Raw genomic sequence first — 922746 nt, 5'->3', positions numbered from 1 at the left:
TCGCCGGTGACGGATCCCTCGGCTCCAACCAGGCCCGCGACGTCGCCGGAGTAGACGACCTCACCGCCCAGCTCGCCGGCTCCGGGGCCGATGTCAACGATCCAGTCGGCCGAGCGGATGGTGTCCTCGTCGTGCTCGACGACGATGAGTGTGTTGCCCAGGTCCCGCAGTCGCTGGAGGGTCTCGATGAGGCGGGTGTTGTCGCGCTGGTGCAGGCCGATACTGGGCTCGTCCAGGACGTAGAGGACGCCTACCAGGCCTGAGCCGATCTGGGTGGCCAGGCGGATGCGCTGGGCCTCGCCTCCGGAGAGCGTGGCAGCACCGCGGGCCAGGCTGAGGTAGTCCAGGCCCACATCCACCAGGAAGCCGAGGCGCGCGTTGATCTCGGTCAAGACGCTGCCGGCGATCTGGGCGGCCTGGCCGGTCAGGTTGAGGTCCGCGAGGAAGTCTCGGGCCTCACTGATGGGCAGCTCGCACAGCTGGGCGATGGAGAGCCCGCCCACACGCACGGCCAGTACCTCAGGTTTGAGCCGGGCTCCGTCGCAGACGGGGCAGGGGATCTCGCGCATATAGGCCTGGTAGCGCTCGCGGGACCAGTCGGACTCGGTCTCATCGTGCTTGCGCATGACGTAGTCGAGCACGCCCTCGAATCCGGTGGAGTAGATGCGTTCGCGTCCCCAGCGGTTGCGGTAGGTGACCTTGACCTCGTAGTCCTTGCCTCGCAGGATCGCCTCCCGGGCGCGCGCCGGCAGTGCGCGCCAGGGGGTGTCGACGTCGAAGGAGAGCTCCTTGCCCAGGGCCTCGAGCTGACGGGTGAAGTACTTCTGGTGGCTCGACCAGGGGGCGACGGCGCCCTCGGCCAGGGTGCGCTCCTCATCGGGGACGACGAGCTCGGGGTCCACTTCGAGCCGAGTCCCGATACCCGTGCAGGCGGGGCAGGCGCCGTAGGGGGCGTTGAAGGAGAAGGTGCGTGGCTCCATCTCGTCGAGGGCCAGGGGGTGCTCGTTGGGACAGGCGCGCTTCTCGGAGTAGCGGCGTTCCCTGTCGGGATCATCGTCAGGCAGGTCGACCTGCTCGATGATGACCAGCCCCTCGGCCAGACCGAGCGCCGTCTCGACCGAGTCGGTGAGGCGCTGACGAATGCCGTCACGTACGACGAGGCGGTCGACGATGACCTCGATGTCGTGCTTGAGACGCTTGTTGAGCGTCGGTGGGGTGTCGAGGCGCTCGGAGGCGCCGTCGACGCGCACCCGGTTGAAACCGCGTCCGCGCAGCTCGGTGAAGAGCTCGGAGTACTCGCCCTTGCGGCCCCGCACCACGGGGGCGAGTACCTGGAAGCGGGTGCCCTCGGGCAGGGAGCGGACCTGGTCGACGATCTGCTGCGGGGTCTGGGAGGAGATGACCGCGTCGCAGACGGGGCAGTGCTGGACGCCCGCGCGAGAGTAGAGCAGGCGCAGGTAGTCGTAGACCTCCGTCACCGTACCCACCGTGGATCGGGGGTTGCGCGAGGTGGACTTCTGGTCGATGGACACAGCCGGGCTCAGGCCCTCGATGAGCTCGACGTCGGGTTTGTCCATCTGGCCCAGGAACTGACGGGCGTAGGAGGACAGGGACTCCACGTAGCGGCGCTGCCCCTCGGCGAAGATCGTGTCGAAGGCGAGCGAGGACTTGCCCGAGCCGGACAGGCCGGTGAAGACGATCATCGTGTCTCGTGGCAGGTCCAGGTCCACGCCCTTGAGATTGTGCTCGCGGGCCCCACGGATGATGAGAGAGTCGTTCACGGGATTCGAGTCTAGGGGCTTGTCGCCGGCACCGCGTGATCGCACACGTGTTCGACACGTCTCATCGCAACGATGCCGGAAAGGACGTCGGAAGAATACCCACGCGTTTGTGTTTCGGGCCACGGCTGGCACTGCCAGCCCTATGCTGAGGCCATGAGCAAGATCTACGCCGTCGAGTACCGCTACGTCACTGACAAGGATGAGGAGATGGCCGCCGTGCGTCCCTCGCACCGCGCATTCAACGGTCGTCTGGCCGATGAGGGCAGGCTGCTGGCCGCCGGCCCCTACGTGGGCACCCACGACGCCCTCATCGTCGTGCGGGCCGACGACGAGGCCGGCGCGCTGGCCCTGCTTGAGGACGACCCCTTCCACCAGGCCGGCTACATCACCGAGCGCCTCCCGCGCGAGTGGAACCCGGTCATCGGGGTCCTGGCCTGAGCCGCTCCTCCGCCAGTCCGTACTGTTGATGACCGTCCGCACGGTCCACACTGTGCTGACGGACCTTGCTCCCGTCCGTTTCGGCTGTGAGCATGGTGCCGTGTCTTCCTCCGAGCACCCCACATCCTCCACCACACCGACCGAGTCCCAGTTCTCCCGTCCCTCGTCCCTGACAGTACGTCTCCTTCTGCGCGGCATGAACATCGGACACGCTCGCCTGCACCGGTGGGGGCTTCGGGCTGCGGGAATCCAGCCCAGTGACAAGGTGCTGGACGTCGGCTGCGGGGGTGGTAGGGCCATTGCCCGGATTCTTGCGGAGACTCGCCGCGAGGTCGCCGGCATCGACCACTCCCCCGAGGCGGTTGAGACGACCCGCCGCGTCAACCGCGCCTCTGTCCTCTCCGGACGCCTACGGGTCGTAGAGGGCTCTGCTGATCACCTGCCCTTCCGTGATGGCCTCTTCGACGTGGCGACGGCCTTTGAGACCACCTACTTCTGGCCGGACCTGCAGGCCGGCCTCATTGAGGTCCACCGTGTCCTGGGTCATGGCGGACGGCTGGTGATCGCCAACGAGTACGCCGACCGGTCGGCGGCAGGGCAGTGGGCGGAGCGACTGGGGATGAACGTCCCTGACGGCGATACCCTCACCAGCCTCGCCTACGAGGCCGGGTTCGTCACCGTGGACGTCAGCGTCCACCCCCGCAGCGGCTGGCTCCGCCTCGTCGCGGCAAGGTAGCCGTCTCCTAGCTCCGATCTCGCACGATCCGGCGCCGTACGAAGTGAACCAGTTCGATTCCGACGATGGCCAGACAGGCCATGAGCAGGATGACCCACCACACCCCAGGGGTGGGCCAGGCTAGGAGGAAGAAGGCGCGCACCGGTGGTGCGACGACGCCCAGGAGCACGATCGACCCCATGAGCACGACGAGTCCCAGCCGCCAGCTCGTCAGTGGCCGAGCGGTGAGCGTGAGTAACCACAGCCCGCACGTGATGAGGACCAGGGTTGTCGCCGTCGTCACCTGGGCGCGGGGAGCGTGAGTGAGGGTCAGCCAGAGGTAGGTGGCCAGGGTGACGGTTCCCGCCATGATGCCTGCGGGCACGCACAGGCTGAGGACCCTCCCCAGGAATCCTTTCCGGTAGCGCTGCGAGCTCGGAGCCATGGCCAGGACGAAGGCGGGGATCCCGATCGTCAGCGAGGAGACGACGGTGAGCTGGCGCGGCAGGAAGGGGTAGGCGACCGCCGTGGCCGCCACGACCACGGCGATGAGCGAGGCGTAGATGGTCTTGGCCAGGAACAGGGAGGCGATGCGCTCGGTATTGGCCATGACGCGGCGCCCCTCGGCCACGACCCCGGGCAGGGCGGAGAACTGCCCCTTGAGCAGCACAAGACGGGCCACTGCCTTCGTGGCCGGTGCCCCGTTGCCCATGGCGATCCCCAGGTCGGCGTCCTTGAGGGCCAGGGCGTCGTTGACACCGTCCCCGGTCATCGCGACGACGTGACCGTGCGACTTCAGCGCTCGCACCAGTGCCCGCTTCTGCTCGGGCGTCACCCGGCCCAGGACACTGGCCCCCTCCACCGCGTCGGCCAGGCGCTCCAGATCCTCGTCCGTCTCCTGTCCGCTGCCCGACCCCGCCGGGAGGGTGCGCGCGTCCAGGACCACGAGCTCGCCGCCGTCGGGTGCGGTGACTCCGGCTTGGCGGGCGACGGCGGCCACCGTCTCGGGACTGTCGCCGGAGATGACCTTGGCCTCCACGCCCTGCAGACGGAAATAGGCGAGGGTCTCCTCGGCGTCGGGGCGGATCTCCTCGATGAGGACGATGATCCCGGCGGCCTCCAGACTCTCAGGCAGTTGCGGCTCGTCCTCCCCCGGGGCCAGCGTCCAGGTCGAGTTCGAGCGGGCCAGGGCGACGACGCGCACTCCCCGAGCGGCGATCTGGCGAGCACGTTCCAGGACCGGCTCGCTGTGATTCGCCAGGACGATCTCGGGGGCCCCGAGCACCCAGGTGGTCTCAGAGGCGTTGTCACTGAACGCGGACCACTTACGGCGCGACGAGAAGGGAACCGACTCGATGCGGCCAGGATCCCCCTCTCCGGCCGCCGTCAGCGCCTTCTTCATGCCCTGCTCACCGAGATGCTCGGGCTCCCTGAGCCCCTCCCTGATGGCGTCGGCGGTAGTATTGGCGTCCCCCACGGTGCTGAGCACGGCGAGTGCTGAGAGCATATCGGGCGGCGCCTGGCCGCCGTCGGCCCCCAGGATCTCACCCAGGCGGATGCGGCCGGTGGTGATGGTACCGGTCTTGTCCAGGCACAGGGTGTCGACCCGGGCCAGGACCTCGACGGCGGGCAGCTCCTGGACCAGGACGTTGCGCCTGGCCAGGGCCAGGGAGGCGGTGGCGAAGTTGACGGAGGTCAGAAGCACCAGCCCCTGGGGCACCATGCTGACCACGCCCGCGATCCCGGCGACGACCGCGTGCCGCCACGCGCCACTGCTCCAGGCCTCACTGATGCTCCCGCTCAGACGCAGCTGGGACCACATCAGCACCAGGGCCACGGGCACGATCGCCCAGCTGATCCAGTGGAGCACCCGGTTGGTCCCGGCCTGCAGCTCGCTGACGACGAGTGAGTACCTGCGAGCCTCTCTGGCGAGCCGGTGGGCGTAGGCGTCCCCGCCGACGGCAGTGGTTCGGAACAGCCCGGTCCCGGCTGTCACGGTGGTCCCGGACATGACCTGGGCGCCGCTCTCAGGGCGTACGGGCCGGGACTCCCCGGTGAGGATCGACTCGTCGATCTCCAGGCCATCACTGGTGATGACCTCCCCGTCGGCAGGCACCTGCTGGCCGGCACTGAGACGCACGACGTCGTCGATGACGACCTCACCGACGGTGACCTCCTTCTCGGCCCCATCCCGCAGGACAACGGCCCGGGGGGTCTCCAGGACGGCCAGGCGGTCCAGGGCTCGCTTGGCTCGGATCTCCGCCAGGGTGCCGGTGGCGGTGTTGAGCAGCAGGACGAATCCGAACAGGGCGTCCGCCCAGTGCCCCAGTGCCAGGACGAGAACCAGCGCAACGCCAAGGATCCCGTTGAAGATCGTGAAGACATTGGCCCGCAGGATCTGGGCGGCGCTGCGTGAGGTCCGCTCGCGGTACTCGTTGGTGCGTCCGGCGCTGACGCGCTCGGCGACCTGGACGGCACTGAGGCCGGTGACCGGGGCCTCAGGGAGATTCGTGGTGCTCACGGCTCAGAGGGTAGTGAGTGGTGGAAGGCCGCTCCTCCTCCCAAGGGCTGAGAGATCAGGACGTGACCTCGGCCCGCCGGACATCGGCTCGCGACTTGAGGACTGAGGCGATGATGGTGATGGTGATCGTGGTGACGATGACGGCCAAGGAGACCCCGATCGAGGCCTCGGGGATGCCGTGCCACTCCTGCCCCCCGTTGATGAAGGGGACCTCGTTGGTGTGCAGGGCGTGAACGATGAGCTTGAAGCCGATGAAGCCGAGGATGACCGCCAGACCGTAGTGGAGGTAGACGAGCCGGTCGAGCAGTCCGTCGATGAGGAAGTAGAGCTGACGCAGTCCCAGCAGGGAGAAGGCATTGGCGGAGAAGACCAGGAAGGGCTCACTGGTCAGGGAGTAGATCGCGGGAATGGAGTCGACGGCGAACATGACGTCGGCGGTGCCGATGGCGATGATGCACAGCATCATGGGGGTGATCATGGTGCGCCCCGCGTGGCGGTGGATGACCTTGCCGCCCACGAAGCCGTCGGTCATGGGGACGACGCGGGCGATGAGCTTGACGAAGCCGCTGGGCCGGTACTCATCGTCCTCGTCGTCGGGCTCCTCAACGCCCTCACGCGCTTGGGAGAAGGCGGTCCACAGGAGCCAGGCGCCGAAGAAGTAGAACACCCAGGAGAAGTTCTCGATGAGTGCGGCACCGGCCAGGATGAAGATGAGCCGCAGAATGAGGGCGATGACGATGCCCGCGAGCAGCACCTCCTGCTGGTACTTCCGGGGCACCTTGAAGGAGGACATCATGATGACGAAGACGAAGAGGTTGTCGATGCTCAGCGCCTTCTCGGTGATGTAGCCGGCCAGGTACTCCTGGGCAAACCCGCCGCCCCACACGAGCCAGACGATGCCGCCGAAGACCAGGGCCATGGCGATGTAGGCCACCGACCACACGGCGGCCTCCCTCATGGTGGGCTCGTGCGGCGTACGTACGTGACCGACGATGTCGATCACGATGAGGGTCAGGATGATGGCCGCAAGGCCGATCCAGCCCAGGATGTGGACGTCCACGTGTTCTCCTCCGGTACGGAACTGGTACCGGAGGTCTCCTCCCGCCACGAGCGCCGGCGCTCAAGGCTCGTGCCGCTCTGGCCGCGACGCCGGGAACGCAGGATCGTGTGTGCCTGTGCCACCGTGATGACGACGTCGCCGTTGGTTGGGAGTACTCCCCTCCGTACGTAACGGGTGAGAGTCTAACGTGGCGAAGGTTGCTGACACATGGCGTGGAACGCCGCACAGGTGTGGAGTGCATGACGTCAGACCGGGCCGCGATCGATCGGACACGTCATACGCCGACTGCCGCCGCGCCTACGACTGAGAAGGAACAGTGATGACGAAGAGGAGATCACAGACTCAGTGCACCGGTGGCCAGCCCGTAGACGGCGTAGACAGCCATTGCGGCGAAGAGCACGACGAGTCCCCACTCAGCGGCATTGAAGACCCTGGCCTTCTGCTCACGACGCGCCCAGATATAGAAGGGCAGGCCCACCAGGTAGAAGATGGCCGTGTACAGGAGGTACACCAGGCCGGCGGCATAGAGCAGCCACAGCCCGTAGACCGAGCCTAGAACGCCGACAACGAGATCGAAGAGCCCGGTTCGGGACCTGTCTTTGATGGCAAAAAGGACCTGGAAGAGAGCGGACAGGAGATAGGGCAGCAGGATAAGAGAAGAGGCCAGGTGGATGAGACGGGTGTAGGTCGAGGCGTTGAAGTAGGTCCAGATGAGGAATATCTGAACCAGTCCCATCGTCAGCCATAACGCGTTGGCGGGCACGGCCCTGGCATTCTCACGCCCCAGGAACGAGGGCATGAGACCCTCCTGGGCGGGCACGCGCATGATCTCGGCCAGCATGAGGAACCAGGACAGCAGGGCACCCACCAGGGAGATGATGAGTCCCAGGGCGATGAATTTCGCACCCCAGGGGCCGACGGCGGTCTGAAGCACTCCGGCGAGCGAGGGATCGCCCAGCTTGGCGAGCTCGGAGCGTGGCATGACGCCGTAGGACAGGATGTTGACGGCTAGGAGCAGAGCGAGAACGGAGACGAAGCCCAGAATCGTCGCTCTGCCGACGTCAGCTCGAGTCTTGGCGCGCTCGGAGAACACCGAGGCCCCCTCGACACCGATGAACACCCACACGGTCACCAACATCATGCTCTTGACCTGCGTCAGAACCGCACCGAGCCCCGTACCGACAGAGGCACCCCAGAAGTCGTGAGTGAAGATGTCGAACCTGAAAGCGAACAGGCCGATGAGGACGAAGACGACCAGCGGCAGAACCTTGCCGATCGTCACCACGGCGTTGATGATGGCGGCCTCGCGGATGCCGCGCAGGATCAGGACATGGAACATCCACATGATGACCGAGGCCACCCCGATGGCGAGCGCGGTGTTGCCGTTGCCGAATCCTGGAAGGAAGACACCCAGCGAGGCCATGAGCAGCACGAGGTAGCCGACATTACCGATCCAGGCCGACAGCCAGTACCCCCAGGCGGAGGAGAATCCAACGAGATTGCCGAAGCCGGCACGAGCGTAACCGTAGACACCGGCGTTGATCTCGGGCAGATTGATGGCCAGCCGTTGGTAGACAAAGGCAAGCATGAGCATGCCGGCACCTGTCACGAACCATCCGACGATGAGCGGCCCAGGCGCTGCGGCGCTGGCCATCTGCTGCGGCAGGCCGAATATCCCGCCTCCGATCATCGATCCGATACCGAGAGCAACAAGTGCGGCCAATGACACCTTGCCGGCTGTAGGCCGCCCACTCTCCGAGTCGGTGACCTCGGTTTTAAGATCAGCCATATCCACTCACGATCCCTTGCAATGACGGCGATCTAACACATATCCACCATACGGTCACGTTCATGCGACAACAAGGTTCGACCACTTATCGATAACTACGCTTCACCACGCATAACGCGTCGTATACTCACACGAGTCTCGCATTAGCGCACAACAAGACGGGTGGATACTGCATGTCTCCCCAAAGAACCGCAGGCCCTCCCGCCCCCCTTCTTAGGACTAAAGACCTGAAACAGGAGAATCGGTCGATTCCGCAACGTTTTCTCATTGAGCGGCGCGCATGGCGCGCAGCTCCTTCTTGAGGTCCTGGACCTCGTCGCGCAGACGGGCGGCCAGCTCGAAGTGAAGGTCCTCGGCGGCGGCGTGCATCTGCTGGGTGAGCTCGTTGATGAGTTCGACGAGGTCGCCCTGCGCCGCTCCGGAGAGCTTCTCACGCACCGTTGCCTCGGCCGCGTGCTTACGCCGCGCCCGTACCGCGGAGTCCTCGTGCCCCCGGTAGCCACCGGCCAGGAGGTCGGCGGTGTCGACGTCCTCACGGGCGAGCATGTCAGTGACGTCGGCGATCTTCTTGCGCAGCGGCTGGGGATCGATACCGTGCTCCGTGTTGTAGGCGAGCTGCTTGGTGCGGCGCCGTTCGGTCTCCTCGATGGCCTCGGCCATGGCCGGGGTGATGGTGTCGGCGTACATGTGAACCTCGCCGGAGACATTGCGGGCGGCCCGTCCAATGGTCTGGATGAGCGAGCGGGTCGAGCGCAGGAATCCCTCCTTGTCCGCGTCCAGAATCGACACCAGCGAGACCTCCGGCAGATCCAGCCCCTCGCGCAGCAGATTGATTCCGACGAGCACGTCGAAGCGTCCCAGCCGCAGTTCGCGCAGGAGCTCGACGCGCCGCAGGGTGTCGACGTCGGAGTGGAGGTACTCCACGCGCACGCCCCGCTCGGCCAGGTAGGTGGTCAGGTCCTCGGCCATGCGCTTGGTCAGGGTGGTTACGAGGATCCGCTCCTGGCGCTCGACGCGGGTGCGCACCTCCTCGAGCAGGTCGTCGATCTGCCCCTCGGTGGGCTTGACGACCACCTTGGGGTCCACCAGGCCGGTGGGCCGAATGATCTGCTCGACGACCCCGTCGGAGCGCTGGGTCTCATAATCGCCGGGGGTGGCCGACAGGTACACGGTCTGGCCGATGCGGTCCTCGAACTCGGCGAAGGTCAGGGGCCGGTTGTCCAGGGCGGAGGGCAGACGGAACCCGTGGTCGACGAGGGTGCGTTTGCGAGAGGCGTCCCCCTCGTGCATGGCCCCGATCTGAGGGACTGTCACGTGGGACTCGTCGATGACCAGGAGGAAGTCCTCAGGGAAGTAGTCCAGGAGGGTGTTGGGCGGGGTGCCGACCTCACGTCCGTCGATGTGCAGCGAGTAGTTCTCGATCCCCGAGCACATGCCGATCTGCTGGAGCATCTCCAGGTCGTAGGTGGTGCGCATGCGCAGGCGCTGGGCCTCCAGGAGCCTGCCGTCGTGCTCGAGCTGGCCCAGGCGCTCGGCGAGCTCGGCCTCAATACCCTCAATGGCTTTCTGCATGCGCTCGGGGCCTGCCACGTAGTGGGAGGCGGGGAAGACGAAGACCTGCTCGGCGGTGTCGATAACGTCTCCGGTCACGGGGTGGAGGGTGGCCAGGGCCTCGATCTCGTCTCCGAAGAACTCGATGCGGATGGCGAGCTCCTCGTACATCGGGATGATCTCCACCGTGTCACCGCGCACGCGGAAGGTGCCACGGGTGAAGTCGATGTCGTTGCGGGTGTACTGCATGGAGACGAAGCGCCGCAGAAGATCGTCCCGGTCGATCTGCTGACCCACCTCAAGGCTCGTCATCCGGTCCACGTACTCCTGGGGGGTACCCAGTCCGTAGATGCAGGACACGGAGGAGACGACGACCACGTCGCGGCGCGTGAGCAGGGAATTGGTGGCGCTGTGGCGCAGGCGCTCGACCTCGTCGTTGATGGATGAGTCCTTCTCGATGAAGGTGTCCGTCTGAGGGACGTAGGCCTCGGGCTGGTAGTAGTCGTAGTAGGAGACGAAGTACTCCACCGCGTTGTTCGGGAGCAGTTCGCGGAACTCCGCCGCCATCTGCGCGGCCAGCGTCTTGTTCGGCTCCAGGATGAGGGTGGGGCGCTGGACCTGCTCGACGAGCCAGGCGGCCGTCGCCGACTTTCCGGTGCCGGTGGCACCCAGCAGGACGATGTCCTTCTCCCCCGCCCGGAGGCGCTCGGCCAGCTCGGCGATCGCCGTGGGCTGGTCACCGCTGGGCGAGTAGGGACTGATGACCTCGAAAGGCTTGACTGCGCGCTGGAGCTCGGTAACGGGACGCATGCCCCCAGGCTACGCGGTCGTTCCAGCACCATTGCCATCTCCGATCGCACAGCCGTCTCGTTCATCGTCCTGCGATCCGACCGTCACCACACAGATACGTTTTTGTATCCAGGGAGGAACCTTCTGATCGAACTCACCTATTACGGTGGTCCCCGCGGGACGCCAAGTCGTCCCGCTCCACCCTCATCGGGGTCCAGCCCCTGCACCCTGTCTTCATCCTCTGAGCCCAAGGAGCTTTCATGGCTTTCATCGTCGCCGTCTCCGCCACCATCGTCGGCGCCCTCGGTCCGGCCCGCACAACCTCCCGACGCAGCAGCTGACCCGGCTGAGCGCACCCATGGGCTCCACCTTTCGGTTCCGCCCCCACTCACTCGGCCGCCTCACGCTCGCTCAGCCCCAGGACGGACGGCTTTTCCTCCAGAAAGCCGGCGGCTGCGGCGCTGCCGCTCCTCGTCCCACTATAGGCATCTGCGCGACACACGCAGATGGGGACGTCTCCCTCTTTGTCAGACGTTGGTTCCCGACCCCATGATCCGGGTGCTCCAGAGCCTGTCGACATCAGCACTCAGCTGATCGATCGAGCCGGAGTTGGACAGAACGATGTCGGCCACGGCCCGGCGCTCATCGTCGGTCGCCTGTGATGCGATACGTGCCAGTGCCTTCTCACGCTCCATGCCGCGCTCAGCGAGTCGTTCCAGGCGCAGCTCGAGGTCCGCCTCAACGACGACGACGAGGTCGAACAGGTCCTGCATCTGGCCCTCGACGAGCAGAGGGACGTCGTAGACCGCCACCCGTCCGGCCGGAACCGCCTCCATCCGGGCCCAGGCCTCGGCCGCGATGAGGGGCAGAAGGATCTCCTCCAGGCGCGCACGGCTCAGGTCGTCGGCGAAGACCAGATTCCCCAGGGCCCGACGGTCGAGCGTGCCGGCGGGGGTGAGAACTTCGTCCCCGAACTCCGCCACCACAGCGGCGAGACCGTCGCTGCCGGGACTGACGACGTCGCGAGAGATCTCATCAGCGCTGGTCACCACCGCACCGTGCGCCTCGAGCAACGCGGCCACGGTCGACTTGCCGGCACCGATGCCCCCCGTCAGCCCCACGCGCAGGGCGCGATCCACGGGACGGGGAGGGGCCTGGACAACACGTACGTGGCTCATGGCCCCATCATGCCGTGACCTACCTGACCCAGGCCAGCGCCAACTCGCCATCTACGCCGGCAGAGGCCACCCGAGGGCTCAGGCCCGCTCCGAGGCGTCCTGGTCACTGGTCCTGATCGTCGTCGTCGAGCCTGGACGTCTTCTTCCTCCTCGACCCCGCCCATAGGGCGCAATGCGCTCCTCGACTCGGGCCAAGGCCTCGGCCGCCTTGCGCGGGGGCCGCACGCAGCGGGAGACCTGGGCCGAGGCCCGAGAGATGATCTCTCGGATGATCGGCGCTCGAGAGTTGTCCTCCTCGACCCCCTCAACCAGGACCTCCGCAAGCGCGGAGAGGACCTGCACGGCGATGAGGGGATCACCGACGGCGTCGACGAGTATCCCGCAGCGTTCTCCCGGCCGGTTCATCGGCCAGGTCACCATCGCGTCGCGGCACTGCTGCCAGGCCCTCTGGCTGGCGGCGGTGTCTCCGCGCGCCTGGGCGGCATGCGACGCCAGAGCCAGTGCGGCGCAAGCGGTCTCCGTCCACCCCTGGCTCAGACTCAGCTCCGCCGTATCGAGGTGCTCCTTCTCCGCACGCTCGTTGGCCCCCAGCGCGGCCAGGAGTCGACCAAAGGCCAGGCGGAGATCAACGACCACCTCCAGGGCCGAGTCGTCAACGACCTCGGACAGCGAGGCACTCACGGTCTCCGCCGTCGACATGGCCCGATCACGCACCGACTCCATGCCGTAGCCGCGAGACAGGGTGAGCAGCTCACGCACGTCCTTGAGCAGGGCGCCCTGATGACGCAAGCGGGAGCGGTCAGCCGGAACTGCGCTCGTCACCGTGCCGTAGGAGCGGCTGGCCAGACCCGCGGCCTCGGCTGCCATCCTCATCTCAATCCGGTACGAGACCCCGTTGTTGCCGTTACGGGTGTCGAAACGGACGGCGATGCCGCGTGCGAAGCTGGTCATGAGGTCGTAGGCGTGGGCGACCGTGTCCCACGCGGTCAGCTCCAGGTTCCCCCAGGGGGTCTTCCAGCTCACCGAGGTGCCCAGGGCGTGCTTGCCGTAGTCGGCCCTGTTGGCCTCCCGCATGACGAGCGCCAGCCCGACGGCGGTGTTCATCAGCCTCCAGGCGGAGGCCTCCGGTACGCCCCTGACGCGGGTGTGTCGCATGAGTGCGATGGCCCGCTGCCACTGGGAGGACAGACCGAGGTACTCGAGCCTGTCTCCGAAGGACTGGAGCGCAACAACGTCCGGCAGATGGAGCTGGCTCAGGGAGGCGAACACGTCCTCGGCCTCGACGAGTCGTTTGTGGGCCAGGTAAGGGATCAGCACCGCTCCCAGTCCCTGCGCCGTCTCCACCGGATCGGCCTCTGTACGGTTCGGCGCTGCTGTCGTCGTGCTGATGACACCGGAGTAGTCATCGTGCATGCGCGCGGTGGCCAGTACTGCGCCAGTATCGGCCTCGCCGAAGGAGAACAGCCTCGCCTCGCGAAGCTGTTCGAGGGCCTCGTCGCGCTGCCCGAGGGCAGCGGAGAGCTCTACCCGCGCGTAGCGCAGCGGGAGGGTGGAGTAACCGTGAGCGACCCTGAGGCGCTGGCAGAAGGAGATCGCCTGCTCGAGCGTCTCCCTGCTGGTGTCGGGGTCCTGGCCGAGCTGGACCAGCCAGGCCCTGTCAACAGTGGCCAGAGCCTGCGCCGCCTGATCGGGAGACTCATCCGGGTCGGGCTTGTCGGCACCGTCCGTCACGATCGTTTTGCGCAGAGCCGCCACACTGGCACGACTGGGACAGACGGGGTCGACATCCTCGAGAGCACGGACAATGTCGTCCCAACAGCTCATCTTGTCTCCATCGGTCGTCATATACGGATCGTCCCGTTGTGGGAACGGCACGGTGCGTTCGCACCAAACCCAGCCTCGCACGGTGGCCTTCTCCGGGCGATGGGTAGAAGGCACCAGCGTTGGAGGGCCTCTGCCTGCACCGCAGGTAGAGGCCCTCCAAGGGCGTCAGTCATCAGTCTTGATCAGTGACGAGATGTTCCTCAGTTGCCGGTGAGCTTCTCGCGCAGGGCGGCCAGGGCCTCGTCGGAAGCCAACGTGCCGGAGGCCTCCGAGGGGGCTGAGGAGTAGGAGGTGTTGCCAGCGGGGGCCGGCGTGCCCGACTCCTGCTCCTCCTCCATCGCCTTGGCGACCTGGGCCTTGTGAGCCTCCCAGCGGGCGTGAGCCGCTGCGTACTCGGCCTCCCAGGCCTCGCGCTGGGCGTCGTAGCCCTCGAGCCACTCGTTGGTCTCCGGGTCGAAGCCCTCGGGATACTTGTAGTTGCCCTGCTCGTCGTACTCGGCCGCCATGCCGTAGAGGCTGGGGTCGAAGTCCTCGGAGGCTGGGTCGACGCCCTCGTTGGCCTGCTTCAGCGACAGGGAGATACGACGACGCTCCAGGTCGATGTCGATAACCTTGACGAAGACCTCGTCACCGACCTTGGCCACCTGCTCGGGCACCTCGACGTGGCGCTGGGCCAGCTCGGAGATGTGGACCAGGCCCTCGATGCCGTCCTCGACGCGGACGAAGGCGCCGAAGGGGACCAGCTTGGTGACCTTGCCGGGAACGACCTGGCCGATGGCGTGGGTGCGGGCGAAGGCCTGCCACGGGTCCTCCTGGGTCGCCTTGAGCGACAGGGAGACGCGCTCGCGATCGAAGTCGACGTCCAGGACCTCGACCGTGACCTCGTTGCCGACCTCGACGACCTCGGAGGGGTGGTCGATGTGCTTCCAGGACAGTTCGGAGACGTGGACGAGGCCGTCGACACCGCCCAGGTCCACGAAGGCACCGAAGTTGACGATGGAGGAGACGACACCGGAGCGGACCTGACCCTTCTGCAGGGTCTGGAGGAAGTTGGTGCGGACCTCCGACTGGGTCTGCTCGAGCCAGGCGCGGCGGGAGAGGACCACGTTGTTGCGGTTCTTGTCCAGCTCGATGATCTTCGCCTCGAGCTCGCGGCCCACGTAGGGCTGAAGGTCGCGCACGCGACGCATCTCCACCAGGGAGGCGGGAAGGAAGCCGCGCAGACCGATGTCCAGGATAAGACCACCCTTGACAACCTCGATGACGGAGCCGGTGACGACGCCGTCCTCCTCCTTGATGCGCTCGATAGTGCCCCAGGCGCGCTCGTACTGCGCACGCTTCTTGCTCAGAAGCAGACGGCCTTCCTTGTCCTCCTTCTGCAGGACCAGGGCCTCGATCTCGTCGCCGACGGAGACGATCTCATCGGGGTCGACGTCGTGCTTGATGGACAGCTCGCGAGCGAGGATGACGCCTTCGGTCTTGTAGCCGATATCAAGGAGGACCTCATCACGGTCGACCTTGACAACAGTGCCCTCGACGATATCGCCGTCATCGAAGTACTTGATGGTCTCGTCAACGGCGGCGAGGATCTCCTCGGTCGAACCGATGTCGTTGACGGCGACCGGGGCGGGGCTGGGCGTAGTGGTTGTCATTGAGTGGATGCTCCGAATGCGGATAGGTGGATCGGGTTGATAGAGACCGCGCGCTCCCCAGAGACGGCGAACCGGCCCGGACCAATTCATCACCCTGGTTGGATTACTCTCATAGGAGACGCCCAGAAGCGCACGAGTGAACCTTAGCAGCACGTGACGAATCCGTAACTAGACGATCCTCAAACATTCTCCCGTAGGCACGTGCAATCGCTCACGTCATCTGACAACTGGGTCTCGGATGGATGACGTGACGATCTCATTCACATATCAACGGGTTTTTCAGGGGCGGATTCCACATCGTCGAGAGGGTTCTAGTGGGCGGCCTCACGCCAGGTCCGTCCCCGTCCGACGGCGACGTCCAGAGGGACGGAGAGCTCGGCCGCCCCTCCCATCTGCTCCTTGAGGAGGGCCTCGACCGACTCGGTCTCCCCAGGCGCGACCTCCACCAGGAGCTCGTCGTGGATCTGCAGGAGGATGCGGCTGGTGAGCCCCTGCTCGCTCAGCGCCCGGTCGACGTCGATCATGGCCTTCTTGACGATGTCGGCGGCGCTGCCCTGGATGGGCGCGTTGAGGGCGGCCCGCTCGGCCATCTCACGGCGCTGCCGGTTGTCGCTGGTGAGGTCCGGAAGGTAGCGGCGGCGGCCGAACATCGTCTGGGTGTAGCCGTCGCGACGCGCCTGCTCCACCACGGACTCCAGGTAGTCGTGAACCCGACCGAACCTGGCGAAGTAGGCGTTCCTCAGGTCGGCGGCCCCGGCATTGTCGATGCCGAGCTGGCGGGCCAGCCCGAAGGTGGACAGGCCGTAGGCGAGCCCGTAGCTCATGGCCTTGACGTGGCTGCGCTGCTGAGCGGTGACGTCGGCGACCTTGATGCCGTGGACGAGGGCGGCGACGTAGCGGTGAAGGTCCTCCCCGCTGCGGAAAGCCTCGATCAGGGCGTGGTCCCCTGACAGGTGCGCCATGATGCGCATCTCGATCTGCGAGTAGTCGGCGGTCATGAGGCACTCGTACCCCTTGCCGACGGTGAAGGCCTCGCGGATGCGCATCCCCTCCTCGCTACGGGCCGGGATGTTCTGCAGGTTGGGATCGGTCGATGACAGGCGTCCCGTGGCGGCGATCGTCTGCTGGAAGGTGGTGTGGATGCGCCCGTCGGCCTGGATCGCCTTGCGCAGCCCCTCGACCGTCTGCCTCAGCTTGATGGCGTCACGGTGCTCGAGGAGGTTCTCCAGGAAGGGGTGCGAGGTCTTGGCATACAGCCCGGCCAGAGCCTCGGCATCAGTGGTGTAGCCGGTCTTCGTCCTCCGGGTCTTGGGCATCTTCAGCTCGTCGAACAGAACGGCCTGGAGCTGCTTGGGGCTGGAGAGGTTGAGCTCGCGCCCGGCAGCCGCGTAGGCGCCCTCGGCCGCATGAGTCACGCGGCCGTCAAGCTCGGTCTCACGGGCTGCGAGCACCGCATCGTCGACAGCGATACCCGCGTCCTCCATGACGGTGAGGGTCGCAGCCACGGGCATCTCCAGGTCGGTGAAGAGCCCCACGGCGTCCCGGGCCGCCATCTGCGCGTCGAGCACGGACTGAACAGGAAGCAGGACGGCGGCTCGGCGCGCGCTGGCCAGGTGCGCCATGGGCACTGCGTCAGATGCGAGGGCCTCCAGGTCGACGGCGCTCTGAGACTCGCGCTGGCCGTCACCCGCGTCCGACTCCCCCTCAGCGATGGCTGCCAGGTCGATGCCGAGCCAGCGCTGGGCGAGGGTGTCGACGTCGTAGCTGCGCTGCTCGGGCCGGCACAGGTAGCCGGCCAGTGACGGATCGGCGACGACGCCGTCCAGCGTGAGTCCGCGAGCGGTCAGGGCGTGCCAGCTCCCCTTGGCGTCGGCGACCAGCTTGGGGCGATCGACGTCGGCCAGGAGGGCGGCCAGAGCGGCCTCGTCCTCGGGCAGGATCGTGGCGAGGTCGATGGCGACCGCGTGGGTGCCGTCGGAGAGCGAGACGACCTCGGCGTCGCCCTCAACGGGTTTGAGGCTCCCCACGACATCAACCCCAAGGAGGCGGGGAGCGCCGCCCCCGGCTGCCGGCAGGTTGGCCTCCAGCCACTGAGACAGCCCCCCAACCGGAAGATCCCGACCCAGTGACACTGTCTCCAGGCTCTTCAACGCTCCCAGGGGGCCGGAATCCTCTCCTTCTGCGGTCTCAGCGTGGTCGGCGTCGGAGAAGGTCAGGGTGCGCAGGGCTCGCTGGTGCAGGGTACGGAACTCCAGGACCTCGAAGACGCGAGCCAGGTCGGCACGGTCGGCACCCGTGATGCGCAGGTCTTTTCCGGGAGCGACTCCCAGGTCCAGGTCGGTGAGCAGGTGGTTGAGTCGACGGTTGCGCATGACGTCGTCGAGGTGGTCTCGCAGAGACTGCCCGGCCTTACCCTTGATCTGGCCGGCGTGAGCGATGACGCCGTCGAGCCCGTCATAGAGATTGATCCATTTGGCGGCGGTCTTGGGGCCCACGCCCGGGACCCCGGGGAGGTTGTCGCTGGGCTCCCCCACGAGGGCGGCGAGGTGCGGGTAGCGCTCGGGCGTCACCCCATAGCGCTCCTCGACCTCTTCCGGCGTCATACGGCGCAGGGTGGACACGCCTTTGACCGGGTAGAGCACCGTGCACCGCTCGGTGACGGTCTGGAAGGAGTCGCGGTCCCCGGAGCAGATGAGCACCTCCATCCCTTCCGTCTGGGCGGAGGCAGCCAAGGTGGCCAGAACGTCGTCCGCCTCGTAGCCCGGAGCGGTGAGCGCCTTGACGCCCATGGCTTCCAGGACCTCCTGGATGAGCTCGATCTGGCCGAGGAAGGGCTGCGGGGTCTCGTCGCGAGTTCCCTTGTACTCTGCGTACTGCTCGGTGCGGAAGGTGCCTCCCGGCAGGTCGAAGGCGACCGCCACGTGCGTAGGCCTCTCGTTCTCCAGCAGCGAGAGGAACATGGACACGAAGCCGTGGACGGCGTTGGTGGACTGGCCGGTCGAGGTCGTGAAGTTGTCTACCGGCAGCGCGTAGAACGCGCGAAAGGCCATGGAGTGGCCGTCGATGAGGAGAAGACGTCCGGGAACCGGGTCGGAGGGGTTCTGAGGTGTTGGGCTCGTCGCAGGGCTGGTCGCGGTGGTGCTCACCGTGCCAGCCTAGGCCCATGAGCCCTCAACAGTCCGACGCGCCCCTCTCCCCCGCCACCGGCGGAGAGTCCATCGACTCCCCGGCTTTCCCCGTCTCCCCCGCTTCTTCCGTGTCTTCCACGCCTCTTGACCCCACCGGGGCGGCACAGCTCAGCAGGTCCGGCGAGTCTGCCTCAGTCGAGTCGGTCGAGTCCGCAGAGTCCTCCGACTCGCCTGCGATCGTGGGCCCACTGGGCCCCGTTGGCCGTGTCACCGCCGCCTCCTACTCCGGGGCAAGCACCGCAGCCGTGGCCTTCCCGGACCCGGCCCGGCGCCCCTATCCCGATCCTCGACCCGCCGGCTCAGCCGTCTCCGCCTCCAGCGCGCTGCACGCAGTGCTGGAGGACAGTGAGGAGGGCACCCTCATGGACACGCTTGGGATGGAGGTCGTTACCCGAGATGCGGACAAGACCGAGGTCCGGATGCCGGTGGAGGGCTCTCGTCAGGTCGTGGGGATCCTTCACGGCGGAGCCACTGCTGCGCTCATCGAGACGGCCGCGTCCGTAGCGGCGCGCGCGGCAGCGTCCGACGACGCGATCCCGGTGGGAGCAGAACTGTCGGTCAGCCATCTACGGTCCGTGACCCAGGGCTGGGTGAGGGCCACCGCCATCCCCTTGCACCGCGGACGTCGTACCGTGGTCTACCAGGTAACGGTGACCGATGAGGATGATCGGACGATAGCGGTCGGGACGCTTCGCAGCCTGTTCACCTGACAGACAACGACAGACAACGATGGCAGGTCGGAGGAAGTCAGTCCTTCTTGGCGGCACCGACCTGCTCGATGACGGCGTCGGCCACCTCGCGCATGGTCAGGCGCCGGTTCATGGAGGTCTTCTGCAGCCACCGGAATGCCTCCGGCTCACTCAGCCCCATGCGCTCCATGAGCAGTCCCTTGGCGCGGTCGACGCGCTTGCGGGTCTCGAAGCGCTCAGTGAGGTCAGAGATCTCACTTTCCAGGGAGAGGATCTCCTCATGCCGGGACATGGCGATCTCGAGTGCCGGGATGAGATCCGCCGGGGTGAAGGGCTTGACGACGTAGGCCATGGCACCAGCTGCGCTGGCTCGCTCCACGAGCTCGGTCTGGGAGAAGGCCGTCAGCATGACGACGGCGCAGTTGTGCTTCTCGAGAATCCGCTCCGCAGCCGTAATGCCGTCCATCACCGGCATCTTGACATCGAGAACGCACAGATCAGGGGCGTGCTCGTCAGCCAGACGGACAGCCTCCTCACCATCTGCGGCCTCAGCGACGATCTCATACCCGGCGTCGGTGAGGGTCTCGACGATGTCGAGGCGGATGAGGGTCTCGTCCTCGGCGACGAGCACCCGGCGGGACCTGGTGGTGCTGGACTCATTGCTCACGGCTGTGATCCTAGTATGATCTCGCTGATGGCGCCCCCGCAGAGCGGGCGGCGTGCCTCCGTAGCCCAATTGGCAGAGGCATCCGACTCAAAATCGGAGTGTTGTGGGTTCGAGTCCCACCGGAGGTACTCACGGCCGAGGGGCCTCCCACCTGTTGGTGGGAGGCCCCTCGGCGGTTCAGCGGCGACGCTCAGACCTTGTAGTCGCCCGTCTCACCGACGGTGTGGACACGGATCGAGTTGGTGGAGCCAGGAGTCCCCGGAGGCATACCGGCCACGATGACGACGGTGTCCCCCGGCTGGGCCAGGTGCTTGTCCTGGAGGATCTCGTCGACCTGGGCGACCATCTCGTCGGTGTGCTGAACCTCGGGAACCTCGTAGGACTGCACGCCCCAGGAAACCGCCAGCTGGTTGCGCGTCTCATGCAGCGGGGTGAAGGCCAGCAGCGGCAGCGGGGAGCGCAGACGCGACAGACGCCGGGCCGTGTCACCGGACTGGGTGAAGGTCACCAGGTAGGTCACGTCCAGGTGCTCCCCCATCTCCGCGGCGGCACGGGTCAGAGCCCCGCCGCGTGTCTGCGGGTAGGAGCCCAGACCGGGGATGCGCTCGCCACCGTTCTCCTCGACGTTCTCGATGATGCTGGCCATGGTGCGCACGGCCTCGATGGGGTAGGCGCCCACAGAGGTCTCTCCGGAGAGCATGACGGCATCGGCGCCGTCGAGGATCGCGTTGGCGCAGTCCGACGCCTCGGCGCGGGTGGGGCGCGGGTTCTGGATCATGGACTCCAACACCTGAGTGGCCACGATGACCGGCTTCGCCTGCCGACGAGCCAGCTCGATGGCGCGCTTCTGCACCAGCGGCACGGCCTCGAGCGGCATCTCCACGCCGAGGTCACCGCGGGCCACCATGATGCCGTCGAAGGTGGAGACGATGTCGAAGAGGTTCTCCACCGCCTGGGGCTTCTCGATCTTGGCGATGACCGGGATGCGTACGCCGACCTCGTCCATGATCTCGTGGACGTCCTTGATGTCATCGGCGTCGCGCACGAAGGACAGGGCGATGAGATCCGCCCCGATCTTGAGCGCCCAGCGCAGGTCCTCGCGGTCCTTCTCGCTGAGGGCGGGGACGGAGACCGCAACTCCGGGAAGGTTGATGCCCTTGTTGTTGGATACGTACCCGGGCACCTCGACCTTGGTGACGACGTCGGTGTCCGTGACTGCCACAACGCGCACCGCAACGTTGCCGTCGTCGATGAGGAGCCGATCGCCGGGGCGGCAGTCCCCGGGCAGCCCCTTGAAGGTGGTGGAGGCGCGCTTGACGGTCCCCAGCACGTCGTCGATCGTGATCGTGAACTCGTCGCCCTTGTTGAGCATGACCTTCTGGTCATCGACGAAGCGGCCCAGACGGATCTTGGGACCCTGGAGGTCGACCAGCACGGCGACGGCGCGCCCGGAGGCGGCTGCCGCCTGCCGAATGCGGGCGATGACCTCTTCCTGGTCCTCAGCGCGGCCGTGGGAACGGTTGATGCGCGCGACGTTCATGCCGGCGTCCACGAGCGCTTGCACCTGCTCGGGAGAATCGGTGGCGGGTCCGAGGGTACATACGATCTTGGCTCTACGCATGAAGCCAGGATACGGTACACCGGGCCCTGCGCACGAGGACGAATCCCAGCACTCCTCAGGTTGCGACGATCCTCACCCGCATTCCTACCGCCCGAGTGGCATGCCGGAGGTCTGAGGAGACGCTATGCGTCCACCTCGTTGTGGACGGCCGACGCCGCAGCACCGCCCTCGGCGGGTGAGTCGTCCTCGGCGGAGCCTTCTGAGTCCTTCTCAGACGGCTCTTGTCCCGAGTCGCCCTTCTGCGCACCTCGCCCGGGTCTCTCGATGGCGTCACTGAGCGTCCGCCTGGAGGTGATGGCGAGCCCGACGGCTCCGACGAGGAAGATGACGATGGAGGTCCACACGTTCAGGCGCAGGCCGAGAATCGTCTCAGCCTCGTCAATGCGCAGCATCTCGATCCACACCCGGCCGGCGGTGTAGACCATGAGGTAGGCCCACAGCAGCCTGCCTCCGGTGACCCCGCGGCGCGCAAGCATCCTTCGTCCGATCCACACCAGCACGGCGGCTCCAGCAAGGTTCCAAAGAGCCTCGTAAAGGAAGGTCGGGTGGAACAGGGTGCCGGGCGGGTAGGCGGAACCCGGCGGCAGATGGGCATCATCGATCTGCAGTCCCCAGGGCAGCGTCGTCGGGGCACCGTAGAGCTCCTGATTGAACCAGTTTCCCAGCCGGCCGATGGCCTGCGCTACCAGCAGCGCCGGGGCGACGGCGTCGGCCAGTGGAGCGACACGCAGACCACGGTGACGCAACAGAAGCACACCGGCCAGCACACCGCCCGCAATGCCGCCCCAGATGCCCAGGCCACCCAGCCACACCTGCGGTACCAGGGCCAGGTCACCGTTCGGACCGAAGTAGTCGTCGGGTGAGGACAGGACGTGGTAGAGGCGGGCCCCGACGATGCCTGCCGGAACCGCCACGATAGCAATGTCGAGGACGACCTCAGGCAGGCCTCCCTTAGCCCGGTAACGGCGGTCCGACCACCACACGGCTACGAAGACTCCGGTAAGGATGCACAGTGCGTATGCCCGTATCGGGACGGGGCCGATGTGCCAGACACCTGACGAGGGGCTCGGCAGACCGGCAGACAAGGCCGACATCGCCGGCATCACCGGCATCATGGCGGAGAACGCAGTGACAGGCACTCAGAGGACCTCTCGATGGGCGGAGGGGATCAGTGCTGGGTGGGCGCCGGCGGCGACCAGCTCAGCGACGAACTGCTGGGGATCGGTGGAACGGATGATCGCCTCACCGACGAGTACGACGTCAGCGCCGCAGCGGGCGAAGCTCATGACGTCATGGGGTCCTCGCACTCCCCCAGCTGCGATGCGTGTGACCTGGGTGGGAAGAACGTCAGTGACCTGGTCGAACAGGCCGCAGTCAACGACCAGGGTGTCGGGGTCGCGGGTGTCAATGGCAATGATGCGAGCGCCCGCATCGACCGCGGTCAGCGCCTCACGACGGGTACGGGCCTCGACGACGGCGCTCATCCCCAGGGAGTGGACCCGCTCGATGAGTCCTTCCAGAACCAGGGCCTCAAGACGGGCGTCGAGCATGAGCAGATCGGCACCGTGTGCCCGGGCCTCATGCACCTGGTACGGGGTCACCACGAGATCGTTGGCGAGGACCGGGAGATCCACTGCCGCCCTGACGGCATCCAGATCCTTCAGAGAGCCTCGTGTACTGCTTGGGCCGGTGACCACCGAGACACAGGCAGCTCCTCCTGCGGCATAGAAGCAGGCCAGGACTCCTGGGGCGCCGACACCACTGAGATCGGCGAAGGTGGCGGTGGAGCGTTTGACCTCCGCGATGACCGTCACCGCCCGGTCATCGGCACGCAGGCTGGACAGAGCACTGATGGCGCTGGGGGCAAGACGCGAGGCCTCACGTAGACGAGTGAGGGGAACACGCGCGGCGCGACGGTCGGCGGCCATCCTGGCGTCAGCCACCATCGCCTCGAACGAGGTCATCACTCACCTCCTCGATCTCGCCTGCGGGCGCTCCCTGAGAACGCCTTTCTGTACCATCGTGACGGCCCGGGGGCCTCTGTTGCAAATCGCCCGAGGGCACTCCCCGCCCGGATCAGCCGGGGCGCTCACCGGGCCGGGCCCCGAGGTCACCACCAGCCAGGAAGCAGGTGTGCTCACCGGTGTGGCAGGCCGCGCCCACCTGGTCGACCTCCACCAGCAGGGCGTCTCCGTCACAGTCCAGGTGGACGGCCTTGACGTACTGCGCGTGTCCGGAGGTATCCCCTTTGCGCCAGTACTCGCCACGAGACCGCGACCAGAAGGTCACCCGCCCTTCGGTCAGGGTGCGCCGGAGCGCCTCGTCGTCCATCCAGCCCACCATGAGGACCTCACGCGAGTCGTGCTGCTGGACGACGGCGCACACCAGGCCGTCCGCGTTTCGCTTGAGACGCGAGGAGATGTCGGAATCGAGAGCCACGGCTGCATTATGCATGCTGCTGGCTCCTCATCCTGGAGGACCGAGCAGCGGACCGAGGTAGATCCACATGCCGGGCAGGTTGCGCACCACGGCGAAAGCGGCACAGGCCACGCCAAGAATTATTCCCTCTCGCCCCGTGATGAGCTGCCGGCGACGACCGTGAGCCGAGGCGACCAGCCAGCGCGCCACCAGGAGAACCGCCAGCGCCTCCACGACAAGGGCGAAGGGGTTGTAGCCGAGCGCACCCCACAGGTCGCCGTGGATGAGCTCCCGAGTCGCCCTTGTGCCGCCGCACAAAGGGCACCACATTCCTGTGAGCCGGTGGAGCGGGCAGAGGTCCGGAAGCCCCGGAGAGCTACGAGGCAGAGTCAGAGCCCGCAGAACGATGAGCCCGCCCGGCACGACGGAGAGAGCCATGAGGAGCCCCATGCCGATCCGGTGGCCGGGACCGCTACGCCCAGCGTCCCGATACATGCTCTTATCCATACTCAACAGGAAGCTCCGGATCTACTGCGAACCGAGGTACGCCAGGAATAAAAAGAGAATAAAGAAGATGCTGACCGCAGAACCGATGCTGCCCAGCACCACCCCCGCGATGGATATTCCCTTGTTTGTCGCACGCCCCTCATCAGCGGCGCGCATGCCTTTGACACCCAGGATGATCGCCGGGACACCCAAAAGAGCACCGAAATACAGACAACCCATGAGTATGCTCGCAAGACCGAGCCCGAGCGCCCAGCCGCCCAACATATCACCCTCATGGCGACGCGGATCATAAACCCCGCCCCCGTACACACTTTGACCGTACGGGACATAAGGCCCGTAAGGAGCCTGGGGGTAGGGATGCTGCTGACTATATGGCTGACCATAAGACTGCTGAAGCGGCCCCGAATAAGGTAGCACCTGGCTTTCAGGAGGATTCAGGAACGGGTCTGACTGTCCACCCGAGTAACCAGCACTGTAATATCCTGACTGGCCGGCAAGTGAGCTAGTTTGATCTGAGGAAGGATACCCTTGAGCAGACAGAGAATCCTGGCTGCCGGCACCTCCTTGCTGGTAGGGGCTCCCCGGATACGGGTTCACGCCATTCACTGTTCCTCCGAGTGGGTCAACTACGACGTTCAGGCTACAAGATTTCGCGCAGCGCATCACGAGAGTCCCCGCACCTCCCCATGGGGAGAAAGACCCATCGTGACACCCCTCACTCAACACTTCGCCGCGCAAACCTCAACCGGGTTTGCGCAGGGCTGTTCGCCAGTCACATCGCCCATGGAGCCGACCATGCCCGCAGTGTGGACAGCGTGGACAACGTGGACATCGACCCGCTCACGCGCTATAGAAAAATGGCAGTTCCGATCGCATACCCTATGAATGAACTTCCTTTACTAGCGACCTCGTCTCGATCCACCGCAGCCCGAGCCTGCGGCCCCGAAACATTGGATATAGCCTCCAGGACGATCCCCCGTCAGGGAATATCCGCATCTCCAAGACCACGTGTCCGGCTGCCCAGGTAGATACATTCAACGCACCGGATGGCCCGCATCCCGTAGCGCGTTCTTGGCGTCAGTGATGGTCATGGCTCCGTAGTGGAAGACCGAGGCGGCCAGAACGGCGTCGGCGCCGTGCTCGGCGGCGACGGCGAAGTCCTCGGGGCGCCCGGCACCACCGGATGCGATGAGGGGGACCTGAACCTGTTGGCGCACGGCGTCAATCATCTCGGTGTCGAAGCCGCTGGTGACGCCGTCGGCGTCCATGGAATTCAGAAGGATCTCTCCGGCACCGAGCCCGGCCCCTTGAACCGCCCAGGCGACGGCGTCGATACCGGTTGAGGTCCGTCCCCCGTGAGTGGTGACCTCATAGCCGGACGCGGTGGTGACACCGGCCGGGCAACGGCGTGCGTCCACAGATAGGACAACCACCTGGTTGCCGAAGCGCTGCGCCACGTCCTCCAGCAGCTCAGGACGAGCGATGGCGGCGGTATTGATGCCGACCTTGTCCGCACCCGCTCGCAGAAGCTGGTCGACGTCCTCGACGGAGCGCACTCCCCCACCGACGGTGAGTGGTACGAACACCTGCTCCGCGGTGCGGGACACCACGTCCAGCATGGTGGATCGCCCCTCGTGGGAGGCCGACACGTCCAGGAAGGTGATCTCGTCGGCGCCCTGGGCGTCGTAACGGGCCGCCAGCTCCACTGGGTCTCCGGCATCCTTCAGCCCTTGGAAGTTCACGCCCTTGACGACACGACCGTCCTTGACGTCCAGGCAGGGGATGATACGGATGGCGACACTCATGAGTTGTCCTGGGTCGTGGGTTGAGGAGATGCTGAGGGCTGGGGCGAGGCGGTTGGCGCGCCGCTCTGCGTCCCGGCCGACCGGGGGGCCTTAGCGGGGTCGATGGCCAGGACGTCAATGACGACGACGACGGGTTCCGTTCCCTGAGCCTGCTCCGCCGGGAGGGAGAGCACCACTCGTGAACCGACCGTGATGTCGACGAGGTTCTGGGAGACACCCACCAGCGCGTTGCTCATATCGAGTGTCTCAGGGGCCTTCTGGTAGCCGAAGTACGACTCTCCGAGCGTCTGGCCGGTGGACCAGCTGACCATTGTGCTGCGGGCGATGAGCCTGTCCTGGGGGCGGATCTGGGGCCCGGTGCCCTTGATGAGGACCGCGGTGGCTGCGCGGGTGGGGGCCGGCAGGCCGGCGCTGCTCACGGTGATGGCGCCGTCCGCTCCCTCGGTGACGGTGGGTGTGCCGGCGGCGGGCTCCTGAGTCTCCCCGGTCGCCGTGGTGGGGAGGATGTCGACGACGGTGATCTCGGTGGTCCTTGAGCCGTCCTTCTCCTCGGTGGGAGCACGAAGGACAACGCGAGTCCCCTCGCGCTGGCCGGAGACGGCCGCGTCGACGTCGGCTCCTACCTCGGAGACTCCCAGCGTGCCCTTCCACAGGGTGTAACCGTCGGGATTGCCGGTCGTGTTGCGCGCGTCAAGACCGGAGAACTGGGAGACCTGCAGGACGACCGGCGACCCCTCGGAGACCACGCGCCCCTGCCCGGTCTCGACAACATCGGTGATGACGGAGCCGGGAGCTGACAACGAGGCGTCATTGGTCAGGGCAACGGAGGGCGCCGATCCCGAACCGAGTCGCCCGCTGATCGTCAGCACCTGGTTCAGGGGAGCGTTCCCATCCAGCACCGTCGACTGGGCAACGGTGCTGACGCCAGAGCCGTTCCTGCCGGTGACGAACTTGTTGACGGCCAGGGGAACAAGGATCATCGCAAGGATGACGACACCGACCAGGGCGACGGCCAGAGGCCCCCTGGGCGTACGGCCGAATGGGCCCCCCAGCGTGCGCCGCGGTCGCGCGGCCTCGGCGCCGTCGGCCAGATCGGCCCATTCCTCACTTACCCGGCCAGGCCCACCGGCATCATCTCCGCGGCCACCAGTACGGTCCTCACTGTGATCGCTGCGGTCACCGGTCTCCGTCCTCCCAGACGCTGCGCCGCGGTCAGTGGGCCGCCATGGACGCTGTCCCTCCTTCAGGGGCGAGACGGCAACAGGCGGTTGCGGAGCTGCGGGCCCGGCATCCGACGACGGCACCGGCGTGCTCACGGTCTGCGCCGCGGCTGGAGACTGCGGAAGTGCTGACAGATGCTCAGTCTTCGCGTCCAACTGAGCCTGCTGTGCCATCTCCTGAGCGCGTTCGAGCGCACGACGCTGGCGCCGGGTCAGGGGCGCGCCTGCGCCGGGATCTGGTGTAGAGGTACTGCTCATGTTGCGTCTTCCGTCTGTCGCCTCACCGGTGTCGTGGACGTTTCCGCTCAGACCCCGGTGGGGAGGTCGGTCGTCGAGTGCTCCATGCTCTCCAGGAGCGCGTCGATGCGCTCGTCCGCAGCGCAGAAGGGGTCATTTAGGGTAACAGTCGATGAGGCACCGTCATCGAGTCGAATTCCCACCCAGTCGACGGTCAGGTCGCGGCGCAGGTCCTCGGCTCTGGCCACGACCGCGCCGCGCAGGTGCGCGCGCGTCGAGGCGGGTGGGGTGCTCATTGCCCGCTGGCAGGCCTCATCGTCGACGAAACGGCGCAGCATGCCCGCACTCTCGAGGCGTTGGCGCAGTCCCTGCTCGGGTGAGACATCGTGATAGGCCAGTGCCAAACGGGTCACTCTCGGGTCTGTCAGGTCGGCACCGTAGCGCTGACAGTAGCGGGTCACCAGCTGGTGCTTGGCCGCCCAGTCCAGCTCCGTGGCCACACGCTCCGGCTCCTGGAGGCGGACCGCCTCCAGACCCCGCTCCCACAGATCCAGCGCGGCGGCGTGCAGGTCGGTCAGCTCCATGTCACCTGCAACGTGGTTGCGCAGCCGCTCAAGGTGCTCGGCCTGCATCTCCACCGCCGTGATGGTACGGCCGTCGACGCGTTCCAGGAGCGCACGTCCGCTCAGGTCGTGACAGGTGTCCCGGATAGCGCGCATGGGGTCGGACAGAGCCAGGTCGCTCAGGTCTCCGCCGCTTTCCAGGTAGTCAAGGAGCAGGTCCATGGCCGCCACCTTGAGCAGGGTGGATCCCTGGGCGATGTTGGAGTCTCCGACGATGACGTGCATGCGCCGGTAGCGCTCGGCGTCGGCGTGGGGCTCGTCCCGGGTGTTGATCAGTGGCCTGGCACGGGTCGTGGCTGAGGAGACGGCATCCCACATCTGGTCGGCCCGCTGGGAGAAGACGTAGCCGCCGGGGCTGGTGCCGGTGGGACGTGCGTCGTCGCTACTCACGATATGGCCGGCGCCGACGAGGATCTGCCGGGTCACCAGGTGCGGGACGAGGGTGCGTGCATCATTCCAGAAGTCCCCGCGGCGGCGCACGAGGTAGTTCTCGTGGCAGCCGAAACCGTTGCCCTCGGCATCGCGGTTGTTCTTCAGCAGGTGGATCCGCCCGGGCACGCCGGCGGCGGTCAGGCGGGTGTTGGCCTGCTGAGCCAGGTCAGCCATGACCAGCTCGCCGGCACGGTCCTGGGCGAGCAGGTCCTCAAGACGGTCGCACTCGGCGGTGGCGAACTCAGGGTGGGAGCCGACGTCCAGGTAGAGGCGGGCACCACCGCGGGTGAAGACGTTCGAGGAGCGCGAGCGTTGAACCACCGGCTCGAAGAGCTCACGAGCGGCGTGGTCGGCGTCCAGCGGTGGTGGACCGTCCCCGACGGGAGCACAGGTGATGCCGTACTCGGTCTCCACCCCGATGATGCGGCGTGCCGGGGAGCGGGAGCCGCTCATGCTCACTGGCCGCCCTTCTGGACGAAGCCCTGGACGAAGGCAGCGGCGTTGGTCTCGATGACCGAGTCGATCTCGTCCAGGATGCTGTCGACGTCGCTGGTCTGGAGCGCCGACGTGCTCCGGGCCGAGATGGTGGTGCCGTTCTGCTCCTCTATGCCCTCGACAGTGGACTCGACGCCGGCGCGACGAACCTGTCCCTGAGACCGATTGGCGTGTTGCGGCGTCATGCTCTGCTCCTTCTGCTCGTCCTTTCATCCAGCGCGTCGCTGGACGGCGCTGTGGGCCTCAGTGTCTCTCAGGTGCCGCCCGACGACCAATTTCCTCCAGGATGGTTGCCGTCTCATCCGGGCCGACGGCGACGTCGTCGGGCAGCCGCAGGCGCAACAGCTCGGGGCGGCCGGGAACGTCAAGAACCAGACAGGTCCAGGACGCGCCCACGATCTGCGGGTGACGGTTGATGGCAGTTCCGCGGATGGTGGCACGCGTGCCCTCGGGTGGTCTGTCGGCGGCTCGCTCGACCTCGGCCTCGGTGACCAGACGGTGGATCCGACCTGCCGCGTCGAGCTTGTCAACCACTGAGCATCCCGGACGCAGGTCAGCCCACTGAATATCGAGAGCGGCCAGGCGAGGATCGTCCCAGCCGGTTCCCGACCGGCGGCGCAGTCCCTCGCAGAGCTCGTACTTGGCGACCCACTCCACCATATGGGCCGCTGGACCGGAACCATCGCGACTCCACTGCTCCAGGGCGACGAGGCTCCGGCGCCACATGTCCAGGGCATATTGCGACTCCGGGTCTCCAGCTCGCCTCACGGCGGGACTGATGACCTCCAGGTAGGCGCGCTGGATCGCCAGGGCGCTCATGGCCCCGGCTCGCGTGGTCAGCTCGTAGGTGAGGGTGGGGTCGTGGGAGACGGCCCAGTGCTCCTCGACGGGGTCTGCGGTGATCGCCAGCCGGCTCAGCTCGGTCAGAGCATCCTTGAACGCCCCGGTGCTGTGAGCCTGCTCCAGGAACCACAGGAGCAGGTCGGTGGTGGCGACCTTGAGGTAGATGGGGACGTCGAAGCGGTTGGCGTCCCCGTTGATGACGTGCAGGCGCCGCCAGTGCGTGCTGTCGGCGTGAGGCTCGTCCCGGGTGTTGACGATGGGGCGGTTGAAGGTGGTCTGCAGACCGATCTCGGACTCGACGTAGTCGGCTCGCTGACTGATCTGGAAACCGGGCCGCTCACTGCGCTGGCCGATGCCGACCCTCCCGGCGCCCACAAGCACGGGCCGGGTGACGAGGAAGGGGGTGAGGACCGCGGCCAGCTCCTCGAAGGGCAGCTCGCGCCGCACGAGATAGTTCTCATGGGAGCCGTAAGCGGCGCCCTTGCCGTCGACATTGTTCTTGTACAGGACGATCTCCGCCGGCTCACCAACGCCCAGACCACCGTCACCCACAGCTGCCATGGCGCGTCGGGCGACCACTTCCCCGGCGCGGTCCCAGACCAGGGCGTCGTGCGGGGTAAGGACCTCCGGCGAGGAGTACTCGGGGTGGGCGTGGTCCACGTAAAGACGGGCCCCGTTGACGAGAACCGCTGTTGTCGCCTGGGGCAGCGCCGCCTCGGCGGCGCTGGGGCGAGCGCGTGAGCCCCAAGGAGCTGGCGGTGGGGCGTCACCCGACGGCGCCGGACGCGTGGGGTCGTCGGTGAGCTGACTGGGATGGGCAACCGACCGCTGAAGCCTTCCACCGCGCAAATCGGCCAGAGGGTCCTCCCCCTCGTAGTCCCATCGCACCGCGGACACGTCCGCAGCGGCGCAGTAGGCCTCCACGACCTGGCTGGAGAGGACCACGGGGTTGGCATAAGGGTCGCCCGGGCGCAGGACCCCGAACTCGGTCTCCAGGCCGACGGGGCGTGTCACCGGTCCCGGCTGAAAGCCCACGCTGTTCATACGTTCTCCTTCCCGAGCCTGCGCACGGCGCGGATCTGCGAGGCACGGGCGCCGATGAGTCGGGCCCAGCCCTCGGGCGTTGTGGCGCCAGTGATCTCCTCGTTCTGCCGGGCCTCGACCTCGACGGCCGAGCGCAGCCTGTCCGTGCTCAGTCCCCCTTCTCCCCCGGCGAGCTCGTCCTTGATGGAGGCGGTCTTGGCCCGGGAGACGACGGCGGCCAGCATGGCGCCACTGACCAGATCGGCCAGGTGGAGGGTACGGGAGGTGATGGCATCCGCGTTCTCCTCGGTGATCTCCAGGACCGCGGTGGCCTCGTTGCGGGCGTAGAGGGTCTCGACGACGACGCGGCGCAGGGAGGCGGCCGTTGCCTCGCGGTCTCCCTCATGGGCCGCCAGCTCCGCCGGGGCCAGGGGAAGTCCGGCGGTCAGGTGCCGGGCGAGGATCTCCTCGGCCCCGGTCTCATCGGGCCGGTCGACGCGGATCTTCACATCCAGGCGTCCGGGGCGCAGGATCGCGGGGTCGATCATGTCCTCCCGGTTGGAGGCACCGATGATGACGACGTTGCGCAGGGACTCCACGCCGTCGATCTCCGCCAGGACCTGAGGCACGATCATGGTCTCGACGTCGGAGGACACACCGGTGCCGCGGGTGCGGAAAAGGGCCTCCATCTCATCGAAGAAGATGACCACCGGCCGGTCCTCAGCGGCGGCCTTGCGTGCCTGGTCGAAGATGGCGCGGATCTGCCGCTCGGTCTCACCGACGAACTTGCTCAGCAGCTCAGGGCCCTTGATGTTGAGGAACGCGGCCGAGCGGCTCCTTGAGCCGGAACCACCTCCGGATCCGGCCAGTGAGGTGGCGACGGCCTTGGCGATGAGGGTCTTGCCGCAGCCGGGCGGGCCGTAGAGCAGGAGTCCCTTGGGGGCGCGCAGCCCATAGGCCTGGAAGAGATCCGGGTGGGTGAAGGGCAGCTCGAGGGCGTCGCGGATCTCCTCGATCTGGGGGCCCAGTCCCCCGATATCCGCCCAGGAGACGTCAGGGGTCTCGGCGACGACGAGCTGCTCGACGCTGGTGCGCTCGATGAGAGCTGTGGCGATGTCGGCTCGTAGGTCGGCGGCCAGGGTATCGCCGGGCTTGAGCCCCTCACCGGCCCCGGTGAGGCGGAGCAGTGAGGAGGACAGTGCTAGGACCCGGGTATCTCCCCCACCGGTGGTCACCAGAACGCGGGCGTCATCGAGGGTCTCCTCGAGGGTGACGGCCTCGCCGGTCTGCGGTTCCGGCAGGGTGGAGACGACGAGCATCTGGTCGTTGACGGCCACGAGCCGTCCGACCTGGAGATCGGCGTCGTCCACGGCGGGGTGGACGTGCAGGAGCATCTGGCGACCCGACAGGCTCACGGCGACCTCGCGCTCCTGGGAGGCTTCGTCCCCGGCGCTCCTTGCTCCGGGCAGGCCGGTAAGCAGCCCCAGGGTGACTGGGGGGCGGGTGACGGCGTCGAGCTGCTGGCCGAGCTCGGTGATGCGCTCGCGGGCCGTGCCCAGGGCGGCGACGAGACGCTCGTTCTTGGTGGCCAGGCTCACGGCCTGGGCGCGGGCCTCGCGCAGCTGGTGGCTGCTGAAGTCCTTGGCCGGCATGCCCAGGGACTGAGACCTCCCAGCTCCTGCCTCGGGGGTCTCAGACATCATCGCCGTCCTGGTCTTCATCGGCGCACCCGCTCTGGACCGGCGTGGCGTCAGTGGGCTGTTTGGTCCGGCAGTCGCGCAGGACGCGACGGACCTTCTTGTCGGTGCTGGTGCGTTCCTTGACGTCGTCGGGCAGCCAGTAGCCGCCCTCGTCGTAGGCGCCGCGGGCGGGCGGGCGCTTGCGGGTCAGAGGCCGGGATCCGGCGGCCAGGCGACGGGCGGTCAGGAGGAACCCGGTGTGCGCCACCATGCGGTGGTCGGGACGCACGGCCAGCCCGTCGACGTTCCAGGTGCGGACCATGGACTCCCAGGACTCAGGCTCGGTGAACAGCCCGCTGTGACGCAGGACCTCCACGGTGCGCGAGAGCTGAGTGACGGTGGCGACATAGGTCAGGAAGAGCCCGCCCGGAGCCAGGGCCAAGGAGGCGGCCTCGATGTTCTCCCAGGGTGCGAGCATGTCCAGGACCACCCGGTCAATGCTGCCCGGTTCCACCCGGGCGGCAACGACGTCGGCGAAGTCCCCGGTGCGCAGCTCCCACGCCGGGTGGTGACGGCCGAACCAGGCGTCCACGTTGGAGGCGGCGATCTGGGCGAAGTCCTCGCGGCGCTCGATGGACAGCAGGTGTCCGCTCTCCCCGATGGCGGAGAGCAGGTTCATGGTCAGCGCCCCCGAGCCGACCCCGGCCTCCAGGACCCGGGCGCCGGGGAAGATGTCGCCCATGGCGATGACCTGTCCGGAGTCCTTGGGGTAGACCACCTGTGCGCCACGGGGCATGGACAGCACGTAGTCGGCCAGAAGCGGTCGCAGCAGGAGCAGCTCATGGCCGGTGTCGGTCTCGATGACGCTGCCCTCGTCCAGACCGACGACGTCCCGGTGATAGAAGGAGCCCCGCACGGACTGGAAGTAGCCCTGGGGGTCGAGCAGGAAGGTGTTCTTGCGGCCCTTGGTGTCAGTGACCTGGATGCGTTCGCCGTAGCGGAAGGGGCCGCGACGGCCCGCCTGCCCCAGGACCTCCTGAGGGTCCGGGCGCCGGGAGGGCGGTTGCTCTGTGGGGGCATCATGCTCTGGGGCGGACTCGTACTGGCTCATCACCGAGCAGTGTAGTCAGGGCCCATGACGCGGCACCTGCGTAGATCCTACGGCCGGGGCCCGCCCGGCCGGCGGGCAACGACGACGAGCTGAAGAGGCAGCATGTCGCGCATCGCCGGGTCTGTGAAGCGGTAGCCGCCTTCGCAGGGCTCCATGAGGTCGGGCCAGCGGCACCAGGCACTCACACGGGTCTCGCTCACCTCCTCCAGGACGAGGCCCGCCCCGGCCGGGACAGGCTGATCGTGTCGAGCCCCAGGTGGCACTGGAGATGGATGACGTCGAGGTCGACCAGATCCCCCAGGCGCTCCCGGTCGTCGGTGACGTCCTTGGTGAGCGCTGTGGGCGAGGCGAGAAGCTCGGCGATGCCGTAGCCGGAGGCCTCGTGGAGGGTGGCACGGTCGTCCCAGTTGGCGCGGTTATCGACGAAGTGGGTGCGGTGCACGATACCGGGGTCCGGCTCTGTCATGCCGCCAGCGTAGCGGGGAGCCGGCTGGCGCCGTTGCTCCTCAGCGCGCGCCGGTGGGCACGGCTCCGCTCAGGTGGCCCGAGTCGACGATGACCAGCCAACGAGAGACCTCCCGGGCCCGTTTCATGGCGTCGGCGGCCGCCTGCCCGGTCAGCTCGGTGGTCACCGCCGCTGCCGGCAGCACCGTGCAGACCTGGCCCGCGGTCACACCGGCGGTGGAGGCGGCGTCTGCCGTGTCACCCAGCCCGACCTCGTCCAAGGACGCCTCATCGATCGCACCCACGAGCTCGGTCCCGTCAATCACCAGAACCAGGGCGGCTCCACCGGCAATCGCCTTGCGGGCCTGGGACAGGGGAGCATCGGGTCCGACGACGTGCACGGGCCGGGACAGCTCGCGCAGGTCCAGTTTCGAGGCGGCCCTGGCACCTCCTCCGAGCTCGAGGACCTGCCAGCTGGAGGCCACGATCGACCACCCCACCATGACGACCAGGATGAGGTTGAAGGCGTCGGGCTGGCGGCCCTGAAGCAGAAGCGGACGCAGGATCCACCACCACACGACACCGCCGACCACGACGAGCCCTCCCCAGCCGGCCACTTTGAGACCGAGCCGGCGATTACCGGTCACCTGGACAACGAGCGCGGCCAGGGCGTATCCGCCGTCGAGAGGAAGCCCCGGCAGAGCGTTGAAGATCGCCAGGGCCAGGTTGACCAGGGTCACGGCCCATATGGTGAAGGCGACGGGAACCGACAGACTGACGGAGTCCTGCACCAACGTTCCAATGCCCCAGATGAGCAGGTTGGTGGCCGGGCCGGACAGGGAGGTGGCCAGGTCCTTCCACGCGGTCCACTCGCGCGCCGGCCCGAAGGACGTGCGCCCTCCCCACAGGTAGAGCTCGTAGCGAGTGGGGCGGCGCCCCATGAGGGTGCCGGTCAGCCCGTGAGCCAGCTCGTGCAGGAGGACCGAGCCGGCCACGCCCAGGACCGTGGCGACCACCACGGCCAGCACGGTCGTGGTCCCGAAGTCCCCCAGGGCGGCGGAGACCAGTGGGTACCAGCTGCCGGCGATGAGCAGGCCGAGCAGGAGGGAGGTCGGTGAGATGACGACGGGAGCGCCACCGATGCGGGCGATCACCCACTCGCCGGTCGATGAGGAGGCAGGCATGGGCGTGAGCCTAACGCCGTCGGGGGCGGCTCGCCGCATCTGCTCGGAGGCCACAGCAGGCTCTTGTGCCGCCGACGGCGCACGCTGTGGAGCAGCCGTCTTCATATCCGACACCCCGTCACCTCCTCGCGGTAGCGTCACCCCTATGTCCTGTGAGTCGCACACCGTCACCAGCTCGTTCGCCCGCACAGACGCCAGGCCCACCGGCCCAGGCGCCGGTGGCGGCCCGCAGCGCGGTTACGGAGACCGGCGCCGCGCGGCACTGTCTCCCTCGCGGGCCAAGGACTTCAAGCAGTGCCCGCTCATGTTCCGCCTGCGTACGGTCGACCGCCTCCCCGAGCCCGGCTCCCTGGCCACGCACAAGGGGACAGTCGTTCACGGCGTACTGGAGCGGCTCTACGACCTGCCGGCCTCCGAACGCTGCCCGGATGCGGCCCTTGATCTGCTGCCCGGTCAGTGGGAGTCCCACCGGGAGAAGAACCCGGAGGTCATGGAGCTGTTCGAGGATCCGGCACAGGTGGAGACCTGGCTGGAGGAGGCTCGCGGACTCATCCGCACCTATTTCTCCCTGGAGAACCCGCAGCGCCTGGAGCCCGCTGAGCGTGAGATGTTCGTCCAGACCGAGACCGGTGACGGCCTGCTTCTGCGGGGCTTCGTCGACCGCCTGGACGTGGCGCCCGACGGCGCCATGCGCGTGGTCGACTATAAGACCGGCCGCAGCCCGGGCACGCGCTTCATGGAGGAGGCACTGTTCCAGATGCGCTTCTACGCCCTGGTCCTGTGGCGGCTGCGCGGGAGAGCACCGGCCCGGCTCCAGCTGGTCTACCTCAAGGACGGACGCGTCCTGACCCACGATCCTCGACAGGCCGAGCTGGAGCGGACCGAGACCCGTCTGGCCCACCTGTGGGACGAGGTCGAGGACTGCGCCCGCAGCGGTTCTTTCCGCCCTCAACGCTCCCGTCTATGCGACTGGTGCTCCTTCCAGGCCCAGTGCCCGCTCTTCGGCGGCACCACGCCGCAGATCCCCGACGACGGGCTCACCCGTCTCCTGAGCGCCCGGCGCGCCGCAGCCTGATCTCACCCAGCGTCCCGGAATTGCTGCGGTGCGTGCCCTCGGCTACAGTCCCTAGCGGTTGACAACCGTCGCCAACCACTTCGTACCGGAGAAGCACATGAACGTCGCCCAGGCCCACACCGCTCGCACCGCCTCGCGCGGGGCCGGCATGTGTATGCGCCGCCTGGTTCGGGCGTTCTGAGGCGGTCTCAGACAGATCGTCCTCTCCGGCTCCCGGCACCCTTGAGGCGGTGCCAGGCCAGCCACGTCCAGCCAGGCCCCCACTTCACTCCCCCACCGGATGACGTGGCCCTTCTCTGTATCTTCTTCCTTCACCTGTGCTGCGTCACCGGTCCTCACGCAGGCTGCTCGCGCCTGAAAGCAGCAGCCGGACAAGGACCACACCGTGCCATCCCCCACCATTCTCACCGGTCTCGCCGTCGGGGCCGTCCTCGGCTTCATCCTTCAACGAGGCCGTTTCTGCATCACCGGAGCCTTCCGCGACCTGTGGGTCTCCCACTCCTGGCGCTGGTTCACGGCCTTCCTGCTGGCCATCGCCGTTCAAGCGGTCGGAGTCGCCGTCCTCACCGGCGCAGGCTCCATCACACCTGAGATCCCCAGATTGTCAGTGGTCGCCACCGTCGTCGGATCCTTCCTCTTCGGAGTGGGGATCGTCCTGGCCGGAGGCTGCGCCACCGGCACCTACTACCGTGCGGGCGAGGGCCTGGTCGGATCCTGGTTCGCGCTCGTGGCCTATGCGACCACTGCGGCCGCGTCGAAGACCGGGATCCTGTCGGGGGTGACGAAATGGGTCAAGGGGCTGTGGGTCACCGACCTGACCACCATCCCCGCCACCATCGGAGTACCGGACTGGGTGGGAGTCATCATCCTGGCCGGAGTCACTGCGGTGGTGGCGCATCGCTTCGTCGTCCTGGGGCGAAGCCGTCCCGCCCAGGTCCAGCTGCCCGCACAGCGCACGGGCCTGGCCCACCTGCTGCTGGAGAAGCAGTGGAACCCCCTGGTCACAGGACTGCTGGTGGGAGTCGTCGCCATCATCGCCTGGCCCGCCTCCTGGGCCTCGGGACGTCTGGACGGACTGGGGATCACGACGCCGTCGTCGAACCTGGTAGGGCTCATCGTCACCGGCGACACCAAGCGGCTCGACTGGGGCGTGCTCCTGGTCCTAGGGATCCTGCTCGGCTCCTACATCGCTGCCAGGGCCTCCGGCGAGTTCCGCGTCCGTGTGCCCAGCGCCCAGGTCATCCAGCGCTCCATCATCGGCGGCGTCCTCATGGGGATCGGCGCAGTGTGGGCCGGCGGCTGCTCGATCGGCAACGCCCTGGTGCAGACCTCCCTTCTGTCATGGCAGGGCTGGACCGCCCTGGTCTTCCAGGTCCTGGGGGTCGGGGCGGCCGCGTGGTTCATCCTCATCCGCCCCCGGCAGCGCCGTCGCGCCAAGCGCGCCGCCGCCCGCGTCCCTGCCGCCGTCTGACACCGCACCAACCCCAAGGAGAGACTCATGCGTACTGTTCTGGAGACCACCGGTCAGGTCTGCCCCTTCCCCGTCATTGAGGCCGAGGAGGCCATGGAGGACCTCGACGTCGGAGATGAGCTCGTGATCGGATTCGACTGCACCCAGGGAACCCAGACGCTGCCCGCCTGGGCCGCAGACAACGGCTACACCGTCACTGAGTTCGAGCGCACCGGCGACGCGGCCTGGACCATCACCGTGCGCAAGTAGGTCGAGCCGCTACGGTTAGGCCTATGGAGCACAGGAGACTCGGCCGAACCGGCCTGCGAGTGTCCTCCGTGGGTCTGGGCACGATGACCTGGGGCCGGGACACCGATGAGCTCGAGGCCAAGGAGCAGCTCGACATCTTCCTCGATGCCGGGGGCACCCTCGTGGACACCGCCGCCTCCTACGGCGAAGGCGTCAGTGAGGAGGTCATCGGTGCGCTCCTGCACGAGCACGTGGACCGACAGGACCTCGTCCTGGTCTCCAAGGCCGGGGTGCGCACCTGGCGCACCGGTGAGCGCTCCTCGGTGGCCGACGCCTCCCGCGGCTCGCTGCTGGACACGCTCGACACCAGCCTGGCCCGCCTGGGCACCGACCACCTCGACCTGCTGCTGGTTCAGGTACCCGACCCCACCACCTCCCTGGAGGAGACGGCCCACGCCCTTGGCCTGGCCGTCTCCTCCGGGCGCGCCCGCTACGTGGGTGTTGCCAACCACCCGGCCTGGGCGTCGGTGCGCATGCACGACCTGCTCAGTGAGTGCGGACGGGGACCGGGGCTGGCCGCCGTCGAGGTGGAGCACTCGCTGCTCTCCCGCGGCATCGAGCGCGAGCTCATGCCCGCTTCCCAGGCCCTGGGATTCGGTGTCCTGGGGTACGCCCCCCTGGGGCGAGGGGTCCTCACCGGCAAGTACCGTGCCACGATCCCACCGGACTCGCGGGCTGCCTCACCGCACCTGCGCTCCTACGTGTCCCCCTACCTGGGCGACCCGCACCGGGGGGTCGTCGAGGCCGTGGCCACGGCGGCCTCAGGCCTGGACCGTAAGCCGGCCGAGGTGGCGCTGGCCTGGGCCCGTGACGCCGCCGGGATAGCCTCCACCGTCGTGGGGGCGCGCACGCCGGCCCAGCTCCAGGGCGTGCTCTCAGCCGTTGACCTGGAGCTTCCGGTCCAGATCCGCCACGCCCTGGACGAGGTCACCTCGTTACAGCTCGGCTACCCCGAGCGCTTCTGAACCGCGAAGCAACGCGGGGTCCGCGCACATCGTGCGCGGACCCCGCTGCTGAAGGATGAATGACCGAGAGGACTTCAGTCAGTCCTCGTCGTCGTAGTCCTCGTCCTCATCGTCGCCGTCATCGTCGTAGTCCTCGTCCTTATCGTCGTCGTAGTCCTCGCCGTCATCGTCGTAGTCCTCATCCTCATCATCGCCGTCGGAGTCGAAGGCCTCGAAGGGCAGCTCGATGCCGTAGGCGGTGAACAGCGAGTCGTCGTAGGTGAAGAAGGCGTCCTGGAGGGCGTTCTCGGCCGCGACCACGGCCGGGGAGAGCTCGTCACCGGTCGCGGCAGCATCCAGGTGCGCCTCGAAGGCGGCAATGAGTCGGTTGAGCGCGGACCGCGGGTCGTTCGTCATGTGGGACACACTACCGGTTCTCCCCCGCCCGGCGCACAGGTGGGCAGCAATGCCTGGGGAGGGCGTTGCGCCGTGATCACGCGTCCCGCTCGACTCCCAGCTCCTTGCGGATGAAGCCCAGGAAGAGATCCTCCCCCTTGATCCTGCTGGTCTCCTCAGGTCCGACGACGACTCGCACGCCGTCGCGCAGGATCTGGGAGGCTCCACCGCCGGGCCCAAGGGGCAGGATGATCCGCTCGGTCCCGGGTGTGTAGGTGGTACTGGGCTCCCGGCCCGCGATGAGGTCGGCAATGTTGCTGGCCACGACTCGGGCGTGGGCCCGGGCGGCGTCGGCGCGCTTGGACTCGCGCACGTCGGTGATGTCGCCGATGGCCCATACGCCGGGGTGGTCCACCACCCGCAGGTAGTCGTCGACACGGATCGTGCCGTCGTAGTGGCGCACCTCGTCGTAGTCCTCGCTGAGGAATCCGGTGGCAGCCGCCGAGCCGTAGGCGCGGAACCACATGTCCACCTCCAGCTGACGCCCGCCCTGGGTGGTGACCCGGAAGGGTGAGAGCACGCCGACGTCGACCGGGGGCAGGAAGCTGAGGGAGTCACCGGTGATGATCTCCACGCCGCGCTGGGTGAGCTGGTCGGAGATGGCCTCGCGGACCTCCGGCTTGTAGTCACCGGCGGGCAGGATCCTATCGGCGGCCTCCAGCATGGTCACCTTGATGTCCGGGAAGACCGAGGTGATCTCTCCGGCCAGCTCGATGCCGACCGCGCCGGCTCCCACGATGAGCACTCGCGAGGACTGTTCGAGGTTGGCGTGAACACGTTCGATGCGGGCCTTGGCGACGACGGAGGAGGACTCCATGTGCTTGGCCGGGAAGGGGTAGGCGGTCCCGGTGGCCAGCACCAGGTAGTCGGCCTCGATCGGCCCATGCCCGGTGACCTCCACGGTGGTGCCGCGAACGGCCAGCGCCGTGCCGTGAATGACGCGCCCGTTGGTCAGGAGCCGGTCGTAGGGCAGGAAGATCTTCTCCGCCCAGTCCCGGTCGACCACCGCCCGCAGCGCTGCGGCGTGGCTGACGAAGGTGTCCTTCTGCTCCACGAGGGTGACCTCGGCGATGTCATCGAGGGCCTTGGCGACGGTGATGCCGCCATACCCACCGCCAACGATGGTGACGCGAGCCATAGTGTGTTCCTTCCGGTGATGAGAGGTGAAGACGCGGACCGTGTCCGTCAGGTGAGTCCGCGGCGCTTGAGAAGGGGCAGGATGCTGGGGTCGCGCCCGGTGAAGGCGCGGTAGGAGGTCGAGGCGTCCCGGGAGTCGCCGCGAGCGAGGAACTCTCGGCGGAACGTGTCTCCGGCCTTGCGGTTCAGGCCGAGGTCACCGCCGATCGCGCCGTCGGTGGTGAACCACGCGATGGCATCAGCGTCCATGACCTCGCTCCAGATGTAGGCGTAGTAGGCGGCGCTGTAGCCGCCGGCGAAGATGTGGGAGAAGTAGGTGGTGCGATAGCGTGGGGGGACGAGCGCGTCGTTGACACCGGCAGCGGCCAGGGCCCGATGCTCAAACTCCTCCACCTCGCGGATGTCCCCCGGGACCTCTCCCGGTGCCAAGGTGTGCCAGGCCTGATCGAGCAGGGCCGCCCCCAGGTACTCGGTGGTGGCGTATCCCTGACCGAAGGAGCCCTGGCCGCGCAGCTGCTTGGCCAGATCAGTGGGCAGGGGCCCGCCGCTGTCCACGTGACGGGCGTAGCTGGAGAGCACCTCGGGATGAAGTGCCCACTTCTCGTTGAGCTGGCTGGGAAACTCGACAACGTCACGAGGCACGGCGGTCCCGAAGGCAGAGGGGTAGCGCGTCTCGGACAGCAGGGCGTGCAGGGCGTGCCCGAACTCGTGGAAGCAGGTGATGACCTCGTCCCAGGTCAGCAGTGCCGGCCCGGAGGTTGGCTGCTCGATGTTGCAGCAGTTGATGACGACCGGCCTGCGACCGGTGAGGGTAGAGCCGGTGACGAGACTGTCCATCCAGGCGCCTCCGGACTTGCCCGCCCTGGCGTAGTAGTCGCCGACGAAGAGCCCCAGAACCGGCGCCTCCGGGCCCTCGCCGTCATGCACCTCCCAGACTCGTACACCGGGGGCGTACATGTGCTCGGCCAGGTCCTCACGCTCGTGGAAGGTGATGCCATAGAGACGGTTCGCAGCGTAGAAGACTCCGTTGACGACGACGCTCCACAGCTCCAAGTAAGGGGCCAGGACCTCGTCGTCGACGCCGAAGCGGTCCTTGCGCTCAGCGGCCTCGTAAAAGGGCCAGTCGGCGGGGCCGAAGGTCTCACCCTCCTGGGTCTCAGGGTCGTTCTCCATACGGGCGGCATAGATCTGGGCATCGCGTCGGGCGTTGGCCATGGCGGGCGGTGTGAGGCGGGCCAGCATCTCGCGGACCGCGTCGGTGGTCCTGGCCGCCGACTCCGCCGCCACGAGGGCGGCGTGGTGCGGATAGCCCAGGAGGGCAGCTCGTTCGGCGCGCAGTACCGCGAGCTCCAGGACGATGTCCCGAGTATCGCCGGCGCCGTCATGTCCGCCCAGTCCCCGGTTCATGGACCTGTCCAGGAGGGAGAGCCGGGCGGCATGGGGACGGGTGGTGGCCAGGGCGGGTGTCACCGTGACGTTAGAGACCTCAGCGGCATGCATGGCCTCGGTGACCAGGATGGAGAAACGCATCTTGAGCGCGTTGACGCGGGCGTTGATCTCCTTGAGGGCGTCAGTCTCCGACTCGTCCAGGCCAACGCCGTTGCGTTCGAACTCCTCAACGGTCAGGCGGATGAGACGGGCGGTCTCGGCGTCGATGACGGCGCCGTCGGCGTCGCGCGTCTCCTCGCCGTCGGGTGCTGCAGCGACGAGGTCATCGAGCGTCTTGAAGCGCTCATAGAGGCGCGAGTCGAGATGGTAGGCGTCGGAGTGCGCCGCCAGCTCCGGGGCGAGCACCTCCTCGAGCTCATCGAGGTCCGGGCAGTCAGTGGCGGAGGTCAGGGCGTCCAGTACTGTCAGCGCCCGCTCCAGCAGCTCACCGGATCGTTCCAGGGCGTTGACGGTGTTGGCGATCGTGGGTTCGGCCTCGTTGGTGGCAATCGCCTCCCACTCCCGGCGCTCGGCAGCCATCCCGGCACGGATGGCCGGTTCGATATCGGCGTGGTCCACGGCCGTGAAGCCGGGCAGACCCAGGTCGAGCGGCCATGGCCTGGCGAAGACGTTCGACTCCGGGAGGTCGGTGCCGTCGGTGGTCTCGCTCATGGGCCCATCGTGCCACGAGCCGGGGGCTTCTCAAGCACAACGTGCAGAAAATTGTGGGTCATTAGTCCCTATCGGACGGCTTGAAGAGCTTCTGGTCGGGCCGGTTTCCTGCCACCAGGGACACGATGAGATCGGCAATGGCGGGCTCATCGGGGTCCTGGTTACGGCTGTCGACGGCGCGGTTCGCCCACCATCCATCCACGGCCAGCAGTGCCACGCGTTGCATCGGGGTGAGCTCGGGTGCCTCTCCGACCCACTCGTCACGCAGCACTTCCCAGGCATTCTTGATCATCTCGGCCTCCGCCGTGGTCGAGAGCATGAAGCTGACCTCACCAGGCAGGATCGCACCGTCGATGACGGAGCGGGCCAGAGCCTCAATGCGCTCGGAGCGGCTCGCCTCCTCCACGGGCTTTCCCAGTGCCTCCAGGGCCTCGGCCCACCAACGCTCCTGGAAGGCTGCGGCGATACCCTCCAGGAGCTCGGTCTTGGTACGGAAGTGGTAGATGATCCCGCCACGGGTCAGCCCGACGTGCTCGGCCAGGGCGTCGAAGGTGAGGGCATCGAACCCGTTGCGATGGGCGAGCTCGAGCGCCCCGGTGATAATGCGGTCCCGCTTCGAGGTTCGCATGAGACCTCCTCACTCGTTTCACTCGTGGCTGGAACGTGCCGTGCGGCCATGACGCCGGCAACCAGGAGGATACCGGCGGCAATAGCGGCCGTGGCCTGCATGGCATGAGTGAAGGAGGTCTGGGCATGTGCCATCAGCTGGGCCTGCGCGGGCGCAGTACGATCGATGGCGCCAGACAGGGTCGCCAGCGACTGCTCAGCGGCGTCGACCACCTGGCTCGGAAGACCCGAGGGGGCAGACCCGAGCAGAAGTCGGTAGCCGACGTCCTGGATCGTTCCCAGCACCGCGATGCCTAGGGCAACGCCGAGCTCGAAGCCGGTCTCGGAGATGGCGGAGGCTGCTCCGGCCCGGTCCGCCGGCACCGATCCCAGGACCGCGTCGGTAGAGACCGTGAAGGCCAGGCCGACGCCAGCACCGATGATGAGCAGACCGATGCATATCACGACAATCCCGCCGTAGGACTCTCCCACGGCAACGACAAGGAGGCCCACTGCTGCCAGAATCAGACCGCCTCCGAGCGCCCGTCCGTTTCCGAGTCGGCGTACCACCGCGGCCACGACCGCGATAACGACGATGGAGGCCAGCGACGTGGGGAGCTCGGTCAGACCCGCTTGGAGCGTGGAGTAGCCCCGGACGAGCTGCAGGTACTGGGAGAAGAAGTACAGCAGACCGGCCAGGGAGAAGATCGCCAGCACGGTGGCGATGATCGCCCAGGTGAATGCGGGGCGTCTGAAGAGCTCGACGTCGATCAGCGGTGTGGCCAGCGTGCGCTGGCGCCTTAGGAAGACCCATCCGGCACCGAGGCCCGCGAGCAGGGCAGCCACGGCGAGGGCCGTCAGACCGTTGTGGGCGAAGGACTTGACGGCGTAGACGATCGGCACGATCGCCAGGACGGACAGGATCGCGGAGACCATGTCCACCGGGGCTCCCTGATCGTTCTTCGACTCGGGCAGGAGCCACAGGCCGGTGATGATGACGGCCGCCATCACGGGGACGTTGATGAGGAAGACGCTGCCCCACCAGAAGTGCTCGAGCAGGGCCCCACCGACCAATGGCCCCAGGGCGGCGCCGCCGGAGCTGCCGGCCGACCAGATCGCGATGGCGGTGGCACGATGATGAGCATCGGGGAAGATGTTGCGGATGAGGGACAGGGTGGAGGGCATGATCGTGGCTCCTCCAACACCCAGCAGGGCACGGGCGGCGATGAGCGCACCCGCGCTCGGCGCGAAGGCCGCCATGACGCTGGCCGCCCCGAAACCGAGGGTCCCGATGAGCAGGAGGCGTCGCCGACCGATGCGGTCGGCGACGTTGCCCATCGTGACCAGCAGGCCGGCCAGGGTGAAGGAGTAGATGTCACCGATCCACAGCAGCTGACTGGCCGTCGGCCCCAGGTCCGCGCTCAGCGAGGGAATCGCAAGCGCCAGCACCGTCGAGTCGATGGCCAGCAGGGTCACAGCAAGGGTCAGGACGGCCAGTGCCGCCCAGGCACGGAGTCCAGGAGAACGAGTCACGACCATAACTGTACTATACGTACAGTCAAGTTACGGCGATGATGGCTCTCTTCTCAGCACAGACGCCGGCGGCGGAGCACCTCGGCCACGTCCGGTGCGAAGTAACCCGGACCTTTGAGGACCTTGCCGTCCTCGCGATAGATCGGCTTGCCGTCGGCCCCCAGCTTGGACATGTTGGAGCGCTGAACCTCTGCGAGCACGGCCGGCAGGTCGATCCCGGTCTCCAGGGCCATGCCGTAGATGACGTAGACGAGGTCCGCCAGCGCATCAGCAGCCTCGACGGTGTCACGAGTACCGTCGTCGACGGCCACGGCGCGGCGGTAGCCCGACTCGGCCTCGGTGCGGGCCGCTTGCCCATAGACGGCGCCAACGAGCTCGACGAACTCCTCGGCGATGAGGCTCATGCGCATGTGCAGGCTCTTGCGCTCAAGGCTGGCGCCGTCGGTCTGCACGGGAAGTCCGTAGACGTGGTGGAAGCGCCGCACGAGGGCCTCGGGGTCGTCGCCTTCACGCTCTCCGACGCCGTCGTGCGCCACTAGCGGCAGTGAAGCCGCCTCCGCGCTGACGGGACCGTCCCAGGGCGCTTGCGGCTCGCGAGGGTCGTCGGGAAGCAGGGTGGCGACCCATCCGTCGCGGAGCCGGCCGTCATTGAGCAGGAGACGGCGCACCTGCCCCTCTCGCTGGAAGCCGAGCGACCAGGCGACCTTCCAGGAGGCCCAGTTGGGCACCGGGCCGCGGCTTGAGTCATGGATGTCGCAGCGCCACCGCAGCGCGGACAGGCTCAGGGGGCCGTCCGGGTCGAAGGCCGTTTCAATGAGGGCGGCGACGGCGCGGGTCATAGTGCCGCGCCCTCGCGCAGCAGCGGTGAGCCAGTAGCCGATCTCTCCCGTTCGAGCATCCTCAGGGCCACTCAGGGTGATGCCGAGCATTCCCACGAAGGTCGAGGAGGCTCCGTCGTCGCCGGCCTCACGAACCGCCCACGTGAGCTCGCGCCCCTCACTCCAGCCGTTGGTCACGATCTGCTCGACGAACGCCTGAGCGTCGCTGCGCTGATAGCCGCGGGGGATGAAGGTCCACTCCTGAATGTCGGCCTCCTGGCAGATCTCGGCGATGCGGTCGATGTCGTCGCCGGTCGGGACCGACAGAACAAGTGCGGGCAGACCAGCATCCGCGGGAACGGTCATCTCAAAGGAGTCCATGGAGGAGGATGCTAGCGCCCCTCCCCTGGCTCACTCTTGACGAGACCCTCACAATCCTCTCCCAGGTCATTTCACGGGCCTATGCTCGAGGGCAGTACCCCGACGAGAAGAGCCTAAGTGACTACCGCCCCCGCACCTGAAAGCCGACACCACGGTCCCGCGATCCCCCGTTGGAAGCTGCCCTCGGCACGAGTGGGCAGGCAGGGTGACGTCATCACCGTCGAGCAGAGAGTTCCCGCCCGCGTCGTCAGAGTCGAACAGCACAGCTACGGCGTGGACAACGCCGGCGAAACGGGCGTGGCAAGGCCTCACGACACGGTTTCCTCCCCACTGAGACCTTCTCCGTACCGGACCAGGCGAGTCCCCTACTACGAGTCCGGTCTGACGTCGGTCAGCACTCTCCCCCTGGTGCGCGAGCGTCTCACCGTCCCGGCATCTGTCGCTAACGAGCAGCACGTCCGCCAGGTGATCGATACCGCAATCAGCTCCTACGATCCTGGATCCGCTGCACTTTCGGCCCAGGTCAGCTCCGGCGCAGTCCGCCACGTGGTGCAGGGGCTCCTCGGCCTCGTCATCGTGACTGTCGCCATCTTCATCGCGGTGCGGATCCAGCTGGCCTTCTCCAGCTCCGGCTGGCCTTCTCCAGCTCCCCGGCTCCCGCTGGATTCGATCCGCGCAGCATCTTCCTGATCCCGATCACCATCCTCATGCTGATCGGAGTGCTTCTGGCCAGTGCCAACCTCCGCCGGGCCTGGATACTGCGAACTCCCCCGTTTGTCGCAGAGGAGCAGTGGGGGCTGCTTCGCACAGTCCTGACCCAGATGTCCGGGCAGGAGCCCGGCTCGTCGCGTCCTCTGGACATTGAGGCTGGGCGGCGACGGGACCTCATCACTCATCCGGGCGGTGGCACCGTTGCACGCGGCGCTACCCGTGACGGCCGTATGGGGCCGACCTGGCCGGATCCCTCAGACATCAGCAGACTTCATCGAGAGGCACGGGGCCGAGCCGCCAAGGGAGCAGTCATCTTCGCCTGCTTCCTGGGTCTCGGCTCCTTGGTCATCGGATCGTTCGTGCGCCTTGGTGTACTACCTCTTCTTCCCTTCGTGCTCCTGGGCTCAGGAATCGCCGCTGTCGTCATCATCGGATCGATGCGAGTGTGCGACCGGATGCTGCTGGCTCACCCCGCCACGATTCCCGGAGAGGAGCAGCCCTACCGCCTGCTGGTCGAGGACATTGACGTGGCGAGTCTTGACCCCTGGTGCGCGGCACGACGCCGCGAGGACAATTGGCGTGTTGCGGCAGCGGCGTTCTGGCCACTGATGACTGTCGGTTTCCTGCTTGCCTTCTACTCCTTCGCCCACTTCAAGACGGCGGCGATGTTCGACTCCTCGTCCCCAGAGCCGCAGCTACCTCTCGCTTCCTCCGTCATCGTGTTGCTGACGATCGCGCTGGCACTGGTGATCGTTGTCCTCGGGCATCTCTGGGCCCGACGGCGTGATGCTGAACGTCGCCGTCGAGCAGGACTCCTCTGAGTCTTAGGAGGCTCTTGCCTCAGCGGGCCGGCGTCGCAGGACCGGCCAGCAGGTGACCATGACGAGACCTCCCAGCAGGCCGTAGGCCAGGGCTACCCACAACCCGTGGTCATCGGCGAGCCAGCCGACAACCGGTGGCGCCAGAAGTCCCGTGAGGCGGGCGAGCCAGGACACGATGGTCAGGCCCAGCCCAGGAGGAAGCCCTTCGATGTCGTCGGCCGCGGAATAGGTCACGGGCACGGCGACGGCGCAGCCGGCCCCGGAGATGGCCATCCCGATCAGTGTTCCGGCGACGGAGGAGAGCAGGAGTGCGATGCTCATGCCAAGGGTTACCAGGGCTCCGCCCCAGGCGATGACGGCTCGCTGACCGACGGCGTCGATGATCCGGTCCCCTACCAGACGCCCCACGATCATCGTCCCCTGGAGCGCCACGAGTCCCAGCCCCACACGGCCGGCGGTAGCGCCCTGCTCGGACAGGAGCAGGGACGACCAGTTCATGGCCACGTCCTCGGGGAACATAGAGTCGGCGCACAGCAGGCCGACGACGCCGAGGACGAGGATCGTCACTGGGAGCGAGCGACGCGACGAGACAGTCGGTGGCGCCTCGCGGGAGTCGTCGAAGGCGCCGACCTGATCGGGAGCGCGCTCAGCGGAGTCATGACCGGGCAGGAACCAGCCCACGAGCAGGGGGCCCACCGAAATGACCAGAAGCACCATCGCCGTGAGCGTCATATGGGTCCCCAACCCCACGCCGGCTCCGGCCATGGCTTGCCCCATGGCCGCGCCCAGGACCGCCCCCAGTGACCAGGAGGCGTGGAAGCTCGTCACGATGGAAGCGCCCCAGCGGCGCTGGACGCGCAGGCCGTGCGCATTCTGGGCGACGTCGACGATGGCGTCTGTCCCGCCCATGACCAGGAGACAGGCCGCCAGAACGATCCACGAGCGGGCCAGACCTGCGCCGAGGAGCGCCAGTGCGACCACGAGCATGCCCAGGCTGGCGACCCTCGCCGAGGTCAGACGGGAGATGAGCCAGGATGCAGCCAACCCCGCCACGAGGGCACCGACACTGGCCGCGGCCACGGCCTGCCCGAAGGCCGCCTTGCTCAGGCCCAGTTGCTCCACGATCTCAGGGAATCGCGGAACCAGGTTGGCGAAGCCCAAGCCATTGGCCAGGAACACCAGGTACACCGCGGCTCGGGCTCGAAGCAGCTCGGGACCGCGCCGCGGTCTCAGACGGCTGTGCAGCGGGATGGCGGGTAGCACCGGACCAGATTACCGGCGAGTCATGAGAATCTCGGGAAGTACTGCCCATGACAAATGTGGGCACTGGGATGGCGTCAGCAACGTCATGCGCCTAGGCTGGCACAGGCAGAGCGATTTTGCGACACAAGAGTTGTTGGCTCTTGCCACGCATGCCCACGATTCCCCCGACCGCATCTCATATGGAGGATGAATGTCTTACGGAAGCGTCCCCAACCCGAACCCTACCGGCCAGGCCCCCTACGGCGCCCCTCAACAGTTCGGGGCCCCTGCCCTGAGCCCCGATGTCGCCCCGCTCCCCGGCGCGTCCGTCGGCGAGGCCATCAAGCGCTACTTCCAGCGCTACGCCCAGTTCCGCGGCTACGCCTCCCGCTCGGAGTACTGGTGGCCGTGGTTGGTCAATACCATCATCGGCTTCATCTTTTCCCTCTTCACGGTGATCCCGATGATGACCGCCATGTCCGAGGCTATCGAAGCAGCCCAGAACGGCGACCCCTCGATGACCCCCGTGTATCCCGCCAGTTTCTACGTCATGTCCGGCATCGCCTCGCTTTATGGTCTCGCGGTTCTCTTGCCGAACCTCTCTTCCTTGGTGCGGCGCCTGCACGACACTGGCAAGTCAGGATTCTGGTTCTTCATCGGGTGGCTGCCGATCATCGGGCCGATCTGGCTGTTGGTTCTTCTCGCGTCAGAGTCACGCCCCGACCTCTACCGCCCCGAGTGGAACTGACTTCACCTCCAGCGAGTATGACGTGATCCCCGCAACCTTGAGGTTGCGGGGATCACGTTTTAATAGCTCGCATACGAGAACTCATTGTTTCTGCCATGAAATTGCGGGAAGGCAAGAGGAAGAACTCACCATATCGGCATGCGCCGTCAAGATGACAGGGGCGAACTCTGCCTCTAGGCTTTCTCCGCCACGCTGACCCAGGCACGGCATCAGTATTTCCCTCGAGGCGTGCTGGACGCGGATTGCTCCTCACCGCCTCTCAGTCTCACTTGGAGGATTCATGTCCTACGCAAGTGGCCCTGCGCCCTATGGCGGCCAGGTGCCCTACGGCGCCCCCAACCAGTTCGGCTTCGGGGCTCCATCCCTGACCCCTGACATCGCCCCCTTCCGGGGGCGAGCTTCGGCGAGGCCGTCAAGCGCTTCTTCCAGCGCTACGCCCAGTTCCGCGGCTACGCCTCGCGTTCGGAGTTCTGGTGGTCCTTCCTGTTCATAGTCGTCAGTCTCTTCGCTCTGTATCTCGTGTTCGGCGTTGGCATCGCAGCACTGATCGCTAACGACGCCTCCGATGCCTCAGCAGGATTTTTCGGCATTCTCACGATAGGAATCATAGGTATCTTCGGGCTAGCAACTCTCCTCCCCCGCCTCGCCGTCATGGTGCGGCGGCTACACGACACAGGAAAATCCGGCTTGTGGGTTCTCTTCGTCCTCTTTGGACTAGACATCGTGCCGCTCATCCTGTGCTGCTTCGAGTCCCGCCCGGACCTCTACCGCCCAGAGTGGAGCTGACTCATCCTCCTCGCGGAAATGACATGATCCCCGGAACCTCAAGGTTCCGGGGATCATGTGTCGGTGGTGTCCGAGGGGGGACTTGAACCCCCACGCCCGTTTAATAAGGCACTAGCACCTCAAGCTAGCGCGTCTACCTATTCCGCCACTCGGACTTGTGTTGTCTCCGCCGTCTCTCAGCGGCTCCGCTGGAGACTCGCTCCGGCGACGCAGAGAAACTTAGCACGACGGCGGCCGAGGCCACCAAACTACCCCTGAGTGCTTCCCATCACATCCCACTGTTCTCAACGCTGAGGGTCACCTGCATGGACCAGCTCGCCCCGGGCTCGATGGTGGGGGCATGCTCGCGCACGGCTCCAGCCTCGACGCAGACCATGGTCGGGAATTCGTCGTCGGCCATGTCCGGCATGGGGACGCTGTAGGTGGACCAGGGGTTCCACACGATGGTGGAGGGGGCGTTGCGCTTGTCGATGTGGATCGTGCGCTGGTGTCCGGGGTCGGTCACCGTGACCGGTGCGGCGGAGTCGTAGATGCGGTCCACGGGACCGGAGATCTTGACGTCGCCCGTCTGGACACACCGGCTTTCCTGGGGGGTGCGCGCCAGATTGTCACTGTAGGAGGCACCGTCGAGTCCGCTGATAAGGCTGGCGGTGACATCCTGAACCAGAAGGTAGGTGTGAGCGGCGGCCTCCACCGTGCGGGGTTCGGTCCCCTCGTTGCGCAGACTCAGCCCCACACGCAGGGTCTCGCCGACCTCCACCTCGTAGAGCGCGGTCAGGCGGTCACGACTGACGGATAGGAGGGCTCGGACACCGCCGTCGTCAGTGCTGGTAACAGTTCGCAACTGCCAGGGGGCGATGCGTGCCCAACCGTGCTTCGGAACGGCGTCTCCGTTGATGCCCACTCCGAACTCGGGCAGGCACAGAGGAATTCCTCCACGAATGGCGGTCGTGCCGTCAAAGACCGCCTGCCGCGAGGTGAAGATGACCTCCGACCCGCCGCGCGGCACCCACGAGGTCATGGTGGCGCCGTGAAGGTAGATCTCCGCAGCACCGGCCGGGGCGTCGATGAGGAGCCGCGGCTGCCCTCCCGCCCCCGGTCCGAGCGCGGCGGTGCGGGGTAGACGCACCGGGCTCGTCGTCGCAATGGAGTGAGTCGGATTGCTGACATTCGGGACGGTCATGGGGCCACGCTAGTAGGCTGTCCGTGTTTCGTCAGCCCGATGACCAGTGAAGGACTGAACGCTTACCCCATGGCAACCACCAGTTCCCCATCAGAGGGCACATCTGCTGAGGCTCCCGACTCCTCCAAGATCCCCGGCTCCCCTGAGCCGGCTCAGTCAGCCGGCTCAGAAAGGAGATCGTCCCAGCTTCTGAGCAGTAGTGGCCTCCTGGGGCGGCTCAAGAACGCTCGCACGGCACTGGACCGAGGGATCGACTGGGCGGAGAGACGCAGACAGGCGGACCGCGACTACCACCTGCACTGGGAACCCGACCCGGACGATACTGCGGCAACGACCCCGGCCACTCCCCCGGTGTCCACCACCCATGTCCGGGTGGCGCCCTCGCTGTCCTTCCCCGAGACAGTGACGACCCGTTCCTCCGTCATGGACTCCCTGCCCTCCTGGCTGGTGCGCGGCGGCATGGGGGCATGGCTCGGGCTGGGCATCATCATCGTGATCGGCCTCATTTTCTACGCCACCTCGCAAGTGATCCCGGTGTTCATCGGCCTGTTCATGGCGTTGGTGTTCACCTCGATCCTCCAACCGATGGTGAACCTCTTCGCCAGGGTCATGCCCCGCTACCCGGCGACCTTCCTGGCACTGTTGACCGCCATCGGCGCGATTGCGGGACTAGTCACCTACGTGGTGACCTCCGTGACCAGCCAGTGGAACTCCCTGGCCTCCCAGTTCAGTGACGGCCTCGACACGATCATGGACTTCCTGGAGCATGGGCCGTTGCACCTGACGCAACAGCAGGTCTACTACCAGATCCAGGTCTGGTTGCGCCAGGGGCAGCACTACCTGCAGTCCAATGCTCCATCCCTGGCTTCAGAGGTGGTCTCCAACGCGAGCGCCGTCGTCGATGTCCTCACGGTCCTGGCACTGGCCCTGTTCGTGACGATCTTCTTCCTCGCCTCCGGGGGGAAGATGTGGCGCTGGTTCCTCAATGAGCTGCCCGCCACGATGCGCGAGTCGACCCACCGGGCGGCGGGAGCTGGCTGGTACACCTTCGCCGGGTACGCGCGCGGCACCGTGCTGGTGGCACTGACCGACGCCATCATGGCCGGGGTCTTCCTGCAGCTGGTGGGAATCCCGTTGGCGGCGCCTCTTGCGGTACTCGTGTTCATCGGCGCCTTCATCCCGATCATCGGCGCCCCCCTGGCGATGCTCGTGGCCATGGTGGTGGCCCTGGCCTCGGGTGGCCTCATCACCATGATCGTCGTCGGCGTGGGGGTGGCCGGCATCGGCCAGATCGAGGGGCACATTCTCCAGCCCCTCATCATGGGCCGCCAGGTCTCTCTGCACCCGGTCGTGGTGATCATCGGCGTCGCTCTGGGGACCTATGCCTCCGGGCTGCTCGGCGCGATCGTCGCGGTGCCGCTGATCAGCGTGCTCTGGTCCGTCTACTCCGAGCTGCACGTCAAGGACGCTCCGGTCACTGGCGAGCTACCCACGTACTCCTCCAGCAGGGAGTGACGGCTCCGACACTCAGCACCAGTCCCGGCTGCCGGTGACAGGAACTCCGGGGAGAGGCTGGAGATGCTCGGCCATGACGGCGATGACCCCGTCTCCCCTCTCGACCGTACCGCGCACGATGAGCGCGCCGGCGCGCCTACCGATGCTGCGGTAACGACGCCACATGCCGGCTCGGCAGACAACGTTGAGCAGGCCGGTCTCATCCTCCAGATTGAGGAAGATCATGCCGGAGGCCGTGTGAGGCCGCTGCCGGTGGGTGACGACGCCCGCAACCCGAACCCGGCTTCCGTGCTCCTGGTTGGAGAGGTCGGCGGTCGTCAGCACGCCGTCGGCCATCAGTCCGGGACGCAGAGACGTCAAAGGCGAGCCGTGGGTGGATACTCCGGTGAGGTTCAGGTCGGCTGCTTGCTGCTCGCGACTGGTCATGGCCGGCAGGGCCGGGGCGACGGCGCCGACAGCAGTGCCCGGAAGCGTGGGTTGGAACCATGTACCTCGTTCCTGGTGGGAGGCACCGCGGCATTGACCGTGCTCATCGGACAGGACGCCGGCTGCCCACAGGGCCCGACGGCGTTCCACCCCCAGGCTGTCCAGGGCCCCTGAGGCGGCCAGCGCCTCAAGGCGGGAGCGGCTCAGGCGCACACGTCGGGCGAGGTCGGCCAGGTTCCGGTAGGGGCCGTGGGCGCATCTCTCGGTGACGATGGCCTGTGCGGCCCGCGCTCCCAGCCCCCTGATCGGGGCCAGGCCCAAGCGCACCGCAAGGTCGTCGTGGACATCGAGCGGGGACAGGACGGCAGGATGGGGTGTCAGCGGCTCCCACTGATCCGATCGGTCTGCATGCCGGTGGTCTTCCCTCTGCTCGACGGTGGCATGGGCCGGCGAGTAGTTCACGTCTGCGGGCAGGACGCGCACACCGTGGCGGCGCGCGTCGGCCACGAGGGACTGCGGGGACCAGAAGCCCATGGGTTGGGCTGCGAGGACCCCTGCGTAGAAGTCCTCGGGCTTGCGAGCCTTGAGCCAGGCCGAGGCGTAGACCAGGTAGGCGAAGGAGAAGGCGTGGGACTCGGGGAAGCCGAACTCGGCGAAGGACCGCAGTTTGCTGTAGATCTTCTCGGCGGTGGGCTCGTCAATGCCTCGCCCCTTCATACCGGACACGAGCCTGTCGTGGAGGGCCTCCATGCGTTCGATGGATCGTTTGGCTCCCATGGCCTGGCGCAGGGTGTCGGCCTCGGCGGGGCTGAACCCTGCGGCGTCGACGGCGATCTGCATGAGCTGCTCCTGGAAGAGCGGCACCCCCAGGGTCTTGGCCAGGGCGGGCTTGAGGGAGTCGTGCAGGTAGGCGATCTCCTCGCGATCCAGCCTGCGGCGGATGTAGGGGTTGACGGCGTCGCCCTGGATGGGGCCGGGGCGGATGAGGGCGACCTCGACGACGATGTCGTAGAACTCCTGGGGGCGAAGTCGGGGCAGGGTGGCCATCTGGGCGCGCGACTCGACCTGGAAGACCCCGACCGTGTCCGCGGCCGCAAGCAGTCTGTAGACGGCCGGGTCCTCCTCGGGGAGAGTGTGCAGCCCCCAGGGGCGGCCGCTTTGGGACGTGCGCAGCTCCCCTTCCTCGATGACGTCGGGGACGGTCTGGCCCCGCTCGGCCAAGGTGGTGAAAGCCAGGCGTAGGGCGGTGAGCTCCCCAAGGCCTAGGAGGTCGAACTTGACCAGGCCGGCCTCAGCGCAGTCGTCCTTGTCCCATTGGAGGACGGAGCGATTGTCCATGGCGGCCCAGCGCACCGGGCACACCTCGGTGACGGGGCGGCCGCACAGGACCATGCCTCCGGGGTGGACCCCGAGGTGGCGGGGCAGACGCAGCAGATTCTCAGCAATGTCGAGGACCGGCTCGGGAACCTCGTCGCTCTGCCCTGTGAGTCCTCCAGGACGCACCGTGGTCCAACGGTCCATCTGCCTGGCCCAAGTGTCCTGCAGCCCAGAGGGGTGGCCGAGGGCTCGGGCTGCGTCGCGCACGGCAGAGCGGGGACGGTAGGCGATGACGTTGGCGACCTGGGCGGCGCAGTCGCGCCCGTAGCGGGCGTAGACGTGCTGGATGACCTCCTCGCGGCGGCAGGCCTCGATGTCGAGGTCGATGTCCGGGTAGCCGGCTCGCCCCGGGGACAGAAAGCGTTCGAAGAGCATCTTGTGCCGGACGGCGTCGACGGCGGTGATCCCCAGGGCATAGCAGACTGCGGAGTTGGCGGCCGATCCTCTTCCCTGGCACAGGATCCCCGACTGTCTGCAGAACTCGACGATGGAGTGCACGATGAGGAAGTAGCCGGGGAAGCCCAGGGACTCGATGACGTCGAGCTCGTGGTTGAGCACCTCCCAGGCCCGAGGGTGCTCCTGCGGGGTGCCGTAGCGGCGGCTGGCGCCTTGATAGGTGAGCTCGCGCAGCCACGTCGTGGGGGTGTGTCCGGTGGGGACGTCGACGTCGGGCAGGTCCGGGGCGATGAGGGCCAGGTCGAAGGCGAGGTCGGAGGCGAGGTCTGCGGCTAGGTCGACGGCGTCGGGACTGCGTCGGTGGAGCCTGGCCATGTCCCGGGCTCCTCGTAGCCAGCGGCCGATGGCGGGCAGGTGACCGCGGGCTCCTTCCAGGTCGGTGACCAGCCGGGTGGCGGTGAGGACATCGGCGAGGCGGGCGTCGGTGGGGCGGGCGCAGCGCACCGCGCCGGTGGCCACGAGGGGAAGCCGGTGAGCGTGAGCCAGTCGGGTCAGGGTCTCGGTGAGGGCGGCGTCGGTGGGGCCCCCGTCCAGGGTGAGCTCAACGGCCAGCCCCACGGTGGCGTCTCCCTCCACCTGTGTGTCACCGGTAGTGGTGCTGGTTGGGCGGCCGCGGTCGGGAGCGGCGAAGAGCTCGGCGAGGCGGCCCAGGCAGGCATCTGCCGCCGCCAGGTCCCAGGTTCCGGGCCGGCGGGGGTCGCCCAGGGCTCGGCGCAGAGGGCCGTTGGAGGTGCCAGTGAGGACGAGGCAGGTTCCGCAGGCTCCCCCGGTATGGCTGGTGGGGGCGGCGCGGAGGGCCGAGGCGAGAGTGGGCAGGTCATGGGCGGGTTCTCGCCGTTCTCCGGCGTCCAGGTTGTGCTGTGAGATGGCCGAGACCAGTCGGTGGTAGCCGACGGGGTTGCGGGCCAGGACGGGCAGGTGGGAGCCGTCAGCAAGGGTGAGCTCGGTGCCGTGAACAGTGGGCAGACCGTAGGCACGACCCGCCTGAGCATGCTTGACGATGCCGGGAACACCATCGTGATCGGTGAGGGCGAGTGCCTCCAGACCGAGCTCGACGGCAGCCGATGCCAGGTCATCGGGTTCGTTGGCTCCGTCGAGGAAGGAGTATGCGGAGTGGGCGTGCAGCTCGGCATAGCGGTGTCGGCTGGTCATGACTATCAGTGGCACCTGGAGTGTTAGAAGGGTGGGGCTTGGTCGATGAGGGCTGCCAGTCCGAGGGTGTGCCAGGACAGGACCCCGCTGGCCTGGTCTCTGGTGAGGGCCCATCCGGGGGTGTGCTTGAGCCGGTGGTGGGCCTCGCACAAGGTGACGAGGTTGTCCAGGCTGGTGGCCCCGCCCTCACCCCAGGCGGTGAGGTGGTCGATGTCGCAGCGGGAGGCCGGCACCTGGCAGGTGGGGAAGACGCAGGCCCCATCGCGGGCGCGCGCTAGGTCCGCAAGCCCCGCCGGCGGCCGGTACCTGGTGCGGCCGACATCCAGGACGGTGCCGCCCACCGGATCGGTGACCAGGCGCCTCCAGGTCCCGCCGGCGGCCAGCGCCCAGGCAGTCATGGCCGGCACCGCCACCCGCCGCGACCCGATGGAGACGTCCGCGACCTGCGCAGACTCAGCAGGGTCCAGGGCGGACATCCCGGTGGAGAGGGGCTGTCCGGATTCGGGCAGACTCCTGCCGCTGATGGCGGAGAGAGTCCTCCCTCCGAGCTCAGAATCGTCAGTACGCTCACCGCCCCCGGGATCGCCGCTGATGGCGGGGCCATCTCCTGGCGGGCCCAGACCAACCAGGCTGCTCAGAGGGACGGTGACGTTGACATTGATGTGGATGCCCGCCGGTAAGGGGAGGTGGTCGGTGGCTGAGGGGGTCCACCACGGGCTGGTCGATCCCATCAGGCCACTCAATCTGCTCAGAAGCCCTTCCAGGGGCACCCCATCGGGCAGCAGTCTCCCCGGGCCTGCACCCGCCGTGACATCGGTATCCGAGCCGCCTTGGGAAGCACAAGAGCTTGTTGATATCACAGGCAAAGATGCCCGTGCTTGCGAGCTGTCCCCGCCGGTCTGCTCCTCGGCTCGATCACCGGAAACCCCCTGGGCGGGCCGGCTGAAGGCCGCCATCTGGCTGGTGCGCAGCGTGGAGAGGGTCATCGCGGTCAGGGCATCGGCTCGCAGTTGCCCCAGAGTGCGTTGCTCGCCGGCAGCCCGAGCCGAAGCGGCGATCGCATCCAGGGTGGCATCCAGCAGCAGGGCGTCCATGGTCGGCAGCAGCAGGCGGATCTGGGAGACGCCCTCGCCCGCAGGCCGGGGGCGGGAGACGCACCGGCGCTCGGCATTGGCTTGGGCTCGTTCAGCGTGGCCGTCGGGGTCGATCTCCATCAGGGCCCGGTCCAGATCCCGCCCCACCTGCGACACGCTCCGCCCAGGCGCCTGAGGCAGAACCTTGTCCTGAACCGCCAGCGCCACCAGAGTGGGTACGGCTTCCAGGCGACGGGTCACCAGACAGGCCTTCGCTGAATCCAGAACCCCGCAGCGCTCCATCGCCTCGACCGGGGCGAAGCCCATGTTCATGAGGGCCCGACCGTGGTCGACGATCTGACCGGCCCGGGTCCGGGAGACCCCCAGGCGGGCGGAGAGCAGGCAGGTGGCATTGAACCGCCGCTCCTCATAACCCACCACCGGCGAGACCTCACCATGCGGTCCCCACTGGCCCGGGTGACTCGACAGCTCGGCGCACCCGGTCAGGCAGGCCGCCGCCAGGGCCTCGCCCCAGGTGGCCCAGGCCGCCAGGCGGCGGCAGGCCGCGGCCAGCTCCCCCAAGCCCGAGGCCCCCAGGGCCATGAGCTCCGTCGGGACGACCTCCTCCATACCCACCGTCCTGAGCTCTTCGGCGGCGGCCACCAGAGCCGCGTCAGTGCCCGACTCGTTGGTGGACAGGGTTGGCGCTGCATCGCCGTCAGCAGCGGAGCCCTCGTCGTCGGTGTCCCGGACGGTCACCAGCAGACGGGCCAGCAACCCCTCCACCACACCGGCCAGCTCGCTGCCCGCACCCAGGGACACCAGCAAACCGGCCGCATCCTCCACCAGGAACCCAGGCTCCGGCGTCGGCTCCCCGGCAGGCGCGCTCACCCCATCGGCCGCACCACCGGCCGGGTCACGAGGAAGCCCACCACCTTCGAACATATGTACAGCATACACCCATCCCCCACCAACCGCGCGACGAACCAAACCCAGAAAACACCGCGATAACAACGAAAAATCGAGGAATCCGAAACCGCTCCCCCTGTCAGTCCACCCCGACCCGTCGGCGTTCCACGACGCACCAACTTGCGGCCGACGGGACGACAGCAGCGACCGGAAGCCACGCGGTCCCGCCGACGACGAGCAACTGGACTCGGCAGTCCGGGCGCAGCTCGGACACGGCCGACTCGATGGCGCAGGCGTTGAGCATTGAGGACGTTGCTCGAGCCCATGGGGTGAGGCATTCGGGATCCCCGTTCTGCGCGCACCCCCGGATCGAAGACCATGAGCGATAACCGTGCAGGGCTACTGCTCCGAGGACCCAGTCCCACAGTTCGACGACGTCCGGCGGCTGCGTGCCCGCAACGAGGACTCCCGCCCCTCCAGCTCAAGCGACATGAATGACAACAGCGCCCAGGACGGCCAGGATCCAGGAGGTGAAGGAGCCGATCAGGAACTCCTCGGCCTTCTGCCCTGCCTCATCCTTACTGATCTCAGGGAATCGAATAACACCCTTGGCGGCAACGACTGCGGCAACAGCAGCGGGAGCCTCGACAGAGGCGAGCAGGAGGATGAGAATGCGCTCAAGCGGGCCGATCCAGCGACCGCCACGCATCGGTGGCTCCGAGCCGCTCGGCCGTTCATCCGCCTGTGGGGACTGGCGAGCAGCAGCAAGAATGTCGGAGACGATTCGATTGGCGGGAACGGCCAGGAAGACGACGACTCCGACGACGGCGCTCATCTTGGCGGCCCGAGACCCAAGCGGCTGACACACAACGACGCAGAGTGCCACGGCGAGAAGCAGTAGGCCCACACGGGCAAGGCGTGCGAGCCGCATCGCCCGATCCGCACCACCCTCGGAGCCGCACCGCCCCACCTGCTCCCGCTGACGGGACCTCGACAACCTTTCCCACCACGTCCGCGGAACAAGGCCGCAGCACAACCATGCGATGGTCACCAGGATGACGACGACAACACCCTCGGCACCAAGATGAAGGATGGGCCATCCCACCAGGATGCCAAGAACAGCAACAACCGGCACTCCCACCAGCAGCCTCGCCCTCACGGACGCCCGGGACGACCTCCCACCCATCCAGTCGAAGCTGTCAACCGCGGAGGCGGTAGCAAGCAGAAGAACGAGCAAGGCCGTCATTCTCCCTCGCCTTTCTCGCTCAACCCATCGAGAATTCTTTGAACCTCCAACAAGGAGGATCCGATACCGCGGGCGAAATCAGATACGGCCTGCTGACTCACCTTCTCCTGACGGGCGACCCCGACCTGGGTCTGCCCCATAAGGAGCCCGGCCATCATGCGCCGCTGACGCGGCTGAAAGCGGAATACTGTCTGGTCGCGCAGAATCAGCACCGAATTGACGAGCCCCTCGCGCTCACGACCCGCTCCCCCAGAGCCACGTGCCGAGTCCGGGTGGATGCGCAGCCAGGTTCGAACGAACGATCTCCCCTCATCCTGGAGATGATGCGCCCTCTCGATCGCCTCACGCGCAGCCCACCATGCCGAGCCGTCCTGGATCAGGCGCCCTGCCGCACCATGAGAGCCGCCGACCACCTCACCCTCGACCTCGGAGATCGCTCCGGCGCCGATACCGAAGCGCAGGCCCAGCCCTTCGGGCAGGAGGAGGTGCGTGCGCAAGGTGAGAGCGAGAGCGTCGGTGAGGGTCGCCGAGACTGCTTGCAGCTCGTCGCCGACCGTGGCGTACGGGTGCTGCGTCAGCGCCAGACCTTCAGCGGCACGGTCCAGAGTCTCGTAGATGACGTGCTGAGCGCGCCTGCGATCGGGAAGCTCGCGCGAGCGGACGATGTCTGCGATGAGCGCGTAGGAGACGTTCACAGTTTCACGATAATGCTTGTAATGCTTCGAATACAAGGAAGATCTCGGAGTGGTTGTCACTTCTTCCTCGCGCACCCCTCTCGGTCTTCCTTGTACTCCTCCCCGTACAAGCGCGATCCCGGAGCCTCAGCTCACCGCCCGAGAAGCCTCCCGCCAGCGGCGAGGTAGCACTTTCCGCACAGCGACTCGTAGGTGACGTCCCCGGAGTCGATGGCTACCTGGTCGCCGTCGAAGACGAAGGACTCCCCCACCTTGCGGGCATTGAAGATGGCCTTGCGTCCGCAGCGGCAGATGGTCTTCAGCTCCTCCAGGGAGTGGGCGATCTCCAGCAGTCTCCGCGACCCGGGAAAGCTGACGGTGCGGAAGTCGGTGCGGATCCCGTAGGCCAGGACGGGAACGTCGTCGACCAGCACGATCTCCATAAGCTGATCCACCTGAAGGGGCGTGAGGAACTGGGCCTCGTCGATGAGTACACAGTCCAGGACCTCCCGCAGCGTCACCGACTTCTGCTGGCCCGACTCCCCTTCTGGGGCGGTTTGCGCACCGGCCAGGCCCCTCCTGCGCACCAGGGCGCGCAGGTCGTCGCCCGCGTCAACGAGGAGGTCGACGCGACGCGACACCCCGAGCCGGGATACCACGAAGTCCTCCCCCTTGGTGTCGACCACCGCCTTGATGAGCAGGACGCGCTGACCTCGCTCCTCATAGTTGTAGGCGGTCTGAAGCAGCCCGGTGGACTTACCGGAGTTCATGGCACCGTAGCGGAAGTAGAGCTTGGCCACGCAGGTCCTCCTGAGCCGGATCCGATTACTCGCGCCGGATGCTACCCGTCGAACGGCCTGGGCGCGGGCAACACCACTCAGCCGGCCCACGGCGCACACATAGCCTCACCCTGACTGTCGTCGATAACCTCGCGCTCATGCTCTCACTCGACCACCTGCCCGACACCTGGCGCACCAGACGTGCCTGCGCACTGGCCGTGACCGCTGTCATCACTCTGTCGCTTTTCTCCTGGCTGGCCCTGACCACGAGCGCCGGAACGGGACTGGCACCCCACGACCAGGGCATCACCACCTGGGCCGCAGACGGACGTCACCCGGCCCTGACCATCGTCATGCAGGTGTTCACAGCCCTGGGCTCCACCGTGGGACTGACGGTCCTGACCGCGCTCTGCGCCACCCTCCTCTTCATGCGGGGACACCGCGTGCGCGCCCTGGTCCTGACTGCGACGATGCTCGGCTCCAGCCTGCTGACGGTGGTTCTCAAAGAGATTTTCGGGCGTACACGCCCCTCGACCGACACCCTTCTGGGCCTCCCCGCCTCAACCACCTCCTTCCCCTCAGGGCACTCCTTCAACACGGCCGTCTTCGCGGGCCTGCTGGCGGGGATGGTCCTGATGACCACGACGGCATCCCTGCACCGGGCGCTAGCGATCATGGCAGCGGCGGGAGCGACCCTCCTGGTGGGTGCCTCCCGCGTCTACCTGGGCTATCACTGGATGACCGACGTCCTGGCCGGATGGTCCCTGGGACTGGCCTGGCTGTGCCTGGTCACGCTGGCGCTGCTGTGGTTGCAGGGACGACGGTGCCCGGCCCAGGACCCTGAGGGCGCATCATCAGGAGTACACGGCATCGAGCCACCATCCGCCTGAACGCACCAGCAGGCGGGGCGGGCCAGTATCGGTAACCACCTGGAGGTAGGCGCGGCGCGAGGCCCCCTGCGGGGTCCACCAGCCCTCGTCGACCGGCCAGGGCCCGGCCCACAGGAGCACAGACTCCATCCCGACCTCACCATCGCCAGCATTATCGACAGCACTATTGGCCACGCCATCACCGATGCTCAGGAAGCCGGGGACGCCGTCGAGCTGGCCGTGGATGTCGACACCGAGCTCGCGCCCTTGGACGTCAGTGAGCCGCGCGGGAAGCGGCCGGGGCAGGACGACGGAGGGCGAGGGCTCGGGCAGGGCGCCGCTCCAGGGGGCCGAGCCGTCACCGCCGGACTCATCCGCGCACTCCCCCTCTCCCCAGGGAACCATTCGCACCCGCGAGCGCGGGTCGCGTCCGGGCACGATCCTGGGCACCTGGACGGTGCCGGCCCCGATGAGGGACTCCACCCGTTCCGCGGCGCGACGGGCGCGCGCTTCGGCCTGCTGCCCGGGTGCCTGCCACAGCCCTGCCTGGGCTGCTGCTGCGGGGCTCAGCTCGAGGGCCGTCAGGCTCAGGTGGATCAGTCCGGAGGAGGGTGGGCGCCCGGAGCGTCCGGAGAGCCAGCCCTCGAGCTGCCAACGTACGCGGTCGGTGAGCTCCATGGTGGTGGGAGTGGTCTCCAGCATCCAGGTGCGGACCAGCTCGGCGCCGTCGGCGCAGCGGGCCTCAATGGCGAGGCGTCCGACGGCGAGGCCTTCTGACAGGAGCCGGGCCGCCAGGGTCTCGGCGAGGTGCCGGGCGGCGAAGGCGGCGGTGTCCGTACGTTCCACAGGCGGGTCGAGGGTGGAGGTGACGGCGATGTCCTGGGCCGGCCGGGTCATGGCAGGGGCCTCGTGGTGGGTACCGGCGGCCAGGTGGTGGAGCCGTTCTCCCAGGGGCCCGAAGCGGGCGGTGACATCTTTTCCGGGTAGGGCCGCCAGGTCTGCCAGAGTGCGCAGTCCGAGTCGGGCGAAGGTCTCCAGCAGGGGGCGGGCGTCACGTCGCAGGCGCCTGAGGGGCAGGCAGGCCAGGAGCGAGTCCAGGGGCCAGGGGGCGAGGAAGTCGGGGGTCCGTCCCGGTTCGACGATGAGACCCTGACGGGCGGCCAGGACGGCTCCGGACAGGGAGTCGGCGATACCGACCTGGCACTCGACGTCGGCCTCCTGGGCGACGGCCTCGACGAGGGCTGAGGCGAGCGGTTCTTCTCCGCCGGCCCAGGTGGCGGGGCCCCTGGCAGCGGACAGGGCCAGTCCGGGGCGGGCCACGGTGGGGGACGCCAGGAGGGAGGNGGTGGCCTTCCGTTAGGGCACGGCCACCACTGTAGACGCCCCTCAGCGGACCCGTCCCTGTGGATCTCCTGAGGAAAGACTCAGAAGGGTTTGTCACTGCCTTGAGCCGCTTTGTTACTGGTGCTCTCGATTGATGTCACACCGGAGCGCTATCCTGAACGCCAGCCATCGAACGTGTGTTCGATATGAAGGGAGGTGACATGAGAGCCGCGATCACGCGCGCGCCATCAGGCGCCCAGGACCGTCTCGCCCGAGCCCGCCGCGCCCTGAAGGCGGCCGAGGAGCGCGCCGGACTACACCACCCAGGGGCCCTGGAGGTGCAGCGCGCCATGTCCTCTGGGTCTTTCGCGTCTCCTGTGTCCTCTGTGCCTGTCGGTGCGCCCGCCGGATCACCGGCCGCATCCCTCACGGCGCTCCTGGCCTCACCGGACTCGGGGGTGCTCAGCCTGCAGGGATCCGCCACCCTCCTCCTGGTCGTCCTCGCCCTGCGCCAGGGGAGCTCCGGTTGGTGCGGCGTCATCGGAGGAGACGACCTGGGCTGGTGCACAGCCACCGAGGTCGGCCTCGACCTCAACCGGGTCCTGAGCGTTCCAGCGTCGACCCTCGACGACGCCTCCGCCCTGACCGTCGCCTCCACCCTGCTCGACGGCGTCGACGCCCTCCTCATCGGCGCCTCCGCCACTGAACGCCTGCGACCTCAGCACCGCAGACGCCTGCTGGCCCGGGCGCCCTCCCAGGGGGCGGGGGTCAGGATGAGACGGCCGCGTTCGCGCGCCCGGGCCAGCAGGCGTCTGCGGTGCTGAGGTCGCAGGCGTTCAGTGGCGGAGGCGCCGATGAGGAGGGCGTCGACGCCGTCGAGCAGGGTGGAGGCGACGGTCAGGGCGGAGGCGTCGTCGAGGGTCGACGCTGGAACGCTCAGGACCCGGTTGAGGTCGAGGCCGACCTCGGTGGCTGTGCACCAGCCCAGGTCGTCTCCTCCGATGACGCCGCACCAACCGGAGCTCCCCTGGCGCAGGGCGAGGACGACCAGGAGGAGGGTGGCGGATCCCTGCAGGCTGAGCACCCCCGAGTCCGGTGAGGCCAGGAGCGCCGTGAGGGATGCGGCCGGTGATCCGGCGGGCGCACCGACAGGCACAGAGGACACAGGAGACGCGAAAGACCCAGAGGACATGGCGCGCTGCACCTCCAGGGCCCCTGGGTGGTGTAGTCCGGCGCGCTCCTCGGCCGCCTTCAGGGCGCGGCGGGCTCGGGCGAGACGGTCCTGGGCGCCTGATGGCGCGCGCGTGATCGCGGCTCTCATGTCACCTCCCTTCATATCGAACACACGTTCGATGGCTGGCGTTCAGGATAGCGCTCCGGTGTGACATCAATCGAGAGCACCAGTAACAAAGCGGCTCAAGGCAGTGACAAACCCTTCTGAGTCTTTCCTCAGGAGATCCACAGGGACGGGTCCGCTGAGGGGCGTCTACAGTGGTGGCCGTGCCCTAACGGAAGGCCACCGTTCCGTCCACAACCTGCCTGGAGGTACACCTATGACAGTCGACCTCACTCGCCCTCGCCCGCCGGTCCCCACCGGTTTCCTGCCCTCGGCCCCCACCTTCACCCTGACCTCTGCGGACCTGACTGAGGGGGGACGGATCCCGGATGTCTTCACCGCCGTCCACGACAACGTCTCCCCGGCTCTGAGCTGGTCCGGTTTCCCCGAGCAGACGCAGTCCTTCGTCGTGTCCTGTTTCGACCCGGACGCCCCGACCATGTCCGGCTGGTGGCACTGGACCATCGTGGACCTGGACCCCTCGGTCACCTCGCTGGAGCGGGGTGCAGGGGCCAGTGACCTCCAGCTCGACGGCGCCGCCTTCCACCTGGCCGGGGACTCTGGCCACCACGCCTGGTTCGGCCCCTACCCGCCCGCGGGCGACGGCGACCACCGCTATGTCTTCACCGTCTCCGCCCTGGACGTGGACACCCTGGGCCTGGATGACGAGGCCAGCCCCGCCATGGCCGCCTTCACCCTGGCCCCGCACTGCATCGCCCGGGCCACCTTCACCGCCACCTACTCCGTGCCCGGCGAGCCCGGGGCCGCAGCCTTCCTCAGGGACGGCAAGTGAGCCCGCAGATCGCCCAGGTCGACGCCGCCGCCTCCAAGTCGGGCCGACGTCGTCGACAGGGTGAGTCCGCCCCCTTCACTCCCGCCCACGGTTTCACGCGCCCAGGCTCCGGCCGCCACCAGCGCCGCCCCATCGCCCTGATCACCGGGGCGACCTCCGGGATCGGCCTGGCCGTGTCCAGGGACCTGGCTCGGGACCACAACCTCATCCTGCTGGCCCGTTCCACCAATGACCTTGAGGAGCTGGCGCTCGCCCTGGAGGAGGAGTCGCAGACCGCGGTCCTCATCTGCCCGGTCGATCTGACCGACGACACAGCCCTGGCCCGGCTGATCAGCCGGATCGACATCGAGAGCCTCGACGTGCTGGTGCACAGTGCGGGAATGGAGGCTCCCGGAGCGGTCGACAAGATCACGCCCACGCGCTGGCGCGCGGTGCTCAACCTCAACCTGGTGGCAGCGGCGTACCTGACCAGCCTGCTGCTGCCGGCGCTGCGGGAGGCCCGCGGGCTGACGGTGTTCATCAACTCCGGTGCCGGAGTGAGCCCCCGCTCGGGCAACGTCCTCTACTCCGCCTCCAAGGCGGGGCTGAAGTCCTTGGCCGACACACTGCGCCAGGAGGAGGCGGGCAAGGTGCGGGTGACCTCGATCTACCCGGGCCGGGTGGATACCCCCATGCAGGAGCGGTTGCACGCCTTCAACGCGGCGCGCCTGCGCACCGAGGGGATCATGGCGACCCCCGCGTACCGGGCGGCGGACCACATGGCGCCGCAGTCAGTGGCCGCGGCCGTGCGCCTGGCCGTCGACACCCCGCTGGACGCGGTCGTGGAGGACCTGGCGATCCGCCCCGCCGGCATGCTCTGAGGCGGCGGGGTCTAAGACAGGCCCTCAGGCCCCGCCGGCAAAGCCCAGGGACCGCCAGGCCTCATACAGGCCGATGGCGGCGGAGTTGGCGAGATTGAGGGAGCGGTTGCCCTCCACCATGGGGATGCGCAGGTGGGCGCTCACCCGTGGGTGGTCGAGGATCTCCTGGGGCAGGCCGGTGGGCTCGGGGCCGAACAGGAGGGCGTCGTCGCCGCGCCAGTCGACCTGGGTGTAGAGGCGCTCGGTGCGGGAGGTGAAGGCGAAGATGCGCCCGGGGACCTGGTCCAGGCACTCCTGCCAGGTGGCGTGAACGCGCGTGTTGGCCAGCTCGTGGTAGTCCAGGCCGGCACGGCGCAGCTTGGCGTCGTCCATGTCGAACAGGGGGTCCACGAGGTGGAGCATGGAGCCGGTGTTGGCGCTCAGGCGGATCGCCGCCCCGGTGTTGCCGGGGATGCGCGGGGAGAAGAAGATGACGTGCAGCACGGGGACAATGAGACCACATGCTGAAGCATCCCGACGCTGACCGCACTGCGGCTGCCATGATCGGAGCATGAGCACCGCCCTGTCACATGCCCCTTCGCCCGTCCTGACCTGCGGTGTGCTGGCCGGGGATGTCGTACGTCTAGAGCCCCTTGCACCCAAGCACGTGCCGGGGCTGCAGCAGGCCGCCGAGGATGCCGCGACGAGCCCCTTCGCCACGGTGCCGACGCCTGGCGAGGTCGAGAACTACGTGGCCCGCAGTCTGGCCCGCCGCGACACGGGCACCTACGCACCGTTCGCCCAGGTCGAGGTCGACACCGGCCGCGTCGTCGGGCACACCGCGTACCTGACGCCGCGGTGGATGCCGGACGGGCGGCTCTTCGCCGTCGAGGTCGGATCCTCCTGGCTCTCGCCGGCGGTTCGCGGTACCGCCGTCAACCCGGCCGCTAAGCTCCTGCTGCTCACGCAGGCCCTTGAGGAGTGGGGCGTGGACCGCGTGGACATCAAGACCGACGCGCGCAATGAGGTGGTTCGCGGCGCGATCGAGGCGCTGGGCGCGACCTTCGAGGGGGTCCTGCACGCCTGGCAGCCCTCGCTGGCACCCGGCGAGGAGGGACGTACGCGCGACACGGCCATGTTCGCCATCACCCCGACGCAGTGGCCCGGAGTCAGAACCCGTCTGGTGAAACGCATCAGGAAGCGCTCCACGTCGTCGAAAGGATGAGAGGAATGACTGAGCTGCGTGATCCGGCTGAGGTCTTCGCCGCAGAGATCGGCTGGCAGCCGGCCCTGGAACACAGTGACCTGCTCGCCAGGCCCGTGGCTGCGGCGCTGCGAGCGCTGGAGACCTCCTCCCCCGAGGGCGCAGATCTGGTCCGCCAGGCACAGGTGATCCCCATCGACCCGAGCTACTCCGACACCGACACCCTCAACGCCCACTACGCCTTGGACCCCGAGGCGACCGGGAACTGCGTGCTCGTGGCCGGCAAGCGCACCGGCGAGGAGCGCATCGCCGCCTGCGTCGTGCGGGCGCCCGACTTCGCCGACGTCAACCACATCGTCAAGAAGCGCATTGACGTGCGCAAGGCCTCGTTCCTGCCGGTGGAACGGGCCGTGGAGATGAGTGGCATGGAGTACGGCGGGATCACACCGGTCGGCCTGCCCGAGGACTGGAGGCTCTTCATTGACGGCGCCGTGGCGGACCGGGCCACGGTGCTCATCGGCTCGGGCGTGCGTCACTCCAAGCTCCTGGTGCCCGGGGCGCTGCTCGTGGCACTGCCGGGGGCCGAACGCGTTGAGAACCTGGGCGTGCGCCCCGCCTGAGCAGGTCATTCAGACCGTCCAGGCGAGGCCCGGCCTCAGGTTCTCAGCCCAGGGAGTCCAGGACGATGTTGAGTCCCTCGCTCATGGTGGGGTGGGTGATGACGGCGTCGCGCACCTGCTGCCACCTCAGACCGCCCAGCATCGCCATCTGGATGCTGGTGACGACCTCGCTGGCCTCGGCACCGATGATGGCGGCGCCCAGGATGAGGTCGGTGCGGGCGTCGACGATGATCTTGAAGAAGCCCTCGGTGCGGCCCAGGGTCTTGGCGCGCGGGACGGCGGCCGTCGGGGTCTTGGCGACGCGCACCTCGTAGCCGGCCTGGCGGGCCTCGGTCTCGGTCAGGCCCACGTGCCCCAGCTCGGGCGTGGTGAAGACGGCCCACGGAATGAGGCGCCCTGAGGTTGAGGCGTCCTTGCCTGCGAAGAGGTCGCGCAGGACGCGGAAGTCGTTCCAGGAGGCGTGCGTGAACTGGGGAGTCCCGGCCACGTCACCGGCGGCGTAGACGTTCTCGGCGGTGGTGCGCAGGTGGTCGTCGACGCGCACGAAGCCGCGCTCGGTCAGTTCCACACCCGCGGCCTCCAGGCCGAGACCGGCGGTGACGGGGGTGCGTCCCAGGGCAACGAGCAGGTGGGAGCCGGTCGCCTCGCGCCCGTCAGCGGCGGTGACGACGATGCCCTGCCCGTCGGGGGCGGCGGCGACCTGTGAGGCATGTGCGCCGGCCAGGACCGTGACGCCCAGGGCCTCCAGGCCGGCGGTCACCTCGGCGGCGACGTCGTCGTCCTCCCGATCCAGAATGTGCTCTCCGGCATGGACGATGGTGACCGGCACGCCGAGGAGCCCCATGAGGGAGGCCATCTCAACACCGATGACGCCGCCGCCCAGGACCACGAGGCCGGTGGGCAGCTCGGGCAGGGTGAGCAGGTCCTCGCTGGTCCAGTAGCGCACGTCGGCCAGGCCCTCGATCGGGGGGACCGACGGCGTGGTGCCAGTGTTGATGAGGACCTTGGCGCCGCGTACTCGCCTGAGGCCGCCGTCGTTCAGGGCGATCTCGACGGTGCGCTCCCCCACGAAACGGGCGGTGCCCTTGACGAAGTCCATGCCGGAGGCGGGGAACATCTTCTCGTGGGCGGCCACCATGCCCGCCACGACGGCCTCCTTACGGGCACGGAAGGAGGCCAGGTCGATGCGGGCCTGGGCCAGAGCATCGGCGTCACCGTCCTGCTCGGGCAGGGTGACGCCGTATGTGCCCGAGCCCTGGACCTCATGGAGGACCCGGGCGGCGGAGATGAGGGTCTTGGTGGGGATGCAGGCGACGTTGATGCAGGTGCCGCCCACCTTGTCCCGCTCCACCATGACGACCGTGTCTCCGGACTTGGCGCGCAGCATCGCCAGGGACTTGCCGGCCTTCCCTCCTCCGACGACGAGCAGGTCGACCTCCTCGACCGGGACGTCTGTCTGATTGGTTGCGTCGCTGTTGACGGTGGGCTGGGACATGGATGCGCATCTCCTTCGGTGGTTACCGGTCGGCGTGGTCTTGACGCCAGGGCAACGGGGAGCGACGGGCCTCTATTCCGGGGTGACTGCGGGAATCCTCAGTGGATCACCGCCTGCACGTGAGGAAACCTCACGCAGCCGTCACCCCTCCCAGCTGGCCATTGAGACGACTTATCCTTTCATTCTCACTGATACGCGGCATCGACCTGTTGTCCACCCAGGGCAGCCAGGGCCACGTCCAAAGAGTCAACAAGCATGGCGAAACTCACGTCGATGGGTGCATCCATGGCAAAGCCCCCGTGGACCTCGATATCCGCGAAACCGTGCAAGGCGGCCCGGATGATCCTCACGGCGTCGACGATCCGCTCATCAGGGATGCGATAGCCGGCCAAGGACGCCGCGACGATGTCAACTGTGCGTTGAGCCTGGTCCGAGTGCAAGGATCCCTCGCCAGCGGCAGGCATCTGCGTCAGCGGATAGAGACCGGGGTGCGCATGAGCGAAGGAGCGGTAAGCCCGAGCCAGGGCCTCCAGGGCTTCTCGCCCCGCCCGCCCCATGACGGAGGCAGCCAGAGCGTCGGCCAGATCGCTGATCGCGCGAACCGACACCCGCTCGGCGAGATCACCCAGACCTCCCACGTGTTTATAGAGGCTGGGGGGCGCAACTCCCAGGTCAGCGGCCAGACGGCTCAGGGACAGCGACTCAAGACCATGCTCGTCGACGATCTGCGCCGCCCGTTCCACCACGCGTTCGGTACTCAGTCCCGCTCGTGGCATCTTGTTCTCCTTACCTCTCCCCCGCCGGCCTCGGCGCAGCATTGTCAGCGACGATACGCCGAGCAAAGTCGACCACACGCGGCCCGACGACGTCGGAGCACTCCAGCATCGGGGCGTGCCCTGCGTCGGGAACCATCATGACCTCTCCCACCCCGTCACCAACGGCACGAGCCACCCAGGAGGCCTCAGCCATGGGATCCTTCCAGTCGGGGTCCTTCTGTCCCATGACCACGAGGGCAGGACAGTCCACCTTGTCCAGCCAGGGGGTGACGACGCGGTGATCGGTGCGAGTCGTAGCCCAGAAAGCGCGCCAGCGCCCTGGGCGGCGCAGCAGGTCCACCAGGCTCGTGGCTCGCTGCCGAGCGTCGGGCAGTCCCGGCCACAACCTGGCCGAGTAGCTGTTCCACACAGCAGGACCCCAAGGGCGCATCAGCGCGATCCCAAGCATGGTGCGCTGCACGAGAGTCTTGACTCGACTCTGCGGCCCACGCAGAAAGGGGCAGACGAGCACGAGCCCGCACACCAGGTCGGGGCGGCGCCCGGCTGCGATCACCGCAGCAGCCCCGGACATGGAGGCTCCTACGACGACGGCGGAGCCGGCGTCGAGAGCCTCGATCAGGGCAATGAGGTCGGATGCTGTGGCCTCGTCACCATAGGCGGTGAAGGTTGCCGAGCTGTCCCCGTGACCGCGCAGGTCCGCAGTGACAACGCGGAAGCCCGCCTCGCTCAGGGACTGCGCCAGCGGTGCGTAGACGTCCCGCACGTCCCCCATGGCCGGTGAGCAGACGACGAGCGGCCGACTCGCTGCAGCCGATCCAGCACCTGCACCGACAGGCTCATGCACCTCGTAGGCGATGGTGCCGCCCGACACCCCAAGTTGGCTAATAGTCATAGCCATTAAGTTACTGACATTCACGTCCGAGGGCAAGCAGACTCCTTGCACAGCCGTTCAAGATCAAGAACAGTGCACTCGAGACCTCATCGACACTGCACGAGCACCCTTCTCAACACACCAACCACACCTGGAGGTCACCAAGTTGACCAATTGGCAAGAGACAACTGCGACAATTGCCGCAGGCCTGAGCCCGCAGCCGGTCGAGCGACTCGACGATGAGGACGATGAAACGGTCGTCGACCACCCCTGATCACACCCAAGAAGAACCTGGTTCCACAGCCGGCGAGGAAGTCGGAGTACATCTTGAAATACACCACGAAGCAGTCCGAGAAAGAGCGGCGTGACCTAGTGGCCGCGATAAGGAATCCCATGAGCGACACCTTAGACTTCCTGAGTTACTCGCCTCTCACGACAACCCCGACCAACTAACAGCTCGAAGGACCCCTATGTGCGACGACCCTAGGTGGTCACACTTTTCAGCACTGGCAGCACAAACCTGCCTTGAAGGGCATAGAATAGGTCACACAGACACTGCAGAGGAGTAGACCACCCGCAAGAGATGACAAAGCTGGTCATATTCCGCATCAGAGAGACCACGAAAAAATTTCGCCCGAGACGGAGCTAACATAATCTGGACAGTGTCGAGCAGATCAGCCCCCTCAACACTCAATCTAATCTGTTTCACGCGACGATCCTCCAGCGCAGGCGCCACCTCAACGAGACCTCGATCAGTTAGAGAAGCTACAACAGGAACGATGTTGCGAGGATCACTTCCAACGTGGATCGCAAGATCTCGCTGTCGAACCATCGCCCCGTCAGCAAGAGTTGCAAGAATCGCGAACTCAGCCTGAGTGAGCCCAACATCTCGCAACAAAGACCCCCACTCCTTCTCAACCATACCCCCCAATCGCGAGATCAGGAACCCGGCCCCTTCACGAAAACTGACAAGCGACGAACGACTCGATGTGGTAGACATGTTTCATGTCTACCACGATCAGCACTCACGACGTCACCCTCGACGACCGCGTCTTCCGTATCCTTCGCGCTGGAGACCCTTGCGCGCCCACTATAATTTTTCTTCACGGGTGGCCGCAGGACAGTACAGCCTGGAAAGATATTCTCCTTCTGGCCGCTCACGACTATCAATGCATAGCAGTGGACCTACCTGGTATCGGCGCTTCAAAAACAACAGGCCCCTGCGGCAGTAAGGTCTTGCTGGCACGACAAATCCACGACTTCCTCGAATACCTAGGCCTGGAGAATGCCGCTATGGTCGGTCACGACGTTGGAGGCATGATCACCTTCTCCTACCTACGAGAGTTCGGAGACCTGACCAAAGCCGTCATCATGAACACAGTGATTCCTGGAATTGCGCCATGGGATGATGTCATCAGAATTCCCTGGTTATGGCATTTCGCCTTTCACTCCATCCCAGACCTACCAGAGCAGATCACCGTAAATAATCTGCCAGCATACTTCGACTACTTTTACGACACAACGAGCGCCACCCCAGAGAGAATCAGCAGAGCCTCACGCAGGCAGTTCGTCTCTTCCTACCAGTCCCCTGACTCTTTGCGCCAGGGATTCGAATTCTACCGAGCACTTTGGGATGATGCCCAAGAGAACGCAACATCAAGTGATGCGATTAACATTCCATTACTTTATTTACGAGGCAACCAAGAACACGGGGACATCAACACCTACATTGCCGGTTTCAAACAAGCAGGGTTGACCAATATTCAAAGTGCCCTCATACCTGGATCAGGACATTTCACCTTACAGGAAAATCCTGCAGATACCTGGAGCGCTATCCGAAACTTCCTCTACGGGTAGAAACGCGATGCGTCTCACATCCTTATTCACCCCGAGCGAGGCTGCGCAGCACGTACTGCAGGATGCCGCCGTGGCGGAAGTAGTCGGCCTCACCGGGGGTGTCGATGCGCACGACGGCGTCGAAGGAGATCGCCGAGCCGTCGGCCCTCTGCGCCCTGACCGCGACGGTGCGCGGGGTGGTGCCCTCGTTGAGCGCCGTCAGGCCCGTGATGGAGAAGATCTCGGTGCCGTCCAGGCCCAGGGAGTCGGCGCTCTGACCCTCCGGGAACTGGAGGGGGACCACGCCCATGCCGATGAGGTTGGAGCGGTGGATGCGCTCGAAGGACTCGGCGATCACGGCCTTGACACCCAGCAGGGCCGTGCCCTTGGCCGCCCAGTCGCGTGAGGAGCCTGAGCCGTACTCCTTGCCGCCCAGGACCACCAGCGGGATGCCGGCGGCCTGGTAGGCCTGGGAGGCGTCGAAGATCGACTCCTGCTCACCGGTGAGGAGGTTGCGGGTGTAGCCGCCCTCGACGCCGTCGAGCAACCGGTTGCGCAGGCGGATGTTGGCGAAGGTGCCACGGATCATGACCTCGTGATTACCGCGGCGCGAGCCGTAGGAGTTGAAGTCCGCACGGGCCACTCCGTGCTCGGCGAGGTAGCGGCCGGCCGGGGAGTCGGCCTTGATGGCGCCGGCCGGGGAGATGTGGTCGGTGGTGACCGAGTCGCCCAGCAGCGCGAGCACCCGGGCGCTCTCGATGTCACTGACCGGGGTGAGCTCCATGGTCAGCCCCTCGAAGAAGGGGGCCTTGCGCACGTAGGTGGACTCCTCGTCCCAGGCGAAGGTGTCCCCCTCGGGGGTGTCCAGGCCCTGCCAGCGCTCGTCACCGGCGAAGACGTCGGCGTAGTCCCGCGTGTACATCTCCCGGTCGATGGTGGCGTCGATGACGGCCTGGACCTCAGTGGGGTCGGGCCAGATGTCGGACAGGAAGACGTCACGGCCCTCGGGGTCCTGCCCCAGCGGCTCGGTGGCGAAGTCGATGTCCATGGTCCCGGCCAGGGCGTAAGCGATGACCAGCGGCGGGGAGGCCAGGTAGTTCATCTTGACATCGGGGTTGATGCGCCCCTCGAAGTTGCGGTTGCCCGAGAGCACCGAGACCACGGCGAGGTCGGCGTCGTTGACCGCCTGGGAGACCTCGGCCGGCAGGGGCCCGGAGTTGCCGATGCAGGTGGCGCAGCCGTAGCCGACGACGTTGAAGCCCAGCTCGTTGAGGGCGGGCCACAGCCCGGCCTTCTCGTAGTAGTCGGTGACGACCTGGCTGCCCGGGGCGGTGGAGGTCTTCACCCAGGGCTTGGAGCGCAGTCCCCGCGCCACGGCGTTGCGGGCCAGCAGTCCGGCCGCCATCATCACCGAGGGATTGGAGGTGTTGGTGCACGACGTGATCGAGGCGATGGCGACGTGCCCGTGGTCGAGCTCGGTGAGGGTGCCGTCGGCCATGGTCACCGACGTCGGCTTTGAGGGCTGGGCCGCGTAGGTGGGCAGGACCTCCTTGAACGACTCCTTGGCCCCTGACAGGACGATGCGGTCCTGGGGGCGCTTGGGGCCGGCGATCGAGGGGACCACTGTGGACAGGTCCAGCTCGAGGTACTCGGAGTAGACGGGTTCACGGGCCGGGTCGTGCCACATGCCCTGGGCCTTGGTGTAGGCCTCCACGAGGCGGACACGCTCCTCGGAGCGGCCCGTCAGGCGCAGGTAGTCCAGGGTGACGTCGTCGATCGGGAAGATCGCTGCGGTGGAGCCGAACTCGGGGCTCATGTTGCCGATGGTGGCGCGGTTGGCCAACGGCACCTCGGCGACGCCTTCGCCGTAGAACTCGACGAACTTGCCCACCACCCCGTGGGCGCGCAGCATCTCGGTGATGGTCAGGACCACGTCGGTGGCGGTGGCGCCGGCGGGGATGGCACCGGAGAGCTTGAAGCCCACGACCTTGGGGATGAGCATGGAGACGGGCTGGCCCAGCATGGCGGCCTCGGCCTCGATGCCGCCCACGCCCCAGCCCAGGACGCCCAGGCCGTTGACCATGGTGGTGTGGGAGTCGGTGCCCACGCAGGTGTCGGGGTAGGCCTGGGTGACGCCGTCGGCCTCATGGGTGAAGACGATGCGGGCCAGGTACTCGATGTTGACCTGGTGGACGATTCCGGTGCCCGGGGGGACGACGCGGAAGTTGGACAGCGCCCCCTGACCCCAGCGCAGGAACTGGTAGCGCTCGGCGTTGCGCTCGTACTCACGCTCCTTGTTGCGCTCCAGGGAGGCGGGAAGGCCGAAGGAGTCGATCTGGACGGAGTGGTCGATGACCATCTCTGCGGGAGCCAGGGGGTTGATGACCTCGGGGTCACCACCGAGATCGGCGACCGCTTCACGCATGGTGGCCAGGTCGACGATGCAGGGCACGCCCGTGAAGTCCTGCATGACGACGCGGGCCGGGGTGAACTGGATCTCCGTGTCGGGCTCGGCGGCGGGGTCCCAGGAGGCCAGGGCACGCACGTGCTCGGCGGTGATGTTGGCGCCGTCCTCAGTGCGCAGCAGATTCTCCGCCAGCACCTTGAGGCTGTAGGGCAGGCGTTCCAGGCCGGGGACGGCATCGAGGCGGTAGATCTCGTAACCGCGGCCATCGACGTCGAGGGTGCTGCGCGAGGCGAAGGTGTTGAGGCTGGTCACCGGGACTCACTTCCAGTTGTCGTACCGAACCGCCCTGCTGCACCGTCGCAACACGACCAGTGACGTGGTCATGCAAGGACGGCGCGGACGGGGGGGATGCTCCGGTGCGGACCGTAGCCCACGGCGTGTCATCCGTTGTCAACACGTGGGGATGCCTGGCCCCAAACCTGAAGGCCGGGGCAGGTGCTGGCACGGCAATTAGGCAAGGCCCGACGCACGCAACGGGGGCGGTTCCCTCGAGCGGCCGCACGGGCCCGAGGAGAGTGTGCACACCCCAGGCATCGGATCAGTAAATATACCAATACGGCAACGCAATGGTTACAAAACGTGCACTGTACGCCCATCATTAGGGTCAGCAACATAGGATCTCGTTGATTTCCTGCACTTCCCCACAACTCAGGAATGTCCCCCATGAATGACGGAGATAAAGAATGCACTTACAGCACCTCTCTGTGCGTCGCAAGCACGTGGCGACTCTGCTCGCCGGCGTACTGCTGATCGCACTGGGTAGCTTTGCCGCGCTGGTAGCGCCTCGTGCGAGCGCGGATCAGAATACCGGGGTGAAGGTTTCCTTCAGTCCTCTCATCCTCGCCGACAAGGATGGTACGGAGTATCCGGGTAAGACTGCGCACCTCGAGGACCCGGTTCGCATGAAGTTCGCCTGGGACGCATCTACCGCCAATCCGCAGCCGGGAGAGTCCTTCAGCATCGGCCTTCCGGCGGAGTACCGGTACCGTGAGATCGGTCGACGAGATGATCTTGTTCTCGGGAACGGCATCAAGGTGGGCGACTGCGTCACGACCACTGAGACCCTCACCTGCACCTTCAACGCCGCGATCAGTGCTGCCACCGAGCTCAAGGGATCGGGCAACCAGATGATCGTGGCCCAGAAGGTGACCCAGGACAACAAGACCACCTTCAACGCCAACGGCACCGATGTTGAGGTCTTCCACCCCAACAACGAGCGAATTCTACCTATCGCCTGGGTTGAGAAGGACCTTGGCAAGTACGCCAACTCCCTCAAGCGCGACTCCAGCGCTCTGACCTGGCACATCCAGTTCAGTGGTACGACCATCGCCAAACACCTGGGAGTAGAGGCGGGCAGCGTCAACAGCGTCACCTTCAACGACGTCTCCGGGGGCGGGCAGAAGCTCAACTCGGATCTCGGCTCCTGGTACGTGCGAGTCAACCCCGAGGAGTACGGCGGTGGCGCCGACGGCTACTTCGACGTCGCCAAGGCCGATGGCACAGCCACGAACACCGACCACGGAACGTTCGTCCTGAAGCCGACCATCAACGCTGACGGAACCACTGCGTCCATCACCCTGTCCCGTACGGACGGCAATTTCGCCAAGAACGCGAACTACGAGATCGTTTACCAGTCCCTGGCCGATGGCGGCAAGATCGTCCCGGGTCTCGTCTACACCAACAGCGCCACCCTGAACGGCGGTAAGAACACCACGGTGTCCGCACAGATGGCCTACAAGGACCCGATCTCCTACGACGTGCAGCTGACACAGGGATTCGGCTCCTTCGGGGTCAAGAAGTACGTCACCGGCGCACACCAGAATGATGTCTCCGCGGATACCAAGGTCCGTGTGAACGTCTCCTACGAGCTTCCCAACGGCACGACCGAGGCCGACTACCCGACCTGGGCCAACAAGCCGACGTCGAACCCCTACACCGTCGAGGTGGCTGTGGGGCAGCAGCAGGCCTCCGACACCCTGCGCGAGTTCCCCAAGGGAACCAAGGTCACACTGACGGAGGACACGTCCGCAGCGGCCCTTCCCGGAGCCCTTGGTTGGGGAAGCCAGACCTTCTCCGTCAACGGCACCGAGACGCAGGACACCGCGACGTTCTCGGTCGACTCCTCCGTGCAGTCCGTGGGCCTGTACAACGATGTCATTCAGAAGACAGGATCCTTCTCCGTCTCGAAGAAGGTCGAGGGGAGCAACAAGGAGACTTTCTCCAAGGAGACTTTCCGGATCGACTACACGTGTGAGAACGACTCCAAGGGGACCCTTGACGTGAAGGGCGACGGCACCGCCGTCGACGGCCCGTCGCTACCGGTGGGCACCAAGTGCGTCGTCACCGAGAAGGAGAAGCTGGCTGACGGCGGCGCCGAGCGCCAGGGCTACACGGTCGACACCAAGGTTGACAACGGGTCCTTCACGATCAAGGAGGGGCCTGCCAGCGCCACCCTTGTCACGGTGACCAACACCTACTCGGAGGTCCCGAAGCCCACGCCGACGCCCACTCCCACCGAGGAGCCCACGCCGACGCCCACTCCCACCGAGGAGCCCGCGCCGACGCCGACCCCCACCGAGGACCCCGCGCCGACGCCCACTCCCACCGAGGACCCCGCACCCAGCGCGTCAGCCAGCACGCCATCGGGCGATGGCGGCAGCAACCTGGCGAGTACTGGCGCCAACGCCGTGCCGGTGGTCGCGGCCGTTGCCGCCCTCCTGGCAACGGGATACATGATCCTGGCAGCTCGTCGTCGCGCATCGTGACCTCTCACCGGCTGACTAGGCTCCTTCCCGGAGCATGAGATGGGCCCCAGTCCTTCACGGACTGGGGCCCATCGCCATTGCCTCAGGCTCTGTCGAGCACCGCGATCGTCTCGAAGTGGTGCGTGTGCGGGAACATGTCCAGCGCACTCAGGGAGCCCAACTCGTAGCCGGCACGCAGGAGGGTTGCCAGGTCCCTGGCCAGGGCCGCCGGGTCGCAGGCCACCAGGACGATCCGCTCTGCTCCCAGAGCGGCGACGGCCTCGATGACCTCGCGACCGGCCCCCTGCCGCGGAGGATCGAGGACGACGACGTCGGGGCGGTCTCCGGTGAAGGAGCCGGCGAGCTCACGCACCGAGCGAGAACTCACGCGGCCGGCGGCCAGGCGAGCAGCGGGGTGGTCGTGCAGGGTACGGCGGGAGTCACGAACGGCCTGCTCGTTGCCCTCCAGGGAGAGGACCTGGCCGCTGGTGCCCACAAGGGCGGCCAGGGGCAGGGTGAACAGGCCGGCCCCCGAGTAAAGCTCCAGGACGCGGCTACCCGCTGCGCGGTCAAGATCCTCCCCCAGGGCGGCGCGCACGACGCGCTCCACCAGAACCCGGGGAGCATCAACGTGCACCTGCCAGAAGCCCTCCGCGTGCACGGAGTAGGTCAGCTCCCCCAGCCCCAGGGCGGAGGCGTCCACGACCTCCTGGACGCGGCGACGCCCGGTGCTGCGCGCCTGGGCGGTCAGGATCCGGTCATCGAGCAGGACAACGGGCTCGCCCCCGCTGGGGGCGACGACCTCGATGCGCATGCCGGGCCGGTAGTGGGCGCGCCAGCGGGAGCGCTCCAGCAGTCCGATCTCGGTGATGGCGGGGACGGCCAGGGGCAGTCGGTGCAGGGGAAGGACGGTCCCGGAGCGGAAGGCGTGCATGCCGGGCTCGCCGTCGTCGGTGACCGTCAGGCTCACGCGGGTGCGGGTGGCGGTTCCTGCCAGGGCGCGCCGGCGGGCACTGGTGGAGGCCTGGGCCGCGGCGTCGGTCGGCATCGGCTCGACCGGCACGGCGGCTGCGGCGGAAGCCTCGGGCAGGGAGGCGACGGCGTCGGCCACCTCCTGCCCACCGATCCGGCGCATGCAGTCGGCCAGGACCCAGCGCTTCCAGGTGCGCTGGGCGTCCAGGGCCACGTGGGCGAGCTCTCCCCCGCCCACGCCCGCGGGGCCGGCCTCGGACCAGACGGACTCGACGCGGTCCGGGGAGGCCTGGAGGATCTCGACGGCGTCGGCACGCCAGGTACGCGACGTCATCTCGGTCAGGCGGGCCCGCACCGTCTCACCGGGCAGGGCATGGCGCACGAAGATGACGCGGCCGGCCGGGTCGTCCGCGGGCCGGGCCACGCAGTGCCCGCCGTGTGCCGGCGCCCCCACGGCCAGGGTGAGCTCTCGGGACCGACCACGGCCGGGGACGGACTGGGCAGGCCGACCGGGCCGGCTGGACTGCGGGATCATCTGGTCTCCTGATCATGTGTTCCGACGCTGCCAGTACCGCCGTAGGAGCTGAGGTGGTTGAGGTGACTGTCCACGTGGCGGCGCATGGCGACGTCGGCGTCGATGATGCCCTCGGCGGTGCGGGCGCGTACGCCGTGATGGAAGTGGCGCTGGCCGGGAAGTCCCAGCTGCCAGGGCACGGATGCGACAACGACGCCGGGCGTGAACAGCAGAACGGTCTTGAGGCGCAGAGCGGTCTGGTTGTGGAGGATCTGCTCCCACCAGTGGCGCACGATGTACTCGGGCAGGAAGACGACGACGAGGTCACGGGGGGACTCCCGGCGCACCGAACGCACGTAGTTGATGACCGGTCGGGTGATGTCTCGGTAGGGCGAGTCAAGGACCGTCAGCGGCACCGCGATGTCGGCCTCCTCCCAGGCATCCAGAAGACGCTCAGCGCTGCCGTCGCCGGTGTCCACCGTCAGGGCCTCCAGCGCGGTCGGGTGGGTCGACTGGGCATAGGTCAGCGCCCGCAGCGTCGGCTGGTGGAGACGGGAGGCCAGGACGATGGCGTGGACGTGGGCCGGCAGCACACGGGCGTCGTGGAGGTCGGAGATGGCCACCTCCTCGCTGACTCGCCGGTAGTGGCGGCGGATCCGGTTCATCACCAGGTAGAGCAGCGCCATGATCATCAGGGTGATCCAGGCCCCGCGGGTGAGCTTGGTGAGCAGGACGATGACCAGGACCGTCCCGGTGCCCAGCACCCCGATGGCGTTGATGACCCGGGCACGGTGCATGCGCGAGCGGGCCTTGGAGTCGGTGGCGATGGTGAGCTCTCGCGTCCAGTGGCGCACCATGCCCACCTGGGAGAGCGTGAAGGAGATGAAGACGCCCACGATGTAGAGCTGAATGAGGCGGGTGGTACTGGCCTCGAATCCGATGAGGAAGGCCACGGCGCCCAACCACAGGACGATGATGCCGTTGGAGAAGGCCAGGCGATCGCCGCGCTGGGAGAGCTGGCGGGGCAGGAACTCGTCGCGGGCCAGGACGCTGGCCAGGACCGGGAAGCCGTTGAAGGCGGTGTTGGCGGCCAGGACCAGGATGAGCCCGGTGACGGCGGCGACCAGATAGAACATCGGCCGGAAGCCGGAGAAGACGGTGGCGGCGATCTGCCCGATCGCGGGGTCCTGGTGATATCCGTCCCCCACGGGTACACCGTTGCGCAGGAGCTGGTGGGCCGGGTCCTCCACCATGCGCACACCCACAGCACCTGCCAGGTGGATGACGCTCATGAGCATCAGGGTGGCGATCCCGCCCAGGAGCAGCAGCGTGGTGGCGGCGTTGCGGGACTTGGGGCGCTGGAAGCTGGGGACGCCGTTGGAGATCGCCTCCACGCCGGTCAGGGCCGCACACCCCGAGGAGAAGGCCCGCAGGACCAGGAACCCTCCCGCCAGGCCGGTCAAACCCTGTTCCCAGCCGGCGCGGGTGACGACGTCGAGACCGGCGGACTCTGCCTGTCCGAGGGTCCCGGTCAGCTCCTGGACGAAGCCGACGACCGCCATAATGCCGATGACGCCCATGTACAGGTAGGTGGGGATGGCGAAGGCTCGGCCCGACTCGCGCGAGCCGCGCATGTTGAGCACGGCTAGGACGGTGACGACGGCGACGGCGATCTCCACCTTGTAGGGGGCCAGGGCCGGGAGAGCGGCCGCGAGGTAGGAGGTGCCCGAGGACACCGAGACCGCGACGGTCAGGACGTAATCGCTCAGCAGGGCCGAGGCCACCAGGAGTCCGGCGTGGGAGCCGAGGTTGGCCGAGACCACCTCGTAGTCGCCGCCTCCCGACGGGTAGGCGTGGACAGTCTGACGGTAGGAGGCCATGACGACCGCGAGGACTCCCACCACTGCCAGGGCGACCCACGGAGACAGGGAGGTAGCGGCGACTCCGGCCACGGCCAGGGTGATGAGCACCTCATCGGGAGCGTAGCCCACCGAGGACAGGGCGTCCGAGGCGAACACCGGAAGGGCGATCCTCTTGGGCAGGAGCGTCTCGCCCAAGGCTCCGCTGGGGACGGGACGGCCGACGAGAAGCCGCTTGATGCGGTCTGCGAAGTCACGCACGTCTCCAGATGTTACGTCCGTGGCCTGACAACGGAGTACCGTCTTCCTCGTGCACTTCGTCATCATGGGCTGTGGCCGCGTCGGAGCGTCCATGGCCGTTCAGCTCGACCGCATGGGGCACTCGGTGTCCGTCATCGACCGGTCCTCGGACTCCTTCCGCCGTCTGCCCTCGGACTTCAACGGCCGTAAGGTCAAGGGGGTCGGCTTCGACCGCGACGCACTGGAGCAGGCCGGCATCGACGAGGCCTACGCCTTCGTCGCGGTCTCCAACGGGGACAACTCGAACATCGTCGCGGCGCGCGTGGCGCGGGAGAGCTTCGGGGTGGACAACGTCGTGGCCCGCATCTACGACTCGCGCCGAGCCGACGTCTACGAGCGCCTGGGCATCCCCACGGTCGCCACCGTGCGTCAGACAGCCGATCAGATGATGCGCCGCATCCTGCCCGGAAGCAGCGCCCGCGAGCTCGAGGACCCCTCGGGCACGGTCGCCCTCATCCAACCCAGCGCCTCCCCGCTGTGGGTGGGGACCACGATCGGGGCGCTCGAGTACCGCCTGGGGGTGCGCGTCGCTTGGATCTCGCGAGACGCCACGGCCCTGCTGCCCGAGGCGACCACCGTCATCCAGGAGCACGACCGCCTGCACATGGCGGTGAGCACCGACCGCATCGGCCAGGTGCGCCGGGCCCTGTCACACGCCCCGACCCAGGAGGCCTGAGCCATGCAGATCGTGATTGCCGGAGCCGGATCAGTGGGCCGCTCCATCGCCCGCGAGCTCATCAGCCACGGGCACGAGGTCACGCTCGTCGACCGGTCCGCCGAGGCCATGCGCATCGCCTCGGTGCCGGAGGCCGACTGGCAGCTGGCGGACGCCTGCGACATCGATGCGCTGGAACGCGCCGGAGCCGAGACCTGCGACGTCATCGTGGCCGCCACCGGGGACGACAAGGCCAACCTGGTGATCTCCCTGCTGGCCAAGACCGAGTACGGGGTGCCCCGCACCGTGGCCCGGGTCAACAACCCCAAGAGCGAGTGGCTCTTCGATGAGACCTGGGGCGTGGACGTGGCCGTGTCGACCCCGCGTTTCATGACGGCCCTGGTGGAGGAGGCCGTCAGCGTGGGCAGCCTGGTGAGCATCTTCCACTTCCACCAGTCGGGCGCCTCCATGCACGAACTGACTCTGCCGGAGGACTCACCGGTCATCGGTGAGCTCGTCACCGACATCGAGCTGCCGCCCCACACGGTGCTGGCGGCGATCCTGCGCGACTACCGACCCATCACGCCGGACCGCGACGAGCGCTTCGAGCGCGGGGACGAGCTCATCTTCCTCACGGCACGCGAGGGCGAGTCCGGCCTGGAGGAGCTGCCCCTGATCTTCACGTGACCGTGTGACTCCGGGCCACGTTCACCGGACTCGGGGTTACGGGGCCACTGGTCAGCGCTGATCGGTGCGCGCCTCGGTCCGGGCGATCCGGCTGGGAGCGACCAGCAGCCAGATGAACCACAGGGTCAGGGCGTACAGCGGCACGCCCAGGATGAGACGGGCGGCCCCCAGGTAGGACACGGCCTGCTCGCCGGCCAGGTAGAGGGGCACCTCGACGACGAGCCGCAGGGCGAACATCAGCGTCAGGACCCAGGTGCCCGCGTGGTAGCGGAGCTTCACGTGACGCAGGGCGGGGTCGGTGCGCCAGGCCGACGGACGCGCAGCGCCGACGTCATCGGGAACGTTGGTCTCCTCCTGCTCCTCGGAGCCGTCAGAGCCCTCGCTCTTGCCGGACTCGTCGGCAACCCGGTGCCACAGGGTCATGAGCGCGCCCACGATCGGCCAGCCGATGAGCAGGGAGACCAGGCAGGCGACCAGCCAGGCCGCGTTGATCATGAGGCCGGCGGCGTAGAAGTTGGAGGCCGCGCCACTGCGCCACGCCCACAGGGCGGATACGAGGACCAGCACGATCCCGCCCACGACCTGCGCCAGAGACTGACGCTGCACCAGGCGAGCCGCGAGGCCGACGGCGCTGACGGTCAGGGAGGCGGCGAGAGCGGGCACCAGCGCGGTGGGCCGCACGGCCACGACGAGGACGAACACGAGGGTGGGAACGACGGACTCGACGACACCGCGCCACCCGCCCACGGCGGCCATGGCGTCGAAGCGTTCGGAGTCGATCGATCCCAGGCCCGTGCGGGCGGTCTCACCGGACCGGTTAGTGCTCATTGGGCGTCCTTTCCCGTGCATCGTGCTGCCAGCCGCTACTGCCCCGGCCCCAGCAGCTGGTAGGCGGGGTTGTGGATCTGCAGTCGGTGGGTGCCGTCGGCGACCCTCCCCTCGACCATCAGGTGGGTGCCCGGGGTGATGCCTGCGATACGTCGTCGACCCCACCACACCAGGTCGATGCTGCCGGTGCCGTCGTAGAGCCGCCCGACGAGAATGAGCTTGTCCTGGCTGGAACGGTAGGTGACCGCTCGCAGGACGCCGGAGACGCGGGCGCGCTGGCGGGACGTTAGGGAGCCGATGGGTTCAGTGCCGCGCCGGCTGGCGGAGCGTTCCTCGTCCTCGGCGTCCAGGTGATCGCGGCTGGTGCGCAGCACCTTGGACAGCCGCTTGAGGCGGGCAGACAGCGCCGGCATCTAGCGCACTTCGGCGATGGTCGGGCCGGGAGCCAGTGGGTCGATGCCGGGAAGGTCCTCCGCCTCGGGGCCGGCCACGGCTCCGGGGGCGTGAAGAGGCAGGATCTCCCGGGGCGGGCGGGCCTGTCCGTCGCGCACGACGACGATGCCGCGCAGCACCTCCCGCAGCGCCTGGGCCGACTGCTCGGAGGAGGCGGCGTGCCCCTGGAGGACGCCGCGCAGGAACCAGCGAGGCCCGTCGATGCCCAGGAAGCGGATCGTGCCGGTCGTCGTCGTGCCGTCAGGGCCACGCATGGGCAGGTGGGCGACGAGCTCGGGACCGTATTCGCCGTAACTCTCCTCGTAGCGGGCACCGTTTCCGGAGAGCTCCTTGGCGATGTCTCCTCGCAGCTCGTCCCAGATGCCGGCGGTTCGCGGTGCGGCGAAGGCCCGCAGCTCGAGCGCAGAGCCGCCCAGCGCGAGGACGACGGCGGTGATGGTGCCGTCGGGGGCCTGCTCCATACGCAGCTGCATGCCGTCGACGGCCGGGACCTGCAGCGCGCCCAGGTCGATGCGGGGCACGTCCTCCTGGTCCTCAGGCAGTTCCTGCAGGTCCCAGGGCCCGGAAGCGGCCGCAGGCTCGTCGAGGTCGTCGACGTCGGCACCGGTGTCACGCTCGAGAGCGAACTCGTCAGAATCAGTGGATGCGTCGTCACGGCGGCGCGAGAACAGTCCCATGGGATCTCCTGAGTTGGGTGGCAGCGTCAGCCGGCGCAGTCGGCGCACACCGGCAGGCCGGTCGCCTCGTCGACGAAGGCCAGCTGACTGCGGTGGTGGACGAGGAAGCACTCCGAGCAGGTGAACTCGTCCTCGAGCTGAGGAACGACGTGAACGCTCAGCTCCTCGCGGGACAGGTCAGCCCCGGGGAGCTCAAAACCCTCGGCTGCCTCGTTCTCGTCCTCCTCGATCGCGGCGGAGGACTGGTCCTTCTGCCGCGAGGTCAGCTCCTCGATGGAATCAGCCTCGGGCTCGTCATCATTCTTGCGCGGGGCGTCGTAGTCGGTCGCCATGGCCTCGTCACTCTCTTCTGTCGACGGCTCTCGGGTGGCCTCCAGGGACAGCAGTCGAGCCGCGTCCAGACACTGGCGTGGCGACGACGATCGGCGTATCCGTCCCGGAAAGGCACGCGCACAATAGCACCGACAGGCGGCCCGTCAAGCCAAATCGCCCGGCATGACGACACAGTTCGCTTGCAGTGTGCCCCATCGCGCCCGATTGTGCTTGATCCAATGGTCTTCACACGTGCTTCACATGTGGCACACCGCTGCGCCTCCCACGGCTTGACGCCCGTGGATGGCAGGCTGTGAAGCACAGTGGAGCATATCGTGCTGACGTCGGGATGAAGGAGGCCCCGCCCATGGTCGAACTCGAGCTGCTGGGTGCCAACGGTGACACGATTGTCATGACGGACGAGGACGGCGAGCGCTACAGCCTCGTCGTCGACGACGCCCTACGCGCCGCGGTGCGCCGTGACCGCGGCGCGATCGTGCCCCCGTCAGGGGCCACGACAGAAGGACCGGCGCCCCTGCGCCCCCGCCAGCTCCAGGCCTACATGCGCGCCGGCGCCACCGCCGCCGAGGTCGCGATCAGCACCGGGATGGACGTGGAGCACGTGCGCCGCTTCGAGGGGCCGGTGCTCGCGGAACGCCAGTGGGCCGTCTCGCAGGCTCAAGCCTGCCGTATCGGCTGGGAGAAGGACTCCCCCCTGCTCGGCGAGCTGGTCGTGGACCGGCTGGCCACGCGCGGCGTCGACCCCTCCAGCCTGGAGTGGGACGCGTTGCGCGAGGGTCGCGACCCCTGGCTCATCATGGTGACCTTCGTGCAGTCCGCCGAGGAGAAGCAGGCCCGCTGGTCGCTGGACCTGACGGCCCGGGCGGTCAACGCCCTGGACGATGAGGCGCGCTGGCTCACGGAGGCCGGAGCCGGGGCCCAACGCCCGGTGGTCTTCGATCAGGACTCGAAGGCGCCCGGAGCCTCGGCCACGGCACCGTCGGCCCACTCCGGGCACTCCCCCGCCACCGCGGGCTCGCCGGGCACCGGTACGATGTCGGCCGTCTCGGCTCCGACCGCGGCCTCTGGCGAGCATTCCGGCCTGGCCGTCGAGATGCCCGCAGGGATGCTGCCCGTGCGGGAGTACGCCCGTCCCACCAGTGGGGCGATGTCTGCGGACGACACCGACGCGCTGCTGGCCGACCTGGCCTCCAGCCGGGGCCGACGTGTGGAGGTCGAGATGCCGCGCGACGACGAGGTGGGTGGTTTCTCCGGCGAGGAGCACGGAGAGAAGGAGGCCTTCACCGACCCTCACGGCATCGACTACGTCAGCAGCCCGGAGAGCCCCGAGGTCCCCTCGCCTCCGGCACGGGGGATCGAGGAGCGCCGTGCCGAGGTCGGCAGTAAGACAGCCGACGAGCCCCTGGAGCAGGCAGCGGAACTGAGCGCGCAGGTCTACTCCATGTCGGAGCGCCGGCGACGCCACGCCGGCAACCACCCGGCCGGGACCAGGCTGGTGACGGCCTCGAGCGCTGCGTCCGCGGCGCCGTCGGCCCCGAGTCCCGCCGTCGGGCGTGTACCGGTGGGGCGTCAGGCGCCGGTGGGTGCTGACAGCCCCACCGAGCCGGTGCCGGAGATTCCCATGCCCTCGCGGTCCGAGGTCATGGCCAAGGCCTCCCCCGGTTCGTCGGCGGCCTCGGCGGCGGGTACCCAGGAGGCGCTGCCCGACATGCCCAGGTCGGTTCCGACCAAGAAGAAGTCGCGGCGTCGCTCACGCCGGTCCGTCCCCTCCTGGGACGAGATCGTCTTCGGAGCCAGGCCGGAGTAGCTGAGCGCCCGGGAGCTCTCTCAGCCCCGTCAGACGACCATTCAGGCCTCGGTGACGAGCAGCGGCACCCGGGTCTCGGCGGGCGTGAAGGAGCCGTGGACACCGGGCATGGCGATGGCGGGCTCGGAGTGGACCCGGGGGTCGACGAGCACCCAGGTGCCGGCCATCGCCACGACGACGTCGCCGACGACCCCGTGCGCCCGGGGACTGAGGGCCCCTAGGTGCTCGGCGGCCTGCTCACGGGTCCCGATCCAGGCCGCCCGCTCCCCCAGGACCTGGCGGTACCGGTGCGCCACCTCAGCGGCCAGGTCCGCGTTGCCGCCGGCGACGTGCAGGTGCGTCAGGCGGGGCTCGCCGGCCACGGCGACGACATCGCGCACAAGCTCACGGTGGTCGGTCAGCTCGATGCGGTGGTCGGCGTCGGTATCGACCATCCCGTGGTCGGCACTCAGGATGATCCGGGTGCCGGCGGGGACCCGTCGGGCCAGTTCGGCCATGGCGGCGTCGAGGCGCTCGAGCTGGGCCAGCCACTGCGGGCTGCGCCAGCCGTGCTTGTGACCGGTGTGGTCCAGCTCGCCGACATAGAGGTAGACCAAGGGCGTTCCGCGGCGCAGTGCCCCCGCGGCCAGACCGGGCCGATCCTCCATGCGGTCGGCTCCCCGGTGCTCAGCGCCCCGCAGGGCCGCCTCAGTCAGGCCCGAGCCGGCGAAACGTGCGGGGCCGATGCTCACCGCGCTCCCTCCGGTGATGCGCTCGAAGATCGTGGGCACGTCCTGCCAGGACCGCGGGCTGGGGGCGTCATCGCCCTGCCAGGTGATGAGGCTGAGGACCTGTGCGGAGCTGGGGACCGTGGAGGCGGGCAGAGCGGGCCCCAGGCCGGGGCGGAGCACCGAGTAGCCGACCATTCCGGTGGTACCGGGCAGGGCGGAGGTCCCCAGCGTGGTCAGAGCCGCTGCCGTCGTCGAGGGGCGGCAGGTGAGGATCCCCGTGCTGTTGCTGTCATCACTGCCATCACCGTCGTAGCCCTGTACCAGCCATCTGCGCAGGGTGGGGGTGTGTCCGCGACGCTGACGGAGCATCTCCAGCCCCAGCCCGTCCACGAGGACGACGACGGTCCCGGGCCCGTCACCGGGGCCGCCGGCCGGCTCGATCCCCCAGCTGCGGGCGAGGCGACGGGCCTGAGCCTCGGTGACGACCGAGGAACTCAGGCCGGTGTCGCTGATGTCGGTCAGGGACAGCCCGGCGCTGACCGCTCCGACCGCCAGGACATAGCGGAGCGCCGGATCCTGAGCGGGCTCCGTGGCAGGGCCCGGTGCAGGGTCGGCGGCGGAGGTGACGGAGCTCATCGCAGGCGCTGTCACAGGAAGGCGGCGCGTGCCGTCATCTGCGAGAGCCGACCGGCGAATGCCTCGGCCCGGGCCAGGGCGGCCGCGCCCTCGACGCCTGCGGCCACACGGATGACGATGTCGTCGGGAACGGAGACACCGGTCATGCCGTGGTCGGCCTGACAGTCGGGATCGCCGCAGGTGGCCGGCTCCATGTCGATGCGACGCACCGATCCCCAGGAGACCGCGATCGTCATCTCGGTCAAGGTGCCGCCGTCCTGAGCGGGGTCGGACACACCCCGGGTCAGGGCCATGGAGCGGATACGGCTGAGCGGAACGGCCTCACTGGTGGCCAGGGCGCCGGGACTGCCGTCGTCGCGGGGCGCATCGTCGACGTGGACGATGATGAGACGGGTGGGGGTCAGGGACAGGACAGTCAGGTGCCGGTGGACGGCCTCGGCGAACGTGGTCTCTGCCTGGACCATGCCGGAGATGATCTCCTCCTCGCCCGCGGCCAGACGGAGTGTATCGAGCACCAGCTCGGGATAGTAGCCGGCCAGCTCCACCTGTTGCGCCAGCTCTGCGGCCGCGTCCTCCGACACCTCAGAGGTGGTCGAGCCGGCGGCCGGACTGGCGGCCGAGTTCTGGCGTGGATGGGTCGTCATGGTCGCCATTGTGCCATCGCCATGAGTCAGCGGAAGATCCCTTCCGCCGCCGCCCAGCCGCCGCGTGCAGGCGCGTCTGACCTGTCACGCCCGGGTGTCGTGGTTTGTTTTCGGCCCGATTCCTCGGACAATGCGCCCATGCCGAAGTCTGCCTCCACCCAGACTCCTCCCCCGACCGACGGGGAGATCGTCGACCTCGACCTGTCCACGGAGATGCGCACCAGCTTCCTGGAGTACGCCTACTCCGTCATCTACGCGCGCGCTCTGCCAGACGCTCGCGACGGGCTCAAACCGGTTCAGCGCCGCATCCTGTTCCAGATGGACCGCATGGGCCTGCGCCCCGACCGCCCGCACGTGAAGTCCTCACGAGTCGTGGGCGACGTCATGGGACGGCTCCATCCCCACGGCGACACCGCGATCTACGAGGCGCTGGTGCGCCTGGCCCAGCCCTTCACGATGCGTCTGCCGCTCATTGACGGTCACGGCAACTTCGGCTCACTCGACGACGGCCCAGCGGCCCCCCGCTACACCGAGGCGCGTCTGGCCGCCTCGGCGCTGGCACTGACGGCGGACCTGGACGAGGACACGGTCGACTTCGCCCCCAACTACGACTACACACTCACCGAGCCCGAGGTCCTGCCCGCGGCCTTCCCGAACCTGCTGGTCAACGGCGCGGCCGGAATCGCGGTGGGCATGGCCACGAATATGCCGCCGCACAACCTCGTGGAGGTCGTGGCGGCCGCCCGGCACCTCCTGACCCACCCCGAGGCGTCCCTGGAGGACCTCTTGGCCTTCGTACCGGGCCCGGACCTACCCGCGGGAGGCATGATCGTGGGCCTGGACGGGATCCGCGAGGCCTACCGCACCGGGCGGGGCAAGTTCCTCACGCGCGCCACCGCCCACGTGGAGTCCATCTCACCGCGCCGCAAGGGCATCGTGGTCACCGAGCTGCCCTACATGGTGGGGCCCGAGAAGATCATCACTCGGATCAAGGAGGCCGTGGGCTCCAAGAAGCTCCAGGGCATCACCGACGTCGCCGACCTCACCGACCGCAGGCACGGCACCCGCATGGTCATCAGCGTCAAGAACGGCTACAACCCCGAGGCCGTTCTGGCCCAGCTCTACAAGCACACGCCGCTGGAGGACTCCTTCGGCATCAACAACGTCTCCCTCGTGGACGGCCAGCCCCACACCCTGGGGCTGCGCGAGCTGCTGGAGGTGTTCGTAAGCCACCGCCTCACGGTGGTGACCCGGCGCACCCGGTTCCGCCTGGGCAAGCGCCGCGAGCGCGCCCACCTCGTGGACGGTCTGCTCATCGCCATCCTCGACATCGATGAGGTCATCGCCGTCATCCGCTCCTCCGACGACGCCTCCACGGCGCGCACCCGGCTCATGCAGGTCTTCGACCTCACCGAGCCGCAGGCCAGCTACATCCTCGAGCTCCAGCTGCGCCGGCTCACGAAGTTCTCGGTCATCGAGCTGGAGAAGGAGCGCGACGAGCTGGCCCGGGAGATTGAGGCCCTCGAGGCGATCCTGGCCGACGACGTCCTGCTGCGCCGCGTGGTCTCCCGCGAGCTGGCGGCCGTGGCCGAGCAGTTCGGCACGCCGAGACGCACGGTGCTGCTGGAGGCCTCCGGTGAGCGCGTGACGTCGTCGGCCGCCAGCGCTGCGACTCCGGACGACGCCTCCGCCTCCTCCGGCGGGGTGGCGAAGCGGGCCGGCGCGTCCGCTCAGCCGATGACGCTCATGCCGAGCTCGTCCCCGGTTCCGCTCACCGTCCCCGACGACCCGTGCCGGGTGATGCTGTCAGCCACTGGCCTGGTGGCGCGCACCCCCGGCGCCGAGCCGGTCGCCCGCACCGGTGGGCGCCAGCCCCACGACGCCCTGACCTCCCAGGTGGCCACCACGGCGCGGGGGCGCGTCGGCGCGGTCACGGATACCGGCCGCCTGGTGCTGCTCGACGTCGTCTCCACCACCGAGATGCCCCGCACCGAGGGCGCCCCGGGCCTGGCCGGCGCCACCCCGGTCCGCCAGCTGGTGGACATCGATCCTGAGGAGAAGGTGGTGGGCCTGGTCCCGGTGGACTCGGCCGAGCACGCACCGATCGCCCTGATCACGGCCGGCGGCGTCGTGAAGCGGGTCAAGCCCGGTGATGGGCCCAGGAACGCCGAGAGCTGGGAGGTCATCTCCCTGTCCGACGGCGACCGGGTGGTCTTCGCCGGAACGGCGGCTGACACGGACTTCCTGGCCATGGTGGCCTCTGACGCCCAGCTGCTGCGGTTCCAGGCCACTAAGGTGCGCCCCCAGGGCCGGGGCGCCGGTGGCATGGCGGGCATCTCGCTGCGCGAGGGCGCCCGGGTGATCGCCGGTGCGGCGGTTCCCGAGGATCTCCTGGCCGAGGCGGTGGTGGTGACGGTGGCCGGGTCCGAGGGCTCGCTGCCGGGCACCGGCGGCGGCAGCGTCAAGGTGACGCCGTTGGACCGCTACCCGGCCAAGGGGCGGGCCACGGGTGGGGTTCGGTCCCACCGCTTCCTGCGCGGTGAGGACGGGCTCGTGGCCGCCTGGGTGGGTGTGGCCCCGGCGCGGGCGCTGCGCGAGGGAGGCGGACCGGTCACCCTGCCTGAGGCCGATGAGCGTCGTGACGGCTCCGGCTCGCCGCTGCCCTCCCCCATCGTCGGAATCGGCTGAGTAGGTCGGACCTGGGCGGGGCACCCCGGAAACCCGCCCGTGAACAGGTTGGATGTGCCTAAAGTGGCCCATGGCTGATCGACCGTCCGCAGACCTGCTGCTCAGGGACGTGCGCATCGTCCCCTTCCGCTCCCGCACCGAACTGAGCGGGCTCCGCTGTGGCGGTTCAGGTCCGGGCTCCCTGGATGCGCCGCCCCGCCCGGGTGATCCCGTCGACGTGCGCGTGGAGGCCGGCCGCGTCGTCGAGGTGGGGCAGGACCTCGGCGGTGCCGGGGCACAGGCGCTTGAGACCGGTGGCGCCTTCCTGATCCCCGGCCTGTGGGATGCCCACGCCCACCTGGACATGGAGGCGGCGCGCTCAGCACGCATCGACACGTTGGCCACCCGCAGCGCCGAGGAGGCCCTGGAGCTGGTGGCCCGGGCGCTGCGGGATCTACCGGCGGGTTCGCGGCCGGTCACGATCCAGGGCTTCGGGCACCGCCTGTCCAACTGGCCCCGGGTCCCCACCGTGGCCGAGCTCGATGCCGTCACCGGCGATGTCCCCACGCTGCTCATCTCGGGGGACGTGCACTCCGGGTGGCTGAACTCGGCGGCGCTGCGCGTCTTCGGCCTGCCGGAGGCCAGCGTCCAGGATCCAGGGGCGCCGATGAAGGAGGATCCGTGGTTCGCCCTGCTTGACCGCCTCGACGAGGTCCCGGGCACGCGTGAGCTGCGCGAGTCCGGCTACCGGCAGGTTTTGAGCGACATGCTGGCCCGGGGCATCACCGGCGTGGTCGACATGAGCTGGTCGGAGGACCCCGACGACTGGCCGAGGCGCCTCCAGGCCATGGCGGCCCAGGGCGTCCCCCCGGCGGCGCTGCCCCGCATCCGGGTCGCGGTCTACCGCGACAAGCTGGAACGCTGGATCGCCCGGGGCCTGCGCACCGGCGTCGAGCTGCCGGGCTCACCGCACCTGGCCGACGGCTCCCCGGCGCTGGTCCAGGGACCACTCAAGGTCATCGCCGACGGGTCGATGGGGTCGGGCAGCGCACACATGTGCGAGCCCTACCCGGCCGAGCTGGGGCTGGACCACCCCCACGGCGTAGTCAACATCAACCGGGCCGAGCTCACCGACCTCATGACCCGGGCCGGGCAGCAGGGCTATGAGATGGCCATCCACGCCATCGGGGACGCGGCCGTCGACGACGTCGCCGCCGCCTTCGCGCACTCGGGGGCCACCGGGCGCCTGGAGCACGCCCAGCTGCTGCCGGCCGACGCCCTCGATGAGCCCGACGGGGCCCTCAGGCGCCTGGTGGGGGGCGGCATCGAGCTGTCGGTTCAGCCAGCCCACCTCGTTGACGACTGGGCCGCCGTGGGCAGGGTGTGGCCGGGACTGGAGAAGCGCACCTACGCCTTCGCGGACATGGTGGCCGCCGGGGCCCTGCTGCAGCTGGGATCGGACGCGCCAGTGGCACCACTGGACCCGTGGCTGGCGATGTCGGCAGCGGTGGGTCGCAGGACGCCGGACGGATCGGTGTGGTCGCCGGACCAGCGGCTCACGGCTGAGGAGGCCCTGGCGGCCAGCGTCAACGGGGCCGGCCCGGTGGCGGTGGGCTCGCCGGCCGACCTGGTGCTCCTGGCCGAGGACCCCGTGCGTCTTGGGGCCGGTGAGCTGGCGCGGGTTCGCCCCCTGGCCACGATCGTGGCCGGTGTCGTGGCCCACCAGCGCGCCTGAGCGGTCCCTGGCCGTCACAGGCGCTCGCCGGGCGCTGCTCAGACGTCGAGGGCGTAGAGGATGGTTCCGCGGGTGGGCACGTAGCCCAGGGACTCGTACAGGTCGACGGCGCCGCTGGGGTTGTCGGTGTCGACGCCGGCGGCGGCGTACTCCATGCCGTCGGCCGCGTAGGCGCGCATGGCGGCCACCAGGAGTGCGGGCCCGATCTGGCGGTGGCGGTAGTCGCTCAAGACCCCGAGCACGTCGGTGTATCCCTCGCGCCAGCCCAGGGCCTCCCAGTCCTGCTCGTAGCGGCCCGAGCGCAGGTATCCGGCGACGCGGGCGCGGTCACCGGAGCGGTCCATGGCCACGAAGCTCCACTGGGGGGCGAAGTAGGCGCTGCCGGCGGTCCAGTCCTCGGGGGTGATGTTCTCTGCCTTCCAGGTCTCGGCCATGGCCTGGTTGTAGGCGCGGCGGACGTCGTCGTCGATCTCCGGGGTCCAGGGGTCGATGGTGATGAACCCGTCCAGGTCCACCTCGGGGATCTCGTCGCCCAGGAAGCGGCGCACCTCGCGGTACCAGCGCATCGGCTTAAACCCCATGTCCTTGAGGTGTCCCTGCATGCGCTCGTCGTCCTCCATGACGGTGGTGACCACGTGCGCGGGAACCTGGGTCGAGCCTTTGCCCGGGACGGAACCGGCCCGCTCGGCGCCCACGAGATGACGGGCCCGCTCGGCCTGCCAGTGCAGGAGGGCGCGGCCGATGCCGCGCTTGCGCACGGCAGGGTCCACGGTGCCGGTCATGGAGGCGTAGATCTCTCCGGCCGGCCGCAGCCGCACCAGGCCGAAGGCGCGCATGACGCCGTCGTCGTCGCGGCCGGCGACCCCGGAGTAGGTGGGGTCGAGGAAGTACTCGGCCGTCTCCTGCTCGCTGGTGCGGTAGGGAGGGTTGTCGACAGCCTCGGCCCGAGCGATGAGCTCGGCCAGCTCGTGGTTGTCCTCGGGGCCCAGGGGGCGCCAGGACAGCTCGCGCGACAGGGACGAGCGGGGCCCGGGGCGCAGGATGGGCCACGGCGAGGAGCCTGCCCGACGAGTGCCGTAACCGGGTGGCATAAGCGCACCTCCCTCATGAGTACGAACCGACAGTGCTGCGACTCGGCCCCGGGGACCGTGACGCGAAGGCTACCGAGGTTACCTTAAGGATTCGCCAACAATTGACGCTTCTGTCAGGCGTCAATGCGCTCGCGATCAACGTCACGGGCGCCCTCGACGATGAAGTCGCGGCGGGGCTCGACCGACGAGCCCATGAGAAGCTCGAAGACGGACTCGGCCTCCATGACCTGGGCCTCGTCCCCCAGCGTGATACGCCGCAGGGTACGGTGCTGGGGCTCCATGGTGGTCTCGGCGAGCTGGTGGGCGTCCATCTCCCCCAGGCCCTTGTAGCGCTGGGGCTCCTTGAAGCTGCGCCCCGAGCGCTCCAGGCGGCGCAGGGTGGTGACGAGCTCGTCGTCGGAGTAGGTGTAGATGATCTCCTTCTTGCGCCGTCCCGAGCCGGAGACCTCGATGCGGTGCAGGGGCGGGACGGCGGCGAAGACCCGCCCCGCCTCGATCATGGGGCGCATGTAGCGGAAGAAGAGGGTCAGCAGGAGGGTGCGGATGTGGGCGCCGTCGACGTCGGCGTCGGTCATGAGGATGACCTTGCCGTAGCGGGCTGCCTCGAGGTCGAAGGTGCGTCCGCTGCCGGCGCCGACCACCTGGATGATGGCCGAGCACTCGACGTTGCGCAGCATGTCGGCCTGGGAGGCCTTCTGCACGTTGAGGATCTTGCCGCGGATCGGCAGGAGGGCCTGGAACTCGGAGTTGCGGGCGTTCTTGGCGGTCCCCAGGGCGGAGTCACCCTCGACGATGAACAGCTCGGAGGCGGCGACGTCGTCGCTGCGGCAGTCGGCGAGCTTGGCGGGCAGGGAGGAGGTCTCCAGGGCGGTCTTGCGGCGGGTGATCTCCTTGTGCAGGCGCGCCGAGACGCGGGCGCGCATCTCGCCGACGATCTTCTCCTCCAGGGCGCGCGCCTGGGTCTTGAGGTCCCGTTTGGAGGAGGTCAGCAGGGCGGTGAGCTCGCGCTCGACCACCTTGGAGACGATCTGGCGCACGGGGCCGGTGCCCAGGACCTCCTTGGTCTGACCCTCGAACTGGGGCTCGGGAACGCGCACGGTGATGACGGCGGTCAGGCCCGCCATGATGTCGTCCTTCTCGACCCGGCCGTCCTTGGAGGTGATCTTCAGGGCCCGGGAGTCGGCCTCGATGCGCTTGCGCAGCACCCTGGTGAGGGCCTGCTCGAAGCCGGTCAGGTGGGTGCCGCCCATGGGGGTGGCGATGATGTTGACGAAGGAGCGCTCGGTGGTCTCGTACCCGATCCCCCAGCGCAGGGCGACATCGACCATGCAGTTGCGCTCGACCTCCACGGGCCGCAGGTGCCCAGTGGCGCGGTCGAGCTGCTGGACGGTCTCGGTGTAGGTGCCCTCGCCGGTGAGACGGAAGGTGTCGGTCACCGAGCCGTCGGAGGCCAGGAAGTCGACGAAGTCGGCAGTGCCGCCCAGGGCCTGGAAGACCTCGATGCCCTTGTCGGCGCTGGTGTCGAACAGGTCGCCGCGGTTCTCGGTCGCGTTCTTGGCTGCTGCCCGCAGGGTGACCTCGTGGACGGCGTCGTCGGTCTCGCCGGCGTCGGCGGCGGGCGTGTTGGAGGCGGCGATGGCCTCGGCCTCGGGGCGCCGGTCCTCCAGGCGCAGGGTGAGTCCGGGGACGAGGAAGCTGGTCTGGCGCAGCCGGGCGCGCAGGGCGGCGGCGTCGTACTCGGTGGGCCGGGGGAAGATCTGGGGGTCTGCCCAGTAGCGCACCCGGGTGCCGGTCACGCCGCGGCGCACCTTGCCGATGACGCGCAGCTCGGAGGCCTTGGTGAACTCGGTGAAGGGTGAGGAGGGGCTGCGCCCGGCGGAGTCGTCGAAGATGCCGGGCTCGCCGCGGTGGAAGCTCATGGCGTAGGTCTTGCCGCCGCGGTCCACCTCCACGTCCATGCGCTCGGCCAGGGCGTTGACGACGGAGGCGCCCACGCCGTGCAGGCCGCCGGCGGCGCCGTAGGAGCCGCCGCCGAACTTCCCACCGGCGTGCAGCTTGGTGTAGACGAGCTCGACGCCGGTCAGGCCGGAGGAGGGCTCGATGTCGACGGGCACGCCACGCCCGTTGTCACGCACCTCGATGGAGCCGTCGTCGTGGACAGTCACTGAGATGTCGTCGCCGTGCCCCTCGAGGGCCTCGTCGACGGCGTTGTCGATGATCTCCCACACGCAGTGCATGAGCCCGCGCTGGTCGGTGGAGCCGATGTACATTCCCGGGCGCTTGCGCACGGCCTCCAGCCCCTCCAGAACGGAGAGGTGGCGGGCTGAGTAGTCGCCCCGGCTGGTCTTGTTCTCGGATGAGGGCACGCCGGGAATCTAGCCGATCAGCGCCGCCCGCGCCTCGCGCCCCGCCGCCGGGAGGCGTGTGGCGTCATGCGTCATGCAACCGCTGGGTCCCATGGCGTCATCGAGACGCCCACTCAAGCGGGAGGGCGGGAGCCACTCTGGCGCTGCCGATCCCGCGGCCCGCCTTACCCAGCCGGAAGCGCACTCGCCTCTTGAGCACGGTGCCCGAGACGGCTCGCCCGTTCACCAGCCCTTCGGCCGGGAAGAGGGTAAAGGTCCACCGCTCGGCGTAGTCGGAGTCGGGGACGAGGCCGGGCGGGCACTGCAGCAGGCGGGCGCCCCAGACCTGGCGGGTCATGAGGGCGCGAGTGTCGACGCCGTCGACCTCGAAGCGCTCCGCGGGGGCTGCGACGACGTCCTCGTGGCTTCCTGCTGAGATCCCGTACTGGCCGACGACGCCGGCCAGTATCGTCCAGCCGTCCCGGCCCAGTGTGAGCCCGTCGAGGTCAGCGAGGTCGGCTCCCTCCCCCAGGGCGGGGTCGACGAGGTCCTCAACCAGGTCCGGCTGCTGGCCGCGGCGGATGCGAGGGTCCATGGCGCCGCGGGTGTCGAGCCGGTCGATTGCTGGGATCGCCAGCAGCCCGTAGTCGACGCCATCGGCGAAACGGAAGGAGGCGAAGTGCTCGCGCAGACGGGCCACCGCACGCTCAGCCCGCTCCCAGCGGCTACCGGCGCTGCCTCTGCCGCCCGTGCCCTCATCCAGGCACTCGGCCACCACCTGGGCGGGCGGCCGCAGGCCCGCGGCCTTCAGCGCCTGGCGAAGGGCCGTGTTGGTCGCCCAGCTCGAGCGCTCCAGGCGCGAGATCTCGTGGTCGCGGAACTCCTGCACCGACATTGCGACTGCTCCTCTTCCGATTTCTGTGCGTTGACAACCCGCCGATACCGCCCCCAGCATTCACCCGATCGGTCGGCCCCACGGTGAGGTGCGCCATGACGGCGGTGCGCCGTGGGCGAAAGTGCGTGCGCCTCAGGCGGAAACGACTCTTTCGGACGGTCGGAAGCGCCCGCGCCATGATGCAATGCGAACCATGAGCACAACCGGAACCCCGACCGCCGCACAGGCGGTGACCACCCTGGACGAGCAGACCCCCTCTGCCGCTGACTCCAACGAGCGCCCGCTGACCACAGCCGACCGTTGCGACGTCTGCGACGCGCAGGCATACGTCCGAGTCGTCATGCTGACCGGCGAGCTCTTCTTCTGCGCCCACCACGCTCGCCAGCACGGTGAGAAGCTCAAAGAGGTTGCCTTGCTCTTCCAGGACGAGACCGCGTCACTGACCGGCGGTCAGTGACGCGGACATTATATTTACGCCACAGTTGGCTGAATATCACTGCCAGTTCTCACCGGACCCCGTTTATCCTCGTCTCTGAGGCCCTGACCTTGTTCCTGCCCCGAGTCTCCCGGAACAGAGCCTTACGCTGATCCAGCATCCCACCCAGGCTCGATGAAGCCGCATGACTCCCGAAGGAACCGTCTGTGAAACGTCCCATCCGCGCCCTGGTCACCTCTGCCCTGCTTGTCTCCTGCGGTGCGCTGGCACTGACTGGCTGCTCGGGATCCTCCGACTCCAGCGCCTCCTCCTCCGCCCACACCACCCCGGCAGACGCGAAGGCTACCGGCCCCGTCGTCATCATCGACCTGCGTTCAGCCGAGGAGTACAAGCAGGGGCACCTGGAGGGGGCCGTCAACTACGACTTCTCATCGGGTGACTTCTCCAGCCAGATCTCGGGACTGGACCGCAACGCCCAGTACCAGGTCTACGGCACCGACGACCAGCCCAAGATGGCCAGCGCCGTCATGCGCAATGCCGGCTTCCCCAGCGTCACCGACCTGGGGGCCATCGACGCGGCCAAGAACACGACCGGCGCCAAGATCGTCACCGACTGACGCCGGCTGCCCCTGGCCGGTTCGGACGGCCTCGCCCGCTCACAGAAGCGGCAGCCCCTCCAGGAGATGGGTGAGGGCAACAACCTGCCGGGGCACGTACTCGGCGATCGTCAGTCCGACGACGTCGGCCACCCGCCCCAGGTCCTTGACCACACGATTGGTCTGGGCCACGCTCAAGCCGCCGCGGTCGTAGCCCAGCCCTAGTCGGACCTCGTCGGCGTCCACGGTGTCGACGTCCAGGTGGATGGCCACGCGGCTGCACCCGGTTGCCTCCAGCCACCTCAGCAGGGGCGTCGTCGAGTCACGCAGGTTGGCCGGGCTGAAGACGTGCAGTCCCCACCTGGCGATGTTCGGGTAGTCGTCCTCGGTCCAGGAGTGCAGGCCCGCCAGGGCCACCCGGGTCGGAGAGACGAAGGCCGTCAGCTCCTCCATCACCTCGGCGTCACCGGCACCGATGATGTGGGAGACCGCCATGGCGTGGTATCCGGGGTACTGGGAGTGCGAGGTGCCGATGTCCGGGTGGGAGTCGATCCAGACGACGGCCAGATCCTCCCCGTAACGGGCGGCGAGCTCGGTGAAGGGAACGACGGAGACGGCACAGTCCCCGCCCAGGGTGAGGATCCTGGGTGCCTCGTGGCGGGAGATCGCCTCGCGGGCGTCACGGATCCCGGCCAGGACCTGGGCGCGTGACTCCATGCCGTTGGTGACAAGCACCTCCTCACCGGTGGGCTCATCGCTGACCGGGACGACCTCCGTGGGGCCGGCGTGCTCGGGCAGGAGCGCCGTGAGCACCCGGGTCCCCAGCGCGTAGACGCGCCGCGCCTCCCCGTAGGGCAGCTCGGGCAGCAGGCTCCGCACCGAGGACTCCCCCGCCCCTTGCCACTGGGGCCATATCAGGCGGAGGGTGTCGGACTGGGCAAGGGCGGTACGTGCGTGAACCATCTCAGTGCTCCTGAGCGAGGGCGTCTCTCGGTCCATAGTTTACGAGCCCGGGCTGTACGGCACCTGACCCAGTCCTGAGTCGTACGTCGAGTTGCACGAACCTTGGGCGCCACTGGGGAACGTATCGATGCACTCCACGCTGGGTAAGTGGAACCTGAGGCTCGTGGAGTACGAGTCCGGGCTGATCTCGCACCGGCATGTGGAGCCGGCCGGCACCGCCTCGTTCCTCGTCACCGACCGCACGTAGCCGAGTCCGGTGGCCTCGTCGTAGCGGCAGAGCCAGGGGCCTCCCGAAGCGCCCTTGCCGACGTCGCAGCCCTCGGTCCGTACCTCGTTTCAGCAGGTGCACCGCAGTGAGCTCAGGTCGTCGACGACAACGACATCATTCACCATCCGGTTCTCATGCGGGCCCGGTAAAAATGGTGGACGGGCCCGTGCCCGTGCCCGACGCCCAGGGCGTCGGCGTGCTCGATGGCACCGGTGAGGTAGTCCTTGGCGTCCCGCACCGCCTCCAGCCAGGTCGCCCGGCGCGGTCGCAGCGAGGCGATCGCTGAGGACAGCGTGCAGCCCGTGCCATGGGTGTTGCCCGTAGCGACCCTGCGACCGTGCAGGATCTCGACGACGTCGGCATCGGCGTAGACGTCGATGGCGTCACCGACGTCGCCCGAGTGATCTGCGCCTCCGGTGAGGTGGCCGCCTTTGATCAGCACCCGTCGTACGCCCAGATCCCTCAGGCGGCGCGCCTGGCCGCGCAGCTCACCGAGGGTCGCCGCGGGCTCCTCCCCCAGCAGAACGGCCGCCTCGTGGAGGTTAGGAGTGATGAGATCGACCTTGGCGCACAGACGGCGCACGGCGCCGACGGCCTGCTCGTCGAGAAGGCGGTCCCCGGAGGTGGCCACCATGACCGGGTCGAGCACCGTGTGAGCGAGTCCGGGCAGGCACTCCCCCACCGCGTCCGCCAGCTCGGCGGTGGCGAGCATCCCGATCTTCGTGGCATCGGGGAGGATGTCCTCCAGCAGCGTGTCCATCTGGAGACGGACGAAGTCGACCGGCACGGCGTGCACACCGGCCACACCGCGCGTCGACTGGGCAGTCAACGCCGTGATGACACTCATCGCGTAGGCGCCAAGCGCGCTCATGGCCTTCATATCGGCCTGAATGCCGGCGCCACCGCTGGGATCTGAGCCGGCGATGGTCAAGGCGGTCACGGTTGCCGAACGCTGCTGGCTCATCGCCGACCTCCTTCGCCCCAGGCACGGTGCAGATCGGCGGCGACGCTCCTGGGGTCCTCGGCCGTGCAGATGGCTGATACGACGGCGGCACCGGCCAGACTACCCGCCCGGAGGGCCGGCAGGTCGCTGGCCGTGATGCCGCCAATAGCCACAGCAGGCAAATCGGTCAGGGCAGCCATGCGCGCCACGCCGTTCACCCCCAGGCTCTTCGGGGCGTCGGTCTTGGTGGCGGTGGCGTGAACGACGCCGATGCTGACGTGGTCGCAGGCGCCCTGCTCCTGAGCGGTGCGCAGCTCGTCGGGAGTCGCGACAGACAGCCCGAGGTAGGCGTCCTCCCCGACGAGACGACGTGCGATGCGGGCGGGCAGGTCCGACTGGCCGAGGTGTACCCCGGCCACGGGCGCTCCCTGATCGCGCGCCGCCAGGAAGATGTCGACGCGGTCGTTGACGATGACGGGGACCTGATCACCGACAACCCCGGCCACCTCCAGCACCTGAGTCAGGAAGAGTCCGCCGTCGGCACCCTTGGCGCGCAGCTGGACGCAGGTGACTCCGCCGTCGACAGCGGCCTCAACGGTGGCCAGGACATCTCTGCCGCGCGAGCGGCACTGGCCCTCATCGGTGACGAGGTAAACTGACAGGTCCGGTGCGGCCCTCATGCCGGCCCTCCCTGCGCGGCGGCGGTCGCGCTGGTAGCGCTGACGCTGACGTTCTGCAGGTCCTGCACCTCGAGGGCGTACAGAGCGTCGAGGAAGGCCGGTGGAAAGGATCCGGGGCCGGTTGATCGGGTCTCCGCGCGCTCTGCAGCAGCGCTGTAGACGGCGTGCGCAGCGACGACGGCGCTCACGTCATCCAGGCCCTCTTTCCGCCCCGCCCCGAGAAAGGCCGCGACCACCGCACCCAGAGCGCAGCCCCCGCCGGTCATCCGAGTCAGTAGCGCGGAGCCGCCCTGAATGTGGACGACGCTCTCGCCGTCGGTGACCAGGTCGACGGGCCCGGAGACGGCGACGACGCAGCCGTGGCTGCGGGCCAGGTCGCAGGCCGGATCGAGTGCCGCGGCGACGTCGTCGGCGGTCTCGGCGCCCCGCCCACCGCTGCCGTCACTGGCCAGAGCCAGGATCTCCGAGGCATTGCCCCGTACGACGCTCGGTCCCCGGCTGAGGAGCTCATGGGCCAGTGCGGTGCGGTGCGTCAGTGTGCCGATGGCCACCGGGTCGAGGACCCACGGCGTGCCCGCGTCAGCCGCCGCAGCCACGGCCTCGCGGGCGGCGTCCCGCTGCTCGGGCTGAGGCGTACCGAGGTTGATGAGCAGCGTGGAGGCGACGCGGGCAAAGGGGCCCGCCTCCCCCGTGATGTCCACCATGGCGGGCGCCGCGCCCAGGGACAGGAGAACGTTGGCGGTGATGTTGGTGACCACCGCGTTGGTGATGCAGGAGACCAGCGGGGCGTGGCGGCGTACCGCCTCAAACGCCGCTGGAGCAGACATGCCCCAGTGCATGTGACATCCCTTCGTCAGTACTAGCTGGACAGGTTCGACGGGTGTGTTCTCAGCCATGTGGCACCCCGTGTCACGATTGAGACACTAGCACCGACGGCGTCGGCCCCGGAACCCTGATGGTTCCGGGGCCGACGCCGTTGAGATGAGCGAGCTGGTGGCGCTCCTCGCTTGTCCGGTGAATCCGGTCAGTCGAGGTAGTCGCGCAGGACCTGGCTGCGCGAGGGGTGGCGCAGCTTGGACATGGTCTTGGACTCGATCTGGCGGATGCGCTCGCGGGTGACTCCGTAGACCTTGCCGATCTCGTCGAGGGTCTTGGGCTGGCCGTCGGTCAGTCCGAAGCGCATGGAGACCACGCCGGCCTCGCGCTCGGAGAGGGTGTCGAGCACGGCGTGCAGCTGCTCCTGGAGGAGGGTGAAGCTCACCGCGTCTGCCGGGACCACGGCCTCGGAGTCCTCGATGAGGTCGCCGAACTCGGAGTCCCCGTCCTCACCCAGGGGCGTGTGCAGGGAGATCGGCTCGCGCCCGTACTTCTGAACCTCGACCACCTTCTCCGGGGTCATGTCCAGCTCGACGGCCAGCTCCTCAGGGGTGGGCTCGCGGCCCAGGTCCTGGAGCATCTGGCGCTGCACGCGGGCGAGCTTGTTGATGACCTCGACCATGTGCACCGGGATGCGGATGGTGCGGGCCTGGTCCGCCATGGCGCGGGTGATGGCCTGGCGGATCCACCAGGTGGCGTAGGTGGAGAACTTGAAGCCCTTGGTGTAATCGAACTTCTCCACGGCGCGAATGAGGCCCAGGTTGCCCTCCTGGATGAGGTCCAGGAAGAGCATGCCGCGGCCCGTGTAGCGCTTGGCCAGCGAGACCACCAGTCGCAGGTTGGCCTCCAGCAGGTGGTTCTTGGCGCGCTGGCCGTCCTGGGCCACCCAGTGCAGCTCGCGGCGCAGCTTGGCCTGCAGGTCGTTGCCCTCCTCGGCCAGGCGATGCTCGGCGTAGAGGCCGGCCTCGATGCGCTTGGCGAGCTCGACCTCCTGCTCGGCGTTCAGCAGCGCGACCTTACCGATCTGCTTGAGGTAGTCCTTGACCGGGTCCGCGGTGGCTCCGGCGGTGACGACCCGCTGGGCGGGCTCGTCGCCCTCGTCAGAGTCGGACACGGTGAAGGAACCGTCCTTGTCCTGGGACTTGCCGCGCTTGCCGGACTTCTTGGAGGCGGCCTTCTCCGCCTCCTCCCGGCGCATGCGCTCGAGCTCCCCGGTCAGGGCCGCGATCGAGGGCTGCATCTTGATGCCCTTGATGACCCATCCGCGGAAGATGTAGCCGTTCTGGGCCAGGTAGTCGCGCGCCACCATGGGCGCGGAGTCACCGATGACGAACCGGGGCACCGGACCGTGGCCGTAGGGTGCCAGGGTGATGGGCTCCTCCAGGGTTCCGTGGCCGGCGATCTCCAGGTTCTCCACGATCGTGCGTGAGCGCACGAAGAGAGTCGCCCCGGGGGCCAGCCGGACGCCTTTGAGGGAGGCCGGGTTGTTGAAGGGGCGGCGCTTGGAGCCGTCGCCGTCCTCCTCCAGGCTCACGTCCAGGTAGTAGTCGCGCAGCTCGGGGGCGGGGCCGTCATCCTCCTGGACGATCTGCGCCTCGGAGTCGTCGTCCTCCTCGTCCTCATCCTCATCAGAGTCCACGTCGTCCTCGTCGGAGTCGTCGAAGTCCTCATCGTCGTAGTCGGAGTCGTCGGTGTCGTCGTCTCCTTCGTCGTCGAGGTCGAAGTCCTCGTCGTCGAGCGTGGTCTCGTCGACGTCGTCAGTGAGCTCGGCGCGGGAGCGCGTCACTGTGGAAGAAGCCACGGAGTTCCTTTCGCGTGGGCGGGCGGACAGCCGGCGGCGGGGTATGGGGACCCGTCCCGGCACAGCAGACAACCCCAGAATTGTAGCGTTTATTCCCCAGCACCTTCGCCCCGGCAACTTAGCATGACCTTACCTTTGCCGCAGCCGCCTTCCCCATGGACGAAGGCGCCGCTCGAAGCGCACCAGTGGACGCGTCCGTGCCCACCTGCCGCCCCGTCTGCGTCTACCCTGGCAGGCATGAGCGAGATGCCTACGGACCTGGGCCGTGTCCGTCCCACCGTCGAGCGCCGTCTGGGGGAGATCCTGGACGACTGCCGCCGGCGCTGGGAGGACCTGGGGCAGGCCGCACCGGAACTGCTCAAGGCCGCCGAGAGCGTCCTCGGCGGAGGCAAGCGCATGCGCGCCGTGCTGGGTGCGGTCGGCTGCGCGCTCCTGACCGTCCCGGACCATCGGGCCGAGCGCCTCACCAGCGCCGACGCCGTCCACCTGGGTGCGGCGCTCGAGCTCTACCAGGCCAGCGCCCTGGTTCACGACGACCTCATGGACGGAGCCGACACCCGTCGAGGACTGCCCGCGGCGCACCGTGCCTTCGCCCGCGAACACGACGCCCGCGGCTGGCTGGGACGGGCGCAGACCTTCGGGGCCAACGGCGCCATCCTGCTCGGCGACCTCCTGCTGTCCCTGGCCGGAGGGGAGATGAGCACCCTGGCGGGTGCCCGTACCGCGCCCGAGGCCGGGGACGACGCGGCCGGGCGCGCCCGGGCGGCCTTCGACGCCATGACGACCGAGGTTGCCCTGGGCCAGTTCCTGGACGTGCGCAGCGAGAACCTGCCGCTGCCCTGGGGGCAGGACCCCGCGGCCGCTGCACAGCGGATGCACGACGATGCCCTGTCGGTCGTGCGCCACAAGTCGGCCCGGTACTCGGTGCGTCACCCGCTGCTCATCGGCGCCCTCCTGGCCGGGCTGGATCCGAACAGTCCCACCGCCGAGCATCTGGCCGCCTTCGGCGAGCAGGTCGGCATCGCCTTCCAGCTGCGCGACGACGACCTGGGCGTCTTCGGCTCGCCGCAGGTCACCGGCAAGCCCGCGGGAGACGACCTGCGGGAGGGCAAGCGCACGGTGCTGCTCGCCCTGGCCTGGGGCCGCTGCGACGAGGACGGCCGGCAGCTGCTCGGCAGCGTCCTGGCCAACGCCAAGGCCACGCAGGACCAGATCGCCGAGGCGGCGACACTCATCGAGGACTGCGGCGCGCGCGCCGATCACGAAGCGATCATTGCCACGCACCGCGACGCGGGACGTGAGGCTCTGGAGCGCCTCAGCACCGAGGGCGTGGTGAGTACCGCATCGTTGGACGACCTGGCGGCCCTGGCGGACCTGCTGACGCGCCGTAGCTCCTGACATAGCACGCGAAACGGGCATCTGCCGGCGGGTGGGCAGTACTACCCACCCGCCTCGACGAGCGGCTGTCGGCCCGCCGTCGGCACCGTAGAATCGCGCTCGTGGTCACGGATCCCCTCATTGGTCGGCTGGTCGACTCTCGCTACGAGATCGTCGATCATCTTGCGCGCGGCGGTATGGCCACCGTCTACCGCGCCCATGACCGTCGCCTGGACCGGACCGTGGCGCTCAAACTCATGCACGCCCACCTGGCCGACTCCCCCGACTTCGTCTCTCGCTTCCGCCGTGAGGCCCGGGCAGCGGCCAGGCTGTCCAACCCGGGTGTGGTGGCCGTCTACGACCAGGGCAGCCTCGACGGGGTGGCCTACCTCGTGATGGAGTACGTCGAGGGCCCCACGCTGCGCGACCTCATCACGGCGGGACCGCTGTCGGTCAAGGAGGCCCTGGGGCTGGTGGCCCAGCTGCTGCGACCGCTCGGGGCGGCCCATCGGGCCGGGCTGGTGCACCGCGACATCAAGCCGGAGAACGTGCTGCTGCCCTCGGACGGCTCGGTGGCCAAGGTGGCCGACTTCGGCCTGGCCCGGGCGGTCACGGAGGTGACGCAGACGACGACGGGTAACGTGCTGGGCACGGTCGCCTACCTGGCGCCCGAACTCATCACATCGGGGGACTCCACCTCCCGCGCCGACGTCTTCTCCGCCGGGGTGGTTCTCTACGAGCTCCTCACCGGCGAGCAGCCCTTCACTGCGGACTCCCCCATCCAGATCGCCTTCCGCAACGTCCACGAGGACGTGCCCCTGCCCTCCGCACTGGTCCCCGACATGCCCGCGGACGTCGACGAGCTCGTAGCGACCATGACCCGCCGTGAGCCGCAGGACCGTCCCGCCGACGCCGACGAGGCACTGACGCTGCTGCGCAACGTCGTCGACGAGCTCACCGACTCCGAGCTCTCCGTACGCCGCGGTGGTGGGACCGGGTCGATCAGGACCCAGGAGGTGATGACGGCCAATGCCCAGGCCGCCCGCTCCGCCATCGACAACGAGCCCCAGGACGGCGATGACGAGGCCCCCGGCGAGGACTCCGCCGCCTCGCACGCCGGCATGCGCACCGTGTCCCTGCCCATCGGCTCCATCGGACCGGACGTCAAGGGCAGGACGCGGGCGCTCTCGCGCAGGGCCCTGGTGGCCGACTCCCAGAGGACCACTGCCGTCCCGACCCGGGGGCGGGGCGGCACCCTCAACCGCCGCACGGCCGTCATCGTCGGGCTGCTGGCGGTGGCCGGAACCGGGGCGGGCGTCACCTGGTACCTGACGGCCGGCCCGGGACGGCGGGTGCCCGTCCCCGACATTGTCGGCATGTCTCAGGACGAGGCGCAGCTCGCCCTGGAGAAGCAGGGGCTCAACTGGGGCACGCCGGCGCGGGCCTACTCCGACACGGTCCCGGCCGGACACGTCATCTCCTGCCAGCCGAGGGCCGGCCAGAAGGTGGGGCTCGGCCGCGCCGTCACCACCGTCATCTCCCGGGGTGTGGAGACCAAGACGGTTCCCGACGTCATCGGAAAGACCAAGGACCAGGCCGGCGCCGCGATCAAGGGTGCGGGCCTGACCCTGGGGACCGTCACCGAGGAGTACTCCGCCAGCGTCGCGTCGGGCAAGGTGATCTCCTCCGATCCCAAGGCCGGCAAAGTCATCGAGCACACCGAGAAGGTCTCGATCGTGGTCTCCAAGGGCAAGGAACCGGCCACCATCCCCGACGTCACCGGCATGAACGAGGACGACGCCAAGAAGACCCTGGAGGACGCCGGCCTCAAGAAGGGCAAGGTCAGTCAGGACTACTCCGACTCCGTGGACAAGGGGAAGGTCATCTCCTCCTCCCCCATCGCCGGCGCCTCGGGCTACTCCAAGGGCGACTCGGTGGACCTGACCGTCTCCAAGGGGCCGGAGAAGGTGGCAGTCCCCGACGTGACGGGCAAGAGCGAGGACGAGGCCAAGAAGACCCTGGAGGACGCCGGCCTCAAGGTGGAGGTCAACAGGCGCCTGGGCGGCCCGTTCGGGACCGTGCGCTCCACCGACCCCGCGCCGGGTTCCAGCGTCAAGTCGGACTCCAAGGTCACCATCAACATCTTCTGACGGCGGCATCCCGGTCCGGTGAGGTCGCGACCGGGCCTCGCTTCGCCGGCCCGGCGGGGCGGGACGGCTCCCGGCGGGGCCTTCAGCCCTTGAGCATCTCGGCGATCTCGAAGGCGACCTCGAGGGACTGCTGGTGGTTGAGGCGCGGGTCGACGAGGGTCTCGTAGTGCTCGGCCAGGCCGGCCTCGTCGATGTGCTCGCCGCCGCCGAGGACCTCGGTGACGTCGTCGCCGGTGAGCTCGACGTGGATGCCGCCCGGGACGGTGCCCAGGGAGCGGTGGACCTCGAAGAAACCGCGGATCTCATCGAGGATGGTCTCGAATCGGCGGGTCTTGTAGCCGTTGTCCGAGGTAATGGTGTTGCCGTGCATGGGGTCGGTAATCCACGTGACGGGGCGCCCGTCGGCGCGCACCGCCTCGACCAGCGTCGGCAGGGCCTCGCGGATGCGGCCCGCACCCATGCGGGTGATGAGGGACAGGCGCCCGGGAACGCCGTCGGGGTTGAGGCGGTCCATGAGCCGGGCGACGTCGTCGGGGGACGTGGTGGGGCCGACCTTGACGCCGACGGGGTTGTGGACGCCGGTGAGGATGGCGACGTGAGCGCCGTCGGCCTCGCGGGTGCGCTCCCCCACCCAGAGCATGTGGGCGGAGGTGTCGTAGAGGCGCCCGGTGCGGGAGTCCTCACGGATCATGGCGTCCTCGTACTCCAGGAGAAGAGCCTCGTGGGCGGCGTAGAAGTCGACCTGGCGCAGGGCGTCGAAGTCGACGCCTGCGGCCTCCATGAAGCGCATGGCCCGGTCGATCTCGTCGGCGAAGGACTCGAAGCGCTTGTAGGCGGGGTTGGCGGTGAAGCCGCGGTTCCAGGAGTGGACCTCACGCAGGTCCGCGTAGCCGCCCATCGTGAAGGCGCGGATGAGGTTGAGGGTGGTGCCCGAGCGCAGGTAGGCGTCCAGCATGCGCGTGGGGTCGGGGATGCGGGCCTCGGGGGTGAACTCGTGGCTGTTGACGGAGTCACCGCGGAAGGCGGGCAGGGTGACCTCGCCGCGGGTCTCGGTGTCCGAGCTGCGGGGCTTGGCGTACTGGCCGGCCATGCGGCCGACCTTGACCACCGGCGTGGAGGCGCCGTAAGTGAGGACCGCAGCCATCTGGAGGATGGTCTGGACCTTGAGACGGATGTTGTCGGCCGTGTTGTGGACGAAGGACTCGGCGCAGTCCCCGCCCATCAGGACGAAGGCGTCCCCGGCGCTGGCCTGGGCGATGAGGTCGCGCAGGGAGTCGACCTCTCCTGCGAAGACGAGCGGGGGCCGGCGGCGCAGGTCAGCCACCACGCCGGCCAGCGCGGCCTCATCGGGGTAGGCGGGCTGCTGCAGGGCGGGCAGGTGGCGCCAGGTGGAGGCCTGGGCGTCCGTGCGGGCGACGGAGAGCTCGTTCATCACGCCTGTCAGCATAGGCCAGCCGGAGTACGGCCTGGAATCCGCGCCGCATCGCGAAACAGAGTGGCCGGTGCCGTCCCCGGGGACGGCACCGGCCACGGCGCAAGAGGTGCGGGCTCAGCCTCAGTGCTCGGGGGCGACCTCGGCGGGCTCGACCTTCTGGCCCAGCTCGGCCATGAGGTCGGTGAACCAGCCCTGGGTGATGTCGAAGGGCTTGGCGCCGGCGATGCGCGGGAAGGCGATCGCGGTGAGCTCGTCGTTGTTCTCCTCGTCCTGGCCGATGACGCCGGACTCGCCGCGCAGGGCGCAGTCGACGGCCAGGTCGCACATCTTCTTGATGAGGGCGAGGTCCTCGGCGTTGGCGTGGGCGGCGCGCGAGTAGTAGCCGGACTTCTGGACCATGACCTTCTCAGCGCCGATGAGCTCGGCGAACTGCTTGGCGAACCACTGGCCGGGGTTGATGGTGTCGAGCTTGACGTGGCCGAAGGGGTCGCGCTGGACCTCCTGGCCGGCGGCCTCCATCTCCGCGATGATCTCGGGGACACCGGCGCCCTCGGACAGGAAGATGTTGACGTTGCCCTGCTCGTCCATGATGGCCTTGAGGCGCTTGGCCTCAGCGGCAATGTCGAGCTTCATCTCGGGGATGAAGACGGCGTGAACGTCCCAGCGCTCCTTGGTCAGGCCGAGGGAGGGGGCCCACTGCTTGGTCTGGAGCAGGTCGTGGTAGCGGCGGGCGGTCTCAGCCGTGAGGTAGCCGCAGTTGCGGCCCATGCACTCGTGGACGATGAGCATGCGGGGGTTGGAGCGGTGCTCGCCGATGACGTTGAAGGCGAAGCCGGCGCCCTCGTCGGCCGCGGTCCAGGCGCCCAGGGACTGGCGGACCGGGACGACGTCGTTGTCGATGGTCTTGGGCAGGCCGACGACGGTGAGCTCGTAGTCGTTCTCGTGGAGGTAGGCGGCAAGGTCCGCGGCGGTGGTGTTGGTGTCGTCGCCACCGATGGTGTGCAGGACGTCGACGCCGTCCTTGCGCAGCTGCTCGGCGGCGAACTCCAAGGGGTTGACGCCCTCCTTCACCAGGCCGCGCTCGACGAGGTTCTTGGCGTTGGTGAGCTTGACGCGGGAGTTGCCGATCGGGGACCCGCCGAAGTCGCGCAGGATGCCGGCGTTCTTGCGGGCCTCGTCGTCGATGACGATGTAGTTGCCGGTGAGCAGGCCGTGGTAACCGTACTGGTAGGCGATGATCTCGACCTCGGGAGCGACCTGCGTGTAGCGCTCGATGAGGTCGCCGACGGCGGCGGACAGACAGGGGGCGAAACCGCCAGCGGTGAGCAGGGCGACGCGACGAATCGACATCGGGAACCTTTCGGGTTGTGGGTACTCGGGGTCAGCGCCCCGGCCGGATCGTGCGGCACGCGCCGCACCGGGCGCCAGTCTACGTGCCATCTGCGGCAGCTGACAGGGACCGGGAGGACGGATTGAGGAAGACGGGACAATCGCCCGGTGTCCACCCGTCACTCGGCGCCGGGCTCGGCCTCGTCGTCGGCAGTCTTGTCCTTCTTCTTGTCCTTGCCGCTCTTGTCCTCGGGCGGTTCGGGAACGGAGACCTCGGGGGCGGGGCGGCCACCGGGCGCGGCCACGGGGGCGGCCGAGGGCCGGGCCTGCGCCTGGGCGGCGAGCATCTCGGTGACGACCTCGTCGGCGGTCTTCTTGTCCGTGTCCATGGCCTTCTTGACATCGGCGGCGTAGAGGTCCACGTACTCCTGGCCGGAGAGGGCCATGAGGGCGTACATGATCTCGTCGGTGATGGAGCGCAGCACGAAGCGGTCGTTCTCCAGGCCCTTGTAGCGGGAGAAGTCCAGCGGCTCGCCGATGACGATGCCCACGCGGTGGCGGGTGGAGGGGATGGACTTGCCGATCGGCTGGGCCAGGTTGGAGCCGATCATCGCCACGGGCACCACGGGCGCGCCGGTGGCCAGGGCGATGCGGGCCACGCCGGTCTTGCCGCGGTAGAGGCGCCCGTCGGGGCTGCGCGTGCCCTCGGGGTAGATGCCGAACAGCTGCCCCGAGCGCAGGCGGTCGATGCCGGCCTGAAGCGCCGCCTGGGAGGCCTTGCCGCCGGAGCGGTCCACGGGGATGGTGCCCACGGTCTTCATGAAGTTCTTCACCGCCCAGCCCTTGACGCCCTTGCCGGTGAAGTAGTCGGCCTTGCCGATGAAGGCGACCTCGCGGTCCACCAGCAGCGGCAGGAAGAAGGAGTCAATGACCGCCAGGTGGTTGGAGGCCAGGATCGCCGCACCCTCGATGGGAATGTTCTCCTCACCGCGGATCCAGGGCTGATAGAGCATCTCCAGGGCCGGGCCGACTGTTGCCTTGATGGGTCCGTATCCCACGCGGGGCCTCCTGTGATCTGCTGGCTGGGCGGCCACCACACGTTCCTGCACCATCGGAGACGGACGGCACCGGAGCCGGCGGTGCCGCTCGGGTATGGGGATGATTCTAGGGTGCTTGCCACCCTGCTCGCACCGACTTCCCGACTGATGAAGACGATGCATGTCACTGCCATCCTCTAGCCTGCGACCGTGAGCACCGTCAAGACCCCGAGCGTCATGAGCGCCGGGGGCGCTGCACGCGCTGCGGGCACGGCGAGCACTGGCCGCGCCGGGACCCAGGTGTCCTTCGCCGACATGGGTACGCCCCTGGAGCGGGCGACCTTCGTCGTCGTGGACCTGGAGACCACCGGCGGGGCGCCGGGCGCGCGTGCGCTCACCGAGATCGGGGCCGTCAAGGTGCGCGGCGGGCAGGTGCTGGCCGACTTCTCCACCCTAGTCAACCCCGGGGTGGCGATCCCCGCCCAGATCACGATGCTCACGGGCATCACGAACGCGATGGTGGCCGGGGCCCCCGGCGTGCGCACCTGCGTGGAGGCCTTCCTGTCCTGGGCGGACCTGCTGGCCGACGACGTCGTCCTCGTGGCGCACAACGCCCGCTTCGACGTCGGCCACCTGCGCGGTGCTGCGGCGGCCCTGGGCCTGGAATGGCCCGAGCCCCGTGTGCTGGACACGCTGGCGCTGGCCCGCAAGGCCTGGCCCCGCAGCGAGGTGCCCAACCACAAGCTGGGGACGTTGGCCGCCTTCGTGGGCTCCCAGACCCGCCCCACGCACCGGGCGCTGGATGACGCGCGCGCCACCGTGGACGTGCTGCACGCGGCCCTGGAGGTCATGGCACCGCTCGGCGTCACGCATCTGGAGGACCTCACCACCGCCTCCGACCCGGTTCCGGCCAAGCGCCGATCCAAGTGCCGCCTGGCCGACGCCCTGCCCAGCAGTCCCGGCGTCTACCAGTTCCGCTCGGCGGCCGACCAAGTGCTCTATGTGGGCAGTGCCGTGGATCTCAGGCGCCGGGTGCGCTCCTACTTCACCGCCGCGGAGAAGCGCCGCAAGGTGGCGCAGATGCTGGACACGACTGTGAGCGTGCGCCATATCGCCACGCCCACGCTCATTGAGGCGCGGGTGCGCGAGCTGCGGATGATCGCCGAGCTCGACCCTCCGGTCAACCGCCGTTCACGGGCCCCGCGCCGCCGGCCCTGGCTCCACCTCACTCAAGGCTCGGGAGCCGATGCCGAGCCCCGGTTGGCACTCACCACCGTGCTGCCCACCGAGGAGGTCGGCCGCGCGATCGGGCCCTTCGCCTCGCGCAGCCGAGGTCAGGAGGCCCTGCGCGCCGCCGAGTCGGTGCTGCGTCTGCGCCACTGGGACGGCCGCGAGCTGCGCCGGGTGCGCCGCGACGACGTCCCGGCTGAGCCTTCGAAGGCAGTGGCCTGCCTGTCGGGCGAGGTCGACCTGGTGGCCACTCCTCTGCTGGAGCGCATCGCGGCTCTGTCCCAGGCCGAGCGCTACGAGGAGGCCGGCGCCTGGACGAGTCGCCTGCGCTGCCTGCTGCGCGGGGTGGCGCGAGCCGAGCGGGTGCGGCCGCTGCTGGCCTGCCCGCATCTCATGGCGGCCCGCAGGCGCGAGGTCGGGGGCTGGGAGCTGGTAGTGGTACGCTGGGGCGTACTGGCCGGCTCCATGACGACCGCCCCGGGGGCCGACCCGCGTCCCGCCGTCGAGCTGCTGCGTGCCAGTGCCCGGGTCGTCGACAGACCCGACCGCGTTGGTCAGTCGGCCAGCATCGAGGAAACGAGTCTGCTGGCCGACTGGGTCCTGGAGGACGGTGCCCGCATCGTGGAGGTCGACGGCGATCCCTCGATCCTGACCTGGCCGGTCGGCTCAGCCGCCCGCCACCGCAAGGTCCTGGCCTCCGAGGAATGACGACTCCTCCCCTTGTAGGCTCCGCAAGGTGAATTCGCGTCACGTGTGTTCGGAGTACAGCGCTCGCGCTGAGGCGTATGCAGAGGCCCTTGGCCACATGGCGGCGACGGCGGAAAAGGACAGAGAGCTCATCGTCCGATGGGCGCGAGGGGTGCGGGGACGGATCGTCGATCTGGGTTGCGGCCCTGGGCACTGGACCGCCTATCTCCATGACCTGGGCCTCGAGGTCGAAGGGGTGGACCCGGTCGAGAGATTCGTCAAGATCGCCCGCGCGCAGCACCCGCACGTGACGTATCGGCAGGGTTCCTTCGCCGAGTTACCGGCAGGGTCCTACGGGGCCGTCTTGGCCTGGTACTCCCTCATTCACATCCCGCCTCAGGACCTGGCGGGAACACTGACGTCCTTGAGAGACAGCCTCGAGCCGCAAGGGGACCTGCTCGTCGGGTTCTTCGCCGGGGACCGGGTCGAGGAGTTCCCCCACGCGATTGCGCCGGCCTACTACTGGCCGCCACGGGCCCTGGCCTCGCTTCTGGAGCGCAGCGGATTCAACGTCCTGGACGTGGAGCACCGTAAGGTCGCCGGCGCACGCGACCACGGCAGCATCTGCTGCCGCGCGGTTTAGAAGGCCGCTTCAGCGCACGCGGGACGGAAGCGAAGCGGAGCGATGGCTCGATGTGGCGGATCCGCCCCGGCTTTGGGCGGGCGCAGCAGGATCCGGCTCAGCCGGCGGGGGCGACGGTGCCGCGGCGGGCGGTGAGGGCCTTGGCGACACCCTCCTGGAGGCTCAGCGGGTCCAGAGGCCGGGGCACGACAACCTCGGCCTTGGCCCAGGCGGCCAGCCAGTCGTCCTGAGGCCGGGCCGTCAGCAGCACGACGGCGGGACGCTCGTCGAGCTCGGTGAACAGCTCGTGGGCCAGACCCATGCCGCCGAGCTTCTTGGCCTCGGCATCCAGGACGAGTGCATCGAAGGGCGGCCGGTCCTTCTTCTCGCGGTCCTTGATGGCCATGCGCACACCCTCGGCGGTGGCCGCCTCGGTCCAGGTCACCAGCGGCAGGCCCTTGGCCGGTCGGCGCCCGACACCGTCGATGACCTCCCGGCGCACGGTGGCGTCGTCGGAGAAGACGAGGAGCTCGAGGCGGGCGGAAGCAGCCTGATCAGTCATGGCGGATCCTTCGTGGACGAGTGCGGACAGCAGTGTTTCCGCGGTCAGTGTAATCACATGGAGGCTCACTATCCCTCTTCCAGACCCCACGTCTACCATGAGCCGTGTTCAGGACTTCAGTCCTACGGGCCCTGCTGAGACGGGACTGGAGCCACGTCACCCACCGAAAGGCAGTCCTTGATGGCCGTGTACACCCTTCCCGAGCTCCCCTACGACTACGCCGCCCTGGAGCCCCACATCTCCGGCAAGATCATGGAGCTCCACCACGACAAGCACCACGCCGCCTACGTGGCAGGCGCCAATGCCGCCCTGGAGGCCCTGGCCACCGCCCGCGATGCCGGCGACCTGGGCGCGATCAACCTGTGGGAGAAGAACCTCGCCTTCAACCTGGGCGGCCACACCAACCACTCCATCTTCTGGAAGAACCTCTCCCCGAGTGGCGGCGGTCAGCCCGAGGGCGAGCTGGCCGAGGCCATCAAGGACTCCTTCGGCTCCTTCGAGAAGTTCCAGGCGCAGTTCACCGCCACCGCCCTGGGCATCCAGGGCTCGGGCTGGGCGGTGCTCGCCTACGACTCGATCTCCGGTGGGCTCGTCATCTTCCAGCTCTTCGACCAGCAGGCCAACGTGCCCGTGGGCACCATCCCGCTGTTCATGGTGGACATGTGGGAGCACGCCTTCTACCTCGACTACCTCAATGTCAAGGCCGACTACGTCAAGGCCGTCTGGAACATCGCCAACTGGCAGGACGTCGCCGAGCGCCTGGCCGACGCCGTCGCCAAGGCCCAGGGCCTCATCGTCCGCTGACACGCAGCGCTCATAGAGCGGAGCGAATGCTGTGGCCCGCACCCTTCACAGGGCGCGGGCCACAGCTGCGTCTGGCGGATGCCTGTGCGGCTCGCGCTAGAGAACCTTCTCAATGTCCATGACGTAGGCCGACGCCGGGGCCCCCTGCTGCTGGCCCGTAGCCTGCACCGGTGGCATGAGCACCACGATCCGGGAGCCTTCCGGCACACCAATCAGTCCCGGAACGGACTGCTGTGCCTGCGCCATGTTGATCGACTCGGCGGCCTGCTGCTCCCAGGTGTTGGAGGGCTGGGAGCCGTCCCAGTGGCTTCCGGCCACGTTCATCATGATTGTGGAGGTCTCCGTGATGGCGGGACCGGTCCCCCGGGCCAGCACGATGACCTCGGCCTGCGTCGGCTCGGCGGCATCGGCACCGATGGAGATCGTCGCCGGCTGGCCGAGCTCTCCACTCACCGTCATACCGCGCTGGCTGACTGCCTCCTCGCCCTCCATCGTCGCCGTGGCCGAGGCGCCGGAGACCTTGCTGCTGGCGCCGTCGACGATCTCGACGACGAACACAAGTGTCCCGGCCGGGTTCTGCTGCCTCTGGGCGCCGCCGGCCTGGGCGGCCTGAGCGTCCTGGGCCGCCTTGTTGCCGTAGGCGAGCTCCGGGGGAATCGACATGAGCACCCGGTCACCCACGTGGTGCCCGGTCAGGCCGCACTTCCATCCCTGAATGACGTTCTCCAAGGGGAAGGTCGCCGGGGCGCCGCTCTTGAAGGAGGTGTCGAAGGGGTCGGTGCCGTCCCACTGCCAGCCCGTGTAGTTGGCCTTGACCACGCCGCCGGCGTCGATCTCGGCTCCCGTGCCCTGCGTCAGTGTCTTGACGGTGAGGTTCTTGGGCGCCTGGGCCCCCTTCTTCCAGGACACGGTGGGCTGCGTGCCGGCGTCGCCGCCGATGGTCGGCAGTGACTCGGAGTCGGAGTCGATCGTCAGGGTCGAGCAGTCCACGGGCGCCGTGGCCGCCGGGACCGGGGTCTCGGAGGCGGCCTTGGACGCCGAGGAGGAAGACGACCCCGAGCATCCGGCCAGCGCGAGACAGGCGACCGCGGCCAGGGCGGTCAGGCTGAGGGGTGTGCGGCGCACATGGGCTCCTTGCTTGCAGGGAAGGATCCGCGGGGCGGGATCCGTGGGGATCAGTGGAAGGACTCGCCGCAGGCGCAGCTTCCGGCGGCGTTGGGGTTGTCGATGGTGAAGCCCTGCTTCTCGATGGTGTCGGCGAAGTCGATGGTGGCGCCCGACAGGTAGGGCACGCTCATGCGGTCGACGACGACCTCGACGCTGTCCATCTCGCCGCCTTCGGTGGGGAAGGCGCGCACGGCGTCACCGTCCAGAAGACGCTCGTCGAAGTAGAGCTGGTAGACCAGGCCGGAGCAGCCGCCGGGCTGGACAGCCACGCGCAGGCGCAGGTCGTCGCGCCCCTCCTGGATCAGGAGGCTGGCGACCTTCGCAGCGGCGGTCGCGGTGAGGATGACCTCGTGCTCCGGGGTCTCGGTGTCAGCGGGGTTGGTCAGGGTGGACTCTGCCATGATCATCTCCTGGTCATCTCGTGGTCTGGTCTTGATGTGTCTGCGTTCAGTCTGCAGCGCTCCATGTGGCGCCGCCGAAGGTCCTGCTGCGGCTCTCTTGGCGAGAGTCAACGGGTGCCACCGGAGGCAACGCTCCAGCCAGACGCCTTGTTCCTGGTGACAACCCTACGCGGTCCCCGCCCGGGATCCGGAGTGAGGGGACTCACTGTGTCCGACGGTGTCGCCCCTGAGGATGGGAGGGACGGCTCCGTCCTCAGGCCAGTGCCACCAGCTCGAGGTACTCCGGCCCCCACAGGTCCTCGTCGCCGTCGGGCAGCAGGAGGACCCGGTCCGGATCCAGGGCCTCGACGGCGCCCTCGTCGTGGGTGACCAGGACAACTGCTCCTGCGAAGGTGCCCAGTGCCCCGAGGATCTCCTCGCGGCTGGCCGGGTCGAGGTTGTTCGTGGGCTCGTCGAGCAGGAGGACGTTGGCGCTGGAGACCACGAGCATCGCCAGGGCGAGGCGGGTCTTCTCCCCGCCGGAGAGGACTCGGGCGGGCTTGTCGGCGTCCGAGCCGGAGAAGAGGAAGGAGCCCAGGACGCTGCGCACCTGGGTGTCGTCCATGCCGGGTGCGGCGCGGCGCAGGTTCTCCACGACGGTCGCCTCGGTGTCGATTGTCTCGTGCTCCTGGGCGTAGTAGCCGATCTTGAGGCCGTGGCCGGGGATGACCTCGCCGGAATCGGGCTCCTCCACGCCGCCGAGCAGGCGCAGGAGCGTGGTCTTGCCGGCGCCGTTGAGACCCAGGACTACGACCCGGCTGCCACGGTCGATGGCCAGGTCGACGCCGGCGAAGACCTCCAGGGAGCCGTAGGCCTTGGACAGGCCCGCGGCACGCAGCGGGGTCTTGCCGCAGGGGGCGGGGTCGGGGAAGCGCAGGTGGGCGACCTTCTCCACGGCGGCCTCGTCCTCCAGATCGGCCATGAGGCGCTCGGCCCGCTTGAGCATCTGCTGGGCGGCGACGGCCTTGGTGGCCTTGGCCCGCATCTTCTCCCCCTGGGCGCGCAGGGCCGCGGCCTTCTTCTCCGCGTTGGCGCGCTCGCGACGACGCCGGTGCTCGTCATCGGCACGCTGCTTGAGGTAGGCGTCCCAACCCAGGTGGTAGACGTCGAGGACCCCGCGGCCGGCGTCGAGGTACATGACCTGGTTGACGGTGTCGCGCAGGAGCTCGACATCGTGGCTGATGACGATGAAGCCCCCGGCGTAGGTGCGCAGGTGGTCGCGCAGCCACAGGATCGAGTCGTGGTCGAGGTGGTTGGTGGGCTCGTCGAGCAGGAGGGCGTCGGGCTGCTGGAACAGGACACGGGAGAGCTCGACCCGGCGGCGCTGACCACCCGAGAGGGTGCCGACGGGCTGGTCGAGGACGCGGTCGGGCAGGCCCAGGGCGGCGCTGATGCGGGCGGCCTCCGAGGCTGCCGCGTAGCCGCCGGCCATGGTGAACTCATGGTCCAGGCGCGTGTAGCGGTCCAGGGCCTTGGCCTGGGCCTCGCCCTCGGTGACGGCGATGCGCTCCTCGGCCTTGCGGATGCGGGCCAGGAGGGCGTCGATGCCTCGGGCGGACAGGATCCGGTCGCGGGCGATCTCGTTCAAGTCCCCGACCTTGGTGTCCTGGGGCAGATAGCCCACAGAGCTGGTGCAGGTGATCGTTCCCTCGTGCTCGACGGCCTCCAGGCCGTGGCGCTCATCGGCGTCGTTGACGGCACGACCGGCGCCCTGGGCCACGGAGGTGGCGGCGAGCAGCTTGGTCATGGTGGTCTTGCCTGCGCCGTTACGGCCCACGAGGCCGATGCGCATCCCCTTGTCGACCCGGAAGCCGGCGTGGGCGACGAGCTGGCGGGCACCGATACGCATGGTGAGGTCCTGGACATTGATCACGCGCGCCATCGTACGGGTCCGCCGCTCCTGCTCAGCGCAACGGACCTATCAGTCCCACCACATCCACCAGCCGACTCCTCCGCCGGCCCACTCGGGCCGGGTACGCACGATGTCGTCCGGGATGCACCGGGCGTCGAGCTCGTAGCGCTCCCTGACCCGCTCCCACAGCGCGGAGCACTGGCAGAGCCGGCTGTGCTCGGCGAAGACCTCATAGCCCTGCAGGTCGGGGTCAGCGACCCACAGGGCCTCAGCACTCAGGCGCTCGTCCTCGCGCTGGGGGCCGATCCCGTAGCCGGACAGGCGCACTCGCCCGTCCGCGCCGGCACAGGCGGTCAGCATCGTCTTCAGACTCGGGGAGAGGTTCTGTCGGTCGGCCAGCGCCGGCACTGGGATGCGAGCGAGCAGGTCGGCCGCCGTGGCGGCGTCCATCCCGCGGAACGGTACGTAGTCGCTCATCGGGGCGCCGATGGCGTCCGTGTGCAGCGCCGTCTCCCCTGGCAGGCAGCGCGGGACGTCGAGCCACGGCTCGAGCAGGTGCCACAAGCCGATGCGCACCGTCCACCCCGGCGGGCCGTAGAGCCGCTGTGAGTCGGGCCTGACCAGTGGTGTGCGGTCGGCGGACGAAGCGGGCGGCAAGGTGGTTGTGGGCGGGTGGACCGGAATGGGCGACGCAGTCATGGGTGCCAGTGACGCTGCCAGGGAGGTCTGTGCGTTCATGTCGAGCTCCTTCGCTTGAGGCGGGTCGTGTCCCCAGCGTGCGAATACCGTTCAGCCGGCGCACCCGCTGGTCCGGACGGCTGTGCCTAAAGGGAGCCTCATCTGCACGAACGCGAATCGGTGGAGCCCCGGGTACCGCAAGCTCGTGGGAATTGATGGCATCGGCGGGACAGGCCACCGGTTCAAAGGCGCTCCTGCCCTCAACCGGTCAAGTCTGCCTTGAGCCGGCGACGCGCCGGAGCTCGGCACCAGCCGGACGGACTGTTGCCTTTCAGTTCTGGGCCGTGAGGCAGTACCCTCTTCCCCGAGCACCTCCGTTGCGCCTAAGCAGCACTGAAGGTGACAGATCCCCCACCACCAAGAGCGAGCCCATCGAGGACTCGGAGCGCACCGGCGTGCATCCACCGTCGTCGTCCACATCGCTCAGTAGGAAAGGGCCCGAATGGCAACCACGACCTCAACCCCTGAGGCAATCCTCGACGCCGTCGGCGGCGCCGATAACATCATCCATTTCACCCACTGCGCCACCCGACTGCGCTTCGAGCTCAAGGACGCCTCCGGCATCGACAAGGCGACCGTCGAGGCCATTCCTGGCGTCATGGGCGCTGTCCCCCAGTCCGGGGACCGCTACCAGATCGTCATCGGTGGTGCCGTACAGAGCGTGTACGACGAGATCAACAACCTCCCGGCCATGAAGAGCCAGGCCGGCTCCTCCGACTCGGACCAGTCCGACGCCGACGTCAAGGCCGCTGCCCGCGCCAAGGCCCGTGGCAAGAACGCCTACGTCGACGCCTTCTTCGAGTACCTCTCGGACTCCTTCCGCCCCCTGCTGCCGGTGCTGCTCGGCGCCTCGCTCATCATCGCCGGCCTTGCGGTACTGGATTCGTTCGGCGTCATCAATGCCAGTGACCCAAACCTTACGGCCGCGGACAAGCCCGCCGCACAGGTCTTCGCGGAGGCCATGTTCAAGTCGGTGTTCCACTTCCTGCCCATCATGGTGGCCTACAACGCCGCCAAGAAGCTCAACATCGACCCCTGGGTCGGCGCCGCGGTCATGGCGGCGCTGATGACGCCTCCATTCCTTGACCTCAACAAGGCAATGGGAGCGACCTGCACCCACAACGCCACGTTGAACAAGGATCTGTGTGTCGCGCATATCGCGGGCGTTCCCATGCAGCTCAACGACTACAGCGGCCAGGTCTTCGTTCCCCTCATGATGGTGGCCATCCTGGCCCTGGTCTACAAGGGTCTGGCCAAGCTCATTCCCGCCAACGTGCAGATGGTGTTCGTTCCGTTCTTCTCCTTCATCATCATGATGCCGGTGACGGCCTTCATCATCGGTCCAGCGGGTATCTGGGTTGGTACAGGCCTGGGTTCCGGACTGGCGTGGCTCAACACGAGCGCCCCGATCATCTTCGCGATCGTCATCCCCCTGCTCTACCCGTTCCTGGTGCCGCTGGGTCTGCACTGGCCGCTCAACGCCATCATGCTGGCCAACATCAGCTCGCTGGGCTACGACTTCATCCAGGGCCCCATGGGCTCGTGGAACTTCGCCTGCTTCGGCGCCACCGCCGGTGTGCTGGTCCTGGCCATTCGTGACAAGGACAAGGTCATGCGTCAGACGGCCTCCGGCGCCCTGGCCGCCGGCCTCTTCGGCGGCATCTCCGAGCCGAGCCTCTACGGTATCCACCTGCGCTTCAAGCGCATCTACCCGCGTCTGCTGGCCGGCTGTCTCGTGGGCGGTCTCATCACCGGTATTGGCGGCGGTATCAAGGCCTCTACCTTCGTGTTCAGCTCGCTGCTGAGCATCCCGGTCTTCACCCCCATGGCTCTGTACGCCATCGCCATCGCGGCGGCCTTCGCCACCTCGATGTCCCTCATCATTCTCACGGACTACCGCACCAAGGAGGAGCGGGCCGAGGCCCGTGCGGCCGCGGCCGCCACCGAGGCCGCGGAGGTCTCTGCACCCGCCCCGGCTGAGGTCGCCGAGGAGCCCGAGGCCGACAGCACCACCTCGGCTGCTGCTACTACTGAGGAGGGCGACCGGACCGCCAAGGCCCCCACGCCCAAGCCGGCCCTCGTGCCTGGCGCGGTCACCGAGATCGCCTCGCCGCTCAAGGCCACGACCATGGACCTGGACAAGGTCCCCGACCCGGTGTTCTCCTCGGGCGCCGTCGGCCAGGGCGTGGGTCTGGAGCCCGAGGGCGACATCGTCGTCACGGCTCCGGCGGACGGCACCGTCGTCGTGGCCCCCTCCTCGGGTCACGCCTTCGGCATCACCCTGGACAATGGCGTGGAGATCCTCATCCACGTGGGTCTGGACACCGTCAATCTGGAGGGCAAGGGCTTCGACGTCAAGGTCTCCCAGGACGACCGCGTCAGCGAGGGCCAGGAGCTTGTCCGCGTGGACCGTTCCGTCATCGAGCAGGCCGGTTACCCGCTGACCACGCCGGTGCTCATCACCAACACCGCCTCCTTCGCCTCGGTCGAGGTCGTCGGCGGCGACGCGGTGGAGCCCGGTGAGGCCCTCATCAAGGTCACCGCGCCCGAGGCCTGAGCCTCACATGACACCGCCGACCTGATCGGCCGCTGATACGACGTCGGGGCCGGGTCCGTAAGCTTACGGACCCGGCCCCGACGCGTTGTTGGCCGTCACCGCCGGCGCTGAGCCAGTGGCAGCTCAGAGCCGGGTCACGTCAGCCGCAGCGCCCAGAAGGCCACGGCCGCCGCAGCAGCCACGTTGAGGGAGTCCACTGCCCCGGCCATGGGGATGCGCACCACCTCGTCGGCCGCAACGATGGTCCGGTGGGACAGCCCATCGCCTTCCGTTCCCAGGACGACGGCGACCCGCGAGCCCGGGTCCGTACAGACCGGTGAGGCCGCGAACTCGTCCAGCGCCACCGAGTTCTCCGACAGAGCCAGCGCGGCCACGGTGAAGCCCTGCGCGTGGAGCTCGTCCATGGCGGGCCAGCGCTCGATCCGGGTCCAGGGGACCTGGAAGACGGTGCCCATGGAGACGCGCACGCTGCGCCGGTAGAGCGGGTCCGCGCAGCGCGGGGTGACCAGGACGGCGTCGATCCCCAGGGCCGCTGCGCTGCGGAAGGCGGCCCCCACATTCGTGTGGTCCACCAGGTCCTCCAGGATGGCGACCCGCCTGGCACCCGCTCCCCCGCGCGCGGCCGAAAGCAGCTCGGGGACGCCGGCGAGCTCGGGCCGGTTCATGGCGGCCAGCGCCCCGCGGTGCAGGTGAAACCCGGTGATGGACTCCAGCACCTCCTCGGGGGCGACGAAGACAGGCACGTCCCCGCCGTCATCGCGTCCTGCGCAGCCGGTCGCCGAGGCGATGACCGGACGCATCTCATCGAGGTGTCGCGGGGCCATGAGGAAGGAGCGCGGGGCGTGCCCCGCGGCGACGGCCCGCGTGATGACCTTGGAGGACTCGGCCATGTACAGGCCGCGCCGGGTCTCCAGCCGGCGGCGCAGCGCCACGTCCGTCAGCCGGGTGTAGTCCGCCAGGCGCTCGTCGGCGCCATCGGCCAGCTCAATGATCATCACCAGTCACCTTCCGGAGTGGTTCTCAACCCACTCAGCACAGCAGTACGGCGGGAAGAATAGGCGACCCGCCTGGATCGGCCTATTCTTCCCGCCGTAGCGCGTGCCGTGGCGCTCCTCCACCGCCGTTCGACGGCGTCGGCGGATGCGCCTCAGGCCCCGTAGGGTCCCTGGGGCGCGCCGGGAGGCGTGCCGTAACCGGGCTGGGCCTGGATCCCGTAGCCGCCGCCCCTCGGGGGCACGGTGCCGGGTTGACCGGTCTGCTGCTCCTCAGGAGCGGCCGCCTGGCTGCCGTGCGAGGAGTGAGTCCCCTCGACGCCGTCGGAGGTCGGAACGGTGACGGTCGGTCCTCCGTCCGCCTCATCAGCGGGAGCCTTCGGGGTACCACTCCCCCTGGGTGCGGGCTCCTCACTGGCCTCCTGGGAGGCCGACTCGACCTCGCCGCGGGCCTGGGCGAGGGCCTCCTCTGGGGCCTGGAGACTGGTGCTGGCCAGGTCCGAGGCGATGCCCAGGTCGAGCTCGCTGCCCGACAGGTCGACACCGGGGCCGGAGTCGTCATCGTCGTCGGAGCCGCTCAGGCCGCCGCCGGGGCCGCCGTCCTTGCCGCCGCCGAGGGCACCGGCAATCCCGTCGAGAGCCGCGGTGAACTCGGTGGGCACGATCCACATCTTGGAGGAGGAGCCGTTGGCGATCTTGGGCAGGGTCTGGAGGTACTGGTAGGCCAGCAGCTTGGAGTCGGCGTTACCGCGGTGGATGGCGTCGAAGACCTGGAGGATGGCGCGGGACTCACCCTGGGCCTTGAGAATCGCGGACTGCGCCTGCCCCTCGGCGCGCAGGATCGCGGACTGCTTGTCACCCTCGGCCGTCAGGATCTGGGACTGCTTGACACCCTCAGCCGTCAGGATCGCGGCGCGACGGTCGCGCTCGGCGCGCATCTGCTGCTCCATGGAGCCCTGGATGGAGGCGGGCGGGTCGATGGACTTCAGCTCGACGCTGTTGACGCGGATGCCCCAGCGGCCGGTGGCCTGGTCCAGGACGCCGCGCAGCTGCCCGTTGATCTGGTCTCGGCTGGTCAGTGTCTGCTCCAGGTCCATGGAGCCGACGACGTTACGCAGCGTGGTGACGGTCAGCTGCTCGATGGCCTGCAGGTAGTTGGAGATCTCGTAAGTGGCGCGCGTCGGGTCGGTGATCTGGTAGTAGACCACCGAGTCGATACTCACGACGAGGTTGTCGGAGGTGATGACCGGCTGGGGCGGGAAGGACACGACCTGTTCACGCAGGTCCATGACGTTACGCACCCGGTCGACGAAGGGCACCAGGAAGTGCATACCGGCGGTGTAGGCGGCCTGGAATCGGCCCAGGCGCTCGACGATGATCGCGGTGCTCTGCTTGACGATCCGCACCGCCCGGAAGATGGCGATGATGACCAGCGCTGCCAAGAGAAGCAAGATGATGGAGATGACGGGCACGAGTTTCCTCCTGCGGGTTGAACGGGTGGTCAGGACGGCGATGAGCCGGCCGTGGGAACTGAAGGTGTCGGGTGAGGGGGCAGGTGGACGGGTGTGATGCCGACGATGCGGACCAATGCCGACACGGTAGGACATCACCGGCCTGGCGGCGGCGCTGGGCTCGGTTCGGTGGGAGCCCTGCGGTCAGGCCCCGGAGGCGTCGGCGGGTGTCGCCGCCGGGGCGACGACGGCCACGGCCCCGTCGATCTGAGTGACGGTGACGCGGGCTCCCGCCTCCAGACGGGTCACTCCTTGAGCGGCGGGAGCCAGGCGGGCGCTCCACTCCTCACCGCCCAGGCGGACCCGGCCGCCGCCGTCATCCACCGCGGTGATGGTGGTGGCGGCTCTGCCGATGAGGGCATCGACGTTGGTCTTCATCTGCGGGGCGGTGGCCGTCAGGCGACGCTTGGCCCAGGGTCGCACGGCGAAGAGCAGCAGGGTGGAGATGCAGGCGAAGACAACCACCTGGGCCCACAGGGGGCCTCCGAGGAAGGCCGTCAAGCCTCCTCCCAGCGCCCCACCGGCGATCATGAGGAAGGTGAGATCGGCGGTCATCGTCTCGACGACGATGAGGAGCAGGGCCCCTCCGATCCAGAACAGCCATTCCATAGGAACCTCCTGATGAACGCGGTTGGTATGAGGACGCGGTGAGGGCGCGGTCCGGCTCGGCCGGTCGCGCCCGATCCGCTCAGCCCCTTGCCTCGGCGACGCGCCTGCCGTGGCCGGTGCGTCGGCCTCGGGCGGTGTAGCGGCCACGGTCGTGGGTGACCTCCAGCGGCATACCGAAGGTCGAGCTGATGGTGTCCTCGGTGAGGACCTGCTCGAGCGGGCCGGAGCCCACCACCTCTCCCCCTCGCAGCGTGAGCGCGTGGGTGAAGCTCTCCGGGATCTCCTCGAGGTGGTGGGTCACCATGACCATGGAGGGTGAGTCGGGCGAGGAGATGATCTCCGTGAGCGCAGCCAGGAGCTGCTCGCGGCTGGCCAGGTCCAGTCCTGAGGCGGGCTCGTCGAGGAAGAGCATCTCCGGGTCCGGCATGAGGGCGCGGGCCAGCTCGACGCGCTTACGCTCCCCGGAGGACAGCGTCCCCCAGACGCGGTCGGCCAGGTGCCCGGCGCCCAGGGCACCCAGCAGGGCGTGGGCGCGCTCGACGTCAAAGTCGTCGTACTCCTCGCGCCAGCGCCCGATGCGCCCGTAGGAGGCCGACAGGACCACGCCCAGGACCTTCTCACCATCTTGGACGTTGACGGCCAACGCCGAGGACAACAGACCGATGCGAGGGTGAAGCTCGGAGACGTCGACGCGCCCGAGCCTCTCGGAGAGGACCTCCACAGTCCCCGAGGAGGGGAAGAGCCTGGCCGAGGCGATCCTGGCGATGGTGGTCTTGCCCGCACCGTTGGGTCCCAGCAGCACCCAGTGCTGCCCCTCCTCCACTGTCCAGCTGACGTGGTTGAGGATCTGGTTGCTGCCGCGGTGCAGCGAGACGTCGTCGAGACGGAGGACACTGGTCATGAGCCGATCCTATCGTGCAGTAGACGTCACACCGGGCAGATGCGGGACGGCAGGGCAGTGACCATTCGAACCGACTATCCGGATCGACCATGAGGATCCGGGCCGCGGCACTGCCGTTCACTATGGTTGAGCATCATGGATCCCCTCAACCTGCCCGTCAGCATCGTGCTGGCCCTGTGGGCGCCGGTCCCCTCCTCCCACGGCATGTCGCTGGTCCAGGGGCCCGACGGCGTCCATGACGTCATCGGCACGTCGACCGGCGCCGCCGATGCCGCTGAACCCGAGCGGGTCGGTCTGGATCACTGGCTCGCCGGGGCCCGCCCGCTCACCCGGGTGACGGCGGTCCTCCCCTCCGCTGCCGCCGGCACCTGGGGCATCGCCCCGGACGTCGAGGAGGGCGTTGTCATCGAGGGCGCGCCCGGGCGGGTCCTGCTGGTGCCCGAGGAGTCCGGCACCTCCGTGACCTGGCGCACCGAACCGGTGGCAGGCCCGCTGCCACCACTGGACGCCGCCCATGCCCGCAGACGGGTGCACTCCGCCACCGAGGAGGCGATCGACTCGCTCGTCGAGCTGGACCTGGCCCGCGAGCGCCCGGAGATGGCCGACGCCCTCAACGACCTGCTCACCGCCGTGGTGGACCCGCGCCTCATCCCGCCCTGGCTGCCGGCGCGCAACCGGGAGCTGCTGGAGCGTTCGTTGCGGCTGGCGGGCGTCTGCGAGCTGGCTCTGGACGACGACGGTGCGGCCACGACGGCGCTTCAGGCGCAGCGGCGATCCGGTGTCCTGCGCCCGCTGCTGGCGGTGGCCCGTCACGGCGCCGCGGCGGCCACCGAGTGGTGGGCGGCCCGGTAGGGGCGCGCCACTCGGCGGTTTCCGACGACGCGGGCCGGGACCGGCCAGCGCGGCAGGGCTCAGGGCCCGTGGTGTTCTGTCAGCCCTGAGCCAGGACCCAGTTGTAGACGTCCATGGTGCGCTGGGCGATGGCCTCCCAGGCGAAGTGCTCCTCGACGCGGCGCCGGGCGGCCTGTCCCATGGCCTTGGCGGCCTCGGTGTCGGTGACCAGGGTGGTCAGGCGCTCGGCCAGGTCGGCCTCGAAGCGGGTCGGGTCGATGGGGGTGCCGGTGCCGTCCTGGACCTGCTCGATGGGCACCAGGAGACCGGTCTCGCCGTCGACGATGACATCGGGGATGCCGCCGGTGGCCGAACCGACGACCGGCAGACCCACGGCCATGGCCTCGAGGTTGACGATGCCCAGGGGCTCGTACACCGAGGGGCACACGAAGACGTCGGAGGCGGCCAGGACAGCGATGAGCTCGGGGCGCGGCAGCATCTCCTCGATCCAGACCACCCCGGTGCGCTTCTCGCGCAGGCGGGCCACGAGGCCCTCGACCTCGGCCTTGATCTCGGGGGTGTCGGGGGCGCCGGCGCACAGGATGACCTGGACGTCGTCGGGCAGCTGCTCGCAGGCGCGCAGCAGGTGGGGCAGGCCCTTCTGACGGGTGATGCGTCCGACGAACACGACGGTGGGGCGGTCGGGGTCGATGCCGAGCCGTTTGAGGGTTGCGGCGGCCGCGGCATCGGCGCCCTCGCCCTGCGGGTGCCTCCAGGCATCGAGGTCGATGCCGTTGTGGACGACCTTGACGCGCTCGGGGTCGATGGCCGGGTAGGAGCGCAGGATGTCCTCGCGCATGCCGTTGGAGACGGCGATGATGCCGGAGGCGGCCTCGTAGGCGGTCTTCTCCGCCCAGGAGGACAGGGCGTAGCCGCCCCCGAGCTGCTCGGCCTTCCAGGGGCGCAGCGGCTCCAGGGAGTGGGCGCTGATGACGTGGGGAACGCCGTGGAGCAGGCCGGACAGGTGACCGGCGAGGTTGGCGTACCAGGTGTGGGAGTGGACGATGTCGGTCCCCTCGGTGCCCTGGGCCATCTCCAGGTCGACGCCGAAGGTGCGCAGGGCAGCGTTGGCGCCCTCGAGCTCGGCGATCTCGGGGTAGCCGATGACGCCGTCGTCGGCCCCCTCGGTGCCGGGCTCGCGGGGACCGCCGAAGGCGTGGACGCGGACGTCGGCCAGGGGGCGCAGGACCTTGGCGAGCTCATTGACATGGACTCCGGCGCCGCCGTAGATGAAGGGTGGGTACTCCTTGGTCAGCAGGTCGACCCTCATGGGTGTGCCTCTCCTCTGTCTGCTGGATGGACTGACCGCGCCTTCCTCGGCGCAGGACGGGCGTCCGCGGTGGGGCGGGCACCACGCCCGACGGTATACGTACACGCCTCCCAGTGGGACTGTTCGACCTCGGTGGTTTCCACCGACTCGCGTGTGCGGGCCGCCTGGGGAGACGCACAGGACTGGAACTAGATCGAAGGTCCGTGTCGGGTGTCGGCTGCCGGCAGTCCTCCGGGACCCGGCGGTGACGGCCGACCCCGTTCAGACCTGCCTCACCCCGCACAAACCCGTTCAGGCGTGGGCCTGGGGACTGCGGCGCGCTTCTCGGGATCGGCTCAAATTGTGATCTGTTTGGCCCCATAACTCCATCGAGCAACGTAAGGTGGGCCACATGGCTCAACCTCGCGTACTCGCAATCGTCCTCGCCGGCGGCGAGGGCAAGCGTCTCATGCCCCTGACAGTCGACCGCGCGAAGCCCGCCGTTCCTTTCGGCGGCATCTACCGGCTCATCGACTTCTCGCTGTCCAACATGATCAACTCCGGCTTCCTCAAGGTCGTGGTGCTCACCCAGTACAAGTCCCACTCTCTGGACCGCCACATCTCCAAGACGTGGCGCATGTCCGACATGCTGGGCAACTACATCGCCCCGGTGCCGGCCCAGCAGCGAGTGGGCAAGCACTGGTTCCTGGGGAGCGCCGACGCGATCTACCAGTCCCTCAACCTGCTCGACGACGAGCGCCCCGACTACGTGGTCATCACCGGTGCGGACAACATCTACCGGATGGACTTCTCCCAGATGCTGGACCACCACATCGCCTCCGGGCTGCCCTGCACCGTGGCGGGCATCCGACAGCCCCGGTCCCTGGCGGACCAGTTCGGCGTCATCGAGACCGACCCGTCCGACCGCGGCAAGATCAAGGCGTTCGTTGAGAAGCCGAAGGACACCCCCGGCCTGCCGGACTCCCCCGACGAGGTGTTGGCCTCGATGGGCAACTACATCATGGACGCCGACGCGCTTCTGGAGGCAGTGACGGTGGACGCCGCCGACGAGTCCTCCAAGCACGACATGGGCGGCAGCATCGTGCCCTGGTTCGTCAACCAGGGCGCTGCCGGCGTCTACGACTTCAAGGACAACGACGTTCCCGGCTCCTCCGAGCGTGACCGCGACTACTGGCGTGACGTGGGGACCGTGGACGCCTTCTTCGACGCCCACCAGGACCTCATCTCGGTGACCCCCGTGTTCAACCTGTACAACGACCGCTGGCCGCTGTTCGCCGGCTACCAGGCGGCCATGCCGCCGGCCAAATTCGTCTACGGGCACCACGAGCGCCTGGGGCACGCGGTCGACTCGATCGTCTCGCCGGGTGTCATCGTCTCCGGCGGTGAGGTGATCTCCTCGGTCCTGTCCCCCGGTGTGCGCGTCAACTCCTGGTCCTCGGTGCGGGAGTCCGTCCTCTTGGACGGGGCCGAGGTCGGCCGCAACACCGTGGTCAGCCGCGCGATCCTGGACAAGTACGTCCGGGTCGAGGAGGGCGCCATGGTGGGCATCGACCCCGAGCACGACCGCGAGCGCGGCTTCACCGTGACCGAGTCCGGCATCACGGTGGTGGCCAAGGGGCAGGTCGTCACCCGCTGACCCGGGCGGCTCCTGGCCGTCCGCCTCCAGCCGCGCCACTGTCTGCTGCGCCGTCGTCTGGGCCCTCCGGGCGACGGCGCAGTCGTGTACGCGGCTAGCATGACGCCATGAGCGATGCCTTCAACGTTTCTGAGGATGCCTCCGCCGGAGCGGCTGCTGACACTTCTGTGCGGGTCAGTGGCGTGCTGACCGGCGGTCCCCTGGTGACCGAGGGCCCCGGCCTGCTGGTGATGGACGTGGACTCCACCCTCATTGAGCAGGAGGTCATCGAGCTCATCGCCGAGCGGGCCGGAACACGTGAGCAGGTCGCCGAGGTCACGGCGCGGGCGATGCGCGGGGAGCTGGACTTCGCCGCCTCGCTGCGAGAGCGGGTGGCAACGCTGACCGGGGTCTCGGAGGAGGTCTTCGCCGAGGTCCTCGCCGAGGTGCGCCCCACCCCGGGGGCGACTGGTCTCATCGAGGCGCTGCACGCGCGCGGATGCCGGGTGGGCGTCGTCTCTGGCGGCTTCGAGGAGGTCGTGGTGCCCTTGGCGGAGCGGCTGGATATCGACCATGTGGCGGCCAACCGGCTGGAGGTGGACGGCGGGGCGCTCACCGGCCGGGTGCTGGGGAGGATCGTGGACCGTCAGGAGAAGGTCCGCTGCCTGCGCGCCTGGGCCGAGCAGGACGGAGTACCCATGGAGCGCACGATCGCCGTCGGGGACGGGGCCAACGACCTGGGGATGCTGGCGGCCGCGGGGCTGGGGGTGGCGTTCTGCGCCAAGCCGGTCGTCGTCGAGCAGGCCGACGCCGCCGTCCACGTGCGTGACCTGCGGGCCGTTCTGGAGCTGATCGGCAGCTGACCGCGGGCCGGCGGCGCGGATCGGGAGCCTGCCGCAGGCCGCTGTGCTCAGTTGCGCTCAGTCGCGCCTGCGGGCGGTGAAGATCTCGCGGATGCGGGCGCTCCTGGGCTCCAGGTCCACCCATCTGCCGGGAACGTCGATGATGACGGCGGTGGCCGTGGGCACGCCGAAGGAGATCTGGGAGGCCATGTCGTCGTCGGTGTCGTGGAGGATGTGGGCCAGCACGGAGATCGTGGGCTCGTGGCCGACGACGACCACTGCGCCCGCGTCTCCGCCGTTCTCGGCCAGGACGCGCAGGATTCCGTTGGGTCCCAGGTTGTAGATCTCCTCGCGCACCAGGGTGTCGGTGGGCTCGAGGCGGTCGCGCAGGGGACGGGCGGTCTCGCGGGCCCGGGCGGCCGGGGAGACCAGGAGCAGGTCGGTGTTCTCCAGGCGCTTGCGCAGCTCCTTGGCCAGCAGGTCCGCCAGGGCGGCGCCCTTGGAGGTCAGGGGACGTTCCAGGTCGGTGACGGCGTCGTGTGAGGCCTTGGAGTGTCGGACGAGCACGAGCCGGCGCATGGGATCCGTTGTCACGGCTCTACCCTACGGCACCGCGGCGGCCCCGACACGGCTCTGGCAGGGCTGATCGCGGCCCGCCTGCGTGCGCTCAGCCGATGACGCACGCCCCGCCGTCGACGTGGATGGTCTGCCCGGTGGTGGCGGGCATCCAGGTGGACAGCAGGGCGACGGCGCTGCGGGCCACGGCGGTGGCGTTGCCGGTGTCCCATCCCAGCGGGGCGGTCTCGCTCCAGCGCCGGCTGAGCGTCTCGAAGTCGGGGATGGCGCCCGCCGCGGTGGTGCTCAACGGGCCGGACGAGATGGCGTTGACCCGCACGCCGCGGCCCCCGAGCTCGACGGCGAGAGAGCGCACGCCCGCCTCCAGCGCCGCCTTGAGGGGTCCCATCCAGCCGTAGCCGGGCCAGACGCGGGCACTGTCGAAGGTCAGGGTCACGACGCTGCTGCCCCGCCCCAGGAGCGGGGAGGCGGCGTCGACGAGGGCCGGCAGGGAGGCCGCCGAGACGGTGAAGGCCCGCTCAAGGCTGCGCATCCGCTCCGCGTGCCCGGTGTCCTCGGGAGGCAGGACCTGCCCCAGCAGGTCAAGGTCGGCGCGGGCGATGGAGTGCACCAGGCCGTCCAGGCGGGTCACGCCCAGCTCCTCCAGGGCCGGCGCCAGGGCGGACAGGGAGTGGGCCTCGGCCGCGTCCAGGGCCGTCACCGGATCGGGCAGGCCCAAGCGGTGGGCGACCGAGCGCGTGGCCGCCAGGGTGCGGGGGTGGCCGGTCAGCAGGACGCGGGCACCCTGCTGTACGGCGACCTCGGCGACGCGGGTGGCGATCGAGCTGGGTCGCAGGGCACCGGTGACCAGTACCGTGCGGGCGCTGAGCAGGCCCTCGGGAGGGTTCATGCTCCTTATCGTCCCATGCCCATGCCGCCGTCGACTCCGAGGATCGCGCCGGTGACGTAGGAGGCCGCTGGGGAGGCCAGGAACAGGACGGGGCCGGCGATGTCTGCGACGTCGGCGAAGCGGCCCAGGGGGATCTGCTCGAGGTAGGCGGTGCGGATGTGGTCGGGCAGGGAGGCGGTCATCGCGGTGATGACGAATCCGGGAGCCACGGCGTTGACGGTGATGCCGCGTGGTGCGAGCTCACGGGCCAGGGAGCGGGTCAGGCCCTCCACCCCGCCCTTGGCGGCGCCGTAGGCGGACAGGCCCACGCCTCCGCGGGCGGCGATCGCCGAGGAGACCAGGACGATGCGCCCCTTACGGGCCCGCATCATGGCGGGGGTGACAGCGCGCACCGTGTTGAAGGTGCCGGTCAGATCGGCGGAGATGACCTCGTCCCACATCTGGGAGGAGGTGCGGGCCGCCAGGGACTCCCGGTTGATGCCGGCCGAGGCCACGAGGACCTCGATGGGGCCGTGCGCCTCGGTGGCGGCGCTGAGCGCCTGGGCAAGTGCGTCGGGGTCGGTGACGTCGGCCGCCAGCGCGAGGGCGCCGTCGGGGGCCGCACCGGTGCGGGAGATGCCGGCGACCCGGTCGCCCTGTGCGAGGAACGCCTTCGCGACCGCCTCCCCGATTCCTCGGGAGGCTCCGGTCACGACGACGGAACGTGATATCGACGGCTCAGTCTCTTCGTTCATCAGCACAAGCACACAAGGTAACGCGCGAGAGCATTCATCATCAGTAATTCGTCACGCGCCGATCTCTATCCGACTGTGTTATTTCTTTCACAGACGACCCGGGCCCGGTGTCCTCGCGGCTCGCTCCACGTGTGGATCGGCACCCGAGTGCCGACCGTGTGCCAGCATGGCGGGGTGACGACGACCGAGACCGCCCCCTCCTCCTGCACCGCCGGCACCCCCGAGCACTTGCCCGCGCCGCTGCGCATCGGGCCGCTGGAGGTTCCCACCCCGGTCGAGCTCGCGCCCATGGCCGGGGTCACCAACGCCTCCTTCCGCCGTCTGTGCCGGGAGATGGCCGAGGCGGCCCTGCCCGAGGCGCTGGCGCCCGCCTCCCCCGGTCCGGTGGCGGCGCCCGGCGGCGGCCTACTGGCCCCGGCGGGCCTGTACGTCACCGAGATGGTCACCACCCGGGCCCTGGTGGAGCGCAATGAGCGCACCCTGGCGATGGTGCGCACCGACCCGGCCGAGCGGGTGCGCTCCATCCAGCTCTACGGGGTGGACCCGGACACGGTGGGGGCCGCCGTGCGGATCCTGGTGGAGGAGGACCTGGCCGACCACATCGACCTCAACTTCGGCTGCCCGGTGCCCAAGGTGACGCGCAAGGGCGGCGGGGCGGCGCTGCCGTGGAAGCGAGACCTGCTGGCCGCCATCCTCACCGAGGCGGTGCGTGCCAGCGAGGCGGCCTCGCAAGCCGCCGGGCGCACACGGGAGGTGCCGGTGACCATGAAGATGCGTCTGGGCATCGACGAGGAGCACGAGACCTTCCTCGACGCCGCCCGGGCAGCCGAGAAAGCCGGGATCGCGGCCGTGGCCCTGCACGCCCGCAGCGCGCGCCAGCACTACTCGGGGCAGGCCCGGTGGGAGCAGATCGCCCGGCTCAAGGAGGCGACCGTCCTGCCGGTGCTCGGCAACGGGGACATCTGGCTGGGCGACGACGCGGTGCGCATGATGGAGACCACCGGCTGCGACGGCGTCGTCGTGGGGCGCGGTTGCCAGGGGCGGCCCTGGCTGTTCGCCGACATCGTGGCGGCCATGCACGGCTCGAGCACGCGCACCCGACCGAATCTGGACGCCGTCATCGAGGTGATCCGTCGCCACGGGCGCATGCTGGCCGCCGAGATGGGCGAGGACCGCGGCGTGCGCGACCTGCGCAAGCACGTGGGCTGGTACCTCAGGGGCTACCCGGTCGGTGGCGCCGCGCGCGCCGACCTCATGGGCATCAGGACCCTGGCGGAGCTCGACGCCGGACTGGGGCTCATGCGCTCACGCCTGCCGGAGGTCGTCGACTACCCCGGTGACATCGTCGAGGGGCCCAGGGGCCGGGCCGGCAGCCCCAAGACCCCGCGCCTTCCCGACGGATGGCTGGACTCCCCCCTCTTGGACGAGGGCCACCGCGAGATGCTCAGCCAGGCCGAGTCCGACGTCTCCGGCGGCTGAGCAGGTTCAGTCGTCGAGAACCGGGGTGACGCGGCACAGTACCGCCGCGATCGCCGTCGTCGCCGGGATCGCCAGGACCAGGCCGATGGAGGAGATGAGGGTGCGCACGATCTCCTCGGCGATCTCGCCCGAGAGCATGGTGTCCAGCACCGCCCGGTCCATGAGGGCCGCAGCCAGGATGAGCGGCAGCGCCGTGCCGGCGTAGGCGAAGGCCAGGGTGTAGACGGTCGAGGCGATGTGGTCCCGGCCGATCCTCATCCCGCCGGTGAACAGGCGCGTTCGCGACAGCAGCGGGTTGGCGGCGTGCAGCTCCCACACGGAGGATGCCTGGGTGATGGTGACGTCATTGAGGACACCGAGCCCGGCAATGACCATGCCGCAGGTCAGCAGGGCCTGCAGGTCGATGTGCGTGCGGGAGGCCAGCAGGCGGGCCGTCTCGTCGACGTCACCGGTCAGGTGGGCGGCGTCGGTCCCCCACAGCGCGAGCAGCACGGTGAGCACGATGCCGGCCACCGTTCCCAGCAGGGCCGTCGTCGTGCGGATGGATACGCCGTGGGCCACGTAGACGGCCGCCAGCATCATCGCCATCGAGCCGACCATCGTCACCGCCAGCGGGTGGGAGCCGGACAGGATCGCCGGGATCATGAAGAAGGCGAGCACGCCGGTGGCCACCAGCAGGCCCAGGACGCTCAGGACGCCCTTGCGCCCGGCCACGGCCACGACGAGCACGAGGTAGACGATCGTCAGGGCGCCGACCGGGAGCTGGCGCTGGTAGTCGATGAAGGAGTACGGGGAGCCGGACAGGATCGCCTGGGGCGAGTAGAGCACCACGAGGCGGTCGCCGGTGTGGGCGAGCTTGCGGGGCTCGCCCACCAGCTGGACCGGCATGACCAGGCCCTTGCCCTCGCCCTCGGTGACGCGGGCGCACACGTGGCCCTTGGAGAAGTCCTCCTGCTTGACGCCGTTGACCTCCGTCAGGGCGCTCACGGCGTCCTGACAGCTCGACAGATCCACGGAGGTGATGGTGGCCTTGCCCACCGATCCGCCCTCGGCGGTGAAGGAGCGCGAGCCGATCAGCGAGCTCTTGCCCGGCCACAGCACGAACAGCCCAATGACGGTGGCCACCACCAGGGCGCCGACGATGGCGCCGAGCACGATCCGCACTCGGCGGACCTCGCCCTCATCCAGGTCGAGAGGCCCGGAGTGGGAGTGGCTGTGGCCGCCTTGACGGCCGGCCTCTCCACCCGGCGACTCGGGGATGTCCTCGGGAGGGACGGTCTCATGGCTCGAGGAGGTCGAGTTGGTGCTCACCGTCCCATCATGCCCGCCCCGCGCCCCTGACGTGAGAAAGGGACACGGGGCGGGATGCGAGTGGCTACTGAGCCGGCGGCGTCTCCTGCGCGCTCAGCAGCCGATGAGGCGCTCAGCCAGGTAGCGCTCCACGCCCTCGAGCGGGATGCGCTCCTGGGTCATGGTGTCGCGCTCGCGCACGGTGACCGCGCCGTCCTCGGGCGAGTCGAAGTCGTAGGTGAGGCAGAAGGGCGTGCCGACCTCGTCCTGGCGGCGGTAGCGGCGGCCCACCGCGCCGGCGTCGTCGTACTCCACGTTCCAGGAGCGGCGCAGGCGGGCGGCCAGCTCCTTGGCCGGGCCGGTCAGCTCCTCCTTGCGGCTCAGCGGCAGGACCGCGGCCTTGACTGGGGCGATGCGCGGGTCGAGCCTGAGGACGATGCGCTTGTCCACCCCGCCCTTGGTGTTGGGGGCCTCGTCCTCGGTGTAGGCCTCCACGAGGAAGGCCATGAGCGAGCGGGTCAGGCCCGCTGAGGGCTCGATGACGTAGGGGATCCAGCGCTCGGAGCGGGTCTGGTCGAAGTAGGACAGGTCCTTGCCGGAGTGCTCGGCGTGGGTCGACAGGTCGAAGTCGGTGCGGTTGGCGATGCCCTCGAGCTCGCCCCACTCCGAGCCGGCGAAGCCGAAGCGGTACTCCAGGTCGACGGTGCGCTTGGAGTAGTGGGAGAGCTTCTCCTGGGGGTGCTCGTACTCGCGCAGGTTGGCGGGGTCGATGCCCAGGTCCACGTACCAGGCCTTGCGGTAGTCGATCCAGTACTGGTGCCACTGCTCGTCCGTGCCGGGTTCGCAGAAGAACTCGAGCTCCATCTGCTCGAACTCGCGGGTGCGGAAGATGAAGTTGCCGGGAGTGATCTCGTTGCGGAAGGACTTGCCGACCTGGCCGATGCCGAAGGGCGGCTTCTTGCGGGCCGCGCTCATGACGTTGGCGAAGTTGATGAAGATGCCCTGGGCGGTCTCGGGTCGCAGGTAGTGCAGCCCGGACTCGTCGTCGACGGGGCCCAGGTAGGTCTTGAGCAGGCCGGAGAACTCGCGCGGCTCGGTCCAGGAGCCCGGCTGGCCGGTGACGGGGTCGGGAACCATGTCGAGGGTGACGGCCTCGGGGTCGAGGCCCTTGCGGGCGGCGTACTCCTCGATGAGCTGGTCGGCGCGGTAACGCTTGTGGGTGTGCAGGGACTCCACGAGCGGGTCGGTGAAGGCGCCGACGTGGCCGGAGGCGACCCAGGTCTCACGCGGCAGGATGACGGAGGAGTCCAGTCCGACGACATCGTCGCGCGAGCGGACCATGTACTGCCACCACTGGCGCTTGATGTTCTCCTTGAGCTCGACGCCGAGCGGGCCGTAGTCCCACGCGGAGCGGGTACCGCCGTAGATCTCGCCGCAGGGGAAGACGAACCCGCGACGCTTGGCGAGGTTGATGACGGCGTCAAGGCGTGAAGGGGTGGATGCCAACGGAGTGCTCCTTCAGGAGTGGTCGTGGTCCCGCCTGGTTTGGTGGGGACGAGTGGGGACAGTCTAGGCGGAGGGCCGTCATATGTCGGTGAGGGGCCCGTCGCACCGCATCCCGGCGGCGCACCCTCTCCAGCAGTCCCGCAAACCGGGCCTCATCAGCGCACACGGGGACTCACCGGAGTTTGACGCATCGCTCCGACAGTATGAGAATGATTCGCATGAGTGTTTCGCAGACTCGTTCCCTTCATCTCCGTCGCATCGTGGCGCTCGGAGCCACCCTGATCCTGGCTGCCGGCATGAGCGCATGCAGTGCCCTGAAGAGTGAGAGCTCGTCGGGCTCCTCCGCCCACACGATTGCACCGGGTAAGACCCTGACGGTCTCGACGTCCTTCTACCCGATCCAGTACCTGGCAGAGGCCATCGGCGGCCCGCTCGTCAAGGTCAGTACCGTGACTCCGTCCAACGTCGAGCCGCACGACTTCGAGCTCTCCGGCAAGGAGACCGCCGAGCTGGGCAAGGCCGACCTCATCGCCTACGTCCCCGGCTTCCAGCCGTCCCTGGACAAGGCCGTCAAGGAGGTCGGCTCCGGCCCCACGGTGGTGGACCTGAGCAAGCCGGCCAACCTCGTCCACCACGAGGGGGTCGAGGAGGAGCACGAGCACGGTGACGCGGCCACGAGCGGAGCCACCGATGCCGCAACCGACGGCGCGACCAGTGCTGCGACCGACGCCGCCACCACGGAGTCCAGCGAGGCCGGACACGACGAGCACGGACACGATGAGCACAGCCACGCCGAGGGGGAGGAGCATGGAAGCGACCTCGACCCGCACTTCTGGCTCGACCCGCAGCGCATGATCGCGGTGGCCGAGACCCTGGAGGCCTCCTTCTCCAAGGTCGACCCGACCAACGCCAACGACTACAAGGCGGGACTGGACAAGCTGAAGACAGCGCTGACCAACCTGGACACGCAGTACAGCACGGGCCTGTCCACCTGCCAGCGCACCACCTTCGTCACCTCCCACGCCGCCTTCGGCTACATGGCCGACCGCTACAAGCTGACCCAGGCCTCCATCTCCGGCATCGACCCGGAGACCGAGCCCAGCCCCGCCGAGCTGGCCAACATCAAGTCGGTGGTCCAGAGCACAGGGACGACAACGATCTTCACTGAGGAGCTCGTCTCCCCCACCACGGCCCAGGCGATCGCCACGGAGACCGGGGCGGAGACCAATGTCCTCAGTCCCCTGGAGTCCAAGCCCGAGCGGGGCGACTACACCGACGCCATGACCACCAACCTGGATCGGCTCAAGATCGCCCTGGCGTGCCAGTAGCAGCGGTCCAGGGCGGCTGCCCCGGCGACCCATCCAACCGACATCCAACCAGATCGCCATGATCACACCGGTATGACATCACCATCTTCATCATCATCGTCACCGACGACGCCGTCCGGATCACCCCGGGCGGCGTCGTCCGCGCTCGCCATCAGGGTCCAGGACCTCAGGGTCGTCCTGGGGGCCTGCCTCGTTCTGGACGACGTGAGCCTCGCGGTGGGCGACGGCGAGTCCGTGGCGCTTCTGGGTGCCAACGGCTCGGGCAAGTCCACCCTGGTCAAGACCGTCCTGGGACTGGTGCCCATGGCCGGCGGCAGCATCGAGGTGCTGGGCACCCCCATCACTCGACGCCGCAGGGTCACCTGGGAGCGCATCGGCTACGTCCCGCAGCGGATCGGTGCCGGCTCAGGCGTTCCGGCCACGGCCCTGGAGGTGGTGCGCTCCGGGCTCCTGGGGCCGCGCCGCCCCTGGGCGGACCGAGGCCGGACGGCCAAGCGGAAGGCGATGGCCGCGCTCGACGCCGTCGGGCTGGCTCACCGAGCCGGCGACCACGTCCAGGTCTTCTCCGGCGGGCAGGCCCAGCGGGTCCTCATCGCTCGTGCCCTGGTGCGCTCCCCCGAGTTGCTCATCCTCGATGAGCCCCTGGCCGGGATCGACCGTGCCAGCCGCGAGTCCCTGGCCATGATCCTGCAGGAGCTGCGCGCCCAGGGGCTGACCCTGGTGACGGTTCTGCACGAGATGGGAGAGCTGGCCGACGTCGTCCAGCGGGCGATCCTGCTTCAGGACGGGCGCCTCGTCGCCGACGGGCCAGCCGCTGAGGTGGCCCGCCTACGTGACGGCAGGGTCGGCGCCCCCGTCAGTGATGACGGCCACTGGGACCATGACCACCACCACCCGGACGTCGGCGGCCCTCCGGCGCACCACGCCCCCGTCCTCGACCATCGGCTGTCCGGGGGGCGGCCCAGTACCGGCAGGAGCATCCGTCCATGATCGAGTTCATCTCCGACATGCTCGCCAGTCCCCTCATGCAGCGGGCCTTCATCGTCGCGGTGCTCGTGGGGCTGGCGGCGCCGGTGGTGGGCACCTACCTGGTTCAACGGGGCCTGGCGCTGCTGGGCGACGGGATCGGACACATCGCCCTGACCGGCATCGCCCTGGGCTGGCTGGCCGGAGCAGCCGCCAACGTCACACCTCACGACGCCTGGGCCGTGCCCGGAGCCATCGTCGTCAGTGTGCTGGGAGCCGTGACGATCGAGGTGATCCGCGCCAGCGGCCGCACCCGCGGTGATGTCGCCCTGGCGATCCTGTTCTACGGAGGGATTGCCGGCGGCGTCATCCTCATCCGCCTGGCCGGCGGCACGACAACGAATCTCAACTCCTACCTGTTCGGCTCCATCTCCACGGTCTCGGTCTCCGATGCCTGGTTCACCATCGCCCTGGCGACCCTGGTGCTCCTGGTGGGTCTGGGGCTGCGCGGGCCGTTGTTCGCCCTGTGCAACGACGAGGAGTTCGCCCGCGCCTGCGGGCTGCCGACCAGTGCCCTCAACGTCCTGGTGGCGGTGGTCGCGGCCCTGACGGTCTCGGTGTCCATGCGGGTGGTGGGCGCCCTACTGGTCTCCGCCGTCATGATCGTGCCGGTGGCCATCGCCCAGCTCGTCTCGCACTCGTTCTCGCGAACCATGTACCTGGCGATGGGGCTGGGGGTGGTGGCCTGCGTGTCCGGGTTGACGATCACATACCTGGTTGCGGCCTCCCCCGGTGCCATGATCGTGGTACTCCTGGTAGGGGGCTACGCCGTCGTCGCCCTCCTGTCCGGCCTGTGGCAGCTCATCAGCCGCTCCCGACGGCACCGCATCACCTCAGGAGGTAGTTCATGAGCGCACGCAGTACCGCGCAGCGTCCCCGCGCCACGCGCCAGCGCGCCGCCGTCGCCGACATCCTGGCGCGTACCGACGAGTTCCGCTCGGCCCAGCAGATCCACTCCGCCCTGGAGGCCGAGGGCACCAAGGTGGGGCTGGCCACCGTCTACCGCAACCTGCAGACCCTGGCGGAGGCCGGCGCGGTGGACCAGGTGCGCAGTGCTGAGGGGGAGGTCCTTTACCGGGCCTGCGAGAAGCAGGAGCACCACCACCACATCGTGTGCCGCCGTTGCGGTTACACCGTGGAGGTCGCCGGCGGCGAGCTGGAGGAGTGGATCCGGCGGGTCTCGGCCCAGCAGGGCTTCACCCAGATGGAGCACACCGCGGAGTTCTTCGGCCTGTGCGCCGGCTGCTCGACTCAGGAAACCGCCTGAGACGCCTCGCAGGGCGGAGCCCGAGCCGGCCGGCGAACCGGTTCCGCCGGTCCGTTACTGCTCGTCGTCCTGCGGGTCCATGGTCTCGCCGGGATCCTCGCGCAGCACCTTGTCGACGGCGCCGCCGTAGCGACGCTCGCGCCCGGCGTAGGCCTCGCAGGCCCTCCACAGCTCGGTGCGGTTGAAGTCGGGCCAGGGCAGGGGCGAGAAGTAGAGCTCGGCGTAGGAGGAGGACCACATGAGGAAGTTGGAGGTGCGCTGCTCGTCACCGGTGCGGATGAACAGGTCCACCTCGCGCATGGTGGGTGAGTACAGGTAGCGCTGGATGGTCTTCTCGTTGATGGAGGAGGCCTTGAGGCGGCCGGCGGCGACGTCCTCGGCGATGGCGCGGGTGGCGTCGGCGATCTCGGCGCGCCCGCCGTAGTTGATGCACAGGTTGAGGACCAGGCCCGTGTTGTGGGCGGTGAGGCGCTCGGCCTCGCGCAGCTCGCGCAGCACGGACTTCCACAGGCGCGGGGTGCGCCCGACCCAGCGCACCTTGACATTCCAGGAGTGAAGGATGTCGCGCTGGGCGCGCAGGACCTTACGGGCGAAACCCATGATGAAGCGAACCTCGCCAGGTGAGCGCCGCCAGTTCTCAGTGGAGAAGGCGTAGGCGCTCAGCTCGCTCACGCCGATCTCGACGGCGCCGGCGACGACGTCGAGCAGGTTGGACTCCCCCACTCGGTGCCCCTCGGTGCGGGGCAGGCCGCGGGCGTTGGCCCAGCGCCCGTTGCCGTCCATGACGACAGCCACGTGCTGGGGCAGGGAGGCCGGCGGCAGCGACGGGGGCGTGAGGCCCGGGCGGTGCAGGGGCGGGGCCTCGTTGATCGTCATGTCCCGGGTCGTGCCCGGCGCCGTGTCTATCGAGGCGTCTGTCATGGTCATGCCCTTTCCACCAGTGCGAGGGAGCGCAGGCGCCGCTCCAGGTACCAGGTCGTGTAGGCCGAGACGAGGCCGGAGGCCTGCGAGCGCTCGCGCTGGCCGGAGGCGTCGGCCACGGCCCAGACGCCGGAGAGCAGGGCGCCCAGGAGCACCATCGTGTCCGGCTCGACCTCGACGGCGCCGGCCGAGCGGCAGGACTCGCACACCGCGCCGCCGACCTGTACATGGAAGGCCCGGTGGGGTCCGGGCGCACCGCACAGGGCGCAGTCGTAGCACGACGGCGCCCAGCCCCCCAGGGCCAGGGCTCGCAGCAGGTAGGAGTCCAGGATGAGTCCGGGCGCGTGACGCCGGTGCGCCATAGCGGCCAGGGCACCGGCCAGCAGCAGGTACTGCTGGGGGCTGGCCTCGGTGCCCAGGTCACCGTCGTCGGCGCTGAGGCGCTCGGCGGTCTCCACCATGGTCGAGGCGCAGGTGAACATGGCGTAGTCAGCGCAGATGGCCCGGCCGAAGGGGTCGATGATCTCGGCCTGGGTGACGACGTCGAGGTTGCGTCCGGCGTGGAGCTGAACGTCGATCATGGAGAAGGGCTCCAGGCGCGCACCGAAGCGGGAGCTGGTGCGGCGCACGCCCTTGGCCACAGCGCGCACCTGCCCGTGGTGGCGGGTGAGCAGCACGATGATGCGGTCGGCCTCGCCCAGCTTGTAGGTGCGCAGGACGATCGCCTCGTCCCGGTACAGCCTGCTCGTCACGGGCGCAGTCTCTCACGCCCCATCAGCGCAGGGCACGATTGAGGGCGGAGATGACGGCCTTGAAGGAGGAGGTCGTGATGGAGGGGTCGATGCCCACACCCCACAGGATCTGACCATCCACCTCGCACTCGACGTAGCTGGCAGCCTTCGCGTCGCGCCCCTCGCTCAGAGCGTGCTCAGCATAGTCGAGGATCCGCACACTCAGGCCCGTGCCCTCCAGAGCGGTGACGAAGGCGTCCAGGGGCCCATTGCCAGTGGCGGTCAGGTGCTTCTCCTGCCCGCCGTCGACCAGGGTGACGGTGAGGGTGGAGTCCTCGTCGTCGCCGGTGGAGGTCAGGGTGGCCCCCTGCAGCTCGAAGCGGCCCCAGCGGCTGAGACCGGCCTCGGGGGCGGCCGCGGCGGGCAGGTACTCGTCAGCGAAGATCGACCACAGGCGGGCGCCATCGACCTCGCCGCCGTAGGTGTCGGTGTGGCGCTGGACGATGCGTGAGAACTCGATCTGGAGACGGCGCGGCAGCTCGAGCTTGCGGGTGGTGCCCAGCAGGTAGGCGACCCCGCCCTTACCGGACTGGGAGTTGACGCGCACGACCGCCTCGTAGGAGCGGCCCACGTCGTGGGGGTCGATGGGCAGGTAGGGCATGGACCAGGGCACGGCGACCTCGGCGTCGGCCTCGGAGAGCCCCTCGGCCTTCTTGGCGTCGACCTGCTTGGCGCGCGCGGCGAATCCCTTCTTGATGGCGTCCTGGTGGGAGCCGGAGAAGGAGGTGTAGACGAGCTCGCCGGCGTAGGGGGTGCGCGGGGGCACGTCCATGCCGGTGGCCCGCTCGACGATGCGGCGGACCTCGTCGATGTCGGACAGGTCGAGCATGGGGTCGACGCCCTGGCTGAAGAGGTTGAGGGCCAGGGTCACCAGATCCACGTTGCCGGGGCGCTCGCCGTGGCCGAACAGGCAGCCCTCGACGCGGTCGGCGCCGGCCATGAGGCCGAGCTCGGCAGTGGCCACGCCCGAACCGCGGTCGTTGTGGTTGTGCAGGGACAGGCACACCGAGTCGCGATGAGACAGGTGGCGGCTCATCCACTCGATCTGGTCGGCGTAGACGTTGGGGGTGGCGCGCTCGACGGTGGAGGGCAGGTTGAGGATGATCTCGCGGTCCTCCTCGGGCTGCCACACGTCCATGACGGCCTGGCAGACCTCAAGGCTGTAGTCGAGCTCGGTGTCCACGAAGAACTCCGGGGAGTACTCGTAGCCGAAGATCGTGTCCTCGTCCAGGACCTTCTCGGCGCGGGCCATGATCTGGCGGGTGCCGTCGACGGCGAGCTCGCGGATCTGGTCACGGTCCATGCGGAAGACGACGTCACGGAAGATGGGCGACAGGGCGTTGTAGAGGTGGACAGTAGCCCGGGGGATGCCGACGCAGGCGTCCAGGGTGCGGTCGATGAGCTCGCCGCGCGACTGGGTGAGCACCGAGATGGTGACGTCCTCGGGGATTGCGCCATCGTCGACCAGGGAGCGCACGAAGTCGTAGTCGGTCTGGGAGGCGGCGGGGAAGCCGATCTCGATCTCCTTGAAGCCCATGGACACCAGGAGGTCGAAGACGGCGCGCTTGGCCTGGGGACCCATGGGCTCGATGAGGGACTGGTTGCCGTCGCGCAGGTCCGTGCTCAGCCAGCGGGGGGCGGTGGTGATGCGCTTGTCCGGCCAGGTGCGGTCGGGCAGGTCGATGGTGACGACGTTGAGGAAGGGCCGGTACTTGGCAAACGGCATGCCGGAGGGCTGCTGGGGGGCGGGGCGGGCGTTACGCATCGGGGTTCTCCTGGGATCAGGTGCTTCGTGGTTCCGACGGCGGTTCCGGCGAGAGCCCGGAGGGCTTCGGGGGAACTCTGGGAAGCAGAGAGGCGCGGTCGGGAACGTGGCCGAGCAGGACGAGTCAGCCGCGGTCGGGGTGCCGGCCTGTCAGGCCCCGCCGCGGCGACTAAGCAGGAGGCTCACCTGGAGGCCTGGAGTCGCTCGCACGGTGTAGACCCTACCCCGATGACGACCCGTCGTCAGGTAAGGCGGCCGCGCGGGACCGCAATGTGAGACGACCACAGCGGAGCTCACCCACACAACACATCCCTTGATCCGACGAAGACCAACACCATGCTGTAGCATGACTACTATATTCAGTTGTGCTTCTACTCAGGAGGGTTTGTGTGATGCCTCCAGTCATCACCACGGAGAACCTCGAGTTCGCCTACGGGGACACCCCGGTCCTGCACGGCATTGACCTGTCGGTCGAGGCCGGCGAGGTCGTCTGCCTGCTCGGCCCCAACGGCGTGGGCAAGACGACCCTGGTGGAGAACCTGCTGGGTTCCCTCACCCCGACGAGCGGCAGGGTCCGCGTGCTCGGTACCGATCCGCGCCGGGCGGGCGCCGACTTTTGGGCAAGGGTCGGGCTAGTGCAGCAGAGCTGGACCGACCACGCCAAGTGGCGGGTGAGGGACCAGCTGGAGTGGATCCGCTCGGTCCAGCTGACGGCGGCGAGCCGGGTGAGCAGCACCCGAGAGGTGCTCGACGCCGTCGGACTCAGCGAGAAGGCCGATTCCCGACTGTCGAGACTCTCCGGAGGGCAGCGGCGCACCATCGACTTCGCGGCCGCCCTCATGGCCGCGCCCGAGCTCCTCGTCCTCGATGAGCCCACCACGGGCCTGGACCCGGCCTCGAAGGCGCGCCTGCACGATCTCATCCTGGCCCGGGTCGATGACGACGCCACCATCGTCATGACCACCCACGACCTGGCCGAGGCCGAGCACCTTGCCTCCCGCGTGCTCATCATGAACGAGGGAAGGATCATCGCCGACGGCACGGTCACGGCGCTGCGCGAGCGCCTCGACCGCGGCGCTGAGATCACCTGGGTCCAGGACGGCGCCCGCCACGTCCACACCACCCACTGCCCCGAGCGCTTCGTCAAGGGGCTCGACCTTGATGCCGTCTCCGGGCTCACCATCACCCGTCCCACCCTGGAGGAGACCTACCTCTCCCTCGTCAGCAAGGAGTCCCGTTCATGAGCATTCGCACCTTCCTGGCAGTTCTGCGCGCAGCCTGTCGCCAGGCGGCCATGGATCTGCGTGCAGGCATTGTCGGATCGAGCGTCGCGCTGCTGGCTTCCGTGAGCGCCATCGTGCTGGCCGGCAGGAGCACCCAGGCCGCTACCGAAGCCCACACGGCCTTCGGCCCCATGTTCCTCGCCAGCAGCATCGGCACCATCAGCTGCTTCATCACCCTGCAGATCACCAGCGAGACCTACACCGACCGCATCGGCGGCGCCCTGCTGCGGGTGCGCGTCCTGCCCCACGGCCCATTGACGTGGGCGATCGGAAAGACGATGTCCTCGATCACTCAGACCCTCGTGTTCCAGGGCGCCATTCTTCTCGGGGCAGCGTTCTTCGTGGACGCTCTTGCCCTGCGCACGTCCCAGGTGCTGGCCTGCCTGCCGCTCATGGTGCTGTCGGCCGTCGCAACGGCCCCGCTGGGCTTCCTCCTGGGCGCCTGCGTCCGAGGCCTCCACAGCTTCATGGTCTCCTACCTGCCCATCTTCGCACTCATGGGGACGAGTGGTTTCTTCATGCCCATGGACCGCCTCCCGTCCTGGGTGCAGGCGGTTCAGCTGGCGCTGCCCACGTACTGGTCGGGGCACCTGACCCGCTGGGCGCTGGTGGGAGATCCCTCGTGGGAGGTGGGCAGGGCCTTCTTCCCGGTGCTCGCCGTCGGGGTCCTGGCGGCCTGGACAGTCCTCGGCTTCGCGGGGGCCTCGTTCGTCGTTCAGCACAGTTTCCGCAAGGAGACGATCGGTAGTCTGGCGCGCATGCAGTCCACCATTCGCTCCCAGTCCGGCCTGTGACCATGTCCGACGACGTCGTCCACAACCGGATCGCGGTCCTGCGCGCCGACCGCAGGGTGAGCCGCCGAGAGCTCGCCGAGGCGCTCGGCGTCCACTACCAGACGGTGGGCTACCTCGAGCGCGGGGAGTACGCGCCCTCGCTCCATCTGGCCCTGCGCATCGCCCGCTACTTCGACGTGCCCGTGGAGTCGGTCTTCTCCCTCGAGGAGTTCCCCCGCTTGAGGTGAGGCGCCGCCCCCACCCTCGCATCCCGCTCCATGGACCGGCCGTCACCTGAGGTGCTGTCGGCCTCGATCCCGGCGATGATCCGATCGAGGCCGTAGTCGAGCTCGTACCCTTGTCCGTCATCGAGCGCCCCGGCCTTGAGCACCTGCGTCATGGTTGTCAGACCGTCGGCTTCGAGGCGGGTCAGGAGCCAGTTCGCGGCGGGGTAGCGGCGCGCATCGTGCGCCTCGACTGCCAGGGAGCGCTTCAGCGCGGCGACGGTGCGCACGTGTCCGTCGATGAGCAGCGCCGCATTGAGTCGCTCCTGGAGATCAAGTCCTGCGCAGGCGAGTAGCTGCAGAACCGCCTCCAACCATCGCAGACGATGCGGCCCGGTTGGCATGCCGTGGACCGGGGCGTCCAGGAGCCAGGGATGCGCGTCATACCGGGCACGGATGGCGAGCGCCCAGCGTCGCAGTCCGCCCGCCCAGTCCTCGGAAGGATCCGAGAGGACCGGCGGCGGCCCGAAGGCGACATCGACCATGGCGGCGATGACCTCGTCCCGGGAGCTGATGTGCCGATACGCCGCCATCGTGCTCACATTCAGACGCTGGGCGAGCTTGCGCACCGACACGCCTTCCAGTCCCTCGTCATCCGCGAGCGCGATACCCGCGCGGACGATCTTGCCGACGCCCAGTCCTTTACCCCCCTCCCAGTCCTCGGCCTCCTCGGAGGCATCGACTTCCCACAGCCACCGCACCCACTTGGGCGGGGCGTCCGGATCGGTGTGCATCACTTTCTCTCCTCTTCTCTCCTCGCCGTTGCGCCGGGGACCGGATTGCGTCGACTACGACACATGCGTACAGTGTACTCACGATCGACGTGTACGGCGTACACATCTTGGAGTCATGAGAGGGCAAGAGCATGAAGAACGAGGAACGATCCCAGGACCGAGGCGCCACAAGGTCACGCACCGTCGCCACCACCGTGCTCATGGTGGCGACGTTCATGGACCTGATGGACTCAACGATCACCAACGTCGCACTGCCAACGATCGGCAAGGACCTCAATGCGACACCGGAGCAGCTGGAGTGGACTCTCGCCGGTTACGTCATCGCGTTCGCGACGCTACTCATCACGGGCGGGAGACTGGGCGACATCTTCGGGCACCGGCGCATCTTCGTGATCGGGATCGTGGGATTCACCCTCGCCTCCCTCGGGGCAGCGCTGTCGCAGACAGGCGACCTGCTCGTCGCCGCCCGCGTGCTTCAGGGCGGGTTCGCCGGAATCATGGTGCCCCAGGTGCTCTCCAGCGTGCAGGTGATGTTCGCGCCGGAGGAGCGCGCCCCTGTTCTGGGCATCATTGGAGCGCTGAGCTCGCTTGGGGCCATCGGGGGACTGATCCTCGGCGGCTGGCTCGTCACGGCCGACCTTCTCGACATGGGCTGGCGCAGCATCTTCGTTGTGAACGTGCCGGTCGGAGTCGTGCTTGTCGCTGCGGCGCTCCTGTTCGTACCGAGGAGTCGTTCGGAGCATCCGCTCAGGCCCGATCTGGTCGGGGTGCTGCTGGGTGGTCTCGGTGTCTTCCTGGTCGTCTTCCCGCTCACCGACGGCCGTGCCGCGGGGTGGGCATGGTGGATCTGGGCCATGCTGACGACGGCTCCCCTCGTCATCGCCGCATTCATATGGCAGCAGAGGCGCATGCTCGAAGCTCACGGATCCCCGCTGCTGCCGCTCCCACTGTTTCGCGATCGAGGTTTTGCGAGCGGGCAGCTGGTGCAGGTGCTCTCGTCGATCGGCAACGGCGGGTACGTGCTCATCCTGCTGTACTACGTTCAGAGCGCACTCGGCTTCACCGCATTGGCGGCAGGGCTCACGCTTTTGCCTTTCGCGCTGGGCTCCATGGCGGCCACGCCGCTGGCGATCCTCGCGACGAGGCGGATCGGCAAGTGGGCCGTGCTGCTCGGCGGGATAGTGCAGGCGGCTGCGCTGACCTGGGTCTTGTGGACCGTCTGGACCGCCGGAGCGTCCCTGACGGGTTGGGACCTCACCGCCCCGCTGGCACTGACAGGTGCCGGGCTGATGACCCTCATCATGCCGCTCACGAGCATCACGCTCGAGTCGGTGCCCACCCAGGACGCCGGAGCGGCATCCGGCACCCTGACCACCTTCGGTCAGGTCGGCATGGTGCTCGGAGTCGCTCTTGCCGGGACAATGTTCTTCGGCATCCTTCAGGACACGGCCGATGCTCGCGACGCCGTCACAACCGCCCTGTGGGTGCCTATCGTGGCATACGGACTCGCTGGACTCGCCTCAGTGACCATGCCCGATCGCACCAAGGCGTTACCGCAGGACGCATGAGTCCCGCGCCTATCTCGTCCACCTGATCCCTTGTGAGACGAGCGTCCTGGCTACGTGATGAGTGATGGCATCCTGCGAGGTCTGCTGGCGCGAGTCCACCGGTGCGCGGAGAGCAACGTGTCCAGCGAAGCCGTGTGGCGCCCCTTCCGTTCCGCAGAGGGCGCCGCACGGTGACTGGCTCTACCACTCGGTTCCGATCCTGCGCTGATGCGCCGCCCGGCCTACAGGAGGCCTTCGGCCAGGTCCAGCGGGGTGCCGAAACGGTGGTTGGTGATGGCGACCGCCTGCTCGCGCAGGAAGGGCAGCAGCTCGGAGTGCGGGCAGGCCGTCACGGCGCCCGTGTACAGGGCGATGTCGGGGCTTCCACCGGTCACCCGGCTGGCGTGGCTCCAGCGGGCAGCCGAGGCCTCCTCACGTGGGCCGATGACCCGCACGCGTGTGCCCAGGCCTCCGGAGGCGGCCAGCTCGGCCAGGCGGACGTCCCAGGTCCCCTGGTCCTCGACCGCCGCCTGGACGCCGGCGGCCAGCAGCGCGTTCTGCAGCGGCTGGGGCAGACGGTCGGCCACCGACAGGCTGATGAATCCGCCGGCGCGCACCCCGGCCGCCATGACGCGCACGACGTCGGCCAGGGCGGTTCCCTGCCCCGCGCGTACGACAACGTCGACCGCCCGGTAGCGCAGGATGTTGCGCTCGCAGGCCAGACCCGTCACGTCGCGGTTAGCGCCGTAGCCGGTCCGCCAGGCGGAGGCGTCGGCCACCAGGGCGCGGCGCAGCTCGGCCAGGTCGGCGCCGTCGAGCCAGCTGCTGACGGCGTCGCAGAGGCTGGCCATGCGCGGGTCGAGGGCGACGGTTCCCTGCTCGCCCAGGCCATCGGGCTCCCCCGCACCCTGGTGGCGGGCGGGCTCGACCTCCCCCAGCCCCAGCAGGTAGGAGGGGCCGCCCGCCTTGGTGGTGAAGCCGATGGCCGAGCGCTTCCAGCCACCGAAGGGCTGACGACGCACGATCGCCCCGGTGATGCCGCGATTGACGTAGAGGTTTCCGGCCTGGACTCCCTCGAGCCAGATCGCCAGATCGGTGGCGTCCAGGGTCTGGAGCCCGGAGGTGAGCCCGTAGTCGACGGCGTTGACCGCCTCGATGGCCTCCTGAAGCGTGTCCACCCGCATCACCCCGATGACGGGGGCGAAGTACTCGGTGAGGTGGAACTCGCTGCCGGGCACGACCCCGGCCCGGATGCCGGGCGTCCACAGCCCGTCACCCAGGTAGCGGGGCTTGAGCACCCAGTGCTCGCCGGGTCCCAGGGTGGTCAGGCCGCGCACGGCCTTCTCATCGTCGGGCACGACGACGGGCCCCATCTGCGAGTCCAGGGACCGCGGCAGGCGCACCCGCAGGGAGGCGGTGGCATCCACGAGCTGGCGGGCGATGCGTTCGGAGGTGCCGGCCGAGGAGACCAGGACCAGCAGCGAGGAGGCCGAGCACTTCTGGCCGGCGTGGGCGAAGGCCGAGTAGACGGCGTCGCGCACGGCGATGTCGGGGTCGGCAGAAGGGGTGACGATGATGGCGTTCTTGCCGCTGGTCTCCCCCAGCAGGTGCATATCCGGCTTCCAGGAGCGGAAGAGGCGAGCGGTGTCGTAGGAGCCGGTGAGGACCACACGCTCGACTCCCCTGTGGGTCACCAGGTGGCGGGAGACGTCACCATCCTCCAGCGGGGCGAGCACCACGAGGTCCTCGGGGATCCCGGCGTCATGGAAGGCGCGCACGAGCTCGGCGGCGCAACGCTTGGCCGGTGGGGCGGGCTTGAGAACGACGGCGCTGCCTGCCGCCAGGGCCGCGGCCACGCCCCCGGTGGGGATCGCCAGCGGGAAGTTCCAGGGCGAGGCGACCACGGTGACGTCCACGGGCGTGAAGCGGGCCCCGACCATGTGCTCGCTGTCGTGCAGGAGCAGGGAGGACTCGGCGTAGTGGTGGCAGAAGTCGATGGCCTCGCTGACCTCCGGGTCGGACTGGTCGATGGTCTTGCCGACCTCGGAGCCGGCGACCTCGATGAGCTCGGCGCGCCGGGCGGCCAGGACGTCGCCGACCCGGTGCAGGGCGGAGGCCCGCTCGGCCGGATCCAGGGACTGCCAGACCCCGGCTGCCTCGGCGGTGGCGGCCACGAGGGCGTCGACCTCGGCGTTCGTGGTCAGGCGGGCGGCCCCGGCCTGAACCTCAGCCACGCCCCGCGTGGAGTCCGGGATGGCGGCGGCGATGTCCCGGGCCCACTGGCGGTTGGCGGCCAGGGCGGGGTCGGAGTCGGGCTCGGAGACGAAGGGGCGCCCGGCCCGCTCCTCCAGGGTCCCGGTCTCCTCCCGGATGCCGGCCCCCCTCTCGGCCAGGCGGTCCTGGCGGCGGTTGGGCTCGGGCACCGGGGCGTCCGGGTCGAGGTCGGCCAGGGCGGCAAGGAAGCGGTCGCGCTCGCGGTCGAAGACCGCCTCGTCGGCGGCCAGGTCGAAGACGTCGGACATGAAGTTCTCGGGGGCAGCGTTCTCCTCCAGGCGGCGCACCAGGTAGGAGATGGCGACGTCGAACTCGTGGGGGTCGACGACGGGCACGTAGAGCAGCAGGTGGCCGGTGTCGCGGCGCACGACCTCCTGCAGACCGGTGGCCATCCCGGAGAGCATCTCGAACTCGACGCTGTCCTCGACACCGCGCGCGGCACGCAGCTCGTAGGCGAAGGCGATGTCGAACAGGTTCTGGCCGGCCACCCCCAGGCGGATCGCACGGGTGCGCTCCGGCGTCATCGCCCAGGAGAGCATGCGCTTGTAGTTGGTGTCGGTGGCCTGCTTGGAGGGCCAGGTGGTCAGCTCCCAGCCGTGGATCTCCGCATCGACCTTCTCCATGGACAGGTTGGCTCCCTTGACGACGCGGACCTTGATGCGGGATCCGCCCTCGGCCACCCGCCGGGAGGCCCATTCCTGGAGGCGCTGCATGGCGCCCAGGGAGTCGGGCAGGTAGGCCTGCAGGACGATACCGGCCTCGTAGCCGCGCATGTCCTCCTGGTCCAGGATCGCGGTGAAGACGGCGATCGTCAGGTCCAGGTCCTTGTAGTCCTCCATGTCCAGGTTGAGGAAGGTGCCGTTGTCACGCGCCAGGCGATACAACGGTAGGAGAGCCCGGACGCCGTGGGCGACGACCTCCTCGAAGCCCCAAGGGTTGTGCGGTCCGGTGACGGCGGAGACCTTCACAGAGACGTAGTCGACGTCGTCGCGGGTCACGAGGCGGGAGACCTCGGCCAGGCGGCGGGCGGCCTCCTTCTCCCCCAGGACGGCCTCGCCCAGGAGGTTGACGTTGAGGCGGTTCCCGCCCTTGCGCAGGCGGGCCAGCGCCGGGCCGAGGCCCTTATCGGTGGCGTCGACGACGAGGTCGCCGACGATCTCGCGGAAGACCCGTCGGGCCACGGCTGTCACGGTGCGCGGGGCGAGGCGGGAGGCGGTTGAGCCCAGGCCCATGGCCCCGGCCAGGGCGGGTGGCAGGAAGTCGGTGCGGCCCGAGGACAGGCGCTTGAGGGCGTCACTGGCGACGTCGAGGTCCGTGGGGCGCACGACATCGTCGACGAAGCGCGTGGTGAAGGTCAGGCCATCGGGGTCGGCCAGGATCCGGGAGAGGAGCTTGGCCGAGCGCGGTACCGGCTCGGAGGCCGACTCGTCAGTCCACCGGCGCGCTCGAGCGACGGCCAGCTCCCCCAACACCCACAGGTCATCGGGGCAGCGGCGTCTTGCGGTGCCTGCGTCGGGTTGGGGCGGGCTGGGAACGGCGGTGTTCGTCATGCGTAGGCCTCCAGGCTAGAGTCGGCATCAGACACACATAGTGTGCGGTACAACACCCCTTGCTCGCGACCGATTCGCAGCCCGAGCCGTCGGCGTTTCGCAAGATACTCAGGTCCTCGGCAAGCGCTAGGCGAGTCCTATGCCGGTCCGTCTCCGCCCACGATGCTCCCGCAGGAGCGGCGGCGGGTCTCAGCCCCCTGTGGGAGACCGGGATTCCTAGAACCCGAGCCGGGCCAGGGCCTTGGGGTCGGACTGCCAGTCCTTGGCCGTGCGCACGTGCAGGTCGAGGTAGACCTTGCGGCCCAGCAGCTCCTCGATGCCCTTGCGGGCGTTGACGCCCACCTCCTTGAGTCGCCGGCCGCCCCTGCCGATGATGATGGCCTTCTGGGAGTCGCGCTCGACGACGAGGCTCACGCGTACCTGAAGACGCCCGCCCACCCCCTTGATGCGGCCGACCTCGCGCTCGTCGTCGGGGTCGGCGATCTCGTCGACGACGACGGCCAGGGAGTGGGGCAGCTCGTCGCGCACGCCCTCCAGGGCGGCCTCGCGCACGAGCTCGGCGATCATGACCTGCTGGGGCTCGTCGGTGATCTCGCCGGTGGGGTACAGCGGCGGGGACAGGGGCATGTGCTTCAGCAGGACCTCCTCGAGGACGTCGATCTGCTCGTTGCGCTGGGCTGAGACCGGGACGATGTCGGCCCACTCCCCCAGCTCGCTGACGGCCAGGAGCTGGGCGGCCAGGGCCTCACGGGTGACGGTGTCGGCCTTGGTGACCACGGCGACCACGGGGGTGCGCAGCTCGGCGAGGTCGCGGGTGATGAAGCGGTCGCCCGGGCCGATCTTCTCGTTGGCGGGGATGCAGAAGACGACGACGTCGACGTCGGTGAGGGTCTCGCGCACCAGGTCGTTGAGGCGCTTGCCCAGCAGGGTGCGGGGGCGGTGGAGACCGGGGGTGTCGACCAGGACGATCTGCGCCTTGTCCTTGTGGATGACGCCGCGCACGTTGTGGCGGGTGGTCTGTGGACGTCCGGAGGTGATGGCGATCTTGGCGCCGACCAGAGCGTTGGTGAGGGTGGACTTGCCGGCGTTGGGGCGGCCCACGATGCAGGCGAAGCCGGCGCGGAAGTCCTCGGGGAAGTCGGGGACGGTGATCTCGACGCGGGTCGAGTCGGCAGTGTCGGCGGTGCCGGCAGTCTCGTCTGCGTCGCCGTCCTCGTTCAGGATCGGGAAGCCGTCGGCGTCCAGCAGGACAGCAACATCGGAGCCGTCGGGCTCGTCATCGGCCTCATCGTTCTCAGTCTCGCCCTCGTCGTCGGCCTCCTCCTCATCAGGATCGGTCAACGGGTTGGGGCCGTCCATGAGCTCGGCATCCGTGGGGAAGCGGAAGCCGGCCGGGGCGGGGCCGGGCTCGGGCATCTCGAGGGGCTCGGTTGAGGCCTCCTTGAAGGCGTCAGTGGGCACCTGCGGCTGGTCGTCGCGGGCTGCGGGGTCGGTGTGGTCGGCGGTGTCAGTCATCGGTGTCCTCTTCGGGTGCGGGTGTGCGGGAGGCGAGAATGGTGGAGACCTGGCGTCGGCGGCCGGCGGCCTCCTCGGCCTGGAGGTGGACGCCCTGGATGTCTCCGGCGGCGCCCGGCAGGGGGACGCGGCCGATGGCCTTGGTGAGCAGACCGCCGGCGGTGTCGACGTCGTCGTCGTCGATCTCGAGGTCGAAGAGCTCGCCGAGCTCGTCCAGGGCGAGCCGGGCGGGGACGCGGTAGGTGCCGGGGGCGACCTCGACGACCTCGGGCAGCTCGGGGTCGTGCTCGTCGGTGAGCTCGCCGACGACCTCCTCCAGGAGGTCCTCCATGGTGACGAGCCCGGCGGTGCCGCCGTACTCGTCGACGGCCAGGGCCATGTGGAAGCGACCGGTCTGCATCTCGCGCAGGAGGTCGTCGGCGGGTTTCATCTCGGGGACGTACTCGGCCTCGCGAACGAACCCGGCCACGGCGAGCTCCTCGTGCTCGGGGTGGGCGGCCAGGCGGCGCAGGACGTCCTTGAGGTAGAGGATGCCGCGCACGTCGTCGGCGTCCTCCCCGATGACGGGCACGCGAGAGTAGCCGGAGCGGATGAACAGGCGCATGGCGGCGGAGGCGGGCTTGTGGGCGTCGATGGTGACCATGTCGGTGCGCGGGACCATGACCTCGCGCACAAGGGTCTGGCCGAGCTCGACGACCGAGCGCATCATCTCGCGGTCCTCGTCCTCGATGGTGTCGGTCTCGCCGATCTCGTCGATCATCTCGCGCAGGTCCTCGTTGACGGCCTCGCGGGTCTCGGCGTCGGTGGGGGCGGCCTCGGTGCGGCGGGTGCGGGAGACGAGGCGGCGCTGCGGGGCGCCCAGGATATCCACCCAGGTGAGCAGGCGGCCCAGGGCCAGGAGAGTGCTAGCAGGGTTGCGCCGGCCGTAGGTGCGTGGGGAGAAGCCGACGACGACGCCCAGCAGGATGATGTTGGCCAGGAGGGCCAGGGCCAGGACCTGCCACCAGGCGCGCACGAGTCCGGAGGCGGCCAGGGTGATGAGGACGGCGGCGAGCATGTCGACAGCGACGCGGGTGACGCTGAGGGAGGCCAGGACCCGGCTGCGGTGCTCGGCGAGGCGGCGGACCCGGGCGGCTCCGCGGCGGCCCTCCTCGATGAGGTCGTCGGCGGCGGCCCGGGTGAAGCCCAGCAGGGCGGACTCGCCGGCTGAGAGGAGGGCCCCCAGGGCCAGGACGATCACCGCGCAGGCGATGAGCGCGGCGGTGGGGACTGTGGTCACGCGCGTCTCACTTGCCGCGCTCGGCCAGGAAGGTGAGCAGGAGGCGGCGCTGGAGGTCGAACATCTCCTTCTTCTCCTCGGGCTCGGCGTGGTCGTAGCCCAGGAGGTGGAGGATGCCGTGGACGGTGAGCAGGAGCATCTCCTCGATCGCGGAGTGGCCGGCGGCCAGGGCCTGCTTGGCGGCGACCTGCGGGCACAGGACGATGTCGCCCAGGGTCCCGGCGGGGGTGGGTGAGTCGGGCGAGCCGGGGCGCAGCTCGTCCATGGGGAAGCTCATGACGTCGGTGGGGCCGGGCAGGTCGAGCCAGCGCACGTGGAGCTCTTCCATGGGCTCGGGGTCGATGAACATGATGTTGAGCTCGGCGGCGGGGCTGACGTGCATGGCGGTCAGGACGTGATCGGCCAGCTCGGCGAACTCGGCGGCGTCAATGACGGTGGTGGTCTCGTTGATGACCTCAGTGGTCATGCGGGTTCCTCTCCGAGTAAGGCCGGGCGGGGCGGTTGCTGCTCCCCCGACGGTACTGGCTGTTGCGGCCGCTGCGGCCAGGCGGTCCGGCGGGTCGGGTGGCGGCGGCCTGGGCGGCGGTCTCGGCGTCGTGGCGGGCGTAGGCCTCGATGATGCGGCCCACGAGGCGGTGGCGCACGACGTCGGCCGATCCGAGCTCGCAGAAGCTGATGCCCTCGACGCCGGCGAGGATCTTGCGCACGACGATGAGGCCGGACTCGCGTCCGCCGGGCAGGTCGACCTGGGAGATGTCTCCGGTGACGACCATGCGTGAGCCGAAGCCGAGGCGGGTGAGGAACATCTTCATCTGCTCGGGGCTGGTGTTCTGGGCCTCGTCGAGGATGACGAAGGCGTCGTTGAGGGTGCGTCCGCGCATGTAGGCCAGGGGCGCGACCTCGATGGTGCCGGCAGCCATGAGGCGGGGCAGGGCCTCGGGCTCGAGCATGTCGTGGAGGGCGTCGTAGAGGGGGCGCAGGTAGGGGTCGATCTTGTCGGTGAGGCTGCCGGGCAGGAAGCCGAGGTTCTCGCCGGCCTCGACGGCAGGGCGGGTGAGGATGATGCGCGAGACGCGCTTGCGGGCCAGGGCGTCGACGGCCTTGGCCATTGCCAGGTAGGTCTTGCCGGTGCCGGCGGGGCCGATGCCGAAGGTGATGGTGGATTCCTCGATGGCGTCGGTGTAGGCCTTCTGGCCCAGCGACTTGGGGCGGATGGTGCGGCCGTGGGCGGTGAGGATGTCGTCGGTGAGGACCTCGGTGGGGCGGGTGGCGGTCTCCAGCAGGCCGATGGCGCGTTCGACGGCGTCCGCGGTCAGGGGCGTGCCGGTGCGGGCGACGTCGATGAGCTCGGACAGGAGGACGACGACGGTGTCGACGCGGGCTGCGGGGCCGGAGACGGTGACGGCGGTGCCGCGCACGTGGATGTCGACGTCGGTGAAGCCCTTCTCGATGGCGCGCAGGACCTCGTCGCGTGCGCCCAGGAGGGTCACGGGGGCGACGTCCTCGGGCAGGGTGAGGGTGCGGATGATTGCGGCGTCGGGGGCAGTGGAGTCTGGGTGGGTGGCGGCCGAGTTGGCTGATGAGACGGTTGGGGTTGCGGAACCTGCCGGGACTGAGGAGTTGGCGGTTGAGGAGGTCATCGCCGGCGAACCGGCTGCTGCGGTGGGCGGTGTCGTCATCACTGTCGATCCTAGATGATTGGCCCGAAAGACGCCGAGGGCATGTCGCCCTGGGCCGAATCGCACGCCGCCACCACATCAAGGCGCCGTCGTCATCATCTGGGTCCGCTGGGCCGATCGGCGTTTCTCCGGTTCAGGTCTCCAGTCCGATGTAGATGGATGCCGCCAGACCGAGCCGCTGTCATCCGGGGAACTGTCAACGTGAGGAGAGGGATCATGCCTCCTGTGCGAGCACGTGCCGGACCGTGGTGTCGATGTCAGTGGCTACACGGATGCGCCGATCACCGCGCGGCCCTAGCCGCTTGTGCTCGTCCGCCCGGTACAGGTCTGCCAGGCTCTCCGCGACGTGCGGCGCGAAGCCGGCCTCCACCAGGGCGTCCATCCAACCGGGCTCGGGGATTGGTACGACCTCAAGCGGCTTGCCCAGGGCGTCACCCAGCGACTGAGCAACCTGGCGCTCCGTGTACTCCGGACCCACGATGTCCACAGCCTCACTGATCTGTGTATCCGCCAGCAGCTCCTGGACCGCGATCTCCGCAATGTCACGTGTGGCCACCATAGGCAGCGGCGTGTCCGCGCTTGAGGCGAAAACCGGGAAGACCCCCTCGTGCAGAACGGCTCCGAGGACATCCCCGAACTTCTCCTGGAAGTGTCCCGGGCGCAGTGCAGTCAAGGCGGTGCCCGTCCGTGCGAGCGCCTGTTCCATGTGGTGCAGGCCCAGAATCGGTCCGGTGCCTTCGGTCAGATCCGCACCGCCGGAGGAGAGCATCACCGTGTGGCGAACGCCGGCGTCCTTGACCGCGTTGGAGACCGACTGCACCACTTCCACGGCGTACTGATCCAGGTCCGGCACGAAAAGATCGAAGGGCAGCATGGCGAAAAAGGCCGTCGCATCGTTCAGGGCCTCGGTGAGCTTCTGGCTGTCGCGCAGGTCCAAGACGACCGCTTCAGCCCCTCGGGAGGCCCAATCGGCGGCTGCTTCTGGACGACGGACGACAGCACGGACGGGGAGTCCGGAATCGAGCAGGCGGTCGGCAACGACTGAACCGATACGGCCGCTGGCTCCAGAGATGACGTACATGATGGCTCCTGTTCTGTATGGCTGATTCTTTTCAAGCAAGGGCACGCAGTTGGCACGAGCGTCGTTGCAGCACGGTCTGGTTACTCGACGTCGATAGGCCGGCGCCTGTCAGCCGCCCCTGCCGGTCATCGCGATTTGGAAAAAATGTTCATGGCAGTTCCAACTCCCAGTGCCACAGCACCCAGGAGTGAGAGAACGGCTCGCACGCTGTTTGCGGAGGTCCATTCATCCAGGTACATGTGCCAGACCCGGGCTCCCTCAGCAGTTCCCGCTACCACGTCGGCCAGGCGGTTGTTGCGCGGAACGTTGTAGACGATGGTCAGCACCCAGCCCGCCAGATACAGAACGCCTCCCGCAGCGGAGAACTGGTCTCCGATACCCCGATCCGTCTTACGCACGTTGTGCACCACTGTCCACGTGCTGGCGATCGCTGTGCCAAAGAAGAAGGTCGTGAACGGCACCTGCACGGCGGTGCGGTTGAATTTCTGCATGGTCTCGATCGCCTCAGCGTCCGGCAACGAACCCAGCCAAGGCATCACCCTGGCCGAAAAGTTGGTGTAGACGCCCCCGACAACGGCGGATCCGACCGCAGCGCATGCGGACACAATATTGTTCAGTGACATGACTCTCTCCTCCGAAGAACCGGGGTGACAACCGACGCCAGGCAGCGCTTCTCCGATCGCTGCTTGCATACCTTCATTCCATCGGCGAGGCGTCCACGGCTCCATGGGCCGGCGGCTCACCTTCATGCGACATCGGCTCGAAGCACCCCTCGATGGTTGAATCCAGAGGGTGTGGCTCGTGGTCGTCGGGGGTCAGGGAGCGTAGGGCAGGGGTGCCGGTGGTGCCGTTGAGCCGGCCCAACCGTCCGGGTGCTTGCAGGCGCAGCACAGGAAACATCGTTCGGTATCGATACACAGCAACGGTGCGGTCGCCCCACACCACCTTGGAATCAACCACTTAGACTCAGAGGTATGGACCTGCTGGAGGACTTCCTGGCCCAGCCTCACGCTCGCGACGCTTTCCTGCTGCGCGTGGTCATGGGGCGTCCCTGGTCGTTGTCAGTGGAGGACAAGGCGCCGCTATCCATCATCCCCGCACTGAGCGGCGGGGGGTGGGTCACTGCGAACGGATCACGCCCGCACCGATTCGAGGCCGGTGAAATCCTTGTGGTGCGCTCTCCTACTATCTACACCCTGAGCTCGGACCAGGACCACGACGGTGGTACCAGGATCGGGGCCGGCCAGGTCTGCTCAGGCCCAGACGGCCGAGACCTGTCCGACGAGCTGAGCACCGGGGTGCGCACCTGGGGCAATGATCCGCAGGGCGAGGATCAGCTGCTGGTGGGCACCTACCGGCACCACTCCGAGTTGGGGCGACTGATGCTGCAGTCGCTGCCGCCGTGGTTCCTGGTGAGCGCCCCTGACCCGGAGCTGGTCAGTCTGCTGAACCGCGAGACCGTCCATGACGGGTTCGCCCAATCCAGTGTCCTGGACAGGCTCCTGGATGTCCTGCTGGTCACCACGCTGCGTGCCTGGATCAACACTGGGACGCAGAACCATGTCAGTCTCCTCTCCGCCTCCCGGGATGACGTGGTACGCAGGGCCACGGAGGCGGTGCAGGCGGACCCCTCGCGAAAGTGGACGGTGGAGTCGCTCGCGGCTCTAGCAGGAGGCTCCCGGGCCTCTCTCACGAGGCGTTTCAATGCCACGCTCGGCGTCTCCCCCATGACCTACGTGACCCAGTGGAGGTTGGCAATGGCTGCCGATCTCCTGGATCGCAGCGATGCCACCTTGTCCGCCATCGCCCACCGGGTGGGGTATGCCAGTCCTTTCAGCTTCTCCTCCGCATTCAAGAGCCGATACGGCCTCAGCCCCCGTGAGTTCCGCGCCGAGGCTGCCACGTCACGCCCCCACTAACCGCTTCCCACCGGTGCTTTGGAGCGCGTGGAGGCTTATTCACGGGCTGAGGAGAGTAACTACCGACCTGGGCAAACACGGATGGCTAGCACGCTTGTCAATCATCCTCACGGCCTTCCTTCACATCAGCATGGCGAGAGTCCCACTAACGAGCAGAGTCAGCCCGACGAGGTGCCTCCTACCGACAACCTCCCGCAGGACAAGGGTTGAGAAGAGAACGGTGACCAGCACGCTCAGCTTGTCGATGGGGACCACCACGCTGGCAGGACCGTCCTGGAGGGCCCGGTAGTAGCAGAGCCACGAGGCACACGTCGCAGCCCCGGAGGCCAGGACGAAGCCGAGCTCGCCACGCGGGACGGTACGGACCTCCCGGAGTTTTCCGGTGACCACGACCATCACCCAGGCCATCACCAGGACCACCCCGGTGCGGATCGCGGTACCGAGGTTGGACTCCACCCCCGTGATGCCGGCCTTACCGAGGATCGCGGTGAGCGCGGCGAAGAACGCGGAGCCGAGCGCATAGAGCAACCAGCCTCCACCGTCACGCACGGCCCGGGGCAGACCGCGCAGGTCGTCGGCGTCGAGCATCAACAGTGTCCCGGCCGTGATGAGCACAACCCCGAGCGCCCCAATGAGGCTCACCCTCTCCCCCAGGAAGATGAGGGCCAGCAGCACCGTGAGCACCGTGCTCAGCTTGTCAATGGGAACCACCTTGCTGACGTTGCCGAGCTGGAGCGCCTTGAAGTAGCACAGCCAGGACGCCCCGGTCGCCAGCCCTGAGAGCACCAGCAGCTCGGCGCTACGGGCGTCGAGGTGAGCCAGTTCTGCCTGCGAGCCGACGATGAGGACCATGCCCCAGGCGCCCGCCAGCACCACGAAGGTGCGCAGCGCCGTCGCCACGGTCGAGTCGGTGGTGCGGATCCCCTCCTTGGCCAGGACGGCGGTGATGCCAGCGAAAAGTGCTGATCCACAGGCGAAGACGATCCACATAAGGCAACCCTAACCCCACCCCGCACCACCGCACGGCGGGCACGAAGGTCCTCGCCCTCGCGCCCGCCGTTGCGGACTCTTCCCGACTCAGCGAGTCTTGCGCGGCACGGTGGAGGCCGCCACCCCCAGGACCACCAGGCCGAAGCAGACCAGGTAGGCCAGGTATCGGAAGAAATCGTCGGAGGGCTCGCTGGCCGTCGTGAGCTCGGTGACGGCGTCGACCGCCCAGCTCATGGGCAGGGCGTCGCCAATCACCTCCAGGGCGCGCGGCAGCTGGTCGCGGCTGACCAGGAGCCCACACAGGAACAGCTGGGGCGCGATGACCACCGGCATGAACTGGACGGCCTGGAACTCGGTGCGCGCGAAGGCCGAGACCAGTAGCCCCAGGGACACCCCGACGAAGGCGTCGACCAGGGCGGTGAGCACCACCCACCCCCAGGCGGCGGAGATGTCCACGTCCAGTCCCCATGCGGCCACGGCGCACAGGATGAGGGACTGGATGACGGCGGTCAACGCGAAGGCGGTGGCATAGCCGAACAGGAGGTCGGCCCGGTGGATCGGGGTGGTCCACAGCCGCTCCAGGGTGCCGCTCACACGCTCGCGCAGCATGGCGACGCTGGTGACCAGGAACATGACCGTCGTCGGCAGGATCGCCATCATGGAGACGGCGATGTGGTTGAACAGCATGTCCGCGCCGGGGTAGTCGCGGTAAACGAAGTACAGCAGAGTCAACAGCGCGGCGGGCACGATCGCGATGAGGCCCACCGTGCGCCGGTCGGCGCGCAGCTGGGTGAGGATGCGGCGGGTGGTGGCCAGGTAGGTGCGCAGGTGCATCAGCGCTGCCCTCCCTTCTGCTGGGGCCGGCCTTCGGAGTCGGCGATGACGGCCAGGAAGGCGGCGTCGACCGTGTCCGCCCCGGTGCTGGACAGGAGGTCCTTGGCCGTGGTGGTGGCCAGGATGCGGCCCTGGCGCATGAGGAGGACCTGGTCGCAGCGGAAGGCCTCGTCCATGACGTGGCTGGAGACCAGGAGGGTGGCGCCGCGCTCGGCCAGGGCGTGGAAGGTGGTCCACAGCTCCTCGCGGGTGACGGGGTCCAGGCCGACGGTGGGCTCGTCCATGACGAGCAGGTCGGGGTCGGCCACGAGTGCGCAGGCCAGGCTCACGCGCCCGGCCTCGCCGCCGGAGTAGGTGGACACGGGCCGGTCCGCCAGAGCGGTGAGCCCGACAACGTCGAGGACCTCGTCCAGGTCGCGGGCCCGGCTGCCGGCCAGTGAGGCGAAGTAGCGCAGGTTCTGGCGGGCCGTCAGGTCGGTGTAGACGGCCTGATCCTGGGTGACGTAGCCGACGCGGTCACGTACGGCGGCGGCGCCGGGGCCGTACCCGAGGACCTCGACCTGCCCGCGGTAGCGCTGGACGCCGACGATGGTGCGCATGAGGGTGGTCTTGCCGCAGCCAGAGGGGCCGAGCAGACCGGTGATGGTGCCGGACTCCAGGTTCAGGTCCAGGCCGTGAAGGATCTCCTTGCGCCCGCGGTTCACGCGCAGGTCCGTCGCGGTGACGGCCGGCAATGCCGCAGCAGCAGCCGCGGAGTTCGGGCTGGAGTCGTGCGATCGGTTGCTGGCCCCCGACTCCCGGGGCGCGTCTCCTTCATCGCTTTTCATCATATGATGAATATAGGTCGACGGCGACCCGCTGTCCAGAGCCTGGAGCTGGAAACTGTCCGCATGGGACGACCTTGAACGTCCCTTCAGCCAGAGCAGTTCACATCTGTGCAGGTCAGGGCGACTTAGCTGGGTCCCAAGCCAGAAACGCAGCTTCAAAGTCGTCCCAAACGGACAAAACTCGACTCGGAGACCTCAACCGATCTCAGTGATCAGGAGGGATCCGCGACGTCGGGCAGGTCGTCGAAGGCGTAGCGCTGGATGGTGGGGCCGACGAGTGCGGCGACCGCCTCGACGTCGAGACCGGTGATCTGGTCCATGCGGGCGACCCAGCGGGCCAGGCCGAGCCCGATGATCTGGCTGGCGATGAGCTGGGCGCGCAGCTGAGGGCGGTCGGAGCAGAAGTGGGTGACGATCGGCGAGAGGATCCCGGTGGCGATGAAGTCGCGGAAGGGCTCGATGTCGTTCCCCTGGCCGAGGGCGGCATGGATGACCGCCGTGAAGCGGTCCGCGCCCGCGTCGTCCCACAGGGAGACGAAGGCGCGCACGATCCCCTCCCCCAGCTGCTCCGGCTCGAGCTCGGTCATACCTGCGGCGCGATGCATGAGGTTGGCGTCGACCCCGGCTGTCGACTCGATGACGGCCTTGGCGAAGAGCGTGGCGCGGTCCGGGAAGTAGTGGTGAACCAGGGCCGGATCGACGCCCGCGTCGCGCGCGATGCCGCGCAGGGAGGTCTGGTAGCCGTCGCGGGCGAAGGCGATGCGAGCCGCCGCCAGGATGGCCTCGCGCGCGTCCGGGCTTCCCGCCGGGCGCCGCCCCCGCGGGCTCATCGTTCACTCGTCTCGTTCATAAACAGAGCATGCCCGCGATCCGCCCCATTGGGAAGCAGCCGCGCTACGCTTCCACGGCGCTGAACGGTCCACAACGGTGCACCCCAGTGATGCCACCTTCAAGGCCGTATACGGGCCGCTTCAGCTCCGTAACCGTCGCTCGCATCCCGCCATGCGAGCTGACGCCGATTGATCTCTGCTCGACATGAGCGCCCTGGGCCACGGCGGCGGCCGAAGTGGCCATCTCTCGTGGATCTGTGCCACCTGACCTCGCAGGATTCCAGCAACCATCACGCAGCCACAACACCTCTACCGAGAGACCGACACAAGCCGGTAGGAGAGCAGAGGAGTTGCCCCGTCCCCATCGAGAGGCGGGCGGACCGCTCGCAACTCACAACGGGCTCGCGAACCTCACTCCCACAGACCGCTGGTGTGGGCAAGGACGGCCAGGGCGACAGGGCCGGCTGAGGCGGTGCGCATGACGTGGTGGCCCAGCCGCACCGTCATCGCTCCGGCTGCCTCCAGGGCGCCCGTCTCCTCGGGGCTGATACCGCCCTCGGGGCCCACAACGACAGCCAGCACCGGCGGCGCCGCTCCCGGCGCGGGCAGACGCACCGTCTCCATCGCAGTGCTGATCGGAGTCCTGGCCTCCTCGTGCAGGACCAGCACCACTCCCCCGCTCTGTTCCATCCGCCTCACCCAGTCGATCAGCGCCCGGGTGTCCCGGACCTCCTCGACCTCCGGCACGCGGGTGCGCCGGGCCTGCTTGGCGGCCTGGAGCGCCGTGGCCTGCCACCGCTGGCGCCCCTTGGCCTGCTTGGCCCCCTGCCACACGGACACGCAGCGCTCTGCCTGCCACGGCAGAACCAGCTCCGCCCCGACCTCGGTGGCGGTCTCAACGGCCTGCTCGTCGCGCCCGCCCTTGGCCAGGGCCTGGACGAGGGTCAGCCGCAGCGGTGGCGCCGGCTCCTCAATCCGCTCCAGGACCCGCACGGCCAGGCGGTCCTTGGCCCCGCCGACGCCAGCCCCAGTCACCTCGCACACCAGGCGCAGGCCGGCCCCGTCAACGAGGTCCATACGCTCCTGCATGCGCAGACGCTTGACGGTCACGGCATGGCGGGCCTCGGGCCCGGTGAGCATGAGGATGGTGCCGGGCTCGGCCGATGCGGCGGCGTCGGCGGGCTCGATGGTCTCGGGCGTGAAGAGGAAGACGGGTGCGGTCACGCCCCCAAGCCTACGGGCGGTGTCGAACCGGTGGCCGCCGGTGCTAGCGTCAGCAAGCATGACCGAGCCTTCAGCCGCCTCCCGCTCCCCGCAGTCGTCTGCGGCCCCCGCCTACGCCACCGCCGTCACGGTGGAGGACTTCCGCCGCAACCTGGCCGCCATCCGTGCCCGGATCGACGCCGCCGCCGAGCGCGCCGGCCGGGACGCCGCCGAGATCCGCCTGCTGCCCGTCTCCAAGACCGTCCCCGAGGAGCGCCTGCGCACCGCTTTCGCCGCGGGCATCACCCAGATGGGTGAGAACAAGGTCCAGGAGGCCCAGCGCAAGAGCGAGAACCTGGCGGACCTGGGCATCTCCTGGTCGGTGATCGGCCACCTGCAGACCAACAAGGCCAAGAACGTGGCCGCCTTCGCCGACGAGTTCCAGGCGTTGGACTCCCTGCGCCTGGCCGAGGCCCTCGACCGCCGCCTCCAGGCGGCCGGGCGAGGCCTGGACGTCTACGTGCAGGTCAACTCCTCGGGCGAGACCAGCAAGTTCGGGCTGGAGCCGGACGACGTCGCCGCCTTCCTCGCCGCGCTGCCGGCCTACTCCTCGCTGCAGGTGCGCGGACTCATGACCCTGGCCGCCCACACCGACGACGCGGCGCGCGTGCGCGAGTGCTTCCGCATCATGCGCCAGCTGCGCGACGCCGCCCTGCAGGCCGGCACCGTCGGCGACGGGCTGCTGTCCATGGGGATGAGCGGGGACTTCGAGGCCGCGATCGAGGGCGGCTCCACCTGCGTACGGGTGGGCCAGGCGATCTTCGGGGCGCGGGCGATCCCGGACTCCCACTACTGGCCCGAGTCGCCTCAGGCCAACTAGCCGCAGGCGAGGAACTGGGCTGCGGGCCGCAGACCGCGGGCCGCTTCGTCAGCGCCCGGAGAAGCGCTCCTTGAGCTTGCCCATGACGCTGGAGTCGCGCACGGGCTCGACGTCGTCCTCCCCGCGCAGGCGGGCCAGCTCGGCCAGCAGCTCGCGCTGACGGTCGTCCAGACGCGTGGGGGTCTCCACGACGATGGACACGTGCAGGTCCCCGCGGCCCTTGCGGCGCAGGCGCCCCACACCCAGGCCGTCGAGCACGACCTCGTCGCCGGGCTGGCTGCCGGCCTTGACGGTGACGTTCTGCTCGCCGTCGAGCGTCTGCAGCGGTAAGACGGCGCCCAGGGCGGCCGCGGTCATGGGCACGCGCAGCTCGGTGTAGAGGTCGTCGCCGTCGCGCTCGAGGAACTCGTGCGGCTTCTCGTGGATCTCCAGGTAGAGGTCACCATTGGGGCCGCCGGCCGGGCCGGCCTCGCCGCGCCCCGACATGCGGATGCGGGTCCCGGTGGACACCCCGGCGGGGATGGAGACCTCCAGGTCCTGGCGCACGCGGATACGGCCCTCGCCGGAGCATTCCTTGCAGGGGGTGACGATGACGGTGCCGTAGCCCTGGCAGCCCGGGCACGGCGAGGAGGTCATCACCTGCCCCAGGAGGGTGCGGGTCATGCGCTGGACGTTGCCGACGCCGTTGCACTGGGAGCAGGTGACCGGCTCGGTGCCGGGGGCGCAGCAGGAGCCCTCGCAGGCTGTGCAGGCGACGTAGGTGTCGATCGGGATGGTGCGGGTCACCCCGAAGGCGATGTCGGAGAGCTCCACGTCGACGGCCACAAGCGAGTCCTGACCGCGCCGGGCCCGGGAGGCCGGCCCGCGGGAGGCCGCTCCCCCACCGAAGAAGGACTGGAAGATGCCTCCCAGGTCGCCGAAGTCGGCGCCGGGGAACCCGCCGCCGAATCCTGCCCCGCCGCGCACGGCGTCCTCCCCGCCCAGGTCGTACATCTGACGCTTGTCGGCGTCGGAGAGGACCTCGTAGGCGGTGGAGACCTCCTTGAACTCCTCCTCGTGGCCGGGGCCGGCGACGTCGGGGTGCAGCTGGCGGGCCTTCTTGCGGTAGGCCCTCTTGATCTCCTCGGGGGTGGCGTCACGACTGACGCCGAGGACCTCGTAGTAGTTGGTCACTGCGTGCTTCCTTTACGGCTACGACTTTGCGGTGGATGTCTGGTGACGTGCTTGACTGAATCGCTCTGGGACCGGCCCGGGCCGGCCGGTTCTCACGTCTCCGGTGGGGACAGGAACCTGGACAGGTAGCGGGCCACGGCCCGTACGGCGGTCATGGTGGCCGGGTAGTCCATGCGGGTGGGGCCGATGACCCCGAGGTGGGCGACCGCCTCACCGGTCCCCGGCCCGTAGGTGGTGGTGACGACGGAGGCCTCGGCCAGGGCATCGTCCTTGTTCTCCGAGCCGATGCTCACGCGCATCCGGTTCTCTCCGGTCGGGGCGTCGTCGGCGGTGAACAGGCGCAGCAGGACGACCTGCTCCTCGATGGCGTCCAGCAGGGGACCCAGGGCGGAGAAGTCCGGCCTGGAGCGGGCCAGGTTGGCGGTGCCGGCGACGACGAGCCGCTCCTCCGCATCGGGGCGCAGCGCGGCGATGAGCTCATCGACCACGGCCTCGAGCAGGAACCGCTCGTCGGCGGGAGCCTGCTCGGCCAGGGCTGCCAGGATGGGGGCGACGTCGGCGGCGCGGCGGCCCACGAGGGCGCCGTTGAGGCGGGTGCGCAGGCGCTCCAGGGCGAGGGGGTCGACGACGTCGGTGACCTCGAAGCCTCCGTCGTGGCGGGGGCTCGCCCCGGCCCGGGACCTGAGGGTCACGGTGCGCTGGTCGACGCGACCGGTGTCAGTGATGATGACCAGCAGGACGCGCTCGGGCCCCAGGGCCACGAGCTCGAGGTGCTGGAGGGCCGCATACCTCAGGCTCGGGTACTCGACGACGGCGAGCTGGCCGGTCAGCTGCGCCAGGGCCCGCACGGTGCGGGCCACGACCTGCTCCAGGTCGACCGCCCCGGACAGGAGCGCGGTGATGGCGGCGCGCTCGGGGGCGGACAGGGGCTTGATGCGGGCGACCTCATCGACGAAGAGCCGGTAGCCCTTCTGGGTCGGCACGCGCCCGGCGGAGGTGTGCGGCTGATGGATGTAGCCCTCGTCCTCCAGGGCCGCCATGTCGTTGCGGATGGTGGCTGGGGAGACACCCAGGCGGTAGCGCTCCACGAGGGCCTTGGAGCCCACGGGCTCACGGGTGCGCACGTAGTCGGTGACGATGGCGGACAGGACCTTGAGACGTCGGTCGTTGGCCATGGGTCCTCCTCCTCTCGTCAGTGCCAGGACACGATCTCAGTGGTTTCAGTGCTGGTCCAGTGCTGGTCCAGTGCTGATGCAGTACTGGTGCGCTGCCGCCCGCACGCCGGTGCGCGCCGGCGAGCGATTTAGCACTCACCCCACGTGAGTGCCATCCTACGCCGTGACCCGGCGGGTCCAACGCCCCGGGGCCGTGAGTTTCCCCTACCGTGCCGAGGGTGAACACGCCCGCCCCGTATCGCTCCCCCGTTCCCGGCTCGACCGCCGCCCGCCGTGCCGCCTTGAGGGCGCGCGCCGAGGCCGAGCAGAAGCAGCAGGCGCGGGGCGCCCCGGCCGGCTCGCGCTCCCGCGTGGCTCCCGCAGCTCGCGGTGCGGCCGCGGAGGCGAACAAGTCTCCTGCCCGGCGGCCGTCGTCGAGCGACCCTTACGGCGGGGACGTCCTGTCGGTGAATCCCCACCGCACGGGGCCCGGCGCCGTGCGCCCGGAGTCGGTGCACGTGCCTGTGACGCCGGGCCTGGTGGTTGAGGACCGGCAGACCGGTTTCGTCGGTGCCGCGGTGGCGGTGGAGAAATCCGGCGGCCAGCACGTCGTGGTCCTGGAGGACCGTCACGGCACGCGGCGAGGCTTCGCCCTGGGGCCGGGGTTCTGGATCGAGGGACACCCGGTCATCCTGGACCCGCCGGTGGCGCGCAGGCGCGAGCCCACCGGGCCGGTGAGCGCCGCCGGGAGACGGCTGACAGCGTCGGGCTCCTACGCCGTCGAGGGCGAGCGGGCCAAGGTGGCGCGCGCCTCGCGCATCTGGGTGGAGGGCAAGCACGACGCCGAGCTGGTGGAGAAGGTGTGGGGCGACGACCTGCGCCACGAGGGCGTCGTCGTCCTCATGCTCGACGGCGTCGACAACCTTGAGGAGGTCATGGCCGACTTCGGCCCGGCCCCCGAGCGGCGGGCAGGGGTCCTCGTGGACCACCTGGTGACCGGCTCCAAGGAGTCGCGTATCGCCCAGCGCGTGGCCGAGATGCCCGGCGGGGAGAACGTGCTGGTCCTCGGCCACCCGTACGTGGACGTGTGGCAGGCGGTCAAACCCGCCCGGGTGGGGCTGAAGCGCTGGCCGGACATCCCGCGGGGCACCGACATCAAGCACGGCACCCTGGATGCCCTGGGCTGGCCGCACGCCACTCAGGCCGACATCGCCAGGGGCTGGCAGCGCATTCTGGCGACGGTGCGCTCCTACAAGGACCTGGAGCCGAGTCTGCTGGGCCGCATGGAGGAGCTCATCGACTTCGTCACCGCCCCGGGCACGCGCTGAGACCCTTCAAGACTCTGACCGCAGTCCTCTCACAGGGGCTTGCATAGGACGCCGTCGTCATCGAAGGTCACCTTGATGGCCTGACTGGGCTTCACGAGCTCGAGCCGCTGGTCGTCGTTCAGTCCTCGGACGGTGTCCCGCTTGTGCACGGGCAACGGATAGGCGACGCGGGTCATGGAGCCGGTCCCTTTGGGATGGGTGAGGTCCTGAGGCCTGGACCCGGTGCTGACGTGGCTCACGAGGAACGGCGGGTCGACGTCATGAGGGAAGAGGACCTCATAGCGCAGCTCCCTCGCACGGGGGTCCATACGCTTGGTCTTGATGTGCAGGCCCCTGCCGTTCAGCCGAGTCATCCCCTCCTCGAGCTCGGAGTCGTCGTCCTCCAGGCACAGGCCGCACAGGCCCTCGGGGCCACGATCTCAGAACAGGAAGCGGCGGGCGGCGCCCCCGCGCGGTCACAACGAGAGCAGGCGCCCCAGGAGCGGCGGCATTCCCGTGCGCGCCAGAGCTCCGGGCAGGGGCCATGGGAGAAGTAGATGAGCGCGTTGTACGGCTTCTTGACGGTGCTGTACTCGACGACGACTCCCCTGGCCTCGAAATCGGTCACGGCCTGAGAAGGGTCGTTGACCTTGTGGATCACATGTCCCACCTGCACGCACTCAGGCTACGCACACGTGAGGCCTGAGTGACCCCGTCCCGTGCAGTGGCAAGACAGTGAGCAGGCAGGCAGCCGGGTCAGTCGTCCCCGCCTTCGGACTGTTCGGCCAGGACCGGTCGGCGGGACTGGGCCAGACGGCGGGACTGGGCCAGTCTGCGGGCGTCGAGTCCCAGGAGCGCGACGGTGAGCACCCCGCCCACGACCTTCGACAGGACCCCCGGGGCGATGAAGAGCAGGACCATGGCTGCGATGACCGGCACCAGGTGCTTCATGGCGCGACCCACGTAGCCGCCGAAGCTGGGCATCTCAACGCCGTCGGACTCGGCGACGGACTTGACCATGAAGTTCGGGCCGTTGCCGATGTAGGTGATGGCGCCGCACAGGACGGCCCCCAGCGAGATGGACACGAGGTAGAGCTCGGGGACCCCGGCCACGGTGTCACCGCCGGGGTGGGCGACCTGCCCGGCCATCTCGAAGAAGGTGGCGTAGGTGGGGGCGTTGTCCAGGACGGAGGAGAGCCCGCCGGTGAACACGAAGAAGGTGACCTCGTTGAGCGGCAGCGAGCCGGCCACCTCGTCGAGGTAGTGCAGGGCCGGGATCATGGTGAGGAAGATGCCGATGAACAGGATGGCGACCTCGGCGATCGGGCCCCAGGTGAACTGGTTGTCCTTGAAACGGACCTCGCGGCTTCCCAGGAAGTAGGAGCTGGCAGCGGCGGCGAGCATGATGAACTCGCGCACGGGGATCCAGTCGGCCAGGGCGGCGTGCCCTTCCTCGATGGCGTGGACGTCAATGGACGGGGCGAAGGCGACGGCGGCGATGATGACGGCGAAGAAGACGAAGTTGAGCGAGCCCTTGAGGCCGAGCGGCTCGATCTCGGTGTCGTCGTCGTGCACGGCCTTGGCGGGCTCCCGGGAGTAGTAGCAGGAGTCCAGGGCGAAGTAGCTCACCAGCAGCATGACGTTGACGAAGAGGTACTCGCGCAGCAGGTTGAAGGTCCAGGTGAAGGGAACGCCGCGCAGGAAGCCCAGGAACAGGGGCGGGTCGCCCAGGGGCGTGAGCAGACCGCCGCAGTTGGCCACGATGAAGATCGTGTACAGCACCGTGTGCACCCGGTAGCGGCGCTCCTTATTGGTGGCCAGCAGGGGCCGGATGAGGAGCATGGCGGCACCGGTGGTGCCCACGAAGGAGGCGATGACCCCGCCGATGGCCAGGAAGATCGTGTTGTTGCGGGGCGTGGCTCGGATGTCGCCCTTGAGGAAGATGCCTCCGGAGACCACGAACAGTGAGAACAAGAGGCAGATGAACTGGAGGTACTCGGCCACGGCGGCGAAGACGACCTCCCAGCCTCCGAGCACCCACATCCAGGCGGCCACCGGCACACCGAGGCTCACGGCGATGAGCAGCTGGCTGGAGTGCTTCTCCCACCAGTGCGCCGTGGTCGGAATCAGCGGCAGGACGGCGATACAGGCGAGCATGCCCGCGAAGGGCAGGACGGACCACCACTCAAGATGCACGGCGACTTCCTTACAGAATCGGGGCTGTTCACGTCACCATACCGTCCCGTGCAGCGGTTTCCCCGGTGAGGCCCTGTGGTCTCTCGTGCTGAGACCGGCTGTGGGGCCGATGACGGAGCGAGGGGCCGGCCGGCTCAGATCCAGCCGGTCAGGACGTTTCCGGCCTGCTCAACCAGAGTGGCAACGGCGCCGTCGGAGTCGTTGCCCCAGGGGATGTAGTGAAAGCTGCCGCCTCCGGCAGTGGTGAAGGTCTCGCGGTTGAGCTGGTTGATCTCCTCAAGCGTCTCCAGGCAGTCGGAGAAGAAGCCGGGGCAGATGATGTCGAGGCGGGGGCAGCCGGCGCGCCCCAGCTCGCCGACCGTGTCGATGGTGGCCGGCCCGATCCAGGCGGCGGGCCCGAAGACGGACTGGAAGGTGAGGTGGGCGAGCCCATCGGGCAGGCCGAGCCGCTGGGAGAGGCGCTCAACGGTGCGCTCGCACTCGCCGCGGTAGGGGTCTCCGGCGTCGTGCATGGCCTGAGGAATGGAGTGGAAGGACAGTAGGAGGCGTTCGCCGGCGGCGGGGTCGGGGCGGCCATGGACCTGCCAGTGCTGCTCCAGGGCGGTGGCGAGGGCCTCGATATAGGCCGGGGCGGCCTCGAAGGAGCGGATGGTGCGCAGCTCGGGCTGGTTGCGGGACTCCAGGATGAAGCGGGCGGCCTCGTCGACGACGGTGCCCGCCGAGGAGGCGGCGTACTGCGGGTAGAGGGGGACGAGGGCGATCCGCCGGCAGCCGGTCTCCATGAGCTCACTCATGACGCGACGCAGGGACGGCTGCCCGTAGCGCATGGCGATACGGACCTAGACCGACTCGCCGAGCTCACGCTGGAGCAGCTCACCCTGGCGCTCGCTGTAGTGCATGAGCGGGGAGCCGGAGCGGCTGGCCTGCTGTCCCGGGCGCCAGACGGTGACGTACTTAGCGGCCGAGGCACGCGGGCGCACCCGTAGGATCACGCCTTCCAGGACGGGGCGCCACAGGACGGGGTTCATCTCGATGACGCGGCGGTCGGAGAGGAACTCTCGCAGGAAGGAACGGACGGCTCTGGGAGTGGGGGCGGCCGGGGTGCCGAGGTTCGCCAGGATGAGGGCGGGGCGGTCATCCGCGACGCTGGGGGTCTGGGCGGAGGAGCTCGGAGGCACGGAGGTCCTTAGGGCGTGCAGGAGGTCTCGGGGATGACGGCGAGGCTCGTCGTCGGCCCTCACTCTAGCCGAGCCGGCGCAGCCTCCAGCCCACGACGAGTCTGCGCCCCGCAGGCCAAGGCACGCGGGGCGCAGAGCGGGTGGACGTAGCGGAATCAGCGAACGACGTCGTAGCCCTGGATGCGTACGTAGGAGTAAGCGGTCATCAGCGCCACCAACGGCACCGTCACGAGCCAGCCGATGAGGGTGATCCCACCAAGGATATAGAGACCGACACCTATCAGGGCGAAGGGGAGGAGCTCGCCGACGTGGCTGGACAGAACGCCCCAGGAGGCCTTCATCCCCTCGATACCGTCCACGCCCTTGTCCACGGTGAAGTAGACAGAGTAGTAGAGCAGGAAGGCCACGATGACACCGGGGACGACACACAGGAGTATGCCGACCATCGTGGCGAGTGTACTGAGGAAGACTGCTAAAACACCCGCCCCCAAGTTCGGGAATGAGAAAAGGTCACTCCATCCCAAAGGCCGTCCGGAAGCCACCTTGAGCGACATGTTGGCGATCACGATGGGAGCGAACAGCCCAACAACAAAGGAGATGAAGTTACCGAAAGGAATTCCCGTACTGAAACCATACTCCTGGTCGTTGATGGTGAATCGGGCATCGACCCCAGCCCTCGAGAGGACAGTCCACAGACCAATCCCAACAGTGAGAATGAGCGCGTTCTCCTTGAACTTGGAACAGGCCCAGGACAGGCCGTCACCAACACTCATCGGCACGCCACCCATGGCACCCCCCGGGTAGGGAGGCATCCCTCCCCCGGCAGCCATGCCGGGCTGAGGGCCGTAACCCGGGGCCGCACCGACTTGGGGGCCGTAGCCCGGGGCCGCACCGACTTGGGGGCCGTAACCCGAAGCACCTCCTGACTGGGAGCCATCACCGGCTTGCTGATTGCTACCCGGCTGTTCTCCGTAGCCGGGTTGCGGCCCATACCCCGGAGCGGCACCCGCCTGCGGATTGCCACCGTAGCCGGGCTGCACCCCGTAGCCCGGGACACCTCCACCTTGAGGGTTGTGGCCGGACTGGGAACCGTCGCCTGGATATCCTGGATACTGCGGAGTAGTCATTCAGGCAGGATATCACCGCCCCCTGAGATCCTCCTGGATGCGCTCCGACTGAGGGAGATCTTGAGCCACCCGAAGCCGGTCGACGACCACAATGACCTCCCTCCTGCTCCAGGCCATATTCTCCAGCCCACCATCCCGCGACGTCAGCATCATTCCTCGAGTGCAGCGATGCAGGCCGACAGCGCCTCTTGCACTGCACGCAACTGGGACTCACTGAGCGGTGAAATCATGACCCGCTCAATCTCCACCGTCACCCTCGACGCCTCCTTGAGAAGGCTCCGCCCCTCGGGGGTGAGCTGCAGAGGCAGCGCACGACCGGAAGGCGCCTGGGCTGCACGCTGAGCCAGACCTCGATCCACCAAGGCGCGCAGGAGCGTGCTCATGGTCTGGCGGGTCACGAAGGCCTCCCTGGCGAGGTCGGAGGTCGAGGCTCCCGGAGCGCGGCTGAGCAACTCGAGGCAGAGGTATTGCGGAGCACTCAGTCCCAGGGGGCGGAGTGCCTCATCCATGCGAGTTCGAAGCGCAGCCTGAACGTGCTTGAGCTGATAGCCGAGGAGCTCCCTCGGGTCGTCTTGACTCATAGCAGTATTCTGACATACTCTCGACATGTCAGAAACCTGACATACATCGTCTGAGAGGAGATCTCCATGACCGTCACCGGCCCCGACTTCATCGCCCTGCAGGTGAGCGACCTCGAGCGTTCCGCGGAGTTCTACGAGAACGCCCTGGGGCTGCGCCGTGCCCCGGCCTCACCTCCTGGCGCCGTCCTCTTCGCCACAACGCCGATCCCCTTCGCGGTTCGCGAGCCCCTGCCCGGAGTTGATCTCTCTGAGGCTCCCCGTCCCGGTCTCGGGGTGGCACTCTGGCTGCACTGCGACGCGGTTCAGGAGCTGCACGACTCGCTCGAGGCCTCAGGAACAGCAATCCTGGCCGATCCCGCTCCCAGCCCCTTCGGCCTGACGTTCACCTTCGTCGATCCGGACGGCTACGCCATGACCGTTCACGAGAAGGCGTCATGACCAGAGCCGTTCACGCCGGCGAGTGGCCGAGTGAGCCCTGGCGGCCACACCGGCCACTCGTCGGCGTACAGGCCGAACCCGACACGACAGGAAGGACAGCACGATGAGATACTGGCTTGGCATCGCTTCAAAGGATCATGTGGCCCTGGGCGTGGCTGACGGGTTCTGCCAGCTGTGCCACGGCAAGAAGGCACCACTTCAACGTATGCGACGAGGCGACTACCTCCTCTACTACTCGCCGAAGCAGGAGTTCAGGTCGAACCGGCCCTGCCAGGCGATCACCGCCTGCGGAGTGGTCGTTGGAGACGAGGTCTACCAGCACGAGATGTTTCCCGGTTTTGTCCCGTATCGACGCGACATCGAGTGGCAGACGCCGGCGCGAGAAGTGCCGCTTGATGTTCTGCGCACCCTGCCGGGCTGGAGCGACGTAGCACCAAAGCTACGCTTCGGCCACGTGGAGCTGCCGCCTGAGCTGTTCCAGGCGATTCAGGAGTACATGCTGTCGGACGACGAGAGCACTCAAACATCTGTACCCTCACAGACACGTCTGATGCTGCCGTAGATGACAGGGCGCTCAAGCCGGACATCGCCGGCATCCGACGTCCGGCTTCATCTCTTCAACGGTTCCCACCGCTGTGCGAGGGCTGATCCTGATACGGAGACAGAGGCCGGGAGTACCCCGCCTGCTGCGACATCTGCTTTTGAGCCAGATGGACGGCACGGCAGGGACTCCTTCGATCGTGGATGCAACGTCCTTCAATCCACCCGGCACTTGGATCGACGAGCACAGGCTCACTGGGTCAGGGCGCGGGTGACGGTATCGGCCATGAGGCGGCCGCGCAGGGTGAGGGCCGCCCGCCCCCTCATGGCCGCGCCGGCGTCGAGCAACCCATCGGCCACGAGGCCGGCCACCACGGGCACCAGGTGCGGCGGGGTGGCTCCGACGTCGTCGAGCACGCCGCCCGACGGGCCGCTGAGGCTCGCCAGCTCGATGCCCTCGCGCAGACGGATGCCCAGCATGATCCGCTCCAGCTCACGGGAGTCGGCGTCGATGACCTCGTGCCCGGCCACGGGCAGGTGGCCGGTGGCGATCTGCCCGGCCCAGGCGACCGGGTGCTTGGTGTTCCACAGGCGCACGTCGCCCAGGTGGGAGTGGGCTCCGGGTCCGGCGCCCCACCAGTCCCAGTCGAGCCAGTAGGCCTGGTTGTGGCGGCACTCGGCGCCCGGGCGCGCCCAGTTGGAGATCTCGTACCACTCGTAGCCGGCCTGGCGCAGGGCGGCATCGGCCATCTCGTACTTGGTGGCCTCGTCGTCGTCCTCGGGCATCGGCAGCTCGCCGCGGCGGACCTGCCCCCACATCCTGGTGCCCTCCTCGATGACCAGGGCGTAGGCGCTCACGTGGTCCGGGCCGATCCGGGTGACCGCGTCCAGGGAGCGCTGCCAGTCCTCCAGCGACTCCCCCGGTGCCCCGTAGATGAGGTCCAGGGAGGTACTCAGGCCCGCCCGCCGCGCCCACTCCACCACGCGGGGCACCCGGGCGGGCTCGTGGGTGCGCTCCAGGACCTTCAGCACGTGGGGTACGGCCGACTGCATCCCGAAGGAGACCCGGGTGAAGCCACCTTCCGCGAGGGCCGCCAGCCCCGCCTCGTCCACGGAGTCCGGATTGGCCTCCGTGGTCACCTCCGCGTCCGGTGCGAGGCCGAAGCACTCGCGCACCAGCTCCAGCATGGTCGCCAGGTCGCAGGCGGGCAGCATGGTGGGTGTTCCCCCACCCACGAAGACGGTCTGGGCCGGGCGCACGGGCAGGCCCGCAGAGTCCATGGCGCTGCGTGCAGCGCGCAGCTCGCCGGTGAGCGTGCCCACGAAGTCCTCGGCCGAGGCGCCCTGCCCCATGGTCAGGTTCGTGTAAGTGTTGAAGTCGCAGTAGCCACAGCGCACCCGGCAGTAGGGCACGTGCAGGTACACCGAGAACGGGCGCTCGCTCCCGTCCGGCGCGGGCGCGGCCACCGGCTGCGGCAGCTCCCCGACTCCCGGCAGGGGCTCGCCCACCGGCTGGGCCGGGCTCATGCTGCGCCGCCTTGAGCGCTGGTCTGCTCGTCGTCCTCCAGGACACTGGCCGGGACGACTCGCTCACCTCTGGCGGGCTCGCCCGTGCGGGCCGCGATCTGGGCGCACACGGTCATAAGCACCAGAACCCCCGTCACCATGGCGAAAGGGGCCACCCAGCCCCCGCTGTGCTCATGGACCCAGCCCATCACCACGGGTCCCACCGCGGCCACGCAGTAGCCGGTTGTCTGGATGACAGCGGTGGTCCGACGGTTCTCGTCGACCGATTCCGAGCGGCGGATGACCAAGGTGAACAGGGCGGCGAAGAATGCTCCCTGCGCGATGCCGGAGAGCATGCAGGGCACCAGCCAGTAGCCGGGAGCCACCGCGAGGCAGATCGGCAGCGTCAACCAGCAGGCGCAGATGACACCGAGTACCCGGCCGGCCGGCCACCGCAGTGCCTCGAACATCACCGGGACCAGCAGGGGCCCCACGATTCCCAGCAGGGAGAACACGGAGGCGGCCACGCCCGCGCCGGCCTCGCTCATGGCGAGCTCGTCGACCAGGGCCGTGGGCAGCCATCCCGCGATCGCGTAGTAGGAGAAGGTCTGGGCGGCGAAGGCCACGGCCATCACCCAGGTCAGGGGGCGTCTCCAGACGGCGGGGCCGGACGACGTCGGACGGACCAGGGCTCTCTCCGTCACCCAGGAGGACATGCCCGATCGCTCCCGCAGGCGCTGCCGGGGTGTCTGGCTGCCGGGAGGGAAGACCCACAGCCACATGGCGCCGGCCAGCAGGACCGGGACCGCGGTCCAGGCCGCGGCCGAGCCCTGCCAGCCGATGACGAGTGCGAGAGGCACGGCCAGGGCGGTGGCGGCGGTGACGATGACGTTGCAGGTGGAGGAGTACAGGCCGGTCATCAGCGCCGTGCGGTGCCAGAAGTCGCGGCCGATGACCATGGGAGCCACCAGGTTGCCCACCGTCAGACCCGCCCCGATGATGACGGTTCCGGCGAAGGCCGCCCAGGTCGTTCCGGCCGAGCGCAGCAGCGCCCCGGCCAGAGCCATTCCGAGGGTGAGCAGGCCTGCGGTGTTAACGCCGAGACGACGCACTACGAGCGAGGCCACCGGGGTGAGCAGTCCGAAGCACAGGATGGGCACCGAGGTCAGCGCACCGCGTGCCACCTCCCCCATGCCCAGGTCCCGCCCCAGGCGCGTCAACAAGGGCGGGATGACGCCGACCGGCGCCCGTAGCACCGCGCAGAACCCGAGGAAGCCGACGACGATGAGCATGAGCCAGGCACGGCGGGGCAGCCTGGCGGCTGCGCTCACGGCCGGTCCGCCGGGTGGAGCAGGCCGTCGCCTCGGCCCTCTTGCAGGCGCCAGGGCTGGGACTCCAGGTGGTCCCAGGCCTGCCCCTCCGCCTCCAGCCGCTCCAGCATGGAGGCGCCCCGTTCGGGGATCCAGGCCACCTCGGTACGCACGGCGGTCAGGTCACGGATCGTGCGCCCGGCATCCAGCCCCCGCTGCTCGAAGCGGGTCATGACTCGTCCCTCGTAGCGAGGCGACCAGCCACCGCGCACGCCCGCCGGGGACCCCGGGTCCAGACCGTTGCCCAGGCTCCCCTCCTCGGCGGTCTCGACCCCCAGGTCGGGGCGGGCGCCGGCGTCGTCGTGCCGGAAGTAGGGCAGGGTCGCGTCAGGCCGCAGGCCGGTGGGCAGCGCCGCCACGTCCTCTATGACGTCGCGCATCTGCCAGGCGTAGTCGGCCCAGTCGGTGGCCAGGCGCCACACGCCGCCGGGACGCAGTACCCGCGCCACCGAATCGGCGAACGCAGTGGTCACCAGGCGGCGCTTGCGGTGACGGGGCTTGCGCCAGGGGTCGGGGAAGAACACCCACACCTCGCTGGCGCAGGACACCGGCAGGGCCGTGGCCAGCAGCTGGGAGGCGTCGGCGGGAACGACACGCACGTTGTGCAGGCCCTGACGGTGGATCGAGGTCACCAGCCGGGCGATCGCGGTCTCCCAGACCTCCACCGCCAGGTAGTCCGCACCCGGGTGGGCGGCCGCGTGAGCCAGCAGCGCCTCGCCGCTGCCCGAGCCGACCTCGACGATCAGCGGCCGCACCTGACCCACGTGCCCGAAGAGCCGGTCCGGCTCGAGGCGGAAGCTCGGGGACACGGTGCGTACGGCGTCGGCGCGTGGCACGTTGACGACGTAGCGGGGGCCAAGCTCGGCCAGGGCCTCGGCCTGGAGGGGGCGCAGCCTGCCGCCGGCGCGTGAGAAGGAGCGCACCCGCGAGTGGATGGCGTGGGAGCGGGGCGGGTGGTGCTGAGCCATACGGGCCTTGGGTCCTTTACTTCTGTGACGTCTCGATACCGTCGGCCTGGTGCCGTCCGGTGCTGAGCAGCACCGTCAGCCGACCTGCTCGTGGGCGGCAGCGCGCACGTACTTCTTGGTGAAGGGCGCGATGACGCAGTTGCCGAAGATCTCGGAGTTGAGCAGCCCCTGGGCGTCGCGCGGGTCGTGGTGGGCGAACCAGCGCCGGCAGGTGACCCGGTGGCCCGGGGAGGCGACCACACGCACCTCGTCGCCGACCTTCACCACGCCCTCGGCGAGTACCGCCAGGTAGACGCCCACCCGGTTGCGCGCGGAGAAGACCTCCACCCAGTCCGCCCTGCCGACGCCGCGGGCGAAGGTGGCGCACGGGTTGCGCACACCGGTCACCCTGACCCGCACTCCTCCGGCGGCCGGGTCGCCGATGGACAGGATCGCGCCGATCTCAACGTCGTCGATATCACCCTCGATGAGGAGGTTCTCCCCCAGCCAGCCCGGCTCGATACCGCCCAGGACCTGCGACCAGTGGCGCTGCTCAGCGGCGCTCATGACGTAGAGGGCCTTGTCAGTGCCGCCGTGGTGGGCGCGATCCCCGTGCTCATCAGTGACGATCCCGGTCCGGCCGACCTCGACCGGGCCGTCGACGGCGCCCTTGTGGATCGCTGAGACGCCCGCAGGGCCGGCGTCGGGCCGCAGCCGCCGGACGGCGCACACGGCGCTGACGGTTCCCACCAGGTCGCCGTCGTGGAACGGGGAGGGTTCGTCATGGTGACGGCCGTCGGCGCCGGCGTGCGGCTCGCCCAGGACCCGTGCCAGCTCGCGGGTGAGGACCAGGCCGGAACCGTCGTCGCTCAATGCCAACTCGACCGTGCTCTCCGTGTTCTTCCCTGCCATCTCAGCCATGTCGGTACCCATCCTTCCCTGGTCCGCACGTCCTTGCCTTGAGTCGTCCTGTGCCCGTACCTGCCTGCCGCTCGCCGCTACTTGCCGGGCTTGGCACCGGTGGGCGTGTCCGCGCCGAGGGCCGCGATGAAGGCCTCCTGGGGGACCTCGACCCGACCGATGGCCTTCATGCGCTTCTTGCCCTCCTTCTGCTTCTCCAACAGCTTGCGCTTACGGGTGATGTCGCCGCCGTAGCACTTGGCGAGCATGTCCTTGCGCAGGGCCCGGATGGTCTCGCGGGCGATGACCCGGGTGCCGATCGCCGCCTGCACGGGCACCTCGAACTGCTGGCGCGGGATGAGGTCCTTGAGACGCTTGGTCATCATGACGCCGTAGGAGTAGGCCGAGTCGCGGTGGACGATGGCGCTGAAGGCGTCCACCTTGTCCCCGTTGAGCAGGATGTCGACCTTGACCAGGTTGGCGTCCTGGGAGCCGTCCATCTCGTAGTCCAGGGAGGCGTAACCGCGGGTGCGCGACTTCAGGGCGTCGAAGAAGTCGAAGACGATCTCCGCCAGCGGCAGCACGTAGTGCATCTCCACGCGGGACTCGGAGAGGTAGTCCATGCCCTGCATGGTGCCGCGGCGCGACTGGCACAGCTCCATGACCGTGCCCACGAACTCGCTGGGGGTCAGAATCGTGGCCCGCACGACCGGCTCGGAGACGGAAGCGACCTTCCCCTCGGGGAACTCGCTGGGGTTGGTCACCGTGTGCGTGGTGCGGTCCTCCATGGTCACCTCGTAGACCACGGAGGGGGCGGTGGAGATGATGTCCAGGTTGAACTCGCGCTCCAGGCGCTCGCGAATGATCTCCAGGTGCAGCAGGCCCAGGTAGCCGCAGCGGAAGCCGAAGCCCAGGGCCACCGAGGTCTCCGGCTCGTAGGTCAGGGCGGCGTCGTTGAGCTTGAGCTTGTCCAGGGCGTCACGCAGGGCCGGGAAGTCCGAGCCGTCCACCGGGAACAGGCCGGAGAAGACCATGGGCTTGGGGTCCTGGTAGCCCGACAGCGGCTCGGCGGCCGGGGCCGCGGCGGAGGTGACCGTGTCACCGACCTTGGACTGGCGCACGTCCTTGACCCCGGTGATGAGGTAGCCGACCTCGCCGGCCCCCAGGCCGGCCGACGGCGTGGGCTCAGGGCTGATGACGCCGATCTCCAGCAGGTCGTGAACGGCCCCGGTGGAGAGCATCTCGATGCGCTCGCGGGGCTTGAGGGCGCCGTCGACGACGCGCACGTAGGTGACCACGCCGCGGTAGGTGTCGTAGACGGAGTCGAAGATCATGGCGCGGGCCGGGGCGCCGGGGTCGCCGTGCGGGGGCGGGACGGTCTCGACGATCCGGTCCAGGAGCTCGGGCACGCCCTGGCCGGTCTTGCCGGAGACCTTGAGGATGTCGTCGACGTCGCAGCCGATGAGGGAGGCGATCTCCTCGGCGTGCTTCTCCGGCTCCGCGGCGGGCAGGTCGATCTTGTTGAGGACCGGGATGATGGTCAGGTCGCCCTCGATGGCCATGTAGAGGTTGGCCAGGGTCTGGGCCTGGATGCCCTGGGCGGCGTCGACCAGGAGGACCGCGCCCTCGCAGGCCGCCAGGGAGCGGTTGACCTCGTAGGAGAAGTCGACGTGCCCGGGGGTGTCGATCATGTTGAGGGCGTAGGCGCGCGTGACGCCGTCGCCGTCCTCAATGGCCCAGGGCATGCGCACGGCCTGGGACTTGATGGTGATGCCGCGCTCGCGCTCGATGTCCATGCGGTCCAGGTACTGGGCGCGCATATCGCGGGGCTGGACGACGCCGGTGGCCTGGAGCATGCGGTCGGCCAGGGTGGACTTGCCGTGGTCGATGTGCGCGATGATGCAGAAGTTGCGCAACCGCGCCTGCTCGGTGGCGGCGGGCTGGACGCTGGTCATCTGCTCTGGTGTGGGGATCGGTGACACGGAGATCGGTTCCTGGCTCTTCCTCAAAACTGGCGTAGGTCTGGTCCAAGTGTCCCACGACGGCGGCCCGCCGCCCCAGCCCGCCGGGCCCGCCCACGGTGTGAGGTGCGGCCGCTCAGAGCAGATCTCGGGCCCGCCGATAGCATCAAGCAACACTATTAATCGCGCACGTTTTATCTATCTATGCAACAGAAAATTAGGTCTCTATTTGTTTCGCCAATATACCCACGACTACAAACAATCGACGGACAGCAACCGTGTGATACGTACTCAAACTTTTTAATACACATCAACTCTGCAACCTATTCCGATATTCTAATTCTATTTTCGCGACGCCACACCTCTGGCTCATCAACCTCCAGAGTGGATCCACCAGAAAAATCTGCCCAACCAGCACCAGGAGGAAGCTCTGAGACAAAGCCACCCGGTGGATCCACTACAAAAATCGGGGGATCAGTATGCCAATATAAGACATTAAAACGCGCTCCCCCAAAAACTCCATGCCCACCCTCCTCATATCTAACTCCGCGAAAACGTGCCTCACCCTCAAAAGACACTCTAGAGAAGGTTGCACAGTCTCTAAAGGTCACCTTGTTGAAATTTGCGAACGCTCGAAACTTTGAACTCGAAAACCAAGTAGATTTAGAAAAAACTGCACCATAAAATGAGACATTTCCGGCAAACATCGACATCGTCATGTTGAGAGAATTATGAAAATATGCGTCACTAGCATTGAGGCGACGACAGGTGATTCCCTCGAAGTGAACTTGTTCAGTGAAATGCGCACCATGTAAGTCAATCTCACAGTCGCACCATAACTGATCGTTAGCAACATCCTGCTTAACTTGACGACGAGAATCTGAATCGATCCTTTCTTTCCGAAGATGGCGCGCAAGTACATTCAAAATAGTAGATTCCACCGGACCATCATTCGTTACATAGTAAAGACCGAAAGTGTCTTTTTCCTCACGAGTGCGCACCTCAGCGCCATCAGGAGAATTCCAGCACCCTCGTTCAACACGCAAATAGCCACACAGAATGTTGACAACACGCTGATGATAAGAACTACCATAGGTGTCAGCCAAATCCGCCAGAGAATAGACGCCTGCGATCCGAACCTGAGGCGAATCGCTGCCGAGCTGTTGAACCGCAGACAAAAGCTTGGCATCAGCCTCATCATGTTCCACACCGGCACGTTCTCGATATTTGATCACCAAATAACCTACAGCACCGATACCGCCAATCATGGTCAAGGAAACCTTAATACGCTCGAAAGGCTCAGTCTGCAGTTCATCACCAGTCCAGTTGACAAAAATTCGATGCGGAGATAAATACGACCCACTTCCCCACACCCAGCCAAACATGGTGAATGCGCAGACAGTCAAAATCACCCAAACAACAATAGTTCCAAACAACCTCCATTGCCGAGGCCTGCAAATAACGAACTTGAATCGCCTCACCCGACCCCACACTGCCCGGAATGCATGTCTAACTAATTCGAGGACCTGAGCCTGTCGCAACAACGAAATACTCCTTTAACTGGGTTCTTTAATTAATCTCAAGAGGGTAAGCTAAGCAAATTACCCCTGCACCATAACCCACCGCGACCTCCATGAAAGATCAACACCGACGACACCCTAATTCAACACCCAGCCCTCCATTGAAGATGGAATACTGTCACACGAACCTTGTATTCTCTCACGAGATCCCGATACGGAATAGCGATCAATCGCCTACAATTTGGGAACACCAACTTGAACTGAAGCCAGCGAAACTAACCTGAGACAGCAGGCATCACCGACACACTCCATCCAATCAGAGGCTCTCAACCAGCAATGCCGGTATAGTCGTCAGTCAATTTACAGCAGCCCCAGACTTCGCAGTTACTCCTCATTCTCCGGGCGGACGGGCTGGTCCCCAGTGGGGGCGACCTGTACCCCCATCCCCAGCGCTCGAAGTACAGCAAACAGCTTTCCGACCTCGGCACCGGGGCGGCCACCGGCTTCCACTGCGCCGATCCACTTCCGGGAGACACCACTGCGACGCGCCAACTCCTCCTGCGTCAGCCCGGCCGACAGCCGCGCGTCAACCAATGCCGCACCCAGCTCCTTCACGGTTGTTCTGACGATTGCCACCATGCGACAGTATCGTCACATTCAGAAATACGTCAATTACTGACACATTGAGTGAGGGGACAGTACTGTCTCATAGGGTAGCCTTCCCCGCATGCTGGAATGGATCCACAGCCTGCCCTATCCCTGGGTGTTCCTGTTCTTCTGGTGCCTGGGCATGATGCGCTCGCACACCATGTACTGGATCGGCCGGGGCGTCACGGCGGGAACTGCGCGCACCCGGTGGTCCTCGCTGCTCGAGTCGCCCATGTACGCCCGCGCCCAGTCGTGGTCGGCCCGCTGGGGCGTGCTGGCCGTACCGATGTCCTTCCTGACCGTCGGCCTGCAGAGCTTCATCCAGATCTCCGCGGGCGTGGCCCGCATGCCGCTGCGCCGCTACGTGGTGGCCACAGCCGCTGGGGCGATCGTCTGGGCGGCCGTCTACACAACCATCGGCATGGCGATCGTGACGGCCTGGCTCACCGGCCCGATCGGCCGCGTCATCATCATCCTGGCCGCCGCGGTCCTGGCCGCACTCATCATGATGCGCCACCGGCGTCGTCGCAGTGACGATTCCACCGGAGAGCTCACCGAGAACCGGACCGACATCCGTCAAGCCGGCGAGCGTGCCCGTCAGACCGTCGGCCGGCGGCTGTGAACAACAACCGGCAAGGCGGTCGGTAAGACGGCTGGTGAGACCGGTTTCGTCTCCCGGGGCCGGCAGGGTTAGAGTGACCGCCATGACGACACGGCGCACGACCTGGTGGTGGCTCCCCTCGAGGCGAGCCGCCATCCTGACGCGCTAGGACGTACCGGCTCGCTCACAGCGGGCCCGCCCGACGCATGACTGAGAGGCCCGCCTGACCCACGATCTCAGGAAAGAGGCCCCATGCCACCCACCGTGTCAGACACCGCACCTCAGGCCACGCCGTCCGCAGCCTCACCCACTGTCCTCACGCGCCCGGTGCGCTACCCCTCCGACGGCGGCGCGCTGCTGGAGCACCTGACCCGAGCCGGCCTGCTGCGCACCACCCGCAACCCGGCAGACGACAACGCGGCTGTACGCCCCGTGGACTGCGTGCTGCTGGAGAGCGCCGACATCACGACGAAGGCCTCGCGCACCACGGTCGCCATCCTGGAGGCCTCGGCCAGGCTGACCTGCTGGGGCGGCACCGTGACCGCCGAGGCCCTGGACGTCGTCGACGGCGAGGACGCCGGGCCCGACGGCCTCGCGGCTCTGACCCGCCTGGAGGAGCACCTGGGCGAGCACGTCACCGACCGCTCCCCCGGCCGGCTCACCCTCACCCTGCCCACCAGCGCCGACGACGACCCCACCCTCGAGGAGCGCGAGCGCCTGACGGCCCTGTCCACGATCGAGCCCCTGCGGGTGCTGGCCCAGGCTGAGGTCGACCATCCCCACCTGCCGCTGGAGGCGGGGGCCTTCGCCTTCGACTACCTGTCCACCTTCGAGTCGCTGCCCGAGGTGGCCCAGGGCGCCAACACCTGCCCGGACTACCTCTTCTACGACGCTCGCATCATCCTCGTCGTGGACCACCCCACGCAGGAGGCGACCCTGGTGGGGGCCTCGGTCGACGCCGCGGGCCTGGAGCGACGCATGGACGCGCTGGCCGGCGCCATCGACACTGCAGCCGACGCAGCCGAGCAGGCTCCGGCCTCGCCCACGGCCGCAGCCGACTCCCCGGTCCTGCGCGCCGTGCCCACCACCTCGGATGCCGACTTCGAGGCGGTTGTGGAGGAGATGCGCGGCTACATCGCCGACGGCGATGTCTACCAGGTGGTGCCCTCGCGCGGCTTCACCATCGCCTGCCCGGACACACTGGCCGCCTACCACGTGCTGCGCCACGCCAACCCCAGCCCCTACATGTTCTACCTGGCCGCCCCGGACTTCGAGCTCTTCGGCGCCTCCCCGGAGTCGGCGCTGCTGCACTCGGCACGCACCGGTCGGGTCGCCATCCGCCCGATCGCCGGGACCCGGCCGCGCGGGCTGCACCCCGACGGTTCAGTGGACCACGAGCGTGATACCCGCCTGGAGCTGGAGCTGCGCACCGATGCCAAGGAGGTCGCCGAGCACGTCATGCTCGTGGACCTGGCCCGCAACGACGTCGCCCGAGTCAGCCGCCCCGGTACCCGCAGCGTCCAGGACCTTCTGCGCGTGGACCGCTACAGCCGGGTGATGCACCTGGTCTCGGAGGTCTCCGGTGAGCTCGCCGACGACCTGGACGCCCTGGACGCCTTCCGCGCCTCCATGACGATGGGAACCCTCACCGGCGCTCCCAAGCTGCGGGCTGCCGAGCTCATCCGCCAGGCCGAGGGCGTGCGCCGCGGCTCCTACGGCGGATCTGTGGGCTACATCCGCGGCGACGGCGAGCTGGACACCTGCATCGTCATCCGCTCGGGCTTCGTGACGAACGGGAGCGCTCTGGTCCAGGCCGGGGCCGGGATCGTGGCGGCATCCTCCCCAGCGGCCGAGGCCGCCGAGACCGTCCACAAGGCCCGCGCCGTCCTGGAGGCGGTCGCCGCAGCCCAGGGAGCCACACTCGTCATCGACCCGACCGGCAAGGAGGCCTGAGCCATGGCCATCACCAGCACTCAGCACCACGGACAGGACGTGAGCCAGCACCCCGAGGGCAGCAGCACCGCAGCGGCCCAGGCCCCGGCCCGCGTGGTCCTGCTCGACAATCGCGACTCCTTCGTCTACAACCTCGTCGAACAGTTCGCCACGCTCGGCTCCCAGATCGAGGTCTACCGAAACAACGTGCAGGCCTCTCGGGTGCTCGCCGCCCTCGAGCCCACCGAGGCCGAGCGCGAGGCCGGGCGCCGCCCGGTCCTGTGCCTGTCCCCCGGGCCGGGCTACCCGGCGACGTCGGGCTGCCTCATGGAGCTCATCGCCACCGCCCTGGATCAGGCGATTCCCACGCTGGGCATCTGCCTGGGCTTCCAGGCCCTCGTCGAGGCCTGCGGCGGGCGGGTCGCCCCGGTGGGTCCGGTCCACGGCCGCTCCGACCGCGTCGAGGTCACCGAGGCGGGCCGCACCGACCCGGCCTTCACAGTGCTCGACGGCGGACCACTGGACGTGGCTCGTTACCACTCCCTGGGCACGCGCACGCTGCCCGAGGCCCTCGTCAGCCTGGCCCGCACCGCACCGGTGGACGACGGCGGAAGCGGCGGCATCGTCATGGCGGCCCGGCACCGGTCGGTACCGGCGGTCGGGCTGCAGTTCCACCCCGAGTCGATCCTCACCCCGCAGGGACCTGCCCTGCTCAAGGCCATCACCGCCGACCTGGCTCGGACCCCCTGAGCCACGCCGTCCCCGCGCTGTCCCGCAGATCCCGACAGCTGCCGCACCGCTCGGGCAGAATCATCCCCGAGCGCCCCAAGCCTCAACCACCCGTGAAGGAGCCACAGACCGATGAGTGAGACCAACAGCGCGGCCCCCGCCGCTGCGGACGGCACGCATGTTGCCACGGCGCAGGAGGCCCACGAGCTGCTGCGCGAAGTCGTTCAGGGCAGGCGCCTGACCCGCGAGCAGGCCTCCACGGTCTTCGCTGCCCTGGGCGCCGGGGACCTGTCCGAGGCGGAGACGGCGGCGCTGCTGGCGGCGCTGCACGCCCGCGGCGAGGAGCCCCAGGAGGTCGCCGGGGCCGCAAGCGCCTTCCGCCAGGCCGCCCGGGCCTTCCCATCGGTAACCTTCCCACTGGTGGACGTCGTCGGCACCGGGGGCGATGGCGTGGGCACCATCAACATCTCCACGGGGGCGGGCCTTGTGGCCGCCTCGATGGGGATCGCGGTGGCCAAGCACGGCAACCGGGCCGTCTCCTCCAAGACGGGGGCGGCCGACGTCATCGCCGAGCTGGGGCTGCCCCTGGACGTGGAGCCGGCCACCGCGGTCGAGCTGCTGGCCCGCGACCACTTCACCTTCCTGTTCGCCCAGGCTTACCACCCGGCCATGCGGCACGTGGCGCCGGTGCGCCGGGCACTGGCGACCCCCACGATCTTCAACGTCCTGGGTCCGCTGGTGAATCCGGCTCACCTGACCTTCCAGCTCATGGGCGTGTGGGACCCGAACATGCTGGACATGATCGCCGAGGCGATGGTTCAGCTGGAGCGCAAGCGTGCGCTCGTCGTGCACGGCTCGGGCCTGGACGAGATCGCCGTCCACGGGCCGACCCTCGTGCGTGAGGCGACTCCCCGCGGGGTCAAGGCCTACGAGGTCACGCCCGAGGAGCTGGGGGTGGAGACCTACGAGCTGGCCGAGCTGCTGGGCGGGGAACCGACCGACAACGCCCGCCTGCTGCGTGAGGCCATCTCGGGTGAGGGAAGACCCGCCCACCGCGACGCCATCGCCGTCAACGCCGGCGCCCTGCTGTATCTGGCCGGCCCTGCCGACAACCTGGCCGACGGGACCGCCATGGCGCTGGAGCAGATCCGCTCGGGCGAAGTGGCCCGCCACCTGGAGTCCATGACCAAAGCCAGTGATCTGGCCGGCGATTCAGCCGCCGAGCGGGCCTGAGGAGAGACCGTGACCACCCCCGACACCGCCCCCACTGACTCCGTGGATGCCGGCTCCCCGCTCCCGGGCCCCGGCGAGCGCGCGCACCGTGAGCCGATTGAGGCACGGCTCATCGCCACGGGCACGGTCCTGGACTCGATCGTCCAGGCGCGCCGTGAGCGCATCGAGGAGCTGCGCGCCCGCTTCGGGCACCTGAGCGCCGAGGATCTGCCGCGCTCGCAGCGCTCCTTCGCCGCCGCCCTGCGCACCCGCAGCGGCCAGGGCCGCAGCCCGCAGCCGGCTCTCATCATGGAGTGCAAGGCGGCCTCGCCCTCGCGCGGCACCATCCGCTCCGACTACGACCCGGCCTCACTGGCCGCGCAGTACGCGCCCTACGCCGCCGCGGTCTCGGTGCTCACTGAGCCCGACCGCTTCAACGGCTCCTTCGACGACCTGGCGACCGTGCGCGAGGTGGTGGACGTACCCGTCCTGTGCAAGGACTTCATCGTCGATGAGGTCCAGGTGCTGGCGGCCCGGAGCCTGGGGGCGGACGCGGTCCTGCTCATGCTCTCGGTCGTGCCCGACGACGTCTACCGCGAGCTGGCCGCGCTGGCGCACTCCTTGGGCATGGAGGTGCTCACGGAGGTCTCCACGCCGGAGGAGATGCACCGGGCGGCTGCGCTGGGCGCCGAGGTCATCGGCATCAACAACCGCGACCTGCGCACCCTGGAGACGGACCTGGCGCGCACCGAGGAGATGGCCCCGCTGGCTCCGGCCGGGGTGGTCCTCGTCGGCGAGTCGGGGGTCGGCGCGCCCGACGACGTGCGGCGCCTGTCCGGCCTGGTGGACGCCCTCCTGGTGGGCTCGTCCCTGTCCGGCGCCCCGGACCCGGCCGAGGCCGCCCGGGATCTGGCCACCGCGGTCCCGCTGCCCCAGCGGGACGGACAGCCCCAGAGCCAGGACGCGGCGTCATCGGGCCAGGAGCCGGGCGAGGGCGGGCAGGCGGAGCACCACCCGCGCCTCCCCGCGTTCTTCGGCCCCTACGGCGGCCAGTTCGTGCCCGAGCTGCTCATTCCTGCCCTGGACCAGCTCGAGGACGCCTTCATCGATGCCCAGGCGGACCCCGCCTTCGCCGCCGAGCTGGACACGCTCATGACCCGCTACCTGGGGCGCCCCACGGCCGTCACCGAGCTGCGCAACCTGCCCCTGGAGGGCAACGCCCGCATCCTGCTCAAGCGCGAGGACCTGGTCCACGGCGGCGCCCACAAGGGCAACCAGGTGATGGGCCAGGCCCTCCTGGCCAAGCGGATGGGCAAGCAGCGCATCATCGCCGAGACCGGCGCCGGACAGCACGGGACGGCCACCGCCATGGTCTGCGCCCTGCTGGGGCTGGACTGCACCATCTATATGGGGGCCACCGACGTCGTGCGCCAGGCGTCCAACGTCGAGCGCATGGAGCTCATGGGTGCCACGGTGGTGCCGGTGGACAGCGGCGCCGGCACGCTCAAGGACGCCGTCAACGAGGCGCTGCGAGATTGGACGGCGTCCTTCGCCGACACCCACTACCTGCTGGGCACGGCCGCCGGCCCCCACCCCTTCCCCACGATCGTGCGCGAGTATCACCGGGTGATCTCCCGGGAGGCCCGCGCCCAGGTGCTGGGGCTCACGGGGCGCCTGCCGAACTCGGTCATCGCCTGCGTGGGCGGGGGCTCCAACGCGATCGGCATGTTCGCGGAGTTCATCGACGACCCCGGCGTCGAGCTCGTCGGCGTCGAGCCCGCCGGTGAGGGGCTGGACACGTCCCGCCACGGCGCCCCCATCAACAAGGGCCTGGTGGGCATCCTCCACGGGGCGCGCAGCTACCTCATGCGCACCTCCGAGGGCCAGGTCGAGGAGTCCTTCTCCGTCTCGGCGGGCCTGGACTACCCCGGTGTGGGTCCCGAGCACGCCTGGCTGTCGGACACCGGCAGAGCCCGCTACGTGGGGATCAGCGACGACGACGCGATCGAGGCCTTCCGGCTGCTGTCGCGCCACGAGGGGATCATCCCGGCCGTGGAGTCGGCGCACGCCCTGGCCCAGGCCCTGGCCATGGCCCGGGAGGTGCCCGACGGCGACGAGCCCCCGATCCTGCTGGTGTGCCTGTCCGGCCGCGGGGACAAGGACCTCGACCAGGTGCGGGCACGGCTGGGCGGCTCCTTCTCCACCGACGGCGCCGTGGCCCGGGCCTCGCGCATGGTGGAGCAGATGGGCAAGCGCACCGAGTACGCCGGTCTGAGCACCGCCGCGAGCACCGGCCTGACCACCGGCCCGGACGAGGAGTTCTGACATGAGCCGCTATCCCACGATGTTCGCCGCCCTCCAGGAGCGCGGCGAGGGCGCCTTCGTCCCCTTCGTCATGGTCGGCGACCCCGACCCGGCCACCAGCGAGGCCGTCATCGAGGCCCTTATCGCCGGCGGGGCCGACGCCCTGGAGCTGGGCGTGCCCTTCACCGACCCGGTCGCTGACGGACCCACGATCCAGAAGGCCCACGTGCGGGCCCTGGCCGCGGGTGCGGGGTTCCGCGACTGCCTGGAGGTGGTCGCGCGGGTGCGCCGACGCCACCCGCAGCTGCCCATCGGCATGCTCATCTACGGCAACGTCCCCTTCGCGATGGGCCTGGAGCGCTTCTACGCCGAGTGCGCGCGGGCCGGTATCGACTCGGTGCTGCTGCCCGACGTCCCGATCCGTGAATCAGCCCCCTTCAGCCGGGCCGCTGAGGGGGCCGGCGTCGACGCCGTCTACATCGCGCCGCCGTCGGCCGCCGCCGAGACCCTGGACGCGGTGGCAGCGGCTTCCCGGGGCTACGTCTACGCCGTCTCCCGGGTTGGCGTGACCGGCACAGAAAGGGCCTCGTCCACCGTGGGGCTGGCTGAGTCTGTGGAGCGCCTGCGCGCCGACGCCGCCGCCCCCGTCATGCTGGGATTCGGCATCTCCACGCCGGATCAGGTCGCCGAGGCGATCGCCGCAGGCGCCGACGGCGCGATCAGCGGCTCGGCCACGGTCAAGATCGTGGAGCGCTACGCCCCCGAGATCGTGGCCGCTACCTCCGGAGAGCACGGCGAGCGCGGCAGCGAGGAGCGCCGCCACTACGCGCTCGGGGCGCTGCGCAGCGAGCTCGTCGCCTTCACCGCCGCCATGAAGGAGGCCACGCGCCGGCACTGAAACGGTCACCTGCAGGGTGATGGCTGAGAGTCAGGGGCAGCACCCCCTCTTTACGAGTGACGTGCACCACGTTATATTAACTGGGCAGTCATTTCCGTCCCGGCTACCCCGGAAAAGAGGTTGCTCATGCATCTGCGACAACGACGACCAGCTTCATCCTGGCGACGCTTCACCGGCGTCGCCGCAGCCCTTCCCCTACTCGTCGCCGGCCTACTCACCTCGCCGGCACAGGCCGCCCCCGCCTCCGAGAGCGTCATCGCCTCCGGAATCTACAACTCGAGCGGCACCGGCTGCCAGGGTTCGGACACCAGCGCCGACTGCCTCACCTGGGGCCTGCGCGTCCCCTCGACCATCGCACCGAAGAAGGACCTCACCGTCACCATTGAGGCCGACTCCGCCCCCGGTCAGTGGGTGTGGAACTGCCTCGCGAGCGACCGGGTCGCCGGTACGGCATCGTTCTACGACTCCCCGACCGGAAATGGGACCAGGAAGCTGAGCGAGTCAGACCTCAGATACTTCGCGCACCTCTATTACGGAATATACGGGGACAGCGCCGGACAGGTCGACGCCATCACGTGCACCCCGGAGCATCTGAGCATCACCTACAAGATCGATTACCTGGTGCGCTCGGAGGGCTCGTACCTCGATCTGAGCTTTGGAACGACCACGGTGACCCCGGGATCGGGCGAGCACACCTACTCCTTCTCACCGACCGTCACGACCTCCGCAGACAACACCCCCCAGAAGATCACAGCAACCGTGCAGAAGCCCGCTGATAACGCAGCACCTCGTTAGGAGCGCGGACAACAGAACGACAGAGGTCGGGGCACGACAGTCTTGATGCACCCGACCTCTGTCGTTCTGCGATTCCGGCTCCCCGCCGGCTTCACACTGAAGAGCGTCACGGGCAGCGGCGGTCCGTGGTGGATCAGCGATGACGACGTCGCGATCCAGCCGAACGGCTCCATCTCCCTGCTCACGCAGGACACGCTATCCGCAGGATTCCCACGACCCTGAGCTTCTCGGGCGCGCCGCACCGCACCAGCCGTAATCGGCAGCATGACCGGCGGCCCTCTCACCAAGCCGGGAGGGGAGGACCACCGAGTCGCCTGCGAATCTCCCCTGACGCCCGGCGGTAGGGTGGCGCCCATGGCCAGCCTGCTCAACCGGATCCTCACTCTGCTCGGACGCACCGCCTCCAAGGCCGTCAGCGACGCACTCGCCCAGAAGCCCTCGACGCCGTCGGGCGTCTCCGAGGGCACGGCAGCCGGCTCCGCCGAGGCGGTCCGGCCCAAGCAGCGCGCTCAAGCATCGTCCTCTCGGCCGTCCTCCAGTCCGCGGCCGGCTCCGTCCCACTCGCAGCGCTCCGAGTCCTCGACAACTTCGTCACAGGGGGCCGGCGTCTACGACGTCGCCTCCCTGGGGCTGCCCGCCTTCAGTTACTCCCCCGATCCCGACGGCGACGCCGATCCGGGCGAGGTCGTGTGGACATGGGTCCCTTTCGAGGAGGATCCCGCCCAGGGCAAGGACCGGCCGGTGCTGGTCCTGGCCCGCCACGAGGCCCGCCTCGTCGTGGCCCAGATGACGAGCAAGGACCACGACCGCGACGCCGCCCAGGAGGCGAGGTGGGGCCGCTTCTGGCACGACGTCGGCACCGGCAGCTGGGATCGTCAGGGCCGCCCCAGCGAGGTGCGCCTCGACCGTCTGCTCCTGGTGGAGCCGGCCGCAGTGCGCCGAGAGGGGGCCACGATGGACCGGGAGGTCTTCGACGGCGTCATCGCAGCCCTGCGCCGCCAGCACGCCTGAGGGCCCCGGAGCACGCCGTCCCGAGGGGCGATGCACCTCACGCCTGCGCCCCGGTTCGCGCCTGGGGCCGCGGGGATCGCGAATGATACAGTCGCCTACTGGACCTCTGGCCTGGCCGGCTGCGGGGTCCGGCGACCGGGTCAGCCAGGTGCCCCACCACCTCATGTCAGCCCGTGGCGCGAACCCTCTCTCCGGCCATCGACCAATCAGACGCGAGAAAGTTTCACCGTGGCGAACATCAAGTCCCAGATCAAGCGCATCAAGACCAACGAGAAGGCCCGCCTGCGCAACAAGTCCGTCAAGTCCGAGCTCAAGACCTACGTGCGCCGCGTGCGTGAGGCCGTCGAGGCCGGTGACAAGGACGCCGCGCTCGAGCACCTCAAGGCCGCCTCCCGCAAGCTGGACAAGGCCGTCTCCAAGGGTGTCATCCACAAGAACCAGGCCGCCAACCGCAAGTCCAAGCTCGCCAAGCGCGTCGCCTCCATCTGAGGCCACCGCAGCAGTGAGCATCCGAAGGGCGCCTCCCATCCGGGAGGCGCCCTCCCCTTTTTTCCCGCACTCGTTCCCTGACCCTCACCACGTTCATCAGACCGCCTCAAGGAGAGCCCATTGCGCATCGGATTCGACCGGGACAAGTACCTGCGGATGCAGTCCAGCCATATCGCGGAGCGCCGCGCCCAGTTCAGCGGCAAGCTCTATCTGGAGTTCGGCGGCAAGCTCATTGACGACATGCACGCCTCGCGCGTACTGCCCGGCTTCACCCCGGACAACAAGATCGTCATGCTCGCCGAGCTGGCCGACGAGGTCGAGATCGTCATGGCGGTCAACGCCAAGGACCTGGCCCGCAACAAGGTCCGTGCGGACCTGGGAATCTCCTACGAGGACGACCTTCTGCGCCACATCGACGCCTTCCGCAGCTACGGGCTCTACGTGGGCAGCGTCGTGGTGACCCAGTGGACCGACGACAACCGCCAGGCCCACGACTTCAAGCGCAAGCTGGAGGCGCTGGACATCACTGTCTACCGCCACTTCCCCATTCCCGGCTACCCCGGCGACGTCGCCCGCATCGTCTCCGAGGAGGGCTACGGGCGCAACGAGTACATCGAGACCAGCCGGGACCTCGTGGTGGTCACCGCCCCCGGCCCGGGCAGCGGCAAGATGGCCACCTGCCTGTCCCAGATCTACCACGACCACCAGCGGGGCATCTCCTCGGGCTACGCGAAGTTCGAGACCTTCCCGATCTGGAACCTGCCGCTGGACCACCCGGTCAACATCGCCTACGAGGCCGCCACCGCAGACCTCGACGACGTCAACATGATCGACCCCTTCCACCTGGCGGCCCACGGCGTCCAGACCGTCAACTACAACCGCGACGTCGAGGTCTTCCCGGTCCTGAGCCGCCTGTTCGAGGAGATCCTGGGATCATCGCCCTACGCCTCCCCCACGGACATGGGCGTCAACATGGCCGGCAACTGCATCAGCGACGACGACGCCTGCCGGCAGGCCGCCAGCCAGGAGATCATCCGCCGCTACTACCGCGCCCTGGTGACCGAGAAGCGCGAGCTCATCGCCCCCGTCCAGTCCCAACGGATCGCGCTGCTCATGGCCAAGGTGGGGGTCAGCAAGGAGGACCGTCCGGTAGTGCCGCCCACGCTGGAGGTGGCGGCGGCCACCGGCGAGCCGGCCTCGGCGATCGAGCTGCCCGACGGGCGCATCGTGACGGGTAAGACCTCGGCCCTGCTGGGATGCTCCTCGGCGATGCTGCTCAACGCCCTCAAGGTCCTGGCCGGGATCGATGACGGTGTTGACCTGCTGGCTCCGGCCTCCATCGAACCCATCCAGAAGCTCAAGACCCAGGGACTGGGCAGCCGCAACCCGCGCCTGCACACCGACGAGGTGCTCATCGCCCTGGCCGTGTCCGCCAACGGGGACGACAACGCCCGCAAGGCCCTCGACCAGCTCGAGACGCTGCGGGGCTGCGACGTCCACACCTCAACGATCCTGGGGTCGGTGGACGAGGGCATCTTCCGCGCGCTGGGTGTTCAGGTGACGAACGAGCCGGTCTTCGCCACGAAGTCCCTGTACCGCAAGAAGTGAGGCCCGGGCGCAGGCGGCCTGCCCGCGGTGCCGCCCGCATCCGGACGCCCGAGCTGGGAGCGTCGTCCGCGACCATCACGTACGAGCACGTATGAGAACAGGCTCGGGTCGGACACCCTGCCGAGGTGGGGCTGGTCACATGTGCGCGGGGAGGCGGCCGAGCGCACTAGCGCGCGGTACATTCTCTCCAACGAGATGAGCTCGTGTGCTCTGGGGTCGGTGAAAGTCCGAACCGGCGGTGACAGTCCGCGACCCGGTCGCATCCAGCGACCGGCTGACCAGGTGAAACTCCTGGACCGACGGTGAGAGTCCGGATGGGAAGCGCACACGGGACACACAATGCCGTGCCGGGTGCCGTGCACCCGGCGGGTCCGGCGTGACGGTGTCTCTCCCCAGCGCACCCGAGGGAGAGGACCGGATGACCTGCATCGCGGCCGTCTGCACGGGGGTGAACGAGGTCATCCGGTCCTCTCCGCCGACGGTGACGTCCTCGCCGAGGGCCACCACTGTGGCGCCGGCACCGCCCACGCCGAGGTCGACGCGCTGGCGAACCTCGCCGCGGCGGGCGCCTCCGCCCAGGGAGCGACCGTCGTCGTCACCCTCGAGCCGTGCGACCACGAGGGCCGCACCGGCCCGTGCGTCCAGGCGCTCCTCTCCGCAGGCGTGGCCGAGGTCATCTACGCCCAGGACGACCCGACCGAGCCGGCCGGAGGCGGCGCGGCGACGCTGGAGGCCGCCGGCGTGCGGGTACGGCGCGGGCTGTGCTCCCAGGACGCCGCGCGTCTCAACCGCCCGTGGCTCCTCACCGTGACCCGCGGCCGCCCCATGGTGACGTGGAAGCTCGCCGCCACCCTCGACGGCCGTATCGCCGCCGACGACGGCACCAGCCGGTGGATCACCCCGGCGGCGGCCCGCCGCGACGCCCACCACCTGCGCCGTCAGTGCGACGCCGTCATGGTGGGCACCGGCACCGCCCTCGCCGATGACCCGGCCCTCACAGTCCGCGACGAGACGGGAGAGCCCGCCCCGGCTCACCTCCAGCCGCTGCGCGTCGTCGTCGGATCCAGGCGCCTGCCTCCCACCTCCAGGGTGCTCGCCGACGACCACTACCTCCTCCTGCCCGACCACGACCCGCGCACCGTCCTCGCCGTGCTCGCCGAGCGCGAGATCCGCCACGTCCTCCTCGAAGGAGGCCCGACCCTCGCGACCGCCTTCCTGCGCGCCGGCGTCGTCGACGAGGTCGTCGCCTACACGGCCCCCGCACTTCTGGGCGCGGGACCGGCCGCCGTCGCCGACTTCGGGGCGACGACGATCACCGACGCCCTGCGGCTGCGTCATCCCCGCGTCGAGGTCCTCGGCGCGGGCGACGGGCTCGCCGTCCGCCTCTCCGGTGACCTGGGGGCCGACGACGCCCATCCCGACGCCCCTGCGGTCCCGAGGCCGCGGCACAGCGCTCAGCGCCCGGACCACCGGGACCGCACTCATCCCCCTATCCGCCGCCACACCGAGGAGAGTCACTGATGTTCACCGGAATCGTCGAGGAGCTCGGACGCATCGTCCGGCTCGAGACCGTCGAGAACTGCGCCCGGCTGACGATCGAGGCGCCCACCGTCACCCAGGACGCGAGCCTGGGCGACTCCATCAGCGTCAACGGGTGCTGCCTGACGGTGGCCGCCATGCACGGGAGCGCCTTCACCGCCGACCTCATGGCGGAGACTCTCACGCGCACCACCCTGGGCTCCCAGGCGCCGGGAGACCCGGTCAACCTCGAGCGCGCCCTGCGCGCCACCGACCGGCTCGGCGGGCACATCGTTCAGGGTCACGTCGATGCCACCGCCGAGGTCCTCGGCCGCCAACACGGCGAGCACTGGGACCTCCTGCGCGTCGGCCTGCCGCGGGAGATCGCCCACTACGTCGCCGTCAAGGGATCGGTCGCCCTCGACGGGGTGTCACTGACCGTCATCGACGTCGATGACGTCAACGAAGCCCGGCACGACGCCGCCCCCGACGTCTCCCCCACGCCGGGAGCAGGGGCGTCGCTCAGCGTCGGCCTCATCCCGGAGACGCTGCGACGCACGACTCTGGGCACGAGGCGGCCGGGAGAACGGGTCAACCTCGAGGTCGACGTCATGGCCAAGTACGCCGAGCGTCTTCTGGGCGCCCGCCTGAGCGAGGAGGGGCGGCAGGCATGCTGAGCACGAGGAGCGTGCGCCCGGAAACGCGTATGGACAGCGTCGAGGACGCCCTCACCGCCCTCCGTGAGGGCCGGATGGTCGTGGTCGTCGACGATGAGAGCCGGGAGAACGAGGGGGACCTCATCCTCCCCGCGGCGACCGCCACAACCGAGCAACTGGCCTTCGCGATCCGACACTCGACCGGCATCATCTGCGCACCCATGACGGCCCAGGAGCTCGACCGCCTGGGCATCCCCATGATGACCGAGCACAACACCGATCCCAAGAGGACGGCCTTCACACTGAGCGCCGACGCACGCACGGGCGTCACCACGGGCGTGAGCGCCGCCGACCGGGCACGCACCCTCCGTGTCCTGGCGGACCCGGACTCAGCACCGACCGACCTCGTCCACCCCGGCCACGTCTTCCCCCTGCGTGCATGCGAGGGCGGAATCCTCACGCGCCGCGGTCACACGGAGGCCGCCGTCGACCTCATGCGCCTGTCGGGCAACCGGCCCGTGGGCGTCCTCGTGGAGGTCGTCAACGACGACGGCACCATGGCGCGCCGACACCAGCTGCGAGAGCTCGCCGACGCCCACGCCATGCCCATGATCACGGTCGGCGACCTGGAGCGCCACCGGTGGCTGCACGAGGATCTCGTCGAGGAGGCCGTCTCTGCGCACCTGCCCACCGCGCACGGGGAGTTCACCGCCCACGCCCTGCGCAGCAGGGTCGACGGCACCGAGTACCTCGCGCTCGTGTGCGGCCGCGTCGCGGACGGTGAGGACGTCCTCACCCGCGTCCACTCCGCCTGCCTGACCGGCGACGTCCTGTCCTCCCTGCGCTGCGACTGCGGGCCGCAGCTGCGCGCCGCCATGGAGACGATCGGCGCCCGCGGCCGCGGGGTCCTCGTCTACGCCTCCGACCACGAGGGGCGCGGCATCGGGCTCATCGACAAGCTCCGCGCCTACGCGCTGCAGGAGGAGGGAATGGACACCCTCGACGCCAACGTCGCGCTGGGGCTGCCGGCCGACGCCCGCAGCTACGCCACCGCCGCCCAGGTGCTGCGGCACCTGGGCGTGCGCTCGGTCGAGCTCATGACGAACAACCCGGACAAGGTCGCGGGCCTGGAGCACTACGGCGTGAGCGTCCGCTCCAGGACGCCGACGCCGACCTTCGCCAACGGGGAGAACCTCAGCTACCTGCGCGCCAAGCGCGACCGCATGGGCCATCTGCTCACCGGGCTCGAGCCCAACGGGTCCCGCACGGACGTGCCGCCCAGTGAGGCGACGGCCGACGATGCGCCCTGGCACACGACCGACGAGAACGAGGGAGAGACACGATGAGCGGATCCGGGGCACCTGAGCAGAGCGCACCTCACGCGCGAGGCATGAGGGTGACGGTCGTCGCCGCCCAGTGGCACGAGCGCGTCATGGAGGGCCTGGTCGCCGGGGCGCTGCGCGCCGTCGAGGAGGCCGGAGCTCAGGCGAGCGTCGTGCGGGCGGTGGGCTCCTTCGAGCTTCCGGTGCTCGCCGCGGCCGCCGCGCGGGGCGGTGCCGAGGCGGTCGTCGCGCTGGGCGTCGTCATCCGCGGCGGCACCCCGCACTTCGACTACGTGTGCCGGGCCGCGACCGACGGGCTGAGCCGGGTGGCGCTCGACACCGGGGTACCGGTGGGCTTCGGCGTGCTCACGTGCGACGACGAGGCCCAGGCGCTGGCCCGCTGCGGCGGGCCTGGCTCGGACGAGGACAAGGGGTACGAGGCAGCCTGTGCGGCGATGGCCACGGCGCTCACCCTGGCCGCCATGCGGGTCTGAGAGGCGGCTCAGCGCCGGCGGGTACCGGAGCGGCGGGCGTTGCAGATCGTGAGCACCGCCCGCTCGACGGCGTAGACGGGGTCACGGCTGGCCCCCTTGGCCTCGGCGTCGGCCCGGGCGACTGCCAGGATCGAGGTGGCCAGGGCGTCGTCGGACCAGCCCTGGAGCTCGCGGCGGGCCCGGTCCACCTGCCAGGGGGCCATGCCCAGCTCGGCCGGGCTCATGCGCCTGCCTCCGGCGGCCGCGACCCGGGCGAGCTGGCGCACCTTCATCGCCAGGGCGGCGACGATGGCCACCGGCTCGGTGCCGGTGGCCACGGCGTGGCGCAGGGCGGTGATGGCGGCCGGGGTGTTGCCGGCCGCGGCGGCGTCGGCCACGGTGAAGCCGGTGGCCTCGATGCGCCCGGCGTAGTAGGTGCGCACGTGGTCGGCACTGATGGTGCCCTGGGTGTCGGCGAGGAGCTGGTCGACGGCGGAGCACAGCTCGCGCACGTCGCTGCCCAGGGCGTCGACGAGGGCGCCGACGGCCTCGGGGACGATGCTCCGCCCCGCGCGGCGCACGTCGGCCACGACCAGGGAGGACTTGTCCTTGGCGTTCTTGATGGCGTCGCACTGGATGGTCGGGTAGGGCGAGGCCTTGATGGCCTCGAGCAGGCGCTTGCCCCGCTGGCCTCCGTTGTGGCGCAGGATGACGCTGACCTCGGGGTCGGCGGCGCCCACGTAGGCGAGGAGGTCGGCCAGGAGGGCGTCGGTCATCTGCTCCAGGGCGGGGACGTAGACGAGCCGGGGCTCACCGAACAGGGAGGGCGACACGAGGGTGTCGAGCTGGTGGGGCTCGTAGGTGGCGGCCTCGAGGCGCGTGACCTCGGTGGTCGGGTCCTTGGCCTTGGCCTGCGCCAGAAGACTCGATACCGCGCGGTCGGCGAGGACCTCCTCGCCGGCACGGATGAGGACGATCGGCGCCAGCTGGGCCTGGTCCCAGCGGATTCCAGCCGGCGCGTTGCGCTGGCCCCGGGAGCGGGAGGTTCGGGTCGCTGCCATGGGGCAAGCCTGCCATGAGCGGGCCGAGTCAACCGTCTCAGTCCCTCCATCAGGGCTTGGCGGGCGCGGGGAGCCGCCAGGATCAGGACCCCGATCTCGCAGGCCCCCAGTGCCAGGGCGCCCGTGAGGCCGGCCGGCCAGGGCAGCGTGGCACCGGGCAGGTGAGCGAAGAACCCGGCGACCCGCACCATCCAGGAGCAGGCCGCGAGCGCCGGCCAGGCGACGACGGTGGCAGCCGCGGGCCAGACCGGGAAGATCAGCGCGGCCAGGAGCCCGCTGACCGTGGCGACGACGGCGGCCGGCTCACTGAGCAGATTGGCGGGGACCGACCAGACCCCCACCGAGGGCTGGAGGAGGACGAGGATCGGCCCGCAGGCGGCCTGAGCCACCAGCGGCAGGGATACGGCGGCAGCCAACCACCTGGGCAGGCGGCCGGAGAGGCGGACCGCGACGGGCTTGGAGCCGATGACGATCCCGGCGGTGGCCACCACCGACAGGGCAAATCCGTAGTCCCGGGACTGCCAGGGGTCGATGAGCAGCAGGACGATGGCGCCCGCGCACAGGGCGGGCACGGAAGCGGCACGCCGTCCGGCGACGACTCCCAGGAGCATGACGGCCCCCATGGTGGCCGCGCGCAGCACGGAGCCCGAGGGGCGCACCAGGACCACGAGAGCAGTCAGCAGGACCACTCCGAGCAGTGCCCGCCACCGCCGGGGCAGCACCCCGAGGGCTGCCAGGCCCAGGCCCAGGACGATGGCGACATGCTGCCCGGAGACGGCCGTCAAGTGGGTCATGGAGACGATGCGCATGTCCTCGCGTACCTGGGCCGGCAGGGCGTGGTCGTCGCCCAGGGCGACGCCGGGCACGAGGGCCCGGGCGCCCGGCGGCCAGACACCCGACTCCTCCCCCATTCCTCCTGCGCCCTGCGTCCTTCCGGCTCCCTGTGCCCCGACGGCCTGGGCGAGGCCAGAGCGAATGCTGGTGACGGCTCCGAGCACCCCGGTCGGTGGGCTGAGGACCTTGAGGCCTGCGCGCTTGGGGATGATGGCCGCCTCGGCACGGCCGGGGTCGGTGGGCCTCAGGCGCGTGCGCACCTGGACTCGGGTGCCCATGGGCAGGCTCAGCCACTGCTTGTCGCCAAGGACGGTGGCGCGCAGGGACGAGGGTCTCCCCTCCACCTGCTCGACGTCGAGGGCGGTGATGACCAGGGTGGAGCGGCTGGTGGCCGACACCCTCGGCTCCTGCGCGACGGTGCCGATGAGGGTGACCGGTTGTCCGGAGGCCACCGCCATGGTCAGCGGGTCACGCTGACGGGACCACAGGTGGGCGGCGCTGATGGCCAGGACCGTCGCAGCGCACAGGGCGCACACGAGCAGGCTGGCGCTGATGGTTCCGATGGTTCGCGGGTCCTGCTCCGGGGCTCCGGGACGCGGGTCGGCCCGGTGGCGCGGTGGCCGGAAGCGCAGCACGGGCACGACGAGTGCCGCAGCCAGGGCGGCGTACCCGGCAGCCAGGAGGAGCACCGGTCTCCATGCCGCCGATCCATCGCGTCCGACGGACCACCATGCGCTGGCCCAGCAGGTGACTGCTGGGGCGAGCAGGCGCAGGTCGAGGGCCTCGGGGACCTTGGAGGAGGTCGCGTGCGCATGTCGCCTGCGGCGTCGGTGCCGGTCCTGCTCCTGACGCAGGTTCTCATACAGTGCGGGGTCGTCCCACGGTGCCCGGGAGGTACTCACGCTGTGGCCTTCACTCATACGGTGGCCTGCTCCCGCAGGGCCTCCAGCTTGGCCTTTCCGATGCCGGGGACGTCGGTGAGTGCGTCGACGTTGGCGAAGGGCCCGTGGGAGTCACGGTATTCCACGATCCGTTGGGCCAGGGCCGGACCGATGCCGGGCAGCTTCTCCAGCTCGGAGGCGGAGGCCGTGTTGATGTTGACCGTTCCTGAGGCGCCGCCATCGCCGGGCTTGCCCGAGGCTGCTCCCGCCCCGGGGCCGGCGGTCCCGGTGAGTTGAGGGGCGGGATCGGGCAGGACCTCGCCGACGCGCGGCACCCGGATCTGCTCGCCGTCGCTCAGGACACGCGCGAGGTTGAGCTGCTCGGTGTCCGCGTCCGCGGTCGCTCCGCCGGCGGCGTCGACGGCGTCGGCGACACGGCTTCCCGCCCGCAGCGTCACGACGCCCGGTCTGGCGACCGCCCCGGTGACGTGGACGAAGAAGTTGCCGACTCCGGCGGTGGAACCGCCTGGTACGGCGCCGCCCCGAGCCGTGACTGGTGCAGTGACGGGTACCGTGGCCGGGGCCTGTGACCGTATCGATGCGGCCGTCCCCGCGGCGGCGGTGGCCGGGGCCGTCTCACTGCCGGAGCCGGTGGAGGACAGGACGGTCCGCAGTGCCAGGACGAGAGCCAGGACGAGGAGAACGGCGCCGGCGACCATGGCCGCTCGTGGTGCGATTGCCAGGCGTCGCGGCCGGCAAACGGGCTCCTCGGGATCGGCTGAGCAGGCCATGCGCACAAGGTCGTCCAGGGACCGGTTCCCGATACCTCTCCTGGCGCTCATGACTGTGACGGTAGGTGGTGAGCGGGTCTGCCGCGCGGATGGTCCGGCTGCCCTGTGGAGAGGGGGCGCGTCCGGCCGCCTGTGGCAACCGGGCGTCGTTGTGGGACCGTCGTATGGCGCTGTGGGCACGGTGAGGTGTCCGTGCCCCTCGTCATTCAGTGGGATCGGAGGTCGGGGGCGACGGCGATGCCGAGGGCACCGGGTCCCACATGGGTGCGGGTCGCCTCGTCGATCGGGAGGGTGAGCAATTCGGTGACGATGGCTCCCGCCTCCTCCATGGCCTCCTGCAGGTCGGTCTCGAGCTGCTCGAGCATGTCGGCGTCGTCGCCCTGGATGACGAGGCGCACCGGGTCGGCGGGGTGCCTGGGTCCGGACAGGGCGGTCCCGCCTGCGGCACGAACGGCCTGCTCGATGAGGTGCCGTCTGGCGCGGGCCGCTCCGCGCACGGTCTCCACCGCACGGATCCCGTCGCGGGTGAGGGCCAGGACCGGCCGTATTCCGAGCGCCCCGCCCAGGCGTGCGGTGGTGCGGTCGATCCGTCCCGAGCGGGCCAGTCGGCCCAGGTCCTCGACGATGAAGTACTGGTAGGAGCGGGCCGTGCTGGCCTGAGCCAGTGCCGCACCGCGGCGGGCGTCGTGGGCACGAGTGGCGGCCAGAACCGCGAGACCCAGCGCCCCGGAGCTGGTGCCGGAGTCGACGACGCGCAGCCACTGCGGACGCCTGCGCCTCTCTGTCCCGCCCTGCCCGGTGCTCCCGTGCTCATCGGTGAGCCGCGCTGCGGCGATGCGGGCGTTGTCCAGGGTTCCGGACAGGGTCGAGGAGATGTGGACAGCAAGGACCTCCTCGGCTCGCTGAGCCGCACGGCGGTAGGCCTCCGCCAGCTCCTCGACGCTGGGGCGCGACGTGGTGCCGTGCCCGCCGTCCTCAGCGGGGACGGCGTGGAGCGGGACCACCTCAATCGCGCGGTCACGCACCAAGGACTCCGTCAGGCAGGCGGCGGAGTCGGTGACGAGGGCGAGCGACATGCTGCCTACCTTATCGGCATCCCTCACGCTCATCAGACAGGTTCCGGCCGTCATGGCGCCGGCCGGGCCCCCTGGCTAACGGCTAACCGTTGCCAGATTGTCGAGCGCTGCGGGAGATGAGGAGGTCGCTGTAGAGGTCGGTGAGCCGCTTGGTCATCGTCTCGGAGTCGAACTGCCGGGCCGCCTCCACAGCGCCGTCGGACAGCTCGGCGAGCCGGTCGTCGTCGGACAGCAGTGAGGCGAAGACCCGGGCGAAGTCCTCCCCCTCGATCCCGTCGGTGAGGATCGCGTTGCGCTCGGTGAGGCACTCGGTCATCCGCTCGTCGCAGTAGACGATCGGCAGTCCGGAGGCGGCTGCCTCCAGGAACACCATGGGCTGGTTGTCGAAGTGGTAGGAGGCCAAGGAGAAGACGTCGGCCTGCTTGAGCAGGGCGGCCACCTCCTCGGGCGAGCGCTTGCCGGCCAGGACCACGCGGTCGGCGACTCCGAGCTCCTCGGCGCGCTGAGCCAGCTCCTCCTGGGAGGGGCCGGGCCCCACCAGCACCAGCTTGACCGGCATGCCCGCGAGGTGGGGCATGGCCTCGATGAGCGTCATCTGTCGTTTCTCAGGGCTGAGGCGGGCCACGCAGATGATGATCTTCTCGCCGGGGGCCTTGGCAACGGGCGAGTCGACGGCGCGGGCCCGCCGGTAGCGGCTGGAGTCCAGTCCGTTGGGCAGCACCATGCAGGGGGCGGTCAGGCCGCCGTCGTCGATGAGGATCTGCGCCAGGTGCTGAGAGGGAGACAGACAGGCGTCGCACTTGTTGGCGAAGGCCGCTGTGAGCCGCCATCCCTGCCGGGACAGCGCCGTCTTCATGTCGCGCTTGTTGAGGTGCTTGATGGAGTCGCGGTGGGGTCGGGGCAGGACCGGCAGCGATTTGAGCGCCACGGGGAAGGCGACGGACAGGGCCAGCAGTCCGGAGACCACGGCCAGCGGGTAGTCGTCAATGAGCTCGGTGTAGAGGGTGTGAATGGTGGTGACGTGGGGGATGTCCTGGCGCTTGGCCACCCAGTGGGCCAGAACCCCCAGGCTGAACTGGGTCTGACTGTGGACGATGTCGAAGTCGTAGGCGTCGAAGCGCCTGGCCAGACCGGGGTAGATGGTGGCGACCTCGCGACTGTCGAAGACGTAGTAGCGCGAGGAGGGCAGGCGGATGATGTGGTCGTCCGTCTCCTCGTGGCCCTCGGCCTTGGGCGCCACCACGTAGACCTCGTGGCCCATGCGCTCCAGGGACGCCCGGAAGGTGGCGGTGGAGGTGGCTACTCCGTGGACGGAGGGCAGGTAGTCGTCGATGAAGAAGGCGATCCGCATGGCGCTCATCCGATCCTACGGGCTGGAAGCAGCAACCGGCTCCGCAGTCGCGGCACATCCGGGTACGACGACGCAGGGGGCAACATGGGGATGGGCAGACCTCACGGCACAGGGGACGGGTGAAAGTGCGGAGCTGGACGCGTGGTCTCAGTACTCTCGAACCCAGAGGCTACCTTAGTCTACCGAGTACCCGTCTCCCACAGCGTCTGAAACTGCGCGAGGACCACAGTTCTCGCCGTTTGTCATGGTCAATGGCATTCGCGCCGGTGAGGCGCCCACGAACAAGGAGCGGGGAGTGGCTCCTCGGACACATCAGGCCTTTGACACGCCTGGGGCAGCGCTCTGGCAGGTTCGGCGTTTACGATGGCACCATGACCGACTCCGCTGAGATCGCACGCCTCAAGGCCGAGGCCGCTCAAGCCGCCGCCGAAGCCGCCGCAGCCAAGGCCGCCGCCGCTCAAGCCGCCCTCGACGCCGCTATCGCCTCCAGTCCTGCCGCTGCCGATGCGGTCCCGACCGAATCAGTTGGCGACTCCGGTACAGAGCCGGCTGCAGCACCCGCTGTGAACGCTCCGGCGACAGCCCCCGCGGAGCCGGCCGAGGCCATGCCTCCGGCAGATCCTGGTGCGGCTCCGGCGGCCTCCGAGGCCCCTGCTGCTGCGCAGGCTCAGGAGGACACCGCGCCTCGGAGCGAAGAAGCTCCTCAGATCGATCAGGCAGCGGTGACTCCCCCGGCCGAGGAGGCCGCCTACACGGCCCAGGTGCGTTCCGGCTACGGCTTCTCCTCCCCCACCCTGCCGGTGGGCACCTACCTCGACACGCTCTCCGGCGGCGAGCCGGGTGCGGTCAAGGGTCTGTCGGTCGGCATCCCGCTGGGACTGCTCAACCGGCACGCCCTGGTGGCCGGCGCGACCGGCACCGGCAAGACCCGCACGCTCCAGCTCCTGGCCGAGGGCCTGTCCAGCGCTGGCGTGCCGGTGTTTCTCGCCGATGTCAAGGGCGACCTGACCGGCCTGGCCGAGCCGGGAGCCTCCAATGACAAGATCGCCTCCCGGATCGGCTCCACCGGCCAGGACTGGAAGGGCCAGTCCTTCCCCATCGAGCTGTTCAACCTCGGCGGAGGCGACTCCAGCGGCGGTATCAGCGGCACCCCGATCCGCACGACGGTCACCGAGTTCGGGCCGATCCTGCTCTCGCGGGTCCTGGGCCTCAACGACACGCAGGCCTCCGCCCTCCAGCTCGTCTTCCACTGGGCGGACAGCCAGGGGCTGACCCTGTTGGACCTCAAGGACCTGCGCGCCGTCGTCGACTACCTGACCAACACCGACGCCGGCAAGGAGGAGCTCAAGACCATTGGTGGGGTCTCGGCCGCGACGGCCGGGGTCATCCTGCGTGAGATCGCCGCCCTGGAGGCCGCCGGCGGTGAGGCCTTCTTCGGTGAGCCGGCGCTCGACGTGCGCGACCTCATGCGGGTCTCGCCCGACGGGCGGGGCGTCATCTCGGCACTGGAGCTGGCGGACATCCAGTCCCAGGGCACGCTGTTCTCCACCTTCCTCATGTGGCTGCTCGCCGAGCTCTTCGAGACCCTCCCTGAGGTCGGCGACCCGGACAAGCCCACCATGGTGTTCTTCTTCGACGAGGCCCACCTGCTGTTCTCCGGCGTCTCAAAGGCCTTCCTGGAGGCCGTGGTGCGCACGGTGCGGCTCATCCGTTCCAAGGGCGTGGGCATCGTCTTCATCACCCAGTCCCCCACGGACGTTCCCGACGAGGTCCTGGCCCAGCTCGGCAGCCGCGTCCAGCACGCCCTGCGCGCCCACACCCCGGCCGACGCCGCCAACCTCAAGAAGGCGGTCTCCACCTTCCCGGTCAGCCCGGTGGACCTCAGCCGGGTACTCACGTCGCTGGGGACCGGCCAGGCCGTCGTCAGCGTCCTGGATGAGAAGGGACGCCCGGCCCCGGTGGCACCGGTGATCATCAACGTGCCCGCCGCCGTCATGGGGCCGGCCCAGGACGGCACGGTCAACCAGGTGCTGGCCTCCTCCCCGCTCAAGCCCAAGTACGCCACCGGGGTGGACAACGAGTCCGCCTACGAGCTGCTGGCCCAGCGGGTCCAGGCCGATGCCGAGGCCGCCGAGGCCGCCCGCGCCGCCGAGCAGGCGGCCAAGGAGCAGGCCAAGGCCGACGCCGCCGCCCAGAAGGCGGCGGAGAAGGAGGCCGCCCGCCAGGCGGCTCAGCGTCAGAAGGAGGCCGAGCGCCTGGAGCGCGAGGCCGTCAAGGAGGCCCAGCGCCGCCAGCGCGAGGCGGAGAGGGCCGCCGAGCGCCGTCAGCGGGAGGTTGAGAAGACCATCGGCTCGGTGGGTCGCCAGATCACCCGCGAGATCACGCGCTCCATCTTCGGCACCCTGAGGCGCCGCTGAGCCCGGCACAGCAGCGGGGCTGCACCGACCGGAATAGTCCGTGCAGCCCCGCGTGCTGCTCCTCCGCTACTCCGGCGCGCCCGTGAGCCACGCCGTCGGAGCGATCTCCCCGGTCACTCTGGCACGATGCTCACCAGCTTGGGGGCGCGGACGATCACCTTGCGCACACCGCGCCCGTCCAGGGTGCGGATGACGCCGGGGGCGGCCAGAGCCAGACTCTCCAGCTCGTCCTCGGAGATGCCGGGGTCGACCTCAATGCGGTCGCGGACCTTGCCCTTGACCTGGACGACACAGGTGACCTTGTCGGCGGCCAGCAGGGACTCGTCGGTCACGACCGGGAAGTCCTCGTGGGCCAGCGAGTGCTCGTGACCCAGGCGCTTCCAGATCTCCTCGGCGATGTGCGGGGCCACGGGCGCCGTCATGAGCACGAGTGCCTCGACGGCCTCGCGCGGGACCGCGCTGAGTCCAGTGAGGTGGTTGTTGAGGACGATGAGCTTGGCGATGGCCGTGTTGAGGCGCATCCCCTCGTAGTCCTCGCGCACGCCCACGATCGTCTTGGCCACGAGCCGGCGGGTCTGCTCGTCGGCGAGCTCGTCGACCACCGTCAGCTCGCCGGTGGTCTCGTCGACGACGTTGCGCCACAGTCGCTGCAGGAAGCGCTGACTGCCGGCGACGGCGCGGGTGTCCCACGGACGATCGGCGTCGAGCGGCCCCATGCTCATCTCATAGACGCGGAAGGTGTCGGCGCCGTAGGCCTCGTACATGTCGTCGGGGGTGACGATGTTCTTCAGGGACTTGCCCATCTTGCCGTACTCGCGGCGCACCGGCTTCCCCTGCCAGAGGTAGGTGGTGGTGCCGTCCTCGGCGGCGACCTCCTCGACCTCGTCGGCGGGAACGTACTGGCCCCGGGAGTCGGTGTAGGCGTAGGCCTGGACGTAGCCCTGGTTGAAGAGGCGGTGGTAGGGCTCGGAGGAGGAGACGTGGCCCAGGTCGAACAGGACCTTGTGCCAGAAGCGCGAGTAGAGCAGGTGCAGGACGGCGTGCTCGACGCCGCCGACGTACAGGTCGGTGCCGCCGGAGACGTTACCGGCCTCGGGGCGCGGCCCCATCCAGTAGGCCTCGTTGGCCGGGTCGACGAGTGCGTTCTCATCGGTGGGGTCGATGTAGCGCATCTCGTACCAGCACGAACCGGCCCACTGCGGCATCGTGTTGGTCTCGCGGTAGTACGTCCGGGGGCCGTCGCCCAGGTCGAGCTCGACCTCGACCCACTCGGTGGCCTTGCCCAGCGGCGGCTCCGGGGAGGAGTCGGCGTCGTCGGGGTCGTAGGAGCGCGGCGAGTAGTCGGTGACCTCGGGCAGCTCGACCGGCAGCATGGACTCGGGCAGGGCGTGGACGCCGCCGTCCTCGTCCCACACGATCGGGAAGGGCTCGCCCCAGTAGCGCTGGCGGGAGAAGAGCCAGTCGCGCAGGCGGTAGGTGACCGCGCCGCGGCCGGCGCCCTTGGCCTCCAGCCAGCCGATCATGGTGGCCTTGGCCTCGTCCTTGCTCATGCCGTTGATGTCCAGGTCGCCCTGGGCGGAGTTCACGACGACGCCGTCGCCCGTGTAGGCCTGGGCACTCAGGTCGACGCCGTGGGGGTCGTCGGCCGGGCCGATGGTCTGGATGATGTCGATGTCGTACTTGGTGGCGAAGGCGTAGTCGCGCTCGTCGTGGGCGGGCACGGCCATGATGGCGCCGGTCCCGTAGCCCATGAGGACGTAGTCGGCCACGAAGACCGGCACCTGTCCGCCGTTGACGGGGTTGATGCCGAAGAAGCCGGTGAAGACACCGGTCTTGACCCGGCCCTCGTCGGTGCGGTCGGCGTCCGACGTCGCAGCGGCCCGGGCGCGGTAGGCGGCCACGGCCTCGGCGGGGGTCGCGTAGCCGCCGGTCCAGGCCTCCTTGGTGCCCTCCGGCCAGGCGGCCGGAACGGTCAGCGCCGCGGCGTCATCGGCGATCTGGGCATCGGTGCGCACGGAGGCGGAGGAGTCGACGCCGCCCAGCATGGGGTGCTCGGGGGCCACGACCATGAAGGTGGCGCCGAAGAGCGTGTCGGGGCGGGTGGTGTAGACGCCCAGCGACGCGTCCTGACCGGCCCCGGGCACCGCGAAGGTCACCTCGGAGCCCTCGGATCGGCCGATCCAGTTGCGCTGCATGAGCTTGACCTTCTCGGGCCAGTCCACGGTGTCCAGGTCCTCGGCGAGACGGTCGCCGTAGGCGGTGATGCGCATCATCCACTGGCGCAGGTTGCGCTTGAAGACCGGGTAGTTGCCGCGCTCGGAGCGGCCCTCGGCGGTGACCTCCTCGTTGGCGAGCACCGTGCCCAGGCCGGGGCACCAGTTGACGGGGGCGTTGGAGACGTAGGCCAGGCGGAAGGAGTCGATGACCTCGGCCTGCTCGGCCGCGCTCAGGGAGTTCCAGTCGTGGTCGCCGGGGACGGGGACCTGTCCGGAGGCGAGCTTGTCGCGCAGCTCGGCAACCGGCCGGGCCGCACCCTTGCCGCGGCCGTCGCGGCGCGGGGCCTCGGGGTCGAACCAGGAGTTGAAGACCTGCAGGAAGATCCACTGGGTCCAGCGCACGTAGTTGACGTCGATGGTGGCCAGGGAGCGGCGCGGGTCGTGGGACAGGCCCAGGCGGCGCAGCTGGCGGCGCATGTTGGCGATGTTGGCCTCGGTGGAGATGCGCGGGTGCTGGCCGGTGGTGACGGCGTACTGCTCGGCGGGCAGGCCGAAGGCGTCGTAGCCCATCGTGTACAGGACGTTCCTGCCGGTCATGCGGGTGAAGCGGGCGACGACGTCGGTGGCGATGTAGCCCAGCGGGTGGCCCACGTGCAGGCCCTTGCCGGAGGGGTAGGGGAACATGTCCAGCAGGAAGAACTTCTCCTTGTCCGCGCCGGGCCCGGCCAGGGCGCCGACGGGGTTGTCGGCGTTGAAGGTGCCCTCAGCCTCCCAGTGGTCCTGCCAGGCGGTCTCGATGGACTCCGCCAGCTCCGCCGTGTAGCGGTAGGGGGTGTCGGACTCGCCCGGTGCGGTTCTCTCTGACATCGCGGCAGTGCTCTTTTCCTACTCGTGCTTCCTGGTGCCGGGGCACAGCCTATCGCCCAGGGGCAGCGGGGCCCGTCGGCGTCCGCCCCACGGGCGGGCGAGACCGGTCACGTCGGCGGAGGGCCCACTGGGGTTTGAGCGGTGTCGTCCTCACTCCTCTTCCCGAGCCGCAGCCCTGAAGCGGTTGAGGGCGTCCTGCTCGCAAGCCAGGCGACTGCGGTGCCGGGCGATCCGCTCCTCGACCGTCTCAAGCTCGCGACGTAGGTTGGGGCACATGGTGATGGAGACGGTTCGATCGTCACCGGCGACCTCGACGCAGTCCAGGTAACGCCGGGCGGCTGCGACGCCGAGGCCGGTGGCCAGGATCGGCCGGATGCGTGCAACGGCGTCGAGGTCCTTCGGGCTGTAGTCCCGGTATCCGGCGGAGGTCCGGGCAGGGACGAGCAGACCGGCCTCTTCGTAGTGCCTCAGGGAACGGGGGCTGACGCCCGCCTGTCGGGCAAACTCTCCGATGCGCACGAGGAGCTCCTTTCCGGCGAACATTTCCGCTTGACCTTGCCACTGGCGTGAATGTCTACCGTCCAGGGGCATGGACCACGTTACAGAACACTGTTCCTCCGACAGACTCCACGGGTTCGACAGAGTCATCCTCGTTCACGGTTTCGGGGCGGGGCCCCACGACCACTGGTTTCCCTGGCTCGCGCGGACCGTCCCCCATGTTGAGGTGCCGCAGCTCCCTCATCCGGAGACTCCGGATGCCTCGGCCTGGGCGTCGACCATCGCCGAGAGAATCGGGACGTCGCCAGACGGGCTGGCGGGGCTCGCAATCGTGACGCACAGTCTTGGCGGCCTGACCGCACTGCGGGCGATCGGGCGAGTCATCGCGTGCGGCTCGCCGGTGAACGGCGACGGTCGGCACCTGGCGGCCTTCATCGCCGTCGCGCCCTTCGCGCAGCAGCTCCCTCCGACGGGAGAGGCGGAGCTCGACCATTTCCTCGTCACCGGACTGAACGGCTTTCTCGACGGCGTGAGCCCCGATGAGCTGCGCCCGTTTCTGGGACCCACCACAGTCATTCACTCCGACAATGACCCGCTCGTCCCCCAAGAGGCTTCGCGGAGATTCGCCGCCGCACTCAGTGCCGATATCGTCACCGTTCCAGGCGCGGGACATTTCCTGGCCTCCGACGGCGTCACGTCGCTTCCGCAAGTCGTGGCTGCTTTGATGGCAAACCGACCTTTTCTTCAAAGATGACGCGTATCCGCGTCGGCTTTGAAGAAAAGGTCGGTCGGTGCGCCGTTACACTGCCGGACTGTCCAGTCTCGCGGGAACGAACTCCCCCCAGCCGTCCTCGACGAGGCCGCTCCGCAGGTGCTCCATGGCGGCGTCGAGCTCGCCCCCCTCGGGGTGGCGGGCCGAGGAGAAGGACAGGTCCTCCTCCGAGCGGATCGGCAGCACATGAAGGTGCAGGTGGTCAACCCCGTAGCCGGCCACGATGAGCCCGGCCCTCGGCGCCCCGAAGACGCGCACCTGCGCGGCCCCGATGCGCTTGGCCACCACGGCCAGGTGCGCCACCACGTCGTCGGGAGCATCCACGTAGGAGTCGACCTCGGCCCGCGGAACCACCAGGACGTGCCCGTCGGTATGCGGCTCAATGGTGGCGAAGGCGACGCAGACCTCGTCCGCCCACACGAAACGGCCGGGGATCTCGCCATTGATGATCTTGGTGAAAATCGTGCTCATGGCCCCATTGTCCCCCAGCCGCGCCCGGTTCCGTCCAGGCCCCGCCCCTTGTCAGGCCAATAGCCACAGGGAGCCGTCGGGGATGATGGCCTCCGGCGCTCCCGCGGGCGCCGCACCGCGCGGGGCCTCCGGGTCCAGCAGGGCGATAACGGTCGCCCGACGGCGATTGCCGCCCTCCACGGCAGGTGCCACGGTTCCCCGGTCACGGATCCGCACCCGACTGTCCAGCCCGATACCGGCCCGCTGGAGGCGACGCAGCGTCTCGGTGTCGTCCTGGATCCGCCCGACGACGCCGTCGGCTCCCACCGGCAGGGTCTCCAGGCGCACCAGGTCGGGCACGACGAGCCGACCGTCCGCCGTAGGAATCGGGTCCCCGTGCGGGTCGCGGGTGGGGTGCCCCAGGACCGCGTCGAGCCGCTCCAGCAGCCGCTCGGAGACGGCGTGCTCGAGCTCCTCGGCCTCGGCGTGCACCTCGTCCCAGCCGAAGCCGAGCTGGGTGACCAGGTAGGTCTCCAGAATGCGGTGGCGACGGATCATGCCCATGGCCCGGCGCCGGCCCTCCTCGGAGAGGGTGACGGCCCTGTAGGGCTTATGGACGAGCAGCCCCTCCTCCACCAGACGGGCCACGTTCTCCGAGGCGGTCGACGGCGCCACCTCCATGCGCTTGGCCAGGCCGGTGATGGAGGCACCCGCCCCGCCCCACTCGCAGGCGGCCCACACGACCTTGAGGTAGTCCTGGGTGACGGTCGAGTCCCCCGCCACCGACGGCTTCCAGGCGGGCCCGGCCGAGGCCGTCCTGCTCGCGGGCGGCGTCACCCGAACAACCTTGCCAGCTGGCCGCCGAAGGCGATGATGATGGTGAGGACCACGGCCAGGTACATCGCCGCCATGATCCACCAGCGGGCCTTGAGCAGGTCGAGGGCCAGGTTGTCCCGCAGCCCCAGGTGCCCGCCGGCCGCCGCCCAGGCCCAGGAATGGGCGGCCACCGGGATGGTGACGGACCAGATGACCAGGCAGAAGGGGCAGAGCTTGCCGAAGGTCATGATGGAGACGGCCAGGAACCAGATGACGAAGGCGATCCCGCCGAGGCTGCCGGCGCTCAGCCCCCACCACATCCACCGCGGCAGGCGTGCGCCGCCGAGCAGGGCCGCACCGATCGCGGCCAGGGCACCGAAGGCGATGGCCCCGATGAAGGAGTTCGGCACGCCCAGGAGGTTGCCCTGCCACACGTTGAGGGAGTCGCCGCAGGACACCAGAGGGTTGACATCGCACACGAGCGCCGCATCCGGGTTGCGCAGCAGCCTGATCTGGGAGCTGATGAGCTCCCAGCAGGCGACGAGCCCGATGAGGGAGCACACGACGAGCAGCCAGCCGAAGCTTCGCTCGGCCTCGGAGCGGCGCATCCAGGCAGGCCGGTCGGCCGAGTCTTCGTCGTGATCGCGGCGGGTGCGCCGGTCGAGCTCCCGGCCGGGGGATGATCCCAGGTAGGCCTCGAGCTCGGCCTCGCTCATCTCATCGATCTCGGCATCTGTGGGCATGCGCGACATCGTCAGTCTCCTCACCGGTGGTGCGTCATCAGTTCTTCTGGGCGTTGTGTGGTCATCAGGATGCGAGCGTATGCCACCAGGGGCGCGTGCGCCCTACCCGTCCGAAAACTCGGCCTGCTCCTGGGACTCGGCACCCTCCTGCGGCTCTGTGCCCTCCTGGGACTCGGCCGGCGCCTCCGCGGGGACCTCGGCCGGTGCCTGCTCCGGGGAGGCCGACGCCGATGAATCGGGCGTTGAGGCCATTGTCGCCGTCTCCTGGCCGGAGGAGATACCCGGTACCGGTCGCCAGGCCCCCACCGTCACCGAGGCATCGGGGTGGAGGATGACGGCGCGCCAGGCCACCAGCGCTCCCGCTGAGTCGAAGGACAGGACGTGGAGGAAGGCGTCCTCCGTGACCGACCCCAGCGAGGTGCCGCCCTTGCCCGCACCGGAGACGATCCCGGTCACGGCTCTGCCGGTCTGGGGGCTGATCGCCGTGGTCATCCCCCGCTCAGCGTGGACGTGCCCGGCCAGGAGCAGCGGCGCGCAGCCCTCCTTCATGAGGGGGTCGAAGGTGGCCGGCTGGTGGATGAGAACGACGTCGACCGGTGTGCGCCCGCAGCTGACCCTGGCCAGCCGGGTGGCGATCTGCTCGGTGGTCTCGCCGCTGCGAGGTTTGGTGCCCGCCGTCGTCGTACGGTCGGCGTCGTCGTCCCCGAGCACGGAGATTCCGGCTACCGTCTGGACCGAGCCATCGGTGACGGTCCACCCCTGGGAGCGCAGGCGGGCGGCGGTGGCATCGGAGTCGTGGTTGCCGATCGTGGCGACCTTCGCCGTCGAGCTCGGGACCGCCTGGGTCAACGCGTCGACGCACACCCGTTCCGGGTCGGAGCCGGTCATGGTCAGGTCGCCGTCATCCATGTGGACATCCGCGCCGGAGAGCTGGTCGAGGATCCCTGAGAAGGCGATGACGTCGAGGTTGCAGTGCAGATCGGTGGTGAGCACGGCCGTCCTACGCCCGCGCTCGGGAACCGAGCGGGCTCCCGTCACCGGCGGCGCCGTGGCCGACGGGGCCACAGAGGTCGACGGCGTCGCGGTGGGTGCCGGGCCCTCAGGAGATTGGGGTGCCTCCTCCTGCGGCGATGCGGGGCTGGCCTCCGCCACGGTCTTCGCGGAGGAGGCTCTGAACCGGGTCTGAAGGTCCGCGGTGTCCACCTTGCCGTCGGCGGCTGTGACGTCCACCAGCCCCTCGGTCTGCTCGGCGGCCTCCCATGCGGCGCGCAGGTTGGTATCGGCCTGGGCGTAGAAGTCGTTGTTGGTCTCGACGAAGGAGCGTGCCTTGGGGCCGTAGGCGGTGACGACGTCGGCGATGCGCCCAGAGAAACGGGCCTGAGCCAAGGGGGTCCCCTCCAGCACGGACAAGGTGGAGCCGTGCTCGGCGTTTGTGCGCATCACCGGGACCAGCAGGGAGGTCACCGCGGCCACAGTCGCCGAGACCGCCACGGTCGTTGCCCAGCGGTGCGATGCTCCTGCACGGATGGTCTCACGCCAGGGCCTCGTCGGAGCCAGGCGCCAGGCGGCCACGCAGCACAGGAAGATCGCCTCGATCACTCCGGCCCGCCGCATGGCGTCCCCCGCCAGACCGTAGAGCCCCTGTCGGATCGTCAGGTCGGGGTGCGAGACGAGCGAGAGGTAGGAGGCGGCGTCGGAGGACAGCGACTGCCCCACACTGGCGGCGTTGGCGGCGTTGGGAGCCGGGTCACCGGGTATCTCGCCCAGGACGACCTTGACCCCGAAGACCCCCGCGGGAAACTCCATCGAGGCGGTCCCCAGCGGCCCGAGGTCGAGCGTGATGGTGGAGTCCAGGGTCGTCGACCAGGTCGCCTCGTGGGGGCCGACCGGCGCCGAGGCCGTCGCCGTGGACAGGCCCAGGAGAAGGGAGACCAGGCTGGAGGCCAGAATCATCGCTGAGGTACCGATGACCGTGCGGGTACCAGAACGACGCCGGCGCCACCAGCCGCGCAGCGACAGCAGCATCGTGAGAGCCAGGGCGCCGCAGCGGCGGGCGGCTGTCAGCACACCGGAGACCAGGTCGGCAACGGTGTCAGCATCCGTGCGTGCCACGGCCCTCCTTAGAGCCGTGCGGCCAGGGAGACCCGGGTCCCGTGGTCCTCGCCGTTGCGCTCCTGGGCTGCGATGAGGCTCGCCAGGGCGGTGACGTAGGTGACGGTGTCCTGCCATCCGCCCACGGCCTGGCAGGGCACGCCCAGGGCCTTGACCGGGTAGTCGTTACCCTCGGGGTCCAGGCGGTCGCCGACGAAGAGCATCTCCTCCAGCGCGATCCCGGTGACCTCGGCCAAGCGCTTCATGCCGTAGGCCTTGTCGACTCCCTTGAGGGTGATGTCCACGCTCGTGGAGCCGCCAGAGCGGACCTCCAGCTCCGGCAGGAGCGGGGCGACGGCGTCGCGCAAGGTGGCCTTCTTCTCCCCCGTGGGGTCCCAGGCGCGTTTGGCCTCCAGAGGGGCTTCCTGCCCCAGGGCGGAGAAGGTGATCTGGCTGCCGCGGTCCTCCAGGATCTCCCCCCAGGTCCGCTCCTCCCACAGGCCGAGCCGGCGCGCCTGGGCCTCGACGATCTCGAAGCCGGTGCGGATCTGCTCGGGCGTGAGGTCGTTGGCGTAGACCAGAGTCCAGGATTCGGTGCCCGCACCGGCCTGGGAGGCGTCATAGGTGTAGTACCGCGTGCCGCAGGTGGGCATGAGGTGGAGCCGGGAGAGCTCGTCGGCATCGGCGTCGAGGTGGGCCAGGACCTGGTCGTGGAACTGCCCTACCTGTCCCCCGGAGATGATGCAGACGGGGACGACGTCGAGCAGCCGCCTCAGGGCCGCAGCCATAGCGGGCGGCATGGCCGACTTCGAGGGTGCCAGCGTGTCATCGAGGTCGAAGGCCACCAGACGGGGCAGCACCTGGGAGCTCACTTCAGTCTGAGTCATATGCATATTGTGGCCCACCCGCCTGGAAACCGGCCGAACCGGGCCCTAGGCGGGTGGTGGAGTCAGTCTCTTGACAACGGCGGGTCAGTCGATCTGCTCGGGATGGAGCATGTGCTCGCGAGCCCGTGCGGAGGCCTCTGCCCTGGCATCGCGGTCCTCGCGGCGTCCACGCGAGATGAGCGCGGTGATGGAGACCGCCAGGCCGCCCCAGATGATGATAATGGCTGCGAGCATGATGAGTACGGCGGTTCCGGTCATCTCAGTCCTCCTCCTCAGCGGTGGCCTCGAGCTCAATGGGCTCGAACTCGTCCACCGGGATCTTCCAGGGGACGAGGGTCATGACCGCGGTTGCAACAGCGACCAGCAGGAGCATCCCCCACCCGAAGACCATGACGAAGTCGCTGGAGTAGGACTCCGACTCATATCCTTCGGACAGATACATCCACAGGGTCTGGAAGAACATGTAGCCCAGCAGGACGGGGACGACGGCACCGACGAGGGCCCGCCACCACAGGCCGACCATCCGCGACTCGGAGACGGCATTGAGGTGGTCCTGGAGCAGCCTGGTGCGCCGCAGGACCCAGGCCACCACCACGCACATGATGATGGCCGAGGCGACTACACCGATGTTGTTGATGAAGGCGTCGACGACGTCGAGGTCCGGTAGGCCCGAGCTGGTGGCGAACAGGACGAAGGACAGGACGGCGGCCGGGATACCGACGATGAGGGAGGCCGCCTTCGGAGTCAGGTCGAGCTTCTCCCCCACGCCGGCGGCCACCACCTGGATGATGGAGATGAAGGACGTCAGCCCCGCCATGGCGAAGGAGGCGAAGAAGAGCACCCCGAACAGCGCACCGCCGGGCATCTGCGAGATGACGGTGGGGAAGGTGACGAAGGACAGGGAGGGCCCGGTGATCTTCATCTCGCTGATCCCGACGTGCTGCGTGTGCGCCATGAAGCCGAGGGTGGCGAAGACGCCGATGCCGGCGAACAGCTCGAAGGAGGAGTTGGCGAAGCCCGCCACCAGGCCGGTGCCCACCAGGTTGGAACGGCGCCGCTGGAGGTAGGAGGCGTAGGTGAGCATGACGCCGAAGCCCACCGACAGGGATAAGAAGATCTGCCCGAAGGCTGCCATCCACACCTGGTAATCCAGGAGGGCCGACCACTTGGGGGTGAACAGAGCATTGAGCCCCTCCCCCGCACCCGGGAGCATGAGGGCGCGCACCACCAGAGCGGCGAACATGAGAACCAGCAGCGGCAGGAAGATCTTGTTGGCCTTCTCCACGCCGTCGCTCACGCCCAGGGCGGTCACCACCAGACCGAAGGCCCACACGAACAGCAGCGGGAGGGCCACGCCCATGACGACTGTCGGTGAGTAGCCGACCTCGGAGCCGAGCCGGTCCATCCCGATGTAGCGCTGGAAGAAGCCTGCTGCGTCGTCACCCCAGGCGATGGTGAAGGAGAAGAACATGTAGCGCAGGGACCAGGCCACGACCACCGCGTAGTAGGTCATGATGACGAAGCAGATGAAGACCTGGAACCATCCCAGCCACTCCAGCTTGCTGGACATGCGCCGGAAGGCCGCCGGCGGGGATCCGCGGAAACGGTGGCCCAGGGCGTAGTCGAGCAAGAGGATCGGCAGACCGGCCGCCAACAGTGCGATGACATAGGGGACGACGAAGGCCCCGCCGCCGTTGGTGTAGGCCACGCCCGGGAAGCGCCAGATGTTACCCAGCCCGATCGCCGAGCCGATGGCGGCCATGAGGAATCCGAGCTGACCGCTCCACTGCTCGCGCGGAGGCGCCTGAGGAGACTCGCTCTCCCCTGTCCTGGAGGTCATGAGCAACCTTCCGTGATGTCACAAACGAAGGCGGCCCGATGGCCGCCTTTTCCTGCGGATTGGTCGCAGGCCCTTTTGTCGCTGGACGCTAGTCCTAGCGACCACGATGTGTCGCGCGATGTCCACGATGCGGACGATTTGCACAGGCCACCCTCATTCTTTCTCACGCGATCTATGACACACTGGATACTCTCATCTCACGCACGCCCTTTCAGAGAGGACCCCCATGGCCACCCCGCACATCGCCGCAGAACCCGGAGACTTCGCCCCCGCCGTCCTCATGCCAGGTGACCCCAAACGAGCCCGACGCATTGCCGAGATCCTCATGGATGACGCCCGCCTGGTCACCGACGTGCGCGGAATGCTGGGCTTCACCGGAACCATTGACGGCAGGCCGCTGAGCGTCATGGGCTCGGGCATGGGACAGCCTTCCTTCACGATCTACGCCACCGAGCTGTTCAGTCAGTTCGGGGTGGAGCGGATCATCCGGGTGGGCACTGCCGGCGGCATCTCCCCGAAGGTCGGGATCGGCGACGTCATCGTGGCCACCGGCGCCCACACGGACTCCTCCATGAACCAGGTGCGCATCCCGGGCGTCAACTTCTGCGCGGTCGCAGACTTCCGACTGGCCGCCGCTGCGTACGAGGCCTCACTGCTCGAGCAGGCACAGGTCGGCGGAACCGTCCACCTGGGCACAGTCATGTCACGGGACCACTTCTACTTTACCCCCGAGGGGCAGACCGAGGCACTGGCACGGCACGGGGTCCTGGGAGTGGAGATGGAGGCAGCCGCCCTCTATGGGGTTGCCGCCGAGTACGGCAAGCAGGCGCTGGCGGTCCTGACCGTCTCCGACCACCTGCTCGACCACTCCGGCGACATGAGCGCCGCCGAGCGCGAGACGCGTTTCGCAGACTCTCTGCGCCTGGCCGTGGCGGCCGCCCACAGCTGAGCTCTACGGCGGACACAACCGAAGCCTGCCACCACGGGAACGGAGGAGAGGAGACAAGCTCCTCTCCTCCTTTTCCGTCAAGGCGTGCCTTACCTGCTCGTAATAACGAAAATCAACGGCACACAACCCCATATTCTCTCTACGACCACACATTCCCTCGACTCACCCCAGAAGGAGCGTTAAAACGTTGCAATTCCAACGTTGTGCCATGCGAGGATAAGCAGGACAGGCTGCCCTTCGTTGCCGGAGCGCTGGAGCGGATTTACGTTAATCATGTCCGCAGCGTCCACCCGCTCGAAAGGAAAAGCACCATGTCCGTCACCAAGATCGCCTCCTGCGCCACCACCTCCTGCGCCTTCAACAACGGGGGCTGCACCGCCTTCGCCATCACCGTCGGCGGCGACAGCGGCGCGCCAGCCTGCGACACCTTCATCAGCCTCGACGCCCGCGGAGGCCTGCCCGTGGCCGAGGGCCACGTGGGCGCCTGCCAGCGCCTCGAGTGCGTCCACAACAAGGACCTCATGTGCACGGCTGACGCCGTGAGCGTCGGCGGCGACACCGCCTCCTGCCAGACCTACGAGGTTCGCTGAACGGAAGGCTCTCCAGCTCGAGCGGCTGGGAGCCAACGGGGGACTCCACCACGGTGGCGTCCCCCGTTTCAGTCTCTGCGGTCAGGTCGGTAGCCGGACCGACACGACCGGGAACTGGCCGTCTCAGGGCCGGGCCAGGCGCTGCGGGAGAGCCTGAGAGGCCAGCCGCTCCAGGACCGGTCCGACCTCAGCAGCACTGGTCAGAGCCTCCGGGAAGGAGACCACCAAGGTAGTGACCTCCTCACCGGTGATGGACATGAGGGTCACTCCGTGGGAGTCGACATCGACGCACAGCGTCCTGTCCCACAGCGTGGGGCACACGCCGACTGCAGGACGGGAGGAGCAGGTCCAGCCGGGCATCTGCCCCTCCCGTACGGCCTCGCACACGGCGCGCAGGCCCAGCTGGCCGACCGCGCTGACCGCCTCATGGGCGTCCATGACCTCCTGCGGGTTCCAGGACACGGACGGGAGCGAGCCGGAGTCGGCGGAGGCGACGTCGAGGATCTCCTCGATGTCGTGGCTGGACACCCCGGAAACGCAGTGGAGCATGACGCGTTCGCATGAGATGACGCCCAGACGCCCTCCGGGCCCCGCGGCGATCTCGCGGACGCGCTCAAGCGGGTCATCACCAACGATGGCGCAGTGGCAGGCGGGAGTGCGGGACGAGGCCAGGACGAGTGCACGATCCTCGCCGCCCACCCAGGTCAGGTCGCCCAGCAGGTGCGCCGTGGCGGCCGTGATGCGCACACCGGGCTCGGCGGCGTCGAGGGTGACGTCGAGTCGGACGTCGACGGCGACGTCGTCGGGCGCGATGGCCAGCGGGGTGCCCTCAGGAGGGCAGGCGGCTACGAGGATCCGGCCGTCGGCCCGCATGGCGTGGGCGACGTAGGCGGCGGGGGCCGAGGGGTCGATGCGGTAGGCCGTCACTGCGGCGCTTCCGCTGCCGGCCAGAAGACGCCTGGCCAAACGCCGAGCGCGCTGCATGATGTCGGGGACCTGATCGGACGTCACACGCTTACCTTCCTACCGCGTTGCCGCACGTGGGAGCGGGGTGCCCCCGGCAACATCTGAAGGTGAGGCTACCCTCAGAGCCCCTGGGGGGCCAGTTCCTCAGGGAAACCCACACGTGGAGCGCGTCTCAGAGGGCCGATCCCGCGACGAGGTGCTGGATCCCGACGACGATCATCCGCACCGCGATGGATGCCAGGATCAGGCCCATTCATGCCCACGAGGCAGGCCATGGTGGTACGCATCGTCATGGACACAGGCTCCCAGGGTCTTGACCAGCACAGCGATGCCCATACCCGTGCGCCGCACACGCCAGAGGCGAGCGGAGAAACAAAACGGCCCTCGCCTGACGGCGGGGCCTGCTGATGAAGAATTGTGGAGCTAGGGGGATTCGAACCCCCGACCTCTTCCATGCCATGGAAGCGCGCTACCAACTGCGCCATAGCCCCGAAATGGGTGCTCCACCCGGAGGAACCCGGGTGGTTCGTGGAGCTAGGGGGATTCGAACCCCCGACCTCTTCCATGCCATGGAAGCGCGCTACCAACTGCGCCATAGCCCCATTCGGGCGTCGCCTGCGTTCGGCGACGCGGATAACTGTATGAAGATCGGCCCGGTCAGGGCAAATCCGCGGCGCGTGTACTACCTCACCCGCTCAGCCGAGGATTTTGCCGAGCGGGCTCGGCTCCACCGGAGGCCCGGCATTCCACTTCACTACGGACCAGTTCGGAGGGCGCTTGTTGGTGCGCATGAGCGCGTAGCAGCAGTTGCTCATGCCACGCAGACCGAACCACTGCTGGGCATCCATGCCCAGCAGGTACGTGGCCCCCAGGTTGGTGGCCGCCCCGTGGGAGACGACCACGATGACATCTTCCTTCCCGGCGTCGGCGGCGATGGCCTTGAGGGTCTCCCCCACCCTCTCAGCGGTCTTACGGCGCCCCTCGATCTGGAATTGAGGAAGATCTCCGCCGGCGCGCCAGGTGGCGTAGTGATCGGGCCACTGCTTCTTGATATCGGCTGCCTTGAGGCCCTCCCAGGTTCCGAAGGACTTCTCCACCAGCCCTGGGGCGATCTCAACGCTCAGCCCGGTCAGAGACGCCAGGACCTCCGCGGTGGCGCGTGCCCGCACCAGCGGGGAGGAGACGATTCGTGTGGGCCCCAGGGCCGCGATGCCGTCAGCTGCTCGCTGGGCCTGCTGGCGGCCGGTGTCGTTGAGGGGGATGTCGACCTGTCCCTGGATGCGTCCCTGAAGATTGTAGTCGGTCTGGCCGTGGCGCCACAGGATGAGGTCGGTCATGATGCGGCCCCCTCCTGGCCATCTTCCTCGTCGTTCCCCGGGTGACCCGGCTGCGTCAGGTCGGCCGGCAACTCGATGGCGGGGCAGTCCTTCCACAGACGCTCCAGTGAGTAGAACTCCCGGTCCTCGTTCTGCAGGACGTGGACGATGACGTCGCCGTAGTCCACGAGCACCCAGTGCGCGTCGGCGAAGCCCTCTCGCGTCCTGCGCCTGGCTCCGGCCTGGTGCATGGCCTCATCGACGGCGTCGACGATGGCGTGGACGTGGCGGTCGTTCGAGCCGGAGGCCAGCAGGAAGACGTCGGTCAGGCCGAGTCGCTCGGAGACGTCGATGGCGGTGAGACGATCGGCCTTCTTGTCGGCCGCGGCACGAGCGGCGGCGACGGCGAGGCCGATGGCGTGTTCGGTGGCGGGCACGGATCTCCTTCGGGAAGGTCAGTCAGACATCATGCGGCAGCCGCGACTGTACCGTGCGCACCACCGTCATACGAGCTGACGGACCCACTCCCCCGCTCCAACGGTGGTACCCATGGCGTTGGAGCTGGACCCGCCGAAGACGACGAACCAGAGCACCACCATGATGATGAGCAGCACGAGGACGATGATGAGCAAGGCCAGGAGGACTTTACCGGTGCGCGAGGAGGAGCCGGACTGCTCCATCGGCGGGACGTGGTCGGGGGTGGGGACCCGCCCGGTCACCTCGTTGACAGGAGCCAGGTACGGCTCCTCGGACGGTTTGGCGGCGGGAACCGCCACGGTGTCCCACTCGGAGCTGCCGACCGGTCCGTTACGGTTCTCCGCCTCCTCGGTGTAGAAGGCGTAGGGGCTGACGGCCTCTCCGGACGTGGCGTCGGTGGTCTCCACGACGCCACTCACCCCGGTCACGATCGTCTCCTGGAAGCTGTCCGCCTGGGAGGGCTGGTGCAGTGACTTCCACTGCGGAGCGCCGACCGAGCCGAACTCGCCCTCCTGCTGCCCCTGCTCCGACGGCATCATGGCCTGCACCTCGACGTCGGCCGCGGCGCCCTCCTGCGTCATCGGCTCCTCGATGGAGGCCATGCCGTAGGTCTCCTGCGCCTCCGCCGCGTCCTGGGCGGACGAGGAGCTGTCCACGGGCTGGACCGAGCTGAGCTCGCCCGTGGAGATGTTGACGGTACGCACCCCCTGCGCGGCCGCCGGGATGCGCACGATGGGACGGCGCACGGAGCCGGTTGAGGAGGCGGACCCGGCGCTCAGTCCACTACGGGCGGACTCGGTGGCCTGCGGGGCATCGGGCTGCCCGTAGGTGGCGAAGTCAGCGGCACCGGAGGCCGAGGCGGAGACGGCGGAGACTGCGGTGACGGCTTCCGCCGTCTGGGAGGAGGGCCGGGATGCGGACACCGCATCCTCCCGGGCCGCCGGCGCAAAGCCCTCACGGTAGTCGTAGGGGCTGGTCCTGGGCTCCTCGGCGTCGGGCCCAACGATCTCCTCGGCGGGGACCCGCGGCTCGGGGACCGCCTGCTCGTCGGCCTCGGAGACAGGGCCGCCCTCCATGCGCTCCTTGAGTGAGAAGCGGGTGGGCACCGGTGCCGGCTCGGAGCTGGTGTCGGCGGCCCAGTGGGCGTCATAGTCCAGGGTCGCCACCGGCAGGTCGACGGCCTCCATGAGGCCTGTCTCGATCTCGGAGATCGCCACGGCCTCGGCCGCGGACAGTGAACGCCAGCTCGGTGCCGAGGCGGACGGCACCTCGGGAACGGAGAGGTTGAGAGGCGGGTTCTGCCCGCCCTGCTCGAGGGAGATGGGCTCGTTCTCACTCACGGCGGGGAACTCGGCCGACTCCTCCAGTCCGGTCTCGGTGTCGCCACCCGACGGGGCGGAGGAACGAGGGGTGACCGAAGCGGGATCAGCGAGCGGGTCCTGGAGGGCCTGAGCCTGCTCGGGGGTGATCTCGCCGGCCTCGACGGCGGCCCTGAGCGCCTTGGCCTCCTCACGCAGGCGCCTCATCTCGCGTCGGGTCAGGAGCGGCTGCTGCCCCGTCAGGATCGCCTCGCGCTCGGCGGCACGCTCGGCCTGCCGGATCGCACGACGACTACCGCGTGGAGCGTGCTCATCCTGCGTCGGCTCCTCGGACGTGGGGGCATTGACGCCGGTCTGCTCAGTGCTCACCGTCGTTCTCCTTCCTCAGGGACTGCTCGCGGGCCACTCTCGCCGTCATCGACGTCGCCGACGCCGACCGCAAGGCCATACGATAAAGCCCGTACTTGCGTATGTACTGCACGACACCATCAGGGACGAGGTACCACACTGGGAACCCCTCTCCGACTCGCTGACGGCAGTCCGTCGACGAGATCGCCATGGCCGGCACCTCCACCAGCGAGATCCGGTCACGGGGCACCCCGGAGTCACTCAGGACGTGCCCGGGGCGCGTCACCCCTACCAGGTGTGCCAGGCCGAAGATCTCCTCACTGTCCTTCCAGGTGAGGATCTGCGCCAGGGCGTCCGCACCGGTGATGAAGTACAGCTCCGCGCCCGGGTACTCGGCCGCGATGTCATGAAGAGTGTCGATCGTGTACGTCGTGCCGCCCCGGTCGATGTCGACCCGGGAGACCGTGAACCTCGGGTTGGAGGCCGTGGCGATGACCGTCATGAGGTAGCGGTGCTCGGCCGGGGAGACCCGGCGATCCTTCTTGAAGGGCTGAGCCCAGGTGGGCACGAAGATGACCTCGTCGAGAGCGAAGACGTTCTGGACCTCACTGGCCGCAACGAGGTGCCCGTGATGGATCGGATCAAAGGTTCCACCCATGATACCGATGCGAAGCGGACGAGCAGACTGAGTCACGCGCTGCGCCTCGCTTCTTTCCTGGGGGACACGTTGGTTCTCCTCAACCGGTACGGACGACTGCAGTTGGCGAACATACTGCCACGGCCTGCACCCATTGTGGGTCTCCGCAACGCCATAAGCGAGTTGTCAGCCAATGGCGCAGAGACACAAGGTAACGTCCAGAACATTATCAGGCTAATGCCAGTTTTCCAGGGCGCGTCCGGCGGCACCCAGCGCCCGGGACGGTTTCCCGAGCCGGGCGGTCAGCAGCGTCGGGGCCGGCAGACCGGCCATGAGGTCAGCCACTCGCAGTCGCAGCGGCTCGAGGAAGACGGCCTCCCCGGCCTGAGTCAGGTCGGAGCTGATCACGACGTCGAGAGGACCGAGCAGGCCAGCACCGCACGCGATGAGGTCGGCCAGGGCGTCCAGACCCGTGTCCCAGACGCGGCGCGCCTCCCGGTCACCCATTCGCATCGCGCCGAGGAGCGCCTCAAGCCCTGGGACAGGCGAACCGGCACGTCCACCGCGGGGGTCTTCGGAACCGCCGGAGTCATCGACGATACCGGCCGTGTAGCGTCCAACCATCGCGTCCAGGGAGGCAACGTCCTCCAGACGGGCCCTCTCTCCGCTCCAGTCCGGATCGGGGACCATGATCCGGCCGGCCTGGCCGGCCCAGCCGCCACCGCGCACGGGGACGCCATCGAGCAGAACAGCCGCGGAGATGCCGGCACCGACGGACAGGTAGAGGCAGCTCGCCCCTCCCGCTCCCCACCGGCTCTCGGCCCAGGCGCCGCAGCGAACGTCCTGAAAGAGCGCCACCTCAACACGCCCAGTGCCCGTGACGGACCCGGCCGTCCCGGCCACCAGGGCCTGACTCACAAGGCTCCCCAGCGGGAGGTCCTGCAGCCCCAGGTCTGCGCTGTGGCAGATGCGTCCCTGGCTCTCGTCAACGACCCCCGGCACACAGACCCCCACGACCGAGGCCTGCACCTCGGTTCCCAAGGAGGCGACGACGGCGCTGACCTCCTCGACCAGTCGACCTTCGTTTGAACGACAGTCCTTCTGCACAGGGCGTTCCAGGGAGCGGATGACGTGCCCCAGGTCATCGGCAACGACCGCGGTGATGACGTCGGCTCCGACATCGATCCCCAGTGCGGCCGGACACCCCTCGGGGCGGGAGCGCTCGGTTGAGTCAGTGGGACGTCCCATGTGTTCTCTGTTCTCAGGGGCGGGGCGACAGGCGCGCAGACCGTGGCGTCCACGGTGGCCGCACAGGAGGTCACCGCGATGTCGCCACGGGGCCGCTGCCCCGCACGTCGGTGTGATGGACGCCGACGACAGTAGCAAGGTTCGTTTCGCCATGAGTCACTCTCGGCGGGCGACTTCGGGTATCGCTGCTCTATGCTGGCGCCAGTGCACCGACTACCTGCCGCGCGGTAACCCGGATAGGGCACGTAGTTGAGGCACGAATCATGTGCCGTGCTCCAGCGCAGTCTGGGCCCCCGGTCCCACCACCCCTTGAGCTCCAGGAGGATCGAGATGTCTCGGCATGATCGCCATTCGGCCATCCTCGACATCATCATGGACGAGGGCAGCGTCCACATTGATGACATCATCGCCCGTCTCGGCGTCTCGGCCGCCACCGCGCGACGCGACCTCGACCACCTGGCGGACCAGCAGCTGGTCACTCGGACCCGCGGCGGCGCCATCGCCAATCCGGTCTCCACTGAGCTGCCGCTGCGCTACCGCACCTCGCGGATGGCCGATGAGAAGACCCGGATCGCCAAGGCCGCGGCGGCCATGGTGCACCCAGGGGACTCCATCGGTCTCAACGGCGGCACCACCACCACCGAGGTCGCTCGGGAGATCGTGCTCCTGCCGGACCTCACCGATCCGGACGTGCCCGTCACCCTGGTCACCAACGCCGTCAACATCGCCAGTGAGATGACCGTGCGCCAGTGCGTACGCGTCGTCGTCACCGGAGGCATCGCGCGGGACAGGTCCTTCGAGCTCACCGGGCCGCTGGCCGAGCTCATCCTGCCCTCGATCAGCGTGGGTACGCTCTTCCTGGGCGTCGAGGGTCTTGACGAGAGGGGCGCCTACGCCCAGCACGACGGCGAGGCCGCGGTCAATGCCGCCCTGGTCGAGGCGGCCCAACGCGTCGTCGTCGTGTGCGACAGCTCCAAGCTCGGCTCCACCGCCTTCGCCCTCATCTGCCCCACCGCCTCGATCGACGTGGTCATCACCGACGACGGTGCCCCAGCCGACCAGGTCGAGGCCCTGCGTCGGGCAGGAGTCGAGGTGCGGCTGGTCTAGCCTCCAACAAACCTGAGAGCTTTCTCATCCACCCTTAATCGTCGTCTTCCCCTGGCTGGTCAGAATCGTTTCAGAACGATCCAGAACTGACACCAAGGGAAGAGACGATCCATGACAACCGTTCCCCTACGGCTGGCGCTCTACAGTCACGACGCCAAGGGGCTGGGACACCTTCGCCGCAACCTTGCTCTGGCCCATCACCTGGCCCGGGCACTGCCGGGACTCACCGGCCGCGATGTCACCGGCCTGGTCATCACCGGACTGGCTCCGGGACAGGAGCACCGGCTTCCTGAGGGTTTCGACTGGCTGGTGCTGCCGGGGGTCAAGAAGGCCGAGGGCACCTACCTGCCCCAGCGCCTGCGTATCACCCGTGAGGGCCTGGGCCTGGTCCGCAGCGCCCTGCTGTCCGGTGTCCTGACGACCTTCACCCCGGACCTGCTCATCATCGACCGTCATCCCTACGGGGTGCACCAGGAGCTGCGCGAGCCCCTGGCACGTCTGCGTCAGGCGAGCCCCGACGCTCGCGTGGTGCTCGGCCTGCGCGAGATCCTGGACACGCCCGAGACCGTGCAGCGCGAGTGGGAGGAGCTGGGCGAGGCCGACACGCTGCGCCGACTCATCGACGAGGTCTGGGTCTACGGGGACGCCTCGGTCCATGACCTGAGCGCTACTGGCGAGGCTCCGGCGGCGCTGGAGGAGCGGATGCGCTACACCGGCTACCTCGCCCATGGCCGCGACGCCGCAGAAACCACTCATGGCTCTGAGACGTCAGGCGCCTTGGCCGGTAACGCCGAGGTTGCGGAAGCCTTCATCCTGACCACCGCCGGTGGCGGCTCCGACGGCATCAACCTGCTGCGTGCCGCGGCCGCGGCGCGTGTCCCCGACGGGTACCGGCACGTCGTGGTCACCGGCCCCCAGCTCGACGCCGCCCGGTTCCACCAGGTCGCTCAGGCGGCAGGCCCCCGCACCATCGTGCGCCGGACCTGGCCGGGGATGAGCCACCACATCCAGCGGGCCGCAGCGGTCATCTCGATGGCCGGATACAACACGGTCAGCGAGATCCTCGCCTCCGACACCCCGGCTCTCCTCGTCCCCCGTGAGACGCCTCGCCTCGAGCAGTTCATCCGGGCCACCGCTCTGAAGGACGTAGGCGCCACTGACCTCCTGAGAGTCGCGGACCTGAGTGCCGCAGCACTCGAGGACTGGCTCACCGAGCTGCTGCGTGACCAGGATGCCGGCGCTTGCAGCCAGCTGGCAGGGCGACGTCGTCTGCGCCTGGACGGTCTGGAAACCGTCCCCCTGCTCGCCGCCCAGCTCGTCGGCGATCGGAGCGACGGTCTCAACGCCCGACTCAGCCATCTCAACAGTCACACCACCGGCCTCACCAGGATGGAGATCCCCGCATGAATCCCGCAGCCGACAACCACCAGGACATTCGCTACAACGGTGCCCGCATCGGATACGTCCTCAAGGTCTACCCGCGCTTCTCGGAGACCTTCATCGTCACCGAGATCCTGGCCCGCGAGGCCCAGGGCGAGGACCTGAGCATCTACGCGCTGCGCCCCACCACGGACTCGCGCTTCCACCCCGAGATCGCCCGGGTGGCCGCCCGGGTCAACTGGGTGAACCGGCCGGTACGGGCCATCGACCTGTGGAGCCAGTTCACGGACGGTCTGACCCGCAAGGACGACCGCGAGCGCTTCGCCGCCATCATGCCGGTGCTGGCCGACCTTCCCGGTGACGAGGTGGCTCAGGGCGTGGAGCTGGCACGTCAGGCGCGCAGGGACTCCATCACGCATCTGCACGCCCACTTCGCGTCTCTGGCGGGCCGGGTGGCATGGATCGCCTCGGCCCTGACCGGTATCCCCTACACCGTGACCACCCACGCCAAGGACATCTTCCACGAGTCGGTGGACCCCGTGTGGCTGCGTCGCATCTGCGCCGACGCGCAGCGGGTCATCGCCATCAGCCGGTACAACAAGGAGCACCTGAGGAAGGTGCTGGCGGGCACGGGGGCCACGGTGTCCCTGCGCTACAACGCCATTGAGCTCGACCGCTTCTCCTACCGCGCTCCGCTACCCGTGCCGGCCGGGAACTCACGGCCGCTACGGGTGTGCGCCGTCGGGCGCCTGGTTCCCAAGAAAGGCTTCGCGGACCTGATCGAGGCGGTGCGGATCCTGGTGAGCTCCGGTGTCGACGTCGAGGTCGATCTGGCCGGTGACGGCGACGAACGTGAGCGCCTGACCGCGCAGATCGACCGCCTGGGTCTGACGGACCGGATCCGACTCCTGGGTCCGCTCACACAGGCGGAGGTGCGTGGCCTGCTGGAGCGCTCGGACGTCTTCGCAGCGCCCTGCATCGAGGCGGCCGATGGCAATATCGACGGTCTTCCCACGGTGATCCTGGAGGCGATGGCCTGCGGGACGCCGGTGGTGGCCACGGCGGTCTCGGGGCTGCCGGAGGTGGTTCGCGACGGTGTCACCGGACTCCTGCTGCCGCCGGGGGACCCGACCGAGCTGGCGGTTGCCCTGCGCAGGATCGCGCTGGGCGAGGTCGACACCGTCTCCCTGTCTCGTGGGGCGCGGTCACTGATCGAGGAGCACTTCGACTCCCGCGCCCAGGCCGAGGTCCTGGCCGCCTGGCAGTCGGGCCCCCGCCCCGCTCCCGCCATGTCCCTGACCGATCAAGAAGGAGCCGCCTGATGCGGATCGCCTACATCTGCTGCGACCCGGGCATCCCGGTGTTCGGGACCAAGGGCGCCTCGGTGCACATCCAGGAGGTCGTCCGCGAACTGCGATCCATTGGCCACGAGGTGGCCCTGTACGCCGTGCGCTCCGGCAAGCACGTTCCCGACGACCTCACCGACCTCGAGCTGCACCTGGAGGCCGTGGCCGACGTCGAGCCCGCTGAGCGGGAGCAGGCGCAGGCGCACGCCGCGGAGCGGATCGTCTCCCGGGTGATCGCCGACGGCGCCGACCTGGTCTACGAGCGCTACTCCCTGTTCTCCACGGCGCTTGCTGACATCACGGCCGCCACCGGTGTTCCCGGGATCCTGGAGGTCAATGCTCCGCTGATCGATGAGCAGCGTCGTCACCGCTCGCTGGTGGACGCCTCCGGCGCGGCGCAGGTGCTGCGCCGTCAGGTGGCGGCCGCCCGGGCCACAGTGTGCGTCTCGGACCCGGTGGCCGACTGGGTGCGTCGTCGCACCGCCGACCTGTCCGATACCGGTGCGGACGCGGACGATGTCGCCAACAGGATCCACACGGTTCCCAACGGTGTGAGTGTGCGCCGTATTCAGCCCCAGCCGGAGGACCCGAGCCGGGTGGTCGTCACCTTCGTGGGGACTCTGAAGCCCTGGCACGGGGTGGCCGACCTCATCACGTCGGCGGCCCTGGCGCGTGAGAGCTGGAGCCTGCGGATCATTGGTGACGGCCCCGAGATGGAGTCGCTGCGTGCTCAGGCCGAGCGCCTCGGGGTGGAGGTGGACTTCCGCGGGGCGGTCGCTCCGCAGGATATCCCCGCCCACCTGGCGGGCTCGGCGATCGGAGTGGCCCCTTACCCGGATCTGGGCGGGGGCGAGCAGCAGTACTTCTCCCCCATGAAGGTCCTGGAGTACCTAGCCGCGGGGCTCGCGGTCGTGGCCTCCGACGTCGGGCAGGTCCCCCAGCTGCTTGAGGACGGCTCTGGCCGGCACGGCGTACTCGTGGCCCCCTCGGACCCCACGGCCCTGGCCGCAGCCCTGGATGATCTGGCGGCATGTCCGGATCGGCGCGCCCGCATGGGCCGCGGCGGGCGCCTTCTGGCCGAGGAGCGCCACTCCTGGCGTCGGACCGTCGACCGGATCCTGGAGCTGGCCGGGCTCGCTCAGGATGGTGAGCGGTGATGGGTGCTCCTGCGTGTCGGCAGACTGCCCGGCCGCACCGCTCCCCCATGCGCCAGACCCTGCGCCTGGTGGGGCCCGATGCCGCGCCGCAGTGGCGCCTCATGGCCGGGGGCACGGTGGTGCTTCTGGCAGAGGTGGTCTTCCGGGTGCTGGAGCCCTGGCCCCTGAAGATCGCCATCGACTCGTTGGTGGCGGCGCTGGGTAAGCACACGGGCATCGCGCCCGCCACGGTCTCCTCCTTGGTGGGTCTGGGCGTGGTCCTCCTGGTGATCGTGGCCGGTCGGGCGTTGTGCAGCTACCTGGCCACCGTGGCCTTCGCCCTGGTCGGCTCACGCACGGCGGCCTCCCTGCGCAGCCGGGCCTTCCACCACGTGCAGGGGCTCTCCCAGCAGTTCCACGCCCGCAACCGCAGCGCGGACACGGTTCAGCGGCTCATCGCCGACGTCAACCGCATGCAGGAGGTGGCCGTCACCGCCGGCCTGCCGATGGCCGCCAATACCTTGACCCTGCTGGTCATGGTCGTGGTCATGGTGTTCCTGGACCCGCTACTGGCCATGATCGTGGTCGTGGCGGTGGTGGCCTTCGCGATCGCTTCCTCCGGCAACTCGCGGCGGATCTCCGCGGCCTCCCTGCGCAGCCGCAAGTCGGAGGGGAACCTGGCCAACACTGCCCAGGAGGCGCTCGGTGCCATCAAGGTGGTCCAGGCCTACGGTCTGGAGCCCCTGCTGCACGAGCGCTTCACGGGGGCCAACACTATCTCTCTGAGCGAGGGAGTGCGTTCGCGCCGCATCGCCGCGCGCCTGGAGCGTTCCACGGACGTCATCGTCGGCGTGGCCACCGCCGTGGTCATGGTCGGCGGGGGCATCCGAGTTCTGAACGGTGCCATGTCTCCCGGAGACCTGGTGCTCTTCACGACCTACCTGCGCACCACCATGAAGCCGCTTCGGGACATGGCCAAGTACACCGGCCGCATCGCTCGGGCGGCGGCCTCGGGTGAACGGGTGGCCGACCTCATGGCGGTCGAGCCCGAGATCGTCTCGCCTTGCGACGCCACTGTCCTGGACCGGGTTCACGGCATGGTCCACTTCGACCACGTCCACGCCGCTTACGACGGCCGGCAGGTGCTTCACGGCGTGAGCCTGACGGTGGTCCCCGGTGAGCACGTGGCCCTCGTGGGGCCGTCGGGCTCGGGCAAGTCCACCCTGGTGTCCCTGGTGGTGCGGGCACTGGATCCGACGTCGGGCACGGTCAGCCTCGACGGGCACAGCCTGAACGAGCTGGACCTGAAGTTCCTGCGCTCGCAGGTCTCGGTCCTGCACCAGGAGGCGGTGCTGCTGACCGGCACGATCCGCGAGAACATCCGTCTGGGGCGGCCCGACGCCTCCGACGATGAGGTGGAGGCGGCCGCACGCGCCGCCCACGCCCACGACTTCATCACCCAGATGCCCGACGGCTACGACACGGCCGTGGGCGAGCGGGGCGGCACCCTCTCCGGGGGGCAGCGTCAGCGCATCGCCATCGCCCGGGCGCTGCTGCGAGACTCGCCGATCGTCATTCTGGACGAGGCGACCACCGGGCTGGACCCGGCCTCGACGTCGGCGGTGCTCGAGGCGATCGACGAGCTGGTGGCCGGACGCACGACCCTGACCGTCACCCACGACCCGCAGGCCGCCATGCGCGCCGACCGGGTGGTGTGGATCCAGGACGGGCGGATCCGGCTGGATGGGAGTCCTCAGCGCCTCATGGACACCTCGGCCGAGTTCCGCCGGTGGGCGAACAGCCCCCTGTCGGACTTATTCGCCCTGGAGGGGAGCGGATCGTGAACCTGCCAACGATCTCCACAGCGACCACAGCCGACGCCGTCTGCGCGGTTCTCGATGCCGACCGGCTCAGTGAGCTCCTCGGCCAACCAGTGCGGGCAGACCGGCTGCGCATCAAGCCGAACGTCTCGGTCCTGGTGTCCTTGACGGAGCGCTCCACTGGGCTCACGTCCGGGTGGGCGCGGCTGCTCTGGCCGGTCTCGCACTCCAAGGCCGCCCAGGCCGAGCGCCTGGCCACCTCCCTGGGGCTCGACCAAGCTCCGGTCACCCGGTCCACAGGCGGCGACCTGCTGCTGCAGAGCGGTCCGGTCCGCACCGACCCCAAGCTGGCCGAGCCGATGGCGGGCGCCGCCCGCCAGGGGGTACTGAGATCCTGGGAGGCTAGGGACGTTCTACGCTACAACCCCTCACGGCGCCTCGTACTGCGAGACGGCTCCACGGTGCTGCGGATGCGTGCTCAGGCCGGCAGCCCGGCCGACGACGTCCATCGCGCCCTGTCCGAGTTCCTCCCGGTCCCGCGTCTGCTCGATTCTGAGGCCGTGGCCCGGTGCGAGGGACATGTCAGCCTCCAGCAGTGGTGCGGCGACACGAACTTGGCCGAGCTCTCCGACGACCGTACCGCTGAGCACGCCACATCCGAGGCCGTCACCGAGTCCGCAGCCGATGCCACGCGGCGCGTGGGGGCGCTGCTGGCCGAGCTGCACTCCTGCGTAGAAGCCCTGAGGCCGGACCTCGTCTACAGGCTGCCTCACCAGCATCCCGATCCTCGGGACCTGGCCGAGGTTCACGCCCGTCAGCTCGATGTCCTCGATCCCGAGCTGGCCCGCCGCGTGCGGGCGGTGGGCGGCATGCTGCCCACCCGGTCGTCTGGCGAGCCGGTCCTCACCCACGGCGATGCCTCCCCCGACCAGGTGCTGTACGAGCGCTCCACCGGGCAGATCTGGCTGACCGACTTCGACCGGGTGCGCCTAGCCCCAGCGGCCACCGATCTGGGCTCCTACCTCGCGATGGCCCCGACCTCCCAGGGGCGTGCCCTGCTGGAGGGCTACGCCGAGCACCGACCGGTGCCCGCTGCCGAACAGCTGGGGGTGGCGGTCGCCCGCTCGCGCCTGGCGCGGCTGGCCGATCCTCTGCGCCATGCCGATCCGTCCTGGCGAGAGCGCATCGGAATGGAGCTGGCCGCCATTGAGAGCATCGCCCGGTCACCTGAGAAGGAGACCGCCTGGGCATGACAGAAGTCTCGACTACGACACAGATGACTGAGATGACACAGAAACCAGAGATGAACGGCATGCTGAGCACGCTGCGCGCGATCCCAGGGCTGCGCCGCGCCTGGCCCGAGCACCGGGACTCGGGCTCCACGAGCGTGAGCATCGAGTGCGTCGACGGCAAGGGCCGTCTGCGCGCCGGGCACGTCACCGCCGGAGCGGCTCCCGACCTGCTGCCCTATGCCACTGACCCGGCCCTGCCGGCCCTATCCGCGCGCCTGACCGGAGCGCTCGTCGTCCACCGCGCCGGCCGCCGCGCAGTGGTGATGGAGGAGACGCGGGTCCGCAAGATCGTGCGGCCGCACCGGGCCGCAGCACTGGTGCGAGCGCACACGACAGCCGCCTCGCTCCTGAGGATCACTGGCCTGCGCACCCCCCGGATCCTGGATAGCAGTGACGACATCGACGACGTCATCGACCTCGAGCTGTTGCCCGGCCGCAGCCTTGACGCGCTCGGCGACACCGGTCTGCCCGCGTGGAGGCGCCTGGCGGACTCCTGGGCCCACCTGGCCCACGGCGAGGCGGACCTGCCCGTCCACGGGCCGCGTCAGGAGGCCGAGGTGCTGCGCCGATGGTGTGCCTCCGCCCAACGCCACGGCGTCATCGACCAGCCGGCTCTCCTGCACGAGCAGGTGGTGGACACCTGCCTGAGCCTGCGGGAGGACGACGGAGTGCGCATCATCGCCCACCGCGACCTCCACGACGGTCAGCTTCTGTGGGACGGAATCGAGCTGTCCCTGCTCGACCTGGACACCGCGGCCACGGCCGAGGCGGCCCTCGACCTGGGCAACCTCTGGGCCCATGCGGACCTCATGGCGGTTCGGGGCCGGCTCGGTCCCGAGGCCCACGCACAGGTCCGCGGGCTGCTCGACAACATGGCCCGCACGCTGCCCACGACGGCGGATCGTCTGGAGACCTACTACCGCTCGTCGGCGCTGCGACTCGTCTTCGTCCACGCCTTCCGGCCCGCTGCCCACCAGTGGCTGCCCGTCTGGGTGCACCACTGCCTGGGGAACGCCTCGCCTTTCGCCCCCCTCAACCTCAGCAACGATTGGAACAACTCATGACCCCTCTCAAGCTCACTGTCATCGGCTGCGGATACCTCGGTGCCGTCCACGCCGCCGCCATGGCCCACCTGGGACACCATGTTCTGGGAATCGATACCCGGACCGAGCAGGTCGAGGCCCTCTCCCAGGGCCGCGCCCCCTTCTACGAGCCGGGCCTGCCCGAGCTGCTGATCACCGGCGCCCAGCAGGGCGACCTGCGCTTCACCTCAGCGCCGACGGCGGCAGAACTGGCCGAGGCCGATGTCCACTTCATCGCTGTGGGCACCCCGCAGTCCGCCACCGGCGGTGAGGCGGATCTGAGCCAGCTGTGGAGCGTAGTCGACATGCTTCATGACGCCCTGCCCGAGGGCGGGCGCAGCGTCGTGGTGGGCAAGTCGACTGTTCCGGTCGGCACCGCCCAGCAGGTGGCCGAGCGCCTGGCCGGCCGCGCCCTGGTGCTGTGGAACCCCGAGTTCCTGCGTGAGGGCTTCGCCGTGGCCGACACCCTCCACCCCGACCGCATCGTCTACGGGGTGCCCACCGACTCCCGCGACGCCCAGGAGGCCCAGGCCGCTCTCGACGCCGTCTACCAGCCCCTGCTGGAGGAGGGCATCCCCCGGATCGTCACCGACTACCCCACCGCGGAGCTGGTCAAGACCGCGGCGAACTCCTTCCTGGCCACCAAGATCAGCTTCATCAACGCCATGGCCCACCTGTGCGACACGGCTGGTGCCGACGTCACCGTCCTGGCCGACGCGATCGGTCACGACCCGCGCATCGGCAGGCGCTTCCTCCAGGCCGGGGTCGGGTTCGGCGGAGGCTGTCTGCCCAAGGACATCCGGGCGCTGCAGGCCAGCGCCGCACTGCACGGCGCCACGCACCTGGCGGACCTGCTGGGGCAGGTCGACTCCATCAACCGCGAGCAGCGCGACCGGATCGTCGACCTGGCCCGCACCCACCTGGGAGGCGACCTCTCCGGCAGGGCGATCACCATCTTGGGGGCCGCCTTCAAGCCCATGAGCGACGACGTACGCGACTCCCCCGCCCTGGACGTCGCCTCCCGCCTGGTCGATCTTGGGGCGAAGGTCACCGTCTGCGACCCGCAGGCCCTGCCCGTCGTGTCCCGGTCCCATCCCCACCTCACTGCGGTGGAAGACCCCCGTGCCGCGCTCAAGGGCGCCGAGCTCGTGCTGCTGCTGACTGAGTGGGACCAGTTCGTGTCCCTCGACCCCACCGACGCCGCCACCGTGGTCGCCGACCGCATCATCATCGACGGACGCAATGCCCTGGACCCGGTGGCCTGGCGCCGAGCGGGGTGGACCTACGCGGGGGTGGGACGCTGAGCATTACAACTGGCGGCTCCGCCCGTGCCCGGACTCACCGGGCGGAGCCTGGTGAGTCCGGGCACAATGGCGACGTGACCTCACTGATGCCCACCCGTACCTTCACCATAGGTACCCGCGTCATGTGGGCGATCGTGCTGGTCGCCAGTATCGCACTGGTCACCTGCGGGGCGATCGTGTGGGCACTGGGACACTCGAGCGTGTCGGCCGACGCCACGAACCGGCTTGAGCACAGCCGCGACCGGATCCGCCAGCTGGCCGCCGACCGCGTCGATCCCTCCAGCGGCCGGCCCCTGGAGGACGTCTCCTCTGTTCTTCGCGTCCACATCCAGCGCACCGCGGAGGGGCCGGGTGAGGCCGAGCTCGGATTCGTGGGGACCAACTCCAACACGGTACTGACCTGGGTGTCCTCGGACAACGTCTCCTTCCGCCCGGAGGAGGACACCGACCTGCTCAAGCGAGTGACCTCCCAGGCCGCAGCATCGGAGTCAGTCATCGAGACGGTACGCACCCCCTCATCGAACTACCGGGTTCTCGTCGTCCCGGTCCAGGGCGGTTCCCAACACGGGGCGCTCGTGCACGTCATCGACCTCAAGGTTGCCGAGTCCCAGCTTCAGCGCACCATGGCCTTCTACGCCGCGGCGGCCGTTTTCACCGTCGCCCTGGTGACGGGCCTGGCCTGGTTCGCCGTCGAGCGGCTCCTGCGCCCCATCGAGCAGCTGCGGCGCGCCACCGAGTCCATCGGCGAGGACGACCTGACCACCCGGGTCCCGGTCAAGGGCCGAGACGACCTGACCGCCCTGGCCGCGACCGTCAACCGGATGCTCGACCGGGTCCAGACCTCGGTGGAGGCGCAGCGCAACCTGCTCGACGACGTCGGCCACGAGCTGCGTACGCCCATCGCCGTGGTCCGTGGGCACCTTGAGCTCACCGACCCGGCCGACTCCGAGGAGGTGCACCAGACCCAGCTGCTGGCCATTGACGAGCTCGACCGGATGGGAGTGCTCATCGATGATCTGATCCTGCTGGCCAAGAGCGCCCAGAGCGACTTCGTCACACCGGTGGACACCGACGTCGCCGAGCTCACCGAACTGGTCTTCGACAAGTCCCTCGCCCTGGGTGAGCGCCGCTGGCAGCTGGAGTCGGTGGCCTTCACCCGGGCCATGATCGACCCCACCCGAATCACCCAGGCCTGGCTCCAGCTGGTGGCCAACGCCGTGAAGTACTCCGAGAACTGCAGCACCGTCCGTCTGGGCTCCGCTGTCCGGGACAAACACCTGCGGATGTGGGTGGGTGACGAGGGCATCGGGATTCCCCCCGAGGAAGTCGACGTCGTACGCCAGCGGTTCAAACGCACCACCAGCGCTCAGGAACTGGCCTCGGGAACAGGTCTGGGACTGAGTATCGTGGAGACGATCGTCGCAGCGCACGGCGGACGGCTGGACATACACTCCCAGGTGGGAGAGGGCTCGGTGTTTACCATGAGGATCCCCCTGGCACCTGTTCCAGGCGCCAAGATCTCGTCCGAGTCGGGCGCCCCCGATCCGCACACCCTCAAGGAGTGAATCCGCTATGAGCAGCATCCTGATCGTTGAGGACGAGCCCCGGATCGTCGCCTTCCTCACCAAGGGACTCAAGGCGGCCGGGTTCACCACGCACACCACCTCTGCGGGCCTGGAGGCCGTGACGCTCGCGCTCCAGGAGAGCTTCGACCTCATCATCCTGGACGTGGGCCTTCCCGACATCGACGGCTTCGAGGTGCTCCAGCGGCTTCGCGGTCAGGGGGTAGCGGCGCCGGTCATCATGCTCACGGCGCGCTCCTCGGTGGCCGACCGCGTCGCCGGCCTCGAGGGCGGCGCCGACGACTACATACCCAAACCGTTCTCCTTCGAGGAGCTCCTGGCCCGTATCCGGGTACGGCTGCGTCCGGAGGTCACAGGAACCGACCAGATGCGGTTGACCCACCGCGACATGGTCCTCGACCTGCGCACCCGCACCCTGGAACTGGAGGGTCGGAAGGTGGAGCTCTCCGCCAGGGAGTTCGCCCTGGCCGAGACCTTCATGCGTCACCCCGGTCAGGTTCTCAGCCGCGAACAGCTCCTGAGCGCCGTGTGGGGGCTGGACTTCGACCCGGGGTCCAATGTGGTGGAGGTCTATGTCTCCTACCTGCGCAACAAGCTGGGCAAGGACCGGGTGGAGACGGTGCGCGGCATGGGCTACCGGCTCGTCTGACTCCGGCCCCTCGAGCATCCGGGGCGGCTGGTCAGTGCGTCATGCGCGTCAGTCGTCGATGTCGTTGTCATGGTCGTCAGTGTCGACGTCGGGCACCGAGCCCTTCGCGTCGTCGTCATCGTCGCTGACGTTCGAGTTGCCGTTACCGGATCTCTCGTTCGTGGCGGGGACGGCAGGGGCGGCGGGCGCCACCTGACGGACGCCATGGTCGACGGCGACCGGCGGCTCGGGCTCAACCTGCTGGGGCGAGTGGCCCGGAGCCCCGGAGGACTCCGCCTCGACATCGTGCTGCTCATACTGGGTGCTGCTGGCACCGCCGACCTGGCCCGGTGACACGGAGGTCGAGGACTGCGACGAGGTCTCCCCGGGGGTACCGTTCAGGACGATGCCCGGCTCACTCGCGGACTCGGTGGGGTGGAAGAACACCATACGGGTGACCCCGACCAGGAGCCCCGCAGTGACGACCACGACCGCCGTAGCGATGACGCGCCCGCGGCCGACCCGGCGAATCAGGTTACGCATACAGTGCCCCCTTGTCCGGCTTCTGTCTGACTTCCCTGCACGTGTTCCCCCAGCCCCACAATTTTACCTGAATTCGTGAGGCCGTCATCAACCGTAACACAAACGACACATTAAAGCGTGGGTACGAGGTACGAGAGAGGCTCGGAACGATCGCAGAGAGGGAATGAAGCCAACACGGAGCGGCTCAGGGTCGGGTGTGCCCGTCGCCCTCGACGATCCAGGTGGTCGTGGTCAGCTCGGTCAGCCCCATGGGTCCGCGGGCGTGGAGCTTCTGGGTGGAGATGCCCAGCTCCGCCCCCAGCCCGAGCTGGCCGCCGTCGGTGAAGCGGGTCGAGGCGTTGACCATGATGGCTGCTGAGTCCATGCCCGCGATGAAGTCGTTGATAACGCTCACGTCCTGGGCGAGAATCGCCTCGGTGTGCCCGGTGGTGTGGGCCCGGATATGGTCGATGGCCTCATCCAGGCTCTCGACAACGCGCACGGCCAGGTCCAGCGAGCCGTACTCGGTGTCCCAATCCTCCTCGGTGGCCTCGGTCAGGAGGGCCTCGCATCCGCTGCCGGTGGCGGTTTCGGTCAGGATCCGGTGGGCGACGGGGTCGGCGTGCAACGCGGTGTTCCGGTCCCACAGGGCTGTGGCCGCGTCCGGCAGGTAGGCGGCGGCCACGTCGGCGTGGACCAGGAGAGTCTCGGCAGCGTTGCACACGCCGACGCGCTGGGTCTTGGCATTGACGATGATGTCCATCGCGGCCTGGAGATCGGCGCTGGCGTCCACGTAGACGTGGCAGTTCCCCGAGCCGGTCTCGATGACCGGAACGGTGGACTGCTCGACGACGGTGCGAATGAGACCGGCCCCGCCGCGAGGCACGAGGGCGTCGACCAGGCCGTGGGCCCGCATGAGGGCGCGGGCCCCGTCCCGTCCGGCGGCGTCCACGCTCGTGACGAGGTCCGCGGGCAGTCCCTGAGAGTCCAGGGCACTGCGCAGGGCCGCCACGATGGCGGCGTTGGAGTCCTGGGCGGCGCTGCCTCCACGCAGGATGATGGCGTTGCCGGACTTGACGGCCAGGGCGGCGGTGTCGACGGTGACGTTGGGGCGGGCCTCGTAGATCATGCCGACGACGCCCAGGGGCACCCGCACCCGGCGCACCCGCAGCCCGTTGGGCATGACCGAGCCGTCGACGACCTGCCCCACGGGGTCGGGCAGGGCCGCGACCTCCCGCAGGGAGTCGGCGATGCCTGCCAGGCGGCCGGCGTCAAGAGCCAGGCGGTCCAGGAGTCCGGGCTTCATCCCGGAGTCGTGTCCGCGCTCCAGGTCGGCGGCGTTGGCGCTCAGGATGGCCTCGGTGTGCTCGGTGAGGCTGTGGGCCATGGCCTCCAGGGCGGCGTCCTTGACGGCGCGCGGGGCTCTGGCCAGGCTTCGTTGCGCGGTGCGGGCGGCGCGGGCGGCTGCGGTGACGAGCTCGTGGGCGTCGACGTCGTTCATGGGACCACCATAGAAGAATCCCCTCGTCAGGAGGAGTCCCAGCGGACCGGGCAAACCACTGGCGGGAAGGCGGCGACTGCATTCACGGCCCGGCGGGAGGCTGACCAGAGGGCTGCTGCGGGAGCGAGTGGCTCACCCACCCATCGTGTCCTACCGATCGCTCGAATCGCCGCAGTTCACTCCTGTTCCTGAGGTGACATCCTCAGACTCCGGCAGTACGGGGCAGCTCGGCGAGGTCGTCGCGGTGGACGACGGGAGCCACATGGTCGGGCGCCGGCGCACCTGCGGCCCGGGCGGTCAGGACCTCGCGCAGCTCGGCAGCGGCGTAGCGGCAGATCCCGCGGGCCAGTGTGCGCTCCGGGCCGACGACGTCGACCACGGCCCCGGACTCGAAGTCGCCGTCGACGCCAGTCAGGCCGGGCAGCAGAAGAGACTTCTTACCGACTGTCAGGGCCCGGGCGGCGCCGGCGTCGATGAGGAGGCGCCCCTCGGGCTGGGAGGCGTGGGCCATCCACAGCCGGCGGCTGGGACGGTGCGGCCCGGTGGGTTCGAACCAGGTGCCCAGGGCTGCTGGAACCTGGATCTCCCCGAGGAGGAGGGCGGCGTCGTCGGCGCGGGCGATGAGGGTGGTGGTGCCCGAGGCGCAGGCGATGGTGGCGGCTTGGAGCTTGGTGGTCATGCCGCCGGTCCCCACGAAGGAACCGCGCCCGGAGACACTGACCCCCTCCAGGTCGTCGGCTGTACGCACGTGTCGGATGGGCTCGGCGCCGGGTGTCCCGGGCCGCGCGGTCCACAGGCCGTCGACGTCGGTGAGCAGCACGAGGACGTCGGCGGTCACCAGGTGGGCCACGAGGGCCGCGAGGCGGTCGTTGTCGCCGAGGCTGAACTCGCTGGTGGCCACCGCGTCGTTCTCGTTGATGATGGGGACGGCCCCCAGTGAGAGCAGGGAGTCGAAGGTGGCGCGTACCGTGCGGTAGTGGCTGCGGATGGCGACGTCGTGGGCGGTCAGGAGGACCTGGGCGGTCACGAGTCCGTAGGCGCTCATCGCGGTCTCCCAGCGGGCAGCGAGCCGCCCCTGCCCCACCGAGGCGGCGGCCTGCAGGAGGCGCAGCTCGTCGGGGCGCCGGTCCAGCCCCAGGGGTGCCAGGCCAGAGGCGACGGCCCCGGAGGAGACGAGGACGACGTCGTGTCCGCGTCGCCGCATGCCGGCGATGAGGCCGGCCAGGATGTCGATGCGGTTGAGGTCGAGCCCGCCGTCGGCGCGCGTCAGCGAGGAGGAGCCGATCTTGACCACCACGCGGGAGCCTTCGGGCAGGCGGTCCGGGCGCCTACCCGCGCAGCGGCCGCCGGCGTTGCTGACAGTCTCTGATTGAGTCACCGGTGCCCGCCCGTCAGTCCTCATCGCCCTCGTGCCAGGTGGTGGCGTCGGTCCACAGGCCCTCGGCGGCCTCGTCGCGCAGCTGCTGGCGCGCGGCCTCCTTGGCATCCATCATCTCGTGGTACTGGCTGCGCCGCTCCACGTTGGTCCGACGCCGGCTGCCCTCCAGGCGCAGGTCGGTGCCGCGGGCGCCCAGCAGCTCAGGGCCGGTGGTCATCGAGGGCTCCCAGGTGAAGAGCACTCCCCCGTCGACCTCGCCGATGAGGACGGTGTCACCGGCGTGGGCGCCGGCCTTGACGAGCTCGTCCTCAACCCCGGCCGCGGCCAGCCGGTCGGCGAGGTAGCCGACCGCCTCATCGTTGGAGAAGTCGGTCTGACGCACCCATCGCTCGGGGCGCTGACCGCGGACCTGGTAGACCTGCCCCTCGCTGGGGTGGGCCAGCAGGCGCACCCGGGCGACGGGCTCCTTCTCACGGCGCCCGACCGCGGCGGGGCGGATGACCGGACGCGACCCGTCGGGCACGCTCAACTCGCCATCGCCCTGGGGGGCCGCCGCCGGGGCCATCTCGCGGGCCCGCTCGACCTCACCGGCCAGGGCGAAGGACAGGGGCCGCAGCCCTGTGTGGGCTACCGCCGAGACGATGTGGACGGGCAGGCCCCGGGCCTCGATGTCGGCGCGCACGAATTCGGCGAGCTCGGCGGCGTCGGGGACGTCGACCTTGTTGAGCACCACGATGCGGGGCCGCTCCATGAGGGGGACACGGCCGGTGAGGGCGGGATCGTCCTCCTGGTCCCCGAGGCGCTCGGAGTAGGCGGCGAGCTCGGCCTCGATGGTGTCCAGGTCGGACAGGGGGTCACGGCCAGGCTCGAGGGTGGCGCAGTCCAGGACGTGGACGATGACGGCGCAGCGCTCGATGTGCCGCAGGAAGTCCAGTCCCAGCCCCTTGCCCTGGGAGGCGCCGGGGATGAGTCCGGGGACGTCGGCGATCGTGAAGCGGACGTCGCCGGCCTCGACGACCCCGAGGTTGGGCACAAGGGTCGTGAAGGGGTAGTCGGCGATCTTGGGGCGGGCCGCGCTCATGGCGGCGATGAGGGAGGACTTGCCGGCGCTGGGATAGCCCACCAGAGCGACGTCGGCGATGGTCTTGAGCTCCAAGGTGATGTCCCTGGCCTGGCCGGGCTCGCCCAGGAGGTGGAAGCCGGGGGCCTTGCGCTTGGAGGAGGCCAGGGAGAAGTTGCCGCGCCCGCCGGTGCCGCCCTCGGCGACGACGATGCTGGCACCCTCCCCCACGAGGTCGGCGATGACCTGACCTCCGGCATACTTGACGACGGTGCCCTCGGGCACGGGCAGGACGAGGTCCTTGCCGTCGGTGCCGCGGCGCCAGTCGCCCATACCGGGGGTGCCGCTACCGGCCCGCTGGTGCGGGGAGCGGTGGTAGCTCAGCAGGGTCGTCACCCGGGGGTCGACGCTCAGGACGACGTCCCCGCCGTGACCGCCGTCGCCGCCGTCGGGCCCGGCCAGGGGCTTGAACTTCTCACGGTGCACGGAGGTGCAGCCGTTGCCGCCGTCGCCGCCGGCCACGTGGAGGACCACTCGGTCAATGAAGCTGGGCATGGGGTCTCCTGTGAGTCCGGGGATAGCGCGAGGGCGGACGGCAGCTGCCGTCCGCCCTCATGCGACGTGCGATGTGCTCGGGGCTCAGGCCTCGGGGAGCACGACGTTGACGACCCGGCGGCCACGGAAGGTGCCGAACTCGACGTTGCCGGCTGCGGTGGCGAACAGGGTGTCGTCGTTGCCGCGGCCGACGTTGCGGCCGGGGTGGAAGTGGGTGCCGCGCTGGCGGACGATGATCTCGCCGGCCTTGACGAACTGACCGCCGAAGCGCTTGACGCCGAGGCGCTGCGCGTTGGAGTCACGGCCGTTACGGGAGGAACCAAGACCCTTCTTGTGTGCCATGGTTTAAGGCTTCTTTCTTCTCGAGCGTGTGCGTTCAGGATGCCCGCGCGCTGGCTGACGCCGGGGCGGTCACTTGATGGCGGTGACCTTGACGGCCGTCAGCTGAGCGCGGTGGCCCTGGCGCTTGCGGAAGCCGGTCTTGTTCTTGAACTTGAGGATGTTGATCTTGGGGCCCTTCTCGTCACCGATGATCTCGGCGGTGACGGAGGACTTGGCCAGGTCGGCGGCAGAGGTGGTCACCTTGTCGCCGTCCACCAGCATGACGGGGGCGAGGGTGACCTCGTCGCCGATCTCACCAGCAAGCTTGTCGACAACCACGACGTCGCCGACGGAGACCTTCTCCTGACGGCCGCCGGCCTTGACGATCGCGTAGACCACTTGAATGCTCATCTCTGTAGATTCTTCGAAAGGCTCTCACGCACGGAAAGGCTTCCGTGAGCCTCACCGGGAGGGCCCTGTCCTGGGCAATGGCGCAAGACGCACCGACGGATAACTTTAGGCGATCCTGCTCCCAGCACCAACCTCCTCCCCGTTCTGCCCCCTGTGTTCTTGGGCACGAAGGTCGTACGGAGGCTAGGCCGACATCGTCGGGTCGTCTGAAGAATTCTCCGGCGTCGGCGAGGCAGTGGCGGGCTGCTCGGAGTCACCCGCGGGATCCGCGCCGCCACCGCTGTCGGCCTGAGAGTTCTCAGTCGATGGTGCGGCGCTCTTCGCGGAGGCCCTTCTCCTCGTCCTCCTGACGGGCCTGCTGTCCGCCGGCTTCTCAACCGTCTCGCCGACCGGCTCCTCAGCCTTGTCCTCAGCGCTCTTCTTAGCCGACTTCTTCTCGGTCTTCTTCTCAGTGCTCTTCTCGGACTTCCTACCGGCCTTCTTCGTCGACTTCCTCTCAGTCGATTTCCTGGCCCTGGTCTTCGTCTGCTTGTCCGCGGACTGAGGGCTCTGCTCCTCCTTCACGCCGCCCTTCTTGTCGGCGGTCTCGTCGATGCCGCCCTCGCGGTCCCCGTCCTGCTCCTGGCCGGACCCCTGCGAGCCCTCGAGCCCTTGAGCGTCCTGAGCCGCCTCCTGCGCATCCTTGTGGGCCTGCTCGGCAGCCGCCGCGATCTGGGCCAGGGCACCGCGAACCGCCGCCCGGGCCTCGTCGTCGGCCCCGGACTCGGGCGAGGCAACGGCGTCGTGCCTCGCCGAGCCCTTGGTGCCGCCGGCCCCCTTTCCGCTCTTACCCTTGACCTCCTGAGCATCCTTCTTGCCGGATCCGGCCTGCTCCTCACGGTTCTTGCGCCCGCGCGAGCGCCCTCCGCCGCGGGAGGCCGAGGTCGACATGTCGACCTGCTGGTTCTCCACGGGCTCGTCGTGGACGATGAAGCCGCGGCCCTTGCAGTGCTCGCAGGTGGTGGAGAAGGCCTCGACCAGTCCCTGTCCCACCCGTTTGCGGGTCATCTGGACCAGGCCGAGCGAGGTGACCTCCGTGACCTGGTGGCGGGTCCGATCGCGCCCCAGGCACTCCACGAGCCGACGCAGAACGAGGTCCCGGTTGGACTCCAGGACCATGTCGACGAAGTCGATGACGACCATGCCTCCGATGTCACGCAGGCGCAGCTGGCGCACGATCTCCTCGGCCGCCTCGAGGTTGTTGCGGGTGACGGTCTCCTCCAGGGTGCCGCCCGCCCCGGTGAAGCGGCCGGTGTTGACGTCGATGACGGTCATCGCCTCGGTGCGATCGATGACCAGGGTGCCGCCGCTGGGCAACCAGACCTTGCGGTCGAAGCCCTTGGCGAGCTGCTCGTCCACGCGATGGGCGGCGAAGACGTCCTCGGGGCCGGTCCAGTGCTCGAGGCGCTCGGCCAGGTCCGGACTGACGTCGTCGATGTACTGGGAGATCGTCGACCAGGTCTTGTCGCCGGAGACGATGAGCTTGCGGAAGTCCTCGTTGAAGACGTCGCGGATGACCCTCACGGCGAGCTCCGGCTCCCCCTTGAGGAGGACCGGGGCCTTGCCGCTGCCCTTCATGACGGAGGAGGCCTTCTTCTCGATGGACTCCCACTGGGCCACGAGCCTCTCGACGTCGGCGGTCAGCTGCTCCTGGCTGGCCCCCTCGGCGGCGGTGCGCACGATGACTCCGGCGGAATCGGGCACGATCCGCTTGAGGATCTTCTTCAGGCGGCTGCGCTCGGTGTCGGGCAGCTTGCGCGAGATCCCCGTCATGGTGCCGCCGGGGACGAGAACCAGGTAGCGGCCCGCCAAGGTGATCTGACTGGTGAGGCGGGCGCCCTTATGCCCGATGGGGTCCTTGGTGACCTGGACCAGGACGGTGTCCCCGCTGGAGAGCGCGTCCTCGATCCGGCGGGGCCGGCCCTCCAGGCCGGCGGCGTCCCAGTTGACCTCGCCGGCGTAGAGCACGGCGTTGCGCCCCTTGCCCAGGTCCACGAAGGCGGCCTCCATGGAGGGCAGGACGTTCTGGACCCGACCGACGTAGACGTTTCCGACCATGGAGGTCTGAGTGTGCCGGGAGACGTAGTGCTCCACGAGGAGCCCGTCCTCCAGGACGGCGATCTGGTTGAGGCCGTCGGACTCGCGCACGATCATCTGGCGGTCCACGGACTCGCGGCGGGCCAGGAACTCGGCCTCAGTGACGATGGGCCGACGGCGTCCGGCCGCCCGCCCCTCGCGACGGCGCTGGCGCTTGGCCTCCAGCCGGGTGGAGCCCTTGAGGGCGGTGACCTCGTCACGCGGGTCGCCTCCCTCGGAGCGGGTACGGGAACGGCGCCGGCGCCGGCGCGATCCTGACACGGCCCCCGCGGTCGCCTCGACGGCAGCGTCCGCAGAGGTCTCGCGGGCCGAGGTCGCTGCGGAACCCGTGCCCTCTCCGCCGGAGCGGGACGGGTCCTCGGTGGTTCGGGACTCGTCGTCGGCCTCGTTGGGTGCGGAGTCCTCGCTACGCGAGCGTGAGCGCCGGCCTCGCCCGCCTCGGCGGCGCTTGCGGCGGGCCCCGCCATCGCGCGCCTCGTCCTGAGAGTCGTCCTGGGAGCCACCGGCGGCGTCGATCTCGGGAGACCCAGCGGCGGACTCGGCATCGTCGTCGCGCTCCTCGACCGGGGAGGCGGAGGCGCTGCGCCCCTTCTGCGACGCTCCCGCACCGGCGACCGCCCGACGACGGCGACGGCTGCGTCCACCGGCCCGCTCCCCCCGGGGCGACGAGGTCCCGGCGTCATCCTCATCATCGGGCACCCGGCCCTCTGCACCGGCCGGGGAGTCCGCTTCAGGGTCCTCAGGCTCCTCCCCCCAGCCGCTTGCGCCCTGATGGCGCGCGGCCGTCGGGGCCTCCTGGGGCGCGGCGGTGGCGGCGGTGACCCGCCGACGCCGGCGGGCCCGGCTGGGGTCGGGGGCCTGGAACAGGAGCGAGGCGGCGGGCAGGCGCGGAGCCTCGGGCTCCCCCTGGTCCTCCCGGAGGGTCTCCTCGTCCGGTCCGCCCTGTGCGTCAGGTCCCTCATCGTCGGCGTCGTGGGCGTCGTTGGCACCGTCAGCCTGCTCGTCCTCAACCCGCGACTCCGCCTCAGCCTCCGCTGCGTCCGTGACCGGCGCGCTCTCCGGCTCATCGAGCTCGCCGACCTCCGTACCGGCGACGTGCGGCTCGGCGGCCGGGGCCGCCTCGGGAGCGGCCGAGGCCGCGACGACCTTGCGACGACGACGCGACGGGACTACTGGAGCGACCGAGGCGGCCGAGGGCTCGGGCTGTTCAGGGTCGGGATCGTCGGCAGCTGAGGAGGTGATGACGTCCGCGGGGTCCGTCGCGCCCGGCTGCTCGGCAGCGGGAGCCTGAGCCGGCGCGGCGGCAGCGGCGGTGACCTTGCGACGACGGCGCGGGGCCGGGGCGCTCACGGCATCACCGACTGCCTGGTCCTGCTCGTGCTCGTGCGATTCTGTTGATTCTGATGTGGTGCGACGTGCCATGGGGCTTGCACTCTCCGGGGCCGGCGCCGTCGTCGTACCCTCGACGCGTCAGCGCGGTTGTGCTCCCAGGCGGGAGCAGCGAAAAAGTCTACGAGCGCCCTGAGGGCGCATGCCTTACCTGACGTCCACACAGACCGGGCTCGCAGCGGCGCAGCTCGGGCGGCGCAAGGTCCTCGGACAGGGTCGGTCGGAAGGCGTGGCTCCTGGTACCGGTACGGAGTACCCGGAGCCGGGTCGAAGTATCCCACACATACAGCGATAAGCGCCTGCGCGACTCGTCATGCTCATGGTGGCTCATCTCTCGCTCCGCCTCGAGTCCACCCCAATCCCACCGCACAACCAGTGAACACCTAGAAAATAGTCAGTTTTCAGTCGACCTCAGAACGTTACTCACGGGCCTTCAGTCCCACATCCACGATTGCCGCCCTTCAACAATCGCATCGAAAACCCCCGGAAGAACCGCCCTGGACGATAGGGTTTACAAGGCGAAAAGGGGCAGCCGCGACCATCGACATCGCATCGAAACCCAGCTGTTTCATGACATCACGTCATAGATGGCCTACAATCCCCCTATCGACCTGTAGGACGTTCTACAGAACACCTTATCGACCTCATCGTCATCTCCGAAAGGTGGCACGGATGGCCATCTCTCCTATGGCGCTGGACTCTCTGGATCTGGCGCGCTGGCAGTTCGGCATCACCACCGTCTACCACTTCATCCTGGTCCCGCTGACCATCGGGCTCTCGCCGCTGGTGGCTCTCATGGAGACGCTGTGGCGTCGGACCGGCAACGAGCAGTGGCTGGTGGCCACCAAGTTCTTCGGCAAGATCCTGCTGATCAACTTCGCGCTGGGTGTGGCCACCGGAATCGTCCAGGAGTTCCAGTTCGGCATGAACTGGTCCGAGTACTCGCGATTCGTGGGCAACATCTTCGGCGCCCCGCTCGCCTTCGAGGCCCTGCTGGCCTTCTTCATGGAATCGGTCTTCCTGGGTATGTGGATCTTCGGATGGGACCGCTTGTCCCCCAGACTCCACAACCTGTGCATGTGGGCCGTGGCCGCGGGCACGAACTTCTCCGCCTTCTTCATCCTCACCGCGAACTCCTGGATGCAGCACCCGGTGGGCGCCGTCGTCAACCCCAGGACGGGACGTGCCGAGCTCGACGGCGTGAGCGGTTTCCTCAAGCTGCTGTCCAATGAGCTGGTGTGGGCCACGGTTTTGCACGTCATCTCCTCGGCGCTGCTGGTGGCCGGCGCCGTCGTCATGGGCGTCTCGGTGTGGTGGATGGTCAAGGCCGCCCGCGCCGAGCAGGACTTCGAGGCCCGTGAGCTGTGGCGGCGGGTCACCCGCTTCGGCGCCATCGTCATGGTGGCGGCGGGTCTGGTCACCGCCGGCACCGGGCACATGCAGGGGCAGCTGGTCGCCGAGTACCAGCCGGCCAAGATGGCCGCCGCCGAGGGCCTGTGCCACTCCGAGTCCAAAGCACCCTTCACCGTGGCCGCTTTCGGGGACTGCAAGAGCGAGGACGGCATGGTCCGGTTCATCTCGGTTCCCGGCGTCTACTCCTTCATGGCCACCAACGACTTCAACGCCGAGCTCACCGGGCTCAAGGAGTCCGGTGACACCTACGCACAGCACTACGGCACCACCGACGCCCGCGGCAACGCCGTCGACTACAGCCCCAACATCATGGTCAATTTCTGGTCCTTCCGCCTCATGATCGGGCTGGGCATGGCCTCGATGGGACTGGGGGTCCTGGCCCTGTGGCTGACCCGCTCCGGACGGCTCATCTCCCGGCCGATCCTGGGCAAAGTGGCACTGGCCACCATGTGGCTGCCCTTCATCGCCTGCTCCTTCGGCTGGATCTTCCGCGAGATGGGACGCCAGCCCTGGGTCATCGCGCCCAACCTGTCCGACCCGGTCTCCCAGGTCTACATGCTCACTGCCGACGGCGTCTCCTCCGTGGTCTCCTCGGGCACGGTGCTGGCCTCGATGGTCATCTTCACCCTGCTGTACGCCGCACTCGGCGTGGTCTGGTTCGTCCTGCTGCGCCGGTACATCCGTGAGGGCGTACGCACTCCGGTGCCCGCCAAGGCCGCGGAGCCCTCAGACGGCTCCGACGACGAGTCCCATGACTCGTCCGAGGCCGCCCCCGCCCTGTCCTTCGCCTACTGAACCGAGGAAGGTAGACACCCATGACACTGAGCATCCTCTGGTTCATCCTCATCGCCGTCCTGTGGATCGGCTACCTCACCCTGGAGGGATTCGACTTCGGCGTCGGGATGCTTCTGAAGATCCTGGGGCGAGATGAGCGCGAGCGGCGTGCGACGCTGTCCACCATCGGCCCCCACTGGGACGGCAACGAGGTGTGGCTGCTCACCGCCGGCGGAGCCACCTTCGCGGCCTTCCCCGAGTGGTACTCCACCCTGTTCTCGGGGGCCTACATCGTCCTGTTCATCATCCTGCTGTGCCTCATCGTGCGCGTGTGCGCCATCGAGTGGCGCCCCAAGGTCAACTGCCAGACCTGGCGCGACCGCTGGGACTGGGTCCACACGATCAGCGCCTGGCTGCCCTCCATCCTGTGGGGCGTGGCCTTTGCGAACCTGGTTCAGGGCATGCACATCGAGGTCGTCAAGATCTCCACCGGCGCCGCGGTCCCGGCCGGCCAGGTACGGGCCGACTCGCTCGTGCCCGGCGCCGCCCACCAGATCACCGGCGGGTTGCTCAGCATGGTGACGCCCTTCACTCTACTGGGGGGCGCGGTCACCTGTCTGCTCTTCCTCAACCACGGTGCGCTCTTCGTGGCTCTCAAGACCACCGGCGAGCTCTCGCGGCGGTCCCTGGCCCTGTCTCGCAGGCTCGCTCCGGTTGCGACCGTCGTCACCGCGGCCTGGGCGCTGTGGGCCCAGCTGGCCTACTCGGACAGCGCCCTGTCCTGGATCCCACTGGCCGTCGCCGCAGCCGGGCTCATCGGCTCACTGCTCATGGGACGCACCGGGAGCGAGGGGCGGGCCTTCGCCCTGCACTTCGTGGGGATCGCCTTCGCGGTCGTCTTCATCTTCGCCGCTATGGCCCCCAACGTCATGCGATCCTCGGTGGACCCGGCCTACTCGCTGACGATCCAGCAGGCAGCGAGCACCGACACGACGCTGCTCATCATGACCGTCGCCGCGGCCGTGTTCGTCCCCGGGGTCCTGGCCTACACGGTCTGGAGCTACAAGGTGTTCGCCTTCCGTATCAGCGCCGAGAGCATCAACCCCGACCAGGGCGGGCTGCACCCCACGCTGGTGCGCGACTCCGCCCAGCCAGAGGCGCACTTCGGGTACTGACCAGCCGCACCACGTATCGGCCAGGGGTTCCGGGCCTTTGGACCTAGTCCCCTATCCTTGAACGGGTGAAGCCTCTCGACCCCCGGCTGATGCGCTACGCCCGCTCAGCCCGCCGATACATCGCCGCCACGGCCGTGGCCGGAATGGTCACCGCAGCGCTGGTGGTGGCGCAGGCCTTCCTTGTCTCGGGCCCGGTATCCTCGGTCATCTCCGACGGCGCCGGCCCGGCATCGGTCAGGAGGCTGGTGGTGGCCCTGGGCGGTGTCATGGCCGCCCGGGCGCTGGTGGTCCTCCTTCAGGAGCTCCACGCCCACCGCTCCGCCACCGGCACGATCATCGAGCTGCGCCGCCTGGTCCTGGAGCACGCTGCTCGGCTGGGACCCCGGTGGCAGGCGCTGCACGGCGCCGGGACCGCCACCCTCCTGACCCGCGGCCTGGACGACCTCGAGCCCTACTTCACCCGGTACCTGCCCCAGCTGGTGCTGGCCGCCACGGTCACCCCGGCGACGGTACTGGTTCTCATCACCCAGGACTGGCCAGCCGCAGTGGCCGTGGTGTGCACACTGCCCCTCATCCCGATCTTTATGATCCTCATCGGACGGATGACGCAGTCAGTCTCGCAGGAGCGGCTGGAGGCGATGCAGGTCCTGGGAGACCAGGTGCTCGACCTCATCTCGGGGTTGCCCACGCTCAAGGCGCTGGGGCGCGAGCAGGGACCGGCCAAGAAGGTGCGGTCCCTGGGGCGCGCCTATCGCCGCACCACCATGTCGACCTTGCGGATCGCCTTCCTGTCGGGAGCGGTCCTGGAGTTCATCACGACGCTGTCGGTGGCGATCATCGCCGTCGAGGTCGGGTTCCGGCTGGTGGCCGGCCGTATGGACCTGTTCACCGGCCTCCTCGTGCTCATGGTGGCGCCGGAGGTCTACCAGCCGCTGCGGCAAGTGGGTTTCCAGTTCCACGCCTCCGCCAACGGAGTGGCCGCCGCCGAGGCGGTCTTCGAGGTCCTTGAGACTCCCGTCCCCGAGCGCGGCACCCTGCCGGCCCCTGACCTGCGCACGGCTACGATCGAGCTCGACGCCATCTCGGTGGCCGCCCGCGGAACGTGGGCCCCGGCGGATCTGAGCACCACGATCCGCCCTGGCAGCCTCGTGGCCCTGACCGGGCCCTCGGGTGCGGGCAAGACCACGACGACGCAGGTCCTCCTCGGCCTGCTGCCCGCGGACCGGGGGCAGGTGCGGGTCGTACCGGGCCCCGGCACCGCCTCGCAGGAAGCCGTCAACCTCGGTGAGATCGCCCCGGCCACCTGGTGGGAGCAGATCGCCTGGGTCCCCCAGCGTCCCACCATCACTCCCGGCACCGTGCTGTCCAATGTGCTGGTCGACGCGCCGAACGGATCCGCGGCCGGGGGCGTCCCCGACGAGCTGGAGGAGGCGGCCCGGGCCACCGGCTTCGATGAGGTCGTGGCGGACCTGCCGCAGGGCTGGGAAACAGTTGTGGGCAGCGGCGGTGTGGGGTTGTCCGTGGGTCAGCGACAGCGGCTCGCCCTCACCCGGGCCCTGTGCTCGACAGCGCCGCTGGTGTTCATGGACGAGCCGACCGCACATCTCGATGCCGCCAGCGAGGCCCATGTCCTCGCCAGCGTGCGCGCGCTGCACGCCTCGGGGCGCACGGTGGTGGTCATCGCGCACCGTCCGACGCTCATCGCCCTGGCCGAGCAGACCATTGCCGTGACGAGTGAGCCGATGCAACCGGCACAACAGGCACACGCCTCGCCCGACCAGTCATCAGTCCACGATCTGCCGATGTCGCAGGAGGAGGCCCAGTGAGCCCGGTGACCAGCGTCCTCTCCCCTGTTCTGTCCGCCCATGAGCGCCGGGTACTGCGCCGGGCCGTGGGTCTGCTGCACCTGGACCGCTCGCGCTTCGCCCTGGCGGTCCTGGCAGGCACGGCCGGGACCGCCTCGGCCGTGGCTCTGTCCGGGGTGGCGGCCTGGCTCATCGCCCGCGCCTCCCAGATGCCCGACGTCGTAGCGCTGGGGGTGGCGCCGGTGGCGGTGCGACTCTTCGGCATCTCGCGCTCGGTGCTGCGCTACTGCGAGCGCCTCATCTCCCACGACACCGCCCTGCGGGGCATGGGCGCCCTGCGCACCCGTCTCTATGAGTCCCTGGCCTCGGCCCGTACGGACACGGTCGCGGGGCTGCGTCGCGGCGATGTCCTGGCCCGGGTTGGTGGCGACATCGACGCGGTCGGCGACCTCGTGGTGCGCGCCTACCTGCCCGCGGCTGTTGCGGCCGTCCTGGGCGCAGCCACCTCTCTGGGGGTAGGAATCGTGTACTGGCCGGCCGGCCTCATCCTGGCGGCCTGTCTGCTGCTGTCGGGGCTGGGGGCCCCGTTGGCCACGATCCGCTCCGCTCGGATCTCCGAGCAGGCCCGTCAGCGGCAGGCCGCCGGGCTGTCCGCCGAGGTGCTCGCGGTCCTGGAGGCCGCGCCGGAACTGACCATCTCCGGACGCCTACCGGACTCCATGCGCCAGGTCGCCTCCCGAGAGGAGAGTCTGGCCCGCCTGCGCGACCGGGCCGCGATCCCCGCCGCGGTCGCGGCGGCGCTGGATGTGGCGGCCATGGGGATCGCGGTCGTGGGCAACCTCGTGGTCGGGGTGGATGCCGTGGCCTCCGGGCGGCTGGGGGCCGTCTGGCTGGCGGTCATCGTCCTGGTGCCGTTGGCCGCGTTCGAGGCCACCTCCATGCTCGGCCCGGCGAGCGTGCAGCTGGTGCGCTCAGCGGGCGCCGCCTGCCGGATCGTGGACCTCATCGAGACTGCTGAGTCCGGCACTCAAGCCTCTCCCGCCTCCCGGGATCTGCCGGCTCCCTCCACCCGGGGCCCGCGCCTGCGGGCCAGGAACCTGGCGGTGGGCTGGCCCGGCGGCCCCGTCGTGGCCGAGGGCATCGATCTCGACCTTCAAGTCGGCACGCGGGTGGCGATCGTGGGGCCGTCGGGGATCGGGAAATCGACCCTGCTGGCCACGCTGGCCGGGCTCCTGGAGCCCAGGGGCGGCAGTCTCACGCTCGATGCCGTTCCGCCGTGGCAGGTCACCCGTCCCGAGGCGGCGGCCAGGGTCTGCCTGACCGCTGAGGACGCGCACGTCTTCCACACGAGCGTCCTGGAGAACCTGCGCGTGGCGCGCGGAGACGTCACCCAGGCCGAGGCGGCCGAGCTGCTACGGCAGGCTGGGCTCGGTGACTGGCTCGAGGCGCTGCCCGACGGCGTCGACACCATCATCGGGACTGACGCCACGACGCTGTCGGGCGGGGAGCGGCGTCGGCTGCTCCTGGCCCGGGCGCTGGCGGCCCCTGCACCGCTGATGCTCCTGGACGAGCCCGGCGAGCACCTCGACCCCGCGACCGCCGACCGGCTCGTGGCCGACCTGCTGGAGGTGGGGACCCGCGAGGGCCGCGGCACACTGCTGGTCACTCATCGGCTCAGCGCGCTGGCGCACGCCGACGAGGTCCTGGTCATGGGGCGTCCCCCGCAGGCAACCGAGGAGCAGGCACCAGCGACTATCCTGCACCGGGGACGCCACCATGAGCTCAAGGACACCTCCGAGGCCTACCGGTGGTCGCTCTCCCAGGAGGATCAGGACAGGCCGCGGGATGCGTCCTACATGAGCCGGACAAGCTGAGCACGATGACAACACACGACCCGCATGACGCAGCAGAGGCACTCCCGCAGGGCCCCCTCTTCCCCGGTGTGCCCGAGGACGGTCCGCAGGAGCTCCAGGAGCAGGCCGCCCAGGAGACCGAGGAGACAGTGACGCCGCCGTCGGAAGAGCCATCCCCGGCGGGACGCCTGGCCTACGCCGTCCACGCCGACCAGCTCGCCTCCACCCGCGGCCGTCAGGCCGCCTCCCTCCAACCGAGCCTGGACGAGGCCACCGTCGACCTCATTCAGGCGGCCCTGCAGCTGACCAGCTCCCTGCGAGTTCCCGACGCGCTGCGTCGACTGGTGGAGTCCGCCTGCTCCATCACGGGTGCCTCCTGGGGCACCATCGCCGTGCTCAGCCACGCGGACATGGACATCAACGCCATCGATGCAGGAACCTCCCTCGAGGCCTCGGGCACCGGGCTGAGCAGCGGCGTGCCCAGGGCGACCCTCGACGAGCTGGCCCAGATGGCCGAGAGCGCCCCCTGCGCCGCAGGCAATACCCAGACTGCAGGCGTCCCCGGCGCTACCGGCGTCTCCAGTGCCCCCGACACCTCCGGCAACGCTCTGCTCAACGGGCTGCAGGGCACGGGCCTGGTCATCGACAACGACCTGGGTCGCGCCTCGGCCTTCACCGGAGCCATCGAGGGCGAGGAGACCGGCAGCCTGCTCTCGGCCCCGCTGCGACTGCACGGCCAGGTCTACGGGCACCTCTACCTGTGCGACAAACCGGGGGGCTTCACCCGTTCCGACGCCGACGCCGTCCTGACCCTGGCGCAGGCCGCGGCCGTGGCCGTGGAGAACGCACGCCTGTACCGCGAGGCCCGTGACCGCGAGCAGTGGATGGCCGTCTCCCAGGAGCTGACGACCCTGCTGCTCTCCGGTGCCGAGGAGGACGACGCCCTGACCCTCATCGCCCACCGGGTCCGCCAGGTCGCCCACGCCGATACCGCCGCGCTCGTCCTGCCCAGCATCGGGGAGAGGTGGATCTGCGAGATCGCCGACGGCGACCATGCAGACGACCTGGTCGGCACCTTCTTCCCGCCCGAGGGCCGGGCGCTGACCACTCTGGCGCACCAGACCGGCCTCGTGGTGAACTCATTGGAGGAGTCCTGGCGGGACGGTGAGCTGATGGTGCCTCAACTGGCCCGGTTCGGGCCGGCACTCTACGCCCCGATGATCCACCGGGGTCGGGGCGTGGGCGTCATGCTGCTGCTGCGCTCCCCCGGTGCCGCCCCGTTCACCGCCCAGGACCTGGAGATCGCCGAACTCGTGGCGGGCCAGGCCACGATGGCCTTCGAGCTGGCCGACGCCCAGCACGCCGAGGAGATGGCCACGCTCCTGGACGAGCGGGCCCGGATCGGCCGGGACCTGCACGACCTGGCCATCCAGCAGCTCTTCGCCACCGGGATGCAGATCTCGGCGGCCCGGGAGCGGCTGGCCACTGCGCGGGGCAGTGATGCGACGGCCGGTGCGGAGACGGACCTGGATACCGTGTGCTCCGTCCTGAGCACCGCGCTGGAGGCGGTGGACGACTCCGTGGGCCAGATCCGCTCCATTGTGCGTTCCCTGCGCGACCGCGACGAGGAGGTCAGCGTCGTCGAGCGCCTGCGACGGGAGGCGTCCCTGGCCCGCAACGCCCTGGGCTACGCCCCCTCGCTGCTGCTGAGCGTCGATGGCCGGGGCCTGGCCCAGGTGGACCGCGACGAGGAGGACCGGCTCATCACCTCGGTCGACGCCGTCGTGGACCCGAACATCGCCGACGACATGGTGGCCGTGGTGCGCGAGGGCCTGAGCAACGTGGCCCGGCACGCCCATGCCTCCTCGGTGACGGTGGACGTCAAGATCGAGGGGGTGCTGCCCGGTTCAGAGCTGTGCTGCGGGCCGGGGGACGACGAGGGCCACGCCTCGGGCGATGCCGAGCCGTTCCGGGGAAGCCCGGTGGTGGAGATCGTCTGCCGCGACGACGGCGTCGGGGTGAACCCGTCCGTGACGCGCCGTTCGGGGACGGCCAACATGGCCGAGCGGGCCCGTCGTCACGGCGGCAGTTTCGTCATCGGCCCGCGGGCCCGCTCCGACGGCGAGAGACGAGGCACCTGCTTCACGTGGCGGGTGCCGCTGAGCGAGGGGGGCCGGCTGCGCTGAGGCCTCCGTCCCCTGCGGCTCCGTCCGCCGAAGAACGAGCGGTCAGCCGTTGCGCCAGCCCGAGGCGCGCTGGCCGGCCACCCAGGCGGCGACCTGGGTGCGCCGCTGCAAGCCCATCTTGGCCAGCAGGGAGGTGATGTGGTTCTTGACCGTCTTCTCGGCGACCCCGAGGCGTTCACCGATCTCCCGATTGGATAGACCGTCGCCGATGAGGTCGAGCACCTTGCGCTCGGCGTTGGTCAGGTCGGCGGTGGGATCGTCGTGGTCGGCCCTGCGGCGCGTGACGGTGCGCTCGTCGAGCAGGACGCGCCCGGAGGCGACGGCCCGCACGACGTCGCTGATCTCGGCGCCGTGGACGGTCTTGAGCAGGTAGGCCCGGGCCCCGGCGGCCAGGGCCTCGGCCAGAGCCTCATCGTCGTCGAAGGAGGTCAGCACGATGGGCAGGGCCTGGGGCACCGACTCGCGCAGCTCCTGCATGAGCTCGATGCCCGTGCCGTCGGGCAGCTGGAGGTCCACGAGGATGACGTCGGGGCGAACCAGCTCGGCCCGACGTACCGCCTCCGCTCGGGAGCCCGCCTCGGCAACGACGTCGAGCCCGTCAGCGCGGTCGATGATCTCGGCGATGCCGCGGCGGACGATCTCGTGGTCGTCCACGATCATGACGCGGACGATCTCCGAGGAGGGGGTGTATGCCATGCTCATGACATTACCAGGGGCCGGGGACCTACGTCACACGGACTGCTGCGTCGTGGCGCCGTTGTCATGGGGTGCGCAGCACACAGCCGGCGCACGTCGGGCACTTCCTCACCTGGAGCGGCGCGGCCGGGTCTGGCAGCGGGGGCAGTATGTGTGGGAGCGTCCGCCCAGGACCTCGCGGAGCATGCTGGTCCCGCAGCGGCGGCAGTCCTGCCCCTGGCGCCCGTAGGCCCGAAGCTCACGGGCGAAGAAGCCGGAGGCGCCCTCGACGTCGACGTAGAGGGCGTCGAAGCTCGTGCCGCCGGCCTCCAGGGCCCGGCGCATGACCTCGGCCGTGGACTCAAGGATCCGGGCCACGCCCCGGGGACCGATCGCCGCCCCCGGCCTCAGACCGTGCACCCCGGCCTCCCACAGGCCCTCGTCGGCGTAGATGTTGCCGATGCCGGAGACGAGCCCCTGATCGAGCAAGAGGGTCTTGATGGCTCGTTTCGAGGCGCGCACCCGGGTAACGACCCCACCGGGACCGGTGCGCTCCAGGGAGGGATCGAGCAGGTCACGGGCGATGTGGGTGGCATCGGCCGGCAGCAGCGGTTCGGGGCTGCCCATGCCGCCGGGGGCTCCGTCGGCGGTGGGGACCAGGTCGACGACGTGCAGGCCACCGAGCATGCGCTGGTCGACCAGGTCGAGAACCGCGCCGTCGCCGGAGCCCGCCCCCGGGACGGGTCCTTCGCCGGCACTCGGGTCGGCGCTCGGATAGGTGCTGAGATGGAGCCGCACGCGCAGGTGGCGCGGCGAGGTCGAGATGTCCCGCACGTAGCGGGGCTGCTCGGTGGCGCTCAGGTCCACCGGGCGCCCTCCGTGCTGTGCACTCGGATCCGTCAGGAAGGCCGCGGCACTCACAGGCTCCGGATCCGGTTCGGAGGCGGCCGCGGTGGTGGTGCCGCGTACGAGCAGCTGGCCGCTCATACCCAGGTGGGCCGACAGGGCGCGGCCGTCATCCAGCGGCAGCCACAGGAACTTCCCCCGCCGGACGGCCGCGGTGACGGTGCGTCCGGTGATCCGGTCGACGAAGGCCTGTGCTCCCCCGTCCTGGCGGCGCAGGGGACGCGGGTCGAGGACCTCGACACCGGTGACCGTGCGTCCGACGACGTGCCGGGCGAGCCCGGCGCGCACGACCTCGACCTCTGAGAGCTCGGGCATCAGCTCTGCTGGGAGTGCTGGGAGTCCTGCTGAGTGAGCAGGTCAGCGCGCAGGGCCTCGTTGACGCCGGGCAGGTCCAGTCCGCCGTCACCCCGAGCGGCCAGGATGGCGGCGTAGGCGGCCTCGGCGGCGTCGTGCTCGGCGATCTTCTTCGAGGTACCCGTGCCCTGTCCCAGGATCTCGCCGTCGATGATGGCGCTGGCGGTGAAGATCCGCTGGTGGTCGGGGCCGGTGCCGGCCACCTCGTAGCCTGGGTTGCCGAGCTGGTGGGCGGCGGTGAGCTCCTGGAGGCTGGTCTTCCAGTCCAGTCCCGCGCCACGGGTACGGGCGGAGTCCAGGAAGCGCGAGACGAGCCGGGTGACGACCGTACGGGTCTCCTCCAGGCCGTGGGTGAGGTAGGTGGCGCCGATGAGGGCCTCGACCGTGTCGGACAGGATGGAGTCCTTGTCGCGCCCGCCCGATAGAGCCTCGCCCTTGCCGAGCTTGATGAACTCCCCCAGCCCCAGGTCGCGGGCGACGGCGGCCAGGGCCGGCTCGGAGACCGTGGCCGCGCGCATCTTGGCGAGCTGTCCCTCGGGGACGGCCGCGTGGGTGCGGTAGAGGTACTCGGTGACGATGATGCCCAGGACGGAGTCGCCCAGGAACTCGAGGCGCTCGTTGGTGGGCAGACCACCGTTCTCATGGGCGTAGGAGCGGTGGGTCAGGGCCAGGTCGAGCAGCTCGGCGTCAATGCTGGGACCCCAGCGGTAGACGAGCGCATCGGTGTCGGTGCGCGCGGGCGGGGCGCTGCGGCGCCGGGCCATCAGGGCCGACCCTCTTCGGAGTCCTCGTCCTGCTGGTCGGTCTCGGACTCCAGCAGGCCGGCCAGCGCGGACCAGCGCGGGTCGAGGACCTCGTGGTGGTGGTCGGCGGGCAGGTCCTCGAGCCGCTGCCCGCAGTCCGGGCACAGCCCGGGGCAGTCGGGGCGGCACAGGGGCTGGAACGGCAGTGTGGGCACCAGGGCGTCGCGCAGGGCCGGCTCGAGGTCCAAGGTGGTCTCCCCGACAGCGAGGAGCTCATCGGCCTCCTCGTCGCCCTCGGCCCGCTGGGTCTCTATGACCTCGGGGAAGAGGTAGAGCTCGTCGATCCTCACGGTGCGGTCCTCGTCGAGGTCGCGCAGGCAGCGCACGCACTCGCCGTGGACGTGGAGGTCGGCGTCGGCGTGGGCCAGGACGCCGTCGTCCATGGAGGTCAGGGTGACGTCAAGGACGAGGTCGCTGTCCTCGGGCACACCGATGACCTCGGTGCCCAGGTCGGCGGGGGCGGGGGTGCGGATCCGCAGGTTCTTGACCGAGCCGGTGGCTCGGGGCAGGTCGACGATGTCGACGACGAGTCCTGGCATGGTTGCCTCCACAACTGGTTGACCCCGCCGTCTGGAGACGGTGACCGTCGTCGGCGAGGTGATGGATGAGGTGTCTGGCGCGAGCGTACCCCGAGGTCCCGGTACCACCGGTTCAGCGGGCGGAGGGGTCCACGGACCAGCCGGAGCGACGGCGGACGGGCTCCTGGACCTCCACCTCCTGGTCCAGGCCGCCACCCAGGCGGCCGGCCAGGACCTCACGGCCGGCGCGGATCTGCTCGGCGACCTTGGCGACCTCGGCCTCCAGGGAGGCCAGGGTTCGGTCTGAGTACTCGTCCGCCCCGTGGCGCAGGGAGGTGGCCTTGTCCTCGGCAGCGGCCACGATGCTGTCGGCCCGGTCGTTGGCCATGCGCACGATGTTCTCCCCGGCCACCAGGCGCTCGGACTCCTCCTGGGCGTACTGGACAAGCCGCTCGGACTCGGCGCGTCCTTCGGCCAGGACGGCGTCGGCGTCGGCAACGATCTTCTCAGCTCGGTGGACGGCGGTGGGGACCGCGTCACGGGCCCGATCGATGAGTTGATGGGCGGTTTCCCGGTTGACGATCACGGACGCGCTCATGGGCATGGAACGTGCGTTGGTGATGAGCTCATCGAGCTCGTCGAGGATGCGCAGCAGGTCGTCTCCGGCATCGCGGCTGGTCGTCACGGTAGGTCCTCTCGTGTCTGGTCGGCGCCGACGAAGCGGCCTGGCTGGGTCCCGGTCGGGGTGGGTCCTGGAGAGTCGTTGGTCTGGCTGGACGGCCGGCTGATCTCGGTCAGTCGGGACTCCAGGGCACGGGCGACGGCGGGTGGAACGAGCGTGGAGACGTCCCGGCCGTAGCCGGCAACATCCTTGACGAGGGAGGAGGAGATGTGGACGTGGGCGGGAGAAGCGGTCAGGAAGACCGTCTCGGGGGCACCCAGGTCCCGATTGAGCAGCGCCATGGGCAGCTCGGCATCTAGGTCGCTGCCGTTGCGCAGCCCCTTGATGATGGCGGTCGCACCGCGCTGACGGCAGTAGTCGGCCAGCAGGCCGGGAACGAGGTCCACCTCGACACCGGGCAGGCGGGAGATGGAGGCCCTGGCCAGGGACAGGCGTTCCTCGACATCGAGCAGGTGGCGCCCGGCCTTGGTGGCGTTGTGGGCGATCCCGATGACGACGACGTCGAAGAGCGTGGTCGCGCGGGCGGCGATATCGACGTGCCCCAGAGTGAGGGGGTCGAAGCTTCCGGGGTAGACGGCCAGGCTCATGCGGCCACGCTACTGGCTGGGCGTGTCGCCGTGCGGGACGCGCGCCGCGCCGGTCTCCTTCAGGACCGGCGCAGGCCGACAGAGAGCATCTCCCCCGCTTTCGCGCTCCGCAGCACGCATCATCTCCCGAGCACGCTATCCGCCAGCATCCGGGAGCGGTGCACAGGCGCTGCTATATTCTTCTTGTGTCCACACGCGTGACCCTCAGTGACGTGGCTGACGCGGTCGGAGTCTCGTCTCAGACCGTCTCTCGCGTGCTCAACAACCACCCGTCGGTCCGCCCCGAGACGCGACAGAAGGTACTAGCCGCCGTCCGAGCGCTGGGTTACGAGCCGAACCTCGCCGCCCGTTCACTGGCCTCAGGATCCTCCGGCGCTGTGGGGATTCTGCTGACCGCCGGGCTGTCGCACGGCATGGCCTCCACCTTCTCCGCGATTGCCCGGGCTGTTCGTGAGCGTGGTGGCACCTTCGTCCTTGCCACCGCCGACGGCAGCGACTCGGAATCTGTGAGACAAGCACTCGCTCACCTGCACGGCCACCGCGTGGCCGCCACCGTTGTCCTCGCCCAACGCGCCGATGTCCTCGCCGTACTGTCCTCCCAACGACGCCCCGGCCCCATCGTTGCGATCATCTCCGGCCAGTACGACTTCTCCACGCTGTCGACCGTCTCCATCAACCAGGCCCTGGGAGCCAGACTGGCGACGGAGCACCTCCTCTCCCAGGGCCGAACGCGGCCACTCCATGTCACTGGGGATCTGTCCTGGCAGGACGCCTCTGAGCGACTCGCCGCCTACCAGTCGGTCTGCGCCGAGGCAGGGGTTCCTGGTCGTTGGGTGGGCACAGACGCCTGGACAGGAGAAGCGGGAGCCAAGGTTGCTCGACGCCTGCTCGACAGCAGCCTGCCAGATGCCATCTTTGCCGGTAACGACGACATCGCCCTGGGACTGTGTCACGAGCTCCTCGCCGCCGGCGTGAGGATCCCCGACGACGTCGCCGTCATCGGCTTCGATGACATCCCTCTGGCGCGTTGGGCCACTCCGTCGTTGTCCAGTATCACGCAGGACTTCGACGCCTTGGGACGAGTTGCGCTGCGCCTGTCCGACGAGCTCGTGGAGGGCGGCACCCCTCGCAGCGTCACCTTGACCCCGCAACTGGTGGTTCGGGACTCCACGCCCAGTCGGTCCCGGGTGACGTCGTCATGAGTGAGGGTGGAGGCTCCCCGTGCTCCAGGCAGCCCCCACCCGTGTGAGCAGGGTCGGACAGTGCGGATCCCCTCGACGTCAACCTGCTCAGACCGAGCGCTCAGGCCGCAGACGAGGCGACCGTCACGGTATCCTCGTGGTCCGCGCGCAGCGTGTAGAACCCGTAGGCGGCGACGATACTCAGGCAGACACCCACCGTCACGTAGGAGAATGCCGCTGAGGTACGGTCCATGACCCACCCTTGAACCAGTGGCATTGTGGCTCCACCGATGATAGACATCACCAGACCAGCAGCTCCGAACTTGGTGTCCTCGCCCAGCCCCTTGAGGGCCTCGCCGTAGATGGTTGGGAACAGCAGCGAGATACTGGCCGACATCAGGGCCACCGCGACAGCTCCAGCGATATTGACGCTCACCATGGCGAACAGTGATAGCCCGACGCCGAACAGGCACATGATGATCATAAGTTTGCGAGCATCGAATCGCCCCATGAGCCCGACCATGAGAAAACGGAAGACCAGGAACACCAGCAGACTCGCCTGCAGCCAGTATCCGGCGACCTTGTCCGACACCCCTAGGGCATCTGTGACGTAGTGAAGGGTGAAGGTCCAGATACAGGTTTGAGCCGCAATGTTGAAGTACTGAGCAACAACCCCGAAGCTGTAGCGCTTGTTACCCAGCAGGCGCCTGAGCCGCCCCTCCGATGGGGCCGGCTGCCCCGTGGAGACCACAGGCGTCTCAGTAACCTTGACGAAGGCGATCGACACCGCCAGAGCGATATAGAACAGACTGAGTGCCACGAAGGGTCCCATGACGGCCTGCAGCTCGGAAGAGCGGGTGGAGAGCAGCTCGGCCTCACTCATGGACGCCCGCTGCTCCGCCGTTGCGGGACTGATGTGGGGCAGGATGAGCGTCGCCGCGATCAGTACCCCGAGGTTGGAGCCGATGGGATTGAAGGCCTGAGCGAAGTTAAGGCGCCGAGTGGCGTTGTGTTCTGGTCCCATCGACATGACGAAGGGGTTGGCACTCGTCTCGAGAATGGACAGCCCTGAGGCTAGGGTGAACAGCGCGGCCAGGAACATCGAGTAGGTCATCACGTGGGAGGCCGGGATGAACAGGAGTCCTCCCGCAGCGGCCAGGCCGAGGCCGATGAGGACCCCACCCTTATATCCCAGACGGCTGTTGATGAAGGCGGCAGGAATCGCCAGACAGAAGTAGGCGCCGTAGTAGGCGGACTGCACCAAGGAGGACTGGACGTTGTTCATGGAGAACACCGAGCGGAAGACCTTGACCAGTGGTGCGGTCATGTCCCCAGCCATTCCCCACGCTGCGAAGCAAGAGACGAGGAGGATGAAGGGGACGAGCATGCCGGGGTACAGGAACCCTCGATTGGATGGGGCCTTCTGGACGAGGTCCGCCTCAGCCACGGAGTCTTGGACCACAGTCATCACAGCACGCCCTTCTTGAGGATGAGGTTCCCGTACAGGGCGGTCTCCCCGGTGACGACGACGGCGTAGACGCTCGGGGTGTAGTCGTAGAAGGCCATGCGCTCGATCGTCTTCACGCTCACAGGACCGGCGTCCTTCTCCGCCTCGTTCCAGATCTGCTCGTAGACGTCCCACACCGGAGGCCGAGGGTCGTCGCCCACTGTCTCCATGAGGGCCACCTGGTAGCTGCTGTACCGGTCCAGAGGCATGAGGGTGAGGATGGATGTGAGCAGGTCGGGGATACCCAGACCATCTGCTCGCACCGTGGTGGGGTGGAGGTGGTGCCCGGGGAAGTTGGCATCGGCCAGGAGGATCTCATCCCCATGGCCCATCTCGAGCAGGATCTTGACAAGGTCGGGGGACAGGTTGGCGGGAATGTTGCGGAGCATCGTTGCTCCTTTCATGAGGTGTGTGTTCGGATTGATGATCGGTTTCAGTCGATGAGGCCATTGGTCAGCCGGCGGTGACGTTGAGCAGCCGCTCCCGCATGGCGTCGAAAGTGCTGGGGTCCACGATGGAGTCGGAGGGCTCGACGTCGACCAGGCGGACGCTGCGGCGCAGCACCTCGCCGCGTGAATCCGGGTCGACGGTGCCGGTGGCCTCGAGCTGGGCGAGGATGTTGCCCAGGGCGCTGGCCTCCGGTGTGCCCACGACGACGCGCCGGTTGCAGGCCGCCGCCGTCATCGCCGGAAGGAGGCTGTTACGCGCCCCGCCCCCCACCAGGTGGATCGGCGAAGCTGGGTCCAGCAGGTCGCCGACGACGTTCTGCAGCCCCTGGGCGTAGGCGGCGTGCGCGCAGGCGAGAGACTCGAGGATGAGCCGGACGGTCTGCGCAGGCCCCTCGGGGGCCACCTTGTAGTGGTCGCGGCACCATTGGGCGATCTTGCCCGGCATATCCCCGGGAGTGGCGAAGAGGGCGTCATCGGGGTCGATCACCACGCCGAGCGAGGCGCACTCCCCCGCCGCCTTGACCAGCGCCCCGGTGTCGGGCTCGTTCCAGGAGCGCTGGCACTCCTGGAGCAGCCAGAACCCGGTGAGGTTGCGCAGGAGCCGGATACCGCCGTCGGTACGGACCTCGTTGGTCAGTCCGGAACGCAGCGTCGCCTCGTCCAGGACCGGATCGGGAACGGTGACCCCGATGAGGCTCCAAGATCCTGAGGAGATGAACAGGTGCACGTCGTCGTTCGCCAGCCCGAGTGCGTGGACAGCGCAGGCGGTGTCATGTCCGCCGGGGCGCACGATGGTGATCCCCTCCGGCGTCTTGCCGGCCACGGTGGCGTCGTCGACGAGCGGGGGCATCCACCGCTCGGGGATTCCGGCGGCCTCCAGCACGTGCGCGGACCAGCATTGCGCCCCGGGCGAGGCGAGCCCGGTGGTCGAGGCGATCGCCCGCCCCGCCTCGGCCGGGGCACCGAGCAGGTACGACACCAGGTCGGGCAGCGGCAGGACGCGGTCGACCCGATCAACGAGGCCGGGCTCCTCCCTCAAGTCCGCGTAGAGCTGGTAGACCGTGTTGATCTGCTGGGGCAGGATGCCGGTCTCCCGCCAGGCCGCCTCCGGGGAGATGGCCCGATCCAGGTCCGCGGCCCACCGGGCCATGCGCCCGTCGCGATAGGCCCGAGGAGCGCGCAGCAGAGCGCCCTGAGCATCAAGGAGGCCGTAGTCGACGCCCCAGGTGTCGATGCCGATGGAGTCGGGAGCCCGCCCCAGGCGCTCGGTCGCCTCGACGATGCTCCGACGAGCACCGTCCATGATGCGCTCGAGGTCCCAGGTAAGGGTGCCGTGGTCATCCACCACCTGGTGGTGAAGCCGGAAGACCTCCTCAGTGCTGATGGCTCCCTGACGGTAGCTTCCCAGAACCGCTCGTACGGAGCTGGATCCGAGATCGAGTGCGAGTGCGTGGTGCTCGTCGGTGCTCGTCATGACACGGTCCTTCAGCGGTAGAGCGGCCCGAAGGTGGCGCAGGCCCTGAAGTCGGCGCTCTCGGGCTCAGCGGTGCCGAAGGGCACCCACGCCTTGGGGCGCAGGATCCTCTCGCGCTCGACGTTGTGCATGTAGACGGGGATGCGCAGCATCGAGGCCAGGGTGATGAGGTCGGCGCCGAAGTGTCCGTAGCCCGTGGCCGTGTGGTTGGCGCCCCAGTTGGCCATCCAGTCGTAGACGGAGGTGAAGGCGCCCTGTCCGGTCAGCCGCGGAACGAAGAAGGTCGTCGGCCAGGTCGGGTCGGTGCGGTTGACGATCTGGTCGCGCACGTCGTCGGGCAGCTCCACGGTCCAGCCCTCGGAGATCTGGAGGACCGGGCCCTGGCCGGCCACGAAGTTGAGTCGGGTCGCGGTCACGGGCATGCCGCCGGCGGTGGTGAAGTGGGTGGAGAACCCGCCTCCGGGGAAGTACTCGCGGGTGGCGGCGTGGAAGGTGGAGGCCTTCAGGTCCGCCTCGATGTCCGCCTCGGTGATCTCCCACCAGTGCTTGATGATCGGGTTGCCCTCGGCGTCCTTCTCCTCGCCGGTGGCGTTGAGGGTCGTCGCCCCGGAGTTGCGCAGGTCGATGAACCCGTGCTCAGCGCGCCCCTCGAGCCTGTACCCGGTGACCCGCTCAACGGCCTCGGGGCTCCAGTAGGTGCGCACATCGCTGAAGAGCTGGGGGCGGTGGGTCAGGACGGAGTTGAAGAGCATGGCGACGGCGTTGCCGGCGTCGCCCTCCGTGGCGAAGACCTTCTCGGGCCGCTTGCCGTTCCAGTCGAAGGTGGTGTTGAGGAAGGTCTCGAGGATGTCGCCGTTGGGCTTGTAGTCCGTCCACTGGCGCTGCCCCTGGAAGCCGGCCGCGATGGCGTCGTGGCCGTCGGCCTCCTCGACGAAGCCGAGCTCGGCCAGGGCGGGGTTGCCCTCCATGAGGTCGCGGCCGATGAGGAGCATCTTGATGCAGTAGTCGAACTGCTCGTCGTACTCCTCCTGAGTGAAGCGGTTGGCCTCGGGGTTGCGGTTCTGCCCGATGGTGAGGTGCTCGCGGGCCCAGGCCAGTGCGGTCTCGTACTCCTTGTGGTCGTAGATGCCGTTGGCGATGCGGCGGTCGATCTCGATCATGTCGATGTACTCGGCGCGCATTCCCAGGTAGTCGACGAAGAACTGCTCGGGGACGCGGCAGCCCGCGATCCCCATCGAGACGGTCCCGATCGAGAGGTAGCTGCGTCCCTTCATGAGGCCGACCCCCAGGGCTGCGCGAGCGTAGCGCAGGATGTTCTCGACGACGTCGTCGGTCAGGCCGGAGTCGTCGGCGTCCTGGACGTCGTGGCCGTAGATGCCGAAGCAGGGGATGCCCAGCATGTTGTAGGCGGCGGCCGCGGCGGCCAGGGTCACGGCCCCGGGGCGCTCGGTGCCGTTGAAGCCCCAGATGGCGTGCGGGATCGAGGGGTCGAGGTCGAGGACCTCGGTGATGTAGTTCCAGGAGGCGGTGACGGTCAGGTCGGCGCACACGTTCTCGGTGCGGAACTGCTCCTTGCAGCGGTTGGCCTCTGCCACTCCCCCGATCGCGGTCTCGGAGACGACGCAGCGCACCGGGCTGCCATCGGGGTAGGTCAGGTGGGTGGAGATGAGCTCGGCGACATCCTTGGCCAGCTGAGCGGTCTTGTCCTCGAGGGACTCCCTCACGCCACGACGGCGGCCGTCGATGAGTGGGCGGATTCCGATGGCGGGGTAGGACGCAGTGGGCATGACAGGTTCCTTTCACTGGGCGACGATGACCAGGACCCACAGGAATGTGAGCGCAAACAAATCATGACCCCAACCACTCGGTAGTGTCAAGCATGAAAACAAAAAAGCGTAACCATAGACATGAGAGCGCAAACATGAAATGATGCGCGGGTACCATTTCAGACGCAACGGGGCGCGCTGCGGTACGTCCCGAGGAAAGAGCCCATGATGCTTCTCCACGACGCCCGCCAGCAGATCACCGAGGCCTGCTTCCACCTCGCCGACGACGGCCTGGTCGTCGGCACCGCCGGCAACCTGTCCGTCAGGGAGGGCGACCTGGTCGCCATCACTCCCTCGGGGCTGCCCTACCAGGACATGCGCCCCGACCTGGTCGCCGTGGTCGACTACGCCACGGGCAAGCAGGTCGAGGGTCCCCTCAAGCCCGCCAGTGAGCTGGACCTGCACCTGACCGCGCTGCGGGCGACCGGCCAGATGTCGGTGGTGCACACCCACTCCTACGCGGCCACCACCGTCGCCAGCCTCGAGGGCGTCAGCGCGCTTCCGGCCGTGCACTACTACATCTGCATGTTCGGCGGCAGCGACGTGCGGGTGGCGGACTACGCGATCTACGGGTCCCCCGAGCTGGCGGCCAACGTTGAACGGGCCCTCGAGGGGCGTACGGCGGCCCTCATGAGCAACCACGGCTCGGTGGTCACCGGCCCGGACCTGGCCGCCACCTACGTCCTGGCCCAGGAACTGGAGTGGGTCTGCGAGCTCTACCTGCGCACGCGTGCCGTGGGAACCCCCAAGATCCTCTCCGACGAGCAGATCGAGGCGGTGGACTGCAAGATCCGGGACACCGGTTACGGCCAGCACGCCCCGGCCCAGGAGGACTGACCGATCCCGCGAAGGATGCTCGAGATGCGCCCTGGGGCCGGGGCCTCACGTATGGTTCGGACCATGACAAGGATCGTGGCCGGAACCGTGGGCGGGCGCAGGATCGAGGTGCCCCGGTCCGGGACGCGCCCCACCTCCGAGCGAGTGCGAGAGGCCCTCTTCGCCCGGCTGGACCACTACGGGGTGCTCGACAGCGCCCGGGTGGTGGACCTGTGTGCGGGCTCGGGCGCCCTGGGTCTGGAGGCGGCGAGCCGAGGAGCCGGCGACGTCACGCTCGTGGACTCCTCGCGCGCGGCCACCGACACCTGCCTGCGCAATATCCGGGCGCTGGGCCTACGCGGGGTCCGGGCGGTGACAGCGAAGGCGGCCATCTTCCTGGCCGGCGCGGCGGGAGCGCCGGTGGACCTGGTGCTGCTCGACCCGCCCTACGAGCTGAGCGAGGAGGGACTGACTGCGATCCTCACCCCTCTGGCCCGCGGCGAGGACCCATGGCTGACCGCGAGCGCCGTTGTCGTCGTCGAGCGCTCGACGCGCTCACCGGAGCCCACCTGGCCGGAGGGGATGAGACGCTTCGCGGACAAGCGGTACGGGGAGACCACGATCTGGTTCGCCGAGCTGGCCACTGAGTCCGTCGAGCCGGCTTGAGCCCGGTCCATCATGCTCTTTCGAGGAAGGCCTGGGACTCCTCATCGAGGCGCTCGACGATCGTCGACGCCAGGGCCCGGTGCTCGCGCAGCTGTGGATCGGCGGCCACGATCCGCTCGGCCTCGCGCCTCACGGTTGCGATAAGACGCGCATCGCGGGTCACGCGAAGCAGGTCCAGGCCGGAGGCGCGCCCCGACTGCGAGGCCCCCAGGACATCGCCCTCGCTGCGCAGGTCGAGGTCGGCCTCGGCCAGGGCGAAGCCGTCCATGGTTGAGGCGAAGGCCTTGAGCCGGTGGAAGGCGGTGGATCCGACCTCCACGCCGGTGACCGCCACGCAGACCGACTCACGGTCCCCGCGTCCGACCCGGCCGCGCAGCTGGTGGAGCTGAGACAGACCAAAACGGTCGGCGTCCAGGATGACCATCATGGAGGCCTCGGGCACATCCACCCCCACCTCGATGACGGTGGTGGACACCAGGACCGGGGTGGCTCCGGAGGCGAAGCCCGCCATGGCGGCGGCCTTGTCCTCGCTGCTCATGCGCCCGGTGAGGACTGCGATGTCGATGCCCTCCAGGGCCGGCTCGGCGTCCAGTCGTTGCCTCCACTCCTCGACGGCGGCCAGCGGGCGGTCGGGGCGCGGGCCGGACTCCTCGAGCTCGAGCAGGTCCACGGCCCGATCGGTGTCGGCGTCGGAGGCCACCGCAGCCTCTTCCTGGGGCTCATCGTCACCGACCTCGATCCGTGGGCAGACAACGTAGACACGTCCCCCGGCGGCGACCTCCTTCGCGGCGCGCCGCCAGATGCCCTCCACCCAGGAGGTGCGCGACCAGGGGACCAGGTGCGTGCGGACGGGGCTGCGCCCGGCGGGAAGCTCGTCCAGGACGGAGGTCGCCAGGTCGCCGAAGACCGTCATGGCGATGGTGCGTGGGATCGGGGTGGCGGTCATGACCAGCAGGTGGGGGGTGTGGCGCTGGCCGGTGTCCGGGTCGGTGACGCCGCCGCGCTCGCGCAGGGCGTCGCGCTGGGCGACGCCGAAGCGATGCTGCTCGTCAACGACGACCAGTCCCAGGAAGGGGATCTGCACCGTATCCGACAGCAGGGCGTGGGTCCCCACGACGATGGCCGGCTCGCCGGCGGCCAGGTCGGCCAGGATCTGACGGCGCTGGACGGCCGAGGTGGAGCCGGTCAACAGGTGGACCCGGGTGGAACGCTCGGCGCTACCGAGCGTCCCGGAGCGGCCCAGGGGGCCGAGAAGCATCTCGAGGGAGGCCCGGTGCTGGGCCGCAAGCACCTCGGTGGGGGCCAGCAGGGCCGCCTGACCGCCACCGCCTACCACCTGGAGCATGGCGCGCAGGGCCACAAGGGTCTTGCCGCTGCCCACGTCGCCCTGGAGGAGGCGCTGCATGGGGACGGTGCGGGTCAGGTCGGCGGCGATCTCCCGGCCGACACGTACCTGTCCGGCGGTGAGGTTGTAGGGCAGGGCCGCGTCGAGGTCGGCTCTCAGGGTGCCGGTCTCCTGCGGCTCGGGCCAGGCCACCGCGGTGCGGGTGGCCTCGTGATGGGCCCGGCGCTGGGCCAGGGCCACCTGGAGGATGAGGGCCTCCTCGTGGCGAAGCCGGCTCCGGGCGGCCTTCCACTGCTGGGCGTCGTCGGGCCGGTGCACCCAGCGGTAGGCGGTGTAGGCGTCGATCAGACCGGCCGCGCGCCGCAGGTCATCGGGCAGGGGGTCGGGGACGTCGTCGGGCCCCACCTGGTCCAGGACGGTCCGCACCGCCTTGCCCACCGACCAGGAGGGGAGGGCCTCCGTGCCTGGGTAGATGGGCATGGGACGGGCCAGGAGGGCCTCGCGCTCGTCCTCGTCGAGATCGTCGAGGACGTACAGGCGCGGGTTGGACAGCTGCTTGCGTCCGCGGTGGATCCCGACCTTGCCGCTCATGAGGACGGTGGTTCCTGGGGCCAGCTGGGCGGCACGGGCGCGCATCTGGCCCGCCGCGCCGAACTGGACGACGTCCATGGTCGAGACGCCGTCGGTGACGGTGGCCTCCATGAGGGCCGGCGCCCGGCCGGAGCGGGTGCGCCGGGAGGAGGCTCGGACGATCTGGGCTTGGACGGTGGCCTGCTCGTCCTTGGACAGCGTGCGCATATCGGTCAGGTCCCCCCAGGTGTCGTAGCGCCGAGGCAGGAGGCGCAGCAGGTCGCCGCCGGTCTCCACTCCCTGCTTGGCGAGCTGGGCGGCGGTGCGCCTGCCCAGGAGCCGGCTCAGGGGGCGCTGCAGGATGCCGACGCTGCCGGGACGCGGCGCGCGGGTTGAGCGATCTGGCGAGCTGGGCACGGTCCCCACCCTATGACGAAGACGCCGCAGATCCCTTCACAACCCGGTCCGGTCACCACCGCCCGGTAGCCGATCAGTGTGGCGATTCAGTGGTGATATGGCCATCCGACGGCTACTCGATGGCGATGAGGACGTCGGGGCGCTCCTGCCCTCCGGCGTGGACGGCGACCTCGACGTCCTCGCCGACCACCTGTCCTCGGACTCCCACCGCCGCGCTGGCTGCCAGGGCACCGACGTCGCGCCCGGCGTTGCGGCCGATGATGACGGTGAGGAGCTCGTCGGAGGGGCGCAGCGCCGCGGCTACGGCCCGGGCCACGGCATCGGCGTCGGCCTGGGCGCCGTTGAGGGCGAAGGTGCGCAGGCCCGCGGCGGAGCTCCAGGCGCGACGGGCCAGGTCAGCCAGCTCGGCATCCTCGCTCCGGCCCGCCAGCGCGACAGTGGCCGCCAGGACCCGGGCCTCGTCGTCGGTGTCGCACACGAGGAGCTGGATGCCCTGGGAGGATTGCCGGCCCGACTGCGTTCCGGCCTGGGCGGTCTCACGCGCGCTGCCACCTGCACCCCTCGAGGCCCCGACCGGGGGACGGACGGTGGAGACGGCGGACCGGGCCGCCAGGAAGCGGGCGGCGTCGTGGGCCGCCTCGGTGCAGGCGGCGTCGCAGGGCAGCACGATGACCTGCGAGGAGCCTAGGTCCGCGGCAGCACGGGCGATTCCCTCCCGATCGGGATGGAGGACGACCGCGGCGTCGGAGCGGGCAAGCTGCTCGATGAGCCCCGGAGCGCGGGTGCAGGCGATGACGCCGACCCCGGCCTGCCGGGAGCGCTTGGTCAGGCGTTGTCCCTCTGCCGGGGCGGGGCGCAGCGCGGACGCCTGGGAGGGGTGCATGCGCACCGACTTGGCCTTGCGCTCGGCCCGTCGGGCGGCCAGGCGCTCGAAGGAGACCACGTGACCGGTGGGGTCGGAGCCGATCGGCCCCCATGGGGAGGGAGGCTCGTCGGTGGAGGTCACCAGGGCGGTGGGGTGGAGGTGGTGGATGCAGATCTGGCGGGCGCGACCCACGCGAGGCAGGACGGCGCGCGGGGTGTCGGTGTGGACGTGGACCTGGTAGAGCCCCACGCCCAGGGCATCCGGGGTACCGACGACGCCCACGGAGTCACCGATGTGCTCCAGGTCCCGGCGCAGCTGCCCGGCCTGGACCGCGGTCGCCTCCAGCAGGTACATGACCTCGAACTCGCCGGTGGACATGCCCAGGGGATCGGGGCCGACGCCGTGGGGCACCCCGCCCTCTGCCAGGTCGGCGAGCATCTGGCGGGCGACGGCCGTGTAGGGAGCGTGCTCATCAGCGTCCCGGTGCCCTTGGCGCAGCTCCGGCGCCTCATCCGCCCCGCTGCCGGCGTCCTGGATCGCATCGATGGTGTCCGACAGGCAGGTGAGCAGCAGCATGAAGGCGGCGCCCCCGGCATCCACCGGGCCGTGCCCCAGACCGGCGGTCTCCACGACGGACTCCTGGGAGCCGAAGGCCGCCGCAGCGGCGATGGCGCTCAGGGTCGCCGGCGAGCTGGCGGTCGCCTCCTCCAGAGCGGCCCGAGCGGCCGTGGCAGCGTCCCTGGCCACGGACAGCAGGGTTCCCGTCACCGGGCGGGAGACCGCGGCCCAGGTGGTGTCGGCCATGGCCTCGTAGGCGTGGACGAGCTCGACCGGCCGCAGGCCGTTGGGATCGGGCGTGTCGGCGCAGACGTCGGCGAAGGCTGCCAGTGCCTGGGAGACCAGCAGTCCCGAGTTACCGCGAGCACCGCGGACGGCACCGTCCGCCGCCGCGCGGGCCACCTGGGCGGCATCCGCGGCTCGGCCAAGGCGGTGGAGAGCGTCGGAGGCCGAGCGCAGGGTGAGCAGGACATTGGTTCCCGTGTCGGCGTCCGGAACGGGAAAGACGTTGAGGACGTCAACGAGGTCTCGGGTCTGATCGGCGACGATCTCAGCCAGTGCGATCCAGCGTCGCACTGCGGCTCCCCGCAGCACCTGGGCCTCAGGGACAGGGGGAGCGGGGCGGTGTCCTTGTGACTGCGCCATAGTTCGCCTCCCCTGCGTCCTGGCTGCGACCACCACACCATGTGTCTCACGCTGCGAACACCTTCTGTTTCACTGCATGACCTGCATATGTGCTGGCGTTCAGCGAGCCTGGTTCACGGCTGGGCCGAGCCTGTGGGCTGATATATGGTTTCAGGGTACCTGCCCAGCCACATTCCTCCCACCGGAGCGAAGGTGCCGCGGAATATCCCGTTCTGGACGCCGGCAGAGCCGATTGGGCACCCGAACCACTGACACGCTGGTCAGACCGCTTAACACGGCACCCGGTTGGGGCAAGCATTCGCCACTTGGTGAGATCCGGCACGTTTGCAACCTAACGATCGTAGGTTTCCTCTCATCGGCTCACCCCGACGTGTGCCCGAACCCACGCCTCCGCCGCTTGGGAGGCGGTCATGGGGTCCGCTATTGTGTTCGGGTTGCCCAGCGATCTGCGCCTGGGCGGTAAGACCTGGCGCCAGGCATCGGCCTGAGCGTTGAAGCATTGAAGATCAGGAGTGAGACCGTGGCTGCTGTGTGCGACGTTTGCGGCAAGGGCCCCATCTTCGGCAAGAACGTCTCGCACTCCCACGTGCGGACCAACCGCCGGTGGAACCCCAACATCCAGCGTGTGCGTGCTCTCGTGGGCGGCGCCCCCAAGCGCCTCAACGTGTGCACGTCCTGCCTCAAGGCCGGCAAGGTGACGCGCAACATCTGAGCGCGCCACCTCGAGTCCTTCGAGCACGAGGCCGCCACTGCGCACCCGCAGTCGGCGGCCTTTGTCGTGCTCAGTTCCTGCTGGGGAGGCAGAGGCTCAGGTTCCCGCGAAGTGGTCCCACCCGGCCCGTTCCTGGGCCGGCTCTCCTGCCAGGAGGACACCCGGCCGGTTGCCCAGGGCGTGGGCCTGCGGGTCATGAGGATCAAGCACACGACCGATCACCCTGGCACCCGCCGGGAGACTTCCTGAGGCATCGGCCGCGATGGTGGCGAGCATCCCATGGTCCTCTCCCCCGTTGAGCAGCCAGTTGCGAGCCAGGGCCCGTGCAGCAGGTCCGTGACCGACCACGAGTCCAGCGACCGGTTCGAGGACAGACAGCTCGGGCAGGTCGTCCGGATCATTCAGGTCGATGACGACACCGCTGGCCCGGGCGATCCGTCCGGCGTCGCGCAGCAGGCCGTCCGAGACATCCATCATGGACGTGGCTCCGGCGTCGGCCAGGGCGGGGCCGGCCGCCAGCGCGGGCACGGGGGCGCGGAATGCGGCCAGGCAGGCCTGGGCCTGCGGCAGCTCCCGATGCTGCTCCGCCATGACCTGCTCACCGGCGCTGAGCAGGGCGAGTCCGGCCGCGCTGCGCCCCAGGTCTCCGGCGTGGACGACGAGGTCGCCGGGGCGGGCACCGCTGCGCAGCACCGGCGTCCTGCCCTCGAGGTCACCCAGGACCGTGACGGCCACGACCAACGAGTCGCCAGCACTGAGGTCACCGCCGACGACACCGGCCCCACAGGACTCACAGCCCTGAGCCAGCCCCAGGGCGAGGTCCCGCACCCAGCTCACCGGCGTGGTCGGCGGCATGACGAGGCCGACGACGAGGGCGACCGGTCGGGCTCCCATGGCTGCGGCGTCGGCGAGGTTCTGGGCTGCGGCCCTTGCGCCGACGTCGCGGCCCGTGGACCACTCGGTGCGGAAGTGGTGCCCCTCAACCAGGACGTCAGTGCTCACCGCCGTGCGCGCATCGGGGAAGGACAGGACCGCGCAGTCGTCCCCGGTTCCGACCGGCGCCTGCGTAGCACGCGGCAGGAGAGGCGTGATGATGGCGAGAAGCTCCTCCTCGCTGAGGTCACCGACCCTCTGGACGCCAGGGTCGGGTCTGGGAGACTCAGCGATTGACATCGGTGGGGCGGGACAGGGCCAGCTCAATGAGCTCGGAGACCAGGTCGGTGTACTCCAGGCCGGAGACCTGCCACATGTAGGGGTACATGGAGAAGGGGGTGAAGCCGGGCATCGTGTTGATCTCATTGACCACCGCCTCGCCGGAATCGGTGAGGAAGAAGTCGACTCGGGCCAGGCCCTCGCAGCCGACGGCCTCGAAGGCCCGTGCGGCGGTGTCCATGATGAGGGACCTCTCCTCGGGGCCGATGCGCGCCGGGCAGACCATGGCGACGGCGTCGTGGGCCAGGTACTTGGTTTCGAAGTCGTAGAACTCACCGGCGCCCTGGGAGGTATCCATGGCGATCTCGCCGGGCTCGGCCACGCGGGGGGCGTCGTCGTCACGGCCCTCAAGGACGGCGACCTCGACCTCGCGTCCGACGATGCCGGTCTCCACGAGGACCTTGGGGTCGACGGCACGGGCCGCCTCAATGGCGCCGGGCAGGTCCTCGGGGCGCTCGACCTTGCTGATGCCCAGGGAGGAGCCGGCGCGAGCGGGCTTGACGAACAGGGGGTAGCTCAGGGACCGGCAGGCCTCCAGGATCGCCTCAGGATCCCGCTTCCAGGCGTGGGGGCCGACGACGACGTACGGCGCCGTGGCGATGCCGGCTGCGCCCAGGAGCACCTTGGTGACCTGCTTGTCCATGCCCGCGGCACTGGCCAGTACCCCGCAGCCGACGTAGGGCACGCCCATCATCTCCAGCATTCCCTGAATGGTTCCGTCCTCCCCGTAGGGCCCGTGCAGCAGCGGCAGGACGACGTCGACCTGGCCGAGCACCTGGGGGCCCGTGGGTGCGGCCACCGTGAGGTCGCCGCCTCCCAGCGGGGCGGTGAGGGTCCCCCGCCCCAGCCCGTCCGTGGTGATCCGCACCGGCGGTCGGCTGTCGCTGAGCTCGAGGGCGGCGGGGTCGTCATCGACAAGCACCCACTGCCCCTCGGGGGTGATGCCGACGGGAAGGACCTCGTAGCGATCACGGTCGATGGCCGACAGGACCCCGGCGGCGGTAGCGCAGGAGATCGTGTGCTCACCGCTGCGGCCGCCGAAGACGACGGCGACACGCACTTTGGAGTTGTCAGGACTGGGAACGGAGGGGCCGGTTTCCTGGAGGTCTGTCATAGGTCCCACGCTACCGCGCAAGGCCCCTTATCCTGTTAACACACAGAGATATCAGAACAAAGCGGGCGCCCACGTGCGCCCCGTGGAAGTGAGGCAACGATGCACCACCGCTCCGTCACACCGCTCACCCTGATGCTCAGTGCAGTCTTGACACTGGGCGCCTGCTCACTGAGCACGTCATCCTCCTCCGCCTCCTCCACGCCCTCGGCCTCCACTGCCGGCAGCGGGGCCGGGGCACAGGGAGCGGCGTCGAATGCGACGGGTGCGGCGGTGCCCACCCACCCGCACCAGAACAGCTCGGACGCTCCGGACTGGGGTACCGGCTCCCAGGGACAGCAGGCAGCCGAGGGCAGTACCCTCACGGTCGCCGATGTCAGGGTCGGCAACCACCCGGAGGAGGGCTACAGCCGGTTCGTGGTGGAGTTCGACGGCCAGGGGACGCCCGGCTGGAGCCAGCCGCAGTGGAACATCCCGGCCTCCACCATGGGCAAGGGCGACCCGATCGAGGTTGAGGGCGAGCACACGATGGTGATCCGGGGCAGCGGCGTGGCCAGCGTTCCCCCGGACGGGCAGAGGGTCAGCGGCCACCGGCAGATCGAGCTCGACAACTCCACCACCGATGACCGGAGCATCGACTCGGCCTATATCGACCCCGGCTTCGAGGGAGAGTTCCAGGTGGTGCTGGGCACCGACTCCCAGACCTACCGAGTCTTCAGCCTCTCCAGTCCCACGCGCCTGGTCGTCGACATCGCCCACGACTGAGCGCCGGCCCGGCGTCAGACCGGGCGCCCGCTGTCCGCAGGGCGGCCCGACAGCGCCCCGGCTACGTCTGAGACGGGGCCGCGTGCACGCCCTCGGCCTTGCGGGGGCGGGCCAGCAGCGCATCCGTCACCTGGGCGACGCTGGCAGCGCCCTCAACGACGGTGACGACTCCGGCGGTGATCGGCATGTCCACGCCGTGGGCCCGGGCCAGTTCGAGGACGGCGCGGGCGGACTTGGCGCCCTCGGCCACGCCCCGGGATGCGGCAGCGGCCTCGGCCACGCTCATCCCCTCACCGAGGTGGCGGCCGAAGGTCTGGTTGCGGCTCAGGGGCGAGGAGCAGGTGGCCACCAGGTCCCCCATGCCCGCCAGTCCGGAGAAGGTCTCGGGGCGGGCGCCGAGCTTCAGGCCCAGGCGGGTGATCTCCACCAGTCCCCGGGTGATGATCGTGGCTTTGGAATTGTCCCCCAGACCCCGGCCCGAGGCGGCGCCGACGGCCAGGGCGATGACATTCTTGACCGCCCCGCACAGCTCGACGCCCAGGACATCGGTATTCGTGTAAGGGCGGAAGGTGCCGGTGGCGCACATGGCGGCGATCCGGGCAGCGACCTGCTCGTCGTCGGCGGCCACCACGGTGGCGGTGGGCTGGCCCGCGGCGATCTCGTCGGCGAGGTTGGGCCCGGAGACGACGACGACGCGGGAGCGGTCGATGTCCAGGACCTCGGCCAGGACCTCGCTCATCCGCAGCCCGGTTCCCAGCTCGACCCCCTTCATGAGGGAGACGGCCACGGCGTCGTGGGCCAGAGCGCCGCGGGCGGGCTCCAGGACCCTCCGGGCCTCCTGGGAGGGGACGGCCACCACGACGACGCCCGCCCCCTCGACGGCTTCGCCCAGGCCGGTGGTGGCTGTCACGCCCGACGGCAGGCGGTGACCGGGAACGTAGCGCTCATTGGTGCCGGCGTTGATCTCATCGGCGATCTCCTGACGCCTGGCCCAGACCGTCGTCGGGGTACCGGCCTGGGCCAGGAGGCTCGCAAAGGTGGTGCCCCAGGCGCCCGAGCCGATGACGGCCGCGCGCCGTACTGACTCCATGCTCACTCCAGTGCCCACCGCGCTGTCCGTTCCGCTCACTGCTCGTTCTCCCCCGCCACTTCGGGCTGCTCGGTCCCCCCAGGCGCCTCAGGGCCGGCCGCCCGACCGTCGACCTCGGGCAGCGGATCGGGACGTCGCACACCGATCCTGCCCTTGCCCGGATCACCGTCGTAGTGCATGTCGAAGGGACGGGGGGCCTTCTCTCCCCTGAGCCCCTCCACCAGGGCGGTGATGGCCCGCATGATCTCCCCGGTGCAGGCACGCACGGTCTCGCGGTCCTGGATGTCCTGCCCGAAGCGGGACAGGTCCATGAGCTCGCCGATGGTGACGCGCACATCCTTGCGCGGGAAGGGCCGGAAGGAGCGACCGTAGGTGTCCAGGATCTCGTGGGCTCCCCACTGCCCCATGGGCAGAACAGGCGCCCCGCTGGTCATGGCCAGCCGGGCCGCTCCGGTCTTGGCAACCATCGGCCACTTGAGGGGGTCACGGGAGAGCGTGCCCTCGGGGAAGATCATGATGGCCCCGCCGTCGGCCAGGACGTCACTGGCGGCCTTGAGAGCCGTGGCCGCGTTCTGGGTACCCCGCTGCACCGGGATCTGGCCGCCGGCACGCAGGATGGAGCCGAGGACTGGCACCTTGAACAGGGTGGACTTGGCCAGGGAGTAGACGGGGACATCGGCGTCCACCAGCGCGCGCATGGCCGTGAGCGAGTCAAGGTCGGTCAGGTGGTTGGCCACAGCGATGAAGCCGCCCTGACGGGGGATGTTCTCCAGGCCGGTCACCTTCTGCCGGGAAACCATCTTGAGGAACGGGATGATCGCCCCGCGCGCGGCGAAGCGGTAGAACGGAGTCATAGGGCGTGTTGCAGGCACGGGTGAACTCTATCCGCTCTCATAGCTGGGCGAGGTTCTCCGGGCCGTACCCGAGTCCCACTCGCGCACCCCGACATCGCCCACACGCGGCCGACCGGGTCGGGATCTCGATCAGGCCAGGCGGGTGACGGCGGCGTTGAGGGACTCCAGCTTGGACATGAAGTGCTCGTAGCCGCGATCGATGAGGTTGACGCCCTCGACCCGGCTGGTGCCCTCGGCGGTCAGGGCCGCGATGAGGTGGGAGAAGCCGCCGCGCAGGTCGGGCACGACGATGTCGGCCCCGGTCAGGGGCGTGGGTCCGGAGACGACCGCGGAGTGGTAGAAGTTGCGCTGCCCGAAGCGGCACTCGGTCCCGCCCAGGCACTCGCGGTAGACCTGGATGGTGGCGCCCATCTTGCGCAGCGCGCCGGTGAATCCGAAGCGGTTCTCGTAGACGGTCTCGTGGACGATGGACAGGCCCTGGGCCTGTGTGAGCGCCACGACGAGGGGCTGCTGCCAGTCGGTCATGAAGCCGGGGTGGACGTTGGTCTCCACCACGATCGAGTTCAGGTCCCCGCCGAGGTGGTAGAAGCGGATGCCCTCGTCAGTGACGTCGAAGGCGCCCCCCACCTTGCGGAAGGTGTTGAGGAAGGTGGTCATGTGGCTCTGGTGGGCGCCACGCACGAACACGTCGCCGCGAGTGGCCAGGGCGGCCGAGGCCCATGAGGCGGCTTCGATGCGGTCGGGCAGGGCCGAGTGGGTGTAGCCGCACAGCTCGTCGACGCCCTCGACATGGATGGTGCGGTCGGTGTCCACCGAGATGATGGCGCCCATCTTCTGCAGGACGTCGACGAGGTCCATGATCTCCGGCTCGACGGCGGCGTTGCGCAGCTCGGTCAGTCCGTGAGCGCGCACGGCGGTGAGCAGGGTCTGCTCGGTGGCACCGACTGAGGGATAGGGCAGCTCGATGACCGTGCCGTTGAGGCCGGCGGGGGCGGTCAACCGGATGCCCTGGGCCTGCTTGTCGACGGTGGCGCCGAACTGGCGCAGGATCTCCAGGTGGAAGTCGATGGGGCGGTCGCCGATACGGCACCCACCCAGGTCGGGGATGAAGGCCTCCCCCAGGCGATGCAGGAGCGGGCCGCAGAACAGGATCGGGATCCGGGAGGATCCGGCGTGCGCGTCGATGTCGGCCATGTGCGCGGACTCGACCTTGGAGGAGTCCAGCTGAAGGACGCCCTCGCGCTGGTCGTAGTCGATGCTCACGCCGTGCAGGCTCAGCAGCCCTGAGACCACGTCGACGTCCCGGATGAGGGGAACGTTGCGCAGAACCGAGGGGGACGATCCCAGCAGGGCCGCCACCATCGCCTTGGGAACCAGGTTCTTGGCTCCGCGGACGGTGATCTCACCAGTCAGCGGGCGACCACCCTCGACCTGGAGCAGACCGTCGACCATGCGCACCTCCATGACGTCATCTGGGCATGCCGTACGCGTGAGCCGGGTACCCATCCTCACGCGGGTGCGCGAGGCCGTCCCAGCATAAGCGCAGCGGAGGGGCTCCCAGTGCCGTTTTCAGGCCCGTATCAGGTGGCCTTCGACTCACAGTAAGTCCCGATCAATATCCGACGACGCCGCACCAAACCCGATGAAAGCCGATGAATACGGCCGGGACCTGCCCCAACTCGGCCGCCCCAGCCGCCCTTAAGGCCGGGGCATGTCCGCAGCCCGGGCCGGGACAACCTCCTGGGCGGGCAGGTGCTTGGCCGGCTGGGTACGCGGCTTGAAGGCGGGCCGAGCCTCCTCGTAGTCGCGGATGGCGTCCTCCTGGGTGAGGGTCAGGGAGATGTCGTCGAGTCCCTCCATGAGGATCCAGCGCACATAGTCGTCGATGGAGAAGGTGCAGCGGAAGGATCCGACCTCGACCGTGCGGTTCTCCAGGTCCACCGTCACCTCGGTGCCCGGTTCGGTCTCGAGGATCTTCCACAGCTGCTCGCAGTCCTCCTGGGACACGACCCCGGCCACCAGCCCCTGCTTGCCCGCGTTGCCGCGGAAGATGTCGGCGAACCGGGGGGCGAGCACCACCTTGAACCCGTAGTCCTTGAGAGCCCACACGGCGTGCTCGCGCGAGGAGCCCGTGCCGAAGTCGGGTCCCGCCACGAGCACGGAGGCCCGCTTGTAGGCCTCCTGGTTGAGGATGAAGTCGGGCTCACCGGCCCGCCAGGAGGCGAACAGTGCGTCGTCGAAGCCCGTGCGCGTGATGCGCTTGAGGTAGACCGCCGGGATGATCTGGTCGGTGTCAACGGCGCTGCGCCGCAGCGGGGCGCCAATACCCGTGTGCCGGATGAACTTGTCCACAGCCTCTTTCAGCTCCTTGCCTTACGTCTCTTCGTCTTCCTGCGCAGCGCCCGGCCCCTACAGGACCGTCATCGGAGGAATGGTGGCCGCGGGCTGCGGTACCGGCGGAACCACCGTGACCACCGGGATGTCACCGGCGCCCGGGCCTTGACCGTCAGCATCACCAAGAGCGTCGACGCCCTCGGAGTCGGCAGGGCGCGGAGGCAGGTCGCCCGGAGCCGACAGGGCCCCGCGCACGGCGGTCGCTGCGGCCACGACGGGCGAGACGAGGTGGGTGCGTCCCCCTTTGCCCTGACGCCCCTCGAAGTTACGGTTGGAGGTGGAGGCGGCGCGCTCCCCGGCCGAGAGCTTGTCCGGGTTCATGGCCAGGCACATGGAGCAGCCGGCGTTGCGCCACTCGGCCCCGAAGCTCTTGAAGACCTGGTCCAGTCCCTCGGCCTCGGCCTGCAGGCGCACCCGGGCGGAGGCCGGCACCACGAGCATGCGCAGCCCCTCGGCCTTCTTGCGTCCGCGCACCACCTCGGCGGCGGCCCGCAGGTCCTCGATACGGCCGTTGGTGCACGAGCCGATGAAGACGGTGTCCACCTTGATGTCGCGCAGAGGCGTTCCTGGAGCGAGGTCCATGTACTCCAGGGCGCGCTCGGCGGCGAGCCGCTCGGTGGCGTCGGCGATGTCCTCGGGGTCGGGGACCGTGGCGGACAACGGCAGACCCTGCCCGGGGTTGGTGCCCCAGGTGACGAAGGGCTCGATGTCCTTGGCCTCGAGGACCACCTCGGTGTCGAAGACGGCGTCGGGGTCGGTGCGCAGGCTGGACCAGTACTCCACGGCCGCGTCCCAGTCCTCGCCGACCGGCGCGTGGGGACGGTCGGCGAGGTAGTCGAAGGTGATCTGGTCGGGGGCGATCATGCCGGCCCGCGCCCCGCCCTCGATGCTCATGTTGCAGATCGTCATGCGGGCCTCCATCGAGAGCTGCTCGATAGCGCGGCCGCGGTACTCGATGACGTGGCCCTGAGCTCCATTGGTGCCGATCTTGGCGATGATGGCCAGGATGATGTCCTTGGCCCCGCTGCCCGAGGGCAGGTCGCCGTCAATGGTGACACTCATCGTCTTGAAGGGGGCGATGGGCAGGGTCTGGGTGGCCAGGACGTGCTCGACCTGGGAGGTGCCGATGCCGAAGGCGAGGGCCCCGAAGGCGCCGTGGGTGGAGGTGTGGGAGTCGCCGCAGACCACGGTCATGCCGGGCTGGGTCAGGCCCAGCTGCGGGCCGACGGCGTGGACGATTCCCTGGTCGGCATCGCCCAGCGGGTGGAGGCGCACCCCGAACTCGGCGCAGTTGGCGCGCAGGGTCTCGATCTGGGCGCGGCTGGTGACGTCGGCGATCGGCAGATCGATGTCGAGGGTGGGGGTGTTGTGGTCCTCGGTGGCGATGGTCAGGTCGGTGCGGCGGACCGTGCGTCCAGCCAGACGCAGTCCCTCGAAGGCCTGGGGACTGGTGACCTCGTGAACCAGGTGAAGGTCGATGTACAGCAGGTCAGGCGCACCGTCAGTACCCTTGGACACCACATGATCACGCCAGACCTTCTCGGCGAGAGTCATTCCCATCGACTTCATCCTCTCAGAAACAGCTGATCGCGACCGCGCCGGGCTCACGGGCGTCACCGCTGCCCCGCACAGACCACGAGAGGCGGCCGCGCCACTCCTGAGGTCGCCGACTCGAGCCTCGACCTCGGGATGCTGACACAGTGCCGCTTCCGACGTCGACCTTAACTTGAAATCTCATACCTTGAAATGCCAGTATCAGAGTATGGACAGCTCCTTTGAGAACGACAGCAGCGGCGTCGGCGTGATCGACAAGGCGGCCTTGGTGATGAGCGCGTTGGAGTCGGGCCCGGCAACCCTGGCCCAGCTCGTGTCCGCCACCCACCTGGCCCGCCCCACGGCGCACCGCATCGCGGTCGCGCTGGAGTTCCACCGCTTGGTGACCCGGGACTCCCAAGGACGTTTCGTCCTGGGCCCCAGGCTCTCCGAGCTGGCCAGCGCCGCGGGCGAGGACCACCTCCTGGCCGCCGCCGGACCGGTGCTGGCGGCGCTGCGCGACAAGACCCATGAGTCCGCGCAACTCTACCGCCGTCAGGGCGACGTGCGCATCTGCGTGGCCAACGCCGAGCGCCCCATCGGCCTGCGCGACTCCATTCCCGTGGGCGCCACCATGTCCATGCAAGGGGGATCCGCGGCACAGGTGCTCCTCGCCTGGGAGGAGCCCGACCGCCTGCACCGCGGTCTGGTGGGCGCCCGCTTCACCGCCACCATGCTTTCGGCGGTCCGACGCCGGGGCTGGGCCCAGTCGGTCGGAGAGCGCGAGCCAGGGGTCGCCTCGGTCTCAGCGCCGGTGCGCGGACCGGGGGGAAAGGTGGTGGCCGCGATCTCGATCTCCGGGCCCATCGAGCGCATGGGCCGCCAGCCCGGCCGCGTCCACGGTCACGTGGTCATGGCGGCGGCGCGTCGCCTGTCCGAGGTGCTCAGCGACTCAGGCCCCGTCTCCTGAGCCGGTGCGCGCCCGCCAGGGCGATGGCGCGCCGGTAGGCCTCGACGTTCATCTGCACCACCGTGCCCCACTCGGGCAGCGGGTCGACCTCGTAGTTGTGCGCCTTGATCCGCTCGAGCAGCTCGTCGTCCCCCAGGAGCGCGGCCAGCTCGCGGGTCAGGCCGGCGTCGTCGTCGGCCAGGAGACCGTCGATGCCGTCGGTGACGAAGTCACTGACCCCGCTGGAGCGCAGGGCGACGACTGCCAGCCCCGCACTGCGGGCCTCGAGGGTGGAGATGCCGAAGGAGTCGGCGGGAGAAGTCTGCAGGTAGATGTCGGCCCGGGTGAAGGCCTGGGCGAGCTCGCTGCGCTCAACGCGCCCCACGAGGGCGATGCGGTCAGCCAGGCCGGAGTCGGCAACCTCCCGGGTGAGCCGGTCACGCAGCGGACCGTCCCCGTAGATCTTGAGGACGGCATCGGTTCCGGGCGTGCTCCTGACCGCCTGGGCGAAGGCGCGCACGACTTGCAGGGGGCGCTTGCGCTCGATCCACCGCAGGGAGGCGACCACCGTGACCGGCCGGTGAGGCCTGCACTCCCGGGCGCCCGGTCTCGCCAGGCGCCAGTCGGCGATGGTGATGCCGTTGGGCAGGACGGTCACCGGATCATGGGCGCCGGCACGCCGGACCTCGGCGGCGAGCATGGAGGACACCGCCGTCAGGTCGGCACCGCCGCGCTGCCACCCTCGTACGGGACTGACGGGACCGAGTGCCCCGGCCACCGACGCCCAGGGACCCAGCACGCAGTGGAAGGTGACGGCCAGCGGGAGTCCCGCCCGCCGGGCCGCACCGATACCGGACCAGGCAAAGGGCGAGACGATGCCGACATGGGCATGGATGACGTCTGGACGCAGACGGGACATGAGATCGTGCAGCTCACGCCCGGCTCGTGGATGAACGGGCAGCTCGCTGGGCAAGTGCGCGGTCGTGCGGTAGACCGGGAAGCCATCGACCCGCTCAACGCTGCGGCCGCGATGCTCACCGACCGGCGTCGCGGTGACGACGGCGGGCCTGTGCCCCGCCAGCCTCAGGTTGCGGGCGAGGTCCCGCACCTGGGTCTCGATGCCGCCCAGTCGCGGCGCATAGCAGTCGGAGACGATGAGGACGCGCATGACCTCAAGTCTGCCACGTCCGTTTCCTCGCGGGGCCGGGCGCAGCCTCGGCTAGGAGGCGACCCCGGCGCCGCGCAGCTCGGCGATGGCCGTCTCGAAATCCTCCAGGGAATCGAAGGAGGAGTAGACCGAGGCGAAGCGCAGGTAGGCGATCTGGTCAAGCTCGCGCAGAGGACCGAGGATCGCCAGGCCGACGTCATGGGAGTCGACGAGCGCCTGACCGCTGGCACGGATGGCCTCCTCGACCCTGTGGGCCAGGAGCGCGAGGTCGTCATCGGAGACGGGGCGGCCCTGACAGGCGCGCCGCACCCCGACCATCACCTTGTCCCGGCTGAAGGGCTCAACGACGCCGGAGCGCTTGCGGACCGACAGGCTGGCGGTCTCCAGGGTGGTGAAACGACGCCCGCACTGCTGGCACTCGCGACGACGACGGATCGAGGTGCCATCCTCCGCGGTCCGGGAGTCGACGACACGCGAGCCGTCGTGACGGCAGAAGGGGCAGTGCACGCCTCCGACCTCCGATCTCACTGAACTACCTGCTCGTCCATCGGAGACTAAACGCCCGGCAGGCCACCCCGCAAGCCTGCCTCGCAGAGTGACTGTTCCGTCGATAGATCCTCAGCCGACCGGAACCTCGAGGGGCTGCCCGGCATGGACGGTGGCGCTCTCCAGATCGTTGAGCTCGACGATCCGAGTCACCATCGCGGAGACGTCCGAGGTCCCACTGGCTGCGGCGATCTCCCACAGGGACTCACCGGGACGAACCACGGTGGTGGTTGTCCTCACGGCCCCCTGGGCGGCTGATGCGCTGGAGGTCGGAGAGGTCAGGCCCACCAGGCCTCCCAGCATGAGCCCGCAGCAGGTGAGCACGATCGCGGCGATGACGACCCGGGACCCGCCACGGAGGAGACGAGGACCGGCACCGGAACGGACGGTGCGTTCCTGAGGCTCCCGGGCCGGGCCGGCGACGAAGTCCTCTCGCCCCTCTTCCTGCGGAGCGCCGCCACGTTGACCCCCCTCACGCAGCCTGGACGCCCGCACAGCCGGGTGCTGAGGCGCCAGCTTCTCCAGCTCGGCCCGACGACCGCGCAGGGCAGCCGGCCGGGCGGGGCGACGCATCGGCGGCGCCGGCATCGTGAGGGCCGACGCTGCTGCGGGGCGTCGTGCGACGGCATCGGCCGCACGGCACGACGGAACCTCGGGGACGAAGTCATCAGTGACCAGCCGCAGCCGAGGCCGAGGAGGCACCTGCCCGGCGGCACGTCCGATACGCCGCACACCGGTCTGCTCGGCAGCCGGCTCGGCGGTGCGCTCGCGAACCTGGGTACGAGACGCCGGGCGGGGTGAGGGCGGGACGGCGATGGCGCTCATAGCTTCCTCCTGAACGTATGTTCGACGAACGCTTGTTCGATACAGTAGCGCCTCGACGGCAACACGTCCACCACTTCTTCGAACGTGTGTTTGAATCGTGCTCGTTTCGCCGCTAGGCTTGCTGCATCCGAGACAATCACGGGCCACCGACATCTATGTCGCCCCCTTACACGCCTTCAGGCGTGCGGGCGGCCCGGTAAGGAGGGCCAGGATCATGAGCACCACAGCAGACCAGGGCGCCTCACCGATGCCGGGCCTCCGCGCCGGCACCGGCGTCTCCGAGGCGATCACTGAGGCCGTCGACGGTCTCGACAGGCGTGCCCGAGCGGTCTACGAGGCGGTCCGGGAGGCGGTCGCCACGCACGGCTACCCCCCCTCGCTGCGGGAGATCGGTGAGCAGGTGGGCCTGACCAGCCCCTCCTCCGTCAAGCACCAGCTGGACAAGCTCGAGCGCCTCGGCCTGGTACGCCGGGATCCCAAGCGCCCTCGGGCGATGGAGGTCGTCGACGCCGGCAGCGGTATGAACCCGCCCTCGCACACCGGCCGGCCCGTCCCGAGCGAGCTCCCTCGGCTGGCGGGTATCGAGGACGGGGATGCCGTCGCCGTACCACTGGTGGGACGGATCGCCGCGGGAACCCCGATCCTGGCGGAGCAGGACGTGACTGACGTCATGGCCCTGCCCCGCCGTCTGACCGGTGAGGGTGAGCTCTTCATGCTGGAGGTGCACGGGGACTCGATGATCGAGGCGGCGATCTGTGACGGAGACTGGGTGGTGGTCCGCTCCCAGCCCGACGCGACCAACGGCGAGATCGTGGCAGCTATGGTGGAGGACGTCGACGGCGCCTCGGCAACGGTCAAGGTGCTCTCGCGCCGGGACGGTCACCAGTGGTTGCTCCCCCGCAACTCCAGCTACGCACCGATCGACGGCGACCATGCCACGATCATGGGCAAGGTGGTCACGGTGCTGCGGTCGTTGTAGGGCTCGTTGCAGAACTCACTGTCAGCCCCGTTCGCGACCGAACCCGGTTCCACAGACACACGGTTGAGGGCCCGCCCCGGTGACCGGGGCGGGCCCTCAACGATTCAGGTCGGGCTCGGATCGGGCTCAGTAGCCCAGACCGCGGGCAACCCCACGCAGGTGGTCGGCGGAGGCGGTCAGGCGCTCCTTCTCATCCGAGGTCAGGGGCAGCTCGAGGCGGCGCCCAGCACCCTCGCGGCCCACGATCGTGGGGACGGCCATGCACACGTCGGAGATGCCGTGCCAGTCGTCCAGCAGCGGGGAGATGGTGAGCACCCGCTGCTCGTCGTTGAGGACGGCGCTGATGATGCGCTGGACGGCCAGGCCGACGGCGTAGTTGGTCGCACCCTTGCCCTCGATGATGCGGTAAGCGGAGCGGACGACGTCGTGGGCGATGCGCTCGCGCTTGGTCTCGTCGAACACGCCGCCGTCGAGGGTGGTGCCCCACTGGGTGATCGGCACACCGCCGATCTCGGTGGAGGACCACAGGGGCACCTCGGAGTCGCCGTGCTCACCGGCGATGTAACCGTGGATGTTCTGGACGGCAGTGCCGGTCTCCAGAGAGATGAGGTACCGCATACGGGCCGTGTCCAGCACCGTGCCGGAGCCGAAGACCTGGTTCTCGGGCAGGCCGGTGATCTTCTTGGCGCAGTAGGTCACCACGTCCACCGGGTTGGCCACGAGGACGAAGATGGCATTGGGGGCGACCTCCACGAGCTTGGGGAGGATCTTCTCCATGATGCCAACGGTGGCGCCGGCGAGCTCGAGGCGGGACTGGCCGGGCTTCTGCTTGGCGCCGGCGGTGATGGCGATGACATCCGCGTCGCGGCAGATCTCGGGGTCGTCGGATCCTGAGACGGAGCCGGCGGAGGTGAACTGGATTCCCTGGGCGATGTCGAGGGCCTCGGCCTCGACCTTCTCCTTGACGATGTCCTGCAGAACGACCTCGCGGGCAACGCCCTTGGTCACGCAGGCGTAGGCGAGGGTGGAGCCGACAGCACCGGCGCCGATGACAGCGACCTTGGAGGGACGGCCGGAACGGTTGGTGGGGTAGGAGCCTTCAGCGGTAGTGGTGATGGGGTCTGACACGTTCTTCTCCTCAGAGGGATCTGCTGGGCAGGACCGCAGGGGCGAGAGCACCCGCTTGCGCAAGCCTACGTGCAGATCCAACTGAGTGGCACATACCTAAGGGCCCACTCGGCAGGCTCGCTACCCCCTGGGGACCACGGAGCTGGTGGACAGGCGCCTGAGGGCGGCGCGGACCACGTCGGGCTTCGTCGTCGGCCACAGGGCGGGCATGGAACGGGTGAGGAACCCTGAGTAGCGGGCGGTGCGCAGACGGGAGTCCAGGACGGCGACGACGCCGCGGTCCTGGCTGCGGCGAATGAGCCGCCCCGCTCCCTGGGCCAGGAGCAGGGCGGCGTGGGTGGCGGCCACGCTCATGAAGCCGTTGCCTCCGGCGGCCACGACGGCGTCGGTGCGGGCCTGGGCGACCGGGTCGTCGGGGCGGGGGAAGGGAATGCGATCGATGACGACGAGCCGGCAGGTGCGTCCGGGTACGTCCACGCCCTGCCACAGCGAGAGGGTACCCACCAGGCAGGCTGCCTCGTCGTCGGCGAAGGCCTGCACCAGGGTGGGCAGCTGGTCGTCCCCCTGGGCGTAGACGGGCAGGTCGGTGGCTCCGCGCAGCACCTCGGCGGCCTCCTGGGCGGCGCGCCGGGAGGAGAACAGGCCCAGCATGCCGCCGCCGGAGGCCTCGACCAGGGCGAGCATCTCGTCCAGGGCGGCCTCGGAGATACCGGCGCCGGGGCGGGGCAGGTGGGCTGCCACGTAGAGGATGCCCTGGCGGGGGTAGTCGAAGGGCGACCCGACGTCGATTCCCTTCCAGGTCTCCTCGGCCAAGGTCAGTCCCAGGGCCCGGGCCATGGGGTCGAAGCTTTCCCCCAGGGCGAGGGTAGCCGACGTCATGACACTGGTGCGCCCGTTCAGCAGGTGGCCCGCCACCGAGCCGGCCACCTCGATGGGGGCCAGGAGGAGCCTCGGGGGCTCAGCGCCCATGCGGGGACGCTCGATCCAGGCGACATCGCGTCCCTGGGCCACCGAGTCCGAGGTCATGCGGTCCAGCGCGTCGACCAGATCGCCGACGGCGGTGCGAGCGATCGCGAGTCCCCCGGCCGCCTCGCTGGAGCGTTCGCGGCCCAGGGTGCGGGCCCGGTCGCGTACGTCGGAGGCGACCTGGCGGGCGGCGCCGCCCAGGACCACGAGCGCGTCGTGCAGGGCGGCGGGCAGGGGCGCCTCCAGCCGGCCGTCGGGCAGCTCGGCCAGGACGAGCTGAAGGGTCTGCCCGGCGGCCTCCAGCTCGCTGACCAGAACGGAGGCGTGCTTACGAGCGGTGGCGGCGGTGCGCGCCACGGCGGACGCCGACAGGGCGATGGTTCCCTGGGAGCGGACCCGGTCGGCCAGCTCATGGGCCTCATCGACGATGAGGACCTGGTGGTCGGGCAGGACCCCGGGGTTACCGGCGACGACCACGCCGAGCATGGCGTGGTTGGTGACCACGAGGTCGGCCCGGGACGCGGCGGCGCGGGCCAGCTCGGGGAAGCACTCGGCCTTCAGGGGGCAGGACTGCCCCAGGCACTCCGCACGGGAGACGGAGACCTGCGCCCAGGCGCGCTGGGAGACGCCGGGGACGAGGTCGTCACGGTCGCCGGTGTCCGTTCTGGCCGCCCACTCGCGCAGGCGCACCACCTGCTCCCCCAGGCCCGCATCGGCCCCGTGACCTGCGGCCGGCTGGGCGATGGCGTCGCCGACGCCGAAGAGCGCGGACTCGTCCTCGTCCTGCGGGTAGCCGCCGGCCAGGCGGTGGCGGCACAGGTAGTTCTGCCATCCCTTGAGCAGGGTCACCCCGGGGCGGGTGCCGGTGACCCGCTCGACGGCGTCGGCAGCCAGGGGCGCATCCTTGGTGAGGACCTGCCGCTGGAGGGCCAGGGTGGCGGTGGAGACCACGACCCGGCCGCCGGTCTCCACGGCGTGGACCATGGCGGGCACCAGGTAGCCGAGGGACTTTCCCGTTCCGGTACCGGCCTGTACCAGGAGATGGGTGCCATCGGCCACCGACCGGGCGACCTCGCTCGCCATGGTGATCTGGCCCTGGCGGGGGCTGCCGCCCATGGCGCGGACCGCGGCGTCCAGGACGTCCAGGACGCTCCGGTCACCGGATCCGTCAGCGGCAGGCCGGCTCGGCTGGCTCAGCTCGGTTCGGGTCACGGTGGGCTCAGCCGACGGGGGCGCCGGCGGCGTCCTCGATCTCGGCTGCCAGGGCGGCGCCGACGCGCGCCACGAGCCGGGTCCCCGTCTCCACGTAGTCGACGGTGTCGATCTCGCCCTCGGCATGGACCCGGGAGACGAGGTCACCGCGCGAGTAGGGCACGACGACGTCGATACTCACCTGAGGTCGGGGCAGCATCTGCTCGATGCGGGCCCGGAGCTCCTCGATCCCCTCCCCCGTACGGGCCGAGACGGCCACCGCTCCGGGAAGGCGGGTGCGCAGCGCCGCCAGCGTGACGGCGTCGGCGAGGTCGATCTTGTTGAGGACGATGAGCTCGGGCACGTCCAGGGCGCCGGGGATCTCGGACAGGACGGTGCGCACGGCCGCCACCTGGCTGAGAGGGTCGGGGTGGGCGGCGTCGACGACGTGGAGCACGAGGTCGGCTCCGGCCACCTCCTCCAGGGTGGAGCGGAAGGCCTCGATGAGCTCGTGGGGCAGGTTGCGCACGAAGCCGACGGTGTCGGTGAGCGTGTAGGTGCGCCCCTCGGGGGTCTCGGCCCGCCGCACGGTGGGGTCGAGGGTCGCGAACAGGGCGTCCTCGACCATGATGCCGGCCTCGGTGAGCCGGTTCATGAGGGAGGATTTGCCGGCGTTGGTGTAGCCGGCGATCGCCACCGAGGGGATGGCGCCGCGTCGGCGCGAACCGCGCTTGGTCTCACGGGAGGGAGCCATGGCCTGGATCTCGCGGCGCAGCCGGGCCATGCGCTGGCGGATGCGGCGCCGGTCGAGCTCGATCTTGGTCTCTCCGGGGCCGCGTGATCCGATGCCCTGGCCGGCGGCCACGCGACCTCCGGCCTGACGGGACATGGACTCGCCCCATCCGCGCAGGCGCGGCAGGAGGTACTCGAGCTGGGCGAGCTCGACCTGGGCCTTGCCCTCACGGGACTTGGCGTGCTGGGCGAAGATGTCCAGGATGAGGGCGGTGCGGTCGACGACCTTGACGCCGACGACGTCCTCCAGGGCACGGCGCTGGGAGGGAGCGAGCTCGCCGTCGACGATGACAGTGTCGGCTCCGGCGGCGGCCACCACGTCGGCCAGCTCGCGAGCCTTGCCGCTGCCCAGGTAGGTGGCCGGGTCGGGGTGGTCGCGCCTCTGGATGAGGGCGTCGAGGACCTGGCTGCCGGCGGTCTCGGCCAGGGCGGCCAGCTCGCGCAGGGAGGTGTCGGCGTCCTGGAAGTCGCGCACCTGAAGGCCGCTGCCGCCCGGCGAGGAGGCGTGAGGGCGGGGCAGCTCCAGGCCGACCAGGACGACCTTCTCCAGGCGGACCTGGCGGTACTCGACCTCGCTGACGTCCTCGAGCTCGGTGGACAGTCCGGCCACGCGACGGCGGGCGGCGCGGGCCTCGCGCTCGAGGGCGCCGTCGTCGGCGCCGTCCTGGTGGCCGTCCGCCTGCTCGTGCTGGGCGGCCGTGGAGGCCAGGGCGGTTCCGGTCCGGGAGAGGACTCGGGCGACGACGTCATGGATATCGCGGCCGTTGGGAGCGTCACTGACGTCTGCGTCGTCGGGGGCCGAGGGAGTGCTGGAGTGGTACTGGGTCACAAGAAGTCCTTCATCGTATGCCTGCGCCCCCTCGATGGGGCGCGGTGGTTCTTCCGGGAGCGACGTCGGCTACCGGTTCAGCGCATACGAAGGATCCACATGGGGGCGATGCTACTGCCCGCGGGCCTGCGAGGCCACCCGCGCGCTCAGGCGGCGCGTCGGGCCAGCAGCGGGGTGAGGAGGAGCCCCGCGGCGAGCACGACGAGTGTCGGCCACAGCCGGTCCGTCTCGACGCCGGATGCTGTGGGGGCGACGAAGGCCGTGGCGGCCGTCCCCAGGACGGCGCCGCCGGCCGCACCGGCGATCGTCACGGCGGTGGCGGCCTGGGCGTGGGTGATGCCGTCGGGCCGGGCGGGATCGGTGACGACTCGGTTCATGGTGTCCAGGTGGGTCAGGCCCATGCCGATGCTGGCCACGCCGTATCCCACGGACAGCCCCCACCAGTCCGGTCGACCCAGAACCGTGACCACCATGAGCGTGGTTCCGACCATGAAGAAGACCGCGGCCAGCGTGGTGCGGCGCCGATAGGCCTCCGGCTCACGGGCCGGGCGGGTCCCGCAGGCGATCGCGACGACCGACCAGCCGATGCCGCCTGCGGTCAGCGCCCAGCCGGTCTGGGTCGGGGTCATGCCCAGGACGTCGTGGGCGCTGGGGGCCACCAGGTAGTCCAGGGTCAGGAAGAAGGCGCACACCCACATCAGGGTGGCGATGCCCGCGCGCCGGCCGGGTACCAGGCGCAGGGTCCCATCCGGCAGGACGCGTGAGCATGACCAGATCACCAACGCGGTGCCGACGACGACGCCGGGCCAGAACCAGGGGCTGGAGGCGCGCAGCGCCCCGATGAGCGCCACGCCCGCGGCCATGGCCAGGGCGGGCAGCCATGGCACCGCCTCGTCGTGCCCCGTCTCCTCATCCAGGCTGAGGTCGCGGATCTGAGTGGCCATGACGGCCCGGGCAGCGACGAGCACGGGCAGGTAGGCCACGAGGGCCCAGCGCCAGCCCCAGGAGGCGCTGATACCGGAGGCGTAGACGGGGCCGGCCAGGGCCGCCACGACCCACATGCCCGAGCCCGCCGCCAGGCACAGTCGTCTCCAGGCGTCGGGCAGGCCGGCAACCATGACCCCCATGGTCGCGGTCGCCAGGGCCCCGGCGGCCAGACCCCGCAGGATCTCCCCGAGGACGTACACCCAGACGTTCGGGGCGAGGGCTCCGACGACGGCGCCGCCCACCAGCAGGACGGTGAGCGCGGTCATGAGGCGGGCCGGCCGCCACCGGGTGAGCATGGCCCCGCCCAGCGGCATCGTGAGGAAGGCGGGAACCTGGGCCGCGGCGGTCACCAGACCGTAGGTGTTGCGGGCGTCCATCTCGGTGGCCAGCAGCGGCAGGACCGTTTGGTTGAGGTAGACCTGCATGCCCGCCAGCAGCTCGACGACGAGCACCGCCATCGCCAGGTGCCCCGCCCGTGAGCCCAGGAGCGCCCTGATCGACGGACTGGTCGAGGAGCTGGGCGGGGCGGTCATGCCCGTCAGAGTACGCGGGTAGCCTGGCGGGCGTGAGCGAGCACTACTTCACCGCCTCCCCCGCCGTCGAGGCCGAGGAACGCACTCACCGGTTCTCGATCCGCGGCGTCGAGCGCACGGTGGTCACGGCCTCGGGCGTCTTCAGCGCCGACCGCCTCGACAAGGGCACCCAGGCCCTCCTCGACCATGTCCCCGATCCGCCCGAGGCCGGGACCTTCCTCGACCTGGGTTGCGGCTGGGGACCGATCACGCTGGCCCTGGCCGAGGCCGCCCCCGGGGCCACGGTTCTGGCGGTCGATGTCAATGAGCGCTCGCTGGCCCTGACCGCCCGCAACGCCGAGGCCGCAGGCCTGGACAACGTGCGCACATCCCCGGCCGAGGCGCTGTTGACCGAGCTGCGAGAGACCTCCAGAACGGTGGACCTCATCTGGTCCAACCCGCCGGTGCGCATCGGCAAGGAGGCCCTGCACGAGCTGCTGCTCACCTGGCTGCCGCACCTGTCAGCCGACGGCGAGGCCTGGCTGGTGGTCCTCAAGAACCTGGGGGCCGACTCGCTGGCGAGGTGGCTGACCGATCAGAACTGGGACGTGAGCCGGCAGGCGTCGTCGAAGGGCTTCCGGGTGCTGCGGGTGCGCCGCGGGCAGAACGAGTCGGCCGAAGCCTGAACCGCCCGCTCGCGACGCGGACGGTTATCACCGTCTACCAGCGTCTACCGCCGTCGTCGGGCCGCCAGGCGCAGGTCGATGACGGCGACCCCGGCAGCCACGGCGATGGCGGCCACGACGGCCAGCAGACCCGCCTGGGCGGCGGCGTCCCAGCCCGAGGAGTGTGAGACGCGGAAGGTCAGGCCCGTGATGGCTGCGATGCCGATGGAGGCGCCGATGCGCTCGCCGGTCTGGAGGATGCCGCCCGCGGCTCCGGCGTACTGCAGTGGGACGTCGGCCAGGGAGAGGGTCTGGTTCGGGGAGACCACGAGACCCTGACCCACGCCGAGCACGAGGAGCGTCAGTGTCAGCCACCAGGGGCTCCAGCCGGCGTGCGCGTGCATGTGGATGATGCCCACGCTCGCCAGCAACCCGGCCATGCCGGCCGCCATGCCCCCGAGCACCATGGCGCGCCCCACCCGGATGACGCGGCGGCCGGCGACGGCGGCCGCGACCGATCCCGCCAGGGCGGCGGGTACGCCGATGAGTCCGCTGGCCAGTGCGGTGGAGCCCAGTCCCGCCTGGACGTACTGGGCCACGATGATCCACACGGAGGTGTAACCCAGGAAGTAGATGGCGATGGCCAGGCTCCCGTAGGCGAAGGAGGGGATGGTCAAGAGGCCGAGGTCCACCATGGGGGCGCCGCCCCGGGCCTGGTAACGCCTCTCCCAGGCCACCCAGGCGCCGATGACGCCGATGCCGGCCACCTCCAGGCTCCAGACCCAGGCACCGGCCGACGCCTCCATGAAGGGGATCATGACCAGGAGCGTGCCCATGGCGAGCAGCCCCATCCCCACCGGGTCAAGGTCGATCCTGCTCCGGCGGGGCACCCCGCCCGTGCCCGCGTCCATCCCGCCAAGCCGACCGTTATGGCCCTCGTCGTCCTGATGGCGCCAGGCGGAGTCCGGCAGGTAGCGGCGCGCGGCCCAGATTCCGAGCAGTACGAAGGGGACGTTGATGAGGAAGGAGGCTCGCCAGCCCCAGTCACCTCCGAGCCAGCCGATGAGACCACCGCTGATCACCGGGCCGACTGCCACTGAGACCCCGATGACGGCGCCGAAGAGGCCAAAGGCCCGCCCTCTGGCCTCACCGGAGTAGTACTGCTGGATCATGCCGGCCACCTGCGGGTTGAGCAGCCCTGACCCGACTCCCATGATCACTCGGGCCAGGTTGAGGGTGACGACATCGGGGGCGAGGCCCGAGGCCAACGCCCCGGCTCCGAACAGGAGCATGCCGATGACGAAGATCCGTCCCCGTCCCATGACGTCGCCGGCTCTGCCGGCCGGTACGAGGACGACCCCGAAGACGAGGGCGTAGCCGGAGACGACGAACTGGAGGCCGGCGGTGCCGGCGGCGAGGTCGTGGGAGACGGCCGGCAGGATGACGTTGACCGAGGAGACGGCCAGCAGTGAGACGAAGGCGGGGATGAGCAGCGTCGGCAGAAGCCTGCTGTGGTATTCCGGGGCCTCTGGCGCGTCGGAGGCTGAGGGTCGTGAGCTGGGCACCCCGAGAGGCTACCGCGCTCCGTTGCTCGGAGCGGTTCAGAGCTGTGAGGCCGCGGCGTGCTCGACGTCGTGCTGGACCTGACTGGGCTCCTCCGGTGCCGGCGTGGACCAGGCTCCGGACCGGATGTCGAGGACGATGCCGATGCCCAGGGCGATGAGGGCCGGCGGGATCCAGCCGGTGGAGTCGTTCCACAGCCCGGTGCGCGCCAGCAGCCCGCTGGGTCCCTCCCAGCCGGCGGCGGTGATCGCGGAGACGGATCCGAAGGCTCCGGCCGTGATGACGCACCACTGGTAGGCGGCCCTGAGCCGTCCGGGGGCCAGGGCGTCGACGAGCGTCACGGCGACCAGGGCGATGGCGAAGGGGTAGAGGAGGTTCAGCAGCGGTCCCGCGATCTTGAGGATGGCACTCAGTCCCAGGTTGGCCAAGGTGAAGGAGACGATGGCGCAGGCGGCGAGCTGCCGGTTGAAGGAGACCGAGGGCCAGGCCGTGTAGGCGTAGCCGGCCCAGGAGGCCAGTAGCCCCACCGCCGTGGTCAGGCAGGCCAGGATGACGATGGCGGCGAAGATGACGACGCCGGAGGTCCCCAGAGTGGAGGAGGCGGCGTTGCGCAGCAGCTCGGTGCCGTCCTTGGTGTCGGTGGTGATCTCTCCGCTGGTGCGGGTTCCCAGCACGGCCAGGCCGATGTAGACCAGCCCCAGCAGCGCCGCGGCGATGCAGCCGGACAGGATCGTGCCGCGCACCAGCCCCTTGGAGGATGTCAGGCCCCGCTCGCGCAGGGAGGTGATGACCACGATTCCGAAGACGCTGGCTGCCAGGACGTCCATCGTGAGGTAACCCTGGGTCAGCCCGGTGGTCAGGGGCGCGCTCGCGTAGGGTTCGATCGCCTCGCGCTCCACCCCGGGGGCCATCAGCACGGTGACCCCGCACAGGAGGGCCAGCAGAGCCAGCAATGCGGGTGTCAGCCAGCGGCCGACGCGGTCCGCCAGGCGACTCGGGCTGCGGGCGATGCCGAAGGCGACTCCCATGAAGACCGTCACGTGCACCAGGAGGGCCAGGCGGGAGTCGTGGAAGCCCCACAGCTCAAGAATGGGGCGGGTCGCCAGCTCGTAGGCGACCGTGGTGACGCGGGCGATGGCGTAGAGCGGGCCGATGGCCAGGTAGACCGCCAGCGGCATGACCAGACCGAATCGGGGCCCCACCCTGCGAGCCAGGCCGAGGATGCCCTCACCGGAGGTGGAGACGGCCACCACGGTGATGAGGGGCATGAGGACCCCGGTGGCGATGAAGCCCACCATGACCGGAATGAAGGACCTGCCCGAGGCCGCCCCCAGCAGGGGAGGGAAGATGAGGTTGCCGGCCCCGAAGAACAGGGCGAAAAGCATCAGGCCGGTCGGCAGGATGGTGCCGACGGTGGTGCGACTGGATGGTTGGGTCATGGTGGTTGGTTTCTCTTCTCGGATGCGGCGTCGGTGCGACGTCCGGGAACTGGTCGGGGCGGGTCTGGGGCTGTCAGGCGATGGTGACCCGTCCAGTGATCGTGGCCGGTCCGGTCAGCAGCACGGTGCTGTCCTCAGCCAGGGGATCGGCGCCCACGTGCACCCCGATCTGTCCGCCGGGAACAAGGATCCGGTAGTCCTCGGGGGCACCCGGTCCGGTCCAGGTGTGCAGGGCGACGGCGACGGCGCAGCACCCCGTTCCGCAGGAGAGCGTCTCCCCCACTCCGCGCTCCAGGACGCGCATGCGGGCGATGCCGACCGGTGCCTGGGTGTCGGGGTCGATCTCCTCCCCCAGTGGCACGACCAGCTCGAGGTTGGTACCGGTCTCGAGGGGAGGGTTGTAGACGACCGGGGCTGCGGAGTCGGTGAGCCCGGCGAACGAGGCCGCCTCGAGCTCGCTCTCCTCCCCCAGGGCGACGACGGCGTGAGGGTTGGGCATCTCGACGCTCAAGGCTGCTCGCTCCCCCATGAGGCCGGGCACGACGACGGTCATGTCCCAGCCCTCCTCCTGCGCCTGACGGGGGCGTGTGAGACGCGCAGGCCCCATGTCCACGGTCCACAGGTCTCCCAGGCGGGTGACGGTGCGCGCCCCGCCACGGGTACCGATGGTGACGGACTCGCCGTCGGCGATGGGTCGCAGGCCCTCGCTGTCCAGCACGTGGGCGAACAGGCGGGTGGCGTTGCCGCACATCTCGGCCACGGAACCGTCTGCGTTGTAGTAGTCCATGAACCACTCGGCCTCGGGGACGGCCGCGGTGAAGGCCCCGGCACCGGGCAGAGCGGTGGTCCGCACGACGCGCACGAATCCGTCGGCGCCGATACCTCCGTGACGGTCGCAGACCGCAGCGATATCGGCGCCGCTGACAGCGACCTCGCAGCTGGGGTCGACCAGCATGAGGAAGTCGTTGAGGGTCGCGTGGCCCTTGATGAGCTCACGGCCACGAAGACCTGTCGAGTGCGGCATGGCCCCTAGCCTAAGCGACGCCGTGAGATGCGAGAACGTGCTCCCATGCCTGCCTGGTCACCCGGGAGCGCTCGGCGTCGGTGCAGCGGCCCTCCTCGGTGAGGGCGACGTCGATCCACTGCACCCGCGGGTCGCGGCGGAACCACTTGATCTGGCGGGAGGCGAGCTGGCGGGTGGCCAGGGCGGTGGAGGCGATGGCCTCAGGCACGCTCATGGTTCCGTCGATGACCGCGAGCGCCTGGGAGTAGCCGATGGCGCGCGAGGCGGTCTCCCCCTGTCTGAGGCCCTGGTCGATGAGGGTCTCGACCTCCTCCACGAGGCCTCGCTCGAACATGGCGTGGGCGCGGGCATTGATGCGGGTGTCCAGGAGCCGGCGCTCGCAGCGCAGAGCGATGTGGACGGTGGGGGCCACGTCCTCGTAGCGGGGCAGTGAGGCGGAGAAGGGACGCCCCGTGATCTCGATGACCTCCAGGGCGCGCACGATCCTGCGGGTGTTGGAGGCCTCGATCCGCTCGGCGGCCACTGGGTCGAGCCGGACCAGCTCGGCGTAGAGGGCGGGGGTCCCCTCGCGCTCAGCGCGCTCGGTCAGGCGGGTGCGCACGGCCGGGTCGGTGCCGGGGAAGTCGAGCCCGTCGGTGAGGGCCCGCACGTACAGGCCCGAGCCTCCGGCGATGATCGCCAGGTGCCCTCGGGACTCGACGGCGTCGATGTCACTGCGGGCCGAGCGCTGGAAGGCGGCCACACTGGCCCGGTCCCTGACGGTGAGGACGTCGATCTGGTGGTGGGGGACGCGGACCCTCTCGGCCGGGCTGGGCTTGGCGGTGCCGATGTCCATGCCTCGGTAGAGCAGGGAGGCGTCGGCGTTGATGATCTCGGCACGGGCGGCCGGCCCGCTCACCTGGGCCTGCTCGGCCAGGTCGAGGGCGAGGTCGGACTTTCCGGTGGCGGTGGGGCCGATCACCGCCACCCGCGGAAGCCGGCGGGTGCTTGGGCCCGTTGGGATCACGGGGCTCAGATCTCCGGCAGGAGGGGGCCCACCAGGCTGAGGGCCTGGGTGCAGGAGGACAGCGCCGTGTCCAGGTGGAGGCGGAGCTGGGCGTCGGAGACCCCGGCGGACAGGTCGGTGAGGTAGGTGGCTCGCACCAGTGGTCCGACGGGGGTGTCGACGACGCCGACGGTGGGGAAGAACTTGTCTCGGTTCCAGTCGTTGACGCTGGCGGCGATCTCGTCGCGCTGGGAGGCGGGGGCGGCCTCCTCCCAGTCACCGGAGACCAGGAGCCAGCCGTCGTGGCCCTCGGGGATCTCGATGACGAAGGGGAAGGAGTCCCAGGTGCCCAGGAGGCAGGGGTGCTCGCGGTCGTCGGCCAGCTGGACGTTGTAATCCATGGGGCCGGTGAGCATGGACTCGATCCTGGCCAGGGTGAGCGGATCGGTGGCCTCATCGGTCGGCTCTGCACCCAGAGAGCGACCGGCGACGTCGCACTCCCCTGAGGCGTGCTCATCCGGTCGGCCTGATCGGCTCGGCCAGGTGCGCGAGGCGTCGAAGGCCTCTGTCGAGGCGGCTGCCTTGGCCCGATCCGATATTCGACCCGATGGGCTCGCCGAGTCCTCGGTGACCGCTGGAGCCGTCGAGTCGGCTGAGTCCGCCGAGCTCGTTGGGTCCGGTGAGCCGGCTGATGCCCCGGAAGCACGCGGCGCTCCCGACTCCTCGGTGCGGCCGGGGGTCCCGGCGTCGCCGGGAACGGTCGGGGACTCCTGCTGAGGGCTCTGACGGTGGCTCTGCTGGATCCCTCGCTGATGGTCCAGCGCCCGCACGTCCCACTCCTTGCCCAGGAGCCGCGCGATGAAGTCGGTGAGGCGTTGCAGTCGCGGCATCAGGGCTCCAGGCTTCCTCGCAGCTCGTCGGGAAACTGCTCCTCGGCCTCGTGCATGAGGGCGACGATGAGCCGGCAGCCGCCGAAGACGAAGTCCTCGAGCTGCCTGTCCGTCATCCCTGCCTCGAGGGGGTAGGTGTACTCGCCGTGAAGGCGCACCACGCCGCCGTCGGCGACGGTGAGGTAGGCCTTGGGGCCGATCCGGGTGGTGTTCCAGTCCTCGACCAGGGCGCGTAGCTGGGTCAGGTGCTCGGTATCGGCGATGCGGTGCCAGATCCCGCGCATCTGGACGGCCCTGGTGTCCTGGAAGATGGCGTGGACGGTGACGTATCGCCACGGGATGCCGATGTCGCCCTCGTCATCGATGAAGTAGCGCAGCCCCAGGCGCTTGACGCACTCGTGGATACGGTCGACGTCCACGGGCCTGGGGACCGTGGCGGCGGCAGCAGAGCTGGCGTCGGAACTGGGCATGCTTCCCAGCCTAGCGGGGTGAGCGGCCTCCTCCCCACCGCATTCGGCCCGCTCCACCGTCAGCGCAAAACGGGCAGGACCCTCGAACGGCGTCCCGGCCCTTTCCCATCACTCACCGCCGGACGCAACGGGTGCGGGCTCTGAGACCGGAACCGTCACTGAGCCCGCACCGCCGTCACGAGCGCTGCGCCCTGGGGAGGCCGATTCATGTGTTAGAGCTGTTCGCCGATCCTCTGGGAGAACTCCACGAGGCGGTTGGAGAATCCCCACTCGTTGTCGTACCAGCCGAAGACCTTGACCTGGCCGCCAATCACCTCGGTCAGAGGCGCATCGAAGATCGAGGAGTGCGGGTTGCCGACAATGTCGTGGGAGACGATCGGCGCCTGGGAGTACTGCAGGTAGCCGGCCAGCGGCCCATGATCGGCAGCCTCGCGGAAGGCCGCGTTGACGTCCTCGACCGTTGCCGGGCGGGAGGTGACCACGGTGAGGTCGGTGATCGAGCCGACCGGGACCGGCACCCTCATGGAAGCGCCGGTCAGACGCCCGTCGAGCTCGGGGATGACCAGACCGATGGCCCGGGCGGCCCCCGAGGAGGTGGGAACGATGGAGACGGCGGCAGCGCGCGCCCGACGCAGGTCCTTGTGGGGCGCGTCGTGAAGCCGCTGGTCACCGGTGTAGGCGTGGATCGTCGTCATGAGACCGCTCTCGACCCCGAAGGAGTCGTTGAGCACCTTGGCCAGCGGGGCCAGGGAGTTCGTGGTGCACGACCCGTTGGAGAACACGTCGGCGGCGGAGACATCCAGCCGGTTGTCGTTGACCCCCAGGACGAAGGTGGGGACGTCGCCCTTGGCGGGCGCGGAGACGATGACCTTCTTGGCACCGCCCTCGAGATGCTGGGCGGCCTTGTCCCGGTCGACGAAGAACCCGGTGGACTCGATGACGACGTCGGCCCCGACCTCGCCCCAGGGGATCTTGGCCGGATCCGGCTCGGAGAAGACCTTGATGGTCCGCCCGCCGACCTCGAGGTCGCCGCCGTCGGCAAGGACGCCGTCGAGATGCCCGGCCACCGAGTCCCACTCCAGGAGCGTGGCCAGCGTGCCCGAGTCGGTCAGGTCGTTGACGGCGACGACCTCGACGTCCGCCCCACTTGCCAGCGCGGCACGCAGGTACGTGCGCCCGATACGTCCGAAGCCGTTGATACCGATACGAATAGTCATGTTCCTTCTCCTTCGGTCAAGGGAGGCGCCGGAGGACACCGACGCCGACGTGCAAGGCTCAGGAGGAAGCGGACCCGTCGTCACCGGGAGCCCCACCAGCGGCCCCGGCTGCGGCACGGAGCAGCTCGAGGGCGCCCTGACAGGCCGCGTCGTACGGGGCCCTGTCCTGCTCGGCCATGGCCAGGACGTAACCGCCCTGAACAACGGCGACCATCGTGCGAGCAAGATGGTCCGGCTCAAGGTCCGCCGGCAGACGGCCCTGCGACCTGGCCGCACCGATGACAACGACCAGCATCTCGCGAAGCCGGGCGAAGGCCTCGGCGACCGGCTCACGAAGACCGTCGTCGGCCACCACCGCCTTGTCCTGGGCCATCCGACCGACTCGACAACCCTTGAGCGGGTCACGGGGAAGGGTGAGGTAGGCGCTGAGGATCTCGAGCGGATCCTCGAGGTCCTTGATCGCAGCCTTCCAGGAATCCAGCTGGACCCGGCAGTTGTGATCCAGGGCCGCCAGCCCGAGGTCCCGCTTGGTGGGGAAATAGTGATACATGCTCCCCTGGCCGACGCCGGAGAGCTCGCGAACCGCTCGCGGGCTCGTGGCACTGTAGCCACGCTCCCACATCAGCTCGGCCATCGCCTCAACCAGCTTCTCTCTCGAGTCCACACCAGCACTGTACATACCTCTAGGTACAGTAGGCAAGTGTCAAGCTCCGTCACGTCTCGCGGTGCAGGTTGGTGCGGGTTCCAGGCGGGGACCGCTCAGGCGGGGGCGCCCACCCGCAGAGTGGGCAGGCCCAGGCTCACCGGGGCGGTGTCGGGTTCAGGCGCGGCGCAGGCCTCGGCCTGACGGCGCTCCCAGGCTTCGCCGGCGCGGGTGCGCCGCACCTGGAACAGAACGGGTCCGTCGTCGAGCCAGAGGCGGTCACCGGGCTTGAGCGCCTCGTTGGCGGCCGCGGCAACCGGGTCCGGCTCCCGCCCGCAGCGGGCCGAGTCGGCGATGAGGTTGTGGGGGGCGCCGTGGGTGACGCGCACACTCACCATGTCGCCGGGACGCGGGGCCCCACCGGCGTAGTCGTCCTCGGCCAGGCCCTCGGGCAGGGCCACATGGACGAGCCGGTTGTCGGCTGCGCGCCCGGAGATACGCGCGGTCACCGAGTCACGACGCCCCTCGCCCTCGGCGACGAGCACCTCCACGACGCGCCCCTCCTGCCCCTCGTTCTCCTCACGGGCGATGCGGCGCACGAGTGCATCGAGCCGCCGGTAGCGGTCCTTGACGACCTCGGCGGGGACCTGGTCGTCGCGGTCGGCGGCGGGCGTGCCCGGGCGCGGGGAGTACTCGAAGGTGTAGGCCGAGGCGAAGCGGGCGCGTTCGACGACGTCGAGCGTGGCCTGGAAGTCCTCCTCGGTCTCGCCGGGGAAGCCGACGATGATGTCGGTGGTGATGGCCGCGTCGGGCATGACATCGCGGACCTTGTCCAGGATGCCCAGGAAGCGCTGGGTGCGGTAGGAGCGCCGCATGGCCCGCAGAACCCGGTCGGATCCCGACTGCAGGGGCATGTGCAGGCTGGGCATGACCGCCTCGGTGGTGGCCATGGCCTCAATGACGTCGTCGGTGAAGGCGGCGGGGTGGGGGCTGGTGAAGCGCACGCGCTCGATGCCCTCGACTCCCCCGGCCGCTCGCAGCAGCTTGGCGAAGGCGCCGCGGTCGCCGAAGCCGACTCCGTAGGAGTTGACGTTCTGCCCCAGGAGGGTCACTTCGATGGCCCCCTGGGCGGCGACAGCCTCGACCTCGGCCAGGACATCACCGGGACGGCGGTCGCGCTGCTTACCGCGCAGGGAGGGCACGATGCAGAAGGTGCAGGTGTTGTTGCAGCCCACGGCGATGGAGACCCAGGCGGCGTAGGCGGACTCGCGGCGGGTGGGCAGGGTGGAGGGGAAGACCTTGAGGGACTCCTCGAGCTCGACGGCGGCCGCCGAGTTGTGCCGGGCGCGCTCAAGCAGGGCGGGCAGGACGTCGAGGTTGTGGGTGCCGAAGACGACGTCGACCCAGGGGGCGCGCTCGACGATCCCCTCCCCCATCTGCTGGGCCAGACACCCGGCCACGGCGATCTGCATGCCGGGGCGCTCGCGCTTGACGGCGGCGAGCTGGCCCAGGTTGCCGAAGAGCCTGGTGGCGGCGTTCTCACGCACGGAGCAGGTGTTGATAATGACGACGTCGGCCCCGCCGTCACCGGCGTCGGTGGCTCGGGCGGCCGCTTCGGGCACGTCCTCGACGCGCAGGTAGCCGGCCCCCTCCAGCAGACCCGCCATGTGCTCGGAGTCGTGGACGTTCATCTGGCAGCCCAGCGTGCGCACGTGGTAGGTGCGCGGCAGGGCTCCGCGGGCGTCAAGAGCGGGGGCGGTGGTGGCGAGCGTGGTCATCGCCGAGCAGTGTAGGTGGCGGTGGGGCCCCGCCCCAGTCCTGACGGACCGTCGTGACCAGATGCACGGCTGATCGTCCTCGACCTGAGCCTCACGGAGCGCCGCTTCCATTCTGCTGCGCGGATGCAGGCTCCTTCACTAGGATGTGACGCGCCACACGACGAGAGGGAGGGTCATGACGGCGCCCCACACACCCACGCGCTTCCCGGACCGGCACCTGGGCACGACGGGAGCGGACCTGGACACGGTCCTGACCAGCATCGGTGCTCGGAGCCTGGAGGACCTGGCCGCCCGGGTGGTCCCCGCCACCCTGCCCGTCCTCGACCTCCCGCAGCAGCCCGAGCGACCCGATGCCGTCGTCGGCGGGCTGAGCGAGGACGAGGCCGTCAGCGCGCTCAGGTCCCTGGCCGCCCTCAACGACCCGCACACCGAGATGATCGGGCGCGGCTACCACCCCACCGTCACCCCCGCCGTCATCGTGCGCGACGTCCTGTCCAACCCCGCCTGGACCACCGCCTACACCCCCTACCAGGCGGAGATCAGCCAGGGGCGCCTGGAGGCCCAGCTGCTGTTCCAGACCGTCGTGGCCGATCTCACCGGCCTGCCGGTGGCCTGCACCTCCCTGCTGGACGAGGCCACGGCCGTGGCCGAGGCCGTCCTGCTCATGGCGCGCGCGCACCGCGGCCCCGACGCCCCCGTGCTCCTCGACTCCGGCCTGCACCCCCAGCTCATCGAGGTGGCCTCGGCCCGGGCCGAGGCCCTGGGCATCGACGTCGAGGTCGTCTGCACCTCCGCGATCACCGCCGACGGCGCGCCCCTGACCGGGGCGGTTCTGGCCCACACCACCAGCCGCGGACTCGTCCAGGACCTCGCCGGTGCCGTCGCGGCCGTCCACGCCCGCGGCGGCCTGGTGGCAGTCGACGCCGACCCGCTGGCCCTGACGCTGCTGACCGAGCCGGGCGCCGTCGGCGCGGACATCGCCGTCGGCACCGCGCAGCGCCTGGGAGTGCCCCTGTTCTTCGGCGGCCCCCACCCGGGCTTCATGTCCGTCACCGAGGCGCTGCGGCGCCAACTGCCGGGACGCGTCGTCGGCGTCTCCCGGGACACCGAGGGCCGTGAGGCCTACCGCCTGGCCCTGCAGACCCGCGAGCAGCACATCCGCCGGGAGAAGGCCACCTCGAATATCTGCACCGCGCAGGCCCTGCTGGCGGTCGTCGCGGCCTTCTACGCGGTCTACCACGGCCCCGAGGGCCTGGTGTCCATCGCCGAGCACGTGCACCGCCAGGCCGAGCAGCTGGCCGTCGGCGCCTGCGCGCTCGGGCTCGCCCTCGAGCACGAGGAGTTCTTCGACACGGTGAGCGTGCGTCTGCCCGGCGCCGCCCGCCACGCCGTCGAGCGCGCTGAGGCGCTGGGCTACAACCTGCGCCTGCTCGACACCGACCACGTGGGTGTGAGTGTCAACGAGACCACCACGGACGACGACGTCACCACGGTCCTGCGGGCGCTCGCCGACGCCCCCCCGCCCCGGGCAACGACGGTGCCCCTCGGTTCCCTCTGCCCGCGTCACTGGCGCGCATGAGCAACTTCCTGACCCACCCGAGCTTCCACCGTCACCGCAGCGAGACCGCCCTCGTGCGCTACATCCGGCGGCTGGCGGACCGTGACCTCGCCCTCGACCGGACGATGATCCCGCTGGGCTCGTGCACCCTCAAGCTCAACGCGGCCGCGCAGTCGGCCGTGTGGCTCAGCCCCGGGCTCGCCGGCACCCACCCCTACGCCCCCGCGACCCAGACACGCGGCTGGCGCCTGCTGCTGGACGGTCTCGCCGACCGGTTGGCGCAGCTGACCGGCTACGACCGGTGCAGCCTGCAGCCGGCCTCCGGCGCCCAGGGCGAGCTCGCCGGCCTGCTGGCGGTGCGCGGCTACCTCAGGGCCACCGGGCAGCAGCAGCGCGACCTCGTCCTGGTACCCGCCAGCGCCCACGGCACGAACGCCGCCTCGGCCGCCGGCGCCGGCTTCAGCGTCAAGGTGGTCGCCACCGCCGAGGACGGCTCCATCGACGTCGACCATCTGCGCGGGCTCCTGGCCGAGCACGGTGAACGCGTCGCGGCCATCATGCTCACGTACCCGTCCACCCACGGCGTCTTCGAGCCGCAGGTCACTGAGGTCACCGCCCTCGTCCACGACGCCGGCGGCCAGGTCTACATCGACGGCGCCAACCTCAACGCCCTCACGGGGCTACTGCGCCCGGGTGACCTCGGTGGCGATGTGTCCCACCTCAACCTGCACAAGACCTTCGCCATCCCTCACGGCGGCGGCGGTCCGGGCGTGGGCCCCGTCGTCGTCAAGGAGCACCTGGCCCCCTACCTTCCGGCCGGTCCCGGCGGATCGGCCGTCCCGACGGACGAGGACCATGACCGGAGCTTCGGCGGGGCTGCGGCCATGGGGGCCCGCTTCGGCTCGGCGGGAGTCATGCCGCTGGCCTGGACGTACCTGGCCACGCTCACCGACGCCGATCTGCGCCGGGTCACCCTCACGGCGCTGGCCCACGCGAGCTACCTCTCGCAGGCGCTCGCCGACGTCTTCCCCACCCTGTACACCCACCGCGGGCACGTGGCGCACGAGTGCGTCCTCGACCTGCGTGCGCTCACCGCCGCCACCGGTGTCAGCGCCGAGGACGTGGCCAAGAGGCTCATCGACTACGGGTTCCACGCACCGACCCTCTCCTTCCCCGTGGCCGGCACGCTCATGGTCGAGCCCACCGAGTCCGAGCCCCTGGCCGAGCTGGACCGATTCATCGCGGCCATGCGCTCGATCCGTGCCGAGATCGACGAGGTCGCCTCAGGGGCCGTGGCGCTGGAGGACTCAGTGCTGCGCCGCTCGCCGCACACGCTGGCGGCCGTCACGGCCGAGCCGTGGCAGCGGCCCTACTCGCGCGCCACCGCGGCCTTCCCGCTGGCGGGCATGGAGACGGACAAGTACTTCCCCCCGGTCTCGCGGGTGGACAACGCGTGGGGCGACCGCCACCTGATGTGCACCTGCCCGCCACCCGATGCCTTCGAGGCGCACGAGGCCTGAGCCGAGACCACGTCTGACGAGGAGACAGCGATGAGCAAGCACACCGAGACCAGCGCAGCCGTCCTGCGCACCACGCCCCTGCACCGCGTGCACACGGCCCTGGGCGCGTCCTTCACCGACTTCGGCGGCTGGCAGATGCCGTTGCGCTACACCTCTGACCTGGCCGAGCACCACGCGGTGCGCCGTAGCGCGGGGATCTTCGATTTGTCCCACATGGGTGAGGTCAAGGTCACCGGCCCCGAGGCGGGGGCCGCCCTGGACCACGCGCTCGTGGGGGCCCTGTCCGCCGTGGCGGTGGGGCGCGCCCGCTACACGATGATCGTCTCTCCCTCCGGCGGGGTCATCGACGACCTCATCGTCTACCACGTGGGCGACGAGGAGTACCTCGTGGTGCCCAACGCCGGCAACCGCGAGCGCGTCGCCGCCGAGCTGGTCGCCCGCTGCGCGGGATTCGACTGCACGGTCGAGGACATCTCCCTGCCCACCTGCCTCATCGCCGTCCAGGGGCCGCGGGCGCAAGAGGTGCTCGTCGGCGTCATCGAGTCCGGTGCCGCCATGCCCGGCGCTCTCAGGCCCCTTGAGGGCTCGGAGAAGGACGACTGCGGACCGGACGTGCTGTGCGGTCCCACGCTCTTGGAGCGCCTGCGCTTCTACGCGGCCGTCAGGGCGACGACGGCGGGGCACTCGGTGCTGCTGGCCCGTACCGGCTACACGGGTGAGGACGGCTTCGAGCTGTTCTGCGGCGCGGAGGACGCCGTGGACCTGTGGACGGTCATCACCAGTGCCGCGGCGGCCCTGGGGCCCACCGTCATCGACGGCGAGCCGGTGCCGGCGCTGACCCCCTGCGGACTGGCGGCGCGCGACTCCCTGCGGCTGGAGGCCGGGATGCCCCTGTACGGGCACGAGCTCCACGAGGGGATGACGCCCTACGACGCCGGCCTGGGCGCGGTGGTGCGGCTCAACAAGGGCGCTTTCGTCGGACGTGACGCCCTGGCCGCCCGGGCCGAGCAGGAGGGCACCGAGGGCACCTCGGTGCTGGTTCCCCTGACCGCTGAGGGTCGGCGTGCTGCCCGGGCCGGTGCGCCGGTGCTGGGCGACAACGGCGAGGTGCTCGGTGCGGTGACCTCCGGCCTGCTGTCACCCACGCTGGGTCACCCCGTGGCCCTGGCGCTCCTGCGTCCCTGGCGTGAGGACGCCCCCGCCTGGCCCGTGGGCACGGCGCTCGTCGCCGACGTGCGCGGCAGGCCGCTGGAGGTCACGGTCGTCGACTCCCCCTTCTACAAGCGGACCCGATAAGGCATCCCGCACCACCCACCACCTCCTGACAGGAAGGACCCCATCATGGCTCAGAGCGTGCGCGCTCACCTGCGCTACAGCATCGACCACGAGTGGCTGGAGGACGGTGAGCCCGCACGCGTGGGCATCACCACAGTCGCCGCCGATGCTCTCGGTGAGGTCGTCTTCGTCGACCTGCCCGAGGTCGGCGCCCAGGTCGAGGCGGGCGAGCCCTGCGGCGAGCTCGAGTCGACCAAGTCCGTCTCGGACCTCGTCTCACCCGTGAGCGGCACCGTCGTCGACGTCAACGAGGCGGTCGTCGACGAGCCGGGCACCGTCAACGAGGACCCGTACGGCGCCGGCTGGCTGTTCACGGTGACGGTCAGCGCTGAGGGAGATCTGCTCAGCGCCCAGGACTACGCAGACAGGTTCGACGCCGTCGTCGACGGCTGAGTGCTCAGGCCCCGCTCTCGGTGGCCTTGCGGCGGGCGGCGAGGTCGGCGTCGTGACGGGCCGCCGTGGCGAAGGCCGCGCCGGGCTCGGCGATGGAGCCGAAGGAGGCCAGGTCGCGACGAAAGACGACGGCGGCGAACCAGTCCATCATGATGCGTACCTTCCGGTTGAGGGTCGGCATCGCGTAGACGTGGTAGCCGCGATGAGCGGTCCAGGCGGTGAAGCCGCGCAGGTCCCGACCCATGATGCGTGCGACGCCCTTGCCGATGCCCAGGGAGGCCACGGTGCCCAGGTTCGCGTGCGCGTAGGACTTCAGAGGCACACCGTTCTCGTCCCCGGCGGCGAGGACGGCCACGAGGTTGTCGGCCAGCAGCTTGGCCTGACGCACCGCGTGCTGGGCGGTGGGGGCGCAGGTGGCCTCGGGGTCCTCGGAGGTCAGGTCCGGGACGGCGGCGCAGTCGCCGGCGGCCCAGGCGCCCTCGACCGGCGCTCCGTCGCGCGCGACCTGGAGGGTGGGCAGCGCGGTGACACGGCCGCGGGCGTCGATGGGCAGGTCGGAGGCGGTCTGCAGCACCGGGGCGGCCTTGACGCCGGCGGTCCACACGATGGTGTCGGCGTCGAACTCGGTGCCGTCGGACAGGACGACGTGACCGTCGACGCAGGAGCTGAGGAAGGTGTTGAGCCGCACATCGATGCCGCGCTCAAGCAGCTGCTGCAGCCCGTAGCCGGAGAGCTCCTCAGTGAGCTCGGGCAGGATGCGGCGCGAGCCCTCGACGAGGACGAAGCGGACGTCGCGCTGCTCGATGGAGGGGATGGTGCGCACGGTCGCGCGCGCCATGTCCTCGAGCTCGGCGATGGCCTCGACGCCCGCGAAGCCTCCTCCGACGAAGACGAAGGTGAGCAGGCGCCTGCGGCGCTCGGTGTCCCACGTGGAGGCGGCGTCCTCGATACGGGTCAGGACCCGGTTGCGCAGGGCGGTGGCCTCCTCGACCTGCTTGAAGCCCATGGCCTGCTCCGCCAGGCCGGGGATCGGCAGGGTGCGGGCCTCGGCGCCCAGGGCGATGACGAGGTGGTCGTAGGTCAAGGTGTAGGGCTCGACCCGCTCGTGCGTGGACTGGGGGGTCGGAGGACGCACGGTGACGGTGCGGCCCGCGTGGTCGATGGCGGTGACGGCGCCGGTGATGATGGTGACGCCGTCGAGGTTACGGCGGTGGGGGGCGATGACGTGGCGCGGCTGGATGGAGCCGGCCGCGACCTCCGGAAGGAAGGGCTGGTAGGTCATGTAGGCGCGCGAGTCGATGATCGCGATCTCGACCTGGTCGAGGTTGAGCTGGGCGCGCAGGGCCCGGGCGACGCAGAAGCCGACGTAGCCGCCGCCGGCGATGACGACGCGGGGCGGACGGCGGCTGTCCGTGCCGGCGGCGACGTCGGGGACGTCGTGGCGGGCCGGACGTACGGCCAGTGCGAGGGCGGCTCCGGCGGCCAGGAGGCCGGCGGTCGACAGGGCAATGGTGGTGCGGCGACTCATGCGCACAATCTAAGGGCACCCTTATTCCAAGACCACGCTAGGACCTAGTTCCCAGGCATGGTTCCCATCACAGTGCGCCTCTGCGCGCCCGCGAGCGGCCCTCACCTGTCGCCCGCCACCACCGTCCACTGCTCCAGCGCCAGCGCGGCTGCGCCCCGCGCCCACTCGTCGAACTCGAAGGGGCGCAGCAGGACGGGGACCGGGGCGGCCGCCCAGTGCCGCAGGCCGTCCACCTCCTTCTCGAAGGTCTCCCGGTAGGCCTCCACCAAGGCGATCCCCTCCCCCGAGACGACGACGAGCTCAGGGTCGACGTAGGCGATAAGGGTCCCCACGACCCTCCCGGCCGCCAGTGCCGCACGCCGCAGAACGTCGTCGACACCACTGCCCCGACGCATTCCGGGACTCAGGAGCCGCTCAAGGCTCAGCTCCTCCACCGCGCACCCCAGATGCTCGGCTGACGCCCGAAGGATCCCCGCTGTCGAGGCCAGGGCCCGAGCGCACCCCGGGTGCCCGATCTCGCAGCTCGGTCCGGTCGGATCCACCGGGAGGTGACCGACGCTTCCGGCCGCTCCCTTCGCCCCGGAGAGGATCTCGCCGCCCACCACGATGCCGCAGCCGATACCGGCCCCCAGGGTGACCAGGGCGAAGGGACTCTTTCCCCGCCCCGCCCCGAACCAGGCCTCGGCGTAGGCGAAGGCGCGCACGTCGTTGGCCACGGCGCAGGGCAGCCCGGTGGCCTCGGTGATCATGGCGGCCAGGGGAACATCGCGCCACCCCAGGAAGGCGGCCACCACCACGGTCCGCCTTCCGACGACGGCCGCCCCCAGGGAGATCCCGATGGCGTCCGGCCGTCGGCCGCTGCGCTCGGCCAGGCGCATCACCACCGACGCGATGAGGGAGGTGACGGACTCGGCGTCGGTCTCGATCAGCGGCAGGGAGTCATCGATCAGGACCTCGCCCAGCGGGTCGGTCAGGACGGCGTAGAGGCGGTCGGCAGTGAGCTTGATACCTGCGACGGTGGCGCTGTTCGGAGCGACGGCCAGGAGACGGGTGGGCCGCCCCGGCCCGCCCACCTCCACCGGCGGTTGCTCCTCGATGAGACCGGCCTCGATGAGCGGGCGCACCGTGCGCGTCGTCGTCGCAGGGGACAAGCCCAAACGCTCCCCGAGGTCACCGCGACTCATAGCGCCGACAGAGATCAGGGAGAGCAGCGCCCGGGCTCCGAGGCTGCGTCCACCACCATCCATCGCCGGCTCCTGTTCCTGCCGTTGCCATCTTCATGACGGGCCGCAGGGCCCGTGACCTGGGACGACGCCAGGCGCCATCCGCTTTGTACCGACACTGTAGGGCAAACCCTTGCGAAATCTGGCATCATCAATTATTTTCATTCTACAAGGAATCACCTTGGCTCCGGACTCCCCCCTCCCGGAAGGACGATGATGACCCTCCATCTGCGATGCGCCGACACCTCCGTGGTCCTCGACCTGCCCGACGACCGCTTCCCGGTGGTGCGCCACTGGGGCCCCGACCTGGGCGATGTCAGCGGCGAGGACCTGGCCGACGCGGGCCAGGCCGCAGCGACCTCTCTGGGCACCAACACCGCCTGGATCACCAACGACCTGCCGATCCTGCCCCTGGCCCACCTGGGCTGGAACGCGCGCCCCGCCGTGGCGCTCTCGCGCACCGACGGCTCCGCCTTCTCGCCCCACCCCACCGCCTTCACCCACGAGGAGGGCGCCGAGGACACTCCTGCCGGTACCACCCGCGTGGTCCGCTCCAGCGGAACCGACCCCGCCCACGAGCTCACCCTGGGAACCGAGCTGCGCCTGGAGCCCTGCGGACTGGTGCGCGTGCGCGCCTGGGTCCGCGACGACCGCCCCGAGTCCGGCAGCGAGCAGGGAGCCGACCTCGTCGTCGGCGAGCTGACCCCGGTGCTGCCCGTACCCGACAGCGCCGACGAGCTGCTCGACACCACCGGCCACCACGTCCAGGAGCGCAGGCTCGTGCGCACTCCCTTCCCCCCCGGCACCCGCCTGCGCGAGTCCTGGGAGGGGCGCCCGGGGCACGACGCCGTCACCTGGCTGGCCGCCGGTCCCACCGGCTTCGGCTGGCGCAGCGGACGCGTCCACGCAGTCCACGTCGCCTGGTCCGGCAACGTCCGCCACCTGGCGATGAACCCGGCCTCGGGGCGCAAGCTCCTGGGAGCCGGGGAGCTGCTCCTGCCGGGCGAGGTCTCGCTGGCCCCCGGCCAGACCTACACCTCGCCGTGGACCGTCTTCTCCTGGGGTGAGGGACTCGACGCCCTGGCCCACCGCAGCCACGCCTGGCTGCGCTCGCTGCCCGCCCATCCCGAGCGCCCCCGCCCGGTACTGCTCAACACCTGGGAGGCCGTCTACTTCGACCACGACCTCGACAAGCTCAAGGCCCTGGCCGACGCCGCGGCCCAGATCGGCATCGAGCGCTACGTCCTGGACGACGGCTGGTTCGGCTCCCGACGCGACGACACCTCGGGCCTGGGCGACTGGCAGGTCTCCCCCGAGGCCTGGCCCGACGGCCTCGAACCGCTCGTGGAGCACGTCCACGCCCTGGGCATGGAGTTCGGCCTGTGGTTCGAGCCGGAGATGATCAACGTCGACTCCGAGCTGGCCCGCGCCCACCCGGAGTGGATCCTGTCCGACGGCGCCGGCGGGGCACCCGAGCACCGCCACCAGCGGGTCCTGGACCTGAGCGCCCCCGGGGCCTGGGAGTACCTGTTCGACGCCGTCTCCTCCCTCGTGGAGCGCCTGGACATCGCCTACCTCAAGTGGGACCACAACTCACCCCTGCTGGCCACGGGCCACGAGGTCGCCGCCCCCACGGCGGGGCGCCGGGGGGCGGCGGCCGTCCACGACCAGACCCTGGCCCTCTACCGGCTCCTGGACGCGCTCCATGAGCGCTTCCCCGCCCTGGAGATCGAGTCCTGCGCCGGCGGCGGCGGCCGCGTCGACCTGGGGATCATGGAGCGCACCCAGCGGGTGTGGGCCTCGGACTGCATCGACGCCCACGACCGCCAGAACATCCAGCGCGGCACCATGCTGCTGCTTCCCCCCGAGCTCGTGGGCACCCACGTCGGCTCCGGACGGGCCCACACCACCCTGCGCGACCTCGACCTCGACTTCCGGGCCGGAACCGCCCTGTGGGGCCACATGGGCGTGGAGTGGGACCTCACCGAGGCCGACGCCGCCACCCGCGAGCGCCTGGCCTCCATCATCGCGCTGCACAAGGAGCTGCGCGGTCTTCTGCACTCGGGCGTGACGGTCCACGCGGACCTGCCCGACGACGACATGCTGCGCATCGAGGGCGTCGTCGCCCCCGACCGCTCCGATGCGCTGTTCGAGATCGCCTCGCTGGGCCAGCTCCTGGCCTGGCCCACGGCGCCGCGCCCACTTCCCGGCCTGGACCCCTCGCGCCGGTACCACGTGCGCCTGGCGGCGCCGACCTACCCCGAGCTGAGCCTCACAGCGGGCTGGATGGCCCAGGGCGTCACCCTGCCCGGCTCCTACCTGACCACCACGGGTCTGGCACTGCCGGTGCTGCACCCCGACCACCTCGTCCTGCTGCGCGTGAGCGCCGTCGACTGACGGCCCTGTCCGTCTTCACCGTTCTGATCCGACTTCTCCTCTGTCCGCCCACCCGCCTTCGACCTGCTCTCACACTTCCCACATCACCGTCGATTTGGAGACCCGATGTCAACTTCGACCCTGGTCGCACGACCATCGCGTCGGCAACGCAAGCCACGCTCCGACCTCAAGCTCGGCCTCGCCTTCATCCTCCCGGCGACGATCGGCCTCGTCGCCTTCTACATCTGGCCCCTCATCCGAGGCATCTGGCTGTCCTTCACCGAGTACAACCTCCTGACCCCCGAGGAGTTCACCGGCCTGGACAACTACAAGCGCATGGTCCAGGACGACACCTTCTGGAACGCCGTCGTCGTCACCGTGGAGTACGTGGTCATCAACATCGGTCTGCAGACGATCCTGGCGCTCCTCATCGCCGTCCTCATGCAGCGCCTGACCCAGTCCACCTTCGTGCGATCCATCGTGCTGACGCCCTACCTGGTCTCCAACGTGGTCGCCGCCATGCTGTGGCTGTGGATCCTGGACAACACGCTGGGCATCACCAACCAGCTCCTGGAGTCCCTGACGGGCTCCGCCGTCGACTTCTTCTCCTCATCGATGGCCATCCCCACCATCGCCATCATCAACGTGTGGCGGCACGTGGGCTACACGGCCCTGCTCATCTTCGCGGGCCTGCAGTCGATCCCGAGCACGGTCTACGAGGCCGGCAAGATGGACGGCGCCAGCGAGTGGCGGATGTTCTGGAGGATCACCGTCCCGCTGCTGCGTCCCATCCTGGCGCTGGTACTCATCATGACGATGATCGGTTCCTTCCAGGTCTTCGACACCGTCTCCGTGGCCACCCAGGGCGGCCCCGTCAACGCCACCCGCGTGCTGCAGTACTACATCTACGACATGGCCTTCGGACGTTTCCAGTTCGGATATGCCTCCGCCATGGCGGTGGGGCTGCTGTTCGTCCTGGCAGCGATCACGATCCTGCAGTACCGCATGACCCGTGCGGGCGAGACGGACCTGGACTGAGGAGGACCACCCATGACAACGACAACCGCATCCGTGTCCTCCGCAAAGTCCCCCAAGGCAGCCACTGCGGCGCCCTCCGAGGCCCCCAGCCGCCGGTTCACCGTCGGCAAGGTCCTGGCCTGGGCGGCGATGATCCTCATCATGCTGTTCACGCTCCTGCCCTTCTACTGGGTCCTGCGCACGGCTCTGTCCTCCAACGCGGGCATCACGGCCAACCCCACCAGCCTGCTGCCGGTGGACATCAACCTGCGCGGCTTCGCCCGCGTCTTCGGCATGCAGTCCACTGAAGAGGCCCTGGCCGACGGCGGCAGCGGCGCAGCCATCAACTTCTGGGTCTACCTGCGCAACTCGGTCATCATCTCCACACTGGTCACCGTTGGGCAGGTCTTCTTCTCGGCGATGGCCGCCTACTCCTTCTCCCGCCTGCGCTGGAAGGGACGCGACATGGTCTTCGCCGTGTTCCTGGGCGCCCTCATGGTCCCCTCGATCTTCACGCTCCTGCCCAACTTCGTGCTGGTCAAGCAGCTCCACCTCATCGACACCTTCCTCGGGGTAGCGCTGCCGACCATGTTCATGACGCCCTTCGCGGTGTTCTTCCTCAAGCAGTTCTTCATGAACATACCGCGTGAGCTGGAGGAGGCCGCGCTGCTCGACGGAGCCTCGAAGGTCCGGGTGTTCTTCACCCTCATCCTGCCCATGGCCAAGGCCCCGATCTCGACGCTGGCGATCCTGACCTACATCACGGCCTGGAACGACTACTTCTGGCCTCTGCTGGTCTCCTACACGGACTCCTCACGGGTGCTCACGGTGGCTCTGGCGGTCTTCCGCTCCCAGGCCCCGCAGACCGGTCCCGACTGGGCCGGGCTCATGGCCGCCACGCTCGTGGCCGCCCTCCCGATGCTCCTGCTGTTCATGGCCTTCGCCCGGCGCATCGTCAACTCCATCGGCTTTACCGGAATCAAGTGAGGCACCAGATGACGACTCAACCGATCAGCCCTCTTCGCTCCTCACTGTCGCGCCGCGGCCTCCTGTGCGGCCTGGCCTCGGGCGCGGCCGCCCTGACCCTGGCCGCCTGCTCCGGCGGCTCCAGGAAGTCGGGATCCGGCGCCGTGGAGTACTGGATGTGGGACGCCAGCCAGCTGCCCGCCTACGAGGCCTGCGCCAAGGCCTTCGAGGCCAAGACCGGCATCAAGGTCAATATCACCCAGATCGCCTGGGACGACTACTGGACCAAGCTGACGGCCGGTTTCATCGCCGGAACCGGACCGGACGCCTTCACCGACCACATCACCAAGTTCGCCCAGTTCGCCGACCTGGAGGTCCTGGTCCCGTTGGAGAAACAGGCCGCCTGGGCGGACATCGACGAGTCGGCCTTCCAGGAGGGCCTCATCAACCTGTGGAAGGGGGAAGACGGGCACCAGTACGGCTGCCCCAAGGACTGGGACACCGTGGCGGTCTTCTACAACCGGGACATGCTCACCCAGGCCGGTCTGACCGAGGCCGACCTGGCCGGCTGGTCCTGGAACCCCACCGACGGCGGCAACTTCGAGAAGGTCCTCGCCCGCCTGACCGTGGACAAGAACGGCGTGCGCGGGGACGAACCCGGCTTCGACAGGAGCCGCGTGGCCGTCTACGGACTGGGTATCAAAGACGCCGGCACCGGGGACGGCCAGACCCAGTGGAGTCCCTTCACCGGATCGGCCGGCGAGTGGTTCTACACGAACAAGGAGACGTGGGGGAATCACTACCGCTACGACGAGAAGGTCTTCCAGGACGCCATGGACTGGTACTTCGGTCTGGTGGACAAGGGCTACATGACCCCTCGCGGCACCTTCTCCTCCACGACTGGCACCGAAGATCAGCTCGGCAGCGGCAAGATCGCCATGTGCTTCAACGGCTCGTGGATGTTCGGCACCTACGCCAAGCTCGACATCAAGGTCGGGATCGCGGCGAATCCCGTGGGCCCCAACGGCAAGTCGGTCTCCCTGTTCAACGGGCTGGGCGACTCGATCTCCAAGCAGTCGGCCAACATCGACAACGCCTCCAAGTGGGTGGCCTTCCTGGGAACCGCCGAGGCGCAGGACATCGTGGCCTCTCACGGGATCGTCTTCCCGGCGATCTCCTCCTCCACTGAGAAGGCCGTGCAGGTCTTCGAGGAAACTGGCCTTCCTACCAGGCCCTTCACCCAGCACCTGGAGGACAGGTCCACGTTCTTCTTCCCGCTGACCTACTTCGGCGCGGACGTGGCGGCCATCATGAAGCCCGCGACGGACGACCTGTGGGCGAACCGGGTACCCGCCTCGACGCTGACGAAGTACAACGAGCAGGTCAACCTCCTGTTCGAGACCTCCAAGCACGAGAAGGACTGACAGCGGGGCGCTCTCAGCACCCAGGGGCCGGTGGCCGGCAGATGCCGGCCACCGGCCCACCCGCACCCCGGCGAGCCCGTTCACCTGACCAATCATCACGCCGACTCGGCCTGGCGCCAGAACGGCTCAAGCACCTGCGCCAACGGCTCCGCCTCCTGCATCGGCAGGGAGTGGGTGGCGTCCTTCCAGGTCTGCACCCGCGCACCCGGCAGCAGCTCCTCGGCGCGCTCGGAGGCCTTCCTCCCTCCCGCCAGGGAGTCTTTCCCGGCGATCGCGACGTAGACGGGCATGGTCAAGGATTCGGCCTCCTCCTTCATCAGCGGTGAGGGGGTGGGCAGATTCGCGTCGAAGTGCTCCGAGCCGGCCTTGATCATGAGAGCCAGGGGATCCGATCCGGCGAAGTCCTCGCCCCCGATCCGCCCCAGCGCCTTATTCCGCAGACTCTCGGGAAGCCCCGGTAAGGAGGCGACCATCACCCAGCCGAGCTTTCCCACCGGCGGGTAGGCGAAGGTGAAGACCGGCTCCAGCAGAGTCAGGGATCGGACCCGGTGGGGATGGAGCCGCGCATAGGCCGTGGCGGTGGCCCCGCTGAAGGAGTGCCCGACGAGGTGGGCTCCCCGGGGCGCGACGGCGGTGACCACCTGATCGATCCAGGCGCCCTGGTCCTCCATTGACGTCAGCGGAGCGGACTGGACGGACAGTCCCGCGTCTCCGAGCGCGTCGAAGGCGATGACCTGCCGCGAGCGCGTCAGGATGGGGACGTTCGCGGACCACATGGGCACTCCCGACGAACGTCCGGGCAGCAGGACAACGGGGGATGAGTCGAGATCGGCTGCCCTGTTCTCGGCGTCCCAGATGTAGACCCGCACGGTTCCGAAGTCGGTGGCAACGTCCTGCACCGAGCTGGGCGTCGGCATGGCCCCCATGGCCTGCCGGTAGTAGCCGATGTACTCCTCGCGTCCTTGAACCGTCCTGAAGTGCCCGACGTCGGCCGACCCCGTGGCGGTTCGGCCGATGCTCACCGCGCCGACCAGCGCAAGCGCGACGACGAGCAGCCTCACCGCACGCCGAACCGCGGACCTGCGGGAACACGGAGGACGGCTCCGCCGGAGGGAATGCAGCCGCCAGACCTGGGAGATCCCTTTTTGCAGTACGTTCATATTGCAAGAGTAATACGATACGCATGTATTGTAAAGGGATGCCCAAGATCGTCGACCACGAGCAGCGCCGAACCGAGATCATCCACGCCCTGTGGCAGGTCATCTACGAACAGGGCATCCATGCGGCCTCCTACCAGGCGGTGGCGCGGGCCGCCGGGATCTCGGTCGGGAGGATCCAGCACTACTTCGCCTCCAAGCAGGACCTGGTGAGCGCAGGCTGCCAGGCCATCGTGGACACCGCGGAGTCCGTCCACCTCGGGCGCACCGAGGCACTGGAGCCGCTCGACGCCCTGACTGAGCTGCTCCTCCAACCTCTCCCCCGCACCGAGGCGCTTCGGCTGGGTATCTCGGTCTGGTACGCCTACCTGGCCCGGGCCACTGCGGATCCGCAGATCAGGGAGATCCTCGCCAAGGCATCCCGCGGAACACTGGATTACGCGGCCCGCCTGCTCGAACAGGCCGGAGCGCCGGAGCAGGAGGCGGAGCGCCTGATCGCCCTGAGCAATGGCCTGGCCCAGTCCGCCATGGTGGGAGCGGTGACCGTGGAGGAGGCCGCGCGTGTTCTGCACCAGGAGGTCGACTCGCTCAAGGCCCTCTCAAGGGGGTGATGACGATCCCCCACCACCCGTGCGGCCGCAGCGCTCAGCGCAGACCCACGATCTCCCCGGTGGCGACGTCGACGTCGATGCGCTCGGCCGCGGGATGACTCGGCAGCCCCGGCATGGTGGATAGGCCCCCGCAGATCGCGCAGACGTAACCCGCCCCGGCGGCCAGGCGCACCTCGCGCACCGGGAGCCTCCATCTGGTGGGAGTGCCCTTGAGACCGGGCTCGGCGGACAGGGACAGCGGGGTCTTGGCGACGATGACTGGCAGGTTTCCGAAGCCGCCGCGCTCATAGTCGTCCAGCAGCCTGCTCGTGGCAGAGGTGTAGTCCACACCATCGGCTCCGTAGAGGGCCGCCACTTTGGCGATCTTGGTGCGCAGGTCGTCCTCCGTCTCGTAGACGGTTCGGGTGGAGGCGGCGTCGTATCCTTCCTGGCAGGCCTCGACGACGGCACTCGCCAGGTCGAGACAGCCCTCGCCGCCCTCGGTCACGGGATGGCAGACGGCTACTCGGGCCCCGGCGTCGCGCGCGATGCGCTCCACCGCCTCGATCTCGCTGTCGTGGTCGGTGGGGAAGACATTGACGGCCACGACCGGTGTGATGCCGAAACCCCGCACGATATCCAGGTGCTTGAGCAGATTGGCGGCACCGGCGTGCACGTCCTCGGCGCTCTCCCGGAGCATCTCCTCGGGCAGGTCCTTGCCGCTGACAATCCGGTAGCGCCCGGAGTGGACCTTGAGCGCCCTGACGGTGACCACAACGACGGCCACGTGCGGATGCATCCCGGAGACGGCGCACTTGAGGTCCACGAAGCGCTCCAGGCCCATGTCCGCCCCGAAGCCGGCCTCAGTGAGGACGTACCCGCCGCTTCTCGTGCCTGCCGCGGCGACGCGGTCGGCGATCACCGATGAGCAGCCGGTGGCGATGTTCCCGAAGGGGCCGGTATGAACCAGGACGGGAGTGCCCTCACCGGTGCGCAGGAGATTGGGCTCGAGCGCATCGCGCAGGACGGCGCACATGGCCCCAGCAGCCTTCAGGTCCTCGGCACTGATCCACTCCCCACTGCGGTTGCGACCGATCACGATGCGCCCCAGGCGATCGCGCAGGTCAGCCAGGTCAGTGGCCAGCGACATGATGACCATGAGCTCGCTTGCTGGGGTGATGTCGAAGGAGGCCTGCCTGGTGACGCCGTCGATCTTGGCTCCCAGGCCGGTGACGATGTGGCGCAGGGCGCGGTCGTTGACGTCCAGGACCCGGGGCCAGGTGATGGTGCGCTCGTCGATGTCGAGATCGTTGCCGTGGTGCAGGTGGTTGTCGATCATCGCCGACAAGAGGTTGTGGGCGGCGGTGATGGTGTGGAAGTCGCCGGTCAGGTGCAGGTTCATCCGCTCGGCCGGCAGGATGCGGGCCCGCCCGGAGCCGCCGGCCCCGCCCTTGATGCCGAAGGTGGGGCCCATGGCCGACTGGCGCAGGGTGAGGACGGCCCGCTCCCCCAGACGCGTCAGCCCCTGGGCCAAACCGATAGCGGTGGTGGTCTTGCCCTCTCCGAAAGGAGTCGGGGTGATCGCGGTGACGACGACGTAGTGGGCGCCGCTAGCGCCGTCGTTGGCCTGGTCGTCCGGGTCTAAAGCGCGCAGGTCGATCTTGGCCACGTCGCGGCCGTAGGGGATGACGTGCTCGGCGGCGATTCCCGCCGAGGCAGCCAAGGCATCGAGGTCAACCGGGGTTTGAAGGCCACCATCGGCCGGAATCACCTGGGTCATGAGGCAAGCCTAGTAGGTCGGCGAGAAGAGCCTCACGCCCTCGGGAGCCTGCCTTACGGGACCGTCTCTCCGCCCTGCTCCTCGGCGAGGGCGTCCTCAATGGCCCGCATGGTCACGTCCCGGCTGTAGCCCTTGCGGCCCAGCATGGCCGCGGTACGGCGTCGACGCACCTCCCAGGGCAGGTGGCGGGTGGAGATCAGCTTCTTGCGAGCCAGTGCCAGGGCCGCCGCGTCCTCGTCATCGGAGTCGATCTGGTCCAGGGCGGCAGCGACATCTCGCTCCCTGAGGCCCTTGCGCCACAGCTCATCGGCGATGGCGCGTCTGGCCGCTCCCTTCTCCGCGAAGCGGGTGCGGGCCAGGCGCGCCGCATAGGCGGCGTCATCGATCACCCCGGCCACTTCCAAGCGGTCGAGGACCTCGGTGGCGATGCGGGGGTCCACCTCCTTGCGCTCGAGCAGCTCCACCAGGGCAGCACGTGGGGCCGCACTGCGGTCGAGGCGACGCAGGACGATCTCCCGCGCCGCCTCGACGGCCTGAGCGTGGGCATCGGGAGTGATCCAGGGCATCAGAACCCGCCGGCGTCCTCACCGAAAATGGTGTCCGGCTCGTCTGTCGCGGACTCCTTAGCAGGCTTGGTGGTCTTGGATGCCTTGGTGGAGCCAGCGGCCTTCTTCCCACGTCCGCGAGCGGTCTTGACCGCGCTCGTGGCGGCGGCGTCATCGTTCTCAACCGGGACCGCGGCCGCGGCCACGGCGGCCTCGGCGGCAGCGAGCTCCTCAGCCTCCCGAGCCTTGCGGCCGGGCTCGCCGATCCCCAGGGCCGCGAGGATCTTCTCCTCGATCTCAGCGGCCAGTTGCGGGTTGTCCTTGAGGAAGTTGCGCGCGTTCTCCTTGCCCTGACCGAGCTGGTCCTCCCCGTAGGTGAACCAGGCTCCGGACTTGCGCACCACGCCGTTGTCCACACCCAGATCGAGCAGACTGCCCTCGCGGGAGATGCCCTGGCCGTAGAGGATGTCGAACTCGGCCTGCTTGAAGGGCGGCGCCATCTTGTTCTTGACGACCTTGACCCGGGTACGGTTGCCCACGGACTGATCACCGTCCTTGAGCCCGCCGATACGGCGCACGTCCAGACGCACCGAGGCGTAGAACTTCAGGGCCTTCCCACCGGTGGTGGTCTCCGGGTTGCCGAAGAACACGCCGATCTTCTCGCGCAGCTGGTTGATGAAGATGGCGGTGGTGCCGGTGGAGGACAGGGCCCCGGTGATCTTGCGCAGCGCCTGGCTCATGAGACGCGCCTGGAGACCGACGTGGGAGTCCCCCATCTCCCCCTCGATCTCAGCCTTGGGAACCAGGGCCGCCACGGAGTCGATGACGATGATGTCCAGGCCGCCCGAGCGCACGAGCATGTCGGTGATCTCCAGGGCCTGCTCACCGGTGTCCGGCTGGGAGACCAGGAGGTTGTCGATGTCAACGCCCAGAGCCTTGGCATAGACCGGGTCGAGGGCGTGCTCGGCGTCGATGAAGGCCGCGTTGCCGCCGGCCCGCTGCGCACTGGCCACGGCGTGCAGGGCGACGGTGGTCTTTCCGGAGGACTCCGGTCCGTAGACCTCGATGATGCGGCCTCGTGGAAGTCCTCCGACCCCCAGGGCCACGTCAAGAGCGACCGACCCCGTAGGGATGACGGAGACCGGCGGACGGGTATCGTCCCCCAGGCGCATGACGGAGCCCTTACCGAAGTTCTTGTCGATCTGGGCGAGGGCGGTGGCCAGGGCCTTGGAGCGGTCCTGGGTCTGGCTGGCAGCAGGCATTGTTCTACCTCGGTTCTCGGGGCGGCTCGCAGCCGCGGTGGACATGGCTGGTCAACTTCGGCGAGGTTCCCTCTCCGGGGCTCACCAACGACGGTATGCCTGACCACTGACATCTATCTCCGCCCCTTCTCGGCCCTGTGGACCCAGGGTGCGTCGCCGTCGTTCGTGGAGAACAGTACCCGAACACCTGTTCGATCGCGACACCATTGTCGCGCGCGTGTCGATCACTCCGACCCCGACCCCATCACCCCGCCTCAGCGGTGGGTGTCGGTGCGGAAGATCCAGCGCTCAGTCTCCGAGCGCTCGGTCTCGTCGCACAGAAGGGCCCACACTCGCTCCGGCGCCACTCCGTCATCGAGTGCCTGCACGCAGGTCGCGCCCAGCTCGGGCAGGACCATGTCCTGCGTCAACGACCGACCGTAGGCCGAGCCGAAGACCGCCTCGACGGCACTCCAGAACTCCGAGTGCTTCACCACCCCTCCCTTCCTCAACAGACACCCCGGCGGTGGGCCCACTCATCGTGGACCCACCGCCGGGGCCGGTCAACCCATCGGCCGCTGTCAGCGGCACCTCGAGAGCACCGCGCCGAGGGTGTCAGCGGATGATCACCTCAGGGCGATGCCCTGCTGACGCACAAGCTCGTCAGGAACTGTGTCCGGAATCATGACCCCTTCGGTCAGGGCAATGCGGTCCGAGACCTCGCGCAGCACCATGGACAGGGGGGCGTCAAGCGCCTGGCAGATAGAGGCCAGCAGCTCGGAGGATGCCTCCTTCTGGCCGCGCTCAACCTCGGAGAGGTATCCCAGGGAGACGCGGGCCTGCGAGGAGACCTCGCGCAGCGTGCGCCCCTGGTGCTGTCGAACGCCGCGCAGAACCTCTCCGATCTCGCGACGCAGGACGACATTCTCATGCTTCGGGGTGTCCACGGACACACCGTACCCTGCCCCGGGTCCCTGGCGCATCGGCATCCGGTTGTTGATCGGGCGAGTGGTGCGGGGGTGAGTCGTGTTGTTCATCATCTGGCACAACCATTCACGTCGTGGATTCATTCCCGCCGTGCGAGGCCAGTTCTCCGGCTCCGCTGGCGTTGCACCTAACTCTACCGGCATTCCTGAGAGAAACCTGAAACACGTCTTAGTCTGCGGTCTGTAGGTGATGAGGAGTATTCAGATCCGCTCCCTGCGGGCATTCTCGTTCAGAAGCGCAACGGCCAGCTCGATCACGTTCAGCACGGTGCGACGTCGGATCTGCGCGCGTTCCCCGCTCAGGTGCAGCTCACAGTGCGCCTCACCCCAGGGGGCGACGACGGCGACATGGACCGTTCCCGCCGGATGACCGTCGGCCGGCCCCGGCCCCGCCACCCCGGTGGTGGCCATCCCCACATCAGCACCGAGGAGCCGACGAACGCCGCGCGCCATCTGAAGAGAGACGTCGCGGTCCACCGGCCCGGTCCGTTCCAGGTGAGTGGGATCCACACCGAGTACCTGCGCCTTGACACGGGTGGCGTAGGCGACCACGGCACCGGTCAGCACGTGCGACGCTCCAGGGACCCCGACCAGGGTCGAGGACACCTGCCCGCCCGTCAGCGACTCGGCGATCGCCACCGTCACTCCGCGATGCTCAGCTGCTCGCAAGAGCTCAGCCGCCGCACGGGCGCAACGCTCCTCATCGCACCCCTCACCCCTGACCGGCACTCGCGCCCCCAGGGTGCTCATCGGCCGGCACGCACACTCCGACGGCTCAGGCGCACAGCCTCTCGCACGTAGTCCAGCCCCGTGACCACGGTGACGACCAGCGCCGCAGCCACAACGGCATAGGCCGCCTTGACCAGAAGGCCGGCCACGCCGGCGGGCAGGAAGAGGAAGGACCACGGCGTCAGCAGCCCCACCAGCCCCACCATCTGGAGAGCCGTCTTGATCTTGCCGCCCCGCGAGGCCGCCATGACCGCGCGGCGCAGCATGAAGAAGCGCATGATCGTGATACCGAGCTCGCGCACGACGATCAGGATCGTGACCCACCACCACAGCCTGCCGTTGATGCTGAGCAGGACGAAGGCGGACAGGGTCAGCGCCTTGTCCGCGATCGGGTCGGCGATCTTGCCGAAGGAGGTCACCAGCCCCCACGAGCGCGCCAGCTGACCATCGAGACGGTCGGTGAAGGCCGCTACGACGAACACCACGACGGCCGCGAGCCTGGCCCGGTCCCCCGGCAGCAGCGAGAGCCAGATGAAGACGGGGACGAGCAGCAGTCGCAGCACCGTCAAGGCGTTGGCGATGTTGAGCAGCGGCGCACGCTCTGGCTGTGCGGCGCCGTCCGGGGCGGTCGAGGAGTTCATCGAGTCCAGCCTAATAGTGCACGCCCTCACACCGCCGGAGAAACCTCGAAACGTGTTCGAAAAACATCGGGGGCGCACGCCGCCTCCGGCGCCCGGCACCATTCACCGCACGCAACACACCACGGGGGATCTATCCCCATCGGCTGTTTTCCGCGGAAATCCTGCCATCCTGCCCGACATCCACCGAGAGGCCACAGGTCGCACACACTTCATTAAGGTTTGGTTCTTACGTTCATAAATATGTTTTCCTCCATATTCTCACCACTTTTCCTGGAAGATATCGACAATGACGGATGCGGGCGCCGAGCCGCCGGATGCCCGGGCGAACGGCGGTCAGGAGATCGACGGCACGTGGGCATCGCGCGCATTCCTCACCGGTCGCGAGGTCCGGGGCTGCTCATGGCCACCACTCTTGCCGCAGTGATCGCAGTCGCAGGTTGCGGGGCGGGCAGCACCCGCGAGCAGCAGAGCCAAGGCGGGCAGGATGCGAGTGCTCCCGGTGCGGCGGCCTCCGCCAGCGCCGGCGGCTCGCAGGACGTGCACTTCACCGTGGGTTACGCCGGCGACGTCCTCATGCACATGCCGGTTCTGAACTCCACTCCGGAAGCCTCAGGGGACATCACCGGCAACGTCGCCGCTGAGACTCCCTGGGTCGAGGGCCTGGATCTGGCCCTGTGCGGGATGGAGGTTCCTGTCGCTCCGGACGGGGTCTACTCGGGCTTCCCCTCCTTCGGCGCCCCCTCCGAGGTCGTCGGCGCCTTGGCGAGATCCGGGTGGGACGGCTGCGCGACCGCGTCCAACCACTCCGCGGACCGGGGGGAGGCGGGAGTCATCGCCACGCTGGACGCCTTGGACTCGCACGGCCTGGGGCACGCCGGCACCCACCGCAGTGCCAAGGACGCCTCCGTACCCTTCGCGCTCTACGAGCTCAAGCGCGGGGACCGCACGGTGACCGTGGCCCAGATATCCACGACTATGGGGCTCAACGGCTTGGAGGACCCCACCGGGTACTCGGTGTCGCTCAATGACGTCAATGCCATCACGAAGGCCGCGAAGTCGGCTCGGGCGGCGGGAGCCGACCTTGTCGTCGTCCACTCGCAGATCGGCCAGGAATACGAGACCACGCCCGACAACGAGCAGGTCTCCTACGCCCAGGACCTCGCCGACAGCGGTGAGGTCGACATCTTCTTCGGCGCCCACCCCCACGTACCCCAGCCCGCCGAGAAGCTCTCCGGGGGCGTCAAGGGCAGGGGGATGTGGGTGTCGTACTCGGCCGGCAACTACATCTCCAGCCAGAACGAGTCGTACTGCGGCCCGCTGTCCGACGTCGGTCAGCTGGTCTGGGCCGACGTCACCTCCCATGCCGACGGCTCGGTGAGCGTGGACAAACTGAACTGGCACCCGTTCACGGTGGATCAGGAGGGGGGCTACAAGGTCAGGGACCTGGCGGCGCTCCACAACGGAGAGCGTCCCGCCGACCTGGGTCTGAGCGAGCAGGAGATCGACCGACGTTGGAGCCTGCTTGGCTCGGACGTCAAGGACACCTCGACGATGGCCACGAAGCCTCCGGAACCTACCGGGCAGGCTCCGACGGTCCTCAGTCGTGACGAGGTGATCAAACGAGTGGGGACCCACCCGGCCCCGTCGGACGCGGCATCGCCCTCGCCTTCCACCAGATCCGGGTCCCGTCCGAGTCAGGAACCGGATCGAGAGTCGTCCACCTCGTCGGATCAGTCGTGACAGTCACCCCGTCCTACACCGTCGGCCTCAGGAACGGCGGATCCGGAGCCGGGCTCCGCCGAGCCACGGGGGTCGCTGGAGGACGATGATGAGAAGGGTTGACGTGACCTGACGAAGGGCTATCGGGAGCTGTCGGCGTGGAGGAACCGCGTCACCACGATGAGCCGCGGCCGGTGAGTGACCATGCGTCCTCCGAGTCCTCCTCGGCGGAGGCATCGTCCCAGGATTCCGACTCCGGCAGGTTCGGGTCGGCCTCCAGCGGGTCCGTGCTGTAGCGGTTCGACGGCAGAGCCACTGTGCGGGGCTCACCTGCCACGGGGGCCGGCGGGCCGTCGGTGGCGGGCTCGCCGGCCTGGGAGTCCTCAGAGACTGCGGGGGTATCGGCGCTTCCCGGCGCGTTCCCCTCGCCCTTGATCCAGGCCAGGGTCTCCTCCAGCTGCTCGGGCTGGACGAGGACGTCACGGGCCTTGGACCCCTCTGAGGGGCCGACGACCTCACGGGACTCGAGCAGGTCCATGAGGCGGCCGGCTTTGGCGAATCCGACGCGCAGCTTGCGCTGGAGCATCGAGGTGGAGCCGAACTGGCTGGAGATGATGAGCTCGGCGGCCTGCAGGAGCAGGTCCATGTCGTCGCCGATCTCCTCATCGATCTGCTTCTTGACCTCCGGGACGACGACGTCCTCGCGGTACTCGGGGGTCAGCTGGGCCTTGACGTGCTCGACGACGGAGCGGATCTCGGTCTCGGTGACCCAGGAGCCCTGGATACGCACCGGCGTGGAGGCCCCGGGGCCGAGGTAGAGGGCGTCGCCCTGGCCGGTGAGTGTCTCGGCCCCGTTCTGATCGAGGATGACGCGGGAGTCGAGCTGGGAGGCGGTGGCGAAGGCCAGGCGCGAGGGCACGTTGGACTTGATGAGGCCGGTGACCACCTGGGCGACGGGCCGTTGGGTGGCCAGGACCAGGTGGATCCCGGCGGCTCGGGCCAGCTGCGTGATGCGCTGGATGGAGGCCTCGACGTCCTTGGGGGCCGTCATCATGAGGTCGGCGAGCTCGTCGACGACAACGAGGAGGTAGGGGTAGGGTCTCAGCTCGCGCTGGGAACCGGGAAGGGGCTGGACCTCTCCGGCGCGCACCGCCTTGTTGAAGTCATCGATGTGCTTGAAGCCGAAGGAGGCCAGGTCGTCGTAGCGGGTGTCCATCTCGCGGACCACCCACTCCAGGGCCTCGGCGGCCTTCTTCGGGGAGGTGATGATCGGGGTGATGAGGTGCGGGATGCCCTCGTAGATGGTCAACTCCACGCGCTTGGGGTCGACCAGCACCATGCGCACCTCCTCGGGGGTGGCACGCATCATGATCGAGGTGATCATGGAGTTGACGAAGGAGGACTTACCCGAGCCGGTCTGGCCGGCCACCAGCAGGTGCGGGGTCTTGGCCAGGTTGGTGACGACGTAGTCGCCCTCGACGTTCTTGCCCAGCCCCACGACCAGCGGGTGGGCCTGCTTACGGGCGGCCTGGGAGCGCAGGACGTCGCCGAGCTTGACCATCTCGCGGTCAGTGTTGGGGATCTCGATGCCGATGGCGCTCTTGCCGGGGATCGGGGTGAGCAGGCGGATCTCGTCCGAGGCCACCGCGTAGGCGATGTTCTTCTCCAGCCCCGTGATGCGGGAGACGTTGACCCCCCGGCCGCGGTGGACCTCGTAGCGGGTGACCTGGGGGCCGCGTGTGTAGCCGGTGACGGTGGCGTCGACGTTGAACTCGGCGAAGACGTTCTGCAACGCCTCGACGATCGCGTCGTTGGCGGGGGTGCGGGTGGCGTGCCCAGGGCCGGGCCCGAGCAGGGCGTCCTCGGGCAGGGCGTAGGTGGAGCCGTCGGGGAGGGCCATGTTGCCCATGTCGCTCATGGCGATCTGGTCGGCGAGGTCGGGCTCCTCGAGCGCGACCCCGGGGGTCTCCTCGGTGACGGTGTCGAGCTCGGACGGTACCGGCGAGGCCGGGCGCTTCGCGGGTGAGGGCCTGCGCTGCGCGCCTGCGGGTGCTCCGACCGTCCTGGGCCCTCCGGCGGCTCTGTCCTTGGAAGGAGAGGCGGCAGAGGGGGTCGACGACGTGACCGCATCGTCCTCGCTGCCCACCTCCGGGACGACGAAGGTAGCATCGTCGGCCTGGTCACTCTGATCATGGCCGGGTTCGAAGAGCTCGGTGATCGAGGTCTGCTGAGCCTCCCTGTCGGTGGAGCGCTTGCGCCGGCCGCTGCCACGCTTACGCGGGGCCGTCTCCTCCACCTCCAGCGCGGAGCGGAAGGGCTCGTCTCCGTCGTAGGAGTCCAGGAGCGTGGTCTGCTCGGAGTCATCGCCTGCTGCTCCTGCCGCGCCGGAGCCTCCACGGACCCGTCCCAGCAGGCGCCGGGCCAGGGAGTCACCGGAGCCGTCGGCTCCGGACGGGTCGCCGGCTCCGTCGGCGCCCTGAGACCGGCGCTGTGCCAGCAGCTCCCGGATCTCGGCGACGGTCTTGCCGGACAGGACCAGGGCGGAGAACGCGGCCAGGAGGAAGAACAGGATGAAGGCGCCCACTGAGGAGAACAGCGCCGCCAGCGGGTAGCCCACCAGCCATCCCAACAGCCCCCCGGCGCTCTCCAGGCCGCCGACATTGTCCCTGAGGACCGGGTTGCCACTGCCCACCTGGATCATTCCGGTCAGTGCGGTCAGCAGTCCGAGGCAGCCCACCGAGATCCGGGCGTGAACCGCTCCCAGACTGTGGGCCCTGAGCATGGCGACGCCCAGCGCCCCCAGGAGCAGGGGCACGAAGATACCGAGCACACCGACGGGACCTGCGGCGATGTGGTGGAGAAGGTTTCCGGCGGCTCCCGAGATCCCGAACCACTCGCGCAGAGCCAGGACCGCCGCGAGAGCCAGGATGAGGAAGGCCCACCCCGTGCGGCGGTAGCGTCCGCCGGCGGACTGGGTTCCGGAGGCGGTGAAAGGAGCGGGTCCTTGAGGGGATGCTCCTCGAGCGCGCCCCCTGCCGGATCCGGACGGAGGCGTAGCAGTTCTCGTGGTGCGACGATTGGCCATGATGTTCTAGAAACTATCGGATTCTTGGCGCCGGCGGCCCTGCCACGCCGCCTTGGGCGGGTGGGAAAACGTCACCTTCTCACCGAGGGCTCCCTCTGGAACCATCCGGGCAGCCGCCACCGTCAGCGAGCGCTACCGTCGGGTCCCTCATCGTCTTCGGTACCGTCCTCGGTGCTCTCAAGGAGGATGGCGTCGATCTCCTCACGGCGCGGAGCCTGAGCCGGCCCGCTGCGGGCCACGGCGTGGGCGGCAGCCGCGTTGGCGCGTCGGGCGGCCTCGACGACGTCGAGCCCGTCGAGGAGTCCGGCGACGAGGACACCGGTGTGAGTGTCTCCCGCCCCCGTCGTGTCGACGACAGCGCGCACGAAACCGGGAACCTCGATCGGTCCGCCACCGACCGGGTGGAGGATGCATCCGTGGGCTCCGGTACGCCGGACGATCAGTGCCTGTGAGCAGCTCCGACGCACCGCGTCCGGGCTCCCCAGCCGTCCCTCGAGCCGGCTCATCTCCAGGTCGTTGCCGGTCAGCATCGTCGCGCGGGACAGCAGCGGCAGTAGCACCTGGTCGGGGATATCGGGCTGGGCCGGGCCCAGGTCGATGACCAGTCCGACGCCGTCGGGGATCGACAGGAGCCAGTCGGCCAGGATGCCCCTGCTCGTGTAGTGGGCCAGGTCGTAGCCGGTGGCATAGACCCAGTCCCCCTCCCGAAGGTCGAGGCTCTCGAGGTCCTCGCGCTGGGGCTCGCCCTCGACGCCCGCAGTGGTGATGAAGGTTCGCCGGCCCGACGGCTCGATGAGCGTGGTGCAGGTGCCGATATCGCCGACGAGCTCCTCAACGAGCAGCTCGACCTGGTCCAGGCGCATCGACTCGCGCACCCGTGCGGAGTTGGGGCCGGTTCCCAGGGTCGCCGCCAGAGCGGCGGGGACGCCCTGTCGGGCAGCGGCTGAGACCACCGTGTACCCGCCCCCCACGACCGGGCCCGATGATGCCCCGGTGATCGCCCCTCCCGGCATCGGCACTCGGCTGACGTGGAGGGGGATGTCAATGAGGATGGATCCGGTGGATATGAAGCATGCGGGCCGGAACAGAGTCATGCAGTAAGCGACCTCCTAGGCCTCGATGACAACCGGGACGATCATGGGGCGGCGCTTGAGGCGGCGCCCGATCCACCGTCCCAGGGTGCGGCGCATGACCTGCTGGAGGGAGTAGGCGTCGGCCTTCCCCGTCTCCAGCGCGGCGGACAGCGCCTCGGTGACATCGGGCAGTATCTCCTCGAAGACGGAGTCGTCCTCGGCCATGCCCCGGGCCTGAATGTGCGGGCCGGCCAGGATCGTGCCGGTCGTGGTCTCCACCACGGCATAGACGGAGACGAATCCCTCCTCGGCAAGGATGCGGCGGTCCTTGAGCTCGGCCTCGTCAATCTCCCCCACGGAGGAGCCGTCGACGTAGATGTAGCCGCAGGGGACCTGGCCGGCGATACGGGCGATCCCCTTGTCCAGATCGACGGCCACCCCGTCCTCGCACAGCATGACCCGCTCGGGGGCGACCCCGGTCTTGACGGCGAGCCCGCCGTTGGCCACCAGATGGCGGATCTCGCCGTGGATGGGCATGACGTTGCGGGGCTGGACGATGTTGTAGACGTGGAGAAGCTCCTCGGAGGAGGCGTGCCCGGAGACGTGGACCTTCGCGTTGCCCTGGTGAACGACACGGGCCCCCAGCCGCATGAGCTGGTTGATGACCCGGAAGACGGAGTTCTCATTGCCCGGGATGAGGGAGGAGGCGAAGATGACGGTGTCTCCGGGCTCGATGGTGACGCTGCGGTGCTCGGAGTGCGCCATCCGGGACAGTGCCGCCATCGGCTCGCCCTGCGAGCCGGTGACCATGAGGACCTGCTCCTGCGGGGGCAACGAGGTGATGTCACGGGCGTCGATGAGGACGCCGTCTGGGACCTTGAGGTAGCCGCGCTCGGCGGCGATGCCCATGTTGCGCACCATGGAGCGCCCCACGAGCGCTACGCGTCTGCCGTGCAGAGCGGCGGCGTCGAGGACCTGCTGGACCCGGTGGACGTGGCTGGCGAAGGAGGCCACGATGATCTGTCCATCGGAGTCGGCGAAGACGTTGTCCAGGACCTGGCCGATCTCGCCCTCGTGGCCGACCATTCCGGGAACCTCGGCGTTGGTGGAGTCCACGCAGAACAGATCCACCCCCTCCTCACCGAAGCGTGCGAAGGAGCGCAGGTCGGTGATGCGCCCGTCGATGGGCAGGGAGTCCATCTTGAAGTCTCCGGTGACGAGCACATTGCCGGCGTCGGTGCGGATCATGACAGCCATGGCGTCGGGGATGGAGTGGTTGACGGCCACGAACTCCAGGTCGAAGGGGCCGTAGGAGACCTCCTCGTACTCGACGACCTGACGCAGCACCGGGTGGATGCGGTGCTCCTTGAGCTTGGCCTCCACGAAGGCCAGGGTGAGCTCACTGCCCACCAGGGGGATGTCATCGCGCAGGCGCAACAGGTAGGGCACGCCTCCGATATGGTCCTCGTGCCCATGAGTCAGCACCAGGGCGACGACGTCGTCGATGCGGTCCTCGACGGAGGAGAAGTCGGGGAGGATGAGGTCGACGCCGGGCTGGTCCTCCTCGGGGAAGAGCACGCCGCAGTCGACGATGAGCAGCTTCCCGTCGAGCTCGAAGACGGTCATGTTGCGGCCGACCTCTCCCAGTCCTCCCAGGGGGGTGATGCGCATTGCGCCATCGGTGAGGGGGCCGGGGGTCTTCAGCGCAGGAAAGTTCGTCACGCGGGCATCCTACCGAGGATACCGCGATAATCGATTGATCTGGTCTGATCCGATTTGATCCCACTCGATCCTGTCTCACCCCGCCTGAGCACCCAGGCAGGTTCCAGAAGCGCACGGGCTGAGAAGAGGTATCCCACAACAGACGAGGCCCGCGCCATTCATTGATAGCGCGGACCCCTGCCAAGTACCCCCAGCCGGATTCGAACCGGCGCCGCCGCCGTGAGAGGGCGGTGTCCTAGGCCGCTAAACGATGGGGGCGATATATGTGGTTGTGGATCACTCGGACCGCGAGGTCCTCAGCTGATCCGTACCCCCAGCCGGATTCGAACCGGCGCCGCCGCCGTGAGAGGGCGGTGTCCTAGGCCGCTAAACGATGGGGGCCATGACAGTCTGGTCGCCGCACGCGACAGCCAGACCCTCGTACCCCCAGCCGGATTCGAACCGGCGCCGCCGCCGTGAGAGGGCGGTGTCCTAGGCCACTAAACGATGGGGGCTATAGATCAGCAGATATCAAGCAGATCCGCTGGGGTACCAGGACTCGAACCTAGAATAACTGAACCAGAATCAGTCGTGTTGCCAATTACACCATACCCCAATGGGTTCCACCTCAGTCGTCTCGCGGCCGAGGCAGCGGGCAGTAATCTACACGCCCACCCCGCCCCCACCAAATCATCAGGGGGTGACGACAGACACACGCCGATCCGGACAAGCGTCGACTCCCCGTCACTTCCCCGAAACAGGCCGTTGAGCAGCCTCGAGCCGCCCATGGAGCACGAGCCGGTACATCCCATATCAGCCTCAGACAGCCTCGCAGCCAAGCGCAACGACAATGACATCCCTTAGACTCGCCGGAGTTCCTGCTCGCCCCGTTACCCTCTGGGAGGCCGTATGCGCACCCATCCACTGCGTCACAACCACGCCGGTCGTGGCTCTCACAGGACTCGCTGCCTCGCTCTTGGGCTGTGTCTGACCGCTGGTCTGGCACTGAGCGCCTGCGGCCCCGCCCACAAGGGCCAGCTCACCGTTGAGCCCGTCAGTGCCTCCGCCGAGGCCAGCAGCACGAGGGGATCCTCCACCAAGCCGTCTCCCTCCAAGTCGTCCACTCCGACACCATCGGCCACGCCCTCCGCATCATGGACGATGCCCAGCGTGACGATCACCAACGAGAGAACCGACATCTGGCAGCAGAAAGATGACCTTCTCAGCCTCCCGATGGAGACCTCCTTCCTCATTAACCGGGGATACCTCTTCAATGATCAGACCTGCCAGGGCGTTCTCCGCTACCAGTCCTCCCAGGACACGTACAACAGCAGAAACACGACGGGTGATAACGCCGCCTCCTCCGCCAAGGTGCAGGAACAACCCTCGAACTATCCCGCCTACACAGTGACCTCGGGACCCACGGCCGTTGACGTCATGCCTGATGACAGCGGCACGCTCGCGGGTTACGAGGTTGCCTACACAGGAACAGTCACCTTCAGCAACTCAGGAGACAGCGAGGTCAGTGGATACCGCTTCTTCAGGCAGGTCGGAGAGCAGGGGGCCACACTCGACATCCTCATGCAGTGCCTTCCGGGTAATCTCCCCGACCTTCAGACCTGGCACGATCTGCTGAGCGGGACACGGATCAGCGGCTTCGACGCCGGCGCCATGTGATCGTCTCGTGGAGTCACTGAGCGTTCTCCCCGGTGGCTCACGAGAGTCTCCGTGAGCGGATGGGGTGGGGCCAGGAGCATTGTGCTCCTGGCCCCACCTCGATCAGCTCAACCGGCAGTAGTCACTCGAGTCGTGCTCTCAGGGCCCGCAGCCTGGTGAGGGTCGAGTCGGCACCCATGATCTCCATGGACTCGAACAGCGGCGGGGAGACCTGTCGTCCGGTGACGGCAACGCGCAGAGGACCGTACGCAAGACGCGGTTTGATCCCCTCGCCGTCGGGCATGCCCCGTCCCTCGACGATGGCGGCCCTGAGGGCCTCCTCCACATGGTCTCTGTCCCACTGCTCGACGCCCAGCCCCTCCAGGGCGCGGATACCGGCGTCCAGGACATCACTCGCCGAGTCCTTGAGCTTGGTCCTGGCCCTGTCGTCAATGGTGAGGTCGTCGTCGGCAACGAAGAGGAAGCCGAGCATGTCACGGCACTCGCGCAGTAACTGGATCCGGGTCTGGATGAGGGGCGCCGCTGCGCTGAGGATCTCCTGCTCGCGCGCAGAGAGCTCGTCGAAGGAGGCCGCCGAGACCAGCGGCACCTGCGTGACCTCGTCGGTCGGGTCAGGGTAGGCGTCGGCGAGGTAGGGCACCAGGCGGTCGCGGAAGTCCTTCTCCTCCAGCGCTCGCACCTGCTCGGCGTTGATCGCCTCGCACTTCTTGGGGTCGAAACGGGCCGGGTTGGGGTTGACGTCATGGACGTCGAAGGCCTCGATCATCTCTGCGGCGGAGAAGACGTCCCGGTCAGCACTGAGCGACCATCCCAGCAGGGCCAGGTAGTTGAGCAGTCCCTCGGGGATCATGCCGCGGTAGCGGTGGATGAGGAGGTTGGACTGGGGGTCGCGTTTGGACAGCTTCCGGTTGCCCTCCCCCATGACGTAGGGCAGGTGCCCGAACTCGGGCATCACCTGGGCCCGGCCGATCTCAACGAGTGCCCGGTAGAGCGCCACCTGCCGCGGGGTGGAGGACAGCAGGTCCTCGCCGCGCAGGACGTGGGTGATGCCCATGGCGGCATCGTCAACGGGGTTGACCAGCGTGTAGAGAGGCTCCCCACCCGCGCGCACGACGACGTAGTCCGGCACGCTGCCCGCCTTGAAGGTGATGGGGCCGCGGACCAGGTCGGTGAAGGTGATGTCCTCGTCCGGCATCCGCATCCGCAGGACGGGGAGGCGTCCCTCGGCGCGGAAGGCGTCCTTCTGCTCCTGGGTCAGGTTGCGGTCGAAGCCGTCGTAGCCGAGCTTGGGGTCCTCGCCGCGCTCACGGTGACGGGCCTCGATCTCCTCGGGGGTGGAGAAGGACTCGTACAGGTAGCCCGCCTCCAGCAGCTCCGCCGCCACCTGCTTGTACAGGTCCATCCGCTGGGACTGGCGGTAGGGCTCATGAGGGCCGCCCCTGCCCACGCCCTCGTCCCAGTCCAGGCCCAGCCAGGTCAGGGAGTCGAGGATGGCGTCGAAGGACTCCTCGGAGTCGCGGGCGGCGTCGGTGTCCTCGATCCGGAAGACGAAGGTGCCTCCGGTGTGACGGGCGTAGGCCCAGTTGAACAGGCAGGTGCGCACCATGCCGACGTGGGGGGTTCCCGTCGGTGAGGGGCAGAAGCGCACACGAACAGATGACGAGCCCTGCTCCGGGACATCGGCCGTGGCGGCGGGATCAGAACGGAGTGTGGATGAGTGGTCGCTGAGTTCAGGCATGATGGGGACAGCGTATCCCGACGGACCATTCTCCCCATGGCCGCACAACGTGGTGACGGTTACCGTGATCCCCGTGAGTCCGTTACCTCATCGTAGCGGCGGACTTTCCACACACGTGACGACGACGGTTCCCGACTCGACCGGACCGACGGATTCCCCACTCATCTTGGAGGTTCTTCCATGTCCCTGACCCATTGCGCTGCATCACGTTCCGGTTCTCGTCGCCTGCCGGTGCTCAGGATCCCTCTCATGGTGGGGCTCAGTGTCGCTCTCACGGTCCCGGCGCTCACCGCGTGCCAGGAGGAGGGGGAAGTCTCCACCTCGTCCTCCTCCAGCGCATCGAGCGCAAGCCCCCACGCCTCTGAGGCACCCTCCTCCAGCAGCGCAGAGAGCACGGAGGTCAACGGCGGAGCAGCTGGATGGTCCCTTCTTGTGTCGGCACCGGGATGGACCAACACGAAGCACGACACCGGGGGAGTCAATGAGCTGGTCAGTGATGAAGGTTGCCAGTTTGTGACGACGCAGAACCTCTTCGAAGGGCAGCCCTCCAGCGACCGGGAGGAAACCGACATCCAGGCGCAGAACGAAATACAGAAATTCTCTCAAGGCGTCACCAATGTGAGTTTTAAACCCGCTCAGGATGACGCGACCTCCGTCAAGGACTCCTCCGGAAATCCCATTGAGACCAAGAGACTGGACTGGACCTACACCGGTAAGGATGGTAAGGACTATCAGGCCACGGAGTATCTCAGGGCGTTCACGACCATCAAGAAACCGACCTTCCTCACCGCGACACTCATCTGCCCCAGTGACAAGTACTCCACCGCGGATCTTGACGACCTCATGAAGTACACGACTGTCACCGACCCAGGGCCTGCGGACATGGATGAGGGCGATTCCGGTAGCGCCTCTGGCAGCGGCAAGGGCGAGAAGGACAACGACAAGAAGAGCGGGACCGACGGAGACAAGGCCACCGCCCCCAGCGACAAGAACGATGGGAAGGGCTCTGACAGGTCTTCCAACCGGACCTGAGCCGCGGCTCCAGACCATTGCGATACGCCAGGGCAGGATGCGTCCCGCAGCGGGTGACCCCGGACGGCACCCGTAGAATCCCACCCATGGCTGTCTCCTCCGACAACGGTTCCGGTTCTCTGGCTCAGATCTTCGACTCCCTGACCCCGCAGCAGATGCGCGAGCGGGGGTCGCTCAAATGGTCCCAGTACCCCGGTGACGTCATCGGGGCCTGGGTCGCTGAGATGGACCTGGGGACCGCCCCCGCGGTCGAGGCGGCGATTCGCCAGGCGACGCACGACGGCCTCCTGGGGTACATGCCGCCCTCGGTCTCGCAGGCGGCGCGCGAGGAGATGGCACACTATCAGCGTGAGGCCTTCGGCTGGCAGGTGGAGGCCGAGCAGGTGAGTCTGCTGCCCGACGTACTCTCGTCACTGAGCGCGGTGATCGCCTCTCACACCCGCGAGGACTCTGCTGTCATCGTCCCCACCCCTGCCTATATGCCCTTTCTGGAGATCCCGGGACGCAACGGTCGGAGCTGCGTCGAGGTCCCCTCTGTCGCGCGCGGAGCACGGGACGGTTCGCCTCACTGGGTACTGGATCTTGACGGCATCGAGTCCGCCATGGCGGCAGGAGCCGGGCTGCTCGTCCTGTGCAACCCGTGGAACCCGGTGGGGCGAGTCCTCTCAGCCGCTGAGCTCGACGCCGTCGCGGCACTGTCCTCGACCTATGGGGTACCGGTCTTCGCCGACGAGATCCATGCTCCCCTGGTGCTCGAAGACTCCTTGGCGCACACCCCCTACGCCTCCCGTCCGGGCGCAGACCCGGATCTGACCTTCACGGCGACGGCCGCATCCAAGGGGTGGAACATCCCGGGTCTGAAGTGCGCCCAGCTCATCGCCTCGGGCCAGGCCCGTACGCGGTGGGAGACCGATGCCGGCAGCGCTCATCTCACGGCTGGGGCCTCCGTCGTCGGGGCCCTGGCCACTATTGCGGCCCTGCGTGAGGGGCAGGACTGGCTGGGCGAGGTTCGTGCCTACATCCGCGCCAACAGGGACATGGTGAGCGACGCCCTGAACGGCCTCGAGGGCGTCGAGCCAACTCTGCCGGAGGCGACCTATCTGGCCTGGCTGGACTGCCGGGACCTGGGTATGGAGCGGCCGGCGCGCTTCTTCCGCAAGGAGGCCGGAGTCGCGATGAATGAGGGCGTGACCTTCGGGAGGGCCTGGTCGGGATTCTGCCGCCTCAACCTGGCCACGGGCCGAGGCATCGAGGAGGAGACCGTGCGCCGCATCGGCGACGCGGTCCGCCGCCTGTCCCAAGCGGCATCCTGAGCCGGGACGTTCCGGGGCCGACGCCGTCGGCTCAGCGACGTACCACCGGGTTGGAGAAGGAGCCGATGCCCGCGATCTCGACCTCGACGCGCTGGCCGGCCCGGATCTCGCCGACTCCGGCAGGTGTACCGGTGAGGATGACGTCGCCGGGGAGGAGGGTGAAGATCGTCGAGATGTAGGAGACCAGCTCGGGGACGGAACGGATCATGTCTCCGGTGCGGCCCTCCTGGACCAGGCGGCCGTCGACCCGGGTGCGTACTGCAGCGTCGTCGGGTGAGAAGACGGGGGGACGGCCGGGCTCGGGAACCTCGATCCACGGTCCTAGGGGGCAGGAGGTGTCGAATGCCTTGGCCCGCACCCACTGCGGTTCGGCGCGCTGGCGGTCGCGGGCCGAGACATCGTTGGCGACCGTGTATCCCAGGATGACGTCCTCGGCGTGGTCAGCGGGGACGTCCTTGGCAAGGGTCTTGATGACGACGGCCAGCTCGGCCTCGTAGTGGACCTCATCGCTCCACGGTGGCAGGACGATCGGAGCATCCGGGCCGATGACGGAGGTATTGGGCTTGAGGAAGACGATCGGCTCGCGCGAGGGCCCGCACTCCCCCATCTCGGTGATGTGGTCCGTGTAGTTCTTCCCGATCCCCACGACCTTGGAGCGAGGGATGACCGGGGACAGGAGCCGGGCCTCGCGCAGCTCGACGACCTCTCCGGTGGCCTCGGGCAGGGAGTAGAGGGGGTCCCCCTTGAGAACCAGGAGGTGCCCCTCGGACTCGCCCGAGGCGACCTCGCCGTCGGGCAGCCCCTGGACGATGCCGTAGCGGGGCTCGTCACCGGTGGAGAATCGTGCGATCTTCATGGGTGCCAGCCTAACGCGGTCTGGGTCAGCTGCCCGATGCCTCCTCCAGTGCGGCGCGACGCTCCATGACGGCGGCGTGGGCGGGGCCGTCGGCGGCCCAGATCTCTCCGGGGAGCTTGCCGGGCAGGTAGGGATTGTCGGTGGCGATGAACCGGATCTCCTCCTTCTCGCCGGTCTGGACGGCTCGGCGCTGGGCCTCCCAGTCGCGCAGGGCGCCGAAGGCCCAGCCTCCCAGCAGGAGGATGGAGACCATGTTGATGACGGTCATCGCGCCCATGACCAGGTCGGAGAGGTTCCACACGAAGGTGAGGGTGGACAGGGAGCCGACGGCGGTGGCCACGATGATCATGGCCCGCAGGGCGTAGTGCTTGTGCTGCTTGCCCTGGAGGAAGTCCATGTTGACCTGGGCGTAGGTGTAGTTGCCCAGGAGTGAGGAGTAGGCGAAGACGAAGATGATGATGGCCATGAGGTACTGCGCCCATCCGCCGAGCACGTGGGTGACCGAGGCGGAGGTCAGGGTATTGGCGGCTGCATTCGCGGTATCCGGGTTGGCTTGAGCGGCCATCGGGTCGTAGACCCCGGAGAGCAGGACGATGAGGGCGGTGACGGTGCACACCACGATCGTGTCGACGAACACGCCCAGGGACTGCACGAAGCCCTGCTGCACGGGGTGGGAGACGGTCGCCGTGGCGGCGATGTTGGGAACCGATCCCTCACCGGCCTCGTTGGAGAACAGGCCGCGCTTGACGCCGTTGAGCGCGGCGGCGAAGAGCCCGCCGGCGGTTCCGGCGAAGGCCTGGTTGAGCCCGAAGGCGCCCTCGAAGATGGAGACGATGGCTCCCGGGATCGCGCTGGCGTGAAGCACCAGGATCGCCAGGGCGATGAAGGCGTAGACCACCGTCATGATCGGCACGAGCCACTCGGAGACGGCAGCCACCGACTTGATGCCCTTGAAGACGATCGGCGTGGTGATGACGACCAGGCCGACGGCGGTCATCCACGGCTCGATGTGGAAGGTGCTCTTCATGGTCGCCGCGATGGTGTTGGCCTGGGTGGCCTCGTAGGCGAAGCCGAAGACGAAGGTGATGACGACGGCGAAGACCCGGGCGGCTGGCTTGGAGCCCAGACCCCGCATGATGTAGTAGGCCGGACCACCGCGGAAGGAGCCGTCGGGGTGGGTGACCTTGTACATCTGGGCGAGGGTCGCCTCGATGAACCCGGTGGCCATACCCACCAGAGCCACGATCCACATCCAGAACACGGCGCCGGGGCCGCCCATTGTGATGGCGATGGCCACGCCCACGATGTTGCCGGTGCCGACCCGGGAGGCCAGGCCGACCGCGAAGGCCTGGAAGGAGGAGATCCCGCCCTCGTTGCTGTCCCGGGAGGAGGTGATGGCCCGCACCATGTGGGGGAAGAGACGCAGCTGTACCGCGCCGGTCCGTATGGTGAAGTACAACCCGCCCAGGACGAGCAGCCAAGCGAGCAGGTAGAGGAACAGGTAGCCGGACGCCTTGTCCAGGATGTCTGCGCCGGCGGTGAAGAAGGACTCCAGAGAGTCGGTCCAGCTGTTGCCTCCGCTGGATGCGGCACTGTTCAAGGGAGCCAGAACCGGTTGCACGTGAGAACCTCCATGGAGTGGGACGACGACGCAGGCAAGGCGGGCGATGTGCGTGTATGTCTAGGGACACGCGTCATTGCCTCATCCACCCCTCTTGGGGGAGAGGTGGTGCACCCTGTTTTCGAAGGCTACGGACACAGTGTTTCGATCCGGTGACGCCGTCGGCCTACGAGGGGATCGACTTCTCCCAGGCGCCCGAGGGCAGAGCTGCGGGCAGGTGGTCGGAATCAGCTCGGAAGGCCGGCCGACTCCCGTCCGGCCTCGGATCGCGTTGGAGCGCCTCCCAGTCACGGAGGGCGCAGGCAACCCATCGGCTCAGAGCCACGAGCGCGATGAGGTTGATGATGGCGCCGACGCCAAGGAGCACGTCAGCCAGGGTCCAGACGGTGGTCAGCTGCTGCACGCTGCCGACACCGGCGCAGACGACGGCTCCGATCTGGAGTGCCCGTGAGACCCAGGGGCGGTCGGTGAGGTAGTCCAGGCAGACCTGGGCGTAGGAGAAGGCCCCGATGATGGTGGTGTAGGCCAGGACCACGACGAGCAGGGCCATGGGCCAGCGGCTCCACTCCCCCACGAGGTGGGCGATGGCATCCTGGGTCAGGGTTCCCGCGGTCTCCTTGGCGGTGGCTCCGGGCCGGAAGACGTCTGCTCCGGCGACCAGGATCGCCAGCGCCGTTGCGGTGCACACGAACAGGGTGTCGACCACGACGCCGAAGGCCTGGATGAAGCCCTGCTGGACCGGGTGCTCCACGGTGGCTGAGCCCGCTGCGCAGGCCGCTCCGCCCAGCCCCGCCTCGTTGGAGAACAGCCCGCGGCGCACGCCGTTGAGCAATGCGGCGGTCACTCCCCCAGCAAGGCCGCCCAGCCCCTGGCGCAGACCGAGGGCGCCCTCGACGATGGAGCGAAGAGCCTCCCAGGCCTGGACCGGGTGGGTGAGGAGGATGGCCAGGACCAGTACCAGATAGGCCAGAGCCATGAGCGGGGCCAGGTACTCGGCCACCCGGGCCATGGCTCGCAGGCCCCCGAGGAGAACCGGTGCGGTCAGGGCCACGACGAGGATGGCCCCCAGGCCCGGAGGCAGTCCGCTGGCGCCCTCAAGGGAGGCGGTGATGGCATTGGCCTGGACCATGGGCATGACCAGGCCGTTGGCGATGAGGAAGACGACGGCGAACAGCCCGCCCAGGATCGGCAGTCTCAGTCCACGGGAGATGTAGTAGGCGGGACCTCCGCGGAAGGTGCCGTCCTGACGACGGACCTTGAACAGCTGGGCGAGGGTCGCCTCGCTGAAGGCGGTGGCGGTTCCCAGGATCGCGACGAGCCACATCCACAGCACGGCGCCCGGCCCGCCCATGATGAGTGCTAGCGCCACCCCGACGATGTTGCCGGTTCCCACCCTGCAGGCCAGTCCGACGGCGAAGGCCTGGAAGGAGGTGATCCCGCCATGGCGCCCGTCACGGGATCCTGCCACCGAGGAGGCGATCGCACCGGTGTGCCTCAGCTGAACCCCCCGGGTCCTGATCGTGAAGAAGATGCCGGCTCCAACCAGCAGCCACATGAGGACCCAGGAGAAGAGCAGGTCGGAGACGGAGGACAAGGCGGCGTCGATCTGGTCCATCCATGAGGCGTGCGCCATCGGCGACATCACGATCACCCCCGCCTCGCTGCGTCGTCGGGCTCCCAGACCCCGGGGACCACGTCTCCGGGAAGGAGGGCGTTACCGTGACCCACGAAGGACGGCTCGGTGAGGCCCTGAGCGCGCTGGGCCTCGAAGTCACGCAGGGCCCCGATGACCCACGGGGCGAGCCGGATCACGACGACGAGGTTGAGGACGCCCAGCAGTCCCAGGGCGATGTCGGACAGGGCCCACACGACGGGCAGGGTCAGGACGGTGCCGCCGAAGGCTGCGGCGGTCAGGATGATCCCGAAGACCTGCTCGGCCCGGCGCTCCCCTCCCAGGAAGTTGACGTTGACCTGCGCGTAGGAGTAGCAGCCCAGCACCGTGGAGAAGACCAGGACGAAGATGAGGATCACCATGGGCCAGGTGGTCCAGGAGCCCAGGTGCTCGGCGACGGCCTGCTGGGTGAGGATCGCCCCGACCAAGGAGCTGTCGCCGGGGCGGTAGGTGTCGGTGGCCAGCAGGATGAGCAGGCCGGTGGCCGTGCACACGAGGATCGTGTCGACGAACACGCCGAAGGACTGGATGAGTCCCTGTCTCACGGGGTGTGCGACCGTGGCGGTACCGGCGGCGTTGGGGACGGTTCCCAGACCGGCCTCGTTGGAGAACAGGCCACGGCGCACCCCGTTGAGCAGCGCCGCGACGACTCCTCCTGCGGTACCGAACAGAGCCTCATTGAGGCCGAAGGCCCCCTGGAGGATGCTGACGAGGACCTCCGGCAGCCTGTTGATGTGGAGGACGATGACGACTACGGCAACCAGCACGTAGGCCAGCGCCATGATGGGTGCCAGCCACTCCGCGACCCGGGCCACGAGGTGCACTCCGCCCAGGACCACGGGAGCGGTCAGCAGGACGAGGAACACCCCGACCATCCAGCCCGACAGGCTGGGGACAGTGGCCGTCATCACCTCGGCCAGTGAGTTCGTCTGCACCATGACCACGGTGACTCCCACCGAGACGATGCACAGGACCGCGAAGACCTTGCCCCACAAGGCCGATCCCAAGCCGTTCTTGATGTAGTAGGCCGGGCCCCCGCGGAAGGTGAAGTCCCGGCCGCGCTCCTTGAAGATCTGCGCAAGCGTGGACTCCACGAAGCTGGTGGCCATGCCGATGAGGGCGACGACCCACATCCAGAACAGGGCACCGGGACCACCGGCGACGACGGCCAGGGCAACCCCGGCGATGTTGCCGATGCCGACGCGTGCGGCCAACCCCACAGCGAAGGCCTGGAAGGAGGAGATGCCTCCTTGTGCACCTGAGCGCGACCCGGACAACGAGTTGACCATGGTACCGAAGTGGCGCAGCTGCACCAGGGAGGTGCGCGCAGCCAGGTAGACGCCGGCAAGGATGAGGAGGGCGGCGAGGAGGTAGGTGTAGAAGAAGTCGTCAACGGAGTTGAGCAGGCTCTCGATGCTGGTGAGGTTCATGCGTCGGCTCCTGTCGAGGCGGCCGGCTGGCTGCTGGCGGGGGTGGCTGCAGGAACAACGTTGTCGGCGGTCTCGTCCGCCTCGGCCAGGCTGGCTCTCTCAGCGGTCCAAACGTCTCCGGGGAGGTCGCCGGGCAGGTACGGGTTGCCCACGCCGACGAACAGGGGGGCGGTTCGTCCCGCCGCGCGCTGGACGTCCCAGTCCCTCAGGGCGCCCACGCCCCAGCGGGCGAGCCAGACGAGGGCGACCAGGTTGGTCAGGGTCATGACGGCCATGGTGATGTCGACGGTGTTCCACACAACGGTCAGGGTGGCGAGCGCGCCCAGGCCGGTGGAGGCCACCGAGACCAGTCGGGGCAGCCATCGCCATGCGGGCCGCTCGGAGATGAAGGTCATGGAGACCTCGGAGTAGGTGGCCGCGGCGATGATGGAGGAGAAGGCCAGGACGAAGATGACGATGGTCATGGGCACGGCGGTCCAGCCGCCGAGGGTGGCGGCGACGGCGTCGGAGGTCAAGGTTCCCGCGGCGTCGGGGGTCAGGGTGCCGGCCTCGACGAGGGCGGGGCTGTAGACGCCGGAGACCAGGATGATGAAGGCGGTTGCGGTGCACACGATGATGGTGTCGACGAACACGCCGAGGGACTGGATGAGTCCCTGCTGGACCGGGTGAGCGACGGTCGCGGTGGCGGCTGCGAAGGGCGCGGTTCCCTGTCCGGCCTCGTTGGAGAACAGGCCGCGGCGGGTTCCGTTGGTCAGGGCGGCGATGATGCCTCCGGTCACCCCTCCGGCGAAGGGATAGGGGCCGAAGGCCGAGCCCACGATGGTGGCCAGGATGCCCGGGAGCTGGCTGATGTGGAGGCCGACGATGATGATGGCCATGACCACGTAGACCAGGGCCATGATCGGCGCCATCCACTCGGTGACGCGGGCGACCCGCCGCACCCCGCCGAGGATGACGAGGGCGGACAGCGCCACCAGCACCGTGGCGGCAACGACGGGGCTCAGGTTCAGTGGAGAGCCTGGGCCGATGACGCCGGCGACGGCATTGGACTGGACCATGATGATGGAGAAGCCGCAGGTGAAGATCGTCAGCCCTGCGAAGACGACGCCCAGGGCCCGGCTGCGCAGTCCTCGCGCCATGTAGTAGGCGGGGCCGCCGCGGAAGGAGCCGTCGGTGTGGCGGACCTTGAACATCTGGGCCAGGGTCGCCTCGAAGAAGGCGGTGGCCATACCGACCAGGGCCACGATCCACATCCAGAAGATCGCGCCGGGACCGCCCAGGATGAGGGCCGCAGCCACCCCGAAGACGTTACCGATGCCCACACGGGCGGCCAGGGAGATCGTGAAGGCCTGGAAGGAGGAGATGCCTCCCTGTGCGCCGGAACGTGATCCGGCCACCTGGTGGAGCATGTCCGGCAGACGACGCAGCTGGACACCTCGAGTGAGGACGGTCAGCAGAATCCCGGTACCGACGAGCACCCACATGGTGATGTGGAGCGTGATCCAGTCCGAGACTGCCTCAAGCTGAGCGGCGAGGGCTTCCATGGGAGATTCGGCCTTTCACGGTGTCGCAGCAGGTGGGGACGGCCCGCATGCTCTCATGAATCGGCACCCGGAACATAGTGCGGTCGCTCCTCAGGACGCGCCACGGTCTCTGTGGCTCTCCCACGAGCCAGCCCAGACCGTTCGATACGGCCCCCGTGAGACGATGACGCCGTGACCACCCAGACTGCTCCGGCCCTCAACGCGATGCTCGACGCCCTCATCCCGGCTGACGATCCTGAGCGCGTCCCCGAGCCCGAGGAGGTCTACCTGGCATTCTCGGACTGGGCGGAGACGACGGGCCGCCCGCTCTACCCGCACCAGGACGAGGCGCTGTCGGAGATTCTTGAGGGCCGCCACGTCATCGCCGCCACACCGACAGGTTCGGGCAAGTCGATGATCGCGTTGGCCGCCCACACCGTCTCGCTGGCCCGTGGGGGTCGCTCCTACTACACGGCCCCCCTCAAGGCCCTGGTCAGTGAGAAGTTCTTCGAGCTGGTGCGCCTGTTCGGGGCCGACAACGTCGGCATGGTCACCGGGGACACCTCCATCAACGCCGCCGCCCCGATCATCTGCTGCACCGCGGAGATCCTGGCCAACCAGTCCCTGCGCGAGGGCGAGGACATGGACGTGGACTGCGTCGTCATGGACGAGTTCCACTACTACGCGGACCCTCAGCGCGGCTGGGCCTGGCAGGTCCCCCTCCTGGAGCTGCCCCAGGCGCAGATGGTGCTGCTGTCGGCGACGCTGGGCGATGTCTCATTCTTCGTTCGGGACCTGCGCGAGCGCACGGGCCGCGAGGTCGCCGTCGTCGACGACGCCGTTCGGCCAGTTCCCCTGGAGATGGAGTACGTCGTCGAGCCGATCGGTGAGCTGCTTCAGCGCCTGGTGGGGCAGGACAAGGCTCCGGTCTACGTCGTCCACTTCTCCCAGAAGGAGGCGGTGGAGCGGGCGACCTCCCTGCTGAGCGTCGACCTGGTGCCCAAGTCCCGCAAGGCGGAGGTGGTGCGGGCGCTGGGCGACTTCCGCTTCGGCGGCGGTTTCGGGGCCACGCTCTCACGACTGCTGCGCGCCGGGATCGGCGTGCACCACGCGGGCATGCTGCCACGATACCGGCGACTGGTGGAGCGCCTGGCCCGCGAAGGGCTGCTGTCCGTCATCTGCGGCACGGACACGCTCGGGGTGGGGATCAACGTGCCGATCCGCTCGGTGGTCATGACCTCGCTGGTGAAGTTCGACGGTTCCAAGGAGCGCCACCTCACCGCGCGCGAGTTCCACCAGATCGCCGGACGGGCCGGGCGCGCCGGCTTCGACACCCGCGGCTACGTCGTCGTCCAGGCCCCCGAGCACGTCATCGAGAACGCCAAGGCGCTGGCCAAGGCCGGCGACGACGAGCGCAAGCGCCGCAAGATCGTGCGCAAGAAGGCCCCCGAGGGGCGCGTCAACTGGACGGACAAGACCTTCGAGCGGCTGCGCGATGCGGCCCCGGAGACGCTGACCAGCCAGTTCCAGGTCACCACCACCATGGTGCTGAACCTCATGGAACGTACCGGCGACCCGGTGGCGGCGATGGCCGATCTGCTGGAGCGCGCCCACGAGCCCGAGGCCCAGCGGCGCCGGCACGTGCGCCGCGCCCTGGAGATCTACCTGTCCCTGCGCACGGCGGGCGTCCTCACGCACGTCTCCAGCGCCCAGGCCGCCGCCGACGGGCGCCCTCGGCTCCGCCTGGCCGTGGACCTGCCGGCCGACTTCGCCCTCAACCAGCCCCTGGCACCCTTCGCCCTGGCGGCCATGGACCTGCTGAACGTGGAGGCCCCGGAGCACACGGTCGACGTCGTCAGCGTCGTCGAGGCCACCCTGGACGACCCGCGCCCGCTGCTCTACGCCCAGCAGCGCGCCGCCCGCGGCGAGGCGATCGCCGCGATGAAGGCCGAGGGGATGGACTACGAGGAGCGTATGGCCGCCCTGGAGGAGATCACCTGGCCCCAGCCTCTGGCCGAGCTGCTCACCCCCGCCTTGGAGATGTACAAGCAGGCCAACCCGTGGATCGCCGAGCACGAGCTGGCGCCGAAGTCGGTGGTGCGCGAGATGGTGGAGAACGCGATGACCTTCTCCGACCTCATCTCCCGCTACGAGCTGGGGCGCAGCGAGGGCGTGGTGCTGCGCTACCTCACCGATGCCTACCGGGCGCTGCGCCAGGTCGTGCCCGATGAGCACCGCACGCCCGAGGTCACCGAGCTCATCGACTGGCTGGGGGCGCTCGTGCGCGCCGTCGACTCCTCCCTGCTCGATGAGTGGGAGGCGCTCGGTCAGGCCCAGGCGGGCAGGGCGGGCGAGGTCGCCGGCCTGCTGGAGGGGGACCGTCCCGGTGCGGACGACTCGGCCGGGGTGGAGCGGGCCTTCGGCGCGGGCGAGGACGGCTCGGTGGCCTTCACCCGCAACCGTCACGCCTTCCGGGTGGCGGTGCGTCGGGAGATGTTCCGCCGCGTTGAGCTCATGGCGCGTGACGACGTCGAGGCCCTGGGCCGTCTGGACGCCTCCTCCGGCTGGGGTGAGGATCGTTGGGACGAGGCGCTGGGGCGCTACTGGGACGAGTACGACTGGATCGGCACGGACACCTCGGCCCGGGCGATCTCGCTGGCACCGCTTGATGAGGCCCCCGATGAGACGGCCCTGGCAGCCGCCGGGGTCAGTGAGCGCCTGCGCGAGGCCCTGGAGACCTCCGGGAGGCAGGTGTGGCTGGCCACCCAGGTCCTGGAGGACCCCGACGGCGACCACGACTGGCGCCTGACGGCCCTGGTGGACCTGGCCGAGTGCGACAGGGACAAGCGCGCGGTCATCCACCTGCTGTCCGTGGGGCCGCAGGGCTGAGACGGTCGTGGACCTCACTGCTCCTGCCGGGCTGGGAGACCTGACCGGGGGAATGCTGACGCTTCTCCTCATGATGGCTCTGCTCGCGGGCTGGATCGATGCCGTCAACCTGGCGACGAGCACCGGAGCACTGCTCCTGTTCTCCCTGGCCGGTACCGTCCAGTGGCGACTGGGCCTCTTCATGGGAGGCATGAATATGCTGGGTGGCCACCTTGGGGCCAGGACGGCAACATGGCTCGGTCCTCGTTTCGTCCGCGCCGTGCTCATCGTCGTCGTGCTCGCGCTGCTCTTCAGGCTCCTGGCCTTTTGAGCCACGACGGCACAAACCAGTGTGGCTCACCTCGGCTCATTCCGATTCGGGCCTCACCGGCTGGCGCAGGACGGTCTTCATCTTCTCCGGCGCCACTCGCCGGGGGTCACTGAGGTAGATCTCGTGATGGGGACCGTTCCAGGTGAGTCCGAGGCGTGGCATGACCTCGTCGTGGAGGCGGGCCAGGGTGGGGGCCTCGTCGTTGTAGGTGCCCACGTGGAGAATCTGCAGCGACCTGCCCTCGCTCAGAGGGAGCTCCTTGAGAGCATCGATGGGAAGCTCGGGCTTCTTGCGCGCGGCTCGCCCAAGACCGTCGACGATGTCCTGCGACGAGACCGCGTCAGGCAGAGGGATCATCATGGTCCAGTCCCACTCTCCCTTGTCGCGGGTGACGAAGGCGGAGTTGTCGGCGCTCGTCCACAGTCCCTCGAGGGGACCGACGACGAAGTCGTCACCGGTGCGCTTCTTGAAGGCGGAGCGGATCGCGTAGGCGCCTGCGTACAGCGCCTGGATCGCGGTGGCGTAGGCGGGTGAGGTGTTGGGGTCGCCGTGACCGTCAATGGCCAGGTAGGTCATGGCCGGCACGTCCACCTCCGTGAAGTCGGCCGCTGTCGGCTGGTACAGGTCCTTGTGTTCCTTCTTGATATCAGTCCTCATCATTGTCTGTTTTCCTCGAGAAGGGTGCGGGTCCAAGTGAGATCCGCTTCCTGGCGCAGGATCTCGTAGTCGAAGATGGCCAGGGCGTGCTCCTCATCGACCTGAGCGCGCAGCCGGCACAGCTCATCGAGCCTCTCCTGGAGCGCCTCGGCGCGCCGTACCAGCGCGGCCATGAGCCCGGGGTCGTCGAGCCGGGCATAGGCGTTGAGCGCCGGAAGCACGCCCGCGGTGGGCGGCGCCGGGGTGAGGACGCGCTCACCGGCGGCCTCGCTCAGCTCACGGCGCCCAGCGTCGGTGATACGGAAGACGGTGCGGCGCCCCGTGGGGCCATTGTCGGGCTCGGCGAGCCCCCGTTCCGCCAGGCGTTTGAGGACGTAGTAGACGGAGGAGAAGGCCAAAGAGGTCCACTGCCGGTAGCCGCGCTGCTCGATGACCCGGTCGAGGTCGTAGCCGTGACGAGACTGCTCGGCAAGGAGCGAGAGGACAACGATGTCGGCGTCGGAAAGCATGCCGTTACTCTAGCGCTAGAGTAACGGCATGTAAGACATCCACCGGACTGATTCACCGGGCTGCTCGACGTCGAAGGGCTGCGTGACTACGGACAGACCGCGTGGGCGAGCTCGCGGATCTGGGCCGGACGGGTGCGGCAGCAGCCGCCGACGAGCCGGGCCCCGGCGGCGATCCAGGAGGGCGCCAGCTCCGGGATTCCGATCCCTTCGCCTGCGGACTGCCAGGTCTTGGTCACCGGGTCGTAGAGATCACCGGCATTGGGATAGGCCACCAGTGGCTTGGCGGTGGCCGCACGCAGCACGGGAAGCGCCCGGCCGACGACGTCGGGGGCCACACAGTTAACGCCGACGGCGACGACCGTCTCCTCCCCCTCGGCCCAGCCGGCCGCCTCGGCGAGTGGGTGTCCGCCGGCCAGATGAGCGCCGTCGGACCGCACCTGGAAGGAGACCCAGCACTCGGCCTGGGGAGTGAGGTCCTTCACCATGGCGACGAGTGCCTGCGCCTCGTCCAGACGCGGGATGGTCTCCAGGGCGAACAGATCGACTCCCTCCTCAGCCAGCACCTCGATGCGAGGCCGGTGGACCTCCCGGAAGCCGGAGTCCTCAGGGATACCGACGTCGTAAGCACCGGTGTACTCACTGCCGTCGGCCAGGTAGGCGCCATAGGGTCCCAGCCCTCCGGCAATGAGAACCTGCGTCTCAGGATGCTTCGCCTCGAAGCGACGGGCGGCCTCATCGGCAAGGCGGACCCCGGCCGCGATGATCTCCCGAGCGGCAGCCGCGTCATGCCCGGCCCGCAGCAGTGCCGGGAGCGTCGCCTGATAGGTGTTGGTCGTGACGACACGGGCTCCAGCATCCAGGTAGTCGGAATGGACCGCACGCACGGTCTCGGGTGCCGCGGTAAGTGCGAGCGCCGACCACAGCGCGTGACGGGTGTCGACACCACGAGAGTCCAGCTCGGTGCCCATCGCCCCGTCCAGAACGACCGGCCCCAACGACAGAAGATCGGATAACCTCGCCGTCTGCTGCAAGCAGGGCGAGGCAGGCACCGGGGACGTTCGCATTGCGACACGGTATCGGATGGCTCCGAGAAGTGCCGGTAGCGTCTCGCTCATGGCACCCGTTGCGGATCCTCATGGGGCCGCCGACGCGTCGGCGGTCTCGTCCACTCCTCCCCCTCTGTTGTCTGAGCGCGACGCTCCTGACAGCCCTGGCCATGTCACCGCACTGGAACGCCGCATGAACCGACGTCACCTCATGATGATCAGCTTCGGCGGGGTCATCGGGACGGGGCTGTTTCTGTCCACTGGCTACACGATCAACCAGGCAGGCCCCTTGGGAACCGTGCTGGCCTACTCGATCGGCGCCCTCATCGTCTACCTGGTCATGATGTGCCTGGGCGAGCTGAGCGTCGCGATGCCCTTCACCGGGGCCTTCCACGTCTACGCCCGCCAGTACCTGGGACCCGCCACCGGCTTCGTGACGGCCGTCCTGTACTGGCTCACGTGGACGGTGGCCCTGGGAAGCGAGTTCACCGGCGCCGCCATGATCATGTACGGCTGGTTCCCGGGCGTTCCCGTATGGGTGTGGGCGGCCATCTTCATCGTCCTGATCCTGGTGCTCAACATGGTCTCAGTCAGGGTCTTCGCCGAGGCTGAGACCCTGCTGTCGGGGATCAAGGTGGCCGCGATCATCCTGTTCATCATCCTGGGCGCGACAGCGGCAATCGGGCTGCTGTCCTATGAGGGCTACAGCTCGGCCCCGGGGCTGACGAATCTGTACAAGGACGGCCTCTTCCCCAACGGCCTCGGCGCCGTGTTCACCACGATCCTTGCAGTCAACTTCGCCTTCTCCGGTACCGAACTCATCGGTATCACGGCGGGAGAGGTGGAGGATCCGGGTACCACCATCCCTCGCGCGATCCGTGCCACGCTGGCCCGCCTGGTCATCTTCTTCATCGGCTCGATCGTCATCATCGCGGCACTGATCCCCTGGAAGGACGCCGGAGTCGAGGAGAGTCCTTTTGTGACGGTCCTGTCGAGGATCGGCGTGCCCTACGCCGGGGATCTCATGAACATCGTCATTCTTGCCGCCATCCTGTCGGCGGCCAACTCAGGGCTCTATGCCTCGACCCGTATGCTGTGGTCGCTGGCCAACGAGGGCACGTTGCCCAAGGTCCTGGCCCGTTCCAACCGGTTCGGGGTACCGGCGCTGGCCATGGGCCTGTCCATGGTCGGTGGGCTGGCGGCCCTGCTGACATCGACCTATGCCGCCTCCACGGTGTACCTGGTCCTCGTGTCCATCTCCGGACTCGCCGTGGTCCTGGTGTGGGTGGTCATCGCCGCCTGTCACTTGTCCTTCCGACGTCGTTGGCTCGCCGATGACCGCAGTCTGACGGAGCTGGACTATAGGGCTCCCGGGTACCCGTGGGTGTCGATTGCGGCGCTCACGCTGTCAGCCGCCTCCTGTCTCCTCATCGTCTTCGACCCCGAGCAGCGTGCGGCCCTGGGGATCACCATCGTCTTTCTGGTGATCTGCTACGTCGGTTACTGGGGAGTCAACCGCCGGATCAGTCTTTAGGAGCGAGGAGCAGAAACGAGGACCACCGCATGGACCGCATAGATGGCCTTAACGGGTCTCGACGATCTGCTTGCCGAAGGGGAAGCAGGTGACGGGGATGAGCTTGATGTTGGCCACCGCCAGCGGGATCCCAACGATGGTGATGGCCTGTGCGGCGGCGGTGGCGACGTGGCCGATCGCAAGCCAGAGCCCGGCGACGAGGAACCAGATGATGTTGCTGATCCCACTCATGGCACCGGCTCCGGGCGCGGGAACCGCCTCACGCCCGAAGGGCCACAGCACGTAGGCGGCGATGCGGAAGGATGCGACGCCGGCGGGGATCGTGACGATGAGCAGGCAGGCGATCAGACCGAAGAAGATGTAGCCGAGGAAGAGCCAGAACCCGCCGAAGACGACCCAGATGATGTTGAGTAGCGTGCGCATGACACCTATCTACCACACACGGGGCAAGGTCTCTGCGTCTCTGCGTTTATCTCCGGTCACCAGAAGACGCGCTGAGCGATGGCGTCAGCGAAGTTGTTCAACGCCTCCGGGGCCGCCCCCAGGTAGAGGCCCGCATCGATCAGCGAGACCTCCATGAGGTAGAAGCCACCCTGTCCGTCTCCGACGACGTCGACACGGTTGAACAGGAGCTGGATGTCACGACCGGAGACCTCCTTGATAAGTGTGTGGATGGCCTTACGCACTCGCTCGCCCCACAGCCACTCCTGCTCGCTGGGCTCCCGCGCGGTGACGATCTCCTCGTGGACCTGGTCGGTCGACTTGAAGGAGGGGTGAAGCATCGGGGCCTTCTCCACCGCGTGGGAGAGCACACCGTTGAAATAGACCAGTGAGACCTCGCCCTTGCGATCCACCTCCTCGAGGTAGCGCTGGACCATGACGGTGCGTCCGCGGCGCAGGTGGTGCATGGCGTCGTTGATCGCCGCCGACCGGGAGGAGGCGTCCGTGGCCGTGTAGCGCCCCGTGCCGCGCCCGCCCGAGGAGACGGCCGGCTTGACCACGAAGTCGCCGTGGGCCGGGAAGCGCGTGTGGACCTGGTGCTTGGAGTAGCCGGCCTCCGGCTCCAGCCAGGTCGTCGGGATCATGGGGACTCCCCACTCGCTCAGTCGAGTGAGGTAGTGCTTGTCAGAGTTCCAGGCGACGACGTCGGGGTGGTTGGCCAGCCTGGGAACCGAACGAGCCCACTGAAGGAAGCCGGAGTGGTTGCCCTTGGTGGCGTAGTCGCGGACGCTGCGCAGGACGACGGTGCCGGACTGGTCCCAGTCGACGTCGGGATCGTTCCACACGGCGACCCTCGGCTCGATGCCACGCGCACGCAGAGCGTCGGGCAAGCCGTGGTCATCGTCGTCAAGGTCCGGGAAGTCTGCGCAGGTCGCCAGCGTCACGATCGGGTCGCTCATGCGGCCCACGCTACCGCGCCCAGCGTCACGAAGAGAGCCACAGACGTGTGACGCTGAACCGTACCGGCAACAAAGAAGTACCTCTCACCCGGGAGGGACACGAGGGGCGCTGACGCTCGGCCCGTCACAGCCGCACTGCACCGGTCCTCCGAGCCGGACGCGCCCGCATCATTGCGCACGCGCGGGTGGCACAATGCTGAGATGACCGCCAAGCCCCGCAAGCCTCTCGGAACCGCCAATCAGCGCTACTGGGCATCAATGATCGCCATCGCCGTCGCGACGATTCTCGTCGCGGGCCTGCTGGGAGGAACGGTCACGCTGCTCACCGATGCTCGTGCGGGTCGCAGCAGCCTGTGGGGAGGGGTGGTGATGGCCCTGGTCATGCTGGCGGGCTGGACCCTCGCAGCTCGTGTGCGGGATCGCAAGAAGCTGGACCTCCCCCTATGGCGGCGGCTCGATGAGAAGCAGGCAGCCACTTTGAAGCAGTACCGACAGTGGTCGCGCACCGGCAGCATCGAGGACCCCGAGAACCGGTCGTCGCACTGACCATGACCGACGTGGAGTGATGCCACCCATCAGGCCAGACCACCAGACGTCCCTGAGACTTGCCACACAATGAGGCGGTTTCGTGGATTCTGGCTGGACGGACCCATCCTCCATCCGTAAAGTATTCCTCCGTCGCCCGGCGAAGCACGTCAAATGACATCGTTGTGGTGAAGCACCGCTAGCTCAATTGGCAGAGCAGCTGACTCTTAATCAGCGGGTTCAGGGTTCAAGTCCCTGGCGGTGTACGGAATCCCAGCCCAACGGGCCGGGAACCACCGGCCAGCGAGGCCGAGCACCGCTAGCTCAATTGGCAGAGCAGCTGACTCTTAATCAGCGGGTTCAGGGTTCAAGTCCCTGGCGGTGTACCACGAGGAGCAGGTGCACACTCCGGAAAGATCCCGGAGGCACTGCGGCGGGAGCACGTTGGCGGCACAGACAGCCTCCACCTCCGGCATGAGCCTGAGAGATGATCGGGATCCTGTTTTTCACAGGTTTTCGCTCCTCTTCGTGAGTACCGCCCGCGGCCCGACGAGGCCGCCACGGCGGCAGAAGTCTTCTCATGCGGTGCGTCGACTCACAGGCAATCGCCTGCCGCGTCGTCCACCGCTGCCCGGCCCACACGGGCCGACGACGTCGAAGGAAGTTGAGGGAATACGTATGACACACATCATCCACATCACGACCGCGCCGAGCACCGAGCCCGCAGCCATCGGTGCCGAGGCCCGCGAAAAGGCTGATCGCGAGCTCTCCGCCGCACGTGCCGAGCTCGCCTCTCTGGGAGCAGCAGTCTCCCCCTCTCGTCTCGAGCGCGCGCTGGAGCGTCTGGAAGCGGCACAGAGGGCATCACGACGGCCGATCCCCCGGGCTGCCTGATCGGCGGCAGCCCCGACAGAGGAGGACCGTGCTGCCGTCGCGGTCAACGTTCGCCAGATCACGAAAGTAAGTCGCCGAATCCACTGCCGCAGGTACCGGAGGCGATGCGAGGATGAGCGCATACGCCCAGGATCCCGAGGAGGACCCATGCCCCAGCTCACCACCGGTGACCGCGCCCCGGAGTTCGCCCTGCCCGACCAGGACGGACGCACCGTGACTCTTCACGACCTGTGCACCAGCACGGACAAGGGCGTCATCGTCTACTTCTATCCCAAGGCCTGTACACCTGGTTGCACTAAGGAGGCCTGCGACTTCCGCGACTCCGTGGAGGAGCTCAAGGCCGCCGGCTACGCCGTCGTCGGCATCTCTCCCGACTCCGTGACCGCGCAGGCCAAGTTCTCCAACCGTCACGACCTGCCCTTCCCGTTGCTGTCGGACGCCGACCACTCCGTCATGGATGCCTGGGGCGTGTGGGGAGAGAAGAAGAACTACGGCAAGGTCTACACTGGTGTCATCCGCTCGACCGTGGTGGTGGCTCCCGACGGAACCGTGACGCTGGCCCAGTACAACGTCCGGGCGACGGGACACGTCAAGCGGCTGCGAGCTGCGCTGGGCGTGGACTGACAGCTCTGACGGACAAGGACGCCGCATTCGGCTATCAGCGCTCAAGTCGGTAGAGTGGGCACGGCATAGCGCGAGTGGCGGAATTGGTAGACGCCCCAGGTTTAGGTCCTGGTGCCTTCGGGCGTGAGGGTTCGAGTCCCTTCTCGCGTACAGATCTCGGATCCCGACGTCGTTGGGCCTCCGCAGGGCTGATGCGTGGAGGGGCTAACGCCGTTTGCTCATCCAGCCGCTATCTGCCTGAGGGCCGCCGTGATACTGGCAAGACTGCTGGAGAACTGCGAGCAAGTATTTTTTGCCACCTTTCAGCCTGTCCGGGGGCACGAGACTTGACTGAGGCTCGGTTCCACTGCCGGGGTGCTGGCAGATCGGAGTCCTGTGAGCCCTCGGGATTGGAACGATGAGTACGATCCACCTCTGCCTCCCGCTCCGGAGGGGGTCCAGGTAGGCCTTGTCGTCACCGAGACCTCGGCGTGCTGATCGGGGCGGCCTGGTCGGTCCGCTGCGCCGGACTCTTCGAGGGGAGTCGGCCCATTGGTGTCCAGATCGGTGACAAAGGACTCCCCAGCCCCCGAACCGCATGAACGAGAACCTTGGAATGATGCGGTTGCGCTCCGTGTGGATGAGAACGATCCGAGCCTTTGTCACCGATCCGGACATCCTTGGCCTCTCTTCTGGCTCCCGGCGGTGCCCGCCTGGCTCCTGCTGGCGCTCACTCAAGACCGCTTCCGGTCGGGGCCTGTTCAGGCCAGCCATTGCACAAGGGTCGGGTGACACTGGCCAGGGGCTATCCGTACTACACGAGACCCCGACGCCCGTGGAGTACACCCATCTATCGGTCAGTAGCACCCAGACCTCATGCAGTACATGCCCAGCACCACCACAGCAACCAAGCGCACCCCTTCGGCGACGCGATCAAACGATCCCAGTACCCGATCGCCCCACCCCACCGGTATCCCAGATGCCATGACAACCGAAACCCTCAGAAATCATGAGGCAACACGGGACTCGTTGCCAACGTAGGACTGACCGGATCACCGTTCCCGGCGCACGCCCTGAGGAGCGACAACCAGCCGGCTACGATGAACGATCCTCCTCACCATGGCGGGGGTACCGATGAAGCCGAAGAAGACGACACCTGCGATCACGCCGAGCATGACTTGGAATAGGGAGTCCGACTGGTTGGCGAGTACCAGCAGACCGACACTCAGCACGGTGAAGGCGACGCATCCCAGGAGTATTCCCCACCGACGGGCGGACGACTCTGGGAACACCATCATCCCGGCACCACACAGCTGCTTGCTCTGCTGACGCACTCGTCCGAAGTCGACACCCTTGGCCTGTCCACTCCTGTGTTACTCCAGACCGTCTACGTCCAACCTCACCCTACGACGAGCTGCAACAGGGCACGATGAGACGACTCCCCATGAGCGACACTTCAGCACCGCCCGCACCAACACGGCAACTGCGAGCAGGGCATAAACCCCACGACGCCTGTTCTTGCCGATGGGCCTACTGCTCGTGCTGGACGACCTCGAAGCCAAGAACCTCCACGCTCATGCCGCGGCGCTTGTCGTCCTCATGCCCGCCGGCGGGCCGCGCCGCCTGCCAGCGCTCATAGTCCTCACGCGTCTCCCACCTGGTCACCACGAAGTAGCGGTCCTCGCCGACGACCGGGCGCAGCAGCTCGAAGCTCTGGAAGCCTCGCGAGGTGTCAACACCCCGCTTGCGTGCGGCGAAGCGCTTCTCGATCTCGGCCTCGGCGCCCTCGGGGAAGGTCAGCGCGGTGATGTTGACATAGGTCATAACGTTCTCCTTGGTCTCTGCGTTAGCTCCATGCCGGAACAGACATCGCGATGAACGGTACCGCCTGACCACGGCCTCGGACCACAGCCACCGGTGTCCCAAGATGCCCAGGCCGCCCCGAGGCCGGCTGGCCGCCGGGTAGCCTGAGCCCATGACAACTGCCCCGTTCACCCGCAAGGACGGCCGCGCCGTCGACGAGCTTCGCCCCGTGACCCTGACCCGTCACTGGCTCGACCACGCCGAGGGCTCGGTCCTCGTGACATTCGGACGCACCCGTGTCCTGTGCGCCGCCTCCTTCACCGAGGGCGTTCCGCGCTGGCGCAAGGGCAGTGGCGAGGGCTGGGTGACCGCCGAGTACGCGATGCTCCCCCGGGCCGGATCGGAGCGCTCGGGCCGCGAGTCAGTGCGTGGCAAGGTCGGTGGCCGCACCCACGAGATCTCCCGGCTCATCGGCCGCAGCCTGCGCGGCATCATCGATGTGGCCGCACTGGGCGAGAACACGATCGCGCTCGACTGTGACGTCCTGCAGGCCGACGGCGGCACCCGCACCGCAGCCATCACCGGCGCCTACGTGGCCCTGGCCGACGCCGTCGCCTGGGGCACGGAGCAGGGGCTCATCAAGGCCCGCCCCGGCAAACCGGTGCTATCGGACTCCTTGTCCGCCATCTCGGTGGGGATCATCGACGGCGCGCCCTGCCTCGACCTGCCCTACGAGGAGGACGTACGCGCCCAGACCGACATGAACGTCGTCCAGACCGGGGACGGCCGGTTCATCGAGGTCCAGGGCACCGCCGAGCACGCCCCCTTCGACCGCTCCGAGCTGGGAGCGCTGCTCGACCTGGCCGCCTCCGGCAACGCCCAGCTCGCCGCGCTCCAGCGCCGTGCCCTGGCCGGCCCCGGTGGCGAGCCCTTCACCGTGTCCTCCAGCTCGTCCTCCACAGCCCCTGACGACTCCTGGGCCTCGGGACTCACGGAGGCCTGAACCGTGAGCACCTCTTCCGCCAGCGCCGACGTCAATCAGATCGAGTGCCGGGTTGTGGCTCCTGCCGGGGCTCGACTCGTCCTGGCCACCCACAACGCCGGCAAACTGGCCGAGCTGCGGCAGATCCTTGAGCCGCTCGTTCCGGGCCTGGATCCCGGGGCCGTCATCTCAGCCGCCTCGCTCAAGGCCATCGAACCGGTGGAGGACGGACTGTCCTTCACCGACAACGCCCTCCTCAAGGCCCGAGCGCTGGCCCGGGCCACGGGCCTGCCCGCAGTCGCGGACGACTCGGGGCTGTGCGTCGATGTTCTGGGCGGGGCACCGGGGATCTTCTCGGCGCGCTGGAGCGGTCGGCACGGTGACGATGATGCGAACCTTCGGCTGCTTCTGAACCAGCTGGTCGACGTCGCCGATCCTCACCGGACGGCGCGCTTCACCTGCGCTGCGGTCCTGGTCCGGCCCGCAACCGGAGGGCAACCGGAGCAGGTCACCACGATTGAGCGGTCCATGGAGGGGCGCCTGGCCCACTCCCCTCTGGGCGAGGGCGGATTCGGCTACGACCCGATCTTCGTGCCCGTCCAGGAGGACGAGCCGGAGGGGCGGGGCCGCACCACAGCCCAGATGGCACCTGAGGAGAAGCACGCCCTCTCCCACCGGGGCCAGACCTTCCGCGACCTCGCGCCGGTCCTGGCGGAGGCCCTGATCCGGTGAGCCCCGTGGAGGGCGCAGCCCTTGTGGCAGTAGCTCATCCAGGGCGCCTCGTTCGCAGTGGGTCACTCAGGGGTGCGCCCCATGTCCTGCTCCTGCTCAGCGAGGCGACGTTCTAACGCCTTAGGGGTCAGGGAGTCATGGGCGCGAACGTAGCCGTAGAGCCATCGCCATCCTCCCAGGAACACCAGGAGGAAAGTCCCTGTCATCACTGCCCAGGAAACCACGGATGCGACGTCGTCGAACGCTGCTGTCAGGTAGCGCAGCGCGGTCCAGGTCACCCAGGTGAGTCCCACGACGACGAGCCCCTCAGGCAATGCCATCTCCAGATGATCGGGGTGGCGACGTCGTAGGAACCAGGTAGCGCCCCAGGCGACGACGACGGCTGCGCTCGCCTGCCACAGGGGGTCGAGGACCTGCTCAAGGCTGTGGGTGGAGGTGGCGCCGAACAGGGCCACGAGTGCCACCGCCGCCAGGTCCGCGGGCACCACCAGCCACCAGCGCGTCCGCCGGTCCCGGGTCCAGGGGCAGTCCGCCCCGTCGGGAAGCGCCGGGGTGAAGGCGATCCTCCGCTGCTGACGGGGGCGTTCTCGCCCGTCGGCGCTCACAGCTCCCAGACGGCGTCCGCCGTCGCAGCCTCCAAGGGGCCCGAGTAGACGCCTGCAGCCTCCTTGAGGGGCACGGCCGGATCCGTCCAGGGCTGGATGTGGGTGAGAACCAGGTGGCCCGCACCCGCCTGAGCGGCGAGCTCGCCGGCGCGGCGACCCGTCATGTGCATCCCGCTCACGGTGTCTCGGCCCTCGACGAAGGCGGCCTCGGCCAGGAGAAGATCCACGCCCTGAGCCATGTCCTTCATGCCCTGGCACAAGTCGGTGTCACCGGTGAAGGCCAGGCCTACCCGCCGTGAGGGATCCTCCTCGCTCGGCCCCTCGATCCGGTAGCCGTAGGCCTCCACCGGGTGGAGCGCCTCGAAGGGCGAGATCACCATGGGGCCCACGCTGTAGGACCTGCCGGGAACGGCGGTGACGAAGCCGAACTCCGTGGCGTAGCGCTCGGTGGGCGGGACGCCGTCGACGCCCTGGAGGCGCTCCAGCAGCTCCGAGGGGCCGAGGCAGGCGACCGGCCCGAGCGCCCCGGTGGGCAGCCAGCGGCGATAGACGTGCATCCCCACCAGGTCGACCATGTGGTCGGCGTGGCAGTGGGAGATCGCGATGGCGTCGAGCTCGGCGGGATCCAAGTGGCGCAGCAGCTGGCCCATCGAGCCCGGCCCGAGGTCCAGCACGATCGAGTAGGTGCGCAGCGCGCCGTCGGCATCAACTCCGTCGGCCTGAACCAGGTAGGAGGAGGCCGAGGACTGGGGACCGGACATGGATCCGGTGCAGCCGATAATCGTGAGTCTCATGCAAATCCTTGGGGGACGACGGGAAGAGAGGGGGCGTCGAGAGACAGGAGGCCGCCCGCGGCGCCGGCGGCCGGCGTGATGCGCTCGACAACGGCGACCTCGGGCCCGAGGAACCGTCTGGCCAGGACGGAGAAGGCCTCTGGATCACCGGTGGAGCGGAACTCGTGGCGCGGCTGGGAGGCCTCCGGTCCGCGCAGGAGGTTCTTGCGGGCCAGTGCCCGGTAGACGTCCTTGGCGGTCTCGTCCGAGGAGGTCACCAGGGCCACGTCCTCCCCCATCACGTAGGAGATCGGCCCCACCAGCAGGGGGTAGTGGGTGCACCCCAGGATGAGGGTGTCGACGTCGGCGGCCTTGATGGGAGCCAGGTACTCCTCGGCGACGTCGAGCACCTCGGGTCCGGTGGTCACACCCCGCTCGGCGAGCTCGACGAATCGCGGGCAGGCCTGCGAGAAGAGCTCGACGCCGGGGACGGCCTGGAGCGCGTCGTCGTAGGCGCGCGAGTCGACTGTCCCCTGGGTGGCGATCAGCCCCACCCGGCCATTGCGGGTCACCCGGGCCGCAGTGCGCGCAGCCGGGTGGATCACCTCGATGACCGGGACCCCCTGTCCCAGGGTGTAGCGCTCTCGAGCATCATGCAGAACGGCTGCGGAGGCGGTGTTGCAGGCGATGACGAGCAGCTTGACCCCGCGGTCCACGAGCTCGTCCATGATGCTCAGGGCCAGGGAGCGGACCTCGGCGATGTCGCGGGGACCGTAGGGACCGTTGGCGGTGTCCCCGATGTAGAGCACCTGCTCATGAGGCAGCTGGTCGAGGACAGAACGGGCGACGGTGAGGCCACCGACCCCAGAGTCGAACATCCCGATCGGTGCATCGTTCACACGGCGAGACTATGCGGGCCCTGTGCCCCCGAACAGCACGGATACCAGTGATTCCTGCCACCAGGTGACCATGTCGTAGACGAGCGCAGTACCCCGGTACCACTGCTCGTGAGGAGTCTCGCTGTCAGGAGCCTCCTGAAAGGCGACGTTGTGAACGTGCCTGGCGTCCTGAGCCGACTCGATGCCCAGGCGCTGGGCCAGAACGAGCCGGATGTCGTTGATCGCACCCAGCCAGTCGGTCTCCTGGCCGAGCGCCACCAGCACCGTTCCCTCAGGACCCGACGGCGCACGCAGCTCGGCGACCAGCCGCACCAGGCGGTCGGACTTCTCATCGCGCAGTCGCCCGCGCGTCAGGCTGCTCACCTCCATCGCGGTGATGGGATCCTCCGACGCCTCCGGGAGCAGGATCCCGACGACGGGATTCGTGGTCGCCCGGCCGGTGTGGATGCGGTTGGCCGGCGGGTCGACATCGAAGTCCAGAGCCGCCAGGACCTCGCGGTCGCGCTCGCTCTCCCCTGGGCGCCCCGGGTCGCGCCAGGACGACGGCGAAGCAGCTTCTGAGGCCTCCGGTTCACTCGCGCCCCCACCAACGTCACGAGCGCCATCATGAGCGGGGTCGTCGGCCTGGAGGAGGGCTCTGACCTCGAGGGCCAGGCGGGCGAGGAGCTCTCGCTCCCAGTCGTCGAGACCGCAGGCCAGTCCCTCGGAGACACGGCGGAAGGCTTGCATCAGTCGCCTCCTGCAGAATCGCTCGCGGGAGTGTCGCCGTCCTCGCCCAGGGGCTCGATCGTGGCGCGCAGACCGTAGCCGTGCATCGCGGTCACATCGACCTCCATGCGCTCACGGGCTCCCCGGGAGACCACGGCGCGGCCGGTGGTGTGCACCTGCATCATGCGTGCCTCGGCCACGGGTAGGGAGAAGCCGAAGTAGGAGTGGAAGACCCAGGTCACGTAGCTCATCGTGTTGACCGGGTCGTCGTGCACCACGGTGCACCACAGGCGCTGAGCGCGGGCACGCGACTCCTCCAGGATCTCCGGTTCCGCGACGGGCAATGAGGCGCTCATACCACCAGGGTAACGGCGACCTGGTGATCGTAAGCCAGTGTTGAAAGCCAGGGGTGGGGCGGTTGATGGCTCAGCCCTGCGGCAACCCGCGATAGGTTGTTCCCGTGAACGACTATGTGCCCACCACCGCATTGACTGCCGAATCCGCCGCTACTTCGATCGACGTGCCCACTGCCTCCACCTCACTTCTGACTGACATGTATGAGCTCACCATGCTTCAGGGTGCGCTGGAGTCGGGGACCGCCACGAGACGCAGTGTCTTCGAGCTCTTCGGCCGCAGGCTTCCAGGATCGCGCCGCTTCGGCGTCGTTGCGGGCACCGGCCGGCTGCTGGACGCCATCGAGGCCTTCACCTTCACCCCCGACCAGATCGACTTCCTGCACCGCACCGGGGTCGTCAACGACGAGACCCTGGACTTCCTGCGCGACTACCGCTTCACCGGCACGATCCGGGGCTACGCCGAGGGCGAGTGCTACTTCGCCGGCTCCCCTCTCCTGACTGTCGAAGGCACCTTCGCCGAGGCCTGCATCCTGGAGACCCTGGCCCTGTCGATCTACAACTACGACTGCGCTGTCGCCGCAGCCGCCTCCCGCATGACGATCGCCGCCCACAGGCGTCCGTGCGTGGACTTCGGCGCCCGCCGTGCCCACGAGCTGGCGGCCGTCGCAGCAGCACGCGCCTCGGTTGTCGGCGGTTTCGTGGGGACGAGCAACCTGGAGGCGGGACTGCTCTACGGGATCCCAACGGTGGGGACCTCGGCTCATTCATTCACTCTTCTGCACGACACCGAGGAGGAGGCCTTCGCCGCGCAGGTGGCCAGCCTCGGCCCGGGCACCACCATCCTGGTGGACACCTACGACATCGCCACCGGAGTGGAGCGGGCCGTCAAGGCGGCCAGGGCAGCCGGGGGCGAGCTCGGGGCAGTACGGCTGGACTCCGGTGACCTGGTGGCCGAGGCCTTCAAGGTACGGGCTCAGCTCGATGCCCTGGGAGCGACGTCGACGAAGATCACCGTGACCAACGACCTTGACGAACACGCCATCGCCGCGCTGGGAGCCGCCCCAGTGGACTCCTACGGCGTGGGAACCAAGCTCGTCACCGGATCGGGGCGCCCGACCGCAGCACTCGTCTACAAACTGGTGGAGCGCGAGGGAGCCGACGGCACCATGGAGGAGGTCGCCAAGTTCTCCTCGGGAGGCAAATCCACCGTGGGCGGCCGCAAGTGGGCCGGCCGCATCCTCACTGCTGAGGGCACGGCGGCCGAGGAGCTGGTGGTCTCCTCCGGCTCGCAGGATCAGGGGCTGGCCGCACTGGACGAGGCCGGCGCCAGGCCGCTCCAGGTGCTCCTGGTCGATGAGGGCCGGATCATCGAGGAGCACCGCGGCAAGGAGGCCTTGAGCGCGGCGGCGAAGCGGCACCGGGCGTCCCGCGCCGAGCTGCCCTACGACGCCTGGCGCCTGAGCTACGGGGAATCGGCGCTGCCGACCCGCCACGTCGACCTCGACAGTCGAAGCGCCACCCGGCGCTGAGCCGGCCGTGGCAGCCCCATCGCGTCCAGATCCGAGCCCGACGGGTCAGCGCCTGCCGACGAACCAGCGCCGCAGGGTCTGGATGCGCTTCTCGATCTCCTCGGTGGAGGCGGCCGCCACCTCCGGGCCCCCGCACACGCGTCGGAGCTCGGTGTGGACGACGCCGTGCGGCTGGCTGGAGCGGCGCGCCCAGGCGGCGACCAGCTGGGAGAGCTCCTTGCGGGCCGCCGCCCGGCGCCTAGCGTCGTCGACGCCTGAGTTCTTCCGCCTCTGCGCCTCGGCCGCGGCCTGCTGCTTCTGGGAGGCGATCTGCTTGTCCTGGCGCTGACGCAGCAGGGCGGTCACCTGCGCGGGCTCCAGCAGCCCCGGCAGACCCAGGTACTCCTGCTCCTCGATGCTGCCCACCATGGCGCCGGTTCCGAACTCGCCGCCGTCGAAGAGCACCCGGTCGAACTCGGCCTGGCTGTCCATGGCCTCGAAGCCGGGCAGGAGATCGGCCGAGGCGTTCTCGGTCTTGTTGGCCTCAGCGAGCAGCCGGTCCTCGGGGCTGAACAGGGCATCCTCCTGCGCCGCCGAGTCGGGACGGTTCAGGACATGGTCACGGGCCACTTCCATCTCGCCGGCCAGGGCCAGCAGGGGCGTCACCGAGGGGAGGAAGACCGAGGCGGTCTCGCCGCGGGCCCGCGAGCGCACGAACCGCCCCACCGCCTGGGCGAAGAAGAGCGGGGTGGAGGTGGAGGTGGCGTAGACGCCCACGGCGAGCCGGGGGACGTCCACGCCCTCAGAGACCATGCGCACGGCCACGAGCCAGCGGTCTGTGGAGGCGGAGAAGGCCTCGATGCGGCTGGAGGCGCCGTTGTCGTCGGAGAGGACTACAGTGGGAGCCTCGCCAGTGATGGCGCGCAGCTGCTTGGCATAGGCACGGGCCTTGGCCTGATCGGAGGCGATGACGAGGGCCCCGGCGTCGGGCACCTGGCGGCGCACCTCGGTCAGGCGCTGGTCGGCGGCGGCCAGGACCGCGGGGATCCACTCCCCCGCCGGGTCGAGTGCGGTGCGCCAGGCCTGGGCCTCCAGGTCCTTGGTGAGGGGCTCGCCCAAGCGGGCCGCGACCTCATCGCCGGCTTTGGTGCGCCACCGCATCTGCCCCGAGTAGGACATGAACATCACCGGGCGCACAACGCCGTCGCGCAGCGCGTCGGAGTAGCCGTAGGAGTAGTCCGCCTGGGATCGCTTCGAGCCGGAGGCGTCCTCCTGGTACCGCACGAACGGGATCGGGGAGGTGTCGGAGCGGAAGGGTGTTCCGGTCAGGGCCAGCCTCCGGCGCGCCGGGGTGAAGGCTTCGCGGATCGCGTCCCCCCAGCTCAGGGCGTCTCCGCCGTGGTGGATCTCATCGAGGATCACGAGGGTACGGGCCTGGTCCGTGCGGGCGCGGTGCAGGTTGGCGTTGGCGGCCACCTGCGCGTAGGTCAGGGCGACGCCGTCGAAGCGCGAGCCGAGCGCGCCCTGGGAGTTGGAGTAGGAGGGGTCGATGTGGATACCGACGCGGGCGGCGGCCTCGGCCCACTGGTACTTGAGGTGCTCGGTGGGGCAGACGATGGTCACCTTGTGGACGTCACCGGCGCTGAGCAGCTCGGTGGCCACCCGCAGCGCAAAGGTCGTCTTACCGGCTCCGGGCGTGGCCACGGCCAGGAAGTCCTGGGGCATCGCCTCCAGGTACTGTCGCAGGGCCGCGGCCTGCCAGGCGCGCAGCGACCCGGCCGTTCCCCAGGCCGCGCGGCGCGGGTAGGCCGGGGAGAGGTTCTGGGCCGCCGACGTCGAGGCCCGAGTCGGGACTGCGTGGGTCGCCTGGCCGCCGCGAGCGGCGTTCACCGACCGCCTCGCCCGAAGGGGAGGCGGGGGAAACGAGGCCCCTTGCCGCTGCCGGAGTCGTCGCCGCTGCGCATCTCCTCATAGATGGACTTGCAGGTGGGGCACACCGGGTACTTCGACGGGTCGCGCCCGGGCGTCCAGACCTTGCCGCACAGTGCCACAACGGGACGTCCGGTCACGGCGGCCGCGGCGATCTTGTCCTTGCGGACGTAGTGGGCGAAGCGGTCCGCGTCGCCGTCGTCGGTCGACTGGAGCTCCTCGCGCTCCAGGACGGCCGTACCAACACCTTGCGTGGGCTCGGCGGCCGGGTCGGTGGGGGCTCCGGGCGATCCTGGATCAGCGCTGGCGAGGACATCTGTCATGCCGCCCAGTCTAGGTCGCACAGTGCGCACCGGCAGTCGCCCACCCCACCCTGCCCCTGTGGCGAGGCTCTCCCTGAGATGGGCGACGCCTCTGTCAGGGTTTCGAGGTGAGCCGGCTGGCGGCCGCGGGGTCGACGAGCACCAGGGCGTCATCGTGGCGCTGCATGACGGTTGCCGGCCACTCGGGGCTCACCTCGCCCTCGACGAGCTGGGCGATGGCTTCGGCCTTGCCCTCCCCGGTTGCGATGAGGACGAGCTTGCGGGCCTCCATGATGGTGGCCAGCCCCTGGGTGATGCAGTGGGTGGGCACCGCATCGACGTCACCATCGAAGAACCGGGCGTTGTCGCGGCGGGTCTGCTCGTGGAGCTCGCCGACATGCGTTCGCGAGTCGAGGTCGCCGCCGGGCTCGTTGAATCCGATGTGCCCGTCGGATCCGATGCCGAGGATCTGCAGGTCGCAGTAGCCGGCCGCCGCCATCTGCGCCTCGTAGTCGCGGCAGGCGGCCTCAAGGTCCTTGCTCAGCGCGTCCGGACCGTGGAGGGCACCGGGGCGCATGTCGACGCGGGAACGCAGATTGGTCTCCATGAAGGTGGCATAGCGCTCCGGGTGCCCTGCGGGCAGGCCTACGTACTCGTCGAGCATGAAGCCGGTGACCTCGGCGAAGCTGATGCGGCCGGCGGCGCAGCGCGCGGCGAGCTCGTCGTACAGGGGCAGGGGCGAGGAGCCGGTGGCAGTGCCCAGCACGGCTGCCGGCTTGGCAGTGAGCAGCGACTCGATCTCATCTGCCGCCCGCTGGGCGAGCGCCTGCGCGGAGTCCAGAATGACAAGCTGCACGATGATGTCCTCTCTGACATGACTACTAGGTTTGGCGACGTCTGTGAGCCGCCACGATCTTGAGCGGCTTTACAGCAATCCTACCCCAATTCGTCAGAATCGATCAGTCTGTGGATGTGTTCTCAGACAGGCTGAGCGTGTCCCGGCCAGGTGCGGATCGTGGCGAGTACCTGGGGGCCGCGCCGGTCCAGCAGCCGCCCCCCGATGACGACCCCGACCCAGAGCGCCAGAGAGCACCACACGCCCCCAAGAGCGAGGGCCCCCCACTCCCACAGCAGCGAGCCCTGGGCGACGCCGTAGATCGCCACCCCCAGCACGGGCGAGCAGATGCCGAGGAGGAGAAGCATCGCCACCATCTGGATGACCGCGGCGAGGAAAGCCGTTCCCGAGGTCCGCGAGCGCATGGGGCTGTCTCCGGGGGCGAGTGTCTCATAGGGCAGCAGGACGCTGGTGAGGCAGGACCACGCCAGCGCACAGCCGTGGAGCGCCAGGCAGGCACCGGTCACAGCTGGGAGGGCCGCCCACTGACCGGTCCACAGGCTCATGAGCAGATCGACGGCCAGCAGCAGGGGGACCTGCCACAGCGCTGCGCCGACGACACGTCCCAGACGGTCGTGCGCTCCTCTGACACCGGCACTGATGTGGCTCCACAGGGCGGTGGAGTCCAGGCCGAGGTCGTCATGGATCGCCCAGCCCATGAACATTGCCAGCGCCGGCGCCATGAACAGCAGGAGTACTGGAGCGTGCCCGATGGCGAGGCTGGTCTCCAGCCGCTGCCCGTTGACATAGAAGGTGTGCGTGCTGGAGTTGAGAGTGGGGACCAGGACAAGGACGACCGGCATGAGCAAAATGCTCAGAAACTGGACCAGGTACCTGGGATCCGTGCGCCAGTAGCGCAGGCACCGAGCAGCCACAGCGGCCGCCGGTTCCGGCAGAAGAGCACCGAGCCTGCGTGCCCACGGCAGTACATCGGGTTGGCTCTCATGATGCGGGTCAGCGCTCGCGCCTCGCGCGGCGTAGGCGCGGGCGCGGACCTGTGCGGTCCCCGGGGAGGCCATCACCCCGCCCACGACTCGTTGCCACAGGGGAAGCAGGGCCAGGGGGATGATCCAGGCGCCGATCGTCAGTGCCAGCGCTGCAAGCACCGAGCCATTGGCCACCAGCCCGGGGGCGGCGAAGGCCCAGCCGAAGGGAGTCAGTCCCAGGATCCTGGCCGCCGCCCTGATGTGCTCGACGAAGCCGGAGACGTCGTCCCCGATGAGCCTGGAGATCAGATTGGGCAGCTGCGTGACCGCCAGAACGGCCAGGAAGGCGATGATCGCCGTCGTCTCGCGTCCTCGGCGCGACGAGGAGATTCCCGCGGCCGTCACCACGATCCGGGAGAGGATGACGCAGGTGGCCAGGGCCGCCGGAGCGCACAGCAACGCCAGGAACGCCGCCAGGGTCTGCCCGGCTACCAACCAGGTGAGAGCCGGGATGAGGCAGATGACGGCTGTCAGGCAGCCGGGAATGCCGAGGGCGCCGGCGGCTAGCAGTCCAACGGCCAGTCCTCGCGACGGAGCAGTCCAGGCGGCCATGGCTCGGGGGTCCAGGGTGGAGTCGACCCCGGTGACGAGCAGGGGCACCACGGCCCAGCCAGCTACCAGCAGCGCCCCGAGGGAGCCTAGTACCAGTGCTGTGACCTGGGGATCTGAGCTCAGTCCCAGACCAACGGCCCCTGCCAGCACCATGCCCAGTACCCCCAGCCCGTACAGGGCTCCGATCACGGTACCGACGATGGCCCAGACGTTCCTGCTCAGGGCGTTGAGGGTCAGGCGCCACTTCAGCTTGATGAGGGTCGCAACCACGACAGCCCCTCCGTCCGTACCTGGGCCCCCACCAGCTCGGTGAAGCGCTGCTCGAGATCGGCTCCTGCGGCGACCTGCTCCGTCGTCCCTGCGGCCACGACTCGACCGGTGTTGATGATGGCCACGTGATCGCACAGGCGCTGCACGGTGGACATGACATGACTGGAGATGACCACGGTGCCGCCGGCAGCGGCATAGTCCTTCAGAATCGCCTGGATCGTCTGCGCCGAGATCGGGTCGACGGCCTCGAAGGGCTCGTCCAGGACCAGGATGGAGGGCGAGTGCACCATGGCGCAGGCCAGATGGATCTTCTTGCGCATGCCTGCCGAGTAGTCGGCCACCAAAGTGGTGCCGGCGTCCCACAGTCCCAGGACCTTGACCAGCTCGGTGGCACGGGGCACGACGACGTCGCGCTCGAGCCCGCGCAGAAGGCCGGAGTAGGTGACGAGCTCAAGACCGTTGAGGCGGTCGAAGGTCCGCAGCCCGTCGGGCAGGACTCCCAGGAGCGCCTTGGCCCGCAGAGGCTCGGCCCACACGTCAACACCGTGGACCAGCGCCTGGCCTGCGTCGGGGCGCAGCAGTCCGGTGGCCATCGACAGGCTGGTCGTCTTGCCGGCGCCGTTGGGGCCGACGATGCCGTAGAAGCTGGAGACCGGGATATCGAGGTTCAGCCGGTCTACCGCGACCTTGCGGTCGAAGGCCTTGACCAGGCCGACTAGGCGGAGTGCGGGCACCGATGCGGACGCGGATCTGGGCGGAGTCCCCGCCAGTGCCGCAACCGTGTGAGACGCGTGAGAACTGTCGAGTTGACTCGCTGGAGAGGTGGAGGCAGGCATGCTTCCACTGTAGGAGCGACTGCCCACTCGGTCCTCCGTCGATAGGAGGAGATCGTAGGAGGAGATCGAAGGTCGTCGCCTTCTTCCCTCAGAACCGCCCCCTGAGTATCGTCAGCGGCACACTGCGATACCCAGGCCCGTGCACGTCGTCGCATGAGAACGATTCCGGTCCGTCAGCTGCACCTTGCAGCGACGGACCGGAATCAGGACATCAGGGGCACGGCCCCACGTATCACTCGGCGACAGCCTTCTTCAGCGAGGAGCCGACGGTGACCTTGACGCCGTAGCCGGCGGGGATCTGAATCTCCTCACCGGTGCGGGGGTTACGGCCAGTACGTGCGGCACGCTCGACGCGCTCGATGCCCATGAGACCGGTGATCTTGACAGCCTCACCCTTGGCGACGTTCTCAACGAGGACATCCTGGAAGGCTCCCAGGAAGGCGTCGGCGTCGGTCTTGGTCAGGCCGGCCTTCTCGGCGATGGCGGCGATGAGCTCGGTGCGGTTGACGGACATGTCTTCCCTCTCGATCGTGGACGGACACCCTTATGTGGTGCCACTTCTGGCAACGCTACGCATAAAACCTTGGGTTTGTCAGGTCAGACCGGAGTGTCGCGCTGGATAGCGAGTAACAATTCGCACATTTGCACCCCAGCAGTCACACCCGTCACATGCGGAGCAAGTCGCGGAACGACGCCGTTTCTGCTCAGCCCTTCCAGAGGGCACCCGGTAGGGCGTTCGCGAACCACGACGTGATGGTGGTCGGATGGGTGATCGCGGTACCGACGACGACGGCGAAGGCCCCGTGCTCCATGGCGGCGGCGGCCTGCGCGGGGGTGTGAACCCGTCCCTCGACGACGAGCGGGACCTCCGCCACACCGGCGATCTGGTCGACGAGCTCGAGGTCGGGGCCGTCGGTCTTGGGACGCTCCCCGGTGTAGCCGGCCAAGGTGGTCCCCAGGATGTCGACCCCGGCGTCCTGCGCGGCCCTGGCGTCATCCAGGGACCCGCAGTCGGCCATGATGAGGACCTCGGGGCGAGCCTGTCGGAGGCCCTCGACGGTCTGGGCGAGACTTAGTCCGTCGGGACGGGGACGGCGCGTGCCGTCCAGGGCCACGATCTGGCTGCCGGTGGCGGCCACGGCGATGGCGTGAGTGAGGGTGGGGGTGATGAAGACGCCGTCGTGCCCCTCTTTCCACAGGCCGATGACAGGCACGTCGACGTGCTGGCAGATGAGGGCCAGATCCGCCAGGCCCTGAGCACGGATGCCGACGGCACCGCCGGCGACACAGGCCTGGGCCACCTCGTCCATGGTGCGAGGGTCGCGCATGGGTTCACCCGGATACGCCTGGGCGGAGGCGATGAGCCCTCCTCTCAGGCGCTCCAGGACGGGATGGAGGTGCGCGTCCGCCGACTGCTGCTCCGCGGACGGGTGTGATGCTGTCTGCTCGGTCATGGGTACGGTCCTGTCTGATGGTGCCTGATGGCTGTGATTGTCGGTGGCCGGGAGGACTCGCGACTGCTTACGCGGGCCCGTTCCGGGTTTCGGCCAGGACAAGGGCGCCGCGGGCCGCGCCGACGATCGGAGCGGTGGTCCCCAATGTGGCCGGAACGATCTTGATGGGCGCCAGCGGGTCGATGATCTCCGAGGCGAAGGCCTGCCGCAGGGGCCCCCACCACAGCTCGCCGGCTCGGGCCAGGCCCCCGGAGACGACGACGACGTCGGGGTCGATGACGGCGACCAGGCCGGCCAGCGCCCTGCCCAGGCAGACCGCCGAGTCGCGGTAGACCTCCTGGGCGATGCCGTCCCCTGAGTCGGCGCGCCTCTCCACCTCGCGGGCGTCGGGTACGTCGGGATCTCCCCCCTTGGCCAGGTAGCGACGGTAGATCTGGGGACCGGCGGAGATGCCCTCGAGGTGTCCCGGCCTGCCGCAGGTACAGGGCTCGCCCTGCGCGCCGGGCACGGGCATGTGGCCGATCTCCCCCGCGACGTGGTGGGCGCCCCGGCGGGTTCGCCCCTCGATGACGAGGGCGCCGCCGACACCGGTACCCACGGCCACCATGAGGACGACCTCTGAACCGGCGCCGGCACCGAGCCACGCCTCCCCCGCGGCGTAGGCGTCGACGTCATTCTCGACGTGGACTGGAAGCGCCCCCAGTCCCGCGGAGACGAGCCGTTCCCGCACGCCGGCGGCGACCTGCGTGCCGGCCCAGCCGGTGATGGCGTCGGTGGCGGACAGGATCGTCCCGGTCTCGACGTCGACGACGCCGGCGGTGCCGATGCCGACCGCTGCGACGGAGGCTGGCAGCCCTGGAGCCTCATGGGTTCCGGCAGTCACGACCTGCTGCACCAGCGCACTGATGGAGTCGAGCATGGCGGCAGGGCCGTCGTGAGCCGGAGTCGGGCAGGAGGCCACCGGACCTCGCAGGGTCCCGTGGACGTCCACCAGGGCCGCGGCCATCTTGGTGCCGCCGAGGTCGAGTCCGACGACGAGCGGCGCCTCGCCGGACGGTGATGGGGTCGTGGGGGCGGATGGGAGGACATCCTGGCTCATGGCACTCTCCAAAGTGGTACTCGGTGTGCAGTACGGGTGCGTGCGGGTGCAGTGATCTGAGGGACGGAGGCGGATGGCCGACAAGACAACGAACGCGGCGATGCACCTGGGTCCGCTCGCACACGGAAGTGGGGACGCGACGGGGCCGGGATGCCGCCGGCGGCTGCTGCGCGCCCGACTCGTTCAGATGTCTGACCGAGATATCAGAACGTCGGGAACGGTCGGGCGCGTAACCAGCAGGTTGTCGGATGGCGTCAGATGAGGCCCTGTGCCTTGACGATCTCCAGAACAGCATCCTTGGTCTCGCCCTGAAGCGCCTTGACCGGGAACGCCATCTCGTTGGTGGCGATGATTCCGATCGCCTCCATCGCGGTCTTGAACGCGCCGATACCCGTGGCATCGGCCGAACGCCCCTGGGGCACGAAGACGATCTCGAAGCCGGCGCAGATCTCGTCCTGGATACGACGCACCTCGTCCCACTGGCCCTCGCGAGAGGCCTTCCACATCTGGGCGTAGCGGACCGGGTCCACGTTGCCGTAGCCGGGGACGAGCCCGTCCGCACCCAGCAGGAGCATGCCGTCGACGACGCACTCATGCCCCGTCAGAAGAGCCAGCGGGTGACCTGCGGCCTCGTTGGCGGCAACCAGCCTGCGGAAAGCGACGTCGTTGCCGGAGGAGTCCTTGACACCGGCGATGACGCCCTCCTTTCCCAGCTCGACGAGAAGGTCTCGGCCGAGCTTGGCGCCTCCCAGGCGCACGGGGACGTCGTAGGCGAACACCGGAACGTCGATGGCCTCGGCGATGGCGCGGAAGTGGGCCTTGATCTCCTCGGTGTCGTTGAGGGCGTAGAAGGGGCAGGTCGCCACGATCGCCTCGGCCCCAAGGGCGACGGCCCGGCGGGCCTGGTCGATGACGCGGTGGGCCGTGGTGTCGATGGCGCCGGCGAGCACCGGTACACGACCCGCGGCCGTCTTGACGACGCGCTCGATAACAGCCTCGCGCTGGGCGTCGGTGAGGTAGGCGACCTCTCCGGAGGACCCCAGGGCGAACAGGCCATCGACGCCTCCGGCGATAAGGTGCTCGACGACCTTGTCCAGGCTGTCGAGGTCAACCTCGCCCTCAGCGGTAAAAGGGGTGACAACCGGCGGGATGACGCCGGTGAAACGGTTGTCCATGTGGTGTCTCTCTTCATTGAAAGTTTATCGGACGTCTGACATCTGACGTCAGGAGTCATTGTTGCAGATGTTCCCGCTCGGCGCCACCCCGGCGCGCGCGATCGAACGATCACTCTCGTCGCGCACGCCGGAGCGGCAGGAGGGCAGGACTGGGGACGCTCCCCCAGAAGGGCTACTTGACGGAGCCCTCTGAGAGCCCGCCTGAGATGTGCTTCTGGATGACCATGAAGAAAACGACCGACGGGACGATCACGATCACGGAAGCAGCCATCATGGCTCCCCAGTCGAGAACCTCCGACCCCTGGAGAGAGTAGAGGCCGACTGCGACGGGCATCCTGTCCGACTCGGTAATGAACAGGAGCGCGTAGAGGAACTCGTTGAAGGTATTGATAAAGGTGTAAACGGCAGTCGCCACGATTCCCGGGAGAATAATGGGTACCGAGATCTGCCAGAACACCCGGAACCGGCTGGCCCCATCGACTGCTGCAGCCTCCTCAATCCCGACGGGGACGGTCTGGAAGAACCCGATGAGCATCCAAATCGCATAGGGTATCGAGAACGACAGGTATGCGATGATCAACCCAATATAACTATTCATGAGCCCGAGCTTGACCATGGTGATGGTGTACGGGATGGCGAGCAGGATCGGCGGGAACATATAGGTCCCGATAAGAATCTTGGTGAGCTGTCGCCCGACGCGCGGAAAGAAGCGCACGATCCCGTAGGCCCCGAGCAGCGAGACCAGGACGGCGATGACTGTGGAGCATCCGGCGATCAGCAGCGAGTTCTTCAGGTTCGTCAGGAACCCGATCTCCTCGACCACCTTGCGGTAGTGATCAAGTGTCGGCGAGCTGGAGAACAGCTGCAACGGATTCTGCGAGAGCTCATGCGAGGTCTTGAAGGACGAGGAGACGACCCACACGAGCGGAAACACCGCAATAAAGGCGGCAACGATGAGAATAAGGTACACGCACACCGTACCCCACGGACTACGACCAGCACGTCGCATGGTTCAGCCCCTTTCCTTTTCCCAGCGGTTGAGCATCCTGAATGCCCCGAAGGCCAGAAGCAGCAGGAAGATCAGTAACAGGATCGTGACGGTGGATGCGACACCGAGCTGCCGCAGGTTCCAGCCCTCCTGGTAGGCGAAGATCGGCAGCGTCGTGGTCCTCTCCCCCGGGCCACCGCCGGTCAGGAGGAAGAGCATGTCGAAGTTGTTGAAGACCCAGATGGTGCGCAGGATGACCAGCAGACCAATGACCTCACGAATATGTGTCAGTGTGATGAACCTGAACCTCTGCCATCCGGAGGCACCATCCATCATCGCGGCCTCGTACTGCTCCTGAGGGATCGTCTTGAGAGCGGAGAGGATGTTCACCATGAACATCGGGGCACCGAACCAGATGTTGATCAGCAGCGCAACCCAGAAGGTCGTGTCGGGGTTACCCAGCAATGCCATGTTCTTATCAGTCACCCCAAGAGAGGTCAGGAGATTGGGGAGGAATCCATAGACATCATTGAGGATCCACTTCCAGGCAAAGGCGGTAATGATGGCGGGGAAGGCCCAGGGGACGATCAGGAGCGTACGGAACACCCCTGATCCGCGCGGAACCCGGTCCAGTGCGAGAGCCAGCACCATGCCTATCGCGAGCTGACCGGCAAGAGAGGCTGCGGTCCACTTGATCGATACCCCGAATGCGTTCCAGAAGCTCGAGGAGCCGAGCAGGTCCGTGTAGTTGGAGATCCCGACCACGTGGTAGCTGGTGCGTAACAGGTTCTTGTCCGTGAAGGAGTACCAGATACTGGAGAATACGGGGTAGATCAGGAGGGCGAGAACGACAATCATTGAGGGCGCGACGAAGCACACGCCCGTCCAGTTCATTCGTTTGATGCGTGTCATGAGTTCACCTTTCGGACTGGGTGGCGGGGACGAGACGCCGGCCCCGCCACCGCGCCGACTCACTTGAGGCTGGCTCCTGCGGCCTTGAACGCCTCGTTGAGCTTCTTCTCGCAGTCCTTGGCGGCAGTCTCGACATCGGTGCCGTCGATGATGATCGAGTGGTACATCTTCTCGATCAGCCCCTGGCTGGTGAGCACACCGGCCTGGACGAGTGGCCCCTTCTCCATGCCGATGGCGCTGCCGACGCCAACCTGGTCCTGGATCACCTTGATCGAGTCCGCGTACTTCTGGATGGTCTCATTGCCCAGGTAGCTCGAGTCCTGCGAGATGTCACTGAGGACGGGCAGCATCCCGCCGGGGACCGAGTGGAGGAACTCGATGTACTTGTCCTTGGTGAACAGGAACTCCAGGAAGGCCTTGGCCTCTCGCTTCACCTTGGAGGCCTCCCACACCACCAGGGGCACGTTCGACACCTCGGCCGGGTAGTTGACCGGGTCGGACGCCTTCATCCTGGGAAGCGGCGCCGCGGCGATGGAGTCGACCAGATCGGGGCGGTTGGTGGACACTCCGGAGATGTGGAATCCGGAGTTGAAGTCGAACGCGGTCTTGCCCTGGTAGAAGAGCGTCGCCTGGTCGAGAACGGCGTAATCCAAGGCCCCCTCCGGGGAGACGGACTTGTAGAGGTCGGTCCAGTACTTGATGCCGCTCAGGGCGGTCTCCGAGGTGAGGTTGGCCGTTCCGTCGTCCTTGAGCAGTCTTTGGCCTGCGGAACGAACGTAGAAATTGAGGTAGCGAGCCCCCAGCATGTCCCCGGTCCCCAGGGGTACGGACAACCCGTAGAGATCATCAGACCGTCCAACCGCCTTGGCCGCTGCGGCCAGTTCATCCCAGGTTGTCGGTACCGACAGCCCCTTGGACTGCAGCACGTCCGTGCGGTACCACATCACCTGAGCGTGGGAGTAGATGGGCACGGAGTAGGACTTTCCGCCCGACTGCCCCTCGGCCAGTGCCGGCTTGGGGAACCGGTCGCGGCCAATGGAGTCGATCACCTTGTCAAGAGGGACCAGGGCCTCGGAGTTGATCATCTCCACGACGTTATTGGGCAGCGCGGTGGAGATGTCCGGCACCTGTCCGGCGGTCAGTCCGGTGGTCCACTTGGTGTTGAACTCGGACCAGGAGAACTGCTCGATCTTGACGGTGACATCGGGATTCTTGGTGTGGAACTCCTCGGCCATCTTCTTCATCCAGTCGGCACGCGGCCCCTGGGTGAAGGACGACCACATGGTGACGGTGCCGCGCAGAGGCCCGGTCTCCTCATCCTCGGAGGAGCTCTGAGCGCCGCATGCGGCGAGCGCCCCGCAGATGCCGACGCCTCCGAGGATCATGAAGCTGCGACGGTTGAAGGCGGGCGATGGGTGAGACGGGACGGGGGTGGACGGGGTCATATCGGTTCTCCTTTGAACGGGCGATGAAACGGGAATGGTTGAGCGGTGTGAGACGGATCGAGGCGTTGGCTTCATGAGCACCCGTCCTGATCCGCGGTGGTGTGCGGCTCGATGGCTTCGATGCCTGCGTCGAACCAGCTCAGGGGAAGGCGAGAGAAGTAGAGCCCCTGGCACTCGTTCTCCCAGAGCAGCCCGATCCTTCCGTCGGGTAGGACGCACATGCACTGGTAGACGTAGTGACCGGGGTTGAAGGTCCGTGAGCGTTTCCATGTGCGTCCCCCGTCAAGGCTGAGCCGAATGACTCCGCAGCCCCGGAACGGGAGCATGAGCGAGGCGTTGGCGAAGACGATGCGGTCCTCGCCCTCGGCCGAGGGCAGGCAGATCGCGTTGGGTTGGCACCAGATCTCGGGAAGGTTGTCGTCGAAGCGGATAGCCCCCCAGGTCTGTCCCGCGTCGTGGGACTCGCTGACCGCGACACGGCCATGAGGGTGCTGGTTGCGCATGAACAGCAGGAGCACCCCGTCCTGCCGCTCAACGACGGCCGCCTCGTGCAGGGACCAGGTCTCATCGACGAATGTCTGCGGGTCGAGCCGGCCGTCGGAGGTCTCTCTGCCCTCGTTGGGACCGTGACTGAGCCGCCAGGTCTGCCCGTGATCGTCGGAGTAGGCGACGGTGGCGCACATCGCCAGCCAGTTGCGGTCGTTGTTGAAGTAGAGGGGTACCACGAGGCGTCCAGCATGGGGGCCGTGCCGCAGGGTGATGCCGTTGCCTGGGCAGGTGCCCAGGAACCTCATCCACGGCTGCTTCAGCTGGGGGTTGAGGTCTCGCGGCCTGCTCCAGGTGACGCCGTCGTCGTCGGAATGGGCGATCTGCAGGTAGCTGGTCGGGATGGCCAGGAGACTCTCAGCCGGGTCCGCCCCAGGGGCGAGCTCGAAGTTCCCGGCCGGCTGGCCGTCACGGAGCACGGTGCCGTCGTCCTCGACCCGGAACTCGGTTGCCTGCCCGTCGATCGTCGTGACTGCACCATCCTCCTCGACGACGTAGCGTCCGTCGTCGAGGTCCCGCAAGAGCCTTCGTCCCTGCTCGTCGAATCCGGTGGCCGCCCAGCAGTTGGGCTGCCCGATTCCACCGGGGAAGTGATCGATGAGGACGTGAATCCTCCCCGTGTGCGGGTCCTGGACCATGCAGGAGTCGATCACCGATGAGGCGTCCTCTCCGCTACCCGGGCAGTCGATGACGGTGCGCGCCGGTTCCCAGCTCTGCCCGCCGTCGAGGGAGCGACGTACGACGAAGTTGATGTCGTTGGGAGAGTCGTTGGCGTTGGAGACGCGCTGGTCGGCCCCGGCCAGGATGGTGCCGGAGGCCAGCGCGAGGAGGGACGGGATACGGTAGGACGCCGAACCTCGGTATCCCCGGTCGAACAGGGCATCAGTCTCGATCGGCTCGACCTCGCGCAGACGCTTGATCTGCGCGTCGCTGAGGACGTAGTCGTAGATCCCCGCTCGTTGCACCTCGCCGGACAGGCGCACGCCGTCGCAGTCCTGCCCGACGACGATCTCGTCGAGTCCTTCGACCTCACCGAGGAAGAACTCGCCGGGAGCGTGCTGCTCCCGGAAGCCGTCAACGTAAAGATCGACGGCACCGTGCCCCACGGTGACCACGACCTCGTGCCAGCCGCCGTCACTCCATGCGCCGGCGGCCTTGACCTCCCGGCGCACACCCGTCCTGCTCACGCCGGCGTAGGTGATCCCCTCCGGCCCGACCGTCACGACGAGCTGCTCGCGTCCGAGCCCGCCGGCTGCCAGGAGGGCTCCTTGCTGCATACGGCCTCGCACCCGGAAGCGCAGCCAGAGGGAACCGTGCCGCGCATCAGCGAAGCTGGCGACGTCGTAGGGGCTCAGTCGGTTCGCGGCGAACTCGACCAGCGGCTCGGCACGCCGTGACAGTGCCATGACCTGCCGTGAGGTCAGTACCTCGGGGTGCACCGTGAACGAGGCAACCTCAGGACTGTCCCCCTGCCCGAGCACTACCTCCGTCAGCCCGGGAAGGTCCTTGAGAAACGCCGTCGTCGTTCCGCAGAAGACCTGGTAGCCGTCGAGGTAGAGACGGGTACCGGCGGGACTGACGGTGACTGCGGCGCTGTGCCAGCGCCCGTCATCGAGCGAACGGACGTCCTCGGCCTCCAGCTTGTTCCACCCGTCTGGAACCGTCGCCTCGTACACGAGCGACGATCCCACGATGCGCATGTCGAGGCAGGCTCCATCGGCCCCTCGTAGCGCGAACAGGTTGCCGTCCGATCTTGACCTGAACTCGAAGGAGATGCTGCCCGTTTCACTCCTGAGAACTTCTTCATCAAGGCGCATCGTTGCGCACACTGATCCCATTAGCTCTTCACCTATTCCTAAAAAAGACACAGAGGTCCCTGTCAATGGATAATTCGACCGCCATTCAACCCGCTCACACTCATCACAGTGAGACAGGATCATCAAGAATGCGCCCGGTAACAGGCATACTTCACCTCAGCGGATCAAGCACGCCGTCAAGCTCTCACCATTCCAGGATCGAGAGCGACACAGGAGCCATGGAAGGCCGCACACCGCGACCTTGTCCGCCTCTCAAGCGGGATACGGCTCTCCACCAGCTGTCAGAGGCAAACGACAGAAGGGCCCCGCCCCTCACGCACGACGGACTGGCGACGAGCAGTCGTGGTCACGCGCCATGGCGCTGTGACATACATAGGACCCTCCTCCACAATCAACATCTTTGTTGGCGGCCGTAGATACCGCGGTCGGCTCCTCACTGAACCGATATGAGTAATCTACTCGACATGTGACCTGGGAGTCAATGCTCACGAACACCGAGTTCACACGAGATTAATGATTCGTTTTCTCGCAATCATCAAACCGGCATCAACGCTCCGACATCGGCGATATCGGGAACGACATGGTCACTCGAGCGGGACCGATAGACGGGTGAGGGGCGGACCCATGTGGGTCCGCCCCTCACAAGGAGGTGCCTGCGCCACCGGCCGCAGCCGGGGCCGTCTGCTCAGACCTCGAGCAGCGAGGGCACCGCCGCCAGGAGCGTGCGGGTGTACTCCTCCTGCGGATTGTTGAAGATCTCCTCAGTGGTGTTGAGCTCGAGGATCTTGCCGAAGTACATGACGGCGATCCGGTCCGAGACGTAACGCACCGTGTTGATGTCGTGACTGATGAACACCAGCCCCAGGCCCAAAGAGGCCTTGAGATCCTGGAGGAGGTTGAGCACCTGGGCACGCACGGAGACGTCCAGAGCGGAGGTGGGCTCGTCGGCCACGATGATGTCCGGGTCCAGCGCGAGCGCGCGGGCGATGGCGACACGCTGCCGTTGACCACCCGAGATCTGCCGAGGCAGCACGTTGAGGGCACTGGGAGGCAGACCGACCAGGTGGAGCAGGTCGCGCACGCGCGCCTCGCGCTCCTTGGGAGAGCCGACTCCGTGGACGTTGAGCGGGTCGATGAGCGTGTCGTGCACGATCATGCGTGGGTTGAGAGCCGTTGCCGGGTCCTGGAAGACCACCGAGATGCTGCGTCCCAGCTCACGACGGTCCGAGGCCGAGTGTCCCAGCGGGCGACCTTTGAAGATGACCTGGCCGGAGGTGACCGACTGCAGCCCCACCATGACCCTGGCGGTCGTGGACTTGCCGCAGCCCGACTCCCCCACGAGTCCCAGCGTCTCCCCGCGCTTGACGGACAGCGAGACGTCGTTGACCGCATGGACCGTGTCCGGGTTGAACAGGCCGCCGGTACGGGACTTGTGGATGACGTTGACGCCCTTGAGCTCGACGACCGGCTGGTCCTCGCTCCATGAGGTCGATGCAGAGGTGTTGGACGGCATCAGTGCTTCTCCTTCGCGAGCAGAGCCTCGAGCTCGGGGGTGATGGCGTAGCTGTGCTCGGTCGTGCCGGGCACAGGCTTGAGCACGGGCCGAGTGTCCAGACCGACCGTCGGGTGGGCCGATCGCGGGGCGAAACGGTCGCCCTTGACGAACTCGCTGGGCGAGGGGACCACGCCGCGCACCTGGTGGAGCCGCTTGGAACCGGCCTCGATGGAGAGCACGGCTCCCAGAAGGCCACGGGTGTACTCGTGAACGGGGTTGGACAGCAGCTCGCTGGTGGGAGCCTGCTCAACCACCTGGCCCGCGTACATGACGGTGATGCGGTGAGCCAGCTTGGCCACCAGCGCCAGGTCGTGCGAGACGAAGACCATCGCGAAGCCGAGCTTCTCGCGCAGCTCATTGAGCAGGTCGATCACCTGCTTCTGGACGGTCACGTCCAGCGCCGTCGTCGGCTCGTCGGCCAGGACCAGCGAGGGATCGCGAGTCAGCGCCATAGCGATGAGAACGCGCTGGCGCTGCCCCCCGGAGAGCTCGTGCGGGTAGCTGCGCAGCGTGCGCTTGGGGTCGAGTCCCACCAGCTCGAGGAGCTCCTCCGCACTACGGGTGCCTCCACGCGAGGTCAGCTGAGCCATCTGGGTGCGGATGAGCATGGAGGGGTTCAGCGACGACAGAGCGTCCTGATAGACCATGCTCATCTCGTGACCACGCAGCGCGTTGTGCTCGGTCGGCGTCATCTCGAGGATATTGCGCCCCTTGAACAGGATCTCGCCGGAGAGCCGAGCCGACGGCGGCAGCAGCCCCATGACGGCCATCGAGCTGATGGACTTACCGCAACCGGACTCCCCCACCAGCCCCATGGTCTCGCCGGGACGCACGGAGAAGGAGACGCCGTCGACGATGTTGACGTCGCCATGCTGCTCGGGGAAGGCGATCGAGAGGTTCTTGACCTCCAGGACGGGGTCCTCCCCCGTGTCCTTGTAGACGAGCCGGTCGCCTCGGGCGAGCTCCGCCACCCGAAGGGAGGTGAGCCGCTCGGCCAGGGGGACGTCCTCAGCAGCCGGAGCGACCACGCCGGTCAGGGAGCTCAGTCCGTTGGCGGCCTCGTCCCCCTTGGCGACGGTGGCGTTGGCGGTCACCGCGTCGGCTGCGTCGTCCCAGGCGTCCAGCGTCTCCTGGGTCTCCATGGCCTCCTCATCGGCCTGGACATCGGGCTTGGCCTTGATGCGGGGCGAGGCCATCGCATCGGTCAGTCCCTCGGACAGCACGTTGAGGCACAGGGTGGTGATGAGGATGAGCAGACCGGGGAAGAAGGTCGGCCACCAGTGGCCCGACAGCAGCAGCTCCTTGCCCTCGGAGAGCATGTTGCCCCAGGTCGGGGTGTTGACGGACTTGATGCCCGCGCCGATGAAGGACAGTGAGGCCTCGAAGACGATCGCGTCCGCCACCAGGACGGTCGCGAAGACCATGATCGGTGCGATGCAGTTGCGTGCAACGTGCTTGAGAAGGATCCAGGGCACCGGCGCCCCCATCACCTTGGACGCGGCGACGTAGTCCTCTCCGAACTGGGAGATGATGTTGGCGCGCACCACGCGGGTGAGCTGGGGGATGTAGAGGATGGCGATGGAGATGATGATGACCGGCAGCATCGGCAAGCGGGTCGACATCGCCGAGACGAGCACGGCGGCCAGCGCGATGCCCGGGAAGGACATGATGACGTCGAGGACGCGCATGAGGGTCTCTGCGATCCACTTGCGGGACGTGGCGGCGATGGCCCCGAGAACGGAGGCGACGAGGAGGGCCAGGCCGGTGGCCGTCAGGCCCACGACCAGCGAGACCCTGGCGCCGTAGACGGCCCGGGAGAAGATGTCACGTCCAGTGCCATCGGTACCGAACAGGTGGGACATCGAGGGGGCTACCACGGGGTCGCTGGCGGTGACCTCGCCGACGCCCTCGATGTAGGAGGTCGTCTTGGCCTCCGCGAGTCCGGTGGCACCGGGCGAGTAGGGGGCGATGACGGGGGCCAGGATGGCGATCAGGGCGATGAGGCCCAGCACGATGACGGCGATCTTGGAGCCGAGAGGCAGTGCCTTCCAGCCCTGGAAGCGCAGCCCGGGCCGCGAGGCCTTATCCAGTGTGGAACGGTGCAGCATCAGATGCTCCTGATTCGTGGGTTGACGAGGACGTAGAGCATGTCGACGACGATGTTGATGAGGATGAATGCCAGTGCCACCGTGATGGACACACCCTGGACGATATTGACGTCGTTGCGGGTGATGCCCTGGAAGATGAGCTGCCCCATCCCCTTGATGTTGAAGATCATCTCGATGACGACAGCGCCTCCCATGGCGTAGCCGATGCGCAGTCCCAGCACGGTCAGCGGGGTGATGAGCGCGTTACGCAGCACGTTACGGGCCACCACGATGTTCTTGGGGATACCACCACCGATGGCGGTGCGCACATAGTCACGGTCAAGCTCCTCGACCATGGCAGTACGAACCACGCGAGTCAGGGACCCGGTGTTGGGAACCGCGATGGCCAGTGCCGGCAGGAAGATCTGATTGAGGTACGCGCCCGGGTCCTCGCTGAAGGGAACCCACTCGGACACCAGCGCCGGGAAGGTTCCCGTTCCACCCGGGATGTCGGAGAACCACTGGATGAGCAGCAGGGCGAGCCAGAAGGATGGCGTGGCCAGGCAGGCGATGGAGATGACGCGAATAACCTGGTCCTGCCACTTGTCGCGGTACAGTGCGGCAACGATGCCCAGGATCGTGGCGAAGATGACGGCCACGAAGATTCCGATGAAGGTCAGCTGGAGCGTGATCGGGAAGGCCGCGGCGACCATGTCGGAGATCTTGACTCCGGTGAAGGACGTGCCGAGGTCACCGTGGGTCAGGCCCAGGAGGTAGTCCCAGAACCGCTTGAGGAGGGGATCATTGAGGTGGTGGACGACTCGGTACTGCTCGAGGGCGTCTGGCGTTGCCGACTCGCCCAGCGCCAGGCGCGCCGGGTCTGCCGAGGAGAACGACATGACGATGAAGACGAGCAGCGTCACGCCCAGCACCATGACCGGCAGCGCGACCAGGCGCCGTCCGATCAGGCGGATGAGGTTGGACACTGAAATGCTCCTTTGCGTTAGCGTCCTGCCGCCGGTGCGGGCGGCTGGGTGGCTTGGCGGTCGGGAAGGCCAACCGCCACTCCAATTGTCTGATGTCTGATGTCAGATAGCAAGTCCGTTTGTCTGTTTCACAGCATCCCATGCTGCACAGGAACGGCGTGGGCGGTGCGGCCAGCCATCACCGGCTTGCCGCACCGCCCACGCACAGACCTCAGGACTTGGACGACCCTGTCCCCACGAAGGACAGACCAGTCAGCGAGATCGGCTTGAAGTTCTCCAACGTCGCGGAGTCGTAGGCCGTGGGAGTCTTGCGGTGGAAGATCGGGTACAGCGGAACATCCTCGGAGATCTTATCGAAGGCCTCCTGCCACTTGGCGATCTGCTTGTCGCCCTCCAGCTTGACCGCCTCGTCGAGCAGAGCCTGAACCGCCACCTGGCTCTCCGAGCCCTTCCAGTGCATGCGGGTCTCGGTCCATACATCTCCGCCGTACCACCAGCGCATGAGCAGATCGGCGTCATTACCGAAGACCGAGGGGTCTCCGGGGGCGATGAGGACATCCCATGCACCCTGGGAGGAGTCGATGAAGGAGTAGGCGTCGGCGGACTTCTTCTCGTCGTAGTTGACAGTCACGCCCAGGGCCTCGAGGTTCTCGCGAATGACGGGGCGCACCGCCGAGAACCAGCCGTGGTCCGTGCACAGCACGTTGATGGTCGTGATGCCGGCCTCCGTCAGGAGGGACTTGGCCTTGGCGGCGTCCATGGAGTAGACCGTCTTGGCCTTCTTGTAGGCCGGGTGACCCTCCTGGACGAAGCAGGTCGCCGGCGTCGCCAGGCCCGCCATGCTGGTGTCGCAGATCTTGGCGTAGTCCAGAGCGTAGAGCACGGCCTGACGCGCCTTGACATCGGAGAAGGTGGTGTTGTTGAACATCGCGAAGAGCAGACCGAAGCCCTGCTGCGCCGCCACCTTGACCGGCTCCTTGAGGGTCGAGAGGTTGGCCGCCGGGACAGCGTCGATGGCCTGCACCGACCCGGAGCTCATGGCGTTGGTGCGGGTGGTGTCGTCGGGCAGGACCTGCCAGGTCATGGACTTGGCCAGTGCCGGGCGAGGGCCGTTGTAGGTGTCGTTGCGCTCGAAGACGACCTTCTGGCTGGCGGCGCCGTTGTCGGTCATCTTGTAGGGGCCGGAGCCGGTGGGGTTCATGTCGAAGGCCTTGGCGTCGGCCTCGACGATCGCCTTGGGAACGATCTTGACGACGCTGAGACGCTCAGCCACGAGCGAGAAGGCGTACTTGAGCTTGATCGTCACCGTGCTCGCGTCCTTGGCCTCAACCTTGTCGATGAAGGGCAGGAACTGCGAGTAGAGCGACTTGTTGGCCGGGTCGAGCACGCGCGTGAAGGAGAAGACGACATCATCCGCGGTCACCGCCGAGCCGTCGGTGAACTTCGCATCCTTGCGCAGCGCGACCTCATAGGTGGTGTCATCAACCTTCTTGGGCATATCGGAGGCCAGGGCCGCATAGACCTCCCGGGTCGCCGGGTGGAGCTCGGTCAACCCTTCCAGGGTGTGCCAGTTGGCAGCGACGGTCAGAGCCGACGACGTCGTCATCGGGTCGTAGCCATTGGTACCCAGCTCATAGGAAATGCCCGCGGTGATGACACCGTCCTTGTGGGTGACCTCCTGATCGGTGGCCATGGCACTGCCCTTCGCGCCACCCGCAGTCTTGGCCTTACCACCGCAGGCCGCCAGGCTGACAGCCAGACCGGCAGCCATTCCGAGGGTACCGGTCAGCCTGATGAAGTCCCGGCGGCTGGAGCCAGCCGGAGTTGTGATCGCCATTGATTCTCTCCTGAAGTCTGACGTCTTATGTCTGACGTTGGTAGGATGACTGTAGCAGAGGTTGGGACGTCCAAACCACTCACCACCTCGCAGGCTGGCACGTTCGATCATCACAGTTCAGCCAAGAAGCGGGACCTTTCGACGAGCAGATTCACAGCGCAGTGATCACAATGATTGACAGGGCAAGAAGCATGGCCGACACCGAGAAGAGCAGCACCATGAGCAGATCATCCACACCCACCGCCACAGACACTTCACCGAAAAACGAGATGAGCATCACACTTGATCTGGGTGAGGCGGTGATCCCCCACGGCGCCTACTCCACCTTGCTGGCGTCCCCGGCCACCCAGGCTGAGACCACGATCACCGCGATCAAGAACTACATCCTGAGAACCGGCCTTCAGGTGGGTGATGCGTTGCCGACGGAGTCGCAGCTGTGCTCGGACCTGGGAGTGTCGCGCTCCTCCGTGCGCGAGGCCGTACGCACCCTGGTCGCCCTCGACATCGTCGAGGTCCGCCACGGACACGGCATGTTCGTCGGCAAGGTCTCCATGCGCCCCATGGTCGAGTCCCTCGTCTTCAGAGGCCTACTCAACCCCGGAGACGACCACCGCGGACTACGCGACATCGTCGAGGTCCGCATCACCCTCGACAAGGCCCTGGCCGAACCCGTCACCCAGACCTGGAAGAACCGCCAGGACACCGAAATCGACCAGATCGTGGCGCAGATGGACGTCCATGCCCAAAAAGGCGAGCTGTTCACCGAGCAGGACCGCCGCTTCCACATCAGGCTGCTCGAGCCCTTGGACAACCACCTCTTCTTGCACCTCACCGAGGCCTTCTGGGCCGTCCACACCCTGACCGTCCCCCTCCTGGGCGCCCCCAGACCCGAGGACATGCTCAGCGCCGCCAGAGCTCACCGGACCATGCTCCAGGCCGCACGCGCCGGAGACACCCAGGCCTACCGCGAGGCCATCACCGACCACTACGCCCCACTCCTGGCCGCCCTCACCTGAACCGAGCCGCAGCGACCTCCTCCGTGAGAGCCGAGTAGGTTCCGGCCTGCGCCACGGCCACCACATTGAGCCGCGGGTCCTCAGGGCGCAGCAGCCTTTCCATCCACAGGTCGCGTGCCGCAGTGAGCCCTTGAGCCAACCAGCGGGCATTGACGAACTCCATGGCGTGGGTGCCTCCGGGGTAGACGTGCAACTCGGCGTCCCCGCCGTCGCACCAGACTCTGGAGGCGAAGGCGACGTCCTCATCCCGGAAGACCTCGGCAGATGCCACCGAGATGAACAGCGGAGGCAGACCACCCAGCCAGCCGGCACGGGCCGGGGCCTCGTAAGGGGTGACCCGGTCCGTACCGCGCCGCTCCCCCAGCGCCGCGTCCCAGGCAACGTTGTTGTACGCCGCCGGCCAGGTCCCGTCGTCGGGATACTGACGCGCTGAGACCGAGCCCTCCCACCCCAGCAGGCCGGTACGGTCATCCAGCATGGGATAGTCCAGCAGCCCGCCGAGGACAGTCGGCCCCCGCCTGTCACGAGCCATGAGCAGTGTGCCGGCGCTCAGTCCCCCGCCGGCACTCGGTCCGACGACGACGACGCGGTTCGGGTCGGCGCCGAGGTCCTCAGCGTGCTCGACCGCCCAGCACAATGTGGCGTAGCAGTCCTCAACGCCGGCGGGAGCAGGACTCTCCGGCGCCAGACGGTACTCAGGACTGACAATGACTCCCCCGTAACGTCGCAGCCACGGAACGACCGTCAACAGTCCATTGAAACGGCACCCCATGATGAGTCCTCCCCCGTGCAGCGAGAGGAACAGCGGACCGGGCCGACCACCGGCGGCATCCTGTGAGGTCCGAACGATCGCCACGGGAAGCCTTGTTCCGTCCCCACGGATGACATCGGCATCACTCGCCACGACATCGGGATGCCGTCTCAGGAACTCCGCCCGGACCTCCTCGGCGGGAGCGCGCCAGCTCGGAATGTTCTGCACCGTCATGGCGCGTAAGATGCCAAGCGGTTCGATGCGTTCGAGCAGAGCAGCCGTGGCACTGTCGTAGGGAGGACGGGCGGGGAACGCCTCATACGCGTCGGGCATGCTGTAACTGTTACACCATGAGCGGTACGGGAGCAAATCGCTCATAATCACTCACAAACACGGATTCATGCTGCCGGAGCTGGCTGACGTCTGACCGTATCGGCTCAAGACGCGTCATGGTCTCCTCAGTTCCTAGGAATAAGAGGATATGTACCGATCGGCATTCACCAGCGTAAACGCGCCAGTAGTCGGACAATGGGGCTATGCAAACGTCCCGCGGTGTCATGTCCGGCCTCACCACCACCCCCATGACTCAGTCCTCCACAGCGATCGCCGAGATCAAGAACTACATTCTTGCCAAGGGACTTCAGCCGGGTGATGCGTTGCCGACGGAGTCGCAGCTGTGCTCGGACCTGGGAGTGTCGCGCTCCTCCGTGCGCGAGGCCGTACGCACCCTGGTCGCCCTCGACATCGTCGAGGTCCGCCACGGACACGGCATGTTCGTCGGCAAGGTCTCCATGCGCCCCATGGTCGAGTCCCTCGTCTTCAGAGGCCTACTCAACCCCGGAGACGACCACCGCGGACTACGCGACATCGTCGAGGTCCGCATCACCCTCGACAAGGCCCTGGCCGAACCCGTCACCCAGACCTGGAAGAACCGCCAGGACACCGAAATCGACCAGATCGTGGCGCAGATGGACGTCCATGCCCAAAAAGGCGAGCTGTTCACCGAGCAGGACCGCCGCTTCCACATCAGGCTGCTCGAGCCCTTGGACAACCACCTCTTCTTGCACCTCACCGAGGCCTTCTGGGCCGTCCACACCCTGACCGTCCCCCTCCTGGGCGCACCCAGACCCGAGGACATGCTGACAACCGCCAGAGCTCACCGGACCATGCTCCAGGCCGCACGCGCCGGAGACACCCAGGCCTACCGCGAGGCCATCACCGACCACTACGCCCCACTCCTGGCCGCCCTCACCTGAACCGAGCGGCAGCAGTCCTCTTATCCGAGTCCCGTAGCCCCTTCGCGGCGCAGCAAAGAGATCTTGACGGCGGTTCCGTAGCGGAATCCCCCGACGCTTCCGTCGGAACGCCGTATGCGGTGGCAGGGGACGAACAGCGCCGCGGCATTGCGTGCACACGCTGAGGCGGCGGCCCGTGAGGCCGCCGGGCTCCCACTGGCCTGGGCGAGTTCGGTGTAGGTCAGTGTGGTGCCTGCGGCGACCTCTCGGAGCCTGGACCAGGCCTGCTCGATGAACGGGCCGCCGACCTGGAGAACAGGAATCTCACCGGGAGCATCGCCCTCGCCGCGGTAGTAGGAGCGCATGGCGGCAACAGCGCGTGCCAGGACTCCGTCGCACTCCCCCTCTGAAAGCACCTCGGTGCGGGATGGCCTCAGACTCGGGTGGATGAGCCCGACCAGCTCCTTGGTGTCGGCGGTCCATCCTGAGGCGAGCACGTACTCGGCCCGGTCGACGCCGTCGTCGGCGCCATCGGCACTGCCGTGGCCCGTGACGATGGTGAAGGGACCGTCAGGAGTGCTCACAGTGCAGCTGCGAGCCGTGTCGTTCGTCGTCGCCATGGAGTCAGGCTACGTAGTGGTCCGGGGATGTTCCACCAGTCCGGGAGCCGGCGGCAAAAACAGAGGTGCCCGCTGAACCGGCGATTCAGCGGGCACCTCTCATGGGAATTTGTGGGGCTCAGGGTGCACGTGTCGAACTCATCCCGGCGCAAGACCACCTACTGCTGGTGGCGCTGTCTGCGTAAGGTGGCGATGCGGCAGAAACAGACTGGAGCACCACTCAGTTGACCCGCAGTTGACATGCTTGGTAGGATTGGCGCACAAGATTTATCACGAAGCGCCAAGGTGTCAGGTCACCCGATGTACGACGAAATCCCAGCTGCCGCCGAATCTCGCAGGGCGGAACTCATCGGACCGGCAGGCACAGAAGCACGACGAACCGATATGGCCGTTGCATAGGAGACGTAAGACCGTTCTGGCGAGGTTCACCCACGGGGTGAACTATGTCTACTACCCAGACGATCAACGATTTATCCACACTCTCGGTCCCGGCCACGGAGGCCGCAGCCCTCATCGGTGTCAGCCCGCGCACACTCTCTAACTGGCGCACACAGGGTATCGGCCCGGCCTTCGTTCGCGTCGGTACGCCCCACTCGCGCACGCTCTACCGTCTCGATGACCTGCGAACCTGGCTCGACGCCAACCGGGTCGAGACGTCTGCCTCGAAGGCGGTGGCACGATGACCTCCACCGATTTCTCCCCCGCTGGCCCCTGTAGCAGTTTTGATAGCCACTCGCGCACTGGTTCTGCTACACGTCGCGCTACACCGTTTCCCCTCGTGTACCAGGCGAACCGTCGCGAAGCAGCAGAAACGGTAGCAGTTCGTAGCAGAGCCGCTGCAAGAGCTGCTACAGCGTTCCCCCTGACGTACCAACCGAAACAGTCCCTTGTAGCAGATGTAGCAGTTTTCGGGAGCTCAATGGCACAGAGATGTTCTCACGTAGAACGCGTACATCTTTGTACCTTCTGTACCTCTTCGCCTGCCCCTGAACCTAGAACCATGTCCTACCAGGGAAAACGGCTTACGCGCACAGGCGCAATTCGGTGGGGTTCAGGTACAGAACGCGTTGCGCGAATCTGTACATCTGTACCTCTTCCGGAGACAGAAGCACCGATGCGTTTCCGACGGCTGGGTCCTCATATAACACGGTCGATGGGCTGCCACGTGTCCCCTGCTCAACAGAAAGGAACATGCCATGAGCGACAGCAACATGATCGACCTCCTGGAGGACAAGCACCCAGTACGCGTCTACAAGTTCGTCCAGCACCTCGATGGGACGGACTGGACTCTCGACGCTCTGGAAAAGGGCTTCAGCCACCGCACCATCAAGGGCTGGGCCTGGATTCTCCAGGACCAGGACGTCGGCACCGATCACGTCCACGTCCTGCTATGGACCCACAAGGAGGTCAGCCCGGAGATTCTCGCCTCGTGGTTTGCGTTACCCGGCCCGCAGGTCCAGAAGGTGCGCGGCGGCAAGGCCGCGATCAAGGACGAGCTCGACTACATGCGGCACCAGGACCGCAGCTCGCAGGATCTCGGCAAGGTCCGCTATCCCGACTCAGCGATCCACGCCATCCCTGGCTGGGACTGGTTGGCCTTCGACCGGGAGATGGATGAACGCCGCACCCTGTCGGGTAGCGGTCGGCAGCGTTCCCGCAACGTCGAGCAGGCCATGAGCAGAGGTCTTTCGGTGAGGTCTGCGCTCACGCGCTCGACGACGACGGAGGCCCGTCTGCGTCGCGCTCGGGCGCGCTACCTCTTGGCGCAGGAGCCGCCACTGTTTCGACTCGCGTTCTACATGTATGGCAACGACGCCCTTCTCGTGGACGCGATCGGCCAGGGGCTCGCCGAAGCACTGGCAGGGGGTCATGATGGGGTGTTCGTCACCAGGAACGGCGTTGACGAGTACGACGGGGAGCGCGTCCTCTACTGGAACACGTCGATGTCTCAACTGGTCCTAGGGGACGGCCTGCAAGGTGCTGCACTGGTGGCGGCACTTGACGTGTTCCCAAGCAGGACGTCGGTCAACACGAGGTTCGGACACACCCAGCTCGTCCACGAGTTCACTGTCATTAGCGGTACAAGACCGTACCGCAGTCCGGAGTCGCTCCTAGGCGGTTTTCGTGAGTTCTTGGAAGCGTGGATGGACCACTTAGCACCAGCACACCTGCCGGTTGTCGTCTCTGTAAGCGCCGACCAGCTGGAGGTCCAGGTGAACGCGAGACTCCTCGGTAAAGGCACGTTGGACCAGTACCTCACCCTGGGACGTTTTCGGATGAACCTCCACCAGGTTCTCGCCTACGCCCGTGGTCTTCCTGAGAAGCAGCGTCGTGCCGTTGAACGCGACGCCACCCGGCGGCAGGTCGCGCCGATCCTTGAGGCCAGGGATCGGGTCATGGAGGCGCTCGCCCCTTCTGACTCCCCCGCTGGAGAGAGCCTGCCGAGCCCCCTGGCGCAGTTGCTCGCTGAGACGGGTAAGGAGGTGGCCGTATGAACCCGCAGTACCCGCTCGTCAAGTGAGCAAACCGAGGAAACAGACCAACCAGCAACCGGAAGGAAAATCACCATGAGCACCACCAATCTTGAGCTGCTCATCGCCAATGAGCAGCTCAAGCACGCTGAGCGTCTCAAGCGCCTACGCGCGCAGGCCGACAAGCAGGAGAAGACCCTGCTCCAGGAGGTCGCGCGCCTCCTGCGCTCTCAGGACCCTGAGCGCTTCGAACGGTATGCCGAGCACGTCAATCGGCAGCGCGAGGCCGATCGCCAGGCGCGATCAGAGCGTGCGGCTGCCTCGCGTGCTCGGAAGCAGACTGAGTCTGCCAGTGAGGGCGGTGGCCGGTATGAGTGACACATGTCTGAACCGGCTGGGCGTCGCAAACACTGCAATGTCTGTCCCCGCCCCGGGCGCCAGGCATGCAGAGGTGGCGTCCCCCTCGCCCACAGGGAGCGAAGCGAGCGAGGACGAGGGCCAGCGGGGTTTGGGGAACGAGGGCGGAGCCCGATTGTTCGACAAATCCCCTGCTGGCCTCTCTTCAGAACCGGCTCAGAAGGAGGATCACCGTGCCGGTTCTGTCTCCACCACGCGGCGTCATCGGGAAGCACTGCGCGTGGTGGAGGACAGGGAGACGCTCGATGCTCGCATCGCTGTGCGCGTCTCCCTCTCTGAGCTCGACGCCGTCAGGCGCCGAGCTCGTGGGCTGGGCGTTAAGCCCAGCGCATGGGCACGGGCGGTCCTGCGCGATGCGCTGGATACCCGACGCCATGAGGTCAGGGATCTTGCGGCTCACGCTGTGGCGCCTCGGCCCGCTCCCGAGGTATCCGAAGCTGTTGAGCAGTTGCGGCGAGTAGGTGTGAACCTCAATCAGGTGCTCCGTCGAGGGGATGTTGTTGATGCAGATCTGTTGTGTGAGTTGCGGGATGCGGTCAACGCCCTGCGTGGGTCGCTTGGTGACAGGACGGTGCTGTGAGATGTCGATAGTGAATGTCAAGAGCTCGAGGTGTGTCGCGAGCACGGTTCACTACGTGCTCTACGGGTCAGGCAAGCAGGGCAGGCAGCGTGCTGCTGCCAAGCAGCACCGGGCGGCGGCGCTTTCCGTATCCGTGGCCAACGGGAGTACTGACCCGAGTGAGTTCGTACGAATGACTCAGGCTCACAACGACGCTTGCAGTCGAAAGGTGGAGGCCTATACCTACATCCTCGCCTTCAGCCCTGACGAGTTCGATGTGCACAGTTCCGAAGACGCCCAGCGGGTCTGCGACATCGCTGAGATGCTCACGAACCGGATGCACAGTGCTGACTATCTCATCGCTGTGCATAGCGACGCTAAGGGGCATCATCTTCACGCTCACATTGTCGTCGCTAACCACGACAATCTGACGGGAAGGTGCCTAAATCGCAACACGAGCTGGGCACACGGGGTACGCCAACTCAACGATGAACTCATGCAGGAGCTTGGCCTTCAGGTGTTACCGGATCCAGGTAGGCCTAAGCCCGACTGGGACCAGCGTCGCGAGGACTTTGAGGCAGGCGGGTTCGAGCAGGTGATAGGCGACATCGTCGCTGACGCCCTCTCCGATCCTCGATGCGTTGACCAAGCAGCTTTCGAAAGCATTCTTGCAAATAACGGCGTCCGCCTTGCGGTGACCAAACGAGACGGCTGGAGCTACAAGATGCGCAGAAAAGACAGCGGAAAGTTAGGCAGACGCAAGGCCTCCTCCCTTACCCCAGAATTCACCTCTGAAGGCGCTCAGGAGATCTTCGAGTACCACGCCAAGAAGATGAAACATAACCCACACGTGAAAGGAAACAGCGATGGGGATTCTCAAACAGATACAGGAGCAAGACGAACGGAACACAACTACGGAGATCTTGCCCGACTTGATCTCGAGACTCGACAGCGTAGAGCAGCATCTGTCCAAGCTCACAAAGCACATCTCAGATCAGACAGCCTACATAAAGAGCATCGACGAGAACACGGCAGCACAGTTGGAGAGCCTGTTGATCTCGCATCCAGGCGAGCAGCACTCGACCGAGTTCGTCGAGATGCGGAACAGGCTGAGCGAGATCGAGAAGACGATCGCCGCCGTCGCCGAAACGCTCACCGCATCACGACACGTGACACTCCCCGACGGTACGACCGTACGATCAGCAGACTTTCAGGCCTACAACTTGACACAGAGGATCAACAACCAGCTCAAGACGATGGTTTCGAGCTGTGACCATCTCGCTAAGGAAGTCCGTCAACGCGGCACTGTTCGCATCAATACCGACAAACTCACCCAGCATTGCCTTGACGTCCTCGATAGACGACTAGCTGTGGCCGTCGAGGGCCCTTTACAGAGTGTCGAGCACAGATTGGACGGCCTTGAGGGACGTGTGTCATCTCTGGGAGCCAAGGAGATCTCTCGTGCCGTCGGTGAGGTTGAGCGGTTAACCACCAAAACCGACGAACTGACGGAAGCGATGCGAGACGCCGAGCTTCGTATTGACAGGCTCTCAGCCCGAGTGACTTGGGTGAGCGCAGGACGCATGTGCCTTGCGCTACTTCCACTTGCTGTAGTGCTTCTGGTGGTTGGAAGCCTGACCATGGGGGCCTTCCACGCGCTCGGCATGGGCCCCCTTCTGGGGTGGGCGTGGGCATCGTTCGCAGCGGCTCAGGCATGGTGGGCCAAGGCACTGATCGCACTGGGGACGCTCAGCTGCGTTGCGGCCTTCGCCTGGCTCGTCTGGTGGATCTCGCACCGGCTCGCCGATGAGTACGCGCGCTGGTAGCAATCACGACGTACCGAAACAGTGGGGCCCTGAGACCGTTGCGACGGCCTCAGGGCCCCACTGGCACCTCCGCGGAACCAGGTCACATTGTTGTGAGCAGGTGGATTGTCTGGCCGGCGGCCAGGGAGATCAGGGGAAGGAATCCTCCTAGAGGTGTAAACGAGATGACGATCATGATGCCTGCTGTGACGGCGCTTCTCTTCGCCAGGGTTCGTAGCGGCAGGTCGAGCTTCGTGGCGATGAAGCCAAGCAGTACAGCGGGAATGGCCCATACCAGGGTGGGGTTGATGAAGGAGAAGAGGAAGCCCGCGAGGAACAGGGGGTTGTCCTCGAGTACTTCTTCGGTAGTGGCACCCTTGAGAACTTCGATCATCATGTCGAGCCCAAGCACGTCGGCCACTGTGGCTAGGGTCAGGCAGAAGGCACCTACAGCTACTAGGCCGGGCGCGAGTTCTCTAGCCTGTCGTCCCGCTGGGCTGTCCCATTGAGAGCGTAGCCACCCCCAGAACCGGCTGTTGCAAGCAGCCTTGGTAATGATCAGCGACACGGGAACGAAAGCCACCGCCAACATGACTATCACCGCGAACGCGACTGGGAAGATGACGTCGCGATCGGGGGCGACCCCCATCACGGGCTTGCCAGTGGAGACGATATTCGTGGAGATCACGTCTATTGCCCTGAACTCCACGATGACCAGCGCGATCCACACGAGCAACAGAGCCCACCACCGCTTACGTAGCACGCGGCCGAGCGTCCATGAGCAGGATTGTGCACTTCTCATCTACGTCTCTCCTCGCGGGCGCCTCGAGGGCCAGTTGAGCCTACTTCTTCTTGAGCCAGTTGCCTGAGGTGTCTCGCTCGTACTTCTTGGTCTTGTTGTTGACAAATCCGATGGTGCCGTCCTGCATCACGGTGATGCCGACCTCGGCGATACCGTCGCGGTGCTTGCCGTCGTACATCTGGAAAGTCATATCGGTGGATGCCGATGCGTCATCGAAACTCGAAGCGCAGGACTTCACGATGGTGAAGCTGCTCGTGGAAGTCATGTACAGGCCCTTCTCGGGGTTGGATTCGTTAAGCTCTTTGTTGTCAAAGGAGTCCGTCTTCCCTGGGAACAGGAAGGCGGCCACGTTCTGGGCGGGCGTCTTCTCCTCGCTGCTTCCCGTGCCTTCCTGCTCGAGCTCGGCCCGACGGGTGCTGAGATCAGAGGCGCGGTCCTTGGTCTCTCGATCGATATCTGCCTCACTGGCAGCATCTCCGAGTTCCTCCTTGACATCCTTACGGATCTCGTCCTCGGTGGCGCCTCCGAACTCCTCGCGCAGCTGTTCGTCGACGTTCTTGGCCCTCTTCGTCGCCTGCTGCTCCTTGGTCTGCTCGGGCACTGATGCGACGGCCTCGCCGCCGCTCGCGTAGGTAACCGCGCCATCGACAGCGCACATACTCGATGAGTCGAGCTTGTGTGCGGTGAAGGTGACGCCGGTGACTGGGACCTGATTGCCGTCCTTGGTGACGACGTCGATAAGTCCCTGAGGCACCTGGGCGGTCGCTGCGCCCTTGGAGACGAAGTTGCTCAACGAGGCGAACTCGTAAACCTGGGCTGACGGACTACTCGCACCGCCTGAGGCACTGCCGGACGGGGCGGTGGCGGCTGAGCACCCGGCGAGTGACACAGCGCCTGCAAGCAGGACAAACGCCAGGACGGTTCTGGAGGGGCAGGACACAGGGATACCTCGATTCGGTTGGTGGTTCAGCACGATCATACGGAACTCATCGCTTCCAGTGGAAGCGATGAGTTCCTGGAATCGATGGATTCCGCCTCTCACGATGGGGACGTGGCGACATCGTTGAGGCAACGGCTTGGTGCAAATCTGCGCGCCGAGCGTCGTCGCCGTCGGCTCACGCAGGAGGACCTGGCTGAGCAGCTTGGGGTGACAGCCCGATACCTGGGCGGCATCGAGCGGGCGGAGCGCAACATGACGCTCGACTCCGTTGACGCCTTGGCCCAGGAACTTGGGATCGACGCCCTGGACCTGCTGGCCAGCACGCCCTCCGAAGGGCTGGCTCAGCGCCCGTAGAGACGCTGAAGGACTGCCGGACCCGGACTCAGTGATGAGGCCACGGCGCTCCAGCTCATTGCCCCGAACTGGACAAGCTCACGCACGCGGACAGCGATCGCCACATCCACAGCGTCACGCAGTGCCGCCAAGTCGCGCAGCTCCGCCTCCCCCAGCGACATGCTGGGGTCACCCACGTGCCATCTGAACCGTGCGACATGGTCGCACGCATTCGACTCCACACTCACAACGACACCCCTCCTCTACAGGTTGTGGAAGACGAAGACCCCGCCGCAAGGGGCATCGACAACGGTGAAGTCGTGCCGGCAGTCGCGCTCGTACTTGTCCCAGTCGAAGTGCCGGACAGCGTCCTCCGGCCACTGGTAGAACACGCCGCAGTCGTCGGCCCGGGACTCCACGAACTCACGGAATGAGTCCCAGCAGCCCTGATCGGCCTCTCCTCGAACTCGCTGGCCGACGGCACGCCGTTAACGTCCAGGGAAGGTGAGCAGTTCTCGTACCAGGCGAGAAGCTCCTCCCAGCGGTCACTTCCGACGTCGACGAAGATCTCACCCCAGGCAGCCGCCCGCGGCTGCGAGATCTTACTGACGCCACGTGGGAGGTACTCAGAGTCGAGCGCGAGCACCTCTTCGCAGCCTGGGTATACATACTCCTGGCCTCCGTGGACCTCGGCGAGGGTAACCTCTTCGATCATGTCGCAGGGGAACCAGCGGCCGACCAGGTGGCCGCTGTTGTTGCAGCTCAAGCATCCGAGCCACACAGCGGGCTGAGCATCGGTTTTCATTGACATTGGAACCTCCCAAGTAAGGGGAGGCCGGGCTGCGATACTCCAGTCTCGGTAAGAACACTCACGGGAACAGCCCGACCACCTCTATTGCCAACCTCGGGCCGTCGCGACAGCCCCCTGCTCCCACCCCATGGCCGGCCTGACCTTCAGTGTGACGATCACGCCGTAGGATCGTTGATGAGACTGGACGAGGAGGAAAATCGTGAGGCCTATGCCCCCGTACAACGACAATCAGATGGTCGTTGCGTACTACCGGTACTCCTCCTCTTCCCAGAACGAGGCCTCTATCGAGCAGCAGCGCGAGATGGTCCACCAGTGGGCGAAGTCACAGAGTCTCGTCGTCGTGAACGAGTACGAAGACGCAGCCAAGACCGGCACCAACGCCGACCGGCCCGGCTACCAGCTCATGCTGCGCGAGCTCCCGAAGATCAAGCCCGCCTACGTCGCGGTGTGGAAGAACGACCGTCTGGCACGCAAACGCACCGAGCTGATCCTGGTCAAGCAGACAATCCGCAAGGCCGGTGCCCGTGTGCACTACATCGAGGGAATCTCCCCCACCGACTCACCCGACTCGGTTCTCATGGAGGGAGTAGCGGACGCCTTCGCCGAGTACTACTCGCTCCAGCTCTCAGCCAACATCCGACGAGGCCAGCGGTATAACGCCGAGCGGGCGCTGAGCAACGGCCACAAGATCTTCGGCTTCTCCGTGGGCTCCGACAAACGGTACGTAGCGGACCCGGAGACCGCGCCCATCGTCACCCAGATCTTCGACGACTACGCCCACGGCGTCTCAATGCAGAAGATCGCGGATCGTCTGAACGCCCAGGGCATCCGCACGATCCGTGGATACCAGTTCACACCCAAGAACCTGAACAAGCTTCTGAAGAACCGCGCCTACATCGGCGAGTACTCCTTCGGGGAGCACGTCATCGAGGACGGCATGCCCCGCCTCGTCGCCGACGACGTCTTCGAGCAGGTCCAGCGCAGGTTCGCAATCAACAAGCGTTGCGGGGCCAAGACAAAGGCCGAACTGGCCGCCCAGGGCGAGGAAGCGCCCGTCTACTGGCTCACGGGGCGCATGTACTGTCTGACGTGCGGCGAATCGATGGAGGGCGTGAGCGGCACATCCAAGACAGGCCGAACCTACCGCTACTACTACTGCCTCAATCAGCGCAAGAAGAAGTGCTCAGCCAAGACGTTGCGCAAGGACGAGATCGAGACCCGCGTCATAGAGATCATCGAGTCCTTCCTCCATCAGCCTGAAATGCTGGCCTCGCTGGCTGTCGACCTAGCCGACCACTACCGCAAGACCCACGAACGCGGCGATGAGGTCCTCAATGCGCTGGAGGCCCGCAGGAGGGACATCGAGGCCAAGCTCGCCAACTTCGTCAAGGCGATCGCCCAGGGGATCTTCAACGCGTCGACCGCTGAGGCCATGAACGCCCTGGAGGCCCAGAAACAAGAACTCGACGCCGCGATCCAGACCGAGCGTGTCAAGGCAACCCTCTTCGAGGACGAGGTCTCAATCGGATCGTTCTACAAGAGGTTCGCCGAAGCTACGATCGACACCGTCGACACACGCGATCAGCTGTTCGACTACTTCGTCGACAAGGTCTTCGTCGGGCCGAACCAGATCATCATCGTGTCCTACTACTACGACAGCGAGAAGCACATCGAGCTCGAGGACCTGGAAGAGGCCCTTCTCAGCGGTGACAGAGCGGAGGAAGTGCGAATGTATGCCCGAAAGCACGAGTTCGACACTTCCCCCTCAAGTGGAGATGGGGGGAATCGAACCCCCGTCCGACGGGCGCACAACAGGACTTCTCCGGGTGCAGCTCGCTAGCGTTTTTCTCAGCCCCGGCATCTCACGCGAGCAAGGACGCCGACGGGCTCAGTCGATGAAAAGTCCCAAGAACCCTACCGACACGGGATCTCAGCAGTGGCTCCCTAGATGACGCCAGGAACCGGGGCGGAAGCGCTCCCCGGGCTGACGGACTTCGAGGCTCGCTCAGGCGGCGAGGGCGAAGTCGGTGCGAGTGTTATCGGCACCTATTGGTTCGCGCAGAGCGTTGACGAGATGACTGCGCATCCTCGACCCGCTTCTCCTGAACCTACGACCGTCGTCGAAACCGATCATCCCCTGTGCAGTTGTCACCGGCAGCCCTGAGGCCTCCCGGAACACGCCCTCAACGGGCCACACAAGTCTAGCAGGAAGAGGACGACCAGTGTCGGAGGACTGCGCCACACGGCGTCTCGGCGAGCTGCTCAACTGCGGCGATGGCGGGTCAGCGACTTGAACGAATATCATGACAGAACAGGCCGGTTACCTCGTGGTGGCCTCGGTCCTCCTCTGCACAGCGTCAAGGAGAGTGTCATGGACACACGCCTGTTTCCCGCCCTGGGCCGCGAGATCCCAGTCATCGGCACTGGTACGTGGCAACTGGGCATTGATCTGAGCGAAGTCGATCCTTCTCGTGCCTTCAGCAATCTCGATGCAGCATGCGCCTCGGGGGTCACCTTCATCGATACGGCCGACGCCTATGACAACGGCGCCTCAGAGAGGTTCCTCGGCGAGTTCTTCTCCGCTCGTCCTCGCACCGGACTCACGGTGGCCACGAAGATGGGGAGGAGCAGTGGAGAGAGGACGTATCCCACCGACGGCTTCAGTCGAGACCTTGTTCTTCACTGGAACGACCGCTCCCGGAAAAATCTCGGCACCGAGACCATCGACATTGTCCATCTGCATGCTCCTCCCATCGAGCTACTTCAACGCCAGCACCTGTGGGAGCTCCTCGACGAGCTGGTCGAGACCGAGCGGATACGCTGCTACGGAGTGAGCGTCCTCACCTGCGCCGAGGCTCTCGAGGCGATCCGGCACCTGGGTTGCGCGAGCGTGGAGATCATCGTGAACGTCTTCCGGCACAAGCCCCTGGAGGAAGTTCTCCCCGCTGCGCGCGAGTCCGGGACCGCAATGATCGCGAGGGTTCCGCTACCTGATGGGCTGCTGTCCCATAACCGTCGTCGTGGTAGTACACCCGCACCGCCCGGATCAGTGGCGGCCCTCGACGCCGGCTGGATCTACTCCGTGGTCCCCGACGAGGTGGGAATGCAAGCCGCCCACGAGTTCTCCGGCCTGTGCCGCCGGCTCGGCCCCGAGCATGTTCCACCGGTCCAGGTCGCCCTGCGGTGGCTCCTGGATCAGGAGGGCATCACCTGCATCCTGCCTGACGCTCATAGTCTCAATCAGGTACGCTCCAACGCCCGTGCAGCCGAGCTGCCACCGCTGAGTCAGGAGATGCACACTGCGGTGAGAGAGCTCTACGACCGTCTCATCAGGCCCTACGTACACCAGCACTGGTAGGACCGGACGACACGAGTGAGGGCCGCGCAGGCTATACAAGCCGTGCGGATGATCACGGCGGCCTCAGCCCCGACGTCGGTTGGCGGCGGCCATGGCCCGGGCAGCCTCCCTCTTGTCCTGCGCCTCGCGCAGGGCCTGGCGCTTGTCCCAGTCCTGCTTGCCTCGGGCAAGGGCGATCTCCAGCTTGGCGCGGCCACCGATGAAGTACAGCTCCAGCGGGACCACGGTGTAGCCCTTGGCCTGCACCCTGGTCTTAAGACGCTCGAGCTCGCTGCGGTGCAGGAGCAGCTTGCGCTTGCGACGTGGGGAGTGGTTGTTCCACGTGCCCTGCAGGTACTCGGGGATGTGAGCGCCGTGAAGCCAGGCCTCGCCATAGCGGTCGATCTCGATCCAGGCCTCGGTGAGCGAGGCGCGTCCCATGCGCAACGCCTTGACCTCGGTGCCGGTGAGGACCAGCCCTGCCTCATATCGGTCCTCGATGAAGTAGTCGTGAGCCGCCTTACGGTTACGAGCCACCGTCTTGCGGGCGTCGGAGGCGGCCTTGGCCTTCTGCCCGGCGGTGGGCTTGGTGGCCCGAGCAGATCTTCCGGCGGGAGTCATCGGCCTGTCCTTTCACGAGTACGGAGTGTGAGCGCGCCCGCATAAGGATTCCCCGGAGCGTGCCCCGGCATGCCCCGAGTCAGCCTCACAGCCGGATCGCGGCGCCGCGCTGCGGAACGATGACGCGCAGGATCAGGAGTCTACGGTGCCCGTCAAGGACGACTCGCTAGAAGCCGGGCAGCGACATCGGGTCGATGTAGGCCCCGTCCTGAGCCACCTGGAAGTGGACGTGCGGCCCGGTGGCGTAGCCGGTCGATCCGGTGGACCCCACGACGTCGCCACGGTTGACGTACTGGCCGTCGGCGATGGTCCGTCCCGAGAGGTGGCACAGGGTGACGACGTAGGAGTGGCCGTCGATGATGCCACCGTTGATGTCGATGCCGGTACCGCAGGACTCGGAGTTCCAGTAGGTGGCCACTCCGGAGACCGCGGCGTACTGCGGTGTGCCCTCGCTCGCGGCGAAGTCGACGCCCTGGTGCCCGGTTCCAGTGCCGGTCACCGGGTGGACGCGGTAGCCGAAGGGAGAGGTCACCTCCAGACGGCCGGTGATCGGGTGACCGATGTACCCGTCTCCCAAGGAGTCCGCGGCGATGGAGCTGGAGGGAACCGATGGCATCGTTCCCGCGCTGGCCGCGGCACGGTTGGCGGCGTCGATCTCCGAGACGCGAGCAGCGGCGGCGGCTGCGTCCGCATTGGCCTGGTCGAGCTGCGCCTGCAGATCGCTCTTTCGGCTCTCCAGCGCTGAAGCGGCTGTCTGCTTGTCAGCGGCCAGCTTGGCGACCTCGTCCCGCTTGGTCTGCGCGGTATCCCGAGCAGTCTTGGCATCCGCCTCAGCGGCGTCGGCCTCCGTCTTGAGGGTGCTGACCCGTGTCGTGGCGGCGTTCTGCCGAGCCTCGCGGTTGGCGTTCTGGGCGCGCTCGACCTCAGCGGCGGAGAGCACGGCCTCCTGAACCCCGGATCCGATCTCAACGGCGGAGGCACGCTGGTTGAGGTCCTCGACGTCCTGCGAGGCGAGGACGTAGCTCCACGAGGTGACCGAGTTGTCTCCCTGGTAGGTGGATACCACGATCTCCGCCACGGAGTCAGAGGTCTCTGAGGCGGTCTTCTTCGAGGCGTCGGACTCCTGCTTGACCGTGTCGAGACTGGTCTGCGCCGTGGTCAGGCGGTCGCTGGCGATCTGCTTCTCGCGCTCCTTCTCAGACAGGGTCGTCTCGGCACTGGTCAGCTCCGTCTCTGCTGCAGTCAAGGAGTTCTGGGCATTCTGCAGTGAGATGTACGCCTGCCCCAGGTCGGCGCTGACTCCCTCGAGGGAGGAGATGACCTCCTGCTGCTTGCGCTCGGCCTCATTCTGGTTCGCGACTGCGTCATCACGCTCATCGGCCAGGGAGATGTCACTCGAGTAGAAGAAGGCGAGGCTGACGGCGGCGAGCGCGCAGACCGCGGCACGTCGACGTGAGTGGCGGAGGAACGGACGAGACAGCATGTGAGATCAGACCCTCGTGTACTTGGACAAGGAGAAGGCGGATGAGACGGCGGCCAAGGCGATGGCCGCCAGAATGAGCCAAGGAGACAGGAAGAGAACGTCCTTGGTGGTGATGAAGGCACTCGTGAAGGAGATCGAGGAGGCCAGCCACCCCTCCACGACATAGCGGACCCCCACCCACAGGGTGACCACGGCCAGGACAGCTCCGGTGAGGGCCGCAATCACTCCTTCAAGAATGAAGGGCAGCTGGATGAAGAGGTTCGAGGCGCCCACCAGGCGCATGATGCCCGTCTGTCGAGATCGGGACATGGCAGACAGCCTGATGGTCGTTGAGATGAGCAGGACCGCGGCCACCGCCATGATGGTTGCCAGCCCTCCGGTGATCCAGGAGGCCCGGTTCATCACGAGGAAGAGAGGCTCCAGGGTGGAGCGTTGGTCAACCACCCGCTCAACGCCACTGTGTCCCTCGAACTGCTCGGCCACCAGCTTGTAGTTCTCCGCGTCCTTGAGCTTGATGCGGAAGGAGACGGGCATCATGTCCTCGGTGGCGTTTCGCCCCACGGCTGACTTGGCATAGGCCTTCATGAAGTTCTTGTAGGCCTCGGCCTTGGTCTCCATCTGGTAGGACTTGACGTAGCCGGAGGGGGCGCCGCTGGTGATGAGCTTCTCGACGTCGCTGATCTGGGCCGCGGTGGCCTCGCCGTTGGCGCAGTTGGAGGAGGCCGATGACTTGGGGCACATGTAGACCGAGACCTCGACCTTGTCGTACCAATCGCCCTTCATGGTCGAGATCTGGCTCTGCAGGAGGGACGAGGCCCCTACGAAGAGCAGGGACACGAAGGCGACGAGAATGACGGACACCGTCATCGCCAGATTGCGGGACATGCCCTTGGCGGTCTCCGAGAGGATGAAACGCAGTCTCACAGTTCTTCTCTTCTCCTTCAGCGGTCCGAGCCGTAGACACCGCGGTCCTGGTCACGCACGACCTCACCGCCCTTGAGCTCGATGACACGTTTGCGCATCTGGTCGACGATCTCGTCGTCGTGGGTGGCCATCACGACCGTGGTCCCCTGCCGGTTGATGCGGTCGAGCAGGCGCATGATGCCCACCGAGGTCGAGGGGTCCAGGTTTCCCGTGGGCTCGTCGGCCAGGAGCAGCTTGGGGCGGTTGACCATGGCGCGGGCGATCGCGACGCGCTGCTGCTCACCTCCGGAGAGCTCGTGCGGGAGGCGCTTCTCCTTGCCGGCCAGCCCCACCAGGTCAAGGGCCTCCGGCACAGCGGAGAGGATGTAGTGGCGGGGCTTACCAATGACCTGAGAGGCCAGAGCCACGTTCTCCAGAACGTTCTTGTTCTCCAGGAGCCGGAAGTCCTGGAAGACGAAGCCGATCTCCCGCCGCAGCTGGGGCACCTTCCACGAGGAGATCTGCGACAGATCACGTCCCAGGACGTGGATACGCCCCTTGGTGGGACGCTCCTCTCGCAGGACCAGGCGCAGGAAGGTCGACTTTCCCGACCCCGAGGCGCCCACGAGGAACACGAACTCGTCGCGGTTGACCTTGATGTCGACATCGTCAAGCGCTGGACGCGCCCCTCGCTTGTAGACCTTCGAGACGTGGTCGAAGCGGATCATCTGCTCGTTGCTCCCCTGCTGTGCCCCGAGCACGGCACCCGGGTTCATGGCGTTATGGCCACGGTATGCGTCAACACGCCAATTTCCGTCCGTGACACGCCCACCAGGGATGTGGCTTGTTCCGGCAACGACAAGGTGTGATCCTCTTGTGATCGAACGACTCGTGAGCTCCTGCGCTCCTACAGCTCGCCGGCCGCACATCCTAGGCTTGAGCGCATGAGTGAGATCTCCTTGTCCCACGTGTTGTCACGGACTTTCGAGGATCGTGTGGACCTGGGGTCCTGGGCACGTTTCACCCCGTCTCTGGCCCGGTTCCTGGAGCAGGCGTGCCTGCCGGCGCCGAGGCCTGCCACGCAGCGAGCGGAGGCACCCGACTCTGCCGCCGGGCCCGTCATTGATCCGTCCGGGGCGACCCTGCTCCTGACTGCTCCGACCCCCATCGTCAAGGTCGAGGAGCTGACCCAGGAGGGGCGGTGGTCACGACTCCTGTCGAGGCTGACGCGAGGCGCTCCGCCCGTCCCCTCCCCCGATCTGCCGGGTGTTGTCCTTATGGGACGCGAGGAGGGGATCGAGGTGTCTCTTCCGGGGCTCGATGCGCGAGGGCGAGTGCTGCTGGGACCTACCGAGCGAGGGATCCTGGACAGGATCGGCTGGCAGGAGACCGGCCATGTCTTCACGCGTCTGCTGCCCGACGGCGATGAGACCGCCGAGATGGTGACACGCATCCTCATCGAGGTGCTCGAAGTCGCCCATCCCGCAGACCTCGACTACCTCCTTCGTGCACATTCCGACGTCAGCTGATCTGTGCAGCCTCTTGCGCGAGATCGTCGGCGAGCTCATAGGAGGGCCACTGCGCCTCGGGCTCCGAGGACGCCGGACCGATGACGACGGGCTCAGCGCTCTCAGCCGGATCCCCGCAGGACTCGGGCGAGCTCGCAGGCGGCTCAGCCCCCTGGGCCTCCGAGGACGTGACGTCGCCTGCCGTCACCGCAGTGTCCCAGTGATCGGATGAGACGTGGTACTCGGCGCACTCAGCGCCAGACTCGGGCGCGGTCGGATCGGTGCCGGCTCCCGAGGGGGCCGACGGCGCCGTCTCCGAGCTCCTGACTCGAGCGAAGCGAGACTCTCCCCTGGTCAGGTCATGGCCGGCGGCCTGCAGCGTGATGACGTTGGTCTCGTGCTTCCTGCCGTCGCTCTCCCAGGACTCCTGAGAGAAGCGTCCGGTGAGCAGAACCGCGTCGCCCTTACGCACCGAGTGGCTCAGGTTGGCGGCGAGCTGGCCCCACGCCTTGGCGGTGAACCAGATGGTCTCGGCATTGCTCCAGCCCTGATCGGTGCGGTAGGTCGGCGTGACGGCGACTCGGAAACGGCAGTAGGGACGGGCCTTGTCCCCCACACGGGACAGGACCGGATTCGTTCCGACGACGCCCTGGACGGTGAGGTCGAGCTGACGAGTCATGAGGAAGCTCCTTGGTTGTGGGCGGGCGACGCTCTGCCGCCCCTGCACCACCACCGTGCTCGTCGCGTTCCTCAGTTGCCCAGCGGAAGCCGGCCCGCCTCCCCGTACCGGGCATGGGCAAGTACGGAACCGTTGCCTGTGGCCACTGGCAGGCCTCGGCAAGAGGCGGCTTACAGCCCCAGGGCGGTCTGCAGCACCCGGTGCTTCTCCAGGACTCTGGCGGCGGGCTGGCTCAGTCCTCGCTCCACCACCGCCTCCAGTCGGGCACGCACCTGCTGCCCATACCGTTCGGCCTCGCGGCGCGCCCTGATCCGCCGACGTACCGTGGCCAGCAGTGCTGCCACCACCCCGAGCACGATGAGGCAGACCGGGACGATCTCGATGCTGTGGCGCAGCGCCTCGATCCCGTCCCGGACTACGGCAGTGGTCAGCCACGCCACCCCGCCGATCACCAAAAGCAGACCACCCCACCACAGCAGGTCGATCACCGGTTGACGATGCCCCGGAAGCGGGACGGAGCCGACCGCCTCGGCCGTCTGCCCCGCCAAGGTCTCGGGCGGAAAGACGGAGGACTCGACGCTTCGCGCCCAGGCCGGCGGCAGCCCCTGGGAGGTGCGGTGCACCCAGGTGGAGTGCGCCGAGGCCACCGCGGTACGCGAAGGAGGCTCGGGGCGGGCCAGTGCCCTGGGCATGACCTTGGACAGGCCGGCTCTCACCGAGTCCTCCACGGCCTGGGCACCGGATGCCTGCAGCAGCACCTTGGTGGCGTCCTCGGTGAGGTCGGTGTTGAGCTCCACCTTGTTCTTGGCGACCGTGGGACGCAGGCGTCGCGTGATCGCGTCGAGCTCGGCCGAGGCCGTACGAGCCGCGTTGGACTCCCGCGCGACGCGCTGGCGCAGAAGATCGCGCACGATATCGAGGTTGTCGCCGCGCACCGCCGATACCGGCAGCACCTGGACCCGGCTGAGACCGTCCTCCTTGAGGAGGGAGCCGACGTCGTCGAGCAGGCTCGCCAACCCGCTCTCGGGGAGGGTGTCCACCTGGTTGACCAGGACGAGCATGTCCTCCTGGCGGGCGCCGAGCCCGCGCAGGTAGCCGTCGTGCAGGGCTGCGTCGGCATACTTCTGAGGATCCACGACCCACACGAGGATGTCGGCCAGCGGCACGAGCCGGTCCACCTGCAACGAGTGCTCCGTGGTCACCGAGTCGTAGTCGGGCACGTCGAGCAGGACCAGGCCCGCCATGCTCCCCTGATCCTCGGCGTCCAGAATCGAGTCTCGTCGAATACGCCTCTCTGTGGAGACCCCCAGGAAGTCCAGGAGCGGCCCGGCTGCGTCGCCCCAGGAGCAGGCAGCCGCCCGAGACGTCGTGGGCCGTCGGGCACCGACATCGGCGAAGTCCAGCTGGGTCAAGGCGTTGAACAGGGACGACTTGCCCGAGCCGGTGCCGCCGAACAGCGCCACGACGGTGTGATCCACCCCCAGCGCGAGACGCTGCGCCACGGCGTCGAGCGCCTTGTGAGCAGGGATCGACAGCGAGGCAGGTACCTCGGTGGGACACATGCGCAGGGCCTCGCGAACCGCGTTCAGGCGGGCATCGAGGTGCTCGGCGTCGAGCACCTCGAAGTCCGTCTGCGCAGTGGGCGCGGAGGAGGTGAGGGGTGTGTCGGACTGGCTCATGCTGTGGCTCCGGGACGGGTGAAGGGCTTGAGCTCGCCTGAGCGCAGACGTAGCGCGGCGGCGAACCCGGGGGCGGGGGCGAGTGAGGTTGCCGTCCCCTTGGGGACTGTTGCGGTCAGCGCCTCCGTGACCGCCTCCACCAGGAGCGTGCCTGCCTGGGCGGTCTGCTCCTCCAGGCCCAGACGCCTGGAGGCCAGGACGGCTCCGTCGACACCGGCGGCCGCGGAGATGAGGAGGTCGACGACGCTGGCGGGGGCCAGTCTACGAATCGAGTGCGGAATCTCGATATTGGCCTCGAGGTAACCGACCCAGGCATCCACGGTCGCTGCCGCCTCGTCACCCTGTCCCAGGATCTTACGTGCACGATCGCCGGCTCCCGCCTCGGTCCAGGCACGCTCCGTCGTGGCACGCAGGGACACGATCGCGGCCTCGAGCTGGTTGGCCAGTGCCTGGCGGGCGTCAGCGGCCAGCTGGGCGAGCCCTTCGGCACGAGCCTTGTCCGCCCGCCCCAGGAATCCTCGGCGCAGCCTGCCGCCTTGAGCCAGCGAGGCCAAGGGACCGCCGGAGGAGGCCAGAGTGATCCACCGGGTGGCGGTGGCGCCCTGGCCCGCGGAACCGGCCTTGATATCGCGACTCAACGACTCGATTGCCGCCTCCCTCAGCGCCTGACACTCTCTCTCCAGGTCCTGCGCCGCCGCCTCCTGGGCGTCGACGTCGTCGGCCAGCTGCTCCAGGTTCGCACGTAACGTGCTCCATACGCCTCTACCTGTACGGCGCACGAGTCCGGCCGCACGGTGACGGCCTGCGAGGAGCTGCAACCAGTCACGCAGCTCGGTCACACCGTCGCCCGACAGAAGCCCCTCGTGCGGCCCCGCGTCCGGGATGACGAAGAACGGCGCCTCCGACAGTCCCAGCCCCTGCAGGCGGGTGATGAGGTCCCGACGCACCTCGGACAGGATCGTCGCCGGTACACGGTTGAGGACCACACCGATAGGGGTCTCACGCCGAGCGGCGTCTTCCAGGGTCGCCCACGGCGTCTGGTCGCCGTAGCGCGCTGCGGTGGTGACGAAGAGCCACAGGTCGGCGGCCTCCAGCAGCCTGCCGGCCAGCGCCCGGTTGGCCTCTTGGACCGAGTCCAAGTCAGAGGCATCAATGAGGGCCAGGCCCGCCGGTATGGCGGCGGAGACCTCCTGGCGGCAGACCTCCATCAGAGGGTGCTCGCCCAGAGACTCCATGTCCTCAGGATTGGCCACTAGGACCGGTATCCGCGTGGTGGGCCGCAATACCCCCGCGTCCGAGACCTCCTGGCCGAGCACGGAGTTGACGAGGGTGGACTTTCCGGCACCCGTGGACCCCCCGACTACCACGATGGAGGGGATGTCGGCATCCTGCAGACGGGGAATCACCTGATCGCGGACCTGTCCAATGAGACCGTCACGCAGCGCACGTGCAGCCTCGACGCCGTCGGCGCTCAGAGTCAGGTCGAGACGCTCGAGGTCCCTGACCAGGTCGGTGAGGACATCGAGGAGCTGAGCGCGACTCAGCGAGGAGACGGGGGCATCGTCCTCGGAGCGGCGCGAGGGGACAGGAGCGGGCATGTGCCAACACTATGAGCACAGCGCAGCAGAGTCGACGATTGATCTCGACAGTCCACCCCACGGGTGTCGTGTGCCCAGTGAGAATCTCCTGTTACTCCGCTGTGACGAGCGGAACGAGGCACTCACCAGCCGAAGGAGACGAATCAGCACCTCCCGGAGGAGGGAAAGGCGGAGCCGTTGTCACTGACTCCCGGGACGGGAGGGTCGACCGCCCACCGGTGCGGCAGCATCGCCCGACCGGTTCAGCCCTGCGGCCCGAGCGGTCGATAATCGGCAGAATTTCAACCTTCTTTCGGACCTCTCCTGAGTGCCCCCGGCCGGACTCGAACCGGCAACCTGCGGATTAGAAGGCCGATGCTCTATCCATTGAGCTACGGAGGCGTGCGCAAGCGCTCGACCAGCCTACGCCATCACCTTCGAGACTCTCGCCCTCATCGACGCTCGCCTCGACACCGGAAGGCGGTCACGGCGGGATGACGCCATCGTCACGAGAGCAGATCAAAACGGGCAGGCGGACGATTCCACGAGGTCGCTGCGAGTGGCTCTCGAGCCGCTTGGCGCCCACATCGAAACTCGACCGTGACGGCACTGCAACCACTCTGTGACCGTATGGAATGGCACTGGGGAGCCGCCCTCCGACTCCGTCGAGGAGCGACGTGGATGTACGCAACATCACAAGGGGAGCGCTCACTCTTAGCGATGACGGCGAAACACCAGTATCGTGACCCGAGCCCCACAGCGACACCCTGGAAGGACCGCGCCTTGCCTACTTCCGCACTCATCGTGCGCTCCCTCTCCGCGCAGGCATCACTCGAGCCTCACACGTTCACCGCGTCTTTCACCGTGGGGAGGTCACCCGACAGCGATGTGCAGATCGTCCATCCCCTCGTATCCCGGACGCACCTGCTGGTCACCCCCACCCCAGCGGGATGGACGGTGAGCTGCCAGGGACGCAACGGCATGCTCGTCAACGGATCGGTCACTCGCGAGGCGCTGATCACCCAGGGAACGCGCATCCAGCTGGGTGACGCCTCCGGACCGGCACTGGGACTGACCCCGGTCGTGTCGGGCCCGGCTACTCCGACCGGAGCCCCCGTGCAGCCGCAACCGATGAGACAGCCCACCGGGTCGGCGCCGAGCGCTCCTTTCATGCCGTCCCAGCCAAGCGCTGCCTCCGCCCCGCAGTTCGGAACCCAGCCCCAGGGCTCCGGCTACGCACCCGCTGCCCCCGCGCCCGCGCAGTCACCCTCGGGCCTGCCTCCCACCACGGCCGTCTCCACGCAGGCCCGCACCATGCCGCCGGCCATGAGCTCGGCCTCCTCAGCCGCCACCTACGTCGCCTCCGGCAGCCCGCACGCAGCGCCATCGTCAACCTCGGCGAACTCGGGCGCGTTCCCCTCATCCAGGCACACTCTCAAGTCCTTCCGCATCACCTCCTCAGGCACCATTGGTCGAGCACCTGACAACACCCTGGTCCTGGACGACCCACTCATCTCCAAGCACCACGCCCGTATCGACGTCTCGGCCAACGGCATGGTCGTCACCGACCTGGGATCCACCAACGGCGTCTACGTCGCCGGTCAGCGAGTCTCCCAGGTCCAGGTGACCCAGCCCGTGCTCCTCGGCCTGGGCTCGACCTTCATCGCGCTGAGCCCCGACGGGCTGTGCGAGGTCCAGGTCGTCGGAGGCACCGGCGGCGAGCTGGTGGGTAAGGACCTGACCTTCCGCGTCAACAACGGCAACCTGACCCTGCTCGACGGCATCTCCTTCTCCCTGCCGGGCAACGAGCTGCTGGCCGTCGTCGGCCCATCGGGAGCGGGAAAGTCGACGCTGCTCAAGGCCCTCACCGGCGAGCAGAAGGCTCAGGAGGGCCAGGTGCTCTTCAACGGGCTGGACGTCTACGAGCACTACCCGGTCATGCGCAACAAGATCGGCGTGGTCCCCCAGAGCGACGTCATCCACTCCGCGCTCACCGTCCGCAAGACCCTGGAGTACGCCGCCGAGCTGCGCTTCGCCAAGGACGTCACCAAGGCCGAGCGGCGTCAACGCATTGCCGAGGTCCTGGAGGACCTCGACCTGACTGCGCACGTGGACAAGCGCATCAAGAAGCTCTCCGGCGGCCAGCGCAAGCGGGTCTCCACCGCCATCGAGCTGCTCACTCGCCCCAGCCTGCTGTTCCTGGACGAGCCCACCTCCGGGCTGGATCCCCAGCTCGACCGCGACGTCATGGACCTGCTGGCGTCGCTGGCCCACGGCACCCGCCCCGGTGACAGCGGCCGCACCGTCGTCGTGGTCACCCACAACGAGAACCACATCGACCGGGCGGACAAGGTCCTCATCCTGGCCGCCGGAGGAAAGCCCGTCTACTACGGCTCCCCCCGCGAGGTACTCCCCTACTTCCGTCAGCGGCTCAACGAGATCGCCTCCCAAGGCCGCCTCCTGCTCAACACCCCCAAGGGCACGCTGCCCGACCCGCCCGCGGTGGACGGCTATGCCGACGTCTACGCCCTCATCCGCAACCACACCGCAGAGCTGCGCCAGTACATGGAGGCCACGGTCCCCTCGACGCGCCGCGGCGGAGCCCCCGCAGCGGCCGCTGGACCGGACACTCAGGAGAAACCGCCCAAGCAGCAGTCCGTGCTCCGACAGGTCTCGACCCTCGTGCGACGTCAGCTGAGGATCGTCGCAGCGGACCCCTCCTACCTCGCCTTCATGCTGCTGCTACCCATCATCATGGGACTGCTGACCAAGGCGATCGAGGGAAGCGACGGTTTCGCGGTTCCTCACTATCCGGAGCCATCGCCGCCGACGCCCGAGAATCCCAACCCTACGATCATCAAGTACTCCAGCCAGGCCATGCAGCTGCTGGTCATCCTCATCACCGGAGCGGCCTTCTCCGGGATGTCCGCCACCATTCGCGACCTCATCGGCGAACGGGACGTCTTCCTGCGGGAGAAGGCCGTCGGACTGAGGTCGGGCGCCTACCTCTTCTCCAAGGCGGTCATCCTGGCCCTCATCACTACCGTTCAGACCGCGCTGATGATGGGAATCGCCCTGGCTCTCAACAAGGGCCCCAGCGATGCCGTCATCCTGAACGGGTGGCCGGGGCTGGAACTGGCCTTCTGTTGCTGGGCGGTGGCCTTCGTCGCCGGACTTCTGGGGCTGGCGGTCTCGGCAATGGTCTCCTCCTCGGAGCAGGTCATGCCGGTGCTGGTGGTGGTCATCATGGCTCAGCTGGTCCTGTCCGGGGGCATCATTCCGATCTCGGGCCGTGCGGTTTTCGAGCAGTTGGCGTGGTTCATGCCGTCCCGATGGGGATATGCGATGGCCGCCTCCACCCTCAAGATGCTCGCCATCATGCCCAACCGCGACGACGCGCTGTGGAAGCATGAGACCGCACAGTGGCTGACGAACTACGGGTTGCTCTCGGCCATCGGCCTGACCTGCATGGTGGCCTGTTACATCGCTTTGGCCCGTCGCGGGCGGCGCTGATCTTCGCTCCGCCCCTCTGATCGATCTGATGCAGACGTCGGGGTGCCCGCCATGCGGTGGGCACCCCGACGCGTCATACTTCTCCGTTCCCCGGCTATCTGCTGGTGATGCTGGATACCACCAGGTCGAAGTTGTAGGAGCCTCCTTGGGCGACCATGAGTCGGGCGGTGCTCTGGCTCGTCTGGGGCGCCACAGTTGCGCTGTAGGTGCCCGGTACCTTCCAGCCGACCTTGCCCGACTCCGGTGAGACCGCGACCACGAGGTTGCCCGTGTCACTGGCCGAGGAGCTGTACTCCCCGACCTGGAAAAGCAGCTGTCCGTCGCCGAGCACACCGATGGGCCCGATATGGCAGTCCTCACCTTCGGCGGGTTCAGGGAGCGCGAGCTTCTTGCTACCGACCTTGGCCGTGCACGCACTCGTGTCGATGACAACATTGGTCGTGCCACTGGGGCCGATGACCGGAGTGGTCGAGGATGAGGCTTTCGCCAACGAGGTGTATGCCTCCTTGAGCGCCGAGGCGTCCAGTGGCACCGATGAGGCCCACCTGCGGGACTCTGAGAACGTGCCCGAGACGGTACCGGCCTCGCTGCCATCAGCCTTGTAAACCGTGGCACCCGACGACGTCATCCGTGAGAAGGCCTCAGAGCCGGTCTCGATGTTGAATCCACCTGGGAACCGTGAGTCCTCGCCGAAGTCTGGATCCTCGCCCGACTCCGACACGAGCACTTCACCGGTCTCGGCCGAGAGGACCTGGACCTGCCGGGACTTGTTCTCATAGGTGAGGATGAAGCCGTTGCGGACCCGTCCTTCCTGGTAGCCGCCGGAAGCGCGCCATTTCTCCTTGCCGGCTGCGTCATACCCGACCAGAGGGCCCCCGTCGAAGGAATCTCCCTTGAGGGCCGCGATGCCAAGGTCCTCGGTGGTGCCGACGTACTTGGAATCCTTGGGGAAGGGAACCTTGGACGTCTTCCCCGCGGCACTGACGAGAGAAGACTCACCACTGAGCCTGCTGCAGAGCAAGGATCGGTCGGCCCAGAACGTGGCCTTGTCGCAGTCACCGGTCCATACCGGCTTGGTAGAGCTCTTCGTGAGGTCAACAAATTGTGTCTTCGACGAATGCTTGTAGACGAGCATGGTCCTGTCCTCGGACACAGCGGAGTCATAGGCGTCGGAGTAGCGCTGGTCCTCGTGGACGCTGTTGCCCGCGGGGAGTGCCGCCGGCCAGGCGTTGCCGACACTCGGCCCGGAGAAGAAGTACCACCAGGTGGTCCCCGCTCCCACGACTGCCAGGACGGTGACCACAGCTGCCGCCATCACCCATCGACGACGCCACCACCGCTTCCGGGCCCCATCAGTCTGCCCGACCGCCAGGTGGCCCGTGCCCTGAGTGCCCGGCGGTGAGAAGAAGGGGGCCTGGTAGGCGCCGTTACCTGGGAGCACGCCGCCGGGCATGCTCGCCGTCACCGGCCCGGCGACACCGCCGGCCCCTGGAGCACCGCCGGCGACCGGCACCTGGCCAGGACTGTGAGCGTAGTGCCCTGCCACCAGGGTTGGCGTCATGGGCGCCATCGGCGTCGTGACCGGGGTTGAGGAGGAGCCGGACAGCATGGTCGGATCCGTCACCGAATCCGGGGCCCGCCCCGGCATCTGCCCCGACGATGGAGCGTCCCAGTCATAGGGGACGGCCGAGGCCGTCGACTGCGGGGGTGAGACGAGCCTCGGCGCCGCGGGCAGGCCCACCAACGCGGTCTGCAGCACGTCAAGGCGCTGAGCGACATAGTCGATCGGGGGACGCATATCGGGCTGCTTGGCCGTCATCGAGGCGATGAGCTCCCACAGGGCATCGGGCACACCGGCAGGGCGACCAGCGTCACGTCGGGCGTGCTGGCTGAGCAGCTGGGTCGGTCCTCCCACAAACGGCGTGGTCCCGCAGCTCATCTCGTAGAGCATGATCCCCAGCGAGTAGATGTCTGCAGCAGACGTCGGCGCCTGCATCGACAGGATCTCCGGAGCCATGTACAGCGGGGTGCCGATGGCCCCGGTGAGGTGGGAGGCGGAAAAGGTGTCACAGATGCGCGCGACCCCAAAATCCGCCAGCCGAGGGACGACCGCCTCTGGCAGGGCCCCTCCCGGGGCGACACCGGTGGCAACCGTCTCGGCGGGATCGCCGCCTCTGCTCGGGTGCGAGCTGAGCAGGACGTTGGCCGGCTTGATGTCCCGGTGAATGACTCCGGCGCGATGAACAGCGGACAGCCCTTGCGCGATGCGTGTTCCCAGGGACGCTACCTGCGCAGGCGGCAGTGACCCGCGAGCCCGCAGGAGATCGCGCAGGTCCCCGCCATTGACGTAGTCCATGACGATGGCGAAGGTGGAGCCCTCGATGACGACATCCCGAATTGCCACGACATAGGGGCTGCGCACTCGAAGCAGTGTGGAGCGCTCCTTGATGAAGCGCTCCACGACGTCGGGGTTCTCCACCAGATCGGCGCGTAGCACCTTGAAGGCCAGGACCTCGCGGGCGTCGATGCGCCGACCGCGCCAGACCTCTCCCTGAGCACCTGCACCGATCCGGGACTCCATCAGGTAAGAGCTTCCGAGGTGTCGGGGGGCGGGGCTTTGGGTCATGAGGGCTCCGTGTCGCTCAAGGGCTTGCAGGCGTTACCGAGACCTTATCGCGATATGCGCGGTAACCAGTCCGCTCGGCCGGGAGATGGTCGTGAATCGCGCCGCGTTCGCAGGCATCCCTGCGACCGGAAGGCCGACAGAGGCGACTAGAGTGGGGCGCGTGAGCAAGCAGATGACAACCTCCGACCCACTGGTGTGGATCGACTGTGAGATGACGGGCCTGGACCTGAGCGCTGACGCACTCATCGAGGTCGCCGTCGTCGTCACCGACTACGAGCTCAAGCCCCTGGCCGACGGTATCGATGTGCTCATCAAGCCTTCCACCGCCGCGCTGGAGCAGATGGGCGACTACGTGCGGAACATGCACACTTCCTCGGGGCTTCTCGATGACCTGGAGAGCGGACTGACCATGGAGGAGGCCCGCGAGACGGTTCTGGACTACGTGACCTCCCTCGTCCCCGAGGCCCGATCCGCTCAGCTCGCCGGAAACTCCGTAGGTACCGACAAGGCGTTCCTGGCCCGCGACATGCCCGAGCTCATCGAGCACCTCCACTACCGGATCGTGGACGTCTCCTCGCTCAAGGAGCTGGCCAAGCGCTGGTACCCCAGGACCTTCTTCCACGCTCCGAAGAAGGCCGGCGGCCACCGCGCACTGGCGGACATCCTGGAGTCCATCGACGAGCTGCGCTACTACCGCGCGGTCCTGTTCCCCGATGGCGAGGGGCCGAGCTCTCAGGAGTGCAAGGAGGTCGCCGAGCGCGTCCTGTCCGAGCCGACGACAGGCCACAGACTCCCGCCAACTCCGCTGAAGTGACGTAGTGCACCGAGTTCAGTTTGGTAGGCGAGGAGATGAGCGGATACAGTACCGATTCGTTGCGGTAGTGCCGCACATGGTGGCTGTAGCTCAGTCGGCAGAGCGCCTGGTTGTGGTCCAGGAGGTCGCGGGTTCAAGCCCCGTCAGCCACCCCATCCACCGGTTTCGGTAGCTCCCACTCCCCGTTGCCGCAAAGGCTCACCTGAGAGCTCGACGCACGTGACGCCGGGAGCCCGCGTCCAACCCCTGAAGGGGTCCATGCCGGCCCTGGAGCAGCTGGTCACTCCACGACTGCCCTTCTCCTTGTTTCCTTCACGATGTTCGGCACGCAGGTTGCTTGATGCTCTCGCAACCTCGTGCTTGAGAAAGTCCCTCCCATGCAACGACGCGACTTCCTGCTTGCGCTGGCCGCCGGAACGGCCGGCTGCCTCACTGCCTGCACCGGGGTGCAGGCACCCCGACGCGCCGTAACCGGCTCACCCCAGGCACATCCGCCCGCCTCGCCTTCGTCATCCCCCTCACCAGCACCGTCCCCGACGCCGTCGCTCAGTCCGCTTCACCTGCAGGACGGTCCGCCTCCACTACCGGCCCCCACTCCGGCGGACTCACTCATCACCGGTCTGCCGGAGAACGTCGGCAATGTCGTGGCCATCACGGTCGATGACGGCGTTGACTCCTCGGTCGTGGACGCCTACCTGGACTTCGCCAAGGACTCGGGAGTCCGACTGACCTTCTTCGTCACAGGCGTCTACCCGAGCTGGACCGATAACCGGGACAAGATGATGCCCCTCGTGGAGTCGGGGCAGGTTCAGCTGGCCAACCACACCTGGACGCACCCGGATCTGACGACGTTGTCAGAAGGCGCGATCATCGACGAGCTCACCCGGTGCGAGAACCTGCTGCGCAATACCTACGGCGTCACCGGGGCGCCCTTCATTCGGCCTCCCTACGGCAGCCGCAGCTCCTTCACCGACTCGGTCTGTACCAAAGCGGGCTACACGACCGCAGCCCTGTGGTACGGATCGTTCGGGGACTCCGGGCTACTGACGCAGGACGTGCTCCTCGGCGAGGCCCAGAAGTGGCTACTGGCGCAGCACATCGTCATCGGTCACGCGAACTTCCCCACGATCACTCAGCTCTACGGCCAGATCATCGACATCCTGCGACAGCGTTCCCTGCTGACCGCCACGCTCGACGACGTCTACTTCGGCCCCGGACACAATCGTCACGCCTGAGGCGGCTCACAGCGCCTGAGCCTCCTGGACCTCGCAGCACTCCTGCATCCGGGAGGCATCGATCTCCGGGGTCCGTGGGAGGTAGACGATCTCGCAGCGGCCTTCGAGCTGCTCGTTAAAGGTGTCGACCCAGTCGTCGCCGATGACGAAGACATCGATGCCGTACTCATCGATGTCCTGACTCTTCTGGCCCCAGGTCTGCTCGGGGATCACTAGGTCAACGTACCGGATGGCCTCGAGCATCGCCTTGCGCTGATCGTAGGAGAAGTAGGCACGCTTTCCCTTGGAGGCACTGAACTCATCGCTGGACAGAGCGACAATGAGATAGTCACCCATCGCCTTGGCTCGACGCAGCAGCTCGATATGCCCGTAGTGGAGCAGGTCGAAGGAGCCGTAGGTGATCACACGTTTCATCAGCATTGTCCTCAGGGTCGGAGCATTCAGTTTTTGTGCGAATCACACAAGAACTGAATGTGTCGTCGTTGATTGCGCGTATGGCGGTAGAACGCGCTTGCCGTTAAGTCTAGGCAGTTCCCATCCCCCCAAAACCCTCTGTTATCCCTCCGAAGCAGGCATTCGACCATGGCGGCCGTCACCCGTCATCACTTCACCCAATGTATGCGCCGAACTGCGCTCCGACCCTTGACGTGCGCCATAACCAGCTGAGGCCATCATGTGACCGAACCCCCGTATTTCCCGGTATCGCAACGATTACGAGGAGTTTCAACGTCGTCACGACTGGCCTTGAACGTCACATTCTGATTGCAGACCACCCAATCATGACGGTGGCCGCTTTTCCAGTTGTCCCACACAACTACCGTTATAAGAAAGCGAGTAAAGAAGGCCTTCTTCCCGGGCCTCACTCATCCCAGCGTCTTGGAGGTCGCCCGTGGTCGCAGTAGCTCCTGCCTGCACCTTCACAGGAGCCTCTCGCGCCATCTCCGGCGCTCCGTCCCGGACCGGGTCGACGCCCTCAAGGACGTCTCCCTTGTGGCGCGCGTTGGAGAGTCGATCGGCATCCTGGGGCACAATGAGGCCGGGACGGTGAGCGCTCTCTCCACACCGGCACTTCTGGGGGTGAACGCGGTTCTCGTCCCAGAGCTGTCCGGGGAGCGCAACGTGCGCCTGGGATGCCTGGCCATGGGGCTGGAGCCTCGGGCGATCGAGGAGATCCTCCCCGAGGCGATCGAGCCGACCGGGATCTGGAAAGCCATCTACCGTCCGATGAGGACCTCTTCATCCGGGATGTCGTCGCGTCTGCGCTTTGCGATCGCTGCTGCGGCAAACCTGCACATTCTTCTCATTGATGAGGCGCCTTCCACCGGTGACGCCGCATTCAAGAAGCGCAGCGAGAACAAGATGACGCAACTGCGGCGTGGTGCAGGAACGGCGCTCATCGTCAACCATGCCGCGCAGGTCGTTGAGGAGATATGCGCCCGGGCGCTGTGTCTCATGGATGACGAGCTCATCGGGGATGGTCCCGGGCCGCAGATCGCTCATGACTACCGGTGGTGGTCCTGGAGCATCACCAAAGACAAGCCGGAGAAGGCCGTACAGATTCTGGCCACGTGCCGGGAGAAGTGGAAGCCGGCAGGGGTGCGGATCCAACGCTCTGAGGGACGCATGTCCCCTTACCGACACGCTCAAGGAGTATGACAATGCACGATACGGAATCCACGTTCGGGGGGCGGATCACTGTCTACGGCTCCTGCGTGGCCAGGGACTCGGCCAGGGAGCTGGAAAAGAGGGGCTGGAACGTCCAGCGTTACGTGGCCCGCCAGTCACTCATCAGCGCGGGCCGGCCGGCGGACGCCGGCGACCTCGACCTGTCGGTGCTGACGTCACCCTTTGCTCGCCGCTCCTTCCTGTCAGACATGGTGGGTAACCTGGAGGCGCAGCTGACGGCCGTCGCCGCTCGTACTGATCTGCTGCTGTGGGACTTGACCGATGAGCGTCTCGGTGTTCTGGAGACGGCCCCCGGGGCGTTCCTGACCTGTTCGACGGAGGCCATGACGGCCGGTCTCTACGACGACATCACCGGCAGGCATGTTGAGCTGGGCACGACGGAGCACCTGCACCTGTGGCGACCCGCGCTTCATCACTTCAGCACTTTCCTGAAGCAGCTGGACCTCATGGACAGGACGGTTCTCATCCATGTGCCGTGGGCGATGAGAACCGCCTCCGATGAGCCAACGATTTCGAGCTGGGGGCAGACTGCGACGGAGACCAATTGGGTCATGACCCGCTACATCGACCTTGTCCGTCAGGAAACTGGTGTGCGGATCCTCCAGGCACCCGATGAGCTCGTTATCGCCGACGACGCCCACCGACGGGGCCCAGCCCCCTTCCACTACGTTGCCGCCCTGTATGTCTGGCTTGCCGACGAGCTCGAGGCGATCCATTCGGCACGCAGTCTCGTGCCATTGGCGTAGGTCCCACCGCACCTTGCCCACTCCAGGAGCTCATCCATGCCCTGAGGAAACTGGCCCGAGTTTTCCACAGGGTGGTGTCAAGGTCTGGCGGTGGAGGTGTGTGGGCGGGTAATGTCAATACACCGCCCGGACGGGCAGCGTTGCCCGTCCCAGTGGCGTGAGGAGTTGTTTCGGTGGCGAGGAGGCTTCCGTGATGAGTGCGTCCCTACGATCCCCTGCGCCCGGGAGTGCGCGACAGTCAGCAACCGGTCGTGGCCGGTACGGTTCGCGCCTCAAGCGGCGTCGGGTGGCCGCCGGCTTGGCGGCGGTGTGTGCACTGGCCCTGGGGGTGGCCGCCTGCTCGTTGAAGGACGCTAAGGCCGTAGCCAGCGCGAGCGCCAGCTCCAGCGCCTCGGCGGCCGTCGCCCGCGCCGAGAAGGGGATCGCTGACGCCAACGCCTCCGCAACTGCCTCCCGCGAGGCCGCCCTGACCCCCGACCTCAAGGCCAAGCGCGACACTGCCCTGGCCGAACCCGCCCCCGTCAAACCCCTGCACATGGACGAGGAGACCGCCGAAGGCGCTGCAGCCAGCGTCTACTACTTCCTCGACCTCTACCGCTACGCCTACATGACCGGCAACACCACCGAGCTTGAAGCCATGAGCGAAAACGGATGCAAATTCTGTCGCTCAACAATCGACAACGCAACGAATCTGCACAACGCAGGAGGGTGGAACGATAAATGGGAGCAAGAGGTCACGAACGTCAGGTACTACGAAAAACTTGAAGGCTATGATTACAATAGAGTCGAAGCTTCCGTGAGTCACCAAATGATTACGTCTCACCCAGGAGGAGGGGTGGATACCGAAACATCAAGTCCAACCAAGAATGAGCTACTTGACTTTGCTGTACGTCACACCAATGGTCGCTGGATGATTGGCGGGGTGAGGGTTGAACAGCAATGAGTCGTTACATTATTGCTTTAGGTGCCGCCTTACTGCCCGCCTTTCTACTAGTTACTGGAAGCGACTCCCTGGCCTTGCTTCCTGAAACTAAAGGAAACTTCACTGTCGAAAATCAGGATAATACCCCAACTATTCGCGGAGAAAAAAGCGAGACCGTCACCCAGGAAGGCCCTTCGGAATCTGGCGAATCAGCGGCGCCACCTCGTCCGGTTGTGTCGGCGTCGGATCCGTCGATGTGGGATGAGCAGCCTCATCAGGACTGTGTCAGCAATGGCGGCCAGATCCCCGACATGGATTGCGCGGTCAACATGCTGGGCCGCCCCTCCCAACCCGACCAACCCACCGGAGGAGGCGGTGGCGGGCCCCGGGTCGTCACCATCACCACCCGCGAAGCAGCCACCCTCATCGCCACCGGATCAGGCATCACCCGCCAACCACCCGGACCCCAAGTCATCATCACCAAAGCCTTCATCGTCTACACCAACCCCACCCCCCGCCACCAGACCACCACCATCCTGGGCACCACCATCGACGTCGAGTTCACGCCAGACACCCCTCCAACCCCCACACCCGAGGAGCACAAGGGCAGCACACCCCTCCTCAACGAGCCGCCCAGGCCCTCACACCCCCACCAAGCCCCACAAGCCGACCGACATACCCAGCCGCCCTCAGCGCCTCCACCGCCCGGTCCTTACCGATGAGGCACTCATGAACGGAGAACTGGATGACCTGTGGCTGGCCGGCAACGTCGACCTGGCTGCGCCGTCCTGCTACCGAAGGAAATCCAGGGGGCGGTGTCTGTCGCCGCTGCCCCGGCGAATTCGGTCGCGGGGATAGCGCTGGGCGCCGACCGAGTCCAGGAAGCGTAGTAGGTAGGCATTCACTCCGCAGACGGGACCGATGAGGCTAACGCGGGACGGGCGCCGAAGGGCCCTGTGCACACCTGTCCTCAGACTGATGTGTCAGATGGTGTCGCGCTGGAGCTGCTTGGTGAGGCGGGCACAGGCTCCGGCGTCGAGCAGTATGAAGTTCTCGGGAGCGACGAGACGGCCCGAGACGACGTCTTCCACCGCCTGGTGCACCTGTGAGGGAGTATCGGCCCCGACCGCACCGATGGCCTCGTGCCGAGCACGGTAGTGGTCCGTGTCCGGTCGGCCGTGCGGATCCCAGACGATGCCGACGCATCCGGCGACCATTCCCTCGTCGAGGACGGAGGAACGGTCGGAGACGACGGCCCAGGAGCGAGCGAGTACCTCAGGCAGGTCACGGCCGGTGATCACGGGGATTCCCAAGGCCTTGAACCACTCGGGGGCACTCAGCGCCATCGTGGGGTGGGCGAAGAGGACGGGGCGGTGGCCGGCCTGGGTCAGGCCGGCGGCCAGTTCGAGCCAAGGGCGGTAAAGGTCGTTGAGAAGCCCGACGGCGGCGGGATCGGCGTTCAAAGCGCGTGAAACCTCCGGGTCCCAGGTGGGGGCGAGCAGGATACGGTCGCGTTCGCGTCCCAGGAGGCTGTAGAGGTGGTCATGCCGGGGAAAGCCAGTACGCCAGACCTCTCGGTCGGTGAGAGTGTAGGAGGTGTGGTTGGCGGTCAGTCCCGCCTGCTCGGGAGCGGTGGCACAGATGACGACGTCCAGGCGGACGCCGTTGAACCAGCGCCACATGTCGCGCATGGTCACACCGTTCTGGAGGAAGACGACGCGCTGGTCGTCTCCGGTGCCCGCACCGGTGAGCCGGTGCTTGATAAGGGGGTCGCCGATGTCGGACAGGAGAATGGTCTCAGCACCGACCCAGGCCGCGTCGAAGCCGGGTCCGGTGGGATCCATGAGGACGAAGCCATCCTGCGCAAGCCGGTCCCAGTCAGGAGATGAGCGTTCGATGACGAAAATGTGCCGGACACTGGGGGCGTGGGTGCGGGCGTAGCGGTAGAGCGGCTCGGCGTTGTCCCCGGCGCTGTCGTGACGATCCATGTAGAGCCAGGTACGGGGCCAGTCGCTCGGGGAGGAGGCCGTGTAGGGCGAGGGCGGCGCGGTCGACACCGAGGACGACGAAGAAGAGGACGATGACACTGCCGACCTCGACGATGCACCGGTCTGCAGCCCCTGGTCCTGAGTGCTGCCGCGGGTAAGGATCTGGGTCAGGCGCTGGCGCAGTCCTGGCGAGGATGAGCCGTGACGGCGCCTGCCGGGCACTGTCTCAGGCGGCTTGGGGTTACCCCGGTAAGGCGCTACCGCGATCTCCTGGCCGTTGATGACGGCGGTGATCTCTCCCTTGGGCAGCCAGACGATGCGCTCGTGGAGCACCACCTCGTCGAAGTAGCGATGGTCAACCGTCTTGGTACTGGTGGGATCAGCCCAGGCGCCGTCTACCTTCCACTGCTCCGTTGGCATGGCCCCGGTGTAGAAGTAGGTGGCCTTCTGGTCGCTGCGGAACCTGCGTGCTGAGGACAGGATCGGTGCCGGCATGCGGCCTCCCGCCATGGCAACCAGGGCGGTACGGCGCCCCACGGCCAGCGATGTGGAGCAGTACGCCTCGATCTGGAAAGCGGGAACGCGCTGGGTGACTGCGCGCAGAAGTCGGGCGACCTCAGTGCGCTCATCAGTCGCCAACCGGGCCGATGGATAGCGCAGCCCTCGATCGGCGTCGGTGACCTGGATCAGACGGTGGATGATGAGCTGATAGATCCAGTCGGGAGGCGGATTATCAGCCTCCAGCCATGCCGGGATGAGGGTGCCCAGCAGATGGCGGTAGTGGCTGACGTCCCCCCAGGCGCCGGGGGGCGACGGAGCATGACGGATGACGGCTGGGCCATCGTGGAGGCCGAGGCGGTTGCCGGTGGCGAGGATATGGGCAATGAGCCCGCTCAGGCCGACGTTCTCATCATGGCCGCCGGCACCGTCGGCATCATCGACGCCGCGGAGGGGGCTCGCACCGCCCCAGTCCGGTAGGCCTCGACGGGGGACGGTCAGGACCACGCCACTGATGGTGTCGGGGAAGATGTAGGGCTCGGCAGTCAGGTCCGCGCTACGGCTACCGTGGCTGAAGCGCCACTGAAGCCGGTCGTCCCGGCTGCCGTCGTCGGGGCGGACGATCACGGTCGGGGTGAGAAGAGTACCGATCCCGTCTCCCGAGCCGCGCTGAGCCAGCGAGGAGAGGTAGCCGGGTTCGACCCGATCACCGGCTCGCAGGAACAGGACTCGGCTTCCGGCCGGTAGTGCGCTGAGGGCTTGGGCCACCGACACCGGATCGGGGCAGGCGATGGGGACGATCCCGGTCTCGGGCGGATCCTGCTCAAGAGAGTCGAGCGTGTCCTGACCACCTGCGGAACCGATGATGATGACATGCAAGGTCTCGGTGCTGCGGGCGTTCATGAGGTGGGCATCTCCATTTCGTGGGGTGGTCCCCAATGACTAATGGTGGACGTCGCCAGCACCTCTGTGTTGGAGATGTCCCAGGTGTGTCCGAAAGTCGTCCCACGCCGCTGGGCGAGCCCGCACCGGGAGACCACATAGATACGGGCCCAGAAACGTAGGCAGTCATTGAGAAAACCAACGTCAATTCCAAGGTTAAATTTGGGACAATTGATGTCACTCACCAGGTCCCTGCGAGCCACCAACGTGAACCCCAAGACGAAGGTCGCATAGCGACACCTCCACCCAGCGAAGCACGGCAGCACCAGCGAGACGCCTGACCCAGCAGAGCCGGCGACCGCGGCGCAGTCCAGATTGACGTCGAGCAGCTTCTCGCACAAGCACCTGGCCTCGGTCAGGTTGCCGCCCTCAAGCGCTATAGCGGCGGCGTAGCGCACGAGCCCCGTGACCGCCGACAGCTCCCACCGACCAGAGATGGCGCACCTGATTCTCCTGAGGACAACACCCCTCATCGCAGGCGCATGTCATTCTTGATCCGGGCCGTCGAGACCTCAGGAGTACGGGGAAGGTAGACGATCTCACACAGCCCCTTGAGCTGGCCGTCGAACTCGCCCCTCCAGTCATCACCCATGGCGAACACATCGATACCGTACCTGTCAATGTCCTCGACCTTCTGCCCCCAAGTCAGCTCGGGCACCACAAGATCAACATATCGAATAGCCTCAAGCATCGCTTTGCGCTCCTCGTAGGAGAAGTACGCCCGCTTCCCCTTTCCAGCATTGAACTCGTCGCTGGAGAGCGCTACCACCAGGAAGTCCCCCAGAGCTCGTGCGCGCTTCAGCATCGCAATATGACCATAGTGGAGCAGGTCATAAGTGCCATAAGTGATCACACGCTTCATCGACTTACTCCTTGACTGGGCGTTCAAGGACCACCCACATGACGACATACATGACAAACCGCCATGAGTATTACCTAGTCGCGAGCCGATCTCGAAGGTGTCACAGAAACGATGCGATACTGATATATGGTTGATATATTGGCTCCTCCCATGGCCAGTACTCCGTGGGGCGATGTCCGTCAGCCCAGAAACGTGTGACCCGAACTCGATCCGAAGCCGGGCCGTCAAGGATCAGCAAGGGATCCACCTCGGGCAGCACCTCATTCTGATGTCAGTTCACCGCAGTGGGGAGCAGCTCGACGACACCGGGATGCTCGGTGAGGTAGGCACCGACTCGGTCCTCGGCTAAACCCTTGAACAGGAGCGCGTCCGTGCACTGCGCACCCTCCTCCCACTGGGAGGGATAGGAGGTCCTGGTGCGGGAGTCGTTCCCCAGGACCAGGATGTTGGCGACTGGTTCCTGGCCGGCCGGTACAGGCTGCTGCAGTGCTCATATGGCGCTACCGGCGAAAGGAACGGCAATCATCTCAATACCGGAGGTGATGGAGTGACGCGCCCACAGAGCGAGGCATCCCGCGGCCAGGGTCAGGACCAGGAAGATCGCCAGGACACTGAGGAACGCGATTCTCCAGCCTCAGCCAGCTGCTCCCAAGTGCGCTCTGCGGGACTGCCCCGGTGCCGGAGGAGGCTTCGACATCACTGTTGGCGCCGTCGGCACCGTGAACACTCGGAGCCACCCCCATCGGAGTCGACCTTTTCAGCCAGGACGCCTCCAGGATCTGACAAGGGAGTCTTCGTCATGGAGTAATGGCATCATGTCTTTTTAGAACGCTTTGGCCGGAATTCCTAGCAAATAGGAATTCCGGCCAAGAACCTTGAGAAATGAGATGTGACTGAGGCTATCTCCCCATCATCGCTACCTCATGTTCGCGGCATCTTTCCGCACGATCAGACGAGTGTCGTCCGGTTATGTCACAAACCAGGCGGCACGAGCTGGTACATCCACCCGTAGGGGTCCTCGGCGTGACCGGCTTGAATAGAGGTGAGCCGGTCATGGATCTGCCGAGTGACCTCACTGCCCTCGATCCGAGCGTCGAACCCCTCTCCCTTGAGGTGGCCGAGGGGCACGACAACAGCCGCGGTGCCGCAGGCAAAGACCTCGCTGACCCGACCCGACTCGATGTCTGCGAGCAGCCCCTCCAGGCTGATGGTGTCCTCCACAACGCTCCGGCCGGAGTCGCGCAGCAGACGGATGATCGCGCTGCGGGTGGAGCCTTCCAGGATCGTCCCAGTCAGGCGCGGGGTGCGCACAGCCCCGTCAGCGTCGACGACCATGATGTTCATGCCGCCGAGCTCTTCAAGGTTCCTCTGTGAGACGTCATCCAGGAAGCAGACCTGGTCACACCCCTGAGCGTGGGCCTCCTGCTGGGGAAGCAGAGAGGAGGCGTAGTTGCCGCCGGTCTTGGCCGCACCCGTCCCTCCGCGCCCGGCGCGGTGGTAGTCGGTCGTCACCCAGATGGAGATGGGCTCAAGACCGTTGGTGAAGTAAGAACCCGAGGGAGAGGCGATGACGTAGTAGTCGACCACCGCGGAGGGGCGTACACCGAGGAAGGCCTCGGAGGCGAAGGCGAAGGGACGCAGGTAGAGGGACTCCCCCTCGCCTGAGGGCACCCAGGCGGCGTCGGCTCGCACCAGGTCCACCAGGGAGGCGACGAAGTCCTCCTCAGGCAGCTCCGGCAGGGCCAGGCGACGAGCGGAGGCATTGAGCCGGGCCGCATTGTAGCGGGGCCGGAAGGTCCACACCGAGCCATCATCGTGCCGGTAGGCCTTGATGCCCTCGAAGATCTCCTGGCCGTAGTGGAGCACGGCGGTGGCCGGGGACAGACTGAGATTGCCGTAAGGAACGACGCCGTAGTCTCCCCAGCCCTCACCCTGCGTCCAGCGAGCATGAGCCATGTGGTCGGTGAAGCAGTCGCCGAAGTGAAGGTTGGTCAACACCTCCGCGCGCTCGTCCTCGGTGACCGGCGAGGAGTTGGCGGTCAGAGGGAAGCGACCGGCAATCGCGTCGGCCTCCGGGACGGGAACCTCGGCCGCACGAGCCAAGGAGGTGGATGCGAAGTCGGTTGAGGTGGCGTCTGTCTCGGGCATAGAACCACCCTACCGCCGAGGCCACCACCCGGACACAACCTTCCCATATCCTGGCCCCCCTGATAGGCCTACGGCTGGATTTAGGCCTGCGGTTGGATTCCGGCCAGGCCTACCACCTCGGGCGCCTCGTGCATCCTCATCGGGCCGTCATGCTTCATCGACGACGACGGCCGGGGCGTCTCAATGCGGCGATGCGTTCACCCCTGGGCCACGGCGACGGCGATGGCGTCACCGATCTGACTGGTCGTACGCTCAACGCCATCACCACGCGTGGCCATGTCGGCCATGACCGCTGCCTCGACCCGCGCCGCTGCCTCAGGCAGTCCCAGATGGTCGAGCATGAGGGCGACGGCACTGATCGTGGCGGTCGGGTCGGCCTTGCCCTGCCCGGCGATGTCCGGGGCCGAGCCGTGCACGGGTTCGAACATGGAAGGGAACTCCCTCTCCGGATTGATGTTGCCCGAGGCGGACAGGCCGATGCCGCCGGTGACGGCACCGGCCTCATCGGTGAGAATGTCACCGAAGAGGTTGTCGGTGACAATGACGTCGAAACGGCCCGGGTCGGTCACCATGTAGATGGTGGCAGCGTCCACGTGGCAGTAGTCGACGACGACCTCGGGGTACTCAGCACCAACGGTCTCGACGGTGCGGCGCCACAGGTCACCGGCGTGGACGAGCACATTGTGCTTATGGACGAGCGTGAGGTGCTTGGCCGTCCTGGCCTGCGCCTTGGCGAAGGCGTAGCGGACCAGGCGCTCCACTCCATAAGCTGTGTTGACACTGACCTCGGTGGCGATCTCGTGCGCCGTACCCTGACGCACCACTCCCCCGTTCCCGCAGTAAAGTCCCTCCGTGCCCTCACGCACCACGACGAAGTCGATGTCGCCGGGGTCAGCCAGTGGCGTCGGCACGCCCGGGTAGTAGACCGAGGGGCGCAGGTTGACGTAGTGGTCCAGGGCGAAGCGCAGACGCAGGAGCAGGCCGCGCTCAAGCACACCGGAGGGGACGGAGGGATCGCCGACAGCACCCAGCAGGATGGCGTCGTGAGCCTTGATGGCCTCAAGATCCTCATCGGTGAGGGTCTGCCCGGTTCGGTGCCAACGCTCGGCCCCCAGATCGAAGGTGGTCGGCAGGACGGCGATTCCCGTCCCCTCCAGTGCCCGATCGAGAACCTTGAGCCCCTCAGGGACGACCTCCTTGCCGATGCCGTCACCCGGGATTACTGCCAGTTTGATGGTCTGCGTCATGAGGCCACCTTAGGGCATGGCCATGATGCGAGACGCTCGGTCCGCATGGTGGCGGCCCCTCGAACTCGCGTTTCGACCGACGGTCGGTTAGTCTTGTTCCAGCCACTTCTGAGGAGGAGACATGCCGCGCACCCACCGCCCCGCCGCGCAGCGCCGCGAGGAGATCCTGAACGCCGCGCACACACTGTTCACTACCAAGGGTTTTCAGCCCACCACCATGGAGGACATCCTGAGGGTCGTAGGCATCGCCAAGGGGACGCTGTACTACCACTTCCCCAGCAAGGAGCAGATCCTCAAGGCCCTCGTCCTGCGCATTGTCGGCCAGGTCGAGCATCAGGCCCGTGAGATCGCCGACTCCCAGGCTCCTGCGATGGAGAAGTTTGCGGCGATCATGGCGGCGATGCAGGTCGAGGACACCGAGACCGAGCTCGTTGAGCAGTTCCACGCGCCGGGCAACGCCGAGTTCCACCTGCTGTCCATCACGGCGATGATCGAGCACCTGACACCTATCCTCGCCGACGTCGTGGCCCAGGGGGTGAGCGAGGGGACCTTCAGCACGGACCGGCCCTATGACGCCATCGAACTTGTCCTGAGTGCCTCCAGCATCCTCTTGGACCACGACATCATGGATGCCAACCCGGCTGAGCTCGCCCGCCGCCGCGAGAGCCTCATCTGGGCGAGCGAGACACTTCTGGGTGCCCGTCCCGGGAGCCTGGCCAACTTGTTGGAGGCCGGCTCATGAGACGTGTCGGCCTGCTCGTCCTGGGCTCGTTCATCAACTCACTGGGAACGGGACTGACCGCATTCGGGCTGGCCATCATCATGCTACGCACCTATGGGACGGCCTCCTCGGTGGCAGCCGTTCAGCTGAGCTCCTTCGCCCCTGTTGTACTTCTGGCTCCTGCGGCAGGCGTGCTGGCGGACCGCTACGACCGCAGGCTGATGATGATGATCGGAGATGCCGGCTCGGTGCTGGGACTGGGAATCATCCTGATGGCTCTGTCCTCGCCCCGCCCCTCCCTGGCCTGGGTCTGCACAGGAGCAGTCGTCTCCTCCTGCCTGGCCGCCCTCACCGAGCCTGCGCTGCGGGCCAGCGTCACCGACCTCGTGAACGAGGAGGACTATGTGCGCTCCTCCGGTCTCCTCCAACTGGCCTCGGCGGCCAAGTACCTGCTGGCTCCCGCCGCGGCAGGGCTCCTCATGCCTGTCGTCGGCGTGAGAGGACTCGTCCTGCTCGACGCCAGCACCTGCATCGTCACCGTGGCCTGCACCGCCACGGTGCGTCGGTCCCTGGTTCGACAGACAGTCCCTCAAACCACGTCTCAGCAGGAACCCGATCGGGACGTCATGGCGGGCTGGCGGACCATCATCTCCTCATCAGGCCTGCGTACCCTCGTGGTCCTCATGACCCTGGCGACCCTCGCGATCGGGGTCATCCAGGTCCTCATCAAGCCGATCCTTCTGCCCACCGTGAGCACCTCGCAGATGGGGATGATCGAGACGATCGCCGCCACCGGTATGCTCGTGGGCGCGGCACTGGTCACCGCCTGGAAGAGTGCACGGCCGACGACGCTGCTGGCTGCGGGTCTGGCCGCCACCGGTGCCGCGATGGCTCTGGTGCCTCTGGGGCCGGGCGCCTGGTGGGTAGCCGCCTGCGGCTTCCTCACCTTCGCCAGCCTGCCCCTGTCCCAGGCCGGGGCCGAGGTCCTGGTGCGCACCCGTGTCGATAACGCCCGGCAGGCACGAACCTGGGGCACCATCAGTCTGGTGACCCAGATGGGCTACTTGGTGGCCTACCTATGCTCAGGGGTGATGGTCGACCACGTGCTCCAGCCTCTCCTGAGTCCGGGGAGACTACTGTCGACAAGTCTCGGAACAATTGTCGGCACCGGCCCAGGACGCGGCGCAGCGCTGCTCGTGGGCCTCATGGGACTGGTCATGGCCATGGTGGCCCTCGGCGTCCACCTCCGGCGCCACCAGCTCGCCTGAATCTGAGCGACACGGAGGCAAAAGGCGGTGTCCCCCGACGACTCAGATCGTCGGGGGACACCGCCGTGGGTAGCCTCAGCGGGCCTCAGCGGGCCACGGATCCCTCGGTGTAGTCCTTGTCGACGTCGGCGCGCCAGGCGAACATGGAACGCACCTCACGGCCGGTGGCCTCGATGGGGTGCGCCTCGCCCTCGGCCCGGAGCTTCTTGAACTCCGGGGCGCCGGCGGCCTGGTCCTCCATGAAGCGCTTGGCGAAGGTTCCGTCCTGAATGTCGGCAAGGACCTCCTTCATGTGCTCCTTGGCCTCGGGCGTGATGATGCGCGGGCCGGAGACGTAGTCGCCGTACTCGGCGGTGTCGGAGCAGGACCAGCGCTGCTTGGAGATACCACCCTCATTAATGAGGTCAACGATGAGCTTCATCTCGTGGCAGACCTCGAAGTAGGCCATCTCGGGCTGGTAGCCGGCCTCGACCAGGGTCTCGAAGCCGTACTGGATGAGCTTGGAGACGCCACCGCACAGGACGGACTGCTCACCGAAGAGGTCGGTCTCGGTCTCCTCGCGGAAGGTGGTCTTGATGGCACCGGCGCGCGTACCGCCGATAGCCTTGGCATAGGACAGCACGAGGTCCCAGGCGGCGCCAGTGGCGTCCTGCTCCACGCAGACGAGCACGGGCACGCCTCGGCCGGCCTCGAACTCACGGCGCACCGTGTGGCCGGGGCCCTTGGGGGCCACCATGACGACGTCGATGTCCGCAGCCGGCTTGATGTAGTCGAAGTGGATGTTGAAGCCGTGGGAGAACAGGAGGGCGGAGCCCGCCTTGATGTTCGGCTCGATCTCATCGCGGTAGAGAGCGGCCTGCACCTGGTCAGGGGCCAGGACAGTGATGACGTCGGCCCAGGCGACCGCCTCGGCGATCGGCTTGACGGGCAGGCCAGCCTCCTCGGCCTTGGCTGCAGAGGACGAGCCCTCGCGCAGGCCGACAACGACCTCCACGCCGGAGTCGCGCAGGTTCAGAGCGTGAGCATGCCCCTGGGAACCGTAGCCGATGACGGCAACCTTCTTGGACTGGATGACGGACAGATCGGCATCGTCGTCGTAGAACTTCTCAGCTGCCATATTGCTTCTCACTTCTCCTTGAGTTGATCGGTGATGGATCGTGGGCCGCGCGTGATCGCCACGGCACCGGACTGGACAATCTCTTTGACGCCGTACGGCTGGAGAGCCGTCAGCAGAGCCTTGACCTTGGATTCTGAGCCGATGGTCTCGATGACCACCGACGTCGGGGCGACGTCGACGACGTGGGCGCGGAACAGGTCGACGACCTGGAGCACCGCAGTACGGTTGGCGTCATCCGCGTGCACCTTGATGAGGTAGAGCTCGCGCTCGACGGAGGTGTCGGGATCCAGCTCGACGATTTTAAGGACGTTGACCAGCTTGTTGAGCTGTTTGGTGACCTGCTCCATGGCCAGCCCCTCGGCGTCGGCGATCACCGTGATGCGCGAGATGTCCTCGTGCTCGGTGGGTCCGACGGCCAGGGAGTGGATGTTGAAGCCCCGACGCGTGAACAGCGCTGACACCCGGGTCAGGACGCCGGGCTTGTTCTCCACCAGGACGGACAGCGTGTGCTTCTCGCTCACGGCGCTCACTCCTCTTCCCACACCGGGCTCATGCCCCGGGCGTGCTGGATCTCGTCATTGGAAACCCCGGCGGCGACCATGGGCCAGACCTGGGCGTCCGCAGAGACGATGAAGTCGACGACGACGGGGCGGTCGTTGATGGCGTTGGCCTGGGCGATGACGTCGTCCAGGTCCTCCAGGCGCTCGCATCGCAGCCCCACGGCCCCGTAGGCCTCGGCCATCTTGACGAAGTCGGGGACCCGAGCCGTTCCGGCCCCGGTATGCAGATCGGTGTTGGAGTAGCGCTGCCCGTAGAACAGGGTCTGCCACTGCCGCACCATTCCCAGCGAGGAGTTGTTGATGACAGCGACCTTGATGGGGATGTTGTTGAGGGTGCAGGTGGCCAGCTCCTGGTTGGTCATCTGGAAGCAGCCGTCTCCATCGATGAGCCACACCGGGCGGTCCGGGCATGCCTCCTTGGCGCCCATGGCCGCGGGCAGACCGTATCCCATAGTTCCGGCGCCGGCGGAGGTGAGCCAGGAGTGGGGGCGGCGGAAGGTGAGGTAGTGCGCCGACCACATCTGGTGCTGCCCCACGCCCGTGACCCAGATGGTGTCCTCGGACGCGGCCCGGTTGAGGTGGGTAATGACCTCCTGGGGCTGAAGCAGTCCATCGTCGGTGTCGCTCCAGTCCGTGGGGTAGGTGGCCTGGATGCGCTCGACCTCGCGCAGCCACGGTGCGATATCCACCCGACCCTCAGCGGAGACGTGGTCGCGGAACTCGGCGCTCAGGGCGGGGACGACGTCGGTCAGATCACCGACGATCGGGACGTCGGCAGTGCGGATCTTGGAGATCTCAGCGGGGTCGACATCGACGTGGATGACCGAGGCCTTCGTGGCGAAGGTGTCTGGCCTACCGGTGACCCGGTCATCGAAGCGGGCCCCCAGGCAGACGATGACATCGGCCCGCTGAAGGGCTCCGACGGCGGCGACGGTACCGTGCATTCCGGGCATCCGCAGGTTGAGCGGGTGATCACTGGGCATGACGTCCAACGCGGTCAGCGTGGTGACGAATGGCGCCCCAATGAGCTCGATGAGCTCGGTCAGGTCGTTGGAGGGCACCTGCGCACGGTTCAGGCCACCGCCGAGGTAGAGGACGGGGCGGTCGGCAGCGGCGATCACCTCGGCGGCCTGAGCCAGGCGCCGCTGGTTGGGCTTGCCGGGCAGACGGTAGCCGGGCAGGTCCCGGACCGGGGGCCACACGAACTCGGTAGGCCCTTCCTGGGCGTCCTTGGAGATGTCGATGAGGACGGGGCCAGGACGTCCGGTTGAGGCGATGTGGAAGGCCTCGGCCACACGCGGAACGATGTCCTCGGGACGGGTAATGAGGAAGGAATGCTTGACGAAGGGCATCGTGGCACCGACGATGTCGGCCTCCTGGAAGGCATCCGTCCCGATTCCACGACTTCCGACCTGGCCGGTGATGGCCAGTATCGGCACCGAGTCCATATGCGCGTCAGCGATGGCGGTGATGAGGTTGGTAGCACCGGGGCCGGATGTCGCCACGCAGACTCCGACCCGGCCTGTGACCATGGCGTAGCCCTCGGCGGCGTGGCCGGCACCCTGCTCGTGGCGCACCAGAACGTGCCTAATCCTCGTCGAGGCGAGTAGTGGGTCATAGAAGGGCAGAATGGCACCGCCCGGCATCCCGAAGATGTCAGTGACACCAAGCTCTTCCAGTGCGCGTACCAGAGCCTGGGCGCCCGTCATGACCTGTTGGTCCTGACATGCAGGAGCGTCGTCGCGGGTCATCGCTCGCTCTCCTTCTCCGTGCTTACCGTCCGGCGACCTGCCGGGTAATGAACGTTAGATCAGTGATCGCAGAGAGTCATATCGAGACACCAGTTGTCTCACATTATGGAATCACGGACATGTGCATCCCTGTGAGCACCCCGCCCCGTCCCTCACTGCCCCTGTCGGGACGGCTTCCGGCCGACGAGCCCCGGACCTTGGTACGTCATGGGCCCCGCCAGAGATGACACAATGCCCCTGTTACTCACGACAAGCATCCGCCGCGTCACTGTCAGCGGCGAGACGGAAGGCGGCACAGCGACGTGGTCACCACGGTCCTGCACTATCTGTTAGACAACCCGGTTGTCATCGTGCTCCTCATGGTTGGCGCCGGGCTGCTGCTCTGGCGCGCCAGACGCAGAAGCATACGCATCCCGGCGACGGTCCTCCTGGCTGCCAGCACGGCTCTCCTGGGCTGGAAGGTGGCGCACGCCAATATCCTCCACCACTTGTCCGAGAACGTGGTTCTCGTCCTGTTCCTCCTGGTCGGCACCGGGATGCTGCTGGGACACATCAGGATCAAGGGTGTGAGCCTTGGGGCGGCGGCGGTCCTGTTCTGCGGCATCGCATTGGCGGCCTGGGGAACGTCTGCCGCAACGCCGATCGAGGTTCCCAGAGAGCTGGGAACGCTGGGGCTGGCGATCTTCACCTTCGCCATCGGGATCCAGTCCGGGCCGAACTTCTTCCACGTGATCCGCACCGCCGGTGGTCCGTTGGCCATCCTCCTGGGTGTTCTGGGCGTGGCGGCCCTGGCTGCCGTGGGTGTAGGACGTCTCCTGGGACTCAAGGCGTCAATGATCGCGGGTGCCTTCGCCGGCGCCGTCACGAACACGCCTGCCCTGGCGGCAGCCGGCAACGCCGCGGCCATGGCCGGTGACAAGGCAGGACCGGGAGACGCCACCGTCGCCTACGCCGTTACCTACCTCTACGGTGTCATCGGCATGCTGTTCTTCTGCCTGCTGGCGCTGCGCTACCGCCGCAGTGACAAGGACACGCCCTCTCCGCTCATCAACCGCACCATTCGTGTGGAACGCGAGGACGGCCCGCTTCTGGGCAATATCGTCGAGACCATCTCGGGACAGCTAAGATTCTCTCGTCTGCGCCGCGGTGAGCAGGGCCCCATCACCCGACCGACCAATGACGACCGCATCTTCAAGGATGACCTCATCACCGTCGTCGGAACGCAGGAGGCCGTCAACCAAGCGATCAAGGCGGTGGGCCACGGATCGTCGCACTCTCTCATTGAGGACCGCAAATACCTCGACTTCCGCCGCATCACGGTCTCCGATCCGAAGCTTGCCGGTCGCACCGTCGACGAGCTCGATATCGACAACCGTTTCGGGGCGACGATCTCACGGGTGCGCCGCGGCGACGTCGACATGGTGGGCACCCCGGACCTGGTGCTACAGCTGGGTGACCGGGTTCGCGTCGTCGGCCCGACCGGGCGCATGAAGGAGATCTCGACGTACTTCGGTGACTCGTCGCGCGGGTTGTCCTCCATCAACCCGGTGGCCCTGGGCCTGGGAATGGCCCTGGGCATCGTCATCGGTGAGTGGAAGTTCCTCACTCCCACCGGGGCCACCTTCTCCATCGGTTCGGCTGCCGGCACGCTACTGGTCGGGCTCATTTTCGGTCGTATCGGCCGTATTGGAAAGTTTGTGACTGCCATGCCCTTCACAGCGACGGCAGTGCTCTCGGAATTCGGGCTCCTGGTCTTCCTGGCCCAGGCGGGCACCAGGGCGGGCGGAGAAATCGCACACGCCTTCACCGGCGGTGACTGGTGGCGGATCTTTGTCACCGGCTTCGTTGTCACCACCATTGTGGGACTGGGGATCTACGCCTCCATGCGATGGGTGGTCAAGATGGGCGGGACCCGCCTGTCCGGCCTGATCGGTGGCGTTCAGACTCAGCCGGCGATCCTGGCGTTCGCCAACGAACGCACCGGTGCCGACCCTCGGGTGGCCCTGGGCTACGCCATGGTTTATCCCGTGGCGATGATCGTCAAGATCTTCATCGCCCAGATTCTCGGCGGACTCTAAGTCCCTCCCCCGCGCCTTGCGCGTCCTGTTGAGCACATGGTGGTCCGCCGCTGAGAGGAGCGGCGGACCACCATTATCCGGGAGGCACGCAGAAGACCTGGCGGATCAGTCCTCCTTCGGCTGTGCAGCCGCCTCGGCCTGAGTGCGAGGGAGCGTGATGTGTCCAGAGGTGGCGACATCGTGACGCCAGTTGTGGTCGGTGATGATTCGTGCCAGTGCGAGTCCGACACCGATTGCCGTGATGACGAAGAAGACCTCAAACAGGTTCGTGGCGGCGTCGCCGACGTCGACGCCCTTGTCGATCGACAGCGTGTTGAGCGCCGAGATCGCGCGATAGAAGGGCACGCCGGGGATCATGATGACGACGGCGGGAACGGAAAGCGCCACTCGAGACAAGGAGGCCCGGGAGACGAAGAGCTGAGCCAGCAGTCCAATCGTTACCGCCGCCAGTCCGACCGCGAGCTGCCACGGCACATGGAAGACGTCAATGAGCAGAAGCCGCCCGGTATTAGCCAACGCACCGACCACGGCGGCGAGTGTGCTGGCCTTGGTGCCGGCATTGAACAGCATGGCGAAGCCGTAGGCCGCAATGAATGAGCAGAAGCATCGCAGGACGTAGAGGAGCGGTCCGTCAAGCGGCACACCGCTGGCTGACTCGACGTCCCAGCGGAAGATGAAGGTGACGGTCCAGACGGCGATGCCGGCGGCCGCCATCACCATGAGTACATAGGCACCACGCGAGAGCGCTGAGGAGAAGTCCTGCCGGAACAGATCCAGCATCGCCGTGACCATGGGGAAACCGGGAATGAGGAACAAGATGGCCGAGATAATGCCGCCCTGATGGTTGCCTGTCACCGCACCGGCCGCATCGAGTGCCGTCACGATCCCCATGTATGTACCGGACGCCGCCACTCCACAGACAATCCAGGTGAAGAAGTGCTGATAGTGACGCTCAAGCATCTGCCGGCGAATGAACTGCCCAAGAAAGGCGGCCACGAGCACCGTCAGGCACTCGACCCATCCGCCCTTGTTGAGGAAACAGAATCCTGCGCAGGCCACGCCGGAAGCCGCGGCGTTGGTAAAGGCGTTGTACCGAGCGCGCATCTTCTCAACCTCGGCCAGCTTGGCCTCGAGGTGCTCGACGGTCTCATGAGCGCGCAGATCATGGACGATCCTGCGCAGAGCCTCCAGACGGGCCACGTTGACACCGACACGACGCACTTCGCAGGCCTCGGTACGGAATCGGTTGCCAACGTATGACGAGGTGACGATCTCCGTCATGGTCACTGTGGCCTCATGGCGGTCAAGGCCGACGGCGGCAGCGGCTCTGGCCATTGAGGATTTGATGCGGTAAGAGCCTGCACCCGCAGCGAGCATGAGGCGCCCTAGATGCAGCACGACGTCCGACTGCTGCATGAGTCGGTCGGAGTCGAGGCTCGGTTCATGGCTGTGCGGGTTGGCAGAGGGGAGGTCGGTTCCAGACACGAGGACAATGGTGCCCTGTTTGATGGTGTCGTGTCAGATCCTTTGTGGATACAAGACAGTGTCGGCTGGAACACTGTCCATCAGGGCAGTTCGCGCGTGACAAGCAACCGGCTCGGAACCGTTGTGAGGCGGTTCCGAGCCGGTTGATCAAGTGTGTGCTCGGTGGTGTCCTACTCTCCCGCACCCTGGCGGGTGCAGTACCATCGGCGCTGTCAGGCTTAGCTTCCGGGTTCGGGATGGGTCCGGGCGTGTCCCTGTCGCTGTGACCACCGAGACGTCTGGGTGGGTAGTGCGGTGCGTTGATTCACTTGTGTGGTGGTTGCCCCCGCACCCCACACGCTCACGCTCACGCGCGTGCGTGTGTGTGTGGTTGGTGGTGGGTTGGGTGTGGACCGTATAGTGGACGCTTTCGTGCTTACCGTTGTTCCCCTCGTCCCACGCACCGTGTTGTGGCGGGTGGGGGGTGTTGTTTGTGTTGGCCTATTAGTACCAGTCAGCTCCAACCGTTACCGGTCTTCCACCTCTGGCCTATCAACCCAGTAGTCTGCTGGGGGCCTACCAGGAAGGACGAGTCCTTCCTGCGGAGACCTTGTCTTGAAGATGGTTTCCCGCTTAGATGCTTTCAGCGGTTACCCGTCCCGAACGTAGCCAACCAGCCGTGCCCCGGGCGGGACAACTGGCACACCAGAGGTTCGTCCGTCCCGGTCCTCTCGTACTAGGGACAGGCCTTCTCAAGTCTCCTGCGCGCGCAGAGGATAGGGACCGAACTGTCTCACGACGTTCTAAACCCAGCTCGCGTACCGCTTTAATGGGCGAACAGCCCAACCCTTGGGACCTGCTCCAGCCCCAGGATGCGACGAGCCGACATCGAGGTGCCAAACCATGCCGTCGATATGGACTCTTGGGCAGGATCAGCCTGTTATCCCCGGGGTACCTTTTATCCGTTGAGCGACGACCCACCCACACGGGATCGCCGGATCACTAGTTCCTACTTTCGTACCTGCTCGACCCGTCGGTCTCACAGTCAAGCTCCCTTGTGCACTTGCACTCAACACCTGGTTGCCGACCAGGCTGAGGGAACCTTTGAGCGCCTCCGTTACACTTTAGGAGGCAACCGCCCCAGTTAAACTACCCACCAGGCACTGTCCCTAACCCGGATCACGGGCCCAGGTTCAGGCGCACGCCATAACCAGAGTGGTATTTCAAGGACGACTCCACCGCTACTGGCGTAACGGCTTCAACGTCTCCCACCTATCCTGCACAAGCTATAGCGGGCGCCAATACCAAGCTGTAGTAAAGGTCCCGGGGTCTTTCCGTCCTTCTGCGCGAAACGAGCATCTTTACTCGTACTGCAATTTCGCCGAGCTCATGGTTGAGACAGCGGGGAAGTCGTTACGCCATTCGTGCAGGTCGGAACTTACCCGACAAGGAATTTCGCTACCTTAGGATGGTTATAGTTACCACCGCCGTTTACTGGGGCTTAAATTCACCACGTCACCCGAGGGTTAATGGTTCCTCTTAACCTTCCAGCACCGGGCAGGCGTCAGTCCGTATACATCGCCTTACGGCTTCGCACGGACCTGTGTTTTTAGTAAACAGTCGCTTCCCCCTGGTCTCTGCGACCCTCCCCCCTAACAGGCCAGCTGTTTCAGGGATCAGGCCCCCCTTCTCCCGAAGTTACGGGGGCATTTTGCCGAGTTCCTTAACCATGATTCACTCGTGCGCCTAGGCATACTCTGCCCGACCACCTGTGTCGGTTTAGGGTACGGGCGGCTGGCACCATCGCGTCGAGGCTTTTCTCGGCACCCCAGGATCACCCTGTTATCCCCCACCAGCGTGGGGTCACCATCACGCCTCACCCCCGTCATCCAAGACAGTCCCCCGGATTTACCTGGGCAACGGGCTGCGCGCTTGAACGGACCAAGCCATCAGGTCCGCCGGGCTACCACTGTGCGTCACCCCTGTTAACACGCTTGCCTACCTGCACGGAGGGTCCCCAGACCCCACCACCACAACCCCCACCAGGCCCGAAGACCTGAGCTGAGGGCCGATATGGCAGCACGGCGTGGGTTAGCACCCGCGCGTCAGCATGGGCGGTGCTTCGCCGGTACGGGAATATCAACCCGTCATCCATCGACTACGCCTGTCGGCCTCGCCTTAGGTCCCGACTCACCCAGGGCGGACTAGCCTGGCCCTGGAACCCTTGGTCATTCGGCGCTAGGGCTTCTCACCCTAGTATCGCTACTCATGCCTGCATTCTCACTCCCGCACCGTCCACCAGCAGTCACCCACAGGCTTCCCCCGGTGCAGGACGCTCCCCTACCACCCACAGCCCCTGCCACCACCCCAGCAACGTGGGACGATGAAGGGAACAAACGCTGTGGGTCCGCGGCTTCGGCGGTGTGCTTGAGCCCCGCTACATTGTCGGCGCACGATCACTTGACCAGTGAGCTATTACGCACTCTTTCAAGGATGGCTGCTTCTAAGCCAACCTCCTGGTTGTCTGCGCGACCGCACATCCTTTCCCACTTAGCACACGCTTAGGGGCCTTAGCCGGCGATCTGGGCTGTTTCCCTCTCGACCACGGAGCTTATCCCCCGCAGTCTCACTGCCACGCTACAACCCGCACGGCATTCGGAGTTTGGTTGACGTCAGTAACCCTGTGGGGCCCATCAGCCACCCAGTAGCTCTACCTCCGCCGGGCAACACGCGACGCTGCACCTAAATGCATTTCGGGGAGAACCAGCTATCACGGAGTTTGATTGGCCTTTCACCCCTACCCACAGCTCATCCCCCCAGTTTTCAACCTAGGTGGGTTCGGTCCTCCACACGCTCTTACACGTGCTTCAACCTGGCCATGGGTAGATCACCCCGCTTCGGGTCCAGAACGCGCCACTACACTCGCCCTGTTCGGACTCGCTCTCGCTACGGCTACCCCACACGGGTTAACCTCGCGACACGCCACTGACTCGCAGGCTCATTCTTCAAAAGGCACGCCACCACCCCCACACACAACAAGCATGGGAGGCTCTGACGGCTTGCAAGCGCCCGGTTTCAGGTACTATTTCACTCCCCTCCCGGGGTACTTTTCACCATTCCCTCACGGTACTATCCACTATCGGTCATCAGGAGGTATTCAGGCAGCCAAGTGGTCTTGGCAGATTCACACAGGATTCCACGAGCCCCGTGCTACTCGGGCACCACCCCAGACACGCACCAACCAGTTCCGCCTACGGGGGTATCACCCACTACGCCACGCCTTCCCAGACGATTCAGCTACAGATCAGCACACGCGCCCGGTCTCCGGCAGAAGACCAACAGGACAGCCCCACAACCCCGCACACGCAACCCCTGCCGAGTATCACACGCACACGGTTTCACCATCATCCGCTTTCGCTCGCCACTACTCACGGAATATCTTCTCCTACGGGTACTAAGATGTTTCACTTCCCCGCGTCACCCCCCACACCCTATACAATTCAGATGCAGGTGACACGACATAACTCGTGCCGGGTCCCCCCATTCGGAAACCCTCGGATCACAGCCCGCCAGCCGGCTCCCCGAGGAATATCGCAGGCCACCACGTCCTTCATCGGCCCCTGATGCCAAGGCATCCACCGAACGCTCAAAAAAACAAACAACACAACACACGACAAAACAAAAGAAATGTCACAGAAATCTTACAGTAAGATGCTCGCGTCCACTATACAGTTCACAACCAACCCACCCACACCCACACCCCACCACCAACAGGCAGCAGAAGCACAGGCCAGGCAACCAGGGCGCACTGCCCCAGAACCCCGACAGCATGCCACCCCCACACACGCACACAACCGCGCACACCAGGGGCACCCACCACAACAGACCACCACGACCACAACAGCCGCAGCAGCCCACCACAAGCAGGCGTGTTTCCTACACCACACAACACCACAACCAACCAACCCCACACAACAGCGCAAGGCCAGCCAGCCGCAGCTTCCGTGCGAGACACCCCCTCCAGGCCGGCCCAGACCACACTGGCCCAGACAAAACAAACAACCAAAAAAGAAGGAGGAGGCAAACCGCCCCACACAAACCTATCCTTAGAAAGGAGGTGATCCAGCCGCACCTTCCGGTACGGCTACCTTGTTACGACTTCGTCCCAATCACCAGCCCCACCTTCGACCGCTCCCCGTAGGGCCACGGGCTTCGGGTGTTGCCGACTTTCATGACGTGACGGGCGGTGTGTACAAGGCCCGAGAACGTATTCACCGCAGCGTTGCTGATCTGCGATTACTAGCGACTCCAACTTCACGGTGTCGAGTTGCAGACACCGATCCGAACTGAGACCGGCTTTAAGGGATTCGCTCCACCTCACGGCATCGCAGCCCTCTGTACCGGCCATTGTAGCATGCGTGAAGCCCAAGACATAAGGGGCATGATGATTTGACGTCATCCCCACCTTCCTCCGAGTTGACCCCGGCAGTCTCCCGCGAGTCCCCACCACAACGTGCTGGCAACACGAGACAAGGGTTGCGCTCGTTGCGGGACTTAACCCAACATCTCACGACACGAGCTGACGACAACCATGCACCACCTGTGAACCAGCCCCCCACAAAGGAGAGGAAACCCCGTCTCCGGAGCCATCCGGCACATGTCAAGCCTTGGTAAGGTTCTTCGCGTTGCATCGAATTAATCCGCATGCTCCGCCGCTTGTGCGGGCCCCCGTCAATTCCTTTGAGTTTTAGCCTTGCGGCCGTACTCCCCAGGCGGGGCACTTAATGCGTTAGCTACGGCGCGGAAAACCCGGAAAAGGCCCCCCACACCTAGTGCCCAACGTTTACGGCGTGGACTACCAGGGTATCTAATCCTGTTCGCTCCCCACGCTTTCGCTCCTCAGCGTCAGTAACGGCCCAGAGACCCGCCTTCGCCACCGGTGTTCTTCCTGATATCTGCGCATTCCACCGCTACACCAGGAGTTCCAGCCTCCCCTACCGCACTCAAGCCGGCCCGTACCCACCGCAAGCCCCCAGTTAAGCCAGAGGATTTCACGACAGACGCGACCAGCCGCCTACGAGCTCTTTACGCCCAATAATTCCGGACAACGCTCGCGCCCTACGTATTACCGCGGCTGCTGGCACGTAGTTAGCCGGCGCTTCTTATCCAGCTACCGTCAACCCACCCACACAGGAGCAGGCCTGCTTCACTGGCGAAAGAGGTTCACAACCCGAAGGCCTCCATCCCTCACGCGGCGTCGCTGCATCAGGCTTGCGCCCATTGTGCAATATTCCCCACTGCTGCCTCCCGTAGGAGTCTGGGCCGTGTCTCAGTCCCAGTGTGACCGTCCACCCTCTCAGGCCGGCTACCCGTCACCGCCTTGGTAGGCCATCACCCCACCAACAAGCTGATAGGCCGCGAGCCCATCCCCCACCAAAAACACCCAAAAGGCGCAATCTTTCCCAGGCCCACCATGCGACAGACCCAGAATATCCCGTATTAGCCACACTTTCATGCGGTTATCCAGAAGAAGGGGGCAGGTTACTCACGTGTTACTCACCCGTTCGCCACTCATCCACACCCACCACAAAGGAAGGCGCTTCACCGTTCGACTTGCATGTGTTAAGCACGCCGCCAGCGTTCGTCCTGAGCCAGGATCAAACTCTCCAAACAAAACCAACAAAACCACAAAGGTTCCAATCAGAAAAAGCCCAGAAAACCAGACCACATGGCCCCACCCAACCCCCACAACAGAAGCCAGGCAAACCAAAACAAAACAAGCCCCAAAAAACCACACAAAACGCGCAGCCCCCCAGGACCCATGGCATAAAAAACATGACACACTATCGAGTTCTCAAACAACACACCCAGCCAGAATTCACCGAAGCCTTACGGCTTCAACTCGCCCTGGCGAGCAACTCCGCTACTATAGAGGACCTACCGTTCCAACGTCAAGTCGAAGAACTTTGCCCTCGATCACATCTGCTGGCGATCCTCTGTTGCGGATCGCCGCCGCATGGGTCTCACCGGAGGCTCGGCCCTTTCGGCAGCGGGCTGTACTCTAGGCAGCCCCACCCCCTCGACGTCAAACCAAACGCCCATGATCCAGAACACACCGACTTTTCGCTGCTATTCCAGCGTTTTCGTCGATACGCTCGGAACGCGGTGGCGACCTCCCTCCCGTTGATCAATTTTCACCGAACGATCCGCAACGATCCGCACGCCATCATCGATCAATCAGTTAGTTGTCAACTTTCCGGTGTCGGGGATCCGCTCTCAGCTCTCACAAGGAGCGCATCCCGTGCCAGCCTCCACCCGTGGCGCCAAGCATCCGAGTACGGCAGGGGCGTGTAGCACCGGCCGGTGCTACACGCCCCTGCTCACGCCAGACAGAACGTTCTGGTTCTTTACTCCGCTTCGGCGAATTTGCGCACGGCCTTGGCCACGGCGTCGGCGACGCGGGTGTCGAAGGCGCCGGGGATGATGTACACGGGACTGATCTCGTCGTCGGCGATCACCGAGGCGATACCGGTGGAGGCGGCTCGCAGCAGCTCGGTGGAGATGTCGGTGATGCCAGTGTCCAGCAGACCACGGAAGAGTCCGGGGAAGGCCAGGACGTTGTTGATCTGGTTGGGGAAGTCCGAGCGTCCAGTCGCCACGACGGTGGCGTAGTCCGCAGCGCGGATCGGGTCGACCTCGGGGATCGGGTTCGCCATGGCGAAGACGATGGCGCCATCGTTCATGACCGCCAGGTCCTCGGGCTCAAGCAGGTTACCCGATGAGACGCCGATGAAGACGTCGGCCCCCTTGAGGCCCTCCTTGAGGGAGCCGGTCACCTGACGCGGGTTGGTGTTCTCCGCGAGCCACCTGCGGTGCTCGTTCATCCCCTCGGTGTCCACCGACGACAGGGCCCCGGTGCGTCCATAACCGACGATGTCGGTGGCGCCGTGCGCCATGAGCAGCTTGGCGATGGCGTTGCCGGCCGCACCGACACCGGACAGGACGATGCGCACGTCCTCGATCTTCTTGCCCACGATCTTCAGGGCGTTGATGAGAGCGGCCAGGGTCACGATGGCAGTACCGTGCTGGTCGTCGTGGAAGACGGGGATGTCGAGCTCCTCGCGCAGGCGGGCCTCGATGTCGAAGCACTTGGGGGCGGCGATGTCCTCCAGGTTGATGCCTCCGTAGGCCGGGGCGATGGCCTTGACGATGGAGATGATCTCCTCTGGATCCTTGGTGTCCAAGGCCACCGGCCAGGCGTCGACGTTGCCGAACTGCTTGAACAGGACGGCCTTGCCCTCCATGACGGGCATGGCGGCGGACGGGCCGATGTCCCCCATGCCCAGGACCGCGGTGCCGTCGGTGACGACGGCGACGGTGTTCTTCTTGATGGTGAGCATCCGGGCGCGCTCGGGGTGGTCGTAGATGGCCTTGCAGACGCGGGCCACTCCGGGGGTGTAGACGCGGGCCAGGTCACGACGGTTGTGGATCGGGTACTTGCCGGCCACCTCGATCTTGCCGCCAACATGGGTCAGGAAGGTCGAGTCACCGACATTGCGAACGACGACGCCGTCGATCTCCTCCAGCTTGGCGACCAGTTCGTTGCGGTGCTTGGAGTCGCGGGTGTCGGCGGTGAGGTTGACGGTGAGCTTGTCGCCATCGGCGTCGGCCACGTCGACGCCGGTGACGATGGCGCCAGTCGCAGTGGCGGTGTCGACCAGACGGGCTACCGCCTTCTGGGAGGCGGGCACCTCGAGGTACAAGGCGACGGTGTAACTGGGACTGGGCTGAACCATGGGCACTCCTTGTGGGACAGGCGGGGTCTTGAGATAAGCGCTCTGAGCCTATCCCCAGCCGGCCGTCTCCTAATCGGATGACGGTCCTACGGCGACCGAATACTGAGATACCCACAGGCTTTGGTCAGGATTCAGACCACCTGTGGTAGGGGTCTCACACAGACAAGGCACCGTTGACATAGATCGTTCAGGGACCGTCGACGACGAACAGTCCGGTCCGTCCCCACTCGTAACGAGCAGTGAAGACGGACCGGACATGTTCGAGCGACCCTCAGCACGAGGGAACAAGCAGCGGTGATGACCAGTAGAGCTCGTCTCAGCCCTGGACACGCTCCATGACCAGCTCGCGCACGCGCTTGGCGTCGGCCTGGCCACGGGTCGCCTTCATGACGGCGCCGACAATGGCGCCGGCCGCCTGAACCTTGCCGCCACGAATCTTGTCAGCCACGTCCGGGTTCGCCGCCAGGGCCTCGTCCACAGCCTCCAGGAGGGCGGAGTCGTCCGAGACAACCTCCAGTCCGCGAGCAGCGGCCACGGCCTCAGGGTCACCCTCTCCGGCCAGGACCCCCTCGAGAACCTGCCGGGCCAGCTTGTCGGTGAGCCGGCCGGAGTCCACCAGCCCCTGCAGCTCGGCGATCTGAGCGGGCGTGACGGCCATGTCCTCCAGGGCGGTCTCCTGCTCCTTGGCCGTGCGGGAGAGCTCGCCCATCCACCACTTGCGGGCGGCTTGCCCGGTGGTTCCCGCCGCAGCCGTGGCCTCAATGAGCTCCAGGGCCCCGGCGTTGACGACGTCGCGCATCTCAGTGTCACTCAGGCCCCACTCGGCCTTGAGTCTGCGGCGCTTGGCCGCGGGCATCTCCGGCAGGCGCTCTCGAATCTGCTCGACCCACTCCCGGCTGGGCGCCACCGGAACGAGGTCCGGCTCGGGGAAGTAGCGGTAGTCATCGGCGTCGGACTTGACGCGTCCGGCGCGGGTGGTGCCGTCGGCCTGACCGTGGCGGGTCTCCTGGATCACCTCTCCCCCGGCGGCCAGGATGGCTGCCTGGCGCTGGATCTCGTAGCGAACGACCTGCTCGATACCGCGGAAGGTGTTGACATTCTTGGTCTCGGTACGGGTGCCCAGCGGCGCGTCGGGCGACTCGCGCAGGGAGACGTTGACATCGGCGCGCACGTTGCCTCGCTCCATGCGCGCCTCGGAGACGCCCAGGGCCCGGAAGATGTCGCGCAGGGTGCGCACGTAAGCGGCAGCGACCTGAGGGGCCTTGGCGCCGGCACCCTCGATGGGGCGGGTGACGATCTCCACCAGCGGCACACCGGCGCGGTTGTAGTCCACCAGGGAGTGGCTGGCGCCCTCGATGCGGCCGTCGGCGCCTCCGATGTGGGTGTTCTTACCGGCGTCCTCCTCCATGTGGGCCCGCTCGATCGGGATGGTGAAGAAGGATCCGTCCTCCAGCTCGATCTCCAGGGCACCGTCGTGGGCGATGGGCTCATCGGACTGTGAGGTCTGGAAGTCCTTGGCCAGGTCCGGGTAGAAGTAGTTCTTCCGGGCAAAGCGGCAGGACTCGGCGATCTCGCACCCCAGGGCCAGCCCGATGCGGATGGCGTACTCCACACCGCGGGCGTTGACCACCGGCAGCGCGCCGGGGAGTCCCACCGATGTAGGGGTCACCATCGTATTGGGCTGGGCGCCGAACACGTTGGGAGCAGCGTCGAACATCTTGGTCGCGGTCCCCAGCTCGACGTGCACCTCCAGTCCCAGGACCGGGTCGTAGCGGCGAACGGCCTCGTCGAAGTCCATCAGCGTGTCACTCATCGTGTCTCCTCCAGCTCGGGCGCGCGAGACAGCAGCGGCGCCCCCCATGTCTCCTCCAGCGCTGCCTCCAGCACGGCTCCGGCGCGGTAGAGCCGGTCGTCGGCTCGCTGAGGCGCAAGGATCTGGAAGCCCACCGGCAGCCCGTCATCACTCAGGCCCGAGGGCAGGCTCATGCCGGGAACTCCGGCGAGGTTGGCCGGGATGGTGGTGACGTCCAGCTTGTACATCGCCAACGGGTCATCCTTCTCCCCGAAGCGGTAGGCCGTGACCGGGGCCGTGGGCGAGACGAGGATGTCCGCTTTGTCCCAGGCGGCGGCGAAGTCACGCTGCACCAAGGTGCGCACCTTCTGGGCCGAGCCGTAATAGGCGTCGTAGTAGCCGGCCGACAGTACGTGAGTGCCCAGGATGATGCGACGCTTGACCTCATCGCCGAAGCCCGCCCCGCGGGTGGCCGCCATGACGGTCTCGGCGGTGACGGGGCCCGAGGCCGGCTCGACCCGCAGGCCGTAGCGCATCCCGTCGTACCGGGCCAGGTTGGAGGACGCCTCGGCGGGCATGATGAGGTAATAAGCGTCCAGCGCGTACTCCAGGTGCGGCAGGGAAACGGTCTCCACCTGCGCGCCCGCCGCCTCAAGCAGCTCCAGGGCGGCGTGGAAGGAGGCCACGACGCCATCGTGGTAGCCCTCACCGCCGTCGAGCTCGGAGATGACACCTACCCGCAGGTCGGTCAGGTCCCGTCCCTCCTGAGCGGCCCGCACGACGGCGGCCATGCCGCGCGGGGCGTCCGACAACGAGGTCGAGTCCAGCGGGTCGTGGGAGGCGATGACGTCGTGGAGCAGTGCCGTGTCCAGCACCGTGCGGGCCATGGGACCGGGCGTGTCGAGCGAGGAGGCCATGGCGATGACGCCGAAGCGCGAGACCGTGCCGTAGGTGGGCTTGACGCCGACTGTCCCGGTGACGGCCGCGGGCTGGCGGATCGAGCCTCCGGTGTCGGTGCCGACGGCCACGGGGGCCTCGTAGGCGCCGACGGCGGCCGCGGAGCCGCCCGAGGAGCCTCCGGGGATGCGCCCGAGGTCCCACGGGTTGGCGGTGCGCCCGAAGGCTGAGTGCTCGGTGGAGCCGCCCATGGCGAACTCATCGAGATTGGTCTTACCCAGGATCGGGGTGCGGGCGGCACGCAGGTTGCGCACGAGGGTGGCGTCGTAGGGCGGCACCCATCCCTCAAGGATTCGTGAGGCGGCAGTGGTGACCTGTCCGCGGGTGACGATGAGGTCCTTGACGGCCACCGGAACACCGGTCAGCTCGCTGGTCGCCTGTCCTTCCCGACGGGCGATGTCGGCGGCGTCGGCCTGATCCAGGGCGCGCTCGGCATCCACGTTGAGGAAGGCCCCCACGGTGCCGTCGACGGCGGCGATACGGTCCAGGTGAGCCTGTGTGAGCTCGCGGGAGGAGACCTCCCCTGCCGCGAGTACCGCCGCCTGATCGGCGGCGCTGCTCCTGATGAGGCCGGCCAGCCCGGTCTTGTCAGCACTGCTCATGAGGCGGAGTCCTCCCCCAGGATCTGCGGCACGAGGAACATGGAGTCCTCGGAGGCCGGCGCACCGGCCAGGAGCTCATCGACGTCGAGCGTGCTAGCCGGGACGTCCTCACGCAGTACGTTGGTCAGCGGAACGGGGTGGGAGGTGGCCGGCAGGTCGGGCGACACCACGCTCGTGACCCGGGCGAAGGAGGAGGCAACCGCGTCCAGCTCACCGGCCAGGCGCGTCACCTCCTCCTCGCTCAGCTCCACCCGAGCCAGCGCCGCAACCCGTGCGACCTCATCAGTGGAAATAGCAGACATGGAGTGGAGTCTAGCCGGGCCGGGCCGGCTGCCGTCACGACAAGCGCAAGAGTGCCATGTCCCGCGGGTCTCAAGACGGGGACAGCTCCCCGTGGACGATCTGAGGCAGGCGGATGGATCATGGTTCTCAAACCCCCGGATTCCAACAGAAACGAAACCGAGACCGGATTCGTGCGATCTCACAGCACTTCATCCCCGAGGATGATTGACATCCCATCGTTTCACGGATGTCATGGTGCGCACTGGGTTGTTGAGGACCTCCGGGAGCAGTGATCCCGCGACGGTCCGGGGCAGCCCTTGGATCGGGCCTCCAGGACTTCGGGCCACCGGGGGTCGGATGGACAACTGGATTCGACCGGGCTCCGCACGGTGCGGAGCAACAGATCGAGGGACGAGGACGCATGAGCAGCAACACTTCCCCCACCGGTGCTCAGCATCAGGGAGAAGCCTCACCGAGCAAGACCCCTGTGCTCAGCACACCTTACGGAGAGCCCACGGGTGTGCGTCGTCAGTCTGTCTTCCAGGCGGCTGCGAACGACACGGCACCGCACGCACGCTCCAACAGCACCACCGCGAACGATATGAACAAGGACCTGGGCAACACCGAGGAGCTCGAGGTGGTCGCCCCGGCGGCAGCCGCCGCGCCCGGAGCCGACAACGAGCTGCACGCCCAGCCGAGCAGTGACAGCACCACCGGCACGGCCGTTACCGATGGCGCCCCGGAGTCCTCCGAGCCCGCTGGGCCGGAGGTGGCGACCTCGGACGGGACCGTTGAGACGGCTCCGGACCCAGCGGTCCCTGAGGGCGGCACGGCCCAGCCCCCCGTCGGTTCCTCTGATGACTCCTTCATCTCCCCTGTCACCACTGCCGCGGTCTTCGACGGCACTCCGTCAGCATCCGCATTCGCGTCACCCAAGCACCCGGACGAGGCCTCCTACCTGGATGAGCCCAGGCGCCGTCGCCGCTGGCCGCTGGGCGTTGCCGCCGCAGCGCTCCTCCTGCTCGGTGTCGTCGGGGCGGGTGGCTACGCCTATGCCGCGCACTACGACGGTCGTGCCGTGCCCGGGACGACGGTCGCCGGTACCGACGTCTCCGGCCAGAGCCGCGAGGAGGTGGTCGCCACCATTGAGAACCGTGCGAAGAACGCCAAGGTGGACATCTCGGGTGATGTCACCGCCAGCGCCTCTCTGACTGACCTGGGGACAACCGTGGATGCTCAGGCCACCGCCGATGCCGTTATGGCCCGCGGCGACACGCTCGGTGAGAAGTTCCAGGCCCTGGTCTCCAAGGGAGAGGTCCCGGTGGTCAGCTCCACCGACAAGACCACGGTGGACGCCTATTCCACATCCCTCATCCCCGAGGACCGTGCCAAGGCACGCAACGCCACCGTGGTCCTCAGCGACGACGGCACCACCTTCTCCACCACGAGCGCCTCTAAGGGCGCCTCCCTGGATGCGGACGCCCTGGCGCAGGCCGCACAGAAGTCCGCCACGTCCCTGGGCTCGTCATCGGTCTCCCTGACAATGACGAACGCCGACCCGAAGGTCTCCGACGACGACGCCCAGAAGGTTGCCGACAAGGCCAACAACTGGGTCTCGCAGGACGTGACCATCACCCTGGATGACGACTCCTACACGGCGGAGGACACGGACAAGGCCTCGTGGATCACGGTGACCAACTCGGCCGACTCCGCCCCCACTATCGCCGTGGACTCCGCGAAGGTCTCGCAGTGGGTCCAGGCACAGGCCGAGGAGGCCAAGGTTGACCCCGTCACCGGTCAGCGCAACGTCAACGCCAGTGGGAAGGTGGTCTCCACCCCCACGGAGGCCAAGGACGGCAAGACCGTCAACAACGCCGACGCGGTCGCCACCTCGATCACCCAGTCCTTCGGCAGTGACAAGGCCTATGCCGGTTCCTTCGAGACGACGACGGTCAAGGCGGAGTGGAAGGAGCGCACCATCGCCGACGGCGCGGAGAACCTTCCCTACCAGGCCGCTCCGGGTGAGAAGTGGGTCGACCTCAACCTGTCGAGCAAGACGGTGACCGCCTACGAGGGCGCAACCGCAGTGCGCGGCCCGGTCTCCATCGTCGACGGCGCCCCCGAGACCCCGACGGTGACCGGCACCTACAAGGTCTACCTGCAGCACGAGATCCAGACGATGCGGGGCGAGAACGCTGACGGCTCGCCCTACGTCGCTGAGGACGTCCCGTGGGTGAGCTATTTCCACAGCGGCTATGCCTTCCACGGCGCGGGATGGCGCTCGAGCTTCGGGTACTCCGGCTCCCACGGCTGCGTCAACATGCCGATCCCCGAGGCGCAGTGGATCTACAACTGGGTCGACACGAACACCGTGGTCCAGAGCCACTACTGAGCCGGAAATCGGTCCAGCCGCAGCTGGGGCGGGGCACCTCCTTTTCAGGAGCTGCCCCGCCCCAGTTTTGACGACACCTCAGGACACTGCCTGCGGCCCCTTCTCCAGGAGCGTCACGAAGCCGTCCTCGTCGAGGATCGTCAGTCCCAGCTCACGGGCCTTGACCTCCTTGGAGCCGGCCTTGTCACCGACGACGACGAAGCTCGTCTTCCTCGAGACGCTGCCCGAGGCCTTACCGCCTCGCGAGACGATGGCCTCCTTGGCGCTGTCCCTGGTGAAGCCCTCCAACGAACCGGTGACGACGATGGTCAGTCCCTCCAGGGTCCGCTCAGGCTCCACCTGCTGATCCGAGGTCTCCTCCCGGGTACGGACCCCGGCTGCCTCCCAGCTGCTGAGGATCTCGCGGTGCCAGTCGACATCACGCCACCGCACCCAGGACTCAGCGATGGTCGGGCCCACGCCGTCGGTCTCGGCCAGCTCGGCGACGTCGGCCTGGCACAGAGCCTCCAAGGACCTGAAACGCGCCGCCAGGGCCCGGGCGGCGGTCGGACCGACGTGCCGCACGGACAGGGCCACCAGGATGCGCCACAGCGGTCGGGTGCGAGCCTCGCGGAGCTGGGAGAGCATGGCGATGGCGTTCTTGCCGGGCGCCGTCGCCTTCTTGACCCGACCGTCTGCGTCATAGGTCTGCTTGGTCCAGAAGAACCGGCTCAGGCGCCAGTCGCCGGTGGGGACCCCGCGGCGTGAGACGGGACGCCACACGAAGACCTCGCGCAAGTCCTCCCCGGTCAGGTCGAACAGGGCGGCCTCACCGGTGAGCACCGGGGTCTGCTCAGTGACCCCTGCCCGCCTCAGGAGCTCCTCGACAGCCTCCACCCTTTGGGAGGCGTGCAGCGAGTCGCGCTCGCCCGCCGGCAGGCTGAGTCGCCCGCTTTCCGTCTCCAGACTCTGCCCGGCCGCGAGCGCGGCCAGCGCCTCACGGCGTCCGGCGTCGGGTCGAGTCAGGGCGCCGGCGGCCTCGTCGCCCAGTCCCTCGACATCGAGCGCGCCTCGGGAGCCGATGTGCGCGATCCGCTCGGTCAGCTGGGCGGGACAGGAGCGGGTGTTGGGACAGCGCAGGTCGACATCGCCGTCCTTGGCCGGCGCCAGCGCGGTGCCGCAGGAGGGGCAGTGCATCGGCATGACGAAGGCCCGCTCGCTGCCGTCGCGCAGGTCGGCCACCGGCCCCAGGATCTCGGGGATGACGTCACCGGCCTTGCGCACGATGACCATGTCCCCGATGCGAACGCCCTTGCGCGCCACCTCGGTGGCGTTGTGGAGGGTGGCCCGGGCCACTGTCGAGCCGGCGACGAGGACCGGTTCCATCATGCCGAAGGGGGTGACGCGTCCGGTGCGACCCACCTGGACGGCGATGTCCAGCAGGCGGGTGCGGACCTCCTCGGGCGGGTACTTGTAGGCCGTGGCCCAGCGCGGGACCCGGGAGGTGTGGCCGAGTCGGCGCTGGAGCGAGTGGTCGTCGAGCTTGAAGACGATGCCGTCGATCTCGTGAAGAAGGTCGTGGCGGTGGGTGGCGTAGCGCTCGATGTAGGCCTCGCGCTCGGCCCGCCCCCGCACCACGGTGTTGTAGGGGGACATCGGTAGCCCCCAGCCGGCCAGGAGCTCGTACCACTCGTGCTGGCGGGTGGGAAGCTTCTCTCCCGGTGCGGGGGTGATGGCGCCGACCCCGTGGGCGATCATCGCCAGTGGCCGGGAGGCGGTGATGGCGGGGTTCTTCTGGCGCAGTGAGCCCGCGGCCGCGTTGCGGGGGTTGGCGAAGACCTGCAGGAGGGCGGCGCCGTCGGCCTGCCGTTGCACGTTGCGGGTGCGACGGTCCTCGTTGAAGGCCTCGAACTCCTGGGTGGGGAAGTAGACCTCGCCGCGTACCTCGAGCAGGGAGGGGTGGGAGTCGCCGGCCAGTACCAGGGGGACGCTGGCGATGGTGCGCACGTTGCCGGTGACGTCCTCACCGGTCGTTCCGTCACCACGGGTCGCGGCTCGGGTGAGGAACCCGTTCTCGTAGGTCAGGGCCACGGCCAGGCCGTCGATCTTGACCTCGGCGGTCATGGCGAGCTCGTCGTCGGCGACACCGGTCTCGGCAACCATGCGCTCGGCCCATTCCTGGACCTCGTCGAGGGAGAAGACGTCCTGGAGGGAGTACATGCGCTCGTGGTGGAGCGCCGGGGCGAAGTCGGTGATCGCGCGGCCCCCCACGCTACGGGTCGGTGATCCGGCCCGGGCCAGGGCTGGATGGGCGGACTCCAGGTCCTCCAGCTCACGGTAGAGGACGTCGTAGTCGGCATCGGACAGGGGGCTCTCGGCATCGATCGCGTTGTAGTAGGCGTCTCGGGCGGCCTCGATGTCGCGTACCAGCTCGCCCCAGCGTTCCCGAGCACGGGCCGGGACGACGGTCAGCGCGGTAGGGCTCTGACGGTGGGAGTCGTCCGAGCCGGGGACCGACGGTGTCGGTCCGGCCGGCCTGGGAGCAGTGCCGCGGGGAGCATCGGTGTCAGTCATGGGGCTATCCTTCCTCACCCCGGCTCGAAACGGCTTCAGGCGTCCCCGAACGGGCTGCCTGGCACGTGTCCTTGGTAGTGGACCGCAGAATCTCGGCCTTCCAGGCGTCCACAGCGAGCCGATTCAGCCGGGAACTGCGAGGTTGTCCACACCCCGCTTCCTCTGCCGGAGACGCGACTGGTCCAACCCGCGATTCTGGGTGTGTGAGCTCCACGTCTGATGCCTCTGACCCGCACGCCCTCTGCTCGGTGAGCGGCCGCTCCACGGCCTTCTGCTCGCAGTCGGCCGGCAGGGCCGCGGCCCGAGCGGCGGTTGACGCCCTGACGGGCCCCTGGCACCTCGCGATCCTGGACGGGCCCGACCGCGGACTGGTCATGGCCGCCCAAGACGGAACCGTCCTGGGCCGGGACGAGGTGCTGAGCGACCCGCTGGTCTCGCGCCGCCACCTGCGCCTGCGACTGCACGGTCGCCGGGTCCGGGCCCGGGACTGCGGCTCGGTCAACGGGACCTACCGCTACTGGCACCTGGGTCTGTGGCTGCGTCTTCGCAGGGAGGTCGGGTTGAGGGAGGGGACGCTGCTGCGCCTGGGAGACAGCGTGCTCGAGCTGCGCAGACGTCCCACCAACCTGGTGGTTCCGGCTCCCCCGTCGGCGTCCTCGTTGGTCTGGTCGATGGTGGGCTCACTGGTCTGCATCCTGGTCATGGCCGGCTCGGCGGCGATAGCGATCACGACCGGAAGCCGCGGCGCCATGGGCATGGTCATGGTGGCACCGATGCTCGCGATGACGATCATGCGCCTGGTGCCGTTCCTGCAACGGCGTCGGGGCAGCCGCGGTAGCGGCGGATCTCGATGGCGCCGCGGCCGCCCGCGTCTCAAGGGGCTCCATCCGGGCTGGAGACGCGGACACCCGGACCCCTCCACGATGTTGCTGGCTCTGGCGGCTCGCTCCAGCGCGCTGGAGCCCGCCCAGGAAGCAGGATCCGAGGGCTCGGCGACGGCGTCAGGCGCACGCGGCCCCCTGACCGCCTGGACCGCTGAGCGCCGACGGAGGCGCATCCTCTCACTTGAGGACGGGGAGAGCCTGGCTTTAGAGGGCAAGGAGGCCGGCAACGTCCTGATGTGGTGGTGCGCGCAGCTTCTGGCCCGCGATGAGGTCCGGTTGACCGAGCTGGACAACCCGTGGGACGGCCGGGTGGAGGACCGGTTCAGCACGCGCGCCAGGGGCTCCCACGGGGTTCGTCTCACCTGGGGACCGCGAGCTCGCCCTCACGTCGCTCAGGTGCTGACCTGTCCAGACGATCGGGTTGCGCCTCAGGCGCTGCGGGTGCGCCCGGCTCCGACCGGGGCGCCGTCGTGCTCACCCGCCTGGTGGGATGCGGTCCGCCACCTGTGCCGGTCCAGGATCACCACGGAGGCAGAGACATCGGCGGCGCATGAAGGCGTTCCCGACATGGTCCGTCTCAGCGAGGTCGTGGAAGACCTCGACGCTCACGAGCTTCGGGCGCGGTGGAAGGAGCAGACCCGTTCGCACACCTCCGGGACGTTGCCACTGCCGGCGATCCTCGGAGTGGGATCGCACGGACCGGTCAGCGCCGACCTGGTGGCGGACGGTCCGCACGCTCTGCTGGCAGGGACGACGGGATCGGGGAAGTCCGAGCTGCTCATCTCCTGGCTGGTGCAGCTGGCTCTGGGGTGCCCACCGGACCGTCTCACCATGGTCCTCGTCGACTACAAGGGAGGGGCCGCCTTCAGATCTCTTGCCGGCCTACCGCACACGGCCGGGGTCCTCACCGACCTGGACCCGGCCGGCACCAGGCGGGCGCTGTCCTCATTGGAGACCGAGGTGCACCGGCGCGAGAGGATCCTGACCAAACACGGCGCCAAGGACATCATTTCTCTCCCGCCTCAGGTGGTCATCCCTCACCTGGTGGTGGCGGTTGACGAGTTCGCCACGCTGGCCGGGGAGCACGCCGACGTGCTGGAGGCGCTGGTACGCATCGCCGCCCAGGGACGCAGCCTGGGGATCCACCTCATTCTGGCCACCCAGCGCCCCCAGGGCGCCGTCTCCCCCGCGATCCGAGCCAACACCTCCCTACGGATGTGTCTGCGGGTGCTCGACGCCGCCGATTCCAGGGACGTCCTGGGGCACGACGGCGCCGCCCGACTCGGTCGTCATCCCGGACGTGTCCTGGTCAGCGGAACCGAACCAGACTCCCACGATCCTGATGACTCACTCGGCACCCAGGTGCTTCAGGCTCCTTGGTGCGGCAACGACCGTGATGTCCAGCAGATCGTCGACCTCGTCTCGCGCGCCGCCAAGGGCCACGCCTCCCCATGGCGTCCGTGGGCGCCCGCCCTGCCCGCCGTCGTCGACGAGGCCGGGGCGCTGGAGATGGGACGACGACGCGTCCCGGGCGCCCACGGGGAGCGCTCGGAGGACGACCGCGTCGGGCAGATGCGCTCTGGTCGGGACGAGGCGGAAGAACAGGTCCTTCTCGCCCTGACCGATCTTCCTCACCAGCAGAGCCTGGGGCTGTGGCGCTGGCCGATCGCGCGCCCGCTGCTGGCGCTCGGGACACCGGGGTCGGGGCGTTCAACGCTCGTGGCGTCGGCATCGATGGGGGCGCTGCGCTCGGAACGAGGAGTGCACCTGTGCGGACTCACTTCCCCGACGGCGGAAGGCTCCGGCGCAGGATCCGCCTCAGGCGTGCAGAGGCTTCTGACGCATCCCGCGGTGGGGACCGTTGTCGGAGCGGAGGACCCACGGCGCCTGGTCCGGTTGTGGGGCCTTGCGGCCAGTGGGCGTCTGAACGGCGATCTGTTGTGCCTCGACAACGTCGACGCGCTCATCCCAGCCGTTGACGAGGTGCTGGGTCCCGGACAGGGCAATGCCATGCTGGAGGCCATCATCCGTACCGCGTCGGCGACGAGCATGTCTCTGCTGCTGACCGCCCCACTGGCTGCCTCCACCTCCCGGTGGGCCGGATCCGTAGGACTCAGGCTGGTCCTGGGCGCAGCCACCAGCACCCAGGCCGCGCTCGCCGGTCTTCCACGCGGGGTCGTCACCGGCGGCGTCCCGGGGCGGGGCGTCATCCTGGACGGGGCGGTGACAACCGCGTGTCAGATCGTGCTCCGTCACGAACCCCTGCCGGAGTCGGGCCGTCGCCGCCCAGCACTCCGGCTCGAGCCTCTGCCAGAGCGAATCACCTGGGCCGACGTCCCGGAGGGAACCTGGGCCGTAGGAGGCGACACGGCTTTGCCTGTCCTTCTGCCTCCGGGAACCAGTGTCCTGGTCGTAGGACCACCTGGCTCGGGACGCTCCACGGCACTGCGGGCCCTGGCTCAGGCGCTCCCTTCAGGAAACCTCGTCGTCGACGACCTGGACACGGCAGATCCGGCAACTACCAGTCGGGTGGAGACCGCCTTGGCACGATCGGAGGTGGTCCTGGCATCGGCGTCGACGGAGAAGGTCGCAGCCACCTTCCGCGGTGCGATATCGACACTGCGCGAGCGAGGAGCGATCGTTGTGCTGTGGCCCGGTATGCGACATGCCGACCAGGCCGCGGGAATGTCACTGAGAGCTGCCACCGATCCACGGGCGCTGACGCTCCCGGGGCGTGGAGCCCTCGTCTATCGCGGAACGTGTCTACCGATTCAGATCGTGCTGCCAAGGCCTGGGGACGACAACCACAATAATCCTATTGAACAGCCTGTTTAACAGGCATTCTCAATGGCGGGAAGTTGCGTTATCTCAACGCTCTGACAACCTGTGAGGATCACGACAGGGTATCGGCGCAGGTCTCACGATCGAAGTCTTGCCCGTCGCCCCCCGTCGTGTGAAAGTTGTTCTCAGACGTGGCCGCCGTCCCCTGACAAACCGGACCGGCGATAGCCGCATGACCGATGACCTTGAAGGGGGCCCTTATGGACTGGCGCAGCCAAGCCGCATGTCTCACCGTCGACCCGGAGCTCTTCTTCCCTGTAGGAAACACCGGTCCGGCCATCGCTCAGATCGCTAAGGCGAAAGAGGTCTGCAGCCGTTGCGAGGTGGTGGACACCTGCCTGAAGTGGGCACTGGAGAACGGCCAGGACGCCGGCGTCTGGGGAGGCATGAGCGAGGATGAACGGCGCTCCCTCAAGCGTCGTGCGGCTCGCGCCCGCAGATCGTCCTGAGAGCCGGTCGAGGCATGAACGTCACGGCGTTCGCACGGTTATTCGTGCGAACGCCGTTTTCTTTTATTCCACTGCCTTCAATCGCTTGACGCCGAAAACTCAGGACTCGCTCCCGACCGCACCCTGGTTGAGGCGAGCGTGAATGACGACGTCGGTTCCTCCCCCGCTCAGAGGCTGCCAGTCGATGCTTCCACGCAGCTCTCCGCGCACGAGCGTGGTCACAATACGCGTCCCCAGACCGGTCATGAGAGCGCCCGGAGCCAGACCGGCCCCATTGTCCGTGACATGGACCTCGAGCTGGTCCTTGTCACGGCGGGCGCTCACTGTCACCCGACCGTCACGTCCGTCGAGCCCGTGCTCGACGGCGTTGGTCACCAGCTCGGCCAGAACCGTGGCCAGCGCCTGGGCCGTGTCGGCATCGACCACGCCGAAAGAGCCTTCCAGCTTGGTGCTGACCTGACCCGTTGGCGAGGCCACGACCGCCGCCATGCGCAGGATGGAGGAGAAGACGTCATCGAAGTCCACCCGCTCGTTGACGTTGTGACTCAGCGCGTCGTGGACGGTGGCGATCGTCGTCACCCGTCGTTCGGCCTCTGACAGCGCCTGGCGGGTCTCCTCGTTCGAGGCTCGGCGGGCCTGCATGCGCAACAGCGCCGAGACGGTCTGCAGGTTGTTCTTGACTCGGTGGTGGACCTCACGGATGGTGGCGTCCTTGTTGAGCAGAACCTGCTCACGCCGACGCACCTCGGTGACGTCACGGACCAGGAGCGCCGCCCCGGAGCGGCGCCCGGCCCGAGTCAGGGGGATGGAGCGAAGCGACAGAAACACTCCTCCGACCTCGACCTCGGTGAGCCAGGCCTGCCGTCCCATGAGAACCACGGCCAGAGTCTCGTCCACGGGGGTGCGGGCGGGAATGATCGAGGTGACGGCCTCGGCCAGCAGGACCCCCTCCAGCTCGCCCTCAATACCCAGACGGTGGAAGCAGGAGCGACCGTTAGGGCTGACATAGACGATCCGCCCGTCCTCGTCCAGTCGCAGGACGCCGTCGGCCACACGCGGAGTGCCATGCCGGATCGTGGTACCGGCCCCCTGGATGGGAAAGTCGCCCGCAGCGGTCATCTGGCAGAGAACCTCGGCGATCTCCTCCATCTCCCGCTCGACGATGCGCCCGCCACGAATGACGCCCACCGAGGTCTCCCGGGTGACGACGGCGATCGGTGTACCCGCGTGGACGACCGGGATGTACTCCTCCTGGACCGCGGCGGTCCCGGTCCAGTAGGGCTCGGCGGCGTCCTGGATCTGGGCCGTGGACAGGGACTCCATGGCCATGGCCTCGCGCGAGGCCGGCATGCGGCGCCCGACGACGTCCTCCAGGTGCACGGTGGTGCCGCCCGAGGGACGAGTGTGCCCGGCGGCGATGAAACGCCCTGCCCGGGTACGCACCCACAGGACCAGGTCGGAGGTGGACAGGTCCGCGATCAGCTGCCAGTCGGCCACCAGCTGGTGGATCCAGTCGAGGTCGGCCTCGGCGAGGTCGACTGCGTCTCTGAGGGCGCTGGGCAGAAGATTAGGCACCTCTCAAGGTTATCGGCAGTGAGCGAACCCGGCTCGTTGAGCCGGCTATTTGCCAAGCAAGACACATCGACGAGCAGTATCCGAGTCCGGGCTCAGCCCGGCGGTCATCCCCATGGTCGGCCCCGGGTTAACCCGTCGTCGTGCCTGAACCGGACGTGACCCAACTGTGCTCTGAACCAGCATGACGTGGCAGGATCGCGCCATGAGGAAGACCATCACCATCACCTACCCTGCCGATCCCGCTCGCACCGCCCAGATGCTCGCCACCCCTGCCTACCAGGAGGAGCGGGTCGCTCGAGCCGGACTCGATGATGCCTCGGTCGACGTCGCCCAACGCGGTCAGGGATTCGTCTCGACCATCTCCGGGAGCGTCCAGCCCTCCCAGCTGCCCTCGGTCGCCTCACGACTGGTGCGCTCGGCGGTGTCCTTCACCGTGACCGAGTCCTGGGGCGAGCCGAAGGAGGACGGATCGCGCTCGGGCGGCTACGAGGTGACTGTCAAGGGCGCCCCGGTCAAGGTCAGCGCCACCTCCACCATGGCTCCGACTGCTGAGAGCACTGAGACCTCTGTCTCGACGCAGGCCACCACGGTCACCGTCGACGTCGACCTCAAGGTGAGTGTCCCCCTGGTGGGCAAAAGCATCGAGGAGAAGGCCATGGGCATGGTGGGCCGGGTCGTGGCCGACGAGGAGCGCCGCGCCGCCGCCTGGCTCGCCGAGCACTGAGCCGTACCTGGATCACGCCTCGATCACCCACTGTGAGCATCGTCGCCAAGCGTTGTTATTCCCGTGAGGGGCTCCTGTCCGCCAGGCGCGCAGCACAGGCGATTCAGGGGACGCTGACCACTGCTCGCGTCCCATTTCGTGGCACGATCTCGCCATGAGTACATCAAGCACCCCCGCAACCGCCAACACCGCCAGCACGGCCAGTGCCGTGTGGGCCGAGCGCACGGGCACACGTCAGTACATTGGTCGTAACTCCGCCGGCGCCGAGGTGCGCATCGGTATGGGCCCGGGAGAGTTCTCCCCCGGCGAACTGATGAAGATCGCCCTGGCAACCTGCAACACCCTGTCCGCCGACCATCGCCTGGCCAAGGCCCTGGGTGAGGACTTCGAGGCCACGGTAGGCTGCTCGTCGGTCAAGAACGACGCCGAGGAGCGTTACGAGTCCTTCCAGGTCGAGATCGTCACCGACCTGTCCTCGCTCGACGCCGATCAGCGCGAGCTGCTCAGCCAGCGGGTCGCAGCCGCGGTCGACCGACACTGCACCGTGGGCCACACCATCGAGCACGGCGCTCCCTACACGACGACGATCGTCGACCCCAACGAGGACTGAGCGCCCAGCGCTCCATCCGCTGAGCCGGCCGCAGTCCCCGTCACTCAGGTAAGGAGACAACCGTGAACACCTCCCGCTCTGGGCGCTCCACCGCACTGGAACGCGCCCTCGACAAGGCCATCGCCATCCCGGCCGCCCGCATCGAGGAGCGCGTAGCACGGATGCGCCGGGACCGTCCCGGGGCCGACGCCGCTGAGCTCGTCGAGATGGCTGCCTCCCGCTTCCGGCGGGACGCGGGGCTGTCATCGGGGGCGGTCGGGGCCTCCGCAGCCCTACCGGCCATCAGTACTGGTGCGGCCGCCGCTCTGACAGTCGGCCAGAGCGCCGCCTTCATCGCCTCGGCCGTCACCTACGTTCTGACCGTCGCAGAGATTCAGGGCCTCCACGTCGTCGACACCGAGCGCCGTCGGGCCCTGGTCCTCTCCGCCCTCCTGGGCAAGGAGGGCTCTGAGGCGGTTCAGGGCCAGCTGGGCCTGTCCTCGATGTTCTGGGCGGCACAGGTGCTTATGCAGATGCCCCTGCCATCGGTGAAGTCGATCAATGCCCACCTCATCAAGCGGGTGGCCAAGCGCTCGGCCGCCAAGGGCGGGGCGCTGGCACTGGGGCGCCTTCTCCCCTTCGGGATCGGGGCCGCCATCGGCTGGTCCGGGGGCCGGGCACTGGCCAACCAGGTCATCGAGGGGGCGCAGGCCGCACTGGGGCCCCAGCTCGTTCTGGACGGCTACGTCGACGACTCCCGTGTCGAGGTGATCGACACATGAGCAGCGTCGGCAGCGCGACCGAGCAGCCGTTGCCGGAAGCCCGGTACCCAGCCCTGGCGCAGATGGGGCTCACCCATCCGGCCGGCGTTGATGTCTCCTACGAGAACCTCCTGGCCGACGTCCTGACCAACGGTGCTGAGAAGTCGGACCGCACCGGTACTGGGACCCGTTCGCTCTTCGCCCGTCAGCTGCGCTACGACCTGGCACGGGGCTTTCCGCGCATCACCACGAAGTTCGTGGCCATGAAGGCCGTCAAGGGCGAGCTACTGTGGTTCCTGCGCGGGGACACGAACGTGCGCTGGCTCCAGGAGCGGGGCATCACGATCTGGGACGAGTGGGCCGATGAATCCGGCGAGCTGGGGCCGGTCTACGGCTCGCAGTGGCGCTCCTGGCCCACCCGGGACGGGGGTGCGATCGACCAGATCGCCGGACTCATCGACACGCTGCGCACCGACCCGGACTCGCGGCGCATGCTGGTCTCGGCCTGGAACGTCTCCGAGCTTGGTTCCATGGCGCTGGCACCCTGTCATGCCTTCTTCCAGTGCTACGTGGTCGATGGACGGTTGAGCCTGCAGATCTACCAGCGCAGCGCCGACCTGTTCCTGGGCGTGCCCTTCAACATCGCCTCCTACGCGCTGCTCACCCACATGCTCGCCCAGCAGGCGGACCTGGATCCCGGTGAGCTCATCTGGACCGGCGGCGACTGTCACATCTACGACAACCACGTCGAGCAGGTCCGCACCCAGCTCTCCCGGGTTCCTCGGGCCCATCCCTTCCCCCGGTTGCATCTGCGGCAGGCCGGTTCGATCGACGCCTACGACATGGACGACATCGACGCCTCCTCAGGCTACGAGCACCATCCCACGATCAAGGCCCCGGTCGCGGTATGAGCGGCCTGGGGATGATATGGGCCCAGGACATCACCGGCCTCCTGGGGGCCGACGGCGACATGCTGTGGCGCGTGCCGGCGGACTTCGCCCACTTCAAGGCCACGACCATGGGCTGCGGGCTGGTCATGGGACGCACCACCTGGGAGTCATTGGGGGGCGCCCTGCCCGGGCGGCGCAACGTGGTCCTCACCCGTGACCGGTCCTGGCGGGCCGAGGGTGCGATCCGCGCCGGCTCGCTGCGCGAGGGGCTCTCGGTGGCGGCGCGGGGGCTGGCCGCGGAACTGGGGCAAGATCCTCGCGAGGGGGGTGCTGCTGGGCTCCCCCGTCTATGGGTCATCGGTGGCGGCAGCGTCTACGAGCAGGCGCTGGCCGAAGGCCTGCCCGATGTGCTCGTCGTCAGCGTCCTGGACCTGGATGCCACCGAACGGGCCCGCGAGCGCGGCCTGCCCGACTCGGCACTCGTACGTGCACCGGGCATCAGCAGCCAGGAGTGGACCATCGACCCGGCCCTGTCCGACCCGGAGGGTCAGTGGCGCCCCGTCTCCGGAGACGCGCGCTGGCGAGTGGAGACCTGGCGGCACCTCTAGACGCGCTCAGTGGGCACAATGGGTACTCAATGGGCTGCGTCATAGCGCGCCCGGGCCTCACTGACAGTGCCGAGGTGGTCGGTGGCCCAAGCCTCAACCTGAGCGAGCGCCTCCGCCAGTCCTCTCCCCGAGTCGGTGAGCTCATAGGTCACTCGCGGCGGGATCTCAGGGTACTGATGGCGCTCGATAAGACCATCGCGTTCAAGACCCCGTAGTGTCTGGGTGAGCATTTTGGTGGAGATACCGTCGACTCGGGCCGATATCTCCTTGAAGCGTTGCGGCTGGTCCGCATGATGGAGCGCCCCGACGACGAGCACGGTCCACAGGTCACCGAGTGACTTGAGTAGACGGCGTGAGGGGCAGCTGCGGCTATAGGGGTCGGGTGCCATCTCCATGCCGGTCGGCTGCTCAGTATCGGCCACGTTGTCTCCTCGTGTGCTTGGTCGCCGATCCGTCGTCGGGCGCCCATGAGTATGAGCGGCCGACGACGGACATGGGTGACAGGCTACCCGCGGACCGCGCACCTCACTCGGCTACGACGGCAAGGCCCCCGGTCCAACCGATCTGCTCAGTGACGGCCAGGGCGATGCCCAGTGCCCCGAGCGCCTCCAGACGCTCTGCCCGCTTGAGCTCTCCGGCGTCTGCCCACTCCAGCCCGGCAGCCTCGACGAGCGAGCGCAGGCTCGCCTTGGCGTCCGCGGAGTCGGAGGCGGCCAAGACGGTTGCCGGGCGAGCGCCGACGGTGCCGGTAGCCAGGACGGCGGCGAAGACGGTGTTGAAGGCCTTGACCACCTGGGCGTCCGGGAGCCTCACGGCGAGCTCGGCGGCCGCAGAGCTACCAGCCGGTACGACGGAGTCAAGAGTGGTGAAGTCCAGGGGGTTGGTCGGGTCGACGACGACCTTGCCGGCGAAGGCTTGCGCACCATAAGTGGCGATGACGTCGTCGATGGCGGCGTACGGCAGGGCGAGAACGACGATGTCACCGCTCAGGGGCGAGCCGATCTCGGCGACGTCGACGCCCGAAAGGCCTGAGACCTTGGAGGTGTCGCGCATCAGGACCTGAGTGCTGGCGCCGGCCTTGACTGCCAGGCCTGCGACGGCTGATCCAATGGCGCCGGCGCCGATGATGGAGACGGAGGGGACAGACATAAGAGCTCCTTGAGCGTTAGTTTGTGAACGAACGCCTCAACTCTCTCACACACATTCACTTTCCAAAAGAGAGTGAGTGTGTGTGAGAGATCACTTGCTGTCATCACGTGTGGCTCTCCGCCATCGCTGACACGCTCAGCAACGCGGCCTCTCGCCGCTTAGAGGAGCTTCTTGGAGTTGAGCCAGTCGGTGGCGATGACCTTGGAGCTGAGCTTCTCGCCGGTGGAGCGCTGGTTGAGGGCGCGCAGCTCGTCGGGCGTCAGCAGGGCCGAGACCCGGTTGATGGCGGTCACTGCGATGGCCGGCAGCGAGGCCGACACCAACGGGGTGACGTTCTGCGGAAGGATGAGCATCTGAGGATCGGACAGGACAACGAGGTCCTGCGCCTGGATGGCGGGATCCGAGGAGTAGATGTCAGCGACGTCGACGGTGCCGTCGGTGAGCGCCTTGACGGTCAGTGGACCGCCGGAGTCCTCCACCGGCGTGACGGAGGCATCGACGCCGTAGACGGCCTTGAGCCCATCGGGACCGTAGGGGCGGGTGGTGAACTCGGAATTCGCGGCGATCGTGATGGGCCGTCCCAGCGACGTCAGGTCTGCGATCGAGGTCAGGGAGTGGGCCTGGGCAGTGGCCCGGGTGACGGTCAGGGAGTCCTGATCCGTGGCCTCGGCCGGGTTCAGGGTGGTCAGGGAACGCGGCAGGATCCCCAGCAGGGATTCCTGGACCGAGGCGGTATCGCTGGCCGTGCGGGAGGGTGCGACGGTTTCTTCAGCGGTGGAGGGGCCGGCTGAGCCCGAGGTCTTGCTGTAGTACTCCAGCAGGTTGCCGCCGTACTCGGGGATGACATGGATCTTCCCGGCCTCGAGCTCGGGCAGGTAGACCTCACGCTGGCCGATCTGGTACTCGCGGGTGACGGTGAGGTCCGCCTTCTCCATCATCTGGGCGTAGAGCTCGGCGATGATCTCGTTGGAGTAGTACTGCTGACTGCCGATGATGATCGGTCCACCGGAGTAGCCTCCCGAGGCCCGGTCGATGGCGAAAGGATCGGTGTCGGAGCATGCGCTGAGAGACAGGAGGCCGACCGTCGTGCCGACGCCGGCCAGTAGGCCGCGTCGCGTCAGCAGATGGCCGGAACGAGGGCTGGGGTGTGCGGTCATACTGGTTCCTTCCGGTGCTGCCGGGCGCCCTGGGGCGTGACGACCCATTGGACGAGAGCGAAGAGGGCCTCGGAGGCCAGGGCGAGGGCGATGACCAGGAACGCTGAGGCGAGCATCATGACGTAGTCCTGGGTCTTGAGGCCCAGGAACATGAGCCGGCCGAGCCCACCGGCGCCGGTATAGGCGGCCAGCGTGGCGGTGGAGATGATCTGGAGGCTGGCCGAACGCAGCCCGCCGACGAGCAGTGGCGCGCCGAGGGGGATCTCGACCCGCCCCAGAACCTGGAGCTCGCTCATGCCACTGGCCCGGGCCCCGTCCACGGCGATGGCGGAGGCAGCCCTCACCCCGCTCATGGCTCCGGCCAGGACGCTGGGCAGGGCCAGGATGACGAAGGCGATCATGGGGGCGCTCAGACCGACACCGAGCGCGAGGCCGAACAGGGTGATGAGGCCCAGGGTGGGCAGGGAGCGGGCGGCACCGCTGAGCGGCTGCACCCAGGTGCGCCCGTGGCCGGTGTGCCCCACCCACCAGCCGGTGGGGACCCCGATGAGGGCGGCGATGAGGACGCCGGTCAGCGAGTACAGGACGTGCTGGATCATCAGCGAGCCGATCCCCATGGCGCCGCTCCAGTGGGCGGGGTCGGCGATGTAGGCCAGTGCGGCCAGGACGAACCTCATGCCTCGCCCTCCTGATCCTGCGGACCGGCATCCTCATGGCCACCGGCTACGGACGCCTCGGCCACCTGGCGCACTTGTCCGTCGCCAGCACGTTTCCACGTCCACGGCAGGCACAGGCGTCCCAGAGCGAGAACGATCCCGTCCAGAACGAGGGCCAGGACCGCAGTGGCGACGAGGCCGGTGACGATCTCCGCGGTGATGCCGCGCTGGAACCCGTCGGTGAAGAGCCAGCCCAGGCTGCGCACACCGAGCACCGCTCCGACGGTGGTCAGCGAGATCGTCGAAACCGTCACCACACGCAGGCCCGTGAGAATAGCGGGTCCCGCCAGCGGTAGCTCGACGGTGAGGAAGCAGCGCAGGCGTCCCATGCCCATGGCGGTGGCGGCGTCCAGGACGCGGGCGTCGACGGCGTCGAGGGCGTCGGCGGTGGCCGGCACCAGGAGCGCCAGCCCGTAGAGGGTCAGGGCCACGATGACGTTGAGAGGGTCGCGGATGCCGGTGGCCAGGATGATGGGAAGGATGACGAACAGCGCCAGCGACGGGATGGCGTAAAGCAGGGAGGAACCGGTCACCAGCACGGCACGCAGTGGACGGGCGGCGCGGGCCAGCCTGGCGATAGGAATTGCCAGGACAAAGGCGGCGAGGATAGCGGGGACCGCCTGGAGCAGGTGGGCCAGCAGGTGCCCGGCGATGGTGGGCAGGTTGGCCAGGACCCAGCTCATGCCCGTTTCTCCGCAGACTGCACGGACCCCACGGCTTCCGCTGCCTGCACAGTCCGTTCAGCGCCTGTCCGCGCCGTCGGATCGTCGGTCAGGCGCCCGACGGCGCGGCCGGCCCGGTCCAGGACGATCCGGGTGTCGGCGTCCTCCTTGAGCCGCAGCTGGCGGGCTGCGTCGTCGAGCCCGAGGAAACGGGCCACGAAGTCATCGGCGGGCTCGGCGAGTAACTCTGCTCCGCTGCCTCTCTGAGCGACCTGGGCGCCCTCGCGCAGGAGGATGATCTCGTCACCCAGGGCCAGGGCCTCGTCGACGTCGTGGGTGACGAAGATGATCGTCTTGCCCAGCTCGGCCTGGATCCGGACCATCTCGCGCTGGAGCTCGCGGCGCACCAGGGGATCGACGGCGCCGAAGGGCTCATCCATGAGAAGCACCTCCGGATCAGCCGCCAGGGCCCGGGCCACTCCGACCCGCTGGGCCTGGCCTCCGGAGAGCTGGTGGGGGTAGCGCCCGGCCAGGTCGCGGTCGAGGTCGAGCATGTCCATGAGCTCGAGGGCCCGCTGCCGGGACTCGCGCCGTCCCACGCCCTGCAGGCGAGGTACCAGGGTGATGTTGTCGATGACGCGTCGGTGCGGCAGCAGCCCTGCGTTCTGCATGACGTAGCCGATGGAGCGGCGCAGGGTCACGGCGTCGCGGGTGGCGACGTCCTCGTCGTCGATGAGCACCGCACCGCTGGAGGGCTCGACCATGCGGTTGACCATGCGCAGGAGGGTGGTCTTGCCGCAGCCCGACGAGCCCAGCAGGACCGTGGTGGTACCGGCCTCGATCCGGGCCGAGAAGGAGTCGACGGCGGGGGTGCCGGATCCGGCACTCCTCCCGGCCGGGTACAGCTTGGTGACGGCGTCGAAGGTAATGGTGCTGCTCATAGAAGGTGCCGGATGTCCTCTCCTGGCCGCTGACAGCACGACCGTGTGGCGTCCCGCAACCGTATCAGCCGTCACCGGCTGAACCGACGGAAGGCAGGCTCTACCAAGGCGATTGGTGCAGGATTGAGAGCAAACACCCAGGTAGCTACCATCTGTTCACCGGAGGTACGGACATGCCGAGCCCGATCACCACTGCTACGCCTGCCGCTCCCCCGACCATGCTGGCGGCCCGACTCAGCGAACCGCGGAGCATCGACAACCTTCACCTCGTCGAGCTCTCGGTGCCGACTCCGCCCGAGGGCTGGGTGCGTCTGAAGGTGATGGCCTTCGGTCTCAACCGCAGTGAGTACCACTCCGTGCACGGCATGGCCGAGGGGATGACCTTCCCCCGGGTCCTGGGGATCGAGGCCTCCGGGGTCATCGACCTCGATCCGGAGGGCACACTGGCGCCTGGCACCCAGGCTGTCACGATGATGGGCGGGATGGGACGGCTCTTCGACGGCGGCTACGCCCAGTACGTCGTCGTACCGCGCACGCAGATCATTACCTTCCACTCCAGCCTGCCGTGGGAGGTCATCGGCTCCGTGCCGGAGACGCTGCAGACGGCCTACGGGGCTCTCACCACGGGGCTGGATCTCCAGCCGGGGCAGAGCCTGCTCGTACGCGGGGGGACCTCAGCACTCGGGCTGGCCACGGCTGCGCTCGCAGCCGACATGGGCTGCCAGGTCTATGCGACCTCTCGCCGCGAGGCCGGGCTGGAGCTGCTGCGCTCACGAGGCGCCACAACGCTCCTGGACGACGGGAAGGTCGCTCCGCGGCTGCGCGAGGCAGAGCCGAGTGGGGTTCATGCCGTCCTTGAGCTGGTCGGGGTGCCGACGCTGCGCGACTCGCTGGCGGCGACGGCGGTTCACGGAACGGTCTGCTTCTGCGGGATGCTGTCGGACTCGTGGACGATTCCCAACTTCTACCCGATGGACTGGATCCCCAACGGGGTGCGCCTGACCACCTACTCCGGCCAGGCCCAGGACCTGCCGGCGGAGGTGCTTCAGCGGACCCTGGACCGGATCGAGTCGGGCGATCTCGATCTCCTGCCCATCCACACCTATCGGCTTGCCGACATCGTCCAGGCGCACGAGGACATGACCTCGGGACGCCACGTGGGCAAGCTCGTCGGTCTGCCCTGGGCCTAGAAGTCCGGACGCAGGGCGACGTCGTCGGAGTAGTCGGAGGCGACGAGCTCGACACGGTTGCCCTCAGGGTCGAGCACGGTGGCCTCGTAGTAGCCGTCGCCGGTCTCGCGAGGTCCGTCGATGACCGGCACACCGGCCTCGGACATGTTGGAAGCCAGACGGTCGACGTCGTCTCGCCCCGGCAGGCCGAAGGACACATGCGCCCAGCCCAGCCCGACGGCCTGGCGACCCTTGGTCAGATCCGGTCGAGTCATGATCTCCAGGCGGGTCCCCCGCTCGTCCGCGGGCGTCTCGGCGAAATGGAGGATGTGGGTGCGCAGCCCGGTCTCCGGGTTCTCGTAGAGGCCGTTGGCGTGCCCATCGAACCAGTGGGAGTAGAAATCGCGGGCGTTATCGAGGTCGGCGACCCAGATGGCAACGTGGTCGAGGTGCGGCATGATCGTTCCTTTCCTGACGAGGCGAAATCACTGTCGACAACCAGAGTTGATCGTACGATCATCTGTCGTGACAGCGATTTTCCGCCGTTGAATCAACAGCTTGTCTAATCATTTCGCCGTTGACTTCAACAATAGAAGACCATACGATCATTGTCATTGTTCGTTCTCCAGCAAAACGATCACCTCATCGCTGTTGATGCGGAGGAAACATGCCCGACAGCCCCCACGAGAGGCGCCGCACCATCTTGCGTGCCCTCAGCCCCACGACGGTCCACAGCGTGCAGACGCTGTCCCGGCTCACCGGGGTCTCGGTCATCACCATTCGCCGGGACTTGACCGAGCTGGCACGCGAGGGCCTGGTGACCCGGGTCCACGGCGGTGCCCTGCGCGCACCGCGGCGTGGAGCCGCCCGCCCGGCTGCCATGCGTCGCGGTCAAGACGTGGAGATCAAGCGCCGTCTGGCACATGCCACCGCCGAGCTCATAGAGGACGGGGAGGCGGTCATCATCGACTCCGGGACCACCTGCGAGATGGTGGCCGAGCAGCTCGCCGGCCGCGACATCAGGGTCCTGTGCCTGTCGCTGGGCGCCGGCGCGGCAGTGGCCTCTGTGCGCGGAGCCGCGGTGACCATCGCTGGCGGCCCGGTGGACCCGGAGTCCCTCTCCCTATTCTCCGCCGAGGCGGTCGACTCTGTTCGCGCTTTCCGGGCCGACGTCGCGGTCCTATCCACCTGCGCCGTGTCCACCCGTGAGGGCCTGACCGTCATGGAGTCCGACGACGCCATGGTCAAGCGCGCCATCATGGCCTCCTCCACCCGACGCATCCTGCCGACCGCGCCGAGCAAGATCACCCAGACCAACACCTACCGGTTCGGGCGCATCGAGGACCTCGACGCGCTGCTGACAACGAGCCAGATCGACCCCGACACCCTCGAGGAGCTGCGGGACGCCGGGGTCGACGTCGTACTGTGCGACTGACCGTGAGCAGCAGCGGCCGGCTGCTCGCAGCCGGCCGGCTCAGCCCAGGAGCGCCATGATGGTGCAGGTGACGGCCAGCAGCGGGAGGGCTCCCTGCTTGGTGGCCGCACCGCGGTGGGACGCCGATGCCAAGGCCAGAACGATCAAGGCCGCCAGCATCGCCCCGGTTGCCGCTAGCACGAGGACGACCCCGATCGCCACGGGCTCCTCCACCGCGCCCCAAGTACTCAGGCGGTCTGCTGAGTCACCCAGGCGATGAAGTTCTCCTCCCCGGTGCCGGTCAGCTCGGCCATCGTGTGCCCCTGCCCCCAGACGGTGGCGAAGTCGACGCTGCCGGCTCCGGCCTGCTGAAGCGCCAGGGCGAGGTTGACCTCCACGGTGGAGGCGGTGTCGCCCTGGGTGATCCCGGTGCGGATGCGCCAGGCCGGGGCGACGGTCGAGGTGCCGCGTCCCTGGGAATCCTGGGTGAGGTAGTAGAGGGGGTCATACATCGATACTCGCGTGGCCAGATCGGTGCCGAGCGAGTCCTTCGTGGCCAGATCCTTCTCGTAGGCAGCAGTGCCGTAGTCCTCGCTCCAGCCACCGAGGGCGGAGTACTTCGACTGTCCCTTGGAGATGACCTCGCGGCTTGAGGAGGAGAAGTGCAGCCCGCTCTCCCCCGACCCCATGACGAGGTTCTCGGTCTGGGCTCGGTCGACGCCGTCGAAGGCCCCTACGTCCTTGGAGGCGTTCTTCTGGGAGGTGACGAAGCCCTCGAGGCCGGTGATCGTCGCGGTGTTGGCGGAGGCATCGTAGGTGACCCACTGCGAGGAGGAGTTGAGGGAGGCGATGTACTCCTCCACCATGTTGTAGGTGGTGGTCTCGCCACCCTGGCTTCCGCCTCCAGGCGCACCGCCCTCGGGGGGCGTGCCACCGGCATCACTGGGGGCGCCGCCTGAAGGTGCGCCACCGCCACCGGGCCCCATGCCGGCCATCTCGGTGGACGAGGGCGTGTAGGGGAAGGTCGTGGCCGCCAGGAAGTCGTTGAGGGACTTCTGGATGACTGCCACGAGGTGGTCGTAGTAGGAACCGGCCAGGTAGGTGCCCTTCGAGGAGGACTCCAGGGTCAGGGGCTTGCCGCTGGAGTCGGTCAGCTTCAGTGCGTTGAGGTAGGCGGGGAAGGCGGCCGCGAGGTCCTGGGAGTAGGCCTTCGTCCAGGTGCCCTCGGCACGGGTACCTGAGGAGGCGAACTGCCCCATGTTCCACTCGTAGGCGGCGTTGGCGCTGTCCAGGGTGGTGATGGGGCACCAGCACATGGCTCCGGCGACGGCGTCGGACAGGGCCTTGCCGTCGGCGTCGGTGGTGGCGGCACCCAGGGCCGCCAGGTAGGGGGCGAAGAGCCCGCTGTCGCCCGAGGCCCCGGCAACGGCGCTCTGGGCCCCTCCCCCGCTGTGCCCGAAGACGTAGACCTTGGCGGCGTCGCCGGGGACGGAGGACGCGTTGTAGCGCCGGTAGCGCACGGCGGCCTTGAGGTCGGTGACACCCCAGGGCGCGTTGCCGGAGTAGGTCTGGGAGTTGGAGTCCTTGCCGCGAAGACCCGCATGGATGTAGATGAATCCGGCCTCCATGTAGGCCTTGATGGTGTCGTAGGAGTACTCGGTGGGCGGCTTCTGGGCGGAGTAGCCCGGGGTGTTGACCGGGAGGACGGTCGGTGCGGTGGCGGCGGTGAAGCCGCCGACGGCGCCGGAGGCGTTGACGGTGGCGGTGTAGGTGCCGTTGCCGTTGTCGGTTCCGGTGAGGTAGGCGCCGGGCACGTAGATGCCCATGGTCTCGTAGTCGGAGGCCTGGGGCGTGGACACGTAGCTCAGGCCCAGCTGGTAGTAGACATCACCAGTGGCGTCGTAGCGCCAGGCGGCGTTATCCAGGGCCAGCTTCGGGTCGGTGGGGGCCTGCGACGACGTCGTGGCGGAGGCCTGCGAGGTGGATCCTCCGGCGGAGCAGGCTCCCAGGCCCAGGAGTCCCGCTGCAGCGGGCAGGGCGGTCAGAATGGTGCGTCGTGGCAGGTTCATGGCGGTTCCCTCCGGCACAGTCAGTCGCGTGCCTCGTTCATGCGTCGTCGTACGCGGCTAGCACATCACTGTAAGGCCAGGCGGACCCCAAGGCGCACCTGTGGCATTCCTGTGAGTCGGCACCTGGCTGATGATGGCGTGAAAGGGCACCGGCTCCACTGCCCGTAGGACGGACGGCGCTGCCGGCCTCATACGGAGGCCGGCAGCGCCGTCGTCAGCGGGCGGACAGGACTGAGGCTCAGTCCTCAGCGGCGCTGGGGTGCGTCATGTCCATGGGGACGACCCACTTGTCGAACTCCTCGGCGGTGACGAAGCCGAGCTCGAGGGCGGACTCGCGCAGGGACAGGCCCTTGTGGTGCGCGTTCTTGGCGATCTTGGAGGCCTTGTCGTAGCCGATGTGGCGGTTGAGGGCGGTGACCTGCATGAGGTTGGTCTCCAGGTTGGCCTCGATCCGCTCGGTGTTGGGCTCAATGCCGTAGGCGCAGTTGGTGTCGAAGGAGACGCAGGCGTCACCCAGGAGCTGGATGGACTCCAGGACGCACCAGGCCATGACCGGCTTGAAGACGTTGAGCTGGAAGTTGCCCTGGGAGCCAGCGAAGCCGACGGTGGCGTCGTTGCCGAAGACCTTCGTGGACACCATGGTCATGGCCTCGCACTGGGTGGGGTTGACCTTGCCGGGCATGATCGAGCTGCCGGGCTCGTTCTCCGGGATGATGAGCTCGCCGATGCCGTTGCGGGGGCCGGAGGCGTACCAGCGCACGTCGTTGGCGATCTTCATGAGGGCGTCGGCCAGGACCCGCAGCGCCCCGGAGACCAGGACCAGGGCGTCGTGGGCGCCCAGGGCGGCGAAGAGGTTGTCCGCCTGGGTGAACTCGATGCCGGTCTCCTCGGAGATCTTCTTGGCGCACAGCACGCCGAAGTCCGGGTGGGCATTGAGGCCGGTGCCCACGGCGGTGCCGCCGATGGCGAGCTCGCGGGCGCGGGAGTCGGCGTAGCGGATGCCGTCGAGGGCGAAGTCGATCTGGGCGACCCAGCCGGAGAAGACCTGGCCCAGGGTGATGGGGGTGGCGTCCTGCAGGTGGGTGCGTCCCACCATGACGACGTCGGCGTAGGCCTTGGCCTTGGCGTCCAGGGTGTCGCGCAGCTGCTGGACGCGTGGGTACATGGCGGTGAGCTCGTTGACGACGGCGATGTGCATGGCCGTGGGGAAGGTGTCGTTGGAGGACTGGCCGCGGTTGACGTGGTCGTTGGGGTGGACCGGGGTCTTGGAGCCGCGCTCGCCGCCGGCCAGCTCGATGGCGCGGTTGGAGATGACCTCGTTGGAGTTCATATTGGACTGGGTGCCCGAGCCGGTCTGGAAGACCACGAGCGGGAACTCGGCGTCGAGGTCACCGGCGATGACCTCGTCGCCGGCCTCGGCGATGAGGTCAGCGATGTCGGTGGGCAGCTCACCCAGCTCGGCGTTGGCCAAGGCGGCGGACTTCTTGAGGATTCCCAGGGCCTTGATCATGGGGCGGCCCCACACGAAGGTCTCACGGCCGATGTCGAAGTTGTGCAGACTCCGCTCGGTCTGGGCCCCCCAGTAACGGTTGGAGTCCACCTCGATGGTGCCCATGGAGTCGGATTCGGTACGAGTCGTGACAGCCTGGTCTGGCGTCTTTGCATCAGTTGTCATAGGTGCAAGGTTAGGCGCTCATGGTCCCTGCCGTGCGAGGACGGGCGTCCCAGACACGTCTCAGATCGCTACCGGCCGACGGCGTCGGCACGGCGGCTCATGACGGCCGGAGCTGTTCCAGAGCCAGGTCGAGCAGGTACGCAAGGTGCTCGGCGTGTACTGCACGAGGTTGGGGTGCTACTGGCCGACAGATGGGTGTACTCCACGAAGGCCCCAGTACCGTGCAGTACGGACAATCCCTGGCCAGTACACCCCCACCCTCGTGCAGTAACCGGCTTAAAGGGGCTCCGGCCGGAAGTGGCCCGCTGAGGGAGCGTCACCAGCAGCCAAGCGGGCACCACCGGGAGCCGGAAGAGGGGCAGGGGTATCCGGATCGGTGATAAAAGCTCAGATCGCTGCCATCCACACGGAGCGCAACCGCACGATTCCAAGGCTCTCGCTCATGCGCTCCGAGGCCCGGAGGTCCTTTGTCACCGATCTGGACACCATCGGGCCGAGTCCCCGAAGAGTCCGGTCCAGCAGATCCACGGGGGCGCCGCGATCAACGCGCCACCGCATCTGGGACGAGGCCGACCAGGACCCCCACCGGAGCGGGCGGCAGAGACGGATCCCACTCATCGTTCCGGTCCCGGGGGATGCTCACAGGGCTCCGACCTACCGGGACCCCGGCGGCCAGGGAGGCAATGCCCGCTTCACCGGGAACCCACAGGACTCCGACCTGCCAGCACCCCAGCAGTGGAACCGAGCCTCGGTCAAGTCTCGCACCCCCACCCCACCCCGTGCCTCAGAAGCCCTGACACCCAAACCTCTCAGACGTGAGGAGACATCACAGCATCACGATTCCACGCCAGCTGCTCACAACACTGCCGCCAGCACCGACTCGATGCCGGCGGCGATCGTCGTGTGTGCGGCGGCCGCGAGGCGGACGACCTCGTCGGGATCGGTGGGCTCATCCGCGAAGGACAGGTCGGAGACGATGCTCATGCCGGCCACGCGCACACCGAGCTGGTGCAGGGCAATAGCCTCCATGACCGTGGACATGCCCACGCAGTCGGCGCCGACGGCCTCCAGCATCCGGGTCTCCGCCATGGTCTGGTACTCCGGACCGCGCAGGGCGGCGTAGACACCGGACCTCTCGGTCACCGCCCCCAACGTCTGGGCAAGTTCGGCATCCCAGACCCCGCGCACGTCGACGAAGACCGGACCGGTCAGGGGTGAGGAGCCGGTGAGGTTGAGGTGGTCGGTGATCGTCATGACCTCGCCGATCCTCCAGCTGCGCAGGCAGCCTCCGGCATTGACCAGCACGGCGCCGCGCACGCCGGCGGCAGCCGCGATACGGGCCAGGGCGACCACTGGCCCAGGGCCTTGACCCTCGTAGAGGTGGGTGCGTCCCCGTGCCACGAGCACGCGTTGCCCCGCTCCGGACTCCGGCCCACCGGGACCGACGACGTAGGAGTCGAGGCGATCCTCGTGTCCCGGTGCGACCGGGGCGAGGACGCCGGGAAGATCGGACAGGGGCAGGCTCGCCGCCGGCTCACCCCAGGCGTCCAGGGCGCCGGCGGCGCCGGACCCCAGAACCACCAGGAGGTCGTGGCAAGGCGCGCCGGTGCGTCGGGCAATCTGATGGGCGCCTTCCATGGCCGCACCAGGGCCTTCCGCTCCGGCGGAGGCACTCAGAGCCGCCATGCGCTCAGGCTCGAGGGCGAAGCCGGCGGTGTCGTCGTTCACGAGCTGGCCTCCTGCCGGGACACCCGGCCCCGCCCCAGGACGAGGTGCCCGACCATGCCGATGAGCAGGGCCACCAGCACACCGAGGTTGGCTCCGGCCCAGGCGCCTTCACGGCCGCCCAGCGGACCGAGCAGGTAGCCCTGCCAGGACAGCCAGGATGCGGCCGAGTTGACGACCAGTCCCCAACCGACGACGGAGCCGACGGCCACCAAGCCGATCGCCTCCCAGTTGACTGAGCCGTAAACGCCGTCGGGCGTGAAGAGGGCCTCCTCGTCGTAGTCGCGGCGGCGCAGGATGACCTCGGCGACCATGACGCCGGCCCAGGCGGCGATGGCGACCCCCAGGGTGGTGAGAAAGCCCTGGAAGGGGCCGAGGAAGTCGTCTGCGCCGAAGATGACGGCGATGGTGCCCACGGTCATGATGACGGCGTCGATCGAGGTGGCCACGTGCCGGCGTACGGGAAGGCCGGTGGCCAACAGGGACAGGCCCGATGAGTACAGGTCCAGGATGATGCCGCCGGCCAGCCCCAGGATGGCGACGAGCGCGAAGGGGACCAGGAACCAGGTGGGCAGGATGGTGGTGAGGGCGCCGATCGGGTCGGCGTTGATGGCCTCACCCAGGGCGGCGTCGGAGCCCACCAGGAGGACGCCGAAGAAGACGAGGACGACGCAGGGCAGCGCCGAGCCCAGCGTGGTCCAGCCGATGACACCGGCCGTCGAGGCCTTGCGGGGCAGGTAACGGGAGTAGTCGGCGGCGGCATTCACCCAGCCCAGGCCGAAGCCGGTGGCCACCATGACCAGGGCGCCGATGAAGGCCGCGGGACCACCGGATGGCAGCGCCAGGAGCGTGCGGAAGCTGATCTGGGGCGCTACGAGGACGAGGTAGACGATCGTGAGGATGCCGGTGGCCCAGGTGATCCAGGTCTGCACCTTCATGATGGCCTCGAAGCCGAGGATGCCGGCACTGGCCGCCAGACCGACGGTGAGCAGGAATCCGAGGATCTGGGCACCGACCTGGTTGTGCCAGCCCAGGGCCTGGAGCACCGTCGCCGAGGCGAGGGTGGCCGAGACGCACAGGACGGTCTCCCAGCCAACAGTGAGGATCCACGACAGCGCTGCCGACAGTCGGTTGCCGTTGTACCCGAAGGCGGCTCGGGACAGGGCCAGGGTCGGGGCGCTTCCCCGTTTGCCCAGGACGGCAATGACGCCGCACAGGAAGAACGACAGGACGACACCGACACTGCCGGCCACCACGGCCTGCCAAAAGGACAGGCCGAATCCGAGGACCCAGGCTCCCCAGGACAGTCCCAGGACGGAGATGTTGGCGGCGAACCAGGGCATGAACAGGTCACTGGGCCGACCTTTGCGATCGGACTCGGCGATGACGTCAAGACCGGCGTTCTCAACGCGGGCGGCGGAGGAAGTCTCCGCAGATGTACTAGATGTACTGCTCATGGTTAATCGACCTCGGTGTCGGAATCGGGGCGCCTTCGGGAGGAGATGAGGCACTGAACGGGGGAACGGCACTGGACATGGTCAGGCGTTCACGGTGGAGTGTACGGCCCCGACAGCCCAGCAGTCTCAGTCAAGAGTCTTGCTGCGAAGCCCCACCTCAGAAAATAAGAAAGTCATACATTACACAGGACTTCCATAGTAGTTCGCATTAGATATTGAGTGGCGTCCCAGGCGACAGCCTGTATGGTCGGGATGTCCACCATGTCTCCACCTCAGGAGACTCACCACGGAAAGGAACTCTCATGAGCGACAACGGAACCTTCGACAGGATCGCCGGCAAGGCCAAGGAGACCGCAGGCAAGGTCACTGGCAACAAGGAGACCGAGACCGAGGGCAAGCTTCAGCACGCCGAGGGCAAGGTCAAGGAGGTCGCAGAGGACGCCAAGGACGCCATCAAGGGCGCGGTCGACCGCCTCAAGGGCGACAAGTAGAACATCTCGCCACTGAGAACCGGCAGGAGCCCAGCCCCTTCAGAAGGGGCTGAGCTCCTGCCGCGACCGGCGGAATGCCTCTGGGATGTGGTTCAGCCCTGGCGAGCCGGCATCAGCTGTCCGCAGGAATGAGAGTCGGGGCCACGTTGACGACGCTCTGCGAAGGGTCGGCCTGACCCCAGGAGTTGTTCCCCCAGGTCCAGGTCCCCTTGTCGACCGTGGCCCAGGTGTCATAGCCCGACGTCCCGATTCGGTTCGCGCCCTCGACCTTGTCAACCTGCACCAGTCCGGACGGGGTGTCGGAGACGGTGCCGTCGACCTGGCCGTAGCGATTGGAGCCGAAGCACCACACAGTTCCCTGGGTCAGCGCACAGGTGTGCTCGTAGCCGGAGACGAGCTCACTGGGAGCGGCCGGGAGCTTACCGACCTGGAGAGCCTGGTTGACGAGCGCCTCGTCGGTCTTCTTGCCGAGCTGTCCGACCTCATTGGCCCCCCAGGCATATACGGTGCCCGAGTCGTCCACGGCCACGGCGAAGCCCTTGCCCACGCTCAGCGCGGAGATCTTGACCTTCTCGAGCCCCGGAACCGCAGTCGGCGAGACGCGCGCCCCCTGGGTGTTGGCCTGCGCATCGGCGCCCCAGCACGAGACTCCGGTGCCGTTCGAGGAGCATACGAAGGAACCGCTACCAGCGCGCAGCGACGTCGGCGTCGTGGCGGCAGGGGCGGCGGCCGACGGGGCGTGGGCCGCCGACTCCTTGCCGGGCCAGAGCCAGTGCCCTCCTAGAGCGCCTCCAACCAGGCCGACCACAAGAACGCCGACGGCGACCACCGGCAGGACCCAACCACGGCGCGGGACGCCGTCCGAGCGCTGGACGACGCCCTGGTCCGGCTGCGTCTCGGTCACGGCAGGCAGCGGCTGGAGGCGGAAGCCCTGCGGCTGGGGCTGTGTCGGGGTGACCATCTGCGGCTGAGGCGGCTCTTCGACATACGGCTGAGCCTGGACCTGGGGAGTCTGAGGAGCCTGGGGAGCACCGTAGTCAGCACCAGAGTCAGTGGAGTAGCCGCCGTAGCCGCCGTCCGGGGCGAAGACGCCTCCCGGGACCCCGTACGACTGGGCAGGGGACTGTGCCTGCACAGGCGGAGAGTAGTCAGCGGACTGAGGGGGGTACCCGGCTGACGAAGCGATCTGCTCGAGCTGTGCACGCTGCTCGGGCGTCCAGGCGCGTCCGGCGGCGAGCGCCTCCCGAGCACGTTCGGGACTGCCGCCGATGAACCACAGCACCCTGTCCCCGTCGAGCATCCGGTCATCCATGAGCCAGACCTCTTCTCAACGTGAAGAAACGAATATGCGTCAGTAGCTCAGCCGACGGCGTGCCATGAGCATGGCTGCACCCGTGGCACCAGTCCCTAGAGCCACCCAGGCCGCGGTCGTACCCGCACCGGTCTGCGCCAGAGCGGGGCGGCCAGCGCTGGACGTGCCGCCCTGGCGGGGAGCGGCGGCCTGCTCACGCGGCGCCGAGGCAGACCCCTGATCGGCAGAGACCTCGGGCGCGGCGGGAGCCTCCTCGGATGACTCCTGGGGCGCCTCAGCCTGCAGCGCCTGCTGCTCAGGAGCGCTTTCAGAGCCGGCCGAGCCGGTGGGGTCGCCCTGCTCCTCCTGGCCCTGCTCGGCCGGAGCCGCCGGCTTGTTCTGCTGCGCGGCGGCGTTGTCGGCGCCCGGCGCCTGCTGGTCAGCCTTGTCAGCCTTGCCGGCATCGTCACCGGGAGCCGAGACCGGAGCAGGGGCCGGAGCGGGAGCGGGCTTGTCACCTGCGGGGTCAGGGACGGCGGGGGCAGGTGTCTTGGGCTCCGGGTTCGCGGGAGACTCGGCCTTGGCGTCACCGGCCTGCGGCGCCGCCTGCTCGGCCGCCGGCGCGGGGTCCGACTCGGCGGCAGCCGCTCCAACGGGAACAACGGACAGGGCAACTGCAGCGGACGCGGCCATCCACACGCTTCGCTTCATGGGAACTCCTTCAGCGTCAAGAACCGCGGGTTCTCGAGGCGGGTCATAGGGCTTGGTTGCCGATACTTTACCCGGCAGCACCCCGGTCATGTCACGCCGCCGACACGGGCAGCACTTTTGGTGTTAGATACCTCACCTAAAAACCCGCTGTCGCTAAACCCTCAGACCCAGCCCCTTCATTCGCGACACAGCCCCCTGGGACAGGACCGTGTGAAGGATCTCGGGGGCGGTGGTTCCGAGCAGCTCGGGGAACTGGGCGAGCAGCCTCTTGAAAGTTCCGATCTCCTCCCCGACGACGCGCCTTCCCCACAGGCCCAGACGCGCGGCCAGCTGCGGGTCAGCGGCGATGACGCCCTCCATCTCGGCGATGGCGTAGGAACCGATCGGGTCCTGACTCAGCTCGTCGATGAGTCCGCTGCGCAGAGGCTCGGCCAGCGAGTCACTCAGCGCCATGCCGAAGTCGATGAGCAGTCCAAAGGCGATATAGGTCTTGACCAGGCGCTCGGCCCAGTCCAGGGGGCGCAGGCGCTCGTCGAAGTCGCCGAGGACGTCCGTGAATCGCTCAGCCGCCCCGGCCGCGTCGATGCCGTGCGCCGACGCCAGAGCCACAACCCGGTCGAAGGAAGACACCTGCCAGGCGCTCATGCGCAGCAGCTCGACCCGGGCGCGCATCTGCGGGGCACGGTCGGCGTCCTTGGCGTAGCGCGTGCATGCCGCCGTCCGGGAGATGGCGACAACGCCGACGACGGAGAGCTCGTGGGGACCGACCTGCATCGGCGTGGGGGCGCTGGGTTGCGGTGACGGCGTCGGCATCTGGGTCATGGCCCCAATCGTAGCCAGGTCCTCCCCGCCACGACGCGACGCCGTGACATCAGCCACGCCCATGGCACGTTTTCACCGCCCAGGGACGCCATCGGAGCGTTTTCCCGCTACGCTGACGGCGTCCACGGTTGCCCGGTCGTCAGATGGACTCAGATATGACTCGCGATCGGCTGCCACCCCGACGGCGCCAGCGCCCACGCAGCGCACTTCGCTGTGCGCGCGAGCGACAACCGCGCCGGACCGGAACAACCTGACCAGAAGACAAGGAACCTCGTGACCAACGAGCAGCACGGGGCCGACGACGTCGAGCCCACCAGCAACTCCACAAATGAGCAGACCACCACCCACGGCGCCGACTCCACCCCTACCGCCACGTCCGGGATCATCGAGACGGCCGGCGCCCACGCCCCCGTCCTGGACGAGGCCACTCCCGACATCACCGATGAGGGGGACCGGACCGACCTGACCCGCAAGACCTTCGCCGACTTCGGCGTCGAGCCGGAGATCTGTGAGGCCCTGGCCGCCACAGGCATCACCCACCCCTTCCCCATCCAGGCGCTCACCCTGCCGGTGGCCCTGGAGGGGCAGGACATCATCGGTCAGGCCAAGACCGGTACCGGCAAGACCCTGGGCTTCGGCATCCCGCTGCTCATGGACACCCTGGGCCCCGGGGAGGAGGGATGGGACGAGGACCCCGCCTCCGGCAGTCCGCAGGGCTTGGTCATCCTGCCCACCCGCGAGCTCGCCAAGCAGGTCGCCGAGGAGCTGTCCACCGCAGCCGCCAAGCGCACCGTGCGCATCGTCCAGGTCTACGGGGGACGCGCCTACGAGCCCCAGATCGAGGACCTCGAGCGGGGCGCCGAGGTGGTCGTGGGAACCCCCGGCCGCCTCATCGATCTCATGGACCGCGGCGTGCTGGACCTGGCCCACGTGACCACCGTCGTCCTGGACGAGGCCGACGAGATGCTGGACCTGGGCTTCCTTCCGGACGTGGAGAAGATCCTGGCCCGCACCCGGGGAGACCGGCACACGATGCTGTTCAGCGCCACGATGCCCGGCGCCGTGGTCGCCCTGGCGCGCCGCTACATGACCCGCCCGACCCACATCCGCGCCCAGGACCCGGGTGATGAGGGTATGACCGTCCAGACCGTTCAGCAGGTCGTCTACCGCACCCACTCGATGAACAAGGTGGAGGTCGTCGCCCGGATCCTGCAGGCCGAGGGGCGCGGACGCACGATCATCTTCGCGCGTACCAAGCGCACCGCGGCCCGGGTGGCCGACGACCTGCGCGCACGCGGCTTCGCCACCGCGGCTCTCCACGGAGACCTCGGCCAGGGGGCACGGGAGCAGGCACTGCGCGCCTTCCGCAACGGCAAGGTGGACGTGCTCGTGGCCACCGATGTGGCCGCCCGCGGTATCGACGTCGATGACGTCACCCACGTCATCAACTACCAGTGCCCGGAGGACGAGAAGATCTACGTCCACCGCATCGGGCGCACCGGCCGCGCGGGCAACTCAGGTACGGCGGTCACCTTCGTGGACTGGGACGACGTGCCGCGCTGGCGGATCATCGCCAAGGCCCTGGGCCTACCCATCGAGGAGCCGGTGGAGACCTACCACACCAGCGAGCACCTCTTCGCCGACCTGTCCATCCCCGAGAGAGTCACCGGCCGCCTCCCCCGCCACAAGCGCACCCTGGAGGGCCTGGACGCCGAGGAGATCGAGGACCTGGGCGAGACCGGCAAGCGCGCCCGCAAACAGTCCGGGCGGCAGGGCGGGCGCGGTGGACGCGATGACCGCGGTCGGGGTCGCGGCGGCAGGGACACCAAGCGCGGCGAGCGCTCCCGCTCCCGACGCTCGGCCGAGGGCGAGGCGGCACCGCGTCGTAAGCGCACCCGCAAGCGCACTCGAGGTGGTCGCCCTGTCGACGGGGCGACCGGCGAGTAGGTCGGACCGGCGACGGCGAGCCGGGGCTAGAGGCGGGTCGCCAGGAAGGCGAAGACGCCGTCGGCCATGATCTGGACGGCGATCGCCGCCAGCAGCAGTCCCATGACCCGAGTGAGGATCCGGATGCCGGAGGTCCCCAGCACCCGGTTGAGCCCCAGGGAGAAGCGCAGCGCGACCCAGATGGCGATGTGTGTGGCGATGATCGCCGCCGTCACGGAGACCCATCCGGCCACGCCGCCGCCGGTGGCGTCCACCGCGACCATGGCCGCGACGATCGCTCCCGGGCCCGCCAGCAGGGGCGTGCCCAGGGGGACGAGGGCCGCGTTGGAGGTGACAGCGTCGGGGTCGGGGCTCTCATCGGCCTTGTCGGTCAGCAGCTCGAGGGCCACCAGAAGTAGGAGCAGCCCACCGGCCACCTGAAGGGCGGGCACGGAGATGCCCAGGAACTTGAGGATGTAGCGACCGAAGACCGCGAACAGGACGATGACGCCGAAGGAGACGAATGTGGCCTGGCGGGCGGAGGCGGCGCGCTCGGGGGGAGTCTGCCTCGAGGTCAGGGACAGAAAGATCGGGATGGCGCCCAGGGGGTCCTGGATGACCAGGAGCGTCATGAAGGTCGTGGCGAAGACCGTGGGCTCGAAGACGGACTGCATAGCGTCTTTCTATCACCGGGAGTCAGGCAGTGATGAGGTCGAGGGCTCCCTCGTCGACGATCCGCTCCAGGAGCTCGGGAGGCATGAGGTTCTCCCCCAGCCGGTTGGGCTTTCCGGCGCCGTGGTAGTCCGAGGCCCCCGACAGCCCCAGGCCCAGGTTGCGGGCCAGGAGGCGGACCTGCTCGCGCTGCTCGGACCCGTGGTCACGGTGGTTCATCTCGAGGGCCGCCAGTCCGGCCTCGGCCATCTCGGCGAAGACCTCGTCGGGCACGAGGCGGCGCTGGCGGGAGGAGGCGCGCGGGTGCGCGGCCACGGGGACCCCGCCGGCAGCGCGAACCAAGCGGCAGGCCTCGACCGGGTCCAGCGCCCAGTGAACGACGTAGTAGGGGGAGCCGGTGGCCAGCGGCCCGGCGAAGACCGCGTTGCGCTCGGGGAATGACCCGGCAGCGACGAGGGCGTCAGCGATGTGGGGCCGACCGATCGTGTGGGCGCCGGAGGACTGGGTGACGACGTCCTCCCAGGTGATCGGGTAGTCCTCGCTGAGGCGCTCGACCATCCGCTGGGCGCGGGTGTCCCGCGAGGTGCGGGTGCGGGCGAAGGCCTCACCCAGGGCCGGGTCATCACCCCGGTGCAGGTAGGACAGCAGGTGGAGGGTGATGCCGTTGGCGGCGCAGGAGATCTCGGTTCCGCGCAGGAGGGCGACACCGGTGGCGGAGACCGCCGAGGCCGCCTCGTCCCAGCCGGCCATGGTGTCGTGGTCGGTCAGCCCGACAACGTCAAGACCGGCCCTGGCAGCCTGGGCCATGAGCTCGGCGGGTGAGTCGGTGCCGTCGGAGCGGGCCGAGTGGGTGTGGGGGTCGATGCGCACTGGGACAGTGTAGGGAGGCGTGCGAGACTGGACGACATGAGCGACCTGAGCCACACGACAGACACCGCGCCTGGTCCTGACGACGCCCCGGTCCGTTTCGGGGTGATCGGGGCCGGTTTCATCGCGCGCTGGTTCGCCGAGGCGGTCGCCCGCGAGCCGGCCGCCCAGATCGTGGCCGTCACCTCCGCTCGCCGCGAGCGCGCCGTCGCCTTCGCCGAGGAGCACCGAATCCCACATTCCCGCGCATCGCTCGAGGAGATGCTCGCCGCCCACGGCCCGGGCTCGGCGAACCCGATCGACGTCGTCTACGTGGGCTCCCCCAACTCCCTGCACGCGGAGCATGCGATCACGGCGCTGGAGGCCGGTTTCCACGTCCTGGTGGAGAAGCCCTTCGCGCTGACGACTGGCCAGGCTCGCGCAATGGTGGACGCAGCCGGGCGGGCCGATCGCTTCCTCATGGAGGGGTGGCTCTCCGCCTTCGAGCCCGGGGTGGCGCAGGTGCGCGAGGCACTGGGGCGCCTGGACCGGCTGCATCGGGTGGTGCTGTCCAAGGAGCAGTTCTCCTCCCGGATGGAGACCTACCGGGCCGGCTCCCTGCCACCGGCCTTCGATCCGGCGCTGGGCGGCGGCTCCCTCATGGACCTGGGGATCTACCCCGTCAGCCTGGCTATTCACCTCTTCGGGAAGCCGGACCGGGTGACGGCCACGGGAGTGCTCCTCGACTCCGGCGTCGACGTGCGGGGCACGGTCGTCCTGTCCTACGACTCCGGTGAGTACGAAGGGCTGGAGGTCGTCTGCCTGCACTCCAAGACCTCCCCGGGGACGGAGTCGACCTTTGCTGCGGACCACGACGTGCTGAGCATCGACGACTGCCAGTGGCCCGAGCGCATCGAGCTGCGCGGGCCGGCGGCAGACAGGAGCGCAGGTGAGGATAGGCAGGCGCATGAGGACCTGTCGGTTGAGCGCACGGCGCAGCGGCCCGGCCACCAGCTCGCCTACGAGTTGGCCGAGGTCTGCCGCCTGGTGCGCGCCGGAGCGCGCGAGTCCGATCTTCACCCGCTGAGCAGCTCGGTGGCGGCGATAGCTGTACTGGAGGAGGCTCGCCGTCAGGTGGGGGTGCGCTTCCCGGTCGACGAACAGGACTGATCCGCGTCGGCGGTCTCGGCGCTCCCTCCTCCACACCGGTAGGGGCTCGACGGTGGGATGATGCTGCTATGACATCGACCTCCCCAGCTAACGGCAGCCCGTCCGACGAAGCCTCCAGCTCCTCGCAGGAGGCTCCCCAGTCCCTGGCGGCACGCGGCTCCAACCGGTCCCGGCAGCCCGACAACCAGGCCTTCAGAGACTTCATCGGCTCGGGCTGGGGCCCTCGCCCCGAGGGCCTGCCCTCCCGCAGCGAGGCGGCTCCGTGGGCGGCGGCCCGCCGCGAGGCCCTCGGAAGAATCTTCCCCGGCGAGCGCCTAGTGCTGCCCGCAGGCACGCTCAAGGTACGCAACAACGACTGCGACTATCGCTTCCGCCCGCACAGCGCCTTCGCCCACCTGGCCGGGACCGGCACGGACTTCGAGCCCGACGCCGTGCTCGTCCTGGATCCGCTCACGTCGCCCGGTCGGGACGTGGGTGCCCCAGGCGCACCGGCGACCTCAGACGGTCCGGACGGGGCCGCCCCGACCCACGAGGCGGTCCTCTACTTCCGGCCTCGGGCCTCGCGCTCCAGCCGGGAGTTCTACGGCGACCCTCGCTACGGCGAGCTGTGGGTGGGAGTGCGCCCCTCCCTGGAGGAGGTCGAGGCCTCCACCGGCATGCGCTGCGCCCACATCGACTCCCTGCCTGACGCCCTGGCCAAGGACGCGGGTCCCGGCGCGGTCCAGCTGCGCGTCGTCGCGGAGGCCGATGAGTCCGTGACCGCCCTGGTGACCACCGCCCGCCAGCAGGTCGGGCTGGAGACCGGCCAGGCCGCCGCCGAGGTCGACGCCGGCCTGGCCGAGGCCGCCAGTGAGCTGCGCCTGATCAAGGACCCGTGGGAGATCGACCAGCTGCGCGCCGCCGTCGCCGCCACCAAGGCCGGCTTCGACGATCTCATCCGCGCCATCCCGAGGGCCTGCGGCCACTGGCGCGGCGAGCGGGTCCTGGAGGGGGCTTTCGGGGCCAAGGCTCGTGAGGAGGGCAACGGTCTGGGGTACGACACGATCGCCGCGGCCGGCAACCACGCCAACACGCTGCACTGGATCAACAATGACGGCGCCGTCGAGCCCGGCCAGCTGGTCCTGGTGGACGCCGGTGTCGAGGTCGACTCCCTCTACACCGCTGACGTGACCCGCACGATCCCGGTCGATGGCCGCTTCACCGAGGCCCAGCGCCGGATCTACCAGGCCGTCCTCGACGCCGCCGACGCCGCCTTCGCCCGCGCGGGCACGCCTGGCTGCCGTTTCAAGGACGTCCATGCCGCCGCCATGGAGGTGATCGCCGCCCGCCTGGAGGAGTGGGGGATGCTGCCCGAGGGCGCGAGCGCCGCTGACTCGCTGGCACCCGAGGGCCAGTACCACCGGCGCTGGATGGTCCACGGGACGAGCCACCACCTGGGTCTGGACGTCCACGACTGCGCCCAGGCGCGCCGCGAGATGTACATGGACGCGGAGCTCAAGCCGGGCATGTGCTTCACCATCGAGCCGGGCCTGTACTTCCGCCAGGACGACCTGCTGGTGCCCGCCGAGATGCGGGGCACCGGCGTGCGCATCGAGGACGACGTCGTCGTGCGCGAGGACGGCAGCGTGGAGCGCCTCACCCAGGACGTGCCCCGCACCGTGGAGGAGGTCGAGGCCTGGGTCAGCGGGCTCATCGCCTGACTGCTTCCTGCGCCTTTTTTCGGCCGCAAGGACAGAACGGACCGGGCCGGTCGTCACTGAGGCGATCGGCCCGGTCCGCAACGTGCGGCGTATCGTCAGTCGGTCGCCCGTCACACCTTGCACATCATCGTTTAGCACGGATACCATCGCTGTATGACGATGAAACATGGGCTGCTGCCCGAGGACCGCTCACAGGACCACGGCGCCGTGCACGAGGCCTCCACCGTGGCCTCCCTGCTCGACGTTCTGGGGGATGCCACCCGCCTGGCGATCCTGCGCCACCTGCACGGCGGCGAGCACCGAGTGGTGGAGCTGACCGAGCACCTGGGCCTGGCCCAGTCGACCGTCTCCCAGCACCTGGCGATCCTGCGCAGCGCAGGCCTCATCTCCAGCCACTCCCACGGACGGGCCAACGTCAGCCGGATTGAGCACCCCGAGGCCATTGAACAGGTCCTGTCCGCCACCGAGGCCCTGGCCGCCATCATCTCCGCGGCCCCCTCGAGCCAGGACAAGGAGCCTCTGTGAGCGCCTCGGACAGCCACGAGCACCGCGACCACTCCCTCGGGCACTCGCACAACCACGGCGCAGGAGCCTCACGCGGCCGGCTCCTGGTCGCCCTGTGCCTGTCGACCACTGTCCTGGTGGCCGAGATCGTCACGGCCTTCCTCACCGGATCGCTGGCCCTGCTGGCCGACGCCGGGCACATGCTCACCGACGTCGTCGGCCTGGTCATAGCCCTGACGGCCGCGCACCTGTCGGTGCGGCCTGCCACGGACCGCTCCACCTGGGGCATGCGCCGGGCCGAGGTCATCGGGGCGGCGCTCCAGGCCGGCATGCTCGCCGTCGTCGGCGTCTTCGTGGCCTTCAAGGCGGTTCACAACCTCGTGGCGCCCCCGCAGGTCGAGGCCTCCGGCATGCTCGTCATGGGCGCCATCGGACTGACCGCCAACGTCGTCGCGCTGCTCGTCCTGTCCGGTGGACACGGTGACAGTCTCAACATGAGAGCAGCCTTCCTGGAGGTCCTCAACGACGCCCTGGGATCGGTGGGCGTCATCATCGCGGCGGCCGTCGTGGCCCGCACCGGCTGGACCCGGGCCGACGCCGTGGCCTCCCTCGTCATCGCCGTGCTCATTCTGCCGCGGGCCGTGGTACTGCTGCGCTCAGCGCTGGCCGTCCTCATGGACTTCACACCCGAGGAGCTGGACCTGGCACAGGTGCGCACCCACATGCTCGGGGTCGACCACGTCGAGGAGGTCCACGACCTGCACGCCTGGACGGTCGCCTCGGGGATGCCGGTGCTGACCGCGCACGTCGTCGTCCGTGACGAGTGCCTGCGCGACGGTCACACCGAGGAGATCCTCGACCGGCTCCAGGGCTGCGTGGCCGAGCACTTCCCGGTCAGGATCCAGCACGCGACCCTGCAGCTCGAGCCCGTCTCGCACCTGGAGCACGAGGCGGCCTACTGCTAGCAGCGGGCTCAGGTACGGCGGTAGCGCTTGCGGGTCGGCTCGGGGATGCGGGCCGGCTCCCCGCCCTCCAGGTGCTCGCGGGCGAAGGCGAGAGCGCTGGCGAGCCCCTCCAGACGCTGAGCGGTTGTCATGGACCGGGTGGTCACCTCGACGACCACCTGCCCCCCACCGGCCTCGAAGCCGGTGGCGACCAGGTGCCGGAGGACCCCGGCGCAGTCCTGGTTGCCCTGCCCGGGAAGCAGATGGTCGTCCAGAGGACCGGGCACGCCGTCGGTCAGGTGGAGGTGGCGCAGGGTCGGCCCCAGGGAGCGGGCCATCGCCAGGGCGTCGGAACCGGAGGTGGCCGCGTGGGAGATGTCCAGCGTCACCGACTTGTAGCCCTGCCCCACCGGGTCCCAGGTGGGCGAGTAGGCCTGGAAGTCGCGTGTGGAGTGGGCGTGGCGGGGCCTCCAGGTGAACATGTTCTCCACCGCCAGGTGGATCCCCGTGGCGGCCTCACGCTGCGCCACCCCGGCGATGAAGGACCGCGCGTAACGGGTCTGCCAGAAGAAGGGCGGGTGCAGCACCACGGTGGGGGCCTTGAGGTAGTGGGCCAGCTCGATGGAGCGGTCCACCTTGTCCCACGGGTCCACTCCGAACACTCCGCGGGTCACCAACAGTGTGGGGGCGTGGACCGCCAGCACCGGCTGCTCGTACTTGTCCACCAGGGCCGCCAGACGGGTGGCGTCCTGGGATGCCTTCTCGCTCCAAACCATGACCTCGACGCCGTCGTAGCCCAGCTCCTGAGCGATCGCAAAGGTGTCGGGAACGCTGCCGGGAACCACGCAGGCGGTCGACAGCCCCACCGGAATACTCATGTCCTCGATGTCCCTTTGTCCCTGGTGTCCCTTGCCCCTCGGTCCTCGTCAGTCCTCATCGCCGGCTCCGGCCCCGGTGCCGGAGCCCTGCGACGACGTCGAGCCGCCCGGATCCTCCCGCCCCTCCCGCCGCGACGGGCGTCGGAACGGGTCGTAGTCCTCGGGGACGGCGGGAGCCTCGGGCTGCGCCCCCGGGGCCGCGCTGGACGTCACGTCGGGGGTGGTGGTCCCCGCCTGCGGCAGACGCACCCCGAAGCGGGGCTGCTCATCGGGCCGGGAGCCGAAGGCCGTCGGCCCGGAGGCATCCTCCCGCGCCCGACGGCGCTCCTGGGTCCGCCGCAGAGCCTCTCCCCCGCGTGAGAGGTTGCCCGGGACGTCAGCCAGGGCCTGGGCCGCCTCACGGACCTCGCGGGCGGCGATGATCGAGTAGCGCGAGGCCACAACCTGGCTGATCGAGGTGAAGTCGCGCCGCCCTCGGGTCAGGGCGTAGCTGAAGAGCTGGAAGACAATGCCCCACAGCACCCCCAGCAGGACGCAGGCCCAGAAGCTGAGCCGGGGCCCGTTGCTGCCGGCCACCGACATGATGATGCCGAAGAACATCCCGATCCACAGGCCGCTCATGGCCCCCGACATAGCCGCGCGCCCCCAGCTCATGCGTCCGGTGATGCGCTCGACCTGACGCAGGTCGGTGCCGATGATCGCCAGGTGCTGAACCGGGAACCCCTGGTCGGACAGGGCGTCAACGGCCCTCTGCGCCTCGGGGTAGGTCGCGAAGGAGGCCACCTCCTCCCCCTGGGGCATGACACCACCACCGGGTGACGTCAGGGAGGACAGCGGGCTCGGATTGGCACTCATAGAGGCTATCGTCGCACGCGCGGGCACGCGGTACAGACCCATCAGCAGGCATTCACGCCTCAGGCGCATAGGCTTGGCTTGTGGAGAACACCAGGACGCGCACGACCAGCAGGGTCTTTGTGGCCCGCCTCATCGGCACCTCCGTCTTCGACCCCCTGGGCGACGCGGTGGGCAAGGTCCATGACGTCGTCGTCCTGCTGCAGATGCGCGGGGAGCCGCGAGCGGTCGGGTTCGTCATCGAGGTCTCCAGCAGACGCCGCGTCTTCCTGCCGCTGTCCCGAGTCACCGCGATCGAGCCCGGCGCCGTCATCACCACGGGTCTGATGAACATCCGCCGCTTCACCCAGCGCCACGTGGAGACCCTCGTCGTCGGCGAGCTGCTGGACCGGGTGGTCACGATGCGCGACGGGTCGGGGACCGTCACCGTTCGGGACGTGGCCATCGAGCGCGACCGCGGCCTGGACTGGAAGGTGACCCGCCTGTTCGTCCAGCGAGCCTCCACCGGACCGCTGGGCCTGCGCCGCGGGGAGACCTTCACGGTGCGCCCCGACGAGGTCACAGGCCTGGCCGCCAGCGCCGACCAGCAGGGCGCCACCGCGCTGCTGGCCACCTTGGAGGACCTCAAGGCCGCCGACCTGGCCGACGTCATGCGCGATCTGCCGCAGGACAGCCAGATGCGCGTGGCCGCCGAGCTGACCGACGAGCGCCTGGCCGACGTCCTGGAGGAGCTCGGCAACGAGGACGCCGTCGCGCTCCTGTCCCGCCTGGAGGCCGGGCGCGCCGCCGACGTGCTGGACGCCATGCAGCCCGACGACGCCGCCGACCTGGTGGCCGACCTCCCCCAGCTCAAGGCCGCCGAGCTCCTGGGCCTCATGGAGCCCGAGGAGGCCGAGGACGTACGCCGCCTCATGGCCTACGACGACTACACCGCCGGTGGCCTCATGACCACCGAGCCGATCATCCTGCCGCCCGAGGCGACGGTGGCGACCTTCCTGGCCCAGTCCCGCAAGGCCGAGATCCCCCCGGCCCTGGCCGCCATCGGCTTCGTGTGCCGACCTCCCCTGGAGTCGCCCACCGGCAAGTTCGTGGGCATGGTCCACTTCCAGCGAGCCCTGCGCGAACGCCCCCAGCGACTGGTCGGATCGATCGTGGACACCGACGTCGACTCCGTGCGAGCCGAGGACTCCATCGGAACCGTCACGCGCCTGCTGGCCACCTACAACCTGACAGCCCTGCCGGTCCTCGACGACGCCGGACGTCTGCTGGGCGCCGTCAGCGTTGACGACGTCCTGGACCACCTCATGCCCGACGACTGGCGCGTGGCCGACGAGGCCGTCACCGACGAGACGATCGAGAGGGGAGCCAATGCCTGACCAGCTCGACCAGCCGCTGCCCGACAACCGCCTGCGGTGGCTACGCCGAACCCATCCGGCACGGGCCTCCCGCTCGGACGGGTTCGGCCGCTTCGCCGAGGCGACCGCCCGATTCATGGGCTCGCCCCAGTTCGTGCTCTACATGTCGGTCTTCGTCATCGCCTGGATCGTGGCGAACCTCGTCCTGGCCAAGGTGCAGCGGGCGTGGGACCCATACCCCTTCATCCTGCTCAACCTGGCCTTCTCCACCCAGGCCTCCTACTCGGCCCCCCTCATCATGCTGGCCCAGAACCGCCAGGACGACCGCGACCGGGTCACCGCCGAGCAGGACCGCCAGCGCGCCCAGCGCAACCTGGAGGACACTGAGTTCCTCACCCGGGAGATCGCTGCCCTGCGCCTGGCCATGAACGACGTCGCCACCCGCGACTTCGTGCGCAGCGAACTACGTGACATGCTCAGCGAGATCCTCGCCGAGGAGCGCCTCACCCGCGAGGAGATCACCGAGATCGCGGAGTTCCAGGAGGGGGTCGACGACGAGACCGGCAACCATCCTGGTCATCCCCCCTCGCGCTGAGAACGACCGCCCCGTCTCACGTGGGACGCGCCACCTGTCGAGGCGCCGAGTACCACCCCTAGGATGGGGCCATGCCGCTACCGACTCATGACGCCGTCATGGAGGCGCTGGATCGGGTCATCGACCCCGAGCTGCGCCGCCCCGTCACCGACCTGGGAATGGTCTCCTCCGTTGACATCGCCGAAGACGGCGTGGTCAGTGTCGAGGTGCTCCTGACCGTGGCCGGATGCCCGCTGAAGGACACGATCACCGCTGACACCCGGCGCGAGGTCGGCTCCGTCGAGGGCGTCACGGATGTGCAGGTGAGCCTGGGCGTCATGAACGACGAGCAGAAGGCCGAGCTGCGCCGCCGACTGCGCGGGGGGGCCGCCGAGCCGGTCGTGCCCTTCACCCAGCCGGGCAACCTCACCCGGGTCTACGCCATCACCTCGGGCAAGGGCGGCGTCGGCAAGTCCTCGGTGACCGCGAACCTGGCCGCCGCCATGGCCGCCCAGGGGCTGAGCGTGGGCGTCGTCGACGCCGACATCTACGGCTTCTCCATCCCCCGTATGCTCGGGGTGGACCGGGTCCCCACCCAGCTCGACGGCATGATCGTGCCCCCCGTGGCCCACGGGGTGAAGGTCATCTCCATCGGAATGTTCGTCGAGGACAAGCAGCCCGTGGTCTGGCGCGGCCCCATGCTGCACCGTGCCGTCCAGCAGTTCCTCTCCGACGTCTTCTGGGGAGACCTGGACGTCCTTCTGCTGGACCTGCCGCCCGGAACCGGCGACGTGACCATCTCGGTGGCCCAGCTGCTGCCGAGTGCCGAGATCCTTGTGGTCACCACCCCGCAGACGGCCGCGGCCGAGGTGGCCGAGCGAACGGGCCTCATCGCCGCCCAGACGCACCAGAAGGTGGTGGGCGTCATCGAGAACATGTCCTACATGCCTCAGCCCGACGGCTCGCGCCTGGAGATCTTCGGCTCCGGCGGGGGCACGATCGTCAGCACCTCCCTGAGCGAGACACTCGGTTACGAGGTGCCGCTGCTGGCCCAGCTGCCGCTGGACATCCGTCTGCGCGAGGGCTCCGACACCGGCAACCCGGCTACCGTGGCCGACGACGGCAAGCCCGTCGCCGAGGCCCCCGCAGCTTTGGAGCTGTCCGCCGTCGCCCAGCGTCTGTCCCACCGCGCTCGCGGCCTGGCCGGCAAGAGCCTGGGAGTCACCCCGACCTGAGCCGGCCCTACCGGCCCCAGTTCTGGCCGAGCCCCACCGAGACCGACACGTTTCGCGTAGCCCGACGGTTTTTCTGTCCGGCTACGCGAAATCCGTCTGGCTCGACGCCTCCAACTCTGGAACGTCTCTAGAAGTCGACGGCGACGCGTGCGGCCTCAGCCCGGGTGCGGGCGGCGGCGTTGGCGGCGCGCACAATGTCACGCGGAGACAGAGGACGCGCTCGGGTGCCGGAGTCGTCGGTCGCCTCCGAGGCGTCCTGCTGGTACTCGTCAGAGGTATCAACGCCCGGTTCGACCAGGCTCGCCGGGACCTTCACCGACGCAGGCTCAGCCGGCTGCTCACCGGACTCCGGCGATTCGGTCTCCTCCGGCTGCTCGACGTCGGGCTCAGCACCATCCGCCTTCTGGAGCACGCCCTGCGGAGGGGCGGGAGACTCAGAGATCACAGAGGCCTCAGTGTTCTCCGCCGCATCGGTCAGGTCGGCCGCCTCGATTCCCTCCGCCGCGTCCTGAGACTCGGTGGAGGCGTTGTCCGCCCTCGCCTCCGCCTGGATGGCGTCGGCCTCGATGTCGGCCTCAGTGCTCGTCTCAGTGTCCGTCTCAGCGTCTGCCTCGGTGTTGTTCTCCGCGTCGTCGTCAGCGTTGCTCGCACTGTTCTTCTCAGCCAGCTGCTCGGCCCGCTTCGCCTCGATCTGCTTGCTCAGCGACTTGGCCCGGTCCTGCTTGACGACGTCGTTGACGACCTGGGCGGCGTCATCGGAGACCTCCTTGGCGGCCGAGCCGACGGACCTGAAGGGGTGGGCGAGGTCCTCACGGATGGCGTCGATGTCCTCCCCCAGGGCGTCGCGCACGATCTTGCGCGGGTCGTACTGGCGCGGATCGAGGCTGGACAGGTCCAGGTCGGCCATCTCGGGGTCGACCTCCTCGGCGATCTGGCTGCGCGCGTTGTCCAGGAACACCCTGAGCTGACGCACCATCTGCGTGAGCTTGCGGGTGTACTCGGGCAGGCGCTGCGGCCCCACCACAACCACCGCCACCAGGACGATGACGAGGAACTCAGATCCAGAGATGCCGAACACGCCGCTCAGTATAAGGAGTCCTCACAGGTCGGCTCCGCATCGGTTCGCCTACCGGCGGACTCACCCGGGCATCCGCCCTTCCCCCTATCCGGCCGAACACCTGGAACAATGTGGCTTGAGGGGCCGCGCCTGGCGCCCCGCAGCAGAAGAAAGGCTCACAGTGAGTGCGGACAAGACGCTGAGCTGGTCCTACACGGAGGACTTCACCGCGGAGGACGAGGCCACCGCCCAGGCCCGTATACGCGGGCTCGAGCTCGGCATCACCCCGGTGTCCTCGGGGACCGGTGCAGCGTTGCGGATGCTGGCCGCCTCTGTGGGGGCCAAGTCCGTGGCCGAGGTGGGCACCGGCACCGGCGTCTCCGGCCTGTGGCTGCTGGGCGGCATGGGCTCCGACGGGGTCCTCACCACCATCGACGTCGAGCCCGAGCTCCAGCGTGAGGCCCGCCGCGCCTTCGACGGCGCCGGCTACCCCTCCTCACGTACCCGCATCATCCAGGGTCGGGCCTCCGACGTCATGCCTAGGATGGCAGCCCGCTCCTACGACATGGTTGTGCTCGACGTCGCCCCGGAGGAGGCGATCCTGCTGGCCTCCAACGCGCTGCGGATGCTGCGCCGAGGCGGGGTCCTGGCCGTCACCCGGGCCCTGTGGAACGACCACGTGGCCGATCCTGCCCGCCGCGACGTCACCACGGTGGCCGCCCGCGAGCTCGGCAAGGCACTGCGCGCCTCCCGGGCGCTGCTGACGACGCTGCTTCCCGTCGGTGACGGGCTGCTCGTCTCCGTGCGCCAGACCTGACGGCGCAACGTCAGAGGATAGAGAAGAAGGAGGGTCGGACCCCTCGTGGGTCCGACCCTCTCTTTCTTAGGCTGGATGGCCCTGCTGTCAGTTCCTCGACGCCGAGAACCGAGCGAAACCGGTCTGTCCCCAGACCATCGGGATCAATCAGATCTTGGCGTTGGCCAGAGCCTCCCCAAGCTCCTTGACCTCGTCGGCCGTGATCTCGAGGACGAGTCGACCGCCGCCTTCAAGCGGAACCCGCATGATGATGGCGCGGCCTTCCTTGACGACTTCGAGAGGGCCGTCTCCGGTCCGGGGCTTCATGGCAGCCATGTGCTCACCTTTCGTCAGTGCTGCGCGGGCACATCGCCGCGCGACCTGTCATATTCTACGACATCAAAGGTGCAACGTTCGAGGATGCGTCCGCGATAACACAACTCACGCCCCGCCCTGGCCGTTGCGCAGCCGACGGGCGGCACCGACCACGTAGTCCACAGCCTCCCCGGCGTCATCGACGACATGAAGCAGGTCGGGATCGGCCGGCGAGATCATTCCGCGCTCGATCATGGCGGTGCGCACCCACTCCAGCAGCCCGCCCCAGTATCCGCTGTCCACCAGGACGATGGGGAAGGAGGAGATCTTCTGGGTCTGGACCAGGGTGAGGGCCTCGAAGAGCTCATCGAGGGTTCCCATGCCGCCGGGCATGACGACGAAGCCGTCGGAGTACTTGACGAACATGGTCTTGCGGGCGAAGAAGTAGCGGAAGTTGACCCCGAGGTCGACGTACTCGTTCATCCCCTGCTCGTAGGGCAGCTCGATGCCGAGCCCCACCGAGGTACCTCCGGCCTCGTGACACCCGCGGTTGGCGGCCTCCATCACGCCCGGGCCGCCTCCGGTGATGACGGCATAGTTGGCGCGGGCCAGCCCAGCCCCGACCTCCACCGCTACCTGGTAGGCGGGGTCCTCGGGCCTGATGCGGGCCGAGCCGAAGACGCTGATGGCCTGCCCCAGCTCGGCCAGGGCTCCGAAACCCTCGATGAACTCGGCCTGAATGCGCATGGCCCGCCATGGGTCGGAGTGAAGCCAATCGGCGTCGGCGGCGCTGCTCAGCAGTCGTGCGTCGGTGGTCTGGGTGGGGATCTGGGTGCCGCGCAGCACCACTGGCCCCTTGCGGTAGGACTCGCGTGTACTCATACGACCATGATTCCCCAAACCAGCCGGGTACGGAGAAGAGCCGGTCGGTGTCGACAGCGACAACGGCCGAGGGCGAGCGGGTGAGCACTCGCCGTTCAGGCCAACCAGTCGCGCAGGATGGAGGTGACGGCGTCGATCTGCTCGACGGGGCAGTGCTCGTCGTCGGTGTGGCAGAGCATCGGGTCACCGGGGCCGAGGTTGACCGCGGGGACCCCGGCCGCCGAGAAGCGGGCGACGTCGGTCCACCCGTACTTGGGGCCGACCCCTCCCCCGCGGGCGCGAACGGCCGAGACGAGCTCGGCGGCCAGAGGCGAGTCCAGGCCGGGTCGGGCCGCCGGGCAGAAGTCGTCGACGACGACGTCAACCCGCCCGGTTCCCGCGGTGATGACGGGTAACTCGAGGTCATCGGCATCAATGGCCCCGTCGGCGCCCTCGGCGGGCAGTCCGGCCAGGATGCGTAGGGTCCGAGCGAGGGCCTGCTCGGCGGTCAGGTCGGGGGCGAAGCGGTAGTTGACGCCGATGCGACAGCGGTCGGGGACCGTGTTGGAGGCGACGCCGGCCTCGATGCTCACCACGGAGAAGCTCTCCCGGTAGGTCAGGCCCTCGACCTCGACCTCGCGCACCGGCGCCTCGGCAGCGCGGTCGATGATGGGAGCGGCGGCATGGACGGCGTTGACGCCGCGCCAGGCGCGCCCGGAGTGGGCGGCAGTGCCGTGGACGGTGAGGGAAACGCGCAGGGTGCCGTTGCAGCCGCCCTCGACCTGGGCACCGGTGGGTTCGCCCAGGACGGCGAAGTCGGCCTCCAGCCAGTCGGGGTGGGCCCGGAGGGTGCGACCCAGGCCGTTGAGGTCGCTGGTGACCTCCTCGTTGTCGTAGAAGACCCAGGTGACGTCGCGGCGCGGCGCACTCATGGTGGCGGCCAGGTGGAGAGCGGCGGCCACCCCGCCCTTCATGTCGACGCTGCCGCGCCCCCAGATGACCTCGGTGCCCTCTCTGCGCTCGAGGCGTCCGGGGACGTTGTCGGTGTGCAGGGAGACGGGGACGGTGTCGAGGTGACCGGCGATGACGACCCGCTCGGGTCGACTCAGATGGGTGCGGGCGATCACGGTGTTGCCGTGGCGAAGGATCTCCAGGTGCTCCAGCTCGCCCAAGGCGGCCTCGACGGCGTCGGCCAACGGGGCCTCGGTCCCGGAGACGCTGCGGGCATTCACCAGGGCCAGGGCCAGCTCGGCCGGGCTCGCGGCGTCCGGCCCCGTCAATGGGGGCAGGGCGACGGTGGCGGACTGGTCTGAGAACGGTTCCGGCGAAGTGGAGGAGGCCATGCCCCGAGGCTAACGGAGACGAGGACATACCGGCCCGCCCGCGGCCGCTTCACCGGTTTACGTCGGCCGCCTTCTGGGCGCCGGCCCACCACATCGAGCGCTCGGCCTCGCCTCCTCCAGGCCTTCATCACACCGGACATCTCACCTTTCTAAAATGAACTCGAATTGCAATCCAAATTTAGTTCAAGATTACTTATTTTACGCATGATCCGAGGACATCTCACCTAAATTCTTCTTGTGTCTGGAAACACCCGTGAGGAGAATCATTGTGAGCGCTTCCAGAACTTTTAGCGCGGTACCGTCACCGACATGACCCGAGGCCACACACACGTAGACGACGACGCCGTGAATGCCTGGATCCACGACGATCCGGACCCCGCCACCCGCGCCGAGCTCACCGAGCTTCTGGCGGCGGCCCGCTCTCAAGGCGAGCAGGCCGCAGTGGCTCAGGCGGCCCTGAACGACGCCTTCAGCGGCACGCTCGCCTTCGGTACGGCCGGCTTGCGCGGTCGCCTGGGCGGAGGCCCCAACCGGATGAACCGGGTCGTCGTCATTCGGGCCGCTGCGGGCCTGTCCGCTTACCTCAAGGACCGCCTTGGCGAGGGTTTCAGCGTCGTCATCGGTTACGACGCCCGCCACAACTCCGAGCAGTTCGCGCGCGACACAGCGGCAGTGGTCACGGGCGCGGGCGGGCGAGCCATTCTCTTCGAGTCGCACTGCCCCACCCCGGTGCTCGCCTTCGCGCTGCGGCGCCTGGAGGCCGACGCCGGCGTCATGGTGACCGCCTCGCACAACCCTCCCCAGGACAACGGCTACAAGGTCTACCTGGGTGGACGGGCCGTGAACGACTCGGGCCAGGGAGCCCAGATCGTTCCCCCCTATGACACTGAGATCGCTGCGGCGATCGACGCCGTCGGACCGGTCGAGTCCGTACCGCGCCCGCAGTCGGGCTGGGAGACGATCGACCCGGCCATCCGGGAGGAGTACATCGAGCGGGCCGCCCAGGCGGCCCGGATGAAGGCCCCCGCCCCGGTACGGATCGTGCTGACTGCGATGCACGGCGTGGGCGGGGCCACCTGCCGGGAGGTGCTTGCCCGGGTCGGATTCACCGACGTCGTCGAGGTGGCCGAGCAGTTCGAGCCCGACCCGGACTTCCCGACGGTCGCCTTCCCCAACCCGGAGGAGCCCGGGGCCCTGGACCTGGCGCTTGCCAGGGCGCGAGAGGTCGAGGCGGACCTGGTGATCGCCAACGACCCCGACGCCGACCGCTGCTCGGCCGCCGTCCCGGACGCGGACGCCCCTGGCGGCTGGCGTCAGCTGACCGGTGATGAGGTCGGTGCGCTCCTGGGTGAGCAGGCCGCTGAGCTGGCCGCTTTCGCAGGCAATGGGGTCCTGGCCTGCTCGGTGGTCTCCTCCCGGCTGCTGCGCCGGATCGCCCAGTCCCATGGGCTGGGGTTCCGCCGCACCCTGACGGGCTTCAAGTGGATCAGTCGGGAGCCGGGCCTGGTCTTCGGCTACGAGGAGGCGCTGGGTTACTGCGTGGATCCCGCTGCGGTGCGGGACAAGGACGGCATCTCGGCCTCGGTGAGGCTGGCGGTGCTGACTTCAGTGCTCAAGCAGCAGGGGCGCACGCTGCAGGACCTGCTCGACCGACTGGCCCGTGAGCACGGTCTGCACGCCACGAGCCCGTTGAGCATGAGAGTGGAGGACCTCGACATCATCACCAAGACCATGGAGCGCCTGCGTTCGGGCGGGGCTCCGGCCAAGCTCGCCGGCTCCCCGGTCACCACGACGGTGGACCTGCTCGACGGCGTCTCGGACGGCAACGGCGGCACACTGCCTCCCACGAACGGCCTGGTGTGGGTGACGGCCTCGGATGACCGTGTGGTCGTGCGTCCTTCCGGGACCGAGCCCAAGCTCAAGTGCTACTGCGAGGTGATCCTGCCGGTGGGTGACACTCCGGTGGCCGAGGTGCGTGAAGCGGCCGCCGAGCGACTGGAGGTCATCAAGGAGGACCTGCGCGGCGTCCTGGGGATCGCCGCCTGAGCCGAGAGCCCTCCACCGCATCATCCCGTTGATCATCCGTTGATGAGGACCTCAAGGCTGCGCCGATAGGCGCTGGGGCTCATCCCGCAGGCGGCCCTGAAGGCGCCCGCCAGGTGGGACTGGTCGGCGAAGCCGAGATCGGCGGCGATCGTGGCAAGGTCGGCGTCAGGGCGCGCCGTGAGTGCCAGAACCACCTCCTGGAGCCTGATGCGGTGCCCCACCCATCTTGGTCCGCGTCCCAGGGTGGCGCGCAGGCAGCGCTGGATCGTGCGCTCGCTGACGTGCAGAGCCGCAGGCAGGGAGTCGCCTGTGCGCCGGTGAAGCCGGGAGCGCAGCTCATCGACCACCTGGTTGGCCAGGAGTCCACCCTCCGAGAGCGGACGGTCGGCCAGCCGTGCCCGGATCGCCTCATCGGCGGCCTGAGTGCGGGCCTGGGGCGTGGGGTGGGCCGCGACCCTGCGCATAAGTGCGTGCAGTCCAGCGTCCAGCTCCTCGGTCAGGGGGAGTGTGGTGTTGGCCAGGCGCTGGGGCGAGAGCGCACCGAGGACGGCGAGTCCCGCGGGTCGCAGCCGTATGGCGAAGACCCTCCCATGGCCGTGGATCGTGCGGCGCCAGGCGCGGGCCTGGACTCCGGTGATCACCAGGGGCGCGGGCACATCACCCTCCTCCACCGTCAGGGTCACGGCCGGGGCATCAATGATCCGCTGGTCGATGCTCCGGTCACCCAGGTTCCATGAGACGTGCCAGTACTGGTCGACGACGTCGGCCACCGCAGGATCGGGCGTCACCCAGTGCGCGTGGTAGCGGCTGAGGTTATCCGGCGCCAGCACCCCGGTGCGCTCCTGTGGACGGATCGGAGACTCCCGTGGACCACAGTCCAGATCGACTGACATGGCCCCTAGTGTGGCACGCGCCCGTGCCTCGCCGTGGCCGTCGCGATCACCACCGCACCTGTCGCCTTTCTCCTATGCCAGCACTGCCGGCCCCCTTAGCGTTCTGGCCATGAGCAGCACCAACTACACTGAGACATTCATCCAGGTTGCCGAGGACTGCCCGGCGCAGAGCGCGCAGGTGCCTCCTGCTGGCCCGGCAAGCAGACCCCCGACGATCGCCCTCCTCCAGTACCGGCTCCTCAGTGAGCGCCCCTACGAACTGACCTCCGACGACCTGCTGTTCGAGGTGCACGCCATCCGTCAGAACATCGAGCCCCCGGGGCGGACCGCACAGCGGGAGGCCTTCTTCGCCAAGCCCCAGGCCTGTCTGCGCTCCTCACCGCTGGCCAAGCGCTACGGCTGGGGTTTCCATCATGACGGCCAGGGCCGGGTGGCGCTGGTCCCTCTCGGCTCGACGCGCTACCAGGAGCTTTCGGAGGACTCCTCACTCACCCAGCTGAGAGCCATGCGCTCGCGCCGCGCCTCCTGACGTGACTCGTTCCAGGATCCTCACCCGGGTCCTGCTCATCACAACCCAGTGGGCGACGGCGGAGATGACGTACACCAGCCCCGAGACCACGGCGATAACACCACCGGCAGACAGGCCCATCCGTACGGCGACCCATAAACCGGCAAGGGATGTCACCGCCCCGAGGACCGGCGCCGTCAGCAGCAGCTGACGCATCGTGCGGGTCCAGGGAGCCAGCGCGGCCGCAGGTGCGGCGATGAGCGCGATGGGCAGGATCGTGCCGACGGCCGGTACCAGCATGACGATGGTCAGGGTGATCATCACCATGACGGTGGCTTCCGGCCAGGCGGGGCGCAGCCCGCTAGCGCGGTAGCCCAGCGGATCGAAGCTGTAGAAGGTGAGGAACCGCCCAGCCACCAGGAGCACGAGCACCGTCAGTACCAGGACAGCACCGACGGCGATGACGTCCACACGGCTGACGTTGAGGACGGATCCGGCCAGGAAGGAGTCCACCTTGAGGGGCAGCGGGGAGAACCACTTGGAGAGGAAGTAGCCCAGGGCGAAGCCGAAGGTGAGGACCACGCCGGCCGCCGACTGCGATGTCATGCCCGGAACCTGTGAGAGCCGGCGCATGTGCCAGATCATCGGCAGGCACATGAACCCGGCTCCTACCAGCACCAGGGCGGACAGGAGGTTGAAGTCGGCACGCTGACCGAGGACCGCCTGCGAGAACCAGGCAGCAACGACGACGCCGACGATCGCACCCGGGAAGGTGGCGTGCGTGAGTGACTCGGTGAAGAAGATCCGCCGGTGGACGAGGGCGATCGCGCCCACGAGCCCGGCGAGCAACCCCATGAGGATGACCTCGATGATGGGCAGGAGAAGGATGTCGAGCCCGATGCTCATGCCGGCTCCTCCTGCGAGACCATGTCTTTCGGCGTCGTCTCGCGAATCTGCGCTGTGCTGAACGTCGTTGTCCTGCCCCCGGTCCCCCCACGCATCCGGCGGAGCCGCTCGCGCAGGCCGACGGCACCCACGGCGAGGAGGAAGATCGCGGTCATCACCAGGGCCACGGCAGCCTGCGGGGAGACCGGTTTGTCAAGGGTCGCGGGCAGGGCCATGAGCAGCATGCCGAGGTAGCCGCCACCCACGCCAACGACAACGGCGATGAGGACCATGGTGCGCACCCGGGAGGAGAGAATGCGCGCCGTCGCTCCGGGGATAACGAGGTAGCCGATGACGAGGAGGGTCCCCACCGCCGTCGAGGCCGAGACGACCGCGGCCGCGATGGCGGTGTTGAGGACCAGATCGAGCGCGAGGAGACGCAGACCCGAAGCGCGGGCGCCGGTGCGGTCGAAGGCGTAAGCGACCTGCTCCTTCCAGGTCGCCATGATGAGCAGGAGCGCGACGGCGCACACGATGAGCGCCTGGGCCAGGCGCTCATCGGTGACCTCCAGGAGTCGACCGAACATGAGGGCCTCAAGCTGACCGGACATGTCGCCCTTGGCCAGGGACAGGATGAGCCCGATGGAGAAGAAGCTGGTGAGGACGACGGCGGTGCCGGCCTCGGAGGCCTCATGGTGACGCGCGCGGTGAGAGACGATCGTCAGCACCAGGGCCGCGGCAACGGCAACGACGGAAGCGGCCGGGATAATCGCATTGATCCCCCAGTAGACGGCGCCGGCGACGATCCCGGGGAAGACGGCGTGGACCATGGCCTCAGCACTGAACTCAGCGCTGCGCAGGTTGATGATGACGCCGATGACGCCGGCGACGACGCCCAGGAGCACCACCATGACCAGGGGCCGGAAGAGAAAGGGGGCGTCGGCCAGAGGCGTGAGGCCGGGGACGTTCTCAGCCGCCAGACGCAGCTGCTCGAGGATCTGGCTGAAGAGCATCATGAAGCCGTTCACTGCGACTCCCCCTCCCCTGCTCCAGACCGCAGGCCCAGCAACCGGGTGGTGCCGTGGCCGCCGTAGGCCTCATCGATGTAGCGGGCCACGAGGACCTCGTCACGCGGCCCGAAGGCGATCTGTCGACCGGCCAGGAGTGCAGCCTGCTCGCAGGTCTCCTGGGCCAGGACGAGGTCGTGGGTGGAGACGATCAGTGAGATGCCATGCTCCTTAAGGTCGGTGATGATGGACAGCAGGGCCTCGCGGTTGGGCTGGTCCAGGCCGTTGAAGGGCTCGTCGAGGAGGATGAGACGGGGCCGGGCGGCCACGCAGCGGGCGACGAGGACCCGCTGCTGCTGGCCTCCGGACAGGGTTCCGAAACGCCGCTCGGCCCGGTCGGCCAGACCGACGCTCTCAAGGGCCTCCAGCGCCCGACGACGGGTCTGGGCTCCGGGGCGCCGCAGGATGCCGAGCTGGGAGTACATGCCCATCTGGACCACCTCCCGCACGGTGACGGGGAAGGTGGGGTCGAGGTCGCTGACCTGGGGAACGTATCCGACGGACCCGCGCGGCGCACGTCCCGGCGCCGCCCCGTTGACCCGCACCCGTCCGGAACTGACGACCACCATGCCGAGCAGGGCCCGCATGAGGGTGGTCTTGCCCGAGCCGTTAGGGCCGACGAGGGCCAGGGCCTGTCCGGCCGGGACCTGCCCGGTGACGCCGGTAAGCACCGTGGAGGGGCCGTAGGAGAAGGAGGCGTCCTCCAGGCTGACGACCGGCTCGGCCGAGGCGGGTGCGGGATCGCGGGGGTCTGTCATGTGTTGCCTCACTTGACGTCGGATGCCTTGGGGGTCCACTGGGCGAGGTCGGCGGGGATCTCAGTCACCGTTCCACCCCAGGCCTTGGTGAGGTTGGAGACGTTGTGGAGGATGGAGCCGATGTAGGTCTCGCCGTCGGAGCCGGGGGTGCCCAGGGAGTCGCCGTAGAGGGCCTCGTCGCCAATGACGGGCTTGACCCCGGCGACCTCGGCGACCTTCTGGACTGACTTGGGGTTGTTGGAGTTCTCGGCGAAGATGGCCACGGCGCCGGAGGCCTTGACCTTGTCAGCGGTCTGCTGGATCTTGTCGGCGGTGGCGTCCTGCTGGGCGTTGAAGTCGGACAGGGCAGCGCCCTCGAACTTCACTCCGAACTCGTTGCTGAAGTAACCGAAGGCGTCGTGGCTGGTGAACAGGACCCGCTTGTCCTGTGGCACCGAGTTCAGGGAGCTGGCCGCCCACTCATCGAGAGCCTTGAGCTTGGCGACGTAGGCGTCCACGTGACTGTGGAAGACACCGGCCTGGTCGGGTGCGGCCTTCTCGAGGGCAGCGCCGATGTTGGTGACCTGGACGATGGCGTTCTTCGGAGAGGTCCACACGTGGGGGTCGAAGCGGAACTCGGGCTCACTCTCCCCCTCCTCAGGGGGGAAGGGCCACTTGGCCACCTCGACCTTGGCGCTGCCCCGATCGACCTTGTAGGGCTTGGCCTCCTCCTTCTTCTTCTGAGCGGCGAGGTCATCGACGTCGGCCGCTCCGGCCACACCGGAGGTCACCACCATGGTGCCCTTGAAACCGGTGGAGTCGACGGCGGAGTCGAGGAAGTGCTCCAGGTCGACGCCGGAGACGAAGAAGAGGTCCGCCTTGGACAGGGCCTTGGACTGGGCCGTAGTCATATCGTGCTCGTGCGCCGAGGCGTTGGGGGCGAGCAGGCAGGTGAGCTTGAGGCGGGACTTGGCCTTGGCGGCGTCGGCGCCGAAGTGCTGGGTCTTGCCATCGGCTCCAGTGCGGTCGAAGGAGAGGTCGCTGGAAGCGTCTCCGGTGGCGAGCTGGGTGATGTAGTCGCAGATCTGGGTGGTGGAGGCGACAGCCTTGACCGTACCTGACTCATCGGACGAGGTGGAACTGCGACCGCAGGCCACCAGGGTCGGAAGGGACAGGGCGAGGCAGGCGAGCGCCGCGGCGCTGCGGCGACTCATAGTGGGGGCGGTTCTCATAGCGCCGAGTATAGTTTCGGGTACCCGAAACCTTGCAAGTTGAGGCACTCTTCCTGACGCACTCCTTGCGCGCACAAGCACGGGCCCGGCGGTGACGCCGGGCCCGTCAGTGGTTCTCAGCGAGACACGGACTCCTCAGTCGTCCAGCCCCTCCAGGACAGCGGCAGTGGCGGACAGCCCCAGACGATTGGCACCGGCCTCGACCATGGCGAGAGCGTCGGCGGCAGTGCGGATGCCGCCGGAGGCCTTGACGCCGAGACGGTCTCCGACGGTGGCGCGCATGAGGGCGACGGCGTGGGTGGAGGCCCCGCCGGCGGGGTGGAAGCCGGTGGAGGTCTTGACGAAGTCGGCTCCGGCGACCTCCGCGGCGCGGCAGGTGGCGACGATCTCATCATCGGTGAGAGCGGCGGACTCGATGATGACCTTGAGGAGGGCGCCCTGGCAGGCCTCTCGCACGCCGCGGATGTCAGCCTCGACAGCGTCGAAGTCACCTTCCTTGACGAGGCGGAGGTTGACGACCATGTCGACCTCCTCGGCCCCCTTGGCAACGGCGTCGGCGGCCTCAGCGGCCTTGACGGAGGTGGCGTGAGCACCTGAGGGGAAGCCGCAGACCGTGGCCAGGTGCAGACCGGCAGGCAGGTTCAGCGGGAGGAGGCTCGGGGAGATGCACACGCTGTAGGCGCCCAGGGCGGCGGCCTCGGCGACGAGCGCGTCGACCTGAGCAGCGGTGGCCTCGGGCTTGAGAAGGGTGTGGTCGATAAGGGAGGCGATCTGGGCGCGCGTAATCATGGGGTTCCTTTCGAGAGCGTTCACCCCATCATGGACCGACCTGCCTTATGTCGGCAATAACCAACCACGCGACACACCATCGACGCTGGAATCACAGATGAGAAAGGACGTTGATGATGTTTCCATCAGCATCCCGAAAGAAGAAACGACGCACCCCCCACTCTTCCACAGCGAGATCATGCACGATCTCCCACCCGCTCTCCCGAGCAATCCTATACGCGCCATCCAGATCATCCACCTCAACGGAGACAGACGGATTGACAGAAGCAGTGGGATCAGAAGTGATCAAACTGATTTGAACAGAACGATCTCCTGGCGGAGACAGGGTTGCAATCCAACCATGATTCATGATCACCTCCATACCGGTGATGCGACGGTATGCCTCGATGGCGGCATCGAGATCGCTCACAGTGATGAGCGGCACGGCTCGTTGTATCGACATAGATATCACTCCACATCACTGGTTCTCGTCATGGACTGCCTTCACCAGAACGCGAGCTGGCGCGCCCGTTTCGCACCCTTGCAACCGCGAGCACTACGGCAATCACCGACCCCAGAACTGGAAGGGAGAAGGCGCACAATAGCACCACAGCGCTACGAACTCCTCTTGCACCGACAAAGACGTACAGCGCTGAGACCACACCTGCAACATACAGCAGGACAAGCGCCGCTTCCGGCGCGGATAAAGAGAACACGCACCCACCTTTCAGGACGCGGAACCTTTTCCCACCCCTTGAGTCAGGATAATACTCTTGCTGGTCAGTTTTCGGGCGCGATGACGGCGAGGACGCGGGGCCAGCCACCGAGCTCGCGGGGGCCGGGGCGGTGCGGATCGCGCGGGGCGGTCAGGTCGAGGGCCCGCACCGATCCGCTGGAGGGCTCGTAGATGTGCGCGTTTCCCTCACCGGGGTCGTCCTGCTCGACGGTCTGCCAGGGCAGGGCCAGGACGTAGTGGCGGGGAACGGCCGGGGCCTGGGCCAAGGCGGTACGCAGCCGAGTTCCCCGAGCAGTCCCAGTTGCAGCGTCGCGATCGAGGACGAGCGGACCGCTGGTGACCAGGAGGACCGGGAGCCCACCGGCCAACGCCTCACGGATCGAGGCGACCTCACGCCCCCAGGCGGGGCCGTGGTCGCTCACCCACCTCACGATGTAGCGATGACACCCGCTGCCCGGTGCGCAGGCGCTCGCGATCCCGGTCATCTGCCGGGCCACGGACCAGGGCGTGGAGCCGAGCGCCCTCGGCCAGGGCATGGGGCCCAGGCCACGGACATTCATGGCCCGTTGGATACGCAGCTGCTGGCGAGACAGAAGAGCATCCAGTCTCTTTCCCTCCCGGCCGGGCTCCGACGACGCAGCCTCCTCCCAGGTGAACTCGCCCGTGAGGGCCCAGCGCTCTGAGGGTGCCAGGAGCAGACGGGCGGCCAGGAGGCAGGTGGGCCCGCAGGTGGTTCCGTCCGTCTGGGTCAAGGTGACGGCTTGGCCTGCCCGGATCGGGCGCCCCACCCGTAGCCGGGAGTTGACGACACGCGCCACGATCCCGGGCCCGGTCGAGTGGGCCCCTGTCTTCCAGGTCATCCGATCCGCTCCAGGACGACGCCGCGCTCACGGCGGGCGGCGGCGTCGGCGGCCTCCGGGGATCCGTCCTGGGAGATGACGATGCCGCCCGCGAGCGCCTCCCGAGCACGGGCGAAGCGCTCGGGGGTTGCGGTGTGCAGAGTGAGCAGCGGCTGGCCAGCGCGAACCGGGTCCCCGGGCTTGGCGTGCATGGTGACGCCGGCGACGGCCTGGACCGGGTCCTCCTTGCGGGCGCGCCCGGCCCCGAGGCGCCAGGCCGCCACCCCGACGGCGAGGGCGTCCAGGGTGGTGAGGACGCCGTCGGCCGGGGCGGTGACGGCCTCGGTCTCGGGCGCCTGGGGCAGGGGCGCGTCCGGGTCCCCTCCCTGGCGGCTGACCATGTCTCGCCAGACGTCCATGGCGCGCCCGTCGGCAAGGGCATCGCGGGCCTGGTCCTCCCCCACGGGCCTACCGGCGGCGGCGCACATCTCCAGTGCCAGGGCGACGGTGAGATCGACGACGTCGGACGGTCCCCCGCCTGCGAGTACCTCGAGGGTCTCGGCGACCTCGAGGGCGTTGCCGGCGGTGAGCCCGAGCGGGGTGGACATATCGGTGAGCAGGGCCCGGGTGGTGACGCCGGCATCGGTGCCCAGGGCCACCATGGTGGAGGCGAGCTCGCGGGCCTGGTCGAGCTCCTTCATGAAGGCGCCCGAACCGACCTTGACGTCCAGGACGAGCGCTCCGGTGCCCTCGGCGATCTTCTTGGACATGATCGACGAGGCGATGAGCGGGACGCAGGAAACGGTGGCGGTGGTGTCGCGCAGGGCGTAGAGGCGCTTGTCGGCGGGGGCGAGGCCCGCCCCGGCAGCGCAGATGACGGCACCGGGGCCGCCGGCGTCGAGCATCGCCAGGATCTCCTCGTTGCTGAGGTCGGCCCGCCAGCCGGGAATGGACTCCATCTTGTCCAGGGTCCCGCCGGTGTGCCCTAGCCCGCGCCCGGAAAGCTGGGGGACGCTCACACCGAAGACGGCCACGAGGGGCGCCAGCGGCAGGGTGATCTTGTCCCCCACTCCCCCGGTGGAGTGCTTGTCAGCCGTCGGGCGGCCGAGTCCGGAGAAGTCCATGCGTTCCCCGGAGTCGATCATTGCACTGGTCCAGCGGGCGATCTCGGCCCGGCTCATGCCGCGCAGGTAGATGGCCATGGCCAGGGAGCTCATCTGCTCCTCGGCGACGACGCCGCGGGTGTAGGCGTCCACGACCCAGTCGATCTGGGCGTCGGTCAGGGCGGCGCCATCGCGCTTGGAAGCGATGACATCGACGGCGTCGAAGGGCTCGACGGCCAGCGGGGTGGCGGGAACGGTCACGGGGCTCTCCTCATCTGTGCTCGTCGGCTGCTTCATGAGCCGGCTGCTCGTCAGCTGTGCTGACCGACGACGCGTTCGACGTCGGCGGCGGTGAAGCGGTCGGGCAGGACCTCGTCGATGGACATCATTCCCGAGGGCATGGCCAGCACCATACCGTCGGCGGCGTGCTCGCCCAGGAGCTGGCGGCAGCGCCCGCACGGTGCACAGGCCCGGCCGTGGGCGTCCACGCAGGCGAAGGCAACCAGGCGCCCGCCCCCGGTGCGGATGAGCTCGGAGACGAGCCCGCACTCGGCGCACAGCGTGACGCCGTAGCCGGCGTTCTCCACGTTGCAGCCCGAGACGAGACGGCCGTCATCGACCAGGGCGGCGGCACCGACCTTGAAGCGGGAATAGGGGGCGTAGGCGTGAGTCATGGCCTCGACGGCGAGGTCGTGCAGGTTCTGCCAGTCGACGTCGGTCAGGGCGGCGGGGGCGACAGATGGGGCCACGGCTGGATTCACTGCCCCGCTCTCCGGGGCGCCGGCGGGACTGGTCACGGGTAGGGCACTCCCTCGGCGGCGGGCGCGCGTACCTTGCCCACGAAGCCGGCCACCGCCAGGATCGTGACGATGTAAGGGATCATGGAGATGATGTCGGGTGAGACGGAGCTGCCGATGACCGGCAAGGTCTGGGCCACGGAGGTGGCGAAGCCGAAGAGCACCGCCGCGCCCAGTGATCCCAGGGGCCGCCAGGCGCCCAGGATCATGGCGGCCAGGGCGATGTATCCGTTGCCGGCGGTCATGTCATTGTCGAAGGACAGGCCCGAGCCGACGGTGAAGAAGGCGCCGCCCAGTCCCGCCAGCGCCCCGGCCAGGGCGAGGTTGGCCACGCGGGTGCGCATCACCTTGATGCCGACGGTATCGGCGGCCTTGGGGTGCTCGCCGCAGGCTCGCAGCCGCAGCCCCCAGCGGGAGCGGAAGAGCATGTAGGACAGGATCGCCACGGCGGCGTACATGAGGTAGACGAGGATCGTCTGCTGGAAGAGGACCGGCCCGATGAGAGGGATCCGGGACAGGACCGGCACCGCCAGGGTGGGCAGGCGCAGGGCCCGGTTGAGGCTGGGGCTGGAGGACAGGAAGGTGGAGAACAGGAATCCGGTCAGTCCTGAGACCAGGACGTTGAGGACGACGCCGACGACGATCTGGTTGACCCGGTAGCGCAGGCCGAACAGGGCCAGCAGGAGCGCCACGAGGACTCCGGCCACGGGTGCGGACACGAGTCCCACCCACGGGCTGGAGCAGGCCGAGGCGACGACAGCGCCCAGGAAGGCCCCGCCCAGGAGCTGTCCCTCGATGGCGATGTTGATGGTGCCCGAGCGCTCCCCGATGATCCCGGCGAGCGACCCGTAGACGAGGGGGACGCTCAGTCCCAGCGCGGAGGACAGGATGGTCACCAGGGGGATGACGCCGTTGCGCCCGGCACCGGCCCACGCCAGGAAGGCGATGACGAATCCGATACCGATGAGGACGGTGACCCAGGTCGGGATCCTGCTGCGACTCCGGGCCCGGTGGAAGGCGACGGCTGTGGCCGCGACGACGATCCCGGCCGCAACGAGGATGACCAGGCGCGCGTTGAGCGTGGGGGCCCCGAGCCGGAAGAGGTCGGAGGAGGCGGTGAGGTTGAAGGTGGTCGAGCCGTGGGCGCCCACTGCCATGAGTCCCTGGAGGAGGAGCGCAACAACGCCGGTGAGCGGGATCTTGAGGTTCATGGGCTCCACTGCCGTGGAGGCGGAGGAGGCTGAAGCGGTTGGCTCGGTTGACGCGGCTGAAGTGGTGGAGACGGTCATGGCTCAGGCCTCCTTCGCGGCGGGAGCGGCCGGGGCGGGCGCCGTAGCCGGAGCTGCGGCCGGGACTGAGGCGGGGGACGGACCGGCGCCGCCACCCCGAGACTTTCGGCGCTCCGGGAGCCGGAAGATGGCCCGGACCAGAGGCGGCGCAGCGATGAACAGCACGATCGTGGACTGCAGGACCAGGACGATCTTGATGTGGGTTCCCGGTGCGGCCTGCATGGCGGTGCCGCCGGCGCGCAGCGCCCCGAAGAGCAGGCCGGCCAGTACGGTCCCCACCGGCCGGGAGCGGCCCAGCAGCGCCACCGTGATGGCGTCGAAGCCGATAGTTCCCACGACGGACTCGTCCATGCTCTTCTGGGTGCCCAGGACCGGCGCCGTGGCGGCCAGCCCGCACAGGGCGCCGGAGATCATCATGACCAGGCTCGTCACCCAGGGCACGCTCATACCGGCAGTGCGAGCGGCCTCGGCGTTGAGGCCGGTGGCCCGCAGCTGGAAACCGAGGCGGGAGCGCTCCATGAGCCACCACACGACCACGGCCACCAGCAGGGCCAGGAGGAAGCCGGCGTGGAGGCGGAAGGAGCTGCCGGCAAGCGAGGGGTACTGGGCGGAGTCGGCCACGGTCAGGGACTTGCGGTTGGCGGTCTCCCCCTCCCCGTTGAAGGCCTTGAGGCTGAGCACCTGGGACAGCAGGTGGGCGGCGATCGAGTTGAGCATGATCGTCACGATGACCTCGTTGGCCCCGGTGCGAGCCTTGAGGACGCCGGCGATGCCGCCCCACACCAGTCCTCCCAGGGCCGCTCCGACAACGGCCACGAGCAGGTGGGCCACCGGCGGCAGGTTCCAGGCGATGCCCACGTAGCAGGCGGTGATCGCCCCGAGGATCATCTGCCCCTGGCCACCGATGTTGAACAGGCCGGCGCGGAAGGCAACCGCCATGCCGAGCCCCGCGATGATGAGCGGGGTGGCGTTGGTGAGGGTGTCGGTGATGGGGCGGATCATGCGCACGCCTGTGGTGGCACGCCAGTCGAAGATGGCGCCGCGCAGCAGGGAGCTGTAGGCCTCGCTCAGAGTGGATCCGGTGGCATGGAGGAAGTCGCCGGGACGGTTGAGGAGGTAGCCGGCCGTGTAGCGCACCTCGGAGTCGGCCGCGAGGATGAGGATCGAGGACAGGATGAGGGCGGTCAGGATCGCGAGCAGCCCGACGATGGCGGGTGAGGAGGCGACCTGCCGCAGCAGGGCGGCCTGGCCGGCCGACTGGCTGCTCGTGCGGTCAGTGGGGTGGTCGGTGGGCGGGTCCGCTGACGCGGACGTCGCTGCAGGGCCGGAGCCGGTGGAAGGTGTACTCATCGTGGCTGCTCCTGAGGGTCGAGGGCCTGCTCTGCGGGGGCGCCGGCCATCATGAGTCCCAGGGCGTCGCGGGCGGTGTCGGCGGGGACGGTGCCGACGATCCGTCCGCGGTACATGACGGCGATCCGGTCGGCCAGGGCGTAGATCTCGTCGAGCTCGGAGGAGATGATGACGACGGCGGTGCCGGTGTCCCGCTCGGCGACGATGCGCTGGTGGACGAACTCGATGGAGCCGACGTCCAGGCCGCGGGTGGGCTGGGAGGCGACGAGGACCTTGAGGGGCCGGGAGAGCTCACGGGCGAGGATGGCCTTCTGCTGGTTGCCTCCCGAGAGGGTCGAGATGGCGTCGCCGACGTCGGTGACGCGAACATCGAACTCCTCGCACATCCGGTGGGCGGCCTCGCGCACGCGCGTTGGGGACAGTGACGGGCCCCGGCCCAGGGCGGGGTCGTCGTAGCGGTCCAGGACCATGTTCTCGGCGACGGAGAGCTCGGCGATCATGCCGTCGGTGGAGCGGTCCTCGGGGACGAAGCCGAGTCCGGAGCGCAGTCGGCGGCGCACCCCGTGGCGGGTGACGTCGTGGCCGTCGAAGGCGATGCTGCCGGTGGTCGGCGGGCACAGCCCGAGGATGACCTCGCTCAGCTCGGTCTGCCCGTTGCCCTGGACGCCCGCGATGGCGAGGATCTCACCGGCGCGCACGTGCAGGTCGACGTCGTCGAGCAGGACGGTGCCGTCCTCGATAAAGCTGACGCCGCTCAGGGTCAGGGCCTCCGGGCCGGCCTCGGCCGGGGGCTTGTCCACGGTGAGGGAGACGTCGTGGCCGACCATGAGGCCGGCGAGCTCGGCGGCCGAGGCGGTGGGCTCAGCGGTGCCGACGACGCGGCCGCGACGGATGACGGTGATGGTGTCGGCCACTTCGCGGATCTCGCGCAGCTTGTGGGTGATGAAGACGATCGAGGTGCCGGCGGCCTTGAGCTCGCGCATGATAGCGATGAGCTCGTCGGTCTCCTGCGGGGTGAGTACGGCGGTGGGCTCGTCGAGGATGAGGACCTTGGCGTCGCGGGCCAGGGCCTTGATGATCTCCACACGCTGCTGGACGCCGACGGGCAGGTCCTCGATGAGGGCGTTCGGGTCGACGTCGAAGCCGAAGCGGCGGGAGATCTCGGTGACCTTGACCGCGGCGGCGCCGGCGTCGATGATGCCCAGCGGCCCGACCGGCTCGTAGCCCAGGGCGACGGACTCGGCCACGGTGAAGACGGGCACGAGCATGAAGTGCTGGTGGACCATGCCGATGCCGGCGGCCACGGCGTCGCCCGGCCCGGAGAAGGCCACGGGCTCGTCGTCGATGAGGATCTGTCCGGCGTCGGGCTGGTAGAGGCCGTAGAGGACGTTCATGAGTGTGGACTTGCCCGCGCCGTTCTCGCCCAGGAGGGCGTGGATCTGGCCGGGCTCGACGGTCAGGTCGATGCGGTCGTTGGCCACGAGCGGCCCGAAGGCCTTCGTGATCCCGCGCAGCTCAAGCTTCACAACAGACTCGCTTCCGGGTGGCGGTGGAGACTCTAGGACAAGGCCCCGGTGGGGCGCTCAGGAGGGGTCGTAGGGGGTCGAGACGTCGAGAGTTCCGTCGATGATCTGGGTGCGCAGCTCCTCGATCCGTGCCTTGACCGGCTCGGGCACCCGGGAGTCGAAGTCGTGGAAGGGGGCGGCGGCCACTCCTTGGTTCTTGAGGGTGCCGATGTAGGGCTCGGCGGAGAACCTGCCCTCGGAGGCGCCCTTAACGGTGTCGTAGACCGAGTTGCCGATCTCCTTGACCACGGAGGTCATGATGATGGAGCCTTCGCTGGTGGAGATGTAGCCGTCGGAGTCGACCCAGATGACGGCGTTGGCGCCGCCGGCGGCGTTCCTCTGCTTGACGGTGGACAGCGTGCCCTGGCCGACAGGACCGGCCACGGGCATGATGACGTCGGCCCCCTGGGAGATGAACTGCTCGGTAATGGCCTGGCCCTTGGCTGCGTCGGAGAAGTTGCCGACGAAGGACCCGCCCTTGCCGGTGGTGGTGTCCCAGCCCTTGACCTGGACGAAGGCGCCGGTGTCCTCGTTGTAGCGGGCCACGCCTTTGGCGAAGCCGTCCATGAAGATCTGGACGGTGGGCAGGGGCTTGCCGCCGTAGGTGCCCACCACCCCGGTCTGGGAGGTGCCGGCGGCGGCGTATCCGGCCAGGTAGGCGGCCTCGGCCGTCTTGAACAGCAGCGGCTTGGCGTTGGGCAGGGTGGCCGGCTGCCCATCGGCTCCGATGAAGGAGGCGTCGATGAGGGCGAACTGGATGTCGGGGTTGGCCTTGGCCGACTCGGTCAGGTCGGCGGCGATGTTGAAGCCGACGCCGATGACGAGCTTGCAGTTCTGCTGGATGAGCGCGTAGATGTTGGTGGCGTAGTCGGCCGAGTTCTCCGACTGCACGGCGACGGTCTTGACCCCCAGCTCCTTGCCGGCCCGGTCAAGGCCTTTCTTGCCGGACTCGTTGAAGGAGTGGTCGTCGAATCCGCCCTCGTCGGAGAGCATGCAGGCGGTGAAGTCCTTGGCGCCCTCCAGGTTGCGGGTGGGCCGCTGCGCCGGCGGCGTCCCGCAGGCGGCCAGGACCAGGGCCAGAGCTGCGCCGAGCGTCATCGCGGAGCAAGCCTTCTTCATGGAAACCTCCGTGGTTCTCGCGTGCGGCAGGTGGCACGACCAGTTTTCAAGCATATGCGAAAAAATGTGATTTTAACACCATACGATCCACCAGGGCCGGCTCGCGACCGTCCCGGTTCCGCGACGTTGGGCCCGGCACCGGAGGTTCTCTTCTCCCGGCGCCGGGCCCTTCGGAGGCCGCGGGCCTGTGACTCTCAGGCCGATGGGGATCGCTAGAGCAGGTCCTCGCGCCCGGCCGCTCTCAGGGCGTCGACGACGCCCTTGACGCCCTGGGCGTGCTCGGGCGTGGTGACCAGGAGGGCGTCAGGTGTGTCGACGACGACGGCACCCGGCACGCCCAGCAGCACCACCGTGCGTCCGGACGTGGAGGCGATGAGAGCACCGTCGGAGCCGACCACCCGGACATCGGCCCGAGGGGCCTCGGGAGCTGAGCCGTCAACGGTTTCAGCACCATCAGCACCATCAGCACCATCAGCACCATCAGCACCATCAGCACCATCAGCACTGTCGACGCTGTCGAGCACGCCGGCCCCGGCCGCCGGGCCCTCGCTGCGGGGGGCGACGAGCTCGGTGAGAGCGTCGAAGCCGCCGACGTCGTTCCACCCCATGGAGACCGGCACGGTGGCCACTCCCCCGGCGGCGGCCACTGGCTCGGCGATGGCGTGGTCGATGGCGATCTTCTCCAGGGCCGGCCAGCGCTCGGCCAGGACCTCCTCGCGCTCGGGGACGTCCCAGGCCGCGGCGATGGCCTCGATGCCGGCCGCCAGCTGCGGCCTGAGCTCGGCCAGATGGTCCAGGAGCACGCCCGCACGGACCACGAACATGCCGGCGTTCCATCGGTAGTCGCCGGTGGCCAGATAGGCGGCGGCGGTGTCGGCGTCGGGCTTCTCGGTGAAGCCCAGGACCCTGCGCCCGTCGGGGGCTCCGGGCACGTCGGTGGGGTCTCCGGCGTGGATGTAACCGAAGGCGGTCGAGGGTCCGGTGGCCTCGATCCCGATGGTGACCACCCAGCCCTGCTCGGCCAGGAGGGCGGCCTGGCGCACGGCACCGGCGAAGGCGGTCCGGTCGGCCACCGTGTGGTCGGCGGCGAAGGAGCCGACGACGGCGTCACGCCCGTGGCGGTGGGCGATGACGGCGGCGGCCAGGCCGATGGCCGCCATGGAGTCGCGCGGGGACGGCTCGGCCAGGAGGTTCTCGCGCGGGACCTGCGGGAGCTGGTCGGCGACGGCGGCGATGTGGGCGACGCCGGTGACGACCGTCGTGGTCGCGGTCACTGGGGCCAGGCGCTCGACGGTGTCCTGCAGGAGGCTATGGCCGGCCCCGGTGAGGTCGAGGAGGAACTTGGGGCGGTGGCGGCGGCTGAGCGGCCACAGCCGGGTGCCCGCGCCGCCGGCGGGGATGATGGCGTGAATGGCCGGGACCGAGCCATCGGAGGGACCCGAGCCGCAGGGATGCGCGGCCTGAGTGGAGCCGCCGGGGTTACCAGGAGTGTCAGTCACCGGAACAGGCTATCGTCCCGGCCCTCCCCGAACGCGCCGCGACCCGGAGCGCCCTCACCCGATCGACGGCTCGATTCTTCGTCAGCATCACCAGTTTCAGACATGAGTGCGCACGTGTTACTTCGCGGCCGTAGATTGAGAAGACATCGGCGAAGGAATCAGGCGATCACGGCCTCTGCCTTTGCACGCACACCGAGAGGACCGCTATCCCCTCCCAGGCGTTCTGGCGTTCGTCAGGAGAATCCGCAGGCGCTGCACCCGCTCAGCACCGAGGACGTTTTGCGGAAGTTCCGGCAAATATGCGAGAACGCAACCCGCCCGCGAAGAGTCCTAGCCAGTTCTTCAGGGGATCGGCACCGGGGGGACGTAGTCGGGGTGCGCCGTCGGATCCGCCTCGAGGCTGCCGGTGATGGACTGGCGGGGCCAGGCCAGGGTCTCGGGTACGGAGAGCGTCACGTAGTTGGGGCGCTCGTGGGCGTGGACCTCGTCGGGGTGGTCGACGTCGCGAGGCAGCGGCGGGTTGGCCATCCAGGCCGCCATGAGCAGCACGATGCGGCTGGTCAGGTGCAGCCACAGGACGAGGACGGCGATGGCGGCGAAGGAGGCCAGGACCGGGTTACGCGCCACCGAGCCGACCGCACCGGTGCCCACCTGACGCAGCACACCGAGCGCGAAGGCCCCCAGCATGCAGCCCAGCGCCAGATCACGTCGGGGCGGACGGATCCCACAGATGGTGATGAGGAGTGCCAGGACACCGGTATCGATGAGGAAGGAGATGAGGAGCGTCACCAACCAGGCCCCGGTCCCGGTCAGGGACTCCGGCATGCCCAGGGCCCGCCCCACACTGCCCGACAGCGTCGTCGTCACCACCGAGGCGACGGCCGTCACCAGCACTCCGGCCACGATGACGAGGAAGCCGGCGGCATTCGCCAGTTGCCCGAACACCGGCCTCATCACGGGGTTGACCAGCCCGAACATGGCGCGCAGCGCGATCTTGAGAGTGCCCATGAGGCTGATGACCGAGTAGATGAGCGCTCCCGCCGCCACCACGGACCCCAGGTTGAGCGCGGAGGTGAGTGTCAGCTGGTCCACCGACACCAGCCCCCGGCCGTTACCGGCGTCGACGACGCCGGGCAGCATGGAGTTGATCGAGTCGACAACAGCCGCGCGGATGGTGGGGTGATTGCCGAGCATCGTCATGAGCAGGGTCACGCCGATGACCAGCACCGCGAAGACCGAGAACATGGCGGTGTAAGCGATCCCGCCGGCCATGAGAGCACCGCGCGCCGTGCCGTAACGGATCAGGGCCCGTCCCACACGCGTGCGCCGCCCGGCCGCCAGCAGCGCCTTGACCCGCTCGATCACAACGAGACCACGGGAGTCGTCTCAGGCGCCGAGGCAGCGGGTACCTCAGTCGCCCCATTGGCGTCAGCCGCCTCAGGGACGGTGGGCACAAGCGAGCCTCCGAAGGCGAAGACGGCGGCAACCTCCCAGCCTCCGGCGGCATCGGGCCCGTCGTTCCGGTCGCGATGAGTGAACCGCCCGGGCTGACTGGACTGGCCGGGCCGGCCGAGGTGGCGGTAGAGGTGGAGCTTGGTGACGGTGAAGTCCATGGTCAGCTCCACCCCCTTCCTGGCGGCCGTGTCGAGGCCTTCATCGGCCACCTCGTGGGCCAGCGTCACGTGCGGATGGAAGGGGAAGCTGAGCGACCGGGCCAGGGGGCCCCGGCGGTCGCGTACACGCTCCTGGAGGCGGTCGCACTCCTCGGCGCCGCTGCGCAGATCGAGGTAGACCACCGGACTGACGGGCCGGAAGGTTCCGACCTCGTCGAGGTGCACGTCGAAGGGCTGCGTCGCGGCGGCCACGTGACGCAGGTGACGCATGACATCGTCGAGTGAGTCGACGTCGACGGCCGTGGGGGGCAGCAGAGTGATATGGGGTGGGACGACCTCGGCCAGAGGGTCTCCGGCAGCCTCCCGCACCGCCCGCACCTGAGCGGCATAGTGAGGGGGCAGGGCGATGGCCACACCGATGACGCACTGGTGCGCGTCGGGTGCGGGGATCTGCATGGCTCCTGAGCTCCTACGGGACGGATGGCTGATAGGTGATCCCGTCAGGACGAACGAGTGTCCTGAGGGCTACCTGGACACACTACCGCGCCGCACCGCCCACGTCCCAGCCGGGGGCGCCGCGCGAGCAGGACAAGTCTGCCATGGCCGACCGACTGGCTGAAATGTGAACTACCACCATCCGGTCTGTGCGACTCTGTGCGGGAACGTGCGGACATGGTGTTTTCGGTGGCGAGGTCTGGCAGACTGGCCCCATGCAGCCCGGCCTCTCAGCCTCCGCCGCCGGATCCTCCCGTCCGGCCCCGATGCTCGCCCGCCAGCGTCAGGAGCACATCCTGGAGCGAGTCGCGACCACCGGCGGCGTCCGCGTGGCCGACGTCGTCGAGGAGCTGGGGATCTCGGAGATGACCGTGCGCCGCGACATCACCGAGCTCGTCACCCAGGGCCTGGTCGAGCGCGTCCACGGCGGGGCGGTGGCGGCCGGCCCCACCACCCTCGAGCCCCGCTTCACCGCCAAGTCCACCCTCAACCTGGACGCCAAGCGCCGCATCGGCCAGGCTGCGGCCGCCATGGTGCGACCCGGGGACTCCCTGGCACTGTCGGCCGGGACCACCACCCTGGCGCTCGCCCAGGCCCTGACCGAGCTGGAGCACTTCCCCACCCTGACCGTCATCACGAACTCGCTGCCCGCCGCGCAGGTGCTCTTCGACGCCGCCGACGTCGCCCGCGCAGAGAACCGCGACGCCCCCACGGTGGTGGTCACCGGGGGCGAGCGCACGCCGTCGAACGCCCTGGTGGGACTGGTGGCCGTCGACGCGCTGCGCACGATGCGCGTGGAGTGGGTCTTCCTGGGCGCCCACGGCTTCACCCCCGAGGGCGGGCTCATGACCCCCAACCTCCTGGAGGCCTCCGCCAACCAGGCGCTCGTCGCCGCCGGGCGCACGGTGGTGGCCACCCTGGACTCCTCCAAGTGGGGGGTCCTGGGGCTGCGGTCCTTCTGCGCCACCCGGGACATCGGGGTCCTGGTGACCGACGCCGAGCCCGACGACGACACCGTCGCCGCCCTCCAGCAGGCCGGCACCCGGCTGACGATCGCGACCTGATCCCAGCCACTCCTTAGTCCTCGACAGTCCTCGACAGCACTCCACCACTCACCCAACGCACAACTCACTACAGGAGACCACGATGACCAACGATGCTCCCGTCTTCGCCCCTGCCATGAGCCCTCAGGAGGGCGTCGAGGCCGCAACCGCCCTGTTCCGCGAGGTTTTCGAGGCCGAGCCCGACGGCGTCTGGTACGCCCCCGGGCGCGTCAACATCATCGGCGAGCACACCGACTACAACGGCGGCCTGGCCCTGCCGATCGCTCTGCCCCACCGGGCGCACCTGGCGCTGCGACGCCGCGATGACCGCGTCGTGCGCCTGGTCTCCCCCCAGACCCGGGAGAAGGTCGATGTCACGGACCTCGACACGATCGGTCCCAAGGGGACCCCCGGCGAGGTGGCGCACTGGGCCTCCTACATCGCCGGCGTCGCCTGGGCCCTGGAGCGCGACGGGTTCGAGAACCTGCCCGGCTTCGACGCCGCCCTCGTCTCCTGCGTGCCCCTGGGAGGCGGACTGTCCTCCTCGGCGGCCCTGGAGTGCTCGGCGGCCGTCGCCATCGACGAGGTCGCGGCCCTGGGCCTGGCCGGCACGCCCGAGGAGCCCAACGACGCCGGGCGCGCCCGCCTGGTGACCAACTGCGTGCGCACCGAGAACGAGATGGCCGGGGCCCCCACCGGCGGCATGGACCAGTCGGCCTCCCTGCGCTGCCGCGAGGGCCACGCCCTGGAGCTGGACTGCCGCGACGGCTCGGTGACCCACGTCCCCTTCGACCTGGCCGCCGACGACCTGGCCCTGCTGGTCATCGACACCAAGGCCAAGCACTCCCTGGACGACGGCCAGTACGGGGCCAGAAGGGCCGCCTGCGAGCGCGCCGCCCAGGTCCTCGGCGTCGACCTCTTGGCGGACATCGCGATCGAGGACCTGCCAGCCGCCCTGGAGCGCCTGGCCGCAAGCGCCGACGTCCAGGACGCCGGAGAGGCCGAAGAGCTGGTCAAGCGCACCCGCCACGTGGTCACCGAGATCGACCGCACCCGCAGGCTGGTCGAGCTCCTCCAGGACGGGCGCCCCCTGCGCGGCCAGAAGCTCGCCGCGGTGGGCGAGCTCATGGACGCCTCGCACGAGTCGCTGCGCGTGGACTACGAGTGCACCTGCCCCGAGCTGGACGTGGCCGTGGAGGCGGCTCGCGCCGCCCGCGCCCACGGAGCCCGCATGACCGGCGGAGGATTCGGCGGCTCGGCGATCGCCCTGGTGGACGCCGATGCCGTCCACGACGTGGCCGCGGCCGTCGCGGACGCCTACGAGCGCGAGGGATTCAACCCGCCGGCCTTCCTCGACGCGGTTCCCGCCGCCCCAGCTGGTCGACTCGCCTGAACCGCGCATCACCGCTGACTCACACGCGTACCTGACGGTACTCAGCCCTCTCCAACCAAGGTTGGAGAGGGTTTTCAGCCATTCCTCCTCCAGGATGAGGTCAGACAAGCGCCTCTGCCATAGCCTCTAACCGTATTAACCCGGGACACGGGGCTCCCTACCCCCGGTTCTGGTTCCGTTGTCATCATGGAGGACGCCGTGAAGCGCTTCGTCTGGCCCGCCCTCAAGACCCTCATCGCGGTGATCGTCGCCGTCGCCCTGGTGAAGATCGCCTTCTTCCCCTCGCAGAACGAGGGCGCCACAGCCGACATCTCCCCCGGTTACGCCGCCAACGTCAAGACCGTCGCCGTGACCACCGGCAGCATCTCCAACACGGTCGAGGTCAAGGGCCGCATCGTCCAGGACGCCGCCGTCGACGTCCAGGCCGACCTGGCCGGGGTGGTGGACTCCGTGGCCGTGGAAAAGGACACGCTGGTCAGCGCCGGAGAGCCGCTGCTCTACATCAAGCACTCCGAGTCCCAGAGCCCGGTGACCAGGACCGATGAGGAGGGCAACGTCACCCAGACACCGGTGGCGGACAAGGTCACCTGGTCCACGATCTACGCGCCCGTCAGCGGCACGGTGACCCCCAAGGTCATCAAGCAGCAGGAGACCGGCGTCGGCGTGGTCGTGGCCACGATCACGCCCTCCACCTACTCGGCCACCGGCACCGTCAACGCCTCCCAGCAGTACCGGCTCACCAACGCCCCCACCGCCGCGACCCTGACGCTGGAGGGAGGTCCGGCCCCCTTCCAGTGCAGCAATCTCAAGGTCGGCACGAAGTCCACCACCTCCACGACCACCGGCGGGGACGGCTCGACGACGACCACCTCCGGGGACGGCACCAGCGTGGAGATGCGTTGCTCGGTGCCCGCAGACCAGAAGGTCTTCGCCGGCATGCCGGCCACCATCAGCGTCGACGCGGGCAGCGCCTCCGACACCCTGCTGGTTCCGGTCACCGCCGTGGAGGGCAAGGTCGGCTCGGGCTTCGTCTGGCTGGTTCCCGACTCCGGGGACGCCTCCCAGGCCGTCAAGACCGCCGTGACCCTGGGAATCACCGACGGCACGAACATCCAGGTCACCGCCGGCCTCAAGGCTGACCAGAAGATTCTGCAGTTCGTGCCCAACAAGGACACGCGCCGCACCGGGACGCCGGACACCTGCGAGCAGGACAACTCCGCCTGCTACGACTCCGACGGCAAGGAGATCCTGTGAGCGGGCTGCTGGAGCTGCGGGGGATCACCCGTACCTTCGCCGTGCCCGACTCCGCGCCGCTGGAGATCCTCACCGGCGTCGACCTGAGCGTCTCCCCCGGCGAGCACGTGGCCATCGTGGGGCGCTCGGGAACGGGCAAGTCCACCCTGCTCAACATCCTGGGGCTCATCGACAAGCCGACGTCGGGTCACTACACGCTCAGCGGCACCGACACCTCCCGGCTCGGCGAGAGCCGGCGGGCCCACCTGCGGGGCCGGACCTTCGGCTTCGTCTTCCAGTCCTTCAACCTCATCCCGGGACTGAGCACCACCGAGAACGTGGCCGCCCCGCTCCTGTACGACACCGGAACGGCCTTCTGGACCCGCAGCTCGCGTGCGGCCGAGCTGCTGGAGGCCGTGGGCCTGGGAGACAAGGTGGACTCGCCCATCTCACGCCTCTCGGGCGGTGAGCAGCAGAGGGTCGCCATTGCCCGGGCCCTGTCCCGGCGTCCCAGCGTCATCCTGGCCGATGAGCCCACCGGTGCCCTCGACGTCGACACCGGCAACTCGGTCATGACGCTCCTGGAGCGCCAGTGCGCCGAGAACGGCGCCGCCCTCATCATCATCACCCACGACCTGGCCGTGGCCGGCCGCGCCCATACGCAGTACCGCCTCGATCACGGCGTCCTCACCCCGATCTCGGTCAAGCGCCAAAAGGTCGGCAGCCTCGAGGAGTTCAGAGAGGTCATCGCCCCTCCGGTCTCTCCCGACCCAACCGCCCCCATCAGCCATGAAGGAGCCTCATGAACGGGATTCTCACCGGATTCTTCGGTGCCATCGTCGAGGCCTGGGCCCAGCTGCGCATCGGCAAGCTGCGAGTCCTGCTGTCCCTGGTGGGCGTGGCGGCCGCGGTGGCCGCCATGACCTTCGTCATCGCCATGGGGCAGGTCTCCGTCAGCGCGATCAACAAGGCCGGCGAGAAGTACAACGGCCGGCTGGGCACGGTGACGATCAACGTCAACCCCACCGGCAAGGGTCTGAGTCAGGCGCTCCAGGCCGACGACGCTCCCGGGGCGAGCGCGGACGCGAGCAGCGGCAGCAGCACCGGTGGCGCCGGGGGCAGTAGCGGCTCGTCGGGCTCGGGCGGCGGTGCAGGCAGCGGTGGGGGCAGCTCGGACACCAGCACCACCAGCGCCGCCACCTCCGCGAGGATCTCGGCGGCGATGAGCAACTTCGTCGAGCGCTACGAGGTGACGTCCTGGGCCACCACCTACACCTCCAACGTGCGTTTCTCCTTCCCCGACGGCGCCCGCTCCGTTTCCACCCAGACAGTGAGCCTGAGCTACGGGCTGCTGCACCACAAGACCGTGGCCCAGGGACGCTGGTTCACCGCGCAGGACGAGGACGACCTCTCCCCGAGCCTGGTCGTCACCCAGGGATTCCTCGACGCGATGGGGATCCAGCAGTTCACCGAGCCGATCACCATCACCTCCTTCTCCCCCGTGCAGACCTCCTTCACGATCGTCGGCGTGCTGGAGGCGGAGGACCTCGCCCTCATCGGATGCAGCGGCGACCCTGAGCAGGACGCGGGCCTGCCGTGCACGCAGCCGGTCACCGCCTTCGCCCTCAACACGCCCTACGAGACCTGGCTGCCCAAGGACGCCGATCGCCCGGCCCCAACCCTGGAGGTCTGGGCCGGCAAGAGCGGCGCCAAGCAGATGGCGAGCCTGGCCAAGAAGGACCTGGACGCGCGCTTCGGCCAGGGCTCGACCCAGGCCTCCGACAACCTCTCCGGCGGCAGCCTGAGCTCCAGCGCGAGCACCTTCACCAAGGTGGTCACGGCCGCGGGCGTGTTCGTCATGCTCCTGGGCGCCCTGAGCCTGGTCAACATCGCGCTGGTGACGGTGCGCCAGCGCATCCACGAGATCGGGGTACGGCGCTCCTTCGGAGCCACGAGCCGGCGCATCTTCTTCTCCATCATGATGGAGTCCGTGGTGGCCACGGTGGTGGCCGGAATCGTCGGCATCGGGATCGCGATCATCGGGATACGCACCCTGCCTTGGGCCGCGTACCTGGGCATCCCGGTCACCAACACGCCGCCCTTCCCCATGGTGGCCGCCGTCATCGGCCTAGTCGCGGCCACCGCCGTCGGTGCCCTGGCAGGGATCATCCCGGCGATCGTGGCCACGCGCATCCGGCCGATCGACGCCATCCGCTACTGATCACGGGGGCGGGCGCTCACAGCGCGCCCGCCCCTATTCAGTGGTACTCACAGGTACTCAGCCGTACTCAGTGAGATCAGCTGTACTCGATGATGAGCGGGGCGTGGTCGGACCAGCGCGAGGCGTAGTCGGGTGCCCGGTCCACGGACACGCTGCGGGCCCGCTCAGCCAGGGCGGGGGTAAGGACCTGGTAGTCGATCCTCCAGCCGGCGTTGTTGTCGAAGGCCTTGCCGCGCTGGGACCACCACGTGTAGGGCCCCTGCTCCTCGTCCCCCACGAGGTGGCGCGAGGCGTCCACCCAGCCGGAGGCGAACCAGCCCTCCAGGTGGGCGATCTCCTCATCCATGACGCCGGCGATCTTGTTGTGGTTGGGCTTCCAGTTCTTGATGTCGCGCTCGGAGCGCACCACGTTGAGGTCGCCGGCCATGAGGACCTGGGGCCCGCCATCACGGCTGGCGGCCAGGAGGTCGGCCATGCGGGCATCGACGAGCGCGAGGTGGGCGTACTTCTGGTCCATCTTCTCGGTGCCGAGCTGTCCGGAGTGGAGGTAGGCGGAGATGACGGTGAGCTGCTCGACGCCGTCGAGCCCGGTGAGCGTCAGGTCGGCCTCGAGCCAGCGGCCGGAGTCGACGTCGGGCTCCTCGGTCCCGGGCGCCGCCACGCCGTAGCGCAGCTCGCCGAGGACGGCGGGGCCGCCCTCGCGTACGGCGACGCCCACGCCGGCGCGCCCCTTGACGCGGCAGGGCCAGATGGCGGCCTCGTAGCCGGACAGGAGATCGGCCGCGATCTGCTCGTCGGCGCGGACCTCCTGGAGCAGGAGGATGTCGGGGGCCGAGGACGCGAGCCACTCCCCCATGCCTTTACGGGCGGCGGCCCGGATGCCATTGACGTTGACGGTGGCGATACGCATGGCGGCAAGACTACGCGGTCAGTCCTGAACCGGACCTGAACCGTCCACAGCAGTCCCCGGCCGGTCCTGAGTCTGAGACGATAGGACCATGAGCGAGGCCGGCACGCGATTAAGAACCGTTCACGTCCTGGTCCACGGCACCGTCCAGGGGGTGGGCTTCCGCTACCACTGCGCCTACACCGCTCAGGAGCTGGGCGTGGTGGGGCAGGTCCGCAACCTGCCCGACGGCGACGTCGAGGTCATGGCCCAGGGTGATCCGGACGCGGTAGCCCGGCTGATATCGTGGCTGAAACGCGGCCCGCGGTGGGCCTCGGTGCGCACCATCACCGTCACCGACCTGCGCGCCGGTTGCCTGGAGGACCGCCGGTTCGAGATCACCGGATGAAGAGGAGCAGGCCATGAGTGACAACAACAACTCGGAGTCGCGCAGCGGGCGCCACATCGCTTTCTGGATGATGGTCGTCGTTCTCGCCGCCATCTTGCCCGTCCTGGCTCAGGCACCGGTTCTGTCCCGTTTCGCCACGGGACTGTGGCTGGCCTCGATGCCGTTGTGCTTACTGGGCTGCGCGATGCTGGCCAAGGAGGCGGCGGCGCGCCACGCCTCCAGGCACGACCGGGACTGAGCATCCAACAGCGGTGAACCACAGCCACACACTGACGGGGCGGATGAAGAGAGCTTCATCCGCCCCGTCAGCCGTCTGTGGGCCAGAGTCTCGCTGTCAGTCGACCTCGGAACCGGCCAGGCGACGACGGCGCAGCCTGAGCGCCACGCCACCGGCGGTCAGGAGCAGCAGGGCGACGACACCCATGAAGAGCGCCTGGGTTCCGGTCAGGGGCAGACCGGCGATCGTCCTGGCCGAGGTTCCCGAGGTGGGTGTGGCGGCACTGTAGTCGGTGACGCCCGGCTTGCCTTGGCCGACAGGAGTGGTCGAGCCGTTGCTGTTCGACCCGTTCGAGCCGTTGGACCCATTGGATCCGTTGGATCCGTTGCCGACGCCGGGGATATCGCAGGTGCCGGCCTTGGCGGTGCAGGGCTCGGTGATCTGCTTGTCGGTGAAGCCCAGCCCCTGGGTGCGCAGAAGGACCGTGGAGTCGAGCTGACCGTCCTGGGCGTCGGCGATGGCCACGCGCACGTGCACCGCCTGCCCCGGAGTGACAGCGGCCTGGCAGGGAAGAGCCGAGGTGTAGCCGTTGAACTCCACCGGGATCTGGCCCGGCGTATGCCCCGAGACATTGGCGGTGTAGTAGTCGGCGTTCGAGGACTCGTTGACGGTGGCTGCGCTCACGGCCGTCTGGGAGCCGGGCACGTAGGCGCACTCGGTGCCGTTGACCTGGATGCTCAGCGGGTCCTTGTAGCCGCGGGACTGCCAGGAGGCCGGAGTGCCCTCGGTGGCACCGGCGTACTCCTCGGAGCCGAGGCTGTAGTAGAGGACGACGTTGGAGCTGGTGGCGGTGACGTCGAACTCGAGGATGGCCTCGTCGTAAACGTCTGTACCGGCCACCTGCATCAGACCGGCCGGATCCTCGATGGCACCGAAGTCACCAGTGGTGTCGAGTGCGTTGTTGGGCCCCAGGACCGCGGAACGGGTGAAGTCGACGTCGGAGTCGGCGGTGGGGTCGGGGTCGATGAGGGAGCCGGTGGACAGGGCCACCCCCTCGGTGATGGCGTTGCCGTCGCTCGGCAGGCCCTTGACCGTGCCGATCTGGACGTCCTTGCCGGAGACGGTCGCATTGGTCACGGTGGCGTTCGGGCCGGCCACCATCTGGGCGAGGGACTGAGGGCTCACAGTGGAGGCGTCACGCAGGGAGGTGGTGGACTGCCCTGCCGTGTTCGGCGTCGGAGCGGCCATGGCCGAACTGGCGGCGCCGAGGGCGAGTGCAGCCATGAAGGCAGTTGTTGGTGCGGTTAGCCGTCGCAGACGGATGGGAAAGATACTCACAGGATCTCCGTTAGATGCAGGGCCACCCAGCTTCGGGTGACCACCTGAACCGACAGGCATGGGAGACCAGACAGCTCACGGAGAACGCGTTCAAGACTAACCGGCCAATAACATAGAGTCATGTGGCGTATGTCACCAAACATGCAGGAATCCTCAATAATCCCTGAAAGCGCAGGGCATGCGCCTTTGGTAGGAGTCGGGCGGGACTGACCGGTCGGCCTAAAGACCTGCCCATTGACCTCCAGGCTCCCCTAAGGTAGCAGCTGGGAGATCAAGCAATATCGGCTCACGGCGCACTGACACCCTCATCCCTCATGAGTAAGGACAGTACGGACAATGACCGTGACACATACTTCGTTCCGCGCCCGTCGCAGACGACTGGCCGCGGCGCTGGCGATCGGGTTCCTGGTCGCCGGGACCGGAACCACCGCCCTCGCCGACGAGACCCCATCCCCAGAGCCCAGCGCCTCCGCCGAGGCCTCCCCCGAGGCGGGTGCCGGCCAGCAGGCCGGACAGGCCCCGGCCGGGCAGGGACAGGCCGGTCAGGCGGACCAGCAGGCCGCGCCGGGCGCCGCCGCGCAGGAAGCGAACGGATTCAAGGCCGACAACCCCGGCTGGGCCAACGCCACCAAGCACACCGGCGAGGCCCACGGGGTCGATGAGAACTACACGGCCAAGTGGACCCGCGCCGACGCCATGCAGATCCAGCGGGTCTCCAATCCCAATGCGCCGTCGGGCACCAATTCGATGCCCGAGCAGTACACGATGCCGGAGATCTCCAACGGCTTCCCGGCCACGAGCGACGACGTATGGGTATGGGACACCTGGACGCTGACCGATGAGGCGGCCCACCAGATCTCCTACAACGGATGGGAGATCGCCTTCTCCCTGGTGGCCGACCGGCACGCCGGCTACACCTTTGACGACCGCCACACCCACGCGCGCTTGGGCTTCTTCTACCGCAAGGCCGGCACGCAGACCTCCTCGGCCGACGGCGCGAACAGCTCCAACGGCGGCTGGATCTACGGCGGGCACGTCTTCCCCGACGGTGCCTCCGGCTCGATCTTCGAGGATCAGAGCTTCACGGCGCAGACCGAGTGGTCCGGTTCGGCCCGCCTCATGGAGGGCAACAAGATCCGCATGTTCTACACCTCGGTGGCCTTCTACAACGGCACCACCGGCGGCAGTGGGAACAACGACGGAGGCCAGGAGAACAACGGTTCCTCCAAGCCCTACGACCCGCGGATCGTGCAGTCCGAGGGACGCATCCACGCCGATGAGAACGGTGTGTGGCTCACCGGATTCCGCACCCAGCACCAGCTGCTCGTCCCGGACGGCAAGTACTACCAGACCCGCGAGCAGAACCCGGGCGTGAACTTCCGCGACCCCTTCACCTTCCGCGACCAGAACAACCCCTCCGACCCCACCGAGTACATGGTCTTCGAGGGCAACTCGGCGTTCGTGCGTGAGCAGCAGTACGTCGACGCCGCGGCCAAGGCCGGTCAGAACACGACCCTGGCCACGTGCACCGAGGCGGATCTCGGCTATGAGAAGGGCGATCCCAAGGCGGAGACGGTCGAGTCGGTCAACCAGCGCGGCGCCTACTATCAGCTGGCCAACGTGGGGCTGGCCCGCGCCAAGAACAAGGCGATGACCCAGTGGGAGTACCTGCCACCGCTGCTGAGCGGTAACTGCGTCAACGACCAGACCGAGCGGCCCCAGATCTACTTCCAGGACGGCAAGTACTACCTGTTCACGATCTCGCACCGGGAGACCTACGCCGACGGGCTCCAGGGCCCCGAGGGCGTCTACGGGTTCGTGGGCGACGGGCTGCGATCGGACTACAAGCCGCTCAACCAGAGCACGGGTATCGCGCTGGGCAACCCGATCAACCTCAACTTCAACCCGGGTAAGCCCTACTCGCCGGACTTCAACCAGAGTCCCTACACCTACCAGTCCTACTCGCACTATGTGATGCCCGGCGGCCTGGTGGAGTCCTTCATCGACTCCATCGGCGGCAACAAGGATGGCAACCCGGTGCGCGGGGGCTCACTGGCCCCGACGGTGAAGATCAACATCTCCGGGGACACCACCTCGGTGGACCGCACCTACGGCACCAACGGCCTGGGAGGGTTCGGCGACGTTCCCGCGGACCGGGCCCGGACCAACGGCGGTGACACCCGCCCGCAGCGCCTGAAGTAGGCGCCGCTGGCCAGCATCACCCAGAGATCATGGCGGGGTCGCCGGAACATCTGTTCCGGCGACCCCGCCTCTTGAGCGTGTTGCCTACAGGGCCCCCGCCAGCGGGGTGAGGCTGCCCGAGGCGATGGTGGCCGTGCCCGCGGCACCCAGGACGATCTCCTGACAGCCGGGATCGGTGAAGACCAGGAGGCTGCCGACCGTGGCGCCGTCGTCGACGAAGACCTCGAGGCTGGAACGATCGAGGTAGAGGTGCAGGCGCACCGTGGAGCCGGTGGGGCGGTAGCTGACCTCGCGGCGCAGAGCGAAGTCGGTGGTGGTTCCCTCGTCCTTGCCGTCGATCTGTGTGAGACCCCCGTTGGTACGGTCCAGGTAGAGGGTGCCGGCCGAGACGTTGACGCCGACACGCACCTCCTGGACCGAGCCGTCGACCTCTCCGCGGGCGAGTCCCAGCCAGGCCTCGGAGGCCTGGGAGACGTCCAGGGTCAGGTCGATCTCGACCGTGCGCCCCTTGCCCAGCTGCGTCACTGCGGCGTCGGCGGTGTCGGTGGCCGTGAGACCGGCGAGGTCGGTGGCCTTGCCGCGCAGCGCGTCGAGCTCGGGGATGGGCTTCTGGACGAGGACGCGTTGACCGTTGAGGGTGGTCAGGGACAGCTCGCGCGGGATGCTCATCTCGCCACGCCAGTCGCCAGTGGGGAGCGAGTAGGGGTAGTTCCAGTTGCCCAGCCAGGCCATCCACACACGGCGGCCCTCGATGTTCTCGAAGCTCTGTGCGGCGTAGAAGTCCTGGCCGGCGTCGGTGAACCGGGTCTCGTGGTCCTCGGGGAAGAAGACGGAGCCGTCGAAGTCCCCGATGAAGTACTGGGCGGTGGAACCGGCCGTCTCCTCGTTGGCACCTACCGAGAGGGTCATGACCCAGCGGGTGCTGCCGTCGCTGGTGTCGGTCAGGGGGAAGAGGTCGGGGCACTCCCACACGGCGGCGTGGGAGCCGATGCCCTGGCCGAAGTCACTGGCGTGGGTCCAGGCCTTGAGGTCTCTGGAGCGGAACAGGGAGACGTGGTCGCCGACGGAGACGATCATGACCCAGGCCTGGGAGCCCTCGTGCCAGAAGACCTTGGGATCGCGGAAGTCCTTGCGCCCGTCGTTGGGGATGACGGGGTTGCCGGAGAAGCGCTGCCAGGTGCGGCCCCGGTCGCTGGAGTAGGCCAGGGACTGGGCCTCACCGCCCTCGGTGGAGGTGTAGACGGCCACCATGCCGCCGCCCTTGACCAGGCCGGAGGTGTCGGCGCCGTCGACGACGCAGCTGCCGGACATGGCCAGCCCCTGCGAGTCGTGCTCCAGGGCCGTGTACGTGCGCTTCCAGTGCACCATGTCCGAGCTGATCGCGTGGCCCCAGGTACCGTCCTGCTGGTGGAAGAGGTGGTACTCGCCCTCGTGGAGGACCAGGCCGTTGGGGTCGGCGAGGTTCCCCTTGGTGGGGCTGTAGTGGTAGGCGGGGCGGTAGGCGGCCGAGGCCGGCGAGTCCTCCGTGTCCGTGGAGGTGGGGAACCAGTCGACGCAGCAGCGCCGGTCTGAGAAGAGCGAGAGCGCCTGGAGGGCTACTCCCACGATGAGGACACCTGCCCCGGCGGCGCCCAGGATCAGGGTCCGACGCCGCAGGCCGGCCTTCTGCGGATGCGGGTTCTGAGAGCCGTTCATGTCCGGTGCGTCCTGAGGCTCCAGAGGACCCGCATCCGGCTGAGTCGGCTCGGACTCCGAGGCCTTCGCGGAATCAGGCGACTCAGCCGGGTCGACGGGCTGGTGGGACTGGGAGGGGTGGGCGCCGTGGGACTCGTCCGTCATGGTCCCAAGGTTATCGACCGGTCAGGCGAACGGCGCCCCTTTAGAGTGAGCGCTCCGCGGTCTCGACCACGTTGGCCAGCAGCAGGGCACGGGTCATGGGCCCCACGCCGCCGGGATTGGGTGAGAGCCAGGAGGCGACCTCGTCCACGCCGTCGGCGACATCACCGGCGATACGTCCCTTGCCGGTGGCTGGGTCGACGACGCGCGAGACGCCCACATCCAGGACGACGGCACCAGGAGTCACCATCTCCGGGGTGATGATGCCGGGGCTGCCGGCCGCCGAGATGACGACGTCGGCCCGGCGCACATGGTCGGCCAGGTCCGTGGTGCCGGTGTGGCAGATGTCGACGGTGGCGTTGACGTCCTTGCGCCCCAGGAGCAGGCCGATGGAGCGGCCCACCGTGACGCCTCGGCCGACGACGCACACGTTGCGACCGGCCAGGTCGATGCCATGGCGCTCCATGAGCTCGATGCAGCCGCGCGGCGTGCAGGGCAGGGGCGAGTCGATGGGCCCCGAGGCCCGCAGCACCAGACGCCCCAGGTTGGTGGGGTGTAGACCGTCGGCGTCCTTGGCCGGGTCGACGCGCTCCAGGATCGCATTGGTGTCCACGCCCGCCGGCAGCGGGAGCTGAACGATGTAGCCGGTGCAGGTGGGATCCGCGTTGAGGCGGTCGACGGCGGCCTCCACCTCGGCCTGGGTGGCGGTGGCGGGCAGGTCCTCGCGGATGGAGAGGATGCCGACCTCGGCACAGTCGGTGTGCTTGCCGGCGACGTACTTGACGCTGCCGGGGTCCTCCCCCACCAGGACCGTGCCCAGGCCGGGGGTGACGCCGCGCCCACGCAGCGCCGCGACGCGTTCCTTGAGCTCTGCCTTGAGGGCGGCGGCCGTGGCCTTGCCGTCCAGGACCTGGGCGGGCCCGTTCCAGGGGGCCCTCACTGGTCCAGTCCCGGGTAGAGGGGGAAGGCGTCGGTCAGGGCGCGCACACGGCCGCGCAGGGCGGCCAGGGTCTCGTCGTCGGCGGTGCCGGCGGCACCGTGAATGAGGGTGGAAGCGATGATGTCGGCGACCTCGGTGAACTCGGCGTCGCCGAAGCCGCGGGTGGCCAGGGCGGGGGTGCCGATGCGCAGGCCGGAGGTCACGCGCGGGGGACGCGGGTCGAAGGGGACGGCGTTGCGGTTGACCGTGATGCCGGCGGTGTGCAGGAGGTCCTCGGCCTGCTGGCCGTCCAGGGAGGAGTCGCGCAGGTCGACCAGCACCAGATGGACGTCGGTGCCGCCGGTGACGAGGCTGACGCCGGCGGCGCGCACGTCGTCGGCCCCGAGACGCTCAGCGATGATGGCGGCGCCGCGCACGGTGCGCTCCTGGCGCTCACGGAACTCCTCGGTGCCGGCGATCTTCATGGCCACGGCCTTGGCGGCGATGACGTGCATGAGGGGGCCGCCCTGCTGGCCGGGGAAGACGGCGGAGTTGAGCTTCTTGCCCCACTGCTCTGCGCGGCTGGACAGGAGCATGCCGGAGCGGGGGCCGCCCAGGGTCTTGTGGACGGTGGTGGACACGACGTCGGCGTGCGGGACGGGGTTGGGGTGCAGGCCGGCGGCGACGAGCCCGGCGAAGTGGGCCATGTCCACCCACAGGGCGGCGCCGACCTCGTCGGCGATGGCGCGGAAGGCGGCGAAGTCGAGGTGACGGGGGTAGGCCGACCATCCGGCGATGATGACCGTGGGGCGCTCGCGCAGGGCGGCCTCACGCACCTGGTCCATCTCGATGCGCATGGTGGTCTCGTCCACGCCGTAGGCGGTGGCGTTGTAGTTCTTGCCGGAGAAGTTGATCTTCATGCCGTGGGTGAGGTGGCCGCCGTGGGCCAGGGACAGACCCAGGAGGGTGTCACCGGGGGTGGCCAGGGCGTGGAGGACGGCGGCGTTGGCCTGGGCCCCGGAGTGGGGCTGGACGTTGGCCCACTCGGCGTCGAAGACGGCCTTGGCGCGCTCGATGGCCAGGGACTCGGCGACGTCGACGACCTCGCAGCCGCCGTAGTAGCGGCGCCCGGGGTAGCCCTCCGCGTACTTGTTGGTCAGGACCGAGCCCTGACACTCCAGGACGGCCCGGGGAACGAAGTTCTCCGAGGCGATCATCTCCAGGGTCTCACGCTGGCGGGCGAGCTCTCCGGTGAGGACCTCGGCGATATCGGGGTCGAGCTCGGCCAGAGGCTGGTTCAGGGACGGGGTGACGGCTTGCGCGGTCATGTCTCTCCTCAGGTGTGGGGGCGCACGCTGCGCCGTGGCAGGCGGCTGTGCGCGCACTGGTGGCGATCCGTGGCCCAGGCGGGCGACCCCGGAGTCGTGTTCGTGCCGCTCCCCGGTGGTGATCCACCCGGCGCCAGTCGCGACGGACATACCCTATCGCGCCGGGGCGGGGATGCGTCACGCGAGTCTCCCGCCTCGGGACGGGCGGTCAGCTCTCCTGGCCGAACCAGTCGCCCAGGCCGTCGTCGGCGCCGATCCAGGCCAGGGCCTGGGCCATCTCCTCAGGACGCAGGAGGATCCGGGCGAAGGCGCGGCGCACCTGCTCGCGCATCTCCTCATCGCCGACGCCGGTGACCACGAGGTGGCAGCGGGGCTCGGCGGCTGCGTCATCGCCGGCACCGGACGGAGCGCCTGGGACCTCGGCCCAGGTTCCGGCGTCGCCGACGCTGAGGGCGCCTCCGGCGACCTCCCACATGCAGACCCGGCCGGGTCGGCTGGGCAGCCAGAAGCAGCCGCGAGCGCACAGGCCCTGGCCGGCGAGGTCGACGACGAGGGAACGCAGGCGCTCGGGGTGGAAGGGCAGGGAGGCGCTGAGGTCGAGGGTCCACACACCGTGGTCGTCGGGGCCGCCCCAGGCGCTGGTGGTGGCGGGGTGGATGCGGCTCAGGGAGGCGGCGGAGTCGTGGGTGAGGCCGGTGAGGGTCTCCAGGAGGGGCGCGTCCAGGCCGGGGAGCAGGAGGGCGTCGTGGGGGCGCAGGTGCTCGATGAGGTCGGCGCCGGCGAGATCCTCGTCGCGCCCGAGGGCCAGGACGACGTCGGCGTAGCCGAGGTTGGCCAGGTGGACGGCGCCCGTGCAGCGGCAGTCACCGGGGAAGGCGGCCAGCAGGCGGTGCTCGAGGAGCTCGTCCAAGGCGGTGGTGGCGTCCAGGACGTGGGCGGCTCCGGCCAGTCTCACACCGGTGTCGGCGAGGTCCTCGGCCAGGCGGGGCAGGAGGTGAGCGAGCTCGATGGCCGCCGGCAGGAGGATAACGGTGGTGCCGCCCGGGTCCTGGGTGGCGCGGTCCTCGGCAACGGCGACCAGGACCTCGCGCAGGGAGCAGGTGGGGCAGGTGTAGGGCATGGGGACGTCGAGCCTGACCGGGTCGTCGTCGAAGCCGTCAGCCGAGCTGTGGCTGACGAGCCGCACCAGATCGTCGTCGTCTCCATCGCTGCTCGCGGTCTCGTCGTCGGCGCCGAAGTGCAGACCGGCGCGGATGACGACGGCGTCCTGTCCGGCCAGGGCGAGGTCGACCAGGTCCAGCAGGGCGGGGTCGACGGCGCCGATGACGGTCAGGGCGTGCCGGCCGTCAGCTCCGGTGTCGGCAGCCGGGGTATCGGCAAGGGTGGCGAGGTCATCGGAGAGATCAGAGGAGAAGTCATCCGAGGTATCGGTCACGAGGGGCCTCCAGAAGAGTTGACGAAACTGAGAATCATTCTTATATCATGCTTGTCATGACCACCTACTGCCAAGTCACGGGAGCCCGGCCGGTCTTCGGCCGGTCCGTCTCCCACTCGCACAAGCGCACGTCTCGGCGCTGGGACCCCAATCTGCAGCGCAAGCGCTACTGGGTGCCGTCGCTGGGGCGCACCGTGCGCCTGACGGTGTCCGCCAAGGGCATCCGTACGATCGACAAGCTGGGCATCGACGTCGTCGTGGCCCAGATGCTCGCCCGAGGGGAGAAGCTGTCATGAGCGGTGCCAAGGGAGGCAAGGACCTGCGGCCGATCATCAAGATGGTCTCCACCGCGGGCACGGGCCACACCTACGTGACGCGCAAAAACCGCCGCAACACCCCCGACCGTCTGGTGCTGCGCAAGTTCGATCCGGTGGTGCGCCGGCACGTGGAGTACAAGGAGTCGCGCTGATGGCCAAGAAGTCCAAGATCGCCGCCGAGCTGCGGCGCCAGCAGGTGGTGGCGCGCTACGCCGAGCGCCGGGCCGAGCTCAAGCGGGCCTCGGTCAACCCTCACCTGAGTCGGGCCGAGCGCGATGAGGCGATGGCGGCACTGCACGCGCTGCCCCGGGACGCCTCCCCCACCCGCCTGCGTCGGCGCGACGCGGTCGACGGCCGCCCGCGCGGGCACCTGCGCGTCACCGGGACCTCGCGGGTGCGCTTCCGCCAGATGGCGCTGCGCGGCGAGCTGCCGGGCATCGTCAAGTCCTCCTGGTAGGCGGGCGTGGGCGCGGCCTCTTGAGTCCACTCCCGCCAGAGCCTCACGGCGCGCCGCACTTGCAGCCACCCCCTCGCAGCCCCGCCGCAGGCACCCGTTCACCACGTCAGCATTCACATTCACCCCCATCCAAGGAGCTCGTATGCGCCCTGGGATCCACCCCAGCTACCAACCCATCGTCTTTCGCGACAAGTCCGCCGACTTCGCCTTCCTGACCCGTTCGACCCTGACGTCGTCAGAAACCATCGTGTGGGAGGACGGCAACACCTACCCGGTCTACGACGTCGAGGTCTCCAGCGCCTCGCACCCGTTCTGGACCGGCCAGGGCAAGATCCTGGACACAGCCGGCCGGGTGGAGAAGTTCGAGCGCCGCTACGGCAAGCGGAAGCGCTAATCGCACAGGCGGGGCGCCCCGCGCTCAGGCATCACAGCACAGGAAGAAAAGAGAAGGAGTAGCCATGAAGGTTCGTGCCTCGATCCGATCCCTGGCCAAGCAGCCGGGGTCCAAGGTGGTCCGACGCCGCGGTCACACCTACGTCATCAACAAGAAGAACCCTCGCCTCAAGGCCCGCCAGGGCTGAGCCGGACCATGAGACGCCGCCCATCCGGGACCGGCACCTGAGCCGTTTCTACGGCCGAGGCCGGTCCCGGTTAGGCTGAGACCATGGCTCTCTCCACGGCGCAACCCGACTCCGCCGCCCACTTGGTCCTGTCCCTGTCCTGCCCCGACCGTCCGGGCATCGTCCACGCGGTCACCGGCACGCTGGCGCGCCGCGGTGGGAACATCACCGAGTCCAAGCAGTTCGGGGACTCCTCCACCGGTCTGTTCTTCATGCGGGTCCAGGTGCTCACCACCGTGCCGCGCGAGGAGCTGGAGAAGGATCTGGCCGAGTTGGCCGGCGAGTACACGATGGAGTGGAGCCTCGATGAGGTGGGGCGCGCCATGCGCACCCTCATCATGGTCTCCAAGGAGGGGCACTGTCTGACCGACCTGCTCTTCAGGGAGCGCAGCCAGGGGCTGCCGGTCGACGTCGTCGGCGTGGTGGGCAACCACGAGACGCTGCGGGACGTCGCCGAGTTCTACGGGGTGCCCTTCCACCACATTCCGGTCACCAAGGAGACCAAGGAGGCCGCCGAGGCCGAGCTGCTGAGGCTGGTGGACTCCCTCGACGTCGAGCTGGTGGTACTGGCCCGCTACATGCAGATCCTCTCCCCCGCCCTGTGCGAGCGACTGCACGGGGGCGTCATCAACATCCACCACTCGTTCCTGCCGTCCTTCAAGGGGGCGCGCCCCTACGCCCAGGCGCACGAACGCGGGGTCAAGCTCATCGGGGCGACGGCGCACTACGTGACGGCGGACCTCGATGAGGGCCCGATCATCGAGCAGGACGTGACGCGGGCCAGCCACGAGGACCCGGTGGCCATGCTCCAGGCCAAGGGCCAGGACGTCGAGCGCCGGGTGCTGGCGCAGGCGGTGCGCTGGCACACCGAGCACCGGGTACTGCTCAACGGGCACCGCACCGTCGTCTTCGCCTGAGCACGGCACGGGCCCGCCACCAACCCGCGGTCTTCCCACCACTGGCCCATCACGACGACGGCCGGTCACCTCACTACAGGACGTAGGACCATCACGCACCCAGGTCTAGCCAGACGTACCGACACTCACTCGCGTAGAAAGGAGAACTGGGGTGCGGCATACCGAGGAAGAGGCCTGAGCAACCCGCACACACATCCTGCTCGCAGCACTGGACTCGTTTGCCCGAGAAGGCTTACAAGAGGCGAGATACAAGCAGAGCGACTCCGCAGCGGGAGTGACTCGAGACTGGGTCCACCGCCACTTCAAGAGCAGAACCAACTTGCTGCAAGAAGCTCTCGAACTCGGATGGCGGATCTAGAGCGAGAGGCTTCTCGACCGCGTTGATCAGACCGGTACCCCGACACACCAGGTCCGCAGCTTCATCGTGGGCTACATCACCCTGCTGCACGAGGGCGGTTTAAAGCACTCGCCGCGAGCACAGCCGTCGAGGCAGGGCATATGAGTCAACAGCGACCCACGACCGAAGCATCCTCGTGAACGGCTGGGAGTTGTTGACCCCAAACTGAGATACGTGCTAACTTGTATATATGAGACGAACCGCTGAAGACGCGGCAAAAACCCGCGTCGCGCTGCTGAAAGCAGCACTAAAATCCTTCGAAGAGAAGGGGTGGCGGGGGGCAACATTCGAGTATGTCGCAGAGCGCGCAGGCGTCACGCGCGGCGCACTGAACCACCATTTCCGCGACAAGCAGGCCCTACTGACCGAGGCGCTTGAATGGGGCTGGAGCGATTATGGACAGCGTTTGTTTGCTCAGGACAATGGCGCGGCAGACACATCGGCCCACGATGCACTGAAGGCGCTGCTGACTGAGTTCACTCGACTCCTCACTGGCGACGCGCGATTCCGCGCCCTGGCATCAACGACAGTCCTCGTTGCCCCACAAGCCCTTGAGTATTCCGAACATAACAGCGCCCTCGACGAATGGCACGACCGCATCGAAGGCCTCATATCCAAGCCCGAGGGAGACAGCGCCTTCCCCACATCGGGAGAGATCGCCAACCTCGTGCTTGTACTTCTTCAAGGGTTCACCGTGACTGCAGTGAACCGACCGCAAGACATTCCGCAACCCGACGAACTCGACGCCGCTATCGCGGCACTGGTGAGGGGGTTGCTCGATACCTAAGGACTCACTTCTCAATGACTACCACCCCTACCTCTCGCGCAGCGAGTGCGACTCCAGCTCGCGCCACCGCTGTGGCCGGAGCCATTCTCTTCACTGACATGCTTCTCCAGGGACTCGCCATCCCGGTGCTGCCACTGTTACCCGCAGTCGTCGAACAAGGTGAAGCCGCAACCGGTATCCTCTTCGCTTCGTATGCGGTGGCCATGGTGGTTGCCACGCTCTTCGCCGGACGTCTCGTCGATCGCCGCGGTCCAAAGGGTCTGCTCGTGACCGGCCTGATCGTTCTAGCGATTGCAACCCTACTGTTTGCCACCGGCGGTCCCTATTGGCTCCTCTTAGTCGCCCGCTTCGTCCAGGGGATAGCTGGCGGCGTCGCATGGGTCGCGGCCTTGTCACTCATCGCAGCCACAACAGGATTTGATAAACGTGGTCAGATGATGGGTATCGCAATGTCCACCGTGACCCTAGGCGTACTTGTCGGTCCGCCGTTGGCTGGTTTCCTCGTTGACGCGTTTGGGCCGGCCTCGCCATTCTTGGTGGCAACGGTCGTCGCCATCGTTGATCTCATCCTGCTAGTGGCCTTCATTCCAGGGTCGCCCCGACAAACCGATGACACAGCTGGGCCCTTCACCGTGCTTCGGGTACCGGGATCTGCCTCCATCGTTGCCGCGATCGCGATCGGGGCCGCGGTCCTCGCTGCGGTGCAACCAGTACTTCCCGGCCACCTGGGAGCACAGGCGACGAGCACTACGATCGGCGTGCTCTTCGGCGTCTCCGCGCTCGTGAGTATCATCGCGAACCCAATCGTGGGCAGATTCGTCGCCTCAGTATCGCCTCGACTGCTTATCGGCATCGGTATCGTGGCCGTCGTTACCGCACTGCTTGTTCTCGGCTGGTCGACCAGCATCTGGCAGGTCGCTGTCGGCATGGGCATTCTAGGCCTGTCGTCGGCAATGTTGCTCGCCCCGGCCACCACACTCATCAGCGAACAAGGATTCCGATCGACCCCTCCGACACTCGGCGGCTCATTCGCGCTCTACAACCTCGCATACGCAGCAGGTCTGACTATCGGACCGCTAATGACCGGGTTTGGAGTCCAGAAGACCGGATTCATCACCGCGATGGTAATCGCTGCTGTCGTGCTTTCAATACTTGGCGGCGTAGCCCTTATTAGGCTGCCCAGCCTCCAGAACATCGCTATCCCCGAGGACAGTCATGCCTAATCGCAGGACCCTCGAGCGTACCCTCACCCAAATCGACGGGCGGGGGTATGCCTCGTACAAACAGCTCATAGGCACCTACCAGCTCGGCACCATCCAACTAGCCATTGACCACGTTCAGGTCGATCCCTACGCTCCACCATCACGTATGCGAGTTATCCTCGACCCTAACACAGCAAAGCTTCCTGCTGACCTGACCAATGACGTGACCGGACGGCGAGCGGTCGCCGACTTCCTCACACGCCGGTTCTCCGAGATCGCCCACCATGTGCTGCCATCCCCCTCCGGAACTGGCAATAGTGGGTTAGTCAGCATCGGCCAGCCAGGCCAGGAAATCCTCGAACGCACCAGCGTCGTCATCGCCTCAGACCGTATCGAAGCACGCATCGATGTTGGACTGCCTGCATCGGGACGCAGAGCCCGTGGCCTTAAAGCCTCGAAGCTCCTGACCTCTCTCTTGCCGAAGGTTACCGAGGCGTCGCTCGTGTTCGCGAATCTCGACCAGCGCGCTCTTCGAGAGCACGTGGTCCTGCACCGAGATCAAGAATGGCTGCGATCCCAGCTGTCTCCCAGGGGTCTAGTCGCCTTTGTTGGCGATGGTGCAATCCTGCCTCGTCGTTCTGGAGACTCGGACCTCCCCCTGTCCGACAAAGTTGCAGTTCCTTTCAGCAGCCCGGATAGTCTGCGCGTCAACTTTCAACTGCCCAGTGGAAAACGGATTGCAGGGATGGGCATCCCTGAAGGCGTGACTATCATCGTTGGAGGTGGCTACCACGGCAAGTCGACTCTTCTCCGCGCGATCGAACGCGGCGTCTATCCTCATGTCGCCGGCGACGGCCGGGAATGGGTTATCAGCCGCGCCGATGCAGTCAGCATCAGAGCCGAGGACGGCCGTGCCGTCACCGGCGTCAATATTTCACCATTTATCTCGAACCTTCCCTCTGGTATCGATACTCGGTCCTTCAGCACCACAAATGCCAGCGGTTCGACCTCTCAAGCTACGAACCTAGTCGAGGCCATCGATGCTGGTGCGTCGACACTGTTAATCGACGAGGACACATCAGCAACGAACTTTATGATCCGAGACGAACCTATGCGCACCATGATCCCAGCGGACAGGGAGCCCATTACGCCGTTCGTGGACCGTGTCCAGCCGATATTCACCGAGCTTGGAGTCTCGACAATCCTCGTGGCCGGGGGTTCTGGAGCGTTTTTCAGCGCCGCTGATCGGATCATCTCGCTCGACCACTACGTAGCGCACGACGTCACGAACGAGGCACGCAAGATCGCCCCAGAGGCCTGGGAGGCTGGAAGGAATTCCAGTTCTCCAGTATTCTCCTACGATTGGGCCTCCCGGGTCCCGACTCCGAACTCCCTAGTGCGAGAGGTGAACCAGAAGCCAGCAAAATCGAGAGGTACGACAATCCTATTCGCGGGTGAGACGATCAACCTCAGCGCTGTGTCCCAGCTCGTCGACCCAGCACAGAATCAGGCCATCGCCCGAGCCCTCGACAGGATCACGGCACTCGCCGACGGTCGGATGTCCATCAGAGATCTGATACTCGCAGTTGAGGGCCGCATCGACACAGATGGGCTCGACTGGTTGTCACCGTTCAACGGACACCCAGGTCATTTGGCAAGGCCTCGACATTACGAGTTACACGCTGCTCTCAATCGGTTGCGTGGACTGTGCCTTACAGGAACATAATTAGGCCTGCTCACACAGAGGTGGATGTTGAGTTGCTGAAGACGGTTGACCGTCAACGGTTGGTCGCCATCCAAGACGAGCTCGATTTCGGTGATGGGCGGCCTGTTCAGGTCGCTTTGCCGATCACTTCCAGCAGCGCCAAACGCTTGTGGAACGCCTTGGTTGGACTGCCAGGTGTTTTTCGGACAGTGCTTGTTTGTGTTTCAGGCTGCCTTCGTTAAGTCCAGGAAATCGCGTTCGACCTCGTTCGGGGCGCGCTATCCCAGGGCTGAGTGAAGGCGAACATGATTGCATGTCAGCTCGATCCACGAGGCAATATCCTTGATCGCCTTATCCTTCGTGGGATACACCATTCGGTGGACCCTTTCATTCTTGAGCGTGGCATTGAACGACTCCGCCCACGCATTGTCCCAGCACACCCCCGCACGCCCCACCGAGGGACGAATGCCATAGGACCTGAGATGGTCCAGGAATCTTTGAGACATGTACTGACTACCTCGGTCCGAATGAAAGATCGTCACGCCCCTGTCAATCGGGCATCTCCTGACCGCCATGTCAATGGCCTGGCACACCAGGGAGGTACGCATGCGGTCGGCCATCGCATAACCCACGACCTTCTTGGTACAGCAGTCCAGAACGGTCGCAAGATAGATAAACCCAGCCCACGTCCTGACATAGGTGATATCCCCACACAGCTTCTTGCCGGGCTCATCTGCAGTGAAGTCCCGTTTGAACAGGTCCGGCCGCTCATCCAGGTCCTGGGCCGGCACGGTGGTTCGGACTTTCGCCCGTGGCTGCGCAGCCTGTAGCCCCAGGTCACGCATGATGAACCGAATCGTGGCCCCGTCGGCCCGCACACCGCGCCGCTCCAGAATCACCTGGATTCGCCGATACCCGTAGGTACCATCGGAGTCCCCAAAAACGTCCTTAATCAGGATGGCCAGCTCCTCCCGCCTGACGGCCGTCTGCGACTGGGGCCGGTCGCGCCAAGAGTAGTACCCTGATTTTGATACCCTGGACCACCGGCAAATCAAGGAGATGGGTAGGAGCCTTCTTCGCGGTTGATCAGCTCGTAGCGCTCGGTCACGGTCGTTCCTTGGCGAAGAAGGCGGCTGCTTTTTTCAGGAACTCATTCTCCTGACGCAGCTCACGGACCTCCGCTCTCAGTTTCGCTATCTCAGTCGACTCGGAGGCCTTCTTGCAGTCCTGGTCGGTGGCGTGCTCCTTCTTGTATCTTGCGACCCAGTTACCTACCGTTTGGGCAACAAGGTCGTATGAGGCGGCCACTGACGCTATCGTGCGTTCCTTCTCGACGACTTCACGCACGACCTGCGCCTTGAACTCCTCCGAGTATTTCGCTGCTGGCATGGGATCTATCCCATCGACTCAAGGGAAGAAAAACTCCCCCAGTCCGAGAAACACCACGCACCCCAGACATCAGGCACGAACACGCCCGCCAAGGACGGGCATCACAGACACAGGACACCGAGAACACCAAGAAGAAGACAAACCCAAAAACCACCCAAAGACCAACAAAACCCCAACCAACCATCCACCTTCACCTTACATCCCACAACCTCAACCCACACAAGACGAACAAACAACACGACACAACACACCATCCCCGTACCCGGAGCCGGGCGACAGCACATAAGTCCCGTGAAACACCGGCCGCAGGCCCGGATCTGACGCGTAGCCTGACATCATGACGACTCTTGAGATGCTCATTGACGTCCTGTCCCGGTCCCGCGAGCGCTTCGACCGCGCCTTCGACGGCGTCACGCTGGAGCAGGCCAACACCCGGCCCGCCCCGGACCTGGCGCCCCGCATCGACTCCCTGACCTGGCTGGCCTGGCACACCGCTCGTGAGCTCGACATCCAGGTCGCGCCCCTGGCGGGCGTCGAGCCCGTCTGGGTCACCGGCGGCCACCGGGAACGCTTCGCCCTGCCCCTGCCCGACGACACCGAGGACTGGCACCACACGCCCGAGCAGGCCGCCCAGGTCGTCGTCGGCGATCTCAGCATCCTTTTCGCCTACCTGGATGACGCCTACGCCCTGGTGTACAGCTACCTGCGTTCCCTCACGCCGGAGTCGCTCGACGACGTCGTCGACGAGTCCTGGGACCCGCCCGTCACCCGGGGCGTGCGCTTGGCCTCGGTGATCGACGACTCCGCCCAGCACTCCGGACAGGCCGTCTACACCCGCCGCCTCCTGGGCCTGCCGGGCTAGCCGCCCGCATCACTTCATCCGGCCGACCGGCGCGCACGGCTCAGCCGCCGCAACACAAAACGTTCGCCCCGACCTGGAGGTCCAGGTCGGAGCGAACGCCTCCCACATGACAAGAGTCTGCTGGGGCCCGTGCGGGCCGGTGGTGCGGGAGGATCAAAGGCGCAGGAGGATCAGACCGAGGTTCTGGGCCGCGGTCCTCAGGCGGCGGGCCCCACCACCTCACCGCGGCGCAGCACGGTGACGGGCCGCAGGTCCGCGTCGGTGACGACGACGTCACCCCACAGCCCCGCCCGCAGTGCTCCCACGGATGGGTCGCCGAGGATCCGCGCGCCCTGGACGCTGGCGGCGTAGACGGCGTCGACCAGGTCGACTCCCCCGTGCCAGGTGGTGCGCACGACGTCGATGAGGTGGGCGGTTCCCCCGGCGATCGCGCCGCCCTCGGTGAGGCGGGCGACGCCGTCGGCCACGGTGACCGGCTGGGAGCCGAGCACGTAGTCACCGTCGGCCATGCCGGCCGCGGCCATGGCGTCGGTGACCAGGACGACGTTGTCGCGCCCCAGGGTCTCGAACATGTCCAGGACGATGGCGGGGTTCAGGTGCACGCCGTCGCCGATCATCTCCAGGACGCACTCGCCGCGCTGGGCGGCCGCCAGGAACTCGGGCACGGGCCCGGGCTTGCGGTGGTGCATGGGACGCATGCCGTTGAACAGGTGGGTGGCGGTCGAACGCGGGGCACGAACCGCCTTCCCGGCCTCGAGGCGCTCGGCGATGCGGGTGGCGGCGTCGGCCAGGGCGGCGCGCACGGGGGCGGCCTCGGAGTCGGTGTGTCCGAAGGAGGGTAGCGCCCCTCCCTCGATGAGGGCCGCGTTGACGCCGTCATCGCCGGTGATGCCGGGCTTCTCCGGGGCGATCGTCATGGTGACGACGTGCCCGCCGCCGAGCTCGATGAGCTCACGGGTCAGGGCGGCGTCGGGATCGATGATGTAGGTGGGGTCCTGGGCGCCGCAGCGCTCGACCGAGACGAAGGGCCCCTCGAAGTGGATGCCGGCGAGCTCGCCGTCCTCGCACAGCCCGGCCAGGACCCGGGTGCGCGCGCGCAGGACGTCGGGAGCGGCCGTCACGCAGGAGGCCACGAGTGAGGTGGTGCCGAAGCGGCGGTGCTCGAGCACGGAGACCATCGCCTGCTCGGCGGTCTCAGCGTTGGGGAAGGACTCACCGCCGCCGCCGTGGCAGTGGACGTCCACCAGTCCCGGCAGGAGGTAGCCTCCCTCGGGTGCGGCCTGCGCCTGCTCGACGACGTCTCCGAAGCCAGCTCTGGTGACCTGGTCAGCCGCTCCGACCCACGCGATGTGGGCTCCGGACAGGACTACCGCCCCGTCATCGATGATGTGGTCGGGGGTGACGACGCGCCCCCGCAGTGCGCGGACCTGCATGGCTTCGTTGCTCATGAGTCGGATTCTGTCACCACTCCAGACATCAGACAACCTCCTTCGGGGCGTCTTCTCCCCCACACTGCGCAGGTGGGATCCGGCTCCGCTCCACTCACCCGGCCAGGCGCTGCTCCATGCGAGACACGACCCGGATGACGTCGCGCTCCACGCGGGCCGACGGCGCCGCCCCGCCCTTCCACAACAGGCCCTCGCCGACCGGCCGCACGGCGACGAGTCGGCCGCGGTCCACCAGGATCGGGCGGAACATGCCGTTGCTCGCCGGGCAGATGAGGCGCTCGCCGGCGTCGTCGGTCAGGCAGGAGCGGTCCTTGTAGCCCACGTGCAGCTCGTCGAAGGAGCCCAGGAAGTGCGTGGCCTGCGCGGCGGCGCGGTGGGCGGACAGGAGATCGGGCAGGTCGGCACGCATGTAGAGCAGGCCTGCCTTCGGGGCCGACTCGCCGGGGCCGAGCACGCGCAGGCTGCCGCGCGCCCCGGCCTCGGCGACCGCCCGCACGAGCGGGAGGCGGCTCCCGGCCAGCTCCCCGGCGCCATCGGGCGAGGCGGCGTCCTGCTCCTCCCCCAGCTCGACGGCGTCCTCCAGGGCGCGGGCGGCCTGCGTCTTGGGCAGCGTGGTCCAGCGAGCCAGGTCCTCGGCGCTGACCGGACCGTGGCCGGCCGCGTAGCGGTAGGCGATGTGCGCGCACGCGGCACGGTGGCCCGCCCCGCCGTGGGCGACGCCTGCGCCGGCGGGCCCGGAGTCGGCGTCGGGCAGGGTACGCGCGTCCACGACGAGGTGCTCGTTGCCGGCCCGCGGCCCCTGAACGAGGATTCCCTCGCGCTGGAGTCGCACGAGGAGGTGACGACGCCGGTAGGAGGAAACGTCCTCGCCGCGGAAGGCCTCCATGAGGCCGGCCTCCTGCCAGGCCGCCAGGAGCACAGCGCGCGTCAGCGGGCCCTGGTCACCGATGAGGTCCAGGGCCACCTCGGCGGCGCGCTCGCACAGGGCGGTATCGACGCCGTAGTCCGCCTCGCTGCGCCGGACCCAGGCGTCCGTGCGGTGCATGAGGACGGCCCGCAGCCAGTGGTGGTCGGCGGCGGTGGTGATGTGGACGGTGCCGCGCATGGGCCAGGAGCGCACCAGGTCGCCTCGCGCGAAGGCGGCATCGACGTCGGACGGGGTGGCGTCCGGGGCGCGCACGAGCAGGGCGTGCGGGACGGCGGAGACCTGCTGGCCCTGGATGGCGAGCCGGCGGGACACTGCCGTGACGGCGTCGGGCGCTGCGGTGGCCGGGACGAGGCCCTGGGAGATGATGCGGGCCAGGCTCACCTCGCGCGGCAGCGGCGCGGAGGACTCGCGGGCAGCAGCGGGCACGGCTCTCCCCTCAGAACAGGCGGGAGGTCGGGTCGTCCATGCCGCGCATGGCATCGTAGTCGAGGGTGACGCAGCGGATGCCGCGGTCCTCGGCCAGGACGCGGGCCTGGGGCTTGATCGTCTGGGCGGCGAAGACGCCCTGGACGGGGGCCAGCAGCGGGTCGCGGTCCAGGAGCTCGAGGTAGCGGGTGAGCTGCTCGACGCCGTCGATCCCGCCGACGCGCTTGATCTCCACGGCCACGGAGCGGCCCTCGGCGTCCTTGGCCATGATGTCGACCGGGCCGATGGCGGTGGGAAACTCGCGGCGCACCAGGCGGTAGCCGGTGCCCAGGACCTCGATCTGCTCGGCCAGGAGCTCCTGGAGGTGGGCCTCGACGCCGTCCTTGGTGAGCCCTGGGTCCACCCCCAGCTCGTGGCTGACGTCGGAGATGGTCTCAAAGACGCGGATGACGAGGCGGTCGTCGGTCTTGGCGGCGCTCACCTCCCAGACCTCGCGCACGCCGTCGGCGGCGGCCTCCTCGTCGGGCTCGGTGACCGCGAGGCGGGCCGGGGCGCTCATCCAGTTCAGGGGCTTGTAGGAGCCGCCGTCGGAGTGGACGAGGACCGAGCCGTCGGCCTTGAGCATGAGCACGCGGGTGGCCCGGGGCAGGTGGGCGTCCAGGCGGCCGGAGTAGTCGACGGAGCAGGAGGCAATGACGAGGCGCACCCATCCACCCTAGCGGGGCCGGGCCCAGGGCGGCGCGACGCCGGGGCCGGCACGCCTGAGCATCGCGTCACCCGCCCGCGGTTTCTCCGCCATCCGGGCACGGTACCCGCGCCAGATCAGGGCCTGTTTCTCAGGCGTGATCCGGGGGCGACCGGGTGACGACGCTGCCGAGGCTCGTGAAACCGGGGCGACCGCCGCCGTGTGCGTCGTCGAGGACGTACTTCTGCCGTGAGGACTGCGATTCGTTGTCAACGACTGGGTTCTGGACGTCGTCGTCTTTGAGAAAACGCAGTCCCCAAGCGGAAAGTACGTCGTCGACCCGGCTCAGGCGCAAACCGACTCAGCGCAACCCAACTCAGGAACACCCCGGCCCAGGAGCGGCCCGCAAGAACGTCTCATGCCCGCCCGGCCCCGGAAGGAACCCCGTCCCGGACTCGAGTGAGTCAGCAGAGGTCGGCACAAGTCATCGGCGGGGTCAGGTCTCAGTAGAGGCGGGGCTGTTCGGGCGACGCGGACTCCACCCAGGCGACCAGCGCCGAGTGGGACTCCTCCATCATCGCCAGGTCGAAGCTGTCGGGGGCGGCGGTGGCGTCCACGCAGTGGACCTCAACGACGCGTCCCTGCTCGCGGCGCCGCCTGGCCGCGGAGAGCTCCAGGTCCAGGCGCCTCCACACCCGTGAGGGCCGCGTGGACAGGGACATCAGCCGGTACCACTCCAGGGAGTCGAGGCGGAAGGAGGCGACCCCGCTCAGCCAGCGCTGCGCCCCGGGCGGCCGCATGGCGCACTCGAAGGAGCCGACCTGTCCGGCCAGGTAGCGCAGGCGCACCAGGAACCCGCCTGTCAGCAGCACGAGGGCGATGGCGACGATCGCCACGATCATCCACACGTGCTGCCCCATGTCTCAGACCTCCGCGTCCTGCTTCACATGGTCGGCGGCGATCGTGATGGCGTCGTGGTCCACGGAACAGAACCCGCCGGACACCTCGATCCTGTGCATCTCACCGTCGACGGAACTCAGGCGCACCGGCCCTGTTCCCAGGACCGCCACGAGGGGCTGACGGCCCGGCAGGACACCCAGCTCCCCGTTGATCAGGGGCACGGAGACCTGCGTCGCCTCACCGGTCCAGGCCTCGCCCGCCGGCGAGACCACCTCAACATGTAAGGCCATGTCCCCTCCTTTCCTGCTTCCTGCACCCGGCTCTACCCGGATCCTACGTCTCAGTCCTTGAGCTCGGCGGCGCGACGCTCCAGATCCTCAATGCCACCGATGTTGAAGAAGGCCTGCTCCGGCAGGTCATCGTAATCGCCGTCGCAGATGCGGCGGAACGCCTCGATGGTCTCCGACAGCGGCACGGTGGAGCCGGGCACGCCGGTGAACTTCTCCGCCATGTAGGTGTTCTGTGACAGGAACTGCTCGATACGGCGGGCGCGGGCGACCGTCACCTTGTCCTCCTCGCCGAGCTCATCGACGCCGAGGATCGCGATGATGTCCTGGAGCTCCTTGTTCTTCTGGAGGATGGACTTCACGCGCGTGGCGACGTCGTAGTGCTCCTGGCCCACGTAGCCGGGGGCCAGCAGGCGCGAGGTGGAGGTCAGCGGGTCCACGGCCGGGTAGATGCCGCGCGAGGCGATCTCACGGCTGAGCTCGGTGGTGGCGTCCAGGTGGGCGAAGGTCGTGGCCGGCGCCGGGTCGGTGTAGTCGTCGGCGGGCACGTAGATCGCCTGCAGGGAGGTGATGGAGTGGCCGCCGGCCGAGGTGATGCGCTCCTGGAGCTGGCCCATCTCGTCGGCCAGGTTGGGCTGGTAGCCCACGGCCGAGGGCATGCGGCCCAGCAGCGTGGAGACCTCGGAACCGGCCTGGGTGAAGCGGAAGATGTTGTCGATGAACAGCAGCACGTCCTGGTGCTGGACGTCGCGGAAGTACTCGGCCATCGTCAGGGCGGACAGGGCCACGCGCAGACGTGTGCCCGGCGGCTCGTCCATCTGGCCGAAGACCAGGGCGGTCTTGTCGAAGACGCCGGCCTCGTCCATCTCGACGATGAGGTCGTTGCCCTCGCGGGTACGCTCCCCCACCCCGGCGAACACGGAGACGCCGCCGTGGTTCTGGGCCACGCGCTGGATCATCTCCTGGATGAGGACGGTCTTGCCCACGCCTGCGCCGCCGAACAGGCCGATCTTGCCGCCCTGGACGTAGGGGGTGAGCAGGTCGATGACCTTGATGCCGGTCTCGAACATCTGCTCCTTGGACTCGAGCTGGTCGAAGGCCGGGGGCTGGCGGTGGATGGGCCAGCGCTCGGCGATCTCCAGCTGCTCGCCGGGGGCGAGGTTGAGGACGTCACCGGTGACGTTGAAGACGTGGCCCTTGGTCACGTCGCCCACGGGCACGGAGATCGGCGCGCCGGTGTCGCGCACCAGTGAGCCGCGCACGAGGCCGTCGGTGGGCTTGAGCGAGATCGTGCGCACGATGTTGTCACCCAGGTGCTGGGCGACCTCCAGGGTGATCTCGTGGGGCTCCTCGCCGGCACTGGTGGCCTGAACGGTCACCTTGAGGGCGTTGTACATCGCCGGGATCGCATCAGGCGGGAACTCGACGTCGACAACGGCGCCGATGATGCGGGTGATGCGTCCCGTCCCGGGGGTGGTGGTGTCAGCCATGTGCGTTCTTCCGTATCTTCCAGAGCTGAGAGGGGGTCCTGCTCGGTGAGGTGAGTCTGTGTGGGGTCTCGACGACGTCGGGGGCTTCTCGGTCTACTCGGCCCCCAGGGCGTCGGCACCCGAGACGATCTCGGAGATCTCCTGGGTGATGTCGCCCTGGCGCGCCGCGTTGGCCAGGCGGGTGTAGGTGATGATGAGGTCCTCGGCGTTGTCCGTGGCCGTGTGCATGGCCTGCTGACGGCTGGCCAGCTCGGAGGCGGCCGACTGCAGCAGGGCATTGCGGATGCGGGTGCCCATATAGCGGGTCAGGAGGGCGTCGAGCACCTCGGAGGGGCCGGGCTCGAACTCGTACAGGGGCATGGAGCTACCGTGCTTTTCCGCCAGCTCCTTCTCCAGGGCCTCGTTGCCGGCCTCGTCGAGCTCACCGGCCCCGGCGACATCGACCACTTTGAGCGGCAGCATCCGGCGCACCTCGGGGACCTGGGAGACCATCGAGACGTAGCGGGTGAAGACGATGTGGACCTCGGCCACGCCGCCGGCCTCGGCCGGCTGGAGGAAGTAGTCCAGGAGAGTGGTGGCGACCTCCTCGATGGCCTCGTCACTGGGACGGTCGGACTGCCCGGTCCAGGAGAACTCGATCGGCGTACCGCGGAAGCTGAAGTAGCTCTGGGCGCGCCGGCCGAAGGTGAAGATCACCGGCTCCTTGCCGTCCTTGACCAGCTCCTCAATGAGGCGGCCGGTCTCACGCAGGATGGTGGCCGAGTAGGCGCCGGCCATGCCACGATCGGAGGTGACCACGAGGATCGCCACGCGATTGGTGTCCTTGCGCTCCTGGGTAATGGGGTGCTCGAAGCGGGAGTAGGAGCCCAGGGCGGCCACCGCCTGGCTCAGGGCGTGGTCGTAGGGCGAGGCCTCCTGCGCGTTGCGGCGCGCCTGCCCGATCCGGGACGAGGCGATGAGCTCCATCGCCCGGAACACCTTCTGGAGGGTCTGGGTCGATCGAATGCGCTGCTTGTAGACGCGCTGGTTTCCTGCCACGTCAGCCCCTCTTGACCACGAGCTGCTCGGTGGTCCTCTCGGCGGTGGGCTCCTCCTCGGGCTCGGCGACCTGGGCACCCAGCATCTGCTCGCCGGAGGCGAAGGTGCGCCGGAAGGACTCGATGGCCTTGACCAGGGCGGCGTCGGTCTCGTCGCTCAGCTCCCCGGTGGACTCGATGGTATCCAGGATGTCGGTGTTGCGCCGCAGGTGGTCCAGGAAGGCCGCCTCGAAGGGGAGGACGTCGGCGACGTCGAGATCATCGAGGTAGCCCTTGGTGCCGGCCCAGACGCTGGCGACCTGCTCAGCCACTGGGTAGGGCGTGTGCTGGGGCTGCTTGAGCAGCTCCATGAGGCGCTCGCCGCGGGTCAGCTGGGCGCGGGTGGCGGCGTCCAGGTCGGAGGCGAACATGGCGAAGGCCTGCATGGAGCGGTACTGGGCCAGCGTGATCTTGAGGGTTCCGGCGACCTTCTTCATGGCCTTGACCTGAGCGGCGCCGCCCACGCGGGACACGGAGATGCCCACGTCGACGGCCGGGCGCTGGTCGGCGTTGAACAGGTCGGACTGGAGGAAGATCTGCCCGTCGGTGATCGAGATGACGTTGGTGGGGATGTAGGCCGAGACGTCGTTGGCCTTGGTCTCGATGATCGGCAGCCCGGTCATGGAGCCGGCACCCAGGTCGTCGCAGAGCTTGGAGCAGCGCTCCAGCAGGCGCGAGTGCAGGTAGAAGACGTCACCGGGGTAGGCCTCACGGCCCGGCGGGCGGCGCAGCAGCAGGGAGACGGCACGGTAGGCCTCGGCCTGCTTGGACAGGTCGTCGAAGACGATGAGGACGTGCTTGCCCTGGTACATCCAGTGCTGGCCGATGGCCGAGCCCGTGTAGGGCGACAGGTACTTGAAGCCGGCCGGGTCGGAGGCCGGGGAGGCCACGATGGTGGTGTACTCCAGGGCGCCGCGCTCCTCCAGGGTGGCGCGCACCGAGGCGATGGTGGAGCCCTTCTGACCGGTGGCCACGTAGATGCAGCGCACCTGCTTGTCCGGGTCGCCGGTCTCCCAGGCGGCCTTCTGGTTGAGGATCGTGTCCAGGGCGATGGCGGTCTTACCGGTCTGGCGGTCGCCGATGATGAGCTGGCGCTGGCCGCGGCCGATCGGGATCATCGAGTCGATGGCCTTGAGCCCGGTCTGAAGGGGCTCGTGGACGGACTTGCGGGACATGACGCCGGGGGCCTGGAGCTCCAGGGCGCGGCGACCCTCGGCGTCGATCTCGCCCAGGCCGTCGATGGGCCGGCCCAGCGGGTCGACGACGCGGCCCAGGTAGGCGTCGCCCACGGGCACGGAGAGGACCTCACCGGTACGGCGCACGACCTGGCCCTCGTCGATGCCGTCGAAGGAGCCCAGGACGACGACGCCGACCTTGCGCTCCTCGAGGTTCATGGCCAGGCCCGCGGTGCCGTCCTCGAAGGTGAGCAGCTCGTTGGCCATGACGCCGGGCAGGCCCTCGACGTGCGCGATGCCGTCAGCGGCGAAGACGACGTGCCCGACCTCCTCGGCCGCGACCTCGGCGGGCTTGTAGGACTCGGCGAACTCGTTCAGGGCCGAGCGGATCTCCTCGGGCCTGATGGTCAGCTCTGCCATCTCGTCTCCTTGCTGGTTGCGTTCTGGGGCCGGCGGCGCGAGGCGTGGGCGGCGTCGGCGGGGTGGGTGGTGAAGTTGTGGGGGCCGGTGCAGGAAGGCGGTGCTGGGCGCGTTGCCCGCTATCCGGCCAGGCGGGTGCGCAGCTCGGCGACGGCGCCGCGCACGGTGTGGTCCAGGACGTGGTTGCGGATCATGACGCGCGCCCCGCCAATGACCTCGGGGTCGACCTCGCAGTTGAGGTCGATGCTGGTGCCCAGTCGGCGCTCCAGGATGGTGCGCAGGCGCGACTCCTGGGCCGTGGTCATGGGGATGGCCGTGACGACGTCGGCGATGGTGCGGTGGCGCATGGCGGCGGCCAGTTCGACGACGCGGCGCAAGTTGCGCAGCGGCCCTCCCTCGGCGCGGTGACGCACGCACCAGCGCAGCAGGCTCATGGCCGGGGCACTGATGTGGACGCCGAAGACGGCCTCGGCCAGGCGGACGCGGGCCTCGGTACGGGTGCGGCGCGAAGGCGCCAAGGCCTCGCGCAGCTCGCGGTCGCCGGCGATCTGCTCGTGGACCTCGAAGAGCTGCTGCTCGATCTCACCGACCGCGCCGTCGGCGTGGGCGCCGGCGAGGATCGCCTCAATGCCCAGGTCGTGGAGGGCGGTGATGAGGTCGACCGGCTTGGACCAGCGGCCGCGGACCATGGCGCTGAGCAGGTCGACGACGCGCCCGTCCACGGTCCCCTCGAAGAGCCTGCGAGCCAGCACCGCCTTCTCCTCGGGCTCGCGGCCCGGGTCGGTCAAGGGGCCGGACAGCGAGTGGACGGCGACCTGGTGTGCCAGGGCAAGGATCTGGCGCCCCAGCTCCTGTCCCTCGACTCCCGCCGCCGCGAGAACCGGGCTCCAGGCCTGACTCACCGTCTCACGGGTGGCTCCGGTCCCGGTTCTCACGGCTTCTCCTCCGGGGTGGGCTCGGAGGCGGAACCGGTGGTCACCGGTGTGTCAACACCCTCGACCGGGGGCATGGCCTCGAGCTCGTCGAGGAATCGGTCGATGACGCGCTCGGACAGGGCGGTGTCCTTGAGCTGCTCGCCGACGATGCGCTCGGCCAAGGTGGAGGCGAGCATGCCGACATCGGTGCGAAGCGAGATCTGCGCGGCCTGCTTATCGGCCAGGATCTGGCGCTGAGCACCCTCCAGGATGCCGGCGGCCTCTGTCTGGGCTTCGGCACGGGCCTGGGAGATGATCTCCTTGGCCTCGCTCTGTGCGTTGTCGCGGATGCGGGCGGCCTCACGGCGAGCCTCATCCACGAGCCGGGCGGCGCGCTTCTCGGCGTCGGACTGGTCCTGCTCGGCCTTGTCGGCCAGGTCGAGGCCCTCCTGGATGCGCCGGGCGCGCTCGTCCAGGACGGCGTAGAGCCGGGGCAGAGCGAAGCGGCCCACCACCAGGAGGATGAGCAGGAGGACGACCGCCGCCCAGAAGATCTCATAGAGCGGGGGCAGGATGAAGGCTGTGCCTCCTCCCTGCCCGCCCTCGGCAGCCAGCGGAATCATCACTTGACGACGAGCGGCATGACGAAGCCGATGAGGGCCAGGGCCTCGACCATGCCCGCGCCGATGATCATGTTGGTGAACAGGCGTCCGGCCACCTCGGGCTGACGGGCGGTGGCCTCCTGGGTCTTGCCGACCAGCAGGCCGATGCCGACGCCCGGGCCGAGCGTGGCAAGGCCGTAGCCGACGTATGCGAGCGCGGTGAGGGACATATGTGGTTCCTTCTTTCTGGCGCCGGGTGGCGCGGGTGGGGTCGGTGGAAGAGTCGCGTGCGACGTATCAGCGATGTCTAGTGAGCCTCGATGGAGAGCTTGATGTAGACGGCGCTGAGGATAGTGAAGATGTAGGCCTGCAGGACCGCGACGAAGACCTCGAACAGGGTCACCATGATCATGGCCGCGCCGGTCAGGAGGCTGATCGTCGAGGAGGCCTGGAGGTGCAGGAGCAGGCTGGTGGTGCCGAAGAAGGTCATGGCGAGCAGCATGTGCCCGGAGACCATGTTGCACAGCAGACGCAGGGTGAGCGTCACCGGCCGCACGACGAAGTTCGAGAGGAACTCGATGGGGGTGATGAGCAGGTACATCACCTTGGGCAGGCCGGGCGGGAAGAGCTGGGAGGAGAGGAAGTGCCCGGCTCCCTGCTCCTTGATCCCGGCGCCGATGAAGGTGATGTAGGTCAGGGCCGCGAACACCATGGGGACGGCCACCACGGAGGAGGCGGCGATGTTGAGGCCCGGAATGATGCCCGAGAGGTTCATGGCGAGCACGCCCAGGAAGAGGGTGCCCAGCAGAGGGGCGAAGCGGCGGCCGTTCTTGTTGCCCAGGAGCATGAGGGCGACGTTGCTGCGCACGAAGTCGGCGATGATCTCCAGCAGCGCCTGGCCTCGCCCGGGAACGATCTTGATCCGACTGGCGACCACTCCCACCGTCAGGCACAGCAGCAGCCCCATGATGACGCGCACAAAGGTGAGCCGATTGAACTCCAGGAGCGTGCCCTGGCCGAAGAACGCCTCGGGAAAGAAGTCCCCGACACCGGGCGAGTGAGGGTGCTGAGTGAAGGCGGGTACAGCGGTCAGCGCGATGACGGCGACCAGGAGGACCAGGAGCACCCAGTACCACAGCGGTTTGACGAACGGCTCGGCGTCAGCCGCCCGCGGCACGGCGACGTCGTCGTCTGCCGTGCCGTTCTCGATGACGGTGTTGGTGGACAGGAGATCCTCCCGATGTCTCTCACGCTTCGATGTCTGCCCTGACAGGCATGTTAACTGCTGTTAATGCTAGCGCCTAAGACTGTTTCAACGAAGCGAACCGCATGGCTTCCCGCTGCCCCCGTGCTCACCGCACCCTGCGCACGACGCCTCACCCGAGTCAGGAGGCGTCAGTCGAGTCGTCCGTCATCGGCTCCACCGCAAGGATTCGTGCCTGTGACAGGACGGTCACCTCGGCGAGCATCCCCACCAGGATCACAGCGATGAGTGAGACTCCAATCACTCTGCTGTCGAGTCCCAGGGGCCGTCCGCCCAGGAGGACCACGGCCAAGACCACCACCTTCGCAAGGTATCCACAGACTATCCAGGCCACGAGGACCCCCATGCCGGAGCGGACCATGCGGTCCAAGAACCACCAGGTCGCTGCCAGCAGCACCGTCGTCGAGCCCGCTGCGGCCAGCAGCGTCCACATCGGACGGGCCACGGAGCCGCGGGAGCCGCCGATGAGGCACCACAGGGCCTCTCCGACCACCAGGACCACGGTGGCCACGGTGAGGATCCGGCGCAGGCGGGTGGAGGCCTCGTGCAGGGTGCGGGCGTTCGTGCGCGTCGCTTCACTCACTGGCGCGTCCCTTCAGACGGTCCGGACTGAGCCGGCACGGCGGTCCCGAGCGGCGCCTGCCCCTCGGCCGGGCGCGTCACCTCGCCGGTTCCCGAGACGTTGCGGGAGATGACGATCCGCTGCTCCTGGCGGTCCTGGCGCCGTCGCAGCGCCGAGCGCAGGCCGTGGCGCACCCCGGGCATGAGGTCGACGGTGACGACGAAGGCGAACAGGATCGCGATAGCTGCCCCCACCGTGACCCAGGGCAGGGGGAAGAAGGCCATGGCGGCCACGGGGAAGGAGGCGACGGCGGCCCACAGGTACATGACCAGGACGGCGCGGCGGTGGGAGTGCCCGGCCGCCAGGAGCCGGTGGTGCATGTGCATGCGGTCGGGGTGGGTGGGGCTGAGCCCCTTCCGTGCGCGGCGCACGATCGCCATGATCATGTCGGTCAGGGGCAGCAGGAGGACGGCCAGCGGCAGGAGGATCGGCATGAAGGCCGGCAGGGCACGCGAGCCGTCGAAGCTGCCGGGGTCGATCTGCCCGGTGACGATGATGGTGGAGGCGGCCGAGACCAGCCCCAGCTGCATCGCCCCGGAGTCGCCCATGAAGATGGTGGCCGGGTTGAAATTATGGGGCAGGAAGCCCAGGCACACGCCGATGAGCGCGGCCACGATCGTGGCGGCCAGGGAGCTGTAGGAGCCCGGGCTGGTGGCGCGGGTGAGGACGTAGGTGTACAGGAAGAAGGCGGTCGAGCCGATCCCGATGATGCCCGCCGCCAGCCCGTCGAGCCCGTCGACGAAGTTGACGGCGTTGATGGCGGCCACCACGACGATGACGGTGGAGATGAGGGACAGGCGCGAGGAGCCGATCGTCAGCCCCGCCACCGGGAAGGTGAGGAGCTGGACACCCTGCCAGGCCATGACGCCGGCGGCCAGGATCTGACCGGCGAGCTTGGTCATCCAGTCCAGCTCCCACAGGTCGTCGACGACACCGAGCAGGCACACCAACCCCGCCCCCAGGACCACGGCCCAGGCGCTGGAGTCGATGACGTCGGAGAGGTAGGGGATCTGGGAGGCCACGGCGACGGCGGAGAACAGGCCGAAGAACATGGCCACCCCGCCCAGGCGCGGAATGGGGGTGGAGTGGACGTCGCGGGCCCGCACGGGGGTGAGCGCGTTGCCCACTAAGGCGACGTGCCGGATGATCGGCACGGCCACGTAGGTGGTCACGGTGGCGATGGCCATGACCAGCAGGTAGACCCTCACGCGCCCGCCTCCGCTCCGTCTCCCGTTGCGTCTGCCGTCTGTTCGGACAGGTCGATGCCGGCCGCTCGCTCCAGGTCCGCGGGCGACAGGACCCCCTGGCGCAGGATGCGGGGGGCGCGGGCGTGCGCCCCGGCGAGCGAGACGATGGTGGAGGGGACGGGCCCTGGGGTGGCTCCGCCGTCGAGCAGCAGGATGTCTCCGGCCGAGATGCCGTCGGTGTCCTGGGCGGTCCTGAAACCCGCATCGATGGTCCGGACCCGTCCGGGGAAGGCGTCCCGGGCGGAGGCGGCGTCGGTCGCGGGCGGTGCGCCGGTGGGGTTGGCGGAGGTCACCGCCAGCGGGCCGCTGCGGCGCAGGAGGCCCAGGGCGAGCTCGTGGTCGGGCATGCGCACGGCAATGGTGCCGCGGGTCTCCCCCAGGTCCCAGGTCAGGGCCGCATCGGCATCGAGGATGAGGGTGAGCGGCCCCGGCCAGAAGGCCTCCATGAGGGCACGGGCGGTCTCCGGCACCTGGGCGACGACGCCGGTCAGGTCGGCAGGGTCGGCCACGAGCACCGGCGGGGGCATCTGGCGCCAGAAGGCCTCCATGAGGGCACGGGCGGTCTCCGGCACCTGGGCGACGACGCCGGGGCGGTCGAGCGGCTGCTGGCCGCCAAGGGGCGCGGACGCCAGATGCCCCCGCCGGTGCTCGCGAAGGGCTGCGGGGGTTGGCTCACGTCCCGCATCCTGCCACGGATCGGGCCGGCTGCGGGACAGTGAGACGGTGTGGGCCGGGCCGCGATGCCGGACAGTGACCCGCACCTGCCCATACTTGCCATACTTGCCCGCATCCGTCCCCGCCTCGTCATCGGGCTACACGATGCGGCGGGCCATGGCCCAGCGGGTGAGCTCGTTGCGGTTGGACAGCTGGAGCTTGCGCAGGACGGCGGAGACATGGGTCTCGACGGTCTTGACCGAGATGAACAGCTCGGAAGCGCACTCCTTGTAGGTGTAGCCGCGGGCGATGAGGCGCATGACCTCCCGCTCACGCACCGAGAGGCGGTCGAGCTCGCTATCGGCTACGGCCACCTCGCCCGCCCCGGCGCCGAAGGCGTCCAGGACGAAGCCTGCCAGGCGCGGGGAGAAGGCGGCGTCGCCGGCGGCCACGCGCCGCACGGCCTGGGCCAGGTCCTCCGTCGAGATGGCCTTGGTGACGTAGCCGCGAGCGCCGGCCCGGATGACGGCGACGACGTCGTCGCTGGCGTCGGAGACGCTCAGAGCCAGGAAGCGCGTCTCGGGGACGTCGTGGCAGGAGACGACGACCTCGGCCCCTCCCCCGCCATTGCCGCCGGGCAGGTGGACGTCGAGCAGGACGACGTCGGGCCGCAGTGCGTGGACGGCTGCGATGGCGCCCTCGACGTCGTCGGCCTCGGCGACGACGTCCAGGTCGGGGGCGTGAGCGGTCAGCTCGGAGCGCACCCCGGAGCGGACCAGGGCGTGGTCGTCGACGACCAGGACCCGCAGGGGCGCGGTCGCCGGGGCGGGCGGGCGGTTATCTGATGGGATGTCGGCGGGTGAATCAGCCATGGGTCTTCCTGCTGGTGACGTCGATGATGTGATGGGACTGCGAAGCAGCGAAAAGATGGGGGAAAGGACGGGGTGGGCCGTACAGGACAGGATGTGACGGAACCAACGATAGACGGGCGGCGGGATCAGGCGGGAAGCGACAGGGCCACCTCCGTGCCCGTGGCCATGCGGCGTACTCGGGCGCTGCCGCCGTGGCGCTCCATGCGGGCGATGATGGACTCGCGCACGCCGTGGCGGTCCTCGGCGATGGAGTCCAGATCGAATCCGGGGCCGCGGTCGCGTACGAACACCTCGAGACGCTGGTCACCGGCCTCGACGTAGAGGGAGACCGGCGGGGCGCCGTGGCGCACGGCGTTGGACAGGGCCTCGCGGGTGGCGGCGACGATGACCTCGGTGTCGCGGTCGGGGGCGCGGTCTCCGACGCAGACGACGTCGACGGCCACGCCGTGGCGGTCCTCGATCTCTCCGGCCAGGTCGGTGAAGGCGTCGGCCACGGAGGTGCCCGGTGCGGGGCGGTCGGTGTAGAGCCAGGCTCGCAGCTCGCGCTCCTGGGAACGGGCCAGGCGGGCGACCGTCTCGGGTTCGTCGGCGCGCTTGCGGATGAGGGTGAGGGTCTGGAGGACGGAGTCGTGCAGGTGGGCGGCGATGTCGGCGCGCTCGGCCTCGCGGATCTCAGCGGCTCGGGTATCGGCCAGGGCTCGGTTGGTCCGCAGCCACAGGGGCGCCAGGACCACGCCGATCCCCGCCACGAGCGCCCCTCCGGTGACAAGACCGGAGATGAGCTTGTACGGAGAGCTGTCCGCGGCCACCCACACCAGGATGCCGACGACGGCCAGGCACACCCCGCCCGCGACCCGCAGGATGGCGCCCAGATTGCGGTCCGGGCCGACGAGGTTGTCCATCTGGGACCAGGCCAGAGCCGCACCGGCGATGATGACGACGACGATTCCCACCGCGCCCACCCGGTCCAGCAGTCCGAAGCGCCATGCGGCCAGGAAGAGGGCCGCCAGGATGAGGGAGCCGCCGTCGATGACCGTCTGCGACAGGCCGGAGACGGAACCGCCGTCCTCGCTGCCCCTCGCTCCCTCAGCGCCTCCGCCGCCCCCGGGGCGGGTGGCCAGGCGGGCCCGGGAGAGCGGTGACGCGGACTCGGATCCTGTCGGAGAGCTCTCCCCGGGCAGCGTCGCCCACAGCAGGGCGTAGAGGAAGGCTCCCGCGCCGCCCCCGAGCGCGAGAACTGCCACCATCGCGCGGACGTAGCGCACGGGGATACCCAGGTGAAGGCCCAGTCCCGCGCAGACCCCGGCGATGCGGGCGGGCCTGCGCAGCCGGGCGGCCTCCTCGGACCTGCGGGGGCGGCGGGGGGCTCCACGGGTACCTCGGCCCGGTGGGCGCGGACCCGGGCTGCGCGGCCCACTGCTGAGACGTCGTCATGACACCATCGTGGCACGCCAGGGTTCCCGATCCGATTGTGCCCCGGGGGATTCGGGGGACAATCGGGGATCATTCAGGGGGTCCCCTGATCGTGGCTCGAGGCGCCGACACGAAGAATTGATGGCATGAACGACACGCCCACTCCACCGCCTGACGGCGACTCTCCCGCCGGCTCCAATTCCTCATCCCCTTCCTCCCCCCACGGCGCCGACGGCGCCCAGCACAGCTCCCAAGCGGGCCCGCAGTATGGGCCGCAGTACGGACCACAGTACGGACCCGCCTCCTCCTACCAGCAGTACGGGGGTCCCCAGCCCGAGCCCCGGAACAGCTCGACCCGCCGCTTCTTCGACTCCCTGCGCGGCTCGGGCCTCATGCGCACGAACGAGCGCTGGATCGCCGGCGTGGCCGGCGGCGTGGCCTACCGCTTCGGCCTGGACCCCATCCTGGTGCGCTGTGTATGGGTGGTGCTCTCGATCTTCTCCGGCGTCGGACTGGTTCTCTACGGCGTGGCCTGGGCGCTCCTTCCCGAGGAGTCCGACGGGCGCATTCATCTGGAGGAGGCTTTCGCCGGCCGTTTCAGCGCAGGTCTGGCGGGTGCCATCGGCACGACGATCGTTGGCATGTCGACGCTCGACAACGGTTTCATCCCCAGCTGGTACGTCGAGCTGTGGGGTATCCCAGGGGTGGCGGCCCCCGTGTGGTCACTCTTCTGGCTGGGGCTGACCGTCCTGGCTGTCATCCTCGCCGTTCGTTTCGCTCAGAACCGTCGCGGACGTCGGCGTGACCCTCAGGGGCCCCAGCCCTGGCAGACCACTCAGCACGGCGCCACGCCGTCATCGGGGAGCCGCCCTGGTGACCAGACCAGTCAGGCCGCGCCCACGGGCTCCTCCTCGGCGGCCGGGTCATCGGCAGCCTCAGACTCCTCCATCTCCTCCGCGCCCGGCTCCGGCCCCAGTGCCTCAGCCTTCGGCCGGCCTGCCAACGGCCCGACCTGGCAGAACCGCTCCTACCGGCAGTACCAGCCCTACCAGCCGGCCCCCGCGCCGGTCCGTCCGCCGCGCCCGCGTCGCCCCGGCCCCGGTTCCTCGGTGTCGTTGGCCGTCCTGGGCCTGGGGCTTCTGGCCGGAGCGGGAGTCTGGTACGCCACGGCGACCCACCACGTCGGCCTGCTCCAGGGCCAGTTCATCCTCATCGGTACCCTGGTGGCGCTCCTGGGCGCGGGTATCTTCATCAGCGGCCTGCGCCGTCGGCACGGCGGCTGGATGACGGTGCTGGGCTGGCCGGCTCTGTTCGTCATGGCGATCCCCGCTCTCGTGGCCGCCTCGGTCACACCCCCGAGCCTGGCCCACATGCCCTTCGCAGTCATCACGGACTCGGCCACGTTCGACTCGACCACGGTCACCTGGAAGGAGCTGTCGTCGTCGGCCAGTGGGGGCAGCGTCACCCGCAGCAAGGACATCGGCGACCTCACCCTGGACCTGCGTGGCATGCCCGCGGATGAGGCCGGCCGACTCTCGACGATCAACGCCCACCTCGACGTCGGGCGCCTGCGCATTAAAACCGATGCGGACCAGCCGGTGACGATCAAGACCAAGGTCGACATGGGCTCGGTGGAGTCAAGGGTCTCCCGGGCCTGGACCGTCAACGGCAAGCAGATGGCGCCCGATGAGGAGGGGGCGACCACCTACGACGTGAACGGCAAGACCGTCTCCTCCTACAAGAACGACCACGGTGGCCTGAACATCACGTCCACCCTGACGTCCCCCGGCGGCGGGGACGGGCGGCAGGCGATCACGATCAACGCCTCTGTGGACACCGGGACGATCGAGGTCACCGACCAGGGCGACAACATCTCCTGGCACGGCAACGCCGATGAGTCCGTGTGGATCGTCAACTACTGGTCCGATGAGCACGGAGACGTTCATCGCGGTTCGCTGCCGATCCCGGGCATGAACCACCAGGCCATCACGGTCGACGACGCCGAGGCCTGCATCCGCTCCGCCCACGAGAGCGTGGACGCCGATGATCGCAGTGGGAGCGCCAACTGGCGGGATCTGTCCGACCTCACCTCCAAGGAGCGCGCCTCCTACGACGCCTGCGTGCAGAAGGCCCTGGCCGGGCAGAGCGCCGCCCGACCGATCACGAGTCCGGCCCCCTCAGGAGCAGCCACGCCGGCGCCGTCCCAGACACCCACCGAGCAGCAGGCTCCCGCCGAGGCCCCGGCAGACGCCGGCTGATCGGCTCGGTCACCCGCACTCGTTCGAGACACCCAGACCTCTTCCCGGGCATTCCCCGGCATTCACGCAAGGAGACCCCCATGAGCAGCACCTCGTCCACCACATCACCTGAGGACGCAGGCGGAAACGCCGTTGAGGAGACCACCGAGGACGCCACGAGGCCCTTCCCGGCCTCGGACGACACCCGGCCGCTGACGCAACCGCTGACTCAGCCACTGCCCCAGTCACCGACCACGCCGCGTCCCGCGTCCAACGACGCCTCCACCGACGTCCTGAGCACAAAGGGGGCGCCGGGCGGCACCGACCAGGCCGCTCGCCCGCGCGATGCCGATGCTGAAGGCGGGGCAGTAGCGCAAACCGATGTCCTCCCCTCTCCGGCCTCGAGCTCACCCTCGAACCATGACGGTTTCTCCGCCCCCTTCGGTGCCGATCCCCTCGGTCGGGGTGGCAAGAACGGCGAGGACAGCAGCACATCGGCGGACTCGGCTCCCGCGCCATCGGCGTCCAGTCCCGTATGGAGTGCCGGGATGGTGGCCGGCAAGGATCAGCAGCCGCCAGCGCCCCGGGACATCAAGGGCTCCACACTCCTGTGGGGGGCGTTCCTGCTCCCCGTGGGCGGACTGCTCATTGCGGCGGGCCTGGGACTGCGCTTCGACTTCACGACGACGGCGATCGCCTGCCTGGCGGGCCTGGGGATCCTGCTCGTCATCGTCGCCCTCATTCCTAAGAGGCGGAGCGGTATCAAGCCCTGATGCCACCGCCTGCGCCGCACGCGGACGCATCTGAAAACTCGCCACCTCCCCCCCACCAGGCGGGCACGCGAGACCTCAGGCGCGTCCGCGTGGGGCTAGCATTGCGGGAGAACTCACTGGAACCGAGAGCCTTCACCGCCCCGACGGACAACGAGGGACATCGATGGTTGAGACAGTTTTTTCCGTACTCATGAGCCTGATCCTGTGCTCGGCCGGAGTCGTGCTCGTACTGTTGGGGCGCCGGATGTCGCAGCACAGGCTCCCGCCGAGCTCGTGGACGGGAGTGCGTTACGAGATCGCTCTCCGATCCGAGGAGAACTGGTACACGATGCAGGCCCGGTGCGCAGCGGCGACTAAGGGATTGGGCGTGGTCTTCATCGACTCGGCTCTCCTGTTCGCCGTTCAGGCGGCCCTGCCTGAGACGATCTCGATCCTGGTCCCCATGATCGTCATGCTGATTCAGACGGCAGCCGGCATCGCGATCCTTCATGTTCAGGCCCGCAAGTGCGCCGCGACCCTGACGAGGAATGCATGAACCGGCCCCTCAGACCCAGGCGAGGGAGCCGGTCAGAGGTCATCAGCGTCAGGGTCGGAGCGCTCAGCCCTGGTAGACGATCTTGGCCTTGACGTCGTCGACGGCCTCCTCGCCGAGGTAGTGGCGCACGATCTCCAGGCCGAAGTCGATGGCGGTGCCCATGCCGCGGGAGGTGATGACAGGGCCGTCGGTCACGACGGCGGCCTGGCTGACCTGCGCCCCGTGATCGGCGAGCACGCCTACGAAGCCGGGGTTCGACGTCGCCCGGCGGCCCTCGAGCAGGCCCAGCTCGGCCAGGATCGAGGGGGCGGCGCAGATCGCGGCCACCGGCCTGCCGGCGCGCACCCGCTCGGAGACCGCGGCCATGAGCGGCTCAACGGCCTTGAGGTTAGGGGTGCCGGGGAGGCCGCCGGGCAGGACGAGCATGTCGTAGTCGGCCAGGTTCGCCTCGGCCAGGGTGAGGTCGCAGGTGACGACGATGTTGTGGGAGGAGGTGACGGCCCGCTCGGGGGTCACCGAGATCATCGTCGTCGGGACGCCGGCGCGGAAGAGGATGTCCACGGTCGCCAGCGCCTCGACCTCCTCCAGTCCCGGCGCGATGAAGACGGCGACCGCCTTGTCGGTCTTCTGGTCGGTGGGAGCGTGGAAAGCGGGCATGTCTCCTCCAGGAAGGTCATCTCAGGTGCGTGCGACTGGCTCTACTCACCTTACGCGCCTGCCACAGCCCACCGGAACCGTACCGGTCCGTCTGCACCGTCCTGAGTGCCCGACGCCGGTAGTAGTCTTGTTGACCATATCCGCGCGGACAACGCCTGAAGCACTGGGAGGCGAGCGAGGGATGATGTGGTGGACTGTGGCCCTCTGCTCAGTTGCTCTCGCCCTGATCGTCTGCGCGGTTCTTCTCGCCCGTTCCCAGTGCTCCCTTCAGCGCACCCGCGGGGAGCTCGCCCGTCTGCGAGCCTTTCATGAGGAGCGGATGCGCCGCCCCAACGTGCTGTCCCATGAGCTGCGCACCCCCCTGACCGTGGTACGCGGTGCCGCCGAGCTGCTCCTCGACGAGAGCGCAGGCCCGCTCAATCCCGATCAGAGGCGCTTTGTCCAAACGATTGCGGAGAACTCCAATCAGGTCATCGAGATGGCCTCCGATCTCCTGGCCGAGGCCAGTTTGGAATCCGATCTGTTCAACCTGCGCCTGGAGTGGACCGAGATGCGCCAGCTCGTGCGCAGGTGCGTCGCCCAGCTGCGCCGGGTGCACACCGCCTCCATCCGCATGGATAACCACGGGGCACCGCTGCGCATTCAGGTCGACCCCCGCCTGATGGGGCAGGCCGTCACCAATGTTGTGAACAACGCCGCCCGGCACGCGGGCGAAGGCGTGTCCATTCTTGTGCGCGTCACCGAGTCCGAGGAGACCGTCACCGTGTCCGTCTCCGACGACGGCACGGGTATGCCCCCGCAGGACCGGGCCCTACTGTTCACTCCCTTCGCCACCGGCGGCTCCCGGCGCCCGGGAACCGGCCTGGGGATGATGATCACCCAGCGCATCGTCGAGCTCCATGGCGGGAAGATCCTGGTCGATACCATCTCCCGAAAAGGGACGACCGTGTTTCTCACTCTTCCACGCACATGGCGGGAACCCGATCGCGAGGAGGCGACTACAGGTGAGTGACGTCATGGAGGCACCAGAGGCTCCCCGGGTCCTCGTCGTCGACGATGAGCCGCAGATCCTCATGATCATGCGTTTCGCCCTGGAGACCGCGGGCTTCGTCGTCGTCTGCGCGGCCGACGGCGCTCAGGCCTGGTCCTTGTTCAAGCAGCAGTCCTTCGACCTCGTGATCCTGGATCTCATGATCCCGGCCGTCTCCGGGGTGACCGTGACCGAGCGGATCCGGACCGTCTCGGAGGTGCCCATCATGATGATCACCGCCCTGTCGGATGAGCCGGACCGGATCCGGGGCCTTGAGGCCGGGGCCGACGACTACGTCACCAAGCCATTCAGTCCTCGGGAGCTCACGTTGAGGGCTCAGGCGCTCGTACGTCGGTGGCGCGGTCGGCGCGCCCAGGCCCTGTCCAACGGGGATCTGGTCATCGACACCGCTTCGCACCGGGTCCACCTGCGCGGCTCGACCCTGGACATCACCGACACCGAGGTCAGGTTTTTGGAGGTCATGGCGCGCAACATCGGTCGGGTCGTCACCTATCGGGATCTGCTCAGCCAGGTGTGGGGCACCGAGGACCGCAGCGGCGGCAAGGACATGATCAAGACGACCGCCTACCGGGTGCGCCGAGCCCTGGGCGAGGAGGGGCGGCGCTACATCCACTCGGTGCGTGGAGAGGGATACACCATGCCCCGCCTGGAGCGGAGCGCTCTGGGCAGCACGCCGAGCACGAGCGCGGACCCCGGAGCGGAGTCGCACCGTCCCCCCCCCACCGCAGTGACCCACCACGGTAACGGAGACGTTACCAACCGTTACTGACCATCACCCCGCCGGCCTCCACCACCAGGAATGATGAGGCGATCGGTGGGGTGTCGTGCGAGAGCCCGATGACCTCCCGTCTCTCGATCCCACTTGATTCAAAGGAGAATCCCATGAGGAAGCGGTTATTCCCCGCTCTGCTCGCCGTCGCCACCGCGAGCGCTCTGGCCTTGACCGGTTGCGCCGTCGACAAGACGAAGAGTCAATCGATCACCGTCGCCTGCGGCGCCATGGAGGACCTGTGCCAGAAATGGACCCAGACCTTCACTGAGCAGACCGGCATCCAGGCCACCTACGTACGACTGTCCTCCGGGGAGGCCGTCGCCCGTCTGGACTCGGCGAAGAACGCCCCGGAGTTCGACGTCTGGCACGGTGGCCCGGCCGACGGGTACGGCACCGCCGCCGCCAAGGGCCTCATCGAGGCCTACGACTCCCCGAACGCCGCCAAGATCCCCGACAAGTACAAGGACGCCGACCACAAGTGGACCGGCGTCTACGTCGGGGTCCTGGGCTTCTGCTCCAACAAGAGCGTTTTGAGCAAGCTGGGTGTGGATACCCCGGCATCGTGGGACGACCTGCTCAATCCTGCACTCAAGGGGCAGGTCTCCACCGCGCACCCCTCAACCTCCGGAACCGCCTTCACCACCTTGTGGACCCAGAATGTTCGCTTGGGCGGCCAGGACCAGGCCTTCGACTACATGAAGAAGCTGCACGGCAACGTTCTGCAGTACACCAAGTCCGGCACCGCCCCCGGCCAGATCGCCGGCCGCGGCGAGGTGGGAGTCGGCCTGGTTTTCTCCCACGACTGCGTGAAGTATCAGGATGAGGGGATGTCCGATCTACAGGTCTCCTTCCCCAAGGAGGGCACCGGCTACGAAGTCGGTGGAGTAGCGCTGGTGGCCAAGTCCTCCCATTCCGATGCCGCCAAGAAGTACATCGACTGGGCGCTCTCGGCCGATGCCCAGAACGTTGGACAGACCGTGGGCTCCTACCAGATTCCCACCAATCCCGACGCCAAGATCAGCGACAAGATGGTCAAGCTCGACGACGTCACCCTGATCGACTACGACTTCAAGGCCGCGGCGGAGGCGAAGCCCGAGCTGACCAAACGCTTCGACGAGGAGATCGCCGCGCAGCCGAAGGAGTGACGGATCCTCGCTCCCCGTGTTCTGGGGCCCTGCGGCCCCAGAACACCCTTCATCCTCGACGGTTGCCCGCACGCGGGCGGCCCCTGTCCCGAACGGAGTCCTCCATGTCTTCTGTGGCCTCAACGCTGCCCTCTTCCCACGCTCCCGGGTCAACGCCGGCAAAGGCAGGGCGGTCCACGAAGGTTCGACGAGACCCGGTGACCATCGGCATCGTCACCATCGTCGCTCTCATCCTCACCTGCCTCATCCTCCTTCCGCTGGTTACCATCCTCTCTCAAGCCTTCTCCGCCAGCGGCTCAGAGGTGCTTGCCAGTTTGCTGAGCTCGACGACGAACCGAACAATCGCTCTCAACACCGTCGTGCTGGGCGTCGTCGTCGGGTCCGTGGGCACGCTCGTCGGTTTCTTCTTCGCCTACGTGCAGGCCCGCGTAGACATCCCCGGTAAGCGTCTGCTTCATCTCATCTGCCTCATTCCGATCGTCTCCCCGCCCTTCGCAGTGGCCACGGCCTCGATCACACTGTTTGGACGCAATGGGATCATCTCCACCCAGCTGCTGGGCCAGCAGTGGAACATCTACGGCCTACCAGGCCTCACGCTGGTGCTCTCCCTCTCCTTTTTCCCCGTCGCCTACATGAACATGCTCGGCATGCTCCGCAACCTGGATCCGGCTACGGAGGAGGCCGCTGCATCACTGGGCGCCTCCCCCTGGACGATCTTCCGCACGGTAACCCTGCCGATGCTCATCCCCGGTTTCGCCTCCTCCTTCCTGCTGCTCTTCGTCGAGGCGATTGCCGACCTGGCGAATCCATTGGTCATTGGAGGTGACTTCACTGTTCTAGCCTCCCGTGCCTACATCGCCGTCAACGGTGAGTACAACACAGCAGCCGGGAGCGCGTACTCCCTGGCGCTGCTCGTACCGGCACTGCTGGTGTTCATCCTCCAACGCTATTGGGCCTCCCGCAGCTCGGCGGTCACCGTCACCGGTAAGCCCACCGGAAGAGTCCGCCCAATCCGCGCTCTACTACCCCGAATCATCCTGTCTGTTACGACGGTGGCCCTGGCGCTGTTCATCGTCTCGATCTACGCAACCGTCATCCTGGGATCCTTCGTCAAGATCCTGGGAGTGGACAACACCTTCACGCTCAAGAACTTCCAGTACGTGCTTTCCGGAATTGGCAACGATGCCATGATCGACACAACTATCTTAGCCCTCATCGCCACTCCGATCGCAGGCATCCTGGGAATGATCGTGGCATGGCTCGTTGTTGTGAGACTCAAGGCCAGCGCCGGAGTCATGGACTTCCTAGGCATGCTCGGACTGTCGGTGCCGGGCACAGTCCTGGGAATCGGATACCTCATCACCTTCAATCAACCGATCATCTACAACAATCTCATGTTTATGCCTGCCCTGGCCGGAGGCAGCGCTGTCTTCGGGGGAGCCATCGCGATCATCATGGTTTACGTAGCCCGTTCCATGCCCTCGGGACAGCGCTCGGGGATCGCCAGCCTCCAGCAGATTGATAAATCGATCGACGAGGCGTCCACATCACTAGGCGCATCAGGCCTCCAAACCTTCATGAAGGTGACGATGCCACTCATCAGACCGGCATTCATCGCCGGCCTCACATACGCCTTCGCCCGCTCCATGACAACACTTTCTCCAATTATTTTCATTACCACTCCGAAAACGAAGATCATGACCTCCCAGATCCTCGCAGAGGTTGATGCGGGGAGATTCGGAAACGCCTTCGCCTTCTGCACCATTCTCATTGTCATCGTCATGCTCGTCATCGGCATGACCAATCTTCTCGTCCGCGACACCTCGGTCACATCACAGGCTCGCACAGGCATGTGAGACCGACCAGAAAGGACTCCACCATGACCCTTAACTCCGACGCTGATATTCAGCCGATCTCCCAGGATAATAATGCCGCAGGCAAGAGCGGCCACCTCTCCCTGGTGGAGCTCACCAAGACCTTCGGCGAAGGCGCCGGAAAGGTGACGGCCGTCGACCACATCAACCTTGACATCAAGCCCGGAGAATTCATCACCCTCCTGGGACCTTCAGGTTGCGGTAAAACCACGACCTTGCGGATGATAGCCGGATTCGAGGACGCATCATCCGGAAAGGTGATGCTCGACGGCGACAACATGGCAGTTGTTCCACCTAACCGACGCCCGATGTCCATGGTCTTCCAGTCCTACGCTCTCTTCCCCCACCTGTCAGTGCGAGACAATGTCGCCTACGGACTCAAGCTGCAAAAGATGTCGGCGGCGCAGATGGACGAGGCAATCGAGGTGGCCCTGACCTCGATGAATCTGACGGCGATGGCCAAACGGGCACCCTCCCAGCTCTCCGGCGGCCAGCAGCAGCGCGTCGCCCTGGCCCGCGCCATGGTGGTACGCCCCAAGGTGCTGCTCTTCGATGAGCCGTTGTCGAATCTCGACGCCAAACTGCGGATCAAGATGCGCCTGGAGATCCGCCACATGCAAAAGCGCCTGGGGATCACCTCCGTTTACGTCACGCATGACCAGTCCGAGGCGATGGCGATGTCAGACAGGATCGTCGTCATGAACTCCGGCCATATCGAGCAGGTCGATACTCCCGCAGAGATCTACCTGCACCCGGCATCGGTCTTCGTGGCCGACTTCGTGGGGCGCGCCAATTTCCTTGTGGCTACGGTCACCGGGAGACCGGACACGGCATCAGGAACGCAGAAGTGCGCGACGGTGAGGGTGCTCGGTTCCGAGGCGACGGTTCCCGCTCACCCCGATGCGCTGGACGATGGCCGGGATGTCGTGCTCATGGTGCGGCCCGAGTCCGTGCGCCTGACCGCCGCCCACGAGCCGGCTCAGACGATCTCGGGATCTCTGGGCCAGATCATCACTCGCGTCTTCTACGGGGAGACTGTCGAGTACGAGGTCGAGACCGAGTACGGGTCCATCGTCTGCGTCGTCGCCGATCCGCACGAGGACGAGTTCTTCCAGGAGGGACAGGCCGTTCGTGTCTCCATCGAGTCCAGCAAGGCGTGGCTGCTGCCCGCAGAAGCGAACGCACCGGCCTAGCCTTTTCGACCACGCCCACCAGCGCTGAGTGTCCCGAGCCGTTCGGGACACTCAGCGCTGGCGCAGGAGGTGCTGGGTGGCGCTGTCGAGAACCGGTCGGGCGGTCTCGGGCGCGTAGACGCTCAGGCCGCCGTCGGACACGGGCAGCTCGACGTCGCCATCGTCACCGACGGTGACCGGCTCGTGCCCGCCCAGGACGCAGAGCCACTGCTCGCCGGCGTGCCCGGCCCCGACGTGGAGGCGCTTGGTACCGGCCCGACGGTCGGACAGGACGACGGCGAGCCCGGAGCCGGGGTGGGCGTCGTCGCCCTCACGCGCGAATCCGACGATGTCGGGCTCGTCGAGGGCGTCGTGCTGAGGTCCGTGGGCCAGGGAACGCCGCATGGTCATCAGCAGCGGAAGCTCGGTGACGGCCGGCAGGTCGCCGGTCTCGGGGGTGCCGAACAGGTCGCCCCAGAAGACGCAGGGGGTTCCGGCCTCGCGCAGCAGGATGAGGGCGTAGGCCGAGGGCTTGAACCAGGGCTCGATGGTGGAGGCCAGCGACTGACCCGGCTGAGTGTCATGGTTCTCCACGAAGGTGACGGCGCGGGCCGGGTCAGCGGCCACGAGGGTGCCCTCGAAGAGACGGGACAGGTCGACGTCGCCGTTGGAGGCGGAGGCGGCGTGCAGGTGGAAGTGGAGGGGGACGTCGAACAGGCTCGTGGAGGGAACGGCCTCCAGGTAGCCCTCCAGCTCGGCGACGTCGCGGGACCAGTACTCGCCGACGGCCGGCAGGGCGCGCCCGGTGGCGCGGCGCAGCTCGGGCAGCCAGCGGGCGAAGAAGTCGGCGCCGACGTGCTTGAGGGCATCCAGTCGCAGGCCGTCGACGCCGGTGGTCTCCACGTACCAGCGTCCCCAGCGGTCCAGCTCGTCACTGACGGCGGGGTCGGTGACGTGGACGTCCGAGCCCATGAGGTAGTCGTAGTTGCCGAGCTCGTCGTTGACGTTCTCGTTCCACTGCTTGCCCTCGAAGAGCCACACGCCCTTGAGCCGGCGGGCCTCGTCCCAGTCGGTGCCGTGGAAGCAGGTCCAGTCCCAGGTGAAGTCCGAGTGAGCACCGGCGCGTCCCGGGAAGGTGTAGCGGGTCCAGGCGGTGATCTCCTCGGCATCACCGATGGGGCGCAGGCGGTCGTGGGGGTCCACCGGGGTGGCGCGCACGACCTCAGTGTCGTCACCGCCCATACGGTGGTTGAGAACGATGTCCGCCACGACGCCGATGCCGGCCGCGTGCAGGGCCTCGATGGCAGCGAGATAGTCCTCCTTGGTGCCGTACTTGGTGGGGACGGTGCCCTTCTGGTCGAACTCACCCAGGTCGTAGGTGTCGTAGACGCCGTAGCCGACGTCCTCCACCCCGGCCTGCCCCTTGTAGGCGGGCGGCAGCCAGGCCGAGCTCACCCCGCAGTCGGCCAGGAGGGCTGCATTGTCCGCCAGGAGGCGCCAGTGGCTGGAGTCGGCGGGCAGGTCCCAGGCGAAGGCCTGGAGCAGGAGAGGGTTGACGACGTCATCCGAGTCGGTGGGGCTGGGCTGGGCGTGGTTCTCGGTCACGGCACCGATGCTGCCAGCCCCACCCCGACGGCGAAAGCCGAACGCGCAGGATGTCCCCGGCCGGAAGATGGTGCACCCCCACGCACAGAATGCCCCGGGCGAGCTGAGGACTCCGGTCGATCCTCCGAGCGCACCACACGTGATACCAGTTTGGTATCACCTGCTACTGTGGGCGCATGGCGATGACACTGCGTTTAAGTAAAGAGGATGAGCGTCTCCTGACACTTCTTGCCCAGGAGGACGGGGTCAGTCGCCAGGAGGCGACGATCCGGGCGATCCACGAGGTGGCCGCACGCCGCGGACATGAGCAGCGAGTGAAAGAAGCGTCCGCCCGTGTCCGCATCCGGTATGCCGAGGTCCTGGAACGCCTCGGTCGCTGATCGGACACAGATGATCGAGTATCTGACGCTTGAGGACGCCCTGTTGCTCATTGAGGAGCTCGCCGTCGGGCCGGTGCGGGATCTCGGCCTGGTCGACTCGGCGCTGCACCGGCCTGCAGTCACTCTCTGGGGACGCGACGCGTACACCACGATCGATGAGAAGGCTGCGGCCCTACTCGATTCCCTGGTCCGCAATCATCCCCTGGTGGATGGAAACAAGCGCCTGGGGTGGTTGGCCACGCTGGTGTTCCTGGACATCAACGGCCATTGGATCGAGGCTCCCGACGACGACGCGTATCAGCTGGTGATCGCCGTCGCGGCTGGAGAACTATCCCTTGAGGAGATAGCTTTGGCCCTCTCGCAATGGCGCTGTGAGCCGGAGTAGGGACTCCGGCAGCAGGGACAGGAGTACCGCACCTCTACACGCAAGACGCCTGCATTGATGGGGCCGGCTCAGGCGGGTGCGAGCAGGGCGGCGACGTCGTCGAGCTGGGCGGCGATCTCGGTGAAGTCCCGGTCCAGGTCGAGGGTGCGCACGTGAAAGCGGTGCCCGGTCTCGGTCCAGGTCTCGCAAATCGGCGGGTCGACGGCGGTCTGGGCGTAGAGCAGCATGCCGGCGACCTCGCGTCCGCCCTGTCGGGGGTCGCTGGCCTCATGCATGACGTAGCTGTAGATCTGGTTGCGGTTGGCCGGGGACAGGATCTGCCTGTCGTAACGGGAGCCGAGGATCCGCCCGTAGCACTTGGTGTCGATGATGAGGGTCCGCTCCGGCCCGGTCAGAACGATGTCGGTGTGCAGCCCCGGAAGGAAGACCGGGGCGTCCTCGATGCCGCCGCTCACCCAAGGAGCGCCGGCACGTAGGTGGGGGTGGTGGCGGCGGAAGTAGGCCAGGACGAAGCGCTCGTACAGGGCGCTCAGCTCCTGGGCGTCGAGGAAGTCCGCGAGGCTGACTGCGCCATCGGCGCCGCTGAGCAGCCGCTCGTCCACGACGAGCCGGCACACCCCCATAAGCAGTCGGTAGGAGCGGTTACCGCGGTGGAAGCGCAGCCTCTCCCAGTGCAGGTGCCTGAGATCGCAGACGCTCATCACCTCGACGTCGCCCATGGCGAGCAGCGTGGACTTCAGGCGCGCCCTGCGGGCCGGGGCGATGTCGCCGTGCAGGATCAGGCGCAGGGCGGCGGTCTTGAGGAGCCGGTTCATGAGGGTGTTCTCGGTGCGCTCGTCATAACCGCAGTGCACCAGGCTCCTGCGGCGGGCCCTGAGCCGCATCGTGGCGACCGGGTCGATGCGTCCCCGCACAACCGACAGGTCCTCGGTGAAGGGCTGATAGTCCCGCTCGAAACCGCGTCGACGCTGGTTGTCCAGCCCACCGGCCAGGATAGCGGCGAGCATGTCGTGGACGTGCTCGAAGTCCTCGGCCGCCAGGCGCCGGTGCTCACCGGTCTCCAGCGCCTTGAAGGCGTAGGCGAGCATGTAGTAGACGTTCTTGAGCAGCACCGTGCTAGGGCCACGCCGGTGCGGTCGGCCGGGAGACCCGTCCAACGCCCGTCCGGGCAAGGCGGTGGCCGTCATGGCAGGACACTCTCCAGCTCGTGAATGCTCTCGTCCATCGCGGCGGGATTGTCGAACCAGTACTCGCGTACCAGCGGCTCGAGCTCGTAGCACACCACCGAGGTCACATCCGCATCCGTGCCCGCAGGGTTCTCGGGGCTGCCTGCAGGCAGGCACAGGTAGGAGTGGCCGATCTGGAACCCGGGCCCGAGGGCCTCGTCCTCGGCGATCCGCTGGTTGAGACGGCGCACGACGTCGACCAGTGCCTCCAGCCTCGAACTGCCCACAGTCTCGACGTGCCTGAGGAACCCGGGGTGATCGAGGGCCGGCCTCATCTCGAAGAAGGCGAAGCGGCGCCGCAGCGCGTAGTCGATGAGGGCCAGGCCCCGGTCGGCGGTGTTCATCATGCCGATGAGGTGGAGCCGCTTCGGAACGGACAGCAGCTCCCCGGACACGGGCAGGCGCAGCGCCTCCCCACGATGCTCGGCCTCAATGAGCATGAGCAGCTCGCCGAAGGCCTTGGAGATGTTGGCGCGGTTGATCTCGTCGATGATGAACACGTAGTCCCGTCCCGGGTCGGCGGCAGCACGCCGGCAGAACCTGGCGAAGACGCCCTCGGCGGCCGCGAACCCGCCCTCGGCCGTGGGGCGCAGCCCGACGACGACGTCCTCGTAGGCAGTCGACTGGTGGAACTGCACCACCTCCACCCGTGAGTCATCCGTCTCACCCATGAGCGCGTACGCCAGGCGCTTGGCGGCGAAAGTCTTCCCCGTCCCCGGAGCTCCCTGGAGGATGAGGTTCTTCTTACGTCGCAGCAGCCCGAGCATCTGCTCCAGGTCCTCGAGATCGACGAACACCTCTGCCAGGAAGTTCTCCCGCGTGTAGACGTCTGCGACGTCGGACTCGTCAGCGTTCTGGGGGCTCGCGGCAGGGTCGGGGGTCGTGGACGAGAGAGGGTCGTTCCGGTCCCGGAACGGTGACTCGAGCTGGGCCGGGTTGTAGCTCGTGTTCTCCGTGACTCGTTGCAGGGTCAATGCACCCACACGCCGGTCGAGCGGCCAGGAGCCAGCATGTGTCCACTCGATGTCGCGCACGCAGCGGTAGGCAGGCCGGGCGTCGTCGTAACGGAACTCTGAGCGGACGATGCCACGCCCTATGATCTCGGTCGGACCGCGCCGGGCGTAGACGACGTCGCCGGGACGCATCGTGTGGGTGAAGTCCCGGATCATTCTTGCCGCGCCTGTCGGCCTGCCTCCCCAGTCCCCGTAGCCAGCCTCCAGCGCCTCGATCACAGCCTCCTCGTTCGGGTAGATCGTGGGGTCGCCGATCCGATCCCAGTTGAGCGCCATGATCCCGGCCGTTCGAAATTCCTCCCACTTCCCGGCGCCCTCGCCGGGAACGTAGAGCCAGTACCCGCGCTCCTGTTCCTGGGCGCTCTCAGCGCCCTCGACCGACGCCGTCATCGGCTCCCTCATAGTTCCTCCTCATTGCCCGTACCCGCAGCGCTGCGAGCACGTCCAGGGAGAAGAGTAGTGCCGGCTTGCCTCATCAGTACCAGCTGGGTGCGGTCGCTTCCTCGGCGGGGACATTCGACGCCGTCGAGGACGGGATTGCTGTTCCCGTACGCGCAGGATGTCCCCGGCCGAAGGATTGTGCCCCCCTACGCGCAGGATGTCCCCACAGACGGGAGAGGAAGGACGCAATATGGACAGAGCGGAACGGCGGCCCCATAATGGTGGGGAACCACCCGGCTGCAACCGGATGACTCCCCTAGCAAGAGGCCGGCTCAGCCGAACCACTTGCCGAGGGCATCCACAAGGACACCGACGGCCCGGACCAGGCGAGCGATTGCGGTTAACACGTCGCTCACCTTCCGGGCCGTTACCTTGTCCTTACGAACTTTTCTGCGTCGGCCTCTCGGCTTGGACACGGCCCTCACCTCCTTCCCAGCTCCTTCCTCCCCGGCAAGGACATAGGTGTTCCGGGGGAAGGTGCCGACGTGAGGCGTCATCCATCATGCCAACGGGAGCCAACACCCATCCCGCGTTTCCACAGCACGGGGATCCCGCAACAGGTCAGCCATCCCTGTGGATACCTGCGCCGTCGGCACTCACCCCGCGCCACTTGATTCTCGGCACGCGGTTGCAGCCGGGGACATTCCACGCAGCCGGGTGCATACTGCTCCGGGCGGGGACATTCGACGCCGTCGGGGACGGGATTCCTGTTCCCGTACGCGCAGGATGTCCCCGGCCGGAGGATTGTGCCCCCTACGCCAGAAACGTCCCCGTCGAGAATGAGTCATCAGGCGGCCGGCGCCCGCAGCACCACGATGCGCTCGGCGAGTCTGCCCACCAGCGGAAGCCGCATCAGGGGCGCGAGCACGGGGTGGTAGCGCGCAATCGTGTCGATGAAGGGGACGTCGTGAAGCAGCGTGAATCCGGGGGCGATCGTCCGATGGAACTCGGCGGCGCTGGAGCAGCCGTAGGTGTAGCGCGCCCCCGCGTCCTCGACCGAGCGCTCCCGGCCGTACTTCTGGAACAGGCGGGGCATGACCTCGATGAGAACCGTTGCACCGGGCAACCGAGCAGCGATGATGTCCATGAGAGAGCGCACCTCATCCTGCTCGAGGTACATGCTCAGTCCCTCGACGATGACGAGCACATCGTTGCCCACTTTGCCGCTCGTCTCACCCTCCCCCAGCTGGTCGGGCCAGGCGGGGTCGAGGGCGGAGGTGGCGATCGTGCGGTGGCGCTCACCGTCCTCCAGCAGCCGGCGCCGCAGCGCGATGACGTCGGGCAGGTCGAGGTCGAACCAGGTGACGCGCCCGTCGTCGAGGCGCTGGAAACGGGTGTCGAGCCCGCAGGCGATGTTGACCACCGTGCAGCCGGGGTGGGTGGCGAGGTAACCGGCGACGAGCGGGTCGAGCGTGAGGGTGCGCAGCACGACGCCGTCGGCCATGAGGCGGTCCTGTCTCGCCATGGTGAAGTCGTAGTCGAGCCGGGAGACGAGCTCGACGGCAGCAGGGTCCGTGAAGCGCGGCCGGTCGGAGAGCGTGTGCTCCGCCCTGGCATGGAGGGTCAGCAGCATCGTCTTGCTGACACCAGTCAGGTCCGCTGTCTCGTATGCGCTCATGCAGTCAATTCTGCGATGCCGGCGATTGGAGCACCAGCACCGTCAGAAAACGGGATGCGCCGTGCGGGCTCTGCGGTCAGCCGCGCGACTCAGCCCTCCTCGAGGACCCCGTTCCAGGCCAGGAAGGCGGTGGTGCGACGCATGGCCTCCTCCCAGTTGGCGTCACCGAAGCCGTGCGCGGCGCCGGGAATCGTGACGAGCTCGGCGTCGGGCAGGGTCCGCACGGCGGCCCGGGAGACCTCGATGGGCACGGAGCGGTCCTGCTCCCCGTGGACGATGATGACCGGGCGTCGATAGGTGGCCAGCTCGGCCCCGACCTCCAGGTTCCAGCCGTCAACGGCATAGCTGCGTCCCAGGCGGGTGCCCGCCCAGTCGAACTCCTCGGGCACAGCGGCCAGCGTGCGGAAGGCAGCACGCAGGTTCTCCCCCAGCCTCAGCGCCGGGTACCACAGAGCCAGGGCAGCGATCCGCTGCGGGTGGCGTGCAGCCGCGAGCGCCGCGACCGCCCCTCCCAGGCTCAACCCGAACAGGGCGACCCGGGAGGCGTCCGCCTCCGGCCACGCGCAGGCCGCGGTGAGGACGGCCTCGAGGTCGGCCAGCTCGGTGAGGGCCGACATCGCGGTGGTCTCACCCTGGCTGGCGCTACCGCCGCCTCCGCGGAAGTCGAAGCAGATGGACACGGCCCCGGCGGCGGCGAAGCGCCGAGCCATGGGGGCCACGCGGGTATGGGAGCCCTCCATGCCGTGACAGCAGATGACCAGGGGTGCGGGGACCGAGGACGCGGTGCGCGGGACGTAGGCCAGTCCCCCGATCCTCTGCCCCTGGGCGGTGAAGGTGACCTGCCGGGACAGGTAGGGCTGCGTCGTCGTCACGTGCTCTCCTTGCTGCGCTGGGCCGGCAACGGGAGTCCGGCCCGGCGGCCATCGTAGACGGGCCGCCGGGCCGGGTTTGCCTCCACCGCAAGCAGGAGGGCGGAGAAGCGCACCCTCAGATGGCGCTGTAGCCGCCGTCGACGAGGATGGGAGAGCCGACGACGTAGCCGGAGGCCTTGGAGGCCAGGAACAGGATGGCGGTGTCGAGCTCACCCTCCTTGCCGAAGCGGCCCAGCGGGATCATGGCACGGAAGGCCGATCCGGTGTCCTCGGCGTCCAGGACATCGGTGGTCAGCTCGGAGTAGAAGTAGCCGGGACACAGGGCGTTGACGGTGATGCCGTACTTGGCCCACTCCGCGGCCAGAGCGCGCGTGAGGTTCACGGCGCCGCCCTTGGCCGCGTGGTAGGCGGCCATGCCGGCGACGTTGGAGCCGACCATGCCGTACATGGAGGCGACGTTGATGATGCGTCCGTAGCCAGCGGGGATCATGGCTTTCTTCGCGGCGGCGCGCGAGACGCGGAAGATGCCGTACAGGTCGATGTCGACCTCGGTGTCGAACTGCTCGTCGGTCAGATCCTCGGCGGGGCCGAAGCTTCCCGTTCCGGCGTTGTTGATGACGATGTCGAGCCGGCCGAAGGTCTTCAGAGTGGCGTCGACGACGCTGTCGACGCTGGCCGTATCGCGCACATCGCAGTGCAGGGCAAGGGTCTTGACCCCGAACTCCTCGGTGATCTCCTTGGCCACGGCCTCGACGCGCTCGACGCGACGCGCCACGGCGACGATGTTGGCTCCGGCACTGGCCAGCGCCTTGGCCATCTGGATACCGATGCCAGATGAGCAGCCGGTGACGAGGGCCACCTGGCCGGTCAGGTCGAAGTAGTTGCGGTCCATGGTCATCTCTCTTCCTTGAGTTGTTCCCCGGCCCGCTGGCCGAGGGGTGCAGGCGTGAGGGCTGCACGCAATGCCGAGTAATATAACTTACAAGGAAAAGTGTTATTAGTATATATGATAAATCAGTGGTCGCCCTGGGACAGATGAGGTCAAGTCGAGAGAGTGCCACTCATCACACCGCATCATCTCGACGACGAGAGGCACCCTGAGACTCGTGGTTCAGCGCCTCTCAGCGGTAGGCCTCCGAGGGAGCGTTCTCGTCGTAGTTAGCCACGAGGACCAGGCCGGATAGGGCGTAGGGGCCACCGATGTAGGGCATGACCTGGACCAGTGCCGCGGTCACCTTCTGGCGGGAGGAGCCGGCCCGGATGGCCCCGGCCACGTGCGGACGCAGCTGGGTGGAGGCGCCGATGGCGGCGATGGCCACGAGACTGATGAGCTCGCGCAGGGCGACGTCGAGCCCGCCGCGGGTGGCGAAGTCGCCGAAGGTCGAGGAGGTCAGCAGGTGGGGCACGAACTTATCGAAGGGCTCGGGCAGCGAGGAGAAGACCTCCTTGACCTCGTGACCGTACAGCGGAACCTGGATGGCGGCGCCCGCCTGCTCCCGGGCGCTGGGGTCGGCGGCGTCGACGGTGCCGGCGTTCTCCAGGGGCAGGGAGACGCCGTGCGCCTCGAAGACCCCGTTGGCGATGTCGATGGCGTTGAGCGTCTTGGGGAAGCCGATGTAGGGGGCGCACTGGTAGATGGTCTCGCGCACCTGGAGCGGACTGGCGCCGATGTTGAGGGCGGCGCCCACGTGGGCCCTGAGCTGGGGAAGGGTCTGCATGGCGGTCAGGACGGTGACGGTGAGCAGCTCGCGCTCGACGTCGGTGAGGACACCCGTGGAGAAGGCCTCGTCGAAGATCCCGTTCTGGAGGATGTCGAACAGTTCGGGGTCCGTGGGGTGGGGCTGGGGCTCCACCCCGAACAGTCGGTTGAAGGTCTCACGTGCCTGAGGTGTCAGCGCCATGGGGGCTCCTTATGATTCGCGGTCAGCTCGACCTGAGCATGTCACGTCCGCCGTCCGGGTGACAGGTTCTCTCACGCCTCATCATCGGCTCTCCGCGCGACGGCGAGCACGCACGTCAGCTGCGTTGAACCCTCCTCGCTCCTCACGTCAGAGGTGACCGGTCTCAACCCCCGCGAACAGTCACCGTCCGGAACCGGCGAGCCTCCAAATCATGCGGATGACCCGGGCGGCCTGCTTCTCGAGCTCGGTGCGCGTCAGGCTCACCCCGCCGTCGTCCGATTCGGTCTGCCCGTCCGACAGCCGAGCGTCGCGCCCCCGCCTGAGCGCGGCCAGGAGATCCTCCCGGTCCGATTCGCCTCCGGGCATGAAGAGCTCGTTGCCGGCCTTGACGCTCGCCGCGGCGGTGGCGCGCGGATGCTTCATGTCGCTGTGGGTCATGCCGGCAACCACCCAGTCGGTCATGACCAGGCCGTCGAAGCCCCACTCCTGACGCAGGATGACCTCGAGCAGGTCGGTCGACTCCGAGGTGTGGACACCGTTGATGAGGTTGTAGGAGGTCATGACGGCGGCGGGCCGGGCCCGGCGCACGCAGGTCTCGAAGGCGCGCAGGTAGAGGTCGCGCAGGGCTCGGGGACTGACCCGGCTGTTGGAGTTGAGGCGGTTGATCTCCTGGTTGTTGCAGGCCAGGTGCTTGATGGTCACACCCCGCCCCGGATGGGACTGGACGCCACGGGTGATGGCGGCGGCGATGTGCCCGGCCAGCAGCGGGTCCTCGGAGAGGTACTCGAAGTTTCGTCCGCACAGGACGGAGCGGTGCAGGTTGAAGGCGGGGGCGAGCCAGAGGTCGACGCCGAAGCGCTCCATCTCGGCTCCGACGACGTCGCCGAACCGCTGCGCCAGGCCCGGGTTCCAGGACTGCGCGAGCGCGGTGCCGATGGGGATGGCGGTGGTGTACTGCTCGCGGATCTCGGCGGGCTCTCGAGGCTCGGGCTCGTCGGCGATGCCGAGAGCCTCACGTCCGGCGTCATCCATGAGCTCGAGGAAGGTGGCGGGCAGGCTGGAGTCGCCCAGGGAGAAGGGGCCCTCGGCGTCGACGCCGTAGGTGGGGGCCAGGCGCAGTCCGGCGGGCCCGTCGGCCATGATGAGGCTGGGCAGGCCGGGGATTCGGGTGGTGGTCTGGCCGGCCGCGCCGATGACAGTGGTGGAGGCCGCTCCGACGATGGAGCCCGATTCCTCACCGCTGAGGTAGTCACCCAGCACAGCGTGCATGAGGTCGTCGTCGGACAGGTCCCGGGCCAGGGCGAGGGCCTCACTGAAACCCTCCGGGGCCGTCCGCTCATCGGGTGCGGCACCGTCCGGCCGACGCAGGTGGGCCGGGTCAACGACGAGCACCGGCAGGTCTGCTGGAATGTCGAGGACCACCGGAGCCTCGGGCCTCCAGTCCGTGAAGCCGGGATCACCCAGGTCGCCGGTCAGGAGTCGCACGGTTGCGTCCTGGGCGAGCTCGACGACGGCGACGGGGCTCAGGTGCCGGCTGGAGGTTCCCACCCGCAGCAGGTAACGGCCGGCCTCCAGGACCGTGGCGCGGGTGGCCTCGTCGTAGGAGGCCAAGTCGGTCAGGTCGATGTCGATGGTGATGTGTACCGTGGCGCCGGGGGTGATCTCGTCGGTCTTGGCGAGGCCGGCGAGCGCCTGAAGCGGCTGGTCGAGGCGACCGGCCGGCACACTGGCGTAGACCTGGACGGTCTCCTTGCCCGGATGCTCACCGGTGTTGGTGACGTCGACGCCGATGCTCACGCGAGCCCCGTCGAGGCTCGCCCGGCGGGTTTCGACGTCGAAGGTCGTGTAGCCCAGTCCGAATCCGAAGGGGAAGAGCGGCTCCTTGCCGACCGAGTCGTAGAAGCGGTAACCGACGTAAACGCCCTCGCGGTAGTGGGTGTCGTCCGGGTCTCCGAAGTCGCCGATCTGGTCGCACTCGTCCCAGGCGGCCCAGGTGGTGGCGAGCTTGCCGGAGGGATAGGCCCCGCCCAGGAGGACATCGGCGAAGGCGTTGCCGATGGCCGCGCCGAGCTGGGAGAGCAGGAGGATGTTAGTGATGTCATCGAGCGGGCTGAGGTCGACGACGCCGCCCACGTTGAGGACGAGGAGGAACGTCTCGAAGCACTCGTTCAGACAACGGATGTCGCGGATCTCGGTGTCGGTGAGCCTCAGGTCCCCGGCCTCGGGGGTGCGGTCGCTGCCCTCACCGGAGGTTCGGGCCAGGACGTAGACGGCCGTGCGCGGGTCGGAGTCGGTTTCGATGTCGAGGGGGATCGTGTACTCCGGCTCGGCCATGACAGAGCCCATGCCGATCATGATGGCGGGGACGCCGCGCTCGGCGGCCTCGGCCCTGATATCGGAGATGAAGTCCTGGTGGGCCTGAGCGCGGACGCGGTCGTAGGCCTCCAGCCAGGGCCTGGTGACGATGGTGAAGCCGGCCGACTCCAGGCCCTCCTCGATGGTGGTGACGTGGCGGGAGTTGACGTCACCGCTGCCGGTTCCACCCTTGATGGTGCCGCGGGCGCCGGAGCCGAACAGGGCGATCTCGCCCGGCTCAGCCAGGGGAAAGGCGCCGTCGGAGCGCAGCAGCACCATGCACTCGGGGGCCAGGGCGCGGACGGCGTTGAGGTGGTCGATCTCGTAGGTTTCCATATCGCGATCTCCTCTTGTCATGCCGACGGCAGCGCCACGTGCAGGCCTCCGCACTGAGTGAACGAACTGGATTCACCCCATCATCGCGGTGCTGTGATGCCTACGATAACGGAGCAGACACCGGATCCGGAGATGTTGTCGGAGAGCGTTTGGGGCTCTGCGGAGTGGAGGAATCATGAAGGCACCCAGGAGAGTCAGCGGGAGCAGGATCGCCGTCGGCGTGGCCAGTGTCGGCCTGACGGTGGGGGCCTTCAGCTTCTACTCCCGCAAGCGCTATCGGCGCTCGGCCGCGGCGAGCCTGACGGAGTACACCACCCGGCCGGTCAAGATGGCGCATGCCCGCATGTCGATCTCCGAGCGGATCGCCCGCCTGGCCGGCCGCCCCGAGCCTCGCCGAGCCGTCCCCTTCCCTGCCTGGGGGCGCTTCTTCTACGACCTGGAGCGGCGCGAGGACGAGGGCATGCCCGTCTACCACCTTCGCCCGCATACGCCGTCGCACGCCGTCATCGTCTATCTCCACGGCGGCGGTTACATCTCGACGGCGGTCTCAGTGCACGCCTGGCTGGTCGATCATCTGGCCCGCAGGACCGGGGCCGACGTCGTCATGCCGCTCTACCCGCTGACGCCCCACCACACCTGGCAGGAGGCGCATCGGCTGGTGCTGGACCTCTACCGGCGCACGGTCGCGGAGAACCCGGGTAAGCGGATCATCCTCATGGGGGACAGCGCGGGCGGGGGCCTGGCGGCAGTCATCGCCCTATCCCTGGCCGAGGCCGGCGACGCCCAGCCCGACGAGCTCGCCCTCATCTCGCCGTGGGTCGATATCACCAACGCCAACCCGGATATCGCGGACTACGTCGACGCCGACCCGCTCATGGCTCCCGAGCCCCTCGCCGAGATCGGCCGTTCCTGGGCGGGCGACACCCCGTTGACCGACTGGCACCTTTCTCCCATCTACGGCGACCTGTCGGGCCTGAAGAAGGTGACGACCTTCGTGGGGACCCGGGAGATCTTCCTACCGGACAACGCGCTCTTCCACGCCAAGCTCCTGGAGGCTGGAGCCGACTCGACGCTGCACGTCGGCGAGAACCTCAACCACGTCTACCCGATGTTCCCCACCCCCGAGGGTCACCGGGCGCGCCGAGACCTCGTCCGCCTCGTCACCGGAGAGCTCGCCTAACCCAACCACGCCCACCCCCGATGACCGCCACTGGCGGCGAGCTGTGGCGGTCATGGCCGTCACACTGACGACGTTGCTCACCCATGTAGCACCCCGCCAGCCCGGCGGTTGGCGCCATTTCGATTCGGCATACGGCGTCTGTCGACCAGATGGATGCGCACTGTCCACTCGCTGGAGCGCACGTCGCCGACGGTGCGGCGTCGGTCCTGGCGGAGCGATGTCTCAGGACATCGGGGGAATCGGCCCCTCTTCTGGCTCCCGGTGGTGCCCGCTGGGCTCCTGGTGACCCTCGATCAGCGGGCCGCTTCCGGCCGGAGCCTGTTCACGTCGGCTACTGCACGGGGTTGGGGTTGTACTGGCCAGGGGTTGTCCGTACTGCACGAGACCCCGAACCCTGTGGAGTACCCCCACGCCTCCCCTATTAGCACCCTGACCTGGTGGAGTAAAGACCCGGACGGGGTCAGAGACGCCCCATGGAGTTCCCGATCAACAAGTGCGTTCCCGATGAGGGTTCGCGCAGTGCGACGGATCCGGCACACGACCTACCACCGCACCCTGCCCGAACACCTACTGGCACAACCTTGAAGTGAAGTAGTGAATGCCTGCGCGGTGATGTGGCGCATTGTCGCCAGCAGTGGAGGAGGCGCTCTAACGAACGCGGCGCGCGCCGGCTCCAGCCCGGTCCTCGACCTGTGGTGGGACTGAGGCACGCCTGCCAGGCCGGTGGGCCACCCCATTCCAGCCGTCCACATGGCGTCCGGCTACCGATCACCCTTAGTGGGCCTGAGCGGAGCGGTAGTACATGACTGCGACCTGGGTGCGGTTGCGCAGGCCTAGCTTGGCCAGGATCGCGCTGATGTGGTTGCGCACCGTGCCCTCACTCATGAACAGCCGCGCCGCGGCCTCGGCGTTGTCCAGTCCCTCGGCCACGGCCTCGACCACCTCGTACTCGCGGTCGGTCAGGGCCGCGAAGGCCGTGCTCCGCGGGTCCTGATGCCCCCGGCCTCGGTCCGCCCCAGTCACCGGTGGCCGGGCGTTGAGCCCCATGGTGGCGCTGCGCTCGAGCACCTCCCCCTCCAGGACGCACACCCCGGCCATGACGGACCGCAGCGCCGGGGCGACCTGGGCGACGTCCTGCTTGATGAGGTAGCCGCGCGAGCCCATCTTGAGGGCACGCACGATGTACTCGTCGTCGGAGAAGGTGGTCAGGAAGACGATGCGCGCCGTCGGATCCTCGGCCAGGATCCGCTCGGCCGCGCTGAGTCCGTCGCCGCCGGGCATCTGGATGTCCATGAGGAGGATGTCGGGAGCCAGCTCCCGGTAGCGCTCGATGGCCTCAGGTCCCGACCCGCCCAGGCCGACGACATCGACGTCGTCCTCGACCGACAGGATCGTGGACAGGGCCTGGGCGACGAGCGCGTCGTCATCGACGATGAGGACCCTCATGATGCTCCTTCTCTCCCTTGTCCGTTCTTGGGGATCGTGGCGAAGACCGTGAACCGCGGCCGCGGGGTGATCCGCACCCTGCCGCCCAGGGCCTCGACCCGCTCGGTCATGGAGCGCAGGCCGAGGCCGGCACCCTCGCCACCATCCACGGCCGGCCCGCCCGCCGCGGGGACGACGCCGTCATTGTCGACCGTGACCTGCCAGAACGCAGGGTAGTCGGTGACCGCCACTCGGGCCGAGTGGGCCCTACCGTGGCGGGCGGCGTTGGTCAGGGCCTCGCGCACGACGGCAACGACGCAGCGCGCCACCGCCGGTGGGGGCTCGACGTCGGTGGAGCAGTCGACGCTCACGGAGTCGATGCCGCAGCGCGAACCCAGCAGGTTGAGGGAGGTGGCCAGCTCCTCGCCCTCGTCGGACAGGGCGTGGACGGAGCGGCGCATGGAGTCCAGGGCCTCATCCAGGCCACCGTCCAGGGTAGTGAGGTCGGCGACGACGCCCGGCGCGTCCCGGTGGACGACCTGGAGGGCCTTGACCTGCAGCAGGAGACGGGTGAGGAGGTGCCCGACGCCGTCGTGGATATCGCGCGCGATCCTGGTGCGCTCGGACAGGGCGGCGGCGCGCAGCTCGTGGTCCTGGGCCTGAAGCAGCTGGGCGTTCGTGTCCTGCAGGGTGAGGACCTTCTCGCGCAGATCATCACGCACTGAGTGCAGGCTCATCCGCACCGTCTCCTCCTGGAGGGTGCGCAACGCGAGGAGGGCCGCGAGCGCACAGAACACCAGAGCGAGGGCCAGTACCGGTGTCCTCGGCACCTGTCTGGCAACAACGGCAGTGAACAGAAGGCCACTGATCGCAGCCACCACCCGTGCGTGCCGGGTACCGAGCACGCCGAGGCGGGCCAGGCCGTAGACGACCAGCGGGGCCCCGACCACGGACGCCGTCGTGAGGGTTCCGAGCAGGAGGTAGGCGGCGGGCATCACGATCGCCCAGCGGCTCCGGTCGGCAAACATGCCCATCCCACTGACAGCCACGGCACCGAGCAGCCAGACCACGACGACCGTGTCCGTCTCCACGGTGAGCAGGGCCAGCAAGACACAGCCGCACAGCAGCACGCCGTTGTCGACCAGGACCTTCACACCTCGATTATCGACGATCACCGGCGCTTTCAAACCCGTCAGGCCGATCCGGTGGCCCTGTTGACGGATCTCATGACAGAAGTCATGGCTGCCCGCCCAGGTCATGACGGCAGGCACTTCTGGTCGCCACCGTCCCCGCAGGAACATGGGAGTCATGAGCCGGGGGACACCGGCGGGAAGAGAGGAACCGAGATGGAAGTCAAGGACGGGGCCAGGGATACCGGCCCGGCTGTGGAGGTCGGATCCCTGGTCAAGCGCTACGGGGAGCTGGTGGCGGTGGATGGCCTCTCCCTGAGGATTCCGCGCGGTCAGGTGCTGGGGCTGCTCGGGCCCAACGGATCGGGCAAGACGACCACGATCAGCTGCATCCTCCAGCTGCTCACCTACGACAAGGGCTCGATCCGCGTGTTCGGCGAGCCGATGACGCCCACTGCCTACGGGCTCAAGCGCCGTATCGGCGTGGTGCCTCAGGAAGTGGCCGTCTTCGACGAGCTCACCGTGGCGGAGAACGTCGACGCCTTCTGCGCCCTCTACGTGCGCGACCGCGCCGAGCGGCGCCGCCTGGTGGCCGAGGCGATCGCCTTCGTTGGCCTGGAGAAGTTCGTGAAGTTCAAGCCCAAGAAGCTCTCCGGCGGCCTGCTGCGCCGTCTCAACATCGCCTGCGGCATCGCCCACGGCCCCGACCTCATCATCCTGGACGAGCCCACGGTCGCCGTCGACCCGCAGAGCCGCAACGCGATCCTCGACGGCATCAAGCGTCTCAACGAGCACGGCGCCACCATCATCTACACGAGCCACTACATGGAGGAGGTGGAGCAGCTGTGCCACCGAATCGTCATTATGGACCGCGGCCGTCAGGTGGCCTCCGGAACCTCCGACGAGCTCAAGGCCATGATCGGAACCGGTGAGCGCATCCGGGTGGAGGTCGTCGACCCCGCTCCCCCGGGTGAGGAGACTCTGGAGGGTCTGCGCCGCCTGGAGCACGTGCGCACAGTCACCTACCAGGACGGCGAGGTCCTCATCGAGTGCACCTCCGGGGCGCACAACCTCTCCGACGTCATGAGGGCACTGAATGCGGCGGGAGCGACCTGCGGCCGAGTGACCTCCGAGCCCCCGACCCTCAACGACGTCTTCCTGGAGATCACCGGGCGGGCCCTGCGCGACGAGGCGGCCTGACATGCTGACCGTCTTCTTTTACCAGGTGCTCAGGCTCCTGCGTGATCGCGTCCTGCTCGTGTGGACGCTCGGCTTCCCGATCGTCATGTCCCTCATGTTCATGGCGATGTTCTCCAACCTGGACAAGGACTTCGAGGCCACCCCCATCAGCTTCGGCGTCGTCCAGGACGAGGCCTACCGGGCGGCTCCCGGCCTGGACGCCGTCATCGAACAGATCTCCGCCGACGACGCCGATCCCCGCCTTATCACCAAGGTCACCCACTCCACCGCATCTGAGGCCCAGGCCGCCGCGACACGCGGGGACACGAACGGCTACCTCGCCGTCGAGGACGGCGATCCCGTGCTGCACGTGACCCAGAAGGGCAATGAGGCCGAGACGACTCAGGTACTCCGGGTGGTCATGGACTCCTACACCCAAAAGCGGGCCGAGCTCGAGGCCGTCATCAAGGCCGGGGTTCCGCCGGAGCAGACAGCCGCCCTTCAGGTCGACCACTCCTTCACCCACTCGATCTCGGTAACGCCGAGTCCCGTCAAGCCCGCAACCCGCTACTACTTCGCGCTGCTGGCCTTCGCCAGCGGCATGGGCATGACCGTCACCATGACCACGGTGCAGAGCATCATGGCCTCCTCTCCTCTGGGAGCCCGCCGAACCCTGGCGGGTCTGCCGCGGTGGAAGGTCCTCACCTCCACGCTCGCGGCCTCCTGGGTGTGCGTCCTGGCCTGTCTGCTCATCGCCTTCGCCTTCATCGCCACGGTGGTGGGTGTGGACTTCGGGCCTCATGTGTTGCTGTGCCTGGTAGCGGTCGGGGTGGCCAGCCTCATGTCGAGCGCTGCGGGCGCCGCACTGGGCGCCTTCAGCAAGATGGGGGTCGGGATGGTCTCCGCGATCAGCTGCTTCCTGTCGCTGTTCACCGGCTTCTACGGACCCTCAGCCCTATCCCTGGCCAACGCCGTTGAGCTCCATGCCCCACTACTGGTACAGGCCAATCCCCTGTGGCAGGCAGCCCGTTGCTTCTACGGGCTGCTCTACTACGACTCCCTGGAACCCTTCACCCGCAGCTGCTCAGTCCTGCTGGGCATGACATGTCTGTTCCTCACCATCGCCCTGATCCGTGCCAGGAGGATGAACCATGAGCACCTTTAAGACGTCGCTGAAGATCGTGGCGGCCCATCGGATCTACGTCCTGGTCTACCTGGTGGTGCTGTCTCTGTTCGGCCTGAATGTGGGAGCCGCTCGGACCGAGGACACGTCCAACCAGGTCAAGGAAGCCACGGCGAGTGTGGCCGTCATCGACCGCGACGGATCCACGATCTCCCGGGGGGTCAAGGACTACGTCGAGTCCGTCGGCGAGGTTCAGCCGCTGGAGGACTCCAGGCAGGCTATTCAGGACGCCACCGCGCAGAACCGCATCAGCTGCATCCTCATCATTCCGGCCGGATACGGGCAGCGGCTCCAGGAGGCCGCTCGCCAAGGCACCGAGCCTCCCCGGATGGACACGGTCATCGGATACGAATCGGCCGCGGGGTCACTGATGAACGCGCGCACCGACTCCTACCTGGGACAGGTCACTGGCTATCTCTCAACGCTCACCGACGACCCTGCCCGTGCCGTCGCCCTGGCCAAGGAAACGATGAACCACTCCGCCCCCGCCAAGCGGATCGCCCAGGACGCGACGCCGCTGCCGCACAGCCTCGTCGTCTACACCATGTTCTCCTTCTACCCGATCATGGCCTTTGCGATCGTCGCGATCTCAACGCTCATGACGTCGCTGGGGCGCCGGTCAGTCCATTCCCGTCTCATCGCGGCACCGGTGAGCAGCAGATCCCGCAGCCTCGGGACCATAGGGGCCTGCCTCATGATCGGCCTGGTCGGGTGGCTGTGGATCTTCGGGCTGGGAGTCGCGAACCTCGGGACCAGTGCCGTGATGACGTCGGCCCCGCTGCTGGGAGTCGTCGGTGCGGCCTTGGGCGCCTACATGCTCGTGGCGGTCTCGCTCGGCTTCCTCCTGGGTCAGGTCGGCCTGGGGCAGAACGCGGCCAGCGCGGTCGCCAACATCGGTGGCTTGGCCATGTCCTTCCTGTCGGGGGCGTGGGTGTCCACCGAGTGGCTGCCCGACGCCGTCGTCCAGGTCGCCAAGTTCACCCCCGGCTACTGGGCGGCCCAGGCGATCTCCGGTGCGTACGACGCGACCTCCATGTCCGCCGACGTCATTCGCCCGCTGCTCGTCGACTGCGGGATCTGCGCCCTGTTCGCCGTCGCGGTCCTCTCCGTGGCCATGGCCGTTGGCCGCACTCGGGCGAGGTCATCGCTGTAAGGCGCCCTGCCCGGCGTCCGTCACCCGATCGGTGGTGGAGCCGGGCAGCACGGTGTCCCCCGGCCGGGCGATCGGGCCTACGAGCTCGTGGGCCCGGTACGGCTCCTCGAGGAAGGCGACCTCCTCCTCGGTGAGACTCAGGTCCAGGGCCCGCACGGCATCGTCAACCCGGCTCGGACGCGAGCAGCCGACGATGGGCGCGGCCACGCCCTTGGCCCACAGCCAGGCCAGGGCGACGTCGGACATGGCCACCCCACGGCGCCCGGCAAGCTCGGCGACGCGCTCGATGATGGGCATATCGGTCTCGCGCTCGCGGTCGTACTTGCTGCGCATGGTGGAGTCGGTGGTGGAGCGCACGGAGTCGGAGTCCCAGGTGGGGCGCGTCAGGTGCCCGGAGGCCAGCGGGCTGTAGGGGGTCAAGGACATGCCGTACTGGCGGCAGACGGGAATCATCTCCCGCTCGTCCTCGCGGTAGAGCAGGTTGTAGTGGTTCTGCATGGAGGAGAACCGGGTCCAGCCGTGAGCGTCGGCCACCGCCTGCATGTTGTGCAGCTGGTAGGCGTACATGGCTGATGCCCCCAGGGCCCGCACCCTCCCGGAGCGCACGAGGGAGTCGAGGGCCTCCATGGTCTCCTCGATCGGGGTGACGTAGTCGAAGCGGTGGATGATGTAGAGGTCGAGGTAGTCGGTTCCCAGGCGCCGGAGGGTGGCGTCGATCTCTCGCTCGATGGCCGCGCGCGACAGGTGCCCCTCGTTGAAATAGACCTTGGAGGCCAGCACCACGTCGTCGCGCTTGACGCCGAGGTTCTTCAGCGAGGCGCCGATGAACTCCTCGCTCGTGCCGTGGGCGTAGACGTTGGCGGTGTCGATGAAGTTGACGCCCAGCTCCAGGGCGCGGGCGATGACCGCCTGGGTGGCCTCCTGGTCGATGACCCACTGGTGGAAGTCCGGGAAGACCTTCCCGAAGCTCATCCCTCCGATGCACAGCCGGGGGATGGTGATGTCCGTGGTGCCGAGTCGGGTGTAGTCCATCGTCTGTCCTTTCGGATTCCAGCGTCTCGCGGGTCTCGACGACGGCAAGGAGACGACCGTCGATGAGCTATGAATGATCTGCCTCACCGGGCGCTCGATTGCGACGCTACCACGGCGTTGTCCCCACAGCCTTTCAGCAGGGTGGCCCAATAAGAACCTGGTACGGGCGAGGGAGGGCGTGGAACAGGGGCCGGTTTCAGCACTGGGTGCCACCGCTGCGGGCCTCGGCCCAGCCGTGCAACTGCTCCCACCTACCTCTGTGGCCACAACCCGGCAGGCCCACTCCCAAGGTCCCGGAGCAAGCGACGTCGGGGTCGGCCGCCACTGCGGCAACCGCCCCCGACACGGAAGGCAAACCCGAACGATACTTCACGGCAACGAAGGCCTTGTTGCCAAGCAGCCCGGGGCGAACCGCCAGGACTCCGTCCTGCGCACCGTCGACGCGAACCGCTCGGACAACGTTTCCCGTCACTCCCACTCGATGGTGCCCGGGGGCTTGCTCGTGCAGTCGAGCACCACCCGGTTGACCTCTGGTACGGAGTTGGTGATCCGGTTGGAGATGCGCGCCAGGACGTCGTAGGGCAGTCGGGTCCAGTCGGCCGTCATGGCGTCCTCACTGCTGACCGGCCGCAGAACAATGGGGTGACCGTAGGTGCGCCCGTCACCCTGGACGCCCACGGAGCGCACGTCGGCCAGCAGCACCACCGGGCACTGCCAGATCTCGCCGTCGAGCCCGGCGGCGGTGAGCTCCTCGCGGGCGATGGCGTCAGCGGCCCGCAGGACGCGCAGGTTCTCGGCCGTCACCTCGCCGATGACGCGGATGCCGAGCCCCGGCCCGGGGAAGGGCTGGCGGGCGACGATCTTCTCCGGCACGCCCAGCTCGCGGCCGATGGTGCGCACCTCGTCCTTGAACAGCTCGCGCAGCGGCTCGATGAGTTGGAAGTCGAGGTCCTCGGGCAGGCCGCCGACGTTGTGGTGGCTCTTGATATTGGCGGCGCCCTCTCCCCCGCCGGACTCGACGACGTCGGGATACAGAGTCCCCTGGACCAGGAAGCGGATCTCGCCGCCCTCGGCGCCGACGGCCTCGACGACGCGGCGCTGGGCGGCCTCGAAGGAGCGGATGAACTCCCGGCCGATGATCTTGCGCTTGGCCTCCGGCTCGGTGACGCCGGCCAGGGCGCTCAGGAAGCGCTCGGTCTCGTCGACCGTGATGACCCGGATGCCCATGCCCTCGGCGTAGTCGTGCTCCACCTGCTCGCGCTCGCCGGCGCGCAGCAGGCCGTGGTCGACGAAGATGCAGGTGAGCTGGTCGCCGACGGCGCGGTGGACGAGGGCGGCGGCCACGGATGAGTCCACTCCCCCGCTCAGGCCGCAGATGACGTGGGCGTCGCCCACCTGCTCGCGGATGCGGGCCACCTGCTCGTCGATGATGTTGTCCGGGGTCCACGTGGCCGGCAGCCCCGCCTCCTTGTGCAGGAAGTTGACCAGCGCGGCCTGCCCGTGCTCGGAATGGAGCACCTCGGGGTGCCACTGCAGCCCATAGAGGCGTCGCTTCGGGTTCTCGAAGGCGGCTACCGGCGTCTGGGAGGTGGAGGCGGTGACGGTGAAGCCCTCGGGGGCGGCCTGGACCGCGTCGCCGTGACTCATCCACACCACCTGATCGTCCGGGGTGCCGTCGAACAGGCAGGACCCCTCCTCCACGCGGGCAGGGGTGTGCCCGTACTCGCGAGTGCCCGTGCGCCCGACCGTTCCACCCAGCGCCTGGGCCATGGCCTGGAAGCCGTAGCAGATGCCCAGGACCGGGACCCCGGCGTCGAAGACGGCCGGATCGACGGACGGGGCGCCGTCGGCGTAGACCGACGACGGACCGCCGGAAAGGATGATGGCCGCCGGCCGCCTGTCCAGCATGGCGGCAGCATCCATGGAGTGGGGCACGATCTCGGAGTAGACGCCGGCCTCGCGCACACGGCGGGCGATGAGCTGGGCGTACTGCGCACCGAAGTCCACCACGAGGACAGGGCCGACGGCGCTGGAAGAAGTCTGGCTGGTCGTCACCCGAACAGGATAGCCGGGGCGGCAGCGAGTCGCCTTCTGCCCTGCCGTTGCACCCAACTGAGGCCGCCCACGAAGACGACCGGACAGTCATGCGACCACGCCCGGCAATGTCGTGCAGTCGACGCTACTCACAACAGGACTAGACCAGTGGGGTACGTCGCACTCCTGCATCACAGGTCACGTTCCCAGATCAAAACCACCATAACGCATAGCCTCTCCGAGTTCCCATCGGGGCCAGCAATGCCCTCCATGACGCCATATCCGACCATACGCATCTGCGACAGAACCGCAGCCCTCCCAGTGATCCCCTGTGATCCACAAGTCGCCAACGCAACACACGTCACGACCCTTTGTCTAGACAATCGGATGGAGCGTTCCTAGAGTTCTACTCGACGGAGAAACCTCCGTCCGGCCCACGGGCTGCACACCGTCGTGCAGGGACGCACGACTGGTAGTCAGGCGGACCTGCTCGACACACATCGAGAGGAACACTCACATGACCACTACCATCACCGAGCGCCCCACCGAGACCGTCGAGACCACCGATGCGGCCACCACCACCCAGGCGACTGCCACCTCCATGCAGGCCGAGGCCAACCGCCTCACCTTCGCCGTCGCCATGATCGCCGTCATGGTCGCGGTCATGGTCATGGCCGTCGTCGGCGCCGTCACCGGCATCCCGACCCTCATGTTCGCCGCCGCCATCCTGGCCGCGATCACCATGGGCGTGGGCATCTACACCGGCATCAACCTCCTCGAGGCCCGCTGAGCGTAGAAGTCTCTAACGAGCTCGCCTGAGCTCACCACCGGGTCCGGACCACGCATCACGAGCAACACAGGCCCAGGATCCAGCCCAGCAGGGCACAGAACAACGAGGCTGCGCGGCCAAGGAAGCCCGCGCAGCCATGGCAACCCGAGGGGCACCGCACAGAGGCGGCGCCCCTCTTCTCATACCCGCCCCTCCTCGCGACGAGGAAGTCACCCCTAGCCGAATGAGGGAAAGAACGACCGAGATGTCCAAATCGGATACAAAGGCGGGTTCCAGGTTCACACTGCCAGAAAGAAACCGCATGACTCCGCGGTTCCGTTGACGGCCTGATCGGGCCACGGGCTCCTTCGTCACCGATTTGGACACGGAGCGCGTCCGACCTCGGCTCGGAAAAGACATTGCGCCTCCTGCTCAAGCCGCAAGGCCCGAGCAGGAGGCGCAATGCTGAGGAGGTGCGAGCACCCCGACGGTCGGGGCCTACCGCCAGGGACTACAGCGCCATGTCGACGACGGCGCGCCCCTGAATCTCGCGGTTACGCAGGGCGGTGTAGCCGGCACCGGCCTCCTCAAGCGGCAGGCGGCGCGAGACGACGTCGCGGTAGTTGATGACCCCCTTGTCGGCCAGGTCGACGACGGCGGGCAGGTCCTGACGGGTGCGCGCCCCGTAGGAGCCGAGGATCGACTGCGAGCGACGCACGGTGCGGTTGATCTCCACACCGGCCGTCTGCACGCCGGCCCCCAGGCCGATCGGAACCATGCGGCCGCCGTCGGCCAGGACGTCCAGGGCGGTGGTCCAGGTGGCCGGGATGCCCAGCGCCTCGAAGGAGACGTCGACGCCCTTGCCGCCGGTGAGCCGGAAAACCTCCTCGCGGGCGTCCTGGGTGACGGAGTTGACCACGGCGGTGGCCCCGTAGTCGAGCATGGGGGCGAGCTTATCGTCGTCGACGTCGATGGCGATGACCTGGCTGGCCCCGAAGGCGCGGGCGATCTGGACGATGTTCGTGCCCACGCCGCCGGTGGCGACCACGGCGACGGTCTCCCCGTAGCGCAGGTCGGCGCCGCGGCGCACGGCCCCGTAACCGGTCATCGCGGCGCAGCCCAGGATGGCCGCCGGCACCATGTCGATGGAGTCGGGCACGGGGGCCACGGCGGTGGAGGGGACGACCGCGTACTCGGCCAGACCGCCCATGGAGTACATGGCCACCGACTCACCGTCGGGGGTGGCCAGGCGGGTGGTGCCGTCGTAGAGGACGCCCTTGAGGCGGTTGAGGTCGAAGAAGGGGCCGCACAGCTCGTCGCGCCCTGAGGCGCAGGCGTCGCACTGACCGCAGGGCATGAGGAAGCCCCCGGCCACCTTCTGCCCGATCTCCAGGCCGGTGTGCTCGTTGCCGGGGCCGAGCTCCACGATGGTGCCGGAGACCTCGTGGCCGAGTACCGCCGGCAGCGGGAAGGCGATGGCGCCTCCGATGACGTGGAGGTCGGAGTGGCACAGCCCGCAGGCGGCCACCTTGATGAGGACCTCTCCGCTCTTGGGGCGAGGAGTGCGCAGAGTCTCCATCTCCAGACCGACTTCGTGGTCCCGCAGGACCGCGGCCTTCATGGTCTCGGGGATGGACTCGGTTGTCTCTGAGGCCTGGACTGCCTCGTTGCTCGTCATGCTCAGGTACCTCTCTGTCAGGTGTCGACGGCGTCGGACCGTCGGGCGGCCTCCTGCGGCCACACCCCCACCATACGATATTTGTCCTGACAAATCATAGGTCCGAAGTCGGATGCGGCGATTTCTCTCGTGTGTGTGCGTGCCCGCGCGCTCCACTCATCTCAGACCTTCAGCTCCCGCGGCAGCCGCAGGAGCACAACGACGACGCTGACCAGTGACAGTGTGAAGGCCACCCAGTACAGGACGGACGTCCCGAAGTGGATCACGACGAGCAGTGCTGAAATGAGGACGCCGGCGCGCGCCAGGGCGCCTCCGGTCGCCGAGGCCCGCCGCTGGGCCTCGACCAGCCACGGCGGGATCCGTGGGTCGATCGCCCCCTGACAGGCCGGCAGGACCAGCACCGACTGGCTGGCCACGAGGATCGTCAGCGACACGACGACGGTCCAGGCTCCTCCCACTCCCCCGAGAGTCAGGCCGGTGACCAGGAAGGTCGCTCCCATGACGGCGACGACGGCGCCCAGCACCACACGAAGGAAGCGCAGTTGGTCGGTCCGGGTCACCAGTGCCAGGGCGAGGAGGCCCAGCCCCACCCAGATCGCGGCGCCGGTGGCGATCGCACCGGCTCCGAGCCCGAGCTCGGCCACGATCAGCGGCGCGAGGACCAGGGCCGCCGCACCCAGAGGAGCCTCCTGGGCGACGATGAGGACGGCTCCGGTCAGTACGGCGGCACGTACCTGGGGCACCCGTAGGTCGGCGGGGGTCAGAGCCTGCTGCTCCTCCATCATCTCGGCATCCAGGCGGGTCCAGTCGATGGCCACGGAGGCCTCCAGGATTCCGTGCAGGCGGCGCAGCACCTCGAAGGCCTCGACGTCGCGGTCCTGCCGCACGAGCCAGACCGGGCTCTCGGGCAGACGCAGGGCGCAGACCAGGTAGGCCAGTGCGACACCCACAACCATCACCCAGGCGGTAGGGGTCCGAGCCGGGCTCCACCAGGACGCCAGCACCACGATGCCCGCCCCGGCAGGACCGAGGGCCATGGCCTGCGGCATGAGACGCTTGTGCCCCTTCAAGGAGAGCTCGTGGCACACCAACGGGGCGACGACGAGCACCCCGCCCGCCGCCAGGCCCACCAGCCCGGCACCGATGAGGGCGGGGATGCCGTCGAGCCCGGCCGCGAGTCCCGCCCCCGCCGAGGCCAGCACGGCCACGATCAGACCGGTTCGCCGTCGACCCAGGTGCCGGACGAGCGGCCGGCCACCGAGGGTCCCCAGAACCATGGCCACACCGACGACGCAGACCGGCGCCAGCGCGCCGCTACGGGCGTCCGCCACGACAATGGCAAGAGCCCCCTCGAGGGACCCAAGCAACAGACCTGCCGCCCATGCGTACAGGAGGAGGCGAACCGGGGCGGACGGCGCGCTGCGCAGTGAATGCAGGTTCATAGACCAGCCTCGATCCTATGGGGTAGTTGAGTGGGCGGGGCGGCGTCGTTGCCGGTGTTGTGGGGCTGAGTGTGGCATGTGGGCGTGGCGGTCATGTCAACAGCCTCGAACACTAACGATGTACGCACATGACAGGCCATCGCATGACCCACAACCTTCTTAGTGCAGGAGTCCAGAACGATCGCAAGATGGATAACCCCGGCCCACGCACTGATATAGGTGATGTCCCTACACCACTTACGCCCCGGCGCCTCGGCGACGGGAGTCCCGATTGACGAGGTCCGGGCCCCGGTCGAGGTCCTCGACCGGGGCGGCGGTGGTCACCTTCGGCCGCGGCTGGGCGGCTTGAATACCCAGGGCAGGCATGACGGAGCGGATGGCCGCCCTGTCAGTCAGCTCGCACCGCCTTCCTACCCAGGAGCGATTGGATTCTGCGGCATCCATAGGTGCCGTCGGAGTCCTCAATAATATTCTTGATCATCACCCTCAGCTCCTCCCTCCTGATGGCCGTCTGCGACTGAGGCCGGTCGCGCCAGGACTAGTAACCGGACTTCGACACTCCTGACCAACGGCACATCGAGGAGATGGGATAACGGCCTTCTTGGCGGTTGATCAGCTCGTAGCGCTCGGTCACGATCGTTCCTTCACAGGTGATCTCACGCACGACTTGGGCCTAACAGCTCCTCCGAGTACGTCGCTGCTGGCACGGCCTCCATCCTACCGGCTCACAGGAAGAAGAACTCCCCCAGTCCGAGAAACACCACGCACCCCAGGTCGAGGCGATAGCGGCTCCGAGCTACTTGCCGCGCTTGAAGATCTCGCCGCTCATGACGTCAGTCTCCAGCTGCTCCAGAGTACGGCCCTTGGTCTCGGGCACGCAGGCGAAGACGAAGAAGAAGGCGATGGCGTTGAGAACAGCAAAGACGACGAAGGACATGGACAGCCCGATGCTCGCGATGACGCTGGCGAAGAACAGGCCCAGGAAGGAGTTGGTCATCCACAGCACGAAGACCGACAGCCCCATACCGAAGGCGCGCATCTTAAGCGGGAAGATCTCCGAGAGCGTCACCCAAGTGGCCACGTTAAGGCACAGCTGCATTGAGCCGACGAAGAACACGATGAGTGCCAGCAGCACAAAGGGCTTCGCGCCGCTCTCCGGCAGCAAGCCAGCTGCGGAGGCGATGAGCACGTGCGTGAACGCGACCAGGCCGTAGCCCCACAGGAAGGTCTTGCGGCGGGAGAACCGGTCCATCATCTGCAGGGCGACGATTGCGGCGAGCACCGAGATGGCGGCGGGGGCGATATTCGCAATCAGGGCCGCGCCCGTGCTGAACCCGGACTCCTCCAGCACCCTCTCACCGTAGTAGAGGATGGAGTTGATACCCGTGGTCTGCTGGAAGAAGCCGATACCACAGCCGACGAGGACGATGCACACCAGATTCTTATTGGAGAAGATCTCCGAGACCGACATGTTCTGCCGGCCGGCCTCCTCCTTGCTGATGGCCTCGATCTCTGCCAGCTCGGGCTTGGCCCGCCCCTCAGGCCTGAGGCTGTCGAGGATCTTGAGGGCCTCCTCCTCGCGCCCCTTGTCAGCCAGCCACCGCGGTGACTCCGGCAGTCGGGTCACCCCCAGCAGAAGAAGGATCGCGGGGACAGCCGCCAACGCAAACATGACACGCCACACCCAGGGGTACTGCTGGCCCCAGACATTGCCGATGATGGCGTTCATGATGATGGCCAGGAGCTGGCCGGTCACGATCATCATCTCGTTGCGGCCAGCCAGTGATCCACGAATCTCATAGGGGGCGAGCTCGGCCAGGAAGACCGGTACGACAACAGAGGCCGCGCCAACGGCGAGCCCCAGGACAATACGACCGACCGCCAGCATGAGCAGATTGCCGGAAACGACGACGATGACCACGCCCACGATGAACATGGAGGCCATGACAGTGATCGTGGCCTTACGTCCGATCCTGTCGGAGATCCGTCCCCCGGTCAGGGCACCGACTGCGCTGGCAAACAGCAGTGAGCTGACCGCGATGCCAAGGCCGAAGTCAGTGAGATCCAGCTGGTCGGGCCGGACCATAAAACTCTGGGCACCGTTGATGACGCTGGTGTCGTAGCCGAAGAGCAAACCGCCCAGCGTAGCGATCAGGGCGACGACGGTCAGACGGGCGCGATAGGGACCCGGCGTGAGCGGGGGCAACTTGACAGCACCGCCTTGTGCGGCGGCAGTTGGGCTGTGTGACACAGTGACTCCTTTGTCGGTTCAAGAGATGGCGCCAACGCTAACGCGTTCAGCGAGCAAATGACAGGACAAATTATGCTGGATGATTCGTCCCACTTTTCGCTATTAATAAATGGAAGTGTCGGATTCAGGGCTCTCAGAGGACGGGACGCGAGTCAGTCGCCTCGCAGCTCACAGGGCGACCGACCCCACCAGGGCTCAGGCGCCCAGCTCCTCGGTCAGCCGGGCCAGCACTCGGCGATTGATGTCGTCGGCGTGCTCGTGCCAGCCGAAGACGCAGACGGAGAGCACGCCGTCGAAACCGATGTCACGCAGCGTGGAGAAGACGGCGTCCCAGTCGACCTCGCCGTTGCCGACCTCGTTGTGCTGGTGGACGGTAACGTCGGCGCCGGGCGGGTTGACGATGTACCGGTTGCCGTCGTTGGCACGGTGGTTGAAGCCGTCGGCGATGTGGACCTCGCGCAGCTTGCCGGCCTCGTGGGCGGTGCGGATCATACGCTCGACGTCGCCGGCGCCGTCGGAGAGGTGGAAGGCGTGCGGGCAGCAGAACTCGTAGCCGATCCAGTCCTTGTTGACCGCGCGCACCAGCCCCAGGGCCGGATCGTGCAGCTCGACGAAATCGTAGGGGTGGGCCTCCATGTTGAGCCGGATGCCGTAGCGCTCGAAGTCGGGGATGAGCTCCTCGATGGAGCGGAACCACTGTTCCTCGCTGCGGCGGGCCTGGTTGCGGTCCCCGGAGAACTCCGAGGTGATCTCCCGGACGTCGATCTGGTCGGCGAGCTCGAGCAGACGGCGCCAGTTGGACACCTGGGCGCGCCGTTCCTCCTCGTCGGGCGAGGACCAGTTGAAGACGGGATTGAGAGTGCGCACCTTGACGCCCGTCTCCTTCTGGGCCTTATTGAGCTCGGCGACAAAAGCGTCGTCGGCGGCGGGGCGGTGGTGCCAGAAGTGGAAGTCCGCGTTGGGTGAGAGCTCAACGTACTCGAAGCCCAGCTCTGCGGCCTTGTAGAGCGTACGCACCGTGGGCATGGTGCGGTAGTACATGTTCGGATCAAGGGCGATGTCTACCAAGGAGGTCTCCTCTCGGGCGCCGACAGCCGTGTCGACACCCCCATAATGTCATGACAATAGCGTCGTGGGAAGTAGTTGAGGCCAGTATTTTTAAATCCTTCGACGGCGTCGCAGACTCATGCCGTCCTACCGCCGAAAAGTCGTCATCCTGGGAGGCGGGGACGGACACCTCCCAGGACGAACGCGGCGGGTGGAACCCGTCGTCGTCCACCAGATGAGGCCACTGGGGCACTGGCGAACACGCAGCAATCGCGAACGCACCGGCAGCCGACTACATCGGAGAGGACGACGACGGGGGCTTGTCAGGAGTAGAAGGCGGGCTTGGCGATGAGCTTGACGTCGACCATCGGCGAGGACTCGTCCTCCAGCGAGGCGACCGCCGCGTCGACCACGGAGGTGGCCGCGTAGCCGTCCCAGGAGGTCGAGCCGGTGTGATCATCGCGGGCCACGGCATTGATCCACTCCTGCACCTCACGGTTGAAGGCGTCCTCGAAACGGTCGATGTGCGACTGGCACATGGCGTTGCGGTTGCCGTGGATATCGCGGATGTGGATCCGCTCCTGGTCGCCCAGCCGCACCGCGGCGGTCTCGAGCACGAGCTCGCACTCGATGGAGTAGGCGTACTGCAGGTTGACGTTGACCTCGTCATCGATGCGCACGCCGGACTCGGTGTACATCACGACGACGACCGGGTCGATGAGGTGGTCGAAGCGGTGAGTGGTCGACTTGGGGCGCTCGACGCGCACCTTGACGATCTCCTCACCCAGGAGCCAGCGCATCGTGTCGATCTCGTGGATCGCCGTGTCGTCGATGGCCATGCGGGAGGTGTAGGACTCCGGCACGGTGGGGTTGCGGTGACGGTTGTGAACCAGGAGGGCCTGGCCGTTCTCGCCGTCGTCGAGGACCTTCTTCATCTCGTTGTAGGCGGCGTCGAAGCGGCGCATGAAGCCCACGGTGACGAGCTTCTTGCCGGCCTTCTGCTCAGCCTCGATGATGGCGATGCAGTCCTCGGACGTGGTGGCCAGGGGCTTCTCACATAGAACGTACTTGCCGGCCTCGATGGCGGCGATGACGTCGGGGGCATGAACCTTGCCGAAGGTGGCGATGAGGACGGCGTCGACGTCGGGGTCGGCGATGAGCTCAGCCCCGCTGCCGTAGGCCTTGGCCCCCAGGGGCTCGGCCACGGCCCTGGCGCCCTCGAGATTGAGGTCGGCCACGGCGACGATCCTGCCGCCGGCCAGCTCGTTCTCAATGCGCTCGACGTGGGCACGACCCATGCCGCCGGCGCCGATGAGTCCGATGCGTACAGTCATGATCTGTCTCCTCGTTGAGGTGGTGTCAGTGGTGAGTCAGTGATGAATCAGTGGCATACCGGACGACTGAAGCGTCTCAGGCCAGTCCCAGGCCGCACTCGGCCAAGTACTTGCGCATGTTGATGGCATTCTGCTTGGGGAAGGAGGGGTCGCAGGGGTAGCAGTCCTGCTCGCAGATCGCGTAGATCGGCTTGTCCAGGGCCGCCAGGGCGTCGACGAACTCGTGCATCTCGGGCAGGCCGGCGGGCGGGCAGACCGAGGCGCCCTTGGTGACGGCCTCGCCGAAGGGCCAGTCCTTCTCGTGGGCCTCGCGGGTGATGTCCTCGTCGAAGGCCTTGATGTGGACGTAGGTGATGCGCTCGGGGTACTTCCGACACAGCTCGACCGGGTCGCCGCCGCCGTAGACGACGTGCCCGGAGTCCAGACACAGGTTGACGTAGGTCGGGTCGGTGGCGTCGAAGATGCGGGCGATCTCCTCGGGGGTCTCGATGTGGGAGTCGCCGTGGGGGTGGAGGACCATCTTGAGGCCGTACTCGTCCAGGAGCATCTGCCCCAGGGCGTTGGCATGCTCGACGTAGAGCTTCCAGGCGTCGTCGGACAGGACGCGGTCGTCGGTCCACTCCCAGGTCTTGTCGTCCCGATAGAGCGGGGGCAGGTGGACGATGTACTCGGCGCCGACGGCGGCGTGGGTCTCGGCGATGGCGCGGAAGGTCTTGAGCGTGGTCTCCCAGGCCTCCTGCTTGTGCAGGATGCCCCAGCCGGTACCGGCGACCACCCTCATACCGAACTCGTCACACCACTTCTGGAGCTCCTTGGGGTCGGTCGGGAAGTAGCCGAAGGGGCCGGTCTCGATGACCTCGAAGCCGGCCTCGGCCATCTCCTCCCAGGCCTGACGGGGGTCCATCTGCTTGGGGTCCTCGGGGAACCAGACGCCCCACTGGTCGGGGCAGACACCGATGGTGAGCTTGGAGTACTTGGGGTCGTTGGTGTTGACGGCTTTGGACATCGTTGTCTCCTTCGTGAGGCGTTCTCCGAATCGTTTCGGATGTGACATCCACTGTACTCTCCCGCCGACCAAGAATCTAGGGCTTTGTACTAACAAAGACGTCTGATCTTTGGCGACCCCACCACTCGCCGGAGCCTCGGAGCCCCCCTCCTTCCGCCCCCAGGACGCACTGCGCCGACTCCGATTGGGGACGTACCTTTCGCATGACGACTGCGTTTTGTCCAGGATGACTGCGGTCAGGTTGTCGCCGTCCTGCATGAAAGTACGTCCCCAGCACGAATCGCAGTCCCCAACACGAGCACGCGGACGCACCGTAGGGCTCGCGGACTCATCCTGCAGGATCAGTCTTTGAGGCCTATGGTGCGTCCGCGACGGTGGGTGGCGGAGCGGCCGCGCTTACTCCTCGCGCTGGAAGGACATGGTCGCGGAGTAGGTCTTCTCCGAGGGCCAGCGGCTGGTGACCGCCTTGGCACGGGTGTAGAACCGCACGCCCTCGGGGCCGTGGATGTGGGTGTCGCCCAGGAGCGACTCCTTCCAGCCGCCGAAGGAGTAGTAGGCCACCGGCGTCGGGATCGGCACGTTGATGCCGACCATGCCGGCCTCGACGTCGAGCTCGAAGCGGCGGGCCACGCCGCCGTCGTTGGTGAAGATGGCCGCACCGTTTCCGAAGGGCGAGGAGTTGACCTGCTTGATGGCCTCCTCGTAGGTGTCGGCGTGGACGATCGCGAGCACCGGTCCGAAGACCTCCTCGGTGTAGAGCGAGGACTCCAGGGGGACGTTGTCCACGATGGTCGGGCCGAGGAAGTGGCCCTTCTCGTGACCGGGAATCACCAGCGGGCGGCCATCGAGGACGATCTCGGCGCCGCGGGACTCGGCGTCGTCGATGAGGCCGGTGATGAACTCCTTGGACTTGGCATCGATGACCGGGCCCATCTCGACGCCCTCATCCATGCCGTAGCCGACCTTGATCTTCTCGGCGTGAGCCTTGACGCGGCGGGCCAGGTCCGGGCCGCAGCCGCCCACGGCCACGACGACGGGCAGGGCCATGCAGCGCTCGCCGGCGGCCCCGAAGGCGGCGGCGGAGATGTGCTGGGCGGCGAAGTCCAGGTCGGAGTCGGGCATGACGATCGCGTGGTTGTTCGCCCCGCCCAGGGCCTGGACGCGCTTGCCGTGGGTGACGCCGGTGTTCTGGACGATGTGAGCCACCGGGGTGGAGCCCACGAAGGAGATCGCGTCGATGCCGGGATGCTCGAGGACCTTGGAGACCATGGTGCGGTTGCCGGAGACGACGTTGAAGACGCCGTCGGGCAGACCGGCCTCCTTGTAGAGCTCGGCCGTCAGCAGCGCCGCCGAGGGCGTGGCCGAGGCCGGCTTGAGGATGAAGGCGTTGCCGGTGGCGATGGCGACGGGGTGCATCCACATGGGCACCATGGCCGGGAAGTTGAAGGGGCAGATGCCGGCGACGACGCCGACCGGCTGGCGCAGGGTGTGGATGTCCACGCCGGTGGAGATGTCGGAGGAGTACTCGCCCTTGAGAGCCACGTTGATGGCGGTGGCGAAGTCAAGGGTCTCGCGGCCGCGCTGGATCTCGCCGACCGCGTCGGAGTAGTTCTTGCCGTGCTCGGCCACGATCATCCTGGCCATCTCGTCCTGGTGGTCCAGGACCAGCTGACGCATTCGGAACATGATCGCCGTGCGCTTGGCCAGCGAGACCTTGGCCCACTCCTTCTGGGCACGGCGGGCGACCTCGACGGCGTGGTCGAGGTCGGCGTCGGAGGCCTGAAGCAGCTCTGCCTCAACCTCACCGGTTCCAGGGTTCTCGACGGCGAAGCGGCCGATCGGAGTGCCCTCATACGGCTTTCCATCGATCCAGTGCGCAATCGTTCTCATCGTTATCGACTCCTGATTGTCGGTTTCGCGGGCCCGTCCCCGCCTATGGGGTCGACCGGACACAACCCCGACCAAGGTCTCAGAGGCGGACCGGCCGGGCGCCCAGCGCCTTGCATGTGCCCCCAGCCTAACGTCCTAGACGGCGGATGACGTCATTTTGTCAGAACATAATGGGGGCGTTGACCACATCGTGATCTTCCCGGGTCTCCCCTGCGTCCCCGACGACGCCGCGAGTGCCCACGCCAAAGGCCCACGTACACGGACCAGGGCAGACGACGGGATCCACGGCCTTGACCGCCGTGGACCCCGCCGTCGCGGTTGGCGCAGGAGCTGCGCGCCGTTCCGCGTCCTACCTGCGATCCCTCCAGGTAGTGGCTTACAGGTAGTGACGCTGGGGCTTGCGGTCGCGCTGGTAGTCCTCATAGGCGCGCTGGGTGGACTCCAGGGCGGAGACACCCGAGACCGGGACGTCCCACCAGCTCGACCCGGGCGGGTTGGGGCCGTAGAGGTCGGTCTCGATGTGGATCATCGTGGGACGCTCGGAGGCCTCGGCCTTGCGGTAGGCCTCCTTGAACTCCTCGATGGTGTGGACCTCGAGGACGTCCAGCCCCCAGGAGCGTGCGTTGGCGGCGATGTCGACGCCGTCGATGACCTGCTCGTCGGCCAGGTGGCTGCCCTCGCCGCGCTGGCGGTACTTGGTGCCGAAGCGCTGGGAGCCGCGGGACTCCGACAGGGCCCCGATGGAGCAGAAGCCGTAGTTCTGCAGCAGGACGTAGATGACCTTGATGTTCTCCTGGACCACGGTGGCCAACTCCATGGGAAGCATCTGGTAGGTGCCGTCACCCACGATGGAGACCACCTCGGCGTCGGGCCGGGCGAGCTTGACACCCATCGCGGCGGGCACCTCGTAGCCCATGCAGGAGAAGGCGTACTCCACGTGGTACTGCAGCGGGCTGCGGGCCTGCCACAGGGCCTGGAGGTCGCCGGGCATGGAGCCGGCGGCGTTGATGACCACGTCCTCCTCGCCCATGAGCTCGTTGAGCGCGCCGAAGACCTCGGTCTGGGCGGGCAGGGGCCCGTGGTCCAGGTGGTAGCAGCGCTCGGTGGCCTTGAGCCAGGCCTCCTTCTCCGCGGTGATCTCATCGGAGTAGGCCGCCTCAACGCGGTAGTCCGCGAGCGCCTCGGTCAGGGCGGCCAGGGCCTCGCGGGCGTCGGCCACGACCATCTCGGCGCTCTCCTTGGCGGCGTCGAAGGGGGCGACGTTGATGTTCACGAACTTCACGTCGGGGTTCTTGAACTGCGTCTTGGAGGCGGTGGTGAAGTCGGAGTAGCGGGTGCCCACGCCGATGATGAGGTCGGCCTTGTCGGCGATGTGGTTGCCGGAGTCGCACCCGGTGGAGCCCACGCCGCCCACGGCGCTGGGGTGGTCGAAGTTGATGGCGCCCTTGCCGGCCTGGGTGTCGCCCACCGGGATGCCGGTGGCGGTGGCCAGGGCACGCAGCTCCTCACTGGCACCGGCGTAGATGGTGCCTCCGCCGGCGATGATGAGGGGCCGCTTGGCGGCCTTGATGAGCGCGACGGCACGTTCCAGCGCGGCGGGCTCGGGCACCGGGCGGCGCACGTGCCACACGCGCTTGCGGAAGAACTCCACGGGCCAGTCGAAGGCCTCGGCCTGGACGTCCTGGGGCATGGCGATGGTGACCGCACCGGTCTCGGCGGGGTCGGTGAGCACGCGCATGGCGTTCAGGAGCGAGGGGATGAGCTGCTCGGGGCGGTTGATGCGGTCGAAGAAGCGCGAGACGGGCCTGAAGGCGTCATTGACCGAGACATCCAGGCTGGTGGGGTCCTCCAGCTGCTGAAGCACGGGGTCGGGAACGCGGGTGGCGAACTGGTCGGAGGGGAACAGCAGCACCGGCAGGCGGTTGGTGGTGGCCAGGGCTGCACCGGTGACCATGTTGAGGGAGCCCGGGCCGATGGAGGCCGTGCACATGTAGGTCTGGAGGCGGTTGGTGGTCTTGGCGAAGGCGGCGGCCGCGTGCACCTGCCCCTGCTCGTTGCGGGGCATGATGTAGGGCATCTCCTGCTCGCCGTCGGCGCGGGCGATCTCGTTCTGCAGGAGGGCCTGACCGATGCCGGCCACGTTGCCGTGGCCGAAGATACCGAAGGCTCCGGCGATGAGGCGCTGCTCGACGCCGTCGCGCTCGGAGTACTGGTTGGACAGGAAACGGATGGTGGCCTGCGCAACCGTCAGGCGGATCGTGCCGGCGTAGGCTTCGTTGCTCATCGTTTTTCTTCTCTGCTCTTCTCGGGTTGTGATGGGGGCGATACGGCGGAGCGGCTAGTCGTTCATGGGGGTCATGGGCAGGCGCGGGTCGACCTCCTGCCCCTCCCAGGTCTGGCGCACCCAGGTGTGGTGGGGGTCGTCGGTCATGAGCCACACGGAGTCCTCGGCGGGGCCGGCCATGACGTTGAGGTAGTAGAGGTCGTAGCCGGGGGCGGCCACGGAGGGCCCGTGGTACCCGTAGGGCATGACGACGACGTCGCCGCCGCGAACCTCGGTGCACACGTCGATGTCGTGGCCGGGTGAGGGGTAGATGCGCTGGAGCGCGAAGCCCTCGGCATCGCCCTCGCCGGAGCGGACCTCGTAGTAGTAGATCTCCTCAAGAACCCGCTCGACCTCGGAGTGCTCGTCGTGCTTGTGGGGCGGGTAGGAGGACCAGTTGCCCCCGGGGGTGAGGACCTCGCAGGCCAGCAGGTGCGAGGTCTCGACGTCGTTGCCCAGGGCGTAGTTGTTGACCTGACGCGAGGAGGGGCCGGCGCCGCGCAGGCCGGTGCCGACCTCGGAGCGCGGGCAGTAGCGCAGCGGCTTGTCGGTGGTCGCCTTGGAGCCGGGCAGGGCGATGCGGGCGCCACCGGCACTGGTGAGGGTCACCTCGGTGCGGCGGGGTACGTAGACGTAGTCGGTGATGTCGGTGAAGACCGAGTCACGTCCAGCGACCTCGAAGCGCTCGCCGCCGGCCTGGACGCTGCAGCCTCCCGACAGGGGCAGGACGAGGTACTCGTGCTCGCCAGCGGGCACGGTCAGGCTGCCTCCGGGGGCGAGTGCCACCACTCGCAGGGAGGACCACTCCCAGCCGGCCCGTTCGGGGGTGAGGTCGAGCTCGTAGCTGTCGTGGGCGAGATCGCCGGCGCGGATGACGTAGCGGGAGTTGCCCGACGTCTCGGGCTGGTCGGGGCGGTGGGTGTGACCCATGGCGGTGCTCCTTTGGCTCCTGGGTGGTACTCGTGCGGATTGTCTCGTATGTGCGGCCCGGCCGGGGCCGATTGACGGTGGCTGCGGGCCGGGGCGGCGGTCCGCGTGCGGGTGCGTCAGGCGCTCACAGCAGGGCGACGGCGGCGTCGACGGCGGCCTCGACGTCGTCGTTGCGGGGGTACAGCAGGGAGCGGCCCACGACCAGCCCCCTGACGTTGGGCAGCTCGAGGGCCGCGGCCCAGGATGCCCGAATGGCCTCGGGGTCGGCTGAGACCTCGCCGCCCAGAATGAGGCTGGGCAGGGAGGTGGAGGCCATGACCCGCCGCATTGAGGCGGGCTCGCTCACGCAGGGCAGCTTGAGCCAGGTGCGGGCCGAGCTGCGTCCCAGCGCCTGGGCGATGCAGATGGAGCGGATGACCGCCTGCTCGCTGAGGTCGTTGACGATGCGTCCGTCCTCCCACCGGGAGATGAAGGGCTCGATCATGGCGTTCAGCCCCCGTGCGGACAGAGAGTCGATGGCCTTGGCGCTGGCCTTCAAGGTCGCGGCGCTGGCCGGGTCGGCGTAGTTGATGCGGGTGAGCATCTTGCCGCCATCGAGGTGTGAGGCCTCGATGCCCTCGGCGTCATAGGCGCCGAAGCGATCGTCCATCTCGAAGGAGGAGCCCTGGAGGCCGATCCGGTTCATCGAGCCCCACACGAGCTTGCCGTCCAGAGCGCCCAGGAGCGCCAGGTCCTCGATGATCTCAGCGGTTCCGAGGAAGCCGTTGACACCGGGGCGAGACAGCGCCGCCACGCAGCGCTGGAGGAGGTCCTCGCGGTCGGCCATCGCCAGAGGCCGCTCGCCAGCTCCCAGGGCCCCGCGGGCGGGGTGGTCGCAGGCGATGACCATGAGGCGTCCGGCCCCGGCCAGGTCGGCGCGGGGGCGCTGGGCAAGTACCCGCCCGATACGGCCGGGGTCGGTGGCTCGGATCTCGGTGACAGCGTCCGTCAGTGGCCTGGGACCGCCGCCGGAGGCGGAGGGAGTGGGGGTCGTGCTCATCGGGGTCTCCTCACAGGTCCGTCAGCCCCGGGGCGACCTCGTCGCGGCGGGCGCGCATGAGCTCGAGCAGCTCAGGCTCGGTGGGCATGGCAGTGGAGCACTCCAGGCGCGAGGAGACGATGGCTCCGGCGGTGGAGGCGGCGAAGATGGTCTTCTCCAGCGACCAGCCCGACAGCAGTCCGTGGCAGATGGCCCCGCCGAAGGCGTCCCCGGCGCCCAGGCCGTTCTTCGTGGTCACCGAGGTCACGGGCATCTCCACCCGCTCGTCGCGGGTCTTGGCCAGTGTCCCCTCCCGCCCCTGCTTGACGATGGCCAGCTCGACACCGGCCTCCAGGAGGGCGTCGGCGGCGCGCTCGGGGTCGCGCTCGCCGACAGCGACCTCGCACTCCTCACGGTTACCGATGGCGACGGTGACCTTGGGCAGGATCTTGGAGACCTCGCGGTGAGCGGTCTCCTCGTCCTTCCAGAACATGGGGCGGTAGTCGAGGTCGGCGATGGTGAAGCGCCGCCGGTCGCGGGCCCCCAGGGCCGCGTGATGGGCCGAGCGCGAGGGCTCCTTGCTCAGTCCGGTCACCGAGATCCAGAAGATGGAGGCGTCGCGAATGGCGTCGAGCGGCAGGTCCTCCCAGCTCAGCTCCAGGTCGGGGGCCGAGGGCTCGCGGTAGAAGTAGAGGGGAAAGTTGTCCGGCGGGAAGATCTCGCAGAAGGTGACCGGGGTGTTGTAGGCGGCCTTGGTGACGACATGGCGATCGTCAACTCCCAGACGGCGCATCTCGGTGTGCACGAAGCGCCCGAAGGGGTCGTTGCCCACGCCGGTGACGACAGCGGAGCTGTGCCCGTAGCGGGCGACGGCCACGGCCACGTTGGTGGGACTGCCTCCGAGGAACTTACCGAAACTCTCCACGTCCTCCAGGCCCACACCGACCTGGAGCGGGTAGATGTCAATACCGCAACGTCCGATGGTCAGGACGTCAAGCGGTTCCTGATTCCCGGACCGCATCTCGGGCACAGCCGCTCGGGTCGTCTCGCTGGTTGCAGTCGTTGCTGTCGTCACGGTGATCGCGTCTCCACATCCTTGGGGCCCGCAGGACTCCAGGAGTGGGGCCTGCGCCAGGCGTCACTGCGAAGCCTGCCTCACAGAGAGACTCCAGGTCAAGCATTTGTCAGAACATTTGACGTCAGATAATCCTGAGATCAGCCGGACCTCACCTGCCGCACGACACTCCCCCGGCAGACCCGACGACGACGACGGCGACAGCCGCCCCCACCACAGCCATCATGACGACGGTGCGTGACATCGGCGCGCGCCATCCGTATGCTCAAGGCATTATCACGTCTGACGCACAGGCTTATCTCATGTCCGATTCAGCACCCCCTTTTGCCCTTGACATCACGATCGACCGCGGCTCCAAGACGCCGCTGCACACGCAAATTTCCGAGCCTTTGGCCTCACTCATCCTCGATGGCACACTGCCTGCCGGCACCCGGCTTGAGGATGAGCTCTCCATGGCCAAGCGCCTGGAGGTCTCCCGCCCCACGGCACGTCAGGCCCTCCAGCACCTGGTGGACCGCGGCCTGGTCAAGCGCCGTCGGGGCGTGGGCACGATCGTCTCCCCCATGCACGTACACCGGCCGATGCAGCTGACCAGCCTCCTGTCGGACCTGTCCGCGGCCGGCCACACGACCTCCACCACCGTCCTGGACTACACCGAGCACGAGGCCGACGCCGAGGACGCCGAGCACCTCGAGGTGGAGGAGGGCACCGCCGTCATCTCCTGCACCCGTATCCGCTGCGCCGACGGCGAGCCGATCGCGGTCCTGTCCAACCTCATACCGGCCTCCATCGCCCCCACCCTCGAGGAGCTGGAGGCCGGAGGGCTCTACGACCTCCTGCGCGCCCAGGACATCATTCCCACCACCGCCAAGCAGGTCATCGGCGCCCGCAACGCCACCACCCGCGAGGCAGACCTGCTCAACGAGCGTCGTCGCGCCGCCCTGCTGACCGCCACCCGCACCACTTACGACCAGTCGGGTCGCGTCATTGAGTACGGCCAGCACATCTACCGCGCCTCGCGCTACACCTTCGAAACCTCCCTGTTCTCGAGCTAGCTCTCCCGCCGGTGGCGGCACCGTGCACCCCTCCCAGAAATCTTTGTCCTGACAATTTGTTGACAGACGACGTCGGACACACTTCAATAGGGGCTACCGGACCGCGGCTGCAAGGACGCCTGCGCGGACGAACCCGAAAGAGAGCACAGAACAGATGAGTATCGAATACACTGCCGGCCCCCTTCTCGACGCTGCTCGCAACACGCCCACCGCGCTGTGGAACGACTCGGCCGACCCCGACGAGCTGCGCCAGTCGATCTCCTTCGGTGGCGTGGGCGCCACCTGCAACCCCACCATCGCCTACACCTGCATCAACCAGCGCAAGGAGGTGTGGCTCCCCCGCATCACCGAGCTCGCCGAGGAGATGCCCGAGGCCACCGAGTCCGAGATCGGCTGGCAGGTCGTGCGTGAGATGAGCATCGAGGCCGCCAAGCTGCTCGAGCCCATCTTCGAGGAGCACAAGGGGCGCAACGGCCGTCTGTCCATGCAGACCGACCCGCGGCTGGCCCGCAGCGCCAAGGCCCTGGCCGACCAGGCCGAGGAGTTCTCGAACCTGGCCAAGAACATCATCGTCAAGATCCCCGCCACCTCCGTGGGCGTCAAGGCCATCGAGGACGCCACCTACCGGGGCGTGTCGGTCAACGTGACGGTCTCCTTCTCGGTGCCCCAGGCCGTGGCCACCGGTGAGGCCATCGAGCGCGGTCTCAAGCGCCGCGAGGCCGAGGGCAAGGACGTCTCCACCATGGGGCCGGTCGTCACTCTCATGGGTGGCCGCCTGGACGACTGGCTCAAGATCGTGGCCAAGCGGGACAAGCTCTTCCTCGACCCCGGCCACTTGGAGTGGGGCGGCGTGGCCGCCCTCAAGCGCGCCTACCAGGAGTTCCAGGCCCGTGGCCTGCGCGCCCGCGTTCTGTCGGCCGCCTTCCGCAACGTGCTGCAGTGGTCCGAGCTGGTCGGCGGCGACCTGGTCGTCTCCCCGCCCTTCGCCTGGCAGAAGCTCATCAACGACTCCGGCTACAAGGTCGTCGAGCGCATCGACGAGCCCGTCGCCCCCGAGATCATGGAGACGCTCCTGTCCATCCCCGAGTTCGTGCGCGCCTACGAGCCCGACGGCATGACGCCCGAGGAGTTCGACTCCTTCGGTGCCACCCGCCGCACCCTGCGCGGGTTCCTCCAGGCAGACGCCGACCTGGACGCCCTGGTGCGCGACGTCATCATGCCCCAGCCCTGAGCGGCCCCGATCCGGCTCGGCCGGGCCCCGGTGGGAGCCCGGTCGGCCACCGGCGGCGCCCGCCGCACCAGGCGGGTCGACGACACGCCCAGACACGTTCCGCGTCGTCGCCCCTCCCCCACCACGTTCACCATCAACTCACCAGCTCAGACACACCCTCACACGCAGAAGGAGCAAGGATGCTCTCCATCGCCGTCATCGGCGCCGGCCGCATCGGCCACGTCCACGCCAAGACCATCGCCGCCCACCCCCAGGCCGAGCTCGCGCTGGTCTGCGACCCCTTCGAGGACGCCGCCGAGAAGCTCGCCGCCTCCTACGGGGCCCGGTCCTGCAAGGACGCCGAGGAGGTCTTCGCCGACCCCGAGATCGACGCCGTCATCGTCGGCTCGCCCACGCCGCTGCACATCCCCCACCTGCTGGCCGCCGCCAAGAACGGCAAGGCGGTCCTGTGCGAGAAGCCGATCGCCCTGGACATGAAGGACGTCGAGGCGGCTCAGGCCGAGCTCGACGCTGTCACGGTGCCCGTCATGTTCGGCTTCAACCGCCGTTTCGACCCCAGCTTCGCCGCTGCCCGCGCCGCGGTCGAGGCCGGCAGGATCGGTGACATCGAGCAGCTGACCATCATCAGCCGCGACCCGGCCGCCCCGCCGGCGGAGTACATCAAGGTCTCCGGCGGCATCTTCCGCGACATGACCATCCACGACTTCGACACCGCCCGCTTCTTCCTGGGCGAGATCGAGGAGGTCTATGCCGCCGGGCAGAACCTCGACCCCGCCCTGAAGGACACCGGCGACTTCGACGCCGCCGTCGTCACCCTCAAGGCCGCCTCGGGCGCCGTGGCCACCATCATCAACAACCGCCACTGCTCCTCCGGCTACGACCAGCGCCTGGAGGCATCCGGGCGCGAGGGCGCCCTGTTCGCCGAGAACATCCGGGCCACCACGGTGCGGCTGTCCAACGGCGAGGTCACCGACGCCCAGGAGCCCTACCTCGACTTCTTCCTGGAGCGCTACGCCGACGCCTACCGCATCGAGCTGAGCGCCTTCATCGAGGCCGTCGAGGCCGGCACCACGCCTCCCACCGGTATCGGGGACGCCGTCGCCGCCCTGCGCCTGGCCGAGGCCGCCACGGAGTCGGCCCACTCCGGTCAGCCGGTGCGCCTGAGCTGACACTCGGGCGAAGCGCGCGCCTGTAGTCGCCGGTGGGCGTCGTCGAGCGATCCGTCTCGACGGCGCCCACCGCGCATTCTCGGTGTTTGCGGGATCAGCAGGCTGCTTGCGGCTCAGTCCTCCTCGCGCAGGCAGTAGGTGAAGGAGTGGGACTGCCCCACCGCCAGGGTGATGAGGTCCTCACCGCTGTTGAAGGCGTTGGGCGGGCAGGTCATGGGCTCGATGGCCACCCCTGGGCGGGAGAGCTCGTCAGCGGTGTAGGCCTGCACCCAAGGGGTGTCCGAGCTCATGACGACGGCGCGGTTTCCCTGCCCGCCGCGCAGACTCACCTCCCAGGTCCCCTCGGGCAGGGAGGTATAGGCGTTGTCCGTCCGGGTGGCACCGACGAGCCGGCCCTGGCGCCAGTCCCAGTCGGTGCCCTCCACGCCGCGCCGGTGCGTGGGCGCCATGTGCTCGTCGACGTCGAGGACCTCGGCCGCCGGGATGGTCAGGACACAGTCGTCCAAGGGCACCGAGCGGGTCAGGTAGGGGTGGCAGGAGACGCCGTAGGGGGCGGGGGCGGGCTCGCCGTCGACCTCAGGGGCTCCGGGAACCGGTGGGGCGGGGTGGGCCGCGCCGACGTTGGTGGCGGTCACCGTGACGCTCAGGCCCTGTTCGGCATCGAGCTGGAAGCGGGCGCTGGCCTCCAGGCTCCACGGGTAGCCGTAGGAGGCGAGCAGGCTCAGCTCGAGGACGACCTGGCTGCGGGGCGCGCCGTCATCGGGGCCGGAGGGGTCGTCATCGGTGACCTGCCAGTCCATCCATCCGGCCAGACCGTGCAAGGCCGAGCCGCTGGCTGGCTCGTTGCAGGCCACGAGGAACTCGGCTCCTCCGTAGCTGTAGCGGGCCCCGGCGATGCGGTTGGCCCATGGCAGGAGAGTCTTGCCCTGCCAGCCGGCGGGCAGCGTGGCCTCGGCGTCGAAGGGCATGATGAGGTCGCGTCCCTGACGGCGCAGGTGGACGAGCATGGCACCCGACGAGGCGATGCGCGCCTCGTAGTCGCCGGCAACCAGGTCGATGAGTTCTCCGTTGATCATGGTTCCTGTCCCAGTGTGCGGGGGCCTTGACCCCACAGTATTGGCATGATGGTTGGCCTTACGGTACGCCACAGGCGCTTAGTCGTACGGTGTCAGATACGGACTGCAGCACGGGCCTGGCCCCGACACCCACACGTCGACTCCCACGACTCACGCAGCGCGGGCCGTCGTGTCCCGAACGACCAGGTCGGGTACCACCCGATAGAGGCGCCCTCCCAGGCGCCGGTTCTCACCGGCCACCTCTGCCGGGATCTGGCCGTCCTGGTCGAGGTGCATGCGGGCCAGCAGCGCCCGCACCGCCACCTCGGCGATGAGACCGGCGTCCTGGCGCACCGTGGTCAGGGAGAAGGCCGAGGCCGCCGTCACCGGGATGCCGTCGTATCCGGTCACGGCCACGTCCTGCGGCACTCGCACGCCCTGGCGACGCAGCTCCATGAGAGCCCCGACGGCGCAGTGGTCGTTGAAGCACAGCAGCGCCTCGGGCAGCTCACCGGCCTCAATGAGGCGGCGGGCCGCCATCGCGCCGCTGTCCTCGTCGCCTCCCCCGGGCACCACCCGTGCACTGCCCCCCAGGCCGCGCTGCTCCATGGCCTCACCGAAGCGCCTCACCCGTCGTTTCGCAGCGGTCTCCTGGCCGCCGTCCACATGGCTGATGCGACGGCGCCCGGTGTCGACCAGATGATCGACGAGTAGCTGGATGCCGACGTCGTCGCGTGAGTGGATCTCGTCGACGTCGCTCAGCTCGGTGCTGCTGCCGATGAGCACCGCCGGGGTGCGGTTCACGATGCGGGCCAGGGCGTCCACGGAGATGTCGGGGTCAATGAGGATGATGCCCTCGCAGCGCTCCAGCAGCAGGGAGCGCAGCCCATCGGCCACGTCGCGGTGCGGGGTGGAGGTGGCCAGGACCAGTGCGTGCCCCAGAGAGGAGGCCGCCTGATAGAGCCCGTCCACGACGAGTCCCTGGTAGGCCTGCCCGACGGCGAAGCTGGCACCGATGAGCCCGGTGTGGCTGCGGCGCAGGAACTGGGCGCGCGGGTCCGCCTGGTAGCCGAGCTCGGCGGCGATGCGCAGGATCTCCTGGCGGGTCTTCCTGGCGACGCCGTCGGAACCGTTGAGAGCCGCCGAGACGGTGGAGATGGAGCGTCCGGCGCGCTCGGCCACAGTCCTGATCGTGACTCGGCCGTCGCGTCCTCGAGGCCCTTTCACCGCAGACACCTCCCTTCCCACACCGTTGTGTCTACCGATCCCGCACATTGCGCGAGCCCCGGCGCCCGACATCGGGCACCGTTCGCCCCATCGTAGCCGACAACGCCGTTTCAGCAGGTAGATGACCACTCATAGGTCCGCGCTATCTCGCCTGTCGACCACATCCGGGACCTGGTCGAGTGGCACACGACCCGCAACGACATGCGGATGGAGGGCATTCGAGCAGGGCCCGACAAGGCCCTGAGTCACACTGACGGGATTCACATCTATATTTCAGCTTGTCAGGACAAAGGCGGTCTGATATCTTCCGGTGACGTCATTAACGACGGGTGCTTCCCGGGCCTTCCAGGCGCACCTCCATACACGCAGCAGCCGACAGTGTTGTCGGAAAGGAACGTTATGACCAACAAGAGAATACTGGGCATCGGAGTCATCTCCCTGGGGTGGATGGGACGGCTTCATGCCCGCAGCTACCGCGCCATCGCCGAGCGCTTCCCCGAGCTGGGTGTGGTCCCACGTCTGGTCGCAGCCGCAGACCCGGTGGACCAGGTGCGCCAGGAGGCGGTGGACAACCTGGGTTTCGAACGCGCCTACGCCGACTACCGCGAGCTGCTGGCCGACCCCGAGGTGGAGGCCGTCTCCATCTGCGCCCCCAACTTCCTCCACCACGAGATGGCCCTGGAGGCCGTCAAGGCCGGCAAGCCCTTCTGGATCGAGAAGCCCATGGGGGTCAGCGCCGCGCAGTCCCGCGAGATCGCCCAGGCCGCCGAGAAGGCGGACCTCGTCACCGCCGTCGGCTTCAATTACCGCCACACCCCGGCGATCGAGTACATGCGCTCCCTGGTGCGGGGCGGCGAGCTCGGCCGCATCACCAACGTGCGCGTCTGGTTCATCGCCGACTACAACTCCTCACCCCTGGGCCCCCTGACCTGGCGGGCCTCGAGGGAGAAGGCCGGGGCCGGCGTCGTCCCCGACCTCATGAGCCACGGGGCGGACCTGGCCCAGTACATCGTGGGACGCATCGCCTCGGTCACGGCGGTCACCGACACCTTCATCACCGAGCGCCCCATCCCCACCAAGATGGGCATCGGACACTCCGGCTTCGAGATCGGCGATGAGGTTGGCCCAGTGGAGAACGAGGACTACGTCTCCATGCTGGTGCGCTTCGAGGACGGCACCGTGGGCACCATGGAGTCCTCCCGCGTCAGCGTCGGCCCGCGCGCCGAGTACGTCGTCGAGGTCTACGGCACGAAGGGCTCAGCCCGGTGGAACTTCGAGCGCCTCAACGAGCTGGAGATCTGCCCCGTGCTCGACGGCGGAGCCTCCCACGGCTACACCCGCGCCATGGCCGGTCCCCAGTGGGGTCAGTGGCAGCGCTTCCAGCCGGCCATCGGCACCTCCATGGGTTTCGACGACATGAAGGCCATCGAGGCGGCGCAGTTCATCGAGTCGATCATCACCGGAGAGCAGCTCGCCCCCTCGGCCGCCGACGCCTGGTGCGCCGCGGAGGTCGACGAGGCCGTCGTCGCCTCGGCCGCCGACGGCCAGTGGCATGAGATTCCCCGCGTCGAGGGCCGGACCACTTTCGACGCCTGAGACGACCTCTCCGTACCCCCCATACACCAACACACATCACATCCACCACAACAATCCTGCGGCACCGTCGCCGCAGGCCCGAGAGGAGACCCCCCATGCTAGAGGGAGTCACGACGTCCCTGCGCGGACTCACCAGAGAAGAGCTCGATAAGGCGGTGGCCAAGACCCCGGCCTCGGGCAAGCACCGCGGCGTTGTCGCCATCGCCGCCGTGGCCACGCTCGGCTCACTGCTCTTCGGCTACGACACCGGCGTCATCTCCGGCGCCCTGCCGTACATGTACATGCCCTTCGCCGCCAAGGGGCTCCAGCTGACCTCCTTCGAGGAAGGTGCCATCGGAGGCACCCTGCTGGTCGGGGCCGCTCTGGGCGCACTGCTCGGCGGACTCATGTCGGACCGCTGGGGCAGGCGCCACAACATCACCGTCCTGGCCATCCTGTTCTTCGTCGGCGCGATCGGAACCACCGTCGCCCCCAACGTGTGGGTCATGTACCCCTTCCGCGTCGTCCTGGGCTTCGCCGTCGGAGCCGCCTCCGCAACCGTCCCCGTCTACCTGGCGGAGACCGCCCCCAAACGCATCCGCGGCTCCATCGTGGCCATCGACCAGCTCATGATCGTCACCGGCCAGCTGCTCGCCTTCTCGATGAACGCCATCATCAACTCCCTCCAGGGCGGCCCGAAGATCACCATCGCCAACGACCCCAGCGGGCACTTCTCCCCCGGCACCTACGTCTTCGACGAGATCACCAAGCTCCAGGCCTCCAAGGGCGGCCCGATGACCGGCGCCGAGTACCACGCCTTCCTCGACCAGCTCAGCATCAGCGCCGGTAACGGCGAGGCCTGGCGCTACATGCTCGTCCTGTGCTCCATCCCGGCCGTGGCCCTGTGGATCGGCATCCGTCTCATGCCGGAGTCCTCGCGCTGGTACCTGGCCAAGGAGCGCCTCTACGACGCCATCGGCTCCCTCAAGCGCGTACGCGTTCCTGAGAAGGACGGCCCCATCGAGGACGAGATCATGGAGATGGTCGAGGCCCGCCAGCACGAGAAGGAGGAGGAGTCCCAGCGCAAGGGCTTCAGCCATGTCATGGCCACGCCCTGGCTGCGCAAGCTGCTCCTGGTCGGCATCTTCCTGGCCGTGGTCAACCAGACCACCGGCGTCAACACCGTCATGTACTACGCCCCCAAGGTGCTGGAGTACGCCGGCATGTCCACCTCGGCCTCCATCACCGCGCAGGTGGCCAACGGCGTCATGTCGGTCATCGGCTCGGCCATCGGTATCTGGCTCATCCTGAAGTTCCGGCGCCGCCAGGTGCTCATCGGCGACGTCATCGGCGTGGGCATCACCCTGCTGGGCATCGCCGCGACCTTCCAGTTCTTCATCGCCCCGCACATGGCGAACCACACCACCCCGCCCACCTGGGCCGCCTACCTCATCCTGGGGCTCATGTCCGTCTTCATGCTCATCGTGCAGTCCTCCAACGGCACGATCGTGTGGACGATGATGGGCGAGATCTTCCCGGCCAACGTCCGCGGCATCATGAACGGCACGGCGATCTTCTGCATGTGGACCGCCAACGCCATCATCACCTGGACCTTCCCGCCGATGATGGAGACCCTGGGCGGCGGCATCACCTACACCATCTACGGTGTGCTCAACCTGGTCGTGGCCGTCATCCTGTTCAAGATCATGCCGGAGACCAAGGACAAGTCCCTGGAGGAGATCGAGGTCGAGATGGAGAAGCTCTACTCCTGACCTCACCCCAGCGACACGCGCTCCCGGGAGGCGATTTTGAGGCTTGTCAGGACAAAGTCCTGTTGCTAGGTTCGTTGCACGGGCCAAACGCCCGGCACCGGCGCCGGCACCCGCCTCCCGGGAGCACCCCGTCCGCGACCACGATCCAATGGCGCACCAGCCACCGGCTCATGGCCCACCACTCGCCCACTGACCATCACCACACCAGCAAGACACCCGGCTAGACCCACAACCAGACACGGAGCAACGATGTCCTTCACCCTCGACCCCGCAACCGCCATCTCCGACCCTCACGGCATCTCCTGGGGCATGCACCCGATCACCTGGCGCAATGACGACATCCCCGAGGTCGGCGCCTTCAACACCCTGGAGGACATGCTCCTCGACCTGGCCGACACCGGCTTCGCGGGCACCGAGTGCGCCGGCTTCTTCCCGCCCAAGGAAGAGGTCAAGGCCGCCGCCGAGGCCCGCGGCATCAAGATCGTCGCCCAGTGGTTCTCCTCCTTCATCCTGCGCGACGGCGTCGAGGCCGTCATCCCCGACTTCGAGGCCACCTGCGCCTACCTGGAGTACCTGGGTGCCTCCCGCGTCGTCGTCTCCGAGCAGACCGGCTCGGTCCAGGGCATCCGCGACGTCTGCATCTTCACCAACAAGCCGGTGCTCACCGAGGAGCAGTGGCCGGTTCTGGCCAAGGGCCTCAACCGCCTGGGCGACGTCGCCCACGCCCACGGCCTCGAGCTCGTCTACCACCACCACCTGGGCACGGTCATCCAGACCAAGGAGGAGACCATCCGCCTCATGGAGCTGACCGACCCGGCCAAGGTCTCGCTCCTGTTCGACACCGGCCACGCCTACGTGGGCGACGGCGACGTCATGGGCCTGCTGGAGGCCACCATCGACCGCATCAAGCACGTCCACTTCAAGGACGTGCGCCCCGAGAAGATGGAGGAGTCCAGGGCCGCCGAGCGCTCCTTCCTCGACTCCTTCCTGGCGGGCATGTTCACCGTCCCCGGTGACGGCACCATCGACTTCACCGTGCCCTACACGTTCCTGGTGGACCACGGCTACCGCGACTGGATCCTGGTGGAGGCCGAGCAGGACCCGGCCATCGCCAACCCCCTGGAGTACGCCCGCAAGGCGCGCGCCTACCTTGAGGGCACGCTCTTCAAGGCCTGAGACGTCGCGGGGTTCGCACGGGCTCCCCCTCCGGGCGGACCCCACCGGCTGACGCCTCACCTCGACGCTCCCGACCACCAGCGGTCGGGAGCGTCGTCGTGCTGAGACGTTGCGTCCTGGGGACTGCGTTTCGCCTTGAGGACGTACCTTCACCCCAAACGGCGACGACACGACCACAGTCATCTGCGGCAGAACGCAGTCCTCACGCGAAAAGTACGTTCCCGATCGAGATCATCCCCGCGCAGGAGCAGCGGTTCTGGGCTGCTTCACGGGATCGGGACCCAGCGCGCCGCTCTTCAGGTCTACCCGCTCACCACGACCTTGCCCACGGCGGGGCTCATCATCCTCGGTATCTCCGGGCTCGCGGCACTGCTGCACACCGCTCCGGCTCACCCTTGACGCGGCCCGTCAGCCTGTAGCCTGCGCAGTACTCGGGCGCGTACGTGAGCACGCCCCGCAGTAGACGGCCCGGCACTGGAGGAAGCAGGAGGAGACGGTGACCAAGGCTCATGCCGCCACCCAGAGCGACGTCGCACGCGCCGCCGGGGTCTCGCGCAGCCTGGTCTCCCTGGCCCTGAGCGGCTCCCCCAAGGTCGCCGCCGGCACCCGCGAGCGCATCGAGGAGGTGGCCGCCTCCCTCGGCTACCGGGTCAACGTCTCGGCCTCCTCGCTGGCCCGCAAGCGCTCGAGCATCATCGGCCTGGTGCTGCCCAACCTGCGCAACGCCTTCTTCGAGCAGGTCGCGGCCTGCCTGGGCCGGGCGGCCGCGCAGCGCGGCCTCACCCTGTTCGTCACGGTCGGCTCCGACCAGCCGGAGGTCCTGCACCAGGCCATCGAGAGCCTGCTCGGCGTCCGTGTTGCGGGCATCGTGCTCGTCTCGCCCTGGCTGCCCGGTGAGGACCTGCTGGCCATCGGCGAGGAGGTGCCCGTGTGCGTCGTCGGGCGGCGCAGTCCCGGCGGGCGGGTCGACTCCGTGCGGGTCGACGAGCAGGCCGCCGCCCGCCTCCTCGTCGACCACCTGGCGGACCTGGGTATGCGCACCATCTGCTACATCGGCCCGCGCCTGACCGACGCGGCCTCCCGTCACGACCGTGAGCACTCGCTGGTCCGGGCGGCTGAGACCGCCGGGCTGGCCTTCGAGGTGCGCAGCTGCGGCGAGGACGCCGGCCCCGCCACCCGGGCCGCGCTGCACGATCATCCCGAGCCGCTGGGTCTGGTCGTGCACAACGACGTCCTGGCCATCGACGCCGTGCCCGTCCTGCGCGAGAGCCGCCGTGAGCCCGGGGCCGACGTCGCCCTGGCCTCCTACGACAACACCTACCTGGCCCTGCGCGAGGAGTTCTCCCTGACCAGCATCGACCAGCCCGAGGACCTCCTGGGCGAGCACGCAGTGGACCTGGTGTGCCGCCGCGCCGGGCTCGCGCCCGACGACGGACCGGACACCGGAACCGAGGCCCGCAGTGTGATCCTGGAGCCCGAGCTGGTCACCCGAGCCTCCTCCTTGGGACGCTGACGACCGCCCCCAGCGAGGAACCGGCGGCAAGCCTGGCATCGCACGTTTCATCGGTGACGACCACCCCACCCAGCGCGGAACCGGCTCCCGCGCCGCCCGACGTCGGACAGCGAGGGCACCATGAGTCGTCTCCCCGACCGGGGACCACGGTCCCAGCCTCTCCGCCCGCCCCTCAGAACGGCCTCCTTTGTCAGGATGAAGTTCTCCTCAACGGTTGACATCACCACCACACGAACGCAGACTGAAGTCATGAGTTCACGCGCGTGAATTCATGTGAGCACATGCTTCAACCAGTCACCCGCTCGTCAATGAGGACACCCGAGGCAACCATGAGCACCACTCCCCTGTCAGTCGCCGTCATCGGTGCCGGAATGGCCGGCACCACCCACGCCAACGCCTGGCGACAGGTCGGCACCGTCTTCGACCTGGGCCTGCCGCGGGTCCGCCTGCACACCATCGCCGACGCCTACCTCCCCTTCGCCGAGGACGCCGCCCAGCGCTACGGCTACGAGCGCGCCGTGGACGACTGGCGCACCGTGGCCGAGGACCCGGACATCGACATCGTCTCCATCGTGGTGGGCAACGCCCTGCACCGCGAGATCGCCGAGGCCCTCATCAGGGCAGGCAAGCACGTCCTGTGCGAGAAGCCCCTGGCGGACACGCTCGAGTCCGCCCGCGCCATGGCGCAGGCGGAGAAGGAGGCCGGCGTCGTCACCGGCGTGGGCTTCACCTACCGCCGCAACGCCGCCGTGGCCGAGCTCGCCAAGCTCGTCGCCGAGGGCCACCTGGGCGAGGTCAACCACTTCGACGGCCGCTACTGGTGCGACTACGGCGTCGACCCGGCCACGCCCATGGCCTGGCGCTACAAGGGCCCCATGGGCTCGGGGGCCCTGGGCGACGTCGGCAGCCACCTCATCGACACCGCCGAGGTCATCTGCGGACCCATCGTCTCGGTCTCCGGCGCCGCCATGATGACCTCCATCAAGGAGCGCCCCGTGGCCACCGGCCACGTCACCCGCGGCACCGCCCTCGACACCGGCGACTCCGACAACGTCACCTACGAACCGGTGGAGAACGACGACGTCGCCACCTTCACCGCGCACTTCGCCAGCGGCGCCGTGGGCACCTTCTCCTGCTCGCGCGTGGCCTGGGGACTGCCCAACTCCCTCATGGTCGACGTGCTGGGCACCAAGGGCCGCGCCTCCTGGGACCTGGCCCGCTGCGGTGAGATCAAGATCGACGACGTCAACTCGCCGGCCGGCCTGGGCGGGGCCCGCCGCGTCCTGGTCAACCCCGACTTCCCCTACTTCGCCCGCGGCTCCTCCATGGCCTTCGGCGGGGTCGGACTGACCCAGATCGAGCAGTTCACCTACCAGGCCCACGCCTTCCTCCAGCAGGTCGCGGGCGTGACGCCCGAGCAGGGGGCGCTGCCGCCCTGCGCCAGCTTCGCCGACGGCTACCGCGAGATGCTCCTGGCCGACGCCGTGGCCCGATCGGCCGCGACCGGGGGCGCCGCCGTCGACGTCACGGACCTGCCCGAGCTCGCGAGTCGCGGCCGATCGGGCCACGGCGTCGGCCAGGAGCATCTCGCGGTAGCCGTCGACGTCACGGACCTGCCCGAGCTCGCGAGCCTGTGAGGCCCGCCCGCCGTCACCCGCCCCACCGAGACAACCCGCTCAGACAGACAAGACACACAAGGAGACCTCTCATGCCACTGACCTACGGCGCCTACACCGCCTGCCTCCAGGACCGTTCCCTGCCCGAGGCCCTCGATGTCCTCAAGGACGCAGGGCTCACCGGGGCGGAGGTCAATGTCGGAGGATTCATCCCCTCCCCGCACTGCCCCGTCGACGCGCTCCTGACCTCATCCACCGCCCGCGACGAGTACCTGGGCCTCTTCGAGGACAAGGGGATGCGGCTGTCCGGCCTCAACACCTCGGGCAACCCCACCTCCCCCCTGCCCAACGAGGGCCTCAAGCACGCCGAGGACATCCGGGCGGCCATCCGCCTGGCGGGCCTGCTCGGCGTCAAGGAGATCGTCACCATGTCCGGCACCCCCGGCACCGACCCGAGCGCGAGGTACCCCACCTGGGTCGTCAACCCGTGGAACGGGATCGACATGGAGATCCTGGACTACCAGTGGAGCGTCGTCGTGCCCTTCTTCAAGGAGATCGACGCCCTGGCCCGCGACAACGACGTCCAGGTGTGCCTCGAGCTGCACCCGCGCAACCTGGTCTTCAACGTCCCCTCCTTCGAGAGACTCATTGAGGAGACCGGGGCGACCAACATCAAGGTCAACATGGACCCCTCCCACCTGTTCTGGCAGCAGATGGACCCGATCGCGGCCACCAAGCGCCTGGGCCCCCTCGTGGGACACGTCCACGCCAAGGACACCAAGATCTTCCCCGGCGCCGCCTATCGCGGGGTCCTGGACACCGACTTCGGCCATGTCCCCGCTGAGGCCGAGGGCAAGGTCCCGGTGGCCTACGGATACTGGTGCAACGCCTGGCCCGAGGACCCGGCCTGGCGATTCGTGGCCTTCGGCCTGGGGCACGACGTCGACTACTGGGCGCGGTTCCTGACCGCCATCACCGAGATCGACCCGGAGATGAACGTCAACATCGAGCACGAGGACGCCGAGTACGGCAACGTCGAGGGTCTCCAGATCTCAGCGCGCAACCTGCTGGAGGCCGCCGCCAGACTCTGAGCCGGCTCCGACAACCGACATCGCGCCGACGGCGAGGATCCCTGCCCACCCGGTCCTCGCCGTCGGCGCCCGTCCGTTAGACTGAGTAAAAGTCCTGACAAAGTCCGTTCCTGCTCGCTCCACTCACCCTTCTCACCGCCGAGAGGCCGGCCTGTGCTTCCCACCCTGACCGCCACCGCCTGGATCCTGCTCATGGTCGTGGCAGCCTTGTGCGGCATCGCCAAGACCGCCCTGCCCGGGGCGGCCACGATCGCCGTCGCCCTGTGCACCATGGCACTGCCGGCCAAGGAGTCCACCGGCGCCATCCTGCTCATGCTCATGACCGGTGACCTGCTGGCCGTGTGGAGCTACCGCCGAGACGCCGACTTCCACATGCTGCGCAGACTCGTCCCGGCGGTCCTGGCGGGAGTCGGCGCCGGTGCCCTGTTCCTGCACCTGGCCTCCAATGACTCCACCAGGCGCCTCATCGGCGCCGTCCTGCTGCTCCTGGTCGCCATCACCCTGCTTCAGCGGCGCGCGGCAGGCAGAGGCAGGCCCGACGACGCCCCCGCGACACGGATCCAGGTCGAGCCCACTCCGAGCCCGGTGCCCCTGGAGGCGACCACGGTCCCCGGGGCACCTACGACGCCCGTGGCCGGCAGCAGGCTCGCCCGCCTGGTCTACGGCAGCCTCGCCGGATTCACCACGATGGTCGCCAACGCCGGTGGACCGGTGACCTCCATGTACTTCCTGGCCTGTCGCTATCCGGTCAAGGCCTTCCTGGGAACGACGGCCTGGTTCTTCTTCCTGGTCAACCTCGTCAAGCTGCCATTCTCACTGTCGGCCGGCCTGGTCAACACCACCACATTGTCGCTGACCGCGATCTGCGCACCGATCGTCGTCGGCGCCGCGCTGGCGGGGCGGCGGCTTGCCGAGCACATGGACCAGCGGGTCTTCGAGCCGATCATCATCGTGCTGACCATCGTCTCCGCACTGCCCCTACTGCGGTAGCCACCAGGAGGGCCCATACCTGGCGACTCACTATTTCTCCGGCACGCAGAACCGGCACCTACTAGCGATTATTTCCCTCAAGACAGCCTGTCTGACATCACATCATCGCCTTACGCTGGAGCGTTGACGCGATTTATCCTGACCGTTACCGTATTCATCAGTATGAAGAGTGCGGCCGGTATTGATTATGTTGACGTTTCACCAGGCGGAGATGCCGGCGACGTCGACGACGTTTCCGCACCCGCCGCCTCATCCGCCCCTGGACTCGCAACCTCCCGTGACACCTCCGGAAACGAGAGCCCCAACGCTCCCGAGGCCCTGGATGCTCCTGAAGACCCTCCTGAGTCCACCCCGGAGACAGCCGCGCTGGTCAGCGCCGACGTCCACGCGGTCACGCTGGGACTGTGGGCCTCGGGACTCAGGTGCATCATCGTCTACGCCCTGGCTCCTGCTGTCGGTCCCCTCGGCCCTCTGGCCGTCGGAGCAGCCCTGGTCATCCAGGTGGTGGGTGCAGCTGTGAGCGTCAGCGGCGCCCGCTCTCTGTGGGTGCAGCACCACCGCGGCCGCCGTGCCTACGCTCTCATTGCGACGCTGACCTGCCTGTGTACCCTCGTGGCCTTGCTGGCCCCCGCCGGGTTCTAGCCCTCCAGCCTCATCATGCACCCCGCGGCCGGCCCCCTCCCCACCCCACCCTCCTGGACCCCACCCTCCTGGACCTCCCGGGCGATGACGCTCACGCACCGGTGGATGTCGGTGATGGCCGGGGTGCTTCTGCTGACCGTCACTCTCAGCGGCGCCCTCCTACCGCACCAGGGCGAGATCATGCGTTCATTGAGTCCGGCCGCGTACTCCCGCAGCGCCGGCCCCGAGCGGCTCTCACTACCCCAGGCCATCGCGACGATCGAGAGCCATCACCCAGACGAGACCGCGGCCTCCGCCACCTGGATCAACGATGTCATCGAGGTCCGGACCCGGCAGTCGGCCTACACGGTCGACCCCTCCACCGGAGACGAGATCGGCCGGGTCGCCGCTCCCCCGTCCTGGCTCGCCACCCTGGACAACCTCCACCGCTGTCTCCTGTCCTGCCAGGGCCCCGGCCATGTCCGCTGGATGTCCCAGGAGGTCCCCCGCACCCGCTGGCTGGCGGAGCAGGGACTCACCGTCGGCGACGTCGTTGTTGGAACCGTGGGCATAGTGCTGCTGGCCCTCACTGTGAGCGCGCTGAGGGTGTGGTGGCCGCTGCAGCGCTACCGACGAACCGTCTTGTCCGCCCGCTGGCGCACGACGCGCCTGTCGAGGGACACCGACCTGCTCAAGGCGGCGGGCCTGGTTCTGCTTCCCCTGCTGTTCCTGTGGGGCTACTACGCCACTGCCCTCGATCCTCACCCCACCCGGCAGGCGTCCACCGCCTCCACCGCGGGAGCCGAGACGCCGGCTGCGCAGGCCGGCACCTCACAGGAGCAGGACAGGGTCCAGGACATCGGTCCGCACCGCGCTGTGGCAGCGGCCCAGGAGACACGTCCGGGCAAACCAGTCGCCCTGTTCCTCCCCGAGCCGGGGAATCCGACGTCGACCTACACGGTCTGGCTCTCCCAGAATGCGTCCAGCCCCTACAGCCGAGCCCTCGGCAGCGTCGCGGTGAGCGTCGACCCCGGCACCGGGCGGACCACGGTCCCACCCACGCCCTACCGGGATCCGCGCGCTCGAGCCGATTAGGTCCCGCAGCAGCCGTTGCATGTGCCCGTTCCCACATCACAAGACAGCCTGAGTCCGGGCCTTTGGTCGCAGACGACCCGTAGGTAGGGGCACAATCGGACCCGTACGGCACCGGAATGAGCCGGCGCCCCTGACTCCAAGACAACGCGAGAAGGACCCAACGTGGCGCGCAGTATCTACATCGCCTCACCCAATGCCGGAACCGGGAAGTCAACGGTGGCCCTCGGGCTGGTCTCCTGCCTGACGAAGGTAGTTGCCAAGGTCGGCGTCTTCCGCCCCTTCGTGGAGAGCCGTGAGGGCGACGCCTTCCTCAGTCTCCTGCTGGCCCGTGCCGGCTCCACCACGCCCGCCGAGCAGTGCGTCGGCGCGACCTGGGACGAGTTCCACACCGACCCCGAGGAGGCCCTGGCCCGCATCGTCGACGCCTACCGGGCCCTGGCGCGCGAGCACGACGTCGTCATCATCGACGGCTCGGACTTCACCGACGTCGCCGGCAACCCCGAGCTGGCCCTCAACGCACGGGTCGCCGCCAACATCGGCGTTCCGATCCTGCTGGTGGTCTCCGGGCAGTACGACCCCGAGGACGTCGTCGGTTCCGTGGAGGTCTCCATGGCAGAGATCGCCGACAACCACGCCCGCACCGTCGCGGCGGTGGCCAACAAGTGCCGCCCGGACACCCGCCAGGCCGTCGCCGACGCGCTGGCGGCCGTCGAGGGCATCACCTCCACCACGCTGCCCGAGGTGCCTCTCCTGGCCGCCCCAGCGGTGCATGAGGTGCTGGACGCCGTCGAGGGCACACTCATCGCCGGCGACGAGACCCTGCTGGACCGCGAGGCCGAGTCCGTCCTCGTGTGCGCCATGGACGTCTCCCACGTCCTGGAGCGCCTGACCGCCGGCCAGGTCGCCATTGTGCCGGCCGACCGGTCCGCCATGCTCATCTCGCTCATGGCGGCCCAGGCATCCTCCAGCTTCCCGATCCTGTCCGGCCTCATCCTCAACGGGGGCTTCGAGGTGGCGCCCCACGCGCTGCGCCTCCTGGAGGGTCTGGACGTCAATATCCCGGTCATCACCTCCCCGCTGGATACCTTCACCGCCGCCTCGAGGGCCGGCTCCCTGCAGGGCCTGCTCGCCCACGGCTCCGAGCGCAAGATCGACGTGGCCGTGACCACCTTCGAGCATGAGGCCGACGTCGACGCCCTTCTGTCCGCACTGGAGGTCGAGCCCTCCGAGGTCGTCACTCCGATCATGTTCCAGGCCGAGCTGGTGGAGCGCTCGCGCACCGACCGCAGGACGATCGTCCTGCCCGAGCCCGACGACGACCGGGTCCTGCGGGCCGCCGACGCCATCCTGCGCCGGGGCATCGCCGACCTGGTGCTGCTGGGTGACGAGACCACCGTGCGCGCCCGCGCCACCGAGCTGGGTCTGGACATCGCCGCCGCCCGGGTCATCTCCACCAGGGACCCCGAGCTGCTGGAGAAGTACGCTGAGGAGTTCGCCCGCCTGCGCGCCAAGAAGGGCGTCACCCTGGAGCAGGCCCGGGAGAAGGTCCAGGACGTGTCCTACTTCGGCACGATGATGGTCCACATGGGCGACGCCGACGGCATGGTCTCGGGTGCGGCTCACACCACCGCCCACACGATCGTCCCCTCCTTCCAGATCATCAAGACCAAGCCGGGGACCTCGATCGTCTCCTCCGTCTTCCTCATGCTCCTGGAGGACCGGGTGCTCGTCTACGGTGACTGCGCCGTCAACCCCGAGCCCAACGCCGCCGAGCTGGCCGACATCGCCATCTCCTCGGCCGCCACGGCCCGCCAGTTCGGCGTCGAGCCGCGCGTGGCGATGCTGTCCTTCTCCACCGGGACCTCCGGAAAGGGTGCGGACGTCGACAAGGTCCGCGAGGCCACCGAGCTGGTGCGGTCCAAGGAGCCCGACCTCGCCGTCGAGGGCCCCATCCAGTACGACGCCGCCATCGACCCGACCGTGGCCGCCAAGAAGGCCCCCGATTCTCTCGTGGCCGGACGGGCCAACGTCTTCATCTTCCCGGACCTGTCCAGCGGCAACATCGGTTACAAGGCGGTCCAGCGCTCCTCTGGCGCCATCGCCATCGGCCCCGTCCTCCAGGGCCTCAACAAGCCGGTCAACGACCTCTCGCGCGGCGCCCTGGTGGAGGACATCATCAACACCGTCGCCATCACCGCCGTCCAGGCCCAGGGCTGAGGTTCTCACCGGCCCGGGGCCGGGACCAGCTGCCAGTTCGCTCTCTGGTCCCGGCCCCGCGCCGCCGGATCCCGGTCAGTCCTTGCCAGCCATCCCCGCAGTCCGTCCCATACCGTTCTTGAAAGGCACCCCGTGACTCAGCGCACCGTCCTCGTTATCAACTCCGGCTCCTCCTCCATCAAGTACCAGCTGGTCGACCCCGACTCCGGAGCCTCGCTCGCCTCCGGCCTGGTGGAGCGCATCGGCGAGGAGACCGGTGCCATCACGCACAAGCACGGCGAGGAGCGCACCGAGATCACCGAGCCGGTCCCCGACCACGGCTTCGGCCTGGCCGAGGTGCTGCGCCTGTTCGAGGAGCAGGGCCCCTCGCTGGCCGACGCCCACATCGTGGCCGTGGGTCACCGCGTCGTCCAGGGCGGGCACTACTTCTCCGGTCCGGCCCTCATCGACGACGAGATCGTGACCCGCATCGAGCAGCTCGTGCCGCTGGGCCCGCTGCACAACCCCGCCCACCTCAAGGGCATCGAGGTGGGACGCCGCCTGCTGTCCGACGTGCCGCACGTGGCCGTGTTCGACACCGCCTTCTTCCAGGACCTGCCCGAGGAGGCCGCTCGCTACGCCCTGAACCGCGAGGTGGCCGACACCTACTCCATCCGCCGTTACGGCGCCCACGGCACCAGCCACCAGTTCGTCTCCGGGGCGGTCTCCGAGTTCCTGGGGCGCGACGACCTCAAGCAGATCGTCCTGCACCTGGGCAATGGGGCCTCGGCCTCGGCGGTCGTGGCCGGGCACGCCGTGGACACCTCCATGGGACTGACCCCGCTGGAGGGCCTGGTCATGGGCGGGCGCACCGGTGACATCGACCCGGCCGCCGTCTTCCACCTGGCGCGCGTGGCGGGCATGTCGATCGAGGAGATCGACCACCTGTTCAACCGCAGCTCGGGAATGAAGGGGCTGGCTGGCGACAACGACATGCGCGAGGTGTGGAAGCGCATCGGCGCCGGCGAGCAGGAGGCCCGTGAGGCCATGGACATCTACCTGCACCGCCTTGTGAAGTACGTGGGCGCCTACACCGCCGTCATGGGTGGCCTGGACGCGCTGACCTTCACCGCCGGTATCGGCGAGAACGACGCGAACCTGCGCCGCGAGCTGTGCGAGCGCCTGGTCTACATGGGTGTGGAGATCGACCCCGCGCTCAACGAGACCCGCTCCGACGAGCCGCGCGTCATCTCCACACCGGGCTCAAAGGTCACGGTGCTCGTGGTCCCCACCAACGAGGAGCTCGCCATCGCGCGACAGTCGCTCACCCTCATCTAAGGACCTCTCAAGCCCCTGGGAGAGCCCGCCGTCGAGCCTTCGAGTGACGGGACAGACCAGGAGAATACCGCGCGGTGCCGCAGCCACCCGACCAGGGAACGGCTGCGGCACCGCGTTCGCCCCCCGAGGGGGACAAATAGGCTGAAGTTGGTGCGCCCATAATATTTTAAGCGCTTACATGGTTTCATGAGCATCGCACCCCTGACTGCCTCGCTGAGCTCCCCGATGACAGCCACGGCGCCTGCACCTCCCACCATCTCCTTCCCCGATCAGGACATCACGACCGGTCGCCCTGTCGCCAGTCCCGTCTCGGACCCCGCACCCTCCTCCCCTACCAGCCCGCGCCTCGTCGCCCCCACCGTTGCCGAGGCCTTCCCGGCCCCGGTCGGAGAGCTCGCGGTGGCCACCGACGGCCTGACCCGCTCCTACAACGGCGTCAACGTCGTCGACGGGGTGAACCTGCGAGTACCCGCCGGCGGTATCTACGGGCTCCTGGGACCCAACGGAGCCGGCAAGTCCACCACCATGAAGCTCCTGCTGGGACTGGCCCGCCCGACGTCGGGACACATAAGTGTCCTGGGACGTGCGGTCAGCTCCCGCCGGCCTCTGCCCCCGGGAGCGATCGGATCCCTCATCGAGGGCCCCTCCTACTACCCGACCCTGACCGGCCGGGAGAACCTCGTCATGGTGGCCTCCTACCTGGGACTCTCGTCCAACCGCATCGAGCACGCTCTGGCCACCGTCGACCTGGACGGGCAGGAGGGCAGGCAGGTCAGGCACTACTCAACGAGCCTGAAGCAGCGGCTCGGACTGGCCATGGCGCTCCTGGCGGACTCTCCTCTCCTGCTGCTGGACGAGCCCACCAAGGGGCTCGACCCGGTCGACGTGGCCGAGATCCGCCAGCTCATCATGACCCTCTCCCGCCAGGAGGGGGTAACGATCATGGTCTCCTCTCCCACCCTGTCCGAGATCGAGCAGCTGGCCGACACTGTTGGCATCATCTGTGCCGGGCGCCTGCGCTACCAGGGCACTCTGTCCGGCCTGCACGACGACGGTGTCATCGAGATGACCGTCTCCGCCCCCACGGCCGTCTCCACCCTTCTGACCTCCCTCGGGGTGCCGCATGAGGTCCACGACGCCGTGGTGCGCACGGCGATGATGCCCGACGACGACGTCGGCGATCTCATCACCAGCATCGTCACCTCGGGCACGACCGTCTACCGCGTCCAGACCGTGCGCAAGACCCTGGAGCAGGCCTTCCTCGAACTGACCGACCCCGTCCTTACCGCTCAGCCGGCGGCCACGTCCCGGGGCATAGCCCGATGAGCACTCCGCCGAGTGCCGCTGGCACCGCATCCGACTCGCTCGCGGAGCCGACGCTGCTGTCCGCCTCATGGGTTCGGCATGCGCGGACAACCGTGATCCTCGAGCTGGGCAAACTGCGTCGCAGGCACTACTGGCTCCTGGCTGCGAGCGCGTCCGCCCTGTGCCTGCTCTGGAGCAGTATGCGCGTGGCCTCCCGGGTCACGGGCCCCGCCAAGGCGCACGACACTACCCTCGCGCTCGATGAGCTCCTCCAGGTCATCACTGTCCTCATGCCGGTTGTGACGGCACTACTGGCCTCGCGCATCGTTACCGCGGACACCGAGGAGCGGATGGGACAGTTGATGACGGCACTGGGGCAGAGGCCTCTCACCCGGTACAGGGGCAAGCTCGTCATTGTCTTTCTCACGGCGAGTGCGATGGAGACCGCCGTCCTGGTGCTGCTCGCCGCTGCGGCCGCCCCTCTGGGCCTGACCGTGACCACCTCCTACTGGAGAGCACTCCCACCCGCACTTGTGGTGATGGCGTGCTCGGCACTGGCCGTCGCCTCGGTCCAGCTCATGCTGTCCATGTGCTTCGACAGGCAGGCCATCGGCCTGGGGACAGCGGCCGTCGGCGGCCTGATCGCCGGGAGCCTGCCCCACGCCTACCTCGGGTCCTTCACCTGGCTGCTGCCCTGGGGAATCATTCCCTCCGCCACCCCCATCGACACAGTAGCCTCCTACGCGTCCATACATGCCACCGGCGACATGACGCTGGCTACTCAGCCGTGGATCCTGGCGGTGTTCGCCGCGCTGGCCGCCACAGGGTGGACCGTCATCGCCCATACCGCTATTGTCCATAGGGTGAATTACCGATGAGCAGCGCCGCATCATCCACGTTCTCAGCCCCAAGGCACGCCATGTCTTCATCCCTCACCACTCCTGGCCCCCCGACGACGCCAACCTCTACCGACGACCTCACGGCAAGAACGCCGTCGGCGGCACGCCGTCGTCGCCCCCTGGTACGCGACGCCTGGTACTGGGAGAACCGTAAGGCCCCCAACCGCTGGTACTGGGGTGCTGTCACCGTCCTGTGCGCCCTGGCGTCCCTGTCCGGTTACCTGCAGTACAGGACCTACCGAGACGAGTTCCAGGCGCTGGGCGCCACCTGGGACATCATCTGGCCCCAGTCCACGCTCCTGCTCTCGATGCTGATCCTTCCCCTGGCTTTGAGCGGCTTCGCGGCGCAGATCGCCGCCGGTGAGCATCAGGGACGCAACTGGCAGCGGATGAGCGCCGATCACGTGGAGAGCGCCATCATTGCGGGCAAGCTGCTCCACGGGCTGCAGGTGGCGGTGACGACCACCGCGATCCTGATCCTGACCGTTGCTCTCACCGGTCTTGTCGCCGGCTTCCATCTGCCGGGCCTGGCCGCCTACCTGCCCCGGTTCGGCGCCGTGGCGCTGGGGATGTGGGTCATCCTCACCTTCGTCACCTGGCTAGGCACGATCATGAGGTCCTTCGCCAGCACGATGACCACTGCGCTCCTGGGAGCGGTCGCTGGGACGGCGATGCTCCTGGTGGCCCAGCCGCTGAGCATCCTCAATCCCATGACCGCATTGACCCGGGCGACCGCGTCACTGAACCCCGAGGCCATGACCTCACCGAGCTCGGCCGCCACCGACGGCCTCATCTGTCTGGCATGGGTAGCAGTCCTCGCCCTTGTTCTGCTGCGGACGGTGAGACGGTGGTGAGTCGACGGTGAGAGTGACAGTGAGACGCCAGCCATGAGCAGCACGTCCATCGAACAGCTTCCCGAGGCCGGGCCCAGGGTCCCGCGCACGCGCCTGGACCGCATCGCCGAGTGGTACCGATCCAGCCCCGTGGGGACATGGGGCATGGTTGTCATCAACGCCGTGCTCCAGGGCGCCGGCATCGTGCTCGCCTTTTCTCTCGGCTTCAACGTCCCCATGATCAAGTTCGTGCTCACCGCGGTGACCGGCCTGTCCCTGATCTGGCGACGGCGCTGGCCTCTGGGGATCGTCATCGTCAACAACGTGGCCCTCATGATCAAGATGATCAAGAGCGACTCCGCAGAGTTCCTCCTGCCGCTACTGGTGGCGGTCTACACCCTGATCGCCATCGCGAGCGTCCGACAGCGGCTCCTGGGCATTGCCGCCACCATCGCCTTCATGTTCATCCCCTATCTCGCGTCGATCAACGGACCACTGCCGGGGCTCATGAAGGAGAGGGTGCCGCTGTCGGACTTCATGCAGGAGGCCGGGTTTCTCATTGTCGTCGTCACCGTGGCGTCGATCACCCGGTCACGTCGGGAGTCCCTGGAGCACGGGGACGCCCAGCTCGCCTCCCACACGGCTGAGCAGCAGCTCGTAGTGCAACGCGATGCCGCCCGGTACCAGGCCCGAGTGGCCGCCGAGCTCCACGACTCCGTGGGCCACTCCCTCACCGCGATCATCGCCCTGTCCGAGGGGCTCCACGGCGCCAGCGGCATCCCGGATGTCGACGAGGCCATCGACCTGGTCAACTCCTTGGCCCGCGACGGCCTGGCCGATACGAGGAACGCGGTCGCCTCGTTGCAGTCCTCACCCGCCATCCTCGACGACTTCGGTTCCGGCGCCTTGACCAGTTCGCGCCCGATGATCGCCACGGGCGCACGCGGCTGGGACCAGCTGGAGGACCTGCTGACCACGGTACGGGCGACCGGCATCAGTGCGGCCCTCACCGAGACCGGTCGACGCCCCAGAGACACCGCCGTGGGCCGGGCACTCGGGGAACTCGTCTACATCGTCGTCCGGGAGGCCCTCACCAACGTCATGCGGCACGCCGAGGGCGCCACGCGCGTCGTCGTCTCCCTGGACCACACCGGCTCATCCACCCGGATCACCGTGTCCGACGACGGACACGTCACGATCCATGCCGACTCCTCGCAGGACTCCCACGAGCTGTCCACCGGTCACGGACTGACCAACCTGGCCTCCGTGATCCACGAGCGCGGCGGTGCGCTTGACGTCGGCCCCAGCATCGCCCCGGGATCCGGCGGCTGGGTGCTGCGCGCCGTCGTCCCGGTCTACATTCCGGATCTGGAGAAAGCATGACCCCTGCCTCCCTCCCGTCCTGCCCACTCCCCCTGGAGCGTCCTACCCCGATCACAGTCATGATCGTCGATGACCAGAGGGCCACCCGCATGGGCCTGTCCCTTATCATCAACCGGGCCGATGACCTCAAGGTCGTGGCCGAGGCCGCCCATGGCCAGGACGCTCTTGATCAGCTCGCCGAGCTGTTTCAGGAGCGGCGGTCGCTTCCCGACGTCATCCTCATGGACGTGCGCATGCCCGTCCTCAACGGGATCGACGCCACGGCACGCATCACCCAGCTCTACCCCTCGATCCGAACCCTGGTGCTGACCACCTACGACCAGGACGAGTTCGCCTTCGGAGCGCTCTCCGCGGGCGCCTCGGGCTTTTTGCTCAAGGACACCCGCACACCCCAGCTCCACCAGGCGCTGCGGGCGGTCAACTCCGGGGACGCGATCCTCACTCCGCGCATCACCCGCGAGCTGCTCAACCGCCACATGCTCAGCCCCGTCTCACCCCAGCAGCACGCGGCACAACGACGCCTCGAACGTCTTAGCCCCCGTGAGCGCGAGGTGGCCGAGCTGGTGGCCGAGGGACTGACGAATGCGGAGATCGCCCAAAGACTCGTCCTGGCCCCGGACTCGGTCAAGAAGAACGTCACCCGGATCCTGACCAAGCTGGACCTGCGCGACCGGGTCCAGCTCGTCATCCTCATGCGCGACGCTCAGTCCTGACCCCGCGTCGTCCACCCTCCCCTCACTGCCGGCGCACACGGCCCCGCCCTCGGTCTCCGTTGACGAAGGGCGGGGCCATAAGGGGGCGTCAGACCGCCGCCACCATCGCGGGCGCCAGTGCGGGCTGTTGCGTCCGAGCCCGGTAGACGAGGCGGGACTGGGCCAGGTAGCTGACGATGAAGAGCGTGGAGTCCACCAGCATCTTGGCCAGCCACAGGGGCGCCCCGGCGCCGGTGAGGACCGCAATGCCGGCGTACGAGGTCGCCGCAACCCCGCCCTGGACGGCTGCGTAGCCGCCGGCGGAGCGCCAGAAGGTCTCCGGGGAGGCGCGGAACAGGCGCCGGTTGAGCAGGAAGCCCAGGTTGCAGGAGACGATCCGGGCCCCGGCGATGGCGTAGAGCACCGATCCGGTCAGCGAGTTGAGGATGAGGACCAGGACGTAGTCGACCGTCCAGCCAGTGAAGGACACGGCGGCGAAGAGGAAGACCGTCGGGACGCGGCGGCGCATACGGGCCAGCTGGTCCAGGATGGTGGGCTGGGAGGCAGGGAGGGTGGCCAGTGCGGGGAGAGCGGGGCTCGTCGTCATGGCTTCAGCCTCTCCTGAGGCCTTATGCCGCCTGTTTGAAGCGCCTGTGCCGTTCCTGTGAGAGCCGGTTGTTGGGATTCTGCGGACGTGCCGCCCCGAATTCCCGCCTCAGAACAGGGCGTCGGTCTGCGGTCCGGTCGCAGGAGCGCCCGACGACGGCGAGTCGGAGGACTGCGCCATCCCCTGTGTTTGGCCGCCCCGGGTCCAGCCCGGTCCCGCGGGCACCGGGCGGCCCTGCTGGAAGGCGGTGGCCGCGCCGCGGGCCCGGGAGTCGGCGGCCTCGTTCATGGGGTGGCCGACATGCCCGCGCACCCACTCGAAGCGCACTGTGCGGCCCGTGAGCGCGGCGTCGAGATCTTTGACGAGATCGGCGTTGAGGACGGGCTTGCCATCGGCCTTGCGCCAGCCGCGCTTCTTCCAGCCGTGGCGCCACTTGGTCAGGGAGTTGATGACGTACTGGGAGTCGCACTGGATGAGGAGCTCCTCGCCGGCGAGGCCGGCGGCCTCGGTGGCTCTCAGGAGCTCGAGGACGGCGGTGAGCTCGCCGCGGTTGTTGGTCGAGCTCTCCCAGCCGCCGGCCGCCCAGCAGTCATCATCCACGTACCAGGCCCAGCCGGCCGGTCCCGGGTTGCCCAGGGAGGAGCCGTCGGCAGCAGCAGTGATCGTCATAAGGGCACTCTACCCAGCGACGCCGGCGGCCCCGGACAGGCGCAACCTCCCTTGCCCGTATCATCGCCGTGCTAATCTGCCCGACAGCAAGGATGGTCTTGCTCACTGAAACAAATTCCTGAGAGGTACACCGATGTCCTCCACGCTGCACGCCCTGTCAGCCTCGTCAGCGTCATCCGGCACACTCATTGCCGCACGCTGGTACGACTACATCCCTATCGCGATCTACTTCGCCTTCGTCATCGGCGTCGGACTCATCGCCCGGTCCAAGGCCGCCACGGCCGACGGCTTCCTCACCTCGGGTCGGTCCCTGCCGGCCTGGGTGACCGGTATCGCCTTCGTCTCGGCGAACCTCGGTGCCGTCGAGATCATGGGAATGTCCGCCAACGGCGCCGAGTACGGCATGCCGACCTTCCACTACTTCTGGATCGGCGCGGTCCCGGCCATGATCTTCCTGGGGCTAGTCATGATGCCCTTCTACTACGGCTCCAAGGTGCGCTCAGTGCCCGAGTTCATGCTCAAGCGCTACGGCACCGCCGCGCACCTGGTCAACGCGATCAGCTTCGCCCTGGCCCAGCTGCTCATCGCCGGTATCAACCTGTACCTGCTGGGCAAGATCATGAATTGGCTGCTGGGCTGGCCCCTGTGGGTGGGACTCATCGTGGCCGCCGTCATCGTCTTCTCCTACATCACCATGGGAGGACTCTCCGCGGCGATCTACAACGAGGTCCTCCAGTTCTTCGTCATTGTGGCGGCGCTGCTGCCCCTGACCCTCATCGGCCTGCACCGCGTGGGCGGCTGGCACGGTCTGACCGACAAGATCACCGACGCCGCCACCAAGATCGGAGCCGACCCGGCTCAGCAGCTGCACTCCTGGCCCGGCAACTCGATCTCCGGCTTCGACTCCAACATCATGTCGGTGATCGGCCTGGTCTTCGGCCTGGGCTTCGTGCTGTCCTTCGGCTACTGGACGACGAACTTCGTCGAGGTGCAGCGGGCCATGGCCTCGGACTCGATCTCCTCGGCCCAGTCGACCCCGATCATCGGCACCTTCGTCAAGATGTTCGTGCCCTTCCTCGTCATCGTCCCGGGCATGGTCGCCGGCGTCATGGTCACGGAGGTCCAGCAGCTCAAGTCCGGGGCCAACACGAGCTACCAGTACAACGACGCGGTCCTCTACCTCATGCGCGACCTGCTGCCCAACGGTCTGCTGGGTCTGGCGATCACGGGTCTGCTGGCCTCCTTCATGGCGGGTATGGCGGCGAATATCTCCGCCTTCAACACCGTATGGGGCGTGGACATCTACCAGCACTACCTCAAGAAGGACGCCGATGACGCCCACTACCTCAAGGTCGGCAAGCTTTCGACCCTGACGGCCTCCGTGGTCGCGATCTTCACCGCGGTCATCGCCGCGAGCTACCCCAACCTCATGGACTATCTCCAGATACTGTTCTCGATGTTCAACGCGCCGCTGTTCGCGACCTTCATCATCGGGATGTTCTGGAAGCGGGCCACCTCGCAGGCCGGTTGGATCGGCCTCGTCGGCGGAACCCTGGGTTCCCTGGCGGTCAACATCCTCGTCAAGTACGAGTTCCTGGTCCTGCCGGGGCAGGGCGGCGCCTTCCTCGCGGCGGGAGTGGCATTCACGGTCGACGTCGTCATCACGGTGCTGGTCTCCCTGGTCACTGAGCCGAAGCCCGACTCTGAGCTCAAGGGCTTCGTCTACGCCCTGACCCCCAAGAGCGAGCGCACCGACCCGCACCTGCACGAACTGCCCTGGTACCGCCGTCCGATCCCGCTGGGGATCATCGCCGGGGCCCTGGTCATCACGCTCAACTGCATCTTCCACTAGACCCGCTCGGACACACGAAGGAGAACACTCATGAGCAATCGTTCACTCACGGACATCCGGGCGGTCATCACCGGTGCTCTAGGGCTCATCGGCCTCTACCTGGTGGTGTGCTCGGTCCTGTTCAACAGCGCCGAGGAGATGAGCAAGACCGGCGGCATCAACGCCAACCTGTGGTCGGGCCTGGGCCTGCTGTCCATCGCAGCGGGTATGGGCCTGTGGTGGTGGATCAAGCCGAACCCCTCCGGTGGCGAGCAGGACTGAGTCCGGCTGAGTCAGCATCAGGACCCCTGGGTCGAACCCGATCGACGGCGTCGCCGCAGCCCCCACTGCGGCGACGCCGTCGTCGCCGCACCTTGCGGTTCACGCACCGCCCCGGGGGCTCAGAATCCGCGCCGTGAAGTACGCATTCCCGGGGGCAGAGGCTCCGCATCACACGGCTTCAGGCACTTTCCCCGGCACGGTCTGGCGCGAGGGGCTCATGCCCGCGTCCATGCTGGTTGCCGTGCCCATCAGGACCAGCCCGACGACGGCCGCCACGATCCCGACGGCAACCACCGCACGTTCCCGGCCGGTGCGCTTCTCTCCCAGGATGGTCAGGCCTCCGACGGTGGCCAGGACGAAGCCGAGCTGGGAGAGGGTGAAGCCGGAGGCCACGCCCACGGCCGCCGTTGAGCGCAGCATGAGAACGTTGCCGATCGCCCACAGCCCGCCGGCAAGCAGCGCCGGTGCGATCCGTGGGCCCCGCAGGGATGCGCGCCGCGGCAGGATAAGGGCGCACAGGATCGCACCGGCCAGCAGCCCCAGTCCCATGGGGCCGACGGCGTGGGCCGAGGGCACGTGAACGGCGCGCAGCAGCGATGGGTAGGAGCCGTAGAGGACGGCGGAGGCGGCAGTGGCCAGCAGGCCGTCGCGCCGCTGGGCGGCCGTGGGGCCCGGCCCGGTGCGCTCCTGCCAGGAGCAACCAGCGGCGCCGAGCATGATGAGCGCGAGCGCCCCTGCTCCCAGGGCGAGGGAGCCAGGAGCGCGCCACTCGCCGAAGAGGCTCACGCCCAGGGTGGCGTTGAGCAGGAGCTGGAGGGCAGTGGTCAGTGGCATGGTGCGGCTGACACCCCAGGCGCGAAAGGCCCGTAGGACGAAGACCTGACCACCGGTCCACATGAGCCCGCAGGCCGCGCCCCACATGGTGGCACTCAGGGACCAGGGCGCGCCGAGAAGGGCGGCGCATCCTAGCGAGACGGCTCCAGCCCCCACCATGACCGCGGTGTTCTGACGGCGGGTGTCGGTGGGGAAGGCCCCGAGCAGAAGTGACAGTGCCCCGAACAGCAGGGAGGGCACGAGGGCGACAGCGATATCCACAGTGATGTCCGTGAGTGATGTCCGTGCTGGTTTCTCATTCTCACGAGCGCCTCAACACGAACGGGGCGCGCCCCGCAGTGGAGCGCGCCCCGTCGGCTGGGCCTGTTCTCAGGCGTCCAGGTCGGTCTCCAGGAGCACCTTGAGCTCCTCGAGGGCGGCGTCGGCGCCGTCGGCGTCGGAGGCCAGGGTGACGACGTCACCGAAGCCGGCGCCCAGGGTCATCACACCGAGGATGGAAGAGGCGTCAACCGCAGCGCCGCCCTCCTTGGCAATGGTGACCGGGATGCCCTTCTCGGCGACGGCCTTGACGAAGGTGGCGGCGGGACGGGCGTGCAGACCGACCTTGGAAGCGATAGTGGCGGTGACCTGGGCCATATGAAGCTCCTTGTGACATGTGGGGGCTAACGGCGCGAGGACCGGATCATGCCCCCGCATTGGTGTGAGCAGCGCGATGACTGCGTCCCGGCCGAGACTACCCGAGATCACGGCTCAGTTGCACTGTTCCGAGCCTCAAAAAGGCTGTTGTACGTGGCGGGGCTCACTCATGACACTCAGGAACCTGCAGAGCCTGCATAGGGGGACAGGACGACCTCGACCCGCTGGAGCTCCTTGACGTCGGCATAGCCGGTAGTGGCCAGGGTTCGGCGCAGGGCGCCCATGATGTTGAGGGTGCCGTCGGCGCGGTCGGAGGGCCCGTTGAGGATCTCGGCCATGGAGCCGACTGTGCCCACGTAGCTGCGGAAGCCCCGCGGCAGGCTCTCATGGCGGGCCTCGGCGCCCCAGTGGTAACCGCCTCCGGGAGCCTCCTCGGCGCGGGCGAGAGCGGCACCGAGCATGACGGCGTCGGCGCCGCAGGCGATGGCCTTGACGACGTCGCCGGAGTTGCCCACTGAGCCGTCGGCGATGACGTGGACGTAGCGGCCGCCGGACTCGTCGAGGTAGTCGCGGCGGGCGCCGGCGACATCGGCCACGGCGGTGGCCATGGGCATGTGCAGGCCCAGGACCTGACGCACCGAGGATGAGGCGCCGCCGCCCTGTCCCACGAGGACCCCGGCAGCGCCGGTGCGCATGAGATGGAGGGCGGCGGTGTAGGTGGTCACCCCGCCGACGACGACGGGCACGTCGAGCTCGTAGATGAACCGCTTGAGGTTGAGGGGCTCGACGGCTCCGGAGACGTGCTCGGCCGACACGACGGAGCCGCGGATGACCATGAGGTCCACGCCCGCCTCGACCACGGTGCGCCAGTGCCGCTGGGTCTGGGCAGGACTGAGGCGCCCGGCGACGACGACGCCGGAGGCACGGATCTGGGTCAACCGCTCGGTGATGAGCTCGGGCCTGACAGGGGCGCGGTAGACCTCCTGCAGGACGCTCGTGGCCTGGGACGGGGCGGCCCGACGGATGCGCTCGAGGGCATCGGTGGGATCCTCGTAGCGGGTCCACAGCCCCTCCAGGTCCAGCACACCGATCCCACCCAGGCGTCCCACCATGATGGCCGTCTCGGGGCTCATCACCGAGTCCATGGGTGAGGCCATGACCGGCAGGTCCACGTGATAGGCGTCGATCTGCCAGCCCACGCGCACCTCGGAGGTGTCACGAGTGCGGCGCGCCGGCACCAAGGCGATGTCGTCGAAGGAGTAAGCGCGCAGAGCGCGCTTGGAGCGTCCGATCTCGACCTCTGTGCTCATGTCCCGATCCTAGTGGGCCCGGCCGATATCTACCGGAGCGACCGGCGGAGCAGCCGGCGCGCATGACCGCGCAGCGACGCTGGACGAGGAACGTGGGCAGCCGCCATTGATGTCATGCCCCGGTGGCATGCTGGGCCCATGAGCACCCCGCACTCCTCCTCGTCCAACACCGCCTCCACCACCGCCCGCTCCTGGCCCTTCGGCCCGCTGCTCGGCTTCGACACCGAGACCACCGGCGTGAATCCCTCTCGGGACCGTCTTGTCACTGCTGCACTGGTCCGGCGCACCGAACGCCCGGTCTTCGGAGATCGCCAGCAGTCGGTGACCACCTGGCTGGCGGATCCTGGGGTGGAGATCCCCGAGGCGGCCTCAGCGGTCCACGGCGTGACCACCGAACAGGCCCGGGCCGAGGGCCGGCCGGTGGCCGAGGTGCTGGCAGAGGTGAGCGACCAGCTGGTGACGGCGATGGCGGCCGGGACCCCGGTCGTCGCCTTCAACGCCTCCTACGACCTGACCCTCATGGAGGCCGAGCTCACCCGTCACGGCCTGCCCACAATGCGCTCGCGCCTAGGACGCCAGCTGGGGCCCATCGCCGATCCCCTGGTCCTGGACCGAGCCGTGGATCGCTACCGCAAGGGCAAGCGCCGTTTGAGCGATCTCTGCGAGATCTACGGCGTGCAGGTCGATGAGGCCCTGCACACCGCGGAGGTGGACGTGGCCGCCACGCTCGACGTGCTCGAGGCGCTGGCCACGGCCCACCCGCAGGTCTCAGAGCTCGACCTCGAGCAGCTCGTGGCCTTCCAGGCCCGGGCCCACCGCACCTGGGCGGAGTCCTTCAACGAGTGGCTGGCGCGCAAGAACCCCTCGCGCACGCCGGCCCAGACCGCCTGGCCCCTGCCGGACTCCCCAGCCTGCTGAGCTGCAGAACTCGCGGAGGATCGGCCCGCGGGATACCTCGCCTGCGACGGCGTGCCCCGCGGGCTCAGGCGCTGTCGCGCCCGGTGTAGTTGGGAGCCTCGACGGTCATCTTGACGTCGTGGGGGTGGGACTCCTTGAGGCCGGCACTCGTGATACGCACGAACTGCCCGCGCTCCTTGAGCTCGGGGATCGTGCGGGCACCCACGTAGAACATGGACTGGTGCAGCCCGCCCATGAGCTGGTAGACGACGTCGCCCAGCACCCCGGAGTAGGGAACCTGACCCTCGATGCCCTCGGGGACGATCTTGGAGTCGGAGGAGACATCGGCCTGGAAGTAGCGGTCCTTGGAGTAGGAGGTGCGTCCGCGCGAGCTCATGGCGCCCAGCGACCCCATGCCGCGGTAGCGCTTCCACTGCTTGCCGTTGACGAAGACGAGGTCGCCGGGCGACTCCGTGCAACCGGCCAGGAGGGAACCGAGCATGACCGTCTCCGCCCCGGCCACGAGCGCCTTGGCGATGTCACCGGAGTACTGCAGGCCACCGTCGGCGATGAGCGGGACCCCGGCGGGGCTGCAGGCGCGCGCGGCCTCGTAGATGGCCGTCACCTGGGGAACACCCACGCCGGCCACGACGCGGGTGGTGCAGATGGAGCCGGGCCCCACTCCGACCTTGACGGCGTCGACCCCGGCGTCGATGAGCGCCTGGGCACCCTCCCGGGTCGCGACGTTGCCGCCGATGACCTCGATGCCGCTGAAGGCGGAGTCGGACTTGAGGCGGGAGATCATCTCCAGCGCCAGCCTGGCGCCGCCGTTGGCGGTGTCAACGATGAGGACGTCCACACCGGCATCGGCCAGGGCTCCGGCTCGGTCCCAGGTGTCCCCCCAGTACCCGACGGCCGCGCCCACCACAAGACGCCCCTCGGTGTCCTTGGTGGCGTTGGGGTACTGCTCGGTCTTGACGAAGTCCTTGACGGTGATGAGGCCGGTGATACGTCCCTCGGCGTCGACAAGGGGGAGCTTCTCGATGCGGTGCTCAGCCAGGAGCGCCTTGGCGTCCTCCCGAGAAATACCGGTGGAGCCGGTGATGAGGCGCTCGCGCGGCGTCATGCACTCGCGCACGGTCAGGCTCGCCCAGCGCTCCGACGGGACGAAGCGCAGGTCGCGGTTGGTGATGATCCCCAGGAGGTTGCCGGCCTCGTCGACGACCGGCAGGCCGGAGACCTTGTAGTGACCGCAGAGCTCGTCGAGCTGGGCGATGGTGGCGTCCGGTCCGACGGTCACCGGGTCGCTGACCATGCCGGACTCCGAGCGCTTGACGCGCCGCACCTGCTGGGCCTGCTCCTCGATGGACAGGTTGCGGTGGAGGATGCCGATCCCCCCTTGACGGGCCATGGCGATGGCCATCTCCGACTCAGTGACGGTGTCCATGGCGGCCGAGAGCAGTGGGGTGGCCAGGCTGATCCTCGGAGTCAGCCTGGAGGTCGTATCGACCTCAGAGGGGATGACGTCGGTCAGCCTGGGCAGTAGGAGCACGTCGTCGTAGGTGAGTCCGGTGGGGGCAAAGGCGTCAGGGCTGGTGATCGAGTCGCTCACAGGGACATCGTAGGACGACCTGACCATCCCGTGCATATCCGCTGGCACCGACCGCCCCATCTCACCCGCCCACCAAGAACCGAGCAGTCTCGCAGGCCGCACCGACACCCGGGCTGAAACCACCACGACGACGTGAGTTGCACCCCAAAAATAAAGCAACGATAAATGCGGAACGTTTCAGAAAAAGGATGTCCCACATGCATACATCATTCACAAAACGTTTCTGCTATTCGAGCGCCACAATATGACGCACGTTTCCAGATAACCAAGACGCAGACACCCAGGAAATTTGGAGATAATTTCGTTGTGAGATAGAATGATTTTTCTTGATTAACGCACCGGGCGATCTTATCGTTACGTATAGCGCATCAAGTTCGGTGTGCCCGACCGCCACATCCAAAGGAGGGGAGGATGGCAATGCACGACTCATCACGTCTGCCCGGCCCGATCTCCACCCTCTGGGAGTGGCAGTACCGCGGGGCCTGCCTCGGTATGGACTCCTCGGTTTTCTTCCACCCCGAAGGAGAGAGAGGCGGTTCCCGTCGACGACGGGACGAACGAGCAAAGGCCATCTGTCAGGACTGCCCCGTCCTGGAAGAGTGCCGAGAGCACGCCCTCAGCACTCGCGAGCCCTATGGCGTCTGGGGAGGCATGAGTGAGGAGGAGCGGCGCGCTTACTACGAACAGCTAGCACGCCGTTTCGCCAACGAACCGGCCTGACGCTCCGCCCTGTTTCAGGGAATCGACAGCACAGACGTTCCCAACTCAACGTCCAGACAATCACCCGGATACAGCACGTCGATGCAGCTGACATTTAGCTGCAGACGTGTTGAGGGGGAGGCGCCATATGGCGCCTCCCCCTCAACACGTCGTGGCGCCGAGTGGCGCACACGGTCTCAGCGGGTCACTTGGTGACGACCGCCAGGACGTCGCGGGCCGACAGGATGAGGTAGTCCTCACCGGCGTAGCTGACCTCGGTGCCCCCGTACTTGGAGTAGATGACGACGTCACCCTCGGCGACGTCAACCGGAACGCGGTTGCCGGAGTCGTCGACGCGGCCCGGGCCCACGGCCACGACCTTGCCCTCCTGGGGCTTCTCCTTGGCGGTGTCGGGGATGTACAGGCCGGATGCGGTGGTCTGCTCGGCCTCAACGGCCTGGACGACGATGCGGTCCTCGAGCGGCTTGATGGAGATCGACATCGGAGACCTCCTCCTTCTCTTCAACGTGCAGTAGAACGGCTTGATCGCCCTCCCGAGGCGCGCCCGACCGCCGTCGCGGGGGCCGGTCCGGCACGATGCAGGAGTTCGAGTCGCAGAAGGTGCCCGCCTGCGTCCCAGGACCGGGGCGAGCACTCCGCTGCGCCTGACGGAGAATCTACGACGGCGTTAGCACTCAGTCAATGCGAGTGCCAAAGCGTGGCGGTGGTTTCGCCGTGGGCGTCAGCCCTCGTCAGCGCCGGTGCTCCTGAGTCCACATGATGGCCTCCGCAACGCTCGTCTCACGGCGTCCCAGGGTCGGGTCACGCCGGGAGAGGACGTCGGTGACGGCCTTGATCGTGGCCAGGCGCTCGCGCGTCCAGCTGACGGCCCAGCCGATGCGGTCAGCACGTGCCCGCGGGTCACCGACGCCGTCGACGCTGACACCGACCGAACGGCAGATGGCGACCGCACGCGGCTCGTGGAAGTCCTGGGTCACGAGCAGGGCGCGTTCGATCCCGAAGATCCTGCGCGCCCGCACGCAGGTGTCATAGGTGTCGAAGCCCGCGTAGTCCAGGGCGACCGCCTGGCGGGGGATCCCCTTGGAGGTGAGGTAGTCGCGCATGACGGTGGGCTCGTCATAGCCGACGCGCCGGTTGTCCCCGGAGACCAGGATCGCCTCGACGCGGCCACTGGTGTAGAGGTCGGCGGCGGTGTCGAGACGGTGGGCGAGCCAGGGCGAGGGCCGGCCATCGGCGTGCACGGCGGCCCCCAGCACGATCGCCACCGGGGCTCGCGTCGTGTCGTCGTCACCGGCAGTCTCAATGTGCCCGGCGCTGACGGTCCAGGCCCAGATACTGGCCCCGGCCGCGATGACGACCAGGACGCCCACGACGGCGAGTGAGGCCCGTACCAGGCGGCGCAGAAGAACCCTGCGGCCGCCCGCAACAGGAGAAGCAGGCTTCGGATCGTCCTTGGCGCCACCCCTACGGGATGCGACGACGTCGGGCGCGCCGGTAGCGCTGCACGTCGGATCCTCGTCAGTCATCAGGCCCCCGCCCATCGCCGGCCTGCCCCAGCGGCATGCGGGGCGTCGACGCACAACACTACCCACCCCGATACCTGCCCGCTCACCGGAGTCCCGCCAGAGCCCCAATCGTGCTCCACCCAGCGGACATCACACGCGTTGACAGGTTCGCCATGGAATGATCTGTGCTGATGGCTGAGAACCACGTCGCGCTCCTTCTGACGCCCGAGGGCTGGGAGCTTCTGTCCTCCCTGCCCCCTTACGACCCGGCCGAGGCCCTGTCCCTGGGGCGCTCCCTACGCGAGGAGGGCCATTCCCCCGCCCTGGTGGCGGCCGCCCTGACCCAGCAGCGTCTGCGCGCCCGGGCCACCGCCAAGTTCGGCCCCTTCGCCCAGCAGATGCTCTTCACCGCCGAAAGCCTGGAGCAGGCCACTCGGCTAACGGTCTCAGCCCACCACGCCGCCCGGTACGTGGCCGCGGGCGTGGCGAAGGTCGCGGACCTGGGCTGTGGAATCGGTGGCGACGCCGTCGCCCTGGCCGGGCTCGACCTGCCGGTGCTCGCCGTCGACCGCGATGAGGCCACAGCAGCCCTGGCCACCATCAACCTCATGCCCTTCCCCCACGCGAGCGTCGAGTGCGCCGACGCCCTAGAGATCGACCTGGTCGAGCGTGGTGTCGACGCCGTCTTCGCCGACCCCGCCCGCCGCGCCGAGGGACGGCGGATCGCCGATCCCGAGCAGTGGTCGCCGGCCCTGTCGCAGGTGCTCGCGCTACGGGAGACCGTGCCCGCTCTCGGCGTCAAGGTCGCCCCCGGTATCGACCATGCCGCCCTGCCCACCGACTCCCACACCCAGTGGGTGAGTGTGGACGGCGACGTCGTCGAGGCCGCCATCTGGTGCGGCCCGCTGGCGCCGGAGGGCCCCGGCCGCTCCGCACTGGTCCTGCGCTCCGAAGCCGGAGGCGCGAGTGCCCACACGCTGGTCGACACCGACGCCGCCGACCCCTCCCAGCCGCCGGTGCAGGTCGACCCGATCGCATCGCCCGACGATCTGGGCAGCATCATTCACGTGCCCGACGGTGCCGCCGTCCGCGCGGGGCTCATCTCCCACCTCTGCCAGGCGCTGTCCGCCCGACCGGTGGGGCCGCGGATCGGTTACCTCACCGGCGAGGATCTTGCCAACGAGGCGACCGCCCCCTTTGTGCGCTCCTTCCGCCTCACCGAGGTCCTGCCGCTGCGGCTCAAGACCCTGCGGGGCCGGGCCCGCGAGCTGGGGGTCGGAAGCCTGGAGATCCTCAAGCGAGGAGTCGATGTCTCCCCCGATGCGCTGCGCTCCTCACTGAGGCTCAGCGGCCGGGAGTCGGAGACCTGGGTCCTGACCCGCGCAGGAGAGAAGGCCAAGGGCGTCGTCCTTGTCGTCGAACCCATCGTCAGCGATTCGCCGACCGACTCACCGACGCCCCCAGACGACGGCGCCTCTTCCGGCGACTAGCACCAACACCACCTGCCAGCACCCGTCAGGGACCTGAGGAACCCGAGGAGACGACCAGGACATGCAGGACACGACCCCGAATCCGAGCGCCACCCCCGCGGGGACACAGCTGCCGCCGGCCCACCGGCCCCAGTCCTTGCCCTTCGCCAGCTCGGCCCGCTCCACGCTGGGGGTGGAGTGGGAGCTGGCGCTCATCGACCGCGACAGCCTCGACCTGCGCCAGTGCGCCGAGGAGATCCTTCAGAAGGTGGGCCCGGACCCGCACGTGCACGGTGAGATGATGCTCAACACCATCGAGCTGGTCTCCGGGGCGCGCCGCACCGTGGCCGAGTGCATGGAGGACATCGCGCTCGCCTTCGACCGCGTCCTTCCGGTCACCGACCCGCTGCGCGTGGACCTGGCCTCGGCCGGGACCCATCCCTTCGCCGACCCGCTGGTACAGAAGGTGACCAACGCCGAGCGCTACGCCCGCCTGGTGGACCGCACCCGCCTATGGGGTCACCAGATGCTCATCTTCGGCACCCACGTGCATGTCGGGGTCGAGGACCGCGCCAAGGTCCTGCCGATCCTCAAGGCCCTGCTCACCCGTACCGCTCACCTGCAGTGCCTGAGCGCCTCCTCGCCATTCTGGGCGGGTGAGGACACGGGTTACGCGGACAACCGGGCCATGATGTTCCAGCAGCTGCCCACCGCCGGCGCTCCGGAGCAGTTCAGTACCTGGGAGCAGCTGGAGAGCTACACCGGGGACCTGGTCCACACCGGCGTCATCGAGGACTTCACCGAGATCCGTTGGGACGTGCGCCCCTCGCCGCGCCTGGGGACCATCGAGGTGCGGGCCTGCGACGCCGCAACGAACCTCACCGAGCTGGCCGGGATCGCGGCACTGACCCAGTGCCTCGTGGAGTCATTCTCCCGTACCCTGGACCGGGGTGAGGATCTCGACACGATGCCGGACTGGTACGTCGCCGAGAACAAGTGGCGTTCGGCGCGCTACGGCATGGACGCCATCCTCATCGTCAACTCCGCCGGCGAGGAGGAGCTGGTGGGGAACACGGTCGAACGGATGCTCACCGAGCTCGCACCCGTCGCCGAGGACCTCGGCTGCGCCGCAGAGCTGGACTCCGTACGCGCCACCCTGGAGGCCGGAGCCTCCTACCAGCGCCAGATCGCCGCTGTCGGAGCCTACGGGGGGCAGCGGGAGGCGGCCGTCAGGCTGCTACTGGCCGAGACTCGCGCCGGCAGGCCCCTGCGCCCCACCGAGGTGCTCTCGCTGGCGGCCAGGTCCTGACGGCTGCCCGACGGCGGCCTGCGGGACTGCGACGTCAGGTCCACCGGGTATCCCGCCCACAGGCACATGCTCGCAAGCCCGACGATCACGAGGATGGTCAGCGCTCCGAGCCCTCCTCCTCGAAGCACTGCTGAGGCGGCGGTGAGAACACGGGCGGAGATCCGAAGGAGGTGAGGTCCCAGGCCCTTTCCGCTCACACAAGCGCCCAGCCGCGCGCCCGGGTGCGCTGCTCCCAGAAACTCCGGTAGGGGCCTTCCATCTCCACAAGACTCTCGTGGCTCCCGCGCTGGGCGACGTGCCCGGCGTCGTCGAGGACGATGACCTGGTCGGCGGCGGCTATCGTCTCGAGCTTGTGGGCGATGACGATGAGTGTCGAGGTGCGCCGCAGCTCCTGCATCGCAGCGACGATATTGGCCTCGTTCTCCGCGTCCAGGGCGCTGGTGGCCTCGTCGAGCAGAACGACCGGTGCGCGCTTGAGCAGGGCCCGGGCGATGGAGACGCGTTGGCGCTCGCCGCCGGACAGGGCCCGGCCGCCCTCTCCCACGCGGGTGTCCCACCCGTGGGGCAGACGGTCGACGATCTCGGTGACGCCGGCGAGGTCGGCGGCCCAGCGCACCTGGTCGTCGTCGGCGGCAGGATTGCCGATACGGATGTTGGCGTCCAGGGTGTCGTCGAAGAGGTAGACGTCCTGGAAGACCATGGAGAGCTGTTCCATGAGCTGGGAGGTCGGCATGTCGCGCACATCGGTGCCGCCCACGCGCACGGAGCCGGAGCCGGTGTCCCAGAAGCGGGCGATGAGGCGGGCGATAGTGGTCTTGCCGCTACCGGAGGGGCCCACGATCGCGCACATGCTGCGCGCGGGCACGCTCATCGACACCCCGGCCAGGACGGGCTCATCGGTGCGGTAGCCGAAGACGACGTCGTCGAGCTCGACGGCGCCAGGATCGGGCAGTGTGGCACGAGCCTCAGGCTCGGCCATGAGCTCGGCGTCCATGACGGCGTCAAGGTGGTTCATCATCTGGCGCCGCTCCTCCATGCCCATGACTGCGGCGCCGATGTCGTCGAGCATGGTGGTGAAGCGCAGACACATACCGATGACGGCGACCGCCACGAGCGGCTCCATGGTGCCGGAGACGGCGAGCGAGGATGTCAGGACGATCATGGCGACGACGATGACCTGACTCAGCGCACCATTGACGAGGTTGCCGGCGGACTCCCACCACAGGGAGCGCCTCGAGGCGCGGGCTCCGTCGTCGAAGGCGGCGGTCAGGCGGCTGTAGCCGGTGGCGGCCCGGCACGAGCGCAGGGCGCCCTGGCAACGGGCGATCTCGACGACGCGGGTGGCGAGCTCGCGCTCAGCGGGCTCGGAGATGGACTTGCCATGATCCAGCAGACGGCGCGCAGCGCGCACCAGTCCGGCGAACAGGGGCGCGGCCACCGTGAGCAGGAGGCCCAGGCGCCGGTCCCAGGCCCACGACCCGGCCCAGACGACCACGCAGGCAGCGGTCGTGGAGGTGAGCTTGTACATGAAGTGGGCGGCGGACTCCCCCAGGGACACCATCTCCTGGCTGACGGCCCGCGACAGTGTGCCGGCGGAGTCGGAGGTGAACCAGCGCAGGGGCAGGCGCGCGATCTGGTCGCCGACCGCGTGGTGGACGTCGTGCATGAAGCCCAGAGCTCCGGACATGCCCCTGCGCTGCCCCTGGAACTCAGTGATGGCCGTAGCGACGCCGAGAACGACCAGCGCGATGAGCCAGCCGCCGAAGGACAGTCCCCATCGGGGCGCTCCGGTCCCCAGCGCGACCGAGGCGGGCAGAAGCACCAGAAGCGCCAGTCCCACCAGGACGCCGTTGACGCCTGCCAGGATGATGCAGCCTCGGGTCTGCCGCCAGGAGGACTCGGCCATGAGCCTGTGAAAGCGGGCCAGCAGGGAACGCGCCACCACCGGAGAGCCGGCTGGTGGTGGCGGAACCGGGGGTGCAGGCCGGGGGTGATCGACCTTCTCGACGGCGTCCGGGGACGAAACCGCGAAGACCTCCTCGCACGGCCTGCTCCCTGCCCGGTCGGGGCCGTCCGGACCGTTCGCGGTTGCGTGGCTCGCCGGCACGGAGACCTCGTCACGCTCACCCGTCTGGCGCAGAAGCGCCCGGTAGTGGGGTTCGTCCACCAGGTCGTCGTGGGTACCGCTGGCGACAATGCGTCCGCGTTCCATGACGGCGATGCGGTCGGCGCCGCGCACGGCCGCCGGGCGGTGGGCGATGACCAGGACGGTTCGATCCTTGGCCAGGGCGCTCAGCGCCTGCTGGATCTCGGCCTCGGACTCGGGATCGGCCATGGCGGTGGCCTCGTCGAGCAGGATGACGGGGGTGTCCAGCAGGATGGCGCGGGCGATGGCGATGCGCTGCTCCTGTCCGCCGGACAGGGCCGTGTCCCGTCCCAGGACGGTGTCGTAGCCGTCCGGCAGGGCCATGATCTCCTCATCAATCCGGGCGACGCGGGCAGCGGCACGTACCTGGTCCAGGTCGGCGTCGGGGTGTCCGAGCGCGATGTTCTCCCGCACGGTGGTGCCGAGCAGCTGGGCGTCCTGGAGGACGAAGGAGACCGTGGAGTACAGGGTGGACTCGTCCATGTCGCGCAGGTCCACGCCTCCGATGCGCACGCCCCCGGTGTCGGGGTCGGCGAAGCGGGCGATGAGGGTGGCCAGTGTCGACTTGCCCGAGCCGGAGGGCCCCAGCAGAGCGGTGACGGTGCCGGGCTCCAGAGTGAGGCAGGCGCCGTCGACGGCGAGGGTGTCCCCGTAGGAGAAGGAGACACGATCGATCTCGACTCGCGCCGTGCGGGGCCGCGCGGACCGGCTGGCGGCGGGCAGGACGGGGGTGTCCAGGACCTCGCACAGGCGCAGGGCCGCTGCGCCGGCCAGCTGGTAGGACCAGGAGATCGAGGCGATGGTGATCAGTGCGGCGGGCAGGACCAGGGCGACGAGGGTCGTGGCCAGGACCTGGGGCAGGGTGACGGTGCCGGCATGGATGAGCAGCGCCCCTCCCCCGAGGTTGACCAGGAGCAGCACGGGGATCGAGACCCAGGTGAAGGACAGGCAGGTGACGGTCACCAGGGGCATCGCCCAGGCGCGATAGAAGGCTGAGAACTCGTCGGAGGCGGTGAGGTAGGCCGAGTGGGCGCGCCCGACGCGGCCGAAGGCCTTGACCACGCCGATGCCGGAGACGAACTCGACCATGGTCGAGGAGACGGCTGCCAGCTTGCGATCCATCTCGACGGTCTTCTCCTTCATACCGCGCATGGATACCGAGTAGGTGAGTACGTAGAGGACGAGCGTGGAGACCGCCAGGAGGGCCAGGCGCCAGTCGATCCAGAAGGCGCAGACCAGCAGCGCCAGTGGGGTGACAACCGCGTTGAGTCGCTCGACAGGACCGTGGGCGATGACGGTGTGGACCAGGGTCGTGTCGTCCTGGACGGCTTTGCGGATGCGTCCGGAGGTGGAGGCTGTGAACCACGCCAGTGGGGCGTGGGAGATGCGATCGACGATGTCGCGGCGCAGTCGGTCCCGCAGGGAGAGATCGGCCAGGTGGGTGATGAGCAGCGCCAGGAAGTACAGGAGCAGGCGGGTGGAGTAGGCGCCCACGAGCATCATGACGGCCGAGCGCACCTGCTGCGGATCGGGGCTCACCCCTACTCGGTAGGAGCGCAGGAGGATGTCGCCGAGCTGGACCAGGGCGATGTAGGGCGCCACCGCCAGGACCGCGGAGATCAGGACGAGGGCCTGACCGATCCGCAGACGTGTGCGCACGGGGGCGCCGAGGCGGGTGATGGCGGCCTGTCCCGCTCGAGAGCGCTGGGTGTTGCTCTGCTGCGCCTGCTCATCTGATTCCCCGGACCTTCTGGGCCCTGTTGAAGGCTGTGACGGCTGTGGGGACGACTGCGGTGCCGCCTGCGGCGACGCCCCTGGCGCCGACTGCTGTGTCTGCGTGCTCATCAGGTGCCTCATCCTTCCGTCGACTCTAATTCTGAATGACTTTCAGAACTTGATAAGGTGCACCTTACTCTTGCCGCTGAACCGGGGGCAACCGTCGTCGAGGAGCATTACGGTTCTGTCATGACATCACCGGCACGACTGGGCAGACCGACCGGGCCGAGACCCGGTTTCTCGCGCGACGACGTCGTCGACGCCGCTCTCGAGCTCGGCATCGCGGACTTCACGCTCACCGCGGTGGCCAAGCGGATGGGAGTGGCCGTCTCCGGGCTGTACCGCACGATCTCCTCGCGCGAGGACCTGCTGGCCGCCTGCCTGGAGAGGATCGCCGCCGAGGCCGATACCCCACCCGCCGGGGGAAGCTGGCCCGATGCGGTCAGGGCGCACGTCGAGACCATCTGGGGGATGCTGGAGCGCCACCCGGGCCTGGCCGGAGTCATCATGGGTGTGCCGTGGGCGCACCAGGTCTTCGCCGTCCCCGTGGCCAGGGCCTGTCAGATCCTGGTCGACGGCGGACTGAGAACCGAGGAGGCCGGCGTGGTCCTGGACTTCGTGGGCGACACCGTCATCTCCACGCACGCGCAGATCGAGGTCATGCGCTCCCCCGTCGCCCGCGCCGGACGGGGCGACTCCACGGGTCTGGAGGAGGCGAGCCGGTTCGCGGCGACCAGCAGTGCACCGGCCCTGCCCGAGGCACTGACCCCGAACGAGAGCTGGTTGGACCGAGGCGGGCTGGACCGCAAGATCGAGATCATCATCCGGGGCGTTGCCGCCGGCCTGCCTGCGGGCGGTGACGGGACGGTGGACGGGCTGCCGGCCAGGACGTCAGCGGGCGACGCTGACGTCCAGCGGCATCCCTGAGTCCGGGGCGAAGTCCATGGGGCTGGGGGCGACGCCGGCGCGCGCTGCCGCCGACCCCAGGGCCGCGATCTGGGCTCCGTTGTCGGTGCAGAAGCGCAGAGGCGGCAGGCGCAGGGTGATGCCGGCGGCCTCGCAGCGCCCGGCCGCCAGGGAGCGCAGGCGGGAGTTGGCGGAGTAGCCGCCTCCGACGACGAGCGTGTCGCAGCCGGTATCCAGGCAGGCCTGGACCGCCTTGGCCGTCAGGGAGTCGTTGACGGCCTCGGAGAAGGCGGCGCACACGTCGGCGCTGGGCACCTCCTGGCCGGCGTCCTCCAGGGACTCGACGTAGCGGGCCACCGCGGTCTTGAGCCCGGAGAAGGAGAAGTCGTAACGGTGACGTTCCTTGTCCTTGCCGGCGGCCAGCCCCCGGGGGAAGCGGATGGCGGCGCGGTCGCCCTCCTGGGCGAGGCGGTCCACGTGCGGGCCGCCGGGGTAGGGAAGCCCCAGGAGCCGGCCGACCTTGTCGAAGGCCTCTCCCGCGGCGTCGTCGAGGGTGCCCCCGAGCTCGACGACGTCAGTGGCGATGTCCCGGATGCTCAGGAGGTTGGAGTGCCCGCCGGAGACGATGAGGCCGATGAACTGCTCGGGCAGGGGGCCGTCGACCAGCTCATCGACCGCCAGGTGCCCAATGACGTGGTTGACGCCGTAGATCGGTCTGCCCAGGCTCGCGGCCAGGGCCTTGGCGGCGGAGATGCCGACGGTCAGGGAGCCGATGAGTCCGGGACCGGCGCACACAGCGACGGCGTCGATCTCGCTCAGGTCGACGTCGGCCTTCTCCAGCGCGGTATCGAGGGTGGGCAGGAAGGACTCCAGGTGGGCTCGCGAGGCGATCTCGGGGATGATCCCGCCGAAGCGCGCGTACTGGTCCATGGAGGTGGCGGTGACGTCGGCGAGGAGCTCACGGCCGCGCACAAGGGCCACGCCGGTCTCGTCGCAGGTGGACTCGATGCCGAGGATGAGGGGGTCACTCACAAGTCCACAGCCTATCGCTTGCCGACGCAGGTGACGGACAGGGCCTGGGTGAGGCGGGCACGGACCACGAGGCCGTCGTCACCGCTACCGTTGGTACGAGTCGACCGGGATGCGACATTGGCCGGACGACTCTCACGCATCACCGACGAGGAGGCACTCGTGACGGAGCCCGACAACCCGGACCTGGTGGTGGGTGACGACGGCCTGGCCCGGCCGGTCTGGGCCGCCGCCGACCCGTTGCTGCGCGAGTACTACGACACCGAGTGGGGCATGCCGGTGCGCGATGAGCGGGGCGTGTTCGAGCGGCTGAGCCTCGAGGCCTTCCAGTCGGGCCTGTCCTGGGCGACGATCCTGCGCAAGCGGCCGGCCTTCCGTGAGACCTTCGCCGGATTCGTCCCGGAGGCGGTGGCCGGCTTCGGGGAGGAGGACGTGGACCGGTTGCTGGGGGACGCGCGGATCGTGCGCAACCGGGCCAAGATCCTGGCCACCATCACCAACGCCCGCGCAGCCTTGCGTCTGAGACAGGCCGATGACGTCGACGGCGGCCTGGCGGGCCTCGTGTGGTCCTACCAGCCGGAGACGACCCCACGACCGCACCGACTCGCGGACATCCCCACCCAGTCACCGCGGTCGGCGGCCCTGTCCCGCGAGCTCAAGCGCCGCGGTTTCCGCTTCGTCGGTCCGACGACGATGTACGCCCTCATGGAGGCGATCGGGATCGTTGACACCCACCTGGTCGGCTCCCACCGTCGCGGCGCCTCCGGGGTGTGGGCATAGCCCAGCCTGGCTGCCTCCTTCGTTGATACGCTGAATCACACTCGTGTCCGCGTTTCCGCACCCTTCCGTCGGCTTCGTCTCAGGAGGCACCGTGTCCGTTCAACTGTTGTCGTCATCGGGCGGCTCCACTGAGGAGCCGGTGCCTCTGGCCCGGGCCGAGGCGGTCCTGTGCGACATGGACGGCACGCTCGTGGACTCCTCGGCGGTCGTGGAGTCGATGTGGAGCTCCTTCGCCCGCGATTACGGCATGAGTGAGCGCTTCGACGAGATCATGGCCTACTCCCCCGGCCGTACCGGCCTCGACACGATCCGCCGGTTCCTGCCGACCCTGGCGGCGGAGGAGCGCGACGCCATCTACGAGCGCTTCGCCCGGGAGGAGATCGTGCGCACGGCGGGGAGGATGGCGGAGATCCCCGGCGCTGCGGCTCTGGTGACCGCACTCATCGAGGTCGGTGTTCCTCTGGCCCTGGTGACCTCTGCTCCGATTGAGCTCATGCGGGTGCGCATGGAGGAGGCCGGGGTCCCCATTCCCTCCGTCGTCGTCTCCGCTGACGACGTCGAGCGCGGTAAGCCGGACCCCGACGCCTACCTCATGGCCGCCGAGCTCCTGGGGATGCCGATTGCCTCCTGCCTGGTGCTGGAGGATGCCGCCTCCGGTTACATCGCCGCCCAGCGCGCCGGCGCCCAGATCCTCCTCGTGGGCGACGGCGTCCCCGAGGCCGATCCGAGTACTCCCCGGATCCCCGACTTCACCGGGGTCAGTGTCACCATCGACGGCTAGCGCCCGACGTCGAGCCGAGCATTCTTCGCGTAGCCCTACGGAATTTCTGTTGGTGTACGCGAAGAATGCCCTCTTCGCGGTTGGGCACCGGGCGGCGTGATTCTGGTACGCGCCGGTTTCCACAGACGGGCATCGACACCGCCAGTCCACAGAGCATCTGATGCCAGTTCTCACGTCTTGAGCTCAACCCTCACGCTGGTAGGCATGACCACCGGCATTGCCCCCAGAAGTCCATCTCACAGCGCCCCGTCATTCCTTCTGTCCTCCGATGCCGTTGCAGCGGGGGCTTCCCACTTGTGCACCGCGCCGGGTCTGTTCCGGATCGGTCCTGGTGTCTATACCCCGCAGCGGGAGTGGAAGGCAGCCAGGCCGGACCTGCGGCATCTGACCCTCATCCGGGCCGCGGTGGCCAAGGCCCGCGGGGACCTGGTCCTGCTCGGCCCATCGGCGGCCGTGTGGCTCGGGCTCCCGCTGGTGGGCCGCATCCCGAGGCGGGTTCAGTGCCTCGGACGTCGCACGGATCGATCGAGCACCGCTCTTCTGCAACGTCGGGAGAGAACCGGGCTCGGCGCATTGGAAACGGTCAGAGGAGTCTTGGTGTCCAACGCCTCCGACACGGTCGTTGATCTGGCCCGGTGGGGTGGGCTCACCCAGGGCGTGTGCGCCATGGACGCCGCCCTGGCCGGCCGCCGGTGCACCCACGCCGAGCTGGCCGACGCCGTCGACCGCCTCCCCACCGGCGCCCGCGGCATCCGCAGCGCCCGCACCGCCGCTCACCTGGCCGACGAGAGCGCCGAGTCCCCCGGCGAGTCCGTCTCCCGCATCCGCATGTGGCAGGCCACCCTGCCCCGACCCGCCCTCCAGCACGAGGTCCGCATCGACGGCGAGCTCTACCGCCTCGACTTCCTCTGGCCCCACACCATGGTCGGAGGCGAGTTCGACGGTCGCATCAAGTACACCAAGAACAGCTTCGGCAAGGACGCCGACGACACCGTCTGGGACGAGCGCCAGCGCGAGCTCGCCCTCATCCGCGCCGGATACGACGTCGCCCGCTGGACCTGGAAGGACGCCTGGCCCAACGACGCCCCCACCATGTGCCGCGAGCTCGCCCGCCACGGCATCCACCCCACCGGGGTGCGCTGGTAGAACCGGCAGAACCGGACACCGCTGGAACACCACCGAGCCGGGCATTCTTCGCGTAGCCCTACAGAATTTCTGTTGGGGTACGCGAAGAATGCCCGGCTCGATGTATGAGGCAGGTCAGAGGTCAGTGGGCGTGCTGGCCCTTCCACAGGGCGTGGCCCAGGTCGCGGTTGAGGCGCGAGATGACCTCGAGCGGCACCGACTTGGGGCACACGGCCGCGCACTCACCGATGTTCGTGCAGCCACCGAAGCCCTCGGCGTCGTGCTGGTTGAGCATGCTCACCACACGGGCGAGGCGCTCGGGCTGACCCTGCGGCAGCAGGCCCAGGTGCGAGATCTTCGCACCCGTGAACAGCATGGCCGAGGCGTTGGGGCAGGCGGCCACGCAGGCGCCGCAGCCGATGCAGGCGGCGGCCTCGAAGGCGGCGTCGGCCTTCTCCTTCTGCACGGGCACCGAGTGGGCCTCGGGGGCTCCACCGGTGTTGACCGAGATGTAGCCGCCGGCCTGGACGATGCGGTCCAGGGCGGAGCGGTCCACGATGAGGTCGCGCAGCACCGGGAAACCGGTCGAGCGCCAGGGCTCGATCGTGATGGTGGAACCGTCCTTGAAGGAGGGGTCCTCCGCCAGGTGACGCATGTGCAGCTGGCAGGTGGTGGAGCGGATCGGACCATGGGCCTGCCCGTTGATGACCACGCCGCACTGACCGCAGATGCCCTCGCGGCAGTCGGAGTCGAAGGCCACCGGCTCCTTGCCCTCGGCGAAGAGCTGCTCGTTGAGCAGGTCGAGGACCTCGAGGAAGCTCATGTGCTCCTCGATCCCACTCATGGCGTACTCCTCGAAGTGCCCCTTCGAGTCCTTGTTCTTCTGGCGCCAGATCTTGAGCTTGATGTTCACTTGTAACTCCGCTGCTTGAGCTCGATGTCCTTGTAGACGAGGGCCTCCTTGTGGAGGATCGGCGGACGGTTCTCCCCGCCCCACTCCCAGGCGGCGACGTAGAGGAACTCGTCGTCATGCCGCATGGCCTCACCCTCGGGCGTCTGGGACTCCGCCCGGAAGTGACCACCGCAGGACTCACGCCGGTGCAGGGCGTCGATGCACATGAGCTCGGCCAGCTCGAAGAAGTCCAGCAGTCGGCCGGCCTTCTCCAGGGCCTGGTTGAGCTCGTCGGCCTGGCCCGTGATGCGGGCATCGCGCCAGAACTCCTCCTTGAGGGCCCGGATCTGCTTGATGGCGTCGCGCAGACCGGCATCGCGCCGCTCCATGCCGCAGTACTCCCACATGATGCGTCCCAGGGCCATATGGAAGTCGTCCACGCTGCGGGTTCCACGCAGCGCCATGAGGCGGGCGACGCGCTCCTCGACGGAGCGCTTGGCCTCGATGATCTCCGGGGCGTTCGGGTCGACCTTGCCCAGGCGCAGCATGTCCGCCAGGTAGTCGTTCATGGTGTCGGGCAGGACGAAGTAGCCGTCGGCCAGGCCCTGCATGAGGGCGGAGGCACCCAGGCGGTTGGCGCCGTGATCGGAGAAGTTGGCCTCTCCGGCGATGTAGAGGCCGGGGACGTTGGACTCCAGGTCGTAGTCCACCCACAGGCCGCCCATCGTGTAGTGCACGGCGGGGTAGATGCGCATGGGGACCTCGTAAGGATCGTCCCCGGTGATGCGCTGGTACATCTCGAACAGGTTGCCGTAGCGGGCGGAGACGGCGTCCTTGCCCAGACGGCCGATGGCCTCGGAGAAGTCCAGGTAGACGCCGCGGCGCATCATCCGCTCGTTGCCGTTGGGGTCCCGTTCCTTGATGGCCGGCCCCACGCCGCGGCCCTCGTCGCACATGTTCTTGGCCTGGCGCGAGGCGATGTCACGCGGCACGAGGTTTCCGAAGGCCGGGTAGATGCGCTCGAGGTAGTAGTCGCGCGCCTCCTCAGGGATGTCACGCGGGTCCTTGTCGCAGTCCTCGGCCTTCTTGGGCACCCAGATGCGGCCGTCGTTGCGCAGCGACTCACTCATGAGGGTGAGCTTGGACTGGAAGTCCCCGGACTGCGGGATGCAGGTGGGGTGGATCTGCGTGTAGCAGGGGTTGGCGAAGTAGGCGCCCTTGCGGTGCGCACGCCAGATGGCGGTGGCGTTGCAGCCCATCGCGTTGGTGGACAGGAAGAACACGTTGCCGTAGCCGCCGCTGGCCAGGACGACGGCATCGGCCAGATGGGTCTCGATCTCCCCGGAGACCATGTCACGGGTGACGATGCCGCGGGCGCGGCCGTCGACGACGATGAGCTCGACCATCTCGTGGCGGCGGAACTCCTTGACCGTCCCGGCGTGCACCTGACGCTCCAGGGCTTGATAGGCCCCGATGAGGAGCTGCTGGCCGGTCTGGCCGCGGGCGTAGAAGGTGCGGGAGACCTGGACACCACCGAAGGAGCGGTTGTCCAGCAGGCCGCCGTACTCGCGGGCGAAGGGAACGCCCTGGGCCACGCACTGGTCGATGATGTTGGCGGAGACCTCCGCCAGGCGGTAGACGTTGTCCTCGCGGGCGCGGTAGTCACCGCCCTTGACCGTGTCGTAGAAGAGGCGATAGGTCGAGTCGCCGTCGTTGCGGTAGTTCTTCGCGGCGTTGATACCGCCCTGCGCGGCGATGGAGTGCGCCCGGCGAGCGGAGTCCTGATAGAAGAAGACCTTGACGTTGTAGCCCTGCTCGCCCAGGGATGCGGCAGCGGCGCCGCCGGCCAGGCCGGAGCCGACGACGATGATGTCCAGCTTGCGGCGGTTGGCGGGGTTGACGAGCTTGGCCTCGAACTTGCGCTGCTCCCAGCGCCGGTCGATCGGGACGGAGTGGGGGGCCTTGGTGTCGGCGATCTTCTCGCCCTCGTAGTACAGGCCGTCGATGAGTTCAGTCATAGTCGTTCACTCTCAGTGGGAAAGGATGCCGGCCTTGGCAGCCTCGATCGCGTACTGGGCGCCAGTCATGGGCTCGGGCACCATGTTGAAGAGGATCGCCGTCGGAACGATCATGAAGGCGGCGAACAGGCCGAAGGCCACCACGAACGCGATCAGCCGGATGAAGGGGATGGTGCTTCCTCGCACCGCGCCCAGCGTCTGCAGGGCCGACCACACGCCGTGCCAGACGTGCAGGCACAGGGCCGCCAGCGCGATCGCGTAGATGAGCCACACCCACCACAACTGGAAGCCGTACCACATGTTCATGTAGGCGCGTCCATGCTCGTAGTGCCCCCCGGGCGTCAGTGTCAGGGTGGTGAACTGCAGGATGTGCCAGATGATGAACAGCAGCAGGATGACGCCGCCCCAGCGCATGGTGCGCATGGCGTAACGGGAGGCGAAGTAGTCCGCGCCGGGCTTCTTGACCGCGTACTTGTCGTTGCCGCGGGCCCGCTTGTTGCGCACCCACAGGTGGAAGGCACTGCCGGCGTGAGCCAGGAGGCATGCCATGAGGGTCACGCGCAGGATCCACAGGACGCCGCTGTAGGGAAGAATCGGCTGGAGGAGTGTACGCAGGAAGTGCGCGTAGTGATCGTAGGCAATCTCACCCTCGAAGTAGTGAAGGTTGCCGTAGGCGTGGAAGAGGACGAAGAACAGGAACACCAGCCCCGAGATCGCCATCATGCGCTTCATGAAGACGGTCGTGGAGAAGGCGGTCCGCCTCTTCTGGGAAGGAGCAGATGTTTTGGCCACGGCAAAAGGCTAGCCGGGCTCGGACCCCCGTTGGTCCCATCTAGGCCCCCACCAGCGCAGATACGCCACCAATCCGCAGAATCACGAGGATTTCGCAAGGCCTCAACTTCGCGCTGAACACCACTGAATATGCTGACGGCACCGTCGACAGGCATCTTTTCGTCATAAGGGCGTCAAACAAATCTGTGAGGTCTCAGACAATCGAGCCATTCGAGGCGAGGGGCCGTGTTTAAGGCCGGTACCTGCCGTGGCTATGTGACCTTCATGACCGTTGCAATCCTCCTGGTCAAAAACGGCGGCCCGTCCGGTTCGGCCCATCCGTCTGTTCCGGATCACTCCGAGCTCGCCTCGCTGGCCTCATTGGCCTCATTGGCCTCGCTCGCCCCGACCGGTCCCGGGCGCGGGCGCAGCGTCAGGCGCATGACCACGGCGTCCTCGGGCGGCGCCTGGTAGTAGCGGCGGCGCCGCCCGATGGGAGTGAATCCGTGCCTGGCGTAGAGCCGCTGGGCCGCCTCATTGGACTGGCGCACCTCCAGCAGGACATCGGGGCAGCCCGCTCGCCGGGCGGTGCCCACGAGCTCGGTGAGCATGCGGGAGGCCAGGCCTCGACCGCGCGCCGCCGGGATCGTGGCGATGGTCAGCAGATCGGCACTGGTCAGGCCGCCGGCGTGGTAGAGACCGGCATAGCCCAGGAGCCGTGGCCGCTTCGTTCCAGTGCCTGCGCCGTCCCCCACAGCGACATCGTCATCATCGGACTCGACGACGACGTAGCGACGGTCGGCCAGGGGACCTTGGGAGGCCTCCAGCTCTGCGACCAGCAGGTTCCGGCTCCAGGCCTCGGCCCCGAACAGCGCGCTCTCGAGGCGGGCGATGGCGTCGAGGTCGTCCTCGGTCATCTCCCGCAGCCTGAGACCTTCTTCGGCTCGCGGCACTGAGGTCACCCGGGACACCGGTATCAGCGCACGCGCTTGCGGGCAGCGGGCATCTGCACGTCGGCGTGGCGCAGGTACAGCGGGTCCGAGCTCAGCTCCTCGCCGCGCTCCAGGCGGGCCAGGGCGATCCGCACCTGGGTCAGGGCGTCACCGGAAACCGGAGCGAGCACCTCGCGGGAGGAGGCCAGGTCCACCAGCTCCGGGTAGAGGGCGGCGCCGGAGCCGGCCACGACGTCGGCTGCCCCGACCTCGCCGGCGCGCCCGGCGACCCGCACACTGAGCTGCTCGCCGACCTGGGCCGGGGGGCAGACACCGATCTCGGTCAGACGGATGACGTCGTCGGGCCCGTTGGCGCGGAAGAGCGCCGCGTACACCTCTCGCCTACGAGCGTCGGTGGCGACCAGGACGACAGGATCCTGTGCGGCTGTCTGCTCGCCGTCACGAGCGGACAGCTCGTCGAGGGCGCGTCGGGCGACGGCGTCGAGGCTGGAGACGCCGTGGACGGGCACGCCGCGGGTGCGCCCGACGACCCTGGCCGTCACCAGCCCGGCCCGCAGCCCGGTGAAGGGGGCCGGCCCGATGGCCGCGACGACGGCGTCCAGTGGACAGTCGGCCACGTCGGGGGCGGACAGCGACTCGGAGAGCATCTGCCCCAGGGACTCGGCGTGCCGGCGGGTATCAGTCTGCTCGACCTGGGTCAGCACTCGCAGGGCGAGCCCGCCGGTGGCCGCGCTCCCGCCGGGCCGGTCGACGGCCTCCGCCGTCCCGGCGCTTTCAACGACCGCGACCTGTGTCCCCAGGGAGGAGTCGATGGAGAGGATTCGCACGGTCCCAGCCTATGCCCTCGGATCACGGGGGTCGTCGACGCGGCTCTCGGGGATCGTGTCTCCCAGGGCCTCGCCGCCCGTTGTGCCGGCGGTGTCATCGCCGCCCTCACCGAGGAGGGACAGGTCGATGGCCGCACGCGGGATTCCCCGGCGAACGGCGACGCCCTCGGTGTCGGACTGATCGCGACTGAGACGGTCGGCCCGCTCGGCCATGTCGGCCCGGTTGCGGGCCTGGCGCAGCGGCGCCGTCACCTTGCGCTCGTGGCGGACCGTGATGATAACGGTGATGACCCCGACAACGATGACCGCCAGCACCGGCCCCCAGACCGCCCAGCCGCCCGCGGTGGAGCGCGCCTCGCTCTGCGTGGCGGAGGTCTTGGGCTTGGAGCCGGCGCGCTCACGCAGGATCTCCCCGTAGTCGCTCAGCTCGATGGGGCCGGCCAGACGTCGGGTGGCGGCCTCCCCCAGCGCTGTCACCGTGGTGCCCCGCAGCGAGTACCAGGCGTTGGCGTTGCGGTCGTGGATGAGACGGGCGTCGCCCATCTGGTCGATGTCGGTGGCCAGATCGTCGTCGAACACGGGGGCGCATGTGGTGCGTCCCTTGTCCTCCACCACCTCGAGCACACCGATGGGTTTGCCGGCGGCGGTGACGGTTGCGGCCCAGTCCCCGGCGTCGACGGGCAGGGCGGAGGGCTGGGAGCCATCGAGGAACTCAGGCGCCCAGGTGTAGACGTTTCTCAGATCCCCAACCGTGATCTCCCCCTGCTCACCGGTGCTCTGACGCACCTGGGCCACGCAGTCGCTCTCCATGAGGGCCTTGGCCGCGCCGCGTGAGTCCGCGTCCGCCGCACTGCTTGCGGGTGTGACCGGTGCCGGGTCGGCCGGCGTGGCCTGCGCGCTCGGGTTGGTGGTGGTCGCCGGCTCGGACGTGGCCGAGTCGTCCGTCCCCTCCGAGGCGACCGAGCCTCCTGCACCGGCCGACGGCGCTTCGGTGGCGGCGTGGGCCGCCCCGGCGCTCAGGAGTGAGATGGTCAGGGCGGCGGCGAGAACGAGGCCTGCCAGGGCTCGTAGGGGGCCGCGATGGCCGGCGGGGCGGATGGGGATGGCGTCGCGGACGGGGGCGACGGGAGAGGGAGTGTTCACTGTGACGCTCCAGGCTGGGAGGACGTTCCGGCGGCAAGGGGGTCCAGATCGGCTTGGGCCCATCGCGGACCGAGAGCACGCACGGTGATCCGCCGGCTGCCGTCGTCGACCTCACCCAGGTCAACGACGGGTTCCTTCACCGACGGGACGGCTGGGGCGTCGTCGGACTGCGGGGCGCCGGTGCGTACGGCGCCGTGGGGGCGGCGGACCTCGATCTCCAGGCGGTCGGGGCTCAGGGCCTCCACCTTGTCCTCACCCCACTCGACCAGGGTGACCGAGTCCTCCAGGGTGGAGTCCAGGTCGAGGGCGTCGACCTCCTCCAGGGAGGTGATCCGGTAGGCGTCGACGTGAATGAGGTCGGGACCGTCCGCGAGTGAGGGGTGCACGCGAGCAATGATGAAGGTGGGCGAGGAGACACGGCCGCGCACCCCCAGGGCCGCGCCGATGCCCTGGGCCAGCGTGGTCTTGCCGGCCCCCAGGCCGCCGGAGAGCATGACGAGGTCGCCGGCACGCAGCAGAGGGGCCAGACGAGCGCCGAGGGCCCGGGTCTCATCGGCGTCGCCGGTGGCGACGGTGATCTCGGGAACTGCCTCAGATATGTGCGGCGCACCGCTCATGTGTCCTCCTCATCCGTACGTGGAGCCGGCACCCGGCCCGGTGAGCACCTGGACACCAGGCTGCCGAGATCCGACGTCTGCTGTTCTCTAGGGCCGAGGGTAGTCGCCTCAGGCCTCCCCACCGACGTAGCAGCGCGGGATACGGGCCCCGAGCCGGGTCACGATCTCGTAGTTGATGGTGCCGCAGGCCTGCGCCCACTCGTCCACCGTCGGGACGGCCTCCTGCCCTGAAGACTCGGGCGAGCCCCAGAGCACGGCGGTGTCCCCGACCGCGGCCGGCGCCGCAAGGGGCTCGCCGGACTCGTCGAGAGCCGGGCCGAGGTCGATGACCACCTGGTCCATACACACCCGGCCCACGACGGAGGTCCGCAGACCGCCCACGCTCACGGGCCCCGCCGAGCTGGCGGCGCGCGGGACGCCGTCGGAGTAGCCCAGGGGGACGAGCCCCACCCAGCGATCGGTGGGGGCGCTCCAGGTGCCCCCGTAGGAGACGGCCTGCCCGGCGTCGATGCGCTTGACCTGCACCAGGGCGGACTCCAGACGCATGACGGGACGCAGGCCCAGCTCGGCACTGGTGGCAACCGATGGGTCGGGACTCAGCCCGTACAGGCCGATTCCCACCCGGACCAGGTCCATGCGGGCGGCCGGGTGCCACAGGAGCCCGCCGGTGGCGGCCACGTGGTGAAGGGGCGGGTTCAGGCCGGCTCCCCGGACGATTTGCTCGGCCTGTCGGTAGCGCGCGAGGTGCTCCTCGGTGGAGCCACTGGTGGGCTCGTCGGCGCGGGACAGGTGTGACCACAGGCCGACGACGTCGACCGCTCCCTCGTCCGCTGCCCGTCTCAGCGCGGCGACCAGGGCGGGCAGGTCCTCCTCCACAGCGCCACCGCGCGACATGCCGGTGTCGACCTTGAGATGGAGGCGAGCCGGCACCCCCTGCGCCCGGGCCGCGGCCACCAGGGCCTCGAGCTGGGGAAGGGTGGAGACCGACAGGTCCAGGTCAGCCGCCAGGGCGGCGCGCAGGGGCGAGTCATCGGCCGCCGCCCCGGCGGGATCCATGACGGGCACAAGCCAGGTGAGGACCCGGGGCGCCTCGCTCGTGGGCTTCCCCGCGGGGCGGGCCACACCGGCCTCATCAAGAAGCGTGCGCAGCGTCAGGGCCTCGGCGAGCTGAGCCACTCCCAGCCATGAGGCCCCCGCGGACAGGGCCGTCAGGGCGATCGGTCCCAGGCCGTGGCCGTAGGCGTCGGCCTTGACCACCGCCATCCACGGCACGCCGGCCACCTGCGCCAGACGACGGCCGTTGTGGGCGACTGCTTCCAGGTCGACGACGGCGCGCGACGTGGCCGCGCCGGGCAGCGACGAGGGGCTCGCTGAGGTGGCCGAGGCATTGGACGGGGCCGACGGTGCCGTCGTTGTCATCGCCATCGTCACCGACGTCGCTGTCCTTGCTGCTGAGTCCGCGGTAGAGGTCACGGCGCGATTGTCGCACCCGTGGAGAGCCTCCGAGGTTGTTCCCTTGCGCACTCCCCAGCAGGCTGACACAGATCAGTGGTGCGGGACCGCTTGAAGCCAGTTCAGCTCGAGGCGGGCCGGCCCGAGGGCCGCGGCGATGTCGAGAGCGGCGATCGGGTGCCCGCCGGCAGTACCGCCACCGACGCCCTGGGGCACCGCGGCCGCGTAGGCACCCGCGAGCGCGTGCAGCCTGACCCCGGCGGCCACCGCATCGAGGACCGCTGCCGCGTGCGCGGCTGGGTCTGCCGCCCCCTGCTCCCAGCGGACCGCGGCTCCGGCCAGGACGGCGCCGACGACCCCGGCGAGCACGTCCCCACTTCCGGCGGTCGCCATCCAACCGGGTCCGCAGTCCACGCTGACCAGGGGATGGTCCGGTGCGGCGATGAGCGTCGTGGCGCCCTTGAGCAGAATGGTGGCACCGGTGAGACGGGAGAGCTCGCGGGCTGCGAGCGCCGGATGGGCCTCAACGCGTTCGCGATCCCAGTCACGGGGCGGGTCCGCCGACGCCGCCGTGCCCGCCAGTGTCATCAGGAGGGCAGCGGCTTCCCCGGCGTGCGGGGTCAGGACGTGGAGGGGGGTGCAGGTCAGGTTCTCGGCGAGGAGGTCGGTCAGGACGCTCAGCGCGCCGGCGTCGACGACGGTGGGCGGCCCGCTCGGAGCCGCCTCGGCAGTTCTGCCAGGAGTGGTGCCGGCAGTCCCAGCGGCACCATCGTCGACATGACCCTGCCGGTGGCTCGCGGCGACGAGGGTGGGGCTCAGGATGTCCCGCAGCTCGTCGGCCCTGGCGGTGTCGGTGGGGTCGATGCCCGGTCCCAGGACAAGTGCCTGGCTGCGTCCGGCGGTGGGGACGACCTCGGGCCTGGCCGCCAGGACGAGGTCCTCCACGCGTCTGGGCGCGGCCAGGCGCACCATGCCGGCTCCGGCGCGCACCGCGCCGCTGGCGGCCAGGACAGCGGCACCGGGGTAGGACTGGCTGCCGGCACACAGGCCTACGACACCGCGGGTGTACTTGTGGTCGCCGGTACCGGGCTCGGGGACGGATCGCGCCAGGTAGTCACCCAGGCTGCCGTCGACGGGGCGGCGGGCGATGGGCGGGCCCAAGGGCGCCGGCAGTCCGAGGGGGACGACCTCCACGGAGCCGCACAGGTGCCGGGCCGGGGGCAGGCACAGGCATCCCTTGAGACAGGTGAAGGTGATGGTGCGGTCGGCGGCCAGCACCGGGCCGTCGACGGCACCGTCGTCGACGCCGGTCCCACTGGGCAGGTCGACGGCGATGACGCGCAGCGGACGCCGCCCCGGTGGTCCGACCGCGACGAGCGGAGCGATGAGGGCGACGGCGTCGGGACGCAGCGGCCCGGTGGCCCCGATGCCGGTGAGGCCGTCGAGGACGAGTCCGCCATGGACGAGGAAGGCCTCGACGGCAGCGGCGGCATCGGCGCCGTCCTGGTCGTCTTCGCCGTCGCTGCGGTAGCCGGCGCCGTAGACCATGACCCCGTGGCTGCGGGCCTCCTCCAGGGCGACGGGGTGGGGGTGCTCCGTGGCCAGGACGGCGGTGACCGCGCAGCCGCTGTGTGCCAGCAGGCCTCCGGCCAGGAGGGTGTCGGCCCCGTTGTGCCCGCCGCCGACCAGGAGGAGCACCGGCGCCCCTGAGATCCACCCCGGGTTCACGTAGACTCCTCCCCCGTCGGCCGACGCCCCCGCCGGCGTTGCCGGTGAGCCCGGTGATCCCGGTGAGACGGGAGACGCCGGCGCTCCGGCGGGACTCGCCGGGACAGCGGGCGCGTAGGCGGGCCGAGCGGGGGCAACCGCAGCGCCGGGAGATATGGGGCCCTGTCGCAGCTCGCGCAGGGCGGCCCGGGCCACCGCGTGAGCGGCGGCCCTCATATAGCGGTCGGTGCCCGCGGTGACAGGAGCCTCCGCCGCCGCGATCTCCCGGGCCGGCCAAGCGCAGGCGGTGGGGTCGATGACGTCCTCGGAACGCGTGAAGTCATTGAGGTCACTCACCTGTCCCATTGTCCTCCGCTCGTCACTGCTCGCTTCTCCAGCGAAGTTCTGAGACGTGCGATTTCAGAAAATGAGACGTGCCGTGAGTCGGTCCCGACCCTCACGGGCACGGAAAGTTGTCGTTTCCAGGATTCAGGCGGCGCGTTCACCCCGCGCCCTTCCCGTCCACCCGGCACAATGGCCGAGTGATCCGCGCAGTAGGGACTGACCTGGTCGACGTCACCCGCCTCGAAGGCTATATGGACCGGGTACCCGGCCTGCGCGAGCGCCTCTTCACCCCTGTCGAGCTGGCCGCCTGCCGGCAGCGAGCCGCCTCCCTGGGGGCGCGCCTGGCGGCCAAGGAGGCGGTTCTCAAGGCCCTGGGGTCGGCCTACGCCGAGCTCGGGCTGGATGCACCCGAGGGGTGGGCCTACAAGGACATCGAGGTGACCTCGACTCCCGGCACACCGCCGCGTCTGCGGTTGACCGGGGCCGCCGCCATGGCCGCGCGCCAGGCGGGCATCGGCCACTGGCACCTCTCGCTGGCCCACGACGGCGGCATGGCGCAGGCCTTCGTCGTCGCCCAGGCCGACCACGTCGACAACGATGACGACCTGGCCCTGTCCTCCCAGCGCTCCGAGGCCCGCGTCAAGCCGCAGGTCAAGTCGCTGCGCCCGGCCCTGTAGGAGCCGAGCCCGCGGATTCGGGCTCGGCTCCGTTGGGGGTCGGGTCGATGTGGCCCCGTCGGTCCTACTCGACGGTCACGGACTTGGCCAGGTTGCGCGGCTGGTCGATGTCCAGACCCTTGGCCCCGGCCAGGGCGGCGGCGAAGACCTGCAGCGGCACCACGGTCAGCAGCGGCCACAGGATCGTGGGGGTGGCGGGGACCCGGATGATGTGGTCGGCGAAGGGCTCGACGTCGCCGTCACCCTCCTCGGCGATGACGATGGTGCGCGCGCCGCGGGCCCGGATCTCCTGGATGTTGGAAATGACCTTGTCGTGCAGGACGGGGCGGCGCGGGGTGGGCACGATGACGAAGACCGGCAGGCCCTCCTCGATGAGCGCGATCGGGCCGTGCTTGAGCTCGCCGGCGGCGAAGCCCTCGGCGTGGACGTAGGCGAGCTCCTTGAGCTTGAGCGCGCCCTCCAACGCCACCGGGAAGCCGACGTGGCGGCCCAGGAACAGGAAGGAGGACCTGTCCGCCAGCTCGGCGCCCAGATCACGCACCTTCGCCTCCTGGCTGTCCAGGACGTGCTGGATCCGGTCCGGCATGGCGGCGAGGTTGTCCAGGTAGTCGGCGACCTCGTCGGGCCACTTGTTGCCGCGCAGCTGAGCCAGGTAGAGCCCCAGCAGGTAGCAGGCGGTGATCTGGGCGAGGAAGGCCTTGGTGGAGGCCACGGCGACCTCGGGGCCGGCGTGGGTGTAGAGGACGGCGTCGGCCTCGCGGGCGATGGTCGAGCCGTAGGTGTTGACGATGGCCAGGACCTTGCTGCCCTGCTCTCGGGCGTGGCGCACGGCCTGGATGGTGTCCATGGTCTCTCCGGACTGGGAGATCGCTACGGTGAGGGTCTTCTCACTGACGACCGGGTCGCGGTAGCGGAACTCGTGGGCGAGCTCGACCTCCACAGGGATGCGGCACCAGTGCTCGATGGCGTACTTGGCGACGTGCCCGGCGTAGGAGGCCGTGCCGCAGGCGATGACGATGATCTTGTCGACGCTGCGCAGGACGGCCGGGTCGATGCGCATCTCGTCGAGCTGGAGCTCGCCGCGCTCGTCGACGCGGCCGCGCAGGGTGTCGGCCACGGCGGTGGGCTGCTCGTGGATCTCCTTGTCCATGAAGGTGTCGTAGCCGCCCTTGACGGCGGCGGAGGCGTCCCAGGTGACCTCCCAGGTCTTGGGCTCGACGTCATTGCCGTCCTTGTCCCAGACGTGGACGGCGTCGGCGGTCAGGAGGAGCACCTGGTCGTCGTCGACCTCGGCGGCCTTCTTGGTGAAGGCGACGAAGGCGGCGACGTCACTGCCCAGGAAGTTCTCGCCCTCGCCCAGGCCGATGACCAGCGGGCTGGAGCGGCGGGCAGCGACGATGGCCGCGGGGGCGAGGTCGCTGACGGCCAGGAGCGCGAAGGTGCCCTCGAGGCGAGCGGTGACGGCCTGCATCGAGGCGACCAGAAGCTCGGCGACCCTGGCCGGATCGGAGGCGGCGGCCGGGTCCTGGCGCAGGCGTTCGGTGAAGTCGATGTCCAGGACGTGGGCGACGACCTCCGTGTCGGTGTCGGAGATGAGCTCGCGCCCGGCGGCCTCGACCTCCTCGCGCAGTGGGCGGAAGTTCTCGATGATGCCGTTGTGGACCACGGCGAGGTGGCCGGCGCGGTGGGGGTGGGCGTTGACCGTCGTCGGGCCGCCGTGAGTGGCCCAGCGGGTGTGTCCGATGCCCGCGGTGGCGGGGGCCGGCGGAGTGGCCTCCAGGAGCGTGCGCAGGCCGGAGAGCTTGCCCGCCTCCTTGACGACGTCCAGGCCGGAGGGGCCGACCAGGGCAACGCCCGCGGAGTCGTAGCCGCGGTACTCCAAACGGCCGAGGCCATCCATCAGAACAGCAAGGGAACGGGAAGAACCAGTATCAGTCAGGGGGCCGACGTGGCCGACAATTCCACACATGCTCCGATCGAATCATGCTGACGCGGCATTGACAACGAGCGCAGGGCCACCTCGGTGTGATGTCGACATGATCCTGGAGCCACCCAAGCAACGCCTCGGTTGATCCCTTCACCGCCCCCTCCCGACCCCTTGGCCGGTATTCCGGTTGATACCTCACTGATTCCGCTTCGATTCCCGGGGATTGTCCGCCGAGTCCGTCTTTTTGCGACACTGTGCCGGTGAACTCCAAGCTGAGTGACCCGAACGACCTGGGCACCGCAGGCGCCTCGCCCTATATCGAGCTGGACCGTGACCAGTGGTCCGCCCTGGCGTCCTCGGCGCCGCTGCCGCTGACCCAGGCCGACGTCGAGAAGCTGCGGGGTCTGGGCGACCCCATCGACCTGGCCGAGGTGGACGCCGTCTACCGGCCCCTGACCGCGCTGCTGGAGGACTACATCGCCACCTCGCGCGAGCGCGCGCACCGAACCGGCGCCTTCCTGGGGGTGAACGAGCCGCCCACGCCCTTCGTCGTCGCGGTGGCCGGATCGGTCGCCGTCGGTAAGTCCACGACGGCGCGGCTCATCGCCCACCTGCTCGCCCGCTTCCCGGACACGCCCCGGGTGGACCTGGTGACCACCGACGGATTCCTGCTGCCCAACCGGGTCCTCGAGGAGCGCGGGCTCATGGCCCGCAAGGGCTTCCCCGAGTCCTACGACCGCCGGGGACTGCTGGACTTCGTGGCGGCCGTGAAGTCAGGCAGCGAGCACGTCCAGGCGCCGGTCTACTCCCACACGGTCTACGACATCATCCCGGGCCGGCACGTGACGGTGGAGAGCCCCGACATCCTGGTCCTGGAGGGGCTCAACGTCCTCCAGCCCGCCCCGCGGGGGACGCGGCCGGGGGCCTCGGCCCTGGCGGTGAGCGACTTCATCGACTTCTCGATCTACGTCGACGCCGATCCCGCCGACATCCGCCGCTGGTACCTGGACCGGTTCCTCACCCTCAAGCACACGGCCTTCACCCAGCCGGGATCCTACTTCCGGCGCTTCGCCGAGATCCCCGACGACGTCGCCCTGGCCGGGGCCGGCGAGATCTGGGAGAGCGTCAACCTGGTCAACCTGCGCGAGAACATCGCCCCCACCCGGGGCCGGGCCACCCTGGTCCTGACCAAGGACTCAGAGCACCGTATGAGCCGGGTCCTGCTGCGCAAGTCCTAGTTCCTCGTCCTCGCGCGCGAGGCTCCCGTGGGGTGAGCCGCCCGGAGTGGGAAGTCGTCAGCAGGTTCACCGGAAGGGGACGGGCCGGGTCGCCCGCAGCCGCCCTGCTGGCCCTGGGCGTGCACTGCACGAGGGTCGGGTGCACTCCAGGTAGGCGGGACCTTCGTGCAGTGTGCACAACCGCTGGCCAGGAGCTCCCCACCCTCGTGGAGTAGCCGAACTGAACAGATCCGACCGGAAGCGGCGCCGAGCGTGCGTCGCCTCGCTACTCATCGTTCGCGGTACGACCGGTCTGCCCGGCGGGAGACGGGTAGGTGACATCCGGCATATCCCCAGGGATATCGATGCACCCCACGCTCCCAGGACAAAGCGCCGACACTGTACGTGCAGCCGCTGAGACGTGATCCCACAGGACACGTGCGGCCCAGGGGCCGTAGCGCTGCGTGACAGCAGCGAGATCTTCTTGCATCGCGGTCTCGTCAGCTTCGTCGTCAGAAGCAGCGAACACCATGCTGGCGGTAGCGCCGACGAACCATTCACCGGCACCGATGGCAAGATCGCCGACGAGAGCGTGGATCGGAGCCGTCTCTTCCGGCGCCATCTGCACTTCAATCGGGCTGATGCGCCACTGAACGAAGTCCTTCTCTATGTCCTGCGGCTGACAGATGACACGGAAGGTCTGAAGTTGTAGGACGGTGGCTGATCGCAGCGAGAAGTGCTGATCGCTCGTCTCATCAGAACTCGGCGCGGACATCATGCCCCCACCAGCTTGCCCGTGGAGACTCGTCGCGCCGCTTCCGTAGAGGACGGCTCCCACCTGTAGTCAGGCATACCAGCGTTGCGGGCGGCACGATGAACGTCATGCTCTCCGACAGCAATCACCTCATGTCGGATAAGCGCACCCACCGCCTTGGCATAGCGGCGCACCGTGGACAGGTGAGCATCCGAGTGGCCCGACTCGAACCGGGAGACGGATGCCTGACTGGTGCCCATGATGCGCGCAACGTCAGCCTGAGTCATCCCGCTGCGATCGCGCACGGCGACGAGATCACGGAACAGCGCATGGTCAGCAGCGACCAGGCTGCGCGCATGCTTGTGACCAGGGGCGTCCGGGTCCTCACCAAGAAGCTCGTAGATGTCCATGTTCACTCACCACCTTGTGGGATATATCGGTGGCGATATACTAGCCTCTGCTTCGATCCTGCAGGGAGCGGATCGTCGCATCTCACATCACTTCGCTCTCCGCGTCTGCACCCAGGACTCGAAACGCCCCTGAGCCGCGGCGATGTGCTCGTCCTGCTCCTCCAGTCCGATCATTCCGTCTCGCTTGTGGCGGAGGCTGAGCGAGAGCAGCAGACGATCCTCGTCATCCGGTTCAGTGAAGTACAGCCGTAGATGGCGCTGCTCTCCGTCGAGGTTGACGGTCAGTTCCAGGCGCGCCTCGAGTACGTCATGCGCACTCTGAGCCTTGCAGACGATGCCCTTGCTATAGGTGGTGTCGAAGTTGAGACGGCCGGACTCTGCATCGCTGATGAGTTTGCCAACCTCCGCCAAGAGCATCTGCCACTCGTCGTTACTGATGCCGCACGCCCGCAGCTTGCTCATCTCTTTGGTCAGATAGGGACGTCCGCGACTGTCCGCCGTATGCTTCCAGTACCCGCCACAACGACACGAACGAGCTCCATAGCCGTAGACCTTGTGATGGAGAAGGGCGGTCATCATGACCACACTCGCAACAAAAACGTTGTCATAGGGACTCCTCGGGGTGCTGTGGAGTGACTCATGAGGATAGTAGCCCTACCGCCCGCCACGATCAGCACCCACCTGGCATGGTCCGTGGACGGAACGAAACGGAGTGAAACCGAGTGGCCTCGCGGTGAAGCCGCTCTGAAACCGCCGGGGTCCAGCCTTACCGGCATGACCACACGAACAGTAAGCAGATCACCCGCTCCGAGCGAGCCCGCGGCCATCAGGACCGACGGCCTGACCCGGACCTTCGGCTCCTTCACCGCCGTCGACGGCCTCGACCTGGAGATCCCCGCGGGCATCGTGTACGGCCTGCTCGGCCCCAACGGAGCCGGTAAGTCGACGGCGCTGCGCATGATCACCACCCTGTTGGCACCCACCCGCGGTCGGGCAACGGTCCTGGGGCACGACGTCGTCCGCGAGCGCCATGCCGTACGCAGCCTCATCGGGGTGACGGGCCAGTACGCCAGCGTCGATGAGATGCTCACCGGGGCGGAGAACCTGCGGCTCTTCGGACGACTGCTGGGTCTTAGCCGACGTCGGGCGCGTGATCGGGCCGACGAGCTGCTGGCCGCCTTCAGCCTCACCGAGGCCGGCGGCAAGCGGGTGAGCAGCTACTCCGGTGGGATGCGGCGTCGGCTGGACCTGGCCGTCTCGCTCATCTCCCGGCCCCCGCTCGTCTTCCTGGACGAGCCCACCACCGGCCTGGACCCGCGCACGCGCGAGCAGATGTGGGACGTCATCCGATCCCTGGTGGAGGGCGGCTCCACGATCCTGCTGACCACCCAGTACCTGGAGGAGGCCGACCGTCTGGCTCACCAGGTCGGCATCATCGACACCGGGCGGCTCATCGCCGAGGGCACTCCCGACGAGCTCAAGGACCGGGTGGGCAGCAGCTCGCTCATCCTGGCCCCGGCGAGACCCGCGGACCAGGGCGCCACCGCCGCGATCATCGAGCGGGTCACCGGTCACGCTCCGGCCGTCATCGACCACGGCGCTCACCTGCAGACGCCGTTGAGCGAGGCGTCGGTGGCCACCGAGGTGCTCGTGGCCCTGCGCGACGCCGGGCTGTCCCCCAAGACCGTCTCCGTGGATCGTCCCAGCATGGACTCGGTCTTCATGGCCCTCACCGGCCAGCCCCATCCCCATAGGGCCGACGACGCAGCCTCCCCCGACTCCGCTACGTCGTCGGCGCCCTCGCCCACGTCCCCATCCGCCCGTCCTTCGGATATCAAGGAGCAGTCATGACCTCCCCCGCAGCAACAGCACCCACCCTGTCGACCGGCGCCGGTTCGCACCCGAGCCTGACCCGCTTCAGCGAGACGCGGCTGGTCCCGGACACCCTGGCCATGGCCTGGCGCTCGCTCATCACCATGGTGCGCAACCCGGGCGAGTTCTACGACATCCTCATCCAACCGATCATGTTCACCGTCATGTTCGGTGAGATCTTCGGCGGCGCCATCGCCGGCGACGTCAAGGCCTACCTGCCCACGATCGTGCCGGGCCTCATCATCATCAACGCACTGACCACGAGCCAGAGCGTGGGCGTGGACCTGCGCGAGGACATGGACAAGGGCGTCTTCGACCGCTTCCGCACCATGCCGATGTCGAGGATCGCGCCCGTCCTGGGCCCCATGGTCTCCGACGTGCTGCGATACCTCATCTGCACCTCCCTGACGGTGCTCACCGGCTACGTCCTGGGGTACCGGCCTGAGAACGGCTGGTCGGGGACCATCGGAGCCATCGCCCTGGCGGCGGGCTGCGCCTGGGCGATCGCCTGGACCTTCCTGCTGCTGGGGACAGTCTTCTCCTCGGCCCAGGCAGTCACCTCCTTCACCGTCATCGTCCTGTTCCCACTGACCTTCCTGTCCAACGCGATGGTGCCCACCGCGACGCTGCCGGGCTGGCTCAAGGCCTTCGTGCGCAACAACCCGGTCTCGCACATCGTTGACGGTTGCCGCTACCTGCTGGACGGGACGACGGGCTCGGCCGAGGACGTGCGCGCCGCGATCATCGGCTCTCTCCTGGTCCTGGCCGTCATGGCCCCGCTGACGATCCTCCGCTACCAGCGGCGCAACGCCTGAGCACACGGTCGATCGGGCCTCTGACGCAGCGGTTGATCGACCTGCCGGTCAGCGGTTCCAACCGGCCTCGCTCGCCAGACGGCGGGCGAGGCCGGCCGCGTGCGCGACCAGCTGGAGGCGGCTCAGGGACCGGATGCGTCCCTCGGCCGTCGCCAGCGCCTGGGCGTCGAGCTGCTCGGTGCGGGTGCGCAGGTAGTCGTGGGAGAGCAGTCGGCAGGTCTGGTTGGTCCCCACGGCCAGGGCGGTGGCGACCAGCTCGGCGCCCGCTGCCCGCCGGTCAGAGCCCGTCGGTGCGGCGGCCATGGTGGACAGGCCGACGGCCGCGGCGAAGGCCATGATGGTGGGGATATCGCGCTGCCGCGGAGCAGCGCCCTGCCGCGCAGCAGGATCGGAGAGGGTATCGCGCAGCAGGGGCACGGCCCGGGCGCGGATGGCCCCGGCGTCGAGCTCGACGGCGTCATCCGCGCTGAGCTCGACGTCGGTGACCAGGCACATGCTCAGGATGTAGAGCTCCCACTGGGATCCCGCCCCCAGGATGGAGCGCCAGTGCCCGGCGTAGCGCAGGCTCACGCGCTGTGTGAGGGCGGCGGCGCGCACACGCCCACGGGTGAGCTCCAGCTCGCCGCGCACGGAGCGGGCGATGAAGCGCATGGTTCCCGGCAGGTCAACGGGCTCCAGGGTCTCCAGGAGATTGACGGCGGTCTCCGGACGGGGATCGAGGTAGACCGCGCAGTAGGCTCCCTCCAGCCGCAGCGTCATGCGGAAGAACTCGCCCCAGCTGGGCAGGACCCGGTCCAGGAGCACCTGAGCGCGCGTGCAGGCGTCGACGACCTGGCTGTACCGTCCCAGGGACATGAGCACCTGCAGCCGATGGAGGTGCAGCTCGAGCAGGTTGATACCGGCCAGTTCGGTGCCGTGGAGTCGCTCCAGGAGGGTCTCGATGGTCTCCAGGGAGGCATGAGGGTCTCCGTCGTCCTCCTGCTGGGCGGCCAGGCAGCGGGTCGCCGCCCAGGCGACCCAGGGGTCGGCGTCGCCCGCCAGCTCGGCCCACTGCTCGTCACCGGCACGCAGGAAGCGCCTGACCCGGGAGAACGGCCCCTCGCCGTCGAAGGAGGCAGGTAGCAGGGAGCGGACCCGGGTGGGCATGTGGCTCAGGAGCCCGAACAGGGTGACGCACAGGGCCAGGACGCTCATCCCCGCCTCATTGCCGCGCAGGGTCCCGGCCGGCTGGGTGGCAGGGCCGATGAGGCGCGAGCCGTAGTCCGCGATGCGCTCATAGCTCCAGGTGACGCTCCACAGGCGCATGAGCGCGGCACCGATGAGGCAGATCGCGTCACGCAGGTCCGCAGGCAGGGGGTCCGCGTCCTGGCTCTCGGCCTGTGCCAGGAGCCGGTCGAGCTCCTGGAGGATGACGGCCTCGTCGTGGGCGACCTGCTGGAAGACGCGGTTGTGCCGGGGAGCCTGAGGGTGGCCGGCGTCGCCGAAGTCGCCGGCGTTGATGGGGAAGTGGATCTGGGAGCACAGGTCCACCACCCACTCGTGCAGGGCCGCCCGGGCCGCCGTCCCGTCACCGGAGGCGGCCAGCTGCTCCAGGGAGAAGTCGCGGACGGTGACGAGCATATGGAAGCGGGGCAGGCCGCGGTCGCGCACCACGAGCAGGGAGTGGGAGACCAGGGCGTCGAGGAGCTCGGCGGCGTCGGCACCGGTGAGCGCCTCCGCGGCGGCGAGGGTGAATCCGTCTGGGAGCAGCGCCACACGCGCCATGGCCCGGCGCTCAGCGGCGCCGAGCAGGTTCCAGGACCACTCGATGACCGCTGTCAGGGTGCGCTGGCGGGCGGGGGCGTCGCGGGCCGCGGTGAGCAGCTCGGGCCTGCCGGGCAGCCGCTCGGCGATCTGGCCGACCGACAGGCTGCGAGTGCGCGCGGCGGCCAGCTCAATGGCCAGGGGGATGCCCTCCAACCGGGAGAGAAGGTCGTCCAGGTCGTCGTCATCAATGACCTGGTCGGGGCGGGCTGTCAGAGCGCGGGCGCGGAAGAGCTGTGCCGCTGAGGCGGCGTCGAGCGGCTCGAGGCGGTGGACATGCTCCGCACCCAGGTCGAGAGGGCGGCGCGAGGTCGCCAGGATGTGCAGGTCCGGACAGGTGGCCAGCAGCGGTCCGATGAGGTCGGCGACCTCGTCGGCCAGGTGCTCGCAGTTGTCGATGACGAGGACGGTCCCCGGCAGGGCGAGGGCCGCGGCCAGGGACCGGCGCGGGTCGCCGTTGGCCGCCCCGGGGTTCCCGACGGCGTCGAGGAGGACCCTGACCAGATCGGCGCCGGGTGGGACCTCGGCGAGGGAGGCGACGTAGACGGCGGGGCGGCGGCTGCGAGCCGCCACCACCTGCGCCAGGGTCGTCTTGCCGACCCCGCCGGGCCCGGTGAGCGTCACCAGCTGATGGCTGCTCAGGGCCTTGAGGACACCGGCCACATCCGTCTTCCGTCCCAGGAAGTGCTCGGGTGCGGGCTCCAGGCCGCGGCTCACGGGGCTCTCGGCGGCCAGGACGGCCTCGTGGGCGGCGCGCAGGGCCGGGCCCGGCACGGCTCCCAGCTCGCGCAGCCGGCGGCGGTGCTGCTCGTAGATCTCCAGGGCGGCGGCGGGTGAGCGGGCCCAGGACTCGGCTCGCATGAGGGCGGCCAGGACGGTCTCGTCTCCAGCGTCTCGCTGGGCGGCCTCGCGCAGCAGCTCCGCGGCCTGCTCGTGCTCGCCGGTGGCCTCCAGGGCGAGGGCCCGGTCTCGTCGGGCCGCCTCGGCGTGGGCGGCGGCGCGCTCTCGCAGTTGTGCGAAAGGAGAGGCTTCTGCTCCGACGACATCGGTCTGCCCGGGAACAGACGCCCGAGGTAGGTCACCGGTGAGGTCCAGGACCTGGTCCCACTGGCCCTCGGCGGCGCAGGCGCGGGCCCGGGTCGCCCGGTCCGACAGGTCGAGAGCGTCAACATCCGCCGCTGGCAGCGCCAGCCGGTACCCGTCGCCGACACGTTCGACGACGTCCTCCCCCACCGCCGCCCGCACCCGCGAGACGACGACGTGCAGGGCCCGCAGCGGCCGGGCCGGGGCGTCGTCGGGCCACAGGGCCCCGATGAGGGCGCCGTCGCTCAACCGGGCCTCCTGGCTGCCGGCGAGCGCGGACAGCAGGTCAAGGGTCCGCCCGCTCAGGACCTGGCCGCACCAGGTCGGCGGAGCCGTGAGGAGGGCCAGGGGGTACGAGGGCGTCACAGGCATATCCTCCCTCATCGCGCCGATCCGTTGGAGCCGATGGCCCCACACGACCAGGGACCGGCCGCGGCACCGGCCACCGCGCTGGTGGCTGCGTCCGCGACCGGCCCCGGGAGGAACCTGCCGTCAGGTCACAGGCCGAGGTTGTTCTTGACGGTGTCCGCCAGGGAGCGGGCCACGCGGTCGGCCTCCTCCTGGGTGGCGGCCTCGACCATGACGCGCACGAGCGGCTCGGTGCCCGACTGGCGCAGCAGGACGCGGCCGGTGTCCCCCAGCTCCTTCTCCGCGGAGGCGACGGCGTCCTGAACGGACTGGTTGGTGCTGGCCGCCGCCTTGTCGACGTTCTTGACGTTGATGAGTGTCTGGGGCAGACGGGTCACGACGCTGGCGAGCTCGGCCAGCGTCTTGCCGGTGCGCTTGACGCGCGCGGCCACACGCAGGGAGGTGAGCACGCCGTCACCGGTGGTGGCGTGGAGGGTGTCGATGACGTGCCCGGACTGCTCGCCCCCCAGGGTGTAGCCGCCCTGGAGCATCCGCTCGAGCACGTAGCGGTCGCCCACACCGGTCTGAACGGTGCGGATGCCGTGCTCGCGCATGGCCAGGATGAGTCCGAGGTTGCTCATGACGGTGACGACGAGCGTGTCGGAGCCGAGGGTGCCGTCGGCTTTCATACCGATGGCGAGCATGCCCATGATCTGGTCGCCGTCGACAAGCTGGCCGTCGGCGTCCACGGCCAGGCAGCGGTCGGCGTCGCCGTCGTAGGCCACTCCCATGTCCGCGCCGACGGCCCTGACGTAGTTCTGCAGCTGCTCGGGGTGGGTGGAGCCGCAGTTGTCGTTGATGTTGAGGCCGTCCGGGGAGGCGTTGATGACGATGACCTCGGCGCCGGAGGCGCGCAGCGCGGCCGGCCCGACGACGGAGGCGGCGCCGTTGGAGGCGTCGACGACGATGCGCAGCCCGGACAGGTCGGTGGCGGCGGAGTCGACGAGGTGGTTGATGTAGTTCTGGTCGGCGACGGTCTCGCCCTTGATGACGCGGCCGACGTCGGATCCGGTGGGCCGGTCACTGACCTTGCCCAGGAGGGCCTCGATCTCGTCCTCGACGGCGTCGGCGAGCTTATAGCCACCGCGGGCGATGAACTTGATGCCGTTGTCGGGGAAGGGGTTGTGGGAGGCGGAGATCATGACGCCCAGCTCGATGTCCTGGGTGGCCGTCAGGTGTGCGATCGCAGGGGTGGGCAGGACGCCCACACGGGTGACGTCGATCCCGGAGGAGGCCAGGCCCGCGCTGATGGCGTGGTCGAGGAACTCTCCGGAGGCGCGGGTGTCGCGGCCCACGATGGCGCGGGGGCGGATGCTGCGCGAGCGCCGGGTGGCGTTCGAGTCCTTGGTCAGAACACGGGCCGCGGCCTCACCGAGCTGTACGGCCAGGGTGGGCGTGAGCAGGTCGTTGGCCAGGCCGCGTACGCCGTCGGTTCCGAAGAGACGAGCCATGGAATTCCTCCTGAGGGGTGACGAAACAGCACCATCCTGCCATGGGCGCCCCGACGTGGGGAGATGACGGCCGAGGCACGAGCAAGGTCTGATGTCCTTGAGGGGTTCCTCCGCGGCGAGTCCTGCCCGAGATGCCGCCCAATCTGCCGCGCGGTTGGCCTTGCCCGGCTCAGTCAGAGCCGATTGCGGCCGCCCCTGACACATGGCGACGGCGGCCGTCCCGATGAGGGGACGGCCGCCGTCGTACAAAGCGTGCGGGCGGTTCCGGCCAGCCTGGCCGCAACCGCGCTGGATCAGCGCTTGGAGTACTGGGGGGCGCGGCGGGCCTTGTGCAGACCGGCCTTCTTGCGCTCCACGATGCGCGAGTCGCGGGTGAGGAAGCCGGCCTTCTTGAGAGTGGCGCGGTTGGCCTCACGGTCGATCTCGTTGAGGGCGCGGGCGATGCCCAGGCGCAGGGCGCCGGCCTGGCCGGAGACGCCGCCGCCGTTGATGCGGGCGACGACGTCGAAACGGCCCTCGAGGTCCAGGATGGTGAAGGGGGCGCGCACGAGCTGCTGGTGCAGCTTGTTGGGGAAGTAGTCCTCCAGGGTGCGGCCGTTCAGCTTCCACTGGCCGGTGCCGGGCACGAGGCGCACGCGGGCGACGGCCTCCTTGCGGCGGCCCAGGCCGGAGCCGGGGGCGGTGATGGACTGGCCGCGGCCGGGAGCGGACTCCTCGGTCTCGGTGGTGTAGCTGGAGGGGGCGTTCTCCTCGTCCAGCGCGTCGATGTCGACAGTGGTCTCAGCCACGATGTGTCCTTTGCTTGTCGCGGGGTGCCGAGCGCTGGAGCGCTTACTGGGCGACCTGGGTGATCTCGAACGTCTTCGGGTTCTGGGAGGCGTGCGGGTGCTCGGCACCTGCGTAGACCCTGAGCTTCTTGAGCTGGGCGCGACCGAGCTTGGTGTGGGGCACCATGCCCTTGACGGCCTTCTCGACGGCGCGCTCGGGGCGGGTGGCCAGCAGGTCGCGGTAGGAGACGGCGGTCAGGCCGCCCGGGTGGCCGGAGTGGCGGTAGGCGAACTTCCTGTCGGCCTTGCCGTTGGTGAGGGCCACCTTGTCGGCGTTGATGATGACGACGTAGTCGCCGCAGTCCTCGTTGGGCGCGAACTGGGGCTTGTGCTTCCCACGGAGCAGGGTGGCGGCCTGGGCCGCGAGTCGACCCAGGACGACGTCGGTGGCGTCGATGACGTACCAGCTCTTCTCGACGTCGCCGGGCTTCGGTGTATACGTGCGCACGGGCGTTGCCTTCGTTTCTCTTGGCGAGTGGGCACGCCGAAGCGCGGTGAAGCATTCGCGGTTCGGCGAGACCACCATGGTCAGGTGAGTGGTCGGAGCACAGGCGATCCGGGGCGAGTGGGACGGCACCGCGGACACGCACACGCGTGCTGCACGACGATTGCCAACAGTACCGGGCTGCCCGCAGGAGGGTCAAAAGGTGCGGCTTTCCAGTTCCGTGAATCGCACCACGCGGCCCGCCGGAATGATCGGCGAGGTCGTCGGCGGGTTGCCAGCGGGCTTGCCGGCAGGCCATCGTCGGGGTGGTCAGCAGGTCAGGCGGCGGGTGGTGCGGGCGCGCTCGGCCTGGGCGGCGAGCTCGTCGTCGCCCGGGTAGGTGACCTCCTCCAGGGTCAGCCCGTGCGGCGGGGCGACGGGGGCGGCGCCGTTGCGGGTACGGGCCGCCAGAACCTCTCCGGGCCAGGTGGCGGGTTTCCGCCCCTGCCCGACGGCGAGACCGGCTCCCACCAGGGAGCGGACCATGGAGTGGCAGAAGGCATCGGCGACGACGCCCAGGGTGACAAGCCCGGCGTCCGGCCCGGCGGAGGCCCTGCGCCAGTCAAGGGCCCGCAGGGTGCGGATGGTCGTGGCGCCCTCGCGGGGCTTGCAGTAGGACAGGAAGTCGTGCTCGCCCAGCAGAGGCGCCGCCGAGGCGGCCATGGCCTCGACGTCGAGCCGACCCGGCAGCCACAGGACGGTGGCGCGCCGGGCAGGGTCGCGTGGGGCGGCGTCGTCGGCGATCCGATAGGTGTAGCGGCGGGTCAGTGCGCCGAAGCGGGCGTCGAAGGCCTCCGGCACGATGCGCACCCCGGTGACGACGACGTCACTGGCTCCTCGCGGGGTGGGCGGCAGGCTGTCCTGCGCCTCGCGCGCCAGGACGCCCGCGAGCCGGGTGAGCAGGGCGGTCTCGGGGCTGCGCTCGGAGCGCCCGGGCAGCGCCCCCCAGGCCTGGGAGCTCACGTCGAGGTGGACCACCTGGGCGGCGGCGTGGACGCCGGCGTCGGTGCGACCGGCCACCGTGAGGCGGACGGGCTCGCGCAGGACGGTGGCCAGGGCGGAGGTCAGGACCCCCTCGACGGTGCGCAGCCCGGGCTGGGCGGCCCACCCGGAGAAGAAGGTGCCGTCGTAGGCCAGGTCGAGGCGGATGCGTGGCATGGCCCCATTGAACCGCACTGGTTTCGTATGATGCAGCAGGCCATTGCGGGTCGGGCGGGACAGGTGCTCGAAGGCAGTCGACTGTCTCTGCGGGTACGGCGGGGGCTCCGCGAGGAACGAGCGGCGCGGACGGTTGCCGGGGACTCCTGTCCCGCCCGGCCCTTTGCCGCTTTCCCACAAAGGACTATGCGCTTCCACTAGGCTCGCAGCCGTGAGTACAACGACTCTGTCCGTGGACTGCGGCGGCGGCGGTATCAAGGCCTCGGTGCTGGACTTCGAGGGCAATATCATCTCCCGCGCCGTGCGCACCCCGACCCCCTACCCGCTGCCGCCGACGAAGCTGGTGGAGACCATTACCTCGCTGGCCTCCCAGCTGCCGGGCGCGGACCGGGCGACGGTGGGGATGCCGGGCATGATCCGCCACGGGGTCGTCATTGCCACGCCGCACTACATCACCAAGGACGGCCCCCGCTCCAAGGTGCTGCCCGAGCTGGTGGAGGCCTGGGCCCGCTTCGACATGGGCGCCGGCGTCTCGCGGGCCCTGGGCATCCCCTCCCTGGTGCTCAACGACGCCGAGGTCGCCGGGGCCGGCGTCGTCACGGGCCGCGGCCTGGAGATGATCGTGACCCTGGGCACGGGCCTGGGCAACGCCGTCTTCGACAACGGCATCCTGGCCCCGCACGTGGAGGTCTCTCAGGGGCCGGTGCGCTGGGGCCTGACCTACGACGACTACATCGGTGAGCACGAGCGCCTACGCCTGGGCGACGCCCACTGGTCGCGCCGCGTGCGCCGGGTCGTCGAAGCCCTGCGCCCCATGTACCTGTGGGACCGCCTTTACCTGGGCGGCGGCAACTCGCGCCGGATCACGGCGGCCCAGCTGGCCAAGACCGGCGACGACGTCGTCGTGGTCCCCAACGAGGCCGGCATGACCGGTGGCGCCCGTTGCTGGGACATGGCCCGGCCCTGACCCCCTCCGTCGTCGACTACGTCTCGTTGCCGCTCTCCCGCCTCGGCAGCGATTCTCGGCCTCATCTCCCGCTGGACTGGCACCAACAGTCCCTTGCCGCGGACTACGGAACCTTCTATCTTGCCGATAGTTTCTTGTGAAGTGCCAGCGACGGCACCCGTATCCTGCAAGGAGGCACTATGCGTATCGGAGTCCCCCGCGAGCCGGTGGATCAGCCGCGCGCCGCTGCGAGTCCGCAGACGGTGGAGCGGATGATCCGCCTGGGCTACGAGGTGCTGGTCGAGCGCGGCGCCGGAGCGCGGGCGCAGTTCCACGACGACGCCTACCAGGCCGCCGGGGCCCAACCGGCCGGTGGCGCCCAGGTCTGGGGCTGCGAGGTCGTGGTGAGCGCCTCGTCCCCGGCCGAGGAGCAGCTGGCGCTCATGAGCCGGGGCGCGGTCCTCATCTGCCGGCTGGACCCGACGCGCCGGCCCGAGCTCCTCGAGGCGCTGCGGGAGCGGGGCATCACCTGTCTGGCCCTGGACGTCGTCCCGAGGATCTCGCGGGCGCAGTCGCTGGACGTGCTCTCATCGCAAGCAAACCTCGCCGGCTACCGTGCCGTCATCGAGGCGGCCTCGCACTTCGGCAGGCTGTTCAGCGGGCAGGTGACCGCTGCGGGCAAGTTCCCGCCCGCAACCGTCTACGTCATCGGCGCGGGCGTGGCGGGGCTGTCCGCGATCGGCACCGCCTACTCCCTGGGCGCACAGGTGCGCGGCTCCGACGTGCGCCCCGAGGTCGCCGACCAGGTCCGCTCCATGGGGGCGCAGTTCGTGCCGCTGCCCAACGCCCAGGAGGTCTCATCCGACGGCTACGCCAAGGAGATGAGTGCCGACCAGGCGGCCGCGGCCAACACGCTCTACGCCCGGCAGGCAGCCGAGTCCGACATCGTCATCACCACGGCGAGCATCCCCGGCCGCCGCGCGCCTGTGCTCCTGGACCGGGCCTCGATCGAGGCCATGCGCCCCGGCTCGGTCATCATCGATATGGCGGCAGCCACCGGCGGCAACACCGAGCTGACGTTGCCCGGCGAGGTGGTCACCACCGACAGCGGCGTCACCATCGTGGGGCACACCGACCTGGCGGGCCTGCTGCCCTCGCAGGCCTCCCAGCTCTACGGGCGCAACATCGTCAACCTACTGGACCTCCTCACCCCGGCCAAGGACGGGACCCTCACCCTGGACCTGGACGACGAGGTGGTGCGGGCCATCACGGTCACCCACGACGGCGAGCTGTTGTGGCCCCCGCCCCCGATCCAGGTCTCGGCCGCTCCGGCCCCGGGGCGCCCGGCGGAGTCGACTACCGACGACGCAGCCGCCCAGGAGGCGGCCCGAGCGGCGCAGGCGCGCTCCCGCTCCCGGCAGTGGCTGGGGCTGGCGGCGGCGAGCCTGGTGGCCGCCGCCCTGGTCCTGGTGACGCCGCCGGCCGCCACGAGCCACTACATCGTGCTCATGCTCTCGGTGATCCTGGGCTTCCACGTCATCTCCAACGTGACCCCCGCCCTGCACACACCGCTCATGTCGGTGACCAACGCGATCTCCGGGATCATCCTGGTCGGGGCGATCTCGCAGGTGGGCCATCCCCACCCCGTCATCAGCGCCATCAGCCTGGCGGCGGTGGTCCTGGCAACGATCAACATCGTCGGCGGCTTCGCGGTCACCCACCGCATGCTGGCCATGTTCACGAAGGACTGAGGTGAGGACCAGATGATGACTCACGTGCTGATGCCGGCTGCGTCGTCGGACACGCTGACCGCCGCGCCGTCACTGCCCTCCCCGGTGGTCCTGGCCTACATCGCCGCCGCGATCCTGTTCATCCTGGCCGCAGCCGGCCTGTCACGCCATGAGACCGCGGTGGCCGGCAATGTGGCGGGCGCCGTCGGCATGGGGGTGGCGGTGCTCGCCGCCATCGGCCTGGTCTTGAGCAGCCGGCCCGCGCGGGGCGTGCTGCCCACCCTGCTTCTCATCGCCATGGGCCTGGCCCTGGGATCGGTCATCGGACTGGTGGTGGCCAGGCGCGTGGCCATGACCGGGATGCCCCAGCTCATCGCCGTGCTCAACGGCCTGGTGGGGCTGGCGGCCGTCCTGGTGGGATACAACTCCTACGTCTCCCCCGACGCCCTGTCCGCCTCGCTGGGTGCCTTCCACCTGGGAGAGGTCTTCCTGGGCGTGTTCGTCGGTGGGGTGACCTTCACCGGCTCGGTCCTGGCGGCCCTCAAGCTGGCCGGCCGCGTACCGGGGCGCCCGCTGACGCTACCGGGCCGCAACCTGCTCAACCTCGGGTCGCTCATCGTCTCCCTGCTCCTCATGGTGGGGTTCATGGTGGTGCCGGCCGGCTCCGGTGCCGGCTGGGCCTTCCTCACGGTGATGACCGTCATCGCGCTGGTCCTGGGCGCTCACCTGGTGCTGGCGATCGGCGGCGGCGACATGCCGGTGGTCGTCTCGATCATGAACTCCTACTCGGGGTGGGCCTCCGCCTTCACCGGCTTCATGGTGGACAACGACCTGCTCATCATCACCGGGGCGCTGGTGGGCTCCTCGGGGGCCTATCTGTCCTACCTCATGTGCCAGGCCATGAACCGCTCCTTCACCTCCGTACTGCTGGGCGGCTACGGAACCGACTCCACCAGCGCCGCCGCGGGTGGTCCTCAGCACGAGGGCTCGGTGGAGGAGATCAGCGCCGGCGAGGTGGCTCACCTGCTGCAGAACGCCCAACGCGTGGTCATCACCCCCGGCTACGGGATGGCCGTCGCTCAGGCCCAGTACCCGGTGGCCACCCTCACCGAGATGCTGCGCTCGGAGGGAGTGGAGGTCACCTTCGGCATCCACCCGGTGGCGGGCCGCCTGCCCGGGCACATGAACGTGCTGCTGGCCGAGGCGAAGGTCCCCTACGACATCGTCCTGGAGATGGACGAGATCAACGACTCCTTCAACGACGTCGACGTCGTCCTCATCATCGGCGCCAACGACACCGTCAACCCGGCCGCCCAGGAGCCGGGCTCGCCGATCGCGGGCATGCCGGTGCTGCGCGTGTGGGAGGCGAGCCGGGTCATTGTCTTCAAGCGGTCCATGGCCATCGGCTACGCTGGGGTGGACAACCCGCTGTTCTTCCGGGAGAACACCTCGATGCTCTTCGGCGACGCCAAGAACACCGTCGAGGCCATCATCCGGGCCCTGGAGTAGGAGGCGCCGGCATCCAGCCGATTCAGTCGAGCCGGCCGCCCTCAAGGCACTCGACACCGTCGACACCGTCAAGACCGGACAGGGACTCGATGAGGTTGGCGGCGGGCCGCTGCCCGTGGAAGCGCATGACGGCGTTCATGGTGCGCCCGCGCTCGCCGCGGATCATCTCGGTCTCCTCCAGGGTCGCCGTGAAGCCGGAGGCGGTGGCGGCCTGGAGGATTTCGGGCATGATGGCGCGGCCGACCTCGTAGTCGATGCGCACCGTCACCTCGCCGCGGCGACGCTGCAGGCGCGAGGTGAGGGGCCCCAGCAGCAGGACGACGACGTAGTCGAGCGCGACGGCGGTGGCGGCCAGGGGGATCATGCCCGCGCCGCAGGCCATGCCGATGGCGGCACTGAGCCAGACGGTGGCGGCGGTGGTCAGGCCGCGAACGGTGTCGTTGTTGACGAAGATGACCCCGGCGCCCAGGAAGCCGATGCCGGAGACGATCTGCGCAGCCACACGGCTGGGGTCCACGGAGACGTCGGAGCCGGTGATCGGGGCGAACCCGTAGGCGGACACGAGGGTGAACAGGCACGAGCCCAGTCCCACCAGGACGTGCGTCTTGACCCCGGCGTCCTTGTGGCGCAGGTGGCGTTCGGCGCCCAGGGTCAGGCACAGGATGAAGGTCGCCGCCATGGCGACAACCTGGATACCCACGTGGTCCAGGCTGAACAGCGCGCCCACACCGGCTCCCTTCCTTGCGATCCCGATACCGGCCCACCGCTGATTCTAAAGGAGCAGCGGCGGGGGTGCGTCCCCGGTGACGACTCCCCATCGCGGTGCTCGGGAGCGCCGATTACCGTGCCATCACCACCGTTCTTCCTATCCTGAGGCCTTCAGACGTGTCGCTCTCCCCCTATGCCACCCCTGAGGGCGTGGCTCACGCCACCCGGCTGCTGGAGCTCAGTGAGCGCCTGGCGGACTCGGGACGCCGGGGGGAGGCTCTGGACGCCGCGCGGGAGGCGAGTGAGATCCTCCGGGGCCTGGCACGGGTCAACCCGGATCACTACCTGAACGATTTCGCCGAGGGCCTGTCGGTCCTGGCCGTCCGCCTGCGCAAGGCCCGCCGCATCCGCGAGGGCGTCGGCATCTCGCGGGAGACGGCCCGGATCCGACGGCACCTGACCCAGCAGGACTACGACGCGCACGCTCCTGGCCTGGCCGGGTCGCTGAGTCGGCTCGCCGCCGATCTGAGCGCGGCCGGCGAGCTGCGCGACGCCCTGGCCACTGCACAGGAGTCCGTCGACCTCTACCGGAACCTGAGCCAGGACAATCCCTCCGCCTACGACGCCGGCCTGGCTCAGGCCCTGACCACGCTCGCCTGCCGTCTGGGCGAGTCCGGGCACCCGAGCGACGCCTTCGTCACCGCCCAGCAGGCCATCAGCGTCCGACGGCGTCTGGCCCAGTCCGATCCGGACACCCAGGTTCCCGAGCTGGCAGCGACCTTGAGCAGTCTGGCGCCGCGTCTGTGCACAGTCGGGTACGCCGATGAGGCCCTGGACCAGGCCCGGGAGGCTGTCGGTCTCTACCGGAGGCGCGATGAGGACGAGCCCGGTTCCTGCACCGGTGAATTCGCCGGTGCGCTGGAGGTGCTGGCCGTCTGCGGGGCCGCCGTCGGGCGTCGCGACGAGGCCCTGAACGCGGCCGAGGAGGCAGCCGCGCTCTACCGGGGGCTGGCCCGAAGCGCGCCCGCCCTCTACTCCCCCGAGGTCATCGGCTCCTTGGGGACACTGGCCCGGCGCCTGAGCGATGCAGGAAGGCACCATGAGGCACTCGCCGCGACCCAGGAGGCGGTCAGTATCGCTCGGGCTCTGGCCCACAGCGCCCCTGACACCCATCTGCCCGACTTGGCCAGTGCCCTCCAGGCGCACGCCGCCTGTCTGCGCGACGCCGACAGGCTGGACCGGGCTCTGGCCGCGGCTCGTGAGGTGGTCAGCATCCGGCGCACCCTGGTGAGGAGCAGCCCCACCACCTACACCCCGGATCTTGCCGAGTCCCTGTACATCCTCGCTGTCGGCCTGTACACGGCCAGGCAGCTGCCCGAGTCCTTCACGGCGGCCAGGGAGTCCATCGATATCTACCGGCGCCTGGTCCGGGCCAATCCTGCCTCCTATACCGCCGACCTCGCTCGGGCGCTCAATATCCTCACCTTGAACCTCAATCGGGCAGGCCGCTCGCAGGAGGCACTGGCCGCCGTTCAGGAGGCGGTCACCATCTACCGCAGCCTGGTGCAGATCGATGCCGCCGCCTACAAGTCGGACCTGGCCGCCTGCCTGCACAATGTCGCCACGTGCCTGGGCGACACGGGGCACCGCTCCGCCGCCCTGGCCGCGATCCGGGAGACGGCGACGATCCGCCGCGAGCTGGCCGAGCGCGATCCGGCGACTCACGCCCCGGCACTGGCTCCGTGCCTGCACCGGCTCGCCAAGCGTCTGGCGGAGGCCGGTCACCAAGGCGAGGCCCTGGAGACCGCGCGGGAGGCGGTCGACCTCTACCGGGGTCTGGCCCGCAGGTACCCGGAGGCCTTCAGTCAGGGGCTGGCCGACACCCTCGGCACCTACGCCTCAGTCCTCCGGTGGGCGGGCGAGGAGACCGATTCCGCCCACGTCCGCCAGGAACGCGAGGAGGTCCTCACGCAGATTGAGGAGATGGACGCGGGCGACGATTGACGTGCCCGAGACGGCCCCCCGCCCCCACCTCCAAAACACGGGGAGGGCCGGTCACCAACAGGTGTCCGGCCCTCCCTGGAGTTCTAACTCAGTGCGTCAGCCCTGGCTCACTTCTCGACCTTCTGGGCGGCGGCGCCGCCGGCGGGGGCGAAGCCCGCGGCCTCTGCCTCCTCGGCGCTGGCGAACCAGACCTCGGCGACCGTGGCGTCGTACCAGCGCGAGCCGGGAACGTGGTACTTCATGGAGTCCTCGTTGCCCTTGACCAGGTGGTCGTCGTCGGGAGCATCGGTGGCGCCCTCCTCGAGGCGAACCGCGCCGGCGTACTCGGCCTTGTCGGCCTTGTCGGCCTTGTCCGTCTTCTCCTCGGCCTTCTCGGCGTCGGCCTTCTTCGCGGCCTTGTCCTCGTCGGCGACGGCCTTCTGAGCGGCCTTCTTGGCGGTGGCGATCGCGTCGTCCACGACCTCCTTGCGGGCAACCGGCTCCAGCACCAGGGAGATGACCGCCATGGGGGCGTTGTCGCCCTTGCGGGGGGTGGTCTTGATGATGCGGGTGTAACCGCCCTCGCGGCCCTCGAACTGGGGGGCGAGTTCCTCGAAGAGGCGGTAGACGGCGTACTTGTCCGTCACCTTCTTCAGCACGGTGCGGCGGGCGTGCAGGTCGCCGCGTTTGCCCTTGGTGATGAGCTTCTCGACGTAGGGACGCAGGCGGCGGGCGCGAGCCTCCGTGGTCTTGATCGACTCGTGGACGATGAGCTGCGTGGCCAGGTTGGCGAGCAGGTGGCGCTCGTGCTGGGCACTACCGCCCAGGCGGGGACCCTTGGTGGGGCGAGGCATGGTTGTCTCCTAGATGAATAACGAGCCGGCTCAGGCCTGGGTCTCGTCGCTGAAGGTGGGGTTGGCGTAGTCGTCGTCCGAGACGTAGTCGACCGGGGAGCCCTTGAGGGAGAGCCCCAGCTCGGCCAGCTTGTCCTTGATCTCGGAGATGGACTTGGCACCGAAGTTACGGATGTCGAGCAGGTCGGCCTCGCTGCGCGAGACGAGCTCACCGACGGTGTGGATGCCCTCACGCTTGAGGGCGTTGGAGGAACGGGCCTGCAGGTCGAGCTCGTCGATCATGAGGGCGAGGTCCTGCTGGAAGGCCTCGTCGATCGGCGAGGGGCCGACCTCGATGCCCTCGGCCTCGACGTTGAGCTCACGGGCCAGGCCGAAGAGCTCCACGAGCGTCTTGCCGGCGGAGGCCAGGGCGTCGCGCGGAGTGATGGAGGCCTTGGTCTCGACGTCGACGATGAGACGGTCGAAGTCGGTGCGCTGCTCCACACGGGTGGCCTCGACGGAGTAGGAGACCTTCTTGACCGGCGAGTAGATCGAGTCCACCGGAATGCGGGAGATCTCCGCGTTGGGGTCCTTGTTCTGGTTGGCGGAGACGTAGCCGCGGCCGCGCTCGACCGTCAGCTCGATCTCCAGCTTGCCCTTCTCGTTGAGAGTGGCGATGACCAGCTCGGGGTTGTGGATCTCGACGCCGGCCGGCGGGGTGATGTCACCGGCGGTGACCTCGCTCGGACCGGACTTGCGCAGGTACATGACGACCGGCTCGTCATTCTCCGAGGACAGGACGATCTCCTTGATGTTGAGGATGATCTGGGCGACATCCTCCTTGACCCCGGGGATCGTGCGGAACTCATGGGGCACCCCGTCGATGCGGACGCTGGTCACGGCCGCCCCCGGGATGGAGGACAGCAGTGTGCGGCGCAGGGAGTTGCCGAGCGTGTAGCCGAAGCCGGGCTCGAGGGGCTCGAGCACGAAGCGCGAGCGGCGGTCCTCGACCACGACCTCCTCGGTGAGCGTGGGTCGCTGTGCAATGAGCACGTGGTTTCCTTTCGTCGCGGCGCCCGCTATATGACGCCGTTCCTCATGGGTGGAGCCGCCGGCCCGCCCGGGCCGGTCCTACTCCGTGCCCCGCCGGTCGGGCGGGACGTGGTGAGACGACGACGCAGCACCGGCTGCGCCGTCGTCCCGTGAAGCCTCAGACGCGGCGGCGCTTGGGCGGGCGGCAGCCGTTGAAGGCCTGGGGGGTGACGTCGGTGATCGAGCCGACCTCGAGGCCGGCGGCCTGGAGGGAGCGGATCGCGGTCTCGCGGCCGGAGCCGGGGCCCTTGACGAAGACGTCAACCTTCTTCATGCCGTGCTCCTGGGCGCGCCGGGCAGCGGACTCGGCGGCCAGCTGGGCGGCGTAGGGGGTCGACTTGCGCGAGCCCTTGAAGCCGACCTGGCCGGAGGAGCACCAGGCGATGACGGCACCCTGCGGGTCCGTCAGGGAGACGATGGTGTTGTTGAAGGTGGACTTGATGTAGGCGTGACCGTGGGTAACGTTCTTGCGGTCCTTGCGGCGCGTCTTGCGCGCGGCGGCGCGGGTCTTGGGAGGCATTCTTCCTTCTTCGTGATGAGGTCGTCACTGCACCCCGAGCTGTGCGGGGGGCGAGCTGCTGCTTACTTGGCCTTCTTCTTACCGGCCACGGTGCGCTTGGGGCCCTTGCGAGTACGCGCGTTGGTCTTGGTGCGCTGGCCGTGCACCGGCAGGTGACGGCGGTGGCGCAGGCCCTGGTAGCAGCCGATCTCGATCTTGCGGCGGATGTCCGCCTGAACCTCACGACGCAGATCACCCTCAACCTGGTAATTGCCGTCGATGTGGGTGCGGAGCTTGACCAGCTCCTCCTCGGTGAGGTCCTTGACGCGGGTGTCGGGGTTGACGCCCGTCGCCTTCAGGGTCTCGTCCGCGCGGGTGCGTCCGATCCCGAAGATGTAGGTGAGTGCGACCTCGACTCGCTTCTCGCGAGGCAGGTCGACACCGGAAATGCGTGCCACGGTGTGGTTCTCCTGTGTGCTCCCGGAGGTCGTCACCCATCTCCCCCACCTCGCCTGGTGGCCCCGGCCTCCGAGAACCGGGGGTTGTGGACCCGCGGTGCGGGTGCGCTGGGATGGGTGCTGGAAAGGACCGTCCAGCTCTCTGGGCGGCCCTGCGCCGGGGCCTCAGCCCTGACGCTGCTTGTGCCGCGGGTTCTCGCAGATGACCATGACGCGGCCGTGGCGACGAATCACCTTGCAGCTGTCACAGATCTTCTTGACGCTCGGCTTGACCTTCATGATGTTCCTCCGCCGGCTCTAGGAGCCGACATGTCACTTGTACCGGTAGACGATTCGGCCGCGGGAGAGGTCGTAGGGGCTCAGCTCCACGACCACCCGGTCCTCGGGGAGGATGCGGATGTAGTGCTGCCGCATCTTTCCGGAGATGTGCGCGAGCACGACGTGCCCGTTGCTCAGCTCCACCCGGAACATCGCGTTCGGAAGGGCCTCGACGACCGATCCCTCGACCTCGATGACTCCGTCCTTCTTAGCCATGTTCCTCCATCGGTGCTTTCTCGCTCGAGTTCATCCCGACGACGACGTCGACGGGCGGTCGCGCTCGCCGTTGCAGGGGCCCTACCACAGGTGAGCCCCTGAGGCCAGGAGCTCGGTTGCGACATGAGGGCATACGTCATCGACGGACGCGCGTCCAGCGGATAACTTTACGGCAGGCGGCCTGGGCTTCACCATGCCAGATAGCGAGATGACGCGGTGTTTCCCGACACACCGGCGTCTTGGCCGCCGGTCAGCTCAGTGGCCTGGGCTCTATGCCGTGGGCGGCCAGCCCCTCGGCACCGCCGTCCGGCGCGGTGAGGACCCAGACGCCGCCGGGGACGATCGCCACGGTGTGCTCCCACTGGGCGGCGTGGGAGCCGTCCTGGGTGACGACGGTCCAGCCGTCGTCGAGCTCGCGCGTGACCGGGCTACCGGCGGTGAGCATGGGCTCGATGGCCAGCACCATGCCAGGCCGCAGCCGCGGCCCGCGTCGCTTGACCGAGTAGTTGAGGACGTCGGGGGCCATGTGCATGCTCGTGCCGATGCCGTGGCCGACGTACTCCTGGAGGATCCCCAGCTTGTGCCCCTCGCGCTCGGCGGCCGCGGCCACCACGGCCTCGACGGCGTCGCCGACGGCGTTGAGGCGCAGCTCGCGTCCACTTCCCTTCTCCGCGGCGGCGCGGGCGACGGCGGCGATGGCCGCCCACAGGGCCTCACGGGTGGTGGTGTCCACGAGTCGGTCGGTCTCACTGCGGTACGTCCCGCCGACGACGGTGGTGAAGGCGGCGTCCCCGTGCCACTGGGTGCCGTCGTCGTCGACGACGTAGGCGCCGCAGTCGAAGGTGACGAGGTCGCCGTCGGCCAGGACACGTTCGCCGGGGATGCCATGGACCACCTCGTCGTTGACGGAGATGCACACGGTGGCCGGGTAGTCGTGATAGCCCAGGAAGTTCGAGTGGGCGCCGGCGGCCTCGATGACGCCGGCTGAGACGGCATCGAGCTCACCGGTGGTGATCCCGGCGCGCACCGCCTCGCGCAGGGCGGAGTGGATGTCGGCGACGACGAGTCCGGCCTGGCGCATGAGGCGGACCTGCTCGGGCGTCTTGATCTGAATCTGCTCGCGTGAGAGCACGCTGCCTCCTGTGGTCGCGTGGAGGGAAATGAGACTGCCGGCGGGTTCCGGGGAGCGCCGGCAGAGGCCGGCGAGCACCGGGACGGGTCGGAGCATGCGGAGGCGGGCCGTCCGCGTGAGCAGACGACCCGCCGGTGAGGCCGGGCCTCAGGAGCCGGTGATGCCGCGTGCGGCGAGGGCCTCGAGGATGCGGCCGGTGACGACGTCGATCTCGCCCATGCCGTCGACCTGGACGAGCAGGCCGCGCTCGGCGTAGATGCCCGCCAAAGGCGCGGTGGACTCGGCGTAGACCTCGAGGCGGTGGCGGATGACGGGCTCGGTGTCGTCGGCGCGCCCCTGCTCGCCGGCCCGCTTGAGCAGCCGGGCGATGACGGCCTCGGCGTCGGCCGTGATCTCGACGACGACGTCGAGGGCGAGACCGGAGGCCTCCAGCATGGAGTCGAGCTCGCCGACCTGGGCGGTGGTACGCGGATAGCCGTCCAGGAGGAAGCCGGCCACGCAGTCGTTCTGGGCGATGCGGTCGGCCACCATGGCGTTGGTGATGGAGTCGGGAACGTACTCTCCCTTGTCCATGTAGGCCTTGGCCTGAGTACCGAGCTCGGTGGCGCCGGCGACGTTGGCGCGGAAGATGTCACCGGTGGAGATGGCCGGGATGCCGAGGCGCTCGGCGATCCGTGCGGCCTGAGTGCCCTTGCCCGCTCCGGGGGGACCGAGGAGAACCATGCGTGCGCTCATGACAAGAACCCTTCGTAGTGGCGCTGCTGCAGCTGGGAGTTGACTTCCTTGACCGTCTGGAGGCCCACACCCACCATGATGAGGATCGTGGTTCCGCCGAAGGGCAGGTGCTGGGACAGGTCCAGCCAGATCACGGCAAGTGTCGGGATGAGGGCGAGGACCACCAGGTAGATGGAGCCCGCCGTCGTGATGCGGTTGATGACGTAGGACAGGTAGCGCACGGTGGGCTCGCCGGCACGAATGCCCGGGATGAAGCCGCCGTAGCGCTTCATGTTGTCCGCGATCTCCTCGGCGTCGAAGGTGATGGCCGTGTAGAAGAAGGCGAAGCACAGGATGAGGATCCCATAGGCGGTCAGGTAGATCGGGTGCGTCTGCTGCAGGTGGGTCATGATCCACTGCACCCACTTGCTCGTGGGGCTGGCGAAGCTGGAGACGAGCTGAGGCATGGCCAGGATCGAGGAGGCGAAGATGACCGGGATGACGCCGGCGGTGTTGATCTTGACCGGGATGTAAGTGGTCGAGCCGCCGTACTGACGGCGCCCGATCATCCGCTTGGCGTACTGCACGGGGATGCGTCGCTGGGCCTGCTCGATGTACACGACGGCGAGGGTCGCCGCCAGGACGACGCCCACGACGATGAGGAACTTGGCCGCGCCGCCGTTGCCGCCGGCGATGGAGAACATGTTGGAGGGGAACTGGGCCACGATCGAGGTGAAGATCAGCAGCGACATGCCGTTGCCGATGCCGCGCTCGGTGATGAGCTCGCCCAGCCACATGATGAGGCCGGTACCGGCGGTCATGGTGATGACCATGAGCAGCATCGTGAGGACCGAGCCGCCGGGAATGATCTCGTGGGTGCAGCCGGGGAAGAGGCGGCCGCTGGAGGCCGTGGCCACGATGGTGCTGGACTGGAGGAGCCCCAGGCCGATGGTGAGGTAGCGGGTGTACTCGGTGAGCTTGGCGGTGCCCGCCTGCCCCTCCTTGTGGAGCTCCTCGAAGCGGGGGATGACCACCCGCAGGAGCTGGATGATGATGGAGGCGGTGATGTAGGGCATGATCCCGAGCGCGAAGACGCTCAGCTGGAGCAGCGCACCACCGGAGAAGACGTTGACGAGGCTGAGCAGGCCCTGGTCCTGGGACTCGCCGATGCAGGCCTTGACATTGGCCAGGTTGACACCGGGGGCCGGCAGGATCGACCCGAGCCGGAAGAGGGCCATGATGCCAAGGGTAAAGAGCAGCTTCGCCCTGAGGTCTGGCGTTCTGAACGCCTGGGTGAACGCGCTGAGCACTCGATCTCCTGTGGACTCGGGGTTGGGTTCGGTCTTGCACGCAGCAAGGAGGAGCGCAGGGGGACTGCGCCCGGTCCAGAGTACCCCGCCGAGGCCCCGGCCTGGGCGCTGAGACAGCCTTGCAACGCCGATGGGGTGCGGGTTTTATCACGTCCCTCCCCTGTTCTGCGTCGTCGGGTGACTCAGCGCACCTCCATGCCGGAAGGAGGTCATCTCCCCTGGAGCTCGACGTCGGGGCACGACAAACCCCGGCAGTCCAGGTTTCCCTGGACCACCGGGGTCTGCAGCTGCTCGCTACTCGCCGGCGTCGTTTCTCAGCGGGGTTCATTCCCCCACCGGAACGCCGGATGCTCAGCGCGTGGCGATAGTGCCGCCGGCGGCCTCGATCTTCTCCTTGGCGGAGCTGGACCAGGCGTCGGCCATGAGCGTCAGGGCCACGGTGACGTCGCCGCCGCCGAGGACCTTGACGAGCTGGTTCTTGCGAACCGCGCCCTTGGCGACGAGGTCCTCCACGGTCACCGTGCCGCCCTCGGGGAACAGCTCGGCGATGCGGCCGACGTTCACGGGCTGGTACTCGACACGGTTGGGGTTACGGAAGCCGCGCAGCTTGGGAAGACGCATGTGCAGCGGCATCTGGCCACCCTCGAAACCAGGGCGGACCTGGTAACGAGCCTTGGTGCCCTTGGTACCGCGACCGGCGGTCTTACCCTTGGACGCCTCACCACGACCCACACGGGTCTTGGCCTTCTTGGCGCCGGGGGCGGGACGCAGGTGGTGCAGCTTGACGACGCGCACCTTCTCCTCCTGCGTGTTCTCGGTGTCAGCCATCTCAGACCTCCTCAACGGTGACCAGGTGGTGCACCGTGGCAATCAGGCCGCGCACGCTGGGGGTGTCCTCACGCACGACGGACTGGCGGATCTTGCGCAGACCCAGGGTCTTGAGGGACTCGCGCTGGCGGTGGGTGCCCCCGATGCCAGAGCGAATCTGAGTGACCTTGAGCTGCTTGGTCATCTGCTTCGATGCGGACTCAGCCATCACGCACCCACTCCTTCAGCGGCCTTCTCGGCCTCCTGCTTCTCGGCCTGGGCGCGCTTGTCGGCCTCGCCCTCGGCGCGGGCCCGCAGCATGGACTGCGGGGCGACGTCCTCCAGAGGCAGGCCACGACGGGCCGCGACGGCCTCGGGCTGCTCAAGCTGCTTGAGAGCGTCCACCGTGGCGTGCACGATGTTGATCGCGTTGGAGGAGCCCAGTGACTTGGACAGGATGTCGTGGACACCGGCGCAGTCCAGCACGGCGCGCACCGGACCGCCGGCGATAACACCGGTACCGGGGGAAGCCGGACGCAGGAGGACGACTCCGGCGGAGTCCTCGCCCTGGACCAGGTGCGGGATGGTGCGGCGGATCATCGGGACGTGGAAGAAGTTCTTCTTCGCGATCTCGACGGCCTTGGCAATGGCGGCGGGAACCTCCTTCGCCTTGCCGTAGCCCACGCCGACGGTGCCCTCACCGTCACCGACGACCACGAGGGCCGTGAAGGTGAAGCGGCGGCCGCCCTTGACGACCTTGGACACGCGGTTGATGGTGACGACGCGCTCGATGTACTTGTCGTCGTTGCCGCGACCACGGTCGCGGCGGTCGTTGTTGCGGTCGCGGCGGCCGCGGCCCTCGCCCCGGCGCTCGTCGTTCTCGCGCTGGGCCGAGCCGTCGGACGACGCGGACCTGTCTCGCTGCGGTGCAGCCATCAGATGTTCCTCTGCTTTCTCGTCGTCTTAGTGCTCACAGCTTCAGGCCGCCCTCGCGGGCGCCCTCGGCGACGGCCGCGACACGGCCGTGGTACTTGTTGCCGCCGCGGTCGAACACGACTGTCTCGATGCCCAGCGCCTTGGCGCGCTCGGCGATGAGCTCGCCGACCTTGCGGGCGGCGCCCACCTTGTGGCCCTCGACGCCCTTGGCGGCCTCCTCCAGAGTGGAGGCAGCGCACAGCGTGTGGCCGATGGTGTCGTCCACGACCTGAGCCACCATGTGGCGGTTGGACCGGGTGACCACCAGGCGGGGACGCTCGGGCGTGCCGGAGATGTGCTTGCGCACGCGCTGGTGGCGGATCTTGCGGGCGATGGCGCGGGGGTTGCCCTTGCCCCTCTTGATCGAGTAAGCCATGGTCACTTACCAGCCTTTCCGACCTTGCGGCGCACGTTCTCGCCGGCGTAGCGCACGCCCTTGCCCTTGTAAGGCTCCGGCGGGCGGATCTTGCGGATGTTCGCCGCGACCTCGCCGACCTGCTCCTTGGAGATACCGGAGACGGTGATCTTCAGGTTGCCGTCGACCGTGAAGGTGATGCCCTCGGGGGGCTCGACGGTCACGGTGTGGGAGAAGCCGAGGGAGAGCTCGATGCCCTGGCCCTTGGCGGCGACGCGGTAACCGGTGCCGACGATCTCGAGCTGCCTGGAGTAGCCCTCGGTGACGCCGATCACCATGTTGTTGATGAGGGTGCGCGACAGTCCGTGCAGCGAGCGCGAGCGGCGCTCGTCGTCGGGACGCGTGACCAGAATGGAGCCGTCCTCCTGGCGGGTGACGCTCAGGGGCTCGCTGATCGTGCGGGACAGGGTGCCCTTGGGGCCCTTGACCGTCACGTCCTGGCCGTCGATGGTGACGTCCACTCCGGCGGGAACCGGAACGGGGAGCCGTCCAATACGAGACATGGTTTTCCTCCGTTCCTTCTCTTACCAGACGTAGGCGAGGACTTCGCCGCCCACGCCACGCGACTCGGCCTGCTTGTCGGTCAGGAGGCCGGAGGAGGTGGACAGGATCGCCACTCCCAGGCCGCCGAGGACCTTGGGCAGGTTGGTGGACTTGGCGTAGACGCGCAGGCCGGGCTTGGAGATCCGGCGCAGGCCCTGGATGGCCCGCTGGCGGTTGGCTCCGTACTTGAGGCTCAGCGTGAGCGTCTTGCCGACCTCGGCGTCCGTGACCTCGTAGCCGGCGATGTAGCCCTCGGACTTGAGCATCTCAGCGATGTTCACCTTGAGCTTGCTCGACGGCATCGACACGGTGTCGTGGTAGGCGCTGTTTGCGTTGCGCAGACGGGTCAGCATGTCTGCGATGGGGTCTGTCATTGTCATGAGTGGGCCTTAGCCCTTCCTCGTCGTGGTTTCCTTACCGGACCTGCGACGTAAGTTCTTACCAGCTGGACTTGCTCACGCCCGGGAGCTCGCCGCGAAGGGCCATCTCACGCAGGCAGATACGGCACAGGCCGAACTTGCGGTACACCGAGTGCGGGCGGCCGCAGCGCTGGCAGCGCGTGTAGGCACGGACACCGAACTTGGGCTTGCGGTTCGCCTTCTCAATCAGAGCGGTCTTCGCCATGTCACTTCTCCTTGAAGGGGAAGCCGAGCTGCTTGAGCAGCGAGCGGGCCTCCTCGTCGGTCTTGGCCGTGGTCACCACGGTGATGTCCATGCCGCGGACGCGGTCGATCTGGTCCTGGTCGATCTCGTGGAAGACGGCCTGCTCGGTCAGACCGAAGGTGTAGTTGCCGTTCCCGTCGAACTGCTTGGGGCTCAGACCGCGGAAGTCGCGGATGCGGGGCAGGGAGATCGACACCAGACGGTCCAGGAACTCCCACATGCGGTCGCCGCGCAGCGTGGAGTGCGCGCCGATCGGCATGCCCTCGCGCAGCTTGAACTGCGCGATGGACTTGCGGGCCCGGGTGACCTGGGGCTTCTGACCCGTGATGGCGGCGAGGTCGCGCACGGCGCCCTCGATCATCTTGGAGTCGTGGGCGGCCTCGCCCACACCCATGTTGACGACGACCTTGACGACGCGCCCGACCTCCATCACGTTGCTGTGCTGGAACTCCTTGAGCAGGGCGGGGCGCACCTCCTCGGTGTACTTCGTCTTGAGACGGGGGGTGGTCTTGTCAGCCATGGTCACAGGTCCTCCCCGCTCTTCTTGGCGTAGCGCACGCGGACGGTGCGCTTGCGGCCGTTGGGACGCACGCCCTCCTCGACGCGGAAGCCCACGCGGGTGCGCTTCTTGGTCTTGGGGTCGACGAGCATGACGTTGGAGGCGTGGATGGGCGCCTCAACGGTCTCGATGCCGCCGGTGCGGGCGCCCTGCTGGGACTGCCCCACCTTGGTGTGCTTGGTAACGCGCTGGACGCCCTCGACGATGACACGGTCGGTGTCTTTGAGGACCTCCAGGACGCGGCCGGTCTTGCCCTTGTCCTTACCGGCGATGACGATGACCTGGTCGCCCTTCTTGATGCGTGCCATGTTCAGATCACCTCCGGGGCGAGCGAGACGATGCGCATGAACTTCTTCTCGCGAAGCTCACGGCCGACGGGGCCGAAGATGCGCGTACCGCGCGGCTCCCCGTCGTTCTTGAGGATGACGGCGGCGTTCTCGTCGAAGCGGATGTACGAGCCGTCGGGACGACGACGCTCCTTGCGGGCACGCACGACGACGGCCTTGACGACCTCGCCCTTCTTCACGTTGCCGCCGGGAATGGCGTCCTTGACGGTGGCGACGATCGTGTCGCCGATACCCGCATAGCGCCGACCCGATCCACCGAGAACACGGATGCAAAGGATCTCCTTGGCACCGGTGTTGTCGGCGACCTTCAGTCGCGACTCCTGCTGGATCATTGAGTGTTCTCCTGTCGTCGAGCCGGTTCTCAGGAAGCTCCCGAGCCTGGCCGAACGTTCTTCTGGTCTTGCACACGTCTCCCCCGGCCGCAGGCCGCACGAGGCCGACCCAGGGATGAGGGGATGTCCGCGGTACGCTCCCCCGACAGACACAGGCGCAGGCTGCACGAGGTCTCTGCCGGGCGCACCGAGGGCGCGCGCAACTCCATTAGCCTAGTCCAGCCGCCGCATCAAGCGGTACCTGAGATGACCACCCCGCCCTGTGCCTTTGCTCACCGGCTTTTCCCGGACCTCCGGCATCGATGCCGAAGGTGGTGGCCGACGTCGTCGCAGACCCAGCGACCTGCAAGCAGGGCAACGCCACAGAGCGCTCCCAGCGGAGGCTAAACGCTACTGCACGAGGTATGGAGGCCACTGGCCGACAGGTGGGTGTACTCCACGGGGGTCGGGGTCTCGTGCAGTACGGACAACCCCTGGCCAGTACAAACCCACCCTCGTGCATTAGCCGACCTGAGAGGGGCTCGGGCCGCAGACGGCGTCGACAGAGTCCGATGAGGCGAGAGCGGCTCGGGCTGTTCCGCTGATGCGTTGGTGACTGCGGTTCGCGTCGAGGACGTACTTTCCGTTTGGGGACTGCGTTTTCCCGCAGAATACTGGGATCTACCCGTAGTCATTTGCGAGACAACGCAGTCCTGGAGGCAAAAGTACGTCCTCGAGGGTATGCAGGCTCCCGCAGCCGGCCTGCGGTCAGTGCGCTGCGCCGGCCAGAGTCGCGTCTGGGTGCAGGGCTCGACATGCTCATTACCCTGGCCAGAAGATCGAAGACTCCGACCTGCCGCCGGCCCCGATGGCCGGGGCGGCGATGTCCTCTTCATCGGGGACTCACAGGGCCCCGACCTGCCGGTGCCCCAGCGGTGGCATCGGGCGTCGGTCAGGCCTCGCACCCCCCGGCAGCCCTCCCTGCCCGCGCCTCAGAAGCCATGACACTCACATGTCTCAGAAGTGAGGAGACACGACATACCACCCCGACCTCATGTAGAGCCGCGTACCGGCGGGGCGCCGTCGGGCACCACAGGGCGTCCGCGTCCCGAGTCGCTCGCGTCCACACCGCCTACTGACACGATTCCTTCAAGGTACGCAGCCAGAACCGAACAGGAGGAGAGCCGCTGGGCACCAACGGCACCCGCCCCACCAGTCTTCTGCGGGCAGTCGTCGCAGTCGTACGTGAAGGCCTGTGGTCAACAACAACGACGCCGCAGCCTCCCGGGCGGGAGGCTGCGGCGTCGGATGCCGTCTCGACGTCGTCGAAGGCGGCGTTCAGCCGAGGGTCACTTGGCGCGCTCGAGGATCTCCAGGAGGCGGAAGTGCTTGGTGGCGCTCAGCGGGCGGGTCTCCATGATGGAGACGAGATCGCCGACGCCGGCCTCGTTGTTCTCGTCGTGGACCTTGACCTTCTTGGAGCGACGGAGGACCTTGCCGTACAGGGAGTGCTTGTAGCGCTCCTCGACGAGGACGACAACCGTCTTGTCCATCTTGTCGGAGACGACGTAGCCACGACGCACCTTGCGCTGGGGGCGCTCGGTGGACTGCTCGACGTTCTCGGTGCTGGTCTGCTCGCTCACTTGGACTCCTCCGTGCTCGGGGCGGTGCGAATACCGAGCTCACGCTCGCGCACGATCGTGTAGATACGGGCGATGTCGCGACGCACAGCCTTGAGACGTCCGTGGTCCTCGAGCTGGCCGGTCGCGGAGGCGAACCGGAGGTTGAACAGCTCGGCCTTGGCCTTGGAGAGCTCCTCGGCGAGGCGCTCATTGTCCATGCCGTCGAGGTCGGTGGGGGCCAGGCCCTTGGAACCGATTGCCATCAGACGTCACCACCCTCACGAGTCACGAAACGGGTCTTCATCGGAAGCTTGTGCTGTGCGCGGCGCATGGCCTCGCGGGCGAGGGCCTCGTCGACACCGCCGAGCTCGAACAGGATGCGTCCGGGCTTGACGTTGGCGATCCACCACTCGGGTGCACCCTTACCGGAACCCATACGGGTCTCGGCGGGCTTCTTGGTCAGGGGGCGGTCCGGGAAGATGTTGATCCACACCTTGCCGCCACGCTTGATGTGGCGGGTCATGGCGATACGGGCCGCCTCGATCTGGCGGTTGGTGATGTAGGCGGGCTCGAGAGCCTGGATGCCGTACTCACCGAAGGCGATCTGGTTGCCGCCCTTGGAAAGGCCCGTGCGGTGCGGGCGGTGCTGCTTGCGGAACTTGGTCCGGCGGGGAATGAGCACGGCTCAGGCCTCCGTTCCCTGGTCTGCGGCAGCGGTCTCGGCGGCCGGCGTCTGCTCGGCGGCCTGCTGCTGCTCGGTGTTCTGACGCGAACCGCGCTCGCCGCGGTCGCCACGACGGCCGCCGCGGCGCTCGCCCCGGCCCCGGCCACGGGAGCCGGACTCGGCCTGCTGGCGGGCGAACTCGCGCTCGGTGATGTCGCCCTTGTAGATCCACACCTTGACGCCGAGGCGGCCGAAGGTGGTCTTGGCCTCGTAGAAGCCGTAGTCGATGTTCGCGCGCAGGGTGTGCAGCGGCACGCGCCCCTCGCGGTAGAACTCGCTGCGGCTCATCTCGGCGCCGCCCAGGCGGCCGGAGCACTGGACTCGGATGCCCTTGGCGCCGGCACGCATCGCGGACTGCATGCCCTTGCGCATCGCGCGGCGGAAGGACACGCGGGAGGCGAGCTGCTCGGCGATGCCCTGGGCGACCAGCTGGGCGTCCAGGTCGGGGCTCTTGACCTCGAGGATGTTGAGCTGGACCTGCTTGCCGGTCAGCTTCTCGAGCTGACCGCGCAGGCGCTCGGCCTCGGCTCCGCGGCGACCGATGACGATGCCGGGACGGGCGGTGTGCAGGTCGACGCGCACGCGGTCACGGGTGCGCTCGATGTCGACCTTGGAGATACCGGCCCGCTCCATGCCGTCCTCCATGAGGCGGCGGATCTTGACATCCTCCTCCACGAAGTCGCGGTAACGCTGACCGGGCTTGGTGGAGTCGGCGAACCAGCGCGAGCGGTGGTCCGTGGTGATGCCCAGGCGGAACCCGGTCGGGTTGACCTTCTGCCCCATTACCGGGCTCCTTCCTTCGTTGCGGCGTCGGACTTGTCCCCGACGATGACGGTGATGTGGCTGGTGCGCTTCAGGATCCTGCTGGCCCGGCCCTGCGCCCGGGGACGGAACCGCTTCAGGGTGGGACCCTCGTCGGCGAACGCCTCGATGATGAACAGGTCGTTCTCGTCGAAACGCTCACCATCACGCTCAGCCTTGAACCGGGCGTTGGCGATTGCGGACTCGAGGACCTTGCGCACCGGCACCGCAGCGGCCTGCGGGGCGAATCGGAGCACGTTGACGGCCTCGACGGCACGCTTGCCGCGGACGACGTCCACGACTCGGCGCGCCTTCATCGGCGTGCAGCGCACGTACTTGGCCTGCGCCTTGGCTTCCATGTTCTCTGCCTCTCAAACTTTCCGACGTCCGTCAGCGACGCGACTTGCGGTCGTCCTTGACGTGCCCGCGGAAGGTGCGGGTCGGAGCGAACTCACCGAGCTTGTGGCCCACCATGGACTCGGTAACGAAGACCGGCACGTGCTTACGACCGTCGTGGACGGCGAAGGTGTGCCCCAGGAAGTCCGGTGTGATGACCGAACGGCGGGACCAGGTCTTGATGACGTTCTTGGTGCCCTTCTCGTTCTGAGCGTCCACCTTCTTGAGGAGGTGGTCGTCGACGAAGGGACCCTTCTTCAGACTACGCGGCATGATTCAGGCTCCTATCAGCGCTTCTTGCCGGTCCGACGACGACGCACGATGAGACGGTCGCTGGACTTGTTGGGACGGCGGGTGCGGCCCTCGGGCTTGCCCCACGGCGAGACGGGGTGACGACCACCGGAGGTCTTGCCCTCACCACCACCGTGCGGGTGGTCCACCGGGTTCATGACGACACCGCGAACGGTCGGGCGCACGCCCTTCCAGCGCATGCGGCCGGCCTTACCCCAGTTGATGTTGGACTGCTCGGCGTTGCCGACCTCGCCGATGGTGGCGCGGCAGGCGGCCTCCACGTTGCGGATCTCCCCGGAGGGCATGCGCAGCTGCGCGTACTTGCCCTCCTTGGCGACCAGCTGGACGGAGGTACCGGCGCTGCGGGCGATCTTGGCTCCACCACCGGGACGCAGCTCGACCGCGTGGACGACCGTACCGGTGGGGATGTGACGCAGCTGCAGGTTGTTGCCGGGCTTGATGTCGGCGCTCGGGCCGGCCTCGACGACGTCGCCCTGACGGAGCTTGTTCGGAGCGATGATGTAGCGCTTCTCGCCGTCGACGTAGTGCAGCAGGGCGATGCGCGCGGTGCGGTTGGGGTCGTACTCGATGTGAGCGACCTTGGCGGGCACGCCGTCCTTGTCGTGACGACGGAAGTCGATGAGACGGTAGGCGCGCTTGTGGCCGCCACCCTTGTGGCGGGTGGTGATGCGGCCGGAGGAGTTGCGTCCACCGGACTTGCTCAGCGGGCGCACCAGCGACTTCTCGGGCGTGCTACGCGTGATCTCCACGAAGTCGGCCACGGAGGAGCCGCGACGACCCGGGGTCGTGGGCTTGTACTTACGGATTCCCATATCGGTCCTTTACCTTCCGTGGCGCACTAGGCCACATCACCGAAGATGTCGATGGTCCCCTCGCGCAGGGTGACGATCGCACGGCGGGTGTCCTTGGACTTGCCGATCCCGGTACGGGTGCGGTGCGTCTTGCCCTTGCGGTTGATGGTGTTCACCGAGGAGACCTTGACGTCGAAGATGGCCTCGACGGCCTGCTTGATCTCGGTCTTGTTGGATCCCGGCGCCACGATGAACGTGTACTGGCCACGGTCCATGCAGGCGTAGGACTTCTCGGAGACCACCGGCGCGATGATGACGTCGCGGGGGTTCTTGGACTTCTCGAGGCTCACTTGGACTCCTCCTCACCCTTGCCCAGGAACGCGTCCAGGCCAGAGGCCGTGAAGACGACGTCGTCGGACTTGAGGACGTCGTAGGTGTTGAGCTGGTCGGCCCACAGGACGTGCGCCTCGGGGGCGTTGCGCAGGCTGAGCCTGGACAGGTCGTCCTGACGGTCCACAATCACCAGGGCCTTGCGGTCGGTGAGGTTGCGCAGCGCGACCAGGGCGTTCTTGGTGGAGGGCACCGTGGTGGTGACGAACTCGGTGATGACGTGGACACGGCCGTTGCGGGCGCGGTCGGACAGGGCGCTGCGCAGGGCGGCGGCCTTCATCTTCTTGGGGGTCCGCTGGGTGTAGTCACGCGGCTGGGGGCCGTGGACAGTGCCACCGCCGACGAACTGCGGGGCGCGGGTCGAGCCCTGGCGGGCGCGACCGGTGCCCTTCTGACGGTAGGGCTTGCGGCCACCGCCGCGGACGTCACCGCGGGTCTTGGTGGCGTGGGTGCCCTGGCGGGCCGCGGCCAGCTGGCCGACGACGACCTGGTGCATGAGCGGAATGTTGAGGGGGGTGTCGAAGACCTCGGCGGGCAGCTCGACGCTACCGGTCTTCTTGCCCGTGGAGTCGACGACGTCGACGGTGAGTGCCTCAGTCATGGTCTCAGGCTCCCTTCACGGCGGTGCGGACGACGACGACCGAGCCCTTGGGGCCGGGGATCGCGCCGTTGACGAGCAGAACGCCCTTGTCAACGTCGACGCCGCGGATCTTGAGGTTCTGGACGGTGCGGCGCGCGTGGCCCATGCGACCGGCCATGCGCAGGCCCTTGAAGATGCGGCCGGGGGTGGCGCAGGCACCGATGGAGCCGGGCTTGCGGTGGTTGCGGTGAGCACCGTGGGAGGCGCCCACACCGGCGAAGCCGTGGCGCTTCATGACACCGGCGAACCCCTTGCCCTTGGAGGTCCCGGTGACGTCGACCAGCTGGCCGACCTCGAAGGTGTCGGCGGCCAGCTCCTGGCCGGGGGTGAACTCCGAGGCCAGGGAGGTGCGGACCTCGGCCACGTGGCGACGGGGGGCGACCCCGGCCTTGGCGAAGTGGCCGGCGAGCGGCTTGGTGACCTTGCGGGCGTCGATGTCGCCGAAGGCGAGCTGAACGGCCTCGTAGCCATCGGTCTCGATGGTGCGGACCTGGGTCACGACGTTGGTGTCGACCCGGACGACGGTCACAGGGCGCAGGACCCCGTTCTCGTCCCAGATCTGCGTCATGCCGAGCTTGGTGCCGAGCAGCGCCTTGGCAGGCGCGGCGGCAGCCGGCGTGTTAAGCGTTGTCATGGCAGTCCTCAGAGCTTGATCTCGATGTTGACGTCAGCGGGCAGGTCGAGACGCATGAGCGAGTCGACGGCCTTGGGCGTCGGGTCGACGATGTCGATCAGCCGCTTGTGCGTGCGCATCTCGAAGTGCTCGCGGCTGTCCTTGTACTTGTGCGGCGACCGGATCACGCAGAACACGTTCTTCTCGGTCGGCAGCGGCACCGGGCCCACGACCGTCGCACCAGCGCGGGTCACGACGTCGACGATCTTGCGCGCCGAGGAGTCGATGACCTCGTGGTCGTAGGACTTGAGCCGGATGCGGATCTTCTGTCCCGCCATGGCGCCTAACCTCTCTTGTACTTGCTTCTGGCCGGTCCACGCGCTCGGGCGTGTCGCTGAGCGACGCACACCGCTCCGTTGTCAGGAGGCGGTGAACCGGTCTGGACACACGGAAACCCGTTCAGGAGGAACGGGTCCGTCAGAATGAATCCCGGGTGACCCCCGGGGCGGCACAACCAGGAGCATGCACGAGCGCGCCCCTGGCCGGCCGGATTACGGTATCAGGGCTCGCACGGGCAGCGGAACCCGAGACAGGGCCTAGATGCTGTGAGTCCGCCCACTGGCACCCGCACTCGGGCGTGTCGCGTTCACTACCGGGATCTCCGCGGTGTCGATGAGCTCCTGAACATCTGATTGACCAGACGGCTGCGACAGAGACGCGATCTCCTCCAGAAGCTTCAGGTTCTCCGCCTCGGAGATCTGCGGTGGAACCGGCAGGTCGGTGAACCAGCGCCGGGGCTCCACGCCGGCGTCATTGTCCATCCAGTTCTGCATCTGCTCCTCCCAGGTCTGGGGCCGCGGCTCCTGCTCCTCGTCACGCCTCAGAGCCAAGGCTCGTTCCTTGCGCTCCCTGGCCCGAGCGGCTGCGTAGCCCGAGCGCCACAGGTGCAGGCCGACGACGATCAGCCCCGCCACCAGCGCAATGATCCACCAGGGGAAGGTGGGGACCTCGGGCCGTTTGCCGGCCGCTGCAACGTCGCCGGCGGGGGTGGGGTAGATGCGCTCACCGGTCAGCAGGATGCGGTGGGTGTTGATGCCCAAAGGCGTACAGGTCACCAGGGTGAGCAGGTCCTTGCCCTCCTCGGCGCGCAGGGCCTCGGTCTCCTCGGGCTCGACGACCTTCGTGCTGGCGACCCGGTAGGTGAGAACCTCGCCGAAGACCTCGACGATGAGGCTGTCGCCGTCCTTGACCTTGTCCAGGTTGGTGAACATGGTGGCCTCGGCCAGGCCACGGTGCCCGGTGATGACCGAGCGCGTGCCCGCTCCTCCGACCGGCAACGAGGTTCCCTCCAGGTGTCCCAGGCCCTTGAGCAGGGTGTCGTCGGCGGTACCGTGGTAGACGGGAAGGTCCAGGGAGATCGAGGGGATCTTGAGGCGGGCCATCAGCCCCTCGTCATTCGCCTTGAGGATCGAGGTGTAGCTCAAGGAGCTGTCCGAGCTCGAGCCGGCACCGGTGGGGACGTGGTTGTTGGCCTCCAGGACGGCACCGGAGGAGAGCGCCTCGTTGTAGGCGTGCGCCTGGGCGATCTGGGTCTTGGCGTCGGGTCGGGCGTCGTCGACCTGAGCGGAGTAGTCGGCCGTCACCTTCGACTGGTTGTACTGGGCGATCCATGATGCCGCTGTTGGGTAGGCCAGGAGCCCCATGCCCGCGATCGCCATGACGGAGGTGATGAGAGCGGAGATCGACAGACGCCAGGCCCGGGGTCGGCGGTGCTTCTGGGTGCTCGAGGCGCGCGAGCGCGGAGTCCGGGCGGTGCGGGGTGTGCGTGCGTTGCGGGAGATCATGGGGCCTCATGCGCTTCCAGGGTCGGGTGTAGTGGGTGGGGATGGTGCGAGTTCGCATATGACGGCGCAGGCGCTCGACGGATGGAGGTCCGGCGAATGCCTGCACCGTTACCGCTCGGGCCACGACCTCACGATCGAGACAGGTTCAGAACCCGGTCAAGACGTGGTTGAGGGAGGGCTCTTGCGGTCGTGGCTGTCGGCCGGGGCTCACGGGCCCCGGCCGACAGCGGTAGTCATCAGAGCGCGGGGTTCGCGTTCTGCTTGCGCTCGCGGTAGCGGGCCACGAGGACGGATCCGACGGCGATCATCAGCAGGGCCGCACCGGAGGCGGTCAGGATGAGCATGCCGTTGGCACCGGTCAGCGGCAGCCCCGGAACCGTCTGCTTGGTGTTCTCGATGGTGACATCGTCCGTGGTTTCGGCACCGACCGTGACCTTGACGGGAGTCACGGCGTCGTCGCCGGAGGGCAGGACGAAGCCGGCGGGCGCCTTGGTCTCCACCAGCACGTAGCAGCGCTCGGCAGCGTTGACCTTGTTGTCCCGGTCCGCCCCGTCGATGGAGTCGGAGACGAACAGGCCCTTGATGTCGATGGTACCGTTGCCATCGGTAGTGAGGGTGGTCTTGCCGTCAACTGAGATCGCATCCCCCACCTTCTCCTTGGTGCAGGTGCCTGCGTAAGACTCCTTGGCCTTGAACAGCTGGAACTCGGCGCCCTTGAGGCCGGCCTTACTGCCGGCCCGGTCGTGGCTGTCAAGCTTCTTGATCGTCAGGTTGCCCCAGTTGGTGGTCACCGTGTCGGTCGTCGGCGGGTCATTGGGGTCGACCGGTGGGTCGCTCGGGTCCGGAGGCGTGGTGGCGTAGGTGGTATCGGAGATGAGCTGCGCCGTGTTGTTGATGCTGCCGTCACCGGCTTCGGAGACAGTTCCTTCGAAGATCACCTGGACGTTCTTGCCCGGGAGGTCCTTGAGCTTGGCCAGGCCGGCCTTGGTGAAGGTCACCGTCACGGTCTGCCCGTCGACCGCCACCTGGTAGTCAGTGTCATCGAGCGGAGCTCCGTCGAGGGTGACGTCCGCGGCCGTCGGCCCCGTGAGGCGCGCGTCCAGGGTGTCCTTGAGCTGGAAGTACTTGTAGTGAGAGGTGTCATCCAGCTTCGGCAGGGTCGAGGTGACCGGGAAGCGGACCTTGGAACCCACGGCGTAGCCGTTGACCTTCTGGTCCTGGATGGTCTTGGAGACCTCGATCTTCTCGTTCTTGGGGTAGACGTGGACGTCGTAGAGCCACTGTCCCTGTCCATCGGCGGTGTTGGGGTGGGGAATCGTCACGACGAAGGGCTTGGCCTTCTGAACGATGTTGCCGGGGGTCTTGGTCTCGCACACGAGGTAGGCCTTGACCGGCATGCTGTTAATGGTCGCCTCACCGGAGGCGTCTGTATCCGGGGACGTCATCCCCGCCTCGAAGGAGTAATCATCCAGCACGGGCCTGGCCGGGTCGGCGCAAGCGCTGTCCGGGATGGCACCGGGTGTGGACAGGGCACTGACCTTGTTCCAGTGCGCGGGGTCCTTGAGGTTGATCTCGGTGATCGGGTAGGCGGTGAACTGCACTCCGGAGACAGGTGCACCCTTCTCGGTCTGCAGGACGGGAGTCACGGTGAACGGCTCACCCTGGACGAGTCCCTCAACTCGCCCAGGCTGAAACTCAGGACGGAGGGGCGGTCTCCCAAGGGGCGGGCCTCCGGCCACAGGACTGCCGTCGGGGAGACCGATCGGTTCACCGCCGCCGTTGAGGTGCTTGTGGATGGTGAGGGAGCCTAACGCTTCGGTCTTGATGTCTCCGTAGTTGGCGTCCTCGGCCTGGGCCATGGGGGCCAGACCAAGCACGGCCAGAGTGAGGACACCGGCCGTGACCGCGGCCCGACGCCCCAGCGTGCTGGCGTTGTGCTTCATGGGTTGGGATTTCCTTTCACTGTGCGCCGTCGGGGAGGACAGACGCATGGCAGGGGTATCAAGAGGAAGCGTGTTCTCCGGCGAACGTCTCCGTCTTGTCTGGGGTACGGCCTCGTGTGTGAGGCTCGGCCTTCTCGGCGGTGGCCGCCGGCTGAGGCCCACGAGTCTCAGCCGGCGGCGGTTGTCATCAGGAGGAGAGCTCCGCGATCTGCTTGCGCTCGCGGTAGCGGGCCACGAGGACGGATCCGACGGCGATCATCAGCAGGGCCGCACCGGAGGCGGTCAGGATGAGCATGCCGTTGGCACCGGTCAGCGGCAGCCCCGGAACCGCCTGCTTGGTGTTCTCAATGACGACGTTGTCCGAGACACCAGCACCGGACTGGACCTTCACAGCAGTCACGGCATCATCCCCGGCGGGAAGAACGAACCCGGCAGGAGCCTTGGTCTCCACCAGCACGTAGCAGCGCTCGGCAGCGTTGACCTTGTTGTCCCGGTCCGCCCCGTCAACGGAGTCGGAGACGAACAGGCCCTTGACATCGATAGTGCCATCGTCACCCGTGGTCAACGTGGTCTCGCCGCCCACGGAGATGGCCTCCCCCTCCTTCTCCTTGGAGCAGGTGCCCGCATACGCATCCTTGGCCTTGAACAGCTGGAACTCAGCACCCTTCAGACCAGCCTTCCCCTGAGCCTTGTCATTGGCATCCACCTTCGTGATCACCAGGTCACCCCAATGAGTCACCACCTCGTTGGAGGTCGGAGGGTTGACAGGGTTGGTGGGAGGCGTCTCAGGTGTCGGAGGCTGGTCGGCATAGACGGTGTCAGCCAACACCTGAGCTGTATTCTTGATGGAACCATCACCCGCGGAGGTCACCTTGCCCTGGAAGGTGGCGGACACCGTCTTGGTGGCGGCATCCTTGAGCTTCGCCAGACCTGAGGCGGTGAAGGTGACGGTCACGGTCTGCCCGTCGACCGCCACCGTGTAGTCGGTGGTCTCAAGACTCGCCCCCTCGATAGTGACCTCAGTGGCGGTCACCTCTGAGAGGCGCGCGTCCAGGGTGTCCTTGAGCTGGAAGTACTTGTAGTGGGACTTGGCGTCGAGGGTCGCCAGCTCAGAACTCACCGGGAACTTGACGAGGGAGCCGACGCCGTAGCCATTGACCTTCTGTTCCTGAACGCTCTTCTCAACGTCAATGGCCTCGTTCTTGGGATAGACGTGGACGTCGTAGAGCCACCTGCCATCCGCGTCCTCAGCGGCGGTGTTCGGGTGAGGAATCGTCACCACGAAGGGCTTGGCCTTCTGAACGATGTCACCGGGCGTCTTGGTCTCACACACGAGATATGCCTTGACCGGCATGCCGGAGATCGTGGCGACACCCTGGTTACTGGTCTCAGAGGAGGACAGACCACTGCCCAACGTGTGCCCTGCCAGCACGGGAGTGGTAGGGGTTGTGCAGGCACTGTCCGGCACACCGCTCTGGGACAGAGCACTGATCGTCTCCCAGCCCGCGGGGTCCTTCAGATCGACGTCGGTGATCGGGTAGGCGGTGAAGACGACGCCCGGGATAGGTTCACCCTTGTCCATGTTGTTCAGAGCGGTGCCGTCGGGGGCGCCGATGGGGTTCCCGTCTCCAGTGAGGTGCTTGTGGATGATAAGGGAGCCTGATGCGTCGGTCTTGATGTCTCCGTAGTTGGGATCCTCTGCCTGGGCCACGGGGGCCAGGCCGAGAACAGCCAGGGTCAGGACACCGGCTACGGCCGCAACCCGACGCCCCAGCGTGCTGGCGTTGTGCTTCATGGGTTGGGATTTCCTTTCACTGTGCGCTGCCGGGGAGGACAGACGCATGGCAGGGGTATCAATAGGGAGCGTGTTCTCCGGCGAAAGTCTCCGTCCTGCCCGACGGCGTCAGCGGAACAACGCCGGAACCGCCCACTCAAGAGCGTTAGCGTCCACATGTGGGCACTGTCGATAAACTAGTCCAGGAAACCGAGAAAAACCGGGTCGGTAATGGATCTGAAATCGTCCGTTACTTCATTGCGACGCTATTCATTACGCTCACGTCACAGCATTTGCGCATTGTGTAGTTCGCGCGACTATTCACATTCTCGGTCGGCCTTTCCGGTGACAATCCGACAGGACATAAAAGACCTCCCCGGTCAGAACACGAGTTCTGACCGGGGAGGTCTGGTGCTACGCGGAGGCGCGGAGCGTCAGTGGGTCACTTGATGACCTTGGTGACGCGGCCGGAGCCGACGGTGCGGCCACCCTCGCGGATGGCGAAGCCGAGGCCCTCCTCCATGGCGATGGGCTGGATGAGCTGGACACTCATCTCGGTGGTGTCACCGGGCATGACCATCTCGGTGCCCTCGGGCAGGGTGATGACACCGGTGACGTCCGTGGTGCGGAAGTAGAACTGCGGACGGTAGTTCGAGTAGAAGGGGTTGTGACGGCCGCCCTCGTCCTTGGTGAGGATGTAGACGTGACCCTCGAACTCGGTGTGCGGGGTGATGGAGCCGGGCTTGCAGATGACCTGGCCGCGCTCGACGTCCTCGCGACGGGTACCACGCAGGAGCAGACCGCAGTTCTCGCCGGCCCAGGCCTCGTCCATCTGCTTGTGGAACATCTCGATACCGGTGACCGTGGTCTTCTGGGCCTCACGGATACCCAGGATCTCGACCTCGGAGTTGATCGGGAGCTTGCCGCGCTCCACACGACCGGTGACGACGGTGCCGCGACCGGTGATGGTGAAGACGTCCTCGATGGGCATGAGGAAGGGCTTGTCCATGTCACGCTCGGGGGTGGGGATGTACTCGTCCACCGCGTCCATGAGCTCCTTGATCTTGCCGGCCCACTCGGCGTCGCCCTCCAGGGCCTTGAGAGCGGAGACGCGGATGACAGGAGCCTCGTCGCCGTCGTAGTCCTGGGAGGAGAGCAGCTCGCGCACCTCCATCTCGACCAGGTCGAGGAGCTCCTCGTCGTCCACCATGTCGGACTTGTTGAGGGCCACGAGGAGGGCGGGGACGCCCACCTGGCGGGCGAGCAGGACGTGCTCGCGGGTCTGGGCCATCGGGCCGTCGGTGGCGGCGACCACGAGGATCGCGCCGTCCATCTGGGCGGCACCGGTGATCATGTTCTTGATGTAGTCGGCGTGACCGGGGGCGTCGACGTGCGCGTAGTGGCGCTTGTCGGTCTCGTACTCGACGTGCGCGATGTTGATGGTGATACCGCGCTGACGCTCCTCAGGAGCCTTGTCGATCTCGTCGAAGGGGGTGAAGGGGTTCAGCTCGGGGTACTCGTCGTGCAGAACCTTGGAGATCGCAGCGGTCAGCGTCGTCTTACCGTGGTCGACGTGACCGATCGTTCCGATGTTGACGTGCGGCTTGGTCCGCTCGAACTTGGCCTTGGCCACTGGTGTCCTCCTGGGACTCGGGTAGTTCTCTTCGTCGGGATTCGACTAGCACACATGCTAGCCGTCCGGGCGTCAAGAGTCTCTACTGGTGGATGTTGGAAATCTTACTGAAGTGGGTCCCGATCGGCGCGTGCGGGCGCCACCGGGCCGGGGGCCTGCTGCGGTTGCGCGCAGCCGGAGCGGGCCCCCGGTGTGCGGGCGTCAGGCGCCCCTGACCTTGGCGATGATCTCGTCGGCGACGTTCTTGGGAACCTCGGCGTAGGAGTCGAAGGTCATGGAGTAGACGGCACGTCCCTGCGTCTTGGAGCGCAGGTCACCGACGTAGCCGAACATCTCGGACAGGGGGACGTTGGCACGGATGACCTTGACGCCGACGGCGTCCTCCATCGAGGCGATCATGCCGCGACGGGAGTTGAGGTCACCGATGACGTCGCCCATGTACTCCTCGGGAGTACGGACCTCGACGGCCATGACGGGCTCGAGGAGGACCGGCGAGGCCTTCTTGGCACCCTCCTTGAACGCCATGGAGCCGGCGATCTTGAAGGCCATCTCGGAGGAGTCGACCTCGTGGTAGGCGCCGTCGATGAGGGTGGCCTTGATGTCCACCATCGGGTAGCCGGCCAGGACACCGGTGAGCATGGCGTCCCGGACCCCGGCGTCCACACTGGGGATGTACTCGCGGGGCACGCGACCACCGGTGACGGCGTTGGCGAACTCGTAGTGCGCCTTCTCGCCGTCGGCGGCCTCGGCGGCCTCATCGGCCACGAGGGGCTCGAAGCTCATCTGCACCTTGGCGAACTGGCCGGAGCCACCCGTCTGCTTCTTGTGGGTGTACTCGACCTTGTCCACCTTCTTGCGGATGGTCTCGCGGTAGGCGACCTGCGGGGCGCCCACGTTGGCCTCGACCTTGAACTCGCGGCGCATGCGGTCCACGAACACGTCCAGGTGGAGCTCACCCATACCGCCGATGACGGTCTGGCCGGTCTCCTCGTCGAGGGAGACGGTGAAGGTGGGGTCCTCCTCGGAGAGCTTCTGGATGGCCACACCCAGCTTCTCCTGGTCGCCCTTGGTCTTGGGCTCGATGGCCACGTGGATGACCGGGTCCGGGAAGGTCATGGACTCCAGGATGATCGGGGAGCCCTGGGCGCACAGGGTGTCACCGGTGGTGACGTCCTTGAGGCCGATGAGGGCGTAGATGTGGCCGGCGTGGGCCTCCTCCACCGGGTTCTCCTTGTTGGAGTGCATCTGGAAGAGCTTCCCGATGCGCTCCTTCTTGCCCTTGGTGGCGTTGAGGACCATGTCGCCCTGGGAGACCTTGCCGGAGTAGACGCGCACGTAGACGAGCTTGCCGTAGAAGGGGTGGGTGGCCACCTTGGAGGCCAGGGCGGCGAAGGGGGCCTTCTCGTCAGCCGGACGGGTGAGCACCTCCTCCTCGTTGCCGACGGCGTGGCCCTCGACGTCGGGGACGTCGAGCGGGGAGGGCAGGTAGTCCAGGACGGCGTCGAGCACGGGCTGGATGCCCTTGTTCTTGAAGGCGGACCCGGCCAGGACCGGGAAGGCCTCGCCAGCCACGGTGAGCTTGCGGATGCCGGCCTTGAGCTCGGCGACGCTGAGCTCCTCGCCCTCGAGGTACTTCTCCATGAGGGTGTCGTCGGCCTCGGCGACCGTCTCGACCAGCTGGCCGCGCAGCTCCTCGGCCTTGGCGACGAGCTCGGAGGGGATCTCCTCGTACTCGACGACGGAACCGCGGGTGTCCTTGCCGTCGGCGTCCTTCTCGGGGAAGCGGATGGCCCGCATCTCCAGGACGTCGACAAGGCCGGAGAACTCGTTCTCGGCGCCGATCGGGAAGTTGAGGACGATCGGGGTGGCGTGGAGGCGGTCACGGATGGTCTGGACGGAGAAGTCGAAGTCGGCGCCCAGCTTGTCCATCTTGTTGATGTAGCAGATGCGCGGAACGTTGTACTTGTCCGCCTGGCGCCACACCGTCTCGGACTGCGGCTCCACGCCCTCCTTGCCGTCGAAGACCGCGACGGCGCCGTCGAGCACGCGCAGGGAGCGCTCGACCTCGACCGTGAAGTCCACGTGGCCGGGGGTGTCGATGATGTTGATCTGGTTGTTCTTCCAGAAGCAGGTGGTTGCCGCGGAGGTGATGGTGATACCACGCTCCTGCTCCTGCTCCATCCAGTCCATCGTCGAGGCGCCGTCGTGCGTCTCGCCGATCTTGTAGTTGATGCCCGTGTAGAACAGGATGCGTTCTGTCACGGTGGTCTTACCGGCATCGATGTGCGCCATGATGCCGATGTTGCGGACCTTGGTGAGGTCTGTCAGCACGTCAAGTGCCACTGGTGGTGTCCTTCGTTCGTGTGGGGTACGGAGCTGCTACCGGTGTTACCAGCGGTAGTGGGCGAAGGCCTTGTTGGACTCGGCCATGCGGTGCATGTCCTCGCGACGCTTGACCGCGGCGCCCAGGCCGTTGGAGGCGTCGAGGATCTCGTTCATGAGGCGCTCGGTCATCGTGTTCTCGCGGCGCTGGCGGGAGAAGTCCACCAGCCAGCGCAGCGCCAGGGTGGTGGCGCGGCCGGGACGAACCTCGACGGGCACCTGGTAGGTGGCACCACCGACGCGGCGGGAGCGGACCTCCAGCGCGGGGCGGATGTTGTCCAGCGCGCGCTTGAGGACGGAGACCGGGTCCTGGTCCGTCTTGGAGCGGACGCCCTCGAGGGCACCGTAGACGATGCGCTCAGCGGTGGACTTCTTGCCGTCCAGCAGGACGCGGTTGACGAGCTGGGTGACGACCGGCGAGCCGTAGACGGGGTCGACGACGAGCGGGCGCTTGGGTGCGGGACCCTTACGAGGCATTACTTCTTCTCCTTCTTGGCGCCGTACTTGGAACGTGCCTGCTGGCGGCCCTTGACACCCTGGGTGTCGAGGGCGCCGCGCACGATGTGGTAGCGGACACCGGGAAGGTCCTTCACACGACCACCGCGCACGAGCACGATGGAGTGCTCCTGGAGGTTGTGGCCCTCACCGGGGATGTAGGCCGTGACCTCGATACCGGTGGACAGGCGCACACGGGCGACCTTACGAAGGGCGGAGTTCGGCTTCTTGGGGGTCGTGGTGTACACGCGAGTGCACACGCCACGGCGCTGCGGACTGGCCTTGAGCGCCGGCGTCTTGGACGCAGAGCGCTTCGTCGAGCGGCCCTTGCGGACCAGCTGCTGAATGGTAGGCACTACTGATTCTCCATAGGGACGTGAGTCTGTATCTGGCTGCTGCCTGCGTGCCGGACCGCTCCCCCATCGGTGGCTCGACGGCGCACGCCACCGCGGAGAGGGCCGGCCCGCCGGGATCGAGGCTCGCCCGATTGCGACGTCCGGAGCCCCGCAGTCAGGGGCCCGTCGGTTCCCGCCGCGGCAGACCCGCGTCACGATGTCGAGCAGAGCCGAGCAGGCCGTTCAGGGCCTGGGCCGGAGCCGACGTCGCTGGGAACGGAATGGAGATGCGGTGACCCGCCAGCGGGCACCGTCGGCCAGGGTACCCGTTCGCCGTAGGCGCGCGCCAGGGCGGGTAGTGAGGTAAGAGCGTGGTGCTGGACACGCCCGCAACCGCGCCCTCGAGGCCGGACCGACGCCAAGGATAGTGGACAATCATCACACCCTCAGCCATCACCGCCTCCCGCCCGCACGTCGAAAGGCTCTTCGATGCCGGTCTCAGCGATTCAGTCCTGGCCGCTCGCAATGATGGCCTTGGCGGCCGCGGCCTCCATCGCACTCGTCGCGGGGCCGGTGTCGGCGTGGACGAGGCGCTACGTCGGGCAGCTCGCAGCCAAGGAGCCATCCGCGCCCTCGGACGACGCCGACGGCAGGGGGCCACAGGCGCCTCCGACACCTCGAACGCTGAAGCACCCCGGCCTGCTGGAGAGCAGACCCCAGGCTCTTGTGGCCCTGCCCCTGTGCGGCTGGTGCATATGGTGGGGCATACGGGCGGGCGCCGTCGGGCCAACGCTTGTTGCCCTTCCGGTCTTCGCGCTCCTGGGCTGCGCAGCCAGCGTCGACAGCGTCGCCCACCTGCTGCCCAACCGGATCCTGGGGTCGGTCACGGTCTGGCTGGTCACCTGCGGAGCAGCCGTCGCGATCCGGCAACCGGAGATCCCCCATGCCGCTTGGCGGGCCCTCCTGTCCGCCACCGCGGCGGGCGGGATCTGCCTGGCACTGGCCCTCCTCGGCACCGGCATAGGGATGGGTGACGTCAAGCTGTGCGCCGTCATCGGGATGTGGCTGGGCTGGCACGCCCCCTGGATGCTGGCCTACGGATTCGTGATGGGCGTCCTCATTGCGGGAGTCGTCGCTCTCGCGCTCCTTGCCACCAGGCGCGTGAGCCGTCAGGACTCGATCGCCTACGGCCCCTACCTCATCGTCGGGGCATTCCTGGCCTGGCCGGCGGCGATCGCATAATCCCGGCGCTCTGCGCAATTGGCCCAGATCCTCAGTCCCAGACCGAGCCCCACCGGCCAGACCAGTTGACGTATCGCAGCATCATCACCCCCAGCGCACGTCCACGTGGCGGTTGGAGGCCTTGCCGGCCTCATTGACGCTGCCGTCCTCGTTGGTCTCGGAGGCCACGGGCTCGCTCTCCCCCTTGCCGGAGGACTGGACGTTCAGGGACGCAACCTTGGAGGTCAGGTAGTCCGCGACGGCCTTGGCCCGCTGCTCGGAGAGAGTCTGGTTGTAGGCGTCGTCGGCCACGGAGTCGGTATGCCCCACCACGGTGACCGTGCCCGGCGGCTTGCCGTTCCAACGGGTGACGATCTCATCGAGCACCTGCTTGGCACGGTCGGTCAGGGTGGCCGAGTCGACGTCGAAGGTGACGTCACCGGACAGCGAGGCCACAGTTGTCCGCCCGTCCGAGGAGAAGGTGACGGCGCTGTCCGAGCTGCTCGATCGCGATACCGGGGTGACAAGGCGGTCCACGGTCTGAGCCACCCGGGGATTGCCCGGCCCTGCGCTACCGGGCTGCTTGACGATCGTCGTCGGATCGGCTGTGGCGCTCTTGGTCGGCCCCGCCACCGGTCGGCCCGCCTGTGGTGCTACGGGTAAGGCGTCAGCTCCAACGGCAGCCGACCAGGAAACAGCGCTCACAGCGACAACCGCTGCGGCAAGCGCCCCAATCCGACAGCGACGCCTTGCGCCCATCACCCATCTTCCACAAAGCACCTGCTGCATCATCGAGACACCGCCACATTACTGAAGGTTCCGCCATTCGGAATGGTGATGGTGACGCTCTTCGCCTCGGCCGGGACACCGGTGAAGGTTGCCTGGAGCGCGACCGTCTGCCCAGGCTTGACGTAATCCGAGAGATCGCTGGAGCATAGGCAGCCACCTTGGGAGTCATAGGAGACACGGTAGATGTTTGAGGAGGACGGCTCGATGAGCGTCAGACCGTCGACGTTGTTGGTGCTCCCTCCCGGACTCGCTTTTCCTTCAGGCTGGGGAACCGAGTCATCTCCGTCGGAGAACGAGCTGTAGATCCACATATCATCTTTCTTTTCATTATTCGTCACGGAGAACATGACGGTCACCGTCGTTCCTGCACCAGAGACGGAGTTCAGAGAAACGGTTCCAGCTTTGCCCTCAATGCTGGTGGGATGCGACTCGATCACCGCGCCGTTACTACCGGGAGCACTCGCCCCGGTCTGCGCTGACTTCGGTGCGGACGCCGACGTCGCAGTACCGGATGCGTTCAAGTCCGAGCCACCTCCCAGTTGGCAGGACGCCAGAGTCGCGGTCAGGCCAATGGCACTCACAGCAGCCAGGACTCGCGTAGAAACAGTCATCATGATGGGACCTCCATTGTTTGGCACTCAAGCCACCCCGGCCTGAGGAATACCAAAACCCTAAGCAGCATCCCTTATCCAAGAAATGGGGAGCCTCCCACGGGGAGAAGGCGTGTGGTGCACGGATATACCCGGGGTGCCCGGTGGGGACCCGGACACCTGGGGACTCCCCATGGAGCGACGGGTAGTACACGGGGAGTACCCCCGTTAAGACAATTGACGTCTTGAGTGTGCTCGTTCTCGAACATTTCTCACAGCCTCACCAAGGAGTACCTGCGACCTCGGCATTCTCCCGTTCACTCCGTATTCCTTCGACGACGCCGTCCCAACTGTCGTTCGCGGCCTTCTCGGCCCTGACGAGGGGCGGGTCACTGGTTCCTCCGGCCGGGTGCGATCTGCCTACATTGTCGAAATGCACAGATGCGGCGTCGGGTTCCTCGGCCTTGGCCAGTGGGTCGTCCTCAGCCGGCAGGGGCGGGAGTGAGCCCCGAGTCATCGTCACCGCCGCGAAGCCCGAGCCGCTGAGCAGAAGGGCCGTCCTCGTCCTTGCCAGAGGGAGGGACAAGGACGAGGACGGCCGGCTTCTCACGCTCCGCCCCCCCACCAGGTGTTCCACCGGTGCCTGAACCGTAGTGAGCGAGGCACCCCTCGGGCCATGGGCAGACGCCCCCGTACTGCCCGGGGTAGAGCACAGTCATAGAACGGCGTCGGCCGCCTCCCACGCGGAGAGGCGGCCGACGCCGTCGTGAGGAAAAGAGCCTCAGGCCTTGGTGACGTCCAGCGGGATGCCGGGACCCATGGTGGTAGTGATGGTGGCCTTGAGGATGTAGCGGCCCTTCGAGGCCGAGGGCTTGAGGCGCAGGATCTCCTCCAGGGCGGCCTGGAAGTTCGCCTCCAGCTGCTCCTCGGAGAAGGAGACCTTGCCGATGATGAAGTGGAGGTTGGAGGCGCGGTCAACGCGGAACTCGATGCGGCCGCCCTTGATGTCGGAGACGGCCTTGGCCACGTCCATCGTCACGGTGCCGGTGCGAGGGTTGGGCATGAGGCCACGGGGGCCCAGGACGCGACCCAGGCGGCCGACCTTGCCCATGAGGTCGGGGGTGGCCACGGCGGCGTCGAAGTCCGTGTAGCCGCCGGCGACCTTCTCGATGAGCTCGTCGCCGCCGACCTCGTCCGCGCCGGCGGCGAGGGCCTGCTCGGCCCGCTCACCCTGGGCGAAGACGACGACGCGGGCGGTCTTACCGGTACCGTGCGGCAGGGACACGGTGCCACGGACCATCTGGTCCGCCTTGCGAGGGTCGACGCCCAGGCGGAAGACGACGTCTACGGTGGCGTCGAACTTCGTGACGGAGGTGGACTTGGCCAGGTGGATGGCCTCGGCCGGGGTGTAGAGGACTCCGGACTGGATCTTCTCAGCCGCGGCGCGGTAGGCCTTGGAGCGCTTAGTCATCTGCTTCTCCTTGCAGTCGTGGTGTTCGGGCCGCGCGAGGCCCTTCCACGGTTTCGTATGGGGATTGAATTGAGAGGGCCGGCAGACCGGCGGGTGCCTCAGGCCTCGATGGTGATGCCCATGGAGCGGGCGGTGCCGGCGATGATCTTCGCGGCGGCATCGACGTCGTTGGCGTTGAGGTCGGGCATCTTGGACTCGGCGATCTCACGGACCTGAGCCTGGGTCAGGGAGGCCACCTTGACGGTGTGAGGGGTGGCGGAGCCCTTGGGGATGCCCGCGGCCTTCTTGATGAGCTCGGCGGCCGGCGGGGTCTTGGTGATGAAGGTGAAGGAGCGGTCCTCGTAGACGGTGATCTCCACGGGGATGACGTTGCCGCGCTGCGACTCGGTCGCGGCGTTGTACGCCTTGCAGAACTCCATGATGTTGACGCCGTGGGCACCCAGGGCGGGGCCGATCGGCGGTGCGGGGTTGGCCTGGCCGGCCTGGATCTGGAGCTTGATCAGCCCGGCGACCTTCTTCTTGGGGGCCATAGGTATGGGTCCTTCTTGCTTGTCCGGATGTGCTGCACGCCTGCCGTGCAGCCGTGGGTGCATGCGCACGCACAAGCGCTCATCGTAGCCCTCCGCGGAGCCGCTCAGGGCGCCCGGTGCGCGGTATCACAGGACGACGGCCTGTGATACGTGGCTCCCGTGCGGTATCCGACCTCGCGGGCCGGGCGGCCATTGGCCCGACGGCGCAGGACGAGCGTCGTCGGGCCACGGCGGATGACGGAAGCCTCGACTCAGGTCGGCCTTAGATCTTGGCGACCTGGGTGAAGGAGAGCTCGGCCGGGGTGTCGCGGCCGAACAGGGAGATGAGCACCTGGAGCTTCTGGGTCTCGGGGTGGATCTCGGAGATCGTGGCCGGCAGGGAGTCGAAGGGGCCGTCGGTGACGATGACGGACTCGCCGACCTCGAAGGCGACCTCGAAGACCTGGCCGCCAGTGGCGATCTGGGTGCCGGAGCCGGACTCGGGGGCGGTGGCCTCGACGGCCGCGGCCTCCTTGGCGGCGATCTCCTCGGGCGTGGGGCCGAGCTGGGCGACGGCCTCCTCGAAGGTCAGCGGCACCGGGTTGTAGCGGTCCCCCACGAAGCCGGTGACGGCCGGGGTGTCCTTGATGGTGCGCCACACCTTGTCGGAGGTCTCCGGGTCGTCCAGGTCCATGCGCACGAACACGTAGCCGGGGATGCGCACCCGGGAGACTTCCTTCTTCTTGTTGCCGTTCTTGATCTCGATCACCGTCTCCATGGGGACGGTGGCGTCGAAGATGTAGTCCTCGACCTCGAAGTTCTCGGCACGGGCCATGATGTCGGTGGCCACGCGGCGCTCATAGCCGGAGTAGGTGTGCAGCACGTACCACTGGCCCGGCAGGGCGGACATCTGGCGCCGGAACTCGGCCAGCGGGTCGACGACGTGGGTGTCCTGAGCCGGCTCGGCCGCATTGACGGCCTCGATGGCGTCATCGACCTCGGCAGCGGCATCGGCGTCGTCGGCCGCAGGCTCGACGACCGCGTCGGCCTCAACGACGTCGTCGGCGGCGAGCGAGGCGAGGACCTCGCCGTCGTCGGGGGTGGTCTGCGAGGAGACGTCCTCAGACATGGTGTACCTGCTTTCCAGTGGCGTGAGACGAGCGGATGCTACGAGCTGCCCGGGCGGCAGCGGCGGTGAGTGAAGCGGTCAGAGACGGGACCGGTGGCCCGCGGTGAGAGAGCGCGGCAGCCGACGACGTAAGTCGATCAGGCGAAGAGCCACATGACGGCCCGGTTGAAGGCGAAGTCCAGCACCCCGGTGAAGGCCATGATGGCGATGATGAAGACGACGACCACCGTGAAGTAGGTCCACAGCTCATTCATGGTGGGCCAGACAACCTTGCGCAGCTCGTCAATGACCTGGCGGACGAACAGGGCGATGCGCCCGAAGAAGCCGCGCTTCCTGCCCGGCTTGCCTGCCGCGGCGCGTGCGCTCTCGCTCATGAATCTGGATCCTCAGGGTCGACGGTTAGGTCAGTTCCCGCACAGCGGGGAGAAGACGAAACCGACGGGATCTCCCGACAGATCCGCCGTTCTCAGCAGGGCAGGCGGGACTCGAACCCACAACCGCCGGTTTTGGAGACCGGTGCGCTACCAATTGCGCCACTGCCCTTCAGCGGTGCTCTAGTCTGCCACACCAGCAGACATTTGCGGTAACCGCAGGCCGTGGGGTGCGCCACGCTGGAGCGAGCGGCTCCATGGGCGTACGCCTCGCCGGGCGGACCCGTTTTCGACATGCAGATTTCATGCGTCGTGGGACCATGGTCGAGTGACACCTGCACCCGCACACCGCGTTTCCGCCCGCCTGTCCGCCATCGCCCCGTCCGCCACCCTGGCCGTCGACGCCAAGGCCAAGGCCCTCAAGGCCGCCGGCCGCCCGGTCATCGGCTTCGGTGCCGGAGAGCCCGACTTCCCCACCCCCGACTACATCGTCGAGGCCGCCGTCGCCGCTGCGAAGGACCCGGCCAACCACAAGTACTCCCCCGCCAAGGGCCTGCCGGTCCTGCGCGAGGCCATCGCCGCCAAGACGCTGCGCGACTCCGGCTACGAGGTCTCCCCCGACGACATCCTGGTGACCAACGGCGGCAAGCAGGCCGTTTTCCAGGCCTTCGCCGCGCTCATCGACCCCGGCGACGAGGTCCTGCTGCCCGCTCCCTACTGGACCACCTACCCCGAGGCCATCGCCCTGGCCGGGGGCACTACCGTGGAGGTCTTCGCCGGCGCGGACCAGGACTACAAGGTCAGCGTGGACCAGCTCGAGGCCGCTCGCACGGAGCGCGCCAAGGTGCTACTGCTGTGCTCGCCGTCGAACCCGACCGGCTCGGTCTACACGCCAGAAGAGCTCACCGCCATCGGCCAGTGGGCGCTGGAGCACGGCATCTGGGTCATCACCGACGAGATCTACGAGCACCTCCTCTACGACGGCGCCCGGGCCGCGCACGTCGTCAAGCTGGTTCCCGAGCTGGCCGAGCAGACGATCGTCCTCAACGGCGTGGCCAAGACCTACGCCATGACCGGCTGGCGCGTGGGCTGGATGATCGGCCCGAGCGACGTCATCAAGGCCGCCACCAACTTCCAGTCCCACCTGACCTCCAACGTCGCCAACGTCTCGCAGCGCGCGGCGCTGGCGGCCGTCAGCGGCGACCTGGCCGCCGTCGAGCAGATGCGCGCCGCCTTCGACCGGCGCCGGCGCACCATGGTGGAGATGCTCTCGCAGATCAAGGGGTTGACCGTGCCCGTGCCGCGCGGCGCCTTCTACGCCTACCCCAGTATCGAGGGGCTGCTCGGGCGCACGCTGCGCGGCACCGAGATCGACACCTCCGCCACGCTGGCCGCGCTCATCCTCGAGCACGCCGAGGTCGCCGTTGTTCCCGGTGAGGCCTTCGGGCCCTCGGGCTTCCTGCGGCTGTCCTACGCGTTGGGCGACGACGACCTGGCCGAGGGCGTCGGCCGGGTCCAGACGCTCCTGGCCGAGGTCGAGTAGCACCGGCCCCCGTTTCTTTGTCCCGAGCCGGGCATGTTTCGCCGAGACCGACAGAATTTCTGTGGGGCACCGCGAAACATGCCCGGCTCGGCGTTTGATACCAATGTGGTTGCGGACGGGTCTTCCGCATCCTGACGGGACCTATCATCCGATTTGTGCCCGCTCACACTCCCGACGATGAACGTCGTGCCGCCGATCCCAGTACCGAGCCCGAGGTGCTGGAGTACCTCGCCAGGGCCTTTCCTGATCTGCGGCCCGTTGTCGCCGCCAATCCCGCGCTCCCCGCGGTGCTGCGCGAGCAGGTTCTCCAGATGGGCGCGGGCGACTTGTCTCAGGTGTCACCCGCGTCCCCGGTGAGCGCGACGACCGCGTCCGGCTCGGTCCGCCTCAGGACGGCTGAGACCGCGGCCCTGCCCTCGGCCTCGACCGCCGACTACAGCTTCTCGCCGTACACCGTCTCCCCGTGCACCGGGACTCCTGTGGGAACGACGGCGCAGACGGTTCCTCAGACGGTGGTCCTGGAGACCTCACCGGCGATGCCGACGACGATGTACCCGCTACCGGCATCGGGGCCGAACCGGCCGGATCCAGGGCCCGCGCCAGCACCGGTGGCTGCGCAGGCACCGCCTGTCGATCCGTCTGAGCCCCGTTCCAGATCTCACAACGGACTGATAGCCGCTCTGGTCATCACGCTGGTCCTGGCCGTCGCCGCTGCCGGGACCTTCGCCGGCATGCTGCTGGCGAATCGGGGTCGGCAGTCGGAGACGAAGATGGTTTCAGCCGCTTCCGCGGCAGCAGCCCCCGCCCAGACCGAGGGCACCTCGGCGGGGCAGGCCGCCCAGCCCACCGCGGACGCCACCACCGAGGCCGGGGCGGCGCCGATGCCCTCCAACGGACCGACTCTTCCCCCGCAGGCTCAGACGTACTCCTACCAGTACGTGGACACTCCGTCGAAGAACATCTCCTGCGTGCTCTACGACGAAGGGGTCGGCTGCTCCATCCTGGAGCGGAGCTACGCCTCCTCCGGGATGCAGGACTGTCCCGATCGGGAGTTCTCCATCGTGGCGCTCGCCGGCCGAACCGAGGTCCGCTGCGGAGAGGAGTACCTGGGACAGCCGGGCGACACCTTCCACACGCTCCAGTACGGGGAGACCACGGTCTTCTCCGACTACGCCTGCGCCTCGCAGTCCAAGGGGATGACGTGCTGGAACACGATCACCGGCCGCGGATTCACCATCTCCAGAGAGTCGCACATCAGTTTCTGACCACCCCGAGCCGGGCATGTTTCGCCGAGACCGACAGAGTTTCTGTGGGGCAGCGCGAAGAATGCCCGGCTCGGCGTGAAGTCGGCGAACTCAGTGGGCCCCGCGGCGGGCCTGGATCTCGCGGCCCTGCGCCAGCCAGGTCTCAGCACGGGCCAGGCGTCCCTCGGCGTCGGGGCGCCAGGGGCCGCCGTCCTCGCGGCGGGCGCCGGCCACCAGGGACAGGACGACGCCGGCGCACCGGGCTCGCAGCGAGACCGGGTCCACCTGCTGCTCGGCCATGCGGGTCCAGGTCTCCAGGATGGGGCGAAGCTTCGGGTAGGAGGCGGGTGCCAGGTGGTCCAGGACGCTGACGTGCCCCAGAAGGCAGGCCAGGTCGTCGACCCGGTAGCCGGGCCCCAGGGAGTCGACATCGAGCAGGCTGGTGACGTTCTCACCCTCCATGAGGACGTTCGCCTCGTAGAAGTCGCCATGGACCGGGACCGGTCTGCCGGCGTCGGAGGCGGCCATGAGCTGCTCGACCCCCTCGGCCACGGCCCGGGCGCGAGCGGCGTGCTCGGGCAGGACCGTGGCGGCGGCGTGCGCGTAGTGGCGGGCCCGCTCGGACCAGGCGGCGTGTGCGGGCAGCTGCATGGCGCTGGCCGGCAGGGCGTCCAGCAGGGAGATGAGGCCGTTGAAGACGCGCTCGCTGCGCGAGACGCTCATGCCCTGGGACAGCAGGCCGGACAGGGCCACACCCCGGCCGGTGGACAGCAGCACGAGCCCATCAGGGTCCTCGCGCAGGACCTCGGGCGCCGGCACGCCGGAGGCAGTCAGCAGGCGGTGGCGCTGGGCGAAGGAGGGTGCCTGGCTCGGGCGCAGGACCTTGGCGTAGGCAGTGGTCTCGTCAGGGAAGGTGGCACGCACGACGGCGCGGCGTGTGGGTCGGTAGGCGACCATCGTGGCCTTGACCTGGGTGCCGATCCGGGCCGAGAGCAACGAGGGGGTGCAGGCCACCACCAGCCCCGGAAGCTCGGGGTCGGCCGGGTGGCGCCACACGTGGACCGCGGGGCCGTCCCCGCCGGTGGGGGCCACCCGCGTCAGCCCCGGGGCGTGCGGGTTGGACAGGCGCGCCGTCGTGGCGCACAGGTACTCAGTGGTGGAACGCCCGTTGGGCGCGACGACAACGGCCGTGTACCCCACCGACACGCCCGCACCGGGGCGGTGATGGACCGAGTGGACCTCCCAGCTGGCCAGGCGCTGGCCGGCCGGGGCGAGGGCGGCGGAGAGCACGGACGAGGCGCGCGGCCCCGTCAGCAGAGCCACCTCCTCGGGCTCCTGGGACGCCGACGAGTGGTTCATGACAGTTAGTCTGCCCCACCCACCTGATGGTTCGCCGCTAAATCGGCCTCTGGTGTTCGGCAACAGCGGAAGCGACAGTCGGCTCGCCGCACCGGGACGATTCAACAGAGGCGAATTTTGCCTCTCGCGCAGCACATCTGTCACTTCGGGAGACTTTTAGGCCGAGTTGGAGCACGCTCGCCGGCCCCACGGATCCCATCCGCGCAGGTCCCAGCATTCTCCCCTCACCGGAAACACCCGCCGAACCCCGGAAAGGCCTCCCATCGTGACACGGCGAGCGTCATCGGCCGCGCGCAGAGACGTTGCGGGTGAGGAGGTCGGCGGGCACGTGGAAGAATCCACCCATGCGCGACCTCGCCACCCTGCCCAAGGCGCATCTGCACCTGCACTTCACGGGGTCGATGCGCCTGGACACCCTCATCGAGCTGGCCTCGTCCTCGCGCACGCGCCTGCCCTCCAGCTTCCTGGACGGCGATCCCCTGCGCGTGCCCGCCGACCGGCGCGGCTGGTTCCGCTTCCAACGCGCCTACGACACGGCCCGGGCCCTGGTGCGCACCGAGGAGGTCATGCGCCGCATCGTCCTGGAGGCTGCGCTCGATGACGCCGCCGAGGGCTCGCTCCGCCTGGAGATCCAGGTCGACCCCACCAGCTACGCCCCCTTCGTCGGAGGGATCACCCCCGCCCTGGAGATCATCCTCGACGCCGCCAAGCAGGCCACCGCCCTGACCGGCGTGGAGGTGGCCGTCATCGTGGCGGCCTCCCGGATGCGCCACCCCTTGGATGCCCGCACGCTCGCCCGTCTGGCGGTGCGCTACGCCGGGGATCAGCCGGGAGAGGTGGTCGGCTTCGGCCTGTCCAACGACGAGCGCGCCGGACAGACCTCCTCCTGGGAGCGGGCCTTCGCCATCGCCCGCCGGGGCGGGCTCGCCTCCATGCCGCACGGCGGCGAGCTCCTGGGACCCGACCACCTGCGCGACGTCGTCTCCGCACTCGGTCCCACACGGCTGGGCCACGGGGTGCGCGCCGGAGAGGACCCCGAGCTGCTGGACGCGATCGTCGCCGCCGGCATCAGCCTCGAGGTCTGCCCCGCCTCCAACGTGAGCCTGGGCGTCTACCGAAGCCCCGACAACGTCCCCCTGCGCACGCTCATGAGTCACGGCGCGCAGATCGCCCTGAGCGCCGACGACCCGCTGCTCTTCCAGTCCCGGCTCGTCAACCAGTACGAGATCGCCCGGGCCCTGGGCTGTGACGACGTCGAGCTGGCCGAGCTGGCCCGCGCCTCGATCCGTGCCTCACTGGCCTCGCCGACGGCCAAGCGGGCCTGGCTGGCCGAGGTGGACGTCTGGCTGGCGGCTCCCGACCCGGCCACGCGTCCCGAGACCGACTGAGGCGAGGCCTCCAGCCCGCTTGAGCCGGGCGTCTAGAAGCCGACCTGGACGGGTTCGGGCACGAGGGTGACGCCGTAGCGATCACGGACACCGGCCACCACCGTGTCGCGCAGGCGTGCCAGGTCCGCACCGGTGGCGCCGCCCCGGTTGGTCAGGGCCAGGACGTGCTTGCTGGACAGCCCGGCCGGAGCCCCGGCCTCCACCGTGAAGCCCTTGGTGAATCCGGCGTGGTCGATGAGCCAGGCGGCGCTGGTCTTGACCAGGCCCTCGACGACGGGGGCCTCCTTGGTGCCGAGCACCACCTGGGAGTGGTCGGTGACCGGGTAGCGAGGGGCGTCCTCGGGCAGGAGCTCGGCCTCGGCCGTGGTCAGGATCGGGTTGGTGAAGAAGGAGCCGGCCGACCAGGTGTCATGGTCCGCGCTGTCCAGGACCATCCCCTTGGAGCGGCGCAGCTCGAGGACCGCCTCGCGCAGCTCGCGCTCGGGCACGCGCTCGCCCAGCTCGACGCCGAGGGCGCCGGCCAGCTGGGAGTAGGCGACCCGGGAGGACAGGGAGCCCTGCCGCACGGCGAAGGTGGCGTCCAGGACCACCCAGCGTCCGGTCGGGCCCCACAGACGCCCACCGCCGACCTCCGCGTCGGTGAGGGACTGCTTGAGGCGGGAGTCGCGGTAGGCCAGTCCCAGCTCGCCCAGGGCCAGCCACACCACCCGGTTGCGCAGGCGGTCCCAGGCTCGCACGCTGGCGATGAGCTCGGCGACCTCGGCGCCGTAGGCCCCGATGTTCTGCACCGGGGCGGCCCCTACCGTGCCGGGGATCCCGGACAGGGGCGCGAACCCGGCCCACTGGCTGGCGATGGCCTCGCGCACCAGGTCGTCCCAGGTGGTGCCGGCGGTGGCCGTCACCTCGACGCCGCCGCACATCGAGTCCGAGACGAGCGAGACCTCGGCGCGGGCGTCGCGGATGACGAGCCCGTCGAAGCCTGCGTCGGAGGCCATGATGTTGGAGCCGCCGCCGACGACGAGGACGGGCGTGCCCGCGGCATCGGCCTCGCGGATCGCCTCGGTCAGCTCACTCTGGGTGGCGGCCTCGACGTAGGCGCCCACCGGACCGCCCACACGCAGAGTGGTCAGCTCGGCCAGGCTGTTCGGCCAGGTACCGGTCCCGGACGCGCGCGCCAGGGCCTGAACGGGTTCGGGCCAGGCGGACGGGTCGACGTTGGCGCTCAGCGGGACGGTGCAGTCGCCCTCCAGCGTCTGCGGCTCGGCCAGCGACGCTGTCGACGTTCCGATCGACGGCTCAGCACCAGTACGGTCATCGGGGGTGTTGGTCAAGGGCGGCCTCCACTCTTCCTGGTCGGTTCCTCATGAGAGACAAGCAGGGCCCCGCTCACACCAGCGGTGTGCACGGAGCCCCAAGGCGCGGGCGGGCCGCTCGCCTCACTTCTTGTTACGACGCTGGTGACGCGTCTTGCGAAGCAGCTTGCGGTGCTTCTTCTTGGCCATGCGCTTGCGGCGCTTCTTGATAACGGATCCCATGAGATCTCCTCGCAGTTCGCTTCGTAGTGCCCGCAGACCCTCCCTGCGAGCCGAGGCAGGCCGGCGAGGGTTATGCCATGGGGCAGTTGGTCGGCGCGTGAGGCTCAGCGGCCGACCACGCAGATGACCGCCTGAGTCTAGCGGGTCCTAGGACCCTGATGCCTCCGACGCGTCGTGGCCCCAGTCACCCAGACCGGCGGCCAGGTACTCGTGAACGGCGCGCTCGGGGACGCGGAAGGAGCGGCCGACCTGCATCGCGGGCAGGTCGCCGGAGTGCACCATCCGGTAGACAGTCATCTTGGACACGCGCAGCATCGCCGCCACCTCGGCCACGGTGAGGAAGGAGGGGGCGCCGGAGGCGCTGGGGGATGTGGGAAGGCCCGGTGCCATGAGCTCAGGTCCGTTCGTTGCGGGAGGCCCCGTGGGGCAGGAACACTGCCAATATAACGCCGCATCAGCCATCGCACAGGATTTCTCGGACCCCAATCGCCTCACGCGTCGCATTTCACACTGGGGCATCAATACTCGCTGTCGCAACTTCCGTCATCTGCTCCTCTCTGAGCGCGCACCACCAACGTCTTCGCCACCCCAGAGGCCGGACGTGCGGCTGACACACCCGGGTCTCAGCGCTCGGGAACGTGACGAGGCCGCATCGACAGGACCACAATGGCGACCGTGCCCCAGACAGACACCGCAGACGAGCCTGACCCCCAGAGCGGACCACGCAACGGATCCCGTGCCGGCGGGCATCGACAGGCCCACTGGCACGCCCCGCTCGTGGGCGTCGTCGGCCGTCCGTGGAAGCGGCACAAGAAGCGCCCGGCTGGAGACACCGGGGGCGACGACGTCGACGAGCCACCTCTCAGGCTGCCCACGCCGAGCACCGAGCCGCGGGGGCTGCGTCGCCTGCTCCGCCATATCGAGCCGCTCGGCCAGATCGCGCGGGCGGCCAGGTTCTACCCGGCCCGGCTGGCGGTCATCGTCTTCGCGGCCATCATTATCGTGGTGACCGCGCTGCTCAGCCTTCCCATCGCCACGACGAGCGGGAGTCGTGCAGACTTCGTCGACGCCCTGTTCACCGCCACCTCGGCGGCGTGCGTCACGGGCCTGAGCACCGTGGACACGGCCACCTACTGGTCCACCTTCGGGCACGTCGTCATCATCCTGGCCGCCGCCGTGGGCGGCCTGGGCGTCATGACCCTGGCCTCACTGCTGTCCCTGGCAGTGTCTCGGCACGTGGGCCTGACCCAGCGGATGCTGGCGGCCTCGGAGAACCAGTCGCGCCTGGGCGAGGTGGGACGCCTCCTTCGCGCCGTCATCTACACGGCCACCGGCTGCGAGCTCGTCCTCACACTCATGCTACTGCCCCGCTTCCTGGGCCACGGCCTCGATGTGGGGCACGCCCTGTGGTACGCGGCCTTCATGGGGCTGTCGATCTTCAACAATGCCGGCTTCGTCATCATGCCCGAGGGCCTGGGCGCCTACGCCACCGACTGGTGGATCGGCCTGCCGATCATCCTGGGGACCTTCATGGGGGCGGTCGGCTTCCCCGTCATCCTGGACATCACGGGCCGACGGCGCAGGCCCCGGACATGGAGCCTGCACACGAAGCTGACCCTGACGACCTACCTGGCCCTCACGGTCACCTCGACCGTCGCCATCGCCACCTTCGAGTGGAACAACCCGCTCACCTATGGGGCGCTGCCCATGGGCGGCAAGATCATGACCGCCCTCATCAACGGCGTCAACGCCCGCTCCTCGGGGCTGTCCACGATCCCGCCCGAGCACATGCACGAGGCCACCTGGTTCCTCCAGGACGCCCTCATGTTCGTCGGCGGCGGCTCGGCCTCGACGGCCGGCGGCATCAAGGTGACGACCTTCGCGGTCCTGCTCCTGGCGATCCTCGCCGAGGCTCGCGGCGACCAGGACATCGAGGCCTTCGGGCGGCGCATCACGCCCTCGACCGTGCGTCTGAGCGTGGCGGTGGCCTTCATCGGCTCCAGCGTCATCGGGCTCGCCACGCTCCTGCTCCTGCAGATGACCAACCTGCCCCTGGACCGGATTCTCTTCGAGGTCATCAGCGCGTTTGCGACCGTGGGCCTGTCCACGGGCATCACTCCCACCCTTCCCGCGAGCGCCAAGTACGTCATCGTGGCGCTCATGTTCGTCGGCCGCGTGGGCACGATGACGGCGGCCAGCGCCCTGGCACTGCGCGAACGGCGCCGTGTCATCCGGATGCCCGAGGCCAGCCCGATGATCGGTTAGCGCCCGCCGCCCCATTCGGCACTCGCTCACCCCAATGGCCCGCAGACACCAGCGGGAACGATCAGGTCCCTTCGGGATCCGGCCTGTCCGGGGCGAGCAGGTGCCCGAGGGTCGCGGCCGCACTCTCCACATCCGCGCGGCCGGTGATGAGCTGCTCGACGATGAGGCCGAGGGACACGCTCTGGATGAGTGAGGCCAGCTGCTCGGGGCCCAGGCGACCGGAGATCGTTCCGGCCCTCTGCCCATTGCGGCACAGGCGGATGAGGCCACTGCGGATGTCGTGGTAGTTCTCCTGGACCATGACGCGCATCTCGGGGTCACGGGTCAGCTCACCCCAGGCGTGGTAGGCCAGTGGCGCCCAGGCGCTCAGTCCGACGTCGTCAGCATCCTTGCGGGCCTCGTCCCGCCGAGCGGAGGCCCGCCGCGAGGTGGAGGAGGTCTCGGCGGTGCGCTGCTCGATGTCGTCGCGCTCGTAGTTGAGCAGGACGAGCGCCTCGATGAATCCCTGCTCGAAGTCGGGCAGCTCCTCGGGCTCGGCGAGCTGCCTGATCCGCTCGATGAGTGGCCTCATCCGCCGGTTCAGGACCTCGCGCACAAGAGAGCGCTTGCCCTCGGGGAAGTAACGGTACACGGTCGACGACGACATCCCGGCCGTTGCGATGACCTCATCCATGGAGGTGGCCTGGAAGCCGCTGCGGGCGAAGCACTTCTCGGCGGCCTGAAGGATTCGGGACCTTTGGCGATCCCGGTGGGCGGCGGTCACTCGTGGCATGAGTTCAGGATAAGCGACTCAGAACACCTCAAATCGAAACGATCGTTGTTGACTGACTGCCACGCACTCCCTAGACTTCCGAGCGCAAACGAAAACGATTATTTTGATGTGGAGGTCGCAATGACATCCTCAGTGGCATCCGCTCTCAAGGAGCGGACCGAGTCGGCACAGGAGACACAGGAGGAGACGACCGTCATGACCGCGCGGCGGCCGGGACGCCGTGCGGTCATGGTCAGCGCCGTCCTCACCCAGCTGATGATCGTCCTGGACCTGACGATCATCGCCATCGCCCTGCCTCGGATGCAGGACGACCTGGGAATGACCGTGTCCCAGAGCCCGTGGACGGTCACCGGCTACAGCCTGGCCTTCGGTGGCCTGGTGCTCTTCGGGGGAAGGCTCTGCGCCGTGGCGGGCATCCGCCGCTCCTACCAGGTGGGACTGATCGGCTTCGGGATCGCCAGCCTGGTGGCCGGGATGGCGGCATCCTTCCCGATGCTGCTGATCGCCCGCGTGGCCCAGGGCTGCTTCGGCGCCCTGCTGGCCCCCACCTCGCAGTCACTGCTCAATGTCACCTTCACCGAGCGCACTGAGCGCGAGCGCGTCTTCGCGATCTTCGGCGCCACCGGCGGGCTGGGCGCAGCCGTCGGACTGCTCGTCGGCGGGGCGCTGACCGACTGGCTCAGCTGGCGCTGGGCGCTCTACATCAACATCTTCCTGGCCGCTGCGGCCCTGCTCATCGGGCAGCGCAGCCTGCCTCCGGCCGATCATCGAGACCGCGGCTCGCGCATCACTGACGACCTGACCGGCCTGGTCCTGGGCTGCGGGGCCTGCTTCAGCGCCGTCTACGGCCTCGACCGGGCCCAGCAGACCTCCTGGACCTCGATGTCGACCGTCACCTGGCTGGCGCTCGGCGGAGTCGCCGCGGTGCTGTTCGTGGTCCGCGAGCACTTCGCGAGCCGCCCGGTGCTCCCCCTGTCGATGATGGCACTACCGGTGCGGGCGGCCTCCTACGCCACGCAGTTCATCGCCGGCGCCGCCCAGATGGGGGCGATCATCTATCTGACCTACTACATGCAGAACCACTTCGGCTACTCGCCCTTCAAGAGCGGCGTCGTCTTCCTGCCGATGGTCGCCTCCCTGATCGCCACCGCGATCCCTGCCGGACGCGTCATCGTGCCCAGGCTCGGGGCGCGCGGTACCCTGCCACTGGGGCTGGCGGTACTGGCAGGTTCCTTCCTCATCCTCTCGCGCATGACGACGGATTCGAACTACTCCCAGGTCGCCCTGCCCGGCCTCATCGTCTTCGGGATCGGCCTGGGGCTGACGATGCCGGTCACCTTCAACTCCGGCACGCGCGGGGTGGACGCGAAGCAGACCGGACTGGCCTCGGCGATCCTGAGCGCGGCCCAGCAGATCGGCGGTTCCTTCGGAGTGGCACTCATGACGTCCTACGCCACCCAGCACGCCGAGGACTACGTGACCGAGCACACCGAGGAGGTCAAGGCGGCCGCCATGGAGGCGATGATGCGGGCTCAGGCCCTGCCGCAGTCGCCTGCGGGCAGGCAGATCATCGAGACCCTCCGGGGCCAGCTCATCGACCGGGCGCAGATCGAGGCCTACTCCGGCGGCTTCACGATGATGGCCTGGGTCCTGGCCGGGGCCACGATGGTGCTGGTGGCCTGCGGGATCGGCCTGAGCATCCGACGTCGCCGCGCGCGGTAGCGTAGGAGGCACCGTCCCACGGCCGACCTCAGGAGACCTCATGCCCGCCCCGCCCTCGCGCACCGACTCCACGCTCGTCATCGGGCTGGGACGCTTCGGCTCCGCCGTCGCCGCCACCCTTGACCGGCTCGGGCGAGAGGTCCTGGCCGTCGAGGCCAATCCCGCGATCGTGCGCCAGTGGACCGGCCGCATCCCCCTGGTGGAGGCCGACGCCACGGACGTGGAGGCCCTCGAGCAGCTGGGAGCCACCGAGTTCGGCACGGCGGTCGTGGGGGTGGCGACCTCCCTGGAGGCCTCCGTCCTCATCACCGGCAACCTCGTGGACCTGGAGACCCCCCAGATCTGGGCCAAGGCCATCTCCCGCGCCCACGGTCGCATCCTGAGACGCATCGGCGCCCACCACGTCGTCTACCCCGAGTTCGACGCCGGTCAGCGCGCCGCCCACCTGGTCTCGGGGCGCATGCTCGACTACATCGAGATGGAGAAGGGCGGCTTCACCATCGTCAAGATGCGCCCGCCCACGGAGCTGCACGGCTTCACCATCGGCCAGTCCAAGGTGCGCTCGCGCTACGGGGTGACGGTCTTCGGCCTCATGAGCCCGGGCGAGCCCTTCGAGTACGCCACCCCGGACACGCTGGTCTCGGCCGAGGACGTGCTCGTCGTCGGCGGGGACGCCGCCCTGCTGGAGCGTTTCGCCAACCGCCCCTGAGCGGCGCGAGCCTCTCAAGGCCCTGAGAAGGCTTCTCAGAAGGCGCAGACCTGGGAGCGCTTGGCCTCGGCGGCGCCGTCGACCTCTGTGACCACAGCCGACAGGTCCTTACCGATCCCGGCGGCGCCGTAGGCACCGAGCAGCCCCTCGACGAAGGGGGCCGCGGAGAGCCGAACCCGCTCGGCGACGGCCGGGTCGAGCATCTCCAGGGCCATCTCGACGCTCATGATGCCGCTGCCCAGGTCCGCCAGGACCAGGACGCCGTCGCAACGGTCGGCGAGCCGCTCGACGGCGGAGACAACGGCACCGGGGTCGGTCCCCAGCTCGCCGTCGGCGAGCCCTGCGGCCAGCTCGACGGGGACGTCGACGGCCACGATGAGCCGGCGCGCCAGGTCGAGCGCGGCCTCGGCCAGGGCGCGGGAGTGGGAGACCAGGACGATGCCGACGCTCGCAGCCGTGCCGCTCGGCTCTGCCGGCTGAGGCATGACGGGGCTCACCGGGCTCACACAGTCCTCCCGGAGACGACGTCGTCGAGGGCGGCCAGGATGAGGGCGGTCGAGGCGGCACCGGGGTCGATGTGCCCTGCCGAGCGCTCCCCCAGGTAGGAGGCCCGTCCCTTGGTGGCCACCATGGGCTTGGTGGCGTCGCGTCCCTCGGCCGCGGCCCGCGCCGCAGCGGAGACGCCCGCGGCGAGGTCGTCGGGGTGGGCTCGCAGCGCCTCGAGGGCCGGGCTCCAGGCGTCGAGCATGGTCTTCTCCCCGGTGGTGGCACGGCCTCGCGCTGCGATGCCGCCGATCCCGGCCCCCAGGCCGGCCGCGAGTGCCGGGGCGTCGATGCTGTCCTGACCTGACAGGGCGCCGCCGGTGCGCAGGAAGAAGGTGCCGTACAGGGGGCCGGAGGCGCCCCCGACCGTGGAGACCAGGGTCATGCCGACCTTCTTGAGCAGCGCGTCGGCGCCGGCGAAGTCACCGGCCTCGACCGCGTCGACGGCGGCTGTCAGGCCGCGCTTCATGTTGGTGCCGTGGTCGGCGTCGCCGATGGCGGCGTCCAGGTCCGTGAGCTCCTCGGCATGCTCGGTGACGAGCTCGGCGGTGCGGCGCACCCAGGCCTCCAGGTCCGTCACCGTCAACGCCTGACGGGCGTCTGTCGCTTCTTCCGTCATATTGTTTCTCCTCCTCGAGTCTCCTTGGACGCCCGTACCGCCTGGGCGTCTTGATGGCACCGGTCCCTCAGACGCCCCAGCGCAGGCCGGGGGTGCTCACGGGGGCGTCCCACAGGCGCAGCAGCTCGGCGTCGGCGCGCACCAGGGTCAGGGAGCAGCCGGCCATGTCGAGGCTGGTGATGTAGTTGCCCACGAGGTTGCGGGCCACCGTGATCCCGGCGGCCTCAAGGAGGCGGGCGATCTCGCCGTACATGAGGTAGAGCTCGAGCAACGGGGTGGCGCCCATGCCGTTGACCATGGCGATGACGCCCTCGTCGGGGCCGGCCGCGTCGGGCAGCTCGGCCAGCTCAGCCAGGACGGGGGTGACGAGGCGCTCGGCGACCTCGGCGGCGGGGGCGATCGTCTCACGGTGGCGACCGGGCTCACCGTGGATGCCGATACCGATCTCCATCTCGTCGGCCGGCAGGTCGAAGGAGGGCTTGCCATTGGCCGGAACGGTGCAGGAGGTCAGGGCCATGCCCATGGAGCGGCCGGCGGCGTTGACGCGCGTGGCGACGGCCGCGACCTCATCCAGCGGGCGGCCCTCCTCCGCGGCGGCGCCGGCGATCTTCTCCACCATGACGGTCACGCCCACGCCGCGCCGTCCAGCGGTGTAGAGGGAGTCCTCGACGGCGACGTCGTCGTTGGTGACGACGCTGGCGACCTGGATGCCGGAGTCGGCGTCGACGATCTCGGCGGCCATCTCGAAGTTCATGACGTCGCCGGTGTAGTTCTTGACGATGTGCAGGACGCCGGCGCCGCGGTCGACGGCGGTGGTGGCGGCGACCATCTGGTCGGGGACCGGGGAGGTGAAGATCTCACCGGCGCAGGCGGCGTCGAGCATGCCGGTGCCCACGAAGCCGCCGTGGAGGGGCTCGTGCCCGCTGCCGCCGCCGGAGATGATGGCGACCTTGCCCTCCTCCTTGCGGTGGCGGCGGTAGATGATGTGCTGGTCGAGGTCGACCTCGAGCTCGTGGGGGTGGGCCGCGGCCATGCCCCGCAGGGCGTCCGTGACCACGTTGTCAACGGAGTTGATGAGTTTCTTCATGACACTGACGCTACCGCGACATGGGCCGGCTTGTACCGCCAGAGGTCCCACGAACCCTGGTCCGTGCACATCGGTGCAGGTCAGAGACCTCTTGTCGGAACGGATACACATCGGGGCGCTCGACAGGACGGGCGGGGTGCCGGCACCATAGTTCGTCCAACGCAGAGTTGCAGACGCATTCATGCGAGCGCAACCACCAGAACACCTGAGCATCGCCCGTAGATATTCTGGAGACTATCTGGGGAGGGGCTTTTTCTGAGGCATCCTCACATCGGTTGCGGGCAGGATAGGAGCATGGATCTGTCCGTTGTCGCCGTCGTGGCCTCCATCGCAGCCGGTGTCTCCATCCTGGTCGCCATTGCTGCCGTCTTCGCCGCGCGGCGCTCGACGGCGCACGCGGATCTGGCCCTCAAGGAGGCCTCACGGATCTCCCGGGCCAGCATCTCGCGGATCAATGAGGTCCAGTCCGAGGCGAGCTCGGCCCGTGTGGCGGCGCGCCGCGCCGCCGAGCGGCTGCGTTCCATGACCAAGGAGCGTACGACGCCGGACAGCGTCGCCGCCTACCGGGTATTCCTGCGGGAGGTCGTCGAGGACTCCAAGCACCTGCTGGGTCCCGAGGGCACGGGGACGATGAAGAACGAGGCGCTGGACCGGCTGCGGGTGGGGGCGCTCCTGGGCGGCTCTGACGAGGTGCTGCGGGCGCTGAGGAACTTCGCCCTCCTGCGCACCCAGCGGCCCGAGGCTCCGTGGCCCAGCGCCTACGCCATGGCCTATGCGCGCCTGCAGTCCGACCTCGTCACCGCGATCCGCAACGACCTGGGCTCCTCTGAGGAGTCCCTGACAGCCGACCAGATCTGGGGCGCGGTCAACGCCCGCTGCGTCAACCCCGCCTTCCGGCTGGCGCTGCTGAGCCCCCTGGAGGACGTGCTGCGCAACGCCGGACAGGATCCCGCCCACTACGACCTCGTCCACATCACCAAGCCCGCCGACCACCCGAGTCTCGCCGGATCCACCGCTGCCACTGGGTCCACGAACCCTACGAACGCCGGCGCCACCGGCGCCGCCTCCTCCGAGACCCGACGGCGCTCGCGACGGGCGCGGAGTCGGATGGCGCGGGAGGCCTCGGCGGCGGCGACTGAGACGGCTGAGACGGCTGAGCCACCGGCAGCGGCAACGACAGCGAAGACGACGACCGGCCGCACGCTGCCCGACTCGTCCGACATCGTGTGGGCCCCACTCAGCCCTGGACGCAGAGGCGCGCACGCAGCGGCCGCTGAGACTCCCACGGCAGCTCACCCGCAGACCCCTGCGGCGAGTCCCGCGGCCCCCGGGCGTGAGCCGGCGGCCGATCCAGCCGCCTCGGCGGCTCCTTCTGCCGGCGCCTGGGCTCAGGCTGTTGCGGCTCAGCAAACACCGCTCCCGCAGAACGCCCCTCGCACTGAGCCGGCTCAGCCACAGTCTGCAAGCCCGACGAGCCACCGGGGGTCCGAGGCTCGAGGCAGCGCCTCCGGGGCCTTCGAGGACCCGACACCCAGCCGTATCTCCCGGCATCGACGCGGTCAGGACTCCCATCCCGCCCCCTCCACGCAGACGGCTGCCGTACCAGGGACGGCGACGGCCTCGACGACGGTTGTCACAGCGGCAACGGCCTCAATGTCCTCGGCGGCTCCGACCTCAAGGGGGCCAACGGCGTCGGCCAGCACGGAGGAGACAGAGTCCGTCTTCGCAACGGCCTTCCCCGAGGCTCTCACCGTGAGCCGTGCAGCTGCACCGGTTGCCTCAGGAGCTCCGGATGCGCCCGGGGCACCTGCCGCATCCACCGCCCCACCGGCCGCGGCTGCCGCGCAGCCCACAACGGCGCAGCCGGCCCCCGGCCGCACCCGTGCGAGCTCACCGTCCGCGTCCCCGACCGCCTCACCGAAGGCCACGGCGGTGGCAGCCCGCACGGTCACGGTGCCCACGGGTCCTCAGCAATCTCAGCCGTCTGAGCCATACACGGCCCCTGGCGCACCGGCCGCGTCCGCCCCGGCATCCGGAGCAGTGGGGGCCGGCGGCTACGGCATCGTCCCGGCTCAGGGCGCAGCCCAGCCACCCGCCCAGGCACGAGGTCAGGTACAGGGCCAAGCCGGCCTGCCCGCGTCCCAGCGGACCGAGCAGGCTTCCGCCGTGGCCGCAGCCGATGCCGTCCCCGCCAGCACCGCCGGAACCACCCGAGCCCACCGGACGGAGGCCGCACCGACACCGGAGGTCTGGTCCCCCACTCCCCCGTCCCTGCAGGACTCCGCCGAGTTCCCCAGGGCACGCGGCGCCTGAACCGGCCGCATCCCCTCGCCGGGGCCTTCTCCCCACCCCATGACGGCTTCGCGCCCCGGCCCGCGTGGCAGAATCCGGGTGTGGGAGGCCGAGGGGCTTCCACGGAAGGGGTATGGCGTGAGCATTTTTGCCTGGTGCGCGATCATCGGATGCGCCATTCTCCTGGCCGGGATCCTTCTCGACGGCGTACTCGACGCGTTCCTCCCCGATGGGCTCGTGCCGGTCCTCGCTCTGCCGGTGGCGGTCTTCGGCGCCATCGGCATGGGAATGACAGCGGTGTCGGGATCGGCAGCGACGCACGTACCGGTCGCCGTCGTGTGGGGTGTTCCCGCAGCACTGGCAGTCGCCTCCGGCGCAGTCACGCGCTGGCTGTGGAACCGTCTCAGGCGCTCCATGCCGCTGGACACGGCTCCGCCCACCGCCGCGGAGCTGGTCGGTGAGAAGGTCACCGTCCTGTGGTGGAAGGACGGCAGCGGCGAGGTTCGCGCCATCACGCGCGGCAGCCAGCTCACCCTGCCGGCGCGCTCCGAGGAGCCGCTGCGCTCGGGCCAGAGCGCCTGGGTGCTCGACGCCGTCGACTCCACCCTGACCATCGTCCCCTGGGAGCAGATCAGCAGCTGAGCCCACCGGGCGCACCACCCCCTCCTCGTTGTCTCCCTCCCTCATCCCAGCTCCCCACAAAGAAAGGAACACCGCATGGACACAATGCTCATCGGCGCCATCGTCATCATCGTCATCATCGTGCTGCTGGTAGTCGCCTACCTGTTTAGCCGGATCGTCGTCGTCCCCTCCAACCTCACCGGTCTGATCTCCGGTTCGAACCGGGGCACGGTCAAGATCATTCACCCCGGTGGACGCGACTTCGTCCTGCCGGTCATCCAGTCCATCCAGTACCTGCCCTTCACCCAGACCACGATCGGTTTCAAGGTCACCGCCGAGGACGAGAACAAGATCAACGTCAACGTCGCCGCTGTCGCCGCCGTCAAGGTGGGTGACTCCGACGAGCAGGTGCGCGCCGCGGCCAAGCGCTTCCTGGGCAAGGCCAACACGGACCAGGCCATCGCCGACTCCGCCCGTGAGGCGCTCATCGGCTCCCTGCGCTCGATCATCGGGCACATGACGGTCACCGACCTCATCTCCGACCGCGACGCCCTTCAGCGCAACGTCTTCGATGACGCCAAGAGCATCATGGCCAACATGGGCCTGGAGATCGACATGCTCCAGGTCTCCGAGATCACCGACGCCGGCGGTTACATCGAGTCCCTGGGTGTGCCCGAGCAGCAGCGCGTCGAGAAGGACGCCCGCATCGCCCGGGCCAACGCCGAGCGCGAGGCCCGCGACGCCGAGGTCACCTCCCGTCAGCAGATCGCCGAGCGCGAGCGCGACCTGTCCCTGCGTCAGGCCCAGCTCAAGGCCGAGACGGACAAGGCTCAGGCCGACGCCGACTCCGCCGGCCCGATCGCCCGCGCCGCCAAGGAGCGCGAGATCGCCATCATCGGGCAGGAGGCAGCCGAGGCCAAGGCCGCCCTGACCGAGCGCGAGCTCGACTCCACGGTGCGCAAGCCCGCCGACGCCGCCCGCTACCAGCGCGAGCAGGAGGCCCAGGCCTCCAAGACCGAGGCACTGCTGCGCGCCGAGGCCGAGGCCGAGCGCACCCGGTTGGACGCCCAGGCCCAGGCCCAGGCCACCGTGGCCCGCGCGGAGGCCGAGGCCAAGGCGACCGCCGCCCGGGCCCGCGCCGAGGCCGACGCCATTGCGGCCCGAGGCCAGGCCGAGGCCGACACGATCCGCGCCGCCGGTGAGGCCGAGGCCAAGGCGATGAGTGACAAGGCCGACGCCCTGGCCAAGTACGGCGAGGCGGCCACCCGCCAGATGCTGCTGGACAGGGCCCCCGAGATCGCGCGGGCCCTGAGCGAGCCGCTGGCCAGCGTGCGCGATCTGTCGATCATCTCCACCGAGGGAGCCTCGGCCCTGCCCAAGGCCGTGGCCAGCAACGTCGAGCAGCTCGACGTCATCCTGCGCAGCCTGGTGGGCACGGGCCTGACCGACATGGTGGGCAGCCACCTGCCGGGGTCCGGCTCCTCCGAGGCGCACGGCAGCAAGGCCCCGGCCGACGTCGTCGAGCACCTGGAGGGCTGAGGCGCGGAGCAGACATCCGGCCCATCGACGAACGGGGGCATGTCACGCGTAGGGGGACAGAATCTCTGCACCCGACCGCGTGACATGTCCCCGTCGCGTGCGCGGCAGCGTCCTCGCTGCCGTCGGCGCCGACTGGGAACAACTGTGAACATTCGTGCGCCGGGCGTGGTGACGCCGACCAGCAGGCTCCGAAGAATCGCCAGTGACACCGGATATCACTGACGAGTAAAGGAGCGCACGCATGAGCGAGAGGATCATCCTGACCGACCTCGACGAGCAGATGCAGGAGGCGGTTGCGGACACCAGACGTCGGGTAGCCGCCCTGCACGCCGAGCTGCCCCGGTGGGGGCTGGTGGTGTGGACCGCAGGCAACGTCTCCGAGCGGGTCGTCGTCGACCGCGGTGATGGGCCCGTCAAGACCGACTTGTTCGTCATCAAGCCCTCCGGCGTCTCCTACGACGAGCTGACCGCGGAGACGATGGTGGTCTGCACGCTCGACGGCGAGAAGATCGACGACGGCACGCCGGCCTCCCTGACGCCCTCCTCGGACACGGCCGCGCACGCCTACGTCTACCGTCACCGCAGCGATGTCGGTGGCGTGGTCCACACCCACTCCCCCTACGCCACCGCCTGGGCCGCGCGACGCCAGCCGATCCCCTGCGCCCTGACGATGATGGGAGACGAGTTCGGCGGCGACATCCCGATCGGACCCTTCGCCCTCATCGGCGACGACTCGATCGGCCGCGGCATTGTGGAGACCCTGGAGGGCTCCAGATCTCCGGCGGTCCTCATGGCCAACCACGGCCCCTTCACCGTCGGCAAGGACGCGCGCGACGCCGTCAAGGCCGCCGTCATGTGTGAGGAGGTCGCCCGCACGATGAGCATCGCCGAGCAGCTCGGCGATGTGAAGCCGATCCCGGCCGACATGGTGGATCGCCTCAACGACCGCTACCAGAACGTCTACGGCCAGCACTGAGCAACCGGCCTGCGGGTCGACGAGCCCGGTCAAGGAGCCCGGTCACTGCCCGGACGACGACTGCGCACCGGGCCCCAGACGGCGAGCGAGCCCGTCGAGGATCGGCTCCAGCCCGAGCTCGAACTCCTCCGTCCTGCGTTCCGCGGTGCGGGTCCTGGCTCCACATGGAGCCAGGACCCGCACATCTGTTCATGCTCCCTCCGCACCCACCGGCATCGGACATGAGTCCGACGCCGTCGGAGCCCGGGCACCCCGGAGACCTCAGATGTCCTCCAGGGAGGCGCCCTTCGTCTCACGGGCGAAGAGGTAGATGATGCCTCCGGCGAAGAGCAGCACCGCGAAGATGATGAAGGGCAGGAACACCACCTCGGCGCTCAGCGCGCTGCCTCCGATGAGGGCTCCCACGAAGTATGGGCCGACGACCTTGGCGACCGATCCGATTCCGTACCCCAGCCCCAGACCGGTGGACCGGGCCTCGGTCGGGAACTGCTCACCGCCGAAGGCGTTGAGGATGCCGAAGGCGCCGTCGCCGAACATCATGACGATGAAGATGCCCGCGAAGAACACGTAGCCGGCGTTGCCGATCTCGTCCCCGTGGACCATGCGGGTGGAGAAGGCCGCTATCAGGGCCCCGACGGCGCCGATCATGCCGCAGCCGAACATCGTCCAGCGCCGCCCGATCCGGTCGGAGATCCAGGCCGAGCCCAGGCGTCCCAGCAGGTCTCCCAGCGAGACGAGCATGAACAGGGTCGCGACCGTGCTGGCCTCGAACTTGAAGGACTGGCCCAGCAGCGTCTGTCCCCAGGACTGGACGGTGAAGGAGCCCAGGATGAAGGAGAAGGAACCGAGGGCCACGACAAGCAGCTGCTTGGGGTACTTGGTGAAGACCACTGAGTAGGATGCGGAGCTCTTGTCGGGGATGGGCGGCAGATCAGCGACCTGTTCGACGGGGATCTCCATGGCCCAGGCGTAGGCGGCCCTGGCCTCCTCCTCACGTCCCCGGGACTGCAGGAAGCGCGGCGACTCCGGGACGAAGCGGGTCCAGACCAGCAGGACGATGGGGATGCAGCCGACGGCGATGAGTCCGCGCCAGCCCAGGGCGTCACCGAAGTACCTGGTGACCAGCCCGCCCAGGAAGATGCCCGCGGGAATGAAGACGCTGGTGAGGCCCGCCAGGAGGCCGCGCTGCTTGGCGGGCACGAACTCCTGGACGAAGGGCACCGAGGTGATGTTCAGGCCGCCCACGCCGAACCCGACGCCGGTGCGCAGGATCGCCAGCAGGATCCAGCCGTTGACCGGGGTGACGGCCGAGGCGGCGGTGAAGACGACGAGGACGATGATGCACCAGATGAAGGCGTGCTTGCGTCCCCACACGTCGGCCATCCGCCCCCAGGTGATGGAGCCCAGGACCGTGCCCAGACCCGCTCCGGCCAGGATGACGCCGGAGTGGAAGCCGGTGAGGCTCCATCCCGGGGTCTCGATCAGCATGTTGACGATGAAGCCGATGAGGAACATGTCGAAGAACTCCGACACGTTGCCCACGATGGCCATTCCGATGAGGGACTTCTGGTGGCCGGTGAGGCGGTGGTTGTCGATCTGTTCGGGAGCGGTGCGCCCCAGCGGCGCAGCATCGTGCTCAGTATGTGTGTGGGTGCTCATGAGTGAACCAATCCTTGTAAGAAAGAGGCGCCTCAGCGCACGATGTCCGAGCCTTGGAGAGCCAGGAGATCGCCGGGGCGCACATGTGTGAGGTCGCCGTGGTGGGTCAGGGCGAGCTGGGCCACCTTGGTGCCCATCTCGATGCCGCGCCCGACGTCGCCGTCGAGCCAGCCGTGAAGCGTGCCCGCCACGAAGGAGTCACCGGCACCGGGCCGGTCGATGACCGGGACGGACTTGATCTCGTAGACGCGCTCGCCGTCGGCTTCGGTGGACAGGTAGGTGCCGGCGCGCCCGTCGGTGGACACGACCGTGGGGGCCCCGATCTCCTCGCGCAGGGCCCGGCACACGTCCACACCCTGGCCCGGGATGCCGAAGACGATACCGGCATCGGTTCGCGAGCAGAAAAGGATCGAGGCGCCCCTGGCGATCGGCTCCAGGACGGCCCGCGCCTGCTCGCCGTCCCACAGCAGGGAGCGGAAGTTGACGTCGAGGGCGACGTCGACGCCCCGGTCGCGGGCGGCGTCGGCGACGTAGCGCACCACGCGGGCGGTCTGGGGGGTCAGGGCCGCGGTGATCCCGGTGAGGAAGACCAGGCGGGTGTCGAGCAGGGCGTCCCAGTCGAACTCCTCGGGGACGATGCTGCGGAAGGGCGTGTACTCGCGGTCGTAGGTGACCTTGCCCGGCAGCGGGAACTCGCCCGGCTCGAGGAAGTAGAGGGCGACGCGGCCCTCGTCGGTCATGACGACGTGGCTCATGTCCACGCCGACGGCGGAGTACTCCAGGGCGATGCGGTCGGACAGCTCGCCGCGGGGCAGCTTGGTGGTCCAGGCGGTGGCGCGGCCGAGCTCGGACAGGAGTCCGGCGACGTTGGCCTCGGAGCCGGCGGCGGTCATGCGCAGGGACCGGGCGGTGGCCAGGCGGTCCCCGCGCTCGCAGGTCAGCCGGATCTGTCCCTCGCCGATGGTCGTCAGGTCGTACCTCATTGTCGATTCTCCTCTGCGGCGGCAACGGTGCCGCTCGTGGTTCGGGGGTGGTGGTTCGGGTGCTCTTGTACGGTCCGGTGGATTGTGAGGCGGTCAGGAGGCGATGGGATCCGGATCTTGCGGGGGCGCGCCTAGGGAGCCTCGACGATGAGGCCCGCTGCTCCGGCGCGGTCCTCAATGAAGGTGCGGGCGGCGGCGCAGCGGCTCAGGGAGTCCGGGGCGTCGTCGTTCCACATCTCGATCATGAGGCGGCCGCTCCAGCCCTGGGCGGCCAGGAGCGCGAAGGAGCGGTCCCAGTCGACGACGCCGGCGCCCATCTCCACGCGGCGCGGCTCACCGGGGCGCACGTCCTTGGCGTGCATCGCCACCATGTGGCCTTCTCCGGCGGCGAGCTCGACGCCGGGGTCGAGGCCCTGCTCGGCGATGTTGCCCAGGTCGGGGTAGAGCTGGAGGTAGGGCGAGTCGACGGCGTCGACGAACTCCATCGCCTTGGTCAGGGAGGTGACGTCGTCACCGTCGACGTTCTCAATCCCCATGACGACGCCCAGGCGTGCGGCCGTTGGGACGGCGTCGGCCAGGAGCTGGGCGTACCAGCGCTCGGCGTCGGGATTCGGGTCCTCGTAGTAGCAGTAGTAGCCGGCGAGCTGGATGACCGGGACGCCCAGGTCGTGGCAGACCTGCAGGCCGCGGGCCATGACCTCACGGGCACGCCGGCGCACGTCCGGGTCGGCCGATCCGGGCCCGATCCGCCGGTGCAGGGACAGGCAGATCCCACCGATGAAGGTGCCGGCCGCCTCGGCGGCCCGGCGCACGGTGCGGCACTGCCCGGCGTCCCAGTCCAGGCGGGCCTCCCGCTCGGGGGACTCGTCGATGGACAGATCGAGGAAGGAGAAACCGGCTCGGGGCACCTGATCGAGGAAGACCCGCCAGGCCTCGGCATCCACCCGGCTCCCGGAGACCGCCAGCGGCCCGCTGCGCAGCGCCTTCTCATAGATGCCCAGGCAGACGCCATCCTTGAGCTCGGCGGAGGCGCCGGCCCGCGCGGTGTCTGCTTGTGCGGCGTCGGAGCTCATGGCCACACCTCCTTCAGGGTGGTGCGCAGCTCGGCGGCCGCGGCGGCGGGGTCCTCGGCGGCGACGATCGCCCGGCCGGCGATGACGATACCGACCTCGCGTCCGGCGAAGGCGGGTAGGTCGGCGGGGCTCACGCCGCCGGTGATGGTGACGGTGAAGCCCATGGCGGCCAGCTCGTCGACCCGGTCCATGTCCTCGTCCTTCCAGGACAGGTCGCCGGAGGCCTCCCGGTCGCGGGAGCGCTTGACGATGACGTGCTCGACGCCGGCCTGCCGCCAGGCGCGGGCCCGATCGACGTCGAACCACTCGTCTGCCAGCTCGACCTGGACCTCGCCGCCGAGCTCGGCGGCCACCTGGCACACCTGGCGGATGGTGGACATGGAGGCGCCGGCCACGCAGGAGACGAGGTCGGCCCCGGCCTCGAGGGCCAGGCGGGCGATCTTGGAGCCGGCCTCGGCGATGCGCACGTCGGCGAGGATCTGCTTGTCCGGGAAGAGGGCCCGGATGGCGCGCACGGCGTGGAAGCCCTCGCACAGGACGAGGATGGTGCCGCACTCGATGACATCGACATAGGGCGCGGCCCGCTGGAGGGGGCCGAGCGCGCTGGGCAGGTCGAGTGTGTCCAGGGCGACCTGGAGCCTGGGGGTTGCGGGCTGCTGGGTCATGGTGACGCCTCCTCCCCTCAGCCGGCCAGGGGCTCGAAGGCGAAGAAGGTGGCGGCGTTGCCCACCAGGAGGTCCTGGACGTAGGCGGGGTCGACGCCCTCGGCCTCGATGAGGCGGGGGCAGAAGACGGCCGGGTCGTAGTCGATGCCGGAGACCGACCCGTAGGCCTTCTGGTAGGAGGCCTTGCCCGAGTCGGTCCCCAGGAGGATCTGCTTGCCGTAGCCCTTGGCCCCCAGGGTCTTGATGAGGTCGACCCGGGCGTTGTCGGGCACGTACTTGATGCGGTTGGTGCCGTCGAGCTCGACGTAGGCGCCGGTGGCGACGATCTGCTCGTGGACCCACGGGTCCCAGTTGCGCTGGATGTGGCCGATGGCGATCTTCTCCGGGGCGACGCCCTGCTCGATGAGGAAGCGGGCCTGCTCGGGGCCGCAGGTGCCGGCGGTGACGTGAGTGTTGACGGGGGCTCCGGTCTCCTTGCAGGCGATGGCCACGGCCTGGCCGGTCTTGACCTCCCAGTCGGTGATCCGTCCGTAGGCGGTGGCCCACTTGATGCAGCCGGCCCGAATGTCGGTGCGCTTGACGAGTGGCCCCATGTAGTCATTGGCATCGACGCCCTCGACGACGTCGGCGATGAGCAGGTCGGCGATCTCGGTCACCGTGTACTGGTTGACCCAGGACTGGCGCCACTCCAGGTAGACCTTCTGCTGGTGGAAGCCGGTGGCCTGGATGACCTGCAGGTCCGGGACGCGGTCGACGACGTCGCGCAGCATGAGCACGCCGCGCCCCGACGAGGCCGGGCACATGTCGACGATGGTGGCGCTCGGTGCGAAGCGCTTGGAGGCCTCGACGAAGGAGGTGGCCTCCTGGACCGCCTTGTCCTCGTCGATGAGGAGGTGATCGGGGTCGATGTAGACCTCCCCCGCGCCGACGCGGATGAGGTGGTCGTGGGCGTTGACGACTCCGAGGCTCGCGGGGTCGACGTCGCCGTGGATGGTACGGACGATACCCATGGGTTCTTCTCCTCCAGACGGGTTCTTCGAGCAGGTGATGGCGGACAGCCGGCAGATGGACAGCCGAGTGCCGCCGAAAGCGGGTGCAGGCCGGTTGCCGCCGCGAGCGCCGGCCAGCGCGCTCCCATCCGTCACGCTATGAAGGTGCTTGCCGACGTCGAAGGAGAGCAGTGAACAAATGTTCACATTGACGGTGCAACCGACGAGCCGCTTCCAGAAGGATCGTTGCCAGGACAAGAGATCCGACGATCACGATTGGATAACCTGAACGCATGTGTGCACAGCTGACTCGGGAGCGGGCCTCACTGCTGCTTGAGGTGGCCCGCCTGTACTGGAACGAGGACCTCGACCAGGCGAGCATCGCCGGAGAGATGGGCTACTCGCGTCCCACGGTCTCGCGCATGCTCGCCGAGGCCCGCCGGCACGGGATCGTCACCGTCACGGTGTCCCACCCCATTGAGCGGCTCATGGCCCTGGAGGAGCGCCTGACGCGGGCCTTCGGGCTCAGGGAGGCGCGGGTCGCCGAGGATCGCGCCGACGGCGCCAGCGGTCCGGGCGCCGAGGTCGCCCGGGTGTGCGGCGACCTGCTCCTGGAGCACGGCGGGCCCCGCAGCGTCATCGCCGTCTCCAACGGCCGGACCGTGGGCGCCGTCGTGCACCATCTGCCCGAGCGGGTCTGGCCGGAGTCGACGGCGGTGGCGATGCTGGGATCGGCTGGGGAGTCCTTCCACCTCGAGGACGGCCCGGACATCTGCCGCAACCTGGCCCTGCGCCTGGGCGGCCACTACCGCTCGCTGCCGGTCCCCCTCGTCTTCGACTCCCTGAAGAACGCCCGCGCGGTGCGCAGCGAGGAGCGGGTGGCCACCACGCTGGAGCTCGCCGCCCGCAGCGACGTGGCACTCACCGGCGTCGGCGCCGTCGGGGAGACGACGAGCAGCCCACTCCTGCGCCGCTGGATGACGCCCGCCGTCATGCGCGAGTGCCGCCGCAAGAACGTCGTCGCCCACGTCTGCGGGCACCACCTGGACGCCGAGGGCAACCACGTGCGCACGGCCCTGTGCGACCGCACCCTGTGCCTGGACCCCTCCCGGCTCAGCGAGATCCCCCTGGTCATCGGCGTGGCCGCGGGCCGGGACAAGGTCGAGGCCCTGCGCGCCACCCTGCGCGGGGGCTACCTGTCCGCCCTCGTCACCGACGAGAGCACCGCGCGGTCCCTCCTGGAAGACGTCTGAGGGGAGGCACCGGGGCGGGGTTGGAATGAACACGCGTTCATCGATGTACTTGCTCGCCTCTGCGGAAGCGGGAAGGATCAGTCATGATGCCCGATCGCAGGTGCACCAGCACGGTGCTCGCGGCCGCGGGCGACATGCACCCTCATGCACAAGGAGTCCTCAGTTATGAGCGCTGAGCCGCTGCTCACCGATCTGGATCGCCAGGCCATTGCCGTGTCGAAGGCCCTGGCCGCCGACGCCGTGGAGAAGGCGGGGTCGGGTCATCCCGGTACGCCGATCTCGTTGGCGTCGGTGGCGTGGCTGCTCTACCAGCGTGAGATGGTCCACGACCCGCTCGATCCGGGCTGGCTGGGGCGGGACCGGTTCGTGCTGTCGATCGGGCACGCCTCGCTGGTGCAGTACATTCAGCAGTTCCTGGCCGGTTACGACATCGATCTGGAGGGTTTCACGTCCTTCCGTTCTCCGACGGGTCTGCCGGGTCATCCCGAGTTCGGTGAGATTCCCGGGGTGGAGACGACGACCGGCCCGCTGGGGGCGGGTTTCGCCAACGCGGTGGGTCTGGCGATGGCGGCGCGCCGCGAGCACGGGCTGCTGGACGCGGGTACCCCGTTGGGCGAGTCGGTCTTCGACCACTTCGTCTACACGATCCTGGGTGATGGGTGCATGCAGGAGGGCGTGAGCTCGGAGGCCGCGTCCCTGGCCGGCACCCAGCAGCTGGGCAACCTCATCGCCATCTACGACGACAACGACATCTCCATCGAGGGCAGCACGGACATCGCCTTCACCGAGGACGTCTCGGCCCGCTTCGAGGCCTACGGCTGGCAGGTGCTCGACGTCGACTGGCGCACCGGCGGCCCGGATGGCTCGGGGGGCTACGCGGAGGACCTCCAGGCGCTGCACGAGGCGATTGTGGCGGCCCGCGCCGAGACCGAGCGCCCGTCGCTGATCCGCCTGCACACGATCATCGCCTGGCCCTCACCGACCAAGCAGGGGCAGGCCTCCTCCCACGGCGCCAGGCTCGGGGCCGAGGAGGTCGCCGGGCTCAAGCGGGTCCTGGGCCTGGATCCCGAGCAGAGCTTCATCCTGCCCGAGGACGTCGTCGCCCACACCCGGAAGCGGGCCGCCGAGAATGCTCGGGCCGCCCGAGCGGTGTGGGACGAGCGCTTCGCAGCCTGGCAGCAGGCCAACCCCGATGGGGCCGCGCTGCTGGAGCGCCTTGAGGCCCACCGCCTTCCCGAGGGCCTCGAGGCGGCCCTGCCGACGTGGGAGGTCGGCCAGTGCCTGGCGACCCGTGCGGCGTCGGGCAAGGTTCTGTCGGCCTTGGCAGGCGTGGTGCCCGAGCTGTGGGGCGGGTCGTCGGACCTGGCAGGCTCGAACAACACGACTATGGATGGCGAGCCCTCCTTCCTTCCCGCTGCCCTGGCGCAGGCCGACGGCGACGGGCCCTTCGGCCGCACGATCCACTTCGGCGTGCGTGAGCACGCCATGGGCTCGATCCTCAACGGGATCGCTCTGGACGGGCTCACCCGCCCCTACGGGGGCACCTTCATGGTGTTCTCCGACTACATGCGCCCGGCTGTGCGCCTGGCGGCGCTCATGGGGCTTGGCAGCATCTTCGTGTGGTCCCACGACTCGATCGGCGTGGGCGAGGACGGCCCCACCCACCAGCCCGTCGAGCACCTGATGGCGCTGCGCGCCATCCCGGGGCTGGCCGTGGTGCGCCCCGGGGACGCCAACGAGACCGCTGCGGCCTGGGCCGAGATCCTGGCCCGCCCGGGCGAGCCGGCCGGCATCGCCCTGTCACGCCAGAACCTCACTGTCAACGCAACCGCTCAGGCAGCGGCCGAGGGTGTGAGGCGGGGCGCCTACGTCCTGGCCGAGGCCACCGACGCAGGCGGCGGCCAGGTCAGCCCCGAGGTGGTCCTGATCGCCACCGGCTCCGAGGTCGGGGTGGCCGTGGACGCCCGCGACATCCTCCAGGGTCAGGGCACGCCCACCCGGGTGGTCTCCGCCCCCTGCCTGGAGTGGTTCGCCCAGCAGGACGCCGCCTACCGGACCGAGGTGCTGCCGGCAGGTGCCGCCAAGGTCGCCGTCGAGGCCGGCATCGCCATGGGCTGGCGCGAGATCGTCGGCGACGCCGGTGAGATCGTCTCCCTGGACCACTACGGCGCCTCCGCCGCCGGCACCGCCCTGTTCGAGGAGTACGGCTTCATCGGGCAGAACGTGGCCGCCCGCGCCCGCCAGGCCCTGGCTCGCACGCGCGGCTGACGGACGCCCCGCCCCTCGCCGTCGAGCCGGGCATTCTTCGCGTGGCCCTACAGAAAAACCGTAGGGCCACGCGAAGAATGCCCGGCTCGACGTATGAGAAACATATGTCACGGGGATACCACTACCCATGCCGCACAGGTGACTTACCGGCCGATTTTGGGCACGCTGGGGACCGGTCGCGCCACCGGGCGCCCTCCGTAACAACGACCCCCGACACAGAAGAGGCCATCTCTCATGACCGCACCCGCCCAGAACGACCCCCAGATCCCTGACGGCAACGACTCCGGCGAGGAGCAGCCCCTCCGCACGCGTTACTACTACCTCATCATGACCGTCATGGTCGTGATCGGCATCGTCATCGATATCGCGATCTACATCGGGATCATCACGAACGCCGAGGGGACGGTGCGCATCCCCTACCTGGTCTTCATTCTTCCCGTTGTCGGTGCTCTGGCGATCGGGCGATTCGCCGACGCCGCCCTGGCCAAGAAGTCTCCCCATCTGGTGCCCGGCTACGTGGCTCCGCAGTACCAGGGCGGGCAGGTCCCTCAGCAGGCCCAGTACGGCCAGCCCCAATACGGACAGCCGGCCGCCCAGCCGGTGGCGCCGCAGAGCACCGGCTACGGGCAGGTGCCCGGTCAGCAGACGGCTCCCGGCGCACCGCAGCAGGCCCCGCACGGCCAGCCGCAGCAGCCGCAGTACGGACAGGCCCCCTCTGGTCAGGCTCCCAAGAACCAGCAGCCCTACGGACAGAGTGGATACACGAGCTAATCCTCAACAGGCAGACCCGGACACGCCCAGCTTCACGTTGGAACATCCTTCCAACGCTTCAGAGAGGACATGATTCATGAGCACGGCTCACGTCCCCCAGAACGCCGCTGACACCGGTGACAACGAGTCCAACGAGGATGAGATCACGATCCGAACCCGTCTGTTCTACCCGCTTTTCGGGATCGCAGTGATCATCGGCGTCATTCTGGACGTCATCATCCTCATGCTCCTCAACACCTATGTGCCGGGCAGAGCGAGGACTCCCTTCTGGATCTTCATCATCCCAGTCGCGATCCTCGTGTTCCTCGTCTCCTTCGTCGATGATGTCCTGGCCAAGCGCTTCCCCCATCTGGTCCCCGAGGAACTACGCCGACAGCTGGCGGCCGCCGAGGCGTCGAAGGCTGCTGGGGCATCCCAGCAGCAGGGATACGCCCAGATGCCCGGTAACCCGGTGCAGGGGCAGGCGGCCCCGCAGTACCAGGGCGGGCAGGTCCCTCAGCAGGCCCAGTACGGACAGCCGCAGCAGCCGGGTCAGGTGCCTCCGTCTGGCCAGTACGGGCACGCCACCGTTCAGGCTCCCCAGAACCAGCAGCCCCACAGTCAGAGCGGGCAGCCGGGGCAGACCGGTCCGGTCGGCTACTGAGGCGCGGCAGGCGCCGAGTAGATGCCCGAATAGATGTCGGTGGGGCCCGATACGCTCCCACCATGCCCGCATCGAAGAGTCCTAAGGCCCCCAAGGTCTCCTACTGCTGTACCGAGTGCGGCTGGTCCAGTCCCAAGTGGATGGGCCAGTGCCGGGAATGCCGGGAGTGGGGAACCCTGGAGGAGGTCCAGTCCGCCGGCGCCCCGGGTGAGGGTGCCGGCGGACGCGCCTTGGCCGCCGCCAGCGCCGTGCGCCCCGCCGTGGCCGCCCGCCCCATCGGGGAGGTCAGCGCCACCGAGGCCAGGGCCCGCCCCACCGGGGTGGGCGAGCTGGACCGGGTCCTGGGCGGCGGGATCGTACCGGGCGCCGTCGTGCTGCTCGCCGGCGAGCCCGGCGTCGGCAAGTCCACGTTGCTGCTCGACGTCGCCGCGAAGGCCGCCGCCGTGGCGCGCGAGCGCGGGGATGGGCCGGTCCTCTACGTCACCGGTGAGGAGTCGGCCTCGCAGGTGCGCCTGCGGGCCGAACGCATCGACGCCCTGGATCCCGGGCTGCTCCTGGCCGCGGAGACCGAGCTCGGGGCCCTGCTGGGGCACGTGGAGGAGGCCGGGCCGTCCCTGCTGGTGGTGGACTCGGTCCAGACCATCGCCTCGGCGCAGGTGGAGGGCAGCGCCGGAGGCGTCACCCAGGTCCGGGCCGTGGCCGGCGCACTCATCGCGGTGGCCAAGGAGCGTGGTATCCCGGTACTGCTCGTGGGGCACGTGACCAAGGACGGCGGGATCGCCGGGCCCCGGGTCCTGGAGCACCTGGTCGACGTCGTCGCCCAGTTCGAGGGCGACCGGCACGCCCGTCTGCGCCTGCTGCGGGCCGTCAAGAACCGCTACGGCCCCACCGACGAGGTCGGCTGCTTCGACCTGGGCGAGCGGGGCATCGTGGGGCTGGCGGACCCCTCCGGCCTGTTCCTGTCCGCCGCCCGCTCCGAGGTGCCGGGCACCTGCGCCACCGTCACCCTGGAGGGCCGCCGCCCCATGCCTGTGGAGATCCAGGCGCTCGTGGCCTCCACCAACGCCGGCTCGCCACGGCGCACCACCTCCGGGGTGGACCACTCGCGCACAGCCATGGCGCTGGCGGTACTCAGCGCCCGGCTGCGGGTGGACACCTCCAGTGCGGACGTCTACGTCTCCACCGTGGGCGGGGCGCGCGCCGTCGAGCCGGCCACGGACCTGGCCGTGGCCATCTCCGTGGTCTCGGCCGCACGCAACCTGCCCACGCCCGCCGGGCTCGTGGCCTTCGGCGAGGTCGGTCTGACCGGTGAGGTGCGTGCCACCGTCGGCATCCAGCGGCGCCTGGCGGAGGCATCCCGGCTCGGCTTCGACCGGGCGATCGTGCCGCTGGCCGGCTCGGCCGAGCTGCGCGAGGTCGCAGGGATGCAGGTCCTGCCGGTCGCTCATGTGGGTGAGGCCATGGGTGCGGCACTGCCGCGAGGTTGAGGCCGTGGAAAGGGCTCGAGAGGCCGCCCATGATGATGGCGGGATGGGCGCGGTGAGCGTTGACGGCATCGACAGACGTTGACAGCGCTGACTGCTTGATCGGTACGGCGGCGAGAAATCTGCCTACCTGCGCAGACACGCGCCTCCAACAGACCGAGCGGTCCAGTGTGGGAAGGCCCTCTCCGAGAGGTGACCCACCTGCCGATACCATGGGGCCGTGAGCACCGGTGCGTGCGCGCTCAACCAGATGGCGCTGAGCCAGACAGCCTGGAGCGATTGGCCCTGCCCCGGTGAACACGGACATTGCGCGTCCTTCCCCCGAGGATACCGCGAGATCAGGAGAGATGATGATCGAGGCCGCTGGCCAGCTGCGCGAGACGCTTGCGCTCGTCGCTCCCGGCACCGTCCTTCGTGACGGCCTGGAGCGGATCCTGCGCGGTCGTACCGGGGCGATCATCGTGCTGGGCTTCGACCCGGTGGTCGAGGCCATCTCCTCAGGGGGCTTCCACCTGGACGTCGAGCTGTCCGCGGCGCGGCTGCGAGAGCTGGCCAAGATGGACGGCGGCGTCGTCGTCGACATGGACACCGCCCGGATCCGACGCGCCAACGTCCAGCTGCTGCCCAACGCCTCGATCCAGACCTCGGAGACGGGCATGCGCCACCGCACCGCCGAGCGCGTGGCCCGCCAGACCGGTTACCCGGTCATCTCCGTGAGCCAGTCGATGCGGATCATCTCCCTGTACGTGGATGGCAAGCGCCACGTCCTGGAGCCCAGCGAGTCGATCCTGGCCAGCGCCAACCAGGCCCTGTCCGCACTGGAGCGCTACAAGGCGCGCCTGGATCAGACCTCCGCCGGCCTGGACTCCCTGGAGATCGAGGACCTGGTCACCGTCCGCGACGTCACCGCGGTGCTCCAGCTCATGGAGATGGTCCGCCGCATCTCCGCCGACATCGACTCCTACGTCCTGGAACTCGGTACCGACGGGCGCCTGCTGGCGCTCCAGGTCGAGGAGCTCACCCGGGGCCTGCTCGCCGAGCATGGCTTCCTCCTGGAGGACTACCTGCCCGAGGGTCTGGACACCGCCACTGTGGACGCACGCCTGAAGTGGGTTGGCTCCCCCGCTCTCCTGGACCTGGCGATGGTGGCCCGGTCCATGGGCCTGGGCGGCATCGACGGTCAGGACCTGGACGCTCAGGTCTCCCCGCGCGGCCTGCGGATCCTGTCCAAGATCCCGCGCCTGCCCGTGGTCACCGCGCGCGCCGTCGTCGAGCAGTGGGGGTCCCTGCAGGGGGTTCTGGGCGCCACCATCGAGGAGCTCGAGGCCGTTGAGGGCGTGGGCGCCCAGCGGGCCCGGACCCTGCGTGACGGGCTGTCACGGCTGGCGGAGATCTCCGTCGTCGAGCGCTACTCCTGACCCCCTCCCAGCCCTCGGAACTCCGGCACCGGCAAGCACCTGACACCATGGCGGCCGATGCGGGACGAACGGCCTCAGCCGACGACGAAGACCCGATCCTCGGTCAGGTCCTTACCCCCCATGACAAATCGGAAGCGGTAGGTCCCGGCCCCCGCCGCGCTCCCTGGGGCGGTCTGGTTCTGGCCGGCCGAGGCACTCGCGGAGGAGGCGTCGGTCGAACTCGGATCAGCTGAGGCCGTGTCCTGGCCCGTGGCCCGGGCGCTCACGTCGTCGCTCGGCGTGGAGGAGGCCGAGGCGCTTGCCGGTGAGGCGGGCGCCGCCGTGGCGGCAGCGCAGTCGGAGGTGGCAGCGTTTCCGTTCCACGTCACGCTGACATCGGCGGCCTGGCCCGGGGGGAGAAGAAGAGGTCGCTCGGTCTGGCCCACCGGGCAGGTCATGGAGTCCCACACCTGCTGGGAGCCCGAGGAGACCCGTACCCCCACGGCCTGGCTGCCGGCATCGAGGAGGCAGGGTACCGAGCCGTTGTTGACCAGGGAGATGGTGAAGGTCGCTCCGGCGCCCACGCCGACGGACTCCGGGCCGTGGAAGGTATTCGACAGAGTTGAGGGGTCGCAGGTCACGGGAGTGGGGTAGACGGTGCGCACCTGGGCGGCGGCACGCTCCGCGTCCTGGCCGCGGATCGTGCCGCGCACCCAGAAGTAGCCGACGATGATGGCCACTACGAGCAGCAGGAGGAACAGCAGCGCACCGCCCAGCACGAGCGTGCGGCGCAGGCCGTAGCGAGGCTGGGGAGGGATCGGCTTGCGCAGCCGTCCGCTGCGGGGCTGGTCCGGGCCGTTCGGGACGGAGTCGGGGGCGCCGGTGAGCCGCCCGCCGCCGATGTGGGCCCACTGGGCGCCCTTGCCCCAGCCGTTGCGACGACGGCCGGAGCGACCGGTCTGGGTCGAGCTCGTCCGGGAGGAGTGAGCGGTCCCCGGAGCGGCCTGCCGCGAGCGCACGGCCGAAGAGCCCTGGGAGCCCTGGGAACTCTGGGAGCGCTGCGACCCTTTGCCTGCTCGTCCCTTGTGCGCTCCCTGACCCTTGCCGCCCTGAGCCGGTTTTCCCGGGCGCCCACCGGAGGCCGACCGACCTGCCTGCCCCGAGTGCAAGGGGTGGCCGGTCTGCTTGGTGCCGTGGGTACGGCTTCCACGCCCCTTGCCCTGGGGGGAATGGTCGCCCCCGGTGCCGGAGCGAGGCGATGTGGAGGATCCGGTGCCCTGACGGGCGGCGGATCCGCCGGCCCCACCTGCCTGCCGGTGGGGCCGGGACTGGGCTCCTGAGGAGGAGCGGCCGGCGGCGGAGCCCGCGCCGCGACGGGCCGAGCCGCGTCGTCCTGCGCTTCCCCTATGACTGCGTCCGCGTCCCTTGGCCATGGTCACGACTCTACCGGCGCAATGGTCGCAGGGCCGTGAGCGCCCCGCCCGGGTGGGGCGGTGATCCATCGAGATCCATCGCTGTCAGTACGGGCCGGCACTCGCCGGCCCGGCCTCGCGGACGCGCCGTCGAGCGCCTCGAGGATTGATTCCCCGGTACGATCCGGCGAGCCGCAGGGTGCGTCCGTGCGCTCGTTGTACCGCTGCACAAGGTCGACGGGCGGCTACGGGAGCCGGTACGTGGCGCCGTCGTCGTCGGTGGCGATGAGCCCGTCAGCCAGGAGGGTGGCCAGGGCGCGCCCGGGCTGATCGGGATCGGGGGCTCCACCGGTGGAGCGCGCACCCGCTCGGGCGGCGCAGGCCATCAGCTCCCCGGCCTCCACGGGCTGCCCGTCAGCGGCCTCCCGCAGAAGGGCCATGACCAGACCACGGGCCTGACGATCGGTGCCGTGCCAGGCCTGGGTCCGGCGTCGTCCGGCGTGGATGTCCGCAGGGCGGCCGGCCGCCAGCCAGGCGCAGCTGCTGCGCCACGGGCAGGTGCCGCAGTCCGGTTCGCGGGCGGTGCACACCAGGGCGCCGAGCTCCATGACGGCCACCGACCAGTGGGCGGCGGTGGCGTCTTCCTCGGGCAGCAGGTGCAGCGCCCGCTCACGCTCGGCCCGGTTGAGGCTGGGGGCTGGCAGCGCTTGGCCTCCGACAGCGCGCGTCAGGACCCGCCTGACGTTCGTGTCCAGCACGAGGGCGCGGCGACCATGGGCGAAGGCGAGGACGGCGCCGGCCGTGTACTCCCCCACCCCGGGCAGGGCCAGGAGGGCGTCGAGGTCGTCGGGCAGGACCCCGTCGTGCTGCTCGACCACGCTGCGGGCGCACTCGATGAGCCGCAGGGCCCGGCGCGGGTAGCCCAGGCGCCCCCAGACCCGTAGCACCTCGGCGGTGGGGGCCTGGGCGAGCTCGGCCGGCCCGGGCCAGCGGCGCATCCACTCCTGCCAGGAGGGGATGACGCGGGCGACCGGGGTCTGCTGGCTCATGACCTCTGAGACGAGGACCTCCCACGGCGTTGTTCCGGGCAGGCGCCACGGCAGGTCCCGGGCATGGGCGTCGTACCAGGCGATGACGGCCTGCGCCGACGGCTCACCCGGGTCGGGAGGCGGCGGCACCGGTGCCACTGCAGGGACGGCGGGCACGGCGCGCACAGCCGGCGCAGACGATGCGGACGGCGCGGCGGCAATCGTGTCATGAGGGTCGTGAGGGGCGGGGCGGGCAGGCACGGTGCACACCGTAGCGGCAGCGGCTTGGACGGGGCTGGCCGCTTCCGTCGCCAGCCGGCTGAGTGTCCTTGCAGGCCTCACGTTCGTACCGTGGGCCTTCGTCGGGCAGAGGGCACGAGTCCGAGGCCTGCCCCACGATCGCGCGGGACCCTGACGGTTCGCGGGGCTCCACCCCGACGGCGCCCCGTCTGCTCAAGGGCGGCTCAGGCCCTGGCGGCGCTCCTGGCGGGCCCTGGCCCCCTGCTGGATGCCGAGGACGCCGCCCAGTTCGACGTACTCGCCCGTCTCCTGGGTGTAGCCGCGGGCCACGGCCCAGTCCCAGATGCGGTCCAGCTCGGCGGTTCCTTTGCGCTCCAGCGCCTCTCCGCTCAGGCCGGACCAGCTCAATCCCGTCAGGGCAATGGCCGTGCCGTCGGTGTCGACGACGTGCGCCTCGGCGTGACGGATCTGGGGCTTGCCTGCGGCGGCGCTCAGGGCGGTGGGGGCGCCGGAGACCTTGACGAACAGGCCCGTGCGCGATCGGGGCCAGGAGATGTCACGGCTTCTGCCAGAAGCTCCCACGTGGATGCCGGTGGCATCGAGCACCGTGCGCACCGACAGGAGGGACAGGACCCCGAGCATCACGAACAGCCCTAGCAGCAGCAGGATGACGAACGCACCGATCGTGCCCTTACCACCGAGGTGGATGAGGTTCCACACCGCACCGGCCAGGCACACCAGCCCGAAGCCGCCGCCCACGAGGAGCTGGATGCGGCTGGCCGTCGTCTCCGTGGGCCTGAGGACCAGCCTGTCCTGCTCGACGGGGATCGGGCCGAGCCGGGAGGGCTGGTAGTCGTGCGGGGCCGACGACGGCTGCGGGCCGGCCGCAGCGCCATTACCCGGCTGGCCGGTCCCGACCCGGCCGTACTGGCCGGGCTGGTCAGGGCGTCCGTGGCTCTGCTGACCGTCACCGGCCTGACTCGTCTGACCGTACTGGCTCTGAGGACCGGGGAGACCGTACTGGTTCTGCTGAGCGGGGTAGCCGTGCTGAACCGGTTGGCCGTACTGGGCGGGCTGACCGGGCCGTCCCGGCCGACCGTAGGGATTGTTGACCGGCGGCTGGTTCATAAGCACTTTCCTCAAGGGATCATCGGATGGATGCACGGGGATCCGGCAGGCCTCGTCAGACTATCGCCTCAGTTCCGCGGCAGCCCCAGGCAGAACTCCCCATCGCTGCGGACCGCGCTTGACGGCTATCTGCCGCCGGCGAGGCGGCGCAGCAGGCGCACTCGCGGGCCCCAGGTCGCGGGCCGGGCCACTGAACCAGTCGTCTCCCGCTCGGCGTTGTCGAAGAGGTCCTCGACGACGGCGTCGTGCAGGGGCTCGACCATGACCGGGAACATGACCCTCATGGCCCCGCGGGTGCGCCCGATGAGGACGTGGCGGATGCGGGTGCGCTCCTCGTCCAGCGCGTCGAGACTCAGCTCGTGGGCGCCGATGATCCCGGTGCGCGGATGGAAGGTGAACCGTACCCGTTGGCCGGGCTCGTACTCGCTGACGTAGTAATGGATGTCGTCATGCCCTCCATCGGCTCCCAGCGCCAACGGCCGATCCAGGACCATCGGCGGCCAGTACCGCGAGGGCCAAAGGCGATCACCCTTCTGCCCCAGAGCGTCGAGCAGGACGCCCAGAGACTCGAGCGGGGCGTTGATGACGCGTTCGTGAACGTTGCGGATCATGGGTGCTCCTCCATGGTTGTCGCATGGTTGTCGCATGGTTGTCGCATGGTTGTCCGGAGAGGATCGCGCCCGATCATGAAGCCGCACAGAGCCACGGCATGCCGCACTGGACCGCAGCCGGCTCTTTGAGCCCGGCCGGCTCACAGATGCAGGAGCATGCGGGCGTTGCCCAGGGTGTTGGGCTTGACCCGGGCCAGGTCGAGGAACTCGGCCAGGCCGTCGTCGTGGGAGCGCAGCATCTCGGAGAAGACGTCCGCACCCACGGGCGTGCCCTCAATCGGCTCGAAGCCGTGGGAGCCGAAGAAGGGCTCCTCGAAGGTCAGGCAGAACACCCGCTTGAGCCCCATCTGCCGCGCCTGCGCGATGAGCTCGCGCAGGACGGCCGAGCCGAGCCCGGTCCCCAGGGCATCGGGGTGGACGGCCAGGGTGCGCACCTCGGCGATGTCGTCCCACATGACGTGCAGCGCCCCGCAGCCCACGATCCTGGGGACCGCCGGCGAGGGGGTCTCCCCACCGGCGCCTCCGACGCCGCCCGGGACCTCCTCAGCGACGATGAACTCCTGGATGTCCTCGAAGTAGGAGATGAGGTCCTTGGCGACCAGGACGCGGCGCTCGGCGTAGGGCCGCACCAGCTCAGCGATGGCGCGCACGTCCGCCGGGCGCGCCGGCCTCAGGATGCGGCGCGCGCCGTCGGCCCCGTAGACCTCGACCCGGTGCGTCGGCCGTCCGGTTGGTCGGCACTCATCTGTCGTGACAGCCGTAGTGCTCATCGTCATCCGTGTTCCGTAGAGATTCCGTAGGGATCAGTTCTCGTCTCGCGGCCTGCGAGGCCGGTGCTCCACCGGCGGCGTCCGGCATTGTGCGGATCGCAGTGCGATCCGGGCTCACATCCTGCCACGTCAGCCGCTCACCGAGAACCGGCCCCCGCCTGCCCCCGGGCCTCGGCGAGCTCCAGGACCGCGCGGGCCGTGGCGTCGTCGACGACGAGGTCGGTGGCAGTGCGGGCGCGCAGGGCGGCCAGCAGCGCCCGGGCCTTGCCGGTCCCGGCGGCCACGCACAGGCGCCGCGGGATACGGGCGAGCTGGGCGGGGGTCGGACCGGTGGCCCGGGCGTTGAGGGTGATATCGCGCCAGGAGCCGTCGGCCCGCAGCAGCACGGTGCACACGTCGCCCACCACGTCCTGGCGGCGAAGGACGGCCTGGTCCCGGGCGGTGAGGTGACCGCCCTCGTAGACCTGGGAGGGCAGGGCGGCGTCGAGGGCATCGAGGGCGCCGACGCCGAAGACCGCCAGGCTCGCGCGGCGCGTCACCGCCAGGACCCGTTTGACTGAGCGCTCCGACCACATGGCCTCGCGCGTGGCCACGTGGTCGAAGAAGGCCGGCACCGGGAAGGAGATCGTGCGGGCCCCCAGCGAGGCGCGCAGCTGCGAGAGGACCTCGCCGGCGCTGGGGCCCTCGCGCATCGGGTCCGAGGCTCCGTTGAGCTGGACGACCGTCAGCCCCGGGACCGACCGCGAGGGCAGGGCGGCGCTGACCTCAGACATGGTGGTACCCCAGGCGACACCGACGACGACGCCCCCGGCGCCATCACGGTCCGCATCCCCCTGTCTCGCGTCGTCGCCGTGATTCCCACGCCCCGGGCCGGCGGGCCCCGGCGCGGCCGGAGCAGCGGTCCCACCCGATCCGCCGGGCTCGGCCAGCGTCTCGATGAGGTCGACCATGTGCGCGGCCGCGACGGAGGCGACCTGCTGGAGGCGGTGGATCTCCGTGGTGCCCTCGCGCACCGGGACGATGTGGGTGCGCACGTCGAAGGTCTGCTCCATCCGCCCCTCCAGTGATCCGGCGCCACCGGGCTGAACGAGGGTGACCCGCACGACGCCCTCCCGTCGGGCCCGCGCCAAGAGCCGGGAGACGGTGGAGCGCGAGACCCCCAGGTGGTGGGCGATCACCTCCATGGTCTCCCCCTGGACGTAGTACATGGAGGCCGCCTCGTAGGCGCGCACGAGGCCGCCGGGGTCGACGACGCTCCTTGCGGCATCAGTTGCGTTGATGGCGTCAACGGCGTCTTTGCCGGTCACGTCGGTCTCTCTCCTCTCACCGCCGTGGGCCCTTTGCGCACCACGGAGGGGCATGATTCTCCTCCACCCTGACATCGGATGTCCTTGACCAGACGGAATCTGCTCAAGTAAGCGGACATTCTTGTGGAAGCCCTCAAACCAGTATGCACGTTTGTGCAACCACCTTGCGCATACTCCCACAGATGACGAACAGTGGTGACCACCGCCACGGTGGGGCAGCGTGAGCGCAGCGGGACACGGCGCAGTCAGGAGCTCACCCGCTCACCCACCTGGCACCCCGGTCAGCGCCGACCGGGCCCGCAGACCTCAGCAACCGACCTCTCGAAACGTAGGAGTCCAGGAGCCATGATCTCCACCCGCACCCCCTCCTCGAAGAAAAAGTCCTCCGCCCACAGCTCCGGCCCCGCGGGTCCCGCCTACCCGGCCCCCACGCACGACACCGCGCTCAACGCCGCCCAGCGCGAGCGAGCCCTGGAGGAGATGTCCTCATCCGAGGGCCTGGACCTCCTCGTCGTCGGCGGCGGCGTCACCGGCGCCGGCATCGCCCTGGACGCGGCCGCCCGCGGCCTGCGCACCGGCATCGTGGAGATGGGCGACTGGGCCTCGGGCACCTCCTCGTGGTCCTCCAAGCTCGTCCACGGCGGCCTGCGCTACCTCTACCAGCTCAACTTCGCCCTCGTGCACGAGGCCCTCACCGAGCGCGGCCGCCTGCTGAGCACCACCGCGCCGCACCTGGTCAAGGCCCAGCCCTTCCTGTGGCCGCTCAAGCACCACTACGAGCGCTCCTACTCCGCCGTCGGCGTGGGCATGTACGACGCCCTGGCCCTGGCCGGCTCCCGCGGCCGCAAGACCGTGCCGATCCAGCGCCACCTGGGCCGCAAGGGCACCTCCGCCCTCGCCCCCTCGCTGGACACCAGCGGCCTGGCCGGCTCCATCCGCTTCTTCGACGCCCGTGTCGACGACGCCCGCCTGGTCATCGACCTGGTGCGCACCGCCGTCGGCCTGGGGGCTCTGGCCGCCAACCGCACCAAGGCCACCGGCTTCATCACCGACGAGCGCGGCCACGTCCACGGCGCCCGCGTCACCGACCTGGCCACCGGTGCCACTCACGAGGTCCGCGCCAAGCGCACCATCAACGCCGCCGGCGTGTGGACCGAGGATGTCCAGGACCTGGCCACCGACGCCGGGGGCCTGAAGGTCCTGGCCTCCAAGGGCATTCACATCGTGGTTCCCAAGGAGGCCATCGACGCCGAGACCGGGGTCTTCCTGCGCACCGAGAAGTCGGTCCTGTTCATCATCCCCTGGCCCGAGTACTGGGTCATCGGCACCACCGACACCCCCTGGGACCTGGACGTCTCCAAGCCCGTGGCCACCGCCGCCGACGTCGACTACATCCTCGAGCACGCCAACTCCGTCCTGTCCCGCGCCATCACGCGCGACGACATCATCGGCGTCTACGCGGGCCTGCGTCCCCTGCTCCAGCCCAAGCTCAAGCCGGGCGCGGATGCCGCCTCCACGAAGGTCTCCCGCGAGCACACGGTCACCCGGATCGCCCCGGGCCTGACCGCCATCGCCGGCGGCAAGCTGACCACCTACCGGGTGATGGCCTCCGACGCCGTCGACCACGCCCTGGGCGAGGCTCTGGCCCACTCCCACCCCTGCGTCACGCAGGAGCTGCCCCTGGTGGGCGCGGCCGGCTACCACGCCCTGGCCAAGCGGGCCGGACGGATCGCCGGCGAGCGCGGCTGGACCCTGGAGCGGGTCACCCATCTGCTGGACCGCTACGGCGACGAGACCCCTGCCCTGCTGGAGTCGATCGACACCGCCGGCCCTGAGGCGCGGCTGGGCGAGCCGCTGGCGGAGGCTCCCACCTACCTGCGCGCCGAGGTCGCCTGGGCCGTCACCCACGAGGGTGCCGAGAGTCTCGACGACGTCCTGCTGCGCCGGGTGCGCCTGGACTTCTCTCGCCGCGACCGGGGCCTGGGCGCCGCCGACGAGATCCTTGAGATCATGGCGCCGCTGCTGGACTGGTCCGAGGAGGACGTCGCCGCCCAGAAGGAGGCCTACGCCCAGCGCGTGGCCCAGATCGCCGCGGCCGAGGCCGAGCTGACCGACGCCGCTGCGGTAGCGCACATCACTGAGCCGATCTAGGCTCCTGTCGGCCGGGCGGACCTCTCGGTGCCGCTCGACCCGATGACCTCCGTGCTGCCCGCCGTTTCCGGCGGCGGCGGGCAGCACGTCAACCCATCACCCATCAAGAAACCGGACCGCGCCGGCGATGTCCGAACCCGCACAACGTTGTGCAGAAAGAGAGCCGCAATGTCTGCGACCCTGACCCAGATCTTCGCCTCGGAGGCCTTCGGTACGTTCCTCCTCATCCTCCTGGGCTGCGGCGTCGTCGCCGGTGTCTTGCTGCCCACCTCCAAGGCCAAGGACGGCGGTTGGATCGTCATCACCATGGCGTGGGGGCTGGCGGTTTTCGTGGGCGTCTACGCCGCCTACAAGACCGGCGCGCACCTCAACCCGGCCGTCACCATCGGACTGGCGGTCGCCGGACGGGACCTGGCCGAGGGGATCCCCGCCTCGGCGACCAATATCCTCGTCTACTTCGCCGCCCAGATGGTGGGCGCCATGGCAGGCGCCGCCGCCGTGTGGCTGGCCTACAAGAAGCAGTTCGACCAGAAGGCCGACGCCGCCGCCAAGCTCGCCGTGTTCGCCACCGGCCCGGCCGTGCGCTCCTACGGCTGGAACGTCGTGACCGAGGCCGTGGGCACCTTCGTCCTGCTGGCGTGGATCATCGTCTCGGGCAAGACCCCCTCCGGGCTCGGCCCGCTGGCCGTGGCCATGGTCATCGTCGTCATCGGCATGAGCCTGGGCGGACCCACCGGATACGCCATCAACCCGGCCCGTGATCTGGGCCCGCGCATCACCCACGCTCTCCTGCCCATCCCCGGCAAAGGCAGCTCGGACTGGGCCTACTCCTGGGTCCCGGTCGTCGGCCCGATCATCGGCGCCGTCGCCGCCGGACTCATCGTCCCCCACATGGCCGGCCTGTTCTGAGCCCGTACGGCCGGGACGGCACGCGTCTGCACCGGCCGTGCGGCGCGTAGCCTCCACCCGCACTGATCACACCGCCCCTCACAACGCAGTGAAAGGACAATTCCTTGAGCCACAACAACCCCGATGAGAAGAAGTACGTCCTGGCCATCGATCAGGGTACGACCTCCTCACGCGCCATCCTGTTCAACCACGACGGAGGGATCGTCGCCGTCGACCAGAAGGAGCACGAGCAGATCTTCCCGCGCGCCGGCTGGGTCGAGCACAATGCGAACGAGATCTGGGACAACGTCCGCTCCGTCGTCGGAGGGGTACTCGCCAAGGCGCAGATCAACCGCCACGAGATCGCCTCGGTGGGCATCACCAACCAGCGCGAGAGCGCCGTCGTGTGGGACAAGAACACCGGCGAGCCCGTCTACAACGTCATCGTCTGGCAGGACACCCGCACCCAGAAGATCTGCGACCGCTTGGCCGGCGACGACGGCCCGGACAAGTACAAGGACCGCGTGGGCCTGGGGCTGGCCACCTACTTCGCCGGCCCCAAGGTCGCCTGGGTCCTGGAGAACGTCGAGGGGGCCCGCGAGCGCGCCGAGGCCGGTGACCTCCTCATGGGCACCATGGACACCTGGACGCTGTGGAACCTCACCGGCGGTGTCAACGGAGGGGTGCACGCCACTGACGTCACCAACGCCTCGCGCACGATGCTCATGAACATCGACACCCTGGACTGGAACCCGGAGATCTGCGCGGACATGGGCATCCCCATGTCGATGCTCCCCGAGATCCGACCCTCCTCGGGCGTGTTCGGCTACGGCCGCAAGAACGGCCTGCTGGTGGACACCCCCATCAGCGGCATCCTGGGCGACCAGCAGGCGGCCACCTTCGGTCAGGCCTGCTTCGAGAAGGGACAGGCCAAGAACACCTACGGCACCGGCTGCTTCATGCTCATGAACACCGGCACCACCCCGGTGCGCAGCGAGAACGGGCTGCTGACCACCGTGTGCTACCAGATCGGGGACGAGCCGGCGGTCTACGCCCTGGAGGGCTCGATCGCCGTGGCCGGCTCGCTGGTGCAGTGGCTGCGCGACAACCTGGGCATCATCACCGACTCCAAGGACATCGAGGCGCTGGCCGCCAGCGTCGAGGACAACGGCGGGGCCTACTTCGTGCCGGCCTTCTCCGGGCTGTTCGCCCCGCACTGGCGCCCCGACGCCCGCGGCGCCCTGGTGGGCCTGACCCGCTACGTCAACAAGGCCCACATCGCCCGGGCCGTGGAGGAGTCGACCGCCTTCCAGACCCGCGAGGTCCTCGAGGCCATGAATGCCGATTCAGGGCAGGCCCTCACCGAGCTCAAGGTCGACGGCGGCATGACCCGCGACGAGCTGCTCATGCAATTCCAGGCCGACCAGGTGGGTGTGCCGGTCGTGCGCCCGAAGGTCGCCGAGACCACGGCACTGGGGGCGGCCTACGCCGCCGGCATTGCAGTGGGCTTCTGGTCGGGGACCCAGGACGTCATCGACAACTGGGCCGAGGACAAGCGCTGGGAGCCGGCCATGGACGAGGCCGAGCGCGATCGGCTCTTCCGCAACTGGAACAAGGCCGTCCAGCGCACCCTGGACTGGGTCGACGACGACGTCGTCGAGTAGCAAGTGACATGACCGAGTAGCGTCCAGCAGCGCTCGGTCGGTGGCGGCGGTGGCAGCCGCCGCTGAAGCAGCACACGCAGCACCCCGGCGCCGCCGGCGGGTCCCGCCTCCTCCTCGGGTCCGCCGGCGGTGCCGCTTACCACGTCTCGGACGGCCGATGGTCAGCATTTCCCGGTCGATGTGTCACGGATGGAGGTTCTTACCCCGCGCAACCGCTCGTCTCGCCAGTACTTCGCGCGCGTCAGCGCAGGTCAGCGTGGTTCCGCCGGGGACAAGCTCTCAGATCGGGGTTGACAAGTCTCCCGTTGTGACACGGCGACGGGTCTCAGAGGCTCGTCTAGTCCTCTCGTACACTGTCGAGCCCGTTGACGGGTCGGTAGATTCCTGGATGTTGCTCCCCGGCCTGATCTGCGGGGACCCGCCCCGTTCCCCCTGCGTGCGAGGAGTCCCCGCATGACGGCTCATCCACCCACCGCCCACCCGCTGCAGTCCACGCAGCCGCCTTCCGCCTCCACACCATCACTGCCCGTCGACGAGGCCGACGACACCTCTGGCGCCAGCGGTCTCACCGGTTCCGGCACCGGTGGGCGGATCATCGACCGGATCGAGCGGGCCGACATCGTGCGCATCACGGTAGTGGGGCTGGCGGCCCTGGGCGCCTGGGCCGCGGGTACTGCGCGGGCGCCCGGGTGGGTGGTGGGCGTCGTCGGAGCCACGGCGCTGCTGGTGGGCTGCTGGCCGATCGTCGTCGAGGCGGCCGGGGACCTGCGCGAGCGGCGCATGAGCATGGAGCTGTCGATGCTGCTGGCCATCGTGGCCGCCGCCGCGATCGGCGAGTGGGTGACGGCGCTGGTCATCGCCGTTTTCGTGCTGGCCGCCGAGGTCCTTGAGGACCTGTCGATGGACCGGGGCCGCGACGCCCTGACCGATCTCATGTCCTTCCTGCCGCAGACCGCGCGGGTGGTGACCGGCCCGCACACCGATGAGACCACCGAGGTCCCCCTGGACGAGGTGTGCCCCGGGCAGGTCATCGCCCTGAGTCCCGGGGGCCGGGTGCCGGTCGACGGCGTCGTGCGCACCGGCTGGGCCGACGTCGACCAGTCCCGGGTCACCGGCGAGTCGTTGCCCGTCCTGGTCGGGCCGGGCGACCGGGTCCCGGCCGGCTCGATCACCCGTGGGGCCCTGGAGCTCGAGGTCGAGCGGGTCGGCGAGGACTCCTCCTACGGGCGGATCGTGGCGGCGGTGCGCCACGCCCAGTCCTCGCGCGCGCCGGTCCAGCGTCTGGCCGACAGGCTGGCGGCCCGCATCGTCTACCTGGCGCTGGCAGCGGCCCTCGTCACCTTCCTGGCGACTCGGGACGTGCGCTCCACGATCTCGGTCATCATCGTGGCCGGGGCCTGCGGGGTGGCCGCGGGCACTCCCCTGGCGGTCCTGGCCGCGATCGCCCGCGCCGCCCGCTGCGGGGCCTTCGTCAAGGACGGTACCCACCTGGAGCAGCTCTCCGCGGTGGACACGGTGGTGCTGGACAAGACGGGGACGCTCACCGTGGGCGCGCCCCGCGTCGTGGCCGTCAGCCCTGCGGAGTCCCCCGCGACGCCCTGCACGGACGAGGCCGAGGTCCTGGCCCTGGCGGCCGCGGCGGAGTGGAACTCCGAGCACCCGATCGGCCGGGCCATCCGCACCGAGGCCGCCGTGCGCGACCTGACGGTGCCGGTTCCGAGCAACGTCACCTACTCCCCCGGCGCCGGCGTGAGCGCCCGCGTCGACGGGCGCCGGGTCACCGTCGGGCGCAGGGAGGGACAGGAGCACCAACCGGGCCAGGACGCTGCCGGGGCCGAGGCCAACGCCGTCATCGCGTCCGACACCGCCTCAGACCCGGAGGCGCCTTCGGCCACCTCTGTGGTGGAGGTCCGGGCCGACGGCCGGCTCCTGGGCACCATCGCCCTGGCCGACCGGTTGCGCCAGGGCGCGGCTACCGCCGTGCGCGACCTGGGCGATATGGGGCTGGAGGTGCTCATGCTCACCGGTGACTCGGCCGCCTCCGCGGGCGACGTGGCCCGCGTGCTCGACCTGAACGAGAATCGGGTGCGCGCCGGCCTCCTGCCCACCGACAAGGAGGAGGTCGTCCGATCGCTGCGCCGGGCGGGAAAGAGCGTGGCGATGGTGGGCGACGGCGTCAACGACGCCCCGGCCCTGAGCGCCGCAGACGTCGGCATCGCCATGGGCACCGGCACGGACGTGGCCCGCGAGGCCGGGGACGTGGTGCTCGTGGGGTCCGCCCCGGCCGACCTGGTTGAGACCGTGCGGGTGGCCCGCCGGGCCCGGGGCATCATCATGGTGAACTTCGTGGGCACGGTCGTCGTCGATGTCGCCGGCATGATCGCCGCCGGTCTGGGGCTGCTGGGGCCCGTGGCCGCGGCGCTCGTGCACGTCGTCTCCGAGTCCGCCTTCATCCTCAACTCGGCCCGCCTGGTGCCCCGCCCGGCGCGCAAGCGCTGAACCGGCCGACGGCGTGCACCGGCACCTCACCCACGCAGCCGGATGTCCTGGGCTCCACCCAGTTTTAGCGCACGGAGTGGACCGCAATAACGCGCCGGACACCGTCGAGCGACGTAGGCCACGACCAGTTTCTTGCCCACTTTCTCCCGGATTTCTGCGCGACAGCGACACCCTGCCGTGTCACATGGTGCGCAAGTCACCATCTCCGTGGCATGATCGTTAGGCCTTAGTACCCAGGAAGCAGCGCCGCGGCTGCCCACCCGGCCCATCCGCGACCTGGACGACCTTCATCAGTACTCACAGTGGAGTAGCCATGACGCCAGCCGTCCTGACAGCCCTGCCGGCACACCCGGCACCCCTCGCCCCCGCACTGGCGGGCCTGCCCGCAGCCTTCACGCCGTCGACCACCGCCGTGGGTGGCAACGTCTACCTCACCGCCGCGGTGGGCCTGCTACCGCTGGTGGTGTTCTTCGTCCTCATGGGCGTGTTCAAGGTGGCCACCCACTGGTGCGCGATCATCTCCCTGGTGGTCGCGTCGATCACCGCCGTCGCCCTGTTCCACATGCCGGTGGGAATGACCATCATGAGCGCCACCCAGGGCATGGCCATGGGATTCGTCCCGATCGTCTACATCATCATCGCCGCCGTGTGGCTCTACAACCTCACCGACGTCTCGGGCAGGTCCGCCGACCTACGGGCCGTGTTCAACGCGATCGGCAAGGGGGACATGCGCGCCCAGGCCCTCATCGTGGCCTTCTCCTTCTGCGGCCTGCTCGAGGGCCTGGCCGGCTTCGGCGCCCCGGTAGCGATCGCCGCCGCCATGGTGGCGACCCTGGGGCTGCCCAAGCTCAAGGCCGCCGCCGTCGTCATGGTCGGCAACGCCATCAACGTGGGCTTCGGCGCCATGGCCATCCCCACCACCACCGCCGGAAAGCTCGGTGGCGAGGACCCGGTGACGGTCGCCACCGCCATGGGGCACCTGACCTGGGTGTTCTGCGCCTTCATCCCGCTGCTTCTGCTGTTCATCCTCGACGGCGTGCGCGGCGTCAAGCAGCTGTGGCCGCTGGCGATCGTGGCGGGGCTGGCCACCGGCGTCGGCCACTTCTTCACCCCCTCGATCTCCTACGAGCTCACCGCGGTGCTGGCCTCGCTGCTGGGCCTGGCGGCCTCCTACGTCTTCCTGCTGGTGTGGAGCCCCAAGACGCCCGAGGAGTTCCGCTCCCACGTGGCCGCCAACGACGCCCCCGACCGCGAGCGCGTCGTCCTGGCCCTGCTGCCCTACATCCTGGTGGTGGTCATCATCGCTGCGACCAAGCTGTGGACCCTGGGCGTCAACCTCGACAAGGTCTTCAAGGCCACCGACCTGCCTATGAAGTGGCCCGGCGTCTACGGCCAGCTCCTGACCCCCAAGGGGGAGCCAGCCAAGAGCGCCATCTATACGCTCCAGACCCTGTCCAACCCGGGCACCTGGATCTTCCTGACCGCCATCATCGTCACCTTCATCTACGCGGCGCGCTCGGTTCCCGGCAAGTTCGAGATGAGCGTGGGCAAGGGCTTCGCCACGCTGGCCAAGACCTGCTACACGCTGCGCATGGCGATCCTGACGATCGCCGCCGTCATGGCTCTGGCCTACGTCATGAACTTCTCCGGGCAGACCTCCGCGATCGGCGCGGCTCTGGCGGCCACGGGCGCCGCCTACGCCTTCCTGTCCCCCGCCCTGGGCTGGGTGGGCACCGCGGTGGCCGGCTCGGCGACGAGCGCGGGCGCCCTGTTCGCCAACCTGCAGGCCACCGCCGCCCAGGGGGCCGGGCTCGACCCGAGGATCCTGCTGGCCGCCAACACGATCGGCGGCGGTCTGGGCAAGATCGTCTCCCCGCAGAACCTGGCCATCGCCTCGACCGCGGTGGACGCACCCGGGACGGACGCCGAGATCCTCAGGAAGGCGGCGCCCTACTCCATCGGTCTGCTGGTGGTGCTGGGCGCTCTCGTGTTCCTGGCCTCCCAGGTGGGGCTGGGCGTCTGAGGCTGCCGGCCACTGACTCTCGCTACTGCGCACTGCGCCCCCGGATCCTTCGCGATTCCGGGGGCGCAGTGCGTGTGCTCAGCCTCCGGCGTCGGATCGGGGACGTACTTCTCACCCGAGAACTGCGTTCTCCCACCGATGACTGCGCCCCGACACCCGCAATCTGCAGGAAAACGCGGTCCTCGCCACGAAGGTACGTCCTCGAAGACGCTCGCGAACGGAGCATGGCATTGATGACACGGACGAGACTGCTGTGCTGAGATGGTCACGAAGGAGGTGACTGTGACAGCTCATGTTCCTCTGGCTGCTGGACGCAGGCACACGGTCGGGCGCCTCGCGGACGGCCGGGTGGTGGCCGTCGGGTCGGACTCCGCCGAAGAGTGTCAGGTGGCGCAGTGGCGAGACATCGTCGCCGTCACGTCGGGAAACGTGCATATTGCTGGCAACACCGGTCGGTCCCACACACTGGGGCTTCGCGGTGACGGGACGGTTCTGGCCAGCGGTTGGAACAGCCAGGGCCAGTGCAACGTCCGGGACTGGCGGAACGTCATCGCCATCGCGGCAGGATGGAGATTCAGTGCGGGGCTGCGAGGCGACGGGACACTGGTGACGGTCGGCCGTGGTACCGAGGGGCAACGGCAGGTCGACAGCTGGCGCGAGATCACGGGCATCAGCTGCGGTGACTGGCACACGGTGGCGGTTCGCGCCGATGGAACCGTCTGCGCCACCGGCAACAACACTGCGGGCCAGTGCGAGGTGGATGAATGGCTCCAGATGCGTGCGGTGGCCGCTGGCTACCTCCACACGATCGGCCTGGCCGCGGACGGCACCGTTCGCGCAGCCGGGCGCTCCGAGTTCTGGGGCGACGCCGAGCGCTGGACAGATATCAGCGCGGTTGCGGCAGGCAGCTGCCACAGCGTCGGCCTGAAGGATGACGGTACCGTCGTCGCGTCAGGTAGATCCGAGGCGGGTCAGTGCGATGTCCGCCAATGGCGGGACATAGTGGCCATCGCCGCCGGAGCGGCCCATACCGTGGGACTCCGCTCCGACGGCAGCGTCATCGCCACTGGCAGCAACAGCCACGGACAGCTCGAGGTCGGGGACTGGTCCCTCACCTGAGCCCCGGGGGTGCGGACGCGTCTACGGGCTCCGACGTCGCGCGGACCATCGAGGGGCCTCACAGGCCGTCCAGGATCAGACCAAGCCCCGAGCGCAGGTGCCCGACCACCTCCTCCGGCTCCGTCGGTGGGGCGTTGAGCAGATCGAGGGTCAGCCCGTTGACGACGGCGGTCACCAGGCGCGCCCCCTCGGCGGGTGACAGGTCCACGCGCATACGACCGGCCTTCCGAGCGTCCGCCAGAATGCCCTCGACCCAGGTGCGCATGATCTGGAGCGCCTCCCAGTAGGGATCGGCCAGCCAGGGCCTGGTGGATGCGGCGGCACCGAAGGCGACCCAGGCAGCCGCGTCCTCGCGCTGCACGGCCCCGGTCGGCAGAAGCTCGGCAAGAGCCCTCACCAGGGTCTCCGGCTGCGCGGGGTCGACCTCATGAGAGACCACACGGCCGGCCTGGCGCTGGACGGAGCGGACGAGGGCGTCGGTCAGCAGAGTTCGCCGGCTCGGCGAGCGGTACTGGACTGTGCCCGGGGCGACACCGAGCCGGGCGGCGACGCTGCGCACGCTGACCCGGCCGAAGCCCTGCTCGGCGATGATTGCGATGGTGGCGTCCACGGTCGTGCTCACGGCCGGCGACATCGGGACCTCGAAAACCGACTGCCGGCCCACGTCTCGGCCCATGGCGCTGTCCTCCATCGTTCCACCTCGGCCTCGCTCCTCAGCCGCAGCCTTTGGAGTGCGTGGCGTTTCTCGGACAGGGGAGTTTTTCTTCCCGTGAGTCGATAGGATGGAGATGTGGGCTGCTGGGTGTTTTTCGGACACTGCTTGTTTTCTTGTTCAGGCTGCCTTGGTTAGGCCCGGGAATTCTTGCTCGACCTCGTTAGGTGTGCGGTATCTCAGGGCTGAGTGAAGGCGGACATGATTGTATCTCAGCTCGATCCACGAGGCAATATCGTTGATCGCCTTGTCCTTCGTGGGGTACACCATTCTGTGCACTCTCTCGTTCTTGAGTGTGGCGTTGAAATATTCCGCCCATGCATTGTCCCAGCACGCCCCACGGACGGGCGGATACCATAAGCCTTCAGGTGGTCCAGGAACTTCTGAGACGTGTACTGACTGCCCCGGTCGGAGCGGGAAGACTGTCACACCCTTCCCGGGCCGGGCATCGCCTGACCGCCATGTCGATGGCCTCACACACCAGCGAGGTTTGCACATGGCTCGGCCATCGCATACCCCACGACCTTCTTGGTGCAGCAGTCCAGGACGGTAGCAAGATAGACGAACCCGGCCCACGTACTGATGTAGGTGATGTCTCCGCACCACTTACGCCCAGGCTTGTCGGCAGTGAAGTCGCGCCCCACCAGGTCGGAGCGCTCATCGAGGTCCTCGGCCGGCACGGTAGTACGGACCTTCGCCCGTGGCTGCGCGGCCTCAAGACCCNTCAAGCGTCATCTGCCCAGCTACGCCGCTGAGGACTTCACCCGGAACCTGTCACGCCTGCTGGCCGGGTACGCCCGCATCGGCCGGGCCTGGCTGGTCCTGTTCGACGTGACGACCCTGTACTTCGAGACCGACAAGGCCGACGGCCTTGCGTGAGCCGGGCTTGTCCAAGGAAAGACGCCTGGAGCCGCAGATCACGGTAGGGCTGCTCACTGACGAGACAGGGTTCCCTCTGCGGGCCGGGGCCTTCGAGGGCAACAAGGCCGAGACCGCCACCATGATCCCGATGATCAACGACTTCATGGACGCCTACAGCCTCGACGACGTGGTGGTCGTGTCTGACGCCGGAATGATCAGCGCCGCCAACAGGCAGGCCCTGGCCAGAGCCGGCCTGTCCTACGTGCTGGGTTCACGCACCTCACGCGTCCCCCACGTGATCAGCTCCTGGCACGACAACCACCCCGACCAGGACGTCCCCGACGGGCTGACCCCGAGTCCCAGCCCTGGCCCGCCGGCCCCAGTGACCAGCGCCGCGACGAGACCATCTACTACCGCTACAGCGCCGACAGAGCCCGACGCACCCTACGCGGGATCGACACCCAGGTCGCCAAGGCCGAGAAAGCCGTCGCAGGAAAGATCCCCGTCAAGCGCAACCGCTTCGTGCACCTGTCGGGCGCCACCCGGAGCATCAACCGCGACCTGGAGAAAAGGGCCCGCACCCTGGCCGGGTGGAAGGGCTACGTCACCAACCTGCCCAACCCCGACCCCGAGACAGTCATCAGCGCCTACCACCGCCTGTACAACATCGAGAAGTCCTTTGCGCATGTCCAAGTCCGACCTGAGAACACGCCCCATCTACCACCACCTGCGCCAGTCCATCGAGGCCCACCTGACCATCGTCACCGCAGCCCTTGCCATGGCCCGCTGGCTGGAGACCACCACCGGCTGGTCCATCAGACGCCTGATCACCACCGCACGCCGCTACCGCACCATCACCATCAACATCGCCGGACACACCCTCACAGCCGCTGACCCTCTCCCACCCGACCTCAACCAAGCCCTCCACAACATCCACCACGACACTAAATGAGCCAACTCAGGTCCGCACCACTTACGCCCAGGCTTGTCGGCAGTGAAGTCGCGCCCCACCAGGTCGGAGCGCTCATCGAGGTCCTCGGCCGGCACGGTAGTACGGACCTTCGCCCGTGGCTGCGCGGCCTCAAGACCCAGCTCCCTCATGATGGAGCGGATCGTGGCGCCGTCCACTCTCACGCCATGCCTCTCCAGGTAGGCCTGGATCCTTCGGTACCCGTAGGTGCCGTCGGAGTCGGCAAAAGCGTCCTTAATCATGACGGCCAGCTCTTCTCTTCTGAAGGCGGTGGCGCACTGAGACCGGTCGCGCCAGGAGTAGTAGCAGGGCCTCGACACTTCTGCCCATCGGCACATCGAGGAGGTGGGGTAATGGCCTTCTTCGCGGCCCCGAGCTCGCAAGTGCTCGGTCACGGTCGTTCCTTCGCAAGCCAGGCGGCCGCTTTTTCAGGAACTCGTTCTCCTGACGCACCTCACGAACCTCTGCCTTTAACTTTGCGATCTCGACTGACTCGGAGGCTTTCTGGCGGTCCTGGTCGGTGGCATGATCTTTTCTGTATCTGGCGACCCAGTTACCTACCGTCTGGGCCTGGGGATCGTACGAGGCTGCTACCGAGGCTATCGTGCGGTCCTTAACGGGTGACCTCACGCACGACCTGGGCCTTGAACTCCTCCGAGTATTTCGCTGCTGGCATGGTCTCCATCCTATCGACTCACGGGAAGAAAAACTCCCCCTGTCCGAGAAACACCACGCACTCCACTAGCCGTTTCGACGATGGCGTCGAGCCCCACGTCCCCGACAGCGACACCCGCGCGCCCATCAGAAGCACCCCGCGCCCCCGAGGCGGATAACAGCAGTGATCCATAACGAAATCCGCGTTTAGGACTTACCTCCCACACGCCGCGGACACCCCCTGCTCAGCCCACCCTCACCCCACACAGATCCTTGCCACCTCAAGGGAAAACCACCTCGGAGAGCGGAACCAACCGACCGGGAGAGCGTCGTCGTCAGATGAGTGCCACCGCCGAGCCGTAGCCTGAGACACAGCCGAGGCCGCACATGTCCTGCCCCTGCGCAGGAAGTCCGGGGCGGCCCTCGTGAAAGTCTCAGCTACGACGTCGTGGAGGCATATCGTGCGAATCGCCCTTTTCGCCACCTGTCTTGCGGACACCATGTTCCCGCAGGCAGCGCAGGCAACCGTCACCATCCTGGAGCGGCTCGGCCACCAGGTCTGCTTCCCCGAGGGACAGGTCTGCTGCGGCCAGATGCACGCCAACACCGGCTACTTCAAGCAGGCCGCCAAGATCACCCGCAACCACGTGGACACCTTCTCCCCCGTGCTCGACGGCGAGTGGGACGCGATCGTCATCCCCTCGGGCTCGTGCACTGGAGCCGCCCGCCACGAGCAGGGCCTCGTGGCCGAACACGTGGGCGACACGGCCCTGGCCAAGCGGGTCGAGCAGATCGCCGCCCACACCTACGACCTCACCGAGCTGCTCATCGATGTCCTGGGCACCGAGGACGTGGGCGCCTACTTCCCGCACACGGTCACCTACCACCCCACCTGCCACTCGCTGCGCATCGCCAAGGTCGCCGACCGCCCCTACCGCCTCCTCAAGGCAGTCGAGGCCCTCACCCTCATCGACCTGCCCGACGCCGAGGTCTGCTGCGGCTTCGGCGGCACCTTCTCCATGAAGAACTCCGAGACCTCCACCGCGATGCTCGCCGACAAGATGAGCAACGTGATGTCCACGCGCGCCGAGGTCCTGTGCGCCGGCGACTACTCCTGCCTCATGCACATCGGCGGTGGCCTGTCACGCGTCAACTCCGGGGTGCGCATCATGCACCTGGCCGAGATCCTGGCCTCCACCAAGGACGCGCCCTTCGAGGGCAACATCTCCTTCGCCCCCAAGCACGTCCAGCACACCGGCAGCTCTCAGCACGCACAGGCGGTGGCACGATGACACAGGTATTTCTGGGCATGCCCCACACGGGCGGCTGGCGCACCGAGGTCGAGCAGCCCGAGGACACGCTGCGCTGGGGGCCCACCTTCCCCGAGGGAGCGCACAAGACGCTGGCCAACACCCAGATGCGCCGCAACCTGGGCCACGCCACGCGCACCATCCGCTCCAAGCGCGCCGACCGCGTGGCCGAGATGCCCGACTGGGAGGACCTGCGCAACGCCGCGGAGGCCGTCAAGTTCGAGGTCGCCTCGCGCCTGCCCGAGCTGCTGGAGCAGTTCGAGGCCAATGTGACCGCCCGCGGCGGGATCGTCCACTGGGCACGTGACGCCGCCGAGGCCAACCGGATCATCACCGACATCATCGCCTCCAAGGGCGTCGACGACGTCGTCAAGGTCAAGTCGATGGCCACCCAGGAGACGAACCTCAACGAGTACCTGGCCGACCGGGGCATCACCGCCCACGAGACGGACCTGGCCGAGATGATCGTCCAGCTCGCCGACGACATGCCCTCGCACATCGTGGTGCCCGCCATCCACCGCAACCGCTCCGAGGTGCGCGGCATCTTCCTGGACCGCATGGACGACGCCCCGGCGGACCTCTCGGACGACCCGCAGGAGCTCACGGCCGCGGCCCGCTCGCACCTGCGCAACAAGTTCCTGCACGCCTCGGTGGCCGTCTCCGGCACCAACATGGGCGTGGCCGAGACCGGCACGGTCTCGATCTACGAGTCCGAGGGCAACGGACGCATGTGCCTGACCCTGCCGGACACGCTCATCACCCTCATGGGGATCGAGAAGCTGGTGCCCCGGTTCCAGGACGTGGAGATCTTCTCCCAGCTCCTGCCGCGCTCGGCCACCGGTGAGCGCATGAACCCCTACACCTCCATGTGGACGGGTGTCACCGAGGGTGATGGCCCCAAGGAGTTCCACCTGGTGCTCATGGACAACGGGCGCACCAAGACCCTGGCCGACCCGGTGGGCCGCCAGGCGCTGGCCTGCATCCGCTGCGGGTCGTGCATGAACATCTGCCCCGTCTACCAGCACACCGGCGGGCACGCCTACGGCTCGGTCTACCCCGGCCCGATCGGCTCGATCATCACACCCCAGCTCACGCAGGGGCTGGCCGACGACGACCCGGTCCACACCCTGCCCTTCGCCTCCTCCCTGTGCGGGGCCTGCGGTGAGGTGTGCCCGGTCAAGATCGACATCCCCACGATCCTCGTCCACCTGCGGGCCCGTTCGGTGGACGTCAAGCGCCGCACGGTGCCCGACGTGTGGGACGTGGCGATGAACGTCTCGGCTCCGGTGATGTCGAAGAGCTCGCTGTGGGAGGCCGCTTCACAGACGGTCAAGGCCTCAGCGCTGCTGGGCGGCAAGGACGGCAAGATCGGGGCGCTGCCCTTCCCGGCCTCCCTGTGGACCGGAGCGCGAGACCTGCCGGTGGCGCCCTCGGAGACCTTCCGCCAGTGGTGGAGGCGCACCCACCCCGACGGTGAGACCCCGGTGAGCGCAGCTGCCGGCTCCAGGGTGGACCGCGGCATCGGCGACGGATTCCCTGCCGATCCGCCACCGCCTCCCGGTCAGCCGGTGGCCGGCAGCGCGAGCGCCGACGGCGAGCCCACCCCGGCCGCGCTGGACGCACGTTCGGCCATCGTCAATCCCGAGCCGATCGCCCCGGGAGCGCCCGCGCCCCAGGCCCCGGCCGGCTCGACCAGTGAGGAGGAGCTGTGATGGATGCGAAGTCCGCGATCCTGGCCCGCGCCCGCGACGCGATCTCGCGGTCCCAGACCCGGCCGGTGGGGCCGATCCCCCGCAACTACATCCGCTCCGGGGAGAACCCGCCCGGTTCCAAGCCCGTGGTCGACGAGATGATCGAGAAGCTCGAGGACTACTCGGCCGAGGTCATCGTCGCCCCCAAGGACTCGGAGATCCTGGACGCCATTGACGAGCTGCTCGGCGAGGCGCGCACCGTCGTCGTTCCCGATGGGCTGCCTCGGGCCTACAAGGAGGCGGCGGCCCGCAACGGCCGTACCGTGGTGGAGGACTCCCGCAAGGAGGCCATCGCCACCCTCGACCTCGATGAGATCGACGCCGTGGTGACCTGCTCGCGCGTGGGCGTGTCGATCTCGGGAACGATCGTCCTCGACGGCGAGCCGGACCAGGGTCGCCGGGCCATCTCGCTGGTGCCGGACAAGCACGTCGTGGTCCTGGAGCGCGAGTCGATCGTGCCAACGGTGCCGCAGGCCGTCGACGTCCTGGGCGAGCACCCCACGCGCCCGATGACGTGGATCGCCGGCGGCTCAGCCACCAGCGACATCGAGCTCGTGCGCGTCAACGGCGTGCACGGCCCACGCAACCTGCGCGTCGTCGTCGCCCACTGAGGTTCGTCAAGCGCAGCCCCCGTCCGCGTCGCCCGATCGCTCCCCGATCGGGCGACGCGGATCTTTGTCTGCTCCCGCAGGGATTCCGGCGGATGGCAAGGGACAGGCGGGCCGGGCCGGTGAGGCCGCCCGGGGCATATGCACACCGGTTTTCCATGGAGACGGAGTTGACTGGAGGTGACTGGAGGTAGCGCGGAAAGGACATCTTCTTGACCACCTCACTGACTGAGTCGCCCCTGGCTCCCGACTATGACCGTTCCGCTACAACCACTGGGATCGTCCACATCGGCGTGGGCGGCTTTCACCGCGCCCATGAGGCCGCCTACCTTGACAGGCTCATGCGCCGGCACGCCGGGGCCGATCCCTGGGGCGACGCCCCGGAAGGCTCCTGCCTGGACTGGGGGATCTGCGGCGTCGGACTGCTGCCCGCGGACAAGCGCATGCGTGATGCGCTCCTGGAGCAGGACCACCTCTACACCCTCATCCTCAAGTACCCCGGTGGGTTGCGGGACCCGGCGGTCGTCGGCTCCATCCACGACTTTCTCTTCGCCCCCGACGATCCCGAGGCCGTTCTGGCCCTCATGAGCATGCCCACCACCCGGATCGTCTCGTTGACGATCACCGAGGGCGGCTACAACATCGATGACGTCACCGGCGAGTTCCGCACCTCCAGTCCCGGCGCCATCCACGACGCCGAGCACCCGGGCGAGCCCACCACAGCTTTCGGCTATGTCGTTGAGGCGCTGCGACGTCGTCGGTCGGCAGGAATCGTGCCGTTCACGGTCCTGAGCTGTGACAACCTGCCCGCTAACGGGGCGTCGGCACGCACCGCGGTCGTCTCGCAGGCCGCGATGAGCGACCCGGAGCTGGCCGACTGGATCGACGGCAACGTCGCCTTCCCCAGCTGCATGGTCGACCGGGTCACCCCGCAGACCACGGTGGCGGACATCGACGACCTGCGACGCGGGCTCGACATCGAGGACGCCTGGCCGGTGGTCTGCGAGCCCTTCACCCAATGGGTGATCGAGGACGACTTCCCCGCAGGCCGGCCCCCGTGGGAGGAGGTCGGAGTCCAGATGGTCGACGACATCGTCCCCTACGAGCTCATGAAGCTGCGCCTACTCAACGCCTCCCACCAGGCACTGGCACACTGGGGGCGCCTTCTGGGGATGGAGTACGCGCACGAGGCCGCTGCGGACCCGGACATCGCCACGTGGGTGCGCGCCTACCTCGAGCGTGAGGCCCGTGCGACGCTGCGCTCGGTGCCGGGCATCGACCTGGACTGCTATGTCGACACGCTCTTCCGGCGCTTCACCAACAAGGCGATCGGGGACACGCTCTTCCGGCTAGCGCAGGACGCCTCCAGCCGGATGCCGAAGTTCGTCCTGGGCACAGTGCGCGACAACCTGACTGCCGGCGGGCCGATCCGGCTGGGGGCGGCGATGGTGGCCGCTTGGGCGCGGGGAGCGGAAGGCCTCGACGAGAACGGCGACAAGATCGTCATCGATGATCCCCTGGCCGAGGAGCTGCAGTACCTGGCCGCGACGCAACGGGCCGGTCACGACACGGCCTTCATCTCCCATGAGGGCGTCTTCGGCGATCTGGCGACCGATGAGCGCTTCCGACGCGCCTTCGTCGAGGAGCTGGACGCCCTGCGCCGAGACGGTGCCCGCGCACGTCTGCGGGCCCTGGCCGGCCGCACCCGAGTGGCCTAGCCCCGGCCCGTCGGCAGGCTCCGGTTCAGTTGTCCTTGACGGGGATATCGGTGAGGCGGTAGGCGTAGTTCGTTCCGTTTTTTCCCTGGTGGTCAACGGTGACGGTGTCGCCTCCAATGTCGGGCCAGGCGATGCAGACCTTGGCCGTCGCGTCCTTCTTGAGCCCGTAGGTGAGGTTGAGCGACGTGATCGGCCAGTGAGCACCGGAAGCGGGAGGCTGGTAGTCGGCCGGATAGATGCGCTCGCCCTCCCCGACGAGGGCGAGCCCATCGGCGGCGTACCAGATGTCCAGAGCGTTATCGCCCTCGCCTCGGGCATTGGACCACACCTTCGTCGGATCACCCACCCATGCTGACAGGGCGGTGCCATCGCCGCCAGGCCCGCCGGTGATGAGGAGCTCGCCGAGCAGGAGGCCTCCCGCTCGTGTGACGTGATCGAGTGTCAAGGTCACCTGTGCGCCGGTGGAGGTGGCCAGTGTCAGCCCATCAGGTCCTTTGCCGACCATATTCTGAGCGCTGGGGGTGGAGGTGGCCGACGAGCTCGACGACGATGGCGGCTGGGAGGTCTTGACGCCGCCTGTGGGGGTGAGGGTGATCTCCACGCGTCGGTTGGCGGCCCGCGCCTCGGGGGTAGTGTCTGCGATGAGAGGCTCAGACTCGCCCTTACCAGCGACGGAGGGGTTCCACTTATCCAGGCTGGTGAGCTGCTCCAGACGAGTCTTGACCGCGTTGGCACGCTTCTCAGAGAGGGCCTGGTTGTAGGCGTCATCCTGGACGTCGTCAGTATGCCCCACGATGGTCAGCGTCCCACCATCGGGATACTGGGAGATCTGACCCGCCACAGTCTGCAGCTGAGCCTCGGCCGCCGCAGCCAGATCCGCCGAGTCCGAGGCGAACGTGACATCGCTGTTGAGAGTGACGGTGACCTTCTGGTTGCTCTTCAACGTACTGGTGGAGCCATCGAAGGACCGGCTGTAGCGCTCGATCGGCACCGGCCCCGTGTCGCCGGTCGCGGCCGCTCGGCTGGGATCCGGGGTCGCACGCTCCGCCTCAGTGAGAACCTTCTGGTCGAACCCAGCCTTGGCCGCCTGGTCCTTATCGATGATGCCGACCGTGGCGACCCCGCACTGAGGCACGAACACCGTGATCCGGTCTCCTTCAGCAGGTGAGAAGACGACGTAGGACGTCTCCGAGTCGCCCGGTTGCAGCCCGGAATCCGTTCCGCCAGCACCCTCGGCCCGTTTGGTTCCAAGACTTCCAAGCACCGTCATTTTCTCAGGGTCGAGGAGCAGTAGTCCTCTTTTGGAGTTCGAGGTCCCGGTGTAGGGACCGGGTGAGAACGAGTTCTTCTCATCGGCCTCGGAGTAACTAGTGGTGTCCTTGACGTCCTTGACCGCGGCGTCGCCGGCGGCGCGTGTCTCCTTGATCGCCAGCAGCATTCCCTTGCCCTCGAATCTCACCAGGGGCGAAATCTCGACGGCCACTCGCTGCCCCATGACACGACCGTCCAGCTTCTGCCACTGAGCCGGGTCCGCCGGCGTCTTCCCACCTCTCGCTCCCGACATTGAGCCGGAGGCCGCAGTTCCCTCAGCCTTCTTCGACGAGCGCGAGCAGGCGGCCACCACCGGAGCACCAACGGCCACCAGTACCGAGGCCGACACGAACACACGACGACGCATGGCAACGCCTCCTTCACTTCCCCGGGCACCGCCCCCGACATGATCGGTCCGCGATCCGACTCTACCGAGATCCAACCAGCCCGTCGGCCGGATGGGGATATTCGGCGCCGTTGGGGTGCAAGACCCTCCGCCCGGAGCCGCACGCACCCGACCGTGCAGAATCTCCCCGCCAACGAGCGGACCCCGGCGCTTCGGTGGGCCAACCCCATCCTCCCAGCCACAGCGACCATTTCCCACCATCGCATGGATTGCTAAGGCTTACCTTGCTTTGGTGACCTTTGTCCCATAGCATGAGGTGGTTCGTGGACCTGAGGGCTGAGCCATGGAGGCCGGCCGCCTCCCACGAGCGCTCCGCACCGAGCGGAACGTCCAGAATCCGACTCACTGATGAGGTTCCTATGGTCAAGCGCCAGCTGCCCAACCCGAGCGAGATCTTCGAGCTGCTCCACTTCAAGACGCCCGAGCTGAACCCCAAGCGCCGACGCCTCGACGCCGCACTGACCACCTGGGACCTGCGCAAGATCGCCAAGCGCCGCACCCCGGCCGCGGCCTTCGACTACACCGACGGCGCCGCCGAGGGAGAGGTCTCTCTGCGCCGCGCCCGCCAGGCCTTCCGCGACATCGAGTTCCACCCCGACATCCTCCACCCGGCCCTCGACGTCGACACCTCCTGCGAGATCCTGGGCGGTCGTTCGGCCATGCCCTTCGGTATCGCCCCCACCGGATTCACCCGCCTCATGCAGACCGAGGGCGAGGTCGCCGGGGCCGGGGCCGCGGGCGCCGCCGGCATTCCCTTCACCCTGTCCACCCTGGGCACCACCTCCATCGAGGACGTCAAGGCCGCCAACCCCCACGGACGCAACTGGTTCCAGCTCTACGTCATGCGCCAGCGCGACATCTCCTACGGGCTGGTCGAGCGCGCCGCCGCAGCCGGCTTCGACACCCTCATGTTCACCGTCGACACCCCCGTGGCCGGGGCCCGCCTGCGCGACAAGCGCAACGGCTTCTCCATCCCGCCCCAGATCACGGCCGGCACCGTCCTCGACGCGATCCCCCGCCCGTGGTGGTGGTTCGACTTCCTGACCACGCCCAAGCTGGAGTTCGCCTCCCTGAAGTCCACCGGCGGCACCGTGGGCGAGCTGCTCGACAACGCCATGGACCCCACCATCAGCGACGAGGACCTCAAGGTCATCCGCTCCATGTGGCCCGGCAAGATCGTCATCAAGGGCGTACAGACCGTCGAGGACTCCAAGCGCCTCATCGACCTGGGCGTCGACGGCGTCCTGCTGTCCAACCACGGCGGGCGCCAGCTGGACCGTGCCCCCGTCCCCTTCCGCCTCCTGCCCGAGGTGGTCCGGGAGGTCGGCAAGGACGCCACGATCATGGTCGACACCGGCATCATGAACGGCGCCGACGTCGTGGCCGCCGTCGCCCTGGGCGCCAAGTTCGGGCTCGTGGGCCGCGCCTACCTCTACGGCCTCATGGCCGGCGGGCGCGAGGGCGTGGACCGCATGATCGAGATCCTCTCCGACGAGGTCATCCGCACCATGAAGCTCCTGGGCGTCTCCAGCCTGGAGGAGCTCGAGCCGCGCCACGTCACCCAGCTGACCCGCCTGACCCCGGTGCGTCCGCACATCAGGGCTGCGGCGGACGCCGTCGCCCGCTGAGCCTGGACGGAGTCCGCCGCCCTCCCCCTGCCCTCCGCCTCGCGGAGGAATCCCTGTAGACCGCCCTCCAGGGCGGCACCCGGTGGCCCCGGGGAGGAGATCACAGCAGTCTCCTCCCCGGGGCCACCGCTGTTCTCCCAATTGCCGGAAGCATGCTGGAAACAGACCAGGAGCTATGGTCTCGGCACCATCACATCTCTCTTCGGCGACAGGTCTGGGCCTCCTCGTGCGAGTCGGACCGCCCGGCGCCCTGGAACACCCCTGCGGTCGGCCCCGAGCGACCACCGCTCTGAGGAAGGGACATCGCCATGGCACAGTCCATGTCAGGTCCGACAGCAGCTGCTGACGACCTCGAGGACGACGTCGCCCAGTCCGGTCGCCTCATCTCCAGCCGATGGCGGCCCACCACCCTGCGCACCGCGCCGTCGAGAGAGGACCGGGGGCTCTTCGGTCACCCTCGGGGCCTGCCGTGGATGCTCAACGTGGAGATGTGGGAGCGCTTCTCCTACTACGGCATGCGCGCCATCCTGCTCTACTTCATCACCGACACGGTGGCGCGCGGGGGCCTGGGCCTGAGCGCCAACTCCGGTCAGGTCGTCATCGCGCTCTACGGGATGGCCGTCTACCTGCTGGCCATCCCCGGGGGCATCTTCGCCGACCGGGTCATCGGGCCGTGGCTGTCCACCCTCTACGGCGGGATGGTCATCATGGCCGGGCACATCTGCCTGTCCGTCCCGGTCACCGCGCTGTCCTGGCTGGGGATCGTGCTGGTGGCCGTGGGCACCGGCTTCATCAAGCCGAACCTGACGACCATCGTCGGGGGCCTCTACGACGATGACGATATCCGCCGCGACGCCGGCTTCCAGCTGTTCTACATGTCCATCAACATCGGCGCCTTCGCCTCTCCGCTGCTGACCGGCTGGCTGCGCGAGCACTACGGCTACCACGCCGGGTTCTCCTCGGCCGCCGTCGGCATGGCCTTCGCCCTGGTGGCCTTCGTCTACGGGCGTCACAAGCTCTCCGCCTTCGCCTTCACCGTCCCCAACCCCGTCCGCCCCGAGGAGCGACAGCGGCTTCTTCTGGGATCCATTGGGGTCCTGGTCGCCATCGCCGTTGTCGTCGCAGTCCTTCAGGTGCTCACCGGCAGCCTGGTCACCACCGTCGCCACGGCGGGTCTCCTCATCCCGGTCGGTGCGGCCGTGGCCTACTTCGTGGTCATGTTCCGCTCCCCCAAGGTCACTGCCGGCGAGCACACTCACCTGCGCGCCTACATCCCCCTGTGGGTCGGCGCGGTCCTGTTCTTCATGATCACCGAGCAGGCCGCCGGCAAGATGGCCACCTTCGCCGAGTCCAATACGGACCTGCGCCTGCCCTTCTTCGGATGGTCGACCACCGCTGAGGCCTATCAGTCGGTCAACCCCGCGGCGATCGTGCTCCTGGCTCCGCTGGTCGGCATGCTGTTCACCCGGCGGGCGGGCAAGTTCCCCTCGACCATCATGAAGTTCGTCATCGCGGTGCTCATCGTCGGATTCTCGGCGCTCATGCTGGGTTACGGATTCCAGATCTGGCCGGGCGGACAGGACCTGTCCCCTTGGTGGTTCCTGGCGCTGGTCTACGTCATCCAGACCGTCGCCGAGCTCTTCCTGACCCCGGTCGGCCTGGCCACGACGACCGCCCTGGCCCCCAGGAGCTTCGCCTCCCAGGCGATGGGACTGTGGTGGCTCAGCGTCGCCGCCGGCCAGGGAGTCGCCGGGTTCATCATCGCCCAGACCGAGGACATCTCCGACGCCACCTACTACTACGGCCTGGGTGCGGCCACGCTCCTCATGGCCCTGGTGCTGTTCGCCGTCGCCCCGTGGACGCAGCGGCAGATGGCCGATGTCGAGGCGGCCACCGCCGAGTGAGCCGCGGCTGACCAGCTCTCGCCGAGTAGCCCCAGCCCGCCTCGGCGGGAATCACCTGTCTGCCTCTCCTCGCATTCCTCCCCAACCGACCGCGCGGTCGGAGTAAGGTGCACGGGTACCTGTGGCTCGTACCGGACACTGACAGTCCGGTCGCATACCTCACCCCGCCACAGGAAGGGAGAGTCTCATGTCAACGACCCCGACTCCCGTCGAGGACGACCTCAGAAGCGGCCGGATGATCACCAGCCGATGGCGGCCCACCACCCTGCGCATAACGCCGTCGAAGGACGACCGCGGACTGTTCGGTCACCCTCGGGGCCTGCCGTGGATGCTCAACGTGGAGATGTGGGAGCGCTTCTCCTACTACGGCATGCGCGCCATCCTGCTCTACTTCATCACCGACACCGCGGCGAATGGCGGCCTGGGCCTGAGCGCCAACTCCGGCCAGGTCATCCTGGCCTCCTACAGCGCGGCCGTCTACCTGCTGGCCATCCCCGGAGGGATCTTCGCCGACCGGGTCATCGGGCCGTGGCTGTCCACCCTCTACGGCGGGATGGTCATCATGGCCGGGCACATCTGCCTGTCCATCCCCGTGGTGGCCACCTCCTGGCTCGGTATCGTGCTGGTGGCCGTGGGCACCGGCTTCATCAAGCCGAACCTGTCCACGATCGTCGGGGGCCTCTACGACGACGATGATCCACGGCGCGATGCCGGCTTCCAGCTGTTCTACATGTCGGTCAACGTCGGGTCGCTGGCCTCTCCCCTGGTGACCGGCTGGCTGCGCGAGCACTACGGCTACCACGCCGGGTTCTCCTCGGCCGCCGTCGGCATGGCCTTCGCCCTGGTGGCCTTCGTCTACGGGCGTCACAAGCTCTCCGCCTTCGCCTTCACCGTTCCCAACCCCGTCCGCTCCGAGGAGCGGCAGCGGCTTCTTCTCGTGTCGGCGGTCACCGTGGCGGGCGCAGCCGCGCTGGTGACGATCCTGACTCTCCTCACCGGCAGCCTGCTCGACGCCATCTCCACCGCGATGCTCATCATCCCGGCAGGCGCCGCCCTGGGGTACTTCGCACTCATGTTCCGCTCCCCCAAGGTGACCGCCCGCGAGCGCACCCACCTGCGCGCCTACATCCCCCTGTGGATCGGCGCGGTCCTGTTCTTCATGATCTCCGAGCAGGCCGCCGGCAAGATGGCCACCTTCGCCAAGGACAACACTGACGGCCACATGCCGCTGGTCGGCTGGGTCATCAACCCGGAGACCTACCAGTCCATCAACCCGGCCACGATCGTCATCCTGGCACCGTTCATCGGCTGGCTCTTCACCCGGCGGGCCGGCAGGTTCCCCTCGACCATCATGAAGTTCGCGATCTCGGTGCTCATCATCGGAGCCTCCGCCTTCATCCTGGGCTACGGGTTCCAGATCTGGACCGGCGGCGACAGGCTGGCCCCGTGGTGGTTCCTGGCCGTGGTGTTCATCATCCAGACCGTCGCCGAGCTCTTCCTGTCCCCGGTGGGCCTGGCGACGACGTCGGCGCTGGCACCCAAGAGCTTCGCCTCCCAGACGATGAGCCTGTGGCTGCTGACGACTGCCACCGGTCAGGGGCTCGCCGGCTTCATCATCGCCCAGACGAAGAACGTCGCGAACTCGACCTACTACTACGGCCTGGGCGTGGTGACGGTCGCCGTGGCGATCGTCCTGTTCGTCGTCGCCCCCTGGACGGAGCGCAAGATGGCCGACGTCGGAGTCACCTCGCAGGACTAGGCACGGCTGGGCCGCCGTGAGATCGCGGGATGGCCATCGGGTTCGTAGGGTGGAGAGCACGAACGCGGGGTCTACTCTGCGACCCGCGAGCCTGGGGCAACCGCCGGCGGGTCGATGGGGAGCCGTTGGAAAAGGGGACCGTCATGAAGCACTACACCTCCGGCGAGGAGCTCATCGCCGAGATCCGCAAGCGCGCCGAGTTGTTCATTGCCGAGTTCGACGACGTCCCCGCCTCCGGGCTCCACACGCTCAAGGACGGTGTGGACCGCACGCCCACGCAGATGATCGCCTACCAGCTGGGGTGGATGGACCTGCTGCTGGGCTGGGAACGAGACGAACGGGCCGGACGGGAGGTGGTCACGCCCGCACCGGGCCACCGGTGGAACCGGCTCGGCGGTCTCCACATCTCCTTCTACGAGCAGTGGCGGGACGCCTCACTGCTTCGGCTCCAGGAGGCTTGTCGGCAGCGGGTCGACGACGTCGTCGCCCTCGTGGCATCGCTGAGTCAGGACGAGCTCTTCACCTCCGGACAGCGGGCGTGGGCCTCCTCGACGCCGTCGGCCTGGCCGGTGGCCAGGTGGATCCACATCAACACGGTGGCGCCCTTCACCTCCTTCCGCACGAAGATCCGCTCCTGGAAGCGCCGCTGAGCGACGCTGCGAGAAGGGCATGCTCATGGGACCAGGAGCAGCGGCTCGGAGCCGGTCACTCCCCCGGCCCTGAGAGGCGCACGCCCGCCGCTCCGATCTCGTGGGGGCCGCCGGAGTCCCCGGCGGCCCCCACGAGATCGGTGAGAACTTACGTCACCCGGCGGTGATCGCCTCGGCAAGCTCCTCGAAGCAGCTGACGTAGGCGTCGATCGCTTCATCCGTGTGGGTCACTGACAGCGTCCACTCCTCCTCGCGGCCCGGAGTCATGAAGATCCCCCGGTTCATGTTGAACAACCAGGCGAGCTCGGACAGCTCCGCGTTCTGGTGCTCCTTGAAGGACTCGTAGTCGACGACCTTCTTGGGAGAGAAGGTGACGCAGCCCTTGCCGCCCACGCCCACCGCGTAGCCCGGAAGGTCGTAGCGCTCGATGACCTCCGTGCAGCCGGCCAGAATGCGCTCGTTGAGGTGGTCGAGGTGGGCGTAGGCCTCCGGGGTGAGGACCTTCTCGAGGTTGGCCCGTACGGCGGCCATCGCCAGGGGGTTGCCGTTGTAGGTGCCCACCTGGAAGACAGTGTGGTCCTCCACCACGGACATGACTTCCTCGGTGCCGCCGATGGCGCCCGAGGGCAGACCGCCGCCGAGGGCCTTGGCCATGGTCACCATGTCAGGAGTCACTCCGAAGCGCTTGGTGGCGCCGCCCGGTCCGATGCACAGGCCGGTCTTGACCTCATCGAAGATCAGCACGATGCCGTGTCGCCGGGTGATCTCGCGAACCTGCTCCAGGTAGCCCGGTTCCGGCAGCACGACCCCCAGGTTCATCATGGCCGGCTCCATGATGACGCAGGCGGGTTTACGACCCTCATCGGTCAGCCGGATGATGCGGCGTTCCATGGCCTCGGCGTCGTTGAAGGGCACCGGCACCGTCATCCGGACGGTGGCGTCGGGGATGCCGCCTCCATAGGGCAGGGAGGCCAGGTTGTCGCGGTCGCCGATCTTGTCGTACTCGACGCCGATCGAGACCATGACGGTGTCGTGGTGCCCGTGGTAGGAGCCGAAGATCTTCATGACCGTGTCGCGACCGGTATAGGCGCGTGCGATGCGGATGGCGTCCATCGTGGACTCCGAGCCCGAGTTCGTGTAGCGCCACTTCGGCAGGCCCCACCTGTTCGAGAGGTTCTCCGCTACCACCAGGGCGTCCTCAGTCGGCGCGGCGAAGTGGGTGCCCTTGCTGTACCGCTCCTGAATGGCCTCACCGATCACCGGGTGGGCATGCCCCTGAAGCATCGATCCGAAGCCGTTGTGGAAGTCCCACATCTCGTTGCCGTCGACGTCCCAGACCTTCGGCCCCTGCCCGCGCTCGAGGTAAATGGGCCAGGGCTCGCGCAGCTGGTACGAGGAGGCGACGCCGCCGGAAAGACTGTGTCTCGCGCGACTGTACATATCGCCGGATCCCTTGGTCCGTTCATTGAGGCGCTTCGACTCGATCTCCATCAGCTCAGCGACTCGTTCCATATTGATGCTCATTGCTCGCTCCTTCGTGGTCCGGCCTGGCGTCCACAGGTCATGTACTTGATTACCGGTGCATCGATCGGAGTATTCGTCGATGCGATTGCAATGTGATTCCTCGTAGCTCCTTCCACCGGCCTGGCGCGGAGGGAGCTGTCTTCATGGGTGGTGCATGTTCACTCCGGTTCACCGGCCCTCGTGAAGCCACACTGAGCGCAGCAGCTGCGCCACCGTCAGTCAGTCGCCGTCTTCGTCTCATCGGCGACAGCGTCGGATCGTGCGATCACCTCCCCGCGGAAGAAAGCCGGTGCTCGGACGTACTGCACAAGCATCAGTACCACACCCAGGAGAATGAGGGCGAGGGTGAGGACGAAGACGAGACCGACGCCGAAGACCTGTGAGCCCGATCCATAACTCGGGTCGAGGGAGTCCTTCAGGGTCAAGCCGAGCAGCGAGAAGAGGGTGAGGCCTCCCAGCCCCGGCGACACCAGCGTGAAGAAGAAGGACCTCACCGAGCGGAACCATTGCCTTCGGAAGTACCACACCGCGGCGAAGGCGGTGAGCCCGTAGTAGAAGGCGATCATGGCCCCCAGGGTCTGGACCGTGTCCCACAGGACGGTCGTGGACACGAAGCGCAGCAGCGTGTAGAACGTCGAGGCGGCGATCGCCGAGACGACTGTGGCACGACCGGGGGTGAGGAAGCGCGGAGAGATCTGGCCGAGCTTCTCCGGCATTGCTCCGTAGTATCCCATCGACAGCAAGGTGCGGGCGGGAGAGACGAAGGTGGACTGCAAAGAGGCGGCCGACGAGATCAGCACCGCCATTGACATGAGGATCGCGAACGGCCCCAGGACCGGCCTGGCCAAGGCGAAGAAGACGTTGTCCTGGATCTCGGGGTTGCCCAGTCCTATCCCGTCCTTGCCCAGACCGGCGAACATCATTGATCCGATCGTGACGAACATGTACACCGAGACAATGGTCATGACGGTGAGCACGGCAGCACGCCCGGGGGTGGAGCCGGCGTCGTCCGTCTCCTCGTTGACCGTCAGAGACACGTCCCAGCCCCAGTAGATGAACAGGGACAGGGAAACGCCCGCCACAAAGGTTCGCAGCGAGTCGACGGCGAACGGATTGAGCCACTCGAACCTGAAAGGCGTCGGATTGACGGCGGTCCCGGTGAAGTACCGGAAGATGGCCACCGCACCGAAGCCGAGGAACACCGTCAGCTGAAACCCCACCAACCAGTACTGGAGCTTCTGGGTGGTCTGCATGTCGCGGTACGCGATCCAGGTCGCCAACGTGATGAAGACCAGACAGGTGAGGGTATTGATCCACACGTTGTCGGTGAGCTCCGCAATGGCGGGTCTGCGGACCACCTGCGCGATCAGCAGGTAGAAGAAGTCGACGGCGATGGCCGCGAGGTTCGATAGGACGACGACGGTCGCCACAACCAGCCCCCAACCGTTCATCCACCCGACCCACGGACCGAAGGCGCGGGTGCTCCAGGTGAAGGAGGTGCCCGAGTCGGGCATCGCCGCATTGAGCTCTCGGTACCCGAAGGCGACCAGGAGCATCGGGATGAATCCGACGAGGAAGATCGCCGGAACCTGCTTGCCGACCTCTGAGACGGTCGGCCCCAGTGCGCCGGTGAGGGTGTACGGGGGCGCTATGCAGGACACGCCGATGACGATGGCGCCGAGCAGACCGACGGAGCCCTCGGCCAGTCCCTTCCGCGACAGCCCACTCCCGGTGTCAGTGGTCTTCGTGCTCATGGTCCACCTCCGACGTCGGCCGCGGCCGCCGGGACGGCGACGAGCGGCACGGGCAGGACACGCAGGATCTTGTTGGCATCCGGCCCCAGGAACAGGCGCCCGCTCTGGGCCAGGCGCGCCGATCCCAGGAAGGCCAGCTCATTCCTGCTCCACTCCATTGCCAGCACGGCGGCACTCATGCCCTGGGCGTGGACGACCTGGACACGCTGGTCGTCCAGCCCCTTCAGATCCAGGCGCACCTCGGCGAGCAGGGCTTCAGTCCGCTCCTCGATCTCTGTAGTGTCCTGCGAGTCACCGGCCGCCACCGTGACGAGGCGCAACGGGACGCCAGCCCTGTCGGCGAAGGTCCTGGCCGTACTGAGCAGCCCCCTCCACCTGCCGGACTCCCCCAGCATGACCGTGATGCGCGAGAGCCCGTCAAGAGGGGCGTGCCTCATGCCTCGCGGAGACAGGGCGACCGGAACAGTCGAGGAGTTGAGCAGTGTCTGCCCCACGGAACCGAGAGACACCCTCCCCATGACCCCGTGACGGCCTCCGCCGGCCACGAGCAGGTCGGCTTCGAGCTCCTCGGCCGAGGCGATGATGCCCTCGGGGAACGAGGGGCTGTACCGCAGGTACTTGCTCACCGGCACACGAGGCCGGTGCTCCTCGATGATTTCCGTCATCCAGTCGTCGACCTGCGTGGCGACGACATCCTGGAACGCGTGATCGGTGACGTCGAGCAGATAGCGTCCATCGCCGCCCTTGACGACGGTGACGAGATCGAGTGAGCACGAGAATGCTTCAGCGAGAGACACACCCAGGTGATAGGAGTCTCGACCACCGAGCGAATTGGTGAAGGCCGTCAGAATGCGCATGGGAATGACCTCCTGTTCGCTTCCGGAGCGTCACAGGGCACTCATGACGTGTTTGATACGCGTGTAGTCCTCCACGCCGTAGACAGAGAGGTCCTTGCCGTACCCGGACCGTTTGAATCCGCCGTGCGGCATCTCTGCGACGAGAGGGATGTGGCAGTTCACCCAGACGCAGCCGAAGTCCAGGTCCCTGCTGAATCGCAGGACGCGCTGATGATCGGTCGTCCAGATGGACGAGGACAGCGCGTAGTCCACGCCGTTGGCCAGGGCCAGGGCCTCGTCGTCGGAGGAGAACTCCTGAACGGTGAGGACCGGCCCGAAGACCTCCTGCTGCACGAGTGCGTCGTCCTGCTTGAGCCCCGAGATGATGGTGGGCGCGTAGTAGTACCCGGTCTCGCCGACGCGGTGCCCACCGGTCAGCAGGTTGGAGTGCGCGGGCCGCTCCTCGACGATCTTTTGCACGGAGGCGAAGTGGCGGGCATTGTTCAGGGGGCCGTAGAACGCCTCCTCCTCGGGAATCGGACCGGTTCGCAGGGACTCGGCGTGACGCACCAGTGCATCGGTGAACTCTTTCGCGACCGAGGACTCGACCAGGACGCGGGTGGCGGCGGTGCAGTCCTGCCCGGAGTTGAACAGCCCTGCGGCGGCGATGCCCTCGGCGGTCGCCTCGATGTCGGCATCGGCGAAGACGATGGCGGGGGCCTTGCCTCCGAGCTCCAGGTGAACGCGGGTCACGTTGCGGGACGCCTGTTCGGCGAGATCCGCGCCTGCGCGCACCGATCCCGTGAGCGCGACCAGCCCGGGCACCGGGTGAGAGCTCAGGAGGCGCCCGGTCTCGCCGGTGCCGAGCACCAGGTTGAAGACCCCGGGCGGGAGGATCTCACCGGCGATCTCGGCGAAGACGACGGCGCTCTCGGGTGTGTTGACGCTGGGCTTGAGCACCACCGTGTTGCCTGCGGCCAGAGCGGGCCCGACCTTCCAGATGAGCATCATGAGGGGGTAGTTCCACGGGACGATCTGACCGACGACGCCAATGGGCTCGCGGCGAAGCTGCGAGTTCAGCCCCTCGGCGTACTCACCCGAGGCGACACCCGACTGGACGCGGGCGGCTCCGGCGAAGAACCGCAGCTGGGAGGCGCCTGTCAGCACTTCCTCCGATCGGACCATCTCGGCGAGCTGACCGGTGTTGCGGCGCTGGGCCTCGACGAGGCGGTCGGCATTGGCCTCCAGGGCGTCGGCGAGCCGGAGCAGGAGTGTCTGGCGTTCCGCCGGCGTTGTCAGTCGCCAGCTCTCGAAGGCCTTGAGGGCGGCGTCGTAGGCGGCATCGACGTCGGCGGGGCCTGAGACCGGGCACTGTGCGACGGTTTGTTCCGTTCGGGGATCCACGATCTCGACCGTGGTATCGGTCGCTGCTGGAACAAATCTTCCGTTGATGAAATTCTGGAGGAGAGGAAGGCTCATGTGAATCACTCTGCTTCTTGGGGTTGGCGGGACATCAGCGTCGAGCTGAGAGGCGTCGAGAGTCGAAAAATAAAAATTGAGACGGCTCAGGCCTCTGCTGCCCAAGCTCACACAGGACCCATGCCGGCTACATCGCCGCTGGCGTCCCACGCGCCCCATGCACTGCGGACACAAGGCGGGCTAAGGTCCTATGTGACGCAAACATGGTAAACATACACAGTCAAGTATGTCGAACGTCACGTTCCACGCTTCGAAGAACCGCGCCAACGCAGGGAAAAGTCACCCACATGCGAGACGACGGGCCGTCACTTCTTCAAAAAATATGACGCAATCCACAAATTTGCCCGCTGCTCGGCGTCCTCGATGTCGACGCCGAGCGCCCGGCGCAGGCGTACGAGGCGTGCGGCGACCGAGTTGCGATGCACCCCCAGACGCTCGGCGATGCGCTGAACCGCCCCTGCCTCGCTGAGGTAGATCTCCAGCAGCTCGAGCAGCTCAGGCTGCTCGGCAACGCCCCTGAGGCGAGCGCGGGCGAAGGCGCGGGCCTTGTCCTGGTCAAGCAGATCCGTGACCGACGGCGGCCCCGAGTCCTCCCAGCGCACCGCCTGTCCGACCTGCCGAGCACCGGTGCAGACGGACAGCGCCTGCTGTGCGGCCCGCGGCAGGTCGGCGATGCCGGCAGAGCCGCTGACCCCGATCCGCATCCGCCCCGCCCATGGCGCGACACGGTCGTCCTCGAGAAGCGCGGGAACGTGCTCGGCCTCCCCGAGGATCGTCAGACGGGTCCCGTCCCGGTCCGTGCGCCACAGAAGACCCTCTCCCGCCGGAGACCCCCGTCTCTCGACGAGCAGTCTGGCCAGCGCCGAGGAGAGCCCGGCAACGGCGGCACCGCCGCCCTCGAGACAGATCACGCGCCACTGATGACCGCCGCCGGTACCGCTCATCAACCGCCGCGCCGGAGATGGGAGGCGCTTGCGGACGAGATCCTGGGCCTGGTCGGCCAGGGCCAGTCCCTGCACGACCTCGCCCGCCAGGAGATGCTCGGCAGCCGCTCCCACGAGCTGGAGGAGCCATCCGGTGAACGCCTTGGAGGACTCGGCGATGAGATTCAGGAACGACCAGGCCAGATCGACTCCCAGAGTCTGGGCACGCGTGAGCGTCTCCCGATGAACGGTCGCCAGGTAGCTCTCAGGCTCACCGGTGATGCCGACCGGTCGAACGACCAAGCGCATCTCGCCGAGCCCCAACGCCCCGGCCCCTCGCATCCCTGCCGGACGAATCCTGTCGATGCACTCGGCAACCTCGTCGTCGACTCCCGGAGCCGCTGGACCGAAGGGGCCGACCACGGTGCGTCCCGTGGCGTCCCTCAGGGACACCTCCCCCCGGAGGATCGAGGCCAGGGCGCGCATGATCGCGCTCTGGTTGTCCTTGGCGGCTGCGCGCGTCAGCTGCTGCAGGACCAGGGTCTCCTCATCGCCCGCCCCCTCGGCACCGCCATCGGGCCCGGTCGCCTGAAGCATGGCCCCCACCTCACGGCTGATGGAGGCGAAGGAGACCTCGAGGGGGACCTCGAGGAGATTGAGCCGCCCGATCCGGCAGGCCTCGCGCAGGTCCTCGGGCACGGCGTCGAAGACGATGCCGGTTCCCAGTCCGAGCGCGGCGACTCCCGCCTCGACCAGTGAGACCACGTACTCCCGCCATGTGTCCGCCTCGGCATCCGCCATGACGAGGCCTGTCGTGAGAACGAGCTCACCGCCCTCGAGGTAGGAAGCCGGCTGGAGGAGCTCGGTCGCGACGACCCACGTGACCGCGGCGCTCGGTACGGGCAGGAGCACCGCGCGAACCCCCAGGTCCGCTCGATCCATGAGATCCGACACCATCAGCATGCCTGGATTCAAACACTCTTCTATGCGCTATGCACAGGATTCATGACATTCTGTGCATTATGCCTAGGTGCTCGGCCCCAAGGGCGGGCATAACCTGAGGTGGAACTCAAAGCCGAGCACGTTTCTACGACATCCCGGAGGCTCTGTTCCGCTGCAGACCTCCGCCCCGTCACGACACACTGTGAGGTCCACATGGCAACGCTGCCCCAGACCCTTCATCTCGCCACTCCTCTGCCCGGTCCCGAGGCCCGCGCCCTCGACGAACGCGCCGGTACCGCGCTCCCGCGCGCCCTGACAGCCGCCATGCCGACATTCGCACGGCGCACGGACCGCGGCGTCCTGGAGGACGTGGACGGCAACCGTCTCATCGACTTCGGATCAGGCATCGCGGTCACAACCGTGGGAGGCGCGGCGGCCCCCGTCGTCGCTGCGATCCAGGAGCAGGCCGAGAACCTGACGCACACCTCCTTCGCCGTCACAAGGTACGCCGGATACGTCGAAGTCGCCGAACGCCTGAACACCCTGACCCCGGGCGACTTCCCGAAGAAGACCGCGCTGTTCAACTCCGGGGCGGAGGCCGTCGAGAATGCCATCAAGCTCGCCCGCAAGCACACCGGCCGCCAGGCCGTCGTCTGCTTCGACCATGCCTTCCACGGACGCACGTCCCTGACCATGGGACTGACAGCCAAGGTCTCCCCCTACAAGGGCGGCTTCGGTCCCTTCGCCCCAGAGATCTACCGGGTCCCCGGCTCCTACCCGTACCGCGACGGGCTGGACGGCGAGGCCGCCGCCGAGCGCACGATCGATCAGATCGAGAAGCAGGTAGGGGCGTCCTTCGTCGCCGCCGTCATCATCGAACCCGTTCAGGGCGAAGGCGGGTTCATCGTCCCGGCACCCGGCTTTCTCACCGCGCTCCGGCGCTGGTGCCTTGACAATGGCGTGGTCTTCATCGCCGACGAGATCCAATCGGGAATCGCCCGCACCGGGGCATGGTTCGCCTGCGAGCACGAGGGAGTCGTCCCCGATCTGGTGACGACCGCCAAGGGCCTGGCCGGGGGCACGCCGTTGTCAGCAGTCACCGGTTCAGCCGAGATCATGGACTCCGCCGGACCGGGCGCCCTCGGCGGTACCTACTGCGGCAATCCCCTGGCCTGCGCCGCCGCCCTGGCGACACTGGACATGATCGAGGAGCACGACCTCCTTAAACGGGCCCGCACGATTGGTGAGACCGGCATCCGCCTGATGGAGCGGTGGAAGGCGGAGGACCCACGCATCGGCGATGTCCGGGGCAAGGGCGCCATGATGGCTCTCGAGCTCGTCGACCCCGTCTCGCAGGAGCCCGACGCGGCACTGACCGCCGCCGTCGCGGAGGCCGCACGCTCACGCGGCCTGATACTGCTCACCTGCGGCACCTACGGCAATGTCATCCGCCTGCTGCCACCGCTCACCATGCCGGACGAGCTGTTCACCGAGGGCATGGAGATCCTTGAGCAGGCGCTCCGAGCCCAGTCCTGACCTCATCTTCCGACCACGTCTCAAGGCCGTCACGGCCTCAGATCACGATCCTCCACCCGACCAGCCCAGGAGGTAGCTCAATGTCCTCGACCCATCATCCCCTCACTGATGCTCGCACGCAGCTCGCCGAGGCGATCCAGTTCCTCGGCTTTGACGAGGGAATGCGCCGCATGCTCGAAACCGCCCGTAAGGAGGTGACGGTCTCCATTCCGCTGCGACGCGACGACGGCACGATGGAGCTGCTTATCGGGCACCGCGTCCAGCACAACATCTCTCGTGGCCCGGCGAAGGGAGGGATCCGTTACTCCCCCCACGTGGACCTCGACGAGGTGCGGGCGCTGGCCATGTGGATGACATGGAAGTGCGCTCTTCTCGATCTGCCGTACGGCGGTGCGAAGGGCGGGGTCCAGGTCGACCCGCAGGCCCACTCGGAAAGAGAGCTCGAGCGCCTGACCCGGCGCTACACCTCGGAGCTGATCCCTCTGATCGGGCCCGGCAAGGACATCCCCGCCCCCGATATGGGGACCGACGAGCAGACCATGGCTTGGATGATGGACACCTACTCGGTGTCCACGGGACACACCGTGCTGGGGACCGTCACGGGCAAGCCCGTCAATCTCGGCGGATCGCAGGGTCGGGCCGCAGCCACCTCCCGCGGCGTCGTCTACTCCGCTCTCAACGCGATGGAGAGCATAGGCCTGAATCCTTCGCAGGCCACCGCGGTCGTTCAGGGCTTCGGCAAGGTCGGTCGGGGCACTGCCCGCTTCCTCCATGAGGCGGGTGTGAAGATCCTGGCCGTGGCGGACGTCTACAGCACGATTCGCAACGACAAGGGCATCGACATCCCCGCGCTCGAGACCTTCGTGGATGAGACCGGCGCCATCACCGGGTTCCCCGGCGCGGATCCGATCCCTCCGACCGAGCTCTTCACAGTTCCCTGCGACGTGATCGTCCCTGCGGCGGTCGAGGGGGTCATCACCGAGCAGACCGCGCCGGCGATCGATGCCAAGCTGGTCGTCGAGGGTGCCAACGGCCCGACGACGCCCACGGCCGACGCGATCCTGGCGGACAAGGGGATCCTGGTCGTTCCGGATATTCTCGCCAACGCCGGCGGCGTCATCGTGTCCTACTTCGAGTGGGTGCAGGCCAACCAGTCCTACTGGTGGACCGAGAAGGAGGTCAACGAGCGTCTCCGTACCAAGATGGACAGGGCCTGGAACGAGGTCACGGACTTCTCGCGGGATCACGGTCTCTCACTGCGCACTGCGGCGACGACGATGGCAGTCAAGCGCGTGGCCGAGGCCCACGTCTCCCGTGGCCTCTACCCGTGATGCGTGACAGGCGAGAGTCGATACTCAGGGAGCACAACCATGGCTGACACAAGACCCAGCGCGACGGCCTCTGCAGCGGCTGACACAGCGGCGGCAGCGACGTACACGACCTTCGGAGCCCACCCGGCTCTGGCCGACTACCTGCGCAGGATCCACCCCGAGGAGGGAATGCTCCTGGGCGGGCGGATGATCGCCGCGTCCGACGGGGGAACGTTCGACGTCGTCGATCCCGCCAGCAACGCCGTGTTCGCGCGCTGCACGGACGCGACTCCGGCGGACGCCGCGCGCGCCGTCGACGCCGCCTCCGAGGCGCTGCCGGCATGGAGCGCCACCCCGCCCCGGCAACGCGCGGAGCTGCTGCGGACCCTGTTCGGCCTCATGGTGGAACGGGCCGATGAGCTCGCGGTGCTCATCAGTGCTGAGAACGGCAAGTCGCTGGAGGATGCCAGGGCGGAGGTCCTCTACGCAGCGGAGTTCTTCCGATGGTTCTCCGAGGAGGCGGTGCGCACCGAAGGCGGTTTCGGCTCCTCCCCGGCGGGTGGGACTCGGACGATCGTCACTCACCGGCCGATCGGGGTGGTCGCCATGATCACCCCCTGGAACTTCCCTGCGGCGATGGGGACCCGCAAGATCGCCCCGGCCCTCGCCGCCGGGTGCACAGTGGTGCTCCGCCCGGCGTCCCTCACGCCTCTGACAGCGGTAGCACTGGGGCACCTGATCCTGCAGGCCGGCGTGCCCGCGGGCGTGGTGAACATCGTGCCCTCGAGCCGTTCCGCGGAGGTGTCGACGACGTGGCTCGAGGACCCCCGGGTCCGAGCCGTCTCCTTCACCGGCTCGACCCAGGTCGGTCGTGTGCTCATGAGGCAGGCGGCGGAGAAGGTACTGGTGTCATCCATGGAGCTCGGGGGGAACGCTCCCTTCGTCGTGGCGGCCGACGCCGATATCGACGCCGCAGTGACGGGTGCCGTTCAGGCCAAGCTCAGAGGCGGTGGCGAGGCCTGCACCGCCGCCAACCGCTTCTACATCCACCAGGACGTCGCCCAGGAGTTCACCGAGAAGTTCTCCGCGGTCGTCCGCGACCTGAGGGTCGGTCCGCCTCTGGCGGACAAGGCGAACCAGATCGGCCCCATGGTGACGACGCATGCCCGTGACAAGATCAACGCCCTGGTGGACGGGGCGGTGGCCGGGGGCGCCGTCGTGTACGCCGAATCCTCCTGGCCCAAGGGCTCTCCAGGGGCGTTCATGCCGGTGCGGGTCCTCACGAACGTCGCCCCCGACGCGGAGATCGTGCGCACCGAGATCTTCGGTCCCGTCGCCCCGATCGTCACGTGGGATGATGAGGACGAGTTGCTGACGTGGATCAATGACACGGACTACGGGCTGTCGGGTTACGTCTTCTCCCGCGACCTCGGGTGGGCGCTGCGCCTGGCCGAGCGCATGGAGGTCGGGATGGTCGGTGTCAACCGCGGGCTCGTGTCCGATCCCGCCGCACCCTTCGGCGGCGTCAAGCAGTCCGGCATCGGGCGCGAGGGCGCGCGCGAGGGGATCCGCGAGTTCCAGGAGACTCAGTACTACTCGGTCGCCTGGGGCTGACGGGCCCACGCCCGAGCAGCGCGTGACGGCCGCGATACCCCCAGATCGAGGGAGTCTCAGATCATCGCGAGTCCCTGCGCTCCTGGAGAGGGAACGGACCTTTCGACGTCATCATCATGTGCGGTGCCCCGGGCCGAGAGCCCGGGGCACCAGCGCGTTGACGCTCGGGTCATCAGCGGCTCAGGAGGCCTTGGGGTAGGCCTTCTGGACGGCGTCGAGCATCTCGAGGGCCGAGTAGTAGTCCAGGCGGAAGGACGAGGGCGGCATGTACTGCACCTTGCCGCCGGTCACCGGGGCTGCCGAGCTGAAGGTCTCATTGCTGGTGACGGCGGTCTTCGCGGTCTCATCGGCGGCGATGACCACCCAGTTCTCACCGGTCAGTCCCGCCTGGACGTTCTCGGGCGAGAGCTGGACGATGTCCTTGCGCTCGCCCATGGACTGGTCGCCCTTGACGTCGTCGGGGACGGTGGCGATGGTGAAGCCCAGGTCCTTGAGGAGCTGGACCTGCGGGGCCTCCTCGGTGAAGGCGTTGGCTCCCTTGGTGCCGTCCCCGGGGACGGTGAAGACCGACGTCGACCCCTGCGGGACCGAGATGGCGCTCTTGGCCTTCTCAGCCCTGGTGGTGTAGTCCTTGATGACGGAGTCGGCCTTGGCCTGACGGCCAGTGGCCTGGCCAAGGGTCTTGGTCACGTCCTGCCAGGAGTGCGAGCCGTAGTCGATGACGAGGACCGGGACCTCGAGCTGGCGCAGGCTGTCGACCACCTTGATGGCCGAGTCCTGCCCCGTCTTGGCCACGACGATGAGGTCGGGGTTGTCGCCCGCCACCGTCTGGGCCAGGTTGTCCTCGGTACCGTCGATGGCCTTGACCCCCTTGTCGGAGGCCTGCTTGGACCACTGGGCGAAGAAGCCGTTGTCGTCGGTCTTGTCGTCCTTCTTCTTGGCCGGCGTCGAGGCGACCACCGGGGCGTCGACGGCCAGGAGCGAGCCGGTCAGCGTCACGGAGGTGGACACGATGCTCTTGGGCTCGGACTTGATCTCGACGTCGACGCCGTCGTCCCCCTTGATGGTGACCGGCCAGGTGGCCTCGGCGGAGGCTCCGGCCGAGGCGGCACCGGAGGTACCCGCGGAGCCTGCGGCAGTTGAGGTGGAGGTCGAGCTGGAGGAGCCGCAGGCCGCCAGGCCGGTGCTCAGCACCATGGCGACGACGGCGACGAGTCCCTGTCTCAAGCGGCGGGGGCGCCGCGTGGATGCGTTCATCTGTCTGTGTTCCTTTCTGGTCCGTCCTGCTGGGAGCGAGCAGTCGGGCTGGTTCCTGCCGAGGCGCGCTCGGCAGAGGGCTGTGGGGCGGGGCGGATGGGCACCACCATGGGGGTGCCGGCCACCGGATCGGGGGCGATGACGGCCGCCAGTCCGAAGACCTCCTCGATGAGGTCCTCAGTGAGGATCCGACGCGGGGAGCCGGTGATGCGGACCCGGCCGTCGTGCATGACGATCATGTGCTCGGCGCAGCGCGCGGCCTGGTTGAGGTCGTGCAGGACCGCCACGACCGTGCGCCCGTCGGCGTTGAGGCGTCGGCACAGCTGGAGGATGTCGACCTGGTGAGCCAGGTCGAGGAAGGTGGTGGGCTCGTCCAGGAGGATCGCCTCGGTGCCCTGGGCCAGGGCCAGGGCGATCCATACGCGCTGGCGCTGTCCGCCGCTGAGCTCGTCGACGGGGCGGGCGGCCAGCTCGGTGACCCCCACCATCTCCATGGCCTCCTCGACGGCCGTCCTGTCGTCCCGCGACCACTGGCGGAACATGCCCTGGTGGGGGAAGCGGCCGCGGGCCACGAGGTCGCGCACCAGCATGCCGCCGGGCACGACGGCGCTCTGGGGCAGCAGACCGACCCGTCGGGCCACGTCCTTGGTGCCCAGGCCGGCGATGTCGGCGCCGTCGAGCAGCACCGCGCCCCGGGCGGGCCGGTGCAGCCGGGCCAGGGCGCGCAGCAGCGTGGACTTGCCGCAGGCGTTGGGCCCGACGATGGCGGTGAAGACGCCGGCCGGGATGTCGACGTCGAGGTCACGGGAGACCACGTGGCGCTCGTAGGCGATGGTCGCTCCCCGGGCGGCCAGCCGAGCCTCGGAGGCGGCCGGTCCGGCGCCGGCGTTCAGCTCGGTGGAGGGCAGGTCGGTCACAGGGATCTCCTTCCGTGCGCCGCCACGGTCAGCGCCACCATGAGGTAGAGCCCGCCGACGGCGTTGGTCACCACGCTCACGGGCATCGACTCGAGCACCAGCTGGCTGAGCAGGTCGGCTCCCGCCAGCAGGAGGCTCCCGGTCAGGCCGGAGACCAGCAGCGGGGGCTGAGGGGAGCCGGTGAGGAAGCGGGCCAGATGGGGCGCCACGAGGGCCACGAAGCCGATGGGGCCGGCCGCCATCGTCACCACGGCCACCAGCACGGTGCCCAGCAGGATGAGGAGGGCGCTGGCGCGGCGGGTGGGGCTGCCCAGGATGGTGGCCACCTGCTCCCCCAGGCACAGGACCCGCAGGTGCCGGGCGGCCAGCAGGGTGAGGGTCACGACGACCCCGATGGCCAGACAGGTCGGGGTCACCACCGGCCACCGGGCGGCCCCGAGGGTGCCGGTGATGGCCTTGAGGGCGCCCAGGCCCTCGTCGTCGTCGACCCGTACCAGGAGCCAGCGGTTGACCGAGACGAGCATCGAGCTGATGGCGATCCCCACCAGGATGAAGCGCAGCCCGGTGAATCCGCCGCGCAGCGAGACGAGGTAGGTCACCGCCCCCACGGCGGCCCCGCCGATGAAGGAGGCCAGGGAGGTGGACAGCATGGAGCCGGGCAGGAGCAGGACACTGACCAGGATCCCGGTCTGTGCGCCCGTGCTGAAGCCGATGAGGTCGGGCGAGCCCAGGGGGTTGCGGGTGATGGTCTGGAAGACGGCGCCGGCCACGCCCAGGGCCAGGCCCGCCACGAGCCCCAGCAGGATCCGGGGCAGCTTCCACTTGACGACGACGACCTGGACGATCCTGCGCCCCTGCCCCTGGAGCGCGTCGATGACCTCCGGCGTGGAGACGGTGAACTTTCCCAGACGCAGGGCGGCCACAGCGACCGCGAGGCTGAGCGCCAGCAGCATGAGGCCGACGACGACGTGGCGAGGGGTGATGAGCACCGACCAGCGGCCGACGACGATCCACAGGCGTCCGGCGTCGGTCCCCACGTGGAGGCCGCGGCGCGGACCACGGTACTCGGACCGGGCCAGCGGGGCCGCGGTGCGGTTCGACTCGCCGCCCCTCATGAGGCCCGTCCCTTGAGTCGCAGCACCATGAGCAGCAGGACGGGCGATCCGACGAAGGCCGTCAGCAGGCCGACCTGCATCTCCCCGGGGCGGGCCAGGACGCGGCCCAGGACGTCGGCGGCCAGGACGACGACGGGGCCGCCCAGTGCGCACAGCGCCACGATCCAGCCCCGGTGCGGTCCCATGAGCCAGGAGGCCGTCAGCGGCGCCATGAGCCCCACGAATCCGATGGGTCCGGCCACCGTGGTGGCGGTGGCGCACAGGACGGTGATGACCATCAGGCTCAGTCCCCGCACGGGGCCGACCCGGGTGCCCAGGGCGGCGGCGACGTCGTCGCCCAGAGCGATGTTGTCCAGGGCGCCGGCCAGGAGGAAGGCCATGCCGGTCCCCAGGACCACGAGGAGAGTCATCGGCAGCAGGGGGATGTCGACGCGGGTCAGGGAGCCGACCTCCCAGTCGATGAAGGTGCGGAACAGGTTCGGCATCGTCAGCACGACGCCGCGGATGACCGCCCCGGCGAAGGCCGAGAAGGCCACACCGATGAGGACCAGGCGCACCGGCGAGGACGCCGAGCCTCCCAACGAGCCTCCTGCTGAGCCGATCATGCCGATGACCTGCACGAGCACTGTGGCAGCCAGGGCGCCCCCTGCCGCCAGGAGCAGCTGGCCGGGGACCGGGAGGACGCCGAGCGCGGCGGTACCCAGGACGATGCCCAGCGAGGCGCCGGCGTTGACACCGAGCAGCCCGGGCTCGGCCAGGGGGTTGCGGGTGACGGCCTGCATGACCGCGCCGGCCACCGCCAGGGCCACGCCCACGAGCACGCCGATGATGGTGCGCTGAACGCGCAGGACGTTGATGTTGTAGCTGACGTTGGAGGCGTCCGGGTGGAGCAGGTAGTGGACGACCTGGTCGGCGGGGATCCGGGAGGAGCCGATGAACAGGGAGGCCAGGACGCACACGGCCAGCAGCACGGCGGCGGCCAGGAGGATGGCCGGGCGCCGCAGGAGAGGGCTCAGGCGGGGGCGGACCGTCTGCCTGTCCGTCCCGATCCCCCGAGTGCGGGGACGAGGGGAACGAGCGCCGTCTCCGATGACCTCGTTCGCCATCAGGCCTCCCCCATTACCTACTACAAAGGCAAACCTAACCTAAGGGTGCGGTCAACGTCTGTCAAACACGGTCCGACCTGTCAGTTTGATGGCCAAAGCGCCTACCACCGGACACCAGCACCCACCATGAGCGCTCCTCCCACCGCCCGAGCAACGGGACCGAGTATCTCCTCCTCACGGAGTATGCCGTGCATGTATACACTCAGCGTATAGTCGCGAGCATGGAATCCAGACTCACTCTTCTCGGTCTGCTCAGCGCCGGGCCGGGGCACGGATACGATCTCAAGCGCTCCTGGGACCACTGGTTCGCCGCCTCCAAGCCGCTGGCCTACGGCCAGGTCTACGCCACGCTCGCCCGGCTCGTGCGCGATGGGCTCATCACCCAGGTCGAGACCGAGCCCGGCTCCGGCCCCGAGCGCAAGCGCTACGAGGTCACCGACGCCGGGCGCCAGAGCGTCGAGCAGTGGCTCCTGACCCCCGTCGTCCCTGCCGGTGATGTCCAGGCCGACATCTTCGCCAAGACCATCATCGCCCTCATGCTCGACGACGACGCCGGGCACCTCCTCGACCTTCAGCGCGCCGAGCACATGGCGCGCATGCGCGAGCTGACCCGGCTCAAGCAGAGCGGTGACCTGCGCACGGTGCTCCTGGCCGACCACGCCCTGTTCCACATCGAGGCCGACCTGCGCTGGATGGAGACCACTGCGGCCCGCTTGGGCGAGCTGCGGGAGGAGGTGCGCTCATGAGCGCCACCACTCATACAGCCGGCCAGACGACCATTCGCACAGCCACCGGCGTCAATTCCGCTCCTGAACAGAACCAGGCGCACCCGCCGGGCGAGGTCATCATGCGCGCCCGCGGCCTGGAGATGAGCTTCGGGCAGACCCGCGCGCTGCGCGGCGTCGACCTGGACCTCCTGATCGGTGAGGTCCTGGCCGTCACCGGCCCGTCGGGCTCGGGCAAGTCCACCCTCCTGCACGTCATGGCCGGGGTGCTCGTGCCCGACGCCGGAAGCGTCGGCTACCACGGCGGCAAGGCGTCCGGAGACGTCTCGGCGCAGGCCGCCGAAGACATCTCAGTGAACATCGCGGCCCTGGACGAGGCCGCCCGCAGCCGGCTGCGCCTGAACGAGTTCGGCTTCATCTTCCAGTTCGGCCAGCTCCTGCCGGACCTCTCCGCCCTGGACAACGTCACCATCCCCCTGCTCCTGGCCGGCGCCCCGCGCAGGAAGGCACTGGCCCGGGCCCGCGAGACCCTGGGCGAGCTTGGCCTGAGCGAGCACCTGGACAAGCGGCCCGGCCAGCTCTCGGGCGGGCAGGCCCAGCGGGCCGCCGTCGCACGGGCACTGGTGACCAGTCCGCGCATCCTCTTCGCCGACGAGCCCACCGGCTCCCTGGACTCCCTGGCCGCCGAGCGGACCATGGAGGTGCTGCTGGCCTCGGTGCGCTCCCGCGGCGCCAGCCTGGTCATCATCACCCACGATGCGCGCATCGCCGCCTACGCCGACCGGGAGGTCACCGTGCGCGACGGCCGCATCGGCCCCGGGGCCATGCAGACCGGATCCGGCCCGAGCAAGCCCCGGCACGCCGCCACCGGGAGCCCGTCATGAGCCGCATCGCCCTGACCCGGCTGCTCGTCGCCAACGACCGCTCCGCCCGGCGCCGTCTGGCCGGGATCGTCGCCGGAGTCATGGTGGGGGTGGCGCTGTTCCTCATGCTGCTGGCCGCCGCCCAGGCCTTCCCCGAGCGCAGCATACGCTCCAGCTGGGCCTCCATCGCCCTCATGCCCGGCATCTCCGAGCAGTCGAACCACACGGACCTCCAGCCCGACCATGTCCTGACCGGTGACGAACTGGCCGTCGCCAGCAGCCTCGACACGGTGGGCGACGAACCGATCACGGTTCTGCAGGTGGCCCTGCCGGAGTCGGGCGCCACCTCGGTGAGGGTCCCGGGCTCCGACGTCGTACCGAAGCAGGGCGAGTACCTCGCCTCACCGGCCCTGGCCGAGCGCATCGCCTCCCTTCCCGCCGATCAGCTCGGTGACCGCTATGGCAAGCAGGTGGGCGTCCTGGGCCCCGACGCCGTCGAGGGCCCGGACTCGTTGGTGGCCGTCGTCGGAACGGACCTGGGGACCGTGGCCTCCTCCCAGTCGTTCATCCCTCCCCAGGTGGTCACCTCCTTCCAGGGCGTCCCCTACGAGAACGAGGCGTATCGGATCGCGATGCTCATCGGCGCTATCGCGGTCCTTGTGCCCGCGCTGCTGCTCGTCGGGATCGTCACCGACCTGGGCGCGGCGCAGCGGGCCGAGCGCTTCGCCACGCTGCGCCTCATCGGGGCCACGCCCCAGCAGGTGGCCCGCACCGCGGCCCTGGAGATCGGGGCCACCACCTTCGTCGGCGCCCTGGCGGGCGTGGCGCTCCACCTGGTCATGATTCCCGTGGCCGCTCAGATCACGCTGGGGTCGAGCCGCTTCTACCACTCCGACCTGCTGCGCTCGCCGGTCAATGCGGTCCTCGCCGTCGCCGTCACCACGGCGGGGGCGGCGGCCGTGGCCTGGTGGCGTACGCGACGGGCCGACGTCGGCCCTCTGGGCGGGTCCCGGGAGCGCAGCGAGCGCCGGCCCCGCCTCCTCGCGCTAGCGCCCGTGATCCTCGGGATGGCGGGGCTGGCGAGCACCCCAGCGGTGGCCCGCCAGGAGCCCGCACTGACCATCTACCTGCTGCCCGCCTCCTTCCTGTGCGCGATGCTGGGGCTGTTGTGGGCCGGCCCGGTCCTGACCTGGTGGGTGGCGCGAGGCGGAGGGGCGCTGGCCCGCTCGGCGGCGCAGGTCATCGGCTTCAACCGGATCACCCAGCACCCCCGGGCGGTCTTCAAGGCGGTGGCCGGCGTCGTCATCGCCGTCTACGCCATGACGGTCTTCGCCGTCGCCATCACGGTCGCCGCGGGCACCCGCGACATCACTCAAGGCAACGGTCACCTGAACCCCTCGACGCTCGAGGCCATCCCTGCGGTCAGCGACGAGACCACCCTGGAGAGCGCCGTCGGCCGGCTCACCGCCGTCCCCGGCGTGACGACGGTGGCGGTAGGACGGATCAGTGGGGACTCCAGGCAGGAGGGGCGAGTCATCCTCGAGGCCGACAAGGCGGAGGCCCTCGGGGCGCCGCATGTGGAGGCGCCCGACGGCGCAGTGAGCATCAGCACCCGGTGGCTGTACGAGAACGCGGCCGCCTCGCCGTCGCCGGTCGGCGCCGAGGAACTGGCGACCACCCGTGAGCAGGGTGCGCCCGTCATCCTCGTAGGCACCGACCCGGCCAGCCCCGGCGCCGTCGAGCGGGCCCGGACCGCACTCGTCACCTCCGATCTTGCGCTGGGCTCCTCCCCCTCCTCGCCCGGCTCGATCCAAAGCATTCAGGCCAACGCCATGGAGAACCAGTTCGCCCGGCTCGGCTATATCGGCATCATCATCGCCGCGGGGATCTCCACGGTGTCGCTCGGGGTCTCGACGGTGGCGGCGCTGCTGGGACGCCGGCGGGTCCTTGGTCTGCTGCGCCTGGTGGGTATGCCTGCGGCGACGCTGCGCACCATGGTCTCCTACGAGACGATGCTGCCGGCGGCGACGGCCCTGGTGATGAGCATCGGCCTGGGATGGCTGACCGCGTGGTCGCTGGTCGGAGGCGTGTCGGGCCGCCACATCAGCTGGCCGGACGGCAGCTACTGGCTGGTGCTGGGGGTCTGTCTGTCACTGGTAGCGGTGGCGACCCTGGTCAGTGCCCGCTACGGCAGGCGAATGCTGACCGGCACCACCGTCCGATTCGAGTAGCAGCGGTAGTGTCCGAATCTGTCGCAAAGGGACCTGAGCATCACTGCCACCAACGACACGAACCGCAGAATGATGCAGTTTCCTTTCGCCGACTGGACTCCATCTCGGGCCTTTGTGGCAGATGTGGACATAAGCCCCTTTTCTTCGCCCTCGGGCACTGGGGAGAACGACCCCGGTGCCCGGGGTCGATCTGGGATAGAACAGGACCATGACCGTCCGACGGACCGACGCCGCCTCAGGCAACTCCTCCGCGCCCTCCCCGCGACCGCCGGTCCTCAAGGCACCGGAGCTCAGCCGTCTGCGTAACGGTGAGGCGGACGAGCTGGCCGCCGGTGAGATGGTGGAGGACCTGCAGCTGGCTGGGGCGGACCTGAGCGGGGTTGAGGACCGGAATCACGCACAGAATGCGACAACAAGGAGTAGAGCATGACGCTACTGACAGCCGACGACGTTCTCAACGTGAAGTTCCAGGTCTCATCGTTCAAGGAGGGCTACAACCAGGACGAGGTCGACGAGTTCCTCGACGAGGTGACCACCACGATGCGCGGACTCGAGGAGCGACTCGGCGCCCTGAGAGAGCCCGCAAGCCCCTCGCACCGGCGGGCCGAGATCCTGTTGACGTCAGGCAACGTCAGGAGCATACGGTTCGCGACCACCAGGTGGTCGGGTTACCACATCGATGAGGTCGATGCCTTCCTTGCCCAGGTCGTCGCAGCCATGGAGACGCTTGAGGCGCAGCTGGGCAACGCATTCGCCGGCCAGCCCGGCACTAGCGCCGGAGTCGGTGGGGCCTACGGCGCCGACCCGGCCCAGAGCGGGTACACCTCGGGGGGGGGGCGCCGGGACCAGCGGTTCTCAGTGCGCCGAGGCGATCGCCCAGCGTGACCAGTACATCGCCCAGCTCCAGCAGGAGAACGCCTACCTGCGCGCCGAGCTCGAGTCCGCCCAGCGCCGCCTGGGGACCTCCGGGTTCTGAACCAGCCAACCCCGACCGTCTCTCAGGCCTGCGAGTGCCGGCTGCCCGGATCAGCTCCGCTTGACCAGGGGGAAGGTGATGGTCTCGCGGATCCCCTGGCCGGTGAGCACCATGAGGAGGCGGTCGATGCCCATGCCCATGCCGCCCGACGGCGGGAAGCCCTGCTCCATGGCCACGAGGAAGTCCTCGTCCAGGACCATGGCCTCGGGGTCGCCCTTGGCTGCCGCCAGGGCCTGGGCCTCGAAGCGCTCGCGCTGGACCACGGGGTCGGCGAGCTCGGAGTAGGCGGTGGCGGTCTCGAAGCCGCGCACGTAGAGGTCCCACTTCTCGGTCAGGCCCGGCTTGCTGCGGTGGTAGCGGGTCAGCGGTGAGGTGTCCTCGGGGAAGTCGTAGACGAAGGTGGGGGCCCACAGCTTGTTGCCGACGAGCTCTTCGAAGATGTCCTCGACGACCTTGCCGGCCACGGCGTAGTCGTCGACCTCCAGGCCGATCCTCTCGGCGTGGGCGACCAGCTGCTCGCGCGGTGTCTCCACCGTGATCTCCTCGCCGAGGGCCTCGGAGACGGAGGTGTAGAGGTCGATCTTGTCCCACTGGCCCGACAGGTCGTACTCGGTGCCGTCGGCCAGGGTGACGACCTCCCCGCCCTCGGGCAGGCCGAAGGCGTCGCGCGCCGCCTGCTGGACGAGGTTGCGGGTCAGCTCGGCCATGCCGTCGTAGTCGGAGTAGGCCTCGTAAGCCTCCAGGGCGGTGAACTCCGGGGAGTGCGAGGAGTCGGCACCCTCATTGCGGAAGTTGCGGTTGATCTCGAAGACGCGGTCGACGCCGCCGACCACGGCGCGCTTGAGGTAGATCTCCGTGGCGATGCGCAGGTAGAGATCCATGTCGAAGGCGTTCATGTGGGTGATGAACGGGCGCGCGGCCGCACCGCCGTGAATGACCTGGAGCATGGGGGTCTCCAGCTCCAGGTAGTCGCGGCGGAAGAAGTTCTCGCGGATGGAGCGCACAACGGCGGCGCGGGTGCGCACCATGTCGCGGGCGGCGGGCCGGGTGAGCAGGTCGAGCTCACGACGGCGCACGCGCTGCTCCTCCGAGAGCGTCACCGCCTCGCCAGCCTCGTTGGTCCAGGTCTTGGGCAGGGGGCGCAGGGCCTTGGAGGCGATCCGCCAGGCGGGGACCTCGACGTCGTCGTCCCCGGCCGTGGCGGCCTCGGAGCCCTCGCGCAGGACGGGCTCGGCCATGACGGACAGCTCCCCGCGGCGCGAGGAGATGACGCGGCCGTGAACGAAGAGGTGGTCACCCAGGTCGACGTCGGCCTTGAAGGCGGCCAGGGAGGTGTGGCCCTCGGAGGGCAGTGCCTTGGCCGAGAGCATGGCCTGCAGAGTGGCGCCGGCCCCGTCCTGAAGGGTGGCGAAGCACAGGCGACCGGTGTTGCGCAGGAAGACGACGCGCCCGGCCACGCCGACGACGTCGTCGGTCTCGTCACCGGCCTCGAGGTGGGAGTAGGCCTCGCGCACGGCGGCAATCGTGGTGGTGACGGGCACGGAGACCGGGTAGGGGTCCCAGCCCTCGCCGCGCAGGCGCTCGCGCTTGCCGGCACGGACCTCGAACTGCTCACCCGGGCCCGGGTCGGCCTTGGGCTGCTTGGGCTGGTCCGCCGACGTCGGCGACTTCGAGGACTCGGTGCCGGCAGGGGCGTCGGTGGCGGTCGGGTCGGGGCTGAGGGTGCTCTCGTCTGTCACGTGAAGGAGTCTAACGGCGCCCGCCCGCCCCGGCCGCTCCCCAGGGCCCGACGACGCCCGCACCACATCCGATCCTGGTCACACCGGGCGGCCGTCGAGGTGGGGTCAGGCGCGGGCGTCGGCCAGGGGGATGCCGGAAGGACGCAGCCCCTGGATGCGGGCGACGGCGGAGTCGGCCGGGACCTGGCCGGGGTCGGCGCCCCGCTCCACGATCCGGTTGGCCGCGTCGACGAAGACGACGTGGGGCAGGTAGGTGCGGGCCTCGGCGTCGGACATCTGGGAGTAGGCGATGAGGATGACGACGTCGCCGGGGCTGACCAGGTGGGCGGCGGCGCCGTTGACGCAGATCTCGCCGGCGCCGCGCTCTCCGGGGATGACGTAGGTGGACAGGCGGTTGCCGTTGGTGCAGTTGCAGATGTCGACGCGCTCGCCGGGCAGCAGGTCGGCGGCCTCGAGCAGGTCGATGTCCACCGTGATCGAGCCGACGTAGTCGAGGTCGGCCTGGGTCACGGTGGCACGGTGGATCTTGGACGTCATCATCGTCCGGGTGCGGGCACTCATCGCGGCACAGCGTAGACGGCGACGGGTCCGGCGCACTGTACGGTGCGGCACAGGGTGAGCGACCCGACAGGCGCGTCCGGGGCGTCCTGGGCGGCGACCGGCCCGGCCCACCAGTTCTCCAGGACGCACCATAGGTCTGCGGGACTGCCCCTCAGGGGGACGGTCCTCGGGGACTCACGTGCGTCCGCCCGGGGGCGGGCCCGGTTCTCCCGACGCCCTGCCCGCACGAGCGCCTGCGCGAGCAGGGTGTTTAGGGGCGCAGGTCGATGAGGGTGTTGTCGATGAGGCGGGTGGTTCCCACGCGCGCGGCCACGGCCAGCAGGCCCACGGCGGGCAACTCCTCCCCCACCGGCTCGCTGCGCGGCAGGCCGAGCCCGGCGTCGGCCAGGTCCTCGAAGCCGGCGGGGTCGACGAGGGCCACGTAGTCGATCTCGACGCCGTCGGCCGCCTCGAGGGACGCCAGGGCGGCCCGGCGGATGGCGGCGGGGTCGGGGCGGGCACCGGACGTCTGAGCGGCGGCGTCGTGGCCGGCCCGGAGGGCGCGTGAGAGGGCCAGGGCCTGGCGGCGCTGCTCTGGGCTGAGGTAGGCGTTACGAGAGCTCATGGCCAGGCCGTCGCTCTCGCGGCGGATGTCGACCGGCACGATCTCCAGCGGGACGGCGAGATCGCGCACCATGGCCTCGATAATCGCGAGCTGTTGGGCGTCCTTGCGGCCGAACAGCGCCCAGCGCGGCGCGGTCAGGTGCATGAGGGTGAGCACCACCTGGCACACGCCGGCGAAGTGGGTGGGGCGGGTACGGCCCTCCAGGACGGTGGCGATGGGGCCGGGGGCGATGCGCACCGCCGGCTGCCCGGCCGGGTAGATGACCTCCGGGGTGGGGGCGAAGACGATGAGCCGTCCCAGGCCCAGGGCGCCGTCGGTGCCGGCGAGGGTCCGGGTCAGGCCGGCCAGGTCGCCCTCGAGGTCGCGCGGGTAGGAGTCGAGGTCCTCGGTGGGGGCGAACTGGAGGGGGTTGACGAAGATGGTGACCACGACGGTGCCGGCCGGTCCGACGCGGCGGGCGGCCTCGCGCACGAGGTCGAAGTGCCCCTCGTGGAGGGCGCCCATGGTCATGACGACCGCGCGGGGGCCCGGGGCGGCGGCCAGGGCGGCGGCGAGCTCGGCGCGGCTGCGGGTCAGGACGGCTGCGTCGCCGGTTGAGCAGGGGGCGGGAACAGGCGTCGGTGCGGATTCGGTGCTCACGCGCCCCACGCTAGTCGCCTCGCGCGGGCGCACCCAATCCACAAGATCAGACGAGCGAGAGAGCATAGGGGGCATGAGCGAGATTGGCGGCACAGACACCGGCACGAGCCCGAGTGAATGCAGCGGCACTGACGTGTGTCCCCGCATCTGCCGCCCGGGATTATCTTCCCGGTGTCCAGGCGCCTACTCCACGAGGTTGGGGTTCCACTGGCCAGGGGTTATCCGTACTGCACGAGCCCCCGACCCCCGTGGAGTACGCCCATCTCCCGGCCAGCAGGCCCCAGACCTCGTGCAGTACCAGGGGTCACCACGAGGGGGCCACCACCCAAAACCGCTCACCCTCGAACCGCCTACTGACGCGGCCTCTGAGCACCGGCCCCTTTGGGAACGTACTTTCGGCATGAGCACTGCGTTCTGTCATAGATGACTGCGGTCAGGCCGTATCGTCTTGGATGAAAGTACGTCCCCAACATGAAACGCAGTCCCCAACCGGGCGCGCAACCGCTCTACGTCGTAAGGCGAGCACAGAGCGGATCCGGCAAGATCCTCGGTGCCCCCGGCAACTGGCGTCTGGCGGCGCCGCGGCACAGCACGAGCATGAGAGCATCGGGGGCATGAGCGAGGTTGGCAGCACAGGGCCCGGCATGAGCAGCAGTGAACACAGCGGTACCGGTGCGGGACGGCCCGGCCGACTGGGCGTCGGCATCATTTCCGCCGGGCGCGTCGGGGCAGTCCTGGGCTGCGCGCTGCGGGCGGTGGAGCACCAGGTGGTCGGCGTCCACGCGGTCTCGGAGGACTCGCGCGAGCGCGCCGAGATGCTGCTGCCGGGTGTCCCGGTTCTGGAGGTCGAGGAGATCGTCGAGCGCGCCGAGCTCGTCCTGCTCGCCGTGCCGGACGACGCGCTCGAGCCGCTCGTCCAGGGGCTGGCGGACCTGGGCCGCTGGCAGCCGGGCCAGCTGGTGGCCCACACCTCGGGCCGTTACGGCACGGCTGTTCTGGCTCCCGCCCAGCGCTGCGGGGCGATCCCGCTGGCGATCCACCCGGCGATGACTTTCTCCGGGTTCTCCACGGATGTGGCCCGGCTCGTCGGCTGCCCGATGGCCGTGACCGCCCCGGCGGCGGTGCTGCCCATCGCCCAGGCGCTGGTGGTCGAGCTCGGCGGGGAGCCCTTCGTCCTGGAGGAGCCGGCGCGCCCGGCCTATCACGCGGCTCTCGCCCACGGCGCCAACCACCTGCTGACCGTGGTGACGCAGGCTGTGAGGGTCCTGGCGGCCGCCGGGGTCGAGAACGGGGCGGCCACGCTCGGCCCCCTGCTCACAGCGGCCCTCGACCGGGCCCTGCACGAGGGCGAGGCGGGACTGACCGGCCCGGTCTCCCGGGGCGACGCCGGGACGGTGGCCGCTCACCTGGAGGCGCTCGGCTCGCTGCGCGACGGCGAGGGCGGCAGGCTCGACGACGTCGTCGCCTCCTACCGGCAGCTGGCCGCCGCCACCACTGAGCGTTGCGAGGCCACCGGGCGCCTCACCGCCGAGCAGGCCCAGCACCTGCGCGAGGCCCTGGGCAGTTAGCGCTCTGAGGACCTGGCAGGCTGCGTAGCGGCGACGGCGCGTGCGAGCCACCGGTCGAGCTGCTCCGCGCTGGAGCGGCGCAGCGCCCGCTCGCTGATCCGGGCGGCGAGCGCCTTGGCGTCGGCGGCGTCGAGGTTGGTGATCGAGGTGGGGACCTCGTAGGCGACCATGTCGAGCTGGAGGGAGGCGAGTGCCCGCCTGCGCGCCAGCGGGCCCTGCCGCACGTTGAGCGACTGGATGCGCTCATAGGGGAAGACGGCCACTCTGCGCCGCCAGCGACCGTGGCGGACGATGACGCAGGTGTCGGTGAGGATGACGGCGGCGCGTCTCCAGGTCAGGGGGCGGAAGATGCGCCCGCGGCGGCTGATGCGCACGAAGCCGCGGGCCGCCGAGCCGGCCGGTGCCTGCGGGTCTCCGACGCCGTCGTCGTCCCGGCCGGTGAGGGCCTGGGCGAGCAGCGTATCCGGGTCGGGCACGCCCAGGTCGGGGACCACGAGCCACAGCGCGCGCAGGGCGGTGTCGCGCGCGCCCACGGGTAGCAGCAGGTTGCCGGTCTGCTGGTTCTGGCCGTCCTGGGGCCGGTCCTCGCGGCCGGCCACGGTGACGTCCACCTTCCACCAGTCCTTGCCGCGCCACAGGATCGGCTGAGCGATCCCGATGCCGTGGACCCGCCCGGGCGGGAGCGTGCGCGAGGTGTCCGAGGTGAGCCCGTAGCGCATGCGGATGCCACTGGGGGTGGCGGCGGCCTGGAAGTTCCAGGCGTTGTTGAAGCGGGACCACACCAGGGAGACCATGCCTGCGACCGTGGTGATGATCGATGTCACGATCGCGACCATCCCGCCGCTGGGTGGGTGATCGATGGCGTAGGCGACAATGCCGACCACGATCAGGGCGGCAGGCAGGATCAGGACCATGTAGGTCGAGACGCTGCGCAGCAGGGAGCCGATGAGGATACCGGCGTCGACGTTGTAGAGCGGGTGCTCTTGGAAGTGTGAGGCCCGCAGATGTGTGGAGCGCTGCATGGGGGCGGGGGTGCTCCCCAAGCCCGCGGTCCCCTCCGGGGTGGCGCACGCGGGCCGGGCGGTGGAAGCGACATCGTCGATGCTCACGGTGTCACAGCCCGCTCCGCTCGACCGGACGGCACTGTCCTCCGGAGCGGGTCCGGGTACGTCGATCTGTCCGGCGGCCAGGTCGAGGATCCGGTCGCGCAGGGTCTGGAGCTCACGGGTGGTGAGGAATCCGATGACGATGCGCGAGTCCCGGCCGCCGGCGACCTCGACGGTCAGCTGGCCCATGCCGAGGATGCGTCCGAGCAGGGGGTGGACGACGTCGACGGACTGGATGCGCGGCAGGCGGGCCGTGCGGAGCTTGCGGCTGAGGATGCCCGAGCGCAGGTAGACGCCGTCGGCGTCCACGGCGTAGGCGCGCCGCCACCAGCTGAGCAGACCGAGTCCCGCCCACAGGACGATGAGCGCGATGAATCCGAGGAGGTAGTAGCCGATCTGGTTGCCCAGGGAGAATCCGTACTCGCGGATGAAGCGGTAGGCGCGCACGAAGTCGTCGAGGTTCTGGACCGTGACGAAGGCGAGGATGCCGGTGGCGACCTTCCAGCCCTCCAGCAGCGGCGTGACGACGCTGACCCGGTGCCAGGTGACATTCTCGGGCTGGGGCAGGTCCCGGGAGGCGGCAGGCGGATCGCCCTCCTCCACGGTCTCCTCCCTGGCCTTGCGGGCGGCCTCCAGCCTGCTCTCCCAGCTGGAGGGGCTCACAGTCCGGCCATCCTCTCCTCACCGCGACGGGACAGGACCTGGCGCAGGTTCTCCGCCTCGGCGACCGGCAGCCCGTTGATCGTGGCGTCGGTGCGGGCCGAGGCCGTGTGGAGCCTGACCTCGGCGATGCCCAGCCACCGGGCGAGCGGCCCCTGGGAGGTGTCCACGAACTGCATGCGCCCGTAGGGGGTGACGGTGATGGAACGGAACATGACCCCGTGGCGCCACAGGAGGTGGTTGTCCGCCAGGGCATAGCCCATGGCCCGCACCTGGCGCGGGATGAGCCAGAGCTGCCAGATGAACAGGATCGCGGCGATCGCCGCCGGGATGAAGAACGCGTGAGAGACGAGTACGCCGGGGATGGCGAAGCCGATGATGAGGACGGTGCTGACGGCGCCGGTCCCCAGGAGTCGGGCGGTGATGAGGCGGTGCGAGACCGGGTGGAAGACGACGCCGTCGGGGGCGAAGGGGTCGCCTCCGGCCGGTGGGCGCGGGGCTGGTTCACAGCCGTGACCGGAGGCGGGAACCGGTGCTGCGGTCGAGCCGGAGGCGGGGACGGCGTCGGGGACGGAGCCTGGGCCGGTCATGCGGGAGCTCCCGGTCCCTCCGGGGCCCGCCCGGAGGAGCCGGACGAGCCATCGTCGTCGCCGTCACCGGAGATGGAGCACCACTGCTCGACGATGAATCCGATGACGCACCACACCAGGCAGGCCACCAGGCATGCGATCGAGGTCCAGGCCAGGTGGGTCATGGCCGGTGAGCGCGGCGTCACCAGCGCCAGGATGATCCCGCCGGCGTAGACGCCGCCCAGGGCGGCGCCCACAATGGCCGAGGCCTGAGCCGCGGCGGCCGTGGTGGCGGCGCCGGTGGGCGTGATCCAGGTGCGCTCCCGCGCCCGCAACCGCCTGACCGCCAAGCCGCACACGAGGACGATAGCGGCGATGACCAGCGCGGTCACCGCCCCCCAGGGGGTGAGGACCGGGACCCAGCCGAGGTGACGCAGGAGAAGGTCGCCGGCCACCCAGGAGACCACGGCGGCGGCAGCGAACCAGGTGACGGCGCTGGTCCAGCGGGTGCGCCGCATCAGGCGTCCCGGCGGGGCCCTGTCCCCGGGGCACCGCCGCCGATGACATCGTTCCACTGCGGCGGGGACTGCCAGGCGTCCCCGCCGGCGTCATCCTGCTGCGGCTGGGCCGCGGTGCCGGCCTGCTCCTGGTGCTGACCGGAGGCGTAGTTCGCGTAGCTGCCGACGTCCTGCTGGTCGCCGGGGAACCCTCCGACGCCGGCGACCCGTCCCGGGGCGTAGGAACCCTGTGAACCGGAGGCCTCGGGAGCCGAGGCCGCCTGGTAGGGCGAGTCGATCTGCGGTGCCTGGCCGGACCAAGCGTTCGAGTCGTACGAGGACTCGAACGACGCCTGCTCGAAGGGGGCCTGGTCCACCTGTGCCTGAGCGCCGAGGGGCTGAGAGGAGGCGGGCCCGGCGGCCGCGGGCGAGCTGCCCGAGATGCTGCCGACGTAGTCGGCGGCCCGGGAGGCGTCGGCCATGGAGGACTCGTCGCGGGTGGCGTCGTAGACGGGCCCCGGCTCGGCGTCGCCGGCGGCCTGCTCCACCGGGGGCTCCACATAGGGGCCGGTGGGCTTGTCCGGCAGGGAGTCGGAGTCGAGCCAGTCGAAGGCCAGCCACCGCAGGCCGCCGCGGTCGGGGGCGTTCTCGGCGAGATCGGAGACGGAGTGCCCGGCAAGCTCGGCGAAGGGGTCGGCCTGGCTCCACGGCACGAGGACGAACGCGCGCTCGGCGGCACGCGGGTGCGGCAGGGACAGCGCCGGGTCGGCGGAGGTGATGCCCTCGACCTCGATGAGGTCGACGTCGAGCGTGCGCACACCCCACGGCTCGGTGCGTACGCGCCCGGCGGAGGCCTCCAGGGAGTGGCAGACCTCGAGCAGCTCGCGCGGGGAGAGGGTCGTCAGGGCGATGACCACTGTGTTGAGGTAGTCGGGCTGGGGCTCGGCGCCCTCGGCGACGACGGCGACGGTGCGGGCCAGCGGCGCCACCTGCGTGACCTCGATGCCCTCGGCGTCCTTGAGGCTCTGGACAGCCGTGCGCAGGGACTCCACGACCCCGCCCACGTTGGCTCCCAGGCTGAAGACGACGCCGATGGGGCGGGCGGGCCGCTCGGAGAGCGGGTCGACCGGGGCGGCGGGCACCTCCGGCTCAGCAGGAGCTGTCACGCCCGCCGGGGCAGCGCCGGGCGCCGCGATCCCCGGGAAGCCGGGCTGCGTCGGCACCGAAGGCGCCGGCGCGGAGTAGGAGGTGTCGCCGGAGTGGGAGAAGCCGTCGGAGTAGGGCGCCGCGGCGCTCTCCTGGCCCTCCAGGCCCACGGCTCCGGGGTACTCGCCGGGTGTCGCGAAGGACGACGGCGCCGAGGACTGACCCGTGGCGAAGGCGCTGGGCTCGGGCTCGGCGAGAGGCTGGGAGAGCGGGTCGCCTCCGAGTCCGCCGTCGAAGTCTCCGGCACCGGACGGGGTCGAGAAGGAGTCCTGGGACGGCTCGCCGGCCGTCTCGTTGTACGTGGCCCCGCTGTAGGAGCTGGACCCGCTGTAGGCACTGGGGCCTGCGAGGAGGTCCACGGGGCTGTCGGCGACGGGGGCGGCATACCGCTCGGCCTCCTCGGAGGAGGCCACGTGGCGACCTTCCCGGGGCAGCTGGACCGGCAGCTGTCCTGCGGTGGAGCCGCTCTCGGCCGGGGCGCCAGCATCGGCGGCCGCCTCATCGGCGTAGCTGGGGGCGGAGGGCCCGAAGGTGCTGAAGGGCTTGAGGTCATCAGATTCCCCGGCGGGGGCGCTGGTGGAGGGTGCACTGGTCGACGGGGTGTCGAGCAGTCCCGCCGCGGCGGAGGCGTCGGTCGCCGCGCTGTAGGACTCTGAGGCCTCAGGAGCCTGAGAGGAGGCGGAGGAGTCCGTGGACCAGTCCGGCACCCAGGACTGCGTCGCCGCAGTGGCCCCACCGGAGACATCGGGCTCGGCCGGGACCGGCGTGGGGACGGAGGGCGCGGCGGCCGCGAAGGACGAGCGGGCCGGCGCCTCGAGCGGAGAGGCGGGCGAGGGCGTCGGAGTGATGGGCGGCTCGGGAGTCGGCACCATCGGCGAGGCAGCGGCAGCGACTCCGGTGACCGAGGCGCCCGTGAGGTCGGGGGCCTCGGAGATGAGAGGCGCCGCGGCGGTCGCGGCGGGCGACTCGTAGGCGGGAGCGGCCGGCGAGGCGGCGGCCACGGGCGAGGCCGGGGAGGAGGGCGTCCCGAAGGGCGGGGCTGAGGCGGCGACAGGCTCCCCGCCCTGGGCTGCCCAGGCGGCCTGGCTGGTGGCGGGAGACCCGCCGTGGCCCGCGGCGGCGTCGGCCACCCGGTGGATGGTCACCGAGACGTCCTCGAAGGCCACATCGAGGGGCGCCTCGGGCTTGTGCACGGTGACCTCGGCGGCGACGACGCGGGGGAAGGCCAGGACCCGCTCGGCGATCCGGTCGGCCAGCGACTCGATGAGGTTGACCGGCTCACCCTCGATGATGCTCACGATGCCGTTGGCCACGCGGGAGTAGTCGACGGCGTCGGTCAGCGAGTCGGTGACGGCGGCGACGGCGGTGCCGCGCTGCCCCAGGTCGAGGACGACGTCGACCGTGAAGAGCTGGCCCTCCTCGCGTTCGAAGGGCAGGACGCCGTGGTGGCCGCGGGCGGACAGGCCAACGAGGCTGATCCGGTCGGTGGTCGCGGAGACGGTGGTGCTCACTGGTGTTCCTTCCAGAGGGAGGCGGTGCGGACGGCGGCCCGGTTGATCGGGACCTCATGGACTCTGACGGCCCAGGCGCCGGCGGTGGCGGCCAGGGCGGTGGTGGCGGCGGTGACGGCGTCGCGCTGGACGGGGGTGGCCCCGTCCTCGGCGGCCAGGGCGAGGAATCGCTTGCGGGAGGAGCCGACCAGGAGTGGTTGGCCCAGGTCCGCGATGAGGCGGGCGGTGGCGGCCAGCAGCTCCCAGGACTGGGCGTGGGTCTTGGCGAAGCCGAGGCCGGGATCCAGGACCACCTGGGAGCGGTCGACCCCGGCGGCGTCGAGCTCGGACAGGCGCTCGCGCAACTCGGCCTCCACGCCGGTGACGACACCACCCGGGTAGTCGGTGAGCCGGTCCATGGTCTCGGGGTCGCCGCGCCAGTGCTGGCAGACGTAGACGACGCCGGTACGGGCGATGAGGCCGTGCATGGCCGGGTCGGCCAGGCCGCCGGAGACGTCGTTGATGATGTGGGCGCCGGCGTCGATGGCGGCCTCGGCGGTGGCGGCGTGGATGGTGTCCACCGAGATGATCGCGCTGCCGTCGCCATCGTCGGTACCGTCGGTGAGAAGTGCGCGCACCACCGGCAGGACGCGGGAGATCTCAGTGTCGACGTCGACCCTCTGAGCACCGGGACGGGTGGACTCCCCGCCGATGTCGATGATGTCGGCGCCCTGGGCGATGAGCTCACGGGCGTGGGCCACAGCGGCCTCGGGATCGGCCCAACGGCCGCCGTCGGAGAAGGAGTCGGGGGTGACGTTGAGGACGCCCATGAGGAGCGTCCGGTCGCAGGGCACGAACCCCGGCAGGGGGGCCGGGGCGGCGGCGGGAAGAATCGTCACAGGGTCAGGCTAACGGTTGGCCCGCCGCTGCGGGAGGACCGAAACATCTTCAGCCCGCCGCAAACTGAGAGCCAGGACACGATCCGTCCGGGTCAAGGCATCCAGCATCAACCAAAAATTCATAGAAGACGCGGAGCCGTGTCGTCTATGAATTTTTGGTCGAAGTGAATGGGCCGATGGGCTCTACGGCCACGGTACGACTGAGAGGTCAACCCTCACCCAAAAGGTGGAGAGGCCGGACGCAATCCGTCCCTTCGACGCATTCCGGCGATATGGCGCCGTTTCTAGGCTCTTTCGCGTCAGCAGGGCAGCCCCGGGCACCGCACGATTCAAGCGACCGGCTCTGCCCGCCACACGAGTCGGCCAACGAGAAGGGTCATGAGATGACGACGCACCCCCAGCCCCCGTCCTTCGGCAACATCGTTCATCCAGCCCCGGTCCCCCAGGTACCGCCGGTCGCCCAGAGAGTACCGGCGGCGCCTGCCACTGCGGCCGCCCCGATGCGCGTCGTCGAGGCCCGCGGCCTGACCAAGGTCTACGGCGAGGGCGAGGCGCAGGTCGTCGCCCTGGACTCGGCGAGCCTCGTGGTGGGACGCGGCGAGTTCGTCGCCATCATGGGCCCCTCCGGCTCGGGCAAGTCCACCCTCCTGCACTGCCTGGCCGGCCTGGACACCCCCACCTCCGGGAACGTCCTCATCGCCGGCCAGGACCTGTCCGGCATGAAGGACAAGCAGCTCACCACCGTGCGCCGCGACCGCCTCGGCTTCATCTTCCAGTCCTTCAACCTGCTGCCCACCCTGACCGCCGAGGAGAACATCCTCCTGCCCCAGCGTCTGGCCCACCGTAGGCCTCAGCAGGACTGGTACGACGCCGTCATCTCCACCCTGGGAATCGCCGACCGTCTGTCCCACCGCCCCCACGAGCTCTCCGGCGGCCAGCAGCAGCGCGTAGCCGTGGCCCGCGCCCTGGTGGGCCGCCCCGAGGTCATCTTCGCCGATGAGCCCACCGGCGCCCTGGACACCGCCTCGGCCGCCTCCCTGCTGGCGACGCTGGCGAACATGTGCGAGCGCCTGGGCCAGACGGTCGTCATGGTCACCCACGACGAGCAGGCCGCGGCCACCACCAACCGCATCATCCGTCTGCGCGACGGGCGCATCACCGGGGTCGAGACCGTGCGCCGCCCGGCCGGCAGTCGCACCGCACCGACCGCCGCGCCCGGCGCCCGTCACGTCGCCGGCCCCTCCCCCGCTGTCGGTCCGGCGGCTGCCGGCCCGATGCCCCGGACGGAGGCCCGCTGATGCCTTCACTGCTCGACGTTCGGCGCACCGCCGCCGCCCTCGTGGCCGTGGCCATGAGCACCGCCCTCATCGCCTTCTCCTTCATCGTCTCCAACTCCTTCCGCACCCAGGTGCAGACCGGCGCACGCCTGTCCGTGGGTGACGCGAGCGTCGTCGTCCAGCGGGCCAGGAGCAGCCATGCCTCCGGGGGCGATCTGGACGATGCCCTCCTCAACCAGGTCTCCGGGTTCGACGGCGTCGCCTCCGTACGAGGCGTCCACTGGGACGTCCTGCACCTCGACCTGCCCAAGCAGCTGCGCAACACTGCCAACATCTCCGTCAGCGCGCAGGACGTTCCGGCCCTCAGCCAGTTCACCACCCTGAGCAGCGGACGCCTGCCCACCGCCACCGGGGAGGTCGCCATCAGCACGGAACTCGCCGAGCAGCGAGGTCTGAGCGTCGGCGACACGATCCGCCTCACCACGGACGACGCCGATGAGAAGGCCGACGCCCCGCACAGCGCACCCACGGTCGTCGGCATCGTCTCGCCCGGACCCGACACCGAGCTGGCGGGAATCGGAACCGTCTACGCCACCACTGACCAGCTCCAGGCGATGGGCGCCAACACCACCTACTACCAGCTCTACGTCACCGCAATGCCGGGAACCGACACGGACGCCTTGACAGCGAAGGTGGAGCAGACGGTTCACGCCGCCCAGCCCCACGCCTTGGTTCAGGACAGGGAGACCGTCATCTCCCAGCGCTCCCAGAACCAGCAGGGCGGCACGATGCTCGCCGGCATCCTCAACGTCCTGGCACCGGTGTGCGCGATGGTCGCCATCATCGTCATCGCCACCACGTTCAGCACCCTTGTGGCACGCCAGACCCGCACGATCGGGCTCATGCGCTGCATCGGCACGAGCCGGAGCCAGGTGATGCTCGCCGTCCTGCGCACCGGGCTCATCACCGGCCTGCTCGGGTCCGTCCTCGGTACGGCCGCCGGGAGCGGGATCGCCGCCGCCGTCATCTCCTCGGGACGGTTCGCGGACCTCAAGGCCAATCAGCTGACCATCTCCCCGGCGTCGCTGGCCCTGACCATCGCCCTGGGCACGCTGGTCACCCTCATCGCGGTCCTGCGTCCGGCCCGCAAGGCCACCCGCATCTCACCGCTCGTGGCGCTCACCGGGCAGGTGGCCAGCGTCAAGCAGACCGGGCGCGCCAGGAGGTGGGCGGCGGCCGCCGGGGTCGTCGTCGCCGGCGCCGGCGCGGCCGTGATCGCCCTCGGTATTCAGGCGTCCGACCTCTATATCACCGCCGGTGGCAGCGCCATCGTCGTCCTCGGCGCGACCCTCGGTCTTCCACTGCTGGTCACCGTCACCATCGGCCTCATCGGCCGAGTCAGCAGCGGCACACGGCTGCCGGTGCTGCACCTGGCCACGCGCAACCTGGCCCGCAACTCGGGACGGTCCGCCGCGGCCGCCGCCACGCTCTTCGTCTGCGTCCTGGTGGGCTCGGGGCTCTTCGTGGGCCTGTCCTCCCTGAACGCTTCCTTCGAGAGCATCCTCGGCCACAGCTCGCCCGTGGACGCCAGGATCTTCGGGGTCACGCCGCAGTCCGATACCGCGCGGCTGACGGCACGGGTCAAGGCGGTCGACGGCGTCAAGGACGTCACCTATGTTCCCTCCCTCGACCTGACCCAGACCGTCGATGGACAGACCGAGGAAACCACCGTGGATGTCATCGATATCGACGCCATCGACCCCATTGTGCGCACAACGAGCGGCCTGGAAGACCTCGATGACGGCACCCTCATCGTGGGCGGCATCTACAGAATCCCGGATGGTTCCAAGGTGACCCTGACCGGCGCCGCCGGCAGCATCGAGCTGACGGCCCGCGTTCGCGAGGGCTGGGGCGGCGTCATCACCCCGGCGGCGGCGCAACGCATCAACGGGGACGCCCCCACCGACACCACCATGTGGGTGCGCTCCACCGGCAGCACCATGACGCCGGCCACCGAGCACGCCCTCCATGCCGCGGTCCGGGGCCAGGAGCTCATGGTGAGCGGGAGCGCGTCCGGCGTCGAGGTGATGTCGGCCCAGATCATGAAGGTGGCCCTCATCGTCTGCCTGGTTCTGGGCGCCGCCCTGGTCATCGCCCTGTCCGGGCTGGTCAACATCACGGATGTCTCGGTTCTGGAGCGGGTTCGCGAGATCGGGGTGCTGCGCGCCACCGGCAGCTCGCGTCAGGAGATCCACCGCCTCATCGTCACCGAGGGGGTCCTCGTGGCGGCCGTGGGAGGGGGCCTGGGGCTCCTCGTCGGGACGGCGCTGGGCGTCTCCGAAACGCTCGCGATGGCCAAGTCCGCCGAGGGCATGACGGTGCACATCCCCTCCCTCGCGCTGATCGGCATGTTCGCCGCGACGCTGGCCGTGGGCCTGGCGGCCTCAGTGCGCCCGGCCGGCCGAGCCGCCTCGGTGCCGCCGGTCAGGGCCCTGTCCGAGGAGTGAGGAGACCGGCGGTGCGGGCTGCTCCAGTGACCGGGATGAGAGGCTCAGGCCCCCTGGGTCTTGTGGACGGCGACGACGAGCTTGAGCCGGGACGGGACGTCGTACTTCTTCATGAGGTGGGAGACGTGAGTCTTGACCGTGGACTCGGCGATGACGAGCTGTTCGGCGATCTCGGCATTGGAGTAGCCATCACACAGCAGGGTCAGGACGGCCTGCTCGGCCTCGGTGACATCGGGGGCCTGGGCCGTCTGCGGGGGCCGCAGGTGGCGAGTGACGAGCCTGGAGGTGGCGGCCGGGGAGATCGTGGTCCCACCGGCGCTGGCGGCGATGACGGCGCGGATGATCTCCTCGGGCGAGGCGTCCTTGAGCAGGAAGCCGTTGGCGTGCTGGGCCAGCGCGGCGACCATCGCCTCGTCGTCGTCGAAGGAGGTGAGCACGACGACGGCGGTGCTGGGCCACTGCTGACGCACCCGGGTGAGGAGCTCCAGGCCGTCCATCTCTGGCATGCGCACGTCGGTGAGCAGGACGTCCACGCGGATCTTGTGGAGGAAGGCCAGGGCGTCGGCGGCGCGTGAGAAGGTGCTGGCCACCTCGATGCGCTCGTCCGAGCTCAGGTAGGCCCGCAGCGCGTGCAGGACGAAGGGGTCGTCGTCGACGATGGCGACGCGCAGGACCTGCGAGGCAGCCGCGGGACCATCAGTAACGTTGGGGACCGTCATGGGAGAATATTATCCGGATCGGTTCAGGGGAAGGTGGCGACGGTGGCCGGCATTCTGGCGAGCCTGATGCAGCCCACGCGGTACACGACGTGGCGGCCGACGTGGCGGCTGCACCTGGCGCACGTCTTCTTGGCCACCATGGTCACCCTCGTCTCACTTACGGCGAGGTGGCCACTGTTCGCCTCCATGCTCCTCTTCGAGATCGTCGGGGGCCTGACGCTGGCGCTGTGCAGCCGCTTCCCGTGGCCGGGGGCCCTGCTCGGCAGCGCGGTGGCCTGGGCCGGCACCGTGATGATGACCGACGCCTCCATCTCCCCGGGCATCATTCCCTGGCTGTGCACGGCGATCCTCGTGGCTCGCGGCTTCTCGCGCATGCCCGCTTACGGTCTGGTGGTCTTCTCGCTGGTGCTCACGATCGCCGACGCTCGGTGGGGTGGGGCGAACGAGGGCTGGATCGATATGCTGATGTGGCAAGGTTTTATCGGGGGCGCGGCCATCACACTGGCCGAGCTCATCCGCAGCCCACGGCACCAGGCCGAACGCTCCCTGTACACCTACCGGGAGAGTATGGAGCGTCAGCGCCTCCTGGTGGTCACCGAGCTGCACGACACCGTGGTGCGCGACCTGACCCACGCGGTCATGACGGCCGAGCAGGCCCGGCTCGCACACCCCGAGGACACGGCACTGGCACCCGAGCTCGATGCGATGACGGCGGCGGTGCGCGCAGCGGTGGAGCAGATGCGGCACGCGCTGCGCGCCATGAGCGACATCCGCGGGGGCGAGCGGCTGGATATCGAGGCGACCTCCGCGCCGCGTCCCCTGGAGGCGGTCATCGCCGACGCCGCGACCACCCTGGGACAGCGGGGGGCGCGCCTGGAGGTGGAGGGCCTGGAACTGCTCGGGATCCCGATGATCCCGCCGGGCGTGCGGCTCCAGCTGCTGCGGGTGCTGGGCGAGCTGGTGACGAACATGTCCAAGTACACGGCCCCGCAGGGGCGGGCCCGTCTGGTCATCGAGTCCGACGGGCGCTCCCTGGAGGCGATGGCGAGCAACGATGTCGGTTTGCCGGGGCAGGCGGACGAGGCGTGGGCGGGTGGCGGCGCACCGGGGAACATCATGTCCGCGTACGGCGCCTTCTCCTCGGGCCTGGGCCTGGAGGGGGCGCGGCGCCGCGTGGAGTCCCTGGGCGGCAGCCTGAGCGTGAGCCAGGGCGAGGGACGCTGGACCGCGATCCTCAGCGTCCCCTTCCAGGCGGTCTTCTGAGGCCGCGCTCGTCGGCGCAGCCACCGTTTCCAGGTGGGGACATTCCTCGCGGCCGGGTGCGAGTGATTTCCAGCGGGGACGAGTCACGCGTCCGGTGGCGCTGTCAGTGCGCGCTGCCGATCTCGACGAGGAGCACCCCGGCCATGATGAGCGCGATTCCAGCCATCATGGTGCGGGTCAGCGGCTCACCGAAGAAGAGCCTTGAGGCGATCGCTGTGACGGCCACTCCCCCAGCCGACCAGACTCCATAGGCGACGCCGAGCGGCATGCCCGCCTTGAGGGTCAGAGTGAGCATGGCGAAGGCCGCGAGGTAGCCGGCCATGACGACGCCGTACCATCGCAGCCCTCTGCCGTCGGATGCGAGCTTGAGCGACAGTGTTCCAGTGGTCTCGGAGGCGATGGCCGCTACAAGGTAGACGCCGCTCATGACGCCTTACCGTCCTTCTGCTGCGCCTCTGCGCGCTGCGCCCCGATCTCGACGAGGAGCACCCCGGCCATGATGAGCGCGATACCGACGGCGACAAGCACCGTCACCGACTCCTCGAAGAGAATCATCGACAGCACGGCGGTCAGTGCCACTCCCAGGGCGCCCCAGAGCCCGTAGGCGACGCCGAGCGGCATGCCCGCCTTGAGCGTCAGTGACAGGAGGACGAAGGCCAGGGCGTACCCGATTCCGACGACGGCGTAGAAGCCCGGCTGGTTCAAGGCCTGGCGCAGGGCGAGGGTCGCCGAGACCTCGGAGACGATGGCGCCTCCGAGCGCCGGCCAGGCGCATACACCGTGACTCGTCGAGCGCAGACGGTCCCCCAGCGCGCCGAGCACCGTCGGGTCGGTGGGCGCGCTTCGGCGGCACGCACTCCCCCACGTCGACGGGCACAGCGCGCCCTTGACCGTCACGAGTGCTTCTCCGCGGTCTCAAGCCGCTGGCAGACCATGGAGCCGAGGGCGAGCGCCGGGATGATCATGAGCAGGGCGTTGGGGCCCCACCACAGCGGGTCGAAGTCACGGTAGAAGGACCAGAAGGAGATCGCCATGAATCCGGCGCAGAAGGTCAGCATGAGCCCGACCGTCAGCACCAGGTCCCCGACCCTGCTGCCCACGCGCGTCAGGTAGGCGCCGAGGAAGACGATCAGGGCGGCGGCAACGTCGAGCGGGAAGAAGGACCAGTTCCAGGCCTGGATCACCTGGTTGGAGTAGTCCTTGAACCGCAGGTGCTCGGGAATGAGATTGAGGAAGACGGCCGCCCAGTAGAGCAGCAGCCCGGCGTCGACCGCTACCAGCAGCCTCTTGTACAAGGGACTCACTCGCCCACTATTTCACCGACACTCTCCGGTGTCGAGACCTCCCGGCCTCTCAGGAACGCCGGCCCAGGACCAGGCTCATGGCCTCGGAGCGGGTGGCGGCGTTGCGCATGATGCCGCGCACGGCGGAGGTGACCGTGTTGGAGCCGGGCTTGCGCACGCCCCGCATGGACATGCACAGGTGCTCGGCCTCGACGACGACGAGCACGCCCCGGCACTCCAGGCGCTCGACGAGGGCGTCGGCGATCTGCCGGGTGAGCCGCTCCTGGACCTGGGGGCGCCGGGCGTAGCCGTCCACGAGGCGCGCCACCTTGGACAGGCCGGTGACTCGGCCGTCGGCGCCGGGGATGTAGCCCACGTGCGCCGCCCCGTGGAAGGGCAGGAGGTGGTGCTCGCACACCGAGTACATGGGGATGTCGCGCACGAGGACCATCTCCTCGTGCCCGACGTCGAAGACCCGCTCGACGTGCTCGGCCGGGTCCTGCCCGAGACCGGCGAACATCTCCGCATAGGCGCGCGCCATACGCTCGGGGGTGTCACGCAGGCCGTCGCGGTCGGGGTCCTCCCCGATGGCGACGAGCAGGTCGCGCACCGCACGGCGCACGCCCTCGGCGTCGTAGCTCATGGTCGGCCTCTGTCTCTCTGCGCCTGCCGGGCCCGCCGGGGCCCGGGTCGGCTTACTGGTTGTAGCCCCAGAAGTCGTCCCCGCTGCGGCCGGCTCCGGACTCGCCGTCGGCGGCGGCAACGGCAGCGGGCGAAACCTCGACGACGGGCAGCGTCTCGTCGCTGCGCCACAGGGGCCGCTCGGGCTGCTTGACGACGTCGGCGAAGATCCTCTCCAGGTCCTTCTCCAGGAGCGTCTCGCGGGTGAGGAGCTCCTCGGCCAGCTCGTCGAGCACGGCACGGTTGCGGGTGAGGATCTCCCAGGCTTCGCGATGGGCGGTGTCCAGCAGGGAGCGGACCTCGGCGTCGACGGTGGCGGCGACCTGCTCGGAGAAGTCGCGGTTGGTGGCGTTGAGCCCCAGAACCGTCTCGTTCTCGGTGGTGCCGAGCTTGACGGCGCCCACCGCGCTGGTCATGCCGTAGTCGGTGACCATCTTGCGGGCCGTGGCGGTGGCCTTCTCGATGTCGTTGGAGGCGCCGGTGGTGGGGTCGCGGAAGATGATCTCCTCAGCGGCCCGCCCACCCATGGCGTAGACGAGCTGGTCGAGCAGCTCGTTGCGGGTGGTGGAGTACTTGTCGTCCTGGGGCATGACCTGCGTGTATCCCAGGGCGCGCCCGCGCGGCAGGATCGTCACCTTGGTGACCGGGTCGGAGTAGGCGCCGGCGGCGGCGCACAGGGCGTGGCCGGCCTCGTGGTAGGCGGTGACGCGCTTCTCGTGGTCGCGCATAACGCGGGTGCGCTTCTGGGGACCTGCGATGACACGGTCGATGGCCTCGTCCAGGGCCCGGTTGTCAATGAGCTGGGCGTTGGAGCGGGCGGTGAGCAGGGCGGCCTCGTTGAGGACGTTGGCCAGGTCCGCGCCGGTGAAGCCGGGGGTGCGCTTGGCCACGAGGTCGAGGTCGACGTCGTCGGTCAAGGGCTTGCCCTTGGCATGGACCCTGAGGATGGCGGCGCGCCCAGCCATGTCGGGGGCCTCGACGCTGACCTGCCGGTCGAAGCGGCCAGGGCGCAGGAGGGCCGGGTCCAGGACGTCGGGGCGGTTGGTGGCGGCGATGAGGATGACGTTGGTGTTGGCGTCGAAGCCGTCCATCTCGACGAGGAGCTGGTTGAGGGTCTGCTCGCGCTCGTCGTGCCCGCCGCCGGTGCCCGAGCCGCGGTGGCGGCCGACGGCGTCGATCTCGTCGACGAAGATGATGGCGGGGGCGTTCTCCTTGGCCTGGTCGAACAGGTCGCGCACGCGCGAGGCGCCGACGCCGACGAACATCTCGACGAACTCGGAGGCGGCCATGGAGAAGAAGGGCACGCCGGCCTCACCGGCGACGGCCTTGGCCAGGAGGGTCTTACCGGTTCCGGGCGGGCCGTAGAGGAGGACGCCCTTGGGGATCTTGGCGCCGACGGCGCGGAACTTGTCCGGCTCGGAGAGGAACTCTCGGATCTCCTCGAGCTCCTCGACGGCCTCGTCCTCGCCGGCGACGTCGTCGAAGGTGACGTCGGGCATCTCCTTGGAGCCGACCTTCGCCTTGGAGCGGCCGAAGCCCATGGCGCCGCCGCGCCCGCCGCCCATGCGGCTCAGGAGCCACCACATGAAGCCGCCCAGCAGGATGGCGGGCACGAGCAGCTGGATGAGCGAGGACCACCAGGTGGTGGTGGGCACCACGGAGTTGTAGCCGTCCTCGGGGGCGGCGGCCTGGACGAGGCGGTCGACCTGCTCGGCCTGGGCGTCGGTGTAGGAGAACCCGACCTTCTTGCCCAGCGGGCGCGCCTCGGAGTCGCCCTTCTTCTTGGGCTGGACGTAGGTGGTGCTCAGGTCGAGCTCGACGCGTTGGGTGCCGTCGATGACGGTGACGGACTCGATCGTGTCCGCCTTGTCGCGCAGGAGGGCCAGGCCGTCGGAGGTGTCGATGGTGCGGTAGCCGAACATCGAGGAGAAGACGGCCCAGCCGAGGACGACGACCAGGAGGAAGGGCACCAGCCACAGGAACGGGTTGCCCAGTGAGTCGCGGAGCTTGCGGTCGCGCTTGCTGCGATCATCCCTTCCGGCCTTGCCCGGCTTCTCCGAGTCCTTGCGGCCGGGCTTACGCCCAGAATCTTTCATCGGCGGTAGGTCCCTTCAACATACTGACTCTCAGACGTTAGCCGATAGCACGGCAAAGGTCCCATTGCGCTTGCTCACGTTCGCGCCGGGCGTGGCCGGGAAGATCTGGGGAAGCGGGCGGGGGCCGGTTCCTGCCAGCGCACCGACGAGCCCTGCGCCGTCTCTCCCTCGTGCTCCGAGGACGCGCCTCGCCGCCCCTCCAGCCCGAGGCCGCACCGTCCGTGTCGACCTGCCAGATCTCCCACGTGCAGGTCACCCCGCGCCCCATGGACGCACCTGGGCACCCCGCCGCCTCGCGGACGCACCCGAGGGCCCGAGGACTGAGGCTCAGGGGCAGTCTGCGGCCCCTATGGTGCGTCCGCGACGACGTCGCAGGTCTCGTCATGTGTTCCAACGGCTCAGTTGCGACGCAAGCGCCGTGCGATCAATCTGCGAGACAGCACACCGATCACCACACCCGCCGCCAGCAACCACCGATCCCGAGCGCTATTGACGGAGAACTCCTCGGCAGCGCTCGTGCGCCGTTCGCTGCTCCGACCACCGTCATCACCTGCCGCAGTGTTATAGCAGCCATCCAGACCGTCCACTAGGACAGACTCGTGACTCACTGCCGGGCGAGCACCCATATCGACGGCATCGGCCACAAGTTCACTTCTTCGCATCCTTCTTCGTTCGATGCGTCGCGAGAGTCGCGCAGATGAGGCCCCGCCAAGGGTAGAGCACGATCAAAGCGCGGAGGGTGCTGTCCTGCTTACCCAGGAGCCCGTCGATTCCTTCACCGAACGCCTGGATTGCGGCACCTACCAAGAAGAGCAAGATCACGGCTGCCACGACATTGTCGCGTATGAGCCTACTTGCTTCCTCATTGACCTTCGCGTCGAACGGACAAGGCTGCTCACGGTAAGCACAGACAAGCTGCAGGAGCGACACAAAGAAGGATGGCCCGAACACTCCCACCACGTGAACCAGGGTGAAGCTGGTCGTGGACGCAATAAGGCATGCCATGGGCAGACCGATGAGGGACCATGCAACGTGTCCCCACTTGCTTCTGACTGCGTTCCTCAGGCGACCGCGCCAATCGGTTGTCTCGGTCATCGTGTTTCCTTTCCCCGCGCTGGTGCACGGATGTTGCAGAGGCGACGATCCAGAACGGACCGTCCATATTCATGGTGCCCGGGGAAGGGAGGGCCACATTCAAGGCGCTGGATCGGACAGACACCTACCGGCAGACGTCGGCACTAAACTGGGACACCCCACGTGGATTCGTGCCGGGTGTTCTCGCAGGATTCCCGGAACCATCACTGGTCCAGAACCCCGCCAGCCAGCCTCAGGAGCAGCAGCGCGTGCAGCACACCCCGACGCCGGGTAGTGATCCACTGGGAAGGGAACCGGCCCCGGCGTGGCCGCCCACAGCACCGCACCTGGAGGCCTTTTCACGAGGCTTGTCATGCGGTGGTTGCCAACAGGGCCGGTGGATTTGCGGAGACCAGTGACCACACAGCGGACATGAACGCTGCCGAGACATCAGGAAACGCGTGAGAACCACAGAATTCCGGGGCTGCCTGCCAGTCGCATGGGATGCGGAGCCGGTCATGTCCGCTGCATGGACACCCAACTACTCCAGCACCGCAGGAGAACGGCCCGTCAAGCCACCAGTCCTTTGAACAGGCCGTCCGAGCCGACGTAGACCGATCCCCACTCACCGTGGACGCCGTCCTCTTCGACGGCACCCAAGGAAACTCATTCACGGAGCGAGGCGGGTGACTGCTGACCTGGGCAAGCGCGGATGGCCGACATGCTTGTGAATAACCTCAAGACGTACGCCCCAGGTGAATTCGTGCCAGGTGACCTCGCAGAAATCCAGCGAGCATCACGCAGCCGAAACGGCTAGACCGCAGGAACCGGCCAGCAGGCGCAAAAAGCGGGCGGCGCCGAAGACTCGGCAGCCGCCCACTCGTCACTTACTCACGAACGGCAGGGCAGTCGGTGAACCAGACGGGGGGGGCGACCCGAGCCGGCCCGCGTAGCCCGCTTCAGCTACGGCGCAGGCGTAGGACGATGAGGCCGCAGGACAGCAGAACGGCCGCCACGGACAGCACGCCGATCGCCACACCGGTCACCGGCAGCCACCGTTCCCGGGTGCTCTGGCCCGGGGACCGCTCAGCGGCACTCGTGTGCTCCTTGCTGTCATGGCTGCCGCTGGCACCCACCACAACCTCGTTGTGGTCGTCATGGCCGGTCCCGCCCGAGGGCTGTGAGCCGGCACTCGAACCGTCCGGCACCGAGCCGCCGTTGGCGGACGGAGCCCCCGCAGCGGGAGCCTGCGCACTCGCCTGAGGCGAGGCCGACGACGAAGCCTCCGAGCCCGGCGTAGCAGCTCCACCGGTACTGCCGTCGGCGCTCTGCGGATCCGGCGTAGCCGCACCCCCATCGGGTGCGGACCACTGCGGGCGAGCCACCAGGGCCACGTCGGCCATCGTCTGCGCGTCCAAGGTCTGCGTCTGGACGCCGCCGGCCGAGGCCCGGACGACCTTGTTGTCCCCGGCATAGATACCGACGTCGTAGACGTTCCCGAAGACCGTCGACTGAGCGGGAGCCGAGCCCGAACCGCTCTGCCCCGCGGGCAGAGGGTCGGAGAAGAAGACGATGTCCCCGGGGTTGATGGCGCCGTTCGTGTTCACCCAGAGGCGCCCCTGGGAGCTGAACCAGCCCGCCAGGTCGTCCGGCTTCCACTGTCCGCCGAGGTCGTACCCGACGTCGGCCCGGTAGCCCACCTGAGTGTTCTGGTCCGCCACATAGGTGGTGTGCGAGTAGTCCCAGCCGGAGAGCACCATGCCGACCAGTGCCGAGGAGGTGATCGCGTAAGGGGCGGAACCGCTGGCGCGCACGTTCGTGCCCGACAGCGGCGTGGGACGGGACGGGGTCACGGTCAGCGACCCTCCGGCGTCGGCGAAGGACTGGGCCCGGGCCACCACGTCATTGGCGGCAGCACCGTCCGAGGCCGCGGTCGGGGCAACCGGGAGGCCGCGCGGCACGGCCCACTGGCCGTCGGCCAGCATGACGGAGGCGGCCCCCAGCGCGCCGGCGGGGCTCGTGCTCTCCACGGTGTAGGTCAGGCCGCCGCCGTCACCAGGCGCCTCATCACCGAGGGTGGTGAGGTTGCCGGAGGCGCCGCTGACCTGCGCCATCTCAGCAACCGTGCCAAAAGTGGTGTCCGCGGCCGGCTCGGCGGCCACCGACACCGTCATGGGCGTGCTCAGCGAGGACGCCAGCACCACCGCACCCGCGAGGCCGACCAGCCTCACGGAGCGTCGACGCACAGCCTTCTTCACCGTCACCAACAGTCCTTCCACATCACCCGCCGGCGTGGGGCATCCACCGGCGACCTACGCTAGTTATCGTAACGTAACGAACATGGCTCCGACTACTCGGAAAAGGGAGAAGTACGCAGCCCACGGCCCTGCGGATCACCTTGGACAGCGACCTTCCGACCGGCCTGTTCCCGATTTTCCCGCTCTATGCCCAGGTTTTATCAAGGTAAACCTGAATCAGTCAGCCTCCATAGACCTCGGGCCGCAGAGTACCGATGAACGGCAGGTTGCGGTACCGCTCGGCATAGTCCAGCCCATAGCCGATGACGAACTCCGTAGGAATATCGAAGCCGACGTACTTGACGTCCACCTCGACCTTGGCAGCGTCGGGTTTGCGCAGAAGTGTGGCGATCTCCACCGAGGCCGCTCCCCGGGAGGAGAGGTTGCCCTGCAGCCAGGACAGGGTCAGGCCGGAGTCGATGATGTCCTCAACGATCAGGATGTTGCGGCCGGTGACATCGGTGTCCAGGTCCTTGAGGATGCGTACCACGCCGGAGGACTTGGTTCCCGAGCCGTAGGAGGACACGGCCATCCAGTCCATCGGCACGCTCATGTGCAGCCGGCGCGACAGGTCCGCCATGACGTAGACGGCGCCCTTGAGCACACCCACGAGCAGGGGGTCGCGCCCCTCGTAGTCGGCGTCGATCTGGGCTGCCATCTCATCGAGGCGCTGCCCGATCTGCTCTTCGGTGATGAGTACCTGCTGAAGGTCCGATCCCATGTCCGTGGCGTCCATCCGCCCTGCCTTCCTCCTGCGTCGTCATGGCTTCGCGGTGGCCGGGAGTTGGGGGACACCGGTCCGCGTCGAAGCCATAAGCCTGCCATACCGGGCCCGACCTGGCACTTCAACCCACGCGGCGCACCCACACGTCGGGGCGGGCGATCTCGGCCGGGGTGGGCAGCAGCGCGGGGTCGGTCCACACGACGTTGAGCCCCTCGTGCCCGATGCGCGCCACGACGCTGCGCACGAAGGCGGCGCCGTCGGCGTACTGGGCCTCCTTGGCGTCCAGGCCCATGAGCCGGTGCAGCAGGAGCGCGCCGAGGCCGGGGCCGGGGCCGATGCCGGCGTCGGCCGCGCGGCTGCGCGAGAGCACCGCCCGCAGCCGGTGGACCGAGGGCATCCGGTTGGGGTGCACGTCGTCCAGGACGACCTCGGCGTGCCCCTCCAAAAAAGTGAGGGCGGCCGCTAAGGAGGCGAGCTCGGAACGATCCCTGATGTTCGTCAGCCCCTCGAGCACTCGGCCCCGACCCGCGCGCGCCGCGAGGCGCACCGCACTCCCCCGTCGCACCCCGGAGCCGCGCTTGTCCGCCACGCTGCCAGCGCCATGAGCACCGCCGTAGACGGCCTCGACGACGGCACCGATGCCCGTGCGCATGGAGTCGGCCAGGTAGGGGCCGAGCCAGGGGGCGGCCACGAGCTGAACGGCGTGCGTCACCTCGTGCAGGCAGACCCAGGCGGGCAGGTCGAGCATGTCCAGGTCCATCTGGCGGCGCATCGCCAGCACGTTGGGCGCCACGAGCAGGAGGTGCGGCGCGACGGCGCCGGGCAGCGCGGTGCTGGACTGCTCGCCACCGGGCCGAACGGCGTCGGACCGGCCCTCGTGCCAGGCCGGGCTGGCGGGCACCACCTGACCCAGGAGCCGGGTGGCGAGCAGGCTCATCGCCCCGGCCACCTCGGCGGCCCCGACGAGCCGGACCGCCTCCGAAGCCGGCGGAGCAGGCACCTGCTCCATGAGGCCGCGCAGCGCCCGGGTGGAGACGCGTACCAACCCGGCCCGGTCGACGACGCTCACGGGCACCGTGTCCGCGACCCGCTGGGCCGCCCGGTTCAGGCCGGTGATCCGGGCGACCCATGCCGGGGCCTCCTGGGCGGAGCGGCGCAGGACGGCCACCGTGCTGGCGCGCGTCGAGCGCGAGGCGCTGGGGCCGGCGGGGATCAGCGCCGCCAGGCGCTCCACCGTCTGCCAGTCGACCAGCCCCGCCGCCGTGCCGTTGGTCGTCACCGCCATGCCTTTCTCACGGGAATCACCGGTATCACAGGCCTCAGGGACCCTCCAGGTATGCCGTGCAGGCTCTCACGAGCAGCCGCAGGAGGCCAGGGGCGCTACGAAGTGGTTGTCGATCGCGGCACCGGCCGCGGACCCGCCGTTGGCGGGGAATCCGTTGGCCAGGATCGCGAAGGCCAGCAGGCGCCCGTCGGCGGTCGTGACAACGCCGGCCAGGGAGGAGGTCTGCTCCAGCGACCCGGTCTTGGCGCGCACGGTTCCGGCCGCGGCCGTGTCATGCAGGCGGTTGCCCAGGGTCCCGTCCAGCGCGCCGACGGGCAGGTCGGCGACGAGGGTTCGCCCGGCCGAGCCACCATCGTCTCCGGCGGACTTGGCCAGGATCTGGGCCAGGAGCTTGGCGGGCACCTTGTTGCCCTTGGCCAGCCCGGACGAGTCCAGGAGGGTCAGCCCGGAGGTGTCGAAGCCGTCTTTGCGCAGCTGGGCGGCAACGGCCTTGGAGGCCCCGGCGAAGTCGGCGGTCTCCTTGGCCTGGAGGGCCACGAGCCGCCCCTCGACCTCAGTCATCGTGTTGTCGGAGGTCTTCAGCGACAGGGCCAGGATGTCGGACAGCGGGGCGGAGGACACCGAGGCAAGCTCCTTGGCGCCGCCGGGAGCGGCGGCGCGGGACGCATCGCCGTCGACCGTGATGCCGGCCTCGCTCAGATGCCTGGCGAAGGCCTGGGCGGCCTCCATCGCCGGGTCGGCCGGGTAGCCCTGGTTCTGGGTGGCGGAGACGTCCACCATGATCGGCTGAACCTTGGCCACGTACTGCTCGTTGCCGGCCTCCCAGCCGTCGTTCCACTGGGCGCCGGTGAACAGGGTGTCGTCCAGACGCAGGGAGACCGACGTCGTCCCTTGGGCCTTGAGCTGCTCGGCGGTGGCGCGGGCGAGGTCGCCCAGGCCCGCGTGGCCGGCCGTGGCGGTCGGGTCCCCGGCGTCGTCGGCCAGCAGGACGTCGCCGCCGCCCACGAGGGTGACGGTCTGGCCGTCCAGGACGGCCTTGGTCTGGAGCGTGTGGCCCGGTCCCATGGAGGACAGGGCCGCCCAGGCGGTGAGCACCTTGTTGGTGGAGGCGGGCGTCACCCCGGTGGTGGCCGACTGGTCCAGGAGCTCCTCACCGGTGGCGACGTCGATGACCGAGGCCGTCACGCTGCCGCCGGTCAGGGCGGCGTCGGAGGCCACGGCCTGGACGTAGCCGCTCAGCGCCGCCCTCGAGGGCTTGGGCGCCCCCTGGTCCAGGCCGGAGGGCGCCGTCGTCTTGGCGCTGGGGCCTGCCGGTGTGGGGAAGGGCTGGGGGGCGACGTCGGCGTAGGCGACCGTCACCGGGCCGGGCAGCAGGTCAAGAGCATCGCCCAGGCTGTAGTAGCCACTGAAAACCAGCAGGCTCGCCGCCGTCAGGGCCGCGGTCTGGACCTTGCGCATACGTCCTCCGGACTGGGTTGTTATCAGGCTGGGATGGCCTGTATATCAGGTGGGTGGGGCGCCCGGGAGGTCGTTCCCGTCAGTGCACCGACGTGCAGAGTACGCGTTTGCTGACCTCAGGCGCTGTCGTGCGCCACACTAGTGCCATCAAGACCCGCCCCGCCGGATCGACGCCGACCACCAGGCACCGTTCCAGCGCCCAACGAGTTGAAGACACAAGCGAAGGAGGCTCCCTGTGGAGTTCGACGTCACGATTGAGATCCCCAAGGGCAACCGCAACAAGTACGAGATCGACCACGAGACCGGTCGGATCCGCCTGGACCGCATGCTCTTCACCTCCACGCGCTACCCCGATGACTACGGTTTCATCGACGGGACGCTCGGTGAGGACGGCGACCCCCTGGACGCCATGGTCCTGCTGGAGGAGCCGACCTTCCCCGGTTGCGTCATCCGCTGCCGCGCCCTGGGCATGTTCCGCATGCGCGACGAGAAGGGCGGCGACGACAAGGTCCTGTGCGTCCCCAGTGCCGACCAGCGCGCCTCCTGGCGCACCGACATCGAGGACGTCTCGGAGTTCCACCGCCTGGAGATCCAGCACTTCTTCGAGGTCTACAAGGACCTCGAGCCCGGCAAGTCGGTTGAGGGCGCCCACTGGGTGGGCCGCGATGAGGCCGAGGAGGAGATCCGCCAGTCCTTCCAGCGCGAGGCCGACCGTATCGCCCGCGAGGGCCACTGACGCCGACGACGACGCGGGTCGGCGGGGCAGGGCGGCGCACCTGCTCTCGGCTGCCATCCGCGCCGCTCGTTCCCCGCGCCGCTCCCGCCAGACCCGCAGAGATGGTCGACTGCCTTCGAGCACATACGCCGCCCCACCCCTCAGCAGGGGTGGGGCGGTTCAGCGTCCCGGCAAGCCACCTCTCAGCAGGAAGGCCGCCGTCGAGAGTGTTTAGAGGCGCACCGCGTAGGGCATGACGCCGGAGTAGCGCATAGAGGTGACGCGCACGGTCATGCCGAAGGTCGGCGCCTCGATCATCATGTCGTCGCCCAGGTAGATGGCCACGTGGTAGATGCCGGACTGGCTGCCGTCGGAGGACCAGAAGACCAGGTCGCCGGGCTGCACGGCGTCGAGCGGGACGTGGGCGCCCTGCCCGTACTGCACGCGCGAGGAGTGGGTGAGGTACACGCCGCCGGCCTCGTAGGCGACCATCGTCAGCCCGGAGCAGTCCAGGCCCGACGCCGACTCGCCGGCCCACACGTAGGGGGTGCCGATGTAGCTCATGGCGGTGCTGATGGCGACTGAGGCGGCGTTGCCGGAGTAGGACGGCGCGGGCTCCGGATCCGGTTCGGGGGCCGCGGCGGGCGCCGGGGCCGGTGTGTAGGAGTCCTCGTCGTCGGCCTCGGGCTGGGAGGTGGTGGCGGGGTCCTGGGCCGGGGCCTGGTAGGAGACAGGGGCTGGGCGGCGGCCTGCCCGGTCTCCTCGGCCTGCTTCTGGGCGAGGTCGGCGGCGGCCTTCTCCGAGGCCTCCTTGGCCGCGGCCTGGGCAGCGACCTCCTCGCGGGCCTTGCGCTCGGCCTCGACCTGGTTCTGGTGCTGCGTCTCCAGCTCGACAGTGGTGTTGCGCTGGGCGGCCAGCTGGGCGATGAGGTCCTGGCGGTTGGTCTGGGTGGTGGTGACGGCGCTCTGGGCGTCGCGGGCGGCGGCCTCGGCGTCGGACTTGGCGGTCTCCGCGGAGGTTGCGGCGTTCTCCTTGTCCCTGACCTTCTGGTCGGCGATGGTCTGCATGCTCGCGGCCACCGATTCGAGGGCCTCGACGTTCTGGACCTTGGTGTTGTTCTGCTCGCCGGCGCGGGTCAGGGCGACGTCGGCGTCGGCCAGGTCGGCCAGGGACTCGCTGGTCAGGTACGGGGCGAGCGGGTCGAGCGGGTTGCCGCTCTCCTGGTAGGTCTGGACGACGATCGACCCCAGGTCCGAGCGGGCGGCCGCAGTGTTGGAGGCGGCGGTGTCGGCGTTGGTCTGGGCGGTCTGGGCGTCGGTGGTGGCCGTGTTGAGGTCGTCGACGGCGGTCAGGTAGTCCTCGTTGGCGACCTGCGCCTTGATCTGGGCCTGCTCCAGGGCGGTGCTCTCCTGGGCGAGCCGGGCCTCCAAGGAGGCGATGGAGGTGGAGGTCGAGCGCTCGGAGGCCTTGGAGCGATCGATGTCGCTCTGGTCCACGGGGTCGGCGAGCGCCGACGGCGCCAGGGTGCATGCCAGTGCCACGACTGCGGTGGCGACGACACCGTGTCCGTGTCGTCTTTGGGGGATCGGGCTCACAGGGGTTCTCCGTCGTGATGGGGCTGAACGTGAGGATGTCGCCTCACCCGGGGACCGGCGTCGGCCTGCCGCCAGAACCCGTTCCGCGAGATCACGGGGGCGCGGGACGGATGAGGGGACGAAGACGGCAGGTGGCGTCGGCCCGGATGTGGCGAAACCACATTAGTCGCTTTAATCCCATCTGAAAACAAGATTCACAGTATTCACAATCGTAACTTACACCCCTGTAGTTCACAGGTCTTGCTTGCGCTGACAAGGCTCCCGCTGTCCGTCATTCGGCCGTGACCCGTATGGCATCCGGCACAACTGACCGTTCGTGCAGGTCAATGGCGGTTTCTTGCGGCCGGCTCAGTGCCTGCGGAAGACCGCTCCGCGCACACCGGCACAGGCCCGCGGAACCGGGGCCGAACTGCGCTCGTACTCGCTTCGCGGACACGCGTTTGGACCGCCCGCGGAGGAAACCGCTAAAGTCGGAGCATGTTCCGTCGTTCTGAGGCCCTCCGGCCGGACGCCCCCACCACGGGGCGAATGCGCAGCTGACGCGCACGCCGCCGTCGGCCCACGTGCGCGTCCCCGCCCTCACCCACACCTTCGCAAGACATTGCAGTAACCAACGGTGACGGCGGACGACTCAGCGCCACGACACCTCGCCCCCGACTGCGAGACCCGGCCCCACCGCCGGGCGCAGCGGGTCGCCGGGCGGAACCACCCGCAAGCGCGCCGCAACCACCGGCGCAGCGCGGGAGCAGCCCGTGGCACTGACATCGCCGCCGGTCACCGGGAGCCACCAAGGAGTCCTCATGACCGATCAGCACCCCAGCACGCCGGATCACGCAGCCCCGGCCACTGACCAGGCCGCCCCCTCCCCCACGAACCCGGCGGGCTGGCGATTCGAGACCAAGCAGGTCCAGGCCGGGCACGACCCGCTGTCCGAGCCCACCCACTCGCGCGCCATCCCGATCTACCAGACCACCTCCTACGTCTTCGAGTCCGCCGAGCAGGCGGCCGCCCGCTTCGCCCTGAGCGACCTGGGTCCCATCTACACGCGCCTGACCAACCCGACCAATGACATCGTCGAGCAGCGGATCGCGGCGCTGGAGGGCGGCGTCGGGGCGCTGCTGACGTCGTCGGGGCAGGCGGCCACGACTCTCGCCCTCGTGACGCTGGGCGGGGCGGGTGACAACATCGTGGCCTCGCCCTCGCTGTACGGCGGCACCACGAACCTGCTCACCCACACCCTGCCGCGGCTGGGCATCGAGGCACGGTTCGTGGCCGACCCGGGCGACCCGGCGGCCTGGTCAGCGCTGGCCGACGAGCGCACCATCGCCTTCTTCGGGGAGACGATTCCCAACCCGCGCGGCGACGTCCTCGACATCGAGGCGATCGCGGCGGCCGCGCACGAGCTGGGCATCCCGCTGGTCGTGGACAACACGGTGGCCTCACCGTTCCTGACCCGCCCTTTCGATTGGGGCGCGGACATCGTCGTGGCCTCGGCGACCAAGTTCCTGGGTGGGCACGGTTCGTCCGTGGCGGGCGTGATCGTGGACTCCGGCAACTTCGACTTCGCCGCCCAGCCCGAGCGCTTCCCCGCCTTCAACACGCCCGACGAGTCCTACAACGGCCTGGTCTACGCCCGGGACCTGGGCATAGGCAGCCCGCTGGGCGCCAACCTGGCCTTCATCCTCAAGGCGCGCGCCGAGGGCCAGCGCGACCTCGGCTTCTCGCTGGCGCCGCACTCGGCCTTCCTCATCGCCCAGGGCATCGAGACGCTCTCGCTGCGCATGGAGCGGCACGTGGACAACGCCCTGGCGGTGGCCACCTGGCTGGAGGGGCGCGACGACGTCGCCTCGGTGCGCTACTCGGGGCTGGCCTCCAGCCCCTACTACGAGCTGCACCGCAAGTACTGCCCGCGCGGGGCGGGATCGATCCTCACCTTCGACCTGCCCGGCGGGCGAGAGGCGGGGGCGGCCTTCATCGACGCCCTGGGCCTGTTCTCCAACCTGGCGAACATCGGGGACGTGCGCTCGCTGGCGGTCCACCCGGCCACCACCACGCACTCCCAGCTCGACGACGCCGGCTTGGCGGCGGCCGGGATCAGCGCCGGAACCGTGCGCCTGAGCGTGGGGATCGAGCACATCGACGACATCCTGGCCGACCTCGAGCGGGGTCTTGAGGCGGCCCGGAGCGTCGGGGCCTGAGGCGGCTTACCATGAGCACTCCCGCGTCTTCCTCCTCCTATCCCATCTCCCCCAGCAGTACCGAGACCGAGCCCGCCGCGTACGGCGTCGGGACGGCCTCCTCCAAGCTCGTGGACCGCATGGCCGGCTCACCCACCGGCGCCTGGCGGCCCGGGGACGAGCCGGGGCGCCGTCGGTTCCTGGAGATCGGGGACCTGCCCCTGGAGTCCGGGGAGGTCCTGCCCAACACGGTCCTGGCCTTCGAGACCTGGGGGGAGCTGAGCCCGCAGCGCGACAACGCGGTCCTCGTGCTGCACGCACTGACCGGCGACTCCCACGTCACCGGCGAGACCGGGCCCGGGCACCCGACACCGGGCTGGTGGTCGGACCTGGTGGGGCCGGGACGGGCTATCGACACCGAGCGCTACTTCGTCGTGGCGGCCAACATCCTGGGCGGCTGCCAGGGCTCGACGGGGCCGTCGTCGACGGCGCCGGACGGGCGGCCCTGGGGGTCGCGCTTCCCGTGGCTGACCACGCGCGACGCCGTCGAGGCCGAGGCCCGCCTGGCCGACGCCCTGGGGATCGAGGTCTTCCACCTGGTCATCGGGGCGTCACTGGGCGGGCACCGGGCGATCGAGTGGGGGGTCACGCACCCGCAGCGGGTGCGCAACCTGGCGCTGGTGGCCACGGGAGCCTCGACGACCGCCGACCAGCTGGCCTGGTGCCACCTGCAGGAGCTGGCGATCGTGGCCGACCCCTTCTTCTTCGACGGCGACTACTACTCCCACTCAGTGGGGCCGGTGCGGGGACTGGGGCTGGCGCGGGCGCTGGCGCACACCACCTACCGCAGCGCCGCCGAGCTGGATAAGCGTTTCGGGCGGCGCCACCAGGGCGAGGAGGACCCGGCGGTGGGCGGGCGCTACCAGGTGGAGTCCTACCTGGACTACCACGCCGGCAAGCTGCTGGCGCGCTTCGATGCCAACACCTACCTCATCGTCACCCACTCGATGATGGTGCACGACGTCGGCACGGGGCGCGGCGGCATCGAGGCGGCGCTGGCAACCGTGCAGGCGCGCACGCTCGTGGTGGACGTCGACTCCGACCGGCTCTTCCTACCCGCCCAGGCCGAGGAGCTGGCCGGCGGCATCCCCGGCGCCCGGCGCGAGACGATCACCTCCTTGCACGGGCACGACGGCTTCCTCATCGAGGCCGAGCAGATGGACACGATCCTGCGCGACTTCCTGGCCGGTGCCTGACACCAACATTTTCTTCATAAACGACGCGGCTCCGGGTCGTCTCTGAAGCTTTCGTCGGTGAGTGAGAAAATTGTCTTGGCGTCCCATTCCGGCTCGCGGTGGGATCATGGGGACGTGAACGCAACGACCGAGCACGCGCCGGTGGACGCCTGGGGACCGGACTTCCTGGGCCCGGGCTTCGAGGCCCGCACCCTGGACCTGCTGCCCGACGACGAGGACGACGGCGCCGTCGCCACCCTGGTACGCCACCTGCCCGCCCTGGACCCGGGTGCCCTGCCGGGCACGCCCACCGCCCCCGCTTTCATCTACCTCTACCTGCACGGCTGGAACGACTACTTCTTCCAGACCCACCTGGCCCGCGAGATCTCCCGCCTGGGCGGCGCCTTCTACGCCCTGGACCTGCGCCGCTACGGCCGCTCCTGGCGCGAGGGCCAGATGCTGGGCTGGTGCACCTCCCTGGCCGACTACGACGAGGACCTGGGCCTGGCCCTGTCCGCCATCCGCGCCGACCAGGGCTGGGAGACCGAGGTCGTCCTGTCGGGCCACTCCACCGGTGGGCTCGTCGCCTCCCTGTGGGCCGATCGCCACCCGGGGGCCCTGCGCGCCCTGGTCCTGAACTCCGCCTGGCTCTCGCTCCAGGGCTCCGAGCTCGTGCGCACCGTCGGTGACCCGGTCCTGCGCACCCTGGCGCTGCGCGACCCGCGCATGTCGATCCTCGACGGCTGGGTCGACCCGGCGCGCGCCTTCTCCATCGCCGACGGCTGGGATCCCGAGCGCGACGGCGAGCTGCCCGATCCCTCCTGGGCCGACGACCCGTACGTGACCGGCTGGGACATCAACCCCGCCTGGTCCCTCAAGCCCTCCGCTCCCGTACGCGTCGGCTGGCTCCAGGCCGTCATGGAGGGACACAACCGAGTCGCCCAGGGCCTGGACATCCGCTGTCCGGTCCTGTCCATGGGGTCGGCCGCCACCCGGCTCGGGGTGACGTGGATGCCGGAGTCGAGGCACGCTGACACGATCATCGACGCCGACGCCACCGCCCGCCGCGCCGTCATGCTCGGCAAGCTGGTGACCATCGCCCGCTTCCCCGGCGGGGTCCACGACCTCACCCTGTCCGAGCCGCCCGTGCGCGAGCAGGTCTTCTCCGCTCTGCGCCGTTGGATGTCCGCCTACGTGCTGCGCTGAGCCCTGCCCGGCAGGCGGCTCAGGCCAGCCCGTTGCGGTAGGCCCACACAACGGCCTGGACCCGGTCGCGGGCGCCGATCTTGGGCAGGATCCGCGTCAGGTGCGACTTGACCGTGCTGGTCTCGACGATGAGCTCGGCGGCGATCTCCGCGTTCGACATGCCGCTGGCCAGGAGCTGGACGACCTCACGCTCCCGCTCGGTGAGCACGCCGAGCGCCTCCCGGTTCTCGACCTTGCCCTGGCGGCGGGCGAACTCGGCGATCACCCGGCGGGTGACGCTCTGGTCCACCAGGCCGTAGCCCAGGGCCAGGCGGCGCACGGCATCGACCAGCTCCTCCGGCTCGCAGTCCTTGAGGATGAAGCCGTCCGCCCCGGCCTCCAGAGCGCCGAAGACGTCGGCGTCCATGTCGAAGGTGGTGACGACCAGGACCGAAGGGGTACCGCCCTCCCGCTCGGAGACGATCTGCCGCGTGGCCGTCAGGCCGTCCCCCTCGGACATCCTCAGATCCATGCACACGACGTCGGGACGGGTCGCGCGCACCACGCGCACCGCCTCCCTGCCGCCGGAGGCCTCTCCCACCACCGTGATGTCGTCGTTCTCCTCCAGCAGGATGCGGAAGCCGGCGCGGATCACCGCCTGGTCATCCACCAGAACCACCCTGATCACGCGTCCTCCTCCCGGTCCAACGGCAGGACCAACCGTACCCGCCAGCCGCCTCCCTCCACCGGGCCGGCGTGGAGCGAGCCGCCGACGGCGTCGGCCCGTTCCCGCATGACCGTCAGGCCGGTGCCTCCGCCACCGGGGTCGGTCGACGGCCGGCGTGCCGAACCGTTAAGAACACTCAGCTCGAAGGAGTCCTCGGCTCTCCTCAGCTCCACCGTGATCGGGGAGCCCGGAGCGTGCTGGAGAGCGTTGCTGATCGCCTGCTGCGCCACCCGGAAGACGGCGATCTCGGCCGGCGGCGACAGGACCGGCATGCAAGCGGCAGCGTCTCCGGAGGGCACACCGCCGGAGGTGGTGTGGGTGGTCGCATCACCCGGCTCGTCACCCAGAAGGCCACCGTCGAGCACCTCGATGTCGACGCCGAGCGCCCGGGTGGAGGCGACCAGCTCGGGCAGGTCGCGCAGCCCGGGCGAGGACTCCTCGGCCTCGGCGTCACTGCGCAGCAGCCCCACCACGGAGCGGAGCCCGGAGAGGGTCTCCTTGGCCTGTCGGCGCAGCTGTTGAGCCGCCTCCCTGGCCGTCTGCGGGTCGCGGTCGATCAGTCGCTCGAGCGCGGCCGCCTGCACGACGATCCCGGCCAGATGGTGGGCGGCGACGTCGTGCAGCTCACCGGCCAGGCGGCGGCGCTCCTGGATGAGGGCCACCTCCAGCTGCCGGCCGTGCTCGCGCCTGAGGAGCTCCTGGCGGGAGTGCTCGTACCTGCGGCTGCTGGCCAGCGCTGCCCCGCCGAGCATCGGCACCAGGTAGATCGCCAGCGTCACCAGGGCATTGACCATGTGCAGCTGCCACGGCTCGGGGGATCGTCGCCAGATGATGACCGCCGAGTAGGTCGAGTAGGTTAGGGACAGTGCGGTCAGGAGAGGTGCCGTTCGGCGCAGAGGAAACCGCATCCCCATGCCGAAGGACACGACGAGCTGGCCGTGGCCGCTGGCGCCGTAGCCTGCGGGAAGAAGTAATGCCGTCGCCACCTCCGCCGACCACACCAGCGCCTGGCAGAGCAGAGGGCGACTGCGCCACAGCACGAGGGCCAGCCCCTCGGCCGCGAGCGGAATCGCCGTCGCGGCGAACCACGGCCGAGGGCCGGCCGGCACCGAGGCGCTCGCAAGAAACGCCACCGTGGGCTGAACCACCGCGAAGGCGAGGGCCAGCAGCACATCGTTGCGCCGGATCGAGACCGGGCTGGTGGGATCGGACAGGCTCATGGCTGCATTGTCATCGACGGACACCGACCTCGACGTCCCCCGGTCACAGTCCGAGCCTGGGTACCAGGGCGTTGCCGGCCCAGGCCCACCAGGCCAGCGCCACCAGCGCCGCCAGGAGAACAACCGACATGGTGATCCTCCGCCAGCCCGCCCGACGCCTCAGGGACATCACCAGGTCAGCCATCGCCGGAATGATGGCCACCACCCCCAGGGCCTGCAGCACCTGAGCGCCCCGAATCACCGGTATCAGCCAGGAGAGGGAACCGCTGGTGGTAGCGGACATCACGACGCCCAGGATCCAGGTGAGCTGGGCGGCCAGCGCCAGGGCCCCGCCACCCCGCGCCACACGAGTCAACCACGGCACCGGAGCACCGACCTCCTGGCCCCCTCTGAGGGCCCGACGTCGTCGCAGCGCCCCGACCGGCCAGGCCACCGTGGCCACCAGCAGCAGAACCAAGCAGACACCGAACACGGGCGCCAGCGCCTGCTGAACCGGCGTCATGGGAAGCAGGGTGAAAGCCGGCCCCATGCTCAGGCTGACGACCTTGCCATCCTTGACCTGAGCAGCAATGGCGCCCCGCCCGTCGACCTGCCGCCAGACCCACGGCTCCACCTCGACATACTGGGACTCCTCGACAATCTGAGACCCTTGAAGCACGAGCTTCCCATCATCCGTGTGCTCGATCGTCACCGAGTAGAAAGCAGGTACCCAGGCCGCCATGAAGGAGGCCCATGGGACTCTGCTGGGCACGTAGGTGCCGGCCACCTGACGGACGCGCTCGGCGGAGTCCTTGCCACCAGAGGCCTTGACCGTCTCGCCTGGGAAGTAGCGGTCGGCGAAGCCCTGAGCCAGATCTTCCCGCAGGCTGCGTGCGGACTCGTTGCCGTCCCCGTTGTAGGAGATGAAGATGCCGGTCTTCTCCTCGGGGTAGAGCTCGAACTGGGAGTGCCAGCCCTGGATGTCTCCGCCGTGCCCCACCACTCGCCGGCCATGCCGGCTGAGGTCGAAGTAGCCCAGGCCCATCTCTCCGGCCTTGGCGCGATTGCCGAGCTTGTCCTCCCCCAGGCCGGGGGACCACATCTGCTCCCAGGTCTCCTGACGCAACAGCTTCGGCGAGCGGCTCAGCTGGGCATTCATGAAGGCCGCAAAATCCGGAGCCGAAACAGTCAGCGAGCCGGCCGGGAAGTCACCCATGAGCTCGAAGGGGACCTTCTCGCCGGTGGAGGTGTAGCCCGGACCCAGGGAGGAGACCGTGTCCTCGGGCAGGGGCTGCTCGTAGGTGGAGGTGCTCATGCCCGCCGGCTCCAGGACGTGCTCACGCACATAGGTCTCGAAGGGCTGCCCGCTCACCCGCTGCACGATGTAACCGGCCAGGGCCATGCCGTAGTTGGAGTAGCCCGGGGTGGTACCCGGAACGAAGACTTGCACCGGTGGATTGGTCTTGACGTAGGCCTCCAGGTCCGTCTCATTCGGAGCGATTCTCAGGCTCTCCTCGAAGCCCGCCGAATGAGTCAGCAAATGACGCAGGGTCAGGGGCTCATCGAAGCGCCGCTCAATCTCAAAGTCCAGGTAGGCACTGATATCGGCATCGAGATCCACCTTGCCCTGCTCCACCAGCTGCATCGCCGCGATGGAGGTCGGGATCTTGGAGACCGAGGCCACCCGGAACAAGGACGTCTGCGGATCCACGGCCACCGGCTGCCCACCAGAGGCACCCGTATCGGCCCAGCCGTAACCACGGGTGGTCACCACCTGCCCGTCCTTGACCACCGACACCACAGCCCCCGGGATATCACCGTTCTTCAAGGCATCGGGCAGCTTCCCATCCAACCAGGCGTTGACGTCCTCAGAGGTGAGCTGATGCTCCCCCGCCGGCGGCTCACGCGGCGGCAAACTGGCCGACGACGACGTCGAGCCACAAGCGGTCAACAAGGACAACGAGGCCAACAAGGCCACCACGATCAGGGCCATGGCCCTGCGCGTCACATTGCGCGTCGCGTTCATCATCATCTCCCCGGCCCGCGTGATCGGGAAAGCCGCGAGCCACCTCAACCCTCACGTTCTCGGGCATCCCTCCTCTACGGGCGCAGGGCGTCAGGGGGCTTACGACCTACGACGTAAGGGACTCGGCCACACGGACGAGGCAGTCGGGGCGAGATCTCGCCGGCTCTCCGACCGCGCGGCTCAGGAACTGCGGTCGGCGAGGTCGTCGCGCAGGTCCCCCAGGTGGGCGCCGCGCACCCCCACGCGCCACACGCGCCAGCCGTCGGCGTCGGTGACGTCCTGGGCGGCGTTGGCGGCCGACGTCGGGTCGGTGAAGGAGCGCCCGTCGGACAGGGTGATGACGCCCTCCACCGAGAGGATCGCCTCGTGGTAGATGCCCCGGCGCAGCCGCTGCCAGATGAGCTGGGTTGGCTCCCCGAGCGTGGCCGCGACGGCCGCCAGCTCCGCGGTCTCCTGGACCAGGAGGGACTTCGAGGGGTCCCCACCCAGCGCCTCGGCCACCGGGTCGAGCGCGTCGGCCGACCCGCGCAGCGGCTCCCACGAGACCAAGGGCACCGCCCCGGTCGGCTCGTCCGGGCGCACCTCATTGGGGGCCACGGTAGACCATGCCTCGGCGGCCTGAACCGAGTGCTCACCGGTCTCGGAGACGACTGAGGCTCCGGAGGCCGATGCTGCGGCGTGCGAGGTGGGCGATGCCGTGGAGGCGTTCTCCTGGGACTGGGTCTGAGCCGGCCGCGAGCGCCGCCCCATGCGGGTACGGGAGTCACCCTCGTTCGGGGCATCGGTTGCCTCGGAGTCACCTGCGGAGGCATGAGAGGTAGCTGTACCAGCCGCACCACCGGACGCCTCGGCGCTGATGTCGTCAGAAGGAACGGCATGATGAGCATGATGAGCATGGTGAACGTGGCCGGTACGGCTCGGTTCGCCGGCGCTCCGATCGGTGCTGCTGCCGGCACCGTCACTGCTGCCGGAACCGTTGTGGCCGAGGTCGTCTGCACCAGGCTCGTCACCCAGGTCGACGGTGATGGGGCCGGCCAAGGAGTTCCCGCTCAGGATATCGGCAAGGTCCCGGTCGCCGCCGCCGCCGTCAATCGCCTCCGCACCGGACTGCTCACCAGCGACCTTGTCATCCTTGCCGTCCCCATCATCGCCACCGTCGCGATCACCGGGATCGCCACTGCTGTGGTCGGCACCGCCAGGGCCGTCAACAGCGTTGACGGCGTCAGAGGTATCAAAGGCATCAGAGGCATCCGGCTCGACCGCATCCGCGTTTCCGGAGCTCTCGGAGACGACACCCGCTGAGGAGTTCCCTGAGGATCCCTCGGAGGACTCCATGGTGCGCTCGGGCCTGCCGTCAACCGCCGCGCGCCCGTTCAGCCCGGGATCATCAGCAGCCGAGTTCCCCGAGGAACCGGCAGTGGAACCGACCGTGGGGTTGGCTCGGGAGTCATCAGTGGAGCTGTCGGAGGCGCCGTCATCCAGGCTGACCGCTGCATTCCCGGCTGTCCCCTCGGCCCTGTCAACGGACCTGTCAACGGACCTATCGGCGGCCGCAGCGTGCAGCTGCGGCTGCTCGGCGGTCACAGCCACCGGCTCGAACAGCTCGGAGAGCGCATCGGCGGCTCCCGTTGCGGCGAATGCGCCGACGGGGACGGCTGGACCGCCGGCATCGACGTCAGGCTCACCGGCAGCCTCCTGCGGCAGGACGATCTCGATGGGGCCGGTCACCGGGCTCGTCTGCTCGGCCTGTTCCAAGGCATCGATGGCGCGCGAGCCGGCCGAGCCACCAGCACCGGAAGAACCAGCGAGAGCCGGGCGGGGCGCACGCGCCACGAGCAGCGGCCCCCCGGCGGCCACGTCCATCCCGGATATCTTCTCCACGACGACGACGATGCGGGACTCGTCCACGATCCGCACGTCCACCTCGTGGATCTCCAGCCCGGAGGAGGCCAGCACGCCCAGTCCCCCGACGACGTCGGGCTCCAGGGCGGCGCTCAGGATCGTCAGCCGAGGCCCGGCCTCGACCTGGGCCGGCATGGCCTCGCGGAACTCGTTCCAGTCCCCGCTGAAGGCCCCCAAGCCGCCCGCGTACCTGCTGGCGATCTCGCGGCGGCCCGCGGCGGCCGCCGCGGTCAGGCGCGACATGGCGGCCAGCAACCCGGCGGAGTCGACACTCTCCAGGACCTCGACGACGACGACCTGTCCGGTGGCGTCCAGGGCGGTCAGGCTCTGCCCGCCGTCGACCTCGTCCCAGGCCAGGGGGAAGAGCGGACGGCGCAGGACGTCGACGATCTGGCGTTGGATGGCGACAAGACTGTGGGACAGGGTGATGGCATCGGCGGAGCGTCCCAGGCGCACGGGCAGGAGGTGGTTGCCGTCGAGCTCGTACATGGCCATGAATCGGGCCGCCTTTCCTCGTCGTCCTGCTCCGCATTGGCCTCCAGCACGGGCAGGCACACGAGTAGGCGAACGCACGGTCGAGCCATCCGTCACCACAGTGCCCAGCCATCCTGTCACGGCCGCCAGCACACGGCAGACTATCTCATCACGGCAACGAAGGGCGGGCCGCCGGCCCAACACATCGAACCCCGCACGGTGAGAAAACCGCCGGCGGACGCATATATCGGGGGTTTCTCTCAGGAACATCCCTGATTCTTGGAGAGAACGGTCTCATGGGTGCCTCCACCTCGAGGGGGATGAGGATGCCTACGAAGTGGATAAGAATGGCGGTTGGTTGGCCCCTTCCGGACCCTCACTCACCGATATCCTCGAGCCTCCCACGAGCCCGTGGGTCTCCGCCGGACCCTCACGGGCTCCGGCTCCTCCCGGGGAGCCGACCGGTTTTTATCCACCCCCAACCTCTCATCACCTACCGTTTGAGGAGTGTTCATGCCGTCGGCCTCGTCCACCACGACTCCCTCGGACGCTTCCCAGAACGTGCCCTCCCAGGCCTCCTCGGTCTCCTCGCAGTCCGCCTCGGCGCGGCCCTCCGCCGAACCTACCGCGTCCACAGCCCGGCTCCCCCGCCTGAAGGCACACATGCACCGGGCCTGGCGGGCCACGCGCGCCTGGCTGGCCCCCGCACCGGCCGCAACCGCCTCCGCCGCGCTCATCCTCATCGTCGGCCTCGCCCTCCTGCCCTGGGGGCGCAGGGGACAGATCGCCCTGTCCGCCTACATCCACCAGCCTCAGCGCGCCTGGACCCTGCTGACCGCCTGGGCGGCCCCCGGCCACCTGGTACCGGTGGCGGGCGTCATCGTGCTGCTGTCCATCGGCGTGCTGCTGGAACGGCTCCTGGGGACACGACGGTGGCTTGTCACCGGCGTCGTCTCCACCGCCGGAGGCATCACCATGAGCCAGGCGCTCTACCCGCTCATCGGACACGTGTGGGAGACCTGGTCCCCCTACCTCGTCCACGCCCCGATCCAGGGCGTCAGCCTGCCCATCGCCGGCCTGGTGGCCGCCTCCACCAGCGTCATGCGCCCGGCCTGGCGGCGGCGCGTGCGCCTGGTCATGTTCGCCGTCCTCAGCGTCTCGGCCGCCGTCACCGGTACCGTCGGCGCCCTGGCGCGCCTGGGGGCGGGCGTCGTCGGCCTCATCGTGGGCATCGTCCTGGAGCGCGGGCAGCGGACCGTCCCCTCCCAGGAGCTGCCCCGGCGCGTGGAGCGCGAGCTCGTGGCCTTCCTGGTGGCCTGCTGGTCGGTGGGCTGCGCCCTGGCGGTGGTGAGCAACGCCGCCGGCCCGCTGGCCGACGCCCGCTACGGGCTGACCCCCGCCATCCTGCCCAAGGATGCCGTCATCTACCCGGTCGAGCTGCTCCTGCTGTGCATGCCGGCCCTCCTCCAGCTGGTCCTGGCCGACGGCCTGCGCCGCGGACGCCGTTCGGCGGCCCTGGGCACCATCGCGCTCCAGATCTTCCTGGGGGCCTGCGCGGCCCTGTTCGCCCTGGTGGAGAAGCTCGACGCGCAGCTGCCCGAGTCCGTCCCCACCACGGCCAGGATCCTGCACAGCTGGCTGCGCTCCGGCCACCTGCTGGTGCCGCTGATGCTCAACATCGTGGTCGTCAGTCTTGTGGTGTGGAAGATGAGCTGCTTCACCCTGGGCTCGCGCCCCGGCGTCATCCGCCGCGCCGTCGTCGCCTGGGTCCTGACCGTCGTCGGCGGCGCGGCCGTCAGCGTACTCGGGGGCCTGCTCGTCTCCCAGGACTTCTCCCCCTACGCGAGCTGGCCCGGCCTGCTGGAGACCTACCTGTCCTACCTGCTGCCCGTGAGCACCGGCGGCATCATGGGCCTCATCGTGGAGCCCCTGACCCCGATGGCCCACCTCCTCACCGCGTGGGTGCCGGTCCTGGTGTGGCTCCTGACGATCCTGTGGGTGTGGCTGGCCCAGTCGGCGCCCGCCCGTACCCGGGTATCCAGCCGCGAGCAGCTCACCGACCTGGTGCGCACCCGCGGCGCCGGGACACTGGGCTGGATGCTCACCTGGGAGGGCAACGAGGCCTGGGTCAACGAGGCCGGGACGGCCGGCTTCTCCTACCGCCCCAGCCGCGACGTGGCCCTGACGGTCGGCGACCCCGCCGCCGACGACGCCGACGTGGCCCAGGCGGTGCGCGACTTCGCGGACTTCGCCACCGACGCCGGACTCACCCCGGCCCTCTACTCCGTGCACACCCCGGCGATGGAGGCGGCCCGCGCCATGGGCTGGACGATCCTGCAGGTGGCCGAGGAAGCCATTCTGGACCTGCCGGACCTGGCCTTCCGCGGCAAGGCCTACCAGGACGTGCGCACCGCCCTCAACCACGCCCGTAAGCAGGGCGTCGAGACCGTGTGGACCACCTTCTCCGAGTGCCCTGCCGGGCAGCGCGACCAGATCCGCGCCATCTCCCAGGCCTGGACCAGTGACAAGCCCCTGCCGGAGATGGGGTTCACTCTGGGCGGCATCGCCGAGCTCAACGACCCCGAGACGCGCCTGCTGCTGGCCGTCGACACCGACGGCACCGTCCAGGGCGTCACCTCCTGGCTACCGGTCTACCGCAACGGGGAGGTCATCGGCCTGACCCTGGACTTCATGCGCCGGCGCGAAGGCGGCTTCCGCCCCGTCATGGAGTACCTCATCGGGCGCGCCGCCCAGGACGCCCAAGCCGAGGGACTGGAGATCCTGTCCCTGTCCGGGGCGCCGCTGACCCGCTCCTCCCCGGCCGACGGCGCCACCTCCTCGCGCTTCGACCCGCTCATCGACCTGTTGGCCTCCATGCTGGAGCCGGCTTACGGATTCGGCTCCCTGCACGCCTACAAGCGCAAGTTCAAGCCGCGGGCGGTCCCCATGTATCTGGCGGTCCCCGACCTGGTGGACCTTCCCACCGTGGGGATCGCGATCGCCCGGGCCTACCTTCCCGACCTCAAGCCCTCCCAGACGGCGCGCTTCGCCCAGGTGCTGATGAACCGCGACTGAGGCCGGGCGCGGGCAGGACAGCGGAGCCGGCCGGCTCAGACCCTCGGGTCGAACCGGCCGGCTCCGCTGCTCGCGGCTTCTTGGGAACGGATTGCGGCTACTCGCCCTTGTCCTCGACAGCCGCGCGCCCGGCCTCCAGGCGGGCCACCGGCACGCGGAAGGGCGAGCAGGAGACGTAGTCCAGGCCCACGTGGTGGAAGAAGACGATGGACTCGGGGTCGCCGCCGTGCTCACCGCACACGCCCATCTTCATCCCCGGCTTGGTGGAGCGGCCGCCCTTGACGCCCAGGTCCACCATGCCGCCCACGCCGTCGACGTCGATGGTCTCGAAGGGCGAGACCCCGAAGATGCCGTCGTCGATGTAGCGGCCCACGAAGGATCCCTCGACGTCGTCGCGCGAGAAGCCCCAGGTGGTCTGGGTCAGGTCGTTGGTGCCGAAGGAGAAGAAGTCGGCCTCCTCGGCGACGTGGGCGGCGGTGACGGCCGCGCGCGGCAGCTCGATCATGCAGCCCACCGGGAAGTCGAGCGCGTAGCCGGAGGCCTGGGAGACCTCCTGCAGCACGTGCTCCACGCGCTCGCGCGCCAGCTGGAGCTCACGCACCGACCCGACGAGCGGGATCATGATCTCGGGGTGCGGGTCGCCGCCGGCCTTGAGGCGCTCGACAGCGGCCTCGGCGATGGCGCGCACCTGGAGCTCGATGAGGCCCGGCATGGTCAGCAGCAGGCGGACCCCGCGCAGGCCGAGCATCGGGTTGGACTCGTGGTTCTTGCGCACCACGGCCAGGAGCTCCTCGTCGGCCGGGTCCAGCTCGCCGCGCTCGCGGTCCAGGGCCACCTTGACGCTCAGCTCGGTCAGGTCCGGCAGGAACTCGTGCAGCGGCGGGTCGATGAGGCGCACCGTCATGGGCTTGCCGTTCATCGTCTCGAACATCTGGATGAAGTCGCCCTTCTGCAGCGGCAGGAGGGCGGCCAGGGCGGCCTCGCGCTCGGCGGCGGAAGAGGCCAGGATGAGGTTCTGGACGAACTGCTTGCGCTCACCGAGGAACATGTGCTCGGTGCGGCACAGGCCCACGCCCTGGGCGCCGCGGTGAATGGCGTGGCGGGCGTCATCGGGGGTGTCGGCGTTGGCGCGCACCTCGAGGCGGCGGACCCCATCGGCGTGGCGCATGAGGCGGTCCACGGCAGTGACGAGCTCGCGGGTGTCGTCGTCACCGGCCGCGTCGAGCGCCTCGGTCAGGCCGCGGCGCAGGTAGGTCATGACCGGGGAGTCGACGACGCCCACCTCGCCGAGGAAGACCTCGCCGGTGGTGCCGTCGATGGCGATGATGTCCTCACTGGTGAGGACCTCCTCGCGCCCCGCGACGCGAAGGGTCTTGGCGGCGGCGTCGACCTCGAGGGCCTCGGCGCCGCACACGCAGGTCTTGCCCATTCCGCGGGCGACGACGGCGGCGTGGCTGGTCTTGCCGCCGCGGGCCGTGAGCACGCCGGCGGCCGCGACCATGCCGGGCAGGTCGTCAGGGTTGGTCTCGCGGCGCACGAGGATGACGGAGTCGCCCTTCTCGGCGCGGGAGACGGCCTCGTCGTTGTCGAAGGCGATGTAGCCCACGGCGGCGCCCGGGGAGGCGGGCATGGCACGGGTGAGCGGGTCACGGCTGGAGTCGTCGTCGAACTGGGGGAACATCAGCTGGGTGAGCTGCTCACCGGAGACCCGCGTGAGGGCCTCGTCCATGGTGATGAGCTTCTCGTCGACGAGCTGGGTGGCCACGCGGAAGGCGGCTGCGGCCGTGCGCTTGCCCACGCGGGTCTGGAGCATCCACAGCTTGCCGCGCTCGATGGTGAACTCGATGTCGCACAGGTCGCGGTAGTGGGTCTCCAGGCGGCGCATGATGGCGCGCAGCTCGTCGTAGGAGGCCTTGTCCAGGCGCTCGAGGTCGGCCAGGGACAGGGTGTTGCGGATGCCGGCGACGACGTCCTCGCCCTGGGCGTTGACGAGGTAGTCGCCGTAGACGCCGGTGCGCCCGGTGGAGGGGTCGCGGGTGAAACAGACGCCGGTGCCGGAGGTCTCCCCCATGTTGCCGAATACCATGGTGCACACGTTGACCGCGGTGCCCAGGTCGTGGGGGATCTTCTCGCGGCGGCGGTAGATGTGGGCGCGCTCCGTGTTCCAGGAGCGGAAGACGGCCTCCGTGGCCATGTCCAGCTGGGAGCGGGGATCCTGCGGGAAGTCGATGCCCGCGTGCTCCTTGACGATGGCCTTGTACTCCTCCACCAGCTCCTGGAGGGCGTCCACGGGGAGCTCATAGTCCATGGAGACGCCCCGTGCGGCCTTCTTGGCATCCAGGGCGTCGGAGAAGTGGTCGCCGTCGATGTCCAGGACGGTCTTGCCGAACATCTGGATGAGGCGGCGGTAGGAGTCCCAGGCGAAGCGCTCATCGGAGCTGGCGGCGGCCAGGCCCTTGACGGAGACGTCGTTGAGGCCGATGTTGAGGACGGTCTCCATCATGCCGGGCATGGAGAACTTGGCTCCGCTTCGCACCGAGACGAGCAAGGGGTCCTCGGCGGCGCCGAGCTCGCGTCCCAGCTCCTCCTCCACGCCGCGCAGGGCGGCGGTGACCTGGACTGAGAGCTCCTCGGGGACCTCGCCGCCGGCCAGGTAGGCGCGGCAGGCGTCGGTGGTGATGGTGAAGCCGGGGGGAACGGGGAGATCCAGGCGAGTCATCTCCGCCAGATTCGCTCCCTTGCCTCCCAGAAGATCCTTCTGGTCCTTGTCACCCTCGCTGAAGCGGTACACGTACTTGGGCATCGATGCCCCTTTCTGATTCGGGTCGTTCTCGGGTCTGCCTCAGATCGTCCTGATGCAGGCGTGACGCGGCGACGAGTCGTTCACGATATGACTCTAGTGTGACTTCAGTCCTAGACCAAACACGCCGACTCCAGCGCGCCTCCTCCCGGCGCGCCCGCCGACGCCGCGGGGCTCGGCGGCATGGGCGGCCGACGTCGAGGGGAGGAGATTCAGGGAACGCCGAGCGCCGCGTCCCGGAGCGGGTCGGGGCGCGGGGCCACCCGGGCAGACGCAGCGCCACCATGCGCCCAGCCCGGCCCCACGTATCACAGGAGTTACGACAACTGCTCAAAACGGGTTCTTCGTGTCGTGGGGATGGGGTTGTGCGGGGCTTTCCTCGTCGGGGTCTCGGGGTACGTGGTCGTACGCGATCCCACCCGGTCGTACGTAAAACCGCGCGGTCGTACCCCCAGCGCACGCGGTCGTACGTAAAACCGCGCGGTCGTACCTTAGAGCCCCTCTAAGGTACGACCGCGCGCCGCCGGGTACGACCACGCGACGCCGAGTACGACCGCGCAGGACCCCGAGACGCCGAACCACCGGCACCCGCTCACCCCGACCACGCCCTCACACACGAAGAACCTCAAAACATAGCGGCGGATGCCCGCCACACTTCCGCGTGGCGGGCATCCGCCGCCGGTTCGATCGCGCAGGATCCGACGCGTGCGTCCGACGTCTATCCGGCGACTAGGGAACGACGACGAGGACGTCGCACTTCGACTTGCGGAGCACCTGGACGGAGACGGCTCCGAAGATGCGGCCGAACAGCGAATCGACGCCTTGGGATCCGACGATGACGAGGTCCGCCTCGGTCTCCAAGGTGACGAGGGTGACGGCATCGACCGCCGTGCCCTCGACGACGACGCCCTGGGCGAGGGCGACGCCGCGCTCAACGGCGGTATCACGCGCCTTCTCGACGACGGCGTAGGCCTGGTCCTCGGTGAGCCGAGCCTCGACGACCCGCACATCGGCGACGGGGGCGGACTCGTTGATGCGAGCCTTGTCCCGCGCCGAGACGGGGTCGAAGCCGGCGACGAGGAGAAGAGCGGCGTCGCACAGGCGAGCCATCTCGCAGGCGCGATCGATGACGTGGGTGTTCGCCTCGACATCGCCGACTCCGGCGACAATGGTGGTATAGGTCACGGATGACATCCTTTCGTGGGGCACCCGGTCAGGCCACGGCAGTCTCAGTGGCGGACACGGCGGCGGCGCGCACCCGCGGGTCCGCGTCCTTGACGGTGTCGATCCACTCGATGAGCAGACCGGCGATGATGAGGAAGACTGCGACGAAGAGCAGGGCGTTGACCGGGTGATCGCCGAGCAGGTGCTTGTAAATGGGACCGAAGGTGAGGGTCTGGATGAACTGGGGGATGACGATCATCATATTGATAACGCCCATGTAGACGCCTCGGCGCTCCTTGCGGATCATCTCAATGGCCATGATGTAGGGTACGCCCGTAATAAAGCCCAGGCCACACCAATGCCGATCATGGGCAGGTAGAGGACCGCGGTGTGGCCGGGGCTGCCGATGCAGGTGAGCAGGACCAGGCAGACGGCGGCGAGGCACAGCGCCGCGGTGTGGACGTGCTTGGGGCCGATGCGGTTGGCCAGTCGCGCCAGGAAGAGGGCGACGACCGTGCAGGAGACGTAGTAGACGACCATGAGCCCGGTGGCGAAGCCGGAGGCGTTGTTGAAGGCCTCGGTCTTGGCGTACCCCGGGTCGGACAGGTTCACGCCGAAGTAGGTGACGGCGCACATGAGGCCCAGGTACTGCCAGAAGACGTTCATGGCGTACCACTGGAAGAGGTAGACCAGGGCCATCTTCTTCAGGCCGCGGGGCATCTCGACGATGGCGACGCCGATGTCCTTGACGAAGCCGAAGGGGCCCTCCTCCCGCTTCTTGCGCTCGAGCTCGACCAAGCCCTCCGGCGTGGGCGGCAGCTCCTTGGTGGAGAGCACCGAGATGAGCACCGAGCCGATGGAGCACACCGAGCCCACCATGAAGGCGCCGAAGACCCAGTAGGGGATGCCGGCGGCGGTGGCGCCCGCCAGGGTCTTCTCCAGAACGACGAGGGTCCCGGCGGCCAGGGCCGAGCCGGCGCCGATGAACAGGGACTGGGCGAGGAAGCCCTTGGCGAGCTGCTTGGAGGGCAGGAGGTCGCCGATGAAGGCCCGGTAGGGCTCCATGGCCGTGTTGTTCGAGGCGTCCAGCAGCCACAGGCACAGCACCGCCATCCACACGGCGGTGACGAAGGGCATGAGGAACAGGAACACGGAGCAGCCGACGGCCCCGATCAGGAAGAAGGGCTTACGGCGTCCCCACTTCTCGCTCCAGGTCCGGTCCGAGAGCGCCCCGATGAGCGGTTGGATGAGCAGGCCGGTGACGGGTCCGGCCAGATTGAGGATGGGGATCTCGTCAGCGGAAGCCCCGAGGAACTGGTAGATGGGCGACATGGCGTTCTGCTGCATGCCGAAGGAGTACTGGATGCCGAAGAATCCGACGTTCATCAGCAGGATCTGAGCAGTGCTCATCATGGGCTTGTGCGCGATGTCCGCCGCGCTATTCTGGGAAGTCTGTGCCATAGGTCATCCTTGTCCTGGGTCCTGTGGAACTCTGTCGACGCCGCCCGAGACGGACGCCGCACTTCCTGCCCGAGAGAACGCTGTACGGGACGGCGGGGATCTCAGGAAGTCAAGCAGGTCAATGATCCACCCAACATGACTAACGTTTGACAGGTCTTTAGTCCCATTATCGGATCTCGCACGAGCCGGACCGGGTCATGACTCAGGCACGCAGGGCAATCATCCCACGATGCGCGCTGAGGGGCACCTCCAGAGCCAGCGCCTCACCGTCCGGGTCCCCGGTGGGCCCCGGTGACCTGAGGCCCGCCGGGAGACGCACGGTGCCGCCTCCCTCCTCGCCGAGCGCGACGGCGGCCACTCCGCCCTCGAACTCGCGCACCCAGGCGCCCGAGGTCCTCCGGGGCCGTCCCAGCGGGCGCCCCAGGTCGGCGTCGAGGGCGGGGAACCAGGGAGTGCGCGAGTAGTCGTCGTGACCGGTGGCCGTGTAGGCGCCCTCCCCTCCCCCGAAGACCCAGAAGGCCGCCAGCCCGTAGAGGCCGGGGGACGTGCGGGCACCGGACATGGAGCCGCCGCCCCCGCCGTCGGGCGTGCGCACGATGGACAGGCCCGGCCCTCGCAGCTCGTGAATCTGGGCCAGGGCCGTGGCCTCGTCGAAGAGGTTGTCATCCCCCCAGCCCAGCCAGCACTCGTCGAAGCCTCCGCCCCAGGCGGAGTGACGCTCCCAGCGGCCGGGCTCCCGGCGGGCCTCGGCCACGTTGGGGACGAGGATCTTGCCCACGGCGTTGAGACCGGCGCCGACCTGGTCGACGAAGGTGCTCAGCTCGGCGCGCAGAGCAGCGGTGTCGGCGATGTTCTCCAGCGGGAGGTTCAGGTCGTAGTAGTCGTCGAAGACGTCGTTGTCCGCCATGATGCCGTCGAAGGCGGTGGGGGCAGTGGCCTGGCAGACCTCCTCCACCCAGCGGGCACGGTAGTCGGGGTCCCACACGCGGGCCTGGAAGTGCCCGGGGTAGGTGCTCCACTCGACCAGGTCGCCGTTGTCGCGCTTGGCGAGCCAGCCGCGGCGTCGGGCCTCGCGGTAGGACAGCCCCGAGGCGCGCATGGAGTCCGGCTCGAAGTCCCGCGTGGAGGACAGGCACCGGTAGGCCAGGACCGTCATGTCCGGTCGTGCCTCCTTGAGGCGGGCGGCCGCCTCGGTCTCCCAGGGCTGGAGGATCGCCGCCCGGTAGTGGGCGATGGCGAAGTCCAGCTCCCCGGGCTCGAGCGGGTTGCCGTAACGGATCCAGGCTCCGACGCCGCCGGTGCTGCTCCTCATGCTCCTCCTTGGTCGGCGCGGGCGCCGGTCCGCTCACCGGCGCCGCCCTGACGGTAGATCTTGTTGTAGGATGCGTTGACCTTGACCAGGTCGTAGGCCGCCTCCACGCGACCACGGGCGTTGAGGCTCAGACGTTCGTAGAGATCGACGTCGGAGATGACCTCCTGGATCTTGTCCGCCATGACGGCGGGGTCGCCGGGCTCGATGATGATGCCGCAGGGGTCCCAGGTCTGCCCGTCGTCGGTGACGATCATGTCCTCGACGACGGAGCGCACGGCGCCGACGTCGGTACTCACCGTGGGGATACCGGCCCCCATGGTCTCCAGGGAGACGACCGGCAGGCCCTCGTTGTAGCTGGGCAGGACGAACAGGTCGAACTCGGGCAGGAGCTCGCGGACCTTGACGGTCCCGCGGATGGTGATGACGCTCTCCAGGCCCTGCTCGACGATGCGGGTGAGGCACTGCTCGAAGTAGGAGGGCATGTGCTCGGTGGGCCCGCACACGTCCAAATGGATGTTCAGGCCCCGGTCCACCATGAGGCGCACCGAGTCGATCATGTCCAGCAGGCCCTTGATGGGCACGACGCGGGCGATGTACACCAGCTTCCACAAGTGCTTGTCCGCGCCCTCCTTCTTGATCACCTCGATGGCGGCCAGGCGCGCGGCGTAGGAGGCGTCGAACTCCGAGGTGACGATGCCGTTGGGGATGACGATGGCGCGCCCGGCGTCGCCGCCGAGCTCATTGGCCTCGGTGATGGCCCGCGGGTAGAGGTAGGTGGAGGCGTAGGCGTAGGGGTAGCACAGACGCCCCATCTCCAGCCACCAGGCCATCCACATGCGCTCGCGGCCGGTGACGTCGAAGGTGCGGTAGTCGGTGAGCCTGATGTTGAGGTCCAGCCTGCGTTCCAGGAGGGTGTTGACGGTGTCGCGCACGTAGAGGTTGTGCTCGGTCAGCAGCACCCGGGTGCCGTGCTCACGGGCGGCGTTGACGCTCAGGAGCATGGCGTAGCCGGTGGTGTGGGCGTGGTAGACCTGGGCGCGCGGGACCGGTTCGGCCAGGACCGCGTAGGCCAGGGAGAAGAAGTCGCGCAGGCACCAGAAGATGTCGGTCATCGACATCCCCAGGTCCGGCATCATGTCGTGGTAGGCCTCCATGAACTCGCGCGTTCCCAGGACCGCCCAGACAGGGTAGCGCCGTGAGGCGCTCAGGCCCTCGCCGATGATCTCCCACAGCGGCTCGGTGCGGCCCTCCTGGGCCAGGGCGATCATGGCGCCCAGGATGCGGCGGGACAGCTCGCGGCGCTGGCGGCGGTTCATGCGCAGGTCGCGCGGGCGGGCGCGCAGGAAGTCCTCCTGGTGCTCCTCCATGGACAGGTAGAGGACCCTGACCCAGGCGATGTTGTCCGGCATGCCGTAGAGGTCCTTGAGCGGGGAGTGGGAGTCCCAGGTGATGTGGATGATCCCGAAGGTGAGGTCGGGGTTGCCGGTGATGATGTCGTGGACCACCGCGGAGACGCCGCCCTTGAGGTAGGGGTAGGTGGACTCCATGACGATGGCGACGTCGACGTCGACGTACACGCCGTCCTCGGGGACGCCGTCGGGCAGGACGGCGGCATCGGGCTCCGGCTCGGGCTCCTCCGGCGGCAGGGCGATCTCGGCCTTGCCGGCAGGAGCCTCCTCGGCCTCAGCCTCAGCGGCCTGCTGGGACAGGGGCAGGGCTGCGGCGTCGGAGGCGGCCGAGGCCACGGACTCCCAGGCGATGGCGGGGGGAGCCACGGGCGCCGCCGGCTCCGGCAGACCCGCGTCTCCGGCGTCACCGAAGCTGTCGGGACCGTCCGGGCTGACGGCGGAGATCTGCTCCCGCGGGCTCCGCGCCGTCTCTCGGGAGGGTGCCACCGCGGCGGACGACGACGCTGGGACGATCCCGTGGGTCGCCTCGGCGGGGGTATCGGCGGAGGCCGACGGCGTGGCCGGGGCGTCCGGCGGGCCCATCCGCTCCGGAGAGCCCGCGGATCCTGGCGGCGCCGCCTGCGGCGGGGGCGCAGCCTGGGAGGCGGGGCGGACGGTCCCGAAGATCGGGGAGTCCAGGACGTCTGCCCCCTCGGGCGAGGCGGCCGGTGCCTGGGGCCGGGGACGCGGTTGCACCACGCCGTAGCCGGCTGGGGCCGGGGTCTGGACGACGCCGTAGATCGGCGCGGCCGGGACCTCGGGGGTGGAGGCCGACTCGCTCGTGGGACGGGCGGCGCCGGCGGCCGTACGGCCCGGGGACTTCGCTAGGCCCGCTGGTGACGCTGCGCTGCGGGGCGCCGCCCGGAGCTGGGCGCGTCGGACCCGACGCGCACCGGGTTCCCCCGGGGCGGCTGAGGCGCTGGGGGCGCCGGCAGAGCCCGGGGCACTGACGGGGCCGGAAGCGCTGTGCGCGCTGGCGGCGCTGGATCCCGAGGGGCCGCTCAGGGCGCTCGCCCCACCGGTGGTGACGACGACGCCGTAGCCGTCAGGACCGATCTTGACTGTGGGCCCGTTCTCCCGGCCCCGGTCGCCGATGCCGGGTGCGTCGTCGGGACTGGGCATCGGGGCGTAGCCGCCGGCTGGGGCCGAGTAGCGCAACGGAAGACTCTCCAGCCGGGCGCGGAAGGACGACGACGAGCTCACCAGGACATGGCCTTTCCCCAGAAGAAGGAGTACTCCGGCACGGCCCACCGCTTGCGGTAGAGCAGCAGCCCCAGCGCGCACAGCGCGAGGTCCACGCCGGCCAGCGGCAGATAGGCGCCGGTGCTGGCCACCCGCAGCAGCAGTGCCGCGGCGACGGCCACGTGGACGCCGGACAGGAGCAGGGCGGTGGTCGAGTCGCCGATGTGGTCGATCTCGTAGCACAGGAGCGTCAGCACCGTGAACAGGGTCGAGGAGACGCACACCTCAAGGACCAGGGGCACCTGCTCGGGGGCGATGAGGGCCATGGAGCAGATGACGATGATGACGCCGGCGGCTCCCACGACGCAGGCGCGGATGAGGCTGGCATCCAGCAGGCGCCGCAGAGTACGCCCACGGTCGCGCAGGCTGGCCATGCCCTCGTGCTTGAGGACGGTCTGGAACATGGCGATCTCGGTGTTGACCCGCGGGGCGGTGACCGCGAAGTAGTAGCAGTAGGCGACGACGGCGGGCTGGAGGCACAGGTAGACCAGCGCCACGTCGAAGTCACGACCGGCGCCCAGGAAGAGGAAGAACTTGTCCGACCACAGCACTCCTCCCAGGATCGCACCTCGGAGCATGTCCTGCACGAGGATGCCGGTGGCGACCCCGCGGGGGCGCAGGATCTTGCCCAAGGACCGGCCCATGGACAGCATCTGGCTGAGGGTGCCCAGCAGTGGGGGCAGATACCACCAGGTGGGCGCGGAGATGAGGGCGACGGCGTAGAAGAGCCATCCCACCGACCACAGGCGACGTCGGCCCGAGACATCGGCGACGATGAGGGACTGGACGAAGACGACGTGCAGGAAGAGCAGCGCCGTGTGCACGCCCATGACGCGCAGGTTCCATCCGGTGACGGTGGCCATCACGAGGATCTCCAGCGCCGTGGGCGGGAGCGCCCACAGGAACAGGGCCGGCCAGATGGAGCAGTAGCGCTCCAGAACCGCCCGCGGTCCGCGCCCGATCGAGTCGCCCAGGAGACGGTAGACGGGGGTGCCGATGATCTGGCTGAGCCAGGGAACCGCCACCGACACGCTCAGGACGATGACCGGCAGGCCGGTGCCGTCGATCGTGCTGGCCGCCATCTTCTGGGAGACGACCGGGAAGCTCAGGCCGAGCAGGATGGCCGGGGACATCCCCAGGAGCATCGCAGCACCCCAGTGCCAGCGCGCCCCGGGGGCGATGCCGCCGCGCTTGAGCGCCCGAGTGGGGGGCGCCGTGATGAGTCCCATGCCGATGAGGACGGTGATGACCAGGACGCCGATCGTTCCCGCCTTCGGCCAGGCGACCCATGCCAGCACCGCCGTCACAACACCGACGGCGCTCAGGGCCGCAGCAGAGTTGGCGGTCCGCAAGCGCGGGAAGCGGTGCTGATGAAAATGTCGCGGTTCGTATCTGAGTTGTGTCATGGGAGTAGTGGCACCAATGATGCGCGGGCACGCACGGGCGATCCGAGCCGAGCATTCAGTACCGTGGGTGAGGAGTGCAACGGCGGCCTGAATGAGGGCAGGCAGGTACGGACGAGTACGGGCAGAGACGGCTGGTTAAACAGCTCCGCACAGCGCGGAGCGACGACACTGACCGACCAGGCCCTAGGGACGACTTTCGCCGGAGCGTCACTCCACTTTATCGGGCGGATGACGGACATGAGTCGGTCAAGCCAAACTCTCAGTCTATTCTCCTGATTTATTCAGGTTTCATTAAAACTTTATTCAGATCGCCCCGCCGCGGCGCCGGTCCACTCACCTGTAAGTATTCACAACCCCTCTCCGGACATCCGCAAGGGCCGACCACGCAGCGAGATGGCCACCACCTGGACAAATGCGGTGCGGGCGTTTCCGCGCCTTCACCCCGCCGCGGTTCACACCAGAGTGAGGGGAGAACGACGATGGGCCGCAACCCGACTGGGCTGCGGCCCATCGTATCGAACCGATAGTGGAGATCAATGCCCTCGCAGACCCGTCAGGACACGGGTGGGGTGGCCGGCCGCAGCCCCGGCTCAGTGCCCGGGCTCGGCGGCCGGTGAGGCACCGCCGTCACGACTGATCGGCGCCGAGGGGATACGCAGCGGGCTGGATGAGCCTCCCCCTCCGCCGGCTGCGGCCTCCTCGGCCTCGCGCAGCGCGGCGACCTCGGCCTCGCCCTGCTCCCAGGGCTCACCGCGGAAGATGAACTCACCCAGGATGGACTCGCCCTCGGCGTCGACGATGACCTTCTGGCCCCGCTCGATCTCCCCGAAGAGGATCTTCTCGCTCAGGGCGTCCTCGATGTCGCGCTGGATGGCGCGACGCAGCGGACGGGCCCCGAGGACCGGGTCGAAGCCGCGCTCGGCCAGAAGATCCTTGGCGGCGTCGGTCAGCTCGATGGTCATCTGCTGCTCGGCCAGGCGCTTGTCGAGGCGCGAGACCATGAGGTCGACGATCTGGCGCACCTCCTCCTTGGTCAGCTGAGGGAAGACGATGAGGTCGTCGACGCGGTTGAGGAACTCGGGCCGGAACTGCTGCTTGAGCTCGCGGTTAACGTGGGACTTCATCTCCTCGTAGTCCATGGCGCCGGACTCGGTGGACTGGAAACCGGTGGCCACCGACTTGCCGATGTCCTTGGAGCCGAGGTTGGTCGTCATGATGATGACGGTGTTCTTGAAGTCCACCACGCGGCCCTGGGCGTCGGAGAGGTGCCCGTCCTCCAGGATCTGCAGTAGCGAGTTGAAGATGTCCGGGTGGGCCTTCTCGACCTCGTCGAACAGGACCACGGAGAAGGGCCGACGGCGCACCTTCTCGGTGAGCTGGCCGCCCTCGTCGTAGCCGACGTAGCCGGGAGGGGCGCCGAAGAGGCGCGAAACCGTGTGCTTCTCAGCGAACTCGGACATGTCGAGCTGGATGAGGGCGTCCTCGTCGTCGAACAGGAACTCCGCCAGGGCCTTGGCCAGCTCGGTCTTTCCGACGCCGGTGGGGCCGGCGAAGATGAAGGAACCGCCAGGGCGCTTGGGGTCCTTCAGGCCGGCGCGGGTGCGACGGATCGACTTCGACAGCGCCTCGATGGCCTTGTTCTGGCCGATGATGCGCTTGTGGAGCTCGGACTCCATGTTGAGGAGCTTGGCGGACTCGGCCTCGGTCAGCTTGACCACCGGGATGCCGGTGGACATGGCCAGGACCTCGGCGATGAGCGCCTCGTCGACCTCGGCGACCTGGTCGAGGTCACCGGACTTCCAGGCCTTCTCCTTGGCGGCCCGCTCGTCGGCCAGGCGGCGCTCGTCGTCGCGCAGGGAGGCGGCGCGCTCGAAGTCCTGGTCGTCGATAGCGGACTCCTTCTCCCGCTTGACCTCGGCGATCTTCTCGTCGATCTCGCGCAGCTCTGGCGGGGCCGTCATGCGGCGGATGCGCAGGCGGGCGCCGGCCTCGTCGACCAGGTCGATGGCCTTGTCCGGCAGGAAGCGGTCGTTGATGTAGCGGTCGGCGAGCTTGGCGGCGGCCTCGATGGCCTCGTCGGTGATGACGATGCGGTGGAAGGCCTCGTAGCGGTCGCGCAGTCCGGTGAGGATCCCGATGGTCTCCTCGATGCTGGGCTGGTCGACGGTCACCGGCTGGAAGCGGCGCTCCAGGGCGGCGTCCTTCTCGATCTTGCGGTACTCCTCCAGGGTGGTGGCCCCGATGGTCTGGAGCTCGCCGCGGGCCAGCATGGGCTTGAGGATGGAGGCTGCGTCGACGGCGCCCTCGGCGGCACCTGCCCCCACGAGCGTGTGGATCTCGTCGATGAACAGGACGATGTCGCCACGGGTGCGCACCTCCTTGAGGACCTTCTTGAGGCGCTCCTCGAAGTCGCCGCGGTAGCGCGAGCCGGCCACGAGCGAACCCATGTCCAGGGAGTAGAGCTGCTTGTCGCGCAGGGTCTCGGGCACGTCGCCGTGGACGATGGCCTGGCTCAGGCCCTCGACGACGGCGGTCTTGCCCACGCCCGGCTCCCCGATGAGGACGGGGTTGTTCTTGGTGCGCCGGGAGAGGATCTGCATGACCCTCTCCATCTCCTTCTTGCGGCCGATGACCGGGTCCAGCTTGCCCTCGCGGGCGGCGGCGGTGAGGTTGCGGCCGAACTGGTCCAGGATCGCGCTGCCCGACGGCGTGCCCTCCTTGGAGGGGCCGCCGGCGTTGACCGTCTCCTTGCCCTCGTAGCCCGAGAGCATCTGCATGACGGTCTGGCGCACGCTGGAGAGGTCTCCGCCGAGGTTGGTGAGGACCTGGGCGGCCACCCCCTCGCCCTCGCGCAGCAGGCCGAGCAGCAGGTGCTCGGTGCCGATGTAGTTGTGACCGAGCTGGAGGGCCTCACGCATGGAGAGCTCGAACACCTTCTTGCCGCGCGGCGTGAAGGGGATGTGACCGGTAGGGGCCGACTGGCCCTCGCCGATGATCTCGATGACCTGGCTGCGCACGGCGTCCAGGGAGATGTCCATGGACTCCAGCGCCTTGGCGGCAACTCCCTCGCCCTCGTGAATGAGACCGAGAAGGAGGTGCTCGGTGCCGATGTAGTTGTGGTTCAGGGCCCGCGCCTCGTCCTGCGCGAGCACGACGACGCGGCGGGCGCGGTCGGTAAAGCGTTCAAACATCAGTAGTTCCTCCTCGGCACGTGCTCGGTGCGGGGCCGCTCGTCCGGTGGTGGCGAGGGATGTCGCAGCGCCACGGAGAGACGGCGCTGGGGGCACGTGCTGACAAGGCTAACCAGCCGGATGCCTTGGCCATGCCCCTGTTCGCGGTAGGCGTGAGTCAGGCTTGAGCCGGGTCGGCTCAAGATGTGGAGCCGCGCGCTCGTCGCTTCTTGAATAGCCTGGTGAGTAAGGAGACAGTCCCAGCAAAGACGAGGAAGGAGAATTCCCGTGGCAACGACCACTCGGACCGTCGTCGGACAGCTCAGCGAAGTGGTGCCGTTCCTCGAGGCCGGAGTACTGAGCCGGTCCCGCTCGGCATCCGCCGAGGCCGCTGTGGATCTGAAGACCTCCGCCGGAGGTATAGCGGTCAGGGGTTACGAACGCTTCAGCATGATGGGGAACAGCCGTGTGGGAATGTCCGTCACCGCCATCCAGGACGGGCCCTACGTCCGCATCATCGGGATCACGATGGGTGGCAGTCAGGCGGTGTTCTTCAAACTCAACACCATCGGTGAAGAGGAGTTCATGATCACCCTCAACGCCACGATCTCCCAGTGGGAGGAGGAACACCCCGGCGGTCAGCCCGACCCTGCCGACCAGAGACCCTAGCCCGCCCCTGTCGCGTTCGTAGGGTGGGGCGCGCGTTCGTACCCTCTCCCCCTCGAACGCGCGCCCTCAGGTACGACCTCGCGGGGGTCGCGGCCGAGGTCAAGGCCCGGGACGCAGCGACGCGGCTCAGTCCAGCTCGAGCAGGCCGCGGCGCAGTGCCTCGGTGACGGCCGCCGTGCGCGAGTCGACGCCGAGCTTGGAGTAGGAGCGCAGCAGGTGAGTCTTGACGGTGGCCTCGGTGATGTAGAGCTCGGCCCCGATCTGGCTGTTGGACAGTCCTCGCGCCACGACCTGGAGGACCTGTCTCTCGCGTGGGGACAGGGTCACCGGTGCCTCCACCCGGTGGGAGGAACCGGCTGCGCCGCGCCTGGCCCCTCGCGCCACCCCCACGAGCCGGGTCGTCACGGCCGGGCTCAGCGCGCTTCGCCCCACGGCGGCGGAGAGCACGGCCTTGATGATGTCCTCACGCGGGGAGTCCTTGAGGAGGTAGCCGATGGCGCCGGCCTCGACGGCGCGCAGGATGTCCCCATCGGTGTCGTAGGTCGTCAGGACCACGACCCGGGGCGCGTCGTGACACGAGGAGATCCGGCGGGTGGCCTCGACGCCGTCGAGGCCGGGCATGCGCAAGTCCATGAGGACGACGTCGGGGGCGAGCTCGGCAGCCAGGGAGATGGCCTCGGTGCCGTCGGCCGCCTGGCCCACCACCTGGAGGTCCGGCTCGCCGGAGAGCATGCCGACGATCCCGGAGCGCACCACCGGGTGGTCGTCGACCACCAGAAGGCGGACCCGGCGGGCGTCCGGGCCGGATGGTGAACACGGAAGCGGGCGGGGCGGACCCGTGGAGCCCGGGGTGCTCGCTGAGAAGGGGCCGACATCGTTCACAGGGGCATTCTGGCCTCGACGACGGTTCCGACACGCCCGCGTTCATCGGGCTCCTGGAGCGGGTCGACGGTCAGCGTCCCACCGAGGGTCTCCACGCGCGATCGCATCCCGGTCAGCCCGGTCCCCTCCGGCGCTCCTCCCGCGCCGACGCCGTCATCGGCGACGGTGACGATCAGCTCTCCGGTTTCGGAGGAGACGGAGACGACGACATCGACGTGCCCCGCCTGGGCGTGGCGCACCACGTTGCTCAGGGACTCCTGGACGATGCGCAGGACCGCGACCTGGAGCGCGGAGACCGTCTGGGCCGGCAGCTCGACGATGAGGGAGATGTCCAGAGCGTGGTGCTCCTGAGACCGGGTCAGGCGCCGCAGCGCAGCCTCCAGGCCGTCGTCGCGCAGGGCACTGGGGCTCTCTCCGGCCACCAGCGCCCGAGCCTCGGCCAGGTTGTCACGAGCCACGGCCTCGATCTCGGCGAGCAGCCCGTACAGGGTCCGTGCCTCATGGGAGTCGCCGCCCGAGTGCTCGGAGAGATCATTGAGAGCCGTCTGGGCGAGGTTGACCACGGAGATGAACCCCTGCGCCAGGGTGTCGTGCACCTCCCGGGACCAGCGCTCGTGCTCGGCGGCGGTGCCCGCGGTGCGCTCAGCGGCGACGAGCTCGTCCTGCGCGCGGGCCAGCGCTGCGAGCGCCTCCTCCTTGGCCTCGAGGGCATGGATGGCCTCGAAGCGGACGATGTGGACCCAGGTGACCCACGTGCCCGCCACCAGGACGACGACGACCATGATGAGAGGGTTGATCCACCACGCCTCGTCGCCCTTGACGTACCCGACGACCGCGAAGCCCGCCCCGAAGACGAGGTGCGCCACGACGGCGGCCCACCACCTGGTGTAGACCCACCAGAGCATCGGCAGCACGATGAAGAAGCCCAGCATGGCCAGTTCGGAGTAGAACACGCCCAGGAGGGCGGCGGCTGCCAGCGTCCAGGTCAGGAGGCACCAGACCCACCGGGGCAGGTCAGCCCGATCGAGCGGGGGATACACACCCGTGGGGCTGTCCGTGCCCTCGCAGGCCAGGCGCAGCTTGCCGCGCAGGTCGCGGGGCCAGGACACGAGATCCTGCGTCTCCCGGGTCATCTGTCCACTGTATCGCGGCGGGTGATGACGACGGCGGCCACGACGCCACCCACGAGCCAGGCGGCCACGACGGCCAGCCCTTTGCCTGTCTCCCATCCCCCAGTGGGTTCTGCGACGGCGGCGGAGGCGGGCAGGAAGGCCTCGCGCATGAGCTCGGCCGACCACCTCACCGGCAGGACCGAGAAGCCGTGGACCATCCAGGCCGGCAGCTGGGACAGGGGCAGGAAGAGGCCGGAGACGAACTGGAGGATGATGATGACCGGCGTGAGGATCCCGGAGGCGGCGCGCGAGGAGGGGCAGCAGCGGCCGATGGCCAGGCCCAGGGCGGTGCAGGCGCCGATCGTGAGCACGAGGGTCAGGGCCGCCAGCCCCCAGGAGGCCGCCCGGATGGGCAGGCTCAGCCCCAGGACGAGGCCGCCGACGCCGATGAGGACGACGATGTTGAGCACGGACAGGACGATGTTGGCCAGGCACTTGGCGGCCACGTAGGCCCAGGCGGGTACGGGCAGGACGGCCAGGCGCTTGAGCTCGCCGGACTCCCGCTCGGCGGCCACGGAGATGGCCAGGATCTGCATGCAGGTCATGAGCACGCCCATGGTCATCATGGCCGGCAGCATGTACTCGCCGAAGGTGATGCCCCCGTTCATCTCACCGGGGAAGACGGCGTTGAACAGGATGAGCATGAACAACGGGTAGAGCAGCCCCATGACGAAGGCCATGGGCTCGCGCACGAAGCTGACCAGGCTCGCCCAGGTCAAGGTCAGGACGGCGGCCACTGCGCCGCCGGGGCGCTGAGCCGCTGATCCGGGTGCGGCGGAGAGATCGAGGGCGGTCGTCATGGGGGCTCCTCAGGTAGGCGGGCAGGAAGCAACGGGGAGACACGGAAAAGAGAGGGACGCCGGCGCGCCGGGGAGACGGAAACGGGCGGACGCGACGGCGGGTCAGGTGACGGCGAATCAGGCGATGTGGTGGCGGGAGACGAGCTCGAGGTAGTGGTCCTCGAGGCTCGGGCTGTGGACCTGGAGCCCGGGGACCTCGCCGTCGGGACCGGCGAGGCGATCCATGAGGCCCCGGACGACGGCGGTGGGCGTGGTCGTGGGCTCGGTGCGCTCGACGCCGTCCTCGATCCAGCTGACGGTGCGCTTGCTGCCGGCCTGGCGGGCGAGGGCCTCGGGAGTGCCGTACTCGACGACGCGGCCGCCCATGATGATGGCGACCTCGTCCGCCAGGTGGGCGGCCTCGTCGAGGTAGTGGGTGGTCAGCAGCACGGTGGTGCCGTCGCTGCGCAGATCCTTGACGAGATCCCAGAAGACGTGGCGGGCCTCGGGGTCGAAGCCGGTGGTGGGCTCGTCGAGGAACAGCAGCTCGGGGCGGCCGATGATGGCCAGAGCGACGTCGAGGCGGCGACGCCGCCCTCCGGACAGGCGCGAGGCGCGGGTGCGGGCATCGTCGGAGAGCCCCACGCGATCGATGGTCTCGGCGACGTCGGCGGGCTGGGAGAAGAATCGGGAGACGTGAGTGACGGCCTCGGAGACGGTGAAGTCCTTGAGGTCGGCGGAGGACTGGGAGACGACACCGATGCGGGCGCGCCAGGCGCGCAAGGCCCTCCCGGGATCCTCCCCCAGGACGGAGACGGTGCCGCCGCCGCGGCGGCGCAGGCCCTGAAGGATCTCGACGACGGTGGTCTTGCCGGCACCGTTGGGTCCCAGGAGGGACAGAACGGTGCCGGCCGGGACGGCGAGATCCAGGTTCTCAAGGACGCGCTTGTTCCCGTAGGACTTGGTCAGGCCACTGATCTTGACGGCGGGGAGCTGCGACATACCACCAGTGTGTGAGTTGGATCGCAGCTTCAGTAGCGACCGGTCGGACCACGCGGTTGTCCACCATTCGGTGGACAACCGGCCTGCGGCGGAGGCGCGTCGCCTCGCATCTTCAAGCCGGAGCATTCGAGCGCAGAACCCGCCCGTCCCAACACCGCGAACCTCGAGCAGTTCGCCGATGAGTAGTGAGTAGCCTGGCCGCTTCTCGGCATCTCGAATCCGCCCTCGATCCTCGCGTGCTGGTCAGCGCTGCATCAGGGCTATGGCGGGCCGTGTCACAGATCACCGCGCCGCACCGCTCCCACTCCCACCGGCCCTGACCGCGGGCCGGCGCAGGCTCGTGCTCCGTGCCGCCGTCCTGCACGCCTCCACGAGGACGTCGATGGCCAGCGGCCGGGGCCTCTCGGCGCGGGTGACCACCTCGACCCGCCGGTGCTCCCGGGCCAGCGGACGCACCTCAACCCCCTCGTGCCGGTAGGCGCTCAGCGCCATCCCGGGCAGCAGCGCCGCCCCCACTCCTGCGGCCACGAGTGCCTGCACGGCCACATAGTCGTCGGAGGCGTAGGCGGTCTCGGGCGTGAAGCCGTTGGCCCGCCCCACGGCGATGAGCTCCTCGTGGCAGCGCGCGCACCCCGTCACCCACCGGCACCGGGCGCCGTCAGCGATACGCGTGATGCCGCCGGGATGGGTGACCAGGTAGAGGACGTCGTCGAGCAGGTGCACCGCCCGAAGACCCTCACCGGCATCGTCGTCGATGTAGGAGAAGGACAGGACCGTGTCCACCCGCCCGCGCCGCAGCGCGTCGAGTGCCTCGGGCGGCTCGGCGTCGACCAGCTCGACCTCCAGGCCCGGGTACTCGCGGCCGACGACGTCGAGCACCCCGGGCACGAGCGAGGCCACCGCCGACGGGAAGGCGGCCAGGCGCACCCGCCCCGCCTCCGCGTGCGCCATGGAGACCACCTCGCGCTCAGTGCGGTCCAGCAGGTCGAGGATCTCCTGGCCGCGAGCCGCCAACGCCCGCCCCTCCTCGGTGAGCCGCACTCCTCTCCCCGCCCGCGTCAGCAGCACTGCGCCGGTCGCGCGCGACAGGGCCGCCAGCTGGTGGGAGACGGTGGACTGACTGAATCCCAGGGACTCGGCGGCGGCCGAGACGGTGCCGAGCCGGGAGAGCTCCACGAGGGCGCGCAGCTGCTGAACATCGATCACACCACTAAGTATGTCTTGTATCGATGGGTACTGGTCAAAACATTCATTGGACCGATAGTCCAGTCGTCATCATCATGGAGACATGACCGCGACCGACGCCCTGACACCCGCCGCCATCACCCGGGCCGACCTCGACTTTGACGCCGTTCTGCGCACCTACGAGGCCATCTCACGCGTCCTGCCCGAGACCCCATCCTGGTCCTACCCGCTGCTCAATGCCGAGGCCGGGGTCGACGTCGTGGTCAAGCACGAGAACATCCAGCCCACCGGCGCCTTCAAGGTCCGCGGCGGGGTGGCGCTCATGGCGGCGCTCAGCCCCGAGGAGCGGCGCCGCGGCGTCGTGACCGCCTCCACCGGCAACCACGCCCAGTCCCTGGCCTGGGCGGGTGCACACAGCGACGTGCCCGTCACCGTCGTCGTGCCGATCAGCGCCCCGGCCCGCAAGGTGGCCGCGGTGCGCGCCCTGGGCGCCCGCGTCGTCGTCGAGGGAGACACGATGTGCGACGCCCTCGCTCATGCCGAGGCCCTCTCCCTGAACGAGGGGATGCGCATGGTCTCCCCCGGCGACGAGCCGGCGATCGTGCTCGGGCACGCCACCGTCTACCTCGAGCTCTTCCGTCGCCACCGCGACCTGCGGACCGTCTACGCCCCGGTCGGCTCAGGCTCCGGAGCCGCCGGCGCCTGCCTCGTTCGCGACGTCCTGGCACCCGGGTGCAGGGTCATCGGCGTCCAGTCCAGCGCCGCCCCGGCCGCGCACCGCGCCTGGAAGACCGGCAGGCCGGCCACCGTCCAAAGCCGCACCCGCGTGGCCGGCCTGGCCGTCGGGGCGAGCTTCGCCCTCACCCAGTCCGTGCTGGGCCGAGGCCTCAACGACTTCATCCTGGTCGACGACGACGACATCCAGCGCGCCGTCGGCCTCATGTGCACCCACGGCCACACCCTGGCCGAGGGCGCCGGTGCGGCGAGTCTGGCCGGGCTCATGGCCGACCCCACCCGCCACGGCCCCTGCGCGATCGTGTGCACCGGCGGCAACGCCGACGACGACGAGCTCGCCGGCATCGGCCGCTCCGCCGTCGCCGACGACGTGGCCCTCACCTGCTGAACCAAGCCGTTACCCATCGGAAGGTTTGGGGAACACTCCCCGTTGAGCCGGGGCGGCCGCCCGGGTGACACTCAAGTGAGGGCCGGGAAGCGCAGTCGGGGGCGCATACCCGGCCCTCTCCCTTGCTCCAGCCGCGTCGACCATCATCACCGGGTCATGCTGCCGCCAGGAGTGACCACCGCGCGGACATGAACGCGGTCTCAGCCTGAGCCCCAATTGGAAATCCGCAGAATTCCGAGGTTCTCTCGCACGAATCCCTTCCTCAACGGTTTTCATGTCCGCTGGGTGGACGTTCTCATGCGCTGCGAGACGCCATCCTCGCTCTTGCCGCACCCGGATGAGCGGCGAGGACCCGCCTGACCTCGTCGACGATCCTGCCCGAACGCACGTTGTTCGCCGTGAACCGGATGGAGGTGTACCCCAGCCGCGCCAGCTCCCGGTCACGGGAACGGTCATGGTCGAAGGCCCACATGTCCGAGTGGTACTCGTAGCCGTCGAGCTCGACGACGAGCCATCCTGCAACCAGAAGATCCACCTCACCGACACCACCGATCTCCACTCCGTCAACGACGTCGAGACCGGCACCCCGCAGCTGGACACGCGCCAGCGTCTCCAGCGGGCTGCGCGCTCGGCTGCTCGTCCGTTGCAGGCGCCGGCGCCCCAGCACCCGGCGCGATCCACGCAAGTAGGCACCGACCTGCTCGTACGTGACCCGGCCCTGCTGGAGGGCGGCATCAACCGCTACCAAGGCAGTCCATTCCTGGGCGCAGCACAGAAGATCAGCGAGACAACGTGCCAGGGGAACAACGGGGAAGGAGCTCAAGGACAAGGACGGAAGATCCCGAGTCTCATGCTGATGCTCACCCCATAACGGCGCCGCCTTGTGCCCCCGCGGTGTGAGGACATGAAGAGTCTTCGGCGACGACGGCAGCGGTAGCCGGTAGTACGCAGCCGCGTGCTCACACGTGATCAGTCCCCGATGAACGCGGGCGATCAGCACTCTCTTGTCGACGTCGGGCAGGGCCACCACACCATGCGGGTACCGCCTGAGGCGGCCGGAGTCCACAAGCGCTTGAAGACGACGACGTTCCGAACGCTCCAGTTGAAGATCCACCTGACGGGCCGCACCATGCGTATCGCTGATACGGGTGAGCAATGCGCTGGTGTCCATGACCAACATGTTGGGCCGGTACGGAGAAGGGCGCCAGAAGAGCGGAGACACCTGTGGATAACAACCGGTAGCCGCCGGCATTCTCAGCGAGGTCGGTGTCCACAGCGCGGACATGAACCGGTTCGAGCTGGATACTTGATCCGGAGAACCGCAGAATCATGCGGTTTCACAACTCAACCCGACGATGTCGGTGGCTTAATGTCCGCTCCATGGACACTCGCGCGGGGAATCAGCGCCCAGCAGGGCCCGCGTGCACGGCAGAACCGGTCGACGTGGGCCGGCTCCAACGCAGGTAGGCGGCCGTCGCGGCCAGCACCAGGATGCCGCCCACCCAGAAGTGAGGCATCCACAGCAGCAGCCGCCACCAGCCGTAGCGCGAGAGCGGCTCCCCCGCCAGGAGCCTTGGGACCGCCGACGCCGAACCGGCCAACCCATAGGCCATGAGCAGGATCCCCGACACCCAGCCGAAGGCCAGGCGCATCCAGCGCGGCACCCTGATGACGTCCGGGCGCAGGAGTGCGAACCCGAAGACGACGAAACCCAGCTTCACCAGCCCGGAGACGAGGACGACCACGACGAACCAGGTGGGACGCTCCTGAGCGAGCCGCAGGCCCTCGCCCTGAAGAACCGTGTCGACCAGCCACGGGGAGCCCAGCGCCCAGGACACGCTGACGCCGCCGAAGAAGGCCCACCACAGCATCATGGCGACAACCACCGCCCGCGAGCGCCCCGTCATCTCAGCGCGTCCTCACATCGCATCGGCCACAGCATCGTCGGCCTCCTTCGACCTAGGTCCTGTTGCATATGTCCGGGCGGCGCTGCGAGGCCCGCCCCGGGATCCAGATCGAGGAACGCACCCACACGCTTGATCATGTCTCATCGTTGCCCCACAGCAGTCACCCCGTCCATGGGCGGGACAGACCACAAGGGCCGGCCCGGCTCAGTCGACGGCATCGAGCACGGGGGACAGGGCGTCTAGCAGCGGGTCAAGGTCCTCCTCCCCAGTGACCGTCTCGAGCTCGCCGATCTGGATGCCGACCACCTCGCTGCGGGCGAGGACCTCAGCCGCCTGGCGCAGCTCGGCCAGGCTCAGGCCTCCGCCGACGAGGTAGTCGGTCGGCACGACACCGGGCTCCAGCACGTCGCAGTCGATGTGGATGTAGACGGGCCTGCCGTCCACCACCCGCCCAAGCCGCTCAGCGAAGCCCTCTCCAGGCCCGACGAGGGGGATGCCCGCACCTTCGATGAGCTCGGCCTCGGGCGGGTCGATGTCGCGCACCCCGACCAGGACCACGTTGTCCGTGCCCAGCCCGGTGCCGAGTCCGGAGTCCCACAGCCCCAACGGTCCGGACAGGGCCAGGCCGCCGAGGTAGCCGCTCGGCGTGCTCTCCGGGATGTTGAGGTCAGCGTGGGCGTCAAACCACACGACGAGCGCGTCGGGCCGGTTGGCAGCAACGACGGGCAGGGTCGCCAGCGCCCCGGCACAGCGGCTCAGCGCGGTCACCGGCACGGCAGAGCCAGCCCACAGCACCTCGTAGTGGGCCGCGAACGCCTCCAGCTCGTCGCGGGCGGCGTCGAGCTCGACCTGCCAACCCGCGCTCAGCGCCGGGCGGGGTGATCCGATGACGACGGGCTCGACGTCGTAGCGCCGCGCCAGGGCGGCGGCCAGGCGCGGCGAGGCCGCCATGGCTCGGTCGTTGTGGTCGCCGATCCTCCCGGCGACGTGGGTGACCACGACCCCCTCTCTTCTGGCCCCTGTGCTCATCTCCGGCTCCTCTCGTTGTGCAGGTCTCACGTTGCCCGCAACGCTACGGAGCGGCGGTGCCGTACCTCAGCCAGCGAGGAGGAGCCGTGGCCCCCGTCTCCCGTCACGACTGTGGGCCGATGTCCGCACGCCAGTGTGCGACGCCGCGGTCGTACCTCAGGGCTCGCGTTCGAGGGGTAAAGGGTACGAACACGCACCCTAAGGTACGAACACGCGGACGCCTCACGGCATTTTCGCAACAGGCCCTACTCCACTTCCACCAGAATCGTCACCGGCCCGTCGGCCTCCATGTCGATCGCCATGTGGGCGCCGAAGCGTCCGGTCGCCACCTCCAGGCCGCGCCCGCGCAGGTCCTCGGCCACCGCCTCCACCAGAGGCTCGGCCACCTCACCGGGAGCCGCCTTGTTCCAGGTGGGACGCCGTCCCTTGCGCGTGTCGGCATAGAGGGTGAACTGGGAGACGACGAGCACCGGCGCACCGGCGTCGGACACCGAGAGCTCGTCCTCCATGAGCCGCAGGTCCGCGATCTTACGGGCCACCGTGGCCACCTGCTTGGGGCCGTCGTCGTGCGTGGCCCCGACCAGGACCATGAGGCCGGGGCGGGTGATCTCCCCGACGACCTCTCCGTCGACCCGAACAGCCGCCCGGTTAACCCGTTGAATGACCGCGCGCATCAGCGACCAGGGTTCCAGTCGCGCGGTCCTCGGCCGGCACCGCCACCGCGCCCTGGGCGACGCTGCGAGGCCCGCCCCGGAATCCGGATCGATGAGCGCACCCGTACCGGCGTCAGCGCCTGCAGCGCGGGGCGCACGTCCGCCAAGTAGACGGCGCTGGCCACCACGGCCAGCAGGCCGATGAATGACCCTCCCGTCGACGCCCCCGCGAGGTACACGGCCCGCAGGGCCTCATACGCCAGGAAGGTCCCCACGACGGCGGCCACGGCATTGACGGCAACCCAGAAGTTCTTGCTGCGCTTGTCCGCCGCAGCGTAGTACTGAGCCGGCCTCAGCGCCGAGTCGATAAGCGCCCAGACTCCGAAGGCGGCAGAGATGACCTGCGCCGCGCACCAGAGCATGGCGACAGCAAGGGCGAGGTAGTAAGCAATGAGAAGAAGGACGCTCACGCGCCCCAGGCTACCGGTCGGTGAGGCCCGAGCCCAGTGATGCGGCCACGCCCAGCGAGAACAGTTGACGCCTCACGCACCGGCCGGCGGTTGGGCGTCTGCCGGCCGACGGCGCGGCGCCGGCTGCCACGGGTGACACGAGCTCCCCCCTGCCCGGGCCGTCTCCGGGCAGGGCAAGGCACCACGCCCACCATGTCGACAACCGCTGGTCCGGCTCCGGAACGTCCGGGACCAGTCACACGGTCACGGACAGGTCAGAGCCGCAGGCCCTTGCGCAGCCCGGCGCCGGGGCGCTCGGCGGGACTGGCCTGGGCGCGCCCCTCAGGTGAGACCAGAGGCTCCTGGGCGGCGTCGACCCGGCCGACGGCGACCGTCTCACCGGTGGCCTCATCGACCTCGGTGATCTCCACGGTCAGCTGCTCACCCGCGGGCACAGCGCGGCGCAGCAGGGCCAGGGCGATGGGGCCGAGCTCGTGGTGGCGGGCCACGGAGGTCACGGTGCCCACGGTCCGCTCCCCCATGCGCACGCTCGCGCCGGGCTGGGGCAGGTCGCCGCCGAGGCCGTCGAGCTGGAGCACCGTCAGGCGGCGCGGCGGTCGCCCCAGGTTGAGGGTGCGCGCGATCGTCTCCTGGCCCGGGTAGCAGCCCTTCGTCAGGTGCACGGCCGTGCGCAGCCAGTCCAGCTCGTGCGGGATCGCGCGGGCGTCGGCCTCGCGGGCGCGGCGGGGGCGGCCCGCCTCAATGCGCAGCGCCTCCCAGGCCAGGGCGCCGGCCAGACGACGGCTCGGCTCAGCGGCGAGGAAGGTTCTCACCACGGCGCCCATGCTCTCGGCGGGAACCAGGATGAAGCCGGCCCGGTAGCCCTCGCCGGGATGCGGGCGTTCCAGTCCGACGTCGTAGCTCGTGCCGCCCTCGACGACGCCCGGCCACGGGTCGCGCCATGAGCCGATGAGCGGGACCTGCGCCTCAGCGACGTCGACCTGTGCGTCGGGGGCGTCCGACGAGTCCGATGCCGTATCGCGCGCCGCCTGTGCCAGGGCGCCGAGCCCCTCCCCCAGGGCACCCAGGGCCATGACGTCGGGGCGCTCGGCGATCTCGACGCGCAGCATGAAGCGCATGGAGTCCAGGAAGGCCGCCAGGTCCGCGCCGCCACCCGACTCGGTGACGAGCCAGAGCGTGCGGCCGTCGTCGAGGGCCGCGAGCGCGTGGGTGATGTGCCCCTGGGCGTCGAGGAGCAGCGCCTCAGCACCACCGTCGTCGGGTTCCAGGGCGGTGAGGACCTGGCTGGACAAGGTGGTCAGCCAGCTCAGGCGGTCCGGCCCGGTGACGGTAACGACGTCGCGCGCCAGAGCGCAGACCGCGCGCCCCTCGGCCAGGGCGGCCTGCTCGCGGCCGGGGTCGCCGAAGTGGGAGGGGACGGCCTCGTCGGGGTCGCCCGGAGCGGTGGCGACGGCGCCGGGTCGGTTCAGCAGCGGGGAGGTGATCATGAGGCGGTCGGCTCGGCGTCGTCGGAGGCGGGCTCGGAGGACTCAGGGGTCTTAGCGGGCTCGGAGGACTCAGGGGTCTTAGCGGGCTCGGTAGCATCGACGGGGTCGAGGCCGGAGCCGGGTTGGGCCGCGGGGTCGTCTAAGTCGTCGACACGGCCGAGCCTCCCGGAGGCGTAGGTGGTCACCTCGCTTCGGCCGAAGGCGGCCATGTCCTGGGTCCACATGAGGTCGCCGCCCACGAGCCCGAACATGCGGGTCATCTCCTCCACGGGGACGGCGGTACGGGCCCGGCCCACGGCCTGGGTGCCGACCTGGGCGCGCGGCCCCTGGATCCAGCCCTCCCAGACGCCGACGTGGCCGGCGGGGTCGGCCGAGACGAGCTCGAGCCGGGTGACGGGGGTGAGCGGGCCGCCGGTGCTCTCAGCGTCGGAGGTGGAGGCGTCAGCGTCGCCAGCGGTCTCGCCGGCGCCGTCGGGCTGCTCCTGGCCGACGGGCCGCCAGTAGGCGGTCTCGGTGGACCAGATCTGGGCGGGGGCCAGGAGGGAAGCGCCCTGGAGGCCGGGCATCTCGAAGTCGAGGTTCTTGGAGCGGGTGGCGTCGACCGTCCAGATGGTGGTGGTCTGGCGCAGGTAGGGACCGCCGTCGTGGTCGAAGGTCATCTCCTGGTAGACGGCCTGCTCGGGCACGGTCTCGCCGTAGGTGAGGATGCCGTAGCCGCGCCAGGTGCCGACCAGCCAGGCCAGCGGGTAGAGCTCGGGGGCCAGGTCGTCAGGAAGCGTGAATGCCATGCCCGCAGCCTACGACGTCGGCCCGGCCCGGAACACGCGCGCCGCCCGCCCGGGCTGCCCGGAACATCCTGTGCTCTGAATACCTGGCGCAGCCTGGACCGGCAGATCTGGGCAGGATCGGCGCCCGAGCCTCTTGAGACGGCTTCTCGGGCCCGCGCAGTGCTGGGGGGCCGCCGTCAGCCGGCGAGGAAGCCTCCCATGAGGCGTGCGATCGCATAGACCGGGACCCCGACCGACAGGATCGGCACGAGCGCGGAGGCCACCGCCGCCCGCCCGCCGGGCACCCATCGGTGGGTCCACAGGACGCGGTTGCCGGCGGCCATGAGGACTCCGGCCACGAAGCCGACGACGACGCAGGCCACCGCACTTTGCAGGGCCGCCGTCGTGCTGATGTGGGACAGGCCGAAGAAGCCGGCCGCGGCCAGCACGTAGCCGGCACCGCCGGCGAGCAGCGCCGGGACCGTGACGGTGAGGGCCTCCAGCATCCGGGCGCGCACATTGAGAACGGTCAGCACGGCGCCGACGAACAGGGCCAGGCAGGTGGGCACGACGATGGCGGGGTCGGCCAGCCCGGGCTCCAGGGCGCACCAGGCCGAGCCGGAGACCACCACGAGGCACCCCGCCACCGTTGAGGAGAGGTCCTCCACCAGGTTGTGCCGGCCGTCGCGCCGCAGCATCTGGCCGACGAAGGCCACCAGGATCGAGAAGGCAATGACCAGGCCGGCCATCCCCATGTCGTCGAGGAGGTAGACGCTGGCCGCGGCCGCCAGCCCGCTGATCGTCACGACGATCGTCGCTCCCAGGTCGTGCCGGGCGCGCACGAGCGCGGGCCAGCCCTGGGCGGCCGCCGGAACCAGGAGGGCCACGAGTACCAGCCTCACCCAGCCGGGCAGGACCGAGCCGACCGCCAGCAGCAGCGGCACGAGGCCGGCGAAGGCGAGTCGGGTCCAGGCCGGGTCCACCAGGCCCGGCTCCTTGGGCCGGTTGGAGGTCCGGCGGGTGGCGTAGCCCAGGTCCTCGGCGAGGTTGAGAGTGTCCACCGAGTCGGCCGAGCGCGCTGACGCCGGGGAACCAGCCGAGTCACCAGAGGCTGCTGAGCGGGCTGAGCGCGTCGACCCCATCGACATCGTGGAACTGAGAGCCGACCTTCTGGCGGATTCACCAGAGTGACTGGAGTAGCCCGCACCGATGACGCTGGCCCAGTCCGTCGCACCACGGACGTCCGCGGGCGCCGTCGGAACGGCGGCAGCGTTGGAGTCATCGCGAGAGTCGCGAGAGGCTCCGCGGGTGCGCGCAGCCGGTTGGGCTCGTCGGTGGTGGGTAGTCACAGCACGCATCGTCGCACACCCGGGCGGTCGACGGCCTGACTCCGGCGTCTCCCTATCCGGTCAGTTCCTGCCCTGTGGATTCCGCTGTCAGCCAGATGTGGTTGACTTGGCCCCGTCAGTATCGCCGCTGCTCAGGTCGCCTGCGCCGGTGAGTCCCGGTCGAGAGCCCCGGAGGGAGCAGCCATGCGGATCATCATGTTCACTCGTGAGGGCGATGCCACTGATGTTCTGCCGGCGACCGCCTTCCTCGACTCCCAGGTGGAGTGTCTTCCCCCGATCCCCTCCTCCTACGCGGAGGTGGACAGCGCCGACGTCGTCATGATCGACGCGCGCGGGGACCTGACCCGGGCCCGCGCCCTGTGCCAGCTCTTCACCGGCCCCATGGACTGCCCGCCCATCATCCTCGTCCTGGAGGAGGGCGGCGCTGCCGCGGTCCAGATCGACTGGGGGGCCGCCGACTTCGTCATGGCCGGGGCCGAGCCCGCTGAGCTGTCGGCCCGGCTGCGGCTGCTGCGTGCCCACGTCCCGGTGGTGGCCGAGGTCGACGACGACCGCATCGACGTCGGCGATCTCGTCATCGACGTCACCGCCTACACGGCCCGTCTGCGCGGATCGATCCTGGACCTGACCTACAAGGAGTTCGAGCTGCTGAAGTTTCTGGCCGCCAACCGGGGCCGGGTGCTGACCCGCGACGCGCTCCTGCACGAGGTGTGGGGCGAGGACTACATCGGCGGCTCGCGCACGGTGGACGTCCATATCCGGCGCCTGCGCGCCAAGCTGGGCACCGAGCACGACAACCTCATCGGCACGGTCCGCAACGTCGGCTACCGCCTGGACGCCCCCGAGGACGCGTAGGGGCCGGGCGGCCGGAGGGGCTTCCGGGAGGGAGGCGAAGGCCTCCCCCGACCGCGTGGTGGACACCGGCGCGACCGGCGAGTAACGGACCTGTACACTCTTGGGCGGCGTCGGGCCGCGACGGGCCCCGGGCTCCAACTCAAGCCGCCGCGAGCGGCATTCGCGCCGACTGGCGCTCTCCGGCCCGACGTCCTCACCGCCTCCTTCGACCCTGTTCAGCCCCGACGTCCAGCCTGTCATTTTTCGCGTAGCCGGGCAGAAAAACGGTAGGGCTACGCGAAGTTTGACCGGCTCGGCGAGAAGGACCGGATGGGAGGCCGCGCGGACTCAGCCGAAGCGGCCGGAGATGTAGTCCTCGGTGGCCTGCTGGCTGGGTGCTGAGAAGATCTTGTCAGTGGAGTCGTACTCGACGAGGTGGCCCGGCTTGCCGGTGGCCTCCAGGTTGAAGAAGCCGGTCATGTCGCTCACGCGCGAGGCCTGCTGCATGTTGTGGGTGACGATGACGATCGTGTAGTCCGTCTTGAGCTCGGAGATGAGGTCCTCGATCGCGAGCGTGGAGATGGGGTCCAGGGCGGAGCAGGGCTCGTCCATGAGCAGGACGGCGGGCTTGACCGCGATGGCGCGGGCGATGCACAGGCGCTGCTGCTGGCCGCCCGAGAGCCCCAGGCCGGGCCGGTCCAGGCGATCCTTGACCTCGTCCCACAGGTTGGCCCCGCGCAGGGAGGCCTCCACCAGGTCGTCGGCGTCGGACTTCTTGATGCGGCGGTTGTTGAGGCGCACACCGGCCAGAACATTCTCGGCGATGGACATCGTGGGGAACGGGTTGGGCCGCTGGAAGACCATGCCGATGGCGCGGCGCACCTGGACGGCGTCGACGCCGGGTCCGTAGAGGTTGACGCCGTCGACGATGACCTGGCCCTCGACACGGGCGCCGGGGATGGTCTCGTGCATGCGGTTGAGGGTGCGCAGGAAGGTTGACTTCCCGCAGCCGGAGGGGCCGATGAGGGCGGTGACGGACTTGGGCTCGATGACGACGTTGACGTCCTTGACGGCCAGGAAGTCGCCGTAGTAGATGTTCTCGCCGATGACGTCGATGCGCTTGGACACGTCGGTTCCTTTACCTGAGGTGGACTGTGAAGGGCTCTGCGGGCGCGGCGGGCGCGGTGTCTCTGGCGCGGCTCAGCGCCGGCCGCCCTTGGGGCTGAAGTACTTGGAGATGAGGCGGGCCGCGAGGTTGAGCAGCATGACCAGGATGATGAGGGTCAGCGCCCCGGCCCAGGCGCGCTCCATGGCGGCGGCCTCCCCGCGGGAGTACTGGTCGTAGACGAGTACCGGCAGGGTGGACATGGAGCCGTCGAGCGGGTTGGTGTTGGTGCGGATCGTCAGGCCCACGGTGATGAGCAGCGGGGCGGTCTCGCCGATGACGCGGGCGATGGCGATCATGACGGAGGTGGTGATGCCGGCCACCGCGGTGCGCAGCACGACCTTGACGATGGTGAGCCACTTGGGCACGCCCAGCGCGTAGGAGGCCTCGCGCAGGTGGGAGGGAACGAGCTTGAGCATCTCCTCCACGCCGCGGATGACCACCGGCGTCATGAGGACGCTCAGGGCCACGGCGCCGATGACGCCGGCCTGGTAGCGGGGGCCGGCCGCGATGAGGAAGATCGAGTAGGCGAACAGCCCGGCCACGATCGAGGGGATGCCGGTCATGACGTCGACGAGGAAGGTGATGGCCCGGGCGATCCAGCCGCCGTTGTACTCCACGAGGAAGACGGCGGTGAACAGCCCCAGCGGCACGGAGATGAGGGTGGCGATCCCCGTGATCTGGAGGGTGCCGATGATGCCGTGGTAGAAGCCGCCGTTGGAGGCGTCGGCGCCGCGCATGTTCGTGGTCAGGAAGTCGTAGCCGAATCGGGCCGAGCCGCCGGACAGGACCATCCACACCAGGGAGGCCAGGGGCACCATGACGATGGCGAAGGACAGGTAGATGAGGAGGGTCACCAGGGTGTTGCGGCCCCAGCGATCGCCCTCGCGCACCCAGGAGACGGTGGTGGCGCCCACCACCCACACCAGGGCGGTCAGGGTGACGACGGCGGCGATGCTCCATCCGGCCAGCAGGCCGATCCCGCCGACGACGACGAAGGCGGCTCCCAGCGCCGCCCAGATGAACCAGTCGGGCAGGCGGTAGGAGGTCAGGGGCACGCCCTCGATGGTGGGAGGGTCGGCCAGGGGGTCGACGGGGGCCACCGGGGCCTCGGCGGCCGCGAGCGCGGCCTTGAGGGACTTGGGCGCGCCGGTCCGGGCGGAACCGTCAGCAGCCGGCGCGGGCCGGGAGGCCGCGTCGTCAGAAGCGCCGCTGGAAGCAGCGTTGGCAGCGGGGTCGGGCGTGTTCGTGGGCGTCATATCAGCTGGCTCCTGAGAACTCGGAGCGGCGCGCGATGATCCACCGCGCCAGGGAGTTGACCGCGAAGGTGATGATGAACAGGACCAGGCCGGTGGCGATGAGCACGTTGACGCTCAGGCCGTAGGCCTCGCGGAACTGCGAGGCGATGTTGGCGGCGATGGTCTGGTGCTGGCCGGCCTGGAGGACGTGGAGGTTCACCCCCATGCCGGGCGAGAGGATCATGAGGACCGCCATGGTCTCGCCCAGGGCGCGCCCGAGCCCCAGCATGGAGGCGGAGATGATGCCGGATCGGCCGAAGGGCAGGACGGCCTGGCGGATCATCTCGTAACGGGTGGCCCCTAGGGCCAGGGAGGCCTCCTCCTGAAGCGTCGGCGTCTGGAGGAAGATCTCGCGGATGGTGGCGGTGATGATCGGCAGGATCATGACGGCCAGGACCAGGGAGGCGGTGGTGATGTTCTTGGCCGGGGCCATGTAGCCGGCGAACAGCGGGATGAAGCCGAGGTTGTCGGTCAGCCAGGTGTTGATGGGGTCGAGCAGGGGCACGAGCCACAGGAAGCCCCACAGGCCGAAGACCACCGAGGGGATCGCGGCCAGGAGGTCCACCATGTAGCCCAGGGCCTGGGCCAGGCGGCGCGGGGCGAAGTGGGAGATGAACAGGGCCACCCCGATGCTCAGCGGCACCGCGACGCCCAGGGCGATGGTCGAGGACAGGAGGGTGCCGAAGACGAGCGGGGCGACGTAGCCCCACAGGCTGCGATCGCGCATGAAGGAGACCGACTCAAGGGTCTCGCGCGAGGCCGTCAGGGCGGGCAGGGCCTCCCGGATGAGGAAGGCGGCCACGAGGGCGAGCACCACCATGATGAGGGTGCCGGCCCCGTAGGACAGGCTGGTGAAGATCCGGTTGCCGGTCTGCCCGGGGGCCTTCCCGGGCTGGATGGCGGCGTCGTCGGAGCTGCTGGGCGCGGTCGTGGTGCCGGGCGGCGGGGCCGACGACGACGGTGCGGTGGTGCTGGCCACGGCTGACCCTCCTCGGGGTGTCTGGGGCGGCGGCTGGGCGGCTGGGTTGTCAGTGGACATGACGTCGTTGCGGGCCGGTGGTCTCAGGCGGCGATCTTGTCGATGGCGGTATTGATCTTCTCGCGCATCTCGCGGGTGATGGGGGCGCAGCCGGTGGCCTTGGACGAGGTGTCCTGCCCCTTGGTGGAGGCCGCGAAGCGCAGGTAGGCCTTGACGACGGCGGCGATCCCGGCGTCGTCGTAGCGCAGGCGGGCGGCGAGGTAGGAGACCAGGACGATGGGGTAGGCGCCGTCGGCGTCGTGGCTGGGGTTGTAGAGCAGGCGGGTCTCGTCGGCCTCGGCGCCCAGGGTGGCGGCGTCGAGGGCGGCGGCTGCGGCGTCGGCGGAGACGGGCACGTAGGCCCCGTTGCTGCCGACGGCGACGGTTCCCAGGGTGGCCGGGACCTTGGAGGCGTCGGCGTAGCCGATGGTGCCGGTGGCCGCGGAGACGGTCTGGATCATGCCGGCGGTGCCGTCGCCGGACTGGCCGCCGCGCAGCGGCCAGGTCTCCTCGGGTTTGTGGGTCCACACCTCGGGGGCGATGGTGGCCAGGTAGGTGGTCAGGGCCTTGGTGGTGCCGGAGTCGTCGGAGCGGCCGACGACGATGATCCGCTGGTCCGGCAGCGCGGCTCCGGGGTTGAGGGCGGCCAGAGCGGGGTCGTTCCAGCGGGTGATGGCGCCGGAGAGGACCCGGGCGAGGACCTCACCGGTCATGTTGACGTGGGACTCGCCGGTGAAGCCGGGAAGGTTGTAGGCCACGGCGATCGGGGAGATGTAGAGGGGCAGCTCGACGACGCCTCCGACCTTGTCGATCTCGTCGGTGGTCATGGGGGTGTCGGTACCGGCGAAGTCGACGGCGCCCTCGACGAGCTTGGTGCGTCCGGCCCCGGAGCCGCCGCCGGCGTAGTCGACGGTGGCGCGCAGGTTGGCACTCATGAAGGCGTTCATCCAGGCGTCCTGCGCGTCGGACTGGGAGGTGGCTCCCGCGCCGCGGATGTCCCCCTTCAGGTCGCTGGAGGCGTTGGGGTCGGCGGGGCCGGCGTCACGCCCGCAGGCGGCCAGCGCGGTCAGGGCGGCCGCGCTCAGGGCACCCAGGGCGCTGCGACGGGTCAGGAGCACAGGCTCTCCTCGCTGAGTCGGGGTTCAGTCGGATGCCGGGCGAGTGTCAGGCAACGGTCACGATAGGCGCCCCGGATGAAGGTTCCGGGTGACCTCGGTAAACAGACGGTGAACACCCTCTGTGAGGACCACCACCGGGTTCCGACGGCGTCGGAGCCGGTGAGATTCCGCGCGGGCTCAGCGGGCCGATCAGCCGCCCGGTCAGCGCCCCTCGGACAGGACCGGGCGCTGCTTCTCGATGGCGACGGCGCGGATCTTGCCGCGGGGGCGGCGGGCCATGTGGACCACGAGGATCTCCCCGGTCTTGAGCCAGGGGTCCCGGTCGGGCACGGAGCGCAGGAGCTTTCCGGGGGCGTACTGGGAGACGACGTCCATGATGGTGGGCAGGACGGGGCGGTGGGTGCACAGCGCCGTCGGCTCCTCGCGCACGCTCAGGACCTTCTTGACCACGGAGCGCACGCCCTTGGGGCTCTCGGCGTGGGCCATCTCGGTCAGGGCCCCTGCCGTCTCCAGGGTCAGGCCCGCGGCTTTGGCGTAGGGGGCGACCGTGTCGACGCAGCGCTTCCAGGGGCTGGTGATGACGCGGCCCACCCCGTAGGCGGCCAGGATCGGCACGAGGGCGCGGGCCCGGGTCTCGCCCTGGTCGTGGGTCAGGGGCCGGGTGGCCTCGTCGGCCTCCTTGTTCCGTTTCTTTGGACGGTTCCACACCGAGCGCTTGACGGCGCGGCCGTGGCGCACGAGGACCAGGGTCCAGGTGTCGAGCTTGCCGTCCTCCCACAGGTCGACGAGCTCGCCGAGCAGGTCGCGGTCATAGGAGTAGGTCAGGCGCTTGCGCGCCTGGCCCACGCGCAGCCACTCGGCGGCGTCGATCTCCTTGACGGAGGCGGGCGTGACGGCGACACGGGCGGCGACGGCGGCCGAGGAGTCGGGGGCGACGCGGGCGGCCCAGTAGTGGACCTCCTTGCTGGAGCCGTCAGCGATCTTGTAGCGCACGCGGCTGAGGGGCTGGCCCAGGATGATCTGCACGCCGGTCTCCTCGGCGACCTCGCGCACGGCACAGGTGCGCACGGACTCGCAGGGCTCGACCTTGCCCTTGGGAATGGACCAGTCGTCGTAGCGGGGGCGGTGGACCAGGAGCACCTCGAGGTGCTTACCGTTCTCGCGCCACACGAAGGCGCCGGCGGCCCGCTCGGTCCCGCGCGAGCCGTTCTTCTTGCTGGACGGGCTCATGGCACGGCCGTCTCAGTGACGGCCCTTGACGCGCGAGCGCGCCCTGGCCATGAGACTGGTCTGGATGTCCTCGAGGCGATTGCCCTCAGCGTCGACGAGGTGACGCTCCCAGGAGCCGTCGGGCTGGAGGTGCCAGGAGGAGACGTCGTCAGAGGCGCAGTGGGTGACCAGCCACTCGAGGTCCTCGACCATGGCGGGGTCGGTGATGCGCACCAGGGCCTCGACACGACGGTCGAGGTTGCGGTGCATGAGGTCGGCCGAGCCGATGAACAGCGCGGTCCGACCTCCGCCGGCGAAGGCGTAGATGCGCGAGTGCTCCAGGAAGCGCCCCAGGATGGAGCGCACTCGGATGTTCTCGCTGAGGCCCTCGACGCCGGCGCGCAGGCCGCAGATGCCGCGCACGACGATATCGACCGGCACCCCGGCCCGAGAGGCCCGGTAGAGAGCATCGATGACGGTCTCGTCGACGATGGAGTTGACCTTGATGCGGATCCAGGCGGGCAGGCCGGCCCTGTGGTTGACGATCTCCTGCTCGATGTGCTCGACGAGCCCGTCGCGCAGGCCCCGGGGCGCCACGAGCAGGCGGCGGAAGCGGGCGCGCGGGGCATAGCCGGAGAGCTGGTTGAACAGGGTGGTCAGGTCCTGGGCGACGTCGCGGTCGCAGGTCAGAAGCCCTAAGTCCTCATAGCCGCGGGCGGTCTTGGGGTGGTAGTTGCCGGTGCCGACGTGGCAGTAGCGGCGCAGGCCGTCGGACTCCTGGCGCACCACCAGCAGCAGCTTGCAGTGCGTTTTGAGGCCGACCATGCCGTAGACGACGTGGACGCCGGCGCGCTCGAGCTTACGGGCCCAGGAGATGTTGGCCTCCTCGTCGAAGCGGGCCTTGATCTCCACGATGGCGACCACCTGCTTGCCGGCCTCGGCGGCCTCGATGAGGGCGTCCACGATCGGGGAGTCACCGGAGGTGCGGTAGAGGGTCTGCTTGATGGCCAGAACCTTGGGGTCGGCGGCGGCCTGGGCCACGAACTCCTGGACGGAGGTGGAGAAGGAGTCGTAGGGGTGGTGCAGGAGGACGTCGTGCTCGCGCATGGCGGCGAAGACGTCCGGCGCGGAGGAGGACTCGTAGGCGGCCAGGCCCGCGGCCGTCACCGGCACGAAGCGCGGGTACTTCAGGTCGGGGATGTCCAGGTCGTGGAGCTGGTTGAGGCAGGTCAGGTCCAGGGGCGCGGGGAGCTCGAAGACGTCGTCGGCCTTGAGACCCAGGGCGCGCACCAGGTAGCGGCGGGTGAAGGAGGAGATGGTGTCCTCCACCTCCAGGCGCACGCAGTCGCCGAAGCGGCGCCGCTCGAGCTCCTTCTCCATGGCCTTGAGGAGGTTCTCGGCGTCGTCCTCCTCAACCTCGAGGTCCTCGTTGCGAGTGACCCGGAAGAGGTGGTGCTCCAGGATGTCCATGCCCGGGAAGAGGTGGTCGAGGTGCTGGCCGATGACGACCTCGAGGGGGATGACGGCGCAGCCGGCGGCCTTGTCCGCGGCGTCGAGCTCGCGGCCGGGGACCTGAACCAGGCGCGGCAGGGAGTCGGGGACCTTGATGCGGGCGAAGTGCTCCTTGCCGCTGCGCGGGTTGCGCAGGATGACGGCGAGGTTGAGGGACAGTCCCGAGATGTAGGGGAAGGGGTGGGAGGGGTCGACCGCCAGCGGGGTGAGGACCGGGTAGATCTGGTGGCGGAAGTAGCGGGTCAAGCGCTCCTGCTGGTCGGAGTTGAGCTCGTCCCAGCCCAGGATGTCCACGTTGTGCTCAGCCAGCGCGGGGCGGATGTCCTCCTGGAAGAGGGCGGCCTGGCGGGCGGTGAGTTCCTTGGCGCGGGTGGTGACCTGGGCCAGGACCTGATTGGCGTCCAGGCCGGAGGCGCGCACCGGGGTGATGCCGGCCTTGATGCGGCGCATGAGCCCGGCGACGCGCACCATGTAGAACTCATCCAGGTTGGAGGAGAAGATCGCCAGGAACCAGGCGCGCTCCAGCAGGGGCAGGGTACGGTCCTCGGCCTGCTCCAGGACGCGCTCGTTGAAGTCCAGCCAGGTGAGCTCCCGGTCGATGAAGCGGTTGGTGAAGGACTCCAGGGGCGGCAGGAGGTTCTCGGGGTCGACCCGGGCAGTGTCGGCGGAGGCGGCCGAGGCCGCGGCGTCGGCGTCGTCGGCGGCGGCGGCGCTGGCCGAACTGAGAGAGGAGCCTGAGGAGGCGGCGCTGGCCGGGCTCACGGCGTGGCCCGAGCTGGCGGCACTGCCGGGGACGAAGGTGCCCCGCTCCCCCGGTGCCGCGGTCGACGGCGTCGCCAGCGCCTCGGCCGCGGAGGGGGCCGACTGCGAGCTGGCGGAGGTGATGGAGGAGGGTGCGATGGGCCGGGGCGGCCTCACCGTCGACGATGTCGTCGAAGTCCTCGTCCTCGTACTGGGGGCCGGAGTCATCGGCGAAGTCGCGCGGGTCGGCGACCTCGATGATGTGCTCCTCCTCGCCGGACTCCTCGATACCCTCGGAGTCGTCAGAGTCATGTGAGTCGGTCGAGCGGGCTGAGTCGTCAGGCTTCTCGAGGCGCCCTGCGGCCTTGCGCCCCTCGGGGCTCTCGTCGTCGGTGGGCGACCCGTCGGGAGAGACGGGGACGCCGTCGGACTCCCCCTGGGTTTCGGGCTCGGCGACCTCGGCGGATACTGCAGGCTCGCCGGGGCCCGTGGCCTCGGGCGAGACCGCCGACTGGGCCGCCTCAGTCGCCTCGACGTCGTCGGCCGGCTGCTCGGGCTCCTGGGGGCTCGGGTGACGCATCCACCCGCCCAGGAAGCGGGAGAGCGGCGTGGGGGCGGAATGGGGCGCGTCGTTGGTCATGGCCACATGGTCCCACGTCCGGGCGGCCTTGTGGGGCGATGATCCGCTCCAGTTCGGCGAACGTGTAGGGCGGCACCGCTACTGCACGAACCTCGGGATGCGCTGGCTGAACCTTGGCCCCACTGCACGAGCTCCCACCTCGCGTGCAGTGCACCTCCCCGTCCCCCATTGCGATCCACCCTTCGTGCAGTAGCCATTCGGGCAGCTACACGACTCTCCTGCGCAGGAGTCGCGAATGACGCAGGGGCTGCACGGCGCACCGAGCATGATCTCGCCAATGGTTCCAGTCGTGTCCAAATCGGACACAAAGGCGCCTGCGGCCCGATCAGGCCACTGACAGAACCGCGGAATCATGGGGCTTCGTTCCGTCGACGCACGCTCGCCTCGGGCCTCTGTCACCGATTTGGACATCCCGCGCTCGGGCGGCGCTCGCAAGGCCCTCTCAGTCGAGGAGGCCTGCGGCGGCGCGGCGGGCGGAGTCGGTGAGCTCGTCGGCGGTGGCCAGGAGGGCGGAGTCTCGGCGGGTGACGCGGTCGGCGAGCTCGTCGGTGTCGTCCTCGATCCACACGGGGTTGGAGCCGGCCGCCAGGGCGCGCAGGAAGTCGGCGGTGGCGGTGAGCAGCGGGGCGATCTCGGTGACGGAGTCCTCGACGCCGCCGGCCAGGACGGCATCGAGGCGCTCACGCAGGTCGGCGGGAGCGGGCACGGCGCGCGCCTCGCCGAGGGCGGCCTCGAGGCGAGCGGTGGCGGCGGTGTCGGCACCGGTGAGGTCGACGACGGTGGCGTAGCGGCGGGCGACGAGCTCGGGGTCGCGGCGGATCCACTCGCGCACGAGGAACAGGCGCCACAGAGTGCCGGGCAGGGTGGTGGCCGGGGAGTCGGCCCACAGCTCGGCGATGTCGTCGACGCCGTTGGTGGCGACCGCGGAGATGACGCCGGAGCGGGTGATGGGGTCGTCGTCGCTGTCGGTGCCGGGGAAGCCGCCGATGAGGGCCTGGGCGGCGCGGTGGGCGAGCTCGGAGGCGACGGCGGTGTCGGTGCTGCCCTCGATCTGCTCGGCGGCCTCGGGGTCGAGCCGGGCGGGGCGGTGGAACTGGCGGGCCATGGGGACTCCTCACGCGGTGCGGGCGCGCCGGCGACGACGCGCGGCCCCATTGTCTCGCGTGCGGGGAGTCCCTCCACCACCGGTTCACTTCCGGCCGAGGGCGGAGGCGGTCGGGCAGGCTCGATGGCTGGCGGCGACAGGTTCGTTGGCGGAGCCAGGTGACCGCGGCTATCAGGATCGTGGCGGCCGGTGGCGCGGCGAGTTCGACACGGCGGTCGGTTGTGCGGTTATGCTGACCCCTGCCGACGGCGTCTGGACTCTGCTTCCGGCCGTCGGTGCGCCCCCTTAGCTCAGTTGGTCAGAGCTGCGGACTTTTAATCCGAAGGTCGTGGGTTCGAGCCCCACAGGGGGTACCAATACTCTCGTATACGAACAACAGCCAAGCGGAACGGCCTCATGGGGCAGGTTATGGCGAGGGCTGTGCTTGTTGGCGGGGATGGGTGTGTTTTGCTGGTGCGGCTGCGCGCCAGTTTTTTGCTTGTTGAGCCGGATGGCATCTCGCTCGGCGGCTCTCCGGAGAGCAGGGCTGGCCAGATAGGTGAAGGGGAAGCGGAGACAAGCAGTCAGGGTTGTCCCGTTGTTGCCGCTTGTCATTCGCGGAAGAGGCGGCGGCGAGCACACCATCGCAGCACGCTCCGTCGTCATATCATCGTCGCCACCATCCTCGGGCACACTCCATGCAGCCAGTTCATCACTCATACACGGACTGGTGACGTCAGTATGCTGCCGCTCTGCTTGGTCGCTCACCTGGCTCACATCATCTGCTGCATTGCTGCTATCGCTTTGCGAGGGCGATGTGCCTGGCATGATAACCGCGCCGTCGTCATCAACGCGCGGATTAACCAAGATGCGCTCGAAGAACACCTGGTTGAGCAGCTTCTTCAGGTGGGCTGGTGCCGTCGTGTAGAGGCGGTGGCAGTCCTGCATGAGGTCAAGCACCGCCTCCATAACGCGTCGGGTTGCCGTCACATCTGCTCGGTAGGCGTCAAGTTGACGCTCAATTCGCTCCAGCTCGGCCGTCAGCTGGGCCTGTTCTTCCTTGAGCAAGTCCAGTGGCACAGCACCTTCGTAGTGGGCGTGCAGCAGCCTACGGAGCTTGTCTTCGGTGTTGGTGCGTCGGGTGGTTAGGGAGCGCACCGTTCTGTCTTTCTCTCCTTCGATCTGCGCCAGCTCGCCCTGGAGATAGCACTCCACCTTGGCTCGATCCTCAGTCGTCAGCTGGATACGTTGGTACAGCGCTGCCACCAACTCCTCCACCTCGTCAATGAGCACCGCCTTGAAGGTGCAGTCGTGCACCCGGTGCCGTCTGGCACAGACGAAGTACGGATACACCACACCCTTACTGTTCTTGGCTCGCTGGACGAGTAACCGCGCTCCGCACACACCACACACCGCCGTGCTCTTGAGGAAGTGGTTGTGAGTACGTTGCCGCTCACCCGTGCGCCGCGAAGCGAACACCTGCTGCACGGTTTGCCACGTCTGGCTGTCTACCAGTGGCTCATGTGCCCCTACATAGTCCACCCCTTGAAAGGAGATAACCCCTTTGTAGTAGGGCAGATGCAAAATGTTCTGCAGTCTGGTCGCCGTGATCGGCTTGGCTGGCCGCGCTGGCGACGGCGCTGTCGTCAGCCCCAACTCTGCCAAATGCTCCGCCAACCCCCTCACCGTCCACTGCCCTGTCGCATACTCCGTGAAAGCCAGCCGTACCAGCGGTGCCCGCTCCTCATCCAGAGCGATGGTGCGGATCTCTCGCCCGTTCTCGTCTCTGGCACAGACGTTGAGGTACCCCAGCGGCGCCTTGCCGAGCGTCCCACCGTTCCTCGCTTTCTCGCCCATCCCCTTGATGACCTCATTGGCGAGGTTCCGGGAGTAGAACTCGGCGATGGAGCTCATGATGCCGTGTAGGAGCATCCCGCCAGGCGTCTGGTCGATGTTCTCAGATGTAGAGACCAGCCGGACGCCGGCCTCCTCGAACGCCCGGTTAATCTCCACATCGTCCGCTCTATTACGAGCGAGCCTATCTAACTTATGGACGATGACATAGTCAATCCCACCATCTTCTTTGAGGTAGGCCAGCATCTTCTGCAGCTCAGGCCGGTTCGCACTACGAGCCGACTCACCCCGGTCAGCGAACTCCTTAACCACCAGTGCACCCATCGACTGAGCCTTGCGTTTATTTGCTTCACGCTGAGCCGGCAAGGAGAAGCCTTCCTCCGACCCGCCACGTTGAGCCTGCTCCCGAGTGGAGACACGGATGTATGAGACAGCCCGCTTAGGAGTCAACTGCGCCGCCATAGCCGCAAACGGGTCAGCTCCCGCACCCATCGCACCCACTCCCGTGCTACCTCCCATCGCACCAGCTTGCATCATTCCCGGCTTCATACACGCAATCCTCCTTTCGCTTACCCATTTGTCCAGACATACCAGCCACGCCTAGCCGACTGTCTCTTTCCATTGACGCTCAGAATGCACAAAAAGTCCAGTGCGAAGTTGGGCGAAGTGAAGGGGCACAGGGGTGAGGAGTACACGGGAGGAGGAGCGAAGTACGGCGTGGGTGTGGTGCGCTGCTGGCTGGACTGGAGCGGCCCGCCTACATACCTACTGCCCGCGCAGAGCGACGGTGGCATGTTGGGGATGGGGAACAAACACCGGCGGCGCTACCGGGGCAGATGACGAAGTGAGAGCAGCACCTGAGATAGCAAGCAGCAGGGAGAGCGAAGCGGCACTGGGTGACTGAAGAACGGGAGGCTGTTGAGCACCGTGGTAGCGGAGGTACCGAGTGACGTCATGAACAGTACCGATACCTGTCTATACGCTACCGGCAGGCACCACGAACGACCCAGCCAGGGCAGCTGCCAGTCCGGCAGAGGCAAAGCCACCAGGCAACAGTGGTCGCACCTGGCCGCGCAGCTAGTAGAGGAGGGAGCCCAAGAGGGGCTATCAGTCGCCGCCACAAAGCAGCAGCAAGCCGCCAGACAGCGCCGAAAGGTGTGAATGGTTGAGTGCAGCGATGCGTCTGGCGGGGCGTCTGGCGGGGTGTCTCAGGAAGAGGGGCCACTGAAGTCTCGAGAGTAGCGACGATCCGTCAACGCATGCCTCTAAGTTCTAAGAGTTGTTGCGTCAACAATATGAATGTCGAATCTAGTACTCCCATGTCACGTCGATGTCAAGCCCTTAACAGTCTAAGAACTTGTACAAACGAAAACACATTGTCGATTATCCACAACATCAGAGTAATGTGTTCTCGGTTATATAATATTGCTCCTCTCAACCGAGCGTACTAAATTTTTAAGCGCGAGGAGCAAAGAAGCCTTTTGCTTTCTCCATGGATGACAGCCATCAAATCCCACAAGGTTTGCAGATTCCTTACAAGAGAGGATCAAGCATGGCAGACGGCGCACCACAAACGGTTACTATGAGTAAGCTGTCCGTCAGTAACGTAGAATACACAATCTACAAGTCGTTTCGGCGAGGCAACCTCATGCCGCAATCAGATGCGGGCGATTCTACATTCGCTATTTTCATTTCACGCATAATGGGATTGCGCGGCAAAGGAGCGATTCATCTCGAATCCCAGGAAGATGAAGATGGTATATGTATCGTTACCGTCACCCCAATATGGGAATCGTTCCGAGAAATTTTTTTGCGTGCGCTTGCACGCGAACGTCTATTCGAGTTCGATATTAAGCGTGGTGCAAGCTATAAACTGGCAGAGAAAACTATAAGGCTATTGCAGGAAACTGATTCACAAACGCCCGACAAGTAGGCACAATACCGGCACATATCGCCCCTAAGACCACGAAGATCAGAAAATTATCGAGTGACCCAGAATGTATCATAATAAAAATAACGTCATAACAACATATTCTCTTACATCAAGCATCGAAAGGAGGTGAACAATATGACACAGGAACTGTTGGAAAAGCCAATTGTCGAAACGCAACTAGAGGTGCCGTATCTTGCACGCTGGGCAGAGTTGGGTCGCGATATCCCATATAGCTCTACTGATATGGGAAAGAACGACGACACTGGTACGTGGCGTTCCGACACAGAAGAAGCCGACACATGAGCTGCAACGAAGCGGAGTTGTTCATCGTTGGCACGTCGGTTGATCCACATATTGACGCCGTACTGCAACGTCTAGACGGCAAAGTGTCCACCTGCCGTCTAGACGTTGACCAATATCCAGAGAACAGTAAGGTTTCAATTGATATAAAGGGCGGCGTGGTGGACGCCAAGGTTTGTGATCGCTTTGGAAACCAATGGGACGTCAGCCATCCAAAAGTGCTGTGGTTCCGGAGACTTGGAAAACCAGGACTAAAGCATTTGAGTTCCGACTATAAAGAGTTCTCTCTAGGGGAAATCGAACAAACAATAGAAGGACTACTGTCTGTAATCAATCCGATTCACAAGATTAACGGGATCTGGGAAACCCGTCTTGCATCAAACAAAATTCGACAATACCTCTTTGCGGCAAAATCTGGACTCATAACGCCACACACACTCATTTCTAATTCTCCTGAGGATTCTAAGAGTTGGTTGCGCACCGAAGACTCCGTGGCGAAATCTCTAAGTCGTCCGGTGCTCACAACGGAAGCAAGTGAAATCGGGAAAACTTTCGTCTACACGAATAGAGTTACATCGGCTGACATACGTAACGCCGGGCAGATAGCTGCAGTGCCGGTACAGTTTCAAAGGCTCATTAAACCAGAGTATGAACTCCGTGTTACTTCTTTCCGCGGTGAACACCATGTTGTCGCGATTAAGTCAAGCGACATTCATTCAAATAGAATAGATTGGCGTGCGACAGCAACTGAATGTAAGTATTGGGCCACGCGTTTAAGTTCTACAACAAGTATGCAACTTACCCATATGATGAAGTTGCTTAGATTAGACTTCGCCGCGAGTGATTTCATTGTCGATAATCGCGGACAGGAGTGGTTCCTGGAAAGCAATCCAAATGGGGCATGGCTCTGGCTTGAGGCATTTGTTGATGAATTTAAATTCACGGATCGGCTAGCAAGACAAATCTCTGAGTTGATCACAGGAAGTAAATAGGCTAATATAAATTATTATGAAACAGTCTAGCATGAACAATGCTCGAGCGTTGAAGCGTAGGCTCGTTAGAAGCGACAGAATGGCGCAGATGACATATGATAGTTTGGGTATGGAAAAGCGAGCATTTCTTGCGATAATGTTGCTAAAACGATTTCGGTTCGACAAAACGTCCACTCGCGATCTTTGCTTAGTGGTGCATCATGGTGGAAATAGACATGAGATCAGGGCTGCATGCGCTATAGGCCTTCGTTCAAAGGCTCTCGACACTTTGCTGCGACACCAAATGATCGATCGGTGTATGATAATGAAAAATAAGCATCAAATTCATGGGACTCAATACCGAAGCAATCAACAGGGTGATATATTGGAGCCGTTCCCTATTCTCAAAAGAAGGGAGGCGTTGGATATTAGTGTAAGTAGGAATAAAAATTCCCGGTAGTCATGCTAGTAGACTGCCAGAATAACACATAGCTCAAGCGTAGATCACTTGACCACATTTGTCGGCATTAATCTGAAAGACTAACCCGCTATTCTTGATAATAGGAGTAAGCCGGCATGTGTGCCGCAGACAGCACCTATCCTGTCAACGACTACGATTCATCCACCCTCGACCTATCCGCTCTGCAAGACATCGCCTGCAGCGTGGCGGCTGTCCTGAAGCAGCACCACATCCCGTACAACGGCTATGTGGATGAGACACAGCGTGAGGTGGAGAAACGGCAAGCAGAATTTGATCGCCTCGAGTACAATGAAAGTGCTCGCACAAGGATCAGGCCAAATTTCCTTCGAACGATGTTTGGCCTGCCAGGAGGCAGTCTACCAAGAAAAGAAGAACTTCCCCACATTGGGTACTGGACGCTTGTCGAGATAAAGGCCCATACCATGGGGCAGCGGCGGCAGTACATTGACTGGCTCGACAAAACACGTCTTGAATCGCTGGACGCCAACTTCGTGACCAGGTACGTACTGCTCGCTGATGGATCCCTCTGGTACTTCGATGCTCGTGAACATCGGCGACGGGACTTGGACATTGTTTTTGACGCCGCCGCATCAGGTAGATGGGAGTGGATGAGTGAGGAAGAAATTTTACTGCTTGACCACGAAGTGCGGCCCGGAAAAGTAGATGAGCCGTATAATACAGTGACAGAAGAATATTGGCACAGCGAGTGGGAAAGTCTCTCGACAGACAACGACCTGATTGTTGCGGAAAAAGGTGGCGGTTGCAAGAAGTACTTCAACCAGCTGCTGGCCCGCGCGAGAAAATCGGTGGCAGTGCGAAGCGCTTGGGTACGTAGCAGTAATGAGGAATCGCGACGATACGTGTTGACTGCCGAGCAGCTGCGTCACGGTTGCCGAATTGAGCACACATTCGAGAACGGTCGATCGGCGAGTGTCCGGATTCCGCCGCGCACCAAGCCAGGTAAAATTATCCCGGCCTACGATGGTGTAAGCGGCAAAGTTGAACTGATCCGTATTGGCGTGGAGTAAATCATGGCAAAGGTAGATTGGGAACAGGTAGCCAAAGACTACGAGGAATCCACTCTCGACATGGCGTGGGTGACCTCGTATGCGCAGAAAGTGGCGAAGCTGCTCGTCGATCACGATATCTCACCTATGGGATACACGGATGAGAAGCAACATGAACTGGATAATAAGATGGCGGAGGTTAATCATCTTGATCGCAGTTCAGGAGGAATAGCGCAGTTCTTTCAAAATTTGTTTTCTCCTGATCAGGGCGATCGACCAAAACCCTCGTATTGTTTAGAAAATATTGGATACTGGGTTTTTCTTGAGGAATTGGAGGATGAACTTAGTAAGGGGAGGGAGAAGAATAATTATTCAGGCTCAACGACAGAAGTCATGATCGCGCATCATAATCGTCGATCCTATTGTTTGCTCGCCAATGGGAAGCTTGCCTGTTTTGATTATCATGATTTTTGCGAGTGGTTTGGTCCTGTTCAAAAACGGGCTGAGGCTTCTGGCGGGTGGTCACTAATGAAAGAAGATCACATCCTTCTTCTTGATAGGCGGCTTCGACATCAGAGCAGTAATCGAGGAAGACTTGGCAATGATGTCAAGGGATCGTATTATCACCGAGTATATTTATCGACTGACAACTACCTGATCACAGGAAAGAAGGGCGGCGGCTGCCGGAAGCTCCTTGGGAAGTTGCTTGAAGGGCATGGGATTAAAGATCCGAAGATAAAGCGCCGCGATCGCAGTAGATCGAAGATCGGAACACATGCGATCTCAAAGACGTACGCGGTTACTCGCGAGCAGCTAAAAGATGGCTTCACCCTCACCCATATGTTCGCAAATGGATCAACGCGTCGCGTGGATGTATATCCAGGTAGTCGGAGTGGGAAGCTGATCGCAGTGCGCAATACTACTGATGAAACAACAGAGTGGATTAGAATTGTGGAAGGTGAGTAGTCACAGTTACTTTGCTGTTGAAACAATGAGGCTACCGCCTTCTAGTTAATATACACTTGGAACGCACATGTTTGTGTTTGTCCTAAAAGTCTGCTAATCTTCATATTGAGGGGCGAAGCGGCGTTGAATCGCCGTCACGCGATAGCGTATGAAAGCTGATGGGTAACTCACAGATGAGGCCGTCAGATGTCGGCATGGTCAGTTTGAGTCTGACCCGCCCCTTTTTGAAGAATCTGAATCATCAATGTGTTGCGGGTGTAGTCCAGCTTACTTCCTCGTTCTCCCTCAGCCATCCGCCCTCCCACTTCCTCCCACCCTCCGCTTCACTCTCCCCCCAACAGCCCCACCACACACCAAAGGCCAAGAAAGGGGAGACCAATGGCAACACCAGCAGACCACACCGATGAGAACAACACACCACCAACCACCGCCTGCCCAGCCTGGTGCATCAGCCACAACGCCGACACACCAGACAAGGCAGATGACCACCTCCACGAAGCCACCCCAGCCCTCATGCCCTGCATCGCCCTGGAACGCACCACCAATGAGATTGGCACCATCCACCATCCACCATCCACCATCACCCCACCGCCACCAAACTCACCCTAGTGCGCTACCAGTACCCACACGACAGCGACACCTGGCTCTACATAGGCGACGGCTCCCGCTCCCACGGCCTCGACATCACCCTAGAGAGTGCCCGGCGGCTGGTGAGTGCGCTGGCGCGGTATGTGGAAGATGAGGGGTGAGGGGGTGGCGGAATGAAGCTTACCGGCGAGTCTGGTCGCTATCTGCTGCACGCAAGTAGGCCAACACCGTCTTGACGTTGACGCCAAACTGCCTGCCGATCGCAGCTGCGGATACTCCCCGTGCGCGCAGCTCTACCGCCTGCATCTTCTGCTCGTCCGTCATGCCTGCCCGGCGTCGTGGTAGCCCGCGCCGCCGACGGATTCCATAGACCACATCCTTGCTGATGCCGAAGCGCTCACAGATCGTGCGGACTGGCAAGCCATCCTTGTATAGCTGCGCCACCTCATCTCGCTCGGCTGCGGTAAGGTGATGCTGACGCTGCATGATAGTGCGTGCAACAGCGTTGGCGTCCGTCTTTGCGCGGATAGGGCTGTGGGCGGGTTTCACAAGGCCATCGCTGCTTGGTGGTTCACTGTCTCCACTAGCAGGCACCTCCAGCGAGTCACCCATCACAGAGTGAGGCGACGGGGTAGGGCGCTGTCTAGCTCCGGTCTCAACCGGCTCGACCGTCTGATTAGCCAGGGCGGTACCCTTCGTTGGTGCCTCGTCACATGATGACTGGCATGCTGTGGACGGTGTGGCCTGTGCCAACGCCTGCGACGCATCCTCGCCGGCCAGCCGCTCCCCCGCACGAGCCAGCACATCAGCCCGCAGCGCGAGTAATGTTTCTAGTTTGTTCTCATTGATCTCGCGGAGGCGTACCACACCGGCCTCGGCCCCGGTATGGGCCGAGACCTTCTTCATGGCTGGACGCCACTCAGCCGGCGCTCATTCTCCACCGCTGCAGATCGGAGCGAAGTCATCCACCTTACGGCAGAACAGCGCGGTCATGATGGAGAGCTCTTCAGCGGTCCAGCTGACCTAGCCACGGAGCTTGCGGCTGATAACAGATCGTGTGACACCGAACTGGTCAGCCAGGTCCTTACACGTCATTCGATGCTCGAAGAGCAGCTGGTTCAGCTGAGCTGTTTGTTTATCATGGGAGTCACCCGGTTGCACCGGGGTGACTCCCCACCATTATGGCGGAGCAGTGCCCACCGACCGACGAGTCGCATCAAGGATGCCCGCCAAGGGTGGCTCGGTACCTCAGGTGGGACTGCCCGCGAGATCCGTGGACCACGGTGAGCATAGGAAGTGGGGCGCCCGTAGCAGGCCAAAAGCAGCTTCCCACTGCCCTACCGGTACATGCTTCCAGGCTGCGTGATGGTTGCTGGAATCAGGTGAGGTCAGATGGCACCGATCCACGTGAGTGGATACCCTGGCCAGCACCAAGAAAGACGCTACTCGTGTTGAGCAGAGCTCAATCGTCACCAGCCCAGGTAGCCGGATGTGAGCACAGGTCACGCAGCCACAACGACATATCCGGCTCTCACGACCACACCTTACGGATCGCAGGCTACTCCGGAGGTTCAAAAACCGAAGAGTGAGGCAAGAACTCGAGGACGCAAAGACGCAGCCAGCAGCCGACTCCTACCCTCAATCTCTTCCGCTGACGATGACGCCACTATTCTCCGATTCTGCCATTTGAAGGCTCAGACGGTACTGCTCCGCCTCCGGCTCTTCAGTGAACTCCAGGAGGTTTCCAGCCACCTCCGCGAGGACGTCGCGAACCTCAGCAGGCGACGCATGGAAGAACTCACGGCGAGTGTTGACACGATTAACCCGCTTGTCCGCGAACCTTCGATGCAGATCAGCCTCTACTGTGACAGCATCATCAGAGAAGAACAGTGCATGGACGTCGAAACCGAACGGGACAGAGGCATCTCCAAGTTCTCGAACACGATCCATCGGATCAAGCCGACGCGTCATGCCGATCTTAACCATTCGATCACCGAACGCCCCAATATTGGAGATGACATACACATATCCTGCACGGATATTAGCGGCACGGAAATCAACCTTCTCAATCTCCTTATCAAGCCCTTCAAGCTGGGACCTGATCTCATCAGCCTCATCCGTTCGCCCCTGATCCACGAGAGACTGGAGCACGTGCTGGTAGTGCTCACGCTCCTTGTCGAGCTTCGCTCGGCGCTGGGCAAGTTCCTGCTGCGCTTTACGCTCTTCACGCAGTCTCGCCTTCTCCTCCCGCTCCGCCTCTTTTTCAGCCTTTTTAGCGTTTTGATACCTGAGCGACAGGTCGAGTTCTTCGAGGCGGAGCGCATGGTATCTGCCATCTATCCTCAGGTTGATGAGCGAACCAAGACGCTCCACCTGGTCACGGGTGCGCTCAAGTCGTTTGCGAGCCGCCTCACCATTTCCGGCCTTGACAGTGAGAACACAGTTCTCAACTTCAGCATTATAGGCACGCAACATCATCTTCGACATGTCAGCAACGAACTTACGCCCTTGCGATGCCGAGTTATTGAACGTGAAGCCCTCTCTGGCTCTGATCGCCACCTTATCCCTAATCATCTCCTTGATCTGAGAACGCACCTCCGAGAGGCGACCACTAAGCTCTAGAGAAGACTCGGCAGGATGCACATAATTTGTCAGCCCGTTGTCGACCATAACAACAGCATCCGAAAGGTGCATGTCGAGTTGTGCGAGCTCTCGCTTGCGGTCATCGATTTTACCGGAAACTGCACGCGCATCACGCTCAAGAACGCGAAGGCTCTCCTCCGCCGAAGCGGCCCGCTGGGAGAACTCCAATTTCTGCCGCTCCAGAGAGGCCTGCAATTCGACCTGGTCACGCCTCATTTGCGCAGAAACTTCCTGCATAGTAACCAGATCCCCACCTCCGACCCGATCAAGTAGCGCCCGAAGCTCTCCAATTGACGCGAGCGCGGCATCATACTGCTGCGCCCCCGCACTCAACTGCTGTTCGAGAGTTTGGATCTTCCTTTTTTTCTCACCAAACATCATGAGACCTCTTTGTCGACAGGTAAAGTAAGGCAGAATGAATGTTACAACTTCACCCTGCCAGCAACGTCAACACAGAGATCACAATTAAGCAACCCTAGTCGAAAAACCTCTGAGTAAGTTTTTTTATTTTTCACTTGCGGCATCGTCGAGCACACGGCCAACGTAGCGGCCGAACTGCTCAGTGATGCTGTCGTGGTCGTCGTCGGGCGACTCGCTCCAGGTGTGGCGGAAGCCCGCCGCGCGGTAGTAGTTCAGGCTGTTCCTGGCGTGCCCGAAGCCATCGAATCTGTCGACGCTGTTACCGGGCACGTCGCGCGTCCCAGTCACCCAGTTCAGCGAGAGCCGTTCCTTGGCGTCTCCGGAGAAGGCCGCCGTCCCCTCCTCTTCAGGCGCGTCACCGCCGCCGAAGAGGATGAAGCCCCCGCCCGCCATGCGCTCGGCGTAGGCGGGGAAGAACCACTGGCTGATGAACTCCGACCCGCCGGAGTAACCCACGAGCCAGACCCGCTCCGTGTTCGCCCCACACTCGACCGCGACGTAGTCGAGCGCCTCCTCCAGGTACCGGACCTTCCCGTCCTGGTCGTCCACCCACCAGATCCCCTCGTCGCCGGGAGAGCGCACCGAGACGACGTCGTACCCGCGAGCGCCCGCCGCCTCGACTACTCCCCCGTCACCGGCCAGACCACCTCCGGATCGTTCGGCCGAGCCCTGGCCGCCCTGGTTGTGGAAGGGGTGCCCGTCACCGTCGAGGTAGACGACCAGCCCGACCGGCGCATCCCCGGCCGCGTAGAAGATGCAGTCGGAGGTCTCGTCGTCGGAGTCGGTGTAGGAGAAGGCTACGGGGGCGGACAGGTCTCCCGACGCCGGCCGCAGGCTCGGGGCATCGCTCGCCCCTCGTGAGCGCAGGTGCGGCGGCGGGCTGGTACGCGCGGCCGGATGCTGCGGCCCCTGGGAGGCGCACCCGGCCAGAATGAGGCCGGTCATGGCACCGGTCAAAGCTCGTCGCGAAAGGTGTGCCGCCACGTACTCCCTCCACCTTCCCGATCGGTGTCAGCCACTCAACCGTAGTACCGCCACCCCGCTCCCGCGCGCCAGGAGCCCGGAGGAGCCAGAGACGATCTTGCTCACGCAGCCACTTCACTCCTGCGCCGAAGGCAGCCGGAGGGGCGCGAGTCCTGGTCGTGCAGCGGGTCTGACCCCGCTCCCGCGCGGGCGGCAGCCGGCGGAAGGGGCACTGCGCCTACTTCTTCCCCGTGAGGCGAAGGTAGATGGAGATCGCGATCATGGCCGCAACGATCGACAGTCCCCACCGGATCCAGTCAATACCCGACGTCGCGACAACGCCGAGAGACCTGGCCGCGGCGTCGCCGATGAAGGCCCCGACGATTCCCAGCACAGTGGTCCACAACAGCGAGATGTTCTGCTGTCCTCTCAGGAGCAGCCGAGCCAGACAGCCGACAACGGCACCGATGACGATCGTCCACACGAATCCTATGATGCTGAACATATTGGGTCTCCTTCAGAGACGGGTGACATGTCGATGACCCCAGCGATCATCGCCGGGACACGGTGAGAGCTCCTCACACCCTCTCTCCCAGTGAGACTGCGGAGCCGACGGGAGCCGGCCTCCACATCCCCTCGGTGACGGGAACCCGTCCCGGCACGGTTTGATTCCCAATCCGCTCCGTCAGCTCATCCCTGTCGACCCTGACCACCGGAGGCGCGCCCTCGACGCGACTGGCCTGAGCGCGAGCCGCCGCCCCGTTGGGAGCCACTTCTGCGCCCGCCGTGTCCACCGCGGCCTCCATGGCCGCCCTGCCTGGCGCCACTTTCCTGACCGGCGCCGTGGCCGGCACCCCGCCCGCCACTGCTGCCACGTCGTTTGGCCCCACGGCCACGACCGCCACGGCCGGGCCGGTCACGCCCCGGCTCACCGTGACCCGGCCGCCCGGTGGAGGCTCGCCCGCTGGGGCTACCGCCCTTGACGGCCACGCCCTCGGGCATGTCCTCGAGCTCGACGGCGTCGGCGACCTTCCCCACGAGGGCGGCCACGGCGTCGTCGTCTGGCCGGATGCGCTCGATGTCCGCACGGATCCGGGCCTTTCGGAGCAGGACCTGGACGTCGCGCCCCTGCTCGGGAAGGACGAGCGTGATGACGCTCCCGGTGGCTCCGGCGCGGGCGGTGCGCCCGGAGCGGTGCAGGTAGGCCTTGTGCTCGGCGGGCGGGTCGACGTGGACGACGAGCTCGACGCCTGAGACGTCGATGCCGCGGGCGGCGATGTCAGTGGCGACCATGACGTGGACCTGCCCGGTGGAGAAGGCCTTCATGGCGCGTTCGCGAGCGTTCTGGCTCATGTTGCCCTGGAGCTCGACGGCGGGGATGCCTGCCTGGACGAGCTTGCGGGCCAGGCGCCGGGCGAGGTGCTTGGTGCGGGTGAACAGGATGCGCTGCCCCTCCCCGGAGGCCAGCCGACGCACGACGCCGTCCTTGGCGGTCTTGTCCGCCACCATCCAGACGCGGTGGGTCATGGCGTCCACGGGCGAGGTCGAGGGATCCACGGAGTGGTGGAGCGGGTCGTGGAGGAACTCCCTCACCAGCGCATCCACGCCGTTGTCCAGGGTGGCGGAGAACAGCAGGCGCTGGCCGCGCTGCGGGGTGGCGCGCAGGATGCGGCGGACGTTGGGAAGGAAGCCGAGGTCGGCCATGTGGTCGGCCTCGTCCAGGACGGTGATCTCAACCTCGTCGAGGCTGACGAGCCCCTGGCCCATGAGGTCCAGGAGCCGGCCGGGGCAGGCGACGACGACGTCGACCCCCGCCTTGAGCGCCTTCTCCTGGGGCTTGGCGGAGACACCGCCGAAGATGGTGGCCACATCCATGTCGACGACGCGGGCCAGGGGCTCGATGACCTCGGCGATCTGGAGTGCGAGCTCGCGAGTGGGGGCCAGGACCAGGCCGATGGGGTGGCCGGGGCGGGCCTTGTCCTGCTGCGCCAGGCGCTGGACCAGCGGGAGGCTGAAGGCGAGGGTCTTTCCCGAGCCGGTGCGGCCGCGGCCGAGCACATCACGCCCGGCGAGGGTGTCGGGCAGGGTGGTGGCCTGGATGGGGAAGGGCGCGGTGAAGCCGCGGGCGTCGAGGTCGGCGGCAAGGTCGGAGTCCACGCCGAGGGAGGCGAAGGTGGCCTCCCCGGCGGCCGGGGTCCTTCCGGAGGCGAAGCGGTGGGAGGAGGAGGTGCGGTGTGCGGCCACGAGGGTCCTGTCGGTTGGGACCGGGAGCACGCCGCCGCGCAGATCGCCGGCAGCGTGCGCGTCGGTGCGTGAGGTGCCGGCGTTCGCGGCTCGACGGCGCAGGGCGTCGACTCATGCGACGCGCGCCGAGACCGGGGCACCAGCCAGGCCGGGCGGCTCCCGGACCAGAGACCCATCCTGCCCGAGTTTCCGCCGCACCCCAAGGACGCCGCTCACATGCCTCGGCGGCCGGTCAGAGAACTCCCAGGGCGAGCGCGAGGAGGCTGACCGTCGCCATGGCGACCACGGACAGGATCGTCTCCATCAGCGACCAGGTCTTGAAGGTCTGTCCCACGGTCATCCCGAAGTACTCCTTGACCAGCCAGAAGCCGGCGTCGTTGACGTGGGAGAGGAAGACCGATCCGGCGCCGATCGCCAGGACGAGAAGAGCGACCTCGGTCTGCGGCATGTGAGCGGCCAGCGGCGCCATGATGCCGGCTGCGGTGATGGTGGCGACGGTCGCCGATCCGGTGGCCAGGCGCACGGCGACGGCGACGAGCCACCCGGCCAGGAGAGCGGGCACGGCCGCCTGCTGGATCCAGGCGGCGATGATGTCGGCGATCCCGGAGTCCACGAGGGTCTGCTTGAACCCTCCCCCGGCCCCCACGATGAGCAGGATCCCGGCAATGGGTCCGAGCGAGGCCCCGACCCGTCCGCTGACGTCGTCGGCGCCCAGCCCCAGGCGGAACCCGAAGAGGTACATGGCCGCCAGGACCGTGATCAGCAGGGCGACGATCGGTTTGCCCACGAATAGGGCCGCGTGGACTGCCGGGTTGCTGCTGGTCTTGGGGACGAGGGTCTCGACGACGGTGCGCAGGAGCATGAGTCCCACGGGCAGCAGGACCACCGTGATCGAGGTTGCGAAGGCGGGACGCGGCCCCTCGTGCTCCTCGTCCGAGGCCCCCAGTGGCTCGGGCGCCTCAATCGGCACCCATCTGGCCATGAAGCGGGCCGCGATGGGCCCGGAGATGATGACCGTGGGTACGGCGACCAGCAGCCCCAGCCCGAGGGTGAGCCCTAAGTCGGCCTTGACAGCATTGATGGCGATGAGCGGCCCGGGGTGCGGCGGCACGAGGCCGTGGAGCGCGGACAGGCCGGCCAGGGCGGGCACACCCAGAAGAATGAGCGGCTGATGAGCCCGCCGGGCGACGATCATGACCACGGGGATGAGCAGGACGATGCCGACCTCGAAGAACAGCGGGATGCCGACGACGAAGGCGATAAGCGCCATCGCCCAGGGCAGGCGGGGACCGGGCGTGCGGGCCAGGACGGTGTCGACGATCTGGTCCGCCCCGCCGGAGTCGATGAGGAGACGACCGACGATCGCCCCGAAGGCGATGAGGGTGCCCACGTCACCGATCGTGGTGCCCATTCCCTTGGTGAAGGCGGTGAAGGTGTCGGTCAGCGGGATGCCGGCGACGACGGCCAGGACCGCCGAGCCCAGCGTCAGCGCAAGGAAGGGATGCATCTTGCGCCAGACGATGAGCACGATGATCGTGGCGATGCCGAGCAGGGCGGCCACGATGAGCTGCGTATGACTGTCCGTGTGGCTCACGGCGTTGGTGGCCGGTAGCGCGCCCTGGAGCGCTGGAAGAGTGAACATCATTGTCGTCTCCGTTGTCTTCAGCAGGTGGGGCGGGGTGCTGGTTGGTCGTGCGTGCCGGGCTCGGCGCGCTGAGTAGCCGGCGGCCAGTGATGTCCGCCAGCGAGGCCCGACCGTCAGCCGGCGTCGACCGAGGCGTGCTCGAGCGCGGCCAGGATCGCCTCGAAGGTCTCCTCCGGCGTCGCCCGCGAGACCACGGTGACGCCGTCCTCGTCATCGGACAGGGGCTCGAGGGCGGCGAACTGGGACGGCAGCAGGCTCGGGGGCATGAAGTGCCCCTCACGGTGGGCCATGCGCTCCTGGAGTTCCTCGGGTTGGGCGAGCAGGTGGATGAAGAAGACCCGGCCCCGCGCGCCGGAGAGCAGGTCGCGGTAGGAGCGCTTGAGCGCGGAGCAGGTGACGATCGTCCTGACACCGTCGGCGGCGCGATCACTCATCCAGTCGCGCATGGACTCCAACCAGGGCCAGCGGTCCTCGTCGGTCAGGGCGATGCCGCGGCTCATCTTGTCGATATTGGCCTCAGGATGGAAGTCGTCGGCCTCGGCGACGGGCCAGCCCAGTGCGTTGTGGAGGTTGAGTGCGGCCGTGGTCTTGCCGCAGCCGGAGACCCCCATGAGGACGAGATGCTCGACGGATCGGCTCATGTCTGCTCCTTGATGACGCCATTGTCGCGAACTAATACGACAAATCTACCTCAAACGTAGTACTTTTAAAAGGGTCAGATAGCATCTCCAGCAGACATCTCGCACCGCCCGTCCGGAAGTCCACCTATGCCCACCACTGATCGACGTCGCGACGTCCTCGACTCCCTCGGGCACGCCATCGTGACCGGGGAGATGGCACCGGGCCACGGCCTGACGCTGGAGGCCATTCAGTCCCGTTACGGCGTCTCCCGGACGCTGGCCCGCGACTGCGTTCACACCCTGGAGTCCATCGGCGTCGTCGCCTCGCGACGTCGGGTGGGCATCGTGGTTCAGCCGCGCGAGCACTGGTCGGCCCTTGCGCCCGAGCTCGTGCGCTGGCAGCTCGAGGCCGACCCGTACGGCCCCAAGCTCGGCGCCCTGACCGAGCTGCGCACCGCCATCGAGCCGGTCGCCGCCGCAGCGGCCGCCCGCCGAGCCACCGAGGACCAGCGCTCCGGGCTGTTGACGCTGGCGGCCGCAATCCGATCTCAGGGAGCCACCGGCAACGTCGCCTCCTACCTCGACGACGACATCGCCTTCCACAGCCTCATCCTGGAGGCCAGCCACAACGACGCTTTCAAGGCGCTGACCGGCGTCGTTGCCGAGGTGCTCTCCGGGCGGGCCAGGCTGACCGGCCGGGTACAGACCCCCCAGCCCGAGGCGCTCGAGCTCCACGAGCGGGTTGCCAGCGCTATTGCGGCCGGCGACGCCACGACGGCGGAGTCCTCCATGCGCGACCTCGTCGCCGAGGTGCGCAGCGCCCTGCTCGAGCGCGGCCTGCGCGGCTTCCTCGAGGCTTGACGTCCTCCTCAGTGGCGCGCCGGGCGCGGCGCGCGGCCGTCCGCGCTGGCCAGGGCCACGGCCACCGACACCAGCACGAGCCCGGTGACCTCCCAAGCGCTGGGCAGCTGGCCCAGCACCGCCACTCCCACCAGCATCGACGTCGCCGGCATGAGCGAGGACAGGAGCGCGAAGGTGTCCGTCCCGAGCCGTTTGAGCACCACTTGATCGAGCCCGTAGGGCACCGCGGTCGACAGCAGCCCGACTCCCAGCGCCATCGCCGTCGACCTTACCGAGGTCAGGGCATCGGCAGCCGTGCCGACGGCGAAGGGACCGTAGACGAGCGCGCCGAACACCATGCCCACGGCGAGCGAGTCGATCCCGGCCCCGGCCGAGGCCACACGTCGCCCCAGAAGGATGTAGCCGGCCCAGGCCGCACCGGCCGCCAGCGCAAGCACGACCCCCGTCCTCTGGCCCGGCTCACCCAGGTCAACGCCGAGCCCGGAGATGGACACGACTCCCAGGAGCGCCAGCACCGCGGCGCAGCGCGGCCGCCACCCGCGCCCCGTGATGGCGGCGACGGCGACCGGCCCGAGGAACTCCAGGGAGACGACCGTCCCCAGCGGAAGCAGTGAGATCGCCGCATAGAAGATGACGTTCATGGTGGCCGTGGCCGTCCCGAAGGCGGCGGCCAGCGCCAGCGCCTTGCGCGTCCAGCTCCGGCGCCAGGGACGTCGGAGAGCCATGAGCACGGCGGCGCCCACCACCAGGCGCCACCAGGCCACCGTCGTCGAGGGCATGAGCGAGAACAGGGAGACGGCCAGGCCCGCACCGAGGTACTGGGAGAAGGCGGAGACGACGAAGACCAGCGGCGCCGGGACCCTTCCCACCACCGCGCTGCCCGCGCCACTCACGCCTGCACTGTTGCTCAGGTCGCGGGGCGCGCGGGAATCACCGCTCATCACTCCCGTATTGTCACCCGCCCTGCTGCGGCTCCCTCACGCGCCGCCCCTCCACGGTTCCGCCGCGGCGCACCCGGCGCGGACGGCGCGGACGGCGGCCGGCCCGGCTACCTGCCCAGGCGGCGCTCCCGACTGGCGAAGTCGCGCAGCGCGCGCAGGAAGTCCACGCGCCGGAAGGCCGGCCAGTTGACCTCGCAGAAGTAGTACTCGGAGTGCACCGACTGCCACAGGAGGAATCCGGAGAGCCGTTGCTCGCCCGAGGTGCGGATGACCAGGTCGGGGTCGGGCTGCCCCTTGGTGTAGAGGTGGTCGGTGATGTCCTCCTCACTGAGCGAGGCGGCGACATCCTCCAGGCTCGCCCCGGCGGCGGCCCGCTCGCGCAGGAGCTCGCGCACGGCGTCGGCGATCTCCTGGCGGCCCCCGTAGCCGACGGCGATGTTCACCTGCATGCGCCGGCCCTCCCCCGAGGCCTTCCCAACGCCCTCGCCCGCCTCGGCGACCTCGGGCCTGGACTTCGCGACGGCGGCGCGCAGGCGCTCGGCCAGCGGCTCGGGCAGGAGGTCGACGGCGCCGACGAGCCGCAGGCTCCAGCGGCCGGTCTCGGCGAGCTCGTCGACGGCGTGGGCGATGATGTCCAGCAGCGGCGAGAGCTCGGCGGGGTCTCGGGAGAGGTTGTCGGTGCTCAGCAGCCACAGAGTGACGACCTCGACCCCCATCTGCTCGGCCCAGCCGAGGAACTCCTCGATCTTGTCCGCCCCGCGCTTGTGCCCCTGAGCCGCCCCGAACCCCATGGACTTGGCCCAGCGCCGGTTGCCGTCGAGGATGACCCCCACGTGGTGCGGCACCGTGGCCGGGTTGATGCGCGCCGCCAGCCGGCGCTCGTAGATGTCGTAGAGGAGGTTGTTGCCTGCCATGCCGTTTCCTCGGGATTCCTCGGTGGACTTGTGGGGACGGGGACCCGACGGCGCGGGGCCGTATCCAACGGTATCGCGCACCATCGGACCTGCGCTGAGCGAGTCAGTAACAGCCGGGCCAAATCCGGCTATCAGGTTCACCCAGGGTTGCCGAGGCACAACGGAGACACCTATGAATATTCGGCCGCCCCGAAGGCCTCCGCCCACGGGGCGGTCCGTGGAGCGACGCGGCCGGCACGGCTCCCGAGCCAGCTGGGCACAGTGGAACGCCGCCGGTGCAGTACGGACAGGCCGGATGCAGCCCACGTCACACCCTCTCGACATACCCGCACCACATAACCTACGTTGACGTAACCTACGCACCCGTAAGGTATGAGCCGGTCCCAGCCCGGCTCGCGCACCCCAGAAGGACGCTCACGCCATGTCACCGACATCGTCACCGACACCGCCGGCTCCGCGCCGCAGCGCGTCCACGGGCACCAAGAGCGTCATCGACGCCGTCAAGCCCAGGCTGCGCGGGTGGATCCACGCCGGGACGGCCCCGCTGGCCCTGGCCGCCTGCATCGTGCTGACCGTCCTGGCCCCGACGGTGGGCCTGACGTGGGCCTGCGCCATCTACCTGACGTGCTCGCTGCTGCTGTTCGCGAACTCCGGCGCCTACCACATCGGCACGGGCCGCTGGCCCGAGAGGGTCGCGGCCACGCTGCGACGGATCGACCACGCGAACATCTACCTGCTCATCGCCGGCACCTACACGCCCCTGTCGGTGGCCCTGCTGCCGACGCGCACAGCGGCCCTGGTCCTGGGCATCGTGTGGGCCGGCGCCGCGATCGGTACGGCCACGAACCTGTTGTGGATGAACGCACCGCGCTGGTTCACCACCGCCCTCTACATCATCCTGGGCTGGGTGGCGGTCTGGTTCCTGCCGCAATTCTGGACGGCGGGCGGCCCCGCGATCGTCTGGCTGCTGGTGGCCGGCGGCGTGACCTACACGCTGGGCGCCGTCGTCTACGCCCGCAAGACGCCCGACCCCTCGCCGCGATGGTTCGGCTTCCACGAGATCTTCCACGTGTGCACCGTGGCCGCGTGGGCCTGCCACTGCGTGGCCTGCTTCCTGGCGGTCCTGAGGTAGGTGGGTCGTCAGGTCGCGGCACGCCGACACGCCGTCGTGCAGACTATTTTTCCTACCAGTTTTCCTGATAACAGCGTACGACGCCGATCGAGCAGGTCAGCGCCGTTTCATCCACCTCGGGCCGCGATCACGGGCCCTCAACATTTCATCACCCCTCTTCAACTATTCAGCGTTCTCTCAGGCCACGGCGTAGAATCGCGCTTCAAACCCGGTTGGCCCCGTGAGGAGCCGCCGGGTGTCGTCGTCGCAAGGTGGCCCCGCAGGCCGCCGGGCGACCAGCACCAGTCATCCAAGGAGGACCCATGTCCGAGCAGTCACAGGGCACCTGGCTCACACAGGAGGCCTACGACCGCCTGTCCGCCGAGCTCGAGCACCGCAAGACGACCGAGCGCAAGGAGATCGCCCAGCGAGTGGAGGCGGCCCGTCAGGAGGGTGACCTGAGAGAGAACGCCGGCTATCACGCGGCCCGCGAGGAGGCGGGGCTCAACGAGGCGCGCATCATCCAGCTCGAGGAGACCCTGGAGAACGCCCAGATCGGCGAGGCGGCCAACGACGGCTCAGTCTCAGCCGGCACGATCGTCACCGCGAAGGTGGCCGGCAAGGAGCAGGTCTTCGCCCTGGGCGGCCAGGAGATCACCGAGGACGTGCCCGACGGCGTCAAGGTCTTCTCCCCCGACGCCCCGCTGGGCCAGGCCCTCATGGGGCACCGCGCGGGCGACACCGTCTCCTACGAGGCCCCCACCGGCCGGGAGATCAAGGCCGAGATCGTCAAGGTCGAGCGGGTCTGATTTTCTTTCCGTCGAGCCGGGCATTTCTCGCGTAGCCCCACAGAATTTCTGTTGGGGGCCGCGAGAAATGCCCGGCTCGACGCATCACTCCTTCGTTTCCTCGCGGTCAGTGAAGCGCGGGCGGGAAGAGGGGACTCGCGCAGTACCGTGTCCTCATGTTCAACGCCCTTCGTCACTCACTCAGCGGATCGGCACCGGCCGGCCGCGAGACGCCGGTCCTGCCCGCCCCCGGAGACCACCCGGTGCTGGGGACGCCCCTGGACGGCCCCTGGCCCGAGGGCAGTCGGGTCATCTACCTGGCGGGCGGCTGCTTCTGGGGCGTGGAGCGGATCCTGTGGCGCCAGGACGGCGTCGTCTCGACGTCGGTCGGCTACATGGGCGGCCAGACGCCCAACCCCACGTACCAGGAGGTGTGCACCGGGACCACCGGTCACGCCGAGACGGTGCGCGTCGTCTACGACCCAACCGTGTGCGGCGAGGGCGGGGAGACCCTGCTGCGGACCTTCTGGGAGAACCACGACTCCACGCACCTCAACCGCCACGGCAACGACGTCGGCACCCAGTACCGCTCGGCGGTGTGGACGACGACGCCCACCCAGCACGAGGCGGCCGCGCGGATCCGCGAGGCCTTCCAGGGCGAGCTGACCCGTCTGGGCCTGGGCACCTGCGTGACCACCATCGAGGACGCCGCGGACGCGCCGGCCGAGTTCGGCGGCCCCTACTACCTGGCCGAGGACTACCACCAGGCCTACCTGCACAAGAACCCGAACGGCTACTGCAACCACGGCCCCAACGGAGTCACCTGCCCGGTCGGCATCACGGACCTGCCCGCCCAGACCGACGTCCTCAACCCCGCCGACACACCATCTTGAGGCGACTGCCGCAGCCGTCGTCGGCTGCTTGGCGACGACGCACCGCCAACGGCATTCATGATCCCTCGCCCATCAGTGCGCCCTGCTTATCCGCCCCAGCCTTTGAAGGCTGAATCACCAGGGTTTTCACACATTTCCTTGAGATGCTCGCCATCGGCCGCCCGCCCGCACTCCCAGCCTTGAGTGCCCGCGGCCGCCTGACCTGTTTCCCTGCGCACCCACAGGAGGCTCAACCCCGATGAGCACCCAGCAGACCAGCACACCGTCAGCGGATCAGATGCCGGACCAGACAGGGTCGGAGACCCACTGGGCCGAGGACTCGGACTTCCAGTGGCGTGCCGCGACCGAGCTGCTCATCGCCCTGGGGGTCCCGCGCTCCACGGCCCGCCTCACCAGCGACCTGCGCACCTCCATCGCCCACTTGGAGGAGGTCGACGCGCGCCTGCCCCGTGATGGCAAGCCCCTGCCGGAGGCCGACCGTCTCACCCGCAACAACGCCGTCGACGACGTCGCCCGGGCCATCCTGCCGCTGGCGCACGCCACCCTGGAGCGGATCCGGGCCGAGGAGCTGCGCATGGAGGTCGTCGGCGTGGACTACGACGCCCTGTGCGACGCCGTCGAGCAGCTCGAGGCCACCTACCGCGCCGGCTGGTGGCGCGCGGCCGAGCGGGAGGGCGCCGACTTCTTCCTGCGCGAGGTCGAGGCCCTCGACCGCCTCAACGTGCCCCCGGTGCGGGCCACCTGGCGCGACGCCGGCAAGATCGTCAGCGTCCTGCGCAGGATGCCTGACTCGACGCTGCGGCGCATGGCTCCGACGACCAACCCTGTGGCGCTGCGCCTCATGGTGCTGTTCGGGCTCCAGACCGGCTACCGCGATGGCCTGTTCGACAAGACCATCTCGATCCCCCGTCTCATCCACACCAAGACCAGTGAGTACCGCAGCGAGTACCGGGCCGGCTCAGCCGCCTAGCGCGAGCCGCACAGCCACCGCCGGCTCACTCACCAACAAAAACTTCAGAAACGACCCGGAGCCGCGTCGTTTCTGAAGTTTTTGTTGAAGTTAGGGGCTCACCAGCGTCGGCCAGTGGGGCTGACTCCGGCGGCGGCCAGTCGCCGCAGCATCTGAGCACCGGCATCACCCCAGGCCTGCGCCCACGTCCAGCGGGCCACCGTCAGGCCCGAGCCCCGCAGCGCGTCCTCCCGGAGCTTCTCACGCCACACGACGTCCTCCGGGTCCTGCCCGAAGGAGGCCGACCGGTACTTGACGCGGCCGTCGAACTCCCCGGCCACCTCATGGTCCGGCCAGTAATAGTCCAGGATGTAGAGTTCCTGCCCGACCCGCACACTCACCTGCAGCTCCGGCTTGGGAAGACGGTGCTCCCACATGCGGACACGGGACATGGACTCGCCCGGTGACTCGGATCGGCCGTCGGCCAGGCGCACGGCCTGCCGAGCGCGGGGGCCACCACGTGCCGTAGCAGGCAGACGCTCCAGCGCCTCCTCCATGGCTTCCACGGAGCACAGCCCGGTGTGCAGGGCCGCATCCATGGCAACGACTCCCGCCATGAGGCTGCTCCACCGAGCCAGGTCAATGAGTGAGTCCGGCAGCGCCACGGCAAGATGCCTGCCCACCCTGACGACCTCTGTGCCGCGGCGCCGGACGTGGCGCCACAGCAAGGAGGTCCGCACCCGCCCTGGACGCCCATCCACGACCTCCACCCTGCGCAGGACCGTCCCCACCAGCGGCAGCCCGTAGGCGGCAACGGCGGAGGCGCCCGCCAGCACCAGGTCATCGCCGTACTTCCGGTGCGCCGCCTCGAGCAGCAGCTCGTAGCGCTCCATCCACGGAGCCTCCTGCCAGGCCGAGCGGGGCGCGTAGACTCCTGCGGCGACTCGCAGCCAGTCGTGGCTGAGGTCCGGACGCGCGCACGCGGCGCCGTCGAGGCCGGTCTCGTTCCACAGGAGCGGGTGCAGGGCCCCGCCGTCGGGCAAGGGCGGGGAGGAGATCGAGGTGGTCATGCACCTATGCTGCCCGCAGCGCCCCGGCACTCATCTGGCGCGCTTGCCCTCCTGTGGAAACAGGAGGCCGACGGCACCGATGTGGACACCTGCACCACGGACCACTTCGACCAAATCTTCACAGATGACGGTGGAGTCAGGTGGTGTTTGCACCGTTGATGATGTCGTTGAGTTTCTCAGTTGGGGTCTGTCCGTTCAAGACGATGCGGGGTCGGCGGTTGAGGCGGTCCTGGATGTCTTGGATCTGGGTGTCGG

The 922746-nt window shown here is 68.4% G+C and carries 797 protein-coding genes, 15 tRNA genes, 3 rRNA genes, 1 other RNA gene, 10 pseudogenes and 3 riboswitches (1 of these 829 only partly in view); of the genes and pseudogenes, 301 read left to right on the top strand and 525 right to left on the bottom strand.

Annotated elements, in window-relative coordinates; all coding sequences use genetic code 11:
- A protein-coding gene (gene uvrA / locus BQ8008_RS04325; protein ID WP_108834663.1) for an excinuclease ABC subunit UvrA crosses the window boundary here: on the bottom strand, positions 1–1781 show its 5' portion. It extends 1066 nt beyond the left edge of the window; the window shows 1781 of its 2847 coding nt (coding positions 1–1781); its start codon is at positions 1779–1781; its stop codon lies beyond the left edge, outside the window.
- A gap of 153 nt (positions 1782–1934) precedes the next feature.
- Between uvrA and BQ8008_RS04320 the strand changes: the two genes are divergently transcribed.
- The gene (locus BQ8008_RS04320; protein WP_108832950.1) at positions 1935–2219 is read left to right on the top strand and encodes a YciI family protein; all 285 of its coding nucleotides are present in this window, start codon (positions 1935–1937) and stop codon (positions 2217–2219) included.
- A 196-nt stretch (positions 2220–2415) separates the two neighbouring features.
- Positions 2416–2955: a class I SAM-dependent methyltransferase gene (locus BQ8008_RS04315; RefSeq protein WP_234415447.1), complete on the top strand. Its 540-nt coding sequence runs from the start codon at positions 2416–2418 to the stop codon at positions 2953–2955.
- A gap of 7 nt (positions 2956–2962) precedes the next feature.
- Here BQ8008_RS04315 and BQ8008_RS04310 read toward each other — a convergent pair whose 3' ends face one another.
- The 8 genes from BQ8008_RS04310 to polA form a co-directional block, all read right to left on the bottom strand.
- Positions 2963–5455 carry an HAD-IC family P-type ATPase gene (locus tag BQ8008_RS04310; protein ID WP_108832948.1) on the bottom strand — a complete coding sequence of 831 codons (2493 nt, stop codon included), beginning with the start codon at positions 5453–5455 and terminating at the stop codon, positions 2963–2965.
- 55 nt (positions 5456–5510) lie between these two features.
- Complete coding sequence (locus BQ8008_RS04305) at positions 5511–6515, bottom strand: TerC family protein (RefSeq protein WP_108832947.1); 1005 nt, start codon at positions 6513–6515, stop codon at positions 5511–5513.
- Between the two features lie 334 nt (positions 6516–6849).
- Positions 6850–8304: an arginine-ornithine antiporter gene (arcD, locus tag BQ8008_RS04300; protein WP_108832946.1), complete on the bottom strand. Its 1455-nt coding sequence runs from the start codon at positions 8302–8304 to the stop codon at positions 6850–6852.
- 264 nt (positions 8305–8568) lie between these two features.
- Positions 8569–10665 (bottom strand): excinuclease ABC subunit UvrB, encoded by a 2097-nt coding sequence (gene uvrB / locus BQ8008_RS04295; protein WP_108832945.1) that lies wholly within the window; start codon positions 10663–10665, stop codon positions 8569–8571.
- Between the two features lie 506 nt (positions 10666–11171).
- Entirely contained in the window at positions 11172–11765 is a 594-nt protein-coding gene (gene coaE, locus BQ8008_RS04290; protein ID WP_108834661.1) for a dephospho-CoA kinase, read from the bottom strand.
- A gap of 135 nt (positions 11766–11900) precedes the next feature.
- On the bottom strand, positions 11901–13646 hold the full coding sequence (locus BQ8008_RS04285; RefSeq protein WP_108832944.1) for a hypothetical protein: 1746 nt from the start codon (positions 13644–13646) through the stop codon (positions 11901–11903).
- 200 nt (positions 13647–13846) lie between these two features.
- Entirely contained in the window at positions 13847–15298 is a 1452-nt protein-coding gene (gene rpsA / locus BQ8008_RS04280; RefSeq protein ID WP_108832943.1) for a 30S ribosomal protein S1, read from the bottom strand.
- A gap of 311 nt (positions 15299–15609) precedes the next feature.
- Positions 15610–18444, bottom strand: coding sequence for a DNA polymerase I (gene polA / locus BQ8008_RS04275; RefSeq protein WP_199907933.1), 2835 nt, complete (start codon positions 18442–18444; stop codon positions 15610–15612).
- Positions 18445–18674: 230 nt separating this feature from the next.
- Between polA and BQ8008_RS04270 the strand changes: the two genes are divergently transcribed.
- Complete coding sequence (locus tag BQ8008_RS04270) at positions 18675–19196, top strand: PaaI family thioesterase (protein ID WP_108834657.1); 522 nt, start codon at positions 18675–18677, stop codon at positions 19194–19196.
- Between the two features lie 37 nt (positions 19197–19233).
- Here the strand turns inward: BQ8008_RS04270 and BQ8008_RS04265 are convergent, their stop codons facing one another.
- Positions 19234–19842 carry an ANTAR domain-containing response regulator gene (locus tag BQ8008_RS04265; RefSeq protein WP_108832942.1) on the bottom strand — a complete coding sequence of 203 codons (609 nt, stop codon included), beginning with the start codon at positions 19840–19842 and terminating at the stop codon, positions 19234–19236.
- A 54-nt stretch (positions 19843–19896) separates the two neighbouring features.
- Between BQ8008_RS04265 and BQ8008_RS04260 the strand changes: the two genes are divergently transcribed.
- Positions 19897–19970, top strand: a tRNA-Leu gene (locus BQ8008_RS04260).
- Positions 19971–20032: 62 nt separating this feature from the next.
- Here BQ8008_RS04260 and pyk read toward each other — a convergent pair.
- The 16 genes from pyk to BQ8008_RS04185 all read right to left on the bottom strand — a co-directional run bounded on the left by pyk (position 20033) and on the right by BQ8008_RS04185 (position 35484).
- Complete coding sequence (pyk, locus tag BQ8008_RS04255; RefSeq protein WP_108832941.1) at positions 20033–21463, bottom strand: pyruvate kinase; 1431 nt, start codon at positions 21461–21463, stop codon at positions 20033–20035.
- A 122-nt stretch (positions 21464–21585) separates the two neighbouring features.
- Positions 21586–22566 (bottom strand): prolipoprotein diacylglyceryl transferase, encoded by a 981-nt coding sequence (gene lgt, locus BQ8008_RS04250; protein ID WP_108832940.1) that lies wholly within the window; start codon positions 22564–22566, stop codon positions 21586–21588.
- Positions 22567–22602: 36 nt separating this feature from the next.
- Positions 22603–23427 (bottom strand): indole-3-glycerol phosphate synthase TrpC, encoded by an 825-nt coding sequence (locus BQ8008_RS04245; RefSeq protein ID WP_108832939.1) that lies wholly within the window; start codon positions 23425–23427, stop codon positions 22603–22605.
- A 112-nt stretch (positions 23428–23539) separates the two neighbouring features.
- A complete protein-coding gene (gene hisI, locus BQ8008_RS04240) occupies positions 23540–23917 on the bottom strand; it encodes a phosphoribosyl-AMP cyclohydrolase (RefSeq protein ID WP_108832938.1) in 378 nt (125 codons plus the stop codon).
- A gap of 12 nt (positions 23918–23929) precedes the next feature.
- Positions 23930–24319: a DUF2752 domain-containing protein gene (locus BQ8008_RS04235; RefSeq protein ID WP_108834655.1), complete on the bottom strand. Its 390-nt coding sequence runs from the start codon at positions 24317–24319 to the stop codon at positions 23930–23932.
- A 90-nt stretch (positions 24320–24409) separates the two neighbouring features.
- Positions 24410–24985, bottom strand: a complete 576-nt coding sequence (locus tag BQ8008_RS13615; RefSeq protein ID WP_234415223.1) for a DUF4190 domain-containing protein — start codon at positions 24983–24985, stop codon at positions 24410–24412.
- A gap of 437 nt (positions 24986–25422) precedes the next feature.
- Positions 25423–26193: an imidazole glycerol phosphate synthase subunit HisF gene (gene hisF / locus BQ8008_RS04225; RefSeq protein ID WP_108832936.1), complete on the bottom strand. Its 771-nt coding sequence runs from the start codon at positions 26191–26193 to the stop codon at positions 25423–25425.
- Positions 26190–27173 carry a hypothetical protein gene (locus tag BQ8008_RS04220; protein WP_108832935.1) on the bottom strand — a complete coding sequence of 328 codons (984 nt, stop codon included), beginning with the start codon at positions 27171–27173 and terminating at the stop codon, positions 26190–26192. The genes hisF and BQ8008_RS04220 overlap by 4 nt, the downstream gene beginning before the upstream one ends.
- Positions 27174–27718: 545 nt before the next feature.
- A complete protein-coding gene (gene pafA, locus BQ8008_RS04215) occupies positions 27719–29158 on the bottom strand; it encodes a Pup--protein ligase (RefSeq protein WP_199907932.1) in 1440 nt (479 codons plus the stop codon).
- 2 nt (positions 29159–29160) lie between these two features.
- Positions 29161–29385, bottom strand: a complete 225-nt coding sequence (locus tag BQ8008_RS04210) for a ubiquitin-like protein Pup (protein ID WP_108832933.1) — start codon at positions 29383–29385, stop codon at positions 29161–29163.
- 58 nt (positions 29386–29443) lie between these two features.
- On the bottom strand, positions 29444–31087 hold the full coding sequence (locus BQ8008_RS04205; RefSeq protein ID WP_108832932.1) for a proteasome accessory factor PafA2 family protein: 1644 nt from the start codon (positions 31085–31087) through the stop codon (positions 29444–29446).
- Positions 31084–32766 (bottom strand): proteasome ATPase, encoded by a 1683-nt coding sequence (gene arc, locus BQ8008_RS04200; RefSeq protein WP_108832931.1) that lies wholly within the window; start codon positions 32764–32766, stop codon positions 31084–31086. Before arc ends, BQ8008_RS04205 begins: the two co-directional genes overlap by 4 nt.
- Positions 32759–33856 carry a tRNA (adenine-N1)-methyltransferase gene (locus tag BQ8008_RS04195; RefSeq protein WP_108832930.1) on the bottom strand — a complete coding sequence of 366 codons (1098 nt, stop codon included), beginning with the start codon at positions 33854–33856 and terminating at the stop codon, positions 32759–32761. The genes arc and BQ8008_RS04195 overlap by 8 nt, the downstream gene beginning before the upstream one ends.
- A gap of 47 nt (positions 33857–33903) precedes the next feature.
- Positions 33904–34056 (bottom strand): hypothetical protein, encoded by a 153-nt coding sequence (locus BQ8008_RS13420; protein WP_199907931.1) that lies wholly within the window; start codon positions 34054–34056, stop codon positions 33904–33906.
- Positions 34053–34322 carry a hypothetical protein gene (locus BQ8008_RS13415; protein WP_199907930.1) on the bottom strand — a complete coding sequence of 90 codons (270 nt, stop codon included), beginning with the start codon at positions 34320–34322 and terminating at the stop codon, positions 34053–34055. Before BQ8008_RS13415 ends, BQ8008_RS13420 begins: the two co-directional genes overlap by 4 nt.
- Before the next feature lie 40 nt (positions 34323–34362).
- Complete coding sequence (locus tag BQ8008_RS04185; RefSeq protein WP_108834652.1) at positions 34363–35484, bottom strand: CBS domain-containing protein; 1122 nt, start codon at positions 35482–35484, stop codon at positions 34363–34365.
- 145 nt (positions 35485–35629) lie between these two features.
- On the opposite strand from BQ8008_RS04185, the gene BQ8008_RS04180 reads away from it, so the two are divergent.
- From BQ8008_RS04180 to BQ8008_RS04165, 5 genes are all read left to right on the top strand, one after another.
- Positions 35630–36559 (top strand): RecB family exonuclease, encoded by a 930-nt coding sequence (locus BQ8008_RS04180; RefSeq protein ID WP_234415222.1) that lies wholly within the window; start codon positions 35630–35632, stop codon positions 36557–36559.
- 58 nt (positions 36560–36617) lie between these two features.
- Positions 36618–36740 (top strand): hypothetical protein, encoded by a 123-nt coding sequence (locus BQ8008_RS13900; protein ID WP_267896210.1) that lies wholly within the window; start codon positions 36618–36620, stop codon positions 36738–36740.
- Positions 36741–36944: 204 nt separating this feature from the next.
- Positions 36945–38030, top strand: coding sequence for a YeeE/YedE family protein (locus BQ8008_RS04175; RefSeq protein ID WP_108832929.1), 1086 nt, complete (start codon positions 36945–36947; stop codon positions 38028–38030).
- 27 nt (positions 38031–38057) lie between these two features.
- A complete protein-coding gene (locus tag BQ8008_RS04170) occupies positions 38058–38279 on the top strand; it encodes a sulfurtransferase TusA family protein (RefSeq protein ID WP_108832928.1) in 222 nt (73 codons plus the stop codon).
- A 23-nt stretch (positions 38280–38302) separates the two neighbouring features.
- Positions 38303–39283, top strand: coding sequence for an aldo/keto reductase (locus tag BQ8008_RS04165; RefSeq protein ID WP_108832927.1), 981 nt, complete (start codon positions 38303–38305; stop codon positions 39281–39283).
- 78 nt (positions 39284–39361) lie between these two features.
- Here BQ8008_RS04165 and BQ8008_RS04160 read toward each other — a convergent pair whose 3' ends face one another.
- The 6 genes from BQ8008_RS04160 to BQ8008_RS04135 all read right to left on the bottom strand — a co-directional run bounded on the left by BQ8008_RS04160 (position 39362) and on the right by BQ8008_RS04135 (position 46293).
- Complete coding sequence (locus BQ8008_RS04160; protein WP_108832926.1) at positions 39362–39679, bottom strand: DNA primase; 318 nt, start codon at positions 39677–39679, stop codon at positions 39362–39364.
- A gap of 76 nt (positions 39680–39755) precedes the next feature.
- Complete coding sequence (locus tag BQ8008_RS04155; protein WP_108832925.1) at positions 39756–40856, bottom strand: NAD(P)/FAD-dependent oxidoreductase; 1101 nt, start codon at positions 40854–40856, stop codon at positions 39756–39758.
- Positions 40857–40903: 47 nt separating this feature from the next.
- Positions 40904–42955 carry a M3 family metallopeptidase gene (locus tag BQ8008_RS04150; protein WP_108832924.1) on the bottom strand — a complete coding sequence of 684 codons (2052 nt, stop codon included), beginning with the start codon at positions 42953–42955 and terminating at the stop codon, positions 40904–40906.
- A gap of 61 nt (positions 42956–43016) precedes the next feature.
- Positions 43017–43583, bottom strand: a complete 567-nt coding sequence (locus tag BQ8008_RS04145) for a TetR/AcrR family transcriptional regulator (RefSeq protein WP_108832923.1) — start codon at positions 43581–43583, stop codon at positions 43017–43019.
- Positions 43475–45100, bottom strand: coding sequence for an MFS transporter (locus BQ8008_RS04140; protein WP_234415221.1), 1626 nt, complete (start codon positions 45098–45100; stop codon positions 43475–43477). Before BQ8008_RS04140 ends, BQ8008_RS04145 begins: the two co-directional genes overlap by 109 nt.
- A gap of 47 nt (positions 45101–45147) precedes the next feature.
- Complete coding sequence (locus BQ8008_RS04135) at positions 45148–46293, bottom strand: bifunctional GNAT family N-acetyltransferase/nucleoside triphosphate pyrophosphohydrolase family protein (protein ID WP_108832922.1); 1146 nt, start codon at positions 46291–46293, stop codon at positions 45148–45150.
- Between the two features lie 117 nt (positions 46294–46410).
- Between BQ8008_RS04135 and BQ8008_RS13610 the strand changes: the two genes are divergently transcribed.
- Both BQ8008_RS13610 and BQ8008_RS13605 read left to right on the top strand, forming a co-directional pair.
- Positions 46411–46983 (top strand): hypothetical protein, encoded by a 573-nt coding sequence (locus tag BQ8008_RS13610; protein WP_234415220.1) that lies wholly within the window; start codon positions 46411–46413, stop codon positions 46981–46983.
- A gap of 17 nt (positions 46984–47000) precedes the next feature.
- Positions 47001–47825: a hypothetical protein gene (locus BQ8008_RS13605; protein WP_234415219.1), complete on the top strand. Its 825-nt coding sequence runs from the start codon at positions 47001–47003 to the stop codon at positions 47823–47825.
- Between the two features lie 3 nt (positions 47826–47828).
- Here BQ8008_RS13605 and BQ8008_RS04125 read toward each other — a convergent pair whose 3' ends face one another.
- Positions 47829–49088 carry an MFS transporter gene (locus BQ8008_RS04125; protein ID WP_234415218.1) on the bottom strand — a complete coding sequence of 420 codons (1260 nt, stop codon included), beginning with the start codon at positions 49086–49088 and terminating at the stop codon, positions 47829–47831.
- Positions 49089–49278: 190 nt separating this feature from the next.
- Here BQ8008_RS04125 and BQ8008_RS04120 point away from each other — a divergent pair, with 190 nt between their 5' ends.
- Together BQ8008_RS04120 and BQ8008_RS14105 are read left to right on the top strand one after the other, a co-directional pair.
- The gene (locus BQ8008_RS04120; RefSeq protein ID WP_108832921.1) at positions 49279–49815 is read left to right on the top strand and encodes a DUF805 domain-containing protein; all 537 of its coding nucleotides are present in this window, start codon (positions 49279–49281) and stop codon (positions 49813–49815) included.
- A 280-nt stretch (positions 49816–50095) separates the two neighbouring features.
- Positions 50096–50601 (top strand): annotated as a pseudogene (locus BQ8008_RS14105) (DUF805 domain-containing protein).
- A 64-nt stretch (positions 50602–50665) separates the two neighbouring features.
- On the opposite strand, the gene BQ8008_RS04110 reads toward BQ8008_RS14105, so the two are convergent.
- Both BQ8008_RS04110 and BQ8008_RS04105 read right to left on the bottom strand, forming a co-directional pair.
- Positions 50666–50756 (bottom strand) — tRNA-Leu (locus BQ8008_RS04110).
- 113 nt (positions 50757–50869) lie between these two features.
- Positions 50870–51784, bottom strand: a complete 915-nt coding sequence (locus BQ8008_RS04105; RefSeq protein WP_108832920.1) for a D-hexose-6-phosphate mutarotase — start codon at positions 51782–51784, stop codon at positions 50870–50872.
- A 69-nt stretch (positions 51785–51853) separates the two neighbouring features.
- Between BQ8008_RS04105 and BQ8008_RS04100 the strand changes: the two genes are divergently transcribed.
- The gene (locus tag BQ8008_RS04100; protein WP_108832919.1) at positions 51854–53299 is read left to right on the top strand and encodes an AI-2E family transporter; all 1446 of its coding nucleotides are present in this window, start codon (positions 51854–51856) and stop codon (positions 53297–53299) included.
- A 12-nt stretch (positions 53300–53311) separates the two neighbouring features.
- Here BQ8008_RS04100 and BQ8008_RS04095 read toward each other — a convergent pair whose 3' ends face one another.
- The 5 genes from BQ8008_RS04095 to BQ8008_RS04070 all read right to left on the bottom strand — a co-directional run bounded on the left by BQ8008_RS04095 (position 53312) and on the right by BQ8008_RS04070 (position 61412).
- On the bottom strand, positions 53312–56710 hold the full coding sequence (locus BQ8008_RS04095) for an error-prone DNA polymerase (protein ID WP_108832918.1): 3399 nt from the start codon (positions 56708–56710) through the stop codon (positions 53312–53314).
- A gap of 23 nt (positions 56711–56733) precedes the next feature.
- Positions 56734–58728 (bottom strand): HNH endonuclease signature motif containing protein, encoded by a 1995-nt coding sequence (locus tag BQ8008_RS04090; protein WP_234415217.1) that lies wholly within the window; start codon positions 58726–58728, stop codon positions 56734–56736.
- A gap of 445 nt (positions 58729–59173) precedes the next feature.
- Positions 59174–59527 (bottom strand): hypothetical protein, encoded by a 354-nt coding sequence (locus BQ8008_RS14100; RefSeq protein WP_442778215.1) that lies wholly within the window; start codon positions 59525–59527, stop codon positions 59174–59176.
- A 407-nt stretch (positions 59528–59934) separates the two neighbouring features.
- The gene (locus BQ8008_RS04075) at positions 59935–60633 is read right to left on the bottom strand and encodes a SatD family protein (protein WP_108834646.1); all 699 of its coding nucleotides are present in this window, start codon (positions 60631–60633) and stop codon (positions 59935–59937) included.
- Positions 60634–60764: 131 nt separating this feature from the next.
- A complete protein-coding gene (locus BQ8008_RS04070) occupies positions 60765–61412 on the bottom strand; it encodes a thymidine kinase (protein ID WP_108832916.1) in 648 nt (215 codons plus the stop codon).
- A 137-nt stretch (positions 61413–61549) separates the two neighbouring features.
- On the opposite strand from BQ8008_RS04070, the gene BQ8008_RS04065 reads away from it, so the two are divergent.
- Positions 61550–62281: a phosphatase PAP2 family protein gene (locus BQ8008_RS04065; RefSeq protein ID WP_108832915.1), complete on the top strand. Its 732-nt coding sequence runs from the start codon at positions 61550–61552 to the stop codon at positions 62279–62281.
- On the opposite strand, the gene BQ8008_RS04060 is transcribed toward BQ8008_RS04065, so the two are convergent.
- A complete protein-coding gene (locus BQ8008_RS04060; protein WP_234415216.1) occupies positions 62246–63580 on the bottom strand; it encodes a DNA polymerase Y family protein in 1335 nt (444 codons plus the stop codon). The two genes, BQ8008_RS04065 and BQ8008_RS04060, sit on opposite strands and share 36 nt — an antisense overlap.
- Before the next feature lie 224 nt (positions 63581–63804).
- On the opposite strand from BQ8008_RS04060, the gene BQ8008_RS04055 reads away from it, so the two are divergent.
- Positions 63805–64407, top strand: coding sequence for a hypothetical protein (locus BQ8008_RS04055; RefSeq protein ID WP_199907929.1), 603 nt, complete (start codon positions 63805–63807; stop codon positions 64405–64407).
- Here BQ8008_RS04055 and BQ8008_RS04050 read toward each other — a convergent pair.
- A complete protein-coding gene (locus BQ8008_RS04050) occupies positions 64302–64904 on the bottom strand; it encodes a hypothetical protein (RefSeq protein ID WP_234415215.1) in 603 nt (200 codons plus the stop codon). The genes BQ8008_RS04055 and BQ8008_RS04050 overlap by 106 nt on opposite strands.
- A 232-nt stretch (positions 64905–65136) precedes the next feature.
- On the opposite strand from BQ8008_RS04050, the gene BQ8008_RS04045 reads away from it, so the two are divergent.
- Together BQ8008_RS04045 and BQ8008_RS04040 are read left to right on the top strand one after the other, a co-directional pair.
- On the top strand, positions 65137–65712 hold the full coding sequence (locus BQ8008_RS04045; RefSeq protein ID WP_108832914.1) for a YbhB/YbcL family Raf kinase inhibitor-like protein: 576 nt from the start codon (positions 65137–65139) through the stop codon (positions 65710–65712).
- Positions 65709–66572 carry an SDR family oxidoreductase gene (locus tag BQ8008_RS04040; RefSeq protein ID WP_108832913.1) on the top strand — a complete coding sequence of 288 codons (864 nt, stop codon included), beginning with the start codon at positions 65709–65711 and terminating at the stop codon, positions 66570–66572. The genes BQ8008_RS04045 and BQ8008_RS04040 overlap by 4 nt, the downstream gene beginning before the upstream one ends.
- 24 nt (positions 66573–66596) lie before the next feature.
- Here the strand turns inward: BQ8008_RS04040 and BQ8008_RS04035 are convergent, their stop codons facing one another.
- The gene (locus BQ8008_RS04035; RefSeq protein ID WP_108832912.1) at positions 66597–67055 is read right to left on the bottom strand and encodes a tRNA (cytidine(34)-2'-O)-methyltransferase; all 459 of its coding nucleotides are present in this window, start codon (positions 67053–67055) and stop codon (positions 66597–66599) included.
- Between the two features lie 67 nt (positions 67056–67122).
- On the opposite strand from BQ8008_RS04035, the gene BQ8008_RS04030 reads away from it, so the two are divergent.
- Positions 67123–67776 (top strand): GNAT family N-acetyltransferase, encoded by a 654-nt coding sequence (locus BQ8008_RS04030; protein WP_108832911.1) that lies wholly within the window; start codon positions 67123–67125, stop codon positions 67774–67776.
- 5 nt (positions 67777–67781) lie between these two features.
- Positions 67782–68375 (top strand): YbaK/EbsC family protein, encoded by a 594-nt coding sequence (locus BQ8008_RS04025; protein ID WP_108832910.1) that lies wholly within the window; start codon positions 67782–67784, stop codon positions 68373–68375.
- 43 nt (positions 68376–68418) lie between these two features.
- Here the strand turns inward: BQ8008_RS04025 and BQ8008_RS04020 are convergent, their stop codons facing one another.
- The 4 genes from BQ8008_RS04020 to BQ8008_RS04005 all read right to left on the bottom strand — a co-directional run bounded on the left by BQ8008_RS04020 (position 68419) and on the right by BQ8008_RS04005 (position 72517).
- Positions 68419–69870 (bottom strand): dihydrolipoyl dehydrogenase family protein, encoded by a 1452-nt coding sequence (locus tag BQ8008_RS04020; RefSeq protein ID WP_108832909.1) that lies wholly within the window; start codon positions 69868–69870, stop codon positions 68419–68421.
- Positions 69871–70055: 185 nt separating this feature from the next.
- Positions 70056–70646 carry a TetR/AcrR family transcriptional regulator gene (locus BQ8008_RS04015; protein WP_034472411.1) on the bottom strand — a complete coding sequence of 197 codons (591 nt, stop codon included), beginning with the start codon at positions 70644–70646 and terminating at the stop codon, positions 70056–70058.
- A gap of 10 nt (positions 70647–70656) precedes the next feature.
- Positions 70657–71538 (bottom strand): alpha/beta fold hydrolase, encoded by an 882-nt coding sequence (locus BQ8008_RS04010; protein WP_231381949.1) that lies wholly within the window; start codon positions 71536–71538, stop codon positions 70657–70659.
- A 523-nt stretch (positions 71539–72061) separates the two neighbouring features.
- Positions 72062–72517 (bottom strand): MarR family winged helix-turn-helix transcriptional regulator, encoded by a 456-nt coding sequence (locus BQ8008_RS04005; protein WP_076074590.1) that lies wholly within the window; start codon positions 72515–72517, stop codon positions 72062–72064.
- Positions 72518–72522: 5 nt separating this feature from the next.
- Between BQ8008_RS04005 and BQ8008_RS04000 the strand changes: the two genes are divergently transcribed.
- Positions 72523–73374, top strand: coding sequence for an alpha/beta fold hydrolase (locus BQ8008_RS04000; RefSeq protein ID WP_108832908.1), 852 nt, complete (start codon positions 72523–72525; stop codon positions 73372–73374).
- A gap of 22 nt (positions 73375–73396) precedes the next feature.
- Here the strand turns inward: BQ8008_RS04000 and acnA are convergent, their stop codons facing one another.
- On the bottom strand, positions 73397–76072 hold the full coding sequence (gene acnA, locus BQ8008_RS03995) for an aconitate hydratase AcnA (protein ID WP_108832907.1): 2676 nt from the start codon (positions 76070–76072) through the stop codon (positions 73397–73399).
- 560 nt (positions 76073–76632) lie between these two features.
- Between acnA and BQ8008_RS03990 the strand changes: the two genes are divergently transcribed.
- Positions 76633–78585, top strand: coding sequence for a DUF7926 domain-containing protein (locus BQ8008_RS03990; protein ID WP_234415214.1), 1953 nt, complete (start codon positions 76633–76635; stop codon positions 78583–78585).
- A gap of 82 nt (positions 78586–78667) precedes the next feature.
- Here BQ8008_RS03990 and BQ8008_RS03985 read toward each other — a convergent pair whose 3' ends face one another.
- Both BQ8008_RS03985 and BQ8008_RS03980 read right to left on the bottom strand, forming a co-directional pair.
- Complete coding sequence (locus BQ8008_RS03985; protein ID WP_108832905.1) at positions 78668–80071, bottom strand: class I SAM-dependent RNA methyltransferase; 1404 nt, start codon at positions 80069–80071, stop codon at positions 78668–78670.
- Positions 80068–82170 carry an APC family permease gene (locus BQ8008_RS03980; protein ID WP_108832904.1) on the bottom strand — a complete coding sequence of 701 codons (2103 nt, stop codon included), beginning with the start codon at positions 82168–82170 and terminating at the stop codon, positions 80068–80070. Before BQ8008_RS03980 ends, BQ8008_RS03985 begins: the two co-directional genes overlap by 4 nt.
- A gap of 91 nt (positions 82171–82261) precedes the next feature.
- On the opposite strand from BQ8008_RS03980, the gene BQ8008_RS03975 reads away from it, so the two are divergent.
- Together BQ8008_RS03975 and BQ8008_RS03970 are read left to right on the top strand one after the other, a co-directional pair.
- A complete protein-coding gene (locus BQ8008_RS03975; protein WP_234415445.1) occupies positions 82262–82885 on the top strand; it encodes a potassium channel family protein in 624 nt (207 codons plus the stop codon).
- 3 nt (positions 82886–82888) lie between these two features.
- Positions 82889–83551, top strand: a complete 663-nt coding sequence (locus BQ8008_RS03970) for a potassium channel family protein (RefSeq protein ID WP_108832902.1) — start codon at positions 82889–82891, stop codon at positions 83549–83551.
- Between the two features lie 51 nt (positions 83552–83602).
- On the opposite strand, the gene BQ8008_RS03965 is transcribed toward BQ8008_RS03970, so the two are convergent.
- From BQ8008_RS03965 to BQ8008_RS03950, 4 genes are read right to left on the bottom strand one after another with little or no spacing between them, the layout of a single operon-like run.
- The gene (locus BQ8008_RS03965) at positions 83603–84379 is read right to left on the bottom strand and encodes a DUF3159 domain-containing protein (RefSeq protein WP_108832901.1); all 777 of its coding nucleotides are present in this window, start codon (positions 84377–84379) and stop codon (positions 83603–83605) included.
- Between the two features lie 35 nt (positions 84380–84414).
- Positions 84415–84792, bottom strand: a complete 378-nt coding sequence (locus BQ8008_RS03960) for an OB-fold nucleic acid binding domain-containing protein (protein WP_108832900.1) — start codon at positions 84790–84792, stop codon at positions 84415–84417.
- The gene (locus tag BQ8008_RS03955) at positions 84793–85509 is read right to left on the bottom strand and encodes a DUF3710 domain-containing protein (RefSeq protein WP_108832899.1); all 717 of its coding nucleotides are present in this window, start codon (positions 85507–85509) and stop codon (positions 84793–84795) included. It lies immediately after the preceding gene.
- A 26-nt stretch (positions 85510–85535) separates the two neighbouring features.
- Complete coding sequence (locus BQ8008_RS03950; RefSeq protein WP_004565030.1) at positions 85536–85841, bottom strand: DUF4193 domain-containing protein; 306 nt, start codon at positions 85839–85841, stop codon at positions 85536–85538.
- Between the two features lie 347 nt (positions 85842–86188).
- Here BQ8008_RS03950 and sepH point away from each other — a divergent pair, with 347 nt between their 5' ends.
- On the top strand, positions 86189–87649 hold the full coding sequence (sepH, locus tag BQ8008_RS03945; RefSeq protein WP_442778214.1) for a septation protein SepH: 1461 nt from the start codon (positions 86189–86191) through the stop codon (positions 87647–87649).
- A 41-nt stretch (positions 87650–87690) separates the two neighbouring features.
- Here the strand turns inward: sepH and BQ8008_RS03940 are convergent, their stop codons facing one another.
- Both BQ8008_RS03940 and BQ8008_RS03935 read right to left on the bottom strand, forming a co-directional pair.
- On the bottom strand, positions 87691–88995 hold the full coding sequence (locus tag BQ8008_RS03940; RefSeq protein WP_108832897.1) for an alkaline phosphatase family protein: 1305 nt from the start codon (positions 88993–88995) through the stop codon (positions 87691–87693).
- An 11-nt stretch (positions 88996–89006) separates the two neighbouring features.
- Entirely contained in the window at positions 89007–89639 is a 633-nt protein-coding gene (locus BQ8008_RS03935; protein WP_108834644.1) for a DUF5998 family protein, read from the bottom strand.
- A gap of 138 nt (positions 89640–89777) precedes the next feature.
- Between BQ8008_RS03935 and BQ8008_RS03930 the strand changes: the two genes are divergently transcribed.
- Both BQ8008_RS03930 and BQ8008_RS03925 read left to right on the top strand, forming a co-directional pair.
- Positions 89778–92327: a DNA gyrase/topoisomerase IV subunit A gene (locus tag BQ8008_RS03930; RefSeq protein ID WP_108832896.1), complete on the top strand. Its 2550-nt coding sequence runs from the start codon at positions 89778–89780 to the stop codon at positions 92325–92327.
- Between the two features lie 70 nt (positions 92328–92397).
- On the top strand, positions 92398–94041 hold the full coding sequence (locus tag BQ8008_RS03925; RefSeq protein ID WP_108832895.1) for an amidohydrolase: 1644 nt from the start codon (positions 92398–92400) through the stop codon (positions 94039–94041).
- A 38-nt stretch (positions 94042–94079) separates the two neighbouring features.
- Here BQ8008_RS03925 and BQ8008_RS03920 read toward each other — a convergent pair whose 3' ends face one another.
- From BQ8008_RS03920 to BQ8008_RS03910, 3 genes are all read right to left on the bottom strand, one after another.
- Entirely contained in the window at positions 94080–95132 is a 1053-nt protein-coding gene (locus tag BQ8008_RS03920; protein ID WP_108832894.1) for a GNAT family N-acetyltransferase, read from the bottom strand.
- A 113-nt stretch (positions 95133–95245) separates the two neighbouring features.
- Positions 95246–97498: a DNA gyrase/topoisomerase IV subunit B gene (locus BQ8008_RS03915; protein ID WP_108832893.1), complete on the bottom strand. Its 2253-nt coding sequence runs from the start codon at positions 97496–97498 to the stop codon at positions 95246–95248.
- Between the two features lie 97 nt (positions 97499–97595).
- On the bottom strand, positions 97596–98372 hold the full coding sequence (locus BQ8008_RS03910) for a hypothetical protein (protein ID WP_108832892.1): 777 nt from the start codon (positions 98370–98372) through the stop codon (positions 97596–97598).
- A 184-nt stretch (positions 98373–98556) separates the two neighbouring features.
- Between BQ8008_RS03910 and BQ8008_RS03905 the strand changes: the two genes are divergently transcribed.
- Both BQ8008_RS03905 and BQ8008_RS03900 read left to right on the top strand, forming a co-directional pair.
- The gene (locus BQ8008_RS03905; RefSeq protein WP_199907928.1) at positions 98557–98829 is read left to right on the top strand and encodes a DUF7455 domain-containing protein; all 273 of its coding nucleotides are present in this window, start codon (positions 98557–98559) and stop codon (positions 98827–98829) included.
- A 185-nt stretch (positions 98830–99014) separates the two neighbouring features.
- Positions 99015–99425 (top strand): rhodanese-like domain-containing protein, encoded by a 411-nt coding sequence (locus tag BQ8008_RS03900; protein ID WP_108832891.1) that lies wholly within the window; start codon positions 99015–99017, stop codon positions 99423–99425.
- Positions 99426–99464: 39 nt separating this feature from the next.
- Here the strand turns inward: BQ8008_RS03900 and BQ8008_RS03895 are convergent, their stop codons facing one another.
- From BQ8008_RS03895 to BQ8008_RS03870, 5 genes are all read right to left on the bottom strand, one after another.
- Entirely contained in the window at positions 99465–100367 is a 903-nt protein-coding gene (locus BQ8008_RS03895) for an arginase family protein (RefSeq protein ID WP_108832890.1), read from the bottom strand.
- Positions 100368–100753: 386 nt separating this feature from the next.
- Complete coding sequence (gene thiD, locus BQ8008_RS03885) at positions 100754–101599, bottom strand: bifunctional hydroxymethylpyrimidine kinase/phosphomethylpyrimidine kinase (protein ID WP_108832888.1); 846 nt, start codon at positions 101597–101599, stop codon at positions 100754–100756.
- Positions 101596–102258 (bottom strand): thiamine phosphate synthase, encoded by a 663-nt coding sequence (gene thiE / locus BQ8008_RS03880; protein ID WP_108832887.1) that lies wholly within the window; start codon positions 102256–102258, stop codon positions 101596–101598. The genes thiD and thiE overlap by 4 nt, the downstream gene beginning before the upstream one ends.
- Positions 102255–103085: a hydroxyethylthiazole kinase gene (thiM, locus tag BQ8008_RS03875; protein ID WP_108834640.1), complete on the bottom strand. Its 831-nt coding sequence runs from the start codon at positions 103083–103085 to the stop codon at positions 102255–102257. Before thiM ends, thiE begins: the two co-directional genes overlap by 4 nt.
- A gap of 1 nt (position 103086) precedes the next feature.
- Positions 103087–103175: riboswitch (TPP riboswitch) on the bottom strand.
- A 107-nt stretch (positions 103176–103282) separates the two neighbouring features.
- Positions 103283–104935 (bottom strand): RNA polymerase sigma factor, encoded by a 1653-nt coding sequence (locus tag BQ8008_RS03870; RefSeq protein WP_108832886.1) that lies wholly within the window; start codon positions 104933–104935, stop codon positions 103283–103285.
- Positions 104936–105172: 237 nt separating this feature from the next.
- Between BQ8008_RS03870 and BQ8008_RS03865 the strand changes: the two genes are divergently transcribed.
- Both BQ8008_RS03865 and pknB read left to right on the top strand, forming a co-directional pair.
- Positions 105173–106333: a polyprenyl synthetase family protein gene (locus BQ8008_RS03865; RefSeq protein WP_108832885.1), complete on the top strand. Its 1161-nt coding sequence runs from the start codon at positions 105173–105175 to the stop codon at positions 106331–106333.
- Between the two features lie 101 nt (positions 106334–106434).
- Positions 106435–108462, top strand: coding sequence for a Stk1 family PASTA domain-containing Ser/Thr kinase (gene pknB / locus BQ8008_RS03860; RefSeq protein ID WP_108832884.1), 2028 nt, complete (start codon positions 106435–106437; stop codon positions 108460–108462).
- 82 nt (positions 108463–108544) lie between these two features.
- Here the strand turns inward: pknB and BQ8008_RS03855 are convergent, their stop codons facing one another.
- The 3 genes from BQ8008_RS03855 to BQ8008_RS03845 all read right to left on the bottom strand — a co-directional run bounded on the left by BQ8008_RS03855 (position 108545) and on the right by BQ8008_RS03845 (position 112284).
- Positions 108545–109894, bottom strand: coding sequence for a class II 3-deoxy-7-phosphoheptulonate synthase (locus BQ8008_RS03855; RefSeq protein ID WP_234415213.1), 1350 nt, complete (start codon positions 109892–109894; stop codon positions 108545–108547).
- Between the two features lie 123 nt (positions 109895–110017).
- A complete protein-coding gene (locus BQ8008_RS03850; protein WP_108832882.1) occupies positions 110018–111247 on the bottom strand; it encodes a pyrophosphate--fructose-6-phosphate 1-phosphotransferase in 1230 nt (409 codons plus the stop codon).
- Positions 111248–111405: 158 nt separating this feature from the next.
- The gene (locus BQ8008_RS03845) at positions 111406–112284 is read right to left on the bottom strand and encodes a lysophospholipid acyltransferase family protein (RefSeq protein ID WP_108832881.1); all 879 of its coding nucleotides are present in this window, start codon (positions 112282–112284) and stop codon (positions 111406–111408) included.
- 216 nt (positions 112285–112500) lie between these two features.
- On the opposite strand from BQ8008_RS03845, the gene BQ8008_RS03840 reads away from it, so the two are divergent.
- Both BQ8008_RS03840 and BQ8008_RS03835 read left to right on the top strand, forming a co-directional pair.
- Positions 112501–114201: a DEDD exonuclease domain-containing protein gene (locus tag BQ8008_RS03840; protein ID WP_108834638.1), complete on the top strand. Its 1701-nt coding sequence runs from the start codon at positions 112501–112503 to the stop codon at positions 114199–114201.
- 97 nt (positions 114202–114298) lie between these two features.
- Positions 114299–114823, top strand: coding sequence for a class I SAM-dependent methyltransferase (locus BQ8008_RS03835; RefSeq protein ID WP_234415212.1), 525 nt, complete (start codon positions 114299–114301; stop codon positions 114821–114823).
- Positions 114824–114920: 97 nt separating this feature from the next.
- Here the strand turns inward: BQ8008_RS03835 and BQ8008_RS03830 are convergent, their stop codons facing one another.
- Positions 114921–115364, bottom strand: a complete 444-nt coding sequence (locus BQ8008_RS03830) for a hypothetical protein (RefSeq protein WP_108832879.1) — start codon at positions 115362–115364, stop codon at positions 114921–114923.
- A 180-nt stretch (positions 115365–115544) separates the two neighbouring features.
- On the opposite strand from BQ8008_RS03830, the gene BQ8008_RS03825 reads away from it, so the two are divergent.
- A complete protein-coding gene (locus BQ8008_RS03825) occupies positions 115545–116168 on the top strand; it encodes a superoxide dismutase (RefSeq protein ID WP_108832878.1) in 624 nt (207 codons plus the stop codon).
- Between the two features lie 96 nt (positions 116169–116264).
- On the opposite strand, the gene BQ8008_RS03820 is transcribed toward BQ8008_RS03825, so the two are convergent.
- The 4 genes from BQ8008_RS03820 to BQ8008_RS03805 all read right to left on the bottom strand — a co-directional run bounded on the left by BQ8008_RS03820 (position 116265) and on the right by BQ8008_RS03805 (position 120365).
- Positions 116265–117293: an FKBP-type peptidyl-prolyl cis-trans isomerase gene (locus BQ8008_RS03820; protein WP_108832877.1), complete on the bottom strand. Its 1029-nt coding sequence runs from the start codon at positions 117291–117293 to the stop codon at positions 116265–116267.
- Between the two features lie 50 nt (positions 117294–117343).
- Entirely contained in the window at positions 117344–117736 is a 393-nt protein-coding gene (locus tag BQ8008_RS03815; RefSeq protein ID WP_108834636.1) for a HesB/IscA family protein, read from the bottom strand.
- 253 nt (positions 117737–117989) lie between these two features.
- Positions 117990–119648: an ABC-F family ATP-binding cassette domain-containing protein gene (locus BQ8008_RS03810; protein WP_199907927.1), complete on the bottom strand. Its 1659-nt coding sequence runs from the start codon at positions 119646–119648 to the stop codon at positions 117990–117992.
- 48 nt (positions 119649–119696) lie between these two features.
- The gene (locus BQ8008_RS03805) at positions 119697–120365 is read right to left on the bottom strand and encodes a hypothetical protein (protein ID WP_108832875.1); all 669 of its coding nucleotides are present in this window, start codon (positions 120363–120365) and stop codon (positions 119697–119699) included.
- Between the two features lie 442 nt (positions 120366–120807).
- On the opposite strand from BQ8008_RS03805, the gene BQ8008_RS03800 reads away from it, so the two are divergent.
- Positions 120808–122922, top strand: a complete 2115-nt coding sequence (locus BQ8008_RS03800; RefSeq protein ID WP_108832874.1) for a glucose PTS transporter subunit IIA — start codon at positions 120808–120810, stop codon at positions 122920–122922.
- Between the two features lie 134 nt (positions 122923–123056).
- Here BQ8008_RS03800 and BQ8008_RS03795 read toward each other — a convergent pair whose 3' ends face one another.
- The 4 genes from BQ8008_RS03795 to BQ8008_RS03780 all read right to left on the bottom strand — a co-directional run bounded on the left by BQ8008_RS03795 (position 123057) and on the right by BQ8008_RS03780 (position 126935).
- A complete protein-coding gene (locus BQ8008_RS03795) occupies positions 123057–123917 on the bottom strand; it encodes a TrmH family RNA methyltransferase (RefSeq protein WP_108832873.1) in 861 nt (286 codons plus the stop codon).
- 152 nt (positions 123918–124069) lie between these two features.
- Positions 124070–125386, bottom strand: a complete 1317-nt coding sequence (locus BQ8008_RS03790) for an SPFH domain-containing protein (protein ID WP_108832872.1) — start codon at positions 125384–125386, stop codon at positions 124070–124072.
- Between the two features lie 183 nt (positions 125387–125569).
- A complete protein-coding gene (locus tag BQ8008_RS03785) occupies positions 125570–126034 on the bottom strand; it encodes an NfeD family protein (RefSeq protein ID WP_108832871.1) in 465 nt (154 codons plus the stop codon).
- A gap of 79 nt (positions 126035–126113) precedes the next feature.
- The gene (locus tag BQ8008_RS03780; RefSeq protein WP_108832870.1) at positions 126114–126935 is read right to left on the bottom strand and encodes an ABC transporter ATP-binding protein; all 822 of its coding nucleotides are present in this window, start codon (positions 126933–126935) and stop codon (positions 126114–126116) included.
- A gap of 135 nt (positions 126936–127070) precedes the next feature.
- On the opposite strand from BQ8008_RS03780, the gene BQ8008_RS03775 reads away from it, so the two are divergent.
- Entirely contained in the window at positions 127071–127787 is a 717-nt protein-coding gene (locus BQ8008_RS03775; RefSeq protein WP_108834634.1) for a hypothetical protein, read from the top strand.
- A gap of 79 nt (positions 127788–127866) precedes the next feature.
- On the opposite strand, the gene glgA is transcribed toward BQ8008_RS03775, so the two are convergent.
- On the bottom strand, positions 127867–129096 hold the full coding sequence (gene glgA, locus BQ8008_RS03770; RefSeq protein WP_108832869.1) for a glycogen synthase: 1230 nt from the start codon (positions 129094–129096) through the stop codon (positions 127867–127869).
- A 391-nt stretch (positions 129097–129487) separates the two neighbouring features.
- Between glgA and BQ8008_RS03765 the strand changes: the two genes are divergently transcribed.
- Both BQ8008_RS03765 and serB read left to right on the top strand, forming a co-directional pair.
- Positions 129488–130732: a glucose-1-phosphate adenylyltransferase gene (locus BQ8008_RS03765; RefSeq protein WP_108832868.1), complete on the top strand. Its 1245-nt coding sequence runs from the start codon at positions 129488–129490 to the stop codon at positions 130730–130732.
- 107 nt (positions 130733–130839) lie between these two features.
- The gene (gene serB, locus BQ8008_RS03760; RefSeq protein WP_267896208.1) at positions 130840–131574 is read left to right on the top strand and encodes a phosphoserine phosphatase SerB; all 735 of its coding nucleotides are present in this window, start codon (positions 130840–130842) and stop codon (positions 131572–131574) included.
- A gap of 57 nt (positions 131575–131631) precedes the next feature.
- Here serB and BQ8008_RS03755 read toward each other — a convergent pair whose 3' ends face one another.
- From BQ8008_RS03755 to BQ8008_RS03745, 3 genes are all read right to left on the bottom strand, one after another.
- Entirely contained in the window at positions 131632–132132 is a 501-nt protein-coding gene (locus BQ8008_RS03755) for a SixA phosphatase family protein (RefSeq protein WP_108832867.1), read from the bottom strand.
- A gap of 88 nt (positions 132133–132220) precedes the next feature.
- Complete coding sequence (locus BQ8008_RS03750) at positions 132221–133018, bottom strand: SDR family oxidoreductase (RefSeq protein ID WP_108832866.1); 798 nt, start codon at positions 133016–133018, stop codon at positions 132221–132223.
- A gap of 5 nt (positions 133019–133023) precedes the next feature.
- Positions 133024–133752 carry an SDR family oxidoreductase gene (locus BQ8008_RS03745; RefSeq protein WP_199907926.1) on the bottom strand — a complete coding sequence of 243 codons (729 nt, stop codon included), beginning with the start codon at positions 133750–133752 and terminating at the stop codon, positions 133024–133026.
- Positions 133753–133926: 174 nt separating this feature from the next.
- On the opposite strand from BQ8008_RS03745, the gene dusB reads away from it, so the two are divergent.
- Positions 133927–135231, top strand: coding sequence for a tRNA dihydrouridine synthase DusB (gene dusB / locus BQ8008_RS03740; RefSeq protein ID WP_199907925.1), 1305 nt, complete (start codon positions 133927–133929; stop codon positions 135229–135231).
- 6 nt (positions 135232–135237) lie between these two features.
- Here dusB and BQ8008_RS03735 read toward each other — a convergent pair whose 3' ends face one another.
- Together BQ8008_RS03735 and BQ8008_RS03730 are read right to left on the bottom strand one after the other, a co-directional pair.
- Positions 135238–136542, bottom strand: a complete 1305-nt coding sequence (locus tag BQ8008_RS03735; RefSeq protein ID WP_108832863.1) for a YibE/F family protein — start codon at positions 136540–136542, stop codon at positions 135238–135240.
- A 93-nt stretch (positions 136543–136635) separates the two neighbouring features.
- Complete coding sequence (locus BQ8008_RS03730) at positions 136636–138027, bottom strand: glycine--tRNA ligase (RefSeq protein WP_108832862.1); 1392 nt, start codon at positions 138025–138027, stop codon at positions 136636–136638.
- Positions 138028–138245: 218 nt separating this feature from the next.
- Here BQ8008_RS03730 and BQ8008_RS03725 point away from each other — a divergent pair, with 218 nt between their 5' ends.
- From BQ8008_RS03725 to BQ8008_RS03710, 4 genes are all read left to right on the top strand, one after another.
- Positions 138246–139355, top strand: a complete 1110-nt coding sequence (locus tag BQ8008_RS03725; protein WP_108832861.1) for a metal ABC transporter substrate-binding protein — start codon at positions 138246–138248, stop codon at positions 139353–139355.
- A gap of 72 nt (positions 139356–139427) precedes the next feature.
- Positions 139428–140345 (top strand): metal ABC transporter ATP-binding protein, encoded by a 918-nt coding sequence (locus BQ8008_RS03720; protein WP_108832860.1) that lies wholly within the window; start codon positions 139428–139430, stop codon positions 140343–140345.
- Positions 140342–141232, top strand: coding sequence for a metal ABC transporter permease (locus BQ8008_RS03715; protein ID WP_108832859.1), 891 nt, complete (start codon positions 140342–140344; stop codon positions 141230–141232). The genes BQ8008_RS03720 and BQ8008_RS03715 overlap by 4 nt, the downstream gene beginning before the upstream one ends.
- Positions 141229–141648: a Fur family transcriptional regulator gene (locus BQ8008_RS03710; RefSeq protein WP_108832858.1), complete on the top strand. Its 420-nt coding sequence runs from the start codon at positions 141229–141231 to the stop codon at positions 141646–141648. The genes BQ8008_RS03715 and BQ8008_RS03710 overlap by 4 nt, the downstream gene beginning before the upstream one ends.
- A 54-nt stretch (positions 141649–141702) precedes the next feature.
- Here BQ8008_RS03710 and uppS read toward each other — a convergent pair whose 3' ends face one another.
- From uppS to leuA, 3 genes are read right to left on the bottom strand one after another with little or no spacing between them, the layout of a single operon-like run.
- On the bottom strand, positions 141703–142575 hold the full coding sequence (gene uppS / locus BQ8008_RS03705; RefSeq protein ID WP_442778213.1) for a polyprenyl diphosphate synthase: 873 nt from the start codon (positions 142573–142575) through the stop codon (positions 141703–141705).
- Entirely contained in the window at positions 142572–143321 is a 750-nt protein-coding gene (gene recO, locus BQ8008_RS03700) for a DNA repair protein RecO (protein ID WP_108832857.1), read from the bottom strand. Before recO ends, uppS begins: the two co-directional genes overlap by 4 nt.
- Before the next feature lie 22 nt (positions 143322–143343).
- Positions 143344–145125: a 2-isopropylmalate synthase gene (gene leuA, locus BQ8008_RS03695; RefSeq protein WP_108832856.1), complete on the bottom strand. Its 1782-nt coding sequence runs from the start codon at positions 145123–145125 to the stop codon at positions 143344–143346.
- Positions 145126–145517: 392 nt separating this feature from the next.
- Between leuA and BQ8008_RS03690 the strand changes: the two genes are divergently transcribed.
- From BQ8008_RS03690 to BQ8008_RS03680, 3 genes are read left to right on the top strand one after another with little or no spacing between them, the layout of a single operon-like run.
- Positions 145518–146369 carry an ABC transporter ATP-binding protein gene (locus BQ8008_RS03690; RefSeq protein ID WP_108832855.1) on the top strand — a complete coding sequence of 284 codons (852 nt, stop codon included), beginning with the start codon at positions 145518–145520 and terminating at the stop codon, positions 146367–146369.
- A complete protein-coding gene (locus BQ8008_RS03685) occupies positions 146366–147202 on the top strand; it encodes an ABC transporter permease (protein WP_108832854.1) in 837 nt (278 codons plus the stop codon). The genes BQ8008_RS03690 and BQ8008_RS03685 overlap by 4 nt, the downstream gene beginning before the upstream one ends.
- Positions 147203–147204: 2 nt before the next feature.
- Positions 147205–147429: a helix-turn-helix transcriptional regulator gene (locus BQ8008_RS03680; RefSeq protein WP_108832853.1), complete on the top strand. Its 225-nt coding sequence runs from the start codon at positions 147205–147207 to the stop codon at positions 147427–147429.
- Here BQ8008_RS03680 and BQ8008_RS03675 read toward each other — a convergent pair.
- Complete coding sequence (locus BQ8008_RS03675; protein ID WP_234415210.1) at positions 147369–148199, bottom strand: TetR/AcrR family transcriptional regulator; 831 nt, start codon at positions 148197–148199, stop codon at positions 147369–147371. The genes BQ8008_RS03680 and BQ8008_RS03675 overlap by 61 nt on opposite strands.
- A 131-nt stretch (positions 148200–148330) precedes the next feature.
- Between BQ8008_RS03675 and BQ8008_RS03670 the strand changes: the two genes are divergently transcribed.
- Positions 148331–149767 (top strand): MFS transporter, encoded by a 1437-nt coding sequence (locus tag BQ8008_RS03670; protein WP_108832851.1) that lies wholly within the window; start codon positions 148331–148333, stop codon positions 149765–149767.
- A 221-nt stretch (positions 149768–149988) separates the two neighbouring features.
- Here the strand turns inward: BQ8008_RS03670 and BQ8008_RS03665 are convergent, their stop codons facing one another.
- From BQ8008_RS03665 to BQ8008_RS03635, 7 genes are all read right to left on the bottom strand, one after another.
- A complete protein-coding gene (locus tag BQ8008_RS03665; protein WP_108832850.1) occupies positions 149989–153570 on the bottom strand; it encodes a bifunctional proline dehydrogenase/L-glutamate gamma-semialdehyde dehydrogenase in 3582 nt (1193 codons plus the stop codon).
- Between the two features lie 216 nt (positions 153571–153786).
- On the bottom strand, positions 153787–155085 hold the full coding sequence (gene era, locus BQ8008_RS03660) for a GTPase Era (RefSeq protein WP_108832849.1): 1299 nt from the start codon (positions 155083–155085) through the stop codon (positions 153787–153789).
- Positions 155078–156364 carry a hemolysin family protein gene (locus BQ8008_RS03655; RefSeq protein WP_108832848.1) on the bottom strand — a complete coding sequence of 429 codons (1287 nt, stop codon included), beginning with the start codon at positions 156362–156364 and terminating at the stop codon, positions 155078–155080. Before BQ8008_RS03655 ends, era begins: the two co-directional genes overlap by 8 nt.
- A 7-nt stretch (positions 156365–156371) precedes the next feature.
- Complete coding sequence (gene ybeY / locus BQ8008_RS03650) at positions 156372–156830, bottom strand: rRNA maturation RNase YbeY (RefSeq protein WP_108832847.1); 459 nt, start codon at positions 156828–156830, stop codon at positions 156372–156374.
- Complete coding sequence (locus BQ8008_RS03645; RefSeq protein ID WP_108834628.1) at positions 156820–157893, bottom strand: PhoH family protein; 1074 nt, start codon at positions 157891–157893, stop codon at positions 156820–156822. The genes ybeY and BQ8008_RS03645 overlap by 11 nt, the downstream gene beginning before the upstream one ends.
- 364 nt (positions 157894–158257) lie before the next feature.
- A complete protein-coding gene (locus BQ8008_RS03640) occupies positions 158258–159124 on the bottom strand; it encodes an NmrA family NAD(P)-binding protein (protein ID WP_108832846.1) in 867 nt (288 codons plus the stop codon).
- 125 nt (positions 159125–159249) lie between these two features.
- Positions 159250–159747 carry an anthrone oxygenase family protein gene (locus BQ8008_RS03635; RefSeq protein WP_159086766.1) on the bottom strand — a complete coding sequence of 166 codons (498 nt, stop codon included), beginning with the start codon at positions 159745–159747 and terminating at the stop codon, positions 159250–159252.
- 351 nt (positions 159748–160098) lie between these two features.
- On the opposite strand from BQ8008_RS03635, the gene BQ8008_RS03630 reads away from it, so the two are divergent.
- Positions 160099–161043 carry an AraC family transcriptional regulator gene (locus BQ8008_RS03630; protein WP_108832844.1) on the top strand — a complete coding sequence of 315 codons (945 nt, stop codon included), beginning with the start codon at positions 160099–160101 and terminating at the stop codon, positions 161041–161043.
- A gap of 120 nt (positions 161044–161163) precedes the next feature.
- On the opposite strand, the gene BQ8008_RS03625 is transcribed toward BQ8008_RS03630, so the two are convergent.
- The 5 genes from BQ8008_RS03625 to BQ8008_RS03605 form a co-directional block, all read right to left on the bottom strand.
- A complete protein-coding gene (locus tag BQ8008_RS03625; protein WP_108832843.1) occupies positions 161164–162033 on the bottom strand; it encodes an EamA family transporter in 870 nt (289 codons plus the stop codon).
- 87 nt (positions 162034–162120) lie between these two features.
- Positions 162121–162867: an ABC transporter permease gene (locus tag BQ8008_RS03620; RefSeq protein ID WP_108832842.1), complete on the bottom strand. Its 747-nt coding sequence runs from the start codon at positions 162865–162867 to the stop codon at positions 162121–162123.
- Positions 162867–163697, bottom strand: a complete 831-nt coding sequence (locus BQ8008_RS03615) for an ABC transporter ATP-binding protein (protein ID WP_234415208.1) — start codon at positions 163695–163697, stop codon at positions 162867–162869. The genes BQ8008_RS03620 and BQ8008_RS03615 overlap by 1 nt, the downstream gene beginning before the upstream one ends.
- A 209-nt stretch (positions 163698–163906) precedes the next feature.
- Positions 163907–164524 (bottom strand): TetR/AcrR family transcriptional regulator, encoded by a 618-nt coding sequence (locus BQ8008_RS03610; RefSeq protein WP_108832840.1) that lies wholly within the window; start codon positions 164522–164524, stop codon positions 163907–163909.
- Between the two features lie 411 nt (positions 164525–164935).
- Complete coding sequence (locus BQ8008_RS03605; RefSeq protein ID WP_108832839.1) at positions 164936–165748, bottom strand: 16S rRNA (uracil(1498)-N(3))-methyltransferase; 813 nt, start codon at positions 165746–165748, stop codon at positions 164936–164938.
- A 58-nt stretch (positions 165749–165806) separates the two neighbouring features.
- Between BQ8008_RS03605 and BQ8008_RS03600 the strand changes: the two genes are divergently transcribed.
- Entirely contained in the window at positions 165807–166607 is an 801-nt protein-coding gene (locus BQ8008_RS03600; RefSeq protein ID WP_108832838.1) for a YggS family pyridoxal phosphate-dependent enzyme, read from the top strand.
- 48 nt (positions 166608–166655) lie between these two features.
- Here BQ8008_RS03600 and dnaJ read toward each other — a convergent pair whose 3' ends face one another.
- Both dnaJ and hrcA read right to left on the bottom strand, forming a co-directional pair.
- Complete coding sequence (dnaJ, locus tag BQ8008_RS03595) at positions 166656–167780, bottom strand: molecular chaperone DnaJ (RefSeq protein WP_108832837.1); 1125 nt, start codon at positions 167778–167780, stop codon at positions 166656–166658.
- Positions 167781–167872: 92 nt separating this feature from the next.
- Positions 167873–168955 carry a heat-inducible transcriptional repressor HrcA gene (gene hrcA / locus BQ8008_RS03590; protein ID WP_108832836.1) on the bottom strand — a complete coding sequence of 361 codons (1083 nt, stop codon included), beginning with the start codon at positions 168953–168955 and terminating at the stop codon, positions 167873–167875.
- Between the two features lie 209 nt (positions 168956–169164).
- Between hrcA and BQ8008_RS03585 the strand changes: the two genes are divergently transcribed.
- Positions 169165–170262: a DUF3097 domain-containing protein gene (locus BQ8008_RS03585; protein ID WP_108832835.1), complete on the top strand. Its 1098-nt coding sequence runs from the start codon at positions 169165–169167 to the stop codon at positions 170260–170262.
- A gap of 29 nt (positions 170263–170291) precedes the next feature.
- Here BQ8008_RS03585 and BQ8008_RS13595 read toward each other — a convergent pair whose 3' ends face one another.
- The 5 genes and pseudogenes from BQ8008_RS13595 to BQ8008_RS03560 form a co-directional block, all read right to left on the bottom strand.
- Positions 170292–170615, bottom strand: coding sequence for a hypothetical protein (locus tag BQ8008_RS13595; protein WP_234415207.1), 324 nt, complete (start codon positions 170613–170615; stop codon positions 170292–170294).
- 382 nt (positions 170616–170997) lie between these two features.
- A complete protein-coding gene (locus tag BQ8008_RS03575) occupies positions 170998–172437 on the bottom strand; it encodes a sodium:proton antiporter (protein ID WP_108832834.1) in 1440 nt (479 codons plus the stop codon).
- 134 nt (positions 172438–172571) lie between these two features.
- Positions 172572–173615 (bottom strand): annotated as a pseudogene (gene hemH / locus BQ8008_RS03570) (ferrochelatase).
- A 155-nt stretch (positions 173616–173770) separates the two neighbouring features.
- Complete coding sequence (locus tag BQ8008_RS03565; protein ID WP_234415442.1) at positions 173771–174388, bottom strand: hypothetical protein; 618 nt, start codon at positions 174386–174388, stop codon at positions 173771–173773.
- A 503-nt stretch (positions 174389–174891) separates the two neighbouring features.
- Entirely contained in the window at positions 174892–175251 is a 360-nt protein-coding gene (locus tag BQ8008_RS03560) for a MarR family winged helix-turn-helix transcriptional regulator (protein ID WP_234415441.1), read from the bottom strand.
- Positions 175252–175389: 138 nt separating this feature from the next.
- On the opposite strand from BQ8008_RS03560, the gene BQ8008_RS03555 reads away from it, so the two are divergent.
- Both BQ8008_RS03555 and BQ8008_RS03550 read left to right on the top strand, forming a co-directional pair.
- Complete coding sequence (locus BQ8008_RS03555; protein WP_108832832.1) at positions 175390–175761, top strand: VOC family protein; 372 nt, start codon at positions 175390–175392, stop codon at positions 175759–175761.
- 103 nt (positions 175762–175864) lie between these two features.
- A complete protein-coding gene (locus BQ8008_RS03550) occupies positions 175865–176323 on the top strand; it encodes an EVE domain-containing protein (protein WP_108832831.1) in 459 nt (152 codons plus the stop codon).
- A gap of 230 nt (positions 176324–176553) precedes the next feature.
- Here the strand turns inward: BQ8008_RS03550 and hemW are convergent, their stop codons facing one another.
- The 7 genes from hemW to BQ8008_RS03515 form a co-directional block, all read right to left on the bottom strand.
- Positions 176554–177828 (bottom strand): radical SAM family heme chaperone HemW, encoded by a 1275-nt coding sequence (hemW, locus tag BQ8008_RS03545; protein ID WP_108832830.1) that lies wholly within the window; start codon positions 177826–177828, stop codon positions 176554–176556.
- Positions 177825–179138, bottom strand: a complete 1314-nt coding sequence (locus BQ8008_RS03540; RefSeq protein WP_108832829.1) for an MFS transporter — start codon at positions 179136–179138, stop codon at positions 177825–177827. Before BQ8008_RS03540 ends, hemW begins: the two co-directional genes overlap by 4 nt.
- On the bottom strand, positions 179135–180145 hold the full coding sequence (gene trmB / locus BQ8008_RS03535; RefSeq protein ID WP_108832828.1) for a tRNA (guanosine(46)-N7)-methyltransferase TrmB: 1011 nt from the start codon (positions 180143–180145) through the stop codon (positions 179135–179137). The genes BQ8008_RS03540 and trmB overlap by 4 nt, the downstream gene beginning before the upstream one ends.
- A 75-nt stretch (positions 180146–180220) precedes the next feature.
- Positions 180221–181045 carry an MOSC domain-containing protein gene (locus BQ8008_RS03530; protein ID WP_442778212.1) on the bottom strand — a complete coding sequence of 275 codons (825 nt, stop codon included), beginning with the start codon at positions 181043–181045 and terminating at the stop codon, positions 180221–180223.
- A 77-nt stretch (positions 181046–181122) separates the two neighbouring features.
- On the bottom strand, positions 181123–183006 hold the full coding sequence (lepA, locus tag BQ8008_RS03525; RefSeq protein WP_108832827.1) for a translation elongation factor 4: 1884 nt from the start codon (positions 183004–183006) through the stop codon (positions 181123–181125).
- Between the two features lie 302 nt (positions 183007–183308).
- The gene (locus BQ8008_RS13285; protein WP_159086765.1) at positions 183309–184397 is read right to left on the bottom strand and encodes a pentapeptide repeat-containing protein; all 1089 of its coding nucleotides are present in this window, start codon (positions 184395–184397) and stop codon (positions 183309–183311) included.
- 492 nt (positions 184398–184889) lie between these two features.
- Entirely contained in the window at positions 184890–185144 is a 255-nt protein-coding gene (locus BQ8008_RS03515) for a helix-turn-helix domain-containing protein (protein WP_108832825.1), read from the bottom strand.
- Between the two features lie 88 nt (positions 185145–185232).
- Here BQ8008_RS03515 and BQ8008_RS03510 point away from each other — a divergent pair, with 88 nt between their 5' ends.
- The 14 genes from BQ8008_RS03510 (at position 185233) to ribH (ending at position 200722) form a co-directional block, all read left to right on the top strand.
- Complete coding sequence (locus BQ8008_RS03510) at positions 185233–185775, top strand: DedA family protein (RefSeq protein WP_108832824.1); 543 nt, start codon at positions 185233–185235, stop codon at positions 185773–185775.
- Positions 185776–186006: 231 nt separating this feature from the next.
- Entirely contained in the window at positions 186007–187707 is a 1701-nt protein-coding gene (locus BQ8008_RS03505) for an anthranilate synthase component 1 (RefSeq protein ID WP_108832823.1), read from the top strand.
- A gap of 3 nt (positions 187708–187710) precedes the next feature.
- On the top strand, positions 187711–188436 hold the full coding sequence (locus BQ8008_RS03500) for an anthranilate synthase component II (protein WP_199907923.1): 726 nt from the start codon (positions 187711–187713) through the stop codon (positions 188434–188436).
- A gap of 111 nt (positions 188437–188547) precedes the next feature.
- Positions 188548–189648, top strand: a complete 1101-nt coding sequence (gene trpD, locus BQ8008_RS03495; RefSeq protein WP_108832822.1) for an anthranilate phosphoribosyltransferase — start codon at positions 188548–188550, stop codon at positions 189646–189648.
- A 9-nt stretch (positions 189649–189657) separates the two neighbouring features.
- Positions 189658–191952: a tryptophan synthase subunit beta gene (gene trpB, locus BQ8008_RS03490; protein WP_108832821.1), complete on the top strand. Its 2295-nt coding sequence runs from the start codon at positions 189658–189660 to the stop codon at positions 191950–191952.
- A gap of 1 nt (position 191953) precedes the next feature.
- The gene (gene trpA, locus BQ8008_RS03485; protein ID WP_108832820.1) at positions 191954–192829 is read left to right on the top strand and encodes a tryptophan synthase subunit alpha; all 876 of its coding nucleotides are present in this window, start codon (positions 191954–191956) and stop codon (positions 192827–192829) included.
- Between the two features lie 126 nt (positions 192830–192955).
- Complete coding sequence (locus tag BQ8008_RS03480; RefSeq protein WP_108832819.1) at positions 192956–193624, top strand: hypothetical protein; 669 nt, start codon at positions 192956–192958, stop codon at positions 193622–193624.
- Positions 193625–193978: 354 nt separating this feature from the next.
- Complete coding sequence (locus BQ8008_RS03475; RefSeq protein WP_108832818.1) at positions 193979–194635, top strand: type II toxin-antitoxin system PemK/MazF family toxin; 657 nt, start codon at positions 193979–193981, stop codon at positions 194633–194635.
- Positions 194636–194863: 228 nt separating this feature from the next.
- On the top strand, positions 194864–195124 hold the full coding sequence (gene rpsT, locus BQ8008_RS03470) for a 30S ribosomal protein S20 (RefSeq protein ID WP_003780210.1): 261 nt from the start codon (positions 194864–194866) through the stop codon (positions 195122–195124).
- A gap of 120 nt (positions 195125–195244) precedes the next feature.
- Positions 195245–196732 carry a DUF1846 domain-containing protein gene (locus tag BQ8008_RS03465; RefSeq protein ID WP_108832817.1) on the top strand — a complete coding sequence of 496 codons (1488 nt, stop codon included), beginning with the start codon at positions 195245–195247 and terminating at the stop codon, positions 196730–196732.
- A 201-nt stretch (positions 196733–196933) separates the two neighbouring features.
- A riboswitch (FMN riboswitch) is annotated at positions 196934–197063 on the top strand.
- 20 nt (positions 197064–197083) lie between these two features.
- Positions 197084–198253 (top strand): bifunctional diaminohydroxyphosphoribosylaminopyrimidine deaminase/5-amino-6-(5-phosphoribosylamino)uracil reductase RibD, encoded by a 1170-nt coding sequence (gene ribD, locus BQ8008_RS03460; protein WP_234415206.1) that lies wholly within the window; start codon positions 197084–197086, stop codon positions 198251–198253.
- A complete protein-coding gene (locus tag BQ8008_RS03455) occupies positions 198253–198927 on the top strand; it encodes a riboflavin synthase (RefSeq protein ID WP_108832816.1) in 675 nt (224 codons plus the stop codon). The genes ribD and BQ8008_RS03455 overlap by 1 nt, the downstream gene beginning before the upstream one ends.
- Positions 198921–200252, top strand: coding sequence for a bifunctional 3,4-dihydroxy-2-butanone-4-phosphate synthase/GTP cyclohydrolase II (locus BQ8008_RS03450; RefSeq protein WP_108832815.1), 1332 nt, complete (start codon positions 198921–198923; stop codon positions 200250–200252). The genes BQ8008_RS03455 and BQ8008_RS03450 overlap by 7 nt, the downstream gene beginning before the upstream one ends.
- Positions 200249–200722 carry a 6,7-dimethyl-8-ribityllumazine synthase gene (gene ribH / locus BQ8008_RS03445; RefSeq protein ID WP_108832814.1) on the top strand — a complete coding sequence of 158 codons (474 nt, stop codon included), beginning with the start codon at positions 200249–200251 and terminating at the stop codon, positions 200720–200722. Before BQ8008_RS03450 ends, ribH begins: the two co-directional genes overlap by 4 nt.
- A gap of 8 nt (positions 200723–200730) precedes the next feature.
- Here the strand turns inward: ribH and holA are convergent, their stop codons facing one another.
- From holA to BQ8008_RS03420, 5 genes and pseudogenes are all read right to left on the bottom strand, one after another.
- Positions 200731–201762: a DNA polymerase III subunit delta gene (gene holA, locus BQ8008_RS03440; RefSeq protein WP_234415205.1), complete on the bottom strand. Its 1032-nt coding sequence runs from the start codon at positions 201760–201762 to the stop codon at positions 200731–200733.
- An 89-nt stretch (positions 201763–201851) separates the two neighbouring features.
- A pseudogene (locus tag BQ8008_RS14095) lies at positions 201852–203516 on the bottom strand (ComEC/Rec2 family competence protein); the annotation flags it as partial.
- Entirely contained in the window at positions 203513–204319 is an 807-nt protein-coding gene (locus BQ8008_RS03430; RefSeq protein WP_234415204.1) for a ComEA family DNA-binding protein, read from the bottom strand. The gene BQ8008_RS03430 and the pseudogene BQ8008_RS14095, both read right to left, overlap by 4 nt.
- 155 nt (positions 204320–204474) lie before the next feature.
- Positions 204475–205344 (bottom strand): DegV family protein, encoded by an 870-nt coding sequence (locus tag BQ8008_RS03425; RefSeq protein WP_108832810.1) that lies wholly within the window; start codon positions 205342–205344, stop codon positions 204475–204477.
- Positions 205345–205426: 82 nt separating this feature from the next.
- Positions 205427–206704 carry a glycosyltransferase gene (locus tag BQ8008_RS03420; protein WP_108832809.1) on the bottom strand — a complete coding sequence of 426 codons (1278 nt, stop codon included), beginning with the start codon at positions 206702–206704 and terminating at the stop codon, positions 205427–205429.
- A 362-nt stretch (positions 206705–207066) separates the two neighbouring features.
- Here BQ8008_RS03420 and BQ8008_RS03415 point away from each other — a divergent pair, with 362 nt between their 5' ends.
- Positions 207067–209112, top strand: a complete 2046-nt coding sequence (locus BQ8008_RS03415) for a helicase HerA-like domain-containing protein (RefSeq protein WP_108832808.1) — start codon at positions 207067–207069, stop codon at positions 209110–209112.
- 113 nt (positions 209113–209225) lie between these two features.
- Here the strand turns inward: BQ8008_RS03415 and BQ8008_RS03410 are convergent, their stop codons facing one another.
- A complete protein-coding gene (locus BQ8008_RS03410; RefSeq protein WP_108832807.1) occupies positions 209226–212195 on the bottom strand; it encodes a leucine--tRNA ligase in 2970 nt (989 codons plus the stop codon).
- Between the two features lie 150 nt (positions 212196–212345).
- Positions 212346–212714, bottom strand: a complete 369-nt coding sequence (locus BQ8008_RS03405) for a MerR family transcriptional regulator (RefSeq protein ID WP_108834620.1) — start codon at positions 212712–212714, stop codon at positions 212346–212348.
- Between the two features lie 70 nt (positions 212715–212784).
- Here BQ8008_RS03405 and BQ8008_RS03400 point away from each other — a divergent pair, with 70 nt between their 5' ends.
- The gene (locus BQ8008_RS03400; protein ID WP_108832806.1) at positions 212785–213447 is read left to right on the top strand and encodes an RBBP9/YdeN family alpha/beta hydrolase; all 663 of its coding nucleotides are present in this window, start codon (positions 212785–212787) and stop codon (positions 213445–213447) included.
- A gap of 45 nt (positions 213448–213492) precedes the next feature.
- On the opposite strand, the gene BQ8008_RS03395 is transcribed toward BQ8008_RS03400, so the two are convergent.
- From BQ8008_RS03395 to BQ8008_RS03365, 7 genes are all read right to left on the bottom strand, one after another.
- Positions 213493–213936, bottom strand: a complete 444-nt coding sequence (locus BQ8008_RS03395; RefSeq protein ID WP_108832805.1) for an HIT family protein — start codon at positions 213934–213936, stop codon at positions 213493–213495.
- Positions 213937–213987: 51 nt separating this feature from the next.
- Positions 213988–214698: a metal-dependent transcriptional regulator gene (locus BQ8008_RS03390; protein ID WP_199908011.1), complete on the bottom strand. Its 711-nt coding sequence runs from the start codon at positions 214696–214698 to the stop codon at positions 213988–213990.
- A 50-nt stretch (positions 214699–214748) separates the two neighbouring features.
- On the bottom strand, positions 214749–215483 hold the full coding sequence (locus tag BQ8008_RS03385) for a vitamin K epoxide reductase family protein (protein ID WP_108832803.1): 735 nt from the start codon (positions 215481–215483) through the stop codon (positions 214749–214751).
- 93 nt (positions 215484–215576) lie between these two features.
- Positions 215577–217427, bottom strand: coding sequence for a serine/threonine protein phosphatase (locus BQ8008_RS03380; protein WP_108834618.1), 1851 nt, complete (start codon positions 217425–217427; stop codon positions 215577–215579).
- A gap of 167 nt (positions 217428–217594) precedes the next feature.
- The gene (locus BQ8008_RS03375) at positions 217595–218452 is read right to left on the bottom strand and encodes an HAD hydrolase family protein (RefSeq protein WP_108832802.1); all 858 of its coding nucleotides are present in this window, start codon (positions 218450–218452) and stop codon (positions 217595–217597) included.
- Positions 218453–218536: 84 nt separating this feature from the next.
- Positions 218537–218710, bottom strand: a complete 174-nt coding sequence (locus BQ8008_RS03370) for a methionine/alanine import family NSS transporter small subunit (protein ID WP_108832801.1) — start codon at positions 218708–218710, stop codon at positions 218537–218539.
- Between the two features lies 1 nt (position 218711).
- The gene (locus BQ8008_RS03365) at positions 218712–220292 is read right to left on the bottom strand and encodes a sodium-dependent transporter (protein WP_108832800.1); all 1581 of its coding nucleotides are present in this window, start codon (positions 220290–220292) and stop codon (positions 218712–218714) included.
- Between the two features lie 226 nt (positions 220293–220518).
- Between BQ8008_RS03365 and deoD the strand changes: the two genes are divergently transcribed.
- Together deoD and BQ8008_RS03355 are read left to right on the top strand one after the other, a co-directional pair.
- The gene (gene deoD / locus BQ8008_RS03360; RefSeq protein ID WP_108832799.1) at positions 220519–221241 is read left to right on the top strand and encodes a purine-nucleoside phosphorylase; all 723 of its coding nucleotides are present in this window, start codon (positions 220519–220521) and stop codon (positions 221239–221241) included.
- A 311-nt stretch (positions 221242–221552) separates the two neighbouring features.
- The gene (locus BQ8008_RS03355) at positions 221553–221831 is read left to right on the top strand and encodes a DUF1540 domain-containing protein (protein ID WP_108832798.1); all 279 of its coding nucleotides are present in this window, start codon (positions 221553–221555) and stop codon (positions 221829–221831) included.
- Positions 221832–221954: 123 nt separating this feature from the next.
- Here BQ8008_RS03355 and BQ8008_RS03350 read toward each other — a convergent pair whose 3' ends face one another.
- The 8 genes from BQ8008_RS03350 to BQ8008_RS03310 form a co-directional block, all read right to left on the bottom strand.
- Positions 221955–222842 (bottom strand): hypothetical protein, encoded by an 888-nt coding sequence (locus BQ8008_RS03350; RefSeq protein WP_108832797.1) that lies wholly within the window; start codon positions 222840–222842, stop codon positions 221955–221957.
- A gap of 373 nt (positions 222843–223215) precedes the next feature.
- A tRNA-Ala gene (locus BQ8008_RS03340) sits at positions 223216–223288 on the bottom strand.
- A gap of 38 nt (positions 223289–223326) precedes the next feature.
- A tRNA-Ala gene (locus BQ8008_RS03335) sits at positions 223327–223399 on the bottom strand.
- A 93-nt stretch (positions 223400–223492) separates the two neighbouring features.
- The gene (locus BQ8008_RS03330) at positions 223493–224134 is read right to left on the bottom strand and encodes a histidine phosphatase family protein (RefSeq protein ID WP_108832796.1); all 642 of its coding nucleotides are present in this window, start codon (positions 224132–224134) and stop codon (positions 223493–223495) included.
- Positions 224131–224550, bottom strand: coding sequence for a ribosome silencing factor (gene rsfS, locus BQ8008_RS03325; RefSeq protein WP_108832795.1), 420 nt, complete (start codon positions 224548–224550; stop codon positions 224131–224133). The genes BQ8008_RS03330 and rsfS overlap by 4 nt, the downstream gene beginning before the upstream one ends.
- A gap of 66 nt (positions 224551–224616) precedes the next feature.
- A complete protein-coding gene (locus tag BQ8008_RS03320; protein WP_108832794.1) occupies positions 224617–226278 on the bottom strand; it encodes a hypothetical protein in 1662 nt (553 codons plus the stop codon).
- A complete protein-coding gene (gene nadD, locus BQ8008_RS03315) occupies positions 226268–226951 on the bottom strand; it encodes a nicotinate-nucleotide adenylyltransferase (RefSeq protein ID WP_108832793.1) in 684 nt (227 codons plus the stop codon). Before nadD ends, BQ8008_RS03320 begins: the two co-directional genes overlap by 11 nt.
- A gap of 177 nt (positions 226952–227128) precedes the next feature.
- A complete protein-coding gene (locus BQ8008_RS03310) occupies positions 227129–228142 on the bottom strand; it encodes an ROK family protein (RefSeq protein ID WP_108832792.1) in 1014 nt (337 codons plus the stop codon).
- A 330-nt stretch (positions 228143–228472) separates the two neighbouring features.
- Between BQ8008_RS03310 and BQ8008_RS03305 the strand changes: the two genes are divergently transcribed.
- The 10 genes from BQ8008_RS03305 to BQ8008_RS03260 all read left to right on the top strand — a co-directional run bounded on the left by BQ8008_RS03305 (position 228473) and on the right by BQ8008_RS03260 (position 240841).
- Positions 228473–229249 (top strand): DeoR/GlpR family DNA-binding transcription regulator, encoded by a 777-nt coding sequence (locus BQ8008_RS03305; protein ID WP_108832791.1) that lies wholly within the window; start codon positions 228473–228475, stop codon positions 229247–229249.
- Between the two features lie 111 nt (positions 229250–229360).
- Positions 229361–230656, top strand: coding sequence for a glycosyltransferase family protein (locus BQ8008_RS03300; RefSeq protein WP_108832790.1), 1296 nt, complete (start codon positions 229361–229363; stop codon positions 230654–230656).
- Positions 230653–231951, top strand: coding sequence for a glycosyltransferase (locus tag BQ8008_RS03295; RefSeq protein WP_108832789.1), 1299 nt, complete (start codon positions 230653–230655; stop codon positions 231949–231951). The genes BQ8008_RS03300 and BQ8008_RS03295 overlap by 4 nt, the downstream gene beginning before the upstream one ends.
- On the top strand, positions 231951–233132 hold the full coding sequence (locus BQ8008_RS03290) for a glycosyltransferase family 4 protein (RefSeq protein ID WP_108832788.1): 1182 nt from the start codon (positions 231951–231953) through the stop codon (positions 233130–233132). Before BQ8008_RS03295 ends, BQ8008_RS03290 begins: the two co-directional genes overlap by 1 nt.
- A 47-nt stretch (positions 233133–233179) precedes the next feature.
- Entirely contained in the window at positions 233180–234955 is a 1776-nt protein-coding gene (locus BQ8008_RS03285; protein WP_108832787.1) for an ABC transporter ATP-binding protein, read from the top strand.
- On the top strand, positions 234952–236184 hold the full coding sequence (locus tag BQ8008_RS03280) for an aminoglycoside phosphotransferase family protein (protein WP_108832786.1): 1233 nt from the start codon (positions 234952–234954) through the stop codon (positions 236182–236184). The genes BQ8008_RS03285 and BQ8008_RS03280 overlap by 4 nt, the downstream gene beginning before the upstream one ends.
- 32 nt (positions 236185–236216) lie before the next feature.
- Positions 236217–237287 carry a phosphotransferase gene (locus tag BQ8008_RS03275; protein ID WP_234415202.1) on the top strand — a complete coding sequence of 357 codons (1071 nt, stop codon included), beginning with the start codon at positions 236217–236219 and terminating at the stop codon, positions 237285–237287.
- On the top strand, positions 237284–238609 hold the full coding sequence (locus BQ8008_RS03270) for a UDP-glucose dehydrogenase family protein (RefSeq protein ID WP_108832784.1): 1326 nt from the start codon (positions 237284–237286) through the stop codon (positions 238607–238609). Before BQ8008_RS03275 ends, BQ8008_RS03270 begins: the two co-directional genes overlap by 4 nt.
- 74 nt (positions 238610–238683) lie before the next feature.
- Positions 238684–240174 carry a sensor histidine kinase gene (locus tag BQ8008_RS03265; protein WP_234415201.1) on the top strand — a complete coding sequence of 497 codons (1491 nt, stop codon included), beginning with the start codon at positions 238684–238686 and terminating at the stop codon, positions 240172–240174.
- 7 nt (positions 240175–240181) lie between these two features.
- Positions 240182–240841 carry a response regulator transcription factor gene (locus BQ8008_RS03260; protein ID WP_108832783.1) on the top strand — a complete coding sequence of 220 codons (660 nt, stop codon included), beginning with the start codon at positions 240182–240184 and terminating at the stop codon, positions 240839–240841.
- A gap of 48 nt (positions 240842–240889) precedes the next feature.
- Here BQ8008_RS03260 and BQ8008_RS03255 read toward each other — a convergent pair whose 3' ends face one another.
- The 7 genes from BQ8008_RS03255 to BQ8008_RS03225 form a co-directional block, all read right to left on the bottom strand.
- Complete coding sequence (locus tag BQ8008_RS03255) at positions 240890–241363, bottom strand: ubiquitin carboxyl-hydrolase (protein WP_108832782.1); 474 nt, start codon at positions 241361–241363, stop codon at positions 240890–240892.
- 184 nt (positions 241364–241547) lie between these two features.
- Positions 241548–242843: a glutamate-5-semialdehyde dehydrogenase gene (locus tag BQ8008_RS03250; protein WP_108832781.1), complete on the bottom strand. Its 1296-nt coding sequence runs from the start codon at positions 242841–242843 to the stop codon at positions 241548–241550.
- 202 nt (positions 242844–243045) lie between these two features.
- Positions 243046–244140, bottom strand: a complete 1095-nt coding sequence (proB, locus tag BQ8008_RS03245) for a glutamate 5-kinase (protein ID WP_108832780.1) — start codon at positions 244138–244140, stop codon at positions 243046–243048.
- A gap of 94 nt (positions 244141–244234) precedes the next feature.
- Positions 244235–245836: a GTPase ObgE gene (gene obgE, locus BQ8008_RS03240; RefSeq protein WP_108832779.1), complete on the bottom strand. Its 1602-nt coding sequence runs from the start codon at positions 245834–245836 to the stop codon at positions 244235–244237.
- Positions 245837–245920: 84 nt separating this feature from the next.
- Positions 245921–246178: a 50S ribosomal protein L27 gene (gene rpmA / locus BQ8008_RS03235; RefSeq protein ID WP_003785909.1), complete on the bottom strand. Its 258-nt coding sequence runs from the start codon at positions 246176–246178 to the stop codon at positions 245921–245923.
- Positions 246179–246247: 69 nt separating this feature from the next.
- Positions 246248–246568: a 50S ribosomal protein L21 gene (gene rplU / locus BQ8008_RS03230; RefSeq protein ID WP_004565174.1), complete on the bottom strand. Its 321-nt coding sequence runs from the start codon at positions 246566–246568 to the stop codon at positions 246248–246250.
- Between the two features lie 183 nt (positions 246569–246751).
- Positions 246752–250126, bottom strand: coding sequence for a ribonuclease E/G (locus tag BQ8008_RS03225; RefSeq protein WP_108832778.1), 3375 nt, complete (start codon positions 250124–250126; stop codon positions 246752–246754).
- 639 nt (positions 250127–250765) lie between these two features.
- Between BQ8008_RS03225 and BQ8008_RS03220 the strand changes: the two genes are divergently transcribed.
- The 5 genes from BQ8008_RS03220 to BQ8008_RS03200 all read left to right on the top strand — a co-directional run bounded on the left by BQ8008_RS03220 (position 250766) and on the right by BQ8008_RS03200 (position 259299).
- A complete protein-coding gene (locus BQ8008_RS03220) occupies positions 250766–252301 on the top strand; it encodes a cytochrome ubiquinol oxidase subunit I (protein ID WP_108832777.1) in 1536 nt (511 codons plus the stop codon).
- Positions 252302–252321: 20 nt separating this feature from the next.
- Complete coding sequence (gene cydB, locus BQ8008_RS03215; RefSeq protein WP_108832776.1) at positions 252322–253455, top strand: cytochrome d ubiquinol oxidase subunit II; 1134 nt, start codon at positions 252322–252324, stop codon at positions 253453–253455.
- Between the two features lie 65 nt (positions 253456–253520).
- Positions 253521–255281, top strand: coding sequence for a thiol reductant ABC exporter subunit CydD (gene cydD, locus BQ8008_RS03210; RefSeq protein ID WP_199907922.1), 1761 nt, complete (start codon positions 253521–253523; stop codon positions 255279–255281).
- Positions 255278–257134 (top strand): thiol reductant ABC exporter subunit CydC, encoded by a 1857-nt coding sequence (gene cydC / locus BQ8008_RS03205; RefSeq protein WP_108832775.1) that lies wholly within the window; start codon positions 255278–255280, stop codon positions 257132–257134. Before cydD ends, cydC begins: the two co-directional genes overlap by 4 nt.
- Positions 257135–257139: 5 nt before the next feature.
- A complete protein-coding gene (locus BQ8008_RS03200; RefSeq protein WP_108832774.1) occupies positions 257140–259299 on the top strand; it encodes a GAF domain-containing sensor histidine kinase in 2160 nt (719 codons plus the stop codon).
- Positions 259300–259341: 42 nt separating this feature from the next.
- Here the strand turns inward: BQ8008_RS03200 and BQ8008_RS03195 are convergent, their stop codons facing one another.
- The 6 genes from BQ8008_RS03195 to coaD form a co-directional block, all read right to left on the bottom strand.
- On the bottom strand, positions 259342–260001 hold the full coding sequence (locus BQ8008_RS03195; protein ID WP_108832773.1) for a response regulator: 660 nt from the start codon (positions 259999–260001) through the stop codon (positions 259342–259344).
- Between the two features lie 102 nt (positions 260002–260103).
- Positions 260104–261195 carry a bifunctional DNA-formamidopyrimidine glycosylase/DNA-(apurinic or apyrimidinic site) lyase gene (gene mutM, locus BQ8008_RS03190; RefSeq protein ID WP_108832772.1) on the bottom strand — a complete coding sequence of 364 codons (1092 nt, stop codon included), beginning with the start codon at positions 261193–261195 and terminating at the stop codon, positions 260104–260106.
- The gene (gene rnc, locus BQ8008_RS03185) at positions 261195–261998 is read right to left on the bottom strand and encodes a ribonuclease III (RefSeq protein ID WP_108832771.1); all 804 of its coding nucleotides are present in this window, start codon (positions 261996–261998) and stop codon (positions 261195–261197) included. Before rnc ends, mutM begins: the two co-directional genes overlap by 1 nt.
- Positions 261998–262576, bottom strand: a complete 579-nt coding sequence (locus BQ8008_RS03180) for a YceD family protein (RefSeq protein ID WP_108832770.1) — start codon at positions 262574–262576, stop codon at positions 261998–262000. Before BQ8008_RS03180 ends, rnc begins: the two co-directional genes overlap by 1 nt.
- Before the next feature lie 112 nt (positions 262577–262688).
- On the bottom strand, positions 262689–263240 hold the full coding sequence (locus BQ8008_RS03175) for an ATPase (RefSeq protein ID WP_108832769.1): 552 nt from the start codon (positions 263238–263240) through the stop codon (positions 262689–262691).
- Positions 263237–263824, bottom strand: a complete 588-nt coding sequence (gene coaD / locus BQ8008_RS03170; RefSeq protein WP_108832768.1) for a pantetheine-phosphate adenylyltransferase — start codon at positions 263822–263824, stop codon at positions 263237–263239. The genes BQ8008_RS03175 and coaD overlap by 4 nt, the downstream gene beginning before the upstream one ends.
- A gap of 185 nt (positions 263825–264009) precedes the next feature.
- Here coaD and BQ8008_RS03165 point away from each other — a divergent pair, with 185 nt between their 5' ends.
- Positions 264010–265026 carry a LacI family DNA-binding transcriptional regulator gene (locus BQ8008_RS03165; RefSeq protein ID WP_108832767.1) on the top strand — a complete coding sequence of 339 codons (1017 nt, stop codon included), beginning with the start codon at positions 264010–264012 and terminating at the stop codon, positions 265024–265026.
- A 100-nt stretch (positions 265027–265126) separates the two neighbouring features.
- Here BQ8008_RS03165 and fucP read toward each other — a convergent pair whose 3' ends face one another.
- From fucP to BQ8008_RS03145, 4 genes are all read right to left on the bottom strand, one after another.
- A complete protein-coding gene (fucP, locus tag BQ8008_RS03160) occupies positions 265127–266473 on the bottom strand; it encodes an L-fucose:H+ symporter permease (RefSeq protein ID WP_108832766.1) in 1347 nt (448 codons plus the stop codon).
- A complete protein-coding gene (locus tag BQ8008_RS03155) occupies positions 266473–266901 on the bottom strand; it encodes an RbsD/FucU family protein (protein WP_108832765.1) in 429 nt (142 codons plus the stop codon). The genes fucP and BQ8008_RS03155 overlap by 1 nt, the downstream gene beginning before the upstream one ends.
- A 64-nt stretch (positions 266902–266965) precedes the next feature.
- A complete protein-coding gene (locus BQ8008_RS03150) occupies positions 266966–268435 on the bottom strand; it encodes a rhamnulokinase (RefSeq protein WP_108832764.1) in 1470 nt (489 codons plus the stop codon).
- 11 nt (positions 268436–268446) lie between these two features.
- Positions 268447–270222, bottom strand: a complete 1776-nt coding sequence (locus BQ8008_RS03145; protein ID WP_108832763.1) for an L-fucose isomerase — start codon at positions 270220–270222, stop codon at positions 268447–268449.
- Positions 270223–270429: 207 nt separating this feature from the next.
- On the opposite strand from BQ8008_RS03145, the gene BQ8008_RS03140 reads away from it, so the two are divergent.
- Both BQ8008_RS03140 and rsmD read left to right on the top strand, forming a co-directional pair.
- Entirely contained in the window at positions 270430–271098 is a 669-nt protein-coding gene (locus tag BQ8008_RS03140; RefSeq protein WP_108834614.1) for a class II aldolase/adducin family protein, read from the top strand.
- Between the two features lie 63 nt (positions 271099–271161).
- On the top strand, positions 271162–271743 hold the full coding sequence (gene rsmD, locus BQ8008_RS03135) for a 16S rRNA (guanine(966)-N(2))-methyltransferase RsmD (protein ID WP_108834612.1): 582 nt from the start codon (positions 271162–271164) through the stop codon (positions 271741–271743).
- 10 nt (positions 271744–271753) lie between these two features.
- On the opposite strand, the gene BQ8008_RS03130 is transcribed toward rsmD, so the two are convergent.
- Positions 271754–274006, bottom strand: coding sequence for an ATP-dependent DNA helicase RecG (locus BQ8008_RS03130; protein ID WP_108834610.1), 2253 nt, complete (start codon positions 274004–274006; stop codon positions 271754–271756).
- Positions 274007–274187: 181 nt separating this feature from the next.
- On the bottom strand, positions 274188–276143 hold the full coding sequence (locus BQ8008_RS03125; protein ID WP_108832762.1) for a DAK2 domain-containing protein: 1956 nt from the start codon (positions 276141–276143) through the stop codon (positions 274188–274190).
- A 520-nt stretch (positions 276144–276663) separates the two neighbouring features.
- On the opposite strand from BQ8008_RS03125, the gene rpmB (BQ8008_RS03120) reads away from it, so the two are divergent.
- Positions 276664–276855, top strand: a complete 192-nt coding sequence (rpmB, locus tag BQ8008_RS03120; protein ID WP_108832761.1) for a 50S ribosomal protein L28 — start codon at positions 276664–276666, stop codon at positions 276853–276855.
- A gap of 96 nt (positions 276856–276951) precedes the next feature.
- On the opposite strand, the gene BQ8008_RS03115 is transcribed toward rpmB (BQ8008_RS03120), so the two are convergent.
- Both BQ8008_RS03115 and BQ8008_RS03110 read right to left on the bottom strand, forming a co-directional pair.
- Complete coding sequence (locus BQ8008_RS03115; RefSeq protein WP_108832760.1) at positions 276952–278028, bottom strand: thiamine-phosphate kinase; 1077 nt, start codon at positions 278026–278028, stop codon at positions 276952–276954.
- Positions 278015–279181, bottom strand: coding sequence for a D-alanine--D-alanine ligase family protein (locus tag BQ8008_RS03110; RefSeq protein WP_108832759.1), 1167 nt, complete (start codon positions 279179–279181; stop codon positions 278015–278017). The genes BQ8008_RS03115 and BQ8008_RS03110 overlap by 14 nt, the downstream gene beginning before the upstream one ends.
- 99 nt (positions 279182–279280) lie before the next feature.
- On the opposite strand from BQ8008_RS03110, the gene BQ8008_RS03105 reads away from it, so the two are divergent.
- Positions 279281–279943: an AMIN-like domain-containing (lipo)protein gene (locus BQ8008_RS03105; protein ID WP_108832758.1), complete on the top strand. Its 663-nt coding sequence runs from the start codon at positions 279281–279283 to the stop codon at positions 279941–279943.
- 61 nt (positions 279944–280004) lie between these two features.
- Here the strand turns inward: BQ8008_RS03105 and BQ8008_RS03100 are convergent, their stop codons facing one another.
- From BQ8008_RS03100 to leuC, 5 genes are all read right to left on the bottom strand, one after another.
- Positions 280005–281033, bottom strand: a complete 1029-nt coding sequence (locus BQ8008_RS03100) for an NAD(P)H-dependent glycerol-3-phosphate dehydrogenase (RefSeq protein WP_108832757.1) — start codon at positions 281031–281033, stop codon at positions 280005–280007.
- 35 nt (positions 281034–281068) lie between these two features.
- Positions 281069–281887, bottom strand: a complete 819-nt coding sequence (locus BQ8008_RS03095; protein ID WP_108832756.1) for a lysophospholipid acyltransferase family protein — start codon at positions 281885–281887, stop codon at positions 281069–281071.
- 129 nt (positions 281888–282016) lie between these two features.
- Positions 282017–283339 carry a UDP-N-acetylglucosamine 1-carboxyvinyltransferase gene (gene murA, locus BQ8008_RS03090; protein WP_108834608.1) on the bottom strand — a complete coding sequence of 441 codons (1323 nt, stop codon included), beginning with the start codon at positions 283337–283339 and terminating at the stop codon, positions 282017–282019.
- A 246-nt stretch (positions 283340–283585) separates the two neighbouring features.
- Complete coding sequence (gene leuD, locus BQ8008_RS03085; protein ID WP_108832755.1) at positions 283586–284239, bottom strand: 3-isopropylmalate dehydratase small subunit; 654 nt, start codon at positions 284237–284239, stop codon at positions 283586–283588.
- Positions 284240–284296: 57 nt separating this feature from the next.
- A complete protein-coding gene (gene leuC, locus BQ8008_RS03080) occupies positions 284297–285841 on the bottom strand; it encodes a 3-isopropylmalate dehydratase large subunit (protein WP_108832754.1) in 1545 nt (514 codons plus the stop codon).
- A 202-nt stretch (positions 285842–286043) separates the two neighbouring features.
- On the opposite strand from leuC, the gene BQ8008_RS03075 reads away from it, so the two are divergent.
- Entirely contained in the window at positions 286044–286784 is a 741-nt protein-coding gene (locus tag BQ8008_RS03075; RefSeq protein WP_108832753.1) for an IclR family transcriptional regulator, read from the top strand.
- On the opposite strand, the gene BQ8008_RS03070 is transcribed toward BQ8008_RS03075, so the two are convergent.
- The 3 genes from BQ8008_RS03070 to BQ8008_RS03060 all read right to left on the bottom strand — a co-directional run bounded on the left by BQ8008_RS03070 (position 286759) and on the right by BQ8008_RS03060 (position 289302).
- Positions 286759–287931: a glycosyltransferase family 4 protein gene (locus BQ8008_RS03070; protein ID WP_108832752.1), complete on the bottom strand. Its 1173-nt coding sequence runs from the start codon at positions 287929–287931 to the stop codon at positions 286759–286761. The genes BQ8008_RS03075 and BQ8008_RS03070 overlap by 26 nt on opposite strands.
- A gap of 51 nt (positions 287932–287982) precedes the next feature.
- Entirely contained in the window at positions 287983–288438 is a 456-nt protein-coding gene (gene nrdR / locus BQ8008_RS03065; RefSeq protein WP_108834606.1) for a transcriptional regulator NrdR, read from the bottom strand.
- Positions 288439–288549: 111 nt separating this feature from the next.
- Entirely contained in the window at positions 288550–289302 is a 753-nt protein-coding gene (locus tag BQ8008_RS03060; RefSeq protein WP_108832751.1) for a LysM peptidoglycan-binding domain-containing protein, read from the bottom strand.
- A 214-nt stretch (positions 289303–289516) separates the two neighbouring features.
- Here BQ8008_RS03060 and lexA point away from each other — a divergent pair, with 214 nt between their 5' ends.
- The gene (lexA, locus tag BQ8008_RS03055) at positions 289517–290281 is read left to right on the top strand and encodes a transcriptional repressor LexA (RefSeq protein ID WP_108832750.1); all 765 of its coding nucleotides are present in this window, start codon (positions 289517–289519) and stop codon (positions 290279–290281) included.
- 126 nt (positions 290282–290407) lie between these two features.
- Here the strand turns inward: lexA and BQ8008_RS03050 are convergent, their stop codons facing one another.
- The 4 genes from BQ8008_RS03050 to BQ8008_RS03035 form a co-directional block, all read right to left on the bottom strand.
- Entirely contained in the window at positions 290408–291409 is a 1002-nt protein-coding gene (locus BQ8008_RS03050; protein WP_108832749.1) for an L-lactate dehydrogenase, read from the bottom strand.
- A gap of 120 nt (positions 291410–291529) precedes the next feature.
- Complete coding sequence (locus tag BQ8008_RS03045) at positions 291530–293491, bottom strand: ATP-dependent DNA helicase (RefSeq protein WP_234415439.1); 1962 nt, start codon at positions 293489–293491, stop codon at positions 291530–291532.
- A gap of 103 nt (positions 293492–293594) precedes the next feature.
- Positions 293595–295187, bottom strand: coding sequence for a GTPase HflX (gene hflX, locus BQ8008_RS03040; protein ID WP_108832747.1), 1593 nt, complete (start codon positions 295185–295187; stop codon positions 293595–293597).
- A gap of 146 nt (positions 295188–295333) precedes the next feature.
- Positions 295334–296707 (bottom strand): MFS transporter, encoded by a 1374-nt coding sequence (locus tag BQ8008_RS03035; RefSeq protein ID WP_108832746.1) that lies wholly within the window; start codon positions 296705–296707, stop codon positions 295334–295336.
- Between the two features lie 32 nt (positions 296708–296739).
- Here BQ8008_RS03035 and BQ8008_RS03030 point away from each other — a divergent pair, with 32 nt between their 5' ends.
- Positions 296740–297372, top strand: a complete 633-nt coding sequence (locus tag BQ8008_RS03030; protein ID WP_108832745.1) for a class I SAM-dependent methyltransferase — start codon at positions 296740–296742, stop codon at positions 297370–297372.
- 44 nt (positions 297373–297416) lie between these two features.
- Here BQ8008_RS03030 and BQ8008_RS03025 read toward each other — a convergent pair whose 3' ends face one another.
- The 9 genes from BQ8008_RS03025 to miaB form a co-directional block, all read right to left on the bottom strand.
- On the bottom strand, positions 297417–298916 hold the full coding sequence (locus BQ8008_RS03025; protein ID WP_108832744.1) for an MFS transporter: 1500 nt from the start codon (positions 298914–298916) through the stop codon (positions 297417–297419).
- A 36-nt stretch (positions 298917–298952) separates the two neighbouring features.
- Positions 298953–300353: a branched-chain amino acid transport system II carrier protein gene (gene brnQ, locus BQ8008_RS03020; RefSeq protein WP_108832743.1), complete on the bottom strand. Its 1401-nt coding sequence runs from the start codon at positions 300351–300353 to the stop codon at positions 298953–298955.
- 73 nt (positions 300354–300426) lie between these two features.
- Complete coding sequence (dapF, locus tag BQ8008_RS03015; protein ID WP_108832742.1) at positions 300427–301377, bottom strand: diaminopimelate epimerase; 951 nt, start codon at positions 301375–301377, stop codon at positions 300427–300429.
- Between the two features lie 10 nt (positions 301378–301387).
- A complete protein-coding gene (gene miaA, locus BQ8008_RS03010) occupies positions 301388–302383 on the bottom strand; it encodes a tRNA (adenosine(37)-N6)-dimethylallyltransferase MiaA (RefSeq protein ID WP_108832741.1) in 996 nt (331 codons plus the stop codon).
- A gap of 5 nt (positions 302384–302388) precedes the next feature.
- Positions 302389–303252 carry a YbjN domain-containing protein gene (locus BQ8008_RS03005; RefSeq protein ID WP_108832740.1) on the bottom strand — a complete coding sequence of 288 codons (864 nt, stop codon included), beginning with the start codon at positions 303250–303252 and terminating at the stop codon, positions 302389–302391.
- A complete protein-coding gene (locus BQ8008_RS03000; RefSeq protein ID WP_108832739.1) occupies positions 303252–303722 on the bottom strand; it encodes a YbjN domain-containing protein in 471 nt (156 codons plus the stop codon). Before BQ8008_RS03000 ends, BQ8008_RS03005 begins: the two co-directional genes overlap by 1 nt.
- 212 nt (positions 303723–303934) lie before the next feature.
- On the bottom strand, positions 303935–304939 hold the full coding sequence (gene gap / locus BQ8008_RS02995) for a type I glyceraldehyde-3-phosphate dehydrogenase (RefSeq protein ID WP_108832738.1): 1005 nt from the start codon (positions 304937–304939) through the stop codon (positions 303935–303937).
- 58 nt (positions 304940–304997) lie between these two features.
- Positions 304998–305618 (bottom strand): TetR/AcrR family transcriptional regulator, encoded by a 621-nt coding sequence (locus BQ8008_RS02990; protein ID WP_108832737.1) that lies wholly within the window; start codon positions 305616–305618, stop codon positions 304998–305000.
- 80 nt (positions 305619–305698) lie between these two features.
- The gene (gene miaB, locus BQ8008_RS02985; protein WP_108832736.1) at positions 305699–307360 is read right to left on the bottom strand and encodes a tRNA (N6-isopentenyl adenosine(37)-C2)-methylthiotransferase MiaB; all 1662 of its coding nucleotides are present in this window, start codon (positions 307358–307360) and stop codon (positions 305699–305701) included.
- A 175-nt stretch (positions 307361–307535) separates the two neighbouring features.
- Between miaB and BQ8008_RS13590 the strand changes: the two genes are divergently transcribed.
- Genes BQ8008_RS13590 through gcvH form a run of 4 tightly spaced genes read left to right on the top strand, consistent with a single transcriptional unit; the run spans position 307536 to position 312166 of the window.
- A complete protein-coding gene (locus BQ8008_RS13590; RefSeq protein ID WP_234415197.1) occupies positions 307536–308939 on the top strand; it encodes a hypothetical protein in 1404 nt (467 codons plus the stop codon).
- Positions 308936–310438: an aminotransferase class V-fold PLP-dependent enzyme gene (locus BQ8008_RS13585; protein ID WP_234415196.1), complete on the top strand. Its 1503-nt coding sequence runs from the start codon at positions 308936–308938 to the stop codon at positions 310436–310438. The genes BQ8008_RS13590 and BQ8008_RS13585 overlap by 4 nt, the downstream gene beginning before the upstream one ends.
- A gap of 30 nt (positions 310439–310468) precedes the next feature.
- Positions 310469–311734, top strand: coding sequence for a glycine cleavage system aminomethyltransferase GcvT (locus BQ8008_RS02975; RefSeq protein ID WP_108832735.1), 1266 nt, complete (start codon positions 310469–310471; stop codon positions 311732–311734).
- Between the two features lie 45 nt (positions 311735–311779).
- Positions 311780–312166: a glycine cleavage system protein GcvH gene (gene gcvH / locus BQ8008_RS02970; protein ID WP_108832734.1), complete on the top strand. Its 387-nt coding sequence runs from the start codon at positions 311780–311782 to the stop codon at positions 312164–312166.
- A 4-nt stretch (positions 312167–312170) separates the two neighbouring features.
- On the opposite strand, the gene BQ8008_RS02965 is transcribed toward gcvH, so the two are convergent.
- The gene (locus tag BQ8008_RS02965) at positions 312171–313694 is read right to left on the bottom strand and encodes an NAD(P)/FAD-dependent oxidoreductase (protein WP_108832733.1); all 1524 of its coding nucleotides are present in this window, start codon (positions 313692–313694) and stop codon (positions 312171–312173) included.
- Positions 313695–313795: 101 nt separating this feature from the next.
- Positions 313796–314941, bottom strand: a complete 1146-nt coding sequence (locus BQ8008_RS02960) for an ROK family transcriptional regulator (RefSeq protein WP_108832732.1) — start codon at positions 314939–314941, stop codon at positions 313796–313798.
- 192 nt (positions 314942–315133) lie between these two features.
- On the opposite strand from BQ8008_RS02960, the gene BQ8008_RS02955 reads away from it, so the two are divergent.
- The 4 genes from BQ8008_RS02955 to BQ8008_RS02940 all read left to right on the top strand — a co-directional run bounded on the left by BQ8008_RS02955 (position 315134) and on the right by BQ8008_RS02940 (position 320700).
- Positions 315134–317314, top strand: coding sequence for an alpha-galactosidase (locus BQ8008_RS02955; RefSeq protein ID WP_108832731.1), 2181 nt, complete (start codon positions 315134–315136; stop codon positions 317312–317314).
- A 105-nt stretch (positions 317315–317419) separates the two neighbouring features.
- Entirely contained in the window at positions 317420–318331 is a 912-nt protein-coding gene (locus BQ8008_RS02950) for a carbohydrate ABC transporter permease (RefSeq protein WP_108832730.1), read from the top strand.
- A gap of 12 nt (positions 318332–318343) precedes the next feature.
- Positions 318344–319297 (top strand): carbohydrate ABC transporter permease, encoded by a 954-nt coding sequence (locus BQ8008_RS02945; RefSeq protein WP_108832729.1) that lies wholly within the window; start codon positions 318344–318346, stop codon positions 319295–319297.
- Between the two features lie 8 nt (positions 319298–319305).
- Positions 319306–320700: an ABC transporter substrate-binding protein gene (locus tag BQ8008_RS02940; protein ID WP_108832728.1), complete on the top strand. Its 1395-nt coding sequence runs from the start codon at positions 319306–319308 to the stop codon at positions 320698–320700.
- A gap of 95 nt (positions 320701–320795) precedes the next feature.
- Here the strand turns inward: BQ8008_RS02940 and BQ8008_RS02935 are convergent, their stop codons facing one another.
- Positions 320796–321761, bottom strand: a complete 966-nt coding sequence (locus BQ8008_RS02935; RefSeq protein WP_234415194.1) for an alpha/beta fold hydrolase — start codon at positions 321759–321761, stop codon at positions 320796–320798.
- 137 nt (positions 321762–321898) lie between these two features.
- Here BQ8008_RS02935 and BQ8008_RS02930 point away from each other — a divergent pair, with 137 nt between their 5' ends.
- Positions 321899–322468 (top strand): TetR/AcrR family transcriptional regulator, encoded by a 570-nt coding sequence (locus tag BQ8008_RS02930; protein ID WP_108832726.1) that lies wholly within the window; start codon positions 321899–321901, stop codon positions 322466–322468.
- Positions 322469–322502: 34 nt separating this feature from the next.
- On the opposite strand, the gene BQ8008_RS02925 is transcribed toward BQ8008_RS02930, so the two are convergent.
- The 7 genes from BQ8008_RS02925 to pgsA form a co-directional block, all read right to left on the bottom strand.
- A complete protein-coding gene (locus BQ8008_RS02925) occupies positions 322503–324227 on the bottom strand; it encodes a formate--tetrahydrofolate ligase (protein ID WP_108832725.1) in 1725 nt (574 codons plus the stop codon).
- A 53-nt stretch (positions 324228–324280) separates the two neighbouring features.
- Positions 324281–324793 (bottom strand): regulatory protein RecX, encoded by a 513-nt coding sequence (locus BQ8008_RS02920; protein WP_108832724.1) that lies wholly within the window; start codon positions 324791–324793, stop codon positions 324281–324283.
- Positions 324793–326034 (bottom strand): recombinase RecA, encoded by a 1242-nt coding sequence (gene recA / locus BQ8008_RS02915; RefSeq protein WP_108832723.1) that lies wholly within the window; start codon positions 326032–326034, stop codon positions 324793–324795. Before recA ends, BQ8008_RS02920 begins: the two co-directional genes overlap by 1 nt.
- A gap of 254 nt (positions 326035–326288) precedes the next feature.
- Positions 326289–326507: a DUF3046 domain-containing protein gene (locus tag BQ8008_RS02910; protein WP_108834604.1), complete on the bottom strand. Its 219-nt coding sequence runs from the start codon at positions 326505–326507 to the stop codon at positions 326289–326291.
- A 132-nt stretch (positions 326508–326639) separates the two neighbouring features.
- Positions 326640–327050: a helix-turn-helix domain-containing protein gene (locus BQ8008_RS02905; protein ID WP_009233673.1), complete on the bottom strand. Its 411-nt coding sequence runs from the start codon at positions 327048–327050 to the stop codon at positions 326640–326642.
- Between the two features lie 150 nt (positions 327051–327200).
- Entirely contained in the window at positions 327201–327749 is a 549-nt protein-coding gene (locus tag BQ8008_RS02900; RefSeq protein ID WP_108832722.1) for a CinA family protein, read from the bottom strand.
- Positions 327746–328369, bottom strand: coding sequence for a CDP-diacylglycerol--glycerol-3-phosphate 3-phosphatidyltransferase (gene pgsA / locus BQ8008_RS02895; RefSeq protein ID WP_108832721.1), 624 nt, complete (start codon positions 328367–328369; stop codon positions 327746–327748). Before pgsA ends, BQ8008_RS02900 begins: the two co-directional genes overlap by 4 nt.
- Positions 328370–328768: 399 nt before the next feature.
- Here pgsA and BQ8008_RS02890 point away from each other — a divergent pair, with 399 nt between their 5' ends.
- Positions 328769–330109: a CapA family protein gene (locus tag BQ8008_RS02890; protein ID WP_108834602.1), complete on the top strand. Its 1341-nt coding sequence runs from the start codon at positions 328769–328771 to the stop codon at positions 330107–330109.
- A gap of 151 nt (positions 330110–330260) precedes the next feature.
- On the opposite strand, the gene BQ8008_RS02885 is transcribed toward BQ8008_RS02890, so the two are convergent.
- From BQ8008_RS02885 to BQ8008_RS02855, 7 genes are all read right to left on the bottom strand, one after another.
- Positions 330261–333173, bottom strand: a complete 2913-nt coding sequence (locus BQ8008_RS02885) for an FtsK/SpoIIIE family DNA translocase (RefSeq protein WP_108832720.1) — start codon at positions 333171–333173, stop codon at positions 330261–330263.
- A 122-nt stretch (positions 333174–333295) separates the two neighbouring features.
- Complete coding sequence (locus tag BQ8008_RS02880) at positions 333296–334267, bottom strand: PfkB family carbohydrate kinase (RefSeq protein ID WP_108832719.1); 972 nt, start codon at positions 334265–334267, stop codon at positions 333296–333298.
- A gap of 15 nt (positions 334268–334282) precedes the next feature.
- Positions 334283–335917, bottom strand: coding sequence for a ribonuclease J (locus BQ8008_RS02875; RefSeq protein WP_108834600.1), 1635 nt, complete (start codon positions 335915–335917; stop codon positions 334283–334285).
- 236 nt (positions 335918–336153) lie between these two features.
- A tRNA-Glu gene (locus BQ8008_RS02870) sits at positions 336154–336226 on the bottom strand.
- 50 nt (positions 336227–336276) lie between these two features.
- Positions 336277–336349 (bottom strand) — tRNA-Glu (locus tag BQ8008_RS02865).
- Between the two features lie 40 nt (positions 336350–336389).
- Positions 336390–336462, bottom strand: a tRNA-Glu gene (locus tag BQ8008_RS02860).
- A gap of 29 nt (positions 336463–336491) precedes the next feature.
- A tRNA-Gln gene (locus tag BQ8008_RS02855) sits at positions 336492–336563 on the bottom strand.
- A gap of 293 nt (positions 336564–336856) precedes the next feature.
- On the opposite strand from BQ8008_RS02855, the gene BQ8008_RS02850 reads away from it, so the two are divergent.
- Positions 336857–337624 (top strand): hypothetical protein, encoded by a 768-nt coding sequence (locus BQ8008_RS02850; protein ID WP_108832718.1) that lies wholly within the window; start codon positions 336857–336859, stop codon positions 337622–337624.
- A 121-nt stretch (positions 337625–337745) separates the two neighbouring features.
- Here BQ8008_RS02850 and gltX read toward each other — a convergent pair whose 3' ends face one another.
- Positions 337746–339362, bottom strand: coding sequence for a glutamate--tRNA ligase (gltX, locus tag BQ8008_RS02845; protein ID WP_108832717.1), 1617 nt, complete (start codon positions 339360–339362; stop codon positions 337746–337748).
- Positions 339363–339542: 180 nt separating this feature from the next.
- Between gltX and BQ8008_RS02840 the strand changes: the two genes are divergently transcribed.
- Positions 339543–340394 (top strand): hypothetical protein, encoded by an 852-nt coding sequence (locus BQ8008_RS02840; protein WP_159086764.1) that lies wholly within the window; start codon positions 339543–339545, stop codon positions 340392–340394.
- Positions 340395–340480: 86 nt separating this feature from the next.
- On the top strand, positions 340481–341707 hold the full coding sequence (locus BQ8008_RS02835) for a MalY/PatB family protein (protein ID WP_108832715.1): 1227 nt from the start codon (positions 340481–340483) through the stop codon (positions 341705–341707).
- A gap of 31 nt (positions 341708–341738) precedes the next feature.
- On the opposite strand, the gene BQ8008_RS02830 is transcribed toward BQ8008_RS02835, so the two are convergent.
- The 5 genes from BQ8008_RS02830 to BQ8008_RS02810 all read right to left on the bottom strand — a co-directional run bounded on the left by BQ8008_RS02830 (position 341739) and on the right by BQ8008_RS02810 (position 348830).
- On the bottom strand, positions 341739–342563 hold the full coding sequence (locus tag BQ8008_RS02830; protein ID WP_108832714.1) for a fumarylacetoacetate hydrolase family protein: 825 nt from the start codon (positions 342561–342563) through the stop codon (positions 341739–341741).
- 25 nt (positions 342564–342588) lie between these two features.
- Entirely contained in the window at positions 342589–344184 is a 1596-nt protein-coding gene (locus tag BQ8008_RS02825; protein ID WP_108832713.1) for an alanine/glycine:cation symporter family protein, read from the bottom strand.
- Positions 344185–344350: 166 nt separating this feature from the next.
- A complete protein-coding gene (locus BQ8008_RS02820; RefSeq protein WP_108834598.1) occupies positions 344351–345826 on the bottom strand; it encodes an alanine/glycine:cation symporter family protein in 1476 nt (491 codons plus the stop codon).
- A 5-nt stretch (positions 345827–345831) separates the two neighbouring features.
- Positions 345832–347286, bottom strand: a complete 1455-nt coding sequence (locus tag BQ8008_RS02815; RefSeq protein WP_108832712.1) for an alanine/glycine:cation symporter family protein — start codon at positions 347284–347286, stop codon at positions 345832–345834.
- Positions 347283–348830 carry an alanine/glycine:cation symporter family protein gene (locus BQ8008_RS02810; RefSeq protein WP_108832711.1) on the bottom strand — a complete coding sequence of 516 codons (1548 nt, stop codon included), beginning with the start codon at positions 348828–348830 and terminating at the stop codon, positions 347283–347285. The genes BQ8008_RS02815 and BQ8008_RS02810 overlap by 4 nt, the downstream gene beginning before the upstream one ends.
- A 204-nt stretch (positions 348831–349034) precedes the next feature.
- On the opposite strand from BQ8008_RS02810, the gene BQ8008_RS02805 reads away from it, so the two are divergent.
- Complete coding sequence (locus BQ8008_RS02805; protein WP_108834596.1) at positions 349035–351698, top strand: DEAD/DEAH box helicase; 2664 nt, start codon at positions 349035–349037, stop codon at positions 351696–351698.
- 7 nt (positions 351699–351705) lie between these two features.
- Positions 351706–352008 (top strand): hypothetical protein, encoded by a 303-nt coding sequence (locus BQ8008_RS02800; protein ID WP_108832710.1) that lies wholly within the window; start codon positions 351706–351708, stop codon positions 352006–352008.
- A 36-nt stretch (positions 352009–352044) separates the two neighbouring features.
- Here BQ8008_RS02800 and BQ8008_RS02795 read toward each other — a convergent pair whose 3' ends face one another.
- The 3 genes from BQ8008_RS02795 to mmuM form a co-directional block, all read right to left on the bottom strand.
- Entirely contained in the window at positions 352045–352665 is a 621-nt protein-coding gene (locus BQ8008_RS02795; protein WP_108834594.1) for a GyrI-like domain-containing protein, read from the bottom strand.
- Complete coding sequence (locus BQ8008_RS02790) at positions 352665–353174, bottom strand: PadR family transcriptional regulator (protein WP_108832709.1); 510 nt, start codon at positions 353172–353174, stop codon at positions 352665–352667. The genes BQ8008_RS02795 and BQ8008_RS02790 overlap by 1 nt, the downstream gene beginning before the upstream one ends.
- A gap of 86 nt (positions 353175–353260) precedes the next feature.
- A complete protein-coding gene (gene mmuM / locus BQ8008_RS02785) occupies positions 353261–354238 on the bottom strand; it encodes a homocysteine S-methyltransferase (protein ID WP_108834592.1) in 978 nt (325 codons plus the stop codon).
- A 175-nt stretch (positions 354239–354413) separates the two neighbouring features.
- Here mmuM and BQ8008_RS02780 point away from each other — a divergent pair, with 175 nt between their 5' ends.
- Positions 354414–355754, top strand: a complete 1341-nt coding sequence (locus BQ8008_RS02780) for an amino acid permease (RefSeq protein ID WP_108832708.1) — start codon at positions 354414–354416, stop codon at positions 355752–355754.
- Positions 355755–355802: 48 nt separating this feature from the next.
- Here BQ8008_RS02780 and BQ8008_RS02775 read toward each other — a convergent pair whose 3' ends face one another.
- Both BQ8008_RS02775 and BQ8008_RS02770 read right to left on the bottom strand, forming a co-directional pair.
- Positions 355803–356177: a YccF domain-containing protein gene (locus tag BQ8008_RS02775; RefSeq protein WP_108832707.1), complete on the bottom strand. Its 375-nt coding sequence runs from the start codon at positions 356175–356177 to the stop codon at positions 355803–355805.
- 56 nt (positions 356178–356233) lie between these two features.
- Entirely contained in the window at positions 356234–357154 is a 921-nt protein-coding gene (locus BQ8008_RS02770; RefSeq protein WP_108832706.1) for an ATP-grasp domain-containing protein, read from the bottom strand.
- A 201-nt stretch (positions 357155–357355) separates the two neighbouring features.
- Between BQ8008_RS02770 and BQ8008_RS02765 the strand changes: the two genes are divergently transcribed.
- The 6 genes from BQ8008_RS02765 (at position 357356) to BQ8008_RS02740 (ending at position 359347) form a co-directional block, all read left to right on the top strand.
- Positions 357356–357700 carry a hypothetical protein gene (locus BQ8008_RS02765; protein WP_234415192.1) on the top strand — a complete coding sequence of 115 codons (345 nt, stop codon included), beginning with the start codon at positions 357356–357358 and terminating at the stop codon, positions 357698–357700.
- 172 nt (positions 357701–357872) lie between these two features.
- Positions 357873–357945: transfer RNA gene (locus tag BQ8008_RS02760), tRNA-Lys, on the top strand.
- Between the two features lie 47 nt (positions 357946–357992).
- Positions 357993–358068: transfer RNA gene (locus tag BQ8008_RS02755), tRNA-Lys, on the top strand.
- A gap of 289 nt (positions 358069–358357) precedes the next feature.
- A complete protein-coding gene (locus BQ8008_RS02750; RefSeq protein WP_108832705.1) occupies positions 358358–358573 on the top strand; it encodes a hypothetical protein in 216 nt (71 codons plus the stop codon).
- 147 nt (positions 358574–358720) lie between these two features.
- A complete protein-coding gene (gene bcp, locus BQ8008_RS02745; protein WP_108832704.1) occupies positions 358721–359197 on the top strand; it encodes a thioredoxin-dependent thiol peroxidase in 477 nt (158 codons plus the stop codon).
- A 68-nt stretch (positions 359198–359265) separates the two neighbouring features.
- A tRNA-Leu gene (locus tag BQ8008_RS02740) sits at positions 359266–359347 on the top strand.
- An 881-nt stretch (positions 359348–360228) separates the two neighbouring features.
- Here the strand turns inward: BQ8008_RS02740 and BQ8008_RS02735 are convergent.
- Both BQ8008_RS02735 and BQ8008_RS02730 read right to left on the bottom strand, forming a co-directional pair.
- Positions 360229–360474: a hypothetical protein gene (locus tag BQ8008_RS02735; protein ID WP_159086763.1), complete on the bottom strand. Its 246-nt coding sequence runs from the start codon at positions 360472–360474 to the stop codon at positions 360229–360231.
- A 232-nt stretch (positions 360475–360706) separates the two neighbouring features.
- Positions 360707–361000, bottom strand: a complete 294-nt coding sequence (locus BQ8008_RS02730) for an antibiotic biosynthesis monooxygenase family protein (RefSeq protein ID WP_108832702.1) — start codon at positions 360998–361000, stop codon at positions 360707–360709.
- 151 nt (positions 361001–361151) lie between these two features.
- Between BQ8008_RS02730 and rph the strand changes: the two genes are divergently transcribed.
- Together rph and rdgB are read left to right on the top strand one after the other, a co-directional pair.
- Positions 361152–361982, top strand: a complete 831-nt coding sequence (rph, locus tag BQ8008_RS02725; RefSeq protein WP_108832701.1) for a ribonuclease PH — start codon at positions 361152–361154, stop codon at positions 361980–361982.
- 3 nt (positions 361983–361985) lie between these two features.
- Positions 361986–362693, top strand: a complete 708-nt coding sequence (gene rdgB / locus BQ8008_RS02720) for an RdgB/HAM1 family non-canonical purine NTP pyrophosphatase (protein WP_108832700.1) — start codon at positions 361986–361988, stop codon at positions 362691–362693.
- Positions 362694–362755: 62 nt separating this feature from the next.
- Here the strand turns inward: rdgB and BQ8008_RS02715 are convergent, their stop codons facing one another.
- The 5 genes from BQ8008_RS02715 to clpS are packed head-to-tail and all read right to left on the bottom strand — an operon-like array spanning position 362756 to position 366034.
- Complete coding sequence (locus BQ8008_RS02715) at positions 362756–363298, bottom strand: DUF3054 family protein (protein ID WP_108832699.1); 543 nt, start codon at positions 363296–363298, stop codon at positions 362756–362758.
- Positions 363295–364092, bottom strand: coding sequence for an MBL fold metallo-hydrolase (locus BQ8008_RS02710; RefSeq protein WP_108832698.1), 798 nt, complete (start codon positions 364090–364092; stop codon positions 363295–363297). The genes BQ8008_RS02715 and BQ8008_RS02710 overlap by 4 nt, the downstream gene beginning before the upstream one ends.
- On the bottom strand, positions 364089–364949 hold the full coding sequence (gene murI, locus BQ8008_RS02705) for a glutamate racemase (RefSeq protein ID WP_234415435.1): 861 nt from the start codon (positions 364947–364949) through the stop codon (positions 364089–364091). The genes BQ8008_RS02710 and murI overlap by 4 nt, the downstream gene beginning before the upstream one ends.
- 30 nt (positions 364950–364979) lie before the next feature.
- Positions 364980–365699: a DUF2017 family protein gene (locus BQ8008_RS02700; protein ID WP_108832696.1), complete on the bottom strand. Its 720-nt coding sequence runs from the start codon at positions 365697–365699 to the stop codon at positions 364980–364982.
- Positions 365699–366034: an ATP-dependent Clp protease adapter ClpS gene (clpS, locus tag BQ8008_RS02695; protein WP_199907921.1), complete on the bottom strand. Its 336-nt coding sequence runs from the start codon at positions 366032–366034 to the stop codon at positions 365699–365701. The genes BQ8008_RS02700 and clpS overlap by 1 nt, the downstream gene beginning before the upstream one ends.
- Before the next feature lie 158 nt (positions 366035–366192).
- Here clpS and BQ8008_RS02690 point away from each other — a divergent pair, with 158 nt between their 5' ends.
- Entirely contained in the window at positions 366193–367563 is a 1371-nt protein-coding gene (locus BQ8008_RS02690) for a nicotinate phosphoribosyltransferase (protein WP_108834590.1), read from the top strand.
- A gap of 45 nt (positions 367564–367608) precedes the next feature.
- Here BQ8008_RS02690 and BQ8008_RS02685 read toward each other — a convergent pair whose 3' ends face one another.
- The 18 genes from BQ8008_RS02685 to BQ8008_RS13895 all read right to left on the bottom strand — a co-directional run bounded on the left by BQ8008_RS02685 (position 367609) and on the right by BQ8008_RS13895 (position 389493).
- Positions 367609–369432, bottom strand: a complete 1824-nt coding sequence (locus BQ8008_RS02685; protein WP_108832694.1) for a DEAD/DEAH box helicase — start codon at positions 369430–369432, stop codon at positions 367609–367611.
- Entirely contained in the window at positions 369429–369794 is a 366-nt protein-coding gene (locus BQ8008_RS02680; protein ID WP_108832693.1) for a DUF3039 domain-containing protein, read from the bottom strand. Before BQ8008_RS02680 ends, BQ8008_RS02685 begins: the two co-directional genes overlap by 4 nt.
- A gap of 94 nt (positions 369795–369888) precedes the next feature.
- Positions 369889–370629 (bottom strand): glucosamine-6-phosphate deaminase, encoded by a 741-nt coding sequence (nagB, locus tag BQ8008_RS02675; RefSeq protein ID WP_108832692.1) that lies wholly within the window; start codon positions 370627–370629, stop codon positions 369889–369891.
- Positions 370630–370751: 122 nt separating this feature from the next.
- Positions 370752–372476 (bottom strand): transporter, encoded by a 1725-nt coding sequence (locus BQ8008_RS02670; protein WP_108832691.1) that lies wholly within the window; start codon positions 372474–372476, stop codon positions 370752–370754.
- Positions 372452–373312 (bottom strand): ABC transporter ATP-binding protein, encoded by an 861-nt coding sequence (locus BQ8008_RS02665; protein WP_108834588.1) that lies wholly within the window; start codon positions 373310–373312, stop codon positions 372452–372454. The genes BQ8008_RS02670 and BQ8008_RS02665 overlap by 25 nt, the downstream gene beginning before the upstream one ends.
- 232 nt (positions 373313–373544) lie before the next feature.
- Entirely contained in the window at positions 373545–373826 is a 282-nt protein-coding gene (locus tag BQ8008_RS02660; protein ID WP_003783064.1) for an HU family DNA-binding protein, read from the bottom strand.
- Between the two features lie 190 nt (positions 373827–374016).
- Positions 374017–374766, bottom strand: coding sequence for an N-acetylmannosamine-6-phosphate 2-epimerase (locus BQ8008_RS02655; RefSeq protein WP_108832690.1), 750 nt, complete (start codon positions 374764–374766; stop codon positions 374017–374019).
- Positions 374767–374833: 67 nt separating this feature from the next.
- On the bottom strand, positions 374834–375865 hold the full coding sequence (locus BQ8008_RS02650) for an ROK family protein (RefSeq protein WP_108832689.1): 1032 nt from the start codon (positions 375863–375865) through the stop codon (positions 374834–374836).
- Positions 375866–376119: 254 nt separating this feature from the next.
- Entirely contained in the window at positions 376120–377040 is a 921-nt protein-coding gene (locus BQ8008_RS02645) for a dihydrodipicolinate synthase family protein (protein WP_108832688.1), read from the bottom strand.
- A gap of 172 nt (positions 377041–377212) precedes the next feature.
- Positions 377213–378010: a carbohydrate ABC transporter permease gene (locus BQ8008_RS02640; protein ID WP_234415191.1), complete on the bottom strand. Its 798-nt coding sequence runs from the start codon at positions 378008–378010 to the stop codon at positions 377213–377215.
- Between the two features lie 42 nt (positions 378011–378052).
- Entirely contained in the window at positions 378053–378940 is an 888-nt protein-coding gene (locus BQ8008_RS02635; RefSeq protein WP_199907920.1) for a carbohydrate ABC transporter permease, read from the bottom strand.
- 59 nt (positions 378941–378999) lie between these two features.
- Positions 379000–380385 (bottom strand): ABC transporter substrate-binding protein, encoded by a 1386-nt coding sequence (locus BQ8008_RS02630; protein ID WP_108832686.1) that lies wholly within the window; start codon positions 380383–380385, stop codon positions 379000–379002.
- Between the two features lie 71 nt (positions 380386–380456).
- Complete coding sequence (locus tag BQ8008_RS02625) at positions 380457–382769, bottom strand: sialidase family protein (RefSeq protein ID WP_108832685.1); 2313 nt, start codon at positions 382767–382769, stop codon at positions 380457–380459.
- 664 nt (positions 382770–383433) lie between these two features.
- Positions 383434–384261 carry an ATP-binding cassette domain-containing protein gene (locus BQ8008_RS02620; protein WP_108832684.1) on the bottom strand — a complete coding sequence of 276 codons (828 nt, stop codon included), beginning with the start codon at positions 384259–384261 and terminating at the stop codon, positions 383434–383436.
- Positions 384261–386411 carry a dipeptide/oligopeptide/nickel ABC transporter permease/ATP-binding protein gene (locus BQ8008_RS02615; protein ID WP_108832683.1) on the bottom strand — a complete coding sequence of 717 codons (2151 nt, stop codon included), beginning with the start codon at positions 386409–386411 and terminating at the stop codon, positions 384261–384263. The genes BQ8008_RS02620 and BQ8008_RS02615 overlap by 1 nt, the downstream gene beginning before the upstream one ends.
- A complete protein-coding gene (locus tag BQ8008_RS02610; RefSeq protein ID WP_108832682.1) occupies positions 386411–387376 on the bottom strand; it encodes an ABC transporter permease in 966 nt (321 codons plus the stop codon). The genes BQ8008_RS02615 and BQ8008_RS02610 overlap by 1 nt, the downstream gene beginning before the upstream one ends.
- Positions 387377–387587: 211 nt before the next feature.
- A complete protein-coding gene (locus BQ8008_RS02605; RefSeq protein ID WP_108832681.1) occupies positions 387588–389213 on the bottom strand; it encodes an ABC transporter substrate-binding protein in 1626 nt (541 codons plus the stop codon).
- A 151-nt stretch (positions 389214–389364) separates the two neighbouring features.
- The gene (locus tag BQ8008_RS13895) at positions 389365–389493 is read right to left on the bottom strand and encodes a hypothetical protein (protein WP_267896205.1); all 129 of its coding nucleotides are present in this window, start codon (positions 389491–389493) and stop codon (positions 389365–389367) included.
- Between BQ8008_RS13895 and BQ8008_RS02600 the strand changes: the two genes are divergently transcribed.
- Positions 389483–390229 carry a FadR/GntR family transcriptional regulator gene (locus BQ8008_RS02600; RefSeq protein WP_234415190.1) on the top strand — a complete coding sequence of 249 codons (747 nt, stop codon included), beginning with the start codon at positions 389483–389485 and terminating at the stop codon, positions 390227–390229. The two genes, BQ8008_RS13895 and BQ8008_RS02600, sit on opposite strands and share 11 nt — an antisense overlap.
- Here the strand turns inward: BQ8008_RS02600 and BQ8008_RS02595 are convergent.
- Positions 390222–391313: an alpha/beta hydrolase gene (locus BQ8008_RS02595; RefSeq protein WP_108832679.1), complete on the bottom strand. Its 1092-nt coding sequence runs from the start codon at positions 391311–391313 to the stop codon at positions 390222–390224. The genes BQ8008_RS02600 and BQ8008_RS02595 overlap by 8 nt on opposite strands.
- A gap of 203 nt (positions 391314–391516) precedes the next feature.
- On the opposite strand from BQ8008_RS02595, the gene BQ8008_RS02590 reads away from it, so the two are divergent.
- On the top strand, positions 391517–392236 hold the full coding sequence (locus BQ8008_RS02590) for a FadR/GntR family transcriptional regulator (RefSeq protein ID WP_108832678.1): 720 nt from the start codon (positions 391517–391519) through the stop codon (positions 392234–392236).
- Between the two features lie 20 nt (positions 392237–392256).
- Here the strand turns inward: BQ8008_RS02590 and BQ8008_RS02585 are convergent, their stop codons facing one another.
- A complete protein-coding gene (locus BQ8008_RS02585; RefSeq protein ID WP_108832677.1) occupies positions 392257–392835 on the bottom strand; it encodes a methylated-DNA--[protein]-cysteine S-methyltransferase in 579 nt (192 codons plus the stop codon).
- 443 nt (positions 392836–393278) lie between these two features.
- Between BQ8008_RS02585 and BQ8008_RS02580 the strand changes: the two genes are divergently transcribed.
- The 6 genes and pseudogenes from BQ8008_RS02580 to BQ8008_RS13575 all read left to right on the top strand — a co-directional run bounded on the left by BQ8008_RS02580 (position 393279) and on the right by BQ8008_RS13575 (position 398108).
- Entirely contained in the window at positions 393279–393518 is a 240-nt protein-coding gene (locus BQ8008_RS02580; protein ID WP_108832676.1) for a helix-turn-helix transcriptional regulator, read from the top strand.
- A 513-nt stretch (positions 393519–394031) separates the two neighbouring features.
- Positions 394032–395330, top strand: a complete 1299-nt coding sequence (locus BQ8008_RS02575; RefSeq protein WP_108832675.1) for a hypothetical protein — start codon at positions 394032–394034, stop codon at positions 395328–395330.
- A gap of 72 nt (positions 395331–395402) precedes the next feature.
- Positions 395403–395684 carry a hypothetical protein gene (locus BQ8008_RS02570; RefSeq protein WP_108832674.1) on the top strand — a complete coding sequence of 94 codons (282 nt, stop codon included), beginning with the start codon at positions 395403–395405 and terminating at the stop codon, positions 395682–395684.
- Positions 395677–396303, top strand: coding sequence for a plasmid mobilization protein (locus BQ8008_RS14090; protein WP_442778211.1), 627 nt, complete (start codon positions 395677–395679; stop codon positions 396301–396303). The genes BQ8008_RS02570 and BQ8008_RS14090 overlap by 8 nt, the downstream gene beginning before the upstream one ends.
- Positions 396218–396736, top strand: a pseudogene (locus BQ8008_RS14085) (relaxase/mobilization nuclease domain-containing protein); the annotation flags it as partial. The gene BQ8008_RS14090 and the pseudogene BQ8008_RS14085, both read left to right, overlap by 86 nt.
- A 412-nt stretch (positions 396737–397148) precedes the next feature.
- Positions 397149–398108, top strand: a complete 960-nt coding sequence (locus BQ8008_RS13575; protein ID WP_234415188.1) for a hypothetical protein — start codon at positions 397149–397151, stop codon at positions 398106–398108.
- An 82-nt stretch (positions 398109–398190) separates the two neighbouring features.
- On the opposite strand, the gene BQ8008_RS02550 is transcribed toward BQ8008_RS13575, so the two are convergent.
- Positions 398191–398889 (bottom strand): hypothetical protein, encoded by a 699-nt coding sequence (locus BQ8008_RS02550; protein ID WP_159086760.1) that lies wholly within the window; start codon positions 398887–398889, stop codon positions 398191–398193.
- Positions 398890–398929: 40 nt separating this feature from the next.
- Positions 398930–399682: a hypothetical protein gene (locus BQ8008_RS02545; RefSeq protein ID WP_108832670.1), complete on the bottom strand. Its 753-nt coding sequence runs from the start codon at positions 399680–399682 to the stop codon at positions 398930–398932.
- Between the two features lie 258 nt (positions 399683–399940).
- Here BQ8008_RS02545 and BQ8008_RS02540 point away from each other — a divergent pair, with 258 nt between their 5' ends.
- Positions 399941–400183, top strand: a complete 243-nt coding sequence (locus BQ8008_RS02540; protein WP_234415187.1) for a helix-turn-helix domain-containing protein — start codon at positions 399941–399943, stop codon at positions 400181–400183.
- Here the strand turns inward: BQ8008_RS02540 and BQ8008_RS02535 are convergent.
- Both BQ8008_RS02535 and BQ8008_RS02530 read right to left on the bottom strand, forming a co-directional pair.
- Entirely contained in the window at positions 400171–400359 is a 189-nt protein-coding gene (locus BQ8008_RS02535; protein WP_159086759.1) for a hypothetical protein, read from the bottom strand. The two genes, BQ8008_RS02540 and BQ8008_RS02535, sit on opposite strands and share 13 nt — an antisense overlap.
- A 66-nt stretch (positions 400360–400425) precedes the next feature.
- Entirely contained in the window at positions 400426–400581 is a 156-nt protein-coding gene (locus BQ8008_RS02530) for a hypothetical protein (RefSeq protein ID WP_108832668.1), read from the bottom strand.
- A gap of 600 nt (positions 400582–401181) precedes the next feature.
- Between BQ8008_RS02530 and BQ8008_RS14080 the strand changes: the two are divergent.
- Positions 401182–402192, top strand: a pseudogene (locus BQ8008_RS14080) (recombinase family protein); the annotation flags it as partial.
- A gap of 548 nt (positions 402193–402740) precedes the next feature.
- Here the strand turns inward: BQ8008_RS14080 and ssrA are convergent.
- Positions 402741–403111, bottom strand: a transfer-messenger RNA (tmRNA) gene (ssrA, locus tag BQ8008_RS02515).
- Between the two features lie 233 nt (positions 403112–403344).
- Between ssrA and BQ8008_RS02510 the strand changes: the two genes are divergently transcribed.
- Positions 403345–404331 (top strand): aldo/keto reductase, encoded by a 987-nt coding sequence (locus tag BQ8008_RS02510; protein ID WP_108832666.1) that lies wholly within the window; start codon positions 403345–403347, stop codon positions 404329–404331.
- 63 nt (positions 404332–404394) lie between these two features.
- Here BQ8008_RS02510 and smpB read toward each other — a convergent pair whose 3' ends face one another.
- The 4 genes from smpB to ftsE all read right to left on the bottom strand — a co-directional run bounded on the left by smpB (position 404395) and on the right by ftsE (position 408045).
- Positions 404395–404931, bottom strand: a complete 537-nt coding sequence (gene smpB / locus BQ8008_RS02505; RefSeq protein ID WP_108832665.1) for an SsrA-binding protein SmpB — start codon at positions 404929–404931, stop codon at positions 404395–404397.
- Between the two features lie 166 nt (positions 404932–405097).
- Positions 405098–406414 carry a M23 family metallopeptidase gene (locus BQ8008_RS02500; protein WP_108832664.1) on the bottom strand — a complete coding sequence of 439 codons (1317 nt, stop codon included), beginning with the start codon at positions 406412–406414 and terminating at the stop codon, positions 405098–405100.
- A 6-nt stretch (positions 406415–406420) separates the two neighbouring features.
- Positions 406421–407338 (bottom strand): permease-like cell division protein FtsX, encoded by a 918-nt coding sequence (gene ftsX, locus BQ8008_RS02495; RefSeq protein ID WP_108832663.1) that lies wholly within the window; start codon positions 407336–407338, stop codon positions 406421–406423.
- Between the two features lie 17 nt (positions 407339–407355).
- On the bottom strand, positions 407356–408045 hold the full coding sequence (ftsE, locus tag BQ8008_RS02490; protein ID WP_009398449.1) for a cell division ATP-binding protein FtsE: 690 nt from the start codon (positions 408043–408045) through the stop codon (positions 407356–407358).
- Positions 408046–408261: 216 nt separating this feature from the next.
- Between ftsE and BQ8008_RS02485 the strand changes: the two genes are divergently transcribed.
- A complete protein-coding gene (locus BQ8008_RS02485; RefSeq protein WP_108832662.1) occupies positions 408262–408846 on the top strand; it encodes a hypothetical protein in 585 nt (194 codons plus the stop codon).
- On the opposite strand, the gene BQ8008_RS02480 is transcribed toward BQ8008_RS02485, so the two are convergent.
- The 4 genes from BQ8008_RS02480 to BQ8008_RS02465 form a co-directional block, all read right to left on the bottom strand.
- Entirely contained in the window at positions 408839–409504 is a 666-nt protein-coding gene (locus tag BQ8008_RS02480) for a single-stranded DNA-binding protein (RefSeq protein WP_108832661.1), read from the bottom strand. The two genes, BQ8008_RS02485 and BQ8008_RS02480, sit on opposite strands and share 8 nt — an antisense overlap.
- A 170-nt stretch (positions 409505–409674) precedes the next feature.
- Entirely contained in the window at positions 409675–411183 is a 1509-nt protein-coding gene (locus BQ8008_RS02475; protein ID WP_108832660.1) for a GTPase, read from the bottom strand.
- Positions 411180–412781, bottom strand: a complete 1602-nt coding sequence (locus BQ8008_RS02470; protein ID WP_108832659.1) for an ABC transporter — start codon at positions 412779–412781, stop codon at positions 411180–411182. The genes BQ8008_RS02475 and BQ8008_RS02470 overlap by 4 nt, the downstream gene beginning before the upstream one ends.
- A 308-nt stretch (positions 412782–413089) precedes the next feature.
- Positions 413090–413162 (bottom strand) — tRNA-Arg (locus BQ8008_RS02465).
- A 381-nt stretch (positions 413163–413543) separates the two neighbouring features.
- Between BQ8008_RS02465 and BQ8008_RS02460 the strand changes: the two genes are divergently transcribed.
- Complete coding sequence (locus BQ8008_RS02460) at positions 413544–416273, top strand: ATP-binding cassette domain-containing protein (RefSeq protein WP_108832658.1); 2730 nt, start codon at positions 413544–413546, stop codon at positions 416271–416273.
- Positions 416274–416367: 94 nt separating this feature from the next.
- On the opposite strand, the gene BQ8008_RS02455 is transcribed toward BQ8008_RS02460, so the two are convergent.
- Positions 416368–418899 (bottom strand): serine/threonine-protein kinase, encoded by a 2532-nt coding sequence (locus BQ8008_RS02455; protein ID WP_108832657.1) that lies wholly within the window; start codon positions 418897–418899, stop codon positions 416368–416370.
- A 172-nt stretch (positions 418900–419071) separates the two neighbouring features.
- Between BQ8008_RS02455 and orn the strand changes: the two genes are divergently transcribed.
- The 3 genes from orn (at position 419072) to BQ8008_RS02440 (ending at position 420948) form a co-directional block, all read left to right on the top strand.
- Positions 419072–419713 carry an oligoribonuclease gene (orn, locus tag BQ8008_RS02450; RefSeq protein WP_108834580.1) on the top strand — a complete coding sequence of 214 codons (642 nt, stop codon included), beginning with the start codon at positions 419072–419074 and terminating at the stop codon, positions 419711–419713.
- A gap of 79 nt (positions 419714–419792) precedes the next feature.
- Positions 419793–419868, top strand: a tRNA-His gene (locus tag BQ8008_RS02445).
- 222 nt (positions 419869–420090) lie between these two features.
- Positions 420091–420948 carry a polysaccharide deacetylase family protein gene (locus tag BQ8008_RS02440; RefSeq protein WP_108832656.1) on the top strand — a complete coding sequence of 286 codons (858 nt, stop codon included), beginning with the start codon at positions 420091–420093 and terminating at the stop codon, positions 420946–420948.
- Positions 420949–420954: 6 nt separating this feature from the next.
- Here the strand turns inward: BQ8008_RS02440 and tagD (BQ8008_RS02435) are convergent, their stop codons facing one another.
- Positions 420955–421362 (bottom strand): glycerol-3-phosphate cytidylyltransferase, encoded by a 408-nt coding sequence (gene tagD / locus BQ8008_RS02435; protein WP_108832655.1) that lies wholly within the window; start codon positions 421360–421362, stop codon positions 420955–420957.
- A gap of 387 nt (positions 421363–421749) precedes the next feature.
- Between tagD (BQ8008_RS02435) and BQ8008_RS02430 the strand changes: the two genes are divergently transcribed.
- The 4 genes from BQ8008_RS02430 to BQ8008_RS02415 all read left to right on the top strand — a co-directional run bounded on the left by BQ8008_RS02430 (position 421750) and on the right by BQ8008_RS02415 (position 425024).
- Positions 421750–422604 carry an ABC transporter ATP-binding protein gene (locus BQ8008_RS02430; RefSeq protein ID WP_234415186.1) on the top strand — a complete coding sequence of 285 codons (855 nt, stop codon included), beginning with the start codon at positions 421750–421752 and terminating at the stop codon, positions 422602–422604.
- 2 nt (positions 422605–422606) lie between these two features.
- On the top strand, positions 422607–423380 hold the full coding sequence (locus tag BQ8008_RS02425; protein ID WP_108832654.1) for a DUF6270 domain-containing protein: 774 nt from the start codon (positions 422607–422609) through the stop codon (positions 423378–423380).
- A gap of 193 nt (positions 423381–423573) precedes the next feature.
- A complete protein-coding gene (locus BQ8008_RS02420; protein ID WP_234415432.1) occupies positions 423574–424323 on the top strand; it encodes a DUF6318 family protein in 750 nt (249 codons plus the stop codon).
- A 233-nt stretch (positions 424324–424556) separates the two neighbouring features.
- Entirely contained in the window at positions 424557–425024 is a 468-nt protein-coding gene (locus BQ8008_RS02415; protein ID WP_234415486.1) for a hypothetical protein, read from the top strand.
- 261 nt (positions 425025–425285) lie between these two features.
- Here BQ8008_RS02415 and BQ8008_RS02405 read toward each other — a convergent pair whose 3' ends face one another.
- From BQ8008_RS02405 to BQ8008_RS02380, 4 genes are all read right to left on the bottom strand, one after another.
- Positions 425286–427691 carry a hypothetical protein gene (locus tag BQ8008_RS02405; protein ID WP_108832653.1) on the bottom strand — a complete coding sequence of 802 codons (2406 nt, stop codon included), beginning with the start codon at positions 427689–427691 and terminating at the stop codon, positions 425286–425288.
- Between the two features lie 508 nt (positions 427692–428199).
- On the bottom strand, positions 428200–428592 hold the full coding sequence (gene tagD, locus BQ8008_RS02395) for a glycerol-3-phosphate cytidylyltransferase (RefSeq protein ID WP_108832652.1): 393 nt from the start codon (positions 428590–428592) through the stop codon (positions 428200–428202).
- A 972-nt stretch (positions 428593–429564) separates the two neighbouring features.
- Positions 429565–430740, bottom strand: a complete 1176-nt coding sequence (locus BQ8008_RS02385; RefSeq protein WP_108832651.1) for a branched-chain amino acid aminotransferase — start codon at positions 430738–430740, stop codon at positions 429565–429567.
- 197 nt (positions 430741–430937) lie between these two features.
- A complete protein-coding gene (locus BQ8008_RS02380; protein WP_108832650.1) occupies positions 430938–431987 on the bottom strand; it encodes a 3-isopropylmalate dehydrogenase in 1050 nt (349 codons plus the stop codon).
- Between the two features lie 121 nt (positions 431988–432108).
- Here BQ8008_RS02380 and BQ8008_RS02375 point away from each other — a divergent pair, with 121 nt between their 5' ends.
- Entirely contained in the window at positions 432109–432729 is a 621-nt protein-coding gene (locus BQ8008_RS02375; protein ID WP_108832649.1) for a TetR/AcrR family transcriptional regulator, read from the top strand.
- Positions 432726–433976 carry an MFS transporter gene (locus BQ8008_RS02370; RefSeq protein WP_108832648.1) on the top strand — a complete coding sequence of 417 codons (1251 nt, stop codon included), beginning with the start codon at positions 432726–432728 and terminating at the stop codon, positions 433974–433976. Before BQ8008_RS02375 ends, BQ8008_RS02370 begins: the two co-directional genes overlap by 4 nt.
- Before the next feature lie 85 nt (positions 433977–434061).
- Here the strand turns inward: BQ8008_RS02370 and ilvC are convergent, their stop codons facing one another.
- From ilvC to BQ8008_RS02355, 3 genes are read right to left on the bottom strand one after another with little or no spacing between them, the layout of a single operon-like run.
- Positions 434062–435093, bottom strand: a complete 1032-nt coding sequence (gene ilvC / locus BQ8008_RS02365; RefSeq protein WP_108832647.1) for a ketol-acid reductoisomerase — start codon at positions 435091–435093, stop codon at positions 434062–434064.
- An 8-nt stretch (positions 435094–435101) separates the two neighbouring features.
- Positions 435102–435614 (bottom strand): acetolactate synthase small subunit, encoded by a 513-nt coding sequence (gene ilvN / locus BQ8008_RS02360; RefSeq protein ID WP_003784785.1) that lies wholly within the window; start codon positions 435612–435614, stop codon positions 435102–435104.
- A 5-nt stretch (positions 435615–435619) separates the two neighbouring features.
- The gene (locus tag BQ8008_RS02355) at positions 435620–437404 is read right to left on the bottom strand and encodes an acetolactate synthase large subunit (protein WP_108832646.1); all 1785 of its coding nucleotides are present in this window, start codon (positions 437402–437404) and stop codon (positions 435620–435622) included.
- A 359-nt stretch (positions 437405–437763) separates the two neighbouring features.
- On the opposite strand from BQ8008_RS02355, the gene BQ8008_RS02350 reads away from it, so the two are divergent.
- On the top strand, positions 437764–439482 hold the full coding sequence (locus tag BQ8008_RS02350) for an aspartate:alanine exchanger family transporter (protein ID WP_234415431.1): 1719 nt from the start codon (positions 437764–437766) through the stop codon (positions 439480–439482).
- Between the two features lie 105 nt (positions 439483–439587).
- On the opposite strand, the gene BQ8008_RS02345 is transcribed toward BQ8008_RS02350, so the two are convergent.
- The 8 genes from BQ8008_RS02345 to gatC form a co-directional block, all read right to left on the bottom strand.
- A complete protein-coding gene (locus BQ8008_RS02345; protein ID WP_108832645.1) occupies positions 439588–440967 on the bottom strand; it encodes a threonine/serine ThrE exporter family protein in 1380 nt (459 codons plus the stop codon).
- Between the two features lie 157 nt (positions 440968–441124).
- Positions 441125–441241, bottom strand: a 5S ribosomal RNA gene (rrf, locus tag BQ8008_RS02340).
- Between the two features lie 190 nt (positions 441242–441431).
- Positions 441432–444608: ribosomal RNA gene (locus tag BQ8008_RS02335) — 23S ribosomal RNA — on the bottom strand.
- A 448-nt stretch (positions 444609–445056) separates the two neighbouring features.
- Positions 445057–446619, bottom strand: a 16S ribosomal RNA gene (locus BQ8008_RS02330).
- The 16S, 23S and 5S rRNA genes sit together here, the layout of an rRNA operon.
- A gap of 734 nt (positions 446620–447353) precedes the next feature.
- Positions 447354–448742 carry an NAD(P)-dependent malic enzyme gene (locus tag BQ8008_RS02325; RefSeq protein ID WP_108832644.1) on the bottom strand — a complete coding sequence of 463 codons (1389 nt, stop codon included), beginning with the start codon at positions 448740–448742 and terminating at the stop codon, positions 447354–447356.
- A gap of 316 nt (positions 448743–449058) precedes the next feature.
- Complete coding sequence (gatB, locus tag BQ8008_RS02320) at positions 449059–450555, bottom strand: Asp-tRNA(Asn)/Glu-tRNA(Gln) amidotransferase subunit GatB (RefSeq protein WP_108832643.1); 1497 nt, start codon at positions 450553–450555, stop codon at positions 449059–449061.
- Entirely contained in the window at positions 450552–452093 is a 1542-nt protein-coding gene (gene gatA, locus BQ8008_RS02315) for an Asp-tRNA(Asn)/Glu-tRNA(Gln) amidotransferase subunit GatA (RefSeq protein WP_108832642.1), read from the bottom strand. The genes gatB and gatA overlap by 4 nt, the downstream gene beginning before the upstream one ends.
- On the bottom strand, positions 452090–452395 hold the full coding sequence (gene gatC, locus BQ8008_RS02310) for an Asp-tRNA(Asn)/Glu-tRNA(Gln) amidotransferase subunit GatC (RefSeq protein WP_108832641.1): 306 nt from the start codon (positions 452393–452395) through the stop codon (positions 452090–452092). The genes gatA and gatC overlap by 4 nt, the downstream gene beginning before the upstream one ends.
- A gap of 401 nt (positions 452396–452796) precedes the next feature.
- Between gatC and BQ8008_RS02305 the strand changes: the two genes are divergently transcribed.
- The gene (locus BQ8008_RS02305; protein ID WP_108832640.1) at positions 452797–454767 is read left to right on the top strand and encodes a L,D-transpeptidase; all 1971 of its coding nucleotides are present in this window, start codon (positions 452797–452799) and stop codon (positions 454765–454767) included.
- A 78-nt stretch (positions 454768–454845) separates the two neighbouring features.
- Here the strand turns inward: BQ8008_RS02305 and ligA are convergent, their stop codons facing one another.
- Positions 454846–457320: an NAD-dependent DNA ligase LigA gene (gene ligA, locus BQ8008_RS02300; RefSeq protein ID WP_108832639.1), complete on the bottom strand. Its 2475-nt coding sequence runs from the start codon at positions 457318–457320 to the stop codon at positions 454846–454848.
- Positions 457321–457523: 203 nt separating this feature from the next.
- Between ligA and BQ8008_RS02295 the strand changes: the two genes are divergently transcribed.
- A complete protein-coding gene (locus BQ8008_RS02295) occupies positions 457524–461039 on the top strand; it encodes an FtsK/SpoIIIE domain-containing protein (protein WP_234415185.1) in 3516 nt (1171 codons plus the stop codon).
- 206 nt (positions 461040–461245) lie between these two features.
- Positions 461246–461494: a WhiB family transcriptional regulator gene (locus tag BQ8008_RS02290; protein WP_108834572.1), complete on the top strand. Its 249-nt coding sequence runs from the start codon at positions 461246–461248 to the stop codon at positions 461492–461494.
- A 99-nt stretch (positions 461495–461593) separates the two neighbouring features.
- Here BQ8008_RS02290 and BQ8008_RS02285 read toward each other — a convergent pair whose 3' ends face one another.
- Entirely contained in the window at positions 461594–463069 is a 1476-nt protein-coding gene (locus BQ8008_RS02285) for a sensor histidine kinase (protein WP_108832638.1), read from the bottom strand.
- Between the two features lie 202 nt (positions 463070–463271).
- On the opposite strand from BQ8008_RS02285, the gene BQ8008_RS02280 reads away from it, so the two are divergent.
- From BQ8008_RS02280 to BQ8008_RS02260, 5 genes are all read left to right on the top strand, one after another.
- The gene (locus BQ8008_RS02280) at positions 463272–463793 is read left to right on the top strand and encodes a DUF2505 domain-containing protein (protein ID WP_108832637.1); all 522 of its coding nucleotides are present in this window, start codon (positions 463272–463274) and stop codon (positions 463791–463793) included.
- Positions 463794–463947: 154 nt separating this feature from the next.
- The gene (locus BQ8008_RS02275) at positions 463948–464403 is read left to right on the top strand and encodes an OsmC family protein (RefSeq protein WP_108832636.1); all 456 of its coding nucleotides are present in this window, start codon (positions 463948–463950) and stop codon (positions 464401–464403) included.
- 62 nt (positions 464404–464465) lie between these two features.
- Positions 464466–465164, top strand: a complete 699-nt coding sequence (locus tag BQ8008_RS02270; RefSeq protein WP_108832635.1) for a hypothetical protein — start codon at positions 464466–464468, stop codon at positions 465162–465164.
- Positions 465161–466054, top strand: a complete 894-nt coding sequence (locus BQ8008_RS02265; protein WP_108832634.1) for a thymidylate synthase — start codon at positions 465161–465163, stop codon at positions 466052–466054. Before BQ8008_RS02270 ends, BQ8008_RS02265 begins: the two co-directional genes overlap by 4 nt.
- A complete protein-coding gene (locus BQ8008_RS02260) occupies positions 466051–466641 on the top strand; it encodes a dihydrofolate reductase (protein ID WP_108832633.1) in 591 nt (196 codons plus the stop codon). The genes BQ8008_RS02265 and BQ8008_RS02260 overlap by 4 nt, the downstream gene beginning before the upstream one ends.
- 26 nt (positions 466642–466667) lie before the next feature.
- Here the strand turns inward: BQ8008_RS02260 and BQ8008_RS02255 are convergent, their stop codons facing one another.
- The 6 genes from BQ8008_RS02255 to BQ8008_RS02230 all read right to left on the bottom strand — a co-directional run bounded on the left by BQ8008_RS02255 (position 466668) and on the right by BQ8008_RS02230 (position 471266).
- Positions 466668–467063, bottom strand: coding sequence for a winged helix-turn-helix transcriptional regulator (locus tag BQ8008_RS02255; RefSeq protein ID WP_108832632.1), 396 nt, complete (start codon positions 467061–467063; stop codon positions 466668–466670).
- Between the two features lie 103 nt (positions 467064–467166).
- Positions 467167–467790 carry an NADPH-dependent F420 reductase gene (locus BQ8008_RS02250; RefSeq protein WP_108832631.1) on the bottom strand — a complete coding sequence of 208 codons (624 nt, stop codon included), beginning with the start codon at positions 467788–467790 and terminating at the stop codon, positions 467167–467169.
- 158 nt (positions 467791–467948) lie between these two features.
- Positions 467949–468947, bottom strand: coding sequence for an ABC transporter substrate-binding protein (locus BQ8008_RS02245; RefSeq protein ID WP_108832630.1), 999 nt, complete (start codon positions 468945–468947; stop codon positions 467949–467951).
- Complete coding sequence (locus BQ8008_RS02240; protein WP_108832629.1) at positions 468944–469624, bottom strand: ABC transporter permease; 681 nt, start codon at positions 469622–469624, stop codon at positions 468944–468946. The genes BQ8008_RS02245 and BQ8008_RS02240 overlap by 4 nt, the downstream gene beginning before the upstream one ends.
- Complete coding sequence (locus tag BQ8008_RS02235; protein ID WP_108832628.1) at positions 469621–470346, bottom strand: ABC transporter permease; 726 nt, start codon at positions 470344–470346, stop codon at positions 469621–469623. The genes BQ8008_RS02240 and BQ8008_RS02235 overlap by 4 nt, the downstream gene beginning before the upstream one ends.
- Positions 470343–471266 (bottom strand): ABC transporter ATP-binding protein, encoded by a 924-nt coding sequence (locus BQ8008_RS02230; RefSeq protein WP_108832627.1) that lies wholly within the window; start codon positions 471264–471266, stop codon positions 470343–470345. Before BQ8008_RS02230 ends, BQ8008_RS02235 begins: the two co-directional genes overlap by 4 nt.
- 173 nt (positions 471267–471439) lie before the next feature.
- On the opposite strand from BQ8008_RS02230, the gene BQ8008_RS02225 reads away from it, so the two are divergent.
- Positions 471440–472456: a zinc-binding dehydrogenase gene (locus tag BQ8008_RS02225; RefSeq protein WP_234415184.1), complete on the top strand. Its 1017-nt coding sequence runs from the start codon at positions 471440–471442 to the stop codon at positions 472454–472456.
- On the opposite strand, the gene BQ8008_RS02220 is transcribed toward BQ8008_RS02225, so the two are convergent.
- A complete protein-coding gene (locus BQ8008_RS02220; protein WP_108832626.1) occupies positions 472453–472893 on the bottom strand; it encodes a VOC family protein in 441 nt (146 codons plus the stop codon). The genes BQ8008_RS02225 and BQ8008_RS02220 overlap by 4 nt on opposite strands.
- 209 nt (positions 472894–473102) lie before the next feature.
- On the opposite strand from BQ8008_RS02220, the gene BQ8008_RS02215 reads away from it, so the two are divergent.
- Positions 473103–473870, top strand: coding sequence for a DeoR/GlpR family DNA-binding transcription regulator (locus BQ8008_RS02215; protein WP_108832625.1), 768 nt, complete (start codon positions 473103–473105; stop codon positions 473868–473870).
- Between the two features lie 39 nt (positions 473871–473909).
- Here the strand turns inward: BQ8008_RS02215 and BQ8008_RS02210 are convergent, their stop codons facing one another.
- The 5 genes from BQ8008_RS02210 to BQ8008_RS02185 form a co-directional block, all read right to left on the bottom strand.
- Positions 473910–474071 carry a hypothetical protein gene (locus BQ8008_RS02210; protein ID WP_234415183.1) on the bottom strand — a complete coding sequence of 54 codons (162 nt, stop codon included), beginning with the start codon at positions 474069–474071 and terminating at the stop codon, positions 473910–473912.
- Positions 474072–474097: 26 nt separating this feature from the next.
- Positions 474098–475918: a subtype A tannase gene (locus BQ8008_RS02205; RefSeq protein WP_108832624.1), complete on the bottom strand. Its 1821-nt coding sequence runs from the start codon at positions 475916–475918 to the stop codon at positions 474098–474100.
- A gap of 238 nt (positions 475919–476156) precedes the next feature.
- Positions 476157–477593, bottom strand: coding sequence for a class II fumarate hydratase (gene fumC / locus BQ8008_RS02200; RefSeq protein WP_108832623.1), 1437 nt, complete (start codon positions 477591–477593; stop codon positions 476157–476159).
- 855 nt (positions 477594–478448) lie between these two features.
- Positions 478449–479279 (bottom strand): purine-nucleoside phosphorylase, encoded by an 831-nt coding sequence (locus tag BQ8008_RS02190; protein WP_442778232.1) that lies wholly within the window; start codon positions 479277–479279, stop codon positions 478449–478451.
- Between the two features lie 38 nt (positions 479280–479317).
- Positions 479318–480775, bottom strand: coding sequence for a purine-cytosine permease family protein (locus BQ8008_RS02185; protein ID WP_108832620.1), 1458 nt, complete (start codon positions 480773–480775; stop codon positions 479318–479320).
- 302 nt (positions 480776–481077) lie between these two features.
- Here BQ8008_RS02185 and BQ8008_RS02180 point away from each other — a divergent pair, with 302 nt between their 5' ends.
- Positions 481078–481266, top strand: coding sequence for a CsbD family protein (locus BQ8008_RS02180; protein ID WP_108832619.1), 189 nt, complete (start codon positions 481078–481080; stop codon positions 481264–481266).
- 112 nt (positions 481267–481378) lie between these two features.
- On the opposite strand, the gene BQ8008_RS02175 is transcribed toward BQ8008_RS02180, so the two are convergent.
- The 3 genes from BQ8008_RS02175 to BQ8008_RS02165 all read right to left on the bottom strand — a co-directional run bounded on the left by BQ8008_RS02175 (position 481379) and on the right by BQ8008_RS02165 (position 484153).
- On the bottom strand, positions 481379–482578 hold the full coding sequence (locus BQ8008_RS02175; protein WP_108832618.1) for an RCC1 domain-containing protein: 1200 nt from the start codon (positions 482576–482578) through the stop codon (positions 481379–481381).
- A gap of 39 nt (positions 482579–482617) precedes the next feature.
- The gene (locus BQ8008_RS13890; RefSeq protein ID WP_108832617.1) at positions 482618–483268 is read right to left on the bottom strand and encodes a peptidase; all 651 of its coding nucleotides are present in this window, start codon (positions 483266–483268) and stop codon (positions 482618–482620) included.
- Between the two features lie 153 nt (positions 483269–483421).
- On the bottom strand, positions 483422–484153 hold the full coding sequence (locus tag BQ8008_RS02165; RefSeq protein ID WP_108832616.1) for a ferritin-like fold-containing protein: 732 nt from the start codon (positions 484151–484153) through the stop codon (positions 483422–483424).
- Between the two features lie 210 nt (positions 484154–484363).
- Between BQ8008_RS02165 and BQ8008_RS02160 the strand changes: the two genes are divergently transcribed.
- Positions 484364–486037 carry a DEAD/DEAH box helicase gene (locus BQ8008_RS02160; RefSeq protein ID WP_108832615.1) on the top strand — a complete coding sequence of 558 codons (1674 nt, stop codon included), beginning with the start codon at positions 484364–484366 and terminating at the stop codon, positions 486035–486037.
- A 26-nt stretch (positions 486038–486063) separates the two neighbouring features.
- Here the strand turns inward: BQ8008_RS02160 and BQ8008_RS02155 are convergent, their stop codons facing one another.
- On the bottom strand, positions 486064–486690 hold the full coding sequence (locus BQ8008_RS02155) for a MarC family protein (RefSeq protein WP_108832614.1): 627 nt from the start codon (positions 486688–486690) through the stop codon (positions 486064–486066).
- A 22-nt stretch (positions 486691–486712) separates the two neighbouring features.
- Positions 486713–487558 (bottom strand): PHP domain-containing protein, encoded by an 846-nt coding sequence (locus BQ8008_RS02150; protein WP_108832613.1) that lies wholly within the window; start codon positions 487556–487558, stop codon positions 486713–486715.
- Positions 487559–487594: 36 nt separating this feature from the next.
- On the opposite strand from BQ8008_RS02150, the gene BQ8008_RS02145 reads away from it, so the two are divergent.
- From BQ8008_RS02145 to BQ8008_RS02130, 4 genes are all read left to right on the top strand, one after another.
- A complete protein-coding gene (locus BQ8008_RS02145) occupies positions 487595–488704 on the top strand; it encodes a Gfo/Idh/MocA family protein (RefSeq protein ID WP_108832612.1) in 1110 nt (369 codons plus the stop codon).
- Positions 488705–488772: 68 nt separating this feature from the next.
- Positions 488773–490404, top strand: coding sequence for an aminopeptidase P family protein (locus BQ8008_RS02140; RefSeq protein ID WP_108832611.1), 1632 nt, complete (start codon positions 488773–488775; stop codon positions 490402–490404).
- Positions 490405–490557: 153 nt separating this feature from the next.
- Positions 490558–490929 carry an ArsR/SmtB family transcription factor gene (locus BQ8008_RS02135; RefSeq protein ID WP_108832610.1) on the top strand — a complete coding sequence of 124 codons (372 nt, stop codon included), beginning with the start codon at positions 490558–490560 and terminating at the stop codon, positions 490927–490929.
- Complete coding sequence (locus BQ8008_RS02130) at positions 490926–491873, top strand: cation diffusion facilitator family transporter (protein ID WP_108832609.1); 948 nt, start codon at positions 490926–490928, stop codon at positions 491871–491873. Before BQ8008_RS02135 ends, BQ8008_RS02130 begins: the two co-directional genes overlap by 4 nt.
- Positions 491874–491881: 8 nt before the next feature.
- Here the strand turns inward: BQ8008_RS02130 and BQ8008_RS02125 are convergent, their stop codons facing one another.
- The gene (locus BQ8008_RS02125) at positions 491882–492730 is read right to left on the bottom strand and encodes a sugar phosphate isomerase/epimerase family protein (protein WP_108832608.1); all 849 of its coding nucleotides are present in this window, start codon (positions 492728–492730) and stop codon (positions 491882–491884) included.
- Positions 492731–492778: 48 nt separating this feature from the next.
- Positions 492779–493585 (bottom strand): general stress protein, encoded by an 807-nt coding sequence (locus BQ8008_RS02120; protein ID WP_108832607.1) that lies wholly within the window; start codon positions 493583–493585, stop codon positions 492779–492781.
- A gap of 80 nt (positions 493586–493665) precedes the next feature.
- On the opposite strand from BQ8008_RS02120, the gene BQ8008_RS02115 reads away from it, so the two are divergent.
- The 3 genes from BQ8008_RS02115 (at position 493666) to BQ8008_RS02105 (ending at position 496746) form a co-directional block, all read left to right on the top strand.
- Positions 493666–494958 carry a magnesium transporter MgtE N-terminal domain-containing protein gene (locus tag BQ8008_RS02115; protein ID WP_108832606.1) on the top strand — a complete coding sequence of 431 codons (1293 nt, stop codon included), beginning with the start codon at positions 493666–493668 and terminating at the stop codon, positions 494956–494958.
- Complete coding sequence (locus BQ8008_RS02110) at positions 494951–495532, top strand: DUF1003 domain-containing protein (RefSeq protein ID WP_108832605.1); 582 nt, start codon at positions 494951–494953, stop codon at positions 495530–495532. The genes BQ8008_RS02115 and BQ8008_RS02110 overlap by 8 nt, the downstream gene beginning before the upstream one ends.
- Before the next feature lie 71 nt (positions 495533–495603).
- Positions 495604–496746, top strand: coding sequence for an Mrp/NBP35 family ATP-binding protein (locus tag BQ8008_RS02105; RefSeq protein ID WP_108832604.1), 1143 nt, complete (start codon positions 495604–495606; stop codon positions 496744–496746).
- Positions 496747–496873: 127 nt separating this feature from the next.
- Here BQ8008_RS02105 and BQ8008_RS02100 read toward each other — a convergent pair whose 3' ends face one another.
- On the bottom strand, positions 496874–497824 hold the full coding sequence (locus tag BQ8008_RS02100) for a twin-arginine translocase TatA/TatE family subunit (RefSeq protein ID WP_108832603.1): 951 nt from the start codon (positions 497822–497824) through the stop codon (positions 496874–496876).
- 160 nt (positions 497825–497984) lie between these two features.
- On the opposite strand from BQ8008_RS02100, the gene BQ8008_RS02095 reads away from it, so the two are divergent.
- Positions 497985–498620, top strand: coding sequence for an O-methyltransferase (locus tag BQ8008_RS02095; RefSeq protein ID WP_009403872.1), 636 nt, complete (start codon positions 497985–497987; stop codon positions 498618–498620).
- A gap of 147 nt (positions 498621–498767) precedes the next feature.
- On the opposite strand, the gene BQ8008_RS02090 is transcribed toward BQ8008_RS02095, so the two are convergent.
- From BQ8008_RS02090 to dapE, 3 genes are all read right to left on the bottom strand, one after another.
- Complete coding sequence (locus BQ8008_RS02090) at positions 498768–498935, bottom strand: DUF3117 domain-containing protein (protein ID WP_003782053.1); 168 nt, start codon at positions 498933–498935, stop codon at positions 498768–498770.
- A 105-nt stretch (positions 498936–499040) separates the two neighbouring features.
- A complete protein-coding gene (locus tag BQ8008_RS02085; protein ID WP_108832602.1) occupies positions 499041–499796 on the bottom strand; it encodes a TIGR00730 family Rossman fold protein in 756 nt (251 codons plus the stop codon).
- Positions 499797–499891: 95 nt separating this feature from the next.
- Positions 499892–501118 carry a succinyl-diaminopimelate desuccinylase gene (dapE, locus tag BQ8008_RS02080; RefSeq protein WP_108832601.1) on the bottom strand — a complete coding sequence of 409 codons (1227 nt, stop codon included), beginning with the start codon at positions 501116–501118 and terminating at the stop codon, positions 499892–499894.
- Between the two features lie 309 nt (positions 501119–501427).
- On the opposite strand from dapE, the gene BQ8008_RS02075 reads away from it, so the two are divergent.
- A complete protein-coding gene (locus tag BQ8008_RS02075) occupies positions 501428–503164 on the top strand; it encodes a phospho-sugar mutase (RefSeq protein WP_108832600.1) in 1737 nt (578 codons plus the stop codon).
- Positions 503165–503196: 32 nt separating this feature from the next.
- Here the strand turns inward: BQ8008_RS02075 and BQ8008_RS02070 are convergent, their stop codons facing one another.
- Positions 503197–504057 carry an AraC family transcriptional regulator gene (locus tag BQ8008_RS02070; RefSeq protein ID WP_108832599.1) on the bottom strand — a complete coding sequence of 287 codons (861 nt, stop codon included), beginning with the start codon at positions 504055–504057 and terminating at the stop codon, positions 503197–503199.
- Positions 504058–504166: 109 nt separating this feature from the next.
- Here BQ8008_RS02070 and BQ8008_RS02065 point away from each other — a divergent pair, with 109 nt between their 5' ends.
- Complete coding sequence (locus BQ8008_RS02065) at positions 504167–504586, top strand: DUF6157 family protein (RefSeq protein ID WP_108832598.1); 420 nt, start codon at positions 504167–504169, stop codon at positions 504584–504586.
- Here the strand turns inward: BQ8008_RS02065 and BQ8008_RS02060 are convergent.
- The 16 genes from BQ8008_RS02060 to BQ8008_RS01980 all read right to left on the bottom strand — a co-directional run bounded on the left by BQ8008_RS02060 (position 504542) and on the right by BQ8008_RS01980 (position 521620).
- On the bottom strand, positions 504542–505471 hold the full coding sequence (locus BQ8008_RS02060; protein ID WP_108832597.1) for a metal ABC transporter permease: 930 nt from the start codon (positions 505469–505471) through the stop codon (positions 504542–504544). The genes BQ8008_RS02065 and BQ8008_RS02060 overlap by 45 nt on opposite strands.
- On the bottom strand, positions 505468–506478 hold the full coding sequence (locus BQ8008_RS02055; RefSeq protein ID WP_234415182.1) for a metal ABC transporter permease: 1011 nt from the start codon (positions 506476–506478) through the stop codon (positions 505468–505470). The genes BQ8008_RS02060 and BQ8008_RS02055 overlap by 4 nt, the downstream gene beginning before the upstream one ends.
- Positions 506475–507275, bottom strand: coding sequence for a metal ABC transporter ATP-binding protein (locus BQ8008_RS02050; protein ID WP_108832596.1), 801 nt, complete (start codon positions 507273–507275; stop codon positions 506475–506477). Before BQ8008_RS02050 ends, BQ8008_RS02055 begins: the two co-directional genes overlap by 4 nt.
- A gap of 8 nt (positions 507276–507283) precedes the next feature.
- Positions 507284–508468 (bottom strand): metal ABC transporter substrate-binding protein, encoded by a 1185-nt coding sequence (locus BQ8008_RS02045; RefSeq protein WP_108832595.1) that lies wholly within the window; start codon positions 508466–508468, stop codon positions 507284–507286.
- Positions 508469–508621: 153 nt separating this feature from the next.
- Positions 508622–509275: a deoxyribose-phosphate aldolase gene (gene deoC, locus BQ8008_RS02040; RefSeq protein ID WP_108832594.1), complete on the bottom strand. Its 654-nt coding sequence runs from the start codon at positions 509273–509275 to the stop codon at positions 508622–508624.
- A 91-nt stretch (positions 509276–509366) separates the two neighbouring features.
- On the bottom strand, positions 509367–509699 hold the full coding sequence (locus BQ8008_RS02035) for a VOC family protein (protein ID WP_234415181.1): 333 nt from the start codon (positions 509697–509699) through the stop codon (positions 509367–509369).
- Positions 509700–510034: 335 nt separating this feature from the next.
- Complete coding sequence (locus BQ8008_RS02025) at positions 510035–510850, bottom strand: hypothetical protein (protein ID WP_108832591.1); 816 nt, start codon at positions 510848–510850, stop codon at positions 510035–510037.
- Positions 510847–512193 carry a thymidine phosphorylase gene (locus BQ8008_RS02020; protein WP_108832590.1) on the bottom strand — a complete coding sequence of 449 codons (1347 nt, stop codon included), beginning with the start codon at positions 512191–512193 and terminating at the stop codon, positions 510847–510849. The genes BQ8008_RS02025 and BQ8008_RS02020 overlap by 4 nt, the downstream gene beginning before the upstream one ends.
- A 50-nt stretch (positions 512194–512243) precedes the next feature.
- Positions 512244–512693 carry a cytidine deaminase gene (locus BQ8008_RS02015; protein ID WP_199908007.1) on the bottom strand — a complete coding sequence of 150 codons (450 nt, stop codon included), beginning with the start codon at positions 512691–512693 and terminating at the stop codon, positions 512244–512246.
- Between the two features lie 32 nt (positions 512694–512725).
- Positions 512726–514018: an ABC transporter permease gene (locus tag BQ8008_RS02010; protein ID WP_108832589.1), complete on the bottom strand. Its 1293-nt coding sequence runs from the start codon at positions 514016–514018 to the stop codon at positions 512726–512728.
- Positions 514019–514021: 3 nt separating this feature from the next.
- Positions 514022–515368 (bottom strand): ABC transporter permease, encoded by a 1347-nt coding sequence (locus BQ8008_RS02005; protein WP_108832588.1) that lies wholly within the window; start codon positions 515366–515368, stop codon positions 514022–514024.
- The gene (locus BQ8008_RS02000; RefSeq protein ID WP_108832587.1) at positions 515365–516894 is read right to left on the bottom strand and encodes an ABC transporter ATP-binding protein; all 1530 of its coding nucleotides are present in this window, start codon (positions 516892–516894) and stop codon (positions 515365–515367) included. The genes BQ8008_RS02005 and BQ8008_RS02000 overlap by 4 nt, the downstream gene beginning before the upstream one ends.
- Before the next feature lie 57 nt (positions 516895–516951).
- On the bottom strand, positions 516952–518052 hold the full coding sequence (locus BQ8008_RS01995; RefSeq protein WP_108832586.1) for a BMP family lipoprotein: 1101 nt from the start codon (positions 518050–518052) through the stop codon (positions 516952–516954).
- Positions 518053–518264: 212 nt separating this feature from the next.
- Entirely contained in the window at positions 518265–519551 is a 1287-nt protein-coding gene (locus BQ8008_RS01990; RefSeq protein ID WP_108832585.1) for a mannose-1-phosphate guanylyltransferase, read from the bottom strand.
- Between the two features lie 342 nt (positions 519552–519893).
- Positions 519894–520916: a YihY/virulence factor BrkB family protein gene (locus tag BQ8008_RS01985; protein WP_108832584.1), complete on the bottom strand. Its 1023-nt coding sequence runs from the start codon at positions 520914–520916 to the stop codon at positions 519894–519896.
- Positions 520913–521620: a 2'-5' RNA ligase family protein gene (locus BQ8008_RS01980; RefSeq protein WP_108832583.1), complete on the bottom strand. Its 708-nt coding sequence runs from the start codon at positions 521618–521620 to the stop codon at positions 520913–520915. Before BQ8008_RS01980 ends, BQ8008_RS01985 begins: the two co-directional genes overlap by 4 nt.
- Positions 521621–521925: 305 nt before the next feature.
- Between BQ8008_RS01980 and BQ8008_RS01975 the strand changes: the two genes are divergently transcribed.
- From BQ8008_RS01975 to BQ8008_RS01955, 5 genes are all read left to right on the top strand, one after another.
- Positions 521926–522723, top strand: a complete 798-nt coding sequence (locus tag BQ8008_RS01975) for a DeoR/GlpR family DNA-binding transcription regulator (RefSeq protein ID WP_108834564.1) — start codon at positions 521926–521928, stop codon at positions 522721–522723.
- A gap of 82 nt (positions 522724–522805) precedes the next feature.
- On the top strand, positions 522806–524095 hold the full coding sequence (gene galK, locus BQ8008_RS01970; protein ID WP_108832582.1) for a galactokinase: 1290 nt from the start codon (positions 522806–522808) through the stop codon (positions 524093–524095).
- 186 nt (positions 524096–524281) lie between these two features.
- Positions 524282–525349: a biotin-requiring enzyme gene (locus BQ8008_RS01965; protein ID WP_108832581.1), complete on the top strand. Its 1068-nt coding sequence runs from the start codon at positions 524282–524284 to the stop codon at positions 525347–525349.
- The gene (locus BQ8008_RS01960; RefSeq protein WP_108832580.1) at positions 525346–526134 is read left to right on the top strand and encodes an ABC transporter ATP-binding protein; all 789 of its coding nucleotides are present in this window, start codon (positions 525346–525348) and stop codon (positions 526132–526134) included. Before BQ8008_RS01965 ends, BQ8008_RS01960 begins: the two co-directional genes overlap by 4 nt.
- Positions 526131–527549, top strand: coding sequence for an ABC transporter permease (locus tag BQ8008_RS01955; protein ID WP_108832579.1), 1419 nt, complete (start codon positions 526131–526133; stop codon positions 527547–527549). The genes BQ8008_RS01960 and BQ8008_RS01955 overlap by 4 nt, the downstream gene beginning before the upstream one ends.
- A gap of 76 nt (positions 527550–527625) precedes the next feature.
- Here BQ8008_RS01955 and BQ8008_RS01950 read toward each other — a convergent pair whose 3' ends face one another.
- Complete coding sequence (locus tag BQ8008_RS01950) at positions 527626–528459, bottom strand: exodeoxyribonuclease III (RefSeq protein ID WP_108832578.1); 834 nt, start codon at positions 528457–528459, stop codon at positions 527626–527628.
- 88 nt (positions 528460–528547) lie between these two features.
- On the opposite strand from BQ8008_RS01950, the gene BQ8008_RS01945 reads away from it, so the two are divergent.
- Both BQ8008_RS01945 and BQ8008_RS01940 read left to right on the top strand, forming a co-directional pair.
- On the top strand, positions 528548–528844 hold the full coding sequence (locus tag BQ8008_RS01945) for an acylphosphatase (protein WP_108832577.1): 297 nt from the start codon (positions 528548–528550) through the stop codon (positions 528842–528844).
- 13 nt (positions 528845–528857) lie between these two features.
- The gene (locus BQ8008_RS01940; protein ID WP_108832576.1) at positions 528858–529082 is read left to right on the top strand and encodes a hypothetical protein; all 225 of its coding nucleotides are present in this window, start codon (positions 528858–528860) and stop codon (positions 529080–529082) included.
- A 96-nt stretch (positions 529083–529178) separates the two neighbouring features.
- On the opposite strand, the gene BQ8008_RS01935 is transcribed toward BQ8008_RS01940, so the two are convergent.
- The gene (locus BQ8008_RS01935; protein WP_108832575.1) at positions 529179–530345 is read right to left on the bottom strand and encodes a choice-of-anchor L domain-containing protein; all 1167 of its coding nucleotides are present in this window, start codon (positions 530343–530345) and stop codon (positions 529179–529181) included.
- 390 nt (positions 530346–530735) lie between these two features.
- Between BQ8008_RS01935 and BQ8008_RS01930 the strand changes: the two genes are divergently transcribed.
- A complete protein-coding gene (locus BQ8008_RS01930; RefSeq protein WP_108832574.1) occupies positions 530736–532601 on the top strand; it encodes a glycoside hydrolase family 68 protein in 1866 nt (621 codons plus the stop codon).
- Positions 532602–532685: 84 nt separating this feature from the next.
- Here BQ8008_RS01930 and BQ8008_RS01925 read toward each other — a convergent pair whose 3' ends face one another.
- From BQ8008_RS01925 to BQ8008_RS01910, 4 genes are all read right to left on the bottom strand, one after another.
- Positions 532686–534440 (bottom strand): glycoside hydrolase family 32 protein, encoded by a 1755-nt coding sequence (locus tag BQ8008_RS01925; protein ID WP_108832573.1) that lies wholly within the window; start codon positions 534438–534440, stop codon positions 532686–532688.
- A 40-nt stretch (positions 534441–534480) separates the two neighbouring features.
- Positions 534481–535377 carry a bifunctional methylenetetrahydrofolate dehydrogenase/methenyltetrahydrofolate cyclohydrolase gene (locus BQ8008_RS01920; RefSeq protein ID WP_108832572.1) on the bottom strand — a complete coding sequence of 299 codons (897 nt, stop codon included), beginning with the start codon at positions 535375–535377 and terminating at the stop codon, positions 534481–534483.
- Positions 535374–536684: a serine hydroxymethyltransferase gene (gene glyA, locus BQ8008_RS01915; protein WP_108832571.1), complete on the bottom strand. Its 1311-nt coding sequence runs from the start codon at positions 536682–536684 to the stop codon at positions 535374–535376. The genes BQ8008_RS01920 and glyA overlap by 4 nt, the downstream gene beginning before the upstream one ends.
- A 65-nt stretch (positions 536685–536749) precedes the next feature.
- Positions 536750–536835: riboswitch (ZMP/ZTP riboswitch) on the bottom strand.
- Positions 536836–536892: 57 nt separating this feature from the next.
- A complete protein-coding gene (locus BQ8008_RS01910) occupies positions 536893–538119 on the bottom strand; it encodes a GTP-binding protein (RefSeq protein ID WP_108832570.1) in 1227 nt (408 codons plus the stop codon).
- A gap of 56 nt (positions 538120–538175) precedes the next feature.
- Between BQ8008_RS01910 and rpmB (BQ8008_RS01905) the strand changes: the two genes are divergently transcribed.
- The 10 genes from rpmB (BQ8008_RS01905) to BQ8008_RS01860 all read left to right on the top strand — a co-directional run bounded on the left by rpmB (BQ8008_RS01905) (position 538176) and on the right by BQ8008_RS01860 (position 544542).
- On the top strand, positions 538176–538415 hold the full coding sequence (gene rpmB, locus BQ8008_RS01905; RefSeq protein ID WP_199907918.1) for a 50S ribosomal protein L28: 240 nt from the start codon (positions 538176–538178) through the stop codon (positions 538413–538415).
- On the top strand, positions 538412–538588 hold the full coding sequence (rpmG, locus tag BQ8008_RS01900) for a 50S ribosomal protein L33 (RefSeq protein WP_003782014.1): 177 nt from the start codon (positions 538412–538414) through the stop codon (positions 538586–538588). The genes rpmB (BQ8008_RS01905) and rpmG overlap by 4 nt, the downstream gene beginning before the upstream one ends.
- A complete protein-coding gene (rpsN, locus tag BQ8008_RS01895) occupies positions 538588–538893 on the top strand; it encodes a 30S ribosomal protein S14 (RefSeq protein WP_108832568.1) in 306 nt (101 codons plus the stop codon). The genes rpmG and rpsN overlap by 1 nt, the downstream gene beginning before the upstream one ends.
- A 142-nt stretch (positions 538894–539035) precedes the next feature.
- Entirely contained in the window at positions 539036–539287 is a 252-nt protein-coding gene (locus tag BQ8008_RS01890) for a type B 50S ribosomal protein L31 (protein WP_108832567.1), read from the top strand.
- Between the two features lie 64 nt (positions 539288–539351).
- On the top strand, positions 539352–539474 hold the full coding sequence (gene ykgO / locus BQ8008_RS01885; RefSeq protein WP_003782012.1) for a type B 50S ribosomal protein L36: 123 nt from the start codon (positions 539352–539354) through the stop codon (positions 539472–539474).
- Positions 539475–539557: 83 nt separating this feature from the next.
- A complete protein-coding gene (gene purU / locus BQ8008_RS01880) occupies positions 539558–540430 on the top strand; it encodes a formyltetrahydrofolate deformylase (protein ID WP_108832566.1) in 873 nt (290 codons plus the stop codon).
- A gap of 193 nt (positions 540431–540623) precedes the next feature.
- Positions 540624–540788, top strand: a complete 165-nt coding sequence (locus BQ8008_RS14075) for a TetR family transcriptional regulator (protein ID WP_108832565.1) — start codon at positions 540624–540626, stop codon at positions 540786–540788.
- 229 nt (positions 540789–541017) lie between these two features.
- A complete protein-coding gene (locus BQ8008_RS01870; RefSeq protein ID WP_108832564.1) occupies positions 541018–541614 on the top strand; it encodes a TetR/AcrR family transcriptional regulator in 597 nt (198 codons plus the stop codon).
- A 14-nt stretch (positions 541615–541628) separates the two neighbouring features.
- Positions 541629–542837 (top strand): MFS transporter, encoded by a 1209-nt coding sequence (locus BQ8008_RS01865; protein ID WP_108832563.1) that lies wholly within the window; start codon positions 541629–541631, stop codon positions 542835–542837.
- The gene (locus BQ8008_RS01860) at positions 542830–544542 is read left to right on the top strand and encodes an ABC-ATPase domain-containing protein (protein ID WP_108832562.1); all 1713 of its coding nucleotides are present in this window, start codon (positions 542830–542832) and stop codon (positions 544540–544542) included. Before BQ8008_RS01865 ends, BQ8008_RS01860 begins: the two co-directional genes overlap by 8 nt.
- A 257-nt stretch (positions 544543–544799) precedes the next feature.
- On the opposite strand, the pseudogene BQ8008_RS01855 reads toward BQ8008_RS01860, so the two are convergent.
- Together BQ8008_RS01855 and BQ8008_RS01850 are read right to left on the bottom strand one after the other, a co-directional pair.
- A pseudogene (locus BQ8008_RS01855) lies at positions 544800–545585 on the bottom strand (IS3 family transposase); the annotation flags it as partial.
- A 40-nt stretch (positions 545586–545625) separates the two neighbouring features.
- On the bottom strand, positions 545626–545910 hold the full coding sequence (locus tag BQ8008_RS01850) for a transposase (protein WP_108832560.1): 285 nt from the start codon (positions 545908–545910) through the stop codon (positions 545626–545628).
- A 337-nt stretch (positions 545911–546247) separates the two neighbouring features.
- On the opposite strand from BQ8008_RS01850, the gene BQ8008_RS01845 reads away from it, so the two are divergent.
- On the top strand, positions 546248–546772 hold the full coding sequence (locus tag BQ8008_RS01845) for a mycothiol transferase (RefSeq protein WP_108832559.1): 525 nt from the start codon (positions 546248–546250) through the stop codon (positions 546770–546772).
- A 197-nt stretch (positions 546773–546969) separates the two neighbouring features.
- On the opposite strand, the gene BQ8008_RS01840 is transcribed toward BQ8008_RS01845, so the two are convergent.
- From BQ8008_RS01840 to BQ8008_RS01770, 15 genes are all read right to left on the bottom strand, one after another.
- On the bottom strand, positions 546970–548205 hold the full coding sequence (locus BQ8008_RS01840; RefSeq protein WP_199908005.1) for an N-acetylglucosamine-6-phosphate deacetylase: 1236 nt from the start codon (positions 548203–548205) through the stop codon (positions 546970–546972).
- A 109-nt stretch (positions 548206–548314) separates the two neighbouring features.
- On the bottom strand, positions 548315–549529 hold the full coding sequence (locus tag BQ8008_RS01835; protein ID WP_442778231.1) for a DNA glycosylase AlkZ-like family protein: 1215 nt from the start codon (positions 549527–549529) through the stop codon (positions 548315–548317).
- A 55-nt stretch (positions 549530–549584) separates the two neighbouring features.
- Entirely contained in the window at positions 549585–550280 is a 696-nt protein-coding gene (nucS, locus tag BQ8008_RS01830; RefSeq protein ID WP_108832556.1) for an endonuclease NucS, read from the bottom strand.
- Positions 550281–550762: 482 nt separating this feature from the next.
- Positions 550763–551179: a DUF2550 family protein gene (locus BQ8008_RS01825; protein ID WP_108832555.1), complete on the bottom strand. Its 417-nt coding sequence runs from the start codon at positions 551177–551179 to the stop codon at positions 550763–550765.
- Between the two features lie 3 nt (positions 551180–551182).
- Positions 551183–551449: a F0F1 ATP synthase subunit epsilon gene (locus BQ8008_RS01820; protein ID WP_108832554.1), complete on the bottom strand. Its 267-nt coding sequence runs from the start codon at positions 551447–551449 to the stop codon at positions 551183–551185.
- Between the two features lie 50 nt (positions 551450–551499).
- Positions 551500–552936 (bottom strand): F0F1 ATP synthase subunit beta, encoded by a 1437-nt coding sequence (gene atpD / locus BQ8008_RS01815; RefSeq protein ID WP_108832553.1) that lies wholly within the window; start codon positions 552934–552936, stop codon positions 551500–551502.
- Positions 552937–553029: 93 nt separating this feature from the next.
- Positions 553030–553974 carry a F0F1 ATP synthase subunit gamma gene (locus tag BQ8008_RS01810; RefSeq protein ID WP_108832552.1) on the bottom strand — a complete coding sequence of 315 codons (945 nt, stop codon included), beginning with the start codon at positions 553972–553974 and terminating at the stop codon, positions 553030–553032.
- Between the two features lies 1 nt (position 553975).
- Positions 553976–555607: a F0F1 ATP synthase subunit alpha gene (atpA, locus tag BQ8008_RS01805; RefSeq protein ID WP_108832551.1), complete on the bottom strand. Its 1632-nt coding sequence runs from the start codon at positions 555605–555607 to the stop codon at positions 553976–553978.
- 119 nt (positions 555608–555726) lie between these two features.
- Positions 555727–556542 (bottom strand): F0F1 ATP synthase subunit delta, encoded by an 816-nt coding sequence (locus BQ8008_RS01800; RefSeq protein WP_108832550.1) that lies wholly within the window; start codon positions 556540–556542, stop codon positions 555727–555729.
- Positions 556539–557144, bottom strand: a complete 606-nt coding sequence (locus tag BQ8008_RS01795; protein ID WP_108832549.1) for a F0F1 ATP synthase subunit B — start codon at positions 557142–557144, stop codon at positions 556539–556541. The genes BQ8008_RS01800 and BQ8008_RS01795 overlap by 4 nt, the downstream gene beginning before the upstream one ends.
- The gene (gene atpE, locus BQ8008_RS01790; protein WP_108832548.1) at positions 557144–557353 is read right to left on the bottom strand and encodes an ATP synthase F0 subunit C; all 210 of its coding nucleotides are present in this window, start codon (positions 557351–557353) and stop codon (positions 557144–557146) included. Before atpE ends, BQ8008_RS01795 begins: the two co-directional genes overlap by 1 nt.
- 77 nt (positions 557354–557430) lie before the next feature.
- A complete protein-coding gene (gene atpB / locus BQ8008_RS01785; protein WP_199907916.1) occupies positions 557431–558300 on the bottom strand; it encodes a F0F1 ATP synthase subunit A in 870 nt (289 codons plus the stop codon).
- 208 nt (positions 558301–558508) lie between these two features.
- Positions 558509–558970 (bottom strand): pseudouridine synthase, encoded by a 462-nt coding sequence (locus BQ8008_RS01780; RefSeq protein ID WP_108832547.1) that lies wholly within the window; start codon positions 558968–558970, stop codon positions 558509–558511.
- Complete coding sequence (locus BQ8008_RS01775) at positions 558967–560217, bottom strand: MraY family glycosyltransferase (RefSeq protein WP_108832546.1); 1251 nt, start codon at positions 560215–560217, stop codon at positions 558967–558969. The genes BQ8008_RS01780 and BQ8008_RS01775 overlap by 4 nt, the downstream gene beginning before the upstream one ends.
- Positions 560214–560828 (bottom strand): L-threonylcarbamoyladenylate synthase, encoded by a 615-nt coding sequence (locus BQ8008_RS01770; RefSeq protein ID WP_325048142.1) that lies wholly within the window; start codon positions 560826–560828, stop codon positions 560214–560216. Before BQ8008_RS01770 ends, BQ8008_RS01775 begins: the two co-directional genes overlap by 4 nt.
- Between BQ8008_RS01770 and BQ8008_RS14070 the strand changes: the two are divergent.
- Positions 560829–560906, top strand: a pseudogene (locus tag BQ8008_RS14070) (L-threonylcarbamoyladenylate synthase); the annotation flags it as partial.
- A gap of 162 nt (positions 560907–561068) precedes the next feature.
- Here BQ8008_RS14070 and BQ8008_RS01765 read toward each other — a convergent pair.
- The gene (locus BQ8008_RS01765; protein ID WP_199907915.1) at positions 561069–561782 is read right to left on the bottom strand and encodes a response regulator; all 714 of its coding nucleotides are present in this window, start codon (positions 561780–561782) and stop codon (positions 561069–561071) included.
- A 125-nt stretch (positions 561783–561907) separates the two neighbouring features.
- Positions 561908–563110 carry an ATP-binding protein gene (locus BQ8008_RS01760; protein ID WP_108832545.1) on the bottom strand — a complete coding sequence of 401 codons (1203 nt, stop codon included), beginning with the start codon at positions 563108–563110 and terminating at the stop codon, positions 561908–561910.
- A 231-nt stretch (positions 563111–563341) separates the two neighbouring features.
- Here BQ8008_RS01760 and BQ8008_RS01755 point away from each other — a divergent pair, with 231 nt between their 5' ends.
- The 3 genes from BQ8008_RS01755 to BQ8008_RS01745 all read left to right on the top strand — a co-directional run bounded on the left by BQ8008_RS01755 (position 563342) and on the right by BQ8008_RS01745 (position 566740).
- The gene (locus BQ8008_RS01755) at positions 563342–565453 is read left to right on the top strand and encodes a PspC domain-containing protein (protein WP_108832544.1); all 2112 of its coding nucleotides are present in this window, start codon (positions 563342–563344) and stop codon (positions 565451–565453) included.
- An 80-nt stretch (positions 565454–565533) separates the two neighbouring features.
- Complete coding sequence (locus BQ8008_RS01750; protein WP_108832543.1) at positions 565534–566205, top strand: hypothetical protein; 672 nt, start codon at positions 565534–565536, stop codon at positions 566203–566205.
- A 163-nt stretch (positions 566206–566368) separates the two neighbouring features.
- Positions 566369–566740 carry an SdpI family protein gene (locus tag BQ8008_RS01745; protein ID WP_108832542.1) on the top strand — a complete coding sequence of 124 codons (372 nt, stop codon included), beginning with the start codon at positions 566369–566371 and terminating at the stop codon, positions 566738–566740.
- Positions 566741–566803: 63 nt separating this feature from the next.
- Here the strand turns inward: BQ8008_RS01745 and BQ8008_RS01740 are convergent, their stop codons facing one another.
- Positions 566804–567397: a DJ-1 family glyoxalase III gene (locus BQ8008_RS01740; protein ID WP_108832541.1), complete on the bottom strand. Its 594-nt coding sequence runs from the start codon at positions 567395–567397 to the stop codon at positions 566804–566806.
- 181 nt (positions 567398–567578) lie between these two features.
- Between BQ8008_RS01740 and BQ8008_RS01735 the strand changes: the two genes are divergently transcribed.
- The 5 genes from BQ8008_RS01735 to BQ8008_RS01715 all read left to right on the top strand — a co-directional run bounded on the left by BQ8008_RS01735 (position 567579) and on the right by BQ8008_RS01715 (position 573432).
- Positions 567579–568409, top strand: coding sequence for a sensor histidine kinase (locus tag BQ8008_RS01735; protein ID WP_234415178.1), 831 nt, complete (start codon positions 567579–567581; stop codon positions 568407–568409).
- On the top strand, positions 568402–569217 hold the full coding sequence (locus tag BQ8008_RS01730; protein ID WP_234415177.1) for a response regulator transcription factor: 816 nt from the start codon (positions 568402–568404) through the stop codon (positions 569215–569217). Before BQ8008_RS01735 ends, BQ8008_RS01730 begins: the two co-directional genes overlap by 8 nt.
- Before the next feature lie 113 nt (positions 569218–569330).
- On the top strand, positions 569331–570365 hold the full coding sequence (locus tag BQ8008_RS01725) for an ABC transporter substrate-binding protein (protein ID WP_108832540.1): 1035 nt from the start codon (positions 569331–569333) through the stop codon (positions 570363–570365).
- Positions 570366–570469: 104 nt separating this feature from the next.
- Positions 570470–572221, top strand: a complete 1752-nt coding sequence (locus BQ8008_RS01720) for an ABC transporter permease (protein ID WP_108832539.1) — start codon at positions 570470–570472, stop codon at positions 572219–572221.
- A gap of 23 nt (positions 572222–572244) precedes the next feature.
- Complete coding sequence (locus tag BQ8008_RS01715) at positions 572245–573432, top strand: ABC transporter ATP-binding protein (protein WP_108832538.1); 1188 nt, start codon at positions 572245–572247, stop codon at positions 573430–573432.
- 51 nt (positions 573433–573483) lie between these two features.
- Here BQ8008_RS01715 and BQ8008_RS01710 read toward each other — a convergent pair whose 3' ends face one another.
- On the bottom strand, positions 573484–575016 hold the full coding sequence (locus BQ8008_RS01710) for an alpha-amylase (RefSeq protein WP_108832537.1): 1533 nt from the start codon (positions 575014–575016) through the stop codon (positions 573484–573486).
- 176 nt (positions 575017–575192) lie between these two features.
- Here BQ8008_RS01710 and BQ8008_RS01705 point away from each other — a divergent pair, with 176 nt between their 5' ends.
- Positions 575193–575396 (top strand): CopG family transcriptional regulator, encoded by a 204-nt coding sequence (locus tag BQ8008_RS01705; protein ID WP_108832536.1) that lies wholly within the window; start codon positions 575193–575195, stop codon positions 575394–575396.
- 10 nt (positions 575397–575406) lie between these two features.
- Positions 575407–575781 (top strand): type II toxin-antitoxin system death-on-curing family toxin, encoded by a 375-nt coding sequence (locus tag BQ8008_RS01700; RefSeq protein ID WP_108832535.1) that lies wholly within the window; start codon positions 575407–575409, stop codon positions 575779–575781.
- 68 nt (positions 575782–575849) lie between these two features.
- Here the strand turns inward: BQ8008_RS01700 and BQ8008_RS01695 are convergent, their stop codons facing one another.
- The 7 genes from BQ8008_RS01695 to BQ8008_RS01660 all read right to left on the bottom strand — a co-directional run bounded on the left by BQ8008_RS01695 (position 575850) and on the right by BQ8008_RS01660 (position 585543).
- A complete protein-coding gene (locus BQ8008_RS01695; protein WP_234415176.1) occupies positions 575850–576893 on the bottom strand; it encodes a 5-methylcytosine restriction system specificity protein McrC in 1044 nt (347 codons plus the stop codon).
- A gap of 71 nt (positions 576894–576964) precedes the next feature.
- Positions 576965–578422: an McrB family protein gene (locus BQ8008_RS01690; RefSeq protein WP_108832533.1), complete on the bottom strand. Its 1458-nt coding sequence runs from the start codon at positions 578420–578422 to the stop codon at positions 576965–576967.
- A gap of 826 nt (positions 578423–579248) precedes the next feature.
- On the bottom strand, positions 579249–580079 hold the full coding sequence (locus BQ8008_RS01680) for a class I SAM-dependent methyltransferase (RefSeq protein ID WP_108832531.1): 831 nt from the start codon (positions 580077–580079) through the stop codon (positions 579249–579251).
- 89 nt (positions 580080–580168) lie between these two features.
- Positions 580169–580951 carry an alpha/beta hydrolase family protein gene (locus BQ8008_RS01675; protein WP_108832530.1) on the bottom strand — a complete coding sequence of 261 codons (783 nt, stop codon included), beginning with the start codon at positions 580949–580951 and terminating at the stop codon, positions 580169–580171.
- A 115-nt stretch (positions 580952–581066) separates the two neighbouring features.
- The gene (locus tag BQ8008_RS01670) at positions 581067–581849 is read right to left on the bottom strand and encodes an SDR family NAD(P)-dependent oxidoreductase (RefSeq protein WP_108832529.1); all 783 of its coding nucleotides are present in this window, start codon (positions 581847–581849) and stop codon (positions 581067–581069) included.
- Between the two features lie 223 nt (positions 581850–582072).
- Complete coding sequence (locus BQ8008_RS01665) at positions 582073–582852, bottom strand: carboxymuconolactone decarboxylase family protein (protein WP_108832528.1); 780 nt, start codon at positions 582850–582852, stop codon at positions 582073–582075.
- Positions 582853–583032: 180 nt separating this feature from the next.
- The gene (locus BQ8008_RS01660) at positions 583033–585543 is read right to left on the bottom strand and encodes a glycoside hydrolase family 3 protein (RefSeq protein WP_199907914.1); all 2511 of its coding nucleotides are present in this window, start codon (positions 585541–585543) and stop codon (positions 583033–583035) included.
- A 175-nt stretch (positions 585544–585718) separates the two neighbouring features.
- Between BQ8008_RS01660 and BQ8008_RS01655 the strand changes: the two genes are divergently transcribed.
- Entirely contained in the window at positions 585719–586723 is a 1005-nt protein-coding gene (locus BQ8008_RS01655) for an alpha/beta hydrolase (RefSeq protein WP_108832527.1), read from the top strand.
- A gap of 774 nt (positions 586724–587497) precedes the next feature.
- Here BQ8008_RS01655 and BQ8008_RS01650 read toward each other — a convergent pair.
- Positions 587498–588169 (bottom strand): response regulator transcription factor, encoded by a 672-nt coding sequence (locus tag BQ8008_RS01650; RefSeq protein WP_108832526.1) that lies wholly within the window; start codon positions 588167–588169, stop codon positions 587498–587500.
- On the bottom strand, positions 588166–589302 hold the full coding sequence (locus tag BQ8008_RS01645) for a sensor histidine kinase (RefSeq protein ID WP_234415175.1): 1137 nt from the start codon (positions 589300–589302) through the stop codon (positions 588166–588168). Before BQ8008_RS01645 ends, BQ8008_RS01650 begins: the two co-directional genes overlap by 4 nt.
- 192 nt (positions 589303–589494) lie before the next feature.
- Between BQ8008_RS01645 and BQ8008_RS01640 the strand changes: the two genes are divergently transcribed.
- The 3 genes from BQ8008_RS01640 to BQ8008_RS01630 are packed head-to-tail and all read left to right on the top strand — an operon-like array spanning position 589495 to position 592793.
- Complete coding sequence (locus BQ8008_RS01640) at positions 589495–590478, top strand: ABC transporter ATP-binding protein (RefSeq protein ID WP_108832524.1); 984 nt, start codon at positions 589495–589497, stop codon at positions 590476–590478.
- A 1-nt stretch (position 590479) separates the two neighbouring features.
- A complete protein-coding gene (locus tag BQ8008_RS01635) occupies positions 590480–591622 on the top strand; it encodes an ABC transporter permease (RefSeq protein ID WP_108832523.1) in 1143 nt (380 codons plus the stop codon).
- Positions 591609–592793, top strand: coding sequence for an ABC transporter permease (locus tag BQ8008_RS01630; RefSeq protein ID WP_108832522.1), 1185 nt, complete (start codon positions 591609–591611; stop codon positions 592791–592793). Before BQ8008_RS01635 ends, BQ8008_RS01630 begins: the two co-directional genes overlap by 14 nt.
- Here the strand turns inward: BQ8008_RS01630 and BQ8008_RS01625 are convergent.
- Positions 592782–593825 (bottom strand): aldo/keto reductase, encoded by a 1044-nt coding sequence (locus BQ8008_RS01625; protein ID WP_108832521.1) that lies wholly within the window; start codon positions 593823–593825, stop codon positions 592782–592784. The two genes, BQ8008_RS01630 and BQ8008_RS01625, sit on opposite strands and share 12 nt — an antisense overlap.
- Positions 593826–594293: 468 nt before the next feature.
- Complete coding sequence (gene guaA, locus BQ8008_RS01615) at positions 594294–595880, bottom strand: glutamine-hydrolyzing GMP synthase (protein WP_108832519.1); 1587 nt, start codon at positions 595878–595880, stop codon at positions 594294–594296.
- A 496-nt stretch (positions 595881–596376) separates the two neighbouring features.
- Here guaA and BQ8008_RS01610 point away from each other — a divergent pair, with 496 nt between their 5' ends.
- Positions 596377–596649 carry a hypothetical protein gene (locus BQ8008_RS01610; RefSeq protein ID WP_108832518.1) on the top strand — a complete coding sequence of 91 codons (273 nt, stop codon included), beginning with the start codon at positions 596377–596379 and terminating at the stop codon, positions 596647–596649.
- A 490-nt stretch (positions 596650–597139) separates the two neighbouring features.
- On the opposite strand, the gene BQ8008_RS01605 is transcribed toward BQ8008_RS01610, so the two are convergent.
- The 12 genes from BQ8008_RS01605 to iolC form a co-directional block, all read right to left on the bottom strand.
- Positions 597140–598306: a zinc-binding dehydrogenase gene (locus BQ8008_RS01605; RefSeq protein ID WP_108832517.1), complete on the bottom strand. Its 1167-nt coding sequence runs from the start codon at positions 598304–598306 to the stop codon at positions 597140–597142.
- A gap of 161 nt (positions 598307–598467) precedes the next feature.
- Positions 598468–599748, bottom strand: a complete 1281-nt coding sequence (locus tag BQ8008_RS01600) for an MFS transporter (RefSeq protein ID WP_108832516.1) — start codon at positions 599746–599748, stop codon at positions 598468–598470.
- Positions 599749–599985: 237 nt separating this feature from the next.
- Entirely contained in the window at positions 599986–600192 is a 207-nt protein-coding gene (locus BQ8008_RS01595) for a hypothetical protein (protein WP_108832515.1), read from the bottom strand.
- Positions 600193–600544: 352 nt separating this feature from the next.
- Positions 600545–601999, bottom strand: a complete 1455-nt coding sequence (locus tag BQ8008_RS01590; protein WP_108832514.1) for a sugar porter family MFS transporter — start codon at positions 601997–601999, stop codon at positions 600545–600547.
- Between the two features lie 195 nt (positions 602000–602194).
- On the bottom strand, positions 602195–603067 hold the full coding sequence (locus BQ8008_RS01585) for a sugar phosphate isomerase/epimerase family protein (protein WP_108832513.1): 873 nt from the start codon (positions 603065–603067) through the stop codon (positions 602195–602197).
- Between the two features lie 302 nt (positions 603068–603369).
- Entirely contained in the window at positions 603370–604380 is a 1011-nt protein-coding gene (locus BQ8008_RS01580; protein ID WP_108832512.1) for a Gfo/Idh/MocA family protein, read from the bottom strand.
- 76 nt (positions 604381–604456) lie between these two features.
- Positions 604457–605386, bottom strand: a complete 930-nt coding sequence (locus BQ8008_RS01575; protein WP_021609704.1) for a sugar phosphate isomerase/epimerase family protein — start codon at positions 605384–605386, stop codon at positions 604457–604459.
- Between the two features lie 396 nt (positions 605387–605782).
- Entirely contained in the window at positions 605783–607276 is a 1494-nt protein-coding gene (locus tag BQ8008_RS01570) for a CoA-acylating methylmalonate-semialdehyde dehydrogenase (protein WP_108832511.1), read from the bottom strand.
- Positions 607277–607652: 376 nt separating this feature from the next.
- Positions 607653–609560 (bottom strand): 3D-(3,5/4)-trihydroxycyclohexane-1,2-dione acylhydrolase (decyclizing), encoded by a 1908-nt coding sequence (iolD, locus tag BQ8008_RS01565; RefSeq protein WP_108832510.1) that lies wholly within the window; start codon positions 609558–609560, stop codon positions 607653–607655.
- 54 nt (positions 609561–609614) lie between these two features.
- Positions 609615–610529: a 5-deoxy-glucuronate isomerase gene (gene iolB / locus BQ8008_RS01560; protein ID WP_108832509.1), complete on the bottom strand. Its 915-nt coding sequence runs from the start codon at positions 610527–610529 to the stop codon at positions 609615–609617.
- 124 nt (positions 610530–610653) lie between these two features.
- Positions 610654–611568, bottom strand: coding sequence for a Cgl0159 family (beta/alpha)8-fold protein (locus BQ8008_RS01555; RefSeq protein WP_108832508.1), 915 nt, complete (start codon positions 611566–611568; stop codon positions 610654–610656).
- A 10-nt stretch (positions 611569–611578) separates the two neighbouring features.
- Positions 611579–612622 carry a 5-dehydro-2-deoxygluconokinase gene (gene iolC / locus BQ8008_RS01550; RefSeq protein WP_108832507.1) on the bottom strand — a complete coding sequence of 348 codons (1044 nt, stop codon included), beginning with the start codon at positions 612620–612622 and terminating at the stop codon, positions 611579–611581.
- A gap of 302 nt (positions 612623–612924) precedes the next feature.
- Between iolC and BQ8008_RS01545 the strand changes: the two genes are divergently transcribed.
- The 3 genes from BQ8008_RS01545 to iolG all read left to right on the top strand — a co-directional run bounded on the left by BQ8008_RS01545 (position 612925) and on the right by iolG (position 616077).
- Entirely contained in the window at positions 612925–613677 is a 753-nt protein-coding gene (locus tag BQ8008_RS01545; RefSeq protein ID WP_108832506.1) for a GntR family transcriptional regulator, read from the top strand.
- A gap of 154 nt (positions 613678–613831) precedes the next feature.
- On the top strand, positions 613832–614908 hold the full coding sequence (locus BQ8008_RS01540) for a transaldolase family protein (protein ID WP_108832505.1): 1077 nt from the start codon (positions 613832–613834) through the stop codon (positions 614906–614908).
- A gap of 179 nt (positions 614909–615087) precedes the next feature.
- Positions 615088–616077 carry an inositol 2-dehydrogenase gene (iolG, locus tag BQ8008_RS01535; protein ID WP_108832504.1) on the top strand — a complete coding sequence of 330 codons (990 nt, stop codon included), beginning with the start codon at positions 615088–615090 and terminating at the stop codon, positions 616075–616077.
- A gap of 113 nt (positions 616078–616190) precedes the next feature.
- Here the strand turns inward: iolG and BQ8008_RS01530 are convergent, their stop codons facing one another.
- Together BQ8008_RS01530 and BQ8008_RS01525 are read right to left on the bottom strand one after the other, a co-directional pair.
- Entirely contained in the window at positions 616191–617153 is a 963-nt protein-coding gene (locus tag BQ8008_RS01530) for an aldose-1-epimerase (RefSeq protein ID WP_108832503.1), read from the bottom strand.
- Positions 617154–617303: 150 nt separating this feature from the next.
- Positions 617304–618359, bottom strand: a complete 1056-nt coding sequence (locus tag BQ8008_RS01525) for a LacI family DNA-binding transcriptional regulator (protein ID WP_108832502.1) — start codon at positions 618357–618359, stop codon at positions 617304–617306.
- Positions 618360–618758: 399 nt separating this feature from the next.
- Here BQ8008_RS01525 and BQ8008_RS01520 point away from each other — a divergent pair, with 399 nt between their 5' ends.
- From BQ8008_RS01520 to BQ8008_RS01445, 16 genes are all read left to right on the top strand, one after another.
- The gene (locus tag BQ8008_RS01520; protein WP_108832501.1) at positions 618759–619955 is read left to right on the top strand and encodes a Gfo/Idh/MocA family protein; all 1197 of its coding nucleotides are present in this window, start codon (positions 618759–618761) and stop codon (positions 619953–619955) included.
- A 95-nt stretch (positions 619956–620050) separates the two neighbouring features.
- Positions 620051–621706, top strand: a complete 1656-nt coding sequence (locus BQ8008_RS01515; RefSeq protein ID WP_108832500.1) for an MFS transporter — start codon at positions 620051–620053, stop codon at positions 621704–621706.
- Positions 621707–621955: 249 nt separating this feature from the next.
- Positions 621956–622882 (top strand): myo-inosose-2 dehydratase, encoded by a 927-nt coding sequence (gene iolE / locus BQ8008_RS01510; protein WP_108832499.1) that lies wholly within the window; start codon positions 621956–621958, stop codon positions 622880–622882.
- A gap of 496 nt (positions 622883–623378) precedes the next feature.
- The gene (locus tag BQ8008_RS01505; protein ID WP_108832498.1) at positions 623379–624395 is read left to right on the top strand and encodes a LacI family DNA-binding transcriptional regulator; all 1017 of its coding nucleotides are present in this window, start codon (positions 623379–623381) and stop codon (positions 624393–624395) included.
- Positions 624396–624724: 329 nt separating this feature from the next.
- Complete coding sequence (locus tag BQ8008_RS01500; RefSeq protein WP_325048079.1) at positions 624725–626032, top strand: Gfo/Idh/MocA family protein; 1308 nt, start codon at positions 624725–624727, stop codon at positions 626030–626032.
- Positions 626033–626103: 71 nt separating this feature from the next.
- Positions 626104–627102, top strand: coding sequence for a sugar phosphate isomerase/epimerase family protein (locus BQ8008_RS01495; protein WP_108832497.1), 999 nt, complete (start codon positions 626104–626106; stop codon positions 627100–627102).
- Between the two features lie 153 nt (positions 627103–627255).
- A complete protein-coding gene (locus BQ8008_RS01490; protein WP_108832496.1) occupies positions 627256–628092 on the top strand; it encodes a sulfite exporter TauE/SafE family protein in 837 nt (278 codons plus the stop codon).
- Between the two features lie 162 nt (positions 628093–628254).
- A complete protein-coding gene (locus BQ8008_RS01485; RefSeq protein WP_108832495.1) occupies positions 628255–628734 on the top strand; it encodes a hypothetical protein in 480 nt (159 codons plus the stop codon).
- Between the two features lie 84 nt (positions 628735–628818).
- Positions 628819–629808, top strand: a complete 990-nt coding sequence (locus BQ8008_RS01480) for a PepSY domain-containing protein (protein WP_234415174.1) — start codon at positions 628819–628821, stop codon at positions 629806–629808.
- A gap of 162 nt (positions 629809–629970) precedes the next feature.
- A complete protein-coding gene (gene pta / locus BQ8008_RS01475; RefSeq protein ID WP_108832493.1) occupies positions 629971–632025 on the top strand; it encodes a phosphate acetyltransferase in 2055 nt (684 codons plus the stop codon).
- Positions 632026–632157: 132 nt separating this feature from the next.
- Positions 632158–633342 (top strand): acetate/propionate family kinase, encoded by a 1185-nt coding sequence (locus BQ8008_RS01470; RefSeq protein WP_108832492.1) that lies wholly within the window; start codon positions 632158–632160, stop codon positions 633340–633342.
- 186 nt (positions 633343–633528) lie between these two features.
- Positions 633529–634668, top strand: coding sequence for an ATP-binding cassette domain-containing protein (locus BQ8008_RS01465; protein ID WP_234415173.1), 1140 nt, complete (start codon positions 633529–633531; stop codon positions 634666–634668).
- A complete protein-coding gene (locus tag BQ8008_RS01460) occupies positions 634665–635525 on the top strand; it encodes an ABC transporter permease (protein WP_108832490.1) in 861 nt (286 codons plus the stop codon). Before BQ8008_RS01465 ends, BQ8008_RS01460 begins: the two co-directional genes overlap by 4 nt.
- A gap of 41 nt (positions 635526–635566) precedes the next feature.
- On the top strand, positions 635567–636400 hold the full coding sequence (locus tag BQ8008_RS01455) for an ABC transporter permease (protein WP_234415172.1): 834 nt from the start codon (positions 635567–635569) through the stop codon (positions 636398–636400).
- Between the two features lie 33 nt (positions 636401–636433).
- Positions 636434–637762 (top strand): sensor histidine kinase, encoded by a 1329-nt coding sequence (locus tag BQ8008_RS01450; RefSeq protein ID WP_108832488.1) that lies wholly within the window; start codon positions 636434–636436, stop codon positions 637760–637762.
- Positions 637759–638475, top strand: a complete 717-nt coding sequence (locus BQ8008_RS01445) for a response regulator transcription factor (RefSeq protein WP_108832487.1) — start codon at positions 637759–637761, stop codon at positions 638473–638475. The genes BQ8008_RS01450 and BQ8008_RS01445 overlap by 4 nt, the downstream gene beginning before the upstream one ends.
- Positions 638476–638563: 88 nt before the next feature.
- On the opposite strand, the gene BQ8008_RS01440 is transcribed toward BQ8008_RS01445, so the two are convergent.
- Together BQ8008_RS01440 and BQ8008_RS01435 are read right to left on the bottom strand one after the other, a co-directional pair.
- The gene (locus tag BQ8008_RS01440; protein ID WP_108832486.1) at positions 638564–639061 is read right to left on the bottom strand and encodes a GtrA family protein; all 498 of its coding nucleotides are present in this window, start codon (positions 639059–639061) and stop codon (positions 638564–638566) included.
- A 108-nt stretch (positions 639062–639169) separates the two neighbouring features.
- Positions 639170–639730, bottom strand: coding sequence for a ribonuclease H family protein (locus BQ8008_RS01435; RefSeq protein ID WP_108832485.1), 561 nt, complete (start codon positions 639728–639730; stop codon positions 639170–639172).
- 133 nt (positions 639731–639863) lie between these two features.
- On the opposite strand from BQ8008_RS01435, the gene BQ8008_RS01430 reads away from it, so the two are divergent.
- Together BQ8008_RS01430 and BQ8008_RS01425 are read left to right on the top strand one after the other, a co-directional pair.
- Positions 639864–641582, top strand: coding sequence for a sodium:solute symporter family protein (locus tag BQ8008_RS01430; protein ID WP_108832484.1), 1719 nt, complete (start codon positions 639864–639866; stop codon positions 641580–641582).
- Positions 641583–641612: 30 nt separating this feature from the next.
- Positions 641613–641843, top strand: coding sequence for a hypothetical protein (locus tag BQ8008_RS01425; RefSeq protein WP_108832483.1), 231 nt, complete (start codon positions 641613–641615; stop codon positions 641841–641843).
- Positions 641844–642011: 168 nt separating this feature from the next.
- On the opposite strand, the gene BQ8008_RS01420 is transcribed toward BQ8008_RS01425, so the two are convergent.
- The 3 genes from BQ8008_RS01420 to BQ8008_RS01410 form a co-directional block, all read right to left on the bottom strand.
- Positions 642012–642938 (bottom strand): GRP family sugar transporter, encoded by a 927-nt coding sequence (locus BQ8008_RS01420; protein ID WP_108832482.1) that lies wholly within the window; start codon positions 642936–642938, stop codon positions 642012–642014.
- 108 nt (positions 642939–643046) lie between these two features.
- Positions 643047–643313 carry an HPr family phosphocarrier protein gene (locus BQ8008_RS01415; RefSeq protein WP_108832481.1) on the bottom strand — a complete coding sequence of 89 codons (267 nt, stop codon included), beginning with the start codon at positions 643311–643313 and terminating at the stop codon, positions 643047–643049.
- 176 nt (positions 643314–643489) lie between these two features.
- Positions 643490–644623, bottom strand: coding sequence for a GuaB3 family IMP dehydrogenase-related protein (locus BQ8008_RS01410; protein WP_108832480.1), 1134 nt, complete (start codon positions 644621–644623; stop codon positions 643490–643492).
- A gap of 138 nt (positions 644624–644761) precedes the next feature.
- Here BQ8008_RS01410 and BQ8008_RS01405 point away from each other — a divergent pair, with 138 nt between their 5' ends.
- Positions 644762–645541 (top strand): exonuclease domain-containing protein, encoded by a 780-nt coding sequence (locus BQ8008_RS01405; protein ID WP_108832479.1) that lies wholly within the window; start codon positions 644762–644764, stop codon positions 645539–645541.
- Between the two features lie 64 nt (positions 645542–645605).
- Here the strand turns inward: BQ8008_RS01405 and guaB are convergent, their stop codons facing one another.
- A complete protein-coding gene (guaB, locus tag BQ8008_RS01400; RefSeq protein WP_325048141.1) occupies positions 645606–647168 on the bottom strand; it encodes an IMP dehydrogenase in 1563 nt (520 codons plus the stop codon).
- Positions 647169–647549: 381 nt separating this feature from the next.
- Here guaB and BQ8008_RS01395 point away from each other — a divergent pair, with 381 nt between their 5' ends.
- Positions 647550–647852: a WhiB family transcriptional regulator gene (locus BQ8008_RS01395; protein ID WP_108834548.1), complete on the top strand. Its 303-nt coding sequence runs from the start codon at positions 647550–647552 to the stop codon at positions 647850–647852.
- 184 nt (positions 647853–648036) lie between these two features.
- Here the strand turns inward: BQ8008_RS01395 and groES are convergent, their stop codons facing one another.
- Together groES and BQ8008_RS01385 are read right to left on the bottom strand one after the other, a co-directional pair.
- On the bottom strand, positions 648037–648333 hold the full coding sequence (gene groES / locus BQ8008_RS01390) for a co-chaperone GroES (RefSeq protein WP_108832478.1): 297 nt from the start codon (positions 648331–648333) through the stop codon (positions 648037–648039).
- A gap of 250 nt (positions 648334–648583) precedes the next feature.
- Positions 648584–649378, bottom strand: a complete 795-nt coding sequence (locus BQ8008_RS01385) for a SanA/YdcF family protein (RefSeq protein ID WP_108834546.1) — start codon at positions 649376–649378, stop codon at positions 648584–648586.
- 170 nt (positions 649379–649548) lie between these two features.
- Here BQ8008_RS01385 and BQ8008_RS01380 point away from each other — a divergent pair, with 170 nt between their 5' ends.
- Entirely contained in the window at positions 649549–650847 is a 1299-nt protein-coding gene (locus BQ8008_RS01380) for a class I SAM-dependent methyltransferase (protein ID WP_108832477.1), read from the top strand.
- 61 nt (positions 650848–650908) lie between these two features.
- Positions 650909–652135 carry a glutamate--cysteine ligase gene (locus BQ8008_RS01375; RefSeq protein WP_199907911.1) on the top strand — a complete coding sequence of 409 codons (1227 nt, stop codon included), beginning with the start codon at positions 650909–650911 and terminating at the stop codon, positions 652133–652135.
- Between the two features lie 193 nt (positions 652136–652328).
- Here the strand turns inward: BQ8008_RS01375 and BQ8008_RS01370 are convergent, their stop codons facing one another.
- Positions 652329–656126, bottom strand: a complete 3798-nt coding sequence (locus BQ8008_RS01370) for an ABC transporter ATP-binding protein (RefSeq protein ID WP_108832476.1) — start codon at positions 656124–656126, stop codon at positions 652329–652331.
- Between the two features lie 120 nt (positions 656127–656246).
- Between BQ8008_RS01370 and BQ8008_RS01365 the strand changes: the two genes are divergently transcribed.
- Positions 656247–656984, top strand: a complete 738-nt coding sequence (locus BQ8008_RS01365) for a TetR/AcrR family transcriptional regulator (RefSeq protein ID WP_234415171.1) — start codon at positions 656247–656249, stop codon at positions 656982–656984.
- Here the strand turns inward: BQ8008_RS01365 and tsaD are convergent.
- Positions 656949–657995, bottom strand: a complete 1047-nt coding sequence (tsaD, locus tag BQ8008_RS01360) for a tRNA (adenosine(37)-N6)-threonylcarbamoyltransferase complex transferase subunit TsaD (protein ID WP_108832475.1) — start codon at positions 657993–657995, stop codon at positions 656949–656951. The two genes, BQ8008_RS01365 and tsaD, sit on opposite strands and share 36 nt — an antisense overlap.
- A gap of 159 nt (positions 657996–658154) precedes the next feature.
- On the opposite strand from tsaD, the gene BQ8008_RS01355 reads away from it, so the two are divergent.
- From BQ8008_RS01355 to BQ8008_RS01345, 3 genes are all read left to right on the top strand, one after another.
- Complete coding sequence (locus BQ8008_RS01355; protein WP_108832474.1) at positions 658155–658772, top strand: DNA-3-methyladenine glycosylase I; 618 nt, start codon at positions 658155–658157, stop codon at positions 658770–658772.
- Between the two features lie 91 nt (positions 658773–658863).
- Positions 658864–659553: an HAD-IA family hydrolase gene (locus BQ8008_RS01350; protein WP_108832473.1), complete on the top strand. Its 690-nt coding sequence runs from the start codon at positions 658864–658866 to the stop codon at positions 659551–659553.
- Positions 659554–660150: 597 nt separating this feature from the next.
- Positions 660151–660699, top strand: a complete 549-nt coding sequence (locus BQ8008_RS01345; RefSeq protein WP_234415170.1) for a hypothetical protein — start codon at positions 660151–660153, stop codon at positions 660697–660699.
- Positions 660700–660820: 121 nt separating this feature from the next.
- Here BQ8008_RS01345 and BQ8008_RS01340 read toward each other — a convergent pair whose 3' ends face one another.
- The 9 genes from BQ8008_RS01340 to BQ8008_RS01300 all read right to left on the bottom strand — a co-directional run bounded on the left by BQ8008_RS01340 (position 660821) and on the right by BQ8008_RS01300 (position 671424).
- Positions 660821–661591 (bottom strand): succinate dehydrogenase/fumarate reductase iron-sulfur subunit, encoded by a 771-nt coding sequence (locus BQ8008_RS01340; protein WP_003785183.1) that lies wholly within the window; start codon positions 661589–661591, stop codon positions 660821–660823.
- Positions 661588–663588, bottom strand: a complete 2001-nt coding sequence (locus tag BQ8008_RS01335; RefSeq protein ID WP_108832471.1) for a fumarate reductase/succinate dehydrogenase flavoprotein subunit — start codon at positions 663586–663588, stop codon at positions 661588–661590. Before BQ8008_RS01335 ends, BQ8008_RS01340 begins: the two co-directional genes overlap by 4 nt.
- Before the next feature lie 12 nt (positions 663589–663600).
- Entirely contained in the window at positions 663601–664320 is a 720-nt protein-coding gene (locus BQ8008_RS01330; protein ID WP_199908004.1) for a succinate dehydrogenase cytochrome b subunit, read from the bottom strand.
- 392 nt (positions 664321–664712) lie between these two features.
- Entirely contained in the window at positions 664713–665330 is a 618-nt protein-coding gene (locus BQ8008_RS01325) for a GNAT family N-acetyltransferase (RefSeq protein ID WP_442778210.1), read from the bottom strand.
- A 5-nt stretch (positions 665331–665335) separates the two neighbouring features.
- The gene (gene tsaB, locus BQ8008_RS01320) at positions 665336–666139 is read right to left on the bottom strand and encodes a tRNA (adenosine(37)-N6)-threonylcarbamoyltransferase complex dimerization subunit type 1 TsaB (protein ID WP_108832468.1); all 804 of its coding nucleotides are present in this window, start codon (positions 666137–666139) and stop codon (positions 665336–665338) included.
- A 9-nt stretch (positions 666140–666148) separates the two neighbouring features.
- Complete coding sequence (locus tag BQ8008_RS01315) at positions 666149–667282, bottom strand: hypothetical protein (protein WP_108832467.1); 1134 nt, start codon at positions 667280–667282, stop codon at positions 666149–666151.
- The gene (tsaE, locus tag BQ8008_RS01310) at positions 667279–667899 is read right to left on the bottom strand and encodes a tRNA (adenosine(37)-N6)-threonylcarbamoyltransferase complex ATPase subunit type 1 TsaE (protein ID WP_108832466.1); all 621 of its coding nucleotides are present in this window, start codon (positions 667897–667899) and stop codon (positions 667279–667281) included. Before tsaE ends, BQ8008_RS01315 begins: the two co-directional genes overlap by 4 nt.
- A gap of 108 nt (positions 667900–668007) precedes the next feature.
- The gene (alr, locus tag BQ8008_RS01305) at positions 668008–669318 is read right to left on the bottom strand and encodes an alanine racemase (protein WP_108832465.1); all 1311 of its coding nucleotides are present in this window, start codon (positions 669316–669318) and stop codon (positions 668008–668010) included.
- Positions 669319–669444: 126 nt separating this feature from the next.
- Entirely contained in the window at positions 669445–671424 is a 1980-nt protein-coding gene (locus tag BQ8008_RS01300) for a bifunctional ADP-dependent NAD(P)H-hydrate dehydratase/NAD(P)H-hydrate epimerase (RefSeq protein ID WP_108832464.1), read from the bottom strand.
- Positions 671425–671600: 176 nt separating this feature from the next.
- Between BQ8008_RS01300 and BQ8008_RS01295 the strand changes: the two genes are divergently transcribed.
- The gene (locus BQ8008_RS01295; protein ID WP_108832463.1) at positions 671601–672080 is read left to right on the top strand and encodes a holo-ACP synthase; all 480 of its coding nucleotides are present in this window, start codon (positions 671601–671603) and stop codon (positions 672078–672080) included.
- Between the two features lie 64 nt (positions 672081–672144).
- On the opposite strand, the gene glmS is transcribed toward BQ8008_RS01295, so the two are convergent.
- The gene (gene glmS, locus BQ8008_RS01290) at positions 672145–674049 is read right to left on the bottom strand and encodes a glutamine--fructose-6-phosphate transaminase (isomerizing) (protein ID WP_108832462.1); all 1905 of its coding nucleotides are present in this window, start codon (positions 674047–674049) and stop codon (positions 672145–672147) included.
- 212 nt (positions 674050–674261) lie between these two features.
- Here glmS and coaA point away from each other — a divergent pair, with 212 nt between their 5' ends.
- Positions 674262–675245, top strand: a complete 984-nt coding sequence (gene coaA / locus BQ8008_RS01285; RefSeq protein WP_108832461.1) for a type I pantothenate kinase — start codon at positions 674262–674264, stop codon at positions 675243–675245.
- Between the two features lie 265 nt (positions 675246–675510).
- On the opposite strand, the gene BQ8008_RS01280 is transcribed toward coaA, so the two are convergent.
- The 3 genes from BQ8008_RS01280 to BQ8008_RS01270 form a co-directional block, all read right to left on the bottom strand.
- Entirely contained in the window at positions 675511–676002 is a 492-nt protein-coding gene (locus BQ8008_RS01280; RefSeq protein WP_108832460.1) for a hypothetical protein, read from the bottom strand.
- Positions 675999–676388, bottom strand: coding sequence for a helix-turn-helix domain-containing protein (locus BQ8008_RS01275; protein ID WP_108832459.1), 390 nt, complete (start codon positions 676386–676388; stop codon positions 675999–676001). The genes BQ8008_RS01280 and BQ8008_RS01275 overlap by 4 nt, the downstream gene beginning before the upstream one ends.
- Positions 676389–676475: 87 nt before the next feature.
- A complete protein-coding gene (locus tag BQ8008_RS01270) occupies positions 676476–676967 on the bottom strand; it encodes a hypothetical protein (RefSeq protein ID WP_234415169.1) in 492 nt (163 codons plus the stop codon).
- A 195-nt stretch (positions 676968–677162) separates the two neighbouring features.
- Between BQ8008_RS01270 and BQ8008_RS01265 the strand changes: the two genes are divergently transcribed.
- Positions 677163–678239 carry an ATP-binding cassette domain-containing protein gene (locus BQ8008_RS01265; protein WP_108832458.1) on the top strand — a complete coding sequence of 359 codons (1077 nt, stop codon included), beginning with the start codon at positions 677163–677165 and terminating at the stop codon, positions 678237–678239.
- The gene (locus BQ8008_RS01260) at positions 678236–679075 is read left to right on the top strand and encodes an ABC transporter permease (protein WP_108832457.1); all 840 of its coding nucleotides are present in this window, start codon (positions 678236–678238) and stop codon (positions 679073–679075) included. Before BQ8008_RS01265 ends, BQ8008_RS01260 begins: the two co-directional genes overlap by 4 nt.
- 48 nt (positions 679076–679123) lie before the next feature.
- Here the strand turns inward: BQ8008_RS01260 and BQ8008_RS01255 are convergent, their stop codons facing one another.
- The 5 genes from BQ8008_RS01255 to truA form a co-directional block, all read right to left on the bottom strand.
- Positions 679124–682333 (bottom strand): ATP-binding protein, encoded by a 3210-nt coding sequence (locus BQ8008_RS01255; protein WP_442778209.1) that lies wholly within the window; start codon positions 682331–682333, stop codon positions 679124–679126.
- Positions 682334–682458: 125 nt separating this feature from the next.
- Entirely contained in the window at positions 682459–683820 is a 1362-nt protein-coding gene (gene glmM, locus BQ8008_RS01250; RefSeq protein ID WP_108832455.1) for a phosphoglucosamine mutase, read from the bottom strand.
- 293 nt (positions 683821–684113) lie between these two features.
- Entirely contained in the window at positions 684114–684608 is a 495-nt protein-coding gene (gene rpsI, locus BQ8008_RS01245) for a 30S ribosomal protein S9 (RefSeq protein WP_108832454.1), read from the bottom strand.
- A 43-nt stretch (positions 684609–684651) separates the two neighbouring features.
- Positions 684652–685095: a 50S ribosomal protein L13 gene (gene rplM / locus BQ8008_RS01240; protein WP_108832453.1), complete on the bottom strand. Its 444-nt coding sequence runs from the start codon at positions 685093–685095 to the stop codon at positions 684652–684654.
- A gap of 306 nt (positions 685096–685401) precedes the next feature.
- Complete coding sequence (truA, locus tag BQ8008_RS01235; RefSeq protein WP_108832452.1) at positions 685402–686289, bottom strand: tRNA pseudouridine(38-40) synthase TruA; 888 nt, start codon at positions 686287–686289, stop codon at positions 685402–685404.
- Between the two features lie 211 nt (positions 686290–686500).
- Here truA and BQ8008_RS01230 point away from each other — a divergent pair, with 211 nt between their 5' ends.
- The 3 genes from BQ8008_RS01230 to BQ8008_RS01220 all read left to right on the top strand — a co-directional run bounded on the left by BQ8008_RS01230 (position 686501) and on the right by BQ8008_RS01220 (position 690474).
- Positions 686501–687256, top strand: a complete 756-nt coding sequence (locus BQ8008_RS01230) for an ROK family protein (RefSeq protein WP_108832451.1) — start codon at positions 686501–686503, stop codon at positions 687254–687256.
- 179 nt (positions 687257–687435) lie between these two features.
- Complete coding sequence (locus BQ8008_RS01225) at positions 687436–688986, top strand: Re/Si-specific NAD(P)(+) transhydrogenase subunit alpha (RefSeq protein WP_108832450.1); 1551 nt, start codon at positions 687436–687438, stop codon at positions 688984–688986.
- Between the two features lie 12 nt (positions 688987–688998).
- Complete coding sequence (locus BQ8008_RS01220) at positions 688999–690474, top strand: NAD(P)(+) transhydrogenase (Re/Si-specific) subunit beta (RefSeq protein ID WP_108832449.1); 1476 nt, start codon at positions 688999–689001, stop codon at positions 690472–690474.
- Between the two features lie 22 nt (positions 690475–690496).
- Here the strand turns inward: BQ8008_RS01220 and BQ8008_RS01215 are convergent, their stop codons facing one another.
- Positions 690497–691201 (bottom strand): MgtC/SapB family protein, encoded by a 705-nt coding sequence (locus tag BQ8008_RS01215; protein ID WP_108832448.1) that lies wholly within the window; start codon positions 691199–691201, stop codon positions 690497–690499.
- A 158-nt stretch (positions 691202–691359) separates the two neighbouring features.
- Here BQ8008_RS01215 and BQ8008_RS01210 point away from each other — a divergent pair, with 158 nt between their 5' ends.
- Entirely contained in the window at positions 691360–693186 is a 1827-nt protein-coding gene (locus tag BQ8008_RS01210) for a tetratricopeptide repeat protein (RefSeq protein WP_108832447.1), read from the top strand.
- 107 nt (positions 693187–693293) lie between these two features.
- On the opposite strand, the gene rplQ is transcribed toward BQ8008_RS01210, so the two are convergent.
- The 37 genes from rplQ to rpsL all read right to left on the bottom strand — a co-directional run bounded on the left by rplQ (position 693294) and on the right by rpsL (position 721073).
- Positions 693294–694019, bottom strand: a complete 726-nt coding sequence (gene rplQ / locus BQ8008_RS01205) for a 50S ribosomal protein L17, sunset domain variant (RefSeq protein ID WP_108832446.1) — start codon at positions 694017–694019, stop codon at positions 693294–693296.
- Positions 694020–694049: 30 nt separating this feature from the next.
- Positions 694050–695051 carry a DNA-directed RNA polymerase subunit alpha gene (locus tag BQ8008_RS01200; protein WP_108832445.1) on the bottom strand — a complete coding sequence of 334 codons (1002 nt, stop codon included), beginning with the start codon at positions 695049–695051 and terminating at the stop codon, positions 694050–694052.
- A gap of 157 nt (positions 695052–695208) precedes the next feature.
- Positions 695209–695610: a 30S ribosomal protein S11 gene (rpsK, locus tag BQ8008_RS01195; RefSeq protein ID WP_009403616.1), complete on the bottom strand. Its 402-nt coding sequence runs from the start codon at positions 695608–695610 to the stop codon at positions 695209–695211.
- A 62-nt stretch (positions 695611–695672) separates the two neighbouring features.
- Positions 695673–696047 (bottom strand): 30S ribosomal protein S13, encoded by a 375-nt coding sequence (rpsM, locus tag BQ8008_RS01190; RefSeq protein ID WP_070661560.1) that lies wholly within the window; start codon positions 696045–696047, stop codon positions 695673–695675.
- Positions 696048–696212: 165 nt separating this feature from the next.
- On the bottom strand, positions 696213–696326 hold the full coding sequence (gene rpmJ, locus BQ8008_RS01185) for a 50S ribosomal protein L36 (protein WP_003781903.1): 114 nt from the start codon (positions 696324–696326) through the stop codon (positions 696213–696215).
- Positions 696327–696359: 33 nt separating this feature from the next.
- Complete coding sequence (gene infA, locus BQ8008_RS01180; protein ID WP_003781847.1) at positions 696360–696581, bottom strand: translation initiation factor IF-1; 222 nt, start codon at positions 696579–696581, stop codon at positions 696360–696362.
- A 250-nt stretch (positions 696582–696831) separates the two neighbouring features.
- The gene (gene map / locus BQ8008_RS01175) at positions 696832–697713 is read right to left on the bottom strand and encodes a type I methionyl aminopeptidase (protein ID WP_108832444.1); all 882 of its coding nucleotides are present in this window, start codon (positions 697711–697713) and stop codon (positions 696832–696834) included.
- 147 nt (positions 697714–697860) lie between these two features.
- Complete coding sequence (locus tag BQ8008_RS01170; RefSeq protein ID WP_199907910.1) at positions 697861–698448, bottom strand: adenylate kinase; 588 nt, start codon at positions 698446–698448, stop codon at positions 697861–697863.
- Positions 698445–699737: a preprotein translocase subunit SecY gene (gene secY / locus BQ8008_RS01165; protein ID WP_108832442.1), complete on the bottom strand. Its 1293-nt coding sequence runs from the start codon at positions 699735–699737 to the stop codon at positions 698445–698447. The genes BQ8008_RS01170 and secY overlap by 4 nt, the downstream gene beginning before the upstream one ends.
- Positions 699738–700088: 351 nt before the next feature.
- On the bottom strand, positions 700089–700565 hold the full coding sequence (gene rplO, locus BQ8008_RS01160) for a 50S ribosomal protein L15 (protein ID WP_108832441.1): 477 nt from the start codon (positions 700563–700565) through the stop codon (positions 700089–700091).
- Position 700566: 1 nt separating this feature from the next.
- Entirely contained in the window at positions 700567–700773 is a 207-nt protein-coding gene (gene rpmD, locus BQ8008_RS01155; protein ID WP_009403599.1) for a 50S ribosomal protein L30, read from the bottom strand.
- Positions 700773–701480: a 30S ribosomal protein S5 gene (gene rpsE, locus BQ8008_RS01150; RefSeq protein ID WP_003781868.1), complete on the bottom strand. Its 708-nt coding sequence runs from the start codon at positions 701478–701480 to the stop codon at positions 700773–700775. The genes rpmD and rpsE overlap by 1 nt, the downstream gene beginning before the upstream one ends.
- A gap of 34 nt (positions 701481–701514) precedes the next feature.
- Positions 701515–701895: a 50S ribosomal protein L18 gene (rplR, locus tag BQ8008_RS01145; protein WP_108834540.1), complete on the bottom strand. Its 381-nt coding sequence runs from the start codon at positions 701893–701895 to the stop codon at positions 701515–701517.
- Between the two features lie 2 nt (positions 701896–701897).
- Positions 701898–702437, bottom strand: a complete 540-nt coding sequence (gene rplF / locus BQ8008_RS01140) for a 50S ribosomal protein L6 (protein ID WP_108832440.1) — start codon at positions 702435–702437, stop codon at positions 701898–701900.
- 21 nt (positions 702438–702458) lie between these two features.
- A complete protein-coding gene (gene rpsH / locus BQ8008_RS01135) occupies positions 702459–702857 on the bottom strand; it encodes a 30S ribosomal protein S8 (RefSeq protein ID WP_003781870.1) in 399 nt (132 codons plus the stop codon).
- A gap of 58 nt (positions 702858–702915) precedes the next feature.
- Positions 702916–703101 (bottom strand): type Z 30S ribosomal protein S14, encoded by a 186-nt coding sequence (locus BQ8008_RS01130; RefSeq protein WP_003781856.1) that lies wholly within the window; start codon positions 703099–703101, stop codon positions 702916–702918.
- Position 703102: 1 nt separating this feature from the next.
- Positions 703103–703660 (bottom strand): 50S ribosomal protein L5, encoded by a 558-nt coding sequence (gene rplE / locus BQ8008_RS01125; RefSeq protein WP_108832439.1) that lies wholly within the window; start codon positions 703658–703660, stop codon positions 703103–703105.
- Between the two features lie 2 nt (positions 703661–703662).
- A complete protein-coding gene (gene rplX, locus BQ8008_RS01120; protein WP_108832438.1) occupies positions 703663–704007 on the bottom strand; it encodes a 50S ribosomal protein L24 in 345 nt (114 codons plus the stop codon).
- Between the two features lie 2 nt (positions 704008–704009).
- On the bottom strand, positions 704010–704378 hold the full coding sequence (gene rplN, locus BQ8008_RS01115; protein WP_003781898.1) for a 50S ribosomal protein L14: 369 nt from the start codon (positions 704376–704378) through the stop codon (positions 704010–704012).
- Between the two features lie 1328 nt (positions 704379–705706).
- The gene (gene rpsQ, locus BQ8008_RS01110) at positions 705707–706000 is read right to left on the bottom strand and encodes a 30S ribosomal protein S17 (protein ID WP_003789301.1); all 294 of its coding nucleotides are present in this window, start codon (positions 705998–706000) and stop codon (positions 705707–705709) included.
- Positions 705997–706242, bottom strand: a complete 246-nt coding sequence (gene rpmC / locus BQ8008_RS01105) for a 50S ribosomal protein L29 (RefSeq protein WP_108832437.1) — start codon at positions 706240–706242, stop codon at positions 705997–705999. Before rpmC ends, rpsQ begins: the two co-directional genes overlap by 4 nt.
- Positions 706242–706661 carry a 50S ribosomal protein L16 gene (gene rplP / locus BQ8008_RS01100; RefSeq protein ID WP_003781881.1) on the bottom strand — a complete coding sequence of 140 codons (420 nt, stop codon included), beginning with the start codon at positions 706659–706661 and terminating at the stop codon, positions 706242–706244. The genes rpmC and rplP overlap by 1 nt, the downstream gene beginning before the upstream one ends.
- Before the next feature lie 3 nt (positions 706662–706664).
- The gene (rpsC, locus tag BQ8008_RS01095; RefSeq protein ID WP_003789299.1) at positions 706665–707486 is read right to left on the bottom strand and encodes a 30S ribosomal protein S3; all 822 of its coding nucleotides are present in this window, start codon (positions 707484–707486) and stop codon (positions 706665–706667) included.
- Positions 707486–707863, bottom strand: coding sequence for a 50S ribosomal protein L22 (gene rplV, locus BQ8008_RS01090; RefSeq protein WP_003789298.1), 378 nt, complete (start codon positions 707861–707863; stop codon positions 707486–707488). The genes rpsC and rplV overlap by 1 nt, the downstream gene beginning before the upstream one ends.
- Before the next feature lie 31 nt (positions 707864–707894).
- On the bottom strand, positions 707895–708173 hold the full coding sequence (rpsS, locus tag BQ8008_RS01085; RefSeq protein ID WP_003786073.1) for a 30S ribosomal protein S19: 279 nt from the start codon (positions 708171–708173) through the stop codon (positions 707895–707897).
- Between the two features lie 14 nt (positions 708174–708187).
- Entirely contained in the window at positions 708188–709024 is an 837-nt protein-coding gene (rplB, locus tag BQ8008_RS01080; protein WP_009397492.1) for a 50S ribosomal protein L2, read from the bottom strand.
- A gap of 26 nt (positions 709025–709050) precedes the next feature.
- Complete coding sequence (gene rplW, locus BQ8008_RS01075) at positions 709051–709353, bottom strand: 50S ribosomal protein L23 (protein WP_003786064.1); 303 nt, start codon at positions 709351–709353, stop codon at positions 709051–709053.
- Positions 709350–709994, bottom strand: a complete 645-nt coding sequence (gene rplD / locus BQ8008_RS01070) for a 50S ribosomal protein L4 (protein WP_108832436.1) — start codon at positions 709992–709994, stop codon at positions 709350–709352. The genes rplW and rplD overlap by 4 nt, the downstream gene beginning before the upstream one ends.
- A 4-nt stretch (positions 709995–709998) precedes the next feature.
- Positions 709999–710667 carry a 50S ribosomal protein L3 gene (gene rplC / locus BQ8008_RS01065; RefSeq protein ID WP_108832435.1) on the bottom strand — a complete coding sequence of 223 codons (669 nt, stop codon included), beginning with the start codon at positions 710665–710667 and terminating at the stop codon, positions 709999–710001.
- A gap of 8 nt (positions 710668–710675) precedes the next feature.
- Positions 710676–710984, bottom strand: a complete 309-nt coding sequence (rpsJ, locus tag BQ8008_RS01060; RefSeq protein WP_003786051.1) for a 30S ribosomal protein S10 — start codon at positions 710982–710984, stop codon at positions 710676–710678.
- Positions 710985–711242: 258 nt separating this feature from the next.
- Complete coding sequence (locus BQ8008_RS01055; RefSeq protein ID WP_108832434.1) at positions 711243–712490, bottom strand: class C sortase; 1248 nt, start codon at positions 712488–712490, stop codon at positions 711243–711245.
- Between the two features lie 236 nt (positions 712491–712726).
- Complete coding sequence (locus BQ8008_RS01050) at positions 712727–714433, bottom strand: SpaH/EbpB family LPXTG-anchored major pilin (protein ID WP_108832433.1); 1707 nt, start codon at positions 714431–714433, stop codon at positions 712727–712729.
- A 187-nt stretch (positions 714434–714620) separates the two neighbouring features.
- A complete protein-coding gene (locus BQ8008_RS01045; protein WP_108832432.1) occupies positions 714621–716228 on the bottom strand; it encodes a SpaH/EbpB family LPXTG-anchored major pilin in 1608 nt (535 codons plus the stop codon).
- 421 nt (positions 716229–716649) lie between these two features.
- Positions 716650–717840 (bottom strand): elongation factor Tu, encoded by a 1191-nt coding sequence (gene tuf / locus BQ8008_RS01040; protein WP_075407059.1) that lies wholly within the window; start codon positions 717838–717840, stop codon positions 716650–716652.
- A 201-nt stretch (positions 717841–718041) separates the two neighbouring features.
- Positions 718042–720183, bottom strand: a complete 2142-nt coding sequence (gene fusA / locus BQ8008_RS01035) for an elongation factor G (protein WP_108832431.1) — start codon at positions 720181–720183, stop codon at positions 718042–718044.
- A 45-nt stretch (positions 720184–720228) separates the two neighbouring features.
- A complete protein-coding gene (gene rpsG / locus BQ8008_RS01030) occupies positions 720229–720699 on the bottom strand; it encodes a 30S ribosomal protein S7 (protein ID WP_003786052.1) in 471 nt (156 codons plus the stop codon).
- The gene (gene rpsL / locus BQ8008_RS01025) at positions 720699–721073 is read right to left on the bottom strand and encodes a 30S ribosomal protein S12 (protein ID WP_003786082.1); all 375 of its coding nucleotides are present in this window, start codon (positions 721071–721073) and stop codon (positions 720699–720701) included. The genes rpsG and rpsL overlap by 1 nt, the downstream gene beginning before the upstream one ends.
- A gap of 468 nt (positions 721074–721541) precedes the next feature.
- Between rpsL and BQ8008_RS01020 the strand changes: the two genes are divergently transcribed.
- Positions 721542–722294, top strand: a complete 753-nt coding sequence (locus BQ8008_RS01020; RefSeq protein ID WP_234415168.1) for a prepilin peptidase — start codon at positions 721542–721544, stop codon at positions 722292–722294.
- Between the two features lie 84 nt (positions 722295–722378).
- Here the strand turns inward: BQ8008_RS01020 and BQ8008_RS01015 are convergent, their stop codons facing one another.
- The 7 genes from BQ8008_RS01015 to BQ8008_RS00985 all read right to left on the bottom strand — a co-directional run bounded on the left by BQ8008_RS01015 (position 722379) and on the right by BQ8008_RS00985 (position 727304).
- Positions 722379–722906 (bottom strand): OmpA family protein, encoded by a 528-nt coding sequence (locus tag BQ8008_RS01015; RefSeq protein ID WP_442778207.1) that lies wholly within the window; start codon positions 722904–722906, stop codon positions 722379–722381.
- A gap of 155 nt (positions 722907–723061) precedes the next feature.
- Positions 723062–723676 carry a hypothetical protein gene (locus BQ8008_RS13565; RefSeq protein WP_234415167.1) on the bottom strand — a complete coding sequence of 205 codons (615 nt, stop codon included), beginning with the start codon at positions 723674–723676 and terminating at the stop codon, positions 723062–723064.
- A 757-nt stretch (positions 723677–724433) separates the two neighbouring features.
- Positions 724434–725123 (bottom strand): 50S ribosomal protein L1, encoded by a 690-nt coding sequence (rplA, locus tag BQ8008_RS01005; RefSeq protein WP_108832429.1) that lies wholly within the window; start codon positions 725121–725123, stop codon positions 724434–724436.
- 98 nt (positions 725124–725221) lie between these two features.
- Positions 725222–725653 (bottom strand): 50S ribosomal protein L11, encoded by a 432-nt coding sequence (rplK, locus tag BQ8008_RS01000; protein ID WP_108832428.1) that lies wholly within the window; start codon positions 725651–725653, stop codon positions 725222–725224.
- A gap of 262 nt (positions 725654–725915) precedes the next feature.
- Positions 725916–726761 carry a transcription termination/antitermination protein NusG gene (gene nusG / locus BQ8008_RS00995; RefSeq protein WP_108832427.1) on the bottom strand — a complete coding sequence of 282 codons (846 nt, stop codon included), beginning with the start codon at positions 726759–726761 and terminating at the stop codon, positions 725916–725918.
- A gap of 137 nt (positions 726762–726898) precedes the next feature.
- The gene (gene secE / locus BQ8008_RS00990) at positions 726899–727135 is read right to left on the bottom strand and encodes a preprotein translocase subunit SecE (protein WP_108832426.1); all 237 of its coding nucleotides are present in this window, start codon (positions 727133–727135) and stop codon (positions 726899–726901) included.
- A 96-nt stretch (positions 727136–727231) separates the two neighbouring features.
- Positions 727232–727304 (bottom strand) — tRNA-Trp (locus tag BQ8008_RS00985).
- Between the two features lie 156 nt (positions 727305–727460).
- Here BQ8008_RS00985 and BQ8008_RS00980 point away from each other — a divergent pair.
- Together BQ8008_RS00980 and BQ8008_RS13560 are read left to right on the top strand one after the other, a co-directional pair.
- Entirely contained in the window at positions 727461–728675 is a 1215-nt protein-coding gene (locus BQ8008_RS00980) for a pyridoxal phosphate-dependent aminotransferase (protein WP_108832425.1), read from the top strand.
- 155 nt (positions 728676–728830) lie between these two features.
- Positions 728831–729940, top strand: coding sequence for a variant leucine-rich repeat-containing protein (locus BQ8008_RS13560; RefSeq protein ID WP_234415166.1), 1110 nt, complete (start codon positions 728831–728833; stop codon positions 729938–729940).
- 90 nt (positions 729941–730030) lie between these two features.
- Here BQ8008_RS13560 and BQ8008_RS00970 read toward each other — a convergent pair whose 3' ends face one another.
- Positions 730031–731278 carry a phosphotransferase gene (locus BQ8008_RS00970; protein ID WP_108832424.1) on the bottom strand — a complete coding sequence of 416 codons (1248 nt, stop codon included), beginning with the start codon at positions 731276–731278 and terminating at the stop codon, positions 730031–730033.
- Between the two features lie 344 nt (positions 731279–731622).
- Between BQ8008_RS00970 and BQ8008_RS00965 the strand changes: the two genes are divergently transcribed.
- Entirely contained in the window at positions 731623–732666 is a 1044-nt protein-coding gene (locus tag BQ8008_RS00965) for an adenosine deaminase (protein WP_108832423.1), read from the top strand.
- 32 nt (positions 732667–732698) lie between these two features.
- Here the strand turns inward: BQ8008_RS00965 and BQ8008_RS00960 are convergent, their stop codons facing one another.
- From BQ8008_RS00960 to BQ8008_RS00950, 3 genes are all read right to left on the bottom strand, one after another.
- Positions 732699–733997 carry a UDP-N-acetylmuramate dehydrogenase gene (locus BQ8008_RS00960; protein ID WP_108832422.1) on the bottom strand — a complete coding sequence of 433 codons (1299 nt, stop codon included), beginning with the start codon at positions 733995–733997 and terminating at the stop codon, positions 732699–732701.
- 105 nt (positions 733998–734102) lie between these two features.
- Complete coding sequence (locus tag BQ8008_RS00955; protein ID WP_003792170.1) at positions 734103–734201, bottom strand: 30S ribosomal protein bS22; 99 nt, start codon at positions 734199–734201, stop codon at positions 734103–734105.
- A gap of 147 nt (positions 734202–734348) precedes the next feature.
- Positions 734349–734591 carry a helix-turn-helix domain-containing protein gene (locus tag BQ8008_RS00950; protein WP_003784138.1) on the bottom strand — a complete coding sequence of 81 codons (243 nt, stop codon included), beginning with the start codon at positions 734589–734591 and terminating at the stop codon, positions 734349–734351.
- A 276-nt stretch (positions 734592–734867) separates the two neighbouring features.
- Here BQ8008_RS00950 and BQ8008_RS00945 point away from each other — a divergent pair, with 276 nt between their 5' ends.
- Complete coding sequence (locus tag BQ8008_RS00945) at positions 734868–736466, top strand: TrkH family potassium uptake protein (protein ID WP_108832421.1); 1599 nt, start codon at positions 734868–734870, stop codon at positions 736464–736466.
- Between the two features lie 61 nt (positions 736467–736527).
- On the opposite strand, the gene BQ8008_RS00940 is transcribed toward BQ8008_RS00945, so the two are convergent.
- Positions 736528–737238: a TetR/AcrR family transcriptional regulator gene (locus tag BQ8008_RS00940; protein ID WP_108832420.1), complete on the bottom strand. Its 711-nt coding sequence runs from the start codon at positions 737236–737238 to the stop codon at positions 736528–736530.
- 120 nt (positions 737239–737358) lie between these two features.
- Between BQ8008_RS00940 and BQ8008_RS00935 the strand changes: the two genes are divergently transcribed.
- On the top strand, positions 737359–738960 hold the full coding sequence (locus BQ8008_RS00935) for an MFS transporter (RefSeq protein WP_108832419.1): 1602 nt from the start codon (positions 737359–737361) through the stop codon (positions 738958–738960).
- Positions 738961–739000: 40 nt separating this feature from the next.
- A complete protein-coding gene (locus BQ8008_RS00930; RefSeq protein ID WP_108832418.1) occupies positions 739001–739669 on the top strand; it encodes a potassium channel family protein in 669 nt (222 codons plus the stop codon).
- A 35-nt stretch (positions 739670–739704) separates the two neighbouring features.
- On the opposite strand, the gene dhaM is transcribed toward BQ8008_RS00930, so the two are convergent.
- The 3 genes from dhaM to dhaK all read right to left on the bottom strand — a co-directional run bounded on the left by dhaM (position 739705) and on the right by dhaK (position 741918).
- Entirely contained in the window at positions 739705–740154 is a 450-nt protein-coding gene (gene dhaM, locus BQ8008_RS00925) for a dihydroxyacetone kinase phosphoryl donor subunit DhaM (RefSeq protein WP_108834532.1), read from the bottom strand.
- 17 nt (positions 740155–740171) lie between these two features.
- A complete protein-coding gene (dhaL, locus tag BQ8008_RS00920; protein ID WP_108832417.1) occupies positions 740172–740831 on the bottom strand; it encodes a dihydroxyacetone kinase subunit DhaL in 660 nt (219 codons plus the stop codon).
- Between the two features lie 67 nt (positions 740832–740898).
- A complete protein-coding gene (gene dhaK, locus BQ8008_RS00915) occupies positions 740899–741918 on the bottom strand; it encodes a dihydroxyacetone kinase subunit DhaK (RefSeq protein ID WP_108832416.1) in 1020 nt (339 codons plus the stop codon).
- A gap of 294 nt (positions 741919–742212) precedes the next feature.
- Here dhaK and BQ8008_RS13555 point away from each other — a divergent pair, with 294 nt between their 5' ends.
- From BQ8008_RS13555 to BQ8008_RS00895, 4 genes are all read left to right on the top strand, one after another.
- The gene (locus BQ8008_RS13555) at positions 742213–744231 is read left to right on the top strand and encodes a hypothetical protein (protein ID WP_234415165.1); all 2019 of its coding nucleotides are present in this window, start codon (positions 742213–742215) and stop codon (positions 744229–744231) included.
- A gap of 117 nt (positions 744232–744348) precedes the next feature.
- Positions 744349–744852: a nodulation protein NfeD gene (locus BQ8008_RS00905; RefSeq protein WP_108832415.1), complete on the top strand. Its 504-nt coding sequence runs from the start codon at positions 744349–744351 to the stop codon at positions 744850–744852.
- A gap of 75 nt (positions 744853–744927) precedes the next feature.
- Positions 744928–746370: an SPFH domain-containing protein gene (locus BQ8008_RS00900; RefSeq protein WP_108832414.1), complete on the top strand. Its 1443-nt coding sequence runs from the start codon at positions 744928–744930 to the stop codon at positions 746368–746370.
- A gap of 241 nt (positions 746371–746611) precedes the next feature.
- Positions 746612–747346 carry an L-ribulose-5-phosphate 4-epimerase gene (locus BQ8008_RS00895; RefSeq protein WP_108832413.1) on the top strand — a complete coding sequence of 245 codons (735 nt, stop codon included), beginning with the start codon at positions 746612–746614 and terminating at the stop codon, positions 747344–747346.
- Positions 747347–747607: 261 nt separating this feature from the next.
- Here the strand turns inward: BQ8008_RS00895 and BQ8008_RS00890 are convergent, their stop codons facing one another.
- The 5 genes from BQ8008_RS00890 to BQ8008_RS00870 all read right to left on the bottom strand — a co-directional run bounded on the left by BQ8008_RS00890 (position 747608) and on the right by BQ8008_RS00870 (position 752922).
- A complete protein-coding gene (locus BQ8008_RS00890) occupies positions 747608–749005 on the bottom strand; it encodes an MFS transporter (RefSeq protein ID WP_199907909.1) in 1398 nt (465 codons plus the stop codon).
- Positions 749006–749037: 32 nt separating this feature from the next.
- The gene (locus BQ8008_RS00885; protein ID WP_108832412.1) at positions 749038–749988 is read right to left on the bottom strand and encodes a sugar kinase; all 951 of its coding nucleotides are present in this window, start codon (positions 749986–749988) and stop codon (positions 749038–749040) included.
- Positions 749989–750119: 131 nt separating this feature from the next.
- Complete coding sequence (locus tag BQ8008_RS00880; RefSeq protein WP_108832411.1) at positions 750120–751061, bottom strand: L-ribulose-5-phosphate 3-epimerase; 942 nt, start codon at positions 751059–751061, stop codon at positions 750120–750122.
- Positions 751058–751726 (bottom strand): 3-dehydro-L-gulonate-6-phosphate decarboxylase, encoded by a 669-nt coding sequence (locus BQ8008_RS00875; RefSeq protein WP_108832410.1) that lies wholly within the window; start codon positions 751724–751726, stop codon positions 751058–751060. The genes BQ8008_RS00880 and BQ8008_RS00875 overlap by 4 nt, the downstream gene beginning before the upstream one ends.
- Positions 751727–751743: 17 nt before the next feature.
- On the bottom strand, positions 751744–752922 hold the full coding sequence (locus tag BQ8008_RS00870; protein WP_234415164.1) for a phosphotriesterase family protein: 1179 nt from the start codon (positions 752920–752922) through the stop codon (positions 751744–751746).
- 86 nt (positions 752923–753008) lie between these two features.
- Here BQ8008_RS00870 and BQ8008_RS00865 point away from each other — a divergent pair, with 86 nt between their 5' ends.
- The 6 genes from BQ8008_RS00865 to disA all read left to right on the top strand — a co-directional run bounded on the left by BQ8008_RS00865 (position 753009) and on the right by disA (position 760552).
- Positions 753009–753968 (top strand): sugar-binding transcriptional regulator, encoded by a 960-nt coding sequence (locus BQ8008_RS00865; RefSeq protein ID WP_108832408.1) that lies wholly within the window; start codon positions 753009–753011, stop codon positions 753966–753968.
- A 165-nt stretch (positions 753969–754133) separates the two neighbouring features.
- Positions 754134–756236, top strand: coding sequence for a transketolase (gene tkt, locus BQ8008_RS00860; RefSeq protein ID WP_199907908.1), 2103 nt, complete (start codon positions 754134–754136; stop codon positions 756234–756236).
- A 234-nt stretch (positions 756237–756470) separates the two neighbouring features.
- Positions 756471–757007 carry a hypothetical protein gene (locus BQ8008_RS00855; RefSeq protein WP_108832406.1) on the top strand — a complete coding sequence of 179 codons (537 nt, stop codon included), beginning with the start codon at positions 756471–756473 and terminating at the stop codon, positions 757005–757007.
- A 76-nt stretch (positions 757008–757083) separates the two neighbouring features.
- A complete protein-coding gene (locus BQ8008_RS00850; protein ID WP_108832405.1) occupies positions 757084–757650 on the top strand; it encodes a hypothetical protein in 567 nt (188 codons plus the stop codon).
- A 62-nt stretch (positions 757651–757712) separates the two neighbouring features.
- Complete coding sequence (gene radA, locus BQ8008_RS00845; protein ID WP_108832404.1) at positions 757713–759137, top strand: DNA repair protein RadA; 1425 nt, start codon at positions 757713–757715, stop codon at positions 759135–759137.
- Between the two features lie 344 nt (positions 759138–759481).
- The gene (gene disA / locus BQ8008_RS00840; RefSeq protein WP_021607406.1) at positions 759482–760552 is read left to right on the top strand and encodes a DNA integrity scanning diadenylate cyclase DisA; all 1071 of its coding nucleotides are present in this window, start codon (positions 759482–759484) and stop codon (positions 760550–760552) included.
- Between the two features lie 74 nt (positions 760553–760626).
- Here the strand turns inward: disA and BQ8008_RS13550 are convergent, their stop codons facing one another.
- The 6 genes from BQ8008_RS13550 to BQ8008_RS00810 form a co-directional block, all read right to left on the bottom strand.
- Positions 760627–761964, bottom strand: coding sequence for a hypothetical protein (locus tag BQ8008_RS13550; RefSeq protein WP_234415163.1), 1338 nt, complete (start codon positions 761962–761964; stop codon positions 760627–760629).
- Positions 761965–762188: 224 nt separating this feature from the next.
- On the bottom strand, positions 762189–763232 hold the full coding sequence (locus BQ8008_RS00830; protein WP_199907907.1) for an A/G-specific adenine glycosylase: 1044 nt from the start codon (positions 763230–763232) through the stop codon (positions 762189–762191).
- 192 nt (positions 763233–763424) lie between these two features.
- A complete protein-coding gene (locus BQ8008_RS00825) occupies positions 763425–764339 on the bottom strand; it encodes a hypothetical protein (RefSeq protein WP_108832403.1) in 915 nt (304 codons plus the stop codon).
- A gap of 125 nt (positions 764340–764464) precedes the next feature.
- Entirely contained in the window at positions 764465–764950 is a 486-nt protein-coding gene (locus BQ8008_RS00820) for a hypothetical protein (protein WP_108832402.1), read from the bottom strand.
- 140 nt (positions 764951–765090) lie between these two features.
- On the bottom strand, positions 765091–765720 hold the full coding sequence (locus BQ8008_RS00815; RefSeq protein ID WP_108834523.1) for an amino-acid N-acetyltransferase: 630 nt from the start codon (positions 765718–765720) through the stop codon (positions 765091–765093).
- Positions 765721–765857: 137 nt separating this feature from the next.
- The gene (locus BQ8008_RS00810; RefSeq protein WP_442778230.1) at positions 765858–766928 is read right to left on the bottom strand and encodes a sugar-binding transcriptional regulator; all 1071 of its coding nucleotides are present in this window, start codon (positions 766926–766928) and stop codon (positions 765858–765860) included.
- 444 nt (positions 766929–767372) lie between these two features.
- Here BQ8008_RS00810 and BQ8008_RS00805 point away from each other — a divergent pair, with 444 nt between their 5' ends.
- The 6 genes from BQ8008_RS00805 to BQ8008_RS00780 all read left to right on the top strand — a co-directional run bounded on the left by BQ8008_RS00805 (position 767373) and on the right by BQ8008_RS00780 (position 777371).
- Positions 767373–769178: a glycerol-3-phosphate dehydrogenase/oxidase gene (locus BQ8008_RS00805; protein ID WP_108832400.1), complete on the top strand. Its 1806-nt coding sequence runs from the start codon at positions 767373–767375 to the stop codon at positions 769176–769178.
- Between the two features lie 168 nt (positions 769179–769346).
- Complete coding sequence (locus BQ8008_RS00800) at positions 769347–770087, top strand: MIP/aquaporin family protein (protein WP_108832399.1); 741 nt, start codon at positions 769347–769349, stop codon at positions 770085–770087.
- A gap of 104 nt (positions 770088–770191) precedes the next feature.
- Positions 770192–771730, top strand: a complete 1539-nt coding sequence (gene glpK / locus BQ8008_RS00795; RefSeq protein WP_108832398.1) for a glycerol kinase GlpK — start codon at positions 770192–770194, stop codon at positions 771728–771730.
- Positions 771731–772183: 453 nt separating this feature from the next.
- Entirely contained in the window at positions 772184–774229 is a 2046-nt protein-coding gene (locus BQ8008_RS00790; protein WP_108832397.1) for a heavy metal translocating P-type ATPase, read from the top strand.
- A 313-nt stretch (positions 774230–774542) separates the two neighbouring features.
- Positions 774543–776252, top strand: a complete 1710-nt coding sequence (locus BQ8008_RS00785) for an L-lactate permease (protein ID WP_108832396.1) — start codon at positions 774543–774545, stop codon at positions 776250–776252.
- 282 nt (positions 776253–776534) lie between these two features.
- The gene (locus tag BQ8008_RS00780) at positions 776535–777371 is read left to right on the top strand and encodes an RCC1 domain-containing protein (RefSeq protein WP_234415161.1); all 837 of its coding nucleotides are present in this window, start codon (positions 776535–776537) and stop codon (positions 777369–777371) included.
- Between the two features lie 58 nt (positions 777372–777429).
- Here the strand turns inward: BQ8008_RS00780 and BQ8008_RS00775 are convergent, their stop codons facing one another.
- The 3 genes from BQ8008_RS00775 to BQ8008_RS14065 all read right to left on the bottom strand — a co-directional run bounded on the left by BQ8008_RS00775 (position 777430) and on the right by BQ8008_RS14065 (position 778727).
- The gene (locus BQ8008_RS00775) at positions 777430–777993 is read right to left on the bottom strand and encodes a TetR/AcrR family transcriptional regulator (protein WP_234415160.1); all 564 of its coding nucleotides are present in this window, start codon (positions 777991–777993) and stop codon (positions 777430–777432) included.
- Positions 777994–778203: 210 nt separating this feature from the next.
- Positions 778204–778581, bottom strand: coding sequence for an integrase core domain-containing protein (locus tag BQ8008_RS13400; protein WP_108832394.1), 378 nt, complete (start codon positions 778579–778581; stop codon positions 778204–778206).
- Complete coding sequence (locus BQ8008_RS14065) at positions 778557–778727, bottom strand: DDE-type integrase/transposase/recombinase (RefSeq protein WP_442778206.1); 171 nt, start codon at positions 778725–778727, stop codon at positions 778557–778559. Before BQ8008_RS14065 ends, BQ8008_RS13400 begins: the two co-directional genes overlap by 25 nt.
- An 82-nt stretch (positions 778728–778809) precedes the next feature.
- On the opposite strand from BQ8008_RS14065, the pseudogene BQ8008_RS00760 reads away from it, so the two are divergent.
- Positions 778810–779896, top strand: a pseudogene (locus BQ8008_RS00760) (IS1634 family transposase); the annotation flags it as partial.
- Here the strand turns inward: BQ8008_RS00760 and BQ8008_RS14060 are convergent.
- On the bottom strand, positions 779788–780252 hold the full coding sequence (locus BQ8008_RS14060; protein ID WP_442778229.1) for an IS3 family transposase: 465 nt from the start codon (positions 780250–780252) through the stop codon (positions 779788–779790). The pseudogene BQ8008_RS00760 and the gene BQ8008_RS14060 sit on opposite strands and share 109 nt — an antisense overlap.
- A 777-nt stretch (positions 780253–781029) precedes the next feature.
- Here BQ8008_RS14060 and BQ8008_RS00750 point away from each other — a divergent pair.
- The 4 genes from BQ8008_RS00750 (at position 781030) to BQ8008_RS00735 (ending at position 785955) form a co-directional block, all read left to right on the top strand.
- Positions 781030–781860 carry a (Fe-S)-binding protein gene (locus BQ8008_RS00750; protein WP_003780705.1) on the top strand — a complete coding sequence of 277 codons (831 nt, stop codon included), beginning with the start codon at positions 781030–781032 and terminating at the stop codon, positions 781858–781860.
- Positions 781857–783590 carry a LutB/LldF family L-lactate oxidation iron-sulfur protein gene (locus tag BQ8008_RS00745; protein ID WP_108832392.1) on the top strand — a complete coding sequence of 578 codons (1734 nt, stop codon included), beginning with the start codon at positions 781857–781859 and terminating at the stop codon, positions 783588–783590. Before BQ8008_RS00750 ends, BQ8008_RS00745 begins: the two co-directional genes overlap by 4 nt.
- Positions 783590–784240: a LutC/YkgG family protein gene (locus tag BQ8008_RS00740; protein WP_108832391.1), complete on the top strand. Its 651-nt coding sequence runs from the start codon at positions 783590–783592 to the stop codon at positions 784238–784240. The genes BQ8008_RS00745 and BQ8008_RS00740 overlap by 1 nt, the downstream gene beginning before the upstream one ends.
- Before the next feature lie 209 nt (positions 784241–784449).
- On the top strand, positions 784450–785955 hold the full coding sequence (locus BQ8008_RS00735; RefSeq protein WP_108832390.1) for a mannitol dehydrogenase family protein: 1506 nt from the start codon (positions 784450–784452) through the stop codon (positions 785953–785955).
- A gap of 25 nt (positions 785956–785980) precedes the next feature.
- On the opposite strand, the gene BQ8008_RS00730 is transcribed toward BQ8008_RS00735, so the two are convergent.
- The gene (locus BQ8008_RS00730) at positions 785981–787633 is read right to left on the bottom strand and encodes an OmpA family protein (RefSeq protein WP_108832389.1); all 1653 of its coding nucleotides are present in this window, start codon (positions 787631–787633) and stop codon (positions 785981–785983) included.
- 398 nt (positions 787634–788031) lie between these two features.
- Here BQ8008_RS00730 and BQ8008_RS00725 point away from each other — a divergent pair, with 398 nt between their 5' ends.
- The 4 genes from BQ8008_RS00725 to BQ8008_RS00710 all read left to right on the top strand — a co-directional run bounded on the left by BQ8008_RS00725 (position 788032) and on the right by BQ8008_RS00710 (position 793613).
- On the top strand, positions 788032–789300 hold the full coding sequence (locus BQ8008_RS00725) for an alpha-hydroxy acid oxidase (protein WP_009747182.1): 1269 nt from the start codon (positions 788032–788034) through the stop codon (positions 789298–789300).
- Positions 789301–789608: 308 nt separating this feature from the next.
- A complete protein-coding gene (locus BQ8008_RS00720) occupies positions 789609–791204 on the top strand; it encodes a peptide MFS transporter (RefSeq protein ID WP_442778205.1) in 1596 nt (531 codons plus the stop codon).
- 187 nt (positions 791205–791391) lie between these two features.
- The gene (locus BQ8008_RS00715; protein ID WP_108832388.1) at positions 791392–792963 is read left to right on the top strand and encodes a peptide MFS transporter; all 1572 of its coding nucleotides are present in this window, start codon (positions 791392–791394) and stop codon (positions 792961–792963) included.
- Between the two features lie 143 nt (positions 792964–793106).
- Positions 793107–793613, top strand: a complete 507-nt coding sequence (locus tag BQ8008_RS00710) for a ClbS/DfsB family four-helix bundle protein (RefSeq protein WP_108832387.1) — start codon at positions 793107–793109, stop codon at positions 793611–793613.
- A gap of 153 nt (positions 793614–793766) precedes the next feature.
- Here the strand turns inward: BQ8008_RS00710 and BQ8008_RS00705 are convergent, their stop codons facing one another.
- The 5 genes from BQ8008_RS00705 to BQ8008_RS00685 all read right to left on the bottom strand — a co-directional run bounded on the left by BQ8008_RS00705 (position 793767) and on the right by BQ8008_RS00685 (position 801092).
- A complete protein-coding gene (locus BQ8008_RS00705) occupies positions 793767–795137 on the bottom strand; it encodes an aspartate aminotransferase family protein (protein ID WP_108832386.1) in 1371 nt (456 codons plus the stop codon).
- 215 nt (positions 795138–795352) lie between these two features.
- A complete protein-coding gene (locus BQ8008_RS00700) occupies positions 795353–796891 on the bottom strand; it encodes an APC family permease (RefSeq protein ID WP_108832385.1) in 1539 nt (512 codons plus the stop codon).
- Positions 796888–797748, bottom strand: coding sequence for a universal stress protein (locus tag BQ8008_RS00695; protein WP_108832384.1), 861 nt, complete (start codon positions 797746–797748; stop codon positions 796888–796890). Before BQ8008_RS00695 ends, BQ8008_RS00700 begins: the two co-directional genes overlap by 4 nt.
- 30 nt (positions 797749–797778) lie before the next feature.
- Positions 797779–799206, bottom strand: a complete 1428-nt coding sequence (locus BQ8008_RS00690) for an aminobutyraldehyde dehydrogenase (RefSeq protein WP_108832383.1) — start codon at positions 799204–799206, stop codon at positions 797779–797781.
- A 305-nt stretch (positions 799207–799511) separates the two neighbouring features.
- Positions 799512–801092: a PucR family transcriptional regulator gene (locus BQ8008_RS00685; protein WP_108832382.1), complete on the bottom strand. Its 1581-nt coding sequence runs from the start codon at positions 801090–801092 to the stop codon at positions 799512–799514.
- 192 nt (positions 801093–801284) lie between these two features.
- Here BQ8008_RS00685 and gabT point away from each other — a divergent pair, with 192 nt between their 5' ends.
- From gabT to BQ8008_RS00670, 3 genes are all read left to right on the top strand, one after another.
- On the top strand, positions 801285–802607 hold the full coding sequence (gabT, locus tag BQ8008_RS00680) for a 4-aminobutyrate--2-oxoglutarate transaminase (protein WP_108832381.1): 1323 nt from the start codon (positions 801285–801287) through the stop codon (positions 802605–802607).
- A gap of 80 nt (positions 802608–802687) precedes the next feature.
- Positions 802688–803938: a Glu/Leu/Phe/Val family dehydrogenase gene (locus BQ8008_RS00675; protein WP_108832380.1), complete on the top strand. Its 1251-nt coding sequence runs from the start codon at positions 802688–802690 to the stop codon at positions 803936–803938.
- A 39-nt stretch (positions 803939–803977) separates the two neighbouring features.
- Positions 803978–805531 (top strand): NAD-dependent succinate-semialdehyde dehydrogenase, encoded by a 1554-nt coding sequence (locus tag BQ8008_RS00670; protein WP_108832379.1) that lies wholly within the window; start codon positions 803978–803980, stop codon positions 805529–805531.
- A gap of 180 nt (positions 805532–805711) precedes the next feature.
- Here the strand turns inward: BQ8008_RS00670 and fepB are convergent, their stop codons facing one another.
- From fepB to BQ8008_RS00650, 4 genes are read right to left on the bottom strand one after another with little or no spacing between them, the layout of a single operon-like run.
- On the bottom strand, positions 805712–806788 hold the full coding sequence (gene fepB, locus BQ8008_RS00665; RefSeq protein WP_108832378.1) for a Fe2+-enterobactin ABC transporter substrate-binding protein: 1077 nt from the start codon (positions 806786–806788) through the stop codon (positions 805712–805714).
- Complete coding sequence (locus BQ8008_RS00660) at positions 806785–807705, bottom strand: ABC transporter ATP-binding protein (RefSeq protein WP_108832377.1); 921 nt, start codon at positions 807703–807705, stop codon at positions 806785–806787. The genes fepB and BQ8008_RS00660 overlap by 4 nt, the downstream gene beginning before the upstream one ends.
- A complete protein-coding gene (locus tag BQ8008_RS00655) occupies positions 807702–808820 on the bottom strand; it encodes a FecCD family ABC transporter permease (RefSeq protein ID WP_108832376.1) in 1119 nt (372 codons plus the stop codon). Before BQ8008_RS00655 ends, BQ8008_RS00660 begins: the two co-directional genes overlap by 4 nt.
- Positions 808817–809926 (bottom strand): FecCD family ABC transporter permease, encoded by a 1110-nt coding sequence (locus BQ8008_RS00650; protein ID WP_234415159.1) that lies wholly within the window; start codon positions 809924–809926, stop codon positions 808817–808819. Before BQ8008_RS00650 ends, BQ8008_RS00655 begins: the two co-directional genes overlap by 4 nt.
- Positions 809927–810147: 221 nt before the next feature.
- Between BQ8008_RS00650 and BQ8008_RS00645 the strand changes: the two genes are divergently transcribed.
- The 5 genes from BQ8008_RS00645 to BQ8008_RS00625 all read left to right on the top strand — a co-directional run bounded on the left by BQ8008_RS00645 (position 810148) and on the right by BQ8008_RS00625 (position 814630).
- A complete protein-coding gene (locus tag BQ8008_RS00645; protein ID WP_108832375.1) occupies positions 810148–810672 on the top strand; it encodes a PadR family transcriptional regulator in 525 nt (174 codons plus the stop codon).
- Complete coding sequence (locus tag BQ8008_RS00640) at positions 810669–811535, top strand: ABC transporter ATP-binding protein (RefSeq protein ID WP_108832374.1); 867 nt, start codon at positions 810669–810671, stop codon at positions 811533–811535. Before BQ8008_RS00645 ends, BQ8008_RS00640 begins: the two co-directional genes overlap by 4 nt.
- The gene (locus tag BQ8008_RS00635; protein WP_108832373.1) at positions 811532–813745 is read left to right on the top strand and encodes an FtsX-like permease family protein; all 2214 of its coding nucleotides are present in this window, start codon (positions 811532–811534) and stop codon (positions 813743–813745) included. Before BQ8008_RS00640 ends, BQ8008_RS00635 begins: the two co-directional genes overlap by 4 nt.
- 208 nt (positions 813746–813953) lie before the next feature.
- Entirely contained in the window at positions 813954–814175 is a 222-nt protein-coding gene (locus tag BQ8008_RS00630; RefSeq protein ID WP_234415158.1) for a hypothetical protein, read from the top strand.
- Positions 814172–814630: a DivIVA domain-containing protein gene (locus tag BQ8008_RS00625; protein ID WP_234415157.1), complete on the top strand. Its 459-nt coding sequence runs from the start codon at positions 814172–814174 to the stop codon at positions 814628–814630. The genes BQ8008_RS00630 and BQ8008_RS00625 overlap by 4 nt, the downstream gene beginning before the upstream one ends.
- 141 nt (positions 814631–814771) lie before the next feature.
- Here BQ8008_RS00625 and BQ8008_RS00620 read toward each other — a convergent pair whose 3' ends face one another.
- From BQ8008_RS00620 to panC, 3 genes are all read right to left on the bottom strand, one after another.
- Positions 814772–816460: a lysine--tRNA ligase gene (locus BQ8008_RS00620; RefSeq protein WP_108832372.1), complete on the bottom strand. Its 1689-nt coding sequence runs from the start codon at positions 816458–816460 to the stop codon at positions 814772–814774.
- 105 nt (positions 816461–816565) lie between these two features.
- The gene (gene panD / locus BQ8008_RS00615; RefSeq protein ID WP_108832371.1) at positions 816566–817021 is read right to left on the bottom strand and encodes an aspartate 1-decarboxylase; all 456 of its coding nucleotides are present in this window, start codon (positions 817019–817021) and stop codon (positions 816566–816568) included.
- A 250-nt stretch (positions 817022–817271) separates the two neighbouring features.
- Complete coding sequence (gene panC / locus BQ8008_RS00610; RefSeq protein ID WP_108832370.1) at positions 817272–818273, bottom strand: pantoate--beta-alanine ligase; 1002 nt, start codon at positions 818271–818273, stop codon at positions 817272–817274.
- Between the two features lie 605 nt (positions 818274–818878).
- Between panC and BQ8008_RS00605 the strand changes: the two genes are divergently transcribed.
- Positions 818879–819832, top strand: a complete 954-nt coding sequence (locus BQ8008_RS00605; protein ID WP_199907906.1) for a Rossmann-like and DUF2520 domain-containing protein — start codon at positions 818879–818881, stop codon at positions 819830–819832.
- Here the strand turns inward: BQ8008_RS00605 and BQ8008_RS00600 are convergent.
- Genes BQ8008_RS00600 through folP form a run of 5 tightly spaced genes read right to left on the bottom strand, consistent with a single transcriptional unit; the run spans position 819829 to position 826259 of the window.
- Positions 819829–821601 carry a PH domain-containing protein gene (locus BQ8008_RS00600; RefSeq protein ID WP_108832368.1) on the bottom strand — a complete coding sequence of 591 codons (1773 nt, stop codon included), beginning with the start codon at positions 821599–821601 and terminating at the stop codon, positions 819829–819831. The genes BQ8008_RS00605 and BQ8008_RS00600 overlap by 4 nt on opposite strands.
- Positions 821598–822188, bottom strand: a complete 591-nt coding sequence (locus tag BQ8008_RS00595; RefSeq protein ID WP_108832367.1) for a PH domain-containing protein — start codon at positions 822186–822188, stop codon at positions 821598–821600. The genes BQ8008_RS00600 and BQ8008_RS00595 overlap by 4 nt, the downstream gene beginning before the upstream one ends.
- A complete protein-coding gene (locus BQ8008_RS00590) occupies positions 822185–822685 on the bottom strand; it encodes a DUF3180 family protein (protein WP_108832366.1) in 501 nt (166 codons plus the stop codon). The genes BQ8008_RS00595 and BQ8008_RS00590 overlap by 4 nt, the downstream gene beginning before the upstream one ends.
- Positions 822685–825381, bottom strand: coding sequence for a 2-amino-4-hydroxy-6-hydroxymethyldihydropteridine diphosphokinase (gene folK / locus BQ8008_RS00585; protein WP_108832365.1), 2697 nt, complete (start codon positions 825379–825381; stop codon positions 822685–822687). The genes BQ8008_RS00590 and folK overlap by 1 nt, the downstream gene beginning before the upstream one ends.
- On the bottom strand, positions 825378–826259 hold the full coding sequence (gene folP, locus BQ8008_RS00580; protein WP_108832364.1) for a dihydropteroate synthase: 882 nt from the start codon (positions 826257–826259) through the stop codon (positions 825378–825380). Before folP ends, folK begins: the two co-directional genes overlap by 4 nt.
- Positions 826260–826759: 500 nt before the next feature.
- Between folP and BQ8008_RS00575 the strand changes: the two genes are divergently transcribed.
- On the top strand, positions 826760–827557 hold the full coding sequence (locus tag BQ8008_RS00575; RefSeq protein ID WP_108834514.1) for an ABC transporter ATP-binding protein: 798 nt from the start codon (positions 826760–826762) through the stop codon (positions 827555–827557).
- Positions 827557–830043 (top strand): FtsX-like permease family protein, encoded by a 2487-nt coding sequence (locus BQ8008_RS00570; protein ID WP_108832363.1) that lies wholly within the window; start codon positions 827557–827559, stop codon positions 830041–830043. The genes BQ8008_RS00575 and BQ8008_RS00570 overlap by 1 nt, the downstream gene beginning before the upstream one ends.
- Before the next feature lie 44 nt (positions 830044–830087).
- Here BQ8008_RS00570 and BQ8008_RS00565 read toward each other — a convergent pair whose 3' ends face one another.
- Positions 830088–830762: a response regulator gene (locus BQ8008_RS00565; protein ID WP_108832362.1), complete on the bottom strand. Its 675-nt coding sequence runs from the start codon at positions 830760–830762 to the stop codon at positions 830088–830090.
- Between the two features lie 42 nt (positions 830763–830804).
- On the opposite strand from BQ8008_RS00565, the gene BQ8008_RS00560 reads away from it, so the two are divergent.
- Entirely contained in the window at positions 830805–832025 is a 1221-nt protein-coding gene (locus BQ8008_RS00560) for a sensor histidine kinase (protein WP_108832361.1), read from the top strand.
- Positions 832026–832128: 103 nt separating this feature from the next.
- On the opposite strand, the gene BQ8008_RS00555 is transcribed toward BQ8008_RS00560, so the two are convergent.
- The 10 genes from BQ8008_RS00555 to dacB all read right to left on the bottom strand — a co-directional run bounded on the left by BQ8008_RS00555 (position 832129) and on the right by dacB (position 842923).
- Positions 832129–832452, bottom strand: coding sequence for a DMT family transporter (locus BQ8008_RS00555; protein ID WP_108832360.1), 324 nt, complete (start codon positions 832450–832452; stop codon positions 832129–832131).
- Positions 832449–832922 (bottom strand): SMR family transporter, encoded by a 474-nt coding sequence (locus BQ8008_RS00550; RefSeq protein WP_199907905.1) that lies wholly within the window; start codon positions 832920–832922, stop codon positions 832449–832451. Before BQ8008_RS00550 ends, BQ8008_RS00555 begins: the two co-directional genes overlap by 4 nt.
- Positions 832919–833329 (bottom strand): YvaD family protein, encoded by a 411-nt coding sequence (locus tag BQ8008_RS00545; RefSeq protein ID WP_108832359.1) that lies wholly within the window; start codon positions 833327–833329, stop codon positions 832919–832921. Before BQ8008_RS00545 ends, BQ8008_RS00550 begins: the two co-directional genes overlap by 4 nt.
- Positions 833330–833378: 49 nt before the next feature.
- Positions 833379–833951, bottom strand: coding sequence for a GTP cyclohydrolase I FolE (gene folE, locus BQ8008_RS00540; protein ID WP_009747140.1), 573 nt, complete (start codon positions 833949–833951; stop codon positions 833379–833381).
- Between the two features lie 52 nt (positions 833952–834003).
- Positions 834004–836085 (bottom strand): ATP-dependent zinc metalloprotease FtsH, encoded by a 2082-nt coding sequence (gene ftsH, locus BQ8008_RS00535; protein ID WP_108832358.1) that lies wholly within the window; start codon positions 836083–836085, stop codon positions 834004–834006.
- A 648-nt stretch (positions 836086–836733) separates the two neighbouring features.
- Positions 836734–837180, bottom strand: coding sequence for a hypothetical protein (locus BQ8008_RS00530; protein ID WP_108832357.1), 447 nt, complete (start codon positions 837178–837180; stop codon positions 836734–836736).
- 938 nt (positions 837181–838118) lie between these two features.
- Positions 838119–839423 carry a hypothetical protein gene (locus tag BQ8008_RS00525; protein ID WP_108832356.1) on the bottom strand — a complete coding sequence of 435 codons (1305 nt, stop codon included), beginning with the start codon at positions 839421–839423 and terminating at the stop codon, positions 838119–838121.
- A gap of 214 nt (positions 839424–839637) precedes the next feature.
- A complete protein-coding gene (gene hpt / locus BQ8008_RS00520; RefSeq protein WP_108832355.1) occupies positions 839638–840192 on the bottom strand; it encodes a hypoxanthine phosphoribosyltransferase in 555 nt (184 codons plus the stop codon).
- A gap of 109 nt (positions 840193–840301) precedes the next feature.
- Entirely contained in the window at positions 840302–841465 is a 1164-nt protein-coding gene (locus BQ8008_RS00515; protein WP_108832354.1) for a zinc-dependent metalloprotease, read from the bottom strand.
- Positions 841466–841531: 66 nt separating this feature from the next.
- Positions 841532–842923: a D-alanyl-D-alanine carboxypeptidase/D-alanyl-D-alanine endopeptidase gene (gene dacB, locus BQ8008_RS00510; RefSeq protein WP_108832353.1), complete on the bottom strand. Its 1392-nt coding sequence runs from the start codon at positions 842921–842923 to the stop codon at positions 841532–841534.
- 235 nt (positions 842924–843158) lie between these two features.
- Between dacB and BQ8008_RS00505 the strand changes: the two genes are divergently transcribed.
- Positions 843159–843659, top strand: coding sequence for an inorganic diphosphatase (locus tag BQ8008_RS00505; protein WP_108832352.1), 501 nt, complete (start codon positions 843159–843161; stop codon positions 843657–843659).
- 210 nt (positions 843660–843869) lie between these two features.
- On the opposite strand, the gene BQ8008_RS13545 is transcribed toward BQ8008_RS00505, so the two are convergent.
- Together BQ8008_RS13545 and BQ8008_RS00500 are read right to left on the bottom strand one after the other, a co-directional pair.
- Positions 843870–844202 carry a C40 family peptidase gene (locus tag BQ8008_RS13545; protein ID WP_234415156.1) on the bottom strand — a complete coding sequence of 111 codons (333 nt, stop codon included), beginning with the start codon at positions 844200–844202 and terminating at the stop codon, positions 843870–843872.
- Positions 844199–845233: a coiled-coil domain-containing protein gene (locus BQ8008_RS00500; RefSeq protein WP_234415155.1), complete on the bottom strand. Its 1035-nt coding sequence runs from the start codon at positions 845231–845233 to the stop codon at positions 844199–844201. The genes BQ8008_RS13545 and BQ8008_RS00500 overlap by 4 nt, the downstream gene beginning before the upstream one ends.
- Positions 845234–846033: 800 nt before the next feature.
- On the opposite strand from BQ8008_RS00500, the gene BQ8008_RS00495 reads away from it, so the two are divergent.
- From BQ8008_RS00495 to BQ8008_RS00485, 3 genes are all read left to right on the top strand, one after another.
- Positions 846034–847431, top strand: coding sequence for an O-acetylhomoserine aminocarboxypropyltransferase/cysteine synthase family protein (locus BQ8008_RS00495; protein ID WP_108832351.1), 1398 nt, complete (start codon positions 846034–846036; stop codon positions 847429–847431).
- An 11-nt stretch (positions 847432–847442) separates the two neighbouring features.
- On the top strand, positions 847443–848666 hold the full coding sequence (gene metX, locus BQ8008_RS00490; RefSeq protein WP_108832350.1) for a homoserine O-acetyltransferase MetX: 1224 nt from the start codon (positions 847443–847445) through the stop codon (positions 848664–848666).
- A gap of 114 nt (positions 848667–848780) precedes the next feature.
- A complete protein-coding gene (locus BQ8008_RS00485) occupies positions 848781–849851 on the top strand; it encodes an alpha/beta hydrolase (RefSeq protein WP_108832349.1) in 1071 nt (356 codons plus the stop codon).
- A gap of 19 nt (positions 849852–849870) precedes the next feature.
- On the opposite strand, the gene BQ8008_RS00480 is transcribed toward BQ8008_RS00485, so the two are convergent.
- The 5 genes from BQ8008_RS00480 to BQ8008_RS13395 all read right to left on the bottom strand — a co-directional run bounded on the left by BQ8008_RS00480 (position 849871) and on the right by BQ8008_RS13395 (position 856179).
- The gene (locus tag BQ8008_RS00480; RefSeq protein ID WP_003784842.1) at positions 849871–850518 is read right to left on the bottom strand and encodes a response regulator; all 648 of its coding nucleotides are present in this window, start codon (positions 850516–850518) and stop codon (positions 849871–849873) included.
- The gene (locus tag BQ8008_RS00475; RefSeq protein ID WP_108832348.1) at positions 850515–851777 is read right to left on the bottom strand and encodes a sensor histidine kinase; all 1263 of its coding nucleotides are present in this window, start codon (positions 851775–851777) and stop codon (positions 850515–850517) included. The genes BQ8008_RS00480 and BQ8008_RS00475 overlap by 4 nt, the downstream gene beginning before the upstream one ends.
- A gap of 43 nt (positions 851778–851820) precedes the next feature.
- A complete protein-coding gene (locus BQ8008_RS00470) occupies positions 851821–853749 on the bottom strand; it encodes a serine hydrolase domain-containing protein (RefSeq protein WP_267896232.1) in 1929 nt (642 codons plus the stop codon).
- Positions 853658–853849 carry a hypothetical protein gene (locus tag BQ8008_RS13540; RefSeq protein ID WP_234415153.1) on the bottom strand — a complete coding sequence of 64 codons (192 nt, stop codon included), beginning with the start codon at positions 853847–853849 and terminating at the stop codon, positions 853658–853660. Before BQ8008_RS13540 ends, BQ8008_RS00470 begins: the two co-directional genes overlap by 92 nt.
- A 113-nt stretch (positions 853850–853962) precedes the next feature.
- Positions 853963–856179, bottom strand: coding sequence for a hypothetical protein (locus tag BQ8008_RS13395; protein WP_199907904.1), 2217 nt, complete (start codon positions 856177–856179; stop codon positions 853963–853965).
- A gap of 492 nt (positions 856180–856671) precedes the next feature.
- On the opposite strand from BQ8008_RS13395, the gene BQ8008_RS00460 reads away from it, so the two are divergent.
- Positions 856672–859233 (top strand): bifunctional lysylphosphatidylglycerol flippase/synthetase MprF, encoded by a 2562-nt coding sequence (locus BQ8008_RS00460; protein ID WP_108832347.1) that lies wholly within the window; start codon positions 856672–856674, stop codon positions 859231–859233.
- Between the two features lie 97 nt (positions 859234–859330).
- On the opposite strand, the gene ppdK is transcribed toward BQ8008_RS00460, so the two are convergent.
- The 7 genes and pseudogenes from ppdK to BQ8008_RS00420 all read right to left on the bottom strand — a co-directional run bounded on the left by ppdK (position 859331) and on the right by BQ8008_RS00420 (position 873257).
- Complete coding sequence (ppdK, locus tag BQ8008_RS00455) at positions 859331–862036, bottom strand: pyruvate, phosphate dikinase (protein WP_108832346.1); 2706 nt, start codon at positions 862034–862036, stop codon at positions 859331–859333.
- Positions 862037–862762: 726 nt separating this feature from the next.
- Entirely contained in the window at positions 862763–863218 is a 456-nt protein-coding gene (locus BQ8008_RS00450; RefSeq protein ID WP_108832345.1) for a universal stress protein, read from the bottom strand.
- A gap of 28 nt (positions 863219–863246) precedes the next feature.
- Positions 863247–864658, bottom strand: a pseudogene (locus BQ8008_RS00445) (MFS transporter).
- Positions 864659–864860: 202 nt separating this feature from the next.
- Positions 864861–865970 carry a putative glycoside hydrolase gene (locus BQ8008_RS00435; RefSeq protein ID WP_108832344.1) on the bottom strand — a complete coding sequence of 370 codons (1110 nt, stop codon included), beginning with the start codon at positions 865968–865970 and terminating at the stop codon, positions 864861–864863.
- Positions 865967–868621, bottom strand: a complete 2655-nt coding sequence (pelF, locus tag BQ8008_RS00430) for a GT4 family glycosyltransferase PelF (protein ID WP_108832343.1) — start codon at positions 868619–868621, stop codon at positions 865967–865969. Before pelF ends, BQ8008_RS00435 begins: the two co-directional genes overlap by 4 nt.
- On the bottom strand, positions 868618–870012 hold the full coding sequence (locus BQ8008_RS00425; protein WP_234415150.1) for a hypothetical protein: 1395 nt from the start codon (positions 870010–870012) through the stop codon (positions 868618–868620). The genes pelF and BQ8008_RS00425 overlap by 4 nt, the downstream gene beginning before the upstream one ends.
- Before the next feature lie 644 nt (positions 870013–870656).
- A complete protein-coding gene (locus BQ8008_RS00420; RefSeq protein ID WP_108832341.1) occupies positions 870657–873257 on the bottom strand; it encodes an ATP-dependent Clp protease ATP-binding subunit in 2601 nt (866 codons plus the stop codon).
- Positions 873258–873524: 267 nt separating this feature from the next.
- Here BQ8008_RS00420 and BQ8008_RS00415 point away from each other — a divergent pair, with 267 nt between their 5' ends.
- On the top strand, positions 873525–873905 hold the full coding sequence (locus BQ8008_RS00415) for a DUF6054 family protein (protein ID WP_108832340.1): 381 nt from the start codon (positions 873525–873527) through the stop codon (positions 873903–873905).
- 126 nt (positions 873906–874031) lie between these two features.
- Here BQ8008_RS00415 and BQ8008_RS00410 read toward each other — a convergent pair whose 3' ends face one another.
- The 5 genes from BQ8008_RS00410 to BQ8008_RS00390 all read right to left on the bottom strand — a co-directional run bounded on the left by BQ8008_RS00410 (position 874032) and on the right by BQ8008_RS00390 (position 878946).
- Positions 874032–874787 (bottom strand): response regulator, encoded by a 756-nt coding sequence (locus BQ8008_RS00410; RefSeq protein WP_108832339.1) that lies wholly within the window; start codon positions 874785–874787, stop codon positions 874032–874034.
- The gene (locus BQ8008_RS00405; protein WP_108832338.1) at positions 874784–875920 is read right to left on the bottom strand and encodes a sensor histidine kinase; all 1137 of its coding nucleotides are present in this window, start codon (positions 875918–875920) and stop codon (positions 874784–874786) included. Before BQ8008_RS00405 ends, BQ8008_RS00410 begins: the two co-directional genes overlap by 4 nt.
- Positions 875917–876759, bottom strand: coding sequence for an ABC transporter permease (locus BQ8008_RS00400; protein ID WP_108832337.1), 843 nt, complete (start codon positions 876757–876759; stop codon positions 875917–875919). Before BQ8008_RS00400 ends, BQ8008_RS00405 begins: the two co-directional genes overlap by 4 nt.
- Before the next feature lie 117 nt (positions 876760–876876).
- Entirely contained in the window at positions 876877–877740 is an 864-nt protein-coding gene (locus BQ8008_RS00395) for an ABC transporter ATP-binding protein (RefSeq protein ID WP_108832336.1), read from the bottom strand.
- A 282-nt stretch (positions 877741–878022) separates the two neighbouring features.
- Positions 878023–878946 carry a LysR family transcriptional regulator gene (locus tag BQ8008_RS00390; protein ID WP_108832335.1) on the bottom strand — a complete coding sequence of 308 codons (924 nt, stop codon included), beginning with the start codon at positions 878944–878946 and terminating at the stop codon, positions 878023–878025.
- Positions 878947–879028: 82 nt separating this feature from the next.
- Here BQ8008_RS00390 and BQ8008_RS00385 point away from each other — a divergent pair, with 82 nt between their 5' ends.
- Complete coding sequence (locus BQ8008_RS00385; RefSeq protein WP_108832334.1) at positions 879029–880048, top strand: threonine ammonia-lyase; 1020 nt, start codon at positions 879029–879031, stop codon at positions 880046–880048.
- Positions 880049–880343: 295 nt separating this feature from the next.
- On the opposite strand, the gene BQ8008_RS13530 is transcribed toward BQ8008_RS00385, so the two are convergent.
- From BQ8008_RS13530 to BQ8008_RS00345, 8 genes are all read right to left on the bottom strand, one after another.
- Complete coding sequence (locus BQ8008_RS13530) at positions 880344–880796, bottom strand: endonuclease domain-containing protein (protein ID WP_234415149.1); 453 nt, start codon at positions 880794–880796, stop codon at positions 880344–880346.
- Positions 880797–881448: 652 nt separating this feature from the next.
- On the bottom strand, positions 881449–881955 hold the full coding sequence (locus BQ8008_RS00375; protein WP_108832332.1) for a DUF3995 domain-containing protein: 507 nt from the start codon (positions 881953–881955) through the stop codon (positions 881449–881451).
- Between the two features lie 204 nt (positions 881956–882159).
- On the bottom strand, positions 882160–882984 hold the full coding sequence (locus BQ8008_RS00370; protein ID WP_108832331.1) for an arginase family protein: 825 nt from the start codon (positions 882982–882984) through the stop codon (positions 882160–882162).
- A 245-nt stretch (positions 882985–883229) separates the two neighbouring features.
- Positions 883230–883658 (bottom strand): D-aminoacyl-tRNA deacylase, encoded by a 429-nt coding sequence (dtd, locus tag BQ8008_RS00365; protein WP_108832330.1) that lies wholly within the window; start codon positions 883656–883658, stop codon positions 883230–883232.
- Positions 883658–884107 carry a DUF2516 family protein gene (locus BQ8008_RS00360; RefSeq protein ID WP_108832329.1) on the bottom strand — a complete coding sequence of 150 codons (450 nt, stop codon included), beginning with the start codon at positions 884105–884107 and terminating at the stop codon, positions 883658–883660. The genes dtd and BQ8008_RS00360 overlap by 1 nt, the downstream gene beginning before the upstream one ends.
- A gap of 254 nt (positions 884108–884361) precedes the next feature.
- Positions 884362–885594 (bottom strand): CAF17-like 4Fe-4S cluster assembly/insertion protein YgfZ, encoded by a 1233-nt coding sequence (ygfZ, locus tag BQ8008_RS00355; protein WP_108832328.1) that lies wholly within the window; start codon positions 885592–885594, stop codon positions 884362–884364.
- Positions 885591–886382 (bottom strand): FABP family protein, encoded by a 792-nt coding sequence (locus tag BQ8008_RS00350; protein ID WP_108832327.1) that lies wholly within the window; start codon positions 886380–886382, stop codon positions 885591–885593. Before BQ8008_RS00350 ends, ygfZ begins: the two co-directional genes overlap by 4 nt.
- A 176-nt stretch (positions 886383–886558) precedes the next feature.
- The gene (locus BQ8008_RS00345; protein WP_108832326.1) at positions 886559–887719 is read right to left on the bottom strand and encodes a hypothetical protein; all 1161 of its coding nucleotides are present in this window, start codon (positions 887717–887719) and stop codon (positions 886559–886561) included.
- Between the two features lie 174 nt (positions 887720–887893).
- Between BQ8008_RS00345 and BQ8008_RS00340 the strand changes: the two genes are divergently transcribed.
- Entirely contained in the window at positions 887894–888565 is a 672-nt protein-coding gene (locus BQ8008_RS00340) for a winged helix family transcriptional regulator (RefSeq protein WP_108832325.1), read from the top strand.
- 327 nt (positions 888566–888892) lie between these two features.
- Here the strand turns inward: BQ8008_RS00340 and pstB are convergent, their stop codons facing one another.
- From pstB to BQ8008_RS00310, 6 genes are all read right to left on the bottom strand, one after another.
- Entirely contained in the window at positions 888893–889672 is a 780-nt protein-coding gene (gene pstB / locus BQ8008_RS00335; protein WP_003781705.1) for a phosphate ABC transporter ATP-binding protein PstB, read from the bottom strand.
- A 72-nt stretch (positions 889673–889744) separates the two neighbouring features.
- On the bottom strand, positions 889745–890968 hold the full coding sequence (pstA, locus tag BQ8008_RS00330; protein WP_199907903.1) for a phosphate ABC transporter permease PstA: 1224 nt from the start codon (positions 890966–890968) through the stop codon (positions 889745–889747).
- A gap of 1 nt (position 890969) precedes the next feature.
- Positions 890970–891986: a phosphate ABC transporter permease subunit PstC gene (gene pstC, locus BQ8008_RS00325; RefSeq protein WP_108832324.1), complete on the bottom strand. Its 1017-nt coding sequence runs from the start codon at positions 891984–891986 to the stop codon at positions 890970–890972.
- An 83-nt stretch (positions 891987–892069) separates the two neighbouring features.
- Positions 892070–893143: a phosphate ABC transporter substrate-binding protein PstS gene (pstS, locus tag BQ8008_RS00320; protein ID WP_108832323.1), complete on the bottom strand. Its 1074-nt coding sequence runs from the start codon at positions 893141–893143 to the stop codon at positions 892070–892072.
- A 201-nt stretch (positions 893144–893344) separates the two neighbouring features.
- The gene (locus BQ8008_RS00315; protein WP_108832322.1) at positions 893345–894373 is read right to left on the bottom strand and encodes an NUDIX hydrolase; all 1029 of its coding nucleotides are present in this window, start codon (positions 894371–894373) and stop codon (positions 893345–893347) included.
- A 12-nt stretch (positions 894374–894385) separates the two neighbouring features.
- A complete protein-coding gene (locus BQ8008_RS00310; RefSeq protein ID WP_442778204.1) occupies positions 894386–896833 on the bottom strand; it encodes an RNA degradosome polyphosphate kinase in 2448 nt (815 codons plus the stop codon).
- On the opposite strand from BQ8008_RS00310, the gene BQ8008_RS13525 reads away from it, so the two are divergent.
- Together BQ8008_RS13525 and BQ8008_RS13520 are read left to right on the top strand one after the other, a co-directional pair.
- Entirely contained in the window at positions 896763–896921 is a 159-nt protein-coding gene (locus BQ8008_RS13525) for a hypothetical protein (RefSeq protein ID WP_234415147.1), read from the top strand. The two genes, BQ8008_RS00310 and BQ8008_RS13525, sit on opposite strands and share 71 nt — an antisense overlap.
- Before the next feature lie 49 nt (positions 896922–896970).
- Positions 896971–897180, top strand: coding sequence for a hypothetical protein (locus BQ8008_RS13520; RefSeq protein WP_234415146.1), 210 nt, complete (start codon positions 896971–896973; stop codon positions 897178–897180).
- 507 nt (positions 897181–897687) lie between these two features.
- Here the strand turns inward: BQ8008_RS13520 and BQ8008_RS00305 are convergent.
- Positions 897688–898350 (bottom strand): hypothetical protein, encoded by a 663-nt coding sequence (locus BQ8008_RS00305; RefSeq protein ID WP_108832321.1) that lies wholly within the window; start codon positions 898348–898350, stop codon positions 897688–897690.
- A 279-nt stretch (positions 898351–898629) separates the two neighbouring features.
- Here BQ8008_RS00305 and BQ8008_RS00300 point away from each other — a divergent pair.
- Together BQ8008_RS00300 and BQ8008_RS13960 are read left to right on the top strand one after the other, a co-directional pair.
- A tRNA-Lys gene (locus BQ8008_RS00300) sits at positions 898630–898706 on the top strand.
- 40 nt (positions 898707–898746) lie between these two features.
- Positions 898747–899478, top strand: a complete 732-nt coding sequence (locus BQ8008_RS13960; RefSeq protein ID WP_325048078.1) for a hypothetical protein — start codon at positions 898747–898749, stop codon at positions 899476–899478.
- Positions 899479–899643: 165 nt separating this feature from the next.
- Here the strand turns inward: BQ8008_RS13960 and BQ8008_RS00295 are convergent.
- Positions 899644–900645, bottom strand: a pseudogene (locus BQ8008_RS00295) (recombinase family protein); the annotation flags it as partial.
- Between the two features lie 1030 nt (positions 900646–901675).
- Between BQ8008_RS00295 and BQ8008_RS13265 the strand changes: the two are divergent.
- From BQ8008_RS13265 to BQ8008_RS13245, 5 genes are all read left to right on the top strand, one after another.
- Positions 901676–902116 carry a hypothetical protein gene (locus BQ8008_RS13265; RefSeq protein WP_159086755.1) on the top strand — a complete coding sequence of 147 codons (441 nt, stop codon included), beginning with the start codon at positions 901676–901678 and terminating at the stop codon, positions 902114–902116.
- Between the two features lie 135 nt (positions 902117–902251).
- Positions 902252–902419, top strand: coding sequence for a hypothetical protein (locus BQ8008_RS13260; protein ID WP_159086754.1), 168 nt, complete (start codon positions 902252–902254; stop codon positions 902417–902419).
- Positions 902416–903408, top strand: a complete 993-nt coding sequence (locus tag BQ8008_RS13255) for an MvdC/MvdD family ATP grasp protein (protein ID WP_159086753.1) — start codon at positions 902416–902418, stop codon at positions 903406–903408. The genes BQ8008_RS13260 and BQ8008_RS13255 overlap by 4 nt, the downstream gene beginning before the upstream one ends.
- A 555-nt stretch (positions 903409–903963) precedes the next feature.
- Positions 903964–904896, top strand: a complete 933-nt coding sequence (locus BQ8008_RS13250; RefSeq protein ID WP_159086752.1) for a hypothetical protein — start codon at positions 903964–903966, stop codon at positions 904894–904896.
- Between the two features lie 3 nt (positions 904897–904899).
- Complete coding sequence (locus BQ8008_RS13245; RefSeq protein WP_159086751.1) at positions 904900–905841, top strand: hypothetical protein; 942 nt, start codon at positions 904900–904902, stop codon at positions 905839–905841.
- Positions 905842–906609: 768 nt separating this feature from the next.
- Here BQ8008_RS13245 and BQ8008_RS00290 read toward each other — a convergent pair.
- From BQ8008_RS00290 to BQ8008_RS00255, 7 genes are all read right to left on the bottom strand, one after another.
- Positions 906610–907335 carry a helix-turn-helix domain-containing protein gene (locus tag BQ8008_RS00290; protein WP_108832320.1) on the bottom strand — a complete coding sequence of 242 codons (726 nt, stop codon included), beginning with the start codon at positions 907333–907335 and terminating at the stop codon, positions 906610–906612.
- Positions 907336–908067: 732 nt separating this feature from the next.
- The gene (locus tag BQ8008_RS00280; protein WP_234415145.1) at positions 908068–909453 is read right to left on the bottom strand and encodes a DUF4041 domain-containing protein; all 1386 of its coding nucleotides are present in this window, start codon (positions 909451–909453) and stop codon (positions 908068–908070) included.
- A 123-nt stretch (positions 909454–909576) separates the two neighbouring features.
- The gene (locus BQ8008_RS00275) at positions 909577–910437 is read right to left on the bottom strand and encodes a hypothetical protein (protein ID WP_108832318.1); all 861 of its coding nucleotides are present in this window, start codon (positions 910435–910437) and stop codon (positions 909577–909579) included.
- A 256-nt stretch (positions 910438–910693) separates the two neighbouring features.
- On the bottom strand, positions 910694–910960 hold the full coding sequence (locus BQ8008_RS00270) for a GlsB/YeaQ/YmgE family stress response membrane protein (RefSeq protein WP_108832317.1): 267 nt from the start codon (positions 910958–910960) through the stop codon (positions 910694–910696).
- A gap of 185 nt (positions 910961–911145) precedes the next feature.
- Positions 911146–912699 carry a DEAD/DEAH box helicase gene (locus BQ8008_RS00265; RefSeq protein ID WP_108832316.1) on the bottom strand — a complete coding sequence of 518 codons (1554 nt, stop codon included), beginning with the start codon at positions 912697–912699 and terminating at the stop codon, positions 911146–911148.
- 232 nt (positions 912700–912931) lie between these two features.
- Entirely contained in the window at positions 912932–914344 is a 1413-nt protein-coding gene (locus BQ8008_RS00260; RefSeq protein ID WP_108832315.1) for a GntP family permease, read from the bottom strand.
- Positions 914345–914457: 113 nt separating this feature from the next.
- Positions 914458–914985 carry a gluconokinase gene (locus BQ8008_RS00255; protein ID WP_108832314.1) on the bottom strand — a complete coding sequence of 176 codons (528 nt, stop codon included), beginning with the start codon at positions 914983–914985 and terminating at the stop codon, positions 914458–914460.
- A 126-nt stretch (positions 914986–915111) separates the two neighbouring features.
- Here BQ8008_RS00255 and BQ8008_RS00250 point away from each other — a divergent pair, with 126 nt between their 5' ends.
- Positions 915112–915825, top strand: a complete 714-nt coding sequence (locus BQ8008_RS00250) for a FadR/GntR family transcriptional regulator (protein ID WP_108832313.1) — start codon at positions 915112–915114, stop codon at positions 915823–915825.
- An 8-nt stretch (positions 915826–915833) separates the two neighbouring features.
- Here BQ8008_RS00250 and BQ8008_RS00245 read toward each other — a convergent pair whose 3' ends face one another.
- Positions 915834–916766 carry an EamA family transporter gene (locus tag BQ8008_RS00245; protein WP_108832312.1) on the bottom strand — a complete coding sequence of 311 codons (933 nt, stop codon included), beginning with the start codon at positions 916764–916766 and terminating at the stop codon, positions 915834–915836.
- Between the two features lie 107 nt (positions 916767–916873).
- The gene (locus tag BQ8008_RS00240) at positions 916874–917680 is read right to left on the bottom strand and encodes an isoprenyl transferase (protein ID WP_108832311.1); all 807 of its coding nucleotides are present in this window, start codon (positions 917678–917680) and stop codon (positions 916874–916876) included.
- Positions 917681–918101: 421 nt separating this feature from the next.
- Here BQ8008_RS00240 and trhA point away from each other — a divergent pair, with 421 nt between their 5' ends.
- From trhA to BQ8008_RS00220, 4 genes are all read left to right on the top strand, one after another.
- Positions 918102–918812, top strand: coding sequence for a PAQR family membrane homeostasis protein TrhA (gene trhA, locus BQ8008_RS00235; RefSeq protein WP_108832310.1), 711 nt, complete (start codon positions 918102–918104; stop codon positions 918810–918812).
- 302 nt (positions 918813–919114) lie between these two features.
- Entirely contained in the window at positions 919115–919600 is a 486-nt protein-coding gene (locus tag BQ8008_RS00230) for a GreA/GreB family elongation factor (RefSeq protein WP_108832309.1), read from the top strand.
- Positions 919601–919755: 155 nt separating this feature from the next.
- On the top strand, positions 919756–920472 hold the full coding sequence (msrA, locus tag BQ8008_RS00225; RefSeq protein WP_108832308.1) for a peptide-methionine (S)-S-oxide reductase MsrA: 717 nt from the start codon (positions 919756–919758) through the stop codon (positions 920470–920472).
- A gap of 238 nt (positions 920473–920710) precedes the next feature.
- The gene (locus BQ8008_RS00220; RefSeq protein WP_108832307.1) at positions 920711–921442 is read left to right on the top strand and encodes a hypothetical protein; all 732 of its coding nucleotides are present in this window, start codon (positions 920711–920713) and stop codon (positions 921440–921442) included.
- Between the two features lie 98 nt (positions 921443–921540).
- Here the strand turns inward: BQ8008_RS00220 and BQ8008_RS00215 are convergent, their stop codons facing one another.
- Positions 921541–922491 (bottom strand): hypothetical protein, encoded by a 951-nt coding sequence (locus BQ8008_RS00215; RefSeq protein ID WP_108832306.1) that lies wholly within the window; start codon positions 922489–922491, stop codon positions 921541–921543.
- Between the last annotated feature and the right edge of the window lie 255 nt (positions 922492–922746).

It is taken from the genome of Actinomyces sp. Marseille-P3109 (genome assembly GCF_900323545.1).
GTDB lineage: Bacteria > Actinomycetota > Actinomycetes > Actinomycetales > Actinomycetaceae > Actinomyces.
This window is presented reverse-complemented; position numbering and strand designations above follow the sequence as displayed.

Excerpts from the sequence above, each read along its gene's own strand:
- BQ8008_RS04320 (WP_108832950.1), top strand. The coding sequence starts at position 1,935 with ATGAGCAAGATCTACGCCGTCGAGTACCGCTACGTCACTGACAAGGAT.
- BQ8008_RS04315 (WP_234415447.1), top strand. The coding sequence starts at position 2,416 with ATGAACATCGGACACGCTCGCCTGCACCGGTGGGGGCTTCGGGCTGCG.
- arcD (WP_108832946.1), bottom strand. The coding sequence starts at position 8,304 with ATGGCTGATCTTAAAACCGAGGTCACCGACTCGGAGAGTGGGCGGCCT.
- uvrB (WP_108832945.1), bottom strand. The coding sequence starts at position 10,665 with ATGCGTCCCGTTACCGAGCTCCAGCGCGCAGTCAAGCCTTTCGAGGTC.
- BQ8008_RS04285 (WP_108832944.1), bottom strand. The coding sequence starts at position 13,646 with ATGAGCTGTTGGGACGACATTGTCCGTGCTCTCGAGGATGTCGACCCC.
- rpsA (WP_108832943.1), bottom strand. The coding sequence starts at position 15,298 with ATGACAACCACTACGCCCAGCCCCGCCCCGGTCGCCGTCAACGACATC.
- pyk (WP_108832941.1), bottom strand. The coding sequence starts at position 21,463 with ATGCGTAGAGCCAAGATCGTATGTACCCTCGGACCCGCCACCGATTCT.
- lgt (WP_108832940.1), bottom strand. The coding sequence starts at position 22,566 with ATGCCGGCGATGTCGGCCTTGTCTGCCGGTCTGCCGAGCCCCTCGTCA.
- BQ8008_RS04245 (WP_108832939.1), bottom strand. The coding sequence starts at position 23,427 with ATGACCTCGTTCGAGGCGATGGTGGCTGACGCCAGGATGGCCGCCGAC.
- hisI (WP_108832938.1), bottom strand. The coding sequence starts at position 23,917 with ATGCATAATGCAGCCGTGGCTCTCGATTCCGACATCTCCTCGCGTCTC.
- BQ8008_RS04235 (WP_108834655.1), bottom strand. The coding sequence starts at position 24,319 with ATGGCTCTCTCCGTCGTGCCGGGCGGGCTCATCGTTCTGCGGGCTCTG.
- hisF (WP_108832936.1), bottom strand. The coding sequence starts at position 26,193 with ATGAGTGTCGCCATCCGTATCATCCCCTGCCTGGACGTCAAGGACGGT.
- BQ8008_RS04220 (WP_108832935.1), bottom strand. The coding sequence starts at position 27,173 with ATGATCCTTGTTCCCCTGGCCGTCAACAAGTTCGTCACCGGCAGGAAC.
- pafA (WP_199907932.1), bottom strand. The coding sequence starts at position 29,158 with ATGAGCGGCTCCCGCTCCCCGGCACGCCGCATCATCGGGGTGGAGACC.
- BQ8008_RS04210 (WP_108832933.1), bottom strand. The coding sequence starts at position 29,385 with ATGACGCCGCAACACGCCAATCGGTCTCAGGGACAGGTTCGTCGCGCC.
- BQ8008_RS04205 (WP_108832932.1), bottom strand. The coding sequence starts at position 31,087 with ATGAACAGCGTGGGCTTTCAGCCGGGACCGGTGACACGCCCCGTCGGC.
- arc (WP_108832931.1), bottom strand. The coding sequence starts at position 32,766 with ATGTCTGAGACCCCCGAGGCAGGAGCTGGGAGGTCTCAGTCCCTGGGC.
- BQ8008_RS04195 (WP_108832930.1), bottom strand. The coding sequence starts at position 33,856 with ATGAGCCAGTACGAGTCCGCCCCAGAGCATGATGCCCCCACAGAGCAA.
- BQ8008_RS13415 (WP_199907930.1), bottom strand. The coding sequence starts at position 34,322 with ATGACAGAGCCGGACCCCGGTATCGTGCACCGCACCCACTTCGTCGAT.
- BQ8008_RS04185 (WP_108834652.1), bottom strand. The coding sequence starts at position 35,484 with ATGCCTGCCTCCTCATCGACCGGCGAGTGGGTGATCGCCCGCATCGGT.
- BQ8008_RS04180 (WP_234415222.1), top strand. The coding sequence starts at position 35,630 with ATGTCCTGTGAGTCGCACACCGTCACCAGCTCGTTCGCCCGCACAGAC.
- BQ8008_RS04170 (WP_108832928.1), top strand. The coding sequence starts at position 38,058 with ATGCGTACTGTTCTGGAGACCACCGGTCAGGTCTGCCCCTTCCCCGTC.
- BQ8008_RS04165 (WP_108832927.1), top strand. The coding sequence starts at position 38,303 with ATGGAGCACAGGAGACTCGGCCGAACCGGCCTGCGAGTGTCCTCCGTG.
- BQ8008_RS04160 (WP_108832926.1), bottom strand. The coding sequence starts at position 39,679 with ATGACGAACGACCCGCGGTCCGCGCTCAACCGACTCATTGCCGCCTTC.
- BQ8008_RS04155 (WP_108832925.1), bottom strand. The coding sequence starts at position 40,856 with ATGGCTCGCGTCACCATCGTTGGCGGTGGGTATGGCGGCATCACCGTC.
- BQ8008_RS04150 (WP_108832924.1), bottom strand. The coding sequence starts at position 42,955 with ATGAGCGAGACCACCGACGGCACCGACCTCCCGGAGTCGAACGTCTTC.
- BQ8008_RS04145 (WP_108832923.1), bottom strand. The coding sequence starts at position 43,583 with ATGCGAACCTCGAAGCGGGACCGCATTATCACCGGGGCGCTCGAGCTC.
- BQ8008_RS04140 (WP_234415221.1), bottom strand. The coding sequence starts at position 45,100 with ATGGTCGTGACTCGTTCTCCTGGACTCCGTGCCTGGGCGGCACTGGCC.
- BQ8008_RS04135 (WP_108832922.1), bottom strand. The coding sequence starts at position 46,293 with ATGGACTCCTTTGAGATGACCGTTCCCGCGGATGCTGGTCTGCCCGCA.
- BQ8008_RS13605 (WP_234415219.1), top strand. The coding sequence starts at position 47,001 with ATGCTGATCGGAGTGCTTCTGGCCAGTGCCAACCTCCGCCGGGCCTGG.
- BQ8008_RS04120 (WP_108832921.1), top strand. The coding sequence starts at position 49,279 with ATGTCTTACGGAAGCGTCCCCAACCCGAACCCTACCGGCCAGGCCCCC.
- BQ8008_RS04105 (WP_108832920.1), bottom strand. The coding sequence starts at position 51,784 with ATGACCGTCCCGAATGTCAGCAATCCGACTCACTCCATTGCGACGACG.
- BQ8008_RS04100 (WP_108832919.1), top strand. The coding sequence starts at position 51,854 with ATGGCAACCACCAGTTCCCCATCAGAGGGCACATCTGCTGAGGCTCCC.
- BQ8008_RS04095 (WP_108832918.1), bottom strand. The coding sequence starts at position 56,710 with ATGACCAGCCGACACCGCTATGCCGAGCTGCACGCCCACTCCGCATAC.
- BQ8008_RS04090 (WP_234415217.1), bottom strand. The coding sequence starts at position 58,728 with ATGTTCGAAGGTGGTGGGCTTCCTCGTGACCCGGCCGGTGGTGCGGCC.
- BQ8008_RS14100 (WP_442778215.1), bottom strand. The coding sequence starts at position 59,527 with ATGAGCGCCGTCGTCGGAGTCGTCGTCTTCCTGGCCGTTCCCGCCAAT.
- BQ8008_RS04065 (WP_108832915.1), top strand. The coding sequence starts at position 61,550 with ATGCTCTCACTCGACCACCTGCCCGACACCTGGCGCACCAGACGTGCC.
- BQ8008_RS04055 (WP_199907929.1), top strand. The coding sequence starts at position 63,805 with ATGAGAGCCGCGATCACGCGCGCGCCATCAGGCGCCCAGGACCGTCTC.
- BQ8008_RS04050 (WP_234415215.1), bottom strand. The coding sequence starts at position 64,904 with ATGAGAGCCGCGATCACGCGCGCGCCATCAGGCGCCCAGGACCGTCTC.
- BQ8008_RS04045 (WP_108832914.1), top strand. The coding sequence starts at position 65,137 with ATGACAGTCGACCTCACTCGCCCTCGCCCGCCGGTCCCCACCGGTTTC.
- BQ8008_RS04030 (WP_108832911.1), top strand. The coding sequence starts at position 67,123 with ATGAGCACCGCCCTGTCACATGCCCCTTCGCCCGTCCTGACCTGCGGT.
- BQ8008_RS04025 (WP_108832910.1), top strand. The coding sequence starts at position 67,782 with ATGACTGAGCTGCGTGATCCGGCTGAGGTCTTCGCCGCAGAGATCGGC.
- BQ8008_RS04020 (WP_108832909.1), bottom strand. The coding sequence starts at position 69,870 with ATGTCCCAGCCCACCGTCAACAGCGACGCAACCAATCAGACAGACGTC.
- BQ8008_RS04015 (WP_034472411.1), bottom strand. The coding sequence starts at position 70,646 with ATGCCACGAGCGGGACTGAGTACCGAACGCGTGGTGGAACGGGCGGCG.
- BQ8008_RS04010 (WP_231381949.1), bottom strand. The coding sequence starts at position 71,538 with ATGACTATTAGCCAACTTGGGGTGTCGGGCGGCACCATCGCCTACGAG.
- BQ8008_RS04005 (WP_076074590.1), bottom strand. The coding sequence starts at position 72,517 with ATGTCTACCACATCGAGTCGTTCGTCGCTTGTCAGTTTTCGTGAAGGG.
- BQ8008_RS04000 (WP_108832908.1), top strand. The coding sequence starts at position 72,523 with ATGTCTACCACGATCAGCACTCACGACGTCACCCTCGACGACCGCGTC.
- BQ8008_RS03985 (WP_108832905.1), bottom strand. The coding sequence starts at position 80,071 with ATGATCCCGCAGTCCAGCCGGCCCGGTCGGCCTGCCCAGTCCGTCCCC.
- BQ8008_RS03975 (WP_234415445.1), top strand. The coding sequence starts at position 82,262 with ATGGCCGTTCAGCTCGACCGCATGGGGCACTCGGTGTCCGTCATCGAC.
- BQ8008_RS03970 (WP_108832902.1), top strand. The coding sequence starts at position 82,889 with ATGCAGATCGTGATTGCCGGAGCCGGATCAGTGGGCCGCTCCATCGCC.
- BQ8008_RS03965 (WP_108832901.1), bottom strand. The coding sequence starts at position 84,379 with ATGAGCACTAACCGGTCCGGTGAGACCGCCCGCACGGGCCTGGGATCG.
- BQ8008_RS03960 (WP_108832900.1), bottom strand. The coding sequence starts at position 84,792 with ATGCCGGCGCTGTCTGCCCGCCTCAAGCGGCTGTCCAAGGTGCTGCGC.
- BQ8008_RS03955 (WP_108832899.1), bottom strand. The coding sequence starts at position 85,509 with ATGGGACTGTTCTCGCGCCGCCGTGACGACGCATCCACTGATTCTGAC.
- BQ8008_RS03950 (WP_004565030.1), bottom strand. The coding sequence starts at position 85,841 with ATGGCGACCGACTACGACGCCCCGCGCAAGAATGATGACGAGCCCGAG.
- sepH (WP_442778214.1), top strand. The coding sequence starts at position 86,189 with ATGGTCGAACTCGAGCTGCTGGGTGCCAACGGTGACACGATTGTCATG.
- BQ8008_RS03940 (WP_108832897.1), bottom strand. The coding sequence starts at position 88,995 with ATGAGCTCCGTCACCTCCGCCGCCGACCCTGCACCGGGCCCTGCCACG.
- BQ8008_RS03935 (WP_108834644.1), bottom strand. The coding sequence starts at position 89,639 with ATGACGACCCATCCACGCCAGAACTCGGCCGCCAGTCCGGCCGCCGGC.
- BQ8008_RS03930 (WP_108832896.1), top strand. The coding sequence starts at position 89,778 with ATGCCGAAGTCTGCCTCCACCCAGACTCCTCCCCCGACCGACGGGGAG.
- BQ8008_RS03925 (WP_108832895.1), top strand. The coding sequence starts at position 92,398 with ATGGCTGATCGACCGTCCGCAGACCTGCTGCTCAGGGACGTGCGCATC.
- BQ8008_RS03920 (WP_108832894.1), bottom strand. The coding sequence starts at position 95,132 with ATGCCACCCGGTTACGGCACTCGTCGGGCAGGCTCCTCGCCGTGGCCC.
- BQ8008_RS03910 (WP_108832892.1), bottom strand. The coding sequence starts at position 98,372 with ATGTCGGTGCAGGAGTTCCGCGACCACGAGATCTCGCGCCTGGAGCGC.
- BQ8008_RS03905 (WP_199907928.1), top strand. The coding sequence starts at position 98,557 with ATGCGAACCATGAGCACAACCGGAACCCCGACCGCCGCACAGGCGGTG.
- BQ8008_RS03895 (WP_108832890.1), bottom strand. The coding sequence starts at position 100,367 with ATGGTTCACGCACGTACCGCCCTTGCCCAGTCCGACACCCTCCGCCTG.
- thiD (WP_108832888.1), bottom strand. The coding sequence starts at position 101,599 with ATGAGCCAGCAGCGTTCGGCAACCGTGACCGCCTTGACCATCGCCGGC.
- thiE (WP_108832887.1), bottom strand. The coding sequence starts at position 102,258 with ATGAGGGCCGCACCGGACCTGTCAGTTTACCTCGTCACCGATGAGGGC.
- thiM (WP_108834640.1), bottom strand. The coding sequence starts at position 103,085 with ATGTCTGCTCCAGCGGCGTTTGAGGCGGTACGCCGCCACGCCCCGCTG.
- BQ8008_RS03865 (WP_108832885.1), top strand. The coding sequence starts at position 105,173 with ATGAGCGAGATGCCTACGGACCTGGGCCGTGTCCGTCCCACCGTCGAG.
- BQ8008_RS03855 (WP_234415213.1), bottom strand. The coding sequence starts at position 109,894 with ATGAACGAGCTCTCCGTCGCCCGCACGGACGCCCAGGCCTCCACCTGG.
- BQ8008_RS03850 (WP_108832882.1), bottom strand. The coding sequence starts at position 111,247 with ATGTCGATTCGTCGCGTCGCCCTGCTCACCGCTGGCGGTTTCGCCCCC.
- BQ8008_RS03840 (WP_108834638.1), top strand. The coding sequence starts at position 112,501 with ATGAGCGCCGGGGGCGCTGCACGCGCTGCGGGCACGGCGAGCACTGGC.
- BQ8008_RS03835 (WP_234415212.1), top strand. The coding sequence starts at position 114,299 with ATGGCGGCGACGGCGGAAAAGGACAGAGAGCTCATCGTCCGATGGGCG.
- BQ8008_RS03830 (WP_108832879.1), bottom strand. The coding sequence starts at position 115,364 with ATGACTGATCAGGCTGCTTCCGCCCGCCTCGAGCTCCTCGTCTTCTCC.
- BQ8008_RS03825 (WP_108832878.1), top strand. The coding sequence starts at position 115,545 with ATGGCCGTGTACACCCTTCCCGAGCTCCCCTACGACTACGCCGCCCTG.
- BQ8008_RS03815 (WP_108834636.1), bottom strand. The coding sequence starts at position 117,736 with ATGGCAGAGTCCACCCTGACCAACCCCGCTGACACCGAGACCCCGGAG.
- BQ8008_RS03805 (WP_108832875.1), bottom strand. The coding sequence starts at position 120,365 with ATGAACGCACAGACCTCCCTGGCAGCGTCACTGGCACCCATGACTGCG.
- BQ8008_RS03800 (WP_108832874.1), top strand. The coding sequence starts at position 120,808 with ATGGCAACCACGACCTCAACCCCTGAGGCAATCCTCGACGCCGTCGGC.
- BQ8008_RS03795 (WP_108832873.1), bottom strand. The coding sequence starts at position 123,917 with ATGATCATTGAGCTGGCCGATGGCGCCGACGAGCGCCTGGCGGACTAC.
- BQ8008_RS03785 (WP_108832871.1), bottom strand. The coding sequence starts at position 126,034 with ATGGAATGGCTGTTCTGGATCGGAGGGGCCCTGCTCCTCATCGTCGTC.
- BQ8008_RS03780 (WP_108832870.1), bottom strand. The coding sequence starts at position 126,935 with ATGACCAGTGTCCTCCGTCTCGACGACGTCTCGCTGCACCGCGGCAGC.
- BQ8008_RS03775 (WP_108834634.1), top strand. The coding sequence starts at position 127,071 with ATGGATCCCCTCAACCTGCCCGTCAGCATCGTGCTGGCCCTGTGGGCG.
- glgA (WP_108832869.1), bottom strand. The coding sequence starts at position 129,096 with ATGAGGGTCGACCTGCTGACCAAGGAGTACCCACCCTTCATCTACGGC.
- BQ8008_RS03765 (WP_108832868.1), top strand. The coding sequence starts at position 129,488 with ATGGCTCAACCTCGCGTACTCGCAATCGTCCTCGCCGGCGGCGAGGGC.
- serB (WP_267896208.1), top strand. The coding sequence starts at position 130,840 with ATGAGCGATGCCTTCAACGTTTCTGAGGATGCCTCCGCCGGAGCGGCT.
- BQ8008_RS03755 (WP_108832867.1), bottom strand. The coding sequence starts at position 132,132 with ATGCGCCGGCTCGTGCTCGTCCGACACTCCAAGGCCTCACACGACGCC.
- BQ8008_RS03750 (WP_108832866.1), bottom strand. The coding sequence starts at position 133,018 with ATGAACCCTCCCGAGGGCCTGCTCAGCGCCCGCACGGTACTGGTCACC.
- BQ8008_RS03745 (WP_199907926.1), bottom strand. The coding sequence starts at position 133,752 with ATGAACGAAGAGACTGAGCCGTCGATATCACGTTCCGTCGTCGTGACC.
- BQ8008_RS03725 (WP_108832861.1), top strand. The coding sequence starts at position 138,246 with ATGAGTGTTTCGCAGACTCGTTCCCTTCATCTCCGTCGCATCGTGGCG.
- BQ8008_RS03720 (WP_108832860.1), top strand. The coding sequence starts at position 139,428 with ATGACATCACCATCTTCATCATCATCGTCACCGACGACGCCGTCCGGA.
- BQ8008_RS03715 (WP_108832859.1), top strand. The coding sequence starts at position 140,342 with ATGATCGAGTTCATCTCCGACATGCTCGCCAGTCCCCTCATGCAGCGG.
- BQ8008_RS03710 (WP_108832858.1), top strand. The coding sequence starts at position 141,229 with ATGAGCGCACGCAGTACCGCGCAGCGTCCCCGCGCCACGCGCCAGCGC.
- uppS (WP_442778213.1), bottom strand. The coding sequence starts at position 142,575 with ATGACCATGACAGACGCCTCGATAGACACGGCGCCGGGCACGACCCGG.
- leuA (WP_108832856.1), bottom strand. The coding sequence starts at position 145,125 with ATGCGTAACGCCCGCCCCGCCCCCCAGCAGCCCTCCGGCATGCCGTTT.
- BQ8008_RS03690 (WP_108832855.1), top strand. The coding sequence starts at position 145,518 with ATGCCTCCAGTCATCACCACGGAGAACCTCGAGTTCGCCTACGGGGAC.
- BQ8008_RS03685 (WP_108832854.1), top strand. The coding sequence starts at position 146,366 with ATGAGCATTCGCACCTTCCTGGCAGTTCTGCGCGCAGCCTGTCGCCAG.
- BQ8008_RS03680 (WP_108832853.1), top strand. The coding sequence starts at position 147,205 with ATGTCCGACGACGTCGTCCACAACCGGATCGCGGTCCTGCGCGCCGAC.
- BQ8008_RS03675 (WP_234415210.1), bottom strand. The coding sequence starts at position 148,199 with ATGCACACCGATCCGGACGCCCCGCCCAAGTGGGTGCGGTGGCTGTGG.
- BQ8008_RS03670 (WP_108832851.1), top strand. The coding sequence starts at position 148,331 with ATGAAGAACGAGGAACGATCCCAGGACCGAGGCGCCACAAGGTCACGC.
- BQ8008_RS03665 (WP_108832850.1), bottom strand. The coding sequence starts at position 153,570 with ATGACGAACACCGCCGTTCCCAGCCCGCCCCAACCCGACGCAGGCACC.
- era (WP_108832849.1), bottom strand. The coding sequence starts at position 155,085 with ATGACTGACACCGCCGACCACACCGACCCCGCAGCCCGCGACGACCAG.
- ybeY (WP_108832847.1), bottom strand. The coding sequence starts at position 156,830 with ATGACCACTGAGGTCATCAACGAGACCACCACCGTCATTGACGCCGCC.
- BQ8008_RS03640 (WP_108832846.1), bottom strand. The coding sequence starts at position 159,124 with ATGTACGTCATCTCTGGAGCCAGCGGCCGTATCGGTTCAGTCGTTGCC.
- BQ8008_RS03635 (WP_159086766.1), bottom strand. The coding sequence starts at position 159,747 with ATGTCACTGAACAATATTGTGTCCGCATGCGCTGCGGTCGGATCCGCC.
- BQ8008_RS03630 (WP_108832844.1), top strand. The coding sequence starts at position 160,099 with ATGGACCTGCTGGAGGACTTCCTGGCCCAGCCTCACGCTCGCGACGCT.
- BQ8008_RS03625 (WP_108832843.1), bottom strand. The coding sequence starts at position 162,033 with ATGTGGATCGTCTTCGCCTGTGGATCAGCACTTTTCGCTGGCATCACC.
- BQ8008_RS03620 (WP_108832842.1), bottom strand. The coding sequence starts at position 162,867 with ATGCACCTGCGCACCTACCTGGCCACCACCCGCCGCATCCTCACCCAG.
- BQ8008_RS03615 (WP_234415208.1), bottom strand. The coding sequence starts at position 163,697 with ATGATGAAAAGCGATGAAGGAGACGCGCCCCGGGAGTCGGGGGCCAGC.
- BQ8008_RS03610 (WP_108832840.1), bottom strand. The coding sequence starts at position 164,524 with ATGAGCCCGCGGGGGCGGCGCCCGGCGGGAAGCCCGGACGCGCGCGAG.
- BQ8008_RS03600 (WP_108832838.1), top strand. The coding sequence starts at position 165,807 with ATGACCGAGCCTTCAGCCGCCTCCCGCTCCCCGCAGTCGTCTGCGGCC.
- hrcA (WP_108832836.1), bottom strand. The coding sequence starts at position 168,955 with ATGGCCAACGACCGACGTCTCAAGGTCCTGTCCGCCATCGTCACCGAC.
- BQ8008_RS13595 (WP_234415207.1), bottom strand. The coding sequence starts at position 170,615 with ATGACTCGGCTGAACGGCAGGGGCCTGCACATCAAGACCAAGCGTATG.
- BQ8008_RS03565 (WP_234415442.1), bottom strand. The coding sequence starts at position 174,388 with ATGAGTGTTGGTGACGGCCTGTCCTGGGCCTGTTCCAAGTTCAAGGAG.
- BQ8008_RS03560 (WP_234415441.1), bottom strand. The coding sequence starts at position 175,251 with ATGGATGAGGCACTCCGCCCCCTGGGACTGAGTGCTCCGCAATACCTC.
- BQ8008_RS03555 (WP_108832832.1), top strand. The coding sequence starts at position 175,390 with ATGACCGTCACCGGCCCCGACTTCATCGCCCTGCAGGTGAGCGACCTC.
- BQ8008_RS03550 (WP_108832831.1), top strand. The coding sequence starts at position 175,865 with ATGAGATACTGGCTTGGCATCGCTTCAAAGGATCATGTGGCCCTGGGC.
- hemW (WP_108832830.1), bottom strand. The coding sequence starts at position 177,828 with ATGAGCCCGGCCCAGCCGGTGGGCGAGCCCCTGCCGGGAGTCGGGGAG.
- trmB (WP_108832828.1), bottom strand. The coding sequence starts at position 180,145 with ATGGCTCAGCACCACCCGCCCCGCTCCCACGCCATCCACTCGCGGGTG.
- BQ8008_RS03530 (WP_442778212.1), bottom strand. The coding sequence starts at position 181,045 with ATGGCTGAGATGGCAGGGAAGAACACGGAGAGCACGGTCGAGTTGGCA.
- BQ8008_RS03515 (WP_108832825.1), bottom strand. The coding sequence starts at position 185,144 with ATGGTGGCAATCGTCAGAACAACCGTGAAGGAGCTGGGTGCGGCATTG.
- BQ8008_RS03510 (WP_108832824.1), top strand. The coding sequence starts at position 185,233 with ATGCTGGAATGGATCCACAGCCTGCCCTATCCCTGGGTGTTCCTGTTC.
- BQ8008_RS03505 (WP_108832823.1), top strand. The coding sequence starts at position 186,007 with ATGCCACCCACCGTGTCAGACACCGCACCTCAGGCCACGCCGTCCGCA.
- BQ8008_RS03500 (WP_199907923.1), top strand. The coding sequence starts at position 187,711 with ATGGCCATCACCAGCACTCAGCACCACGGACAGGACGTGAGCCAGCAC.
- trpD (WP_108832822.1), top strand. The coding sequence starts at position 188,548 with ATGAGTGAGACCAACAGCGCGGCCCCCGCCGCTGCGGACGGCACGCAT.
- trpA (WP_108832820.1), top strand. The coding sequence starts at position 191,954 with ATGAGCCGCTATCCCACGATGTTCGCCGCCCTCCAGGAGCGCGGCGAG.
- BQ8008_RS03480 (WP_108832819.1), top strand. The coding sequence starts at position 192,956 with ATGCATCTGCGACAACGACGACCAGCTTCATCCTGGCGACGCTTCACC.
- BQ8008_RS03475 (WP_108832818.1), top strand. The coding sequence starts at position 193,979 with ATGGCCAGCCTGCTCAACCGGATCCTCACTCTGCTCGGACGCACCGCC.
- BQ8008_RS03455 (WP_108832816.1), top strand. The coding sequence starts at position 198,253 with ATGTTCACCGGAATCGTCGAGGAGCTCGGACGCATCGTCCGGCTCGAG.
- BQ8008_RS03450 (WP_108832815.1), top strand. The coding sequence starts at position 198,921 with ATGCTGAGCACGAGGAGCGTGCGCCCGGAAACGCGTATGGACAGCGTC.
- ribH (WP_108832814.1), top strand. The coding sequence starts at position 200,249 with ATGAGCGGATCCGGGGCACCTGAGCAGAGCGCACCTCACGCGCGAGGC.
- holA (WP_234415205.1), bottom strand. The coding sequence starts at position 201,762 with ATGGCAGCGACCCGAACCTCCCGCTCCCGGGGCCAGCGCAACGCGCCG.
- BQ8008_RS03430 (WP_234415204.1), bottom strand. The coding sequence starts at position 204,319 with ATGAGCGCCAGGAGAGGTATCGGGAACCGGTCCCTGGACGACCTTGTG.
- BQ8008_RS03425 (WP_108832810.1), bottom strand. The coding sequence starts at position 205,344 with ATGTCGCTCGCCCTCGTCACCGACTCCGCCGCCTGCCTGACGGAGTCC.
- BQ8008_RS03420 (WP_108832809.1), bottom strand. The coding sequence starts at position 206,704 with ATGAGCGCCATGCGGATCGCCTTCTTCATCGACGACTACCTGCCCTCC.
- BQ8008_RS03415 (WP_108832808.1), top strand. The coding sequence starts at position 207,067 with ATGACCGACTCCGCTGAGATCGCACGCCTCAAGGCCGAGGCCGCTCAA.
- BQ8008_RS03410 (WP_108832807.1), bottom strand. The coding sequence starts at position 212,195 with ATGTCAGAGAGAACCGCACCGGGCGAGTCCGACACCCCCTACCGCTAC.
- BQ8008_RS03400 (WP_108832806.1), top strand. The coding sequence starts at position 212,785 with ATGGACCACGTTACAGAACACTGTTCCTCCGACAGACTCCACGGGTTC.
- BQ8008_RS03395 (WP_108832805.1), bottom strand. The coding sequence starts at position 213,936 with ATGAGCACGATTTTCACCAAGATCATCAATGGCGAGATCCCCGGCCGT.
- BQ8008_RS03385 (WP_108832803.1), bottom strand. The coding sequence starts at position 215,483 with ATGTCGCGCATGCCCACAGATGCCGAGATCGATGAGATGAGCGAGGCC.
- BQ8008_RS03380 (WP_108834618.1), bottom strand. The coding sequence starts at position 217,427 with ATGATTCTGGCCTCCAGCCTGGTCTCCCTTCTCCTGGGCCTGTCCACG.
- BQ8008_RS03375 (WP_108832802.1), bottom strand. The coding sequence starts at position 218,452 with ATGACTCAGACTGAAGTGAGCTCCCAGGTGCTGCCCCGTCTGGTGGCC.
- BQ8008_RS03370 (WP_108832801.1), bottom strand. The coding sequence starts at position 218,710 with ATGACCGGAACCGCCGTACTCATCATGCTCGCAGCCATTATCATCATC.
- BQ8008_RS03365 (WP_108832800.1), bottom strand. The coding sequence starts at position 220,292 with ATGACCTCCAGGACAGGGGAGAGCGAGTCTCCTCAGGCGCCTCCGCGC.
- deoD (WP_108832799.1), top strand. The coding sequence starts at position 220,519 with ATGGCCACCCCGCACATCGCCGCAGAACCCGGAGACTTCGCCCCCGCC.
- BQ8008_RS03355 (WP_108832798.1), top strand. The coding sequence starts at position 221,553 with ATGTCCGTCACCAAGATCGCCTCCTGCGCCACCACCTCCTGCGCCTTC.
- BQ8008_RS03330 (WP_108832796.1), bottom strand. The coding sequence starts at position 224,134 with ATGACCGACCTCATCCTGTGGCGCCACGGCCAGACCGACTACAATCTT.
- BQ8008_RS03310 (WP_108832792.1), bottom strand. The coding sequence starts at position 228,142 with ATGGGACGTCCCACTGACTCAACCGAGCGCTCCCGCCCCGAGGGGTGT.
- BQ8008_RS03305 (WP_108832791.1), top strand. The coding sequence starts at position 228,473 with ATGTCTCGGCATGATCGCCATTCGGCCATCCTCGACATCATCATGGAC.
- BQ8008_RS03300 (WP_108832790.1), top strand. The coding sequence starts at position 229,361 with ATGACAACCGTTCCCCTACGGCTGGCGCTCTACAGTCACGACGCCAAG.
- BQ8008_RS03295 (WP_108832789.1), top strand. The coding sequence starts at position 230,653 with ATGAATCCCGCAGCCGACAACCACCAGGACATTCGCTACAACGGTGCC.
- BQ8008_RS03290 (WP_108832788.1), top strand. The coding sequence starts at position 231,951 with ATGCGGATCGCCTACATCTGCTGCGACCCGGGCATCCCGGTGTTCGGG.
- BQ8008_RS03285 (WP_108832787.1), top strand. The coding sequence starts at position 233,180 with ATGCGCCAGACCCTGCGCCTGGTGGGGCCCGATGCCGCGCCGCAGTGG.
- BQ8008_RS03275 (WP_234415202.1), top strand. The coding sequence starts at position 236,217 with ATGACACAGAAACCAGAGATGAACGGCATGCTGAGCACGCTGCGCGCG.
- BQ8008_RS03270 (WP_108832784.1), top strand. The coding sequence starts at position 237,284 with ATGACCCCTCTCAAGCTCACTGTCATCGGCTGCGGATACCTCGGTGCC.
- BQ8008_RS03260 (WP_108832783.1), top strand. The coding sequence starts at position 240,182 with ATGAGCAGCATCCTGATCGTTGAGGACGAGCCCCGGATCGTCGCCTTC.
- BQ8008_RS03255 (WP_108832782.1), bottom strand. The coding sequence starts at position 241,363 with ATGCGTAACCTGATTCGCCGGGTCGGCCGCGGGCGCGTCATCGCTACG.
- BQ8008_RS03250 (WP_108832781.1), bottom strand. The coding sequence starts at position 242,843 with ATGAACGACGTCGACGCCCACGAGCTCGTCACCGCAGCCGCCCGCGCC.
- obgE (WP_108832779.1), bottom strand. The coding sequence starts at position 245,836 with ATGCCCAGCTTCATTGACCGAGTGGTCCTCCACGTGGCCGGCGGCGAC.
- rpmA (WP_003785909.1), bottom strand. The coding sequence starts at position 246,178 with ATGGCACACAAGAAGGGTCTTGGTTCCTCCCGTAACGGCCGTGACTCC.
- rplU (WP_004565174.1), bottom strand. The coding sequence starts at position 246,568 with ATGAGCATTCAAGTGGTCTACGCGATCGTCAAGGCCGGCGGCCGTCAG.
- BQ8008_RS03225 (WP_108832778.1), bottom strand. The coding sequence starts at position 250,126 with ATGGCACGTCGCACCACATCAGAATCAACAGAATCGCACGAGCACGAG.
- BQ8008_RS03220 (WP_108832777.1), top strand. The coding sequence starts at position 250,766 with ATGGCCATCTCTCCTATGGCGCTGGACTCTCTGGATCTGGCGCGCTGG.
- cydB (WP_108832776.1), top strand. The coding sequence starts at position 252,322 with ATGACACTGAGCATCCTCTGGTTCATCCTCATCGCCGTCCTGTGGATC.
- BQ8008_RS03200 (WP_108832774.1), top strand. The coding sequence starts at position 257,140 with ATGACAACACACGACCCGCATGACGCAGCAGAGGCACTCCCGCAGGGC.
- BQ8008_RS03195 (WP_108832773.1), bottom strand. The coding sequence starts at position 260,001 with ATGAGCATGGCATACACCCCCTCCTCGGAGATCGTCCGCGTCATGATC.
- mutM (WP_108832772.1), bottom strand. The coding sequence starts at position 261,195 with ATGCCCGAGCTCTCAGAGGTCGAGGTCGTGCGCGCCGGGCTCGCCCGG.
- rnc (WP_108832771.1), bottom strand. The coding sequence starts at position 261,998 with ATGGCCCGGCGCCGCAGCGCCCCGCCCGCGCGCACCGACACCGATGCG.
- BQ8008_RS03180 (WP_108832770.1), bottom strand. The coding sequence starts at position 262,576 with ATGCCAGGACTCGTCGTCGACATCGTCGACCTGCCCCGAGCCACCGGC.
- coaD (WP_108832768.1), bottom strand. The coding sequence starts at position 263,824 with ATGAGCCTGGCCGTCTACCCCGGAAGCTTCGACCCCCTCACTCTGGGG.
- fucP (WP_108832766.1), bottom strand. The coding sequence starts at position 266,473 with ATGACTGTGGTCCAAGACTCCGTGGCTGAGGCGGACCTCGTCCAGAAG.
- BQ8008_RS03155 (WP_108832765.1), bottom strand. The coding sequence starts at position 266,901 with ATGCTCCGCAACATTCCCGCCAACCTGTCCCCCGACCTTGTCAAGATC.
- BQ8008_RS03150 (WP_108832764.1), bottom strand. The coding sequence starts at position 268,435 with ATGACGAGCACCGACGAGCACCACGCACTCGCACTCGATCTCGGATCC.
- BQ8008_RS03145 (WP_108832763.1), bottom strand. The coding sequence starts at position 270,222 with ATGCCCACTGCGTCCTACCCCGCCATCGGAATCCGCCCACTCATCGAC.
- BQ8008_RS03140 (WP_108834614.1), top strand. The coding sequence starts at position 270,430 with ATGCTTCTCCACGACGCCCGCCAGCAGATCACCGAGGCCTGCTTCCAC.
- rsmD (WP_108834612.1), top strand. The coding sequence starts at position 271,162 with ATGACAAGGATCGTGGCCGGAACCGTGGGCGGGCGCAGGATCGAGGTG.
- BQ8008_RS03125 (WP_108832762.1), bottom strand. The coding sequence starts at position 276,143 with ATGGCGCAGTCACAAGGACACCGCCCCGCTCCCCCTGTCCCTGAGGCC.
- BQ8008_RS03115 (WP_108832760.1), bottom strand. The coding sequence starts at position 278,028 with ATGTCAATCGCTGAGTCTCCCAGACCCGACCCTGGCGTCCAGAGGGTC.
- BQ8008_RS03110 (WP_108832759.1), bottom strand. The coding sequence starts at position 279,181 with ATGACAGACCTCCAGGAAACCGGCCCCTCCGTTCCCAGTCCTGACAAC.
- BQ8008_RS03105 (WP_108832758.1), top strand. The coding sequence starts at position 279,281 with ATGCACCACCGCTCCGTCACACCGCTCACCCTGATGCTCAGTGCAGTC.
- BQ8008_RS03100 (WP_108832757.1), bottom strand. The coding sequence starts at position 281,033 with ATGGAGTCAGTACGGCGCGCGGCCGTCATCGGCTCGGGCGCCTGGGGC.
- BQ8008_RS03095 (WP_108832756.1), bottom strand. The coding sequence starts at position 281,887 with ATGACTCCGTTCTACCGCTTCGCCGCGCGCGGGGCGATCATCCCGTTC.
- murA (WP_108834608.1), bottom strand. The coding sequence starts at position 283,339 with ATGGTCGACGGTCTGCTCCAGGTCGAGGGTGGTCGCCCGCTGACTGGT.
- leuC (WP_108832754.1), bottom strand. The coding sequence starts at position 285,841 with ATGGGAATGACTCTCGCCGAGAAGGTCTGGCGTGATCATGTGGTGTCC.
- BQ8008_RS03075 (WP_108832753.1), top strand. The coding sequence starts at position 286,044 with ATGGACAGCTCCTTTGAGAACGACAGCAGCGGCGTCGGCGTGATCGAC.
- BQ8008_RS03070 (WP_108832752.1), bottom strand. The coding sequence starts at position 287,931 with ATGCGCGTCCTCATCGTCTCCGACTGCTATGCGCCGCGACTGGGCGGC.
- BQ8008_RS03060 (WP_108832751.1), bottom strand. The coding sequence starts at position 289,302 with ATGAGCGCCATCGCCGTCCCGCCCTCACCCCGCCCGGCGTCTCGTACC.
- lexA (WP_108832750.1), top strand. The coding sequence starts at position 289,517 with ATGAGCACCACAGCAGACCAGGGCGCCTCACCGATGCCGGGCCTCCGC.
- BQ8008_RS03045 (WP_234415439.1), bottom strand. The coding sequence starts at position 293,491 with ATGGGCGGCAGCCCCCGCCAGGGCCAGATCACCATGGCGAGCGAGGTC.
- BQ8008_RS03035 (WP_108832746.1), bottom strand. The coding sequence starts at position 296,707 with ATGACCGCCCCGCCCAGCTCCTCGACCAGTCCGTCGATCAGGGCGCTC.
- brnQ (WP_108832743.1), bottom strand. The coding sequence starts at position 300,353 with ATGACCCAACCATCCAGTCGCACCACCGTCGGCACCATCCTGCCGACC.
- dapF (WP_108832742.1), bottom strand. The coding sequence starts at position 301,377 with ATGCCGCACTCGACAGGTCTTCGTGGCCGTGAGCTCATCAAGGGCCAC.
- BQ8008_RS03005 (WP_108832740.1), bottom strand. The coding sequence starts at position 303,252 with ATGCCGCGACTGCAACGCCTCACCGACTTCATCGCGCGGCTCCTGGGC.
- BQ8008_RS03000 (WP_108832739.1), bottom strand. The coding sequence starts at position 303,722 with ATGCCCAGTTCCGACGCCAGCTCTGCTGCCGCCGCCACGGTCCCCAGG.
- gap (WP_108832738.1), bottom strand. The coding sequence starts at position 304,939 with ATGACTATTCGTATCGGTATCAACGGCTTCGGACGTATCGGGCGCACG.
- BQ8008_RS02990 (WP_108832737.1), bottom strand. The coding sequence starts at position 305,618 with ATGTACAGTGCTGGTGTGGACTCGAGAGAGAAGCTGGTTGAGGCGATG.
- miaB (WP_108832736.1), bottom strand. The coding sequence starts at position 307,360 with ATGACCACGCTCGCCACCACCGCCCCCGCTCTTGACGCCCGCGGAGCC.
- BQ8008_RS13590 (WP_234415197.1), top strand. The coding sequence starts at position 307,536 with ATGACGGCGCCCCACACACCCACGCGCTTCCCGGACCGGCACCTGGGC.
- BQ8008_RS13585 (WP_234415196.1), top strand. The coding sequence starts at position 308,936 with ATGAGCAACTTCCTGACCCACCCGAGCTTCCACCGTCACCGCAGCGAG.
- BQ8008_RS02975 (WP_108832735.1), top strand. The coding sequence starts at position 310,469 with ATGAGCAAGCACACCGAGACCAGCGCAGCCGTCCTGCGCACCACGCCC.
- gcvH (WP_108832734.1), top strand. The coding sequence starts at position 311,780 with ATGGCTCAGAGCGTGCGCGCTCACCTGCGCTACAGCATCGACCACGAG.
- BQ8008_RS02965 (WP_108832733.1), bottom strand. The coding sequence starts at position 313,694 with ATGAGTCGCCGCACCACCATTGCCCTGTCGACCGCCGGCCTCCTGGCC.
- BQ8008_RS02960 (WP_108832732.1), bottom strand. The coding sequence starts at position 314,941 with ATGGATGGTGGTGGACGCAGCCTCGGAGCCCGGGCGCTGCTCTCCCTG.
- BQ8008_RS02955 (WP_108832731.1), top strand. The coding sequence starts at position 315,134 with ATGACCCTCCATCTGCGATGCGCCGACACCTCCGTGGTCCTCGACCTG.
- BQ8008_RS02950 (WP_108832730.1), top strand. The coding sequence starts at position 317,420 with ATGTCAACTTCGACCCTGGTCGCACGACCATCGCGTCGGCAACGCAAG.
- BQ8008_RS02945 (WP_108832729.1), top strand. The coding sequence starts at position 318,344 with ATGACAACGACAACCGCATCCGTGTCCTCCGCAAAGTCCCCCAAGGCA.
- BQ8008_RS02940 (WP_108832728.1), top strand. The coding sequence starts at position 319,306 with ATGACGACTCAACCGATCAGCCCTCTTCGCTCCTCACTGTCGCGCCGC.
- BQ8008_RS02930 (WP_108832726.1), top strand. The coding sequence starts at position 321,899 with ATGCCCAAGATCGTCGACCACGAGCAGCGCCGAACCGAGATCATCCAC.
- BQ8008_RS02925 (WP_108832725.1), bottom strand. The coding sequence starts at position 324,227 with ATGACCCAGGTGATTCCGGCCGATGGTGGCCTTCAAACCCCGGTTGAC.
- BQ8008_RS02920 (WP_108832724.1), bottom strand. The coding sequence starts at position 324,793 with ATGCCCTGGATCACTCCCGATGCCCACGCTCAGGCCGTCGAGGCGGCG.
- recA (WP_108832723.1), bottom strand. The coding sequence starts at position 326,034 with ATGCCTGCTGCCAGCCAGACCCAGGACCGCTCCAAGGCCCTGGCCACC.
- BQ8008_RS02905 (WP_009233673.1), bottom strand. The coding sequence starts at position 327,050 with ATGAACAACACGACTCACCCCCGCACCACTCGCCCGATCAACAACCGG.
- BQ8008_RS02900 (WP_108832722.1), bottom strand. The coding sequence starts at position 327,749 with ATGAGCACCCTGGGGGCGCGAGTGCCGGTCAGGGGTGAGGGGTGCGAT.
- pgsA (WP_108832721.1), bottom strand. The coding sequence starts at position 328,369 with ATGAACTCCTCGACCGCCCCGGACGGCGCCGCACAGCCAGAGCGTGCG.
- BQ8008_RS02890 (WP_108834602.1), top strand. The coding sequence starts at position 328,769 with ATGGCCACCACTCTTGCCGCAGTGATCGCAGTCGCAGGTTGCGGGGCG.
- BQ8008_RS02885 (WP_108832720.1), bottom strand. The coding sequence starts at position 333,173 with ATGGCCAATCGTCGCACCACGAGAACTGCTACGCCTCCGTCCGGATCC.
- BQ8008_RS02880 (WP_108832719.1), bottom strand. The coding sequence starts at position 334,267 with ATGACTCTGTTCCGGCCCGCATGCTTCATATCCACCGGATCCATCCTC.
- BQ8008_RS02875 (WP_108834600.1), bottom strand. The coding sequence starts at position 335,917 with ATGCGCATCACCCCCCTGGGAGGACTGGGAGAGGTCGGCCGCAACATG.
- BQ8008_RS02850 (WP_108832718.1), top strand. The coding sequence starts at position 336,857 with ATGCGCACCCATCCACTGCGTCACAACCACGCCGGTCGTGGCTCTCAC.
- gltX (WP_108832717.1), bottom strand. The coding sequence starts at position 339,362 with ATGCCTGAACTCAGCGACCACTCATCCACACTCCGTTCTGATCCCGCC.
- BQ8008_RS02840 (WP_159086764.1), top strand. The coding sequence starts at position 339,543 with ATGTCCCTGACCCATTGCGCTGCATCACGTTCCGGTTCTCGTCGCCTG.
- BQ8008_RS02835 (WP_108832715.1), top strand. The coding sequence starts at position 340,481 with ATGGCTGTCTCCTCCGACAACGGTTCCGGTTCTCTGGCTCAGATCTTC.
- BQ8008_RS02830 (WP_108832714.1), bottom strand. The coding sequence starts at position 342,563 with ATGAAGATCGCACGATTCTCCACCGGTGACGAGCCCCGCTACGGCATC.
- BQ8008_RS02820 (WP_108834598.1), bottom strand. The coding sequence starts at position 345,826 with ATGTCGCCGATGGCGCACGCCTCATGGATGGACCAGATCGACGCCGCC.
- BQ8008_RS02815 (WP_108832712.1), bottom strand. The coding sequence starts at position 347,286 with ATGAACCTCACCAGCATCGAGAGCCTGCTCAACTCCGTTGACGACTTC.
- BQ8008_RS02810 (WP_108832711.1), bottom strand. The coding sequence starts at position 348,830 with ATGGAAGCCCTCGCCGCTCAGCTTGAGGCAGTCTCGGACTGGATCACG.
- BQ8008_RS02805 (WP_108834596.1), top strand. The coding sequence starts at position 349,035 with ATGCTCGACGCCCTCATCCCGGCTGACGATCCTGAGCGCGTCCCCGAG.
- BQ8008_RS02795 (WP_108834594.1), bottom strand. The coding sequence starts at position 352,665 with ATGAGGACTGATATCAAGAAGGAACACAAGGACCTGTACCAGCCGACA.
- BQ8008_RS02790 (WP_108832709.1), bottom strand. The coding sequence starts at position 353,174 with ATGCTTTCCGACGCCGACATCGTTGTCCTCTCGCTCCTTGCCGAGCAG.
- mmuM (WP_108834592.1), bottom strand. The coding sequence starts at position 354,238 with ATGCGAACGTCCCCGGTGCCTGCCTCGCCCTGCTTGCAGCAGACGGCG.
- BQ8008_RS02780 (WP_108832708.1), top strand. The coding sequence starts at position 354,414 with ATGAACCGACGTCACCTCATGATGATCAGCTTCGGCGGGGTCATCGGG.
- BQ8008_RS02775 (WP_108832707.1), bottom strand. The coding sequence starts at position 356,177 with ATGCGCACGCTACTCAACATCATCTGGGTCGTCTTCGGCGGGTTCTGG.
- BQ8008_RS02770 (WP_108832706.1), bottom strand. The coding sequence starts at position 357,154 with ATGAGCGACCCGATCGTGACGCTGGCGACCTGCGCAGACTTCCCGGAC.
- BQ8008_RS02765 (WP_234415192.1), top strand. The coding sequence starts at position 357,356 with ATGACCGCCAAGCCCCGCAAGCCTCTCGGAACCGCCAATCAGCGCTAC.
- BQ8008_RS02750 (WP_108832705.1), top strand. The coding sequence starts at position 358,358 with ATGACACACATCATCCACATCACGACCGCGCCGAGCACCGAGCCCGCA.
- bcp (WP_108832704.1), top strand. The coding sequence starts at position 358,721 with ATGCCCCAGCTCACCACCGGTGACCGCGCCCCGGAGTTCGCCCTGCCC.
- BQ8008_RS02735 (WP_159086763.1), bottom strand. The coding sequence starts at position 360,474 with ATGATGGTGTTCCCAGAGTCGTCCGCCCGTCGGTGGGGAATACTCCTG.
- BQ8008_RS02730 (WP_108832702.1), bottom strand. The coding sequence starts at position 361,000 with ATGACCTATGTCAACATCACCGCGCTGACCTTCCCCGAGGGCGCCGAG.
- rph (WP_108832701.1), top strand. The coding sequence starts at position 361,152 with ATGACAACTGCCCCGTTCACCCGCAAGGACGGCCGCGCCGTCGACGAG.
- BQ8008_RS02710 (WP_108832698.1), bottom strand. The coding sequence starts at position 364,092 with ATGAGACTCACGATTATCGGCTGCACCGGATCCATGTCCGGTCCCCAG.
- murI (WP_234415435.1), bottom strand. The coding sequence starts at position 364,949 with ATGTTCGACTCTGGGGTCGGTGGCCTCACCGTCGCCCGTTCTGTCCTC.
- BQ8008_RS02700 (WP_108832696.1), bottom strand. The coding sequence starts at position 365,699 with ATGCAAGCCTTCCGCCGTGTCTCCGAGGGACTGGCCTGCGGTCTCGAC.
- clpS (WP_199907921.1), bottom strand. The coding sequence starts at position 366,034 with ATGAGCGCCTCATTGCCCGTCGCGGAACCGGAGATCCTGGAGGAGTCG.
- BQ8008_RS02680 (WP_108832693.1), bottom strand. The coding sequence starts at position 369,794 with ATGACAGATGTCCTCGCCAGCGCTGATCCAGGATCGCCCGGAGCCCCC.
- BQ8008_RS02665 (WP_108834588.1), bottom strand. The coding sequence starts at position 373,312 with ATGCCTGCCTCCACCTCTCCAGCGAGTCAACTCGACAGTTCTCACGCG.
- BQ8008_RS02660 (WP_003783064.1), bottom strand. The coding sequence starts at position 373,826 with ATGTCCGTCAACCGCACCGAGCTCATCGCCGCCATCGCCGAGAAGGCC.
- BQ8008_RS02655 (WP_108832690.1), bottom strand. The coding sequence starts at position 374,766 with ATGACCGAGCAGACAGCATCACACCCGTCCGCGGAGCAGCAGTCGGCG.
- BQ8008_RS02650 (WP_108832689.1), bottom strand. The coding sequence starts at position 375,865 with ATGAGCCAGGATGTCCTCCCATCCGCCCCCACGACCCCATCACCGTCC.
- BQ8008_RS02645 (WP_108832688.1), bottom strand. The coding sequence starts at position 377,040 with ATGGACAACCGTTTCACCGGCGTCATCCCGCCGGTTGTCACCCCTTTT.
- BQ8008_RS02635 (WP_199907920.1), bottom strand. The coding sequence starts at position 378,940 with ATGACACGCATCAAACGAATGAACTGGACGGGCGTGTGCTTCGTCGCG.
- BQ8008_RS02630 (WP_108832686.1), bottom strand. The coding sequence starts at position 380,385 with ATGACCCCGTCCACCCCCGTCCCGTCTCACCCATCGCCCGCCTTCAAC.
- BQ8008_RS02625 (WP_108832685.1), bottom strand. The coding sequence starts at position 382,769 with ATGGGATCAGTGTGCGCAACGATGCGCCTTGATGAAGAAGTTCTCAGG.
- BQ8008_RS02620 (WP_108832684.1), bottom strand. The coding sequence starts at position 384,261 with ATGCCGTCCAACACCTCTGCATCGACCTCATGGAGCGAGGACCAGCCG.
- BQ8008_RS02615 (WP_108832683.1), bottom strand. The coding sequence starts at position 386,411 with ATGCTGCACCGTTCCACACTGGATAAGGCCTCGCGGCCCGGGCTGCGC.
- BQ8008_RS02605 (WP_108832681.1), bottom strand. The coding sequence starts at position 389,213 with ATGGCGATCACAACTCCGGCTGGCTCCAGCCGCCGGGACTTCATCAGG.
- BQ8008_RS02600 (WP_234415190.1), top strand. The coding sequence starts at position 389,483 with ATGAGCATCACACTTGATCTGGGTGAGGCGGTGATCCCCCACGGCGCC.
- BQ8008_RS02595 (WP_108832679.1), bottom strand. The coding sequence starts at position 391,313 with ATGCCCGACGCGTATGAGGCGTTCCCCGCCCGTCCTCCCTACGACAGT.
- BQ8008_RS02590 (WP_108832678.1), top strand. The coding sequence starts at position 391,517 with ATGCAAACGTCCCGCGGTGTCATGTCCGGCCTCACCACCACCCCCATG.
- BQ8008_RS02585 (WP_108832677.1), bottom strand. The coding sequence starts at position 392,835 with ATGGCGACGACGAACGACACGGCTCGCAGCTGCACTGTGAGCACTCCT.
- BQ8008_RS02580 (WP_108832676.1), top strand. The coding sequence starts at position 393,279 with ATGTCTACTACCCAGACGATCAACGATTTATCCACACTCTCGGTCCCG.
- BQ8008_RS02575 (WP_108832675.1), top strand. The coding sequence starts at position 394,032 with ATGAGCGACAGCAACATGATCGACCTCCTGGAGGACAAGCACCCAGTA.
- BQ8008_RS02570 (WP_108832674.1), top strand. The coding sequence starts at position 395,403 with ATGAGCACCACCAATCTTGAGCTGCTCATCGCCAATGAGCAGCTCAAG.
- BQ8008_RS14090 (WP_442778211.1), top strand. The coding sequence starts at position 395,677 with ATGAGTGACACATGTCTGAACCGGCTGGGCGTCGCAAACACTGCAATG.
- BQ8008_RS13575 (WP_234415188.1), top strand. The coding sequence starts at position 397,149 with ATGGGGATTCTCAAACAGATACAGGAGCAAGACGAACGGAACACAACT.
- BQ8008_RS02550 (WP_159086760.1), bottom strand. The coding sequence starts at position 398,889 with ATGAGAAGTGCACAATCCTGCTCATGGACGCTCGGCCGCGTGCTACGT.
- BQ8008_RS02510 (WP_108832666.1), top strand. The coding sequence starts at position 403,345 with ATGGACACACGCCTGTTTCCCGCCCTGGGCCGCGAGATCCCAGTCATC.
- smpB (WP_108832665.1), bottom strand. The coding sequence starts at position 404,931 with ATGACTCCCGCCGGAAGATCTGCTCGGGCCACCAAGCCCACCGCCGGG.
- BQ8008_RS02500 (WP_108832664.1), bottom strand. The coding sequence starts at position 406,414 with ATGCTGTCTCGTCCGTTCCTCCGCCACTCACGTCGACGTGCCGCGGTC.
- ftsE (WP_009398449.1), bottom strand. The coding sequence starts at position 408,045 with ATGATCCGCTTCGACCACGTCTCGAAGGTCTACAAGCGAGGGGCGCGT.
- BQ8008_RS02485 (WP_108832662.1), top strand. The coding sequence starts at position 408,262 with ATGAGTGAGATCTCCTTGTCCCACGTGTTGTCACGGACTTTCGAGGAT.
- BQ8008_RS02480 (WP_108832661.1), bottom strand. The coding sequence starts at position 409,504 with ATGACTCGTCAGCTCGACCTCACCGTCCAGGGCGTCGTCGGAACGAAT.
- BQ8008_RS02475 (WP_108832660.1), bottom strand. The coding sequence starts at position 411,183 with ATGAGCCAGTCCGACACACCCCTCACCTCCTCCGCGCCCACTGCGCAG.
- BQ8008_RS02470 (WP_108832659.1), bottom strand. The coding sequence starts at position 412,781 with ATGCCCGCTCCTGTCCCCTCGCGCCGCTCCGAGGACGATGCCCCCGTC.
- BQ8008_RS02455 (WP_108832657.1), bottom strand. The coding sequence starts at position 418,899 with ATGACCCAAAGCCCCGCCCCCCGACACCTCGGAAGCTCTTACCTGATG.
- orn (WP_108834580.1), top strand. The coding sequence starts at position 419,072 with ATGACAACCTCCGACCCACTGGTGTGGATCGACTGTGAGATGACGGGC.
- BQ8008_RS02440 (WP_108832656.1), top strand. The coding sequence starts at position 420,091 with ATGCAACGACGCGACTTCCTGCTTGCGCTGGCCGCCGGAACGGCCGGC.
- tagD (WP_108832655.1), bottom strand. The coding sequence starts at position 421,362 with ATGAAACGTGTGATCACCTACGGCTCCTTCGACCTGCTCCACTACGGG.
- BQ8008_RS02425 (WP_108832654.1), top strand. The coding sequence starts at position 422,607 with ATGCACGATACGGAATCCACGTTCGGGGGGCGGATCACTGTCTACGGC.
- BQ8008_RS02420 (WP_234415432.1), top strand. The coding sequence starts at position 423,574 with ATGAGTGCGTCCCTACGATCCCCTGCGCCCGGGAGTGCGCGACAGTCA.
- BQ8008_RS02415 (WP_234415486.1), top strand. The coding sequence starts at position 424,557 with ATGTGGGATGAGCAGCCTCATCAGGACTGTGTCAGCAATGGCGGCCAG.
- BQ8008_RS02405 (WP_108832653.1), bottom strand. The coding sequence starts at position 427,691 with ATGAACGCCCGCAGCACCGAGACCTTGCATGTCATCATCATCGGTTCC.
- tagD (WP_108832652.1), bottom strand. The coding sequence starts at position 428,592 with ATGAAGCGTGTGATCACTTATGGCACTTATGACCTGCTCCACTATGGT.
- BQ8008_RS02385 (WP_108832651.1), bottom strand. The coding sequence starts at position 430,740 with ATGCCCGAGACAGACGCCACCTCAACCGACTTCGCATCCACCTCCTTG.
- BQ8008_RS02380 (WP_108832650.1), bottom strand. The coding sequence starts at position 431,987 with ATGACGCAGACCATCAAACTGGCAGTAATCCCGGGTGACGGCATCGGC.
- BQ8008_RS02375 (WP_108832649.1), top strand. The coding sequence starts at position 432,109 with ATGCCGCGCACCCACCGCCCCGCCGCGCAGCGCCGCGAGGAGATCCTG.
- BQ8008_RS02370 (WP_108832648.1), top strand. The coding sequence starts at position 432,726 with ATGAGACGTGTCGGCCTGCTCGTCCTGGGCTCGTTCATCAACTCACTG.
- ilvC (WP_108832647.1), bottom strand. The coding sequence starts at position 435,093 with ATGGCAGCTGAGAAGTTCTACGACGACGATGCCGATCTGTCCGTCATC.
- BQ8008_RS02355 (WP_108832646.1), bottom strand. The coding sequence starts at position 437,404 with ATGACCCGCGACGACGCTCCTGCATGTCAGGACCAACAGGTCATGACG.
- BQ8008_RS02350 (WP_234415431.1), top strand. The coding sequence starts at position 437,764 with ATGGTTGGCGCCGGGCTGCTGCTCTGGCGCGCCAGACGCAGAAGCATA.
- BQ8008_RS02325 (WP_108832644.1), bottom strand. The coding sequence starts at position 448,742 with ATGGTTCAGCCCAGTCCCAGTTACACCGTCGCCTTGTACCTCGAGGTG.
- gatB (WP_108832643.1), bottom strand. The coding sequence starts at position 450,555 with ATGAGTGACACGCTGATGGACTTCGACGAGGCCGTTCGCCGCTACGAC.
- gatA (WP_108832642.1), bottom strand. The coding sequence starts at position 452,093 with ATGAGCAGTGCTGACAAGACCGGGCTGGCCGGCCTCATCAGGAGCAGC.
- gatC (WP_108832641.1), bottom strand. The coding sequence starts at position 452,395 with ATGTCTGCTATTTCCACTGATGAGGTCGCACGGGTTGCGGCGCTGGCT.
- BQ8008_RS02305 (WP_108832640.1), top strand. The coding sequence starts at position 452,797 with ATGAGCAGCAACACTTCCCCCACCGGTGCTCAGCATCAGGGAGAAGCC.
- ligA (WP_108832639.1), bottom strand. The coding sequence starts at position 457,320 with ATGACTGACACCGATGCTCCCCGCGGCACTGCTCCCAGGCCGGCCGGA.
- BQ8008_RS02290 (WP_108834572.1), top strand. The coding sequence starts at position 461,246 with ATGGACTGGCGCAGCCAAGCCGCATGTCTCACCGTCGACCCGGAGCTC.
- BQ8008_RS02280 (WP_108832637.1), top strand. The coding sequence starts at position 463,272 with ATGAGGAAGACCATCACCATCACCTACCCTGCCGATCCCGCTCGCACC.
- BQ8008_RS02275 (WP_108832636.1), top strand. The coding sequence starts at position 463,948 with ATGAGTACATCAAGCACCCCCGCAACCGCCAACACCGCCAGCACGGCC.
- BQ8008_RS02265 (WP_108832634.1), top strand. The coding sequence starts at position 465,161 with ATGAGCAGCGTCGGCAGCGCGACCGAGCAGCCGTTGCCGGAAGCCCGG.
- BQ8008_RS02260 (WP_108832633.1), top strand. The coding sequence starts at position 466,051 with ATGAGCGGCCTGGGGATGATATGGGCCCAGGACATCACCGGCCTCCTG.
- BQ8008_RS02250 (WP_108832631.1), bottom strand. The coding sequence starts at position 467,790 with ATGTCTGTCCCCTCCGTCTCCATCATCGGCGCCGGCGCCATTGGATCA.
- BQ8008_RS02245 (WP_108832630.1), bottom strand. The coding sequence starts at position 468,947 with ATGACCGCACACCCCAGCCCTCGTTCCGGCCATCTGCTGACGCGACGC.
- BQ8008_RS02240 (WP_108832629.1), bottom strand. The coding sequence starts at position 469,624 with ATGAGGTTCGTCCTGGCCGCACTGGCCTACATCGCCGACCCCGCCCAC.
- BQ8008_RS02235 (WP_108832628.1), bottom strand. The coding sequence starts at position 470,346 with ATGAGCTGGGTCCTGGCCAACCTGCCCACCATCGCCGGGCACCTGCTG.
- BQ8008_RS02230 (WP_108832627.1), bottom strand. The coding sequence starts at position 471,266 with ATGAGCAGCACCATTACCTTCGACGCCGTCACCAAGCTGTACCCGGCC.
- BQ8008_RS02225 (WP_234415184.1), top strand. The coding sequence starts at position 471,440 with ATGCCGAGCCCGATCACCACTGCTACGCCTGCCGCTCCCCCGACCATG.
- BQ8008_RS02220 (WP_108832626.1), bottom strand. The coding sequence starts at position 472,893 with ATGCCGCACCTCGACCACGTTGCCATCTGGGTCGCCGACCTCGATAAC.
- BQ8008_RS02215 (WP_108832625.1), top strand. The coding sequence starts at position 473,103 with ATGCCCGACAGCCCCCACGAGAGGCGCCGCACCATCTTGCGTGCCCTC.
- BQ8008_RS02205 (WP_108832624.1), bottom strand. The coding sequence starts at position 475,918 with ATGAACCTGCCACGACGCACCATTCTGACCGCCCTGCCCGCTGCAGCG.
- fumC (WP_108832623.1), bottom strand. The coding sequence starts at position 477,593 with ATGACAACTGATGCAAAGACGCCAGACCAGGCTGTCACGACTCGTACC.
- BQ8008_RS02190 (WP_442778232.1), bottom strand. The coding sequence starts at position 479,279 with ATGGCGGCTCTGAGTGCCTCCGCCGGAGCGGAAGGCCCTGGTGCGGCC.
- BQ8008_RS02185 (WP_108832620.1), bottom strand. The coding sequence starts at position 480,775 with ATGAGCAGTACATCTAGTACATCTGCGGAGACTTCCTCCGCCGCCCGC.
- BQ8008_RS02180 (WP_108832619.1), top strand. The coding sequence starts at position 481,078 with ATGAGCGACAACGGAACCTTCGACAGGATCGCCGGCAAGGCCAAGGAG.
- BQ8008_RS02175 (WP_108832618.1), bottom strand. The coding sequence starts at position 482,578 with ATGGATGACCGGATGCTCGACGGGGACAGGGTGCTGTGGTTCATCGGC.
- BQ8008_RS13890 (WP_108832617.1), bottom strand. The coding sequence starts at position 483,268 with ATGAAGCGAAGCGTGTGGATGGCCGCGTCCGCTGCAGTTGCCCTGTCC.
- BQ8008_RS02165 (WP_108832616.1), bottom strand. The coding sequence starts at position 484,153 with ATGGGCGTGGCTGATGTCACGGCGTCGCGTCGTGGCGGGGAGGACCTG.
- BQ8008_RS02155 (WP_108832614.1), bottom strand. The coding sequence starts at position 486,690 with ATGCAGTCCGTCTTCGAGCCCACGGTCTTCGCCACGACCTTCATGACG.
- BQ8008_RS02145 (WP_108832612.1), top strand. The coding sequence starts at position 487,595 with ATGAGCGACCTGAGCCACACGACAGACACCGCGCCTGGTCCTGACGAC.
- BQ8008_RS02140 (WP_108832611.1), top strand. The coding sequence starts at position 488,773 with ATGACATCGACCTCCCCAGCTAACGGCAGCCCGTCCGACGAAGCCTCC.
- BQ8008_RS02135 (WP_108832610.1), top strand. The coding sequence starts at position 490,558 with ATGACGATGAAACATGGGCTGCTGCCCGAGGACCGCTCACAGGACCAC.
- BQ8008_RS02125 (WP_108832608.1), bottom strand. The coding sequence starts at position 492,730 with ATGAGTATTCCGGTGGGGCTGTCGACCGCCTGCGTGGTTCCCGGCAGC.
- BQ8008_RS02120 (WP_108832607.1), bottom strand. The coding sequence starts at position 493,585 with ATGAGTGCCAATCCGAGCCCGCTGTCCTCCCTGACGTCACCCGGTGGT.
- BQ8008_RS02110 (WP_108832605.1), top strand. The coding sequence starts at position 494,951 with ATGCCTGACCAGCTCGACCAGCCGCTGCCCGACAACCGCCTGCGGTGG.
- BQ8008_RS02105 (WP_108832604.1), top strand. The coding sequence starts at position 495,604 with ATGCCGCTACCGACTCATGACGCCGTCATGGAGGCGCTGGATCGGGTC.
- BQ8008_RS02090 (WP_003782053.1), bottom strand. The coding sequence starts at position 498,935 with ATGGCTGCCATGAAGCCCCGGACCGGAGACGGCCCTCTCGAAGTCGTC.
- BQ8008_RS02085 (WP_108832602.1), bottom strand. The coding sequence starts at position 499,796 with ATGAGTACACGCGAGTCCTACCGCAAGGGGCCAGTGGTGCTGCGCGGC.
- dapE (WP_108832601.1), bottom strand. The coding sequence starts at position 501,118 with ATGGCCTCCTCCACTTCGCCGGAACCGTTCTCAGACCAGTCCGCCACC.
- BQ8008_RS02075 (WP_108832600.1), top strand. The coding sequence starts at position 501,428 with ATGACCCGAGGCCACACACACGTAGACGACGACGCCGTGAATGCCTGG.
- BQ8008_RS02070 (WP_108832599.1), bottom strand. The coding sequence starts at position 504,057 with ATGTCAGTCGATCTGGACTGTGGTCCACGGGAGTCTCCGATCCGTCCA.
- BQ8008_RS02065 (WP_108832598.1), top strand. The coding sequence starts at position 504,167 with ATGAGCAGCACCAACTACACTGAGACATTCATCCAGGTTGCCGAGGAC.
- BQ8008_RS02060 (WP_108832597.1), bottom strand. The coding sequence starts at position 505,471 with ATGAGCATCGGGCTCGACATCCTTCTCCTGCCCATCATCGAGGTCATC.
- BQ8008_RS02050 (WP_108832596.1), bottom strand. The coding sequence starts at position 507,275 with ATGACAGACCCCCGCGATCCCGCACCCGCCTCGGCCGAGCCGGTCGTC.
- BQ8008_RS02045 (WP_108832595.1), bottom strand. The coding sequence starts at position 508,468 with ATGAGTCGCCGCAGCGCCGCGGCGCTCGCCTGCCTCGCCCTGTCCCTT.
- deoC (WP_108832594.1), bottom strand. The coding sequence starts at position 509,275 with ATGATTACGCGCGCCCAGATCGCCTCCCTTATCGACCACACCCTTCTC.
- BQ8008_RS02025 (WP_108832591.1), bottom strand. The coding sequence starts at position 510,850 with ATGACCTGGAAGACAGGGGCCCACTCGACCGGGCCCGGGATCGTGGCG.
- BQ8008_RS02010 (WP_108832589.1), bottom strand. The coding sequence starts at position 514,018 with ATGACCGTCTCCACCACTTCAGCCGCGTCAACCGAGCCAACCGCTTCA.
- BQ8008_RS02005 (WP_108832588.1), bottom strand. The coding sequence starts at position 515,368 with ATGAGTACACCTTCCACCGGCTCCGGCCCTGCAGCGACGTCCGCGTCA.
- BQ8008_RS01995 (WP_108832586.1), bottom strand. The coding sequence starts at position 518,052 with ATGAAGAAGGCTTGCTCCGCGATGACGCTCGGCGCAGCTCTGGCCCTG.
- BQ8008_RS01980 (WP_108832583.1), bottom strand. The coding sequence starts at position 521,620 with ATGCAGATCCCCGCACCCGACGCGCACCAGTGCGTCATCGGTGTGGCC.
- BQ8008_RS01975 (WP_108834564.1), top strand. The coding sequence starts at position 521,926 with ATGCTCGCCCGCCAGCGTCAGGAGCACATCCTGGAGCGAGTCGCGACC.
- galK (WP_108832582.1), top strand. The coding sequence starts at position 522,806 with ATGACCAACGATGCTCCCGTCTTCGCCCCTGCCATGAGCCCTCAGGAG.
- BQ8008_RS01965 (WP_108832581.1), top strand. The coding sequence starts at position 524,282 with ATGGAGGACGCCGTGAAGCGCTTCGTCTGGCCCGCCCTCAAGACCCTC.
- BQ8008_RS01955 (WP_108832579.1), top strand. The coding sequence starts at position 526,131 with ATGAACGGGATTCTCACCGGATTCTTCGGTGCCATCGTCGAGGCCTGG.
- BQ8008_RS01950 (WP_108832578.1), bottom strand. The coding sequence starts at position 528,459 with ATGCGTATCGCCACCGTCAACGTCAATGGCATCCGGGCCGCCGCCCGT.
- BQ8008_RS01945 (WP_108832577.1), top strand. The coding sequence starts at position 528,548 with ATGAGCGAGGCCGGCACGCGATTAAGAACCGTTCACGTCCTGGTCCAC.
- BQ8008_RS01940 (WP_108832576.1), top strand. The coding sequence starts at position 528,858 with ATGAGTGACAACAACAACTCGGAGTCGCGCAGCGGGCGCCACATCGCT.
- BQ8008_RS01935 (WP_108832575.1), bottom strand. The coding sequence starts at position 530,345 with ATGGCTGCACTCGCCCTCGGCGCCGCCAGTTCGGCCATGGCCGCTCCG.
- BQ8008_RS01930 (WP_108832574.1), top strand. The coding sequence starts at position 530,736 with ATGACCGTGACACATACTTCGTTCCGCGCCCGTCGCAGACGACTGGCC.
- BQ8008_RS01925 (WP_108832573.1), bottom strand. The coding sequence starts at position 534,440 with ATGACGGACGAGTCCCACGGCGCCCACCCCTCCCAGTCCCACCAGCCC.
- glyA (WP_108832571.1), bottom strand. The coding sequence starts at position 536,684 with ATGACCGCGCAAGCCGTCACCCCGTCCCTGAACCAGCCTCTGGCCGAG.
- rpmB (WP_199907918.1), top strand. The coding sequence starts at position 538,176 with ATGACCACCTACTGCCAAGTCACGGGAGCCCGGCCGGTCTTCGGCCGG.
- rpmG (WP_003782014.1), top strand. The coding sequence starts at position 538,412 with ATGAGCGGTGCCAAGGGAGGCAAGGACCTGCGGCCGATCATCAAGATG.
- rpsN (WP_108832568.1), top strand. The coding sequence starts at position 538,588 with ATGGCCAAGAAGTCCAAGATCGCCGCCGAGCTGCGGCGCCAGCAGGTG.
- BQ8008_RS01890 (WP_108832567.1), top strand. The coding sequence starts at position 539,036 with ATGCGCCCTGGGATCCACCCCAGCTACCAACCCATCGTCTTTCGCGAC.
- ykgO (WP_003782012.1), top strand. The coding sequence starts at position 539,352 with ATGAAGGTTCGTGCCTCGATCCGATCCCTGGCCAAGCAGCCGGGGTCC.
- purU (WP_108832566.1), top strand. The coding sequence starts at position 539,558 with ATGGCTCTCTCCACGGCGCAACCCGACTCCGCCGCCCACTTGGTCCTG.
- BQ8008_RS01870 (WP_108832564.1), top strand. The coding sequence starts at position 541,018 with ATGAGACGAACCGCTGAAGACGCGGCAAAAACCCGCGTCGCGCTGCTG.
- BQ8008_RS01865 (WP_108832563.1), top strand. The coding sequence starts at position 541,629 with ATGACTACCACCCCTACCTCTCGCGCAGCGAGTGCGACTCCAGCTCGC.
- BQ8008_RS01860 (WP_108832562.1), top strand. The coding sequence starts at position 542,830 with ATGCCTAATCGCAGGACCCTCGAGCGTACCCTCACCCAAATCGACGGG.
- BQ8008_RS01850 (WP_108832560.1), bottom strand. The coding sequence starts at position 545,910 with ATGCCAGCAGCGAAATACTCGGAGGAGTTCAAGGCGCAGGTCGTGCGT.
- BQ8008_RS01845 (WP_108832559.1), top strand. The coding sequence starts at position 546,248 with ATGACGACTCTTGAGATGCTCATTGACGTCCTGTCCCGGTCCCGCGAG.
- BQ8008_RS01840 (WP_199908005.1), bottom strand. The coding sequence starts at position 548,205 with ATGCAGGTCCGCGCACTGCGGGGGCGCGTCGTCACCCCCGACCACATC.
- BQ8008_RS01825 (WP_108832555.1), bottom strand. The coding sequence starts at position 551,179 with ATGGGGCAGCACGTGTGGATGATCGTGGCGATCGTCGCCATCGCCCTC.
- BQ8008_RS01820 (WP_108832554.1), bottom strand. The coding sequence starts at position 551,449 with ATGGCCTTACATGTTGAGGTGGTCTCGCCGGCGGGCGAGGCCTGGACC.
- atpD (WP_108832553.1), bottom strand. The coding sequence starts at position 552,936 with ATGGCTGACACCACCACCCCCGGGACGGGACGCATCACCCGCATCATC.
- atpA (WP_108832551.1), bottom strand. The coding sequence starts at position 555,607 with ATGGCAGAGCTGACCATCAGGCCCGAGGAGATCCGCTCGGCCCTGAAC.
- BQ8008_RS01795 (WP_108832549.1), bottom strand. The coding sequence starts at position 557,144 with ATGATTCCGCTGGCTGCCGAGGGCGGGCAGGGAGGAGGCACAGCCTTC.
- atpE (WP_108832548.1), bottom strand. The coding sequence starts at position 557,353 with ATGTCCCTCACCGCGCTCGCATACGTCGGCTACGGCCTTGCCACGCTC.
- BQ8008_RS01765 (WP_199907915.1), bottom strand. The coding sequence starts at position 561,782 with ATGGCTGATTCACCCGCCGACATCCCATCAGATAACCGCCCGCCCGCC.
- BQ8008_RS01755 (WP_108832544.1), top strand. The coding sequence starts at position 563,342 with ATGAACGACACGCCCACTCCACCGCCTGACGGCGACTCTCCCGCCGGC.
- BQ8008_RS01750 (WP_108832543.1), top strand. The coding sequence starts at position 565,534 with ATGAGCAGCACCTCGTCCACCACATCACCTGAGGACGCAGGCGGAAAC.
- BQ8008_RS01745 (WP_108832542.1), top strand. The coding sequence starts at position 566,369 with ATGGTTGAGACAGTTTTTTCCGTACTCATGAGCCTGATCCTGTGCTCG.
- BQ8008_RS01740 (WP_108832541.1), bottom strand. The coding sequence starts at position 567,397 with ATGCCCGCTTTCCACGCTCCCACCGACCAGAAGACCGACAAGGCGGTC.
- BQ8008_RS01735 (WP_234415178.1), top strand. The coding sequence starts at position 567,579 with ATGATGTGGTGGACTGTGGCCCTCTGCTCAGTTGCTCTCGCCCTGATC.
- BQ8008_RS01725 (WP_108832540.1), top strand. The coding sequence starts at position 569,331 with ATGAGGAAGCGGTTATTCCCCGCTCTGCTCGCCGTCGCCACCGCGAGC.
- BQ8008_RS01720 (WP_108832539.1), top strand. The coding sequence starts at position 570,470 with ATGTCTTCTGTGGCCTCAACGCTGCCCTCTTCCCACGCTCCCGGGTCA.
- BQ8008_RS01715 (WP_108832538.1), top strand. The coding sequence starts at position 572,245 with ATGACCCTTAACTCCGACGCTGATATTCAGCCGATCTCCCAGGATAAT.
- BQ8008_RS01705 (WP_108832536.1), top strand. The coding sequence starts at position 575,193 with ATGGCGATGACACTGCGTTTAAGTAAAGAGGATGAGCGTCTCCTGACA.
- BQ8008_RS01700 (WP_108832535.1), top strand. The coding sequence starts at position 575,407 with ATGATCGAGTATCTGACGCTTGAGGACGCCCTGTTGCTCATTGAGGAG.
- BQ8008_RS01690 (WP_108832533.1), bottom strand. The coding sequence starts at position 578,422 with ATGAGGGAGCCGATGACGGCGTCGGTCGAGGGCGCTGAGAGCGCCCAG.
- BQ8008_RS01680 (WP_108832531.1), bottom strand. The coding sequence starts at position 580,079 with ATGAGCGCATACGAGACAGCGGACCTGACTGGTGTCAGCAAGACGATG.
- BQ8008_RS01670 (WP_108832529.1), bottom strand. The coding sequence starts at position 581,849 with ATGACCATGGACCGCAACTACTTCGACCTGACCGGCCAGGTGGCCCTC.
- BQ8008_RS01665 (WP_108832528.1), bottom strand. The coding sequence starts at position 582,852 with ATGGCGCTGACACCTCAGGCACGTGAGACCTTCAACCGACTGTTCGGG.
- BQ8008_RS01660 (WP_199907914.1), bottom strand. The coding sequence starts at position 585,543 with ATGGAAACCTACGAGATCGACCACCTCAACGCCGTCCGCGCCCTGGCC.
- BQ8008_RS01655 (WP_108832527.1), top strand. The coding sequence starts at position 585,719 with ATGAAGGCACCCAGGAGAGTCAGCGGGAGCAGGATCGCCGTCGGCGTG.
- BQ8008_RS01650 (WP_108832526.1), bottom strand. The coding sequence starts at position 588,169 with ATGAGGGTCCTCATCGTCGATGACGACGCGCTCGTCGCCCAGGCCCTG.
- BQ8008_RS01640 (WP_108832524.1), top strand. The coding sequence starts at position 589,495 with ATGGAAGTCAAGGACGGGGCCAGGGATACCGGCCCGGCTGTGGAGGTC.
- BQ8008_RS01635 (WP_108832523.1), top strand. The coding sequence starts at position 590,480 with ATGCTGACCGTCTTCTTTTACCAGGTGCTCAGGCTCCTGCGTGATCGC.
- BQ8008_RS01630 (WP_108832522.1), top strand. The coding sequence starts at position 591,609 with ATGAGCACCTTTAAGACGTCGCTGAAGATCGTGGCGGCCCATCGGATC.
- BQ8008_RS01625 (WP_108832521.1), bottom strand. The coding sequence starts at position 593,825 with ATGGACTACACCCGACTCGGCACCACGGACATCACCATCCCCCGGCTG.
- BQ8008_RS01610 (WP_108832518.1), top strand. The coding sequence starts at position 596,377 with ATGACCACTACCATCACCGAGCGCCCCACCGAGACCGTCGAGACCACC.
- BQ8008_RS01605 (WP_108832517.1), bottom strand. The coding sequence starts at position 598,306 with ATGACGAGCAACGAGGCAGTCCAGGCCTCAGAGACAACCGAGTCCATC.
- BQ8008_RS01600 (WP_108832516.1), bottom strand. The coding sequence starts at position 599,748 with ATGAACCTGCATTCACTGCGCAGCGCGCCGTCCGCCCCGGTTCGCCTC.
- BQ8008_RS01595 (WP_108832515.1), bottom strand. The coding sequence starts at position 600,192 with ATGGATGCCGCAGAATCCAATCGCTCCTGGGTAGGAAGGCGGTGCGAG.
- BQ8008_RS01580 (WP_108832512.1), bottom strand. The coding sequence starts at position 604,380 with ATGACTGTACGCATCGGACTCATCGGCGCCGGCGGCATGGGTCGTGCC.
- BQ8008_RS01575 (WP_021609704.1), bottom strand. The coding sequence starts at position 605,386 with ATGTCCAAAGCCGTCAACACCAACGACCCCAAGTACTCCAAGCTCACC.
- BQ8008_RS01570 (WP_108832511.1), bottom strand. The coding sequence starts at position 607,276 with ATGAGAACGATTGCGCACTGGATCGATGGAAAGCCGTATGAGGGCACT.
- iolD (WP_108832510.1), bottom strand. The coding sequence starts at position 609,560 with ATGAGCAACGAAGCCTACGCCGGCACGATCCGCCTGACGGTTGCGCAG.
- iolB (WP_108832509.1), bottom strand. The coding sequence starts at position 610,529 with ATGGGTCACACCCACCGCCCCGACCAGCCCGAGACGTCGGGCAACTCC.
- BQ8008_RS01555 (WP_108832508.1), bottom strand. The coding sequence starts at position 611,568 with ATGAGCACGACCCCCACTCCCTCCGCCTCCGGCGGCGGTCCCAGGCCA.
- BQ8008_RS01545 (WP_108832506.1), top strand. The coding sequence starts at position 612,925 with ATGTCCGATTCAGCACCCCCTTTTGCCCTTGACATCACGATCGACCGC.
- BQ8008_RS01540 (WP_108832505.1), top strand. The coding sequence starts at position 613,832 with ATGAGTATCGAATACACTGCCGGCCCCCTTCTCGACGCTGCTCGCAAC.
- iolG (WP_108832504.1), top strand. The coding sequence starts at position 615,088 with ATGCTCTCCATCGCCGTCATCGGCGCCGGCCGCATCGGCCACGTCCAC.
- BQ8008_RS01530 (WP_108832503.1), bottom strand. The coding sequence starts at position 617,153 with ATGATCAACGGAGAACTCATCGACCTGGTTGCCGGCGACTACGAGGCG.
- BQ8008_RS01520 (WP_108832501.1), top strand. The coding sequence starts at position 618,759 with ATGACCAACAAGAGAATACTGGGCATCGGAGTCATCTCCCTGGGGTGG.
- BQ8008_RS01515 (WP_108832500.1), top strand. The coding sequence starts at position 620,051 with ATGCTAGAGGGAGTCACGACGTCCCTGCGCGGACTCACCAGAGAAGAG.
- iolE (WP_108832499.1), top strand. The coding sequence starts at position 621,956 with ATGTCCTTCACCCTCGACCCCGCAACCGCCATCTCCGACCCTCACGGC.
- BQ8008_RS01500 (WP_325048079.1), top strand. The coding sequence starts at position 624,725 with ATGAGCACCACTCCCCTGTCAGTCGCCGTCATCGGTGCCGGAATGGCC.
- BQ8008_RS01495 (WP_108832497.1), top strand. The coding sequence starts at position 626,104 with ATGCCACTGACCTACGGCGCCTACACCGCCTGCCTCCAGGACCGTTCC.
- BQ8008_RS01485 (WP_108832495.1), top strand. The coding sequence starts at position 628,255 with ATGAAGAGTGCGGCCGGTATTGATTATGTTGACGTTTCACCAGGCGGA.
- BQ8008_RS01480 (WP_234415174.1), top strand. The coding sequence starts at position 628,819 with ATGACGCTCACGCACCGGTGGATGTCGGTGATGGCCGGGGTGCTTCTG.
- BQ8008_RS01465 (WP_234415173.1), top strand. The coding sequence starts at position 633,529 with ATGAGCATCGCACCCCTGACTGCCTCGCTGAGCTCCCCGATGACAGCC.
- BQ8008_RS01460 (WP_108832490.1), top strand. The coding sequence starts at position 634,665 with ATGAGCACTCCGCCGAGTGCCGCTGGCACCGCATCCGACTCGCTCGCG.
- BQ8008_RS01455 (WP_234415172.1), top strand. The coding sequence starts at position 635,567 with ATGTCTTCATCCCTCACCACTCCTGGCCCCCCGACGACGCCAACCTCT.
- BQ8008_RS01450 (WP_108832488.1), top strand. The coding sequence starts at position 636,434 with ATGAGCAGCACGTCCATCGAACAGCTTCCCGAGGCCGGGCCCAGGGTC.
- BQ8008_RS01445 (WP_108832487.1), top strand. The coding sequence starts at position 637,759 with ATGACCCCTGCCTCCCTCCCGTCCTGCCCACTCCCCCTGGAGCGTCCT.
- BQ8008_RS01440 (WP_108832486.1), bottom strand. The coding sequence starts at position 639,061 with ATGACGACGAGCCCCGCTCTCCCCGCACTGGCCACCCTCCCTGCCTCC.
- BQ8008_RS01435 (WP_108832485.1), bottom strand. The coding sequence starts at position 639,730 with ATGACGATCACTGCTGCTGCCGACGGCTCCTCCCTGGGCAACCCGGGA.
- BQ8008_RS01430 (WP_108832484.1), top strand. The coding sequence starts at position 639,864 with ATGTCCTCCACGCTGCACGCCCTGTCAGCCTCGTCAGCGTCATCCGGC.
- BQ8008_RS01425 (WP_108832483.1), top strand. The coding sequence starts at position 641,613 with ATGAGCAATCGTTCACTCACGGACATCCGGGCGGTCATCACCGGTGCT.
- BQ8008_RS01415 (WP_108832481.1), bottom strand. The coding sequence starts at position 643,313 with ATGGCCCAGGTCACCGCCACTATCGCTTCCAAGGTCGGTCTGCACGCC.
- BQ8008_RS01410 (WP_108832480.1), bottom strand. The coding sequence starts at position 644,623 with ATGAGCACAGAGGTCGAGATCGGACGCTCCAAGCGCGCTCTGCGCGCT.
- BQ8008_RS01405 (WP_108832479.1), top strand. The coding sequence starts at position 644,762 with ATGAGCACCCCGCACTCCTCCTCGTCCAACACCGCCTCCACCACCGCC.
- guaB (WP_325048141.1), bottom strand. The coding sequence starts at position 647,168 with ATGCACGGGATGGTCAGGTCGTCCTACGATGTCCCTGTGAGCGACTCG.
- BQ8008_RS01395 (WP_108834548.1), top strand. The coding sequence starts at position 647,550 with ATGCACGACTCATCACGTCTGCCCGGCCCGATCTCCACCCTCTGGGAG.
- groES (WP_108832478.1), bottom strand. The coding sequence starts at position 648,333 with ATGTCGATCTCCATCAAGCCGCTCGAGGACCGCATCGTCGTCCAGGCC.
- BQ8008_RS01385 (WP_108834546.1), bottom strand. The coding sequence starts at position 649,378 with ATGACTGACGAGGATCCGACGTGCAGCGCTACCGGCGCGCCCGACGTC.
- BQ8008_RS01380 (WP_108832477.1), top strand. The coding sequence starts at position 649,549 with ATGGCTGAGAACCACGTCGCGCTCCTTCTGACGCCCGAGGGCTGGGAG.
- BQ8008_RS01375 (WP_199907911.1), top strand. The coding sequence starts at position 650,909 with ATGCAGGACACGACCCCGAATCCGAGCGCCACCCCCGCGGGGACACAG.
- BQ8008_RS01370 (WP_108832476.1), bottom strand. The coding sequence starts at position 656,126 with ATGAGCACGCAGACACAGCAGTCGGCGCCAGGGGCGTCGCCGCAGGCG.
- BQ8008_RS01365 (WP_234415171.1), top strand. The coding sequence starts at position 656,247 with ATGACATCACCGGCACGACTGGGCAGACCGACCGGGCCGAGACCCGGT.
- BQ8008_RS01335 (WP_108832471.1), bottom strand. The coding sequence starts at position 663,588 with ATGACTGAACTCATCGACGGCCTGTACTACGAGGGCGAGAAGATCGCC.
- BQ8008_RS01330 (WP_199908004.1), bottom strand. The coding sequence starts at position 664,320 with ATGAAGCGCATGATGGCGATCTCGGGGCTGGTGTTCCTGTTCTTCGTC.
- tsaE (WP_108832466.1), bottom strand. The coding sequence starts at position 667,899 with ATGAGCGGTGCGCCGCACATATCTGAGGCAGTTCCCGAGATCACCGTC.
- alr (WP_108832465.1), bottom strand. The coding sequence starts at position 669,318 with ATGACAACGACGGCACCGTCGGCCCCGTCCAATGCCTCGGCCACCTCA.
- BQ8008_RS01300 (WP_108832464.1), bottom strand. The coding sequence starts at position 671,424 with ATGGGACAGGTGAGTGACCTCAATGACTTCACGCGTTCCGAGGACGTC.
- glmS (WP_108832462.1), bottom strand. The coding sequence starts at position 674,049 with ATGTGTGGAATTGTCGGCCACGTCGGCCCCCTGACTGATACTGGTTCT.
- BQ8008_RS01280 (WP_108832460.1), bottom strand. The coding sequence starts at position 676,002 with ATGATGTCCGCGCCGAGTTCTGATGAGACGAGCGATCAGCACTTCTCG.
- BQ8008_RS01275 (WP_108832459.1), bottom strand. The coding sequence starts at position 676,388 with ATGGACATCTACGAGCTTCTTGGTGAGGACCCGGACGCCCCTGGTCAC.
- BQ8008_RS01270 (WP_234415169.1), bottom strand. The coding sequence starts at position 676,967 with ATGATGACCGCCCTTCTCCATCACAAGGTCTACGGCTATGGAGCTCGT.
- BQ8008_RS01265 (WP_108832458.1), top strand. The coding sequence starts at position 677,163 with ATGACCACACGAACAGTAAGCAGATCACCCGCTCCGAGCGAGCCCGCG.
- BQ8008_RS01260 (WP_108832457.1), top strand. The coding sequence starts at position 678,236 with ATGACCTCCCCCGCAGCAACAGCACCCACCCTGTCGACCGGCGCCGGT.
- BQ8008_RS01255 (WP_442778209.1), bottom strand. The coding sequence starts at position 682,333 with ATGCCTGTGACGCCCTCGTACCCCCTGGCCCTCCTCACGGCTCCGCCG.
- glmM (WP_108832455.1), bottom strand. The coding sequence starts at position 683,820 with ATGGCTCGTCTCTTCGGAACCGACGGCGTACGCGGCCTGGCCAACGAC.
- truA (WP_108832452.1), bottom strand. The coding sequence starts at position 686,289 with ATGCCACGCATCCGCCTCGACCTGGCCTACGACGGCACCTTCTTCTCC.
- BQ8008_RS01225 (WP_108832450.1), top strand. The coding sequence starts at position 687,436 with ATGCGTATCGGAGTCCCCCGCGAGCCGGTGGATCAGCCGCGCGCCGCT.
- BQ8008_RS01220 (WP_108832449.1), top strand. The coding sequence starts at position 688,999 with ATGATGACTCACGTGCTGATGCCGGCTGCGTCGTCGGACACGCTGACC.
- rplQ (WP_108832446.1), bottom strand. The coding sequence starts at position 694,019 with ATGCCTCGCCCCACCAAGGGTCCCCGCCTGGGCGGTAGTGCCCAGCAC.
- rpsK (WP_009403616.1), bottom strand. The coding sequence starts at position 695,610 with ATGCCTCCCAAGACCCGCGCCGCCGCGCGCAAGACGCGCCGCAAGGAC.
- rpmJ (WP_003781903.1), bottom strand. The coding sequence starts at position 696,326 with ATGAAGGTCAAGCCGAGCGTCAAGAAGATCTGTGACAGCTGCAAGGTG.
- infA (WP_003781847.1), bottom strand. The coding sequence starts at position 696,581 with ATGGCTAAGAAGGACGGAGTCATCGAGGTCGAGGGATCGGTCGTCGAG.
- BQ8008_RS01170 (WP_199907910.1), bottom strand. The coding sequence starts at position 698,448 with ATGAGCGCACGCATGGTTCTCCTCGGTCCCCCCGGAGCGGGCAAGGGC.
- rplO (WP_108832441.1), bottom strand. The coding sequence starts at position 700,565 with ATGGCTGACACCGAGAACACGCAGGAGGAGAAGGTGCGCGTCGTCAAG.
- rpmD (WP_009403599.1), bottom strand. The coding sequence starts at position 700,773 with ATGGCTGAGTCCGCATCGAAGCAGATGACCAAGCAGCTCAAGGTCACT.
- rpsE (WP_003781868.1), bottom strand. The coding sequence starts at position 701,480 with ATGGCTGCACCGCAGCGAGACAGGTCCGCGTCGTCCGACGGCTCGGCC.
- rplR (WP_108834540.1), bottom strand. The coding sequence starts at position 701,895 with ATGGCTTACTCGATCAAGAGGGGCAAGGGCAACCCCCGCGCCATCGCC.
- rplF (WP_108832440.1), bottom strand. The coding sequence starts at position 702,437 with ATGTCTCGTATTGGACGGCTCCCCGTTCCGGTTCCCGCCGGAGTGGAC.
- rpsH (WP_003781870.1), bottom strand. The coding sequence starts at position 702,857 with ATGACAATGACAGACCCCATCGCAGACATGCTGACCCGTCTGCGCAAC.
- BQ8008_RS01130 (WP_003781856.1), bottom strand. The coding sequence starts at position 703,101 with ATGGCGAAGACCGCTCTGATTGAGAAGGCGAACCGCAAGCCCAAGTTC.
- rplE (WP_108832439.1), bottom strand. The coding sequence starts at position 703,660 with ATGGCTGACAAGACCACCCCCCGTCTCAAGACGAAGTACACCGAGGAG.
- rplX (WP_108832438.1), bottom strand. The coding sequence starts at position 704,007 with ATGGCACGCATCAAGAAGGGCGACCAGGTCATCGTCATCGCCGGTAAG.
- rplN (WP_003781898.1), bottom strand. The coding sequence starts at position 704,378 with ATGATCCAGCAGGAGTCGCGACTGAAGGTCGCCGACAACACCGGTGCC.
- rpmC (WP_108832437.1), bottom strand. The coding sequence starts at position 706,242 with ATGGCAATCGGTTCCAAGGGCCTGGCCCCCACCGACCTCGACGGCATG.
- rpsC (WP_003789299.1), bottom strand. The coding sequence starts at position 707,486 with ATGGGGCAGAAGGTCAACCCGACCGGGTTCCGCCTGGGCATCACCACG.
- rplV (WP_003789298.1), bottom strand. The coding sequence starts at position 707,863 with ATGGAAGCCAAGGCGCAGGCCAAGTACGTGCGCTGCACGCCGATGAAG.
- rpsS (WP_003786073.1), bottom strand. The coding sequence starts at position 708,173 with ATGCCGCGTAGTCTGAAGAAGGGTCCCTTCGTCGACGACCACCTCCTC.
- rplB (WP_009397492.1), bottom strand. The coding sequence starts at position 709,024 with ATGGGAATCCGTAAGTACAAGCCCACGACCCCGGGTCGTCGCGGCTCC.
- rplD (WP_108832436.1), bottom strand. The coding sequence starts at position 709,994 with ATGACTGAGGCACTCACCGTCGACGTCGTCGACTCCACGGGCAAGAAG.
- rplC (WP_108832435.1), bottom strand. The coding sequence starts at position 710,667 with ATGACAACGCTTAACACGCCGGCTGCCGCCGCGCCTGCCAAGGCGCTG.
- rpsJ (WP_003786051.1), bottom strand. The coding sequence starts at position 710,984 with ATGGCGGGACAGAAGATCCGCATCCGGCTCAAGTCCTACGACCACGAG.
- BQ8008_RS01055 (WP_108832434.1), bottom strand. The coding sequence starts at position 712,490 with ATGATCTCCCGCAACGCACGCACACCCCGCACCGCCCGGACTCCGCGC.
- BQ8008_RS01050 (WP_108832433.1), bottom strand. The coding sequence starts at position 714,433 with ATGAAGCACAACGCCAGCACGCTGGGGCGTCGGGCCGCGGTCACGGCC.
- BQ8008_RS01045 (WP_108832432.1), bottom strand. The coding sequence starts at position 716,228 with ATGAAGCACAACGCCAGCACGCTGGGGCGTCGGGTTGCGGCCGTAGCC.
- rpsG (WP_003786052.1), bottom strand. The coding sequence starts at position 720,699 with ATGCCTCGTAAGGGTCCCGCACCCAAGCGCCCGCTCGTCGTCGACCCC.
- BQ8008_RS01020 (WP_234415168.1), top strand. The coding sequence starts at position 721,542 with ATGCCGGTCTCAGCGATTCAGTCCTGGCCGCTCGCAATGATGGCCTTG.
- BQ8008_RS13565 (WP_234415167.1), bottom strand. The coding sequence starts at position 723,676 with ATGATGACTGTTTCTACGCGAGTCCTGGCTGCTGTGAGTGCCATTGGC.
- rplA (WP_108832429.1), bottom strand. The coding sequence starts at position 725,123 with ATGACTAAGCGCTCCAAGGCCTACCGCGCCGCGGCTGAGAAGATCCAG.
- rplK (WP_108832428.1), bottom strand. The coding sequence starts at position 725,653 with ATGGCCCCCAAGAAGAAGGTCGCCGGGCTGATCAAGCTCCAGATCCAG.
- nusG (WP_108832427.1), bottom strand. The coding sequence starts at position 726,761 with ATGTCTGAGGACGTCTCCTCGCAGACCACCCCCGACGACGGCGAGGTC.
- secE (WP_108832426.1), bottom strand. The coding sequence starts at position 727,135 with ATGAGCGAGAGCGCACGCGCCGCGGCAGGCAAGCCGGGCAGGAAGCGC.
- BQ8008_RS00970 (WP_108832424.1), bottom strand. The coding sequence starts at position 731,278 with ATGAACCACTCGTCGGCGTCCCAGGAGCCCGAGGAGGTGGCTCTGCTG.
- BQ8008_RS00965 (WP_108832423.1), top strand. The coding sequence starts at position 731,623 with ATGCGCGACCTCGCCACCCTGCCCAAGGCGCATCTGCACCTGCACTTC.
- BQ8008_RS00955 (WP_003792170.1), bottom strand. The coding sequence starts at position 734,201 with ATGGGATCCGTTATCAAGAAGCGCCGCAAGCGCATGGCCAAGAAGAAG.
- BQ8008_RS00950 (WP_003784138.1), bottom strand. The coding sequence starts at position 734,591 with ATGGCACCGGGCCTTCCCACATCCCCCAGCGCCTCCGGCGCCCCCTCC.
- BQ8008_RS00945 (WP_108832421.1), top strand. The coding sequence starts at position 734,868 with ATGGCGACCGTGCCCCAGACAGACACCGCAGACGAGCCTGACCCCCAG.
- BQ8008_RS00940 (WP_108832420.1), bottom strand. The coding sequence starts at position 737,238 with ATGCCACGAGTGACCGCCGCCCACCGGGATCGCCAAAGGTCCCGAATC.
- BQ8008_RS00935 (WP_108832419.1), top strand. The coding sequence starts at position 737,359 with ATGACATCCTCAGTGGCATCCGCTCTCAAGGAGCGGACCGAGTCGGCA.
- BQ8008_RS00930 (WP_108832418.1), top strand. The coding sequence starts at position 739,001 with ATGCCCGCCCCGCCCTCGCGCACCGACTCCACGCTCGTCATCGGGCTG.
- dhaM (WP_108834532.1), bottom strand. The coding sequence starts at position 740,154 with ATGCCTCAGCCGGCAGAGCCGAGCGGCACGGCTGCGAGCGTCGGCATC.
- dhaL (WP_108832417.1), bottom strand. The coding sequence starts at position 740,831 with ATGACGGAAGAAGCGACAGACGCCCGTCAGGCGTTGACGGTGACGGAC.
- dhaK (WP_108832416.1), bottom strand. The coding sequence starts at position 741,918 with ATGAAGAAACTCATCAACTCCGTTGACAACGTGGTCACGGACGCCCTG.
- BQ8008_RS13555 (WP_234415165.1), top strand. The coding sequence starts at position 742,213 with ATGGATCTGTCCGTTGTCGCCGTCGTGGCCTCCATCGCAGCCGGTGTC.
- BQ8008_RS00900 (WP_108832414.1), top strand. The coding sequence starts at position 744,928 with ATGGACACAATGCTCATCGGCGCCATCGTCATCATCGTCATCATCGTG.
- BQ8008_RS00895 (WP_108832413.1), top strand. The coding sequence starts at position 746,612 with ATGAGCGAGAGGATCATCCTGACCGACCTCGACGAGCAGATGCAGGAG.
- BQ8008_RS00890 (WP_199907909.1), bottom strand. The coding sequence starts at position 749,005 with ATGAGCACCCACACACATACTGAGCACGATGCTGCGCCGCTGGGGCGC.
- BQ8008_RS00885 (WP_108832412.1), bottom strand. The coding sequence starts at position 749,988 with ATGAGGTACGACCTGACGACCATCGGCGAGGGACAGATCCGGCTGACC.
- BQ8008_RS00880 (WP_108832411.1), bottom strand. The coding sequence starts at position 751,061 with ATGAGCTCCGACGCCGCACAAGCAGACACCGCGCGGGCCGGCGCCTCC.
- BQ8008_RS00875 (WP_108832410.1), bottom strand. The coding sequence starts at position 751,726 with ATGACCCAGCAGCCCGCAACCCCCAGGCTCCAGGTCGCCCTGGACACA.
- BQ8008_RS00865 (WP_108832408.1), top strand. The coding sequence starts at position 753,009 with ATGTGTGCACAGCTGACTCGGGAGCGGGCCTCACTGCTGCTTGAGGTG.
- tkt (WP_199907908.1), top strand. The coding sequence starts at position 754,134 with ATGAGCGCTGAGCCGCTGCTCACCGATCTGGATCGCCAGGCCATTGCC.
- BQ8008_RS00855 (WP_108832406.1), top strand. The coding sequence starts at position 756,471 with ATGACCGCACCCGCCCAGAACGACCCCCAGATCCCTGACGGCAACGAC.
- BQ8008_RS00850 (WP_108832405.1), top strand. The coding sequence starts at position 757,084 with ATGAGCACGGCTCACGTCCCCCAGAACGCCGCTGACACCGGTGACAAC.
- radA (WP_108832404.1), top strand. The coding sequence starts at position 757,713 with ATGCCCGCATCGAAGAGTCCTAAGGCCCCCAAGGTCTCCTACTGCTGT.
- disA (WP_021607406.1), top strand. The coding sequence starts at position 759,482 with ATGATGATCGAGGCCGCTGGCCAGCTGCGCGAGACGCTTGCGCTCGTC.
- BQ8008_RS13550 (WP_234415163.1), bottom strand. The coding sequence starts at position 761,964 with ATGGCCAAGGGACGCGGACGCAGTCATAGGGGAAGCGCAGGACGACGC.
- BQ8008_RS00825 (WP_108832403.1), bottom strand. The coding sequence starts at position 764,339 with ATGAACCAGCCGCCGGTCAACAATCCCTACGGTCGGCCGGGACGGCCC.
- BQ8008_RS00820 (WP_108832402.1), bottom strand. The coding sequence starts at position 764,950 with ATGATCCGCAACGTTCACGAACGCGTCATCAACGCCCCGCTCGAGTCT.
- BQ8008_RS00815 (WP_108834523.1), bottom strand. The coding sequence starts at position 765,720 with ATGAGCACTACGGCTGTCACGACAGATGAGTGCCGACCAACCGGACGG.
- BQ8008_RS00810 (WP_442778230.1), bottom strand. The coding sequence starts at position 766,928 with ATGTACTACGTCCAGGGGGAGACCATGGAGGTGATCGCCCACCACCTG.
- BQ8008_RS00805 (WP_108832400.1), top strand. The coding sequence starts at position 767,373 with ATGATCTCCACCCGCACCCCCTCCTCGAAGAAAAAGTCCTCCGCCCAC.
- BQ8008_RS00800 (WP_108832399.1), top strand. The coding sequence starts at position 769,347 with ATGTCTGCGACCCTGACCCAGATCTTCGCCTCGGAGGCCTTCGGTACG.
- BQ8008_RS00790 (WP_108832397.1), top strand. The coding sequence starts at position 772,184 with ATGACGGCTCATCCACCCACCGCCCACCCGCTGCAGTCCACGCAGCCG.
- BQ8008_RS00785 (WP_108832396.1), top strand. The coding sequence starts at position 774,543 with ATGACGCCAGCCGTCCTGACAGCCCTGCCGGCACACCCGGCACCCCTC.
- BQ8008_RS13400 (WP_108832394.1), bottom strand. The coding sequence starts at position 778,581 with ATGTGCAAACCTCGCTGGTGTGTGAGGCCATCGACATGGCGGTCAGGC.
- BQ8008_RS14060 (WP_442778229.1), bottom strand. The coding sequence starts at position 780,252 with ATGTGCCGATGGGCAGAAGTGTCGAGGCCCTGCTACTACTCCTGGCGC.
- BQ8008_RS00745 (WP_108832392.1), top strand. The coding sequence starts at position 781,857 with ATGACACAGGTATTTCTGGGCATGCCCCACACGGGCGGCTGGCGCACC.
- BQ8008_RS00740 (WP_108832391.1), top strand. The coding sequence starts at position 783,590 with ATGGATGCGAAGTCCGCGATCCTGGCCCGCGCCCGCGACGCGATCTCG.
- BQ8008_RS00730 (WP_108832389.1), bottom strand. The coding sequence starts at position 787,633 with ATGCGTCGTCGTGTGTTCGTGTCGGCCTCGGTACTGGTGGCCGTTGGT.
- BQ8008_RS00725 (WP_009747182.1), top strand. The coding sequence starts at position 788,032 with ATGGTCAAGCGCCAGCTGCCCAACCCGAGCGAGATCTTCGAGCTGCTC.
- BQ8008_RS00720 (WP_442778205.1), top strand. The coding sequence starts at position 789,609 with ATGGCACAGTCCATGTCAGGTCCGACAGCAGCTGCTGACGACCTCGAG.
- BQ8008_RS00715 (WP_108832388.1), top strand. The coding sequence starts at position 791,392 with ATGTCAACGACCCCGACTCCCGTCGAGGACGACCTCAGAAGCGGCCGG.
- BQ8008_RS00710 (WP_108832387.1), top strand. The coding sequence starts at position 793,107 with ATGAAGCACTACACCTCCGGCGAGGAGCTCATCGCCGAGATCCGCAAG.
- BQ8008_RS00705 (WP_108832386.1), bottom strand. The coding sequence starts at position 795,137 with ATGAGCATCAATATGGAACGAGTCGCTGAGCTGATGGAGATCGAGTCG.
- BQ8008_RS00700 (WP_108832385.1), bottom strand. The coding sequence starts at position 796,891 with ATGAGCACGAAGACCACTGACACCGGGAGTGGGCTGTCGCGGAAGGGA.
- BQ8008_RS00695 (WP_108832384.1), bottom strand. The coding sequence starts at position 797,748 with ATGCGCATTCTGACGGCCTTCACCAATTCGCTCGGTGGTCGAGACTCC.
- BQ8008_RS00690 (WP_108832383.1), bottom strand. The coding sequence starts at position 799,206 with ATGAGCCTTCCTCTCCTCCAGAATTTCATCAACGGAAGATTTGTTCCA.
- BQ8008_RS00685 (WP_108832382.1), bottom strand. The coding sequence starts at position 801,092 with ATGCTGATGGTGTCGGATCTCATGGATCGAGCGGACCTGGGGGTTCGC.
- gabT (WP_108832381.1), top strand. The coding sequence starts at position 801,285 with ATGGCAACGCTGCCCCAGACCCTTCATCTCGCCACTCCTCTGCCCGGT.
- BQ8008_RS00675 (WP_108832380.1), top strand. The coding sequence starts at position 802,688 with ATGTCCTCGACCCATCATCCCCTCACTGATGCTCGCACGCAGCTCGCC.
- BQ8008_RS00670 (WP_108832379.1), top strand. The coding sequence starts at position 803,978 with ATGGCTGACACAAGACCCAGCGCGACGGCCTCTGCAGCGGCTGACACA.
- fepB (WP_108832378.1), bottom strand. The coding sequence starts at position 806,788 with ATGAACGCATCCACGCGGCGCCCCCGCCGCTTGAGACAGGGACTCGTC.
- BQ8008_RS00655 (WP_108832376.1), bottom strand. The coding sequence starts at position 808,820 with ATGAGGGGCGGCGAGTCGAACCGCACCGCGGCCCCGCTGGCCCGGTCC.
- BQ8008_RS00650 (WP_234415159.1), bottom strand. The coding sequence starts at position 809,926 with ATGGCGAACGAGGTCATCGGAGACGGCGCTCGTTCCCCTCGTCCCCGC.
- BQ8008_RS00645 (WP_108832375.1), top strand. The coding sequence starts at position 810,148 with ATGGAATCCAGACTCACTCTTCTCGGTCTGCTCAGCGCCGGGCCGGGG.
- BQ8008_RS00640 (WP_108832374.1), top strand. The coding sequence starts at position 810,669 with ATGAGCGCCACCACTCATACAGCCGGCCAGACGACCATTCGCACAGCC.
- BQ8008_RS00635 (WP_108832373.1), top strand. The coding sequence starts at position 811,532 with ATGAGCCGCATCGCCCTGACCCGGCTGCTCGTCGCCAACGACCGCTCC.
- BQ8008_RS00630 (WP_234415158.1), top strand. The coding sequence starts at position 813,954 with ATGACCGTCCGACGGACCGACGCCGCCTCAGGCAACTCCTCCGCGCCC.
- BQ8008_RS00625 (WP_234415157.1), top strand. The coding sequence starts at position 814,172 with ATGACGCTACTGACAGCCGACGACGTTCTCAACGTGAAGTTCCAGGTC.
- panD (WP_108832371.1), bottom strand. The coding sequence starts at position 817,021 with ATGAGTGCCCGCACCCGGACGATGATGACGTCCAAGATCCACCGTGCC.
- BQ8008_RS00605 (WP_199907906.1), top strand. The coding sequence starts at position 818,879 with ATGAGCGAGGTTGGCAGCACAGGGCCCGGCATGAGCAGCAGTGAACAC.
- BQ8008_RS00595 (WP_108832367.1), bottom strand. The coding sequence starts at position 822,188 with ATGACCGGCCCAGGCTCCGTCCCCGACGCCGTCCCCGCCTCCGGCTCG.
- BQ8008_RS00590 (WP_108832366.1), bottom strand. The coding sequence starts at position 822,685 with ATGCGGCGCACCCGCTGGACCAGCGCCGTCACCTGGTTCGCTGCCGCC.
- BQ8008_RS00575 (WP_108834514.1), top strand. The coding sequence starts at position 826,760 with ATGCGCGTCGTCGAGGCCCGCGGCCTGACCAAGGTCTACGGCGAGGGC.
- BQ8008_RS00570 (WP_108832363.1), top strand. The coding sequence starts at position 827,557 with ATGCCTTCACTGCTCGACGTTCGGCGCACCGCCGCCGCCCTCGTGGCC.
- BQ8008_RS00565 (WP_108832362.1), bottom strand. The coding sequence starts at position 830,762 with ATGACGGTCCCCAACGTTACTGATGGTCCCGCGGCTGCCTCGCAGGTC.
- BQ8008_RS00555 (WP_108832360.1), bottom strand. The coding sequence starts at position 832,452 with ATGAGCGGCGTCTACCTTGTAGCGGCCATCGCCTCCGAGACCACTGGA.
- folE (WP_009747140.1), bottom strand. The coding sequence starts at position 833,951 with ATGAGCTACGACGCCGAGGGCGTGCGCCGTGCGGTGCGCGACCTGCTC.
- ftsH (WP_108832358.1), bottom strand. The coding sequence starts at position 836,085 with ATGAAAGATTCTGGGCGTAAGCCCGGCCGCAAGGACTCGGAGAAGCCG.
- BQ8008_RS00530 (WP_108832357.1), bottom strand. The coding sequence starts at position 837,180 with ATGACCGAGACAACCGATTGGCGCGGTCGCCTGAGGAACGCAGTCAGA.
- hpt (WP_108832355.1), bottom strand. The coding sequence starts at position 840,192 with ATGGACGCCACGGACATGGGATCGGACCTTCAGCAGGTACTCATCACC.
- BQ8008_RS00515 (WP_108832354.1), bottom strand. The coding sequence starts at position 841,465 with ATGGCGGTGACGACCAACGGCACGGCGGCGGGGCTGGTCGACTGGCAG.
- dacB (WP_108832353.1), bottom strand. The coding sequence starts at position 842,923 with ATGCGCAAGGTCCAGACCGCGGCCCTGACGGCGGCGAGCCTGCTGGTT.
- BQ8008_RS13545 (WP_234415156.1), bottom strand. The coding sequence starts at position 844,202 with ATGAGCTACATCGGCACCCCCTACGTGTGGGCCGGCGAGTCGGCGTCG.
- BQ8008_RS00495 (WP_108832351.1), top strand. The coding sequence starts at position 846,034 with ATGACCGATCAGCACCCCAGCACGCCGGATCACGCAGCCCCGGCCACT.
- metX (WP_108832350.1), top strand. The coding sequence starts at position 847,443 with ATGAGCACTCCCGCGTCTTCCTCCTCCTATCCCATCTCCCCCAGCAGT.
- BQ8008_RS00475 (WP_108832348.1), bottom strand. The coding sequence starts at position 851,777 with ATGAGCCTGTCCGATCCCACCAGCCCGGTCTCGATCCGGCGCAACGAT.
- BQ8008_RS00470 (WP_267896232.1), bottom strand. The coding sequence starts at position 853,749 with ATGGCCCTGATCGTGGTGGCCTTGTTGGCCTCGTTGTCCTTGTTGACC.
- BQ8008_RS13540 (WP_234415153.1), bottom strand. The coding sequence starts at position 853,849 with ATGCCCGAGAACGTGAGGGTTGAGGTGGCTCGCGGCTTTCCCGATCAC.
- BQ8008_RS13395 (WP_199907904.1), bottom strand. The coding sequence starts at position 856,179 with ATGGCCATGTACGAGCTCGACGGCAACCACCTCCTGCCCGTGCGCCTG.
- BQ8008_RS00460 (WP_108832347.1), top strand. The coding sequence starts at position 856,672 with ATGCCGTCGGCCTCGTCCACCACGACTCCCTCGGACGCTTCCCAGAAC.
- ppdK (WP_108832346.1), bottom strand. The coding sequence starts at position 862,036 with ATGCCCAAGTACGTGTACCGCTTCAGCGAGGGTGACAAGGACCAGAAG.
- BQ8008_RS00435 (WP_108832344.1), bottom strand. The coding sequence starts at position 865,970 with ATGAGGAGCAGCACCGGCGGCGTCGGAGCCTGGATCCGTTACGGCAAC.
- BQ8008_RS00420 (WP_108832341.1), bottom strand. The coding sequence starts at position 873,257 with ATGTTTGAACGCTTTACCGACCGCGCCCGCCGCGTCGTCGTGCTCGCG.
- BQ8008_RS00405 (WP_108832338.1), bottom strand. The coding sequence starts at position 875,920 with ATGACCCGGGAGACGCAGGATCTCGTGTCCTGGCCCCGCGACCTGCGC.
- BQ8008_RS00400 (WP_108832337.1), bottom strand. The coding sequence starts at position 876,759 with ATGACGACCGCCCTCGATCTCTCCGCCGCACCCGGATCAGCGGCTCAG.
- BQ8008_RS00395 (WP_108832336.1), bottom strand. The coding sequence starts at position 877,740 with ATGTCGCAGCTCCCCGCCGTCAAGATCAGTGGCCTGACCAAGTCCTAC.
- BQ8008_RS00385 (WP_108832334.1), top strand. The coding sequence starts at position 879,029 with ATGACCGCGACCGACGCCCTGACACCCGCCGCCATCACCCGGGCCGAC.
- BQ8008_RS00375 (WP_108832332.1), bottom strand. The coding sequence starts at position 881,955 with ATGACGGGGCGCTCGCGGGCGGTGGTTGTCGCCATGATGCTGTGGTGG.
- BQ8008_RS00370 (WP_108832331.1), bottom strand. The coding sequence starts at position 882,984 with ATGAGCACAGGGGCCAGAAGAGAGGGGGTCGTGGTCACCCACGTCGCC.
- dtd (WP_108832330.1), bottom strand. The coding sequence starts at position 883,658 with ATGCGCGCGGTCATTCAACGGGTTAACCGGGCGGCTGTTCGGGTCGAC.
- ygfZ (WP_108832328.1), bottom strand. The coding sequence starts at position 885,594 with ATGATCACCTCCCCGCTGCTGAACCGACCCGGCGCCGTCGCCACCGCT.
- BQ8008_RS00350 (WP_108832327.1), bottom strand. The coding sequence starts at position 886,382 with ATGGCATTCACGCTTCCTGACGACCTGGCCCCCGAGCTCTACCCGCTG.
- BQ8008_RS00345 (WP_108832326.1), bottom strand. The coding sequence starts at position 887,719 with ATGCGTGCTGTGACTACCCACCACCGACGAGCCCAACCGGCTGCGCGC.
- BQ8008_RS00340 (WP_108832325.1), top strand. The coding sequence starts at position 887,894 with ATGCGGATCATCATGTTCACTCGTGAGGGCGATGCCACTGATGTTCTG.
- pstA (WP_199907903.1), bottom strand. The coding sequence starts at position 890,968 with ATGACGCCCACGAACACGCCCGACCCCGCTGCCAACGCTGCTTCCAGC.
- BQ8008_RS00315 (WP_108832322.1), bottom strand. The coding sequence starts at position 894,373 with ATGAGCCCGTCCAGCAAGAAGAACGGCTCGCGCGGGACCGAGCGGGCC.
- BQ8008_RS13525 (WP_234415147.1), top strand. The coding sequence starts at position 896,763 with ATGGGCCGGGGCGGCCTCACCGTCGACGATGTCGTCGAAGTCCTCGTC.
- BQ8008_RS00310 (WP_442778204.1), bottom strand. The coding sequence starts at position 896,833 with ATGACTCCGGCCCCCAGTACGAGGACGAGGACTTCGACGACATCGTCG.
- BQ8008_RS00305 (WP_108832321.1), bottom strand. The coding sequence starts at position 898,350 with ATGGCCCGCCAGTTCCACCGCCCCGCCCGGCTCGACCCCGAGGCCGCC.
- BQ8008_RS13960 (WP_325048078.1), top strand. The coding sequence starts at position 898,747 with ATGGGGCAGGTTATGGCGAGGGCTGTGCTTGTTGGCGGGGATGGGTGT.
- BQ8008_RS13265 (WP_159086755.1), top strand. The coding sequence starts at position 901,676 with ATGGATGACAGCCATCAAATCCCACAAGGTTTGCAGATTCCTTACAAG.
- BQ8008_RS13260 (WP_159086754.1), top strand. The coding sequence starts at position 902,252 with ATGACACAGGAACTGTTGGAAAAGCCAATTGTCGAAACGCAACTAGAG.
- BQ8008_RS13255 (WP_159086753.1), top strand. The coding sequence starts at position 902,416 with ATGAGCTGCAACGAAGCGGAGTTGTTCATCGTTGGCACGTCGGTTGAT.
- BQ8008_RS13250 (WP_159086752.1), top strand. The coding sequence starts at position 903,964 with ATGTGTGCCGCAGACAGCACCTATCCTGTCAACGACTACGATTCATCC.
- BQ8008_RS13245 (WP_159086751.1), top strand. The coding sequence starts at position 904,900 with ATGGCAAAGGTAGATTGGGAACAGGTAGCCAAAGACTACGAGGAATCC.
- BQ8008_RS00290 (WP_108832320.1), bottom strand. The coding sequence starts at position 907,335 with ATGAAGAAGGTCTCGGCCCATACCGGGGCCGAGGCCGGTGTGGTACGC.
- BQ8008_RS00280 (WP_234415145.1), bottom strand. The coding sequence starts at position 909,453 with ATGATGTTTGGTGAGAAAAAAAGGAAGATCCAAACTCTCGAACAGCAG.
- BQ8008_RS00275 (WP_108832318.1), bottom strand. The coding sequence starts at position 910,437 with ATGACCGGCCTCATTCTGGCCGGGTGCGCCTCCCAGGGGCCGCAGCAT.
- BQ8008_RS00270 (WP_108832317.1), bottom strand. The coding sequence starts at position 910,960 with ATGTTCAGCATCATAGGATTCGTGTGGACGATCGTCATCGGTGCCGTT.
- BQ8008_RS00260 (WP_108832315.1), bottom strand. The coding sequence starts at position 914,344 with ATGATGTTCACTCTTCCAGCGCTCCAGGGCGCGCTACCGGCCACCAAC.
- BQ8008_RS00255 (WP_108832314.1), bottom strand. The coding sequence starts at position 914,985 with ATGAGCCGATCCGTCGAGCATCTCGTCCTCATGGGGGTCTCCGGCTGC.
- BQ8008_RS00250 (WP_108832313.1), top strand. The coding sequence starts at position 915,112 with ATGCCCACCACTGATCGACGTCGCGACGTCCTCGACTCCCTCGGGCAC.
- BQ8008_RS00245 (WP_108832312.1), bottom strand. The coding sequence starts at position 916,766 with ATGAGCGGTGATTCCCGCGCGCCCCGCGACCTGAGCAACAGTGCAGGC.
- BQ8008_RS00240 (WP_108832311.1), bottom strand. The coding sequence starts at position 917,680 with ATGGCAGGCAACAACCTCCTCTACGACATCTACGAGCGCCGGCTGGCG.
- trhA (WP_108832310.1), top strand. The coding sequence starts at position 918,102 with ATGTCACCGACATCGTCACCGACACCGCCGGCTCCGCGCCGCAGCGCG.
- BQ8008_RS00230 (WP_108832309.1), top strand. The coding sequence starts at position 919,115 with ATGTCCGAGCAGTCACAGGGCACCTGGCTCACACAGGAGGCCTACGAC.
- msrA (WP_108832308.1), top strand. The coding sequence starts at position 919,756 with ATGTTCAACGCCCTTCGTCACTCACTCAGCGGATCGGCACCGGCCGGC.
- BQ8008_RS00220 (WP_108832307.1), top strand. The coding sequence starts at position 920,711 with ATGAGCACCCAGCAGACCAGCACACCGTCAGCGGATCAGATGCCGGAC.
- BQ8008_RS00215 (WP_108832306.1), bottom strand. The coding sequence starts at position 922,491 with ATGACCACCTCGATCTCCTCCCCGCCCTTGCCCGACGGCGGGGCCCTG.